The sequence below is a fragment of the Cognaticolwellia mytili genome (assembly GCF_002104475.1).
In the GTDB taxonomy this organism is placed as follows: Bacteria; Pseudomonadota; Gammaproteobacteria; order Enterobacterales; family Alteromonadaceae; genus Cognaticolwellia; species Cognaticolwellia mytili.
Map to the genome: position 1 here is coordinate 173,015 of NZ_NBOF01000002.1, position 915,540 is coordinate 1,088,554.

Sequence of the window (915,540 nt, forward strand, 5' to 3'; positions counted from 1 at the left end):
TGAATACCAAGAAACATACGATAAAGTAAATAAAATCCTACCAATCTTAAGTGCTTTAAATTCGTAATAGTTTAGTGAAATGGCGATTACTGAATTTTTATTGGTAATCTCTATAATTTGAAGGTGATGTATGACTAAAGATGAGTTTGTCCAACGCTTTCAAATGCAAGCACTGCCTGATTCGGTACATAAGTTTCGTTATCCACATAAACTTAAAAGTGCAGCGGTGCTTATTCCCATTGTCAGTAATCATGGCCAACTCGAAGTATTATTGACAAAGCGTGCAAGCCATCTACGGCACCACCCAGGACAAATAAGCTTCCCCGGCGGAAAAACAGAGCCTAGCGATCAAAGCCCAATCGCCACGGCATTAAGAGAGACCGAAGAAGAAATAGGACTTAAATCTGAAGATATACAAATACTTGGACAACTAAAATCCTATCAAACCATATCGGGCTATGAAATAACGCCAATAGTAGCCTTTGCACAAAAAAATCAAAGCTATCGATTTGATGATAATGAGGTAGCAGAAGTTTTCCATGTGCCATTATCGCATTTTTTAATGCGTGAGCATCATATCCAAGTAGCAACTTTTCATCGAGGTGAAAGCCATAACATTCACTTTATGCCTTATCAAAATTACAATATTTGGGGCGCAACCGCAGCTATATTGCATGACCTTAGCATATTATTAAATTAAACCAGAGCATCATAAATTACTCGCTATAATTATTATATCTATACCCAAGCCACTTGATATAATATTTTGTTTTTAATGCTGATAGCTTTAAGCTACAATCTCCGAACAAAATTTTACTTTTAACTACATTTAACAATGTTTATTCGGGTTTATTTATGATTAGTGTATTTGATATGTTTTCGATAGGAATTGGTCCTTCCAGTTCACATACCGTTGGTCCAATGAAAGCAGCAAAGTTATTTGTTGAAAATCTTATCGCTGAAGATAAATTAGCGAAAACAGATAGAGTAAAATGTGAGTTATTTGGCTCGCTTGGACAAACAGGTATTGGCCATGGTACTGGTAAAGCGGTCATTTTAGGGCTTACAGGTCAAAGTCCTGAAACTATTCCGGTTGATTCAATTGAATCAACCTTAGCTGAAGTTGTTGCGAGTGAAAAAATAAGTTTAAACATGCAGCACTTAATAGACTTCCCTAAATCTGATGCCATTGTCTATCATCGTCGTAAGACATTGCCTGCTCATTCTAATGCGATGACAATATTTGCTTATAGTGGTGACAAGGTTATATTCGAGGAAACCTACTATTCAATTGGCGGTGGTTTTATCGTTAAAGATTGTGATTTCGAAAAAGAAAAAGACAAAGCTTTATCAACTCATGCCAACATCGATCGCCCACACCGATTTACTACTGCTGATCAGCTACTACAAATTGCCAATGAGAAAGGCCTAAGTATTAGCACTATCATGATGGATAACGAAAAGTGTCTGCAAGATGTAGCAAACATTCGTAAGGGTTTACTCGATATTTGGCGTGCAATGAAAGCGAGTATCGATCGTGGCATGATTACCGAAGGCATTTTACCTGGTGGTTTAAAAGTGACGCGTCGTGCGCCCGCATTACACCGTGCGTTAACTGTTGAACAAAATGTCGACCCGCTTGCTGCTATGGATTGGGTTAATTTATTTGCTTTAGCTGTTAATGAAGAAAATGCAGCTGGTAGCCGAGTAGTTACCGCGCCAACCAATGGAGCTGCAGGCATTCTTCCCGCTGTTTTATGTTACTACGATAAGTTTATTAAACCCGTTAGCGATGATGAATGTATTCGTTATTTATTAACGGCCGCTGCCATTGGTATTTTATATAAAACCAACGCGACAATTTCTGGTGCAGAGGGCGGTTGCCAAGCAGAAGTTGGAGTTGCTTGTTCTATGGCTGCAGGCGCATTAACCGAAATTATGGGTGGCTCGCCAGTTCAAGTGGAAAACGCAGCAGAAATAGGTATGGAACATAATTTAGGCTTAACTTGTGACCCAGTAGGTGGCTTAGTACAAGTACCATGTATTGAACGTAATGCTATGGGCTCAGTAAAAGCAATTAACGCCTCTCGCTTAGCTTTACGTGGTACTGGCAATCAAAAAGTTTCACTCGATAAGGTGATTAAAACCATGTGGGAAACAGGTAATGATATGAAGACTAAATATAAAGAAACCTCACGTGGTGGTTTAGCCGTTAATATTATTGAATGTTAAGCATTTAAAGCACTATTTTGTCGATACAAAAAAGCCGTATTAAATTAATACGGCTTTTTCAATTCTAGATCAATTTATATCTAAGCGGTTTGACGTGTGGGATTTATTCCAATTTGATTAAATTACTGCTCATTTGAACTTGTTAAAGTAGTTCATCATTACAGCACTCGGTAATTGAATAATCCCCCCTGCATATCAAGTCTTACTCTGATTTTCTAGCTTAACTCTGAAACTACATTTTCAAATAATTTTGGTATATCACTAACGTACTGGTAATTTAATATTTGCAAACATTTCATCAATTTCAGCATTATTTTTCAATAAAACAGCTCGAGTGACTAAATCTCGATTTAAATGTGGTGCAAAACGTTCGATAAAATCGAACATATAACCACGTAAGAAAGTACCTCGTCTAAAACCAATTTTTGTCGTACTAGGTGAGAATAAATGGCTAGCATCAATAGTGACTAAGTCATCATCTGTTTCTGGCTCCATTGCCATACTGGCAATAACACCAACCCCCACACCTAATCTTACATAGGTTTTAATAACATCAGCGTCAGTGGCTGTAAAAGCTATTTTAGGTTCAACACCTATTTTATCAAAAGCGGTGTCTAACTCAGAGCGACCCGTAAAACCAAAAACATAGGTCACTAAAGAATATTTAGCGATATCCTCAATGGTAATATTAGTTTTTGTCGCTAAAGGGTGATCAGGCTTAACAATAATACTGCGATTCCAATGATAACAAGGCAACATGACTAAATCGTTATATAAATGCATAGATTCGGTGGCAATAGCAAAGTCAGCTTCACCTTTACTTGATGCATCACTAATTTGTGCAGGCGTGCCTTGATACATATGTAAAGATACTTTTGAATATTTTTTCATAAACCCCTGAATAACCTCAGGCAAAGCATAGCGCGCTTGGGTATGTGTAGTAGCAATACGCAACTTGCCTTCGTCTGGCTTGGTATGCTCACTTGCAACGGCTTTAATCGCTTCAACTTTAGAAAGTATTTCAGTAGCGATATTAATCACTTCATTACCCGCTGAGGTTACGTGCGTTAAATGCTTACCACTTCGACCAAAAATTTGGATACCTAATTCATCCTCAAGCATTCTCACTTGTTTGCTAATACCTGGCTGTGAGGTGAATAAACTTTCTGCGGTGGCGGAAACATTTAAATTGTTATTTAATACTTCGACGATATAACGGAGTTGTTGCAGTTTCATAATTGTGATTCGGAATTTTCTTATTCCAAAAATATATACTTAAATGAAAATTTATTCCATATTATTTTTTATATTTTGTGCAATTAATCTTCAAATGGTTAGATAGTCCTATTTTCTTTACCAATAATTACCTAAAAATCGGAAACATTGTTATATAACTCATTAATTAACAAAAATATCAGAAAAGAAAAGCTTTATCCTTTGCTTCACTTAACAATTTTTGTAGACTGGTATATTAGCAATTTATATTTTTCAAATAGAGAATTAAACATGTTCATTATCATCGCTTTAATTATCGCTTTAATTATCATTGTCGTGGTAGTCAGTGCAATACAACAACATAAAGAAAAATTAGAACAAGAAAAACGTACCAAAGCCGCTAAGCAAAAAGCTATAATAGATGAAACTGAAGAATTACTCTTAAGCTTAGCCAATTTACCTAACAGTCCCGCCTTAGTTGAAATACTGAACAACCGTAGCTTAAGTGCCGCGAAAAGCATGGCTAAAATCATGCCAGAGAATAAACAGCTAGTTAAACGTGTGCAAGAAATGGAAGCTAGACTTAGCGCAAATAAAGGTAGTGGCTCTTCAACAGGCGAACAAAACTTTACTTTACCGGACAACGAACAGAATTTAGTCGCCATTTTGCAGTGTATTAAGAAATTAAGAGTGACAATAAAGTCAGAGCAAGCCAAAGGCAATCTAGACGCGCAAACCTTCACACAAGAAGACCTTAAACTTGCCGCGATTCAGTTGAAAATTGGTGTTGAAAGCTTACAAAAACGTGGCAATATGGCTCATCAAAAAGAAATGCTCGGCTCGGCTCGTCAGTATTTTGAAAAAGCTTTACAAACCATTTCAGAAAGCCCTGTACAAACTGAATATTGCAAAGCAAAGCGCGATGAAATTCAAGACACCTTAGCAGAAATAACCTCATCACTGAAAAATGCTAATGCTAAAGATGCGGCGAAAAAAGCTAAAGATGAAGAAGATGATTTAGACTTATTATTTCAACCGAAGAAAAAATGGTAGCTTAATCTCGCCAAAAGTAAGCCAGCATTATTGCTGGCTTTTATTTTAAAAGCTCAAAAAATGAAAAAACCAAGCAACAACACCCATCAAATTATCCTCCCCTCATTCCTACGTCGTGTACTGAAAACCTCTTCCATTAAGACACTCATTCGTCAACAAGGTTGTGATCTCAATCGCATTGGTCGATCACGTAATTGGCGACTACAAGCTACATTCGAACAACTGGAACGAACGATCAGTGCGATAGAAATAAGCGAAGAGTCAAGTTGGTTATGGGTTGCTACTCACTTATCTAAACAGCGCAAAAACCTAAGTTTTGATATGCTAGTTACTATCGCTCAAAAAAAGCCTGAAATTACCGTCACAGAGCTAATGCAACGCACTGACTGCACGATAGCGGAAGCAAGAAGAGTCATTGATAATATAGAGTTTGGTGAATAGTTATTTAAACTAAGAATAAACAGCTACGCTCATTTTCATCTCTGCATCATTTCTCTTAAGAAGTGGCACTCTTTCAATCTTACATATAGAACGTATTTACCGTAAAACTAAGGATTATCAAGAACAACCATATGCTCGCCGTTAGACCCTGCATGAATTTAGGGCTTAGCTTTTTTCTGGAACAAAAAAGTTGACCGCACATCGACGTGTATGTTTTTACATGGATGTGAGTAATTAGGGTAATGCATGGAGCAACTAGCGAGACGCACTAATGCCTTGAAAGACAGGATGTCTGAGAAAGGTCTGAACATAAAAAAAGCGCTCAAGGAGCGCTTTTTTTCACAATAAAACCAACTACTCGGCTTTAGCTTTAGCCTTAGGCTTAGCTTTTGGTTTGGCTTTAGGTGTAGCTTTTTTCTTTGCTAGCTCTTCAACCCATTTACCATCAATATACTTAGCATTCCAACCTGTTGCTTTCGCTTTCGCTTCACCGTTGTCAATTTCAGTCATTACATACTGTTCTTTCGTTTTACGACTGTAGCGAACAACCGCTAAATTACCGTCAGGATCTTTAACAGGTGCATCTGCTAAGTAATAAAACTTGCTTGAAATTCTATCACGGAAGCGTTGTAGCTCCGCCACTTTAGGCGCACGTGTTTCGCGTGAGCGAGGGAACGTATTTGCTGCTAAGAAAATACCTGCGGCACCATCTCTTAATACAAAGTGAGCTTCAGACTTCTCACAAGGTAATTCAGGTAACTGTACAGGATCTTCTTTCGGTGGCGCGGCTTCACCATTTGCTAATAATTTACGGGTATTTTTACATTCATCATTAGTACAATCAAAGTACTTGCCGAAACGGCCTGATTTAAGCTCCATTTCTGATTCACAACGGTCGCACTCTAAAATAGGACCGTCATAACCTTTAATTTTAAACTCGCCCTTTTCAACTTCAATACCGTCACAAACAGGATTATTACCACAAACATGCAATTTACGTGTTTCATCAATTAAATAGCTGTCCATTGCTGTGCTACATTTAGAACAGCGATGCATTGCACGTAATGCTTCTGTTTCTTGGTCTTCTGCTAATACACTTACCGCTTCTTCACCTGCCGTTAAGTTCATCGTAGTAGTGCAACGTTCTTTCGGTGGTAAAGCATAGCCAGAACAACCTAAAAAGACACCAGTTTGTGCTGTACGAATGCCCATTTTACGCCCACAGGTTGGGCAATCAATATCTGTTAATACTGGTTCGTTATTGCGCATGCCACCTTCTTCAGTTGGCATGTCGGCTTTACCTAATTGCTTGGTAAAGTTTTTATAGAAACCGTTAAGTACGTCTTTCCAATCAGCTTTACCATCAGCTACTTCGTCAAGCTCTTGTTCCATGTTGGCAGTAAAATCGTAGCTCATTAAGTTTTTGAAACTTTCAGATAAGCTGTCGGTAACGATTTCGCCCATTTTTTCAGCATAAAAACGTTTTGTTTCTAAACGTACGTAACCACGGTCTTGAATAGTAGAAATAATTGACGCATAAGTCGAAGGACGGCCAATTGAGCGTTTTTCTAACTCTTTAACTAATGATGCTTCACCAAAACGTGCTGGCGGCTTAGTAAAGTGTTGGGTTGGGTTTAATTGCTCAAGTGAAAGTACTTCACCAACTGATAAATCAGGTAAATGTTTATCATCACCTTTTGACAATTGAGGATGAACACGTGTCCAACCATCAAATTGCATAACACGACCTTTAGCTTTTAAATCAAAACCAGATGCGCCAACGGTAATAGTACTTACCGTGTAGCGTGCAGCTGTCATTTGACAAGCAACAAACTGACGCCAGATAAGGTCGTAGAGTTTTTTCGCATCAGCTTCAATACCTTCCATAAAGGCAGATTCAATTTTCACATTTGAAGGGCGAATAGCTTCATGAGCCTCTTGCGCACCGGCTTTGCTGCTATAAACCTTAGCTTTTTCTGGCAAGTAATTATCACCAAAATTATCACTAATATAGCTACGACACATTTCAACTGCATCTTTACCTAAGTTGGTTGAATCGGTACGCATATACGTAATATGACCCGCTTCATATAAACGTTGAGCTAAGCCCATAGTACGTTTAACACCAAAGCCTAATTTAGTACTTGCTGCTTGTTGCAGCGTAGAAGTGATAAACGGTGCTGAAGGTGTACTTTTAGACGGTTTATCATCTCTTTTATTAACAGTAAATGGCGAACTATTTAATGTTGCTAAAGCTTTATTAGTGTCGGCTTCATTGGTTGGCTTAAACGCTTTACCATTTTCATGAGTTACATCTAACGGAAAGTCCAAACCTGACGCTGTTTTGGTATCAGCGCTAATTTCCCAAAACTCTTTCGGGTCAAAGGCTTTAATTTCACGTTCTTTTTCAACCACTAATTTAACTGCAACTGACTGAACTCGACCAGCAGATAAACCACGGGCAACTTTTTTCCAAAGTAATGGGCTCACCATAAAGCCAACAACGCGGTCTAGAAAACGTCGCGCTTGTTGAGCATTTACGCCTGGCATACTTAATTCACCAGGAGTAGAGAATGCTTGTTGGATGGCATTCTCGGTTATTTCGTTAAAAACAACGCGCTTATATTTATCTTCATCGCCACCGATAATTTCTTTTAAATGCCAAGCAATCGCCTCTCCCTCGCGATCCAAATCGGTTGCGAGATAGACAGTGTCGGCATTGCCAGCAAGTTTAATTAATTCAGCAACAACTTTTTCTTTGCCTTGTAATATTTGGTAATTCGCTTCCCAATCTTTATCAGGATTAATACCCATACGATTAACAAGTGCTTGCTTATCTCGTTTGGCTTTATATTTAGCTTTTGCTTCAGGTGCCATTTTACGCACCTCTGCAGGAGATTTAGCCGCTACTTTTTTACCTGTACTACTGTGTGGTAAGTCACGAACATGACCCACACTAGATTTCACAATAAAATCTTTACCAAGGTACTTGTTAATTGTTTTCGCTTTGGCTGGCGATTCCACAATTACCAGAGATTTTGCCATATTATTCTATATTCCTACTAAGCTGATCATTGTCAGTCTCGTCAAAGGTTTTGCACTATGTTGTTAGATATTGCGCGAGCAAAATACCTAACAAAAATTGCATAAGTGAATAAAGCTAAGACGTAAAATTAAGTTTGAGAGTAAAATTACTATTAGATATATCTGTAATTTAGCAAGCTGACAAGCAATAATTTTTTATATATGTGCCTTTTTACTACTTTTCGCTATAATGATACGAATTTTTCGGCGCCATCATAATCGACTTTTTATAAGAATTTAAGGGCTAAAGCTTAAATAACTTTAGTTTCTCGCCAGTAATTACACTTTTTACGATCACTCTGGGTAGTTTGCGTTCATTTAAATGAATTTCAATACCTTTTACATGGGAAGAAAATATACATGACAACTTCATGGTCAGCATTTAAAAATAAAATCACTCAATGTTTATGCCCGCCAGGCAATGGCGTTTTTACCGTTAACACAGCTAAAGAGCGTAAAGAACAGTTGCATAACGCACTCTTTGGACAATCAAATAATATTGATGCTTTGTGGCAAGCAAGTGTTGAAACACTACCAAAATCAGGCAATGCCGTATTGTTGGGTATAGCTTCTGACTGTGGTGGTGGTATTCTACGAGGCGCAAACTGGGGGCCGTTATTTGTTCGTTCAACATTACTAGAGCAATACCCTGATTTAACTGTCTTTGATTTAGGTGATGTGCGTGTCATTCCCCACTTGCTGCATGATAAATATTTAAATGAAGCAACAATTGCAAACTGTCGAAAAGCACTATACCAAGACCCAGAGAGTCAATTTCCGGTTAGCCCATTAACCATTACCGAAGATGTCTTGCATGATTTTTATGCTGAATTCCCTAAGAAAGGCATTTTTGGCATTGGCGGCGATCATTCGGTAAGTTACCCACTGACCAAAGCATATCTACAAGCGAAAAATAAACAAGGTAAGCGCGCAGCGATTGTTCACTTTGACGCCCATACTGATTTATTAGTTGAACGTTTAGGTATAGATTTATGTTTTGGCTCATGGTGTACACACATTTTAGATGACTTGGTAGATAACCGTGACTTAATTCAAGTGGGCATACGCTCAAGTGGCAAACCTAAATCACACTGGGAAGGAAGTTTTGGTGTCAAACAGCATTGGGCCCATGAAGTTAAGGAGCAAGGTGTTGATGTCATTATTGAAAAAATCATCGCACAGCTAAAAGCAGATAATATCGATGAAGTTTACGTAAGTTTTGACATTGACGCACTTGACGAGACATATGCAGCAGCAACAGGTACACCTGAACCTGACGGCCTATCTCCTAGCGAAGCAATGAAAATATTGCGTGCTGTAGCCGCTCAATGCCCAATTACTGGTGCTGACATGATGGAAATAGCTCCTTTTACTGATAGTACTGGTTTAGGCGAAGCTAGCCGTGATAGAACATTAGCTGCTGGTGCCGAGATTTCTGCATTTTTGATTGAAGAGATGAATAAGTAATAGAAGTAAATCACAATTTTTGCATTCAGCTCTAAGCAATAAGGTTCTCAGATAAGCAATCAATTGACCGAGAAATAATCATATGACAATAGTCTCACTTCTTGTTGAGGCTATTTTTGTGATTATTATGCAATTGAATAGTGTCTAAATTAAAATTGTACAAAAAAGGCATACAAAAAATTAAATAAGATAAAAGAATAGTGATAGCACTTGACGTGGACAGAAGCTTTTTGCTGTTAATTGAATAAAATTTCTTCCGTATTCATCAAAACTTACTGAATATTTTAGCTATATAAGACATTGCAAAGTGCTATTACTCTTAACATCTAAGATTCCCTTTATGTGCATTAATCTTACGGTGTAACTGATTAATTTATAACGTCATTTTAGACTCAGCACTAAATAAGAAGTTGCACACATCAAGTCTCTTAGTCCCCTCAAGCAGAGTATTATGCTATTTGAACGATAATACAGTGCATCAGCTCTACGATGGTATTGTGGTATATATAAAACAAATTGCTCCCAACAAAAGCAGTTACAACATTTAAGTAAAAACATTCTCAAGTAAATGGTGTAATTTAGTCATCTTAAACAAATGTTTTTAACATAAAATAAAGCGACTTTATCAGCTATTCAAGCAATGGCTGCTTTTAGCGTTAGCAGCCTAAACTTTTATTTATTTAGAGCAACAAAGCCTCACGCAATCTATTTTACTCGTATTAAGACAGGTCCATTACTGAATGGTATAAACAAAGAACAGCCCCTTAGTAATAAATATTATTTCAAATCAGCAACTAAAGTTTTCAACCATTTTTCTTCGGTAATAAATGCCCAAGATAAATGCTGATATTTTTCACCAATGCCTGCTGCAACAACTTCACTTTCCGATTTACCTGCAGCTAAAGCTTGACTTACTTTATCAATACTAAATTTGATCATCTTAGCAAAGTCAATGAGACTTTTTTTATTCGTTAACTTACCATGACCAGGAATAATAATAACGTCATCAGGAGTATTTTCTAGCATATGGTTTACCGCTGCTAAATAGCCTTTAACACTACCACCACTTTTTAAATCAACGTAAGGAAAACCCACTTCAAAAAATAAGTCTCCGGTGTGTAGCACATTTGCCTTTTTAAAATAAACATAAGTATCACCGTCAGTGTGACCTGAAGGTAAGTGGGTTAATTGTACTTCCTCATTGTCTAAATGAATTGTAATACCTTCTTTGTAAGTAACAACAGGCAAGCTTTCCGCATGATGATCTTTCTTACTACTCAGTCGGGTGCGAACATTTTCATGAGCAAATATTGGCGCTTTATGAGAGAAGAACTTATTACTACCAGTGTGATCACCATGATAATGAGTATTCACCACATATTTTAATGGTTTATCCTCAACCACCATCATTGCCGTTTCAATTTTTTCGGCCAGCGGCGCAAACTTATCATCAACAAGTAATAAGCCTTTATCTGTTGCTAAGACACCAATATTACCGCCAGGGCCTTTTAACATATATACATCGCCCGCTGCTTGTTGCACAGTAATATCTGCATCGGCCATTGTTTGAGCACTAACATTAATGCTCAGCATCATGGTCAACGCCATTAATGATTTTTTAAACATAACTTCCCTTATAATATTTTTAGTTTTATTATTTTTACATTGTAGATTAGCGCAACATAATAGACCCGGACAAATGCAATAAAATTCCACTTACTTTGTTAAACTAAAACATCGAGTTTTCATTTACAGGCAATTTAATACTGATAAATAGGGAGAAGAATATGAGGTGTTTAGTTAGTCACTTTTTAATCAACAAACGTTAAGTAAGTTCAAAAAAGTGCCAATTGACTCTGCGCTTCATTAGGTTCTTTATTTGAAAATCCAAGTGACAACCCAATTAAGCGAACTTTTCGACTATCCGCGCGAGTCATTGCTCGTTGCAGTAATTCAATAAAGACATCTTCGCGACAGCTGTTAGATTGCACATCAACAGTTGTTTGCTGAAAGTCAGCAAACTTAATTTTTACCGTTTGCTTTACAATACTACGATCAGCATGCTTTTCTAAGCGCAGTAAAAGTTTACTGAATAAGTTGCTAAGTATTTGACGGCACTGCTCAATTGAATCAATGTCTTGTGCTAGTGTAGTTTCAATAGCTAACGATTTTCGTACTCGCTCAGTTTCAAGTGCCCTTTGATCAATACCAAAACTTCGCATATATAGTGAATTAGCAAACTTACCAACGATAGTATGTAATTTAGCCACAGAGCTTATTCGAATATCTGCACAAGTTTCAAAGCCAGCAGCTAATAGCTTTTCGCCGGTTTTAGGACCAATACCAGGTATTTTTCTTAAAGGCATTTCCGCAACAAAATTGTCAACTTGATCAGGGGGGATAACACATTGACCATTAGGCTTGTTTTCATCACTAGCAATTTTAGCAAGAAATTTATTCGGTGCAATTCCTGCTGATGCAGTAAGCCCAAGTTCTCGAAAAATATCAGCTCGAATTTGTTTGGCAATTAACGTCGCGCTTCCCGAGCAAAAATCAGCATCAGTCACATCCAAGAAAGCTTCATCTAACGATAAAGGTTCAATAATGTCAGTGTAACGTAAAAATATAGCTCGAATTTGCTGTGAAACTTGCTGATAAACAGACATTCTGCCATCAATAATGACTAAGTCAGGACATAAGGCTTTTGCTCGACTATTTGGCATTGCTGAACGGACACCAAATTCTCGTGCTTTATAATTACAGGTACACAAAACACTACGCGCACCATTGCCACCTACTGCTATCGGTACATCACGCAACTGAGGATTATCTCGCATTTCAACTGCGGCATAAAAACAATCCATATCTACATGAATGATCTTCCTAACCTTGTTAATTGCTTGCCTCACTATTTGCTACCTATAAATGAATGCCTTTAAATAAAAACAACACACAAACTGTATATAAAAACAGTATACCTATTTTATCGCTAGGTACAAGTTATCAATCATTGACTGTTTTGAAGAAAAAACTTTAATAAACATAATTTCTAGGCAAATAAAGCAAGAGTTACCAGCAGAACTTTCTTTTAGTGCAAAGATAAGCTAATTTAGCGCGGCTTTAATCATCATTATTTTAGGAAACGACTTTGCTAAAGCAATTCACCTCAACACTATTACTTTCCCTTTCACTGATGCTATTCAGTGTCACGGTAAATTTTTGCTTGGCGCACACCAGTGATATCAACAAAGCAACACTTTCCCTTGAGGGCTCAGAGCAATATCAATTGACCATTACCGTAGATATTTTACACCTGCTAAAGAATTACCAAAACATAATAGGTGATGATACTAAAGTGATAGAAAGTTTGAGCGCTATGTCATTTAGTCAGCAAAAGCAGTTATTAGATAATCTCCACAATGATTTAACTCAGCAAACCTACATTCGTTTTGCTCATCCAAAAAACAATGTAGACGATGAAATAAAAGATAACGCTATGCTTGTGCAAAGCTATGAACAGAATATAAACCTGCTAAGTGGTTTATCACTGAGCCAGTTAAAGAAAACTCTTTCTTTAACTGATGAAAGGACCAATACGCAAACTGAGCTGCATACTGCTGGGAGAATACCAAATGGGGCTGATTCGGTAAGTGTGCAATTTTCACCTTTGTTATCAGATGTGCAATTAACAGTTATTAGACCAAAACATGATTTAGTCTCAAATAATGAGTTCAGCGAAAATTTTAAAGTTACTATTAGTGAAAGTGAATCAAGCAGTACGATTAACTCATCAATTAAGGTGACAAAAGACTATATCGTGCAAGGGTTTGTTCATATTTTGCCTCGCGGCCTTGATCACATCCTTTTTGTGCTCGCATTATTTTTATTTGCCAAAAGCTTCTCAACCCTACTTTGGCAGGTTTCAGCTTTTACACTAGCTCATACCATCACTCTAGCGCTGGGCATTTATGGCATAGTGCAATTGCCAAGCGCTATTGTTGAACCCCTAATAGCGCTTTCTATTTTATATGTGGCACTAGAGAACATTTATCTAGCTAAATCAACCACTGTTAGTCACACGCGTATGCCAGTAATATTTGCCTTTGGTCTATTACATGGTTTGGGCTTTGCGTCAGTGCTAAGTGATGTAGGGCTACCAGAGAGCCAATATGCCTTAAGTCTGATCTCATTCAATATTGGTGTTGAGTTAGGGCAACTTAGCGTTATCTGTATTGCTTTCTTATGTTTGGCACCAATAATGAAAAAGCAGTGGTATCAGTCGACAGTAGTTAAAGCACTTAACATTGGTATTGCTATAACGGCGGCATACTGGGTAATTGAGCGAGTGTTCTAATCTAAAGTGCATATTCGCGCTTTCGGATCGATATACATGGACGTATTAATGCTGTGAACGCAAGGATGCCTAAGAACGGCCATGCACTCACGAGATACCATTCATCGACGTGCATGGATGCACTAATGCCGTGGAGCCATGGATGGCTAAGAACGGCCTGAATATATACGCTCATGTGCATCCATGCACTCGCCTTATACCGTACATCGTGTACATAAAAAAGGTGAGCTAAGCTCACCTTTTTGTTATTACTTTATGGTCATAGCCAAGCGCTATTACCATCAATAACCTAAATGTTTTTTACACTAATATCGCCAACTTCTAGCGCAGCTACTCGCTCACGCTCTTGACGCTTCTCACATGGATTATCGCAGTTACACGACTTTTCAATACCCACATTAGCTAAGCCACCACAGCTGCCTGCTAAGGTTTTCTTTTGAAAAATATAACCAACAGCCATTGCCATAACAATAACGAGAAAAAAGCCTAAGGTGATTAAAAACATAGCCATAATGAGTACAAACCTATTTAATAATATTTTATTGCATTGATTAATAAATCAAATACTGAGTAATTTACTTAACCGAATTGAAAGCATGCAAACCTACTTGAGGTATTGCATGAATTTTACCGTGCTTTGCTCAACAAAGCCATGATCTGTTTTCGCAATAATGTATGCCGCAAGTTCATTTTCCTTTGCAAATGCCAACGCTTTCTCTTCTCCCATTACCATCATCGCAGTTGATAACCCGTCTGCAGTCATAGAAGATGGGTGTATCACTGTAACAGAGACCAGTTTATGGCTAATTGGCTTGCCTGTTTCTGGGTCTATGATATGCGAAAATCGTTGACCATCAGCTTCAAAATAAATTCGGTAATCACCTGACGTTGCTACTGCATTATCTTTGGGAATAATTATTTGATGAACTGCACGTTCAGTACTCAAAGGCTTTTCTATGGCAACATGCCAAAGCTCTCCGGTATGTTTAAAGCCCTTAAGACGCATTTCTCCGCCTATTTCCACTAAGTAGTCATTGATACCATTCATTTCAATAAACTCAGCAACTAAGTCAACACCATAGCCTTTAGCAATAGTCGATAAGTCCACATAAAGATCAGGAATAGTTTTAGCTAACATGCCGTTTTCAAAAGTTAGCTTATCTAAACCAATGCGTGCTCTAGTGCTTGCTAATAGCTCATTACTTGGCACCGTTTCTGGGCGATATTCTGGGCCGAATCCCCATAAATTAACCAAAGGCCCAACGGTAACATCAAGTGCACCATTGCTTAATTCGCCTAAACGTATTGCTTCTTTAATTACTCTAGCTAAACCTTTAGAAACCTTAGTCGACTCGAGTGAAGTTGACTGGTTAAATTGTGATAATTCTGAATCGGCAATGTAAGTCGACATTTCCTGATTTAGCTGTTTAAGTTGCTCATCAATACCTTGTTGTAATTTAGCTGTGTCAACGTTTTCACCGACAACTTTAATATTATAAGTTGTACCCATCGTTTTACCCTGTAGGTAATATTCCTGCCGAGCAAGATCATTACTTGGAAAACAACCACTGAGCACAAATACCGCAAGTGTTGCTAAAACCAGCTTAATTCTATATTGCATAACAATATCCTTTATAAAATTTAATTTAGCTAAAACCACTGTTCACTTGGCAGAAGGCCACAGTGCTTTTAGCTAAAGTAAATAATTTTGGTTATCTGAGTTTTTCTTATAAATATTAAAAAGACGACCGAAGTCGCCTTTTATCTTAGCTTAACAATTGGCAAGCTTAGGTAGCTTTTCAGCTCGAAGCTAGTTCACTTTAGAGCAAAGAGAAGGCGCAGAGTTGACGTTAGTCAATGAGCACCTTCGATGCAGCTAATAAGGGAAATAGCAAAGAGAAAAAAGTTACCCTATGTTAGCCACCAAAGTCATCTAACATGATGTTCTCATCTTCAACACCAAGATCTTTCAACATATGAATAACCGCAGCGTTCATCATTGGAGGACCACACATGTAGTACTCACAATCTTCTGGCGCTTCATGATCTTTTAAGTAGTTTTCATGAAGTACATTGTGGATGAAACCTGTCATGCCATCCCAGTTATCTTCGGGTTGTGGGTCTGATAACGCAACATGCCATTCGAAGTTATCATTATCAGCCGCAAGGCCATTGTAATCATCTTCATAGAACATTTCACGTTTAGAACGAGCACCATACCAGAACGACATTTTACGTTTAGACTGCAAACGCTTAAGTTGATCGAAGATATGTGAACGCATTGGCGCCATACCAGCACCACCACCGATAAATACCATTTCGTTATCAGTTTCTTTCGCGAAGAACTCGCCAAATGGACCTGAAATAGTTACTTTATCACCAGCTTTTAAGCTAAAGATATAAGACGACATTTTACCTGCTGGTAAATGTAAACGTCCAGGAGGCGGCGTAGCAATACGCACGTTAAGCATAATAATGCCTTCTTCCTCTGGATAGTTGGCCATTGAATACGCACGTAACGTTGGCTCATCTACTTTTGATTCAACATCAAAAAAGCCAAAATGATTCCAATCACCTTTGTATTGGTCATCAATATCAAAGTCGCTATATTTTACATGATGCGCCGGCGCTTCAATTTGAATATAACCACCAGCTTTAAATGGTACAGATTCACCATTAGGAATTTGTAACTTAAGTTCTTTAATGAACGTTGCTTGGTTATCGTTAGAGATAACTTCACATTCCCATTGTTGAACACCGAAGATTTCATCTTCAAGTACAATATCCATGTCTTGTTTAACAGCCACTTGACATGCTAAACGACAACCTTCTTTTGCTTCACGCTTAGTGATATGACCTAATTCAGTTGGTAAAATATCGCCACCACCTGAATGAATGTCAACACGACATTGGCCACAAGTACCACCGCCACCACATGCTGACGGTACAAAAATACCTTGGTCAGCAAGCGCGCCTAAAAGCTTTCCACCTGCAGCAGTTGTTACTGCTTTTTCTGGATCGCCATTGATGCTAATCGTAACGTCACCTGTAGAAACTAACTTAGATTTAGCGAATAAAATCACCATCACTAACGCTAGTACTATCAAGGTAAACATCGATACGCCGAGAATAATTATTTCCATCGACTTTTCCTTTAATCTTCTTTAAGGGTTTTAGCTACGCCATTCACACTAAAATGAAAGCAAGCTAAAACCGACATTAACCTAAAGTGAAATACCACCGAAAGAAAGAAAGCCGAACGCCATCAATCCTGCAGTAATAAACGTAATACCTAAGCCTTTTAAGCCATTAGGTACATCTGAGTATTTCATCTTTTCGCGAAGTCCAGCCATCAATACAATAGCTAACATCCAACCAACACCTGAGCCAATGCCGTAAACAACACTTTCGCCAAGAGTTAGGTTTTTCGCAACCATGAATGAAACGCCACCGAAGATTGCACAGTTAACTGTGATCAACGGTAAGAAAATACCAAGCGCTTGATATAAAGCTGGGAAGTATTTATCTAGTACCATTTCAAGAATTTGTACTAATGCCGCAATCACACCGATAAACGTAATGAAAGACAAAAAGCTTAAATCAATAGAATCTGCTGGGTCAGTAACACCCATCAAACTATCTAACGCACCAGGCGCTAAAATTGCTTGATAAATGATTTGGTTAGCAGGTACAGCAATACCTAATACCACAACAACCGCAACACCTAAACCAATTGCTGTGCTTACTTTCTTAGAAACAGCTAAGAATGTACACATACCAAGGAAGAAGGTTAATGCCATATTTTCAATAAATATGGTTTTAACAAATAAACTTAAATAATGTTCCATGACTGCTTAGTCCTTCTCTACTTGTTCTGGTTTCCACTGGCGAATTGCCCAGATGATTAAACCGATAATGAAGAATGAACTGAATGGTAAGACTAATAAGCCATTACCTTGGTACCAGCCACCGTTTTGAATAAGAGGTAAAATCTCCATTCCAAAAATTTGACCAAAACCAAATAGTTCGCGGAAAAAAGCAACAATCATTAAGACTGCACCGTAACCTAAGCCGTTACCTAAACCATCAAGGAAACTTACGCCTGGCTTTTCTTTCATCGCAAATGCTTCAGCACGACCCATTACAATACAGTTAGTAATGATCAAACCAATGTATACAGAAAGCTCTTTCGATAACTGGTATGAAAATGCTTTTAATACTTGGTCAACCACGATTACTAACGAGGCAATAATTGCCATTTGTACGATAATACGAACACTTGAAGGTATTTGATTACGAATCAACGAGATAAATAAGTTAGAGAATGCCGTTACTATCATTACCGCAATCGTCATAACTAAGGCGTTAGCCATGTTACTTGTTACAGCAAGTGCAGAACATACACCTAAAACTTGTAAAGCAATTGGGTTGTTATCAGCTACAGGGCCAAATAAAACCTTTTTAGTATCTGTAGACATTATTTCAATCCTCCAGCGCGATAGTTAGTAATAAATGGGCCGTAACCTTCTTTACCTAACCAAAAGCGTATAGTACGCTCAACACCATTACTGGTTAATGTTGCACCTGATAAAGCATCTACACCGTGAATGTCGCCAGCTTTAGCGCCACCTTTAACAATTTTAATTGCTACGTTGTTTTGCTCATCAAACATTTTCTTACCTGGCCATAAAGCTTTCCATCTTGGGTTTAGTACTTCAGCACCAAGTCCAGGAGTTTCTTTAAGGTCAGAGTAAATAACACTTTTAACGGTATTCATATCAGATTCTAAACCGATAAAACCATACATTAGGTCCCATAAGCCAGAGCCAACGATAGGTAATACAATCGTAGATACTTTACCTTGTTCATCTTTAACAAAATAAACAACAGCGTTATCAGCACGACGGCTTAAACCAGCAATATCGTTTTCAGGTTTTGAACTTTTTGCTTTATCACGAGCATCGGCACGTTCTTCAAACATATCAACATCACCTTCAACAACTTTACCTGTTTCCAAGTTAATCATTTTAGCGTCGACATATTTGTTGTAAGTACCAACAATATCGTTACCTGCAAGCTCTAATAAGCCAGAAGTTTCTAAAATCTTAGTTTGCTTATCAAGCAACTTGTTCGCTGTTTGTAGTGGCTTTAAAGCTACTGCAGAAACAGAAACTAGTGCAGCACAAACTAAACAAACAACAAATACAAAACCAACCGTTTTGCCAAACGTTTCTTTATTACTAGACATTGCGAGCAAGCCTCCGTTTGATGTTCCCTTGAACGACAAAGTAGTCGAAAAGCGGCGCAAATAAGTTAGCGAATAAAATGGCTAACATCATGCCTTCTGGGAATGCAGGGTTAACAACACGTACTAGTACTACCATGATGCCAACAAGCGCACCAAACCAGTATTTACCAGTATTAGTGAATGACGCTGAAACTGGGTCAGTTGCCATAAACATCATACCAAAGGCAAAACCACCAGTAACTAAGTGCCAGTACCAAGGCATAGCAAACATTGCATTCGTGTCGCTTCCAATAGCATTAAGTAGCATTGACATAGCAACCATACCGCCGAACACACCTAACACGATGCGCCATGACGCAATACCTTTATAAAGGATATATGCACCACCAAGTAAAATCATCGCAGTAGAAACTTCACCAACAGAACCTGGAATATAACCCCAGAAAGCGTTCCACCAGTCAGCGTTAACTGAATAATCTAAAAGACCTTGGTTCGCAGCACTAAGTGCTGTTGCACCAGAGAAACCATCAGCAGCAACCCATACAGCGTCGCCTGAGATTTCACTTGGGTAAGCAAAGAATAAAAACGCACGACCCGCTAATGCTGGGTTCAAGAAGTTTTTACCTGTACCACCGAATACTTCTTTGGCAATAACAATACCAAAAGTAATACCGATAGCTGCTTGCCACAATGGAATTGTTGCCGGTAGGATTAATGCGAACAGAATAGAGCTTACGAAGAAACCTTCGTTCACTTCATGCTTACGAACTGTCGCAAACAATACTTCCCAAAAACCACCAACAATAAATACCGTTGCGTAAATAGGTAAGAAGAACATAGCGCCGTAAAGCATCATGCTAAACCAGCCAGAGTCAGCCGCTAAGCTACCACCTACTAATTCAAACAAACCTACTTGCCATGTATCAGGTAAAGAATAACCAGCAACTAATGCTTCGGTCGCTTGGAAACCAATATTGTACATACCCCAGAACATGGCAGGGAAAACCGCTAGCCATACTGTGATCATGATACGTTTAAGATCAATACTGTCACGAACGTGAGTTTGACCTTTGTTCACTTGACCCGGAGTAAATAACCCCGTAGCTACGGCTTCGTAAAGCGCGTACCAAGTTTCAAGCTTACCGCCTTTTTCAAATTGCGGTTCGATATCTTCAAAAAACTTTTTCAAGCCCATGACTAACCTTCCTTCTCAATTGTGGTTAGGCAATCACGAAGGATCACACCGTAATCTGTTTTACCAGGGCAAACAAACGTACATAAAGCTAAATCTTCTTCATCTAACTCTAAAGCACCAAGTTGTTGCGCGCCGTCAGTATCACCGGCACATAAATCACGCAATAACATAGTTGGTAAAATGTCTAACGGCATAACACGTTCAAAATTACCAATTGGTACCATAGAACGAGGGCTACCATTAGTCGTGGTCGTCATATTAAACAACTTCTTAGAGAAGAAGTGAGACATATAAGCACGAGTAACAGAGAATTTATTTGGACCTGGGTACATGTAACCAATAAACTCTTTTTCTCTACCTTCTAAAAGAAGAGATACTTGAGTGTGGTAACGACCTAAATAGCCGTGTACGCCAGAAGCAACTGAGCCCAACAAAAGTGAACCAGAAACAATACACAGCTCGCCTTCAAGCGTTTCATTTGCCGTTAAATCAGCAGCATTGGCCCCTAAAGTTGTACGAACCAAACGAGGATTCTTTGCTGCAGGACCAGCTAAAGAAATTACTCGATTGCTATCAAGTTCGCCAGTAACAAACAACTTACCAATGGCAATAACATCTTGATAACCTGCGTGCCACGCAACCTTATCAGCACTTACTGGCTTCAAGAAATGCATGTGCGTACCAACTAAACCAGCAGGATGTTTGCCAGCAAATTCATTTACCTTGGCAGATGAATTAACAGCAATATCAGCACCTGGTGCTTTACTAACGAAAACTTCACCGTCAGTTAAGCGCGACAAAACGGTTAAACCGTTAATGAATGCTTCACTTTGTTCGGCAATAATAATCGCAGGGTCGCCAGCCAATGGATTAGTATCCATTGCACTTACAAATATAGCGGTTGGCGTTGCATCAACTGCAGGAACTTTACTGAATGGACGCGTACGTAATGCTGTCCACAAACCTGAATTTACTAGGTTTGCAACAACATCTTCACGAGCAATTGAGTTAAGTTCGCTAGCGGTAAAACTGCTAAACGTTTCTTGCTCATTGCCATCTACTTCGATAACAACTGACTGCAATACGCGTTTTTCGCCACGATTAATTTCTTTAACAACACCTGAAGCTTGAGCTGTGAATTTAACGCCAGGATTCTTTTTATCTTCAAAAAGTGCCTGACCTTTTTTAACGCTATCTCCAACCTTAACGAACATGGTTGGGCGCATACCCACAAACTCTTCACCTAATGTTGCAACGGTTTTGATGGACGGACCATCATGGATTACCTGCTGGGGGGCGCCTACTACAGGAACGTCCAGACCTTTTTTTATTGTAATCATAAACACTTGCACTACTTTTGATGGGAGTATCAAAATCAATTATTTATTTACTTAACTGCGCTCAGCTATTACAAAACCTTTGCAAGTTAATGTAATTATCGCAGTTAAGTAACACAAATGACCGATTTCAGTGTATTTCAGTAAAATCTTAATTTGTAATTAGCAAATTAAGCTTCACTGGCTCTAGTTAAAATTTCTGGCGCGATTCTAGCACAAAATCACCTTTTTATTCTATGTTAAGCACGACAATAAATAACAATTTAGACGAATTATCTATATTTTGGGCGATTATCAGACAAAAACTTCTTTTTTGGCCGGAAATTTCAACAATTAAGTATATATGCAGCTTGAAATTTACCTATTGACCCTAAATAATAAATCGTGCTTTTTCAGTTTTATTTACAATAAAGTTTGATGAACAGACATAAAAAAACCGACTTAGTTGTCGGTTTTTTTATATTAATGAGTTAAATCACTCATTAGGCAATAAAACGGTTACTTAAACCAAGTTGTTAATTGCTAACTCAGGGCTAACATCAGCGTCATAGTCAACGCCATCAACGTTAAAGCCAAATAACTTCAAGAATTCACCATGGTAATTAGCGTAATCAGTTAACTCATCAATAGTGTCTGTATCAACGGTATTCCAAATTTCTGTCACTCGGTCTTGAACGCTATCTTCAAGCTCTTTATAGTTTTGGAATAAACGACCACCATCATCTAAACGCGGTGATTCACCATATAAATTTTCACGGAACAAATCTTGAATTTGCTCAATACAACCTTGATAAGTACCATCAGCTTTCATCACTTTAAACATTGCTGAAATATATAAAGGCATAATTGGAATTGCCGAGCTTGCCTGTGTTACTACCGCATTTAAAGACGTAACATGAGCTTCGCCTGCAAGTTCTTTAGTGCTTTCTTTAATCGCTGCTGCTGCTCTATCAAGATCTTCTTTTGCACGACCAATAGTCGCATGGCCGTATATTGGCCAAGTTAATTTTTTACCAATATACGTATAAGAAGTGGTTTTAAAACCATTAGCAAGCACGCCAGCTTCTTGTAAAGCTTTGATCCAAAGCTCCCAATCTGCACCGCCCATCACATCGATAGTGCCTTGAATATCAGCCTCAGTTGCCGCTTCAACAGATACAGAATCAATCACACGTTTTGAAGTATTTAAATTCTTAGTAGTAACACTTTGTCCAATTGGCTTAAGCGTTGAAGAATAGACTTCACCGGTATCAGGATCTGTTCGTCGAGGTGATGCCAAGCTGTAGATAACTAGGTCAATTTCACCTAATTCAGCTTTAATAGTTTCGATAGCTTTTGCTTTAATTTCATGAGAAAAAGCATCGCCATTAATATTTTTTGACCAGATACCAGCGTCATCAGCTGCAGCTTGAAATGCTGCAGTATTATACCAACCGGCAGAAGCCGTTTTCTTTTCTGTTGGTGGCTTTTCAAAGAAAATACCTAAGGTTTTTGCATTATTGCCAAAAGCGGCTGTGATGCGTGACGATAAACCGTAACCAGTTGACGCACCAATCACCAAAACATTTTTAGGCTTAGCTGTCGCTTGAGTTTGACTTTTAACATAAGAAATTTGTTCATTAACGTGTGCAGCACAACCATTAGGGTGAGCGTTAGTACAAATAAAACCACGAATTTTTGGCTTAATAACCATAACAATACCTTTTTAACATCACTCTAGCCCCCAAACTTAAAAGCATTAATTAATGCTAGCAAGCTTTGTAATGCTTAGTGATAAATTGATTTTTAAAATGAAATTGCCGACTAGTTTACTCTTGCTTGAGCCATTAAGAGGTGCGACCAGTCGGAAAAATATGAAATTTATGAAAAATTAGCGATTTTCATAGTACGACTGCAACGTTAGCTTGTTAAATTCATGCATAGAAGCAAGGAATTCGCTATAAGATTGCCAAACCCGCGCAAAGTCTTTATCAGCAGCAACTTGCTCAACTATCAGCGCATCAGTATGCTGTTTTAGCGCTTGCATAACTTCCATAGGAAATTGACGCAATTGCACTTTATGCTCTTCGAGCAAAGTTTTTAATGCGGCGTTATTACGTGCGTTATATTCTGCCAATGTTGACTCATTAACAGCATTAGCCGCAACTTCAACAATAGCTTGCAAGTCAGCAGGTAAGGCATCAAATGCTTGTTGATTAATTAGAAACTCTAAACCTGTGCCGGGTTCATGCCAAACGGAAGAATAATAATAGTCAGCAGCTTGATAGAAACCAAAAGCCAAATCATTATAAGGCCCTACCCACTCAGTTGCATCAATAGCACCACTTTGTAGCGCAGAAAATATTTCGCCGCCTGTTAACGTTACTGGAATTGCGCCAGCACTTTTAAGTACTTCACCAGCAAGTCCTGGGATACGCATTTTCAAACCTTGTAAATCAGCAACTGAGTTAATTTCTTTTTTAAACCAGCCACCAAATTGTGCGCCAGAATTACCACCAGGTAATGGCTTGATGCCAAACGGCTGATACAACTCTTGCCAAAGCTCTATACCACCACCGTAATGCAACCAAGCATTAAACTCAGTCGCTGTCATACCAAATGGAATGGCACTAAAAATAGGGGCGGCTGGTATTTTTCCTTTCCAGTAGTATGAACCACTATGGCCCATTTGCACTGTGCCTTGCGACACCGCGTCAAATACTTCAAAACCTGGAACTAATTCACCTGCACCGTAAACTTTTACGGTTAAACGTCCGTTACTCATGGCGTTAACATGTTTTGCAAATTTTTCTGGCGCCATACCTAAACCAGGGAAATTCTTCGGCCAAGAGGTCACTAATTTCCAAGCAAACTTTTCTTGCTCAGGTTGTACATTACCTTCGGTAACTGCAGACGTTTTATTTTCACCACAACCAGTTAAAACAAACAATGAAAGGGCTAATACTGAAAAAGAACGGGTTATTTTTTTTATCATAATGCTATCCGTATATTACGTTGGGTAACCAAGTCACTAAACTCGGCCAATAAGCTAAAGTACACAATAATATTAACTGTATAATAATAAAAGGGATCACACCTTTATATATTGCAGAAGTTGGCACTGATTTATCGGCAACACCACGCAGATAAAATAATGCAAAGCCAAAAGGAGGTGTTAAAAAGGAGGTTTGTAAGTTCACTGCAATCATAATACCTAACCAAACTGGATCAAGTCCCATGGCAAGCAATACCGGTGCAACAATTGGCACTACAACAAAGGTTATTTCAATAAAGTCTAAAATAAAACCCAAAAGAAATATCACCAACATGACAATAAGTGTTGCACCGACAACCCCACCTGGCATTTGCTGAAAAAGCCCATGAACAAGTTCTTCACCGCCGAAGCCACGAAAAACCAGTGAAAATAGGCTTGCACCGATCAAAATCAAAAACACCATTGAAGTGATTTTAACGGTAGTTTGCATAACTGCGGTTAAATTGTCTTTCGATAATTGTTTTTTCCATAATGCTAACAACAAAGCCCCTGTTGCGCCTACTCCGGCGGCCTCTGTTGGCGTTGCAAAACCCAATAATATTGAACCTAGTACAGAAAACATTAATAACAATGGCGGTAACAATGCAGAAACAAACATAGCAATGGTAAGTTTTTGCTCAGTTTCATCATTGTTCAACTTTATACGTTTAGGAATGTCATCTGGTTTAAATACTGCGACAAATATGCAATATAAAATATAGAAAGCCACCAGTATCAAGCCAGGTATTACCGCACCGGCGAATAAATCCCCTACTGATACGGTTTTGGGATTAAATATTCCCATGGTTAATTGCGCTTTTTGATAAGCACTTGAGAGTACATCGCCCAGCAAAACCAAAGCAATTGAAGGAGGTATTATTTGTCCGAGCGTACCCGTTGCGCAAATAATACCAGACGAAAACGCCGGACTATAACCACGTTTTAACATCGTTGGTAGTGACAACAAACCCATAGTGACTACTGTAGCACCAACAATGCCAGTACTTGCTGCAAGCAACATGCCGACTAAAGTCACTGATATTGCTAAGCCCGCATTAAAACGACCAAATAATAAGGCCATGGCATTTAATAAGTTTTCGGCAACTTTCGAGCGTTCTAACATTGCGCCCATAAAAACAAATAATGGTACGGCTAATAAGGTTTGATTATTGAGTACACCATAAAGGCGATTTGGCAATGCATGTAAAAATGCCACTTCAAAAAAGCCGCTACTAACACCAATGCCAGCAAAAATTAGCGCAACACCCGCTAATGACAACGCAACAGGATAGCCCAGCAACAAAACACCACACACGGCGGCAAACATTAATAACGAGATATATTCCATTACTAAACCTCGTTCATAGTAAGTTTATTTGCAGAGATAATGACTAATAGATTACGTAAAACTTCTGCTAGCCCTTGAAAAAGCATAGTAACGGCAAGTGTTAGAATAAGTGTTTTATTAAGATAAACTAGCGGTAAACCACCAGCTTCAGAAGAACGTTCCATGATCTGCCATGCGGCTAAAACATAGTTAATACTAATAAAAAATATAAAGACACAAACTGGCATCAAAAGTACTAAGCCACCAATTAAATTGACCCACGCCTTTTGTATTAAAGAGAACTTTTGATAGAAAATATCAACACGTACGTGGCCATCGTGCTTTAAGGTATATGCCGCACCGAGCATAAATACAATGCCATGAAAATACAGCACTGATTCTTGCATCGCAATCCAGCCAAGATTAAAGCCGTAGCGCAATACAACAATAGTAAAGGTCAGTAAAACCATTAGCAGCGTCAACCAAGAAATCATTTTACCTAACATTTCAGTAAATGAATCGATAATGCGCACAAGCTTACTGGCAGTAGTTAGCAACATAGCTATTCCATTTCTTTTTATTATTTGAGTTTTGGAAGTTATACCGTCAAAAATTGTACCGTAGATACACGCTCCTGTACATCCATGCACCCGCGATATTGCCTACATGGATGTAGGTACTTAGTTTTTGTCTGGAACATAAAAACTGACCGTACTTCCTGTACATACACGCTCCTGTGCATCCATGCACCCGCGATATTGCCTACATGGATGTAGGTACTTAATTTTTGTCTGGAACATAAAAACTGACCGTACTTCCTGTACATACACGCTCCTGTGCATCCATGCACCCGCGATATACCGTACTTCCTGTACATAAAACAACACCGCTAATATAATATTAACGGTGCCTATGTAAAGTAACGATAATTTTACGCGAATTACATGAAAAAGTTATCCCGCCTTTTTACCGCCTCCTAAGCAATTTGGAGATAAAGGTGTATTATCTGCGTAATAATTTTGCCATTCGGTTTCAGTATAGGTATGTAGTGCCAAAGCATGTATTTTTTCAGCTAGCTCTGTAGCCAGCAAAGAATTAATGGCACGATGACGTTTAATCAAACGCTCACCTTCAAAATCCTCTGATACAATAATAACTTTAAAGTGTGATTCGCTACCCGGCGCAACGTTATGCTGATGGCTTTCATTGATGACATCGAGGTGGATGGGTGAAAATGCAGAAAGTAACTTTTCTTGGATTACAGCTTCTATTGTCATATTATTTTTCCTGGATTTGATCCGTTATCGACCACTATTAATTTTAGTCATTGTCGATAATTATGCCATCTATCTAGATGGCTGACTGCATAATTTCACATATTTATTTTTCGTTTATTAATTAATGACTGAACGCCAAAAGCTTTATCGGAAGGATAAAGTTAATGTTTAACAGTTACTTTTTAAATTGCCAATGAAGCTAGAGGTATGGTATTTATTGCTCATGGTTTACAAGCTAGTTCTGAAAGCACGATCATTAACCTTTTTTTAATACTCGATATACATAAACTAAACTCTCGTTTTCAACAAATCTGAACATCTGAAACTTTTATAGTTTCTGTTAGACAAAAAAACCGCCAATTTGCATTAGCGGTTTTTTATTTACGTTATTCCATTAATAGGAAAATTGTTATTACAATAACCGATTAACAATAGGACAGTTAATTATTATCCCACTAGAGCCATACGCTGAACCGCCAGGTCCAGTAATAAAACCGCGCTGAGCCATACCTAAAATAGCAAATTCTTCGGTCATTCGTGAGCGGTAACCGTTATCAATAGCTTCTTGCGTCCATTGACCTAAATTAAGATCCCAAAGAGGACTATAATCTGTTGCTATTGTTGGTATACCACCTAAAACATTAAGTGGTCCCCCTTCACCTAAAATCGCACTATTAAAACCTTGGCGCTGAGGATTAACTTCAGATTCAACATTTGACGGACCATTAGTAAAACCAAAAATTCGTTCAACAGCACTAAATAGTGAGTCATCACCACCAACACCAATATTAGCTAACGCAGGAGAATATATTGCTCCTTCTAGAGCCGCTGGTAATGCAGCAGAGGCGTCAGTTGATAGATACTGTACTGGGCGACCAAAACTAAAACCTAATGTTAACGCTAAAGTTACAGTACCTGGTTCACCGTTATCGCCAGGACAAATACTAACTACGCTATCATGCAACAACGCTTTTGCAGCTGCTTCTTGACCTTCAGGAATACCATCACAATAGGCAGATAGCTGGGTTTCGTTGGTATTGAAAGAAACCATTGGAGCATTGTATATATGATTTCTAGCATTAGATATTTTAACTAGTGGACTATAAAAGCCATCTTCATCACCGATATCTGTACCTATAGCACCAGGTGATATAGTTAATGCTGACAGCAGATTATTAACACCCGAAGCATCTGTTGAGCTAGATTCAACACTGCGCACCGTTGAAAAATCAACCGCACCACCTGATGTTATTAAAACACCATCTTGGTCATAAAATCCTCTTCGAACCGCTGAAGGATTAAAGCTATCACTAGAGTCTGAAACATCAGCAAAAGCTAGCTTCGCACTAAAGTTTAATCCTAATGCTTCGGCATTATCTTTATCCGAAGTATCCGTAACTATATACCAAAACCGTTGGCCATTTTGTGGGCCACCAGATTCTAAGCGTCCTTCATATAAAGGCAGAGTAACAGTTGCAGGATCTGTCTGTTGATCTACCGTTCCTGCCGTCAATAGCTGTAACGGACCAATTAAATTAGGATTAACTGATGATGGTGCTGGTCCAAAATAAGTCAACGGGATGTCAGAACCGACAGAAGGAGGACCAGGAGCAACATCATCTTCATCGCTATCAAATTCGGAAGGATTACCTGCCACTAATGTAAAAGCGTTAGTTTTACTGCTTGTACTATCAGCAAAATCCTGTGCTAAGCGACCACCAGCAACAGTAATGTCGGTTAACGTTGGTGGTGGTACTACACCTGCGGGTCCTTGGGGACCTGCAGGTCCAGTTGAACCGTCACCACCACATGCTGTAAGTGCTAATGATAACGCAGTAACACTTAGTATTTCTTTGGTATGTTTATTCATAATATTAATCTCTGTTTATTAAAGCTAAGTGTTTACAAAAAACGGTGAACGATTGGACAATTAATAATATTACCCGTTGAGCCATAGCGAGCACCGCCGGGCCCAGTAATAAATCCTCTCTCAACTAAGCCAAGAATTTGAAACTCTTCGGTTAACCGAGAAACATAATTCTTATCGACAGCTTCCTGGGTCCATTCACCTAAATTTAGATCCCATAACGGGCTATAATCTGTTGCTACAGTTGGAATACCACCAAGTACATTAAGTGGTCCACCTTCACCGGATAAAGCACTGAAGAAACCTTGTCGTTGAGGATTCACTTGATTTTCAACGGTATTAGTTGGGCCATTTATGAAGCCAAAAATACGTTCAACGGCACTAAATAACGAATCATCCGCACCAACAGCAACATCGCGTAGACCCGGGGCAAAAATTGCTCCTTCTAAAGCCGCAGGTAGTTCATTATTTGCATCAGTGCTTAAATAAAAGACCGGTTTAGCAAAGCTAAACCCTGAAGTTAATTCAAGAGTTACAGTGCCCTCTTCAGGACATATATTAACAACTTTGTCATGTACTAATGAGTAATCCGGCGTGCTATCACAAAAATCTAAATCTTCAGCACTGGTACCAAAAGCAATCATAGGGGCATTGTAAATATGTTCGCCAGCAGTGGTAATTTTGACTAACGGAGAATAAAGTTCGTCACCAACTGCTCCTGGTTGAAAACTACTTGGTGGAAATGCTGGAGCATCGGAATCAGTGCTATTTCCAGGGACGACACTGCGCTCAGGAGAAAAATCAACGGAGCCCCAATGAAACAACAAAGTACCGTCAAAGCTTGTTTCCGCAATCCTTACGGCACGTAAGTTATCAGCAAAAGCAAGTTTAGCGGCATGATTAATACCTAAAGCTTTTGCAACATCTGCATCGGTAGTATCTGTAATAACATACCAAACAGATTCGCCAGTTTCTTTTAATCGGCCTTCATATAGCGGTAACGTAATGGTACCCGCGTCAAAATCTATTTCGCCTGCGGTCAGTAATTGCAGCGGCCCAATAAGCTCTGGTTCAACACTAGATGGTGGTGGCCCAAAATACGTGACAGGAATATCTGTACCAATTGAAGGAGGAGATATCTGAGAATCATCATCTAGTTGTTGTGCCACTGTCTGTGTAGAGCCTAGTGCGAATAAAATACTAGAAACTAATGTTGCTATTCTTTTCATGTTGCTAACCTTTGCGAGTTAATAAGGGATCTCAACTATCATAAAGATAAAGCGTCACAGGACTGTCACAAAAGAATAACGACAACAAATAAATAGTGTCACAGAAAAAGAAAAACATCACGAAACTGTCACAAAAATAACAGCTCAATCAAAAACAAATAATCTCATCTATTACAGATACCTTTTTCTTTACCTCATCAGATAATTAATTTAATGAACTGTAACTAGATTAAAGGTTTTTTAAGTTATCAATTTGCAAAAGTGAGGAATTAACTTCGCACAATAAAATCCTAATTAACTAGCTCACAGAGTGAAATTTTGTCACAATATCAGCCACGCCAACCAAGTTTAAACTGCTATGATCAGCCCTTTTATTATTAATGACAAAAATCTTTTTCTCGATAGGTTCCCAACAGGCCAAGTTAACCGAAGCTTACAAGCTTGGGATGCCGCTGACGAGTATCTACTTAATTACCTCGAGCAAGAGCAGCTAACCTCTGCTAAACAGAAAATTCTCATTTTTAATGATAACTTTGGCGCATTAAGCTGTAACTTATCGCAACATGAATTGTATTGCGTCAATGACTCATTTTTGAGCCATCAAGGTATAGAATATAATTTAGAACAAAATGGCTTACCTAATGATAATTTAACGCTATTAACTAGCTTAGATAAGTTACCAACTGACGTAAATATTGTGCTGTTTAAGATACCAAAAAGCAAAGGTATGCTTTGTTATCAATTAAGCCAAATCAAGCAACAACTTGGAAGTGATGTACTATTTATTGCTGGTGATAGAGCAAAAGAAATACATAGTTCAACATTAAAAGTGTTTGAAAACTACCTGGGCACAACTAAAACATCATTGGCGGTAAAAAAAGCACGTTTAGTGTTTAGTCAATTTGACAATGACAAAGCAAGTACAGCTTTATTGCCAGCAAAATGGCCTTTGGAAAATACCGACTTTACCATTAGCAATCATGCCAATGTTTACGCTAGAGAGAAACTTGATATTGGCGCACGTTATTTCTTGCAGAATTTGCCAAAGGTTAACGCTGATAGCAAAGTAGTTGACTTAGGTTGTGGTAACGGGGTTATTGGCTTGAGTGTGCTATCAAAGCAGCCAGAGGCTCATGTTCACTTTATTGATGAATCTTTTATGGCCATTGCTTCAGCAGAAGCTAATATTGCTGAAAATTTACCTGCCGTTTCACAGCAATGTGTATTCCAAGTAAATGACTGTTTAACAAGTGTTGAAGGTGGCAGTGTTGATTTAGTACTTTGTAACCCGCCATTTCATCAACAAACCGCAACAACTGACCATATTGCTTGGCAAATGTTTAAAGATAGCCACAGAGTATTAAAAAAAGGCGGCGAGCTACGCATTATCGGTAACCGACAATTAGCTTATCATATCAAATTAAAACGAATTTTCGGCAATGAAAAATTAATTGCCAGTAATGAAAAGTTTGTCACTATTTCAGCGATAAAACGCTAATCATTTTAACCTAGCTTTGTGAGCGAAAAATGCAATCAACACTACTAAAATTATTTTTAATAACGTCAACCACTTTACTCTTTGCCTGCAGTACGCAAGTAAAGCATGTTATTGTTAACCCAGAACTGTCGACGGTAAGCAATAATGCATTTCAGCAGAAGCAGGCACAGATTAGCTTTACTGATTTACGTCGAACTAATCACATAGTGCAAATTTTACGCGCTAATGAAGCGGCTGAGCTATATTCACCACAAAAGCCTTTAATCGATATTATCAAAACCTCATTATCGGCTGGATTTAAAACAAGTGGCTTACAATTACAGCCTTTAGCAGCAAGCAAAATTGAAGTTGTTGTCGATAACGCATTGATTAGCGTTCAGCAAGACTTAGTAAAATACACTGCGAGTAACGAAATAACGCTTCGTGTTATCGCTAAGAATGGCAGAAAAACATTAACGAAAACCTTTAAAATATCAGGTAAAAGTAATGGCCCTTTTAGTGCTGACATTGCCGTATTAGAGCGAGACTTTAATCAGCAATTAGCAAAACTTTTAACACAAGTTACGCAAAATAAAGAATTGCACGCGTTTATCAACTAGTTACTAAAAACTTATTCCTATTAATTATCATTTTTGGATCAGCACCATGAGATTTTTTTCACTTTTACTTTTCGTACTGTCATTAAATTCTAATGCAAAAGATGGTGCCATCGACCCTGATAATTTATTTCCACAAGTAAAATTAGAAACCTCGATGGGCGTAATTATTGTGGAATTGGATCGAATTCGAGCACCAATTACCGTGGATAATTTTTTAGCTTATGTGGTCAGCGGTGAATACGACAACACTATTTTTCATCGCATCATGCCTGCGTTTATTGTGCAAGGTGGCGGCTACACCAAAGATTTTGAACTGAAGAAAGTTAATGGCAACATTATCAATGAATCGGGCAATGGCTTAAAAAATGAAATAGGCACCATCGCGATGGCAAAAGAAAACCGTCCGCATACAGCTAACAGGCAATTCTTCTTCAATGTTGGCGATAATACTAACTTAGATCCCGGTAGACGTTGGGGTTACGCTGTTTTTGGCGCCATTGCTGAAGGTCAAGAAGTGCTTGATGCTATGGCGCAGGTCAAAACCAATTACAATGATGAAATGGATTGGGAAGACGTCCCTGTTGAACCTATTATGCTAATAAGAGCGAGTTTATTACCCGCTATTTAGAAAACTCCACAACACTCATTACTCATTATATTTGACATTAAACACCGATAATTGAATGGCTAAAAGAATAAAACACGATAAAACCTCAATATTATAAGTTTTATTTTTTAGCTACTTACGAATTTTCATTGCAATATGATTAATAAGCATCTTACTTGGTTACAATTCTCCACAATTTTTACTTTGACAATTCCCACTTTCTCTACGATAACTAAACTGTGCTGAGTAGTATGATTAAGGTTAGTTTTTTTCTATATTAATCACTGAATTTAGAAGTGATTATTCAGCTTTATCCGCATTAGATTCACAAGGAATACCATGATAATTGAGCAGTTTATCAATGAAAAAATCATACAAATCGGAGCCTATATCACTGCGGTAATAAACCACTCTCTGCATTATACAGAGCTAGATCTATTCGTTGAAAACACTATGGCTGAATGGACTTTGCTACATGTTAATGATGAAACCCCTAGTAGTGCCAGAGAGCGCGTTTTTTGGCATATCATGCATGAACTAAGCTTACATAGCGCCAACAAACTTGAGAGCAACTTATATTTTAAAAGTGAAATATCGACCTGTTTAGAGTTTTTTGCTGGTGTTGGCAGCTACCCCATTGACTGTGTCGGCTGGCGCCCTATTCCGTAAGTATCAAAATTGCAATTATCAAAGCTACTTACAGAATAAATACTAACCACTGACAAACTAATTCCTTTATCGATAATATTAAACTTCTGTTTGCTATTACATTTTGATAGCCTAACACTATTCGTTTTATCTCACCTATTAGGCTTTAGTCGTAGTGCAATCTCCAACCTTTAAACAAGCCATATTTAATCGCCGTATGCTGATCTGCATTTTTACCGGTTTCAGCTCTGGCTTACCACTATTTATTCTTTATCAACTAGTTCCTGGTTGGCTGCGTTCAGAAGGCGTTAGTCTGACTGAAATTGGTTTGTTTTCATTGATCGGTATCCCTTATGTTTGGAAGTTCATCTGGTCACCATTAATGGACAGATATTCTTTACCTGTAATGGGGAGACGACGCAGTTGGATGCTACTAACTCAAATATTGCTCTTATTTTCAATCGCCGGATTTGGCTTTGTTGACCCAATAATGAATATTTGGAGTGTTGCATATTTAGCAGCAGCTGTTGCTTTTTTTAGTGCTAGCCAAGATATTGTCCTTGACGCTTATCGCCGAGAATTATTGCCTGAACATGAATTAGGTTTAGGTAACTCGATTCATGTGCAAGCCTACCGTCTTTCGGGCTTGGTTCCCGGCTCATTAGCCTTTATATTGGCTGATCATATTAGTTGGCAAGCGGTGTTTATTATTGTTGCTGCGTTTATGCTTATTGGCATTGTATTAAGCCTTGCTATAAAAGAACTTAATACCGAGGAAATAGCACCAAAAACGCTTAAGCAAGCTGTTGTATTGCCATTTAAAGACTTCATTAACAGCCAAGGTATTAAAGCAGCGCTTCAAGTCGTACTTTTTCTATTTCTATATAAGCTAGGTGACAATATGGCAACCGCCTTACAAACACCTTTCTTTATAGATTTAGGTTTTACAAAAACAGAGATTGGCGTAGTCGCTAAAACTGCATCGATGATAGCCATGACCATTGGCTTAGCACTTGGCGGTTTAGTGATGATTAAGATGAGTATTAATCGTGCGCTTTGGTTATTTGGTTTTGTTCAAATAATCAGTATATTGGGCTTTGCGGCACTTGCAGAAATTGGTCACAATACCTACGCTTTAGCTATGGCAATGGGCTTTGAATACTTAGGCGTTGGTTTAGGTGCAGCAGGTATTACTGCCTTTATAGCCAAAAATACTAATCCGGCATTTGCCGCAACTCAAATTGCGTTATTTACCGCCATTGCAGCACTGCCTCGCACTTTTGCTAATGCAACAACAGGAATCATTGTAGAACAAATAGGTTGGACCAACTTTTACTTTATGTGTACAGCATTAGCTATACCAGGAATGTTAATGCTTTTTAAAGTAGCACCATGGCGAGAACCATTCCAACAAAAACAGCAGGAGGTTGCGCAAAGATGATTAGACTATTTTTTCTGATACCGCTATTAATGTGTGCAATCTGGTTTTGGTATTTACAAAAGAATAACTACACAATTAAAGAAGGCCTAAAAGGCTTCGGTTATATCTTTGCTTTCAATGGCATCATCATTGCCTTTTTCGTTTTAATGCTCTTTATGACAAATTAACTAATTGTAAGTAGCGACTTCTTCACACTTAAACTTTCTCATCCAGCTCTAATTTACAGAGGTTTAGAGCAAATAATAAAAAAGCCGCTTAATGCGGCTTTGTATGAACTAGGCTGATTTGATATTCTTCAATTAAAAAATTGAACGAAAACCTGAACGACCACTACGACGTGTTGAGCGACGGTTTCTCATTCGACTATGCAATTCTCTGCGTTTAGCATCTAACCATTCGTCACGAGTAACGGTGGCATCAGCGTTGCGACTTTCTTCTCGGGTACGGTAATCACAAAACTCTAAAAATGCATCAATATCATCTTTAAGTTCTTCAGCTACCAATTCAATCATAATCGCATCATCTAAAAAACCCAAAACAGGAATATGATCAGGGACTAAATCTTCTGGGTCACTAAAGTATGCTAGTGCACTTAACACATCAGCACGTTCTTCAGCAGGAATCTTCCACTCAGAATCTTCAATCATTGCAACTAAGGTTTCTAGCTTTTGAATTCTTTCACTTACAAATACGGGTACATCACCTTTAACATCTTTGCTAAGGGTTTTTGCGTTTGCCAAAATTTCTGTTTCACTTAAACTTTGTGCGCCTGATTTTGACTGCCTCATCACATCACGAAAGTGGTCTAAATCTGATTCTTTCAACTCGAAGGTAACTTCAAATGCCATTATAATTCTCCTGCTATTTGGCTTGCTTTGATCGATAACACTCTAAATTTAACAGAACATTAGCAATACAGCACTATAGATATACAAAATATTAATCCTTTTTTGTAAAAAAAAGCGATTTTTATTGAAAAATGCCTGCAATAAACGAAGTACTTCGTAAAAGTTGACGTATCAATCATATTTGCAGTAAAAAATTTCAATGTTAATATGCTAAGTATCTGTTTTATTTACTGCAAAAATTATGTCTGACGATAACAAAGCTACCAACTTAAAAGTAGCAAAAAACAATAACGAGATGAATAAACTTATTTGCGAAAATTGCCATAACGATGTTACAGGCTCTTTTTGTAGTCAATGCGGGCAATCGGTTGAATCTACTTTAAAGTATTTCTGGACCGTTATCTTACACCTGCTTGACGATATATTTAGCTTTGACTCTCGCGCATCAAGAACATTAATCCCACTTATGCTAAAGCCTGGTTTTTTAACCAATGAATATATCGCTGGTAGGCGTGTTCATTATGTTCCACCGCTGCGTTTATATTTATTTATTAGTATAATTTTTTTTCTATCACTTAATTTATTAACCAGTAACAGCATTTTTGAAAAGCAAAACTTTCTTGAGTCTAATCATAAGGTTACCGAACACCTAAAGAAACTTAATAAAAATAAAGTCGAGGCTATCAGAGATAATGATCTAATAACTGCTGAGAGCATTGAAAAAGAAGTCAAAAAGTACACAGACTACCAAAGAGCATTGAGTAATAAAGATGCAATACTTGCAGCAGGAGTTACTGATGAAATCGTTTTACTAGAATTTAAAAAAATGCGAAAGGGTGGTAAGTTAAAAGACAAAGATGAACAAGAATTAACGAATGCCATTGAGCAATTAAAGCTTATAAACGAAGGAAAGCTTACAGAGTTAGTCGATGAGCAAGTGACATTTTCCAATAATGCTGACGGTACGGTAACCTTCGATTTTCTTTCAGTAGAAAATAATAAGAAATTAAATGATTTCACTGAGCTATTAGAGAAAAAAGCAACAAAAGCCTTTAACTCTGATCCAACGCCACTTTTTAAAGAGTCTGTAAGTAAGCTACCACAGCTAATGTTTCTTGTTTTACCTTTGTTCGCAGCACTATTAAAAATAATGTATATGTTTTCAAAACGATTATATATGGAGCATTTAACCGTAGCTTTACATAGTCATAGTTTTATCTTCTTAACGATTTTAATTGTGCAGCTTGCTGACTGGTTATATGACTATCTTGATGAAACAAGCACTTTATTAAGAAGTCTATTAGAGTATGGTAGTTATGCAGCCTTAATTTGGTTACCTATCTATTTATTTTTAATGCAAAAACGTGTTTATAAGCAAGGTAAGCTTTTAACAATTGTGAAATATAATGTTGTTGGCATGCTTTATATGATGCTTTTAGGCTTCACAGCCTTTGTAGCCTTTATTTGGGGCTTAACTGATACCCAGCTGTAATATAAAATCCTAAATGAAAAAAAAGGCACTAGTTTTTAAACTAGCGCCTTTTTATATTAATCAGTGAGCTTTATTATTCAGCTAACGGACGCATATGAGGGAATAAAATAACATCTTTAATAGTTGGTGAATCAGTAAATAACATCACTAAACGATCAATACCAATACCTTCACCTGCAGTTGGTGGTAAACCGTATTCAAGTGCTTGAATATAGTCTGCATCAAAATGCATTGCTTCGTCATCACCCGCATCTTTTCCTGCTACTTGGTTTTGGAAACGAGCAGCTTGGTCTTCGGCATCATTTAACTCTGAGAAGCCATTTGCTAGTTCACGACCACCAACAAAGAATTCAAAACGGTCAGTTATGAATGGGTTTTCATCATTTCTACGTGCTAATGGTGAAACTTCCCATGGATATTCTGTAATAAAAGTAGGTTGATCAAGCATATGCTCGGCGACTTCTTCAAATATTTCACAGATGTACTTACCAGCACCCCATACTTTAGAGGCATCAGTTTCTTTTACGCCAACAGATTTTGCCATCGCCTTAAGCGCGTCAAAGTTTTCTTCTGGGTTACGTAAAACGTTTTCGTCTAAATCATTACCATGTAATAAAATCGCATCAACCATAGATAAACGCGTGAACTTCTGTCCGAAGTCATAGAATTTCTCTTCTAAAACTTCACCTGTATCAGTGCTCTTTATAGTATTACGAATAATAGCAGAACCCATTACATCTTCAGCTAGCGTGCGTAGCATGTCTTCAGTAAGGTTCATTAAGTCATGGTAATCAGCATAGGCTTGGTAGAATTCAATCATAGTGAATTCTGGGTTATGGCGTGTTGATAAACCTTCGTTACGGAAGTTACGGTTAATTTCGAAAACTTTCTCAAAACCACCAACAACTAAACGTTTCAAATAAAGCTCAGGTGCGATACGCATGTACATTTGAATGTCTAAGGCATTGTGAAAGGTTTCAAAAGGCTTAGCTGTTGCGCCACCAGGAATAGTTTGCAGCATTGGCGTTTCAACTTCCATGAAATCACGGTCAGTTAAAAACTTACGAATACCATCAACAATTTTTGAACGAATTTTGAAGGTATTACGGGTATCTTCATTGATAATCAAATCAACGTAACGTTGACGATATTTCGTTTCAACATCAGATAAACCGTGGAATTTTTCTGGTAATGGACGCAGCGATTTAGTTAAAAGCTCATATTTGTCCATGTTGACGTATAAGTCCCCTTTGCCAGACATATGCATAGTACCAGTTACACCGATAATATCGCCTATATCTAAAGTGCCCCAACGCTCTTTAATGTCTTTTTGCACCGTTTTGTGTGCATAGGCCTGAATGCGGCCCGTCATGTCCTGCAACACTAGAAATGGACCACGTTTAGCCATTACACGACCAGCAATGCTATAAATGCCTGTTTCAGCTTCAAGCGTTTCTTTATCTTTTTCACCGTGTTCAGCTTGTAAATCAGCAGCATAGTGTTTTCGATCAAACTTGTTTGGGTGGCCATTAGCCGGACAGTTTTCTCGAATTTTTACTAACTTGCCACGACGCTCGGCAATCAATTTATTCTCATCTTGGTTTGCTTGATCAGTCATTTTATTTCTCGTGTTTAACGTAATATTCTATTTAAATTAATGAATGTGTTTACAAGCCAGATTTCAAGCTAGCTTCTAAAAATTTGTTTAAATCACCGTCTAATACCGCTTGGGTATTACGATTTTCTATGCCTGTACGTAAATCTTTAATACGGCTGTCATCTAAAACATACGAGCGTATTTGACTGCCCCAACCAATATCAGATTTTCCGTCTTCTAACTCTTGTTTGCCTTCGTTTTGCTTTTGCATTTCCATTTCATACAATTTAGCTTTCAGCAATTTCATCGCCGTAGCACGGTTTTTGTGCTGCGAACGATCCGCCTGACACGCAACAACAGCGCCAGTAGGAACATGGGTAATACGTATAGCTGAATCAGTTTTGTTAACATGCTGGCCACCCGCACCAGATGCACGGAATGTATCTATACGTAAATCAGCAGGATTAATATCAATTTCAATGTTGTCGTCTATTTCTGGATAAATAAACGCAGATGCAAATGAAGTATGACGACGGCCACTTGAATCAAAAGGTGATTTGCGCACCAAACGATGAACACCAGTTTCAGTGCGTAACCAACCAAAGGCGTATTCACCAGTATATTTAATGGTGCAGCCTTTAATGCCAGCCACATCACCATCGGTTACTTCAATAGCTTCAGTTTTATAACCATTGGCTTCACCCCAGCGTAAATACATGCGCATCAACATTTCAGCCCAATCTTGTGCTTCTGTGCCGCCAGATCCTGACTGAATATCTAAATAACAGTTATTAGCGTCTTGCTCGCCGGAAAACATCCGACGAAACTCTAACTTTTCCAAACTAGCTTCTAGTGCTTGCGTTTCAACGCCAGCATCGTTAAATGTTTCTTCGTCATCTTCTTCAACGGCAAGTTCAACTAAGCCTTCAATGTCTTCACAACCCGAATCCATTTGATCTATGGTTTCAACCACAGCTTCTAATGCTGAGCGTTCACGACCTAATGCTTGCGCCCTTTCAGGCTCATTCCAAACATCTGGGGATTCTAATTCACGAACCACTTCAACCAAACGTTCTGACTTTTGATCATAGTCAAAGGTACCCCCGAAGCATGTTAGTACGTTCGCGGATTTCTTTAATTTTACTGAGTACAGGATTAACTTCTAACATACTTTTTAACTGTTACGCCATCATTGATAAATAAATTGGAGAATAAAGGGAAAAATAACAAAAAAACAGTCGCGCATTGTAGCCTAAATATGCGACTAAATAAATGCTTGCATGAGCAGAGAAACATCCTTTTTATTATATTTTTATGGATAGTTATTGGCATTAATTGTCTAAACAATTAATGCCATAGCATTAAACCTATATTTTAGTCTAATTGTTCAACCATTAATTGCAGTGATTGTTTCCCGCGAAATTCATTGATATCGAGACGATAAGCAAGCTTTACTTGCTTTGCTTGATGATCTGGCCAACGTTTTATATCGACGTTAAAAGCAATAGCATCGAAAACTTTCTGATCTTTCTCAACGACCAATTTTAAATGTTTTTCACCAACAATACGTTGTTGAACAAGCGTGAAAGTATCGTCGAATAACGGCTCTGGAAAATTTTGTCCCCATGGCCCCGCTGCACGTAAAAGCTCTGCAAAATCAAGCGTCATATCTTGTGTTAATAAACTACCATCAGAAGCTAATACACCTGTTAGTGCTTCAACACTCAACCATTGCTGCGCATACTGTTCAAACAGTGCTGAAAACTCTTGAAATTTATCAGCATGAATCGATAGCCCTGCCGCCATGGCATGACCACCAAATTTAAGAATAATACCTGGGTGTTGGCTATCAATATGCTCTAGTAAATCTCGAATATGTAAACCAGGAATCGAGCGCGCAGAGCCTTTAATCTCGTTGCTATCATGACTACTATCCTCACTACTATTATCATTTTCATCGTTGGCTCGGGCAAATACAATACTTGGCCGGTGATACTTCTCTTTTAAGCGTCCTGCAACAATGCCAATAACCCCTTGGTGCCAATCAGCATGAAACAAGCTAATACCGTGCGGTAAATTGTCTTCGCTAAATTGCAAACTTTTAAGCACTTGTTCCGCTTCCTCCTGCATGCCCTGCTCAATTTCTCTACGGGTTTTATTTAAATCATCTAAATCTGCCGCCATCACTCTTGCAGTAGAAAGGTCTTTAGCCAATAAGCAATTAATGCCAAAGGCCATGTCGTCTAGTCGCCCTGCGGCATTAATTCTTGGTCCTAGTGCAAAGCCAAAGTCACTAGCAGCTAACTTTTGCTGGTTTTTACCTGCAACTTCAATCAATGCTTGTATACCTGGACGTGTTGCACCGGCTCGAATTCTTTTTAAACCTTGCTCCACTAAAATACGATTATTGGCATCAAGTGAGACAACATCAGCAACTGTGCCTAAGGCGACAAGGTCAAGTAATTGTGCAATATTAGGCTCACTGATATTTTGTTGCTCAAACCAAGCTTGCTCACGTAAATACTTTCTCAGTGCCAACATGAAGTAAAATGCGACACCAACCCCCGCCAAAGCTTTACTGGCAAAATTACAACCGACTTGATTAGGGTTTACAATAGCATCGGCTGCTGGCACGGTATTTCCAGGTAAATGATGATCAGTTACCACAACCTCTAAACCTAATGCTTTCGCTCGATTAACACCCGCAATGCAGCTAATACCATTATCCACGGTGACCAAAACTTGTGCCCCTTGCGAAGCAGCTATTTCAACAATTTCAGGGGTTAGACCATAGCCATACTTAAAACGATTAGGCACTAAAAAATGTTGATTATTTGAGCCAAGCATTTTTAATGCTTCCATCATCAGTGCCGTACTGGTTGCGCCATCAGCATCAAAATCACCGATAACTGTAATGTTTTTTTGTTCTTTCAAGGCAATATGCAACAGTGCACATGCTTCGGGCAAACCTTTCAAACTATCAACCGCACATAAATGCAAGGCAGTAAGTTCCAACTGCGTTTCATTAGTGACACCTCGGCGTGCGTAGATTTGTCGGATAATCGGATGCAAGGTTTTAGGCAAATGGTCATCACTTACTTGTTCTCGACGAATGATCTCTTTAAGCATTGAATTGGGTCTTTTTAATTGAGCGAATAATAAAAGCTGTAGATACAAAAATGGCAAGTATAATACTTGCCATTTTATCAGTTAAAAAATTTATGCCCCTACTGCTAACCGCCTTGTTGAGCTGATTCTAATAAGGAAAACAATTTACTTGGATCTTGATAGCCAGGCACCATCATGCCGTTTGCCAGTATTATAGCAGGTGTACCATTAACGCCAACTTGGCGACCAAAGTCGAACTCTTCTTCAATCGGTTTGTCACAAATACGAGCCGCGACATTTGAGCCACTTTTCGCTTTCGTTAATGCTTGTTGAGGATCTTCATGACACCAAATTGAACGCAAGTCTTTAAAGCCTTGAGAGTATTGACCACTTCGGTCTTTCACGCCTGAACGAGGGTACGCTAAATAACGAACAGTAATACCTCTATCGTTATAGTCTTCAATTTGGTCATGCATTTTACGACAGTAGCCACAAGTAATATCAGTAAAAACAGTGACAACATGCTTTTCATTTTTTGCAGGAAAAACAATCATAGAATCAGAGAATTTCGCCATGCCATCAACGCGAACCTGCGCTAAACTTTCTTCGGTTAAATTACTAACATTATCACCTAAACCATACATTTTACCGTGTAATAAAAAATTACCATCGGCGCTGGCATAAAATAATCCTTGGTCGGTGATCACCTCAACAACACCAGCCATAGGCGATGCTTTAATACTGTCAATTTTAAAACCTAACATGTTGCTTAGTTTCGTTTTAACAAGATTAAGTTCTGTTGACTGAGCGCTTGGTAACATTACACTGTTATTAGCTGGTGTAGCTGGATCAGCTAAAGCAACATTAGAATAACTAAAAACACTCAATAGTGCGGCAAATAAATACTTCTTAGACATAGAGATTTCCATAAATTAGCTAGCGGGTAATAAGGTTTAAATTGTCATTAATTACAAGTGACCGCTTATAGGAGGCTAAAATTACAGTGAAAGTGGGCTAATTGCAATAACAGCCAACAGCTTCTAAAGCCTTTTGTTGCCTCTTATCATCATTTGTACTGGCATTGATAGCGGCTTATTTGCTAAAATCGCGGCAAATAAGTTCCCGTCTCCTTTTATTTAGGCTACACAACTCTCGGTAATCATTATCAATGAATATTGCACTATTTTATGGCTCAACCACTTGCTATACCGAAATGGCAGCAGAAAAAATTCAAACTGAACTCGGTGCAGAACAAGTAACTTTATTCAATATTAAAGACACTGCGCTAACTGAAATGGCAGATCATGATATTCTTATTTTAGGTATATCGACTTGGGATTATGGTGAAATTCAAGAAGACTGGGAAGGACATTGGCCTGAAATCGTCGATATTGATCTGAGTGGAAAAATAATTGCCCTTTACGGCATGGGTGACCAAATTGGTTACACCGAATGGTTTCAAGACGCTTTGGGCATGTTACATGAGCAAGTTATCGCACAAGGTGGCTATGTTATTGGCTATTGGCCTAATCAAGGTTATGAATTTGCCGCATCAAAAGCCTTAACTGAAGATCAAAAACACTTTGTTGGTTTAGCACTGGATGAAGACAATCAATACGACGTAAGTGATGAACGTATTACAACTTGGTGCCAACAAATTAAAACAGAAATTGATGAGATCTTAGCTGATTAAGCCAAGTTAAGATTAAATATCATAAAAAACGCACAATTTTGGCAAGATCTTTAGGATAAATCCGATTTTGCCATTATAATCCGCAGCTATAAACCTTTGAAGAAAATTATTACATGTTTAATCAGTTTGACCTAGACTCCGCGTTATTGGGCGGTATTGAAAGTGCCGGTTTTAAAAAGCCTACATCGATTCAAGAATTAGTATTGCCTGTCGCTATGACTGGTAAAGACTTACTTGCATCAGCCCCAACAGGAACGGGAAAAACAGCAGCGTTCATTTTACCCGCGGCTCAACATTTATTAGATTATCCGCGCAATAAGCCGGGGTTTCCTCGGGTACTAATTTTATCGCCAACACGCGAGCTCGCATTACAAACGCATGAGCAATGCGAAAAATTGACTTCATTAACAAAAATTAAATCAGGTGTGATTACTGGTGGCGTTAACTACGGTAGTCATAAAGAAATTCTAACCACTAATACTGATATTTTAGTGGCAACACCTGGTCGTTTAATGGAATACATTGAAAGCGAGCAGTTTGATTGTCGTGAAATAGAAGTCTTAATTTTAGATGAAGCAGACCGTATGCTTGATATGGGCTTTATAGAAATTATTAACCGCATCATTGCAGAAGCTCGCTGGCGCAAACAAACCATGTTGTTTTCAGCAACATTAGAAGGTTCAGCCGTGGTTAGGTTCTCTCGTGAAATACTTAACGAACCGGTATTTTTAGAATCGAATCCATCCCGAAAAGAAAAAGCAAAAATTCATCAGTGGCTACATATCGCTGATAATAAAGACCATAAAGTCGCCTTGCTAGTTAACTTATTAAAGCAAGAAGAACTTTCACGAGTAGTAGTTTTTGCTAATAAACGTGAAACCGTACAATACTTATCGGGTAAGTTATACGCAGAAGAAGTCCCTTGTGTATGGCTTGAAGGAAAGATGCCGCAAGATAAGCGCAGTACTTCCGTTGAGCGCCTACGCAATGGCACAGTAAAGGTATTAGTAGCAACCGATGTTGCCGCACGTGGCTTAGATATAGACGATATTACGCACGTGATTAACTTCGACTTACCGCGTACCGCTGATATTTATTTACATCGTATTGGCCGAACAGGTCGTGCAGGTAATAAAGGCACGGCAATCTCATTAGTTGAAGCACATGACATGGCAGTTATTGGTAAAGTAGAACGTTACATTGATGAACGTTTGCCACGTCGCATTATTGAAGAACTTAGACCAAAGAACAAAGAAGCGCGTGTTGCGATTAAAAAAGCGAAGGTTAAGAAAACTGTCGCTCAGAAAAAAGCAAAAGCGAAGAAACAAGCTAAACGCAATAAAAAGTAAGCTATTGTATTAACGTAATTTGTTTTACTGATGATAATAAAAACCTAAACCTCAGTTAATAACTAAATGGTTTAGGTTTTTTGTTTTAACACCTTAAAAAAAAGCTTTTTAGTGATTAATTATCTAGTCATTTAGAAGCTATAACTTGCGCCAACAAATGCTCCGGTAATTTTATCATCCCCAATCAACGGGCTATCTGCTATAGCGTCATCAAGCTTGGTATACTCAACCGCCGCAATCAAACTCCAATTTTTATCTAGTTGATAAAAAGCAGATAAACCAACACTATAATTAGTTACTGAGCCAACAGTATAAGCCGTTCTGCCAACACTATTATCAACTTGCTTAGTAGAAACACCATAAATGTGATTTGCATAATCACTGCTTTGCCAATGCATTGTCGCACTCGCTTGAACCGTGAAATCATTACCTATATTAAAAATCGGTACTTCAATACCTAAATCAGCTGTTAAGCCTTTAGACTTTCCAGAAACATCTTGCTCTAGTGTTAAATTAACAAACTCCCAATAGCCATCAACTTTAAAAGTAACATCGCCGTCTGGAGATTCATAACCTTTAAATACTGCGTCAGTCGACTTTTTTGAGCCTAAAAATTTATCATCATCATAGGCATCATTACGATAATTAACCCCAACACTTAGGCCAAAATCATCTTCATTTAAAAGGCTATATGAAACAATGCTATCTTCACCTATTGACCAATTACCATATGTTGCCGAGAGTATTGGAGCAATACCTTGCTTAGCATCTGTACCTTTCCATGCTTCGTTAGCACTATAAACACCAAGGCCAGTGGTAAACTCCCACTCTTCTGCTTGTACGAACTGTGACATGCTAACTAAGCCGATTAATGAACTGGTAAATAGTACTTTCTTTATTTTAATTGCATTTAACATATTGAATCTCTCCTTTAATTGATGGAAAGATTGTAACCTGACAATTTTTTTATAACCGTTGCACTAATGTTCTCTAATGTTTAAAAAATGTAATAAACTGTCGAAATTGTTTATCAAGCAGAAGTGATAGTTTGCTTAGGTTGCAACGCGTTTTTCAACAGTGTTTCTCAACAGTGTTTCTCAATAATATTTCGCAAATATAAATAATGTAAATTAGCGAAAGAAATACTTCGGAAACCTTAGAGCTTGTGTTGAAAATTGAACAATTACTCTAATACTTATCAGTTAGATAACTGATGAATACAGGTAATTACATTAAAAAACGTTTTATTGAACTTTTAGCTAAATTTCCATAGCACGCCCCTAATAATTCGTTTACAGTAAACGCTGAATGAATATTTGTTTCAAAATGTAATCACAGAAGTAGATAAATGATACCCAAGACGTCAAACGATAATAAATCGGTCCAAGCGCAAGCAAACCTTTGGATAACACGACTTGATAAAGGATTGTCTAGCGTTGAAAAACAACAATTAATAGCATGGATCAATCAAGATAAAGCTCATTATTCTGCATTGCAGAGAATGTCTTCCTTATGGGGAGATATTAGTACTCAGCATGAGCTAAATGGTTTATTTTGTGCCAAGCCAGACAAAAAACCTGCCAGTGACTACCTAATGAAAGGTTGCTTAGCAGCTAGTATCTTTTTTGTTGCAATATTAACAACAAACTTAGCAAATGATATTAATCAGCTTTGGCAAGACCCTAAAAATACCTCTTCTCAACATTTAGCCTATCAAACATTTAGTACCCAATTCGGTCAACAAAAAGAAATCACCTTAACCGACGGTAGTTCTATAAAACTAAATACCAATACCGTTATTGAAGTTGTTTATAGCACTTTACAACGAAAAATCACTTTGATCCGTGGTGAGGCAAAGTTTGATGTTGCAAAAGATAAAAATCGGCCATTTACCGTCATTTCAGGGCAAAACTCCTTTACTGCGCTAGGCACTATTTACAATGTTCAACGTGATAATAATCATGATATGGAGCTACTGGTAAAAGAAGGTAGAGTTTTAGTAAGCAAGGCTAATACCTCTAGAACCGTTTTACTCGATGCCATCAAAAGCTCTCAATCAACGCTAACTAATCAAAAAGCGATGAACATAGTTACTGCTGGCGAAAAGTTGGCAATTGCTAAGCAAAGCTTGAACGCTAAACAAACACTGTCAAATAGTGCGATTGAAAAAGAGCTCGCTTGGCAACAAGGTATGCTGATTTTTGATGGTGAACCACTATCGCAAGTGTTGTCTGAAGTGCAACGTTATAACTCGGTTAGCTTTATGCCAATTGCAGATGATATAGCAGACCTTAAAATATCAGGGTATTTTAAAAGCAACGATATTAATGGTTTACTTCAGTCATTAAATTATAACTTTGCCATTGATTACCAAAAAGTAAGTAATAATACTTTTTCGCTTAATCGAGCATAATTTCACTGCAGAGAGCTGAATTGCCTAACGGCTTTAATAAGCCTAAGTGTTCAAAATTTACGTTAGTATAAAATGATAAAAGCTTCGGAATTTAAGCATTGATAGCATCTATTCTTTATTTCGCTTTAATAAGTACTTTGAAAAGTATTCGTCAAAGCAGTAAAACATTGTCAATCCATACAGCATTGATTTTTTTACTCTTTTCTTCTATGGGTAAAGCTGCAGATCTTGTCTATTTCGATATTAAACAACAAAATGCTAATCAAGCCTTAATATTATTTGGTAAACAAAGCCAACAAACTATTTTATTTTCATTCGAATTAACCAAAAAAATTCAAACCAATCAAGTTGAAGGTTATTACACTGTTGAATTTGCAATTCGTAAGTTATTACGAGGTTCAGGACTGGAAGTTATTAAAAATCAAGATAACGTTATCGCTATTTCTGCAACTTCAAAAACAAAAAAAACACCAAACACTGAAGATGTAACCTCACCTGCTAGCGCTAATAGAACAGCGGAAACAGCAGGTATTGAAAAGATAGCCATTGTTGGTAGTCGCACCGCGCGGCGTTCTATTACTGACTTGCCTGTGCCAGTCGACATTCTGCCATTTAGTCAATTAAAACAATCGGGACAAACGAATGTCGGTGATATGTTACAAGCGATAGCACCTTCATTTAATTTTTCTAAATCAGCCATTAGTGATGGCAGCGATGTACTGCAACCTGCCACGCTAAGAGGACTAGGTCCTGATCAAACACTAGTACTAGTTAATGGTAAGCGTCGTCATCAGGCCAGCTTAATTCATATTAATAACTCTGTTGGTCGCGGCACTGCGGGCACTGACTTAAATGCCATACCTGTTGCAGCTATCAAACGTATTGAAATTCTACGCGACGGTGCAGCAGCTCAGTATGGCTCTGATGCCATTGCAGGGGTTATCAATATTGTCCTTAAAGATGACACCTCTGCTGATTATGTTGAAGCCTCTTACGGAAAGCATTCACAAGGTGATGGTGCAAGTCAGCAGGTTGAATTTTCAAAAAGTATTGCACTATTCAAACAAGGCTATGCCAATCTATCTGCCAGTGTGGCAGATCACCAAGCAACTAATCGCACCGGACAATATGGTTCATGTATTTATGATGGCTGTACACAGCAAGCCCCCCATGAATATATCACCTCGAACCTACAGGAAATAAACGCCGCCCGTGACATTTTTGAAATTGGTAACCCTGAATACTTGCAACAAGCCTGGGTGATTAATGCCGGTTATGACACAGGTGTTGGCGAGCTATACGGTTTTGCGACATACTCTAAACGAGACAACACTTCTGCCGCCTTTTTTCGCTCGGCAAAAGACCAAGCTACTAATCCTGTTCTTCAAGATAGTTTACCGACATTACCTGATGGCTACTTACCGAAAATATCATCAAAACTTAGCGACTATTCACTAAATTTTGGTTATAACTTTGAATTTGACAGTGGTATATCGGTAGATACATCGTATACCTATGGTAAAAACAAGATAAATTACGACACCGAAAGCGCAATAAATGCTTCATATGCCAATCTATTACGCTTCCAAGAGAATAGCACCGCCTCGAAAATTAGAGAAAACATTCCACAAAATGCTCACGCCTATGAACTTTCCCTATCACTACAAACATTAAATATTGATATCAGAAAAGATCTTGATTGGGCGACACTTACTTTAGGCTTTGAATTTAGACAAGACCATTATCAGGTAAACGCTGGTGAGAAATATAGTTACTTTGATTATGACACGCTAGCTAACCGTTCATTGTTTGCTAATGACGCTGTTGCAGGTATCCAAGGCTTCCCTGGCGTAGCACCAAGCTCTGCTGTTGACGAAAAACGCCATGTACGTTCAATCTACTTTGAAATTGAACAACAGCTTTTGCCTAACGTCTTCATCAACACGGCAACAAGGTATGATGACTACGATGGGTTCGGAGCTTCAACAAATTTAAAAGTAGCCGCTCATTGGCAAAGCAACGACTGGCTTACTTACCGCGGCGCAATTAGCACTGGCTTTCGTGCCCCGTCAATGCAACAACTTTACTTTAACAATACCAGTACACAGTTTTTAGTTGACGATAATGACGAGCTTGTCGGTCAAAAAGTGGCAACCTTTCGAAATGACAGCCATTTAGCTAACGCCATCGGCGTTCCGGAGTTAGCAGAAGAAAGCTCAAAAAATTTAAGCTTAGGTGCTGTTGTCAGTTTCGATAATAGTTTAACGCTAACAGTTGATTATTACCGTATCGATATTGACGATCGTATAGTGCTCAGTAGCGGCTTGTGTCTTGGTCTAAACCATACTTTAGATCAGTTACTAGCAGCTGAAAATATCGATAAAGCACAGGTGTTTTTAAACGGTGTTGATACAAAAACTCAAGGTATTGATATTATTGCCACCTGGCAAACTTCACTAGCACAAGGGAAACTCGATTTAACACTAGCGGCTAACTATACCAAAACCGAAGTAGAGCGCTTATTTACCCCAAGTGCGAGTACATTAAATAGTTTAGCGGTTGAAGAGGTGTTTTCTGCTCACGACATTGCCATTATTGAAGACTGGCAACCAGAAAGCAGAATAAATTTTAATATCAATTATCAGCTACAGCAATGGCGTTTTAATCTCACGTTAAATCATTTCGGAAAATATAGTGTTGTCGATGGTGATAAGCAAACTTATGGTGCAAAGTTATTAACCGATATTCGTATTGAACATCAATTAACTCCTAATGTTCAATTATATGCTGGTAGTAATAACCTATTCAATATTTACCCTGATAAGAACACTATTGGTAATTCACGTGCAGGTAAAATAATTGACGATGCAGGTAATACCATTGTCGACAGCGAAGGAGTATTTCAGTATTCTCGTCGCTCTGCCCCTTTTGGTTACAATGGCGCTTATTTCTATACTGGTATAGCAGTGAATTTTTAACGATCGTAGTGCAACTATCTCAGTCAGTTACGGCAATATTATTGCTAACAAGGTTTGGTAACTTCATTTGATTAAATTATTAATCATTTAGCCGAAAATTAGCATTGAAAGAACGGTAATAGCTGGAGATAAAATTGAGAGATTTAATTCACTTGGCCAATAGCAATACATCAGCCAAGCGAATGCTATTCAATTTTATGCTTCTTTACGGGTAAAGACCCAATCGTTCGCTTTGCTCAACTCTGTTGAGTAGTGATAACCGGCAACATCAAAGCCTTTTAATTGCTCAACATCAGTAATTTGATTCTCGATAATATAACGCGCCATTAAACCTCGCGCCTTTTTAGCAAAAAAGCTGATCATTTTATATTGGCCATTTTTCCAATCTTTAAATGCTGGCGTTATCACCTCAGCTTTTAATGACTTTTTCTTTACCGACTTAAAATATTCATTGGACGCTAAATTAATCAGCACGTTATCACCCTGTGCTTCTATAGCAGCGTTCAAATGCTCGGTAATAATATCGCCCCAGAATTGATACAAATTACTGCCACGATCATTGTCGAGTTTTTTGCCCATTTCTAAACGGTATGCCTGCATTAAATCTAATGGCTTTAATAGCCCATATAACCCTGACAATATACGCATATGCTGCTGTGCAAAAGTAAAGTCTTTTTCACTAAAGCTTTTAGCATCTAAACCAGTATAAACATCACCATTAAAGGCTAAAATTGCCTGCCTGGCATTTTCTTGAGTAAAAGGAGTTGCCCACTCACCAAAGCGCGCGGCGTTAAGCCCTGCTAGCTTATCGCTAATGCCCATTAACGAACTAATATCAGCAGGTGTAAGTTTTTTACATTGCTTAATAAGTAACTGGCTATGCTCAAGCAATTCAGGCTGTGAAAACTGCTCAGTAGCAAGTGGCGAATCATAATCTAGGTTTTTGGCGGGAGAAACAACAAGCAACATTAATTTTTTCAACTCATAGCTAAGGTGGTTTTAGTCACTATATCATAGCAAAATGCCAGATAAAAAATACTAGCGGTAGCATACCTTACATAATCATTTGATAAATTAGTTTTACAACGCTTTTTGTCTAAGATATTTCATAAACATGCTTGCTAATTTATGAAAATTTGATACAAATACAACTGAATAAGACAGATACCTAGCAATTTCACCTATTTTGCTTGAAAAACGTTGTAATATTTCACCAAAACTTACTTAATTATTCATTTGATTGCATTATCAAATTCAAGGGACATGTTATGACCGATCAACTTTCTCAATTAAAAGCAATGACAACCGTTGTTGCTGATACAGGCGATATTGAAGCGATAGCCAAATTTCAGCCACAAGACGCAACAACAAACCCATCATTGCTTTTAAAGGCTGCTTCTTTACCAAATTATCAACATTTACTTGCCGCATCGGTTGAGTGGGCAAAATCACAGTCAAATAATGCAGAGCAACAAGTAATTGATGCTGCCGACAAGCTTTCAGTACTTATTGGTTTGGAAATATTAAAAATAGTTCCGGGTAGAATTTCTACTGAAGTTGATGCACGTTTATCTTTCGATACGCAAGCATCAATTGCCAAAGGCAAGAAGCTAATCGCTATGTACAATGAAGCAGGGATCAGTAACGAACGCATCTTGATAAAAGTAGCTTCTACATGGGAAGGTATTAAAGCCGCAGAGCAACTAGAGCAAGACGGCATCAACTGTAATTTAACGCTGTTATTTAACTTTGCCCAAGCACAAGCTTGTGCAGAAGCAAATATATACTTAATTTCACCGTTTGTTGGACGTATTCTTGATTGGCATAAAAAAGACAGTGGAAAAAGCGAATATTCTGCCAATGAAGATCCAGGTGTGATCTCTGTCAGCAGTATTTATAACTACTACAAAGCAAAAGGTTATAAAACTGTCGTGATGGGTGCAAGCTTCCGTAATATTGGCGAAATACTTGAATTAGCGGGTTGTGATCGCTTAACAATAAGCCCTAACTTAATGGATGAACTTGCTAATTCTAATGACACCATTAATCAGAAATTATTTGATGAGCAACCTGCAATTGCAGCCGAAGCACAACTAACAGAAGCACAATTTAGATGGCAAATGAATCAAGATGCTATGGCGACTGAAAAGCTAGCAGAAGGTATTCGTAACTTCGCTATTGACCAAGCTAAACTTGAGCAGCAATTACTAGCGTTACTTTAGGCTATGACTAATTTTTATTTGTAATACTGATGGAATGAGCCAATTTTGTAACAAAAATGCAAAATAATGTTTCTATTTTTTAACGAACTGTGATATTTAAACAGTGCAGTTGTAGAAAAAAGGAGCATACCATGGCAAAATTTCAACAAGTATTGGACTCTTTGGGCACACAACCTAAATCAAGTTCAAGTAATAATAAAAAAAGAAAGTGGCGTGAAATTGAACAACTGAAAGAAAAATTTCAACTAGAAAAAGATCTCAAAGCATTTGATGATTCTTTAGAATATATGTTGGAAGAGTTTTAACTAGCTTAGCGCTAAGCTAAATAATTAAAGTTAAGTTAAACAACTAAAACCCGGAACTTACCGGGTTTTTTATTGGAAAAATATCGTGAAAAACAAAATAATCGGCTTAGGTACTCTACAAGCAAAAATTTATTTCTATATTAAAAACCGTCCACCTTTGCCTCACTATCAACACTTAGCTAGCATGGAAACAATAGCTCAAGGTGAAATTAGCCGTATTGGCCATGAAACAGGTAATCATTGGCGAAAAGTATTTAATGTCTATGCCAAGCTGATGTTTGAACTTAACTCAGAAGGTTTTAGCAGCTGGCAAACATTAAGAGATGAACAATTATTGCAAAAAAGCGAACATTGTCTGCTGTTTTCCCCTCCAAAAATTGCCACTAATGAAAAACCCAGTGAGGTTGGCGAAGACAGCAAAATACATATAGTGCTGGGTAAGGGCTATGCGGAGCAACTCAAACTAGCAGAAAATTGCACGTGGTTAAGCCACGATTTTGCGATTAATTTTGAGCAAAAACTCATCATATGCCCGTATTTTGATTATCGGCAATTATCGAACATAAAAATAACTCAGCTTTGTCGGCTAATTCAGCAATTAAGCACTCAGAACACTAAATTTACTGAGCTCGAAGTTGATGCCAATACTGAGTCGTTAAATGTTCAGGGTATACTCTAATCGGCTCTAACTTGGGCTTCCCTAAATAAAAGCCTTGCGCATGTATCATGCCGAGTTTTTGCAACAACTCGAACTCTTGCTGGCATTCAATACCTTCAACAACAATTTCTGCATCTGCGGCAGTGGCTAAATCAAAAATGGCTTGCAAGAACTTTTGCTTAAAACGATCACGGTGACAGTTTTCAACAAAGTAACGATCGACTTTAACAATATTAGGTAATAGCTGACTCCAAAGCTTTAAGCCTGAGTAGCCAGCTCCTAAGTCATCAATAGCGACGTTAAAGCCAAATTGGCGATACTTGTCTAAAGCATGACGTAAGGTATCATTATTTGGAAATGGGTACTTCTCACTAAGCTCAATCACTATTTGCTGACAATTAAGTCCAGCCTGTTCAACAAACTTTATGGTTTCACCTTGAGGGTGATTTTTATTAAGCAACACCAAAGGGCTAATATTAAGAAATAATTTTCCCGACAATTTAAGTTCAGCAAAGCGTTTTATCGCACTATCTCGGCAAAGTATTTCAAGCTCTGACAGCAATCCCGCTTGAGTCGCTTGCTGAAAAAGTACATCCGGGGAGTGTAATGGGCTACCTTCAGGACCACGAGTTAATGCTTCGTAGCCGGTAATGCTTTGCTGCTGGATATTAAATATCGGTTGAAACACCGTAATAATTGCTTTGGCTTGAATAATCGCTTTTATATTTTCTATCACACAACTCTCCTAATTAAAAAAGATTCTAGGCAAGTTTTGTGACAGCTTTATGACAAAGGAGGATAATAAGCTGAAGTTTATTAACCGGTAATAATGGAAAATAAAATATAACCACATAAAAAGAAAAGCCTTAACAATCTAGAGATTATTAAGGCTTTATTATCAATTACAGCCACATGGTAATATTTAACTATGTTAGCAATTATGACTCACTAGGCTCTTCTTCGACAACAGTACCACTTTGCTCAACAACAATACGGTCAACGCGCTGCAAGCCACGTGGCAGTTTGTTTCCACGACGTCCACGTTCACCACGGTAATGTTCTATATCGCTGGCTTTAAGGGTTAGTTTTCGTTTTCCTGCATGCAACGTAACCGCACTTTCAGGTGGCAGCACTTCAAGTAAAGTAACAAATTCTTCCCTCGTTTTTGCGCGTGCAGAAGGAATATTAATAATTTTATTACCTTTACCTTTGCTTAGCACCGGTAAGTCTTTAATTGGGAAAACTAACATGCGCCCTTCAGAGGTAATTGAAAGAACAAGTTCGCCATCAAAATTACTAATAACTCGTGGCGTCATTACTTTTGCCGCTACCGATAAGCTTAACAGTGCCTTACCATTTTTATTTCGGCTGACCATATCAGCAAAACTACCAACAAAACCATAACCTGCATCACTGCTCAATAAGTATTGCTGCTCATCTTCAGCCATCAATACTTTTTCAAAGTTTTCACCACTGGCTAAATTAAAACGCCCTGTTAATGGCTCTCCTTGGCTGCGAGCCGTAGGCAAACTATGTGCATCGGTGGCATATGCCCTACCCGACGAGTCAATAAATACCACAGGGCGATTACTGCGCCCTCTAGCAGCACATAAATACTCATCACCTGACTTATAACTTAATGCGGTTGCATCAATATCATGGCCTTTAGCACAGCGTGCCCAACCTTTTTCAGACACAACAACAGTTACCGCTTCACTTGGCATTAAGTCTTTCTCAGATAATGCCTTAGCTTCAGTTCGCTCAATGATCACAGAGCGGCGATCATCGCCGTATTTTTCCGCCGCTTCGAGGATCTCTTTTTTCATTAAAGTATTCATACGAGCTTTAGAACTGAGTATTTTTTCAAGGTATTCACGTTCAATATTTAATTCATCTTGCTCAGCTCGAATTTTAATTTCTTCAAGCTTGGCTAATTGACGAAGTTTAATTTCTAATATTGATTCTGCTTGGCGCTCTGATAAATCAAAGCGTGAGATCAGTTCCGCTTTCGGATTATCAAAATTCCGGATGATTTCTATTACTTCATCAATATTTAAGTAAGCAATTAGTAAACCATCTAACAAATGTAAACGTGCTAATACTTTATCAAGTCGATACTGTAAACGACGACGAACTGTTTCACGTCGATACTCTAACCACTCACTTAGTATGGTTCTAATGTCTTTCACGGCTGGCTTATTGTTTAAGCCAATCATGTTTAAATTAACACGGAAATTTTTCTCTAAATCAGTCGTGGCAAACAAGTGCTGCATCAACTGTTCAATATCAACACGATTAGAACGTGGAACAACGACTAAACGAATTGGATTTTCATGATCAGATTCATCACGTAAATCAGCCACCATCGGCAGTTTTTTCGCCTGCATTTGATTAGCAATTTGTTCAAGGATTTTACCACCAGACGCTTGGTGCGGTAATGACGTAATAACGACTTCACCATGTAATATCTCATAAACAGCACGCATTTTAATGCTGCCTTTACCGGTTTGGTAAATTTTTTCGATGTCCGCTTTAGGGGTAATTATTTCTGCATCAGTTGGGTAGTCTGGTCCTTTAACTATTTCTAAAATGTCGCTAAGTTCAGCTTTAGGCTGTTCAATAAGATGCACACATGCTGCCGCCACTTCTCGAACATTATGTGGAGGAATATCCGTTGCCATACCAACCGCTATGCCTGTAATACCATTAAGTAAAATATGTGGTAAGCGTGCAGGCAAGGTTTTTGGCTCTTTCATGGTGCCATCAAAATTAGGCGTCCAATCAACAGTGCCTTGTCCTAATTCAGCTAATAAAACTTCACTAAAGCGGGATAACCGCGCTTCGGTGTAACGCATGGCAGCAAATGACTTAGGATCATCCGGAGCACCCCAGTTTCCTTGACCATCAACCAATGGATAACGGTATGAAAAAGGTTGCGCCATTAACACCATGGCTTCATAACAAGCAGAGTCACCATGAGGATGGAATTTACCCAATACATCACCAACGGTACGTGCTGATTTTTTATATTTAGCTAATGCAGACAAACCTAGCTCTGACATGGCATAAACAATTCGACGTTGCACTGGCTTTAAGCCATCACCAATATGCGGTAAGGCTCGATCCATAATGACATACATCGAGTAATTTAAATAAGCTTCTTCGGTAAACTGCTTTAAAGGGCGTTGCTCAATACCGTCTAAACTAAAGTCGATCGCATCTGACATGAAGTATTTTCCTACAAAGGCTCGATTAACGGTTAGTTATTAATCGATTTTTTTGTTGTTATGATTCTCTCGCTAGCTTAGCTGATTATGGACATGGAAAAAATACTTTAGTACATAAAATTGAGAGATAATAATTATTTGGAGTTAGCTGATGAGTCGCTTCATAGACAAAATTTCAGCCATTAGTTTTTACTTGCTGCAAGCAATACCAGCAAGGTGCAATAAGTCATCAAAACTATCATTAGTATCATTAATACTGGCTAAACCTATACTCACAGAGACTAAGTCTTCTTCTAGCCCCTTTTTTACATCATGTTGAACTTTTTCTCGTATACGCTCAGCAATAGCCCTCGCTTGACCTATATTAGCATCAGGCAAGATAGCGGCAAACTCAGCGTCAGCAATACGTGCTAAAATATCACGTGAACGCATGACTTCGCTGACTAATGCAGCAATATGGCAAATAATATCATCGCCAACACCATCACCTAACTTATCATTGAGTTTTTTGAAATGATCGATACTAACAACTAAAACACATAACTCACTTTTTACTTTTAATGCACTTTCCATATAACTAAAGCCATTAGAAAAAAACGCCCTTCGATTAGCCAAACCAGTTAACCTGTCTGTTTTAGCTAACATTTTCAATGCTCGGCGAATTTTTAGCTGTCGCAGTAAAAGCAAGAAAAACAGCAGCCCTGCCAATAGCGTTATCGCAATATATAAGTTGTGTTTATTACGTTGTGACTCAATTCTTGCCATTTCCAAGCGTTTGAGCTCACCAGCTTGCTCAAGTAGCTCATTTTGTTCAAGTTTCTTAGCCATTTTATACTTTTTGCTTAGACGCTTCACGCGTAATTCATTTCGCAACTTCAAATGACGGGCATACTTTTTAATGTACTTCTTCTTACTATCAAATGCTTTTTGGTATAGCCCCTGCCGATGATAGATATTGGCAAGCATTAAATATGCACTAGCAAAATCTGGCAAATTCATTTGTCTTTCACTGAGGTTTACCTCTAACGTTATTGCCTTATTGAGCCAATGAATAACTTTGTCTTCTTTTCCTTTAACATTCTCTATATTGGCTTGAGCAAGATATAACAAATAATACTCCGCTTGATTTAATTCTAAGTCCATTTCCTGTAACCGTTGCATTTCAGTGTGAGCACTGACGGCATCATGTTCACTAAGCCTCTTTAATGCCAATACCTTTTGATCAATAGGAAAGTTTTCGGTGGCATTTTTCTGCGAAGCTGTCGAAACAGCAGACTCATTAACGGTTTGTTTTTGTCCAGAGCTATCATTTGCAACCGCAACGCTTACAAGTAATTGAACAACAAAAAAAATAATGAAATATTGACTGGTGAAATACCTATTCATACTAAAACACCTTTTTACGATAAGCACTTTTAGTCTGCAAAAGTTGCTTGTCTGCTGCTTTTAGCAGCTCAATAAAGTTATCGTAATTTTCTTGTTCGTAGGTAGCAACACCACTACTGACGGTTATCGATGATACAGCTCCGATTTCCCATGTTGCATTTTCAACTTCCTTTCTAATCTCCCTAGCGATATCAATAGCTTTATCGTATTTAGTATTGGGCAGCAAAGCAATAAACTTACCACTACTTAAGCGTCCAAAAGCATCTTTATTTCGTATTTTATCCTGCCCATATTTAGCCACATTTTGCAAAACAACATCACCAACTTGGTGACCAAACTGCTCATTAATCGTCATAAATGAATCAATATCAATAATACAAACACTAAATGCTTGCCGCTGAATTTTGGCCTCACCAAAGTTTAATTGAGCAATTTTCAGTATATGCTGACGGTTAACCACTCCGGTTAAATGATCAATTTTTGCAGTCATAATTAAGATTTTTTGCCCCTTAATAATACGATGTAAAAACCAAGCAAGCACTAAAATACAAATAGCGAGCAAAGCTGCTAATACTTTACGATTATTGGCTTCTTGCGTTAATTGCTGTAATTGATAATTTTGTAAATGTTGCTTTTGCTTAAGAATGTCTTTTTGTCTTGCTGCCGCTTCACTTTCGAACTTTAGCCTCAGTTCGTCAACTTCTGAAGTATCACGTGTTTCTTTATAAGTAATGTACTTTACAAAATATCGCTCTTGAATACTTCTAGCTTGCTTGTGTTGGCCTAAGGCATAATACAGTTTAGTTTTTAATGACAATATATTAAGCTCGCTAGTGTCATAAATGCTATCAGCTTTTAGTTCAAACAATTCCTGTGCTTGCTCAATATTTATTAGCGCTTCGTCAGGTCGTGCCAACTTTTCTAATATGTAAGCCTTATCAATAAGGTACTGTAGTTTCACAAAATGCTGCTCGACTTCTTTAACATATTTCCCTGCAAGTACTATATAACGATAAGCACTTTCAATATCAGCATCTTTTTTATTAAGTAACGCCCAAGAAAAACCTCGATAAACACCAAAAATGAATTCATTACTGGTATTAGGCTGAATTTCACTTTCTAAAGTTTTATATACTTCGATAGCTTCTTCATAGCGTTTTTGATTCGAATGATTAATAGCAACATTATGTAAGCTGTTTAGCGCATAGTTATGCTTTCCTGCTTGCTTATAATGATGGTAAGATTTTTGAAAAAGTGTATTAGCTTGAGCTGCCTCATTTAAATTGCCGTATAAAATACCAAGTTCACTGGCAATATCTCCTAACAACGCATCATCTTCAATACTATTAGCTAGCTGTAGTGCCTGATTAAGAACAATTAATGATTGTTTATAATCTTTGCGTAGATAGTATATTGCACCAATATTCATCAAGCCTCGAGCAATAAACTCTTGATTACCCATTGAACGGGCAACATCTAAGCCATTTTGATAAAGCTGCAAAGCGCCTTCTATATCCCCCAAACTCTCATGTGCAAAGCCTTTAGTAAAAGCAAGCTCTGCAATAAAAATGCTCGGGCTGTTCATTATTTTAGCAAGTTTTAAACCTATTTTTGCTGATGCTTTGCTCAAACTATAAAGCGATTGATCACCATATGCTTCAGATTGAATGCGGTAGTAATTTACCTGGCTGGCGATTGCTTGGGAAGTGACATCATTTTGGTATAAATTGAGTAACTGTAATGCGGCGTTCGGATCGATATCGATGAGCAGTTCAGCTTTTTTTATGGAAATATCAAAGTCACTCTCAGCCATAGACTGTAAAGCAATTGATTTACAAGATATTAACAATAAAACTGTGAAAATTAGGCTATAATTTTGAACGGTTAATTTAAAAAAAACTTTTAACAAATGCCGCGCTCCAGAAACTATAGCGATTTTATGCAACTGACAGTATAAAACGAATTTGCATAAATAATAAACTGTTATTTTTAATAGAATTATCCATAACTTTAACGAACTAGATGTTTAACAAAGAAGTTATTTTTCTTCGACATGCCAATAACTTGCTTCAATATTGTTTCCTTCTAAGTCAGTAATGAAGCAACCATAGTATGGCTCACCATATTCAGGCCTTATGCCAGGAGCACCATTACATTGGCCACCTAAAGATAACGCCATTTGATAAAATTCGTCTACTTGCTGCCGACTTAACGCGACAAAGCCAAAGTGAACACCGTTACCACTATTTGCCGGCGCTTGATTAAAAGGTCGTTGCAGCCAAAATTCAGGATAACCTTTGCCATAAGCGACAGCATGCTCGTATTCACTTACTAGCTCTATCGCTAATATTTTTAATACTGGCGTATAAAAGGCTTTTGCCTTTGCCAAGTTATTGATGCCAATTGAGGCATGGCAAATACTACGCAACTCACGATGTTCAATCATAATATTCCTATTGTGAAAATAAAAAAGGTATAGCAAATAAGTCTATACCTTTTTAAATCAACGTTGCTTTTATTAACTGATTATTTAATGTCAATAATCAGTTAATAAAAATGACTTGAACTACTATTCTAGTTCAACTAAATCACCTTTTGCTTGTAGCCATGTTTTGCGATCGCCACTGCGCTTCTTCGATAAAAGCATGTCCATTAATTCCATAGTTTCCGAGTGCTCATCAACTGTTAATTGCACTAAACGACGAGTATTAGGGTCCATAGTGGTTTCACGCAATTGTAATGGGTTCATTTCACCCAAACCTTTAAAGCGCTGAACATTGACTTTACCGCGTTTTTTCTCCGCTTCGATACGATCTAAAATCCCATCTTTTTCATCTTCATCTAAAGCGTAGAAGACCTCTTTACCAACATCAATACGATATAAAGGCGGCATAGCAACATATACATGGCCCGCTTGTACTAAAGGTAAAAAGTGCTGAGTAAACAATGCGCACAGTAATGTCGCAATATGAAGACCATCAGAGTCGGCATCAGCAAGAATACATATTTTACCGTAACGTAAACCCGATAAGTCTTCGGTGTCAGGGTCAATACCTAATGCCACTGAAATATCATGTACTTCTTGTGAAGCAAGTATTTGCCCTGATTCAACTTCCCAGGTATTTAGTATTTTACCTCGCAGCGGCATAATCGCCTGTATTTCGCGGTCTCGTGCTTGTTTAGCACTACCACCTGCCGAGTCACCCTCAACCAAAAATAATTCAGTACGAGCAATGTCTTGGCTGCCACAATCGGTTAACTTCCCAGGTAAAGCAGGCCCCTGCGTCACTTTTTTACGAATGATTTTCTTACTCGCACGTAATCGACGTTGGGCATTAGAAATACAAAAATCAGCTAAGGCTTCTGCAATTTCTGTATGTTCATTTAACCAAAGGCTAAATGCATCTTTAACAACACCGGTAACAAATGCTGCACACTGACGAGACGATAACCGCTCTTTTGTTTGCCCAGCGAATTGCGGGTCTTCCATTTTTACTGACAAAATATAAGAACATTTATCCCAAATATCGTCAGGGGTTAACTTAACGCCGCGAGGCACTAAATTCCTAAATTCACAGAATTCACGCATAGACTCAAGCAAGCCTTGGCGCATGCCATTAACATGGGTGCCACCTTGAATTGTTGGGATCAAGTTTACGTAACTTTCACCGACTGACTCCCCCCCCTCTGGCAACCAAGTAACGGCCCAATCCGCCGCTTCGTGTTGTGAAGTAAAGCTGCCAACAAAAGGTTCTTCAGGTAAGCTTTCAAAGCTTTTAACGGACTCTTTTAAATAATCGACTAAACCGTCTTCATAACACCATTGATGTTTCGCATCATCATTTTTGTCATGAAACTTTATGGTTAAACCAGGGCACAAAACCGCTTTTGCTTTTAGTAAATGTACTAAACGACGAGCAGAAAAATTAGCGGAATCAAAATAGCTAGCATCCGGCCAAAATTTCACTCTAGTACCAGTATTTCTGCGACCAACAACACCTGTTTCTCTTAACTCTTCAACTTTATGACCATTTTCAAAAGCCATTTCATAGACTTTGCTGTCACGTCGAACCGCAACATCGACACGTGTTGATAAGGCGTTCACAACGGAAATACCTACACCGTGCAAACCACCTGAAAATTGATAGTTTTTATTAGAAAACTTACCGCCGGCATGTAATTTACAAAATATCAGCTCAACACCAGAAACCCCTTCTTCAGGGTGAATATCAATTGGCATTCCTCGACCATCATCAATAACTTCTAGTGACTGGTCTTTATCAAGAATAACGGTGATATTTTGTGCATGCCCGGCAAGTGCTTCATCGACAGAGTTATCAATGACTTCTTGACCTAAATGGTTAGGGCGATTGGTATCTGTATACATACCCGGACGATGACGTACCGGATCTAAGCCACTGAGAACTTCAATGGAGTCGGAGTTATATTGTTCGCTCATTTAATTGTTCTAATCATTATTAATCTATTTCGATTCTAAATTAAAAAATACTGCAATTTCAGGAAGCATAGTTTCATAGTCGATAAAACTATGATCGCCCCCTTTCTGCACTACCAATTGGCAATGCTGGTATTTTTCAACGGCTTGTTGGTAATCTAACACTTCATCGCCAGTTTGTACCATGACCAAGTAATTATTTTTAGAAATATTTTCTTGTTCAAGCAACTGTAAATCGACAATGTGTTGCCCCTTTACCTGATAACACTCCTGTGTATAAGGATTTATTTGTTCTCCGATAATGTCACTGAGTAATTCATATGGCTTTACTGCAGGATTAATAAGCACCGCCTGTACTTTATATTTCTCAGCCAAATAAGTTGAAAAATATCCGCCTAATGACGAGCCCATGATTAGCCATGTACTGTTTTCATTACTACCAATTATCGCTTCTAATTGCGCAATGGCAGCATTAGGTGAGGACAATAACTGCGGAAAATGCACCTTCACATTTGAATGATGCTTTGCAAAATATGCATTAGTCTGTTTTGCTTTCATCGACTGCGGTGATGAATTAAAGCCATGAATATATAATAAGTTTACCATGAGTAGCATGTCCTTCGCGGCAGTTAAATAAAAGTAACATCAGTAAATAATTGCTTATCTGCTTTTAAAATGAATTGACGAAAACCAGGGCCTTGATTATTTTTAGCAACAGTGGCACTTGTAACATCAAACTGAATAGACGTTGCAGGGCAACTATATAAATTCACTATTCTTTTTGTCAATGCCATGGGTAAAGTCAGCGCTTGATGAATATGACCACAGCCAACGGCAGCAATAGAAGGAAAAGCATCAAGAAAGTCACAAAATTGCTGCTGATTATTCAAACCGTGCTGATCAATAAAAAAACCAGCATCAACGGGGTGGTGATGCATTAACAATAACTGCGACTTTTTAGCATTGATAGCATTAGCAACTTGACTAAATTGTTGTTGAGTTACCTCACCCGCAGGCGTGTCGCTTTTGCTCTCTATTAGCAGTATTTGCCAATGCTTTGTTTCAATAACGTTTTCTTGGCAAAAAGGCGCTGACGCTAAATGATGATTTAATAACTTTGGCTCATCATGATTTCCTGCTAAATAGTAAACAGGCGTTATTATTTCGCATGCGTTAAACGCTTGTACAAAAAGTTGATAAGAAGCATCGGTATGATCTTGCGTTAAATCACCAGTGAATACGATGATATCAACATGGGGTAATTGCTTTATATTTTGCAATACCTTAATTAAATTTTGATAAACATTAGTGTCGTGGTGTAGCCCTGACGTATCAGCAAATAAGTGGCTGTCACTTATTTGTACGACGATAAATTCTTTTGACATAAAATTATCTGTTTTTAACTTTACTAACGTGAACTTGCCCAAGCTGCAAACATAGTTGTAGCCATTCTTTTAAGAAAAAATTTATTTGCTGTTTTTCATCTGGTAAATGCATTTTGTCATTGGGATAATCGTATCTTGGTTTAATCTGATTCACATCTTGATTACTAATAACTTCTGCCATACGAGCATCATGATATAGGCGTACAACCATTTTAGGTCGAAATAATGACGCTAAATTATAACCATTAATATTGGCTTCTTGGTTGATAGTCAGCAACGTTGTATAACGTGTGACTTCATTAATCACCACCCGGTAACTTAAAAAATCAGAAATAAAAAAACAACGCTCTTCACCAACTTGCTCTTTATCAGCAAGAATACGTAACAACAACATATAATTAATATCGCATAGTGACATTAATGTTGGTAAATGGGGACGATATTTTTTAATGGCAACTGACATTTTATGCTAACTTTTACTTCAATTTATCAATATTAAGTTGTAACCATTGTAACGCAATAATGGTAGCAGCATTGGTGATTTTTCCACTTTCTAATAAAGCTAGTGCTTGTTTTCGTGCAACAACGTGCACCAGTATATCTTCACCTTCCTCTTCTAAACCATAAACACCTGAAAGGTTGCTACTATCAACACTCGCACAATAAAGATGAATACATTCGCTCATGCCACCAGAGCTCGACAGGTAGTTCATAATTTTCGTGACGTTATTAGGTAATATTACCAAGTTAGCTTCTTCTTTTGCTTCTCGTATTGCCACTTCAATAGGTTGTTCATTAGTGCCAAACATGCCCGCAATTAATTCCAATTGCCACGGACCATGTTCACTGCGAAGTGCTCCAGGGCGAAATTGTTCAATAAGCACAATAGAATCTGTTGCCGGGTCGTAAGGTAATATGGCAACCGCATCGCCTCGCTCAAATACCTCACGGGTCAATACTTTACTGAAACCTCCCCGGTAAAGTTTATGACGAAATTTATATTCATCAAGTGCGAAAAAACCTTGGTACTTTCTTGTTTTTTCAATGACCTCGACATCATCAATGTTAAAGCGTAGCAGCGACACTTTTGTTTGCTTCATATGCAAGCCCTTAGTGACTTTGAGAAAAATTGACTATGATTTGCTAAGTACACTAGCACTTAACATTTTGTTACACTAGAATACTTCGGTAAACACTTATTTTATTTAGCTAATTCCTTATTCACGATAAGATAGTTACAATTAGAGAAATACAAGTAATATCAAATAAATTTATTAGCCAGTTTGGTATAAGTTCAATAATAAAGGGATCGCTCCAACATGAGAAAAACAATAACCGCACTATTTATTGGCCTTGCCTGTGCTGCAAGTAGCTCTTTAGCTAATGCCGAAGATTTATTATCAGTATATCAGCAAGCACAAGCGAATGATCCGGTTGTTCTTGGGGCTCATGCGCAATATTTAGCAACCGAAGAAGGTATTGAACAAGCACGTGCAATTTTACTACCTCAGCTTGCTGGTTCAATTTCATACTCCGATGGTGAAAGTGAAGATTTTGACAATTTTAATAATGTTATCAGCACAGACATAGAGAATTTTACTTACGGTGCAACATTAAATATGGAACTGTATCGTCATTCAACATGGTTGCGGTTAGACAATGCAAAAAAATTAGCGCATCAAAGTGATATTTCCTATCAAGTAGCCAAACAAGATTTAATTGTACGAGTAACCGAAGCTTACTTTAACGTCCTAAGCGCTAAAGATGATTTAGAGTTCTCAATTGCTGAAAAAGCAGCGATTGAACGTCAACTTGAGCAAACAAAGCAACGATTTTCTGTTGGCTTAACGGCTATTACTGATGTACATGAAGCACAGGCGCAATATGATAATGCAGTAACTGATGAGATCAGAGCAGAAAATAAAGTCTTTAATTCTGAAGAAGCCTTACGAGTTATAACCAATATTTATCCTCGTGATTTAAGTATTTTAAACACTGAGCGTTTTGGTACTTCTCGCCCTTCACCTGATAGTGCAAATGAATGGCAACAAACTGCTGAAGCGAAAAATTTAGATTTAATTGCTGAGAAAATTAATGTTGATATCGCTAAAGAAAATATCAATATAGCCAAAGCAGGTCATTATCCGTCACTTGACTTAAATGGTAACTTAAGTTCTGCGGATCGTGACTTCAATAGCGTAAACACTACGGCTCTTGATAGTCATTCAATCGGTGTAACACTAACTGTGCCAATTTACTCTGGTGGTGCAATTTCAAGTAGTGTTCGTCAAGCACAAAGTAACTATGTCGTTGCTAGCCAAAACTTAGAGCAATCACACCGTAATGTTGTACGTAATACGCGTAACGCCTACAACACAGTAATTGCTGCTGTTTCTGCTATCAAGTCATTAGAACAAGCAGTAGTCAGTGCTGAAAGTGCATTAAAAGCAACTGAAGCTGGTTTTGAAGTAGGAACTCGTACTATTGTTGATGTATTGAACAGTACTCGTAATCTTTATAATGCAAAAAGAAATTTATCTTCAACACGTTATACTTATATTCAAAATGTACTAGCGCTAAAGCGTGCTGGCGGTACCATTACCGACCAAGATTTAAAAGACATCAACAAAGGTTTGATGGCAGTAAAATAAGTTTCGCAGTGTTACATTCATGACATTTAAAATATTGTGAACGCAAAATAAAATACAAAAAAAGCAGCATTTATGCTGCTTTTTTCTTATCTAAATAAAGCTAGTAATATAACTAATCTTCTTGCCTTATGGCATTGATTATTTTTGTAGTTGAAATACCATCTTCAAAGTTAAGTACTTTCACATCACCACCTGCAGCAATGACTTCAGCCCCACCGGCAATGTCTTCAACTTTATAATCTCCGCCTTTAACTAAGGTGTTTGGCAAAATATTAGCGATTAAACGTTGTGGCGTGTCTTCACTAAATGGTACAACCCAATCAACAGCGCCTAAACCCGCTAATACCGCCATTCTGCGATCTACTGGGTTCACTGGTCTACCAACACCTTTTAATCTTGTCACTGATGCATCATTATTTACAGCAACAATAAGTCGGCTACCCAAGGTTTTAGCGGTGTTTAAATATGAAACATGTCCCGCATGCAAAATATCAAAACAACCATTAGTCATAATTATATTTTCGCCACGCGCTTGCGCCAATTCAACAGCAATTTTTAACTGCTCTTCCGATAAGACACCAAAACCACTTTCTTGACCTGACGTTAGTTCTGCACTTAATTCTGCTTCACTTACTGTCGAAGTGCCTAGCTTACCTACGACAATACCGGCAGCAATATTCGCTAATGCACTGGCTTGCGTAAAGCCGGCGTTTGCAGCAATGGCTAAAGCAAGCGTCGCAATAACCGTATCTCCAGCCCCCGTTACATCATAAACTTCTCGAGCTTGTGTAGGTAAATGGAATTCTTCATGACCATGTCGCAGTAAAGTCATACCTTGCTCACTGCGAGTGACTAACATTGCGGTTAAATCTAGCTCTTTTAATAACGCTTGGCCTTTACTAACAATTTCAGCTTCAGTTTTACAATGTCCAACAACAGCTTCAAACTCAGACAAATTAGGCGTAATTAACGTTGCACCTCGATAGCGAGAAAAATCAGTTCCTTTAGGATCAACCAATACCGGCACATTGTGCTCATTAGCTGCTTTTATTAAGGCTTGAACATCAGAAAGCGTACCTTTGTCATAATCTGACAAAAGTAATAAGTCGTGGTTTGCCACTAAAGTTTTGGTTTGCTCAATTAATGGTTGTTTATCAATTTCAGCAAATGATTCTTCAAAGTCCAAACGCAGTAACTGTTGATTACGGCTTAGTACGCGTAGCTTAGTGATGGTCGGGTGAGCTGAAGATTGTAAAAACTGGCAATCAATATTCATCGCTGATAAATGAGTTTTTAACACGCTTGATGCTTCGTCTTCTCCCGTAATGCCAACTAAAGTCACTTTACCATTTAATGAAGCAATATTTAATGCTACGTTTGCTGCACCACCGGGACGGTCTTCATCTTGCTGAATTTTAACAACAGGTACTGGCGCTTCCGGAGAAATGCGCTGTGTAGGCCCATACCAATAGCGATCTAGCATGATATCGCCAACAACTAAAACACGCGCTTTATCAAAAGCGGGAATATCTACTTTCATCCTGGACCCTATAACAGATATAATAAGCAATATTGTAACACAAGCAATTCAATGAGTTGAAATCATCCCGTGAGTAAAAATAAAGTTTTGCAACCAAATTTTAAAATATCATACCTATTACCTAAGTATTGGCTGACTTGGCTTGGAGTGTTTATTCTCTACAGTATTTCTTGGTTGCCTTATCGATTTCAGCTTTTCCTTGGCAAAATAATCGGACGCATGTTATTTAAGCTAGGCTCCAGTCGCAAAAAGGTTGCCCTAAGGAACATTGAATTATGCTTCCCTGATATGACTGACGATGATCGTCAAATAATGCTAAAGCGTAATTTCGAGAATACTGGGATAGCATTGCTTGAAACAGGTATGGGCTGGTGGTGGCCAAATTGGCGGGTAAAACGTAAAACCAAAGTTATTGGTTTAGAGCATATTGAAAAAGCTCAACAAGAAGGTAAAGGCATATTATTGCTGGCCATGCATTATTTAAGTGCTGAAATCAGCTGTCGTGGCATTGGTTATAGCCATCCTATGGTAGTGTTTTATCGCCCGCACAATAACCAGCTAATGGAATATTTTCAGTTTCGCGGTCGTGGCCGTTCTAATAAATACATGCTCGGCAAACGTGATGTAAAAGGCTTAATTCGTGCTTTGCATGATGGCGAAGCCTGTGTTTATTTACCTGATCAAGATTATGGTCGTAATCGCAGTGTTTTTGTACCATTTTTTGCCGTACCAGAAGCTGCCTCAACAACAGGTACATTAATATTTGCGCGCCAAAAAAATGCTCAAACACATATGTTGATACCTACACGTAATGACGACGGTAGTGGCTACACTTTAGAGATTAAGCCCATGTTAGAAAACTTTCCAACGGGTGATGATACCACTGACGTACTGAGAGTTAACCAAGAGTTAGAAAAAGCAATTATGGTAAAGCCAGAGCAGTATATGTGGTTACACCGTCGCTTTAAAACCCGTCCAAATGAAGATGATCCATCATTGTATAAATAAGCATTGTTCGTTATGGTGTAGCCAAAGATGTAATATGAATATGAATAACTTATGAACTTTTGGCTACGAAATATTGTTTTAGGCACCATTTTAATTGGCTTGGCAGCAGCATTGTTGCTTAATCAAGATTTATTATTTTCACTCACTCTAGAAACTGCCGATAACAATAACAAGACTTCTTCAAGTATAGAAGATAAGCATGTTGTAGAAACTGTTATTGATCCAAGCGACAAGTCAGTAGTACGGCCATCGAAAAGTAAAAATGCTGCAGCAGAAGGACTATCTAGATTTTACGCTAACTTACATGGTGACTCTGACGAAAAAGGGCCTAAAATTATTAAAAATATTGTTTATCTACCTGAGCCCAAAGGTAATTTAGAAGAAATATTGGAAGCTAGGCGACTTATCACTCGACCACTCAGGAAAAATTGGACCGGTAGAACCGAGACCCATCCTTTTAGGCTAGGTGAAACCTTATTCCAAAAGTTGTCACAATACTCAGAAGATAATGGCTTAGAAGTCATTTGGTGGCTTGATCGCGACTTCCTGGTTAAAGACGCTTTTCGTGTTAACAAGGATATTCTAATTACAGCTTACCAAGTGGGTAAAGCAATTGAAGGCCATTTTGAAAATGGCCTGAGTATTTATTTTTGCAACAAACAACGAACAATAGTCTTAATTGAATACACCATTCCTTACTTGATCAACCAGTGCATACTATTACGTCGACCTGGTAGTTAGTTGCTATACAGATATAGCTTTAACTAAATATTTTAGCAATAATTGGTAAAACCTCTTTATGGGCATTTTCAAAAGATGCTGTCTTGATCATTTGCTCGCTATTTTGCAAAGTAGCATGGTGACCAAAATCACGTAGTTTGCAATAGTTATCAACTAGACAGTTTTGCTCTTGTTTACTAATCACGGCTATTAATGCTAATTCCGAAAGCAAACTAATATTATCTGAATGGTCACTCAGGTTTGGATACTGGTGACTAAAAGCCAACACCAAATATTGCACTAAGAATTCAATATCAACCAAGCCACCACGTCCTTGCTTAATATCAACTAGAAATTCAGTTGATTTATCTAGATGCTTACGCATTTTATCACGCATTTTTAATACATCTTCAAGCAATGCTGCGCTATCACGTTCATTTGATAACACTTGTCGTTTTATTTCTGCAAAGCGTTGTTTCAATGAGTTACTGCCGAAAATAACCCGTGTACGCACTAGTGCCTGATGCTCCCACGTCCAAGCGTCTTGATTTTGATAATGCGCAAAGGTATCAATGTGCACCATTAATAGGCCTGCATTACCTGATGGCCTTAAACGCATATCTAATTCATATAAAATGCCATTTGCCATACGGGTATTAAATAAATGCATCATACGCTGGGCTAACTTAAGATAAAATTGCCCAGTAGAAATTTGTTTGTTTCCTGTGGTCAATTCTGCCGAATCTGTATCATGCACAAAAACTAAATCTAAATCAGAGCTATAACCTAATTCAATGCCACCGACTTTACCGTAACCTATAATAGCAAAGCCTTTGTCCATTGAGTTAACTTTGCCTAGCGGTACACCAAAGCGCTGGCTTAATTGCTGCCATGCCAAATTAGCCACTTCTTCAACCATCGCCTCTGCTAATGCCGTTAGGTGCGCACTTACTTGCGTTATGGGCAAAATACCAGAAATGTCAGCCGCAGCAATACGTAATTGTTTAATTTGCTTAAATTGACGTAAGGTGATCATTTGTGCTTCTTGATCTTCCTCGGGCACTCTAAGCATTAGTTCACGAAGTTCTGCCACATAAGAACTTAGCTGTGGTGCTTGATGAAAGAGTTTAGGGTCAATTAATTCATCCAATAGTATTGGAAATTTTGCAATATGTTCCGCCACCCAACTACTGTTGTGACACAAATGAATTAAATGCTTTAACGCCCCTTCATTTTCAAACAATAATTCCAAATAAGCAGTTCGAGTTGCAACCGTTGTTAACACCGTGAGCACTCGCGTTAAAGATTGTTCGGTAAGTTTTAAGTTTGCGATATGCCAAATAAGGCTTGGGATCAACTTATCAAGTACTTGTCGCCCTCGATTTCCCATGCTGCGCTTACTCATTTCACTGCGGAAATCTTTCAACGCTCGCCACAAGTTTTCATTATCCCAACAAGCGCTTTCATCACTTATATTTAACAACTGTGGAGATTGTGCTATCCAAACAATTGACTCTTCATCACTCCATTGGCTATCCCATAATGTTGTCCAGTACTGATCAATGGCCTGACGATTAGGACTATCTTCACCAATGAGTTCACCAAATTGATGATGCACACCTTGCATATGAACAACTAATTGTTCGAGGAAGCTAGCCCAATCAGTACAGTTTTCGTCATTAAGAATATTGACTAAGCGTTGCTGATCTAATTCTATATCAGGCAAAGTTTGCGTTTGTTGATCATTCAGTGCCTGAATAATATTTTCCACACGACGTAAAAATCGATAACTGTCAGTTAGCACTTGTGCACTTTGTTGATTAACTTCACCGTGTTTAACCAGTAAAGGTAGCACTGTTAATAAGTTTCGATGTTGCAATTCAGCAACACGACCACCACGAATCATTTGAAAAACTTGCACGATAAACTCTACTTCCCGAATACCGCCAGCACCAAGCTTAATATTATTGTTAAGTTGCTTACGTCTAACCTCTTGGGCAATCATCGCTTTCATACGTCGTAAACTATCGATAACGCTAAAATCGATATAACGACGATACACAAACGGGCGAAGCATTTGGGTTAATTGCCCGTGATATTTCCCTTGACCAATCAAGCGTGCTTTTAGCATTGCGTAGCGTTCCCAGTCACGCCCTTGATCTTGATAATAGTTTTCCATGGCATTAAATGACAACACCAAAGGGCCGCTTTCGCCAAAAGGTCTAAGGCGCATATCGACTCGATAAACAAAGCCATCAGCCGTTTTTTGGTGCAATGCGGTAATAAGTTTTTGTCCAAGACGAGTAAAAAACACTTGGTTATCAATACTGCGCCTAACACCTTGGGTTTCACCTGCTTCCGGAAAAACAAAAATAAGGTCAATATCGGAAGAGAAGTTTAATTCTTGCCCACCTAGCTTCCCCATGCCATAAACTAACAAGCTTTGCTCTTCGCCTTCAGCATTAATAGGTACTCCCCACTTTTCTTGACAGAATTGAGTTAACCACTGATTAGCGCTAAGAATTAAACTATCGGCTAACGCAGATAACCTTTTTAACGATTCATCTAAACTAATATTTAATAAAAAATCACCGACGGCAATATGCACCATTTGAACTAATCGAAATTGCCGCAACACCTTATGCAACTGCTCTTCTGATGTGCAAGTATTTAACGATGCAATCAGAATTTCACTGTAATTGGGTGTATTACTCGATAGTAACTGCTCACTTTTAAACAGTTCAACAACTAACTCTGGTGCTTGTAGCGCGCTACGAAGAATAAAGTCACTTAAGGCTAATGCTTGCCTAAATAGCGCTAACTGTTCACTTGATAAACAGTCGCTTACTGCCGGATACTGCTGATGAAATTGCTGCCAACTTTTTTCTTGTTGGAGCTCAATTAACGGATAATGTGTAGAAGAATATGAATTTGACACCTTGCCCTCGATAAACTCAGTTTATAAACTTACAGCAGCTATTAACTAGCTAGAAAATTAATTTCACTAATGTGGTTAAAACAATAGACATAATATGTCGTAAGTGATATTAATAAATGATAACCATAGCATTTTTGAGGACACTATGGCAGAAATGCAGCCACTAAAAACGATTATACTCTTGTTTGTTTTACTACTTTCCGCTTGTGGAGACCCAGTAAAAGAACAAATTATTCAACAAACACCGATAACTGAACAACGTATTGAGTTACTTGCTCAAGCATTAAATAATGGTCAAGTGCGCAATGCAAATTTGATCAGCCAATATGCACAAAGGCTAATCGCTGACAAACCTAGCTACAAACCACTAATTGATGAGTTTGTAAAAGATACCGGTACGCAAGGGCCAATGTATCTTGCCTTAGTTGACCGTCTCAATACGGTAAAAAACCAACCACAAATGTTTGAAAACTCTCAAGCACTTTATGACGAACTGTTAAACCTATACCAAGCAGCCGATCCTGTTTTATATTCTGACGCGTTAAGTGATCCACTCAACGTTTTAGCCGATATGTCAGACGGCACACTACCCCGGGTTAATTCGTTATCAAAATCACAAAGCCTTGCGGCAAATAAGGCGCAAGACTTTGGCACCGGTGAACAACTTATTGGTAACCCATCATATGGTAGCTGGACTACTGGCTCGAATGGCATGTCATTTTGGGCATGGTATGGCATGTATTCAATGATGGGCGATTTGTTTGGCTCTCGTCGTACTTATTATAATGACTGGGGTCGAAGCCGAAATTACAGCTATTACAATGATTATGGCCGTAAACGCTATAGTTCTCCTAGCCAATTGAAAAAGCAAAATACTTTAGATACTCGGACGAAGAAATCTTTTCAAAGTCGCGGTCAAAAGTACACTAGCGCCTATGGAAAAAATAGAACGGGTGCTTCAAGTATCTCCAGTCAGAGCAAAAGCGCACAAACGAGCGCTAACCGCTTTGCCAGTAAATCAACAAATAAAAGTGCTTATTCGAAATCAAGTAAAAGCGCGAAAAATGCTAGCTTTAGAAATAGCAAAAGTACAACATCACGCAGCTTTCGACGTGGAAAGTAGGGATTATTATGAATACATTTATTGAAATAACTGGCTTGAACTTAGAACTTTTAATTTTCTTAGCTATTGATATTACTATTGCAATTATATTGCTGGGCGCTATGCGCTTTATCAGTGGTTTATCCGCCAAAGTAAACTCTACCGACGAATTAGCCAAAGAAGACAATTTTGCTTTTGGGATCAGTGTCGCTGGTAGCGTTGCGGCATTAGGCATTGTGCTAACTGGCGCGATTAGCGGCGAAAATGCTGATAGCTATTTAGGCGAAATTATTGGTATGGGTAGTTACGGCATATTCGGCCTGATATTAATTAAAGTTGGTCGAGTTTTTCATGACCGTTTTGCCTTAAATCAAATAGATAAAAATGCACAAATAAAAGCACGTAATATCACCGTTGGTATCGTTGATGCTGCAGGCGCTATCGCAACAGCCATAGTTATTCGTGCCGTGTTGTTATGGGTATATGGTTTAGATATTAATACCTTTGTCGCCATTACCGCTGGTTTTATTGTTTCACAAGCAATGTTGGTATTGGTAACGCGAATTAAAGAACGTCAATATGCCGCTAATAATCAAAATGACTGTATGCAAAATGCCTTCGCTGAAGGACAAATTGCTTTAGCTATTCGCTATGCAGGACAAGTTATCAGCACTGCATTAGCCGTTACAGCGGCGAGCCACTTTTTAACCTACAGCCCTGAAACCCTGATGATAAACTTAATCGGTTGGTTAGTATTTGGTATCGCCATGACGTTACTTGTTGCTTTGCTAACATCGGTTGCTAAGCGCTTAGTATTGATGGGAATTAACTTAGTTGAAGAAGTCGATCAACAACATAATATTGGTGTAGCCTGTGTCGAAATGGCTATCAGTATTTCAATCGCCTTAATCTTAGCGGCATTAATGTCATAGTTTAATACCATAGTTTTAGCGTCGTAAACTCGACTTAACTCCATGTGCAGCTAAACTGTCAAACATTCAAGCTCATGTTATTGTGCTTGAATGTTTGTCAATAAATTCAAAATTAAACCTAGTGACCATTCAAATTAACTCTACATTTATCAACACCAGGAATAACCATAATGAGCGATAGAAGTCGTCTTTGGGATGATGTTCTCCTTATTTTGACCATGGCGGTATTAGCCGGTTGTGGGCTCATTTACGAATATTTATTATCTCACTATGCGGGTCGTGTACTTGGCATTATGGAAAGCACCATTTACGCGATGATTGGCTTAATGATTGTTGCTATGGGCTTAGGCGCATTTGCTGCTCGTAAAATACAATGTGCCTTTAATGGTTTTGTTTGGTTAGAGCTCGCTATTGCGTTTCTTGGTAGTAGCTCAATACTCATTATTGGCGGCTTGATCGCCCTGACTCAAACATTTCCTGAAATATTAGGACAGATGTTTAACTTACCGCCTGATGCATATCCGCGTGGCGGCTTATTTAAACAACTTAGCTTTATTGCTTTTAACAGCCCTTATTTCTTCGGCCTTATTCTTGGCTTTTTTATTGGTATGGAAATTCCATTAATTGCCAGAATACGTGAAGAAATTCATCAGAGGCACCTAAAAAATAATTTAGGTACTATTTATGGCGCTGACTATATAGGTGCAGGCATGGGTGCCGCGATATGGGTGGTGTTTTTACTTTCTATTGATATCAGTAAAGCCAGTGCATTAACCGCAGCACTTAACCTGTTAGCAGGTTGCGTTTTCGTTATTTATTATTGGCAAAAACTCAATTGGCGGAAAACATTAATTTCCGCACATATTATTTTACTGATATTTATTATGGCGATTTATCAGTTTGGTAATTCTTGGTTAAGTCAGATGAGCAACCTACTCTATCTAGATAAGGTCGTTTATAGCGACAAAACTCGCTATCAGCAGCTAACTTTTACCGAGCGAAACATGGGCGCTATGCAAGGTGAAATTATTAACTTTTACCTTAATGGCCGTTTACAGTTTTCATCATCAGATGAGTTTATCTATCACAGTTACCTTGTTAGCCCCGTTTTAGCAGGTTCTGCACGTCAAGATAATATTTTAATCATTGGCGGCGGCGATGGCCTAGCGCTAAGAGATGTGCTGCAATGGCAACCTAAAAAAGTCACCTTAATTGACTTAGATGGCGAGTTACTTGAAATATTTAAAAGCCCAGAAGAAAAACTACCAAGGCAACTAGCCAATAGTATCAGTGAATTAAATATGGCGAGTTTACAAGATAAACGGGTTGAAATTATTTCAGCGGATGCTTTTATTGCTATCGATAAGTTATTACAAAATAACCACAGCTTTGATGCCATTATTGTTGATTTGCCAGACCCAAGTCATCCCGACCTTAATAAGCTATATTCGGTAAATTTTTACGCGAGATTAAAACAATTACTTGCTGGTGATGGTTTAATTGGCATTCAATCGGCTAGCCCGTATCACGCGAAAAATGCTTTTATAGCGATTGGAAAAACAGTGCAAGCAGCAGGTTTTTCATCAGTACAGCAATATCACGATAACGTACCTAGCTTTGGTGAATGGGGTTGGACAATTGCTAGTAAAATGGGTGCTGCACCATTAACACGATTAAAACAGTTACCTGAATTACCCGTAACACATCATTGGTTAACTTTGTCTATGGTGATTAATGCCTTTGATTTTTCACGTGACTTTTATAAAGAGAAAGCAACAGTACCGGTTAACTATTTAGGCAGTCATGCCATTTATCAGTTACATCAAAAAGCATGGCAAGATCAGCAAGGTTTAAATAATGCCCATTTACAATAAAGTGAAGTGAGCTATGATGAAAAAAACGAAAATAAGTCCTTGACATATTATGTCTTGATGCTAAATTAACCCTACACGACATATTATGTCGTCAAGTAAAAAACGTTTAACACGTTTTTTACGCTACTTATTTAAACATGAGGAAAAACATGAATATTCATAAGATAGCTGACTACTTGAATACTTTGGCAGATGAATCACATACCGGGATGGTTTTTGATTGCCAACCAATTTCAGGTGAAGTTGATGTTTTACAAGTTACGGTAATAGGCCGTGAAGAGTTGCCCATTTTTGTTTCGGTAACTGATGACCAAATTTTATGTATCACCTACCTTTGGGGTGAAAATGAAGTTAAGTCAGACAAGTTACACGAAATGCATGTCAGTATGTTAGAGATGAACATTCCGATGCCATTATCGTCTTTTTCAAAAATTGGTGATAAATATGTCATTTTTGGAGCGCTCGCTATTAGCTCTACTTTTGATGACATAGAACACGAGCTAGCGGTATTAAATAATAATGCGCTAGAAATTATTGACGATATGAGTGATTACTTAGTTTAAGCAACCACTGTAGGAGTATTATATGAGTATTTTTAAAAAGATTATGACCGCAATCCGTGGTAGCGCTACAGAAGTCGGCGAAGCCATTGTAGATTCAAATGCCACCCGTATTTTTGAACAAGAAATTCGTGATGCAGAAAACCACCTAACTAAAGCTAAGCGTGACCTTACTGGCGTTATGGCGCAACAAATGTCTTCAAATCGCGAAGTTGACCGTGTTAAACGTGAAATTACTGAGCATGAAGGTTATGCAGTACAAGCCTTAGAAAAAGGTGATGAAACATTAGCATTAGCGGTAGCTGAAAAAATTTCAGCACTAGAAAGCGAATTAGCAACGCAGCAGCAAGCATTAGATAGTTTCCAAGGTAATGCTGAGCGTTTAAAAGAATTAGTGAAAAAGAGCGAGCGTCAAGTAAATGAGTACAAGCGCCAATTATCTATGGTAAAAACCACAGAAAGTGTGCAAAAAGCCACTTCTGCTATCACTGATAATTTTTCGTCAAGTAACTCTAAGCTATTAAATGCTAAAGACTCTTTAGAGCGAATTAAAGCTAAGCAACAAAAATTTGATGATCAAATGAAAGCTGCAGAAGTTCTAGAGTCTGAAAATTCAGATAGCTCATTGGAAGCGAAGTTAAAAGAAGCAGGTATTGGTGCTACTGACAACAGCGCAAATTCAGTATTAGAGCGTTTAAAAGCTAAACAAAAATAACGTAAAACCTGAAAATACCGCTTTCATCTTTGATGTTAAGCGGTTTTTTAGCTTCAGTTAAGTCATATTTTAGGAGAGTTTTGTGAGTTTTTTAAAACGAATGTTTAGCAAGCCGGTACAAGAACGAAAACTCAGTAATGTTAAAGATCTTACTGTTAATGACATTATTGTTATGTCAGACAGTTTTGGACTTCCTGAAGCCCTTAGAGCACAAGAATTTCAGGTAAGTGCAGTAAATAGTTATGAATTTGAGCATAACACGCAAACAGAATGGGTTTTGCAAGGGAATAACGATATACAGTTTTTTCTAACCTTAGACGAAGATGATAAAACCTACTTAAAGTTTTCACTTAAAATATTACATCAAGACGTTGAGAGCCTTTTCGATCTTGAGCAATTTTCAACAATCTTTGACGATCCCGGGCAAGCACAGCTAGAACGTCAAACAGACAACACAACAACATCTGGTTGGAGTGATGACCTATATCGCCAAAGAGTTTTCGCCCAAGTTGGCTTTTTTCATCGTAAAGATCACCGCAAAGACACCTTGTCTCAGTACGAAGGCAAAGACAGTGGCGAGCAATTTGAGCTGTACGCACTGTATAATGAAGACCAAGATAAAGGTATTGATATTGAAGTATGGCAAGATGGCGATACTGAAGTGTTTTTAACCTTGTTTAAACCAACAACAGATATTGTCGATATGTATCCAGGAAGTTAATTGTGGCACGTAAGTTACCCGATAAATGGCAATCATCAGTCAAAGCAGTTAAAGCCGTACAAGTTGCATTTGATATGGATGAAAAAATTCAGTTGTCGATAAGAAAGCAAGCACTTGAAGCTGGTATTAGTCCATCTGAGCAGATCAGAGACATTCTTGGCTTACCGACAAATAAACGCCCAAAGAGGCCTAGACTAACCGTTAGTTTATCGCCAGATGATTATGAGTTATTAGCTGAGAAATATGAGTTATTGCCCGAACAACAGCTTGAAATTAAGAAGAAGTTAATGGATGATTTAATTCACTATGTCGGTAAATCAACTAGCAGTTAATTAATAAACTAAGATAAATTATAAAAATATAGAAAGAGAGCAAAATGATTGTTGTACAAAAAGCCATGGAAAAAAGTCATTTATATCACGTAGATGAATTTGGGATTAAAAATTATAATTATGGCTTTATTGGCTTTATTTCTCTTATTTTATTTCTATCTCTTAACTTATCTTTAGGTTATATAACTTATCAAGCTGAAGTTGGGCTTGAGTATTCACCCGTTCAAAACTACAGCGATGCTATTTGGCTAATGGTCATGTCATCTACTACCATTGGCTTTGGTGATGTTTATCCAATAACTTTTATTGGTAGAGCTTCTGTTTTTATTATGTTTATTCTTGGTATAGGTATACTCGGCGGCATGGGCGCTGTATTTGTGAATAAGATTTTTGGCTTTGCCGATACCAATATTAAAAATAGAGAGCTAAGAAAACAGAATGCACATATTATCGAGCAAAACACCAAGATCACCGAAAAATTAAACAAGTTAGAACAACAAATCGATAACTTAATTAAACGTGCTGACTAAAGAATAAGCTTATCTCTGCGCATTAGTAAGTTTTGCCTAACAATGCGCACTACTCGTGAGTCATGATATCGATTTTTAATTATTTATAATGACTCAAGCCAGTAAGGTGGCATGGCAATAGCCATCGCTTTGGTATTATCGAGTGCGGTTAACAAACCCTCAACTTTACTATTCTGCCATCGTACTAACTTTTCAGGAGGTTCAGATAGCTTCTCTAATTGTTGCTGAATTATCCATAATGACTGCAACTCACTAATGCCATGCTGTAAATCTAGCCACGGATGACGGAACTTGTCACGAGCCTCTTCATCAAAAAGCCCAGATAGCCATGTCCCTGTTAATAAGCTTCGATAAAGTAATTTGCTTTGAGCTATGTATTGCTCACAATTAAAGTTGACCGAACTTTTCATTTCATGACTTATTTCACCTAAGCTAAACTGAATTTTACTTTGAGCAAACTGCTTTAGATCATTACGAGTTTCACCACTACCATTAGTCGCTGACTGAGCTCGTCCTAGAAACATTTTTAAAATAGCTAATTGAAGCTGATTGAAACGGCTAGAATGCAAAAATTCAGTAATTTCTTCCGTATTTGGAAAACGTCGTTTTTCAATTTTAAGTTGATCAATAAGCTGCTCACTAAAGTTCAATTTTTTGCGATAATTGCCAGTTTTATTTGTTAACTCTTGCAAGTTATTTGCATTATCGACCCAGGCGAGTAAGTGTATAAAATGACTCAATTCTCCTCGCAATACTAACTCTTGCTCTGTTAAGTGCTTTTCAAACAACCAAAATCCATGACGAATGGTGGCTAGGCTTCCTTTGATTCTCGCGAGATCAGTCAGTGAACGACTTAATAAGTAACCAGCCACATTGGCTTGTAGATCGCTCAAACCAAGGTTTAAGCCAAGCGTGAAAGCGCTGGCTATCGAGTCTGTTGTTAAATCACAAATATAAAACTCAGATTCTGAGCAATATTGCTTTAATTTTCCATGGTATAGTGCATAACCACGTGCAGCTTTACTTTCAATGCCTGGCCGTATTGCCAACTCTTCAAATAAAACTTCAGCTAAGGCAAATAATGCCTCCGGTACGCCAGAAACCAATTCAAGTTCGAGTTCACAAATTTGTTCACTTTCTGAACCGCTGTTTATACTTCCCTGATCAAAAGCGACTTCAATTTGGTTCTTATGTTGATCAATAACAAGCCAAGTACTGCGCTTAAAGTTTGTATTAAATAAAATGATTAAATCATTTTGAATGGCTGCCACTGATTGCTCTGCACACCAAATTTCATCGGGAAAAAGAGATAATATTGGAAACTTATTTGTTGCATAAGCTTCCATATCAACATTGTATTCTGGTCTACTATGTAACCCTCCAACAACCTGTCCAGCAGTTTTGATGGTTTGCTCACGATATTCGTTATCACGACGAATTCTCAATCCCATATCAAATTGACGTAAACTAAGATCAGGTGTGTCGAAGTAGCTATTTTCTAAAAGCTTTTCTTGATAGGTAAATTGAATGTTTTTTTGCTCAAATATTCCAGTTATTGTTTCTGTATTAGTTGCGCCTAACACTAAATATTTAAGTTCTATTTCGGTGGTCATATAATCCCAGTGCAATTCAAATTCAGGCTTATCAGTCAAATATCAAGACCTTTAATGTGCCAATTCAGCTAAATACGTAGTGCAATATTACATGATAAATATTTTATATCAAAAATCTACTTATACTAAGCAATCTTCACTTGCTATCATTACAGCAAAGCCCTACTATCTTTTCCATTCACTGTTTAAATGGCGCTATTGGTTACTTGATGATGAACATAAAAAAAACCTTTCTTACTTTACTATGCTCAATTAGCTTTTTTTCTGTGGCCGAAGCTGCTGAAAACAATACAACCACCGGATATATTTCCGAAAACTTATTCGTTTATATGCACTCAGGTGCAGGCAAGAACTATCGAATTTTGGGCACCATTAATTCAGGTGATACGGTACAGTTAACAGGTGAAAGTGAAAACGAGTATAGCCAAGTTATTACCAATGCAGAAAAAACCGGTTGGATTGAAAGCCAGTATGTTTCGACCAAACCAGGTATGCGCTATGTTATTGCTGATTTAAATGAAAAATTAGCCGGTTTTCAGGGGGAAAGTGATAATACAGCCATTCAACTAGAAAATTCTCGAGCTCAAATGGAAACATTGAAAAATGAACGTAGTGATTTGCAAAATACTATCACTGAGCTCAATATGGAATTAGCACAAACAAGATCTCAATTAAAAAATCAAGATACTGATATTAAAAAAGAATGGTTTTTTAATGGCGCAATTGTACTGGGTGTTGGCTTATTTTTTGGTCTAGTTTTACCACGCTTATTTTCGAAAAGAAAAAGCAAAATGGAAAGTTGGGGTTAACCTCCTTTTCATTGGATTTACTAAGAACCTTGTATGACCAAAACAAAATCGAAACAAATGGAATAATTTTTTGAAAACATTGCTATACGTATATATATTCCTTATCGGCTTAACTTCATTATCTGCCCAAGCAAATGGTGTATCACCATATCTGCCATTAAAAACAGATCAATTGTTTGAATTGGAATTAGAGAAACTTTCTAGTATTGCTAAGTTACCAATTTTAACTAAGCCTTATCATGCCGCGACAATTTACAAGTACATGACGAAGGTTAAAAATAGTCATCCCGCTTTATATCAACGATTAAATGCCTATATTAAACGTTACAAAAAGGCAGCAGCAATTACACATTTTTCCGCTCAATATAACCACTCGTTTAAAGATGATACTTTAGTTGCTAATCAACGAGGACTTAATATAGATGATTCATTTAAGTTTACCAGCGGTAGTTTTTGGCAGGTAAACGAACATCTCATTTTTAATGGTGGCGGCACATTTTATGATGGAGAAATAGTACCAAACAATAGCTATGTGTCTTTTGGCTGGGACGTATTCCAAGTAGACATTGGTTACAGAGAACATTGGTTGTCACCGACTCAAGAAGGTGCTCTCTTGATGTCCACACAAGCAAAACCCGCCCTGAACGTAACTATTAGTAACCCGGAGTTGTTAACTGACTGGAATATTAAATATGAAATGTCAGTTGGTATTTTGGAAAAACAAGACGGCATTCAATTTGACAGAGATAAAGATCCTGTTTCTGGTAAACCGGCATTAATGACAATGCACCTTAGTTTCCAACCTCTTGACTGGTGGACTATAGGCTTTAACCGAACATTAATGTTTGCTGGCGATGACGGAGACATATCTCTGAAAGATGTTTGGGATGGTATAATTGACCCTGTTAATAACGATAATTGCGGCGGTGATGGCACTGAATTGCAAGATTGTGCTGATGAATTCGGCAACCAACAAGCATCAATCAGCAATAAGTTTGATATCGCTCCTTTTGATTTCCCGATGAGCCTAACTTATGAGTATGCAGGTGAAGATACTAAAGAGCATCAGAATTACCAACTTGGCAACATAGCTCAAAATTTTGGCGTTTTTATTCCATACTTAACAGCGAACACTTCATTAAATTTTGAATATACCAAATTTCATAGCGCGTGGTATGTCCATCATATATATGCAGAGGGCTACTCTAACGATAACGTAAAAATGGGGCATTGGTGGGGAAGTTTAAAAAAGCCGGATGACGGTGTAGGAGGAAGCGCTATGAGCTTACGATTTAATTGGCAAAATATAGGTAGCTATCAGGTTTCAATGTTATACCGATCTGCTGAATTTGATCCATCAACACTATTTAATTACAAACGTTCACAAGAGTTAGAGATTTCATTAGAAAAAGTAACTGGTAGTGGTTTTTTAGGTGCAAAGCTGAATATAGGTGAAGACTCTTTAGGTAATAAATTTGTCGGAAGTAGTTTATCCTATCGTTGGTAATAAAAAATATGTCAACAAAACAGATAGTTATATTTATGCCACGCTTTATTGGGGATTGTATTAATTGCACCCCTGCTATTAAGTTACTAGAATTAAGCTACCCTGATGCTCAAATAACATTAGTGTTACGAGCGGTTCCTGCATTAGTTTTCAGCCGAAATACTGGATATAAAATTATTATCGATGAACGTCTCAGCAATAAACTTCGGGGAATATTATCACTTGTAAAAACATTAAAAAAACAAAATTATGATGCTGCAATTTTAATGACAAATACACTTATCGATGCCGTAATAACTAAAGCTTCAGGCATTAATAATGTTATTGGTTATGCTCAAGAGATGCGGAAACCACTACTTAAAAAAGCATTAAAATTGGATACACGAAGACACTATATTAATAGATATGCGTATCTAGCTAACGCTTTTTGTAATAATAAACATAGTATATTGCCTGATGTAAATTTATTTTTTGATAAAAAACAAAGTGTTTTGTTAAATATTGATACTTTGAAGGTAGGTTTTTGTATAGTTAACAAGGCAAAACTGAGCAGGCATTATCCAACAGGTCACTGTGCTAAAACTATTGAATTAATTAATCAAAAAGTAAAAGAACCTTTATCATTCTTTTTAATTGGCTCCCCAGAAGAAATGACGGAAGCGGAACAAGTTGTAGCTACCTGTCAGAAAAGTAATATTGAAAATGTTCAATCTATAGCAGGAAAAACTACTATCCTTGAACTAATTGATACAATTGCCGATTTAGATCTTCTTATTACTGTCGATTCTGGCCCCTTGCACATTGCAGCGGCAACCAAAACCTCCACAATAGCACTACATAGCAAAGGCACTAGTGCCTTTAGTACAGTTTGCCCTAAAGGCCCTCAAGTCCACGTTGTTAATTCACGGGGGGGGTATATTGATGATAATGATCAAGTATTAGATTTATTGCCTGAAGATATAGCTGAAAAAGCTTTAGATATATTAAATGAGCATAATTTACTTCACTAATAAAAGGAAGGGAAAGGACATCTATTCCAGATAAGAAATAAATATCGATAACTTTCTTTATTTAAATTTTCCAATATTTCAGTTGTCTTCTCATTTTAAGCTGTCGAAAAAAATCTAATGGCTTAGCCTTAAGGTTTCCTTTCTCTGCAATAGACTTATCGATTGCTTCTAATACCCTGTATGATGAGTTCCCATCAGAATATGGATGAGTGTCATTTATATATTTATAAATTTTTTCTAGTAATACCTTAGGTGGCTCAAAAGCTTTCTCGATTGATTCTTCCAGTTTTGATGGCAAGTCAATATCAATCAAGTAATCTTCAGGTGATGCATTATTAAATGTAACTACAGGCTTGCCTTGCAATATGAACATAATCAAGACAGATGATGTATCACACACCATTACATCAGCCTGATTTAATAGTGGGACAATATTATCTGTTTCGATATATGATAAATGCTCACCTTGTATAGACTTATACATATCAACTATTTTTTTATCCATTTTAGGGTGAAATTGCACTAACCAGTTCCACCTCCCAGTCTCGCTTAGGCGCTTAACTTCTTCAAATAAATGAGGTGCACAAGTTAACTTTTTGGAAAAGGTAGAGCACATCAAAACAGTTGGTTTTTCTTCCTTATTAGATACTTTATTCATATTAAATAAAGGATCTAATGCGCACCAGCCAGTCTCAGCAACTCTAAATGTTTGATGTATTGAAGCTAATCGTTGAAACTCTTTAGTAGTATCAGGCCCTTGCGTACAATACAAATCAAAACAATTGCGTACTTTATAATGATCATTGCGTCCTCTCTTATCAACTTTACCCGCATCAAATCCATGAAAAACTGCAACATTTAACCCAGGAAAAAATGTCGGTGCAATATTCGCTGGGAAAATGACTGCATCAGGATTGTATTTCACAATATCAGCAGCGTTTTCTATAATTCTTTCATCTTCAGCAAAATAATCTAAATTAACCGCATTTCCTTGAACAAACCAAAACACCTCCCTATTCGTCTTTCGAATAGCATCCTGTAAGGGCCTTAAAATTGCAAAGCTATAATTTTGAGAAATATATAGTAAAAATTTTGTTGCTGACATTTCTTAACTCATGGGATAGTTTAAGCGTTAACTAATAGATTTTAACAAGTTACCGCATAAAGACCAGCTTTAGATATGCTGACAGTATTCTTTTTGTATTTAAGTTAGATACAAATAAACTTATAAGATATAAACAAATCATCATTGACATGGCTATGTTAAATACGCTATTAATAACCTATAAATACTTAAACAACAAAGCAAACATGAAGCAATTTACCAACATTATCCGAATTAACCTCCTCCTCGTATTCTCCATGCGTGGCTAGGTTTTTATTGCTTTGAAATAAATAGATAATAAATAAAACACTAAACCCGCGCTAATAACCGCGGGTTTTTTTATGCCCGTATTCTAGCGTTAATACTTTAGCAATCAGGACAAAACATGGGCATACATGACAACAACAAGGTTATTATTTTTGACACCACCTTACGAGATGGTGAGCAAGCATTAAACGCAAGTTTATCTGTGCATGAGAAGTTACAAATTGCACACGCCATAGAACGCTTAGGTGTAGACATAATGGAGGTTGGTTTTCCTGTTTCTTCACCCGGTGATTTTCAATCGGTGCAAGAGATTGCTCGCAGCGTAAAAAATTCACGTGTTTGTGCATTAGCGCGTGCTGTAGAGGCTGATATTAAAGCCTGTGCCGAGGCATTAAAACCAGCTGAGCAATTCCGTATTCATACATTTATTTCAACGTCTGATGTTCATGTGCAACAAAAATTGAAAAAAGACTTTGCTGATGTCCAAGCAATGGCTATTCATGCCGTTAAATATGCCCGTCAATTTACTGATGATGTTGAGTTTTCCTGTGAAGATGCAGGTAGAACACCTATCGACAACTTATGTCGTATGGTGGAAGAAGCGATTAAAGCTGGCGCTACGACAGTTAACATTCCTGATACTGTCGGTTACACCTTGCCAAATGAATTTGGCGGTATCATTACTAATCTATTTAACCGTGTACCTAATATTGATCAGGCTATCATCTCTGTTCATTGCCATAACGACTTAGGCTTAGCCGTTGCTAACTCAATGTCAGCAGTTCAAGCAGGTGCCAGACAAATTGAATGTACGATAAATGGTATTGGCGAACGTGCAGGAAATTGCTCGCTTGAAGAAGTAGCAATGATCATGAAAACCCGCCAAGAATTATTAGGTGTAAATACGCAAATCAATCATCATGAAATTGCCCGTACTTCAAAATTAGTCAGTCAGCTTTGTAATATGCCAGTACAGCTAAATAAGGCCATTGTAGGCGGCAACGCTTTTAGCCACTCATCAGGCATTCATCAAGACGGCATGTTAAAAGCCAGTAACACCTATGAGATTATGACGCCTGAAAGTGTCGGCATTAGTAAAACTAAACTGAATTTAACCTCTCGCAGCGGCCGTCATGTTATAAAGCATCGCATGGAGAGTTTGGGCTACCAAGAATCTGATTATGAACTTGAAAAGCTTTATACCGATTTTTTATCGTTAGCAGATAAAAAAGGTCAAGTATTTGATGACGATTTAGAAGCCTTATTATTCAATATTCAACAGCAAGATCAACAAGACTTTTACCATTTACAAACTTTAAATGTACAAAGTGGCGGCAGTGAATTTTCGACATCAAGCATCAAACTTGCCAAAGGTGACAAGCATCAAATAGTTTCAGCTACCGGTAACGGCCCTGTCGACGCACTTTATCGCGCAATCAAAAAAGCGGTAGATATAAATTTTGAAGTCAGCGACTACAAAATATCTAACAAAGGTGAAGGTGAAGATGGTTTAGGTAAGGCTGATATTGTCGTGTCTTGGCAAGGTAGAAACTTTCATGGCTATGGCTTAGACACCGATGTCATTAAAGCCTCAGGTAATGCACTAGTTAATGCACTGAATGGTATTCATCGCGCAATTACCATTGCCGAGTTAAAAACTGAATTAGTCACTGAGCGTGCAGGAAAAGTCGGAAATAGCCAAGCTTAGCGCTATAGATCGTTCAGAACATATAAATAAATTTAATTACAATTTAATGAGTAGGTTAACTAAAATGTCGAAAGTAGCAATATTAGCCGGTGACGGTATCGGGCCAGAAGTTATGGCACAAGCAGAGAAAGTGTTAGCAACAGTAGCGGATAAATTTGATTTTGAAATTACCACCAGTAACTATGATGTTGGTGGTTGTGCCATAGATAACCACGGCCAAGCTTTACCAGAAAGTACTATTCAAGGCTGTGAGCAAGCTGATGCAATTTTATTCGGTTCTGTCGGTGGTCCTAAGTGGAGCGATTTACCACCAACTGAGCAACCAGAACGTGCGTCTTTATTAGGTTTACGTGGACATTTTGGTTTATTTTGCAATATGCGCCCAGCACAATTACAAAGCGCGATGTCACACCTTTCACCTTTGCGTGCTGATATTTCCCAAGCCGGTTTCGATATTTTAGTCATCCGAGAACTAACCGGTGGTATCTATTTTGGGGAGCCTAAAGGACGCCAAAATCAAGGGCAAGAAGATGAAGCAGCTTTTGATACTATGATCTATTCTCGTAAAGAGATAAGCCGCATTGCCCACTTGGCTTTTCAAGCGGCTCAAAAGCGTCGTAACAAGGTTATTTCTATCGATAAGGCCAATGTATTAGCTTCATCTCAATTATGGCGTGAAGTGGTTAATGAAGTAGCAAAAGACTACCCTAGTGTGGAACTTGAACATATGTATGTCGATAATGCAGCCATGCAACTGGTTCGCGACCCTGCACAATTTGACGTTATGCTATGTTCAAATTTATTTGGTGATATTTTATCTGACATATGCGCCATGATCACTGGCTCAATGGGCTTATTACCATCAGCAAGCCTAAATGAAGCTGGCTTTGGTATGTACGAACCTGCTGGTGGCACGGCACCAGATATTGCAGGCAAGGGTATTGCTAATCCTATCGCACAAATTCTTTCTGCGGCGTTAATGTTACGCCATAGTTTAAATCAAGCAGACGCTGCTACCGCCATTGAAAATGCTGTTGAGGCAACATTAAATGCAGGTAACTTTACCGGTGACTTATTAAGTGAAGAGCAACGGCATACAGCTAAATCAACTAACGAAATGGGCGATATCATCTGCCAGTTTATTCGAGACCAGCTTATTCATAACAAACATACAACACAGGGAAAAAACTAATCATGGCTACTACCTTATATGAAAAATTATGGCAGCGTCATGTCATTGAAGAGAAAGCTGATGAAACACCGTTAATATTTGTCGATCGTCATTTGATCCACGAAGTGACATCACCTCAGGCTTTTGCAAACTTAAAGTTTCACAACCGTGTATTACGTCACCCTGAGCGCACAATCGCTACTATGGATCATAATATCTCAACTCGCTCTATTGAAATAAACGCCGCCGGAGAGGGTGCAGCAAATCAGCTACGCACCTTAGAAAAAAACTGTAAAGAATTTGGTATCGAATTATTTGGTATGGGTCATAAAAATCAAGGCATCGTCCACGTAATGGGGCCAGAGCTTGGCTTAACGTTACCTGGTACCGTGATTGTTTGTGGTGATTCGCACACCGCCACTCATGGTGCTTTCGGCGCATTAGCATTTGGTATCGGTACGTCTGAAGTTGAACACGTTTTCGCAACACAAACCTTGCGTCAAACCAAAGCTAAAACCATGAAAATAGAAGTCAAAGGTCAAGTAGCTGCAGGCATTAGTGCTAAAGACATTATTTTAGCTATTATTGGCAAAACTGGTAGCGCTGGAGCAACAGGTTATGTTGTTGAATATTGTGGTGAAGCAATTGAGCGCTTAACCATGGAAGAACGGATGACCGTCTGTAACATGAGTATTGAATTTGGCGCTAAAGCCGGTTTAATAGCACCCGATGAAACCACATTTGAATATTTAAAAGGTAAAGAATATTCACCAAAAGGTCAGATTTGGCAGCAAGCAGTAAATGATTGGCAGCAACTAAAATCTGACAGCAATGCCATATTTGATAGCTACTTAACACTTGATGCAAAAGAGATAAAAACTCAAGTTACTTGGGGCACCACACCAGGGCAAGTGACCCAAGTTGATAATGTAGTACCTTCACCAGAAGACTTTTCAGATCCTGTAGAGCGTGAATCTTGCATTGCAGCATTAAAATATATGGGCTTAACAGCTGGCACTAAAATTACTGATATTGCTATCAATAAAGTATTTATCGGCTCATGCACCAATTCACGCATCGAAGATTTACGCGCTGCAGCAAGTATTGCCAAAGGTAAGCAAGTTTCACCTAATGTTGATGCCATTGTTGTACCTGGCTCATACCGTGTTAAGGAACAAGCAGAAGCTGAAGGTTTAGCGCAAACCTTTATCGACGCAGGTTTTGAATGGCGCTTACCTGGTTGCTCGATGTGCTTAGGCATGAATGATGACGTACTAACTGAAGGCGATCGTTGTGCTTCCACCAGTAACCGAAACTTTGAAGGGCGCCAAGGGCGAGGCAGTCGAACTCACTTAGTCAGCCCCGAACTAGCAGCGGCTTCAGCCATTGCCGGACATTTTGTCGACTTAACTAAAATTAACCAAGCTAATCAAGCTAATCAAGCTAATCAAGGAGCGTAACATGGAAAAATTTACTCAACATACCGGATTAGTTGCGCCCTTAGATGCAGCAAATGTTGATACCGACCAGATCATTCCAAAACAATTCCTACAAAAAACCACTAGAATCGGCTTTGGGCAACATTTATTTCATGACTGGCGTTATTTAGATGCTACTGGTGAGAAAAGTAACCCTGAATTCATTTTGAATAGCCCGCAATATCAAGGGGCAAGTATTTTACTTACCCGTGAGAACTTTGGTTGTGGTTCAAGTCGAGAGCACGCGCCTTGGGCACTACAAGAATATGGTTTTAAAGTTATTATCGCCTCAAGCTTTGCTGATATTTTTTATGCTAACTGTATTAACATCGGCATTGTACCAATCGTATTATCTGAAGAAGTAATAGAAACATTATTTCAGAGTACAAATGATAACTCACAACAGTTCACCGTTGATTTAGCAGCATGTACCGTTAATACCGAAAGTTCTCAATATCAATTTAACCTTGCACCATTTCATAAGTACTGCTTAGAAAACGGTGTTGATAGTGTTGGTTGGACACTAGATAAACTGGCGAAAATTGAAAGTTACGAAGCGCAAATGCCCGCTTGGCAATAAGGCTTCTTTTTCAAGCTCAACACCTTAGCGCAGTGGCTACTGTTGAGCTTGATATAAACACACAAAAATGTGTTTTATCACATTGCCCGCCTACTTTTATCTTTTCAATGCGAACGATATTTACATCACCTAAAAAAGCTCGCTTTATTATTTTTGATCAAATGAGCTTAAGTTTCTCCAGCTAAATATTAGCCAACATTACTATTCCTGCCTTTTAACGCTATAATAATATTATAAAAATAAAATTATTATAGGTTTTAACATGACAGAAAAGCTCACAAAAATTACGTTACCACAATTAAAGTTAGGTATGTACGTTGTGAGTATTGTCAATCCGAAGAAGAATATTAATATAAAATCAGAAGGCTATATCTCTAGCCAGACGACTATTGAAAAGCTCAAAAAATCTGGAATTAAACATTTAACTATTGATGCTTCGAAAACAAAAAAAGAGTCAACTTCGATTATTGTAGACCCCCCTAAGGAAAAGCCAAATAAAACGGAGCTTCCTCAGCAACAAAAAGTATCATTTAGCGCAGAGATGAATAACGCAAAAGTGTTATACAATGATGCGAAAGTATTACAAAAAAAATTGCTGCATGACATATCTAAAGATAAACAATTGGATATGGAAACCATTCACAATACGACTAATGCTATAGTCGACTCAGTGTTTAAAAACGAAGATGCCCTTGCTTGCTTATCTCGATTACGTGTTAAAGATGAATACCTTATTGAACACTCATTAAATGTTGCCATCTTAATGAGTATCTTTGCTAAACATTTAAAAGTTGAAAAGGTCATTATAGAACAACTCGCACTTGGCGCTTTTTTACATGATATAGGAAAAATAAAGGTACCTGATACCATTTTACATAAACCAGGAAAGTTCACTGATGACGAATACGAACAAATGAAAAAGCACGTTGAATATGGTGTTGAAATTATAAGTCAAGAAACCCATATATCGGCAATATCGCACTCAGTGGTAAAATTACATCATGAGCGAGTTGATGGTAACGGCTACCCAAGTAAAGTCCCTGGAGAAGAGCTAGATTCTTATGCAAGAATGATTGCTATTGTTGATAGCTATGATGCAATGACCGCTGATAGAGTTTATAAAAAAGGTATGGCGCCGATTAAAGCCTTTAAAATTTTGCGCTCAGAAGACAATACTGGTTATGATAAAGAGCTAGTCGAGCAGTTTATCCAGTGCTTGGGGATATATCCTGTTGGCACACTCGTTAAGCTTGCTAGTGGGAAATTAGGCCTTATTAGTGCTTTAAATAATAGCAAGCCTCTGAATCCATTTGTGAAAGTTTTCTATAACGCGCGTTTAAATCAAGCAATTCCCATAAAAGAAATAGATTTAAGTCTTGGTAAACATCATGACCAAATTGAGTCCTGCATACGCCCAGAAGATTTTAGCCTAAATCTACTTGGCTTCTTCAAAATGGCTTTCATTGATCAATAAATAGATAAGTCCATCAGTAACAAATCAACCTTAGGTTGTTTAACACCAGATAAAACTTTCAAAGTTGGCAAGCTAAAATGCTTGCTTGGCAATAATTAATTTGTCATGTAACATCTTGCGCCAACGCTGATTGTGTGTACGTTAGCAATACAAGCTTAAGCTTCAAGAGACAAAATATGCTGACTAAAAAGATGGAAAAAGAACAGACTATTAATATTAGTCAATTACAACTCGGTATGTATGTCAAAGGCATCATCAAAAACGATGGTGAAATAATCAAAAGCGAGGGCTATATTTTAGCATCCAAAAGCATTGAGAATTTACACAGTGCCGGCATAAGTAAATTGATTATTGTGCAAGAAAAAACTAAGAAAGTAGAAAAAGTTGACAAAGTCTTCAATGATATCGTCGTCACACTTCCTAGAAGCGAACATAAGACGACTGAGTATAAAAAATCCAACATTACCTTAGAACAAGAGTTAACCACTGCCAATAAGTTGTATCAAGCAACTAAAGCTATACAAGAAAAAATCATTGCTAGCATTAAACAAAAAGAGCAATTAAAAGTTACAGAAATAATACCAACAACTGATGCAATTGTAGCTTCCATTTTTCGTAATCAAGATGCGCTGTCTTGCTTATCACGCATAAATGATAAAGGCAGTTATTTAATGGGACATTCTACGAATGTCGCTATTCTGATGACTATTTTCGCTAAGTACTTAACCTTAGCAAAACCCATTATTGAACAATTAGCGCTAGGAGCATTTTTACATGACATTGGTAAGGTTTTACTACCAACAGAGTTACTAACAACAAAAAAATTAATAACAGAGCAAGAGCAAGAGCTTCTTGATAGCCATGTCCAGTTAGGGATAAAAGCATTAGAATCAACGCCAAGCATCTCACATATTGCAGTAAGAATAATTAATGAACATCATGAGCGCCTCGATGGTTCAGGATTCCCGTTAGGCTTAAAAGGAAAACAAATTGACTTATATAGTCGTATGATTGCGATTGTTGACCGTTACGATGGCATGGTCTCTGGCAGACCAAATAAAAAACCTATGTTTCCAATCAACGCTTTTAAGGCATTAATCAATGAAGCCCCTGATAAGTTAGATGAAGAACTCATCGAAAAATTTATTCAATGTATTGGCATTTATCCAGTGGGGACACTAGTTAAACTTAACAGTGGTAAAATAGGTCTCATCAGTAAAATAAACAATAAAAAACCACTAAACCCTCATGTTAAAGTTTTCTATAATGCCCGTCTAAGTCAAGTGGTTGCCATTGAAGAAATCGACTTAAGTCGCTCTAAGTATAAAGACCAAATTGATTGTTGTATCCGACCAGATGACTTCAGCCTCGATTTGCTAGCATTTTTTAAGATGGCTTTTGGCGAATAAATAAATAAAATAATAGTCGCGAATTTTCACAATAAAAATTCGCAACTGCGATGAAATTTAATTCCATGAAGATAGTGCCAACATGGTAAATTTTTCACCCCGAAAGCTTAGCACAACTTCCTGTGGCCTTATTTCACTGAGTAATAACTCGCGAGCGATATAATCACCTTCATAGCGATCTCGACCATTAACTCGCACCCAGCCTTGACCATCGCTAGCATAAATATGCATCTCAAATTGTAATGATGCTACACCATCTTGCACCCAAGCAGGCATTTTCGCCAGAGAAACTAAGCTTGTGTTGGATTCATCTTCAGCCAACTCGGCTGATTCATCAACCTGTTTTGTTTCTGCTATTGCTGACTGAAAGCTGGCAAGTAATTCGTCTGAAACGCCATCTACTGCCTCGACAACAAAATCTTTACTTTTAACACTGTCTACAATCTCTTTTACTGATTCAGCTATAATGCCACTATTTGGCTTTTTGACAGCAGTATTAATAACGTTCTGAGGCTCATTTTCAAATGACTGTGAATTGTCAATATTTTGATTAACAATAGCCATTTTATCAACAACTAAATTTGCTACTTCATCATTACTACTAGCTGTTATTTGGTTGCGTTCATCAACTACCTGATTGACAAGCGCGCGATATTCATCAAGTTCAGCCTGCAGAGTTTTTATCTTGTTAGTCGTACTCGTTACTTTTGCTTCACTCGCTAAACCATCGTATAAATAGCCTGTAGCTATTGGTTTCGTTGTCCCCCACCAAACTCCAGCCAATGAAACTAAAACCAATAACGTTGCCAAGCTAGTGTACTTAACCCAACTCCCCTGCCACCAAGGCACTACCAGATATTCATCACCAAGGGCATCATGTGCAGCTTGTAAAACAATTTTTCGATTAACGACCGCATTGTTACTATTATAAGCGTTCATCAGTGCTCGTTCTGCCAGTAAGTTCATTAAACGAGGGATACCTTTACAGGTTTTATGAATTGCATTAACAGCACTTTTATCAAAAATATTGCGAAAACACTTAGCAACCGATAATCGATGCTTTAGGTATTGATCAACTTCCTGCTTATTTAGTGGTAGTAGGTGATATCGGGCAGTAATTCGTTGTGCTAACTGTCGTAAATCTCGGCGCTGAAGCAGTTGCTGCAATTCGGGTTGACCAATCAAAATCACTTGTAATAGCTTTTTAGTATTAGTTTCCAAATTAGTGAGTAAGCGCAACTGTTCTAAAACTTCAGGCTGTAAATGTTGCGCTTCGTCGATAATTAATAACGTATTAACATTTTCACTGTGATTTTTAAGCAACTTTTGCTGAATTTTATCTGTTAATATTTTTAACGTTGCGCCCGTTTTACGATAACGGATTTTTAATTCATCACATAACGTTGCTAGTAACTCTTGACTAGAAAGCGTTGGGTTAAGAATAAAAGCCGCCTGAGTATTGTCAGGCAAGTTTTCCATTAGTCGACGGCTAATGGTGGTTTTTCCTGTGCCAACTTCACCTGTTAATAACACAAACCCTCCAGTGTCACCTAAACCATAAGTCAAGTGATTAAGCGCTTCACGGTGACGATCGCTCATAAATAAATAATCGGGATTTGGCGCAATAGAAAATGGTTTTTCTTCTAAACCAAAATAACTTGTGTACATAGAGAATCTTAGCTGATGAATCGGCCTTGTGAAATTAACCTGAACCTGATCATATGTCAAAAACCAAAGGTTAATTATGCTAAACTTTCTAAGTTATTTATTGAGTATTATTTAATTTCAGAGGTCTATCGTTCTTACATGAAAAATATAACACTACAGCTCAACTATTTTTTGGTCGGAGGCGCCGTTCGTGATGCTTTACTCAACAGAGATATCGTTGACAAGGACTATGTTGTTGTAGGCTCAAGTGTTGATGAAATGCTAGAACTTGGCTTTATTCAAGTTGGCAAAGATTTTCCCGTATTTCTTCACCCTGAAAATAAGCAAGAGTATGCTTTAGCGCGCACTGAGAAAAAATCAGGACAAGGTTATACCGGCTTTAATTGCAATTCTGCTGCAGATGTCACTCTTGAAGAAGATTTACTGCGTAGAGATTTAACTATTAATGCAATGGCGATGGATGAAGAAGGAGATATTTTTGACCCTTACAATGGCCAAAGTGATTTAAACAATAGAATATTACGCCATGTTTCAGGGGCATTTATTGAAGATCCTCTAAGAGTCTTACGCGTTGCACGTTTTGCTGCTCGTTATCATGAGTATGGCTTTAAAATCGCACCAGAAACGCTCGATTTAATGACGCAGTTAAGTGAAAGTGGTGAATTACTCAGTCTTTCTGGGGAGCGTGTTTGGCAGGAAATGGAACGAAGCTTAGCCGATCAAAACCCACAAATATTTTTCCAAGTACTGTACCAATGCCAAGCGCTTAAATCACTTTGGCCAGATCTACACAATTTATGGGGTATTCCAAACCCAGAAAGGTGGCATCCAGAAATATGTTCAGGCATACACACCATGATGGTACTAAAACAAGCTGTACTGCTATCAGAAAAAACCAGTGTTAGGTTTGCCAGTGTTTGTCATGATTTAGGAAAGTCTTTGACAGAAGACAGTACATTACCATCACATCCTGGTCATGAAACCGCGGGCTTACCGTTAATCGAAGAGTTATGTGCTCGTTTAAGAGTGCCAACAGCACACAAAGTTTTGGCTTTAAAAGTTTGCCAGTTTCATTTGCATGTACATAAAGCATTTGAATTAAAGCCCCATACTATTTTAAAGTTGTTTAATGACTTAGATGTGTGGCGGAAACCAGATGAGTTTGCTGATTTCTTATTGTGCTGCCAAGCTGATTTTACTGGACGCTTAGGTTTTGAAAACCGTGATTACCCACAAAGAGAGTTTTTATACCAAACCTATAAATTACTATGCAAAGTGACTGCAAAACCTTTTGTCGAAGTGGGCTTAAAAGGATTAGCCATTAAAGAGGCTATCGCACAGCAACGATTGGATGATTTAAAGCAATATAAACAAGAGTATTTAGAGAAGAGTATTTAGAGAAGAGTAGCATAAACTAGAGCAACTAACTCTGTCAGTCTTCAATTATCTTATAAGTTATATATAAGCGAATAATAAAAAGCCATATCAAATGATATGGCTTTTTAAATTTACCTTATATTTAAATTAAAATTTGTATGCAGCTTTTACGTAGTAATAACCACCATTGTAATCAAATGGACCACTTTCATAGTAAACACCGCTAACTACACCGTACGCTCCACCATTTTTTTGTAGCTCTTGAGCTTTGTTATCAAAAATGTTGTTGGCACCAGCCGACAATGTCCAACTATCGTTTAAGAAATAGCTAACTTGAGCATCAATCGTATAAGAAGAGCCTGCCGTTTCTGACCAGCCGTATGAGCTAAACTCATCTTCTTCATCCGCATGTGTTGCAAACCACTCTCCAAAGTAATTTGCACGGACAAACATACTAACGTCTTCCCAGTTTTGTGCTATCGTGAAAGTCGCGCGATGCTCAGGAATACCTTCTTCCAAACGTCTAACTTTGAAACCAGTAGTAAAACTACCCGGATCATCAACTTCAGTTGAATTATAGTTATAAGCAAGGCTAAGCTTTGTGTCCCCACCCATTAATTCCATACCGTAGTTGGCAACAACATCAACACCTCGTGTTGTAGTATCAAAATCGTTAGCAAAAAACGTAACCTTACCACCTAGTAATAATTCAGGGCTTGGGTATTTACCTTGAAGTGCATCAACATCTGCCTGAGTTATATCAAGTTTATCTGTTTGGGCTACGCGATCTTTTACTTCTATATTATAAGCGTCAACTGTCATAAAGAAGTCTCCACTTTGATAAACCATACCTAAAGCATAGCTGACTGACTCTTCTGGTTGTAATTCAACACCACCTTTTTGTGCCGATACAGGGTGTGTTGGCGGAAAAGTAGCAGATTGTACAAGATCACCATTAAATAGTGATGTTTGAGTATTGACTACATTAGCTTGGCCAACAGTCGGTGCACGGAAACCAGTACTGTGAGATGCTCGAAAGGATAATTCATCGTTCACTTGATACTGCGCCGTTAACTTGTAGTTAATAGTATCGCCAAATGAAGAAAAGTCCTCATAACGTAGTGCAGATCCTAATAATAAATCTTCAGTTATATAAGCTTCAACATCAACGTAAGCTGCAATACTCTGGCGCTTATCAATGCCTTGCGATTCAGGAGAGAAACCAGCAAAACCATGTGTCCCCACACTAAACCCCTGCTGGGCTAAAGGTCCTTGCTGCCACGATGATTGTTCACCGCCAGTAATTTCGAAGCTTTCTTGACGCCATTCTAAACCTGTTGCTACATTGATAGGCTCTGAAAGTCCCATATCAACACTTTTAACTAGGTCGAAATTAAAAGACTTTTCTAACTGAGTATAAGCACCGACATCAAAAGAAAGACCAGCTTGATCAGCATTCAATGCTCCCAATGAAGGGTTAACAGTATTAGCTAATGTGTAGGTAGATTTATTACGACCAACTGAGGCACTGATATCGTAAAGCGCTTCATCTAAGAAGCCGCCTTTTATCTCACCACGAGTCCCCATAACTAGTGAAGTATCATTAATATCGCCGGTAAACTGTGGCGTGTAACCACCAGGAAGTAGCTCATTAAATGCCCAACAATTATCATTGTTAGCAACGCCATCAATGTAATCTTGTTGCGTTCTCACATCGCCAGCCGTAATAGGAATATTTGGACATGCTGAAGCATTACCGTCCATTGCTCCTACAAGCAAATCACCGTTGCCATCAGTAAATACACCACCACGACTTTGTGGGTTACGATAGTAGTAACCACCAATTCCTACACGGTTTGAATAATTACCAAACATGTAGAATTCTTTATCATTTCCTAAATCAAGGCCAACATTAGCAAATAATGTAATGTCATCTTCAATTTCGGGGTTACCCCAAGTCATCGCAGGCGTAGCAACATCAGTATTACCAGCATCAATTAAAGCTTGTGCATCAGGACGCTGTACACTTCGACTAGTAGCATCAGCTTCTTTTAGTTGGAAAGAAAGGTTAACAAAACCATCCTTTGTGAAAGGTAAGCCAATATTACCGTCAACAATAGTCGAGTCACCATCACCTTCGTAATACGAACCATATTTAACAGAGATAGAACCGCCTTCTGAATCATCTTTAAGTACAAAGTTCATTACACCAGCAATTGCATCTGAACCGTACTGCGCAGCGGCACCATCACGTAACACTTCAACTTGCTTTAACGCTACGCTAGGAATAACTGATATATCAGGACCTTGTGCGCCATCATTTACTCCGCCACCTTGAAAGGCAATAACAGAAGCGCGGTGGCGACGTTTACCATTCAATAAAATTAGTGTTGAATCAGAAGATAAACCACGTAGGTTTACCGGACGAATAAAAGATGCGGCATCCGAAATAGGTTGTTGGCGAACGTTAAACGACGGTACAGCCGCTTGCAACATATCCAGCATATCACTCGAAGCATTTTTACCTAGCTCATCACCACCAACAATATCAATAGGTACAGGTGATTCGGCCACTGATCGTGGAGCGGAGCGAGAGCCAACAACAGCAATACGTTCAACATCTTTTTCTTTTGCCGATTCTTCAAAGCCGGCAGCAAAGCTAGGAGCAGTTCCTAGCGCTAAGCCCACAGCAAGAGCTAGCGTACCAGTACGAAATTTAGTAGACATGTTATTTCCTTCCTAATATTTTAATATAATTTTTTCATTATCTATTTTTATAATTTTATTTTTACCAGTCGTGCTTGCAGTAGAACAACTATTCGATTAAATAGTAGCGCGAACAAACCAAATGACTTGATTCTTTATAAAACAGCTAAATGCGCTTTACAAGTAGTGTTTTACTCTAAGAATTAACATCCAGTGAATAAAAAAAATGATAAACGAAGATATTCGGAAGTCAGAAATAATTACATTCAGATATGTAACCAATCTGTAACCTACAGTACATATACGCTGTACGAAAAGAATCAAACAAGGAATATGCGAAATATTTCGTATTTAAATTGGCCATGTAGTGTATGTTTAATCAACTAAATATATTGAAAAAAAAATGAACTTTTTAAGTATAAGATATTTACACTGACGAAAAGTACAGAAAAATAGCCGTTGAGAAGGTTAACAGCTTGTTAATGAGTTACTAACTAATCTAGAAAATGTAAATAAAGTAGCAATGTAAATGAATATTTACCTGACAAAAAAAGGCTCCAAAATAAGAGCCTTTACATCATATAAGTTTAAGAATTAGTTGGCGGCTAAAAGGGTAGCACTAACTTCACCAAAGCCAATTCGAGCTGCACCATCTTTTTTACACCAGCCTTTCATCGTTACACAGTCGCCATCTTCTAAGAAGGTGCGAGTCTCACCATTTGGCAATGTAATAGGCTCAGACCCAGCATTAGACAATTCAAGCATAGAACCTGCTTCATCAGGATTAGGACCCGATTGAGTACCACTGCCAAACATATCACCTGAGCGAAGATTACAGCCATTCACTGTATGGTGAGCAACCATTTGTGCGACAGTCCAATATGAATCTTTAAAGTTTGACTCTGACAGTTTTACTGGCTCTTGCTGTGCATTGCGCATAGATTCAGTTGCAATAAGTACTTGCAAGTTAAGATCTAAAGAGCCCTGCTCACGGTTTTGCTCAGACTCTAAATATGGCATAGGTTGTGGGTCTGCTAAATCTCGTGTCCATTCTGACTTATAAGGCGCCAATGCTTCAGAAGTAACAATCCATGGTGAAATAGTTGACGCAAAACTTTTTGATAAGAATGGCCCTAATGGTTGATATTCCCAACCTTGAATATCACGTGCCGACCAATCATTAAATAAGCAAATACCGAATACATGATCATCCGCATTCTCGATGCTAATTGGTTCACCTAGGTCATTACCATTACCGATAAATATACCTACTTCTAATTCATAATCTACACGTTTTGATGGACCAAAAGATGGTTCAGTTGCCGTTGGAGCTTTCGTTTGACCTTTCGGGCGTTTAAAGTCGCTACCTGATACTTCAATTGAAGAAGAACGGCCATGGTAACCAATTGGAACCCACTTATAATTTGGTAACAATGGGTTATCAGGACGGAATTTTTTACCAACTGAAGTCGCATGATGAATCGAAGTATAGAAATCAGTGTAATCTCCAATTTGGCACGGTAATGAATATTCAACGTCACTTTGTGAGACTACACACTGTGAGATTTGAGCTTCTAAACTTGAACCTTTAGCTAACGAAAGTGATAACGCTTTACGTAAAGCACTCCAGTATTGCTTGCCCATTGCCATAAAGGCATTTAATTGTGCTTGAGCACAAAGCTCTAGTGCGGCTTGAGCATCACCATCAAAAATATTAAGTGCAAAAAGTGCTTGTAAATCGACAACTTGATCGCCGATGGCAACCCCTCCACGAAATGCCTCATCACTTGCTTTACGTTTAAAGCTGGCAAACGGTAAATTTTGTATAGGAAAGTCACAATTTTCCAAATTAGCAGATTCAATCCAGCTGCTTAAAGCGGGGTTATGGGTTTCATTAAGTAAATTGGTGTTAGACATTTGCTAAACTGCTCCAGAAAAATATAGATGTAATGCTAGGTGTAAATACTAGCTAATAATTATGTGATACCAAGGGTATTATTGCGCAATATTATAACAAGCGATCATATAAACGCTACGCAAACCAAATTTACTTATAAAACAACTGTCAACAATATGTTGCAGAGCTTGGTTTACATTTTGCTAAATCATATAAATCCAGCTTACTACCTGATAAATATAACAACGATGCTTTTAGCTACTTTAGTTGAATTATACTTATTAAAGCTAAAGTTAAAAAAACATTAAAAACATTACATATATCACTAAATTTTTTGATAAAATATTGCTAGATTTATTTTACGATAAATCACAACATAACTCTAAATTAAAGAGTCTCTTTCAATCTAAAGCTCCTGACTTACTATCAGGTTCGCTCAATGGGTCAAAATATGAATAACATCACAGTTTGTGCATTATATAAATTTGTTCGCTTAGAAAACTTTGAAGATGTTAAGCCTCCTTTACTTGAAGTAATGGAAGAAAATGATGTTAAAGGTACATTACTTTTAGCACTTGAAGGTATTAACGGCACAATAGCTGGTTCTAAATCAGGTATAGATGCGGTGCTTAATTTTATCAATAGTGATGAAAGGTTAGCTGGCGTATCTTTTAAATGCTCTTACCATCAAGCAAACCCTTTTCAACGTACTAAAGTTAAATTGAAAAAAGAAATAGTTACCATGGGTATCGAGGGTATAGACCCTACGTTGACCGTTGGCACTTATGTTAAGCCTAAAGATTGGAATGCCCTAATCTCCGATCCTGAAGTTTTACTGATAGATACCCGTAATGACTACGAAGTAGAAATTGGTACATTTAAAAATGCTGTAAATCCAAATACTGAAACTTTTCGAGAATTTCCTGAGTACGTCGCGAAAAACCTAGACAAAACTAAACATAAAAAAGTAGCAATGTTTTGTACTGGCGGTATTCGTTGTGAAAAATCAACAGCATATCTTAAAGAACAAGGTTTTGAAGACGTATATCATCTTGAAGGTGGCGTACTGAAATACCTTGAAGAAGTTCCAGAGCAAGAGACTATGTGGCAAGGTGAGTGCTTTGTTTTTGACGGTCGAGTAGCGGTAAATCACAATTTAGAACGTGGTCAGTATGATCAATGCTTTGCTTGTCGTTACCCTATTACTGAAGCAGAAAAAAACAGCGAGCACTATATACAAGGTGTTAGTTGCCCACGTTGTCATGATAAATACACTGATGAGCAAAAAAGTAGCTTCAGGGAACGCGAAAAACAGATTAACCTAGCGAAGGCGCGTGGCGAAGAGCATATAGGCGGCGATATAAAACAAGCTATTGTTGAACGTCGTGCAACGAAGAATGCCAATAAACAAGCTCAAAAAAGCTAACAGCCTCTTATTATGTAAAAAGCCCGCTTCGTAGCGGGCTTTTTCTATTATGCTTTTAATCGAGTAATAAGTTTATTAAACAAGGAGCTAATTATTCTTCACCTTCATTATGCATATCAAGAATCGAGTCAGCATTTTTATCAGACTTATCCTTGGTTTCGTTATTACGCATAGCATCTAATCTTTCTAAGTAACTTTGATCTATATCTTTCGTTACGTATTGACCATTAAATACAGAGGTTTCAAATTCGGTAATATCAGGGTTTGCCGTTGAAACTGCAGACACTAAATCATCCAATGTTTGGTAGATTAGTTTATCAGCGCCAATTAGCTGACAAATATCATCAAGTTCACGACCATGAGCAATTAACTCATTTGCACTTGGCATATCAATACCATAAACATTTGGAAAACGTATTTCCGGTGCGGCAGAAGCAAAATATACTTTCTTAGCGCCAGCAGCACGAGCCATTTCTATAATTTGACCTGAAGTGGTTCCACGTACGATAGAGTCATCAACAAGCAATACATTTTTACCAACGAACTCTGCCGCGATCGCGTTCAACTTACGACGCACAGACTTCTTACGTTGTTCTTGGCCCGGCATAATAAATGTACGGCCAATGTAGCGGTTTTTAACAAAGCCCTGACGGTAAGGAATATTTAAATGACGAGCAATTTCAAGCGCCGTGTCACATGATGTTTCAGGGATAGGAATAACAACATCAATATCGACATCTTCCCAATCTTTAGCAATTTTATCACCAAGTTTTTTACCCATTTCAACACGTGAGCCATACACCGAAATTTTATCAATAGTAGAATCAGGGCGAGCAAAATATACGTATTCGAAAACACATGGGTGGAAAGTTGGATTTTCAGCACATTGCTGGCTATGTATTTGGCCAGATTCAGTAAAGAAAATAGCTTCACCTGGCGCAACGTCACGTACAAATTCGAATTCATTAGCATCAAGTGCTACTGATTCCGATGCAACCATATATTCAACGCCAGATTCAGTTTCACGCTTACCAAACACTAATGGACGAATGCCGTTAGGATCACGAAACGCCACCATGCCATAACCAATAATTAAAGCAACCGTTGCATAAGCACCACGAATACGTTTATGAACATTACTTACCGCAGTAAATATATCGCTTGGCGCAAGTGAGTGTTGATCAGAATTTTGTAGCTCATGACCTAGAATATTAAGTAATAATTCTGAATCAGACGTGGTGTTAACATGACGACGAGCTTCAGTATTTAGCCAAACTTTCAACTCTTCCGCGTTAGTTAAGTTACCATTATGCGCTAAAGAAATACCGTAAGGTGAATTAGCGTAAAACGGCTGTGCTTCAGAAGAACTTGACGTTCCAGCTGTAGGGTAACGAATATGTCCAATACCCATATCGCCTTGTAGACGCAACATATGGCGAGTATGAAAAACATCTTTCACTAAGCCATTGCCTTTACGCAACCTAAATGTATTATCGTGAATAGTCACGATACCTGCTGCATCTTGGCCACGATGCTGAAGCACCGTTAACCCATCATATAACGCTTGACCAACTGGTGTTTTACCAACAATGCCGACAATACCACACATGAACTTACTCTCCGACGAATTAAGTTTAAGCTAAGAAACTTGATGATTGTTTGAGATATTCAAAAAACCATTCAACTATTAATGTAAATTCTGGAACCAATTGAGAACTCTGCCACCACGCACTTGATGCTGCTGGGGTGAATGCATCCATAAAAAAGAGTACTGCAGCACAAACCAAAACCCCGCGTAAAGCGCCAAACACAACTCCTAGCACTCTATCAGTGCCAGATAATCCAGTTCGACTAACGAGTTGGCCAATAACATAGTTTACCAAAGCGCCTAAGATTAGGGTGGCGATAAAAAGTATTGAAATAGATGCTGCATTGCGCAAGAGTTGGTCTGAAATATTAGTGAGGAAAGTCGATAAATTAACATAAAAGCTACTAGCGACGAAAAAGGCACTGATCCAAACAATTAAGGACACTGCTTCCTTAACAAAACCGCGCACCAAACTAATTAAAGCCGAAATGCCAATAACAGCCAAAATGGCATAATCTATCCAAACCATAAATCGAATATTCTCATTGATTAGAGGCGCGCATTCTACCAGAAGGCTGGTAGAGTTTGCTAATATTTTCGTTATTTAGTCGGCGTAAAACGGGCAACTTTCCCTTGCACATTGGTCAATTTTTTCAACCCTGGAAGCTTTTTTTCCAACGATGACTTTATCAGTTCAGGCCCAACAAAAACCTTGGTCAACTTGCCGTTTTTAGTCTTGATAGGCTTAGTAAAAGCAGTATAGCCGTTACTTTTTAACTTATTGACCAAATCGTCAACATTATTTTGATGCCTAAAGCTACCTAACTGAATTGCCCAAGCTTGTTTGGGAACAGCTTTACTTGGCAATTTTTTAATTTCTTTTGGCTGTGTTTTTTCTATTACTGCTTTATTTTTTTCTGTTGAAAAATCAGACTCTTTTACTAACGTGCTAACCGCGATACCTTTTTCTTTCAATAGCTTTGAGGTATCTATACTACTTGTTTCATCGAGCGCTGTTTCACTATAAATTTTTTCTTGTGGCAATTTTGTTAAGTTTTCTTTTGGAAAAGCTTTATTTGCCGCCGGAAAATCTACTTCAGGCGCTGTAGGTATAGTTTCAAAGTTATCTTGATAAGTTTTTTTATCACCATCAAGTATGTCAGGTAAAACAATAATCGCAACGGCGGCAACAATAATAGTACCTACTAATCGGTTTTGAAACGGTGTAGACAAGCTAGACTCCAAGTTTTGCTAAGTTAACCTAAGTTATACTAATAAACGTCTTATTTCGGCAACGGTATAAAAAGATCCAAAAACAAGAACGAGATCAGTTGCTTTTGCATTTTGTTTTGCCATTCTAAATGCCTGAGAGACATTGTCAAAGCAATTCATCTTAGCTGCGTCTAAATCTCCATACTCTGCAATTTTTTTTGCTTCGCAGCCTCGAGGAACATCGAGCGTTCCAATACACCATTCATCAACTATTGGTATTAACGGAGCTACGGTATTAGTTATATCTTTATCCGATAACATACCAATGACTGCATAAACCTTGCTATAAGTCATTTTTTGCAGTTGTGAAGCTAAATGTCTCGTTGCTTGCGGGTTATGACCAACATCTAAAATAACATCACAATCACTAGTGAATTTTTCCATTCGACCAGGAACTTTAGTTTGCGCAATAATTTGGTTGATAAAACTACTAGTTAAACTAAACGCTAGATCATCAGCTAACAAATTCAACACCATAATGGCAGTAGTAACATTGTCTTGTGGAATATGACATGAAATAAGATCAGAAAATTCATCTTCTCCGTATTGCCATTGCCACAAGTCACTATCCGATTTTTTGACAGTAAAGTTTTGCGCTCTTATGTAAGAAACGGCGCCAATATCATTTGCATGCCTCGCTAAAGATTTAGGAGGATTAGTATCACCAATAACGGCAGGTACGTTTGCTCTCATAATACCGGCTTTTTCAAAACCTATCGCTTCACGCGTTGTGCCTAAAAAAGCTTGATGGTCTAAATCGATAGTGGTGACAACAGCAATATCAGCATCAATAATATTAGTGGCATCTAATCGACCACCCAATCCCACTTCAAGAATAATTACATCAGGCGGTTCACGCATTAGAATAAGGAAGGCCGCTAAGGTAGTGTATTCGTAATAAGTTAACGTTATATCACCACGAGCTTTTTCTATCTGCTCAAAAGCTGCAACTAATGAATCATCATCAATATCAACGCGGTTAATACGCAAGCGCTCGTTAAAGCGCTCAATATGAGGCGAGGAGTACACTGCACAGGCTTTATGTTGCGCTAGTAAGGCATTTTCTAAAAATGCACAGGTTGTGCCCTTACCGTTTGTACCTGCAACAGTAATAACTTTAGAGTGTTGAAATGAAATATTCAAAGTTTCAGACACTTTAGCAATACGCTGCAGGCCTAAATCTATTTCAACGTTGTGGATACTTTCTAAATAAGAAAGCCATTCAGTGAGGTTTTTCTTCACTAAATGGCTTTGAGTAATTTTTGACATGAATTTACCGTTATGAAACTGGGCTGTCTTGCCCCATGAACTTGGCCAGCATACGTGCCAAGGTACTACGCATTTCGCGGCGGTCAACAATCAGGTCGATTGCACCTTTCTCTTTTAAGAATTCACTACGTTGGAAGCCTTCAGGTAATTTTTCACGTACCGTTTGTTCAATTACACGTGGGCCAGCAAAACCAATTAATGCTTTAGGCTCTGCAACGTTAATATCTCCTAACATGGCAAGACTTGCTGAAACACCGCCCATAGTAGGATCGGTCAGTACTGAAACGTAAGGAAGTCCTTTTTCGCTCATCTTAGCTAATGCTGCACTGGTTTTTGCCATTTGCATTAGTGAGAACAATGCTTCTTGCATTCTCGCGCCACCACTCGCTGAAAAACAAACAAAAGGTACGTTATGCTCTAAACAATACTCTACGCCTTTAACAAAACGAGCACCAACAACAGATGCCATTGAACCACCTAGGAATGAAAACTCAAATGCTGCAGCAACAATTGGCATACCATGCAGTTCGCCTTTCATAACAACTAAAGCATCTTTTTCACCGGTATTTTTCTGTGCCGCTGAAATTCTATCTTTGTAACGCTTTGAATCTTTGAACTTAAGAATATCTTGCGCTTCGAATTCTTGACCAAGCTCAACACGCTCACCTTGATCAAGGAAACCATCAATACGCTTGCGCGCAGAAATACGCATGTGATGATCACATTTAGGGCAAACCGACATTTGTCGGTCTAACTCAACTTTATATAGAACCGCGTTACAGCTAGTACACTTACTCCAAACACCTTCAGGAATATTTCGTTTCTGTGTCGACTTTGCTTTCGGGAGAATTTTTTCAATCCAGCTCATAATATATTTTTGCCTATGCACGAAAAATTTAATAATTGTTTAAAATACAACCACTAAATATAAAAATTTTGCTAATTATTACTATAACGATGAATTAGACCATAGTTTGCCTACACAATTATAGGAAAAACTGGTCTGTTTACTTGTTTTTAATTGATTATAATAAAAACAACGGCCCCGGGCTACGCTTTGGAATACTAAATTCTTCGGGGTAATCAACACCCACAAAATATAACCCCGCTGATGGCGCAGTCATTCCTGCAACACATCGGTTTTTTGCTTCAAGTACTTCTTTAAGCCAACTTACTGGCTCTAACTCCTGGCCTATTCTCATTAAACTACCCGCGATATTTCGCACCATATGGTGTAAAAAAGCATTGCCCTTAACATCGATAATAATAAATTCACCTTGGCGTGAAACATTACAATGCAGTAAGGTGCGAATTGGTGAGTGGGATTGACAGTGAACCGTTCTAAACGACGTAAAATCATGGCGACCAATTAAATATTGTGCAGCCTGATGCATTAAATTTTCATTCAATGGGTAGTGGCAAAAGCTAATACCTGAACTTAAAATTGCTGAACGTAAACGACTATTATTAATAATATAACGATAACGTCTGGCAGTAGCACTGAACCTTGCATGAAAGTCTTCATTAACTTCTTTCACCCATGAAACCGCAATATCTTGAGGCAGATTGGTGTTAACCCCTAATGTCCAAGCAACGTCTTTTCGCACTTTATCCGTTTCAAAGTGAACCACTTGATTGGTAGCATTAACCCCTGTGTCTGTTCGACCAGCACAAATTACTTCAATGGGTTCATTGGCTATTTTTGATAGCGCTTTTTCTAGTTTCTCTTGTACACTGACCGCATTTTTCTGTCTTTGCCAACCATGGTATCTGCTACCATCGTATTCTATACCTAAAGCGTAACGCATTTCTTTCTCCACAGCTAAGGCTGCGCATTATCCATGATTTTAACGGTTTTTACCAAGTCACTATTTAATAATGAGTGAAAGTAATGCTAAATACATCACCTAATAACTGTATGGCGCCCTATTACATTAATCAATAAGGGCACTTTAGTACCGTGAAACCGTGCGCTTAGATCGAATTAAGTTATAAAGGTAATGTATGGGACAATTTTAAGATGGCTATGAAAGGCCATGTGACCGCGTCATTGCCTACATGGATGTAGGTACTTAGGTTATGTCTGGAACTAATAACCTGTGCCTACATGGATGCAGGTACTTAACTTTTGTCGGGAACAAAAAAGTTAACCGTTCATCGACGTATATGGACATACTAATGCCTTGAAAGACAGGATGTCTGAGAAAGGCCTGAACATAAAAAAGACTGCAAAACAGCAGCCTTTTTTCAGTTTTAAGCACTATTTGGCTATAGGTTATCTAACAATTGTTGTGCGTCAAATTGTTGCTGGGCATCACCTTGACTAACTACATCAAGCAAAATAACTTCGGCATTTTCATTGTCACCTATCTCTATATAAACCTTAGCTAAATCTAACTTCGCCGCTATGCCATTATCATCATCAATATCTTCTTCACTCACATTACCGGCAAATTCTGGAAACTCTCCAAGCCCAACATCAATATTCATTTTTTCATAAGGTTCTGCAGCTTTAGCGTCCTGTAAGCTATTAGACAATAATGAATCGACAGAAATAAAATCTTCATCACTGTTGTCTTGTCGAGAGTTATCACTAACTTCTTCTACCGGCTCTATTTCAAAGTCATCACCAATATCAAAATTATCACTCAATTCAAATTCATCTGTTGATATAGCGCTATTTTCTTCTTCAATATTAGCTAATAAGTCATCAAAGTCTAGGTTATTTAGTTCCTGAATATCATCTGCCACTGCCGCGTTATCGTTGCTGTAGTTTTCATCAGTAGGGGCATCATCTGCAAGTAAGTCCGCCAGAACATTACTATCAGTAAAGTCAGGTGATAACTCAACAATACCATCGGTGCCCTTTTCATCATTCAAAAGTTGCGCTAGTGTTGAGTCATCAAAATCAGCAGACAGCTCTTGCAAGGTTTCATCATCAATAAATGATGAAATTTCTTCTGCTGCATTATCCACAACTAATTCAGAGTCATCTAAATCAGTATCAAGTAGGTCATCACCAATATCTAGTGAGCGATCATTTTCATGAGCGATGGGTTGATTAACTTCATCAATAAGGGCATCAATATCAAATTCATCCGATATTTCATCAAGTGCATCCTCAATATTAATATTGCTGTTAATTTCAGTAAGAGGCTCAATGGTGTCTCCCACTACTTCAGCCGCAGACTGTGCTGCTATAGTTGAGACGTCAACATTATCTTTTTTGCTATCTGAAAGCTTTTCTTCAATAAATTCATCTCGTAAATCACTGAAGTCTTCTTCGAGAAATGGCTGTACATATTCATCAGAAAAACTATTAATAAGTGCTATATTTTTATTCTTTTCAACATCAATATCGTCAGTATTTGCTATAGTTTCATTCTCGCCAGCTTCCACGCCAATAGCATCAAGTAAAGCGTCAACATCATCAGAATCTGATGCTTCCTGGGTCATACTCTCTGTATTTGCAGAAAGATCCTCATCAACTGTGTCTACGCCAATTGCGTTAAGCAATGCATCTATATCGTCGGGGTCAGAGACATCTGTAATCTCTTGCGCCACTTCCTCAGTATTTGAAAGAGTATTTTCTTCAGCTGTATCTTCGCCAATTGCTTCAAGCAAGGCGTCTATCTCATCTGCTTCGGAAACGTCAGGGGCTTCCTGAGCCATATCCTCAGTGCTCGCAGAAACATCCTCTTCAACCATATCTGCGCCAATGGCATCAAGCAGTGCGTCAATATCCTCAGGGTCAGAAACATCTACATTACTGTCGTCACTTGCCGCATCTAGCAATGCATCGATATCATCAGGGTCAGAAACATCTACATTACTGTCGTCACTTGCCGCATCTAGCAATGCATCAATATCATCAGGGTCAGAAACATCTACATTACTGTCGTCACTTGCCGCATCTAGCAATGCATCGATATCATCAGGGTCAGAAACATCTACATTACTGTCGTCACTTGCCGCATCTAGCAATGCATCGATATCATCAGGGTCAGAAACATCTACATTACTGTCGTCACTTGCCGCATCGAGCAATGCATCAATATCATCAGGGTCAGAAACATCTACATTACTGTCGTCACTTGCCGCATCGAGCAATGTATCAATATCATCAGGGTCAGAAACATCTACATTACTGTCGTCACTTGCCGCATCGAGCAATGCATCAATATCATCAGGGTCAGAAACATCTACATTACTGTCGTCACTTGCCGCATCGAGCAATGCATCGATATCATCAGGGTCAGAAACATCTACATTACTGTCGTCACTTGCCGCATCTAGCAATGCATCGATATCATCAGGGTCAGAAACATCTACATTACTATCGTCACTTGCCGCATCTAGCAATGCATCGATATCATCAGGGTCAGAAACATCTACATTACTATCGTCACTTGCAGCATCTAGCAATGCATCAATATCATCAGGGTCAGAAACATCTACATTACTGTCGTCACTTGCCGCATCGAGCAATGCATCGATATCATCTGGATCATTGATTACAGCTGCACTTTCATCCTCAGTAGTATCACCAGCTAATAAACTGTCTAATGCATCCTGATCAACTTCTCCACCTTCAAGCTCATCAAGTGAATCTTTATTCTCAGTAATATCATCATCTAAACCTGCAAGTAAGGAGTCCAGATCGCCTTGATCTAACTGACCACCTTCAAGAGCTTCGTCTTCAATAATGTCATCTAATGATATATCTTCTAAATCGTCAAGTTCATCCAAATCATCATCGAGCTGAATAACATCATCATCGAGTAATTCATCACCTAGAGATTCTAAATCGTCAGAGAAAAGGCCATCGCTCTCTTCATCCGACTCAGATAAATCGATGGATAATTCATCATCAAGCGATAACTCATCATCAAGGGATAATTCACTATCTAACGACAGCTCACTATCTAATGACAGATCACTATCTACTGATTCAGCTGACTGTTCTGGCTCTTCAGGTGCTTTCTCTTCAACTGCAGTTGCTTGCTTTTTAGTTTCAGGCGGCTTTTTAACAATTTCTTCTTTGCTAGATTTTCGTTTTAAAATCATAGCCAAAAGTAACAAAACTAATAGCGCTGGTAATGTCGCCATAAGAACGATAAACCACGTGCTTGACATAAAATTCTCATTTTCAAGCGCAGCTTTTTGTTTTTCTAATAAAAGATTTTGCTCTCTAGCTTCTGCTTTTGCCAGTAGTTCTTGCTGCAGAGAGATCATATCATCCATCTGTACTTTTATTTCTTTACTTTTCGCTACTTCCGTTTGCATAACGCCAAGTTGATCATTAAAGCTTGTTAAACGCTGACGTAAACCTTCATTTTCTTTCAGTAAACTTTGCAAACCATCAATAGAGTCTAAAACATCATTTTGAATGGTCGCAAGTCGTTGTTGTTGAGTTGTATCAATGGCTTTTAGTTGAACATTTATTTCTGATTTTGCCGCTTCTAAATCTTTCTTATAAACCGATTTATCTTCTGGCGGTTTAGTTTTCTTGGCAGCAGCTCTTATCGTTTTCTTTTGCCAAACTTTGTTATCATTGAGAGATTTCTCTTGAGCATTAGCAATATCTATTGCTCGCATAACATCAATAGGTGGGATTTTTAAATATTGCCCATTGATCATATGATTACGGTTGTTATCTTTGAATGCAATTATATTGTTTTCATACAAGGCTTGCATGACTTGGTAAACAGATAAACGGGGATCAGGTCTAACTTTTAAAGCGATATTCCATAGAGTATCTTTTGCTATAATAGGTCCATAACGATCATAAGAAAATTCGTCTGTCGCCTTAGGTCCACGAATTCGGATGCCAGCTTCCTCAGCAGAAATGGGGAGACTAAAACAGCTAATGCTAATAATAAGTGCCTGCCATAGGCACAGACGTAACAATCTTTGCATTAAGATTTCCTATTTGTAATTATATTTAGCCAATACATTGACGACACCAAGTCAGGAGATTGTAAAGCAAAGATTATTCCAATTATTAATAATTAGTTTACAGCACTTGGTAACTTTTTTTTTACTTTAAGCTATATTATCAAATTAATACGATATTTCTCATTTTATTGTTAATTTAATGAAAGTAAAATTTATCACTATTGCCATAATCGAGATAAAAAAAACCCATCGTTTATTATAACGACGGGTTTCTAGTTTTCTTTAATAAATCTGTAACTTAGATTGAATAATTTAGCTTTAATACTCTGACAAGTGATCTTTAACTAGTAACTCAGCTATCTGAATACTGTTTGTTGCTGCACCTTTACGTACGTTATCAGCAACAATCCACATATTAATACCACTGTTATGACTAATATCTTCTCGAATTCGCCCAACAAATGTTTCGTCTTTACCGCTAGCGTCACCAATTTGTGTTGGAAAGTCTTCATCATTATGACAAACCACAATACCTGGCGCTTCACTCAACAAATTTTTCACTTCTTCAGCAGAAATTGGTGAATTGGTTTCAATATGTAGCGACTCTCCGTGACCAAAAAATACCGGCACACGTACCGCCGTTGGATTTACTAAGACACTGTCATCACCCAATATTTTTTGAGTTTCCCAAACCATTTTCATTTCTTCTTTGGTATAACCATTTTCAAGAAAAACATCGATTTGCGGGATAACATTAAAAGCAATTTGACGTGGAAAATTCTTTGGTTCAATTGGTTTTCCGCACAATAAGTCAGATGTTTGTTTTGCTAATTCATCCATCGCGGCTTTGCCACCACCAGAAACAGATTGATACGTACTTACGTTGACGCGTGAAATACCGACAGCATCATAGATAGGTTTTAACGCCACCATCATTTGAATAGTTGAACAATTAGGATTAGCAATAATATTGCGATTACGATATTCAGCAAGTGCGTGAGGGTTTACTTCTGGCACAACGAGTGGAATATCGGCGTCATAACGAAACTCTGAAGTATTATCAATAACAATACAACCAGCATCAGCAGCAAGAGGTGCAAACTGTGCAGAAATATTACCGCCAGCAGAAAAGAAACCAATTTGAGCTAAGCTCCAGTCGAAATTATCTGCATCTAATACTTCAATACTTTCACCATTAAACTCAATAAACTCTCCGGCAGAGCGAGCACTCGCCAATGGGTAAAGTTTATTAATCGGAAAATCGCGTTCTTCAAGTATTTCAATAATGGTTTTGCCAACTAATCCTGTTGCACCCAGTACGCAAATATCAAATTTCTGTGCCATGTTCCTCTCTCTTTTATCCAAGTTTTTTATTAAAGCCAAGCTGATGTATCACATCTAAGCTCGACACATTATTCAAGCCAACCGATATTGACGAAAACTCCCGGCGAGTCGGGTAGCTTTTGCGAATATGGTCAAATCCTTGAATGTTAATTTGTTGACGAAAAATAGCATCATCACGTCTGACATCGTATACCATTTTCACCATCTGGTTTAGCAGTATTTCATCAAACTCTTGCTTTATTTCAACAGAGTCAACCTGTGGAGTCGGCAAAAAGCCACTTAAGTGTTTATTGGGTGAAATATTCAGCTGTTGACATAATGCCCGATACAACATTTCTGTGCCACGAGCTTTTCCTTCTAAGCTATAACCGGCAATATGTGCAGTGGTTATTTCACAATATTCAATTAACGGCGTTAATATATTCGGTTCAGCTTCCCACACATCTAGAACTAACTTCAATGGGTGCCCTGCTTGCTTCATTTTAAGCAATGCTTGGTTATCAATAACTTCACCACGACAGGCATTAATAAGAATTTGGCTTTCATTTAACTGTGACAAGCGATCTGCATCTAATAAATGATAAGTTGGGTGCTCACCTTCGCGAGTTAATGGCACATGCAGTGAAATAACGTCGCAGCTTAGCGCTTGTTCAAGCGTTACAAAGCATCGTTCATCAGTTGAATTTTCAGCGAGTATAGGATCACATAAAACATGGGCAATATTTAATGCTGTCAACTTTTCACTTAATCTCGAGCCAGTATTACCCGCGCCAATAATGCCCACAGTTAAGCCTGACAGAGTAAGTAAATAGCGCTCGGCTAAAACAACCATTGCACTCAATACATATTCAGCTACTGATATCGCATTACAACCAGGAGCTGAGTTAAAATTAATATTTCGATGTGCTAAATAGCCTTGATCAATATGGTCAACGCCAATAGTCGCGGTACCTACAAAACTTAATTGGGTATTCTCATTCAACAACGCTTCATTTACTTTAGTAATTGAGCGTACTAGTAATACATCAGCGTCGCTAACATCATTTGCAGATAAAGAACGACCAGAGAAAGGCGTTAATATGCCTAAGTCAGCAAAAAACTCTGCTGCAAAGGGCATATTTTCATCATAAAATATATTCATCATAAATTTCCACGTATCGTTAGTAGAGCTATCTCTAACAGTAAATTAAGGCACTAACACTATAGTGTTACCGTCAATTTTTTAGCATAACTTTCTTTTTCGATATTTGTCACTTCCACCGTAATAGCTGCGTTTTCAATACCTAAACGTTCAAGTTGACTACCAACGCTTTCAGAAAGGCTTTTACGTTGAGCCAAATCACGACCTGACAATATTTTTAAGTTTACATGCACAAAGGCTTGCTCTGCGCCTGGTAAGTAAAAATCATCAAAAGCAGTCGCACGCACTTTAATATCTGAAGCGGTAAATAATTCACTTTGATTAGCACCTTTATATACAGCGTGCATTAGCTGCTCTACAGGCAAGGTTTCAGTAATTTTTGCAGAATACTCGATAATACAGTGAGGCATGATATGGCTTACAAAATAGCTAATTAACAAGAAGGCTATTATAACGAATATAATTTATAAAAAAATCTTGATAACTTAGTTATTTAGTCTATTTATCTATACTTTAGATTGAGAGACAGAGTTTCTGCTTCGAATTTCACATCGACGCTCTTTCACATCGACAAGCAAGAACGCTTTAATGCCGTGAAGCCATGCTCTTATACGGGTATAAGTTATTAGAGTAATGCTAGAAGCAATTACCGAGACGCGCTAATGCCTTGTAAGGCAGAATGTCTGAGAAAGGCCTGAACATCGGCGCTCTTTCACATCCATGTGATCGCGCCATTGCCTACAGGGATGTAGGTACTTAGCTTTTGTCTGGAACAAAAAAGCTGACCGTTCATCCTGAACATAAAAAAGCCGCTACAAGTAGCGGCTTAATCAGTAATTCAGCTTAACCATAAGTTAATACACTATTACTTATATTTTTGCATAACCAAAGTAGCGTTTGTGCCACCAAAACCAAAGCTGTTAGACATAACCAAGTTTAGTTCCATGTCACGTTTTTCAGTAACAATATCTAAACCTTCAGCTTTTTCATCTAAAGTATTAATGTTGATAGATGGAGCAACAAAGTTATTTTCCATCATTAACAATGAGTAAATAGCTTCATGAACACCAGCTGCACCTAAAGCATGTCCGGTCATAGCTTTTGTTGCACTAATCGCTGGTGAATCATCACCAAATACCGCTTGAATAGCGCCAAGCTCTTTAACATCACCAACTGGCGTAGAAGTACCGTGAGTGTTTAAGTAATCAACTTTCGCGTCAACACCGTGCATGGCTTGTTCCATACAACGAATTGCGCCTTCACCGCTTGGAGCAACCATATCATAACCATCAGACGTTGCGCCGTAGCCAACAATCTCAGCATAAATATGTGCACCACGTGCTAATGCATGTTCAAGCTCTTCAACAACAACCATACCGCCGCCGCCAGAGATAACAAAACCGTCACGGTCAGCATCATAAGTACGTGACGCTTGTTCTGGTGTTTCATTGTATTTAGAAGATAATGCGCCCATGCCGTCAAACATCATCGCTAATGACCAATGAACTTCTTCACCGCCACCAGCAAATACTACGTCTTGCTTACCTAATTGAATCAACTCAGCAGCATGACCAATACAATGAGCACTTGTTGCACAAGCAGAGCTAATTGAATAGTTAACGCCTAAAATTTTAAAAGGTGTCGCTAAACAAGCCGAAATAGTGCTCGACATAGTTTTTGGTACAGCATAAGGACCAACACGTTTAACGCCTTTCTCACGAAGCGTATCAGCGGAATTAACTACGTTTTCTGATGATGCACCACCAGAGCCAGCAACAATGCCGGTACGGAAATTTGAAACTTGCTCAGGAGCTAATTTAGAATCTTTAATAGCTTGATCCATTGCAATGTATGCGTAAGCAGACGCTTCGCCCATAAAGCGTAATGCTTTACGGTCAATATGCTCTTTCACGGCAATTTCAGGTTTGCCCCAAACTTGGCTGCGTAAGCCTTTCTCAGCAAAACTTTCAGCATTAGTAATACCTGAACGTCCTGTTTGCAGTGACGCTAATACTTCTTCTGCATCATTACCAATACTTGATACAATACCTAATCCGGTGATAACTACACGTTTCATTTAAATAACCATATTCAATTAGAAAATCTGGGCGTATCATACAGACTTTTGCCCCCTATACTGGTCTGTCCAGCGTACACTTGTACACTGAATTATTACGTTTTCATGACAGAGCTCAATAACACGCGCTAAAATAACCTTTTTTTGTGCCTAACAACAAGTAAGAAGATGACAAAAAGTGACTGAACAAACAAAAATTAGTTTCCAAAAAGATGGTTCGCCCTATTCAACACAATTTGATGACATCTATTTTGATACGGCACAAGGTACGAAACAGAGCGAATGTGTTTTCATCGATGGCAATAATATTAACGTTAGATTAGCGCGTCATACGGGTGTATTTGTTATTGCTGAAACAGGTTTTGGCACTGGCTTAAACTTCTTACTAACATTAGAAATTTTTCAAAAAATACGACAAAAGAACAGCACTGATAATAAAAAAACACATTTACGCTTTATCAGTGTCGAAAAGTACCCACTATCAAAAAGCCAACTTGTTCAATCACTGCAAATACTGCCAGAGCTGAACGAGTTTAGTCAGCAACTTATTGAGCAATATCCGGAAAACCCAAGCGGTGAAGCAACGCTTTCGTTTCTCGATGGTGCAGTATCATTACAATTAATATTTGACGATGCCACACTAGGGTTATCGACTCTATCAACGCAGACACACCATCGACATATGGCGATAGTAGACGCTTGGTTCCTTGATGGTTTTTCACCGACGAAAAACCCAGAGATGTGGCAACCCGAGCTATTTGAGCAAATAACACGGCTTTCAAAAGAACAAGCAACAATTGCCACCTTTACGGTATCAGGCAAAGTTAAACGCCAGCTTGTTTCTGCTGGCTTTAGGGTGGAAAAGCGTTTTGCCGATGGCAAGAAAAGTGAAATGCTCGCGGGTGTGTTTCAACAAAGCCCGCAATCAGGAAAAGGCTATCAACAACGCCAAGTTATTGCAAAACCACAACATGTCAGTATTATTGGTGGTGGCATTGCTTCTGCCTGTGCGGCCTATGCGCTAACAAAAAGTGGCGTTAAAGTAACGGTTTATTGTCAGGACTTCAGTGTTGCTCAAGGGGCATCAAGCAATAATATCGGCGCTTTATATCCACTTATTCATCAACAAGCTGACGATATTAGCTTGTTCTATCAATATGCTTTTGAACAAGCCGTTAATTGCTATAAAGACATTGCTGAGCAAGGCTTTACTTATGACCATGATTGGTGTGGCTTATTAGAGATATCATACAAACCTGCTTTAGAACTGCGCCAACAGCATATTGCCAATTCAAACGTTTGGCCTGAAAGCTTAATTCATAGTGTTGATAAAGAACAAGCGAGTAAATTAGCTGGCATTACCTTAGAGCACGGCGGGCTATTCTTTCCAAAAGCTGGTTGGATTGCGCCCGCACAATTAGTCAAAGCGGTATTTAAAGCCGCAGAGTCAACCAATAGGCTGCGAGTTGAAACCGGTTGTAAAATTGAAAAAATTAGCCAACAAGCTGACGGTAAATGGCTATTGCACAGTACAACGGAGAACTTTAACGCCAGCGTGTTAATTTATTGTGGTGGCGCACAAGGCATTCCGTTAAATACCATTGAGCAATTACCCTTAACATCGGTGCGTGGGCAAGTAACCAGCATGGCCAGCAATGAAACAATTGCCCCGTTATCTACGGTAATTTGCCACAAAGGTTATTTAACACCGGCAAACAAAAACTTACATTGCATTGGTGCGACCTTTCAGAAAAACAATTTTGATACCGAAGCAAAGCCGGAAGAAGATAAATTCAATCTTGATATGCTAGCAAGGTGTTTGCCAGACCTAGTGCAATGGCAAAATAAAGATATTGTTAGCAGCAAAGCTCGACTACGTTGCATGACACCAGATCACTTACCTATGGTTGGCGCTATGCCTGATATTGCAGCTCATAAACAACAATTTGGCCATTTAAGTAAAGACAAACGCTGGCGATACGATCAACCAGCACCAGTTATTGATAACTTATACATGATGACAGGTTTAGGTGCGCGTGGCTTATGCACCGCGCCATTATTGGCAGATATTTTAGTCGCGGATATTTGCGGTACGCCATATCCGCTCAATAATGAACAACTATTCAATCTGGCACCTAACCGTTTTGTTATCCGTGATATTATTCGCAGGAAATTCGACTAAGGCCATTAGGCGATTTTAAGCGCTAAAGGCAGCATTTAATTGCTGCCAATAGTCTTGCACTATTTGGCGATCTTGCGGGCTAAGTTCTGTGCGAGCAGCGTGCAATTTTTCAGTAACATTGTCAGCTAAGGCTTTCGTTAACACTTGTGATTCGTCACCAAACTCACTGCCTGCCAAACTAATAAAACCACGTAAATAACTACCCGCAAAAAGTTCATCAGAACTAACATTTAGTGATACTTGTTCATCTAAATAGTGATATAAGGCGGTAAGGTTTTCAAATTTCATGTTTAATTCCAATATCATTTAGACCAGCTTTCGTTACTGGTTACTCTATATTTTAAAAGGTCTATCTCAAGTTCAACAAGGTATTTACTGTGGACTTGTAACCGGGTACAACACTTGATCTTTATAGCCAGTGATAACTGGCAGATAGCCCGAGAGTTCCATATCCAATTCACTGTCACCGGTATCTGTAATTAACGGACGAGCATCCAAAGCATTGAGTTTGGTTTTAGTGGCAATGATATAAATGTTTTCTTTACCAATTGCGCGAATAACTCTTGGACTCAATTGTTGATTACCTCGACCAAAAATATGCCCTTGGCCGCCAATTAAGGTGATCACCAATTTAATGCCATCTTGCGTTCGACCTTGAAGTAATTGCCATAACTGTGGCTCAGTTAAATCACTGGCGACTAGTGCTTGTTCATGTACCGCATCAACACCCAATAAGGTATTATCTAATGCGAGCTCTTCCATCACAAACGCCGTAGTAGATCCCGAACCGATAATGAACAGTTCATCATCCATTTTAGAGATCACATCAGCTGCAATATCTTGTAAAACCAACTCATCCGACTCTTTACCGCCCGACTTTACTGCTTGTATGTAGCGTAACTCAGATGGTACTTGCATCTCGCCATAGCGTTTCGCTTTAACGATGCCTTGGCGAAATAGGTTCTCGTCAATATCCATCACATCAGCATCAGTTAAACTGACGAGCTGATTGGTGATCATCAACTCAACCACTCGACCTGCCGCTTTAGGTGTAATAGCATATACACCTGAATGGATTTTACAGCCTGCAGGAATACCCAGTACCGGAAACTTATCCCCAACAATATGGCAAACATTACGCGCAGTGCCATCGCCGCCAGCGAACAATAATAAGTCAATATCATGAGTCATTAACTCACTCGCTGCCTGTTCAGTATCGCGTTCGTTAGTGGTTTCATGCGCCACTTGCATTATCACTTTTGTAGTAAAACCCAAAGCATTTGCCGTACTTTGTCCCATGCTGCCTGATACGGTATAGATAACAATATTATCTTTATAAGGCCGTAATATTTCTAACGCTAACGCGGCTCTATCATTAGACTTTGCCGTCGCGCCCAATGCCATGGCTTGCTCTGCAACACCTTCACCATCACTGCCTTTTAATGCGACGCTACCGCCAATGCCAGCAATTGGGTTTATCACTAGACCTAAATTAAACTTTTTCATTAATTTATTCTCTTAACTTCAAACAATACCAATTGATATAAAGTACTACAAAAAATATGCCGACAAGAATAAAGCATTATTCAAATACATAAAATGTTTTATCTGCAATGATTTGGTATTAATTGACATTAATAATGAAGAAATCAAAAAGTAGAGGCTTTATTTACCAGTTTGAAGTACTCATGAATCAAACTGGCATCACTAGGGTGTGTTTAAAGTTAATTATAAACAGGACGAGTTGAATGGAATTGTTGCGTCCAAGTGATCAGTTCTATTCTATTACGTGAACTTGTTTTTCGAAAAAGACTATAAATATGAGTTTTTACGGTATTAGGGCTAATATGTAATTGCTCAGCAATCTCCTTATTTTGTGCGCCACTAGAAACCAGGTGAACAATTGTTTTTTCTCGTTTTGTTAAACTCGGTAAAACAATATTACTTTGTTCGTTAAGCAAATCAATCTTCGTTGCTTTCTTGGTTTTCAGTAAATCAGTAACAGCTTTATTCATTGTTGAACGCTTAAACCAATACTCTTGATTTATAATCGACTCTAAACCTTTTAAAATAATATCAGCTCTATCACTTTGATAAAAAACGCCCTTAACACCAAAAATCAATGCTGTGCTTTCACATATAACATCATCAATAGCATTAAACAAAATAGTATTATTAGTTGCAGCTATTGTAGCAACGTCTTTTTGTAAATCGTTGCCTAAACAATGGTGACATAAATCAATTATAATATAATCGAATGAATTTAACTTAGTTTGTTCTGGTAGTTTATCACTGACTGCAACTTCAATACCGCAAGCTTTCACTAATTCACTGAAACGGTTCAATGCTGTTACAGGCTCTTGGCTTTTATCATCCCTTGACGTTAATAAAAAAGCATATAATTTTTTTACGTTTTGTTCCATTGTGAATTTCCCTCATCACTACGTCGAAGCATAAAGCATGCAAAGTAAATATCAATGCGCACCACTTTAGCTAGCTACATATTCCCTAGAAATAAAACTTATAAATAACTAGACGTTACCACCGAAAGGCCCTATGTCAATAGATTCAAATAAGTATAAAATTCGATATAATTGGTTATTTAAATAACAATTGAAAAGTTTATTCATACTCATCAGTTACAGCATCTTGCAGCTGCTTACAAATGCTTACATTTAAATAACCTTTCATTAACATACAGTGTTCATGTGAGGATGTCTAGCGTAATATCGATGAAAAAATGAGCCACCAAAAACAACAACTAAGACATTGTTTTAAATAAATATAATCAAATAAACACAATAGATATGGAACAAAAAAACACTAGTTTGATAAAGTATAAGTGTACGACACTAATCTCTAGTTATTAGATGCTTTTAGTTGTTATACGAATACTTAAGCCAAACTTCGAGCAAAGATGGCTATAAATAGAAAACTCTTTTATCGTGCTTATGAAATTATACTCTTGCATGCCATACTTTACGCTCAATACCTTTTTGTACTAATTCAGTAATAGCTTTTTCAATAGTTTGTTTTACACACGTGTGCATAGGTTCGTTAGTTGTATAACCAGCTTCAGCTTCAAGTAATCGTTTAAAACTTACATAACGGAAAAGCCCTGCTCGAACTTCTTTACTTAAGACTTTTTTACTCGTCGCGACCGAAACAAGAACCTTACCTGTTCGTACATCAATTGCGCGCATATAAACTGATATCATATCTTCTCGATATAATTCAGAACTACCAATACCAAAATATTCAGCACCAAAACCACCAGTAACGGTATTGGAGTCATAACTAATAATACCGCCTTCAAGAATTATTTTGGCTGTCGTTAGTGCAGGCAAATCCGCATCAGATTTATTAGTTTGCAGCGCAGCTCGTGTAATTTTTCGTTCGGTTATAATATTTTGCAAACCTTCGCGCTCTACCGGCATAAACCATTCAGAATCACTTAAAGCTTGCATTAATATTGACGTCCCACCTTGTGTTACAGCTGTTGAGAACGAACTAACATTTGCTTGTGGTTTATATTGTCCTGTTTGATCTCTAAATGAGTACACTGAAACAGGAATGGCACCTTTAGGCTTAGGTAATGACCTTAACTCTTTAAACGCTTCTGTTTCTGACACTTGAACCGCTAAAGACTTTTCAGGGGGGATAAGTTGACCAAGATGACTACATGCCGACAGTGCTACTGTTAATATTATTATTATTATTTTTTTCATATCACTTTCCAAACTTTTAATTATCCAAATCTTGGTACTTCAATTATTGTTATTTCACCTGTTTCTAGGTGAGTTATCTGTACTGTGATGCTATCTGAGCCGCTAGTTAAAACTTGTATTTCATACTGGCCACTAACAAAAATAGAATCTTCTGCAAATAAACTTGGTTCACAGCTAGGATCTACTGCCACGTCACAAGCTTCATTAAATGCAACATCAGTGATCTCTCTTACGAGCTTACTTATATAAGCGCGTTCAAGCGACTCTTGAAATTTTTCAGCGTAGGATTTTCGAACAACTGGTGCTTTATGCTTGTTCTGACTTTGTGCTTTACCTAGTAAGAAATTACCATTAAGGGGATTACCACCAAAACTTGGGTTAATTGGCGTATAAACTAATTCTGATGCCATTACACTGGAAGAAACAACGCAACTAAAAACTATTACCATAAAATATTTTTTCATATTACCACCCATTTTCCGCTAAATCTGGATTTGTTTGACGATGTTGTGATTGTGCTAATGCATCAATAAGAATATAAATAGCCTGTTCGACACGCGGTTTCATCGGTGCTTGCCTGCGTCCCAAATATGTTACGTATATAACTTGATGATTCATAATTACCGAAAGCTTTGTGCCTGCACGAGGTACGGCTTGTTCTTTGATTTGAACATTTAGTCCTCCCGTATTTGGAATGTCAGGCCAGAATTGACTGAACTGATAAGAAAATTCACGACCAAAGCGTGATATTGTATTGTCAATAAGCAAGCCACCAACCTCTATTTCTTTTGCAAGGGTTAGCGTACTAGAGCACAACAACAATAGTAATAATATTCTTTTAAACATCAAAACCTTAACACTGAAACCTCAAATTAAATTAAAGGGGTCTATTTGACCCCTTATTTACATATTATATTGACAACTACTGCTGGACAATAGTTGCTGTGTTGAAATCACCCATTTGCGTAATTTCAACTGAGCCTCCACCACTAATAATTGAACCTTCCACAATATTACCATTGCCTTTTTGGTTCAGTGCAAAATTAGTAGCTGCGCCGCCAATTAACATTGCATCTGCGCCGTCAGCACCAATAATCAAGTTTTCATCACCATCTTGAAAAATATCAATTGTATGATTACTACCTTCAACCAAAATATCTAAGCTATTCAAATCGCCATCTTGAACGAGATCAATAGTGTTGTTGTTGGTATCTAAAATAGTGCTCATGTTAAGAACAGCATCATTTTGGTTACCAGTTTGATTCAACATAATATTATTATCATTGGAAAACAAGGTATTGTCATCAACCGAAGCTTGAATTATCGCAGTGTTCTCAGTTCCGGCTTGAATAACATCAACATCATTATCGCTACCGTTAAAGTTAACAATATGGCTTGAGTTTAAATCACCATTTTGCATAACAGTAAAGTCATTGCTATTGCCTAAAGCGCCAACATAAGAGGTATTTTCAGCACCCGCTTGAGATACAGTGAAATCATTATTATCGCCAATAACATCAAATGAAGAGGTGTTTTCATCACCCAACTGAGTCAACGTCACTTCATTATCTGAGCCAATAAAAACATCTGAAATCGCTGAGTTACTGTTACCATCTTGCGTTATTTCAATATCATTACTATCGCCTTCAATGCTGGCAATTGTTACACCGTTTCTATCGCCTTCTTGCTCAATTTCAAAGTCATTGTTACTACCTTGTAAGTCAGTAATACGAGTGATGTTGTAATAGCCTTCCTGCTCAACTTCAAAAGTATTACCATCACCAACAACATTGTCTAGGTGTATTTCGTTCCATTCACCCGATTGAACACTCGTCACGCTATTCTCAGAGCCTTCCATATTACGATTATAAAGCCACTGCCCGCCTTCTTCTTGCGTCGCATCAATGGTATTGCCGTCACCTATAATTTTGCTGACAATTCGATTATCAACAAACGTTGAACTTGTACCGTTTTGTACTAACGTTACCGAGTTATCATTACCTTCAACATTAGATTGAAGTTCATTATCAGCGCCATCTTGATATGTACTTTGCGTATTATTGTCACCTGAACTAACGCTGACAGAGATATTACCAGTACCTATTTGGCTAACTTCACTGGTATTATTATCGCCATCTATACTGGCATTTATACCATTTTGATCGCCTTCTTGAAACAAGCTAACATCGTTACCATAAGCGTTTTCTGCTTCAGAGCCTTGCGTTAAAATAATGACATTACCTGCCGCATCAGCCATGAAGTCACTCTGTATTTGTACTGGCGCTTCTTTAGATGAGTCAGTTTCAGTTGCAAATACTTGTTGGTTCATTCCTAACGCCATTACAATGGCACATGCGATCAATGATTTATTCAAATTCACTATTATTCTCCAGCTATACTGTTTGGTTGTTAATATTGTGTAATATTGACAACCATGTCATTTCCAATTTGGTGAACAATAAAAGTTTGTTCACCGGCTTGATTGATATTAGCGATATTGGCATCTCCTTCCTGAATAACACCAGCGTGATTATTGTAACCCGATTGTTGAATATTGACCGAATTACCGTTACCTAACTGCTCAATAAGTGCCTGATTTCCAATACCATCTTGGCTAATTATTATATTGTTGGAAGTATTCGCTAATTGCTTAATTGTTGCTTTGTTGAGTATTCCATATTGGCTAATTATGACTTGATGTTGCTGTTCATTTATCGTCATAGTAGCCGTAGGTGTAAGACTTAAGGATAATCGAGACTCCTGTAAATCGGTGCTGTTCGAAAGGTCTTGCGAGAAACATGTTGTACTCAATGACAAATAAGCTGCGAAACCAAATAATAATTGATCTTTCAGCTTTATCGTTTTATTTTTTTTTGTCATATCATTCATTATTATTATTCTCTACTTCCTAACATCAACAACACCAGTTGCGCTAAAAACTCTAATCGTTATCGCCGGTTAAAAATATCACCCAAAAGTTGCATTTAAAAAATACACATTAATAACAGTCAGTTACAACAAGCAAAGCAATATTGTTTTTATTTTTACAGCAAAAGTAGTAAAAAAGTATTAGAAGATAAAAAATAATTAAAGGTCGTAGCTTCAAAACTACACCTCGAAGTTAACCGGAAAAAAATTATCTATGGCGAGGTATCACTCCTCTCAACAGAAAGGTGTTTACAAGGGCGTACAGAAATAAGTTATGGATCCAATAAATTTTAAGTTCAAAAAGGTGCATTAACGATTATTAATACTCATTTAAGAAAATGTGACGAAAATAGATAATATTCATCGTGAGTTTATTATGAATTTGCAAAAATTTTAAAATTACTCTGATCTTAACGAACTTTGTCTTTGAGTAAACTCGCAATAAAAAAGTACTATTTCCTTATTTTCTTCTCGTAAAAACTGATACAAAAGTCGTATTTTACCTATTTTTATAGCATTTACTTTTCGAAAGTGTTTAAAGTAACCCCGTTGCGTAACTCAGTTGCAGAGTTTCATAAGTAGTGTGTAAACATTAAAAGGAAAGAGAGTCTAAATCAGAAAGTCGACATATGTTCGACCTATAATAACTGGAAATGGATTCAAAATATGAAAGCAAAACTATCAGCACTTTCACTGGCTATTTTACCTATATTGGCAAATGCTTCAGTTGAAGTCACAAACAAAGACTCACAAAAATACCTTAGTGACTCAATTATCGTTGTATACAAAGACGGAGCTTCGGTTGACGAAAAACGTAATGCTAGAAGCTTAGTACGAGCTAAGATATCCGATTTAAACCGTGATGAAATAGATGATAGATATAATAATTTATCTAATGGCCGTATTGCTAATTACAAACTTAGTAATATGAGTTCAAAGCAAGCGTTAGAAAAATTACGTGGTAATCCAGCAATTTTATACGCTGAGCCTGATTATATTTATAGTGCTAATGTACTACCTGACGATAGTCGTTTTTCTGAACTATGGGGCATGCACAATACCGGACAAACTGGCGGTATTGCTGATGCAGATATTGATGCACCAGAAGCATGGGATATCTCAACGGGAACAAAAGATGTTGTTGTTGGTATTATCGATACCGGTGTTGATCACAGTCACCCTGACTTAGCAGCAAACATGTGGGTTAACCCTGGTGAAATTGCTGGTGATGGCATAGATAACGACAATAATGGTTATGTAGACGATGTTCACGGCATCAATGCCATTACCGACTCTGGCGATCCTATGGATGACGCAGGCCATGGTAGCCATGTTGCAGGTACTATAGGCGCTTCAGCGAATAACGCAGAAGGTGTTGCTGGTGTAAACCACACAACAGCTATGGTAGGTTGTAAATTCTTATCTGCTGCAGGCACAGGCTCTTCATCAGATGCCATAAAATGTATTGATTATATGGTTGGGTTAAAAAATAATGGTATTAACCTTCGCGTAATCAACAATAGCTGGGGCGGCGGTGGTTTTTCTCAAGTACTATCTGACGCAATATCATCTTCTGAAGCAGCTGATATTTTATTTGTTGCAGCAGCAGGTAACGACGCTGTAGATAACGATGTAAACCCTCATTACCCATCAAGCTATGAGCATGACAGTGTTCTTTCAATAGCAGGTACTAACCATACTGATGCTATGTATACCGCATCGCAATGGGGCTTAACTTCAGTTGATATGGCAGCTCCTGCACGTAATGTACTATCTACAATACCTGGTGGATACGCTACTTATAGTGGTACATCTATGGCAACTCCGCATGTTGCAGGTGCTGCTGCATTAGTATTATCAGTTAACCCTGAGCTAAATACGCTTGAGTTAAAAGAGTTACTAATGAATTCTGGCGATGCTAACCCTGCAACAGAAGGCCGCACGGTTACTGGTAAACGCCTTAATGTACATACGGCACTATTAGATTCTAACCCAGAGCCTGGCTTCATTATGTCAGTATCACCTGCCACGAGCACAATTGTTGCAGGTGAAACAGCAGCATATGACTTCACTATTGGTTCTATTGCTGATTGGGATGGAGAAGTTGCATTAGCAATGACAGGTAACTTAGATGGTGCAACATTATCATCAAATACAGCAACACCAGGTACTACTGTCTCACTAAATGTTCCAACGACTGCAGATACAGCATGGGGTGAATACTCTTTTGAAGTAACAGGAACTAGCGGTGATCTTGAAAAATCAGCGAGTGTAACGCTGTTTGTTAATCCTCAAGGATTAAACGATTTCATTTATAGCAGTGATGAAGTTATTGATATACCTGATAATGATGCAGCAGGCATTACATCAACAATTAACGTTGCTGATGAACTAACAGCTTTCGCTTCCGAAATTCATGTCAATATATCACATTCATGGATTGGCGACTTGAATGTATCATTAACATCGCCTGCTGGCACAACAGCGGTATTACACGGTAATGTCGGTGGTGGTACAGTAGACCTTGATAAAACTTTTTCTACTGATGCCTTTAGCGGTGAAGTTGCAATGGGCGATTGGGTCTTAAGTGTCGTTGATAGTGGCGCTGCAGATACCGGATCATTAAATAACTGGTCACTAACGATTACAGGCATTGGTGATGTAGCACCGGCAGCACCAGAAGCTGACTTCACATTTGAAGCTGAAGGCTTAACAACAATGTTCACTGACAGCAGTTCAGACAGGAACGGCGACATTGCTAGCTGGAACTGGAATTTTGGTGATGGTTCTGAGTCAAACGAACAAAATCCGACTCATACTTTTGCCGAAACAGGTAACTACGAGGTTATGCTAACCGTTACAGATGAAACCGGTTTTAGTAGCACTAAATCAATGAACATATCTGTATCATCTGTGTCTATCGAAGCTGAATTAAAACGCGCTTATAAGACTCGTTTAGGTAACATACGTGTTGATATCATTTGGAGTGGCACATCTGCAGAAACAGTAGATATATTCCGCAACGGTGTGAAAATTGATACTGTATCAAATAGCGGTATTTACCGTGACCGTGAACGTCGTGTAACAGCAGACCAATTCATTTATCAAGTATGTGATGCAACTACAGCTTGTTCAGATGAAATTACCGTTAATTTTTAATCTGTAAAATAACAGTTAAAAATAAATGAATGAATGAATGAAAATGCCACTCACCTTATGAGTGGCATTTTAATATCTATTTCACATATTTATCTACAAGAATACGATGTAAAACATATTAAGATTCATTATACTCAAATATCTCATTTCAACTATAAATATGCACCACAGCATACTTTTGCATAAAATAAGTGATGTAAATAAGATGAGTCAGTCACACGTAAATCAAAGTCAGCACCAATAAAGTTATTGCCCATTTAAACTTTCAAAGTATTCAAGCTTTAGTGGCCAAGGTCTTTGGTAATGCTTAGCTAGTATCATAATGAATTTTTCTGCATCGCTCGGGAAACCGTCTTCGAGATAATAACAAACTTGCTGATATACTTTATCCTTAAAAGCAAAGCGGTCGGTTTGACCTGAGCCTGAAAGATTATCGGTTGAAACATCAAACTTTTTTCCTACGGCAACACAGAGCGCCCATTCAATAGCTTGTGGTTTAATTTCAACTTTTTCAAATTCGATTTGCTGCTGCTGATCTCTACCATCAGGTAAGTACCAATAGCCAAAATCTTCAAGTAATCGTCTTGCTGAGCCTGCTAAACACCAATGGGAAATTTCATGTAAAGCGCTGGCATAGTAGCCATGTGCAAAAACAATTTGGTTATACTCGCAGGTTTCACTAACGGGCAGATAAACAGGTTCTTTATCACCTTTTACTAGCCGAGTATTATATTGTTGAAAGAAAGTTGTCTCAAAAAGTGATATTAGATCTTGAAAGTGATGTACAACTTCCGTTGCTTTTACTACATTAACTAACATTTGTCTCTCAATAGCTTGCTCATTAACTAGCTTGCTCATTAACTAGCTTGTGCTAATCATCCAAAAATTGCGCACACTCTAACATCGTATTTCTTTCACATCTATGCGACCGTGAAATACAGTACACTCTGTGCACAAACGACGATTATTACATCGCAGTTTTATCAACAAGATTTAGGGGTTGTTAATCTTCGTTTGTATTTTCAGCAATAGGCTGATTTTAACGTTAGTAAGCAGAATGAATGAGGCTTAGTTGTTCTAAATAAGCGAATTTCTAATGCAGCTAGCGTTAAAAAAAGCCATTATCCAAGGCTAAAGCCGTCTTACTTTATGTTGAAAATTGCATCATTTTTGCTTTAATTAAGTCGACTTTATCTCTCAGCTGAATGATTAAACAAAGATCAACTACCCCTAGTAAATGGAAAAGTTTACTTTTTCTCATTTCTCATATCTAGAATTGGCATATTGCCACTGCCTAATACTGTAGCCGGTAATCTACCATCCCAGTTTTGCGCTTCGGTTAACTTAACGATGAGAGGATTATTACCTAATGCTTTAGCTTTAGCGGTTATTGCCTCTGCTTCTGCTAAACCTTTAATACGAATCGACTCAGCTTCAGCAATAGCGACCAGTTTAATACCATCGGCTTTTGCTTTTGCGGTATTTACATCACGCTGGGCTTCAAGATTTTGCCTTGCCAACTTATGTTTTTCGGCATCTGCCAGATTTTTTTCAGTTTGCTTAGTTTCAATTGACGTTAAGTACTTAGCGGGTAATTTGATATTTTCAATTTGAATATTATCAACAGTTACCGGAAAGTCTCTCATTTCCTCAATAAAGTTTGCTTCGATCGCTTGAATAGCACTAGCTCGGTCTTGGATCAATTTCTCAGCATCATATTGTGGAATAACATCTTTAGTTGCCGATCTAAAACGAGGATCTAAAATACGGCTTTCAAATTGTGATAAGCCGCCATATTGCCTAAATAGTTCCAATGCTGCCGTTTTATCAACAGTCCAGTTAACAGAAACACTGATCGTAACAGGCATTTGCTCTTTAGTACTCGATGCCATTTTTTCTTCATTTTTTCGGGTACGTACTTCTATTTCTTCAACGCTATCAATAAATGGTACTTTAAAATGTAGCCCTGGATTAACTTGCTCTTTAGCTTCACTAAAGCGCTTTACTATACCAATATGCCCCTCATTTACCGTGTATACAGAATTCATTCCTGCAACAACTGCTGCAACAACAATTGCAATCGTTTTTACTGGGACATTTAATTTTTCAACATTCATAACAATTCCTTTTATTTTCATTACTTTATTTTTATATAGTCGCGGCTGATTTTGAAAACTTATTTACGCCGCCTTTAATGACGAAGTAACCTAAAACACCCGATATTAATGAGCCTATAACAATTCCTAATCGATCTTGAAAGATAAGGTTTCCGCTATTGCCTTGTTCAAATGCTAAAGAACCAATAAATAAACTCATGGTAAAACCAACACCACATAAAATGGCAGCACCGTACAGTAAACGCCAACTAACATTGGCCGGTAATTTTGTTAACCCTAATTTAATAGCAATAAAGCAAAAGCCAAATACTCCTAATTGTTTCCCAACAATTAAACCAACAATAATACCTAGTGGCACTGGCGCCATCACTTGTTCAACACCAATACCCGAGAAGCTTATGCCAGCATTGGCAAAGGCAAATACAGGTAAAACGATAAAGGCCACTAATGAATGTAAATTATGTTCTAACGATTTTAATGGTGAAGGTTCATCGTTTTTACCCTTAATTGGAATAAAGAAAGCTAGAACAACACCTGCTAATGTTGCATGTACACCTGACTTTAATACTGCCACCCATAAAATGATGCCTAAGAAGATATAAGGTGCCGTGCTCGTTACACCGCGATTGTTCATGGTAAATAAAATCGTTAATACTATTGCTGAAAATATCAATGACAATATTGAAAGCTGGTCAGTATAAAATAGAGCAATAACAATGATTGCGCCTAAATCATCAAATATTGCTAAAGACGTTAAGAATACTTTAAGTTGCAGGGGAACTTTACTGCCAATAATTGATAAAATACCTAATGCGAAGGCGATATCTGTTGCCGTCGGAATAGCCCAACCATTAATCGCTTCTGGATCATTGTAGTTAAATGCCACATAACATAGTGCAGGTACTAGCATTCCACCTAGCGCGCCAATTGCAGGTAAGGTAATTTGCCCCGGTTGCGATAAATCGCCTTCTAAAAACTCTCGCTTTAGCTCTAAACCAACAAGGAAGAAAAACAATGCCATCAAGCCATCGTTAATCCATAATAATAACGGTTTAGCTATTTCAAAACTGCCAACAGAAACTTGTACAGGAATGTTCAACAGCATATCGTAATAAGATACAAAAGAAGAATTGGCGATCACCATTGCCGCAACAGCAGCAAACATTAAAATAATACCACTAGCTGCTTCCAAGTTTAAAAAGTCATTTATATTCTTAATAATCATTTATGCTCACTACGTTTGCTTTCCATCATGACATAATATGTCATGATGGAATGTAATACAAATACATAAGCGTATTTTTTAATAGTTAAAAATAGTAAGGTTAAAATTCGGAAACAGGTATAAATATCGAAAATAATTCATATTTATAGTGAATAAGCTAGCAATCTTGGAATTAATAAGTGTAATATTTAGTTAAGAAAAGCGTATAAACAAATTAGGCTTAGCCTAAGGTTAAAATATTAATGAAAAAATTAGATGATATAGATTTACGTATCTTAACTTTGCTATATAAAGATGCGGATATCACCAATAAAGAACTTGCGGCTCAAATTGGCATTGCCCCATCAACATGTTTAGAGCGCGTAAAACGGATGAAGAACAATGGTGTAATTAACAACGCATTCATTGATATTAACTTCAAAAGTATCGGTGGCAATATTGAGGCAATTGCAGCAATTAAGCTGCAACCTTACTCGGAAATAATTGTAAATCAACTAAGAGATGATTTACTAAAACTACCCGAAATTATTAGTTTGTATCACATGGGGGGCAATTATGATTACTTCATTCATATGTCAGTAAGAGATAGCGAACACTTACGTCAGTTTGTTTTTAATGCTATTACTTCACGCGAAGAAGTGACTACGGTAGAAACTTCTCTCATCTTCGAGCATAGTCGCAGTGGCGTGCTACCAAACTTTGATGATGAAACATAGCACTCATACATTATGGTTACTTTTCACATCAATATCATCGTACTATAACAATCACCTAAAAATAAAAAAGAGCAGCTAAAGGCTCTTTTTTATTACGTGTACCTGAAGTAACTAATATTTCGAAAACGTTACTTTTTTTGAAAGTCTCCTGTTTCAAAATACAATGGCTTCATAGTGCCACAATTAATAAATTTATATTGTAGTTCGCTACGCTTAGGTACAGGTGATGATGTATTAAACTTGGTTAAACAACCAGCTTCTAAATCAATGCCTATGATATGATCAAAGCTGGGTGCCTGCTGAATCCTGTGAATATAAATTTTATAATTTTTTCTTAATGGAACCACATCATAGTTTTGCTTTCTATTCGACGGCTGTATGTCATCAAATGTTCTAACGTAGACTTGCTTATCAAAAGTTAAAGGAATGCTCTCATAAACGAGCATGCCATCGCGTTCAAAGTGCCCTGCATATAAATCCACATTTACCGTTAATTTTTCACCACGTATTAAACGTTGTAAGTTAAATTTCTCTGGCTTAGCAGTAATTAGTTCGCCGTCTCGAATCATTTGCAACACTGCTAAGTTATCATTATCTATTTTATACAGTAGCTGAACATTATGTGGCTTCTTATATAACGGCATATGCGATGCATAGATACTAGACCCTTGTGTAAATAGTGCCATTCCATGTATACCCATATATGCGGGGTCCAGTGGTGGCAACTCTTTAACTTCATCCTCAGCAAAACTTATTTGACTCAATAAAAACAAAATACTAAACAATATTTTTTTCATAAATGCATTCTCATATATAGGCTAAAGGAAAATTAGTAAACTAAAACCTATCAAATTGAATCAATCGAAATAAATCAATGAAGTAAGCTCGTTTATATTATAACTGTTTTCTTCGAACAAAAAAAATCCTACCGAAGTAGGATTTACAGTAATGTAATTATCGAGTGACTTTAGCTTTTAAGGTCATCGAAGAATTTTTTCACACCATCAAAAAAACCGGTTTCCTTCGGGCTATGTTTACTGGTGCTTTTACCCATCTTTTCTTCTAACTGACGTAATAAGTCAGCTTGGTCGCCAGACAGGCTCACAGGTGTTTCAATAACAACTTTGCACATCAAGTCGCCAGTTGAATGGCTACGTACTGATTTAACACCCTTACCACGTAAACGGAACATTTTACCCGTTTGCGTTTCTTTCGGTATTTTCAGCTTAACTTTACCTTCAAGCGTTGGCACTTCAATGTCACCGCCTAGAGCAGCTGTGGTGAAACTAATTGGCACTTCACAATATAAATGATTTTCATCACGAACAAATATTTTATGCTCTTTTACATTGGCTTGAACATATAAATCACCTGCTGGTGCACCATGCTCACCCGCTTCACCTTCGCCAGATAAACGAATTCTGTCACCAGTATCTACACCTGGTGGAATTTTAACTGACAACGTTTTTGTTTTCTCAACACGGCCTTGGCCACGACAAGAAGTACATGGACTTGAAATAACCTTACCTTTACCAGAACACGTTGGACACGTCTGTTGTACAGCAAACAAACCTTGACGCATCTGTACTTGGCCATGGCCATGACAAGTTGAACATGTTTTTGCACTGGTGCCTTTCTTAGCGCCACTGCCATCACATGGATCACAACTTACAAACGTTGGTACTTTAATTTCAAGTGTTTTACCTTTAACCGCTTCTTCAAGGCTAAGGTCAAGGTTATAACGTAAATCGCTACCACGACGTTGACGAGATTGCCCACCACCACGACGGCCGCCGCCACCAAAGATATCACCAAAAATATCGCCAAAAGCATCGCCGAAGTCTTGTCCACCGCCAAAACCGCCACCACCACCGTGGCCACCTTGTTCAAAAGCTGCATGGCCGTATTGATCATACGCTGCACGCTTTTGATCATCATTTAAGATTTCGTAAGCTTCTTTAACTTCTTTAAATTGCTCTTCTTTAGCTTTGTCACCTTCGTTACGATCCGGATGTAACTTCATCGCTAAACGTTTATAGGCTTTTTTGATATCACGCTCAGATGCATCTTTTGCAACACTAAGCACTTCATAATAATCGCGTTTTGACATAGGTTTAATTTCTTTACTTCAAATTTATGGATACTAATTTGTTTGGTTTCTTAACTCGATGTTTTAACCATATTCAAAACATCAAAAATCCAAGCAAATTAATATCAATTAATGATTAATTTTTTATAGCATTGTGAAGTTAATTCACAACATTTCGTTGCTACTTTACCCTTTCTTTTGATAAAGCAAAGCGCCGATAATTATCGACGCTTTCATTTTCTTTATAAACAACAAATGTTTAATTATTTAAATTGTCGCTGTAGCGTTCTAGAGCAAGGCGGACATGCGGAGCATACAAGTGTATGTGAGCATGTCCAACGCAACTATTGAGCGCGACAGTAGACCATTCAATAATTAATGATTACTTATCGTCTTTAACTTCTTCAAACTCAGCGTCTACAACATCATCGCCAGCTGGTGCTGATGAATCTGCTTCCGGAGCTGCGCCTTCAGGAGCACCGCCTTCTGCTTGAGATTTCGCTTGAGCGATTTCCATTAACTTAGCAGAAGCTTCAATAACAGCTTGTGATTTAGCATCAATTGCTTCTTTATCATCACCTTTAACCGCTGTTTCAAGTTCAGTTAATGCTGCTTCAAGTTTTTCTTTGTCTTCGCCAGCAAAATCTTCGCCTGCTTCTTCAATTTGCTTACGTGTTGCGTGAACCATGCCATCAGCTTGGTTACGAGCTTGTACAAGCTCTTCAAACTTCGCATCTTCGTCGGCATTTGCTTCAGCGTCACGTACCATTTGCTCTACTTCATCATCTGATAAACCAGAAGAAGCTTTAATGGTAATTTTTTGTTCTTTACCTGTGTTCTTATCTTTAGCTGTTACATGCAAAATACCATCAGCATCAATATCGAAAGTTACTTCGATTTGTGGCGTACCACGTGGTGCTGCATCGATACCTTCAAGGTTAAACTGACCTAAAGATTTGTTAGCAGAAGCTTGCTTACGCTCACCTTGTACAACATGAACAGTTACAGCAGCTTGGTTATCATCAGCTGTTGAGAACGTTTGAGATTGTTTCGTTGGGATAGTGGTGTTTTTGTCGATAACTTTCGTCATCACGCCGCCCATAGTCTCAATACCTAATGATAACGGCGTAACATCTAATAATAGAACGTCAGTTACATCACCAGAAAGAACACCCGCTTGAATTGCTGCACCAGCAGCTACTGCTTCATCAGGGTTAACGTCTTTACGTGGCTCTTTACCGAAGAAATCAGTTACTGCGGCTTGTACCATTGGCATACGTGATTGACCACCAACCAAGATAACATCATTGATGTCACTTACTGATAAGTCTGCATCTTTAAGTGCTTGCTTAAGCGGCTCTAAAGTTGCTTTAACCATATCTTCAACTAATGACTCTAATTTAGCACGTGTTACTTTGATGTTCATATGCTTAGGGCCACTTGCATCTGCAGTGATGTAAGGTAAGTTAACATCAGTTTGTTGTGCAGAAGAAAGTTCACATTTCGCTTTTTCAGCCGCTTCTTTCAAACGTTGCATAGCTAATGGATCAGTTGTTAAATCCATGCCTTGGTCTTTTTTGAATTCAGCTACTAGGTAGTTGATTAAACGGTTATCAAAATCTTCACCACCTAAGTGAGTGTCACCGTTAGTCGCAAGTACTTCAAACGTGTGCTCGCCTTCAACTTCATCAATTTCGATGATAGAGATATCAAATGTACCACCACCTAAATCGTATACTGCAACAACTTTGTCGCCTTCTTGCTTGTCCATGCCGTAGGCAAGGGCAGCAGCAGTTGGCTCGTTGATAATACGTTTAACATCAAGACCAGCAATACGACCAGCATCTTTAGTTGCTTGACGTTGTGAATCGTTGAAGTAAGCAGGAACGGTAATTACTGCTTCAGAAATTGTTTCACCTAAGTAGTCTTCAGCTGTTTTTTTCATTTTAGCTAAAACTTCAGCTGAAACCTGTGGTGGAGCAACGTTTTTATCACGTGCTGTAACCCACGCATCACCGTTATCAGCTTTAACAATACCAAATGGCATAATACCGATATCACGCTGAACTTCTTTGTCTTCAAAACGACGACCGATTAAACGCTTAATAGCGTATAACGTGTTTGTCGGGTTTGTAACTGATTGACGCTTAGCAGGTTGACCTACTAAAGTTTCGCCTTCTTCTGTGTATGCAATGATTGAAGGAGTTGTACGATCGCCTTCCGCATTTTCAATTACACGTGCTGTGCCGCCATCTAGAACAGCAACACAAGAGTTTGTTGTCCCTAGGTCAATACCAATAATTTTGCCCATCTTGAGGATCTCCGAATACTTATATGTTAAAAATAAAGATTAAATCTTTCGATGAACAGTTAGTGGGGGCAGGAAAAAGTCTTTTCAACTATTTTTATCGAAAAAAACTAAAAAATGTTAAATTTTATTTCTTCTTCTCTTTATTAATGCCAATTAAGCTTCTGCTTGTTATATTATTCAGCAATAAAAGACATAAAAAAACCAGACACTTGTCTGGTTTTTCATCTTTACTTAAAACGTTATTTAGCAATAAAAGTCTAAAACTAGCTAAAAAATAAAATTAAGCCGTAGTATCAACACTTGGCTTAGCTTTCGAAACCATCACCATAGCAGGGCGAATTAAACGACCATTTAACTCATAACCTTTTTGCATTACCGCAATAACAGTATTGGCGGCAACACCTTCAACTTCTTGCATTGACATCGCTTGATGTAATTCAGGGTTGAATGGCTGATCTTGTGGATCAATGGCTTTAATGGCAAATTTTTCTAACGAAGATAATAAACCTTGATAAGTTAATTCGATGCCTTCAATAATGCCTTTATTGTTTTCATCATCTTTATCAATATTTTGCAATGCACGCTCTAAGTTATCAACAGTTACCAGCATTTCGCTAGCAAACTTCTCTAAAGCAAATTTACGGGCTTTCTCAACATCTTGTGCAGCGCGACGACGAACATTATCGACTTCTGCTTTGGCGCGAATAACAGAGTCTTTTTGATCTGTTACCGTAGACTTAGCAGCGGCTAATGAAAGCTCAAGCTCATTTATTTTTTCTTGCTCTTCGCTAACAACTTCATGAGCATGCACATGTTGCTCTTCAACTTGCTCTTCAGCTTGTTCAATAATTTCTGCTGCTAATTCATCTGCTGCTATTTCTTCAGCACTTTTATTTTCTGTTGACTCGTTAGTCATGAAAAACTCCAAAGTATTTTTAATTTTCAAAGTTGGTAAAACACAATACCGCTAATTATGGGGGCTTGTTTTTATGATTCAAGCACAAAAGTAAATCATTTAAAAAAAAGTCAACTTTACAAGCGAGTAAAATAGCGCGAAACTGCGGTTAGTTGCCTATTTTATTAAGGTTTATCCCAAAGTGAGTAAATTATACGAAACAGTTGGACTTATTGGTAAGCCTCATCATGAGGGTGCCAGCTCAACCATAGAAACATTACATCAATATTTATCACAACAAGGTTATCAGGTGCTAATAGAAAGTTCAGTAGCGCCGTCAATAAATATTAACAATGTTGCTGTTGCTTCTCTAACTGAAATTGGTCAACAAGCTGACTTAGCAATCGTCGTTGGCGGTGACGGTTACATGCTAGGCGCGGCTCGCGTACTCTCATGTTACGACATTGGCGTTTTAGGCGTTAATCGTGGAAACTTAGGTTTCCTAACTGATCTGTCACCCGATGATTTAACCGCGCCACTTAATGCAATCTTAAATGGTGAATCACGCTCTGAGCAACGCTTTATTATTGAAGCTGAAGTCTACCGTCATGGCAAACTCAAAAGCTCTAACAGCGCAGTAAACGAAGCCGTATTACATGCGGGGAAAGTTGCCAACATGATCGAATTTGAAGTCTACATCGATGGTAGCTTTATGTTTAGTCAACGCTCAGACGGACTCATTGTATCAACGCCAACAGGTTCAACGGCCTACTCAATGTCAGCAGGCGGCCCTATTTTAACGCCAAATTTAAACGCTCTTTCACTAGTTCCTATGTTTCCGCATACATTAACCAGTCGGCCTATTGTCGTTGACGGCAACAGTGAAATTAAGCTCAAACTAGCGAATGAAAATTACGAAAATTTACAGGTTAGTTGTGACGGCCACGTTATTTTAGCCGTAATGCCTGGTGATGAAGTGATCATAAAAAAAAGCGAGTTTACTTTACGTTTAATACACCCCCTTGATCACAACTACTTTAATGTTTTACGAAACAAGTTAAGTTGGGGTAACAAACTTTATTAATCTTAGCTGTCTCGCAGCCCTTTAAAATAGTTAATTAAGAATAAAGTTGTAAACATAGCTTGAATAAAAACCAGATACTGTATAAATTAACAGTATCTGGTTTTTTGGTTATTAATACGACACTTTATTGCAACATAATGATAATAAAGTTAGTGAGGCGACTATGTTACTGCAACTCAACATTCAAAATTTTGCCATTGTCCGTTCACTCGACATTGATTGGCAACAAGGTATGACAACAATCACTGGTGAAACGGGTGCGGGTAAATCAATTGCCATTGATGCCTTAGGACTGTGTTTGGGTGACAGAGCCGTAACCAATGTTGTTCGTCCAAACTGCGCCAAGGCTGAACTGGCGGCAACATTTGATACCGGTAAAAATAAACCCGCGCAAAAATGGCTAAAAAAGAATGATATGTTGCATGAGAACGAATGTATTCTACGCCGGGTTATTTCCGCTGAAGGTCGCTCAAAGTCGTATATAAATGGCAGCCAAGTCCCTTTAGTACAGCTAAAAGAAATTGGCCAGTTGCTCATTAATATTCACGGACAACATGACCACCAACTTATCGTTAAGGCTAATGAGCAACGTAACATACTCGACGCTTACGCCAGTCATCAACATTTACTCGATGACGTAAAATTTTATTATCATCGATGGCGTGAACTCAGCCAAGAAGCTAAGCAACTACAAGAAAGCAAAATACAACGTGAAGCTAAGCAACAGTTATTGCAATATCAAGTCAACGAGCTTAATGAATTTTCATTACAACCTAACGAATTTGAAAGTTTAGAAATTGATTATAAACGCCAAAGTAATGGCCAGCACATTCTTAATGAAACCTTAGTGGCTGCGCAGCTATTATCTGAAAATGAGCAGTCTAATGTTGTTGATAGTTTACGCCAAAGTGCGGAACAAATTTCCTCACTAAGTCATTACGACCCAACACTTAAAGCCATTGCAGAGCAGCTTAATGAAGCGCTTATTCAAATTGAAGATGCCAGCCAAGAAGTCAAACATTATTACGAGAGCTTAGAGCTTGATCCGCAAGCTTATACGTTAATTGAAGAACGTTATTCAACTGCCGTGCAACTAGCGAAAAAGCATCAAGTTGCACCAGAAAAATTAGCTGACCTTCATCAACAACTATTACAAGAATTACAACTATTTAGCTCTGATGAAACTCGGTTAGAACAAATTAATGACGATATTGAAACAGCAAAAAACAAATATCACGAGGCAGCATTAACCTTATCAACGTCAAGAACAAAAGCAGCGAAAAAACTCAGCAAGTTAATCACCAATAGTATGGCTGAATTAAACATGCAGCATGGCAATTTTTTAATTGATGTTAGCCAAGCTCAAGAGCAAAACTTGTCAGTCAATGGCCTTGATAATGTTAGTTACTTAGCTAGCTTAAACCCGGGGCAAGCACTTGAAGCCATGAATAAAGTGGCCTCAGGAGGTGAACTTTCACGTATTAGTTTAGCCATGCAAGTGATATTGGCCGACAAAGTTATTACGCCAAGTTTAATATTTGATGAAGTTGATGTCGGCATCAGTGGCCCCACCGCTGCAATGGTGGGTAAAAAGTTACAGCAACTAGCTAAGAACACGCAAGTCATCTGTGTAACTCACTTACCGCAGGTCGCCAGCAAAGGCCATCAACAATTATTCGTGGCTAAATTAACTGACGGAGAGCACACAGAAACCACAGTAACGGAACTTTCTAGCAATGGTCGCGTCCAAGAAATTGCGCGTTTACTTGCCGGTGATAAAGTTACCGAAAATAGCCTGGCTAGTGCGCAAGAATTACTGGCAGGATAAAGCGAATACAGCCAAGCGGGCGAAATAAACTAAAAATTATTTTGTATCTCGTAGTCCGCTTCGCTATTATCCCCGTTCAAACTAAAAAGGATAATGTATTTACCATGTTGTTTAGAGTATTAGCGATTGTTATCGCCCTATCTGTTTCTGCTTGTTCTAGCTGGGTTTATCGCATTGATATCCCACAAGGGAACTACCTAGAACAAAAAGACATCGACAAACTTCAAATTGCAATGACAAAAGAACAAGTTAAATTTGTTTTGGGCAGTCCTGTTCTTGAAGATAGCTTCAATAGTAACATTTGGCACTATGTTTACCGTTTTAAATCAGGCAGAAGTGATAAATTAAATTCTAAAAAACAATTCACTATTACCTTTGAAGATAACAAGGTAGTGAATGCGGAAGGTGATTTTGAATTACCAGAAAGTTACTTTGTTCCAATGGTTAACTAATATTTAGTTAAACCTAGAAATACAAAAGCATGCGCTAAGCATGCTTTTTTTGTTTTTAGAGAGCTAGTTTTCCAATGAGTTAAGATTCTCCCGCCTTGCTTCTGCGTGGGTCAACTCGACCGCCAGTAATTTTATCTGCTCGCCCTTCTTCTTTCGCTTTCTCAGCCCTGCGTTTACGTACTTCTTTGGGATCAGCAAGTAACGGACGGTATACTTCAATACGGTCTAAATCTTTGACAATATCTTTTAACTTAGCGACTCGGTTCCATATGCCAACATTGTTAACCGCTAAATCAATCTCAGGAAACTCTTCAATGATGCCTGAGACTATTATCGCTTGTTCAATGGTTGTGTTTTCATCAACTTCGATATTGATGATTTCTTGCCTTTGCGGTGTACCGTAGACAATTTCAATATTACATTTGCCTGCAACCACATCTATGTTGCTAGCTGCTTCATCACTAGTAATATCATTCATCTTTTGTTCGCTCATATTCTATTAAACACCCATTAATACATTATTAAACTGTAATTTTTACTTTTAGCCATAAATTTCTTTAGCGCGCATAGTGAAAGAGTGCACCATGTTATTGGCTAAATTATTAAATACCCGACCAAAGGCTAAATCGAACACTTTATTAGAGAATTCATAATCTAAATTTAATTCAATTTTACAGGCATCTTCTGACAAGGCTTTTAATTGCCAACCCCCAATAAGTTGCTTAAATGGCCCATCAACTAAGCTCATCTTAACCTCTCGGTTACTTACCAAAATATTTTCAGTAGTGAACCACTTTTTTAAGCCACCTTTAGACACTAATAAAGCTGCGGTCATCGAACGCTCATCTTGGGCAATTATTTTACTGTCACTACAATCAGGTAAAAACTTCGGGTAGGCAAGCACATCATTAATTAGATGATACATATCTTCTACACTGTGCATCACTAATGCACTACGACTTATGTTTGGCATTCACCCTCCAATTCTCAATGGTCGCTATCATAGCAAATGTCGTCAAAAAACGCATTAAAGTGAAAAATGATAAATAAGCCGTTTAAATAGCATAATTTCTCCGTATAATGTTTACGATTGCTATTTTGGTAGCAAACCAAAAGTGCAAATAATGGAAATATAATGGCCAAGAAAAAAAAATCAAACAGCAATACCATTGCTCTAAATAAAAAAGCGCGTCATAACTACGCTTTAACCGACAAATTTGAAGGTGGCATGAGCTTGCAGGGTTGGGAAATAAAATCAATCCGAAGTGGCAAAGTCAACATATCTGACTGTTACGTGCATATTAAAGGCGGCGAAGCTTACTTACTAGGCGCTGAAATAACACCACTTAACGCCGCATCTAGCCACGTAGTTTGTGACCCTAATCGTGACCGAAAATTACTATTAAATCGCAGAGAGTTGGAAAAAATTACTGCCGCTGTTGAGCGTGATGGTTATTCCTTAATTGCCACTGCCATGTATTGGAAAGCATGTTGGGTTAAATTAGAGTTTCACTTAGGTAAAGGTAAGAAAGATCACGATAAACGCTCTGATATTAAAGACCGTGAATGGGCCGTTGATAAAGGCCGTTTAATGAAAAATAAAAATTTAGACCGCTAAGCACCATTAGAACAAGTGGTTAAAAAATATCACGTTGTCTATTTAACCTAAGCGTTGTACAATGCACACCATAGGCTAGTTTAGCTTATAGAAAAAAGAGTAAAACTTTGGGGCGGATCTAGGATTCGACAAGATTCATGAAACCCGAGGTGCATGCCCAGGGGCGGTTTGCCTGGTAAAAAGCCGCAAAACTATAATTGCTAACGACGAAACGTTCGCACTAGCCGCTTAAGGCTAGCCATCGCCTCATAAATTGTCCTGTTGTTTCGAGGATCGATGGTCACCCCAAATAGGATAGCGAGGGAAGCACGCTTAAGGCTGAACCGCGAAATAGTATTAAGCTCACCATGACGAAGCCTGTCGACTGGCGTCTAATTGGTTAAATAAATAATCGACTAAGCATGTAGTACCAAGGATGTAGGCTTTTTGGACGGGGGTTCGATTCCCCCCCGCTCCACCAAAATAAAGACCGTTTTTAGTTTATTAGTTATACCTAGTAACTTTTAGATTTGGCCATAAACAGACTAGCGTTTATGATAAGAAACCGCTTAATTGCGGTTTTTTTTTATGCCTGGAATTTATTGTTATTTTGATGTGGTACTCGCTTCAAATTGGTGCGCCCATTTCATCAGTCACTTTACATTTTCGAATTCATGTTCCAAAGAAATTAAGGTGAGTGTTCTTGTTAATTGTTGTTAATTGTTGTTAATTGGATGCATTATAGTTGATGAAGTAGCTTCATTTATTATTGAATTTTAATTTGTTACGATATTAATTATGTTAACATGCTCAAATTAATATTCGAAATATCAAAGGGTAAGGTTGTATAAATGGATCTAATGGAGCTTACGAATAATACATCTATTATTAAAGATGGGAGGCATATTCTTAAGGTGCCTCGATTATTTTCAGTTAAGTCTATGGAGACGGCCAAAATATCTATTGATTTTTTAGATAATATCGACCATTTCACTCGAATAAATGAGAAAATGCTCATTGACTTAAGTCGATTGGAGTTTTTCCATGCACCATCAGCCCTGCTATTGTTTGCGTATATAACCAATGCCCAAATTACCACTAATAGGCATGATATTATTAAAGTTATCCTTCCTGTGAACCAAGCAATTAGATCTTTAGTGCGCAAGAGTGGGCTCTGGGATGCAATTAAATATGGAACGAAAAGAAAGTTAGATAGAAACTGGGAGTTAGGTAATAATTTTCAATCAGGCTACGACGCAGAAGAACATTACGATAAGACATTTAAATATTTAAAGAAACAATACTCTAACTTCTCAAAAGAACTAGGTGTTGCAATAAATGAAGCTATGCTTAATATAAATCAACACGCTTATAGATACCATCCTAAAGGATCAGTTACAAGATGGTGGCAATATGCCTATATTAAAGATGATACATTAAATTTTTGTATATTTGATAAAGGGTGTGGTATTCCGACTTCTTTTAAAAAATTAAATTTTTACAAAAACAACCTAGATCAAGAGATTATTGTCAATGCAATGAAGAAAAATACTTCTACAATGAATATTATTGGCACTGAGGGGAGAGGAAGAGGCTCTGCAAATATTATTAAGCCTGTGAGCTCTGTTGAGAAAGATAAATTATTAATAATTAGTGAACAAGGCCTTTATAGGTATTTTCACGATAAAGATATAGAAACATCAAGATTACCATTAAGGCTAAATGGCACATTACTTTGTTGGCAAATTAAGGCGAAATAATATGATAAATATAGATATTGCTAGAGATTTTTCTGAAAAACCTTTTGGCAGGTTTCAATTTGCAACCGACCAGCATCCATCTGATGGTAAATGGACTGGAGATAGGTTTAGAAATGAACAGCTACTTCCTGTATTCAGAGAAAGTAAAGATAAAATAGAAGTACTGCTAGATAATGTCGATCGAGGTTTCGGTTCCTCGTTCTTTGATGAGGCATTTGGAGGATTAATTCGAGCAGGCATTCCTTTTCAAGAAATTAAGGATCGATTATTTATAATAACTAACGACGAAAGCTATTACGATGAAATTTGGGAGTATATTACAGAAGCTCATCAGAAGATGGAATGAAATAGATGCTCTCCTATTTAAATAGTAATCCTGCCATAACAGCCACTCTAGTATTATTGATTAGTATTATCCTGACTTACATTGGTTGGAAAGTAATATACTCTAACGCGAAAAGAATCACCTCAAGAAATGAAACATATGGCTTGATAACACATATGTTTAAATTAACTGATGATTTATTAAAAGAGGCAACAGACTATTGGTTGACTCCCGTTCCGAACACTAATCATATTTTACACGCTAAGAATTTTGAGCTAAAAATTACTAGTTTAAGTAATACTCTCCAACTTATTACTTCTAGAGATATAAATGTTAATTTTAGCTTGAACTTAAGACGACTTCGAAGAGCTGTGACTTTAGATGCAGAAAGGGTAACAACAGTGTCAGATGCGATTAAAGCTCTAAAAATTGAAGATATGAATTATCATTCGTCAGAATTAAAAATAAATATTCTCAAATCTTTTGACTTAAAACACCCAAGAGATTGAGAAGACACATACTGATATTTAGCATGACACTCACTGTAAATAATCTAAACAACAAAATATCAATATCTCATTAATTTACTAACGGTAGCGCTTCAAGATGTGACTGGTGGAAAGGCTTTTGAGAGCAAGAACTATTTTTTAATCAATTTAACCTGAAATAATAAAATTTCAGCAATAGTCGTCCTCAGAATAATCTGATAATGTTTTATGACGTTATAACCAAAGCTTTAAGCAAAGAGTTTATTGCAGTGACTCAGGTTTTGTCGTCGCTTTAATTTTTTGTGCTGACAATAGTCACTCAGTGCATCTTCATGACCTACAGCACCATGAAATTGAGTGCTGAACTCTGTCGTGATAATTAACCAATTTTCAGCTGATATACTTAGACGGCTGAGTATCGCTGGTTGATTTCCCTCGATGTATCCACGCTTATCTTCTCGGATACAGCGTCCAGTTAACTCCACTAATTCAAGATAATCTGATAATTCAAAAGGTAAGCCCTTCGGCATCACTTTTCTTGGGTTACCAATAAAAGGGAAAAGTGTATCGGGCTGTTGGTTTTTCAACACATTTTCACAGCGTAATTTTATGCTCGTATGGTCTGAATTCTCTGGCGTTTTTGCTATTTTTGCTCGAATAGGGTTTAAATCAACATACGCCATACAGGCCGCAAGCGCTGCTTCATCCAATAATGCTTGAGAGGTAAACCTGCCTTCCCAGAAGCGCCCTGTACAGTTATCTTCTTGATTAGCGTCTCTTGCAACACCTTCATTGATATTGCCCATGAACCAGCTTATTTTCATCAAGCGTTTTCGATAAACTTCACTTGTCGCTATAACAATATCAAGTAGTGGTTTAGTTAACTTTTCATCACGACAATATTGCCTAGTTAGCAGCGTGCCTTTGTATAATTGATGCCAACGTTCAAGCACCTCTGTCATTGTCCATTGTTTTGCTTTGGCTTCATCAATACATAACACGACATGGTAATGATTACTCATCACTGCATAGGCACAAACATCAATCGCAAATACTTGCGTGAGAATATGTAGCTTGTCTTCGACCCAACCTCGACGGTGTTCATAGCTCTGACCTGAAACCTTATCCTCACCACATAAAAAAGCTCGTCGAACGCAACGAACAATGCAGTGATAATAAGGCGTATCCGCTAAACTAATTTGCTGCTTTCTTCGCGTTGCCATAGCTCTTCCCTGCTAAGGTGATTTACTTACTTCAGCGTAGAGTAATGGTTTGAATTGTTCCAGTTACAGTGGGTGTCGTGCTAATTTTCTAATTTTAGTGCTAATTTTACTTTATTTGTCAAAATATTTTGTAAGTGTATTCAGCGACTTTCCAACGGCCATTACTGCAACTCTCAAATCATCTTCAGAACAGCTAAAAAATTCGCACCAATGGGCTATTTCTTTATCCTCATTAATATCGACTTGCTTGCTATCTTCCTGGCTTCTGCCTGTTTTATCATCCGACATGCTTACATTCCTATTAGATTAATTTACTACTATTGCTGCCCTATTCTTTTTCATAAGTAAGTTGGTGAAAGTCGAGAAACTCAAAAGTTAAGGGGCTGTGCAGCCATTCTCATTGGTTTCTCCAAATTTGCTCTTCCTTTTGGTGCGACATAGTGGGCTGAATTCATACTAATAAATGCAATCGCCCAATTGTTTTTCATATATCGTTAGCATCCTTACTACCTGTGCCCAGAGCTATTTTATTTACCATAACCCGTTTAATCAGAATATTTGAACATAAAATAAAGCGACAAAGTCAGCTTTGAATGAACTATACCTAGATCCAAGAAAAAATTACATTGCACGGCATGTCACCTATCATCTCATTGAAAATGTTAAACTATTTTTATAAATTTTTGCAAACATGAGAAATAACAGTTCAGTTCAGGATAATAAAAATTGCAATGGTTGGCTCACTTAATTGTGGTAACGAATTAGAAGTTAGAATAAAAAATAAGCATTTGTTAAATAAGAAGTTACTTTTATACCCCTAATAATTAGAAGCCATAAAAATAGAAAACTCTAGTTCTGACATTGATAGTCATGGTTTTAAGTAAGTCTATCCCTTAAATTTCTATTCGATTTCAAGTGAGCTCAAGCTGAGCGTCATAAAATTTGATAGGAAAAACGATGAAAAAATATTTTAAAGTGTTATCAATAATAGTCGCTCTAATCAGCTGCAGTTTTTTACCAAACGTTAACGCTGCAAGCTCTACTGCCATGCTAATCACGATAGCAGAAACCAACCCAGCTCTGCTTGAGAGGTTAAATACAGTAGCTCTAGGCAATAAAGAGCTACTTAACCAAGTATTAAGAATGGCTGAATCAAAACCAGCGCAGCTCGAACGTTTATTAGATTTAGCAGAAACAGATTCAGAGACATTTTTACAGCTAGTAACGATAAGTGGTGCTGCAATAAGTGAGGAAGAAGCTTCAATAACCGGAATTAATGATGGTGGAGGGGTAATTCGAAATTAATTTCAATTAGCTAACTAGCATAGGGGAGTGACGTTACGTAGAGCAACGTAAAGCATTATCATAATTCATCATTAATTGTTTAAAGTCTTGTTTTTCACATAATTTATCAAACCAAGGAAGGTTAAACCAAACAACACCGACTTTATTATTCAACGCTTTTTTTGCTTCTACTACCGCAGATGTAAATTCCCCCAACGAGCTATAAATAAGTGAAGAAGTATAAGCGACCTCGCCATTATCAGGCGCTAATTTTTTGGCATTGTTTAATGATTCAATTGATAGTTTTGATTTGTTTAAATGCAAATAGGCTAGTGATAGATCTAGCCAATATCTATATTGCTGCTTATTCTCGGGAGCATCTATTATTTTTTGGTAATGAGCCTTAGCTATCCTTATATTCCCTAAAATCAGTTCTATATCAGCTAGATTTAATAAGTTAATTGTATTTTTGGGGTTTTTATCTACTGCTAATTTCGCATATGCCAATGATTTTATATATTGTTTGTTTAAGCTATAAGCTAATCCCAAATTAGATAAATCAGTACTGCTACTTTCTTCATCTACTATTTTTTTAAAGGCTGTAATAGCTAATTCGATATTTCCTTGGAGTAACCAAATATTCGCTTGCAGTCGTTGAGCTTTATAATTGTTGGGGACCATCTTCAGCATCTTACTTAGTGCATTTTTTGATTTAACCAAATCACCCAATCGCCAATAACTAAACGCAATATTATAAAGTAAGCTAGAGCTAGGACGTAAATTAAAAGCATTAGAATACGCATTAACAGCTTTTTTATATTCACCGTTACTAAATAATATATAAGCCTCAAATTCTGAAATAGTCAAAGTATCTACTCCTCTTTTCTTAGCTTCATTAATCTGCAATTTAGCTTTTTCAGTCTCTCCAATATCTGACGCTAACCAAAACCTATCTATTGCTTCATAAATACTGAAACGATATTCAGGTGGGGAATTCTCTAATATTATATTGAGCTTATTTAAGTATTTATTATCTTGCGAATCAAAATATAAATCTAAAGCTATATTTCGATATAAACGATAGCCAGCATATAGATACGGAGATCGGGCCAGTATAGCTTCTAACTCTGTTAAACTCGCCGCACTATAATCTCCTTGCCCCCTAACCTGGCTATAAAGTGCAATATAATCTCGATAATCATCCTCATTAATTGGCCGTTGCAATAAACCTGATTGATTCACTTCTGCTAACTCAGGGTAAAGCGAGGCAAATTGTGTTTGGCTGGTGCTATAAATAACATTGAACTTTTCGATAGGCGCTAGCCAATTTTTTTCAGACTTTACCACTAGGCTTTCCGTATTATTTACGTTAGCAATCAAACGTGAAAAGCTGACTTTACAGCGGTTATTGTCACACTCAAGTGCTGTGGAAATAATGTCTGAGGCACCAACCGCTTGCTTCAGTTTTCTTAAATCGTTAGGGTAAACTTTAGTAATAGCGTTCACTTCTCGCTGTGACACTAAGTACATGTTTTCAGTATTTATTACCGCTTGTCGTAAAGCATCTTCAACGGCTGAGATCACTAAATCTTGCTGCATGGGTGCCATTAGCGGGCTATTTGTCAGCGTTGGCTTCAAAATAACCAGATATTTTGTTGTTATTTCTGGGCCACTATAAAACCAAAAGCTTGTCGCTATAACTAAGCACAATATACATAGGCTTAAAGCAACGTTAATGAGTTTGTTTTTAGCTTGTTTATGTTGCGGTTTTAACAACACTTTTGAAACTTGGCTTGATTCAATCTTAGCGCTAGAGCTTAACGCAAAATTTTTGTCAATATTAGGCAGCATTGTGGTTGCCTGCTCATTAATATCGGCTTGCAGTAAAGCCGCTCGAATATGGCTCAACCGATTTTCAATTATATTCGCGGTTAATGTACGTTCTTCTACTGGCTTTATTAACATTTCCATCAATAAATCAGTTAATGCACTTGGCGTTGCAATCATTAAGTTTTTAGCATGTTCAGGTGTTTGTTGGCATATCCTGTTAGCCACCTCTAGTGTCGAGCCTTTGCCAAACGGATGACTACCAACCATTAACTGGTAAGCAATAATACCTAGTGAAAAAATATCACTACGATAATCAACTACTTGTTGCTTTATTTGCTCAGGCGACATAAAAAACAAGCAACCGTATTCAGCAGTGTCTAATGACTGATGAATTGGAGATACTGTTTTTTTATTGCCCGTTAAACGCGCTATGCCAAAGTCAGTAATTTTAAGCTCGCCTTGCTCATTAACCAGTATATTGGTTGGCTTTAAATCACAATGTATAATATCGCTACGGTGCGCTTGCGCTAAGCCTGCAGCTAATTGGGTGAGCAAATCTAATTTTTGAACCAGTGTGGTTATCGTTTCGTTTTGAAATTGTGTAAGGGTTTTGCTTTTGAAATACTCCATGACTAACGAGGTTTTGCCGTCTTGGTCATGAATGTTGTATATTTGAATAATATTGCGATGATTAACGCGTGCTAATAAGCGTGCCTCTTTGAGTACTAGATCAACGTTTTCGCCTTGTGTTTGATTTTTTATTGGCGCAGTTAACTCTTTAATTGCCACTTGACGCTGTAATTGGTTGTCAGTCGCTAAGTAAACCTTCCCCATCCCTCCTTCGCCCAATAATCGTTCACGGGTATACTGCGGCAAACTCTTATCCATGCATGACCGTAAGGGATACTTTTTCTTGTCCGCGGTTCACTATTAACTTATTACCTTGATAGATGCGGTATGAACTACCAGCAAAACGTATTTTATTGCCTTTTTTCTCGATAAGTACATCACCATCACAAACATCATTAAGTGTACTTACAAGTTGGCGCTTAGCTCGAAAAACATGGGTGTTAACAAACGGCATATCTTCTCCAAGGTCTTTAGCAATAGTTTCTCGTAATCGCCAGCCTTGGTTATATTCATCGATGCCTTTTTTAGCATCTTCATCGCGATCTCTCGCTAAACTTAGCACTAAATAATGATGAGCTCTATCAGACAAATAAAACTCCTCATCATTAGCGGTAATCGTTAGCTCGGTTGTTTCTTCATCCTGGCTTAAATTAAAACGATACTTAATTTGGTGAGCTAATAATTTAGGTTTAGCCAAATGTGCTGTATTTTCTGTTGGACTATTTAATTTGAGCTGCCAATTTTTACCGGAAAAATTAACGATATCTAAGTCGGATACAGCGTAAGCGACACCCGTTACATCATCAAGATACTCTTTATACCATTTGTCTTTGCTGTGCACATAAAACAAAGCTATTTCTGGCTGCTGGGTTGAAGGTAATATATTGGAGTCACTCAGCATAATTGGGCTTGGTGTTTTGTTAGTCACCGACGATTCAATCGCAAGTAACATATTTTGTGGTGGACTAAGTTCTTGTACTAAAAAACCATGTGCTTCGGTTCTCGCAAAATAAATTTTATCTCCAACATTAAGCTTTTGAACACAGTCTTTAATTAACTTAGAGTCGTTAACCCAGGTACCATTGCTACTAATATCACGAATAACGTATTGCTCATCTACCCACTCGATGACTGCATGTAGTCGAGATATTTCAGGTGCATCAATAACGGTATCAGCATTAGTCGTTGAGCGACCAAAACAATGATAGGCATTTAAGTAACTTAACGTTTTTGATTCATGATTAAGATTTAAAATAGTAGCCATATTAAAATCCCTGATATGAATAATTCATCTGCGATAGAACAGTAGAAAGAATTCATTGTAATAAATGTAAATAAGTACCGTCAGTCAATAGTATAACTACATCCTAATAATAACAATGGGTTAGGCATCACTTTCATTAGGAAGTAATATAAAACAGAGTAAGAAATACCCTTAAATATCATCGGGCTAAAACTTGTTAAGACTGTTTTATTTAAAGATGTCAGGTAATGAAAATAAAATTTCAAGCTATCAGTACAAGTTACCTTATAGCTTTACCTTAAGCCAAAACCTCATTAACTTGCAATAACGTTGACATTTTAGCCGTAATATCATCAAGCAACTTTAGCTTTGCACTAGTTCAGTAAAATACTTCATCGGCTTCAGGTCATGTAAATTTATTTTTACATCATTCTTTACAATTTAATTAGAACTCTATGTAGTACTTATCACTCTAAAGACATGTAATACCTAACGTTAAACTTGAACAAGCTAACTTAAGAGACAAAAACACTTAGAGGTCTAACTAAGTTGCACTGTATTCTGTTAGAATGTGCGCATATTAATAACTGTACTAACTTAACTGGACTCCATGAAAGAATTTATCATCATTGGCGCAGGACAATCAGGGCTATCAATCGCTTATAATTTATCCAAAAACAATAAAGATTATCTGATATTAGATGCTAATGAACATATTGGTGCACCTTGGCTAAAGCGCTGGGATTCATTGAAGTTATTTACCCCTACAGAATACAATCACCTTCCAGGGATGAAGTTTCCATTTCCTAAAGGTTATTACCCTAATAAATATGAAGTAGCTGATTATTTAAAAAGTTATGTTGAACAATTTTCTCTACCAATTGAATTCAATAAAAAAGTTAACTCGATAAAGAAAGTTGATGGCATTTTTGAAATAACCAGTGCAACGGGAAGTTATCAAGCGAAGCAAGTTATTATTGCCACGGGTCCTTTTCATACCCCTTTTACACCGCCTTGCCACGTTGATATTGATGAAAATGTTACTCAATTGCACAGCGAGCACTATAAAAGCCCTGCGCAACTGCAAGATGGCGATTGTTTAGTGGTAGGTGCTGGCGATTCTGGCGTACAAATCTTATCAGAAATAGCAGAAACTGGCCGTACCGCTTACTTCTCAGGCACTGATAAAATCACTGCAATTCCGCAATCATTTTTAGGAAAAACGTTATGGTGGTGGTTTACCAAAATCGGCTTTTTATCCGTTACTCGCGACAGTAAAATTGGCAAATGGTTAAGTAAAGGCGTGCAACCGGTGATTGGTACTGACGTAAAGTCGCTGCTAGCAAAAAAGAACGTTATTCATGTTGGTAGAACTTTATCCGCAAATAAAACCAGTATAAAATTTCAAAAAGGTAGTATCAGCAGTATTAAAAATATTGTTTGGGCTACAGGATTCAAACCTAACTTCTTTTGGATCGAAAATATCACCTTTGATGAAATGAACTACCCAAGTAACCATCGTGGAGTAAGTAATGATGTTGAAGGCTTATATTTTATTGGCCTACCTTGGTTATATACCCGAGGCTCAGCGACACTTGGTGGTGTTTGGAAAGATGCAGAATATTTAATGGCCTACATTCAGAATCAAAATAAAGAGAATCTAGTAATTAATAACGTGACTGATTTAGAGCAAGCGTACTAATGTTCTGCTAAATAAAAAGCTAATACATATAGGTGTATTAGCTTTTTATAGAAAATACAATCGACGAATCATTTTTCATAAAACAAAACTTTATCGCATCGTGTTTTAAATATGCTGCCCGGGTTTTTATTACATCTATGACCGCTGTTATAAACTTTTTCAATATGTTTTCAAATGAATTATTCGTATAATAATACTTTATTACTTTTCATAAATATTTTGACAAACAGTAACAATCAAAACTCGACTATCAACGTTAATCATAGATTAAGGTTTTTCTTATAGCACAGAAATTAATAGCCTAGTTAAATATGAAGTAGGTGAAAAAATTGAAGAATAAAGAAACTAACTGGACTATTTGCCTAGCATGTCAGGGGCGTGGCAAAAAAAGTAAAGGGCTCCGTAAAAAAATTAAACTGCGCTATCAAAGAGAATTAGATGAATTTGAAAAGTTCAATCGTGAAGGAATAGCACCCGTTCGCCCTAAAGGCCACCTCCATACATGTACAAACTGTGAAGGCGTTGGCTTATTACCTGCCGCTACTCATCCTTTAGCTGACAATGAAAATTACCCACACATTGCCATTATTGGTGGTGGAATAGGTGGTGTAGCACTCGCTGTAGCTTGTTTGCATCGAGGAATTCCTTTTACACTTTACGAGCGTGATAGTGACTTCGATGTGCGTTCTCAAGGTTATGGGCTAACGTTACAACAAGCGAGTAGAGCAATTGAAGGCTTAGGAATTTTTTCATTGGAAGATGGTGTCGTTTCAACTAAACACGTTGTTCATACCACCGAAGGAAAAGTCATTGGTGAATGGGGGATTAGAAAATGGGGCCAGTCAACGTCAAAAACAGCTCCCAAACGCACTAACATCCATATTGCTAGACAATCATTACGTTTAGCCCTACTTAAGCAACTAGGCGATCAAAACTCAGTGCGATGGAATCATCAACTCCTTGATTTTAAAGAATCTCATGACGAAGGAGTGAGTTTAAGCTTTCAAGTAGCCGGGGAAATTAAACATGCCACTGCAGATTTAGTTGTTGGGGCTGATGGTATTCGTAGCACTGTACGGAAACTATTGATTGGCGAAGATGCTTCGCCATTATGTTACTTAGGCTGCATTGTTATTTTGGGTATCTGCCCTTTAGAAAGTATTCAAGATGTTGTTAGTAATTTGCTAGACTCCGCCACGGTGTTTCAAACCGCTAATGGCAATGAGCGGATCTACATGATGCCTTATACATCAAACTCAGTGATGTGGCAGCTTAGCTTTCCAATGCAAGAAGACGACGCCAAAACCTTGAGTGCTAAAGGCCCACAAGCGCTCAAAGAAGAAGCAAATCGACGATGCCAGTGGCACAACCCTATTCCTCAAATTCTAGCGGCAACTCAGGCAGCACAAATTTCCGGTTATCCAGTGTATGACCGAAAACCACTTGCCGCAGAGTTGTTAGAAAATGGCCAACAAGTTACTTTAATCGGCGATGCCGCTCATCCTATGAGCCCATTCAAAGGACAAGGAGCAAATCAAGCGCTGCTAGACGCACTAGCCTTAGCTCGAGGGATCACAAAAGGTTGTCGGCCACAATCTCAATGGCGTGAGCTTGGGATCAGAAACAATGTATTAACCGAGTTTGAAGCGGAAATGCTGCAACGTAGTGCGACCAAAGTAAAAGATTCTGCTGCAGCCGCCCAGTTCCTGCACTCGGAAACCGTATTACATGAGGGTAACGAACCAAGAGGTCGTTGTTTAAAGAAAAGTGAAGATTAAAGGGTCAAATACAACAAGTATCAATGTAGAGTTTAAAGCGCTGAGCTTGCAATAAAAGCAATTAAAAAAGACGCTACTTAGCGTCTTTTTTAATAAAAATAAAACAGCTCAATTTAGCTTACTGAATTCACTTTAAAATAAGCTATTTGTTGCTTTAAATTATTAGCTAAAGTACCAAGCGTTAATGCTACATCATTATTTCTTTCTAATGAACGTGTAGAAGAATCGGCCATATCAGCAACACTTTTCATGCCTTCATATAAACCATCAATGGCAACAATTTGCTCTTTCGAGGCATCAACCACTTGGCGAACATTTAATAATGAATCATTCGCTTGGTTTTCAATGGCTTTTAATAATTCGGCAGAATCAACACCTAGAGCAAGTCCTTTCTCAATTTTAGGTAATGTCGATTCCATTGCTACAACTGAATCAGCCGTTTCTTTCGTTATTTCGGTTAGCATAGCTTCAATTTCTGAGGTTGCTGAGCCTGTACTCTGCGCTAAAGTTCTGACTTCATCTGCAACTACCGCAAAGCCTCGACCTGATTCGCCTGCCCTTGCCGCTTCAATCGCCGCATTTAATGCTAATAAATTAGTTTGGTCTGATATGCCACTGATCACCGAAATAATACCGCTAATATCTTTAGTGCGCTGTTCAAGCTTTTGAAGTTTATCTAGCGCACTACTTACCGTAGTTAACACCTTCTCAATTTCCTCCGCCGTCGCATTAACTGATTCACTGCCAGCAGTACATGAGTCTAATGTTTGTGAGGAGTTTTGCTCGGTTTGCACCAATAATTCCGACACTGTGTAGGTTTTATCGCGCATATCGTTGAGATTTTCTGTTGCTAGTACTGTGTATTCACGCTGCTGTTGTACTAATGCCAGTACATCAGCGGAGCCTGTTGATACAATATCGATTTGACTATTAATTTCTTTTGATGCCCCTGCTATATTAGCCACAGTTGAGCTTAATTGGCTTTGCGTTTTCTTTAACGAGAATAAAACACTATTTTCATAACGCACTTCAATACTTTGTGTTAAATCACCTTCTGCAACTTGCGACAATAAGCGTGCAACTTCACTCGGTTCGCCATCAAGGGAAACTCTTAAACCTTTTGCAATACGGTAAACAATAAAGCCACTAATAAGGAATGCAATAGCCGTCAACGCCAGCATAACACCTTCAAAACTTGCAGCAGTTTCTCGCACCATTTTAGTCGCTTTTTGGTTTTCAATTTCTTGATAGTCGATAAATTGATTAATCGCCGCTAGCCATTCAACAAACGCTGGTCTAACTGACGCTAACAGTAATTGCTCTGCTTGTTGCTTATTACCTTGTTGAACTTCAGTGACAACACGCTCAACCAAGGGCATAGTTTTTCTTTCGATACGTTTAATGATTTCAAGAATGTTATTTTCACTTGAGGTCGAGCCCTTCATCATAAGTTGATCAAGTGGCACGCGCGATTCATTATAAAACGCCTCTAAGCGGGTAATATCTTTTAAAGTGCTCTGTAATTCATGGCTCTCTCGTACTAAAACCACATCACGTATTGCAATAGCTCTATCATGCACACTACCACGAAAGTTTATCGCGTGGCGTTGCTTAACCGAGTTCATATCTGTGATCATTGTCATCGACTTATCGATAGCATTAACGCTATTAATGCCAACGATAGTGATCACTACCATCATCAATATTACCGCTCCAAAGCCAATCAGGAGTCGAGTTTGTACGGTTGCGCGGGTAAATAAGTTAAACATTGGATAGTTAGCCTTTAGAGATCAGTAAAGTTTATTTTTGATAAACACTACTACTATAAAAATATTTAATAATAATGTTATCACTAATAGACCTTTGCTAACAAAATAGAATTTCATTCTAATCTCAGCAACATAAAACACTTGAGATATTTTAAAAAAAAAGCAATACCTTACAATTTTTAATAGTTGATATAAGTAAGGAGGAATTCAGGATTTATTAGCGACGACACTAAAATGATATGCTAAAAATGTTGTTCTCTGTTCATTACTACCAAAAAATACAAGATCCAAAGTAGCGCACAAAGTATTAACTCAGAATAAAAAATAAACATTCGATACTTATAAGCACCTGAAAGTTTAAAATGACTAAGTAATAGTACCTAGTCACTTTTGATCACTACTTGCGTCACTATACTAATAAGCGAGCCATTAACTTACCCTGTGTAGAGCACAAATTTTGTTACCTGAAGGGTCACGAAGATACGCAAGATAAAGCTTGCCTATAGTACCTTCTCGAACACCTGGAGCATCTTCGCAAGCAATGCCACCATTAGCAACACCGGTAGCATGCCAAGCATCGGCTTGCTCAGGAGATGTTGCAGCAAAACCGATAGTGCTACCATTGCCATTGCAGGCTTCTTCACCATCAATCGGCTTAGTTAAAGCAAAAACGCCAGTATCAGTAAAATAAAAGCATCGGCCCTTATCATCCATAACGCCAGGCTTATGACCTAACTCACCTAAAATTGCATCGTAAAACACTTTCGATGCCTGCACATCGTTCGCACCAATCATGATATGACTAAACATTAACTTTCCTTTTATTGAAGAATGGTAGCAAGAGCATTAACTAAGTAATTGAATAAACTATCTAGCACTTACTATGAAAAAGCATTGTGATCAGCATGCCCGATCAGCAACTAAGAAGACAATAATAATTTGATATAAATGAGAAGATTTCAATATTTTAATCACAGCTAATGCCAATTAAATTCAGTAAGTGATCAATTATAAGCGAGAATAAATGTTCAAAAGTAAGACGCTTGATTGATTCTTACATGGATGTAAATCAGTAGAACAATGTAGGAACATATCGTCGAGCAATAACTATCTATTAGGATTGAAAGCAACGCAGATATTAGATAATTAGGCCACTTTAGAATGACCAATTATTTATTTCAATTGATATAAAACACGCCAACAAATTGAATTTCACAAAAAACTAGCCTATTTCGCTGCTCATTTGGCGACCAATTTAGTCAAAAACTTGTGTAAATCGACTTTTTACTCTAATTATTGAAAATACAGCTTGCAAACGATAATCACTATCATTAACATTCCCGATCACTTAATGCTCGCTGCATTTTACCTTAGAACAATAGTTAATAATTTGGAGATTAATATGAAGTACTCACCGCTGTTTTTAGCAATTTCTATGGCCACGCCACTAGCCCATGCTGACAGCAAATCGATAGAAGTTATCGAAGTTACCGGAAGTTATTTTAACGATTACAAAGTAGATGAAGCTAAAGGCGCTATGCGTACAGATGTCTCACTACTTGAGACGGCGCAGTCAGTAACTGTAATTCCGAGTACTATTGTTGAAGAACAATTGGCGACAACTTTAGGTGAAGTACTAACTAACGACGCGAGTCTTTCAGCAGGTTCAAAACAACGTAACCGTGAAGTTTTTAACCTCAGAGGTTTTGAACTAAGTTCATCAAATGGTTATTTACGTGACGGACATCAGCATTGGTCGCATTATCAACAGCCAATAGAAACATTAGAAAGCGTGGAAGTTATTAAAGGCCCTTCTAGTATTTTATATGGTCAATCTGGCCCTGGTGGCTTAGTTAATATGGTAACTAAGAAGCCAACAGCAAGAACATTGCTTAATATCGGTGCTGATACTGACCAGGAAGGTTCAACTCGTTTCACTTTAGACGCGGGCGGTGCATTAAACGATGAAGAGTCACTTAGATATCGTGCCAATTTAGTTAAGCAAGATGTTACTTATCAACGTGAATATCAAAATGGTGACCAACGTGAACGTGATCGTTTTCTGGGCGCTTTAGTTGTTGATTATGATGTATCTGACGATCTATCTCTGCGCGTACATTATGACTACACCAACGATAAAGCCGGTTTAGATACTGGCGGTTGGCTAAATGAAGATGGCGACTTGATTGGCGACCGTAAAACTATTCGTGACATGTCTTGGGCATTCACTGATATCGATGTAGAGAACTATGGTGCCGATATTAACTACAGTATTAATGATAATTGGCAGGTTGCCATTGGCTATAACAAGCAAACATTCGAACGTGAACGTTTTGAATCTGCCGCTAAAAAACCAGCTAATTTCAACGAAGGTGATGAGTACACATCAAAACCATATGACCGCTTTGATGACTGGCAGTTCACCACTAAGTTTATCGATTTTACTGGCGAGTTCGACTTTGCTGGTGTTAATCACCAATTGTTAATCGGTGCAAATTCACTTGATTATTACTATGGTCAACTTAAAGTTAAAGCTTCATCAGTGACTTATTCTACCGGCCAAAGCGAACCCGTCAAACCTGATATTGACTATAGAGATGACGATACTTTATATACTAGCGAATATGATTATTACGGTGTTTATTTGCAAGACTTAGTGACTTTCAATGATAACTGGCAGGTTTCATTTGGTGGTCGTTATGATAAACAAAACAAGGAAAATGCTGATAGTGAATCATTTTCACCTAAGTTTGGCGTGCTTTATCACCCTTCAGAACAAGCAACAATTTATTACAGCTACACAGAGGGTTTTGAGCCACAAAGAAGTGAAACCTTAAATAATGATACCGATATTAACCACGGCATGAAATTAGATGCGATGGAGTCAAAGCAAAGTGAAATCGGTGTAAAATGGCAGCTAGTTGATGACAGGTTATTATTAAGCGGTGCTATTTTTGATATCAGTAAAAAAGGCAAGTTGATCAGTGAAGATATTGATCACCCTGAATTTGAAACACGCACAACACAAGCAGGAAAACAACGCCATAAAGGTTTTGAATTAGGTGCCCAAGGTGCGATAAACGATAAACTATTTATCATGTCTTCACTGATTAATATTGACGCGGAGTATGAACAAGACGAAAACTATCAGGGCAAAACGCCAAGAGATGTACCTGAGTGGTCTGCGGCCTTATGGTCTCGTTACGAATTCACTGAAAAGCTTGCTTTCAATGCTGGTGCATTCTATGAAGGAGCTCGTTTTGCTGATAGTGCCAACACCATCGAAAAAGATAGCTACACACGTATTGATGTTGGTGCAACATATCAAATGGATATAAGCAACCATGAGCTTAACCTACGCTTTAACATCAATAACTTGCTAGACAAAAAATACCTTATTGGCGGTGGTACTAGTAGTGTAACGGCAGCTGATGGTATTAGTTTTCGTGTTGCTGCACAGCTAGCATTTTAATTACTAACAAGTTTAAGCTTTCGGCGTGTTGATATCTCAACACGCCTTTTTGTTTATATGTATTTAATAACTAGTGCCAATAATAAATTTCAAAAATAAGCATGAGTAGTAATGAAACCATCAAAAAAAACACTAAACCTAGCACGACTGATACATGTTTATGTTTCTATGGCCTTGCTAACTTTGCTGCTATTTTTCTCAGTTACAGGCATAACGCTTAATCACCCTGAGTGGTTTCGAGATCACCAACCGCAAGTTATAGAAATAGAAGCCACCATTAAAGGCGTACAAAAACTCACTCTAGAAAATGACCTAGTTACTACTGAGCAACAACAAAAAATCACCACTGAGCTAGAACAGACTTTAGCTATTTCATTAGCCAACGCTAGCATCGAATTAATGTCTGGAGAATTGTTCTATAGCATCAAGCAAGCAGGTGAAAGTGCCAGTGTGTCCGTTGACTTAGCTTCTGGAGAGGTGTTTTTTGAGCAAACTCATTACGGCTGGTGGGCAGTGCTAAGTGATTTACATAAAGGCCGAAACACCAGCAATTTTTGGGGTTGGATTATTGATCTTTCTAGTCTACTTTTTATTATCTTTGCCATTACAGGCTTTATTTTAGCAATGCCACAAAAGCGCTTTCGCAGAACATTACTGCTCAGTATTGGCAGTACTATTTTTGCCCTATTTAGCATTATTTACCTAGCCTAAAGGAACACGACAAACCTGATGAGTACTTTATTTTCACATCGCGCCATTAAAACCGTTTTACTGGTTTTTCTCCTGTTATTAGTTTCCGTATCGCAATCATCACAAGCATATGAAAGCAATGCAGGCACACTGGCAATAAAGCTCGAACTCAAACAGCAACAAGGTGAATATCACCCACCTTACGTAGCGGTTTGGCTTGAAAACAACGACAGAAAATCAGTTCGTACACTGCTACTTTGGCGTAAAGAGCCTAAATGGTTAAAAGATATTCGTCGCTGGTGGCGAAACGTCGGCAGGAAAGATGCTGAATTAGTTGATGCAATTACCTCAGCGACTCATGCTGCTGGTAGTTTCCCACTTTCGTTCAAGCTTACCGATGATGAACAACACGCACTTACCGAAGGTGACTACACCCTTTACATCGAAGTTGTTCGTGAAAAAGGTGGTAGAGCACTACTTAAACAAAAGTTTTCTTTAAACAATCAAACTCAACAATTCACCTTAAAAGAAACCGCTGAAACTGGCGAAATTACTTTTACTGTTACCCCCTTAGGAGCAAAAACATGAACTTTAAAAAAGCAACATTAGTGATGCTAGCCCTTGCCGTTAGTAGCCAAGTTAGCGCACATTCACGCTGGATATTACCAAGCCATTTCACACTTTCTTCAGAGCGTGGAGAGTGGGTAACATTAGACGCTACAGCGTCAAATGAAGTGTTTAATGTTGATAAAGCACTGAGTATCGACCCACTAAGCATTTTAACGCCATCGGGTAAAAAATCACGTCCTTCTTCAGCATACAAAGCTCATAGAAAATCAGTTGCTGATTATTTTATCGAAGAAAGCGGTACATATAAAATTACTAATAATTCAACACCTAGTTACTTTTCAACTTACAAAGTAGGTGATAAACGCCACCGTGCTCGCGTAAATAAAATGGAATTAAAGTCACTAGTTCCAGCAAACGCAACTAGCCTGCAAACCGCCTACGGCCTTACGCGAATTGAAAGCTACATCACCATGAACAATCCTACTGAGAACTATGCGATTGATGGGAAATTCTTAGAATTATTACCTAAAACACATCCATCAGAAGTGGTAGAAAATGAACCCGCAACTTTCGTATTTACTTACAATGGCAAAGTGCAATCGGGCGTCGAAGTTGAAATCACCCGTGATGGTGCTCGTTACAGAAACAATCCAGAAACATTAACAATGAAAAGCAATAACAAAGGCGAAATTACTTTTACCCCAATGCATGCTGGCCGTTATTTACTAATTGCTGAGCATGAACAAGATGCAAAAAACAAAACACTTGCTGACAAAGAACACGGCGGCGTATTCCTTACCTTTGAAGTACAACTACAATAGAATGTTTCTTTAAAATATAAGTATTTAAGGAAGGGCTGCGGTAAAACGTGGCCCTTTTTGTTTATTGTTCATCACATTCATTGCTATGATATCACCTCAACCTTAATTGAGGTTCAAGCTCATTATGAATAAAATTAAAACAGATCTTTCCATTGGCGAAGTGTCAAAACGCAGCGGTGTTGCTATTTCTTCAATTCATTTTTATGAGAACAAAGGACTCATTTGTTCGCATCGAAATTCCAGCAATCATCGCCGCTTTTCACGTGATGTTTTACGAAAAATATCAGTAATAAAAATTGCTCAAAAGTCTGGGGTTCAGCTAAAAGAGATCAAAGAAGCACTAGCGACTATTCCAGATAATAAAACCGTAACTCTCGATGATTGGACTAGGCTTTCAAAGCAATGGCACAATCAACTCGACGAACGCATCAACCAACTTATCGCCTTGCGCGATAATCTTGATAGCTGTATTGGTTGTGGCTGTTTATCAATTGACCGTTGCAGATTGGCCAATCCGTACGACACATTAGGCGACTTAGGCCCCGGCCCTCACCTTAAACCAGATGGTGTTGAATACGAAAATGCGTCACCAGAAGGTGATGAGTGTTTAAATAAAAGTAGTTAGAACTCACTATATTAAACTAAAAAATCACAGTTTATTTTTATTGTTAGCATTGTATTTAAAGTCGGCATTAAATAATAAAACTTGCTTGTGAACTTAAAAAAAGCATTAAATTTTAGCTAGATAGTACAATTGCAACCGCTGGTTGACAAATTAACAACTTGACTTGCTAGTTTGCAACTAACTGATTTCCTAAGATTGCAGCTCAAAAATTAACAAAGGAAAACCCTTATGATATTAGCAGACAAAATTATCAGATTAAGGAAACAGCTGGGCTGGTCACAGGAAGAGCTGGCAGAAAAAATGAATATTTCTCGACAGTCAGTATCTAAATGGGAAAGTACGAATAGCATTCCTGATTTAAATAGAATAATTAAGCTAGCTGAAATTTTTGACGTTTCAACTGACTTTTTATTAAAAGACGAACATGAAGTATTTAACTCTGGCGATGAAAGTAAAGACACTAATATTCTACAGGTGAGTTTAGAGCAGGCAACAAAGTACGTTGAAACTAAAATAGAAGTTTCAAACATAGTTACCAAAGGCGTTACGCTTTGTGTATGCTCTGTAATACCGTTATTTTTCTTTTTAGCAATGGCTGAAACCAGCAAGTTAGGCCTGACTGACGATATCGCAACAGCTATGGGTGTTGTTAGCATTTTGGTCATGGTGTCTATCGCAGTAAGCTTTTTTATAAAAACCAACCAATATGAAAGTGATGTAGAAGTTATAGACAATGAAGAGTTTGAGTTGGCCTATGGCGTGCACAGTGTTTTCAAAGAAAAACTACAAAAATTTAAACCCAGCTACAACAAAAGGCTATCAATCGGTATATTCCTATTCATCGTCAGTTTTGTGCCACTGATGGTTGTTAACATGTTTTCTAATGGCAGTGATGTCGTTTTAATGATGTTAATTGTCCTGATCCTCATGATAGCGGCAGGGGTTTATATTGTCGCACCGATATCAGCTCAATACGACGCATACAACAGCATTCTAAAAGATACTGGGGGAGATACAGAAAAAAGTAAGCGTACTAAAAGAGCAGAAAAACTCGCTGCGTTTTACTGGCCTTTACTTGTCGCTATATTTCTTGGCTGGAGCTTATGGACAATGAATTGGGCAGTAACTTGGATAATTTGGCCTGTCGGAGCGGTACTTTTTGTAGCTTTAGTCGGGCTAATGGAGCTATTAGAAAAAGAGCAGTCTCGGTAACAAAATATATTCGCTCCTGCGCATTCATGCGCTCGCGTAATACACGATTCTTGAATATAAAAAACCGAAAAGCTTCACAACTTTTCGGTTTTATTACATGGCTCTACTTAAAGTATTGCTTAAGAAGCATTCTTCAAGGGCTGTTTAATTTTAGTATCAGTAGATTCTTTCGCTAAATCATGGGTAGTACAAGCACTACGATTTTCAGCTATCCATAAATAGAACACAGGTAAAACAAACAAGGTAAAAAACGTACCGATTGCCATACCCGCCACCAAAATAATACCAATACTATTTCGAGCTTCAGCGCCAGCACCAGTAACTAACACTAATGGGAAGTGACCAAGTATCGTCGCGGCTGTGGTCATTAATATTGGTCGTAAACGTGTTGTGGCCGACTCAATAACTGCATCAAACTTACACTTACCTTCTTCTTGCAAATGATTAGCAAATTCAACAATCAAAATACCATTTTTAGCGATTAAGCCAACCAAAGTCACTAAGCCAATTTGCGAATATATGTTGATAGTAGTTAGCTCTAAAAACGGCAGTAATAACGCGCCTGATAACGCTAAAGGCACACAACCAAGCAAGATAACTAAAGGATCTCGATAGCTATTAAACTGAATTGCCAATACCAAGAAAACAATCATCAACGAAATACCCATTACGGTAATTAGGCTATTGCCTTCCGTTCTTATTTGTCGCGATTCACCCGCATAATCTAAGTTATAGTTATGCGGTAAAATATTCGCCGCTGCAGTTTCTAACGTTTGTAATGCTTGTTCTTTAGTAACCCCAGGTAGAATACCGCCATAGATTCTAAAAGAATTTTGCTGACCAAATGAACCTAAAGTTCTCGGTACAGTACGATAGTTAATTTCGGTAAATGCTGACACCGGAATTAACGCACCTGAAGGTGTTTTCACGGTTAAATCTAATATTTTCTCTGGCTGTGATGTAATGTTATCAGCCACCATCGGAATAACCCGATATGCCTTACCATTTGCATCGAAACGATTAACATAATTGCTTGAAAGGTAAGTTGATAACTGACTACTCACTAACGACACATTCATGCCTAAATCTGCAATTTTTTCACGGTCTAGCTTTAATTCAATTTGCGGTAAATCGATTTTTAAATCGGTATCAGCATAAAGGAATTGTCCACTTTGAAACGCAGAGCCGACGAGTTGATCAGCATAAGACTTCATTTCACTATATGGCGCTGAAGACTTAACGACTAATTCAACATCAAATTGGCCTGCCGTTGGCAATGGTGAAGGCAAAATCGGTAACAAATCTAAGCCTTCAGAATTGGTTAAACGACCATAAACTTCAGGTAACATTTCTTGTATGCTTTTCGTGCGCTTGTCATTGCCTTCAAATTCAAGGCCACCAAAACCACCGCTACTTAAGACAATTTGCCAAAGCTCTTTACTACCTTCGGTTTCAAGTAAAGCATCTGCCACACTTTCAACGTTGTCTTCATTATATTGTAAGGAAGCATCTGGCGGTGATTGTACAACGATAAACACGCTACTTTGATCTTCAGTCGGTGCAAGTTCTTTTGCTGACATTAAGTAGAATGGCACAACTAATAATGCAACGATTAGCGCAAGAAAGAACAACTGCCCTTGCCAGTGAAAAGTCTTTTGCAGTAATCGACCATAAAAGTTTTGCAGGTGTTCAAAAGCGTGATTGACCTTAACGGTTAACTTACCTTCTTTGCCCCCTTCACTCGATACATAAGCACTCATGATAGGTGATAAGGTTACCGCGACAACGCCAGATATAATGACCGCAATTGCTAAGGTAAAGGCAAATTCTTTAAATAGTACACCTGTTAAACCAGACAAAAAGCCAATAGGTACGTAAACCACAGCAAGAGTCAAAGTCATGGCAATAATAGGGACTAATAATTGTCGAGAGCTCATTAATGCTGCTTGCAAACGAGGAACACCTGCACGCATATGTCGAGCAACATTTTCAACAACTACAATGGCATCATCCACCACTAAACCAACCGATAATACTATGGCTAATACTGTTAACAGGTTCAAACTAAAGCCCATCAACCAAATCGCCGCAATGGCACCAAGAATGGAAATGGGAATAGTGATCAACGGCACTAATGCGGCTCTAAATGACCCCATCAAAAGGACAACAACAATACCGACTAATACGATAGTTTCCATTAATGTTGTGACAATTTCTTGCAAGGCATCACGCATGTAAAGCGTGCCGTCGTAAGCAATATCGACCTTCAGTTCAGGCGATGTGGCATTAATTTCATCCAGCACTTTATAAAGTTTGTCACCAATAGCAATTTCATTGGCGCCAGGTAATGGCCAAACCGAGATGTATACGGTGTCTTTACCGTTGAACCGAGCTGTGGCACTGGCTTCTTCAGCGCTATACTCAACACGTGCAACATCCTTTAAGTAGACTAGTGTTTCGTCACTTTGTTTGATGATCAACTGCTCAAACTCACCAACAGACGACATTTGAGTATTAGCAATAATATCTATTTTTTGACGAGAGTTTTCTGCATAACCTAGTGTAGAAATGCGGTTATTGTTGCTCAGTGCTTGGTAAACTTCATCGGCACTAACATTGAAAATATTTAAACGGTCAGCATCAAGCCACACTCGCATAGCTGGTGTTCTTGCCCCTTCAATACCAACCTTTTGTACACCTTCAATATTATTAATAATCGGGTTAATTTCACGAGTTAGGTAATCAGTAATTTGCGCTAAGGTTGAGCCTTCAGCAAGTACATTGAGATAAAACACAGCAAACGGTCTATCCGTTCTTACCACGGTAACAAATGGATCTTCAGCGCCAGTTGGCAATTCAAACTTTATTTGATTCAAACGGGTATTTAGTTCAGCTAATGCATTAGTACTGTTTTGATTAAGCTGTAGCCAAGCCGTTACTTTACTTTGCCCTGAGCCAGTACTTGATTCAACAAAATCAACACCTGGTACTGTTGACGCTACACGTTCAATTGGATCAGTAACAAAACCTTTAACTACGTCCGCAGAAGCACCAGTATAATTAGTGGTTATTTCTAGCGAAGCACCTTCAATTTTAGGGAATTGTAGTACTGAAATAGCATTAACAGCCCATAAGCCCACTAAACAAATAAATATCGATAATACCGTCGACACCACCGGCTTACGGACAAATATGTCCATCAGACGACTTTGGGAGGATAATTCTTTAATCATGAGTATTCCTATCCGCCCATTTTTTCGTTATCAAAACGAATTTTCAGACCAGGGCGTAATTTGAATGAGCCTTTAGCTGCTACTAATTCATCCAACGCTAGCCCTTCATTGACAATAACTTGCTCGTTTACTCGGTCGCCTAAAGTCACTTTTTCACGACTTGCACGGTAATCACCGTTTTCGTCTTTTACCAACTTAAAAATATATTCACCCAATTGATCACGCACAATAGCTAAACTAGGCACCATAATCACTGACTGCGCAGATGTAATAGGTACAGCAACTTTAACTAATTGATTAGGCTTAACTTCCAACTCTGACTTAAGCACTTTCGCGCGATATTTAAGTTGACGAGAGTCTTGTGTTAGTAAAGGTTCTACTGAACTAATCACGGCAGCACTACTTACACCAACTAATGAAGAAGCACCACTAGCCGTTACTTCAACAGTACTGTTTATCGCTAATTGCGGGTAAATTTGCGGCACTTTAAAGTCGACCCAAATGAAATCATCAATACCAATTAAGTCAGTAATATCAGTATTACTGTCAAGAAATTGCCCAACACTAATATTGTGAATACCAATACTGGCATCAAACGGCGCAACAATAACTTTTTTCGCAATAATCGCTTCTAAGCGGGCAATATCAGCTATGGCAATACGATACTCAGCTTGAGCAACATCAACATTTTCTTTACTGATACGCTTTTCTTTCGCAAGTTCTTGATAACGCGCTAAGGTTTGTTGCTTTAAAATTTTAGTAGCTTTAGCTGATGCCAATGACGCCAACTCTTCAGTGTGCTCTAACTCAAGTAACACTTGACCTTTTTTAACAACATCACCTGAGGCAATATTAAGTTTACTTACCTTGCCAGCAAGCTCATTTTTTAAAGCGATATACTTTACCGCATGCCCTTCACCAATCACTGAAAGTTGTTTTTGGTAGTTCGCATTAACCGCACGAAAAGCTTCTACTTTCGCGCTTGGCTCGGGGCCAGACTGCATTTGTTGATTGTTAGACAATGAATCTTTGTAATAAAACAGCCCGCCAACAGAAGCAGACACAATAACAACAACACTAAGCCAAGGGATTAATTTCATAAGATCTTCCTAATTTAAAATATCGTCGCAATTCCATGCCCACGACATTACTACATTTAATTTTTTCACAGCATAAGACCTCAACTATAGTTGAGGTCAATATATTATTTATAAATATTTTCTAACTACAGATCCATACAGCATTAATATAGATAGTCATTTCAGCAATCTAATTTCAAGTACCATGCATTTTATCTTAGCACTATTCTAACATTGACTCAGTCCATTACTTAATGATTATCCATACTTAATTTCCTGCACAATGGCAGCTTTACTCAATATTAAGAAACCATTTAGCAATTTTCTGGTCATAACTCCCAAATGTCATAACTGTCCAATATTGAACCTCATTGTAAATATTAAGCAGGTATGAACTGTATAAGATGATAACTCATCAATTTGTGTCTATAAGAGCCATTTAACTTGCGCTATTATAGCCTCGAAAAATAGCTAGCCACTGGAGTACCACTTGTTTAAAAAATTTACATTTTTACCTATAGCCATCATGGCCTCATCGCTTTTGTCATTAACAATAAGCCTATCTGTTGAGGCAAAAACTGAACCCGTGAGTGATCTCGCAAAATACACCGCAGACTACGCAGTATCAACTTACCAAAAAGATATGGTTAATAGCTTACGTGAGCTTGTTAAATACAATACCTTAGCAGAAGACGGCGTATCAGCTAACGTCAATCCAGTCCATATTGCCTTTAAAGCAGAGTTAAAAAAGCAAGCATTGGCGCTAGGCTTAGACTTTACCGATGACGGCTACGTAGTGGTAATTGGCTTAGGTGATCAAAAAGAACGAGTTGGCATTATTACTCACGGTGATGTGCAACCAGTTAACCCTGAAAAATGGACTAAGTCACCGTTTGAACTTGATAGCACCACAGAGCCAGGCCGTTTAATTGGTCGTGGTACTGAAGATGATAAAGGCCCTATTTCCACCGCCCTTTATGCGATGAAAGCCATTAAAGATAAAAACGTAGTACTTAACAAACGTATCGAATTATATGTTTATATGGCGGAAGAGTCTGACTGGGAGCCATTAAAAGCTTATATAAAAACTCATGACTTACCACAAACCAACATCACAATTGACGCAGAGTATCCGGTAGTTACGGCTGAAAAAGGCTATGGCACTATTAAGTTAGTTTTTAACAAGCAGGAAGTGCCAACTATTTCTCCTTATATCAGTGAATTCACTGGTGGTTTCTTTGGCAGCCAAATTCCTGAAGATGCCAGCGCAACCATCGAAAATGCTAACATTGTGCTACTGCAACGTTTAATGCGTAAAGCGCGCGGTTATCAAGGCGTCAGTTTTGATCTTGAATTAAAAGACAGCACATTAACAGTCAAAGCTTTAGGTAAATCAGCCCATTCTTCAAAACCTAGTGATGGTGTTAATGCGATTCCTTACCTAGCTGATCTATTATCACGCACGCGCTGGGTAAATAACGGTCCGGGTACATTAGTTAACTTTATTAATGACAATATTGGTTTAGGATTAGAAGGAGAAAAATTTGGCAGTATTGCTTATCAAGACGACTTTATGGGCCCGATGACTGTTGCACCAACAGTGATAAAGCAACATGATGACAACTTAGAGCTGAACATTAATTTACGTCGACCTCAAGGTAAAAGTAAGCAGCAACTTAGCGGTGAAATTCATCAAACGGTCGTTGACTGGAATAATAGGTTTAATACTAGCGTGACCGAGCTTGAGCATTACATTGGCGACCCTTTCATTCAAAATGATGCACCACATATTGATACATTGCTATCAGTATTTAGCCATTTTACTGGTATTATAGACGCCAAGCCTATTGCTATTGGAGGTGGCACAAACTCACGCTTATTCCCTAACGCAGTAAGCTTTGGTCCGTCAATGCCAAACACGGAATACACCGGACATTCTGAACATGAATTTATTACCATGGACCAGTTTGTATTAAATTTGAAAATGTATACTGCTGTTTTGGTTGAGTTAGCTAAATAATCAACATTAATCAATGACAATTACATGAGTGATTGTCATGCCGACACAATCGATAGTTCCAAAAGTGAGCTATAGCGATTAACGTAGCTCCAGCCATTGTCAGTGACTTTTCGACAGCCTCTCCAAAGCCGAGCATGCCGTTTGCGATAGCAACTATCAATAACACAAGCCCTAAAATACCTGCAGCAACAACACTCAAGTTACGGTGTGTTTTACAACCAATAGTTAATGCATACAAACTTGTCGGTAAAACTCCTGCAACCATCCAAAAATGCAAAGACTCTGATTCTAGCTTCATACCAATTGCGGCAGGTAATAAAGCAACAAGTAAGGGCAATGCTAAGCAATGGAAGGCACATAAAACTGATAAGCCTATTGCGAGCCTATCTGCAGGTTGTTGGAGCTCGTTCATTCAAATTTCCCTTATTTATTACCAATTAACTAGATCAGATCTCAGTTATTATTTGTCAAACACTAAAGATATGATACAACATAACATTAAATATAAGTAAAAACCATCAACAAAAAAATAAATTATCTATATTCAAGCTGCTAGAAACGGCATTTTCAAATAGCTTGAATATATAATAACCACTATACATCAAGAGAATTAGTGCATTTTAATAAGACGTGAAATTCAGCCTTCTAACGATAAAGCCATACTTTCGATTGCACATAGCATTATTGGTATCTGGCACAATTATAGATGTCACATCAATCACTGTGTTATCATGCAGAAATACAACGCCTAGCGATTGGTGCATAAAAATATAAAGGGAAACAATGTTAGTTGATAATTTATTGCAGCATGCGCAACAAAAGTGCCAACAAGCAGGGGGGCGATTCACAGATAAACGTCGTAACATACTTGATAATTTAATTAAGGCAAAGCAGCCTTTATCTGCTTACGATTTAACTGAATTGTATAACCAAAGTAATGCTCCAAAAATTCAACCTATGTCTGTTTACCGTATTCTTGATTTCTTCATAGAAATGGAATTAGTTCACAAACTTCCCACATTAAATAAATATGTCGTATGTTCACATTTAGCATGCAAGCATAACCATCAAGATCAATATTTTGTCATTTGTAAAGCTTGTGGAAGTGCGCAAGAAGTAACAATGAACGCACAACTAACGCAAGAACTTAGTGAGTCAGCTTCCACAGTTGGGTTTCAAATTACGGATGCTCAGTTTGAGCTATTCGGCCTTTGCAAAGGTTGTGCTGATAAAACCAATATCTAAAGTGATAGCCGCTCGACCCTAAAGGCTTATCAACTACTTTAGAACTCAGTTATCGCTTTTATATAATAAAGAGTTATTAATGGTAATTATCAGGATTAACTCATTTCCTTTAACACCATTTTAATAGCCATTCGTGTATCATCAATTTTACTAACTAACTCTTGAACCACACTCTCTTCTGCGCCCATTAAATGCCAAGAATCAGCCCATACCGTTTTAAGCATAACCGCCTTATCCGCAACATCTGGTGCAATAAGGGCACTTAAGTCGACAACTAGGCCAACTTCAACCCAGCCTTTACGAGGGTTACCAGAAATTTCATCACCGTCATAATACGCGGTTAAAATAATATGTTCTAATTCGCCTAGATGCTCAAACACTTCAAAAGCAGCCGTTCGAACATTATTATTTTCTTCACTGACTTCCATGCGCCATGCGTTATAGCTAAAACCAAGTAAGGCAAACAGCACACTAAATACACTCATGATATAATAAACTTTTAATTTTTCTTTCAAATTTCTCAATCTGAATACCTCTTTATCGCCACAGGAAAGGCAATTACTACTGAATAGTTTTACAGACCGAGTGAATTTATTAAACCATTCAGTCAATTTAAATTTTATTGATTATTTTCGATTAATATTTATTAACTTTCATATTAGGTAGAACATATAGCTACTAATCATTAGCCATAGTATGCGATAGCTCTAGCCCTGAGTACAAGTAAACGATATTATTTAATAAAATCATCAATGTGTTTTAAATATGAAAAAAGTGTGCGTTGTTACCGGTGGCAGTTCAGGAATTGGTTTAAGTATAGTTAAACTATTTTTAGCTAAGCAATATCAAGTATTTAACTTAGATATTAGCCCTTCAGATTTTGGTGAGTTTTGCCAATGCGATATTACGCAGGTGAGCCAGGTCAGCCAAATCATTAATGACATAGCAAAACAAGGCGCGATTGACGTTTTAGTGTCTAACGCCGGCATTCATTTCTCTGGCTCTATTGAAAACACGAGCGAAGATGAATTAGAAAGGGTTTTTAATATCAATGTTAAAGGTGCGTACGCGGCAGTGAAAGCTGTTTTACCTGTGATGAGAGCACAGAAAAATGGTGCGATAATTTTAATGGCTTCTGATCAAGCATTAATAGCCAAAAATAACTCATTCGCCTACAACCTCAGCAAAGCAGCTTTGGCATCAATGGCTAAAACTACCGCACTTGATTATGCACAATTTAATATCCGCGCTAATGCGGTGTGCCCAGGCACAATAGAAACTCCACTTTATCATCAAGCTATTGATAGATATTGTGAAAAATCAGGCACCAATAAAGCTGAAGTACATGCAGAAGAAGCAGCATTACAGCCATTAGGTAGGTTAGGCCAAGCAGAAGAAGTTGCTGAATTAGTCTATTTTCTCGGCTCTGACAAAGCAAAATTTATCACTGGCAGCTTACAAGTAATTGATGGTGGCTATACCGCTCAATAATGATATAAATAACTATGAAAATCATTGATCCTCACCTGCACTTATTTGACCTTAACAAAGGCCAATATCACTGGCTAAAACCAGAAAACCCGCCTTTTTGGCCAGATAAGCCTGTGATCGCGAAAAACTTCAGTGAGCAAGCTCTCAAACTAGCATCGCCACTCAACCTTGCTGGTTTTGTACATATTGAGGCCGGATTTAATAACCAAGAACCATGGCGTGAAATTGCATGGTTAGAAGAGAACTGCCAAAGTAGTTTTCGCTCTATTGCCAGTCTCGATATTACTTTAATGCCAGCATTATTTTCACAGCAGTTAGATAAATTATTAACTTATCAAAGTGTTGTTGGCATTCGTCACATCTTAGACGATGAGGCACTAAATATTCTTAAACACAAAAACTGCTTAACTAATTTGCAACTTTTGGCTAAGAAGCAACTCTGTTTTGAACTGCAAATATCACTGTCAGATAACCACGCAATTGATCAACTAGTTGAAATTTTATCCGTAACATCAGGTCTATTCTATTGTATCAACCACGCAGGTTGGCCTCCTTTAAATATTGAAAACGCCAGAAATAAAAGTCATTGGCAACAAAACCTTCAGCGATTAAGTAAATTTTCGAACATCTATATCAAATGCTCAGGTTTTGAAATGGCGGATAGGCATTATAGCAAAAATTGGCAACAAGCAGTTATCAACCAATGTATAACACATTTTGGTATAGCACGTGTGATACTAGCAAGTAATTTTCCACTGTGTTTATGGCATGCTAGCTATCAAGAAAACTGGCTAAGTTATAGTGAGCTGAAGCAATGTTGCAATAAGCCTTTAACTAGTAATGATATAACGCAACTTTGTTACCAAAACGCTTACGATTTTTATAAATTTTAATCGATACATTTTACTAAAGCACCGACTATACTAAATAGTCGACTATGCTAAATGAAATGTTTACGATTTGAATAACACCTGCTCAAACAGTGAAATTTCAGCGTATTAAAGAGTGAAGTAATTATGCGGATAGTAAACATATGATTAACACCTCAAATTGTATTATTGAACACCCAATAGAAAAATTAAATACTGAAAACTGGCAGAAACTCGTCAATATGATGGCTGAGCTTTTCGATGCAGCGAGTGGTGTTATTGTACAATACCGCCAGCAAAGTTTTAATGTTGTTGCTACCAGTGAAAATACGAATAACTTTCTTGAAGTAAACGCCACTTGGCCCTGGGACATTAAAAGCTTTTGCCGACGTATTGTTGAGACTAACGATAAACTCTATGTTAAAAACGCTTTAGATGACGACGAATGGGCACATGTTCCGCCAGTTGTTGATGGGCCTGTAAGATCTTATTTAGGCTACCCATTACTTTGGCCTGACGGCTCACTATTTGGCTCTTTTTGTGTCATCGATTCTAAAGCAACTAATTATTCTGCAGCATTAGAAAAAGCGCTAGGCCAACTTAAACTTATCGTCGAAAATGATCTTCGCTACGTTACTCAAATCATCGAAACGAATGAATTACTGACTGAAAAGATATCACAAGAAAAACAACTTAAAAAACTCGCTCTATATGACCAACTTACTGGTTGTGCCAATCGTAATTTATTGATTGACCGCGTTGATTATCAAATAGCACAAGCACAGAGAAACAACTCTCAATTTAGCTTAGTTTATTTTGACCTTGATAGATTCAAGCCTATTAATGACAATTATGGTCATCAATGTGGAGACTTGGTCTTGACTAACATCGGCAAAGAGGTCAAAGCGGCGGTACGAGAAACAGACACCCTCGCTAGAGTTGGCGGCGACGAATTTGTTATAGTAATGAACAAAAAAATCAAAAACGATAAAATTAAACAAAAGCTGTTAGAGACGATAGAGATGCCAATCCAATATGGCGACGTAACTGTTTCTGTATCAGCAAGCATTGGTATCGCTAGCTACCCTAATGATGGAAAAACAGTGGAAGCTTTATTAGCAGCGGCTGATGCTAATATGTACTCAGACAAAGCAAAAAATGCATTTACTAATTAAAAAAACTCGCCATTAATGTTAATTTATCGCAAAATAATTTTACATAAAGTATATAGATTATAAAAATCATTTCATCTGAAACGCTATGGATTCATTCGATAAAAAAATATTAAAAATTCTACAAGATGACTGCACTTCTTCGGTTAGTAATGTGGCCAGCCAAGTAGGTTTATCAACCACACCTTGTTGGCGCCGCATTCAAGCGATGGAAAAGTCTGGCATCATAAAAGGTCGTGTTGCACTTGCCGACCCTGAAAAACTCAATGTTGGTTTAACGGTATTTGTTACCATCAAAACGAATCAACATAATCCTGAATGGTTAAGTGAGTTTAGAAACGTCGCTGAAGACTTCCCTGAAATTATCGAGTTTTACCGCATGAGTGGTGAAGTTGATTACCTATTACGCGTTGCCGTGCCAGATATGAAAGCCTACGACAGCTTTTATAAACGCTTGATAACACGGGCAAGCTTTGCTGATATCAGTTCAAGTTTCGCGATGGAAGAAATTAAATATACCACTGCTTTGCCTGTCGATTATATTTAGTCGAAAAAAGACATTGGCAGTAGTTCATTGTTTTTGCAATAAAAGAAAATAAAAGGGGAGCTTTCGCTCCCCTTTTTAATGCTTTAATTTAGCCACCTTACTTTAAAGCATTCACCGTCACATTAGGCGAACGCTTGACGATTTCGTCATTAAGTTCAATACCAATACCAGGAGTATCTGGCGCTTGAAAAAAGCCATTAATTGGCTGTGGGTCTTGTAAGCATAACTCACGGTTCCAATCTTTAATGGCATAAGTATGATGCTCATGAATTAAAAAGTTTGGAATCGCCGTTTCTAAATGAAGCGATGCTGCCGTTGCTACTGGGCCACCACAAACATGGGCTTGAATACGAATATCATAAACATCGGCATAGTCACACACTTTTTTCGCTTCGGTAAAGCCACCACATAAGCCAATATCAGGCTGTAGCACATCAATACTTTGATCTTCAAAATAAGGGCGCACATCCCAACGATGATATAAACGCTCGCCACCGGCAATCGGTACATTAACGTTATCAGCCACTTTTTTGTGTACCGCTGAATTTAAATAATTAACCGGCTCTTCATAAAACATACAGCCAACTTCTTCAACAATTTTGCCCATTTGAATAGCTGATGCCGCGCCCATTAATGAATGCGATTCAAAGATAATATCAACATCTTCACCAACAGCATCACGAATAGCGCGTAAACGATTGCCAAATAAGCGCATTTGTTTCGGGGTAAATAGCTTTGTGCGATCAAACGACGAACTGCCATCTTGGTTATAAACAATCGGGTCAACTTTTACCGCGTCATAGCCTTGTGCAACCGCTTTTAATGCCGCTTCGGCGTATTGTGCTGGCTCTATTAGTTTGTTGATTTGTGTGTCCCAATCGAACTGCAATTGGCTAGCATAAGTACGTAGCTTGTCATTCGTTTTACCGCCTAGTAATTGATAGACCGGCAAACCTAGAGCTTTACCTTTAATATCCCATAATGCGGTATCTATTGCGCTCATTGCTGAATAAAGCACAGGCCCTCCGCCTAGTCCCCAAAAGCTTTCTCGCAACATACGTGACCAAAGTAATTCTGTATTAAAAGGGTTAAAGCCAATAAGCACCGCTTCGCTAATTTCTTTTAGCATTGCCGCAGCAGCACTATGTCCCCAATCATAAGCAAGACCAGCTTCACCAACACCACTAATGCCTTCATCGGTATGTACGCGAATAAACACCGGATTCCAACCAGGACGCTTCGGACATTCAATATCAAAAATTTCTACATGAGTTACTTTCATTACGCTCTCTTTAAATTCTTATGTGTTAATTTTATCAGCTATCATTTCATCGCTATAATGCGAAACTAGGATCTACTTTATAAACCCGACGCAGCATCGCCGGCCATGCTTTTTGGCCGCCTGTTAAGCCAGTATGAACAATATTTGCTTGACCTTTAATGCCATCAACAATACTTTGATCAACTAATATCGGCTTCATACCCGTCGACATAACTTGCACTTGAATTTGGCAAGCACGTATTAAATCGTACATATGCATAAACGCATCACCAATAGTTTTACCCATCGTTAATGCACCGTGGTTGCGCAGTAGCATAAAGTTTTTATCGCCTAAGTCTTGCTGTAAACGTAACTTTTCATCACCATTTACCGCTAACCCTTCATAATCGTGATAGCTCATTGAAGCTAAAGCGAACATTGAATATTGGCTTATCGGCAGCAGTCCTTCCTCTAGACTAGCCACCGCAATTGCTTCATTACAATGCACATGCAAGGCACAAATATCGTCATGACGAACTTCATGAACAGCACTATGGATAGTAAAGCCAGCAGGGTTAAACTCAAATGGACAGTCGGCATCAACAATATTGCCTGTCATATCAATTTTAACCAAATTCGAGGCTGTTATTTCATCAAAGCGCAAACCAAAAGCATTGATCAGCACATATTCAGTATCAGGAATTCGCACAGAAACATGGGTATAAATTAAATCATCCCAGCCGTGCAAGGCAATTAAGCGATAACATGCGGCTAAATCGACTCTTAATTGCCACTCTTGTGCTGATACTTTATTTTTCAAATCAATGACGGGAATAGTTAACACCAGCTTTACTACCTTTTATTTTCATCTGTTAAATATATTTAACTAAATAATTTAACGAGGTGTGTGATTTTTATGCTACAAACCATATCCTATGATGAAGCTGAGTTAAAGCACCAGATATTCTTACTTAGATCTAAAAGGTAAACTATGTGTATTTTATTTATTGCCATTAAACAACATCCTGACTACCCCGTGATTATTTGTGCCAATCGAGATGAGTTTCATCGACGGCCAACAGAAAATATGCACTGGTGGCCTGAGCAAAATATTTTGGCGGGTAAAGACTTACAAGCAGGAGGCACGTGGTTAGGCTTAAGTCCTAACGGCAACTTTTCAGCTTTAACTAACTTTCGCCGCCCTGCAAATTTTGATGAAAAAAAGCGTTCACGTGGTGACTTGGTCGTACAAGCATTAACAACGAACCATGAAAGTACCCAGCAAGTTTTAACCAATGAGTCTGAGCAATATAACGGTTTCAACTTAGTTTTTGGGCAATTAAATAACTTACAAGCATTTGATAGCGTTAATAAGAAATTCGTAACGCTAGCAAAGGGGGTTCATAGTATTTGTAATGGCGCACTTGATGATGTTTGGCCAAAAATGGCTTCAGGATTAACAACACTCGAAAAATTAATTACCATTGAAGAAATAAATATTGAGCAGTTTTTTACTGTGATGAAAAACCAAGATATTGCGGAAGATCAGCACGTGCCTAATACGGGCTTAAGTGCTGAGTTAGAGTCATTACTGAGTAGTATTTTTATTGTTTCTCCTGAATACGGTACCCGTTCAACCGCCATCATATTACAAAATAAAATTGGTGAAATTGAAGTTTATGAACGTAACTACAACCATGAAGGCAAGGTGCTAAACCATACTGAATTTCAAATACCTCCTCTACAAACCCAAATGAGCTCCAATCAATAACTAAACCATCTCGCGAATAATAGCGGCAAAAATTGCAATAAAAACCACCACCCATAATATTTTAGAGTACTTTTGTTGCTGCTCAGCTTCCATCGGTTTACCAAAACGTTCTCCTAAAATAACCATTGCAGCTACAGCAGAAAAAACACACAATAAAATAATCAATAAAGTCATGTAGTTTGTCACTCAAATCAAAGTTGTTAGTCTAATTCATCATACCTAACTTAGCACTATCCGCAAACTTTCTAACAAATACAAAATAAGCATTATTTTCAATAAATTTAACAAGATCACACTTCTGTGCTTTCATTTTAAAATTAATCATTTACCATAGAAAATTATTTTCAATGTGAATGATTTTGCCATGTCAAATACTGATAATTTTATCGATAAACGTCGGTTTATAATACGTTTAGGCAAAGCCTTACATAAGTTTGGTACTCCTGCATATCGCTTAGAGGCGCATTTAACAAATGTTTCTGAAAGTTTAGGGTTGTTTGGATCTTTTGTGATCACACCTACGTCTTTAACGTTTGTATTATCGCAAGACCACGAAAACCAAGACTACAATCACATTCTTCGCGTTGCGCCTGGCGATCTCGATTTAGGCTCATTAGCCCGTGCTGATGAATTGGTTGACGAGTTAACCTCAGGCCAAAGAACCTTAGCAGAATCTATCGAACGCCTTGACGATATTGCCAATAAACCCAATCCATACGGACGCTTTTTAACTTTCCTTGCTTTTGGTGCCTCAAGTGGTGCATTTGCCATGCTAATGCAAACTAGCTGGAACGATGTTTTCTGGTCAACTTTACTCGGTATGATTGTTTGTTTATTTACCTTTTGGGCTGAACGTTCGAAGCGAGTAACTGACATGTTAGAGCCTATATCTGCACTAACAAGTGCAATTTTAGCTTCTGCCATTGCTTTAATTGACCCTAGTATCAATATTCCGTTGGTCATTTTATCTAGCATTATCGCTTTTATACCTGGTCTAGCATTAACTTTGGCATTGTCAGAACTTGCCGCCCGAAATTTAATGTCCGGCACCGCACGTATTATGGACGCGTTAATGATCCTATTTAAAATTTATTTTGGCGGTGTACTAGGTATTGCATTAGGCAAAATGCTGTGGGGAGAGGTCGCGTTTGTTGAGCCATCACATACTCCTGAATGGACCGTATGGGCAGCAGTTACCACGCTATCAATCAGCTTAGTTATCTTGTTTAGGTGCCGTAAAAAAGATGCACCTTGGGGCATTATTTCTGGCTACGTAGCGTTTGGCGCTAGCATCGTTGGCGCAGAATATTTAGGTGTTGCTTTAGGCGCTTTCGTTGGTGCTTTTGCATTAGGAATTTATAGTAATATTTTCTCCCGTATCATGAACTTACCGTCTAGTGTAGTGAAGTTATTGGGATTAGTCGTGTTAGTTCCTGGTAGTAAAGTTTATATCGGTTTAAATCACGCGGTCTCTGGGCAAACCATGCTGAATGCGACCGATATTGGCTCGCAGGCCTTCTTGATTTTCATGTCGCTAGTCGCGGGGTTAATCTTCGCTAACGTCGCACTGCCATCAAGAAAAACACTGTAATGAATTACATCAATGTTAAGGCAGTTCATTAATGGTCACTAAAACTAAATATCATCATGGTGATTTACGTAAATCATTAGTCAGTACTGCCAGCGATATGGTGGCAGAAGACGGAATTGAAGGTTTATCATTACGTAAGCTTGCCGAAAAGATTGGCGTTTCCCGCACCGCTGCCTATCATCATTTTACTGATAAAAATGACTTGTTGTGTGCTATCGCAGAGCAAGCTTTTGAACGTTGGCATAAAATTTCAAGTGAAATTTTCTCACAAGAAAACCTGTCTAATGTCGACAAGTACCGTAGCTTTGTCCACGCTTACATTAGCTTTGCTAATGAAAACCCGTCGTTATACGAGCTAATGTTTGGCCGTGTAATTTGGAAAGAAAACAACAGTACTGCAACGCTTAAAAGTATTGCTTACACTAGTTTTAATTACCAAGTCGAAATGATTAAACTTTGGCAAGAACAAGGCATTATTAATAGTGAAGAGAATACCTTAAGGCTCGCACAAGTTTCTTGGGCAACTTTACACGGTATTGCGCGTTTAGTAATTGATGGAATTTACGCACAGGAAAATCAAATCGATGAAATGTGTGAATGTGCTGTTAACGTTTTCCTGATCGATAATACTTGATTTCAATAGCATTTAACTGCAATAACGCTTAGTTTCACTAACTCTATTAAAAAGTAAGATCTAAAAATTCATTAAGGTGATCATTATGTCAACGTCAGAAGATAAGACAAAGTTAGCGCAGTTCGATGAGTTTTTCTCGATTGATTACCGCTTCAATATTAATGTTTCACCTCTGGGCTCGGCGCAATTGCCGAGTTACGAAGAATTTATTGAGGAAATGCCAGCACCGTTCAAAATTGCTTCGGAAATAACGACACTGGATCAAGGTGCCTTACGTCCACTGCAAGCTGTAGCTGGTGTTGCAAGCCAACTAATGGAATATTTAAATCATCAAGCAAAAAAAATGGATTTACTGGTAGGTTATATCCTAAATCAACAAGATCTTGAAAATGAACGATATCAAGCAATCAAGTTTGGCGGTGGCGGTATCATATTTAAAGCTGACTTATCATCTGAGTTTAACATTGGTGACTTCATTCATTTGAAGTTGTTTTTTGCTGAAGACAACAGCGCACTATTTTGCCTTGGTGAAATCATCAGCTACGAAGAAAACGACGATCATAAACAACATAAAGTGGTGTTTCACCATATTCGTGAAAAGGACCGTGAATTGTTAGTTCGTAACAGCTTGCATCAGCAATCAAAGCAGCTGCAAGCGTTAGCTCAGCAGCGTAATGAAGCAAAAAACACGCAAACATAACCACTTGTTTTGAGCTAGCAGCAACATTTATATTTTTTATATGTGAATGAAGTAACCTAGCTAGCTCAATTAAATTCACCTCCTCTTTAGCTAATTTATCTTTTTAAAACAACGTCATTATTCAAGCAATTAGAACCTTTTTCAGCTATTCGCCAACTAAAACAATAAAAATGAATACGTATGTAAACACCTAGTTAATATTCGATGCTTATTTTATGCTCAATTCGTTAACAAATTAGAAACATAATAAAATAAGCTAACGAATATTAACGAGGAAAGTATGAAATCTACATCAATGTTGAAAAGATTCACACAGGCATCAGTTATTACCAGCACCCTACTGTTTAGCCAATTATCAAGCGCAGACACAATACTGCACGCTTTTAATTGGACTTACGACGACGTTGCCGCCAAAGCGCAAGAAATTGCCGACTTAGGCTATAAAAAAGTACTCGTTTCTCCCGCCTACAAGTCATCAGGTAACGAATGGTGGGCTCGCTATCAACCACAAGACTTACGTGTCATTCATAGCCCTCTTGGCGATACCAACGATTTTAAAGACATGGTTAATGCGCTAAAAGCGAAAGGCGTAGAAACCTATGCTGATATCGTATTCAACCATATGGCAAACGAATCATACAAACGCTCAGACTTAAACTATCCGGGTGCGGAGGTACTTACTGAGTATGCCGCTGATAGCACTTATTATAATTCAATTAAACTATTTGGAGACTTACAACAAGGTAGTTTAGGCGCTGGTGATTTTCACCCTGCTGGTTGTATAACTGACTGGGGCAACCCAGGTCACGTGCAATATTGGCGTTTATGCGGCGGTAATGGCGATGTAGGCTTACCTGATTTAGACCCAAACAATTGGGTAGTTTCACAGCAACAAACTTACTTACAAGCTTTAAAGACGATTGGCGTTACGGGCTTTCGTGTTGATGCTGCAAAACACATGAGCAATTACCACATCAATGCTGTATTCAATGACAACATTAAAAGTGGTGTACATGTATTTGGCGAAATAATCACTTCAGGTGGCGCTGGCGACAATAGCTACGATAGCTTCCTTGCCCCTTATTTAAACGGCACCGGCCATAGTGCTTACGACTTTCCATTATTTGCCTCTTTACGTGGCGCACTTGGTTTTGGTGGTTCAATGAATCAACTAGCTGACCCAGGCGCATACGGCCAAGCATTATCAGGCGACAAAGCGGTAACGTTTTCAATTACTCATGATATTCCAAGCAACGATGGTTTTAGATATCAAATTCTTAATGCCATCGATGAAACCTTAGCCAACGCCTACATTATGGGCCGTGATGGCGGCACACCAATGATCTACTCTGATCACAATGAAAGTAATGACGGTAGCCGCTGGGTTGATTTATATAAACGCTCAGATATCGCCGGTATGATTAAGTTTCACAATGCTGCACAAGGTCATGGTATGCAGGTCATGAGCTTTAACGACTGTATTATTTTATTCAAACGTGATCATGTCGGCGTTGTTGGTATTAACAAATGTGATAACGGCCAAGATGTTTGGGTAAATACTGCTGAACATAATCTTTGGTGGCATAAAAACTACCGTGATGTAGTAGAAGGTGTTGATATACAAAACGTGAATAGCCAATGGCACAAATTTTACTTGCCTGGACGCAAAGCGAGAATGTGGCTGATGGAGTAAAGCAGCCATTTAAAATAAATATTGTTATTTATCAGTCATTAAAAAACGCGACTAAATATCGCGTTTTCGATGGAATAAATGTTCTGATTTTTGGCCTCATTTCGAACATTAGCGATTACAGCTAATTGGATAGATTGGATGGGGTTTTATATTGATAACGCCTGGCTAAAGCGGTGGAACTTCAAAGCCTCGCTTGAAATTCTTGTGTAGTTTTAACAACCACCATTAGAGCCACTACAATCTGAAGCTGAAGAATAGCTACCTCCATTTGAAGAACTGGTGCCTTTTATAGTTCCAATAAAACATAAAAAGCTAAAAGCGATAATACCTATTGAGTAAGACCATACTTGAGAAACAAAACCACCATAAATTGCAAAAACTACTAATAATAACAATAAAAACCTAAACACTTTTTTCATTTAGAATATCCTATAAATTCATAAGCAATAACACTAATAGTCCCTAACAAGTAACTTTTATTACAAAAAGAATGAAAAGATTTAATCCGCACTGTAATTAGATGAAAATCAATCCTGTTAACGGGCTAACTATTTCACCAGAATAAGCGTTATCGGGAGCAAGTATTCTTCCCCCCGATAACGCGGACAAAACTTGTTAGCACTACGTACTTAAAATAAATCTAAGCCTGGTATAGCCGCTTTTTCAGGGTACATGCAATGATACACATATATTGCAAGCCCTGCATCTCCAGTCCATAAAGTGTATCGGCCTTGCCCGTAATGCAAACGTGCTTTCTGGCACTGTTCAATAGAGTGTATTGCAAATCTTCTTGCTCTCTCAAGCCACACCGACGCCCCCGTTTTTTGGTACAAGTACAATAAGGCATAACCGTTACCAGATGTTCCATGACAGATATTAGAACCTTTTGCTAGAGGTCCTGCCTGCCAAATCAGCTCCCCTGCTGCTTTTAACAATACATCAAGTAGTTTAGACTCAGGTGAATCAATCGTCGGTGTTCTTGACATTGCTGTAACAATACCCGCTGCTCCGTGGCACCATTGAACAAGTAATTTATCAATATCTGGTTTAGTACAGAGCGTCCAATTTGCTAAATTATCTTTTTGTTTTACTGAAATATTTAAAGTGGCAACCGTACGCTTAACTATCACTTCGGTGTAACCATTAGGTAATAGATCTACGCCTTGTAAAAGAATATTGGCATTGCCAGCTACACCATGGCAAGCACCATAATAATGCCGTTTAGGGCCAAATATTTGGCTTTGCCAAAGCCACTCGCCAGTCTCGGTATCTTGTGTCCAGTTATCCATTAATGACTTTGCGCCTTTAACAAACATATCTTTCCAATGACTTTTACCCGACTTCCTATAAAGAGCGAGGGCAGCATGCATCATTCCACTTTGCCCAGAGGTTATTTCATAAAGAGGAAGTTCTATAGTGTCTTCCATGCATCGCATAACTTGTCTTGATAACTTTTCATTATCAGGTTGCATTAAAATTGCGGGCATTAATATGCCGAGTTCACCTATTTGTAAGCCCGACTCGACTGATACATCCGGTGTTTTCAAAAAAGACAGGTAGACATCTTCGATTCCCCCTGATAAATCATTCACTTTATATCCATATTCGCTAAGAATTTGTAAAGCGTGAATTGTGCCTGCAGCTCCTGCGTATGCAGACCATTTAGGCCCAACTCTAGGGTAACTTTCTGCATCAAGTGGATGCGTGGGCCAACAAGTATCAGGTAATAGTGAGCGTTGAATATCATCAATTATTGACAATATCTCTGCCTGCGCAATATTTTTGTCCCATAAAGTTTTGGTGAGAGGTTCGTGGCGTTTTTTATCAAATAACATTATGTATAAAACTTTTCATCAGATTGTGATTAACCCTGCCTGTAGAATTACTCATTTTTTATATTATTTTTAATCAAAATACTCTAATTAGATTATTTTCTTTTAACAATCAAGATTTAATATAACACTTACTTAAAATTCAATTGAATGGCCAACATCGATGCTTCAATACTCCATCAGTATTGGTCTTTGATTAGGGCAGTTAAAGCAGTCATTTTTACTCGATTTAACCTAAAATACTAATATTTAGGCAATAGATATTCTCAGACAATACCTGATAAATAATCCAAAGTATTTATTTGATGGGTGAATTGTTACTTCACCCAAAGAGCTTATTGCGATGAGTCAAATTTTGTCATCGTTTCAGTTTTTGATGTTCACAATAGTCACTTAATGACTGCATCATGGCAAACGACACCTTTGAACTGTGCTCTAAATCCAGTGCTGATGATTAACCAGCTCTCAGCAGGTATGTAACTTATGCCGACTACATTGCTACACAGAATAAATCACTTAAACCAGACTTTACCACCAATAAATTTATATGCAGGTAAACCACGAATCAGGGTTTCGCGGGCGAATGACTTTTGGCATTTTGGGCAAATGCAAGGTTCTGTGGTGTAGTCTTGGCTAATACGCTCTTTGAAGCTTTTAACTAATGCGCCTTTACCGCCCTTGCGATATTTAAACAATATCGTATTACAGCCGTTGCAAAATATATCAACGGTTTTGGCTGGGCCTTTTTTACTTGGTTTTGCCATCAGGTATTTTTCTTACTTTCCAGTATGTTGATTAATGTTACTCCAGCATACTTTGCGTTGATTTCATTTTGGCTATACTTGAATATCAAAAAGGCTGCTGATTTAACCCTGTAAATTGACTGAGTTAGCTACATAATAACAAAGATCAGCTAACTTCCAGAAGCTAATTATTTACGAATTAGCTCTCAACAACTTATCAAAGTTTTACATCTACAAAGCTGTAATATATTTTTATTCATACAAAATAACTTTCCAATACTTGAGCTTCAACCTCCTAGTTCCACGTTAAACAGTAGTTAATTGACCTATAGCGTTTTCGATATTCATACACCGCAATAAAGCCGCTTTTTGTCGGTATCAACTTGCTCATCAAGAAAAAAACAGCTAGCGTGAGCTATTAAATAATTTCGTTAAAATAACTATTCTATAATAAGCCATCAGCTGTGCTTAAAGGAAAACAATGAATATTAGTAAAAGAACCTTTTTAAAAGCCAGTGGCGCCGGTATTGCCACGTTGTCTATTGCTAGTCAAGCCATTGCGTCGTCAGCTATTGCCGCATCATCTAGTGAAAAAAGCAAGAGCTCGTCTGGGCTTAGCGATATTGCGGGTAGCGTTTTGGGCATTAGTAAAGGCGAACGATTAACCCGCATTAACAATGCCCAAAAATTAATGCAGCAACTTGATATTGCCGCAATGGTGCTTGAACCCGGCGCAGCAATGGATTATTTCTCAGGCATACAGTGGTGGCGCAGCGAACGTTTAACAGCGGTGGTAATTCCACGAGAAGGCAATGTTGCCGTGGTTTGCCCATTTTTTGAAGAGCCAAGTGTACGTGAAAGTTTATCGGTAAGTGACGACATTCGTGTTTGGCAAGAACATGAAAGTCCATTTGTATTGATTAAACAAATTTTGGCTGATGCAGGAATAAACAAAGGTAAAATAGCCTTTGAAAATTCAGTGCGTTATTTTGTTATGAGTGGCCTAATGGCTGAGCTTTCAAATATGCAGCATGTAAGTGCTGAGCCTGTCACCCGGGGCTGTCGTATGTACAAAAGTCAGCATGAACTAGAATTGATGCATAAAGCTAATGAAGTAACTTTACTCGCCTATGCACACGTTTGGTCAAAATTAGCGCTTGGTATGAGCCAAGGTGATGTGAAGTCATTAATGAAAAACGCACAAACACAGCTTGGCGGTAAAGGCGCGTGGAACATGGCGTTATTTAACCAAGCTAGCGCATATCCACACGGCACCAAACAAAAACAAACTTTAACTGAAGGTTCAATTGTATTGATGGACTGCGGCTGTAATGTTCACGGTTATCAATCAGATATTAGTCGTACCTTTGTTTTTGGTGAGCCAAGCAAACGACATCGAGAAGTTTGGCAAACGGTAAGGCAAGGACAACAAGTTGCTTTTGAACAAGCAAGAATTGGCAACCAAGCAGGTTCAGTTGATGACGCCGTGCGTAAGTTATATCAAACAAAAGGCTTTGGTCCAGGTTACAAATTACCAGGGCTTTCGCACAGAACAGGCCATGGCATTGGTATGGAAGGCCATGAAAGCGTTAATTTTGTTCATGGTGAAACTGAGATATTAAAACCGGGCATGTGTTTTTCAAATGAACCCGGCATTTATATTCAAGGTGAGTTTGGCGTGCGCTTAGAAGACTGTATTTACATGACGAAAAATGGTCCGCAGTGGTTCACAATGCCGCCAAGTTCATTAGATGATCCAATTGGTAAGCTTATTAAGTTAGCAACTATTTAACCTGCTAAAGTATAAATAGTTATTTACAGCAAAAAGAAGTTATCTACAGGTATCGCTTCTTTTTGCTGTTTGGTTAAACGTTGAAAAACGGCTTGTTCACGAAGCCCATTAAATAATGGCGCATCTAATACCCGATAATCTAATTGGTAACCTTGTTCTATCGCTTGCGTTAAGTAACGCATTGCCAGTGTAAATTGCCCTTTCGCGCTGTAAATTTCCGCCAATAATAAACTTAACTCGGCTTGTTCATTACCTTGCTGCTGCTTTGCCTTTAGCAGCAAAATTGTCTGTTCATCTGAAGCTACTAACGATTTATCAATATTATTTTCTTGCTTCTTCGCTATAGTGCCTGTCAATAACCGTGCTAGCACGTTAGCACGAGAAGTTGCGTCATTTTCTTTCAATGTTGCGGCTTGCTGATAAAGTTGCTGCGCCGACGTCAGTTTACCTTGAAAGTATTCAATATCAGCTCGCGTTTGTAGTAATAAAGCTTGCTGATTTGTATTGGTTTGGCTGACTTCATTAATGAGGTTTGAGGCTTCAATATAGTCTTTTTTATCAATCGCCAGCTGCGCTAAATGATAAGAGGTTAATAGATAATCAGGCTGTAAGGTTAGTGCTTTTTCATACCAAAATTTAGCTGCATCAAATTGTTTAGCGCGTTGTAATGTTAGTCCAGTATGCATCATGGCTAACGCATGTTCAGGTGTTTGTTCTAATATGACTTTATGCCAATGTAGTGCTTTTTCTAGTTCACCTTGCTCTGAATAAATAAAAGCTAAGTTGATCAGGATTTCAATTTCATCAGCTTCAATTGCTAAACCTCTATGCAAGGTTTTAATACTTTTTGATAGCCAGCCTGACACATAGTAGGCGGTACCTAGTGCTTTGTAGCCATCTGCCGATTGGTTGTCGTAACTTAAGGCTTGGTAAGCGTTATCAATGGCGAGTTGCTTGTCACTTTCTTGACCTGAAAATTGAAAGTATTTTTGACTATAAGCTTGGCTGAGTGCTGCGTAAGCTGGTGAAAAAGTATAATTTTCATTGATCGCTTTTAAAAAAAAGTCGATAGCAATATCATTGTCTTGCTTACGATAACGATGATAATAATCTCGACCACGCAAGTACAAACGTTCAGCATTGGTTTTTACCACACTTTCACTGACTTCATTGGTCGACACACTATTTGATGTTGGGTTTTCTTCAGTGACATTATTAGGTGAGGAAGTACTCAGCGTTAAGCTCACTAACATGCCAATGAAAGCTACTAGTCCAAGTAAGGACATTCGTCGCCACATTGTGCCAAATTGGCTACCCGCAATACTAGGAAACCTATCATTTGCACTGAGATCGAGCATAACTGAAGGTGGGCTTCGCACTACACATTCACATTTTACGGCTGGAATAAGTCGATAACCTCGGCCACGAACCGCTTCAATATAAGTTGGCGCACTGGCATCATCCCCTAACGATTTTCTCAGTAACTTCACTCGTTGTTTTAAGGTTTCATCGCCAATAACCCTTTCAGGCCACACAATGGCCATCAGCTGTTCTTGGCTTAACAATGCTGGAGCTGACTTCGCTAGTGCCACTAGTAGGTCATAACTCAGTTTGGGTAAAGTAATCACTTCTTCTTGGCGTGTTAATTCACCGCGTTGAACATCTAAGTTCAAATCGTCAATTAGATAGCGTGTTGTCTTATTATATTTATCAGCCACTAAATCATTATTTCTGCTATTGCGTTATACCCGTTAATTTATCGCCTTTTCACCAAAGTGCAATGATTCTTAGCAGGTTTTCGCGCTCTTTCACCGTTTTATTTCACTCTTCAACGAAGCTTCACTAAAGCTTCACCAAAACTTTTAAGTTGTTTCACCTTAGCTTCAAGTACCAAAAAGCTATCGGCGTAAGCTGATATAACAACAAGCAGTACTAACAGAATAATTAAGGAAGGTACGATGACATCAACTAAAACATTACCCGAATTTGAAAATTTATGGGGGCATCCAAAACCACTTTGGATGCTATTTATGGCAGAATTTTGGGAGCGATTTGCTTTCTATGGTATTCGTTGGGCGTTAACACTTTACATTGTTGCGCAGTTTTTTAATGGTGATACTTCTGGGCAATCTTTTGCGTCAAATACCTACGGTTCATATTTAGCTTTAGTTTACGCCAGCGCTATTTTTGGTGGTTATATTGCCGATAAGGTGATTGGCTCTCAGCATTCCATTTTAGTTGGTGCTGTCATTATGGGCTGTGGCTTATTTCTGATTATGTTGCCCGATGAAACCTTTTTTATGATTGGCTTAGCAACGGTAATTGTTGGTAACGGCTTATTTAAACCTAATATTTCGAACTTAGTTGGAAAAATATATGCCGCTGATGATCACCGCCGTGACAGTGGCTTTAGCATTTTTTACATGGGTATTAATGCTGGCGCTATGGTTTCACCGATAATTACCCAATGGCTTGCCAGTACGCTAACTGATACACCTATGATGGATAACTATAAAGCCGTTTTTGGTGCAGCGGGCGTCGGTATGTTGATTAGCTATGTTTGGTTTTATATTGGCCGTCGACAATTAAAAGGAATTGGCTCGGTTGCTAAAACGCCATTGCGAACCAAAAATCTTGTTACAGTTGTTCTTGGCGCACTTGTTTCTATTATTCCTGTTTATATTTTAATAACTTATGCTGGCGCACAAGTACTAGCGTGGATCTTATTCGCCTTATTTATTGGTTTAGCTTTTATATTGTTAAAACAAACCAAAAATGATGGCAAGGTGGCTTTTGAACGGGTGATTGCATGCCTTATCATGTTCGTTTTCAACGTTATTTTCTTTATGTTTTTCGAACAAGCAGGCAGCTCATTTACTTTTTTAGCGCAAAACATTGTTGATAGAAGTATTACCGAAGTGGTTGAATTTAAAATTGCTTGGTTTCAATCGGTCAATTCAGTAGCAATATTAATTTTTGCACCACTCGTTTCTGCCCTTTGGGTATTCATGCATAAGAAAAAAGTAGAACCGAGTATTCCACGCAAATTTGCCTTAGGACTATTAGGCACTGGACTTGGCTTTTTAGTGTTAGTGTATGCGCTAGAAAACTTACTTGATGCCAATAACATGATCCCGATTTGGCCACTAGCAGCCTGCTACGTATTACACACTATTGGCGAGCTATGCTTATCACCCATTGGTTTATCCATGGTAAGTAAGTTAGTACCCGCTTCGCTGGCTGGCTTTGCGTTTGGAGGCTGGTTTTTAAGTACGGCTATTGGCAACAACTTTTCAGGGATATTAGCTGGCTCAATGAGTGGTGAAACAGGCATGACAGTCGCATCAGCATTAAGTGGTTTTACCTTTAGCTTTTGGTTGCTGACACTGGGCGGGGCATTGCTGTTTATTATTGGTCCGAAGATTAATAAATTAATGCATGGTGTTAAATAGCTTTACTTGAGATAGCTTTTATAACAAATAATCACGCACCTTCTCTTTGCAACAGACCTTACGGTCGGTTAAACTAGTCTTAATAAGTTTAACCGATTTCTAGAGATACCCACGTGAGAGATGCAGAGCAAACTCGTCAAAAAATATTAGAAATTAGCGCCGATGAAATCCACAAGAATGGTTTCACCGCAACAAGCTTATCTTGTATTTTAAAACGTTGTGAAATTTCAAAAGGCGCCTTGTACCACCATTTTTCTAATAAAATGGACCTTGGTTATGCGGTGTTTGAAGAAGTATATGCTCCTGCTTTCATAGCACTTTGGCAACCACCCGTAGAGTCAGCAGATCCAATACAGGGGTTATGTGATTTTTTTAGTGCCATGTCAAAAGAAATGACCTGTGATGAAGTGGTTTGTGGCTGTCCCTTAAATAACTTATGCCAAGAAATGTCTGGTGTTGACGAAGGGTTTCGGATTCGTATTTTAGCAATGCAACAACAGCTAAACTTATTGATTGCAACAAACTTACTTCGTGTGAGTAATGAGCTAAAAGCAAACCTCGACTTTAGCCAAGTTGCCTACTTTATTGTATCAACTTTTCACGGTTCTTCGAGCTTAAGTAAAAGTTCATTAAACAAAGAATTATTTGACAAAGTAATTAAAGAGCTATGTCGCTACCTTCAGCAATTAAAGCAATAATCATAAATTAGTTACCAAAGTAACAATTCTTAACACTTTATCGTCTATTATAAGCCTAAACATCATTTACAGACCGAGCGGTCGGTATGTATAATGCTCGCAATAGAAATATTTACTAAAATTTAACACTCAATATCCAAGGGTCACCATGAAAAAGTTACTACTACTTGTTGCCTTGCTCACAGGCTTAATATCGAATAGTTATGCCGCGACACCTACAACTTCTCCATATCAAGTAATAGAAGTAACAGGTAATAAGCTCTTTGCAAGAATTGCTAATAATCAAGATAGCTTAAATAAGTTCCCTGAATTAATGCGTGAAATTGTTGAAGAAGAGTTAATGCCTTCAATTGATTATCAATATGCTGCTTTTAAAATTTTAGGCAAGCATTTGAGAAAATCGACTAAAGCACAAAGGGCAAAGTTTGTCACAGCCATGCGTGCATATTTAGTACGTACTTATGCCAGTGCATTGGCGCAATATCATCAGCAAAAAGTACTATTTGAACCAGGAGTTAAGCTAAAGCCTAAGGCTAAATCAGCCTCTGTCGATGTAAAAATTGTTGATGCTGGTAAACCAGACATAAAAATTACTTTTCAAATGCGTAAAAACAAAAAATTACAGCAATGGAAGGCTTACGATATGATCGTTGAGGGCATATCTTTAATTAGCAGCAAGCAAGCTGAATTTAACCGAAAAATATCAGATCTAGGAATAGATCAAGTAACATTAGAATTAGCCTCAATAGCGAAATAATGCCAGTTTGATTAGATTTTTTACCTTGCTGTACGTAGAAAAAATATGTCAGGAAAAAGACTATTTTAATAAGTACAAATAAGTAGTAATTTAGGCGAATAGGTATAAGTTTTAAAAGTTACTTTTCAAATAAAAAAAGACGCTAAATAGCGCCTTTTTTTATTATTTTTTTACTGCTAAGCCGCTTAGTTACTCGCTATAGCTGACGTTATCGTCATTTCTGAGATTTTGTTAGCTTCAATATCAGCTTCAGTAAAGCGTAATGGCCTAAGTTGTGGTTGTTGTGAATATAACATGGTTTGATCTAAGTTATGATCACTATCGTATTCTGCCGATTGTGAATAACTCAGTAAGCCTTTTGCAACTGGGCCTTCTTCCGTAAAGTTCACTACAGTCATCCAACTACTACCATAATTAATGTGATAGCCTTTCCCTTCTGCACTTAATATTGAATCGCTATTTTGCGCAGGGTAAACATGTCGACGTAACAACGAACCATCATTACCGGTACGAGTATTAAACACATTAAAGCCACCTTCAATATTGTGTGCCCCCGCCCATGGTATTTTCACTCCTGATGCACTGCCGTCAGGCAAACTACGTTCAACAAATTGCACGCTACCTAGAGTAGCATCTAAAGCAAGGCCTGCGGATTCAACATTGACTATTGCTTGGGCAAACTGCTCAAGCGTCGTCGTATTGTTCATTAAGCCACTTGGCGTTGTCGTTGCCTTTTCTACAGAGAATCCTTCTTGCCATTGCGGATTCTTGTTGAATAAAAAAGCAAACTCTCTGAACAGATGTGCCGAACTACTATTTTTGTTCATTGTGCCATCCCAAAGCGCCAATGCTGTACAACCATTGCTTATATCAACACTTTGTGCCCCAACACTGACAAGTGTACTTCCTTGTGCTTGGCAAACAGTTAATAATTCTGATAATACGTTTTCGCTAAGATAGCTGCGATTACTTAACAGCGCTTGTTCAACTTCTTCAGGGCTAAATAAGCCATCACTTCCCGCACTATCAGCAAGTATTTTATGTGCAAGTCGGGAGCGTAACGATTGCTGATTACCTACTTGACCATACAAAGGCGATGCATCAATGATAGGAGCACTTGCATTCGTTAACCAAAAACTATCATTTGAGTTTTGTACGTAATCCGTGCCTGAATATTTTGGTGCATTGGCATAAGGTACAGGTCGTTCAAAATCAAATGCCGATAAAAACCCAGGTAATATCGTAAAGCCTGCGGCCTGCTTAGCACCGACAAGTAACGGGTTAGTGGTCATTTCATTAATGGCGGTGCTCGATAAGTTCGGCACTGTTGAATCATCAATATAAAATACATTACCATCAGCATCAGCTGACATCGTATTGTTAAATATTACGCCGTCGTAATCTTTAAATGCTTGTTTAAATTCTTCTATATTGCCCGCTAAATTCATTGCTAACCAGTGGTCAACAATATCGGTATTCCCTAAATTAGCATCTTTGATTGCAAAAGCACTGCCACCGGGTCCCCACTCAAAGCTTCCGGGTACAACTACCATAGGACCATGATGCGTTGAATAGCTTTTCTTCGCCAATTTAATGGTTTGCCCCGGTGCAACAGCAACATCGATAACAAACTCTTTACTGGTAATTAAACGATTTGCACCATCAATAACCTGCGACATTTGCTGTGGATCACTTGGGTTTAACGATAACTGATAAACAACAAAATGTTCAGCAGATGAGAACGTATGTGTCCAAGCTACATTTTCATTAAAGCCAATATTAACCACACCTGGCATACCTGTTAATGAGCCACCCATAACATTTAAGTGATCTGGTATAGTAATATGGAACTGCCAAAAACGTAGATTGCCCGTATGTGGAAAATGGGGGTTGGCAAGCACCATACCTTTACCATTTTCAGTTTTGTCTTTACCTAAGCCCCAACCATTAGAGCCTAAATCACTCGGGTTCTTTTCAGGTAATGTTATTAATGGCTTTGAACTGACTTTGAAGTTACTGGCATTAACCGATTGCGGATACGGCAAAAAGCTTTCTCCAGGAGGAGCCGCTAGGAACATTGGGCCAAGAAAGTTTGCAGCACCCGGCAATAAAGCAATACCTAAGGAATAAGTAAACATATCGATATCTGTAATTGGCTGTACCCAAGGCATGTTGGCACAAGCACCATCAATGTTTTCAACACCTGTATCAGCTAAATACTTGTTATAGCCTTGTGCGTACCCTGACAATAATGCTTGGCTATTGGCCGAAAGAGACTTAATATTTTTTTCTGCGTGTTCTTTAATTCCTAGCGTTAAAAAACCGAAGTCATTAATCAAGTGGGTTGAATCACCAGAAGCGGGTAGCATATCAGGGCCATAATATTTAGATCGTTGAGAGTTATACTTCAAAATTTGATCGGCCAAAATGCAGATATTATCTTTTGCGAATGCATAACCTACACCATAAGACATGCTTTCAAGGTTGTCAGCCGTCACGTGTGGTACGCCATAGTCTGTCCAACGGATATTAGCGCTTAGCACACCATCACTATCAAATGACGGAACTGGGGTCGGTTGAACAACAGGAGGTGTCACAGGGGGTGGGGTAACTGGAGGAGGCGTACCTATATAAGTATAATCACCACCACCACATGCAGCTAATGTAAGTAATAAAGTTAATAGAGAAAGCGGTGTACATAACTGTCGAAGTGAATATTTCAAAACAAACTCCTTATTGTATAATTATTATTTTTTATCCACAGCCTTAGACTGATCGTACCAGAGATAATTGCACAATATTCAATCAACCTCAAACAGTTATTTGTATAAAAATAGAGCAAAGATACTATTTTTGTCTTAAAATTCAATGATAACAGTCTGCCATTACAGCAACTAACTAAAAGCTATCAAAGACATAATCTCCTTCTAATAACTTCATATTTATCGCCTTAAATAACTCACTTAATTAGCGATACCAAACAACTACGCGCGGAACTAAGTAAAATAAATAATGAGTAATAAGTTTTTCATCGCAAGGTTAATAGCAATAGGTACTTAAATAAAAAAACTAACAAAAAGCAGTTATTACCACTAAAATCAAAGAAGCGAAAAAACTAAATCGTTATAGTTAATTAATATTTATAATGTTATGGAATTTTTATCATTATGCATTCAGTGGAAAGTTGGTTTCTTGAACAAGATATTGCAAAAGACACACTAAAAATTTGGCAAGAGCTCATCAACTTAATGGCTGAGTTATGCCTTACCCCGGCAGGCTTTATTGTCCAAATGACGGAAAAAGGCTATCAAGTGGTCATCGCCAACAACTCGGAAGAAAACCCTTACCCTGCGGGCGGTGTTATTCCTGCAGAAACAAATATATTCTGTAAGAAAGTAGTTGAACAAAATCAACCCTTATATGTAAATAACGCGACGCACCTAAAAGAATGGCGTTCCAACCCCGAAGTTTCTGACGATCATTTTAATTCCTATTTAGGCTTTCCTTTGCTTTGGCCGAGTGGGAAAATATTCGGCACTATTTGTGTTATGGATTTTAAAATAACCAATTATGACGATAGATATCACCGACTATTGGCTCATTTTAAAGAAATGGCAGAACGAGATCTAAAACTGTTAGAACAAAACATTTATATAAAACAGCTATCTATACATGATGACTTAACAGGCTTACTCAACCGACGAGGCTTACAAAACAAAATTTCAGAGCATATAAAATTTGCCAGTCGTCATAACGAGGATATTGCCGTCTGTTATTACGATTTAGATGAATTGAAAAAAATTAATGACAACCATGGTCACAGGATAGGTGATGAAGCAATTAAAATATTTGCTCATGCCCTTGAAGAAAGCCATAGAAAAACGGATATCACAGCTAGACTTAGCGGTGATGAGTTTTTGGCTATTGTTTGCATTAAGCACCTCGACGAATTAAAAAAAATAGATGAACGCCTGCAAGCCTCACTCTCTAATTGTAATATCAGCGTTTGTATAAACTATAGTTTAGGAAAGGTAATTATTGATAATGAGTCATTACTTAAGACTGATATTGAAAAGGTGATCTCCCAAGCGGATGAACTTATGTATAGCAATAAGCGCTCTAAATATGCAAACTAAGTTAACAAAATATTTTTTTGCACTCTAATATGCATCACAGGCGATTTTCATGCCGAATATAAGCCATGATGAACACAGCTTTAAACACTATTTACCACAAACAACGGTAAATTTGTATATTATAAGCATTTATATTAAATTTATTATAAAGCGCCCTATTTGATAAGAATGTTACGACTTTAAGGAGGTTGTGATTAGAGCTATTTCTTGTATCACTCGATATCTATTATGTTGTATTTTTGCTAATTTATACCTTTCCGTATCAGCTCAAGCAAATACTATCATTTGGCAAACCGATCACAGACCCCCTGCATCCATACTTAAAGCTCCCTATCAAGGACAAGGGTTTATAGACACAATTCGTGATGAGTTAATTGAGCAATTACCGCAATATCAACATATCAGATCAGTTAGCTCACTCGATCGCTTATTTGAAGAGATGAACCAAGGTAAAGAGATTTGCCACCCACTTTTGTTTGTCACCGAGGAAAGAAAAAAAAACGCTTACTTCTCTATTGCTGCAACTATTACACCATCAATGCGATTAGTAATGAGAGCTGACGTCGCTCAAGCATTATACTTAAAAGAGCCTATCAATCTAGAGCAGTTTATCAGTAACACGCGCGAGACTTTTGCTATTGTCAAAGGGCGCTCTTACGGTCCTGTTATCGATAGCATACTAGCATTACACAATAGTAATGATAACCACGTCAAAATTAACGTTTCAGATAATACAACATTATTTAAATTGTTAGAAAAGAACCGTGTGGATTTTACTTTCGCTTACCCGTTCGAGCTTAATTATTACCGCACACATAATCCGAATACTCAATTTAAAATGTTCACAATACAAGGTGAAGCTGATTATACTTTAGGTAGTGTGGCTTGTAGTAAAACTGCATGGGGGAAGTCTGCTATTGAAAACATCAATAGCGCCTTAAGAAAACAACGACAACAAGATAACTTTATATCAACGATAAGCTATTGGTGGCCTGAAGAAACAACAAAACAAGAATTTAAAGACTTTTATCAAAATGTATTCTTAACAAAATAAGTCTGTTCTTTATTGGAAACTATTGATCTTTGATTATATTTTCAGCAACAGGTTGATTTTAATATTAGTAAAGCTGAATAAATGAGGTTTGGTTGTTCCAAATACGTAAAACTCTAATGCTACTAGCGTTAAAAACAGCCGTTGCCCGAAGCTAAAGCCTTCTTATTTTTTAAACAGTTGATTTAAATGACTCAATCACACCATTTCCGCCTTAATTAAGTCGACTTTATCTCTCAGTTGACCTATTGAGAAAATATCAACAGCCGTTAGTAGCAGCAAACAAATACTCTAGTTTACTTTATTGCTGATTCAGGAAGTTCTATACGTATTAAAGCGCGCAATTGTGCAAGCTCTAGGGCACCAGAATGATCATTAGGATACTTTTTATCAATTACTGCTTTTAATTCTTCATTCATATCTTCGCTATGACATAGAAGACATTTCTTTTTTACATACATAGGTTGGTAATAAAAATAACGATAGCCCTCTTCCCCCTCCACTTTACGAGAAAAGTACTTTTCATTTTCTGATGCGTCGCTGAGGAAGAAGTTTAAGGCAACTTTATCAATGTCATCAGGCCTATTAATTGGATTTCTATACTGGTAAGTTGGTCGCTTAATTTTCATTCCAAGGTTAAAAGATTCAGCAGTTTGGTTAATAATATTAACAGACTTACTCCAGCCTTGAGCTGCTCCAACAAGCCCTAATGATTTAATGTCGGCCAACATGGTCGCCATTAACGTCTTAGAAACTTTACTTGCGGCCTTATCACCAATATTACTCAATATTTTATCTTCCTGTTGAGATAATTCAATTAAGGTTTCACCTTTAGCAAACGTTGAAAGCGACCAGCTAACTAGAAATATAAAAGTTATTGCTTTCGTAATATAAAACATGACAAGTTTCTCCTTGGAATATACTACTAGTATATTGAAAGAGTATTGAGTCTCAAGGAATTCAAGCAGCTATTGAGGTTTATTACCAGTAACATTGATTTGCCTCAAAATAAGACCAATGTCAATAATTCATAGCGCCCAAAGCAATACTTAACAAATACTACTACTCGCTATTTTTAATCGAAAAAAAAGGCAACAACATCTCTGCTATTACCCTTCCTATTACTTTTAGCTATTTATATGTATTAATTTTTATCTAAATTAAATGATTTTTAAAATAATTAAATTTATTTCAGCTAATCCTAATCATTATATTAATCTTTGCTAGTTTTAAGCTTATTTAGTACGTTTTCCAACTCAATAATATCAGTGTTAATGATCATTGCACTTTGTTCCGAAGCTTCCGACAAAATCATAACTTCTTTGGTCGCATCACCAACAATGACCATGTTCCTATTTAATTCTTCGGAAACCTGGCTTTGCTCTTCTGCTGCTGCTGCAATTTGAATGATATGCTGAGTAACCTCACTAATTTGGTTTACGGTATCTTTCATTTTAATAAAGGCTGTGTTTGACTGAGTTGCAGCTGTTTGAGCTTTTTCAGTGCCTTGCTCAATAAGGTTTACCGTTGTAGTCACTTCTAATTGTAAAGAGGAAATAACTTGTGATATTTCATCAACGGAGTCGGCCGTTTTTGATGCTAAAGCTCTTACTTCATCCGCTACGACACTAAAGCCTCGACCATGCTCCCCGGCTCTTGCTGCTTCAATAGCGGCATTAAGCGCTAATAAATTGGTTTGATCAGCTATAGCGCTAATAACGTCTAAGATTTTTCTTATATCCTCACTGCGCACTGATACTGCTTTCACTGCATCAGTCGCCGTAGCCATCTCATTAGATAAGCTGGTGATCTCATTTGTTACCAGGGAAACGTCAGACTCTGTCCCTTTAATCGAATTACTTGCCGCGTCAGCATTGCTTGCAGCATTGGACGCAGTATTAGCGACTTCTGATGCTGTTGCTGACATCTCTGTAATCGCCGTTACAATACTATTAATTTCAGTCTCTTGTAACGATATTTGAGCATGTGTTTTTTCAGCATTACTTTTACTTTCTTCACTTTGCTCAAGTACTGCCAACCCAGATCTTTTTGCTTGCTCTAATAACTCTCGAACTTTCTCTCTAAATTGATTAAAAGCGATACTTAAACTTATAAGTTCGGCATGCGAATGTACTTGCAGCTCTTGGGTTAAATCACCGCCTTGGCCAGCAAGCTCTGCCATTTTATCTGCTACCGCTTTGACAGGCTTAATAATACTGCTAGTAAATATGTTAACTAGCAACAGAGCTAAAATCGTAGCTACTAGTGCTAATATTAGAAAACTGGTGATAATTTGATTAATTATTTCAGCAATACCATTCGATATTTCACCAACGGGTAACATCGCCACATTAAGGTCGATACCTACGATAAGATGCCATTCATTACCAGAAATATTAATCTTAATAGGTCGTACAAAATACAGTAAACCATCAATAACTATGGATTTATCCTGACCTGAAATATTAAGTAATTCAGCACTATTTTTAAGTGCTTCTTTTATTGGCCGCGCCAGACTTTCTTCTTGGTCTGTCGCAGCAGCCAAGAAACCATCTTGACTGACGATTAAAACACTCGCCTTGCCGCCATAAAGAGATGATTTTAACTGTTGCGCTTTCTCTTGCAAAAGGGGTAAATTAAGATCTGAGCCAACAACACCTTTAAACTCTCCATTTACCACGACAGGCACAACTAAACTGGTCATTAACTCTGTGTAACCTGGTCTTATTTCATATTTATAAGGATTATTAATACAAGGTTTTAAGCTCTCTTTAGAGCATAAATACCACTGCGCTGCACGGTTACCAAATTCATCCAAGGTTTCATCATATTTATCTACTGAATTATCGATAAGCTGTTGAGATATTTTATTATTTTGCTCTCTTACGAAATAAACTTCGAAACTGCCTGTCCCCGCAACGGAGTGACTATATCCGGTAGTAAAATCACCATCTTTACCGTCAAATTTATTAGCGTCAAATTGTGCATACATTGAGGAAACTTTACTATATGACAGCGTATTTCTTACCATAGCTTCGGTTTGTTCTCGACTATAAGGTTCTGGCAATTTTCCTTCAATACTAGCAGCAATTTGTTTAGCTAACTTATAAGGGTAAACGTAGCTTTCATTAAAAGTATTCGAAATATCAAATGCGATGGCACTTGATTTAGCCGCTACCGTTTGCTCAATTTGAGTCCTAACCTCAGTACTTACTTCAGAAACGATCTCCTTTTCCGCATCATTTAAGGCTGTCGAGCTCACTAAAATAAAGCTTACCGACATCAATATTAATAAGCTCCCAACAACTAGCAATAACTTCAATGACAGACTTCTTTTTTGTAATAACATCCACAACCTCAACTATAGTTTTTATTAACAGGTTAAAATCAAAAGCATAACTAACTTTAGCTATATAAATTTATTCTCGCCATATGAATTAAATGGTATTCATTATTTCCAAAGGTATATCAATACTCATTACGTATAAAAAACCTTAAAAACTTAAGTTAATTACTCCTTAACAAACAGTAGATGTCAGGTACCTTAACATTCGCCCCTCCAATAAAGATAAGATATTTTTACTTAATATCAAAGCATTAGTTTAATTTACTTACTAAGTAAGGATAAGCAGAAACCATAGTTTTCAATGACTAGAATGTATGCCATTGAATGCTCTGGTTTAGTGACATAGGAGACTTCGATAAAGGATAACATCCTAGTTAACCTGAGCTCGGGATAAGTAAAGTACTACCGCTACGCTATTAAAGCCTATTGCTACATTGTTCAAGACGACACAGCTCTTGATGCAGTACAGACTTTGGGGCTAACTATCGATTAACATCCTTTTAAATCAGGTACAAAAAAAGGGAAGCTATTACTTCCCTTTTTTTGTACCTGAATTTTGAGCTAAATTTTATTACTTCTCAATTTTACTCATATCTCCAGCTTTAATAATGGCGAAAGCTTCAACAGATAAGTATTTACGCATTACCTTGTTGATATCATCAGCAGATAGTTTTGCAATTTGCTGTTCATACTTTTTGCCAAACGCCATGGTACGGTCTAAACGTATATTAGTATTTAACGAACCCGCTAATTCTCGGTCTTGAGACCGACTAACTTTACGCCCTTGTAACAAACCAGACTTAGCAGCTATTACTTCCTCGTCAGTAAAGCCATCTTTTAGTAAACGAGCAATTTCTTCTTTAAAGCCGACTTCAACTTTAGCCAAGTTTTGTGGCGCACAAATAGCGTATGCACCTAATGACGCACGTTCGTCAATATTACTAATATTAATAAAGGACCCAGCACCATAGCTTAAGCCATCTTTTTGACGTAAGCGCGTCGCTAAACGACTATTTAAGAAGCCACCACCTAACATATAGTTACCAATAGTCAAAGCAGGAGCGTCAACGTGCTCTTGCCCCACAGGAATACTCAATGAAGCAACGAAAGTCGCGTTTTCTTTATCTGGTGTATTGAAGTCCATCGCTTTGTTAGAAAGCTTTTGATAAGGGGCATCAACGCGCTTGTATGTCGTTGAACTCTGCCAATTAGCCGTTACCTCATCTAACACTTTTGTCGATTTTTTTTCATCAAAATCACCAACAACTGTAATTTGCATGCTGTTTGAACCGTAAAAATCTTTATGGAAACGTTTAACATCAGCTAAAGTTGTAGCTTTTAATGCAGCTAAGTCTTCCTCAAAGGTTCCTATGTAATTAGGATGTCCTTTAGGGAATGGACTTTGATGACGACTATAAGCGCGAAATGCAATTGCTTGTGGATCTTGTAATTGCTGTTCAATGCCTACCTTAGTTTCGCTTTTGTATAGCTCAAACTCTTTTTTATCAAAAGCTGGTTTTTGCAATACTTCAGCAACTAGCGTTAAAGTTTGGTTTAAATTTTTACGCGTTGTATTAACGGTCACATAAGCATTATCGTTAGAACCGCCTATATTAACTTGCGCTTCCAGCTTATCAAACGCTTCTTTTAACTGCTCACGAGAGTAATTTTCAGTACCACGCATTAACATAGCACCCGTTGCATTGCCTACCATGCTTAGGCCCTGCAGAGATAATAAATCCCCCATTTGCATAGACATACGCACAACAACAGACTCACCACGTGTTTTCTTTGATAATAAAGCTATTTTGACCCCTGTATCTAAATTACTAATACTTGTACGGGCGTCAATATTATCATGTGATGGATCAAACGCTTCACCTTGAGCAACTTGTTCGCGGCCTTTATAGCCCTCAACCATTGCTTTAACATTTTCCACTTGTGGAATTTCAGCTCGCTCAGATTTTTCAGCTGGAATAAACTTACCTAACGTTCTGTTATTACGTGTAATATAACTTTTAGCAACACGGTTCACATCTTCAGCTGTTACTTTTTCAACACGATCACGGTTTAAGAAAACTAAACGCCAATCCCCCATACCTAACCATTCGCTTAATTCCATCGCAATACGCTCAGATGAATTAAACGCCAATTTAGTATTTTTTAGCAGAGTACGTTTTGCTTTTTCTACTTCTTCTGTCGTTACAGGTTTATCAGTAATATTTTCTAAGGTCTGAATTAACACTTCTTCTGTTTTAGCTAAGTCACCGGCTTTATCTACTTCAGCCATAAAAATGGCAACCCCAGGCTCAGCCCATTGGAAGTTAAAACCAAAAGCACTACTAGCCAGTTTATTTTCAACTAATGCTTTGTGTAAACGACCCGTTGCTTGCGCAGACAACACTTCATTTAATACATCAATCGCAGCAAAGTCAGGGTGTGAACCTGCAGGAACATGGTAAATAGACCCTATCATCTGTGCATCACCAACACGACGAACAGTGACTTCACGTTCACCATCTTGCGCTGGTTCAGCCGTATACAACGGACTAATCACACGTTCTGGCTTGTCTATTTTGCCAAAAGTTGCGTTAATTTTTTTCAGCATTTCATCAGAATCAAACTTACCTGCAACGGTTAGTGTCGCATTGTCTGGTTGATAATATTTACGATAAAACGCTTGTAAGCGATCAATTGGTACATTCTCTAAATCAGCACGAGAGCCAATAGTTGACTTACCATAATTATGCCATTCAAAAGAAGCTGCAAGCATGCGCTGTAATGTAATACGAAATGGATTGTTTTCACCACGCTCAAATTCATTGCGCACAACCGTCATTTCACTATCGAGATCTTTTTTAGCAATAAATGAATTGACCATGCGATCAGATTCCATGCTTAATGCCCAATCGATATTTTCTTCTGTAGCTGCAAAGGTTTCAAAGTAATTAGTCCGGTCTGTCCATGTAGTTCCGTTCGGACGAGCGCCATGTGAACTCAACTCTGCTGGAATATCTTTATGCTTTGGCGTTCCTTTAAAAACAAGATGCTCAAGTAAATGCGCCATACCTGTTTCACCATAATTTTCATGCTTTGAACCCACATGGTAAGTAACATTTACCGTTACTGTTTCTTTGGTTTGGTCTGGAAAAAGTAAAACTTGTAGACCATTATCTAGCCGGTACTCACTGATCCCTTCTACTTCGGTAACTTTTTTTAATTCTTGTGCAAAGGCCACTGAGCTTAATGACGTAATGCTTATTGAAGCCGCTATCGCAATTGTGCTTGGCTTAAACCATTTTTTTAGCATAAATCTTCCTTATTTATTTGTAAGGTCTCCACCTTACCAAATTGTTAATTATTTGTTAAACCTTCTTAATGATAATAGCTAAGTACATAAGTAGTGTATTTGTTAGCTTTAGTTTACTGCTAAAACTAACCAGTTATGTACTCAATGCAAGGTTTAAGAAATCACTAAATGTTTACCAGTCCTTTAGTCTCCTTTAATACAAATTTATTACAGAGTCGGCTAAATTAACTTAAAAATAATATTACTTAAAAATTTTGGCTGATTGCCATTACTTTAATTAGCGGGAATTTATGCAAAATCAAGCACCAATTAAACCTGTAGCTGCTAAGTATTCACTATTTAACCTGAACTCGGATCAGTGAGAATGAAAAACACAATATTTCAAAGTATTATCAAAAGTCTATTACAGTGGTGATATTTATGCCTAGTTCAAAGCATTTATGTATGTCCAATAACGGTTATTGGCAACTTGAACAACGTAGAGGTAGGTTTTAATAGCGCTGCAATAACATTTCGCTTATCCCGAGCTCTGGTTATTTAATACAACCAGTAAAAACAAGCGGTTAAAACCCATACTCACAGTGGTTGTGAGGGCAAGTCATGCGCATCAGCCTGAACGCGCTCCTATTGAGTAAACAATCCACAAACAATATGCTCTATATGAAATAACCAGCCTTCTTTTTAAGGTAATTCCAACCTAGACAGTTAGAACTATCAATAAAATACGACGAGTAAACTATTTATGGCTCAATGAATCAGCGATCATATAGAATTTTAGCTTATTGCCCTTTCATGGCACGCAGATAAAAGAATGTTTCATAGATCACTTGCTGATAGCGATTAAAGCTGGTGCAACTCGGCGTGACTAAACCTTGCTCATCAGAAATAAAAAAAGGGTAATAACATCACTGTTATTACCCCTTCTAAGATTATGCTTTACTTAAAGTTTAGTGATTTTCACTAACCATATTCACAGTATACTTTGGAATTTCAACAACTAAATCTTCATCACCAACAATTGCTTGGCAGCCAAGACGTGAGTCTGGTTCTAAGCCCCATGCTTTGTCTAACATGTCGTCTTCTAATTCATCACTTTCACCGATAGAATCGAAACCTTCACGGATGATCATATGACAGGTAGTACAAGCACAAACTTTTTCACAAGCATGCTCAACGCCAATATCATTCTTAAGTGCTACATCTAGTACACTTTCGCCTTTTTCAGCTTGTACTACTGCGCCTTCAGGGCAAAGATCTTCGTTAGGTAAAAATATAATTTGTGGCATTGACTAAACCTCGTCTACTGAATGGCCTGATAATGCTGTTCGAATAGAAGAATCCATTCTACGCTCAGCAAAAGCGGCGGTACTGTTATTTAATGTTTCCAATACCGCTTCAACATCAGCGGCATTTCCTATTTGGCTCGTTTTTGCTAGTGCCGAAATATTACTTTCTATTTCAGCTATTTCAGCTTGGCTTAATAAGTGGCTATCAGCTGTTAATGCGGCTTGCACTGATTCAATCACTCTTGATGCTTCCACTTGTTGCTCTTTAAGCATACGTGCTTGCATGTCTAGCTCGGCATTTTCCATCGATGCTTTTAGCATGCTGGTAATTTCATGTTCTTCCAAACCAAAGCTTGGCTTAACAGTAATACTTGATTCAACACCGGTTGATTTTTCCATTGCTGACACTTCTAATAAACCGTCAGCGTCAACTTTAAAAGTTACACGAATATGCGCCGCACCTGCCGTCATTGCTGGAATACCACGTAATTCAAAACGAGCTAACGAACGACAGTCATCAACAAGTTCACGTTCACCTTGCAGCACGTGTACAGCCATCGCTGTTTGACCATCTTTAAAAGTGGTAAATTCTTGTGCTTTGGCAACAGGGATTGTGGTGTTACGAGGAATAACCTTTTCAACTAATCCACCCATTGTTTCTAAGCCTAACGACAATGGAATAACATCAAGCAATAGCATATCGCTATCAGGCTTATTGCCCGCTAAAATGTCTGCTTGAATGGCAGCGCCAATGGCAACCACTTTATCTGGGTCAATTGAAGTTAATGGTTTCTTAGCAAAGAACTTCTCAACTTCACTGCGCACTAATGGCACACGAGTTGATCCGCCAACCATAACAACTTCAATTACATCAGCTATTGCTAATTCAGCATCTTTAACAGCGCGTCGACAAGCTCTAAGGGTTTTCTTTACCAATGGCGCAATAAGTTGTTCAAAATCACTAAGCGTTAAACTGTTCGACCATTGCTTATCAGTTTCAAGCGTTAGTGAAACTTCAACACTATCATTATTTGAAAGTTGTTCTTTTGCATAACAAGCTTGTTGCGTTAATTGTCGCTCCATAGAAGCTGACAATGGGCGTGATAAACCGGATTTAGCTATTAAATGTTCAACAATAGCTTCATCAAAGTCATCGCCACCTAAGGCAGAGTCACCGCCAGTTGCTAGTACTTCAAATACACCTTTATTTAAGCGTAATATCGAAATATCAAACGTACCACCGCCTAAATCATAAACAGCAACTACACCTTCTTGGCCGGAGTCTAAACCATAAGCAACGGCTGCCGCTGTCGGTTCATTTAATAAACGTAAAACATTAACGCCTGCTAACTTAGCAGCATCTTTCGTACTGTGACGCTGAGCATCATCAAAATATGCAGGCACAGTAATAACCACACCTGTTAACTCGCCACCTAGGGAAAGTTCCGCACGCTGAACTAATGTTTTCAGAATTTGAGCTGAAACTTGTACCGGATTAACTTCACCCGTACGCGTTACAATTGCAGGATGATTTTCATCGCCGCAGAAGTTATATGGCAAAGAGGCATATTTGGTATTGATATCAGTTTTTGAACGGCCAATTAAACGCTTGGCAGATACAATAGTATTTTCAGGGTCGCTAACCGCTAGGGCTTTAGCTGTATCACCAACTAATATCTCATTACTTTGGTAACTAACAACGGAAGGAAGAATGTCTTTACCATTTTCATCAACAATGGTTTCGGCTAAACCGCTTTTAACGCTAGCAATAAGTGAGTTGGTCGTACCAAGGTCAATGCCAGCGGCTAATCGGTGGTCGTGAGGAACCGTACTTTGTCCAGGTTCAGCAATTTGTAATAGTGCCATGATGAAAGCTCATTAGATAATAGTGTTACTGATTTTACTATTAACAACCTAATTCCACTGCTACTTGAGTCTGAGTTAAGGCCGTTAATAGCTTTTAAATAGTTCGAAGCTGCTTGCCTCGTTTACTTGCGACAAGAACTAATCGTCTAGTAATGCGTCTTCAAGTTTGTCCAGTTCAACTTGCAGTTTTTGATAAAATTTAAGTTTTCTAACATTGTCACACGCTTGAGCATTAGACTCTGTAGTGTTATCCGTTAGTTGAACTTGCAGTTGATTAAACAGCTGCTCAAATTCAGTTTCAAAAACCACTGACGCTTCAAATATTGCCGCATCGGTATCATTAGCAAATTTAATTTCTGCTAACAATTCACGTAGTTCCATTTGACGCATTAAAAAGCTGACATCGCCAAATGATGCTTGTTCACTGGGCATATCAACGCCGCGCAATGTTAACATGTATTGCGCGCGTAATAATGGGCTTTTTAGCGTTTGATAGGCATCATTAATTTCTGTCGATTTTTGCACGGCAATCAACTGCTCTTGACTTGAAGCGTGAGCAAAACGATCCGGATGCGCTTGTTTCTGCAACGTTTGATAAATTGTTGATAAGTTTGCAAGATCAATATCAAATTGATTTGCTAAACCAAACAATTGAAAATAATTCACATCAACTCCAATGAATAAATAAACTCACTAAACATTAAAGCTTTCACCACAACCACACTCGCCTTTGGCGTTTGGATTGGTGAACTTAAAACCTTCGTTTAAGCCTTCTTTGACAAAATCTAGCTCGATACCATCAAGATAAACTAAGCTTTTGCCATCAATGATGATATTAACACCTTCAATGGCGAACATTTCATCGTCTTCGTTCAGGTCATCAACAAATTCAAGTACGTAGGCTAAGCCTGAACAACCTGTTGTTTTAATGCCTAATCGCAAACCAAGGCCCTTGCCTCGGTTTTCGATAAACGATTTAACCCTGTTTGCTGCAGCAGGTGTCATCGTTACGCTCATAGTATGTCTCCAGACTAATCGTTGTTCTTAGTACGGTAATCTTCAATCGCTGCTTTAATGGCATCTTCTGCCAAAATTGAACAGTGAATTTTCACTGGTGGTAATGCAAGTTCTTCAGCAATTGCAGTGTTTTTGATTTCTGCAGCTTCGTCAATAGACTTGCCTTTAACCCATTCTGTTACCAATGAACTTGAAGCAATGGCAGAGCCACAACCGTAAGTTTTAAATTTCGCATCTTCGATGATACCGTCATCAGAAATTTTAAGTTGTAGCTTCATTACGTCACCACATGCAGGTGCGCCAACCATACCAGTCGCTACTTGTGGGTCATTTTTATCTAATGAACCAACGTTGCGTGGATTTTCATAATGATCAATTACTTTTTCGCTATAAGCCATAATTATTCTCCTTGAACTGCTAGTGAGCAGCCCATTCAATTGAGTCTAAATCAATACCGTCTTTGAACATTTCCCAAAGCGGTGACATGTCACGTAAATGGCCAATTGACTTTTTAATTAGGTCAATGGCGAAATCAATTTCTTCTTCTGTAGTGAAACGACCAAAGCTAAAACGAATTGAGCTATGTGCCATTTCATCGTTTAAGCCAAGTGCACGTAATACATATGAAGGTTCTAAGCTTGCTGATGTACATGCTGAACCAGAAGACACAGCTAAGTCTTTAAGTGCCATGATAAGTGATTCACCTTCAACAAAGTTGAAGCTAACATTTAAGTTACCAGGGTAGCGTTTATCAGCATCACCATTGATGAAAACTTGTTCCATATCGTTTAAACCAGCCCACAAACGGTCACGCATTTTTGTTACGTGTGCTTCGTCTTGCGTTAGTTCTTCTTTGGCAATTCTAAAGGCTTCACCCATACCAACAATTTGATGAGTCGCCAATGTGCCACTGCGCATACCGCGTTCATGGCCGCCACCGTGCATTTGAGCTTCAAGGCGAATACGAGGTTTACGACGAACATATAGTGCGCCAATACCTTTTGGACCGTAAATTTTGTGAGCTGAAAATGACATTAAGTCAACTTTTAAGTGTTGTAAGTCAATTTTGATCTTACCAGCACTTTGCGCCGCATCAACATGGAAAATGATTTTACGAGCACGACAAATTTCGCCAATTTCAGCAATATCCTGAATTACACCAATTTCATTATTAACATGCATAATGCTAACTAAAACAGTATCTTCACGAATAGCATCATTAAGCTTATTCAAGTCAATTAAACCATTCGTTTCAGGATCTAAGTATGTTACTTCAAAACCTTGGCGTTCTAATTCACGACACGTGTCTAAAACTGCTTTGTGCTCGGTTTTGCAGGTAATAATGTGCTTACCTTTTTTACTGTAAAAATTCGCAGCGCCTTTAATGGCTAAATTGTTTGACTCTGTTGCACCAGAAGTAATTACGATTTCACGTGGGTCAGCATTAATCAAATCAGCAACTTGATTACGAGCGATATCAACCGCTTCTTCAGCTTGCCAACCAAACTTGTGTGAACGTGATGCTGGGTTGCCATAAAAACCATCAGTAGTCATGTACTGCATCATTTTTTCAGCAACACGCTTATCTACCGGCGTTGTTGCTGAATAATCAAAATAAATAGGAAGCTTCATTGATTAATAATCTCCAATTAAACAGGCAATTAATGCCAATCGTTCATAATGTTACGGGTGGTAATTAGTGTCTCTAATGACGGAGCCTTTTTCGCTTTTGCGCTAGCTTGGTCTTGACGTTGAGAAACTAATTTTACATTTCGTTGCTCGACGAGCTCGGCAAGTGAAATGCTTTTTAAAAATTCTTCGATTCTATCGCTTAAATCTGACCATAGGTAATGAGTTAAACATTGTTGGCCATCTTGACAGTTACCTTTGCCACCGCATTTAGTGGCGTTGATGCTTTCATCAACAGCATTGATTACGTCTGATACGGCAATTTCTGCAGAGCATTTACCTAAACGGTAACCGCCACCGGGGCCTCGAACACTATTCACTAAGCCATTTTTTCTCAGGCGTGAAAATAATTGCTCTAAATACGATAACGAGATACCTTGGCGCTCAGAAATATCGGCCAACGGCACTGGACCAGTTGCAGCATGAATGGCTACATCTAGCATTGCAGTTACAGCATAGCGTCCTTTAGACGTCAGTTTCATTTATTACCCCTATCAATTCGCTGCGCATTTTACATAACCTTGTAAATTAGTCAACTAAATACCCGACTGATTTACTCGGGTATTCTACTAGGGATAAAAAAATAGTCAATGAAAAGGGCAGCAATAGCATTAATACTGCCTATAAATAGAATGTATTCGCTAAATTGTTGGGTCGAATGACTCCGTTGCAGTTTCTCGGCGTTTAGCAGCAGCTTGCTCATCTTCAACGAACTCACCAACGCGCAATTCAGGCAAGGCTTCTTGACACACTTCACCACCAAGTTGATTAACTTCACGGCATAGGTCTGAGACCTTATTGTCCATTAAATGCATATGATCTAATAAACGCCCTATCGCCTTAGCGACTGGATCTGGATTGTCTTCAGCAACAGCGTAGGCGTCAAAGCCAAACTTTTTAGCCGCTTTTTCACGTTTTTCAGCAGCATTATTATCTCTATTTGCGTTAACAATGCGCCCTGGAATGCCAACAGCGGTTGCATTGTCAGGAACATCTTTTACAACCACTGAGTTTGAACCCACTTTACCGTGGCTGCCAATCGTAATAGGACCTAATATTTTAGCTCCTGCGCCAATAACAACATTATCTTTTAAGGTTGGATGACGCTTACCAGCATTCCAGCTTGTACCACCTAAAGTTACGCCCTGATAAAGCGTAACGTCATCGCCAATTTCAGCAGTACCGCCAATAACAACGCCCATACCGTGATCAATAAAGAAACGACGGCCAACCGTAGCACCTGGATGAATTTCAATACCGGTTAACCAGCGAGAAAAGGTCGATAAGCTACGTGCCAACCATTTCCAATTATTTTTCCAAAGCTTATGACTTAAACGATGAAACCAAATGGCATGTAAACCAGGATAATTTGTTAAAACCTCAAAAACATTACGTGCGGCAGGGTCTCGGTCAAAAACACTGGCTATATCTTCTTTCATGCGGCTAAACATACCACTTTCCTTAATTCTTGCTATTCTAGCCGCTGTTTACTTATTAGTAGGTTACCGGCGACTAAAATCAGTCAGTTTTGTTATCAGTTTTCGATGCTTTAGCAGCGCGCTCTACAGACGCTAAAATACCACGCATCATTTTCAATTCTTTTACATCAGGTCGCGCACGGTTAAATAATCGGCGTAACTTTGTTAATACTAATCCAGGGTGACTCGGTACAATGAAGCCTGTCGCTTTTAATGCATTTTCAAAGTGTTGATAAAAACGTTCTGTTTCATCAACTACAGGGTATTCTTCATCATCGCTTAAAGTAAACGCTTTTTGTTCATGCAGTAAAAAGCTAGTGCGAATTTCATAGCTTAGCGTTTGTACTGCCATCGCCAAGTTCAACGAGCTATATTCTGGATTAGCCGGAATTTGTACGTGAAAATGACAAAGCTGTAATTCATCATTAGTTAAACCACTACTTTCGCGGCCAAATACCAAAGCAACCGGATACTCTTGTGCTTCTGCAATCATTTTCTCGCCACAGCCACGAGGTTCAAGCATAGGCCAAGGTAAAGTGCGTGAACGTGCGCTAGTGCCAACCACTAAACCACAATCGCTAATTGCTTCTTCAAGCGTGCTAACAACTTTGGCATTTTTTAATACATCAGTTGCACCAGCTGCTAATGCTTGTGCTTGACCATTTGGCATTTCAATAGGATCAACAAGAATAAGTTCACTTAAGCCCATTGTTTTCATCGCTCTAGCGGCAGAGCCGATATTACGACAATCTGAGGTATTAACGAGAACGATACGTACTTTACTTAACAAAGAATCTGACATTATCTACACTTACTTATTTTGAAGACAACAATTCACATACTATTGCTGCCTATCTAGATGGCTAAAATTGTCGATAATGTTAACACAGAACATTATCCTTGTACTGCGAAAAAATCACGCCTTTTATATTTGTTTTCTAGTGCTTATCAATATGGATTAGTCCATTTACTTATAAGTAGTAAGAAAATAAGGAAAGTTTTGCCCATTGCGCTATAACTTATTCACCATTGAGAAAAGAATTTAACTTATGTTAATAACGGTATCGCAATAGCTTATTTATTTTGCTATACTCTGCGCGCTTAATTTCAGGCTTATTATACTGAAGTTAACTTCGTTCTTTTACATAGCTGTTTATGACATTTTACAACATATAGGGTAGTCGATAATGCATCCGATGCTAAATATTGCCGTGCGCTCTGCGCGTGCTGCGGGCAAAGTAATTCTGCGCGCTTTTGAACAAGTAGATAAGATTGAGATTGAATCTAAGGGTACTAACGACTTCGTTACTAATGTTGATATAAGTGCTGAACAAGCTATCGTGGAAACGATACAAAAATCTTACCCAAATCACACCATCATTGGTGAAGAATGTGGTTTAATCGAAGGTAAAGACAGCGACTACCAATGGATTATTGATCCACTTGACGGTACGAGTAACTTTATTAAAGGTATTCCTCATTTTGCCGTTTCAATTGCCTTAAAAGTTAAAGGTAAATTAGACCAATCTGTTATTTATGATCCAATTCGTGGTGAGTTATTCACGGCGAGCCGTGGTAAAGGTGCACAACTTAACGGTTTCCGTATTCGCGTTAAAGCGTCTAAAGAGCTTAAAGGTGCAATTTTAGCAACAGGATTCCCTTTTAAACATAAGCAACATACAAATGCTTACTTAGATATGTTTAAAACTTTATTCGGCAAAACTTCAGATATGCGTCGTGCTGGCTCTGCTGCACTTGATTTAGCATACGTAGCAGCTGGTCGTGTTGACGGTTACTTTGAGATTGGCTTAAAGCCTTGGGATACTGCTGCAGGCGAACTAATGGTTATCGAAGCTGGTGGTTTAGTTACAGATTTCGTTGGCGGTCATAACCACAGCAATTCAGGTAACATTGTGGCAAGTAGCCCACGCTTAGCAAAAGAAATATTGAAAGATATTCGCCCTCATTTAGGTGAAGCACTTAGCAAGTAATTAACTGCTGATTACGCATTACTATTTAAAAGCGCCTTTAGGCGCTTTTTTTATGTCTGTAATATAAGAGTTTATCTTAATTTTAGCCTTACTTTAAACGACGGTTTTACAGAGAGAGAGAGAGGTAATGGTAGGAGTCATCAAGGGTTGATATTAGAAATGCACTAGCTCAGACGGAACTGACAATTGTTAACAATAGGATTGTGCTATATCAACAGGCGGCAACAAGCTTATAGCGGCCCGTGGCAAGTCATTTTGAAATGCTAACTAATACCACAAAGGAGACATCAGCCGTTAACGCCGAGATGACATTTCGGATTAGATTCTGTATCAATTAACTAAGAAAATTAATTAGACTTTACTAATCTTGGGTTTCGCCATACCCAACTTACTAGATTTGATTTATCTTCTTTCACGGTTTCAAAGCTCATAGCTATTTGTTCTTTATTTTTATCAAGAAACTCAATATCAATCGGATTTAGTGAAAACTCATACTGATTATCGACAAGACTAAATTTTTCAGGAGACTTTATTTCTATAATCGCTTTGTATGCACCAGCTTTCCATGAAAAAGAATGCTTCATATAGTTAAATAAATCAGTCATTTCTTGGCATCTTAAAAAATCAGCCTCGACATATTCATTTTGTTCCTGAAGGTAAGCTTTCTTTTTGATTGCATTTATCTCATATTTATTTATTCCATTAATATAAGATATTTCTCGGCACTCTATAGACCTTTCAATTATATCATTTTGATTAAGCTTTATAGCCAATACAGAATGATTTTTTTCAGTGGGCATAACTCCACCATCAAGTGTGGTTATAGTTGATATTTGTTGGCGCATATTTTGCCATTCAAATATTCTCTCTTCTCCACTTTCATGTTTTAGTCTAATTTTCAAATCTGAAATAACAATATCACTGTTCTTTATTGAAAAAGCTAAACGTAAATTAAAGATAGATCCATAAGTTGTAAACCCTACTGAGCCAAACTCCTCTGTAATAACCCTGATTTCCGGTATCATTAATGCTTTTTTTATAATTGAAAAAAGGTGAGGAGTCCAAGCAAGAGCACCCAAAATTGCAATCCAGTCTATTAATTCCATTTTATCCACCGCATCTTAATTAATTTTGTTGTTATGTAATTATTTTAAAACAATTGTATAGTTAATCATCAGTAACATAAACGTCATTTATCATTAAATCAAAGATACATTCCTTTCTTATTTTTCATAAATCCCCTTAAGTCTATTAACTCTTGTCGTTATTTACGGATTCATTAGAAAATATATGCCAAATTATTTAGCACTAGTGTCTCCAATGCGCACAAAGTGACTGTTAACAATTCAAAAATGGCTGAAACTAAGTTACTAACAAGAGACTTAGTTGCAGCCAAGCGATTCCCTAGTAGCTGCTCATTGCCAATGAAGACCTATCAACACGCCTTCACAATGACGTTGAGAAGTACCTAAGATTTTGAAAAATATCACAATGAGACAATCACAGGGATAATTCATCGAAATATTACTCTTACTTGAGGCTATCGAGCTATGACCTAAAAACATAAACATAAAAAAGCCAGCAGATGCTGGCTTGGTAAATCAGGGGTTCTTCATCAAATGAATTGGCGGTTAAAGTACACCACGCTCCATTTGGTTTAATTCAATTGATTTGAATAATGCAGTAAAATTACCTTCACCAAAGCCTTGGTCATCAACACGCTGAATCATTTCGATAAAGATAGGGCCAAAGATATTTTTAGTGAAAATTTGTAATAAGTAAGAATTTTCTTTTTGGCTATCTACTAGTACTTGATGGTCACGTATACGTTGTGGATCTTCTTTAACCCATGGGATACGGTCAAATACATCATCATAGTATTCAGGCACAATATTCAGTGTATCGATAATGTTTTTATCAAGCTGATCTAAAGAACCTAGTAAATCATCGCTAATAAAAGCTAAATGCTGAACACCAGGACCATTATATTCATCTAAATACTCATCAATTTGGTTGTTCTTACTACCTTTACCTTCATTGATTGGTATACAGAATTTGCCACATGGAGACTGTAACGCATATGAAATCAAGGCTGTTTTCTCACCCTTAATGTCGAAGTAGCGTACATCAGTAAAGCCAAATACGTCTTTATAGAAGTTAGCCCAATGCTCCATTGTGCCTTGGTAAACATTGTTAGTAAGGTGATCAACGGCTAAAAAGCCTTTGTCTTTTACTATTACTGGCTCAGCAAGATCTTCACAGTCATCTTGATAAATAGAACCTTTAGTGCCGAACTTTTCAATAAAGTAAATTAAGCTGTCACCAATACCAAATATAGCTGGGTATGGTAATTTATTGTCTGCATCTTGTGCTGACTTCGCACCACGAGCTACAGCTTGCTCAAAAGCAAATTCCGCATCTTCTACACGCCAGCCCATTGAACAAATAGCCGGACCGTGATTTTTTGCAAATTCACGAGAAAAACCTGCTTGTTCGTTGTTTAAGAAGAAATGGATATCGTTTTGATTAAAGTAATCAATATCACGACCTTTGAATTTTTTTGTTTTTGAAAAACCGAAACCATAAAACGCATTTTCCATAAAATCTGAATCTGGTGATGCATATTCAATAAATTCGATACCACGTAAATTAAGTGGGTTTGTTACTTCTGTCATAGTTAAATTCTCTCACGCTAGCAATAAAGCGATTATTACCGTGAATGAGGTGCAGAGGAAGTGAATAGAGAATCCAACATTTTATCTTGCGTAAAACTATTTTTACGTATTAATCAGATGAAATTTAAGCGACTCGGATCAAGCCTATAGCTAGCTTAGCTCACAGATGTAACAATTTATTTACAGTTGATTTCAGCGTTAAAAAATCGTTCAAATAACCTTCAAACTATCAATTAACTAAATAACCTGAACTCTGGATAAGCAGCACTTGCTCAACACTCCCTTTTCTCCGATTCTCTGCGTCAAAATGTTGATAAATAGCCAGCTATTCATAAACATTTTGCCTTGATAATAGAATAAAATGAAACATTGATGGTGCATATAGTTATTTTAACATTGCAACAAATTTTATAGCATCATATAAGTCATTGATTTCACTTAAACATCAAGCACTCATCATCCAAAGTTCAGGTTAAATAATACAAAGTTCAGGTTAAATAATACAAAACAAAGAGTTTTTCTTAACAAGCGTACACGCTGGGAGGTAACTAATTTTTTTAGATGAAAAAAAACGCCAACTCTTATTCAGAGTTGGCGTTTTCAGAATCTAATTACGTAAGAATTAGTTAGTACGTTGTTCTTTACGTGGACGGCTTGGACGTTCAGCAGCAGGTTGCGTATCAGATACTGTAATTGCTAACGCTTGACGACGAACTTGAACACGCTTTAATTGTGTAAAAGACTTCTCAGGCATACCTTTAGGTAACTGCACGAAACTATGCTTCTCATGCAAATTGATTGCACCAATGTAGCTACTGTCTAATGAAATTTCATTAGCGATTGCGCCTACGATGTCGCCAGGGCGAGCACCATGTTCTTTACCTACTTCAAGGCGGTAAGTCTGCCAATCAACATCTGAACGGCCAACTTTTGCTTTACGCGGAGCACGTTCAGCACGGTTTTCATTACGACCACCACGAGAATCGTTACGACCTCTGCCGTCACGGTCATTACGACCACCACGACTATCATTACGACCTCTTCCGTCACGGTCATTTCTTTCACGAGAATCACGACGAGGTTTCGGGTCTTCTTTCGGTTGTAATGGTTGCTTCAATTGCTTTTGATAAAGCAAAGCGGCAGCTAAGTCAGTCATTGAAAGCTCTGATTCTGCAGCCATTGTTTCAATGATTTCACGCATTGCTGTTAATTCTTTATCAGCAATAACTGTAGATAACTCAGTACGAGTACGTTCTATACGCGCTTTACCGATTTCTTCAATGTTTGGTAGGTCATACATTGCAACCGTACCAGAAGTTAAACGTTCATAATGACGTAAAGAGTACATTTCACGTGGACGAACAAATGATATCGCTGTACCACTTCTACCAGCACGACCAGTACGGCCAATACGGTGAACATAAGCTTCGTTATCACCTGGTAAATCATAGTTAATAACTAATGAAATACGTGGAATATCAAGACCACGGGCAACAACATCAGTTGCCACAAGAATAGATGACGTGCCTGACTTAAGTTGATCAACTGTACGTTCACGCTGTGCTTGGTTCATGTCACCGTTTAAAGCAACAGCAGCATAGCCTGCACGTTCTAATTTTTCAGCTACTTCAATAGTATCATTACGAGTTCGTACGAAAATTATCATCGCATCGTAGTCAACTGTTTCAGCAATACGCTCTAATGCAGTCATTTTATTAATGCCGCTAACTTTCCATGCATATTGAGTGATATTGGCTTTAGCTTTTTTCACTGCCGCTATTTTAATATGCTCAGGTGATTTCAAAAAGCGATTCGCTACTTTGCGAATTTGCGCTGGCATTGTTGCAGAGAACAAAGCCATTTGAGTTTCTTTTGGTAAATGCTCAAGGATCCACTCAATGTCTTCTAAAAAGCCCATGTTTAACATTTCATCAGCTTCATCAAGCACACAAAATGATAAATTAGCTAATTTAAGGCTCTTACGACGTAAGTGATCCATTAAACGACCAGGTGTGCCAACAACAACCTGTGCACCACGTTCTAGCTGTTGAAATTGTGGTTGGTAAGATTGACCACCGTATAAAGTAGCTACACGAAGTCCTTTCATATCTTTAGCAAAGGTTTCAATTGCTTCGGCAACTTGAATCGCTAATTCACGTGTTGGCGCTAACACCATCAATTGTGGTTTACGTAAAGTAACATCAATTTTTGCTAGTGCAGGCAAACCAAATGCTGCAGTTTTACCAGTACCGGTTTGTGCTTCACCAAGTACATCTTTACCTGCTAATAAAGGAGGAATTGTTTGCGCTTGAATTGCAGTAGATGATTCAAAACCTAGTGCTTTTACAGCAGATACTAAGTTTTCAGGCAAACCAAGGGCGTCAAAGCCTACAGAGGCATTGTTAAGATCAGTCATATAATTTTTGTCTTCTCATGGTAGAAACCGGCAAGATGCCAAAATTCCTACGTACATATACGAGGAAACCACCAGGAAGACTTAAGGCACATTCATTACGTTAACGTTGAAAAGTTAACTGGGCAAGTCTATTGGGCGGATATACCCCACTCATTAAAAATTCTGTGATTAACGTTTCTAGTGAATAAATTCACATCACGTTCTCAGAGGCGCGCATTATACAGATATAGCTTCTTTATACAAGTAATAAAACCATTTCGCTTCAATTTAGCAACAAAAACAGCCATATTCTATCGAATATGGCTGTTTTGAATGTCAAAACCAAATAGAACAAAAATCAATCAACACATTATTCTTCCGCAAAAAAGTCAAAAAATAGCATAGTTGATAGCAAATAAATTAAGCTTAGCTGTCGATTTCAAAGCCACCTTTAACTTTTTTCACTCGTAGGCCACCAGAGCCACTGTCCAAGATTTTTAAGCCACCAGCTTGTTCAACATCAATATCACCTGAGCCATCATCAATGGTGATCACGCCATCAACTTTTCTAACTGTTAAATCGCCAGAGCCATCTTCAAACATAGCACTGCCTGAGATTTCTTTTGCATAAATACTGCCTGAACCATCATCAATATCGACATTACCGTCAATTTCACTTAGTTCGATTTCGCCAGAGCCATCGACAATAGTTACGTTACCGATAACTTGGCTGACATATAGGCCACCAGAGCCATCATTGATTGTTACATCACTTTTGATGCCCTTAATCGTTAGTTCACCTGAGCCATCTTTAACATCAACAGCGCCATGTATATTACTAACACTAGCCGCACCTGAACCGTCTTCAAGCATTAACATCATATGACTTGGTACAGTCACTTTAAGGTCAATATGTGGCGAGTCACCTTGCCAAAAGCCACTACTACTTTTAATTTTTGATACTAAGAAAGCGGTTTTACCAGAGTCAGTCAATTCAAGTTGGTAATTGCCAGTATTACGTTTATCGGTATAAATATCAGCAACCACAGTAATATCAGTGGCATTATCTGAACCTGAAATAACTAATGAGCCAGCGCCGGCTTCAACATCAAACTTAGTTAAGGTTGCTGCATCAATAATCAACTCTTGCTGACTATGGTGATTAGCGTGTGATGGATTGGCGACAACAATACATCCGCTCAATAACGTTGTAGTGGCGATAAAAAGTAACGATGAAGCTAATTTCATTGGTTTATTTCCTTTTAGAAACACAATTATTTTAATTACATTAAACAAAAAGCACGCCAACAATTAAAAACCTAATTATCAACAGCTTAAATAAAACCTCTTTTATAACAAAGCTTAAAAGTTCAATTTTTGGCTAAAAGCACAACTAATTGGCAGTTTATTCATTTTAATACCAGTCACTCCCTAATAAAAATTCAAGTAAAATAATCTTCTAGCTATATTGTTAACTTTACATAGTGCTAAATGCAATAAACCGCGTAACAACACCAAGAACACTTAACAGCAGATCTATCATTGGCTTTCAATGTTGCAATACCTTCTGACTCAAATTACGAGAAGCAAAAGCTATATGATTGTTGATTTAGTAGAATGTGTTATGCGGGTGACATTGAACTTCAAAAAGCTAACCAACAACAGTTAAAGAATATTATTACTTCGATAAGTGCCTGCTGTGCATGTTGGAACAATGCTATTTTGAGCGATTTTAGAATCGCTTGATAAGCGAATACTTATATCCGGTATCGCAACCTGTTCAGGCTACAGACACCACATGATGAGTGCTTTCCAGTTGAGTTTGAGCAGCCCACAGTAAGTCCAACTTATGCAGACCAATTTAGCTTACGCTAAAACTAATAAACACGGCCTTTGCCGTGTTTATTTTTTGAAAGGTGTATTATAAATGATTAAAACATTTTATGGTTCTTCTTCAACACCATTAATCAGCTCAGAAAAAGCAGATAGTTTATTTAATACCAAACCATGAACTGATTTTTTCGGGTAACGTCCCATTCGGCTCATTTCTCCCGCTGGCAGCCCCATCAAAACTTCTATTGCTTGATCAATATTCTCTACGGCATAAATAGAAAACATATCATTCTTCACCGCTTCAATAACTTCAGGTGCCAGCATAAGATTAATTTCATTAGTCTTAGGGATAATTACCCCTTGCTTTCCGGTTAAGCCTTTATCTTTACATAAGCGATAAAAACCTTCAATTTTTTCATTGGCTCCACCAATAGACTGCACCTCACCATGCTGATTCATTGAACCCGTAATCGCAATACCTTGAGCAATAGGCAAGTTGGCAATAGCTGAAATTAGTGCACACAGCTCAGCCATGGAGGCACTGTCACCGTCAATATGCCCGTATGATTGTTCAATTGCGATATTGGCAGATATGGTTACCGGAAAATTTTGACCGTATTTATGGCCTAAATACCCCGTTAAAATTAACACACCTTTTGAGTGAATTGACTTGCCTAAATCCACTTCACGTTCAATATCGGTAACACCTTCGCTACCTGCATATACGGTAGCAGTGATACGAGCAGGCGTACCAAAAACACTATCACCAATTTCGAGTACGGTTAAACCATTTATATTACCAACCTTGTCACCGTCAGTATCAATCAGAAGCTGTCGTTCTTTAATTTCTTCTAACCAAGCCTCACTCATTCTTCCGGTACGGCGTTGCTTCGCGGCTAATGCCATAGCAACATGTTTACCGCATAAACCATTACTAGCACCAGACAGCTTCCATAGATAGAATGCCTCGTCTAACAAGTCATTTACTTGCACTATATTGGCAGAAATTTTTTCCTGATGTTCAGCACGCCTTAACGCATACTTTACTAGCTCTAACACGGCTTCATCGGTAACTTCTGGATAATTATTGCGATATGCACGTTGACGAATCAGGTTTGCGTAATCATTTAAGTTATTGTGATTTTTACTTAAATGACGATCAAAGTCGGCAAGCACTCTAAATAGCTCAGTAAATTCTTGATCATAATCTTGCAAGGTGTAATAAATTTCAGGATCACCCAATAAAATTACTTTCACTTTAAAAGGGATTTTTTCAGGTTGTAAACTAAAAGCCCCCGGCTGAGCGTATTCAGAGTATGGATTTTCTATGGTAATTTGTTGTGACTTTAACGCCAGTTTTAATCGCGCCCAAACCAAAGGTTGAGTTAGTAATTTATCAGCCTCAAGTAATAAATAACCGCCATTAGCTTTATGCAATGCTCCTGGTCTAATCAAGCAATAACTAGTGTAGCTACTGCCTTGAAAGCTAGAAAAATCAACATGACCAAATAAGTTTTGAAAGGTTGGATTTTGCTCATAAACGACAGGGGCCCCTTCATCAGCAGTACGCGGTACTAATAAGTTTGGTAAAAAGCGTTCAACCATCAATTTACGCATGTCTTTATCGTTGCTAGTTTCTGCACTTTCATCAACCAGAATTTCCAACACCGCGTCTACAACATGGTCTTTTACTTTAGAAAGGTATTTTAGCACGCCAATATTACTGGTGAATTCATGCTCAAGTTCTTTCAAAAATGGACGAATGCTATTTTCTGCGGTTTCGTATTTAAGCTTACGAAATTTGTCTGATGAAATACGCTTCCATTGCGGTAACTCAATTAATTTTTCTGACAGAAAGTCTTCTAGCTTGGCCAACTTGACGTAAAATTCGGCGCGGTTTGACTCTTTTAAGTTAGCAAATTCTTTATCGTTTAGCGGTTTGCCATCAACTAACGGTGAAAAACCAATCTCACCATTTTCTTCATAAAGCACCACTTCATTTTTTAATGCAGTTTCTTCAACTTCAGCAATAGCTTCGTCGTATTTTTCATTAAACTCACGGTCAATTGCCGCTTTTTGTCTTTGGTAACCTGGGTTATCAAAAATTTCAGGAAATAAGTCCATCAATTCATCGATAAAGGTGTTTATACGCGTTAGTAATTGCTTACCATCACCAGGACTAACGTAAAGCTTATGTGGTGAATTACTATCGTCAAAATTATTTATGTAACACCATTCTGGTGGTGTCGGCTCTTTACTTGCTGTTGCCGCAAGCATCTGTTTAATCAATGTTTGTCGGCCAGTTCCATGTTCTCCCATGGCATAGACATTAAAACCAGGCGCGTCCATTGATAGCCCAAAAGTCAGCGCTTCTTTCGCCCTTTCGTGACCAATAAAAATTTGTTCTATTTCTGATGTCGGTGTATCACTTGCAAATTGTTCTACCGTCAGGTTTGCGGTTAATTGGCATGGTTTTAGTCGTACACTTGTAGACACTTTTGTCATAGAAAATCTCTCGGGAATGCGGTTTTAATAAAAATGAAGTAACGGTTCACTTAATTGTATTTCTTACCTAGCTATTATTATATTAATGCGATGAATACGGGTAATGATACTGAGTGAAATACAGTGTACCGTGAGATATAGCTTTTGAGCAAAAACAATAACAAAAAAGTTCAATAAGCCACTAATAACCAAACATTAACTGAACTATAACTGAACAACAACTAAATAAGAATTAAGGCGTTAGGCTAATACGTTGAAAGTCTTTACCGCCACACTCGATACAATCAGCAATAACATTGGCATGGGTATAAGCAATGCTATATTGGCATTTTTGGCAAATCAATTGCCCAAAGCCCACTGAGTCCCCTGCATGGTACCTGCCCTCATGCTGAAAATCATCAACTAGCTCAGTCCATTCAACCTGCGATTGATCAGTAATTTTTGCTAAGCTTGTCCAAACACTCTCATTCAGCAAATCTAAATAAATCGAATGCTTAATATCAGATTGAGACTGCAGATAAAACTCGTTAAGATCATATTTTACGTTATCCATAAACTGCTTAACTTGTTGTTCTGGAATTTGTTCTGCGGCAATAAGTATTGATTTGGCTTGTGCTATTAACTCAATTATTGAAACTATTTCATGCTGGCTAGTATCTTCAAGCCAAATTTGTAGTTTTTGATAAACCAATTGAATGTGCGATTGTTTCTGACCCATAGTACTTCCCTTATGTCGTAAATTAGTTAACCGACAATACAGCTCTCTCTAACTTTATTATAGGAGACATGTCAATTTGTAACCTTGCTTTTAACAACTATTTAGCGCGTTACATTGGATTTATTTCGTTTTAATGAAAAAACATCGGCTTTATTTCGCTTTAACTTGTCGCTAACGCTTGAGATAAGGTATCCTATCGAGATTATTTTTATCACTTCAGTCTTACTCATTACTAAGCATTTTGTTTACATAAATTCAGTGATGGCAGCAGATTGAATATCTTATTTTTAGCGTGTTTGAGAAATCTTAATGGAATCCATTTACAACCCCCAATCAATTGAAGCCGAAGTTCAAAAATTCTGGACCGATAACGATACTTTTAAGGCAGAAGAGTTGCCAGGAAAAGAAAAATTTTATTGTTTGGCAATGTTTCCATACCCAAGCGGTCGTTTGCACATGGGCCATGTGCGTAACTACAGCCTGGGTGATGTGATTTCTCGTTACCAACGTATGCAAGGTAAAAACGTCATGCAACCTATGGGTTGGGATGCGTTTGGTTTGCCTGCAGAAAACGCTGCGATTAAAAACAACTCAGCACCAGCAAAATGGACATACGAAAATATTGATTACATGCGAAATCAATTGAAATCGTTAGGTTTTGGTTACGATTGGAGCCGTGAATTAGCGACGTGTAAAAAAGATTATTACCGCTGGGAGCAATGGTTCTTCACTCAGCTTTTTGATAAAGGTTTAGTGTACAAAAAGAATGCTACGGTAAACTGGGATCCGGTTGATCAAACCGTATTAGCTAATGAACAAGTTATTGATGGTCGTGGCTGGCGTTCAGGCGCTATGGTTGAGCGTAAAGAAATTCCACAGTGGTTTATTAAAATCACTGACTATGCTGAAGAATTAATTAATGATTTAGACCAGTTAACCGATTGGCCTGAACAAGTTAAGACTATGCAACGTAACTGGATTGGTCGCTCTGAAGGTGTAGAGATGACTTTCCAAGTGGCTGATTCAAGTGAAAGCTTCGATATTTATACCACTCGACCAGACACCTTAATGGGTGTTACTTATGTCGCTTTAGCTGCAGAGCATCCATTAGCGCTTAATGCTGCTGAGAACAATGCAGAATTGGCGGCATTTATTGAAGAATGCAAAGCTAATAGCAAGTCGACTGAAGCCGACATGGCAACCATGGAGAAAAAAGGCGTTGATACAGGTTTAAAAGCTATTCACCCAATTAGTGGTGAAATTGTACCGGTATGGGCAGCAAACTTTGTATTAATGGATTACGGCTCAGGCGCTGTAATGTCTGTGCCAGGTCATGACCAACGCGATTATGAATTTGCCACTAAATATGGTTTAGAAATCAAGCAAGTTATTGCTGGCAATGAAAATGATGATATTGCTACTGCGGCAATCACAGAAAAAAACAGCTTAATTAATTCTGGTGAATTTGACGGTTTAAGTTTTGATGAAGCTTTTAAAGCCATTTCAGAGAAATTGGTTAGTGAGAAAAAAGGTAAGGTAAAAGTAAACTACCGTTTACGTGACTGGGGTGTCTCTCGTCAGCGTTATTGGGGTACGCCAATTCCAATGTTGAATTTAGCTAACGGTGAGTCTGTGCCAGTACCTGCTGATCAATTACCGGTTGAATTACCAGAAGACGTAGTCATGGACGGCGTTAACTCGCCAATCAAAAGTAATCCAGAATGGGCTAAAACAACTTTCAATGGTGAAGAAGCATTCCGCGAAACTGATACTTTCGATACCTTTATGGAGTCGTCATGGTATTACGCTCGTTATTGTTCTCCTAGCGATGACACACAAATGTTAGATCCTGCTAAGGCTAATTATTGGCTACCGGTTGATCAATACATTGGTGGTATTGAGCATGCTATTTTACATTTACTTTACGCACGTTTTTTCCATAAATTATTACGTGACGTTGGCTTAGTAGAGTCGAGCGAACCTTTCAAGAGCTTGCTATGTCAAGGTATGGTGTTAGCTGATACTTACTACCGTGAAGCAGATAACGGCGCACAAGATTGGATTGCTCCAACAGACGTAGAAGTAGAACGTGATGAAAAAGGTCAGGTAACTTCAGCGATTAGTAAATTAGACGGCCAACCAGTTATTTCTGCTGGTATGAGCAAAATGTCTAAATCAAAAAATAACGGTATCGACCCACAAGAAGTTATCGATTTATACGGCGCAGATACTGTCCGTCTATTTATTATGTTTACTTCACCACCAGAGCAAACGCTAGAATGGTCTGATTCAGGTGTTGAAGGTGCACATCGCTTCTTAAAACGCGTATGGAAGTTAGCTTATGACTTTACTCAATTAGGTGAAGTATCAAAAACTGCACCAAGTATTGATGGGTTAACGCTTACTTCGGCACAAAAAACTTTACGTCGTGAACTGCATAAAACTATTGCTAAAGTCAGTGATGATATTGGTCGTCGTAATACCTTTAACACGGCCATTGCTGCAATTATGGAACTCATGAACCATTTGAGTAAAGCAAGCACTGATAGTGTTGAAGATCGTGTTGTTATGCATGAAGCCATTCGTTCAGTGGTATTAATGCTAACGCCAATCGTGCCACATTTAAGTCACCATTTATGGAATATGATCGGCGACGGCAACCCTGTTGAGAACACTATGTGGCCAACGGTTGATAACAGCGCCCTTGTTGAAGATGAAAAATTAATCATCGTGCAAGTTAACGGTAAGCTACGTGCAAAAATGACCGTTTCAGCAGATGCGACTAAAGAAGCCGTTGAAGCAATGGGCTTTGCTGATGAGAATGTTAGTAAGTTCATTGATGGCAAAACGGTACGTAAAGTAATTTACGTTCCTGGCAAGCTGTTAAACATTGTTGCAAATTAAGTTTATGAAATCGCAGCGCAATAACTGATATAGTCATTGCGCTGAAATTTAGCAGTATCTAATGTTAGTTTAGGCATTAGGTACTTATTAAATTTTTAGTTTTTAACTAGTTATTTTTACCTATATCAATAAGTGAACAATTTATGACTCAATCAATAATTCGCCAAGTCGGTATCGTTATCTCATTTAGCCTATTATCAATATTGCTAAGTGGTTGTGGTTTCCAATTGCGTGGTAATTATTTATTAGCACCTGAATTGCAAACGATTGAGTTTAGTTCAGTCGATAAGTTTGGTGAATTAACCCGGTTAGTTAAACAGCATTTAACGATTAATGATGTTAATTTAGTAAAAAGAAGTGCTAAACCTATTCCTCAAATGCGTATCTTGCAAGACAACCTAGACAGAAGGACGCTGTCAGTTTTCCCGAATGGTCAAGTTGCCGAATACGAGCTTATTTACACAGTACGTTATCAAGTACTGATCCCTGGTAAAGAGATACAAGATTTCAACTTTGAGCTAAACCGTGATTATCAAGATGACCCTGATATTGCCTTAGCAAAAAGTCGTGAATTATCATTAATGTTACGTGAAATGCGTCAAGAAGCAGCAAATAAAATCTTACGTGATATGGCTAGTATTCAGCTATAAGTAGCCACAACAACTTACTTAAAAAGTAGCTAATATGCGCATATACCATAACCAACTCGACAATACGCTTAAACAAGGTTTTAAGCCTATTTGGTTGGTTTTTGGTGATGAGCCTTGGCAAAAGAGCGATGCACTGAACACCATTAAAAACTCAGTAAAGCAGCAAGGTTTTGATGAGATAATTCGCTTTAGTATTGATGATAAGTTCAATTGGGATGAGCTATTTCAAGAATACCAATCGATGAGTTTATTTTCTTCACTACGTATCATCGAAGTCGAATTTGTTAACGGTAAAATAGGTGATGCTGGCGCAAAAGCCGTCACTCAATTACTCACCATGTTGCACCAAGATATTCAATTAATATTCTATGGCCCGAAACTTGACGCGGCAACACAAAAACGTAAATGGTTTAAAGCGTTAGAAGCTGCGGGGTGTTTTCTGCCTTTGTATGACATTGAAGGCAAGCAGCTTAAGCAATGGCTATCAAATCAAGCTCGACAATTACAACTGACTTTACAACCTGAAGTCATTGATTTAATGGCTGAGCTATTTGAAGGCAACTTGCCAGCGTTATCGCAAGAATTACAAAAGCTTTCCATTTTATTCGGTCACCAAGCTATTGGCGTTGAAGAAGCTGAAAAACTCGTTATTAAGCAGGCAAAGTTTAATTCTTTCCAATTGATTGACACTTTACTGATTGGTGACTTAAAAAAATGTATTGCTATGTTAGATCAACTTCAGCACGATGGCAGCGCTTTTGGCCAACTCGTTTGGTTTGTTCATAAAGAAATTAATCAACTATATGCTATGCTAGCGCAGCTAGAACAAGGTGATAGCCTAGTGGATATTTTTAAACAACACCGTGTTTGGGATAAGAAAAAGCCTTTATATCAGCATGCCCTAACCCATATTAGTTTAGCTAATGCTGAACAAGCTCTAGGGCGACTAGCGCAAGTGGATTTACTCAGTAAAACCAGTAGTGACTTTAATCCGTTCATTCTACTTAGTGACGTACTGATCAGTTTGTATCATGGCCAATTTAGCGAAAAATTTAGCTTAGATTATGAGTACAACTAATTCCGCCAAAGCTGACATTTTATTATTAATGGGTGGCACTTTTGATCCTATCCATCTTGGTCACATTTTACCTGCCGAAGAAACTGCACACTGGCTTGGCGCGAAACAAGTTGCGTTAATACCTGCTCATATTCCGCCGCATAAAAGTACGCCACATGCGAGCGCCAAGCAACGGGTAACGATGACAGAGTTAGCCTGCAATAATCATCCGCTATTTCATATTGATACTCGAGAATTACAACGAGATAGCCATTCATTTACCGTGGATACCTTAATAGAGTTAAAAGCTGAACAACCAAACAAACGCTTACACTTTATTATGGGCATGGATTCATTACTCTCTTTTACCTGCTGGGAACGATGGCAGCAAATTCTAGCGCTATGTCATTTAGTGGTAAATATTAGACCTGGCTATTCGCATCAACAATTAGAAAAAAACATAAGCCCACAGCTACATGCTCATATTGTTGATAATATTACGGAATTAGAAAAACACCCTGTCGGTAAAATAATTCTCCATGATTGCACCGCTGCTGATATTTCATCAACTGACATTCGCGCCAAAATAAAAACAGGTGAAGATTATTCACCGTTTGTTAGTCAGGATGTGCATGAATATATTGAGCAGCAACAGCTTTATCGCTAATTCTTCATTTTAAAACACGCCATTAATTAAAAAATCCTCTTCTGTCTGCATTACATGGTTAACTGACAACCAAATTAATGTTATTATCGCCGATTATTGTTTTTAATAGAGATACAACACTTGCAAAGCTCAGATCTAATTACTTTTGTTACTGAAAAAATCGAAGATATGAAAGGCCGTGACATCGTCACTTTAGACGTATCTAAAAAGTCAGGATTTACTGATTCTATGCTGATTTGTTCAGGCAATTCAAAGCGTCATGTTATTTCCATCGCTAAATCGTTAATTATTGACTGTCGTAATGCCGGTGTGGAAGCCTTAGGTGTTGAAGGTGCTGACATTGGTGAGTGGGCTTTAGTAGATTTAGGCGACATGGTTGTTCATGTTATGACAGATGAAACTCGTGATACTTACCAGTTAGAACAGCTTTGGGAATAATCTAAAAGACAATGCGCATTACCTTATATGCTGTTGGCAATAAAATGCCTGTTTGGGTTAGCCAAGGTTTTAATGAATACTGTCGTCGTTTTCCGCGTGATATGAGTTTCCATTTAGTTGAAATAACACCTGGTAAACGCGGTAAAAACGCAGATATTGCTCGTATTCTAGAAAAGGAAGGCGAGCAAATGTTAGCAGCTATTCCTAAAGGCAATCGTATTGTTACTTTAGAAGTAGAAGGCAAACCTTGGACGACACCAGAACTTGCTAAACAACTAGACCGTTGGCATGTAGATAGCCGAGATGTTGCGCTGTTAGTTGGTGGTCCTGAAGGACTAGCCCCCGCTTGTATTAAAGCTTCAGAACAAAAATGGTCTTTATCACCTTTAACATTGCCACACCCTATGGTGCGTATTGTCGTTGCTGAAAGCCTTTATCGTGCATGGTCAGTTAATACAAATCACCCTTATCATCGCGAGTAAACTATGGCACCTAAAAAACGTGTTGCCATAAGAAATCATAGCGCTGAAGCCAATTTATTTGCCCGCCGTACTTTTATTACTTTTATCGGCGTATTGATACTTTCCATTATATTATTCGCAAATATTTATGACCTTGAAGTTAATTCATATCAAAAGTATCAAACTCGTTCGAACTCTAATCGTATTAAACTGCTACCTGTTGCGCCTAACAGAGGCTTAATTTATGATCGTAATGGCGTATTACTCGCGGACAACAAGCCAGTACACAGCCTAGAAGTGATCCCAGAGCAAGTAGATAACATTAGTGCAAGTTTAAAAGAAGTCAGCTTACTGCTAGATATTAGTCAGGAAAAGCAAGATAAGTTACTTAAAGCTATTAAAAGTAAACGCCGCTTTAAACCTATTGAACTTTACTCGCGTTTAAGTGAGCAGCAAGTCTCGTTATTCTCCGTCAATCAGCATAAGTTTCCCGGATTTTTTATCGATGCGCGTTTAAAGCGCTATTACCCTTTTGCCGATTTGACCACCCATTCATTAGGCTATGTTGGTCGTATTAACCGTAAAGACTCTATTCGCTTAACAGAGCAAAACTTAGCAGAAGATTATGCTGCCACGCGTAATATAGGCAAACTCGGTTTAGAAAAATATTATGAAGACTTACTTCATGGCACAATTGGCCATCAAGAAGTTGAAATAAATAACCAAGGTCGAGTGGTGAGAACGCTTGATTATACTCCGCCAGTTTCAGGCCAAAACCTCACTTTAAGTATTGATATTGAATTACAAATGATAGCCAAGCGTGCACTTTCAGGTAAGCGTGGAGCGGTCGTTGCTATGGATCCGCGCAGCGGTGAAATACTAGCAATGTACTCAAACCCGAGCTACGACGGTAATTTATTTGTTCATGGTATCAGTAATAAAAATTACCAAAAATTACTTGACCCAAAAAACAATCGCCCTTTAGTCAATCGCAGTGTGCAAGGTTATCCTCCCGCATCAACAGTAAAACCATTATTAGCGTTAACTGGCTTAGAGGAAGGTGTGATCACTCAATCGACAAAGTTTTATGATCCCGGCTGGTTTCAACTAAAAGGCCTGAAACGAAAATATCGTGACTGGTGGGCACAAGGTCACGGCTGGGTTGACTTAAATAAAGCAATTGAACATTCCTGTAATGTGTATTTTTATAATTTAGCCAACAAATTAGACATTGATAGAATTACCAATATGATGGAAAAATTTGGTTTTGGGGATTTAACTGGTGTTGATATTAGAGAAGATAATCGCGGCATTCTACCGAGTGTTGAAGCCAAGCGTCGCCGCTATAACCAGCCTTGGTATAAAGGTGACACTATTTCTGTCGGGATTGGTCAAGGTTACTGGACGGTAACACCACTACAACTGGCACAAGCAATTTCAATATTAGCAAATAAAGGGCAAATAAAGATCCCTCATTTTTTACAAGCCACCAGTATGTTAGTAACTAGTGACAACGTAAATGAAACAAGTTCAAGCGATAAAGCTAACACCACAAGTCTGGATAATATGACAGTCAAAATGATCACTGAGATGATCGAATATGAAGATAAACCGCCTATTATTTTAAAGGATAGCAAAAACTGGAATTTGGTCCTTGATGCAATGCATAACACAGCTCAAAAGAAAGTAAGTGCTTTCAAAGGTAGCCGATATGATGCTGCTGGTAAAACGGGTACAGCGCAACTTATAACAAAGAAACAAGATGCGAAGTATGATGCAAAAGCAACAAAAGAAAAACAACGCAATAATGCTATGTTTGTTGCATTTGCTCCTTATGAGAGCCCAGAAATTGTGGTGGCTGTTGCCGTAGAAAATGTTCTAGACGGTGGTGGTGGTGCTAATGCAGGTCCTGTTGCTCGTCAGATAATGGACCAGTATTTTGGCGATAGAGAAATTATCAGTAAAGATAAGAGCCAGCACCCAATGCACGATAATATCTATCAACAAAATATAAAACAAAGCCATAATAAAGATGTAGGAGCCCAATAGTGCGTAGTACCGGACAAGACCAACAAAAGTACCGAACGCTATGGCAACGATTACATATTGATCTGCCGCTATTAAGTGGTATTTTAGCATTGATGACGCTTGGTCTATTCGTAGTATACAGTGCCGGAGGGCAAGAAAACGCAATATTAATTCGCCATATAAAGCGCATAAGCGTTGCACTTTTCGTGATGTTTGCTGTAGCACAAATCCCGCCATTGTCTTATCGAAAATGGGCGGTACCTGTTTTTATTCTTGGCTTATTACTATTAACAGCAGTTTTATTGTTCGGCCATGTCGGCAAAGGCGCTCAACGCTGGTTAGACTTAGGTTTTACGAAATTTCAGCCCTCGGAAATTATGAAGCTTGTCGTGCCTATCATGATCGCTTGGTACGTAAGTCAATATGATTTACCTACCAAGATATCTAGAATTATTATTGCCTTTATTTTGGTGTTAATACCGACACTTCTGATTGCAAAACAGCCGGATTTAGGCACATCACTACTTATCGCTAGCTCCGGTATATTTGTTATATTCCTTGCGGGCGCGAGCTGGAAATTAATTGGCATTTGCGGAGGCTTAGCGTCAGCGTTTGCACCAATATTATGGATGTTTTTGATGAAACCTTATCAAAAACAGCGAGTATTGACCTTTCTAGACCCAGAAAAAGATCCTCTTGGCTCTGGCTATCATATCATTCAATCTAAAATAGCTATCGGCTCAGGCGGTCTACAAGGTAAAGGCTGGCTTCAAGGTACGCAATCACAGTTAGAGTTTTTACCTGAGCGCCATACTGATTTCATCTTTGCCGTATTTAGTGAAGAATTTGGCTTAGTCGGTGTAGGGGTATTATTAACGGTTTATCTCGCTATTGTTATGCGTGGTTTATGGATAGCAGTAAATGCCCAGCATGCTTTTACCAAGCTACTCGCAGGCAGTTTAACACTAACATTTTTTGTTTACGTCTTTGTTAATATCGGCATGGTATCCGGGTTATTGCCTGTTGTCGGGGTGCCTTTGCCTTTAGTTAGTTATGGCGGCACATCAATGGTGACATTAATGGCCGGGTTTGGCATGCTAATGGCTATAAGTACTCATAGGCGTTTTCATGCCTAAGTTTTTAAGCTCTAAAATGAATATAAATACTTACATATGGCAACACTAAAAATAACAAACAGCTTCTTCGTGCTTTCATTCCTTTGCTTTATTTCTGCTTGTAGCAGTAATTATGGCAGATACCAACAAAAGCACGACAGTACGCCAAGTAGACTACCCAATAGTAGTGAACTTTACGATGCTACGCCTCGAGCAGAGGCTCACAGTCGTGGTGGCAATAAGCATTACGAAGTTCGTGGTAAACATTATCGAGTATTAAAGTCAGCGCAGGGCTTTACAGCAACCGGTGAAGCATCATGGTATGGCAGAAAATTTCATGGTCACTTAACGGCTAATGGCGAGATTTATGATATGTACGCCATGAGTGCTGCTCATAAAAATTTGCCCTTACCCACCTACCTTAAAGTGGTCAACAATAATAATGGCCGTAGTGTTATTGTCAGGGTAAATGATCGGGGCCCCTTTCATCAAGATCGCATTATTGACTTGTCTTACAGTGCTGCGTATAAATTAGATATGCTAAAAACAGGTACCACTAGCGTTACCATTACTGCCATCACCGACTTTTCAGCTAATATTTCCACGACTCAAAAAAGTGAAAAATTAAAACCAGTTGAAGCTATAATTCCTCGTTCTGTAAGCACAATACCCATTCACGGAGGCCCATTAGCACAAACGGTAAATACAGCAGGGAATAAACAACAGAAAACTATCGCCATGATTTCAGCAACTCCCAGTGGTGTGGCCACGCCGGAAAAATCAAAAAACATAAAACTGAGTGCAAAATATATTCAAGTTTTTGCCAGTAAAAGTCAGATTAAAGCCAATAAAGTGGCAGATTCTTTAGCAAAATCACATCAAAAAAATACTCAATTGGAACAAAGAAATGGAATCTTTCGGGTTTTAGTTGGTCCGATAAAGCAGCATGATATTTTAACAACACTATTGCAATCAATTAAAAGTGATGGCTATCAGAATGCCTTTATTCGGCAATTGAATTAGTTCCTTTGAACCTTTTCAGCACAATAGCTAAGCTTTCACCATCGATTGAGTTAATTGACTAGAATTTTTGGTGACAAGATAAATTCATCAAAAGTAACAAATTGGTGCCTTAGCCCAATAGAATTCAAAATGAAAAATGTTATACTGCACAAAGTTATATATCACTTTTTGTAATTTTCATCAAACCACAGCGCTTCAGGACAATTATGCCTCAAATTCAGCTTAACCGAGCCACAAGAAAACCAACAAAGTTACTTACTATTTTAGGCTCAATTTTATTAAGTATTTGTACGCTTTCTCATGCTCAAAGTATCATCCCATCTGCACCCGAAGTAAACGCTAAAGGTCATATTTTAATTGATTATAATACAGGTAAAGTGATTGCTGAAAGTAATGCGGATATATTACTTGCGCCGGCTAGCTTAACCAAAATGATGACAAGCTACATCATAGGTAAAGAGCTTGATAGTGGGAATATTAGCAACGACGATGCTGTTAAAATTAGTGAAAAAGCTTGGGCAAAAAATTTTCCTGACTCTTCAAAAATGTTTATCGAAGTTGGTACTGAAGTATCGGTCGATTTATTAAATCAGGGGATTATTGTCGCTTCTGGTAATGATGCCTGTGTTGCAATGGCTGAACATATTGCCGGTAGCGAAGATGCATTTGCGCAATTAATGAATGCTCATGCCGAGCAACTTGGAATGCACAGTAGTTTTTTTGAAAATAGTCATGGCTTAGATAGTCAGGAGCACAAAACTACTGCCCGCGATATGGCAACATTAGCGATGGCATTAATTCGTGATGTGCCAAATGAATATAAAATTTATAGTCAAAAATCATTTACTTATAACAATATCAAGCAATATAACCGCAATAGCTTGTTATGGGATAAAAGTATGAAGGTTGACGGATTAAAAACTGGTCACACTTCACAGGCCGGCTATAGTTTAGTGACATCCGCAACCAAAGGCGATATGCGCTTAGTCAGTGTTGTGATGGGTACAAACAGTGAACGAGCTCGTAAGGTAGAGAGTAAAAAACTGCTTAACTATGGTTTTCGTTTTTTTGAAACTTATACACCATACAAAGCTGGTGAAAAATTTGTTAGTAACCGTGTTTGGATGGGTGATCGCAAAGAAGTAGAATTAGGCATTATGGTCGATACTCCGATTACTATCCCTCGAGGGCAACGCAAAAACTTAAAAGCTAACTTTGAGCTTAATGAACAATTAACTGCCCCTCTGCAAAAAGGCGCTGTTGTCGGTAAGCTTTTTTTACAGTTAGACGGTGAAGATATTGCGCAATATCCATTAGTGACTTTAAGTGAAGTTCAAGAAGGCGGTATGTTTAGCCGACTTATGGATTATGTAAAATTACAATTTGCAAATTAAACAAGTTTATAAAAACATTATCTAATTTTTAGTAGTGACAAACTTTACTGATTATAGATCAAAGAAAACTCAGCCTAGGCTGAGTTTTTTGTTTTATCAAAGGTTATTATTATTAGGCAATTTGATCAAAAAAGTATAATAAAACCTTAAGTAAACATTGATATTAGATAAATCTCCCTCATTTAATAGCTCATATTGCCAAGCAAATTAACGACGGCTGATCACATTTACTAGAAATAGTGCTAAAATATCGCCAATTTAAACATACAGTCCCTATATTATTGGCTTTAATAGTTAACCCTTTAAAGCAATCCGTAGCATGCCTGTGTTGTATAGCGTAAGAGAAAACAGATGAAAACTAAGTTTGATGAATTACTAGAATTTCCAACCGTATTAAATTTTAAAGTAATGGGCGTTGCCTGTGACGAACTTCCTGACCTTGTGATAGGTGAATTGCAAAAGCACACACCAGGTGATTATGCACCAAAAATAAAACCAAGTTCAAAAGGAAATTACCATTCACTTTCAATCGCCGTTACCGTAACAAGTAAAGAGCATATTGAAAAAATATATAAAACGCTTACAGCTATTGAGCAGGTACGTTACGTTCTTTAACCCTACTTTTTACAGGGGTGCATTCCAGTTATAATTTGGATATACTGCTTACATCAAAATTTTATAGAGATATATTTTGAAAAACACATTGATTATTCGGCAGCTAAATAACAGTGATTATGTCGATGTTTGGCATGCCATGCAAAATTTCACCGATAATCGAGATGAAAATACTGCCGATGAACTTTGGTTGGTGGAACACCCTCCGGTGTTTACTCAAGGGCAAGCGGGTAAAGACGAGCACTTATTAATGCCTGGCGATATTCCGGTAGTTAAAGTTGATCGTGGCGGGCAAGTGACTTATCACGGCCCTGGCCAACAAGTTATTTACTTTATGATTAATTTACGCCGAAGAAAAATGGGCGTAAGAGAACTTGTCACACTTGTTGAAGATGGCATCATCGCTTCAATGGCCGATTTTGGCATCATTGCCAAAGCCAAGGCTGATGCACCTGGTGTATATGTTGACAATAAGAAAGTTGCATCGTTAGGCTTACGCATCCGTAAAGGCTGTTCTTTTCATGGCTTAGCACTGAACGTTAATATGGATTTATCACCATTCCTACGCATTAACCCGTGTGGTTACCAAGGTTTAGAAATGGTACAAACTATCGATCTACAAGGTCCATCCTCTGTAGAGCAAGCAGGTGATTCACTGGTTAAACATCTAAGTGAATTATTGCAAACCGAAAATTTATCTTATCAAACGGGATTGGACACATTACATGACCACTAAATCATCACGAATTACTCCTGGTACTAAATTACGTGACGCCGAAAAAATGGCGCACATCCCTATTAAAGTTGTTACATCTGAACGGGAAACTATGCTGAGAAAGCCTAACTGGTTGCGTATTAAGTTACCAAAAAGTTCTGAACGTATTGATGGCATCAAAGCGGCATTACGTAAGCATGACTTGCATTCAGTTTGTGAAGAAGCATCATGTCCGAACTTATCGGAATGTTTTAACCACGGTACCGCAACGTTTATGATCTTAGGTGACATTTGTACGCGTCGTTGCCCATTTTGTGATGTTGGTCATGGTCGTCCACTTGAAGCAGATAAAGCAGAGCCGCGTAAATTAGCCTTAACGCTTAAAGACATGAAGTTAAAATATGTTGTGATCACCTCAGTTGATCGTGATGATCTTCGTGACGGCGGCGCACAACAGTTTGCTGATTGTATTACTGAAATTGCTGAACATTCTCCACATACTAAAGTTGAAATTTTAGTACCAGATTTCCGTGGTCGTATGGATCGCGCCTTAGAAATTTTAAATAAAAACCCTCCTGGTGTTTTTAACCACAACCTTGAGACTGCACCGCGCTTATATACCAAAGCTCGTCCAGGTGCTAACTATCAATGGTCTTTAGATTTATTGAAGAAATTTGGTGAAGCTAACCCAACTGTACCAACTAAGTCAGGTATCATGGTAGGTTTAGGTGAAACTAACGAAGAAATTATCCAGGTGATGCGTGACTTACGTGCACACGGCGTCACTATGTTAACCATTGGTCAGTATTTACAACCAAGTAAACATCACTTACCTGTTGAGCGTTACGTTCACCCAGATGATTTTGACATGTTTAAGCGTGAAGCCGATAAAATGGGCTTTCATCATGCAGCATGTGGTCCATTGGTACGCTCAAGCTACCATGCAGATAAACAAGCCGCCGGTGAAGAAGTAAAATAGCTCAATATAAATAAAGCGCTAGTAAACTTACATATAAGCCAGTTAGATAATAACTGGCTTTTTATTACGTGTTTTAACTGGTTTATTAGTGATAAACAAAGCAGAAACACCACCGATAAAGGCCGTTAGTGCGGCAAAGTCAAATGTCGTCATGGCACCCATACCATCTTGCCATAATATACCTGCCATATAGGCACCAACTGCGCCGCCAATACCATATACTCCACCGATATAAATCGCTTGTCCGCGACTTTGCTGGTTGGCATTAAAGTGCTGCTGAATAAAGGCAATACTCGCGCTATGGTACAAGCCAAAACTTAAGGCGTGAATAAGTTGTGATAAAGCTAAGGCAATATCGCTATCAGCATAATGTCCAACAATGTACCAACGCAGTGCTGTTAATAAAATACTGCTACTGATCAGCGTTTTTAAAGAGAAACTTTTGAAAAATAACCCCGCAAAAATAAAAATACCAATTTCAGCAACTACGCCAATAGCAATAAAAATACCGATAAGAAAGCCAGAATAAGCCATATTTTTTAGGTATAAAGCAAAAAACACATAATACGGGCCAAAGCTCATTTGTAACATTAAGCCGGCAAAGAAAAACAGTAAAAAATTACTTTTGAAAATTTTATCTTTAATCGATGAATCATCAATTTTTACCAAACTTTTAATCCGGGGTTGCTGACTCACTAAGGTTGAAAGGAAAAGTCCCGCTAAAATGACAATGCCTATATAACTAAAGGCCTCGGCCGAATAACGTTCAATTAACTCACCAGCCAGCATAGCCACAATAATAAAGCCTATGCTGCCCCACAATCGAATACGGGCATATATTTTGGCACTTTTTCGAATAGAGTTTAATGTCATCACTTCAAGTTGCGGCAATATTGCGGTCCAAAATAAACTAAACATCGCCAAACTGAACATCAATGGCCAATAACTCACTGTCCAAATAATTAAACTAAAGCTTAATAACGACAATAAAGCACCAATTTTGACTATGGTTAATTGTTTACCTGATTTATCAGCGAGTTGTGCCCAAAGTGTTGGCGCAACTATTTTTGTCGCGGTGATCACCGCTAATATTTCGCCAATTTCCAGTGAGGTGAAGCCTCTTGCATCGAGAAATACTGATAAAAAAGGCACAACTAAGCCTAAAATACCGAAGTACCAAAAATAGTTCGCCGATAGACGAACAAATTGTTTTGAAACCACTAGTTATAAATCCGTAGATAGTTGATATTATTGCTAAGTCAGCGCTTGATTACTTAGCAATAATGAAAAGAATAGTATTAGCGCTCAATATCTGGTGTTTCACAAACCACATCAGCATTTTGCGCGCGATGTCTTAAGTAATGATCCATCAAAGTCAGTGCTAACATTGCTTCTGCAATAGGTACCGCGCGAATACCAACACAGGGATCATGACGTCCTTTAGTGACAATATCAGCAGACTGCCCTTCAAGGTCAACAGTTTTACCGCTAACACCAATACTTGATGTTGGTTTAAGTGCAATAGAGGCGACAATAGGTTGGCCAGAAGAAATACCACCTAAAACACCGCCAGCATGATTTGAAGCAAAACCTTCAGGGGTTAGTTCATCACGATGCTCTGAGCCTTTTTGATTAACAACACCAAAACCATCACCAACTTCCACGGCCTTAACAGCATTTATGCCCATTAGTGCATGAGCAATATCAGCATCTAAACGATCAAAAATAGGTTCGCCTAAACCAACAGGCACATGGTTAGCTACAACCATTAACTTGGCGCCAATCGAATCTTTTTCTCGCATAATACCACGAAGTAGTCCGTCTAATTGTTCAAGTTTATTAGCATCAGGAAAGAAGAATGGATTTTCTTCAACAATATTCAAATCAATATTCTCTGCGCATACATCACCAATTTGAGTGACACAAGCTTGGATAGTAATACCGAACTTTTGCTGTAAATATTTTTTAGCAACGGCACCAGCCGCAACACGCATCGCAGTTTCGCGCGCAGAAGAGCGACCGCCACCACGGTAGTCACGAATGCCATATTTTTGCCAATAAGTGTAATCAGCATGTCCTGGGCGAAAGGTATTAGCGATATTGCCGTAATCTTGTGAGCGTTGATCCGTATTTTCAATCAACAAACCAATTGGCGTACCTGTTGTTTTTCCTTCGAAAACGCCAGACATGATTTTCACTTCATCAGCTTCACGACGAGCAGTGGTAAAGCGAGAGGTGCCTGGTCGGCGTCGGTCAAGATCATGTTGTAAATCAGCTTCACTAAGTTCAATGCCCGGAGGGCAGCCATCAATAATGGCACCTAAACCTAACCCATGACTTTCACCAAATGAAGTGACTGTAAATAACTTACCAAAAGTATTGCCTGACATAATGATTTTGATCCGTAAATATTATTTCGCTAAACCGCCAATTGAAGCACTGACGAGTACATTATTTGTTACTGGAAAATTCCTGCTGATGTTGCTGTAATTGCGCTTTGGTTATTCGAAAAACACCATGACCACCACGTTCAAACGTTAACCATTGAAATGGTACATTAGGGAATGCCGCCGTTAAATGCACCTGAGAATTACCAACTTCACAAATTAATACGCCATTATCATTTAAATAACTTGCTGCTTGTGCAAGAATTTTTCGCGTGATATCTAAGCCATCAAAACCGCTGCCTAGGCCCATTTTAGGCTCATGCAGGAATTCTTGTGGCAAAGCGTCAACATCTTCTTGATCAACATAAGGGGGATTAGTCACTATTAAATCATAGCTTTGCCCTTCAACCCCAGAAAAAACATCAGAATAAATTGGAATAACTTGTTCTACTAAGCCATGACCTTCAATATTAATTTGTGCAACATTTAGCGCATCAACAGACAAATCAGCAGCATCAACATCTGCTTCCGGGAAATTAACCGCGCAAGCAATCGCAATACAACCACTACCGGTACATAAATCTAAAATTTGCTGAGGAGCACAATCAATTAAGCCCTCGAATTTATTACCTATCAGCTCACCAATCGGTGAACGAGGCACTAAAACGCGCTCATCTACGTAGAATGGTAAACCACAAAACATCGCTTGATTAGTCAAATAGGCAGCAGGTAAACCTTCCGTAATTCGGCGTTGAAATAAATCTAATATTGCCTGCTTTTCTTGTGCGATCAATCGACACTGCATTAATTCGTCAACCATATCGCTTGGCAATGATAACTGATGCATGATTAAAGTTATCGCTTCATCCCACGCATTGATGGTGCCATGACCAAAATATAGCTCTGCTTGATTAAATTGACTAGCACCAAAGCGTACGTAGTCACCAATGGTATGTAATTGTTCGCTCACACTTGCAAAATCTAATTTTTCCACATATTCCTCTAATATCTCAGTGTCGTAATTATTTTAAGGGCTATATTAACCTTTCGCTTGTTATTGTTCGTCGATGTTTTTAGACTTCACCCATGAAATTTAAAGACGCACTTAACGCGGAAGAAAAAAAGTTGTTTAAAAATGCCATAGGTAAGGTAAAACCTATGGTGCAGGACAGAGTACACCCCGAAAAAAGAACCATCAAGCAGAAAACAACGTTAGCAAGACAAAAAGATAAAAAAGTTGTCGCTGAGTTTCATTTTTCAGATGAGTTTGAACCTGATTTAAATAGCCAAGGCCCAGTGAAATATGTTCGTGAAGGTGTTGATACATTTGAAGCTAAAAACCTTCGTCGAGGGCAATATGTACCAGATCTTATTCTTGATTTACATGGCCTTGACCAACATCAATCAAAACGCGAAATAGCCGCTTTACTTGCTGCTTGTGAAAAAGAACATGCGCAATGTGTTTGTATTGTTCATGGCCTAGGCGCGCGGATATTAAAAAATAAAGTTCCCCACTGGTTAGTACAACATCCTGACGTAATGGCTTTTCATCAAGCGCCATTAGAATGGGGTGGCAATGGCGCACTACTTGTTCTGGTTGAATTGAAAGATAAATTCGTTCGCGACTAAACAGTAACGCACTAATGAAGTCAAATTACTATTTACAATGTGACTTCATTAGGTGAAACCAAGGTAACAAATTCACCTAACATTCTTGTTGTATCATATTCAATTTGTGCCACTGATGCAGTTTGAAATATTGGCATAGTGTTATCGCTGGTTAATTCTGCCACTAAATAGCTAACTAAAGGCATGTGCGACACCAATAAAATCTTTTTATATTGCTCAAGGCTAAACACAGCATCTAAGTAATCATGCACTTCTTTTGCATTATCTTCTGGAGTAATGAAACTTAATGTTTTTCTTACACCTACTGATTTTAGTTGCTCAATAACTGTATCTGCAGTTTGTTGTGCTCGTAAATAAGGGCTAACAAAAACACAATCAAACGAGTGCTGATTCTCAGCCAACCATTGCGCAGATGTTCTAGCTTCATTGATCCCATTTTCTGTTAATGGTCTTAATGCATCTGAGGGCGCAATATTTTCAGCTTGGCCATGACGCATAACAAAAATTTGCATAACTACCTTAATTTAAACGAACTTTATTATTTGCGGCTATAGTAAAGGAATTATTCAATTTTTTATAACATCAGTTAAGAATAAAATAGACTCGCCTTATTCCTTAGGGTAATTTAGAAAGATAATAAAAATAAGACTCTAGCGCTAGTAAATTACGCTACAAGTCAAATTTTGCAGGAGCAATTGTGAAAAAAAGCCCTAATGACGTAAAGCAATATCAAGCTATTACCTTAACCAATGGTTTACGTGCATTATTGGTTCACAATCCAGAATCAAACAAGTCTGCCGCGGCCTTAGCGGTTAATGTTGGCCATTTTGACGACCCAACACACCGTCAAGGTCTCGCTCATTTTCTGGAGCACATGCTATTTCTTGGCACCGAAAAATACCCTGATGGCAGTGAATATCAAAAATTCATCAATGAACATGGCGGCAGCAATAACGCCTGGACAGCAACTGAACATACTTGTTTTTTCTTTGATATCGGCAAGCAGCACTTTGCTGCAGCAATTGAGCGTTTTGGTGAGTTTTTTACCGCGCCACTACTTTCAGAAGAGTTTGTTAATAAAGAGCGTAAGAATATTGATGCTGAATTCAAGCTAAAGCTTAAAGATGATATTCGACGTCTTTATGATGTACACAAAGAAACCATTAACCCAAACCACCCTTTTGCTAAGTTTTCTGTTGGAAGTAGTGAAACATTAGCCGATAAAGCAGGCCATAACTTACGTGATGAAGTTTGTCATTTTTTCCAAAAAAACTATCAAGCTCACTTTATGACCCTAGTTTTAGAAGGTCCACAAGCTATTGCAGATTTAGAAAGCTTAGCAAAAACACATTTTTCACAGATCAGATCAAATGGTATTCCTAAAGCTAAAATTAGCCAACCACTTTACCGTCCTGAACACCAACAACAATGGATAAAAGTTCGTCCAGTCAAAAATGATCAACAGTTAATCATTAGTTTTGCGATGCCAAGTATTGACGAATTTTACCGTCATAAACCAGAAGCTATTCTCGCTTATTTAATTGGCCATGAAGGCCCAGGTAGCATTTTATCATTACTCAAAAGTAAACAATGGGCTTTGGCATTAACTGCAGGCTCAGGGATAAATGGCTCAAACTTTAAAGACTTTAATATTAATATCTCATTGTCTGAATTAGGAGAAAAAAATATTAACGCTATTATCAGCATTGTATTCTCCTATATTAAGTTATTGAAAAACATGCCGCTGAACAAGCACTATTACCGAGAAAAAAAAGCATTGGCAGAATTGTCATTTTTATATCAAGAAAAGCTTTCACCACTAGACTCTGCTAGCCAGCTTGTTATCAATATGCAGCATTACCCAGAGCAAGATTATATTTTTGGTGATTATGTTATGGAAGGCATGGATGAGTCAGCTTTTGGCATATTACTTAGCTATATGGTAGCAACAAACCTTCGTATTATTACCATCAGTCAACAGCTTGATGATCACGAAAAAAACAGAGTGAGTAAGTGGTACCAAGTGCCGTACTCTATTGCTGATTTAGCTACTATTCAAATTAAAGACTGGCAAGACCCTCCCGCTATTGAACAATTATTTCTGCCAACTGAAAATAACTATATTGTTGCTCAACCACAGCTTATCGCTTATCAAGGTGAAGACAATAATCCTTTAACTCCACCAAAAAGCATTTGCCAACAAGATGGCTTATGCGTTTGGTTTAAACATGACACTAGTTTTAATACACCCAAAGGTTACATATATATATCAATCGACTCGCCAAAAGTCATAGAAAGCGCCAGTAGTATTGCAATGACTCGATTGTTTATCGACCTTTATAGTGATGCAGTAGTCGAAGAACATTACGATGCTGAATTAGCAGGCATTCACTATCACCTATATTCTCATCAAGGTGGGATGGCATTGCAGCTTTCAGGTATAAGCACTAAGCAAGAACAATTACTACCTTTACTACTTGCAAGTTTGCTACGTTGTGAATTCTGTCAGAAAAAATTCGAACTATTTAAGCAACAATTAGTTAGCCACTGGAAAAATTCCGAAAGCAGCAAGTCTATATCGCAATTATTCGCAACGCTTAGTGCAGCCATGCAGCCTAAAAGTCCAAGCAGCAAAAGCTTAGTTTCAGCACTCGAAGCAATCAGCTTCAATGATTTCAAAAGATTTATTCCGCAAATATTTGACCAAGTGGCAGTAGAAGCTCTAATTCACGGTAATTGGCCAATAAGCGCTGCCAAGCGAATGATCAGCATCATAAAACAAGAATTTGGCCAGCAACTATCAGATGAAAGTTCGGTGAAAATTCCATGTATTGATATTAAAAACCAACAACAAATAACCATTCCTCTGGAGTTACCTGAGCATGATCATGCCGCGGTACTCTATTATCCTATGCCCGGAAAAGACTTACATACAGTAGCATTAACGATGTTAACTAATCAGCTACTATCGCCTATTTTTTTCCAAGAAATGCGTACTGAAAAGCAATATGGTTATTTAGTGGGGGTTGGCTTTATCCCTATCAATCGATACCCCGGCATTGCCTTTTATATTCAGTCACCTCACACCGACTCATCAACACTGACCTCAGCAATGAGTGATTTTATCGGCAGAGCTAATGATTATATAAAAAACTTACCTAAAGAGCATTGGCAACACTTACAGTTTGGTCTTGCAAGCCAGCTACAAGAGAAAGACACTAGTTTAAGAATAAAAAGTCAACGATATTGGGCCGCCATTTGCAATAAGGAAACGTCTTTTATACAAAAACAGCAACTTATAGCAGTAATTAAAACATTAACAATAGCTGACATTATTAATTTTATTCAACATCACTTTCATGGTGCAATTACGGACGATCGTTTATCACTGGTAACTTATGAAAATAATACTCAGTGTGAAAAGGCACTAAAAAATACTTCGTCTGCCGAAAATAACGAATTATTGTTAAAGAAATGTCAAAGAAAATACTAACCCTGCCGATATAACGATAAGCTGAAAATGTTTCATTTAATATTATCGTAACTTAACAAACAGCAAAGATTGACTTACTCACTCGCATCATTTTTAATGGGCTACGAGATCCAAAATAATAATAATATCTGGCATATCCGTTAATGTAATTTTACAGGGTATGGATTTCACAAGCGTAGGGTTGTATTAGTGCATTTATCTTTCTTCAAGCAAAGACTATTTTCGAATTTTTCTATTTTCCGTGCCTCTTTTATTTGTTTGATGGCGTTTTCTGTTGCTATACAAACATACGCATTTGCGAATAACGTCAATCAAAATCCATTAAAATTTGAACGTATTTCAATCGCGGAAGGATTATCTCAAAGTTATGTTTACGATATAATTCAAGATTCTAATGGTTTTATGTGGATTGCGACGCAAGATGGTTTAAACCGCTACGACGGTAAAAGTTTTGTTTATTATCGACACGATAGTACAAACAAGAATTCAATTGCCGACAACTTTATCCGTAAACTTTTTATCGATGATAAGAGTGTTTTATGGGTTGGTACTAATGAAGGCTTAAGTCGCTATAACCCATCGTTAGACAATTTCGATAACTTCTTGCACCAAGAAAACGATAACAATTCCCTTAAAGACAATGAGATTTGGGATATATATCAAGATAAACAAAGCAATATATATATATCTACCAAAGAAGGCCTCCAAAAATTTAATCATGAAAATAATGATTTCGTTCATATTCGTTTTCGAGATTTTGAAAATGTACTAAAAGAAATTAAAACTATTTTTCAAGATGAAAAAGGGAATTATTGGCTAGGAACCTATGATAAGGGCATATTTTTAACCAATAGCACTATGTCTTCAGTAGTATCTCTTAATGATAAAAATAAATGGGACATCAACCTCAACGCGACTGCACTTTATGACTTAAAATATATTGATAATCAATATTGGCTAGGAACAAATAATGGTCTTTTAATTATTTCACAAAGTTATGAAATAATTAAACACTATACAAAAGAAAGTAGTGACGTTAGCCTAAAGTTGTTATCAAATATGGTTCGCTCAATTGAACAACTTAATGAGTCATCTGTTTGGCTAGGCACATTAAGTGGCTTAAATAGTATTAATATTTTGACCGGTAAAGTTAACTCTCACCAAGGTGTTCAACACAAAAATTCTCTTTCGAGCAACTTCCTCTATAAAGTATATAAAACTAAGAAAGGTGATATGTGGCTTGGCACAACAGGAGGAGGAATCAATACATTTAATACTTTACAAAAAAAGCTAGTGCATGGACTATTCAAATATGACGGTGCTAACCAAGCGGTATACGCATTTGCCGAAACTTCTGATAACTCTGTTTGGTTCACAACAGACAATGGACAATTGAATAAGCTAACATCTGATGGAGGAGCACTTCAAGTGAGTATTAATAACAATACTCCAATATCTCAAATAATGGTTGATGAAAAAGACAACTTATGGCTAAAAACAGAACCAAGCACTCCTTCAGAACATAGCAACCTTTTCTATTATGACACTCAAAGTAAAATATTGATAAAAAATGAAGAATGGGCTGAAAACTCTAACCAATTGAATTATAGCAATTCAATTTTACTTAAAGATAAAATTTGGTTTATTGAAAAAGAAGGAGAACTAAAAAGCTATAACATCAAAACCAAGAAGTTTAGAAGTTTTAGTCAAGGTAGTACAAAAAAATTCACAATGCTAACTAGCGACATTAATAATGACATATGGCTTTCAACAACTGATAACCATATTCTGACTTTTAATACTTTAAGTCTTACTTTCTCAGGAAAGCAATACAACACCATTAATGATGCTAATAATGGAAATTATACTAACATCTCAGTATCCGAAAATTGGATTTGGTTGGGAACCAGAGGGCAAGGTGTTACACTCATTAATAAGCACGCTGAAAAAACTTCACGATTTAATGAAGAAACAGGCCTTTCTAATAACTTTATTTCAGATATAAAAATAGATACTAACGAGACGGCTTGGGTATCAACAAATAATGGTATAAACGCAATATCCCCTAATACCAAGCTTGTAAAATCATTTAACATCGACTTCCAGCTTTCTGACAACGAATTTATTAGCGACAGTGGAATAATCACTAAAAATCAAGCCATATACTTTGGAGGCATAAATGGTTTCCATACATTATCTCCCAATGAACTAATCATGACAGGTCAAAAGCTGCCTAAGCCGTATATCACCAATATTTTAATTGCAAATAAAGAGGTCCCTACTGTCAGCAAACAAGAAATAAGCACTGACTTTAGTATTAAAAAAGCACCAAATCATCTAGATTTATTAAAGTTAGGGCATAAGCAGTCTCAATTTAGTATTGAGTTTATTTCCCCAAATGTGAAAATGCCAAGCCACTTAAAATACCGCTATAGACTACTCGGCTTAGAAGATGATTGGATCGATGCTGGTAAAAATAATTTACGAGCAACCTACACCAACTTAAGCCCAGGTGATTATAGTTTTGAAGTACAAGCCTACGATTTACAGAATAAACAAGAAAGTGAAGTTAAAGCTTTAAGTATTAAAATTATGCCGCCCTGGTGGTTATCACTCAGTGCAATATTACTTTATAGTTTAACTTCTATCTTAATTGTTGCTTACTTTCTCCAGCAAATGCGTCATAAGCGGTTATATCATTTACAAATTAAGTTGAGTGAAGAGCGCTTAAAGCTATCTCTGTGGGGTAGCGGCGATGAAATGTGGGACTGGAATATTAAGAAAGGAAAAATATACCGCTCTAATATCTGGGGCATTTTAGAGTTTCCACAAGATGGGAAGCGCAATGTAGGTGCCGATCAAACCAATATTCATCTACAAGATATCCCAAGAGTAAGGGAGGCACTAAATCAGCACTTTGAAGATAGCAGCCAACATTTTGAAGCTACCTATCGTGTAAAAGACAAAGACGACAAATGGATTTGGATACTTGACCGCGGTAAAATAGTCGAACGTGATGAAAAGAATAAGCCCTCACGTATGACAGGAACACTAAAAGACATCAGTCAAATAAAACGCACCGATGAACGCTTAAAGTTATTTGCAAAATGTATTGAAAATATTTCAGACGCTATTGTTATTTATGATCGCCAATTTACTGTGGTTGACGTTAACAAAGCTTATCAGCGCATTACCGGTAAGACAAAGCTAAAAATGCGCGGTTCTCCATTAAAATTCGAGCAGTACCCCGAAAGCTTTAACCAGAATGTTAAGAAGCATTTGATCACAAAGGGTAATTGGCATGGTGAAATTGAAAGTATTCGCGACAATGGCGAGCTTTACTTCACGGATTTAAATATTGATATTATCAAGGATGAAACAGGTAATATATCACATTTTGTTGGTGTTTTTTCAGATATAACAAAGCGTAAGCAAACCGAAGCTGAATTAAGAAAACTTGCTAATTCGGATACCTTAACTGGGTTGCCTAACCGTTCTTATTTTCAAGCTAATCAACAAAGATTAGTTAAAAATAAAATATCGCATGCCTTATTAGTTTTCGATTTAGATAATTTTAAGAAAGTTAATGATTCATTAGGACATGAAGTCGGTGACGTTTTACTTTGTAAGGTCGCTGAGCGTATTCGAGGCTTAGGTAGAAACCAAGATAGTGTCTATCGACTGGGTGGAGATGAATTTAGTTTAATTGTTGAAAACACAAATGATATCCACACTGTTACAACGATTGCCAAGCAAGTATTAGACTCAATTGCTTTGCCGCTAAAACTAAAAAGCCAGGAAATCGTTCTTTATAGTAGTATCGGTATAGTACTTTACCCTGAGGACGGCATTAGCCCGCAAGAATTACTGAAAAATGCCGATACAGCAATGTATCACGCAAAAAATTCTGGCGGCAATAAATACCAATTTTTCAGTGATTCAATGAATAAAACCGCGGTTAAGCGCTTACAAGTCGAAAGTCTCATTCGTCACGGTCTAAAAGATGACTTATTTTCAGTTTTTTATCAGCCAAAAATTGAAATCGCTACTGGGAAAATAGCAGGTATGGAAGCACTTGTTCGTTTCGAGACTCCTAGTAAAGGTATCGTTAGCCCTGTGGTATTTATTCCAGTATCTGAAGAAACAGGACAAATTATAGATATCGGTGAAGTGGTACTTCGAAAAGCGTGTTTTGCTACCAAAAAGTGGGTTGATGCTGGTCTTTTTGAAGGGCGTATTGCAGTGAACTTATCTGCTGTACAATTTACTCAGCCAAACCTAGTGTCTATGATTGCGAATACCTTAAAAGAAAGCGAGCTACCAGCCAAGTATTTAGAGCTAGAGATTACCGAAGGTACGGTAATGGATTCACCACAAAAAGCCATTGATACTATGCTGCAAATACGTGCGATGGGTATTCATCTATCACTAGATGATTTTGGCACTGGCTACTCCTCATTGGCTTATTTAAAAAAATTCCCACTAAACACATTAAAAATAGACAAGGCCTTTGTTGATGATATAGAAACGTCAGAGCAAGGCCGAAATATGGTAGCTACCATTGTCACTATTGCACATAACTTAGGCATGCAAGTTGTCGCTGAAGGTGTAGAAACCAACCAACAGTTAAGTTTTCTATCAGGTCTTCGCTGTGAGCAGTTACAAGGTTATTTATATAGTAAACCATTACCTGAAAATGATTTTCAAAAATATTTACTTTCGTTCCAAATAACGAGTAAATCGACCTCATTTGATCAAAATACAATTTAGCTATTAGGTGTCAATTTTATGGCATTGCAAGTTTATTCTCTAAACATAAGCGTAGGGCCTTGCTGGTAAAGACCTTGCACTTATGGCACAGTTTTCGCTTAAACCTTATTGATTTTAATAATAATTTTAATAAGGAAAAAACATGCTTAGTTCATTAATTCTATCTTTAGCAATGTCTGGTACCCCTGCCGTTGTAAACACAAATGATTTCAACATCGAAGAAGCCGGTACTCGTCGCGGTCAAGTGCGTATTGGCACCCGTCGCGGTCAAGTTCGCATTAATAGTGAAAAATTAGACGCTACGGAAACAGGCACTCGTCGTGGTCAAGTTCGCATTAATAACGAGAAATTAGATGTTACTGAAACTGGTACTCGTCGTGGCCAAGTCCGTATTGGTACTCGCCGTGGTCAAGTTCGCATCTAGGAGCTAATATGATCAATCTAATTAAATCTTTATTTGTTAATAGTACAAAAGAAAATGCTATTGCTGCAGGTATAGAAATTAAAGAGATGCCTGCAAGTACATGGTGGAATTAGACTATTTAAAGCATTTAAACTGCTTTAAACGAGAAAAGGATACAATGCTACAAGGATGTTAGCGTTTTAACATTATCAAATTATTTAGCCCGATAGTTTAACAAAAAAAGAGAATATCTAAGCCGAGAAAAGCAAACAGTCAAAACCAAAACGCTGATAGGTCTTTAAGCGTTTCTTCATACAAAACATTGGCCAGATCAACGGGCCGAATACTAATCCAGCCGTTGCCCATCGTTTAGCTCCTAAGCCATTGCTTATAGCCTGACAATAAAAAAACGATGAAAAAATGATAGCTAATACTGATATAAATAAAATAAACACGCCTAACCTACTTCGAAATTATATAGAGAAATTAAAAACGTTATAAACACGCGCATCTTAGCAATATTAGAGTAATCATTCAAAAAACATTATTTTACCATCGTCACTCTTTGTCATTCATGGCACCGTGACATACTGTTCGTCCTAAACATAAAAAAGAGGCAATAAATTGCCCCTTTCGTTACTAGTTTCAGCCTACTTTACGGAAAAATCATTCCATCAATAATTTAGGCTCAACGAACTAATTACTACGAATAATAACTTTCGCCTTGATCTGCCATTTTCACTAATGCATCACAAGGTGTGAATCGTTCACCAAACTCAGCTTGCCATTTGGTTAATTTACTCACCAGTGTTTTGGCTCCAACTTTATCCATGTACTGGAACGGACCGCCAAGGAACGGTGGAAAGCCAATACCAAAAATAGCCCCAATATCGCCATCACGAGCATTGCGAATAATTTTTTCATCCAAACAACGAGCTGCTTCATTAAGCATCATGTAAACACAACGCTCAACTTGTGCTTCAGAAACAGACTTATTACTCGCTTGTAATCCAAGTGAGCTATAAACGCCTTCATCAACCAGTTTTTTCTTACTCTTAGTATTATATTGATAGAAACCTTTCTTCACTTTTTTACCTAAACGACCATCTTCGATCAATTTAGAAAAAGCTGCCGGTGGAGCAAAACGCTCTCCTAATTCAGCTTGTAAAATTGGCCCAATTTTAGAACCTACATCAATACCAACTTCATCTAACAACTGCATCGGTCCGACAGGGAAACCAAATTTTACCATCGCTTTATCTAAAGCTTCAATTGAACAACCTTCAAGTAACAGCATTCCTGCTTCGTTCATGTAAGGCGCTAAAATACGATTAACATAAAAGCCGGCTTTGTCTTTAACAACAATAGGGGTTTTCCCTTGCTTTTTAGCAAACGCAACCGTTGTTGAAATAGTTTGATCAGAGGTTTTATCGTGAGCGATAATTTCTGCTAACGGCATTTTATCCACAGGTGAAAAGTAATGTAGTCCGATAACATTTTCTGGACGCTGTGCTTTTTCAGCTATTTGCCCAATCGGTAGGCTTGAAGTATTACTGGCGAAAATGGTACTCTCTTTACAATGGCTTTCAATATCTGCCACCATATTTTGTTTTAAAGTTAAGTCTTCAAATACCGCTTCAACGGCAATATCCACATTAGCAAAACCTGTAAACTCGGTTGTACCCGTGATATTTGCCAGTTGATTCTGCATTTCACTATGACGCATAAAGCGACGCTTAACTTTTTTATTCAATAAGTCATAGCCATATTTAAGTGCATGGCTAATACCCTGATGTGAAATATCTTTAATGCGTACCGGTAATTTTGCTTTGGTTGCCGTTACAAAAGCAATACCGCCGCCCATTAAGCCACCACCAAGTACCGCAACACTTTCGATTTTAGCAGGTTGAATGCCCTCAACACCCTGCTCTTTTTTCATATCGGTTGTCGCGAAGAATATTTGTCTAAGCTGCGCAGAAACATCTGTCATCACTAACTGACCAAAATGTTCTGCTTCTACTTGGTAACCTTTCGAAGGAGCTTGTTCCGCACCAGTACGTATACAGTCAATAATTTTTAATGGCGCAGGGTAATTACCTTTGGTTTTACCTAAGACCATTTTTGTCGCTTGACTAAACAAAACACTGCGCCCTAAACGATTGCCTTCAAGCAACTTATCCATCAATGACAATTTACGTGCTTTAGGCTTTACTTTACCTGAAAGCGCTAGCTTTTCTGCTGTGGCAATTAAAATACTGTTTGGCACTACTACATTGACTAAACCGGCTTTTAAGGCTTGTTTTGCACGTAATTGCTTACCTGTCAGCATCATATCTAATGATTTTTGAATACCAACAAGTTTCGGTAAACGCTGTGTACCACCGCCACCTGGTAATAACCCTAATTGTACTTCAGGCAAACCTAATGCAGTTTTGCCACTATCACTACAAACACGGCCATGACAGGCCATAGCAAGCTCTAAACCGCCACCTAAACAAGCACCATGTATAGCTGCAACAACAGGAATAGATAAATTTTCTAATTGATCGAAGATCACTTGCCCTTGACGTGATAATGCCGTGGCTTCTTCTGCAGACGTACACTTAGCCAACATATGAACATCAGCGCCCGCAACAAACGAGTCTGCTTTACCACTAATTAACACTAGCCCTTTTATTGTTTTGTCTTCACGAATCTCTTTCAATGTTGCCGCTATTTCTTCCCCAAATTCAGCTTTTAGGGTATTCATGGTGTCGCCTTTAACGTCCATGATTAAATGTGCGATGCCATTTTCCTGGCGTGCCAAACTAAAGGTATTGGTTTCTTCTGGCATAGTTAAGTCATTTTCTTGCATTGTAACATCCGTCATTAGTCTGTCTCCACAATCATAGCTGCGCCTAAGCCACCAGCGGCACATGCAGTTGTTAAACCTACACCACCACCACGACGGTTTAATTCATTCAATGTCTGCACGATTAAACGTGTACCTGTCGCAGCAAATGGATGTCCATAGGCTAACGAGCCGCCCATAACATTAAACTTGTCCATATCAATTTCACCAATGGCCTTATCGCGACCAAGGTGGGTTTGAGCAAATTTATTACTGCCAAACATTTTTACATTCGCCAGTGCTTGGGCTGCAAAAGCCTCATGCATTTCAATAAGGTCTAAATCAGCTAACTCCATCCCCGCACGTTTAAGTGCGATAGGTGAAGCAAAGCTTGGCCCCATTAACATATCTTCCCAAACATCAATTGCAGCAAAGCCATAGCTACGGATATAACCTAACGGCTTATAACCTAACTCTTTTGCTCGCCCTTCTCGCATAAGCAATATCGCCGACGCACCATCAGTCAATGGCGTACTTGTTGCTGCTGTTACTGTGCCGTATTTACGATCAAATACCGGCTTTAATTTCGCATAACTGGCTAATTCTGAGTTTTCACGAATACAGTTATCTTTATCGATAAATGATTTATACGGTTCACTGTGAGTAGACATTACTTCACCGGCAAGCTTGCCTTCTTGCCAGCTTTTCGTGGCAAGCGTATGTGAACGATGCGCTAGTGCATCTTGCTCTGCACGTGTAATCCCGTGTGTTTTCGCCATTTGTTCAGCAGTTTGCCCCATTGACAACCCTGTTGAATATTCCGCTACAGCCGGAGGCACAGGTAAAATATCTTTAAATTTAAGCTGTCGAATTAACGACACCTTTTGCCCAAAGGAACGTGCCTTACTTAAATCAAGCAAAGTACGAGCAAGTTTCTTTGAAACGCCAATTGGCGCCACAGAAGTGGAATCAGCACCACCAGCAACACCAACATCAACAAAACCGGCCATAATAGACTCGACAACATTGACTGTTGACTGAAAACTGGTGGCACAAGCTCTTGAAACACTATATGCGTCAGTATGAACATTCATACCTGTGCCAAGCACTATTTCACGAGCAATATTCGGCGCTTCAGGCATTTGCACCACTTGGCCAAAGATGAGTTGGTCAATAATTTGCGGGTCAACATCATGCTTTTTCAGCAGTTCGTTCACTACAATTTTACCTAAATCTACGGCTGGGACACCATGAAAAGCCGTTGCTTGCTTAGCAAACGGTGTACGTAAACCAGCAACAACCGCTATACGTTCCCCACTTCCTGTAATTAGTTTTGATTTTGTCATTTTTGTTTCCATTATGTTGCAACATCAAGAGGTCTGACCTCTCTGGTTTTGTTATGATTCTAACGAGATATTAGAAAAATTCAATCATTAGCTATCAAAATTTAAACAAAATGTTTCCAAAGCCCTAAAAAGCTAAAGAATTTTTTTAGAATGAGTATAATACGCTTGTTTTTTTTTACATGAACCTTATATCAATTGAAAGGTCTGACCCACTGACATTAAATTTACAAACAATAAGAACATTGAATTATGGCTATTGAACACTTTGCATCTTTGAAAGAACATTTATCTTCTGAAATTATCGGACAACCAGCATTAGTAGAGAATTTACTTATTGCGTTATTAGCAAATGGCCATTTAATTGTCGAAGGCCCTCCTGGTTTAGCAAAAACTCGTGCAGTTAATGCCTTAGCCGAGGGAATAGAAGCTGACTTCCACCGCGTTCAATTTACCCCTGATTTATTGCCAGCCGATTTAACCGGCACTGATATTTATCGTCCTGAAGATGGTAGCTTTGTTTTCCAATCTGGGCCATTATTTCGTAACTTAGTGCTTGCTGATGAAATTAACCGAGCACCTGCGAAAGTACAATCAGCTTTATTAGAAGCAATGGCTGAAGGTCAAATTACTGTTGGCCGAAAAACCTACCCGTTACCGGAACTATTTTTAGTCATGGCAACGCAAAACCCACTTGAGCAAGAAGGTACATATCCTTTACCTGAAGCTCAGTTAGACCGTTTTTTAATGCATCTTGAAATTGGTTACCCGGATGCTGCCGCTGAATTAGATATTTTAAAGCTCAATCGTGGTGAAGCATTAAAAGTTGAAAAAAATACAATAAAAGAAATAACCCAAGCTGACATATTTGCAGCCCGAAAAGAAGTCATGCAAATTCATATGGCGCCAGCTGTCGAAAATTATATTGTTGATTTGATCATGGCAACTCGTACACCAGAAAAATATGACGATAAACTCAAACAATGGTTAGCATATGGCGCAAGCCCGCGTGCCACTATTGCTCTTGACCGTTGTGCTCGCGCTCGTGCGTGGTTAAATAATCGTGATTTTGTTAGTCCTGAAGATGTTCAAGCAGTGTTTCATAATGTTTTACGCCACCGTATTTTAATGACTTATCAAGCAGAAGCTGAAGGCATCAGTAGTAACCAATTACTTGACCGTCTTTTAAGTTTAGTTGCCGTGGCTTAATGCGTTTATCTTATGTGGTTTAGTCAAAAAAATTCAAAAAAACAGAACTCAACTCAAGACAGCCTTGATGAGCTATTAAGCAATGGTATCGAATTAACCATAAATGAATTAATTCGTTATCAAAGTAAAAGCTCATTAATCAATTTGGCGGCAAGTAAAAGCTTGCACGGTAAAATGTCAGGCAATTATCTCGCCCGCAGTAAAGGCCGAGGCATGGAGTTCGACGAAGTACGCCATTATCAAAATGGTGATGACATCAGGGCTATCGACTGGCGTGTTACCGCTCGTACCGGTAAAACACACACAAAATTATTTCGTGAAGAAATTGAACGGCCAGTGCTTATCGCGACTGATCTAAGCGAAAGTATGCACTTTGGTAGTCAATTATTGTTTAAATCAGTACAGGCTGCTCATGTTGCCTCACTGGTGGCCTGGCATGCTAAGTCACGAGGCGATCGCATTGGTGGCATTGTATTTAATCAGCAAAAGCATAGTGAATTAAAACCTCGTAGTCGCCAACAAGGCGTATTGCATTACTTACATACGCTCGTAAAAACACATACCAATAGTACTTTAGAAACCAACGAAGTGGCAACGAACCAGCAAGCAACGTTGGTCTTTGAGCAAAATTGCGCGCGTATTCGACAATTAGCTAAACCCGGTAGCTTAGTTTACTTGATCACTGATGCTTTTCATCTTAGCGATGAGGCAGTGCGTCATCTTGCTCATGTATCTCGTCATTGCGAACTGGTGGTTTGTTTGATCAGTGACCCACTAGAACAACAATTACCTTCAAGCAAACAGAAGATAACGGTTGCAGTTACCGATGGCCAAGAACGGCAACAATTAGTACTAGGTGATAAAAAGCTTGCAGAAAAATACCACCAGCAAGCCATTAAACTGAGTGAATCTATCGAGCATAAACTCACCAAAGCTGGTGCTCGTTTACTGCATTTTTGTGCCAGTGAACCATTAGAAACACAATTACATCGCGGAGTAGCGTCATGGATCCGTTAGCACAATTAAAAGACATTCATTTACCGGGAGCTGTACACAATTATCCTATTGCGCCAGGTTGGTGGCTAGTAGCGCTTAGCTTATTAGTTTTGCTCATTTTTGTTGGCCTGAGAATTCGTCGATACATTGTAAAACACAAAGCTAAGAAGCAAGCAATAAAACAACTTGCTAACGCCAACGATACTGTTGCAGTGGTCAATACTTTGAAGTGGGCCTTATTAGCCTATTTCCCTCGTTCACAAGTCGCACACTTATCTGGTAATAATTTAAAAGCTTTTTTAACTATGACACTACCAACTAAGCATCAAGAAAGTTTTCAACAACTCAGTGCCAACAATTTTAATACCGTATACCAAAGTAATAAGCAGGCTATTTCACAAAATGAAGCGCCATCAAATGTCATTGAAGCCGAGTTTACTCAGGCAGCAAAGCTATGGTTAAACCAAGCACTACCGCCAAAGGACGAGTCATATTCTGACGATAACTCTTTATTTACTGATAATTCAACCATCAGCAGTGCAATAGTGCAAACTGAAAAGTCAGCGTTAAAGTCAACAGAAGTTATCGGAGCTAAGTCATGATTCATTTTGAATTTATCTGGCTATTAGCTGCTCTGCCTCTGCCTTTACTTATTTATTGGCTACCGGCTAAAAAACAAGTTCAGTCTGCACCACTTAAAATGCCTACGTTGATTAAAGGCATTCAAGCGCCAGAATTTACGCCGCATAAAAAAAAGGGCTCATTAGCTACCTTAGGCTTAGTGTGGGCATTACTTGTCTTAGCCTGCACACAACCGCAATGGTTAGGTGAAGCAGTTAATGTCCCTACCGAAGGCCGCGAAATGATGATCGCGGTTGATTTATCCGGCAGTATGCAAGTTGAAGACATGAACCTTAATGGCAGAACAGTTAACCGGCTAGATATGCTGAAAGTTGTCTTGGGTGATTTTATAGAACGCCGAAGTGGTGATCGATTAGGCTTAATACTTTTTGGTGATGACGCTTATATGCAAACACCAATGACCTTTGACCGAAAAACCGTACAGCAGATGTTAGATGAAGCAGTACTCGGCTTAGTGGGTAAACAAACTGCCATTGGTGATGCGATTGCTCTTGCTGTTAAACGTTTTGATGAAAAAAAAGAGTCAAACCGTGTTTTGTTATTATTGACCGACGGACAGAATACTGCAGGGAAAATTACACCAGAACAAGCTTTAGAGCTAGCGGTTGCTAAGGACATCACCATTTATTCTGTCGGTATCGGCGCCGATGTCATGATACAAAATTCACTGTTTGGTGCAAGGCGAGTGAACCCTTCAAGCGAACTCGATGAAGAATCGCTGCAGCACTTAGCAGATGAAACCGGCGGGATGTATTTTCGTGCTAGAGCCAGTGAAGATATGAGTAAAATATATCAATTACTTGATGAACTTGAGCCTGTCGAGCAAGAACAACAACAAATGCGACCTTTAACGGCATTATTTTATTGGCCTTTAGGGCTTGCCCTATTCATTAGCGCTATTGCCTTACTTATCAACTCACTAGCAAGCAGATCATTTTTATTAACCAGAACAAGCAACCAAAAGGAGAATAACTAATATGGAAGAATTTCACTTTATTCGTCCGTTATGGTTACTCGTCATTATTATTTTAGTGCTGATGATCCTTTTGCTTAAAAGAAACCATGTTAAACAATCTGGTTGGCAAAACTTAATACCACCGCATTTAGCAAAAGTATTGGTTGAAGGTAATACCCGGACAAAATCAAAATCACTAGCGCTACCTTTTTTTATTGGTTTAATTGCAATTATTGCGATGGCTGGGCCTAGTTGGAAAAAATTGCCTCAGCCTGTTTATCAAGTAGCTCAGGGCTCGGTACTGATTATGGATATGTCGTACTCAATGTATGCCACTGACGTAACACCGAATCGTTTAACACGAGCACGTTATAAAGCCATTGATTTACTTGATGGTATTAACGAAGGTGAAGTTGGCCTTATTGCCTATGCTGGCGATGCATTTAGCATTAGCCCATTAACTGATGACGTAAATAATATTAAATTGTTATTGCCTTCACTTAGCCCTGACTTAATGCCAGAGCCGGGTAGTAACCCATTAGCCGCATTAACATTGGCAAACGAAATGCTAATCAACGCCGGACATAACGACGGTGATATTTACTGGTTTACTGATGGTATTGATAATATTGATATTCAAGACTTAACCCAGTGGTCACGTGAACATCCCTATCGAATCAATATTTTAGGCGTAGGCACGGCAGCGGGTGCACCTATTAAACTCAGTAATGGTGAATTAATGAAGGACGGTAACGGTGCAATTATTGTCCCAAAGCTAACCGAAAATTTATTGCGAGGTGTTGCTCAGCGCGGCAGTGGCAACTATGTCACCTTATCGCATGATAATAGTGATATTGAAAAGCTAACTTTTAAACCACTTGTTGCTGACTCTAATGAAACCACAGAAAGTGAAAATACTGGCGATCAATGGCAAGAATTTGGCCCCTATTTATTACTCTTAATTCTGCCCTTAGTATTAAGTTATTTTAGACGCGGAGCTTTGTTAGTCGCTCTGCCCTTTGCTTTGCTCCTTATCCCTAATGAAAAGGCTCATGCTGACATTTGGCAAGACCTTTGGAAAACGAAAGATCAACAAGGACAAGAACACTTTAAGCAAGAACAGTTTCAACAAGCTGCCGAGCAATTTAATAACCCGCTCTGGCAAGGCAGCTCGCATTATAAAGCTGGAGATTACGAGCAAGCATTAGCTGCTTATCAGCATGTTGATAGTGCAGAATCTTTGTACAATCAAGGGAACGCTCTGGCAAAGTTACAACGAATGGATGAAGCGCTCGAAGCATATAGTAAAGCCTTAGAAAAAGATCCAAACCTTGCTGACGCTAAAGCTAACAAAGAAGTTATTGAGCAGCTTAAGAAACAGCAAGAACAAGAACAAGAACAAGAACAAGAACAACAAAAACAAGATCAACAATCTGGTGACGATGGCCAAGAGAATGGTGATCAACAAGGTGATGATCAGAAGAATCAAGACCAGCAAGGCGAAAACCAAGACGGCCAGAATCAAGATAGTGAAAATCAAGATAGCGATCAGCAACAGCAAAATACTGATCAAAATTCTGGCTCACAAGAAAATAAAGATCAGCAGGCACAATCAAACGATGAACAAAGCACTAATGAACAGCAAGAGCAAAATAATCAACAAAATTCAGAACAAGAACAAAACGACAAACAGCAAGAATCAGCTGAACAACAAGCAAAAACGGCACAAGAAGGCGATGAGTCTGAAAACGAACAAAGTGCTCAAGCACAATTAGCGGCAGAACAACTCGCTAAAGAAACTGAGCAAAAACATCAGCAACTACTTAATAAAGTTACCGACGACCCATACATGCTGCTACGCAATAAAATGCAGTTAGAGTATCAAAAACGTCGCCAAGACCGCCGAAATATAGGAGTTAAGAAAAAGTGGTAAAGGTTATTTTTTCATTATTTGTTATTTTATTATCACTTAATAGTTATGCGCTAAGTAAAATTAGCGCTTCAGTAGATAAAAATCCGGTTGTGGTTAATGAATCACTGATATTAACCGTCGTTGCTGACGATAATATTGATAACAATGCCTTAGACACCTCGGCATTGTTAAAAGACTTCATTGTCGGTAGAACATCAGTTAGCTCACAAACTAGCATGGTAAACTTTAAAACAACTCGTACCACGAGATGGACTACGGTGTTAATTCCACGTAAGCCAGGTGAGTTAGTTATTCCTCCGTTCCTTATTGACGGGCTATCCAGCCAACCAATCGCAGTAAAAGCACTGGCAGCAAGTGATGCGACAGCATCTAGTCAGCAAGATTTATTTATTACTACAGAAGCCTCGGCTACCGACATTTATGTCCAGCAGCAAATTACCTTAAAAGTAAAATTACACTTTTCGACTGAACTAAAGCGTGGCAGCCTAACTGAGCCAGCACTGACTGGCGCTAATATTCTACAAATTGGCAAAGACAATGAATCTGAAAACATTATCAATGGTAAGCGCTACCGTATTATTGAGCGTATTTACGCCATTAGCCCACAACAAAGTGGTACGGTAATGTTGAAATCACCAGTGTTCTCTGGTGAAATTATTATGCCATCAACACGACGTTCTAACTTTTTAAGTTTTGCTGATACTAAGCCAGTTAGTGTTATCGGTGATGATATCACCTTGATAGTTAAAGGCATTCCAAAACAGGTGTCCGGTACTTGGTTACCAAGTGAGTTATTAGCATTACATCAGGAATGGCAGCCAGAGCCAAGTCAGTTTAAAGTTGGCGAGCCTATTACACGTACCATAACTTTAACCGCTGCAGGACTTGCTGAAGCCCAGCTACCTGAATTGATCATGGCAGTACCACAAGGCTTGAAAGTTTATCCTGATCAAGATGAGCTTCATACCGGTTTAAACAACGAACGCTTAGTCAGCCAAAAAGTTGTTAACTTTGCCATCGTTGCTAGCCAACCCGGTGAATATCAGTTACCTGAAATAGCTATTCCTTGGTGGAATACAGTAACTAACAAAGCTGAAGTCGCAAAAATTGCTAGTCAAAAAATTATAGTACTACCGAACCCTGACATTACTCAAACACCTACAACAGTAACACCTAGCAGTGAAATTGAGCGGCCAACTACTGCAGCACCTGTTACTCAAACCGGTATTATTCAAGAAAGCTCGCTTTGGCCATGGATATTTTTACCGTTATGGCTATTAACTTTATTGGCTTGGTTTGTTTCTGTTAAGCGTCCATTTACCAAGAAAAATAATCACACCAAAAACAGTAATAGCGTCAATGGTGCTTATCTTGAATTAATAGCAGCTTGTAAACGAAACGATGGTGAAGCAGCATTAACTCAATTAATACCTTGGGCTCGTTCACAAAGTGCTGGTGCAGCAGACGCTGAATTATTAACAACATTAGATGCGTTGCATAGCCACTTTAATGACCAAGCCTTTTCAAGCGCACTCACTGAATTACAGCAAAGTTATTACGGTAAAGCTCCCGGTCAATGGTTAGGTAGTAACTTATTACAAGCAATTCAAAACCTACATAAAAAAGACCATAAGGTTGCTAATAGCAATGATATGTCGATTAATCCTTAATCCTCTTATATCAATGACATTCATTTAGCCTAATGCTAACAGCCCGAGTAAAAGCAAAAAGAGCTTCATTCAGTAAGCTCTTTTTGCATTCTAGCGCTAACAAGATAAAATAAGTTGTTCTTTATTCAAAATCAAAATGATGTAAAAACTAAGTACTGTTTGTGTTAACTATCGACAGGTAATTCACGCTATAGTTAACTTATCTAAAATATTTGTAATAATCCGAAATAAAATGACAAAGCCTCAGGTCTCTTACAACATGGTGACAAAACAAGTTAGATACGAAGCACTCGTTAAAGCATTACATACTGATTTATATCGCTATGCATACTGGTTATGCCACGATAAGCATGTAGCTGAAGACCTAGTGCAAGAAACATTTTTACGTGCATGGCGCGCACTTGACTCGTTGAAAGACGAAAAAGCAGCAAAGTCATGGTTAATAACTATTCTTCGAAGAGAAAATGCTCGTCGATTTGAGCGTAAGCGCTTTGACATGAGCGAATACGAAGAAGCAACGATTATTGATGCAAAGGCCACCAGTAATGAGCAAGAAATAGAAAATCAATGGTTACGCGAAAGAATAGCACAGATGCCTGAAGAGTATCGAGAGCCACTTGTATTGCAAATTATTGGCGGTTTTAGCGGTGAAGAAATTGCAAAAATGTTGTCGTTAAACAAAAACACAGTAATGACACGATTATTTCGTGCTAGAAATCAATTGAAAGAAGCCGTAGATGGCGAGCCAAAACTAAGAGGTCTACACAATGGATGATTTGCATATTAGACGCAGCATATTAGCAAATCCAAAAGCCCGCGACGAGGCAATGAATGAAGCTATCAAAAACGACCCGGCCAAACAAAAGTTTGTTCAGGATATTGACACTTTAGATGAAAAGATTGCCCAGGCGATGAATATCCCTGTTCCTGACGATTTATATAACAAATTAATTCTTCGTCAAACTTTGGCAAGCCATCAGCAACAAAAAAGTAAAACCCGTGTACGTTTGGCTATGGCAGCTTCTGTTGCTTTTGTTATGGGTTTAACTGTTAATTTCATGATGTTTTCTAGCACTTATAAAAACTTAGGTGACTACGCTATTGCTCATGTCGATCATGAAGCATCACACTTTTCAAATACTGATCAGCCAAACGTAACACTTGCTTCATTAAACGACAAAATGGCATCATTTAAAGGAAGTTTTGACAGTACTTTTGGCACACTAATATTTGCTGATTATTGTCGCTTTGACGGCAGCAAGAGTTTGCATTTGGTTTTCCAAGGTGAATCAAGTCCAGTAAATGTTTTCGTATTACCTAATGATGAGGAAATAGAGTTTAATGCTAAGTTTGCTAATGATGCACTTGAAGGACGTTCATTAAACTTTAATCATACTAATGTTATTGTTGTAGCTGATAAAAAAGAGCCATTAGAGCAATGGCAAGAGCGAATTAAAAACGACATCATTTGGTCAATATAGTATTGGTTTAAATAAAGCCTAACAATACTAATTTAGATTTACTAAAAAGCCGTTAATAATGTATTAACGGCTTTTTTATTTTTTAACAATTATGATTTTATAGAGCTTGCTAGACTAAGCAATACATTGTCTAGTCTCATCCATAATCAAGTTGTTTAGTGTTTCTCAGCAACTTGGTCAAACAACGCTTCAATCTCTGATTGTGGTTTAGCCGTAAAGCGACTAACTGCAACAATGGCAATACTTGCCATAATAAAGCCAGGTACTATTTCATACATTATAGAACTAAGTGATCGTCCATCTATCGTTATTGGTGCGTATATCCAAATTAAAACTGTAGTCGCCCCCGTTAACATCCCCGCAAGAGCTCCTTGTTGAGTCATTTTTTTCCAATATAAACTAAAGATAACTAATGGACCAAAAGCGGCACCAAAACCTGCCCAAGCATTACTCACTAGGGTTAGAATTGAGCTATTTCTGTCATACGCAAGAAATACGGCAACTAGAGCTACTGCCGCTACTGATAACCGGCCAACAAAGACCAACTGTTTATCTGTGGCATTCTTATTTAAAAACGCTTGATAAAAATCACCTGTAAGTGAACTAGAGGTCACTAATAGTTGTGATGAAATAGTGCTCATGATCGCCGCTAGAATCGCCGCTAGTAAAAACCCAGCGATTAATGGGTGAAATAATATTTGTGACAGTAAAATGAAAATAGTTTCGGCATCATTAAGCTGAACACTTGTTTTAGCAACATAGGCAACACCGGCAAAACCAGTAGCCATAGCACCAAACAAAGAAACGACCATCCAGCTCATACCAATTCTACGTGCCACAGGTAAATCTTCAACTGAGCGAATAGCCATAAACCGAACAATAATATGCGGTTGGCCAAAGTAGCCTAGGCCCCACGCCATAGCCGAAATGATTGCCACAATACTGACGCCATTAAACATGTTTAATAGTTCAGGATTGACTTGCTCAATACTCGTAAACATTGCACTAGTGCCGCCAAGGTCATTAATAACAACAACAGGCACCAAAACCAAGGCAACAAACATAATACAACCTTGCACAAAATCAGTCAGACTAACCGCCAAAAAGCCGCCAAATAAAGTATATAAAACCACTACGCCCGCAGTGATATACAAGCCAGTTTCATAACTTAAGCCGAAAGAACTTTCAAATAGCTTACCACCAGCAACAATGCCTGATGAGGTATAAAGCGTAAAAAACAAAATGATGACAATAGAAGAGGCAATACGCAGTGTATGTGAGTTATCGGAAAAACGGTTCTCAAAAAAATCAGGTATGGTTATTGAGTCATTGGCAAGTTCAGTATAGGTTCGCAACCTTGGTGCTACAATAAGGTAATTTAAATACGCGCCAAGTACCAACCCAATAGATATCCAAGTACTACTCAAGCCATTTAAGTACATGGCACCAGGAACGCCCATTAACATCCAACCACTCATATCAGAAGCGCCAGCAGACAAGGCAGTTACTGATGGACTTAGGCTACGACCACCCAGCATAAACCCAGCTGCATCGCTGGTAGACTTTCTATAGGCATACAAACCTATCCCTAACATAACAATAAAATATAACGCTAATGAAATTATCGTTCCGATTGCCAACTTAGCCTCCACTACAATATTTAAAATGATCAATTAAACAATTAATTATCGCCCAATTAAGCTTGATAACGGATAGTATGAAGAGTTAATAGATGATTACCATGTTTTTTCATGAGTATTGTTATTTAATTGTGTTATAAATAAGTTACAGATGTATGAAGTATGATTTTAATCAGGTAAAAGCATCAACTAAATAATTAGCAATAAAATAGAATTATCAGGACTTTTTATGTACTTTTATGCTGCTAGGCAACCGATACTAGATATAGATAAAAAATTATTTGCCTACGAATTATTATTTCGCGATAGTATCGATAATGTCTTTCCTGAAGTTGATGCTGATGAAGCAACAACTAGAATGATTGAAGCTAGCAACTTTAACATTGGTTTAAGTGAATTTACGGGTAATAAACCAGCCTTTATTAACTTTACTTTAGATACCTTATGTAAGGGCTACCCGGAGACATTATCACCTGAAGAGGTGGTTATCGAAATATTAGAAACGGTTAAACCTGGAAGAAAACTACTAGAGATCTGTCAATCTTTACATAAAAAAGGTTATGTCATCGCCTTAGATGATTATATTCATCACTCAGTTTGGCGGTATTTTTACCCTTTTATAAAGATCATTAAAATTGACTGGCAAGATACTCCAATTGAAACAATTATAAGCGTCAAGGAAGCAATTATTGATTTTCCTCATATAAAATTGCTTGCAGAAAAAGTTGAAACTTATGAGGAATACAACCAAGCATTAGAATTAGGTTTTGAACTTTTTCAAGGCTTCTTTTTTGCCAAGCCAGAAATGGTAAAAACCAAAAGCTTATCACCTTCACAAATCGCAATGGCTGAACTACTTTATGAAACCTCTAAACCCGATCTTGATTTAACAAGTATTACTTCAGTCTTTGAGCGTGATATTACACTTTCTTATAAGTTACTACAGTATGCCAACTCACCAATATTCCTCCGTCGAAATGAAATTTCCACGATAAAGCAAGCGTTAGTCATATTAGGCTCAGGTGAATTAAAACGCTTTTTAGGTCTCATGTTTGCTACAAACGTAAATCCTAATAAGCCTTCTGAATTAATTAACTCTGCTATGACTCGAGCTAAATTTTTGGAGTTAACTGCCAAAAATATTAATGTCCCATTAGATCCATCAATTGCTTTTCTTACAGGACTTCTCTCATTAATTGATGCCATTGTAGATGAAAACTTAGACAGTATTTTAGTTAAATTACCTTTGGCTCAAGAAATAAAAGACACTTTATTAACCCGTAAAGGAGTTATGGCTGGATTAATAAAGTTGGTTGAGTTTATCGAGCGCGCTGAATGGCACAAAACGAGTATTCTTATGGAAAAACTTGAAGTAGAAAAATCTATAGTGGTTTGCAACTACAACCAAGCGATCATATGGGCTGATGAACAATCAAACACTGAATCTAATTAACACGATAATATTAAATTCATTACATATAAAAATGCTCAATACATTAGTTTATTGAGCACTTTAATTTTACAAAATAGAGTTCAATTAAATTACTTTTATTCAAAACCATTCGGGTTTTTGGATTGCCAGCGCCATGTATCTTTAATCATAGTTGACAAGTCATATTGAGCACTCCAACCTAACAGCGAATTAGCAACACTTGCATCAGCGAATACTGTAGCAATATCTCCGGCCCGGCGAGGTACAACTTTGTAAGGTATCTCTTGCCCTGAAATATCTTTAAAGGTATTAACAATTTCTAATACCGAAGTACCATTTCCTGTACCTAAGTTAATTGGTACACAGCCCTTAATTTTGCTGAGTTTTTCTAACGCTTTCACATGCCCCTTAGCTAAGTCAACAACATGAATATAGTCGCGTACACCTGTACCATCAACGGTATCGTAATCATCACCAAAAACTTGCAATTGTGCTAAGCGGCCAACCGCTACTTGAGCAACATAAGGCAATAAGTTGTTAGGAATACCATTAGGGTTTTCACCAATCAAACCAGACTCATGTGCGCCAATAGGATTAAAATAACGTAAACAGGCAATAGACCACTCTTCATCACTACTTGCCAAATCAAATAATATATTTTCAATCATTAATTTAGTTTGGCCATACGGATTTGTTGCCGAGGTCGGCATGCTTTCATCTAATGGTGAAGGATTGTTTTCACCATAAACGGTCGCAGATGAGCTAAAAACTAAATTTTTAACACCATACTCAGCCATTACTTGAAAAAGAGTCACAGAGCCAGAAACATTGTTATGATAATAGCTCAAAGGAATTGCGCTAGACTCGCCTACCGCCTTCAAACCTGCAAAATGTACCACTGCATCAATATCATGCTGCTGAAATACTTGTTGCATCGCTTGTCGATCACAAATATCTGCTTGAATAAAGGTTACAGATTTTTCAGTTATTTTATTTATGCGATCAAGGACTAAAGTTGAAGAGTTAGCCAAATTGTCAACAATAATAATATCTTTGTCTAAGGCTAAAAGCTCAACAACAGTATGACTACCGATAAATCCCGTACCACCAGTGATCAACAAACTCATCAAAAAAATCCTTACTAAATGCTAATAACTATTAATCAAAATGGTCATCAAGCTGTGTTAAATATCTATTGATAATATTTTGACACTAACTCAATGAACTTACCAAGTTTTTCTAACGAAAGTTGGTTTATTCCTGCTGCTGCCGCTCTACCACCACCCGTTTCAAATTGCGCGCAAATATCACCAGCACCTTGCTTATTTTCTAATGGGGCACGTAAGCTAACTAAATAGGTGCTATCTGGGTTCAAAGTGAGCACTGCATGTGCTCTAGCTGGATTTTGGTTAGCTAATTCATTACCAAAGACACCGCTCACTCTTCTTGACCACGACGCATCCTCAAGCTCAAGTGCCTGTAATGCTTCATTTTCGTACAATACTTTAGCATTACTGGCTTGCTTCATATCAGAAAAGTAGGCCTTTTCAAGCGTAGAAAAAATAGAATCAGGCTCATCAATTAATGTAAACGGATTGGGATAAGATAATAAATTTTTAAAGAGTATTTCTGGCGCAATATGCAAATCATCAACAGTAAGACCATAACCATTGTAGTTAATATAAATACCTAAGGCTTTTAGTTGTGCTTGTTCACTAATTGATAACCCCTGTTTTTCTGATAATTCTTCAGCTGCTTGCAACATGTTATCACCGAAAGCAGCCACAATTGCCCACAAAACATATCGACCTGCCAAATGCTGATTTACTAACAAGCTAGTACAGATATTGGCATCAGTATCAATGATGCTTGTTAAATTTTCTGAGTTAGGAATATCACCAAATCGATGATGATCGACATAAAATACCTTAATATTATTATTGATAAGGCCTTCTAAAGCTGAGTAATTTTTTTCCATCGAAATATCGAGCACAGTAACAGAGCTTGCTTGAGTAATAGGCACTTGTTGCAATAACTGAATATCGCGTTTAACCCCAGTGATTAACGTAGATTTTTTTGGCTCGGCAAGTCGCAATTGTAGCAAAGCAATAATGCCATCAGCATCGCCATTGAATACATCAAAGTGCAAGGGAAACTTCCTTTTGATAAATTATAATTAAATTACTTAATAATTATTGAATAAACTGTTTTTCAACTAAGTAATTAATCACTTGTTGAGCACATTGTTCAATACTTTTATCAGCAGTGCTGATATGTATTTGTGCTTTTTCTGGAGCATCATAAGCAGAGTCTATACCGGTAAAGTCTTTAATTTCACCAGCTCTAGCAAGCTTATATAAACCTTTAGGGTCGCGCTGTTCACAAACCTCTATTGGTGTATCAATAAAGACTTCGATAAATTCTCCTGAGGCTAACTTGCTCTCAGCTAATGCTCTGTCTGCTCGAAAAGGCGAAATAAAAGCCGTAGATACAATTAAACCTGAATCAACAAACAGCTTGGCAACTTCACTAATTCGGCGAATATTTTCAACTCTGTCTTCATCACTAAAACCTAAATCACCATTTAAACCATGCCGAACATTATCACCATCGAGTAAATAACTATGACATGCTCGTTCAAAAAGCAAAGCATCAACGGCATTAGCAATGGTTGATTTTCCTGAGCCACTAAGGCCGGTATACCACAATAAACAAGCTCGCTGCTGTTTCAGTGCAGCTCGTTGTTGCTTATCTATTTGCTGGGCATGCCAAACGGTATTTTCAGTTTTCATATTTTTCCAATTTATTTAGCAGTTTATTTCGACATAATTATTTGAGAATAATTGAGCTGTAGTTAAAATGAATAAACCAATGGCAACATAGTTAGCACAACAACACTATAAGCGACGGTGATTGGCCAACCAAACTTTATAAAATCTGATATTTTATAGTTACCGGCATTAAACACCATAATATTGGTTTGATAACCGTAAGGGCTAATAAAGCTGCCACTTGCGCCAAATGCAACCGCCATCACTAATGGTAATGGATTTACCTCTAACCCTACCGCAACACTGTAAGCAATAGGAAAAATCAGCGCTGCGGCTGCGCTATTAGTGATAACCTCAGTGAGCAACAATGTGATAAAGAAAACAACAACAAGGGCAATAATCGCACTTTGATCGGCTAATAAAAATTCAATTTGATTAGCAAAAATAGTTGCTACTCCACTATTTTCAAAAGCCTGTGCCAAGGTTAATGCTCCGAGTACAATCAACCAAATTTCAATCGGAAAACGACGTTTGATTTCATTAACCGTTAAACAGCCAGTTAAAATAAGTATTGCAATATAAAACATCAAGCTCGAAAGCAAAGTAATCGGGGTTAACAGCGTTATCGCAATCGAAATAATAAAGCCAAATATAGCCAAAGAGTCACGCCAACCAGAAAGCATACTGTCAGGTGTATGGCCAGAAAGTATATAGAAGTTTTTACTTAGATTTGTTCTGGCACTGAAGTCATTACCAACGGCTAATACCAGAAAATCTCCAGCTTGAATTTTTATCTCACCAAGCTTACCAGAGAGGGCAGCACCTTCTCGATGGATAGCCACAACTGCCGCATCAAATCGTGCGCGAAATCCTGCCGTTTTTAAAGTTTTACCAACGATAGCTGAGTCAGGTTTAATCAATACCTCGGTCAAATTTTCTCGCAACAAGCCATCTTGCTCGGCAAATAATGCTAAACCATCAAATTGTTGTAGCACTAAAACTTTACTGATGTCACCACTAAAAATAAGTCGATCATGCTGTTGAATAACCTCATCAGGCGCGACCGGCGATACTAAACGCCCTTCACGAACTAGTTCAACCAGAAATAAAGCATCTAGGTTTCGTAGACCATTATCTTCAATGCTTTTTCCAATTAGTTTTGAATGACTTTTAACTTGTGCTTCAACTAAATACTCTTTCGCCTTTAATTGCTCATTGCCCATGTCAGTTAAGGTATTTTGTCTAACTAAAATAATCAACAAACAAACGGTTAACGCAACAATTCCCACAAGACTAAAGTCGAAAAAGCCAAGACTCTTTTCTCCTTGCTCTATCCATAAGGAATTCACAATAAGGTTGGTTGATGTGCCAATTAGGGTTAATGTTCCGCCTAAAATAGCGGCGAATGACAGTGGTAAAAGTAATTTTCCAGGGTTAGCCAGCGTATTCTTTTTAACAGTAGAAATTAAAGTCGCAACAACAGCGGTATTACTGATTAGCGCTGAACTAAGTGCAGTAAAAACTAAGGTTTTAATACTAGCGGTTTTTACATTACCGCTAAGCATTAAAGCTGATACTCGTCTTAGAATACTGGTACGCTCGTAGGCAAACGAACACAAAACTAATAACAATAATGTCACAAGCCCAGGGTTCACTGCATTATTTAAAATATCGGTTGAAGAAATAAAGGAGGTTGCTAGGCACGCCAATGTTGCGCTACCAAACACCCTTTCAGGAATATTTGGAAAGCGAACAAGTGCCAGTAATGTTGCAAAAAATATCGCAACAAAAAGCCACTGAGTCCAAAGCACTACAGTGACCTTACCAATTGATGTGAATAAATAAAAATTTGCACGTTATTGCTTTAACAAGTCACGAGCACCCCAGTGAGGGAAGTGTTTACGCACAAGTACATTCAGCTCTTTTTCAAAGTCAGAATACTGGTGTTCTTGCTGTGACTCTAACGCACCGTTAATCATACCAGCACCAACAGTGATATTGCTTAATCTATCGATAATAATAAAGGCACCGGTGGCTTTATTATCGTTGTAAGCATCAAAATGCAAGGCCTCAGAAGTTGCTAGCTTTACAACACCTATTTCATTCAATGATAATTGATCAACAGCTGACTCTTCTAGTGTATTAACATCGATACGATGACTAATACTAAGGGCATGCCCTGTCGTAAGTTTACTACCGTGTTTAATATAATACTCTCGTCCAGGCTCTAATTCATCTTCGTGCATCCAAACAACGGTGGCACTTAATTCCTTAGCTGACGTAGGTACATTGCCTTTTTTGACAATCATCTCACCGCGACTAATATCTATTTCATCTTCTAAGGTTAATGTTATAGCCATACCTTGATCAGCGCGCTCTATATCGCCTTCAAACGTAACTATCGATTTTACCGTACTTTCTTTACCAGAAGGCAAAGCAACAATTTCATCACCAACACGAATATGACCAGAGCCAACCGTGCCAGCAAAACCTCTGAAGTTTAAATTAGGGCGATTAACGTATTGCACTTGTAGACGGAATTGAGTGAAATCTTTTTGCTCATCAACTTTAATAGTGTTTAGCAACTTCATCATTGTCGCGCCAGGGTACCAAGGCATATTGACACTTTCTTCAACAACATTATCGCCATTTAGGGCTGAAATAGGTACAAAGCGGACATCATCAAACGCTAAGTCATCTGCAAAGTTTCGGTACTCTTTTTTAATCTCTTGATAACGCTCTTGGCTGAAGTCAACCAAGTCCATTTTATTCACAGCAACTAATACGTGCTTAATACCCAACAAAGAACAAATAAATGAATGGCGACGTGTTTGCACTTGAACGCCATGACGAGCATCAATCAAAATAATCGCTAAATCACAGTTTGAAGCGCCGGTTGCCATGTTACGTGTGTATTGCTCATGGCCAGGAGTATCTGCAATAATAAATTTGCGTTTGTCGGTCGCAAAGTAGCGATAAGCAACATCAATAGTAATGCCCTGCTCACGCTCTGATTGCAAACCATCAACTAATAACGCTAAATCTACCGACTCACCTGTGGTACCTGATTTTTTACTGTCATTTTCAATAGCAGCAAGCTGATCTTCAAAAATCATCTTAGAGTCATGTAGAAGTCGACCGATTAAGGTACTTTTACCGTCATCAACGCTACCACAGGTAAAAAATCGCACCATTTCTTTGTTTTCATGCTGCTTTAAATAAGCTTCAATATCGGTTTCAAGTAAGTCTGTTTGCTGACTCATGTTTAATCCTTGGGAATTTCTGCTCGACATACCGTCGATTAATTAAAATGCTAAAATCACTAAACTAAATTACAAAAGTAAAACTTAAGGTTAAAAGTAACCTTCCATTTTCTTTTTCTCCATCGAACCAGCAGAGTCATGATCAATAACGCGCCCTTGTCGTTCGGAAGTTTTTGTTAGTAGCATTTCTTGAATAATTTCAGGTAATGTTGTCGCAGTTGATTCAACTGCACCTGTTAATGGATAACAACCTAAAGTTCTAAAGCGTACGCTTTTCATTTGCACTTCTTCATCATCAGCAATAGGCATACGGTCATCATCAACCATAATCAAAGTGCCATCACGTTCAACTACAGGACGTTTCTCAGCTAAATATAATGGAACAATTTGAATGTTTTCGAGATAAATGTATTGCCAAATGTCTAACTCAGTCCAATTTGATAATGGGAAAACACGGATGCTTTCACCTTTATTTACTTTACCGTTGTAAACATTCCAAAGTTCAGGTCGTTGGCTTTTTGGATCCCAGCGATGATTTTTATCTCTAAATGAATAAACTCGCTCTTTTGCTCGTGATTTCTCTTCATCACGACGCGCACCACCAAATGCGGCGTCAAAACCATACTGATCTAACGCTTGTTTCAAACCTTGAGTTTTCATAATATCGGTATGCGTTGCACTGCCGTGGGTAAATGGACCAACCCCCATAGCCATACCTTCTGGGTTTTGATGAACTAATAAATCAAAACCATACTCTTTTGCCATTTGATCACGAAATTCAATCATCTCTTTGAATTTCCAATTGGTGTCAACGTGAAGAAGCGGAAAAGGGATTTTACCGGGAGCAAAAGCTTTGCGGGCTAAATGTAGTAATACGGCGGAGTCTTTACCAACAGAGTAAAGCATTACAGGGTTATCGAACTCTGCGGCTACTTCACGAATGATATGAATAGATTCGGCTTCAAGCTTTTGTAAATGTGTTAAATGCATCGCTGTTCACTAAAGGTGGTAACATAATATTGATAAATATCATGCCACAGCAATCAAGCATTATCCATATAAGTAAAAGCTTGTTTATATCAAAAAAGTATAACCAAGTGACTTCGATAGCAATTAAATGTCTAAGTTAAACATTTGTCAGACGATCTTTGTAATAACGAATAAGTGATAAAGATGAAGAAGATAGCGTTGTACTTTCAATGCTTTCTAACGGGTTTGTCATAACATCAAGCACTTCTTTACCTAACTGCTTGCCTAATTCAACACCCCACTGATCGTAAGAGTTAACCCCCCAAATCACACCTTGAACAAATATTTTATGTTCGTATAAAGCCAACAGTGCCCCCAATGATTTAGGGTCTAGCTGTTTCATTAAAAGTGTATTACTGGGAGTATTACCTTTCATAGTTTTGTGGCTTGCAAGTCTATTCACATCAGCTTCATTAGCACCTGATGCAAATAGCTCAGCTTTAGCCTGCACTAAAGTTTTACCTTGCATTAACGCTTCACTTTGGGCAAAACAGTTAGCAACTAAAGCATCATGATTAGCTAGAAATTTACTTGTCGGTGCCAGCGACAAAATAAAGTCAGTTGGAATAATATCTGCGCTTTGGTGCATTAACTGCATAAAGGCATGCTGACCATTTGTGCCTTCTTGGCCAAAAACCACAGGGGCAGTTAAGTGGTCAAGTTGTTCACCATCATTAGTGACGGACTTACCGTTACTTTCCATATCGGTTTGTTGCAAATAACCAGGTAACGCTCTAAGCGCATGGTTATAAGGTAATATAGCTAAACTAGGATAACCTAAGCCGTTACGATTCCAAATACCTAGCATGGCCATAATAACAGGCATATTCTGCTCAAATGGAGCCTGCTGAAAGTGCTGATCCATTAAATAAGCGCCAGCTTTAAGTTCGCTAAAGTGTTTATTTCCGATCACTAACGCCAACGGTAAACCTACAGCAGACCAAAGCGAAAAGCGACCACCAACCCAGTCCCACATCGGAAGAATATTTTCTTCCTTAATACCAAACCCTGTCGCTGCAGGAATATTAGTGCTTACTGCATACCAATGTTGACTAATGATGTCATCGCCAATAATACCTGATGCAGAAATACTGATATTCCTAGCAGCTTTAAGCATCCAGTCTTTAACAATAGTGGCATTCAATAATGTTTCTTGGGTAGTAAAGGTTTTCGAGATAACCACAACAAGTGTTGTCGCTGGATTAAGTTTATTAAACTTTTCTTGTGCTGCATCACCATCTACATTGGCCAATACATGTGCTTTTAAACCTTGTAGATGAAAGGGAACTAAAGCAGAAAGCGCGACTTTAACACCGTAGTACGAGCCGCCAATGCCAATAGCTAAAATATCAGTAAATTTTTCACCTGTAACGGATCGTACCTTTCCCGTTTGCACATCATCGACAATACGTGCCATTTTAGCTTCAGTGTCAACCAACTCTTGCGATTGCTCAGCTAAAACATTTCTTTTAACAGGTTCAGGTGCTCTAAGAACGCTATGCAGAACAGCACGCTGCTCAGTATTGTTTAATTTAATACCAGAAAACTGTGCAATGATTTTATCAGAGAGGTTCTCTTGATTTGCCAAGAACAATAAGCTCTTCAACTCACTATCAGTAATATTTTGCTTAGCATAATCTAAATGTAAGCCTGCGGCGGATAATGAATATTTATCGCTACGCTCTGTATCCTTAAATAATGAGAAAAGATTACGTGATGACGCTGAGCTAGCGAGTTTTGCTAAATATTCAATATCCATATTTCTACCGTTTGAGAACTACTAAACTTATTTCGAATTAAGCTTATTAAAATTTACTTGCTGTTTATTTATTAACAAGTTGCTGCAAATAAGCAGTAAACTCGTCGGCTAATTCAGGGTGGCGCAAACCATATTCAACATTAGCTTTCATATAACCAAGTTTAGAACCACAGTCATGTGATTTTCCCGACATATGAAATGCTTCGACAGTTTCTCGTTCCATTAACATAGCAATAGCATCTGTTAACTGAATTTCGTCACCGGCACCTGGGGGTGTTATTTTCAATAGTTCCCAGATTTTTTCTGAAAGCACATAACGACCAACAACAGCCAAATTGGAAGGAGCTTCTTCAATAGGAGGTTTTTCAACAATAGCGGTCATAGGCTGAGATTCACCTGCGCTGAACTCAATACCACCACAATCAACAACACCATAACTACTGACCATATCCATTGGCACAGGTTCAACCATTATTTGGCTGTAACCACCAACTTCGTTATAACGCGTTAACATTGCCGATAAATTTTCTGTTTTTAAGTTTGCCGTAGCATCATCTAAAATAACATCAGGTAATACGACCACAAAAGGTTCATTACCAATAATTGGGCGGGCTTTTAAAACCGCATGACCTAGCCCCTTAGCTTCTCCTTGACGGACATGTAAAATAGTGACGTCTTTAGGACAAATTGCTTGAATTTCATCAAGTAATTGACGTTTAACACGCTTTTCTAGCGTAGTTTCGAGTTCAAATGATTTATCAAAGTGATTTTCAATAGCATTCTTTGAAGAATGCGTCACTAATACAATTTCTTTAATTCCAGCGGAAATACATTCATTAACAATATATTGAATCAAAGGTTTATCAACAATCGGCAGCATTTCTTTTGGAATAGCCTTAGTTGCAGGCAACATACGTGTACCTAAGCCAGCAACAGGTATTACAGCTTTTTTTATTCTATTTGGCATATTATTCCTAATTATCAATATTTTTGACTTATTCTAAGTCATGCTGAATATAGAGGCAAAATTTAATTAAGCAATAAAGTTTCAGAAAACGAAAAGCTTTCCCTTCGCATCCAACCGATTAGTATTGTAACCTGAATCATAAGTAAGCAACACTTGCTCAACACTGCCTTTTATACCACTTTTTGCGTTAAAACGTTTATAAATAACTCACTATTAATAAACGTTTTGCTTTAGAAAAAGCATAAAATAAAGTATTGATGGTGTCTATAAGGACTTTTATCTTGCTATAGCATCTACTTCATAGCCTAAGCCTTTGATCTATTTAAATATCAAGTATTCATTATCCAGAGTTCAGGTTATTATAAATAAGACGAATGAAAAAAATATTGTCACTACCTGCTATATTTTTCTCCTATTACTTTCTATTTTAAAAAGGACTTTACGATATAAAGCAATATCAGCTAAGTATTTAGTCCTCCACACTTGCCTTTCAAGTTCAGCAAAGGTATAAAACGGGCTGACTAACCCATTTTATACAATATTGCTCGGAAAATTAGTGCATTTCTTTGTAAATGCAATCAACCAATAATAATAATTATGTCTTCGAGCATCTTTTAAAGGAAACTTAAATGACTAAACCTACATCAGGCACATTACTCGGACATCCGAAGGGGCTATTCCTCCTTTTCGGCACAGAAATGTGGGAAAGATTCGGCTACTACGGCATGCGTGCCTTATTGGTTCTTTATTTGGTAGCAACTGTTGAAGACGGTGGTTTTGGCTGGACAACAGGTGAAGCACTTGGTCTATATGGTACTTTTACCATGGCCGTATACTTAACGCCAATGATTGGTGGATGGTTAGCCGATAACTTTATCGGTCAACGTAGAGCAATTATCTACGGTGGTATTCTATTTTCTGCAGGTTATTTCGTTTTAGGTATTCCTAAAACAATGATCGTAGGTATGGAAGAAAATGTCTTCTATATCGGCTTATTCTTAATTTGTTGTGGTAACGGTTTATTTAAAGCTAACGTATCTAGTCTTGTAGGTGAGTTATATGAAGACGGTGACCACCGTCGTGATGCTGCCTTTACAATATTCTACATGGGTATCAACTTAGGTGCTTTCTTATCACCTTTAATTGTTGGTTACTTAGGCGAAGAAGTTAACTGGCACTACGGTTTCATCGCTGCAGGTTGTGGTATGTTAATTGGTTTAGCACTTCAGCTAACATTAGCAAAAAGCTACTTAGGTGATATTGGTGTTACTCCTTCTGCTCATAAGATTAAAGCAGCGCAAGACGATTTAAAAACCCGAGCTTTATCAAAAGAAGAAAAAGATCGTACTAAAGTTATTTTAATAATGAGTGTATTTTCAGTGATTTTCTGGGCAGGTTTTGAACAAGCTGGTGGCCTATTTAATATTTATGCATCACAATTTACCGATCGTAATATCATGGGTTTTGAAGTTCCCGCTACTTGGTTTCAATCTTTAAACGCCATGTTCATTATTATGCTTGCTCCGGTAATCGCATCAGTTTGGGTTAAAATGGGCAGCAAAGAGCCAACATCACCGGTTAAGTTCGCATTAGCTATGGTATTTTTAGCATTAGGCTTCTTTGTGATGGTTTGGGCAACTATGGTTCAAGGTGGCGATGTTACGATTAAAGTAAGTATGCTGTTCTTAGTTTTTGCTTACTTATTCCATACCCTAGGCGAATTATGTTTATCGCCAATTGGCTTATCACTAGTATCAAAATTAGCACCAGTTAAATTCACATCATTATTAATGGGTGTTTGGTTCTTCTTTACGGCTCTATCTAACAAACTTGCAGCCTTTATTGGTCAATTTGTTGGTGAAGGTGAAGAACAAGTGGCTAATGCGGGTAATATCTTCTTAGGCGTTGGTATCGGCGCATTAATTACTGCTATTATTATTTTCCTATCAGCTAACAAGCTGGTTGAATGGATGCATGGAGCTGAAGGTGATGACAATCATGACCTTGAAGCTAAGCTTGAAGAAGAAATAGCCGTTACAGGTACTCACGAAGGTATTTCTGAGAAACAATAATACTGCTTAAAGTTTACGACTAGACTCCTAAACTTTAGACAAATAAAACGAGTAATGGCTTCTGTTATTACTCGTTTTTTATTACCTTAAAATAATCAAAAGCTAACATGATTAAGCTTTGATTTTCTCGCCTTAACCTCCCAATTTTGCTATAACTGGAATCGCTTAATTTAAGTAATATGTTATGTATTTTTAAGTATCCCTTCTATCTCACAGGTCCATGGTATGAAAACGTCAAATAGAGCCGAAATTCGTCAACGAATCAGAAAACAACGATTTGAGTTAACGCCAGAACAACAAAGGAGTTCAGCGTTCGCATTGCTGCAGCATTTTTCAACTGACCAACGAGTCAAGCAGGCTCAATACCTAGCACTATACTTATCCTCCGATGGTGAACTTAATACTCAACCATTAATCGACTGGTGTTGGCAGCAAGGTAAAAGTGTTTACCTCCCTGTGATACACCCTTTCACAAAAGGCCACCTGCTTTTCTTGAAATATACGCCGCATACTCAGCTAACCCAAAATCAATATGGTATTAGTGAACCAAAGCTCGATATTCGTAGCATTATTTTACCTGCAAAATTAGATATAATTTGCACCCCGTTAGTTGCTTTTGATAACACTGGTGCTCGTTTAGGCATGGGAGGTGGTTTTTATGATCGAACCTTGAGTTCTTGGTATAAAGATTATCAAACGAACAAGAACGCAAAGCCCTACCCTCTAGGTATTGCCCATAATTGCCAGCAAGTTGACTCTCTTCCTTGTGAAAGCTGGGATATCCCACTACCTGAAATATTCACGCCTAATAAGCAACACGTATTTAGTTAGCCTCGGCTCAGGGTAGTTAATTTGTACTTACCAGCGAAAACTTAATCGCGAAAGCGATTATTTGCTATGACATCGATGAAACGCTATTGCTATAATACACTAATATTATTGCTTAGTTTTACTGGTGGATTACCAACAAGTAATGCAAGCCTAACGTTAGATACTACATTTCCATACTAATTTTAAATAAGGTTCGTTATGACTCAAGATGAAATGAAAAAAGCCGCGGCAATTAAAGCCTTAGATTATGTTGAAGCTGACACTATTGTTGGTGTAGGTACAGGTTCGACGGTTAATCATTTTATCGATGCATTAGCGACTATTAAGGATAAAATTGTTGGTGCTGTATCTAGTTCTGAAGCGTCAACACAGCGTTTAAAGTCTTACGGCATAGAAGTCTTTGATTTAAACAATGTTGATGGTATTGACGTATATGTTGATGGTGCAGACGAAGTTAATGCCCATATGCATATGATAAAAGGCGGCGGTGCCGCACTTACCAGAGAGAAGATTGTTGCTGCCGTTGCAAAAACCTTTGTGTGTATCGCTGACGATACTAAACAAGTTCCGGTGTTAGGTCGCTTCCCATTGCCAGTAGAAGTTATCCCGATGGCACGTAGCTATGTCGCCAGAGAATTGGTTAAATTAGGCGGTGACCCTTCATATCGTACAGGCGTTGTAACCGATAACGGTAATGTTATTCTTGATGTTCATAACTTAGAAATAATAGATCCTATCGCACTTGAAAATAGCATCAACGCCATCGTAGGAGTTGTGACTAACGGCTTGTTCGCTAATCGAGCGGCAAACGTCTTAATTATCGGCAGTAATGAAGGGGCAAAAATTATAAAATAACCCTTTAGAGTTTATACACTATATGATAGTTTAGAAATCTAGCCATCTAAAATTAACATTACATTAATGTTTGATCGAGAGAAGTTAAACTATCATGAGCAACAATTCATTAGCGAAAGAAAAAATTAAGATATTACTTCTAGAAGGTGTTCATCAAAGTGCACTAGAAGAATTGAAAGCCAAAGGCTATTCCAATATTGAATACCTTAAAACTTCACTTTCAGAAGCAGAGTTAATCAAAAAGATTGCCGATGTTCATTTTATCGGCATTCGTTCTCGTACTAACTTAAACAAAAATGTTTTAAGTCACGCTAAGAAATTAGTTGCTATTGGTTGCTTTTGTATTGGCACTAACCAAGTTGATAAAGCAGCCGCACAGTCTTTCGGCATTCCAGTTTTTAATGCGCCATTTTCAAATACCCGTTCTGTTGCCGAGCTAGTTTTAGGTGAAACATTACTTTTACTTCGCGGCATTCCTGAAAAAAGCGCTCAAGCTCATCGCGGTGTGTGGAACAAATCAGCTGCCGGCTCTGTAGAAGCTAGAGGAAAAACTCTCGGCATCATTGGTTATGGCCATATTGGTATGCAGTTAGGAATTTTGGCTGAAACTTTAGGAATGAAAGTACGATTTTATGATATCGAAACTAAACTTCCTTTAGGTAACGCAAGCCAAGCGCCTACAATGACTGCACTTCTAAAAGAAGCTGATGTTATTAGCCTGCACGTGCCTGAAACACCGCAATCCAAAAATATGATGGGTGCTGCTGAATTTGAAGTAATGAAAAATGGTGTTATTTTTATTAATGCATCGCGAGGCACTGTTGTTGATATCGATGCTTTATCTGAAGCTTTAGCCAATAAGAAAGTCGCTGGCGCCGCTATAGATGTATTTCCTATAGAGCCAAAAGGCAATGAGGAAGAGTTTATTAGCCCATTACGCGAATTTGATAACGTTATTTTAACGCCTCATATCGGTGGTAGCACTAAAGAAGCACAAGAAAATATTGGCCTTGAAGTAGCAAGTAAGCTTGCTAAGTACTCTGATAACGGCTCAACTTTATCTGCCGTCAACTTCCCTGAAGTATCACTGCCAGAACATACAGGTACCAGCCGATTATTACATATTCACCGTAATCAGCCTGGTGTATTAACACAAATTAACCAAGCTTTTGCTCAGCATAATATCAATATTGCCGCACAATACCTGCAAACAGCAGATCAAATAGGTTATGTGGTGATTGACATTGAAATCGAAAATAGTGAATTAGCATTAAAAGAATTAAAGCAAATTGATGCAACAATAAGAGCTAGGCTTTTACATTAATAATAACATCAAATGTTTTTAAAGAGCTTAAAGCGACTTTAAGCTCTTTATAAACTGCTACAATTTAATGCACTAAAGAACTAAAACACTTATTCCGATATGAATATACTCTATTTTTAATAGCTTCTAAGTTATAATCATTTTCTCTTTTTTAATTTCATCGCATTTTAGGTACGCATTGCATAAAATGAAAATATTAACTGTGTTTGGTACTCGCCCTGAAGCGATAAAAATGGCACCTCTTGTTCATAAACTTGCTAGTGACAAGCGTTTCGATGCTAAAGTTTGTGTCACCGCTCAGCATCGTGAAATGCTTGATCAGGTTTTAAATTTGTTTGAAATCACACCTGATTATGATTTAAATTTAATGGAACCAGGGCAAGACTTGACTGGTATAACTTCTGGGATATTACATGGCCTTAAAGGCATTTTAGAAGAATTTAAGCCTGACTATGTACTAGTTCATGGCGATACTGCAACGACATTTTCTGCGACGCTTGCAGCCTATTACCAGCAAATCAAAGTTGGACATGTTGAAGCCGGATTACGTACAGGTAATATTTATTCACCTTGGCCTGAGGAAGGAAACCGAAAGTTAACAGGGGCCTTAGCTGATGTACATTTTGTACCGACATCAACTTCCCAGCAAAACTTGTTATCTGAAGGTGTTAATCAGAATAAAATGGTGATTACTGGTAATACCGTTATTGATGCCTTATTAGAGGTGCAAACTAAGTTAGCTGAAAACTCTAGCATTCAAACTCAGATGTCTGAAAAGTTTCATTTTTTAGATCGCAGTAAAAAAATGATATTAATTACTGGCCATCGACGAGAGAGTTTTGGCGGTGGCTTCGAACGTATCTGTCAAGCGATATCAATATTGTCGGAACGTTTTACTGATGTGCAATTTGTTTATCCTATGCACTTAAACCCAAATGTTCGCGAGCCTGTTAATCGATTATTAGCGTCTAAGGCTAATATTTACCTAATTGAACCTGCTGACTATTTACCGTTTGTTTATTTGATGGATCACGCGAATGTTATCCTCACTGATTCAGGGGGAGTTCAAGAAGAAGCTCCGTCATTAGGGAAACCTGTTCTAGTGATGAGAGATACAACAGAGCGACCTGAAGCGGTAGATGCTGGTACGGTAAAGTTGGTGGGAACAGATGTTGATGCTATTGTTTTTAATGTTAGCGAGTTACTCACTAATGTTGAAGAATATGAGAAAATGTCATTTGCTCATAACCCTTATGGCGATGGTAATGCCTGCCAAAGAATCGTTGATGCATTATATCTGCGTAAAACCCGATAATTCTTTCAAAAACGTTAAGTATAGCGCTTAACGTTTTCATCTTAGAGCGCGTTGACCAAGATGATGCGGTAATATTTTGGCTTTGATATTAACCTCTTTACAGAAAAATATTTTAGTCGTATCGCGGATGGATATCTTTCACATCACGACATAATGAAATAAACGAGTACCTAAACTTTCAAATTTTTGATAGAATCGCGGAAATTTTTATCATTAGGCCAATTATTCATGAACATCATAGAAGCTAATTTCGATGCAACCGGTAAAAAATTTGCCATTGTCGTCTCTCGTTTTAACAGTTTTGTTGTTGAGCGTTTACTTGAAGGCGCGGTAGATGCCCTTAAACGCCATGGTAATGTTGCAGATGGTGATATTACTGTCATTCATGTACCTGGCGCATACGAGCTGCCAGTTGCCGCTAAAAAAGTTGCCGCAAAAGGCGGTTACGACGCTATCATCGCTATTGGTGCTGTAATTCGTGGTGGTACACCTCATTTTGATTTTGTTGCAGGTGAATGTAATAAAGGCTTAGCGCAAGTAGCAATGGAATATACTATGCCAGTTGCTTTTGGTGTTATTACGACAGATACCATTGAACAAGCTATTGATCGTGCAGGCCTGAAAGTGGGCAATAAAGGCGGAGAAGCAGCCTTAAGTGCATTAGAAATGGTTAATGTATTAGATAAGTTATAACAGGATATTTTTTGTGAAACCATCCCCTAGAAGAAAAGCCAGAGAATTAGCTGTACAAGCGGTATATTCTTGGCAATTAAGTCAAAATGATATTTCAGATATTGAAATGAATTTTTTGACTGAAAATAGTGCTCGTCGTTTTGATATCGACTACTTTCAACAATTATTTCGTGGTGTTTCGTCTAAAGTTAGTAGTCTTGATGAGAGTATTTCCCCACATGTTGATCGCCCACTTGACGATGTCGATCATGTTGAAAAAGCAATCTTACGTGTTGCTGTTTTTGAATTAACTGACTGTCAAGATGTGCCTTATCGCGTCATTATTAATGAAGCAATAGAATTGGCAAAGTCTTTTGCAGCAGATGATAGCCACAAGTTTATTAATGGCGTGTTAGATAAGGTTGTCAAACTCGTTCGCCCTAACGAGTAACAGTAAATTGGTTGTACTATGAAAGAGTTTGAATTGATCAAGCGTTTCTTTACTGAGCAGGTTATTAAACGTAAAGATGTTTTGCTTGGGATCGGTGATGATTGTGCCTTGGTCAGCCCATCAGACCGTCAAAATATAGCAATTACAACAGATACATTAGTTGCAGGTGTCCATTTCCCTCATGAAACGAGTGCAAGAGCTATTGGACATAAATCTATTGCGGTTAATTTATCAGATTTAGCGGCAATGGGGGCTGAACCAACTTGGGTTTCTTTAGCGATCACTATGCCTGAAGTTGACTTACAATGGATTGAAGAGTTTTGTACTGGCGTTTTTGAACTTTGTGAATTTTATAATGTGCAACTTATTGGCGGCGACACCACACAAGGGCCGTTAAGTATTACGATAACGGCTCAAGGTTTGACACCTTTTGATAAGCACATTACTCGCTCGGGTGCTAAGCCAGGCGATTGGATTTATGTAACTGGCGAAATTGGTGATGCAGCACTAGCATTAAAAGATATTTTTAATACAGTGAAGGTTACCCCTGAATATCGCGAGAAGATCCGTCATAGTCTAGATTTCCCTACACCAAGAATTTTAGCAGGCCAGGCATTGCGTGAGTATGCCAGTGCCGCTATTGATCTTTCTGATGGCTTAATGTCTGATCTTGGCCATCTTTGCACTGCCTCGAAAGTGGGAGCTAATATTGTGCTTGAAGATTTACCAATTTCTAATGCACTGCGAGACAGTGTTAGTATTGAAGAAGCATTCGATATTGCACTCGTTGGCGGCGATGATTATGAGTTGCTATTTACGGTTTCAGAAGACAATAAAGTTGGTATGGAAACAGCGTTAGCAAATAGTGGCAACATTATTACTTGTATAGGGCAGCTTAATGGTAGTGATAAAATTTCTACCACGTTAAATAGTAAGCCTGTCGCAATTAATGCTAAAAGCTTCGAACATTTTTCTCAGAGCAAAGATTAACGATGGCTGCATCAACAGAAAATTTTCAACTTTCAAATCCAATTCATTTTTTAGCTTTAGGTTTCGGAAGCGGTTTAGCGCCAAAAGCACCGGGAACTTTTGGTACGCTTGCTGCAGTTCCTGTTTTTTTTTTAGCAATTAACTTAGATAATTTATATTATTTAGCACTGTTAATTATCATGAGTATCGCAGGGGTTTATATTTGCGGTAAAGCAGCAAAAGATGCTGGCGTACATGACCACGGCGCAATTGTTTGGGATGAAATTGTTGGTTTTATGATCACCATGTATCTGATCCCGGTAAGCTGGCTAACAGTATTAGTTGGTTTTGCTTTATTTCGTTTTTTCGATATCTTAAAGCCTTGGCCAATCTCTTATTTAGATAAAAACTGTCATGGTGGCTTAGGTATTATGCTCGATGATATTGTTGCAGGAATAGCGTCTTGGGCTTGTATGATGTTAATTTTCAGATAATCTAGTCTTTCGACATTAAAGCAGCTTGCTGACAACCTCCTGCTCTAGAACTTGATTCTACACTTCATTTAATTTTTATCATGTTAGCTGGCAGAAAGCTAAGTTTCTTCACTGTAAATAGTCGATGCTTGCGGTATAATTTAGCATATTGCTTTTCTAACATTTAAACATCAGAGGTACTCTTTGCCACCTATTTCTACCCAGCTATTTGGTTTTAATATCACTAGCTTCAGCTCTTTACAGCAACTGACTGACTACTGCCTTGAAAATCCGGCAATTTATGTCTCTTTAAATGCAGAAGCTTTATATCACGAATCAAAAGAGCTTACCGATGTTGTCAATAAGAATATTGGCTATTGTGACGGTATCGGCGCTGTATTTGCAGTTAACCTACTTAACAGGCAGAAGATAAGAAAAACCCCAGGTTGTGAATTATGGCTTAGTGTGCTCAATAAACTGAAATCTGAGAAAATTGCACTTATTGGTGCTGAGTATTCAACTCTTGAAATAGTCAAAAAGAACATAGGCGCTGACTATCCAAATGTTGATATTGCCTACAGCCATGATGGCTTTTTTCAAAATAAAGAAAAAGTACTTAATGAAATTGTCCAAGCACACCCTAAGTTTGTGTTTGTTGCATTAGGACAACCTAAACAAGAGCAATTATGCATGGAACTTCAACGTCACTTACCTGACGCAACCTTTTTTCCTATTGGTGGTTCATTTGATGTCTATGCAGGTAAAGTTAACAGAGCCCCAAAATGGTTAATAAAGTTACATCTTGAATGGCTATACAGACTAATAAAAGACCCTAAGAGATGGCGGAGGCAGTTAGTACTTCCAATGTTTTTATTTAAAACAATTACCCATAAATTAAAAATTAACTAGTGCTCCATCCTTTCACTAAATTCAAGCTTAAAATATCCATATTAAACGTCAGGTGTTATGAGCCTCTCAATATATAACACCTGAACTAAAGTTCATTTAAGGTAAAAATACGATAATTTTGTGTGGAAATACAATTTTATTTCAATGTGTTTCTTAATACTTCTACATTTAACTCATGGCTATAGTGCTTTTTTATTTTCTCAGGCTTAAGGTATCTCTTCCCTGCAATGACACCTAAAACTAGCCAAAAGAAATAGAAAAAACAAACAGTAAAATAAACTGGACCAGCCAACATTGCGATAACTAAAGCAATAAAAGTATAAAATGTAGCTGATTCAAGGGCTGCCCCCTCTCTAGAAGCAACATATAAAGGCTTAACTAATTTATAATGATAATAAATAAATACAGAGAAAAATATAGGTCCAAGCTCAACTAAGTATTTTAACCAGTCAGAATGAGCGGAATAGCCTTTACCGTCGGATATTTTTAACGCGTTCATATTTACGGCTTGCCCTATTCCCGAACCTTGAAAGAAAAATCGTCCTATCCAATCATCTAATAATAATTTCCAGTGTAACACTCGCCACTGTAATGATGACTCTAGCTTTTCCCCCTCTTCAACCTCAACATTTACGCCAGCTATAGCTGTTTCAATTAATCTTTCGCCAATTGGCGTATAAAAAATAACGAGGTAAGTTAACGGCAAAGCAAGGATAATGAAAAAGAATGCTGATACTATTTTGTTTTTACTTGAAAGAAACACATAAACAACATAAGCACCGAACAAGCTGATAATATTCTTTAAAGTTCCGCTTAATAAAATAAGAATAAATGATGAGAAGCTAATATAAAATAACAACCAACGGTTCTTATTCTCTAAAAAACAACGTATTCCATAAAAAACACAAGAAAACAAAGCTATATTTGCTAAAATATTTACTCTGCCAGTAATACCTGTAGGCCTAAGAACATCCTCAATAATAATACCAACACCTAAAAAGTAGCCGATAATACCACAGGATATATGGACAAAAATAACAAAAGTTAAGGTCCCTAAGGCCACTGATGTTTTGTTATATATGCATAAAATAAAACCTAAAAAAAAGAAGCCTCCCATTAACAAAATCTTCATTAGCTCAGCTAACGAAGACATAATTGGCATTCCGTTATAAAGTGCTACCAAAGTCGATAGAAGGGAAACGATCAATATTGCTAAGTAATTCCTGGTAAACGTTGTTTTAAGAAATAGAGAAAGAGAGTTCTTATTGATCATCAAAAAAATAAATAGTAACGAGAGCATAAAGACCGGAACGCCCAAACGTAATAGGTTACTATCAAATGATATTGTTAATACTCTGGACAACCAAAAAGATAGAATTATAAAGCTCACCGCATACCTCTATAATACTAGCTACTTAAAATGAAGCTGTTGATAGCACTTTATGATTTCTTGACAAACAATACGGTTTGACAGTGACTCTTGATGCTTCTTATCATAAGAAAAACCACTTTTATAATTGGCTAGAAAGTGGCACACAGCAGTAACTAATTTTGCTTTATCCACCGAAACAACACATTCGTCATAAGCTTTAAGTAAAAGAGGTACATCACCAGCAGGTGTAGACACAACTGGTAGCCCGCACAATATAGCTTCTTTAACCGCTTGGGGTGAACCTTCATAATGAGAAGTCATCAGCATACAAGCAGATTTCTGCAACAAGTTGGCAACGTCTTTACGACTTAAATTTTCTAACACTTTAACTTCAAAAGGAGAATTAAAGTCTTGCTTCACCTCTTCAATAATTGAACAAAATAGTTCGTAGTTTTTTTCATGTCTTGTCGGGCTTGATGGAAAAACAATAATTTTTTCTCGTTTAGCATCATTTTGCTTAAATATACCAGCAATACCACAGGGTAAATATAAATAACGACTAGTATAGTTTTTAACTTTTTGTGTGATTTCTTCGCTTACACAGATAGAACAATCAGATATACCTATGCCAAGCTTAGTTATCCATAAAACAGGAAGATTATTACCAACAACATCGCCTCCATGCAATGTTAGGACAATTTTACACTTACGATACTTAAGCAATGGATAGAGTAAAATAACAGGAAGCATAGTTAAGCCAAAATGCACATGCAAAATATCAGGTTTAAACTGATTTAATTTTTTCCATAAACCAAAAATCGATAATAGATATTTTGCCACCATATTATCACCATCAAGAAAAAAGTAGTCGACATCTTTGAGCGATTTTTTTAGCTCCTCGACCTGCTCTTTTACAAAAATCCCATAATAAGGTTTATCTTTTGTGGGATACATGTTGGTCAATGTTAATATTCTCATTAAAATTTATGTCCTAAAAAAATAGCTGTTGCGCGCAACCAATTCCGAAAACCTTTAACACTAAAGCAACGAACAAGCTCAAGCACTGGTAGCTTTTGGTTGGAAAATATAGACTTTCTCAAAATAGCATTTTTTATTTGTTTTTTATCCATCAAATACATATATCTATCGTAATATTTAAAGCAACCAAGTTGCCCCTTCGAAGTTGTAATGCGTAGTCTATTAGGCTCTATATCGGCAATATATAAAACCGTATTAATTCTTCGGCCTACACCATATTTTAGACTCAGCCTTGTCCATGTGTCATAATCTTGCCATGCTGGCATCTCTTCACAAAAGCCATCTATAGCTCGTAGCTTTTCAGTTGTTGTAAATACCTGATTACCAATTTCGTTATTGAATAATAAATCGCTCAGAGTGATATTGGTTAATTCACCTAGTGGTGCTATATCAGGAAATTCAACAGAAGAAATGTCTACTAGCTTCTCTTCAGCAAGCGATGAACACAAGAAAGCATCGCTCTCATTGAAAAGCTTAACAAATATGGCAACTCTTTCAGGATGAAAAACATCGTCATCATCGAGCCCTGTAATAAAATACCCATTAGCATTATTAATACAGACATTTCGAGCAACACAAGCTCCTTGAGGTGTCGCATTTTTGAAATAACGAATATTGCTATATCTAGTACAATATTCCTGCATCACTGTATCGGTATTATCAGATGAGCCATCACTACAAACTAAAATTTCAATATTTTCATATGATTGCCCTAATACAGACTCAATCGCTCGAATAAGAAAATCACTTCGATTATGTGTCGGAATATATATAGAAACCAACGGAAGTTCAGACATTACATTTACCTAATTTAATAACGATTAGAAGTCACACTAATCTTTCTTTGCATTAAAGTGTCGGATTAATACAAACATTAACGCTAAAACAAAACCTGCAAGCGTAGCTATAATACAAATAAGTGCACGTTTTGGAGATGCCTTAACTTCAGGGAATGTCGCAGGGTCAATCACTTTAAAAACATATTCGTCACGTACATTTGTCATCAAAAGTGTTCGCATTTGCTCTTCTATGATCTGATAAAAGGCTTGTCGTGTTGTTGCGTTTTCTATATCCTGAATAGTACCTTTTAGATAAGTTATACTCTGCTCTGCCTCTTTCTTATCGCGTTCTTTAATAGCTAAATTAATTTCTTTAACTAATAGTGTTAGCCAATATTGCGCTATTTTAGGATCAAAAAACTCTAACGTTATATTAATAATACCATTCTTACTTGCCTTGTTTACCACCATAATTTGCTTAAAACGCACAAATATATCTTCAGACGATGGAATCACAGGTTTAGGCGCAATAACTGCTCGAATCCATTTATTACTATCAGAATCATACAGTTTATTGTTTATAATTATTTCACCTTTATCATTAGTTCCTTTTCCTGCAATCAGAGGAACAAGAATTTTATATTTATTAACAAAGTCGGTTAAAAACATACGTGACTGCAGCACTTCAAGCGCTAATGCTGTTTTTTCCCCACCACCACCAGGAAGGCTAATACCAGCCATACTTGCCAAACCACCAAGCCCTCCAGCTAAAGATGATAAGCCACCTGCAGATTCTCCGGCTGACATAAGTTTAACCTCAGAACGATAAAGATTCGGCAAGCTTATACTGTAGAATATCGATGAGATGGCAAATAGACTAACAATCAAAATAACAATTAATTTATTAGTATAAACAACATGCCAAATCTCGCTCAGTGTTACTTCTTTTTCAACAACAAATTGTTCTTTCATTTTTTACTCAAAGTTAATCATCTTAATTTCAGTTCAATACAATCAGTACAAAGGAAACTGTTATTGGCATGCTAATCAATTAGCTTACGCAGGTACTGTCCGTAATCTGTTTTCAATAATGCCTGGCTAAGTACTTCAATTGCTCCACGATCAATCCAACCATTATTGAAAGCTATTTCTTCTAAACAAGCTATTTTAAAGCCTTGTCTCTTTTCAACAGTTTGCACAAAGCTTGACGCTTCCATCAAACTATCATGAGTGCCGGTATCTAACCAAGCAAAGCCTCTCCCTAACACCTCAACTTTTAATTTTTTCTGCTTTAAGTAAGCTTCATTTACCGACGTAATTTCTAATTCGCCCCGGCTAGAAGGCTCAATTGACTTTGCAATTTCAATCACTGAATTATCATAAAAGTACAACCCTGTTACCGCATAATTAGAAGCTGGATACTCAGGTTTTTCTACAATAGATACAGCATTAAAGTCACTATCAACCTCAACGACGCCAAAACGTTCCGGATCGTTAACCTGATAAGCAAACACGGTTGCTCCATCTTCAACTTTTGCAGCTTGCTTTAACTTGGGCGAAAAATTAGCACCATAAAAAACATTATCTCCCAGAATAAGACAAACACTATCATCACCAATAAACTCTTCTCCAAGAATAAAGGCTTGCGCTAAGCCATCCGGTGAAGGCTGAACAACATAAGAAATCTCTATACCAAAATCACGTCCATCACCAAGTAAATTCACATATTGTTGCTGATCTTCTGGTGTTGTAATAATTAAAATTTCTCTAATACCCGCTAGCATAAGCACCGATAATGGATAATAAATCATTGGCTTATCATAAACAGGTAAAAGCTGCTTAGAAACACCACGAGTTATCGGATGCAAACGCGTCCCGCTGCCACCAGCTAAAATTATTCCTTTCATGTATCACTAGTTCCTAAACGTTGGCGCTGATATGCACCCGATTGTACCTGTTCACACCATAAGTGGTTATTTAAATACCATTGAACTGTTTTTTTGATACCTGATTCAAATGTTTCTTCTGGTACCCAATCCAATGTTTGTTTGATTTTATCTGCATCGATCGCATAGCGTAAATCATGTCCAGGTCTATCTTTCACATGAACAATAAGTTCTTCAAAACAAGTTACTCCCTTTGGTTTATCAGGGACAGCATCATCTAATATTCGACAAATTGTCTTAACAACATCAATGTTGGTTTTTTCATTATGCCCACCAATATTATATGTTTGCCCTGGCTTACCCTGAGTTATCACTTGATACAAAGCACGCGCATGATCTTCAACATATAACCAATCCCTAATTTGGCTACCTTCACCATAAATTGGCAAGTTTTTGCCTTCAAGTGCATTCAAAATAACTAGTGGAATTAGTTTTTCTGGAAAATGGTAAGGTCCATAATTATTAGAGCAATTAGTTATAACCGTAGGTAAACCATAAGTTTTATGCCATGCTCGTACTAAATGATCTGAACTTGCCTTAGATGCAGAATACGGAGAGCTAGGATCATAAGACGTATTTTCAGTGAACAGTAAGCCACTATCTTTTAAATCGCCATACACCTCATCAGTAGAAATATGATGGAACCGGAAAAGTTCTTTTTTCGGAGAAGCGAGAGAATCCCAATAATTTTTAGCTACATCAAGTAATGTAAAAGTACCTACTATATTGGTTTGAATAAATTCTGCTGGGCCATCGATAGAACGATCAACATGAGACTCTGCCGCTAAGTGCATGATCGCATCAGGCTCAAAACGGTCAAATAACGCTGTTATCGCTTGCTTATCACAAATATCAACTTGGGCGAAATTATAATTAACATGGTTTTCAATATCAGCTAAAGATAGTAAATTCCCAGCATAAGTAAGCTTATCAATATTAATAACGTTGCAATTAGTTTCAGTCAACAAAAAACGAACAACAGCACTACCAATAAAGCCAGCACCACCTGTCACCATAATTGTTTTCATTTAAAGCCTTGTAATTTTTAAATAGATATATAGGTTATTAGCCGTTACCAAGCCAATAATATGGGATAGACTAGACGGAATATTATTATCTCAAAATTAATTGTAATTTACCAATTCTGTTAGCTTGAAATTATGAATATAGATAACTCTGCATCATTAAAAAATAGAATATACACAAGTCACTTGAAAATGCACTTTCAAGTGACTTGTGCGTAAGAGTTACTTATTATTTTTAATATTCAAAGATTTGAATGTAGATAACTTAAGCAAATATATTTCAAGTGTAAGTAAGCAACCTATAACATCAATCTGTACATTGGCTTTTCCTTTAAAGTAATCACTTACAATACGCTCTACCCGACTTTTCCCTAATACGTTATGCATTAAACAATCTTCTGTTAATAGTGTCGCATTAATATATTCACGAAACTCCGGATGTTTCAACCAATCTTCATAAACAGCATAATTTCGTTTGCCAGATAGAACACGGTATAACTTTCTAGCTGTAGCTTCTAAAGGCCCTCCTTTTAAAAGCCGAACGAAAAATTGCCGAATGCTATATGCAGTATTCGACGGTCTGATTTCTTCACTTACTGTGCCGATAACTTTACCCGTTTTTTGCCAAACAATGGTAGAAAAGTAATCTGGATAATATTTTAAAAGCATCGCATTATAGAGCTTACTGTTAGCTCTATAATGATCAGGTAAAGAGTAGGCATATTCAATCAGGTCATTGTCTATAAAAGGCTTCAAGCTATTTAACTTATGACTAAGCAAATCACTACCGGCAGAGACAAAACGCACACAGCGTTGATAAAGAAAGAAGGGATCAGTGCCAGGAAAATTAAAATATTCTTCATTAGCGTCAATTATATGCTTGTACGGCTCATAACTATCCGCACACAACTTACCTGGAGATGAAAATTTATCTTTTTCATCATATAAATAACTGCCACCAAGGACTAAATCCCCAACATAGCCATTGAGTAAGTAATTCGAACATTTTGAAATATTATCAACAGAACTTAGTGCATGCATATGCAAAATATTTTTATTACCATCTGTTGACCAAACGCCATTTTCACGGCCTTCATACCAGTTATTTTGCTCAATACTCACTAAGGAGTTAGCTACGCCAGCGATATCACTTACTTGTCGCGCAATTTTTGCATCATCACAATCTTCTTGGCCAAAAGTAAAGGTACTTATTTCGCCCTTAAAGTGCTGCTTAGCAGAGGCAAGTAATACGCGAGAATCAAGGCCACCACTTAAAGTAATAGCTAACCTGCCTTGATTTATTGAAGACATACAACGTTGCATTGCCTTATCAAAGTAGCAATATAAATCATCAACGGCTTGGTCAAAAGAAATCGTAAGATTTTTTTTAATCTCACTCCAACGCCAATACTGGCACTGACTATACATATGATTATTTGTGTCTATTGTCATGATGGTTGCAGGTGCTAGTCGATGTATATTACTAAAGAGTGTTTTAGTACCTAACATTTGCCCCACATTAATAAACATATCGGCTATTGAATCATCGATATCGATTGTATGTTCAGGGTGCAGTAATATACCTTTAGGCTCACTAGAAAATCCTAAACATTGATTATCTTCTAACCAAAGGTGTAAAGGCCGGTGTCCAAACCGATCACTTATAAGAGACACTTTATGGCTGTTTTTATCAAATATTGTAATGATAAAGTAACCATTAAGTTCTGTTAAAAATGTCTCCAATTGACCAAGCTGATATTGCTCAGCAATTGTTACTGACCAATTATCAGAGCTGTGTGTTTTATGAGAAAAAACATCACCAAATATATCAACATTGCAACTACCATTACTATAGCTTTGATGTGCTACGTTTTCTTCCGGCGCTTTCAATATTAACTGGCATGTAGAGGTTTGCCATGTATTAACAACTTTTCCTGATAACTCATTTATGCATATACTATTTTGCTTTACAGCGTATTTATTACCTATAAAGCCCACTAAGCCCGTCATCTATCTATATCCTAAACGTTTACTTTCTAATAAAAGAAATCACCTTGATTATTGAAGGAATAATCAATAAGCAATAGCTCACTGCAATAATCAACATGATATAAAAATCATTAATGGAAATCACATATTGGTTAATTAAAAACACACTAACGCTGGCCAGTAAAAACAAGCTCAACGGTAGAAGTATTGCACTTAAAAATTTAATAACTGACATGCTAATCACGGGGCGAATCAAGAAGCACCAATGCATCAATAATATAACAATTTGGGCAGCAACAAGCACCTTAACAAGTACAATAACCCCAGAAGCTATAGAAGTGATAATAAGTAAAGGCCGTATAGCTATAGTTACTAAATTCCAATAAAAGCTACGTTTTACTTCGCCGGTAGCCTTTAATAGTGTTCCTATTGGGTTTATCAGTGAGATAAGTAACATATAAAGTGCAAGCCATCGCATCAACTCAGCATGAGCAACCCAGCTTGCACCAAAAATAAGCTCTAAAATAACCCCTGGAAAGCTAGCCATCAGCAAATACAGTGGTACATTAATTAAACTTAGTAAATGAATAATCTGATAATATATTCCACTAAGTGAGTGCTCTTGCTTGTATTTCACCATTAAAGGAAAAGTTACTCGGTTAACAATTGGGTTAATCACTTGCATCGCAGGGCGAAAAACAAGTTCCTTAATATAAGCGTATATCCCCAATGTTTCAGCGCCTAACAGCTTACCAATTAACAACTGATCGAACTGTGAACTAATATAGTTCAATAACCCTTCACCTGTTTGATATAAGCCGTATTTAACCGGCTTGATAACTGAAGGCCAATTTACTTTTTCAAATGTAGGCATTAATGAACGATGTAAAAATAAGGTAACACCTGTCAAAACAGTCGCGTTTACTAATTGTGAGAATACAACAGATTCAACTCTTTCACCTAAGTATAATAATATCAGCAAAACAATAAACGCCATTGTGCTTGCTATCATCTCTATTTTCGCAATGGCATTAAACTGCAATTTTTGCTGAAGCAATGCAATATGTTGCTGACTTAAGCTACGGATCAAAAATATTGGCGAAAGCAACAGCAGCAGCTCAGTTAATCGAGGTAAGCTGAAAAACATTGCCAATGGATACGACAATAACAACATGATTGCCGTCATGGTAAGTCCCAAAACAACGTTAATAAGATATAACTGATTAAGTTGGCTTCTCTTGAGATTTTGATGAAAAATTAATGAATTTGAAATCCCAGCATCGCCAAAAATTTGCGCGAAACCTATCACCAAATTAATTAATGCCAGTAACCCCAACTCTACAGGCGTTAAAAAGCGCGCTAAAATAATTAACTGTAGTAACTGTAATGCGCCCTTGTACAACGTTGAAATTGCTGACCATGACACACCAGCAAAGGCTGACTTTGCTATGGTCAAAACTTCCCCTCACTTTGCTCAACTGCGCTAAGCATTACAGTGCATTAACCATTTTTGACCATTTAGGTGCTAATGCTTGCTCAGTGTAGTGTTCAGCCATCAACGCTTGATTATTGGTATTAGGCGACTTAACCAAGGCTTTTAATTCTTCAACATTAAATTCATTCAAACCTTCAAACGCCTTAACATCAAAGCCTAACGCCGAAAGGTTACTATAGCTTGACGTTGAACGTCGTAAGAATATGGTTTTACCCATTTCTAACATCGCATATACAACATATAAACCTTGCTGGCGTTGGTGGGCAAAAACAGTAATATCCACTGTTGACAGTAACTGGTCATAAGCTGATTTTTCTAACATATCGGTTATTGCAACAAATTTATCAGCAAATAGCCTTTTTCCTTCACAAACAACCGCGTTAATGTACTCATCATTACCAGCATAATTTAGCGGCATAACAACCTCAACATTAGCATCAGCTAAGTGTGCTAGTTGTGAAAGTACTTGTAAATGCTCATTGCTTTTATCAGCCGAATTACCAACTAAAATACGTAAAGGTTGCGCAGCTGAATAAGTGACTTGCTTGTGTTGCTCGCGTACCAATCCAATTAAAGGATAAGCAAGCACTTTTACATCTTTTCTTTTCAAGTACCGAGTCACCAACTCAGCATCACCCGGGGTTAAGGCAAAAACATTGGCAAAACGGCTAATCAACCGTTGATGAAGCCAAAGCGCAACAAAATCTTTCCATGAACGATTAGGCTTACGATGCCGATATAACTCAGTTCCCCAAATCACACAACTGCAACGTTTAACAATAGGGTGTAACAGTAAACGACGCCAAGTATGTATATCGAATAAACCATGAAAAATAACTTTAGCATTTACGGGTAGCTGTGCTAAATAAGTAAAAAGCTGGTCATTATTTTCGTAATAAGTAAAGGGCTCTGCCGTATTGTTAGCTTTAGCACTGGTATGCTGTGTTTTTTTCACCCAATAAAATTGCGCAGGCTCGACCTGGCATGTTTTAGAAAAAAAGCTTTGCATCGGCTTATAGTGATGGGGAGTTTCATCAAAAATATGAATAATCATTTACAACCTATCTAAGGGGTTTTTATGTTTTTCTTCAAAACTGGTTGCTAAGGTAAGTAGTTGTCGGTTGCGCTGTTTAATAAACTTCGCCGGTTGACCTGCGTAAATCCCCCACTCAGCAAGAGAATGACTCACTAAAGACAAAGCCCCGACCGCAACACCTAAGCCAATAGTAACACTTGGCAATACCACACTGTTGGCACCAATAATAACATGCTCTTTAATAACAACAGGTTTACTAAGTACATTCGTATAGGCACTATCAACCATAGGATTAGTCATATAATTACCCGAGTAATCATCGCTGCTACTATAAATAGCGACACGCGAGGAAATATTACAATAATCACCCAAGCTAATATTTGCTGCGCCAATAAGAGAACTATAAACGGCAATATGAATATAATTACCAATAGTTATGCCCCCCTCACCAGCTGAAAGCACACAAAAATCATCAATACGGACGTTATTGCCAATGCTAATTCGACTAGCACCATAAAATGATGCCTTACGGGAAATGCAGACATTACTACCAACAGCAGCAAATCCTAATTGCCGTAGTTCGTCATTGCTGTATATAGTCATCGGCAATCCTTAAATGTTTTGACTTGTTAATCGCAAAATCAATTTATTTCGTTATTTAGTTCAAACTTATACGAACCCTTTCACAAATAAAATCAACATCCTCAATCGTTAGCGCTGTATACATCGGTAAACATAACACTCTTTGGGCTACATCATTTGCGATTGGTGTACGACCTTTCTTGCCATAAACATCAACCTGCGACAAACTTGGATAAAAATAACGTCGGGTCTGAATACCAGCATCATTTAGCTGTGCACTTAAGCTTAATAACATTGCTTCATTTTCAAGTAAAACAGGCATATAAGCGCCATTTCGCTCACCGTTTACGTGCCATTGCTGAAGCGTTATTCCAGCCACGTCAACTAGGTTAGCATGATAACGCTCAACGATTGCTTTACGACTCGCGGTGATATGGGCAATATCATCAAGTACCGCTAAACCCATAGCCGCATGCATTTCACTCATTTTTGCATTTATGCCAACGTATTGCGGCATATTGTCTTTATCAAAACCAAAATTAATTAACTGCTTAGCTTTTTCGTAATCTTCGCGCTTATTAAAAATTATCGCGCCGCCTTCTACGGCGTGAAATAACTTAGTTGCATGTAAACTCAAAGTTGATGCATCGCCATATTTTAGAACAGAGCTTAAAACAGAGCCTTGCTTATAGTCACTAGCAAACGCATGTGCGGCATCATAAATAACCTTTAATTGATTCTGTTCAGCAAAGCTCGCTATTTCTTCAACCTCGCAAGGGTTACCAAAAACATGCACGCCTAAAATAGCTGAAGCTTGCTCAGCTTGTGCAGCGGTAATGCTTTTATAATTAATATTTAAAGTTTCAGGGGCAATATCAATAAATACCGGTTTCAAGCCTTGCCAGCATAATGAACTTGCCGTTGCGGCAAACGAAAAAGGCGTGGTTAATACCTCGCCTTTAACGCCAAGTGCCGCATAAGCTACTTGTAACGCTAATGTGCCGTTAGCTACTAGCAATAAATGCTCAACACCTAAATACTCAGCTAAACGCTGTTCAAGCTGTTGTAGCAATGGGCCATTATTGGTTAACCAATTACGTTCAAATACAGTTTCAATATGCTGTTGATAGCGAGAAAATTCAGGAAGGTAAGGTTTTACAATTGGGTATTGCACAAATGCGGTTCACAGCAGTCTGAAAATATAGGCGGCTAGTTTAGCAAATGAATGATCTGGGGTCTATAAAGGCAAGGGTGGATAGTAGTAATATCAATTGAATTATCTACTTAACGTCGACAAATTAAATTAACAATGGTAAATAAAGTAAAGCACAAATAAATTTTGAGCAATAAAAAACGCGCCGAAGCGCGTTTAAAAAAATCGTTTATTTATTAAGCTTTATGCTCAATAACTTGACATACTAGTGAGTACGTACACGATCTTGTGTTGCTTTGTGGAAGTAAATACCTTCAACTTGGATGTTAGCAGCAGGAGCATTAACAATAATGTTCAAGCCTGCGTTACCGTTAATACCAGAAGCTTTAGCAAATTGTGCTACTTCAGTACTGATGTTAGTTACTGAATCAGCAGCAGCAGGAGCAACTAAAGTAGTCTTATATTCTGTGCCGTTAGCAAATAAAACAACAGAGATATCTCCAACAACTTTACCGTTATTAGTTACGGTAATTGATTGTGCATATTCATCACTGAAAGGCAAGAACGCTATATCATCAGATGAACCGTCTAAGCCCCAAGCACCAGCAGAAAGAGAATTTGTTGCTTTTGCAACAGCACCTGACTTAGGAGCATATGTAGCAGAAGTATCAACAGTAAACGCTTGGCTAGTAATTGTTGTATCACCTGCAGCATTACCAGCTGTAATAGTTAGACCAGACGCACCAAAACCAGCAGGGCCAGCAAATGCTACTGAATCAACTTTAGCTGTAATAGCTGTTGCTGTAGAAGCTGCAGCTTGTGCAAACGGAGTCGTAATTTTATCAGTAGCTGTAATTTTTCCATCAGCATTTGTATCTAAAAAGTTAAAATCACCTTTAAGAGTAGTAGCCGTAGCTGAAGGTGCAGCACCTTGTAGAGCTAAACCAGCAATCCAGGCTTCACCTGCAGCTGGAGTATAGTCAGAATATGTCACAATAACATCATCAGCATAAACTGGAGCAGCTGTAGTACCAAATTGAGTACGTAAAGTACCAACTTTTACTTCAGCATTAGCAGCAGTTGTAACTTTAACTAGGTATTGACTTACTGCTTTTTGAATAACTTTAGTGTTAGTCGTTGCAGAGTCAATTGCAATACCTGTGCTAGTTTCAGCAGAGAAAGTTACTGAAACAGTAGATGCAGCTACAGCAGAAGCCGTAGTCATTTTAACACCAGATAACGTTAAAGTATCACCAGTAAGGTTCGAGTGATCACCAGTAGCAGCTGTAACACGGTAAGTTAGTACATTTGCAGAAGTACTAATCAAGCCAACTGTCATAGTTGAAGCAGCACCAACATCAGCAAAAGCAACAGCAGGAACACTGTTCACTAAATCAAAATCAGCACCAGCGATAGTGAATTTAAGAATATCACCAACAGAATACTGAGCACCTAAAGCTACGATTGGAGTATCTAATGCTACACCTGTTGCTTCATTAGCAATAAATTCAGCACCCATTAGAGCAACATTAGCAGTTGAACCAGTTACTTTTGCTGCACTTGCATTTAATGCTACTGCAGTTAAAGCTGCTGCAAGAAGAGTTTTTTAAACATTTTTAATTTCCTTTGTTTCATGAAACTTGACGTATTAAATAATTTTAATACCCAAGATTTTATTTTCGTTAAATTTACACTTAGGTAGATTAACACTTAGGCCGTCGCCTAAGCGACTTTTAACAGTGTCTAAGTTTAAGCATTCAATTTCGCTTGTCAATACTATTTTGACATTCTTATAGAATTAAAACAGTAAATCGATTAAAAATTAAACTACCAAATAACACCAACTTAACACTTGTTAGACGTTACCTAATTAATCAATATTGTTCAAGCACTAAACAACAAAATATCATATGGAAAGTCAATTTAATCAATTAAGATCAATATTTTGAAATTTAACAGCAAATTTTGCTTTAATATCTTCCCATTCATTACCAGACTCTATTATTTTAGGGGTAACTAAAACCACTAACTCTGTTTTGCCACCTGTGTCACTTGTGGTATCAAAAAGCTTTCCTATCAATGGAATACTAGAAAAGAACGGCACACTAGTATCATTAATGGTACGTGTTTCACTGATTAAACCACCAAGAATAATGGTTTGTCCACTTTCTGCAACCACTTCGGTTTTAATACTACGTTCAAGCAGGATAGGATTACCTGATACAGCACTACTACCTGCTGCTTGATTGTTAATTTCTTGGTCTATTTCCATAATGACAGTACCGCGAGCATTAATAGTCGGCTTAACTTGTAGTTTTATACCTGTATTTAAATACACAACAGAGGTTGTTGTGGTGCCACTTTCTTGGACAATAGTTTCGCCAACGGTTGGTATTTTATCACCAACGGTAATATTAGCCGTTACGCCATCACGCACCAATAACGAAGGTCGTGACAAAACATTAACATTATCGTTTTTCTGAAGAAGGTTAATATTAAGCTTGCCATTATTACCGGTTAATAGATAAGTAAGCCCCTTAGCATCGCTGTCAAATTTGAAGCCGCCCGTTGGAGTCGCAGTACCTTGGTTAGTCAGCGAAAAGCTAACCCCTTGTTTAAATTCATCGGTGAGTTTTACTTCAGCAATCATTACTTCTAAAATCACTTGCTTAGGCATCACGTCTAAGCGCTTAATTAATGGCAACAATTGACGATATTTGTCACCGGTAGCATTAAAAATTAGCGTATTAGCGCGTTCATCTACCACTAGCGCCATATCTTCATTTGAAGAAAAAGAACTTTTACTGCCTTTATTAGCTGAGCTAGTATTTTGTTTATTTTGCCCTGCTGCTGAAGTTGTTGCTGATGGCTGTGTGCCTCGACTTCCTTTTCCTCCAATCAAAAGCTGCAAGCTTTCACCTAAATCTGCAGCGCGAGCAAACTTTGGCGCATACAAAAAGTACTGTAACTGGCTACCGCTTGGTACTTGGTCTATTTGTTTCGCCCAAAACGCAACACGTTCAATTAATTGTTTATCGTTTGCAAAAATAACCAGCGTGCCAATACGATCTAATGACACCATAGAAACCGCAAGATCGTTTTGTTTGCTGGCACTTACTGATATGCCTTCCTGCTTTAACAACTCAGGGAGCTTTTCAATTAATTCATCTGTGCTTACGTACGTGCCTTTATAAACACCTATATGCCTATTTTTAAAAATAGGCTGATCCATAAGCTTCACAAACTCAAGTGCTTTAATGATTTCTTTACGCTTTCCTTGCAGTATTATATTGCTGCGCTGAAAGTCAGCAGAAGCCTTGACTGACATCAGCTGTTGTATGGTATTAGCAAGTGACGTTTGCATACCATAAACAAATGGCACTAATTGAACAATAGTTTCGGAGGTATTTGGTACATCAGTAATATCTTGCCCATAGCCGTAAACAAGGTTTCCTTGACTACCACTGCCTTCTGCTTTGTGGATATAATAAATATCATCTTCAAAGCGAATAACATAACCACGTTCGCTTAGTAGCTGTTCACTAACATTAAATACTCTTTGTTGGCTGATGCTTTGTTGCAAGTTCAGTGTTACTGATTTGTTGTCGGCTTTAACTTGCTCGCCTAATATATAACTAACGCCTAATAAATCACCTAAAACATGGTGTAAGTAATCTTTTAATGGCAGGCTATCAGCGCTGAGTTGTAACAACTTAACAGCACTAAATTGTTGGGTTAGATCAACAGCGCTGACTTCATTAGCTTGCTTGGGTTGTATAGATGATAAATAAGCAAGCCCCAACTTTTTATCTTCACTAGCAAGCAAATTCCCAGCACTATCAGAAAACTCAACCTTAGTCTTGCTTTCAGCTGTACTATCGTTACTACTCTTATCCTGTAAATAAGAATCTCCGTTTAATTTGGGGTTTTGTGGCGAGCTAGCACACGCGCTAAGTGTTAAGGCTATTATTACACCTAAGGCGACGTACTTTAGTCTACTGATACAATTTTTATTGCTTATATTTTTATTGCTTTTCATCATATTTTCTTAGCGTTGGCTTTTAATAAAGGTGGCTATATTTAGTTTTTGTACATGGTTAAGATAATCTTCTGGCTACGTCCATCAAACATTCTCACTAACTTAACTTGCGTATTTTTCTCAATGGTTAAGTGGTAACCATAAATCTCACTATTGTGAGCATATTTTTCAATTTTTTCGCTACCAGTATTTATGTCAACAATTGATATTAACGCAACTGTTTTTTCAACACTATTTTCAACGGCTAAAGCATCATTACGAATAACGGCTTTTAACGATAATTTATTGTTATCAATAAAAACTTCTGTCAATTCTCCTTGCTGGTTATTTTGCTCATTCATTGACATACCAAAAATTTTGTTATCAGGAGACTCATCAATGATTTTTCCATACTTTTGGTAGCGTTGATTTAATTCGTTTACCATTGAAGCTGCTAGGTTAGGAGAGGCTATAGGTGTGACAATAGCATCATCTTTTTCTTTGATATTTAAAATATTATTCGGTAATAACCGGGTGCTAATGTCAAACATTGACCAAACAATGCTTATGACTATTACCAATAAAGCTAGCTTATTGGTTAATAAAAATTTAATTTCATTCCAATTCACGAGCTTCCCCCAACGTCATTAGCAAAAACATTCAAAGTAATACGGCCATTTATACGCCCTAAATTGTTATTTTGTTGACCTTTAAGTGAAAGGTTAAACTTTGATATTTCAATAAACTGTTGATACGTTTCAAGCTCAGCTGTGAAATTTATTATATCAATAGTTTTTCCTTTAACGGTCAATTTGAGCGGGTAACGACTCTTAGATAAACTTGGCAACATGGTTAATGTTTGCCAACCGATATCTTGTAATGTAAGTTTATGTTTAGCTAACATTTTCTCAATTAACTTTTGTTGCTCAAGCTTAAAACTTGCAACTGATTTAAAGGTTGCGAAAAGAGGTCTTACTTGCTCAAGCTCAATTCCTAACGCTTTATTGAGACCAAGATTACTTGCGTTATTTGCAAGTACTTGTGTTATTTTATTTTGTTTTTTCTCAAGTTGGGTAATTTGTGCAATAAGTTCATCTTGCCATGTGATAATAGGTAAGAAAAGAAACTTCACTATGATCAGCAAAGCGATTATCGACAAGAGAAATGCATGTTTTTTTAGCTCTGCCACACTACTCCCCCCCTTTTCTATTATCAATTTCATTAACTATTACTGTCGGAATTTGCAACTTAAAACTAATCACAAAAGAGTCTAGGTTACGCTGTTTACGTGTAGGAAAATCAAACTTTGCATCCATTACTTGCGGTTTTTTACTAAGTAATTCTAGTAAGCTCGTCGCATTAAGTGTTTTTCCCCTTAAAACAAAACGCTCGTCTACTATTCTAATATTATTAAATTGAGCTTCAGGAAATAAGTCAGCAATAATAAGCCAAAATGGTGCCTTGTTTTCTGCCATGGCAAAAAACGCTTTGTTTGCTGAGTATGCTGCCCATTGTTGGTCAAAAAGTTGTTGCTGGCCAAGTGCTTGCGAAACTTCTTCACTCTGTCTACTGAGTTTTTGCTGTAAATTATATTGTTTAGCAGTTAAATAAGCACTGGAAAGCGCCAAGTACAGTGATAAAGAAAGAAATAAAGGTAAGGATATATTTTTTAACAGTTGTAATTTACTTTCATTTTTGGGCAATCGAATGAAACTTGAAAGTACGGGTAACGATAACCGCTTAACACCTTGAACCACATGATTTGCAAAGGTATTATCACCGGTTAGAGATTCAACATTTGAGTGTTCTGTTTTAGCGTTATCAATTTTAGATTCATTAAATGCCATTAAGCTCGTATCTGCACTCGGAATAACGCGTGTAGTTCCAGATATCGTAATACCTACTGATGTTGAAAAGCGACGACTGGTATTAATCAATGAAGAAGCTGGCAACGAAACTATAGTTTCTGCCAATCGCCCTACATATAATAAATCGACATTATCATCCGATACAGCGGTTACTTGATGCTTATCTGCTGTAAGCGCAAGTAATAAAGTTTCAGGTAACATGATATTTGATTTTGGTATTGATTTATCAAATTGCCAAATGTTAACTTGGCTTTTTTCATTTACACTTTCCCAGTGGTGAAAATAGCTATGGTTTTCATCAGAAAACTCCAGTTGCAATAATTTTTTTAACTCGGCTTTGTTTTCTATCGGGTACTCTTTCGCTTGTTCTTTGTAAAAAGAGCGAGAAACGATCAATATACTCGGTACATTGTCAGTAATTTCCGTTAGCACAAAGTTATGATTTTCATCTAAAGAAAATTTATGCAACTTTCCATTATAGTAGCCCAAAAAACGACATGTAAGCCACTTAAAAAACAATGAAACATTTGAAGTTTTCAGTGTTTTTTTTGATTTTATTGTTATAGATGAGAAATTCAAAATTTACCCATTTGTGGCAAAAATATTGATGGGTGCTTGAAATGCATTGGCATATGGATTTAACTCTACAATAATTTTTTTATAAACTTTTGAAGAGCCGACAGCCCCTTCAAGTTCAATTGCTAATATATTTGATGGATATAGTAATACTTTTTCACTATCAACAATGCCCGTAAGTTGGCTAAACTGCCTCGTTGATAGTTGATTGCTTTCACGTCGTTGTATTATTTGCTCTGCAATCTCAATGTTTGTAATTGCCACTAATAATTGCTTTGGCGAATTCATTGGATTAAAAAAGCCTTTACTGTTTAAAGTGGTATTTTTTAATAACGATTGATGTAATTCACTTGAAACATTTTTAACAAACTTTGAATCATGCAAGTCAGGGAATGCTCCATTTCTTATGGATTGCATTGCACCGAGCGATTCATTGCCATTTGTGCGAGGGATGTTATCAAGATCTTGCCAATCTAACAAGTTATCGAAAATAACATTTGTTTCATTTGTTGTATGCCCAACATGAGCGATCAATTTTTTGAGTATTTTTGCATCAGGAAAATGTGCATTAATTAATGCTGACTGATCTTGAATTTTAACCGTTACTTGCTTGCTAATGTTAAAAGGAAGGGCAAAAAAGTTCCAACGTTTGTTAATTGCTTGACCTGACACCTCAGCATTGCTTTCTGACTGGACTTTTTTATTGGTTAATAGCTCAAACAACAATTCAGCTTCAGCACTATGAACAGCAACTAATGCAGTTGCTTTATCATCAGACCATTGTGCAACTTTCACCTGATCTTTTGCCGTAGTTGTTAAATACATTGCCAATACAGATAAAACAGCGGTGATCAATAGTATCTGAATTAATGCTATGCCCTGAACTTTGTTTGATAAATGCATTATTGATTTTCCTTGAAATAAGGTGACAACCAACGCTCAGGCCTTGCTTCCAACTGAATAGGTATACTTAAGTCTTTTCCTGCTTGTGTTAGCGTTACAGCATACTTTTCAGGCATTATTTGGTTATTAATACCTGAAAAACGTGTATACCATTGCGCCTTTTTACCTTTTTTATCTAAAGCATTTTTTTCATATAAATGCGGCCAACCATAATAACTAAACTGGACATTATCTAAATTTGAAAACAAAACTAATTGATGCGTAAAGTTGATACTTTGATCTGTACCTTTAAGTAATATCTGTTCTGTAGATGCTGATTGATAAATTAAATCTACTTTACCTTCTCCTGCATCTATCGTACTTAAACGAAAAATTTCAGGATAATCGCCACTAAACAGTCCTGAGCGACTGACAGCAAGCAAACTGTTATCATCACCAATAAAGAAAAATGATGGTTTTTTATTATCGTCTACCACGACATATGGCTGAACACCTTCAAGTAATCTCTGTATTAATTCCAAATGCTTATAGTTTTTAGCTGAATGATTAAATTGACCTAGTTCTTTATTCCAGCGCTCAGACATTAAACTATAAGTATACGAGCCAGTAAAAAGCAGTAATGATAAAATTGAGATAGCGATCATCAACTCTACCAAGGTAAAGCCTTGATTTTTCGCTCTTTTTTTATAGTTTTGAAGACTATTCATAACTAATCACTTGACCAACTTAATTCATTAAATTGATGTTGCTGAGTTAAGTTTTTATAGCTTAACGTTAAGTTAACTTGCCATAATTTGTATTTTAATGGCTGGGTGGTAAGTTGATGAGTAACTGGGTCTAATTTTTTCGGCGCCCCTTTATTTGAGACTAACTCAGCTTGCCATTGATAATTCACATCCCAAGTAGTATTTTTTTCACTTATTTGAGTGCTATTAGAATTACCTTGCTGCCGAATTGAGGTTCTTATATTAGCAAGCACAGAGGGTAATACGCCTGCGATAACAATGTGGCTATTTGCTTTTTCACTACTTAAAAAAGCACCTCGATAAACCATAGAAACAAGCGCAATTGAAGAAAATAAAATAACGGAGGCAACTAAAACCTCTATTAAAGTAAAGCCGTTATTATTTTTAGCTGAAAACGATTTATAAAGGTGAATGTTATTCATCAATAGTAATTGCCGTTTCATCATTTACCCATTGGCTAAGGTTAATCACCATAGGCTTACCTCGAAAGGTACCGGAGAGTAATTTAGGACTAACGAAACCTTTTGCGCTGTAGCTGAGTTGTTGCGGTTGAAAAAATAACGATTCAAAGGTTTTATTTTCAATCGGAGATAATGCTTCTCCTTTTAAATGAAGAATAATATTTTTTCCTGAAAACTTAACAACATGTTCTTTTCCTGTTGTAAAAGCACGAAAGCTTACTTTTTTCAACCAGTTTTTCACCGTTAGCATTTCTTGTTTTGCTTGCGCTTTTTCTAAACTATTTATTGCCAGAGGCCCAACCATGCCCATTAAGAGCGCAACAATAGACATGACTATCATTAATTCAATAAGCGTGAAGCCACGTGGCTGAATTTTACCTTTCATATTTAATTAAGTGTTATTGCCAGTGATTTAACTTCTTTAATAAAGTCTTCAAAGTCAGTTAAGTGGTTTTCTATCACATGTTTTACAATGTCTATATTGAGTTCTTGATAGTCGTGCACTGCAATATTTCTCAGCCCAATCATTTTCTTTAAGCTATTACTTACTCTTTCCGACAATACACCGTGCTTTTTTAATAACTCAAAACTATCTTTGCTACTTTGAGGTATGCCAGTTTTTTTTATTTTATTAATATAATTAGCAACATCTATTGTTGCTTCGCAAGCACGCTGCAAGTTTAAAATTACTGAGTCTTGTTTGGTATAATCAATAGAGAAGTCACTACCCGCTTGAGCGTAAACATCCCTTATACGTAGCAAGCACCGAGCAATTGTTGAAAGCTTATTTATAATGACATCATTCATATTTTTCAATTCTATTTATTCAGCGAAAAACTGTAAAAGAATATCTTTACGCTCTTCATTTAAATGTTGATACATAGACATTATGTGCATTGAAAATTTATCAGCAGTTTTCTGAGGATCATAAATACATATTCCGTTATGAATGATCTCGTTTTGCATAACAGTAGAGGCTGATAATAAATCAACAAAATCAACAGACTGGTTTAAATTGTCGGCTAATTCGCTAGCGTAATTCCATCGGTCAACAGTATTTAATTTGCAATCTAACAATATGGCTATATCTAAATCGCTACCAACACTTGCCGTTCCTGAAGCATGAGAGCCAAACAAATAAATTAGTTTTACTTTGGGTATTAAGTTTACCACAGCATGGGTAATACGATTTTGTAATGATTTAGCCATACTGCCCTCTTGTATTACGTTATTGGTCAAATAAGTAAATATCTTCAATAATCAATGAATCAATGAATCAATGAATGATTCTATTATTTACTTAAACAATTTAGTCTGCCAAATTATTCTTATACTATATACCCATTTCGTTAATAGATACCATACTCATCAACATAACAACAACAACACCACCAACAAAGCCGCCCATAAAAAGTATCATTAAAGGCTCTAATAATGTTGTCATGCGATCAGCCCAACTTTCGAACTCTTGCCGTGAACGGTTAGCAATTTCATCGAATACACGTTCTAAATTGCCTGATTCTTCGCCCACTTCTAACAATGAGATATAAAAATCGGGATAGAGTGAAGTTTGTTTTAATGCAGGTGTAAGTGCGCTACCACTTTTAACTTTCTTTTTAGCAATTTCAAGCTCACGTTTTAGTGCCGTATTCTTTATATTACCTGCCGATAAACCAATAGCTCGGTCAATTTGTACTCCTGCTTTTACCATCATCGCTAAGCCACTATTAAAACGAATACGCTCAACGGTAATTATCGCTTTCTTCATTATTGGTAGTTTAAGACTTATTTTTTGCCACCACTTTACGAATTCAGGCTTCTTAGCCAGCGTTATGATACCAAATATACTAGTAATAACCCCCACCACTAATAACCCTTGATATTGTAGCATCCATTCACTAGCAGAAAGCATAGCACTGGTATACCAAGGCAAAGAGTCAACGTCATTAAACATGACCGCCATTTTGGGAATAATAAAGTTAAAAATAAAAAATATACTTAACATACAAACAAAAAATATCACCATTGGATAAGCTAAAGAGCTAATTATTTTTCGTTGTAATTCTCGTCTAAACTTTAGGTCTTTGGCTAGTCCGTCAAATATTTCGCTTAAATTACCCGACGCTTCACCTAGCTCAATAAGGTTGCAGTAAAGCGGGTCAAATATATCGTCATGAGCTTTGAATGAATCAGATAAGCTTTTGCCTTTTTTTAGGTTGCTGCTAATGTCGGTCAATAATTTTGCTAAGGCGGGTTTTGCTTTGGTACGCTTTATAATATCAATACCGCGATCAATTCTAACACCTGACTCAAGTAACAAGCTGAGCTCTGCGGTTAAAAACTCTAGATCAGCAAGCGATACTTTGCTTGAAAAGCCAAAAACACTCTTGCCTGTGTCGCTAAGGTCTTTTACTTCAGTGGTCAATAAGCCTTGCTGTTTAAGCTGTGCCAGTACCGCGGTTTTGTCACTTGACTCTATTTGCCCATCAACTTTTGCGCCAGAGCTATCGTAGGCTTTATAGCTAAACAGTGCCATTAGCCAGCTACTCGTACAACTTCGTCAACTGTAGTTAAACCTAAAATGGCCTTATATAAACCATCTTCAAGCAAGGTTCTACGCTGCATGTTGGCATTATGCTTTTTAGCTTTTGGAATGAAATCTGAATCTTTTGGCATGGCTTTGATTTCTTCATCACAGCGCAAATACTCAGTAACAGCCATGCGGCCTTTGTAACCTGAATGAGAACAATTGTCACAACCTACACCGTGCATAAGTGATATTTCCGGTAGTGAAAATTTATCCGCTAAGGTTTTTAATTGATACTTTTCAATAATTTTTTCAGCATCAGGATGTGGCTCTGCACACTCGCTGCATATTTTTCGCGCTAAACGCTGGGCAACAATTGAAACAAGCGCCGCATTTAATAAGAACTCCTCTACACCTAAATCAAGCAAACGTGTGTAGGCACTTGCTGCGTCATTGGTATGTACGGTTGAAAATACTAAATGCCCTGTAAGCGCTGATTGCAATGCTATTTGCGCGGTTTCTTTATCGCGTATTTCACCTAACATAATAATATCAGGATCTTGTCGTACAATGCTTCGCAGCCCTGCTGAGAAGTCAAAACCTATGTCACTGTTCACTTGTACTTGGTTAATGCCCGGCAGTTGATATTCAACAGGATCTTCAAGGGTAATAATTTTTACGTCATCGTTATTTAAGGCATTTAAAAAGGTGTATAAGGTCGTTGTTTTACCTGACCCCGTAGGTCCTGTCAGTAACACGACACCAGCTGTAGTTTTTATATCTTCACGTATCATGGTTTCGATATCGTTAGACAAGCCTAATACTGACATATCGTATTGCACATTATCTTTGCGTAAGAAACGTAACACCATTGATTCACCGTCATTTAATGGCAGTGCTGAGACACGAATATCGAGTTCTTGATTGGCAATTTTCATTTCTATTTTGCCATCTTGCGGCCGTCTTTTTTCTGCAATATCCATACCTGAAAGTATTTTTAAGCGTGTAACAATCGGCAATTGCATTCTAGGTGCTAGTATTTCTGCCTCATGTAATACTCCATCAACTCTAAACCTCGCTCTATAGCGACCTTTATAGGGCTCAAGGTGCATATCTGACGCACCTTGACGTAACGCTCGAGAGATAAGAGAGTTGAGAAGGTTTACAGTCGGCGCTTCAGTCGCTAACTCTCTTAATCGTTCTTCTTCATCACCAGTAAATTCTTCATGATCAACAGTAGACTGTTGCTGATCGAACTTACTCGACAAGGCTTGAATATCAGACTCATCAGCAAGTAAAATAGTTGCCGTTATATTTTGCTGGCTAAGCCATTCATTAACCGATAATTCTAGCGGAAAACGACAAGCAAATGTCCAATTATTATCAACTTTAGCTAAAGGTATCCACTGCTTCTCCAACAAAAAAGTCAAGACCTTGGACTCGATACTAATCGTTTTTTGCTCTTGCCACTCGGCTATGTCTAGCAAAGGAAGAGCAAGATACTTGCTGTAAAGAATAGGAACTTGATCATCGGGTAAACTACCCATATTAACAAGTATTTGATCTAAACGACCACCGAAACGACTTTGATAACTTTCCGCCCGACTTAAGTCTTCAGGCAAGATGTTAAATTGCTCAACCAACAACTGATTCAATTGCATTATTTGTGTACTATATCTTCATTATTGTCAGTACCACCGGGTTGGCCGTCAGCCGCGTAAGACATTATTTTATAGGGATTTCCATTATCCCCTGGTGTGGTGTACACATATGGGTTTTTCCACGGATCAAGTGGCACTTCTTTTGGTAAATATGGTCCATCCCAACGTGGTTTATCGCTTTTTCTTAACTCTTCTAAAGTCGACGGATAAGCTCCCATATCAAGTCTATAGGTATCCAGTGCTGTTTCAAATGCATTCATTTGTGCCGAAGCTATACCGCGTTCAGCAGTACCTAATTGAGAGAAAAATTTAGGGGCAACGAGTGAGGCTAACAAGCCTAAGATAACAATAACGATGAGTAGTTCGATCATCGTAAAACCTGTATTTTTGCGCATAATATCTTGAATGTGAGTTATTTTGCAAAGAGTCTACCAGTTGAAAAAACGACTGTCGAATAGTTAGTGGTTGTTTGCAACATTTATAAACAATAAATATTGCAATAGAGTGTATGTTGAATTACTACGTGAATATTTTGATATAAAAATCAACAGTAACAATATAGCTGCAGTCGGTTTTATGCAAAACTAACTAAACTCAATTTTGCTTAACGATTAATAACTCGAATAAACTTCCACGCATGTTGCAAGGCGTAGGAATAACACAAAAACAAGCTAATAAAGAGCGTTAACATTATCCAATCGTTTATTAATAAGTACTCTCCCAATACACCAAAAGATGCAAGCGCGATAGAAAAAACACTGATCACTCTTAATGCTTGTCTGGAGGATAATCCTGCACGCATACAAATGTGGTGCAAATGACCATTGTCCGCTTTAAATGGTGAATCACCTTTTCTTATTCTTCTTATCATAATGGCAAACATGTCCATTAAAGGCACAGCGATTACCCACAATGCGGTCACTGGCCTAAAAGATGCCACTTGTGTACCTTGAGTTTGTGAGCCTAGCACTAACAGCCACATCACAGTTAACCCCATGAACATGCTGCCTGCATCACCCATGAATATTTTTTTACCACGTGGATTTCGTGTACTAACGTTATAAAATAAATAAGGAAGAGTCGCGACAACAAGTATAAGTGGCAATAGTACGTCAGCATTGTTATTGGCAAGTAACGTTAGAATTGCTACTGATGAAATAGAAATAATACTCATAGACCCAGCCAAACCATCAATGCCATCAATCATATTAAAAGCATTAATCGCTGCGATACACGCAAGCATGGTAAATATCATGCCATAGCCTTCAATATCGACATTGCCAATCAAGTGAAAATAACCGAATTCATGAATATATATTCCGCCACCAAAAACCATAATAGTGGCAACAATACCTTGAAAAATAATTCTAGGGGCAACATTTAAATCGTAAATATCGTCCATCGTGCCGATAAATACTAATAAAGCTGAAGATATTAAATAAAGATTAAGTAACTGACTTTGTTCGACGAATATGCTTGACGCTATTAGCACGCCAGTAAAAATAGAAAGCCCGCCAATTAAGGGAATTGCACCATCGTGTTTTTTTCTTTCATTGGGTAGGTCAACTAAACCAACATGAGGAGCTAACGGTAATAATGCTTTGATTGTCAAAATTGACACAGAGAATGCAACAAATAAAGCAAGGGAGAATATAAGCATTAAATAATTAACCAATAAATAATTGTATAAAAACGCGTATATTATAGCGTTTTACTCCAACGATACCAGTGTAATATAAGCTTATTCATAATTATTATTAGATATTATATGCAATTGCAGAGGGGAAGCAGTAAGGATATACGGCTTTCCTCTGCATTCATATTTACTTACAAACCACTTATTGCCTTAACAGCAACTGCAGATTGATAAATAATTTGCGTTACAGATGCCCATAAGGTTAAGTCTTCCATGAAATAAGTATCTAATGGTACAACCACAGTATCACCGGGTTTCAAACCTTGACCAGTGCTGCTGAACCAGTTTTCATCACTTGGAATTTCCACTGCACCATTCGCCTTGATTACGTATACTCTATCTTCATCAGCTTGCTTTTTACTTCCGCCACTAAGTTGAATATAGTCAAATGCGGAAAAATCATCTTTATGGATATGTGAGGTAGCAAGTTGAACTTGTCCTACCACATTCACTGAGTTCAATTTGACTGGCATGTATAACACATCACCATCTTCTAAAATGACATCGAATTTATCGTCAGACATAATTAATGGTATATCGAGTACCAATCGCCCCACAGGTTCAACATTCGTTAAATCGGCCAGTAACTGGCTCGTTTGCTCATAGTCAATACTGGCGGTATTTTCCCGTTGAGATAAGCTTTTAGATGCTATTTCCATTCGTAAATTTTCAGACACTTTAACTAGGTTTTGTAACTCTAACGTTTTTAACTTTTCACGGGTAAAAAGCGATGCATCTAAGTAAGCAAAATCTGTAAAACCACCAGCTCGCTCTATAAGTTTTCGTAGTGTTTCACCTCTTTGAATAGTGTACTTACCCGGAAACATAAACTCGCCACGTAACTCTACAATATGGTTTTCTTGCCATGCTGGAATATGATGAACGTTCAATCTATCTTTACTTTTCAACACGAGGTTTTTATCTACATCACCTTGAAGAGCAGATCCAAGGTCTATTTTCATTGCCAGTTTTCTTGCATGGTTACTGACAATTTCATTACGTGTTAATTCAGCATTACTTAAATAGGCCGATTCTTTCAAACCACCTGCAGCTTTGATTAAATCACTTACTTTGTTATTGATAACTAACGGATACATGCCTGGAGTTTTTACTGCGCCATCAACTTCAACTAATTGCAATGGTTGCCCTGCAGCTGCCTGTCTTCTTAATTGTTCAATAACAGGAGTAAGTAATCTTTTTCTTGAGAAAAAATTAAGCTCACGAACTTCAGGCTCCACTTCACTGTCTACGCCGGTTAATTCATCAATTGATGCTAGGGTTTGTTTCAGTGTTTCTTCAGCTTTATTAACTTCAATATCACCATAGATAGAGGTTGTATCAGCATTTTCACCATAATATTGCCAAAACATTTTTTCTTCATGTCGGTTTTCGGCTTCTTCTTTTTCTTTTTCAAGTAGTTCCTGCTTGGTTAATGCAAAAGAATTTAACGCTTTAATATCAATAGAAGGTACTTCTACATTCGAGAAAATTAGTAGTTTATCTCGAGGGTTTAATGCGAGATTGTCTGCAGATAATGGATTACTAATTGCGTCAAAGAGGCTAAATTGTAGTACTTCAATATTACGACCAATATTTTTTTCGCGAATAACCAAGCTATAAGTTAAATCAGCATCATCAAGCATGTAGGAATGAATATTAGGTAATAAATCAGCAATTTTTTGCCCTGCAACCCACTGATAATTACCTGGTCGAGTAACCGCACCAATAACAGTCACCGACTCCTGAAATAACTCTGTTGTTTCCATCACGTTAATGAAATCACCAGCTTTTACTGATGATGACAATGCTTCTTTGTTCGATAAATCAACATTAACAATTGAACGAAGGTTATTATTATTAAAGCGCTCAACTACTGTTGCAGAAGGAAATGCTGATGGTAGTAATCCACCCGCCATTTTAATAACATCATCAAAACTTTCAGTACCTTGCAACTCATAAATAGCTGGTCTTCTCACTTCACCAGAGACAGTGACTTGCTTACCAAGTGGCGCAACAAAAACAACGTCACCTGATTTTAGTAACAAGTCATCTGATGAATCACCTGTTATAAGTAGATCGTATAAATCAAGCGTTGCAACAAGCTTACCCGCACGTTTTAATTGAACATTACGTAATGAGCCAATGTCGTTTATTCCGCCAGCAGCAAATAATGCATGAGTAATACTCGAGAGTGAATTTAGTACATACGAGCCTGGTTTAAATGCATCCCCTAAAACAAAAACACGGAGTGAGCGCATATCACTCAAAGTAACAACGACATCAACACCAAATATTTTATTTTTAATTTCATTAGCAAGATATTTTTTTAATTCAGAAAAAGTCAGTCCTGCAACCGAAAAGGGGCCTAACTCCGGTATAACAACCTTTCCTTCTCTTGATATTTCCAATTCAAAGTCTAAGTTTTCTTTACCGAATACTTGCACATTCAATACGTCGCCAGCTCCAATAATATAATGAGCAGGAACAGCTATATCCATCGTTGGTGCAAATGTCGTTGGTGCATTAGCAAAGACATCATAACCAAAAGGTTTAGGTGTTCCGTCGTCTTCCTCTTCTTGCTCGTTCGTTTCGGTAAACTCATCGTCAAACATTGGGTTACCGAATTCATCAAACTTAGTTCCTCGAGGGAAGTATTGCTGATTTTTGGACTCAGTACCTTCAGTAGAAGATTTTTTTGTCGAAGACATTTGCTTTTGTAAAGAACGAATATCAACGCCCATACTCTGAGCAAGGGACTTTTGCTGTGCGGGAGAGAGTTTTTTAAATTGCTCTAATTGTTGCGGAGATACATTGTTTAGTGATTGCGCTGCATACAATGAGAAACTACTACACAATATTGTAAGTAAGAGAATATACTGATAAATAAATTTTTTCATTGAAAATGCCGTTTCCTATATAAAAATCATAAACTAATGGACCTGCGCAAGCGCAAAGTTACGCGAATTCTATCACCATCACTTATTAAGCGCTATATTATAGTCACCACAGGATTAGATAAGTTCCATTACACATAAAAAAAATTAACATTGAGATAATTTTACCGCTGATAACTAGCTCATAAATTTTACATTAGTTACAATAATATAAATTTATCGTTTTCCTAATACACTTATGACAATTTATTTTTCTTCTAATAAAATACCTGAACTCATACCGTACAATTTACACCAGCGCCAAGCTATTCTTGCCTTAGCTCAAGCTAAGCTTACCGCGCCTGAAAAACTCCTGCTAAACATTATTAAATTAATACTGTTAATACCGCCTTTTCTCTTTATTGCCAACTTACAGGGTATGGCTATAGTCGGTTCTATCATCATAGTTATGCTGGCTTACTTTACTTTTTTACGGCCAATTATGTTGCACGTTACCCTTAAGCACTTAAATAGCGCGATTAATCAATATAAAAAAAGCGAACATTAAGTTCGCTTTTTCAGTTATACCAAAGAACTTTGTTAAGGCTCTAGTTCATCTAGTTCATCTAGTTCATCAAGATATGAATCAATATCATCCTCTTCTTGTGCATCCACTTCAATCGGTGGATTTCCGTCGTACACTTTATACTGCATATTCTGAAAATAAGCATTTTTAACAAACTCATATGGGTCAATCGCATCATTTAAAATGGCTTCTTGATCAGCTAACGATGCTCTTGCTTCAAGCCCTAAAACACCTGAGCGCAGTAAGTTAGGCCAAAAATCAATAATTGCTAAAGGCCAATAATAACGATCAACAAAATCACCAACTTCTTCACGAACTGACGATGGTCCTAATGCAGGAACAACTAAATAAGGTCCGTCACCAACACCATAACTACCTAATACTTCGCCAAATTCTTCTTGGCTTCTATCCCAACCAAAATCGCTTGCAGGGTCGAAAAATCCCAGTAAGCCAACCGTTGAATTTAAAACAAAGCGCCCTGTTGTTTTAGCAGCATCAGTAAACTTGGCTTGCAATATATTATTGATAATGGTCGATGGTTCATTTAAGTTCAGTGCCATGTTGTGAACGCCTGAACGCAGTTCTTTCGGCATATATTCTACATAGCTTTCAGATGCTGGCTTAAAAACATATTTATCAGCATAATCCCAAGTGAAAGTCCAAAATGGTCGGTTAATAGATTCTAATGGATCTTTCGGGTCAGAAACTGACTCTTCTGATGTTGGTGTTGAAGAACAAGCACCTAGAAGTAATGAAAGCAATACAGCGGCGATCGTTGTACTATTTTTAATATTCGAAATAATTTTTCTTATGGTATTCACTGCAAAGTCCTTGAACAATAACAATTGATTTTTAGCTTTCACTAGTATTTATTGAATTTTCAAAATATATTAGCGAGCACTTTTTTATAGATAGTTTAGCATGAGCAATAAGTGACGAGTATCAAGAGTTTTGTTTAAAAAATGTAAAGTTTATATTTCTGTGCTATTTACTTTATTATGAACTCGACAGTCTTCAATAATTTGACGATTGTTGTTTATGGACAGCCATTAACATTTCAGCTTCTGGACGTGGAATATCGCACTCTCGCATTATCTCTTCAACATCAGCTCCTAATTCCACTAGTTTTTGCGCCCGGGAATATAACTTATCTTCGGGTTGCTGCTGTAATAATTGTTCTATAGTTTGGAGTTGTGTCTTGAATTGTTCCTGGATCACCTTAATACGGTGCTCTAATTGCTTAGAAACCTGTTCATTTTCAAGCAAAGATTCATCGCACTGATGCTTATTTTCATTAAGCTGAGTTTGACTTTTCGCAAGTAACATTTGTAAGTCACTTAACATTAACGCTTGGTTTTGTACTTGTTTCGATAGTTCTACAACTTGCTCTGACAAACGACTTTTCAAAGCTAATAATAACAAGGCAACTAACATCACTAATGAAAGTGCGACTAAACTGATCAAGTTTGCAGGTATATTTTCCATAGACTATTTAAGTACAACTCAATTGAAAAAGCCTGTAATACAGGCTTAAACAAGTAGCGCTAGAATTGTTTTAACTCATCCCATTCAACATCTGAGAGTAGCTTATCTAAGTCGACTAGGATCAATAATTCACCTTCTCGGTTTGAAACTCCTTGAATATATTTAGCACTTTCATCGTTACCAACATTAGGAGCTAGATCAATTTCAGACGTTTTCAAATATACCACTTCAGCGACACTATCAACTAATATACCAATAACTTGCGTTTCAGCTTCAATAATAACAATTCGACTATTGTCAGTAAGCTCAGTCGATTCCATACCAAAACGAGCACGAGTATCAATAACGGTAACAACATTACCACGCAGGTTAATAATACCTAAAACATATTCTGGCGCCCCAGGTACTGGCGCTATTTCTGTGTAACGTAAAATTTCTTGCACTTGCATTACGTTGATGCCGTATGTTTCGTTATCGAGTTTAAATGTAACTCGTTGAACGACTTCATCATTAGCGCCTACATTCTTGCTTGCATTGCGTCTTTCATCAGACATACCACTGGCCTCTTTCAATATTTATATTCAATTTTGGTGACTAAAGTACTTATTCCCTAAGTATACTGACAAGTTCAAATTCAGCAATTATTCTTGGGTAATATTTACGCCTTTTTCCAATAACTTAATTAATGAATCAACATCTAATAGCGCACACATACGATCTTTTACTAATCCTGCTAACCATGGCCGCTTGTTCGACGAATCTAGCCATTTCACGTCTTCTTGCTTTAAGGTCACTGTATCAACCAAGTTTTCTGCAGTTAACCCCCAATTTGAATCATTCAACATAATAATATATTGGTAGTCCAAAGCAGAAAGTAATTTTTCATCACATTTTTCTGGCATTACCCATAATGCAGTATCGACAACATTAATTTTTTCATCTCTGCGTAACATTACGCCTTTAAACCATTTAGGCTTTCCCATCAAGGCAGTAGTTTTATCACTATTGTGAATCCCGCCAAGTTCAATTAGCGGCACAGCGACAGTTAAGCCAGCTACATCAAAAAACATCGCTTGAAAGTCTCCTTTGCGATAGTCTTTTTGCGGTAAAACTTCGAACGCCCCTGCACTTTTACGGGTAGTAATTTCTTCTCGATCGATTTTATCAATATTTTTTTCTTTAGCAGCACCTGCTACTCTATCAACAACCTTGTCCGTGATACTATCTATAACAGGCTCTGAACTTACATTAGCTTTAGATTTTTTATTTACAATCTGTGTTTTTGATATTTCACGAGCATTAGTTTTATGGCTGCTGACAGTATCCCTTTGATTGGTCGCTACTGCAGGCAAGCTTACTTGGTTTAATAACTGTTCAATGGGTTGTGCTTGTTTTTCTTTGACCTGAACAGCCACTTTATCGTTAGTTTCTTCGGTGAGTAATTCAGACAAATATGTCTGCATTAATCGCTTACTTGCCGCTAAGGACTTTGACATTTTTATTTACTCACTGACTTTAAATACACTAAATGCTTTAATAAATTACTATAAGCCACGATACCACGAGAAGCTGCAGCATAGTCAGATGGTACTTTTTGTTCAACACTGGCATTACGAAAATTAGTATCTATCGGTATCACACCAGGCCAAACAGCATCACCATAAAGCTCCTGTAATCTACGGTATGTCATCAATGATGCTTTCGTTCTTTTATCAAACATGGTTGGCACTATCGTGTATTTAAACACTTCACTTTGCTCACCCTGCATAATTTCAAGAGTTTTCATCATCCGGTCAAGTCCTTTAAGCGCTAAAAACTCAGTTTGTACCGGCACAATAATACGTTCACAGGCAGCCAATGCATTTACCATCAGCACTCCTAAAATAGGAGGACAATCAATCAATACGTAATCATACTCATCAGCTATCTTTTGTATGGCCTTTTTTAATACTAATCCCATACCACCCTTATTTCCTAATGAGCGGTCAAGTGTTGCCAAGCCCATAGTAGCGGGCAATATATCAATATTTTCATAATGAGTCGGACACAAGCCTTGCATGATTTGCTCTTTGGTTGAAACTTGCAAAAACAAATCATAAACACTTAAGTCTAAGTCTTCAGATTCAATACCAAAATAATAACTTAGCGATGCATGGGGATCAGTATCGACTAAAAGTACACGATAGCCTTCTTCTGCCAGCAATCCGGCTAAGGAAATAGTTGATGTTGTTTTACCAACACCACCTTTTTGGTTTGCTACTGTCCAAACTACCAATTGAATATCCTATTATTTACTGTCATCTGCATCATTGCCACGTGTAGTAATGCGAATACCACCATTCTTGAGTCTTATAATACGAATATCGTCTTGTTCAATACTATTAATATCAATTTTCTTGATAGCTTCTACATCTTTGACCGATATCGTCGGCGTTGCCAATAAATTGGCTTTTTCTAAACCATATTTTGAAATTGCAATGACCACACGCCTATTTTTTGCTCGCCCTATTGCCGTTTTATTGGTTGCATTGGGGTAATATTGCCCATATCCTTCTATGGCCATGCGCGCAGGATCTAAGTTCATCTTTTCTAAAGCTCTTAAAACAGCTGTGGCTCTAAACACCGACAACTCCCAATTAGATGAAAAAATCTCTGTTTCAATCGGTTGATTATCAGTATAACCCCTGACACGAATATAGTTGCTAGAATTACTAATTACTTGAGAAATGACAGTCAAAATATCTCGTGCCGCATTAGTTGGGGATGAAGAACCACTTGGAAACAACAACCCACTGTTTAACTCTATTTCGAGCCAGTCGCCATCAATTTGTAGCTGTGCATAACCTGATTCGACAAGGTCATATAATGCTTCATTTAGCTCTTCTTCTATCGAAGTTAGCGTTGATCCCACTTGCGCATCTGAGATATTCGACAAATCGACTTCACCTTCAACTAGCTCAGGACCGGCAACTTCCAAAATACCATTTCCAAATAAACGCTTATTAGTTTTCGAACTATTTACAGGCAAAATATCATCGCCGTGGCCACGATTTTTCGTTTGTTCTTCATTAGCTTGAAATACTCGTCCAATTGACTCGGTTGCCGTTTCGAAAGGTTTATCATTAACCATGGCCATGGCATAAAGGACAACAAACAAAGCAAAAAGCAAGGTCATATAATCAGCATAAGAGACCAACCAGCGTTCTACGTTGTCGTGCTCTACTGAATGACGCTTGGTACGTAATCGACTCACTGCTCTAACCGAAATGCAGAAAGCTTATTTTCAATTGAATGTGGATTCTCAGCATTTGCAATAGCAATTAAGCCCTCAGTCATCATCTCACGATACATGGTTTGCTCATGAATAATGGTTTTAATCTTATTCGCTACGGGTAAATAAATAAGGTTAGCAAAACCGACACCATAAATAGTAGCAACAAAAGCCGTCGCAATACCTTGACCTAATAGTTGTGGATCAGCCAAGTTAGACATAGCATGAATTAGGCCAAGAACCGCACCTAGGATACCAATGGTTGGGCTATAACCTCCCATCGACTCGTAAACATGAGCAGAACGCAAGTTATGCTCTCGATATAAGTCCAAATCAAGCTCGAGAGAGTCCCTTAAGTTTTCAACTTCAGCACCATCAACTAAAAGGTTTAGGCCTTTACTAATAAAAAAGTCACTCTCTTCTTCAGCAATATGCTCAAGCGACAAAAAACCTAGTTCTCGGGCTTTTTCGGCCCAAATAACAATCGACTCGATACCTTGTTCAATATCATATTTAGGAGCCCAAAAAATCCATTTTAGCAATGACATTGCGTGCAAAAACTGGCTTTGTGATGATTGCAACATCACTGCACCAATAGTACCACCAAAAACAATAATGAAAGCAGGGAACTCCAGTAAAGAAGTAATACTTCCACCGTCTATAACAAAACCAAGATAAATTGCTAATATGGCTATAATTAAGCCCGAAATAGTCAATTTATCCATGCTGTATTTCCTTGAGAATTGCAGATGGAAAACTTTCAATTGCCAAAGAGAGTGTAGATATGCCCGCTACGGCTACCGCTTGCGGCATACCATAAACAACACAAGATTCCTCATCTTGAGCCCAAATAGTTGCGCCTTTATTTTTTAATAATTTAGAGCCGTCGCGTCCATCTGCTCCCATTCCTGTTAAAATAATAGCTAAAACGTTACCACCAAAAACTTTTGCCGCCGAACCAAAACTAATATCGACACTTGGCTTAAAAGCAATTCGTTCTGAATCATCTTCAAGTATCCTTAATTTTGCAGCGCTTTCTGTACCATCAATCACCATTTGTTTGCCACCAGGGGCTAAATAGGCACAACCAGGTTTAAGAACATCGCCAGCCTCAGCTTGCTTAACTTTTATTTTACAAAGAGTATTCAATCGATTAGCAAAGGCTAAAGTGAATGCAGCCGGCATATGTTGCACCATAATGATCGGTAGTGGAAAATCTTCAGGTAATTGGGTTAATAACTTTTGTAATGCGACAGGACCGCCGGTCGATGTCCCAATAGCTAATAATTTATACTGTTTTCCTGAGCTTTTCTTTGGTATGGCATGAGTTCGTTCACTTCGCGTTGCTGTTACTGTTTGTGAAACCTGTGGAGTAGTGTTACATGTTACATCATTGCGAGAGCGAGAACGAGAGGTTGAAATTCGCGGTGTTCTAACTGATTTCTTACGGGCTAATTGAATAACCCGTTGACGTAACAAGCTTCCAGCATCATCAGTATTCTTAGCAATCTCATTAAATTTTTTCGGCAGAAAGTCTAAAGCACCAGCATCTAATGCCTCCAGTGTTGCTTTAGCACCGTCATGCGTTAAAGAAGAAAACATAATAATAGCAGTGGGGGTTTTAGCCATTATTTGCTTAACCGCTTCAATGCCATTTAACAATGGCATCTCAATATCCATGGTAATGACGTCAGGTTTCAAAGCAATAGCTTTTTCTACTGCGTCAACTCCATTAATAGCGGTATCAATAACTTCAAGATTAGGATCTTTATTGAGAATATCCGTCACTCGGCGTCGAAAAAAACTGGAGTCATCAACCACCAACACTTTAAAGGACATTTACAATCTACTTCCTATTATTATTATGTAATTATGAACGTAGCTTTTTATTCACAGCTGCTTTCTTTGCGTAGTATTTCAACATATTAGGTACATCGATAATCAAGGCAATTCCACCATCACTAGTTATAGTTGCCCCTGCCATACCTGGTGTACCATGTAGTAACCGATCTAATGGCTTAATAACCACTTCCTCTTGACCAATTAAGCTATCAACAACAAAGCCTACTTGTTGATTACCTAATTGCACAATCACTACATGACCACGGTCACGTGGTTTATCAACATAGTTGCGTACTAGCCATTGATCTAAATAGAATAATGGAATAGCTTTATCTCGCACAATAATAGTTAACTGCCCATCAACTACGTTCGTTGTTTTTAAGTTGAGATGAAAAATTTCATTAACGCCAGCCAATGGTAAAGCAAAAGTTTGCTTGCCCACAACGACCATCAGGGTCGGTAAAATAGCTAAGGTTAACGGCACTTTAATTTCAAGTATCGTGCCTACGCCCATTTCTGAGTCAATATTAATCGTGCCGTTTAATTGCGCAATCTTAGTTTTAACCACATCCATACCAACGCCGCGGCCAGAAACTTCAGAAATTTCTGTTTTGGTTGAAAAACCTGGCGCAAAAATCAAACTAAAAGCTTCTTTATCTGACATGCGAGCCGCAGCATCAGTGTCGAGGACGCCACGTTCTATCGCAATATCTTTTAGTTTTTCAGCGTTCATACCTGCACCATCATCACGAATAGTTAGTAGGATATGATCACCTTCCTGAGATGCAGATAAAACAACAACACCTTCTCTTGGCTTACCTGATGCTTCACGAGAGTCCGGAGCTTCAATACCATGGTCAACAGAGTTACGAACAAGATGGACTAATGGATCTGCTAAAGCTTCAACAAGATTTTTATCAAGATCTGTTTCTTCACCTTCTAAAATCAGTTTTATTTCTTTATTAAGGCTACGAGCTAAATCACGAACAACACGTGGAAAACGGCCAAAAACTTTCTTAATTGGCTGCATGCGGGTTTTCATTACCGCACCCTGTAAATCTGTGGTAACCGCATCCAAGTTAGACACAGCTTTGGTTAGCTCTTCATCTTCTTTTGTCATACCCAAACTGGTAAGGCGGTTTCGCACTAAAACTAGTTCACCAACCATATTCATAATTTGATCTAATCGTTTAGTATCAACACGAACGGTGGTTTCAGCTTGCGGTGCAGCAGGTGCTGCTTTCTTATCAGCTGCTGGTGCAGCTTTTGCTACAACAGGTGCTTTAACAGGATCTTTTTTAGCTACAGCCTTTGGTTTTGCTGTAATTTTAGGCGTTGCTTTTACTGTTTCATTTACAGGTGCTGTAGGTTGTACTTTTGGTCCGTTACCTTTACCGTGTAACTCATCGAGAAGTGATTCAAAGTCATCATCATTGATTTCATTAGAATTATTCGATGCAATAGATTGGCTCGCATTAGCAGCAACCTCAGGAGAAAATGCTCCCTGGCCGTGTAACTCATCTAATAGTGATTCGAATTCATCATCTGATATATCATTATTATCAGTGCTACTAGGTGCAGGTACGGCTTCTGAAACTGCAGGAGTGTTAGGCGCACCGCTACCATGTAATTCATCTAACAAGCGTTCAAATTCATCTTCGCTCATTTCATCACTTGAAGAACCGGACGAACTCGCTTCAACAGTCTCAGCAACAGGTGTAACAGCTTCTTCAACAATAGCTGCAGGCGCAGAACTTTCAGCATCAGGATCACATAGTCGATGTAATTCGGCTAATAAAGTTGGCTCTGCGGAATCAAGAGGTTCTCGATTTTGGACTTGTACAAACATGGCATTAATGGTGTCAAGTGCTTGTAGAATTACATCCATTAAATCTGAGTTAACAGTACGATCGTTATTGGTATTTCTTAAAATATCAAAAACGTTTTCTGCGCCATGACAGACATCAACCAATTCAGTTAATGATAAAAACCCTGCGCCACCTTTTACGGTATGAAACCCTCTAAAAATAGCATTAAGTAAATCAGCGTTATCGGGATCGTTTTCAAGTTCGACTAACTGTTCAGACAAGGACTCAAGTATTTCTCCTGCTTCGATTAAAAAATCTTGAAGAATTTCTTCATCTTGTTCAAATGACATTCAGTAACTCCTATTAAAAACCTAAACTTGATAATAAGTCATCAACGTCGTCCTGATCAGCTACAACGTCAGTACGACTTTCAGTATTAACAATTGGACCTTCGACTAAATTCTCACCGACTTTCGGTAAGCTAACTGTTTTAGCTTCTTCAGAAGATAAGCCGAAAACTGTCAACATATTAATTAAGCTTTCTTCTACTTCATGCACTAAATCAATAACCTTCCGAATAACTTGGCCAGTAAGATCTTGAAAGTCTTGTGCCATTAAAACATCTGTCATCAAGCTATGCATATGACTAGTTTCTTTTTCCGTAGTTTTTAGCAAGGTATCAATATCTCGACATAGGGCTTTAAATTCACCAATATCGAGTTCGTTATGCATTAACTTTTTCCATAACGGATTTACCGCACTAATTTGTTGCTGAATAGTATCAACAACTGGAAAAATAGACTCAACAGCGTCCATAGTTTTATTAGCGGCTTCTTCTGTTCGACTAATGACATAATTCAAACGCTCTTTAGCGTCAGGAATATCTGCTGTCGCTAAATCGTTCAAACGGCTGTCAACTTGAAAGTTATTCAATGAGTCATGTAACTGACGTGTCAGCTTACCTATTTCAGCAAATAACTCGGTATTAATTGGGCTTTGAATTTCTGCGATCAGTTCATCAGCTTTTTCTTGTTGATCAGATTCAAGATATTCAACCAACAATTTAGCCTGTTCCAAAGAAATATGGACACTCGTATTCATAGTCATGTGACATCCTCGCGCAACAAAAATTAACGATTAACCAAGACGTTGAAATATTTTGTCAAGTTTAGTGTTTAAAGTTGCAGCGGTAAATGGCTTAACAATATAGCCGTTAACGCCTGCTTGAGCCGCCATGACTATTTGCTCCTTTTTGGCTTCTGCAGTTACCATCAATACAGGGATATGAGACAATTTTGCATCAGCTCTGATTGCCTTGAGCAAATCAATACCTTGCATGCCAGGCATATTCCAATCAGTCACTACAAACTCAAAATCACCATCTTTTAACATTGGCAGAGCGGTACTACCGTCATCCGCTTCTGAAATATTAGTGAAGCCTATATCACGTAACAAATTTTTTATTATACGTCTCATTGTTGAAAAATCATCAACAACAAGTACTTTCATATTTTTATCCAAGGCACCCTCCGGTGAGAACATTTAAAATTCTAACAATATAGCTATTCTACTCAACTTTGCCAAGATTGCATACGTGCTTTTAATCGATGCATTGCTTGACTGTGTATTTGGCTAACTCTTGACTCACTAACATCAAGTACTTGGCCTATTTCCCTAAGATTTAATTCTTCATCGTAATATAGTGACAGTACTAGAGCTTCTCGCTCGGGTAAAGTAGAAATACATTCCGCTAAAGATTTTTTAAAAATACTTTGTTCAATACTCGCGTAAGGATCATCATGGTGATGACTACCTGCGACATCAATAGCGTCTTCACTAACGCCTAAGTCTTCTATACCTAATATTTTACCTGAACTAACGTCATTAAGTATATGATGGTAGTCATTTAATGAAATTTCAAGTTTTTCAGCAACTTCAGTATCGGTTACATCACGGCCGAATTCTGCTTCTAAACTTTTAATCGCCTCGCTAATCAGTCGGCTATTTTTATGAACTGAGCGTGGAACCCAATCACCACGACGAATTTCATCTAGCATAGCACCACGAATACGTATACCAGCAAAGGTTTCAAAACTAGCACCTTTACTATTATCAAAATTATTAGCCGCTTCAAGTAGCCCTATCATACCTGATTGAATAAGATCATCAACGATAACGCTAGCAGGAAGACGAGCAAGTAAGTGGTAGGCAATGCGCTTTACTAATACTGTATGCTGTTCCAATAAAGAAGACTTATCAACATTATAAGTATGTAATTTAGCCACTCTAATTCACTCGTTTACTGGTTAATGTTCTAATAACTGCTCAATAAAGAACTCTAAATGACCCGAAGGCTGCTGTGGAACTGGCCAACCGATTAAGCTGTTCGCAAGTGATTTAAAGCCGATAGAAGCAGGAGAATCAGGATAAGCTTCAACAATGGCTTGTTGTTTCCTAACAGATTTGCGAATATTTTCATCAAACGGTATCACTGCCACTAGCTCTAGAGCAACATCTAAAAACCTATCACTGACTTTCGAAAGCTTGGCAAACAGTTGTTGGCCTTCCTTTTCGCTACGTACCATATTAGCCACTACTTTAAACTTAAAAAGGCCGTGGTCACGACTTAAGAGTTTCATCAATGCATAACAGTCAGTAATTGAGGTTGGTTCATCACACACCACCAATAAAACATCTTGTGAAGCACGACAAAAACTTAACACCATATCGGAAATACCTGCAGCGGTATCAACAATTAAGATATCAAATTTAGTTTGCATATCGCTAAAAGCTCGAATAAGGCCGGCATGCTCCGATGATGTTAAATCAACCATTGATTGCGTACCAGATGTTGCAGGAATGATATTCATACCAGCAGGGCCCTTAATAATGATGTCATCAAGTTCACATTCACCAGATAATACATGAGATAAGTTACGTTGTACGCGCAACCCTAGCATGACATCAACATTGGCAAGACCTAAATCCGCATCAAGTACTAAAACACGTTTACCCAACTGTGCTAAAGAAATAGCAGTATTTAGGGATACATTAGTTTTACCAACACCACCTTTACCGCCAGAAACGGCGATGACTTTTACTTGTTGAGAATCTTGCATTTTACGTAAACCACTCGCTTGATCTATCATCTATGTAACTTCTCTATATAACTTTACTACTTTCAAAGTAGCTATATTGCAACAGCAGTTACCGGTGTTCGCCATGAAACTGCTGTTGGTTGAGATTTCATTGCCATTCTATCTGCAAGCGTAACTAATTTCTCAGCATTTGCAACCTTAATATCTTCTGGAACTCTTTGTCCATCAGTTAGATAGCCAATAGCCAATCCATTTTGCAATGACGTAGAAATAATTTCACCAACACTAAGGCTTTCGTCTAGCTTAGTATAAATACATCCAGCTAAAGGAATGCGCTTAAAACGCTCAACATTTTCTTGCATTACGCGTGGTTGAGTATTAGCGGATAAAACTAAGTAGTTTCGGATTCTAACACGAGCATTAGCGATTAAGGTAGTTAAATGCTCACTTAAACGCAGATCTCGCTGGCCCATTCCAGCAGTATCGATCAAGATCAATTTTTTCTGAGAAAATTGCTGTAAAAGACTATCAAGTTCATTACCATCCTTGGCCAGTTTCACCTGACAACCTATGATTCGGCCGTAAGTGGCTAATTGTTCAAAGCCCGCAATACGGTAACTATCAGTTGAAATTAGGACAACTTGCTCCGCGCCATGCATTTGTGCAAAACGTGCAGCTAGCTTAGCAATAGTCGTAGTTTTCCCCACACCCGTTGGCCCAACAAGAGAAACCACACCACCACGTTGAATAATGTCATTATTAGTGGTATTCAACTGCTGCGAAATCACTTGTTTAGCTTGTTGCCATGCATCATCTTCATTCGTGCTGGCAGGGATATAACTAGCCACTTGGTCAGCAATTTGTTCTGTTAAACCCATCGCCATTAATCGATTAACTAATACTGCACGCATAGGATCTTTTTGTGCCATATCTTGCCACATCAATCCTGACATTTGATGTTCAAGTAACTGACGAATGGAAGACATCTCTTTTTGCATACGGTCAAAATCACTGCTACTGACTTGATTTTGTTCTTGAGGCTGAACAACATTAGTCACCGGTACTGCGGTCACAGAAGAGCTGTCATTTGGTGTAGCAAATTCTTGTTGAATTGATTGATGTTGTGGTGTTACTTGATTAGCAGGTGCACCACTAGTATTTGATTGCTCTAAACGTGTGGTGAAATCTTTAAACTGCTGTTCAAGATCGGGTTGTTCAGCATCGTTTTTTTCTACTGCCTGGCGAGTAGATTGACTAGATGAATTAGCAATTTGGCTATCAAACGCTCGCGTAGCTGGGGTTTTATCATAGCCATTTTGTTGAACTTGGCGATTAAGCAAAGCAGCTAAGCTGTCCACAGGAGCTTCATTGGTTTGTTTGGTCGGCTCAGGGGTACTTGAAAAAGCAACAGTATCTTCAGCCATATCAATACGACTTGTCACTTTATTAGCTTCTGTTTGGTCTTCAGGCTTTGCAGCCTCAACTGGCTTGACATTTTGGTTATAGTCAACTGCCGCCATTAACTCGACACCTTCAGCAATTTTTTTATTTGACATAATAACAGCGTCAGCACCCAACTCTTCTTTAATTTGTGCTAATGCTGTTCTCATATCTTTTGCTACGTAACGTCTAATCTTCACGACCCACCCCTTATAATTCAGTACAACTTACTTTGAAGTATTATTTTTACTGGCCGATAGCGCTAACAATCTTAATCTGCTTATCATCAGGAATTTCTTGATAGGAAATTACTCGTAATCCTGGGATAGTGTATTTAACAAACTTAGCGAGCACTGAACGTAAAATACCTGACGTTAATAATATCGGGCTATCACCAGCCATTTCTTGCTGTTGCGCCCCGTCTGACAGTGATTTTTGTAACCTTTCTGCTAAGCCTGGTTCGATACCTGCGCCATCGTCTCCAGCCATTTGCATAGACTGATGCAACATTTGTTCCAATTCAGGTGACAAAGTTATGACGGGTACTTCAGCCACGGGGCCAACCAATTCTTGGACAATAAATTTACGCAACGTAATGCGTACAGCTGCCGTTAATACTTCCGGGTCTTGGCTCTTAGGTCCGTACTCAACTAGAGTCTGAATAATGCTGCGCATATCACGTACCGGAACACTTTCATTCATTAAGTTTTGTAGCACTTTAACAATACTGCCAAGAGGCAGCACATCGGGAATCAAGCCTTCGATAAGTTTCGGATAGCTATTCGCCAGCATATCCAACAAGTTTTGTACTTCTTCATGACCAAGTAATTGTGATGCGTTGTTGGTCAATATTTGACTTAAATGCGTCGCTAATACGGTTGCAGAATCAACAACCGTATAGCCTAAAGACTGTGCATGCTCTCGCTGTTCGCTTTTTATCCATACGGCATCTAAGCCAAATGCGGGATCTTTAGTTGTTATACCGTCGAGCTTGCCAAACACTTGACCAGGATTTATCGCTAATTCATGGTCATGCCTGATCTCTGCTTCCCCAACAGTCACACCCATTAATGAGATTTGATAAGTATTGGGGTCTAAATCTAAATTATCTCGAATATGTACAGCAGGTACTAAGAAACCAAACTCTTGTGATAACTTTTTCCGCACACCTTTAATACGGTTTAATAGTTCACCACCCTGAGCCTTGTCAACAAGTGGAATAAGGCGATATCCAATTTCAAGGCCGATAATATCAACATGGTTAACATCATCCCACCCCAAGTCTTTTACTTCAGCTTCCTGTTGTTGAGTTTCCACTTCTTCTGCTTGAGATTTCTCTGCCATTTCAGCTGCTTTTGCAATCTTATATTTACCACTAAAAAATGCGATACCACCAATCAAGGCTGCAAAAATCAAAAAGGCTAGATGTGGCATGCCAGGCACAATACCCATGACAAACATCACACCTGCAGCAATATAGAGTGATTTTTCTTGGCCAAGTTGGCTGCTGACCTGTTCACCCATATCTTGTGCAGTGTTTTGACGTGTTACCACAATCGCCGTACCGATGGACAATAACAACCCAGGGATTTGCGCAACTAAACCATCACCTATGGTTAACAAAGTATAGATTTCTACCGCACTGTCAAAAGATAGATCATGCTGCACCATGCCAATAATTAGGCCACCAATAATATTAATAAATAAAATTAATATACCGGCAATGGCATCACCTTTAACAAACTTACTGGCACCATCCATTGAACCATAAAAATCAGCTTCACTGGTTACTTCTACACGTCGCTCTCGTGCCTGATCCGCAGTAATAAAACCAGCATTTAAGTCAGCATCAATTGCCATTTGTTTACCAGGCATTGCATCTAAGGTAAATCGTGCTGTTACTTCAGCAATACGCCCTGCACCTTTGGTAACAACAACAAAGTTTATAATAATAAGAATCGCAAAAACTACTAAACCAACCGCGTAGTTACCACCAATAACAACCGAGCCAAAAGCTTCAATAACTTTACCTGCGGCTTCTGGCCCTTCATGCCCTTCGAGCAATACCACTCGGGTACTGGCAACATTAAGTGCTAAACGCAATATGGTGGCAATCAGTAATACCGCAGGAAAAGAACCAAACTCTAATGGCTTAAGGGTGTAGACAGTGATGAGTAGTACGACTAGCGATAAAGCGATATTGAATGAGAAGAGAATATCAAGTAAAAATGCCGGCATCGGCAAAATAACCATACCGAGAGCTGCCATCACTAAAAATGGCGTTCCCAAGCCTGAAAAGACATTGAGTTTTTGTTGCTTTATTTTATTAAAAGTTGCGGCTAACTGCATGAGCTCTAATGATAGTATTTTGACATATAGTACGAAAAAGCAATAATTAGACCATTTTAGAATGAAATCTGAATTCAAAGGCTTGTTTGGTTTTTATTTATACAAAACATGAGAGAAGTTAATCGTTTAAGATTGCTTTTACAGCAACTTGTTAGATATTTATACGAGGAAGAGTATCTATCATGTGGTTGTTCCACTTAAAAAGGTGATAACGCAGTAAAATGTCCAACAAGTATTATCCAAAGGGTTCTGCTAAAAGCATTTTACTCTCTATTACCTGCATAGAGGTAGATGCTTAGCGTAAGCCGGATACAGAGCCGTGATACGTATTTATATAGAATAACTAGGCTACGCACCACCCACCTTAATTAAACGCTTTTACCTCGAACAAAGTTCAACTGAGCCTAGTTTATCCTATTTACCATTGCGTTATTTAGTAGCGAAAATCATCAGGAATAGGCAAATTTTTAGCAATCGCCTTAGGTTTTTTCGCTTTACCCTTTTTATGGGCACTCAGCTGGAAAATAAAGGCAAGTATTTGTGCTACAGCAGCAAATAGCTGCTCAGGAATTTCTTCATTTGGCTCTGTAGTGTAATACAGTGAACGAGCAAGCGCCGGTGAGCTAATGATTTCAACACCATGTTCTTTGGCAATAGTGCGAATATGAAGTGCCATTTCATCTATGCCCTTCGCTACTAGCATTGGCGCACCACCCGCTTCAGTATCATACTTAAGTGCCACAGAATAGTGTGTAGGATTGGTAATAACCACATCAGAATTCGGTACTTCCTCCATCATTCTCCGTTGCGACGCTTCGTATTGCGCACGTCTTATACGCCCCTTGGTTTCAGGACTACCTTCTGAGCTTTTCATCTCGTCTTTAATTTCTTGCTGAGACATTTTTAATTGTCGATTATGATTCCAAACCTGATATGGCGCGTCGATTATAACAATAATGCCAATAGATAATGCCAGCGCTAAAAACATCCATAGCAATAATGAAACGGAGTGAGCAATATTATGCGGAATATTTTCCGTACTTAAATTGATAATTTGATCAAATAAGCTACTTAATAAGAGGAAGGCTGAAATAAATACCACAAAAAACTTTAAAATAGATTTAATCAATTCAACGTAAGACTGGACGCCAAACATACGTTTAAAGCCTGCCATCGGCGAAAGTTTACTGGCTTTCGGGGCCATGGCTTGCCAAGAGAAGCTCATACCTCCTAGTAAGGTATTACCAATAAAAGCAGCAAAAACAATAATGAGATGAATCCAAATAAAAGGTATTAATATCGAGCCAACACTATCATTGGCGATCTGATATAAGGCATGGACATCCATCACTTCTTTGCGACTTAAACTAAACAACCGTTTCATCATTAGTGATAGTGCGTCAACCAAGGAGCTCCCCATTAAAAATAACGCAGCTGCACTACCAACAAGAACAAACATAGTCCCTAAGTCTTTCGAGCGTGCTATTTGACCCTTTTTTCTGGCATCGGAGAGTTTTTTTGCCGTGGGTTCTTCGGTTTTTTCACCACTATCTGACTCAGCCATTAAGGCGCTGCCCCACAGTCAATTAAGTAACAACTAAAATCTAAAGCCCGTTGCCACTGCAAAACAAAATGGTTATAGAAATTCCCCATGGTTAGCCACATAATGAGTAGACCTGCACACATGGTGACAGGAAAGCCAATAGCGAAAATATTCAACTGCGGCGCTGCTCGGGTCATAATACCAAACGAGAAGTTAATCAGTAACATTGCTGTTAACGGTGCGATAGCCAATGAGAGTGCAGTCGCAAACATCCAACTGCCCCACTCGGCAATTTCTTTAAACTTTATACTGGAAAAGTCAGTTGCAGGAATAGGAATAGTATCAAAACTAGCAACAACAAATTGCAAATAAGCAAGATGCCCATCCATCGCCCAAAACAATAAAGAAGATAATATTAAAAAGAATTGCCCAACCGCAGGAACACTAGTGCCACTTGTGGGGTCAACCAAAGAGGCGAAACCTAAACCTGTTTGCATTGCTATAACTTGTCCGGCAAGGGTAAATGTATTCACCACCATGATAGTGACAAAACCTAACATGATACCAATGAGTGTTTGCTCGGCAAGCAGTAATGTTGTCGCAAAAGAGAATAGATCGCCTACATTAGTTGGTGGTAATGCAGGCATTACCGCAGCCGTAACGGCAAGACAGAAAAATAATTTAACACGACCCGGAATCGATTTAGCGCCTAGGCCTATCATCGACATCACCATGGCCGAAATTCGTGTCAGTGGCAGTAAAAAGTCAGCCATACTTTGGTTGATAACTGACTCAGTAAACTCCATGCTAACTCACCACACTTGGAATGCTACCAATTAAGCGAATAGCGTAATCCATCAATTTTTGTACTAACCAATGGCCACCAAAAATCAAAGAGAGTAAGGTAACAATCAAGCGCGGTAAAAAGCTTAACGTCTGTTCATTGATAGAAGTTGCTGCTTGAAATACCGCAACAATTAAACCGACAATAAGACTCGGGACAATAACTGCACTGACCAATACAATAACTAAAAATAAAGCATCTCTTAATATATCAACAAATACCTCAGGACCCATTACACGGCTCCCATACCATAGCTTGTTGCAAGCGTACCTATCACTAAGTTCCAGCCATCAATCAAGACAAAAAGCATCAATTTGAACGGCAGTGACACGATCATCGGCGAGAGCATCATCATCCCCATCGCCATCAAAATACTCGCTACCACCAAGTCAATAATCAAAAAAGGAATAAATAGCATAAAACCAATTTGAAAGGCGGTTTTTAATTCACTGATAATAAAAGCCGGAATAATCACCGTCATGGGCAAATCGGTTGGTTGGTCAACATTCTCTATACCCGCCATATCAGCTAAAGTCCCCAAATCTTTCAGTCGAGTTTGCTCGAGCATGAAAGCACGTAACGGCACTTTCGCTTTACTAATGGCTTCAACAGAGGTCAATTGATCTTGCAAATATGGCTGAATGGCACGGTCATTAATTTCGTTATACACAGGCGTCATAATAAATAACGTCATAAATAAAGTAATACCAATAATCACCTGATTTGACGGTGTTTGTTGCAGACCGAATGCTTGTCGTAAAATTGCCATCACCACGACAATGCGCGTAAACGAAGTCATCATAATCACCGCAGCTGGAATAAAACTCAGTGCGGTCATAAAGATTAATATTTGCAAGGTGACCGAGTATTCTTGTGAGCCATCAGGATTGGTGGTTAATTTCAAAGCTGATAACGATAAATCATCAGCTGCAAAACTATAATTACTGAGCAATAAAAACGACAAAATCGTCACTAGTATTGTGACGATTTTTTTCGGCGATAAGAATGACTTTTTATTAAGGTTTATCATTTTTTTTCTCATAGCTTTTTGGCATTTTTTGTTTGAGGAGTTTTGCGATAGATTCGACAAAATCAACCGACTTTTCTTGGCCTGCCACAATGGGCTCATCGAGTGTTTCTAATAAGGTGATCTGCTGCGTTGTCACACCAAGCAATAATTGCTTATCACCACTTTGTACTACAACTAATTTTTCTTTTGTGCCGAGGTGCAAACTCGTCACTATTTTAAGACCGTTATGGTTATGTTGAACACCTTGAAAGCGTTTTAATATTATCGCACTAACGACAATAACCACTAATACCATCAATAGTGATAATATCATGCTCATAGCATCCATATTAGCACCAACATATTTGCCAACTTCAACAGGTTCAACACTGTCAGCCGCATCTACCGCATTGGCTAAACAACTGAACAATAACGAGCTTAAAAGTAGTAACTTTTTCATTTTTATACTATTTTAACTTTTTAATCCGTTCAACCTGACTAATAACATCAGTTAAACGAATACCAAATTTGTCATTAACCACTACCACTTCACCATGAGCAATTAGGGTACCATTAACAAGTACATCTAGCGCTTCACCGGCAACTCGATCAAGCTCAACAACAGAGCCTTGGTTAAGCTGTAATAAATTGCGAATACTAATATGGCTGCGACCTACTTCCATTGATATGGTGACAGGTATATCTAATATTGCGTCTAATTTACGTTTTTCTTCACCGGTGATCGGCTCATTATCTTCTTGTAAATCTTCTAGTTCAACAGTTTCTGCAGCTTCGGCGGCGGCTTGTTCATCCATCGCTTCGTCCCACATGCCTAAATCGCCTTCATTTTCTGTACTCATGTTTTTCAACCTCAATTTTCAAACTAGTTAGCACCAAATTAATCACGCTACTTAGTATTTGTTCCGTCTAATAAGCAATTAAGCTAGTTCTACACCACATTGATTAACATTATCAACTGGCTTATAAATCGTCTTCTAATAGGTGAAGTTCTGCATCGCTATCCAAACGTTTACCGCCTTTGGTCAATATGGTCAATTCTGATTTCACTGACTCAGGACGCTTAATTTTAGACTCTATTTTCAAGGCTAAATTGTCACGACTACGACCAAGTTTAGCTCTAAATGACGGTAAATTTTCAACTAACACTGTTATGTGATCTGGCATTTCAATAGGTATAATGTCACCGGCTTTAAAATCCATTATTTTTTGCAACGATAGCTCTACTTCTAAAAATTTAGTCGACAGTTCTACCGGCACATCCATAATTTCATCGCGCAGTGCCTTCGACCAACGCATATCAGTATCTTCTTTATCACTTTGTACACCGGCATCAAGTAATTCACGAATGGGCTCTAACATTGAATATGGTAAGGCAACGTGAAAATCTCCACCACCGCCATCGAGTTCAATATGAAAAGAACTGATCACCACCACTTCTGTGGGGCTAACAATATTTGCCATTGATGGGTTAACTTCAGAGTCAAGATATTCAAACGAAACATCCATCACTGGTGACCATGCTTCCTTATAATCTTCAAAGATTATTTTTAGCAACATTTGAACAATACGACGTTCTGTAGGGGTAAATTCACGCCCCTCTATTTTTGCATGATAACGCCCATCACCACCAAAAAAGTTATCAACTAAAATGAAAACAAGTCGTGCTTCCATGGTTATTAGCGCGGTACCTTTAAGTGGACGAAAACGAACCATATTCAAACTAGTTGGAACAAATAATGTATGTACATACTCGCCAAATTTAATCATTTGAATACCGTTAATCGATACTTCTGCGGTTCGACGCATCATATTAAATAGGCTAATCCGCATATGACGCGCAAAACGCTCATTGACCATTTCCAGCGTCGGCATTCGGCCACGAACAATACGATCCTGCGAAGAAAAATCATAATCAGAAGTGCCTTCGGCCTGGGCATGGCTTTCCTCAACCTCCTCTTCTTCAACATCATCGACCCCATGTAGTAGCGCGTCAATTTCGTCTTGGGATAATAAGTCACTCACTCAATAATCTCTTTATCTAATATTAATATTCAGGTCCGCAGTAGGATATTTATTGCATCACAAAGCCGGTAAATAACACTTTTTCAACCACCTTACTGCCTTCAACATCCTTCATCATTTTGTGTACTTCTGTTAGAGACTTCTGCTTTAATGCCGTTTTCCCTGCACTAGTTGCTAAATCATCAGCATTTGACTGTGAAAACACCGCCAATAGCGTACTTTCAATTAACGGCAAATGCTTTTTCGCTACTTCTTCATTATCGGCACCACGTACGAGTAGCTGTACACGAATTTCAACAAATCGATCACGTGCTGCACCGGGTACATTAAAACGAAAAGGCCTTGGCATTGGTACATATAGCGCAGTGCCAAGTTCAGCGTTCCCATCTGCCGATTCATCACCAGCCATTTCAGCATCAGAACCAGAATCAAGCGTGGCATCAAGCTCTGCTTGGGTCATTTCATCTCCTGAGCCCATCATAAAAAATGCTGCAGCCCCCCCACCAATAAGCAAAATCGCAACAATAGCGATAATAATTAGCTTCTTTTTCTTACCTGAATTATCCAATTCAAGCTCTTTTTCATCTGCCATGATATTTACCTAGGAGAAGTTTATATTTATAGCTAGACTATATCCTCGAATAGCAATGAATCCAATGAGTTTTATTCTTTATGCATAGTAATCAACACCAGTTGATGAAGCTTTAACCATATTGACAACTTGTTGATGGCTTTCATTAAACTCTTGTTCTGCATTATCATTGTTTTGGTCTGAAGCTCCATTTTCTCCAAACGATGTCTCTGACTGCTCACCAGGTTGACGTTGCTCAATATTCGAGTCACCAACATCAACACCACTTTCTGCTAGCATATCACGCAACTTACCCATATTTTGCTCCAAGGCATCCTTAGCTTGTGGATTTTGTACAATAAATTGCACTGCTGCTTGCTCATTTTGCAAATTAACACGCACATGAACATTGCCCATTTCAGGAGGATCCAACTGTATCTCTATTTGTTGAATTTTTTGATTAATCATCACCATCACTTTGTCTTTCACTGCATTAGCAAAATCTTTACGATAAATGGCAATTGTTTCAGTATTAAGTGCGGTAATCGACTTCTGACTTTGCGCGGTGTCAGCACTAAGTCTATTCATCGTGCTTTCAAAACTTTGCTCTTGCTGTGCTACCATCTCTGCTGCACTCATGATTGGACGACCAACATCAAGCGCTTGGTTTATTATTGGTGCAACCTTATCAGGTAGCGGTGACAGCTTTTCGCTAGCCGCTTCTGCTAAGTTAATTTCTTCGTTAGCTTTAACAGTATTTTTATTCGAACTTTCATCGCTAGTACTAACATTTTTTCCATTCAACACCGCTTGTTGAACTTGCTCTTTTGTTACTGGCGTTGACGAATTTTCGCTATTTGGGTTTATCGTTTTAGCTTGTAAAGTATCATTAACACGCTCACTTTCTATTGCCGCCTGATTAGCTTGTACTTGGCTAGCACTTTGAACATTACTCTGATTGGTTACTTGAGCTGCCGTCTTATCGATAACCTTTGCTTCATGTTCAATTAGCGGATTAACCGATATTTTCTTTTCAAGACTCGTTCTTTTATCACTTTCTGAGCTTGCACTACTAATAATTTTTTCACTTTCAAGCAAGGTATCACCACTACTATCTTCGCTAATATTTTCCGCTATTTCAGTAGACTTTGTCGCTATTTGCGCTAACGCTTTTTGTTCTGCAGTTGTCAGTGCTGACGAGGCGACTTCACTTAAATCATCAGTCAATGATGTCTTTACAATAGCTTGAACATCAGCTCCGTTATTTTTTACTATCTGGTCAAATTGCTTTGTAGTTGTTTGATTAACTTTATCATCATTAGATGCGACTTGCTTTTGTGCCAATGCATCACTACTAATGCCTGCTGATTTGATGACTTTCTCAACATCTAGATTTTTTTCGATACCATTATTTGGTTGTTCACTGTCAGTATTATTCCCAGCATTAATGCGATGTTCATCTGCAGTGGTTTTAGTAATTAGTTTTTCTGCAGCTCCTAGCATCTTCAGCAAATCTATCGCATCATCGCTATTGGTTTTCGTAGGTTGCATTTCAACCGTTTTGTTTTCATCGACCAATAAGCCATTGGCATCAGTGACATTGCTAACACTTGTTTTAACTTCCTTCGAGCCTGACTTGTTATTTTCTACTGACGACGCAGTCATAGATAAAACTTCAAGATTACCTTCAACATTGATTGCCTTTCCAGCATGCTCAGTTTCATAAATAATCGGCACCGGTAGCGTGTACTCTTCATCCTTAAGGGATTTATCTTCATTACCTTTAGAATCTTCAATAAGCTTTATACGGTCATCATTGACCGTTTCACCTTCATCATTGCCGCTACCATTAACTTTTGTAGTGGCCGAATCCGATTTTTGATGCTGATTGTGCTGCTCAATAATATCTGAAAATGCTGTTTCTGCACCTTTATTTTCAGCGGGTTTATTTGCATTACTGCCCTTAATATCAGTGCTTTGGCTAACTTCTACAGAGAGTAAACTTAACTTTGACATAATAAACCTTTCTAAAAACTGAATTTGGTAAGCCGTTGCGCTTACAATAATTTATTTTAAGCAAGCAAGTTTTATTCCAAAGCTCAAGAAAAATAACCTGTCCAACTCTAATTTACCGTCCAATGGAACTATTGACGTACACGTCGAACAAATTGCTGCGTCGCTATCTCATCAAACATTTTTTGTTCCTGTTTATTCGCCACAACGCGCAATGCCGCCAATTTCTTATCGCGTAACAACTCAACTGCTTGTATTTTTTTTCGTTGCTCTAACCACTGCTTTTTTCGCGTTTCAACTAACGCCTGCGCTTGGTGCATTGCAACTTTAACTTGTAATGCCGCATTATCTAACTTGGCGATAAAGGCGTGAAAATGACTATAAGTCGCACTATCAATGCCTTCAAGTGAACGCTGATTAAGACGGCGCATATACTCAAGTCGATATTCGCTAACACCACTTAAACGTTCCTTATTTTGCTGATAATCGAGCTCTGCCGCTTTCAATGCTTGTGCCGATTTTTGCTCTTTATCAAGCTCAAATTTATATAAGGTATTTAGCTGTTTCATCGTGTATTACCTTTAAGTTATTGTGCTTGCTGATTATTCTGTGCGTGTGCTTGTGCTGCTGTTAATATTTCCTGCAATTGCGATAAACTTTGATCATAAGGGATAACTTCTAGCGTTTTCTGCTGTAAGAAAAATTGAATCACCGGTTGTAAATCTATTGCCTGATCAATTCGAGGGTCTGTTCCTCGAGTATAAGCACCAATTGAAATTAAGTCCTTGTTTTCTTGGTATAATGAATAAACTTGGCGTAACTGTCTTGAAAGTTGTTGATGTTCATCACTCGTTACCATCGGCATCACACGACTAATGGAGCCTTCTATATCAACTGCAGGGTAGTGCCCTGCATCTGCTAATTTTCGAGATAGAACAATATGACCATCTAGAATTGCTCGCGCAGCATCAGCAATTGGATCCTGTAGATCATCCCCCTCAGTCAATACGGTAAAAAATGCGGTAATTGAACCTTGGCCATCGCCACCGTTTCCAGCCCGCTCTACTAGTTGTGGCAACTTAGAAAACACCGATGGCGGATAACCTTTTGTAGCTGGCGGCTCGCCAACTGCAAGAGCAATTTCACGCTGCGCTTGGGCATAACGGGTAATTGAATCAATAAGTAAAAGAACATTCAGTCCTTGGTCACGAAAGTATTCAGCAATCTGCACCGACGTTTCACAGCCTTTTAGGCGCATTAAAGGAGAGTTATCAGCCGGTGCCGCAATAACTACCGAACGTTTCCGCCCTTCCTCACCCAGTATTTCTTCAATGAATTCTTTCACTTCTCGGCCACGTTCACCAATAAGGCCAACAACAATAACATCTGCTGTTGTTCCCCGAGTCATCATACCCAGCAATACACTTTTACCCACGCCGGAGCCAGCGAAAAGCCCCATGCGTTGACCAGTACCAACAGTAAGAAAGCTATTAATAGAACGTACGCCAACATCTAATGGCTCGGTAATAGCACGACGAGAAAGCGGGTTGATAGGTTTATTATCATATTTATAATTTTCAGTCGTTTTTATGGGCCCCTTGCCATCAAGTGGCTTGCCTGCTCCATTGACCACGCGGCCTAATAACTCCATTGATAAGGGTAAACGAGCTTTCGATGATAGCGGTACAACCCGTGCACCAGGTAGCACACCTTGTAAACTTTGCTCTGGCATCAAAAACGTTATATCTTGAGAGAAACCAACTATCTCAGCAATTAAATCTCCTTGGGCTGTTTCAACTAAACACTGACTTCCAACAGCAGCTTTAACACCAACAGCCTCAAGCGTTAAGCCAACTACACGCACTAAGCGTCCAGCAACCGAAATTCGGTGTGGATGGATGTACTGCTGACAGTTTTTTAAACGTTCATTAATGCGGCTTATATCAACCATATAAAATTTTGACGCTTTTTATGAGAAACTTATTGGTGTAAGGCTTCTTGCAAAAAAGATTCCAACACCTCGTCCAAACGAGATTTTATATTGAGATCTATATTTGAGGTGCTATTTTCAATTTGACAGCTGCCAACGGGTAGCTGGGGTGCAGCCAATAAACGCCACCCCTGCTTTTGAATATGTCCAGCACCAAACTGCTCTTCAATAATATGAATATCTTGTGGGTTAAGTAATATTTGTGTTTGAGACTCTTGTGCTGGTAAGGCTTTAATTCCTTCACTCACCGCTGATACCAAGATATCAGGATTAGTTTTTGCTTCGTGCTTAGTTACCGCTTGCGTTAATTGCACCACAAGCTGTAAAAGTTGTGTTTCAACATTTTTTTCAACATTTGCTAGTGGCTGATGCAGTTGTTCGATAAGAGATTGCATTACGGCAGCTTGCTGCTCACTTGTTTCTTTACCTTCCGCTAAACCTTTACTGACACCTTCTTCATGGCCGGTTACTAAGCCTTCTTGATGCCCTGTCTCTTTACCTTCGTCAAAACCTTTCGCAAAGCCTTCCTCTTTGCCATGATTAAAGCCTTCATCAAAAGCAGCTTGACGAATTTCTTCTATTTCTTCTGCTGTTAACGGTATTGGCTCAGCAATTTCTGTTTCTTCTGGTGGCTCAAAACGCCAACGGCGAGACTTTCCTAGTGCATTGGTTTTCTCATCACTTTCATCAACTTCAGACTTAACATTAGGTAAAGACCAAGTATCAAGGTTATCAAACTCTTCAGGCGTCAACGCAGCTTGATTGGTTGGCGATAAAATTTTCATAAACGTAAACTTAGTTTATTTGGATTATAAGAAATCATCACCACCTCCACCGCCACCTAGCATAATTTCACCTGCATCAGATAAGCGACGAGCAACTGATAATATTTCTTTCTGCGCAGCTTCCACCTCGCTAATACGTACAGGACCCATGGCTTCAAGGTCATCCGCTAACATTTCAGCCGCACGTTTTGACATATTAGACATGATTTTTTCACTCAATGCTTCATCAGCCCCTTTAATTGCCTTCATCAAGGCATCTTGCTGAACTTCTCTTAGAATGGCTTGAATGCCTCTGTCATCAACATCTGCGAGGTTTTCAAAGACAAACATTAGATCTTGAATTTGTTGACTCATTTCTTCATCGTGCTCACGAATTGAATCCATTAGCAAACCTTCAACATTGGATTCTAAGTAGTTCATAATGTCGGCTGCTGCTTTCAAGCCACCCATTTTCGCTGCTTGTGCACCAGCTTGACCAGCAAACTGTTTTTCCATGATTTCATTCAATTCTTGTAAGGCTGCCGGCTGTACTTCTTCTAGGTTTGCTATACGCATCATCAAATCTAGGCGGACTTTATCGGCAAACTGCGTCATGATCTCGGCTGATTGCTCTGGTTCTAAATATGATAAAACAATAGTCTGAATTTGTGGATGTTCATTACGAATAATATTAGCAACCTGCTTCGAGTCCATCCATTTCAATGAATCAAGACCTTTAGCACCACCACCCATAACAATTTGGTCAATCAAGTTACTGGCTTTATCCTCACCTAAAGCAGCCGTAAGTGCTTTGCGGACAAAGTCTTCACTTTGGAAACCAATGGTTGAGAAGTTTTGAATTTCATCAATAAATAGTTTATGTACTGCGGTAATTTTTTGCTGAGTAAAGTCTTCCATTCCAGCCATGATCATACCAACTTGCTGGACTTGCTTTGGCTCTAAATGTTTCAGTATTTGGGCCGCATCTTCTTCAGACAAACTTAACAGTAAGATAGCTGCTTTTTCAGCACCATCAAGCTTATTAACATCAAATCCGCCCGCAGAAGATACTTCTGCTAATTCTTGGTTCTCATCACTCATCTTCGTTCAACCAACTTTTGACTACTTGGGACGATAACTCTGGTTCATTTGCCACTAAGGCTCGTACCGCTTTTAAGACATCTTCATCACGGTGTAAATCAGGTAACTGTAAACTACCATCAGGCGCAAAACCGATTGCACCTGCATCAAACTCAGAGGTTAACATATCCATGGTTTCATCGCCTAAATCAATATGACTATCGAGTGACTTATCACCGTAATCATCCGGCGTTTGATCTGGATAAATTAAACGTTTCAACATTGGACGAACCACAGCTAAAATTAGAATGATGATAACTAATGCACCCATCACTAACTTTAAGACTTTCATAAACCACGGTTCTTGCCAAATTGGTACTTCCTTAACTTCACCAAAATCAATACGGGAAAAAGGTAAAGTCACGACTTCAAGTGCGTCGCCTCGTTGTAAGTCAAAACCAATGCTACCTTGCAGTAAACGGCGAATATTAGCCATTTCTTGTACGGAACGAGGAATAGCTGCTGGAGTAGGTACCGGTTCACCGTCTTCTCCCTCCCCAGTAGGAGTTGGAGGTCTGACGTAATCTAGCGCAACCGAAACACTGATACGGTGGATAACACCTGTTTGTTGCTTAGTATAACTAATAGCCTCATCTAGCTCATAATTACGGGTTGACTCACTATGCTTACGTCCTGGCATCGTTCTTTGCTGAGCACCACCAGTAGCATTTTCAGGTATATTACTTTCAAGTGGTGGTTGATTCGTTAGCGCACCAGGAATACCGCCAAGTAGGCCACCAATAGTGTTGTCTTCTACTTTCATTTCGCTACGAAGCGCTGGTAAATCAGAATTATAACGGCGCTGCGTTTCTTCAGAGTTAGTAAAGTCCATCGCCACATCAACTTGTGCGGTATAATTACCTAAACCAACAACTGGGATTAAAATCGAATCGATTTTATCCATATATTCTTTTTCGCGCTTTTGTTCAATTTCAAATTCTTTACGAGAACGAGATGATACCGAATCTTGTGAGCCCGAGTTTAACAGACGACCATTTTGGTCAGTAACTGTAACGCGGTTCGGCGTTAAACCTTGTACCGCAGAGGCGACAACATCAACTACCGAGTCAACTTCTTCTTCTGACAATAGGCGACCCCGTTGCATAGTTAGTACGACCGTTGCAGAAGGGTTTTTTGCCCGTTTCGCGAAAACATTTTCCCGTGGAATAGCGAGTAATACCCGAGCACGTGATATCGCTTGTAATTCTTCTATTGTACGAGCTAATTGTTGCTCTCTCGAATGCTTTAATCTTTCAGTTTCAACACGCTGACTAACGCCAAAGCCCATATCTTGCATTATTATTTCGGAGCCTTCAGATGGTGCATCACCTAAACCTTCGCGCGCCAGTACTAACTTAATTGCTTGATATTCATCAGTGTGCACAGAAATGGTGTTATTTTCCTGAAGATAAGCATCCTTATAACCATTAGCATCAAGCGTGTCCATGGTTTTAATCAGTTGTTCTGTTGATAGTTTCGCTAATACGCGATACTCAGGCTGATTAGCCCACATAATGACAAATATGGCGATAGCAAGACAAATAGCTAAAGCCATAACAATAGTAATTTGACGTAAAAAATCAACATTACCCATTACGCCAGCTAAGCCAGACTTTTGCTCGTCAACGACACCATCAGCGTTGTCGTTAGCAACTAAATCATTGTTACCATCTGCCAGCACCATGCCTGTATTGTCTGTTGAATCTGCCACTTACTTTCTCCGCGTAACCTGTATTTTTGAGTATTTAATTAACAACTGGACCACTAAACTGGCATGCTCATAATTTCTTTATAGGCTTCAACAAATTTATTACGAACTTGAACCGTGGCATCAAACGCAACACCTGCTTTTGATGATGCAATCATAGTGTCGGCAAGTGTAACATTGCGATCACCCATTTCAAATGCCATCTTCTTTTGTCCGGCATCTTGTTGTATCTCATTAACGGTATTTACTGCATCTTTTAACATACTACCGAAGTCACTACCTGCTTTACTAACCGCCGGCGTACCCATACCATTATCACCAATAGGTAAACGATTACCCATAGCTTCCATCGACATACTTTGCATTTGGGCGTATAGAGAATTGGTTTTGATGTCCATAATTAACTCACTTGCGTCAATTTCTTGTTATCTAATATGACTAAGAGACAAAGCAATCTTAGTGCCAAAGCAGGAATAGCCAATACAAATATAGGAAAGTAAGCCAACGGTATTGTGAATAAAAGATATAAATCAATAAGAAAGATAATATCAATCTTGATAAAGAATTAGAGGAAGGAAACAAAAAAGCAACCTAAATAACCTGAGTTCGAGGTAAGCAAAGTGTCACAGCAGCACTATTAAAGCCAACTTCTACGTTGTGCAAGTTACCAATAGCTCGTTATTGGACACTCTTAAGCGCCTTGAGCTAGACATAAATACCACTACTGTAGTTAGAGACTTAGTAATATCTTGAAATAATTATGTTTTTCATTATCATCACCCCAAGTTAGAGCTAAATAAGATTGTTTCTCTCTAAAAAACTCAATATCTCATTCACGTTTTCAATAAAAACACAGAAATTTATCAATTAAGGTAACTAGGAGTTGTTGATCTTTATTTAGTAATTCACCTGAGAGATAAAGTCTGCTTAATTAAGACGAAATGGTGTAATTTATTCATCTAAATAAACTATTTTCAACACAGAGTCGGACGGCGACTTTAGCCTCAACCATTGGGCAATGGCTAATTTTAACGCTAGCTACATTAGAATGTCACTGATTTGGAAAAACCAAACCTCACCCATTGTGCTTTACCAACATTAGAACCAGCCTATTGCTGAAAATATAAATGAAATTCAACAGCCACTAAGAATAGTCCTTATGTTGTGCTCAATTATTATCTATAGTGGAATTTGAATGCCGCTATCACGCATACGCGCAATTTTATACCGCAATGTTCGAGGGCTAATACCTAGCCGCTCAGCCACATCTTTGCGACTGCCACGACAAGCTTGTAACGTATCAAGAATTATTTGATGTTCTTGCAATTTAAGCTCGCTACCTAACTTATCATCTTTCGTCACGAGCGTGTTGTTGTCTTGCACTTGCGGCGGTTCAAAGTTTTCAATCAGTAAATCACCAACATCAATACAACGATCACTTTGTAAAATTAAAGCTCGTTGCACAACGTTATCTAACTCTCGTACGTTACCAGGCCAGTCATAAGCAAATAGCTTACTACGAGCTGCAGCCGTTAACTCAGGAATAGCATTACCGTCTTTTTGACAAATACGTGCAATCAAATGTTGTGCTAATGGCAAAATATCATCCCTGCGCTTATTTAATGGCAGCCAGGTTAATGGAAAAACATTAAGACGATAGTATAAATCTTCACGAAATGCGCCTTCACTAACCGCTTCTTTCAAATCTCGATTGCTAGTAGCGATAACACGAACATCTAATTTAATGGTTTTACGTCCTCCTAAGCGTTCAACTTCTCGCTCTTGCAGCACACGTAATATTTTTGCTTGTAAGCCAAGATCCATCTCAGTAATCTCATCAAGTAAAATAGTACCCGACTGCGCCTGTTCAAACTTACCTGGACATGCTTGAATAGCGCCGGTAAAAGCACCTTTTTCATAACCAAATAGTGTCGCTTCTAACATATTTTCCGGAATTGCCGCACAATTAATTGCAACAAATGGTGCTTGACTGCGTGGTGAACTTTTATGGATATATTGTGCTAATACTTCTTTCCCCGAGCCACTAGGCCCTAAGACCATGACAGATGCTTCTGTATTCGCAACCTTTTCAGCTAACTTTAATAATTCAATACTACTCTCATCTGCCACGACTGGCTCACAATCATCTTGTAGCTGTAACGGCACGTATTGATTAACCATATTCAATAATACTTCTGGAGCAAACGGCTTTGCCATGTAATTACAAGCGCCATCTTTCATCGCTTGTACAGCATCATCAATAGTACCATATGCCGTCATTATCAATACTGGCAATTTAGGATAAGTATGGCGAATACTTTTCAGTAATGACAAACCCGACATTCCGCCCATTTGAACATCACTGACAACAAGATCAACAGTTTGAGATTTGAGTTTTATCAACGCATCCTCACCTGAGTCAACTGGAATGCATTGATATCCAGCCAAAAGTAAAGTGTCGACAAGTGCCTCTCGTAAGCCATCATCATCCTCAACTACCATGATTTTACTGGAACTCATTACTATACTCCTTCAACACAAACGGTTTTCTTGCCGGGCTCGTTACTACCGACATCGGATTTGCGATTACTTAGTTTTGGAATTTTTAAACAAAAATGTGCCCCTTCTCCGGGCTGGCTCAGCAAATGCACTTCACCTTGATGAGCACTAGTTACCGATTTAACTACCGCAAGCCCTAGGCCTGTGCCTTGACTTCTTGAGGTATAAAAAGGCTCAAATATTTTATCAGCAAGATCAGCGCTAATGCCTTCTCCGTTATCCCGCACACTAATGTAGGTATTGTCGTCTTGGCAGTATGCGCTGATATCAACAACCGCACTTGACTTAATTACCGCTAAACTATTATGAATTAAATTCTGAATGGCCCCTGATAAAGCAGTTATATTCCCTAAAACCTCGCAGTCTTCTTGACAAAAATGCAAGTTAACTGTTGCACCAGCCTGCAGTGTTTGTGGTTCAATAGCTTGCTTAGCATGTTCAATTAACTTATTTACATTAACGGGTTCAACTACCGCTTGTTTACCACTTTTTGCAAATAACAACATATCATTAACTTGCTGCTCTAAATCTTGCAGCCGAGAAACTAATTTATTTTGAAAACTTTCGCGGGCTGTCTCCGTTAATTTTTTATTGCACAGGTTTGCGCCATACAACATTGCCGCTGAAAGTGGTGTCCGAATTTGATGGGCCAACTTAGAAACCATACGACCAAGTGAAGATAAGCGTTGTAACTGTCCCAATTTGTCCTGCAATAAACGGGTTTCTGTCAAATCAGTTATCATAATAAGCTGACCAGGCTGATTGCCTAATGCCGTAATTTCTAATTTAACACGACGACCATCGTTTAAAGACACCTCATGCCAATCATCAGCTCTAGGCTTGAATGAACGCTTTATGACATTAAACCAAGCTTGGCCTAAAATAGGCTCATCCAACAATTGCTGTGCCATGTTATTCATTTTTACCACAATGCCATTACCATCAAGCATGATCATTCCAGTAGGCATAACATCAATGACTTGTTGTATTTGTTGGTTCTGCTGACGTAAAAGCGCCAACTCACCGGGGAAACTTTCACTTTCTAAGTGCGAAGTTTTTTCTTGATGTGCATTAACATTATCAACAGATGTAAACGCTCGACTCAGCATAGAATTGGCTGTGGAAGAATGACTTGATGTAGAAAAAGCTAGTGCCATAGTGTTTCACCCGAATAAGAATATTACTCGAATAAAGCACTAATCATGCCAATCAATTAAATCATTTAAATTCAAAAGCTAAGATGGGTTCTATTAAGCTGTAAGTGCTGTCAATAAAATGGCTGTCTTAAAAATAAAATATAATTCAGAGCCATTTCACATGAAGCTAAATTTTACTAGAGCGGAGTTTTAGTCAAAATCAGCTATTTTTTTGTAGGCTGTATTTACGCATTTTTTCAACTAGCGTTGTCCTGCGCATACCTAACAATTCAGCAGAACGTGCGACAACCCAGTCATTTTTATCTAGCGCTTGATTAATTAATGCGACTTCTAAATCTGCTAAATACTCTTTCAAATTTAGTCCCTCTGCAGGTAATACATCTACAGCAGCATTATTATTTACTGACGATTCATTCTCAGATGATTCATCGTCTTCGTCATATTCAAAGCCAGAAAAAAGTTCATTAATCGCTTCGCGTTCTTGTAGCTCCTCAGGGTATTCAGGCTGAAATTCTTCAACATCAATATGGCGATATTTTAATGGTAATTGTCCAACATTAACTACTTGATCCGAATACATAATAATCATACGTTCAATTAGGTTAGACAACTCGCGAACATTACCTGCCCACGGGTGCTCTTTTAATGATTCAATAGCTTTATCAGTAAAACGTACCGATTTTCCTTGCTCCGAAGAGAAACGAGAAATCAGTTCTTGCAATAACAAAGGAATATCTTCTTTACGTTCCCTTAATGCAGGCGTTTCAATAGGAAATACATTTAACCGGTAGTACAAGTCTTCACGAAATTGGTTCGTTTTGATCATATCTTCTAAGTGCTGATGCGTAGCTGCGACAATACGTACATTAGCTTTAAGGCTTTTTGCCCCTCCTACACGTTCAAATGTGCGTTCTTGCAATACACGCAATAATTTTACTTGCATCGGTTGTGGCATGTCGCCTATCTCATCAAGAAATAAGGTACCACCTTCCGCCATTTCAAAACGACCTTTACGGGTTGAAATGGCACCAGTAAAAGCCCCCTTCTCATGGCCGAACAATTCACTTTCAAGTAAATCTGGCGGAATAGCGCCACAGTTAACCGGTACAAAAGGCGCTTTGTGACGATCAGACAAGTTATGAATGTTTCGTGCAACGACTTCTTTACCTGTACCCGATTCACCTAAAATCAAGACATTAGCAGCGGTACCGGCCACTTGTTCGATCAAAAAACGTACTTGTTGCATTGGCGCACTGGTGCCAACTAAAGAGCGAAATAAAGGATTCGGACCACTAACACTGCGCTTTGAGGGTAAATTGTTATGGTATTGATGGCTATTATGTATTAGCTCAACTAATTGAGCATAATTGAGTGGTGTCGACAACTCACCAACAATATTTGCATAACCTTTAATGGTTTGTTTATCTACAACATCATGATAAATAAATGGACAAGTAGGATTAGAAAGTATTATTCCTTGTAATTTAGTAGAAATATTACCGCTTAGGATAATTGTCAAAATGTCAGGAACTTCAGCTAAATGCTTATCGACTTCATCTTCAGGAAAAACAAAAAAATGTTCGCCAACAAAGGCTAAAACAGTTTCTATTTGATGACGTCTTGCGGCGTCATTATCGACGACTAGAATATGTTTTTGACCTTGCATTTTTTATCCTTGCCCAGTGCTTTCTTAAGTCACTTTTAATTATTATCGTCATAATAGCTTGCTGTGTTGATTAATCAACAAAAAATTGACGCTTTGTGCCATTTCTTTGACTAAAAACAAATGAATAACCTCTTTACAAAGCTGCTTTTTATTGGAAATAGTTAAAGTTAATTAAAGAAAAATAAAGAACAACCGATAAAGCACGTAATAACTGAATTATTTTCTCCATGGTATGGCATGAAATGAACAGCATACTGACCAATAGCACAAACTTATTTTTACAGCGTCAACTTAGCAGTAATTCCAACGGAATATCTGTTACCTTCACTCGTTTGTCTTCTGGTATGCGTATTAATTCAGCCGCTGATGATGCTGCTGGCCTACAAATATCGAATAGACTAACTTCACAAGTTAACGGACTTTCTGTTGCCCAGCGTAATGCCAACGACGGAATTTCTCTTGCACAAACAACTGAGGGCGCATTAGAAGAAGTCACAAATATACTATTTAGAATGCGCGACCTCTCTTTACAAGCTGGGAATGGCGCATTGTCAGCTGAAGATAAAAATGCACTAAATAAAGAAAGCGAACAGTTAAAGCAAGAGTTAACCAGAATAAATGAAACAACAACCTTTGGTGGAAATAAGGTTTTTGATCAAACAGACCGTTTAGGTTTAGGCGGCGCAAATGAAGCAGAACGTAATATTTTAGGTGTATTACGAAGTGGCGTTTTAGCAGAGTCTGAAGACATTATTCAAAATGTGCTCGGTTTATCCGGTGATGGTGCAAAAATGAAAATTGACCTTGAGAATGTCGATGGTGCTGGCGGTAAATTAGCCTCTGTATCATATCTTGCGCCCGCAGGCTCTGAGCTAGTAATGACAATTGATTTAGATGATTTTTCTACTTTAGATTCCAGCAAAATCAAATCACTAAAGTCGACTATTTTACATGAGATGACACACGCTGTGATGGCAAACCAAATGAACTTATCTGCAACGCCCACTTGGTTTGTGGAAGGAACAGCTGAAGCGGTCAGTGGCGCTGATGATAGGGTAGCAGCTGATGTTGCAGCCTTAGGTGGTATTGGGGCAATTAAAACTGAATTAAATAGTATATTCACTAGCACTGCAGGACTTCCCGCTACGCCAACTAGCCTTCAAGTAGCCGGAGTGTATTCTGGTGGCTATATCACTATGCGTTATTTAGAAGAGCAAGTAGGTGAAGCTGGCATTAAAGATATTATGACAAGTTTATCTGCAGGTAATACTTTTGACGCTTCCCTTGCTGCACAAGGCACTTTTGCCAATAACGCGGCCTTACAAACCACATTAATGGCTGGTACAACATTTGAAGACTTTGTGACAGCGAACATTAATACTGGCAATACCGACAATGGGGCTTTTGGTGGTTTAGATGCCGCAGGAGGTGCTAGCCGAGAAGAAACGATTGTTGGCGCTAGCAGCGCTAAAACGACCGCAAATTTTGATAGTTATTTTGTTAGTGGTGATAATAATGCAACCAACACTGATTTTGGTTCAGGCAATAATTGGGACCCAACAAGCTTTAATGAAGTTGCCCTAGAAGATTACAGTACATCTGTGAGCATTAGTGGGAAAACAACATCTTTTCAAATAGGTGCAGACGCAAACCAAACGCTAAATATCAAAGTTGCTGGTTTTTCTAGCGATAATCTTGGTTTAGATGCACTAGATTTAAAAGATGATTATCAGCTTGCAATAGGCACGATAGATAGCGCATTACAGTTTGTTGACAACCAACGTTCGCATTTGGGCGCTTTCGTCAACAGACTCGAGCACACAATAAGTAATCTTAATAATATACAAACTAATGTAACGGCCAGCCGTTCACGTATACAAGATACCGATTATGCTCAAGAGACAGCAACGTTAGTTTCTCAACAAATAAAAGCGCAAGCAACTACTGCATTGGCAAGCCAGAGTCAATCGATACCCGAAAGAATGCTGCAATTACTCGGCTAAGCCGTTATTCTTGCCAGTATTAATATGTGCAGTCAATCCTCTGACAGGATAAATGGCACGATTCATGAATACCTAGAAAACTTAGGTATTTTAAATATGATAGGACAGATAAATGTTAATATTAAATGGTAGTGCTGAATGTATCGCTGAAAGCAATGAACAAACACTAGGAAATAGATATGCTTTTAATATGTTTTCAAGCAATGATAATTTAGATGAACAACTTGCTGAAATCGAGCAATATTTGGTTAGCCGAGGTTGGGATAACATAGAGATTACTGAAAATGGCCTTATTGACAATATTGAAGGTATTCAACATGCAACATTAATAAGCGCCTTTAAAAAAGCACAGAGTGAGGGTTTCTCTGTTGTTATCAATAATACGCTTGAACTAAAGTAATATATCGACACCAAGTAAGTGTTATTTTGGAGTAAAAAATGGCTCATATATCGTTAAAGAAATATCAACAAACAGAAATGGGCAACGCAGGCGAAGCCTCCCCATATCGCCTAGTCGCGTTACTGTTTCAAAAACTGTTAGATAACATAGCAACCGCTAAAGGTGCTATCGCGCAAAAAAATTATGCTAAAAAAGGTTCTGAGCTATCCAATGCAATTGCCATTATTGGTGTATTAGAATCTTCTCTTGATTTTGAACAAGGTGGAGAAATATCAAAGAATTTATCTGATCTCTACCTATTTTGTTCTGAAAAATTACTTGAAGCGAGTACCGATAATGATATTGATAAACTTAATGATGTGGCTCAAGTATTGATTCCAATAAAATCAGGCTGGGATGCTATCCCTATTGAAAATCAAACACAGGTCAGTTTCTAGTGATTGACAGTGTGCAATCTTGCCTTTTAGCTATTAATAGCTTATCAAAACAATTGTTATCTCAATTAGAAGATAATAATAGTGAAGAGAGCCAGCAGAGCATCGTAACCAATGAAGAAAGTCAATTAACTGGCGAGCTGCTAGCAAATATAGCTGCAGAGCGTCAGTCTCTTATCGCCGAATTGTTTAAAGTTTACACACAAAAGCAACTTAGCACAGAGCTCCCTCTAGTTAATGAAATGGCTTCACTTGATCAGCAATTAACAGAAAAAGCACAACTAAGTAAACAAGCTATCGCTGAGAAACTTTTAAAGTTAAAGGGTCGCAAGAAAGTTACCAAATTATACCAAAAGTATTAACCCCAATGATAAGTCAAGTTGTACTTATAAGATTTTAACTATCACTATCTACGTGTTTTTTTCGTACGTAAAAATATTCCGAGTAACCTGTAATTCACATGTAATATGAAATACTTATTCTAGCTATTTTTATCTAGTTCATTACCAAGCCATACGATTTTCGATAGTTAGATACTAACAAAGCAGCACGGCTCATGAATAACGTTTAGTAGCGATAAGACTGCATCAATATTTTTAGACACTGAAAAACTTTAAGACAAAGTATCTGCCCATTTTAAGTAATCAAGTAATATAAAATATAATTCAAGGTAAAAGCGAAGCTATTTAGGGTACATGCCAACTAAAAGAATAAGAAGATATCATAGCTTGTTAGTTAGACCATATTAAATTAATTAGTCTATGTACCACAGTATATACTCTTAGCTATTATGAGTTATATTTACTACTTTGAAGTAAAGCTCTGTATTCAATTAAAAATTAAATTGGTATATTATATGCTTACTTAAATGCACACGGTTATTAGTTCACCGTTGATATTCAATCATGAATTTACACAGATAGAAGCACTAAGTAACTCATCATATTTATAATTTGTTAAAATAAATTTTAAACAACCCAAAAGGCATTAAAAGTAATGTTCAACAATAAAAACATTCTCATCACTGGTGGTACGGGTTCTTTTGGGAAAAAGTACGTCAAAACACTATTAAAAAATTATACTCCAAATAAAATCATCATATATTCTCGCGATGAATTAAAGCAATTTGAAATGCAGCAAGATTTCAACCAGCCTTGTATGCGTTACTTTATTGGGGACGTTCGCGATAAAGAACGCCTAACTCAAGCAATGAATGGTGTTGACTTTGTTATACATGCTGCGGCATTAAAGCAAGTGCCTGCCGCAGAATACAATCCAATGGAATGTATTAAAACAAATATAAATGGCGCTGAAAATGTTATATCTGCTGCGTTGGCAAATAATGTTAGTAAGGTAATAGCCTTATCAACAGACAAAGCTGCTAACCCAGTTAATTTATACGGCGCTACTAAGTTAGTATCAGACAAACTATTTGTTGCTGCCAATAATATTTCGGGCGGACATAATACTACTTTTGCAGTTGTTCGTTATGGCAACGTTGTTGGTTCACGTGGTTCAGTAGTACCTTTTTTTGAAAAATTAATTAATGAAAATGCTGCAGAAATACCTGTTACTCACAATGAGATGACACGTTTTTGGATCAACTTACAAGATGGTGTTGACTTTGTTCTAAAAAACTTTGAACGTATGTTGGGTGGCGAAATTTTTGTACCTAAAATTCCATCCATGAGAATAGTAGATTTAGCCAAAGCTATGGCGCCTAACTTGCCAATCAAGATCATTGGTATTAGGCCAGGCGAGAAATTACATGAAATAATGTGCCCAGCTGATGATTCCTATCATACCTATGAATACGATGATCACTTTGTTATAGCACCAAGTATTAAATTTTCTAGTAGAAGCAATGATTTTACCGTCAATCTCATAGAGGAGCGCGGCCAACTCGTTGATTCAAATTTCGAGTATAATTCAAAAAACAACCCTGAATTTTTAACTGTTGAGCAGTTGCTGACGTTCAACCAAATGGCCGAACAATGATCCCCTACGGCAAGCAAGATATTTCTCAACATGATATTGATGCGGTAGTTGAGGTTCTAAAATCTGACTTTTTAACTCAAGGGCCACAAGTACCATTATTCGAAAGCAAAATAATGGCGACTACTAAGGCTAACCATGCCATTGCTGTGAATTCTGCGACATCAGCACTGCATTTAGCTTGTTTAGCCTTAGGGCTATCAAAAGGCGATGTAGTGTGGACATCTCCGATTTCATTTGTAGCAAGTGCAAACTGCGCTTTATATTGTGGCGCTGACGTGGATTTTGTTGATATAGATCCCGATACTTATAACTTGAGCACAAATGCACTAGAAAACAAGTTAACCCATGCTAAGCAAAATAATTTACCTCTACCTAACATAGTTATTCCTGTCCATTTATGTGGTCAGCCTTGTGATATGGATAAAATCCATGAACTTAGTAAAACATATAGCTTTGCAATCATCGAAGATGCATCACACGCCATTGGCGGTAAATATAAAAGTAACCCAATAGGTGGTTGCCAGTTTAGCGATATAGCGGTATTTAGCTTTCATCCGGTAAAAATAATTACAACGGCTGAAGGTGGCGTTGCCACCACGAACAATGCAAAATTAGCTAAAAGAATGGCATTGCTTAGAAACCATGGCATTACTCGTGATGATAAGTTAATGACTGAGCCAACCCATGGTGCTTGGTACTATCAACAAATTGAACTAGGTTTCAATTATCGTATGACCGAAATGCAAGCAGCATTAGGAATAAGTCAATTAACCAAACTATTTGAATTTGTTAATAAGCGTAACAAGCTCGCCAAGCGCTATAATGAAAAATTACGTGATTTTCCGTTAACTTTGCCCGAACAAACCAGCGACAGTTACTCCACCAGGCACTTATACGTTATCCAGCTCAAACTAGCTGAAATAACACTGAGCCACCAACAAGTTTTTGATGCACTGCGTCAAAAAAATATAGGTGTTAATTTACATTATATTCCGATCCATCTTCAGCCTTTTTATAAAAATAGAGGAAGTAAAGTAGGACAGTTCCCTAACGCTGAAAATTACTACAAACGAGCGATTAGTATTCCACTTTTTCATCAAATGACTGATGAGCAGCAAGACTCTGTGATTCAGGCGCTTAAAGATATATTGTTATAACAATCTGCATGGGTATATATTGGAAAATGTCATTCACTAAAAGAGGTTGAAATGGCCACAGGGTATATATGTTGGCATAGGGTTATAGAGGATAATCAATACTAGATATTGGACGCAACGTTTAGAGAAAATGAATGTCAGATTTATACAGGTGATGGAGCAATAAATTTATCGATAATCAGTCATAGGTTACACTAAAAGAGCATTACTAATTTCACATAAATTCAATATAAAAATGACTTTTTCTGATATTCAATCAACAGAAATTTTTAAGATAAAGCATAAATATTTATAAAAAACACTAAACTTGATAATTATTCAATCGAATCGCAATATCAATACCATTTGCAAGACTATTACCAAGGTATACGCCATTGAAAGAAAATAATTAGTGTCACAGGTAAAATGCAACACGCAAGTTGGGATACTAGTTTTAGGGCATAAATTTTATTTCGCGAAAAATCAATCAAAACATAATATCGCCTTACAACAATTCCACTCACACACAAAAAAAATTGAAAACCAGCCGTTAAAAGATATTAAACTTGATTTGATAAAAATTGAAATGAAGACAGCAATATCTTTCGCTATAATATATTTATTAATATTTTTCGATCTATTTAGGACCATTACTTTATGTTTGAATACCCAGAGTTGGCTGAATCTCGTTTGGCACTAGAGACACAAGATGAAATTTTTAAACCATCTTCTTTTTGGGAGAATGCCTCAGCAGAAATCGTTGAGGAGCTTTACCGTGAAGGTATTGAAAAATTTAGATCATTGCCTTTACCTCTTTCATTTTTCGCTCCAACTTATGGTTCTCCAGGAGGAGGGTTTAGTCAAGAACAGGTAAAAGGATTGAAAAATTGGTTACTTGAAAATCACCCAAATGCTAAAAAACCTCAATTAGGCTTGGGGCTGTTTCTTGATGGACTTACTCAAGCACTTAGTGACTATAGAGTTTTAAAAGCATCTGATGATATCCGTTCTTTACCTGAGCTTCACCAATTTAGTGAAAGCAAAGAAGGAGATCCTATCGAGCACTTTGAGTTCGAAGGCAGATGGTTTAGCCGCTCTTCTTTAAACTATCTATTAGGGTTAGCTTTTTTGAAAAAGCATTTAAATGGCGACGTTCCAAGAGTAGTATTAGAAATTGGTGGTGGATTTGGAAGCTTGGGCGAGGTGCTAGCTTCTTCAAATATTGAAGGACTCAAATATATAGATGTGGATATCCCCCCAACAAGTTATATAGCCCAATATTATTTAAGTCAGGTTTTAGGTGAGGAGAACGTGAGCTCTTATCATAAAACAAAAGATCTAAAAATTATTAAGATTGAAGATTTACCACAGGCGTCTGTCTTCTGTTCATGGCAAATTGAAATGTTACAAGGTTCCGTTGACTTGTTTGTTAATTTTATTTCGTTCCAAGAAATGGAGCCAACGATAGTTCAAAATTATTGTAATCATGTTTCACGCTTAAATGCAAAATGGGTATTGTTACGGAATATGCGTGAAGGAAAACAAATTAAGACTAATGAAAATCCAGTAGGCGTTAAGACACCCATAAAATCAGATGATTACAACTCAATGTTACCAAATTATGAATTAGTAGATTCCAGTATTATTCCTTACGGTTATGAAACAGTTGACGAGTTCAATTCAGAGCTTTTATTATTCAAACGTAAAGCTAAAACGTAAGGATTAAGAACAGGATGAAATACTTTCATCCTGTGACGTTACCACTTGACTAGCCCATTTAACTATAAAAAATGATAAAACGTAAAAATATTCAAATTAGATGAGCAAGCCGCTGGTTTATTGATCTTCAATAATAGATAGCCATTGCTCTTGGCTACTCATCACTCTCATTATTACCGCTTAAGAGGAAATAATGTCTTTGAAATCAAAGATAATACAGCTTTAGTAAACTACACGCTCTCCATTAAAAGTATTTCATCTACTTTCAAAATTTTAGCGTTTATCAGCCCAGCTTTTAAAAAATATTTTGGAGGTTTTGTTTATAAGAATAAGCAATCGCAAGACCGCTTATTATGGGTAATTCAATTAACAGTTTCCAATCGGCTAATCTTGGTCGCTTCATCGTTCCCCCCAAAAAGTAAATCAATTTGCTTTTTGATTGTTAAGAGTGCGTATTATGACTATAGTTGTGCTGAGGTTAAGTTTGTCCCACGACCACTTCTAATAATATCCATAGAGCGCTGAAAGCCTTCATAAAAAAGTAAATCTATAACACTCATGTATGGTTCAAACACCCCATAATTTTGAGTATACTCCGGGTGAGTATAATTTTGATATTGCAAATTTATATCATGTTCTGCGAATATTCCACCGGATTTTTCCGATTCGATATATACCGATGAGCCTTTAGGAGAAAGGTAATTAGAACACTTCAATTCTTGGCATATATTAACCAGATTGCCATTACGCCCTCCATCTAAGGTAGCAAGAGAAGAGCTCAACTGTACATCAGTTTTAATTTCTAGCTTGCTTACTACCGCTAGAATAATTTCAATAGTTAATTCTGATAGTAGCAAATATTCTCGATGTCTAAAGATCTCTTCAATAAAACTATAAACCTCCTTAAAGAATGGTGCCTTTTGGTAGTTGTAAAATAATGTTTTTAGTAACTTAGATATCCATGGCCTGGAGTTATTTATTTCTACTTGATTAATTCTTTCAGCTAACGCATGTTTTTTCAGTGGCACCGTTAGCCATGTAATACCATTTGCAGTTTTTATGCGGTTTCTACACTGCCAACTTTGCTTGGTAAACTGAACATCATCATAAAATATAAATTTATCGGCCGTATCAATTAAATCAAAATAACCCACCCAAGGAATAAAGGTGGGCTGCATTATCGAACAAGTACCAATCACCGCTCTCTTTCGCCTACACGTTTGGCGGGGCTACCGATATAAATACCCCATGGTTCACAGTCCTTTCCTACAAAACTACCTGCCCCGATAACACAACCTTCGCCTATTTTAACCGGCATAATTGTACTATTGGCACCAATATAAACATCATTACCAACTTCAAGTACACCGCCTAAAATTTCACTTTGCTCGTCTCCCATCCCGTCAACCATTTTTAGACCTGGCGTTTTGTGACTATAGGTTTGTGAGAGAAAAACTGTGCCCGGTCCAGTAGATACACGATCACCAATAATAGTTAGCCCTCCTCCCCATATAACGGTATGTGGCTGAATATCACTATACTCTCCTATTTTGACCCCTTCACCAGCAAAGATGAATGCAAAATCCCTTACTTTCGCATTTGACGCAATCTCAACAGTATGTGGAAACGCAATCTTAGCCATTGGGTATATAGTTACATTTTCACCACACGACTTTAATTTCGATTTAACATTTTCACCCATCAATTCAATACCATCGATCTCTAACATAATTTTTCCTTATTGATTATATTCATTTATATTAACTTGCCTTTTATCCACTAAGTGGCTAAATTTTTTAGCGCTAGATTCTTTAATAAAATCAACTAACATATCCTTGAAACTAAATGAAGGTGACCACCCTAACACTTCTTTTGCTTTACTTATGTCATAATAAAAAGAGTCAATATTATTGCTAATGTCAGGTCTTTTTATCAGTTCTGGCTTATTATTTTGCTCACTAAAAACATCAATAATGGTTTCTACTTCTTCCATTAAAGTTAATTTTTTTCCTGACGTTATATTAAAAAGCCCCCTTGCATCTGGATGTTCAATGGCTAAAACAAAAGCATTAATTACGTCCTTTATATAAATAATATCTCGACCAACATTAGTATCACCCCAAACCTCTATGGACTCACCAGTAATAGCTTTATCTATAAAGATTTGAAACCCTGTTTTAATAGGCTTGCCACCTTTAAATATTTCAGTATGTGGTCCATAACCATACACGGGAGGGAGTCTAAACGTAATACACTGGAGATCATGCTGCGTATTGTAATATTCAACTAAATCTTGAGCTGCCGTTTCAGAAATACTAAATAAAGTGTACTCAGTATCAAATTTAATTGCACGCCCATCACTTTCTGACAACGGCTTATTTGCAGGCCATAAGCCTTGAGTATTCCGATGAGAGCTGCCATAAATGACTTTTCCAACATGACTATTCTTACAATATTTAAGAATATTAAGAGTACCGATAACATTTACTTGCATGTAGCTTTCAGGATCATCATTTTTATCGCTAACATTTGCTGGCTGATGAGCTGCAAGGTGTACCACTACATCAAAAAATTTTCCTTCCAACTTTAGAAAGTCATCCTGCTTAGTAATATCTATATTAATAAATGGAATATTTCGTTCTAGAAAATAATCTTCATTTGAAGCATCAATATCTGACGCTACAACGTGATAATTTGAATTCAATAAGGCATCAATTAAGTATGTCCCCATGAATCCAGCAGCACCGAAAACCAACACTCTTTTTTTAGAAAAGCTACTTTTCATCATTATTTTCTTCTAGGACGGCAATCCCGAAGCCTTCACGACCATAGCCATTTCCGGAGTAAAGCATATATGTCTTATCATTATGCCTAAAGACATTAGGGTAACAAATCATTTCTGAGTCCCAGCCCGACTTTGAAACACTAATACCTACTTTGTGATCTAACCTTGTAAATTGATAGCCGTCTAGTGACTCTCCGTAGCCCATTTCATAGCCTCCTGCCCCTATAGCGTAGCAGTACCACATTCTGTATAGTCCGTTATCTTTTATAATGCTCGCTCTTGAAACTCGCGTTTCACGATCATCTTTATAATCAACAGCAACAATACCATCTCTTTTCCAATGAATACCATCAACAGATTCTGCATATTTGATGTTATATCTTGGTAGCTCTTCAGTTAACCAACAATCTGCAGAGTCATACCACATTCGCCAAATGCCATTTTCAATAATAATGCAAGATATAACCAAAATAGTATAAGGTTCAGCATCTGTTCGATCTATAATGGGGGCTCGAGATAGTCGGCTAAATGTCTCACCATTATTTTCACTAATGGCCAATCCTGAAACTTCAGCCGCACGAACTTTTGAACCTTTGTTCCAGCCCATAAAATAAAAATATTTTTTATCGCCATCATTTACCATACACGTAGGCGAAACACCGTTATCATCAAAGCTCCCTAACTCACCAATATCCAATACCGGTGATTCTGATAAGTGCAATATATCTAAGGGGGAATTAATATTAATTTCTACAAAGCCTGTTTTTGAAATGTTATTCACATCTCGACCGGAGAAGTAAATACGAAAAACATCTCCCTCAACATGATCTACAGTTGGCAGCATGCCATGTGACGCTACCCAATCAAACTGGCCTTTAGGTTCAAATATTTGTCCTAGTTTTTTCCATGAAAAATTTGCTGACATTTTATCTATTCCCAACTTATATTTGATTGCTATTAACTTGATAGTATTTCTTGAAGTATTTCATTTTTTCCTTCGCCTATTGCCATTCTTTTGATGGCACAATTGTCGCTAAAAATAAAATTTTTATTAACCAATATTTTAGAGATGTTTTTAATATCTTTTTTGCCCAACGTTGGAAAAACATTTTGGTAAGCCTTTTTTTGCAATTCATTTTGATGAAATCCAACAACCGGTGTTCCAATTACTATCGACTCAAAAAATGACAATCCAGGGGAAGCAAAAACAACATCATGCAATGACATCATTTCAGCGACATTTGAAATATTTTGATAAACAGATACATCTGAATTAGATTGATTGCCATTAATAACTCGCTCAAGTTCAGCAGTATGTGCAAAACTACTCCCAATAACGAGTGTTACTTGAAAACTCATCGTCATCTTTAATATTTCCATTAATACCGCTGATGAGAAGTTTGATGGATCAGAGCCTCCAAATATCAGCATTATTTTTCGAACATCTCCAAGAGGAGTTTTTTTAGCTAACCTATAGCGATAAAATTCCGGGCGTAATATCCAATACTTAGGCCCAAAAAATTCAACCTTTCCAGAACGAGCATCCTTTTTATAAATATTTTTAAAGTTACTCCCAATATCAGCAAGTAGTGTGACATCAGCGTAATTATTTGCCTCTGTTAAGTTCGTAAAAATAAAAAGCTTCGCCGTTAATAGTTGCTTAATATTTTTTGCTAGCTCAGGAAACACATCGAGCTTATCGAAAATAATACGCTCAGCTTGTCGTTGTACAAGTAAATCCAATATTTCTCGATCATTAGAGCAAAAAGTAACCTCACAACCACTCCTTTTTAATAGAGATATAACTGAAGGCTCACTTTTAGTGTATAAGTTAATATCAAGCGTCGAATCCTGCTCTAACAAATAATCTATTAGTGTCAACGTTTGATAAATATGCCCCAAACCCAATTGATTATTACCATCGGTTATTATATCGATCTTCATTTAATCAGCCTCTCTCGGTTACACAGCTGAAATTTCATTTCTGCTAATAACCAATCTGTTTCATTATCAATATCTTGAGATTCAATTTCAGGTATTTCAATTGCCCCACAGTTAGTGGTTATAATATCCCCTGTCTCAAGGTATTGATTAACAGAAAACCAATAAAACTGCCCCGAATCATAAAATGAAGGTTCAACGTCTTGTGTTCTAGCGTTCCTATATTCAGGCCAGTTCAATGCTAATTTTCCATCAGTAAGCTTATAACTTCTCTGTATTGGCGTTGAAAACTGAACAACTGGAAACACTGAATCAAAATTATTACTAACTAAACTTCTAAGTCCATCCTTTAATTTTTTTGGCGTCACTAGTGGCGCTGCAGGATATAAGCAACAAGCAATATCAAAATTTTTCCCTATAGCTTTGTAGGTTTGTATAACTTCAGATAGAACATCTGCGGTGGTTGAAAAGTCATCAGAATTTTTTTTACTTCTCATAAATGGAACAATAGCACCAAAAGCCTTTGCAATATTAGCAATCTCTTCACTATCAGTTGAGACCATGACCTCATCAAACAACTCTGACTTTATTGCCGCTTCAATAGAATAGGCAATAATAGGCTTCCCAAGAAAATCTTTAATATTCTTCTTTGGTATTCTTTTACTTCCACCTCTTGCTGGGATTATACAAATAGCACTCATAATTTTTAACGGTAGTCCGTAAATAGATAATTGAATATTAATGAAGTCTGCATTTTCTAACTCACATCATCTGAAAATTTAAAGTCTATAAATTTTTTTGACAATGGAGTTCCTCTACAAACATCGGCATTACAAGTTTTCCCAAGTAGTTCGTCATAATACTTGGGTAGCAAACCATAGCCAGGTCGAATACTTCTTATATTTTGTGCTGTAAATTTCTCACCTTTCGCTATATCTTCAACTATATATAAAGATCTGCGTGCTTTGATGTGACTAAATTCACCTGATTCTTTTTCAAAAACTTCATCACCAAGAGCAAGCCACGCTGATTTGGTACTAGAACACAGCTCTGTGAGTTCTTTAGGCTCTAATGAAAAGCTATCATCAGGTCCTCCACCAGATCTATCAAGTGTTACATGTTTTTCAATAACACATGCGCCCATTGCAACACTTGTAATCGCGGTGGTGTTATCTAAAGTATGATCAGATAAACCAGTAATAACATCAAACTTTTCTGCAAGGTATGGAATTAGTTTTAATTTGTAGTCTTCTGGTGAAGCCGGATACTCACTTACACATCTCAGTACAATTAATTCACTACAACCATTATCTCTTGCAGTATTTATTGCATCAGATATTTCATTTTCTGTCGCCATTCCAGTTGAGATAATCATTGGTTTTCCGCTTTTTGCGACATAAGCAATTAACGGTAAATCTATTAGCTCAAAGGATGCTATTTTATAAGCAGGAGCATCTAATGTTTGTAATAAATCAACAGCAGAGAAGTCAAAAGGGGAACTAAATATTGTTATGCCTAACTCTTTAGCTTTTTCAAAAAGAGGCTTATGCCACTCCCAAGGCATATGAGCCTCTTTGTATAGCTGGTATAACGTCTTCCCTCCCCACATTTCCCCTTTTATTTGAAAGTCTTCAGAGTCGCAATCAATCGTAATAGTATCTTGCGTATAAGTTTGAAGTTTAATAGCGTCTGCACCGGCCTTTTTTGCTGCTTCCATAATTTTAAAGGCGCGCTCAATATCCCCATTATGGTTAGCGGATAGCTCTGCAATGATATATGGAGGATAATCCTTACCTATTTTCCGATCATCAATAATAATAAATTCATTCACAATAATTTACCGATAGAATATTCACTGTAGCCTAGCATTCTTCTTCCCAATCTCAATTTTTATAATTACAAATCATAAACTTAAATCGTGTGCCCTAAACTTTCGACGGCATATTATATCGCTCAGTTAATTCTTGATAAGTTACATAAAAGTGTTCCTTCATAATAGTAATAGCATCGTTAATATAAATATTTCTTTTATCTAAATTATTATAATAATATGAGTTACTCATAATGACTGCGTGAAAATATTTTAAGCTCCCTTGCAAAAACAAACCTACAGCGCCTGCACTTTTTGTCAAACTTTTTATTTCTTTAAACAATGTTTGATATTGTAAAGAAAATAATAGACGTAATTCATCACGTGAACGAATATCTCTATCTGTAATAGCAAAGAGTTTATCTATAATGGACTTAATATCTCCAAATGATTTTAACGCTAAGGCTTCTATTTCGGAATAACTTAGCTGCTCAGAGCTAAAGGATATTTTTAACAAGTCTGTTAGGAACTCTTTTTTGCTGATCTTATTTTTAATCACGGGAATTTCATCGAATTCCAAAGGAGTAGTCCCTTTTATGGCGACACCATCTGAGCAGTTAAACGCAGTAACCGACTTATTTTTATCTAACAATAATTCAATATTTCCTTTTGATTGTTCAAACACCTTAGTGCTATATACCTTCCCACCGAAGTTACCTTTTAGTGTTAGTTCTTTTTTGAACATATCAAGGGATTCCTTGGTACTATATTTTTCTTCGTCATAATACATACTGTCTTTCGAATGATGGTGCTCTAAGCTCTTAAACCCTAAATCTGTGCCTATCAAATATATGTTTTTAAAACCTAAAGAAATCATTAATGTTAATGCACAATTAGTTACTGTAGGATTCATCTTGTCAGGCGATTCATATAAATCTAACTTATCAAGCTCCTTAACTAAATACCCGCCATAGTCAAATAGTTTATTGATTATTTTTGGTGTTTTAAATTTATTTAGCACTTCATCACAAACAGGAGCTAAAGCAATAATCTGGATATTTTTTAATTGTTCTTGATTGGGAATGCTTTCAATCCAAGGTAATGTCGTTGATGTTCTTTCCATTTCAATGTGGATATCAGGGGTTATACCATTTGCTAACAACGCCCTTAATGATGTGCCACAACTTAAAATTATAAACTCATTTTCTCTTTCTTTAATTATTTTAATTTTATTATCTAGTGATGGTCCATTTCCAGCTATAAGAACAGGCCTATTTGGATTTTTATTAACAAAATATTCCTTCTTCATTAACAAAGGAAAGCCCGCTTCAATATTTGACAGCAAGTGCGAAAAACCAATCACTTCATCTTCCATGAAGCCAAATCCTTGGCTTAATCGATGTCCTATTTCTTGAATTAATGAAATCAATTTCTCGGTTGTTTCACTTTCATAATGCTTAAATACAAACATTCTAGCGATATTGAAATTACCTATTTCTTTAAGGTAGTCATTTAAGTTATTCAGCGCAGTTTCAGGTCCAAAGCCAATAGTAATTTTAAATTGCCCAGCCTTTGCAAAGCAATGCTCTATTAATGGTTTTAAATCAATGCAATGTAGCATTGCAAAGAACACTTCGGGCGATGGTTCAAATAAGAAGAAATTACAAACACGCTTTTGCTTGAATATCTCTTCTATTTGATACCCTAAACCCGATCCAATCATGAACATACAATCAATCTGTTCCTCATTCCATGGGTTATTCGGCGTATCATAGAAAGTATCTTTCTTCCTTATTGTATCTAGCTTTTTGAGAGTTCTCTCATGCTCAAAGTTTATTTCACTATCTTTTTGAGGAGCAATATCAAAAGTAAAGTAGTTTTGATAGTTTGTATTACTGCAAAAATTATCTACTTGGGATTTTGCAAAGAGTGCAGCATCATCATAAACAAACTCTCCATTATTCAATAAATTAGGTTTTCCGTTATTATCAATGGAGATTTCATTTCCAGAGAGTTTATAGGTTTGATAAAACTGATGAATTTCAGGGTAATAACATTTCAACGTAGCTAAATTTGACATTAACGTTGCTTGCATTAACATTTTTTGAATAGTATCTGATTGTTCTTCCATCAACGTTCCCAATTTATAAGTTTTAAATATTATTATTAAGCAATAGCGGCAAGCTGACGTGCATACCCAATTTTAGCGATTGCTAAAGTCCACTATGAAATCAACATTTAGAGTTTTTAAATATATGTTACTTTACACAGATAATACATCAAGCAATAAAAGCGCCAACATTACAAACACTAGTGCCATCAAGTGGAAATAAATCAACACGATAGTAAGTAGTTTATCAGAAAATATTGAATTCTAATCAAGATTATTTCTTTTAGAAAAAGACTAGAAGTGTGCGTCAAAAAGATAGCACTATGTAACACTACAGAAAAGGTAAAGATCAATAAATTTAAAACATGACAAGCTTTTTATATTTAAAACAAGTTCACATTAATTTAAATTTTATTATCGATTTTAATTAGATTGCTTAACGACTCCAGGCATATTTGCGAGTTGCTGTGTTATATATGAGCCGGTATTATTAAGTTGAGCAACCAATGAGTCCATCGCATTGTATTGAGCAAACAGCCTAGCTTCTAAAGAGGTCATTTTTATGTTGAAAGCCTCTAAATCCGTGTCTAATTTTTTAATTTGTGAGTTTTTACTGCTAACTCTTTGCTCAATCAGTCCATCTTTACCTGAATAGAAATCAATAAAATCTTTTATACTATTAACAAAACCCGACTTTTCATTTTCACCCAGAAAGAAATTTTGTACTTTATCCGGATTAGATTCAATTAAATCATCTAAGGTTTCCTTTTCCAAACTTAGCTCACCTGAGCGCTCAGTACGTATGCCTAAATCAGATAAGCTAAGGCTTTCTCCATTGCCAATAGCAAATCCTTGCTGAAACTGATTTCTCATTTTACTCATCACACCACGAAGCAGAGAATCTCCAGCTAAGACCCCTGCGCTTTCAAATTCTCCATCGCTATTGTTACCTGATTTGCCTAATTGCTTACTTAAGTCAACTAAAGCGTTATAGCTAGTAATAAAGGCATTTAAGCCCTCAGCAATATTACTATTATTTTCAGCGATTGAAATTTTACTAAGATCGCCATCAGCAACATCTGCGGCATGTGCTTTATTAGCGGTGATCGTAACACCATCAATGACATCTTTAAAAGTATTCGTGCTGTTTGACACTGTGATAGTACCGTCAATCGTAATTTTAGCATCTGTAGGTGCTGTCACTTGTGTCATATAGTCAATATTAGCTGTTGCGGTTTGATTCGCAGAACTAAATTGTGAGAGGCCCGTCATATCACTGTTGTTTCCATCGCTATCAACAGCCGCGACAGTAATTGCATGGGTATCACCTGATAGCCTACTGCTAAAGACCAAATGTTCTCCCGCAGCATCATTGAAAATACTCGCTTTAACAGAACTGTTTTCACTATTTTCATTAATCGCTTTGACAATATCGCTCAAATCAGAAAAAGCATCAACAGTGACGTCAAAATCATTACCATTAGAGCTAAATGATAATGTACCGGCACCAGGTGTTTCAGTTGAGGTAAACCCGTTTACCGATGTTAATTTATTATTGGCGCTAGAAGTTAATTGCGACAAGCCCGTATTATCATTATTGGTCGCAGCTGGAGGAAGGGTCATATTTACCGATGCAAACTGAGATATTCCTGATGTGTCGCCATTAGCTCCATCATCATCTGCTGCTGTGACTGTAACAGCATTATCCACACCAGGTTTAGTTGCGTTAAAGACTAAATGCTGGCCCGCGCTATCAGTCACAAGGCTTGCAACAACTGACTTATTCGCTGTACTGTCATTAATAGCTGTTACTATATCCGATAATGTATCTGTAGCATCTACAGCAATATCAAAATTATTGGTACCAGAGCCAAAAGACAAAGTACCCGAACCCACAGTATCAGTGGCAGTAAAACCGCTTGCTGAGGTTAATTTATTGCTCGATTCTGCAACCGAAATAGTAATACCATTATCTATCCCTGTAAGCTTACTGTTCAAAACCAAGCGCTGACCTGAAGCTTCAGTAATAATAGTGGCACTAACAGAGGAATTATCACTACTATCATTTATTGCATCACGAATATCACTTAAAGTAGCGCTATCAGGTACAGATACATCAAACTCACTATCACCCGACTTTATCGAAAGAGTTCCTCCTCCGAGCGTTTCTTTGGCATCAATAGCGGCAGACATTATTTTATGGGAAGTAGCTAATTCTTCAACTTTTACTGAGTATTTTCCTACCTCAGCATTACTATCAGACGACAAGCTGACAAAATCATCTCTCCCCGAAATAGTACGTTGCTGATATTTATCTATATCTGCTAAACCATCAAATGAAGACTGCACATCCACGAGTGCTGATTTTAAAGCACCAACTGCTGAGATATCGCTAGTATATGCTCCTTGTTGTCGGGTTACTCTTGACTGATAAGGCACTTTTTGCGCATCAACAATTGCATTAACAATGTCAGTCACTTGTAGACCAGAGCCTATGCCGGTAAATGATATTGCAGCCATACTATATCCCCTTAAACTTATACTTCAGAGTTAATAAACAACCCTGTTACTTCCGATAATTTCGCGATTAACCCTAACACTTCTTCAGACGGGTATTGTTTTACTGTATCACCGCTTTCTCTATCAATAACTTTTATAACATCACGGCCGCTATCTTTATCAACAAGAAACTCTAAACCTTTATTCATGCCACCAACAAACTCCTGCAATTGTTGAGCCACTTTTTCTAATTGTTTAGAGGATATAGTCGTATTTTCAACATTATTTTGCTTACCTGTTATCGATTCAACTACTTTTTCATTTTTTTCAGCTTCTCCCACAAAAGTATTACTTACTTCTTTTGCAGATACTTCAGTCGCTTCTAACCGATTTAACTTGTCTATAGCAATATTTGGTGTATTCAGGTGATTTGTTAATATTTCACTCATCAGTTCCTCCTTAGTTATCTAATCTTAATACATACCCAGTAGATTAAAAACACAAAAGGGAAGGAATATAATATCCTTCCCTTTTCACCTAAGCTAGCTTGGTTTCCCTAACCAATTAGGCTAAGTGCGGCTTGTGGTAATTGGTTTGATTGCGCCAAGATTGATGTACCTGCTTGTTGCAATATTTGATTTTTAGTCATCATTGCAGTTTCTGATGCAAAATCAGTATCTTGAATTCGACTACGTGAATCAGAAACGTTAGTCTGAACGTTAGACAAGTTACTAATAGTATGTGAAAAGCGGTTTTGCACGGCACCTAAATCAGCACGTTGACTATCAATTTGTGCTAACGCGGCATCTATTGCTTTAATTGCACTTTGTGCGCCATCGGAGTTAACACCAGAAATATCAATCGATTCTATTGATGTTAATTTACTACTTCCGCCTGTTGCAGCAGTTAGCGCAAGTACAATATCAGTAGCAGTTCCAGAAACACCAATTTTATTTGCAGAGCTTAAGTTAAGTTCAGAAGTAACTGTTTGAGTACTTGTAGCACCTACTGTCGCAGTTCCTATCTGAACCGTACCGGTAGTACCTGAAGTATCTGACATGCTGATACCGTCAACACCTTTCGCTTTAAAATTAATTTGACCGTTACCACCATTACCTGATGAATCAAATACAGCATCATAACCATCAGCAACCATATCTTCAGCTAAACGCTCCATGTCGCCACCATAGGTACCTAAGTCATAGCTGTCACTGCCAACTTCAATTAACCCGTTATCTGCAGCCGATAAACTCTTTATTGTTGTGCTAACAGATGCCTCTGCTGTTACGCCTGAGCCCGAGTTGTTAATAGTATCAGCCACTGTTGCCGCACCATCGCCTGCAGCCATTTTAATATCAGTACCATTTAAGCTAAAAGTTGCAGCTAAGTTAAGCGCATTTTGCGCCGTCATAGCTAAATCAACAGTAGAGCCAAAAACAGAGCCTGCCGTTGTATTTGCACCACCAATCTCATGTGCGCCAATAGCATCTGCCGAGGTATCTTTTAATGTAACATTAATGGTTTCATTAGCATTAGCACCAATTTGAAACTGTTTTGTACCAAAGTCTCCATCTAATAATGATGTTGAGCCAAATTTTGTGGTCTCAGCAATACGGGTAAGCTCTTGTTGCAATGCACCCACTTCTTTTTGTAGGGCAGCACGGTCATCCGCACCATTTGAGCCGTTAGCTGATTGCAGAGACAAGTCACGCATACGTTGCAATATCGCTGATGACTCTTGCATCGCACCTTCAGCAGTTTGTGCCATTGAAATACCATCGTTAGCATTACGCTGAGCTACACCTAAACCATTAACCTGAGAGGTTAAACGGTTTGCAATTTGCATACCCGCTGCATCATCTTTTGCGCTATTGATACGCATACCTGATGACAAACGTTCCATTGATGTTTGTAAACCTGAACTTGATTTTGATAAATTACGCTGTGCATTTAGTGATGCTGTATTCGTGATAACTGATAAAGCCATGGTAAACTCCTGATTACAAAATGTAATTGTTTAGTTAGTTATATTAACCAGAAGCCGTTTAATTAACTGATAAACTAAAAATATATTTATCAAAGCAGCTCCGTTCTACACACCTTAACGGCAGCTACAAAATTAACTTTAATTATTTTTAGGGAAAAACTAAAGAATTTAAATATCACCTCTAAATCCTAAATATAAAAACCACACACAAAAGACAAAAACCCTTTAATTTTAATTAACTACAGCCAACCCACATTGATTCTTGTAGTTTAAAAAAACTTTATATCAACACATCAAATTAGAAGGGCTAAAGAAATCATGTATTGCATCGATAAAATTACAACCTACACTATTACAACGGTAATAGGCTCATCCAAGTGGTGTCCTTGTAACACCAGTGAGTGAGCCATTCAGATATACAACCATCTACCCTGAGACTTCTTATTATCCACCCAATAAGCTTATCGCTGCTTGTGGTATCTGGTTCGCTTGAGAGAGAATTGTTGTTCCTGCTTGTTGTAATATTTGGTTTTTGGTCATTACTGCTGTCTCTTTAGCAAAGTCAGTGTCCTGTATACGACTTCGAGACGCAGAAACATTTTCTGAAACATTAGATAAATTGCTAATGGTATGACTAAAACGATTTTGTATAGCCCCTAAGCCAGCACGTTGATTATCAATTTGTGCAAGCGCGGCATCTATTGCTTTAATAGCGCTTTGTGCGCCACTTGAATTAACCCCTGATATATCAAGAGACTCTATTGATGTTAACTGACTACTTCCGCCTGCCGCAGCTGTTACAGCAAGTATTATATCTACGGCTGAACCGGAAACGCCAACCTTATTTGATGAGCTTAAATTCAACTCTGATGTTATTGTTTGGGTGCTATTAGCACCAACAGTTGCACTTCCTATCTGAACCGTGCCCGTAGCACCAGAAGTATCAGTCATACTAATACCATCAACACCTGTCGCTTTAAAGTTAATTTGGCCATTGCCGCTATTGCCCGATGCATCAAATACGGCATCATAACCATCGGCGACCATATCTTCAGCTAAACGATCCATATCGCCACCGTAACTAACGAGGTTATAACTATCATCGCCAATCTCAATAATGCCATTATCAGCAGCAGATAAGTTCTTTATTGTTGTGCTAACAGAAGACTCAGCAGTAACACCTGACCCCGAACTATTAATCTTATTGGCAACAGTAGCTGCACCATCTCCAGCAGCCATTGTAATATCAGTGCCATTCAAACTGAAAGTTGCTGCTAAATTAAGTGCGTTCTGGGCTGTCATAGCTAAATTTGCAGTAGTTCCAAAAACAGCCCCCGCACTTGTATTTGCTCCACTTATTTCATGTGCGCCAATAGCGTCTGCTGATATGTCACTCAATGTCACATTAATGGTTTCGTTGGCATTAGCACCAACCTGAAATTGTTTAGTACCAAAACTACCATCGAGCAACGATGTTGATCCAAATTTGGTAGTTTCAGCAATTCGAGTCAGCTCTTGTTGAAGTGCACCCATTTCTTTTTGTAATGCCGCTCGATCTTCTGCACCATTTGAACCATTAGCTGATTGTAAAGACAAGTCACGCATACGTTGCAAAATAGAGGATGACTCTTGCATTGCACCTTCAGCGGTTTGCGCCATCGATATTCCGTCATTAGCGTTACGCTGAGCAACCGCAAGGCCATTTACCTGCGAAGTTAGCCTATTTGCTATTTGCATACCTGCTGCATCATCTTTTGCGCTATTAATACGCATACCTGATGATAAGCGCGACATTGATGTCGCTAAGCCTTCGCCAGATTTTGATAGATTACGCTGAGCATTCAATGACGCTGTATTGGTAATTACTGATAAAGCCATAATGAACCCCTAATTAATATTATTTAGAAGCCATTAAGATATAAAGCTTCACTTACTATTTAGTTATTCAATAAACGAGCCAACAAAAAAATAAAATAAATAATCAATAAAAACAAAAAGATAAATGTTTAAGAAAGAGTTTTTAGTATGTACTTTATATATGGTTGATTTTTAGTCAAACAATTGACATTAACAGTTGAACTAGGCATTTTAACCAGTTTGAAAAGAAATTAAAAAGGGAAACCACCAAGTATCTTGAGTGATTTCCCTTAAATATATACTTTACTTTTAGCCGTAGCTTTTATTGAATAAAAGCCTTATGTAAGGATAAAAAAACAGAAGTACAAATTAACCCAGTAAACTAACAGCTGCTTGCGGTATTTGATTTGCTTGTGACAATATTGTGGTACCCGCTTGTTGCAATATTTGATTTTTAGTCATCATCGCTGTTTCTGCTGCAAAGTCAGTATCTTGAATTCGACTGCGTGATGCAGAAACATTTTCCGCAACATTGGACAAGTTACTAATAGTATGGGAAAAACGGTTTTGCACGGCACCTAAACTAGCACGCTGATTATCAATTTGAGCCAATGCAGCATCTATTGCCTTAATGGCACTTTGTGCGCCATCTGAATTAACACCTGAGATATCAAGCGACTCTATTGATGTTAATTTACTACTTCCGCCAGCTGCTGCCGTTACAGCAAGTATAATATCTACTGCGGATCCAGAGACACCAATTTTATTTGAAGAGTTTAAATTAAGTTCAGAAGTAACCGTTTGAGTACTTGCAGCGCCAACCGTTGCAGTTCCTATCTGAACCGTACCGGTAGTACCTGAAGTATCTGTCATGCTGATACCATCAACACCTGTCGCTTTAAAATTAATTTGACCGTTACCACCATTACCTGATGAATCAAATACAGCATCATAACCATCAGCAACCATATCTTCAGCTAAACGCTCCATGTCGCCACCATAGGTACCTAAGTCATAGCTGTCACTGCCAACTTCAATTAATCCGTTATCTGCAGCTGATAAACTCTTTATTGTTGTGCTAACAGATGCCTCTGCTGTTACGCCTGAGCCCGAGCCATTAATTTTATCAGCCACTGTTGCCGCACCATCGCCGGCAGCCATGGCAACGTCTGTACCATTTAAGCTAAAAGTTGCAACTAAGTTAAGCGCATTTTGCGCCGTCATAGCTAAATCAACAGTAGAGCCAAAAACAGAGCCTGCCGTTGTATTTGCACCACCAATCTCATGTGCGCCAATAGCATCTGCCGAGGTATCTTTTAATGAAACATTGATGGTTTCATTAGCATTAGCACCAACCTGAAATTGTTTCGTACCAAACGTACCATCTAATAATGAGGTTGCACCAAACTTAGTGGTTTCAGCAATACGGGTAAGCTCTTGTTGTAATGCGCCCATTTCTTTTTGTAGTGCAGCTCTATCTTCTGCGCCATTTGAACCATTAGCTGATTGTAAAGATAAGTCACGCATACGCTGTAAGATAGCTGACGACTCTTGCATCGCACCTTCAGCTGTTTGCGCCATTGAAATACCATCATTGGCATTTCGCTGTGCTACACCTAAACCATTAACCTGAGAGGTTAAACGGTTAGCAATTTGCATACCTGCAGCATCATCTTTAGCGCTATTGATACGCATACCTGATGACAAACGCGACATTGACGTTGCTAGGCCTTCGCCAGATTTTGATAAATTACGTTGGGCATTCAATGATGCCGTGTTAGTTACTACTGATAAGGCCATGATAGACTCCTGGTAATTAAATTATTCTTGCATTAGTTTTGTTTATTTACTGATTAATCAGTAAATTGTTCAAACCCACTTATACCTATTTGCTAAAACAACTTGTGCAATGTATTTGGGCTTCACTGGCCTTAACAGCCATATTAGGTAGATAAAGGTTTCACACCTAAAACTGCCAACTTTATGTTTATCTATATTGATAAAGCAAAACTTGTACCAACATAAAAAACTAAATAGGATTATCGAATATAGTTAAGTAACGACAAGCCTTGTACTTGAGTAAATGTCTGCTGGGCTGCTTGTAGCGCTATTTTCGACTGCTCAAAAGTTGATATCGCTTTAGCAAAATCTAAGTCTTCAATCGCGGAACGACTTGAGGTTAAGTGCAATTCAGTATCTAGATGATTATTTTTTTGACCGTCAATAACTTGTAAGTTAATGCCTGATTGCGCTCTACGAGAGGTTAAATGGTTCATTGAGTCATTTAATTGTTCTAATACATGGTTGTAATCAACTTGAACTTGCGGGTCTTCTCCGCGTACATCTTTAGTATTGATCCAGTCAATTGCCGATTTTATCGTTTCAAAAACACTAACGTCTTGATCAGGTTTTAACACAACTTCATCACCCGGCAATGGATTGCCGCTTAACGTTATCTCTATGCCAGGAATGGCAACAATAGGTTGCCCTGGTACGTAGCCTGCAACAGTTGTCACATTGGCTGCACCATCGGTAATAGTAAAGTCCGTTTCCGTCGTAAAGTTAATAGTGAAATTAGGTGGCGTAGTAGCACTATCATATAAACTAGGATTGGCTATTGTTGCACTGGTAACTTGAATGCCTGAGGTGTTCGTATTATATGTTGCTGAAAAATCACCAACAGCATTAGGTACTTTTTGAAAAACTTGTTCACCACTTTGATTGGTGACAACAGAAACGTTTTTAGCTATTTGCAGTTCTCTTGTACCGTTATCGCCGCGATAATTCACGACATTATCAGCTTGTAGCACAAATGGCGCATCATCAATTTTATAACCAGAAAACACATAGCCACCGGTTTCATTTTGTGAATTGGCAATATCAAGTATTTGCTGCAAGTTTTGGTTTGCTTGGGCGGCAATAGAGGCTAAATCATCAGCAGAACGAGAACCACTGTTGGCCTGTAGCATCAAACTCTTGAGTTCGTCCATGATACCCTCAGCATTTTTTAATGAAGTATCAATTAAACCGTTGTGATTTTGTGCTTGAATGATATTTCGTTTGTACTTTTCAATACTAGCAAGATCATCCTTATAGCCCGATAATGTTCCATAGGCAACGGCATCATCTTTTGCTGTCATCACTCGTTTTCCGCTAGAAATATAGCTGACTTGTTCGTTAACACCGGCCTGCTGATTAGACATTTGCAAACCATTTTGGTTATAAAATTGGGTTGTAGAAACGCGCATGCTAACTCCTATCTAGCGACCGATAACAAAGTATCGAAAATGGTATTGGCCACAGAAATTATCTGAGACGATGCTTGGTATGCTTGTTGAAACTTCAGCATATTGGCGGCTTCTTCATCAAGATTAACCCCTGATGTAGATTGATTACGATTAAACGCTTGAGTAAATAGTGCTTGTGCCGTGCTAGCAACAAGCTCTGCAGAGCTTGCATTCGAGCCTACTTCGGAAGTCGCGGTTGCCAATGCTTGGCTAAAATTTTGCTTGCCTCCGCCAATAACTTGCTGTTCTTGAGTCGCAGCTAGTAATGTTGCATTACTAGCATTACCAGATGCAAAAGCGTCAGAGATAGTAAATTTTTCACGTGCTAACGTACCTTGCCCTGTCGGCAAACCTCCCACTTTTATTTGAAACGCAGGTGGCGTTGCCGCGGGCGGCATATCTATTGTTGCGGATGCACCAGCGGCAAAGCTGCCATTAGCTAGTGTTGGTGCTGGCGGTGGATTAGCAGCATCATACACACGATAGTCAAAAATGCCTGGAGTTAGAGGGTTCTCATAAACATCAACTGTTAAGTTTGCATTGGTGACATCCGTATAAGATCTGGCTAGCTCTGGATCAGTTACATTCACAATACTTACGGAGCCACTACTAACATTATTATCATCAGCCTCAACTTCAATAGCAGAACTTGCAGCAATGTTTTTGGGATCTGTAAGCTCTACCTTCATTAAAGCCGCGCTATTTTCTGTTGGACGAATAGTAAAGCTATCTTCAGCAACGGGCGTACCCACATTCACTTTAAAATCAAAACCGTAATTTGTTGGGTAAATCCCTGACAATGGAGGTGCAGCAACAAGTGTCGTCTTTTCACCATTAAGCTCATTAGTCATAATAAAATCAGTGCCATTATGTTTAATGGTAAATTCATTTGATGGCACTAAGGAAACATCATTAATAGTGACGCTGGTTTGCAGACCCGGTGAGTTTTTTGATGACGGTAGTGATCGAGCACTTTCTAACGCTGGCGTATTAATATCTGTAAAAATATTTCGCCCTTGCTTTTCGTTTAAATCTAATCCTTGTGATTGTGCTTGATTCAATGTTTGTGAAATGGCCATGGCTAAACGATCTAAATCACTGCGGGCTTTCGTCACATGCTCATCACGAAATTCAAATTTGGCCGCTAACGCCCCACCAACTTTTGATCCTTCTAATGCCACCGTACTCGCAGGGCCAACTAATCTTAATTTGGTTTGCATAGGATCAGGGTCTCCTGATACCACACCAACCGTTAATGCGGTGATGCCGGCAACCAGTGTCGCGCCATTACCGATCATGACGGTCATCACACCATTACTGTCTTGAATCGTATTTACTGAGGTATACTCGCCAAGCTCTGTCACAAGTTGATCGCGCTTGTCCAATAAGTCGTTTGGCTGGCCAGTTAAGTTTGTACCTCTAGTTTGTAATATTTCTTCATTCATTTTTGCCAATTCACGAGAGATTTGTGAAATTTTGTCGGCAATTTTTTCAATCTCTCCGTTGGTCGATTTTTCAATTTGATCTAAACTGTTGCTGATTTTACTAAAATTATTCGATAACACTCCTGCCTGACTTATCGCAATATTACGCAAGCCAATATCATCAGGTTTGTCAGCAATACCATTCATCGCTTGATAAAAATTATCGACGGAAGCTCCAATGGCTTTACCAGATAATGACATGGTTTGGTTTAATTGATTGAGATCTAAATTAATTGAGGCTGCACCACCTAAATTACTTTTATTAAGTAGTTGTTCTTTATAGGAGAATTGATCATAGATACGGGTGATGTCTTGAACATAAGTCCCTGAACCAACATAGTTTCCACCGTTATAATTACCAACAGCAGCATTTTGTTCGGCGCGCTGACGGGTATAACCCTCTGTGTTGACGTTGGCAATGTTATGCCCTGTAGTTCCCAAGTGTTGTTGCGACGACAATAAGCCACTAACACCAGTTTGATACAGATTAATCGACATGACCTAAACTCCTACAGTAACCCTAATTTCAACAGTGAAATTATCGGTAAAGCTATTTATTTACTAAGCTCGTTACTGTCCGAAGCGTCGCCATTATCTTTTTGGCGTAATTAGGATCGGTTGCATAACCAGCTCCTTGTAGGTTATGCAGAAATTGTTCCACATTTTCAGCTTTTTCTAATGCGCCTTGATAACGTTCACTTTTGGTTAATAAATCAAGGTAATCATTAACACTTTCACCGATAGAGTCGTAGACTCTAAATGGTTCACGTTTTTTCACCATCGCACCATTTTCAAACTCTAACGTTTCTTTATGCGTTTTCTCGCCAGCCCAGCGCCTGTCGGCTTTAATGTTGAATAAATTGTTTGAACTTTCACCTGAATCGGTTTTTATAATCTTCTGGCCCCAGCCAGTTTCTAATGCAGCTTGTGCGATAACAACTTCAAAAGGTACATTAATTTTATCTTGCACACGCTTGGCATCTGCAGATAAAGCGCTAACAAAATCTTTTGGCTGATCAAAAGCAGGCGTTTGTAATAAACTTGCCATTTGTGCTGCTGCAGAGCCATTTGTTTGACGATCCTGTTTAGGATCTTGTTGTGCTGTCGGATCATTGACGAGAGTAGTATTGCTTAATAAAGCAGATTGCGTGATTCGAACACTGCCGCGGCTATCAAGGTTACCGTCTGAGCGTAAAATACTTTGAGGTGTAAAGTTTTCATCGCCGCCAAGTTGACGAACAATCAATTCAGAAAGGCCCAATGAACCATTATTCGACATTTCAAGCGACATTTGTTGGTCGTGCATATCTCGATAAAATTTGGTAGATTCAGAGTTAAATGGACTATCTGAGGCCAGCACATCTTGAGCTTTTCGCATGCTTTTCATCAGCATTTGCATAAAAATCGATTCAAATTGTTTAGCAGCCTGATCTAGCGCCGCTGCTTGGCTGGCTTTATCACCCGACTTCGCATCTCGGCGAATTGAGCTTAAGCCATTAACATCTAAAAAGTTTTGTGCGTCAGCAATTCGTGTAGTCATAGTTAAGCCCAACGTTTGATCATTAAATAATGATCAAATCTCCTCGTAGTGCACCCGCTTGATCTAATGCTTCTAATATTGCCATCACATCACCAGGGCCTGCGCCAACTTGGTTAATAGCACGTACTAAAGCATCGAGCGTAATACCGGGATTAAAAACAAACATTCTAGAATCATCTTGCTTAACATCGATAATGGATTGATTTGTTGCCACAGTTTCGCCTTCAGAAAAGGCATTAGGTTGAGAAACATTTTCTATCTCATTGATGGTAACCGTTATTCCACCATGAGTAATAGCCGCAGGCAGTAAGCGCACATCCGCACCAATAACAATGGTGCCAGTGCGTGAGTTAACAATAATTTTTGCTGAAGGCGAACCCGGTTCAAATTCTAAATTTTCTAATGTTGCTAAAAAACTCACTCGATCGGCCGCATCTCTTGGCGCGGTGACTTTTACCGAAGCAGCATCAACTGCTCGTGCAGAGCCAGCAATTAAGTTATTAATGGTGTCAGATAAACGTTTAGCGGTAGTAAAATCAGCATTATGTAGATTAAAGGTAATAAAATCACCAGAGGCAAACGGCGAAAGTACTTCACGTTCAACCATAGCACCATTAGCAATACGGCCAACGGTCGGTGTATTAGCAATAACCTTAGAGCCGTCGAGTCCTTCAGCCCCTAAACCACTAACCACTAAGCTACCTTGTCCTACCGCGTAGGCATTACCATCAAGCCCCATTAGTATGGTTTGTAATAATGTGCCGCCACGTAAACTTTGCGCACTGCCCATCGAAGATACAGTAATATCAATTTTTTGCCCTGGCTTAGCAAACGCAGGTAATTCGGCGTGTACCGCAACAGCAGCAACGTTTTTAATTTTTGGCTTTAGGTTGCTCGGCATGGTAATACCAAAGTTACTGAGCATAGTTTTAAAGCTTTGCTCAGTAAATGGACTTTGCTCACCCGTGCCGGGTAAACCAACTACTAAACCATAACCGATTAGTTGGTTACTGCGTACACCCGCAACATCAGCTAAATCTTTTATCCGCTGGGCTATAGCTTGATTAGCAAATACCAATAGACTCAATAATAGAACGCTAAATAGACTTTTTTTCATCATATTTCCCCTACAGAGGCCACCATGAACTACTGAAGAAGGCCGATAACCAGCCCTGCTCTTGAACGTCAGCAAAGGCACCTGTACCAGCATATTGAATGCGAGCATTAGCAACTTTACTTGAGGTAACTGTATTGTTTGAGTTGATATCTTGCGGACGAATAATACCGGTCAAACGAATATATTCATCGCCATTATTAAGTGACATCCATTTTTCGCCACGGATCATCAAATTGCCATTTGGCAAAACTCTTAGTACATGAACGGAAATATTACCCGACAAACTATTACCTTGATTGGCTTTTGAGTCTCCTTTAAAGTCAGACTCTTGGTCATAGCCAAATTGGATAGCATTACCCTTAAAGTTCAGAGCTTTACCACCAAACCCTGTGATCGGATTCAATGTTGCACTGTTTTCTTTTTTAATTTCGGTCTTTGCATTTTTTTGTGCTTGTGTACTTTCGCTTAGTATCACTGAAATGATATCGCCAACACGGTGAGCTTTAGAGTCTGAATAAATATTGTTAACGTAATTCAATTTAAAAAGTGAACCAGTAGGTACTAAGGGCTCATCTTCCATTTCAGGTAATATTGGCGCAAAATCTGGGTCATCTGGTAATGTTTTAGCTTGATCAGTACTGGCACAGCCACTTACTAACAGCACAACAGTGCTTATCATTAATAATGTCGACTTTAGCGATCTATTTACGATTCTCATATTAGCCCCTTAAACCTTATAATTGCTGATTGATGTAACTCAGCATTTCATCGACTGCCGAAATAACTTTTGAGTTCATTTCATAAACTCGCTGACTTTCAATCAGGTTAACTAGTTCTTCGGTAGTATTTACATTCGACGTTTCTAACGCGCCTTGCACAATCATACCGTAGCCTTCTAAGCCAGGGGTTCCTTGCTGTGGTGTACCACTAACTGCCGTTTCAACATATAAGTTTTGACCAATAGGCTCTAGCCCCGTTGGATTAACAAAATTAGCGGTATTGATTTGACCAACCACCGAAGGCTCAGCTTGCCCTTGTAAAGTCACTGAAACTTCACCATCTTGTGAAACGATAATACTCAGGGCGTCTTCAGGAACGGTTATTTGCGGCTGTAATAAATATCCTGCCCCTGGCGTTACAATATTACCTTCTTCATCCATGGTAAATTGGCCATTGCGAGAATAAGCCGAAGAACCATCAGGCATCAGTATTTCAAACATGCCTTCACCTTGAATCATTAAATCCAAGGCATTATCGGTATTTAACATATCACCTTGGGTATGAATTTTTTGTGTCGCGACTACTTTAGTACCTGCACCTAACATTAAACCTGAAGGCATTTCGGTGTCTTGCGCTGAGCGGCCTCCCGGTTGATTAATCGTTTGGTAAAGTAAATCTTCAAAAACAGCACGACTTTTTTTAAAGCCTACAGTACTAGCATTCGCTAAGTTATTAGAAATAACCGCGATCTCTTTTGTTTGTGCATCTAAGCCTGTTTTACTGATCCATAATGCTGGGTTCATACATCACCTCGAAATAATTTATTTAAAATGCGCGTAATAATGAAGATGCACTTGCGTCAACTTCTTCCGCGGTTTTCATCATTTTTAACTGCATTTCAAACTGACGTTGCAGTGCGATCATATCGGTCATTTCACCAATAGGATTTACGTTACTTGATTCTATTGTGCCACTGCCCACTCTTACCGTGATATCAGCCGGCTCAATGTTGCCATCTTTACGGCGAAATAAACCATCGTTACCTTTTTCCATAAAACGATTATCAGGGTTGATCAGTTTAATACGTCCGACTTCTTCTTGAACTGAACTAGGCGCACCTTCAGGCTGAACCATAATCGTACCATCTGCCGAAATATCGATATTCTTCACCGGTAGAGGCAAGAAAATTGGTCCATTTTCACCAATAACCAAGTCACCACCCGAGGTTTCTAAAGCGCCATTTTCACTTAATTTGAATTGGCCATTTCGGGTATATGCTTCACTGCCATCTTTAGTTTGAACCGCTAGCCAACCTTGCCCTTGAATAGCCACATCGAGATCACGTCCAGTAGTGAGCAAAGCGCCACTGTCAAAGTTTTGGCCTGCTCTTTCGGTCATAGAAAACACACGAGTGGGTAAACCTTCACCGAACGCTTGCATTGACCTGGCGTTAGCTAAGTCAGCTTTAAAGCCAGTTGTTTTAGCATTGGCAAGGTTATTGGCAGTTACTGATAAGGCGTGCATATTTTGTTTTGCACCACTCATAGCGATGTACAGCATCTTATCCATAATAAATTCCACTCAATATGATTTCTAATTGATTAGAACAATGCAATTAAAATGCCAAGCTATTAATAGAGTTTGTTAAAGAGATGTTTGGTAGGTAGATGAATAGGTAAAGTAATATTAATCTCACGCAGAGATATACTGGTGCTTACATTGATGAAAAAATTTAAAGCTATGTAGAAGCAATGATAGCAATAGCTCGAATGGATCATAGCGGTCATATTATTCAGGTGGGTTCAAACAAGTAATTTAATCTGTAATACCAATTGAAATAAATAATCGCTCATTCTAAAGTGGCCTAATAAAGCTAGTCACGCTGATTAAAAAACATCGCCATTCCTTGCCGTTCATCCTAAACATAAAAACCAGGTAATAATAAATATTTACCTGGTTTTTATGAACGTAATTATTTAGATAATTATCGGATTTGCAATATTGTTTGGTTCAATTGGTTATCAACTTCTAGTGCTCGCGAGTTCGCTTGGAAATTTCGTTGCGCTGAAATTAAGTCAATCAACTCGGTAGTCAAGTTAACATTTGATTGTTCAAGTGCTGATGAATTTATACTACCAAAAGTTCCTGAGCCAGCTTCGCCCGCTAATGCACTGCCTGAAGTGATACTTTCTTTCCAACCAGTACCACCAACCTGCGCAAGGCCCTGCTCGTTAGCAAAGTTAACCAGTGCTATTCGCGCTAGTGGTGATGACGTACCATTACTGTAGGTCGCACGCACTAGACCATCAATACCGATATCAAGACCGGTTAATCGACCAACCGCTAAACCATCTTGCTCTAAAGCTGTTACTTCAAAGTTAGAAGCGAATTGCGTTGGCTCATTGGGATTAGGTCCTGACGGGTCTAAATTGAAATCAATTATTATGTTTTGCGTAGGATCCGCGCCATTAGGCAAGTGATCTGTAAAGGCTACCGTTCTAATCCCGCCATTGGCCAATGTCGGTGATTGACTGATAAAGTCGCCTGAAGAATTATAGGTAAGTCTTGCACCTTTAACACCACCAGCACCAGCTAACGGACCCGATACCGCGCCCCCTTCTGGTGTTGTTTTTGCTATAGCTTCAGCTCCGATCGTTACCGCGGCAGCCAAAGCTGTCTCTGATACCGTATTCGCAGCACTAGCAGCATCTCTTGTAACTATTGCAGCGTCTCTCGTTGCTATAACTGCTGCCAATGTTGCCGTCTCTGCAGCCGTTGGAGCTACTATTGCATCATATGTAACTTGCGCTGCAACGGCCGCGGCCTCTGCAGTGCCTAAAGCCCCCTGTGCGGTATTTAATGCGGTTTGTGTCGTCACTAATGTAGCTTGAGCAGCAGTTACATTAGCTTTAGCCGTAACAACAGCGGCATCAGCAGCGGCTTGAATCGTTGGATCATCAGCTAAATCAATGACTTTACCATCAACGGCGGCAAACATCATCCACTGGTTGGGAGCGACTTCTGGATTATCTTTAACAAAAAAGTAAGTCATGATATGACTTTGACCCAGAGAATCAAAAACAGTCACTGAGGTTGAATGGTTAAAGCTTAATGGATCTTCTGGATCAAAGTTACCAGGAGCATCGGCAATATATGATGCGCCAGCCGGCAAGTTCATGCGAATATCAACTTCTGACGATTGCTTTGGCGCACCTGACTCGGTTGGAATTCGAATCGGCTTTGCCGTACTTAAACTTACAGAGGCTGATGTACCATCGGCATTGGTAGGAAAACCTAATAAATGTCCTCCAGATGAATTTACAATAAAGTTTTCCTGATTGAGCTGAAACTGACCCGCACGAGTATAGGTTTTTTCTAAACTGTCGATCTCCGGAACGGTGGCAAAAAAACCATTACCAGTAATAGCTAAATCTAAAGAGTTATTAGTAAATTGAATACTACCTTGCGAAAACTGTTGCGCAACAACAGATGTTAAAACACCGTCGCCGACTTTAGTTTTATTCGACGATAAAAGAGAAGCAGCATAAACGTCAACAAATTCTGCGCGTGATTCCTTAAAACCTGCAGTGTTAACGTTTGCAATGTTGTTGGATGTTACATCCAAGTCTTTTTGAGCAGCGTTTAATCCGCTTAATGCGATATTAAATGACATAAATTCACCTCGTAAAAAATTCTGTTAATTTAACCTTCAGTTACTTCAACAACATCCGATAGTTTCATCGTGCTGCCACCATTAAGATTTAATAAAATACTTCCACCTGAGCCCGCTAATGTCACACTATCGACTTTTCGATAGGTCATCGCTTGCAACTCAGACGCTTTACCTTCAACTAACCCAGCAACACGAAAGCGATACGCTCCTGCTGCTGCTGGCTCTCCATCAGAGCCTTTGCCATCCCATGAAAAGGTAAATTCACCGGATTTAACATCACCAACAGGTACTGTCTGAATAATTTCGCCAGCAACATTTTCAACGTAAATGTTGACATTACTTGCTGCTTTATCTGTTTTCAATTTGCCCATAACTTCTTGACCTGCCTCCATGCCAAATGCGTTCTCCTCGACTAAAACACTACGCCCAACTAAAGACGACGCTTGTAGCGCTTGGCTTGATGACATTGAAGTAGCAAATTCAGCAAATTTATCATTTAAATTTGAGACACCATCTGTGGTTGAAAATGCAGTCATCTGAGAAATCATTTCATTATTTTCAACCGGCTTTGTTGGATCTTGATGTGCAAGCTCAGTGGTTAGTAGTGAAAAAAAGTCAGCTTGAGTTAAAATACCGTTAGCAGCACCATTTTCAGAAACTTCATATTTCTCTTTCTCAAGCCTTGCCCTATCAGCTGCTCTCACATCAGTAGTTTGTAAATTAAGATCCATAACAGATTCCTTTAAAAATTAGCTTTTACCAAGTGTTAGCGTTTTATTCAGCATATTCTTCGCTGACTCCGCCAATTGCACATTGGTTTGATATGAACGTGAGGCCGATATCATATTGGTCATTTCTTCAATAACGTTAACATTAGGCTTGTAGATATAACCTTCACCATCCGCCATTGGATGGTCGGGTGCATATTCAACATTTAGTGGTTTATTACTTTCTACAACACCAAGTACTTGCACACCCACCGACTCATTTTGCCCTGCGGCAGCTTTTTGCATCTCAGCGGCAAAAACTGGATGACGAGCACGATACGTTTCATCAATACTACTGCTAACGCTATCAGCATTAGCAATATTACTCGCCGTGGTATTTAAACGCACTGACTGTGCGCTCATCCCAGAGCCAGAAATAGAAAAGACATTAAATAAGCTCATAATTATTACCCTCCAGTGATTGCTTTTTTCAAGCCTTTGATACGACCATCAAGAAATTGTAGACTGGCTTGATACTCCATAGAGTTTTCTAGATACAAGTTTCGTTCCACTTGTACATCTACAGTATTACCATCGCCTGTGTCAGGTTGATCAGGTACGCGGTAACCGACACCATTGTTGAGTTCCATGCGAACATCAAAATGTTTTTCATTGGTGCGAGTCATTCCGGTTTGTTGTTTGGAGCTGGCTTGGGCTAGGGCTGATTTAAAATCTATCCCCTTCGCTTTATAACCAGGTGTGTCTGCATTAGCAATGTTGCCAGCAATGATTTCAGCACGTTGAGCACGCACTTGTAATCCTTGCGGATGTATACCAAATGCTTTTTCAAAACTAATAGCCATAAAAATACCTCCAAATTAATGCAGGTACTCATACAATATTTATGCCAGAGGTTATTTGACGGGTTATTTTTTTTGGTAAACGATGCCTGGATTACAGCGGATCATGCTAAAATCTTGACTAATTCCAGAGAGCGACTCTGAAGCACCAAGAAATAAATAGCGGTCGTTATTTAAAGTACCATGAATTTGAGAAATGATTTGTGTTTTAAGCTCGGGAGAGAAGTAAATCAAGACGTTACGACAAAAAACCAGGTCAAAACGTCCCATAAGGCTATAACTATTCAATAGATTTAATTGCCTAAAACTGACCATCTTTTTAATGACATCTTTAACTTTTAGCATACCGTTATCACCCGCTTCAAAAAACTGACGCTTACGCTCTAATGATAAACCTCGAGATAATGCTAAATTGTCATAATGCGCATATTTACAGTGTTCAAGCATGGTATTAGAAATATCAGTGCCAATAATTTGAACACCACCAGGAAATGCCCCTGGGTTACTTTGCTGATATTCATATGCTGCCATGGCAATTGAATATGGTTCTTGTCCCGATGAACTTGCCGCTGACCATATTTTTAAAGGCGCACGCTGGCCCTTAAATTCAGGTAGCAGTTTATTTTTCAACAGTTCAAAAGGGTATTCATCTCGAAACCATAATGTTTCATTAGTGGTCATGGCATCAATCACGGCGGCTCTTAATTGCCGCTTCACCGGATTTAGTGTTTGCACTACTAAATCTGATAAAGATTCAACATCAAATTTCGCCATCAGCGGTACTAAGCGGCTTTTAACCAAGTATTGTTTACTTTCACCCAATACAATACCGCACTGTTGTTCCAGAAAAGTTCTAAACTGGTCGTAACTTTTATCATCGAGTTGTTTAGTTGGCACTATTTATAATCCACCTAATGTTAATCGTAAAAGAGTACTAAGATGCTTCATCATGCTTTAACCACTTCTTCACTGCTGTTGCTAATTCATCTGGATGAAATTTCGGAATAAAATCTTGTGCTCCAACCTTTTCAACCATCGCATTATTAAAAACCCCACTCAGAGATGTATGTAATATAACAGGAACATCACGCATACGTTCATTCGCCTTAATTTCTGCAGTTAGGGTATAACCATCCATTTCAGGCATTTCAATATCAGAAATTAATAAAGCAACTTTTTCTGTAAGTGAGTTTTGGCAATCTCCAGCAATCACTTCCAATTGATTAAGGGCATCTTGGCCATTTTTGGCTAATAACATCGTCAAGCCAAGTGGTTCAAGCGCTCTTTTTACTTGATTACGAGCCACTGTTGAGTCATCTGCAATCATAATAACGCGATCACCAACTTCCTCACCAATAGTGTCATCAGCGATTCCTTCGCTGAGCTCTGTTGAAATTGGGCTAATTTCATTAAGAATTTTTTCAACATCAAGTATAGAGACCATTTCATTGTCGATTTCTGTGACAGCAGTAAGGTAACTCGACTTACCAGCACCTTCTGGTGGTGGCATAATATCTTTCCAACTTAAGGTAACAATACGCTCAACACCACTGACTAAAAAGCCTTGTACGCTACGGTTATACTCCGCAATAATCACAAAGCTATCTGCTGTTTGAACAATTTCAGGGCCGCCTGTAGATTTACTTAAATCAATCACAGAAATAGTTTGGCCACGAATATGAGCTACACCTTTAATATATTTATCTTGTTTCGGTAATGTTGTCAGCCTTGGACATGGCATAACTTCACGTACTTTAAACACATTTATACCAAAACGTTGTCGACCAACCAGTTTAAATAGTAGCAATTCAAGCCTATTTTGCCCAACCAATTGCGTACGCTGATTTACTGAATCTAATATACCTGCCATAAAAACCTCTTAGGAATGCCAATGAAAATAAAACATGGGCATAATTCTTGATAGTGATATTCTTTAAATACTTTTTTAAGCAACAACGTGATTTTTTTGACGTTAATTCTGCTAAATTCTATTTAGTAAAGCATAGACGAGTATTTTTATTTCCCTAGTAGCTAGATCAAAATTTTATGAATAAATTAAAGATATTAGTAAAAATCACTCTTATTTACTTAGCGATACTTAAAACTAGTAGCGCCATGACTTTTGATCGTGACTATTTAACCAACTTTATTAAGTCTCATGTTGAAAGCCACATAACTGCACCTATACAGGGAACACTGCTAATTGATGTATCCCAAATAGACCCGCGAATTTCTTTGCAAGCTTGTTTATCCCCATTACAAGCAAATATACCTGAAAAACATAATGGTAGGAATGTAAATGTTAAAATTGTTTGCAGCGATGAAAAGCCTTGGCATTTATTTGTTCCTGTAAAAATCCAGACGATTATGCCAATTTTAGTCACCAGCATGCGAATTACTAAAGGCACACTACTTGATAACTCTAATACTGAAGTTATTCTTAAAGATCGTGCACAGATTAGAGGTACGGTACTTAGCGAAGCCAAAATTGTTATTGGTGCGCGCTCAAAAAGAAACTTATCTAAAGGCAGCGCAATTACCAATAAAAATATATGTTTTGTTTGTAAGGGTCAGCCAGTAAGTATTATCGCAAAATCAGCCGGCTTCGAGATTAAATCTTCTGGTACTGCTATGCGAGACGGCAGCTTAGGCGATGTTATTTCGGTAAAAAATGACAAATCCGGTCGTCTCGTTCGAGGGCAAGTTAACGCTATTAACCAAGTAATAATTAATTTATAATAATTACTTAAGTTATCTATTGTTTTGCCGATAAAAGGTTAGAAACCAATTACTGCTATAAGTAGGATTATATAATGGCGATAAATATCAACAACTTGAACAGTACTAATCAAGTAAAGCAAAAGATTGATCAACAAGTACAAACTAAGCAGTTGGCTAGTGAAAGTGCGAATACTTCACAAAATGCTAAACTAGCTACTCGTGATTCTGTGTCGATTACTCCACAGGCTAAGCAATTGAATGAGTTACAAAAAAAAGCAGGTGACTCTCCTGTAGTAAATCAGAAAAAAATAGATGAATTAAAAAGTGCGATTACTTCTGGTGACTATAAAGTAAACCCAGAAAAGCTTGCTGCAAGCATTGCTAGCTTTGAATTTGAACTTGATTAACCCGTAGTATAATTGGAGTAAAAAGTGTCTGATAAAATAACGCCGCAACAATTGGTTTCTCAACAATTATCACAATTGACGCAATTAGAGGCGATATTAATCACCGAGAAAGATATTTTACAACTGCAAAATCCTGACGCTTTAATTCAAATTACCGCAACAAAAAATGACTTATTAATGGCTATTCAAAGCGTTGATAATGCCATTGGTCAAAGTTTTGAGTTTAAACAAGAAAAGTTAGCCGGCAAGTTCGACAATGAACTTACGGATATTCAAAATATTTTAGAACATTGTAAGGTGCTAAATCAAACCAATGGCCTGATCATTCATCAATCACAATTATCAGTTGAGCGTATGAAAACGTCATTGCTAGAAAGTCATAATAAATCATCAATGACTTATGACAGTAAAGGTAAAACTTCTGCCGGACTAAGCAGCCTAGGGATTAAAGCCTAACTTAATTGTTGTTAGCATCTCGCCATTCTTTAGTACCGATAAATAACCTAAATTCTGGATAAAATGCATTTAACATTCCATTAAAATCAATCGCTACATACTCCTATAAAAATGTCCAAAAAATAAAAATAATCGTATAGACCATCAATGTTTTTTTTTCTTATCAATACGAGCTATTTATCAACATTTTAACACCGAGCTGGGATAAAGAGCACTTTGATCAAGGGCTGCTTGTTAAAGCAATAAAGAACGAGCAGGCATTTACGATACTCTATTCTTAAAGTAACAATGACTTTTGCCTAGAAAAACATCTCACTTATCCTGAACATACACGCTCCAGTGCATCTATGCACCCGCAAAATACGGTTCGTCCTGAACATAAAAAACCAGCAACTGCTGGCTTTAAGTTTTAGCTCTCCTTAACAAGAAGAAAGTTATCTAGTAATAAGTAATTTCTTTAATTTCTTTCCTATTTGACGATGCACTATATATATCATAAACATCTCTAAAATCTAAACTTAACTCTGTAGTGTAAGTGTCACCAACAGGGTAACTCTTAACCACTTTAGCACCACGAATAATGCCTTGCACTGACGTTCTTAATTTTTGATTATCGACAATCAAATTAGACATAGTGGTCTTGCCATCAATCGTTTGCCCATAAACTTGCTCAGCTAATTCTGCGTAGGCGGCAATTTTCGAAGCACTCATCGCCATCAACATACGCTGAGTTTTATGTTTTGATTTTTGTAGGCTAACTGGCGCTTGCCCTATCGCAGTCAATACTGGAAATTTTTTCGGTTTTACTGTTTGCCATTCAACATGTTTATCATAAAATGTTGAACAGGCTGTCAACAACATTAAACTAAATAATATCGTGCAGTGCTTTAATAAAATTTTCATATAAAACCTTTATTATTGTACTAATTAGCTACTGTTGAATTGCAACAGCACGAGCATCTTCGGCTAACATAGCGCTATCTCGTATAATCATACCGTCTTTCATTTTGACATTCTCCTTGCGATTAAAGCCATCACCTACAACCCAAGAAGGTATAAAAGATTGCGCAGTCGCAACAACAACTCTAGACTGCATACCAATCATACGAGCATTTACTAGAATACCTTCATCTTGCTGCATCATGGTGCCTGTAACAACATAGTCAATTATCTGGCGTTCAGGTAGCTCTTTCCAATCTCGGCTAAAAACATAATCCCCTTCAGCAGTCACACGAATATGACCTGTGGTTTTAAAGTCAATGACAACTAAACCGTGACGCTGCATTTCATGTACAAAGCTCTCAGATAACTGATTACCAAGCCAATTAGTCGATTCCAAGCTTTTTAAATCTACAAAAGAAGCAATGGCAACAGGTGTCTTCGGACTAACGAACGAACTACTTTCCAACATTTGATAAGCTAGCCCCTTAACTACATCATTGATCGCATGACGAGGTAGTTTAAAGCTATCAATTTCTTGCTTATCCTTATAAGACGAGCGATAAAAGTCGTTATTAGGCCCTGCAGAGCAGGACATTAGCGCCGGTAGTAATATTGCTAAAAGCCAATTTTTCATTGAGCTCTCCTCAATTAATGCATCAATTCATAAAACAGTGAAATTAACAAAGCACGATTCACGCCAATAATTTAAATTTACTTAGTTAGATTTAATGAACGCTAAAAGTAATGCATATAAAAAATACTCAATGTGGTATCTACCGATACAAGGGACTTTATTAAGGCGAAAACGGTGAAGTTTAGTCACCTAAATCCACTATTTTCAACACAAAGTACGACGGCTTTAGCCTCAGATCGTGGGCAATGCCTGCTTTCACGCTAGCTGCATTAGCACTTCACTTATTTGGAACAACCAAGTCTCATTCATTCTGCTTTACTAACATTAAAATCAGCCTATTACTGAAGATACAAACAAAGGTCAACAGCCCCTAAGAACATTAAATAGCGAGAAGTAGCAAAAACAAATAAGTAGTCATCTTACATAGTATTGCTTCTCTAACGTTATCACATTAAATAAATAGGCATAAAACATGCATATTACAAATGAAGAATTAACTTCATTTAAAGATGAGAAATTTATGGCCTTCAAATTATTACGCCCAAGTTTATTTGATTTCAAAAACCTAAGTTTTAGTTTTTTGAAATCAAATATATTACAACTTAGCTTAATAGTAATAAGTTGTGCAACGTACAGTGCCACTAGTTTTGGCCAATGGTATGAATCTCAAGGTATAGCAGTAATAAAGAATGATGACAGCAAAGCAGCAAAAAGTAAGGCTATGCAAAATGCTCTCAAGAAAGCTCTACTCGTTGCAGGTGCATCAGTTTCAAGCGTTCAGCAAGTCGTTAATGGTTTACTTACTCAAGATGAAATTAGTATTCGCGCTAGCGGTAGTGTTAATTCATTCGAACTCATTACTGAAAATTACACTGATAACTTAGTTACCGTGACTATACGAGCAGATATTTTCCCACAAGAAAAAAAATGCTTCGCAGCTGATTACAAAAAGTCAATACTATTAACGCGCAGTAACTTGCTCCATCGTGAGCAGGCCAATATCGGTAATATTTACCAAATTGATAAAACTTTAGTAGAGAAATTGGCCAGTAAAATAAAAAATAATGGCATTTACCTTGATACAAAATTAGCGCTACAAACCAAAACCGAATTCACTAGACTCAATCAAACGCTTGCAATGGAAAAGCTCAAAAGTTTAACTATGTCATTAGCGAGTATGACCGACAGCCAGTATGTACTATATTCAGAAGTCCAAGATATTTCGATGGCAAACGACAAGAACAACAATTGGCAATTTTGGCAAGATAACATTTATCAACGTCAATTTAACATCGCTCTTTATATTCACGATGGCAGTACAGGCGAAAGAATATTAGATGAGCTATATCAAAGTTCAGCACCTTGGCAATTTAATCAACGTCAACAAATTGATGTATCTAGTCAAAACTTCTGGCTAAGTGAGTATGGCCAGCAAATTAGCCAAACTTTAGATAACATGGTAACTGATATTGATGAAAACATGATGTGCCAGCCGACTCAAGGTAGAATTGTACAAGTATCGGGAAATAGTATTACCTTCAATTTAGGAAAGCGTCATGGTGTTAAGGTGGGTGATGAGTTTTCATTGTTACATGCTAATAACTTTGTCAGTGATGATCATAAGTCTTATTCTGGTTTTAATGTTAGCCCGTATAAAGTTATTGTAGATGAAGTAAGTAATGACAGCGCTAGAGCAACAACAACTGAACAGCATCTTATGGACAACATCCAAATCGATGACTTAGCTGTGCGTTATTGACGGCTGAGTAAACTTTCTAAAAAATACGCATTCAAAAAACTCATCGATAGGATAGTAATTTAACTATCGACGAGTCAAAAATTAATATTTTTAACTATTGATTATTTGGTGCTTTTTTATAAAATGACGGAGTAAATAGAAGTAAGTACTTATCTAAGTCCTCATAGTTTAACTGGATAAAACTGCGGCCTCCTAAGCTGCTGCTCCAGGTTCGAGTCCTGGTGGGGACGCCAACAAGTTAGCAAAAGCAATATATAACAAAAAAGGCCTATAAATAAAAAACCCCGCTATTGCGAGGTTAGTATTTTCAAGTGAACTTAATCACTAAGCTCTTCATTTATTTGTATTACTTTAACATCCTTGTCGTCCGCAGCTGAGCTGTTACTCAACATCGCTGATACGGCTAATATCAATACAGCGAGTATCACAGTGGTCAGCTTCACTCCTTTTGACGACGACCTATTCATGTCTTAATCCTGTTTCAGGTTATATCTTTTTATTGTTATTTGTACATACAACTAATTAACACTATAGCAAGTTCATTTAAATTACAACCGCTTATCGGTTAATTTTCGACCTCTTATTGGTTTAATATTAGCACTAATGAAAATTTTTTTTTTAAGCGGCTCTAGCCTTAGCGAATAAATATAACTAAGAGAAAAATAATCAAAGAAATATGACAATAAAATTTGCAGTGCTGGTAACTCTAAGCGAAAATAAGCGCAATTTTTATCCTTTCAAATTTTACAATTATTGGAGTAATTATGCCGTCGCGTCAACAACTGGCCAATGCAATTCGAGTTTTAAGCATGGATGCCGTTCAAAAAGCCAAATCAGGACACCCTGGAGCCCCAATGGGCATGGCAGATATCGCTGAAGTATTATGGCGTGATTTCCTAAAGCATAACCCAACAGATCCAAATTGGGCTGATCGCGATCGTTTCATCCTATCAAATGGTCACGGCTCAATGTTGATCTATTCATTGTTGCACTTAACGGGTTACGATTTACCAATTAATGAATTGAAGAACTTCCGTCAGTTACATTCAAAGACTCCAGGTCATCCAGAATACGGTTATACACCTGGTGTTGAAACAACAACTGGTCCATTAGGCGCTGGTGTTTCAAATGCTGTAGGTATGGCGATTGCTGAAAAAACGTTAGCGGCACAATTTAACCGTGAAGGTCATAACATTGTTGACCACAACACTTATGTATTTTTAGGTGACGGTTGTTTAATGGAAGGTATTTCACATGAAGCCTGTTCATTAGCCGGTACTTTAGGTTTAGGTAAACTAATTGCATTTTGGGATGACAACGGCATTTCAATTGATGGTGAAGTTGAAGGTTGGTTTACTGACAACACTCCTGCCCGTTTTGAAGCATACGGCTGGCATGTCGTTAGTGTTGACGGCCATAACCCTGAAGCTATCGCTGCCGCAATAGCTGAAGCCAAGTCGGTAACCGATAAACCTTCAATGATTTGCTGCAAAACCATCATTGGTTTTGGTTCACCTAATAAAGAAGGCACACATGACTGTCACGGTGCTCCATTAGGCGATGAAGAAATTGCTGCGACACGTGAAAAATTAAATTGGTCACACGCTCCTTTTGAAATTCCAAGCGATGTTTATGCTGACTGGGATCAAAAAGAAAAAGGCAACACAGAGCAAGCAAGTTGGAATGAAAAATTTGCCGCGTACCAAGCTGCTCACCCTGAATTAGCGGCTGAATATGAACGTCGTGTAATTAAAGGTGATTTACCAGCAGAATTTGAAGAAAAAGCAAACGCCTACATTTTAGAGTGTCAGGAAAAAGCTGAGAATGTTGCTTCTCGTAAAGCATCACAAAACACCATTGAAACCTTCGGTAAAATATTACCTGAATTGTTAGGTGGCTCTGCCGATTTAGCTGGTTCTAACTTAACACTTTGGTCAGGCTCAAAAGGTATTCAAGACGACGCAGCCGGTAACTACATCTTCTACGGTGTACGTGAATTTGGTATGAGCGGCATCATGAATGGTATTTCACTACACGGTGGTTTTATAAACTACGGCGCAACTTTCATGATGTTTATGGAATACGCACGTAACGCCGTTCGTATGTCAGCATTAATGGGCATTCAAAACATTTTCGTTTATACCCATGATTCAATTGGTCAAGGTGAAGATGGTCCAACACATCAACCTATCGAGCAATTAACTAACTTACGTACGACACCAAACATGGTGACATGGCGTCCAGCTGATGCTACTGAATCTGCGGTTTCGTGGAAGAATGCTGTTGAACGTCAAAATGCGCCAACATCATTAATTTTCTCTCGCCAAGGTTTACCAGCGCTTAGCCGCAGTGCAGCACAAGTTGCTGATATTGCTAAAGGTGGTTACATCTTAAAAGACAGTGTTGGTACACCAGAAGTAATTTTAATCGCTACCGGTTCAGAAGTATCATTAGCATTAAAATCAGCTGAAGCATTAGGCGATAATGTTCGTGTTGTTTCTATGCCGTCTACTAACATTTTTGACGCACAAGATGCTGACTACAAAGAATCTGTATTACCTGCCAACGTTACTAAACGTGTTGCTATTGAAGCCGCGCATACTGACTTTTGGTACAAGTATGTAGGATTCGGCGGTAAAGTTGTTGGCATGACAACATTTGGTGAATCTGCACCAGGTAACGTATTACTAGAATACTTTGGTTTTACTGTTGAAAACGTTGTCAAAACAGTAAATAGCTTATAAATCAAAATGATTTAATTAAGCCTTAATAATTTGTAGCCAGTTAAGTTTACTTAACTGGCTATTTCATTTACTAGAGATATCACATGACTATATTTTTAGTGAATGAAATAGCCACATACACCAATAAGATCAAACTATAATGTCAATTAATATAGCAATAAATGGCTTCGGAAGAATCGGGCGCAATGTCGCTCGTGCGTTGTACGAAAATGCCAGAACCAATGATTTTAAGCTAGTTGCTATTAATGAACTTGCCCAACCAGAAGGCATTGCTCATTTACTAAAATATGACTCTACTCATGGCCGCTTCCCTTTCGCTGTTGAACAATGTAACGGTGAACTTTTTATTGCCGGTGACAAAATAGCTTTAAGCCATGAAAGCGAAATATCAGCCCTGCCTTGGCAACAACTCGATGTTGATATTGTAATTGATTGCACAGGTAAATTCGGTAATCAGGAAGACGGCCAATTGCATATTAAGCAAGGGGCAAAAAAAGTATTATTTTCACACCCAGGCGCTCATGATCTTGATGCCACCATTATTTATGGTATCAATCACCAACAGCTAACCGCAGCAGAAAAAGTGGTTTCTAATGGTTCTTGCACAACCAACTGTGTGGTGCCAGTTATTCAAGTGCTAGATAAAGCCTTTGGCGTTGAAAGTGGTGCAATTACCACTATTCACTCTTCAATGCATGATCAACAAGTTATTGACGCTTATCATCCAGACTTACGACGCTCACGTGCAGCAAGTCAATCAATAATACCGGTTGATACTAAACTTGCCGCAGGTATAGAAAGAATTTTGCCTAAGTTTGCCGGTCGCTTTGAAGCAATTGCAGTGCGAGTACCCACTATCAACGTAACCGCCATGGATTTAAGCTTAACGCTTTCAAGTGATGTAACCATTAGCGACATAAACCAAGCAATACTAACTGCGCAAAATAATGGTTTAGCTGGAATTCTTGGCTATACCACCGAGCCTTTAGTCTCTATCGACTTTAATCATGACCCGCATTCTTGCATTGTTGATGGCAATCAAACGCGAGTCAGTCATAAACGTTTAGTAAAATTACTTATTTGGTGTGACAACGAATGGGGTTTTGCTAATCGCATGATCGATACGGCTTATGCTATGGCGCAAGCAAACTAAACAAGGTTTACAACGGTCGGCAATGTTTCGATAGCGTAAACAAATAAAGTCAAAGACAAATTTAGTTAAACTTTACCAACAGGAAATAAACATGTCAGTAATTGAAATGACGGATTTAGCACTGGAAAATCAACGTGTATTGATTCGTGAAGATTTAAACGTTCCGGTTAAAGATGGCAAAATATCATCTGATGCTCGCTTAAGAGCCGCTCTGCCAACACTTAAACTTGCTCTAGAAGCTGGTGCAAAAGTAATGGTAATGTCGCATCTAGGTCGCCCAACTGAAGGCGAATATAATGAAGAGTTTTCATTACAACCTGTTGCAGATTACTTAGCAGCGGCTTTAAATGCCCCAGTTAGATTAGTTAAAGATTATCTAGATGGCGTTGACGCTAAAGTTGGTGAATTAGTTATTTTTGAAAACATTCGTTTTAATATTGGCGAAAAGAAAAACGATGAAGCTTTATCTAAAAAGCTAGCGGCCCTTTGTGATATATTTGTTATGGACGCATTTGGTACCGCACATAGAGCACAAGCAAGTACTCATGGTGTTGCTAAATATGCACCTACAGCCTGTGCTGGCCCTTTACTTGCCGGTGAATTAGCAGCGCTTTCAAAAGCACTTGATAAACCAGCCCGTCCATTAGTAGCCATCGTTGGTGGCTCTAAAGTATCAACTAAACTTACTGTTTTAGAATCATTAGCTGGTGTTGTTGACCAACTTGTTGTTGGTGGTGGTATTGCCAACACATTTATAGTCGCTGAAGGTCATAACGTTGGTAAATCATTATTTGAAGCTGATTTAGTTGCACAAGCAAAACTTTTAACTCAGCAAGCAAAAGACAATAATGGCTCAATCCCTGTGCCTAGCGATGTTGTTGTTGGGCAAGAATTTTCTGAAACGGCGGTTGCAACACTTAAAAATGTGAGTGACGTTGCCGATGACGACATGATTTTTGACATTGGTCCTGAAAGCGCAAAAGCATTAGCCGATATCATTGCTAATGCAGGTACTATTGTTTGGAATGGCCCCGTTGGCGTATTTGAATTCGACCAATTCGGTAAAGGTACAGAGTTAATTGCTAATGCTATTGCAGACAGTAGCGCTTTCTCAATTGCCGGTGGCGGTGATACTTTAGCAGCCGTTGACAAATACAACATTGCTGACAAAGTATCTTATATATCTACTGGCGGTGGTGCTTTCTTAGAGTTTTTAGAAGGCAAGAAATTACCCGCAGTAGAAATCTTAGAAGCTCGTGCAAACGCCTAATAAATATAGCGTTCTGTAGCATATTCGACATTAAAACGTCGTAACAATATAACGCTAGTTTGGCTTAAGGCTAAATTAGCGTTTTTTTATCGCTGAAATTAATGAGGAAAACAAACATTAATGAGCAGCAAGCAAAAAAACTTGCGGCTTCTCTCACTTTGTTTTGTAGTAAAATTACATAAATAATCAAGTAATACTGATAAGAAGAATCAGTCGTTCCCATTTATTTACGTAATTAATATACAAAGCTGATAGCTAGGCAATATTTACTCTTTTTCAGTAAAATTCAGCTGTTTTTTCTAGTGCAAATAGTTAATTTCATCTGATATAATTACGATACGAAAGGACTAAGTTTCACAATGAAACTTCTTTAGTTCAATTTTGTCACTATTTACAATCACAGGAGTTAGTTCATGGCTTTAGTTTCTATGCGCCAAATGTTAGATCATGCCGCCGAATTTGGTTACGGTATCCCAGCTTTTAACGTTAACAACTTGGAACAAGTAAGAGCTATCATGCTTGCTGCTAATGAAACCAACAGTCCTGTTATTTTACAGGGTTCTGCGGGTGCAAGAGCCTACGCAGGAGCGCCATTTTTGCGTCATTTAATTTTAGCCGCAATTGAAGAGTTTCCACATATTCCAGTAGTTATGCACCAAGATCACGGTACATCGCCTAGTGTTTGCCAGCGTTCTATCCAATTAGGCTTTTCATCAGTGATGATGGATGGTTCTTTAATGGACGATGGCAAAACACCTTCTAGCTACGAATACAATGTTGATGTTACTCGCCGTACTGTTGAAATGGCTCACGCTTGTGGTGTATCAGTTGAAGGTGAATTAGGTTGTTTAGGTTCTTTAGAAACAGGTGAAGCTGGTGAAGAAGACGGTATTGGTGCTGTTGGTAAACTTACCATGGACCAAATGCTGACTGACCCTGAAGAAGCGGCTGATTTTGTACAAAAAACTCAAGTTGATGCTTTAGCTATTGCTTGTGGCACTTCACACGGTGCTTATAAATTTACTCGCCCACCTACTGGCGATATTTTAGCAATTGACCGTATTAAAGCGATACACAACCGTATCCCTAACACGCATTTAGTTATGCATGGCTCATCGTCGGTACCACAAGACTGGTTAGCAGTTATCAATGAATTTGGTGGTAAGATCCCTGAAACTTACGGTGTACCTGTTGAACAAATTCAAGAAGGTATTAAAAACGGCGTGCGTAAGATCAATATCGATACTGATTTACGTCTTGCATCAACAGGTGCAGTACGTCGTTTCTTAGCTGAAAATCCAAGCGAATTTGACCCGCGTAAATTTCTAAAAGCATCTACTCAAGCAATGTCAGATATTTGTAAGGCACGCTACGAAGCTTTTGGTACGGTTGGTCAAGCATCAAAAATTAAGCCTATTTCATTAGACAATATGTTTATGCAGTACTCTACTGGCAAACTTGATGCACTAATAAAGTAAGTCTCAAAAATACTTAATTAAGGCGACCTTTTGGTCGCCTTTTTTGTATTCAATCTAATTCCAGTTACTTTTTGACATATTTGTTAATGAGTAGCTTATTTTATTAACAATTTAGTGATATTTATCCACCTATTCATTATAATTTGCCCTTTATAACATTGCTTAGGGTAAACAATGGAAACTATTCAAAACTGGTTTATAGATAACCAAACAATGCTTTTAGATTTTGCAATTAATCTGCTAGTTGCTTTAGCTATAATATTCATCGGTAAATTTGTTGCGAACTTGATTCGTGGCGGTGTCGTAAAAGTAATGCGTCATAAAGGTATGGATGATGCAATCATCTCCTTTATTAGTAGCCTACTTTACGGTATGTTGTTCTTTATTGTTATTGTTGCTGCCGTTTCACATTTAGGTTTTAACACCTCATCTCTTGTTGCCATTGTTGGTGCTGCTGGTTTAGCTATTGGCTTAGCGCTGCAAGGTTCATTATCAAACTTCGCTTCTGGTGTATTACTGATTATTTTCAAACCGTTTAAGTCTGGCGATTTTATTGAAGTGTCAGGCGTTTCAGGTATTGTCGAAGAAATACTAATTTTTTCAACTCAGCTAAGAACTGGCGATAACAAAACTGTCATCATTCCAAATGGTTCAATCACCAGTGGTACCATCACCAACTACTCAACTAAACCAACAAGAAGAATAGATTTGGTTATTGGCGTGAGTTATGATGCCGACCTTGCAAAAACCAAAGCAATATTACTTGATTTAGTTAGTGCTGATGAACGTGTACTAAAAGATCAAGCAGTAACAGTTGGCGTATCAGAACTTGCTGACTGTAGCGTTAACTTCGTGGTAAGACCTTGGGTAAAATCTGCTGATTACTGGCCAACTTACTTCGATTTATTACAAAAAATTAAAACTGAATTGGACAACGAAGGAATCGAAATCCCATTCCCACAATTATCTATTCATATGAATAAAGAGGAAAACAATGAGTCATAAGTTAATATCAGCTGTGTTATGTTGCGCATCATTCGCAACAGTAGCAGAAGCAGCAACACCAGAAGCAAAGTCTCCTTATACTGCTTCAGCTGAATTAGGTATGCTTTTTAAAACTGGTGATACCAAAAGTACTGATGTTAAGGCAGGTTTTGATTTAGGCCATGAGTTAGACGCTTGGAAGTCAACGCTTCAGTTTGATATGTTAGTAAAGCAAACCGAAGACGAAGACACAGACAAATTGGAAACTAGTGATCAAAAATGGACTATTGTTGGTCAAACTAACTATACCCTTGATGATAAAAGCCCAAATTATATTTACGGTAACGCATCATACGAAGATAGCCGCTTTGGTGGTTTTGAAAACCAAAGCTCAATCTCTGCAGGTTGGGGTCGACGTTGGTTTGAAGATGAGAATGCAACCTTAGATGCTGATATTGGTCCTGGTTTTAAGCGTGATGTTTTGCGTCCAGACGGTGAATCTAAAAATGCTTTTATTATTCAAGCACAAGCTTTATACAAGCGAAAAATTAATGAGCATGTAGAGTTTAAACAGTCATTAGTTGCTAAGTATTCACCAAAAAGCGGCGAAAACAGCACTTATAAAGCTGAATCTTCAATCACTACTAAGTTAATAGAAACCCTTCAGCTTAAGTTTAGCTTTATTCTGGACTACAACACTGAAGTAGAAAGTGGTAAAGAAAATACTAATACTGAAACAGCAATGACTTTAGTTTACAGCTTCTAAACATTAGATATGCGTTAATAAGCATGACTTATGGAAAAGCCAGCATATAACTATGCTGGCTTTTTATTATCTATTTCCGATGGTGCTGCTAAACTGCTTTCGCCAATCTCTCGGTGATAATTTTGTTAAGGTAAAAAAAGCTCGAGAAAATGCGCTTGCCTCACTATAACCTAGCATGGCAGATATTTGTGTCAAAGAAATATCTGGTTGCACTAATAGCCTTTTTGCCACGTTCATTCGAACATCGGTAATAACATCGGTAAAACTGAGAGCTTCTTTTTTTAGTCTTTTTTTCACTGCACTTTCCGACAAGCCAACTGCACTAGCAATATTAACTAAATTGCTATCTCCTGTACTCAATGTTTGTGCAATTATATTTTTTACCACCGTTGAAAATAGTTGTGTCTGAGGAAAATAAACCAAATGCTCTGTTAGCTTATTTAATAGGCATTGATAGATTTTCACATCAAAATTTTCATTCGGCTTATAGTAATCATTTACGCCAAGAGTAAAGCCATCAAAATCTTGTGAGAAGCTAACCGGGCAATCAAAATAAACTTCAATTGTGTTACTGCTGCTGTCTTTAGGCTGGATCAATGATATCCGACTAATTTTAGCTCTTGCACCATAGACCTTTTTAAAAAGGCGATATAAAAATGCAATAGCATACAAGCAATGCTCTCTATCACTAATTTCCAGTGGTACAAAACTTTGCCTTTGTATTACCGCAATATCCGATACTAAATAAGCATTCCAGTAAGTAACTTCACTATAGGCATAACGAAATCGTTCGCCAATTTGCATAGCTACATCAATGCTTGGTGCGCTCGCAATGAGTTTAATATAGGGGGAGCTATCAGCTTCACACTGCATTGTTGCTAAACGAAGGCTTGGATAATGAATTTTCGTTTGTTGCTTCAATGCTTGCAAAATATCAATGAAAACAGTAAATGGTACCAACTGATCTAATGTCTGTTCAATCGTTGGTGTTAAAGAAAATTTTTCATAGAAAGTTACAGGATCAACATTTGCCTCTTGCAATAATGTGGTTATTCCCTGAAAAACAAAACCAGCAACTCTTGGCACGTTATTGACTATCGACATCCATTGTTCATCCTATCCCAAAAAATCATTCAGTGTTTATGATGGTGTCTGAACTGTCAAGTTTTCTACTTTTGATTACTGTAGCTTAAGTTCTATTGCAAAGTTACATAAACAACAATAACAACGTGACGAAGAGGCTTAATGAATGAAAAACAAAAAAATATTTAAGTTATCACTGCTTGCTATCGCTACCAGCACGGTCGCTAACTTTTCTGTAGCAAATGACAAAGAATCGCTAACAGAAATAGCAAAAAATGAACAAATTGAAGTGATCATGGTTACCTCACAAAAGCGCTATCAGCGACTCATTGATGTGCCGACATCTGTTACTGTTGTTACCACCGATACTATCAATAACTCATCAGCTCAGCAGCTTGGCGATATTGCCGACTTAGTACCTAATCTTGACATGGAAGATGTCAACTCTTTCAATAATAAAGTATCAATCAGGGGAGTCGGCAGCCACTCCAGAAATATCTCTTTTGACACTCGTGTTGGGGTATATCTCGATGGTGTTTATTTAGGCCAGTCGCCTGGCTTAAATCAAGAGTTAATGGACATTGAACGCATAGAAATATTACGTGGACCACAAGGATCACTATTTGGAAAAAATACAGTTGCTGGTGCTATTAATATTACCACGCTTAGGCCTGCTGATAATTTCGAAGCAAAAGTAAAAGTGCGCGTTGGCAATTATAATGCTCAACAAATTAATGGTTATGTTAATGCCCCTATCAGCGATGATGTATTTTTAAAAGTCAGTGCTAACTCTCTAAAACGCGATGGCTTTGTTGATAACTTACATCCCGACGCACTCGGCGATGTCGGCGATAAAAACAATCAAAGCTTTCGCGCACAATTGCTCGTTGAAAGCATAGATAACCTATCATTAATGTTAACCCTTGACGGCAGTTCAGCTGATGAAACACCTCTGTTTGGCGAGCATCTCACCGACTCTTTAGGCCTTATCCCTGTCGAGGCTGGTGCAGCTGGTATTCGTACTACATACAATGACTTCCTACCTAGCGAAGACCGGGATAGCTCAGGTATTTCTTTAGAAGCTATTTATGATTTTTCTGATGGTAGCTCATTCAAGTCGATCACCGCACAGCGTGATGTGAAGCTAAATTTTATAATGGATTTGGATTACAGCTCGCTTAACATATTTAGTCTAGATTACACTGATGAATATGATCAATTCACCCAAGAGTTTCAATATACTTCTAACTTAGGTGGAAAAGTCGAATTTATTCTTGGCGCCTATTATTATCAGCAAGACAGTTTCACTGATCGATCAAGTATTCCGGGTGATAGAGACACCATAATTAACCTTTTTGATAATACCTTTTTAGCGGCAAGTTTAGCTGGCGCAGGCTTATCGACCTTTGAGGGCACGCCTTTTGAAGCGTTATATCCTCTTGGCGAAAATAATCATATCGGCACTGTAGACACGCAAAGCTACGCCTTGTTTACCAACATTACCTATGATTTTTCAGCACAATGGCAAATGAGCTTAGGCATGCGCTGGGGAGAAGAAAGTAAAAAAGTCGATTGGTCCACCGACGGTACTAAATCAGGTTTATTTCAATTAGCGACGGCAGATATTATCGACAAAAAAATTGACTCTGATTTTTTACCTTCCATCGCACTAAACTATAATTACGATAGCAATAATGTTTTCTACGCGCGTATTGCAACAGGCAGCAAAAGTGGCGGTTATAACCTTGATTTCATTACTGCAGCCCAACTTGAAGCATTAGAGTTTGATAAAGAAAGCTCAATTAACTATGAGGTAGGTTTTAAAGGCTACAGTAACGATCAATCCCTTTCTTATACTTTTACCATGTTCAAAACAAATTACGATGACTATCAACAAACTCAATTCATCGATTTAGGTGATTCACGAACCATCATTGCAATTGCTAATGCTGCCGAAGTAGCTACCAACGGTGTTGAATTTGAGCTATCAGCGAAAGTCACGAATAACTTTACTCTTGCCCTCGCAGCAAGTTACTTAGATGCTAGCTTTGATAAATTCGAAAATGGTGGTACAGCTGATGACCCTGATGTTTCAGGCAACAGACTACCCGAGTCTTCAAAATATCAAGCGGTAATGATGCTCGATTACAGCGCAGAGATAAATGAAACTAGCCATTGGTTTACACATTTAGATATTTCCTACACTGGCGATCAATACACCACCACGAATAATGTCAAAAAGCAGAGCTTAGTTACCGGCGATGCCGTCGATTTTGGTTATCTACCATCAAGAACTGCAATTAACACTAAAGTCGGTGTAAGAAATGATGATTGGACTGTCTCATTTTGGATAAGAAATTTGGCTGATAGTGATGATATTGTCTACAGCAGAAGACAATTTTTAGGTGGTATAGATCAAGGTTGGAGTGCACCAAGAACTTATGGCATAGATGTCATTTATAACTTTTAAGCACGATCTCGATACAGCATTCGGATATAACGCGATCTAAACTGATATACATTAGCTGCAAGTAGATCATCCAGGTGTTAGATATCGAGAACTGTATTTTTAATCTGATTCAAATACTCGTTCTCCAAGAGCGATGTTTTGAATAAGCATTGTATTTACCTATGGAGTTTTAGGCCGCACATGATACAAAACCAAATACCTCCCCAAAAAAAATTGCTATATTATCCGCATAATTTGATACTTTCCGTCAGCAAACGGCTAAATTTCACTAACTATTTTTATTGCTTATGCTTGTTTATCGCTCTAGCTACACAGGCAGAAAAACCACCTAACCAAAGTCCAGCAACAGCAATAGTTTATGCCGATAAATTTTTTCAAAATGGCAATATCATTACGGTTGATGAAAACAACCCGACGGCAAAAGCCATTGCAGTTTATCAGGGAAAAATTTTAGCCGTTGGCAATAAGGAAGATATCTCTAGCTATATAGGAAGCGATACTGATATTGTAGACCTCGACGGTAAAACTTTATTACCGGGCTTTATTGATATTCATACCCATCCAATATTGTCAGCAATGATGGCGGAAACTGCTGATATTTCAGGTTTTAATCACCAAAGTCAAGATGAGGTGATCGCCAGTATTAAAGCCGCCGTTGCAGAAAAAAACAAAGGCGAATGGGTACTAGCCTACGGTTGGGATCCGGCAATTTTAAGAGATCTACAGCAGCCCACTTTGGCACAACTTGATCAGTGGGCGCCAGACAATCCACTCTTTATTATTTCACAAACACTGCACTCTGCATTCGCAAATTCGATAGCGCTTGAAAAAGCCGGTGTCGACAAAAATACTCCTGATCCTAGTGGCGGCTATTTCGAAAAAGACACTAATGGCGAGCTTACTGGCTTTATTGTTGAGGTAAATGCCATGGCAAAGTTTACTAAAGCGACACCAAAATTTCCTAAATCAGCTTATATATATTTACTTACTAAGCAGTTTGAACGCTATGCAGAAGCGGGATATACCACCATAGTTGCCCCAGGCTTACAGGCAATGTTTCCACAAGCACTAGATTCATTTCGTCAGGTTGCTGAGCATGATGACTCGCCTGTAAGAACCTTTGTTTATCCAACCCATGAGAACTTCAAGCAACAAGGTTTTCCATCAACGAAAGTAAATTTACAATTTAAAATATTAGGACCTAAATTATGGATTGATGGCTCACCATATGCTGGTGGTATGGCTATGAATCAACCTTATCTGTCAAATGATTTCACCAAAAACAAGTTAGGTATCTCGACTGGGAGCAAAGGGCATTTAAATTTCACTGACCAAGCACTGATTGATATAGTCGAACAATACCACCGACAAGGCTGGCAGATATCTGCACATGTTCAAGGGGAAAGAGCCGCAAAACAATTTCTCGATGCCGTCGCCGCTGCCCAAGACGTATTTCCAAGAAAAGATCCGCGGCACCGCATGGAGCACAATGCCCTAGTAACATATACACAATTTCAGCGTGCGTACGCTCTAGGTGTAACACCAAGTTTTTATATTGACCATATTTATTACTACGGCGACGCACTAACGGAACTGATTGTTGGTCCGCAAAGAGCAGAGCGATACATGGCGCTAAATTCTGCTAAAAAAGCAGGTCATCATGTCAGTTTACATACCGATACCCCTTCATCACCTTTAGGCGCATTACGAGCCATGCAAGTAGCAATCACACGCACTACGCGTTCGGAGCAATATCAACTCGGCCCGCAAGAAGCCATCTCTGTCGAAGACTCTATAAAAGCTTTGACCATTAATGCGGCATGGCAAATTTTTGAAGAAAAGAGCAGAGGCAGTATCGAAGTAGGTAAGCTAGCTGATTTCACCGTACTTTCTGATAACTTATTAACAACTCCTGCCATCAATTGGGCAGACATTAAAGTGACCAATACCTACGTCGCGGGTGAATTAGTAGAAAGTGATACTTGGTCGTGGAGAAAACTGTCTTTACTCAGCCAAACGGCATGGGGCCTGCTATTTAACTAATGAATAATAATCAGCAAAAAATGTACGAGTATAAAATTTATGTATAAAGTGCGGCCAATAATGAGTGGAAATAAAGCAAATTTAGTGTTTAGAATACAGTCGCTCTATTTATTTCTATCGATACTATGGAATATCATAGGACTTTGGCAAATATCACTTGGAAAACAACCCATTGGCCCTACAGCATCTTTTGCGGTAATTGCCTTACTCATAGGCATAGCCGTGTTGTTAACAATATTTCATTGCAAAAGGTGTCCAAGGTTATATATTACTCTATCAATTATTATTGTCATACTTGCTACTTCAGCCGCCATTGGCACTTTCACAAAACCTCCATCATTATGGCCTTCCGAACTTTTTCGCTATCTTGGTTTAGTAATTAACTTTGTTGGTATATCTGGCGTAGTTACATTAACTAACCTCAGAGCGACTTAAGCAATGGGTTATGACACCCATTAAATCAAGTTGAGGTTAATTAATATCAGAAATATCAACTTGCATTAGCAATACGACAAATATAAAAAAGCACTGTAATTACAGTGCCTTTTGCTTCGGTTGGGTCTGTTTTAAACACTACACATTATGTAATTACATTAAGTACAGTGCTAAATATCATTCTGAGTGCTATTTTTAACGACTAATTAAATTGGTTAGAGGTATTTTTAGCACCACCGGCTTTAAGTGCATTTTCACCTGCAAAATACTCTTTGTGGTCATCACCCATATCAGAGCCAGACATATTCTGATGTTTAACACAGGCGATACCTTGACGAATCTCTTTACGCTGTACACCTTCAACATAGCCAAGCATAGCGGCATCACCAAAATACTCTTTCGCTAAGTTATCAACTGACAATGCTGTTGTATGATAAGTAGGTAAGGTGATTAAGTGATGGAAAATACCCGCTTCACGTGCAGTATCTGATTGGAAACTACGAATTTTATCATCTGCTCTTGCTGATAACTCTGTTGCATCGTAATCAGCATTCATTAGATCTTCACGAATATAACCAGATACGTCTTCACCCGCAGCAACCATGGCATCAAACTGCTGCTGACGGAAGTTAAGTGTCCAGTTAAATGATGGGCTGTTGTTATAAACAAGCTTAGCATTCGGAATTTCTTTACGAACTTCGTTCATCATGGCAGTGATATCAGCAACGTTTGGTGTTGCGGTTTCAATCCAAAGTAAATCAGCGCCTGCTTTAATCGCTTCAATGCTATCAAATACACAACGTTCTTCACCGGTTCCTTGACGGAATTGATATAAACCAGAAGGTAGACGCTTAGGTCGAACAAGTTTACCGTCACGGTTAAAGCATACATCACCTTCAGCCATATCTGCTACGTCGATTTCTTCAACATCCAAGAAAGAGTTATAGATATCGCCTTGGTCACCTGGCTCTTTTACTACAGCGATTTCTTTTGTAAGACCAGCACCTTCAGAGTCAGTACGTGAAACGATAATACCGTTGTCGATTCCTAACTCTAAGAAAGCGTGACGTAAGGCACGAATTTTAGAATGAAAGTCTGCATGAGGAACCGTTACTTTACCGTCTTGGTGTCCACATTGCTTTTCATCAGCTACTTGGTTTTCAATTTGCAGCGCACAAGCACCTGCTTCAATCATTTGCTTAGCCATTAAGTAAGTCGCTTCAGCGTTACCAAAACCAGCATCAATATCAGCAATAATTGGAACAACGTGGGTTACATGGTTATCAATTTTATATTGGATTGCAGCCTTATCACCTTCGCTTGCCGCATCGAGTTCACGGAAAAGACCGCCTAATTCACGGGCATCAGCTTGGCGTAAGAATGTATAAAGTTCTGCTACTAAAGAGGCTACGCTGGTTTTTTCGTGCATAGACTGATCAGGAAGAGGACCAAATTCACTGCGAAGTGCCGCAACCATCCAACCTGAAAGGTATAAATAACGACGATCAGTTTTACCGTCAAAATGCTTCTTGATAGAAATCATTTTTTGTTGACCAACAAAACCATGCCAACAACCTAAAGATTGAGTGTACTTAGAACTGTCAGCATCATAGGCCGCCATATCATTACGCATAATATCAGCCGTGTATTGAGCGATCTCTAAGCCAGTTTTAAATTTATTCTGCGCTCGCATACGAGCCACTGATTCTGGATTAATAGCATCCCAAGAGCTACCAGCTTGTTCCTTTATTGCTTTAACCGCTTCAATTGCACTTTGATAATTAGACATAACACTTTCTCCAAAAGTCTTAACTGACCGTATTTATAATTTGGGTGATGTAACAAGCAATGTAAGCTGTCACACCGAACAACATAAATACTACTCCGCCAACAAAACATTTATGAAATATATAATAGTTATCACCAGCATTCACATGAAAAATAGTAGTGTAATAACTCTAAGTAATAGTTAAATTAATCAATAACTAAAGATTTCATTTGCTAATATTATTAATTTAATGGAAATTAATATTAAGCTAATTATCGAGAAATTATCTTGATTATGTCCGTCACACATGACATAAGATTAAGTTATATTTTTTTATTACATAATTGATTCTATGAATATATCGAAAATTGACCTTAATCTACTTATCTATTTAGACGTATTACTAAGAGAAAAAAATGTTACACGTGCTGCGGGTCAATTAAACATAACTCAGCCAGCAATGAGCAATGGCTTAAAAAGGTTACGTACTTTATTCAATGACCCAATTTTAGTGCGTACTTCAGACGGTATGGTACCAACAGAACGTGCGCGTGCATTAGCACCAGCGATTCGAAAGATTCTATTAGAATTAGAAGAAGCACTACAAGGTGAAGAAGAATTCAACGAGCTAAATAGTCACCGTGTTTTTCGTATCATGGCCAGTGACTATGCCGCGTCGACGTTATTACCTCGATTGCTCAAGCGTATTAACCAAATTGCGCCTAATGTTACCATCGATATAATGACCCCGAGTGACGTGACATTTCATGATGTAGAAGCAGGTAAAATCGACATGGCAATCAACCGCTTTGATGAGTTACCACAGTCTTTCCATCAAAAAACTATTTGGCGTGACTCCTTCTCTTGTTTGTTAAGTGCAGATAATCCAGTTGTTTCAAAGTTCAACCTCAATACCTACTTATCAGCAAAGCATGTCTGGGTGTCTAAAACTGGCTTTGGTGTTGGTGTTGGCATGGACCCGAAAGATGTTCAGAAATTGGGCTGGGTTGATGAAGCGTTAGCTCGTTTAGGTAAAAAGCGAGATATCAAAGTATTTACTCGTAATTACCACGTTGCCATGCAATTAGCATTGGAAGATGAATTAGTTGCCACGCTACCAACACGTGCAGCCCTAATTCATAAGTCAGACAGCAATTATACTATAGTTAAACCGCCGTTTGATATTCCAGATATTGAATTGAAAATGATTTGGAGCCCGTTATTACATCATGACGCCAGCCATATTTGGTTTAGACAGTTAGTGATTGAAGCAGCAAATGAAGGTTAAATTTGGCAAAGGAAAATACGGGCGTGAGCTTTAAGAAGTCTGAATTATTTAATGCCGCCTACAGCGTTTTTGCTTTAATAAGCTGCGTTATTGTCGGCAGGTTGCTTGCTTATTATATTCCAACGCTACCTGGCAGCTTATACGGATTAATAGTATTCACCTTCACCCTTCACTTTCGACTGTTTGACGCAGATAGAATTAAAGCGACGGTTATCTGGAGCATCAAGCATATGGGCGTATGCTTTGTTCCAGCTGGTGTTGGCATTATTAATCACCTTGATTTAATCAAGCAGCATGGCATTGCAATTGTTGCTATCACATTTGTCACAACGTTTGTATTACTCACCGCTGTAGGCTTGCATTATCAGCGCTATGAAACACATAAAAAGTCGTTATTAAAGCCATGACAGAATACTCTTTCAGCACGCTAATTTATGCTGCGCTCACCATTATTTCGACTATTGGCCTTTATCAGATTATTGCCCTATTTCAGCACAAATTTAATACTATTTGGCTACAACCTATGTTGATTACTATTTTGAGCACCATTGGTATTTTATCTTGGCAAGAGATTAGTTTTAAAGATTATTTTGAAAGTTCGTGGGCATTAAACGCATTACTTGAACCTGCCGTTGTCGCGCTTGGTTTTCCGTTATACCAACATTTAGAAACGATTAAACGCCAATGGAAAAGTATTGTTTTTGTACTATTTACTGGTGCACTAATCGCCATTATCAGTAGTTTTCTTATTACTATGGTATTAGTTGGTGATTATAGTATTTCCGTCGCACTATCACTCAAATCAGTCACAACACCTATTGCTATCGCCATAGCTGAACAGCTCGATGGTAATGTTGCCATCACAGCTTTTGCCATTATTCTCGCAGGTTTCTTTGGTGCAATTATAGGTCCGCTTTGGTTAACTTTTATTAACGTCACATCACCTAAAGCCCAAGGCTTAGCCATTGGCGCGGCAAGCCATGCTATTGGTACCTCTATCGTTAGTAAAATTAGTCACGAACATACGGCATTCGCATCTCTTGCACTGATCGTTTCTGCGTTAATTACAGCTATTATCAGCCCATTTATCATTACATTTTTAACTTCATTACTATAACGGTTACTATTTGTAGCGGTTACCTTTTGCAACGCATCCCATATTTGCATTACTTTTTTATAACATTGTCAATATTTGTTCGTTTCAAGGTGTTGTTGCAAAACACATATAATTCACATTGTGAATACCAAAAATAAAAACAAACAATAACATGAATAAAGATAGAGCTCACCTAACATGAAATCAAGATAAATACATTAATAACAATGAGTTATAAAAACAAAAAGAAGTATTAATAATAAAAACATCAATAGTACAGTGAAAAGCTCAATTCAGTGCTATTGCATCACACCGCCAAACTTTCTACATTGCAGTTACTCGTGATCATATTTGCATTCAATACGAGAAAACTTTCTTCAGACTTTCAAAACAGGTGCCCTATGACAACAAGAATTTCCATTGCCAATATGCAAGTTGCGCAAAATCTATATAACTTTATAGAATCAAGTGTTTTACCAGGTACCGAAATAACCTCTGAAAAGTTTTGGCGTGGCTTTTCTGATTTAGTAAATGACTTAAGCCCAAAAAATAAAGCCTTGTTAGCCACTCGCGAAACACTGCAACAGCAAATTAGCCAGTATCACCAAAAGCATCAAGGCGCTGCTTTTAACTTTTCTGCATACAAAAGCTTCCTAAAAGAAATAGGCTATTTAGCGGCAGATGTTGGTGATTTTTCTATATCAACGACACAAGTTGATGCCGAGCTAGCAACAATGGCAGGTCCACAATTAGTTGTTCCGGTAATGAATGCACGCTTTGCTTTAAACGCGGTGAATGCTCGCTGGGGTAGTTTATATGACGCTTTGTATGGCTCAGATGTTATTACCGAAGAAAACGGCGCGGAGAAGTCAAAGCACTATAACCCTGCACGTGGTGCAAAAGTTGTCGCTTTCGCGCGTGACTTTTTAGACCAAACAATACCACTGACTAGCGGTTCACATTGCGATGCAGAAAAATACCAAATTAGTGCTGGTACACTTACCATCACGTTAAATAGCGGCGAACTAAGCTATTTACAGAATCCTGAGTTACTTACTGGCTTAAATGGTACAAGTGATTCACCGACTGAATTATTGTTTAAACATCACGGTTTACTGTTTGCTGTTGAGTTCGATGCTAACAGCCCAATCGCGAAAACCGACCCTGCTGGCATTAGCGATATTAATATTGAGTCAGCACTGACCACTATTATGGATTGCGAAGACTCTGTCGCCGCCGTTGATGCTGATGACAAACTCATTGCTTATCAAAACTGGCTTGGTCTAAATCAAGGTACATTATCTGAAACATTTGAAAAGGCAGGTAATAAAGTTACCCGTAAAATGCAGCAAGATAAGCAATACCAAGCGCTTAACGGTGAAGAATTTAGCGTAAAAAGTAGAAGTTTGATGTTTGTTCGTAATGTCGGCCACTTAATGACCAATAACGCTATTATTGATCAAACTGGCAATGAAATTCCTGAAGGCATCATGGACGCGGTGATTACTTCGTTAATCGCCCTACATGATATTAGCCCGCAACAATCATCAACAGCACATTTACAAAATAGCCAAGCGGGTTCTATTTATATCGTAAAACCTAAAATGCATGGCCCTGAAGAAGTAGGATTTGCTAATAAGCTATTTGAACGAGTTGAAGATTTATTATCATTGCCGCGTAATACCATCAAAATGGGTATTATGGATGAAGAACGTCGCACCAGTATTAACTTAAAAGCTTGTGTACATGCAGCAAAAGAACGTGTGGTATTTATCAATACAGGCTTTTTAGACCGTACTGGTGATGAAATTCATACTTCAATGCTAGCGGGACCAATGGCAAGAAAAGCCGATATTAAACTAACTAAATGGATTTCTGCTTACGAAGATAATAATGTGGATGTTGGTCTTGCTTGTGGCTTTAGCGGTAAAGCACAAATAGGCAAAGGCATGTGGCCGGTACCTGATCAAATGGCCAATATGTTAGCAACAAAAATTAACCATGTTGAAGCTGGCGCGAATACCGCTTGGGTACCTTCACCTACCGCAGCAACGTTACACGCATTGCATTACCATAAAGTTGATGTATTTAACTTACAGCAACAACTTAAAAAACGTACGCCAGCCAATGTCGACGATATTCTAACCATTCCTTTAGCCGATAACCCGCATTGGACTGAACAAGAAATATCTGATGAATTAGATAACAATGCCCAAGGTATTTTAGGCTATGTGGTTCGATGGATTGATCAAGGTGTTGGCTGTTCAAAAGTGCCTGATATTAATGATATTGGCTTAATGGAAGATAGAGCCACCTTGCGAATTTCTAGCCAGCATATGGCCAACTGGTTACTACACAAAATTTGTTCTGCTGAACAGGTATTAGCGAGTATGAAAAAAATGGCCAAAGTGGTTGATCAACAAAATCAGTCAGATGCTAGCTATCAAGCGATGGCTACCAATTTTGATGAAAATATCGCTTTTCAAACAGCACTGGCTTTGGTGTTTAAAGGGCATGAGCAACCTAATGGTTATACAGAGCCTTTATTACATAAAAACAGAATAGTGTTCAAAGCTAAATAGCAATCACTGTTAACTAACGTTAAAAGATCATTAAATCATACTTTAATGATCTTTTTAATTATGGTGTAAGTAAAACACTCACAAGAGCGATCTCCTCTTAGTGGCATCTCACAAAAAATTAACGTTACTTAAAATTAAACACCTACCAATAAAAGTTATTCCTTTACCAACGACAACGACAAATTAATTTTAAAAATAAAGCTGTTAAAGTCACTATCGTAACAATTCAATTTTTTGCTATTGGTCGGATAAATTAGTCACTTTACCTTATTGCTGTCGCACAAACATAGGATCCAAACTATTATTGATTTGTAACATGATGGTACACTTGTTACATCAGGGAAAGGTTTAGCATAAATATCGATGAGGAATACAAATGAACAGAATAATTAAAGTTAGTTTAGTTAGCGCTATTTGTGTTATCACAGGGTTATTTGGTTCGTTATCATATGCGGCACCAGAAGTGAATAATGACACTATTTATTCAATTGTTGTGAAACAAAATACAGCGATGAATAGTAACGCTAATAATATTGCTCATAACTATGCTTTCTCTCGTATTACTAACAAAACTTTTGGTGCGTTTAAAAAAGCTAACTTACCATCTTTTCCAAGTACCATGCGTCAGCCTTTACAGGGTATTCAAGTAGTAGATTTTGCTCATATAGTTCCGAATACTCTACAAAAGAAAAATACTATCTTTGAGTTTGCTGCAAAATTTAATGATAAATTGCAGCAAATATTAGCTATTTTTGATTTTTCGTCAACTAAAAAAATGACAAGTAAAGATAATATTAAACAATCTGGAAAGGTTTTATTGAATAAAAATATAGACACTTGCTCTAGCAATAAAAAGTAGTTTTATTGCTAAGAAAACATCTTATATCTCTTATGGAAAATGATGGTTATTTGGTTAATACACCAGATTTAATATCACGACAAAAAACTGCCTCATATTGCCACTAACACTCTATTTTAAACACAAAGCAGATTTATTAAACCTAGCTAAAAAGCTTAACCAGCTATCAACAACTTGTAAACTTATGCCTAGTAAGTTCTAGTTTATACATCCATATCAGCACCTAGATATCAACTCTCAGATAAAGCAATAACTGTCGATACAATTAATACTGAGTTCAGAAAAGGCGTTTTTAGCAAACTACAAACGATATCAACAACCTATTGCTATCGCTTGTAGTTTCATCATACAGTTTTATGGAACCTTAAAAATGATACCTTAGCCCTACCGCCATATTGTTAACATCATTAACTGATAAATTATAACGACTCGCTTTTAGGCTCATTTCAACATGTTCGGTTAATTGATAACTGATTTGTACGTTATAAAACACATCAACATTATCTTCATCTACCGCAATAACACTATCGTTAAGTGTACTAGTGTAATCGAGCTCCCAAGCAAACAAGCCAAGCCCAACCGAAGCACTTACTGCATCATTTTGCCATAAGGTATATTGACCTTGCAGGCTAATACCATCAACAAGCTTGGGGGCACTATTCGTTAGTGCTTGATGAAACGATACGGCATCTAATGTTTCCCCCGTATAACTCGCCGAAGCTTCTCCTAATTGTTCGTAGCTCAGCGTCATTGAATAAGCACCATACTTCATCCCACCACCTAAGCTATAACTGGTGTCCGATTTATCAACATCACTGGTGATTGTACCGACATTGCCAATAGCACCGATATCATTTGGACTTTTTAGCTGCGTACTGACATGACTTTGTCCAACACTCCCCGTTAGAAACCATTGTGGCTCAGCGGCAGCAAGATTCATACTGGTTGCCGCCGTAATCACCGCGGCCCCTTTAACAAAATATTTCATGCCTAACTTGTGCTGTCGGCGTGAACGATACAATGCAACACCAGCAAGTATGATAAGTATTACGCCCATGCTGCCGCCCTTGGCGTTGTTTTTCACGATAACCACCTCAACTGCTTTAACGCTCACTGTCACTTGTGCGCTTGCCTGCTCACCATGTCCGTCAGCAATCGTGTAGGTTATCAAAGCACTACCTCCAAAACCATTATCAGGCTTGTAGGTTAAAGTGCTATCACCATTAATACTGACCTGACCATTGTCTACCGTAGCACTGGTCACCGTTAAACTGTCGCCGTCAGCATCGCTGTCATTTGCTAACACATTAATAACAATGTCAGTTCGGTCGTCAGTACTGGCAATGTCATCAACAGCTGTCGGTGCATTGTTGGTGTAAACCGTGACCGTTACGGTACTGCTGTCCGTACCGCCATTACCATCTGACAAGCTGTAAATAATAGTATCTTCACCAATAAAATCATCAGCACTCTGATAATTTAATTGATTATCAGCCGTGATAGTTACCATGCCAAATGCCGCCGTGGCGACACCAATACTTAAGCTATCTTGGTCTGCATCAGTATCATTAGCTAGTACGTCAATCACTATCGATTGATTACGCTTTACGCTAACCGTATCTGCTACTGCAACAGGTTTTGTATTACTCGTTAATAGCACTGAAACACCGCCCGGATCGACAATGGCATTATTCGCCACACCATCGGCATCATTAGCACCACCGTCTGTCATCACTAGCTGTACACACCAAAATCCTTCATTCAAGCCTGCCTGCCAAGACTCATGACCTGGAGGCGGACAAAAGCCTGACTCACCTTCAGTTGACCACAACTGGTTATCAGCATCTTCAACAAAATTCGACCATGACCCACTTAGACTTTGTTTGCGATAAACGGCTTCGGCAGGGATCGGTTGAATTTGAGGTAATACAACCCGATACTGCTGACCTGCTTGCGGTAAACCGTAAGCAATAAAGTCAAATATTCCGCCGACATTAATCACTTCGTTATCGCTGTTATCGTCGTCGGTAATTTGGATACCACCGGAAGTATCACCAAGCGCAACATCGCCTAAACGTAAACATACCCCAGGATCTCCCTCCAACAGAAAACTATCTGTTGTGCCGACCATTTCTGGCACAACATTACACTCATCTATGGTATCAAGATAGTCTGGAATACCGTCGCTATCGTCATCCCCCAAACCTTCAACATCATCAGGAATACCATCATTATCACTGTCTTCATTGCCCAGTACCGGAGTTGTCGATACTAACTGTATCGTGACTTGATCAACCGCCATAAGTTCACTGCTATCAAGATCGGTAACCGTTAATTGCAAATGATAAATACCTAAGGCAAGGTTTTCCGGCTCAAACGTAAAGCGCTCATCGTTACTGTCAACATCAGTTAATAGCTGCTCATTGTTAGACCAAAGATAACCATATTGCTTGCTGGTATCAGGATGTGTCACCGTGGATGTCACCGTAACGTCGCCATCAGTCAGGTTAGCAATAAAGCGTTCTTCACCATTTTGTTTAACCTGCAAACTTACTGTCGGTGGGATGCTTTGTTCGGTGATCGTAATGGTATGGCTGAATTTGCTGCCGCGATTAACACCATCACCAAGTTCAACGATAACGGTTTCTTCCTGTTCATTGAGGCTGTCTGCAAGTATATTAAAGCTCAACAGGCCTTCAGTACCTGATTCAATGACCACTTCCCCAGCAGCTAATTCGTAATCAAGCCCTTGCTCGGCGCTGCCAGCAACCGTATAAGGAATGCTTAATGGGTACTCTGGCGATAAACCGTTTAGATGTATGCCAATATTGACCGAATAGCCTTCCAATACGGTTTGGTCTTTATCCAGAGAAATTAGTGGTTTCACTTTCACAACTTGGCTTAAGGCCGACGTGCGCCCTTCACTGTCGGTAGCGCGCCAGAAAACAGTATTCAGCCCCGGCGGAAAAAAAACAGTATCACCGTCAATAGAAACAGGTAGGGCATTACCGTCTTTATCAAGTGCGGTCGCTATACCCAAATCAACTTTAGTCGCTAAGGCTTCGGCATTAACGGTTATACCTGCAGGTACTGTTATTAAGGGTAAATCATTCCCAATAGCACCAAGTTTAATAAAAGCTTGCGCCGAATCTTCACCATCAAGACCATCACTAATGTGGTAATCAATAACCACTGTTCCGCTAGTACCAGCAATAGGGGTGTAAGTGATTCTTTCCTCGCTAAAGCTCACTAGACCAGAATCAACGGTTGCGCCGATAATTTTCAACGCATCTCCATCAATATCAATGTCATTAGCTACTACATCTAGCTCTATGGCCTCATCCCCTTCATGATTAAAGCTATCATCTTGCGCCATTGGTGTATCATTAACCGCTGCAATCGAAATACTAACCGAGGTTGCTTCACTTCGATTACCGACAAGATCACTAACTGTGTACGTAAAGCTATCATTGCCGTTAAAGTTCTCTTCGGGGGTGTAACTTATAACGCCCGTAGCACTGTTTACTGAGCTAACACCATGCTCGGGTACGGTAATAACACTGACACTAGCCACATTCAAACTACTGCCCTGACTGCTGTCATTGGCTAAAACATCAATAGCAATAGTATTATCTTCATCCAGTTGACCAACATCACTCACTGTCGTTAATACAGCACTTGCTTCGGTGATTGTCACTGTTCGCTGCTGATTGCCGCTTTCTGTTGCTATATCGTCACTGATAGCAGAAATATCAATAATAATGGTTTCATTTTCTTCAATTATTTTATCGGCAATCGCAATTAATGATAGCGAAGCTGAGGTTTCACCAGCCGCAATGCTAACGCTGCCCACTGGTGAGGTGTAATCATTGCCGCCACTTGCCGTGCCGCTATAAGCCAAGGATACCGTTACCGGTTTACTAATTACTTTATCTAGCGAGGCTGTTACCGTACTGCTGCCGCCATTTTCACTGATCGTATTCGAGCTGACCGATAAAGTGACACTGGCAGTTTCTAGAACTGGAACAGGCTCCGGGTCTGGCGTAGGTGTTGGAGCGGTATCATTATCGGTAATAGTCAACGTTTCCGTTTGAGGCGTGACATTTTCTATACTGTTGCCGCCACTGACACTCGCGATATCGACAATAATGGTTTCATCATCTTCATCACTGCTGTCATCCGTCGCGGTAATGGTAGTGGTACCGGTTAATTGCCCGGCAGTAATGGTGATACTGCCCGCTGGTACACCATAGTCAGTGCCGCTGGTTGCGGTGCCGCTATAGGTCAGGTTCACGGTTACATCTTCAAAAGTCACCTGATCTAAAGTTGCGGTTAAGGTCGAACTGCCAGCATTTTCCAAAAGTGAATTACTGCTGGCGCTTAATGTTACCACCGGGATGGTTTCATTATCATTGATGGTTACTGTTTTTTGCTGGCTACCACTCTCTGTCGCGCTGCCACCACTAACTGATGTGATATCGGTAATAATGGTTTCAAAACCTTCGGTATCGCCATCATCTACAGAGGTAATACCCGTGGCCGCATTGGCCGTGGTTGAGCCGCCGCTGATGGTAATGGAACTGCTCGGAGTATTATAATCAACACCACCACTGCTCGCCGTACCGGTATAACCGAGGTTAACGGTAACATCGGCATAGGTTGCATTACTCAAGGTGGCGGTCAGGGCTGAAGTACCGCCATTTTCGACCACCACACCACTCCCGGTTGTTAAGATCACCGTCGGTGCCGATTCGGCGTCGGTAATGGTGATGGTTTGCTGATTAGTGGTGCCTTCATTACCCGCAGAGAGACTATCAATATCGATGATCGCGGTTTCATTGGCAGCCGCGTCAAACAAGGTATCCGCCGTGCCGGTCACCGTCGTGGTATTGGTGCTATTACCGGCAGAAATAACAAGACTATCAGACTTGCTGTAATCGGTGCCCGCCGTACCAGTACCGGTATAGGCCAGGTTAACGGTAATATCCACCGGCCACTGATTATTTAAACTGTTACTTAAGGTGGCGGTTAGCGTTGATACACCGCCATCCTCAGCGATGGTATTACTATCGGCGGTTAAATCCACATCCGGTAAATTCGCATAAATAGCATCACTGCCCTGACTGATGGCAGTAGTATAAGCGGCACTGGTATTACCCGAACTGTCATCCATGGTAAAACTGACGGTGATATCGCTGCCTGCTGCCACATCCGTGCCACCATCGGTAATGGTGAAAGTGGCGGTATAAGTGGTGTCATTGCTTTTACTTAAAGCGCCTAAGGTATAACCGTCAATGGTACCGGTAATGCCGCCGCTGCCTGTGGTGTAATCATCGGCATCTGAGGTCACAGTGATAGTGGCGGTAACGGTATCTCCGACTTTATGATCGCTATCGGTAATAGATACCGCCGAAATAGTGGGAGCAAGTCCATCTTCATCATCGATTATCGTTACTGTCTGTTGCTGGCTACCATTTTCACTGGCACTGCCGGTGACACTGTCAACATCGATGATCACAGTAAGATTACCGTCGGAGCTGCCATCATTGACCGCAGTTATACCGGTACCGGCATTGGCACTGAGCGAGCCGGCATTAATGGTAATGGAGCTACTCGGAGTATTATAATCGGTACCTGCACCCACCGCAGTACCACTATAGCTAACATTAACTACTGTACTGTCATAGGTTTGATGACTTAAGGTGGCGGTAATCGTAGAAGTGCCGGCATTTTCATTCACCGAGGCATTGCCAACAGATAAAGTTACCGTTGGCGCAATTTCGGCATCGGTAATGGTGATAGTTTGTTGCTGAACACCATTCTCATTACCTTCAGAGACGCTGCTGATATCAACAATTGCGGTTTCATCAGTCGCAGCATCAAAACGGGTATCGGCGGTGCCGGTGATCGTAGCAGTATTACTGCTATTACCGGCAGAAATGACAATGCTATCAGATTTAGTGTAATCGGTACCTGCGCTGCCGGTGCCGCTATAAGCCAAATTCACGGTAATACCCGATGGCCACTGGTTGTTCAAACTGCCACTTAAGGTTGCAGTTAAGGTCGCAACGCCACCGTCTTCGGCAATGGTATTACTATCAACAGTTAAATCTATATCCGGTAAGTTGGCATAAATAGCATCACTGACCTGGCTGATAGCGGTGGTAAAGGCGCCACTGGTATTGCCCGAGCTGTCATCCAGGGTAAAATTCACCGCTATATCACTACCAGCAACAACATCTGTGCCGCCATCGGTAATGGTGAAAGTCGCAGTATAGGTAGTATCGCTACTTTTACTTAAACTGCCCAGGGCATAACCATTAATGGTGCCACTGATACCGCCACTGCCGGTAGTATAATCATCGGTATCAGAAGTCACGGTAATTGTGGCGGTAACGGTATCCCCTACCTTATGATCGCTATCGGGAATGGTGATCGCGCTGATAGTCGGAGCGGTGCTATCTAAAGTGGTAAAGTCCACTTTAGTGGCTGATGCCTGCAGGTTGGGAATGCCATCCTCAGCGACAACATAAATATCGTATGGAGTACTACCAGATAAACTGTTAAAAGCCTCATTGCCTGTGGTGCTTGAAGTTGCAAAATTCCCCGTTACCAATTCACCTGAGCCACCACTACCGGTACCTGCTTTGACTTCGGCTGCCGAAGGCGCCGCTGCACCGTCTGCAACCACCACGTAATAAACAGTACCATCTTCATTTAAATCAACCGAAACAGTAGCACCGGTTCCGGTAATGGTACCGATGGAGGGCCCGCTGTCAAAAGTAGGTGCTGTGGTATCTGTGGTGGTAAAGTCCACTCTTGTGGCTGTTGCCTGAAGATTGGGAACGCCATCTTCGGCCACCACATAAATATCGTAAGCAGTACCACCGGACAAACCACTGAAGGCTTCATTACCAGTAGTACCTGAAGTGGTAAAATTCCCCGATGCCAACTGGCCTGAACCACCACTGCCGGTACCCGCTTTTACCTCGGCTGCTGATGGTACTGAAGCGCCATCAGCCACCACCACATAATAAACAGTACCGTCTTCATCGAGATCCACCGATACAGTAGCCCCGGTATCTGTAATTGAGGCTATTGATGGCGTACTATTTTCAAAAACCGGCGCCGTACTGTCTCCGCCGGCATCAGTGCCATTAACATTAATCCCTACCCAGTAAAAACTATTATTCATACACTGAACAATCGTCGAACCACCACGACTACAGACACCAGCCGTTGTGGTATGCCAGATATGAGCGGATGCATTACAAGCCGTTTTATTCAATAATGTTTTCATCACATTAGCCTGGGCCGTTATGGTCGCAGCTAACGCATTATTGGGGGCGACATTTGCTGGCCGGAGATCATCTTGCAAACAAAAATCAGCAAAGACCTTTCTGCCAAGGGTATTACCAGATAACCTTGCTTTAACCGCATCTCCCTGCTGTAACAAATCATTAGCTTTGAGAAAAGCCAGTGCCGCGTCATTAACCTTAACCTGCTGCTCTGCTGATTTTTTCCCTTTAGCACTATTGGTAAAAGCGCCAAAAGCCGAACGCTTTTGTTTAGCTGATGCCATTTGCCCCGGCTGCATTTTATCGGTATGACTACTGACATAAACCGCGGTATTGCTTTTTAACCGCTGACCATTGGCGGTAGAAGTGGCATTACGCGTCGACGCCACCGCGCCCCCTCCTAACATCGCCAACATAGGAATAGCGGCTTTGATCGCCTGACCTAATCTGCCGGGAGCTGGCCTGCTTATATCTAATCCATGTAAAGAACGGCTGGTCTCAGTCATTGTCTTGCTCGGTTTCATTAATCGTTACTTCCACTTGCTAAGGCTTGTAATTCAGGGTGACAAAAATGGTTTCTCATTCTCGGGTGAGAGGGCTCTATTAATTCAGGAAAACTGCTGCCAGGGATCACCGCAACATCGTAAATCTGATCAACATTACCGGTAAACTTAATATGACCAATTTCTTGTTGATCACCATTGGCATCAAGATTAAATAGCCAAATCCCCGAGTGGGTTTGCTGGTGTTTTTCCGTTAATGGTGCCGGCTTACTGACATCTCCAGCCCGTAACTTCGACAAACCAACAAACATGATCGGTCCATAAAAATCCATACCACGGGTAAAACCCGGTACTTCAAACAGGGTTTCTGTTACTTTGGTTTCGGGATGATAGCTACACACCTGGCCATAACCGGAATTGCAAAAATATACCCTGTCATTATACCAGCGGGGTGAATGAGGCATCGCCAAACCGTCTACAACAATTTCATTTTTCGCAACATCCATCAGAGTGCCGTCAAATTTGGTACCTTTGCGCCATTTTCCCGGGATATCAAATTTAGAAAAGGTGGTGACGTAAGCGGGTTTGCCGTTTTTTAAGGTCATGCCGTTTAAATGACAGCGATCCTCGGGTACCAGTTCAGAAATAAAGTGTGGCTTCCAGCGGGGCACAAAACTAAAATCGGGCTCTAGGGTGCATAAACAGGAGAAGCTGGAATTCACCGCCCATAAACCTTCATCTCCCCAGTCGATATCATGAATATTGATCATGCCAGAATAATGGGCAGAGCGAGTAATAAAACAGGCATCCACTCTTTCATCAAGAGGTGCGTTTAATTTTTCCTGATAGGCAGTAAATTCGGCTTGCTGTTGTTTCAGTTTCTCTTGCTGCTCAGCTGTTAATGCTAAATCATCAAGTTGCTCTTGTGCCGATTTAATCCCGCCTTGAATAGCTTGACTGTCTTTATCGCTATTTTCTTTCGCTTTAATACGCGGCGCGGTAATGTCATCTTCAATATTTTGCAGCGGCTGTTTGATTTGTGCCAACAGTCCATCTTCACGCTGAAAGTTAATGATCTGGGTAAAGATCCCAAGAGTAATCCCCTCTTCACTGGCAGTCAGTCCCATGGGACGGGGGAAGCTTTTAAAATTAACATCCAGTGACTCGCCATCACTTCTTACCAGCATTAATCGCCCCGCCTGATAAGAGGTAAAAGCGAGAGATATATTTAACTCTTTTAAAATCGCGGGCAGGTTATCACTATATTCACAGTCAAAATCCAGCTCCTTGTATAAGGAAGACAGATCTTGCTCGGCTTTATTCGGGGTGGTATTTTTTTGTTGCTCCATTATTACTTTTTTTTGCCAGCTTTTTCTGCTGCCATTCCATTTTGACTGTCACCGGTTGCGGTAAGCAATGTTAATTGTTGTAATAACTGTTCCGTTGTTATTTCTGGCTGTATGGATAACAATAAGGCAGATAGCCCTGAAGTTATTGCCGCAGCCAGAGAAGTCCCTGAAAATCGTCCGTATTTACGAGATATTAACGTAGTTTTACTATTTTTACCATAGCTTAAAATATCAACAGTTTCACCGTGATTGCTATATGCCATGCGCTGGCCATTTTGATCCGCCGCTCCAACAACAATTGCCGATGCAATCGTCGCTTCATTACTCAGAGGTTGAATTGCTTTTCCCTGGTTACCGGCGGAAAAAATTACCGCAATACCTTTACCGTTTCGTCCATAGTTCGTCAGGTCGTCAGTAATCTCCGCCACCGGCTGCAACAACCAGTTCGAATGCCAGCTGCAATTAATAATATCTGCCCCGGCAAGTCTTGCCAGCTGAAAACTGAGCAAGGTATTTGAACTCCAGCTATCCGGCTGACGAATAGCAATAAGTTCAGCCTCGGGCGCGATCCCCATAATTCCAATATTATTATGTTCTGCAAAAATAATACCGGCAACTTTAGTGCCGTGACTGTCCAAAGCAGATCTCGGAGCCACACTCAATTGCCTGCGGGTTACATCATAAGAGAAAATCACCTTAGTTGCTTGTAAGTCTGGATGTTTAAGTGCAAAGCCATCATCAATAATGGCCAACTTCACTCCCGCGCCTTTACTTTGTTGCCATAAAGTATCAATACCAAACAAAGAGATATAAGCATTACTTTTATTTTTAGCTTTAGCTTTAGCTTCAGCAATGAATTGCTCTGACGCTGGTGCTATTTCATTGTGCCCGGCATGTGTTTTTAACTGCAAAATATCCGGCTGCACCAACTCAATACTGACTTTACCCCGTAACAGCGACAACACTTCACCCAGTAACGCCTCATCTTTAATCTCAGCGAGATAATAACGGCTGTGCTCTGCGGTAAATAACTCACTTACCCGGGAAATTTGTTGGTGATAACGTGCAAGCTGTTGTTTGCTGATGGCTTTATCGGTTTTAATAATTAACCGATTAGTAAGAGTGACCTTGTGTTCTCCCCCCTTGAGGCGATAAAACCCTTGTTCTTTGATCAAGGTAACAGGACGGGAAAAATTATCAAAGGTGATCGTTTGAGCTTGAGCGGTGAAAGAAAATAACAGGATATACAGAGGAAAAAAAAAACCTCGACAGCAATAAAAAAAAATACCAGGAAACAGGGACAATACTTACTCTCTTTATAAGTGAAATAAAAAAAACCGACCCTGAAAATCAGGCCCGGTTAGTTTATATGACTTATTCCGAAAAAGAAATCCGCACTAATTTCTTGATGGGTAGAGGCCTGTCAGAGCAATACAAAAATTCACCCCGAGCATAGGTTGTATATTATTATGGTGCTGATTGCCACCACTTGACTTTAACATTTGCGGAGAGAGTGTACTGTCAGACCCTCCGCTAGATGATAAATAGTTAATCACTTCCGCCCGACTTTCACTGTCCTGTCCCATATAGGCGGTATTACCAGGCGTTTGTGCATCGCCTTTTTGTGAAGCCCCCTTAATAACATGATCATGCTCGGGCAACTCATTTTCATTCAGGGGAATAGAGATAAAACCACTTCTTTCCCCTAATCTTCTATTGGTTAATCCCGGACCAGTACCTGGATGCATAGGTACCCGATCATTTAGATTTGGCAAAGCAAGTGTCATTCGACCATCACCACCATAAGTAGTCCCCACCAGAGAAAATAATGCAGTATTTTGAGATATGGGTAATAATGCACCATTACAAAATGCCCAGTTGCGCGGAGCATACGAACAGGCCCACATTCTTACTTCTGCGATAAAAGGTTCTGACATAATAATACTCCTTAATTTCGACTTGGATAAGTGCCTTGCAAGGCAATAATGAAATTCAAACAGGTATAAGGCATCATATTGCCATGACTTTGGCCACCACCGGACTTTGATACCGTTTGTGAGTCCATCTCCTGAACATTGGCACTATCTGGCGAATTTATATAAGGCATATCACCATCACTTTGTGATGCCAGCACTCTTCCGTCTAAAGGACTTGAATCGGCAATCGAGGTACTCGCCTGTATCAAATGATTATGTTGTGGCATCTGGGCTAAGGTCAGTGTTACTCTTTCCTGACCAAAGCTTTCACCGATTTTTCGGGTTGTCAACCCGGGCCCCGCTCCCTGATGCATTGGCAGTCGGCCACGCATATCCGGTAAACCAAAGCTGCTGCGGCCATCACCACCATAAGTAGTCCCCACCAGAGAAAATAAAGCATCTAAACTCGCCACAGGCATCAACTGACCATCACAAAAAGCCCAGTTTCGTGGCGCGAATGTACCGGCAAACATCCGGATTTCACCTAAAAATGGATCACTCATAATTGTTTCTCCTTATTAATTTCTCGATGGGAACAATCCAGAGGTGGCAATACAAAAATTAACCACCAGAGAAGGTTGCACATTGTTATGCCCTTGTGTATTGCCACTATTGGAAACACTGCCGGGATGTAATGTCACCAGATTGGTGCCCGCTGCGTACATATCAAGCGGCCCTCCTTTGGTTGCCCTGGCGTCATAGCCAGCAGCAAAAACACTGCCTTCAAATGTCTTAGTATTACCATTTCCCGGGCTACCGTTTACCTGATGGGTATGAGCCGCCATTGCCGCATCATTGAGTACCACTTTTTCCTCTCCGCTTCGCAATCCCATCGACAAGCCGATTTCACTGGTAATAGCATGAACCGGCACCCGCCCGCGCAGATCCGGTAACGCAAAACTGCTGCGTCCGTCACCACCAAAAGTTGTGCCAAGCAATGAATACAAGGTTTGATTTTGATTTATCGGCAACATTTGTCCATCACAAAAAGCCCAGTTTCGCGGCGCGAAATTAAAGCTAAACATGCGTATTTCACTGATAAAAGGTTCTGACATAATTTTCTCCTTCCCTCTTTACATTGATTATGGAAAATTCCACAATGACCCCAACAGGTTACCAACAGATTTGCTTACCGTTATGCAAGATGAATACTGGCGCGACAAAGTTTCACTGAGAAAACATACAGCTGATGACCTGCCTTTTATGCTGGCCCTATATGCATCAACCCGCGAAGCTGAGTTGGCAATGACTAATTTTTCCACCCAGGAAAAACAGGTTTTTATCGGTCATCAATTTAACGCCCAATATCAACACTACCTACAACATTACAACAGTGAGGCCTTTGACATTATCGAGCTGGACGGCAAAGCCGTTGGCCGCTTATTTGTCGATCACTGGAGTAAAGAAATCCGTATTGTTGATATCGCCCTTATCCCTGAATACCAAAAGCAGGGACTAGGCAGTTACCTTTTTAAGCAAGTCTTTGCTCAGGCTAAAGCCTGCGACAAATCGGTTACTATTCATGTTGAGCACAATAATCCCGCCAAAAAACTCTACCAGAAACTGGGATTCGAGCTTAAAAGCAAGACAAATGATATTTATTTACTGATGCAGTGGACACCCGGATTATAATTTTATGCCGGTTGCTCAGCGGGTGACGCCTTCTGCTCGTCCCGGGCACGGCTGATTACGGTTTCGAATTCAGTATTACTGTTAGGGGAAAGAAATAACTTTTGATTATCAAAGCCTTGATGATCGAAGCTATAAGTACCTTGAGAAATATCCATGGCTTCTTCGCTGGTATAGATCACCGAAAATGCCTCCCATTCATGTCCGTGTTGACGGCCTTGAATCACTTCGGAGATGGTAAGTTCAACGCTGTTACCTTGCTCATCGGATACCTGAACCCGATCACCGATAAGCGTTAATAATTGCTCATAATTGTAAGTGTCCATATTATTCCCTTTTTTTAATGTTATATTTTTCACAGCAAAATGGGCTTTACTGCTTTGGGAGTATCAATGTTAACTGGCATCTGGTTATTTCAACAACCAAGTGTTATCAACAACAGCTTAATTAAGCATTGATAAACTCTTGAAATAATTTTATTAAAACAAAGATAGCCGAAATATTTACATCCGTAAACTATTGCGTTAAAAACTACCCGATAAAGCTTAAGTCATTATGCTACAACAATAATTAAAGCAATAATAAGGTTAACTAATGAAAAACTACGCCTGTTTTATTATTTCTACCGGACGCTGTGGCAGCCAATGGCTCACCCGATATTTGGCCCATTTATCGGCACAACAAGCAAATCCTACAGTGGTAAAACATGAACCCTTAGGCAATCTATATGACCCTTTAAGAAATTCACCTTCCACTCCTTTGCTCAATAATAAGGTACAGATAGAAAAACACCTCAATGATATTCAAGGTATATTATCCCGGGGGGAAAACTATATCGAAACAGGTTTTCCCTGCTGGCGTCATATACAATGGTTTAAAGAAAAACTCAAAGTGCCGGTAAAAGTGATCCACCTGATCCGACATCCGGCGAATACCGCCATTTCCTTACTAAAACTCAATGCCTTTGTACCACCTTGGTTGCCTCACCTCCCAGTCAAAGAGCTGTTTAGCCCCTTTGCACCGGAAGCGAAATTAACGTACTACCAGCAAAACTGGCAGCAATTATCACCTTTTGAAAAAAATCTTTATTATTGGGGCGAAGTCCAGTTGCAGGCGCTGGCGTACCGGGAACATTGGCAAGAAAAACACTGGCTACAGTTAAGTTATGAACACTTATTTACCCCGGATGCACTAAATAAGCTTGCTCACTTTCTTAATATCACAGATCCCCCTAATCAGTATGACGATGAGCGGCTTGTCGGTATGCATACCAAGGTAGATAACTATGGCAATATCCCACAAGCAAACTTTACTGTTGAAGAGGTTTTTCACCATCGCGATATCATCAAGCTTGCACATGCTCTCGGTTATCAACAACTCGTTCCGGATAAGGTCTTTATTTCAGCCGGTGAAAAGGTTCCTGGAATTAGTTTTTAGGTAAAAAAAACTGCGATTTAAACCAATGATTAACCTGGCAATCAATCACCAGGTTAATTCTCGGTTTTGTACCATGATTACGCACAGAGTGTTCCATATCGGCATTGAGATACCATAATTGCCCAGCCTGCATCACGACTGCTTTTCCGTCCACTAAAAACTCTATTTCCTCTGTCCCGCAAATAGGCAAGTGAAGACGGGCTTCACCATACTGCATCGATAAACCTTTATCTCTGTGGGGCTGTATATAAGCCCCGGGATTTAACCGCATTAAACGCACTGCCTTGAGCGGGCATTGAAAATAATCCAGTACCTTACTAATTTCCGGACATTGTTGAACCACAGGTAAGTTAGCCCAGTCACTATCGGCTTCGATGGCAAAACTTTGTAAGATAACATGTTTGTCGAAAAATTGACGAGGACAGCGCAGAGGCAGCACATCCCAGCCCCCCTGATAGTCTCGCTTATTAACATGTTCGACCCAGCCAGAGGCTGACAAAAAGGAAAGTTCCCGCTTTAAGGCGACAACATCAAACTCCCCGGGTAAACGAGAAAAAGTAACATTGGTAGAATTCTCAATAGACATTAAAAACCTAAAACATTCAATAAGTTTGATTCGTGAATATAACACTAAAGACAAGTTATTATTGCATATTACTTGTGAATATAACTTGTCTATGAAACTATGCATTTACCTAAAATTAACACAAAAAATAATCCCCATGGATCGTCGTAAGTTTATAATTTCCGGCTCTGCAATTGCCAGTACCCTGGCTATACCTATGAGCAGTTATGCTAAGTCCGAAATTGCGGGAGACTTATTTACTAAAAAAGCAGCCAAAAAATCCGCTGGAAAAACACGCTTGTCTGCAGTAAATATCCGTAAACTTGGTATTAAGGCACCACTTAAACAAGTGATCGCCCCCGGCGGCCAGACAGTGCAGTTCCCGTTGAATATGCGTATTGCCCGCCAATACCAGAGCACGATATATGTCTGGTTTGAAACCGAGCCAGCGATCCGTATATACGATCAAAACGGTGTAGAGACCGGCGCTATCACTTTACCCGAGTCGATGTCTTCACTAAAAGATTTTGCCCTGGACACCATGGGCAATATCTTTATCTTAGCCGTAGGTGAACAACAGGTGAGCTGGATAAGTGCGCAAGGAGACATTCTTGGGACTGTCGGCGAATTTGGCATTGATTTGGCGGATCAATTAAACGGTGCCACAAGTTTAACCATAGATGCACAAGACAGACTTCATGTGCTAAACACCGGCAGCCGCACGATAAAAGTCTTTAAAAATAACGGCGTTTACTTATTTGAATACGGCCAGTCACGTTGGGGCAAAGAACGTAAATTGCTTACCATTGACGGTACCCAGGGCATTTCGGCGTCCGGCGGTATGATGCGGGACAGTTTGTGGCACTTTTCATTATTAGGTCAATTACAATAATTATTAAAATCTTTGCCTAGAGTAACCTTAGAGCCTTACCGTGTAGCTATTCTAATTAAAAAGTTAACCAGCGGTTACCAAGAAAGTACTTTATTCAAAATTAACAATAAGAACTATGCCCCCTCATTAAGTAGCGACCATTGTTGATTGGGCAAGGTGAGAACCGATATTAATGATGCATAACTATTTTATCAAGCCGATGCTAATGGATTTTTTTTGTAAACTTAAAAATAAATGGCTGCTGTCATTGCATTGAACGTATGGTTTTTCATAATATTGATCTATTCCTTGACTGCTTCATGCCGTGCTGGCTTTTCTAAAGTATCGTTGGTTTTATTAATTAGAGTTTATTGTTATTCTTCGCTGCAACGATATTGGCTATTGTATCTTGTCAAAATGCCATTTCACTATTTTGTTGAAATAAGTCTGGCGGCAATATGCTGCGTCTTGATTTAAATTCAGCTTTCTTTTTACTGTATGTAAACCTTTTACCCCCAAACTTTGATCAAACTCTCTTCGTTGTATTCAATACGGTTAAATGCAAATGTAAACTTAACGCAAAATGTTGCTCATAATATATATTAAAGCGTTTACTTCAAGCGCTGCTTTTGGTTTTCCATTACTGCGCTATTTTGATATGTGTGATTATTGTGATCCGCAACAACAACCTTTAGCGATGTCTCGATGGTTAAGAGCTTAACTTTATAAATTATAACAATTTATACTAGTCGTTTTTGATTAACAAAAATAACCGAATAAATTAAATGATGACTATCAAAAAACTACTGCTTACCACCAATCATCATGTCATCAATTTTGAAAATAGGCCGACCTACATAACGGGCGTGCTTTGTTCATATTTAACATAACACGCACATCAGCATCATATTAACTCCATGTCATATGACTTTAAAATTGATAAACTTCAGCTTTTTTTATCAGTGCTGCTGAATCAATACTATCTGCTGAGCAACGGGCAATATCTTTTTTACTAAAAACAAGAATACTATCTTTATATCGGCCTGCGGATTTATCACCAGCCGATTTGAAAATAATACTAACATGCTCATCCTTTGGTAGTGCTTTTAAACCATTACCATATAAGCACAATGTTTCAGTCAGGTTTGCCGTTAGCTTTTGATAATAACTCACTCGCTCTTTTGCTTGCTCTGCTTGCTGGGCTTTCTGCTCCGCAACCACCTTACTACTTTTTTGTGCTATTTTTCGTTTACTCGCCTGTAACTTTTCTGCTTGTTCGCTAAGCTTACTCAATTCAACATTTAACTCTTCTTTACGCTCATCATTGGCTCTAGCAAGCTGATAAGTTAAATCTCTTTTTTCACGCTCAACATCTTTTAGGCGGTATGCTAAGTTACGTTGTTCCTCTCTTAACTCACGATTTCTCTCTCGACCATGTTCAAAAATTTCCATCGCTCTCTCATAGCCATTAGCAGCAGTCTCTAGCGCATGTGTTACCGTTTCATTAATATCTACATTAAAGTTTTCTTCAAAATTATCGTTAACCGAAGGTGCTATTGGGGCAACAGGCATTTCTGGCATGGTGAAGTTAAAATTATAACTGCCCCATTGACGATTATTAGCCGCAGAATTAATGGTAAAAACGATTCCTTGACCGCGTAAATAGGTACTTTGAATACTATTAATTTTCGAGCGCTGACCTGTTGTTTGATCTGAAACTGACGATTTTATAATATCACTCATAATAGACAGTTGCTTATGCATATCATGATATTGTTGATTGTTCTGTTCAGCGGCAAACCCTGCGCCGGTAACTAATAAACAAGGTATAACCATTGCCGATGAAAATAACGTAAATTTGTTCATATTTTACTCCTCAGAAGTCCAATTAACCGGTGTGATTTTTGTTCCATCTTGATTCAAGCCAAAGCTGTTAGTGTTGTCGCGTTGGTAAGTTTTATTATATTTAATCGCTTGTTCAAGCTGTTGATATTTGATTTTTTGATCTAGTGCATCATCTTTTCGTTGCGCATTAATATATTGAATAAAATCACTAATATCTTCTTCTCGCTCTTGTCGAGAGGCGCCAATAATATAACTTGCTAGCTGTAAATTACTGTCTTGTTGCTGCACTTTAATATCGGCGGCATAGTTTGCTAAAACAACTTGTTGCTCTTGCGCAAAACCTTGTAGTTTTTCATCAACCAGCTTGGCAATTTTTTTATCTTGCTGCTGCGCATTACTGCCTGCAAAGCTCAATAGAATGCCATCGTCCTGCATAATTAATTCAACTTTAAATAGCACTAATGCCATCGCAAACATTGAAAATGCCATAGACATTGCAGGCAAACCACGCCACTGCCAAAACGGGACTTTATCGCTTTTAAAAGCACTAGCACGATCCCACGTTGGCACATCGACTTCGCTCGACATTGCTATTTGATGCTCGATGAAGTGAGCGGTATCTTTTCGTTTTTGCCAACTTGAGTCAGCATTTAATTCTTTATTCATTTCATCGTTTAACTTATCATTTAACTCGGCATCATCTGACTTGCCATCAAGCCAATTAGCAAATGCCTGCTCTTGCTCTAACGCTTTATTATTTGACATGTTCTAACTCCAAATGACCTTTTAATTTATCCAATGCACTATACAACCGCGACTTAACCGTATTGACTGAAACTCCTAACTGCTGGGCTATATCGTCAAATGTGCAATGTTGGAAAAACTTTAATTCAACCACTAACTTTTGATTCACTGGCAACAGCTGCATAGCACTATTGAGTATATTCGCCTGCTGACCATTGAACATTTGCATTTCAGGGCAAGCTTCGCTGGTTTGCTCTTCCTGCTCTGGAATATCATCAAGCGATTGTGTCGGTTTCTTCCGGCGATAAAACTCTATACAACGGTAATGGGCTATTTTAAACATCCAGCCCTTAAACGGACTATCACCACGAAATGAGGGCAAATTTCTAAAAACTGCCATGAACACATCTTGCATCAAATCTAAGGCGTCGTCAGGATTACTGACCATACGCAATGTATAGTTGTATAAGTTTTTTTCGTAGCGCTTTACTAGCGTTATCCAGGCTGATTTCTTTCCTTTCAGCGCTTGTTTTACTAGCGTTTCATCGCTTCGTTCAAACACACATTATCCTTGTTTTTATTAAATAACCTCAGCTCGGCTTAAGCAATGCCATCCAATAAAGCTATTTAAATGCCTATCTACGTTGTTGATGTACCAAATAGCTCGCTATTCGGATACATAAACGTCTTGATACCCACTTAACTATCATCATTGGAAATAGAGAATTCATCAAAAGTGTTGCTTATCAATTGATTAAGACATCCATTAAACCGAGTTGAGGTTAAGTATCTTCACTCTATTATAAGTAAGGTAGTGACAGCCAAAAAAATAGTTTGAAAATAATTAAATTATTTTTAATTTTTACTAGCGCGAACAGTTTTTAATATGACTACTTGAACTTTATTTGAATATATTGAAGATGATTTATACAAAGGATCAGTCCAATTTTGCTATTAATACTCCGCAGCGTATCAATTGTCATCCTGACTATTTTATTTTTTATAATAAATACGTTACAGTCCAGTAATATAAATAACAATGATTAATGTAGGAATTACAATGTTAACAGCATCAGCACGTCATATACTGGTAGACACCGAAGAGCAATGTCTAACATTAAAGCAAAAAATTGAGGCAGGAGAAGAGTTTACAGCAATAGCTAAAGAACATTCAAATTGCCCATCGAAAGCGCAAGGCGGCGCATTAGGCTCTTTTGGACGTGGTCAAATGGTACAAGAGTTTGATGAAGTGGTTTTTTCTGCTGAATTGAATACCGTTCAAGGTCCAGTAAAAACTCAGTTTGGCTATCACTTACTTGAAGTTACTGAACGTAGCGAGTAATAGCTTTTATAAGGCAGAGTTAAATTAGTTATTGTCCTATGTTCATAAAATAACGTATTTTATGAACATTAAAAAAGCGAAAGTATTCAACTTTCGCTTTTTAGTTTTCAAAGACTAAGCTTCACCATTCCTGCTAAATAAATTACTTAAACCAACGCTTAATCTTATCGCGTCGTAAACTTATTAAGAACAAAGTAATAACGGCATAAATTCCTGGCTCAATAATTTCTGACTTTACTGACCATAAAAAATGCAGAGCTATCAACAAAACTGCGCCATAAACGCCATTATGTAATCGTTGCCAATTTTTCTTCATCTTACGTTTAAGCGTATTAACAGAAGTCAGTGCTAATGCAAATAGTATCAGCAACGCAACCATACCAACGGTAATGTAAGGCCTTTCAATAATTTCATCTACAAATAAAGCAAAATCAAATTGCACTTCAAATGCTAGAAAACTCAATAAATGACACATGGCATAGGTAAAGCTATATAAACCAAGTAACCGTCTGCTTTGCAATAAGTAACCTTGGCGATATTTTTTAGCCAACGGCGTTAAAGCCAAGGAAATCAATAAGATATTAAAGGATCCAATACCAGTAAAATGAATCACTTCTTTTACAGGGTCAGCACCAAGTTGGTCACTAAACGCTAACACATAAAGTGCTAGTAACGGCAAAAATGATAGCAAGTGAATAGCGATTTTAAGTAACAGTACTCTGTTATTTAAAAATACTTGTTTAAAAGTAATGTTATTCACTGTCGTCACGCTCACTAGTAATCTTTCCTCAAGTCCATATTTTTGTACATATCGGCAACTTCTTCGCCATAACCATTAAATGGCAAGGTCGCAATGCGGTTACGCGCAAGTAAGCCGCCCGTTGTTAAACGTCTTTCGCTAGCTTGACTCCAACGCGGATGATCAACGTCTGGGTTTACATTGGCATAAAAACCATATTCGTTAGCGGCTAGCATATTCCAAGTAGTTGGCGGCTTATGCTCCACCAGTTTAATGCCAACAATCGATTTTATACTCTTAAAACCATATTTCCAAGGTACAACTAACCGAATAGGTGCGCCATTTTGTGCTGGTAAGGTTTTGCCATAAAGTCCAACACTCATTAAGGTTAATGGATTCATTGCTTCATCAATACGTAAACCTTCTACGTAAGGGTATTTTACCCCACCACCAATACGGCGGCTTGCTTGCCCTGGCATTTGCTCAGGGTCATATAAGGTTTCAAAGGCGACATATTTTGCTCTAGAATTCGGCGCCGCTCTTTTAATCAACTCTGCTAACGGAAAACCGATCCAAGGGATTACCATCGACCAAGCTTCAACACAACGTAAACGATAAATACGCTCTTCAAGTGGAAAGCTTTTGAATAGATCATCGTAACCCAAGGTAAACGGTTTATCGACTTCACCAGAGATTTTTAATTGCCAAGGATCAACTTTAAATCCTTGCGCATTCTCTACCGGATCACCTTTGCCAGTGCCAAATTCGTAAAAATTATTATGAGAGGTAACTTTAGCTTCAGGGGTAAGTATTTGGCTAGACTCACTAGCCTGTTGAAATTTTAATGCTTGTTGTTGAAACAATACATCTTTTTTACTACTGAAAAAATCCAAAGCGCCAGCATTTGCTGATGCTGATTGAGCCAACAAACTACCTGCACCAAGATAGCCAAGCTGTTTTAAAACATCACGTCGGGAATGATAAAAACTTTCATCTGTCACTTGTTGTTCAGATAATTGAGAACTTTTCTTTGTTTTAATTAACATCTTTACCTCTAATTGGCCTAAATACCTACCGATAAATAGACCACAAAAGCACTAAAAAAATTCTCAGCTAATTAAAACAAATTTAATAGTAATTGAATTTAGCGGGAAAATTTCGCTAAATAATTAATAATATCGCCAGACTCATACATCCAAGTAACTGACTGATCTTCATTAGTAATTTTAAGGCAAGGCACGGTTCTTTTTCCTCCCTCACGGATCAATTCTTCACGGTAGCTTTCTTGTTGATTTATATTGCGTAATTCAACATTTAAGCCTAAACGCTTCATAGCACGTCGTGTTTTCACACAAAATGGACATGCTGGTAACTGATATAAACTTAGATGTGCAGTGCTGGCATTAACTTCTTTTTGTACTTCTGCGCTGCGCTTTGGTGAGCGTGGTGAAAAAACAAAATTCAATAACAATATTAAACGGCCTATAGGCCAACGAATTAAAAACATAAAAACTTTTGCTCACTTGTTTGTAAATAAAATAGAGGGTAGATAAATTTAGTGCTTACCACATTAAATCATCAGGAATTTGAAAGTCTGCATACGGATCATCAGCATCACTATCAGTTGTTTCTACCTTAGTGTTTTGCACTAAAATAACGTCTTTATCTAAGCTAGCAACTTTTTCAGCCGTTTCTGCCGTAACAATATAAGTTCTATCATCAATACCACATAAAGCTAATTGACCATTAACTAGTGCTTTGTGAGTAACATTATCAATAAATAATTTTTTAATTTTACTGTTAAAAGTGTAGTTATATTCTGCTTCACCTTTTACATTGGTAATTTGATGATGCTGTAAAATTTGGCGAACTCTTAATTGCTGTTCTTTCGCTGCTAATGCTGCTTTTTTCTCGTCATTTAGCGCAGTATCTCGGACAAGCTTTTCTTGCTTAGCTAGCTCAAGTTCTTTTTTAACTTGCTCTTGTAAGCTAGCATCGACTGCCACACCACTACGTTTTTGCTTATTGGTTTTACGCTTATCACTATTAGCTTGTCGTGCTTTTTGCTTGGTGGTTAAACCAGCTTTTAGCAATTGGTCTTGTAATGAGGCCATCAATTTTCTCTCAATATCAATAATGGCGCTATTTTATCAGGTCATTTACAAATTTACAGCACTCATCGTTCCTTCACATTCATTCAGAAAGTAAAAAGCAGCATAAACTGCTGCTTTTTAAAGACAAACCGAACCTACCAGAACCTATTTACTAAACAATGCCATATTGTTTTAGTGGTAACTCTCGGTAGCGCTTACCTGTTGCATTGAAAATGGCATTACAAATTGCCGGTGCTATTGGCGGCACACCAGGCTCACCAACACCACCGGGAGCGGCATCACTGGCAATTATTTCAACATGCGTTGTTGGTGCGTCTGAGTATCGAGCTATTTGGTAGCCGTCAAAATTACTTTGTTCAATAACACCATTATTTGCTGTTAATTCACTAAAAAATGTTAGCGATAAGCCAAAGATTGCTGCACCTTCCATTTGTGAGCGTATCCTTTCAGGATTTACTGCTAAACCACAATCAACCGCCATCCAAACATCATGTACTTTTATTTTTCCATCACTGTTTTCAGAGACTTCAACAACACAAGCAACATAACTTACGAAACTTCGATGCATAGCAATACCAAGCCCATGACCTTTAGGTAGCTTTCGTCCCCACTTTGCCATATCACTGGCTTTTTCAATCACAGCTTTCATACGCGCAGTTTCGACAGGGAACTTATCAAGAGTTTCACCATAATTACTGTACTCTGCATTTTCTGTTGAGAAATCAATTTTTCGGTCTTTACCAATTAATGTTAATAAGTGCGCTTTACTGTCTTGATGTTTAGCATTAGCAAGTTCGTCAGCAAACGAGCAAACTGCAAAAGCATGGTTAATATTTGTTACAGAGCGCATCCAACCAATACGGGTATGAGCTGGCGCTTTACCGATAGCACAACGGACATTGGCGATATCATATGGCATATCGATTAAGCCTAAACTAGCTTCAGAGCCAATTAAATCGGCTCCTTTACTAAACGTAGCGCCAATGGGAGGCTCTGCCACATGGTGCTGCCAAGCACTAACCTGGCCCCTTTCATCAATACCTGCCGCCAATTTTTGATAACTTGCTGCATGGTAATAACCATTTCGAATCTCGTCTTCACGCGTCCACAACACTTTAATTGGAACGTTTAATTGTTTCGATAGTATTGCCGCTTCAACGACAAAGTCTGGCTTAGATTTACGGCCAAAACCGCCACCTAATAAAGTTACGTTAACATTAATGTTTTCCGCAGCAACCCCGGTGATTTGCGCGACAGTACCTTGCGCTGATTGTGGTGTTTGAGTACAAGCCCAAATGTCAAAAATTCCATCATGATAGTGTGCCGTTGCCGCTGGTGGTTCCATCGGCACATGAATCAATTCAGGCACATAGTACGATGCCTTCAATACTTGTTTGGCATCTGATAGCGCTTTTGCTACATCACCTTTACTGCGTAATACCTTCGCGGGATTATCACAACCTTTTGCTAATGCTTCCTTATAAGTATCGCTGTTATAAACTTGATGCTCACTTTCATGCCACTGAACGTCTAACGCTTCACGACCTTTAATGGCAGCCCATGTATTGGTTGCAATTACAGCAACACCGCCTAAAGGTTTAAATACCGCAGGCTCTTCAAGATCAGCTAGTTGCACAATATCAACAACACCGTTAATAGCTTTTGCGGCGTCAGCATTAAATGATTTTACTTTCGCGGCTAATACCGGCGGGCGGGCAATTACCGCGTACTGCATATTATCTAATTCAACATCAAAACCGAAGACTGTTGCGCCAGTGGCAATTTTTTCACCGTCAACCAAGGCAACATCTGATTTACCAATAAACTTAAAGTCTTGCTTGGCTTTTAGTATTAACGCTGAAGCTTCAGGTAACGCCATTTTACTCGCCGCTGGTACTAAGCTACCAAATGATAATTGTCGGCCTGATGTCTCATGAATAATAAAGTTGTTATCTGCTTTGGTTTCACTTACATCTACGTGCCATCGATTAGCAGCAGCTTGTTGCAGCATCATACGTGCTGAAGCGCCAGCCTCTCTAAGTGGTTGATAAAAACGTCTTACCGAACGCGATCCGTCGGTATTTTGGCTACCATACTTTTTATCACCTAAGCCTTGAACAATATCTATTTTTTCCCAGTCTGCACCCAACTCATCAGCAACAATCATCGGGATACTGGTGCGAATGCCTTGGCCCATTTCAGAGCGATGCACCACAATGCTAACGATATTGTCAGTACCAATTTGCACATAAACATTCGGGGCAAATTTATCAGTAGCAAGAGAACCTGCTAGCGCTTTAGGAATCGTTAACATTGAAGGTAATTGAACACCTAAAACTAAAGCGGTAGAGCTAATACCAAGTTTTTTTAAAAAGCCGCGACGGCTAACATTTTCAATTTTTTTCATGCTTAGCTCCCTTTCACTTCAGTGGCTAAATCTGCAGCTAGGTGAATAGCTTTTTTAATGCGCTGATATGTACCACAACGACAAATATTGCCACTCATGGCTAAATCAATGTCTTGATCATTTGGCTTAGCATTGCGATCAAGTAATGCAACGGCCGACATTATCTGCCCTGATTGGCAATAACCACATTGCGGCACATTTAAACTTTGCCATGCTTGCTGAACCGGATGTTCTCCTTGCTCAGACAAACCTTCAATGGTGGTAATTTTCTGCTCAGCGATTGCTGAGACAGGTGTTATACAAGAACGAATTGGCTGACCATCAACATGCACGGTACATGCACCACATAAGCCCTTACCACAGCCATATTTGGTGCCGCTATATTTTAAAACATCTCTTAATGCCCATAGTAATGGCATTTCACCATCATCATTAAATTGATGGGCTTTACCATTAACGGTTAAAGTGATCATGCTTTCGCTTCCTTCTTGGTTTAACCCTATAGACAAAGTAAGTTCTGCCTATAGGATCTTAACTTATTATTTATGACTTATAATTGAGCGTTTCATTCATCGCTATTAATTGCTCTGGTGTATCTACGTCGATAAATGCACTAACTAAAGGTATTTTTAACAAGGCATTTCGATATTTAACTAATAGTGGCTTTGCGCCTTGCTTACCAGTTAACAGAGTTAATTCAGTAAAGTAGTTATGTGGAAATATAACAGGCGGCCCAATTTTATCTTTTAATTCAGCGCTGACTTTATCTTGTGCAACAATGATAGCATCTTTATGACTCTGCCAATGATCTCGATGGTGAATAAGATCATTAGCCGTTAGCTGCCATTGATCAACTAATACGATCATCACAGCCTCAATATCAGGTGTTAATGCTTGAATACCTGTAGCAATTGACGAAGCCATTCCACCTGCCCAATCGCTATTAATGATAGTCGTGATCGGTAAGTGAACAATGCGAGAGGCAACTTGCTCAGCTTGATAACCTAAAACGCAGTAAACATTCTTTGTCACTTTTAAAGCTAATGCGAGCTGCACCTCAATTAAACTTTTACCGTTAATGGGTAGCAACTGCTTCATTTTCCCTAATCGTGACGATTGACCGGCCGCCAGCACAATAATGGCAAAATTTCCTGATGCACTCATGTTTTTGATAACACCATTTAGATAAGTTTCATAATTGATAGCCAAATTAACAGTTAAATCACTTTAGTAGAATAACAATTATCTACAAAAAATTACTGTCATCATTTTTGCTATTTGTATGTTCAAAACATTTGAGTTTCTAAAAAGCATCTTAAAGCTAACACCCCAAGCATTAATTACTGACATAAAAACTCAAACTATAAGCGTGTATTGAATAAAATTAGCAAGACTAAATACAAATCACAATGGCGTAAATGTAAATAAAAATTAATACTTAAGCTAATAATTTAATGTCACTTCTCGATTCAAACTAGCCCATTTTTCAGGTACTCTAACTTACCGAAATTGCCAGCTTGCTCACATCAAATGAAACATTATAAAAATATCTTCATCGGTACGTTTTTTATCCTGCTATTTATCATTGCAACACTAGCAACATGGATATATAGCCAGATTGACAGTGCATTACCACAATTAGAAGGTAAAAAAACACTATTTGGATTGTCTGCTACAGCAACTGTTGAGCGAGATAAAAAAGGCATTGTAACCATTAAAGCAAAAAACCGCTTAGATGTTGCCGTCGCTACAGGTTTTGTACATGCTCAAGAACGCTTTTTTCAAATGGATTTATTACGCAGAAATTCAGCTGGTGAATTGGCCAGTTTATTTGGTGAAGTAGCAATAAACTATGACAGTGATATACGCCGCCATCGTTTTCGTGAACGTGCAATGTCCATAGTTAAGCAATTACCTAAAGCGGATTTCGACTTACTTAAAGCCTATACTCGTGGCGTTAATCAGGGTTTAAAATATCTTAAAGCGCCGCCTTTTGAATACTTGCTACTTCAACATGATCCCGTTGAGTGGCAAGAAGAAGATACTATTTTGTCGGTGTTGAGCATGTATATCGACTTACAATATCAAGATGGTAAACGCGAACGCACTTTAGGGTTATTAAAGTCTACGCTTAGCGCTGAAGTTTATGATTTCCTTAACCCTAAAGGTAGTCGTTGGGACGCCGCAATTGATGGTAGTCAATATCCAGCATCACCATTACCTAAAGCGCCATGGCCGTCAGCTTCTAGCGAAGAATTAACCATGTTAATACAAGACAATACTGTGCAAACCGCTTTAAACACATTAATCCCAGTCACCCTAAGTCGAAATAAATCAGCACAAAATGAAGAGTTTCCTGGCTCAAATAACTGGGCGGTTGGCGGTAACATCAGCGCAACAGGTAGTGCCATTGTCGCGAACGATATGCATTTAGGCATTCGCGTACCCAACACTTGGTTTAGAGCCTCTTTTGAATATCAAAGTAAAGAAAAAAAATTCGTCAAAGTAACTGGAGCAACATTACCTGGCACCCCTAATATAATTATTGGCAGCAATAGTCATATTGCTTGGGGCTTCACCAATAGTTATGGTGATTGGAGCGATGTTATTGTTTTAGAAACTAACGAGGATAACAGCCAATATCTTACTCCTATTGGCTACCAGCCATTCCTAAAAAATAAACAAATCATCGCAGTTAAAGATCAAGAAGCCGTTGACATTACAGTAATAGATACTATTTGGGGGCCTGTTATTGGTAAAAACGCACAAGGCGATTTACTTGCCTATCGTTGGGTTGCCCATGACACCACTGCGGTAAATATGGCGATTACTGAATTGGAAACTGCCACCAATGTTGAACAAGCATTTGCCATCGCCACACGTGCCGGTATGCCAGCACAAAACTTAATGGTAGGCGACAACCAAGGTAATATCGGTTGGACTATCATGGGGCCAATACCTCAACGCAATAAAGTCTTTGGTGAGGTTCCAACCTCTTGGGCTAATGGCGAACACCAATGGCAAGGACTATTAACTGCAGCTGACTACCCTAAAGTAATGAACCCTGATGACTCCCGTTTATGGACAGCAAATTCACGCGTTATTGGCAACGACATGCTAGCTAAGGTCGGTAACGGTGGCTATGCATTAGGTGCTCGTTCTTCACAAATAAAACAAAATCTTAACGCTAAGAGTAGCTTCGATGAACAAGCACTTCTCGATATTGCTTTAGACGATAAAGCTAACTTTCTACTGCGCTGGCAAGAATTTCTACTATCGAAAGTATTAACCACTGAAATGCTAGCAAAACATAGTGACTGGCAAGAAGTGAAAACAATTATCAGTTACGATAACTTAGCCGCAACTAAAGATTCTGTCGCCTATCGCCTAGTGCGAAACTTCCGTTTAAACGTCAGAGACCAAGTGTTCGATATTTTTAATGAAAATATGACCAAACTTGACGAAGACTTTAGTTTTCACACCATACGTCATCAACTAGAAATACCATTATGGCAATTGGTGAATCAACAACCTGAAAATTTCTTATGGCGTGGTCATGACAGTTGGACAGCGCTTTTTGAAGAAACCCTAGAAAAAACACTTGCTGAAATGACCGAATCTTCATCACTAGCCAATGCCACTTGGGGCAAGCAAAATGTTAGTAAAATTCAGCATCCTTTAAGTCGAGCAGTGCCACTTATCGGCCGTTGGTTAGATATGCCTGAAGTTGAATTAGCAGGCGACAGCTACATGCCAAGAGTTCAAGGAAAATCATTTGGTGCCTCCCAGCGTATGGTGGTTTCACCAGGCCATGAAGAACGTGGAATTTTCCATATGCCAACTAGCCAGTCAGGGCATCCTTGGAGCCCATATTATGGTGTCGGTCACGAAAATTGGGTTAAAGGCGAAGCATCTAGCTTCTTACCGGGTCCAGTTGCTTATACCTTAACTTTACTTAGCTATTAGATTTAACACAGGAATTATTATGACTACCTTAATTATTTGTTTATTTATTGCCGCCCTTTTACCTTTCATCGCGAAAGTACCCGTGGCAATTGCTATGCACAAGCTCAACGGCTACAACAATAATCACCCACGCGCACAGCAAGCAGAGCTAACAGGTTTTGGCGCTAGAGCACTCGCTGCACATCAAAACGCTTTTGAATCACTCGCGGTTTTTGCGCCAGCAATTTTACTTGCCATTGCAACGAATAATACTGGCTCAATGATTGAACAACTTGCCATTACTCATGTTATTGCTCGCGTACTTTATAACATTGCTTATTTGATCAATATTGGCACCATTCGTTCAATAATTTGGGCGGTAGGCATAGTGAGTTCATTTACTATCATCTACCAATGTATCTAGCTTAAGGTAGCTCGATTTACCGTAAATTAACTTAACTGCCCTCTTATAGTGACTTTTATTGTATCAACAGCCAAATAGGCATAAAGAAACGGTTGAAGTATTGCCAGAGGGTAGATAAAGTAAAGCTATGCAAACGACAAAACTTAACTTTTTCTTTAACGTGTTTTTTCTCTCAGTACTCTGAGCGCGTTTTAGGTTTTGGCATTTAATAAAAACCTCCAAGCGGAGGTTTTTTAGTTTTAGCGTGTTTAGTAAAAATAACGAATAAATAAAATAACTAATAACTCAGTTAAAACGTGAATATTGCAGTGACTCAACTCATAACAACGATAGTAGGAAAACGCGGTGAACGAAGCATTAGATCTAAATAAAATACGTGAAAAAATTACCCAGCTCGATCAGCAGTTACTTACCTTATTTGCTGAGCGCCGCGCATTAACTCTCAACGTTGCTAAAAGTAAGGCACATCAAATTCGCCCTGTACGTGACCAACAACGTGAGCAAGAATTGCTTATACGCTTAATCACCAACGGCAAAAAGCTCGGGCTTGACGCGCATTACGTTACCAGTATTTTTCAAACCATTATTGAAGACTCAGTATTAAATCAGCAAGCCTATTTGCAAACGCTTGCTAACCCAAATATTCAAGAGCCAACCGTCAGCGTGGCTTTTCTGGGTGATAAAGGCTCGTATAGTTATTTAGCCAGCCACCGTTATTTTTCTCGTCGTGCTGAAAAAATTATTGAAAGTGGTTGCCAAAGTTTTGCTGAAATTATGCAACAAGTTGAATCAGGCAGCGTTGATTACGGCATGTTGCCAATTGAAAATACTAGCTCAGGCAGTATTAATGAAGTGTACGATGTGCTGCAACACACCAACTTGTCGATTGTTGGTGAAATCACCCAGCCTATTGAGCATTGTTTGCTTACCGCGGTAAACACTCAGCTTAGTAAAATTAAAACTATTTACGCCCATGGTCAGCCCTTTGCGCAATGTAGTAACTTTCTTGATAAGCAAAGCGATATACGTATTGAATACTGTGAAAGTACGGCCGATGCCATGGCACAAGCTTATGAATTACAAGACGACAGTGTTGCCGTTATCGGCAGTGAAGAAGGCGGCAATTTATATCAATTACATGCCCTAGAAAAGTCAATTGCCAATCAAAGTGAAAACCATAGCCGCTTTATTTTAGTAGCACGTAAACCCGTTGATGTAGCAGAACAAATTCCAGCAAAAACAACGCTCGTTATTGCCACTGGGCAAAAACCAGGTGCATTGGTTGAGTGTTTACTGGTATTAAAGAATAAAGGCATTAACATGTGCAAACTTGAATCAAGACCAATTCAAGGTCGCCCATGGGAAGAAATGTTCTATATCGACGTAGAAGCTAACTTGAAGAACTTAGCGCTGCAAGAAGCTATCAGCCAAATTACCGAACAAACCAACTTTATTAAAGTATTAGGTTGCTACCCAATTGAGCATATTAGCCCAACTAATGTGCCAAGTAGTGCGCTGGTATAGTCATCGACCACTACCAATAATTCGTCACTCTTTCAAATAAGAGTGACGAAGCACCAAACTCAGCACTTTTATTATTCCCACCTTGCTACCAAGGCGGTCATTCAACATAATAATTAAATTCGTTTTCTTCCAATCTATTTGTTTGCATTTTGTCTAGCTTCTATTTTCTACTTTCTCTTTTCTAATGCATTACTTTATGTATTAGCTTATGTATAAGTGAGCATAATCACTCATACGTATCAATCAGTCGGTTAGTTTCATTAAGAGCGTAAAATTGAAGAACTTTTACTATGTCGCTAGTGTGTTACCTATGTTATTAATGGAGCTGAGCAAACAGCTGCTTAAAGTCGTAAATTGAATTTATGCATACCCCTCAGGGAATTAACAAAAACACCCACTCTAATTTATTGAGCGTTAATTTAAACCCTTTCAGCCCGCGTCCCTAATCAGCCTGAGGCAGTTCAAATGATAAGATTTATTTAACACAATACGTTTGGTATAATGTATACAATAAGGTATGATTTATTTAATGTGATTTTTAAACAAAAGGTAAGATGATGGAAAAAACTAGTAACGACTGGCGATATACGGTTATGCCAGCCGTGTTTACATGGCTAAAAGAGTCAGAGTCCGGCGCCGTTGAAATTGATTTTGATGCAACAAAAAAATACGCTGCAGACATTTTAAAAGTTCAAGGGAAAGGTGGAAGCCGAATGGGTGGACTTGTCGGCTCAGGCACGCTAGGTGAGAATAGTTACCTAAGCTCTGAACAGCGCCTTTCTTTACTTAAATCTCTTTCCGAAGTTGCTAAAGAATACAATGTTCCATTGATCAGCGGAGCGGCAGCAGAAACGAAAGAAGAGCTTGCTAAAATAGTTAAAGAACTAGCAACGGTGGGTGTAGACACAGTAATGGTGATGCCACCAAAAACTAAAGCAACTCCTTCTGATGAGGAAATGTATGCATACTACGCACTTTCTGCAACAGCTGCAAAAGAGGCAGGCGTAACAATTATGCCTTATAACAACCCTGATGCAGCCGGGTATCATGCTATTTCAACAGACATTCTTAGAAAACTTGCTGCTCTCCCTGAAGTAACGGCACTTAAAATATCGACTACAGATGTTTCAACTATTGAAACGCTAATGTTAGAGAACAAAGATTTAAAAATCTTAGCAGGTGTTGACACGGTAACCGTACATGCTGGACTTGCTGGGGCATGCGGTGGAATTACGGGTGTAGGTTGTATATTCCCAAAAGCGAGTGTTTCTATGCAAGAGTATGTTAATAATGGTAATTGGGCTGAGGCAAACAAAATTTCTCAGGCGATGAATTCTATATCGTACTTAGATGCTCAACCGCTACTTATGGAATATCTTAAGTATGCATTTGGCATTCATCATAGCGATGCTGATGGAGGGCTTCTTACCCTTGGTAAAAAGTTAACTCAAGAGCAAATTGATGATGTTCGTATAAGATACTCTCTAGCAAAAGAAAGACTTGAAGCTCTGGATTTAATAGACTAATCCTGTCAAATATTCAAAAAGATAAAGCTCCGTTTTTACGGGGCTTTTTTTGTCCTTTCGGATTTTATATTTTTAACACTCCAAAACAACTTAGCCATTTATATGCTTCATCTATATTTTCACAAAAATTTGTTTCGACATTAGTTAAAACAGAATGGCTATCTTCCATCAACATTTTTTGGATAGACATACTACAAATCACAGCTTCATATTTTTGGTTGTTACTATTACCCCATTGATTTAACTTATCAATTTCATTCCACATTTCTGGTGTAGATAACTCCCATTGAGTCATATCAACTAAGCATCCCCATGGCTTATCATTTATTGTTTGTACAAGCGCTTTGTACTCTTTACAAAGCCTTAAAACTGTCTCAATATTCCAAGAGTCAAAACATTTAATAATTAATGTTTGATCAACTATTTTCATATCAAATGAACCATGTTCTTGCACATAAACTCCAGAAAAATATAACGCCCCATTAGGAGGCTTTTAATTGTCGGCTAAAATGTGAAGCGAAGCGGAACCTAGCCAACTGTTCAACGTCCTGCTTGAATGACTTACTAGAAAGGCTCTTCGACAGCCTCAAAGCATTGTAACAAGCCATAATGAAAATTAACAATGCTACTGTCATAGCAAGCTCCCACAACCAAACCATAAAATACATTTACAATTTGATGGTAAATATTATCTGTTGGATTTAAAGCATTAGATGCAAAATAAACACAAATAAGTGCAATTATTGAATATATTGTTGCTTGTAATAAGTTAGCTGTTGCCAAATTATAAAGATATGGTTTTTTATATCTTTTTGATTCTTTTAGATTTGAGGACGCTGTAAAACTGTGTGCGCATAAAGCACCAGAAATACTTATCGAAACAGTTAAAGCCCCAATAAAAAGTGTAAATTGGGATTAAGCCTATTCTGAATAAAACTAGTTTAGTACTGGGTATAATGATCGCCTTTCTAACAGCTTATTATGCGGACTTCTCAGTAATCCCCATCTACTTGATTGTTGAATGAAACAACTAAATGTTATTTAATTTCAAAGTCTTATTATATTAATAAAAACATCTATTGTAGACAGGTCAGGTAATTACTGAGAGTTCTCACTAATATACATGATTCATTTATTAGAAAAGCTAGTGACAATATTAATTACTAACGTCAGCTAAGCCCGCAATGTGATCACAACAAAGTATTGTTAGCTTGGCTTTTTAGTCGTTTAAGTTGAAATCACTATTATTTGGTATGGCACTTTATTACTCTGCAACCATTTCACTACCATATAGCGATAAACATAGTGTATTTCGACGTATAATAATTTAGAAAAATAGGATGTTCGAGAAAGCGAGAGCATATGCGGGCAGGTTCACTGCCCTTTCATAACTAACGATAGGTGGTTAGCTAACTTTCTTCTTACGACTTTTATAAACAACAAAAGCAACAGTTAGAAAGGCTAAGAAAAACATACCAAGGGTTGAACTACCTTGCTCAGCTTCAATGTCTTCTGGCGTTAAAATGAATTTTCCAGCGGTTTTCATTTCATAAACTTGATAAAAATCACCATTGGCTTGACGAGCAATTAACTGCACGTCTTTACCAAGTAATGGCTGGGAGGTGTTATCGCTACAATAATCAGCGCGGAAATTAACACTTAAATTAAAAGTTAATTCAGATTCTTTTAAAGATAATGCCGCTGCGCCTTTGTACGGACAATGCAGTTTATGGATCACACCGTTAAAGGTTTGCAAATCAGTCAACTCGGCATATGGCTTAGTTTCCATCGAGCTTTTAACACCAACAAATAGAAAGAAGCATGCCAGTGCTAGTAATACAGTTTTTGCGTATTTATTCATATAATTTCAAGCCCAATTTGGTATAAAAATGCTTTATGTCACAAGTAAAACAAATTTCACCATAAAGTGCCTTATTTCAGATCATTATTTTGCTTAATTCTATTGAATTCACCTTACCTTTTTAGTTTTGCTTAACTGTGTTTTGTTTAGCTTAGTTTTACTTCAGAGCTAGGTTAATCAGCTTTAAATAGTTAATGGCTTTCGACGCTTAATTCTAAAAACAATCGCACTGAAGGTTAAAATGAATATACTGGGAATTGCCGCGAACATGATGGCAGGCAGCATAAACTGGGCAATCAGTAAGATTAAGGTGATAAAACATAGTGTCGGCAACAGTAACCAGAAGGTATGCTCGCTTGCACATAACTTAAAAACTTTACGCATAAGAATGAGTAGTGAAAGACTAACAGCACAAGCAATAACTGCAGTTACAGCTCCAGAGTAATAATCAAGAATAAAATCGGTATGAGGGTGAAGAATGCTAGGTACGGGCGCTAAATTACCAATATGAACTAACCAAATTAGTGAGCCAGCAATTAGACAGCCAAAATTAAATGACCATAGTTTTTTATTTACCTCAAACATCGGTATTCTCCAAATTTATTATTATTATTTTTATCCTTTATATCGCAAGTGTGTTTTTTAATCAATATGTATTAATTTTATACACAAAGAATCATCATCAATAAGTCATCAGACGTAAAAGGATACTTATGCACCGCTATTAACTAGTGGTTCTGTAGCATTTAAAGCATTGAAAAATAATAACTTTAAAGAAGTGTTTTAATAATAAAACTGAGAAAAAGTAATTTACTATCTAAAACAAGCAAAAGCCCACACAAACTAACGATTATATGGGCTTTGTAAGCAACTTGACTAGAGTAATTAGGCTTTAGTTGAAGTTACCTTTTCTTGTTGCTGCTCAATTTCATGAGCAATAGCTAAAGGAGAGCCTGTATGTCTGCAAAGCCAATAATAGGCACCTGGCACAACAAATAAGGTAAATATACTGGCAAGAGAAACGCCAGCAAAAATAACCACACCAATCACCATTCTACTTTCAGCACCTGGCCCTATTGCTAATACTAATGGAATTGCACTAGTCACCGTAGTAAACGTTGTCATCACAATAGGTCGTAAACGTTGGGTTGCCGCAGAAATTAACGCTTCTTCAAAGGCAATGCCTTTATCGCGTAATTGGTTAGCAAACTCGACAATTAAAATACCGTTTTTCGCCGCTAGCCCTATCAGCATGACAATACCAATTTGGCTGTAAATGTTTAAACTCATGCCCATTAATTTCAGCCCCGCTAGCGCCCCGACTAATGCCAGTGGTACGGTTAACATAATAACAAACGGGTGAATAAAGCTTTCAAACTGAGCCGATAAAACAAGGTAAGTGATCACCAACGCCAGTACAAAAATAAAGATAAGGGAGTTACCCGATTCTTGTAATAACTGCGATTGCCCTTTGTAAGCCACTTGTGCTTCTTGCGGTAAATGCTCTGCTACGGCATTATTTAAGAAGTTAAGCGCATCGCCTAACGGATAACCTGCCGTTAAGTTCGCGCTAATAGTCACGCTACGTAAACGGTTAAAACGGTTTAACTGTGAAGAGGTTGCGCTTTCTTCAATGGTTATCAAGTTCGATAACGGCACTAGTTCGTTACTAACGTCTGAACGAACGAAAATATTGTCGATATCTTTCGGGTTGGAAAAATCTGATTTTTCACCACGTACCACAACATAATATTCTTCACCACGTTCAACAAAGTTAGTCACACGGCGTTGCCCTAACATGGTTTCTAATGTTCGTCCGATATCACCAACTGAAACCCCTAAGTCAAAAGCACGGCTATGGTCAATTTTCACTAATAGCTGCGGATAGGTTTCTTTATAGTCGCTGTCGATACTATGTAGATTTGGGTTTTCCTGCGCCTTAGCAATAATAATATCGCGCCACTTGGCTAGTTCTTCATAGGTATTACCTTGTAAAACGAAAGCAACTGGCGATACTGAGCCGCCGCCACTTAGCCCGCGTCGCATCATAGCAAATGCACGTACATCAGTAACTTTTGATAATTCACCATTCATTTTTTTGATGAAATCAAAGGTGTTGGTTTCACGTTCACCCCACGCTGGCATGCCGACAATAGCAATGCCGCCAGAGCCACCAAAACCTGGTACTCGTACCAATACTCGGTCAAGCTCACCACTTTGTTGATGCGCTAATAGTTTCTCTTCAATCTGCTGCATGTTTTTGACATTATTTTCATAACTAGCCCCTTCAGCACCACGCATCATGACAAAGAAATTACCTCGGTCTTCCTTAGGTGTGTACTCTGAAGGTAACTGAGTAAATAAGCTATAAACCGCAATAAACGCTAAAATGACAACAATAAAGATCATATACGGTTGGCGAATAGTTGTTTTCAATGAACGCCCATAAGCCGCTTCCATTTTGCCAAAACCTTTATCTAACATTTGGCCAAATGAAGAACTACGCTTACGATGTTTCAACATTTTTGAACACATCATTGGCGTTAACGATAACGCGGTAATACTCGAGAACACCACGGCAGCAGCAATCGCGATAGCAAACTCAGTAAATAAACGCCCAACATTACCTGATAAGAATATTAACGGCACAAATACCGCTACCAACACTAAGGTTGTGGCAATTACTGCAAAGGCAACTTCACGCCCGCCTTCATAAGCTGCCATTAAAGGTGTTTGGCCGTTCTCAATTCTCCGGTAAATGTTTTCTAGTACCACAATGGAATCATCAACCACTAAACCAATGGCTAATACTAAGGCCAGTAAGGTCAATAAATTGATAGAAAAGCCAAACCATGACAACACCATCATTGAACCAATTAAGGCGACAGGTACGGTTACGGCAGGAATAAGCGTGGCGCTAACATTACCTAAGAATAAGAAGATAACTAACACCACCATAATCATGGCGATGCCAAGCGTGTTGTAAACTTCGTCAATTGAGCCTTGAATAAATACTGATGAGTCGTAACTATTGGTAATGGTTGTACCTAGTGGCAAGCCATCACGTATTGAGGTCATTTCTTTTCGGGCGGCTTTTACTACTTCAAGGGTATTGGCTTTTGATTGCTTGATAATACCCAAGCCAACCATATTTTTACCGTTACCGCGGAACATGTTTTCTTCGTCTTCCGCCGCCATAGCAACTTTGGCAACATCACCAAGATATACTAATGATTTATCATCATTACGCGCTACCACCATAGTGGCAAAGTCATTTTCAGTTAAATAACTGCGTTCAACCCGAATAGAAAAGTCTCGGTCGAGTGATTCAACTTTGCCAGCAGGTAGTTCAACATTTTCTGCCCGTAAAACTTGTTCAATATCACTAACGGTAACACCGCGCGCCGCCATAGCTTTGCGGTTTAATAACACCTTCATGGCATAAGTTCTGCCGCCACCAACACGCACACGGGCTACGCCGTCAACAACAGAAAATCGGTCAACAATATAACGTTCTGCATAATCGGTTAATTGCAAGGTGCTCATGGCGTCACTTTGCAGTACAAACCACACAATGGCACTTTCGTCATCATTGGCTTTAAATACTTCTGGTGGATCCGCTTGTTCTGGTAGGTTGTTTAGCGCACGAGAAATACGATCACGTACATCATTGGTCGCGGCATCAATATCACGGTCGAGTTCAAACTCAATAGAAATATTTGAACGACCAACACGGCTATTGGAATTAATCGATTTAACACCTTCAATACCGCTTATTCTATCTTCCAGAACTTGGGTAATTTTACTTTCAACAATTGCTGCTGATGCCCCAGGATAAGATGTGTTAATACTAACCACTGGCGGATCAATATCAGGATATTCGCGCAGCGGTAAGGTCATAAACGCAACGATGCCAAAAGTGATCAACAATAAATTGATAACGGTAGCGAATACCGGACGTTTTACTGATATATCAGATAAAATCACGTGTTATTCTCCAAAACATTAACCGACGTGCCGTCACGCAGTTTTAATGCTCCTTCAATCACCACTTTTGCACCGACCTTGATGCCATCAAGTACTTCAACAAAACCATGATATCGACGACCAATGTGCAGTTGCTTCTTCACGGCTTTACCATCTTCAACCACAAAAACAAAATGCTTATCTTCAATTGGAATCACGGCGCTTTCTGGTACTTGCAACAACTGCTCTACATTACGAATAATTTCAATGTTCAGTAACATGCCGGCACGTAATTTAGTGTCATTGTTTGGAATTTCAGCACGTACTTTTAAGGTACGAGTTACGCTATCAATACGAGAATCGATTGACGTTACTTTGCCAACAAATATCTGATCTTTATAAGCGATGTTAGTTGCTTCAATCAACTGGCCAACAGCTACCGTAGTCAAGTAACGCTCTGGTACGGAAAAGTCGACTTTAATTACGCTTAAATCATCTAGGCTGGTAATAATATCGCCAACATCAATCAAAGCTCCTAAGCTAATTTCACGAAAACCTAATACGCCAGAAAAAGGCGCTTTAATGGTTAGGTCATTAAGTTTTATTTTCGCACTCAATAATTGCGCTGAAATGGCTTTGGTTTTCGCTTCTTGTTGGTCAACAATTGACTTAGAAGTGGCTTTTTTAGTAAAAAGGTCTTGAAAACGATTAAGCTGCGCAACCGATTCAGCCAAATTAGCTTCATATTCTTTAACTTTTGCTGCTTCCTCTCGACTATTTAAGCGCACTAAAATTTCGCCTTTTTTAACGGTGTCGCCATCTTGAAAAGAAACTTCATCGACTAAATCAGAATATTTGCTGGTGATAAAAACCTGCTCGTTGGCTCTTGATGTACCAACTGCTTCAACAGAGTCTTTAAATGTTGCTTGAGCAATTTGCACTGTTTTTACTGAAACAACACGTTGATGTTTTTCTTTAATGGTTACTGACTTTGGCCACTGTAAATAAACAACCAGTGCTACCAGTACACTTACAAGTAATAATAGCGGTAAACGGCGACTTATAGCTGAAGACATAAATAAAAAACTCTCTAAATTTGCGAAAAATTTCAATGCTATTACTATAGCGTAGATACTGTAAATGCTCGATACAGCTTAGCTTGAGATTTAAGGCTTTGGTCGCAAAATAGAAAATTAAATAACTTTGTGATTATTAAGATATAATTTATATATATACCCAAACCAGATGAGAAATATCTAATTATTAGATATGCATCATTTTTTACATTTTAAGGATTAAACTCGTGAAAATTATTGCCTCAATTATCGTTGTATTGTTACTACTTAGTGGTGGTGCCCTTTGGTTTCTAGCTGGCGGCTCACTAAATGATTATATTAAAAGCCAAATTGAAACAGTTGGAACACAGGTTACTGAACAAGCCGTTACCGTAAAAGCTGTTGATATTAAACTCACTAGCGGCGCTGGTAGTATTTTAGGCATTAACTTAGCCAACCCTAAAACTTACAAGCAACCAAATGCTTTTTCTTTAGGTGAAGTGACACTAGACATTAACCTTGAGAGCTTAACGTCCTCACCTATTATTATTGACGCTATTGTTATTAAATCACCACAAGCATTTGTAGAAATGACACAAACTGGTGGTTCTAATATTCAAGACATTTTAGACGCGATAGAGCGTAATACTCCTAAAGGTGACGCGCAAACTGCCGATAAAACACCAAGTAGCACAGCTGACGAACCAAAAGTTAAAGTAAGCAAAATTGTATTAGCGGGTACTGCTTTGTCGGTAGACTTAACTGCTTTTGGCAATAAAGAGCACACAGCAACATTACCTGATATTACCTTGAATAATGTTGGTGGCAATGAAGGTTTACCAGCAAGCCAACTAGGTAGTGAAATTGTTAAAAAAGCGCTTTCTAAAATTTGGCAACAAGCAAAAGAAACTCAAAAGAAAAAGCTTATTGATGGTGCTAAAGATAAAGTAAAAGACAAATTAAAAGACAAGGCAAAGAAGAAACTTACTGAACTATTTGGTTAGTTTAGTCTACCTTGATATCGCAACCTCAACGTAGGCTAAATAGCTACGTTGAGGAAAATACTTTACACAGAACACGTTATTATACAAATAAGCTCTGTTTCCTATTTCCTATTTTCAACACTAAGTTTATGTTTATATTAGTAATGAAAATTCACATTGCCTCTCGCTAACTCCAAAACTCAAAGTTGATAGTCGTCGTTTAATACTAACAATCAAGAAATAGACCATTTAACAGCATACCTTACGCTACTTTTTTCAATGTCCTTCGAACATAACACAGCCCTTAAAGTAACATTAATAGACAAAAATGATGCAATGCTTTCTAATAGCGAACTATGTAGCACTAATTTTAGTAAATCGCTCTGACTAGATAGTACGATATCAGTTGGTTACGCGATAAAACGTTACGCTAAAATATACCCAAACTACTTGACGGTTCAGCAAGTGGCTTGGGTATATAACGACCTTCCAGTATTAGTGATGGCAAGTTTGGAAGGTGTCATTTTGCCCATAAAGTTAAATAGAGGAAAGTTATGGCTTCGCCAGTAAAACAACTCATAAGCATTACTGATATCCATGGAAACTTTAATTATATTAATACAGAATTTTCAGCTGCCTTAGCTATCGACCTAACCGACTCAGCTACAAAAAAGCAGCAGCATTATTTCCATAAAGATATGCCCAAAAGTATTATCAACGAGATTAACCAAACCTTAGCAAAAGGCTTTTCTTGGCAAGGCTTAATTCAGTTTAAAAATAACCAAAACCAGGATGTTTGGCTAGATACTTTTATCACACCGCAATACCAAAATGATCGAGTTAGCGGTTATCAATCGATTGCAACAATAGCAGAGCCTGAGTTAATCGAGCGCGCACATAACGTTTATCGCGCTATTAATCATGATAATAAGTGGGCAAACTTAGAAATTTCAAAAAATCATAAATTTACTTTCTTATTGATCATTAGTGCTATCGCCCAATATTTTATCTTTACAAGTTTTGGTCTTTATCACTCAATTTTTGCTGCTTTATGTGCTGCTACGCCTATCGCTGTATTTTGGCAAGACATAATACCGACGGCCATACGTGCACAGCATATGCAATCGATGTTCGACTCCTCTTCTCGAAAAGTTTATTTTGGTACTGGCACCGCCAGTATTTTTGATTTTAATTTTTCCATGTTAAAAACTAAATTACGCGCCATTATCGAAAGAGTATTAGACACGGCAAAGCCCATAAATGCAGTGATGGCTAATGTTAGTGAAGGTGTTGCTAATACACGAAAAAACTTAACGAGCCAACAAAGCACCGTAGAGCAACTCAGTCACGCTATGCGCGAAATGCAAACTACCACCACTGAAATTTCAGCCAGTGTTGCCACCGCAGCAGGTGATTTAGATGAAACTTTTTCGCATTGTGAGCAAGCTCAGCAGGGTATTTTTTCTACCACAGATAAAATCAGGTCACTAGCCAACGATATTGAGAACGCTTCTTCATCCGCCGATAGCCTGACACAATCAGCCAACAATGTTAGTAGTTTAATGGAAGAAATTCAGTCGATTGCTGACCAAACAAATTTATTGGCGCTAAATGCAGCTATCGAGGCTGCTCGCGCTGGCGAGCACGGTAGAGGCTTTGCCGTAGTCGCTGATGAAGTGCGTAATTTATCTTCTAGAACGCAGGATTCTGCGAAAAAAATTCATCAACGTTTGACTGTAATGTTAGAAACCATAGAGCAATGGGTTACGGTGATGTTGAAAAATAAAGACGAAGCACAGCAATGTGTTGAGATAGCAGAAAGCTCAAATCAGAAAATTTCTGATGTTGTTGGCAGAGTGCAAAAAGTAACAGATGTTGCTAACCAAATAGCAACGGCAACTGAACAACAGAACGTTACGTCAATTGCCATTAATGAACATGTTGAAGAAGTACATCAAGCGATTGAGCGCACTTGGGCACAGACTGATGTGGTTACTGAAGAAATGACTATATTGTCAGCGAGTGTTAACGACATTACTAATGTCGCCAGCACTTTTGTACCGCCTAAAAAATGATTCCTTGTGAATGAATACATCCAATACGCTTTTGCTCTTTTAATAAAAAAAGCAATATTGAAAGAGCAAAAGCAACCAATATGACTTAGCGCTACTATAAGTTAGCAATCAAATACCCAGAATTTCTCGTTAGAATTATTAGCGCTTACTCGCACTTGTTTACTTAACTTTTCAGCTTTTTCTTACAAAATTAACTGATAAACCTCACATAAGTAACGTTATTGAGCTGTTGTTAGGAAAATTAGCGCAGTTATTGCCACCTTGATTGATTAAAATCACTTTCAATAGATAAATGCACAAAACACTACATATTGTGTTTTGATTTGATTTGGATCGCAATATGTATGAAATACACTTGTGCATAATTTCATATTTCATATCATCATGCATCTTTTCCACTAACGAAAATATAAAATCGCCATGACTGAGCTAGAAATAAAATCAAAAAACGCTTCTGTAAAAAATGCCTCTAAACAGCTAGACCACGACCTACCTTTGCAGGCCGCTTCTCATGATATTTGGGATAAAAAATATCGACTCAAAGACAAGCATGGTAATAACCAAGAGGCCACAGTGCATGAAACTTTCACTCGCATCGCAAAAGCCCTAGCGGCAATAGAAAGTAAAGAGCATAAAAAATGGCAAGAGAAGTTTATCTGGGCTATGGAGTCTGGTGCTTACCCAGCTGGGCGTATTATTTCAAATGCGGGTGCTGAAAAGTTTAAACCAGCAACGTCTACCATTAATTGTACAGTATCAGGTACGATTGAAGATTCAATGACCGGTATTTTAAGCCGTGTTCATCAAGCAGGCTTAACCTTGAAAGCAGGTTGCGGTATTGGCTATGAGTTTTCAACTTTAAGACCTAGTGGTGCTTATGTTGCTGGTGCTGGCGCAACCACATCAGGGCCAATGTCATTCATGGATATATACGACAAAATGTGTTTTACCGTCAGTTCCGCTGGTGGCAGACGCGGCGCACAAATGGGTGTATTCGATATATCGCATCCTGATGTTAAAGAGTTTATCTTAGCAAAACGTGAAGATGGTCGTTTACGCCAATTTAATTTATCACTATTGATCAGTGATGATTTTATGAATGCGGTTAAAAATGATCAAGACTGGCCGCTAAATTTCCCATTAACACATAAGGAAATGATTTCAGATAATATCGACTTAAACGATAGTTCACTTGTTCTGTTTAAAGAAAATCACTACCAAGCCGACTTTATCAAAAGCCATGATTACATTCTTAACGAGCAAGGACAGGTTGCCTGTAAAATTTATGGCCGTATGCCAGCTCAACGCCTTTGGGATATGATCATGAGCAACACCTTTGACTATGCTGAACCCGGATTTTTACTGATTGACCATGCCAATGAAATGAACAATAACTGGTTCTGTGAAAAACTCCGCGCTAGTAATCCTTGTGGAGAACAAATATTACCACCACACGGCGCTTGTTTGCTCGGCTCAATTAACTTAGTTAAATTTGTTCAACAGCCATTTACGGGTCAAGCTGAGTTTGACTGGAAGAAATTTAAAGAAGTCACTAAAGTATTCACGCGCATGCTAGACAATGTGGTTGAAATAAATGGTTTGCCACTAGAAGAGCAGCGCTTAGAAATTCAGAATAAACGTCGTCATGGTATGGGTTACCTTGGCTTAGGCTCAGCATTGACTATGCTAAAAATGCCTTACAATAGCCCAGAAGCTGTAGCCTTCACTGAAGAAGTATCAAAAGTATTAGCTATTACCGGTTGGCAGGAAGCGCTAAACCTAGCGAAAGAAAAAGGCCCTGCTCCCATACTGCAACAAAGTTTTACTGTTGATCAAGCCATGCTCAATAAGCGTCCTGAAATGGCACAAGATGGCATTAAAGTAGGCGATAAAATTAAGGGCTCAGTACTACATGCAAAATACAGTCGTTATATGCAAAGGATTGCTCAAGAGCAACCAGAACTAGTTGAGCAACTAGCGAGAGTTGGTGCTCGCTTTACTCACCATACCTCAATAGCGCCAACGGGTACGCTTGCCTTAAGTTTAGGTAATAATGTTTCAAATGGTATTGAGCCGAGTTTTGCTCATGAATATCATCGCAACATTATTCGTGAAGGTAAAAAGTCGAAAGAATCTGTCGCCGTTTCAAGCTACGAACTTTTAGCTTACCGCGAAATGGTGAACGCTAATGCCGAAGCCTACGCAACTGAAGGCGAAAATAAATTACCTAACTACTTCACGGTTAGCGATAGTATTAACCCAGAAGAGCATGTTGACATTCAAGCGGCCGCGCAAATTTGGATTGACTCATCAATCTCAAAAACCATCAATATTCCAACCGACTTTGACTACGAAAAATTCAAAAATATTTATCTTTATGCTTACGATAAAGGCTTAAAAGGCTGTACAACATTCCGTTTTAATCCTGAGGTTCACCAAGGCGTATTGGTAAAAGAAACTGACTTAGAAAAAGTAGAGTATGAATTCACTTTAGCTGATGGCACAACCATGACAGCCAAAGGTAATGAAGAAATTCGTTACGACGGTGAAGTGCATACTGCTGCCAATTTACATGACGCGTTAAAAGAAGGTTATTACGGCAAGCTTTAGTGACTGGCTTTGCCGCTTCACGTTAATTAAGCAAGGCAAACTGGCAATAACGCTAAAATTTAATATCAAAAAAAGTGGCTTGAAATAAGTCATTACAAGAGAAAAATGATGAAAGAAATCACCCAAAGTATTACCGCTGCTAAAGTAAAAGTAGATACCGTAGCGCCAGTTAAAGAAGAGCCAAGTAGTAATGATGCTGCGACGGTAAATTTAACCGAAAAAACCCAACGTCCTGAAATGTTAGTCGGCTCAACTTATAAAATTAAGCCGCCAGTTTCTGATCACGCCTTATACATTACGGTAAATGATATTTTACTTAATCAAGGCACAGCGCAAGAAGTTAGACGACCATTCGAAGTATTTGTTAATTCAAAAAATATGGAATTTTACTCGTGGATTGTCGCACTAACACGCGTTATTTCTGCAGTATTTCGCAAAGGTGGCGATTGCACATTTTTAGTTGAAGAACTAAAAGCGGTATTTGATCCTAAAGGCGGTTATTACCAGCGTGGCACCGGTATTTTCATGCCATCGGTAGTTGCTGATATTGGCCATGTCATTGAAACACATTTAAAAACTTTAGACATGCTACCCAAAAGTGAGATTGATGCCCACCAACAAGCTTACTTAAAGCAGAAACAGCAAGCAGCAATGGCAGAAAATGAAGGCAAAGATGATAGTGCAGTTGAGAATGATGGCAAAAGTGAAAATCATAATTTAAACTTTCCAGCCACGGCGAGTAGCTGTAATAAGTGTCACCAAAAGTCTGTAGTATTACTTGATAGTTGTTCCACATGCTTGAACTGCGGCGATTCAAAGTGTGGCTAGGCAGTAAATAATTTACTTAAAGTAATTTACTGAATTTGTTCAGACACGAATAACAATAGTGTCTGAACTTTTTAATATTGATATTAAGTTTGCTATAAGCACTAAGATAGTTACTTCATTATTGCTTATAGATGACACCATCTTTCATGACAAAACTGACGTTTTCCATCGCAGAAATATTTTTAATTGGATTGCCATCAATCGCAACAATATCAGCTAAAAATCCAGCTTTAATTTGCCCTAAAGAATCCTGTTGCTGTAGCAAGATAGCACTGCTAATAGTAGCGGCTTGAAGTGCTTGCATTGGTGTCATGCCGTAAGTCACCATACGTGAGAATTGCTTACCATTATCACCATGTGGATAAATAGCCGCGTCTGAGCCAAATACCATATTTACACCCGCTTTTGTTGCCTTACGAAAGCTTTCACGTTGTGCTTTTGACACCAATTTTTCTTTATTAATGTTTTCTTCTGGTACACCGTTTGCTGCGCCAAACGCCAAAGTGTACTCAGTGTTGTAAATATCACATGACATGTAAGTACCATGCTTTAACGCTAACTCAATAGCTTCATCATCTAAGAAACTGCAATGCTCAATTGAATCAATACCGGCGCGAATAGCTGCTTTTATGCCGCCTGTACCATGCGCATGTGCTGCTGCAATTAAGCCACGTAAATGTGCTTCATCAACTGCCGCTTTCATTTCTTCTTCGGTTAATTGTTGAATACCGACTTTAGTACCTTTAGAGAACACACCACCAGTAGCACAAACTTTTATAGTATTAGCACCGTATTTAATATTTTCTCTTACTTTAGCTCGCACTGCCCAAGGGCCATCTGCCACACCACCCGCCGTACTTTTTGCTTCTGGCGGAGAAAAATTGTCATCGCAATGTCCACCAGTAATACTAATGGAATGGCCAGCAGCCCAAATACGTGGGCCAGGAACTTCACCAGCATTAATGCCATCACGCACACCAATAATTGAATACCCTGACGCACCTAAGTTACGTACAGTGGTAAAACCTGCCATTAAGGTTTTCTTGGCATTTTTTACTGCTTTTACGGTTTGACGAGGCACTGAATTACCTCTAGCAGCAAGGAAGTTATCTTCAGCATCACTACTTAAATGTACGTGCATATCCATTAAGCCAGGTACTAAGGTTTTACCTTTTAGATTAACTATTTTGGCATCTTGGTCTGTTTTTACTTTGCCTTGTTTGCCAACTTGAATAATTTTATTACCGTCGATAAGTATCGCGATATTTTTAACAACTTTACCTTTTTTAACATCAACATAAGCATCGGCATTAATTAATGTTTGTTGCGCCATAACATTTAAGCTGGCAAGTAGTGCAGCTGCTACACTAAGTAATCGAAAAGATTTCAAGTTATATTCCCACTCGTTATTATTGGCTATTTCACTACATCGTATATTAAGTAGCTTAATACTGTCTACGCCACGCTATATCAGTTTTGGTAATTCGAAGTGCCCATAGAGTTTTAGTTTGCAATTTAAGGTGTAAAAATTAAAAAATCGCACTGATTTTGCTCAAGTACGATTTTTATTTAACGTTATTTAAGCTAATAATTTTATAGCATGGCTGAGATATCTGCCGCTAGTGATACTTTTGGGCGTTCAACAATACGGCCAATTTCTTTGTTATTTTGGTATACAACAAAAGTAGGCGTGTATTTAATATCATGACTTTTAGCTGTTCCGTTTGGCTCAGACTTTTCATAATCAAGGCCAATTAAACGATTAGATAGCTCTGTTTTTTCAGCAACAATTTTCAAAAAGTGAGGGACTTCTCGCTGACTATCATGACACCAAGTACCAAAATACACATCTACATGTAAATCACTCGGCCACGCTTTAACTTCTGCTATGTCACTTTCAGACAATTGAAATGCCCGATAACTTTGCATAAATGATGGATGATCACTAATTAATCTTTCGGAACTGACTTCACCAATAGTCATCGTTGCACTAGTCGTATAACTATTAGCACAAGCAGATACGAGTGTAAGCATGGCAATAGTAAATAAAATAACAGCAAAAGTTCTCATTTTCTTCCTTGTTTTTCTTATCTTAATGTTTTTTAAGTTGGTCTGCTTTTACTAACATAGCTTTACTCTCTTGTAAGAAAATATCGGCATAATCACCAAACCAATCAGCTACTTGTGAGAACATATGAGTAAAAGCATCTTTGTCATCTAATTGCACATCTTCAAGTAATTCTAAAAATCGATATGCAAAGCGCTTCATCATAGCAATGTTATCTTGATTGGCAAAAATTATATCAGTATAAAGCACCGGATCTTGTGCAAATAAACGACCAACCATAATTAATTCTAAGCGATAAATAGGTGAACTCATTTCAACTAACTGTGCAATATCAGCACCTTCAGCCATTAAATGATAACCATAAGCGATAGTTGAAAAATGTCGCATCACTTGTACCATCGACATCGCTTGATCATGAGCTTGTGCTTCAACGGGATAAATTTTCGCACCCCAGACTTGAAATTGCTCTAAGAGCCAATGATATTGCTCAGGATTACGCCCTTCACAAGCAATAATGGTTTGTTTAACTAACCCTGCAACATCAGGACCAAACATTGGATGTAAACCTAATACCGGTCCAGCATGCACTTTCATCATTTCAGATAATGGCGCTTCTTTAATACTTGTTACGTCAGCTAACACACAGTTTTCGGGCAATTGGCCCAGCTTTTGAATAATCATAGCGGTTAAGCGAATTGGCACCGCAACAATAACCAAACTTGCATCAGCTAAAATAGTTGCACTATTAGGCCAGTCGCCCTGTTCCAGTATTGTTACTTGATAGTGAGAACGGGTAAATAAATCAACAAATATCTGCCCCAGTTGGCCATTACCACCAATAACGACGACTTTTTTACAGTCAGGATTTACACAACGGTAACCACTGGCATCTTGGCTAATATAAGAGTCTTGCATTAGTCGACGCAAAATATCTTCAATAAGCTCAGGTGATAACCCTGCATCTATAGCTTGTTGACGGCGAACTTTTAGCAATTCTGCTTCGCGTTCAGGGGCGAAAATAGGCATTCCTACTTCACTTTTTAACTGCCCTACTTTCGTCGTCACTGCTCGGCGCTTAGTCAATAACGCAACAAGCTCGCTGTCTAAGCCATCAATTTCATTGCGCAATTCGCCAAGCTGTTGATCAAATGTTAATTTGCTATTCATTGCAAATATAGTTTCCTATTCACTAGCCGTTGAAGTAATTCGCTGCTTTAAAACTGTGCCGAGTTTTGCGGTTGCTTCAGCAATAAGTTGTTCAGTGGTATTAAAATCAATACAAGCATCCGTAACAGAAACACCATATTCGAGCTGGTCAAAGGGTAAGTCTGAACTTTGGTTGCCTGCGTTTATATTACTCTCTAACATGATACCAATAATAGACTTATTACCTTCACAAATTTGATTAAAAACATTGTCTGCGACTAAAGGTTGTCGACGGTAGTCTTTATTGGAATTGCCATGTGAACAATCGACCACTATGCCGGGCTCTAAGTTTTGCTTTGCTAGCTCTTGTTCACATAACGCGACATTGACAGAATCATAATTAGGCTGCTTACCACCACGTAAAATTACATGTCCATCGGGGTTACCTGAAGTTTTAATTAACGCTACTTGTCCTTGACGATTAATGCCCATAAAACGGTGTGAAGATGCCGCTGACTGTAGCGCATTTATCGCTACATCAAGCCCACCATTCGTACCATTTTTAAAACCAATTGGCATCGATAAACCACTAGCCATCTCACGGTGGGTTTGTGATTCTGTAGTACGTGCACCGATAGCTGACCAACTAAAAAGCTCTGCAAGATATTGCGGGCTGATAGGGTCAAGTGCCTCAGTTGCTAACGGTAAGCCGAGCTCTGTTAAATAAATAAGTAGTTCTCGCGCTTTACGCAGCCCAGCTTCAACGTCAAATGAGCCATTCATATGGGGGTCGTTAATTAAGCCTTTCCAACCAACGGTCGTACGAGGCTTTTCAAAATAAACCCGCATTACAATGTACATACTGTCTTGGTATTTATCATGTAGTACTTTTAACTTTCTAGCGTATGCTTTTGCTGCTTCAACATCATGGACTGAACAGGGTCCAGTGATAACAAGTAAGCGATGATCTTGTTTACTAATGATATTGGCAATAATGTTACGCGCGCTTTTAACGAAAACACGTCCTGCTTCTGGTAATGGCAGTGCTTCACGCAGTGCTTCTGGTGTAATTAAAATTTCTTCCGAATTAACATGAATATCATTAAGCCGGCTTTTAAGCGTGGCTGCAGTTGCGGTATGGTCTGACATGGTTCTTTCCTGAATATTGTTCATTGATGATTAAATTTAAGTCATTATTTTTTCGACTAAAGAGAGTACTAGGCATAAAGCTAGTTAAAGTATGGGAGGTAATAATATCGATATTGTAGATGTTGCATTTTATAAAATTTCTTTCTGTAAATTTAAGTTTACTTTATTTGTATCAATTATATTACACTTATAATTTATTCAGGTATAGTCCCATTTCACTATTTTTTGTATATCGTCATTCATTACCACCGACATACAAGGATGTATTAATGCCGTGAAGGTAGGATGCCTAGGAACCGCCATTGCAGCATGACATGTCCTACGCTTAGACATAAAAAAAGCGCCAATAGGCGCTTTTATCTCAATGTATATAAAATAAATATTACTTCGATAATGAGAATTTAACCGTGAACAATACGATTACTAACTAGATGATCGACAACAGCAGGTTCTGCTAATGTTGATGTATCCCCTAAAGTATCAAGATCGTTCTCAGCTATTTTACGTAGAATGCGACGCATGATTTTACCTGAACGAGTTTTAGGTAACCCTGGTGCATATTGAATATAATCAGGTTTAGCAAAACGCCCCAATTCTTTAGCAACAAATTCTGTTAACTCTTTAAGGAGTTCGTCAGACTCTGTGGCATTGTTCATTAGCGTAACATAAGCATAAACCCCTTGCCCTTTGATCTCATGCGGATAACCAACCACTGCAGCTTCAGCAACAGCCGGGTGCAACACTAAAGCACTTTCAATTTCGGCAGTACCCAAGCGGTGACCAGAAACATTTAATACATCATCAACACGGCCTGTGATCCAATAAAAACCATCTTCATCGCGTTTAGCACCGTCACCAGTAAAGTAATTACCCGGGTACTGGCTTAAATATGTATGGTAGAAACGATCATGATCGCCATAAACTGAACGTAATTGACCTGGCCAGCTACCTGTCATCATCAATAAACCCTGATTTTCACCTTCAAGAGTATTACCGTCTTTATCAAATAACGCTGGTTGAACACCAAAAAATGGTTTACCTGCAGCGCCTGGTTTCATATCAACAGCACCCGGTAATGAAGTGATTAAAATGCCACCGGTTTCTGTTTGCCACCAAGTATCGACAATCGGACATTTATTTTTGCCGATTACCTCATAATACCAATGCCACGCTTCAGGGTTAATAGGCTCACCTACCGTTCCTAAAATTCGCAATGATGAAAGATCTGCTTTTTCGACATAGCTATCACCAACACTCATCAGCGCGCGAATCGCTGTAGGTGCGGTGTAGAAAACATTAACTTGGTGCTTATCACATACTTGCCAAAAACGACCTGCATCTGGATAAGTAGGTACACCTTCAAAAACTAATGTCGTAGCGCCATTAGCAAGTGGGCCGTAAAAGATATAAGAATGTCCGGTGATCCAACCCGCATCAGCAGTACACCAATAAATCTCCCCCTCCTTATAATCGAAAACATATTTATGAGTCATAGCAGCATAAAGTGAGTAGCCACCACAAGTATGAAGAACACCTTTAGGCGTCCCGGTAGAACCAGAGGTATAAAGGATAAATAATGGGTCTTCTGCATCCATCACTTCTGGTGTGCAGGAGGCGGGTAGCTTAGCGACTTCCTCTTGGTAATTAACATCAATTTTATCATTCCAAGCGACGTCTCCGCCTGTACGTTCAACAACAATAACTGAATGTACACTTGGACAATCAACAACTGCCGCATCAACATTCACTTTCAATGGAATAACACGACCACCACGTAAACTTTCGTCAGAAGTAACTACAACTTTACAGTCGGCATCAATAATTCTAGAGCGGATAGCTTCAGTAGAAAAGCCACCAAATACCACAGAGTGAACTGCACCTATGCGTGCACAAGCAAGCATTGCATAGCCAACTTCTGGTATCATTGGCATGTAGATACAAACACGATCACCTTTTTTCACACCACGTGATTTTAATAAGTTAGCAAAACGACAAACATGATCATGTAGCTCTTGATAAGTAATATTTTTATCTTCACTTGGGTCATCACCTTCCCAAATAATCGCAGTATCGTTGGCTTTTGAGATTAAGTGGCGATCAATACAGTTATAACTTACATTTAATTTACCACCAGAAAACCATTTGATATCAGCGGCTTTTAGATCAACATCGGTGACACTGTCCCAAGGTTTATACCAGTCTAGAAATTTATCAGCTTGTTCTGCCCAGAAGACTTCAGGTTGTTCAATTGATTGCTTATACATTGCATCATAAGTCGCTGAATCAATATAAGTATGAGCTTTTGCCTGCTCTAGTACGGGATAATGGCTTTTTAATTCTTGCATGCTTAATCCTTGATTTTCTAGTATCTAATGGCTAGTTGATATATCGAAGCAACGGCCTCGTCAAATCATTGCTTTATTTTTAAGTTACCAACATCATAGCCTAAGTTTCTGTGCTGGAACACACCACTAAAGTCGAATATTGATAGAATAATTACTGCTATTTGAATTTCCCAGCAAACAACAGTGAAATTACCAGTAAGGATAAAATCGTTATTAATCAAACTTAAAAAGTAAAAAATCACTATTGTTATTAGAGTATCTAGTTTCAATAATAAAAATTTAACCTCTAGCATCTAATAAGAATTGTATAAGCAACCAACACTCCCTCGGTGCTGCTGTTAATAAGTAAAAATTATTCAAAAAAACTTAAATTAATAGTATTAGGAACTTTTGGTCTTTTTTTGATGGCTCAATTGAAGCTAATGATTGTTTTTAACGTTATCGGCATTAAAATTATGCTTATTTTGAACAACCAAACTTCGCTCATCCTACGTTACTAATAATAAAACCAACCGATTACTGAAAATATAAATAAAGATCAGCGAGCACTAGTTGTACTGAAAGTCCAACAACCCAAAATAAAAAGTAAGATAATTTAGCTTTGAACGGTCTCCTGCAATAACGTGATTAATATAAGAATAACTGTATGGTTTTACCTGTAATTATGGCTGGAGGTACGGGCTCTCGCTTATGGCCACTATCTCGACAATTGTTCCCAAAACAATTTCTTTCCTTACATGGTGATTCATCCATGCTACAAAACACAATTAAACGACTTGCAAATATTGAACACCAAGCACCTGTTGTTATTTGCAATGAAGAGCACCGTTTTGCTGTGGCGGAGCAACTGCGTAGCGCAGAGTTACCTTATAGCCAAATACTATTAGAACCTATTGGCCGTAATACAGCACCTGCGATTGCGTTAGCAGCTTTTAATGCAATTAAACAAGGACAAAACCCGTTATTGCTAGTACTTGCTGCAGATCACGTCATTAAAGATAACGATGCTTTCACACAGGCAATTAAAAATGCTGAACTTTTAGCAAACAACAATAAACTTGTCACCTTTGGTATAGAGCCAACAGCGCCTGAAGTAGGATATGGTTATATCAAAGCAAAAGAGTCAACAGATGGAATTTTAGCTGTTGATAAGTTTATTGAGAAACCAAATATTACAGCGGCAAGACAATATTTATCACAAGGTAATTATTTTTGGAATAGTGGCATGTTCTTGTTCAAAGCAAGTGTATTTTTAGACGAACTTAAGCAACATAGACCTGACATTTTTACTGCTTGTGAAGCTGCAATAGCAACGACAATACAGGACTTAAGTTTTGTTCGTGTTGATAAAGAAGCCTTTGAACATTGCCCTGAAGATTCCATTGATTGCGCAGTGATGGAGAAAACGAAAAATGCTGTTGTAGTACCAATGAACGCAAATTGGAGCGACATTGGCAGCTGGTCAGCATTATGGGATATTGAAGATAAAGATCAATACGGTAACGTTAGCCACGGTGATGTTATTAGTATTGATAGCACCAACTGTTATATCAATGCACAAGATAAGCTAGTCACAACCCTAGGTTTAGATGATATTGTCGTTGTTGAAACAAAAGACGCTATATTAATATCAAAAAAGTCCGCAGTACAAAAAGTTAAGAGTATAGTCAGTGAACTTAAAGTACAAAAACGCTGCGAAGTTCGACTACATCGAGAGGTTTATCGACCATGGGGGAAGTACGACTCACTTGATCATGGTGAGCGCTTCAAAGTTAAACGCATTACAGTAAAGCCGGGCGCTAGTTTATCAACACAAATGCATCATCACCGTGCAGAGCATTGGATCGTAGTAAAAGGCACGGCGAAAGTGATTAATGGTGATAACGAGGTATTTCTAACCGAAAATCAATCCACGTACATACCAGTAGGAAATATTCACGCTTTAGAAAACCCTGGCATGGTTGATCTTGAATTAATAGAAGTACAATCAGGCTGTTATTTAGCTGAAGATGATATTGTACGTTTTGATGATAAATACGGTCGTACTTAAGTTATGAGTTTATCTTGCTTTAAATCCTATGATATTCGAGGCCGTTTAGGCGATGAAATAAATCCAGATATTGCATATCGCATTGGACGAGCTTTTGCCATTGTCATTAAAGCCCAAAAAGTCGTTGTAGGTGGTGATGCCAGAGCGACTAGCGAAACACTAAAGCAGGCATTAAGTGATGGTCTGCGTGATGGGGGTGTCGATGTCGTTGATTTAGGTTTAGTTGGCACTGAAGAAATTTATTTCGCGACATCAGATCTAAAAATGGATGGTGGAATAGTAATAACTGCTTCACATAACCCTATTGACTACAATGGTATGAAACTTGTTTGTGCTGATAGTAAGCCAATATCTCGAACAAATGGGCTTAATGAAATAGAAGCATTAGTAGTAGCCCAACCTTGGACAATTAAGTCAAATGTTGATAATAAAAATCGTGGTAGCATTACACAACTTAATCATTCAAGCGTTTATGTAAAACACTTAATTTCTTATATATCTCCAACTAAGATAAAACCATTCAAACTCGTAGTAAATGCGGGCAATGGTGCTGCAGGGCATGTTATAGATGAAATTGAGTCGCTATTTAGGCAGTATAATATTGTCGTTGAGTTTATCAAAATTCACCATACTCCTGATTCAAACTTCCCCCATGGCATCCCTAATCCACTACTTATTGAAAATCGTAAAAGCACTATTGATGCTGTTTTAAAACATAAAGCTGACATGGGTATTGCTTGGGATGGCGACTTTGATCGTTGTTTCCTCTTTGATGAAAATGGTCAATATATTGAAAGCTATTACATTATTGGTTTGCTCGCTCAGGCATTTTTACAAAACAATAAGAATGAAAAAATAATACATGACCCTCGCTTAACATGGAATACCATTGAGGTAGTAAAGCAAGCTGGTGGTGAAGCTATTTTATGTAAAACAGGTCATGCATTTATTAAAGAGCTAATGCGAAAAGAAAATGCTATATACAGTGGTGAAATGTCAGGGCACCATTATTTTAGAGACTTTTTCTATTGCGATTCAGGCATGATCCCATGGTTACTGATAATCCAATTATTATCTGTCAAAAATTTAACTTTATCAGAAGCAGTCAACAAGCAAATAGATGCTTATCCATCCTCGGGCGAAATCAATCTAATTATTGCTAATCCCAAGCAAGCGATAGACAGTGTTTTGCAACATTTTCGTTTACAGGCAAGTCACATAGATTTCACTGATGGCATTTCAATGGAGTTTATTAGCAAGGGGAACGAATGGCGCTTCAATCTTCGCGTATCTAATACAGAAGCATTAGTAAGGCTAAATGTGGAGGCAAGAGCCAATAAAGAATTAATGAAAGAAAAAACCAACGATATTCTAACAATACTACACAAAAATAATTTGTCTTCGAACTCTAAGTAATGTGTGCTTGGTATTCAAGTGCACCAAAACTTAACTAGTAAAGTAAATAACATCACAATGTTAACGTCACAATAGGTACCACTAATGTATCACTTGATGCCATAGCCAGCGATAAAGCATTAACGAATAGTTAGTTATTCGGTGCATCAACAACGTAAACGGTCACTTAAATAGATTTGTTGAGTGACCTTAAGACACCGAGCTGAAGTTAACTAGCATTATGAGTGCGAAAAATTTAACCAAGTTATTGGTCGTCACCTGAAAGTAAACCTATTAACTTCAGATGACTTTTATTGATTGCAACTCAGCTAAGAAGATAACACTTTATATAATGATACTTGCTGGTCATTCATAGCTTCAATAGGCGTTATTAGCGCAGATGAAAGTGCTACATTACAACCACTGCTGCATTGTGCGTCAATACCTTGTATATAAGCTGCCAATACTGTTTTAGCTTTAGCCAAACTTTCGCCATAGCGACTGATCACTTGCTCAACAGTTACATGCTGACTTGAATCTTCTTGCCAACAATCATAGTCAGTTGCAATACCAATGGTGCAATAACAAATCTGTGCCTCTCTCGCTAAAAAAACTTCAGGCACATTAGTCATACCGACTAGGTCACATTGTGCTGCACTTTTAAGAAACAAACTCTCTGCCTTGGTTCCCAAACGTGGGCCATCAACACAGGCGTAAGTTTTATCTCGATGAATATCTACGCCACATGTTTTACCTGCTGATGAAATGGCATCAGCCAATGCATTACAAGTTGGCTCCGCCGTAGAAACATGCGCAACTAATCCTTGTCCAAAAAATGTTTTCTCGCGCGGCGACTTAACAAAGTCAAAGTATTGGTCTGCAATGGCCAAATCGCCTGGTTTAATTTCTTGCTGTAAACTGCCAACCGCCGACAATCCAATAATTTGCTTAACACCTAATTTTTTCAATGCCCAAATATTTGCACGATAATTAACCTCTGAAGGCAGCAAGCTGTGATTACTACCATGGCGAGGTAAGAATAGAATTTCTTTATTACAATACTCACCACGGATAATAGCTGCAGATGGATTGCCATAAGGTGTTTCGACATGATGCTCTTCAATGACTTTTAAACCATCAATGCTATATATTCCTGTACCGCCAATAACTGCTAACATAACTGCTCCTTTTTATTAATTTGCCTTGGCAATGAGCTGACCCAAAGTTTAATTTCATCTCGAACTTTTCGATAATAAGACAAGGCTTCTTCAGGTGTATTTGCTTGTTTAGCTAGCTTAGGTGGATCATCAAACTGACGAACAATAACATTCGTTTTGGCCGAAAAAGTTGGACAATTAGTCGCTGCATGCTCACAAACTGAGACAACATAATCGAACTCGTTGCTACTAAATTCATCCAACTTTTGAGATTGGTGCCCACTGATGTCGATACCAACTTCTTTCATAACCTTCACAGCCGATGGATTAAGACCGTGCGATTCAATACCTGCCGAATAGCTATAAAATTCCTCGCTTAGTAACGAATTGGCAAAACCATGCGCCATCTGGCTGCGGCACGAATTACCTGTACACAAAAATAAAATAGACTTCATAGTTTCCCTCACATTTCACTGCAACTAGCACCTAAGGCAAAACAGCTATAGCACCGGTGATGTTTTAAATTAATAGTTTTAGTCATACTTTTTGCCAATGTTGTAGCTAAAAAGTAATCGTCATCATCATCAACTAAAGTGCAGGCATAAACCTGCATCCCATCAGTTTTTTTAATGATCATTTTAGAGTTCGCGCACATATAATTTTCACGCTGTTGCTGCGTTTGATACTTTGTCATACAGCTAATAGTGATGTGAGGAACATTACTTATAGCGCCAGGCGCCAAAAAATCAGGAAATGCCACCATATGCATACTTAATGGCAAGCCATTAAGTGCGAATAATGCTTGATATTGCCGCTCAACCACGGAGGTGTCTTCACCCTTAGCCATGTGACGTGCCAGCGATATATTAAAACCTTTATTGTGTAATAAACGTAAACCAACAAAAGCTTTAGCAAAGTTACCTTCACCACGGCCCATATCATGCTCACGTTCAATAGGCGAGTCGATGCTAACGCGAAATGAAACTGGATGCTGATTTTTAATTTGTAGCTGTACCAGTGCATCAATACGCTTAATCAAAGGTTCAGTACCATTAGTGAGCACTAAACAGGGTCTGAATTTTGAAGCGTAATCAAGAATTTTAATGATATCTTTCGCTAAGAAAGGCTCTCCACCTGTAAAAGAAAATTGCTCAACTCCTAGAGCAAGTGCTTCATCAATGAAAGGCTTAACTTCTTCAAATTTTGGCGTCAGTAATCGCTTATCTGAAGGACTAGAGCCTTCCAAACAAAAACCACAAGCTAAATTACATTTGGTGCCGGTATGAAACCATAATTCTTTAATTGAATGTGGCTTAATATAACCTCGGGGATCGCCTAAAGGTGTAAACTCCCAGTTATGTATGCGGTTTGAATGATTCACTAACAACAGCTCGATTCAATTTTCGGTGCTGGTGCGCAACAACTTGCACTTAACGCATCTTGCTTTAGCTCATTCGCGAAATCAAATATTTGGTTATTGGCTGTAAACAATCCTGCATGCTTATCAAACGTTCCTTCGAAATTAAAATGGTTTGAGAAGCGAGACTGTTGCAACGTACGCCATGTATTACCACTAACTTTTGTTTTTTTCTGCGCTATAAAGCACGTGCTACCATCGAAATTCCATTGCGCTTCATGATTTTCAATCGTACCTAAATACGTAACACTTTGGCCATAATCTTGTGCATCAGTTTCCAGCTCTACAGTCTTAAACAAACGATATGTTGCCGAGGTGAATCTTACATTGCCTAAGCGTTCAGTTAACTCCTCGTTATCAATAGTAATGGCGCGACTATTAACTAACCTTGGCTCCACAAAACCAACAGTTTTAGCAAGGTTTTCAAAATCATTCCAGTATAATGCTCCGCTTAAGCATTCTCCATAAAGCAAAGGATCTGCTTTTAAATGCTCTGGTACACGCTTGTCAGCGTAAACATCTGAAAAATAAATTTCGCCACCCGGTTTTAAAATGCGGTAAACTTCGCGTAATACTGCATGTTTATCTGGGCTTAAATTAATCACACAATTTGAGATAACCACATCGATGCTGTTATCACTGATGTTTAGCTCATCTAGCTTCTCTATATACCCTTTTAAAAATTGAGTATTGGCCTTTTTGTAGCCAAATTTTTCACGATGATATTCCACATGTCTATTAGCCACAGCTAACTGCTCATCGGTCATATCGACGCCGGTTACACTACCGTATTCTCCAACCATTTGTGCAATGGCATAACAGTCTCGCCCAGCACCGCAACCCAAATCTAATACATCGCAGTCTTTTAGTAATTCTGGTGTAACCAAGCCACAGCCGTAATATCTTGCCATAACCTCATCGTGAATATTAGCAAGAACTTGTTTGACACTTGACGACAAATTATCGTCGGTGCAACATGCGTTAGTTTGCAAATCTTTTGATCCTGTTAATACATTCCCGTAATATTCTTTAACAACGTTATGCATGGCAAACACCTCCTAATGAAGCAAATAATTGATTAATAGTAATAAGTAAAGCTTGTCTTGCAGGCCGGTGATCGTTTATTAAATCTCGTTTCAACTTTTGAATATCGGCAACATAATCAATATCATAGCCTGGCATTGAATAGTGCACACTTAGCTTCTCATGACGACAGGCCTGCGCTAATGCTTGTGATAAATATTCTGTGCTCCAAGGTAGTGCAGAGATATCTGGCCAAGGCACACTGTTGGCCATAACAACCACTCCACCATCTTCAGCATGGCTTAACACCACGTCATATTCGCTAAGTGCAACTTTCACATCCTGATAATGCAAACTATTAAGTACGGGAGCATCAGTACCTATGATTACTATATGTTGATGGCCTTGTGCTCTAAGCTCGTGATCAACGTGATTAAGCCGCTGACCTAAATTACCCGAGACGCCTGCAGGCAATTGGGTCACCACTTGTGCATTTTCGTTTAACATCTGAGCCCATTGCATATCAGCTTCATCTGAACAAGCAATAACAACTGGACCATCCCAAGCTTGAATGTCTTCAACAGCGCAAGCTAATAAACCTTGAGCAATGATCAGAGCACTCTCAGCACTAATCATTTCTACTAAACGTTGTTTGCCTTGATTTAACTTAGGACGCTTACAAAACATCACTAACGTCGGCAGAGTATTGAATACAGGTGCTAAATCATTCGTTGGTGTATCTTGTCTATTCGACATACTAACAATGCTCAATTTATTATGACTTTCATTAAAGGACCTTAAAGAACCGCATTCAATTTCCAGTTGTAATTAAATTCAGTAACACCGCTAAATTTTTCTAGTTTTTTCTTTAACACTGGTGAAGCATATTGTTTCAAGTGGGCTATTAATTGCTGTTCATCATGCCCAAAATCAGCAGAAAACCAACTATAAATACTCGATAACATTAGTGTTTTACCAACAACATTAACGCCCTTACTTTGATTAATAAAACGCTTTGCCGCACTATCAAGCTGTTGTTCAACTTCCTGACCTGTTAAAGGCGTAAGCGGCAAATCTGGACAACCAATGCTTGCACAGTTAATAACATAATGAATACGTTTGTCCTGCCACAAACCACGTAAAATTCCATGCTCTATTTGATTAAGCGTCAAAGGCTGTTCAGCTATATTGGCAAGAGTAATATTCCAAGGCCCAGTAATACTGCTGCCAATGTCTTTAATTGATTTAATCGGATAATGTTTCAGAACAATATCAATAGTTAGTGCGTTATATAAATTCACCCAATACGCTAATTGTTCGTTTTTATGATAATCTCTTGGGTCAATACTTTGCAGATGTTGTAAATAGAGTCGCATCTCCACTTTATCCGCCTCAGTAACTCCTTGATAATTGAATGTTCGAACGCCTTGATTACCATCACCAGACAAATACTTGCTCAATATTTCAGCCCAGCGTGCATGGTTTATAACCTTCTTACTACTTGTATTACTCTTTTGCCAAAAGGAAATGGCATTTGGGCTAATTGTTTGATACAACAGATAGGCTTTAACGCCCACGGCAATTAAAACCACAGCCAAGACAATGACAGTAAACTTGAGCTTGTTCACTCGTAGCATTTTTTATACTGCTTAATAATCTGATTTCGTCTCAAAAATAGCTTAGCGATCATCGATAAAATACCAATACCTGCATTAATCGAGCCTGACAATGTGCCACTAATCTTAGATTCTCCAATACGTACCTTTGAGTCGACACTATATTCATTTACTTTCATACCACAGATAATCGCCTTGACTTGCATCTCAACCGTCCAACCAAAGGACTTATCTTTCATTTCAATAGCATGCAATGAATCGCTACGCATAGCCCTAAAAGGTCCTAAATCCGTGATTTTCTGCCCCCAACACAATGTAATCAAGTGACTTGACAGCCAATTACCAAACATTTGAGGCTGTGTTAATGCTCCTCTTTCAATATGTCCTAAAGTACGAGATCCTATAGCTAAGTCATCACCATCAATTATCCCATCAAGCAGCGATATTGTTTGTGCGATAAAACATGAATCATCTCCATCAACAAATAGCACAATGTCACATACCGGCAAATTAGCCATAGCAGTTAAACATGCAATGCCATAACCTGGAGTGTCTTGTCTAACGACTTTCGCACCAGCAAGTGTAGCAACACTTGCTGTACTATCAGTTGAGCCATTATCACAAACAATCACTTGATCAATTACTAGCTCATCATCTCGTGTTAATGCTATTAAATCGCGTACGACAATATCAATGGCTTTTTCTTCATTCAAAGCAGGGATAATAGCGACCACAGATTGGCATCTATACATTTTTAATCTCAATTATTTCAACATTTTTAAAACGTTCTGCTATTTGTACAGGACTAGCAGCTAAAGAGTCTTTGCGAATAACATCGCCTGTTTGACGATTAATTTCAGCAAAACTTAATGTCCCAGTAGGACACGTTTGTACACACGCTGAACATCGTACACATTGTGGATCTGTCATCGGTTGGCCTTTACTAGCAAAGGCCATTACATCAATACCTTGATGACAAACACTTGTACATTGATTACAACTAATACATTTTGATTTTTCACTGGCAATGGCAAAACGTCCAAACCGACTATAAATATGCATTAACGCAGCAAGAGGACAGGCAAAACGACACCATGTACGGCCGGAGTACTTAAAATACAGACCGAAACCTAAAATACCAGCCAATAAAATATCGACAACCCACTTATAACTAAAGGCATTTACCAGTTGATAATCTTTATTTTCACCCTTAAGGAAAAGACCAAACATTTGATTCATCCAGGATTCAGGGTAGGCCCACCCCAAAACACGGATGATAAGCAGAACAACAGCAACCAATAAAATAAGCTGCCCTAGCATATTAAATTTATTCCATTTAGCACCATGTGGCATCTTATGGCGTTGTTGATCACCCATGGTTTCAGCCATAGCACCACAAGAACAAATCCAGCTACAATAAGCGCCTTTACCCCACTTAACTACTATTAATGGAATAATAACAAAGGTTTGAATTGCACCGATTACCAGCCAAGCCACTTGCGGAGTATCGGTAAAAACAGTGTAAACCCCCAACGGCCAAGCAAAAATAAAACTATACGCATGCCAATATGCACGAGGATGCCCCCACTCTGGCCAGGTATGCGCAGCTAATTCTTGAGCTGAGATGTAACTAGGAAAAAGGGCATCTGCAAAGCTTTTCCCCATACCAGCATCAAAAACACCGTTATAGCCAAGTAATGGCAATATGATTTCTGGCAGCAAGAATAGTGGGAATAGTTGAATTAAAAATAAGACGGTCGTTTGCACCGTCACATAAGGAGTTCTGCGCCGCTTAATTCGTTGCCAACCGAAAATTCCGATTAATAAGGTATAAAGAACAGTATAATAAAACGAGCGACTTTTTAACGAAATTGCGACTGTACCTATAAATGTACTACGGTCATTAACTTGCTGCTGCCACCATTCACCAAGCCCAGCAATCAATGTCGGCATTTGATCAGGATATGCAAAAGTTCCCCAGAACGAATTTAAAAAGCCATAACCTTTCCAATCATAAAGTGCTGTTAACGCGACTAAAAACATAACAAAAAATAGCCACCCCGACCAACTACTTTCACCACTGATATTAATTTTTGAACGCCTAAAAAAGTCCAACGGAGCCTCACGACCGGTAGCTAAAAGCACATAGTCATTATCTAGTGTTTCCGCTATATCATTACTACTATCAAGCACGACAGCATTAGGTGAAATATCGTTAACTTCAGTCGACATTTTTAAGGTGATTTTATTATCGTCAACAAGTTGCTGCACTTGCTCTATATTCTCAGCTTTTGCTCGGGTAAAAACTTTTTTACGATAAGATAATGTTACTGCAGATCCCTCATTCGCTGTCGCTATCGCTGCTTCTAATGCGCTATCGCCACCACCTACAATCAACAGTTTTTTGCCTGAATAATTTTGAGCATCAATAAAGCGGTTAGCGACTTTAGCTAGATCTTCGCCATTAACATTAATTTTCCGATAATTACCAGAACGGCCAATAGCGACAATAACACGGTGTGCGGAAAGAATTTCGCCATTTTCACAAACAACATTAATCAGACTTCCCTTCTTAGCTACATGACTTACCTGGACTATTTCAGTAATAATTTCTTGTTCATTAATTTGCTGCTTGAGTTCAGAAAGTAAGTTTTCTTTATGGGTCACCTTACTCGAAAACTGAAGTTCACCTGCGGGTGTCATTTGAGTTGGATAGGTATAAATAGGCTTCTGATTCGGGAAGTTTTCAATAGTTGACAACGGTTTATTGGCTTCTAACAGCCTAATATTTAGTTGCTGGTTTTTCGCTTCAATTGCTGCAGCATAGCCACTAACACCGCCACCAACAATCACTATATCAGCAACATTAGTTTGTTTTTCACGTGCATTAAAGCTGGTATCTTCAATGATACTCTTAACCGCTTTTGCTCCGGTATCAGATGAAAACTTAAGCAACGGTACACCGGTTAAGTCTCCAACAACATAAACGCCTTTTATGTTAGTGGTGCCATCCGCATTTACTAACGGTTGTTTTTCAACCGTTTGATCTGGCCATTGCCCATGGAGCCAATAATAGTAATTTTTAATCGCTGAAATCATAATAAATCCAATAAGTGTTCAAGTAACAAAATGATGCTTTACTGCACATTTCATACAAATGCTGACTTTTCTGTTTGTCCAATTCTTTGCTTAAATAACGCGTGATAGCAATATCGCCCTAAAGCTAAAAGAGCAGATAATTGTAGTAGGCCAATTAACCATATTGGCCACTGGGCTGGTTGCCATACTTGACAACAAATAAACTGATTAATGACTTCATAAGTCAGCGGCATTAGTAATGTCCACATGATGAGGTAACGATTTGGATAAAGAGCCATTAATGGTACTAGAGGCATCAAGTACCAAGGAAAAATTACAGGGCTAATAATTAATGGTAGCGCGATAACCAGTTGCAGAGAGCCAAATAACAATTCTTTATTATTCGCTAGTGTCCATCGATGACACCAGCAAACATAAGCTACTAAACTGCAAACTAACGCTGAAAACCCTACCATCACAAACAATATTTCTTGACCAGATAAAATAGTATCTAGGACAGTAAATAATGGAGCAGCAAAACGCCATTTTTCAAAAAATATCGCGATACTTCCAACGGGATGTAAACCAAAATCAATTGCTAATACATAGACACTTACAACAGCCATTAAAGCACTAATAAATAAACTAAATACCTGCTTAAAGTTTTGCAAAGTAAAGGTTAACGGTAGTAATAGCATGACTGGTAATAATTTTATTGATGTGCCCAAACCAATAACCAAACCAGCTCTAATTATCCAACCCCGTTGCCAACAGTAAATGGCACCAATAATAGCCAAAGTTGATAACGCATCTAGGTGTAATCCCACGCTTGTTTCTAAAATGAGTAATGGCGACAAAGCTACTAACGCAAGATGTTTGAGTTTTTTCTCACGCTGTAAGACTTTAGCTGTCAACCACAACGTCAACAAACTCGCTGTCAATAGAATCAATTTCCAAGCAGCGACTGCATAGGTAATACCAGCTGCAGCTGCAAGCGAGAAGAAGGCTAACGCTAACGGAGGGTACAAAGTGACATATTTTGCATGTTCAGCGGGAGGTTCCCATGTCTCACGTAATAACTTAAGCTCAGGCGCATCATGGCTTATGCTATAGGGATCAAGCCCTTCAACAACAATACGCCCATCAAACAAATAACGATCAACATCATTCGATGTGTAAGGCTCAACACTAAACATTAACAACCGAACAATAACTGCAAAAAATAATATCCAGCAGTGATCTTTTACTTTATTTGATTGAGGGGATAACCGCCATGCCAATAGCATTAGCAGCGCCATCACACTATATTGTGCCATGGTATAATACCCCGTAGCACTTGCTTGATAACTCAAAGCAAAGGTAGGTATGTAATAGCTCAGTATGCTCAAAGCTAATACGCCAATGACACAGCTATAAAAAAGCATCTTATTTCGCATGCGATTAAAAAAATACGACAAAGGCTTTATCATTACTTAGACAATTGATAGTGATTGTAAAAACTATGGGCTGCGGAGGTAACAAAACCAACAGTTAATAACAAAAGAAAGGGCAACATAAACCAATGCTGATGACTAACAGCCCAAAGCAGTACAATGGCATAAATGCCAGCAATTAAAAATTCAAAAATAGCCCCTTTGGGTGCAGCCGATTTATAACGCGTAACGGATATTGGGCTAACAGCAGATGCTGAATTATCAATACCCACTTTAGTTTCATTTTGCAACTCACCAGTTTTAGGTGTTCTAACAAACTCACTTTCACGTCGCAATAAGGCCTCTAAACCAGCTTTTGAATTATTAATAGCCAATTGAATACCTAACATGACTAAATTTGGCACTTTAATTAACGCTCGACTTTTCGAACGATTAAGTGCTATTTGTCCCCAGTAAAGATAAATTAAGTGGCCACCTGATGACATTAATAATAATGGGATATCAAGCCACCAAATATTTAAATAGTCGTATTTATCACGTAAAAACAAACTAGGTACTAAAAAGAATAAGGTATCCACCAGCATAACAAAATAGGCAAGGTTGTTAGATAAGTGAAAAGTAGATTCTATTTTTTTAGCTAAAGATATTTTTGCTTTCCACACCGTAGGCAACATTTTCATCATGACTTGTACACCACCTTTAGCCCAACGATATTGCTGAGTTTTAAAGGCATTCATATCTGCAGGTAATTCACCGGGGCATGGAATATTGTTTAGGTAAACCATCTTCCAGCCAGCTAATTGTGCTCGGTAACTTAAATCTAAATCTTCAGTTAGTGTATCAGCACTCCAATGCCCAGCATCAATAATGGCTGATGTACGCCAAATACCGGCGGTACCATTAAAGTTAAATAGCATCCCTGAAGCACTGCGCACTTGCTGTTCGATACTAAAATGCGCGTCAAGCATAATTGCTTGAGTTTTAGTCAACAAACTACTTCGTCGATTTAAATGCTCCCATCGCAATTGCACCATAGCAATATTAGGCTGGGTAAAGTAATTAATACTATTAATCAATGTATCCGGATGAGGTATGAAATCAGCGTCAAAAATTGCAATAAATTCACCACTAGCCGTATTCATCGCTTCTTTTAAGGCGCCTGCTTTAAAACCTTCTCTATTAGTGCGCTGAACATGATCAATATCCACACCTTGAGATCGGTAATAAGCAACACGTTCAGCAATCAAACCAGATGTATCATCAGTAGAGTCATCAACTATTTGAATTTGTAAACGATCACTTGGGTATTGCAATTTAACAATTGAGTCGACAATACGCCTGGCGACCATACGTTCGTTATATAATGGAATTTGAATCGTTACTTTCGGTAATTGACTGAATTTTTCAGGTGTTTTAGCCTCATACTTACGATAGCGAAACCAACGAGCAACCATCGATAAACGATGTAGGCCAAATAAACATAAAATAAATAGCAGTATAAAATGCACTACTATAATAATTGAACTTAACACTGACATCGTTTCTAAACCTACTCTTTAACATACATTTTCAGCCACTCTCTTTCGAAGTGGTAACGAATTTTTCAAACAACCTCAGTTTAAAAAACCTTGGTCAGTCCCAGCTCAAATCGATTACCTTTTAATATATTGTCGCCATAGATTTCACGGGTATAAGTAACTTCAACGCCATAGCCTTTTAATGCACTATTTTTATCAAAGTTCCAGCCTGTTGTTAATTCAAGCTTTCCTGAGTCAAACTCAAATGGATTAGATAAATTATCAGCGTTTACAGTTACTGCATCAGAATTATTTGCGCTTAAAATACCATCTAGTTTTGTTCTAAAATAAAGATTTTCATTAACGCTAAAGCCATACTCTAGCAGGTAACGATATTCGTCCGACGGAGCACCTTGGCGTAAACGATAGCCAAATTCTGCTCCAAAATAACCGTATTCATTCAAGCTTCTTCCAATAAGAACCTTAGCTTCATAATCGGTTTGGTTATTGCCTAACCCATCATCACCGTCATATAAAAATGGGGTTTTTACTAAGAATGAGGTTGAAACAACAAAGGGATTCGCTTGCCACTGATAACGAACACCTATTTCAGTATCACCAAAACCGCTAGCACTGTTTGTACCTGATTCAGTATCTCGTTGGTCGTAAGATTGGTTTAAAAGTGAGCCGAATAAAGCGAAATTGTCACCTAAACCATATTCTCCATACAGTGAAGCACTAGTACTTTTGAAATCTATCAATGTAGGGTTTAAACCATGGTAATCTTCTGCTGTATAAGTGGCGAAACCTAACTTCGCATAACCAGCTCCTTTTTCCCCAACCCATGCCCCTGCATTTGAACTTAAAGAAAATAGCATAGCTGAAGCTGTAACGACTGCAGTTACTAGGAGAGGAAAATTACGCTTAGAAGCATTACTATTGTTTACGAAAGTATTATTCATATCACTCACTCTTATTGAAATCTCGTTGATGTAGCACTTATTATTTTAATTCTTTACTGTGCTAAATATTTTCATTTAGCTCAAAGGACTCTAAGTTAAATGTTCAAAAGACAGATAACAATAGCCATAATTCGACTTAACTAAATCGTTATTTTTTCGTTATAATTTCGTTAGAAAATATAATGATTTGTTATAAGAACTAAGTTTTGAAAAATATATTTCATTTGATCAGGCATTACTTACCCCCTCCTTAACCATGTTACGTTCTTTATTACATTGATTAAGTTGGGTAAGAATTGACAATAATAGCAATCAGTATAAAAAAGAGAGCACTGTCCGATAATTTAAAGACTTGCGGGGCCAGATAGTAATTTCATATAAATTAAAATGTAGGAGCGTAACACTGACTAATAGCTGATTTTATGGTTTAAAACACTATCCTTTAGCTCTGAGCGAGCCTAAATATGTGCAGCTATTCGCACTTTGATAGTAGGTAGGGAAGCATAAGAACGTGCAGAAAGTATTTTTCAAGTAAGGTAACGTGAAAAAGTAAATGTAATAGCTGTATCGACAAAAAAACCTGTGTGGTTGCCCACACAGGTTTTTCAAGCTGCTAAGAAATCTTCTAATTAAAGAGAGATTATCTTTTTGCCAATTTCTCTTTGATACGTGCAGAGCGACCTGAACGTTCACGAAGATAGTAAAGCTTAGCTTGACGTACATCACCGCGACGTTTGACTTCAATTGAGTCAACGATTGGGCTATGTGTCTGGAATACACGTTCTACACCAACACCGTTCGAAATTTTACGAACAGTGAATGCAGAATTGATGCCGCGGTTTTTAACAGCGATAACAACACCTTCAAATGCTTGAAGACGTGATTTATCACCTTCTGTAACTTTTACTTGTACAACAACAGTATCACCTGGGCGATATGCTGGTACATCTTGCTTCATTTGTTCAGCTTCAAGCTGCTTAATAATATTGCTCATAATACCTTCTTCCTAGAGTTCACAGTCATCAGTAGCATTTTTGTTATCAGCCTTTATAGCTTTTAACATTTTCTGCTGCTCTGCTGTCAGAGCTAGGTTAGTTAATAATTCTGGTCTTCTAGTCCACGTTCTTTCTAAAGACTGATATTGGCGCCATTGCCTTATGTGTTCATGATTACCACTTAATAGCACTTTTGGAACGGATACCATTTCATTTTCAGAAACTTCCATTACCTCTGGCCTAGTGTAATGCGGACAATCTAATAAACCGTCAGAAAATGAATCCTGCTCAGCTGATTGTTGATGTCCTAATACTCCAGGCACAAAGCGTGCTACGGCATCAATTACGTTCATAGCAGGTAATTCCCCACCACTTAATACGTAATCTCCGACCGACCATTCTTCATCTATTTCAGATGCAATAAGTCGTTCATCTATACCTTCATAACGCCCTGCTATAAATATCAGGCCATTATGTTGTGCTAGTTCACGTACACCAGCTTGGTCCAATTTTCGTCCTTGCGGCGACAAATAAATAACCTTAGCTTTGATGCCTTCAAGTTCTGCAGCTTTTTTTGCAGCTTGAATAGCATCTCGTAACGGTTGTACCATCATAAGCATGCCAGGTCCGCCGCCGTAAGGTCGGTCGTCCACTGTACGATGTTTATCATGAGTAAAGTCTCTTGGATTCCACTTGTGAAATTCAATTAAGCCATTACGAATCGCTCGGCCTGTCACCCCATACTCAGTAATTGCGTCAAACATTTCTGGAAAAAGGCTTATCACCCCAATCCATACTTTCTTATTGCTAAGAGCGCTTGTTGGTACACTATTACTCAAGTTAGAAACCTGGGTCCCAGTCAACACAAATTTGTTTATTTTCAGCGCTAACTGAAAGAATAACTTGGTCCATTAAGTAAGGGATTAACCTTTCTTTTTTACCAAAACCATCTTTTAAATTAGCTTTAACAACCAGTACGTCGTTAGCGCCAGTTTCCATGATATCGGAAACCTGACCTAGGTTGTAACCTTTGTCAGTAACTACGGTCATGCCTAATAGATCGCGCCAATAAAATTCACCTTCAGGTAAATCTGCTAACACATCTTCGCTGACAAATATTTCTGATCCAACAAGCTTTTGGGCTATATCACGATCATCAATACCGGCAACTTTAACAACAAGACCATTGTTATGTTTACGCCAATCGGTAATTTCTACTGATTGTATATTATTCCCTAATTTTAGCGACCAAGGGAAATAGTCGAGTATGGCTTCTTGATCATCTGTGAATGAATGAATCTTCAACCAACCTTTGATACCGTAAACTGCGCCTACTTTACCTAAGGTGACTTCTTTACCAATAACTTCCACAAATAACTCCTAAAACCTACCAGGTTAATTAAGCTGCTTTTTGAGCATCTTTTACTAACTTGGCCACACGATCAGATACTGTTGCACCCTGACCAACCCAATGGTTGATACGGTCTAGGTCTAAACGTAATGCTTCTGCTTGACCTTGAGCTGTTGGGTTGAAGAAACCTACTTTCTCGATGAAACGACCATCGCGAGAGTTACGGCTATCTGCAACAACAACCTGATAGAATGGACGCTTCTTTGCGCCGCCACGAGCTAAACGAATGGTAACCATATCGTCCTCTATATAATGTTAGTGTTAAAACGAATTTTCCAGACATTTCCTGTCTACAAGCGACAGAAAAGCTCGCGTATTCTACGCTTTTTGAGCAACAAATCAACCTTAATAGTTCTAGTTGCAATAAAATGTTCAATATTGATACTTTTAATGAGCTGAAAGCTGTTTAAGCAAATAAATGCTTATTCACTCATTTTTTTAATATCCTCACGCTGAAATCACCTATATACTCCCGCGCTTTCAAATAGTGTCGCAAATAAGCCGACATTAGCTATCTATATATCATCTAGAATAAGAGCCGGATTTAAAATGACCCAATTGGCAAACAGCAGTGCAAAAGGTTTAATGTTGGCATTAACTACCGCAATCATGTGGGGACTATTGCCATTAGCATTGAAGTCAGTATTAACCTTAATGGATGCCTACACCATTACTTGGTATCGTTTTGCCTTTGCCGCTTTTTTCGTAGCTCTATTACTATCAGCCAAAAGAAAATTTCCGGTCACAATTTTAAAGCAGCCTAAAATCATCAAACGATTATTCTTTGCGGCAATTTTTTTAAGCCTAAATTATATTCTTTATCTTAGTGCATTATATTTCGTCCCCGCAGAAACAGCACAAATGTTAATTCAAATGGCGCCATTTTTGATGATTATTGGCAGTGTTATCTTTATTAAGGAAAGTTTCAGTAAAGGCCAGATGGTAGGCTCATTAGTTTTAGTTAGCGGTCTATTAATGTTTTTTAATCAACAATTCTTGGCTAATACCGTTATCGATAATGACACCTTCATTGTCGGCTTTTTTGTCATGTTAGCAGCCGCAATTACTTGGGCAGCTTATGCCATTATGCAAAAAAAGATGTTGCGTTATTACAGTTCAAACCAAGTAATGTGGTGTATTTATTTGCTAAGCGCCGTATTCTTCTTACCTTTAGCCAGCCCGAATCAAATTGCCTCATTAGACTTAAATGCCTTGCTGTTACTCATTTTTTGTTGTGCTAACACCTTAATTGCCTATGGTACTTTTGCCAAGTCACTTGAATATTTACCAACATCGCAAGTTAGTGCAACTTTGGCAGTAACGCCATTATTAACGGTATTATTTGCCACTATTGCCGAATATTATTGGCCACAACTCTACCAAGCTCAACATTTGAATTTACTGGCCTATATTGGCGGTGGCATGGTGGTATTAGGTTCAATGCTAACAGCACTCGGCGATAGAATATTAAGTAAAAATAATATCAACGCGATAAAACGGTGCTTTAGTTCACAATAATAACCATTGGGATATGATTAAAAAAAGCAGCTAAAGCTGCTTTTTTATACTAATAATTTTTCTAACGAAATAGTTTAGCGACCGAACATTCCGCCGCCGCCCATTCCGCCACCGCCCATGCCACCAGGAGGCATCATGCCTTTCATTGAGCGCATCATTTTCTGCATGCCGCCCTTACCAGACATTTTCTTCATCATTTTCTGCATTTGAGTAAATTGCTTCAATAACTTATTCACATCTTGAATTTGTGTACCTGAGCCGGCTGCAATTCGACGTTTACGTGAACCTTTAATCATATCAGGACGTTTACGCTCTGCTGGTGTCATTGAATTGATCATCGCTTCCATACGCACGGTAAGCTTGTCATCCATTTGGCCTTTAACTTGTTCAGACATGTTACCCATGCCTGGTAACTTATCCATTAAGCCCATCATGCCGCCCATGCTTTTCATTTGCACTAACTGGTCACGAAAATCTTCTAAGTCAAAGCCTTTACCACTTTTGACTTTTTTAGCTAACTTTTCAGCTTGCTTACGGTCAACTTTTTGCTCTACTTCTTCAATTAAAGAAAGTACATCACCCATACCTAAAATGCGTGAGGCAATACGGTCCGGATGAAAAGGCTCTAGTGCTTCAATTTTTTCACCAACACCCATAAACTTAATAGGTTTGCCAGTAATATGACGAATAGATAACGCTGCACCACCGCGAGCGTCACCATCAGTTTTCGTTAAAATAACACCCGTTAATGGTAGAGCGTCATTAAATGCTTTTGCGGTGTTAGCAGCATCTTGACCTGTCATGGCATCGACAGTAAATAAGGTTTCAATTGGGTTGATGGCTTTGTGTAAGTCTTGAATTTCAGCCATCATGTCGCCGTCGATATGCAAGCGACCGGCAGTATCAACAATTAACACATCAAAGAAGTTTTTCTTAGCATGATCAATCGCTGCATTAGCAATATCAATTGGCTTTTGCTTAATGTCACTTGGAAAAAAGCCAACATTAATTTCTTCTGCTAACGTTTCAAGCTGTTTAATAGCAGCTGGGCGATAAACATCAGCACTGACGACTAGTACTTTTTTCTTCTCGCGTTCAGTTAAAAACTTAGCCAATTTTGCCACTGAGGTGGTTTTACCTGCACCTTGCAAACCCGCCATTAAAACTACAGCTGGTGGCGCTGCTTTTAAATCAAGCGCTTCATTTACATCACCCATCGCCGCTTCTAGTTCTTTTTGAACTATTTTTACGAACACTTGCCCTGGCGTTAAACTTTTCGAGACATCTTGGCCAACAGCACTTTCTTTAACTTTAGCAATAAATTCACGAATAACAGGTAAAGCAACATCAGCTTCTAACAATGCCATGCGTACTTCACGTAAAGTATCCTTTATATTGTCTTCAGTTAGGCGGCCACGGCCACTAATATTTTTTAGCGTTTTCGTTAAACGATCGGAAAGATTTTCAAACATGGATGACTCTAATAATGGCTAAGCGCAAATAATTGACTCTATTATACCCGTACAAATAATTAGCGAAAGTAGAAGTTGTAGATTTAAGATAATGACATTATTTAATAAAACAATAGTAAGGAAAGCAAAAAAGCTTGAATTCAGATCAATATTCGGAAAAAAAACTATGGTAAACTGTTGTTAATTACGTCACTTTTTTTGGAAATAAGTGTGAGTACCTTCATTTTATTTTTTGATAACCTATTACAGCTCAGTGCTGAAGCTAGCCCTTGGCTGATATTGGGGCTATTGATTGCAGGATTAATGAAAGCCTGGGTACCAAGTAAAATTTTAAGTCGTCATTTAGGTCACGGTAAGAGAGCCATTATTAAAGCAGCCTTAATTGGGGCGCCACTACCTTTATGTTCATGTGGCGTTATTCCAGTTGCTACCGAATTACGACGTTCAGGTGCCTCAGCACCTGCAACTTCTGCATTTTTAGTAGCCACCCCAGAAACTGGTGTTGATTCTGTTTCTGTTTCCTACGCTTTACTTGGACCACTGTTAGCTATTTATCGGCCAATAACCGCGATATTATCGGCAATTTTTACCGGCATGTTAGTCGCAACATCGAAAGTTGAAGAAAAATCACCTGCAAATGAAACTAAAACAACCAGCTGCTGTGCAAGCGAAAATGTTAAGGCGAAAAAAGTCAGTCTGCCTGGGGAAAGTGACAGCTCATGTTGTGCCAGTAAAGTAGAGAAAAAAAGCGACACAGTTATAGAGAAAACGCTGATCGGCATTCGTTATAGCGCGACGCAATTAATCGATGATTTAATTCGCTGGTTACTTATTGGTTTACTGTTTGCCACCATTGTACGCACATTTGTGCCCGCTTCATTCCTCCTCAGTTATGGCAGTGGTTTAGCGGCAATGTTAGTAATGATTGCCATGTCAATTCCAATGTATATTTGCGCTACCGCTTCAACGCCTATTGCTGCAGGCTTTATTCTAGCGGGCATATCACCAGGCACAGCATTAGTGTTCATGATGGCAGGCCCTGCGACAAATATATCTACTTTGGGTGTTATCAAAAATGAAATGGGTACTGATGTTTTAGTTAAGTATTTACTTGGTATCGCTATTTCAGCAATTACCTTTGGCTTGTTGCTAGACTGGGGACTTAACTATTTTATGATAGATATTAGCCAACAAATGCAACACAGCCATGAATTACTACCTTATTGGTTTGGTTTAACATGTACTGGGCTTTTAGTTTTTTTATCAATAAAGCCTTTACGTAAACGTTTTATATAGAATAATCATAGTTATGGGATCTAGCTTTTATTCTGCTAGAATCGCTGCAATAGCTAGCTATGTTAGTTAATGTATGGACAGTTTTTAATTTTTTCGGAGCTCTTTGTGGAATTTTCAAGTATCAGTTCATTTACTGCCTTTGTATGTTATAGCATTGCTACATTATCAATATTATCTCGACTATTTCACCCTAAAGGGCCTAATTTAGTCATCACCTTAATTTTTGCCTGCCTAGCGATCATTTTTCATACGTTAGGCAGCACCCAGTTTTTGTTTGCTGATCATAGTCTAAACTTTTCATTACCGAATGTGGTTTCCTTGGTGAGTTTAGTTATTACTTTGGTGATATCAACCGTGGCATTACGCTTTAAAGTAAACTTATTGCTGCCGGTAATTTATGGCTTTGCCGGATTATGGCAATTAGGTATGATATTTATCTCTCCTATGGGCGGTATGGAAATTGTAGCCGATAAATTAGCGATGTTAAGTCACATTACTTTAGCGCTAATCGCCTACTGTATATTAGTTATTGCGACCTTATATGCCTTTCAAGTCGCTTATATTAATATGAAATTAAAAAGTAAAAACTTACAAGCAGTAAGCCAGCTCCCACCTTTGATGCAGGTTGAACGACAACTGTTCACTATTTTATTTTTAGGAAGTGTCTGCTTACTTGTAAGCCAAATTGTCGGTTTTATATTTCTTGAAGGTATGATTTCAAAAGAAAATGCGCATAAAACGATATTATCTCTTATCGCTTGCGCTATATACTTCACTACTTTATGGGGACATTTCAAGCAAGGTTGGCGTGGTCAACGCGTATTATTCTTAACAGTAGTTGCGACATTTATTTTAACTTTAGCCTATTTTGGCAGCCGATTTGTGAAAGAGTTTCTCTTATTATAGCTTTTAAGGTATAAGTTACTTTTATTATTGTTAATTGTCGTCATTTGACGACTTATAAACAACTAAACTAGGATCACCCTTTTTGGATAACATCTCAACAGATATGCTATTTGTCATTCTTGGCATACTTATATTCATATCTGCTTACTTCTCCGGTTCTGAAACCGGCATGATGTCTATTAATCGTTACCGATTAAAACACTTAGAAAAACAAAGCCACCGTGGTGCTAAACGTGTCAGTAAATTACTTGCCAAGCCCGATAAACTTATTGGTTTGATCTTAATTGGCAATAACCTGGTTAATATTTTTGCCACTTTGATCACTGGGATAATAGCGCAACGCCTATATGGCGATGCGGGAGTATTTTATGCTGGCTTGTTATTGACCTTAATAATATTAATTTTCGCTGAAATCACCCCAAAAACATTAGCGGCTTTATACCCAGAAAAAGTAGCCTTCCCAAGCTCAATAGTATTGACGCTGTTATTAAAACTATTGTTACCGATAGTGATTGCGGTTAATTGGATCACCAATGGTATTCTAGCATTGCTAGGGATTAGCTCTGAACAACGAGAGCAACATAGCTTAAGCTCTGAAGAACTACGCACCGTAGTAAATGAATCTGGTGCTATGCTCGAATCGCGCGATCAAGATATGTTAGTTGGCATTTTAGATCTTGAGAAAGTCACTGTTGAAGACATCATGATCCCGCGTAACGAATTAGTCGGTATCGATATCAATGATGATTGGAAGCGCATTCAGAAACAGCTAACTCAATCTAACCACACACGAGTACTTTTATATCGAGATAATATTGATGATGTTGTTGGTTATTTTCATATGCGCGATGCTTTGCGATTGGTATCCAAAAAACAATTTACTAAAGCGACACTATTACGCGCGGTGCGTGAGCTTTATTTTATCCCTGAAGGCACAGCATTAAACGTTCAGCTATTAAAGTTCCAGCGAGCCAAAGAACGCTTAGGACTCGTTGTCGATGAGTACGGCGATATTCAAGGTTTAGTAACACTCGAAGATATTCTTGAAGAAATTGTAGGTGACTTCACCACGACAATGACCCCAGCAACCAGCGATGAAATCAGTATTCAACCCGATGGCAGTTACCTTGTTGACGGCAGCGCCACAGTTCGTGATGTTAATAAAGAAATGACTTGGAAATTCCCAACTGACGGTCCTAAAACCATTAATGGTCTGATATTAGAGTATTTAGAAGACATTCCGGAGGCAAATTTAAGTGTCCGTATTTCTGGCTACCCACTTGAGATCATTGAAGTAAAAGACAATATGATCAAAACAGTTCGGATCCTGCCAGATTTTTATGACGGTGATGAACCAGAAAACTAGTACTTAGCCCCTCTAACGTGGAATTTGGCTATATGTATAAAGAGCACTGAAAGAAGTAATTCTTCGGTGCTTTTTTAATAAATAAACTTCTGAACAATGAATACTATATATTCGAGTAAATCTATGGTTTTTCAGTCCAGGGCACTATTATATCTATGGTATGAAAAAGCTAAATTTGACTTAAAAAGCACCAGACTGATTAATAACAATTGAAATAAAAAATCATTTTGAGATGGTATTAATCATCAATAATAGTGTTACTTTTAATCTCTATAGCGAGCTAATGTTCGACAATTTCTCCTGCATTGATCTACTTAACCTGAACTCTGGATAAGAAAAATGCTACAGCAGCGCTATTAAAGCCTATTTCTGTGTTGTTCAAGTTGCCAATAACGCGTTATTGGGCACACTTAAACGCCTTGTTCATGAGAATTTACCTAAGTTAAAATTGATCAATAACTTATGACATGTGCTATGAGATCCTTAACGACCATTAAAAAACGTTAAGATCTCTTCGAGTAATTCAAACACAAAATTATAAGCTAGGTTTAACTAAGTTCTAGCCACTTTTTAAGAATGATTTTAGCGATCAACAACACATGAATAACTAAATATTCTTTGGCTGATATTCAGCTATTGAATTAACAACTTAGCCTTTTTATTCATCATTTTGTGGATAGAACATTAATCATTGAAAGTTAATAACAAAGTTATACACAGGTTTAGATCTAAGGATCAACTTTCCACAATTTCTGTGGATAACAAATGCAAGCCCTATCCATAATAGGCTTTGTGTTTTGCAAACAATTTTTAGCAAATATTTGAAGTTTTTTTATAATTAATTATTGACTATTTTCTAGCCCTTATCACCGCTAGAATTATTAAAAAATACCGCTACACTTTGATCATATGGCAAGAACTATGCTGTGAATACTTATTAATCATTAGAGAATGATCATGCAAAGAAGAGAAGAACTTATATTGAGATGCGCCTAACAGTATGTGTAGAAGTTAGCGTTAGAGACAGAGTACCTAACGCTAAATAGTTATTAATCACCAAAGAACAAACGCCATAACCAACCGTGGTTCAATTCATCTTCGCAGCTTTTCAATTGGCTACCGTAACGCTTAGCACGGTTATCAACTTTACGGGCAACTTTCACTAGCCAAGCTTTCTTTTTATAGCTTTTATGCTTAAAGCCCCCCCAACCTTCGTGGTAATTTAAATACTGACTATAGGCATCCCACTTTGAAACTTTATTAATTTTTTGAGTTTTAAAAATAAACCAACCCATAAAGTCAATTGCGTCTTCAAAATCATCACGATCAGCACCAGAATTATCTGTTTCTCGAATATAGTCATCCCAAGTCATCGTTTTAGCCTGCGAATAGCCATAAGCGGAACTAACTCTGCCCCAAGGAATAAACCCCAATAGATAATCTCTTGGAGGTAATGCATCGGCTTTAAATGAACTTTCCTGATACATCATACTCATCGGCACATGAATAGGTACACCCCAACGTTCTTTGGCACCTTTAGCCGCAAAGTACCAACCTCGATGCTCCCTAAATATTTCACATAGGTTTTCTGGATTTTTTGGCGGATTTGTCGCACAACTTGATAATGTTAAACAAGCGAGTATAGAAATGATAAGTGTTTTATAAAATGTCATGAACACAAGGAGTTAGTTTTTAGTAATAATATCATGCCAGAATATTTAAAGACTTTCAGGGAAATGTCGATATTTTTTACACTTATCGGAATATAGGCTAGAAAATGTAGCACTAATTGGCATCATTCAATTACTAAGATATGGAGACTCGATAAAAATAATAAATTAATTTTAATGTTTGGGAACTATATTGAGTTTCACTGCTCTTACTTTACGAGAGAGTTATTCCCCTATTAGTGTTTTATGTTATACCGCACATTTATTTAATAATAAATGTGCTTTTTTTTGCCTTAAATTTACTAAACTTAGTAACAGGTGTTTAAGATCAGTAGAAAAGCTATCAAATTAGGAGACTTAATTTATTGTTTAAAAAGTATTTTATTATTTAGATAAGAAAATTAAAAATCAAACGAACAAAAATGAACTATTAAGTAATTGCGTGGTCAAATTACTTGAAAGCACAACCTCCCTGGACGGCTTTCTTATTATTTGTAGCGCGTTGCCCTAACGCGCTTTTTTTTGTCTAATGCTGTCCAGTAACTATTCAATGCCACTAAATTTAGAGAAATAATTGGTTAGAAAGGTATCAAAGTCTGTCGTATCAGCCATTTCAATTTCACTTTGCTTAGCTAATGACTCCGCAACAGTATCAGCAAAGTACTGCGCATTATACTCTTGATAGTCATTGGCGAGTAGCTGCGCTCTATACTCAGCAGCACTTTTCAACGCTATCTGGGTTAGTGACTGATTATCTTTAACTACTTTCGCTAATATTTGTGCTGACGGTGTTAATTCAGGGTTATTAACCTTTTCAGCTTCTGTCGCTAGTGCTTGACGGTATGAATCACTATTATTAGCTTGATCTAGCAATGTCGCTATATCAGTTAATTTCGCAAAAATTTCATTACCCCATTCAGGAATAGATTTATCAGTGCCATTGTCGCTTATTAACAGCTTAGGATCGCGGCCTTGTACAACCACGGCATCCATATTTTTTTCGCAAGACACTTGTTCAGTACAACTTAATTCTGGACTAGTTTCAAACAAACAAAAGGTAAGAAAAACATCTAAGAAGCGAATTTGTTCAACACTAATACCTGTTGCTGAAAATGGGTTAACATCTAAAGCCCGAACCTCAATGTATTCAACACCTCTATTCCTTAATGCTTCAGAGGGCTTTTCATTTGATTTGGCAACACATTTTGGACGAATAGGGGCATATAATTCATTTTCAATTTGCAAAACATTACTATTCAGCTGTTGATACTTACCAGCAACCTTAAGACCTATCTCAGCAAATTTTTTCGACGGCAAGTTTATCGCATTACTGACCCCGTCTAGATAGCCTGATAAATTATTATAACAAATTTGCAAAGATGACTGTTCGCTATTGGTATAGCCTAAATCGCTCATCCGTAAAGATGTCGCGTGCTCTAGGTACATATAGCCTTTTTCAGTTTTCTTAAAGGGTAAACTTGTGACTTTATTTTGTAGGAATGAACCACAAATCGCAGGTGAACTGCCGTACAAATAAGGGATTAACCAACAAAAGCGCTTGTAGTTTCTTAATAAGGAAAAATATTTGTCAGAAATGTACTCATCAAGTGGGGCGTTATTATTTTCAACTGTTTGCAGTGATTGCCAAAAGCTAGTTGGAAATGAAAAATTAAAATGGATACCTGAAATTACCTGCATCATACTGCCATAACGATTCTTCAAACCTTGGCGATAAACCGTTTTCATGGTTCCAATATTAGATTTTCCATATTGAGCTAATGGAATTTTATCGTCATCTTCGACAAAACACGGCATGCTCATTGGCCATAAAACTTCACCATTAAGTTGACTCAAAGTAAACTTTTGCACATCTTCAAGTTGTGCAATTGCCGTTTCCGGTGCATAACTCACTGGCGTAATAAACTCCAATAAGGTTTCTGAGTAGTCAGTAGTTATATTAGGATGGGTTAATGCCGAACCTAACTTTTCGCTATGCGGGCGTTCGGATAATCGACCTTGCGGCAGTACTCGCAATGCTTCACGCTCTATACCTCGACCAATTTGGCTTAAAGATGCTAGATGCTTTTCATGACTAAAAGCCGCGATATATTCGTTTAATGATAAAGTCAAAATTATTCCTGATGCTTTACGCCAGTAAGTAAGAACTATTTAAGGGTGAAAGGTAGAATTTCAATGTCTACAGTGATTTATTATTATGTAATTTTGCACTAGGTCAAACAAATAAAGTATAAGCAAACGTGTCAAAATAAGTTAGCCTACGCAAAACTACTGTCACCCAAGCAATATGGTACGTTATTTTTCATATTATAATCTCTGTGGCAAAAATATTGACCCGACTAAATCAAGAAATATTTCTTTAGTTTTCATTAATCATGACTCTCAAACGCAGTTAAATACAGTTTCTTATTGTTTTAGCATACGGTAAAGTGAGCAGAACATAATAATAAAGGTTTACGATGCAAGACAGCGTTTTTAGTTTACTTCCACCTCTTGTTGCTATCATCATTGCAATTTGGCGTAAAAATGCCTTATTCGCACTTTTATGTGGCGTAATGCTATGTCATTTAATGGTAGTTAACGGCAACCCAATAGCAGGTTTTACCAATACGTTCTTTGGTATTAGCGGTGTATTTTTATCACTAGGTAATGTCTATATTATTAGCTTTAGTTTATTAATTGGCGCTTTAGTTACCTTAATGAATCAATCAGGTGCAGTAAATGGTTTCATTAATCATTTAGCTTCACTAAATTTAGTTAAAAATAGTCGTCAAGCAAGCATATTACCAACAGTTATCGGTACTACTATATTTACTGATACTAACCTAAGTATGTTTACTGCGGGTATGGCAAGTCAAAAACTATTTGACCAGCACAAACTCAGTCGAGCACGCCTTGCTTATTTAGTTGACTCTACTTGTGCACCTGTCAGTATTTTATTCCTAGTGAATGGTTGGGGAGCTTATGTACTAGGCTTACTTGATGGTTATTCTTTTGATGATCCGGTAGGTATTTTAATTGGTACTATCGGCTATAACTTTTACGCGATTATTGCCGTAGTTATGGCTTACTATACTGCTTTTAGTGGCAAAGTTTTTGGGCCAATGAAATATGCCGAATCTTTGGTAAATATCGATGAAAAAGCAATTGTTAAACATGTCGCACCAGCACGCATTATGTGGTTGCCAATGTTAACATTACTGCTTGGCACTTTCATTCTACTCTGGTTTACAGGCGATGGTGATATTCGTCGTGGCTCTGGTGCTTTCTCCGTGTTTTGGTCCGTTGTTAGTGCTTTACTATTGTTGGTAGCATTAATCCTCAACTACAAACTTATGTCACTAAAACATATTTTCAAAGTAACCATAGCAGGTATTAAAACCATGTCTCCTGTTGTTGCAATACTGGTGTTATCTTTTGCATTTGGTGATGCAATAAAAGCACTGGGTACAGGCACGTATGTTAGTCAATTGATTAACGTCGATGTACCGCTATTTTTAGTGGCGCCGATTTTATTTATTGCTGCGGCTATTATGGCATTTGCTACGGGTTCTTCATGGAGTACATTTGCCGTATTAATTCCTATTGCAGTGCCGATTGCACAGCAAAGTGGCTTACCTATTGAATTTTTAGTAGCAGCAGTACTCGGTGGCGGTATTTTTGGTGATCATGCTTCACCTATTTCTGATACAACTGTTGTTGCATCAATTGCCAGTGGTTGTGATCATTTCGAACATGTGAAAACACAGCTGCCCTATGCTTTAGTTGGAGCAGCCCTTACCATAATGGCTTATATTGCCATTGGACTTAGTTTCTAAGTGAGCAATATAGCTATCAATATTATCGACCACCAAGATGATTTTCTTGTGGTCGACAAACCCGCAAATATTAATTTTCATGATGAAGATACCCTTGGCTCAGGTTTTTACTCGCAAGTGAAAAAATTCGCTGCTGACCAATTAGATACAGCGGAAATATTTCCTGTACATCGATTAGATAAAATGACTTCAGGGCTGATGATATTTGCTAAGAATATTAGCACTGCCAGAACATTTCAATTATTATTTGAGCAACATCAAGTCCAGAAATTCTATCTTGCCATTGCTGATGGCAAACCCAAAAAGAAACAAGGTCTGATTAAAGGTGATATGGAGAAAAGTCGTCGAGGTATGTGGAAGCTGGTGCGGACTATGAAAACCCCAGCCATCAGCCAGTTTCAATCTTATAATATTGCGCCAAAAAGGCGACTATATCTAATCAAGCCTCATTCGGGAAAAACTCACCAAATTCGCGTAGCGCTAAACAGCATAGGCGTACCAATTTTGGGTGACCCTTTATATAACAGTTGCATTGAGTCAGACCGAGGATATTTACACGCATTTGCCTTAGCTTTTACCTTGAACAATAAAAACCATCAATATTGCCAAGCCCCACTAACGGGTAAAGAATTTAATACCGATGAAGCCAAGACCCTAATAGAACAATTGACACCTGCATGGCAACAAGCTTGGCCTAAAATATAAACTTTAAAAGGTAATAGTAAAAAGGAACTATTAAGTTCCTTTTTCTATTCTTATATTTTCAGTTTAGTTGCTAAAGTGAATGCCAGAAGACAATCGCAATAGCGGTTGGGCAAATAAATTTGGTATACCAAGGCCAAATCTTCCAAAACAACGAATGCTCAACCATCTCATTACCTTGTTTTAACTCTTGTAAAATATCATTACGAAACCAGATCCAGCCGACAAATACACAACACAGCATAGCTATGATAGGTTGGCCGTACTGTGTCGCTAATATCGCCACAAAATCTAACATAAAGCTAATATTAGCAATAATAATGGCACTTAAAACAAAGATACCGATACCAATGTAAGTGGTCACTTTTTTACGTTCGAGCTGATGACGTTCAACTGCATAGGATACTGGCCCTTCAAGCATTGAAATTGAAGATGTTAAGGCCGCCACTGACATCAAAACAAAGAAGGCAAAGGCTACATACAAACCAATACTGCCCATACTATTAAATAAACTCGGTAAAACAGCAAAAACCAAGCTCGAACCAGAAATTAAACTGCCATCTTCAGCAAATATCGCAACACCTTGCGCTTGTGCAACATACATTGCAGGGATAATTAATAAACCAGCTAAAAATGCGATTGATACGTCAATTAGCGTAACTTGCGCGCCCAACGTCACCAAGTTTTCTTTTTTAGAGATATATGAGCCATATATCACCATCACACTAGTACCTAGTGATAATGAAAAGAACGCTTGTCCTAGCGCACTAATTAATAAATCAGGCTCTAACACCCGGCTAATATCAGGATTTAAGTAAGCGTTAACCCCTTCTCTTGCACCTTTTAAGGTCATAACATATGAAATTAAACCTAGTAATAAAAAGATCAGTAATGGCATCAGACGCTTAGACCATTTCTCAATACCTTCTTCTACACCACGACGAATAATAAAGATGGTAAGAAACATGAATAAAGCACAAAACAATAAGTTACGTTGTAATGATTGTGTGATCACCCAATCAGCAGCGGAGTCCATACCGAGAACCCGGGCAAAAGGTTCAACCGCATACGACATCATCCAACCAGCTAAAATACCATAAAAGCTTAAAATGAGTGACGCACAAATAATACCTCCAAAGCCAACAACAAAAGCAAAACGCTTGTGAAATAAGGTCCGTGATATTTTTTGTAATGAAGTCACAGCATTCGCTTGACCATAACGGCCAATCAGTAACTCAGCCATAAATGCTGGATATGCTAAACAAAATGCCAATACCAAGTAAACCAGTACAAATGCTGCACCACCATTACTTGCCGTTTGTGTGGGAAAGCCCCAAATATTACCTAAACCGACCGCAGAGCCTGCGGCAGCCATAATGAAACCAAAGCGTGAACTAAACGCACCTCGAGAAGCAGCCATCTAAAACCATCTTATTATTATTGAGTGACTTTAATTTACTTAAACTACTGGTAAAAAAACAGCGTTTATTGAGAAAAATTGCATCGAAAGCAATTTTAAGAGAAATTACAGTCGTAAAGATTTAATTACTGCTTAAATTACAGCCAATTTACTTTTTACTATTTAGTTATTCTATTTTTCAATAAAAAGTTTATTCATTTCTTAGCAATGAGCCTTTGGCTACATAAAAACCCAAGTGGAGCACTTAGTTTTTAATGAAGATAAAAATTGGCTATTCAACGACGCATATGTTCTTACATAGATGCAAGTTAATAAGGCAATGCTAGAGCGATTACCAAGATATAGTAACTACCTTGAAAATTAGAATATCAGGGTAAAGTTCGAACATCATCATTCGTTGCCATCGATGGCTCCATGACATTGCCGACATGGATGTAGGCACTTAGCTTCTGTCAGGAACATAAAAAAGAGGCGCCAGGCCTCTTTTAATAATTTAATATTATCCAACCACTAAGCATTAATAAAAATCATTCTGCTTAGCGATTAAGTTAATCGAAAATAAGCTAATCTTTGAAATTATCAAACTGAAATGATTGCTCTAATTCTGCTTCTCTAACTAATCTCATTACCGCTTGTAAATCATCACGTTTTTTACCCGTAACACGTACTTTTTCGCCTTGAATTGCTACTTGCACTTTCAACTTGCTATCTTTGATAAGTTTAACCACTTTCTTAGCAATAGGCTGTTCTATGCCTTCTTTGAAGGTCGCAGCCTGACTATAGTTACGACCTGAGCTTTCCATGTTGCCTAACGTTAAAGCTTTAGCATCAATATTTCTTTTCATTAACTGACCACGCAAGATATCAGTCATCTGTTTGATTTGAAAATCAGAATCACCTTTCATTGTTACTGCAGGGCTTTTCCATTCGAAGCTGGCATCAGTATCACGAAAATCATAACGAGTAGCTAACTCACGAGTTGAATTTTCAGTTGCATTTTTTACTTCTTCCAAATTTATTTCGGAAATAACGTCCATTGAAGGCATAACATGTCTCTATCTTACAAAAAATTAAATATATATTATCAATGTTTATAAGTAATACCAATATTCAAGACTAAAGTTGACACTGAAGAGTGATAGTTTTACTGGCTTAGCCCTGATATGATAATAAACCACTAACCTCCAAAAGTACGATTGCTAACACCTTAATGAAAAGTCGCTATCATTTATCAATTCTCGCCATAATAGTCATACTATTTTTTTGTCTTTACTTTAGTTCTGACGATTTTAGGCGTTTAGTTTTCCGTAGCACGGAGGTGGACTCCATCGGCCATATGATTAGTTTTTTTGGCTTAACTTGGGTACTGCATAGTATCTTAAAATTACCATTATTCAATACCATGTTTACTGTTGCTTTCTATGGGGGATTAACAGAATTAGGGCAATATTATCTGGGCTTTCGCAATGGCGAATTTAAAGATTTCTTTTTTGATCTTATTGGTATATCAATGTTTGGCATCATAAGGTGGTCAATCCTAATGTATCGTAATAGATCTGGAAATAGACTGTAGCTTTGAACATTGTTATTGTTGGTCAAGGTGCGATTGGTTTACTTTGGTATCATCGATTAATCAATAATTCTAGCAATCGTGTTAGCCTGCTTTGTTCTGCGCGTATAATATCTCAGCCTACCGAGACGTTTTTTACCAGTATCGAAAATCAAACAACTCGTCAGCCATTAATATCGGCGAATAACGCAGCATTAGCCACTGCCGATATTATTTTATTTTGTCTAAAGTCTTACCATATTTCATCAGCATTAGCGCCAATATTTAAGCAAGTCAGTGCCAAGGCGGTAATTGTTTTCTGTCATAATGGTATGGGTGCTATCGAAAATTTAGCCAAGTTAAGTCAGCCATGTTATGCCTTGCTAACCACACACGGCAGTAAAATAATTAGCCCTTTGCATGCTCAGCACACTGGACTAGGACATAACGACTTAGGTTTAATCAGCGGTAAGCCTCCCCTAATACAGGAACAAATAATAAAGACCTTAGCAACGGCACTACCATCACTAACCCTAAGCAATAACATTAAGGCTAAACAATGGTTAAAATTGGCAATTAATTGCGTTATTAACCCTATTACCGCATTAGACGATGTTAACAACGGTCAATTACTTAACAATAACTACGCAGTCCTTATTGACCAGGTGCTAAAAGAAATTATAGCGGTAGCAGCCTGTGAAGGCATTAGATTTGGCTACAATGAATTAAAATTACAAGTACTAGCGGTAGCAAGAAAAACCGCCAAGAACTGTTCTTCAATGCGCAGTGATATTCTGCAACAGCGACCAACAGAAATAGACTATATCAACGGTTATATTGTCAGTTTGGCTAAAAAAAATGGCCTTTGCGTTCCAACAAATGCAAGACTAGTGCAAAGAGTGAAAAACATAACGCTTTAGCAAGACAAATCTTCAGTATTAAAAAGGCCTTTAGCAATATTTACTAAAGGCCTTTTTTAAATTCATTAACTAACGTCTTTATTCGCCAAATAAATAAAATTTTACGGACGATAAACTTTTACATTAGTAAAGCCAGCACCCGCTAAATACAATGCTTGTAACTTACTCATCACGCCTTGATCACAATAGAGTAAGTAGTCTTTGCTCTTATCTAAGTCACCAAATTGTGTCGCTAACTTGTAAAACGGCAAATGCTGTACGTCAACGCCATCTATTTCTAGTGGGTTCTCGTCTTCTTCATTTGGACTACGGATATCTAATACCACAGAGTTTTCAGGAATATTATCTAAGGTATCAACGGCATGAATTTCAGCTTCACTTTCATTACCAATATCACGAATATCAAAAACTCGTGTTTCTTCAACCACTTTATCTAAAATTGAAAAATCGAAATTCGCCTCTTCAGCTTCAACTTTTGAAATAATTGCTTTAACCGTTGGTTTTTTAGAAATAACACCACAATATTCAGGAATGGTTTTAGCAAAGTCTTCAGTACCAATCTTACGAGCAATATCAATGATATCTTGTTTGTCGTAAGCGGCTAATGGACGCAAAATAAGCGTTTCGGTGACACGGTCAATGACATTAAGGTTAGTTAAGGTTTGACTCGATACTTGCCCTAAAGCTTCGCCGGTAATTAACGCCTGAATGCCCATTTTATCGGCTATTTTTGCCGCTGCGCGCATCATCATGCGTTTTAGTACTACGCCCATTTGACCATTTTCAATGTTTTCTAATATTTCAGCGACTACCGGTTCAAAATCGACGGCAAAAAACTTAACCCGATGAGATGCACCATACTTATCCCATAAATAATGACTAACTTGCTTGACGCCCACTTCATGAGCTGCGCCACCCAAGTTGAAGAAACAGTAGTGCGTACGTGCGCCTTTTTTGATCATTTGATAACTAGCAACACCAGAATCAAAGCCACCAGACATTAAAGATAAAACGTCTTCTTGGGTAGCAATAGGGAAGCCCCCCATACCTTTATGGCGTTCAGTAACAATAAATAAGTTTTCGTTTTTAATTTCTAAGTGGATGGTTACATCTGGATTTTTTAATTTAACTTTTGCCGAGTCAACTAATTGATTTAAACCGCCACCAACATATTGTTCAATTTTCAATGAATTAAAATCATGGCTACCTGTGCGTTTTGCTCGTACACAAAAGGTTTTATTCTCAATATTTTTTGCATGTACAGCAGCCGTTTTTTCATAAATGTCATGAACATCGGTAAAGCTAGTTTGCTGTACTTCAAGAAACATCGGAATGCCTGGAATACACTTTAATGTTTCAATTAACTTTAAGCGATTTTCAGGTGTGTTATTAGCAGTATTAACTTCAATATTGTCCCAGTTCATGCGCGTAGTCACTTGTTCATCAACGCGACGTAAAACATTTTTCACACTCGATTCTAAGATCTTAGTAAAACGTTTACGCACCGGACGGCTTTTAATGGTAATTTCAGCCTGTAGCTTAACAATAAATTTCATCAACAATAACACCCATATTTAGAATGGCGCGCATTATACACTAAATTACAGCACATACCCAAGCCACTTTAAAACGCTATTTCAAGTAGCTTAACGATAACCATAATACGCTCTCGAGCACCCACGCACTTGCGCTATACTGTACATCCTGTACATACACGCTCTCTCACATCCATGTGACCGCGTTATACCGTACATCCTGTACATAAAAAAGGAGTACATCATTTGTACTCCTTATAATTAACAGTTCACCTATTGCAACTAAGCAACTATTCTTTGCTAATCGACACGGGCTCAGTTTCTTTCGCTTTACCTTGATTAATGGCAATTTCAACACGACGATTTCTACGGCGATTCAATCGATTAGTATTTGGCACTAATGGCCTCGTATCAGCATGCCCAACTACCAATAAACGCGAATCATCGAAGTTTGGCACCTTAATTATTTCATGTGCAATAGCCACTGCGCGCTTACTCGAAAGATCCCAGTTTGATGAAAACAACTCAGAGTTTATACCTTGGTTGTCTGTATGGGCTGAAATCATAACTTCGCCCGGCACAGTATTTAGCAATAGGCCTATTTCTCGCATAATGGGCTTAAATTGTGGTTGCAAGAACGCAGAACCTGATGGAAATGAACCATTTTCACGAATACGGATTACAACTTGTTGCCCTAATGACTCAAGTTCAATTGCACCATCTTGAATTTGTTGTTCTAGCTGATCAGCAATTTTCTTAGCAAGTTCGTTTACTTGTTCTTGCGATGCTTGTTCAAGCTCATCTTTAGCCTTTTGCATAGCTTGTGCTGACATCTCATCAGCAGTACTTTGTGACTGACCACCACGTTCAGTGCCACGTTGCTCTTGTCGGCCGCCAGCAGAGGTTTCATCACCCGCCTGAAACTCTAACATTTGCTGAGTCATTTCCATAGTTTGCTGTTGGATAACCTCAATCGGTGTTGGCTCAGGTTTACCCGGACGAAACTCTTGCGCAATAATACTGGTGCCTTTTGGTATATCTTTTACTTCAATTTTATTTTGCACACCAAAAGCAAACTTCATCGAGCCGGCTATTTGCTTAAACTTTAATACATCCATTTCTGAGAATGATAAAAGCAAAACGAAAAAGCACATCAACAGTGACATTAAATCGGCAAATGTTCCCATCCATGCAGGTAACCCTGGAGGTGGGCATTTACATTCTTGCGCCATAATTCCCCCTTAACTACTCTTCAGTTGTATCAATAGCTCGCTTACCTTCAGCAAGATAATTTTTCAATAGGCCTTCAATTACACGTGGATTTTGTCCATCTTGAATACCTAACACGGCATCGAGTACCAGCTCTTGGTTCATTTTTTCTTCGGCCATACGTAGTTGCAACTTAGAAGCAATCGGAATTGCAATTACATTAGCCAAAAAGGCTCCATACAAGGTTGTTAATAGTGCAACAGCCATTGCAGGACCAATCGCTTTAGGGTCATCCATGTTGGATAACATGGCAACCAAACCAATCAAGGTACCTATCATCCCCATTGCTGGGGCAACATCAGCCAGTGCCATTAACATATTTGAACCAGTTTCATGGCGTTCAGTCGTCAAGTCGATATCTTTTTGCATTGTGGCTCGAACCACATCAGCATCGTGACCATCAACCAGCATATCTACACCCTTTTGCATGAAAGCATTTGATATTTCCGCTTCTTCAAGTGCGAGAAAGCCACCTTTACGAGCAGCATCGGCCATATCAACCGCTTTTTCAATTAACTCATCAGGCTTTTCCAATTTAAACATAAAGGATTTGCCGATAATTTTTCCTATGCCAAAAAACTGACCTAAGTTGTAATTGGACAGTACAATAAAAATGGAACCACCAAATACAATAATCACTGATTGAGCATCGATGAACATGCTAATATCACCAGCAAGTAACATCGCCATAATCAGTAAGCCTATTGCACCGACTATGCCTATTAACGTTGCTAAATCCACAAATGCCTCCAATAAATTTTTTTAGATATACTCGCTAAGTAAATAATACATGATGAATTGGTCTTAGGCGAATACTTATATTTCCTGCTATAACTGTATTATCGTCTATACTGTCAATAACTTAAGGAGCGATTAACAATATTTTACTCAAAAGCATTAATTCATCATTAATTGACCCCACGCCCGAGCTAAGGTAAGTTTGCGCTTAGAGTTCATATCAGGCTAATAAAAGTCCATGGCAAGAAAAAAAATAGAAAACTTAAGCTTCGAGGAATCTCTTAGTGAATTGGAAACTATCGTAAAAGATTTAGAACTAGGTGATCTTAACCTTGAAGAATCGATGAGTTTATTCGAACGAGGTCTGCACTTAAGTCAACATAACCAAGAAAAACTTCAGGGCGCTGAACAGCAAATTAATATTTTGTTAGAAAAGAACGGCAAAGCACAATTATCAAGCTTTATAACTGATGAGAATGACAGTCGTGACTAAACTGATAAATATCGATATTATTCAAGTACGTATTAATGATTACTTAACTGATAAGCTTAACAGTTTAGTCATTAATGATGAAAAACTACATGCCGCTATGCATTATGGTTTATTAATTGGCGGTAAACGTATGCGTCCGTATCTTGCTTACATTACTGGGGAAGCATTAAATGCCACACAACATGACATTGATGGTATTGCTGCAGCTTTAGAGTGTATTCACGCCTACTCATTATTACATGATGATTTACCCGCAATGGATGACGATGATCTACGGCGCGGACAACCGACTTGTCATAAAGCTTTTGATGAAGCGACCGCAATTCTTGCTGGTGATAGTTTGCAAACTTTAGCATTTGACATCATTGCTAATCATAAATTCTCAGAGAAAATTTCTCCTAAGCGCATTGAGCTATTACGCCACCTAGTTAAAGCCAGTGGTTACCAAGGCATGTGTGGCGGACAAGCATTAGATTTAGCCGCAACAGGTAAAGCTATTTCCCTTGAAGATTTAGAAACATTACATTCTTTAAAAACTGGCGCGTTATTAGAAGCATCGGTCATGATGGCAGCCGAATGTAGTACAGTTGCTACGGAAAAAGATAAAGAACAATTAGCACGCTATGCAAAATTAATCGGCCTTGCTTATCAAGTACGTGATGACATTATTGACATTACCTCAACCGAAGAAGAGCTTGGAAAACCATCTGGTTCAGACCTTGCTGCAGACAAAAGTACCTATCCAGCTTTACTCGGTTTATCAGGCGCACAGGAAAAAGCTGACAACTTATATCAACAAGCGCTTCAAGCTTTAGCCACTTTGCCCTACAATACACAGAATTTATCCGATTTTGCGACTTTCATTATCAATCGCAAACATTAATATTTAGATTAAATAGAATAATATGACTATAAACCTGACTGAATACCCTTTACTGGCCAACATCAATACTCCTGATGAATTACGTAAATTAAATCAAAACCAATTAACACAAACCAGTGAAGAATTAAGACGTTACTTATTAAATTCAGTAAGTAAAAGTAGTGGGCATTTTGCCTCAGGTTTAGGCACCATCGAATTAACAGTTGCCTTGCATTATGTTTATAACACACCATTTGATCATTTAATTTGGGATGTTGGCCATCAAGCTTACCCACATAAAATATTAACCGGCCGACGTGATCAATTGCATACTATTCGTCAAAAAGACGGTTTGCACCCATTTCCTTGGCGTGAAGAAAGTGAATACGACGTATTAAGTGTTGGTCATTCAAGTACTTCTATTTCTGCTGCCTTAGGTATGGCTGTCGCTGCTGAAAAAGAAGCAAAAAATCGTAAAGTTGTTGCCGTTATCGGTGATGGTGCTATGACCGCAGGTATGGCATTTGAAGCATTAAATCACGCCGGTGATATTAATAAAGACATGTTAGTTATTTTAAATGATAACGAAATGTCAATTTCTGAAAACGTTGGCGCGCTAAATAATCACCTTGCCAAAATGCTTTCAGGAAGTCTATATACTGGTCTTCGTGAAGGTAGTAAGCGCATACTTAAAAATATTCCACCGATTAAAGAATTGGCAAGTCGCGCAGAAGAACATTTAAAAGGTATGGTGGTACCAAGCACATTCTTTGAAGAATTAGGTTTCAACTATATTGGCCCAATTGATGGCCATGACGTTAATGGTTTAGTTGATACCATTTCAAATATGCGCAACCTGAAAGGTCCGCAATTACTGCATATTGCCACGACAAAAGGCAAAGGTTACCAGCAAGCCGAACAAGACCCAATAAAATACCATGCAGTGCCGAAATTTGATCACACGGAAACAACGTTACCGAAAAGCGCGCCAAGTTTACCAACCTACTCAGCTATTTTTGGTGATTGGTTATGCAAAACAGCCGAGCAAGACGCTAAGTTAGCCGCGATTACACCGGCCATGCGCGAAGGCTCAGGCATGGTAGAATTTAGTCAGCGCTTCCCAGAACAGTATTATGATGTTGCAATTGCAGAACAACATGCAGTAACGTTTGCTGCTGGGTTAGCCATTGGCGGTCGTAAACCTGTTGTCGCTATTTACTCGAGCTTTTTACAACGTGGTTACGATCAATTTATTCATGATGTTGCCATACAAAATTTGCCGGTATTATTTGCCATTGATCGTGCAGGTATTGTTGGCGCAGATGGCCCAACACATCAAGGCTCATTTGATTTAAGCTTTATGCGCTGTATTCCTAATATGACCATCATGGCACCTTCTGATGAACGCGAATGTCAATTGATGTTAAACACTGGCTATCAATTAAATGCACCTGCTGCTGTACGTTATCCTCGTGGCAGCGGCAATGGTGCAGAGCTACCAGCAATCACAGAAACCATTGACGTTGGTAAAGCTAAGCTCGTTCGTAAAATGACTGACTCAGTAGCAAAAAGTAACATAGCCATTCTAAACTTTGGTACTACATTAGCTGAGGCTAAATTAGCGGCTGACGCACTCAATGCAACGCTAGTTGATATGCGTTTTATTAAACCACTAGATCAATCGCTCATCAGCGAGCTTTGTGCTGAGCATGACTGTATTGTTACCGTTGAAGATAATGCTATCGCAGGCGGTGCTGGCTCAGGCGTTAATGAATATATTTTAAGCCAAGGCATAATGAAGAAAATCCTCAACATTGGCTTACCAGATAACTTTATTAAACACGGAACACAGGCTGAAATACACCAAGAACTTGGTTTAGATAGTCAAGGCATTATTAATAAGATCGCATCATTTATTCAGAGTTAGTAAACAAACCTTTTAAACAGCCGATAACTTAGTTGTCGGCATTATTTAACCAAGCCCCTTAAAAATAGACGTATTGTCTTTCATCTCACCATCATTGGACAAACAGCTTTTTATAACGTTATATTTCATGTACAAGAAATAATAAAAGTAATCGACATGAATATAAATATCAAAACATTGGCAGTAACGCTGCTAAGCTCATGCTTATTTTTCTCAGCAAAAGCAATGAATATCAGTGAATTAACAATAATCGACATTCACAAAAAAATGACTGATAAAGAATTGACGAGTGAAGGTATTGTTAACTTCTACCTCAAAAGAATTAAACAATTTGACGACAATGGCCCTAAACTCAATGCCGTCGTTCAACTTAACCCTAATGCACTTAAACGAGCAAAAGAGCTTGATAATATTTTCCGTAAAAGAGGAAAGCTGGGGCCATTGCACGGTATTCCTGTATTGCTAAAAGATAACATAGATACTGTTGACGGTATGGCTAATACTGCTGGTTCTCACGCATTAAAAAATAATTACCCAGAAAACGATGCATTTTTAGTTCAACAACTGAAAAGCGCTGGGGCTATCATTCTCGGTAAAACAAACTTAAGTGAATGGGCAAATTTCCGCTCAACAGCATCATCAAGTGGCTGGAGTGGCCTTTGGGGACAAACTAACAATCCATATGACACAACAGCTAGTCCTTGTGGCTCAAGTTCGGGCTCAGGTGTAGCAGTTGCCGCCAATTTCGCTACGATTGCCATAGGAACAGAAACTGATGGTTCTGTTACATGCCCTTCCGCAATGAACGGTATTGTGGGCATCAAGCCGACATTAGGCACCATCAGTCGTGATGGCATTATTCCGATTGCACACAGCCAAGATACTGCAGGACCAATGGCAAAATCAGTTACGGACGCCGTTATTCTTCTATCTTCATTAACTAAGTTTGATAGTAATGACCATGCCGCAATTCAATCAGCGACTAACTACATAAGCCACTTAAAGCTTGACGGTCTCAAAGGTAAACGCATAGGTGTCGCACGAAACTTAACTGGGTACCATGCACAACTTGATTTAGTATTTGAACAAGCAATTATCGATTTGAAAGCACAAGGTGCAATTATTGTTGAATCAACAAATTTTGATAAGAGTGACAAATGGGGAGAAGCAGAATTCGAAGTCCTATTATTCGAGTTTAAGCACGATCTAAACAAATATCTTGCAGACTCAAATAATCAAACGCCAAAATCACTCAAGGAACTAATAGCATTTAATTTAGAACATGCAGATAAAGAAATGCCTTTCTTTAAACAAGAAATATTTGATATGGCGCAAGCGAAAGGCGAACTTACAAGCAAGGATTATCTCGCGTCATTGAAATTGGCTAAAAAACTGACACAAGATGACGGTATTGACGCACTAGTTGACAAATATAAGCTTGATCTTATTATCGCGCCTACTACAGGCCCTGCTTGGAAAACTGATTGGGTCAATGGCGATCATTACTTAGGAGCAGCGTCTTCTGCAGCAGCAATATCAGGCTATCCTCATATCACTGTACCCATGGGGTATGTTCATGGTTTACCGGTTGGCTTATCTATGTTCTCAGGTAAGTTACAAGAAGGAAAGTTAATAGAAGCAGCTTATAGCTACGAACAATCAACATTGCACAGACAAGCCCCTAAATTATAGCGATATATACCTGTTGCCATATAAACTTGCGTATATTTACTTTCTTTTGTGGCCTCTATTACGTTGTCTTCTATGATAAAAAGCGATTTGAGTGACTTCAAATCGCTTTTTTAATGTCTAGGATTCTAGGGTGTACGGTATGTCACCATCACTTGGTCGTTGATAGTCATCTTTGGCTTCTCGACATTAAGACTTCCATATCTGTCGATATGAAAAAATGACTATATTTAAAGCATCAATAACTGATTATTCAGCGATATATTCCACAACTTCCAAACCAAAACCTGACAACGAGTGATATTTAGTTTGTGAGCTTAATAAACGCATTTTGCTAACACCAAGATTCGACAAAATTTGTGAGCCAACACCAACATTACGTGAACCAACGTGGCGCTTCACTTCGTTAACCACTTCACCGGCATCAGATTTTGCATATCTTTCAACCTGAGCAATAAGCTCAGCAGTTGATTCATGCTTACCTAATAACACTAATACCCCGCCTTCTTTACCGATTTTTTCCAAGGCATTCGCCATTGGCCATTTAGCAACACTTTCACGTTGGCTAAACAATAAGTCTCTGAAGGTATTTTCTAGGTGTACACGCACTAATGTTGGTTCGTCAGCGTTAATTTCGCCTTTGGTCAAGGCAAAGTGTGCTTGGCCATCAATGGTGTCTTTAAATACGGTTAAATCAAATTCACCAAATGCTGTCGGTAGCTTACATTGTGAAACACGTTCAATGGTGGTTTCATTAGCGTTACGGTATTCAATTAAGTCAGCAATAGTGCCCATTTTCAAACCATGCTTTTCGGCAATAATTTCTAAATCAGGGCGACGCGCCATGGTGCCATCTTCATTTAAAATTTCTACGATAACTGCTGCTGGTTCAAGACCTGCTAAACGCGCTAAATCGGTACCGGCTTCAGTATGTCCTGCACGGTTTAATACCCCGCCATCTTTAGCAATTAACGGGAAAATATGACCAGGTTGTACAATGCTTAAATGATTGGCATCTTTAGCTACTGCGGCTAAAACCGTTGTTGCACGATCACCCGCTGAAATACCAGTAGTTACACCATATGCCGCTTCAATTGACACTGTGAAGTTAGTACTAAATTGCGCATCATTTTTTTCTACCATCAAAGGTAGTTTAAGCTCTTGACACTTTTCTACCGTCATCGGCATACAAATCAAACCACGACCATGTGTTGCCATAAAGTTGATCGCCTCAGGCGTCACTTTTTCAGCGGCCATAATGAAGTCACCTTCATTTTCGCGATCTTCATCATCCATTAAGATGACCATTTTACCTTGAGCTATATCGTCTATAATCTCTTGTGGCGTGTGTAAATTCATGACAACCTCTTTATTTAATAAAACCACTGCGCGCTAATAGCGCATGCGTAACACCTGACGGCTCTTGTTCATTAGCCGTGTGCTTGGTAAGTAATCTTTCTATGTAGCGAGCAATTAAATCAACTTCTAAATTAACTTTAGTACCCACTTGGTATTTACTGATAATTGTTTGCTGTGTGGTATGCGGAACAATCGTCAAACGAAACTGTTCGGCCGTTAAACTGTTAACAGTCAAACTAGTACCATCGATGGTAATTGAACCTTTTTCCGCAATATACGCGGCTAATTCTGCCGGCATGGTTAGCCAATAATCAATGCTATTACCTTTATGCTCAATGCGAGTTATTTCACTCACCGCATCAACATGGCCAGAGACCATATGGCCACCAAAGCGAGTGGTGGGCAACATGGCTTTTTCAAGGTTTACACTATCACCTGTTTGATAATGTGCTAAACCAGTACGCGTTAACGTTTCACTGGAAACATCGGCACTAAAGCTTGAATTATCAACAGCAACAACGGTCAAGCAAATGCCGTTAGTGGCAATTGAATCGCCCAATTTAACATCTGATAAATCTAATATGCCAGTATCAATAATGACACGAGCACCATCACCTGAAGTATTAATCGCTCTTAAAGCACCTACGGCTTCTATAATTCCTGTAAACATGATCTGTCTCGTTAACTTATGCTGTTAATAACACTTTAAAATTACGTGTATAACATAGTGCTACTGATACTTAACGACAAAACTTAGCCGTTAACCTAATGTCTTTTCCGATCAATCGTAGGTCGGTAATATCTAACGCTTTAGCGTCTGCTAGCTTCACAACTGAGGGCATATTGGCTAAGCCTTTGCCATCATTACCCATCAACTTAGCGGCTTGATATAACACTAATTCATCAACTAAACCTTGTTCAATGAAAGCACCGCTAAGTTGAGCACCCGATTCAATTAACACATCATTGAGCCCTTGTTTAGCAAGATAGGTTAATAACTCGGTTAAATCGATATGGTCGCTGTCAGCCGCTTTTTGAATTTGTACTTGTTCTACAAAGTGAGGCCAAACTTGGCTATTTTCAATGGTGTGTCGAATTATTAATATTTTACTTGGCTGTTGGAATAGCTTTAGCTCAGGCGTTAAGCGGTTTTTACCATCAATGATGATACGGATAGGTTGCCTAACATCCTCTTCTGCATAGTTGTTTTTTAATTCGCCAAGCGAATCCCAGCGTACATTCATTTTTGCATTATCAAAAATAACCGAATCTGCACCGCAAATTACCCCACAACTTTGGGCTCGTAATCGTTGCACGTCAGTACGCGCCTCACTGCCGGTTATCCATTGGCTTTCGCCGCTGGCCATGGCGGTTTTTCCATCTAAACTTGCGGCAAGTTTACAGCGCACATAAGGCTTTTTAGTGGTCATTAAATGAATAAAACCAGGGTTCAATGCGCTAGCATCTTGCTCCAACAAACCAAACTGCGTGGTGATACCTGCGGCCTCTAACATGGCTAAACCACGACCAGAAACTCTAGGGTCAGGGTCAACCATCGCGGCAATAACATGACTAACTTTTGCCTTAATCAATGCTTCGGCGCAAGGTGGAGTTAAACCGTAATGACTACAAGGCTCTAGTGTGACGTATGCGGTAGCGCCTTTTGCTGCAACGCCAGCTTGTTTAAGTGCATAAACTTCAGCGTGCCCTTGCCCTGCTTTTTTGTGAAAACCCTCGCCTATAACTTCGCCATTTTTCACCAATACACAGCCCACTCTCGGGTTGGGCGAGGTGGTAAAATGTCCACGCTTAGCCAAACTAATCGCACGTTGCATAAATTGGTGGTCTGGTAGTGAAAAACTTGTCATGGTGGTACTCAAAAGTTAAATTGTAATAACAGCTAGTTACTCATCATCGCCTAAACGGGCAATTTCTTCACCAAATTCTCTAATATCTTCAAACGAACGATAAACAGAGGCAAACCGAATATAAGCAACTTTATCTAAGCTTTTTAGCTGTTCCATGATAATTGTACCTAATAGTTCACTAGATACTTCGCGCTCGCCAGTTGCCCGTAGCTTAGATTTAAGCTTATTAATAGATAATTCCATTTCTTCCGTGCTAACAGGCCTTTTTTCTAGAGCTCGCACTAGGCCATTGCGCATTTTATCTTCATTAAACGGTTCACGAGAGCCATCTCGTTTAATAATACGCGGCATAACAAGCTCAGCGCTTTCAAAGGTTGTATACCGTTCATGGCATGCTAAACATTCACGGCGTCTGCGTACCTGGTGACCATCAGAAACCAAGCGAGAGTCAATAACTTTAGTCTCGGTAGCAGAACAAAAAGGACAATGCATTGATTCATTCCATAGTTGAAAAGTCGGGAGAAATTTCTGCGGGTATTTTAATAGAAATAAAACCATTAAGCGAAAAATCTTCGGTTTATTATTGAAATAACCTCTTTACCTATGGGTTAATAAGCCTGAGCTCGGAATAGAAATAATAAAAAACACAATAATGTCAAAGCATTACCGAACTTCAATCTACAGCAGTGGTATTTATGTCTAGTTCAAGGCATTTAAGTGTGTCAAGTAACGCGTTGTTGGCAACTTGAACAACGTAGAAATACACTTTAATAGCACTGCTATAGCATTTTTCTTATCCTGAGCTCAGATTAATAAGCCTTTACGGTAGATTTTACCAAATCGCCTTTGGCTATATTCCTGGCAAAAGTATCAAAGGTAAGCCTTAAGTCTTTACTTAAAACAAAAAGCAAACGCATATCGACGTGCATGTTCTTATATGGGGGTAAGTTATTAGTGTGATACACGGAGAAATTACCGAGTGCACTAATGTCTTTAAAGGAAAAATGTCAGAGAAAGCCCTGTATATATACGCTCCTGCGCATCCATACACTCGCACTACACCCTACATTCTGTATATAAAAATGGCCACAATAGTGGCCATTTTTAAGAGACTTTTCAATGTAACAAGGCAATAATTGCTTTGTTCATCAATAAGTAGAATTACTTATAAACAGGGAAACGTGCACAAAGCTCTTTAATACTAGTTTGTACCTTAGCAATAGTATCTTCATTTGAGATGTCATCTAAAACATCACAAACAAGCCCAGTGATAAGTTTAGTTTCTTCAAGACCAAAGCCACGACGTGTGATAGCCGGCGTACCTAAACGTAAACCAGAAGTAACAAATGGAGAGCGTGGGTCATTTGGTACAGAGTTTTTGTTTACTGTAATGTGTGCACGGCCTAATGCCGCATCAGCATCTTTACCTGTAATATCTTTATCGATAAGGTCTAAAAGCAATAAATGATTTTCTGTGCCATTAGATACAACTTTATAGCCACGTTCTTGTAACACCGCAACCATAGCTTTAGCATTTGCTAAGACATTTTGTTGGTATGTTTTAAACTCAGGCGATAATGCTTCTTTAAAGGCTACCGCTTTTGCAGCAATGATGTGCATTAATGGGCCACCTTGGCCACCAGGAAAAACTGCGCTATTTAATTTTTTATAAATAGCTTCATCATCACAACCTGAAATAATTAAACCGCCACGAGGACCAGCTAAAGTTTTATGAGTTGTAGTTGTTACAACATGCGCATGTGGTACAGGGTTAGGGTATAAACCTGCAGCAATTAAACCAGCAACGTGTGCCATATCAACGAAGAAATATGCACCAATTTTATCAGCTATTTCACGCATACGAGCCCAATCGACAATACCAGAGAAAGCAGAGAATCCACCGATAATCATTTCTGGTTTATGTTCAAGCGCTAAACGCTCTAATTCAACATAGTCGATATCGCCAGTTTCCGGGTGTAAGCCATATTGAATTGCTTCATAAGATTTACCTGAAAAGTTCACGTGTGAACCGTGCGTTAAATGGCCACCATGAGCTAAGCTCATACCTAAAACTTTACCGCCAGGAGAAACTAATGCTTGGAAAACAGCAGCATTTGCTTGTGAACCAGCATGTGGTTGAACGTTTGCATAAGTTGCGCCAAATAACTCTTTTGCACGATCAATTGCTAGCTGCTCAGCAACATCAACATACTCACAACCACCGTAGTAACGCTTACCAGGATAACCTTCAGCGTATTTATTGGTTAACTGTGAGCCTTGAGCTTCGAGTACACGTGGGCTACAGTAGTTTTCAGAAGCGATAAGTTCAATATGTTCTTCTTGACGAACAACTTCATTACTCATTGCTTGGTAAAGTTCTGGATCGAAATCTGCAATATTCATATCACGTGTAAACATGTTATTTCCTCAAATAGTCTGCCAGTGGCAATAAAGTGCTTTCTGTTATCTTAACATTAGCAAGGTCAAAAATAATTGCGGCATATTTTGCCTGAACTTGTATGGGTTGTATATGATAAAACAACGCTCTCTTAGCTCATTTAACAATCAAATATAATTTGAGGTTCGCGATAAAAGCTTTTAACGAAACCATCAAACTGTAATTGAAACTAATATACTGGCTTAAAAGCGCAAAAACAACAAATTTAAAACAACAAAAAAGTAAAATATAGAAATTAAATTCGATATATGGCGTGATATGTTGATTTTTATAGTTATTTCATCAACAAAAGCTGTTTATATTCTTTTTTACGTTTTTTATGAAGAAGGTCCACCACAAGGTACACGACGAGTATAAAACCATTTATCATTATATACGGCATCCAAGCTGCTTTATCACTAGATTTTCCCATGGCATAAATATACCAATTCATTAACGGCAAAAGTGGTAACAGAGAAATTTTCGAGAACAACAGATATTTTATCGCTGATTCGCTGCCTGCAATAGCATTATCGATTGCCTTTTCAGGGCTATCACATAAATGTGACCAAGTAGCTACGCGGATTTTAGTTTCAAAGTAAACAAAAATGCAGGCAGCTAAACCTCCTAAACCAGCATAAATATTAGTCGGCTCCCCCCATTGACCATCGTAAACACCGTAAAAGAAAAATAATAGTATTGCCAACGCGAAAGTTATATCTAACACAAAAACAAGTTTTGCTTGCCGAGTTCTCTTACGTGTACGCTTTACTAAAGCACTAATATTTGTTTTCGGCGTTGGTTGTGCTTGCCAATCTTGAGTTAGCTCAGCCCAGGCATCATCAGATGTTTCAGCACCCAGTTCATTTTTTCGAACAAATACTGTTTCTGTAGAAACATCCTCACTTTTAGGTTGCTCACTTTCAAGTGCAATATTTATTTTATCTTTGTCTTCGTTCATCTCGCCTCCAACAACTGCATTAGCGCCATTTTTGCGCGTTGTAACCTTACACCAACTAAATTCGTGGTTATTGCTAATACATCAGCTATTTCCTGATAACTCATACCTTCAAGCGCCAAAGTTATCACTTGCTGTTGCTCAAGTTTTAATTGGCGAATGGCTTGGACAAGCTTTTTTTGCCGTTGATTTTGATCTAATAATTGATAAGGTGTGGGTTGCGCGCATTGCTGCTCATCATGAGCTATTGATGTATCAAAATTGCGTTCTATTTTTATCGTCTTAACGGCTTTAGCTACATGAGTGGCCAAAACATTATGAGCGATACGAGCAATAAAGGTTTTAACAGAAGCATCAGCACGAAAACTTGGTAGTGCACGCCAAATATTTAATGCTATTTCTTGAAAAAGCTCCTCTTGAATAGCCGCCTTTGCTTCGAAGCCATTGATAATATGGCGTAGTAACTTCTCATGCTCAGAAATCCACTGAGTAAATGTTTGTTGATTGTTCAATGAATAACCCAGATGTAGCTCAACCGCTTGAAAACAGTCTTGTTTTGTTTGGTCTAATTCTACTGAGTTATTCATTTTATTCAATTCAAAAATTTACTTTAACTCAGTGACATAACCACTTTTTCAGAAGTTAATTTTTTTGCTAAGGTTAATACAAAAGCTGCAGTTACTGTAAGGGTCGCAACACTCGTAAACAATAAAGCACTCCAATCAACAGGCAAGCCTTTGAAAACGTCTTCCATTAGCATTGACTGACCTGATATGGGCATCCAACTTACCCAAGCGGGCTTATCATCCATCATCATTAACGCAAAAGGGATCATACTTGGCGCCATAATCAGCATAGTTACCGTCGATTGTGCTTCTTTAAAACTTTTCGCCTGAAAAGAAAAAAACAGTTGCAGTGAAGCTGCAAGAAAGCAAATAGGGATTAACAATAATAATAACGTCGTGAAAGTTGTCGCATCAATACTAAAAGTTGCGCCGATTTTAGTAAGATCAACAAAGTTCATCGCTACAGACGTTAAGATTAACATCAAAATAATCGAAATAACTGCAATAGAACTCGCACAACTTAACTTTGCCAAGACTATTTTTAAGGTGCTAACCGGCTGACATAACAACATTTCTAATACATTACGTTCACGTTCACCAGCACTTGAATCTATGGCAATTGAAAGACCTGACATAAATGCGGCCATCATCAAATAAACGCCTAAGATCAGCGATATCATTACCGCATTACTGCTAGGTAAGGAAGTATCCTGTTCAAGCAATTTAATCGGTTGTAATAATTTGACATCAACACCACGTACTAATAACCTTTTATAACCAATAGTCAATGAGTGCTCCCTAATCACATCTTTAATACGACGAAGAGGAGTTGCTAGCGATTTTTCGTTATAGTCAGCACGCATGACTAATTCAACAGGCATGCCATTTGCCATGTCCTCATTGAAACTATCAGGAATGGTTAATTCAATATTACGTTCATTCCAATTGCGCTCTTCATCTTCAGGTACATCAGCAAAAGATAGAATGTTCTTATCTTTTAACGCTTTAATTAATTTAGGCGCATGCTGTTCGCCAGTGTATTTCACATAGACTGCAGGATTATCTACCGCTTCTTTAATTGCGACCTTTAACATCACCACGATCATAATAGGCATCAATAATGCCATACTCATCGCCACCATTAGTGCACGTTTGTCACGAAAAGCTTCTTTAAACTCTTTTACCATTAAGGCTTTCAATTGCATCATGCCGCTACTCCTTCATCTGAGCCAATTAATTTCACAAATGCATCTTCAAGTAACTTCTCTCCCGCTAAATCACATAACTCCTGTGGTGTACCTTGCGCTGCAAGTTTACCACCAGAAACAATAATCACGCGATCACATAACGCAGCAACTTCTTGCATAACGTGAGAAGAGAATAAAATACAATGACCTTTTTCTTTAAATTTAGCTAAATGGTTACGTAAAATTCGCGTACTCATCACATCTAAGCCACGTGTAGGCTCATCAAGCACAAAGTTTTTTGGTTGGTGAACCAAGGCTTGAGCCAAAGTTACCTTCATTCGTTGACCTTGTGAAAAACCAGCGGTTCTGCGATGCGCTAACTCGCCCATTTCTAGATCTTTAAAGATTTGCTCAATAGCTGCATGTTTATTTGCGCCTTGCATACCGTGAATACTTGCGAAATAGTCAACTTGCTCATAGGCCGTTAATCGTTCATACAAGCCGAATTTATCAGGGAAAATACCTAAGCGTTTTCGCGCTTCAAGTGGCTTTTCAGTAACTTTAATACCATCAATGGTGGCAAAGCCTTCGTCTGCCTTAAGTAAGCCATACAATGTACGTAAACAAGTCGTTTTTCCTGCGCCATTAGGGCCTAAAACACCAGTTATTTCTCCGTCTTTGGCAGTAAAAGACAAACCATCTAACGCTTTAACGGTATTCTTTTTGCTAACAAAGCTTTTGTGTAAGTTATTAACTTCAATCATCATTTATTCCTTTATTTGAGTTGATGATGCTTTAACGACTGCTGGCATTGAACTGCCATTTAAACCTGTCATAAATGTTCCATCAGGAATTTCTTCTAGACACGACTCATCAAGTCCGTTTGGTGTTTGTTTTTCTAAAAATTCGTTAACAATATTGATGCCACAAGGAGTTGAAGCAACAATGTGAGCATTGTTTTTAGAAATAATATGATGGCTGTTTGGTAAGTTTTTATCTGACTTTTCGCCATTACTGGCGGGTGTGACAGGATCAAGCTCACCTGATAATATTAAAGTGGGAATATCGGCTGTAACCGTTTGATAAAAATCATTACTTGGCTGATATGTCGGCCAAGCGGCACACACTTTACCAATCATCTCTAAACTCATACCTTTAGCAAAATTATTATCTGCATCTTCAGCTTTCATGCTGGCTGAAATTTTAGGGTAATCTTCGTTACAAACAATATTAAAGTGCAAAGCGATGTAAATACCCATACCGCCCTCACCTTGTGCAATAAGTCCGGCTAGTGGTTTAAAGTCACCTAAGTAAGCTTGATGTATCAACAGCGGCACTAAACTGCGCGTTTGCGTTGAATACAGCTGCATTTGAATGGTAGAAAGGAATTTATCATTGCTGATGGTTAATTCTGTATTTGTCCCCAGTCTCGGGTGAGATATTTCAACGGTAATCGGTGCTTGAGATAACTTTGCACTAATTTCTGTAAATTCTTTAGCCAACTCAGGATATTGCCTTGCACAGCTCTCGTCATTTTGACAATTATCGATGAGTTTAGTAAACGACTGCGCTGCACTTTGGCCAAATATGCCAATAGGCACTTCGATAGGACCAACACTGTCAAGTACGACACTTTTTATTGATTCTGGAAACATACGCATATAAACAAGGCCTGCACGAGTACCATACGAACCGCCATAAATATGAACTTGTTGATGACCAAGTGCATTTCGCACAGCATCAAAATCTCGAATTGCATTCTCTGAATTATATTGGCTTAACTCACCGTTAAGTTTTGATAAACATTGCTCGATATCGGTAACCGAAAAGTCTTCTGGAACACTGGTGTAAGGGTCAATTTCTAATGACTCATCACATTGCAAAGGATGTGACTTACCCGTTCCTCGTTGATCAATAAGGATCAAGTCACGCGTTTTTCTGATCTCGCCAAAACCTTGATAAATTTGTCCGGCTAATTCAGCCGCCGCCTGACCAGGACCGCCAGCTAAAAACATTAACGGCAACTTTTCCTGACTACTGTCTATTGCGGGTAAAACCACAAAGTTAATATCAATTTTCACGCCATTTGACTGAGTATAATTTTCTGGCGTTGCTAAAGTACCGCACTGCACTTGTTGCCTGATACCTTTTACATGACAACTTTCCAAACTGAGTTGTTGATTTTCAGTACTCTGCGCAATCGCAGTACTAGTCATACTGGTTGCTGAGATAAGTAAACTCGCAGTGAAAACACTTTTCCAATTTAATTTCATTTTAGCCTTCCTTTTAAAACGTCCCATACATAGTCTTAGCATTTGCAACTTTATTACATGTTTTTATAATTTTTTATAAATAAAACAGTAACCATTGATTAATAAGAAAAATAAATAACTTTATTAATACAAACAAAAGGAAATTGCGGAGAGTTAAGATAAAAAAAGCCGCTAGGGAGAGTTAGCGGCTTTGACTTCAGTAGATTGTATTATGTGCTTAGTTTTTAAAAGTCATAACGCATAGATAAGCGGACAGAGCGAGGTGCCTGCCATCCTGTTGGCGTATTCCACAAAGCATCATCATTAGCTGTGATTGCATCATCATCACCTAAATCTTGAACCGATGCAGTTTCACCAATTTGCCTAACACTTGTCACATCATCCCAGCCAAGTGGGTTTACAACTTGTAAGCTAAATAAAGCTTGGCCATCAAACACTTCGGTCATGTAATTTAAACCTAAACTCAGAGTTTGAGTACTGCCTAAACGACCAGCAGTGCCACGAGCTACAACTTTTTCGTCTTTACGGAAATATTCTGCGCCCCAACCAGGTAAATCTTCATGGTAACCAAAATGGTTAATCGGTGCCCCTGAAAACAAACTATAATTAAATGAAGCAACAAGATCTTCAGTTAGCTGATATGTGCCCCAAACTTTAAAATTATGAGGACGATCATTAGGTAAACGGCCATAACCATTTTCAACAATTTGCGGTTCATCAAATGAACGTGTCCAGCCAGGATCGCGTTGTTCATTATCAGAGCGTACTAAGCCCTCTGTATTCCCCTCAGAGCGGCTCCACGTATAAGAACCAGCAATATGAAGTTCTTCAGTTACATCACCATCAAAGCTCAGCGTAATCGCTTTATATTTACGTTTTGCTTTAGGATAGCCCAAGTACGAAGCGTCTATTGTTTCTTTAGTTAACGTACCATCGCCATTAAAGTCTTCCCAGATTGTTAAGTCTGCACCTGGGTTAATAAACCTTGCTGAACCACCATTCCAAACTTGTCCAGCAACACTTTCAAAGCCAGAACAGTCTTTATTTTGATCGGCACACCATTGTAAAACACCCCAACCATTTTCTCCGGCAAAACCATCCACTTGTGAATCTTCAATAGATACTTTTAGATCGCGATACGTTGCAGTAACACCTAAGACCCAATTATCATCGACAACGATTTCATAACCTAAGTTGTAACCGTCCAAATACATAGGGTCGAGATCCGCATCTGCAAAAATAGCACCATCGCGAACTTCACCGTTACCTACAACTTGGTAACCTTCTACTGGGCCCGTTACTAAAGCACCAGTATTTTCGTCAAAACTATCAACTCGACTGAATGAGTGAACATCTGTTTCAGGAGAAACAAAACGCTCACTTACTCGTGCTGCTACCGGTTGGTAATAGCGCCCGTAGTTAAAGAAAATTTTCTGAGAACCATCACCGGTTATGTCATAATTTAGCTGTAAACGCGGAGCAAGTTGATTATCAATATCAATCCACTTCTCGCCATTACTCGTGGTATTTGAAAAGGCTTCATTACGTACACCAATAGTTGCCACTAACTGGTCGGTTATTTGCCAAGTATCCTGAATGTAATAGGCTGAGAATTCGCCATCAAAATCAGCATCTTTATCAAACTGTCGAGAATAGTAATATTCACCAACAGGCATAGTAAAGTTGCCATCGACACATGAATTACCACCAGTACACCAGCGTGTGCGCTCAGTGGCGGCATTATATACTCGAGAGCGTGAAAATTCTTGTCCTGCTGGACCGTGGCCACGGCCGGTAGTTTTTGAATTAGTGTCATCTTGTTCATAGCCAAACGACAATGTGTGATTTTCAGTAATGTCCCACTCAAAATCAAAACGTAAGCTATCACGAGTATCTTCGTTATAATTACTATAAGTTCCGACCGTATTAGTCACTAATTTTGTGCCACCTCGTCTGTCTTCAACCCAAAATTGATCAGGTGTACCACGACGTTGATCATTAGTCGTTTCCATGCGTCCCCAGCTAGCAGAAACAGAGAAATCATCAGTAATGTAACCGTTATAGCTAAAAATATAGACTTTATTATCGGTTTCTATTTTACGGTCAAGGTCGGCAATACTAGCTGCTTTTAAATCACCTTTACCTGCTGTAGGAGACCAGAAATAATCATGATCTATAGAGTCACGTTGATTATCCATATAAACAAAGTTTACCGCATGGTCATCAAATACTTGCCAATCAAGGTTTACAAATAAGTTATCTTTTTCTACTTCTCGTTCAGTGAACTCTGTAGTACCTGTACCAGCATCAGCCCACTCACTTTGATTATTCGATGGCGCATATAAAACATAGAAAAATGCTTTATCTTCTATTAATGCACCACTTGCCCAAAGTGAAAGCTCTTTTTTATCAACTTTCGTTTCAGAGTTGCGATAATGGTTTGTCCAATCAGTCCCATCAGCCTTAACATAGTTAAAGTCTGGTTTAGTGCCGCCCAAGCTACCTGGCTGCCAATCAAGTTTACCGCCAAACGAAAATTCATTCGAACCCGTTTTGGCAACCATATTAGTAACACCGCCGACCGTACGCCCATATTGAGCAGGAATACCGCCATTAATAACATTTATTTGATCTATGGCTTCCCAAGAAAAGTCAGAAATAATGGCGTTATACCGAATATCTGTAATATTAAAACCATTTAAGTAATAACCATTTTCAGCAACAGAGCCACCAGCTGAGCTAACTAAACGCCCATCAGAGCCATCAATACCATCAAATATACCGCTTGCCCCCATGCTATTACCTGGAGCTAAAACCGCAACAGATGAAAGATCTTCACCAATTGGTAATAAAGCTAATTCAGAAGCATTAAAAACTACACCTTGTTGTGAGCTTTCTAAATCAATTTTTGCTACCGCACTACCTTTAATCTCAATAACTTCAACTGAGTCATCACTCAAAGAGATATCTCCAAGATCAGATGTTTGCCCAATAGTTATAGATAACCCTTTTACTTCAGCTGTTTGGTAGCCATCTTTGGAAATAGTTACGGTATATTTACCAACGGGCAAACTTTTTAAAGTGAACTCACCAACGGAGTTGGTTGTTACCTTACGAGTGATTCCTTTACCTTCATGTTTTAAAACAACAGAAACATTAGAAAGATCGACACCTGATGAAACAATTGTTCCTCGTGCTTGACCATGAACATCACTTGCAGCTAATACTGCTGGCGATGTCAACATAATAGCGGCGCTTACTGCAATTGCAGTAAGCGATTTACATGGTTTAAAAGCCTTATTTTTTATTTTCGACATTTGTTAATCCCTTCTGGTGCATTGAAATGCACTCATAGTTATTTGTTATTAATTCCATAACACTCAAATATATTGTATACAATATATTTGAGTTGAATATAATATAGCCAACAGCGTTGTTCAAGAAATATTTATTTAACAGTTATAACAAATAAAAATAAGTAATTTATTCAAATAGATAGAAAAATAAGTACGATATATGCACAACCATAATTGTACAAAAAATAAAAGCTAGGTCGTTTTACTCTTGTAAAATTGAATATTGTGATCTATTCCTGACTTTTTAAGTAACTTACCTTTATCTATGACTAAGTAACCTTACGATCACTATTGATAAAAAATTGCCTAATGCAGCAAAAACAAGCAAATACGTGAAATAACATAATTAATCATTCACATATTGCTAAAATAACGATAAAGTCAGTAGTAGATATATTTCGCCAAAAAGAGGATAACTGATGGAATTAAATCAGTGGGTTGATGAACTATTTGAAGTGTTTGATGAAGATAAAGATGGCGTAATCAATAGAAGTGAATTTGTAGAGTTGATCGAATGCTTGCTTCAAGATAAGGGTATACGCATGTGTGAAACTATTTTTAATCGTTTCGATAAGAATCATGATAACTCTATTTCAAAAGATGAATTGCGTGAGATGGTTATTGACCTAGCTTTATAGGAATCTACATCACCTAATGCCAGCTTGAACCTCTAGTATCAAGTACATTACCAGTAAATTTTACAAGTAGTATAGACAAGTACGTTTTTATATTTCGTTTTTTGCTTGTGACTTTTCATTAATTAATTGAATATTAGACCTACTTTATTGAACTGTTGCTCACTGAAGTAGGTAGAGTCTAATTATTATTTCTTACTAAGATAATATAAAACATCCTCTTTAAACCTCACTCTTTATAAAGAGCTCCCCTCAAGATCTAAACTATAAAACTGTCCACATTCACCATTAGCACTGGTTACAAAACTAGCACAGTCAATTGAACTTATAGCAGCCTGCAATTCCCCACAAAAGGAATAATAGAAGTGATAGCATACTTTTATTAAAAATCAAAAAACAATTGTGAAAACTTGATTCAGGACATTTACTCTGTCGATAAGCGCCAAAAGAGCAAACTATTCGACAACAGAGGTACGTTCCCCAAAAAAACAAGCTATATTAAAAAACATATAAAAATAATATCACGGTGGTTCAATGTTTAATGGTATAAGAGTCAGGTTTACTTGGACAGTAGTTGCCATTGTAACTTTGTTGCTAAGTGTTTTTGGTTGGTATAACTACATACAAACAGCAAAATCCCTCCAAGCTAGTATTAAAGAACAAGCTAATCAAACCCTACAACGTTTAAGTGTCAGCTTACCCGCCCCTGTTTGGAACTATGATACTGCCATCGTCATTAAAAATATAGAATCCGAATTAGGTTCAAACATTATCAGCCAAATTATGCTTAAAAATGGCGAAGAAATTTTAGCGCTGCGCAGTAAGAAAACGGATGGACGTATTTCTGATAACACAAAAGATGCTATATCAGCCAGTTACACAATCTCTGCCGACCTTTTTTATATCGAAGAGGATGAAAAAAATCCAGTTGGGCAATTATTAATCGGCATTGATAGCCGCTCTATGGAGAAAGCTCTTGCAGCTTCACTACGTAATCAAATAGCGCAAATATTAATGATAGCTATTGTTATTGTTACCCTAATCTGGTTTCTATTACGTGGTTTGGTGCTATCACCATTATTAGCAATCACTCTAGCAGTCAAAGATATTGCTGAAGGTGAGGGAGACCTTACTCAAAGGTTAGATGTGCGCCGGAATGATGAAATTAGTAAACTGGCTGAGCAAGTTAATCGGTTCATGGAAAAATTAGCAGGTATTATTAGCAAAGTTAATGATACCTCTCAGCATCTGATTGATAGCACAAATCAAAGCCAAATATTTATCGGAAATATGCACGAAGAGCTACAAAGCCAGCAAGCAGAGATTGATCTAATAACAGGAGCAAGTAATCACCTTTCTGAGCATACAAATCAAGTTAACAGTGGTACTAGTGAAGCAGCCGAATACACAGAAGAAATAACAAAAATAGCTGATAAGGGCCAATTCACAGTCAATCAAGCAATAAAAGTTATTCATGGACTGTTAGAAGAAATTGACACCATATCCAACGTAGTAAAAAAATTAGAGCAAGAAGTCAGTAATATTGGTGCCGTTTCAGAAGTGATTCAGGCCATAGCGGAACAAACCAACTTATTAGCACTTAACGCCGCAATCGAAGCAGCAAGAGCAGGGGAAAGTGGCCGAGGGTTTGCCGTAGTAGCTGATGAAGTTCGCTCTCTTGCCCAACGCACGCAACACTCAACAACTGAAATCGACAGTATGATTGAGCAACTACAAACTTCCTCCAGCAAAGTTGTAGAGATTATGGCTCGTAGTCACGAATACACATCCCAAAGTGTTGAAGAAATTCAATGCGTAGGGGAAACCATTGAGGAAATAGTAGTATCCATTGGTAACATTTCTGACATGAACAGCCAAATAGCACAAACCTCTGAAGAGCAGAGTGAGGTCATCGGGAAACTAAATAATAATGTGCTAACTATGTCAGATGCATCTTTAAAAAGTGTTCAACTAGCAGGAAAAACATCTGACATTAGCAATGAATCACTACGATATGTTGAGGAATTAAAACAACTCATGGAAAAGTTTAAGGTTCATTAAGTCGACCCAATATTTTAAAAAAATAAGACCTAAAAACTAATAGCTATATTTGATACTTAGCAAACAACAGGAGAATAAATGTGAAGACACTAAAAACAGTTTATCGCACACTAATAATCGGGTTATTTGTAACAATAGCGATACCCGCAAGCGCACAAAGTTTAAAATTAGTTACTGAAAATTATCCTCCATTCAATATGAGTAAGTCAGGTAAAGCTAGTGAAAAAAAGCGCAGCGAAATTATTGGTATTGCCACCGACACTGTCGATGCTATGTTTAAAAAAGCAGGTATAGATTACACGTTAGCACTAGGTAACTGGAAGCGTCATTATGATATGGCACTGAAAAAACCAGGCTACGGCGTATTTTCAACAACGAGAACTGATGAACGAGATCCATTGTTCAAATGGGTTGGGCCCTTAGTTGAAAATAATTGGGTATTGTTTTCAATGAAGGGTAAAGAAATTAAAATAACTTCATTAGAAGATGCTAAAAAATATAAAATTGGTGCCTATACCGGCGATGCATTCACTAATTTCCTCATCGAACAAGGCTTTAAATTGCATCTTACTCGTAATGATGCAATGAATGCTAAAAAGCTGCAAGGTGGTCGTATTGATCTTTGGGCATCAGGCCACCTTCTAGGGCCTTACAATGCAAAAAAAGAAAATGTTTCTGGCCTTAAATCCGTATTCGTAGTCAAAGAAACGGTCATGTCTCTGGCGTTAAACAAAGCAGTTTCCGATGACGTAGTAGAAAAATTAAACAATGCATTAAAAGCATTAAAAACTGATGGCACCATCAAAGCTATTGAAACAAATTATCGTTAAAATGGTATAACATATAGTTGGTGGTGAGCAAGGCAAAACCTCATCATCACACTCATTGAAAGTGTTGATTTTATTTATTTTTTATAACAACCTACTATTCTTTAAGTAAAGTACTACATACTGCCCACCACTATCACTTTACATAAACAAAAAGGTGCGTAACAAAATAGCAGGAAAATTTTACTCTGGAGTTCATTCAAGTATGACCTATTCTACGTGGTTTACATTTTACAGCCTCACTTTTTTTTGGTGAGAATACAATTAAATTCAAGCTTGAAATAACAAGTATGTCTTCTTTCATTTCACGAGCATTAAGCTATATTTCAATAGTCTAAAACAAAAAAAACACCTTATAGAGTAGTCGTTACAAGAAAGTCACGGCTATTCATCAAACTATAGTAAACAGTATAGATTCGGCACATAGCTTTTGTTACTATACATTTAAGCGTACACTTGTACGCTTAAATTACTAGGAGGTTAAACGTGCAAACACAAGCCTACGATTTATCTGAAGAAATCGCTAGCGCCATAAGCCATGGCCTAGCCACTTTACTTAGTGTTGCCGGTTTAACACTTTTAGTCACCCTTGCTTGGCTACAGAGTGATACGCTGAAAGTTATCAGCTTTGCCGTTTATGGCACTAGCTTAACCCTACTATTTAGCGCTTCAACACTTTACCATGCACTACTTAATGAAAAAGCTAAAAAGATCTTCAAACTACTCGATCATTGCGCAATTTATTTATTAATTGCTGGCACCTATACACCACTGATGGCAATTACATTAGCGGATGATATTGGTATGTTGATGCTAGCAATCATTTGGGGAATTGCTCTTCTAGGCGTTATATTCAAAATAAAGTTCGGCAATAAGTATAAAAAATTGTCGCTAGCAACGTACTTAGGTATGGGCTTTATTTCGCTAACGATAATAAACAAGCTCGATGCTCAACTAAATATAGGTGGATTAGTATTACTCGCTTCAGGCGGTCTAATCTACGCATTAGGTACAATTTTTTATGTTCAAAAAAGTAAAAAGTATAGCCATGCAATATGGCACATTTTTGTTTTAGTCGCAGCAATTTGCCACTTCTTCATGATGCTATTTTATGTTTTATAATATCTCAATTGTCGATATAAGCCGCTTTCTGTTAATTACTTTGTTTTCATTAAGAGAAACATTACTTTCCCTTCCAAGCACTAATAAATAAAACAATCACAATTAACAAAAGTAGGATTGGCAAGGCTGCTTGGCTAAAAATCAAATAACTATCTGTAAGATTTTTTGAGGAAAAATCTAAATAATCATTCCAAACACTCAATAGTGCAACAATTTGTAAAATTGATATTCCGAAAAGTATTTTATTTTGCCTTTTCGCCGACTTTGCTAATTTACGAGTAAATATTCGATGGCAATACTCTTTAAAAAACTCAACATACATTTTGGAGTTTTCGATACTACTTTCAATATTCCAAACTTTCTCAATTACGCTATAAATAGCCGCTTTATCAGACTCGATTGTCAATTTAATATTTTCATTGTGAATAATTAAATGACTTATTAAGTTTATATACTCATCTATTAGCGCTTCTTGTTCATCGTGGTGTTTAGTGTCTATCGTTAAATCTCTAATTACACTATTTAAATTTGTTAATGCTTCAGAAATAATTCCAAGTTGGAACCACATATATTGCATGTGGTATTGAATAAGCGCATAACGATCAATATTGGTTGAACTCTCTGTCATTACAGTATGAAATCGCCCATAAAATCCATAGTAAGACTGGCCCCCAATATTAATATCCACCGGTGATTTGATGGTTTTTTCCGCACCTTTATTACACCTTATTAACGCTCTCTTTAGGTTTTCGTTTTGCGCTGAATCTATAACATAAAACGTAAAGTTCCCGGTGTTTCGGCGAATTTCTACTGAAAATTCTGAAGCATTTTTGTATGCTTCCTTATCAATGCTCAGAGAGTCGCAAATAATGTTTTCAATATTTGTTACCACTTTATTTCTGATAGTGTTTCCCCATAAACTTACACCATCGTTATTATCTTCGGAATTAACAACTAAGTTTCTTATTTGGTTATAAAAGTCATCAAATGAAGTGACTTCTGTATTAAGCTGCAAAAAGTGACGCAACTCCATTTCAGGGATATCAAAAGAAAATTCATAAACAATAACAAATGACCAGAACCTTTCATCGAAAACAACGTCAACTAAGGTTTCATCCTCAACTAAATATTGCCCAAACGATTTTTCTTCCAGAGAATACCTATTACTTAGTATTTCTTTTGATAGCTGAGCCGAATGAATATTGTCGATACAATTTAAGCAACGAAATGATTTAAATTTATAGTACTCACCAACAAATTTCCTGATCCAAGAAATAGAAAAATCATCATTAAATAAAGCACTTAGAACAAAGTCACTTTTGCGTAATAGCAATTTATTATATAAATTTTCTGATATTTTAATTGGCTGAACGCAATTAATTTTAACTTTCGTCATCTTTATCCCTAATAGAATCAAAAAAGTAAGTAACCTAAGCTCTGGATAATGAGTGCTTGATATTAAAGTAGATCAAAGACTTAGGTAGTGAAGTAAATACTATAGCAAGATAAATGTCATTATAGATACTATCAATGCATTACTTTATACCATTTCCAATGGCAAAACGTGGATTAAAAGAAAGTATTGAGTAAGTGCTGCTTATCCAGAATTAGGGTTAAGTGCATTATTCAAACAAATTTGAGTTTAAAAAATGTTTATTTGGTTTTTACCTAAATGCTTTGCTTTATATAATGCTTGATCTGCATTGATGTAAAGCTGCTTTTCGTCAGAGCATTGCTCAGATAACCCGGCAATACCAATGCTCACCGTCACCTTATCTTGATGGCCTGAAATCATTTTTGCTTGATTAATTAAACTTAAGAAACGTTCAGCAATTTTTTTTGCTTCACTAATGCGAGTTTTAGGCAATATACATAAAAATTCTTCTCCGCCTATTCTTCCAAAAACATTACCTCGGCAAAATACTTTTTTTCCTATATCGGCAACACAACAAATGACGTCATCACCAATTGGATGACCAAATTTATCGTTGACATGTTTAAAGTCATCGATATCGATTAACACAATCGACAATTGCATTTTATCAGGATCACTCCCAGTAATAGCTTTGCTTAAATATTCAAAAACATAGTGGCGATTAAATGAGCCCGATAAAGAATCTTTTATCGCTAGTAGCCTCATTTTCCGGTTATTTCTATATTGTACTAACATAATAATCAGTACTACTAGGCTCGTACAGATAATAAAAATATTAAAGTAAACTTCTTGTATACTCATATTCTTACGTTTTTCTAATTCTAACAGTTCTACTTCTGAACGTTTTTTCTCTAGTGCATATGTTATTTTTTGACGCTCAGCTTCTAAATTAGCTCTAACTTTCAACAACCGATCAGATGACTTATTTATGAGCAATTTAGTGTATTGACGATAGTATTGTTCAAGCATTTCATAACCTAAGCTAAAATCTCCACGAGCACGTGCCAATTCACCTGAAATTTTTACCACTTCCAATTGCCATGCCGTCCCCATAATCTCAGGCACTTTTGAGAATTCACTGGCAGCATTAAAAAGTGCACTTTCTGCGGCGTCTAAGTGCCCAAGAGCGATCAAGCAACTTGCTTTACGTTTATATAATTCAGCATTGTAATCAACTAGTCCTTTTAATTTTAATGCGCTATCGATCATAGCAATCGCTAATTCACAGTCACCTTTTTCAGCATAGGTCATCCCCAAGCCATAAGCGGAAAAAAAACTAATATTTAAATTTGGAGTGTAATCAATACTCTGCTGATATCGTTTAAAATACTCGATAGCTAAATCATATTTCTTCCAATATCGATAAGTTGATGCCAAACCATAAATAGCTTCAGCTATATGTGCCGGATAGTTTAAGTACCGATAAGTTTCCAGCGCTCGTTGGTAATACTCAATAGATTTTTCATAGTCTTGTAAATAACCATAAATGGCACCATAAGTTTCATTAATTGAGCCAATTAAGAACTGATCTTTTAAAGCAAAAGCTTCAACATAAGCTTCTTGAATATCAATAAGTGAAGTTTCGAATAATTCAGTAAGTGTTTTTGTATAAGCTAACTCTTGTTTAGCATAAGCATATAAATGTTGTAACTTCCCTTTTTTTGTAAGCAATAAAGCCTTAGTCAACACTTCTTCTGAAAGTGAATAATTACCTTGGCGTTGATGGATAATTCCTTGATATAAATTTAAATGTGCCTGGATAACTAATGGTGTTTGTGGGGTAATAAGGCTTATCGCTTGCTTGACGGTCGCATTAAAGTCATCGTAAAAATAAATCAGATTTTCAGTTTGTGCTTTTCGAACTAGCCACCAAAGATACTGGGATTCGTTATAGGAGTCGGTAGCTGATTGCATACCGATAATTTTTTGATAAGAAAGCCAAGGCTGAAGATATATTTCATCGCCCATATCACTAAAATGAAACTTATCACTGGTAACCGCACCAACCATATGGCTACAACAGAAAAGAATAAGAGTAACGCAGTAAACTTGTAAAGCTTTCCTCATCTCGCATCCATGGCTTATAGCAATTTTACTTTTAACATTACGCTATCATAAAAAAAATAATTAAACGATAGCGAAAATCAACTATTCAAAACCTGATAGTGCATGACTAACTTTTGTAGATTTGATTAAAGTCTTTAACATTAAAACCATTCAGTACTTGATCGGCAATTTTTATTATTGGTACGCCACGTCTATTCAATTTAGAAAATTCTTTTTGCCCTGCTGGCGTTTTTATATTACATAGGCGAAATGGAATCCCCTCCTGTTCTAGATAACGCTTAGCTGTTTGGCAATGGGGACAATTGTTCATGGTGTAGAGAATAACGCGTTTCATTGTTAAGCACTTAAAGTTTTAAAGGATAGTAGCCATTATTCTCTCATATTTGTACCTGAAGAATAGTATTAACCAATAAATTTAACGGCAAATAAGCCTTATCGAGCTTGCCAGTCTATAGAAATCAAAGTCTCTCCAGCCAAAAGCACTTGCGCTTTAAAATGATCACCAGTAACAATTTCACCAACACCTGCAGGTGTGCCTGTCATCACGATATCGCCATCTTCTAAATCAATAAAAGATAATATCTCTTTAAGTATCTCTTGGGGAGAGTGCAACATCATAGCAACGGACCCAGTTTGTCGACGTGTACCATTAATATCGAGCGCCACTGTAAGCTCTTGATCAATAAAATCAATAGAAATAAAGTCACTAAAAAGTGCAGAGCCACTAAAGGCCTTCGCTCGTTCCCAGGGTAAACCTTGTGTTTTTAACTTCGACTGCAAGGCTCTTTTAGTTAAATCTAAACCGACAGCAACAGCGCAAAACTTACCCTGTCGATATAAAAAACAAAGTTCAGTTTCATAATGTAAACCTTCTTGATGAAATGCCAATAATTGTACTCCTATGGCGGCATTGGGTTTAATAAAAATCACCATATTATCAGGAACTTCATTTTCTAGCTCACTGATATGTTCGGCATAATTACGTCCAACACAAACAACTTTTGATGGCGTAATATAGCCTTGTTCAACCTTAACGGATCTCATTTGACAACTCTTGAAAATAATTAATATTTTTTTCTATAGTAATTAATTTACAGTTTAGATTATGATTTTACTAGCTTTAATTGCGTTTTAGGATGATTTAACTGTCTTATTTTTACTGTATCTGAAACTCTACGGTTCTGCTTGAAACGATCAAAACTGACACTTTCCACTGACAATTGTTGCGCTAATTTTTCAAAAGCTTGGCGGTCTTCGCGAGTAAAATCATCACCCTCACGTGTTAACAGTCCATCGATATATGCATTATTGCCATTAAGGGTAAAATTAGCAGTTGCTGAATAAGGTTTGCCAAAGTCATCAACACGTATTGCACGAACGGCTTTAACTTCAAAGATCCATTTATCAATCCGCACATAACGAGATAAAGGTTGCTCAATAGACTGACTATTCATTCTGGAATACCTTAGATTTCAATATAAAAAAGCCGACTGATTGGCTGGGAATTAACGCTTACAGTCGGCAAAAAAGGGAGCTGTTAATCAGCAATAAATAGCACTACGATAGCGACTTTCTCATGTGCTCAATATACTGATTAAATTCCTGTTCACTAATCTGTTTATCGCCATTAGCATCTACTTTAGTGAAAACTTTACTTAGCGTGGCATTTTTAGCTAATTCATCTACACTTAACGTGTTGTTTTTATCTGCATCATAACTAGCAACAAGTTGGGAAAATGATGAAGAAGTTTTCTCGACTTTTGGCAGCACTTTACTGATGTCATTATTTGCGAAAACAAGATTTGACGTTAATGATGCAGCAACAACAATGATTGACAGTTTTTTTAAGCTAATATTATTCATGATTGAATCCTTCTATTTGATTAACAGCACATCAATTAATATGCCTACCATGGCTTATGCCACTTACATTTGAAGGTTTTGCATACGTCGTACCAACATTGCAACCGTATGATATACAAAGGATTATTATAAAAACCATGCCAAGACATGTCACCTATTAGCAACAGTTTATTATTTATCAATCATTTATAACAATCATCAAAACAAACATTTAACCTTTAAAATCAAAAGGTAACAAAATAACCACCTCCGTAAAACCATAAGTCTCAAATAAGAGACACTATTGTTTTTTAGTTAAATTTAGCTAAAACTACGACATAACTTATATTCAACGAGACATGACAAAGCCTTTAACGTGAAACTAATAAAAGCTAAAAAGCACCCTAAACACCTATCTATTCTAAACCTTTCAATAAGATCACTAACTTTATTGGGCTTTAGCTTAGTTGCCATTCCTCTGGTTATTTCCTTATTATTTGGTGCTTCCCAAGTAAACACCCTTGCTAAAGATAGTGAAGAGGCAATTATTGATGTAAAAAAAATTCTTGATAGCCTACAGATGTTAAAAAGTAGCCAAATAAAAATGGAGCGCAGCGCTGCGCAATACTTAGTATTAAGAGATGCTGCTTTAGCGAAGAGCTATCTTAACCAAAGCCAGCAAATTTTAATGGTAACGCAAAAGTTTATTGTTGCTAGCAGCGATGAAGAGTTACAAAAACTGGTTGAAACTTATGTTGATACAGTCACATATTTGGTAAAAGTCACCATTCCTAATGCAGAAAAAAAACCATCAAACGATGTCGATATTCTACAACCTATTCAAGAGAAATTTAATTTGCTCACAGAGAATTATGAACAAATTAGTCGACACAGTAATGTATTAAACGCTCAGCAGGTCAATCGTATCAAACAAGCGGCACAAGCCACTCGCGATATCATGATCCGGAGCTTAGTTATCATCCCAGTTAGCTTATTAATTGCGGCAGTCTTTATTTTTCTTATCACCACGCCACTAAAAAGATTAACCAAAAGCATTTTGCGTTTGCAACAAGGGCAATTTGACAAGGAAATACAGCTCATTGGTTCACCAGAAATACAAGAAATAGCGCAAGCATTGGAAAACATGCGCACACGCTTACACGCACTTGAACTGCAAAAATCTAGCTTTATAAGGCATATATCGCACGAATTGAAGACACCATTAGCCGCCATTAGAGAGGGAACCGAATTACTTTATGATCATAGTGTTGGGGAACTTAATGCTGAGCAGCAAGAGATTTCTCATATCATTAAAAAAAGTGTCTTTCGTTTACAAAAGCATATAGAGAACTTACTCGATTTTAATATAGTGCTCGATTCAACCAGTCTACAAGATTCAGAGCAAATGCTCATTGATGATACTATCACTCAAGTGTTGTCCGATCGAAAACTCGATATAAAGCGTAAGAAAATTAATATCAAACGGCAACTCAGCAGTATTTATTTGGTGAGTAATTGCAAACAAATCGCCGTAATCATCGATAACCTATTATCTAACGCAATAAAGTACTCGCCAAATGAAGGAGTTATTGTCATTTCAACCATAATTCAAGAAGGTCAATTACTATTAACTGTCAGCGATCAAGGTATGGGCATTAGCGATGAACATCAAAGTAAAGTATTTGATGCTTTTTTCCAAGGACCGCCGCCAGCAGATAGCCACGTAAAAAGCAGTGGTTTAGGCTTAACAATCGTAAAAGAGTTGATACTCAGGCTTAATGGTCATATAGCGATAATCAGCAATCAAAAGCAACAAGCAGGCACAAAAATTAAAATAACTTTGCCACGTGCTTTTACGCAAAAGGAGCATGATTAATGCTTATTAATTATTACTTTTCTCTGTCGCTTCTACTATTAAGTAGTCTTTTCTTACTTTCTGGCTGCGAGTTGACCACCACACCGGAACCAAAAGGTGGCAGTACAAGTTATGGTGAGTACTATCTTGATTTACAACAACTTACTGAGCTTGAACTCATAGCAGAAGTTGAAGAATTACAAGATAAAGTGGCAATACTACCAAGTCAATCATCAAAACATGACTACGATAGTCAGATCAAATTATTGTTACTTTATAGCTTACCAAAATCACCTATTTACAATAGCTTTAGCGCTAAAGCTTTACTCAATCAAATGACAAAAAAAAGAAATAATATAGCTTTTTCTGATATCAGCCCACAAGAACAAGCTTTAATTTCTCTATTGCGTGATCAGCTAAATCAACAGTTACTAATGTACAATCGGCTACTAGTTCAGCAACAGGAACAACAAAAAATAGCGTTGAAAAAGCGGCATGCATTAATAGACAAACTAGCATTACTTGAGCAAACCATTATTCAACTAAAAAAAATAGATCAAACAATTGATGAGCGCGAGCACTAGTTAATTTGTTACTAGCTAACCTGAGTTCACGTTAACTATAAGTAGCAAGATCACGTAGATGAAATATCACCTTTAGATATAGAGATAACTTAATGAATCCCCTTAGCCCTACAACAGATAGTAGTAAAAATAAGATCCTCATCGTGGATGACGATCCTAGTTTATTACGTTTACTAGGTATTCGCCTTTCTGCTGCCGACTATCATGTTGAATCAGCAAAAAATGCCAAAATAGCCTTAGGACGATTAGAAAGTTTTCATCCTCACTTAGTTATTAGTGATTTGAAAATGGAAGGAATGGATGGCATGGCTTTGTTTGAACAAATCCGAGCACGACATCCACATATACCTGTCATCATAATGACGGCACATGGCACAATACCCGATGCAATTAATGCCACTAAACAAGGCGTCTTCAGCTTTTTAACTAAGCCTTTCGAAAGTAAAGAGCTATTGGAAGTTGTTCAAGAAGCAATTCGTTTACAACCTGCGGAACTTAACCACAATCAAGTTGATAATCAATGGCGAGATAAAATAATCAGTCGTAGCACGGTCATGGAGTCACTGCTGCAACAAAGCAAGCAAGTTGCTAAAAGTGACTTTAGTTTATTAATTCATAGTCAAAGCGGGACAGGTAAAGAGCTGCTAGCAAAAGCAATCCATTTAGCTAGCCCCCGATATGACCAAAAGTTTACTGCCATTAATTGCGCAGCTATTCCTGAACAGCTTTTAGAGTCAGAACTATTTGGCCACACTAAAGGAGCTTTTACTGGTGCTGAAAAGAATCATATAGGGCTATTCCAAGCGACTGACGGCGGTACTCTGTTTTTAGACGAAATTGGCGATATGCCGATGAATTTTCAAGTTAAGTTGCTCCGCACTTTGCAAGAAAGAGAAGTTCGACCGGTAGGAAGTTCCCAAAATATTAAAGTTGATGTCAGAATCATTTCCGCTACCCATAAAAATTTACAACAGGCAATTATCGATAAAACCTTCCGTGAAGATTTATATTACCGACTCAATGTTGTTGAATTGGTCTTGCCACCATTATCGGAACGCAGAGAGGATATCCCTTTACTAGCACAACACTTTTTGACTCGATCAACTGAGCAATCTCATATTAACATTTCAGGTTTTTCACAAGAGGCTATGGAAGTTTTAATCAGTGCCGATTGGCCGGGAAACATTCGACAGCTACAAAATGTTGTCGAGCAAACTGTCGCTTTATCAACTGAACCCTTGCTCAGCGAGATGCTGGTTAGAAATGCTTTACGTGATAAAACAGCTATTTTACCATCTTTTGTACAAGCAAGAGATAAATTTGAACGAGACTATTTAGCAAAATTACTGAAGATAACTGCAGGTAATGTTTCTCAAGCCGCCAAAATAGCACAACGTAATAGAACGGAGTTCTACAAATTACTTAACCGACATCACTTAAGCGCTGAAGCGTTCAGATCAGAGTAAAAATATTATTTGATGATACAGGGAAAGAATAAGGCTTAGTTAAATAGGAGCAACTAAGCCGGAAATCATTTAAATAATATAGCCCTTCAAACGATTAATTAATTGCTAATAATTCAACATCAAAAATAAGTAACGAACCCGGTAAAATCTTCCCAGCAGCACTATTACCATAGCCAAGCTCAGCAGGAATAAACAATCGTGTTTTTTCACCAACAACCATCAATTGTAGACCTTCCGTCCAACCTTTAATCACTTGATTCAAACCAAAGCTGATAGGCTCATTTCTTTCCACTGAACTGTCAAAAACAGTACCATCGAGTAACGTACCATGATAATGCACTTTTACTTTTGAGTTTGCTGTTGGGTGAACTTCACCGTCACCTGTGCTTAACACCTGTAGCTGTAAACCAGAAGCTGTTTCAATAACTCCTTCTGCTTCTTTATTTTTTTTTAAAAACTCCGCAGCTTTTACTGCATTAACTTTAGCTGCTTCACGATTTGCGTTATTACGTACAAAAAAGCTCACAATCAAACCCAACACAATAAGTAAAATAATATATTTAGTCACAATTTTCCTTTTATTACATCTTATTATAATTTCTCAATGATAAATAATGAGGCATTGAAAATCTATTTATTAATATTATTAACCTCAATTTCAGTTAATTGTCTACTTTGTCCTTCAAGCAACTCCCTATCGAGCTGTAGGTTTCCGATACTATGCCGATGCAATGCCACAACAGGGTTTCTAAAACGACCAAACATGCGCTTAATCTGATGATATCTTCCTTCTACAAGTTCAACTTCAGCTTGATAGTCAGAAAGTATGGTCAATTTCGCAGGCTTAGTTGTGAGACCCTCATATTCGAAATACATGCCGTTAGCGAAAGCCTCAATATAATCTGCTGTTAGCTTATTTTTTAACGTCACAAGATAGCATTTACTAATCTTACTTTCTGGCTGCATCAAGCGTTCAGACCAACGACTATCATTAGTCAGCAGCATTAAACCTGAAGTATTAAGGTCAAGGCGACCAACGATATGCAACTCATCTTTAAAGGCAGAATCGAGTAAATCAATAACGGTTTTGTGAATAGTGTCTTTTGTAGCACTAACTACGCCGACAGGCTTGTGTAACATAACGTAATAGGCGCTGTTCGCCTGTATCGCTTGTCCGTCTAATGTCACATGACTAAAAGTGTCTATAATCTCATCGATATCATGGGCAATACGATCATCTACTAAAACACGATCTTGCGCCAGCATAAGTCGTACCTTACGGCGACTTATTTGGCAATGCTGCGCAAGAAACCTATCTAAGCGAGCTTTATTTAACGCCATAAATAGTTATTACTTAGGTAATGAAAACTGATCATTAATTACACTGCATCTTTAATAAGATGAACATCGCGTTGAGGGAATGGAATTTTAATATTTGCATGTTCAAGTGCTAAGTAAATTTCTTTATATGCTGTATATTTTGCACTGTATAAACTTTCTGTAGGTGTCCATAAACGTACAGCGATATTAATTGCACTGTCGGCAAAGGCATCAATCCCGATTAATGGCTTACGAACATCACTGACTATATCAAGCTTACCGATAACATCCTCAAGCATTGCTACAACTTCTAATGGGTTTTCGCTGTAGTCAATGCCAACACTTAACTCCAGCAATGAGTCATGCTTTGAGTTATGTAATACTTCACCAACGATATGCTTATTGGGAATAGTTATCTCAACATTGTCTTCGTCTGACAATATTGTGTAAGCTAACAAAACTTCTTTAACTAGCCCTGTAACGCCTTGCACCGTAATGGTGTCGCCAACAACAAATGGACGAATAATGATAATATTAAAACCTGCTGCATAGTTCGCTAACAAGCCCTGTAATGCTAAACCCGCACCTAATGAAATAGCACCAATTGCAGCAATAAAGGGTGTCACGCTAATACCAAGTTTCCCTAGAGAAATAATGGTAATCATCACCACAATTAACATTTTACTGGTATTAGCTAAAAAACGACTTAAAGTAACATCTAGTTTATGTCGCTCACATAAGCGTAAAACCAATTTAGCTATTTTCCCCGCAAACATATAACCAATAATAAAAATGATGAAAGCACCAACTAACTGAAAACTATAATTGGTAAAAAACTCGACAATTACATTATAAAAGTAACTGACTTGATCAAGCTCGTCTTTTAGTAGATTAGAAGGGTCAAGCGCTTTTGCCGTCTGTTCCGTTGAGTTTTCCGATGTTGATTCAGCCATTAGTAAATTCCATATCTGTACTTTAATTATTTTGCCTATATTACGACAAATTGCAGGTAAATTTACAATAATATTAGCGACTAGTCGCTAATTAATAGACATCCTTGTCTTATTCTACTGAGGAACTAGCCCTTTAACGCTTTGCAAGGGAATTATCGGCTAATTGATAGCTAATAGTGCGATGCAGCTCATTATCAATATAAATTTCCATTTGATAGTCACCTGGTAAATCATCAAAGTCTGTGCGCATAAAAATCGCGCCTCGTTTTTTAATTATCATGGTTTTTCCCATCACTTTTTTCAAACCACCATTTTTATTTTTTATTGGCACAATATGCACGGAGTTCAAGTTAAACTTCTCATTGGTAGCGCTCGTGACTACTAAGCCATAAAGTGTCGTTTCAACACCATTAACAATAGGTATTTCAGTGGTTTTTTCAAAGGCGATAGGCTCTCCAACATTATTGTGCCGTACTACACCAAAATCAAAAACAAAATTACTATCCGTCGACGCATTTGCTACGCTAGACAATAAGATACAACCAGCTATAACCATGTTAAATAATCTCATGATTTCTTCTCCTTGATAGTGTGCTTTCTAAAACATATAAATATTGCGGGAATAGCAAATAAACCTATGGTGCTCGGCTCGGGTACTGAAACAACATTAACGGGTCTACTGCCTGCTATTTCGGCGACAATTTTATTTTCAATGGAAGTTTGAAAATCATCAAAATTACCTGGTGCCAACAGGAATGGTGATTCGCCGTTAATTACCTCACCTAAATATTGATCAACAACATTCTGATTTGTGGTGATAACAATACCGTTTATCGTGTCAACACCATCAGCAATGGCATTATCAGACGCTATACTTGGTGTTACACCAGAGTTATTAGTGCCATCTCCTGAGATATCCATTATTTGCTCAAAACCTTCAAAGCCGTTATTTTCAAATAATGGATAAGCGTATTCTATAGCTTCACCGATTGCTGTCCATCCTGAAAATGGGCGAGCTATAGCAGCAATGTCCGTCGCAAAGGTATCGGCACTTGTAGCACTATCAACTAAAGTCCAATCAATCATAACACTTTGCTGATTTGGTCCAGACCACATAATCAGTTGCACTGCAATTTGCCCTTCACTGCCATTGATAATAGCATTTTGCACGTTATCGCTTTCAAAAGCTGCTTGATAACCTAGCAGCTGTAAGTCATATTCAGTACTATTAATACTGCCCGATATATCAAGTAGCAACTGCAACTCTATATCTACTTGCGTAACACTATATGCCGCACTGCTCGTGCTTAGCAACAAAGCAGCTAAAGCTGCCTTAAGGGAATTTATTCGCATAGATTTCTCCTCATAATACTTGAACCTTGCTCATCGAGTTATTCTCACTCAAGGTTATTGCAGTTTTCCTGCCTATTTTTTTTACCATTAATATCAATCAGTTAAGAAAACATTAATAAATCATTCGCAAACTGCAGTTAAATCTATTGCAATTTGCAAAGCACTTTCAGCTAAACAGCCTAAAGAAAAACCTAAAGCACTGATTGTAAATACTTTTATAACTGGCAAAGCAATTGCAAAGGTTCTAAGGTCTATTGAATTGTGAGGAAAAGAATATGAGTGCTAACTATAGAAGAGAGAGATATAGTCGTCATACAACATCATTCACCGACTCTTTAATTAAAGTCACCTTATTGGCTGTATTTACTATTATTTTAGGTGGGAGTGCGGCTATTCAGTGGAAGAAAGCCTCATCATTGAGCGCAAGCTTGGATGATAAGAATATTCTGCTACTGAAAGCTGAGGATGAATTATCAATACTACGCACTTTAAACCCATATCATGTTGGGAGTAATGAAGTGCTAGCTCAAGCTGTAAACAAAGCAGACTTATTTCCCGGTTGGATCACCCGAGTATACCCATTACCTTCAAGTGTCGAACAAGCTGCTTTTAGTAATGATGTTGGCTCATTTGTAATGAATGAAACTCGCTTTTCACTTTCAAGCCACAAAAGCTACGGTATTGCGCAACCAAGTAAAAGCATGTATCGCCTTAATGGTCTTTTTCCAAATCGTATAAAAGGTCGCTTACAAGTGGGAGTTGAATTTTATATTAAAAATCAACAAACGAGTGCAAAGTCAGACGCGATGTCAAAAATAAGCTCATGTTATGCCCGCATTGATATGAATAACAAGCGCGTCATAGACAAGAAAATTCATTTAATGGCACGCTTTGAAGCAGAACAAGTGTTGACTGGATCGCTGGAGTTAAATAAAGGGTTATTTCCCATTAGCGCTATGCTTTATTGTGATAGAAAGTCGGCACTAAATGGCAGTGACATTGAGGTTTCCATTTCATTTAGAACACCTCAGCAGCACAATCTTACTACTAGTCGCTATGATATTTTTCATATTTACAACCCGAAAAATATTATTGCCCAATTATAAGGGAATAAGCATCACTTAATCTCATGAATAGACAATAGGAAATTTAAGCGTAAACGTGCAGCCTTGGTTAGGCTCAGAGTTTACGCTTATCATCGCGTTATGCTTCTCTACAATGGCATACGAAACTGATAGCCCTAAGCCTGTACCTTCACTTTCATCCTTAGTGGTATAGAAGGGCTCAAACAAACGACGAATAACAGATTCATCCATACCACAGCCGGTATCATGAACTTTTACTTCAATATAATTATCAATCATATTACTTTCAATTCTAAGTTCACCACTCTCATCCATTGCTTGTGCAGCATTAACAAATAAGTTAACAAACACTTGTTGTAATTGGCCATAATTTCCGTGAATTTCAGGTAACCCTAAAGATAGCTCTTGGACAATATCATGATCATACTTAAGTTTATTCCAGACTATTTTTAATGCACTTTCAATAACATCATTAATCGCAACAGCAGAAAATTCATCTTGTTCTTTTCTGGAAAATGTTTTGAGGCTTGCAACAATTTCAGTAACGCGTTCAACGCCAATAATGCAAGAGTCGAGCAATTCACTCACATCCTCACGGGCAAATGATAGCTCACGAGCATTATCAAGTTGCTCAACTAACTTAGTAGGGAGTTGTGATAATGCTTGATCATAAATATTAATATAATCTTTTAAAACATCTAAATTACTGGTGATATAACCAATGGGATTATTAATTTCATGAGCGACTCCCGCGGCTAATTGCCCTAATGAACTCATTTTTTCACTATGAACTAATTGTTGCTGGGTCGCTTTAAGTTCGGAAACAGTATTGCGTAAATCACGAATATTGTAAGCAAGTTCAACCTTCGTCATACGCCTTTTTATAGCTGAGCCAAATTGGTGCGCGGCAATATCTAAAGTCTGCTTAAAGTCATCACTATAACAATAATGACTAATATCGAGTAAAATTATGCGCCGTTCTTTTTCAGTTACCTTTACTATTAGGTACAATAACATTTCATTAAAAAACAGCTCTGAGCACATGTGATTACAGGTACTATTCGAACGTTCAATACGGTGCCAACGTGATTCTAACTTAGCCAACATAGGCTTAATTAGTAATTCATAATCTTTTTGCCAAAGCATTGTTTGCCATGACTCACTAGGTGACGCTAATGACCAAACATAATTTTCATCATCCTGATTAATACGCATGACAACAACAGGACATGCATCTAATAATTTCGCAACATTACCGGCAAAATGAGAAAATGATTCATCTATATTCTTATCCAATAGTAACTCTTGTGTCAGACTAGCTAAAAATTGCAGCTGAACTTGGCGGCTTGTTGCTTTTTCATAAGAATCGAAGAACTCTTTATTATCATAAAGCCTAACTTCTGCTTTTTGATCCAACTTTGCTTCTAATTTCTTTTTAGCATTGCGTTCACGTGTCAACGCTTTCTCTAACAATGTAACTTTTTCTTGTAATGCTATATTCAAATCTCGACTCTGATCAGGCAATGTTCATCTCCTTTACATAGACATTTAGTTTGATAAATGTGAGCTTTCTGCTGAAAGTGAGCGGCGGCACCAAGAATTAATCCTTCTGCAAAATGACACATTTGACGGTGTGATATGTAACGAATAATAAGTACGTTATCATGTGGCTGATCGTACAAAAGTGTAGGTGTATAGGCTAAAGGGTCACTTTTTTGCACTTCAATATGAATAACACTATCGACTGCGCGCATAAAATCAAATAGGTTATTTATTTCTTTAACATGAGGTAAGCCTAGTGACATCAATACAGGGAAAAAATACTCACCGAAGCCTCTGAACAAATACTCCCTATCAACTCCTATAATTGTTCCTAGAGTATCTGCTAACACTTTAAACTCAACATCTTCATAAAGTTCCGTTGATAAATATTCGCCATTAGAAGCAAGTTCACAACTATCAAGTGTTTTCAACCACGTAGTTAAGCCAAATTCCTTTTCAACATACTCCGCAAAGCCGGTAAAAATTGCACCTTTCATTATTCAACGTCCTTTAAACACTTCACTTAACGTTAACTATAATGCTAGCATGAGTTTATGCAACTAATTAATCTTTAACTATATTTTTTTAGGGGTGAGAAATGTTACCGTCAATTTTATTGCTAGATGATGAACAGGAAGTACTTAATGCACTCCAGCGTGTATTGCACAGAGACTATCAAGTACATGCGTTTACTGACGCGCAAGCAGCAATAAATTTTTTTCATAACTCACCAACACAAATAGTTATTTCTGACATGAAAATGCCAAAGATAAATGGTGCTGAGTTTCTTAGTCATATCGCTAAAATTAACAGTAGATGTAAACGCATCGTACTAACCGGCTATGCCGATACAGAGTTAGCAAAAAAAGCAATTAATGAAGGTAAAATTTCGGCTTACTTAAATAAGCCATGGAGTAACATCGAACTCAAAGAAACCTTAGCAAAGTTAATCAACGAACTGAAAGTTGAAAATAAAAAATTATCAGTAATTAAAAGCTTAAAGCTGGATAATCAGCGTTTGTCAGCAAATCAAGATTCGATAATAAAAGTTAGTAATTTTCTTCAAGCGAAGCATATCAACGTCCTTGATAAACACAAGAAACTGGCAACATTGAATAATGAATTATTACAACTCAGTGCAAACTTAGTTGCCATGCAAACTCAAGACACATCAGGGCACACCTATCGAGTTGCTCAGCAAAGTAAAATGCTAGCCAATAGAATGCAGTTAGAAGAACCTCACCCAGTTCATGTTTATTTGGCAGCCTTATTCTATCGCATTGGTATTAGCAGTTTATCCCCGTCGCTTGTTGCTTTACCTTGGTATAAAATGAGCTCACAAGACAAGTCAACTTGGATGAAGTATCCACAAGTTAGTGCTGATGTTTTAACTTCTGTTGAATCATTAGCTCCCTGTGCAAAAATCGTTCGTCACATTTATGAACACTTCGATGGTTCAGGTATACCGCAACACCTTAGCGGCGATGACATTCCAATTACTTCACGTATTTTAGCAATCAGTATTCATTTTGACTTATTAGTATCCGGTAAAATGACCGAGCAATGCATTACTCCGCAAGAAGCTGTCATTTTAATGAAAAAAAATTTAGGTAACTTATTTGACTCTAAAATTTTCAGCCAATTTATCACTATGCTAACCACACCATTGACAACCGAGCGTTTAGAGATAGCAAAAAGCATTGGTGAATTACAGCCAGGAATGCTGCTGGCACAAGATATTTTAAATCATGAACAACACAAGCTGCTTAATGAAAAGACTGTACTTTCACAAAGCCATATTGATAACTTGGCCAAACACCAAGAACATACAAAAAATGTCATTGTCGCTTATATACTGCATGGCCCTCGTAAAGAAAGTCCTTCACAACAAAAAGATGGAGCAGCCAACTAATGGAAATTACCGATACTCGCCCTTTGGTCGTCATTGTTGATGATGAGCGCGAAATTTTAGCTGCATTAAAACGTACCCTAATGCGGGTAGATGTACATATTGAGTCGTTTACCTCACCGCGATTGGCCCTCGAATTCATGCAAGATAACCAACCGGTATTAGTCATTTCTGATCAGCGTATGCCAGACATTACCGGTGATAAGTTACTGGCTAAAATTAAAAAACGTTGGCCAGACACTAAACGTATAATGCTCAGCGCCTACGAAGATTTTGATTCGGTTTCTGCTGGTTTTAATCAGGCTATTATTGAAAAATTTATTTCCAAACCTTGGAAAAATTCTGAACTGGTTATGCTAGTACAAGATAGCATAGCCACTAAAGACACACCTCCAGCTACAAGCCAGCTCAGCCAAACCATTATTGGTGAAAGCACTAAAATCAAGCAATTGATTGACCATATATCAATAGCCGCAGGGGCAAATGTACCAATTTACATTCATGGTGAAACAGGCACCGGTAAAGAGCTTGTTGCCAAGGCTTGTCATGAGTCTGGCTGCAAGCGCGAAGGGGAGTTTATCGCGGTGAATTGCGCCAATTTCTCAGAAACACTAATCGAATCTCAACTTTATGGTCACAAGAAGGGGGCATTCACCGGGGCGATTAATGACCAAGAAGGTTTATTTGCTCAAAGTAATGGTGGCACGATATTTCTTGATGAAATAACCACCTTGCCGATGGCATTGCAAGCTAAGTTGCTACGGGTTATTCAAGAGCGAGAATTTACCGCGTTAGGTGATCATAAGTTGATGAAATTCGATGCACAAATTATTGCTGCATCATCAGTAAAGCTAAGTGATGCCGTTAACAACGGAGAATTTAGAGAAGATTTATTTTATCGCCTTAATGTAATTCCCTTAAACTTGCCGCCACTAAGAGATCGTGAACAAGACGCTTATGTTATTGCCCTGCACTTCTTAGCTAAATATAATCATCAACAACAAAAGAGCTTTATCGGTTTTAGTAGTGATGCACGTGCTTTTATCATTGATTATTCATGGCCTGGAAATGTAAGGCAATTAGAAAACACCGTACATAGTGTTTGTATTATGAATACCGGAACAAAAATAACCTTAGCCATGATACAGCCACTATTGGCAGAACAATTAAAAATAAATTCCCCCGTACTCAATGAGCCAGAAAAGTCTTCACTTAAGTCAATTGAAGAAACGCAATTATCAACTATCAGCAACGAAATTATTCCACTTGAATTAGTTGAAAAACACGCTATCGAACAAGCGATTGCTAAGTGCGAAGGCAACATTACCAAAGCCGCAGCATTACTAGAAGTTAATCCATCGACTATCTACCGGAAAATGCAAAAATGGTAATTATATAGCTCATCGTTAGCCATCAACTGGTTACGATGAGCAAAGCATCAAACGTGAATTTAGCGTTTTATAGACCACACTTTTTGGGCATCACGCATAACATTAGCCACAAAGCCATCTACATCCTCACCACTAATACTAATACACTTAGAGCTTGAATTTAAACACGTACGGCCACGCAAATGACTACCAAAACTATTGCCATCATAAATATTGCTTTTGGACATTCTTTCAACTTTATATTCCAGCGCCAACTCCATATCCCATTTATGACCAATTACTTCGATTCTTTCAATATCACTAGAGAGGGAAAGCATTTCCTCTGAGTTTTTTTGCTCTTTTTTTACTTCCTGTAAAATAGACTTTAATTGCTTGCGGCTATCTCGATAGCTCGAGAAAGCTAATTTCTTATATAATTTAGCACTTTTAAGCTGATCCAAAGAAAGGCCTTTACCATACTGATACATTTTGGCTAAGAGGTACATTGACGCTTTATGTTTCTTTTTTGCTGCAGCCTCAAGCATGGCAACACCTTCCTCGTTATTGCTCCCAGAAAAATTAATTATTTCTGTCGCTTTTTGAAACAGTGCAGGCGGGTAGTTATATTTAGCTGCTTTATCTAGTAAACGCTCAGACTGAGCAAGGTTTTTATCAATACCTATCCCATGTTTGTATAGATAGGACATCATCCAACGTGCTCGATTAGAGCCGGACAAAACAGCTTTGCGTAAATTTCTTACCGCCAATCGGTCATTTTTCTCTAAACCATTACCAGTCAAATAGGCTGTTCCAACCAATACCTGTGCTTCAGGGTTGCCCCATTTAGCATATTTTTTTAACTCTTTAAATAGTTTCAAACAACTATCACTATCACATATATGGTCTGGATTTACAGTAAAGCTATCCGTAGTTAATTCAGCTAACTCTCCTGAAAATTTACCTGCACTCCCGTTTTTTTCCGATGCTATGACTGGCGAAGTAAAGTTTATGCTAAAAGCGATAAAGATGACGTTAAGATAATTTTTCATATTTAAATTCCTTTTAAGGCTAACTATCTAAAATTGAATTTTGTTATATTTGGCGTAAAATTTCATTCACCAATGCTTATACGAAATAAAAGTAAATTAGCCAATGCATAACTGCAGTCATGCAGTTTCTCTAAACAAATGAATAAGATATTAGATAAACTCAATTCTTTCTAGATTCAATATGTTTGAAGGCTCATTTACTCTATGTAAGATGCATGGAAACGATTTTTGTGACAATTAACTGAAATTTTTAATTAGAATATTAATTATTATTTTTCAAAGTAAAAAAATGTACTCTTATAAAAAGCTATATCTCATCTAATAAAGTGCCTATACAGCTACTCACTGCATCTCACAATTTTGTTGCTTTTCTTTCCAAATCACCGGTAATTCAGCATACTTTTTGGATTTATTACTAGAAAACAAAGTGTCACTACGATAAGCCAAAAAATACGATCTATTAGCGTCTATTCGAACATTAAATTCGGCTGATTCAGCATGTTCTTTATCAAAATGATGAATTTTTCTGTGTACTGTTAATCTATGATAGCCAACCGGTATTTTTAAGTAGTCTTGCTCTAATGGGTTTTCAACTTTAACGCCATCAATCGCTTCAACAACAACAACTGTCTTTAAAGATCTAACCTTGTAACCAGATTCTTCGACACGAAATCCCAGTTTCACTTGCCCGCATTCTTGCTTTTCCGGCTCAATTTTATTAGTAACACTCATCAAAGGCTGCGGGATGTCTTGGTTTATCGTGCTAAATTTCCAACCTGGGGTTAATTTTACGGTGAGAGTACCTGCTAACATCATTGATTTTCCATCTCGCATTATCGTAATTTCAACGCCAGTCTCTTTTTTAGCATATTGAAGTACGGCCAGTGCAGGCTTTATATTATCAATAATTTCGGCACCGTTTATCGACGTAATTTTATCACCACTTTGAATACCAAAGTTATGCGCTTGACTATTCGGTGTTACTGATATAACTAAGCCGGGAGAATTAGCAGATAAAATAATGCCAAAACGTCCACTATTAAATCGCTGTGGCTGCGATAAATCTATTTGCACATTTTTAGCACCCGCAGCCTGCTCCAACACAGTAATTTCTTGTATTTTTTGCGTTATCATTTTTGACATTTGCTCAGCAATGCGTTGTGCTTGCGGTGATTTCAATTCTCCCGCAGTAAGAGGTAAAGCCAGTAGCAATATTGACAAATACTTAATTTTCATATTTAACCCTGTTATATTTCATAAACATCAATAGGTTGACTATAAAACCTAATCATACGGAGTAAAGTTTCACGCCTTAAACTCCAAAGCTTTTCATCAATATTTTTTTGTGTTTGCTGCTCTATAGAAAAATCAATCATCGCTAGCTCGTCATACCAATTATTCATTATTAATCGCTGTTGATTAGATAAAGTATTTTTCGATACTTGCGCCAGTTTTTGCTCTAAATCAGAGTTTTTTTCTAACAAGATTTGCTCTGATGATGGATCAGACATATTTACATTAGCCCAATTTTCATTTTGTAAACTTGTACTAGTTTCAACATTAATAAACCAAATGCCAAAAGAAAGTAGCGCGAAACTTGCTGCCATTGCTAGCCATTTACTTTGCTTTTTCTTTTGGTGTCTTTGCCATATCTCACCTGAAAAGTCAGGTGCTCGATGAGCTTCCCACTCAGTATATTTTTCTTCTATTATTGATTTATTATCATTCATAATAATTCTCAATTATTGCAACCATGATCTTAATTGTTGCAGTGCTCGGCGATAAAGTTGTCGGCTATTAGCTTCTTCTATGCCCAAACTTGGCGCAATTTCATTATGCCTTAAGCCGTATACCGCATAATAGTAAACTACAGAGCGTTGTATACCCGGTAGTTTAGCTAAGTAGTCTAAAACTTGTTGTTCATCTTTCAACTTTGCTTCTTGGATACGATACGGTTCAGCGAGTATTTCAAATGCCTCTTCGGCGTCTATATTATTGCTCGTTTTCGATGTTTTCCTGAAATGCCCCATACAGGCATTTATCGTGACTCTTTTTAGCCATGCACCAAGCGATTCCAATTTTTTTACGTGAGAAGCTTTCATAAGTAAAGTTTCAAAGACTTGTTGAAGAATATCGCAAGCTACGTCTTTATCGCCTAAAATGTGCAATGCTAAAGAATAAACATGATCAGCATACAGTTTATACGCTGCATCAAAACCAAGGCGCTTATCCTTTATCAATGCTACAAACTCAAACTGAGTAAGCGACTGGCCGAAACCTTCCTTCTTCATAAAATCCTTAGTTTTATTTTTAAGATGCACTAAGCAGAAGTATTGTGACAGTTATTTTTCATTTATTATTGAGAGCCGCTTCTATCTCTACTCAAAATTCATTGCAAAAGAATAAGTCTTCGCGCTAGAATCCAGTCACGTTTAAAAATAATTAAACGTATTGACTTGTCGGAGTGCCATAGGGCTGAGATCGCGAAAGCGGGATCCGTAGAACCTGATTAGATTAACATCTGCGAAGGGAACAAGTGAGCAGCTTCCATAGCAACGGTATGAATTACCTTCGATACTGCTCCTCGTTACTACCCTAATATAGCTCCGCCTAACTTTTATTTTATAAAAACAGGTGAGAGACCATGAGTTCAATTTCCAGACGCGAGCGTCGCGATCAAGCAGCAGAATTTTTAAAAAATGTTGCCGATCAATCATTTCCAAATTCCAAAAAAGTTTATGTTCAAGGCGAAATTCACGATATTCGTGTTGGCATGCGTGAGATATCACTGTCAGACACTTTAGTCAGTGGGCAAAAAGACAACGCTGTTTATGAGAAAAACCAACCATTATGTGTTTATGACACTTCCGGTTTTTATACTGATGACGCCATTGAAGTTGATGTTCATAAAGGTATTCCACGCTTGCGCGACAACTGGATTGAAATCCGTGGCGATGTTGAATTTTTATCAGGAAAAAGCTCTAGCTATAGCCAGCAACGTTTAGCGGACGAAGGGCTTGATCACATTCGTTTTGAACATTTACCAAAAGTACGTAAGGCCAAGACCGGTAAAAATGTGACGCAAATGCATTATGCTCGCCAAGGGTTGATCACGCCTGAAATGGAATATATTGCGATACGCGAAAACTTAAAGCGTCAAGAAGTACAAGATGAAATATTACTGCAACAGCACCAAGGACAATCATTTGGCGCCAGCATCCCCGAGCAAATCACTGCAGAATTTGTCCGTGAAGAAGTTGCTCGCGGCCGCGCCATTATTCCCGCTAATATTAATCACCCCGAAAGTGAGCCAATGATCATCGGGCGTAATTTTTTGATCAAAGTGAACGCAAATATTGGTAATTCGGCAGTAACGTCTTCAATTGAAGAAGAAGTAGAAAAGTTAGTATGGTCGACTAAATGGGGCGCCGATACGGTAATGGATCTTTCCACCGGTCGCTATATTCATGAAACGCGTGAATGGATCATCAGAAATTCCCCAGTACCTATTGGCACAGTTCCTATCTATCAAGCATTAGAAAAAGTAAACGGCATTGCTGAAGACCTAACTTGGGAAATTTTTCGCGACACCCTCATTGAACAAGCTGAACAAGGGGTTGATTACTTTACCATTCACGCTGGTGTACTACTGCGTTATGTACCAATGACCGCCAAACGAGTCACCGGGATTGTTTCACGAGGCGGTTCAATTATGGCGAAATGGTGTTTAGCACACCATAAAGAAAACTTCCTTTATACCCACTTTGAAGATATTTGCGAAATTCTAAAAGCTTACGATGTTTCATTTTCCTTAGGTGATGGTTTACGCCCAGGTTCAGTAGCCGATGCTAACGATGAAGCACAATTTTCTGAATTAAAAACCCTTGGAGAATTAACCAAGCTGGCATGGAAACACGATGTGCAAACCATTGTTGAGGGCCCAGGCCATGTGCCATTGCACATGATTCAAAAAAACATGACTGAGCAGCTAAAGCATTGTGGCGAAGCGCCGTTTTACACTTTAGGGCCGCTAACCACTGATATTGCTCCCGGCTATGATCATATAACTTCTGGTATCGGTGCTGCCAATATCGGTTGGTATGGCTGTGCTATGCTTTGTTACGTAACACCTAAAGAGCATTTAGGCTTACCAAACAAAGAAGATGTAAAAGAAGGTTTAATGACTTACAAAATTGCCGCGCATGCCGGTGATTTAGCTAAAGGCCATCCCGGCGCACAAATTCGTGATAATGCGATGTCAAAGGCCCGCTTTGAGTTTCGTTGGTACGATCAATTCAATATCGGTTTAGATCCTGAACGCGCACGAACTTATCATGATGAAACGCTGCCACAAGAGTCCGGTAAAGTTGCTCATTTCTGTTCAATGTGTGGCCCTAAATTTTGTTCAATGAAAATATCTCAAGAAGTAAGAGACTATGCTGCAGGTTTGGAGAACCAGACAAACAATGAGCAAATAATCGAGATAAAGCTACTTGATGAAACCATTGCCATTTCCACCCAAGGTATGGCTGAAAAATCAGCCGAGTTTAAAGCTAGCGGTAGTGAAATTTATCATCGCCTTGATAAAACCTTAGCCGAATAGCGGCGGGGAAATATCATTATGCCTACAATCGCAATTATTGGCGCGGGCTTAATGGGCCGCCTGACAGCTTTGTCGTTAAATCGACAAGGCTATCAGGTGACTCTGTTCGACAAAGATCATAAAAATGGCCATCAAAGTGCCGCCTATGCGGCAGCAGGATTATTAACGCCGCTAGGTGAGGCAATGCACTGTCCGGCAAACATAGTGGCAATGGGCTTTGCTTCATTATCACTTTGGCCAACGCTACTTAAGTCGTTATCAGGTTATAACTTTTATCAACAAACGGGCTCGTTAGTGGTGAGTCATGAACAAGATATTGGCGACTATCATCGTTTAAAGCGTTTCTTGGCCAATAATTACAACGACCATCAGCAACAGCACTTAAATCGTCAGCAATTATCGGCACTAGAGCCGGAACTTGCACGGCGATTTTCACAAGCGCTTTATTTGCCAGAAGAAGGGCAAATTGGTAATAGAAAGTTACTGATAGCTTTGCAAAAGCAATTAAATGACGAAGGGGTTGATTGGCGCTGTCAAACTGAAGTGGTTGAAGTAACACCGAGGATTGCAACAGAGAAAAGTCACGTGACTTACCAAACGAGAAATAGTCGGACGAGCAATAATCAAAAAGTGAGTCAATCATTTGATTTAATTATTGATTGCAGAGGTGTTGGCGCTAAAAAGTCATCAAAAGCTGATCGTATAAAAAATGCTGAATTGGATGATTTACGCGCAGTTAGGGGCGAGTTGTTCCAACTTTTTGCCCCGGAAGTTAATATTTCAAGGCCGGTCAGATTGATGCACCCACGTTACCAACTTTATATTGCGCCAAAAGGTAAAGGACACTTTGTTGTTGGAGCAACAGAAATTGAAAGTGACGATACGGCCCCAATGACAGTACGCTCGGCAATGGAGTTACTCAGCGCCGCTTATAGTGTTCATCCGGGTTTTGCGGAAGCTAATATTCGTCAACATGTTAGTCAACTTCGCCCTGCTTTTAGCGATAATCAAGCGAAAATACTATGCCAAAACGGCTTAATACAAGTCAATGGTTTATACCGTCATGGCTTTTTAATTGCGCCTGTCGTGCTGTCGCAAGTACTTGAACATGTTAATAACTTAATGTTTCCGCAAAATAGAACGCCAGCAAGTTACCAATACGCACATTTACTGCCTATCAGTGAAAAATCCGCACCGAGCTTAGATAAAACTAACAAGATAAGATTAGCGAGATAAAAAATGAAAATATACATTAACGGCGACGCCGTTGAATTAGCTGATTGTTCAGTACCAACAAGCATCCAAGCCGCACTCGTAAAAGCATTACCTGAAAATCAGCGACAACAAAGTTTTGCTTTAGCGCTTAATGGCGATTTTGTTGGCAAAGGTGATTACGCTAATACGGTGCTAAAAAGTGACGACAGTATTGATATTCTACTGCCTATTGTTGGAGGCTAACATATGTCTTTAACTATTTATGGCCAACAGCTTAGCAGCCGATTACTGATCGGCTCGGCGCTGTACCCGTCACCCGAAGTGATGAAGCAAGCCATACTCGCCAGTGGTTCACAAGTGGTGACTTTATCACTGAAACGACAGAACCCGCTTGAGCAATCAGGTGAAAAAATTTGGCGCTATATTCAAGATATTGTCAAAATAAACCAAGGCTTCCTACTGCCTAATACGGCTGGATGTAAAAATGCAAAAGAGGCAATCACCTTAGCAAAAATGAGTCGAGAGTTATTTCAAACCGATTGGATAAAACTTGAAGTGATTGGCGATGACTATAACTTACAGCCGGATCCCATAGAATTACTTATTGCCACTGAGCAATTACTCGCCGATGGTTTTAAAGTACTACCTTATTGCACTGATGATTTAGTCATTTGTCAGCGTTTATATGCACTTGGCTGCCAAGTAATTATGCCTTGGGCATCACCCATTGGCACAGGCAAAGGGCTGATGAACCCTTATAATTTGGCTAGTATTCGTTCACGCCTACCCGATGCAACCTTGATTTTAGATGCAGGTATCGGTAAGCCATCAGATGCTTGCATCGCCATGGAGATGGGTTTTGATGGTGTTTTACTTAATAGTGCCGTTGCACTTGCCGATAACCCCGTGCTAATGGCGAAAGCATTTGCTAGCGCTATTTCAGCTGGAGAAAGTGCTTATATCGCTGGCACTATGCCTGAACGTCAAACCGCTCATCCGAGTACGCCAACCTTAGATACGCCATTTTGGCACCAGCCTGAGCATAGCTAATGATAAAACTTGAAACAAAAATAACCACTAAAAAACCTAAGCCTATTCTTTGGACCATTTCTGGTGCTGACTGCTCGGGAGGCGCAGGCATCGCAGCAGATATAAAAACAGCTCATCACCTTGATGTGGAGGTTTGCCATTTAATTACCGCGAATACCGTACAAAACTCCACTAAACTTTTATCGATAAACCCTACCGAAGTTACAATATTAGCAGAGCAAGCAAAGGCGCTACGTTTTGATAAACCACCAAGCGCGATAAAAATAGGCTTAATTGCCAATAGTGAACAACTCAGTTGGCTGATTCGTTTGTTGTCAGAGTTAAAACAGCAAATAACAAAGCTGATCGTTGTTTATGATCCCGTCGGCCAAGCCAGTGTTGGCGGGAGTTTATCTACTATTCACACCGATGCATTGCTGCCATTAATGCCGTTGATAGACGTTATGACTCCCAACCTTATTGAGGCAAAACAACTCAGCAAACTTATCGATAGTTGCACTGAAAACGACAATATAGCGATAAGTAAAAAAATAATGAACTTGGGCTGTAATGCCGTGATCGTTAAAGGCGGTCACCAAGATGACATTAATGATAAAAAAAATGCTGATGTAAGCAAATATTGCCTTGATACTTGCGTACAGAAATTAGTGAGTAATGACTTGCAAAGCTACCAGCTAAAGTCTTCTTATATCGAGACTAGTCATAGTCATGGCGGCGGCTGTAGCTTTGCCAGTGCCCTTGCTTGCTTTCTCGCTCACGATTATTTGCTAAGAGATGCTTTCACTTTAACTAAAGCCTATATTAACCAAGGCTTAACCTTCTCACAACAAGAGCAACAAGCTAGACGTGAAGCTTCAACAAATAAAGATATTGCTAGTCGCTATTATGGCGCATTCGAGCAAAGGGATTGGCCGAGTCAGGCGAGTTATTTTCCAACAGTAATGGCTTCACTCAGCGATAAACACCTTTGCTTATCTGCCTTTCAGACATTAAATTTAGCAAAGCATGAGCGACTTGGTTTATATCCCGTGATCGACTCAATCGAATGGTTAGAGCGCTTACTGCCTTTAAGTATTAAAATTATACAATTACGTATTAAAAATAAAAGTAATGAAGAGCTTGATGTCATCATCAAAAAAGCAGTGACCTTAGCAAAAAAATACTCATGTCGATTATTTATTAACGATTACTGGCAGCTAGCAATTAAACATGGCGCATACGGCGTACATATCGGGCAAGAAGATTTAGCACAAGCTGACTTAGCCGCTATTTCCGCTGCGGGTTTACGATTAGGTATTAGTACACACGGCTGCTATGAGTTTCTTTTAGCACAACAATTACAGCCATCTTATCTCGCTGTTGGTGCAATATTTCCCACTAAAACTAAGGATATGACAGGACAAATTCAAGGAGTAGACAACCTGCAATATTTATTAGCTTTAGCTAATAATATTCCCGTTGTTGCTATTGGTGGTATTAACCAGCAACGCTTAGCAGAAGTATGGAATACTGGTGTTAGTGCAGTGGCAGTGGTTACAGCAATAACCGAAGCTGAGCAGCCTATTGGTACTACTAACACAATGTTAGGGGCATTAAATTAATAACCAATATTTTGCATTAAATTGATCGTAATTTCAGAGGTTATCTACCAGTAAAAAACTACCTTGCTCTTTAACACGTAACTTCATATTTTCAAGACGAGCGCTAACGCCACCAAACATTTGCTTAAAACGCTGAGTTTTTGATAATGCTGACAATATCGGCTCAGTGCCTACTTTCCATGTTTGGACCCATCCGGAATCTATAGCACTTTGAAAAAAACTATAAGCTTCTCCATCATCATTTTGCAACGCTTTGATTAACGTCATGTTGTAGAAAATTTCTGGCTTATTACTACTATTATTTATTTTTTTGAGTAAGTACTGCTCAAAGTTTGAAATAAGTGCGTTCACTTTTGCTGTTTGCTCTAATTGTTGATAGGCATAAGATAAATGCAATGCAGCTTGTCCGTCAGCAAAGCGATAACGGTAATCCATATTTTCTTTATCTATTGTAAATAATTGCTCGTAAGCTGTGATAGCTTGCGGATAGTTCTCCCGGTAAAAAGCAATTTCTCCGGCAACATATAAGCTCATACTCTCACGAGGCTCATCAAATTCAACTTGTTCTAATAGCGCCAATGCTTGCTCATTTTTTCCTTTACTGGCAGCAAAACGTGACTGTAAAAAAATAACATCTTCTTTAGAAAACAAGTCTGTATGATCATTAAGATAGGTAAACCATTGTTGAGTATCCTCTTGATTATTCATGTCCATATTGGCCAATAGCAAGCCTTTTATCGCCCCTTTATTACCTGAATCAACTTGCAGTGCTCTTTCATACATTTCTAGCGATTCATCAAGCCGCCCACGCGTTCTCAAAATATCACCTGCTAGGTTATAAGCCCCAGGATAATAAGGATCATTGGCTATTATTTGCGAAAACAATGTCATCGCCTTACCTTCATTTCCTTCTTGGTAATAGCACCAAGCAACATTGTAGGCTGCAACAGGTGATTGAGGGTCAAGCTCGAAGGCTTGTTCAAATAGTTTATGAGCACCAGCAATATCGCCATTTTTTTGTACAAATGAGCCGTACCACATATACGTCATGGCAAAGTTAGGATTTAAATCTATCGCTTGCTTAAAAGAAGCTTCGGCCTTATCTCTGTTAGTTGAACTAAATAATAAACCTTGTGTAGCATGTGCATCTACCAGTTGAGCATCAAGACTAAAGGCTTTATCAATTGCCGCTTGTGCATTTTTGTTTGCTTCTTCTTTAGGTAAAGTGCCATACAAAGCTAAAAGAACATTGGCATTAGCTACGCCAATATAAGCTCTTGCATATTCATCGTCAGCAGCTACCGCAGCCTGAAAGTGCGATAATGCTTTGGTTAGCGAAGCTGCTGTGCGATGTGCAAGCTCCTTTTGTCCTTTTCCGTAGGCCACCATTGCATTAATACTGTTAGTGCCTTTATCATGAGCTTCACTAATAGGCTTGCCTAATAACGTTACTTTGAGCTTATCAACCACAGCGTTAGCAATTTCGTCCTGGATTTGAAAAACATCTCGATATTCACGGTCATAAGTCTCAGACCAAATGTGTTCACCTGTTGATACTTTTATTAACTGAGCCGTCACCCTTATTTTATTATTTGTATCATTTTTACGAATACTACCCTCTAAAATGGTATCAACACCAAGTTCACGACCAATTTCTGGAATTGTTTTTTTAGTAACATTTTTATAAGCGAAAGAAGATGTTCTAGCAGCTACCTGTAATTCTGAATTTTTTGCTAATAGATTTAATAACTCTTCAACCATGCCATCAGCAAAATACTCGTCTTCAGGATCAGAACTAAGTGCTACGAAGGGTAAAATAGCGATAGATTCTTTATTACTTTTCAGGGCGTTTTCTTGGTCGATCTGTCGTGATAATTCATTTAATGGTGGAGCAATTGGCTCAATGAGCACTTGCGGGGTTGAGAAAAACAACTGACTTAATAACGTTACAGCTAATGCTAAGATTAAACTGCCTGCAACGGTAAGCGTTGTTCTTAAATTTACGTTATTAGTTCCTTCGCTACTATTGGCTGATTCAGCACGTACGATGCCTTTGTTTGTAAAGTTAAAAAGCCACGCAAAAATTAAGCTTACCGGAAAGCCGGCAATAAAAATTTTTAGCAGTAAGGTCATCACGCTATCTGGTAAACCTAAAGCAGGTACCGCCAAGTCAGCAATTTGAATCAACGGCCACGCAGAAACAGCATAAATTGTCGCAACTTTAAATACTTGCCGTTGCCTTAATTGTGCTAAAAATTCTTCCAATGACCTTCCTTGCATTCAAACCGAAAACACCATACTAAAATTTCCATCTAATGGAAAAGTGGCATTATTATATAAGTTAGCTTAAGTATACAAAATTGGGTCGTTAATCATAGTGTTAAAAATTAACAAAATATTAATGGGATATCCGCCAGATTATGGGTTTGCATATTTGTTCATTTTTATGCTACTCATATTATAGCTTGCTGTTGATACTTTTCTATTGCAACATTCCATACTTTAACGAAGTAAATGCTCAGCCGCATTTTCAAATACGCTATTATCTTCGATAGCAATGCTGATCATCATTGCACCTTCAAGCAGGGATATACTATTAATGGCTTGTTGCTTAGCCACTAGTGCATCGTCGGCATTGATCGATAAATAAGCTTGTTCAAGCCATGCTAAATTCTTATTAAAAAAACGTTTAATTTCAGTTCGAACAAGCTCAGGTAAAACATCAGACTCTGCACCTAACAAGCCACATAAGCACATTTTTTTATCTTGATATAACGCGTGTCTAAATTGTTCGGTATAAATACTAAGCGGATTTTTACCTGAGGCTATATGTGCCTTAGGCTCACCTAAAGCACTCATAAAATCATCTGTGTATTGTTTAGCAAGCTCTGCACCCAAATCTGCTTTCGTTGGAAAATGATAATGCACGCTGGCACTTTTTATCCCAACATCTTTAGCTAACTCTCTGAAGCTAAAGTTGTTATAACCCCCTTCACGCACTTTGTTTTGTGCTATTTGTAGAAGCTCTTGTTTTTTCGTCATAAAACTTGCCCTTAATTACTTAAGCCAATTATCTATGACTAGAAATGGCCTGACAAGAAACATTATACACTTAGGAGCACCTATCAGTAGCTAAATAAATTAACCTCAACAATAGTTTAACTGTAAAAAATATAGCTATAAGCTATTAATTTATTTACTTTAAAATTCATCCAGTCAAAATGCTGATGCTTTAGAAAGCAAAAAACATTGACTATATTAGTATCTCACATTAACCTACCTACCAGTAGATAGATTAATCATATTAGATGAATTAACACTAAAGCTTTGTTTGAGCAAACAGTAGAAAACATTGTTCAAACATCATTAACCAATAAAGTGAGAGTACTATGAAAATTTATGACGTTGAGAACTTCCCCAACCCACTGCGGGTTCGTATTGCATTAGCTGAAAAAAATGCCACTGACAAAGCAACATTTATTCCCGTAGACTTAATGAATGGAGAACATCGTACGGCCGAATTCTTAGCGAAAAACCCCGCAGGTGGTGTGCCAATTTTAGAGCTTGAAGACGGAACTTTTATTGCTGAATGTTCAGCTATTATTGAATATATTGATCATAAATTTTCTGGCCCATCACTTACGGGTAACACGGCTAAAGATCGTGCAATTATTAGTATGATGCAACGCCGTGCAGAGTCGATGGTACTCGATGCAGTCGCGACCTATTTTCATCATGCAACAGATGGATTAGGCCCAGCACTTGAAACATATCAAAATAAAGCCTGGGGTAAAAAACAATTAGAAAAAGCATTATCAGGTTTAGCTTACTTCGATACTGTATTAGCAAAAAATAGTTATTTAGCGGGAGACGTGTTTACTGTTGCCGACATCACTTTGCATACTGGTCTAGTGTTTGCTGGGTTTGCACAAATTACTCTCCCAAGTGAATTAACTAACTTAATTGCTTGGCAAGCACGTATTGCTAACCGCCCGAGTATTGCCGCGTAACTAATACTTAGCTAAGGCTTAGCTAGCACTTAACTACTACTTAACTACTACTTAGCTACTACTTAGCTACTACTTAGTTACTACTTAGTTAACACTGACTAAAACTGAAAAATTGAAGAATAGGAAATCAGATGAAAATTGCCGCCGACTTTAGTAAACGAGAAATAGTACACAGCACTACCTTACCTTGGGTTGCATCCCCCATGATAGGTGTAGACAGACGTGCACTTGAGCGTGTTGGCGGTGAAGTTGCTAGGGCAACCAGCATTGTTCGTTATGCGCCGGGTAGTGCCTTTTCACCACATGTACATACCGGCGGGGAGGAATTTATTGTTCTTGACGGTGTATTTCAAGATGAACATGGTGACTTCCCTGCTGGTTCCTATATTCGTAATCCGCCAGAGTCTAGCCACACACCTAGCTCAGAAGCTGGCTGTGTAATTATGGTTAAACTATGGCAATTCCAACCCGAAGACAGAACACACGTTCGTCTACAAATGAACGCGATGGGCAAGGTCGCTATGCCTGAGCATACTAATATTCAAATAACGCCGTTATACAAAGATGCTATTGAAGAAGTGTCACTATTACACTTCGATGCCGATGCAAGCTTGGACATTTCACCACTAGGCGGCGCTGAATTTTTTGTGCTTGAAGGTGATATTACTGAACAACAAGACCAACTAACAAAACACAGCTGGGCACGACTGCCTATTAATAAAAGTATGAGTTTGAAAGCTGGGAAAAATGGCGCGAAAATTTGGCTAAAAACAGGCCAGCTAATCGATGTAGAAAACCAAATTGCACGTGTACAACAGGCATAATGATGGACAACTGAAATAACACCAAATTCTAGATACAAAAAAACCGACATTGATGTCGGTTTTCTCTGTTATAGCCTTTTATAATAAAAGAGTAATGGTACCAGCGGTCGGACTCGAACCGACACGTCTCGCGACAGGGGATTTTGAATCCCCCGTGTATACCAATTTCACCACGCTGGCATTACCTTGCTATAACATCATTAATGTAAACATCAATGATGAGGCAGGCATTATACGAAAAAAATCATGCTTAGCAATAGTTTTTCTATTTATATCGTCCGACTGGTGTTTATTTACTCATTTTGATGTTGTAGGTGGGTGTTTCAACTCATTTTCTAGCCATAACCTTGCATCATGGTTATTATCAAAAATTGCATGTTTAATGTCGGCAGCTCGATATAACTTAGTACACATGCTTTTCGTTAATGGAGCTGTAGTACAATTAGCAAGGTTTAGTGCTACTGCCTTAATATTTCCTTGACGAATAAAGTTTAAGTGATATTCAAAACCTTCATCGACACTGATCGCCTCCCCGCTGAGGGTTATTAATGCTGCGTAATTATTTTTATCGACTTGAGAAACAGCTTTAATCAGTTCTTTATGTAGGAGGTCCAGATACTCGATATTCCAAAGGCCTTTAGCTTCTATAAGTATCAAATTACCCTCTGTAACAATGTTTACGGTGCCATGCGCAGGGAAAATATTCATTGTTTTACCTCCATATTCCTTCGCTCAATTATTGAAATATCCATTAAAGCTGATACCAAGTACATACTACTATAAGAGAATATCTGTTAAAAGTTTGTATCTCACATATACTTTTATTTGTGCTTTGCTAAACTAGCGAAAATATTTTTACTGAAACGCTTATGTCACCGACTACTCATGAAACATCTCCTCGTGCCGGTTTTAGACGCCGTATAGCCTCATGGTTATATGATGGTTTAGTTGCAATTGCCGTTTACATGACTGCGGGAGCCGCGTCATTTTTAATTATTTCACTCATGGTACGTTTCGGTGTTTTTGATTACCAAGGCTATGATCATTTAAGCGATACCATTACTCATACATCATGGTTGAAATGGCCAAATGAACTTTGGAAGCTTAGTTGGGTGTCATTTTTCTTTGTTTGGTTTTGGTCTAAAAGTGGTCAAACATTAGGAATGAAGGCATGGCGAGTTAGAGTACAGAACCAAGATGGTACTAGAATAACTAAAACCACGGCAATTAAACGATTATTGCCTACACTACTAGGCTTGGGTAATTTTGCAGTGTTATTTGATAGAAGGAACAAGTTAAGTTTACAAGACCGCTTAACGGGTACCGAAGTGGTGTTACTGACGCTAGAGGAAAATCGCGGTAGGTTATAGATTACCAACACTAAATTATTGCAAATATGTTCTCGAAAAAAGTAATTTAGTGTTATTTAAGCAAATAAAACGCGCGACTAACTAGCGCGTTTTTTCAGAAAATAAAGTGCGACGCTAACAAAGATAATACTGGGCATAAAAGCACCAAAAATGGCTGGTAACTGATAAACCAAGCTCAACGAACCTAATACTTCATTAACAACAAAAAATAGTATTCCTGTCGCAACACCCATCATAATTCTTGCACCCATAGACACCGAACGTAACGGACCAAAAATAAACGATAATGCCACTAATAACATCACAGCTAGGGTCATTGGCTGAGCAACTTTACGCCAAAATGCTAATAAATAACGGCTTGGGTCTTGTTTGTTTGCCTCTAAATACCCTAAATACTCATTTAAACCGCGTAAAGACAAAGATTCAGGCTTAACAGTTACTACACCTAACTTATCTGGCGTTAATGTTGATGTCCACGACATAATCGGTTGGCTTTCTTTTGTCACTTTTTTCTTGGTAATAGTTGTTTCTACGACATCACGCAACTGCCAAGCTTCTTTCTGGTAAACAGCGCTTTTAGCAGAAACCCAACTCGACAATTTAAGTTGATTGTTAAAACGATAAATCTGGATGTTTTTCAATGAACCTTGGTCTTGTACTTCGCCGATATGGACAAAGTAATCGCCATCTTTTGCCCAAGTGCCGCCAGATGAAGAAATTAGGCTACCGCCTGAGATTGCTTGTGCACGCACTTGCCTAGCTGCAGCTTCACCTTGCGGTGCTAACCATTCACCAACTGCCATGCTAACAACAATAAGTAACAATGCTGATTTCATCACTGATTTGATAATATCGAGTCGAGATAATCCAGCAGCTTGCATAACCACCAGCTCACTATTACTCGCCATCATGCCCATACCGATTAAACCGCCAATGAGCGCCGACATAGGAAAAAACAATGAAACATCTTGCGGTATAGCATAAAGCACATAGAGTGCAGCATGAGCCAAGTCATAATTACCTCTACCGACAGATTTCATTTGCTCAACAAATTTAATGATACCGCTTAAGCTGACAAACACCGATAAAGTTAAAAATGTCGTAGAAGCAATAATACGGCCTATATACATATCTAAAATACGCATTATGTCGTTGCCTCCTTGTGTGACTTTTTCGGCAGCATTGCTTGCAGCTTTTTACCGCCCTTCCGTCCTTTTGCTAATAAACTAAAACCCAATAGCAAGACAATAAAATGTACTGGCCATAAACCCATTAACTGCGGTATCGTGCCTTTTTCAATGCCAGAACGAATAGCGGTTAATAATAAAAAGTAACTTAGAAACAGTAATAAAGCGGGTAACATTTTGCCAAATTTACCTTGGCGTGGGTTCACTACACTTAATGGCACAGCCACTAATGTCATAATAATACAGGCTAACGGAAAGGCAATACGCCACTGGCTTTCTGCGCTAGCCTCTGGGGTATTCTCTTGATAAAGCTCTTTAGTTGGTATAGCACTGAGCTTTCGTCTTTTATGAGCAACTTTTTGGTCTTGAATTTGAATGTAGTATTTATCAAACGCCACTTGGCGAAACTGCTTATTTTCAATATCGTTTTGATAACGAGTACCTTCAGACAATATTAACCGTTGTGTACCACTTTCATCTTCAACGACTTGGCCATTTTTTGCATACACTAGGCTTGAGTCAATAACGCTAGAATTCGGTTTATCTTCATCTGGTAATTGGGCAACAAAAACCTTTTCAAAGGTATTGTCTTGACGATTTTTGTCATGAATAAACACCACCGCCTTTTTATTACCTGTGGCTTGAAAACGGCCAGCGATTAACGAACTCAAACCAGAGTCTGCAGCTATTTGTTCTCTTACTTGATATTCATACTCATTTGCCATTGGCGATAAATACAAGGTAAAAATACCAGTAATCATCGCAGTTACAAAGCCTAGAATTAAGGTCACGCGCACCACGTACCATTCACTAACACCACAGGCATGTAGTATTGTCATTTCGTTATCAGCATAAATGCGGCCATAGGCTAGCAGTACGCCGAGAAAAAAGCTTAATGGCAGAATCATTCCAGCGAGATCAGGTATTTTCAAAGCAATGAATGTCATTACTAGATGACCCGGAATGCCACCTTCTGAAGCGTCATCAAGCACACGGACGAATTTATTGCTGATAAATATCGTCATAATGACGAGAAATACCGCAAGTTCGGTTTTAGCAACTTCTTTAAGCAAATAACGAAATATAATCACAAAGTGATCCTATAAAAACTTTCTATAAAACATGGTTTTTTTCTGACATACCGGCATTTTTTCAGTAAACTTGTTATTTTCAGCAGTAATTAAAATATAAGCTTCTCGGGTAACGCTGTTCAATCCGGCTATAATTATAGCCTTTAGCCGAATAGATTTAAAAGTAAGCTTAGCGATTATTTACTGTTTTTAGCAAGTTAAATAGTATAATTACAATAAAATATACGCATTTGAGTCAAAATTAGGAGACCTCATGGAGTTCAGTGTAAAAAGTGGTAGTCCGGAAAAGCAACGCAGCGCCTGTATTGTCGTCGGTGTTTTCGAGCCACGTCGTTTGTCGGCAATCGCTGAGCAACTAGACGAAATCAGTGAAGGCTATATTAGCAATTTACTTCGTCGCGGCGACCTTGAAGGAAAATCTGGACAAATGCTGTTATTGCATCACGTACCGAATATTCTCAGCGAGCGCGTACTATTAGTTGGCTGTGGTAAAGAGCGTGAATTAGACGAACGCCAATATCGCCAAATTATCAGCAAAACAATTAATACCTTAAATGAAACTGGTTCAATGGAAGCGGTATGTTTCTTATCTGAATTGCATGTTAAAGGTCGCGATACTTATTGGAAAGTGCGTCAAGCTATCGAAGCAACGCAAGACTGTTTATACAGCTTTAATAGTTTAAAAACACGTAAAGAAGAGCCACGTCGCCCGTTACGTAAAATTGTTTTTAATGTTCCTACTCGTCGTGAATTACCGATTGGTGAACGTGCAATTAGCCATGGTTTAGCTGTTTCTGAAGGTATTACTACCTGTAAGAACGTTGCTAATATGCCGCCAAACATTTGTAATCCAGCTTATTTAGCTGAACAGGCACAAATTCTTGATAACGATTACGACAACGTAACGACTCAAGTAGTTGACGAGAAAGAAATGGAAGAACTCGGCATGGGCTCATATTTAGCTGTCGGCCGTGGTTCAGTAAATGAGTCGTTAATGAGCATTATTAAATATAATGGCGCTGGTGATGATTCGAAGCCATTGGTATTAGTCGGTAAAGGTTTAACTTTTGACAGTGGTGGTATTTCATTAAAACCAGGCGCAGGCATGGATGAAATGAAATATGACATGGGCGGTGCCGCCGGTGTGTTAGGCGCTATGCATTCACTTGCTGAATTAAACTTACCGATTAATGTTATTGGTGTTTTAGCTGGCTGTGAAAACATGCCAAGCAGTAACGCTTATCGCCCAGGTGACATTTTAACGACTATGTCGGGCCAAACAGTTGAAGTATTAAATACTGATGCTGAAGGTCGATTAGTATTGTGTGACGCATTAACCTATGTTGAACGCTTTGACCCTGAGCTTGTTATCGATGTTGCCACTTTAACAGGTGCCTGTGTTGTTGCTTTAGGCGCACATGCAACTGGCTTACTAAGTAGCCACAACCCACTTGCCCATGAGTTATTAAATGCTTCTGAACAAAGTGGCGACCGCGCTTGGCGTATGCCTTTATGGGACGACTATCAAGATCAACTTGAAAGCCCATTTGCTGATTTTACCAACTTAGGCGGTAAAGAAGCGGGAACAATTACCGCAGCTTGTTTCTTATCTAAGTTTACCAAAAAATATAATTGGGCACATTTAGACATTGCCGGTACTGCATGGCGTGGTGGTAAGAACAAAGGTTCCACAGGCCGACCTGTCAGCATGTTAACGCAATTTTTACTAAATCGTTCTGGCGCTGAACAAGGCGAATAGCTCTTACTGAATTACTACGCGGAATAAAGTCATGCAAACCCAAGCAATGTTCTATAGCATTGAAGAGCAAAGTAAAATAGCAGGTGTATCTGAGCAACAGTTACATCTGTATTATGCTTGTTTGCAAGCTGCTTACTTTTACCGCCAAAATCAACGTGTATTTATTTATACTCAAGATCAAGAAAGCGCTCATAACATAGATGAAATGTTGTGGGCTTTTGATCCGACAAGTTTTGTACCACATAACCTGATTGGTGAGGGTCCAAAACAGGGTGCTGCTGTTGAAATTAGTTGGCAAGCACCCACTAACCGCCGAGCGGTTTTAATTAATTTAACTAGCGATGTACCCAACTTTGCTAACCAATTTTCGCATCTGATAGATTTTGTGCCCGCTGATGAAACGCTAAAAGAACAAGCTCGAAATCGTTTTCGTACTTGTCGCCAATGGAATTTCAATGTAGCTCATCAAGTTGCAAGCGCACCACAACCTATCGATACAACCAGTTAAAAATCTTCTGACGGAAAATCTGATGGAAAAAACATTTACCCCCGCAAATATTGAACAAGCCCTGTATAAAAGCTGGGAAGAACAAGGTTACTTTAGCCCAAGTGGCGAAGGCGACAGCTACAGCATTGCAATACCGCCACCTAATGTTACGGGTAGTTTGCATATGGGACATGCGTTTCAACAAACCATTATGGATACCTTAATCCGTTACCAACGCATGCAAGGTAAAAATACCTTATGGCAAACAGGTTGCGACCATGCAGGTATTGCAACACAAATGGTAGTAGAGCGTAAAATTGCTGCAGAAGAAGATAAAACTCGCCATGACTACGGTCGTGAAGGTTTTATCGATAAAATTTGGGAATGGAAAGAAGAGTCAGGCGGCACTATCGGCAAACAAATGCGTCGTTTGGGTAACTCTATCGATTGGTCTCGTGAACGCTTCACTATGGATGATGGCATGTCTGAAGCGGTACAAGAAGTTTTTGTCCGCTTATTTGAAGATGACCTAATTTACCGCGGCAAACGCCTAGTAAACTGGGACCCTAAATTCCACACCGCTATTTCTGATTTAGAAGTAGAAAATAAAGACAAGAAAGGCCACATGTGGCACCTACGCTACCCATTAGCTGATGGTGCAAAAACAGCTGAAGGCCTTGATTATTTAGTAGTAGCAACAACACGACCTGAAACCATGTTAGGTGATACAGGTGTTGCTGTGAACCCTGAAGATCCTCGTTATAAAGATTTAATTGGTAAACAAGTTTTATTACCGTTAGTAAATCGTTTAATTCCAATTGTTGGCGATGATCACGCGGATATGGAAAAAGGCACAGGTTGTGTAAAAATTACTCCTGCCCATGATTTCAACGATAATGAAGTTGGCAAACGTCATGCTCTGCCGCAAATCAATATTTTAAACAAAGACGCAGCAATCTTAGCAAGCGCAGAGGTTTATGATACTAAAGGCGAAGTATCAACAGTTTATAGTACTGAGTTACCTAGCGAATTCGCAGGAATGGACCGTTTCGTTGCTCGTAAAGCTATTGTCGCTAAATTCGATGAACTTGGCTTATTAGTTGAAGTAAAAGATCATGATTTAGTTGCCCCTTATGGCGACAGATCAGGTGTGATCATTGAGCCACTATTGACAGATCAGTGGTATGTTCGTGTTGAAAAACTAGCAGGCCCTGCTGTTGATGCAGTAAAAGATGGTCAAATAGAATTTGTACCTAAACAATACGAAAACTTATATTTCTCTTGGATGAAAGACGTGCAAGATTGGTGTATTTCACGCCAACTTTGGTGGGGACATCGTATTCCTGCATGGTATGACGAAAACGAAAAAGTTTATGTTGGCCGTACAGAAGAAGAAGTACGTGCAAACAATGACATTCCTTCGGATATGAAGTTACGTCAAGACGATGATGTACTTGATACTTGGTTCTCATCTGCTTTATGGACTTTCTCAACGTTAGGTTGGCCAAAAGAGACTGAAGATTTAAAAACTTTCCACCCTACTGATGTATTGGTAACGGGTTTTGATATTATTTTCTTCTGGGTTGCTCGTATGATCATGATGACCATGCATTTCAATAAAGATGAAAACGGTAAAGCACAAATACCGTTTAAGAAAATCTACATGACCGGCCTTATTCGCGATGAAAATGGCGATAAAATGAGTAAATCAAAAGGTAATGTTGTTGATCCACTAGATATGATTGATGGTATTTCTTTAGAAGACTTATTAGAAAAACGTACTGGTAACATGATGCAGCCTAAACTTGCCGCTAAAATTACCAAGCTAACTAAAAAAGAATACCCTGAAGGTATTGAAGCTCACGGCACTGACGCCTTACGTTTTACATTAACTTCTGTTGCAACTACAGGTCGTGACATTAGCTGGGATATGAAGCGTCTTGAAGGCTACCGTAACTTCACCAACAAATTATGGAACGCTAGCCGTTACGTAATGATGAACACTGAAGAGTTTGACTGCGGCGCTGCTGGCGGTGAAATGGAGTTATCATTAGCAGATCGCTGGATCATCGGTCAGTTTGAACAAACTGTTAAAACCGTACATGAAGCATTTGACTCCTTCCGCTTTGACCTTGCTTCACAAGCATTGTATGAATTCACATGGAATCAATTCTGTGATTGGTACTTAGAGTTAACCAAGCCGGTATTGTTTAAAGGCAATGAGGCACAGCAACGTGCAACACGCCATACCTTAGTAAATATATTAGAAGGCTTATTGCGTTTAATGCACCCTATCATGCCGTTTATTACTGAAACTATTTGGCAGCGTGTACAGCCATTAAGTAACTTTAATAAAAATGGTGATTCAATTATGGTGCAAGCCTTCCCACAATTTAACGAAAGTAATTGTGACCAGCAAGCCATTGATGATTTAGAGTGGGTAAAACAGTTCATCGTTGCTATTCGTAATATTCGCGGCGAAATGGATATTTCACCAAGTAAGCCTTTGCCTGTACTACTGAAAAACGTAAATGCAGATGATCAACGTCGCTTATCAAACAACGAACAATTCATTAGTGCTTTAGCTAAATTAGAAAGTATTGAAGTGTTAGCAAATGATGATAACGGTCCGGCTTCAGCAACCGCTGTGGTTGGTGATTTATCAGTGCTAATACCAATGGCTGGTTTAATTGACAAAGATGCTGAGCTAGCGAGATTAGATAAAGCAATTGAAAAGCTAACCAAAGATGCAGACCGTGTTCGAGGTAAGCTTAGTAATGAAAAATTTGTTGATAAAGCACCTGAAGCGGTTATCAATAAAGAAAAAGCTAAGTTAGCAGAAGCAGAGTCAACATTAGCTAAAATGGTTGACCAGAAAGCTCAAATAGCTGAAATGTAAGTAGTTCATTTTTAGTAACAATAAAAGCCAGCATTATCGCTGGCTTTTTTTTGTCATAAAAAAGTAAAGTAATCTTCATTTTTTTTAGAGATTCCTAAATTCTAATGTGTTAATATCTTTTTGCGTTGAGTTTTTGCGTTTCGGGATAAGGAGAGATTTTAAGTCAACAGACTTCTAATCAGCCTAGACGCTTTAAGTATGTGTTACTGGAAACCTTTCTCTACCTGTATTTTATAGGTGGGGGGCATTTACTCCGTATATGGCCATTTTGGCTAAACTTTAATTTTTGATCTGCGAGAAATGTTAGTATGTCTGATACAGTAACTGGTAAAGTAAAATTTTTTAACGAGTCTAAAGGCTTTGGTTTCATCGAGCAAGAAAACGGCGCTGACGTTTTTGTTCACTTTAGTGCAATCTCTGGTGACGGTTTCCGTACATTGACTGATGGTCAAGCGGTAACTTTCAGCGTAAAACAAGGCCAAAAAGGTCCTGAAGCTGAAAACGTAGTTGCATCTTAATCTAAAGAGCAAATTTCTCTTTAGCCTTTCTATTTGAAGAGTGCTAAAGATTAAATAAAAAAACGAAACTTATGTTTCGTTTTTTTGTTTTTATCGCTAGTAAAAACTTCTGTTTTACTAGCGATTCATTTTTTAACTTCAAAATTGGCCCATTCTAAAATTACTTATTAATGTGTGGCTCAATTAAATCCACCATTGCAGCAATATGCATATCAGCGTCATTTAGTGCTGGAATATAATGGTACTGTTCACCACCTGCAGCGATAAAGACTTCTTTATTTTCATGTACTAGTTCTTCTAGTGTTTCCAAACAATCAGCACTAAACGCTGGGCTTATAATTGCCACATGTTTATTACCTTCTTGCGCCAAGCTTGCTAGTGTTTCATCTGTATAGGGTTTAAGCCACTCAGCCTTACCAAAACGTGATTGAAAGGTCATGACATAATCGTCTTTATCAAAGCCAAGCTCTTCAACCACTAAACGAGTAGTTTTGTGGCTAAAACAATAATATGGGTCACCCTGCTCCAAAAAGTACTTTGGCATACCATGATAAGAGAAAACTAACTTGTCAGGCTTGCCGTGCGCTTTAATATGATTACTAATACTGCCTGCTAATGCCTTTATGTATAGCGGTTGGTCATGGTAACCACTTTGAAAGTGAATACTTGGGATCCAGCGCCAAGTTTTAATTTTATTAAATACCGCATCAAATGTTGAACCCGTTGTTGGTCCGCCGTATTGCGGATATAAAGGCAACACAACAATATTATTAACCCCGTTTTCCTGAAAGTTTTCTAAGGCATTATCTATCGATGGGTTTCCATAGCGCATAGCCACATCCACCATGACTTTATCGCCATATTTTTCAGTCAGTATTTTCTCAACTTTTTCTTTTTGCTGCTTACTAATCACTAACAGTGGCGAACCTTGTTCAGTCCAAATACTCTCGTATAATTTAGCCGATTTTTTAGGTCTAACACGTAAAATAATGCCGTGTAATATCACTAACCAAATTAAACGCGGTATTTCTACTACACGAGGATCAGAGAGGAACTCACGTAAGTATTTTCGCAGTGCACTAGCGGTTGGGCTATCAGGCGTACCTAGATTAGTTAGTAGCACACCATTTTTTGCGGTGAAGTCATGAATTTTTTTACTTTTTCCAGCGTACCTAGACATAAATTATCTCTATAAAATAGCGTTAACAGCGTTAACGAAAACTTCAGAATCAGGAGTTACCTTACTATTGAAATGCTTCACGGTTTTACCATCAGCACTGACTAAATATTTATAAAAGTTCCATTTTGGCGCAGTAGTTTTATCTGCTAATTTCTTAAAAATTGGATGTGCGTTGCTGCCCCATACATGCACAGGCGATAACATATTGAATGTTACGCCATAATTTACAAAGCAAATGTCGGCAGTATCTTTTTCATTATCTTCCTCTTGAAAAAAATCATCTGAAGGGAAACCGATAACCACTAAGCCCTTGTCTTTATATTCTTTGTGCAATGCTTCAAGTGCGGTAAATTGTGGTGTAAAACCACAATGACTTGCGGTATTAACAATTAACATTGGCTTTCCAGCGGTTAGTTCACACAAGTCCAACATATCTTTTGCATGCAATTTCTTTTCACTATGTTGCATAAATGACAAGCATTGCGTGCTTTCATTCGCGTCTTTTGCGCTAGCATTAAATGTAGTCATCGCTATTAGTAGTGATGGAATTAGTACCCTTGATATTAACATTTTCATAACTTCCCTTATTTTACCAAGCGATATAATTGTTTGAGCCACTTAGTATTAAACAACTTATACGATGTATTATCGCAAATAGCTCACATGATTTCATATTAGATTTAAAACAAATATTACCGTAGTAGCTGAGCCGTCATATTTTTACATTTCCTGTTACGAATCAAGGGTAAACACTAGCCTTTATTGAATGATATAGTATTATAACCATGACTTAATGCGATCAAAGTCAAAATATAGTGACATAAGTCAAATCCTGACCGCTTTTATTAAGCTATCATCAGTCCATATCGTGTATGTATTAATTAAGTAGATAAGTTTGTCTAATTTAAACACAGTAATTGAAACAGCAGCCCAAAGCGTAAATACCTTGTTGAGCGCAGGTAACTTAACTTGTATTCGCGAAGAACGAATATTGTTTGAAGCGCTTGAACTTAATATTTCTGCTGGTGATATTGTACAAATAGAAGGACCAAATGGCGCAGGAAAAACCAGTTTATTGCGTATTCTTGCCGGTTTATCTCAACCTTACGATGGCACTATTTACTTTCAAGGCAAGGCTGTTGCACAGCATCGCGAAGTCTTTCATCAAAACTTACTTTACTTAGGTCACTTACCCGGCGTGAAAGGTGAAATGACTGCACAAGAAAATTTAGAGTTTAATTTAGCCTTACATGGTTTAAATAGCGATACCGCTGAAGCAACATTGGCAGAAGTTAATTTACTTGGTTTTGAAGATGCCTTAGCATCGCATTTAAGCGCTGGGCAGCATCGACGCATATCATTAGCACGTTTGTGGCAAAGTCAGCACAAGGTTTGGATTTTAGACGAACCTTTTACCGCGATAGACAAACTAGGCGTTGAAAAGCTAGAACAATTATTTGTTCAACATGCCGACAATGGTGGTTGTGTAATTCTCACCACTCATCAAGATTTATCGTTACCCGCTGAGCGAGTAAAAAAAGTCACTTTAGCTTATCGTTTTTATTAGGGTTATTTATTCATGACACAACTTTCATATCGAGCGGCATTTTCTTTGATTGTAAAAAGAGATCTGATGATCGCTTTTCGTCACCGCGACGATATCGTTAACCCATTATTATTTTTTATTATTGTCGTTTCATTATTCCCATTAGGTGTTGGCCCAGAAAGTACTACTTTATCGCGCATAGCTCCTGGAATAATTTGGGTGGCAGCACTACTTTCTACTCTACTTTCACTCGATAGGTTATTTAAATCTGATCATGCTGATGGCTCATTAGAACAAATGCTGTTGAGCCCTCACCCAGTATTTATTCTAGTAATTGCAAAAATTTTCGCCCATTGGTTATTAACCGGTTTACCACTGATTTTAATTGCGCCTTTACTCGCAGTATTACTACATTTACATGAAAGTAGTTACGGCGCACTTATGCTGACTTTATTGTTAGGTACGCCAGTACTCAGTTTATTGGGTGCTATCGGTGTTGCCCTAACCGTAGGAATTAAGAAAGGCGGCGTATTATTAAGCCTATTGGTGCTTCCACTTTACATTCCGGTACTTATTTTTGCCACTAGTGCGATTGATACCGCGGCAATGAACTTACCTTATAACGGACAGCTTGCTATAATCGCGGCTATATTTTTTGGTTCGTTAACCTTGGCCCCTTTCGCTGTAAGTGCAGCACTAAAAGTGAGTACAAATTAATATGATGTGGAAATGGCTACACCCTTATGCAAACCCTGAAACCAGCTATCACTTTGCCGGTAAAATATTACCTTGGTGTTCACGCTTAGCTTTCATCTTTTTATCGATTGGTATTGTTTGGGCATTACTCTTTGCGCCAGCTGATTATCAACAGGGCGATACTTTTAGAATATTTTATTTGCACGTACCTGCTGCCATGTTGTCGATGGGCATTTATTTAGGTATGGCTATTGCAGCTCTATCAAGCTTAGTTTGGCAGTTAAAACTCGCTGATGCCTCAGCCGCGGCTATGGCACCAATTGGCGCTACATTTACCTTTATAGCCTTGGTCACAGGTGCTGCATGGGGCAAACCTATGTGGGGTACATGGTGGATTTGGGATGCACGATTAACCTCAGAGTTAATATTACTATTTTTATATTTAGGTGTTATTGCATTACACAACGCCTTTGAAGATAAAAGTTTAGCAGGTAAAGCCGCAGGTATATTGGCATTAGTTGGGGTAATCAATTTACCGGTGATTAAATATTCGGTTGAATGGTGGAACACCCTTCATCAAGGAGCAACAGTCAGTAAAATTGGTCAGCCTTCGATGACTGCTGATATGTTTTGGCCTTTCTTGATTTGCTTTATTGGCTTTTCATTGTTGGTCACGGCTTTAATATGCGTACGTTTTCGCACCGAAATATTAAACCGAAATAGCATGCGCCCTTGGGTGCGTGAACTCGTGATGCAAGAGGAGAATACTCATGCAGTTTGATAGCTTCAGCACATTTTTAGATATGGGTGGTTACGGCTTCTTTGTCTGGCTATCTTATGGTGTTAGTATCACGGCATTAGCTTTACTGGTATTTTCTAGCCTTAGTAGCCATAAAAAAATTAAACAGCAAATTGTTCAGCGCCAGAAACGTGAAACGAAATTACGTCAAGCAGCTGAGCAACAAAAAGCACAAGCTCAGCCAAGTGCCGAGCAATCATCATAGTTAAAGAATTAAGTTAAGAGGTAAAATATGAATCCACGTCGTAAAAAGCGATTAACCATCGTATCGTCAATTATTATCGGACTAGGGGTTGTCGCTGGTTTAGTTTTGTATGCTTTAAGCCAAAATATCGATTTATTTTATAAGCCTTCAGAAATTTATAACGGTAAAGAAGATACAGGTATTAAAGCTATTAACGGCCAAAGACTACGTATTGGCGGTTTAGTGGTACCAGGTAGCGTACATCGTGATCCAGAGAGCTTAAAAGTAAGCTTCAAATTAGCAGATATGAGAATGCCAATCGCTTTTTCAGCGTCTGATCCAACCGTAACAGTAACTTATGACGGTATTTTGCCTGATCTATTCCGTGAAGGACAAGGCATTGTGGCTAACGGCAAATTAGTTCATGGCAACATGATCGAAGCTAGTGAAGTTCTTGCCAAGCATGATGAAAACTATATGCCAAAAGAACTGGCTGATGATACTGGTGAGAAACATGTTAAGCCAAATTACAGCAAAGCCCAGCTAGATTCAAAAACCTAGCCAAGCGCAATAATATTGTTAAAAAGCGAACTAAGGTATTAGTTCGCTTTTTTATTACCATCAAAAAAACGTATTCTAATTATCTTTTTAACTTACCTTTCAAGCATAAAAAAACCCTGAAGAAACTTCAGGGTCGATCAATTTGACCAATACGCACTCGAAACACTAGCAATACACCTTGATGCTATGCCTGATTTAGCCATAACACCAAAAACTTGTTTACCAACTTCTTAACTTATGGCCCTTTAACGCATAGAACAGGATAAATAAATAACAGGGTAAACCAACAACATAAGCGAGCTGAGTGCTATCAAGCCACAATGATAATTTGCCAAAAACAAGTGGCAGAATCGCTCCACCTGAAATTCCCATAATAAGTAGTGCTGAGCCTTGAGCCGTAAACTTACCTAAACCATCTAATGCTAATGGCCAAATCGATGGCCAAACTAATGCATGTGCTAAGCCCATTAGTGCCACAAAAGTAACAGTATCAGGTAGTACTTGAATTCCACTCCAGCCCCAAAGTATATCAGCAATTAACGTCGACTCCGTTGATGCAAACATCACCCCAAAAATACAAATAGAACCTGCTATTGCTGAGCCTATCAGTGCTTTTTCTTGTGAAATATATTTTGGAATACAAGTAACACCAATAATATAGCCCAATACCATAAATACCATGGTGTATGAGGTTAACCCTGAAAAATTAGGTACTGACAGCGATGCACCATACAAACCAATGGTATCGCCAGCTATTACCTCAACACCTACATAAGCAAATAAAGCGATAGCACCAAGAATAATTTGTGGATACTGCGTAATACTGGTTTTTTCATCCACTGAATTTGAATTTTCAGTATCGAAATTAAGCTCAGGTAACGCAGAGAACTTCACTAAGCCAATTAACGCAAATAGAATAACCGCAATTATGATGTATGGTTGTACAAGACGAGCTGACAATTCAGCCAATTTTTCTGCTTTTGATACCTCATCTAATGTCGCTAAGTAGCTTTCAGAGAAATCGCCTATGCCCGATAAGATCAAGACCGTAAAAACAATCGGTACGATCACACCTGCACTTTTATTGATTAACCCCATAATACTGATGCGCATAGCGGCACTTTCTTTTGGACCGATGTGAACAATGTAAGGGTTTGATGCAGTTTGTAAGATAGTTAGCCCTGTTGCCAAGACAAATAAACCTACAAGAAAAAATAAGAAATTAGCACTTAGTGCTGCAGGAATATGCAGCAAGGCACCAACTGCCATAATAGCTAAACCCAACGCCATACCATTTTTGTAGCCGGTTTTCCGCAGCACATATGACATAGGTAATGCCATAAAGGTGTAGGCAATATAGAATGCAAAAGTCACAAACAAAGCTTGGAATTCATTCAATTCACATATCACTTTCAAAAAAGGAATCAGTGAGCCATTTAGCCAAGTTACAAAGCCAAAAATAAAAAATAGAATACCGATAATAACCATGGGTAAAACGCTACTGCGTTGTTGGTCTGTCATTGTTGTTTCCATAATTTCCTCATGCGTTTATTACGCTTTTAATTATAATTTTACTTTATGGCTTTATGTTTATACGTTATTTTTCAAAAAGATGCTTAAGCTTTATAGCGACATTTTCCGGCAATCCATGTTGATTGCACGTTCAGTTCATTATCGAGTACAACAAAATCAGCTTGTTTACCGACAACAAGTTGACCTCGTTGCTGATCTTTAATGTAATTAGCCGGATAGTCTGAAGCCATACGTAAGGCTTCATCTAGCGCCAGCTTTAAGTGAGTGTGAGCATTTTTTACCGCTGTTGCCATATCAAGCACTGACCCAGCTAATTCACCGGTGCTGGAAGTCAATTTACCTCGCGATAAATATACATGGCGATCAAAAAATGCAAAAGTTTGATCATCGGTTCCAATTGGCGGCATAGCATCAGTCACTAAAAATATTTTACCAACAGGCTTAGTTTTAAGCGCAAGTTGACAGCTTGCATAATCAACATGATGACCATCAACAATTAATCCGCATGCGGTATTGTCATTTAATAGCGCGCAACCTGTAACACCCGGCTCTCGACCTTGTAATGGCGACATGGCATTAAATAAATGCGTAAAACCTGTAGCACCTGCTTCCACAGCTGATTGTGCTTGTGCGTAACTCGCATTGCTATGGCCGATAGAAACATAAATACCTGCAGCAACCATACGCTGAATATCTTTATCAGCGACAGTTTCAGGTGCCAAAGTTACTAACACTTTACCAATATCTTTACGCTCAAGCACTTGCCATTCTTCGTCGCTAATATCACGAATAAATTGCTCACTATGAGCGCCTTTTTTGGCGACAGATAAGTGAGGGCCTTCAAAGTGAATACCAATAATTCCCGGTTCATTACTTGCTATCGCACTGGCAATGGCATCAGCAGCTTCAGCCATCACACTCACCGTGTCGGTGATTAATGTCGGTAACATAGCGGTAGTGCCAAATTTTGCATGCGCCGCCATAATGGCTCTAATTCCCACAAGGCTTGGTGTTGAATTAAATAACACACCACCGCCACCGTTAACTTGTAGGTCAATAAAACCTGGTGCAACTAAGCCACTAACTTGTGCAGTAAAGTTACTGACCTCATCATCAAAACCCATAATAATGCCATCATCAATAATGATCACTTTATTATCTTGATAGCTTACGCCGTCGAATAAACGCTGTGTAAGTACTCTGCTGATAGTCATTATACTGTCCGTGTTACCTTTTTAAGGCCTTTGGGCTCATCAGGATTAAAACCTCTTGATACGGCAACATGGGCAACATCTAAATAAAATCGCTGTAAAACGACTAATGGAGCGAGTCTAGGGTGTACGTTAATTTCTAACTGCTTTAAGGTAACAACATCAGCGCCGCGCGCTAACATTTCATTTATTTGTTCACCGTGTGCAGCAGCGCTTTCATCATTAACTTGGCAATTTAAAATTGCTAACCCTTGTTCTACTAGCGTTACTGGGCCATGTAAAAACTCAGCACTAGAAAATGACTCTGCGTGAATACTGCTAACTTCTTTCAGTTTCAATGCCATTTCTTTGGTGATGGCGTAACCTAAACCACGACCTAGTACCACCATGTTTTTAACCCCAGCAATAGATTCTGGCGTTAACTGTGCAGGTGTATCAATCATGGCTTGCATCGCAGCAGGAAGTGACGCTAAGGCAGTAATTAGTTCTTCATTTTGAGTCCAATAAGCGGTTAATTGTAATAAAGCTGACAATGTCGCAAGGTAGCTTTTTGTTGCCGCTACTGAAATTTCTGCGCCTGCTTTTAGAGGTAACACATCATCAACAATATCAGCTAATGGCGAGCTTTCATCATTCACTAAAGCAACACAATATGCCCCCGCAGCTTTTGCCATTTCAGCCTGAGCAATAATGTCAGGGCTTCGGCCTGATTGTGAAATAACAATCACCAAAGCTTGCTCGAGTTTCAGTTTTTTACCATATACACTTGATACTGATGGCGCGGCGGCAAACGTTGGCACACCGGCTTCTATTTCAATTAGATACTTACCAAATACACCTGCGTGATCTGATGATCCTCGCCCAATGATCATCACCATTTTAGGATCTAACTTACGTAGGTTTTCACCGATGACATTGGCTAACGCCTGATTAGCTTTGAGCTGATTCTCAACTACTACAGGTGCCTGTTTGGCTTCTTTTTCCATAATAGTTTGGGTGACATTTGCTTGTGTCATAGTGCTACCTTAATTTAACGTGTAATTAATTTTTATTGTCGAACGCCTAGTAATAGCGCTGACCATAAAGTTTGAAATTTTCTTAATGCAGTTAATTGCTTCTAACTAACCCATTTGCTGGCGAGCATAAAAAACAGCGCCGACTTCTGGCGAGTTTAATGGCGCCGATAAGCTTTTTTGGACATCTTTCGCCAACCAAGGTAACAATCGTGGTGTTAGGCCACCAATGAGTGACAAACGAGGAGGGCAACGTTTAGATAATTGAGTGGCAACATTATCGATATAACCGGCCCCTTCTTGAACAATCGCCAGTGCCAAGGCATCACCTTGTTCAGCAGCATCAAAAACTAAATTAGCCATACGGGCATAAAAAGCAGCAGGTTTACCGGCAATGGCTTCAACAAGCTCAACGCCTGTTGTAACACTTAATAAGCTAAGTAATTTGTCGTTAAGTGAACTTGTGACAATTAAGCCATCTAATGACAATAAGACCTGTTTTGCTGCTTGCAAACCAAACCATGCACCACTGCCTTTGTCGCCATGGGGGAAACCATGTGCGCCAACAATGTATTCTTCACCATCTACATAAGAAAACCCACAGGAGCCAGTGCCTGAAATAATTACCGCACCGTCAGCGCCTTGATGCGCACCTAAACAGGCAATTAATAAATCTGTTGTTAAATGCATGGCTTTAAATGGATGTTGCCACTGATTCATTTGCTCAAATAATACTGGCAGATTAACTCCGGCTAAACCTACACCTGCAACAATATTACTAAGCGATGACTCTGGAATATTTGCATCAGCTAACGCGAGTTTTGTCGATGCAACAATTGAATGAGTTGCCTGTTCAAAACCATGTAATGGATTGCCCGGACCAGAAATACCTGTGCCAAGAATTTCATTTTCAGCAGACATAACGATAGCTTTGCATTTACTACCACCACCATCGATACCTAAAAATATGTTGTTATTATCATCACTACTTAGCATCTCGACCTCATGTCTGCACCACGTAAGCCCTGCTATTTCACTAGGGCTAAACTCTATCTGTTTTAATTTTAACCACAAATGACAGCGTTGTCATTTGTTTTTTGTATTATTTTTACACTTTTTATCAATGATACTTAACCTACATAATAATCAATTGAATTTATTGATTATTATGTTCTATCACACTGATCTTTGAACTGCGTTTACCATCAAAAGAACGACTTCTAACACTTACATTGCCACTAACTTTGACTGGGTGTTGGTAGCTTTTCCATGCTCCACTCGCTTCTTGGTACTCAATCATTAAGCCAGGAAAAGCAATGTTGGCCCTAAGTTCGCCACCAACTATCGTCGCACCGACATTTGGTAAGCGATAAAACACTTGAGATTCTTCTAATTTAGCTAAGGATTTTTGTCCGATAATGTTGGCAAAAGTACGCCATTGCTTTTCACGTTGAACTTGGCGTTCTTTGCTAAACTCATTAGTATTTTGATTATATTGAGCGCCTTGATAATTATATGGTACGGCCCAGTTGGCTTTATGCCATGCCCTTTCAGCTAAGGCATATAAGCGTGGAAATATCTTATATTCTGCCATGGTATCGCTTCGAGTATTTTCACTCCAAAGTTGGCCTTGAATACCGTAGAAAGTTTTCCCTTTTGCCAATGGGCTTTTACGATCATCAGCAATGTAAGGGTTATCTTCTCGATCTAACCAAATTTCAGCATGAACGGGTAAGTTATCAGGCATAAACTGAAATACTTTTTCAGTATTGGTATGTCGTGATGCCCAGTAATAACCATGCTCTTTCGGATCCGCCTCATAAGGAAAATCAAAATATAAAACATCAGGGCTAGAAATAACCACCTGCCAATCTCGATTCGTTAACTCATGCACTTTTTCATGACCGCCCCAAAACAATACATCCCACGCATTCGACTGCACAATTGCTGGCATATTTTCTTTGCGAGTATGCGACAAACCATCACTCCAGCCTGCGGTTTCAATATCCAAGTCTGAGAGAATACTAGCAACTCGTTCAATAAAGTAAGCACCTAGCTCACTCATATCGTTTACGCCATAATTGTTATTTGCGACAAACGCTTTACATGCAGGAGAATCAACCCAAGCACCGGCGGTTTCATCTGCACCTATGTGGTAGCGTGTTAACGGTTGGCCTGCTTCAGCATGTATTTGCTTTACTTGTGTCATCACTTCATGAACAAATGCGTACGACGATTCGAGGCAAACATTAATCGTATTGTCATTATAAAACTGTACTGATGAATATTTCGTAGTATCAAGCGGATCATATAAATTAAATTGTTGAGATTTTTCTTCATTTTCAGCAATAGCATATTTTTTCGTTCTTGCTGCCATTGCTTTAATCGCCGCACGAGAATGACCTGGCATATCAAGTGATGGGATCACCTGAATATGTCTGGCACTCGCCGCTTTTAATATTTCTTGATAATCAGCAACGCTGTAATAACCGTTAACACTACTTTTCTGTTCAATACCAGCGCCCAATTGTGGTTGTAAACAAATTTGATCGCTTAGGTCAAAACAACGATTGGCACTGACTTGCGTTAGTTCTGGCAAGGATGGAATTTCTAGTCGCCAGCCTTCGTCATCACCTAAATGTAGATGTAATTTATTAAGTTTGTAAGCCGCCATTTGGTCAAGTAATCGTAAGATAAATGCTTTCGAATGGAAATTGCGTGCGACATCAACTAATAAGCCGCGAAATTGATAATGGGGTTCGTCATCAATTCGTACTTGTGCTACCTGCAAACTGTTAGGCATCATCAAACTAGCAAGTGACTGTAAGCCATTAAAAACCCCCGCACTATCAACACCAATTATTTCTATTGCTTGTTTAGATACATTTAATTGATAACTTCCCAATAACTTAGTGCTATCAGCCACTATTGATAGTGTTGTACTAACACCTGATGGTGCTTGCTTAACACCTAAGCGCGCTAAACGTTTTAAGGCTGCGTCAACTTTGGCTGGTGCTAACTTGTTATAGCTAACATTAATACCCTGGCCGAGGTCTAACGTTTGAAAATGACTATCAACAATCATCTGTTTAGGCGTTGGAATAACTTTATCGCTGACATCGACTAATTTATCGCCTAGCTTTAAGTTACGTTGGTAAAGTTCAGCGCTACTTAACCATTGAGTTTTATCATTAGCCGTGCGTTTAAATTGTTTTTCAGGGTCAGTAAAAGGCACAACAAAAGGCAACGTCTCTAAACCAGTTGCTGAGTCAATGCCTGCCATGGTACTTTTTATCACTTCTGGCTTAATCGCTTTCCCAGCAGAGTTTCGATTTACGGCGCTAACAGTATAATTTGGAATGGCATCAGTTTCTGACAATGACCAAAACATCGCACGGTAAAGTATGTGTTTAGTTTCATTTTCAGCGAAACCTTTGAAATTGTCTGATAATGAGATCTGATGCAAATCGCCATTAATATGCTTAACGCTAAACTCAGTACTTTCAAAAGATTGGATTGGGGCAATTTGACTAAAATTAATTTGCCAACCGTTAGCTGAAATAGCCTGCTTTGCTGTTAGTGTCAACTCGACCTCAAAGCAATTACCATCGGCAATATCTTGCTGACATTTATCGCTGGGGATATTGGTTACAACGCGATGTTTAACCTGTAAGTTGTTGGCGATATTGCTAATGTCATCGGTATTAACTACAGTCAACTGCGCAGTTACAGCGTCATCTATCTTAACCTCATTGCTAACTTCTTGGCTTTTTATGCCGGTTTTTCCGCAAGAGCTAATCGTTAATATGGTCAAAAATGCTAGCGAAATTGAATGTTTATACATAGCTACTCTTCAGATTTTCTCATTTCAAACGAGAGAGGACATGGCGATAAAGCATGCAATGTCCATAGATTATAAAGGGAAATATTACGATAAATTGATTAGCCTAGAGATTCGCTGTAATGAAAACATACAGGCATAAATAGGTGCGAGTAAATGTTCATCTTTTAAAGCACTGAACGTTTCTGCAGCTAGTTTATTAATTTTATTTTCATCGACAATGTATAACCCCGTTAGGTTAATTTCTTTACCTTTATTGGTTGTAATTGTCAGTGCTTGCGGAGAAATTAGTTCATTATTAACTAGTCGCTCAACGAAGCGTTGTGTTGCCGGAACTTGCGCACTAAATTGTGACATCAACTCTATTTTATTCGCTAGAAGTTCTGATTGTTGTCCACCATTAATAAATAACGCTTCACCTTCACTTTCGTTAACTTCACTTGCATTAATATCAATTGCTACAATCTGATTGTCAGCGTTTTCGATACTAGATGTAAGCGCTAATGGATAACCTCTAAGCTGCATTGGGATATACTCTGCTTGCCAACCATCAACATGACAAAACAAATTTTCATTGGGTTCAAGTCCAACTAAAGCAACTAAATGAAATTGACCTGTTTGGGCGTCTTTTATAAAAACGATAGGGTAATCAGCTTGTGCTTGGCTGAGTTCAAATACAGATAATGGAACCACATGAGACTTTGCTGCATGCGCATAGCTAGCATCTGTTTTTATTTTTAGTTTTTTATGCTTATTATTATTTAACGCTTGAAAATTAGACATGATAATTCCTACAGTAAAATTTATTAAATAGCTTGGAAGCTATGCTTCATCAATTGATCAATTAAGGCTCTATTGGTTGGTAGTTGTGCCAGTAATTGCTGCGTTATTTTTTGATTTTTATGAGTAATGTTATCCGCCATTCGCTGTTGATTAAACGATGCAGTGTTATGGGAAATTTGCTGTGAAAAGCCCATTCCATGCAAAACGTACTGGTAGCTATCTTGTAAAAATGGCTCATAAACATGAGGAAAGTCATATTGGCTTATCGGATGATAGCGCCAATTTTCTATCTGCTCTTGTAAACTATCAGGTACCGATGGCAGTACTTTATTAGCTTGCCAAAAATCTTCAGTTCTATTGGATAGAAAATAATGTAGCTTGATAAAATCAATGGTTTTTTTCCAACGATAGTTAAAAGATTCATTAAATTTTTTCTCAACCATCGGCAATAAACTGCGGTGACGTGGGAATTGCTCACAAAGCATATTAGCGGAGGCTTCAATAAGAAATATTGCAGAGGCTTCTAATGGCTCTACAAACGCTGCAGACAAACCAATGGCAACACAATTACGGTGCCAGAATTTTTCTCTATAACCACAATTCATTTTAATTCGACGAGAGGATAACTGCTCAGCTTGCGGTCCAACATAAGCTCTTAAAGTCGCTTCTGCTTCATCATGACTAATAAAATCAGAGCAATATACATAGCCAGTGCCTCTGCGATTGGCTAAGCTAATGTCCCATGTCCACCCTGCCGATTGTGCTGTTGAGACGGTTGCGCTATTTATTTCTTGCGCTGGTGACTGATAGGGTACTTGCATAGCTATGGCATGATCGGTAAATAAAGTATCTTTTATTGATTTAAACTTAATGCCATAAGTTTCGCCCAACAAAAGACACTTAAAACCTGAACAATCTACAAAGAAATCTCCTGCAATAACCCCTGATTTGTCAGTATCAACCGCATAAATATCACCATGTTCGTCAATATTAACCTTAGTGACATTCGCACTGATAAATTTAACACCAAATTTTTTAACACAGAGTTCTTTTAGGAATTCAGCAAATTTACCCGCATCTAAGTGATAAGCGTAATTCACTAAACCTTCATATGCCCTATTTGTCATACTTTTTGGCGCTAAGCCTTGCTGACAAATAGCCGCTTGTGGGCTAATAAAATCAGCGTAACTCTGACTTCTATCTGACATTGTCCAATACGGACTTAAATTAAACTCTTCAGCGCCAATAATGCCACTAAACAAGTGATAATAACTATTTGTATTATTAGCTGTTGGGGGTTCTTTCCAATTGACAAATTTTGTTGCTTGCTTAAAGGATGCATAGCAAAAACGCATGAATTCACTTTCATCTATATCTAACTCCGCCAAGGTTTTTCGCATAGTTGGCCAAGTCCCTTCACCAACACCAATCGTTGGAATATCAGGTGATTCAATTAAGGTAACTTGCACCGCATCTTTAGCAACACTATTGAGCTTCTTAGATAACTTGGCTGCAGTAAGCCAACCGGCAGTGCCGCCACCAACAATAACAACCTGATTTATATTATTATTCATTTACTGCCTCTATATTTTATTAAAGCCGTGCTGTAAAACTTGGTTAATAAGTTCTCGTTGTTCTGGTAATTTACCTATCAACAAGCCACTAGCAAGATCTATACGCTCAAACATTTCATTAGCTTTAACTGAATCGCTATAGGCTGCTTTATTATCACTAATATCGGTATTAAAGTTCATGCCGTACAAAACATATAAATAACTATCTAAATTAAATGGTTCCCAAGCGTTATCAAAATCATATTTTGTTGGAGGCTTTGTTTGCCAGTAGCTGAGACGGTCAAGCAAATGATTTGGGATGCTTTTGACATCACAATTATCTCGCCAATATTGGCTATCTTGACGCTGTGAAATACAATAATGTAATTTGATGAATTCGACAGTTCGTTCCATACGCATTGTAAAGTGTTGGTTAAATTTATCTTCAACATAGGCCATTTGTGCGCGAGTTCTTGGGAACTGTGCTGCAATCATATTTGCAGCGGCATCAAACAAATAGATTGCTGACGCTTCTAATGGTTCCACAAAGCCTGCAGACATACCAATAGCAACACTGTTTTTATGCCAAAATTTCTTGTGGTAACCATGATTAAGTTTAATTTTTCGAATACTAAGTTCATCTGAGTAATCATCACCAATATAGTCAATGAGTTGCTGTTTTGCCTGACTCTCATCAATATACTTACTACTATAAACATGCCCTACGCCACGACGTTCTTGCAGCCCTATATCCCAAATCCAACCTGATGTTTGTGCGGTTGCAACCGTATGCGTGTTAATTGCTTGTTGATTATCTTTATAAGGTACTTGAACAGCCAACGCTGTATCATTGAATAAAATGTCGCTAATATCATGCCAGTCAATGTTATAAGTTTGCTTTATAATCAATCCCTTAGCGCCACTACAATCGATGAAAAAATCAGCAGAAATTGAACTTTTTGAAACATGATCAGTTTCAACTGATGAGATAAACTCGTTGTCATCAAGAACAATATTAGTGACATTCGCACTGACAAATTTTACCCCGAGCTTGTTTATACAATGTTGCTTTAAAAAGTGGGCAAATTTATTAGCATTGAGGTGATAGGCATACTCTTGAGCTGCACTATATTCTGCCATAACAATTTGTTTAGGTGCCTTACCTGCATCACATAACCTAGCTTGCGAAGCAACAGCTCTGTCGTAAGGTTTTCGGGAGCCTTTATCTTGCATTAGCCAGTATGGAGCGAGATTAAAGTCATACGAGGAATGGCTAACAGTACTTAATGGGTGATAGTAACTTGATTGCTCATTTTCAGTCGGTGTATTTGTCCAATTAACAAATTCAGCACCTTGTTTAAACGTTGCATCACATTCACGAATAAAATCAGTTTCATTCACACCTATTTTACGTAGCGTTGCTCTTAAGTTTGGCCAAGTCCCCTCACCAACACCCAAAATTGGAATGTCAGGTGATTCGACTAATGTAACTTGAACACCGTCCTGCAATTTACTATTTAGGCTTTTAGCTAATATTGCAGCACTTAACCAACCTGCAGTGCCACCACCGATAATAAGGATATGATCATTCTTTGTGGTCATTTTGTTTTCTCATAGTGCGGTGAATCAAACATTAGCTATAGCAAAACGATTCAATTGAGGAAAGAGTTTAATTAATTTAGGAAAAATAAACTTGAAAGGGAGGGAGAACTACCCTTCCAAGTTTAACGTTACTACTTATAAACGGTAAGAAACCTTCAAGAAAACGTTACGGCCATTATCTGCCGCTAAACGCATTGCGGTGTAACCTTCACCAAATCGTTGCGTTGTTGTTTCATTGAATAAGTTTGTACCCTCAATGCTTACATCTAGGTTTTCAGTAGCATGCCATGTGGCATTCATATCAAAAATTCCGTAAGAATCCCAATTGGTGCTACCACCAATACCTGTAGAAGGCGAAATAAAGCTATCACGGTAGGTATATGCAGCGCGTGCTGAGAACATATCATTTTCAAAGTAAGCACTTAGGTTATAACTAAGCTTTGATAACCCAGACAATGGTTTCTCAACGATTGCATCATTTTCTTCTTGTAAGCCAAAGCCTTCAGTATAAGTTACGTTTGCAGACCAACCAAACTCACCCATCTGTTGTTGATATTGAGCTTCAACACCTTGAAGTTCACCACCAAGACCCTGACCTGGCTCACTAACAATGTATGTAGTGCCATTCGCTTGTATTCTACTTTCATTGGCACCAGGAACAATAAATGAGCGAATATCTTTATTAAATAAGGTTGCAGATAAAAGCGATTCCTCATTAAAGTACCATTCCACACCAATATCTGCCTGCGTTGCACGGTACGGGTCAAGCTTGATACTACCACGAGTAATATTAATTGATGCCGCGCCTGAATTAGAAGACGGTATATTTGCTGCAGGGTTTAAGAAAGTGTAATTAGGGCGACTTATAACTTTAGCTGCCGACATACGTAAAATGACATTTTCCGATAAATTTAATGCTAAGTTAAAGCTAGGTAACCAATCGCTATAGTCACTTTTTTCTGTTTCAATTTTTGACGTATCAATGTAACCATAATAGTCAGCTGAGGTATCAGTAGCTACATAACGTAAACCTAAGTTACCACGGTAATCATCGCCACTGAAATCACCTTGTACATACATGGCAAAAATATCTTCTTTAATAACACCATAGCTTGATGTATTTAAGCTTTCGCCTGTTTTATGTGCGTTGTAATGAGCACGTAATTTATCACCACTAACTCTTGCAATGTTGGTTGGAGAGCCAGCTAATAAACCAACTCCAGAATGGTTAAAGTGACCATCAGCAAATGTTGCTTTAGTAATACCTGTGGTTAAACTATCATCAAACGTCCAGGCATTAGAGTAGCTGGTAAATTCATGATCGCGTAATTTAACACCTGTTTTAAAATTCGAAACGGGTCCCCAATCGACTTCAAAATCAAAATCAACCTGAGCAAAAGTTTCTTCATCTTTACGGAAGCCAGCAGTAACAGCACCATTATTCAAAACATACTCTGAGTGGTCACTAGCATCAGTGCCATTTGGTGACAATAACATTGCCCCACTACCGGTCATATCAAAATCAATTGAAAGATCACTATTACTTGAAACCCAACCAGCGTTATAGTTTCCGCCATCACCACCTGTTGCTTCAGTAGTACCTATTTTGGCATTAACAGTATAAGCATCAGCGCTATACTCTATTTCATAAGCTAATACTTCTGTGTCCATTTCAGCATTACGGGTATTCTGATCATCAAACGGAGCACCGGCATAATTACCATTTAAAGCAAAGCCATTTGTTGGAGAGAATTCAGTTGCACCAGTAACATTAGCGTTGAAACCATCAGGATCTGTACCTGCAATTATTAAATAGTTTTGGTTGCTGTTTGCTGCATCTAAATCGACATGAAAGTAGTGTAAGTTCATAGACAATGAATCAGATGGCGCATACTGAAGTGTTAAATCAATAGCATCTCGCTCACGAGTTTGTGCAAACTCAGCAATACCAGCGCCGGCCCAACCATCATCCATATAGTTTTCAGCTTTATGGGCACGACCTATCGTTTCTAATGTTGATAAGGCAGCCAAAATACCAAAGTTTTCATCATTGTTTTTCCAGCTATACATACCAGTAAAGCCTTTGCCATTTTCATCGGCAATACTATTATCTTGATATTCTGCAGATAGAAATAATGTATTTGCATCCAAATCTAGAGGTTTACGAGTACGTACGACAACCGTACCACCTACGCCACCTTCATCAAGAGTTGCTGTTGGTGATTTATAAACATCAACACCAGCAACTAACTCTGGCGGCAATAAATCCATATCAAACGAACGTTTTGCTGCTTGTTGAGAGAACCAACCAGTAGAAGCAACATAATTGCCATTCATACTAACCTGAGTAAGTTCAGAGTTTGTGCCACGGATAGAAACATCCCCCCCCTCACCAGCAAAGCTTCTAACAATACTTACACCAGGGATTCTCTGTAGTGATTCTGCAATGTTGCGGTCAGGGAACTTACCAATGTCCTCAGCTGAAATCGAATCTACAACTGCATCAGCAAAGCGTTTTTGGTTGAGCGCCTCTTTAAGTGAACCGCGAATACCGGTAACTTGAATTCGTTCTACTTCTTTCTCGGCTTTATCAGCTGTATCTTCTGCAGCCATTGCAAATGGTGAAGCACCACCTGCAAGGATCAAAGCGATACTGCTCGCCAATACGCCTTTTTTAAATGTTTTAGATGACATCGACTTTCCCTTACACACGTTTTATATAGTAGTTATTTTGTATAACCTTGATGAAGACAGCGCTGTCTTTTACTTATGACAACGCTGTCATTAACTAACTAAAACCTTACACAATAATATTCACCTTGGCTACACTTGATTACAAATTAATCTATCACATTTAATTAAGTAACTGAAAATAAATAAATTAAAGTTTTTAATAGATGAATTAAACACTATTAGTAAGGCGTAAAATATGCGTTTATTATTCATTTTTATTGAATAAACGTGTTTAACAAGTAAATAAAGTGCATAAAAAAGGAGGCTGATAGCCTCCTAATAGACTTGTTATTTTCACTATGTTTTTGCTGATAGGTAATAATTCATCAAGCGTTTTGTTGAACAATCATGATTTGCTGATAGCTTTTTGTTTTCCAACTCTTGCTGAATATTGGCTGCTAAGCCCTTGCCAAGTTCAACGCCCCATTGATCAAAAGAACAAACTTGTAAAATGATGCCCTGCACGAATATTTTATGCTCATAGAGTGCAATCAATTGGCCTAAATTATATGGGTCGATACGTTTTAATAAAATTGTATTTGTCGGACGATTACCTTTGTGAACCTTATGAGGCGCTACTTTGTCGATATAGTCTGCTGTTCTACCTTTCGCTTGTAAGTCTTCACGCACTTGTTGTTCATCAACGCCAGTCATTAACGCTTGAGTTTGCGCAAAGAAATTTGCCATTAAGGTTTCATGATGGCCTTTTATTGGTGTAACACTCGCGACTGAGCCAATAAAATCAGCAGGAACAACATTATTACTCTGATGTAAGTATTGATAAAAGGCGTGTTGCCCATTAATACCAAGTTCGCCCCAAATTGATGGCACAGTAGGGTAACTAATTTCACTGCCGTCCCAAGTGACTGACTTACCATTACTTTCCATTTCTGCTTGTTGTAAATAAGCTGCTAGCATATGTAAGGTTTGGTCATAAGGTAAAATTGCTTGCGATTTAGCGCCTAAAAATGTGGTATTCCACACACTAAGCAACGCCATGATCACCGGCATATTTTGTTCAAATGGTGCCTCTACAAAATGCTTGTCCATCGCATTGGCACCGGCTAGCAACTGCTTAAATTTGTCAAAACCTAAGTCGAGTGCAATTGCTAAACCAATGGCTGACCATAATGAAAATCGTCCACCAACCCAATCCCACATGTCAAAAATATTCTCTTGCTTGATACCAAACGACATCGCATTCTCGGTATTGGCGGTCACGGCAACAAAGTGTTTAGCAACTGATTTTTCATCAAACGAAGCAGCAGTTAGCCAGTTAATCGCTGTTTTTGCATTAGTCATGGTTTCGGTAGTGGTAAAGGTTTTACTAGAAACAATAAACAGTACTTTTTCAGGCTCGAGTGGTCGTAAAATTTCTGCTATCTGCGCGCCATCAACGTTAGAAACATAATGAACATTAACGCAATTATCACTGTAGTTTTTTAGCGCTTCAGTCACCATTTGAGGGCCTAAGTTCGAGCCTCCAACACCGATGTTAACAATATCAGTAATACGTTTACCGGAATAACCAAGCCATCGCCCTTGTCTTACTTGCTCAACAAAATTCGCCATTTTTTCTAACTGGTCGTTCACCTGTTGGCTTATATTTTTACCATCAAGCACAAGGTCTTCATCAACAGAGCCTCGTAATGCGGTATGTAAAACAGCTCTATCTTCCGTTTTATTGATTTTTTCACCGCTAAACATTTTATTTCGCCATGCTGCCAGTTCACATTCATTGGCCAATTCAATAAGGCTTTGCTTAGTTTCACTATCAATTAAGTTTTTTGAATAATCGAGCAGCATATTTGGCAATTCAATCGAAAATTTGTCAAAGCGATTTTCATCGGTCGCAAATAAATCATTCATGTGCTGTAACTTCATATTATCAGCATGTTTAGCTAGTTTTTTCCAACTAGGTAGTAATTGACGACTCGACATTTTTATCCCCTAAATGAACAAATATTGAATTATTTATCGCACTGTATTAACAAATGACAGCGCTGTCAATTGCTAATTATGTACTACCTTATAGCCAAATATGATCATCATAGTGACAAAAAACTGATAATTAAGGTTGCTGACAGCCAAGAGAAACAATACTCTTAGGCTCAAAATGATTTTCTACCAAGAATGACTTAAGGCTTTAACTGCAAATGAAAGCAACGATTAATGATGTCGCTAAACTAGCGGGAGTTTCAATAAAAACAGTTTCTCGTGTAATGAACAATGAGCCTTCCGTGCGCCAGCCTACTCGCGAAAAAGTAATGGCGGTAGTAGAAGAGTTAAATTACCAACCTAACTTAGCAGCAAGAAATCTCGCGGGTACAAAATCATTTAGTATTGCTTTTATCTACGATAATCCGAATGCCTACTATGTTATTGATATGCAAAATGGAATTTTAGCTGCTTGTAAAAAACAAGGCTTTGAGTTGCTGATTCACCCTTGTGATGCAAAAGCAGATAATTTACTTGCTGAAATAACCAAAATGGTTAAGCACTCTCGCATTGCAGGTTTGGTATTAACACCGCCATTTTCTGAGCAACCAGCGTTTGTTCAACAAATGAAAGACCTTGATATTGAAGTGGTTAGAATTGTTTCTGGCGATATTGCTCCTGACGACATTGCTCCATGTATTATGGTTAATGACCATGCGGCGGCACAAAGTATCACCCAGCATTTAGTCGATTTAGGGCATAAAAAAATTGGCTTTATCGCCGGTGAAGCTGAACATAGATCAACTGTTGAACGTCTTAGAGGTTATAAACAGGCCTTAGTAGACAATGCTATTACATTAGATGAGTCACTGATCATCAATGGCGAATATTCATTTGAATCAGGTGTTAAAGGTGCAAAAGAATTACTTAACGGCGAAGAAAAGCCAACCGCAATATTTTCCTGTAATGATGAAATTGCCGCAGGAGCGCTATTCGCTTCACGTTTAATGGGAATTTCAATTCCAGAACAATTATCTATAACCGGCTTCGAGAACAGTCCATTCTCTCGTCAAACATGGCCAACTTTAACAACAGCAGATCAACCGAATCAACAAATTGCCGAAGATGCTGCTAATTTACTCATTGCTTGCTCTCGAAAGCAAAAAAACAATCCTGAAACACAGCAATACACACCTCAATTGGTAGTTCGAGACTCAACAGGGAAAGCGAGCTAATTTTCGAATCAAGTATAGAAGAATCGTAAGTTAGTACCGTTAACTATAATGAGTATCCCTTAATAAACATGGCGATACTCGACTGTAAATAACTGTCGACTTCAGCTTCCGAAATTTGTTTTTTGGTATTAAATTCTACTCGCATCCAGCATTCACCTTTTGTTAGGTTTAAAAACTGTAATGCAGCAAATTTTGGCTCGGGAATATTTAACTGTTGCTTATCGTGAAATTCAGCCATTAATTTCGCCACTTCATCAGTAATTCTTTCTGGCCCTTCTTGATAAAATAACTCTGAAAGTTGTGGGTGTGACTTTGATTCATAAGCACATATTTTATGAATCGCTAGTGCTTCTTTAGACGTTAACATAGCCAAAAACCGTTTCGCTAATATCAGTAGTATTTCTGCTGGCTCACTCGTACTAGTAACCGAAAATTCAGTCATGTGATATGAATCGCACTTTTGCTTTATCGAGGCAGCAAACAGCTCATCTTTGTTACCAAAATGACTATAAACAGTTTGTTTTGAAACATTGGCATTTTTAGCAATTAAATCCATGCTAGTTGCGCTATATCCTTGCTCCGTAAAAAGCATGGTTGCTGCATCAAGTATTTGTTTTCTTTTACTTTCACTTTTACTTCTAACATTTACCATACAACCAATCACCACTATCAATTAAAACAACTAACGAAAATACTATATGCCATAGAGCGAAGGGCCGTTATTAATCCCTCACGCTATATTTATGCGGCATAATACAAATTTATCTAGCCTAATGGCAACTTATTCAACTTAGTTCTTACGCATGCTAATTTCTCACTAAAAAAGATAAGTAACCATAAGGAAAAATAAGCACATAAAAATTTACAATTGGACTATAACATACACTAAATTAAACTGGACAGTCTAGTTTGATTAAACTAGACTCACTAGTCTAGTTAATAGTTTTTATTTTAAGGCCACCTCCGTGTTTAAACTTCAACGCGCCAACGTTATAACGTCAATTATCAGCTTCGTTTTTACCGCAACCTTGCTAAGTGCTTGTTCAAAACCTGCCGATGTTGCTGATGAAAATAGCATCTATCACCAAAGTGCTGATATTCAAGCAATATCACCAAGCGAGTTTTATGAAGTATCACGTGAATATATTGGCAAAGTTGTTAGTAAACAATTGGCTTCACTTAGTTTTGAATATACAGGTAAAGTCGAAAACGTATATGTTGATAGCGGTGACTTGGTGACCAAAGGGCAATTATTAGCTGAATTTAATACTGAGTTGTTAGCAATAAAATTACAGGAAATTGATGCCAGCATTCGCCAACTTAACGCGCAAGCTGAGCTTAACCGCTTAAATTTAGAACGTATAAATAAATTGAACACCAAAGGTTATAGCTCTAAGCAAACATTAGATGAATTGGAAACCGAAAAGAAAGTCATTAAAGCTGACTTATCTCGTCAGCAAGCCAATAAATCAACAATTAATTACCAAATATCAAAAGCGCAATTGCATGCACCATTCGCTGGCGTAGTCAGTTCTCGGTCAGTTGCAGAAGGAGAAGTTTTCAGTTCAAACCAAACAGCTTTCGAATTAATCAAACAAGCTCAACATGAAGTTTCTGTCGGCGTGCCTGTTAAAGTAGCGCGTGAATTAAGCATTGGTCAATTACTGCAAGTTGAACTTGGACAACAAGACATTTCAGCAAAAATTTTGGTTATCGGTAAACAGGTTAACCAAGTGAGCCGAACGGTTGAATTACGTTTAGCCGTCACGAATCAAGCAACATTTTACAACGGCCAATTAGCGAAAATTAAAATTAAACAACGAGTTAATCAAGCAGGTTTTTGGTTACCATTGGCGGCACTAACCGACGGTATTCGTGGTCAGTGGAATATATTTCAAGTTGATGATGCTAAAAACAAGCTATTTACCATTACGGCAACAACCGTTGAGGTGAAGTATTCAACATTAGACGCAGTTTATATTGCTGGTTTACCACTAAAAAAACACCATATTATCGTTGCTGGCGTGCATCGTTATGTACCAGGACAAATAGTTAAAAAAGCAGCCATAAGTAATAGCCAAACAGTTAAAGTGGGCAACACGTTATGATTCGCTCTTTTGTCAAAAATGGCCGTTTAATGTCATTAGTGATTGTGCTACTAATTGTTGCAGGTTTAGGGGCATTAACCAACTTGCCTCGTACTGAAGATCCTAGAATTACTAACCGCATTGCTAGTGTGATCACCCAATTCCCGGGTGCTAGTGCTGAACGTGTAGAAGTATTGATCAGTGAAAAAATAGAACAAAAGTTACGTAAACTACCGGAAATTAGCCTACTAACGTCAAATTCACGACCTGGAATATCGATTGTAAAGATACAATTACAAGATGAAATTACCAACACCAAACCAATATGGTCACGGGTTCGGGATTTACTTAATGATCTAAACCCTAGTTTCCCAACAGGTACATTAACACCGGTATTAGAAGATGATCGTGGCTATGCATACACGCAAATAATTTCACTCAATTGGCAAGGTGATGGCACCGAAAATGTCGCCATGCTCGGCCGTTATGCTAATGAACTGCAAAATCAACTTAAACTTGTTCATGGTACTGATATTGTTAATGTTTTTGGCCGAGGCGCAGAAGAAGTACTGGTTGAAATTGACCCGTTAATTGCCAGCCAGTTAAACCTGTCAGCACAAGCCATCTCAGAATCCATTGGCAATGCCGATGCAAAAGTATCTGCAGGGCAGCTCACCAATCAATTTAACCAAATGCAAATTGAGTTAACCGGTGCCTTAAACAACACCGAGCGTATCAGTAATATTTCAATAAAATCGGACGACAATGGCAATTTACTGCGCTTAGGTGATATCGCCAATATTCGTAAAACGGTTAATTACCCGCCAACTGAAGTTGCTATGGTGCACAACAAACAAGCGGTAGTTGTTGCAACACGCATGTTACCTAATTTGCGCATTGACCAGTGGAGCTCGTCGGTTGAAAAACAACTAACGGCATTTTCAGAAACTTTACCGAGTAATATTTCTTTAGAAGTAATTTTCGACCAAAGTAGTTATACCGAAACGCGATTAAGTGATTTAGTCAGCAATATTGCGGTTGGTTTTGCCATTATCGCTGTCGTGCTACTGATCACGCTAGGTTGGCAAGCGGCGGTAATTGTTGCGCTATCTTTACCGCTAACTGTGTTATTCACGCTTTCAGTTATGAATTTTTATGGCTTACCTATTCACCAAATGTCAGTAACAGGTTTAGTGGTGGCGTTAGGTATTATGGTTGATAACGCTATTGTCATGGCTGATACAATAAAAACTAATCGAGAAAATGGTCAGCGCCGACTTGATGCCGTTTCAAATGCAGTTAATCACCTGTGGTTACCGTTATTGGGCTCTACACTAACAACCGTATTAGCCTTTATGCCTATCGTACTAATGCCTGGGCCTGCTGGAGAATTTGTTGGCGGCATTGCGTTAAGTGTAATTTTCTCTTTAGTCGGCTCTTACATTATTTCTCATACTATTGTAGCCGGTTTAGCTGGACGATTTATTAGCAGAAATAGCAGTGGTAGCAATCACTGGTATCAGCGTGGTATTACCATTAAGGCACTTAATCACTGGTTCGTTAAGATATTAAGTTGGTCATTAAACAATAGAAAAACCGTTATCGCCTTAGTTTTTTGTTTACCACTATTTGGTTTCATTGGTGCAAAACAGTTATCTGAACAGTTTTTCCCAGCTTCAGATCGCGATATGTTTCAAATTGAATTATTCCTACCTGCACAAAGCAGTATTGTGAATACAGAACGCGCAAGTGCTCAACTGACAAGTTACTTAGAGCAACTTGAAGGCATTAAGTCAGTACATTGGTTTATTGGTAAGAATGCACCTTCATTCTACTACAACCTGATCCCATCAAAAGATGGTGCTCAGTATTATGGCCAAGCGATGGTGACGGCAAACAGCTTTCAAGATGCTAACAGGCTGATCCCCGAAATTCAGCGAACACTTGATGATATGATACCTGCCGCGCAAATTTTGGTGAGAAAATTGGAGCAAGGCCCTCCATTTAATGCTCCCGTTGAGTTACGTATTTACGGACCAAACTTAGATCGCTTAAAAACCATTGGTGATGATATTCGTGGCTTTATGTCGCAAACAAAAGATATCACTCATAGCCGTTCAACGTTGCAACCAGGCACACCAAAAGTGTGGGTAAATATAAACGAAGCTGAAGCAAACTTAGCAGGCTTATCCCTGGTACAAGTAGCAGAGCAACTTAATACAACATTATCGGGCACCCGAGATGGTTCCATTATAGAGTCAACTGAATCTATACCAGTTAGAGTGCGCATAGGTAACGATAAACGCGACGATTTAGCGGCATTAGAGAACATTAATATTACTAACCAAAATGCAACCCAGGCAATTCCACTTACTGCTATTGCAGATTTAGAAATAAGAGCAAGCCGCGGCGCAATTCCACATCGTAATGGTGTTCGCGTTAATGTTATCGAAGCTTATATTCGAGCAGGCGTATTGCCTTCAGTAATACTTAGTCGTGTGAAAGAAAAAATGACTGAGGCTAACTATCAACTCCCTGCCGGTTACCAACTCGAATTGGGCGGTGAGTCGGCTGAGCGTAATAAAGCTGTGGGTAAATTACTGGCGAGTGTTGGACTCATAATGACCTTGTTATTGACGGTTGTGGTTTTATCGTTTAATTCATTTAGATTAAGCGCCATTATATTTTTATCAGCCTTTCAATCTATTGGCTTGGGGTTGTTGAGTGTTTACATTTTTGACTATCCATTTGGCTTTACTGTAATTATTGGTTTGCTCGGCTTAATGGGACTCGCGATAAATGCCGCAATTGTTATTATTGCTGAGCTTAAAATGGATGAAAAAGCGGTTCAAGGAGATAGCGCAGCAATCATTCGCTGTGTGCAAAGCTGTGCTCGACATATCAGTTCAACGACAATTACCACTGTTGGCGGTTTTTTACCATTGATATTAGCTGGTGGAGGCTTTTGGCCGCCATTTGCTGTAGCGGTTGCTGGCGGTACTGTATTAACAACCATATTGTCGTTTATCTTTGTTCCTGCAGCATTCTCATTATTTAGCCAACGTAATGCTTTTGATTTAACGAAGCAGACACAGATAGCATTGTCGAATGCTTAACCAAGAATTATCTAAACGTTTAAGGACATCATCATTATTTTCCGTCCATGGAACCATGACATTGCCTGCATGGATGCAGGTATTTAGTTTTTATCTGGAACAAAAAAAACTGACCGTTCACCGACATGCATGCGCTTACATGGATGTAAGTTATTAGGCTAATACATGGACAACTACCGAGGTGCATTAATGCTGTGAAGCCAGAAATAGCTAAAAATAGCTATGAAAGGCCTGAACATAAAAATCGCAAAGTGTAACACTTTGCATTTTTTTATTTGTCAGGATTAAAGCCGTGCTTAATTTTTTCTATCCTCTCTTGATGCCGATGATGGGCTTTTAATCCGGCAACAGAAAAAGCACCAACAATCGCTACAATTGGGATCAATAGCGATAATGTTTCAGGCCTTAATAAACTTTCTAACCATTCCATTGGATAACCTACCTTTCTTTTTAGTTAATTATTATTCTTCGAAATATGTTCCCCAACCATCATAATCAACTTTACACTGTTTTGCTAATTCAAACATTTTTTTAGTTTCGTCAAAAATAATATCAAACTCCAATGCTTGCTCAGTAATAATATCAAAAGCAAAAACCTTTTCGCCGGTTTCTAATTCAGCTTCTTCTGGCTCTTCTATTTCAAAGCCCATTTTAAAAGCAGAAATAGCGGCTTTTTCTAGTATGTCAAAATCGACACTAGAAAAGTGATGCTCAATCGTATGATGAACTTCTTCGTTAGTACCATCTTCAATTAATGCTTCAATTAACTGTTCGGTATGTTCTTGCCATTGCTGTAATTCTTCATCAATCATTATTTTGTCTCGCTCGGTTGTGCTTCATCTGTTTTTTTAGCTTTTGATAAGGCAATTTCATGCCCTGTTTCTTTGTTCAGTGCTTCTATCCTAACTAGCATATCGGTACGAGTTTGATTCGTAATATTTCTAATTTTGTCACGTTCATTAACCGAAATATGAATTGGGTCTAAAAACTCAATAATCATTTTGCCGTTATTCCAACGGTTTAAATCGATGGTTTTATGGGTATTACTTGCACAAATTGGCACAATAGGAACTTCTGCTTTTACCGCCGTACGAAAAGCACCAGTTTTAAATGGTAATAAGCCGCGGCCATAGCTACGTGTTCCCTCAGGAAATAACCAAACTGAAAGTTTTTTCTCGCGAATTTTTCTTGCAGTCATATCAATGGTATTCATTGCTTTATTCTTATTCTTGCGATCAATAAGAATATTACCTGTGAGCCAATACATTTGACCGAAAAAAGGGATCCATTTCAGACTTTTTTTACCAACACTAACTGTGCCTGGTTGGACTGCACCACTGACGGTAAAAATGTCATAGCTATTTTGATGATTACAAATATAAACAACGGGACCAAGAGCTTTTACAGAGTCAGGAATTCTAACTTCAACCTCTAGGCCTAAAAGCTTAGAAACGTTACCTAGATATTTAGCCGTATGATGGACATTATCGCGATGAAAAGGTCGGATCAAAGAATATAGACAAGAAAAAATAGAGATTAAAACTAATGCAATAGTCATCAAAATGATGCGAATAACAGCTAACAAAAGACATTCCTAGAAAATTTATGAGGCGTGATTATACCTTTAATTTAACAAATAGCTAAATCTACTCTTTAGCTATTTGTTACTCAATAGTTTCAGTCACAGTAAAGTAACAAAATGATGAAGTAAAGTGCGATAAAAACCTGTTACTAATAATCGACCATTAACGCACTACAGAATAGTAACGCCAGCAACTTCGATAACAGAAGTTGCATTAGCTCGTTCGATAATTTTAACCAAAGCCGTTTGAATAACTTCGCTTTCCCTAGCGTCAGTTTCACTAGAAAATCGTTCCTCCATCATTTCTGCGCCTTCTTCTAACGTAAACTGAACCGCAACTTCCGTCGCACAATCAGCACTTTTACCAAAATACATAACAGCGATTTTCGGGTACCCTTTAAAGCCAGCCTTAACTAATTTCGCTATTCGTTTTTTAGCCTTATCGATATGCATAGTAACCCCTTGTTTATGCTGAACTGAGAAAATTACGCCCATAATATTTTAGGCGCTTATTGGCATAAATAATTTTTCTAAAGAGAATAATTATACCAAGTAATATCACATGAGCTTTATCATAGTGACAATAGCACTACTTCGTCATATAGCACACTATCATTAAGGCAAAATTACAGTGTATTTTGCTTAAAATTCATCTTTAACTTATAAAAGTCTTACTAAAATTATTTATTAAGACTGCCATTATCTGATGCTGAAATTAACGTGCGATTTGAATCTCTCGATACTTCATATAAAGTAAACGTAAGTTTTCATATTCAAATGCAGAGCCTGAAGCATAATACCTAAACGGTAATGACGCTCTAGCATCAATACTTTTTAATAATGATAAAAACAATTCTTCATCTGCTTTCATGCCGAGTTCATCAATCGCTTTTTGGTAGGCTAGACTATCAAACACTAGACCAGTAGCATCACGTAACGATGAAGGGCCCAATAAAGGTAAAACTAAATATGGTCCTGAGTTGACGCCCCAATACCCCAAGGTTTGGCCAAAGTCTTCATTTTGTTCAACTAAACCAACTGGTGTTGCAACATCAATTAGCCCAGCTAAACCAACAGTAGAGTTCAGCGCAAAACGCCCTAACGTTTCACCGGCAACTGATAGTTTCAATTGTAATAGTGAGTTTATAAACGTCGGGATTTCACCCAAATTATTAAAAAAGTTACTGACGCCTACTTCAACAAAGTCGGGAGTCACTTTTCTATAGCCAGAAACCGCGGGGAGCAAAACATACTGATCAGCTTTGGCATTGAAGTAATACATTCGACGATTGAAACCTTCCCATGGATCGTCATAGGCACTCATCAAACCGAGTGCTTGTTCACTAGGTAGCTGAACCTCTGGTGTAATCGCATCTTCTTCCAATTCAGGTACTGCTGAACAGGCCATTAAACAGCAAGATAATAACACGCACATCGCTTGAGCATATTGATTGATTAACGCAGACATTATTTCACCCCCTGACTAAATGTAGCGTTTACATGGTCAATAAAACTCACCCTGTCCATATTGCCGCAATGGCCACCGCGGGGAAATATTTTTGCCCGTTTAGTAAAAATACTTTCTAAATATTCAACTTCGCCCGAAGCAAGAATAATATCATCGCTGTTGGTGACTAAATATATTTTGTCTGACTTTTTCAAATAGTCCTCAATAGCATGCAAGCTGTAGCGATGAATAAGATCATCTTTGGTTAGATTGGCATCTTCCAATTGCGCTCGCGGCAACATCGCGCCTTCAAAATAATTCACAAAGGTAATATCGCTGGCTCGTTGCATTGAATGGGTTAAACTTTCAAATTTATCAATATCGTGGTTTTTATAAGTAATCGCACCGCTATTGAAACTAGCGTCTAAGGCAAATATCATATCTGATGATGACATTCTAAATGACGCGCCGATCAGGAGTTTTAATTCTGCCTCAGTTAAATTGGCATTTTTGAATAAACTAAAAATTGAGTCCTGATCAAAGTTTGACGATTCTTGTGCTGAGTAGCCATCAGAAAAACGTTCAAATATTTGATCAAACATCGCTACTGCAGCATGTCGATTATTACGTAAATCAAAATATTGATCTAAAATACTAACGGATTGATACAAACTCACCGGAGGGTTAATTAGCAACACTTTCTCAAAGTTAAATACTCTTCTTTCTTCATCGAGTAGTGAAACAAATGCAGAATGCGCACCACCTAAACTATAACCTGTGATAGCAAATGATGAGGCCTGTACTTGGTCTTCAACTTGAACTTGTTGCCAAACTAATTCCATAACATCATAAAGTTCTTTGGCGTCATGAGCTAAATTCCCTGGCATGTACTTGGTGTTATTAGAGTTAACAATAAAGTTAGCAAACGTGGGGGAAGACAAGGAAATAACATGGTAACCCTGTTGATAAAAGTTCTTTTGTAAACTTATCATTTTGCCACTGTCATAACCTGCCCCCGTACCAGCAATAACAAAAATAACCGGTGCGATCGACTCTTGCTTAAGCAATGAAAAATTCATTTTTTTATTAAACCAAAATACCTCGGGAATTTTTGCTAAAGGCTTAATAGTGATACTTTTGTTAATAACTGGCACTGAGGCTAATAAATCAGCTCTGGGCTCTTGGCAATAGCCAGTAACTGTAGCTTGATATCGAGAATACGTTAGATCGCAAACAGTTTTGGTTTCGGCCATTTCCTTTTGAGGTTGACTACTACATGCGGTAATTAAAACCACCAATAAACCAGTAACAAAACGCACTACTTCTCCCCTTAATAATTTTTAGTTTTATTGAGCTCTACAATGATTTGATCATTATAATCTTTCGCCTTGCTAATTATAGCTAGCGATTTTAGATAATTATGATTTTAGCGTTAAGCTAAATAAAAGTAATTAGCTTAACGCTATAAATTAAAAATAGTCATTTTTCTCACAACGCAGCTTTCCTTGTCTATAGTTAAGCAATCGTATAAAAATAATCACTACTAATTCAGCAACAATTTTACTCCGCTTACAAGTTAGTCTTAAGGTTAATTTAGTGCGTAGAGGGGATAACATGAAACTAGCGGTCAGCTTTAACTTATATGCTATGATAATTTTTTTGCTAATTCAATTTAGCAGCCTAAGCTATGCGCAAGTATCCCCATCTACTGACACCCCATCACCACTCATCACAAACAATCAAACAGAAATGATAAACGCGCCTATAAATTCCTTAAGCTTATTGAAGGGATGGAATAAACCTATCATTAATCATTCGCTATTAAGTGCCAATGAAGTAAGCACAGAGCAGAAAAATAACTCCTTATTACTTACTCATGAATTGTTCACCATTGACAAAGTGAAAGGTTTGCAACAACAAATTAATTTACGATTTCAAACAGGATTATATAGCTTAAAAAACAACTATGCGTTATCTAGTCACTATCCAGTGCTTATTTCAAATCAATTCTTAGTGCCCAACTTAGCTCAGCATGACCTATACCAATTTGGCCGTTTTCACACAGAAATGGGCTATAACGATATAGCAAATGTCAGCGATTTAAGCGATAAAAACTTCAAAGCCTTTCTACATAGTGCTTATAGTTTAATTAATCACGGGCGTTTCAATTTATCTGTTACTGCCAGTATTGAAAGTATTGAGTTAGTTCCAGGTACTACTAGCCTTGATGGTAAAGTTCATTTTCCGTTGACCATTTACAATAATGAACAATCGACTAGTGCAACCTTAGGGGTTATTGGCAGCTTTGATTTAACGAATCACTGGAGCTTAATAGGTGTACTAACCACCAGTCACTTAACCAACAACAAATACAATACACTAGTAGTAGAAGAGAGTCGGCAAAAAAGAGCACTTATTGGCACTACCTATTCTTTTTAGTTTTTTCTTTTATCTGTGCTTCAATAGCTAATCCGCTCTTTCATTTAAGATATAACCTTTGCTCCAAACTGTTTCAATACGGGCAGATTTCATCCCTTCATTGATTAATTTATCACGAAGTTTTGAGATACGAACATCAACAGTACGTTCAACACCATTATACTCACGCTTTAACAATACGCTGTATATAACATCACGTGTCATTACTCGGCCGACATTACGTAATAACAACGCCAGTAACTGAAACTCAAGCGAGCTTAAATGAATGCGAATACCATCTACTTCACACTTATTCGCTTGCGGATATAATGCAATATTACCGACTCGAAGGGCATATAATGGTCGAGCTTCTTTCGCAGGTTTACGACGTAACATCGCATCAAGTCGAACTTTCAAAACCTTCGGTGATACAGGTTTAATAATAAAGTCATCTGCGCCTAATTTAAATGCGCTGATTTGCTCTTCATCAGTTTCACATACCGTTAAAACTACAATTGGCTCATCATAGATTTCACGAAGTTCATGGCAAACTTGCAAACCATCTAACTTAGGCAGACCGAGATCTAAAATAACTAAATCTGGCTGATATTTGCCAATAGCCTCACGTGCTACATCGCCACTAAAAACTTGCTGTACAATAAAATTGGACTTTTCTAGAAACGATTTAATTAAATTCGATACCATACGATCATCCTCAATGATCAATATCTTTTTCATTCTGCTTTCAACCAGAATGTCTTCTTTTAAAGCAAACATAAATTATCTCACAAAAAAACTTACAAACCCCATTTGCGATAATATAAATAATCTGAATTAGGGATAATGAAAAACCCAACTATTTCAAAACATTATAAAAACTCAATCTACAGTAGTATTATTTGTATCTAGTTCAAGGCGCTTAAGTGCGACCAATAACAAATTATTGGCAACCTGAAAAACGTAGAAAATACTTTAAAAGCGCTGCTGTAGCGTTTTGCTTATCTCTAGTTCAGGTTAAACAGCTTAAGATAATAATACGGGATGACTATGTTATTAACCTAGTAACATAATGTAATTTCCACACAACGAAAGCCTAAACCACTAAGATAATTACTATTCCTAAGTGGAACTACTTCATTTCGAGGGTAAGGTTTTTGATGGCTATGATAGAGTAAGATATATGTATAACTTCATATTATAATCAACTTAACTTTATAAAAAAGCCAATTCAGTTTAATGAATTGGCTTGTTCGATAAAAATTTATTTTGTATTTAAAATAAATTTTCTGGCATGTCAAACATTGCTTCGCTACCCGCTTTTGCTGAAGCGATTAGCGAACTACAACGTGGTAATAGTCGAGTATAAAAATAACGTGCAGTATGAAGTTTACTTTGATGAAATTCACTTTTTTCATCAGCAGCGAAAGAGACTTCCGCCATTTTAGCCCAAACAAATGCCATCGCGGTATAACCAAAGACATGTAAATAGTCGTTGGCTGCACAACCTAACTCTTCAGGGTTATTTTTCGCTGAAGTTAAAATATCATCAGTTAGTTGCGCTAGCTCTTGAATTGCATTCGCTAAAGGCTTGGTAAACTCTTGCATCTGCTCAGCATTATTTTTTGCAATGTAATTTTGTACTTCTTCTATAAATACTTTTACCAGTTCGCCCTTGCTACCTGCAACTTTTCGGGCCATTAAATCCATCGCTTGTACGCCATTAGTGCCTTCATAAATTTGTGAAATACGAGTATCACGAACTAACTGCTCCTGCCCCCATTCACGCACATAACCATGACCACCAAAAATTTGTTGGCCGGCAACGGTACTTTCAAAACCTAAATCGGTAAAAAAGGCTTTGGCTATTGGTGTCATTAGTGCAACTAAGTGCTCAGCTTTTTGTTTCGCTTCACCATTGCCATACGTAGCAATATCAAGCTGCATAGCAATATAAGTTGAAAGCGCACGTGAACCTTCATTCATCGCCTTCATATTTAACAGCATACGGCGAACATCACCATGTACCATCAATGAATCAGCCTGCACATCTGGTGACTTCACTCCGGTCAATGAACGGCCCTGAATTCGATCTTTAGCATATTCTAAAGCATTTTGATAAGAACGAACTGCAGCGCCAAGCCCTTGGATACCAACACCAATGCGCTCAAAATTCATCATAGTAAACATGCAGGCAAGACCTTTATTAACCTCACCAACCAAATAACCTTTTGCGCTATCAAAATTCATCACACAAGTGGCTGAGGCATGGATCCCCATCTTATGTTCAATTGAACCACAGCTAGCATTGTTAAACTCACCTAAAGTTTCATCATCATTAACAAGGAACTTGGGTACTAAAAATAACGAAATACCGCGAGGACCTGCCGGCGCATCAGGTAATTTTGCTAAGACTAAATGCACAATATTATCGGTTAAGTCGTGTTCGCCTCCAGTTATAAATATTTTTGTACCTGAAATTAAATAACTGTCATCATCTTGAGGAATAGCTTTGGTTCTGATCATACCAAGATCAGTGCCAGCGTGTGACTCTGTTAAGCACATGGTTGCACTCCAATCACCGGCATACATACGTGTTAAGTAACGGTTTTTTAGTTCATCACTACCATGCTTAGCTAACGACAAAGCAGCGCCAGCCGTCAAGCCTGGGTACAAAGAAAAAGAAATATCTGCTGAACAAAGCATTTCTTCATGAAATGCTGTCAACATTTTTGGCATGCCCATGCCACCAAATTCTGGCTCACCACCTAATGATGTCCAACCACCTTGAACATAGGTATCAAATGCTTGTTTATAACCTGGTGCTGTAGTGACTTTACCGTCTTTAAAGCTAACGCCCGCTTCATCACCATTACGCGATAATGGTGCAATTTCTTGCTCAGCTATTTTTGCACATTCTTGTAAAATAGCTTCAGCAGTTTCCTTGTCGACACGTTCTGCTAAAGTAGGTAATGACTGCCAAAGCTGATCCGCTTTAAATACGTCATACAACAAAAAACTCATATCTTTTAAAGGTACTTGATAGTCAGCCATCATTTTCTCCGAACACACGATTGAAACAAATATTTAAAACAGTTGTTTGAATATATATTAAACACAGTAAATGTAAAGTGCTAACTGGAAATTAGCGTCGCAATTAAATTTAACGTAAGCTTAAATAGTGGGTATTTGTGTTAATTAAGGTGAGTTGTGAAGTTTTTTACTGCGTCTGCTGTTTTAATTTTATCTTGTCATGGTGACTTATCCGCCAAACAAATTAATTTCTCGAAAAAAACTGTCGATAATACCGTTCAGTTTAATTACCAGTGGCGGGATCAAAATAAAGAGAATCAATCGTTAAACTTTTCTATTAATAAAGCACTATTATTTGACCGCTTTAGAAATTTTAAAACTTATAGCAATACGCACGCTAAGAGATATATTGATCAAGGTATAAAAAAATCACTCAGCAAACAAAATATTCCAGGGGTTCATGTTTCATTTTCAGGCACTGGTGGTGAAACACATATCAAACTTAGTAGTCAAGATCAAAAAACGCTTACTCAAGCTTTCCAACATATTGATAAGCTTGAAGATGACTTAATGCTAGAGTATTTAAATAGCAATTTTTATAAACAATTTATTTCTTATGATAATAGCTTGGCTATAAAGCCCGACCATGTGCGCTTTGCCAAAGAGTCAGTAGCCGATTTTAAACCGTTAAAACCATTGATTCTCGCCCAAGCATCAATACAAAATATCCGTAAAGTATCAAATTATGTCCTCGGCTTTGTGCAAAGCATTCCGTATTCAACCTTAGAATCAAGAGTTACTTCGACTGGTGCAGGCTTTAGCCCTCCCTTAAGGATGTTATGGGAAAACCAAGGAGACTGTGATAGCAAAGTGACCTTAACAGCCACTATTTTTAGATCATTAATGCCGCGTATTAAAATGATGTTAGTCTTTATCGACAACCATGCACTGCTGGCTATCAATATTCCTGCAGAAGGTGATGAATTAACCATTGATGTTGATGGCATTAGCTATGTACTTGTTGAACCAACCGGGCCTGCAATGATGAGTGTTGGTGAAACTTCTGCAGAGTCAGAATTTGCCATTCGCAATGGCCGCTATTATGCGGAAGCTTTTTTTTCTCAAGCTAAAAAATAGTTTGAGGTGAGTTTTATTAAAGGTTTAGATGTAAAGCCGATTGAATATTATCTCGCAATGCTTTTAGCGTAATAGGCTTAGCTAAGTGTAAATTCATTCCCGCCGCTAAACATTGTTGTTTATCTTCTTCGCGTGCATGTGCAGTCATAGCCAATATAGGTAAGTTTTTATATTGCTCTTGAGCTCGAATATGTTGCGTTGCAGTGAGACCATCCATCACTGGCATTTGAATATCCATTAAAACCAAATCAATATGTTCAAGTGGTAAAAGATCTAACGCTTCTTGTCCATTTTTCGCAACAACGACTTCGACCTCCAGCAATTCAAGTAATTTTACTGCTACCAACTGATTAACTAGATTATCTTCTACTAGTAGTATTCTCATGCCTGCGAAACTTTCTTTTGGTAAAGATTGAGTTGAAAGCACTTCCTTTGGCTTATTCATTAGCGCTAAACGTTCAATTTCTGCGGTTATTTTAATAATTGCCTGACGGTATAATGGTAACTCCAGTAACAAGTATTTAACTTCATGCTTAGAAAACTGCTCAAGTAATTGTCTTGAAATTGCATTAGAAATTGGCTGGCATAAAGCAACAATCTCCACATTAGTCGCGATTAAAGCTATGTCTGCTTCACTAAAATTTTGTAGAGTTTGTAAGTTATTAAGCAATAGAATATTTTTGCTTTTTTTATTTACGTTTTTCAGTTCCACAATACTAACAATAGAAATAACACGTTGTTCAATATCATCAAAGTTTTGCTGTAAACTCATCGGTAGCTCAACGGCTAAACTAACCAGTGAATATTCAGCCAATGTTTTTTTAACCGCAGTTAAATCTTCAGGAAGTCCACTATTATTTTGCGCCTGCTCTAGCGGTAATGCTAAGGTAAATTCAGCTCCATTGCCTAATTCACTTTCAATGGTTATTTCGCCTTTAAGTAATTGCGCAATATGCTGACAAATAGATAGACCTAAGCCAGTACCACCATAAACTCTGGTCATAGAATCATCAGCCTGTTTAAAGGCTTCAAATAAGCTTGCTTGTTTTGATTTATCAATGCCTATACCACTATCCTTGACGACAAATAATATTTTATCTTGATTAGACACTTCGTCATCACTCACCACGGAAACTACTATTATGGACAAGTTGATGGTGCCTTTTTGAGTAAACTTAACCGCATTATTAAGCAAATTACTTAAAACTTGCACCAGCCTCATCGGATCAGTATACAGTCGTAATGGTGCTGTACTCGAAACAGCGACATTAAAGCTTAATTTTTTTTCTACTATTAATGATATATTCAGGTTGATAGCTTGCGAAATAATATTTTCAAGTTCAGTATTTTCCTTATGAATAGACATATTGCCTGATTCAACTTTTGCTGAGTCAAGCAATTCGTCAACCAGAAAAAGTAGGCTATTAGAAGCGGTTTGTGCGTTAGATAAATACTGCTGCTGAATATTATTTAGCAAGCTTTGCTGGAGTAAAGAACACATACCCTGTATGGCATTTATTGGTGTGCGAATTTCATGGCTCATGTTAGCCAAAAATTGGCTTTTTATTTTGTTTGCCTCTTCGGCTTGGTTTTTAGCATGCTTTAATGCGCGGTTAATTTCAAACTGTTGACTCACATCACGGATAAGTATGATATTGCCTAACGCAAAGTTCTCTTCACCATAAAACGGTGCTTTATAAATCTCATAGGTTTTCCCTGCAGTCGAAACAGTACAGTGCATGGCTTCTTCAAGCATACCTTGATAACCAGCATAAACACTATCCGCAACATCTTCACCTAAGGCTTTAGCAATAAGTTCATCTGTCTGGCCACCTAAGACATCCACCTCTTTTTGAAGCAGCAACTTTTCTACCATTTGATTGCAACCAATCAACCGTCCTTTTGGATCATTAAAAAGAATATAATCAGGTATCGCATTCATTACTGAACGTAATAGTGCGTAGTCACGTTGATGTTGCTCACTTTTATACAGCAACGCTTGAGTTTTTTCCTTCACTCTGAGATCAAGTTCATTATTTTGATCTTTTAAGCGCTGCAGTAAACTGCGATTATCGCCAAACAAATCTTCCACTATTTTAAACCAATGACGCCATTCATCTGATGGCTTAATTTTTCCTGGATCACCAGCCGAACAATGCTCAATATGATTAATAAACTGTTTAGATGGCGCAATAAACGTTCGATGTGTTACGTAGTAAATAATCACTAATAATGTTGAAAGGCCTAGAAACAAGCCAATAAATATGGCTAGAAAACGATGATTAATAGCCGCATAAAAACTTTCTTTTTTATGGTACTCAAGTAATATCCAATCATTGATTGGTAGCATTTGCTTTTGCAATACCCAATCACCGACTTCAGAGTTCTCAGCAACATCAAGTAATAATTGATAACTAAACTGGTTCAATTGTTCAGGAGCTGTTTCACTAAAAGCGGTTCGGGTACTCAAGGTTAAATTATCATTTTTTTTATGCAGTAAAACATGGCTATGCCTGTCAACAATAATATAGCCGTGATCTTCATCAACCACTTCTGGAAGGTAGTCATATAAACCAGCAGTATTAATATCAATAAGCACTGCCCCTAACATTTTATTATTTAAATATACTCCCATACCTAAAGCAGTATTTAGCCCTTTACCTGCAGAATCAACATATGGGCGAGACCAAAACTTATCATCGCGATGATTCGACACCTTAATCTTTAACATCAAACTATTCGTCAAACTTTGATCGCTATATTGCCATATACTACGTGGTACCCAAGGATATAAATTAACGAACCGACGCATAGAAATATAGTACAGCCAATTAGCTTCTTTGATTGATTCTTGTGCCGTAACAAACGCCGGAGTTAAGGCATTCGCCATGATCAACTCTTGTTTAAACGATGCGTTAAAAGTATCAATTCGACCAATACCAGTAATGTTTCCAGTCATAACACGTGCTTGACGAGCTAAACTTTGCCGTGGCTTATCAAGATAAAAATACTTACCTTCCTGCCGTAAGGTAGGAGTTTTACTGGGAAGCTCTTCAGGAAAGTGTAAATAATATTCTGCTAAATCTCGTATACCGGTCAAGGTTTCAACGGTGCGTGTTAATCTACTATTAAGTTGATTTCCTTGCTCCATTAACTCAGCAAGTCTATTATCATTTTGGATTTGACGGGCATCATAAAAGCGCTGAAAAGTAACAATAAAGGTTACTAGCATAATAGCTGAGAATACGGCGATAACCGATTTATTATATCGTTGAAATAATTGTTCTTTAGAGTTTTTTGCAAACACTAAAATACCCTGCTTATATACATGCTATTAGACTTTAAGCAAAGTGGCTTTACGCCGACTTCATTTTTGTTTAGAAATTAAACTATCTAACTTTTGCGTTCATTAGCGTTAACTTTTAATAATACCTGAAGATGCTAACCGGTGTATATGGTTAATATTTTCAGGTTTACACAAAGAATATACACTATATCAAACAATAACGGTGAATCACTTGGTTACATGTCGCCCATACGCTATGAAGCGTCTATTAATTGCTAATATTTTAGCAATTAAAACTCAATCAAACTTACGCTACATAACTTAGCCATTTCGCTTGTTACGTCATTAACACAAAAGAGCATGTAAAATAGTAAACTCATACTTTGCATGCTCTAACCTAATATTTATCTCTCAATAAACTAACAGTAGGTAATTAACTTAATTTAAATTGAGCCACCATATCTCTTAACTCACCATTTGCTGTTGCAAGTGTCGTTGTTTGTCTCATACTTGCTTCACCATTAACAGACAGCTCATGCGCCATTTCGCTGATCACTGTCATATTTCGGGTTATTTCTCCTGACACTGAACTCTGCTCTTCTGCAGCAGTAGCTATTTGAGTATTCAAATCATTAATTTCGTTAACCGATGCACCAATCGCATCAAGGTCTGTTGCAACGAGCTCCGTAGTTTCTGCGGTCTTCAAACAAGTCGCTTTTGTTCCTTCCATTGCCGACATCGCTATGTTTGAACCTTTGCGCAATTTAGCTAACGTTTGTTCAATTTCTGCTGTACTATTTTGAGTACGAGCAGCAAGAGCTCTAACCTCATCGGCAACGACCGCAAAACCGCGCCCTTGTTCCCCTGCCCGTGCTGCTTCAATAGCTGCATTCAGCGCAAGTAAATTAGTTTGCTCTGCAATTTCACCAATAACCCTGAGTACGTTAGTTATATCTGAAGTGTCTTTATCTATTTCAGCAATATTATTTGCTGTATTTTCTACTTCAACAACAAGTTGAGCTACGGTTTTTGTTGCTTGTGCAACGACATCTTTCGACTTGAGTGCTTGTTCATTAGTTGTTTGGGTAAAGGCTGCCGTTTCGCTACCATTGCGTGCAACATCATTGGCAGTCACGCTCATTTCTTCTATTGCTGCAACAATCTGTTCTGTTTCAATGGAATGGCCTGACAGAATTTGGCTATTAGCATCAACCTCAGCTTTCAATGCTTCGATACTAGAGTCAATATGATCAGAAGATTGTAAAACCTCCAACATCATAGCTTGTAAATTCTCAATGAATAGATTAATTCCTTGTGATATTTCACCTAAATCATCTTTACTGCCTATCGGTAAGCGGCGTGTTAAATCACCATTACCTTTTGATAATTCAATGACAACCTCTTTAAGCAATAAAATTGGTCGATAAAGGACCTGTAAAACACCAAGTAATATTATGATGGCAGCGACCATCATAATCACTGAAGAAGTAATAGAGCTAGTCAACGCATCATTTAGCGAAGCATAAGCAATATCTTTATCAACACCAATAAATAAGTACCACTTTTTGCCATTGACTAATTTAATTGCTTTGGTAAAAGCTATTTTATCCACACCTTCAAGGGTATAATCCTCTGTAGCCTCATCTTGCGATAGCATTTTATTTTCAACATTGCCCATATTATGGTTTCTGAAATAGCTACCAACAACGACAACAGAAGAAGTAGAAGCAAGTACCTTACCCTTACCGTCTGTAATAATGGTAACTGCGCCAGGAAAATCAACATTGTTAACGGTATCGTTTAGAATAGTTAACTCAATATCAGCCAATGCAACACCACCTTGCATGACCTTAATAATAGAGACAACATCATTACCTGTTGTTGCATCAGGGTACACATCGGTAATATCTAACACTCCACTAGCTTTCGCTTGAGGATACCAACCTCGCTTTCTTGGGTCATATTGCCCTACTTTTGCTATGCCATTATCCCATGCATCGCCAACAGCCGTTGAATAAGCCCTGCCATCATCAAAGCCAATAAAAATATCAGTTACTTGCCCTGTGGCTTTCATTAATCTAACCGTACTAACAAGATTCTCTTGATAGAGTTCATCGCTATAATTATTAGCAAATTGATCAATAATTTCTGCTTTAGAATGAAACCAAGTCTCTATGCTATTTGCTTCATAGCCTACAATCGCCATTGATTGTGCATTCACATCGGTGATGGTTTTATCTTTTATAAGTGAATAAGATAACCAATTTGAAATTAACAAACAGACAACAATCAAGGTCAACAAAGAGACAATCAATGACGTTCTAAATCCGAGTAATTTATTCACAGCGTAATCCTTAGTGTATACAGAGTAAATTCACAGTAGTTAGGCATGATAGACCATACAAGTGAATATCTCATGAATTTTATTGAATAATTATAACTTTATTTTTTATTCCATCATTGATCATTGTCATGATTTATAAATAAATAGATTATGTTTTAAGCTATACAGTAATTAAACCTAATCGATAAGTTAAATAATCGTAAACAATGAGTTAACAAAATATATAGATGAGTAGCCTGTAGTGCTAACAAAGGTACATACAAACTATGTAGAGGTTAAACGATGATAAAAGTCATAGACTAAACCTAATATCATCGCACTTTTATTGATTATAAATTTTCTTCAGCAAAAGACGCTAAGCGACTTCGCACCACCCCGTTAAGGTTAATGGTACTGCTACCAGGAAAATCTTTAAAACGTTCAACAATATAGGTCAGCCCTGAAGTCACTGCGGTTAAATAATTACTGTCAATTTGTGCCAAATTACCTGAGCACACTAGCTTAGTTCCTTCACCACAACGGGTAATAATGGTTTTTAGCTGTGAAGCAGTAAGGTTTTGACATTCATCGAGTAATACCAGGGCATTTTGAATGCTGCGCCCGCGCATAAAGTTGACGCTCTTAAACTGTATATTAGCCTTATCCATAATGTAATTTAGGCTACCGTCCATACTTTCATCTTGCTTATGTAATACTTCCAACGAATCAGTAATAGCGGCTAACCACGGCGCCATTTTTTCCTCTTCTGTGCCCGGTAAAAAGCCAATTGATTCGGCTATTTCTGGCGTACTGCGCGTAACAATTATTTTATCGTAAAGTCCGCGCTCTATCACTTGCTCTAAAGCGGTTGCTAAGGCTAATAAGGTTTTACCACAGCCAGCAGGACCAGTCAGGATCACAAGGTCAATAGTCGGATCAAGCAAAGCATCCATTGCCATACCTTGATAAATATTTTTAGGATGTATACCCCAAGCTTGTTTTGACATTAATCGTTCGCGACTTAAATCTGTTATCGCTAGTTTGTCATCGTCCCAGCCAGTAACTTTACCGGCAAAATGCTCACCTTCATCGATAAGGTATTCATTCATATAGCTGCTTGGCAATAAATCCCGCTTAATATAATGGGTAGTATTACGGCCTTCGGTTTCACTTTCGCATTCATTAACGTGTTGCCAAAAATCACCATCAAATTGGTGATAGCCTTTGGTTAAAAATTGAATGTCATCAATTAATTGGTCAGTACGATAATCTTCAACAAAGGCTAAACCAGCACCCTTAGCTTTCAAACGCATATTAATGTCTTTAGTCACCAAAACTACTTTATTTTTTGGCTTTTCAGTTTGCAGATAAATTGCAGTGCTAATAATACGATTATCGTTTTCGTTGAAGGATAGCTTTACTTTACTTTCCTCAAGCGCATAGTCATTAAAAATCGACAATCGACCACTGGGATGCTGTTCGTCATTTTCTGGCAGTTTTACGCCAGCGAGCACTTCTTCTGGTGAGGCGTTTGCTAAGGTATCCTCTAAAGCACGAATGGCGACTCTAGCATCTCGACTGACGTCTTTATTGCGATCTTTTATTGAGTCTAATTCTTCCAATACTGTCATGGGCACGACAACATCATGTTCTTTAAATGAAAGGAAAGCGAAAGGTTCGTGTAATAAAATATTGGTATCTAAAACGTAAATTATTTTTTCTGTCGTCATATGAAAGTCCCTTACCAAGTTGAAGGCTCTACAGCGCTGTTATCATTAATAAAAATAACTATTGCTGCTAACAACCATTAAAAGTTGATAACTCATCTAACCAAAAAAATTTTCATTTCCTTTTACTGCATTTTATTACAGTAAAATAGTTTGTATTATCAGTCCTGATGACAACAAACCTATCTCCACTTTGACAGTTTATTTGATTGCAGGCAAGCATATTTTCACGCCAAATAATCTCCTTTATAATCACCATAAGACGAGCTTTCCAATAGCATTTTTCTATAATCGTTAAAGCTATTACCATAGCTAATTATCTTCATTAAATGTTGCAAAGTTCAGATCTAGTATTTTTAATCAAAAAAAGTCACTTTTTTCAGATTTATTTAATGATCACTTCTATGATTAACGGTACTATAGCGCCCTTTTTTTCGTCGTATATTTATAGCACACGCTATTAAGTTGGAGTTTTTCTATGTCATTTCACCCCGGACAACGCTGGATTAGCGATAGTGAGTCAGATCAAGGACTAGGGACAGTTACGGCTGTCGAAGGTCGTTTTGTTACTGTCGTATTTACTGCCACTGGCGATGCTAGACAATATGCCATAGACAATGCTCCACTTACTCGGGTGATATTTAACACCGGCGACAACATCCCAAGCCATGAAGGTTGGTTACTTAATGTGGAATCATTTGAAGAGTCACACAACTTAATTACTTATCACGGTATTCGCCAAGATACCGGTGAAGCTGGGTCATTAAAAGAAGTGATGATTGATCATTTTATTAAGTTCAATAAACCACACGACCGTTTATTGAATGGCCAAATTGACCGTTTAGATTGGTTTCGTCTACGTAAAGACTGTTTACACCATCAATTTAGCCAGCAACAATCTGATTTAATGGGCTTAAGTGGCGGTCGCGTGAATTTAATACCACACCAGTTATACATTGCTGAAGAGGTTGGTAGCCGTTTTGCGCCACGCGTTTTATTAGCTGATGAAGTTGGTTTAGGTAAAACTATTGAAGCGGGTTTAATCATTCACCAACAATTGGTGACTGGCCGTGCAAAACGTGTGTTGATCATCGTACCAGAATCTTTAATGCATCAATGGTTGGTTGAAATGCTACGCCGCTTCAATTTACAGTTCAGCATTTTTGATGAAAGCCGTTGTGAAGAAACGTCAAATAGTGAAGACGGTGATAACCCATTCAGCACCGAGCAATTAGTTTTAGTTAACCTAGGTTTCGTTACTAGAAACCCTAAATGGTATGAAGCGTTAATTGCTGAAGAATGGGATTTAATGGTGGTTGATGAAGCGCATCATTTAAACTGGCAGCAAGAAGATGCCAGTATTGAATACCAGTGTGTTGAAAAATTAGCGCAAGCTATTCCAGGTGTATTGCTATTAACTGCAACCCCAGATCAACTTGGTCATGAAAGCCACTTTGCTCGTTTACGTTTACTTGATCCAGACCGTTTCTTCGATTATCAAAAGTTTACCGAAGAAGAGCAACATTACACAGAAGTTGCGGATGCTGCGAACACCTTGGTAGCTAATGAAGCACTAACAACAACGCAAATGAATACCTTAACTGAGCTGTTAAAAGAAACGGATGTCAGCGACTATATCGCTGATATTAATCAAGCAGACCAAGCTCAACAAGATAATGCTCGTCAGCACATTTTATCGCAATTGTTAGATCGTCACGGCACTGGCCGTATATTATTCCGTAATAGTCGCAATACTATTAAGGGCTTCCCTAAACGTGAATTGCACTCTGCTCCGCTTGAAATGCCTGAAGCATATCAATCAGCGATTAATGAATTATTACTTTCTGGCACTGCGGAAGACTTACAAGCGACTAAACAAGCGAAGTTGTTATTTACGCCTGAAATTCTATTTTCTTTAGACAGTCATGAAAACTGGTATGACATTGACCCTCGTGTTGAGTACTTAATTGATTTACTACAATCACTGAAAAAAGAAAAAGTATTGGTTATTTGTGCCCATGCACAAACAGCCATTGACTTAGAAACAGCATTACGTGTTAAAGAAGGCATACGCGCTGCAGTATTCCATGAAGGGCTAAGTATTTTTGAACGCGATCGCGCCGCAGCCTATTTTGCGCAAGATGAAGACAGCGCACAAGTATTGTTGTGTTCTGAAATAGGTAGTGAAGGTCGTAACTTCCAGTTTGCACATCATTTAGTGTTATTTGATTTACCGGGTAATCCAGATTTACTTGAACAGCGTATCGGTCGTTTAGACCGTATCGGTCAATCAGAAACTATTCGTTTACACGTGCCGTTTTTTGAAGATTCACCACAAAGCTTATTATTTAAATGGTACAAACACGCCTTAAATGCCTTTGAGCAAACCTGTATTACTGGCCATGCAGTGCATCAATCATTTGGCGCTAAACTGTTTGAACTAGCGCTTAGCGCTAGCTGGGAATCTGCTGAAGCTGAAAAAATGATCGAAGACAGCCATGAAAAGCATTTGACCATTAAACAAGATTTAGAATCAGGCCGTGACAAACTACTTGAGCTACACTCTTCTGGTCAAGGTCGAGCGAACGCTTTAGTTGAGAAAATCGAAAAACTTGATCAACAAATTCATTTGCCACAATTCATGTTCCAAATTTTAGATGTTTTCGGTATTCAACAAGACGATAAGGCCGATAATTCAATTGCTTTGCAGCAAAGTGAACATATGCTGACCAGCAACTTCCCTTGTTTGCCAGAAGATGGGACAACGATTACTTTCAATCGCCACACTGCTTTAGCCTGTGAGAACTACCAACTTATTACTTGGGATCACCCTATGGTACGTGGTGCTATGGACTTAGTGCTATGTGACCAACTAGGTAATGCCAGTATTGGTATTTTGAAAAACCCAGCATTACCTGCCGGGACATTTTTCTTAGAGTGTATTTTTACTTTAGAAGCCATTGCGCCGAGTAACTTACAACTTGGCCGTTATTTACCGACCACGCCTATTCGAATTTTAGTTGATAAAAATGGCAATGACTTAGCGGATAAAGTTAGTGAAGCAGTATTAGATCAGCAATTGTCACCGGTGAAAAAGCAAGTTGCATTGCAATTAGTTAAAGCACTTAAGAGCCAAGTGGCACCATTAGTTGCTAAAGCTGAAACACATGCAGAAAAGCAGATTGATGTTATTCAGCAAAAAGCATTGACTAGTATGAAAGCGGCAATGGATGAAGAGCATCAACGCTTAACAGCGTTAAAAGCGATTAACCCAAGTGTTCGTCAGCAAGAAATTGATTTCATTAGCATGCAAAAATCGGCTTTGGCTGAATATATTGAGAAAGCACTGATTAAGTTTGAAGCCATTCGCCTAATCGTTGTCAGCCAATAAAAGCGTAGTTAAGGATTTGTTGAGATGAGTGCTAACCCCGACTTTATTTATCAGCCACCTATGTCACCATATCTTGATATTATTTATCAAGATGATGACCTTGTGGTGCTTAATAAGCCAAGTGGGTTACTCACGGTTCCTGGGCGTTTGCCAGAACATCAAGACTGCTTACAAAACAGAGTCATTAAAGTATTACCGACAGCAACTGTTGTTCACCGTTTAGATATGGCGACTTCGGGTATTATTTTAATGGCGCTAAATAAGCCAGCACATGCCGCTGTAAGCCAACAGTTTGAGAAACGTTTAACAAAAAAACGTTACATTGCACGCGTGTTTGGTTATGTAAAATATCTCACTGGCTCGGTTGATTTACCACTAATATGCGACTGGCCTAATCGTCCAATGCAAAAGGTCGATCATGAACACGGCAAACCCTCTCTAACCCATTATAAAGTACTAAGCCACGATAAAAATATTGATGACAATATGACAACACTAGTCGAACTAAGCCCTATTACCGGACGTTCACATCAACTTAGAGTGCATATGTTGGCCATAGGTCATCCTATTTTGGGCGACCGTCTTTATGCTCATGAAAAAGCACTTACGGTAAGTAATCGCTTACAATTACATGCACAAATGTTAGAAATTAGCCATCCGGTTTCTAAACAAGCTTTAGTATTTTCAAAAGCATGCCCATTTGACTAGTACCTATGCAGCTAATATCTATGCAACTAATTCCCACGTATTTAGTACCCATGCAACGAGTGTTTTCTCAATTAAATAATTAGTCAATTTGGCTCCCACGACTTAAGCAAATAAGATTATTGTCGATAAATTAGCTAAGATAATAGTTAAGCCGTTATCCGCTATTTAATTTACGCCAGCTAATCCAAAGGAACTCTAATTTGTTCACACTCGCTAAAACAACATTAACGACTTTATTAATGTGCTTTTGTCTAATATTTAGTTTAGTTCATGGTGATGTCGTTGCGGCTGAGGAAGAAGAACCCGCAGCAAAAGAAGCTATGATGGAAAGCAATACTGCTAAAAAGAAAGCTGCCGAAAGCGCTAATATGTCAAAAGACGAGAAGAAAGCGGCAAGTGGATCTGATACAGACGATTCAGCATCAATGGCAACTAAACCTACTCAGCCGGCACGTATTATTAATCCGCCTATCGATGCCTTTAAACAGCAACAACAAGATCTTAAGCACTACCTTAACAGTGACGGTATAGAGACTATATTGGTCGGTACTGATGAATTTATTATATTGACGGATAAACATAAAACGGCAATTAATAAAGGCGTAATGATATTAGTCCCTGATTGGCAGCAAAGTGCTGCTAGCCCAAACGCCATCAATCAATTGCGTAGTAATATGCCAGATCAAGGTTGGACAACACTAACTATGCATCCGCCGCATCAGCTGGGCAACTACCCGTCACAAGCCTTGACCACGGAAAAGCGTTTGAAAGACAATAACGAGAACTTAGCTAGCTACCAAAAAAAGCTATCAGCTGTTATAGAGTCAGTCACGAATAAAGCAAAGAATTACCCAGGAGTAATTCTCATTGTTGCAGAGGGTCAACATGCAGCCCTAGTGGTTGATATGATACAAAATCTACTTATTGAACCACCAAACGCTTTGGTAATGCTCAGTAGTTATATGCCTACTGATGTAGAAAACACAAAGTTAGCTGAACAGGTGGCGACCTCTGACTATCCAATACTCGATTTATACTTACAACATGATCACCGCTTAGTGTTAACCAGTACAAAAAATAGAAAAGCTCGTACAAAGAACGAAATGAAGGTTTTTTATCGCCAAAAAAAACTACCAAACCAAATGACAGGTTACTACCCAAAGCATTCATTAACTCGTGAAGTTATTGGCTGGCTTAAATCGATTGGTTGGTAATACACCCAGGCCAAAAACTGTACGGTAAATTGTCATACTTAACAGTAGCTAAAATTATTTGACCTTATAAATAGCAACTTTCCCATTACTACCTGCTGCTAGAAAAATGTTTTTGCCATGCGCTAAAGTATAAAAACTGCGATTACCTTCATTAGCAGCCGTATCGTCGAATTTTCGCCATGTTCTACCATCATCATACGAGATGTCACTACTGGTTTTTCCGGTTGCAATACAGATAACATCAATACAACTCATTGCAGTCCTTAGGCCACGATTACCAGCATCAACTTGTTGCCAGCGCTTAGCAACATAGGTTGCAATATTTGAATAATGACTAAGCCTTTGCTGGTAGTCTCCACCTAAGACGAACACTTGCTGCTTACGATTAAGTGCTAAACCATAACCACCAGCCGTTGATGTTTTTTGAAAAATTGGTACTAGCTGTCTTTGCCAGCTTTCACCAAAATCTGCACTGTAATATACTGAAGCAGAGAAACCGCCAGTTGTTAGCCAAGCTTGGCCCTTCTCACCTGTAATAAGGGTGTTACCACTGGCTGAAAACGCCGCTTCATTTGTTAATATAGTTGGTAACTTAATTCTCGCTATACGTCGCCAACTCTTACCGCCATTTTCGGTTTTTTTTATAACATAAAAACCATCAACAGGATCTCCTAGTAACAAGCCTTTTTGCTCATTCCAAAAAGCAATCGAATCATAAAAACCTTTAACGTCAGTATTCTGATTTAACAGCTGCCACGTTTTGCCAACATCACTTGTTTTGTATAAAACTGATTTTTTATTTTCTCCTGCTCCCATCACAATGGCAGTATTTTCATTAAACAAAGCTATATCACGAAAATCAATTTTTTGTTCATCCTTACCGTTAACAGAAACAGAGCGGTCTAGCCATGTTTCCCCACCATTTTGACTGACAAAAACCGTATTATTACTACCACTAACCCATAATGAACTTTCACTGACAGCACTACCGCGCAAAGATGCTTCCTTATCAATATCAATTCGTTGCCAAGATGCTTGCTGATCAGCAAGCACCGTACCAGAAAAATAAACCAGTAATAACAGTGGTAAATTAAATTGAGTAAACTTTTTGATCAACGTAGTTAACATAAGTAGCGTTATTGTATCCAGTGCAATTAATCTCAGCTCTACTATTACCAGCTTTATTAATAATAACAAGCATTAACCTAGAACTTGCTTGCTTGCTTGCTTGCTAGGACACAAGACAATAAAAAACCGTATGTCTTTTATAAACATACGATTTGAAAGGTTAAGCATTGGCGACTAATGATATATAAAACTGTCAGGAGTGGCTGATATCCTCATTCAAAGACTGACGGCGCTTAAATAAGTTGGCAATATCTTCTTTGATTAAATATAACGCAGGTATCAAAAATAACGTAATAACAGTAGCAAATACGATACCAAAGCCAAGTGAAATAGCCATTGGAATAATAAACTGGGCTTGTAAGCTTTGTTCAAAATACAATGGAAAAATACCAAAAAAGGTGGTTAAAGAGGTTAGCAAAATTGCTCTAAAACGTTGTGTACCTGCTTGACTAACAATATCCATCATTCGCATACCAGAGCCTTTAGCTTTGTTAATAAAGTCCACCATGATCAAGCTGTCATTAACCACCACACCGGTTAGGGCAATAAAGCCAAACATCGACATCATGTTAATGGTTCGGCCTAACAACCAATGACCAACAATAGCGCCAATAATGCCAAATGGAATAACTGACATAATCACCAATGGCTGACTATAAGATTTAGTTGGGATAGCAATTAAACCGTAAATTAGGAACAATGCTCCCATTGCTGCGAAGCCAAGTTGAGAGAGGAAATCTGCTTGGTCTTTACTTGCTCCTTCCACCCCATATTGCACGCTTGGGTAATCGGCTAGTATTTCTGGCAAATGGGTATCGTTCATTTCCGTTACCACTTTACGAGACTCTACCTTTTCACTATCAATATCAGCTGAAATAGTAATTGAGCGTTTTTGGTTAATACGAGTAATAGACGAAAAGCCTTGGCCAATTTCAATATTAGCCACTTGGTAAAATGGAACTTGTTCACCACTTGGTGTTCTGATCCACATATCTTCTAAATCAGACACTGACAAGCGGCTTGATTCAGGATAGCGCACCATCACTTTAAGCTCATCACGACCACGTTGAATACGTTGCGCTTCATCACCATAAAAACCTTGTCGAACTTGCTTTGCCAAACTAGACAAATTAAGTCCTAACACTTCTGCTTCGGGTTTAATACTTAACTTAATTTCCTGACTGCCACGACTAAAAGAATGGCGTACATCATAAACGCCGTCATAACTATTAAGTTGCGCTTGAATAGCTTCTGCGGCCGCCTCTAATTCAACATCGTTTTGACCAGTTAATTGGAACTCAATTGCAGCACCACCACCAGCATTTGTACCGGCAAAAAATCGTAGCTCTTTAGTACCTGGAATTTCACCAATTTCATCACGCCACAGCTTTTCAATTTCATAGGCATTAAGTTCACGTTGATCAGGTTTTACCAACTCTAAAAGAATACTTGCGCTAGTGTTACCATTGGTAAAAATCATTTCATGTTCAACAAAACTTACACCATTAAACTTGTTCTCTTCTGAAACAGTAACAATGGCTTGCTTAATTCGATCTATAGCTTTATTTCGTTGATGTGCAGCAGAGCCATCTACCATAGTGACATTACCTTGAATAAAATCACTCGGGATATTAGGAAAAACTTCCAATTTAACAAACGAGCCAACAATTAAACCAATCGACAAAATTAAAACAGCCACAAATACTGCCATGGTATTGTAGCGAGCGATTAACGCTTTTTCTAAATAGGGTTTGTAAGTGTTATGAATAAAATTATCTAACTTCTCTTTGAAACGCATTTGAAAGCGCTCTAAAAAGTTTGCATTGTCTTGTGTCAACGGCACATATTTCATATGTGCTAAATGCGCTGGTAAAATCCATTTAGATTCTATCAATGAAAAGACTAAACAAAAGCTCACTACAATCGAAATAGAACGGAAAAAAGCTGCAAAGCTAGCATCAATAAATAATAACGGTGTAAATGCCGCTATGGTCGTCAGTACACCAAAAGTTGCCGGCATAGCAACACGCATTGTGCCGCGAATAATGTTATCGCGAGAGTGGCCATATCGCTCTATTTCAGCGTAAGCACTTTCACCGATGACAATGGCGTCATCAACAACAATACCTAGTACCATAATAAAAGCAAAAAGGCTCAACATATTAATAGATACTGACCAATCACCCAGTAATGGCATCATTAATAGCGCACCAAAAAAGCTGATAGGAATACCTAACATTACCCAAAAGGCAATTTTAATTCTTAAGAAAAGTGCCAACACGATAAAGACTAAAAATGCCCCCATTAACATGTTGTTAATCATCATATCAAGGCGCTCAGAAAGGTAATATGAGCTGTCACCCCATACAGTTAACTTTGCACCTTCTGGTAATTGATGATTTTTTTCATCAACGTAGCTTCTAACTTCCGCAGCTATTTCCAAATCATTTTGATCGCCAGTTGACTGCACCATAATACTTGAGGTGTTTTCATTATCAAAAGTAGCAAAATCGTCTTGCTCAACAAAACCATCTTTAATATTAGCCACATCAGCCAATAGTAATCGCGTACCATCACTATCTGTTCTTAAAACTAAATCACCATATTCTTGACCTGTATAGGCCTGCCCTTCAGCACGAAGTAAAATATCGCCACCACGAGTTTTTATAGTACCACCGGGTAAATCTACTGATGAACTTCTCACCGCTTGAGTGATTTCATCAAAGGTTAATTGGAATTGTTGTAGTTTCTCTTCGGATACCTCGATACTAATTTCATAATCACGACTACCAACAATTTCAGCGCTATTAACACTCGATAATGACATGATTTCATCACGAATATCTTGCGCCATAACTTGTCTTGCACGTCTATCCATAGGGCCGCTAACCGAAAGCCACATGACCTGACCTTTAAATTCTTGTTTACTAATGATCGGTTTTTCGGTTTGTGCAGGGAAAGTGGTTATAGCATCAACTTGCATTTGCACTTCATCAAGCTTTTCAGACATTGAGTAGCCTGACTGTAGCTCAATGGTAACAACACCTAAGCCTTCACGTGCTGTTGCTGTTATACGCTTAATGCCTTCAATATCTTCTAGCGACTCTTCCACTTTCAGAATAACTGACTGCTCAACTTCTTCTGGTGCAGCACCTAAATGTGGCACCATTACTTGAATACTATTGGTATTAAATTCAGGGAACATTTTTTTATTAATGCCCTGATATGAGAAATAGCCTGCAACAAGAATAAACACCATCAATAAATTGGCGGCAACACTGTTATGGGTAAACCAGGCAATTATGCCGGTCAGTTTTTCGTCTTTTTCTTTAGCGTTATATTCCTGCATTAGTCATCACCCTGTGTCTCAGTTGACTCAGTTTGACTCGCAGTTTCTGGAGCTGTTTCTTTTTCTACTACAGCAGGTTCACCAACAATGCGTAAAGTCATACCTTCAACAGGCGTTTCCATTTGTGTGGTGATTAATCGATGATTTTCGGCAAAAACATCATGACTATAAACATAGTCAGCATCATTACGCAGTACATTGATTTCTTGGATATGAAGTTTATTCTTATCATCAACTAAATAAAGCTTATTCGCGCCATGTAATGCGTCGCGAGGAATAGCAACAATATCTGCAATCGTTTTGCCGGCAATACTGGCATTAACAAAAGTACCAATACGTAATTCTTGGTGTTCACTCGTTGATAAAACACTGTAAGGGTCATTAACTTGTGCAACCACGTAATGTACTCGACTACGGCTATCTACTTCACCTTCATAACGGGTTAGATTTGACACCCAAGTATGTTGCGTCCCCATCAATTGATAAAAAATATCAACTTGCGATACTTTACTATCTTGCTGATTAATTTTTGGTAAATTTAGAAATTCCACATCACGCTGTTTGATTGGTAATCTCACTTCTGCATAATCAACAGCAAAAATCATAGCTAGCGTAGAGCCAGTCGATACATATTGACCAATTTCTACTTGCTTATCTTTAAGCATAGCGTCATACGGCGCTTTAATTTGAGTACGAGTCAATTTAACTTCCGCATCAGTTACATCAGCCTCTGCCGCTTTTACGTCAGCTTTCGCTTTTTGTAACTGCGGCAAGCGAAGTGCTAACACTGGCGCTGCTGACAATGCTTTGCCTGTTAATAACCATTCATCTTCAGCTTGCTCTTTACGCGCCTGCTCTTCAACTAAAATGGCGTTAGCGGCATCAAGCCTTGATTGTGCTTGCAATAAACCTACTCGATAGCTGATATCGTCAATGGTGAGTAAAACCTCACCCTTTTTGAAAAAACCACCGACATTAAACTTGTCATTTACCGAAGTAATTTGCCCAGAAACCTCGGAAACTAAATTAGTTTGTGTACGCGGAACAACACTACCTTGGCTAGAAATAGCAAAGCGTATATCTTGCCTTTCTATACTTTGCACTTCTACTAACGGCGCTTTAATAATGGATGGTTTCTTTGCTGGTTTAGGCGCCAATGCAGCCACAACAATTAAACCGATAATAGCGAGCAATATAATAGCGATAGGTGTTAATACATAACGTAACTGGATCATACGTCTAGGTTTTTTGTTATTATTCTCAGCAAGGGTACTCATGATATTTTCTCTATAAATAGAAATGATATTATTAATTTGGCTTCACACCAAAATTTAATAAATATAGTAACTTAGCGACAACTATTAACCAAGTATTACCTACGCTAAAGATTGATGCTTTTGAACGAATTTTGCCCAAGAGAGTAGCAATTCACGAAAATCTTCGCTGCCACATGAAGAACAGTCTTGCTGGTCAAAATCAATATTTTCTTCAATTAACGAATCAGGTAAAATTTCTATACCATCCATGCTGGCATTCGTTTGTACGGTAACATCACCTCGGCTAAAGCTCACTGTGTACTCGCTGCCCGTTATAGTAATTTCAGATTGTTTATCTTCTTCTATTGCTGTCATCGCGGCGAGTAACTGAGTCAATTTAGCTGAATCTGTACCTACCTCTACCTCTAACCAAGGCCCAATAACTTCATGATCGAGAGAAAACTTGGCTATTGCAGTGCCCGTGATAGGATCATCGATAAATTGATATTCCATAAATACCTCATGCTAAAAAAATGATGATAGGAACCCCCTACCTAATGAAAATCTACTATATTAATAAGAGACATTTATATAATGGATACAGTTAGCTAATTGTAGCAAAACCATAGCTTTTAACATCTAAATACTATTCCATTTAAATTAAATGTTTCCGGAAGGTTAATAATACAAGGCAACAGATATTAAAAATAAACACAATAACTATGCACAGAAAGAATTGTGCTTATTTAAGCAACTATTTCAAACGGTGTGTTTGGGTATTAGCCTTTTACTTGCCTTACTTTTCTCTTCTTTTAATGTCTCGGCAAAACCAGTAACAGAGATTATTGTCGCAACGTATATTGAGCCTCCATTTTCAGATATTATTAACGGTGAATTTGTTGGCGAGAATATTGACATTGCCTATGCCCTAGCCAACATAATGAATAAAAAAGTACGGTTTACTTACTGTCCCGCTGCACGTTGTTTCTCTCTCATGCAAAACGGTAGAGCTGACATGATAATCGCTGTTAGAAAAACAGTAATTCGCGAGCAGTTTCTTGACTACCTTGCATCACCGATAAAAATTCAAAAACAGCCATTACGATTTTATATTCGAGCTGGACACGCTGAGCCTTTAACAACCTATGATGACCTAAAACCATTAAGAATTGGCGTGCTTAGAGGCGCTTCATATTTTGATAGATTTGACCACGATACAGAAATTAATAAAATCCCCCTAACAAATCATAAGCAATTAATTGATATGCTCTTAAAAGGACGCATTGATACTTTTTTAGAACGAGAAGAATCCATCGCTCCTTTAATTGATGAAAGTTTCAATTTTAAAGGGATAAAAGTGGCTGAATTTTCTTATAATAAAAGTGTTGGTTCCTATATTGCTATTGCAAAAAAATCTATATTTTCTAATGAGCTCGGAGAATTTTCTGAAGCATTAGAAGCTTTGCAGCACAATGGGGAAATAAAAAAGATAATTCGAAAAACACGAAACTCACTTTAGCTAGCGTTGAACTTTCTGAGACATATAGCGTCTATCAGTGATATGTAAATAACTTGTTATTATAGTATTTGTGCGAAATAAACCTTACACAGCATTAACTTTTTCCCTATTAATACATTTATTAATACTTTTTGTGATCATTTTAACTCAATCAACTACCAAGCCAAAGTTTAAAGAAGATAAAAAAAAAGTAGCGATTAAAAGTTTTTTATATCGTACACCTAAAGTCGAAAAGCCTATTGAAAAAATATCAGAAGAGCAGCCAATTAAAGATGACGTAAAACCAAAGGAATCAGAACAGAAAAATCAGGAAGTCCCGAAAGATAAATTGCCGAAAGAAATAAAAAGCGTAAATGTAATCGCAAAGCCTGCGCCAACACTAAAAAATGAAAATAGCTTAAGTAAGAAACTAGAGCCTAGTTTACTGCCAGCTCCAGTTGAGCAATCTACACCACAACCTCAACAGCCACCTCAGTCGCCACGAAAGAAATTAGACAGCTTTACACAACTACAAAGATTGCGCAGCAAGCTTAACCAAAGCGCTAGAACACCGACAGATAACCCGTATCAACGCTACAAATCACCATCGGTATTTAATAGCAACCCGAAAGCAGTACCACATTCTGTGCCTTTAAAAGATGAAGAAAAAGAACGTGAAAAAAGCACTAAAAATATGGGTGGAGGCATAGCAATTACAAAAGGTGAAAATGGCAGTTGTGAGATCAAACAAGATATGAGCGTTTACGGGCTTAACGAAGGCTCTTCAATCCAGAAATTTAGCTGTGGGGAAACAAAATTTGATAAAAGCTTTCGAGAACACATGAAAAAAGTAAAAACAAAACTAGGCAAGTAACCAGTACATAATCACTCTTTTACATCAACGCCAGCATGGCATGCTGTTCGTTCTGAGTATTAAAAATCCCACTAAACAAATATTCGAATAATGAACTTATTTACAAATTGGCGATAGTCATCAAGTTTATTGCCGATATAAACACTATTTATATTTGTAATAAATCAATAGCGTATATTTATGAACTCCATTGAGCATACGACTAATTGATAAGAGTAAATAGCGAACTAAATAGCTTAAAATCAGTTGTTCTTTTAACTAATTGTCTATGTTTACAACCAATTATTGTTATTGGGTATACTTAGTAAACTTGTAACATAAATCACATAACTGAAATAACTATTGGGTATATCCGTGGTGAATAGTGTTTATTTGATGAAATGATTCATAGTAGCTAAAAAATCAGGTAAAATAGGCGCAAAATTTGTCCCAGCTAATGAGCATATTATTAGCATTATATAGATAGAGAGTGTATCAAATGAGTCTGTATTTAGAATATATCGCAGAAATTGAAAGTCGTAAAAATGACCTAGGTTTAGCGCCTAAGCCAATTGATAGTGCTGAGTTATTAGCTGAAATCATTGAGCAAGTTAAAGATCAATCAAATGAATATCGCGCTGATTCATTAAATTTCTTCATCTACAACACACTTCCGGGTACAACAAGTGCTGCAGGCGTAAAAGCTGCATTTTTAAAACAAATCATCCTTGGCGAAGCAACTGTTGCTGAAATCACAGTTGAGTTTGCTTTTGAACTACTCTCTCACATGAAGGGTGGTCCTTCAATTGAAGTATTACTTGATCTTGCTCTAGGTGATGATGCTGCGTTAGCTGGCCAAGCTTCAGACGTATTAAAAACACAAGTATTCTTGTACGACGCTGATACTGCTCGTCTTGAAACAGCCTTTAAAGCAGGTAGTGCCGTTGCTAAAGATATTCTTGAAAGTTATGCACAAGCTGAGTTTTTCACAAAACTTCCTGAAGTAGATGCAAAAATTGAAATCGTTACTTATGTTGCTGGTGAAGGTGATATTTCTACTGATTTATTGTCTCCAGGTCATCAAGCTCACTCTCGTGCAGACCGTGAATTACATGGCCACTGCATGAGCACACCTGAAGCTCAAGCAGAAATAAAAGCATTACAAATTAAACATCCTGATGCAAAAGTGATGTTAATTGCTGAAAAAGGCACTATGGGTGTTGGTTCATCTCGTATGTCTGGTGTTAACAACGTTGCATTGTTAACAGGAAAGCAAGCAAGCCCTTATGTACCTTTCATCAACATCGCTCCGATTGTTGCTGGCACTAATGGTATCGCCCCTATTTTCTTGACTACCGTTGATGTGACTGGCGGTATTGGTCTTGATCTTAAAAACTGGGTTAAGAAAGTAGATGCTAGTGGCAATGCAGTTGTTGACGGTAATGGCGATGCTGTTTTAGAAGAAGCCTACTCAGTTACTACAGGTACGGTATTAACTATCGATACTAAAGCGAAGAAGTTATTCAATGGCGATAAAGAACTAGCAGACATATCTTCAGCATTTACGCCGCAAAAAGTTGAGTTTATGAAAGCAGGTGGCTCTTACGCTGTTACTTTCGGTAAGAAACTACAAACATTTGCAGCAGAAGCTTTAGGTGTTAAACCTGCAAGCGTATATGCCGCTTCAAAAGAAATTTCACATGAAGGTCAAGGTTTAACGGCTGTAGAAAAAATATTTAACCGTAACGCGGTTGGCGTTGTTTCTGACTCACCTCTACATGCCGGCTCAAACGTTCGTGTTAAAGTAAATATTGTTGGGTCACAAGATACAACTGGCCCTATGACATGTCAGGAATTAGAAGCGATGGCTGCTTCTACTATTTCTCCAATTGTTGATGGCGCATACCAATCAGGTTGCCACACAGCATCAGTCTGGGATAGCAAAGCGCAAGCAAATATTCCTAAATTAATGGCATTTATGAACAAGTTTGGATTAATCACAGCACGTGATCCAAAAGGTGTTTACCACTCAATGACTGATGTTATTCATAAAGTATTGAATGACATCACTATTGACGATCGCGCTATCATTATTGGTGGTGATTCACATACTCGTATGTCTAAAGGCGTAGCTTTCGGCGCCGATTCAGGCACAGTTGCTATCGCACTTGCAACAGGTGAGTCTGCAATGCCAATTCCTGAATCTGTTAAGGTTACCTTTAAAGGTAACATGAAAGACCATATGGATTTCCGTGATGTTGTGCATTCAACACAAGCGCAAATGCTTAAGCAATTTGGCGGCGAGAACGTTTTCCAAGGTCGCATTATCGAAGTACATATCGGTACATTAATGGCTGACCAAGCGTTTACTTTCACTGATTGGTCTGCAGAAATGAAAGCAAAAGCTTCAATCTGTATTTCAAACGATGAAACATTAGTTAAATCTATTGAGCTTGCTAAGAGCCGTATCCAAATTATGATCAACAAGGGCATGGAAAACGAAGCAGGTACATTAGCAGGTTTAATTGCCTTAGCTGACAAACGTATTGAAGAAGTTAAGTCAGGCACTCAACCAGCATTAGCACCAGATGATGCAGCTAAGTATTACGCAGAAGTTGTTGTTGACCTTGACACAATCGAAGAGCCAATGATTGCTGATCCTGATGTAAACAACGACGACGTTTCTAAGCGTTACACGCATGATGTTATTCGTCCAGTATCATACTACGCTGATAAGTCAGTAGACTTAGGCTTTGTTGGTTCTTGTATGGTTCACAAAGGCGATATGCAAATCGTTGCGCAAATGTTACGTAACCTTGAAAAACAACAAGGTACTGTAGAGTTTAAAGCACCACTAGTTGTTGCAGCACCAACTTACAACATTGTTGATGAGCTTAAAGCTGAAGGTGACTGGGAAATTCTTCAAAAGTACGCTGGCTTCGAATTTGATGATGCGGTTCCTAAAAATGCTGCTCGTACTAAATATGAAAACATCTTATACCTAGAACGCCCAGGCTGTAACTTATGTATGGGTAACCAAGAAAAAGCTGAACCTGGCGATACAGTAATTGCAACTTCAACACGTTTATTCCAAGGTCGTGTTGTGGCTGATACTGCAGAGAAAAAAGGTGAGTCTTTACTTGGTTCATCAGCTTTAGTAGTACTTTCAACAGTGTTGGGTCGCTTCCCTACAATGGCAGAGTACAAAAGCGCAGTAGAAGGTATCGACTTAACTAAGTTCACTCCTCCTACAGAAGAAATGACAACTAAGTACTCAGCTCAAGCAGTACCAGTTAAAGTGGTATAGTAACCATTTTATGAAGTAGGAAAACATCTACTTTGTGAGTTAACGTCAGATAAGAAAAGGGCTACTTATTTAAAATAAGTAGCCCTTTTTATTTCAGCTTTGCAACGATTTATCCGAGCTCTAGCTGATAGAAGAATACACTAAGGATCTGGACATTCAATATTGGCAGACAATGATGGCATGATCATATTTGGGAATGACAACTTATCATCAAAGCCCTCAACACCTTTTAACACTTCAATTTTGAACCCATAGCTTTTACAGATACGTAAAGACTTACGCATTAAAAAAGTGGCTAATTTACTAAACTCAGTATCCTGCTTAGCAATAACTTGTAGGTGGTATTTTCCAAGCTCAATATCTGTTTGCTTAAACTGCACTTGATGATCAAAATCCCATTGTGATGCGCCACTTGGGGTTTTAACATTACTCGCACAAGCCGTTAATATCAGTGCTAATACAAGCACACTTGATGCTCTTACCATCTAAATTTCCTTGTGAAACAAAATAATAAAATATTATCGAATACAATCTAGTATAGCCTTTTGAAAAATATTTCGACAATTGACGTACAAAAAAGCCAGCTAATTAGCTGGCTTTTAAAAACAGTTAGATGAATTTATAACTACTTTTTCTTTTTAACTGCTTTAGCATTTGGTAAATCAGTAATTGAGCCTTCAAATACTTCAGCAGCTAAGCCAATTGATTCATTCAATGTTGGATGAGCATGGATTGTTAATGCTAAGTCTTCAGCATCAGCGCCCATTTCAACAGCTAAACAAACTTCACCAAGCATTTCACCAGCATTGATACCAACTATAGCACCACCAAGTACGCGACCTGTTTCTTTTTCAAAGATCATCTTAGTTTTACCTTCAGTACGTGCAGAAGCAATTGCACGGCCAGAAGCGGCCCAAGGGAAGTTAGCAACTTCAATATTTAAGCCTTGCTCTTTTGCTTCACGCTCAGTAACACCAACCCATGCCATTTCTGGATCAGTATAAGCAATTGAAGGAATACAGCGCGGGTCAAACTCATGCTTCTTACCAGAGATAACTTCAGCAGCGCAATGTGCTTCATGAACCGCTTTATGCGCAAGCATAGGCTGGCCAACAACATCACCAATAGCGAAGATGTGAGGTACGTTAGTACGCATTTCTTTCGAAACGTTAATAAAGCCACGCTCATCAACATTTACGCCTGCTTTATCAGCAGCAACTAAATGGCCATTTGGCTTACGGCCAACAGCAACTAAAATTTTATCGTAACGTACGGCCTCTGCAGGTGCTTTTTTACCTTCAAAAGTAACGTATAAACCATCATCTTTAGCTTCAACAGCAACAACTTTTGTTGACAGCATAATATTGAATTTCTTCTTGTTATAAGCTGTATAAACTCTAACAATATCTTTATCTGCCGCAGGAACAAGTTGATCAGCAAATTCAACAACTGAAACATTTGAACCTAATGCTGAGTAAACAGTACCCATTTCTAAACCGATAATGCCACCACCAAGTACTAACATCTCTTCAGGTACATCTTTAAGCTCTAAAGCACCTGTTGAATCAATAACACGAGGATCTTCAGTTGGAATAAAAGGCAAATCAACAACAGAAGAACCCGCAGCAATAATCGCATTATCAAAAGTAATGGTTGTCTTGCCGTCTGCACCTTCTACTTCGATCGTTTTATCAGAGGTGAATTTGCCGTAACCAAACACTGTTTTAACTTTACGTGCTTTCGCCATTCCGCCTAAGCCGCCAGTTAATTGACCTACAACGCTTCCTTTCCAGTCACGAATTTTATCTAAATCAATTTGAGGTGCGCCAAATGTAACACCGTGAGATGCCATTGCAGCTGCATCATCAATAACCTTAGCCACGTGTAAAAGTGCTTTTGAAGGGATACAACCAACATTCAAACAAACGCCACCAAGCGTTTCACGACTTTCAACTAATACTACGTCTAAACCTAAATCTGCTGCGCGAAATGCTGCTGAATAGCCACCAGGACCCGCACCTAAAACTACTACTTGAGTTTTAATATCGTTACTCATGCTAACCTCAAAATTGATGTATTTATTGCTGGTTATGCCAGCCTATATTTGCTGAATGATGATTCGCGGTGTTAGCCGCTAGCATTTCCAACACTTTTTTGTATATTTCTTGCCGGCAATTTTACTTAAACCGCACAAGAATCGCTATCTTTTAATCTGCAATTGCTGGCGAAAAGTTGGTATAAATGAAAATTAACCAAGCAACTTTCATTTTACCAACTTATTCCAGCAAAACGCTGATAGATATCAAATGTTAGTAACTATAATATTAGTGTTCTAATATCACTCATCACATTTGATAGATGCACAGTAAAACGTGCTGCCAACGCACCATCAATTACACGATGGTCATACGACATTGATAATGGCAACATAAGCTTAGGCTCAAAATCTTTACCATTCCACTTAGGCTTCATTTCGGATTTTGAAACACCTAAAATAGCCACTTCAGGTGCATTCACAATCGGCGTAAATGCCGTGCCGCCAATGCCACCTAAACTTGAAATAGTAAAACAACCACCTTGCATATCAGCCGCTTTTAGTTTGCCATCACGTGCTTTTATGCTAATTTCTAAAAGCTCGCGAGATAATTGATGTATACCCTTTTTATCAACATCACGTACTACCGGTACAACCAAACCGTTTGGCGTATCAACAGCAACACCAATGTGGATGTATTTTTTCAAAATTAGGCTTTCACCATCTTCACTCAAACTTGAGTTAAAGGTTGGGAATTCACGTAAAGCATCAGCAGCGGCTTTTAATATAAACACTAGCGGTGTAATTTTAAAGCCTAGCTTTTTCTTCTCACAAACAACGTTCTGCTCTTTACGGAAAGCTTCAACATTGGTGATGTCAGCTTCGTCAAATTGAGTAACATGTGGAATCGTTACCCAGTTGCGATGCAAGAATGGCCCAGAAATTTTCTGAATACGGGTCAGTGCTTTGGTTTCAACTTCACCGAACTTAGAGAAATCAATAGCTTTAGCGCTAACAACTTGTAAACCACCTTCACCAGCAGCAACTGAACTGCCTGCATTCGCTTTCGGACGAGAAAGCTCATACTTCACGTATGATTGTACATCTTCTTTTAAAATACGAGCTTTATTGCCAGTACCTTTCACTAACGTTAAATCAACACCAAATTCACGTGCTAAGCGACGAATTGACGGTGAAGTATAAATACTACCTGATGACTTCACAGTACCCGCTTGTGGGTGATGTGGTACTGGAGCAGCTTTTTTAGCAGCAGGCGCTGGCGCAGCTTTTGGTGCTTCGACAATTTTTTCAGCTACTGGCGCTGCAGCTTCAACCGGTGCGCCACTTGAAGTTTCAAGCTTGATCACCAATGAGCCTTGTTTAACTTTGTCACCAACCTTGATAAGCACTTCTTTAACCGTACCTGCATGTGAAGAAGGTACATCCATGGTTGCTTTATCAGTTTCTAAGGTGATTAAGCCATCTTCTGCTTCAATAACATCACCAACGGCAATAAGCACGTCGATAACATCAACTTCTCCATCTTCACCAATATCTGGAACCGCAACGTCAATAATTGCAGTTGCTACTGCAGCAACTGATGCTGGTTCAGCAGCTACTGGTTCTTCATCAACCACTGGTGCAGGAGCTTCAACAGCAACTTCTACTGGTGCGGTTTCTGCACTTGCTGCTTCACCAGCTGGCGTCACTTCGGCGCTCATTTCAGCAATGACGTCACCTTCTTTAATTTTGTCACCAACGTTAACTAATAAAGCACTCAACGTACCAGCAAAAGGTGCTGGAATATCCATTGATGCTTTATCAGTTTCAACCGTTAATATACCTTCATCTGCTTCAAGTGAGTCACCCACTGCAAAACAAATTTCAATAATTTCAACTTCTTCGCCACCAACATCAGGGACTAGAATTTTTTGACTAGTAGACATATTAATTATCCTATCTCTTTCTAATACTAATGGATTATGCGTAAAGTGGGTTAAGTTTTTCAGTGTCAATATTGAAGCGTTTAATGGCTTCAGTAACCACTGAACGTTCAACGTCACCACGGTTTGCTAATTCAAATAGCGCCGCTACCACAACATAAGCAGCATTCACTTCAAAATGAGTGCGTAAATTAGCGCGGCTATCACTACGACCAAAACCATCAGTACCTAAACAACGATATTCTGTGTCAATGTAGGCACGAACTTGGTCTGAATAGTTTTTAATGTAATCAGTTGCCGCAATCGCAGGACCATTTTCTTTGGTAATTACCGTAGAAATATAAGCTTGTTTTTGCTTACTTTCAGGGTGAAGCATATTCCAACGCGTTACATCTTGTCCGTCGCGTGCTAATTCATTAAATGAAGTGACGGAATAAACGTCACTTGAAATACCATAATCAGCGCTTAGAATTTGTGCTGCTTCACGTACTTTTTCTAAAATAGTACCTGAGCCCATCAATTGCACATTAGCTTTCGCTTTTTTAGCCGCAACTGTTTCAAGCTTGTAAATACCTTTAATGATTTCATCAGCAACGTCTTTATTATCAGGTATTGCAGGGTGCTGGTAGCTTTCGTTCATTAGTGTTAAGTAGTAGAAAATATTTTCATTATTTTCATACATGCGACGTAAACCATCACGCACGATAACAGCAACTTCATAACCGTAAGTTGGATCATAAGTAACACAATTAGGAATTAAGCCTGCTTGCACATGTGAATGACCATCTTGATGTTGTAAACCTTCACCATTTAGCGTTGTACGACCTGCCGTAGCACCTAATAAGAAGCCACGTGCTTGGCTGTCACCCGCCGCCCATGCTAAGTCACCAACACGTTGGAAACCAAACATTGAGTAGTAAATGTAGAATGGGATAGTCGTTGCGTTACAGGTCGAGTAAGAAGTACCCGAAGCAACCCAAGACGCCATAGCACCTAATTCGTTAATACCTTCTTGTAGCACTTGACCTTTTTTGTCTTCACGGTAGTAAGCCACTTGGTCAGCATCTTGAGGAACGTATTTTTGTCCTTCGTTAGCGTAAATGCCCACTTGACGGAATAAACCTTCCATACCAAACGTACGTGCTTCATCAGGAATAATTGGCACAATACGTTTACCAATTTTCTTATCTTTTAATAAGGCATTTAATACACGAACAAACGTCATGGTGCTTGATACTTCACGCTCGCCAGAGCCTTTCAAAATAGCATCAAAAGCTTTTAATGGTGGAATTTCTAAACTTTCTTCTGCTTGTTCACGACGTGCAGGTAATGAACCACCTAATGCTTCACGACGGGCTTTTAAGTATTTAAACTCTTCACTGTCTTCAGGGAATTTGTAGAATGGCAAATCAGCAATTTCATCATCGCTAATTGGCATGTTAAAACGATCACGGTAATGCTTAATCGATTCAACATCCATTTTCTTAACATTGTGTGCAATGTTAAGTGCTTCACCTGAGGCACCTAAACCGAAACCTTTCACCGTTTTAGCTAAAATAACCGTTGGGCGACCTTTAGTTTCTTGCGCTTTTTTATATGCTGCATAAACTTTAACAGGATCATGACCACCACGGTTTAAGCGGTAAATGTCTTCGTCTGACATATTCGCCACAAGTGCTGCAGTTTCAGGATACTTGTTGAAGAAGTTTTCGCGGGTATACTTACCACCTTTCGCTTTACAGTTCTGGTATTCACCATCAACCGTTTCTTCCATCAATTGTAAAAGCTTACCTGAAGTGTCGCGGGCGATAAGTGCATCCCAGTATGAACCCCAAATGACTTTAACAACTTCCCAGCCAGCGCCACGGAATGTGCCTTCAAGTTCTTGAATGATTTTACCATTACCACGAACAGGGCCGTCTAAACGTTGCAAGTTACAGTTGATCACGAATGTTAAGTTATCTAAACCTTCGCGAGACGCTAGACCAATTGCACCTAATGATTCTGGCTCATCTGTTTCACCGTCACCTAAGTAACAGTAAACACGTTGACCTGAACAATCTTTAATACCGCGGTCAGTTAAATACTTAAGGAAACGTGCAGTATAGATAGCCTGTAATGGACCTAGACCCATAGAAACCGTTGGGAACTGCCAAAAATCTTTCATCAAATGTGGATGTGGATAAGACGATAAACCTTCACCATCACACTCTTGACGGAAATTATCCATTTGTGATTCAGTTAAACGGCCTTCCATAAACGCACGTGCATAAATACCCGGTGCAATATGACCTTGTGAGAAAATAAAGTCGCCGCCATCTTTTTCAGATGCCGCTTTAAAGAAATGGTTAAAACCCACATCATATAGCATCGCAGATGATGCAAAACTACCAATATGGCCACCTAATTCTAAATCTTTTTTCGACGCGCGAAGCACTAAAACAAGGGCATTCCAACGAATTGCCGCACGAATACGTGCTTCAATAGTTTGGTCAGCAGGCATATGAGGCTCTTGCCCTGGAGGAATAGTATTTACATAAGCCGTTTTTGCATCGAACGGTAAATGGGTGCCGCTACGACGAGCGCGATCAATCAATTTTTCTAAAATAAAATGTGCGCGATCTGGACCTTCGTTTTCCAGAATAGAATCCATTGATTCTAACCACTCTTGGGTTTCCAATGAATCCAAATCAATCTTTGGGAGCTCAGACATAATTACATAGTCTCCAATAATTAGTAGTATAAAGTTAAATTTATGTGTTTAAAGATAGCCGCTTTTTTGCAGATATCCTTAACTCGTTTAAAATGTTAAAAATAATCTAAAATTTTGCTTGTTTCATTCGTCGCATCGAGCGTTCCATACGACTATTTTCTTGTGTCATCTTTAATAACACCTCTTCAATAAAGGCTAAGTGTCGATGACTGGCTCCCCAAGCTATTTGAGGTTTACCACTAATAATCGCACTCATTAACCGAGTACGATAATCGGATATTTGGCTAAACACATCAGGACGTTTCGCTAATATTGTTAAATTCTGTTCAATATTGTCAATTAATAGTGGCGCCATACTATTCGCTAATTGCAGAATGACACCATTATGACTAGCAGCGCAAATGGCTAGATAAAAGCCAAAAACTGCTTCTGCTTCAATTCGGTAGTTTTCTTCAAGTTGAGCACTACCAATATTGTCGTGTTTGCGTTGAATTTCATCAAAGTCGGCTTGTGTGCCGCGCATCGCAGCATAATATGCAGACATGCCTTCTATACCGTGGCGAAATTCCAATAAATCAAATTGTGACTCGCTGCTACTTGCCATTAAGGCAAACAATGGATCTGACAAGCCTCCTAAAATATTTTCATTGACGTAAGTGCCACCACCTTGACGTCGGGTGACTAAATTCTTTGCTTCCAACTTTTGAATAGCTTCACGCAAAGACGGGCGAGAAACATCGAATTGTTTAGCTAATTCGCGTTCAGCTGGCAATTTTTGTCCCGGCTTTAAACTACCTTCTAGGATCATTGTCTCAAGCTGCGACTGAATAACATCAGACAACTTTGCTTGCTTCACCGGTTTTTTAATACTCGGAATCGACATTTAAAACCCTTTAATATTCAAATATTTTGTATCTAAATTCAGAAAACTTTACCGAACATAAAACTGGTAAATTGGTAAGACCAATTGAATTTTCGAGTCATAATGTACCAAATAGCACGGCAGTTGTAAACTACAGCTTAATTTATGAGCAAAAATATGGAGGGTAAATCCATTAATCTGGCTTAAGTTTTACTGAATGAATATAGTGTATTAAACAAAAAGTAAGGTGAATTGAATGGAGATAACTAAGGGTAAGCCTAAGTGATATAAACTTGAGCCCTAGATTTTAAATGTGCAATAGTTACAGATGTGCCAATGGTATTTCAATATGAACTCGCAGCCTTTTTGTTCTGATGTATAGAATAAAAGGCAACAAGTAGATTTACTTAGTAAGTAAAGCAAAAGAATATCAGCACTCTCTTGCTCTTCCAAAATTTTACTAGGTGATAATGCCCGTTAGAATTAATACTGATATAACAGCTAAAAATAGCAGTAAGGTGCGCTTAGCAAGCTTAACCAGTAAACACGGCTCTAAAGTACAATCATCGGTATCTACCATCAAATCCTCCGACTTTTCTGCGACAGATATTAGAACCTTGCTAGGAGCCTTTTCAAACTCAAACAAGTTTTCTAGCCAAACGGGCATAGCTTTAGAGAAGTGTCCAACAAACATATAACCAAACGCAACAAACCTGACCGGTAACCAGTCAACCCAAAACAATAGTTGCTGTGTCGCCTCGCGGCCATCACTGGTGGCTTTAATATGTTCTTCACCATTATCAGCTTCTTCATCAATGGTATTAGTATCTTTACTATTAGCGCACTCATTTACAGTGGTAAGTAAACGGTAAAACAAGGCTCCTGCTGCACCAAATAGCACAAAAAACAGCATAACCGCAATAAAATATCGGTAGTTTAACCACACTAAAGTTTGACCAAACCCCATATCAGCAATATTTTTATCTTGCTGAAGTTGCATATGGTGTAATTCACAGCTAGTCAATTCACCTTTAAACGCAGAAACTAAATAATTTTTATACGCATCTCGCGTTTTCATACAGCCGAAACAAACTATTAAAATCAAGGTCGATGCTATTAGGTGCAATAAAGCGTTATCTACTTGAGACAATAAAAAATAACAGCCAAACACTGGCATAAAAATAACCGCATAGCTTAGCGCAGCAGATTGACGAAAATTAGCTAAAAATTTAGTTTGCTTAATCGCAGAAATGTAACGTCGATGAAAGGTATTGAACTGCCAAGTACTTGACGACAAGTAACGTTCTGCAATTAATGCAATCAATAAACTAATTAAGCTCATATTTAATTATCCACTTTAATAAAATAAAACCTTGTTGCTAGGCTATTCAGCAAGAAGTTCGCGATAAAAATCCCAATCAAATGCAGCACCTGGATCCGTTTTACGCACAGGTGCAATATCACAGTGCCCGACAATGTTATCTTCTAATTCGGGGTAAACGCCAATTAAGGTATGGCTCAAGCGACTAAGCTGCTGATATTGTTCTATAGTATATGGAATATCATCGGTTCCTTCCAGTTCTATACCGATAGAGAAATCATTACATTTTTCTCGTCCTTGATAATTTGATACTCCGGCATGCCAAGCTTTGTCATTAAAAGACACATATTGCACAATATTGCCATTACGCTGAATAAGGCAATGAGCAGAAACTCTTACCTCATATATACTTTCAAAATAGGGGTCGACTGTCGGGTCTAAATTACCAAGAAAAAAATCAGTAATATAGCCACCACCAAATTTCCCTGGCGGTAACGAAATATTATGCACAACCAACAAGCTAACCGCTTCATTTTCATCTCGAGGCTCAAAGTGGCTAGACTTTTTAATTTCAGCATTGTTTAACCAGCCATTAATTATGGCAGATTTTGGCTTGTTTTTTAGTTCGCTTGGCGTAATTGACATACAATAATTCATACTTTGTTTATCCTTGCACTATTACATAGTAAAGTTATCAACAGAACAAGAGAGTAACCTAAGATCTGGAGTCCTATGAGTGAGAATGATGTTACAACAAGTTTTGGCAAAGGCTTTGTATGGATAGCTTGGGTTATCGGTCTGGCATTGTTAGTTTTTGTTTTTCAAGATTTATTAGACGATCAATACAACCCAAATCAAGACCCGAAACTTTCATTGCAAAGCAATGGTCAAGCACAAGTTACTTTGCAACAAAATCGCCAAGGGCATTATTTAACCAATGGCGCAATTAATGGTGAAAAGGTGACGTTTTTACTGGATACAGGCGCAACACAAGTGTCCATTCCTGCGCATATTGCAGAAAAATTATCACTGCAAGCTGGCGGCAAAAGCCGTGTACAAACAGCAAACGGCAGCATCGCAGTTTATCAAACACAAATAAATGAATTACGCATTGGCAATATCTACCTGTATAATGTCGCGGCACATATCAATCCGAGTATGAACGCAAATGAAATTCTATTGGGCATGAGCGCCTTAAAAAGAGTAGAATTTCGCCAAACAGGCAAACAACTTATTTTACGAGAGCAACTTTAGATGTTACCAGTATCATTAATAAACGACATTACCAAAACCGTGACATGGGCATTATGCGAAGACTTAGGTGTCAATACCTATGATGAACTTGCTAGTAGTAGCGATATTACCGCAGAATTAATACCTGTAGAGAATATCGCCGTTGCTAATATTATTAGCCGTGATGAATGTGTAATTTGTGGTATCGCTTGGGTAAATGAAGTTTTTAAGCAGCTAGATACAATTTACAATACTAAAACCGCTATCACTTGGTTTGTTAACGACGGTCAAAGTGTGAAAGCTAATACTACGTTATTTGAATTATCTGGCAATGCTAGAATTTTATTAACAGGCGAACGTACTGCATTAAATTTCTTACAAAGCCTTTCTGGTACTGCAACCGTAACTAGTACTTATGTTAAGCACCTTGAAGGTACGAAAACTAAGCTACTTGATACCAGAAAAACCCTTCCAGGCTTACGTAGCGCGCAAAAATACGCAGTGACTTGTGGTGGTGGCGTTAATCACAGAATTGGCTTATTTGACGCCTTTTTAATTAAAGAAAATCATATTGCTGCTTGTGGCGGTATTGAAAAGGCCATCAGTACTGCACGTATTAACCATAGTGATAAAACTGTAGAAGTTGAAGTCGAGAATATCGAAGAGCTATCCCAAGCATTAAATGCTGGTAGCGATATTATTATGTTAGACAACTTTACTACTGAAATGATAGAGCAAGCTGTAAAACTAACCGCTGAAATATCCAACGGTAAAACTAAGTTGGAAGTTTCCGGTAATATGACACTAGAAACGTTGAGAGATTATGCAAAATCAGGTGTTGATTTTATCTCTGTTGGCGCATTAACTAAACATGTGAACGCCATTGATTTGTCTATGCGCTTTGTCTAACTACGTCATTAAACCTATACCCTAACTACTTGATTATAGAGTCGTTCCACTTGAAGCCGCCGGTTTCAGCAAGTCGAAAAAAGGGTTAGAACCAAGGCCTTGATTGAAGAGGAGCTTTATTCTCGGTTCTGGCCTCCTGCATGGCCCTATCTCCTACATCCTTGCAGTTGTATTGTCGAAATCAATAACACTGGAGATGACCTTTTATCGACTTGCCTTTAGGGCTAAGCTAGAAAATCAGTTTTGCGTTGCGGTATTTGACAAGGCTTTCGCATGGATGTGGGATATTAGAATAAAGCAGGGGCAACTATCGAGATTATCTATTATCTACATGCCGCATCTTGATCTGATGTCCTAGCTTAACTCTAAAATTGCATCTTCAAATGGGACAGTTATAGATGCAGGTTCTAGCCTTTGTAATATTTTTAACACCTGAGCCATTACAAGTTTTGATATCGCTGCTCCTATTCCACTCCCCAAGTATTCATAGCTTTCTTTAACCCCCTCGCCTGTAGCTCTATAAAAATTGAATAAATAAAAACCTATTTAGCTATTAAAACCAAACTCGAATAAACAGCTATAATGCCACACTACTCTTCTTCGATTCGCTATTTTTAGGCCTTAGTAGTTTAAAGTTGAAACAGTGACTATACCCTCGTGAATCTCGGTATAATGCCCCACTATAAGTAAGCTGTTGATTACAATATAACATCAGGTAATTACGCTTTCCGTTTCTTATGATTAAGTAAATAAGGTTGCTTAATAATTGTACATTTCATGAATTCTGAACCAGTATAAATTGAGCCCCCCGTAATAACGCATGGAATGACTGATGATGAACAAGACATTACAAAACTTAAATACGATAAAGAAATATCAAGGCTTTACACTCATTGAATTGATGATTGTCGTCGCGATTATTGGAATCTTAGCAGCAGTGGCTTTACCTCAATATCAGCAATATACACAAAAAGCTCGATACTCTGATGTAAATGTTTCTGTTGCTGCGGTAAAGACAGCAATGGCCGTATGCCTTAACCTTGAAGGTGTATTAGCATCATGTGATACATATACTGAAATAGGTATATCTCAACCAGCGGCTACAGATAATGTAGCCTCAGTAGCTATTGCGACAACGACTGGTGTTATAACCGGTACTGGAACTACTGCAGCAGGCGCTTACACGACAATATGGACACCAAGTGTTACTGGATCATTCGTTCACACAACCACCAGTACTTGCATTGACGCTAACGTTTGCTAAACGTGAAAGCAATAAGAATCCCTTAATGAGGCTTCTTATTGCTTGTAAATTCATACTTTTAGATCTGCTATGGCCTTAATCTTTAACCGTAGGTAATTTATGAGTTTTATTTAGAATATGAAAGGACTTCATCAACAATCGAGTGTTTTGTCTGCCCTATCAAAACACAATTTAGTTTCAGCTGAACTGGTCGAAAAAATCGGTGCTAATTTTATTCGACAAAAAAAAACTTTTATCCAATATCTTGTTGAAGATAACGAAATAGATCCAGAGCGCATAGCAACGATTCTATCTCGTAGCTTTGGTTATCCACTCATAGACTTAGCCAATTTTGATACCGCCACCATACCCGACGGTGTACATAATGAAAAGCTCATGCGCAAACATAATGCCTTACCGTTATTTTTACGTGGTAAAGTGCTATTTGTTGCCATGTCAGACCCAACTAATTTAGATGCTCTTGAAGAAATTCAATTTAACACTGGCTTTTCTACCGAGTTAATCCTTGCCAATGAATTATCTTTAGCTACCTGTATTGATAAAGTGCTAGAAGAAGATAGTGATGTTCTCGGCATCTCTAATATTGACGAGGAAGAATTAGCCAATATAGATATACAAAAAGAACCACAAGAAGAGAGCATCAACTATGGCGATCGAGAAGATGCCCCGATTGTCGTCTATATCAATAAAATACTCTTAGATGCCATTCGTAAAGGCGCATCGGATTTACATTTTGAACCTTATGAAAAGTCATATCGTATTCGCTTTCGTATTGACGGTATTTTAAGCGAAGTCGCTAAGCCACCCGTCTCACTCTCTTCAAGAATTGCTGCTCGCTTAAAAGTAATGTCAAAGCTAGACATTGCTGAGCGACGAGTACCACAAGATGGTCGAATAAAATTAGCTTTATCTCAGAAAAAATCATTTGATTTTCGTGTTAGTACTTTACCCACGATGTGGGGTGAAAAAGTCGTAATGCGTATTCTTGACTCATCAAGTGCCATGTTAGGTATAGACACGTTAGGTTATGCTCCTGAACAAAAAAACACATACATGCAAGCATTGGCACAGCCCCAGGGTATGATTTTGGTCACAGGCCCTACAGGTTCAGGTAAAACGGTATCACTGTATACAGGATTAAATATTTTGAATACAGACGCACGTAATATCTCAACCGCCGAAGATCCTGTTGAAATTAATCTTGAAGGTATTAACCAAGTACAAATTAACACCAGAGCAGGGCTCACCTTTCCAGCTGCATTACGATCATTTTTACGACAAGACCCAGATATTGTTATGGTCGGTGAAATTCGTGATTTAGAAACCGCTGAAATAGCAATTAAGGCCGCTCAAACCGGCCATCTTGTACTATCAACATTACATACAAATTCAGCTGCTGAGACACTAACTCGCTTACTCAACATGGGCGTACCATCATACAATGTCGCAAGCTCTATCAGCATTATTATCGCTCAACGACTGGCACGACGGCTGTGTATTCAATGTAAAACTAAAGAACAGATACCAAAAAATGAACTATTACAACAAGGTTTTTTGCCTGAACAACTCGACAATATATCCTTATATAAGCCCGTTGGTTGTCATTTATGCACTGGTGGCTATAAAGGTCGTATTGGTATATATGAAGTAATAAAAATTAGTGAAACTACTGCGAACTTAATTATGACTGGTGCTAACTCTTTAGATATTGCCGCACAATGCCAACGCGAAGGCTATAATAACTTGCGTCAATCAGGGTTAGAGAAGGCTGCTTTAGGTATCACATGCTTAAAGGAAGTTAACCGCGTAACAAGTAGCCAATAACTTCATTAAAAAAGCTCAGCCAAATATTTAAAGCACCATTACTAAGCGAAAAATAAAGTACAAATATAAACTAATAATATCAAATAGCGGCTCTTTATTAACGATAAAATTCGATAATAAACAATTGAGGTTAAGCGAATGGCTGTGATATCTAAAAGCAAAGGAAAAAACAGCGAAATTAAGGCACTCAGTATCTATAAATGGCAAGGCTTAAATCGAAAAGGTAAAAAGGTTAATGGCGAGCTAAATGCGAACAATATGATTGAATTGAAGACGCAATTACGCAAGCAAGGTATTACGCCAGGAAAAGTCAGCAAAAAAGCAAAGCCTCTATTTGGCGTGGGCGGAGATAAGGAAGTTACCCCTGCTGATATTGCTATTATTACCCGTCAAATTGCCACTATGTTAAGTGCCGGCGTACCTTTAGTGCAAACCATTGAAATGATTGCGTCCGGCCACAACAATACCAATATGCAAGAATTGCTAGTTTCTATTGGCAATAAATTACAATCAGGTATGCCACTTTCTGATTGCTTACGCGCACACCCGATATACTTTGATAACTTATATTGTGATTTAGTACACTCAGGTGAGCAATCTGGCGCCTTAGAAATTATTTATGATCGTATCGCAACCTACAAAGAAAAAGCTGAAGCATTAAAGGCTAAAATAAAGAAAGCTATGACTTATCCTATTTCGGTACTCCTTATTGCCCTAATTGTCACCGCAATACTGTTAATATTCGTTGTACCAGTGTTTCAAGACATATTTGCCAGCTTTGGTGCAGAACTGCCCGCTTTTACTAAATTGGTCATTGCTATTTCTGAATTCATGCAAGTCTATTGGAGTTTTGGTTTAGCGATGATATTTCTTGCAAGTTACTTATTTCGAAAAGCGCATTTAAAAAATCAACACTTTCGTGATAATGTCGATAAAAAAATACTAAAGATCCCTATCATTGGTGACATACTAAAAAAGGCTGCTGTAGCACGATATGCTAGAACCTTATCAACAACCTTTGCTGCTGGTGTACCACTACCTGATGCACTAGCTTCAGCTGCAGGTGCATCAGGTAATGCCGTATTTCGCGAAGCAATATTCGATATTAAAGCAGAAGTAACCTCAGGCATGCAGATGAATTTAGCCATGCGAAACTGTGCAATTTTTCCGGATATGGTGATCCAAATGGTTGCTATAGGTGAAGAATCAGGTGCTGTTGATGATATGCTTGCAAAAGTCGCCACTGTTTACGAACAAGACGTCGACAATGCCGTTGATAACTTAACCACATTACTCGAGCCTATGATTATGGCTGTACTTGGTGTTGTTATTGGCGGCTTAATTATTGCTATGTATTTACCCATATTTCAAATTGGTATGGTGGTATAAAGGTGACCGTCGTGTAACTCTCTACTATTGAAATAAAACGATACTAGCCAAGATGTTTTATTGCGGTAAAATAACAAAAATAACTAAAAATTCATTTTAGATTAACGCATAGAAAATAGGAATACAGCACACTTGACAGATTTCATTTCACTTATGAGTAATAACCCAACTTTTTTCTTTGGTGTAACCTTTGTTTTTTCGTTAATGATCGGCAGTTTTTTAAATGTAGTCATTCTTCGTTTACCAAAAATGCTTGAGCAAGGCTGGAAGAAAGAGTGCCGAGAGTTTTTGGCTGATGAAATTACCACGCCAAGTGCTTCTAAAAATGAAGAAGCGTTCACACTTTCAACACCTAGGTCAAGCTGTCCTTCTTGCCAACATAGAATAACTTTTTATGAGAACATTCCAATTATTAGCTGGCTATTTTTACGTGGTAAATGCAGCCGGTGTCATACAAAAATATCCTTACGCTACCCCATAGTCGAACTAACAACAGCACTATTAAGCGTAGTGATATCAGCACATTTTGGCGTTACTTTTACAACATTGATGCTATTAATATTAACTTGGGGACTAGTGTGTTTAACCCTGATTGATCTTGATCACATGCTATTGCCAGATCAAATTACCCTTCCGTTACTTTGGCTTGGTTTACTGGTCAATCTAAATGACGCTATCGTACCACTAAGCGATGCGGTTATTGGCGCCATAGCCGGCTACACAAGTTTATTTAGCATTGTTTGGCTATTTAAGCTCTGTACAGGTAAGGAAGGTATGGGACATGGCGACTTCAAATTACTCGCGGTTTTCGGTGCATGGATTGGCTGGCAATTATTACCTTTACTGATATTAATGGCTTCTGCCGTTGGCGCTATTATTGGTATTAGTATGATGACATTTAAAAATCACCAACGCGAGCAGCCCATTCCTTTTGGCCCATATTTAGCAGTAGCCGGTTGGATCACTTTATTATGGGGTAATGGTATTTGGGCATGGTATTTAAGCTACTTGTACTAAATAGAAGTGAAATAGTCTTTACAGAGAAGAAAGATGTCTAAATTTATTATTGGTTTAACTGGCGGTATTGGCAGTGGAAAAACAACTGTTAGCAACATGTTTGCTGAACTAGGTGTTGATATTATCGATGCAGATGTTGTGGCCAGAGAAGCTGTTGCGCCTAATAGCGTTGCATTGACTGCAATAGAAAGTTACTTTGGCGCTGAGTATATCAATGCTAAGAAGCAACTCGACAGAGCAAAACTACGCACCCGCATCTTTAGTAACCCAAAAGATAAAGAATGGTTAAACAGTTTATTACATCCATTGATACGCCAAGAAATACTTAACCAACTCGCCCATGCACAAAGTGATTATTGTATTTTAGTGGCCCCCCTATTACTGGAAAATAGCTTAAATAAACTGGTCAGCAGAGTTTTAGTGGTTGATATTGATGAAGCGAGCCAAGTAACAAGAACACTTGCCCGAGATACAAGTTCTCAGGACGAAATTAAACGTATTATCGCCAGCCAAATATCACGGAATGAGCGACTTCGTTTTGCTGATGATATTATCGACAACCAAACCTTGACCATAGAGCAAATTCGCCAGCGGGTACAAGTTTTGCATCACCAATATTATAACGACAGTCATCAATAGCTTGAAATCACCGGTAAACCTGTGTTTTTGATAAATAATTCGCCATTTTAGCCTGCTATGGTTACTATAAAGAGATAATGACTAAATATACTCACTAATGACCTCAATACTCTATGAACACCCGCTCAACGAGCGTATACGTAACTATCTGAAACTTGAACAGTTATTTACTCAAGTTTCGGACTGTCTACGGCATAGTCTTGTAATCAGTCATAATACCTTCTTTTCTTCGCTTTTTGCGATTATCGACACTTTAGAGCGCAATGATATTCGTGGCGATCTGATAAAAGATTTGGAAAAACTTGAACAGAACTTAGTTATTTGGTCACAAATCCCTGATGTCGATAGTGCTATTCTTGAGGTTAACTTAAGAAAAACTATCGCCTTGTCAAGTCAGTTAAAAAAAGCACCTCCACATTGGCTTAGGTTAAAAGATGATAAGTTTTTAACTGGATTAAAACAACGATTTGCCATACAAGGGGGTAACTGCCACTTTGATTTACCGCAATTACAATTTTGGCTTAAACAACCAGTAGGTGAAGTGGAAGCACAGTGCCAACAATGGCTTGCCTACTTGCAACAAATAGAAGACGCATTGTTACTGATATTACGATTTATACGTCAACGAGCAACATTTGATAACATTGTCACTCAGAGTGGATTTTACCAAGACAATGGCGACGGCTTAATATTATTAAGGATTAAAGTCGCATGCGGGCTTGCTTGTTATCCAACTATTAGCGGTAACCGTTTACGTTATTCCATTCGCTTTATGTCGCCATGTGAAGAACTAGGCAGAAAATACATTAAACAAGCAATAACCTTCCAGCTAGCGCGCTGTTAATTTATTAGCCGCTCGTCCATATTTTTCTTATAATAGCGACAACAGTCCCCATAACAATTATTAATATGACACTAAAAGTAGCTTGTCCAACCTGTAAAAAAGAAGTTATCTGGCAGGAAAAAAGCCAACACCGCCCGTTTTGTAGCAAACGTTGCCAATTAATTGATATCGGTGATTGGGCAGATGAAAATCACAAAATCAGTCAACCTGTACAAGGCGCCGTTGAGTTAAATGAAGAAATGTTAGACGCACTTGAAGAACAATTTTTACAGCACAATAAATTTTTTGTTGAACCAGAATAACATGCTCGATAGGCGTTTATCTGACTATGCAAAGATAAACGCCAAAGTCATTTATCTTTCAAATTATCTTTTAAGCTAACTTGGGTAGCACTGCTGTAACTTATCTATAATGGCTTGGTTCGCTGCCGGGAAATTTAAGGTAGAAAACTCCACCAAAGTAAACCAACCTTCTTGTTGACCTTCTAGCGCTTTTGCTTGCCCAGTAAAATTATCAACAACAAACACCTCCAATAGTACTTTCTTATCACCATAATCATGATTAATTTGCATTAAAGGCGTACAAGTAAGTATATCTATGGCAACTTCTTCCTTTAGCTCACGATGAAGTGCCTGATGGACAGTTTCATTCAATTCAACTTTGCCACCCGGAAACTCCCACTTCCCACCTTGATGAGCATCAGCAAGCCTTTTAGTGAGAAAGAATTTATTTTCTTGCGTAATTACGCCAACGGCAACGTGAACAATTTTTGTCATCATAAAACCTTTTTCATTTTCATTTCAGTAAACCATCATTCTTAATTTGGTATGGCATATCATTCATCGACGTACATGGATGCACTAATGCCGTGAAACCATGGGTGGCTAAGAGCGGCCCGAACATGGACGCTCCTTCACATCCTTGTGATCGCGTCATACCGTTCATCCATGAACATAAAAATGCCAGTCAATTGACTGGCATTTATAAGTGATTTACTCGCTTAATGTTCTAGCTTAATTTGCCATGACATTGCTTGTATTTCTTACCTGAACCACACGGACAAGCTTCATTTCGTCCCACACGTGGAGTGGCGGCTTGTTCAGGCTCTGAAGCTGACTCATGCTTAAACTCTTTTGGTGCTTCATCTGCTTTTCTGTGTTGCTCTTCTACTGCTTCAACATCAGACTCAGCACGAATTTGTACCTTACTTAGAATACCAACAACATCATATTTTAAGTTTTCAAGTAATTCAGAGAAAAGCTCAAACGATTCACGCTTAAACTCTTGTTTAGGGTTCTTCTGCGCGTAACCACGTAAATGAATACCTTGGCGTAAATGATCCATCGCCGCTAAATGTTCTTTCCAATGTGAATCTAAGCTTTGTAGCATTACGGCTTTTTCAAATTGACGTAAAACTTCAGCGCCGACCATTTCTTCTTTCGCACTGTAGCTTACTTCAACTTCAGCAAGAATTTTTTCACGTAATGTTTCTTCGTGCAGCTTAGTGTCTTCTTCTAACCATTTTGCTAATGGTAGTTCAATAGTAAGCTCACCTTTCAGGCGTTCTTCTAACCCTGGAACATCCCACATTTCTTCTAGAGACTGTGGCGGAATATGTTGTGCAATTAAACCATTAACCACATCGCCACGTATCGCTTTAATGACTTCGGCAATATCAGCTTCATCCATCAATTCATTACGTTGTTCGTAAATAACTTTACGTTGATCGTTTGAAACATCATCAAATTCTAGTAATTGCTTACGAATATCAAAGTTACGCCCTTCAACTTTACGCTGTGCGTTTTCAATACTTTTTGTCACCCAAGGATGTTCAATAGCTTCGCCACGTTCCATACCCAGTTTACGCATCATATTAGAAATACGTTCAGAAGCAAAAATACGCATTAAACCATCTTCCATTGAAAGATAGAAGCGTGTTGAACCAGCATCACCTTGACGACCCGAGCGACCACGTAATTGGTTATCAATCCGACGAGACTCGTGACGCTCTGTTGCAACTATGTGTAAACCACCAAGCTCTAGTACTTTATCATGCTCTTCTTTCCAAGAAGCTTTTAACTTTTCAACTTGCTCATCACTTGGGTTATTAAGCTTAGCAAGCATCGCACCTAAGTTACCACCAAGTACAATATCAGTACCACGACCAGCCATATTCGTAGCAATAGTTACTGCCCCAACCTTACCTGCATCTGCAACGATTTCAGCTTCTTGTTGGTGAAATTTAGCATTAAGCACTTTATGTTTAATTTTTGATTTTTTCAAAAATGATGACAAAAATTCAGACGTTTCAATACTAATAGTACCAACTAATACAGGCTGACCACGCTCAACACAGTCTTTAATGTCTTCTAGAATAGCTTCAAATTTCTCTTCACCTGTTAAATAAATCAGATCAGGTAAATCTTTACGCACCATTGGCTGGTTAGTCGGGATAACAACCGTTTCTAAGCCATAAATATGATTAAATTCAAATGCTTCAGTATCAGCTGTACCTGTCATGCCTGATAGCTTTTGGTAAATTCGGAAGAAATTTTGGAAAGTAATAGAAGCAAGTGTTTGGTTTTCGTTTTGAATATCAACACCTTCTTTGGCTTCTACTGCTTGATGCAAGCCTTCTGACCAGCGACGACCTTCCATTGTACGACCAGTATGCTCATCAACAATAACAATTTCGCCATCTTTAACAATATAGTCAACATCTTTCTGAAATAACTTATGCGCGCGCAATGCCGCCATCACATGATGAAGTAAAGTGATATTCGCCGCAGAAAACAGTGAATCACCCTGCTGCATCAACCCCTTTTCCAACATTATTTCTTCAATGTGAATTTGGCCAAGCTCTGTTAAATAAATTTGCTTAGACTTCTCATCAATGGTGTAGTCACCAGTACTATCTTCACCTTCTTTGTCTTCTTCATCTTGTTGTACTAATGTGGGCACAACTAAATTAATATTACGATAGAGCTCAGAGCTATCTTCGGCTTGGCCTGAGATAATTAACGGCGTACGTGCCTCATCAATTAATATCGAATCAACTTCATCAATAACCGCAAAATTTAACGGTTTTTGTGCTCTTTCTTCAGGTGAAAAAGCCATATTGTCACGCAGGTAGTCAAAACCGAATTCGTTGTTGGTTCCATAGGTTATATCTGAATTATAAGCTGCTTGTTTATCACTCGGATCCATACCTGCGATATTACAGCCTACGGTCATACCTAAAAATTCAAATAATGGTCGACTCCAATCAGCATCACGTGTTGCCAAATAATCATTTACGGTGATTACATGTACACCTTTACCTGTTAAGCCATTTAAGTATGATGGCAGTGTTGCCGTTAAAGTTTTACCTTCACCAGTACGCATCTCAGCGATTTTACCGGAATTAAGTACCATACCACCAATCATCTGTACATCGAAGTGACGCATACCGAAAACTCGTTTACTTGCTTCACGTACCACTGCAAACGCTTCTGGCAAAATAGCATCAAGTGTTTCACCTTGTTCTATGCGTTCTTTGAATTCGATAGTTTTAGCTTTTAACTCTTCGTCATTTAATGCTTCAAAAACGGGCTCTAGAGCATTAATTTTTATTACTTCTTTGCGCATTTGTTTCAGTAATCGATCATTTCGACTACCAAACATTTTTGTCATTAAATTTACAAACATCGTGTTAAACCATATTGAGAAGATAATCTTCCGCTGAAAATAAAGTGCTCGGTGGGACCGAACACATAAAGTTGCCTAGCATTGTAATCGCAGTTGTATTTTAAACAACTGAAATTGACAATTATTCTATTTTTTTGCTTTTCGATATACGTATTTTATCGGATCTATCTGGCGATTATTACGTAAAATCTCATAATGTACATGTGGGCCTGTTGAACGCCCCGTACTACCCATCTTTGCAATCACTTGACCTTTAGTGACAACATCACCGACAGAAACTACAAGTTTTTTATTATGACCATAGCGGGTTTTTAAACCATCACCATGATTAATTTCGATTAAATTTCCATAACCATAGCGACTACTTGCCCAGCTCACTACACCCGATGCAGTGGCAATAATGTCAGCATCTTCACTGCCCGCAAAATCAACACCTTTGTGTAATGCTGGCTTGCCACTAAAGGGATCTTTCCGCGTGCCATAGTATGAGGACAACCAACCTTTTGTTATTGGTCGACCAGACAAATAGCTTGTATTCTCTATATGGTGACCCAAAGTGATAGATTCAAGCATCTTTAGCTGTTTTTCTTCATGGGCAAGAGAATCTTCAAGTTTTGAAATGCTAATGAGTAGCTCAGTTAAGTCCTGCTTCGGCTGTACAGTACTTTGCACAATGGGGCCGCCACTAGGCGGAAGTTGTTCAAAGTTAAACTCTTTATCAGGAATACTAGCGTCTTCCGCTAAACGATCGCCCAAAGCATTCAAGCGTAAAACCTGACTTTGTAGTTCAGCTAATTTCATTGTGACTGCAGTCACTTGCTCGTTATTTGAAATAGGTCTATCTAAATTAGGTAAGCTGGTCAATTGGTAGACAGGACTTTTGGGCGCTTCATCAGTCGAAGCAATCAGATGCACAATAAAGCCAGAAATCATTGCAAACACGGTTAATGCTGATAGCCAATGAACTTTATTTAGTTTCATTGAAAATCTAACATTCTTTCCGCGGTATAGTAGTGTTAAACTCATAGTTAATTTATCGTTTTCTTCAAGAGCTGACTTATGGCACGTAAATCAAAAATACCTACAGACATGTCAGCCCTGTTTAATTCAACGTCAGGCACTTTGGCACAAATAACAGCAAAAACCAACTCTTTAACCATATTGTCAGACATTGTACGACAAATATGCCCTGACCTACCAGAAGATGCCTGGAAAATAGCCAATTTCAAAGGGAAATCTTTAGTTATTGAAGTCAATTCTGCGGTATGGAGCCAAAGGTTACAGTTTGAACGTATGAACATTTGCCATGAGCTCACCCAAGTAACTGAAAATCAATTTAATCAAATTGAGATCAAAATCACGCCTTATCGCACTAAAGTTCCTGAAAAAACAGTCCTGCCAGATGCAATTAGCTCTACCATTTCAAAAGCGACGGCTACACAACTATTGGCAGTAGCAAAAAATGCACCCGAAGGCTTGCGTAAAAAAATTGAAAAGTTGGCAGCTCACGCTAATAAATAAATTTACTAGCGACGCTGCTTCCTCATAAAAACTAAAAATCAAATAACTTGCAGGTAATAATTACCTTCAAGTTAGCGCTGCAAAAAGTCATAAATACACTATTTATCGGTCTCAATCAGGTTGCCTAGTCCCTTTGAAATAGCACCTAAATTTTGCGTTTCGAGGACTGTTTTCTCTGCGCCTTCTAAAACGTCGCTACTCACATTAGCAATATCACCGATGTTGTCATCTAATGACGTTATCGTTGCTAACTGCAGGGCTGCAGCTTCATTAATATCCGAATTTAATTGGTTGATTTTCATAATTTGATCTATAACTTGCTGTAAGTTCTCACTAGCTTGTAAGGCACTTTCAACCGTGTTGTTGGCTTTATCTGTACTGGTTTTCATTACTGTACTTGCCTGCTGACTTCCTGATTGAAGCTCACCAACCAGCTGATTGATTTCACTAGTAGCTGATTGCGTTCTCTGAGCTAATGTCCTTACCTCGTCCGCAACTACGGCAAAGCCTCGCCCTTGCTCTCCTGCTCTAGCGGCTTCTATAGCAGCATTTAGCGCTAACAGGTTGGTTTGCTCTGCGATGCTGTCAATTGTACTAATTATGCTACCAATACTTTCACTTTGCTGAGATAAATCAACCACAACCTTATTAGCTTCTTGAACATTATCAGACAAAGATTCAAGTGAATGTAAGGTGTGCTGCATTTTACCACTACTTTGAGTAATGTTTTGCGTCATTTCTTGTGTGGTTATCGTCGTATGACTCACTCTTTCAGTGACATTTTCACTGACCGCTTTTAATTCCTCTATCGAACTAGAAATGCTAGCTAAGTTTTTTTGCTGTGTAAAAATACTACTTTGAGTTTCTTCAGCGATCACTAATGTTGTTTTCGCATGTTCATCAACATCATCCGCTTGCTTTTTAATTTTGTTAAGTACATTGTGAAGTTCACTGTGCAGTGTCTTTATCCCTGACGATAATAAGCCAATTTCATATTTTGCATCATTAACGTGCCACTTACTTAACTTCCCAAGCTTTAAATTCTCGGCCATGTGTTGTGTGTTTTTAGTTAAATTTGCAATTGGGCTAGAAACATTACGATATAAAAAGTAATAGACAATTATGATTACAATAGTAAAAGTGATGAAAACCAGGGCGCTCATTTTTAGTGCCCATTGTTTTGCTTGATCTAATTTAATTTTAATATTTGTTACAACAGACAAACCTCCAAGCACGTTAACCGCAGTGGTAGGTATACTATGACAATTTGCACAACCATCATGCATATTACTCATTAACGGGACAGATATTTTATAATATTCATCATCTAAATAGGTTCTTGCAGTCAAGTCACCTTCTGAAAAGCGTTTAATAGAATCGACTTCAAACTGACCTGACATGGCTGTAACGGATTTTCCAAACGAGGTCAAATTCAATAGTTTCTCATCTGTGAACAAACGAACTCGAGGTATATCATCACCAAAGTCATGCGTCACAGCGGTATCAACCGCTTCAATGGTTTTAATCCAATTACGATGAATAATTTCTTTTTTAGCTGCATCTGCCTCGGAAGTGAATTCATCATTAAACTTTATGGTTGATACCATAAACATTTGTGCTGTCCGCTGAATTTGCTCATTACTTTGTTGCTCAATTTCTTGTAACGTATCGGTTTTAAAACCTTCAAATAAAATCATAGCGAGAACAAAACAGGCAATTACCCCCACAATAGTCAGCCTAAATAGAATATTAAAGTTTAAGGTCGAGAAACCTAGCTTCCTTTGCTGCATATACATATCCTTTCTACTAAATTTTTAGAGTCATTTTGATATAACTTCATCTTAATAAATAACGCATACAAGTTAATGTTAACAATCATGCAATTGACGAGTTATTTTTACAGTATAGAAAATTAAGATGGGTTCAATTAGGCGGTTATTATTAGCGAGTATTGACGAATTTTGCAATTATTTTTAACAAAAAGTTAACATAAAGAATAGTTAACCCTCATTTGTCTTCTTCCATTTTAGTTGTATTTTGCAACATCAATCACGGTATATTGGGAATGTACTATATGGAGAGCTCAACATCAGGCTATCTAAACATTTAACTACACCTATATTTTTTTATGTAACTCATATATAAAAAAGCCAGCAAAACTGCTGGCTCTATAGATGAACTTTAATTGATACTAACCATTAGAAAGCCGTAGCACTTACTTCTTGGAACTGAATCGGTGATTCAACGGTATCTTCATACGTCACCCATTCCCAAGAATCAACTTGCTTAAACACCTCACGTAGTAACATGTTATTTAGACCATGCCCCGATTTAAAAGCATTAAGCTCACCTAGAATACTAACGCCACCCATGTATAAATCACCGATCGCATCAAGAATTTTATGCTTAACAAACTCATCATCATAACGTAAGTCATCTTTATTAAGCATGCGATATTCATCTAAAACAATGGCGTTTTCTAAGCTGCCACCTAATGCTAGATTGTGAGAGCGTAAAAACTCAATATCTTTCATAAAGCCAAAAGTACGAGCACGGCTGATTTCTTTAATAAAAGAACAGCTCGATAAGTCCATACTCATAGTTTGACAAGTATTCGCAATCACCGGATGCTCAAATTCAATAGCAAAATTAACCCGGAAGCCTTCAAAAGGCTTTAACTCAGCCCATTTATCACCTTCTTCTATACGAATAGTTTTAGTGATACGTAAGAAGCGCTTGGCAACATTTGAAGTTTCAATGCCAACCGATTGAATTAAATAAACAAACGGTAAGGCGCTGCCATCCATAATTGGAATCTCAGGTGAATCAACTTCAACGATGAGGTTATCAATACCTAAACCTGCAACAGCAGACAGCAAGTGTTCGACGGTGGAAATCTGAACACCTTGCTCATTCACTAAACATGTACATAAAGTGGTTTCGCCAACAGCTTCTGGTGTCGCTGGAATATCGACAACAGGATCTAAATCTACTCGGCGAAAAATAATACCGGTGTTAGCAGGCGCAGGACGGAGAGTGATCTGCACCTTTTCACCTTTATGTAACCCCACACCAATGGCAGAGACACTTTCTTTAATAGTACGTTGTTTAATCATAAATAGCCTTCTTAAGCCTATATTGAGCTTTATTAGCACCCACCGGAATTAAGTGGAGGCGTAATATATCAAAAAAGCCTAACAAAATCAAAATATCAACATTTATTATCTAACACTTCTAGCTTAACTAATTAAGTCTTAGTCTGCTTGCTTACGTAAAAATGCCGGAATATCTAGATAATCATCAAGCTCTGTTGCCGTAACTTTTTGTGCTTGAGCATTTGCTTCTGGCATAGTCACTGGATTCACTTTAATTTCTGGTTGCGCACTTGGCACATAGTCACCACCAACTACTTGTGGCTCAGCCACAGGTGCAGGGTTAACTAAAGTAATATCTGGCTTACGCTCAGCGCCGATACCGGTAGCAACAACAGTAACACGTAAGTCTTCAGTCATTTCAGGGTCAATTACTGCACCAACAACAACGGTGGCATTTTCAGAAGAAAAAGCTTTAACGGCATTACCAACTGTTTCAAACTCGTCAATGCTGATATCCATACCGGCAGTAATATTAACTAAAATACCACGTGCACCTGCAAGATCAACATCTTCAAGTAGCGGACTTGAAATTGCCGCTTCTGCAGCTTCTTCTGCACGATCCGGTCCTGATGCTATACCAGAGCCCATCATTGCCGTGCCCATTTCAGACATTACCGTTCTAACATCGGCAAAATCTACATTTATGAGCCCTGGGCGAGTAATAAGTTCCGCAATACCTTGTACAGCACCTAATAAAACATCATTTGCCGCTTTAAATGCGTCAAGTAAACTTGTACCTGGTCCTAAAACTTTTAAAAGTTTTTCGTTTGGAATGGTAATGAGTGAGTCAACACTTTTCGCTAAGAATTCAATGCCTTGGTCAGCATAGTTCATGCGCTTCTTACCTTCAAATGGGAAAGGCTTTGTTACCACAGCAACCGTCAAAATACCCATTTCTTTCGCTATTTCGGCAACAACCGGCGCAGCACCCGTACCAGTACCCCCGCCCATACCTGCGGCGATAAAGATCATATCAGCACCTTGCAGCGTTTCTTTAATCGTTTCTCTGTCTTCTTCTGCACTACGACGACCAATTTCTGGATTAGCACCAGCACCTAAACCTTTAGTCACGTCATGCCCTAGCTGCAAAGTTACATTGGCTGCTGAGTTGCGCAGTGCCTGGGAGTCAGTATTTGCAGTAATAAATTCAACACCTTCAATGGTTTGTGAAACCATATGTTCTACAGCATTACCGCCGCCGCCACCAACGCCAATAACTTTGATGACTGCTTCTTCGTTATGATCTTCCATTAATTCAAACATTTTTATATTCTCCGATTTTATTACGTTTTGTTCCACCAAAACACTTTCAATACTTCCAACAGCCTGCCTTAGCAAGTCATTAAAATTCGCCTTTAAACCAAGCTAAAACACGAGAGCTAATACTGCCCACTGATTCACTTTTCTTTTGTTCATGACTTTGTTGTAAGTTTGCTTGCATACCATAATGCAGCAAACCAACCACAGTAGAATATGTTGGGTCATTAACATATTCTTTTAATCCACATACATCAGCTGGTTGTGCAACCCGAACCGGCATTTGGAATACTTCTTCGGCAAACTCAACCACACCTTCCATTTTCGCTGTACCACCGGTTAGCACATAACCGGCAGCAATTTGATCTTCTAAACCACATTCGCGCAGTTCCTCTTGAATCAGTTCGAATAGTTCATGGTACCTAGGCTCTACCACTTCTGCCAAAGTGTGTCGAGACATAGAGCGCGCGGGGCGTCCGCCAACACTAGGAACTTCGATATTCTCTTCCATACTGACTAATTGACGTAATGCACAAGCGTATTGTACTTTAATGTCTTCCGCATGACTCAATGGCGTACGAAATATTTTCGCAATATCGCTAGTAACCTGATTACCTGCAACTGGTATAACAGCGGTATGACGCAAAGCACCACCAGTAAACACCGAGATATCCATGGTACCTGCACCCATATCAACAACACAAATACCCAACTCTTTTTCATCATCGGTTAAAACAGCATAACTAGAGGCTAACGCTGAGAAAATAAGTTGATCCGCTTTTAAGTCGCAACGTTCAACACATTTAACAATATTTTTCGCCATATCATTTGCACAGGTAACGATATGCACTTTCGCTTCCATACGTACACCTGACATGCCAATAGGACTTTTAATACCGTCTTGACAGTCAATGCTATATTCTTGCGGCAGTACATGTAACATTCGACGTTCTGCAGAAATAGGCACAGAGCGCGCTGTGTGAATGACATTATCAACATCATCTTGCAGCACTTCTTTGTCATTAATCGGCACCATGCCATTCTCATTTTGACAACTAATATGTTTGCCAGAAATACCTAAATAAACAGAGGTAATATGACAATCTGCCATTAATTCAGCTTCATTTATTGCTCGTTGTATTGACTGAATAACAAGGTTTAAGTCATTAACGCCACCTTTATCCATGCCACGCGCAGGCTGATTACCAACACCAACAATACTGAGTTGGTTGTCTGGTGTGATCTCACCTACGGCTACTGAAATTTTTGAAGTTCCAATATCTAAACCAACCACTAAGTTTCTTTCAGTTATTTTTGACATTAACGCTAAACTCTTTCTTTGTTGTTTTCGGTTTTCCAACCAACGGCTAAGCCGGTATCGTACCTCAAGTCAATATAATCAACTTGTTGCCCGGCTTTTTTATTTGATCTTATTTGTGGATAAACATCCATAAAACGCTGTATACGCTCAACACGATTATCGCGACCTAAATTAATAGTGACACCGTCATCTAATGTAAGTTGCCATGCAAATCGCTCGGTCAGTACCAATTCATCAATGGCTAATTCGCTAAAGTCGAGCAATTTATTTAAATTTTCAAAATTTTCTAAGGCTATTTTTTCACTACCTTCTGGGCCAAAAAATGCGGGTAAATTTTTATTTAAACGCGTTACGTCTGCCTGAAAAGCGTTACCATTTTCATTAATCAAGAAATTACCATTCCAATGCGCAATAGGTTTTTGATCAACAACATATATTTTCAGCTCATCAGGCCATTTTTTTCGTACTGATACCGAATATACCCACGGCAGCTTCGCCACCTTTTTTTGTACATCATTAACATCAACGTTGAAAAAGTTACCTAAATTTACCCTCTCAATAGCATTTTCTATATCCAAGCGAGTGGTATAAGGCATTTCGCCAGCGATAGCAATTGTCGTAACAGGCGCACTTTCTTCGGCGCTCAAGCGTTTATTTAAAAAAATGCTAAACGACAATATCGCGACAATAACAGCAACAAAAAATGCCACGCCAAACCAGAAGGTCCAGTGTAATTTTTCTGTTTCTTCCACTAATGGAAGTTGCTTTTTCATCGTCGCTGCCATTTCTTACGCGTTACCTTGCATACTAATTTCTACAATTTTTGTAACTAGCTCACTAAAATTTAAGCCATGAACTTTCGCGGCTTTTGGTACCAATGATGTTTCTGTCATACCTGGTACGGTATTAACTTCTAATAATTGCCATTGCCCTTGCTCATCACGCATAACATCAACTCGCCCCCAGCCCTTAGCACCGGTAGCATTAAAAGCTTTTAATGCTATCGCCTGTAATTCAGTTTCATCATCTGCTGATAAATGACACGGGCAATGATATTGCGTACTAGTAGATTTATATTTAGCGTCATAATCATAAAAGTCATGTGGCGTTTCCATATGAATAGTCGGCATAGGCGTTTGCCCTAAAATCGCAATAGTATATTCAGGTCCTTGGATCCACGCTTCAACCAATATTTGTTGGTCGTAATTAAAGGCCTCTATCAAAGCAGCATGCAAGGCATCCGCATTATCAGCTTTAGACATACCAATGCTTGAACCTTCATTAGCTGGTTTTACCATCACTACATCACCTAGTTGCTGCAAAATTTTCGCAGCATCTTGGCGTTGATATTCCAACTTACTTACAATGGCAAAAGGCGCTGTTGGCAAGTTCATCGCTTGAAAAACTTGTTTACTGCGAATTTTATCCATCGACAATGCCGAACCCAAAACATCAGATCCGGTGTAAGGTATGTTCATATACTGCAACGCACCTTGTACACAACCGTCTTCACCGCCGCGGCCATGTAAGGCAATAAATACACGGTCGATGTCTAATGATGCTAAGTCACTTAAACAATAATCTTGCGTGTCGATAAGCTGGACATTAAAACCTGCTTGCTCTAAACCATTAGCAATAGCTTTACCTGAGTTAAGCGAAACTTCTCGCTCAGCGGATGTTCCACCGTATAAAACCGCTAATTTTTGCGCTGTTAACGAATTCATTGCTTAGCTCCCGATAACTTTTCATCATTTGCTAAGCTGCGCGCTATCGCACCAATATTACCAGCGCCTTGAGTAATAACCATGTCGCCATCGCGCAATTGTGCTGCCATTAGTTCCGCTAATTTCGTACTGTCACTAATGTAAATAGGTTCAATCTGGCCACGCTGACGAATACTGCGCGCTAAACTTTTACTGTCTGCATTGGCTATTGGCGCTTCGCCTGCTGCGTAAACATCAAGTAAAAATAAGCAATCAACCTCTGAAAGCACTTCAACAAAGTCTTCAAAAAGATCACGAGTTCTGGAGTAGCGATGAGGTTGAAAAACCATGGCTAACCTTTTTTCTGGCCAACCGTTACGCATAGCACTAATTGTCGCTTTCACCTCAGTCGGATGATGGCCATAATCATCAATCAGTAACATTTCACCTTGCTCAGTCGTTAGGGTTGCTAGTTTTTCAAAACGACGACCAATGCCAGCAAACTCTTGTAGTGCTTTTTGAATGGCACCATCTTCAACACCCTCATCTATCGCAACAGCAACACCTGCGAGGGCATTTAATACGTTATGCTCACCAGGTAAGTTAACGCTTAGCTTTAACGGCGCAGCGTTTTTACGCTCAACAACAAATGAACTCATGCCTGCACATTGCTGATATTGGCTTGCTCTTACGTCTGCATCTTCACAAAATCCATATGTGATCACTTGCCGGCTAATACGTGGCAATATTTCACGAACCACTGGGTTATCTAAACAAACCACCGCTAAACCATAAAATGGTAAGTTGTGTAAAAATTCAATGTAAGTATCTTTGAGTTTTTCAAAGTCACCTTGATAGGTCTCCATATGGTCTTCGTCAATATTAGTGATCACTGAAACCATAGGCTGTAAATGCAAGAATGAAGCATCACTTTCATCTGCTTCAGCAATTAAATACCGACTGCTACCTAGACGAGCATTAGTACCAGCACTATTTAACAAACCGCCAATAACAAAGGTTGGGTCTAAATTAGCTTGTGCAAAAATGCTCGCAATTAAGCTTGTTGTTGTTGTTTTTCCGTGTGTACCCGCAATCGCAATACCATGGCGAAAGCGCATTAGTTCAGCTAGCATTTCTGCACGTCGCACTACTGGAATACGCTTTTCATTAGCAGTAATTAATTCAGGGTTTTCATTATCAATTGCCGTTGAAACAACAATAACACTAGCACCATCAACATTATTTTCATGATGCCCAATAGTAATGTTCGCACCTAAAGTGGTTAGTCTTTTAACCACTTCATTCTCGCCAATATCTGAGCCTGTAATTTGATAACCTTCATTGAGCAGTACTTCCGCGATACCTCCCATACCAGCACCACCAATACCGACAAAATGTATTGTTTTAACCCTGCGCATTTCAGGTATTCGATTAGCGCCGTTAGAACTTGTTCTCATAGTACTTTCTTCTGCTGTCATACTTTTACTCATAATTGTGCAACCTCAATACAGGCTTGAGCAACATGATTCGTTGCTTCAGCGTGTGCTGCATTGTGCGCCGCCTTCGACATTTGCTGAACGACTTTGTCTGATATAAACAAACTGTTAAGCATTTGTCCTAAGGTTGTACCGTTAAATTCTTTCTGGGCAATCAATTTTGCTGCACCACACTCAACTAGATACATGGCATTTTTAGTTTGATGATCATCCACTGCATGTGGTAAAGGCACAAATATCGCAGGCTTTGCAGCCATCGCTAATTCTGAAACTGTTAAGGCTCCAGAACGACAAACCACAACATCAGCCCATTGGTAGGCACTCGCCATATCATCAATAAACTCAGTCACTTTTACTTTATTTTCAGGTAAACCAAAACTGTCATAACTGGCTAATACAGTTTGTTCATTGCCACCACCCGTTTGGTGCCAGACATCAATGCTTTGCAAGTGAATCTGTTTCATTGCCTGCGGCACAACATCGTTTAAAATTTTTGCCCCTAAACTACCACCAACAACTAAGACTTTCTTACTGGTCGAAGGCTGTTCAGGTACAACATTTTCAATCGAAATAATATCACTGCGCAGCGGATTACCAACGACAAAAGGAGTAACTCTGTCGCTAAAAGCTCCAGGAAATGCACTCAAGGTTTTTGTCGCAATATGAGACAAAAAACGATTACTCATGCCGGCAACGGCATTTTGCTCGTGCAACACTAGAGGAATACCTAACAGCCTTGCAGCTACGCCACCGGGAGCACTGGCATAGCCTCCCATACCTAGTACAACGTCGGGTTTAACTTCTTTTAGTACCTGTATAGATTGCCATAGCGATTGCAGAATTTTTAATGGGGTTTTCAACCATGTTCGCCAACCTTTATTTCGAATGCCGGCAATATTAATAAAGGAAATAGGATAACCATTTTTTGGCACTATTTCTGCTTCCATACGCTCAGCAGTACCTAACCAATGAACTTTCCAACCTTGTTTCACTAGTGCGTCAGCTACCGCGATACCTGGAAATATATGCCCACCGGTACCACCTGCCATCACCAAAATAGTAGGACGTTTTGCTTCATGACTTACGTCATTATTTGCTTTATCAGCAACTCGTTCAGCCATTTTCGTCCTCCTTAGAGTCAATTTCTTTCACTATTTTTACTTTCTTTTTCCCACCAGCAGCTCTGCTAGTTGCTTGAATACTCTGTAATCGAATTTCATGATCAATACGAATTAAAATGGCAACCGCTATGGTCATAATAATCATCGAACTACCGCCATAGCTAATCAACGGCATAGTTAAACCTTTAGTCGGCACAATACCTGCGCTAGCACCTATATTTACCGCAGCTTGGAAACAAAACCAAATGCCGATAGCATAGGCAAAAAAACCTTCAAAATATTTCTCCTGATTAACCGCTTTTCGGCCCAACAATAAAGCCTTAAATACTAAAGTAAGGCTCAATAACAAAATCACACTAATACCAATAAAGCCAAACTCTTCTGCCAATACTGCCATCACGAAGTCAGTATGTGCTTCTGGTAGATACTCTAGCTTTTGAATACTATTACCTAAACCTTGACCAAAAGATTCACCGCGGCCATAGGCCATTAGCGATTGTGTTAATTGATAACCACTACCAAATGGATCTTCCCATGGGTCTAAAAAACCAGTAACGCGCGCCCAACGATAGGGCGAAAAATACGCTAACATTGATAATAAACTAATGCCTACGCCAGCAATGGCGATAAACTGCCATAATTTTGCGCCAGCTAAGAATAACAAGCCAAAGGTCGTGACAAACATTACGATAATGGTACCTAAATCAGGTTGCATTAGTAACAAACCACCTAAGATACCGAAAACAAACAAAGGCTTGGCAAAACCTTTTATGTTCTCCATTACTTCTTCACGGCGACGCACTAAATAGGCCGATAGATAACAAAAGAAAAACAATTTGGCAGGCTCCGCAGCCTGTATGGTAATTGGGCCCACAACAATCCAGCGTGTCGAACCGTTAACATTACGCCCAATAAGCAACACCACAATAAGTAGAGCTACGCCTAAAATTAATAAATTCCCACTGTATTGATGCCATCGACTCATCGGAATTTGCAATGCTATCCCTGCAACTCCTAGGCTTAAGCAGATGTAAATCATATGACGTACAACGAAATGAAAAGGGTTGGCAAATAAACGCTCTGCTACAGGCATTGAAGAGCTCGCCACCATCACTAAACCAATCATGTACATGCTTAACGCAAGGATCAGGTAACTACGGTCGAAGGTTGAAACCGCTGACGATTCCATTTTCAACCACTGTGGTATTGACCATTGTGATAAGCTCGTAAAGGAGGCAGACATTACTTAGCCTCCGTATGCAATAGTACAGACTTGATAAATACCACACCACGTTCAACATAATTAGCAAACATATCTAAACTTGCACAAGCAGGAGATAACAACACCATATCGCCATTATTAGCTAGTTTTCGTGCTAGTTTAACCGCTTCAGGCAAACTGTTAACATGGGTAGTTTTTGTTTGCTGCTTAGCTGACCGTAAACTCGCAATTTCTCTACCATCTTTTCCCAAAGTAATTAAGTACTCTACTTGCTCCGTTAGTGCTTTTGTTAGCGGTGTAAAGTCAGCACCTTTACCGTCGCCGCCTGCAATAAGAATAAGTTTATTATCAGCTAAAGTTGGCGCTAAACCTTCAATTGCCGCTAGTGTTGCACCAACATTTGTCGCTTTTGAATCGTTAACCCAACAAATATCATCTTGGCTTTCAATGACTTCGCAGCGGTGCGCAAGACCTTTAAAAGTTAACAAAGCTGAAAGCATTGCATTTAAATTCCAACCTGCACCAGTGCCTAACGCCAATACAGCCAAGTAGTTAAGTGCATTGTGAATACCTTGCAGTGGCATTACTTTCATTGCAATTAGTGCATGGCTGCCGAACATTAATTGGCTTTCGCCATTAATGTTAGCAATACCAAATTGCCCGTCAATTGCATGATCACTACCAAAACTTAAATTGGAGTTATTGTCATAGGCAGCACTAGGCGTTGTCGCACTATCATCTCGGTTATAAATTGCCGTTTGCACATTTCGATAGATGCTTTGTTTAATCGCACCATAATTTTCTATGGTTTTATGGCGGTCCAAATGATCATCACTAATGTTTAATACAGTGGCTGACAACGCCGCCATACTTTTCACTGTTTCTAGTTGAAAACTCGACAGCTCTAGAACAATAAAATCTGCCGTTTCATCAACTTGATCAAGTACTGGTAAACCAATATTACCGCCAAGTTGAACCTTATAACCTAAAGCATTTCCGACATGGTTTAACATGGAAACCACGGTTGATTTACCATTAGAGCCAGTCACTGCAAGCATCGGTGTATTGCTCATTCGGCAAAATAATTCAATATCACCAATCACATCACAATTTTTAGCCACAGCATTAGCAATCTCAGGATCAGTCATATTAATACCGGGACTAACAATTAACACGTCAGCCTGAGCAATTAAGTTTTTATCCCACTGACCTAACACTAAAGCGTTATCAGCGAATTGGCTCTTAAAGTCACCCGGAGAAATTGGCATTGCTCGGCTATCATTAACCGAAAATGTTACTTGATGACGATGTAAAAAACGTGCACACGACAAGCCCGTAATCCCAATACCTAAGATCACAACTTTTTTATCTTTAAATTGCGTCGTTACCGACTGTTGCAATTGATTTTTCACGCGTCGCTTTTTACCTTTCTAAGTCTAATATTAAATATTTTTTAATTGTCGATATCGCCAACATTTATATTTTTCTAGCGTAGTTTCAAAGTTGCTAAACCTATAAGTACTAGCACTAATGAGATAATCCAAAAACGTACAATGACTCTTGGCTCTGGCCAACCCTTTAATTCATAATGATGATGAATTGGCGCCATACGAAAAATTCGTTGTCCGCGTAATTTGTACGAGCCTACCTGTAAAATAACCGATAACGTTTCCATCACAAAAACACCACCCATAATGAATAGCACTAATTCTTGACGCACTAGCACAGCAATAACGCCTAATGCCGCACCTAAAGCAAGTGAGCCGACATCGCCCATAAATACTTGTGCTGGATAAGTGTTAAACCATAAGAAACCAAGGCCAGCACCAACAATTGCTGTACACACCACCACTAATTCACTGGCTAAAGCAATATGAGGAATATTTAAATATTCTGAGAAAACAGCATTACCTGTCATATAGGCAAAAATGGCAAAAGCGCCCGCCACCATAATAGTAGGAACGATTGCTAAACCATCTAGGCCATCGGTTAAGTTAACCGCATTGCTGGTTCCAACTATGACGAAGTAGACCAAAGCGATATAAAGAAGGCCTAGTTGCGGTAATACATTTTTAATAAATGGAATCAATAATGTTGTTTCTTCAGGGCTTTGTGCAAACTGATATAAAAAGATAGCAGTTGCCAAGCCTGCAATGGTTTGCCAAAAGTATTTCCAACGAGCGATTAGACCATTTGAATCTTTACGGATAACTTTTCGGTAATCATCAACAAAACCTATTAAGCCAAAACTAACTAAAACAAATAACACTACCCAAACATAAGTGTTACTTAAGTCAGCCCACAACAACACACTGGTGACAATTGAGGCCAGAATCAAAATTCCCCCCATGGTCGGTGTACCCGATTTAGATAAATGACTTTCAGGGCCGTCATCACGAACCGTTTGGCCTATTTGCATTCTTTGCAAAGCGCGGATCAGCTTAGGACCAAAATATAATGACAAGGCTAATGCTGTTAACGTCGAAACTATTGCGCGAAACGTTAAGTATGAAAAAACATTAAAAAATGAAAAGTACTGAGTAAGAAATTCACCTAACCAAAGTAACATTATGCCTGCCCCTGCGTAGTTTGGCAGTTTTGCCATTTAATAATATCAGCCACTACGTATTCCATATGAGCACTACGTGAACCTTTAACTAAAATTGTAATTTGTTTTGCTTCATCTTGAAGCAACTCTATTAACCGCGACAATAACTTTCCTTTACTATTAAAATGTTGTGTTAATGATTCTTTGTCTTGATAAAACGCATCTGATGTACTTTGACTAAGTACGCCTAAAGTTAAAAGGTCATCCACTCCTTTATCTCTCGCATGTTCACCAACTTCTTGATGGTAACGACGTGCGTCACTACCCAATTCGCCCATATCACCTAAAATAAGTACTCGTCTACCAGGGTAACTAGCCAATAAATCTGATGCGGCATTAATTGATTCAACATTAGCGTTGTACGTATCATCAATTAACTTAATATTGTTATCGAGTTGATGTAAGTTCAAACGGCCTTTTACCGGCGCCATTTCAGCTAAGCCTAAACGAATGTCATCTAAACTCGCACCAAACTCTAGCGCAATTGTGGCTGCCGCAACGGCATTACAAACGTTATGATGACCCGGTACAGTTAGCTCAATATAAGTGCTACCTTTGTTTGTCGTTAACTTAAAACTCGCGCAACCGTTATCATCAAGTATTTCTTCATGACTGTAACAATCGGCAGTGCTTTGCGATGAAAAGCGGCGAACTTTTTTATCATTTAAACGCCATTGCCACTTGTGTACCCACTGACTGTCTTGGTTATAAACCGCAACACCGCCAGAAATCAAACCTTGAAAAATTTCACCTTTAGCTCGTGCTACGCCACATAAATCGCCAAAACCTTCCAAATGCGCTGCCGCAATATTATTTATCAAAGCGACATCAGGTTTAACTAAAGCAGAGGTATAAGCTATCTCACCGATATGATTAGCGCCTAACTCCACGACGGCAAAGTCATGTTGTTGTTCTAAGCGTAATAACGTCAGCGGAACGCCTATATCGTTATTAAAGTTACCGTTAGTCGCTAGTACATTACCTAAGCGTCCTAATATCGCGGCAACCATTTCTTTTACTGTGGTTTTACCACTACTACCAGTAATGGCGACAGTTTTTGGTGCAACTTTACTTTTTACATAAGCACCAATTTGACCTAAGGCTTTATGGCTGTCTTCAACAACAATTTGGGCAATATCAAGACCAGCAGTTTTTTGCTGCACGATAACCGCGCTACAACCAAGTTCGCTAGCTGATACGACAAATTTATGGCCATCAAAGTTCGGGCCTTTTAACGCTAAAAAGACATCACCAGCATTTAATGCTCGACTATCTGTAGTGATGGCATTAATTGTTAAATCTCTGCCGACTAATTGGCCATCAGTCGCTTGCGCTATTTCAGATAAACTTAATGGGATCATAATTCCACCTCGTTTTTAGCTGATTGAGAAGAAGCGTAAAATGAGCGAACAACTTCACGTTCATCATAATGCTGCTTTTCATTGCCAAAAATAATGTAATCTTCATGGCCTTTGCCTGCGCAAAGTATCACATCATTAGCATCAGCTTCGCTTAGTGCAGTCAATACCGCTTGTTCTCTATCAAGTATTTTTATCGCGTTATCGGTGGTTGATAAACCTGCAATAATGGCTTGTGCAATAGTGTCGGGATTTTCAGTACGCGGATTATCATTAGTAATAATAATGCGGTCAGCTTTGCTTTCTGCGACTTGCGCCATTAATACACGCTTGCCAGTATCACGATCACCGCCACAACCAAAAACTACCCAAAGTTTGCCATGACAATGTAAACGACAAGCATCTAATGCACTCGAAAGAGCATCTGGCGTATGGGCATAATCAACAACCGCGGTTGGCTTATTTTCAGCAGAAAAAGCTTCCATACGACCGATAATGGGCACTAAATGACTTACTGCTTGCGATATTGTATTAAGTGCAATGTTTTCAACCATTAACACTGCAATCGCCGCTAATAAATTTTCGACGTTAAAGTCACCAAGCAATTGGCTATGAATTTGACATTGCCCTTGCTCAGTATGTAATTCAAAACTAACACCGGTCGCATGATGGCGAATATTACTGGCTTGAACAAAACGCGAATAATGACGAATATTCTCATCACGACCATAAACAACGACAGGCTGAGCATTAGGCCAATTTTTTAGCCATGCTTGAGCTTGCAAGTCATCACCATTTAACACCGCAACTTGCTCGGCAGAGCCTGAGAATATTTCATGCTTGGCTGCGGCGTATGCCGCCATAGTTTTGTGATAATCAAGATGGTCACGCGTTAAATTTGTAAAAACTGTGGTATTAAATAACTCAGTTGTTACGCGTTTTTGTGACAAGGCATGTGAAGAAACTTCCATTGCGACATCAGAAATACTTTCTTCGGCAAATAACGCTAGCAGCTGCTGCAGTTGCGTTGCACCAGGCGTAGTATTTTCAATCGCTTGTAACTGTGCCAATTTTCCTGCACCCGTTGTACCAATAACTGCACAATTTCTTTGGCAATCATCAAGTAAATTGGCAATGATTTGACTGGTGCTAGTTTTACCATTGGTGCCTGTGATACCGATGATATTTAATTTATCTTCAGGCATACCGTAAAATGCTTTTGCAACGGCAAATAGCTTTTCGTTAAGCTGATAATAAGATAACACTGGTACTGACACATGGTTAGCGTTAACTATCCAAGTAAGTTGCCCATGCTCAGCTGGCTTAAGTGTTTCAACTAATACCATGGCGCAATCAGCAGACAGAGCTTGTTGAACAAATTCTCTACCATCACGCACGGTGCCAATAACTGCACAAAAAACATCTCCGCACTCAATTGCACGTGTGTCATTCACTAAATTAGCACGGCCATTAAGCTTGAAATATTGCCTGAGTTTGTCATTTTCTTGCGCAGATAATGCTATTTCACCAAACGACAAAACTGCCTCTACAGCAGTTAATATTGTTGGTCGTTTATAAACGCGTAAAGCGTGATCAGACATGGTCACGCTCCTTAGGGATATTTTCAATTTTTGGCTCTGGTTGCAGCAAGGTTATTTTAGTGTTTGCATCCGGCGGAACATTCAGTAATCGCAGCGCCCCTTTCATTATTCGGGAAAATACTGGAGCGGCGACTTCGCCACCATGATACAGGTCTCCTCCGGGATCATCGATAACCACTACCACGGCAATTTCGGGGTTCGAAATAGGGGCGACGCCGGCAAATAGTCCGACATAGTCATTACCATAACCACCAGCAAAAGCTTTAATTGCGGTGCCACTTTTACCGCCAACGCGGTAACCATCAACTTTTGCGACTGTGTATTGTTCATTAACCACGTGCTCAAGCATTTCTACAACATTTTGACTATGCTCTGCAGAAAAAATGCGCTCGTCATCACCAGTAATTTGTGCGGACTGTTCTTGCTTTAAAATGGTTAACGGCTTTTTAATGCCTCCATTGCCCAGTGTGGAATAAAAGCGTGCCAATTGAATCGGCGTAATAGCAACACCATGTCCCCATGACAATGTCGCCAATTCAAACTTTGACCAACGAGATCTGTCATGCATCATGCCCGAGCTTTCACCGACTAAGCCAGTGCCAGTATCTTCCGAAAAGCCAGCATCAAAAAACTTATCAATTAAGTAATCTTTTGGAACAGATAAAGCTAATTTTGTTGTGCCCATATTAGATGAATGCACCAATAACTCAGGCAAGGTAATTTTACCTAGGTATCGAGGGTCGGCAACACGGCTACCACCTAAACGCATCCAACCAGGATACGTATCAACAATACTGTCTTTTTCAACACTACCAAACTCTAACGCCGTTAATACCGTTAGTGGCTTCATTGTTGAACCAGGTTCGTAGATATCGGTAATTGCACGATTTCGAAAACGGTGTATCGCAACACCTGAACGATTATTTGGGTTATACGAAGGGCTATTAACTAGCGCTAACACTTCACCTGTATGAACATTGGTTACAACCGCAGAGCCTGATGTAGCTTTGAAAGCTTTCACCGCGCCTTTTAATTCACGATAAGCCAATGCTTGAATACGTTGATCAATACTTAAAGTAATATCTTTTGGCGGAGTCGCTTCTTTAACTGAAAGTATTTCAATTTTTCTGCCCTTGGCATCTTTACGATATCTTTTTTCGCCATTTTCACCGGTTAATAGTTGGTCGTAAACACGTTCAACGCCTTCAATGCCTTTATCGTCAACATTAGTAAAGCCAACAACATGAGCACTAATTTCACCTGTAGGATAAAAGCGTTTCGACTCTTTACGTAAATGTATACCTGGAATTTTTAGTTCTCGAATATAGTTAGCCATTGCAGGGGCAACTTTGCGCTCAATATAAACAAAGCGCTTACGCGGGTGTTTTGTTACTCTAACTTTTAATTTGTTTACATTTTGACCGAGAACATCAGCCAAAGCTTGCCAATGTTTATCCATTGAAAGTGCATTGCTGTCAAAAATAATTTTTGGATCAGCCCAAACTGTTTCCACGGGTACGCTAATCGCTAATTCATGACCATTTCGATCAACGATTGAGCCTCGTTGTACGGTTTTAGTATTTGTGCGTAGTGAACGGTTATCGCCCTGCTTTTTCAACATATCAGGTTCAATAACTTGAATGTAAGCAGTGCGAGCCATCAAGCCAGCGTAAATCAGCACAACCGCAGCTAACACAACGTAAAAACGCCATGCCACTGTATTCGGATTGTTTTGTGTTGATTTTTTCACTGCTCTACTCACGGCAATTTAATAATGATTTCCGAGCTTGCGCCCGGTCTTGCCATATTAAGTTGCTTCTCGGCTCTACTTTCTATGGCGCTATGCTCAGCTAAACTATTCTGTTCTAACAGTAAATTACGCCATTCATTTTCTAGCGCATCTCGTTCTGTTAACAACACTTCAATTGCACTGGTGGTTTGTCGATTCAGATGGGTGAAATAAATCACCGCAAATGCTGAGCCAACAACCAATACTAAAATTCCGTAAATCAATAAATGGCGTCGAATGTCGTGCCATATGTCGGAAACTAACACAACATTCTTGGTTGCCATTCTAAAGCACCATTGCTAGCGCGCTAATCTCTCTGCAACTCGCAAAACCGAGCTGCGTGAACGCACATTTTCTGAGACTTCATTTTTTGTTGGCTTAAGCTTTTTGCCGATTAAGGCTAAGCTCTTGCCTTTATTTAATTCTTCTTCACTGATTGGCAATCCACGTGGCACTTTTTTCGCTTGTGAATGCTTTTTCATAAATTGTTTTACTAAACGATCTTCCAATGAATGAAAACTGATAACCGTTAATCGACCACCCGTTTTAAGCACAGATAATGAAGCTGCTAGCACTTTTTCAATTTGTTCTAGCTCACTATTAATGTACATGCGGATAGCTTGAAAGCTACGAGTCGCTGGGTGCTTTTTAATTTCTCGTTGCGGTGCTGTTTTCTTAATTAATTGCGCTAGTTGCCCTGTTCTTGTTAATGGCGTTTCTTCACGTTCGTCAACAATGGCATTAGCAATTCGCCATGCGTGCTTTTCTTCACCAAAGGTACGTAGTACCCAAGTAATATCTTCCACGTCAGCCACTGCCAACCATTCTGCGGCAGTTTGTCCACGCGTGGTGTCCATACGCATATCTAGTGGACCATCTTTCATAAAACTAAAGCCACGTTCCGCTTCATCTAATTGCGGTGAAGACACACCAAGATCAAGCAATATGCCATCAATTTTTTCTAGCAGCTCGTGCTTTTCAACAATGTTTTGTAAATCAGCAAAACCAAAATGTTCAATCATAAACCTATCATCGTCTGCATATTTTTCTGCAGCTGCAATGGCTGTAGGATCTCTATCAATTGCAATTAAACGTCCGTTAGGCCCAAGGTTATCTAAGATCAAACCTGAGTGTCCGCCACGCCCAAAAGTACAATCGATATAAACACCGTCAGGCTTTATCGCCAAGCCGGTGATCGATTCATCAAGCAATACTGAAATATGTGATTTATCTTGTTGCATTAGATTTTGTTAACGCCAGTTGTTTTCATTAATGTCATTTACTGATTTATTACAAAGATAAATCCAGTAAGCGATCAGTCAGTTCAATTTCACCCGACTGAATTTTTGCAATACCTTGCTGCATTTGAGCTTGCCATGCGCTTTCGGTCCAAATTTCAAACTTTCTTAATTGCCCGACCAACATTAAACTTTTTTCAAGTCCCGCATGCTGGCGTAAAGGCCCGTTAATTAATAAACGGCCACTTTTATCGATTTCACAATCTGAAGCGTTACCCAAAAGTACTTGCTGTAATAGTCGTTCTTGTGAGTTCATACTCGAAAGGTTACAAAGTTTTAACTCTATTTCTTCCCATTCGGGTAGTGGATATAACAATAAACATGGATGCTGAATATCAACTGTACAGACCATTTTTCCTTGGCAATCGGCAAATAGCTCCTCGCGATACCGCGTAGGTATCGTAATTCGATTTTTACTATCTAGCGTTATTGCGCTTGCGCCTCTATACATAATTCGCTTTAGTGTTTTGAGATCACTCGTGATCCACTATTTCCCACATTTCACCACAATGATACAGTTTAGTGAGTAAAGTCAACTTATGTCAAGCAAAGTTTTTGTAATTTGATCGCGCGGAACGCCTATAAAATAAAGGCTTGGAGGGAAGTGGATGAAATAGTGGGCTTTTGTGGATCAGATGCCCAAGTTTGACAAAAAAATTAGTTTTTTTCGCCAAATTTGCCTCTTACCTGTCACAAATTAGCGACAGTAAGGTCAAATTTTGCATATTTGTGGAGCTAATCAGTTGGATACAAAAGAAACAGTTCGCCTTTCAACTCAATTGACAACTCTGAGCCAACACTAAACAACTGTTGGCTATAAAAACTCAGTTGTACAAATGATAATGCTGAAGATTGCTCAATACTATTGAGCAAGTAATGATAGCCCTGCTCGGTAACGCCAATATGTTCAATAATGACATTTGCGCTTTGCTCTGGGCATAAAGCAATATCATTCGGTTTTACTAACAATTGATAGTACTTATCATTTTCCGTCGTTTGATTAGTTACCAATTCACTGACATTACTAATAACATCTGCCGTTAATAAGCCAATATTGGACTTGAATTTTTGCTCATTTTCAATAGTAACCGTTTGCACCGGTAACCAACTTCCCAACTGCAAAAAGTCAGCCACTTGCCAACTATTTGGTTGTTGGCATACTAAAGCTGGAGGGCCAACCTGTAACACATGGCCTTGGTGCATTACGGCAATTTTATCAGCAAAGGTAAACACTTCATCTTTATTATGAGTAACAAAGATAGCGGTCATGTTTAAACGTTTTAACAGCTGCCTGATCTCAATCATCAACTCATTGCGCAATCTAGCATCAATATTTGAAAATGGCTCATCAAGTAATAATAAACTTGGCTGTGGTGCTAACGCACGCGCAATAGCAACACGTTGTTGTTGTCCGCCTGATAATTGATGCGGATAGCGATCAGTAAACTCACCAAGTTCAAGTAGCGCTAATAGTTCCTTGCAGCGTTGCTGCTGCTCAGATTTTTCTAATTTCTTAATACCAAAGCAAATATTTTCTGTCACTGATAAATGCGGAAACAAGGCGTAATCTTGGAAAATCATGCCTATATTGCGCTGTTCCGCTGGTAACATATTCTCTTGAGAAATAAGCAATGGCGAATTGTCTTCTCGCTGAATACATATTTCACCGTCTGATTGCTCAATAAAACCAGCCAAAGTATTAAGTAACGTAGTTTTACCACAGCCACTTGGGCCAACAAGCCCTAATATTTCGCCTTTATTCAATGACAGTTCAACGTCAGATAAAATTGATTTGTTTTGCAACTTAACCATTAAATTGTCAATTTTGATCAGTTCGTTCACTTGCTGTCCTTTTGGCGATTTAGAAAAATAATCGGTAATAAGCCAAACAGTACGATTAAAATTGCGCCTAACGCGCCTTGTTCTAAACGCTCATCTGAAATCAGTTGGTATATTTGCGTACTCAGGGTTTCAAAATTAAAAGGTCTTAGTAACAGTACTGCTGGTAATTCCTTCATCGCTTCAACAAAAACTAATAACCACGCTACCAATATTGACGATTTTAACAGAGGTAAATGCACCCGTAGTACGGTTGGCACTAATTTAACCCCTAAACTCCCTGGTGCTAAATCAAGTGATTTAGGGATTTGGCCAATTCCTGCTGAAATTGTACCATTTGCAATAGCAGAAAACCTGACGACATAAGCAAATATAATCGCAAAAACAGTACCGGATAAAATTAAGCCAGGCGCTTTAAATTCAAAAAATTTAGCTATGGCGTTAATCGCATGATCTAACGGTCCAAAAGTCGCTAACATTGCCATCGCTAATACGGTGCCTGGTATTGCATAGCCAAAACCCGATATTTGCAAAGGTAACATACGCCATTTACTATGGTGTAACCGATGGAATAACGCTAAAAGCAACGCTACTAAGGTAGCAATAGTAGCGCTATAAGTAGCTACTTTAATACTGTTGCCGCCCGTGTCGATTAAACTTAATAGTTGCTGATAGTCAGCATAATCAATTGCCATGACAAGCAATAAAAATACCGGTAATAAGAAACCTGCAATGACTAAGGTCCAACAAAAAATACTCGCCAGTACTTGCTGTCCCATTGAGAGTACCTTTAATTCTTGTTGTGTATTAGGTCGACTTGATTGATGACGTTGCCCTGCCCGTGCTTTTTGTTCTGCGACCACCACAAACAATACCAACAACATTAGCATGCTGGCTAAAGCGTTAGCTGCTGCAAAATCACCATAGCCCAACCAAGTATCATAAATAGCTGTAGTGAGTGTATTCACCGCAAAGTATTGCACAGTTGCAAAATCAGCCAGCGTTTCCATGATCACTAAGGTTAAAGATACAGCAATGGCAGGACGTGCTAGCGGCAGCGCTATTTGGTAAAAACTTTGCTTTTCTGTGCAGCCTAATAAACGACTAGCACGTAATAGGTTTCTATCTTGATTTTCAAACGCTGTACGAGTGAGCATATAAACATAAGGGAATAACACCAAGGCAATAACAACCGCTGCACCGCCTAAGGTTCTAATATCGAAAAAGTAATAATCACTAGGTGATTGCCAGCCAAACCACTCACGAAAAAAGCGTTGCACAGGACCAGCATAGTCAAATAAGTCAGTATAAAGATAGGCAACCAAATAAGCGGGCATTGCTAGCGGTAGCATCAATAACCATCGCAATTGTTTAGCCATAAAGATATTGGTTTGACTTATCAAAGCTGCAGCGGGAACACCGAAGCACAATGACAGCGCAGCAACAGATAGCCCAAGCCATAAGGTATTACTTAGGTATTGCGGTAATACCGTTGACCATAAATGGAGAAATAGATCGGTAGAGGCGTTTATACCAGCGAACACCATCACCAATACAGGCACCATAAGTGCTAATGCAAAAAACCAGCTGAAGAATCTCCAGCTGGTGCTTTTATTACCTGTTATCACAACAAATTAACTTCAAAAATACGCCAATTAATAAATTATAAATCAAATTTCGCTTTATCTAGCAATTCTAATGCGGCTTTACGCTGTTTAGCAATAGTTTCTAGCGACAAGTTATCTGCTTTAAACTTACCCCATGACGCCACTAAATCAGACGCTTTTACGCCCGGACGTACTGGATATTCCATATTAGTTTCAGCATACATTTTTTGTGCAGGCTCTGATACTAAGAAATTCATCAATGCTAAAGCATTAGCTTTATTCGGTGCATATTTTGCCATGCCCATTCCGGAGATATTAACATGGGCGCCACGATTACTTTGATTCGGGAAATTGATATGAACAGCATCAGCCCAAACTTTTTGTTTTTTGTCTTTTAACATATTGCCGAAGTAGTAGCTGTTACCCAACGAAACATCACACAGTTTTTGGTGAATAGCTTGTACCTGTGCGCGGTCGCTACCTTGTGGCTTACGAGCTAAATTGGCTTTTACTTGTTTTAACCAAGTTAAGGTATCCGCTTCGCCGTGTTCAGCAATCATAGACGCAACTAAAGCAACATTGTAAGGATGTTTACCACTGCGGGTACAAATTTTACCTTGCCATTTTTTGTCGGCTAAATCTTCATAGTTAAAATCAATTTTGCCCAAGCGTTTTGCTGAATAAATATTACGCACGCGTGTTGTTAATGCGTACCAAGTATCATCAGATGCTTTAAACTGTGCTGGAATTGCCGACGCCAATTCAGTTGATGTAGTTGCTTGCAGAAGGCCTTTATCATGCAACTCAATTAAACGACTAATATCGGTCGTTAATAAAATATCTGCAGGGCTGTATTCACCTTCGCGAGTTAATCGCTCAGCCATACCTTTTTTAGCAAATACAACATTCACTTTAATACCACTTTCTTTAGTAAACTCATCAAAAAGAGGTTTAACTAAGAATGGTTGACGATAAGAGTAAACATTAACTTCTTCACTTGCCGCCACACTTTGGCTTGTAACGAATAACGTTACCAAAACAAGGAACGAATACCAGATTTTATTTAACATGAAGTCCGCCTAAATAATTCAGAAAATGGAATGAATTTAACCAATATATTTGGCGCCAGACTAATGAAGATAGAACTTACTGTCAAGGTTTTTGAGAATTATTCTCATTTAACCTCGATTCAGAGCTATTTGAAGAAGAGCTGACATCAAATAATACCTGATGTGATCAAGCTTTATTCTTCAAGAATAACTGTACTTGCTCAGTCAAACAACGATTAGCGATGTAATGTCGCACTGATTTATGGCCAATTAGCCAACCCTTATCAGTAGCGGCAATGCTGTCAATATCGTCGTAGAGCATTTTATTGTCGCTGTAAAAAGAATAAGTGCGAATATACTCATCAGTTACTTCTAAGGTCACTTCCGCTTTAGCAACTTTGCTTAGCATTTGGCGCATAACCCACCAAGGCTTACGATAATAGGTACTCACCACTTCTAGTACGCCAAGCAAAAATATAAACCAAGCAGCGTAAGGATTAACTTCTGAAAACAGCACTAACCCTGCTCCAATGAGCAACATCACTATTGCTTTAAGATAAAGCGCAAAAAATGGCTGCGGTGTTACTGATTCTTCATAACACTCACTAAAGTGTGACTTATCTAGAACGAAGGTTGATTGGTAGTTGAACGGTTCTGAAATATTTTGCATAAGAATTAGTACGAAAAAATATTAAATCAATTAAGGTTATGAGTATTTTACCCATAACCTTTAATAAATACTATTGACTCTTCGCAGCCTTATTTAACGTGGCTAACCAGAGGCTAAATTCAGTATCTAAACTCGTATTCCAGCTTTTTAACAACGCTTGATAAGCTTGCCAATTACCATCTCGAACATGAACAAGCATTTCATCAATCAGATCTCGATGTTGCTCCATCATAAAGCGCACTGCTAAATACCCCCAGCGATAAACACGATCAGAGCCAGCATTGTCATTGCTACTCGTATTAAACAGCTCACTTAGCACAAAACTTTTTTCTTTTATCAACGCTATTGCCTTAGGATTATTCTCTCCCCAAGCTAAATATTCCCCTAAGCCTTCAGCCCACCATACAATATGTGGGTACGCCAAATTAGGGCTAGGACAAAACTCAGGCCCCGCATGATCATCATGCAAACCATTACAATAATCACCGTATTTATTGAAACGACCATCGAGATAGTGAATATGTTCGTGCTTTAAATTCCAAATTTTCCCTGCACGCTCATAGGCAACAAACTCAGCCTGGTTATTGATTTTATCGGGATAGCCTTCTAGGTACATGCCGCCATTATTTGTCGGCATATTAAAATGTGCTGTTGCGTATTTCACAAATTCATCACGGTTAGAATAAATATTTGCTCTCATTTTTTCGTTATTATCATCGGCAACCGGTTTTCCTCTGGTATTAAATACTTGATGAAACTTATTTTCTTGAACAATAAGCAATTTACACACAGCAGTTAATTGTTCTTTATTAAGTGATTGCGAACGAATAATAATTGTTTCATTACAATCAGTAGTTTGCGAAAGTACTTTATTAACAGAAAGCCGTTCGTTAGTTACTTCTTCAGCATTTACATGAGTAGCGCATAACATCGAAGCTGTTACTAATAAACATAGCTGATTTTCTTTTGTTATATTCAATTTATTGTTCTCAAGAGTTAATTGCATACAATATATTATACAAATCATAAAATGAAAAGTAACATTGAAATGGATAGGACAAAAGAAGATGCCTGCTGAATTTCGGTAAATAAATCGTTTATGGGTAAGGAATCAGTACAGAAGAAGGTATAAGTTTCTAGTGCATTAATGCGCTAATTTACTACTGTGGTTTGTTTTCGTTTTCATAACTATCCTCACGCTTATTTTGAGTATCAGGCGCGAATGAACTTTGAGAGTCGGGTGTTAATGATACTTCACTCTCTACATGAACCACTTTAGAGTTAGCTTGGCTACTAGATATGATACCCTCAAGGTAATGGTCAATTTTCTGCTTGGCTGTCGAAGTAAGATCGCCTTTTTGATGTTGGTCGTTTAATAATTCTTCTACTTTAAAAAATAAATGATCAATTTTGCTATCAACGCCACGACGGATTTTATCGTTAGTTTCAGCACCTAGATCATCAGCTTTTCCGATAGACTCCGCACTTGCATCATCATGCTTTTGTTTAGTTTTTGTTGGATCGTGACCAAATAAACTCAACCATTCATCTGTCTGATGCCCCATTTGCATCAAGCGTTGAAAATACCCTTCACCTGACCGATTACCTTTAATTAAATCAAGAATGGTACAGGTGATAGCTACAGGGCTAAGCAATAAATCTCTTACCGCATCCAAAGTTAGCTTAATTTGAAACACTAAGTTTTCACGAATCAGCGGCCATTTTCGTTTAGTTGAATTTGTCATTTACCTTCCTTTTCAATGTAAATTGAGCGCTAATTTAACCCCCTGACAACATATTAACCACTTCAACAAAATTTAGGCAATAAAAAACCGCGTCATACGCGGTTTTTTGTACTGTACTGAGACAAATTAGCCGTTGATAAAATCAACACCTTCTTTGATGTCAGCCTTGAGTGTTTCAAGCATGTCATTTTTAGCTTTTTCTTCAAATGCGCTTAAAGCACCATAAGATAAGATTTCTTCAACGCCATTTTTACCTAAACGTATTGGGTGGGCAAAAAAGTCTGCATCACCATTCTCAACATCAACGTATGCATAATCAACAACATCTTCGCCTTGTAAACCTTTTACTAAAGATAAGCAAAAGCGAGCTGCAGCTGCACCCATTGATAAAGTGGCACTACCGCCCCCTGCTTTAGCATTCACAACTTCAGTACCAGCATTTTGAATGCGTGGAGTTAATGCAGCAACTTCTTCATCGGAGAAAGTAACACCTTCAACTTGAGAAAGAAGTGGTAAAATCGTCGTACCTGAATGGCCACCGATTACTGGAATTTTAACTTCAGAAACATTCAAGCCTTTTAATTCAGCAATGAATGCTTCACTACGAATAACATCTAATGTTGTTACACCGAATACGCGATTTTTGTCGTAAGTACCCGCTTTTTTGAATACTTCAGCCACAATTGGCACAGTGCCGTTTACTGGGTTAGTAATAATGCCTACTAATGCTTTAGGACAGTTGGCAACAATGCCTTCTGCTAGAGTTTTAATAATTCCAGCATTAACAGCGAATAAATCCGCACGATCCATGCCCGGCTTACGTGGCATACCAGCAGGGATAATTACAATATCTGCACCTGAAAGAGCCGCAGCTAAATCATCAGCACCAAAACCAGCAACTTTTACTGCTGTAGGGATGTGTGACAAATCAACGGCAACACCTGGAACAACTGGCGCAACGTCATATAAAGATAACTCAGACCCTGCAGGTAATTGAGTTTTTAATAGTAAAGATAACGCTTGGCCGATACCACCAGCAGCGCCTAGCACAGCAACTTTCATTTGATGTCTCCGAAATTTGAGTAATTACGTAATATTTTGTTGGCCAAAAGATATAGCATAAGTGGCCAAAAAACAATGATTATTCATCTGTATTGGCTTATAAGGATAACGTATAATAAAAATTGTGAAATAATACTTAGGTATGATACTACTCAGTATCACCACAAATAGTTTTATAATGAGCAATCATAACAGCACAAATAATTGATCAATAACTAACGGATGATTATGAGCGGACAACAAAAGCAAGAAGCCTTAGTACAAGCCTTTAAAGACCTATTAAAGCAAGAACAATTCAGCTCGCAAGGCGATATTGCCGAAGCGTTAAAAACACAGGGTTTTGAAAACATTAGTCAGTCAAAAGTTTCTCGTATGCTGAGTAAGTTTGGCGCCGTGCGCACCCGTAACGCTCGCCAAGAAATGGTTTATTGTTTACCTGCAGAATTAGGCATGCCAACCGCTAAAAGTCCGCTTAAACAGCTGGTGTTAGATATTGAGCACAATGATGTCATGATCATTATTCGTACTAGTCCTGGTGCAGCTCAGTTAATTGCTCGTTTACTAGATAGCTTAAGCAAAAGTGATGGTGTACTAGGTACTATTGCTGGCGATGACACTATTTTCATTGCCCCGACAGATGTTACGCAAATAAAGTTAACAATAGCTAAGCTTGAAGACCTTTTTCTTAAAAATCTGAGTTGAGATATCTAAATTAAAAAACCTGAGCAAGCCCCAGGTTTTTTTATTATGAATGACTATTTAATTTGTTGAGCTATTTGCCAAGCTCTGCCAAGACATTCAAGCTAGGAACAAAAAAAGCGGCACCAGTTTCAGCCTGGGTATATTTAAGCATATGGTCACTATGGCCGTTTTCATCGCCAACAATCATACTCGCTAACATTAATTCAAATGGCTCTGGCGAATGGCAATAAGAAACAAAGAATAACCCCTGTAGCTTCATATCACCATACGGCATGCTTTGACGTAATATTTCAATACTTTTACCGTCACTATCTTTCAGATTGACACGCTTGATATGTGAAGTTGGCGCTTTATTTTCTTCTGAATATTCTTCATTGTTTACTTTAGTACGAGCAAATACATCTTCTTGGTCTTTGACCTCTAGAGAATTCCACAAGTTTAAATTATGGCGATAACGCTGAATATGAAGATAGCTGCCTGCGGAAAACTCTGCGTCTTGTTCTTCGTTTATTAACGCAATTTCACGACGGTGATACCCTTGTGGATTTTCCGTCCCATCAACAAAACCCGTTAAATCTCTACCATCTAAAAAGCGAAATGCACGGACTTGCTCAACTAATTCAACGCTATCTGCCAACAACTCACAGACTTTCGTCGCAACAATATGGTTTACATCTCCACGATCACTACGAATTTCAATGTAAATATCGTAATTACATATTGGCGCAATGCGATCATCTGAGGCCATCTCAGGAAACGGTCTTAGATGTTTAGGGCGACCTTTTGGATAGATTTCGTCCCAATAATTAGTCCCTATAGCAATAACACCAGCAAGATTAGCTTCAGAAAAACGATCAGCATATTTATCAAATAATGCAGGTAAGTGTGATAGCGCCTGACGAATAAATGAATTATTGTCATCTAAAGCGTTAAATAATAAATAGTACCCGTGAAGGCTTGGCTCTGCACAAACACCAAACTGCTCTCTAGCCATAAAGTTATCCACTTATAAACATTTTAATTAATGAGGTAATTTTACACAGTTTATTGACGATGACAGCATTTCTTTCTCTTTAGTTACTAATCAATGTTATTTCATATCAATTGGCAACTTTAAAAGCTTATTAATGAACCACCTAAATTCAAAGAGAAAAGTATCATACGCAGGTCAGGAGCATATATCGTATATCGCGGTATTTATTCTGAACATAATTTCTGGTTATTGATTTATCGCTATATTTACTTACAATATAAGTGGGAAGCCCATTCAACCAAATTTAGTGCCTCACAAAGTGCTTAACTTCATGACATTCTTTCAGAATATGCCAAGTAGTTGAGCTTTCGATCATGATAGCAAGTTCAGTAACATAATAAGTCAGACCTGATTACCCTAAAAATAAACATGTTTGCAATCAGCATCCATCCCACTAGACTTAGTTTCATAGTTTTTCAATTTCTAAAAATATTTTTCATCTACTTTAAAAACAAATATTGTCTTTCTATATTTGATTAGAAAAACTAAGTAATGCATCAACACCATTATATTGTACCAATTGTATGTCTGTTAGCGCGCCCCAAAACAGCAAGGAATTGAACCCGAAAAAAATTAAACGAATGGTTTTGCTAACGTGTTAAGTCGCTCACTTAACTCATTACCCACTTTAATGTTATTCGATGAGCCTTGAACAGCAGATTGTGCGCCGTCAATAATAATTCCCATGCTTTCTTTCATCGCTGATAACATCAATAGTTGCTCTTTAGTACATGCACTCACTTTAGAGCCTAAATCATTAAACTCCAATATTTTTATTGAAGCTAACTTTGCCAAATTGATTGCGCCTTCTTCGCCTTTGCTATTACTTTCTAATGTCGATGACATATCTTCCGCAAATTGTACCGAGCGTGTCGATAACTCAGACTCCGTAATAGAGAGCACTTTAATCAAGCTATTAATTTCACTAGCACTTTCACCTGCCTTTTGAGCTAACACTTTGACCTCGTCCGCTACAACAGCAAAACCACGCCCAGCTTCACCAGCTCTTGCAGCTTCTATTGCTGCATTTAAAGCGAGTAAGTTAGTTTGATCTGAAATAGCAGTAATGGTGGTAGCGATAGTATTTATTGAATTAAATTGCTGCTTAAATTCTCTGATCTTCTCTGATAGCTCAGTGGCCCAGCTAGAGGCTTGCGTCGCTTGCTCAACCAAATCATTGACTTGCGTTGTTAACTGCGAAAAATCACCATCAAAACTAGCCAGCCCTATCATAAGTTTATCGGTATAAACTTCAATGTTACCCGCAGCCAATGAAACCTCATTGGCATTTTCTTGAGTTTTTTCAGCAAATTCAACCCTGGCTTTAGAAGCCTTGTTAACTTTACTTGCGGTTGTCGATACTTGTGTGCCTAATTGTTGTAATTGCTTAAATTCCGTGAAATCAAAAACCTGATTAACTTGTTCAACAGCCAATTCTTTAGGTTGGCTGTTGCTAAGCCTACCAACTGAGTAGACAACAAATGGAACAACATAAGATAAACACAAAGGAATAAGCTTTAGTATTTGATCACCAAAAATAGCACTAAATTGATTGATTAGATTCAAAACACTACCGACAATCAATGCAACTAGTAGTGCTTTTGGTAAAATACTCAAAAGTTTAGACATATAACAACCTAAATTAACTTAACTTAACTTAACTTAACTTAACTTTATAAAAGTATACATCAACTTATTATCAAAAATCGTAATTTAATTTTCAGTAAATAATGATTTTAAGAGCACTATTTCTATATCAATCCCTTAACTATCCACGGGTAAACTCAGGATAAGCTTCCATACCACAATCTGATTTATCAACCCCTTCATACTCTTCTTCGGCGCTAACTCTAATGCCCATCACTTGCTTGAGAATAAACCAAACGACTAAGCTCGTTGAGAATACCCAGATGAAAATAGTTACCGCACCAATCAATTGCCCGGTAAAGGTTGATGCACTGTTAGTCACTGGGACCAATAACAGACCTAATAATCCGACTACACCATGCACAGAAAGAGCACCGACTGGATCATCAATTTTTAATTTATCTAAACTGATAATTGAAAACACAACAACAATACCTGCAATAGCACCAAACAAGGTTGCTTGCATAGGCGTAGGTGTTGATGGCTCTGCAGTAATTGCTACTAATCCAGCTAAAGCGCCGTTTAACGCCATGGTTAAATCCGCTTTTTTAAAGAGTAATTTAGCTAACACTAATGCGGCTACAGCGCCTGCTGCAGCTGCTGCATTAGTGTTGAGAAACACCATAGCGACTGAATGGGAACTGGCAATATCACCAAGCTTTAATACTGAGCCACCATTAAAGCCAAACCAACCCATCCATAAAATGAATGTACCTAACGTTGCCATTGGTAAGTTTGAACCTGGAATAGCATTAACTCGACCATCAGCGCCGTATTTTCCTCTACGAGCACCTAGTAGCAAAACCCCTGCTAGTGCAGCCGCAGCGCCAGCCATATGGACAATCCCTGAGCCAGCAAAGTCAGAAAAACCTAAATCAGCTAATATATAAAGACCAAACACCGAATTACCACCCCATGTCCAACTACCTTCCATCGGATAGATAACACCGGTCAGCACTACTGCGAAAGCTAAAAATGCCCATAACTTCATACGTTCAGCAACTGCGCCAGAAACAATCGACATTGCCGTGGCAACAAATACTACCTGGAAGAAAAAGTCAGACGCCGCTGAGTATATTGCCGCACCGGTAAAGCCATCTTCTCGCGCAGAAAAATCAGCTAATACTTTCGCTGGATCGACCGTTTCGATACCAGATAAAAACATGCCGCCACCATACATAATGTCGTAACCGACAAATAAGTACATCATGCAAGAAATGGCATAAAGCGCGACATTCTTAGTTAAAATTTCAGTGGTATTTTTAGCGCGTACCAAACCCGCTTCTAACATGGAAAATCCCGCTGCCATCCACATCACTAGAGCACCACAAATCAGGAAGTAAAAAGTATCCATGGCATACTGAAGTTGAAAAATATTTTGTTCCATTATCTTGCTCCTATATCGCTTCTACGTCTTGTTCGCCAGTACGAATACGTACTGCTTGCTCAAGGTCATAAACAAATATTTTGCCGTCACCAATCTTTCCGGTGTGGGCTGCTTGACTAATAGCGTCAACAAGTCGCTGAACAATGTCATCATTGACCGCTATTTCAAGCTTCACTTTTGGTAGAAAATCAACTTGATATTCCGCACCACGATATAGCTCGGTATGACCTTTTTGACGACCAAAGCCTTTCACTTCACTGACGGTTAATCCTTCGACACCAATTTCAGAAATGGCTTCTCTGACATCGTCTAGTTTAAAGGGCTTTATAATTGCACTAACTAATTTCATTTTATTATCCTTATTTTATCTTGAATATTAGTTATCAATCCTCGTGCCAAATAAAATTAGGCTTAAAAAACAATTAGATAATATAAATTAGAAATATAATGCCGCACTATTACAGTGCGTAAAAATCAGACTTTGTTAACTGTTGGTGCAGGTAAAAAAAAACCATTGATTTTAACACGCTTACCAAGAGAGTTTATCTTGGTAAGCGTGTTATCAGTATTTAGAAAATATATACAGGTACGAATAACGTTAAGTTACTCTGCATCTAGAAGAGGTATTTGAATCATCAATGGTTAGCTAATAAACCATTGACGCATTTGGATTTAGGATAGATAAAATAGTTAAACGCTCAAGTTCACAAAAATGACTTGCCCCTTGTAACATACTTTGATCAATAGGCAACTGCTGTAAGGCCTCTTCAGTTAATAGTAATTCAATGGGGTGATCACAACAGCTATAATTACACAGCATGATGCGTTTAGCGATATATAGCAGTTTACTTTCGTCATTGCTTTGTTGGAAATCATCATTGTCTTGATTACGAATAGGCTCAATAATAGTAAACGGCAATTGCCATTTTTTTAATAGTTCAGCTGAACATTCACCAAAAGTAAAACCCAATACTTCACCCTGTTTTAGCCACGGTAATTCATCTTTAGCAAATGAGTTGGCTGCAATAACTTTTTCCGTTGCTAACTGCTGAACAACTAACTCTCCCAAATTGTGTAATAAACCTAAAATAAATAGCCGCTCAGCATTTGGAATGCCCAGCTTTCCTCCGATATATTTAATGATCAGTGCACAATCAACACTTTTACACCAAAAGTCATCTAAATAGTCTGGCTCAGCGCAAATATTTTTAAAGGCTTTATTAGTGAAAAAAGCAATAACTAAATTATAAACTTCAGTGATACCTAAAACGAGAACTGCTTTGGAAACAGTGTCTATTTTACCTGGGTAGTTAAAAAATGAACTATTGGCCAATTTTAAGATAGTGCCAGCAAGCGCAGGATCCAACAAGATGACATCAGCAATATCATCAATGGTTGAGTTTTCATCATCGATTAATTCTTTGATGCGAATAAAAGAATCAGAAAGCACGAAACATTCACTGGCCTGTTCGCTATAATCATTTACATTCATCACTATATTCCCACCATAAGCTGATTTTTCGCTTCCTTATATGACATATCGTCGAGTCCTAACCTACTAATTATTATCTACGTACGATACCTTGAGCTTATTTCCTATCTTAGTGCTGAACCTGCACTTATAAGTAGCTTGGATATGTATAGTTATAATAACTAAACTTTCAGCACGAAGTTCAAAATACTACCTACTTACTTAACTCAGATGTTTTGTTTAACTATTCAATTAAAGTTTAGTCTATCGAACCTAATTATAAACGGAATAATTAAATTATCTGCAAACTAACATGATAAGAAGTAAACTTTCGAATATTAATCACACCTGTATCGAAAATTAAGTATTGTCCTTTAATGCCCATTAGCTGGCCAGACACTTCAGGAGTTTTGTCAAAATTGAATGACGAAATCTTTGTTAAATATTGCTCAACCGGAAAGTGTAAATTAACAACATCTTCATTTAATTCGATAATGGCATCTTCGCCGTATTTCAATGCTAAATCCGCTAGTTTCTCTGCAATTTTAGGTTTTAACTCTTGGGCTATCGCTTTTAGATCGACAGCGTCAGCACTCCCTTTTAGCATCGCACGCCAATTAGTTTTATCACCAATAAATTCAGCAAGCGCTATTTCAACCAGACCTGACTGTAAACGAGTGCTTACTTTAAATATGGGAAGTGCTTGGGTTGCACCTTGATCGATCCAACGTGTTGGTATCTGACTATGGCGAGTAATACCAACCTTTAACCCTGAGGTATTCGCTAGGTAGACATAATGCGGTATAAAACAATTGCTTTCCCCCCATTCTGGCTCACGGCAAGTTCCTTGCTCAAAATGACAGGTTTCAGGTTTCATAATACACATATCGCATTGTGCAAGTTTCTGCATACAAGGAAAGCAATACCCTTGAGAATAGCTTTTTTTGGTTTTCTTACCACAATGTTGACAATCGATGTGGCCACTATGATGTAAGGATATATGCTTGCCAATAAGTGAATTTAGTTCTACTTCTTGTTCACCTATCACCATACGATATTGCACACTGCCGTCAGCAGATAATTGTGCACGCATTTTTCGTAGCGCACCTATTTCTATTTGTTGCATAATTCGACTCACCATTACTTATGGCGCTCATAATATAAAAATCAAATACCATCAGCTAGTACTAATTCATTTTTATCTCGAATAGCAGCTGAAAAATTGCGATGATAGCAATGAAATTTTTTAAACTAAATAGACTATGTGGTACGTATACTTACTCAGATGTGCAGATAGTAGCCTATATGCAGGTATCACTACTTCACTTGAACGACGTTTAATTGAGCATAATAAGTGCAACAAAAAAGGTGCGAAATATACACGTGTTCGCCGTCCCGTTCATTTAGCTTACTCTGAGCGTCAGCCCAACAGACAAGAAGCAAGTCGCCGTGAATACCAACTGAAGAAGTTTACAAAAGCCAAGAAAGAGCAACTAGTAAATGCATATATTGAAAACAGTAAAAATAAAAAGTAACAGCTGTTCGCTTAAACCCCTTGATTTTACTGGTCTGCTTTGTTTATTTAATGATAATAAATTTCGATTTTGATATAGCATACTGATAGAATGGCGCCGATTTTAACCGCTATTAGTGAAGACGAACATCTATGTTTTTAGAGAATTATTGCAGTATTTCTGATGATAAAATTAGTTTCACACGCCAGCAGGCGAGTGATTTTGCTAAGCAAATTGCCGACGACTTTAACCCGCTACACGATATCAACGCAAAGCGCTTTTGTGTGCCAGGTGATCTACTGTTTTCATTGGTACTAGAACGTGCCGGTTTGCATCAGGAAATGAGCTTCACTTTTTCAGGAATGGTTACTGACGGTATTGCTTTGAACTTCCCAAGTGAAATTTCTTCATCAGCAAACATTGTCGATGATAAGCAAAAAGAATACTTGAATATGACGGTCTCAGGAGCTTGCACCAAAGACAGTAAAGCTATTGAAGCGCTAACTCGTGCTTATGTTGAGTTTTCAGGTCATACTTTTCCGCATATCCTTGTGGAGTTAATGAAAGAAAATAAGGTCATGATCAACCCAACACGCCCAATGATCATGTACGAAAGCATGTCTATTCATTTAGACAATCTCGAGTTCCAAGATATTGCCTTGCAGTTGTCTTCGACAACATTAGATATTGATGGCAAGCGCGGTAATGCCTGCTTATCCTTTGACCTAGTATCGCAAGGAAGTATTATTGGCCATGGTAAGAAGTTTATGTTGCTTAGTGGTTTACGTGATTACTGCCAAGATACAATAGACAATATTGTGGCTCAATATAACGATACGAAAGCTTTGTATTTTAAAAAGTAAATTCAATTAAGTTCACACTTATCAGCCTGGCATAACGAGTAATTATCCGTTATGCCAACCCTTTCGACGACTATTTATTATCGACTAAGTAGTAGCAACTAAGTACTATGAACGTAGTTTTCTACTTAACCAACGTAAACTTTCATCAGCTTTAACTGCTGCTTGCCGAAAATAGCGCTGACTTATTTTCAGCCAACGTTTAGCCCAATCATATTCCATACTTAATAATGCTAACCCTAGAGGAATAAAGATAACCGCAGGGCCAGGCAGTAAAATAAATACCGTACCAATTAACAAGCATAAAGCCCCTAGTATGGTTCGCGCAGTTCGTTTTATATTATCTTGCATGATCTACTCTTTTATTGCTGTTTTAATATTTATATTAATAGCAATTGTTATTCCAACTAAAATCTCCTTTATTTACAATGCAATAAGCTGTAAATGATTTAGTTATTTTGACGGTAATGGTCAATTTCACTATTATTAAGTGCTTTATCTTAAGTACTTTTTCAAATTCGCCTTGTTGTCGACGCTTGTCTTCAACGCAAGCAGCAAAAGTTTGTGTCGACTTCGGGCGCGCGAATTTTTTCTCGGGTTGATAATAGCTTAGCCAAGCTTGCAACTGATCTCCTTGGTATTTGGCTCGTACAACAATCGACCTATTACTAACAAAAAGAGCTACTTTCTTATTAGTTTCAATTTTTTTCTTACTAATATTAATTTTACTCAAATATTTTTTTAGCTTTTTTCTTTTTCTTGGATTTTTTCTTGAGCTTGCCATTTTCACAACGCCACCAGGTATCCCTAGCCTTATCTTCTCGTACGGATAAGCTGTTACTACGTTTAAGCGAGTTTGATTGCCGTTGTTGAGCTTGAATATTATCGAGTTTTTCACGATAAGTCTGACATTGTTTTTTACCAGCGAACGCCGAAAAAGAAAACATCACTAGTAAAGTAAGAGTGCTAAAGCCTATTATCCATTTCATCTGAGATCATCCATTGAATTCAGTGTGAATGAAAAAGTGTAGCCAATATTGAATAAATTTCGAATTTTATTCCATCATTAGAATTAAGTGAGAAACATTCTATACTTGAATTTTTGCTTAGCCTTATCGGGAACACGGATGTTTCAATTAACAGTAACTCAAAACATACTGCTAATAATTTTACTTTTATTAGCGCTGCCGAGCCCGTGTGGGCAGCAAACCTCAAATAGTTCTTTAACGATACTCAAAACAACAGCCAAAGCAGAGCATAAAACCAATACAATTGGCGATAAAAATCCTGTTCAAACAAAACCAAAACTACAGCTTGCTCGCAATTACCGAAAAGATATCAAAATAGCGCATTATTGGGTAAGCGAAAAATTAGATGGTGTTAGAGGCTATTGGAATGGTCAAAACCTATTTACCCGCAGCGGTAACACCTTATCACCTCCCCACTGGTTTACTAAAGATTGGCCTGATACCGTGATGGATGGTGAACTATGGAGTGCTAGAGGGGAGTTTGAGCAAATTAGCGCCTGCGTTAGAACGGCTACCTCGGATGGGAAATGCTGGAAAAAACTCAAATTAATGATCTTTGATTTACCACAGAAAACCGTAAATTTTACCGAGCGAATAACGTTGATGAAAAAACTTGTCATGATTACACACTCGCCATACTTGAAAATGATAGAGCAACAAAAACTAGACAATAATATAAGTTTATATAAATTCCTAAACAAGGTTGTAGACGGCAATGGCGAAGGCTTGATGTTGCACCTTGAATCAGCTCATTATCAAAGTGGTCGAAGCAAAAATATCTTAAAGCTGAAAATACACCAAGATGCTGAAGCGAAGGTGATTGCTCACATGCCAGGAAAAGGTAAATACAAAGGTTTGCTCGGTGCGATAAAAGTACGAACACCTGAAGGTATAGTTTTTAAAATAGGTAGCGGTTTTTCCGATAAAGAGCGTCAGCAACCACCAAAAATAGGCAGCCTAATAACCTATAAATACATTGGTAAAACACAACGAGGTGTGCCAAGATTTGCCAGCTTCTTACGCATTAAAAAACAACATTAATAAGGCTTATATAAGTTATGGAATTTCATTTGTGGTTATCACTAGTCGTGATTTGTATTTTAGGTGCTCTTTCTCCAGGACCTAGCTTAGCCTTAGTGATTAAAAACACCTTAAATGGTGGCGCTGCTCAAGGATATGCCACAGCAATTAGTCATGGTTTAGGCGTTGCTTTATACGCAGCGATTACTGCAACAGGTATCGGCCTGCTCATAGTCCAGTCTCCTATGCTATTTGATGCAATAAAATATAGCGGTGCAGCATTTCTTTTATATTTAGGTGTAAAAGCCTTGATGAGTAAAAAGCAAAATATAGAGTTTGCAAATCAAAGTGATGCTATAAACCCAAGTATTAATGGTTGGCGCGATGGTTTTCTTATCGCCTTTTTAAACCCGAAATTGGCGATATTTTTTTTAGCATTATTCAGCCAATTTGTTGATGCTGATGCTGGCTGGCAGCAAAAGGCCATTATGACCACAACGGTTGGTTTAATCGATATGATTTGGTATGTCGTTATCGCTTACGCAATGTCTCGTGGCCCTATTTTAGATAAATTAAAAGCCAACAGTCATATTGTCGATAAAGTCACTGGTAGCTTCTTAATATTGCTTGCTGCGCGTGTGGTGATGAATTAATACATTGGTAGCGCAAATAACATAACAAATTTAACGCAATATAGAGCAACTATATTGCGTTAAACTCATTCGGCCTTACCATAGGCAAACAATTTATACGGTAGGCTTATAAACAAAATACAAACATTTCAAACCTTTACCCTGCTCGGCTTCTTTATACACTTCAGGCGCATCAAGCTTGTATTGAAAAACACAATCTGGACATTCATTAGCGACTTCATTCAATAAGAATGCTTCATCTAAGTCAGGTGAATTTAAGCAAAGTAATACATCACCATTTTCAGACATTAAGTCAGGTAAGCGTCGAATAATTTTTTTATAATCTCTTTCAATATCGACACTGCCTTTTTGAAATGACGGTGGATCGGAAATCAATAGTTGATACGGCCCATGCTTTTTAAGCCGACCATAAGACTTAAAAATATCAACACCTTCAAACTTTACTAATGTTAAATCTTGCTTATTTAGGCGATGGTTTTCGCGCCCTTTAGTTAACGAGCTTTTGCTCATATCAATATTAACAACTTTGCTTGCACCACCGGCAATAGCGGCAACAGAAAATGCACAGGTATAAGAAAATAAGTTTAATACGCATCTTTTTTCGCTGCGCTGCTTCACCCATTCTCGGCCATTGCGCATATCTAAAAATAGACCAGAGTTTTGTGCCTTGCCTAGACTGATATGATATTTCAAACCATGTTCAAATGCGTGCAAATGGGTTATCTCTTCACCCCATAATAATTCACAAGGGGCAAATTTACGGCAACGATATTGCACCTGAATAGACTGACATTTATCACTAAGCTTCCGCAAGGCTTCAACTTGCTCAGCCAGCCATTGCGTTTCAACTTCTTGATACAAGGTGATTAGAATCACAGGCTCTAGCCAATCAACATTGACATGCGATAAATTAGGGTAGGCGTGACCTCGGCCATGGAATAGCCGTTGGCTTTGGGTGAAGTCGTGTGCTTTGATAAATTCAATCATAATACAAACTGTATAACAAAAATAAGGCCGGATAATAACAAATTATCCGGCCTTATGGGATTATTTAAAACTCTCCGTACATAGTCTGCCTTGTTGAGCTAGCTACAGTGACAAGCAATCATATTCGCTTTAAACATACTATTTAACATCCCAATATCAACAGCAACTACAATTAAGACTCTAGTTTGTTGAGAAAACTTTGGCATATTTTTTTCTTTGCTGAATAACCTAAACACTCATTGAACGCTTGCAGACCTTTTTCTGGTTTATCAATCTGATAGTATGCCGTTGCTTTTTCAATGATGAACAGTTCTTTATTTTTTAAGTTTTTTTCAGCTAATTCGATGTAATCTATCGCGCTAGCGTACTTTTCCCCCTGCATCTTAGCTGCTATCACTTTTCCATAAAGCTCAGATGAAGCATATTCCCATCCATCGATAAGCTCTAAATTCTTCTCTGCAATCGAGCCCTTTCCTTGACTCTGACGCAGGTTATACATAACTTCCCTAATTCCTGGTTGATTTCTAATATCTAAGTTAAGCATATCCTTAGCTACTCTGTTCGCTTGTTCCAACTCTCCCTCACTTACCAATTGATTCACCTGATATGCATAGCGATAGCCATCAAGTACTTTTTTATTTTCAGGTCGATTAACAAATGACGCCCATACTTTTTTATTCACTCTTTTTTTCGAACTCTGTTTATGCTCTTGTCGGGCATAATTTCTCAGGTTTTTATCTCGATCAAGTGGGGACATGTGAGAGCGAGTAAAATATTCTCCAATAGCATCTATCCCCACATAAATTCCTCGCTTCATCGTATCATCTAATTGAGTCGATAATGCCTTTACATCCATGTCATTCCAAGCTGTTTTTAAAGCTTCAGATTTTTCATTCCAAAAAGACGATAGAAGAGATTCTTGTTTTCCTTGGAAGTCTTCTAGCCTTTCTAAAGTGTCTCTACTTGCTCTAGCTGAATAGCCTAAAGATACAGCAAGATCCATCCCTAAAATATCTGCTTCATCTTCTTGATGCCGCCCCCATGCCGTATTCCACACATTATTAGATAGTGAGTTGATCATGTACGAATAGACAGCTGCTTTGGTGATATTTTTTTGCCCATGTTTACTAGGTTGATAATCGAGAGAAACTCTACTTCCACTGCGTACTATTTTTGTATCTTTCGCAATATTTGCAGCAACAACCGCATTAGTAAGTGTATCCACATTTTCTTTTTGTTCTTTAAAAGCTTGTGCTCTTTCATGGTGACGTAATAATAAGTGACTCAACTCATGAGAAAGTAATGTCGCAATTTCGTCTTCACTTTCTACATTTGCCAACATACTAATTGGAACATTTATCATTCCAAATGAATCCACTGAAGGGGCAAATGAGAAGCTATTAATGACTTGTACAGAAACCTTAACAGGCGTGCCAGGCCATTGCATCACTAAATTATCAACAATTCTTTGCAAATAAGCAGTGATTTCAGGAGCATGTACAATACTATTCTTTCTTACTTCCTCTAGCGAAACTTCTGTACCAGAATAACTAAGTACTGCACCAGTTCCTGTATAGTTATCTTCTCTAGTTTTAAATTCATTTAAATTCCTGTGATCTATATATTTTCCTTCTAATCCTTCATATAAATTGTTACCAGCTAAATTTTTAATCGCTGCAGTTGCGCCCTCCAGTGATTTACAGCCACTAAGTAAAACACTGGATAAGACTAAGCCATACATAAGTATTTTATTCATCAAATTATCCTTTATTGCAGCTTTTACCGTAGCCTAAAGTACCCGCTTGCGTAGCATTATTTGCAGCATTGCTTGCAAGTTTTACACAAGGAAGCGCGACCACCTTTCCTTTATTAAGCTCCAAGTCAAAGGAATCAAACCAAAATTCAGTACCATCCTTATCTACAACCTTCACTAATTCATTTTCTTCATCGAAGAAAGTAACCGCAACTTCAGGAGCTGGAAGCTCTGCTACGGCAACATTCTTGATAAATTTTGCATTTTTATCTAATACAGGCATAGGGTCAGTTTGATAACTTAATATTTTCAGAGAGTTCTCTGCTTCACATAAGCTCGCGAATGTTATCGCTAGAAATAAAAAGTATTTATTCATCAGGTTTTTTCCTCATTTATTTTTTTATTATTCGTAATTCTTTGAATCTGCCTTTTTAAAAGGTTACTAATTCCTCTCAGCTTATTACTTGGTAAAAAGGATGCAGCAACTAAAAATAGACCAATAAAATTAATGGTTTCATAATTTGTAAAAAAAAGAATAATTAGGGTGACGACTAAAAGTGTGATTAATACCATATTTAATGCTCTATGTGCATACGTAGCAGAAGCCACACTAGTATTTTGACTGTTCGTAACTTTATTTCCTTGCCCACATCCTATAAAGCTTTCCTTATTACCTCTCTCTATCATCCATCTAAAATACATAATAAACATGACAAAGGTAATCTCCATAATTTCTAACCAGCTAATACTAGTAGCAAAAAATAATGGTGGCTCTCGAGTATATCGTTGGCCATAGGTAATCAAGTTATCAAGAGCCATAGCATGAAGATATACACCTGCTACTTGGCCATGAATTGGAGAGGAAATCAGATCTCTAGCCCCTTCAATTTTTGCACCTAACAGTACTATTTTATTTCGAAATACATGCTCAAAGAGCTCTTTCGCTTCTTTGTCATTGGCTAGAAGTGACGACGCCATTACCGTCGTAGTATATGGGCATACTTGCCTAAATTTTGACTTGAGACGCCAAAAAATGTCTGATAAAGATAACTTTACAAGTAAGGAAGCATTTGATCCTTTAATTTCGCAATGGGTATTTATCGTTAACGAGTTCTGAATTTCTGATAGTTTCAACCCCCACTGAAGAACCAGTGGTGACTGAAAGAACCTAGAATCAAATATACATTTTTCGGTTGCTTGGCAATAAACCTTATATAAAACAGCTGCCGCGGTATCTGTTCCATCAACAACAAACGGATAATTTTTCTCAAATCCTTGCCAAGAAACACTCGCCCAACGAGAATATTGCTCAAAAGCTTTTGGTCTTTGGTTATGCTCATTTTCCACTTTTGCTAAGTAAATTGGGGTATTATTTCTCTTTTCATAACGCTCAAATATATTAACTATTCGCTGAACGCTATCTTTAGTTGTAGAACGATCATGGCTATATAAAAGGTCGATAAAAAGTGCATTTGGCTGATAATGTAATATGCGCTTAAATATTTTGGCTTGCTGATTGTAGGGTAGTGGCCAATAAGACTGTGTTGCTTTCAAGTATTCGTCATCTAGCAGAACCACGGTTACTTCTTTTTGTGCAGCTGAACTATAAAAAATTGATTGGATTCTATTAATGAAGCTTTTCGATGCATTATCGGAAGCTGACACTAACCCAAGAGGATCTAACAAGAAAAATGCAACTAAAAAGATGATTTTTGCTGAGGACGAAAATCTGTCCAACAAGCGAAATAAATAGTACAAAAATCTCATTTTAGACTTACATTCCAACATCCATATTAGTGATTTTTATATTACAAGACATTGTTAAAGAAGGCAAAGGCTATTAATACTACATTATTTCCCTAAATTTATATTAAAAAAATCACAAAAAAAGTCGTAATTTCACTAATGACGGATTTACCATTACAGAAGGTTTTTATTCATATATAAAAAATCATGAAATAAAAAGGTTGAATAAAAGTAAATCATCCAACCTTATTCATTCATATACTGCAGTAAAGCGATTCTAGATTTAAGTTGATATCAACCTAGAAACCAAAAAGACTATAAGCAAAGAATTTCTGCGCAACTGTATTGATAAAAATACCGAAGACAATTACTGGAATAAATGTCCCCAATGAAAAATTAATATATTTTTCAGCCCAAGAGCCTTTGTAGTTTTCATTACCTATCGCTAGTTCATCTGATAGGTTATGTTTCTTCCAACGATAACTCACAAAAACACATAGTAAGAAACCATTTAGCGGTAAAATAGTATCGTAGAAAATATCGACAACAACGTCAAAAAACGGTTTGCTCTGCCCCGCATATGTCATAAAGTCACTGAAGAAGTCAATCATTCCATACGAAACCAAAGCAAACACGGTTAATATACCAGCACTCATTAACAATGTTGTTAAGGCTTTTTTACGACTTTGATTTTTTTCAAAGACTAAATAAGAAACGGGTACTTCAATAATTGATACCAGGGATGTGATAGCTGCAAAAAACACCAATAAAAAGAATGATACCGCTAATGCACTCGCACCAAAATAGCCCAACGATGTCTGTAGTGCTAAAAATATTTTAGGTAGAAAGGTAAAAATCAATGCGACGCCGCTATTACTAAGTTCATCAGGGTTGATATTGGGGTCAAACGAAAAAATGGCCGGTAAAATCATTAATCCAGCTGTAAAGGCTACTGCTGTATCAGTAATAGCAACAAACTTTGCCGAGCCAACAACATCTGTTTTTTTATCAATATATGACCCATAAGTAATCAGAATCCCCATCCCTAATGATAAAGAGAAAAAAGCTTGGGATAAGGCTCCATTGATAATCGATGGCGTTAACTTGGAAAGGTCTGGAATCAAAAAGAACTTCACGCCTGCCATAGCATTATCAAGTGTTAATACATACGCAACCATTAAAATCAACATTACAAACAATGCAGGCATTAATATTTTAGCTGCTTTTTCTATTCCTTCTTTAACACCAGCAACTAAAATAAAATATACAACAGCAGAAACAACAATCAATGAGGCAAATAAATATTCATTCTTAACAAATTGTGTAAAATAATCCCCATTAGCCAGCAAATCCAAGTTGCCAGAAACAATTAACACTATATAGCCTAATATCCATACAGTTATAACAGTATAAAAAACTGCGATCATAAATGGCGTTAATACACCAAGGAAACCAGCCGCTCCCCACATGTTATTGCCACGACTTAAACTTTTATAAGCGCCAACAGGTTCTTTTTCTGTTTTACGGCCAACCGCCATTTCAGCAATCATAACTGGTAAACAAATTAATAGAACAAAAAGAGCATACATTAATAAAAATGCGCCGCCGCCGTTTTTTGCGGCATTAACAGGAAAACCAACCAAGTTACCAATACCAACAGCTGAACCAGCAGCTGCTAAAATAAACCCTAAACGGGAACTAAAATGCTCTCTTTCTGTACTCATAAATGTCCTTCATTATAAATTTTTTCGGGCTAATAATTATTATTCTTTACTAAACAGTGCCCATTTATTTTCTATTCACTATTGCAAGCGCTATCCGATGCTAGCAGGCTTTTTTATCAAAGTCTTCTTTTGCTATTTGAGAGTACGAAGTAAAGTGTATATAAATTATTGCAGTGGTTTGTTAGTCACAATTGACGGTTAATTTATTTACCATAAAACGAAGCATTCATAATATTTAGAATATTTTCTGTTTCGATTCTGGCAAAGTCTGCTGCATCATTCAAATCATCTGTTGCCATGCTTAATGACTGACAAAGCTTAGCGTCAACCGTATCATCATAGCTGAATTCCTCTGGGTGACATTCCGCTAATGCCAAACGAGAGGCTAAGTACAGCACTTTGACATCTTTATTAATTTCAATACTGTGGGCATTATTGTAATGGCGAATAGGTAAGATAATTTTTTCTGGAATTTGCCAAACTTTCAATAACTCTGCTGAGACATCAGTATAAGTAAAGCCCAATACTTGCTCTTGTAGTTGCCAAGGAAGAATATTGTCATTGTAGGCTTCACATCTCTTGGCAAGTTCGGGAGATATTTTAGCTACAATTAACTCACCAAAATTTTGCAATAAACCAGCAACAAACAAGCGCTCAATATCACGAATTCCCGATGTAATTGCTAGATTCTTAGTTGCTAAACCACAAAAAATACTCATGTGCCAAAATCTTTTCAAATCAATCGACTGATTAGAAAAGTGCTTAAATGCTGTTGCGGCAACATCCACTAGCATCATATTATAAATAGCTTGAGTTCCGATGATAGTAATTGCCCTTGAAATTGTACTAATTTCACCAGGAAAACTATAAATGGCACTATTAGCCATTTGCAATAAACGTGAAGTCATTGAAGGATCAATACTAATAACATTAGCAAAGTCTTCAATCGTTGAATCATCTCTTTCCATCAAGGCTTTTACTTTAAAGCAAGCGTCCGGTAACGCGAATGAACCGTTCGCTTGCATGACGTAGTCATGAGCATTCATCAATATAAATAATCCTTATCTAACCCCTAAGGTAGCGGTATTTCATTCAATTTAAAGCTAAAACTATGCATGGAAATTTTGACAATATCTCCCAAATAGAATGCGCCGAACAGTCCATTATTCTAAAACTGGAATTCCAGAGTGTCGTTTGACATGATCAATTACAACATAGGTATGGGTTTGTGAGACACCAGGCAATTCGACAATAACTCCCAGTAACACTCGATAAGCCTCCATGTTTTCAAAGCGTAGTTTTAGTAAATAATCAAAACCGCCAGCCACCATATGACATTCTGAGACTTCTTTAATGGTAATGACTTGCTTTCTAAATTCATTAAAAACATCAGCGGTAGTACGATCCAGTGTCACTTGAATAAATGCCGACATACCATACTTTAATTTACTCGCATTTAAGAATGCGCCGTATCGCTCGATATAGCCACATTGTTCAAGGCGCCTTACCCTTTCTAAACATGGGCTAGCACTTAGATTCACTCGCTTAGATAACTCGCTATTTGAAATTCGACCATCTTTTTGCAAAACATCTAAAATAGTCAAATCTATCCTATCTAAATTTTTAGTTTTATCGTTTGTCATTAGCAGCGCTTTAGGCCTTAGGTAAAAGTAAATTATCGTAAAACACCAGCAAACATTAACAGATTTAGCTACATTTTCTTTAGGCAAAAAACACTAATGAAAACTAAAAATCAACATAAAAACTACAACAGATATTCATTATGTTCTGCAGCTGAAGCAGGCAACATGCGCAAACTAATATCTACGATTAAAAATTAACATTTATTGAGCAAAAATTTTTCAATCTCTTCGCCTGGCAAAGGTTTATAAAAATAATAACCTTGGCCATAAATACAGCCCATCTGAGTTAGTAACTTAGCATCAGCTTGGTTCTCTATACCCTCTCCTACGGTCGCCATATTTAAATTGGCAGCTAAATCAATAATAGTTTTTATAATTGCTTGATGATTGCCTTTTTCGTGCACGTTCTCAATAAAAGAACGATCAATTTTTAATACATCCATAGGAAAACGATGTAAATAGCTCAAGCTTGAGTAGCCGGTGCCAAAGTCATCAAGCAGAATTTTTACACCCATCTTTTTTAATGCACGCATATTATCTAATACAACAGCATTATTCTCTAATAATGCACGCTCAGTTAATTCAACACGAACTTGATGCGGTTGCACGCCAGTTTTATCAATGATAGTTTGGATATCTTGCGGTAAACTTAAGCTAAAAAAATGATTGCAGTACAAATTGCAACTAACATAAAGATGCTCTAAATTAAGACGCTCTTGCCAAAGCTTTAATTGACGACAAGATTTTTCTAGAATCTGCATATCAATTGCCATTACCAAGTTGGTCTCTTCTGCTAAAGGAATAAAATCGTTAGGGAAGACAAAACCTCGTTTTGAACTCTTCCAACGCGCCAATGCCTCAAAACCAATAATTTTTTCACCCGCTAACTGTACTATCGGTTGAAAGTACGGTTCGAATTCACTATTAGTAACAGCTGCACGAATATCTGTCTCAAGTGACAAAGCATTCTGCACCTTTTTGTGCATGCTAGAATCAAAAACTTCGTAGCGCCCTTTACCTTTATCTTTCGCATGGTACATCGCGGTATCAGCGTCCCTTAACATGATATCAGCACTGTCATATCGTTCATTGTTAAATAGCACACCAATGCTGGTACCAATAAATACCGACTGATTTTCAATAGTAAAAGGAGACGATAGAAGCTGGGTTATTCGCTTGGCGATATCGTAGGCTTCGTCTTTACTATCTAAATACTCCACTAAAATAACAAATTCATCACCACCTAAACGTGCAACCGTATCTTGATCACGAACTATATCAGTTAATGCAGCAGCGATCTCTTTGAGTAAAATATCACCAGCGTGATGCCCTAAACTGTCATTAACAACTTTAAAACGATCTAAATCTAGAAACAAAATGGCAAATTTAAATGTTGGTCGACGTTTGTTACAAGCAATGGCATGATTTAATAAATCAATAAAAACGGCACGATTGGGTAAGCCAGTTAAAATATCATGGGAGGCAGCGTGCTTGAGTTTTTCTTCAGCATCTTTGCGCTGCTTTATTTCATCTTCAAGCGCCACGGTTCTTAATTTCACTTGATGTTCTAATAACTCATGGGCTTTACGTTCATAATCAGTCGTTTCACGGCGCTTAATCGCCGAGGCAACATGCTGAGATACAAAACGCAGTAACTCAGCATCTTGCTCAGTAAAATATATTGATTGTTGATAACTTTGTAGCACCATGGCACCTAATACTTCACCTGAATGGATTAGTGGAACACCTAACCAAGAAACAACCTTAGTTCGTGGTTTAACTACTTTATTATCTTGGTATAGTTTTAAAATTTGTGCTCTATCAAGTAATACGGTTTCCGCACTGTTAAGTACTAACTCTGTTAGTCCTTTACCCAATTTTCGCGGTTCAAATGCTGTTATGAGGTGCTCAGGAGACTGATCTAAATAATAAGAAAAATATATTTCGTCAGTGGTATTATCATATTTTGCAATATAAAAGTTTTCAGCATTAATTAGCTGGCCAATAATGTTGTGCACCATATTATAAAAGGTATCAATAGCAATATTGGCATCATTGGTTAGCTCAGAAATACGGTACAGTGATTCTTGCAGTAATTCAGACTTTTCACGATCACGGATTTGCTGCATCAATTCACGGGTACGAGCATCCACCGCAGATTGCAACCGTTTTCTGTCTTGTAAACGGATCAGTGCTGTAACTATATGTTGAGCAGCAAATGAGAGCAAGTCACATTCAGATACCTGATAACGAACTCCTGTTGAGTAGCTTTGTACTGCCATCACACCAATAACAAAGCCATCGTGTATCAAAGGTACGCCTAACCAATCCACACCTGCTGTGCCAATAGCCTTAATCTTTTGTTCTTGCTCCAATTGCTTAATAACTTCTGGCGTTGCTAATAGAGCTCTACCGGTATCAATAACGTAATTAGTCATCGAACCTTTAAAATCATCAATAGGATAAATACGTTTTTCCATTTCATCTTTTTCGTCAACATGATAAACCAGTTCCATTGTTGCTAGGGTTTGATCATATAAAACAATATAGAAATTATTAGCGCTCATAATAGAGGCTATAGATTGATGAACTTGAGTAAAAAAAGTATCTAAATTTGCACAGTCAGTTGATAGCTGATTAAGCTTAAAAAGTGCGGTGTAGCGATCTTGAAGTTTCTGATGTTGTTGTAGCAACACCATTGGATCTTTTGTTAGATCTGAAGCATCCAAGGGTTCTAATGAGTCTGTCAACGTTTTCACCGTAATCACATTTTAGTTTTATTAAATAACCTATCAATATACTTTTATCAAAGCTTTAAGCAGGTACTTAGAAAAACAACTACGGTATCCTATGTTAAACCTAGGAAAACCCACTTAAATTAATAGCTTAGCACCCCCTTAACTTCTCACCTAACGCCATAAAAGTAAAGAACTTACTTACTAGAGGCAAAAAATTTGAATAAGAGCAAAAACAGAGTAGCGCGAATATTCAAATTAAAAATGAATAAAGAGCTACTAATTACTCAGTTTTTCTGCGTCAGCAACTTGGGCTTTATTTCCACAAACACCGGCTTGTTTATCATCGCGGTAAAAGCGTATATCAATACAGTCTTGTTGGTATCTACGTTCTAATTCAGTACGAATGATAGGTTTATTCTTAGCATTAATAATTTTTTTATGTAGCGATTGACATTGTTGTATTTGCTCTGAAGCTAATGTCACATCTTCACAAATACTATCATGTGAACTACAGCCTGAAAAAAATAATACCCCGGAAACCATCACAATTAATTGCTTCATCATTTACTTCACTTATTTTGCTAAAAAATTAATTAATATCGAGAGCTAACTCTCTTGTGTAAAACAACTAAAATTTTCTTATTAAGATTTATAGGTAAGTTAGGCTTTTGAAATCACCCTCTTTCCTTAGTTTGAGTATATAATACGTAAAAATAAAGTTTAAGCATTAAGATTATTGTATTAGGGGAAATTTATGCAAGTACAAGTTGTTGATTATCGTGCCAGTGACGCACCGCAAAAGTTTGTTGAAAGTTTACGTAACACGGGGTTTGGTGTCTTAACTAATCACCCTATTCAGCAGTCATTGGTAGAAAAAATCTATAAAGACTGGTATGACTTTTTTACTCATGATGAAAAGCAAGCGTTTGCATTTGATCCGGAAAAACAAGATGGCTATTTTGCACCTGAAATATCAGAAACGGCCAAAGGCCATACTAAAAAAGATATTAAAGAATACTTTCATATTTATCCTTGGGGCCGAATTCCTAAGCAACTAGAAGAAGATATTCTTAATTATTATAAGATGGCATCTAACTTAGCCAGTGAGCTATTAGATTGGGTTGAAAAGCATAGCCCTGCTGACGTTGCTAAGCATTATTCTGAACCACTTTCAAATATGATCATGGATACGCCAAACACGCTATTACGTGTTTTACATTATCCTCCGTTTAATGGTACTGAAGAACCCGGAGCAATTCGTGCAGCAGCTCACGAAGATATCAACTTACTAACTATTTTACCGGCAGCAAATGAACCTGGTTTACAAGTTCAAACACAAGAAGATGAATGGATCAATGTACCTGGTGACTTTGGCCATTTAATCGTTAACATCGGCGATATGTTACAAGAAGCCTCACAAGGCTATTTCCCTTCAACTAGCCATAGAGTAATTAACCCAACAGGTACAAATAGTGGTAAATCTCGTATCTCGTTACCGCTATTCTTACATCCAAGAAGTGAAGTAGTGCTTTCTGAAAAGCATACGCAAGAAAGTTACTTATTGGAAAGGTTACGAGAGCTAGGTGTTAAATAACTAAGGCTATAAGTAAGGTTGCATCTTTTGCTCTAAACTTTACATTTGAGCTTATAAAAAAGCCATCACATTGTGATGGCTTTTTAGTTTCTAGATTATCACTTTTCAGTATTTAGCGGCTTAATCTACAATGCTCCCGTTTTCAGGCCATCTAACGTTTGTGCATCAGGCTTAGCTGTTTGCTTTTTACGTTTAAATAATGACCTAACATCTTCAATAATTAAGTAAAGGCATGGGATCAACACTAAAGTCACAATAGTGGCAAATAATACACCAAACGCTAATGATACCGCCATTGGGATAACGATTTTAGCTTGTGCACTCACTTCGAAGAATATTATTGGCACTAAACCTATAAAAGTAGTGATTGACGTTAACATAATAGCTCTAAAGCGTTTGGTACCAGCATGCATTACCGCATCTTTCAATCGTTCTCCACGCTTTCTTGCATTATTAACATAGTCAACCATGACTAAGGAGTCATTAACAACCACACCTGAAGCCGCTAATATTCCCATTACCGATAAAGCACTTAAATCCATGCCTAAAATAAAGTGACCTAATACTGCACCGATGATACCAAATGGAATAACTACCATAATCATCGTTGCCTGTGAGTATGACTTCAAAGGTATTGCTAACAATGAAAAAATAATCAATGACGAGATAACAAAATCACGCATTTGGTCACTAGCACTGTCCATCTCTTCTTGAATACTTCCTGAAACTTCACTCTTCACTTGTGGGTATTTTCTTAAAAGCTCAGGAATGAAGTTGTCACGAATATCTGTCGCTACTTTAAATGGTTCAACTTGCTCAGCGTCAACACTCGCCCAAACGTTAATCGTACGATTACCATTTTCACGACGAATACGTGTTACACCATCATGCATTGTAATAGTAGCCAGTTCAGATAGAGGTAACTCAGCTCCATTTGGCGCTTGAATTAATACATCATCGACATGGCCAACAGAGCTTCGTTGGTCAAGTGGGTAACGTACCATTACTTTTACTTCTTCACTGTCACGTAAGATACGTTGCGCTTCTAGCCCGTAAAAACTGTAACTAACTTGCGAAGCAATTTCAGCTAAGGTTAAGCCCAAACTGTTAGCAAGAGGTTTCAGCTCAAACTGCACTTCTTTTGCACTTGTTTGACGACTATCATTAACATCACCAATGCCTTTAAGTGAATTAAGTTTAGTTTTTAACTCTTTCGAAGCAGCTAATAACTCAGCATCATTTTTACTTTCTAATCTAAATGCGATATCACCGTCATCTCGACCACCGCCAAATAAATTATCTCCAATGGTTAAAGACTTAACACCTGGGTAATTAGGTATTGCTTCACGCCATAAATCAGCAAGTGCAAAGGTATCAATTGGACGCAATTCAGGTATCACTAATTTCACCATTAACTGGCCACTAGTTCTGCTACGTAAATCAACTTGCATATCTGAAATCATTGAATTGCCGTATTTAGCTTCAACGTTTTTATCAACACGGTTAATAACACCTTGAATATTCAATAAAGTTTGTAATGTTGCTTTTTCTGAAGCATCAACATTCATTTCTACCGTTACACGTGGAAAGTCATGTGGAATTTTAGGTTGACCAACAAAGCGAACAAAACCACCGCTAAACAAGCCAGCACTAATCAGCATCAAACTAATAAAGAACATTAGTACCGCATAACGATAGTTAATGAACAACGCTAAAGATGGGCGGTACACAGCTTCAATGAATTGCTTCAATTTAGTATCAACCCATAAACGCAATCTATCGATAGGGTTTTTAGGGTTAAATGCCTTCATTTTCATTTTAACTAAATGCGCAGGTAAAATTAGTTTCGATTCAACTAAAGAGAAAATCAAACAAAGAATAACTACCGAGCCTATCGCTTTACCAAAGGCAGAAGATGGTCCTTCACCGAAAAGGAAAGGTAAAAACACCGCAATCGTAGTTAACACACCAAAGGTTGCTGGCATAGCAACACGTTTAACACCACGAATAACGTTTTCTGTACTATGCCCATGTTCTTCAATTTCATCGTGGGCACTTTCGCCCATCACGATCGCATCATCAACCACAATACCGAGCACTAAGATAAAGGCGAATAAACTGATTACATTAATCGTTACACCCACAAATTCCATAGGCATAACCAATAAAGTACCTAAGAAACAAACAGGTAGGCCCATCATGACCCAGAAAGCTAAACGAACACGTAAGAATAACGCTAGCATTAAGAATACTAATACCGCACCACTTTTCATGTTGTCGACCATCATGTTTAAGCGGCCTTCAAGGTAGTAAGTCATATCTACCCAAGTTTCTAATTTAACACCTGGAGGCAATACTGATGCTTTGTCATCAACATATTTTTTAACCACTTCAGCAATATCAGTAATACTTTGGTTATCTGCTGCGCCAATAAATAATGTTACTGAGTTCTTACCGTTAAATTTAGAATATTGTAAACCTTCTTCAAAACCATCGATAATAGTGGCAACTTCACCTAAAACTATTTTTGTACCATCTTCTAGCGTTACAACAGGGATCTGCTCGAATTCATGACCTCGATAAGCCTGGTTTTCAACACGTAGGTTGATATAACCATTTTCAGCGCGAATTTGTCCTGCTGACATATTACGTGAGTAGTTACGTACAGAATTAGCAATATCACGAAAGCTCAAACCATATTCACGAAGCTTATCTTTACTCACCTCGATTGAGATTTCATAATCTAAGCCAGTAAATAATTCAGAGATATTGATAAAAGGTAATTGCTGAATTTCATTATGAACTTTACGACCAAGCTCTTTTAACTCGCCATTAGTTAAATCGCCATATAAGCTGATATACATGACTTCTTGACGAAACTTCTCACGCTCAACCTTAATTCTTTCCATGCCTTCAGGGAAACTAGAAATGGAATCTATTGCCGACTTTACTTCTTCTAAAACGACTTGCGGATCATAATCTAATTCAACTTCAAACCAACCGTTTGAATAGCCTCGGTTTGAATAAGTAATAACACGTTTAAGACCTTGTACTGTTTCCAAAGCCTCTTCAATCTTTATAGTTATACCTTCTTCAACTTCTTGTGGTGCCGAGCCAGGATAAGGTGCGGCATAAGAAATCCAATTAATTTTAACTTGCGGGAACATTTGTTTATTAATGGTGCTAATAGTAAAAAAGCCACCCACTAAAATGAATATCATTAATAAGTTTGCCGCAACACTATTACGGGCAAACCATGCAATTATGCCGATATTAGTATTAATAGTATGGTCAATTTCAGGTTTTTTCTTAGCCGTATCAGTTGTCATACTTATTCTCCTGAACCACTATCGTTTAACGCAACTTGAGTAGCGCTCTCAGCATCGTCAGCTTGTTCTTCACTGTTTTGTTCAGCTTCATCGCTCAATAAAGCTAACTTCATACCGTCGATAGGGTAATCGAGAGCCGACACAATCAACTGGTCGCCATCAACTAAACCATTTGAAATAATGACATTTCGACCATCTTGGCGAACAATCGTTATCTCTGAATAATGTAGTTTTGACTCACTGTCTAAAATAGCAACTCGACCATTTTCAACTAAATGACGTGGAACACTTGTTGCCTGCGCAATATCAAGCCCCAGGATTTTAGCGTTAACGTAAGAGCCATAGCGAATTGGCGTGGTATTATTATTTTCAGTTAAAGCATATGGGTCATGAATTTCAGCGACTAAATAACTCATGCGACTTGTGCTGTCGATAACACCTTCATTGCGTGCAATATGCGCAGACCAAACAGTTTCTGCACCTGCAAAAGTGCCCATTAAATTCACCTTAGCGTTTTTGCCATGGTCAACCAAAAATTCCAATTGGTTATCAGCAACAGGCAAACGAACTTCTGCAATTCCAGTACCTAGTAATTTACCTACCATGCTACCCATAGCAACAAATGAACCTAAACCAACCTTGCGGCTTTCAATCATGGCATCATACGGCGCTCTAAGCTCTGTACGCTCGACATTACGTTTTGCTCTTAAAATTGAGGCTTGCGCTGACTTCACCCGAGCAATCTCCTGCGCCAATTGCGGCTTACGTAAACTTAGCTCTGTGGGAGACGTATCAGTTATACGCTTCCATTCTTGCTCAGCAACTCGCCCTTGTGCGCGTTCTGTTTCAAGCGAAGCACGAGCTGAAGCCATAGTCGCTTCAGCATCAATTAAGGCCGCCTCATAATCATTTGGATCAATGCGTGCTAATAATTGCCCTTTCTTAACAAAGCCACCGCGAACAAATGTTTCTGATAGCTCAACAATTTGGCCACTAATTTGCGCCACCAATTCAGTTTCATACTTAGGCTTCACAACACCATATGATTCTACTTTCAACGTCATAGGAGCAACAGAAATCGGTTCTACGGCAACGATAGGCGTATTATCAATCTCTTCTTTCTCTTCAGGCGGCTTTTTCATACTTGAAAAAAGCATAAAGGCTAAAATTCCCGCAATTAAAATGACAATTGGTACCAATATTTGTTTTTTCCGTGTCACAGTGACGTCCTCATAAAGTCTAAAGTTTTATAATTATTAGTTATATTGCATACAGGATACCTAAATCACAGGCTACAAAAACTAACAAAGTTGTAAATGCTTGTTACAATATCCGCGCCGTTTTTTAATTGAATAAAAAAAACAATTTAAATAACAAACATAACAATAACTTAAGAAAATATTCTTATAGCTCACAAATAAAAAAGCCACAAAATAAATGTGACTTTTATAGCGAATTGGTTTTTTTCACCAAAAAGTTAAACTTTTATAAATATTTTTCGCTGATATAACCAATACAAAAACAACCACTGCAAAAACACGGTTGTTGCAATACTGATTAACGTACCCCTGTCATTATCAAAAAATACAAAGACCCCTCCGAACAAGCCGTTATTAATGTATTGCCAATTAACAATACTACTCGCTAAATAAATAATGATAGAGTTACAGCCTATTACCGCAAAGAACTTAGCAAGTTGTGTTAGCTTTAATACATCGAATAGGTAATAAAAGATTACTAATAATAAAAGACTATAACCAACAGACACCAAAACAAAGGAACTAGTCCACAAGGTTTTATTAATAGGAAAAATCAAGTCCCAAGCCTCTCCCGATATCAAGCAAATAACAGCAGAAATTAATAGTGTTAGCATTAACTTCGATGGCTGCTCAGCACTCTTGATCATTAAACGTCCTGCAAAAACACCAGCAAGCGCATTGACGATTGATGTGACATTTGACAATACCCCCTCAGGGTCTATTGCTAGGCCTTGATAACTGACTCCTGGCAGTAATTTAACATCAAACCAGGCATTAATTGCCCCACTAGCGCTATAGTCACCACCACCAAAACCAGAGATATCAATATAAGTGAGTAAGACCCAATAGCCGAGTAAAATACCACCCGCGGTTAACCATTGTATTCTTTCACTGACGTACCAGCACAACATCGCCGCGATAAACCAGGCGACACCAATTCGCCCTAGAACACTGGCAAAACGCACTTCTTCCAACTGCAATGGTATGCCTGTGCCCCAACCATGGTTGTAGATAACGCCCAATAGCATCAATAAGCCTAACCGTTTAATACTGCTTAATACCAGAGGTTTTCTTTTTTCTACCGGATATTGATTTATCGGCTTAGCGCTGATCCCTAAACTAACACCCGCAAGAAAGATAAAGAGTGGGAAAATAAGATCATACGCCGTTACACCATGCCAAATAGAGTGCTGCATTTGCATAGCTAAACTTTGCAACCATGACCAACCCGTAATAACAAATAATGCGGCAAAAACTCCTTCTGCCCCCAAAATCCAAATCATATCGAAACCACGTAAGGCATCGACAGAGAGTATCCTTTTAGATTTTAGTTTTTCGTTGCTATGCAAATTATTTTTATCTATTTCTTGTGCGGTATTCATTAAATTTCTCTTAGCTTAATTAAACAAATATAATCCGATCACTTTGGCCCCAGAAAAAGACAGCGCTGTCATCAGTGTGATTAAGATAGTAATAAGATATTGCTTGAATAGCAAACAGCTAAAAACTTAATTACCGACAGCGACGGTTACAATTTGTTATGAATTAAACCTGTTAAACGCTTGTGTCAAAAAGTAATTACATTAAGATTAAATAATCAAAAAGGGGATTTTATGCTGACAAAAATTAGTGCTTTCTTTCAATCATTAGCTGAGCCTGTTGATAATCAAACACCAGTAATCAGTTTAGAAATAGCCTGCAGTGTACTGTTATGTGAAGTAATGCTGGCTGACGGTCAACTTGATAATGCAGAACAAACTCAACTAAATGAAATTTTAACCAGTCAATTTAACTTATCCAACGAAGAAGCTGAGGAAATCATTAAGCACGCTTTGTTATTACGTGAGAGCGCTACGGACTTTTTTCAATTCACTTCAAAAATTAACGAAAATTACAGCCTTGAACAGCGAATTAAAATGTTGGAGCTACTATGGCAGGTTGCTTATGCCGACGGAGAACTCGCCAGTATTGAAGAGCATATTATTCGTAAAATTGCTGACTTATTACATTTACGCCATAGTGAATTTATTCAAACCAAGCTCAATATTCAATCAAATACTGCTTCAGACAAATAAAAAGTCCATTGGTATTGAAAGTTATAGTTAACTTGCCGCCAGATCGGTTATTATAGCCGCAAGTTAACTGACCCCAAGAATCCACATGGCAAGCATCGGCAAATATAATACCCTTCCTGTTGTAGCAATCACTGATAATGGCGCATATTTAAATGCTGCTGAATTAGGTGAAATTTTACTACCTAATCGTTTTGTTCCTGAAAACTGCAAAGTTGGTAACGAAGTTAAGGTTTTTATCTATGCAGATACTGCGGATCGCATTGTTGCGACAACAGAAAAGCCTTTGGCAGAAGTTGACCAGTTTGCCTCATTGAAAGTTAGCCAAGTCAATAAAATGGGGGCTTTCCTCGACTGGGGCTTACCAAAAGATTTGCTAGTACCTTACAACCAACAGCATAGCGAAATGGAAGTAGGTAAATATTACCTGGTCAGGATCTTTCTCGATTTAAAAACTGATCGACTAGTTGCATCAAGCAAGCTTGATAAGTTTATCGATATTTGGCCTGCTGAGTACCAAAAATGGGACAAAGTAAAATTAACCATTGCCACTAAAACTGACCTTGGCTTTAAAGCAATTATTAATGATTTACATTGGGGTTTACTGTACGACAACGAAATATTTAAGCCACTTCGTGCCGGTAAAAAAATAACAGGTTACATTAAACAAGTACGTGAAGATGGACGAATAGATCTTTCTCTTACTCGCCCAGGTGAAGGTAAAGTGAAAGACTTTAGCGATAAGTTACTCGCGCATATTGCCGAGAACGATGGCTTTAGCCCGCTGCATGATAAAAGCGATCCTGAGTTGATCAAACGGATTTTAGGGGTAAGTAAAAAAACCTTTAAAGCTACTGTTGGTAATTTAATGAAAAATGGCAAAATTACTATAGAAAAAAATGGTATTCGTTTGAAGTAATTGACCTCTACATACTCTTTAAATAACAAAAATTACGCACAATTAAAAAAAGCCCCAAAGGGCTTTTTTTATGCTTAACATTCGACTTGAATGTTGGTTACTGTGTACCACCAACGGTCATTTCATCAATTTTCAAGGTTGGTTGACCAACGCCCACAGGAACGCTTTGGCCGTCTTTGCCACAAACACCAACACCGGCATCAAGTTTTAAGTCATTACCGACCATACTTACTTGTTGCATTGCTTCAGGGCCACTACCAATTAACGTTGCCCCTTTAATTGGCGAGGTTATTTCGCCATTTTCAATCAGGTACGCTTCCGAGCTAGTGAAAACAAACTTACCTGAAGTAATATCAACTTGCCCGCCAGCGAAGTTAGGTGCATAAATGCCCTTTTTCACTGATTTGATAATGTCGTCAGGCTTATGTTCGCCGGCCAGCATATAAGTATTAGTCATACGTGGCATAGGTAAATGAGCATAAGATTCACGGCGGCCATTACCGGTTGGCTTTACACCCATTAAATCAGCATTATGCTTATCCTGCATGTAGCCTTTAAGCACACCTTTTTCAATTAGCACGTTATACTGCCCAGGCGTACCTTCATCATCAATACTGACAGAGCCTCGACGATTTGCCATCGTGCCATCATCAACAATCGTACATAGTTCAGAAGCAACCTGTTGACCTACTTTGCCAGAAAACGCTGATGAACCTTTACGATTAAAGTCGCCTTCTAAACCGTGTCCTACTGCTTCATGTAGCAATACGCCTGGCCAGCCTGCACCAAGTACTACGGGTAGTAACCCTGCAGGTGAATCGATAGCAACCAAGTTAACTAATGCTTGGCGAACAGCTTCTTCAGCATAAGCTAGATAACGAGGTTTATTGTGTTCCAATTCGAAAAAGTAGCTGTAATCAGTGCGCGCACCGCCGCCTGAACTTGCTCGCTCTCGCTTACCATTTTCTTCAACAAGTACAGAACAATTTAAGCGTACTAGTGGGCGAATATCGGTTGCGTAAGTGCCATCACTTGCTGCTACTAATATTTTTTCGTAAACACCTGATAAATTAACAATAACTTGCTTAACACGCTTATCAACACTACGTGCATGCGCTTCAACTTCATGTAATAAAGTTATTTTTTGCTCTTGTGGCAAGCTAGCTAACGGGTCTAACGCTTTGTATTGTTCATTATTTTGCTGGATTTTTTTGCCATCAAATACTTGCACTTTGCCTGATTTCTCGGCGTTAGCAATGCCTTTCGCAGCATCCGCAGCTTTTTTCAATGCCAAAGGTGTAATGTCATCTGAATAGGCAAAACCGGTTTTTTCACCTGAAATCGCACGTACACCCACGCCACGTTCAATGTTATATGAACCTTCTTTGACTATTCCGTCTTCAAGCATCCAAGACTCATGACTACTCGATTGAAAATATAAATCGGCTAAATCTACTTTACGTTGATAAATGCTATCTAACGTACTTGTTAATATGCTTTCATCAATTTCACTATCGGCTAAGAGCTCTTGCTCAACATTATTCATACGAACTCAACTTATTATTAAAACGATTATGTACAGCAACCGGCATAGCGGTGCGCACTTTTAGTAATTCTTGCTCATTGTAATCTGCACAGATAATACCTTTACCGGTATCAAGCTGCGCCAATATATCTCCCCAAGGGCTAACAATGACACTTTGCCCCCAGGTTTCTCGACCATTTAAATGCACGCCTTCTTGGCCTGCAGCAATAATATAAACTTGATTTTCTATTGCACGCGCTTGCAATAAAGTTAGCCAATGCGCGGCACCTGTTACGCGAGTAAAAGCACTGGGTACTGAAATTATTGTCGCGCCTTGCTGCGTAAGTTGTCTAAATAACTCAGGAAAACGCAGGTCATAACAAATAGACAAACCAAGTTTACTTGCGCCAACATCAACAACACTTACATGGTCGCCTGCTAGGGCGTAGCGTGATTCACAGTAGCTTTTTTCATTATCTTCAACGGCAACATCAAATAAATGTAGCTTATCATAACTACCCAATTCATGGCCTTCTGGAGAGAAAACCACACTAGTATTAGTAAATTTCCCCACTATTTTTGATAGTACGGGAATACTGCCAGCGACTAAAAAAACATTAAAACGTTTAGCCATCGCGGCCAATTGAGTCTTTAAATCTTGGTTTTTAGCGTCTTCTTCTGCTAATGATAACTGCGCTTTGTCCTTACCACCAAAAAACAGGCAACATTCAGGCAATACTACCAGTTGCTGTTTATCTTGGCTCAAGGTTCCAAGCTGCTTTTCTATTTCAGAAAAATTATCTGCAACGCTAGTGTTAGAACACATTTGAATTGCACAAAGCTGCATATTGCTATTTAACACTACGCTTTTCCATCAGTTTTGTCTTTTTCTGGCTGCTGCTGTTTCGGTTGTTCAATTGCCGAAGGGTTAGTTTCGTCAGGAATATTATCCACAATTGTTGGTGGCGTAGAACGGCCAACACTAATGTTTTTATTCTTTTTGCTTACTTGTTTAAACTCTGGGTTATCTAAGTTTCCCGTCACTTCAAAGTTAATTTCAGCAATAACGGAGGAGGTAATCACTTCATCTAACGCGACACCAGCTAAAAATGTCACTGGGTTAAGCGTCGCAATCCAAGCCAAAACCGGTAAACTCGAGGTCAAATTAGGTTTATACGACATACGATAGTCAAGTTCATTAGAATTTAAGTTAGTATTACCAACAATAGTTAAATCCCCTGCGGTACCTTTCATACGAACATTATCGGTATAAGCAACGCCATCCTTCACGGTAAAGCTACCTTTAAGTTCACGATAGAACATACCGTCACTAAAAATATCTCTAAAATCAAAGCTAAGCTTACGTACTAACGACTGCAAACTTAATAGCGATAATATGCGCACACCTTTATCATCTACATCAGCCAAATAGCCATCATCAAATTTAGCACTAAGATCGCCATCAAAAGTTGCCATAGCAAAATCATGTGGAGCACCTTGCCAGCTAACGTCATAAGTGATTGCCACGCCACTATCTTTAATGATTGACACATAACCAATATTTTCGACTTCTCGGGCTACATTATCGCTATTTAAAATACCTTTAACACTAGTACTTGATTGCTTGTCATCTTGCTGCCACTTGGCATCAAATGCCATGTTAGTTTTGCCACGTTTGGCGGTAAACTTGTTCAGTAACAAGGTGTTTTCGTTCTCTCGTTCTACGGTAAACGAAACATCACCAAAGTCATATAAACCGTATTTACAACTTGCACATTTAGCTTTAATGGTGGGCATATTGGCAAATACTTCAGCATTGAGCAGATGATTGATATTAGGTAATTGGCTGTTATCTTCAAGTTCACTTACTGAAACTTTATCTTGCTCTGATATAGCAGTAGTTAAGTTTTCAGTTACTATAGTATTATTGGCGACAACTGTTTCAGCATTGTTTGGTGAATTTTCTTTGCTATTTTTGTCAGCCTTTGACTCAGCATTAGTTACTTCGGCAACTTCAGTTACTACCAATTCTTCAGGCGCAGTTAAATGCAAAAAGTCGATATCTAAGTCGATGCCCTGCTGATACCAGTCAGGATAAAATTTGGCATTTGCTCGCACTTCTTTGGCATTTAGATTTAATAACCACCAATTAGCTGTAGGGCTAAAATCAAAATCTACCTCATGAAAGTCTTGCCCGTATACTAATAAGTTTTCAACTCGGCCATTTATTTGACTTGGTGCGGATAACAACGGCGGCGTCGTTTCTACAAGAGAATTTTCTGCTACCACCTTTTCCTTTGGATCACTCGTAGGAGCAGCTTCAACCGCCGATAATATATCGAGCACTAAAGGCTGCCACTGCTCATAATTGGCATTTGCTAGATCTGCGGTGATATGAAAGCCTTTTGTTGGCAGCCATAATTGCTGCTTACCCAGCACCAAATGCGCTAACGAAAAGCTTGTTTGTTGATGATCTAATAAACCATAAAAATCAACTTTATCACCAATTTCAGCATTTATTGTACTGTTAGACTCATTTCCTAAAGCATGAATATTAACCGCAATTTGCTCACCAATGTTTTTGCTAAATGGTGCCGGTATAGCTAAATTAACATCTTGCAAAGTAGAGTTTATTTGGTAGTCATAGCTAAAGTTATCATCACTAATATTGAGTGCTAACTGCCCTTGCCAGTCTAATTGGCCATTAGCATATTTTAATAATTCATCTGGCACTTGCGCTTGCCACTGACTTTCTTGCCATAGGGCTAACGTTTCAATAGCAACGCTATAGTGGTCACTCTTTTGTTTTGCTACAACATTTAGTGTTAGCGGTAGACCACGCCAATCTAATTTAATATCAGAGGCTGTTATTAGGTCATTACGGTAATTAAGACGGCCATTAACATTGACAAAGTCCATGCTTGGCGCCTGCAACTTCACCTTATTATCATTAAAGTCTACATGACCTTTTGCAACAACCGCATCAAGATCATTCAAAGGCAGCACTAAAGAAAAGTCACCATTTATAACGTCTTCAACCATCACTTGTTCAAGTGTCAGCCCAATAGAACTTTTCATTGGGCTTGCATCCATCAATTTACTGACTAACGCAGGTTGTGTTTCACTAAAGCTAGCGTCAACCGTTAATATTTGTTCGTCAGATAGGTTAGCTATAGCCGCTTCAACACCTGTTACGTCAATACCTGCGAGTGAACCCGCACGACCAGTAATCATCATACTGTTATTGGTAAAGTTTAAGTTGGCAGCAAAATTTTTAATTGCCGGCCACTCAGGGTCGAATATAAAGGTACTGTCAGACAATTCAGCATCAACCACAAAAATGCCTTCATTGTTATCAAAAGGAAAACTTTGCAATGGCCCATTGAATAGCACCAATGCTTGTTCTATTTTACCATCAACAATTGCAGCATCGAGGTAATCATAGAGGTTTTCTCCCATCAATAAATGGGGGTAATAATGCTCAGCAAACTCTGCATCACCTTTACTTACGCTTGCTAGTAAAGCCATCGTAACAGGTTTATCTTGCTCACTAACTACTTTAACATCTGCGGTTAAACTAACTTCAGACGAAGTAATGTCGACATTTTGAGCAGAAAACTGCCAGCCTTCAGCTGAAAACTTTGCAAAAATATCAGTACTTAAACGGCTATATTGAATTGGTTGCTTAAAGTGTTTGTCAAAATCGAGCGCACCATCAACCGCATTCAAGGCAATGTGTAATTTGTTACTTTGATAAACTAACTCACCGCTAACATTATCTATACCTGGTATCCCGTGGCTAAAATGACTATTTACGTCATTAAAACTTGCGGTAATTGCCATATCACTTTTACTACCGAAAAAGTGAATATCATCAATACGGCCAGTTGGGGCCAAATTTACCAGTAAACTTTCTAACGCTTCATCATCAAACAAAAGTGGAAATACACCTTCAAAACTAGCTAACTCTATACCACTAATATAACCATTAACCCTCTCAGCGTTGACGTTAGCTAATGCTGATACTTTATTTGTTTCTTTACCATTACGTTTGATGACAATTGGTGAAGTAGAAACGTTATAAACCAACTCATCGATAGTTTTGATTTGAATATCACCACCGTCAATTTCAAAAGTTTGTTCACTATTATCGTGCTGCCAACTAATTTTATTATTACCAAGCGATAATTGAATAAACTCGGGCTTACCAGCATTAACATTCAGCCAAGTACTAAAATTAATCGAGGAATGGGTATTTTCATCATCAAGCGCTAATGCACGCCCTAGCCAAGGCGTTATATTAATTTCATTAGCTTCCAGGTAAGCTTGACCTGTTAGCTTATCAAACTCATTGCCTTGAAAGTCTAATAACACTTTTAAGTTGTTTGAGCTAAGACCATCAACAATCACGGTACCATTTGCTCTATGGCGATCATCTAAATTAAGCCAATGTAGTTCGTTAATCGTAAAGGCTCTTATGCCTGCAAGAGTACGATATAAAACATGGCTATCACGGATCGAAAAGCGAGAAATCTGCTCTAATAATATTGAAGATAAATTATCAACTAAAGCGCTACTTTCAACAGACTCATCAGTCAAATCATCTTCAATTTCAGCTTCAGCCATTTCTGCTATAACTTGCTCAAACTCAAGCTCAGCACCTGCAATAGCAAAATCTTTGGTCACAAGTTGTCGTGCGCGGATACTGCGCCAGAAATCTAACTCAACCTCTAAACTATCAATAAAAATTTTCGCATCTTTTTTCGATAACAACTCGACTTGTCGAACAATAAGAGTTGGGCCTGATTCCTGCCAGCCCATAGTAAATGAGCCAATGGAGATATTGGCGTTGTAAGTGCTATTTAGATAATCTTCAACATTTTCACGATAATTATGAGCGTAAGGTAAAAATAAACGTAAAGTGCTGATTAACAACGCAAAAACTACCAACAAAATTGCCAATAGTTTATACAGACGCTTAAGCCATCTATTTAATATTGCGGAAACACTCATTACGTTTTAACCAAACCTTCGTTCACCCCTAAATTTACCTGATCAATAATCACAACAACTAAGAAAGTTGCTACATCATCACAACATCGAACTGCTCTTGATTATACATATTTTCAGTTTGTATCTTAATTTGCTTACCAATGAACACTTCTAGCTCAGCGAGGTTATGGTATTCATCATTGATTAGTGACTCACTTACTGATGACGATGCATAAACGATAAACTTATCGGCATCATAGGCGCGATTAACCCTGACAATTTCACGTAAAATTTCAAAACAAACCGTTTCAACAGTTTTAACATAACCACGGCCATGACAAACTTCACATTCACCACATAAGATATGCTCCAAGCTTTCACGTGTGCGCTTGCGTGTCATTTCTACAAGCCCAAGAGCTGAAAAGCCAGAGATACTATATTTTACGTTATCACGCGCCATTGCTATATCTAAGCTATGTAAAACCCGTCGTTGATGGTCTTTATCATTCATATCAATAAAATCAACGATAATAATACCGCCAAGGTTTCTTAACCTAAGCTGTCTTGCAATAGCCTGAGTTGCTTCGATATTAGTATTAAATATCGTTTCTTCTAAATTGCGATGACCAACAAAAGCACCAGTATTGATATCAATAGTAGTCATTGCTTCAGTTTGATCAATAATTAAAGAACCGCCTGATTTCAATTCAATTTTTCGATGTAATGATCGTTGTATTTCGCTTTCTACATCAAATAAATCAAATATTGGTCGCTCACCTGGGTAATATTCAATGACGGGGGCTAAACTTGGTACAAATTCGGTAGTGAATTCCACCAATTGTTCGTAAGTTAATTTAGAGTCGATGCGAATACGCTCTAACGATACACCAACAAAATCACGTAAAATCCTAAATGCTAATGACAAGTCTTGATAAATCGGGTCTTTAGTTTGCTTACGTTGTTTGCGCTCTATTACTTTCGTCCAAACCCGTCGTAAAAACTCAGCATCATGCTGTAACTCTTCAGTACCAGCACCTTCTGCAGCAGTACGAACAATAAAGCCATGATCTTCACCACAATATGGCGTCACAATTGATTTTAAGCGATTACGCTCTTTAGGATCTTCGATACGTTGTGATATGCCAGCATGACTGGCATTCGGCATAAGGACTAAAAATCGCGCTGCCACGGTAATATCAGTGGTTAGCCTAGCGCCTTTAGTCCCTAGTGGGTCTTTCACCACTTGTACTACAATATACTGGCCTTCATGTACTAAATTACGAATATCAGGAACTTGATCATGATTGCTACTTTCTTCTTTAACAATAAGCTTAGAGTTAATATCAGAAGCATGTAAAAATGCGGCTTTACCCAAGTTTATATCAACAAAAGCTGCTTGCATGCCCGGTAAAACGCGAATAATTTTACCGAGGTAAATATTACCCACTAAGCCACGACGGGCTTCACGCTCAACATGAACTTCTTGCAGTGAACCATTTTCTATTAGTGCCACCCGCGTTTCGCTGGGTGTAACATTGATCAGTAACTCACCGCTCATTTCAATTCCTATTTATATCAAAATTAGTCTTGTGCTATTAACGACTTCACGCCAAAAGAAGATAATAATTGGGCTGTTTCATACAAAGGTAACCCGACCACAGATGAATAACTACCGCGAATTTGTTTCACAAATTGTCCGGCTATGCCCTGAATACCATAAGCACCTGCTTTATCTTGCGGTTCACCGGTTTGCCAATAACGAGTTATTTCCGCAATTGATAATGCTTTAAAGTCAACGTCAGTAGTAACAGTTATTACTTCACTACGCTCACCTTGTACTGCTGCAATAGCAGTAACCACCTGATGTGAATTATCAGACAGCATTTTCAGCATAGCGATACAATCATCTAATGATTCTGGCTTGCCTAAAATATGCTGCTGAAATACCACGCTGGTATCAGAGCCTAATACAACAGCTTCACCATTCGCCTGTTTTTGTGCAATTGCATTTGCTTTTTCTAACGCCAAACGTGCAACATATTGTGCAGCATTCTCATCTGACCGAATGCTTTCATCAATATCTGCAGGTAAACATTGAAAATCATAACCTAGCTGCGCAAGCAACTCTTTTCGGCGAGGTGACTGTGACGCCAGTATCAAAGTAGTAGACATGTTATTTGATTCGAAAGTTTCGTCTTATTTTACGTAATAATAGAAATGCCCACGGCCAGAGAATAATAGTCGTGATCACAGGGTATAAATAGCTAGGCAAAAAAACTGCATCAGTAAGGAAGCGTTGCAGCCAAAAAACAATTAAATGGTAAAGTGCAGATAGCACCCCAACAATCATACTTTGCTGCCACAATGAAAAGTTGCGTATTTTTTGAAAGTTCCCTGCAACAATGTAAATCGCTATCGCCATCGCGCCAGCGTGCACGCCTAATGTTGATCCCAGTAAAACATCAAGAATAAACCCCATTACCCCTGCTGAAATAACATTGACTCGTGCGGGCAATGCCAAGCACCAATACAGTAGTACCACTAATACCCAATCAGGGCGAAAAGCATCAACACTTAATGGTAGCGGCATAATACTCGCCATAAGTGCGACTAAGAAAGTTAACAGAATAATAAGACGACTAGAAAGGGTCATTCACTGACACCTTTTTCTAGCAATTGATTTTCTATAATTTTAGCTGCAGAGTCATTAATAACTGTCGATTCACTGTGCTCTGGCCATAACAACAACACGTAACGTAAACGATCTATTTTCGCCACAGGTTGGCTTTGGATACGGGCAAAAGCATGAGATTCATCTTGCATAACAAATGTTACTTTAGCTACAGGATAACCCTCTGGAAACTTACTTCCCAATCCTGAAGTAACAAGCACATCACCAACTCGAACATCAGCACTATGTGGAACATGACTATGGCTTAATTGATCAATAACTCCCACCCCATTAGCAATTAATCGCACACCATTGCGACTTATTCTTACAGGAATAGCATGAGTAACATCGGTAATTAGTAGCACTCGACTGCTTGTTGTACCAACATGAAGTATTTGACCGACAATACCTTCGTCATCGATAACAGCTTGCCCTTCATATACGCCGTCATTCGCACCACGATTAATTACTACTTGATGAGTATATGGATCACTATCTACCGTTAAAATTTCTGCCACCATTTTTCGGGTATCTGTACGTAAAGGAGAGGAAAGCAACGCCCTTAGACGCTCATTTTCTTTTTTAACAATATCTAGTTGCAAAGCCTGCTCATGAAAAACTAACTCATTGACTTTATACTGCTCGTTATCTGCTACTAATTGCCGACGCGTAACAATGTTTTCCGCAGCCCAATTCATCATTTGTTTTGGTGTAGTGGCTAAATACTGTAGCGGACTAACCATAGATTGAAGATAGCCTCGAACGGATTCAAAGCTATTCATTTTATGATCAAAAAATATTAATAGGGCAGAACAAAACAGCACCAGAACGAGTCGGTGCTGTGGAGAAGGTCCATGTTTAAAAATAGCATTCATTGCGTAAGCTAATCGTTATTCGTAAGAAAACAGATCGCCACCGTGCATATCAATCATTTCGATAGCCTTACCACCACCACGTGCAACACAAGTTAGTGGATCATCAGCTACGACCACTGGAATACCAGTTTCTTCCATTAATAAACGGTCAAGATCTTTCAGCAACGCACCGCCACCGGTTAGAATCATGCCACGCTCTGAAATATCAGAAGCAAGCTCTGGTGGTGATTGTTCAAGCGCAACCATAATCGCACTAACAATACCTGTTAATGGCTCTTGTAAGGCTTCTAAAATTTCATTGCTATTCAAAGTAAAGCTACGTGGAACACCTTCAGCTAAGTTACGACCACGTACTTCAATTTCAACTAATTCTTCACCTGGGTAGGCTGAACCAATTTCGTGCTTAATACGCTCAGCCGTTGCTTCACCAATTAAGCTACCAAAATTACGGCGTACATAGTTAATAATGGCATCATCAAACTTATCACCGCCAATGCGAACTGATGAAGAATAAACCACACCATTTAATGCGATAATACCAACTTCTGTAGTACCACCACCAATATCGACTACCATTGAGCCGGTTGCTTCCGATACTGGCATACCTGCGCCAATAGCGGCAGCCATAGGCTCATCAATCAAATAAACTTCACGAGCGCCAGCTCCTAAGGCTGATTCTCGAATTGCACGTCGCTCAACTTGTGTTGAACCACAAGGCACACAAACTAATACACGTGGGCTTGGGCGTAAAAAGTTATTGCTGTGTACTTGTTTAATAAAGTACTGCAACATTTTTTCAGTCACAAAAAAGTTAGCAATAACCCCATCTTTCATCGGACGAATGGCTTCAATATTGCCCGGCGTTCGACCTAACATTTGTTTAGCCGCTGCGCCAACTGCAGCAACACTTTTAGAGCCACCAGCACGGTCTTGACGAATCGCTACAACAGAAGGCTCGTTAAGTACAATGCCTTGGTCTTTTACATAAATCAGGGTATTTGCTGTTCCTAAGTCGATTGATAAATCGTTAGAAAACATGCCACGTAATTTCTTAAACATATTGTCGAAATGTCCTTTAAACATCACCTAGGCAACAAATTGCCAGAATATAGAGGGTTCTTGATATGCGAGTTAATAGATACTCACATATTAAAAATGTGTTATAACCCGGTATCATACCGCAGACTATAACGTTTGTGTTGCTAGAATGATAAAAATATTAGAAATATATGACGTTTTTTTACTAAAAAGTGAAAATAAAAGAAATCCTTATGGATTACATCAACATTACCCGGCCTGAAACCTAATTAGCAGCTTAATTAGAAACCTCACGCCACGAAATGATACGGTCATTGCCTCGGTAAAGTCCAAAGTTAAGCCTAGCGCTTGGATTAACATCATGTGGACCATTATTATCACTGTCTTCGTTTTTCCAATCAAATTTTAACCAGTCAGGCACTTCATATTCAAATTCTAATACTCCTTGCTTACTTGGAGCAGCAAAAAATAGGTTCTCATGAGAGCCGACATTAAAACTTTTTGTGATACTTGCACTCGTATCATCTACTTCAAGACCATCAGTATTATCTATATCTATCAAGCGGTAATCCCATAAAGTCATATTTCCAGAGTATTTATTCCCAGGCTTTTTATCTTTTATCATAGGTACTAAACAGTTTTCATCCACTGCCTTTGAAAAATTAACATAAGCTGAATCAGGATGACCATTAAATATTTCTATGTAAATAGGCGATCTTAAGGTTGAATTTTCTGAGCCATATGCATTATCTAATACCATACGAGCAAAACGAATATTAACCCCCATAATGGTAAAGTCTTCGGTAGGGTTATCTGTAGAATCAAGCGGCGTATTATCTACTCGAAGCTTTACACCATCATCATCAAGCACAGCTTCAGTAATAAACGGTATTTCTGCTTCAAACGGCTTTAAAAAACTCAAATGATTGCGCACATAGCTAAAACGGTCAAGCTCACTAAAAGTATATGTCATAGTCCCCGCTTCACCTGCTTTTGCCGCTAGAATGCCTGTTTCTATATCAGAACTAACAGCCACATTTTCACTTTTATCTTCTTTAACAACTCCCCCAACCTGAAGCTGCTTTTGATCAAATGTAGGTGAGGTAATTGTTACTCCTGAATTACTCAATTTCATTAATATTTTATTTGAATTTATATCTTCAGCTAATGTGTAGTTCTTTGTTCGCTGCTTATCAGCATTATATGCAACAATGTCTATAACAGGTTTAAGGCCATAATGTATGGTGCCTTTATTTTCGGTGTCTAATACTTTTTGACCTGTATACGCCCAATTTAACGCAGTACATCCTGAGTTAGCATTATGATAACTATCTAAATTTCCAGCGGTATTAAGTGTTTGCTCAAAATAAGCAGGAATAAAGCGCCCTAAAGTAACTTCTGCGGCAGGAATAACCCACCCGCTATCATCTAATCCACCATATTTAGCATCTTGTAAATCAACAGCAATATTGCCTACTTCGTTATATTTAGCACCAGAAAACTCAGAAATACCTTTAGTACCAAGCTTAAAACTCGTCAAAGTTTGCTCCACAAAGGTATTAGTAAGTTCATCAGATAAATCAAGGTTGTTAGCAACGGTGAAAAGTCCGTTTACGCTAGCTGTATTAGTAGGTAAAACTCGGACCAATTTAAGTGCTAATTCTCCGTCCGTTTGTAAGTAGTTTTGAGTTACAGCGCCATGAAGATTTAAGGCACTCACATTAAAATCAAACGTTTTGCCTGCCGTAAATGTACTATCAGTCGTTACATTGTATTTAGCTGTCGAGTTTATTTCAAAACGGTCAGGCCTAACCCAAAACTCATTCGAATTGCCCAATAACGAAATGCCATTTTTGTTATAACTTGCCTGTAAACGAATCCTACCAGCATCAAGATATACTGGGCCGGGAATAACAGCGACACTCTCTTCACCATTGTTTATTGTAAAGTTCAGAGGAATATCATCAGAAAACGCGCTGTACTTTCTTATATCATCACCATCGGTACCATCAGTACTGTTGATACGAAACATCAAACCAGCATTAGTATCTGTCGGGTCTGAAGGCCTATTCTCCTGTGCCAGCTTCACACTCACAGAGCCACTAAAGAGCCCTTTACATTCACCATTTACACTTTTTCGGGCTTGAATTTTAAGTCCGCTAAAGACGGCACCCGAAACCTGATTGGCAATTATTTCACTATTACTAGCACCATATAGGAATCTAAACTCAGAATCTGCAAAAGTCATATCACAATTACCGCCTGAACACTGCACAGGGTTAGTTGTAGGCACCGTTGCGCTGGCCACCGACAAAGTTAACGTTTCTGGTGTCGTATGATTAAAACTAAAGTTAGGATTATTAGTATCGGTGCTACCGGTAAAAGTAACAGCAGCCTTCGTTGCGCCATCAACTGTAAAGTCTAAAGATACAGGTTCAGTGCTTAAAGTCGTACAATCGCTATTAGTACAAGCTTTAATAGTAATTGGTTCAGCAGCACATGTTAAACCAACACCATCATGAATAATTTCATAATGATGAATAACATCATCAACACAATTATTTTCATTGAGGTCGGCTAACACTTGCACTTGTGAAATCACTTCATCATAAATTCTTACTTCATCAAAACGGCCATTCGCGGAATAATTTGATGCTAAAATATTACTGCTATTACTAGAATATGTAGAGGCATTATCACCAAAAATGATATCACCCAAGCCTGAAATCTGGCCGGAAGTACTATGCACTTGATTTATAATTAGCACACCATCAAGGTATATTTGAAACCTACCGCTAGAGTAATCCCATGTTATAGCAATATTGTACCAAGTATTAGCACTACGAAGCACCGAGCTACTTGACTCTGTCAGCATAAAGCCACGGTCATTGCTATCCTCAAGTGATAAGCGTAAACGACCATTATTTCTCACTTTTAAAGTAAAATATTTATCGCTATTGCTACCACCAGGCAAATCTAAGCTTGCATCAAATAAAGTTCGTTCTCCACCATTGTTATAGCCCCCTCTATTCCACTCAGTATTACTATTAAACCAAAAGCTGATCGAACCTTGCCGACCAACATCATTAAGTAAATTAACATTTGAATTAAAAGCGTTGCTCGTAGCAGAACTACTATTTGTGCCGTTTGAATCAAAACCACGGCAATATTTACCATTAGCGGTAGAAATGCCACTAATATTCGATCCATGATTACCGGAGCCGCTAGTATCTTCAATTAGTGCTGAAATAGAGCTTTGCTCAAAAGCATAATATGCCAATAAACTTTGACAACTTACTGCACTACGAGTTGAGCCATCATAATTATTACCGGCACTTTGATGATTATAAATGGCCAATACATCATCAGCAGTAAGCGCACCATCAAAAATAATAAATTCATCAATTTTTCCTTCAAAGCTCTGCTCTGAGGTAAAGCTTCCGCCAAAGCTGTCTTGTTCTTGTCCAATCACAACTGCATTATTAGGTACAGAAAGACTACGATTTGGAAAGCCATCATCACAATCTTGAAGACCGCCGTTAACATACAAGCAAATATCGTCTTGGACTCTGGTCACAACGAGGTGATGCCACTGACCATTAGTTACATTACGGCCAATAGAGAAGTTCTTATCACGATCTTTGAGTTTAATGTTTAAGGTTGAACTATTAATAAGGTAAAGCTCAACTTCATCATCAGAGGCACTACTACCTAGCGCTTGGAAAATTTCTTGTTGGCTTTTTGATACCGATGTATTTATCCACACAGAAATTGAGAAACTATCTAATCCATCAATAGCACCTTTAGGCACGCTAACCCAGTCACTGGTATCATCAACACTAAGATCTAACGAACGATTAATAGTCGCATTACTAGACGATGAAACGCCACTTGAAGCATTAGCATTAAAACTCCCAAGTTGGTCAAGCACTTCATTACCTACACCAGTATATTTACATTCATCAAATTGATAATTAACCACGGCAATAACAGGAGAAGAGAAGTCACAAATTTCACCAAAATCAGCATCAAAAACAGTGCTATCGTAAGTAAGTACTGAGTTACTACCTAAAGTAACTCTTTCTCCCGAAGCGACACCAAATAAATAACTTGCAGACGTAAAAGTAATATTCTTCGCATATAGTGCCCCAGAGAAGGTAGAGCGACTACCAAAAGTAACGCTACCTTTAGTATGCATCACTAATTTACTAACATCACCTGAACGATTTTCGCTAGGTGAATTAATCATCGAGGGCGAAGTAAAGTTTACTCCCGCATCAACAAAAACCGTTGCAGTACCTGAACCAATAACATTGATATTTACATTTGACCCAACGCTGAACTTTCTAAAGTAATAAGTTTTTCCTGCTGATAGGTTAAGTGTATTGTTGGAACTCAGAGAGAGATTTTCAAAGAAATAAACATCATAAGCATCACCAAACTGCATAGTGGCGTCCGACTGTGCAGAAATATTGCGATAATTATTCGTTCCACGTATGCCAAAGGTTGTCGTTTGAAAGCTTGGCGGACTATAGTTAACACTGCCTCCACCGCGCCGAAAGTTTACACTCACTTTTTCTGCTGAGCTATTTGAAGCAGTGCAATCAGCACTGCCACAACTATTAACATCAAATATTGAATTGCCGTCGATACGAAGCGTCGATAGTACAGTGTCAGGGTTATTAACAAGACGGGAATCGAAGCCAAAATTAATCCAGCTATTGCCATTACCATTGCCATGTGTAGCAATTACATCAGGAAATACTGCCGAACATTGCGCAGCAAAAACTTGGTTAGAAAGTAATAAAAATAACGTAGCACAACACGCAACGATAAACTTAATAATATTCATAACCACTACCTTCAGCCCTTAAAATAAAACGCTTAAAAAATGATAAAAAAGCCTAAATAACCATAACACATTTACAAACTACGAGCTTCTACCTCAATTTCCCTAGAGGCCTTTTCACCATCAATATCACATTCGCCTATGCTAGTAATAGTGTAATATGTCGTGCCACTATTCGTAAACATTGAACAACTCACCTTAGCCTCGCATTGCGCTAAACCTTCAACATTATTGAAAGTTTTTGCTGTTTCCGCGTTTATGCACGAAGAAGTCGCATTATTTAACGGAAAAACTTGCGATAACTGCCATTGCGCACCTGATTGTGCCGCAGTATAAGCACGCGTTCCTAGCACTTCAAAAGCTAAGCTTTCTTGGCTCGACGCCATCATTTTAACTAATGCTGCGCCAAGTAATGAAATAACAATAATAACGAAGATTGCAATCACTAAAGCACTACCTCGGTTTTTATTAATACTCAAAGGCTTGCTAGGTGATTTAAGTTTTTTACCATGGCTATTATGGAACATTAGGCACCTGCACCTCATTGTTAAAGACAATAGTTTCTGAATTTTTAAAGAAGGCTAGCCGTACCTGTACCAAGGAGTTTCGCTGTAATGTCGCATTCGCGACATCAAAAGATGAAGCTGAGTTATCAATATATTCGGCCATTAAACTCCAGTTGTCTTTGCCGTTATTAGTACCGCGAACGGGGATATTGTCAATAGCAGAATTAACATAACCTTCGTATCGAAATAACTGGCTACCTTCAAGGCAATAAGCAGTAGCTGTACCGATAAAGTACAAGCGATTTGTCGGTGATTCAGTTTTAAATTGTGTCAATGCACTCAACGTAAGTACGACAGGGACTGAAGAATTATTCAGTTCATGCTTTTCATAGTCTAGCGAAAGTGACTCAAAACCCGCAATCACACCGTTGGGCATATCATAAACATCATTACTGTTCAGTGCATATACAGCAATACGTGAACTATTATTAACAAGTGCGCTAGCAAACGGAGCCAATGTTATTGTATTACGTGCAGCTTCGGGAGCCACGGGAATATCCAGATATGTAGCACTACGTGCAATGGGAGTAAACTCCAAACATTGCTTACCGCTACCATTTACAATTCGCATGCTATTAGGCAGTGCATTTCTCACTTCTCGATTAAGTCGTTCAACAACAAATCGAGCGGTTGAGATCAATTCATCACGATCAGCTGCATCAGTATAGCTTTGCGTACCAAAACGAAGAAACGTAGTCGCACTGACCGCTAAAACTCCTATGATCACAATAACCGTGACCAACTCAACCAGCGTAAAGCCGTTCTGTTTGTTCCACATTTTATTCATCAGAAATTATACCGATAAGCAGAAAAGACAAAATCAAAGCCTTGCGGCGTAGTAACAGTTACCGTGATCAGCTTAGCATTGCTTATGTTAGCATCCGCAATGCCATTGTTATCGCTATCATAAACAACCCTGACATGGGTTTTAAACCCTCGGTATATATCGGCTAATGAATCATTTTGCCCTAGCGAACTTTCTATATCCCTTAAACCGTTATAATCATCGACATCATTGAAAACATCTCGTACTTCATCGACATCAAGGCTTATCTCATCAGGTCCTAAATTATTAGCTGTTGTGCAAGTAACACCGTCTTCTCCACATCGAATTAACCCACCGGACATGTCCGACTTTTCATCAAATGCCTTACCGAGAATTTCATTGATCATCGATTGCCCTAACTCAGCGGCACGAATTTGATGTACTTGCTTGGCGCTTTCAATTGCTACGGGATAAACCAAGGTCGTAAATATCGACAAAGATATCGACAGCACCACGATACCTACGATAGTTTCGATTAAAGTAAAGCCTCGTTGTACCGTCAGCGATATATAGTTTTTATCTTGACGAAAGCGTTCACAGCGCATGGATATAGCCTTCCGATTCAATTCGAACAGTTAAGGCTTGCTCACCAGTGATGACTATTTCACAAGGATTACTACAGTTTTGAGGACGGCCCATAAAGTCAAAGCTAAACACAGTGCCGCTTGGATTAAACGTGACATTGTCATTGCTATCTATTTCAACTAAGGTCGCTCTTTTTTCGCTTTGATCAGCAAACTCAGGAGGAGTAGAGCACTCACCCTCTCCTACTTTTTTTTTCACTTTACCAAGCTTTGTACTGGTGATCATAACTTGATGACAATTATCATTTGCTTGTTGCATAGCACGCGTTTGGATTAAACGTAATTTGGCAATCACATCGATGCGATAAGCATATTCAGAGAAACCATTTGAAGAGAAGAATTTTGGTGCAACAGTGACCGAAAGAATAGCCAAAATAACAATAACAATTACTAATTCAATCAAGGTAAAGCCAGCACCTTTGCTCATATTAAGCGGATTGGATGATGAAACATCGCTATTCTTTTTCAAATAGTTAATCATCTAACGGTGCTTCCCCTGATTAATATTCGGTTACTCGGTAAACCTAGATGTTAAGTCTAGCAAGACCTTCAATGCAAGCTGATTCACCCTGATCTGATATTATTCAAGCTTACTTTATTAATAAGAAATACAAAAGACTAACTTATATCAAAACACTCAATATTCAAAATACTATATTAAAATTAGAAACAAAAAAGGAGAGCTAATGCTCTCCTTAAAGTAACAAACGTCAAAGGTTATTAACAACCAGTTACAACTATAGTTACATTAGGTCGAGTTCTCAGCGCCGTAGAGTCAGGATATGAAATCTGACATGCAGTTTTTGTTGTAGCTGATATATGCTGAATCAAGGCAGGAGCAGCATTCGTCACTTGAAAATTCCCTGAAGTGCCATCTGTACTGGATTCAATATCTAATAAGCCTAATATGCCTATCGCCGTATCAGCATCTGCGCCAGTTCCTGTTGTTAGAGTTTGCGCTGAAGGATAACCGTTAAATACTGAATAATGTAAACCATCAATTATAACAGTTTGACGACCTGATGTTTTACCATCAACCAATGCTTTTGCATGTACCATGCTCACCGCACTTTCAATACTACCTTCAACACCTTGCATAACCGAAGCACGAGCATCACTGGTTAAATCAATAAACTTAGGCGCTGCCGTAGCGGCTAAAATACCTAAAATAACAATCACAACCACTAATTCGATTAGAGTAAAACCTTGTTGTGCATTACTACGATTTGTTAATGTTTTCATAAAATAAACCTTCTATTATTAAACCAATTATTGATTGTTGATGTAAACAACAACAGAACTATTTGCCGGTTGATAAGTAAAGCTATTACCGACTGTCGTCAGCACGCCGGGGTCAGTAAAGTTATTATTATTGTCTTTATTTAGTGTTTCTTTCAAATAAAAATGACACAAGGTATTAGCGTTACTGCCCGATTTTGCAACAAAATAATCCATATAAGCATTACTATTAAGCGTCGAGATTACATTAGTCAAGCGTGGTGGTTGCTGTAAAATACTTTGCCAAATATCGATGCAATCAGTCGCTGTCAAACCAGCTAAACTGTCGCCATTGTCTGCGATACCGGTAATATAGCCGGGCCTAATTTTAAGTGTAGTAGTATTACTTTCTTTGGTTAAAAATAACGTAGTGCCATCATAATCAACTGCGTTTTTGCCATTAGTATCTTTTGGTCGCCCTTCAGCTTCCCATTGTGCTCGTACTAAGGAAACAGCCGTAGCAAAACCACCTGCCATGCCTTCAATATTCGCTTGTTTTGCTTGGTCGGTTAAGTCAATAAATTTAGGAATTGCTGTGACAGCTAGAAAGCCTAAGATCACCACAACAATTACCAATTCAATGAGCGTAAAACCTGATTGTTTTTTCATACCAACCTCACTTAAATATATCTATACTGATTCTAGCAATTAATTACTAACAAAGTCACCCACTTACTGATTATTATGCCAGCCTCTACAGTCGAATTATTAGCTTTTATTGCTTAAAATCAACTTTGCCATTGTCACTATGATAGATGAAGTACTCACCACTGGGTAAGCTGAACTGGCAATAACTCGCAACTTCCCGTCCCTGATGACTCACCAACACAGCCTCAACTGGCTGCTTTATATAAACCAAAGGAGATTCCATAACATATTGCCAAATAAGTTGGCAGCGCAAAGCGTCATTTTTTACATCGACCCAACCTTTACCGTTTACGGGTACCTTTAATTTACCCTCTCTTTTATCATTAAAATTACCTTCAATGATTACAAACTTAGGCTGAGCGTCCATAAACCATTGTGCACGAATACCATTAATACGCGCTGAAAAAACATGACTAACAGATTCAAAACCAGCCCGTGTTAGTTGCCCTTGATGTTTAAAGAAGTAAAAAATAAAGCTGGCCATTAATAAGGCCACGAGCACAACCACAACAACGACTTCTCCAAGCGATCTTTCACTTTTCTCTGTAACTTGCAGTGGTGTCATGTTTTATTCCTAATAACTAGCTGATTTACCCTTTAAACGCCGACATCATGTCCCACATTGGCGTGAATATCCCTAAGGCTAGCACTAGTACCATGCCTGCTACTATTGCAATCATAATCGGCTCTATACGAGCCGTCAGTGTACTCAGCTCATAATCAACTTCTCGCTCGTAATAATCCCCCACTTCTTCTAACAACTCATCAACACGGCCAGTTTCTTCTCCTACGGCAATCATTTGTAATACTAAGGGGGTAAATAAAGTGCTGCTGGATGCAGAGCGTAATAAGCTTTCGCCACTTTCTATATTACTACGCATAGTCATTATTTTTTTACGCATATAGGTATTGTCAACCGCATCAGCAACCAAGGTTAAGCCTGTTGTCATCGGCACGCCAGCACGTAAAATAATAGAAAAGCTATGTGAGAAGCGTGATAAAATAGAGCGTTCAACAACTCCTCCAACGACTGGTAGTTTCAACTTACGTTTATCCCAAATAAACATGCCCTTTGGTGTTTTTAAGTAGTACCGTAAGGAAAAAATTCCGCATATGCTCACAATAAGCATATGTGGCCAATAGTCTAAAAAGAAATTTGAGCTACCAATGAGCATCTTTGTCGCCCATGGTAAGTCTGCGCCTAACTTTGTAAACATATTAGCAAAAGTTGGAATAACAAAAATATTTAATATCACCATGGCAGCCACAATGGCAATAAGTACGAATGATGGGTAACGCAACGCCGCCTTAATACGTTTTCGGGTTTCTTGTTCGCGTTCAAAATAGCTGGCAAGCTTTAAAAATGCATCATCAAGCTTACCGGTATTTTCTCCGACATGAACCAAAGAAATAAAAAGCGGGGAGAATAATTTCGGGTGCTGGTGTAAGGCAGTAGATAACGGGTATCCGCCTTCAAGTTGCGTAGATATTTCACTTAGTGCCGACTTTAGTTTTACTGAAGTACTGGACTCTGCCATACCATTTATGGCACGTAAAATAGGTACACCAGATTTTACCAAAGCGTACATTTGGCGACAAAAAACAATTAAGTCATCTAATGTGACTTGGTTTAAACCTAGCAAATCTCCAATATCGATATTTTGAGATGAGCTTCCCTTAGTTGAGTATTTTGCTCCTTCAATTGATATCGGAATAATGCGCTGTCGGGACAATTGTTCTGCAACCTGCGCTGAATTAGCCGCTTCAATCATTCCTTTTACTTGGCTACCGTTTGCATCTCGACCAATATAATTAAAAGCAGGCATAATTTATTTTCTTATCCCGTCACATCAACAGTTTCAACTAGGCGTAACACTTCTTCTACACTCGTAATTCCTAGCTTAGCATAGTCAAAGGCGGCTAACGCCAATGGTTTAAATTCAGGGTGATTTTTGGCCAATTTGCTGAACTCTTCGGTGTCTTCACGCTTTAAAGCAGCCATCATCGCTTCGCTCATTTCCAATAGCTCAAAAACCCCAATACGTCCTTTATAGCCAGTATGTTGACAAGTTTGGCAGCCTGTACCATGACTAAATTGAATATTTTCAATATCGCTACCAATAAGACGAGATAACCAGACTAACTCTTGCGAGTCTGGAACATAAACCTTTCGACAACCGTCACAGATTTTTCTTACTAGCCGTTGGGCGATAATAGCACGTAATGAGCTACCAACTAAAAAGCCCGCAGCCCCCATATCAAGTAAGCGTAATGCACTGGTTATTGCATCATTGGTATGTAAAGTAGACAGCACTAAATGACCAGTTAATGCACCTCTCAAACCAATTTCTACAGTTTCTTGGTCACGCATCTCACCTACCATCAAAATATCTGGATCTTGTCGTAAAGCTGTACGTAGCACGTTTGAAAAGGTTAAATTAATTTTGCTATTAACTTGCACCTGATTAATCCGGGGCAGTCTATATTCAACAGGATCCTCAACGGTAATAATTTTTTTACTTGAAACATTAAGTTCGCTTAATGCCGCATACAAGGTGGTAGTTTTACCGCTCCCCGTCGGCCCTGTCACGAGCACCATGCCATGTGGGCGTGAAATTTGATGACGAATGCGCTTAACAAAAGCCTCTGGCATACCCGTTTCATCTAATGACAAAAGCCCTGCTGATTGGTCTAACAAACGCATCACCACCGATTCACCATGCTGAACAGGCATGGTAGACATACGGACATCAATACTATGGCCATTGATTTGCAAGTTAAAACGACCATCCTGTGGCAAGCGTTTTTCAGAGATATCTAAACCTGCCATCAACTTTAATCGCAGCACCATCGCCGAAGCTATTTTATTTTCTTTAAGAATATTTTCTTGTAATACCCCGTCAATACGTTGTCGAATGCGTAATGAGTTCTCATCAGGTTCAATGTGTACATCGGAAGCACGCATTTGCACTGCATCAGCAAAAACTGATTGTAATAACTTACCAACAGTTGCATCACCACCTTCTTCAAGGAATGAATTAGATAAATCAAAGTCACTACTTTGATCGTACTCTTCTTCTAACTGGCTCGCAAAAGACTCAATATCTGCGGTACGACGATATAGCCCATCAAAAGCCTCAAATAATTGCGATTCCATTATTACGGCAAGCTTTAAACGTTTAGGTGCAAGCATTTGTTCCAGTTGGTCAAGCGCACTTAAATCAGCGGGATCACTCATACCGATCAGCACAGCATCACCTTGATCTTCAATTACTAAGGCACGTAAACGCCTGGCATGTACTTCGGGCAACAACAGCGCGACTTCGTTAGGAATACGACGCTGACTTATGTCTAAAAATGGTACATCGAGTTGCTGTGCTAAGAACTCAAGTAATTGACGTTCACCAATATGACCTAGTTCAATGAGAACATCACCTAGCTTCCTACCGGTTGATTTCTGGCTATTTAGCGCCTGCATCAATTGTTCATCACTAATAATACATTCGTGAACCAGTAAGTCCCCTAAGCGCATTTTTAATTTAGGTGCAGCCATATTATTCTCCTAACTCTACTAACCGTTGACGGGCAAAATGCACTGCATCTTTTGAAAGGTTACCTTTGCTAATAGCTTGATGATAAGCATTACTTGCTGCCTTAAATTGGCCCTGACTATCTAGTGAAACAGCTAAGCCTAACCACCAACGACCAACAGCGGGTTCAAGCAGTAATAATTTATGATAAGCGGCACTGGCAACCTCATGTTCGTTAAGCTCTACAGCTGCACCAGCTAATAAAATTTGTAATTCAACTTTTTCGCTACTATTGACCGGGCTAAGTAAATTTAACGCTTGTCTAGGCTGTTCTTGTTCAAAGTAAATACGCGCAGCCATCAAACGCATTTCTTCTGCGTTTGGTGCCAAAGCAATACCTTGTGAAAGCAAGTTTATTGCATCTTGATAAGCTTTTTTACCGTACCATAAAGCAGCAAGTTGTTTTCGTGCTATTTCATGCTCAGGTAGCAAAAGTAAAACATCTTCAAATAACGCTGCAGCTTTTTCAAGCTTATTAACTTCCATCGCCCGCTCAGCTTCAGTAATTTTTTTATCCACTAGCGCTTTAGGTGATAGCTGCGAGCGCGAAATAGTCAATGTTGGTTTGCTGTTATCAGGGTTGTTTGTTGCTGCTATTTCAGGTGCTTCTGTCATAGACGACTTACTGCTTCGCTGTTTAATAACTTTACTGCGGTGATATTCCGTCGATGGATTATCTCGCTTTGAGCCGCCTGTGATCGGCTGTGCGTTATTCACTATCGACTGGCTGGCTGGCTCAATTATGGGTTCTGACAATGTTGGCTCAAGATCTTCTACTAACTTAGTACCTGAAGTTTCTTTTTTGAGGTCTATCGTTACTTTTGTCTTTTCAACATTAATATTTTCACTGCTATTATCTTTATCAGCTGTTGTATCCAAATTAATTTGTCTAACAGCAGCGCTTGATTGCTGCGTTTGATATTTTAGCGACTGGTTTTCAGCATAAAGTTGCCAAGCAAATATGCCAACAACATTGATTAAAACAATGAGAATAACCACAGCAAGAAAGATTTTAACACTAGAGTTTTTAGCCGCTACAGAGCTCAAAGGGCTAGAGTTTTCGGCTTGCTCTCCTTGACGTTTATCAAGATCTTTTAACATTTGATTAATGACACTCATACGGACACCCCATAAATACTCCAAACGTAAAACAGAGCGGCAATCATTACAGAAAAGAGCAAGCTAACTAAATAGGCGCTTGAAGTTTTTTTACCATGTGTACTTTCGGTATCTTTTATCGCACTTGATAAATGTTTTTTCGTTAATTGGCAACTACCTTCACCATAGCCTAGCATCAGCATTTTATGGCAGATAATATTGACTAATCTAGGAATACCATGTGTTGCTTTTGCTATTTTTTTGGTTAATGCATGGCCAAATAAATTTTCGCCTTTATAACCTGCGACTTGTAATCGGTGTTGAATATACTGTTCAACCTCAAACTTTGTCATCGCTCGTAATTTATAAGAAAAAGTAATACGTTGCTTTAATTGTCGAAAGGCTGTTTCAGCTAAACGCTGATCTAACTCTGGCTGGGCAAACAGCACCACTTGCAGCAACTTACGAGTTTCTGTTTCTAAATTAGTAAATAAACGCAGGGCTTCAAGACTTTCTGAGGGTAATGCTTGTGCTTCGTCTAGAATTAATACGACCGAATGACCTTGGCTATGCAATTCTAATAATCTTGTTTGAATGCGCTGAGTTAGTAACTGTAATGACATACGTTGTGCATGTTTAACACCTAACTCAACGGCAACTGCACGACGTAACTCATCGGGCTTTAAGTAAGGATTGGGGATATACGCAGTAACAAAGTGTTCAGGAATTTCATTAAGTAATTTTCGACAAAGTAATGTTTTACCTGTACCTACTTCTCCAACGACTTTGATAAAGCCCTCACCCGTTTTTAAGGCAGTAATCAGTACCGCTAGAGCCTCATTATGGGGCTCTAGCCCTAAATAAAAGTTGGTGTTTGGTGTTAGCGTAAAGGGTAGCTCTCGCAAACCAAAATGATACAGGTACATAGTGTCTTACTTAATTACTCATGACTTTGGCATCCGAGTCTTCAGGAAACCACTGTTTTAGCAGTGCCCTAGCATCCTGTAACTGGTTTTTCCAGGTATCATGCCCAATGACAATTGGTTTAAGTAATATAACCAGCTCTTTCTTTTGCACTGATTCACTCTTACTTTTAAACAACTCACCAAATACAGGTATATCACCAAGAAACGGGGTTTTAGATTCCAAATCCGTTTTACGCGTTTCAATCAAGCCACCAATAACAACAATCTCACCTGATTTTGCCCGAATAATAGTGTCAGATTCACGCACACTACTTTGAGCTAATGGCAGTACGATATCTTGATCACTGAGCTTAATAGTTTTCGTTTGTTCTGCCGTAAGTGTTACAGAAGGGTGGATATGTAAAATTACTTCTCCATTGGCATCAATTTGTGGCGTAACATCCAATGCAATACCCGAAAAAAATGGTGTTAAATCAATTTCAGGTGTTGTGGTTGTTGAAGTTCCTGTTGTGGTCGTACTGGAAACATCAGTAACAAAATATTCATCATTGCCAACTTTAATAATTGCTTTTTGATTATTCGTTGCAGTAATTCGTGGACTCGAAAGCACCTGCACATTACCTTGGGTTGAAAGTAATTCAATAACCCCACTGAAGTCTTTATTCAAAAAACTTAGACTTGTCGTTCCACCAATCGCTGATGAAATAACATTTCCAGCAATACCACCAGATGTTGAAAAGCCTATATCTGTGCTTTCAATATGGCTAAGTACTTGTTCCCACTTTACACCTTGTTGATAGTCATCATTAAGAGTAACTTCCATTATTTTTGCTTCAATAATAACCTGACGACGTAAATGTTCTTCAGTTGTAGTAATAAAACGCTTTACTGCGGCTATTTCTGACGGCAATGCACGAATAGTTACCAATCCTGCTTGCGGTGAAATAATCACAGAACGCCCACCTTCACTTCCAACTAGTGCTGTTAGTGTTTCCTTTAATTCAGTCCAAAAATCCGATTCATTTTCAGTAGAAATGTTAATACCACTGCTACCATTTTGACTATTTCGATTACTGCCATTATTACTGTTATTACTGCTGCTATTTTGGTTATTGTTACTGCTATTACTTGAGCTATTAGGATCGTTTTCTGATACGCCGCCTGAGTTTATACTGGTGCTAGAATTACCTATACGTTTAACGTATAAATAGTTTAATGGAATAGTTTCAGTGCGAATCCCGGCAGGATACACTTGAATAACCCGACCTTGCCGACGAATATCGTAGCCATATAACGAGCCAACAACGTCTAAGGTTTCATCAATAGTGACATCTTTCAAATTTAAGGTAATGGCACCTGAAACATCTGGATGGATAGCAATGCTATAAGGGGAATCTTCAACAATGGCAGCAAAGAATTGCTCCGCTGCCACGCCACTTGCCGCTATTTGTAAACGTTTTTCAGCCAATAAGCCATGGCGAGCTTGCCGAATTTCTTTTTGCATTAACTCTTGTCGAAGTGCATTAGGTAAACGCTGTAATGGCTTTGGTGCTGGTTGACTCGCTTCAGCTATTGCTGCGTCCAAAGCTTGGGTAACATCGGTTGGCGGCTTAGGGGCTGACTGACAACCCGATAATACCAATACTGCCGAGTAACAAAATAACTGCATTTGGTGTTTTGTATTTTTCATTATTTTTTTCATTTCGATTTCGCTATAACACCGGAAAATAAAGACAATTCCATTCTACCTTGTGGTGAGTGCAATACCACCCTCTTCGAATTTATCGCGGTTACCTCGTAACCTTTATATACATCGCCTACAATTAGCGTTTTACCGTTAATCACTGCTTTTTTTAACTGTTGGCTCTGTATAATTGACTGTAAAACTATGTCATTTTTTTTCTCATCATCACTATAGGACGAAGATGCTGAAATACCAAACGGTCGAGTAGGGTCAACTTGTTGACCGTTGACTGCCAAAGGCAGCAAAAAGAGCAATAACGCTCGCAAGATTTTAGACACCAATAAACTCCTGTGCAGTACTTAAGCTATAAATTTCCACTTCAAGCTCACTAACCGGATACTCTTTTAACTGGTAATCAAATTTTTGCCAGAAAAACTTCCACGACAAACCTTCTAACTGGGCTAAATATTTTTTCAGTTGAAAATACTGCCCTTGTAATTTAATTTTTATACCATGGCGGTATAAGCGTAGTTGGCTTGTTTCAGTACTTAGCTTTTTAGTTTCTGGCAATTTATCAATAGAGATACCATCCCTATTTACATCACGATTTTCCGTTACTGGTTGTGCAGATAGTACTTTAAATGACAATAATTTAACGCCTGATTGTAATTTTAGTAATTTTATTAAGGCATAACGCATTTGAATTGGATCGATTAAGTCAGAAGTTAACTGCAACAGCTCTTGGTCAATTTCACCTAACTTTGTTTGATATTGGCTTAACTCTCTTTTTAGTGCAAGGTTAGGGTCTTCTCGTAATGCCTGCTCAAACATTGCAATTGAGTTTATATTATCTCTATTACTTTTCTGCGTTTGTATTATATTCTTATTCAGTTGCTTGATACGCTGAAACGACGAGTCTAAAAACAAACTATATGAAATAAAAACAATAGCCACTAAGCCAGCAATAATAATTAAATACTGCTCTCGATTAGATGCATTGGTAAATTTTTCGCTATAACGTTGCCATCTCGTCATCGCGCTAATCCTTTTTTTACTTCAGCAGAACTAACAACGAACTCAGTTAACTGTTGTTCATTTTCTGATAAAGTGAAATTGATAAAGCGCTTACCCGATAAAAATGTTGAAGACTCAAAGCCTGATAGCCAATTAGGCACTGCATCAGGGCTTAGTGCTAAACCAGCAAAAGTTATATTACCATTACCAATATTGACGCGCTGTAAGCTAATATTTTTATCATGAAGCTCCGATAACTCAGTCATAGCAGTTGAGAATCCTGCGCTGTAAGTTTGTGCTGGGTCGGTTAATTGCTGATGTAAGTGCTGCTTATTTTCAATAACCAATTTAATCGTATTTAATTGCGCTAAAAGCTCTGCATCTTGACGATTCCTAGCGACATCAAGTTCTAGGTTTTTCAACTGTATTTTTTGGTTAGTATTCACAGAGTTTAGCGCTTGAAATTCGACATTCAAACTATTCACTTGTAATCGAACAACAAACATCAAAACTAACATCACGGCTAACACCAAAAACCATAGACTCATAACACGGTTAAGCGTCCACAAAACTTTTGGCGGCAGTAAATCAGCTTGCAATAAATTGATCGAATATTTAGCCATTATTTTCTGGCTCCATAAAGTGCAACTGAGTGGCTGCTATCGCGACTGCATTCTCGCGTTCACCTTCAAGCAAGTCAGGCATCGTAAATAACTTAACTTCTAGGTTAGTGTTTTCAGCAAGCTTACGAGCTAAAAAAGCTTCATTTAGCATTGGCACCAAAACTTCAATAGTTTTAACCGGCGCTTGCTTGAGTTGACGTTCAAAATAATCAGTTGAGCGCTGAATTTCTAAGCTTAATGAATCAATCATGCCCATGGTTAACTCATCTGTCGATTTTTTTGCTATTTGAGAGAAACCACGTAAACGGCGACTAAAAAATAGTTGCCCATCCTTAACAATCAATAAATTTATTTCTTCATTAGGCTGCTGACAAACTAATAATATGGCGTCTTGCTGGATAGGTAACAAACTGGCAAAAGCAAACTCTTCAGTGGTAATACTCTCAACTGTTAGCGTGTCAGTATTTAGGCTCGTAACTAATTCAACTAAATCATCTTTTGCAGTACAGACCACATTAATTTTTTCAACGCCACCAGATAGTGTTGGACCATCAAAATAATCAAGTACCATATTATCTGGTACAATACTGACTAAGTCTTTAATTTGCCATTTCAACGCGGCGTTAATTTCGGCGTCGGGAACCTTAGGTCTATCTACTTGTACAATGTGTGAATGCATATTTGATAACACTAAGTGACATTGCCCCTGTAGTGCATGTTCAATGGCTAATTCCTTTAACGTATTAATCAGTGACAAGTTTTTAACTTCGTTAGAGCCAGATGTATTTTCGCTATTTTTTTTAGCAAAAAAAGCTATCGACTGCTGTCGCAAAGCAATACCAATCAAATCAGAAGATTTTGGCTTTGAGAAAATACTTTGGATACGTGTAATAATTGTCATTAAGCGATATTATTATTTTATATACGTGCCAGGTAAAAACCATTATCGCTGATTCTAATTTCCGCGCAAGTGTTTTAATTGCTTCATGTTATTTAGTTTATTTAGAGATACCCTTTTATGACTGCGTTATCGAAATTGCAATCAATTAGCCACCCAATATTTAAAAAGCATCACATTTCTGTCGCCATAAAGCGCGATGATCAAATCAACAATATCATTTCAGGTAACAAATGGCGTAAATTAAAACATAACCTACGCCATGCTAAAGCAGCAACCGCCAAAGGTATAATTACCTTTGGCGGTTGCTTTTCTAACCATATTCACGCCGCGGCATTTGCTTGCTATCAACAAAATTTACCCATTATTGGCATTATTCGCGGAGAAGTAAGTAACCAAGATAATTATACTTTGGCTTGGGCCAAGCATTGGGGCATGCAACTCAACTTTGTTGACCGAAAAACTTATCGGCTACGTAATGATGAGAGTTACCTACAACAATTACAACAACAATACCCAGATCACATCATAGTGCCTGAAGGTGGCAGTAATACTCTTGCATTGGCTGGCGTAGCAGAAATTATCGATGAGTTAAATCAACAGACTGAGTTTGACACGTTGATAACTCCCGTAGGCAGCGGTGGCACGTTAGCGGGACTTATTCTAGGAGATAAGGCGCAACACCAACTAATTGGCATATCAGTGTTAAAACAGCAAGGCTACCTCGAAAGTCAGGTAGAAGAACTTCTACCTGCTGAAGCCAAAAAGCTTAACAATTGGTCTATCATGAATCAATATCACTGCGGTGGTTACGCTAAATTTAGCCAACAAGACGCAGAAAAAGTACGGGAATTTAGTCAGGTCACAGGCATTGACTTTGAACCTGTGTATTCAGGGAAAATGATTCTAGCATTGTTAGAGCTTATTGAGTCAGGCTATTTCCAGCCTCAACACCGGATTATATTATTACATACGGGTGGCATACAAGGACTGGCAGGCATGTTTGAACGCGGTATTCTGAATGAAGATGAATGGCCAACATTACCTTTGCCGCCAATGAGTAAATAATACCAATACGTATAATAGATTGACCGCTTAGCGTGAATTTAAAAGCTTAAAAGCAAGGCATTACTTGCAGAGAGTGGCTGTTTTCAGTGACTGCTCCTGCGTTATTCTAGTATCACACATCCGTTTGGAAAACTTGCCAAAATCAATCACGCTGTATATAAGTCGGTAATTACGAAAATAAATACCAAGATATAAAAAAACCCTGAGTTCTTTACAGAATTCAGGGTTTTCAATATATCTTTGCTAGGAGCGATTAAGCTTCAGCAATAACAACAACTTTAATTGTTGCATCTACATCGTTGTGCACGTGAATTACGATATCGAATTCACCTGTTTCACGGATGCTACCTAAAGGTAAACGTACTTCAGCTTTAACAACTGCAACGCCAGCTTCAGAGATTGCATCAGCAATATCACGAGTGCCGATAGAACCGAATAATTTACCTTCGTCACCAGCTTTAGAAGCGATAGTAACTTCAGCTAATTCAGTTAACTTCGCAGCACGAGCTTCTGCAGCAGTTAATTGTTCAGCAAGTTTCTTCTCTAAGTCTGCACGACGAGCTTCAAAGTGCTCAACGTTAGCTTTAGAGGCAAAAACAGCTTTACCTTGTGGTAATAAAAAGTTACGAGCGTAACCAGATTTAACTGTTACCTTGTCACCAAGGCCGCCTAATTTGGCGATTTTATCAAGAAGGATTACTTCCATTTTCAAAACCCCTTATTAGGTTACTTATGTAAATCAGTATATGGTAATAATGCTAAGTAACGAGCACGCTTGATCGCACGACCAAGTTGACGTTGATATTTAGCACTTGTACCAGTAATACGGCTAGGAACAATTTTACCACTTTCAGTGATATAGTTTTTTAGTACAGCTGTATCTTTATAATCGATTGCAGCAGCACCTTCCGCTGAAAAGCGGCAGAACTTACGACGTCTAAAAAAACGAGACATGGATTTCTCCTAAATTGGCTTCCTTTATATTAACTGACAATTGTCGATTAAATAAAATGGCCTAAATTAAATCATTTCAATTTGTTGGGCATGTAATGCCAAAAGCGGATTTCCGTTTCTGGATTCATGACGGTTAATAAAACCAGTCACTCTAATATTACACCCTTCAATTAAATCACGAGTTAAGTGTTGTGACACATTACCTGTCGCAACAACCTGTATTCGAACAAATGCTTGTCTGTTCAACCCTGCTTCATTTTGTATAGACTTATGGTCCATTGAAAACTGACAGTGCTTAATACCGGCTGGGCTAGTTGACGTTTTAGGTGGTTTTACCACATGTCCGGTCAACACCAAGCAATTCTCTTGACTACTTGTCATAGAAAGAGAGTTGGTCACTGGTTACTTATTCTTCGCTCGCAGCTTCTTCTGCAGCTGGTGCTTCAGCAACTGGTGCTTCAGTAACATCTTTCTTCACTTCGCGACGCTCTTCACGACGGTCTTCTTTAGCAACAGCCATAGCTGAAGCCTCAGTTACCGCGCCTTTAGTGCGCATGATCATGTTACGAATAACAACATCGTTATAACGGAAAGAAGTTTCTAGTTCATCAATAGCTGCTTGAGGCGCTTCAATGTTAATTAAAACATAGTGTGCTTTGTGCAATTTATTGATTGGGTAAGCTAATTGGCGACGACCCCAGTCTTCAAGACGGTGGATTTTGCCTTCAGCATTAGTGACGATGTCACTGTAACGCTGAATCATAGCTGGTACTTGTTCACTCTGGTCAGGGTGAACCATAAATACGATTTCGTAATGACGCATTACGAGCTCCTTACGGTTGTAGCCTCATCATCTGGCTCAGCCAACACCAGTTGAGGCAAGGAACAAAAGTTCAGGCTGAATTAAGGACGCGTATTGTAGGGAAAGTAAGCAGTAAAGGCAAGCCTTAATCATAACCTTATATTTATTTAAGTTTATGATTAAGGCTTAAGGTAAAAATTTAAAAAAACTTCAGAAGAGCCCTGATGAGAATTATTACGAAAAGAAATCAATAAGCCTTTCTCATCATATTGAAATTTCGATATTTTCTTCATAAAACAGGCTTGGGTTAACTGGTTTGAACATTGCCGTGCAACCTCCACAAAAAGTAAGGCATTTAGATAGCCTTCAAATTGCACCCTATCAACCTCAATTATGCCTTGCTGTTTCATATCATAAATAAATTGTTGGCAAATCTCTTTAGTGCATGCCTTTGGGTCAACAACTACTTCCGTCACTAGAACCTCACTTGATTGTTTTATTCTACTAAACAAGTCTTTGCTTGAAATAAATGAAACTGTTGTAAAAATTGGTTTATAATCATAGGTAAATGCCAAGTTAATTAGTTCAGCAAGAGGCTCGTAGGTACCAACAAAAGCAATTGCTTCAACGTTTTCTTTCTGCAAGATACTAAGAGCTAAGCTTATGTCCTGTGAGTTTCGCCTATATCTTGTAGTAACAACAGGTTTGACCCCTCTCTTTTTCATCGCTTGTATGTAGCCCTTTTCGACTGAGCGACCAAACTCATCTGCTTGAACTAAAAGCCCAATTTTAGTAATTTTTCTAGCGTTTATTAAATAGTTTATCTGCTGCTCTACTTCTTCGTAATAGCTAGCCCTTAAATTGAAAACATTGCTTATTATTGGCCTTCTCAAAAACTCAGCACCAGTGTGTGGTGTTATAAAGGGAATGTTGCTTACTGAAATTTCATTAATAACAGCATAAGTAGTGGGAGTTCCAATAAAATTAAAAAAGGCAAAAATATCGTTTCGTTTCAAAAAGCCAAGTGTATTTTGGTAAGTTTTATATGGCTCATAACCATCATCGAGATGAATAACGTTTATTGATGTCCCTGCAATACCACCTAATTTATTTATTTTATTAAAATATACATTTGCGCCTTGATTCAAACGAGTACCTAGTTGTGACACAGGGCCAGTAGTAACATTAGATACAGCCAAGTTAATCTCATCAGAAAAAACGCTAGTGTTCACCAACAGAAGTAACATACTGATATATTGAAACCGATAACAACTCCCCTTCGCCTTGGTAATTAATTGGAAAGGGCTATTAATACACAGTAACGTTATTTTTGTGATAAGAGCCATCAAAAAGTAATCCTACATTTTAATTCTCAACATTTATTCTAAGTGTAGAAAAGTATAATGAATAAATAAACTTTACTTCTTTAATGCAAGGTATATAGACTTTCCATAGTTTGCTAGGCATCAAATAAGTTAAGCTTCACTTTAAACAAAAAATTAAACTATACTCTTTAGTATGGTTAATCATAACTTTAAGTACATAAAGTATGTGTTATAAACGCATTCCTTTTAAACAGCTGTTAAAGTTCACTTTATTATTTTGCTTTTTACTTACAACAACAGCATACGCCTGTGAAGAGAGTAAAGGAAAAGCGATATTAGAAAACTATATTTGGTTAACTGAGGACTACCCTCCCTACAATTTTTACGATGAACAAGGTAGGCTTACAGGAATGTCGGTCGACATTCTCGAAATGGTTTATGAAGAACTACAAATTACATTTACCCGCGATGACATCCAATTAATCCCTTGGGCCAGATTAGTAAGAGATTTAAAGCTATCACAAAAATTTGCTGCCTTTACTATGGTTTATACTAAAGAGCGAGCAGAACACTACACCTTAGTTGCAACTCCTTTACCTACAACTATTTCTATTATGGTACTTGAAGAGCGCCTAGAGGAGTTACGTAAACGGCCAATCAAAGAATTATCTATAGCGGTTGTAAGAGAAGATATAGGTCAACTAGCACTGCAAAACATCAACTCTAAACAAGTAGCCACAACCTCACATCAAAGCATGGTTAATATGCTCTATCACGGCCGTGTTGATGCTATATCATTTAACGAAGAGCTAGTAAAATACCAATACAATGATGCCAGCTCAGATAAACATAACATCAGAACTCTCCTTACTTTAAAAGATAGCCTAGATAACAACTTTACTTTCCATAAGGAGACTCCTGTATGCGTGATAGAACTATTTACCTCAGCTTTAGCAAAGCTATCAAAAAAGGGGCAATTACAGCACATAAGGAAAAAGTACTTACCTGAAGATTAACCGACTAAGCGCTGCCGAACTATTTCAAATAAACAAATACCGGTTGCCACGGAAACATTCAAACTAGAGACGGTGCCTGCCATCGGTAATTTAACCAGTTGATCGCAGTTTTCGCGTGTTAGACGACGCATGCCTTTACCTTCAGCGCCCATCACCAAGGCCATTGGACCTGACAATTTTTCACTGTATAAACAGTTGTCTGTTTCACCAGCTGTACCGATAATCCATACGCCCATTTGTTGTAAGGCTTTCATGGTCCTTGATAAATTGGTTACTTGCACTAACGGTACGCTTTCAGCGGCACCTACGGCAACTTTACGCACCGTTGCGGTAACTCTAGCGGCATTATCTTTGGGCACAATGATTGCCTGCACACCTGCTGCATCAGCATTACGCAGACAGGCGCCTAAATTGTGAGGGTCAGTTACACCATCTAAAATTAACAAAAATGGTGCTTGCTGTTTGCGTTCTGCTGCAGCAAGAATATCGTCCAAATCAGCTTCTGTGAAGGTTTTGCCTGGCTTTACACGGGCAACTACACCTTGATGTTGCTCGCCTTCACTTTTATCATCAAGCACTTTGCGATTTGCCATTTGTGCTGGAATACCATATTTTTTTGCTAAATTGATAATCGGCATTAAACGGTCATCTTCACGACCTTTCAGTAACCATAATTCAATAAATCTTTCTGGAGCACTTTCAATTAATGCTTGTACAGCATGAATACCAAATGCCAATTCTTCTTGCTTCGCCATAAATTTGTTCGCTATTGTTTTTCAATGTATCGCAACCGACTACAGTATATTGCTTTATCGAGTTACTTATTAAGTTATGTCTATCTATGCTTTATTGGGCTTTTGCTTTTCTAGCATTTTTGCCTGGACGTTTCTTCCGGGCTTTTCGTTTACTGGCTTTTGCAGTCGTTGACTTGTCGGTTTTTTTCTTCGCTTTAGCATCTGACTTGCCAGTTTTTTTGCTTGGCTTAGCTTTTTCATCAAAGTTTGCTTTTGTATCTTTGGCTTTGCCATTAGCGCGTTTACCACGTTTGTGCTTATCACTACTTTTGCCTTTAGGTAGAGGCTTAGCTCGTTTAAGCACAGCATTATCGCCCGCCAATGCTAAATCTATTTTCTTTTCGTCTAAGTTTACAGCTGCAACTTGTACCTCTACCGTGTCACCAATGTGATATTTAGCGCCAGTATTTTCTCCGGTCAAAGACATACGCACATCATCAAAGTGATAGTAGTCATGACCTAATGAAGTAATGTGCACTAAACCTTCGATATGTAAGTCAGCTAAACGTACAAAGATACCAAAATTAGTAACCGTCGAAACAACGCCAGTAAAGGTTGCTCCAACATGATCCTGCATATATTCACATTTTAACCAATCAGACACATCTCGAGTGGCATCATCAGCGCGTCGTTCAGTCATCGAGCAATGTTCGCCAAGTTCAATTACCGCTTCAGGAGAATAATTATGACCACCTGCATTAGCTTCTTGCTGTGCTTGTTCATCTAAAATCGCTTTTATTACGCGGTGAACAACTAAATCAGGATAACGACGAATAGGTGACGTAAAATGACTATACGATGGCAAAGCCAAGCCGAAATGACCAATATTTTCGCTTTGATATACCGCTTGGCGCATTGAACGCAATAGCATGGTTTGGATCAGTTCTTGATCAGCACGATCGGCAATTTTCTCTAGAATATGGCAATAATCAGATGGCTCTGGTTGTGCTTTTCGCTCTCCCATCGACGACATATCAAGCCCAAGTTCACTGATATAACTCATAAAGTTGTTGTATTTGTCTTCACTCGGTTTATCGTGAACGCGAAATAAACCCGGCTTATTGTGCTTTTCAATAAATTTGGCCGTCGCAACATTGGCAAGGATCATACATTCTTCGATGATCTTGTGCGCATCATTACGTACTAACGGTATAATTGAATCTATTTTTCTATCCTGATTGAAAAGAAATAATGACTCTGTGGTTTCAAAAGCAATCGCACCACGTTCGGCTCTTGCCTTAGTTAATGTTTGATACATTTGATTTAGATTCTCTAAATCAGCCACTAAAGGTTGGTATTCGGCTCTTAAAGCCTCACGAGACTCTTCATCAGTTTGCTGCGGATTAACCCCTAAAATAGTGGCTACTTTACTATAAGTAAAACGCGCTTTAGAACGCATTACTGCTGGATAAAATTTTGAACCAGAAAGATTACCTGCTGCACTGATGGTCATTTCACAAACCATACATAATCGGTCAACATCAGGATTTAGTGAGCATAGTCCATTAGACAATTTTTCCGGTAGCATTGGAATAACTTGGCTTGGAAAATATACTGAGTTACCACGTGAAATAGCTTCTTCATCAAGTGCTGTTTTCGAACGCACATAATAACTAACATCGGCAATTGCAACCCATAAACGCCAACCACCACTAGGTTTAGGTTCACAGTAAACCGCATCATCAAAATCACGGGCATCTTCACCGTCAATCGTCACTAGTGGTAAGTCACGTAAATCAACTCTTGGCGCTTTTGCTGACTCTTCAACTTCATCTGCAATAGCTGAAACTTCTTCTAAAACATCGGCAGAAAACTGATGTGGCAAATCATGCTCACGTAAAGCAATTTCAATTTCCATACCCGGCGCCATATGCTCGCCCAGTACTTCAATAACTTTGCCAACGGCGTTTGAGCGTTTGGTCGGTCTTTGAATAATTTCAACCATGACCACTTGACCATGACGAGCGCCAGATTTTTTATCTGGTTTAATTAAAATTTCTTGTTTGATGCGCGCATCGTCAGGTACAACACAAGCGATATGATGATCAACATAATAGCGCCCAACAACTCCGGCTTTGCGCGGTTCAACTACATCAAGAATTTTGACTTCTTTGCGGCCTTTACGATCGGTTCTATCAAGTAATATCGCTTCTACGACATCACCATGAATGACACGTTGCATTTCATGCGAAGAAATAAAGAGATCTTTACCGCCGTTATCTGGCGCGAAAAAGCCAAAACCATCACGATGACCGATCACTTTACCCGTTAATACATTACTGCGTGAGGCGATAGCATATTGTTTAAATTTATTAAAAACGATTTGACCACTATTTTCCATGGCACGTAAACGACGTTTCAAGCCAACAAGCATATCTTCATCATGATATTTAAGCTGATTAACCAGTGCTTTAAATGTTGGTGGGGTATTCGATTTTTCGATCATCGATATTAGTAGCTCACGGCTAGCTACTGGCTTTTCGTATTTATCAGCTTCTCGCTGTTGGTGCGGGTCGTTTTGGGTCACATTTATTCAATAATGGTTTTTTGTTAAGTATATCGTAGATTAACTATATACCCAAACAACATGACGGTGCTTATTTCAACACCCGGCCGCTTCTTTAAAAAATTAAAATAGTGCTATTGTGGGATACAACTATAGCTTTATCCCTCAAACGGCTAATATTTTCCTTTTTTAGCGGCATTAACTACCCGCTCTGGCATTTTTTCTGCCAGCTTTACTAAGTTAGCAGCAATATTTCGATGCACCTTCTTATCGTCAGTAACTGACTGATGAAGCTGAACATACAATTGCGGGTAATCCAATGGACTACCTTCACCTGCGAGATAAATATCAGCTAGCCTAAGCTGAGCTTTCAGGTTTTTTAATGCCGCAGATTCTTTAAGAAAAGTGATTGCTTGTCTAACATCAACTTGTACAAACTTACCAACATGATAGTAACGCCCCATTTGTTCTAATGCTTCAGATAACCCTTGGTCTGCTGATGCCTGCATAAAATATAGCCCAAGCGGTACATCTTTTTTGACACAAACGCCGTAAGCAAGCATATCACCCCAGAGAAATTGATAAGATGGCATTTTTGATTTAACTGCCCGCGCTTCAATATCTTGCACTAACTGACAATCATCAATCACGACTTGGCTTAAATGTTTATTTTCTTTGATTAAATCAAGTAAAACATTGTCACTATAAATCTGCACCGCTGTCAATTCTGCAGCTGAAGCACTAAAAAAATTAGCCGATGCTAATAAAATAATAATGAGTAAACGTTGCATGTTTCTCCTTCGCAAATTAATGTAATTCAACTTAACTAACCTCTATATCGACATAGCCTACTGAAAATTTAATTTCATTATCGCACTATTTATTGACGCTAGTGTGGTGATGGATTCACCTTGCTCTTAATACTTAACGAAGCAAGCAAGTATAATACCAAAGAATCAAGCATCTTTTAGAACAAACATTAACAAAAGCACGCTTGCACTCTTTGTTAGAAAATATCACAATGATGAAAATTTGCACGGACCGAGTATATTCAGTGCCCAAAATTCACCAATTGATTGAAAATTCAAAAGTTAACGAGAGTATCGCTCGTAAATTATTTGAAATTGAAACCGAAGTACTTGCCTGTCAATCAAGTGAAGAACTGTTACAACGTTTACTTGGCTTGATCCAAGAAAAGTTTCAACTATCCGGTATTTCATTACTGTTAGCCGAGCCAACACCACTAAGTTACTTGATTAATGGTAATTTACAATCTAATTGGCACCAAAAAAATACTAAACAAATTTCTGCAGAAAAACTCACTTTATTACATTCTGATAGAAAACCTTTTTTAACTAACAAATTACAACAGCTCAATGATATCGTTCCGAGAAGTTTACTTAAAGGGGCAAAATCAGCGGCATTAACCCCATTATCATTGGAGGGTAAATTATTCGGCAGCTTATTGTTTACTGATAAAGCGTCAGCTCGATTTCATAACAATTTAGGCACATTTCATTTAGAGCAATTAGCAGTCAAAGTCAGCCTATGTTTGTCAAATGTACTAATCCGTGAACAACTTGAATATATGGCACATTATGACCGCCTAACTGGTGTTGCCAACCGGCGTTTAATGGAAGTATGCATTAATGAGGAGCTTATTCGTCAACGCCGATATGGCGTACCTTTTTCAGTGTTATTTATAGACTGTAATAAATTCAAAGCCATTAACGATACCTATGGCCATGATTGTGGCGACAAAGTGTTAGCATACGTTGCTAGCCAATTACAGGAATTGGTTCGAGAAAATGACAAATGCTTCCGATATGCTGGCGATGAATTTGTTGTAGTACTAGCAAGTCAAACTTTACCTGAAGCAGAACAGGCCAGCGAGCGTTTATGCAACTTTTTTGTCAATAACCCTATGCCCTTTCAAAATATGCACTTGCCAATAACCGTTAGTTGTGGCGCCGCAGCAAGTAATGGCCAGCAAAGTATGGATGAAATATTAAAAGTTGCCGATCAAAAGCTATATGCTAATAAAAAAACACAAAATGGTATGGTCTTTAAACTATAAGCTATAGCATTAGTGATAAAAGGAGCTATATTCTCATTAGCCTATAGTAATTAATAGTAATAACTAAATAGACTAATTATGATCATAGAAGTCAGTATCAGTGAATTAAAAACAGGCCACTTTGTTGTTGATATCGTTAAACAACAAGGCTGCTATAATTTAGCCCGTGCTGGTCACATAAAAAATAACGACACAATTAACGGACTAAAATTAAAGGGCGTTGAGTCAGTATTGGTTGATACCACTAAAACGATTGACGAAGCCTTAAAAACACAACTCCCGGAAGCCATTCCAAAGCCTGGACCAGTCATACTTGAAGTCACTAAAGCTAAAAAGTTATTTAACCATTCTAAAAAAATTCAACAGCAAGTATTCCTCGATGTTCAACAAAGCAGGTCGATCAATATTGCGCCAATTATTGATGTCACTAATAAAACTATCGATGCAATATTTAAAAACCCGGATGCTTTAAGTTGCATCATTAACATTCGTAACAAGAACGAGTATTTACTCGAACATTCGGTTTCCGTTTCTGTACTAATGACTATCTTTGCACGCTTTTTAAAAATTGACCGCGTAACAATTCAACAACTTGCCATTGGTGCATTTTTACATGATGTTGGTAAAATAATGATCCCTGATAATATCCTTAATAAAACAGGAAAACTATCAGCAAATGAATACAAAGTAATGCAAAGTCACATAGATCATTCAATCAGAATAACTAAAGCAACACCCGGTATTTCAGCACTTAGTTTGGAGGTAGTTGCCTTACATCACGAACGTTCTGATGGCTCTGGCTATCCATTAAAGTTGACTCAAGATAACATTTCAAATTACGGCGGTATGATCGCTATATGTGATGTTTTTGACGCTCTCACCACTGATCGCTGTTATAAAGGCAGCTACAATCACATCAAAGCTTTTAGTATTTTGAGAAATTTAGCCCTACAAGGTAAATTGATGCCTAGGCTCGTTGACCTATTCATTAAATGTTTAGGGATTTATCCGGTAGGCACACTAGTTGAACTGAATTCACACCACTTGGCCATTGTTGAAAGTCGTAACCATGACGACCCAACTAACCCCAAAGTACGTTGCTTTTATAACATCCAAAAAAAACGCTATATTTTGGCTAAGGACATTGATTTAGCAAAAGAGGCTGACTTTATTATTCGTAATGTAAAAGCTGATGACTTTGACTTAAATATGAATAGTATTATTGAATTCTTGTTGATGGAAGGGTAAATAAAAAACTGACGCCGAACCTCATGAGTTGTTAGCTACTTTCATAGCTAACAACTATAAAGATCGATTATTTTCTAAAATCTACTGCCGCTTGCGCTGCAAAATACGCATACATGGTATAAATTGCCGTATTGAACTTTAATGCTTCAGGCTCCACTTTATCCAGAGTGTCATTTTCTGTGTGATGATAATCAAAGTAATTTGAGCCATCAGGTGAAAAGTTAATACTTGGCATACCTAAGTTGCTTAAAGCACTCATATCAGATTGACCTTTAGCATTATTATCAGGTGAAAGCGAAACACCTAAAGGCGCTAAGTATTGTGCTAGCTCACGAATAGCATTTAATGACTGCGCGCCAACACCTGGTGTCATTTTGTAAATACGGCCAATACCAAAATCCCACTCAGCACCAATGGCATGATTCACCATATCGTTTTTGTGCACTTTTACATATTCTTTTGCACCTAATAAGCCCACTTCTTCCGCCGCAAATAAAATCACCGGAATAGTACGTTTAGGACGTTTAGGTAGTTGCCCAATATGATGCGCTGCTGCAACAACCATACCTATGCCTAGACCATCATCTAGTGCACCTGTGCCGACATCCCAACTATCAAGATGTGCACCTAAAGCAACAATTTCATTCGGTAATTCACTACCAGTAAATTCACCTATCACATTAGCCGTTTTTGCAATAACTTCAGCATCAGTTTTAGCGGTCATTTTAAGGAACAAGCTTACAGGTTTACCGCGCTTCAATTGGTTCACTAGCAAGTCAGCATCTGGGTTTGATAATGTTGCCGCTGGAATTTTTTTCACGCCATCTTTATAACGCATAACACCAGTATGTGCTGTGCGATTGTTATCGGTTCCTACAGAGCGCATAACCAAAGCAGAAGCGCCCTTTTGAGCAGCTACAACAGCACCAGTAACGCGTGTACCAACAGCTGGCCCATAGCCTTTGCCGTCAATATGACGCTCCATTTGATAAGAAACAAAAGCAATTTTACCGTTAAGGCTATTGTCAGGTGCTGCCTTTAAATCAGCAAAGGTTTCAAAGTGTGCAACATTTGCTGTTAAGCCTTTTTCAGCAGTGCCAACGCTACCACCTAGTGCTAACACCACGACATCATGTGGGTATGGTGCAATAATTTTTGCTTTAGCATCACCACGTAGCCAGTAACTACCAGTAACTTCTTCTGTCCATACTTTATCAAAACCAAGGGCTTTCATTTTATCTACTGCCCAAACGATTGATTTTTTATCACCTTCAGAGCCCATCAAACGATGACCAACTTCCGTGGTTAATGATTCAATTAGCTGATAAGACAAGTCTGACTGTAATGCCGTATTTTTTAACTCATTTAGTTGTGCTTGCTGCTCTGCATTTAATTGTTGTGCAGACACAAAAAAACTGCCTACACTCATACATAAAGCTAAGCAAGTGCTTGCAATAATTTTTGTTTTTGGGCTCATGTTTTCCCTTAAGTTTATTTTTTAACTATTTACATTCTAATTACGCCTAAGTATCTATAAAAGCGTAATAACTTGCAATCAGTTCCCGTTATTGTGAAAAGATTATTTGGACAATACATTCAGTAATCGTAAAGAAAGAATGCCTAAATCAATGTTAAAAAAGCCCGGTGCACTTCAGCTACGGGCTTTTTTATTTAACAACCATAGAACAGTTAAGCTATGGCCCATTAAGCCATTACGCCGCAGGATCACCAGTTTTTAAATCAATAGAGTCAGCTTGCTTGGTGGTTTGTTTTTTAGCTTTACGCAAATCACGTAAAGCTAATAACGAAGGCGTTAAAATCAATGTTAGTACGGTCGCAAACGCTAAACCTCCGGCAATTGCAGTTGCTAGTTGATTCCACCATTGTGTTGATGGTGCGCCAAAAACAGCCGTACGATTAAAGAAATCTAAATTAACCTGTAACACCATAGGTAACAAACCTAAAATTGTCGTCACTGTCGTTAACATCACAGGCCTTAAACGTTGAGCACCAGTTCTTAAAATGGCATCAACCACAGCATAACCTTCTCGGCGTAAAACATTATAGGTATCAATCAGCACAATATTGTTATTTACCACAATACCGGCCAGAGAAATAACACCGATTCCCCCCATAACAATACCAAATGGTTTTTGTACTAAAAACAAGGCTAAGAACACGCCGACCGTTGAAAAGATAACGGCACTAAGGATTAAAAATGCTTGATAGAAACTATTAAATTGGGTGACAAGAATAATCGCCATAACAAACAGCGCAATACCAAAAGCCTTCACTAAAAAATCTTCTGATTCTTGCTGGTCTTCATTTTGACCTTTAATGGCGATTTCAACTGATGGATCAATTCCTAGTTCAGGAAACTGGGCTTGTAATAAAGGTAACTCTTTAACTAGCTGTGCGCCAGGCACTAAGTTTGCTTTGATACTAACAACACGCTTACCATCCATGCGACGAATACTATCGATTTTCGGTGCAGCACTACGCTCAACAAAACTGCTAACAGGTACTAAACCTGCTGAGGTTTTTAAGCGCAAAGTATCTAAACGTGAAATATTACGTTTATCCTCAGGAAAGCGCACACGAATATCTAGTTCGTCATCAACATCATCTGGACGATATTCACCAAGCTTTAAGCCGTTAGTGACCATTTGCACCGTTGAGCCGACAAGTGCAGCATCAGCGCCGTAGGTAGCCGCCAAACTGCGATCTATTTTCAGCTGCCATTCAATACCCGGTTTAGCACCTGAGTCTTCAATATCAGTAAACTGGCTATGATTATGCAGTGCATTACTAATGATACGTGCAGATTCATTAAGCTTTTCTGGGAAGCGAGAACTCAACTCAATAACTAAATCTTTACCGTTTTGCGGTCCATCTTCATTTTTTCTTACTTCAATTTCAACGCCAGCTAAGTCATCGGTACGCGTTCTTATTTCTGCAACAACCTCGTCAGCAGAGCGTCTAAATTGCCAGTTAGTGAAATTAACTTGGAAGGTACCAATTTGATCATTACCACCGGTGCGGGTATAAAGTGTTTTGATTTCAGGTAAGTCTAAAATTCGGTCCTCAATGGCAACCATGATTTCATCTTTTTCTTTAATCGATAAATCACCATGCGAGCGCACCACCATTGTTGCGCTTGAAGGTTCGATCTCTGGAAAGAATATTGCGCCTAATCCTGAAGAACCATACAAAAATATAACAAAGACTGACATTGCTAAAGTGCCGCCAAGTATTTTCCAAGGGTGGTTAATCGCGCTTTTCAATACTCTGACATATTTGCCAGTAAACCCCATCAACTGGGTTAAATCACCTTTTTCAGCCTGCTCAATTTGCGCCTGTTCTTTAACGCTTATTTTTCGCGACTTACCAATAACGCTACCAATAGTAGGTACAAATACCAACGCCATTGCTAAAGACGCTGTTAATACCGCAATTAAGGTAATTGGCAAGTACTTCATAAATTCGCCCATAATGCCCGGCCAAAACATCAGTGGCGCAAATGCAGCCAATGTTGTTGCGGTTGAGGCAATAATAGGCCAAGCCATGCGCCTAGCAGCTAAACCATAAGCTTGACGCTTAGATTTACCCTCATTAAGTTCTCGGTCTGCAAATTCAGTAACAACAATCGCACCATCAACCAACATACCGACAGCCATGATCAAACCAAATAGCACAACGATATTGACCGTTAAACCAGCAATGGCCAGTACTAAAATACCAGTTAAAAATGCCCCAGGAATAGCTAAACCAACTAACAATGCAGTGCGTGAACCTAAGGTGGCAATGATAACAATAACAACCAATAACACCGCTGAAAGCACATTGTTTTGCAGGTCATTTAGGGTGTCTTGAACATCCACAGATTGATCACCAACATAGTCAACAAACACTTGATTAGGCCAGCGCTGACGTTCAATTTCAATTAACGCTTTTACTTTTGCTACCGTGTTAATAATATTTTCACCTGAACGCTTTTTAACTTCAATGGCAACTGAGCGCTCGCCATTTAAGCGTGCAAATGAACTTGGATCTTTATAAGCTCTTCGAACCGTTGAAACGTCTTGGAAGGTAATAACTTTATCGCCATCAACTTTAATCGGTAACTCTAATAAGTCTTGTATAGTTTCAAATACTGACGGTACTTTAATTGCAAAGCGACCTTTACCTGTATCCATAGTTCCTGCGGGTACTAAGCGGTTATTACGCTCAACTAAGTTGTAAATATCATTTTGATCTAAGCCGTAACTCTCCATCAATAATGGATCAACAATGATTTCCACCATGTCTTCACGGTTACCGCCGATATCAACTTCTAAAACTTCTTGTAAGGCTTCAATTTTATCTTTGACATCACGAGCGATAGTGATTAAACCACGCTCGGTTACCGCACCCGATAAAATAACCGTAATAGCAGGGTTTTGATTCGCCATGGTAACTTCATGTACTTCAGGCTCTTCTGATTCAGACGGCAATTTTGCTTTCGCTAATGTAACTTTATCGCGCACATCTGCTAAAGCTTCTTTCGGGTCTAAACCAGCAATAAACTCGAGATTAATAGAGGCATGACCTTCACTTGCCGTTGCTGACATTTCTTTAATACCAGCAATAGATTTTAACTCTTTCTCCATCGGACGAATCAGCATACGCTCAGCATCTTCTGGCGAAATGCCGTCATGAACGATAGATACGTAGATATTAGGAATGGTTATATCTGGGTTAGACTCTTTAGCGATATTGGCATAGGTAATTGCGCCAGAAATCAGTAAAAGTATAAATATCATTAACACCGAACGCGTTCGAGTTAATGCTGCATCAATTAATGTAAGCATGATTCCCTCGCCTTATTCGCTTTTGCTAGCAAGTGCTGCATTAACATTCGATGCTTTAGAGAAAATAGCTTCTACTTTATCGCCCGCTCTAACAAAGCCTTGGCCTAGGGTAATAATATCGGTTTGCTGACCTAAGCCTGATAACCAAATGCCATCTTTTTCACTTTTGATGATATTAATAGCAGTAAATTTCACATGGCTATCTTCAACCGTTTTAACGCCAATATTACCTTGTTCATCTAATGCTAATAATGCCGGAGAAACTTTAATAGCAGGTATTTCATCCAAGCTAATATTAACTTCACTACTTAAACCGGCCAGTAAGTCACTGTCATTATTAGCAATAGCAATCTCAATTTTAAAAGTATTGGTGGCATCATCAGCAACACTGGCAATGTAACGCACTTGTCCAGCCAAGTTTTCATGACTGAGTAATCGAATTTTTGCCTTTTGGCCAACAACAAGCTGGCCAATGTTGTTTTCACTTACATGCGCTCGTACGATAAGCGGGTCTAAATCAGCAATCATGGCAATGTCATCACCGCTTTGTACGTAGTCACCTTGCTCAACATAACGCGTATTTAATACACCATCAAAAGGCGCTCGAATTACCGTGTTGGCAATATCAATATTAAGTCGTTTAATTTGCGCTTGAACGGCTGCTAGATTTGCAGCTGCACTACTCACCTGCACTTTTCCTTGGTAGCCATCAGCACTTAACTTTAGAACACCTTGGTGTTCTATTTCGCGTTGAGTTAATAATGCTTTTGCTTGAGCTAATTGAGACTCTAAGTCATTAATTTCAAGCTTTACAATAACTTGACCTTTTTCAACTTTAGCACCACGTTTAGCCAGTACTTGTTCAATTTTCCCGGAGATTTCTGCTTTAAGCGTGGTTACGCGATCAGGCTCTGTTCGACCATATAATGCCACCGTGTCACTAATAATTTTGGCATACATAGTTTCTACTTTAACTTTTGGCACAATAACACTATGTTCACTTTTCTCATTAGGAATTTCTTGTGCTTGCATCAAGCCCGAGGCCATCCACAGCATTAATAATAGTGTAATAATAATCGCAATAATGTAAGGGCGTTCAGCGAACCATTGTCGACGTTGACTTGCGGTACTCATAATTCTTCCTAAATATTTAAAAAATGACATTTGGTTGACCATATTGCTAATAATGATACAGGGCAAAGCTTAAGCATTCTGTTTAGCTTTGCAACAAAACGTAAACATCACGAAGCATTTCTACACTTCATTTATTATTGCACTTTGGTAATTAAATTAGACAGCTCTTCAGTTTCTGTCGACATTACTTCTCGCCACCAGGCTTTTGTTGGTATTGGCTGAGCAAGGTTAACCTCCTCACCAAAAGTAGGCGTTAGCAGTGATACTCCTTGTTGCTTTGCTAAAGTAACGATACGCTCAAACGGTTCAAACCAATCATGCAGTGCTAGATCAAAAGTGCCGTTGTGCACGGGAATCATAAATTCACCCTTAACATCCAGATGTGCTTGCAAACTTTCTTCTGGTGTCATGTGTATTTCACGCCATAGTGAATTATATGCACCAGTTTCTATCATCGTAAAATTAAATGGACCATAACGCTCACCTATTTCTTTAAAGCCAGAAAAATAACCACCATCGCCACTATAAAAAAGTTTAATTTCTTTATATTCAATAACCCAACTAGCCCACAATGTTTCATCTTTATCAAACAGTCCTCGACCGGAAAAGTGTTGTGCCGGCGTTGCGGTGATAGTTAGCTCTGAAAGTTGTTTGCTTTGCCACCAATCTAGTTCAGTAATTTTATCATCTGCGATACCCCAATCTCGTAAGTAGTTGCCTACTTTTAATGGCGTAACGAACTGCTCGACTTTATCAGCAAGTGCTAAAATAGAGGCTTTGTCTAAATGATCATAATGATCATGACTAATAATAACTGCTTTTACATTGGGTAGTTCTGCAATACTAATTGGTGGCTGGTGAAAACGCTTTGGTCCGGCCCATTGTACTGGCGACGCTCGGTCACTAAATACCGGATCAATTAATATAAAATCACTGGCTAACTTTAGCAGCAATGTCGAATGACCTAGACGATAAAGTGCATCATGCTTTTCACTGAGCAGGTTTTCTTTAGTTAATTGTTTAAGAGGTATAGTTTTTGTTGGCGTAGGAGCGGCTCTATCAGTTTGCCAATAAGCTTTTGCTATTTTCCAAACACTGCTTAGCGAACTTTGGTAGTTAATTTCACTATTTTGAAATTTCCCTTCTTGCTCGTTACTCACATTACTTTCACTACTATTCGCTAATGTTGTACTTGCCATCACAACGCCTCCAAAAATTATTGCTAAAACCCATTTATTGAAAATCAGTTTATTAAATTTATTCATCTAAATTTTCACCACATCACATGCGCTTTAAATAACGCAAAAAGTAAACTACACGGTGCAGTTTAAAATATAACAATTGAAAAGTAAACTACTCAGTGTAAAATAGAGTTATTCCCACTTGATTTTTGAGTTTTATGAAAACAGTTAGCAAAACGCGCAGCCAATTAAAACGAGAGGCTATTATTGCTGCTGCAAAAGCAGCTTTTAAAGAATACGGTGTTCAGGGAACCAGCATGGACAAGCTAGCTGAGCTCGCTCAAGTGTCAAAGCGCACGGTTTACAACCATTTCGAAACCAAAGAAGCGTTATTGATGTACTTAGTTGCAGAGCTTTGGCAAAAAGCTGAAGCGCAAGTAGATGTTAGTTATCAAAAAGATATAGCACTAAAACCTCAACTTATTGCTTTACTTAATGCTGAAATTAGTTTTATTTCTAGTGAAGATCACATGGATGTGACTAAAGTCGCTATAGGGCACTTTTTTTATAATTCAGCAGCGCTACAGAAAGAATTCGAGAAAATATCTTGCCAAGAAAATGCTATTATTCGTTGGCTTAATAGCGCTATTGAAGACAATAAATTAGCAATTAATGATGTCGATTTTGCTAGCGACCAATTGCACGGCTTGATTAAAGCAAGTTGTTTTTGGCCACAACTATTTCAGATGGAAGATGGTATCAGTAAAGAAAAACGCGAATTTTTGGCAAAAGAAACTGCCGAAATGTTTTTGGCTCGTTATCAAGTAACAATCGATAATTAAAATCAAAAAAGCCGACTAGAAGTCGGCTTTCAACGTGATAGGTCACTGCAATCTTGCTAAATATTAAATAGAGAAAGAAGAACCACAACCACATGTTGTTGTAGCATTGGGATTATTAACTAAAAATCGACTTCCTTCCAAACCTTCTACATAGTCAACTTCACCGTCAACTAAATACTGCAAGCTCATCGGATCAATCACCATAGTGACACCTTTTTTGACAATGGTCATATCGCCTTCATTGATTTTCTCATCAAAGGTAAAGCCATAGGAAAAGCCCGAGCAGCCACCGCCTGTAACGTAAACACGCAACTTCAGCTCTGGATTCTCTTCTTCCGTGATCAACGACAATACTTTAGTCGCAGCAGCATCCGAAAATTTAATGGGTAACTCAAGATCTGACATAAAACTCTACTTAATACAAAGGAACAAATACGATTATCTTAAACTTGACTGTTTTAATCAAGTATTATGGTGAACTCTGCGCAATATTTTCTAAAGCCTTTTGCCACAAGTAGCTTTCATCGACACGATTATATTCTTGCCATTTACCTTTTGGTAAAATGACAGACACGCTAATTTTTTCGGCAATAAAATTTTCTGGCAGTGTTAACTCTCCACTAATCATTTGAAAATACTGAAAACTAAACGATAAATCCTGCTTAGTAATTGCTGAAAGCTTCGTTAAAGGGATATTGGTCGGTTTACCATTCAAACTTCCTGTTATCGACAACTCGACAAAACCTTTAGCAAAACGCTTTCGCAATAATTGCTGCACTAAAATAACTTGAAAGCGATAGTGGTTAGGGCTACCTGTTTTGGTTAAATTAACATCATCAATCACTAGACCATTAGCTTGCTTTTCAGGTGCCATAATTTTTTCATAAAATGCTAAATCTTTTTTTACTTGAAAATGCTTTTGCTCAATCGACTTCAACACTTTTTGACTACGCTGATTAGCCATACGCTCAACTTCAAGCTCAACCTCTAAAGTGTTAAGCCGTTGTGATTTCTCTACTATGTTTTGATAAAGCGTATCTAAACGAGATTTCTGTAGCGCTAATGTTTGTACCTGATAACCATGATAAAAGTTGCCAATGCGGTAACCACAAAATAGTGAAATGATTATGATGCCGAGTAGAAGAATAGCAGAACGAAATGTCCCTAAACGTGTCACAACTGTACTGAGATTTATTTTTGCTAACCAATTCATTTGAAAAGTATTATGATATCCAAAAGCCTGTGCATTCACTCAGCGTAAACAATAAAATATGAAAATGATGATACAACTAAAAAAGCGTCTTGCTCTACCACAAACATCATGGCAACTGTGCTTGCTAGCTGCCATTGGTGGTTTCGTGTCTGCAATGTTGGTGGTTATATTCATTTTTGCCATTGAAGGCATTCAATCATTTTATTTGAGTGAAAAAGAAGACTATAGCAGCTTAACAGCACTAAGTCGTTTCCAATTACCAATTATTGGCGCTATAGTCATCCTCTTTTTCGCTTGGCTAACTGGCTATAAGTATATACGCACCGGTATTCCTTTCGTGTTGCATCGCTTGAAAATAGCTAACGGTGTAATGCCTCTGCGCAATACCATTAACCAATTTATTGGCAGTACTATTGCACTCGCTACCGGTTTTTCAGTTGGCAAAGAAGGCCCAGCAGTGCATTTAGGTGCCGCATGCAGTAGCTATATCGGTAGCAAGCTTAATTTACCTTATAATGCTATTCGCAGTTTAAGTGCTTGTGGTATTGCCGCAGGTATTGCCGCCTGTTTTAACACACCAATCGCGGCAGTATTATTCGTAATGGAAGTTATTTTGCGTGAATATAAAGTACATATTTTTATTCCCGTGATGATCGCAGCAATTGTAGGTTCAATGACAACCAGTACTATTTTTGGCCCTGTTCATGAATTTGAGTATTTCACTACCATTAGTTTGGACAGCAAGCACTACCTAACACTTGTAGTCTTAGGGGTAGTTTTAGGTGTTATTGCTTTTATCTTTAATCGTTATTTAGTGTTAATAATCAAGCACAGCGCACGCTTTCATATAATACCTCGTATTTTAACTGCCGCTTTTATTACCGGGGCCATCGGTTATGCCGTACCTTATGCTATGGGCACAGATTTAAGTGCCATTGACTTTTCCCTACAAAATAATCCCGAGCTGCAGCTCTTGCTTGCCTTGCTAGTAGCTAAAATGTTAATGACCATTACCACTTTGGGCTTAGGTATTCCTGGAGGGATCATCGGCCCAATATTAGGTATTGGCGCTATTATTGGCACCTGCATTTCAATTATTAACATGTACCTTTTCCCTACTACTTTACAAGCTAGTGATTTCGCTTTAATGGGCATGGCGGGTTTTATGGCAGCAACGTTAAACGCCCCCCTTGCTGCGCTACTTTGTGTGGTTGAACTGTCCAATCAAATCGAAATTATAGTGCCAGCGATGATTGTTATTGCTAGTTCTTGTATTTCATCTGGGCAATTCTTCCGCAATCGTTCAATATTTATTATGCAGTTAGAAGTTCAAGGTTTGGCTTATCGAAGACCTCCTATTGAGAAGTCTTTACAACGCGTTGGCGCTATAGGGGTAATGCAAGAGCAAATAACGCTAATTGCTGACAATGATAACAAAACTATTGCCAGCGAATTTCCAAAACACTCTTCCCATCAGTATTTCATTATCAAAAAAGAAAATATACAAGGAGAGCTTGAATATATTTGGTGCCAACCAGAGCACAAAAAGGACAATAACCTTATCCGGCAGAAGCTAATACCACTATGTAGCCAGTCGACTTTAGCTGAAGCTTATTTACTTTTAGTGAAAAAAAGAAGCGGTGGAGTGTATATATATCAAGATAATCCAAATGATATTATGGGTATAATAACTTTTGACGCTATTCGCTCTTATTTATTAAAAGGAAAAACCCATCAATGAATACCATTCTTTGGCTTAAAGCATTTCATGTTATTTTTATGGTGGCTTGGTTTGCGGGTATTTTCTATTTACCACGTATATTCGTTAATCATGCGGAGTCCGATGAGCCATTAGTGCACAAGCAACTTAAAGGAATGGAACGACGTTTACTGTTTTTTGTTACACCATTTGCAATTTTTACAGTTGCTTTAGGTATCATTATTATCTACTACTACGGTTACACTTGGTTTGCCGCAGCAAAATGGTTACATGTAAAAATCAGCTTAGTCACGTTACTACTGATATATCATGCCTACTGCTTTAAACTAGTCAAAATATTCGCTGCAGACAAAAATATTCGTTCTGGAAAGTTTTATAGATTTTTCAATGAAATACCTGTGTTAATTTTATTTATAGTAATAATTTTAGCCTACGTTAAACCTTTCTAATTTCAATGAAAATAAGTTAACCAGAGTGACTTTTCATTCAAAATCGCTCGACTTTTTTCTGATAACAATGGGTTTTTTAAAGCAAATATTTTTCGCTGCGGTAAATTTGCTTTGACGAGAATATCTTGTGTTACTGAATGCTGATAGAAAAATTCATCAAACGCGCCTGACTCTATCAGTTTAGAAAAACCATAAGTTATCCGTTGTGCCAAACGAGTATTCTTTTTATTAGTAAAAAAATACATTGGTGCGGGATACTTTAATAAGAAATGATCTTCAATAATAAATTGATTTTTATTGGCTATTTCGACCCAAGGCTCATGCAACGCGCGAGGAAAGTAATCAAAACGATTTTTCTCTAACATAGCCAACAATGAGGACGCACGGCCTTCAATAACATCATAGCCGTTATAGCGAAGAATCTCACTATCTGGCCAATCATAACCCTGCCCCGCCGATAGCGACTTTAATTGTGCCAAAGATAAATTTGGAGAGAAAGTACTTGTATCATCGCTATGAATTATAGCAATACGTACACCCATCAAACCTTTAAGTACAGGAATGTAAATCGCTTGTAAGTCGGTTTCTAATGTCTGGGACGTCATCCGCCAAGTCACATCAATGACTTTACCCTGCTGTACCATAATCGACGTGCGACCTTGCGACATTTCTTGTGTGACGGGAGTGAGTTGGTAAGCGCCATATTTATCGCGTGATTCCTCTAAAATCAACGAGAGTAAATCAATATAGTAGCTTTGTTTAGCGTCAGGATGAGTTGTAGAAATATTGTAACGAACAGTATCAGCTGCTTGTGTGCTAATACTAGTCAGTAGCAATGGCATCGAAAACAGTAATAATAAAACTCGCATATCCATCGCTACCTCTCCCTTTCTAGTGACAATTATAACTTATATTTGAAAGCTTTGTCTTGTAAACATTTATCAAACGATTATCTAATTCAAATCAAGATAATACATTCTCAATAATTAAGTTTTGTGCTATATTTCGCTGCAAATTTCCGTTGTTACTTTACCAGCCAACGGCCCATTAAATTCAGGTATCAGCTCGGTTTATAATCATAAACACTAGCTTTAGATGCCACTTATTAGGTACAACCTATGATGAAATTTGAAGGAAGTCATGTCCTGTCTGTCTCTCAATTTGATAGAGAGAGTATTTCTCGTATCTTGGAAATTTCGACATTAATGGCACCTTACGCCATGCGAAAAAAGCGCTGTCATGTACTCGAAGGCGCAATACTCAGTAATTTATTTTTTGAACCCAGTACTCGTACTCGAGTTAGTTTTGGCACCGCATTTAATCTATTAGGTGGCTTTGTCCGTGAAACAGTAGGACAGGAAAACTCTTCACTATCTAAAGGCGAATCTTTGTTTGACACCGCTCGTGTGATCAGTGGCTACTCCGATGTTATTGCGATGCGTCACCCAACAATGCATTCGGTAGAAGAGTTTTCTAAAGGTAGCAGTGTGCCGGTAATTAATGGCGGCGACGGTGCAAACGAACATCCAACTCAGGCGTTATTAGATTTATTTACCATCCAATCTGAGATGGCACGTTATGACATGGGCTTAGACGGCTTAAACATTGTTCTTATGGGCGACCTTAAACATGGTCGTACAGTACATTCATTGTCTAAACTTTTAAGCCTTTATAACAACATCACAGTGACCATGATTGCACCAACAGCATTACAGATGCCTGATAGCATTATCTCTACATTAACAAATGCTGGCCATAACGTAGTTCTGACTGACAAAATTGAAGGTAATTTGGCCTGTGACGTAATTTATCAAACTCGTATTCAGCAAGAGCGATTCGCTAGCAAAGGTGAAGCTGATTTATACCGTGGCCATTTCAGTTTGAATCGCGAAATTTATCAGCAGTATTGTCAAAAAAATACCGTAATTATGCACCCGTTACCACGTGATTCTCGTGCTGAAGCGAATGAATTAGATACTGATTTAAATGATTTAGATAACCTAGCCATATTTCGCCAAGCACAAAATGGTGTTCTAGTGCGTATGGCATTGTTTGCCTTAAGTTTAGGGGTAGAAAGTAGACTTAGTCACTATGAAAAACCTGTTACTTGGCATACCAACAAATATTGATAGTAACCATAAATTTAACGTGGCTACACTAACAACGAGTAAGATATTATGATGAAAAATTCACAGCAATTATTTGATGCTGCCCAAGATATTATTCCTGGCGGCGTAAACTCACCAGTACGTGCTTTCAATGGCGTAGGTGGTACACCATTATTTATTAAAAAAGCACAAGGTGCTTATATTTTTGATGCTGAAGACAATAAATATGTCGATTATGTTGGCTCATGGGGACCAATGATTTTAGGTCATAACCATCCAAAAATTCTTGAAGCGGTTATTGAAACTGCCAAAAATGGCTTAAGCTTTGGCGCTCCCACGGAGTTAGAAATCACCATGGCAGAAAAAGTACGTGAAATTGTACCTTCTATGGAAAAATTACGCATGGTGAGTTCAGGTACAGAAGCCACCATGAGCGCTATCCGCTTAGCCCGTGGCTTTACTGGTCGTGATAAAATTTTGAAGTTTGAAGGCTGTTACCATGGTCATGCTGATTCATTATTAGTAAAAGCAGGTTCTGGCATGTTAACGATGGGCGTACCAAGCTCCCCGGGTATTCCAGACGATTTTGCTAAGCACACGCTAACGGTTAGCTATAACAACCTACAAGAAGTTGAACAAATATTTGCTGAACTTGGTGATGAAATTGCTTGTATTATTGTTGAGCCCGTTGCTGGCAACATGAACTGTATCCCACCAGTTGAAGGTTTCCTTGAAGGTTTAAGAGCTATTTGTGATCAATACAAAAGTGTCTTAATTTTTGATGAAGTAATGACTGGCTTTCGCGTTGCTTTAGGTGGTGCACAAGCTCACTATAATATTGTTCCAGACTTAACAACCTTAGGTAAAGTTATTGGTGGTGGTATGCCAGTGGGTGCCTTTGGTGGTAAGCAAGAAATTATGGACTTTATTGCCCCTGTAGGCCCAGTTTATCAAGCAGGTACGCTATCAGGCAACCCAATTGCTATGGCAGCTGGTTTAGCATCATTAAATGAGCTTTGTAAAGGCAACAAGCATCAACAGCTTAGCGATGCGACAGAAAAGCTAGCCATGGGCCTTAAAGCGGCTGCAGAGCGCAATGGTGTATCACTAGCAATTAATTATGTTGGTGCAATGTTCGGCTTCTTTTTTACCGATGAAGAAAAAATCACTAGCTTCGCTCAAGCTACTGCATGCGACAGTGATAAATTTAAAAAGTTCTTCCACTTAATGTTAAACGAAGGGGTTTACCTTGCGCCTTCTTCGTTTGAAGCTGGTTTTTTATCTACTGCTCATGGCGAAGAAGAATTAGAATTCACATTAGCGGCCGCAGATCGTTGTTTTGCACAACTTTAACTAAACACTAATACCAATTGAATTAAGTAATGTTCAATTATTTCAATTGGCATAATAACCTACGCCACGTTAGTAAAGTTTAGACAATAAAAAAAGGTAAGCATGGTGCTTACCTTTTTTAATAACAATTCTTTATCACATAGCCAAAAACGACAAACTATTTCACCACTGTTAAACTTGGTTTTTTAGCTTTTGGCTTTTCGTTTTTCTCTGTTATTGTCTCATCCTTTACTGGATTATCAGTAGCTTTTACCGCTGCTATATTTGGCGCATCAACTTCACTTAATGTTAAGTCTTGCTCAAGAGCTTCGGGATCAGGATGCTCAATTTCGAGCGACGTACCTGCGCCATTTTCTTTCGCATAAATAGCAGAAATTGCACCATAAGGTACACTAATATGCTCAAGTTTACCGCCAAAACGTGCACTCAGTTCAATACTATTATCACTTAATGCAATGCTACCAACAGCTGAGCCGGAAACATTTAAGACGATTTGACCGTCATTAACATATGCCATAGGCACCATAACGCCATACACATTAACATCAACAACGATGTAAGGTGTTAAGTCATTATCAGAAATCCACTCATAAAAAGCCTTAACAATATAAGGCTTATTTGATGTCATTTCGATGGTCATAATCTGCGTCTTTAAACCGGAGCGCCAAAACGTAATTCACGCTCAGCTTCAGTTAATGATGCTTGAAAAGACTCACGTTCAAATACTTTTAACATATATGATTTAAGTTCTTTAGAGCCTTGACCATCAAGCTCAATACCCATTACAGGTAAACGCCATAATAGCGGTGCTAAATAACAATCAACTAAACTAAACTCTTCACTCATAAAGTAAGGGGCTTCGTTTAAAATTGGTGCAACACTTAATAAGCTTTCTTTTAATTCTTGACGAGCTTTAGCGGCTGCATCAGCTGGACCATTGTAAATAGTCTTCGCTAAGCTATACCAATCTTGCTCTACGCGATGCATCATTAAACGACTGCGACCACGAGATACCGGGTAAACAGGCATCAATGGTGGATGAGGAAAACGCTCATCTAAATATTCAATAATGATAGACGCTTCATAAAGCGCTAATTCACGATCGATTAAGGTTGGTACGGTTCCGTAAGGATTTAGGTCAAGTAAATCCTCTGGCAAATTGGCTAAGTCAACCAAATGGATGTCAACACCAACACCCTTCTCTGCCAACACAATGCGGGTTTGATGACTATACATATCATCAGCATGCGAATATAAAGTCATAACAGAGCGTTTGTTTGCGGCTATGGCCATAATGCCTCCAAAAAATTCTTATTAAAAAAACTAACAAAGGGGGCCAAAGCCCCCAGTAATATCTAAAGTTTACACTGTTTTACACAACATAGAAAACTAGTGTACATCTCTCCAATATTCTTTCTTCAGTAAGTAAGAGAAGAATAATAGGATAAATAGGAATCCAATAACCCAATAACCCATGCTTTCGCGCTCAAGTTTATTTGGCTCACCAGTATATTCCAAGAAGTTGGTTAAATCACGAGCAAAAGCATCATACTCTTCTGCTGTCATTGAACCGCCTGTTGCTTCACTTAAGTTTCCGTGCTCATCCATAGTGCGAACACCTTGAAGGTTTTGCAATACATGCGGCATACCCACATCTTTAAAAACTTTATTGTTAACACCAAATGGACGTGCTTCATCAACATAAAAAGAACGTAAATAAGTGTAAATCCAATCAGGGCTTCTAAAGCGAGCTTCAAGTGTTAAATCTGGAGGTGTGCTACCAAACCACTTCGCGGCTTCTTTCCCTGGCATAGTATTAGTAATATGATCACCAACTTTTTCACCAGTGTACATATAGTTAGCCAAGCCATCTGCATCAGAAATGTTTAAATCAGCAAAAGTACGATTGTAACGCTGATATTTCAGTTCATGACAAGCTAAGCAATTATTAATATAAGCTTCGAAGCCACGTTTTAGTGATGCTTTATCGCTTAAATCATTGTTTGCCTTGTCTAAATGTAAGCTAGGACCAGATGCTACAGCTAGCATAGGGAGTACAGCTAAAACTGCTAAAATAAGTTTTTTCATTTTCCTGTAACCCTCTCTGGAACTGGTTTCGTTTTCTCGTTTTTACTGTAAACCCACAGCGCAACAAAGAAACCAAAATAACCGAAACTCGCAACGATACCAATCATGTTATTTAACGGTGTTGCAGGTAATGTACCTAGCGCACCAAGCACGATGAAACAAATTGCAAATTGCACAAGGTTTACCGTATGAGCAGTACAACGGAAACGTAATGACTTAACAGTGCCACGGTCGAACCAAGGCAATAAGAATAATGCGACAATTGCACCAAACATACCTACAGCACCTAGAAGCTTGTCAGGAATAATACGTAAAATCGTATAGAACGGGCCAAAATACCATACAGGAGCAATGTGCTCTGGTGTTTTCAAACCGTTAGCAGGTTCAAAGTTTGGCGCTTCCATAAAGTAGCCACCACCTTCTGGTGCGAAGAACATAACCCAGCAGAAGCCAATTAGGAAGATAACAACAGCAACTAAATCTTTCACCGTATAATATGGGTGGAAAGGTATCGCATCAACAATATCGTATTTCTTAGTGTATTGTTCGTGGAAAGTAAATTTGCTTTGCTCCTCAAGAGGTACACTGCCTTTAGGCTTCTTGATATTAGTACCATCTGGGTTGTTTGAACCAACCTCATGTAACGCTAAAATGTGTAAGAAAACTAACACAACCAACACTAATGGCAAGGCAATAACATGCAATGCAAAGAAACGGTTTAGCGTAGCACCGGAGATAACATAATCACCACGTATCCAAAGCGTTAAGTCATCACCAATCACTGGTATCGCACCAAAGATAGAGATAATTACTTGTGCACCCCAGTACGACATATTACCCCAAGGTAATAAGTAGCCCATAAATGCTTCAGCCATTAACACTAAGAAAATTAACATACCAAATAACCACAATAACTCGCGAGGTTTCTGGTAAGAACCGTACATCATGCCACGGAACATATGCATATAAACAACGATAAAGAATGCTGAGGCACCCGTTGAATGCATATAACGTAATAACCAACCGTAGTCGACATCACGCATGATGTATTCTACAGAAGCAAATGCACCTTCGCCTGATGGTTCGTAGTTCATTGTTAGCCATACACCAGTTAATAACTGGTTAACTAAAACAACACTTGCCAAAATACCGAAAACATACCAAAAGTTAAAGTTCTTTGGTGCAGGATATTGTGCAGCATGTTTGTTCATCGCATCCATTAGAGGTAGACGCTGTTCGATCCAAGCCATTAAGTTATTCAGCATTATGCTTCTCCTTCAGATACACCAATTAATAAGGTATCTTCAGTAGGAAATGAATGTTCAGGGACCATCAAGTTTGTTGGTGCTGGTACACTTTGAAAAACACGACCAGCCATGTCGAATTTAGAACCGTGACACGGGCAAAAGAAACCATTTTTAACTCCGGCCACATGCTGTTCGAAATCACCTTTATGGTGAGTAGGGGCACAGCCTAAATGAGTACATACACCTAATGCTACCAAAAACTCTGGTTTAATTGAGCGAAACTCGTTAGTCGCATAAACAGGTTGTTGTGGAACTTCAGAATTTGGATCTTTCAATTGGTCATCATGTACACTTAAACTAGCAAGTGTTTCATCTGTTCTACGTACAACATATACTGGTTTACCGCGCCATTCAGCACGAACTAATTGACCAGGCTCTATTTTACCAACATTGACTTCAACCGGCGCGCCTTTAGCTTTCGCTCGAGCGCTAGGGTTCCAAGATCCAATGAAAGGCACAGCCACACCGACAACACCAACACCACCAACTACCGAAGTAGCTGCAGTTAGAAAGCGTCGACGGCCGTTATTAACGGGCGCATTGCTCATTCAAACTCTCCAATTATTATCTAGCTAAAACAACAACACATGACTAAGAATTTCACCTAGTAATTGTGCCGATTGCTGATTGACTAAATCAACGACAAAAAAATTGCTCTGATCATAAAGAAAACCCTTGTTTTTTACAAGGCAATTCCCCTTTTCAGCAAAGGTTTATGCAAATAAAAGTCAATTGCTAATCATCACACACAGTAAATAAAAACCATTCGCATTAACTGGTTTGTTGCCATGTCTATTGCAAATATATTTTGGCAAAATCTTTAAAGCTAATGACTACTTAGGAAATATGGGGTGAAATTATTATCGAGTAGTAAGTTGATATTTGCCAATATGAATTTTACGAAAAAAAATGTAAATGAATTATGATGCCAATCAAATTTTTGACATAAAAAAACCGGCATAAGCCGGTTTTTGAAATCGTAAACGTAAAAATTAACGTTTTGAGAATTGTGGTTTCTTACGTGCTTTATGTAAGCCCACTTTCTTACGCTCAACTTTACGAGCATCACGAGTAACGAAGCCAGCTTGACGTAGAGGACTACGTAAAGTTTCATCGAACTCCATTAATGCACGAGTAATACCGTGACGAATTGCGCCAGCTTGACCAGAAATACCACCACCAGAAACAGTGATGTTAAAGTCAAACTTTTCTAACATTTCAACTAGTTCTAATGGTTGACGAACAACCATACGAGCAGTTTCGCGACCGAAGTACACAGAAATGTCACGTTTGTTAATTGTGATTGCACCGTTACCAGCTTTCATGAACACACGAGCAGTTGAGCTCTTGCGACGACCAGTACCGTAATATTGATTATCAGCCATTGCTTAAAGCTCCAAAAGTTGTGGTTGTTGTGCAGTATGTTTATGTTCAGTACCCGCGTAAACTTTAAGTTTACGGAACATTTCACGACCTAAAGGACCTTTAGGTAACATACCTTTAACAGCAAGCTCGATAACGCGCTCTGGTGCTTTTTCAATAAGCTTTTCAAAGCTTATTTGCTTAAGGCCACCAACATATTCAGTATGCGAATAGTAAATTTTACCTTTCGCTTTGTTACCAGTTACACGTACTTTCTCAGCATTGATAACAACGATGTAATCGCCAGTATCTACGTGAGGAGTGTATTCTGCTTTATGCTTACCACGTAAACGGCTTGCAATTTCAGTAGCGATACGACCTAAAGTTTTATCTTCGGCGTCCACTAAGAACCATTCGCGTTGTACGCTTTCTGGTTTAGCTACAAAAGTTTTCATTAAAAACCCAATTATATAAATGTTACTTAAATAATAACCTAAGAAAATCTTAAGTTATCCGTTATAAGACTACGCTGTTGCCCCTTCGAGCATCGAGTCCGTTGCAGATTCTCTGGAAAAAGAATAAGCTCTTGTAACGTAGGGACCGCGGATTATACAGAAGAATTATTTAAAGATCACGCCTAATTTTTAATCTTTTAACTTTATCAATAAAAAAGCTGTTAAAAATATGAAATGCTTATGATAACTTAGCCACTAAGGTAAATGCTCGCTGGCTAGGTAGTCATGTGACTGCATTTCTTGTAAGCGGCTTAAACAGCGTTTAAATTCAAAGCTTAATCGTCCATCTGTATATAGTTGTTCAAGCGCGACTTCTGCCGACATTATTAACTTAACATTTCGTTCATAAAACTCATCAACCAAGGCAATAAATCGACGTGTACTATCATCCTTATCTGCACCCATTTGCGTAACATTTGCTAATAGCACTGTATGATAAACTTTGCTTAGCTCCATATAGTCGCCTTGACTACGTGCAGATTCACACAACGTCGAAAACTCGAAATGCACCACGCCATCAGACTCTTGCACTGTTGGTAATGGTCGGTTATTAATTTCAATAACCTTCCCAAGATTACCAACATCTGTAGATAATTGCTTAAAGTAATGATTTAAATTGTCGTCAGCTTGTTGGTCAAGTGGAAAATGGAAAATTTCAGCCTGCTCAAGTGTGCGCAAACGATAATCAACCCCGCTATCAACATTAACAATACTACAATGCTGATTAATTAGTTTAATTGCAGGTAAGAAACGCTCGCGTTGCAAACCATTACGATATAAATCATTTGGTACTATATTTGACGTGGCAACTAACGTGACATTATGAGCAAATAACTCTTCAAACAACGTACCTAAAATCATCGCATCGGTAATGTCGGAAACAAAAAACTCATCAAAACAAATAATGCAACTTTCATCAGCAAAACGCTTAGCAATAATTTTCAACGGATCTGCCTGGCCATGCAACGTTTTTAATTCTTCATGTACTCGATGCATGAAACGGTGGAAATGGACTCGTGTTTTATTTTCAAACGGTAGACAATCATAGAAGGTATCAACAAGATACGTTTTACCTCTACCAACCCCACCCCAAAAATATATGCCGGTAATGGTTTTTTGCTCTGATTTCGCAACAACACGTTTCCAACGATTTAGTACTTTTTTAAACCCCTTTACAGGTAAAGGCTTATTCACTAAATCTTCATACAATCGCTGTAGATTCTTCACCGCATTTTCTTGTGCTGCGTCAAAGAGAAAATCATCTCGCGTTAAATCTTGGGTATACTTATCAATAGGGGATAATTTAATCATTTAACAACCGTTTAGTTAGCAACTTATTTTGTTTTTCAATAACGTTTGCGCAAACTACACTTGAAAATTAGTTTTTTGCAAATATATTCACTAGTTAAGTGGCGTGAAGCACGTTATATTGAATTGAAGGTTATTTTCTCTAATTTTTTCCATGAATACAATGAAGGTACAATAATATGAATGTTGTTTTAGGACTAGGTCTATTTATCGTTGGCGCAATCGTCGGTTTTTTTGCTAACAAAGCACTTTTTTCATCATCTCAAGAAACTCAAAAATTGGCAGAAAAAGCCAGCCAAACTGAATCAGAATTAGCACAATATAAACTTGATGTTGCAGAACATCTTGAAAACTCAGCAAAACTGCTTGATCAAATGAATCATACTTGCCAAATCGCTATGACACAAATGGCGCAAAGCACACAATTGTTGCAACAAGCAACGCCTGAAAATATTGAAAACATGCCATTTTTCTCAAAAGAAACACAAGAGCAGTTGGCACAAACTGTCAGCTTACGTCACAACAAAGATGCTCGTAAAAATGATGAAGTTATTTCAGAGCCACCACTTGATTATTCTGGCGCACCAAGCGGTTTGTTTGATGATAAGAAACAAAGTGTTACAAATAGCGAAGCAAATAGTTAGGAACTAATTTTTTTATTCCATGTCTTTAAATAGGTATAAATTATTTAATTAGGAGTTTTCTGTTGTATGAAAAATTTATCAGTTTTAGTTAATACCGTGTTACTTTCCAGCACAATTGCGATGGCAAGCCTCCCAGTGCAAGCTGCATTACCTCATGTTGTAAATGGACAAAGCATGCCGAGCCTAGCTCCTATGCTTGAAAACGTAACACCGGGAGTCGTGTTAATTTCAGTTCGCGGCACCCATGATGTAAAACAACAAGTGCCTGACGCCTTTAAATTTTTCTTTGGTAAGCCACGCCAAGGCCAACAACAAGAACGTCAATTTCGAGGTTTAGGCTCCGGTGTTATTATTAATGCTGACAAGGGTTATATTGTTACCAACAGTCACGTAGTTAACGATGCTGATGAAATTCAAATTACCTTAAAAGATGGTCGTCAAATTGAAGCGAAAAAAATTGGTGGTGACGAGGCAAGTGATATTGCGTTACTACAAATTGAAGCCGATGATTTAGTCGAAGTTAATATCGCTGATTCTGATGAAATACGTGTCGGTGATTTCGCAGTTGCTATTGGTAGTCCATTCGGGCTTGGACAAACGGTTACTTCAGGTATTGTCAGTGCTTTAGGCCGCAGTGGTTTAAACATCGAAAACTATGAAGACTTCATTCAAACAGATGCCGCCATTAACAGTGGTAATTCAGGTGGCGCACTTATCAACCTTCGCGGCGAGCTTATCGGCATAAATACCGCAATACTTGGGCCTAATGGCGGCAATGTCGGTATTGGTTTTGCTATTCCAAGTAATATGGTTGAGAACTTAGTCAATCAAATTATTGAATTTGGTGAAGTTAGACGTGGTGTTTTAGGTGTTGCAGGTCGAAGCGTTAATAGTGAAATTGCTAAAGCGATGGAGCTTGATATAAACCAAGGTGGTTTTGTTGAACAAGTAACACCGGATTCGGCAGCTGACGAAGCTGGTATTCGCGCCGGTGATGTCATTACTAAAGTAAATGGTAAGATGATCAAAACCTTTAATGAGCTTAGAGGAAAAATTGGTTCAATCGGTGCAGGAAAAACCATACAAATTACTGTTATCAGAAAAGATGGCGAAGAAAAAGAATATGATGTAACACTGAAGAAATCTGAAGCAGCAAATATTGAAGCAGCAAGCTTACACCGTATGTTAGATGGCGCTGAGTTTGAAAATAACAATAATGGCAATGGTATTTCGGTAGTCGACATTGCAGAGAATAGTCCTGCAGCTGCAACGGGCTTACGTAAAGGTGATGTTATCAACGGAATTAACCGCCAACGTATTAAGAATATTGGTGAATTACGTAGTTACCTAAGTGACCATAAAGGCGTATTTGCTCTTAACGTGGTTCGTGATAACTCTTCTTTATTCTTAATGATTCGTTAAACCATGTTATTGAACAATTTAGCCTGTAGCTAACTGGCTAATAAACACCAAAAAGCCTGTCAAATTGACAGGCTTTTTTAATGGACATTCATTGGTAACAAGAACGAAATTGACATCGATAATCGGTTAACTCTCGACAAAACTTTATCAGAACCAAAAGATTATGTTAGTCTACAAAAAATCAATTTAATAAAAATAATTCAGTTGAAAATTCTCAGTGTCTTAAAAACTATTTTTCGTTCTGCTAGTTATGGTGTAATGTTTGCGGTTGTTTTACTATTGCTTGTGCCTGAATTACGTGAGAATAAATTATCTCTTTGGCAAGTATTCAATAAATCAGAACAACAAGTTCAACCGCTATCCTATGCAAAAGCAGTAAGATTAGCGGGCCCAGCGGTAGTAAATATTTACTCTGAAGATATTCAAGCCGGCGATAGCTACAACCAGCAGCCTAGAGTAACAACTCGCTTAGGCAGCGGTGTTATCATGCATGAACGTGGCTATATTTTGACTAATTATCATGTAGTTCAAAGTGCAGATTTGATTATCGTTGTACTACAGCGAGGACAAGAGCTTCACGCGGAGCTTATTGGTTATGATGAACTAACTGACCTTGCGGTACTGCAAGTGCAAGCGAATAATTTACCGGTAATTCCACAAAGCCCTACACTTAAGTCTCAAGTGGGGGATGTAGTATTAGCCATTGGCAACCCCCTGAATTTAGGGCAAACAGTTACTCAGGGTATCGTTAGCGCAACAGGCCAAAGTGGCTTGAGCACTAGTTATTTACAATTTTTACAAATGGACGCCGCAATTAATAATGGCAATTCAGGCGGCGCGTTGATCAACTCAAATGGTCAACTAGTTGGCATCAACTCAGCCAAGTTTGCCCAAGCTAATCGAAATGTAAATATACAAGGTATATCCTTTGCGGTGCCTTTCGAGCTTGCTCACAAAATCATGTTAAAAATAATTGAAAATGGTCAAGTTGTACGTGGCTGGTTAGGTGTTGATGCTAAAGATAACATGTCCAACTTTAAGGGCTTTATTATTGATGCTATCACGCCAAACAGCCCCGCTATGTTGGCCGGTCTACAAGCAGGTGATGTGGTTTATCAAATTAATGATATGCAATTAGGCAGTGTTAAGCAGGGCTTAGACGTTATTGCTGAAACAACACCGGGTACCATATTAAATTTCACTATATCTCGAGAAAATAAGCAATTAACATTGCCTGTGACTATAGTTGAAATTCCAAAAAAATAACCCTTCGTAATAGTTATATTTTATGAAATAAACAAAAATCCCAGCTAAGGCTAGGATTTTTATTTCTTACATAAGTTGCAATAACCGATAAATATTAGCTCGCTTTAATACGAGTAATATTAGCGCCAAGTGCTTTTAGTTTATCTTCAATTTTCTGATAACCACGGTCAATATGATAAATTCTATCAACCTGCGTTTCCGTGCTCGCCACTAAGCCGGCAATAACCAAGCTTGCAGAAGCACGTAAGTCGGTAGCCATTACTTGTGCACCGTTTAATTGCTCAACACCACTGCTAATAGCGGTATTGCCTTCAAGGCTAATATTAGCGCCCATACGTTGAAGTTCAGGCACATGCATAAAACGGTTTTCAAAAATGGTTTCTGTCGTTGTGGCAGTACCATCAGCTATAGCGTTCATTGCAACAAACTGTGCTTGCATATCAGTTGGAAACGCTGGATGCGGTGCAGTACGAATATTAACCGCCTTCGGCTTAGACAGCATTTCAAGTTCTATCCAATCATCACCTGTGGCAATAACTGCTCCCGCTTCTTGTAATTTACTTAACACGGCTTCTAGCGCTTTCGGATCAGTTTTTAAACATTTAACTTTACCTTGCGTTACCGCTGCCGCGACTAAGAATGTGCCCGTTTCGATGCGATCTGGCATCACTGAGTATTCCTTACCAAAGAGTTTTTCAACACCTTCGATAGTTAACGTATCAGTACCTGCACCAACAACTTTTGCGCCCATAGCATTCAAACAATTAGCTAGATCAACAATCTCAGGTTCACGTGCCGCATTTTCAATAACCGTTATACCATCAGCCAGTGCTGCTGCCATCATAAGGTTTTCAGTACCCGTAACACTCACCGTATCCATAAAGATAGTTGCGCCTTTTAAGCGACCATCGTTACGCGCAATAATATAGCCATTTTCTACTTCTATATCAGCTCCCATTAACTTCAAACCTTGAATATGAAGGTTAACGGGACGAGCACCAATTGCACAACCACCGGGTAATGAAACCTCAGCATGACCAAAGCGTGCTAATAATGGTCCTAAAACCAAAATAGACGCTCGCATGGTTTTAACTAGTTCGTAAGAAGCACGACAATGATCGATGTTACTCGCGTCAATCATCAAGCTATCGTCATTAAGCCATTGCGTTTTAGCACCAAACTGCGTTAATAATTTAGTGGTAGTTTCAATATCATTTAGTTTTGGGACATTGGAAAAGGTGATCGGTGTTTCGGAAAGTAATGCGGCCATTAAAATAGGTAAGGCAGCATTTTTTGCGCCAGATATTGTAACTTCGCCTTGCAGTGGTTGCCCACCAATAATTTTAAATGCGTCCAATGGTATATTCTTTTCAGTCAGTGTTAATTAAAGTGGTAAGTTAAACATTTTTTCACGTTGCCAGTCGGTTGTGGTAAACGTTTTAATTGACACCGCATGAATGGTACCTGCGTTAATCACTTCTGCTAAAGGGGCGTAAATAGTCTGTTGTTTCTTAACACGACTTAACTCGCCTAAAAAATCTGCTACTGCAATCACTTTACATTGTGAACCATCAAAGGCAACATGAATTTCATCTAACTCAACTGCATCTGTAATGAGTTTTTCTATATCTTTTATATCCACTTCTTGCTCCAAATAGCGTTCTGGTTAGGTATTTTCAATTGGCATCTGTATTGGCAGTAATGTATCAACTGCACTTAGCTTTGCCAATTTCAATAAATCTTCAGGTAAGTTAATCAACGCCATTTTACAAGCATTGTGGGCAGCTAATTCAACTAACATTAATATCCAAGCTAAGCCTGCAGTGTCTATTTTACTGACTTTAGCCAAATCGATGATGATTTTTTTTTCGTCAACCAATTTTCGATATTTTTTATCAAATGCTCGCGTTATTGTAGCACGTGTTAGCACGCCACTAATAACTGCTTTATGCTCTGATTGTTGCACTTCTATCATATCAACCTACCAATAACGCCATAGTACGCTATTTTTTCGTTATTCTAATAATAAAATTTTAAGCAATACTACTTAAACACGATATTCTTTGTGCTTTTCTCTTTTAACATCGCTGTTACATGAGGTAAGCCCTTTTGACGAATCAAGCTACTTAATTCAGCTTGCTTGCTGTCAAGTAAACTAATGCCTTCAGCCACCATATCGTAAGCTTTCCATTCCCCGGTTTTTTTGTGCTTACGAACACGGAAAGAAATATTTATCGGGTCACGTCCCGGCTCCATTACGCTGGTATTCACTGAAACAACACGCTCTTTTGAGAAGTTTTTTGCCGGTGCAAACTCAACTTTTTGATTATTGTACAGGGTAAAAACTTGCGCATACGAAGTAATAAGGTATTCACGAAATGCCGGCACAAATTTAGCTCGATCTGCTTTATTGGTTTTCTTAAAGTTACTACCAATCACTTTATAAGCTGCGTATTGATAATTGACGTAAGGCATTAATTCTTCGCGAACAATAGTTTTTAACAAATTTGGCTCTTTCCGTATTGCACTTTGCTCATTAGCAAAACGTTTAAACGTGATGTCTGCAACCGTTTCAATCATTTTATAAGGGTCTTTTTTATCAACGTCTGCACTTGCTGCTGTCGATAGGCCCAAAAATACAATGCAAAAGAGAATTTTTTTCATTACGCTAGTAATCATAATTAATCACCACTTCCTTGGCTAAACAAAAATTGCCCGATAAGCTCTTCTAACACTAAAGCAGGCTTCGTATCCTCAATAAAGTCACCGGGCTGCAAAGTCTCAACTGATTCATCAATAAAACCGGGGAGTAAACCAACGTATTGTTCGCCCAATAAACCGGCAGTCAAAATAGACACTGATGTTGCTTCTGAAAAGTCATTATATTCAGCATAAATATCTAAGGTCACCACTGGCGTATAATCTTCTGCATCTAGCGAAATATTGCTAACACGGCCAACCACTACCCCACCAACTTTAATGGGTGAGCGCACTTTAAGACCACCAATATTATCGAATTTCGCATGCAGCTGGTAAGTTTTACCATTGCCAGAAATACCACTGTCTGCAACCTTTAACGCCAACATCAATAACGCAGCAATACCTATTGCAGCAAATAAACCTACCAGTAACTCTATTTTTTTCGACACCATGTCTTCCACCAAATTCAAAAATATTTAACTAAATAACAGCAATCACTAGTTCGCAAACATTAATGCTGTTAAAACAAAATCTAAACCTAAAACCAATAATGACGACTGCACTACGGTTGAGGTTGTTGCTCGACTAATACCTTCAGATGTTGGTTCACAGGCATAACCTTTATAAACCGCTATCCAAGTTACGACGAACGCAAAGACCAAACTTTTAATAATGCCATTAAGAATGTCTTTCTCAAATGATACTTGCGACTGCATAACCGACCAGAATGTACCACTGTCAACGCCTAGCCAATCAACGCCGACTAAGTGAGCTCCAAGGATACCAACAGCCGAAAATATTGCCGCCAGCAATGGTAAACTAATAAAGCCAGCCCAAAAGCGCGGTGCAACAACGCGTCGTAATGGATCTACCGCCATCATTTCAAGGCTTGAAAGTTGCTCTGTTGCTTTCATTAAGCCAATTTCTGCAGTGAGTGCAGAGCCCGCACGACCGGCAAAAAGCAAAGCAGCAACAACAGGGCCAAGTTCACGTAACAATGACAATGCCACCATTGGCCCTAGACTTGCCTCGGCACCGTATCCAACCAGAATAGTATAACCTTGCAAAGCCAACACCATACCGATGAACAATCCGGAGACTAGAATAATAATTAACGATAAAACACCAACCGAATAAAGTTGGTTTAGTAATAAAGGAAAACCTTTGCGCGGGTTAGGTATATGGCACAACGACGATGCTAGCATCATCAATGCTCGTCCTAAGCCAGAAATTAGGTTGATAATGACACGACCTAAAGCTTGTATTTGCTTCATTATTTATCACCTCGGCCAATAAGTTCATCTTGGTAGGATGCAGCAGGAAAATGAAATGGCACTGGGCCATCAGAATCTCCTTTGACAAATTGTTGTACTAGTGGTGACGTTTGCCCATAAATTTCTGCCGGTGTCCCTTGGCCAATAATTTTTTGTTCAGCAATGATATAAATATAATCGGCGATACTCATCACTTCTGGAACATCATGCGATACCACAACTGAAGTTAAGCCCAATGCCTGCCCTAAGTCCTTAATCAAATGCACAATAACGCCCATTGAAATTGGGTCTTGCCCAGCAAAAGGTTCATCATAAAGAATGAGTTCAGGATCTAAAGCAATTGCCCGAGCCAATGCAGCACGACGTGCCATGCCACCAGAAAGCTCACTAGGTCGAAGATTTCTAGCCCCACGCAGGCCAACTGCTTCGAGCTTCATTAAAACCATTTTTTCAATCAAATCTTCAGATAATTCCGTATGTTCTCTTATTGGAAAAGCAATGTTGTCGTAAACGCTCATATCAGTGAATAACGCACCGCTTTGAAAAAGCATACTCATACGTTTACGTACATCGTATAAAACACCGCGAGATAATTGCGGGATATTATGACCATCAAATAATATTTGCCCTGATTCAGGCTTTATTTGGCCACCAATCAAACGTAGCAATGTTGTTTTACCGATACCACTAGGGCCCATGATTGCCGTAATTTTACCTTTAGGAATCGACAAACTGATGCCGTCATAAATGACACGCTCATCGCGTTTAAAGGTCATATCTTTAATATCAACTAAAATTTCGGACATATAATAGGGTTTAGCATCATTATTTATTGTTGTCTTATGTAGAAGAATTCTAACCTAGCGCAAGATATCAGTCATTAGAAATTAACAAATAATTGGTACTAAAAACGTATGGAAATGTAATAAAGTGTAAGATCTACTTTGCTTAATGTGATTTTCATGGTTTAGTACCTTTATCAATATTAGTGATGAATGCACCTGCCAAAAAACCCAGAAAATGTTTATAATGTTTCCTTCCAAACAAACTTATTGGCAAAATGAATGTTAATTGCATGTCATCAAACTCAAAGATAGGTTTATAATCCCTCTTTTATTTCATTATTAACGCAAATTAATACAATTGACCTTAGCTAACAGGAGCTTTGAATGTTCATCCAAATTTTGATCTTATTACTTTCACTAATCACTTTAGTGTGGAGTGCAGACAAATTTGTATTTGGTGCGTCATCGTTAGCGCGCAACTTTGGCATATCCCCTATGATCATAGGCTTGACTATCGTTGCCATGGGTTCATCCGCCCCTGAAATGATGATAGCGGCTACTGCTTCTTTACAAGATAATCCAGATACTGCTGTAGGTAACGCCATCGGCTCGAATATTACCAACATTGCCTTAGTACTAGGTTTAACCGCTTTATTTCATCCGCTGTACGTCTCTTCATCAACCATCAAGCGTGAAATTCCTTTAATATTAGTAATTACTGCTATCGCTACGTATATGCTAGCTAATAGTAATTTTAGTTTTAACGAGGGACTCATTTTAATTATCGGATTTTTTTCTTATCTTGCTATTTTATTATTGGTAACATTGAAGCGAGCTAAACAAAACCCAATTGACGATAAAATGGTCCTTGAAGCCGAAAAAGAAGTGCCTGATGCGGTAAGTAAACCACGCTCTTTCTTCTGGTTAATTTTTGGAATGATTCTATTGCCATTAAGTGCGAGTTTTTTAGTCGATTCTTCAGTATTCATTGCTAAAGCTTTCGGGATCAGTGATTTAGTTATTGGCCTAACTGTGATTGCTGTTGGTACAAGCCTACCTGAACTTGCGGCAAGTATTATGAGTATAATCAAAAAAGAAGATGACTTAGCATTAGGGAATATTATTGGCTCAAATATTTTTAATATTTTAGCAGTATTATCACTAGCAGGGTTAATTTCTCCTGGCGACATTGACCAAGATGCTGCTGCACGTGATGCTCCTTACATGCTAGCTACCACCTTTTTATTATTCATTTTATGTTTTAGCCGCAGTGGTAAATTTCGTATAACACGAGCAAAAGGCTTATTACTACTAGCGGTATATATTGGTTACCAAGTCCTCCTTTTTAGCCAACTTAAAGCCTAACTAACGGTATATTATGATGAAAGATTTTAAGCAACTAGCACAGAATGTCATTGAAATAGAGCAACAAGCCATCGCTGAGTTATCAGCGTTTATTGATGATGACTTCGCTAAAGCCTGTGAACTCATGTTCAATTGTACTGGCAGAGTAGTCGTAATCGGCATGGGAAAATCGGGTCATATAGGCGGTAAAATCGCAGCAACATTGGCTAGCACAGGCACACCGTCATTTTTCGTCCACCCAGGAGAAGCTAGTCATGGTGACTTGGGTATGATCACTCGAAATGACGTGGTATTAACCATATCTAACTCTGGTGAAACCGGCGAAGTACTAGCAATTATTCCTGTAATCAAACGCATTGGCGCAAAACTTATCTCCATGACAGGTAAACCTGACTCTACCTTAGCAAAATTAGCTGATAGGCATGTATGTGTACAAGTTTCACAAGAAGCTTGCCCGCTAGGCCTAGCACCTACATCAAGTACCACCGCCACATTAGTAATGGGTGACGCCATTGCTGTGGCATTGTTAAATGCTCGTGGTTTTACCGCTGATGATTTCGCTTTATCACATCCAGGTGGCAGTTTAGGTAAGCGATTATTGCTACGTTTAGCCGATATCATGCATAAAAATGATCGAATTCCCATGGTTAACGTCAATGCTAAAATAAAAGATGCGTTAGTTGAAATGTCGCTAAAAGGTTTAGGTATGACCGCTGTGGTAGATGATGAGACGGTCCTAGCAGGGCTATTTACCGATGGTGATTTACGTCGAATATTAGACGCACAGATAGATATTCATCAAGACATGATATCTAGTGTCATGACGAAAAAACCTTATGTTGCTGAGCAAGATATGCTAGCAGCAGAAGCATTAAAAATAATGGAAGACAAAAAAATTAATGGTTTAATTATTGTAGATAAGAACAACCAACCCGTTGGTGCAATGAATATGCATGATTTATTAAAATCAGGAGTGTTATAACGTTGGACAGTTTATATGGCAAAGTCGACAGTGATATTTGGCAGAAGGCCCGTAACATCAAACTCTTTATTTGTGACATTGACGGAGTTTTTTCTGACGGACGTATCTACTTAGGTAATGACGGTGAAGAGCTAAAAGCCTTTCATACGAAAGACGGTTATGGCATAAAGGCCTTAGGCGCTAGCGGTGTTGATGTCGCAGTCATTACGGGTCGACAATCCAATATCGTTCAAACTCGCATGACAGCGCTAAATGTTAAACATATAATCCAAGGGCAAGAAAATAAGCTACCAGCACTAAAAACCATGGCTACTTCACTTAATTTACGGCCAGAGCAAATTGCCTACATAGGTGATGATATGCCAGACTTTGAATGTCTTAATTATGTTGGGTTAAGTATTGCTGTAAATGATGCACATCCAGCTATTTTAAAAATATGCGACTATATTACTTATACAAGTGGCGGTTTTGGTGCCGTGCGCGAAGTTTGTGATTTAATCATGCAGAGCCAAAAGACCCTAGCTGATGCAACGGGCGCAAGCATATGAATCGAATATACAGTGCGACAATTGCCTTTTTCCTATTCGCTATAGCCACTTATGGTTTAATCGAATGGTATAGCGCCAAAGAAGTCGACACCAGTGTACTTGATAATAGTAACGAACCAGAATTTATCGCAGAAAACCTTAATAGTGACATTTATCAGGATGCCGGCGATTTATCATATGTTGTAGAAGCTCGACGTATGGAACATTATGAGCAATTAGAAGTTACACATTTTGAATACCCACGCTATACCTTGTATCCAAAAAATAGTAAGCCGGCTTGGCAAGTAACCGCCAACGAAGCCACCTTGTATAACAATAATCGTGTAAGATTGGAAAATCGTGTCAGGCTAATTGCCACAGACAAAGAAAGTCTAATACAAGAAGTGCATGGAAAAAATTTAGAAATGGACTTGAAAAGCAATATAATTAGCTCAGAGCAAACTATTCTAATATTAGGTAAAGGATTTACTATGTATGGCTCAGGATTAATTGTAGACTTAAACACAACACAGATGACATTGACCGAACATGTACAAACCATTTATAAAAACGTTAAAAATTAAATTAACTTACTTAGTAGCACTTATTCTATTAGTGCCAGTAGTAAACGCCGAAAAATTTGATGTTGAGCAAGAAATTAAAATTTCTTCGGATCGGCAAGCCGCAGATCTGAAAAATAAAATTTTCAGTTATATTGATAATGTCATTATTTCTCAAGGCACTTTGACCATCAATGCTGATTTGGTGCAAGTTATCACACAAGATAAAAGCAATGAAAAAACTTACATTGCTAAGGGCTCACCTGCGACATTCGAACAAACCTTAGAAGATGGCAGCCCAATTAATTTGCAAGCCAATGAAATTAGGTATGAACCAGCGAAGAACATGGTGGTCATTTCTGGTCATGCTCTGTTACGTCAAGAAGGCAGTGAAGTGAGCGGCAGTAAAATTACTTATAATTTCGAAACTGAGTATGTTAATGCTGAAAGTTTAGAAAATGCTAAAGTTGAAACAGTACTGCAACCTAAAGCTAAAGCGGTATTACCGAAAGAACTTAAGGAAAAGCTCAAGTAAATGTCGAATTCAACATTATCTGCCACTGGCTTAGCAAAATCTTATAAAGGTAGAAAAGTCGTAAAAAACGTCAGTTTAAAAGTTTCAGCAGGGCAAATTGTTGGCTTATTAGGGCCAAACGGAGCGGGTAAAACCACATCATTTTATATGATTGTCGGCCTAGTCGATAATGATGATGGTGCAATTAGTTTAAACGATGAAGACTTAACCTTACTGCCTATGCATGAACGTGCACGTAAAGGGATTGGTTATTTGCCGCAAGAGGCATCGATATTTCGTAAACTATCCGTTTACGATAATATTATGGCAATTTTACAAACTCGAAAAACATTATCTGATGTTGAAAAAGAAGAAAAGTTAGAGCACTTGCTTGAAGAGTTCAATATTAGTCATATTAAAGACAACTTAGGCATGAGTTTATCAGGTGGTGAACGTCGACGCGTAGAAATTGCACGTGCGTTAGCAGCTGATCCAAAGTTCATTCTACTAGATGAACCTTTTGCTGGAGTTGATCCTATTTCGGTAGGTGATATAAAAAAAATTATCCTACACTTAAAGGACCGTGGTATTGGTATCCTGATAACTGATCATAATGTACGTGAAACATTAGATGTTTGTGAACATGCCTATATTGTCAGTCATGGTGAACTTATTGCGGAAGGAAACTCAGATCAAATTCTTGCAAACCAACACGTAAGAGATGTATACCTAGGCGAGCAATTCACGCTATAGTTAATAATAGACTGTTAGCAGTAAAATAATAATGTTCTAAATTAGTCACAGGGAAACAAAAAACTAAATGCGTCCTACTCTGCAACTCCGTATCGGACAACAGCTCACGATGACCCCACAATTGCAGCAAGCAATTAAGCTGTTGCAATTGTCTACCTTGGATCTACAACAAGAGATTCAGGAAGCACTTGAAAGTAATCCATTATTAGAGATGGATGAAAATCAAGTCAACGCTTCAGAAAATACCCCAGATAATTTAGAAGAGGCCTTCTCAGTAAGTACTAATAACAGTAATGAAGTGACACCTTCAGATGGCAGTGAAGACTCAGCACCGACCATCGATGAAATTAGCTCTGCCGAAGGTTTAGCGAAAACAGATATACCTGAAGAACTTAATACCGATACAACATGGGATGATAATTTCAGTGCGGGCACTAGCAGTAGTGGTGTTGGTCCAGCATCTGAAGACTATACGTATCAAGGTGAAACTAAAGACTCTATTCAAGATCACCTTATTTGGCAAATGGAATTAACGCCTTTTACAGAAACCGATCAAGCCATTGCTGTCGCGATTATTGAAGCGATTGATGAAGCGGGTTATTTGACGGTATCTGCTGACGAAATCTTAGAAAGTGTTGGTATCGAAGGGTTAGAACTAGACGAAATTGAAGTGGTATTGAAACGTATTAATGTTTTCGATCCTGTCGGTGTGGCAGCACGCTCAATTCCAGAATGTTTACTTATCCAGCTCAATCAGTTTTCTAAAGACACACCATGGTTAGCGGAAACAAAAGTAGCTGTTAGAGACCATATTGATTTACTGGGTAATCGAGACTATCGTCAATTAATGCGCAAGCTACGCTTAAAAGAAGAACAACTGCGCGAAGTTATACGCCTTATTCAAACCCTTGACCCTCGTCCTGGTGATAGTGTTATTAAAAGTGAAGAGCAATATGTCATTCCTGATGTTTCAGTCGAAAAGAAGAATGGCCGTTGGACCGTTGAATTAAACCCGGACACTGCACCTAAATTATCAGTCAATCAGCAGTATGCTGCGATGTCTAGATCCATGAAATCAACCACTGACACACAATTTATTCGCTCTAATTTACAAGAAGCAAAGTGGTTTATTAAAAGCTTAGAAAGTCGTAACGATACCTTACTAAAAGTTTCTAATTGCATTGTCCAACGACAACAAGGTTTTTTTGAGCACGGCCCAGAAGCTATGCGACCTATGGTGTTAAACGATATTGCTGAAGCTGTTGATATGCATGAGTCCACTATTTCTCGTGTTACTACGCAAAAATATATGCACACACCACGAGGTATATTTGAGCTTAAATATTTCTTTTCAAGTCACGTTAGTACTGAAAATGGCGGGGAATGCTCATCAACCGCTATTCGTGAATTAATTAAAAAATTAGTCGCCGCAGAAGTAGCAGCTAAACCTCTAAGCGACAGTAAAATGGCCGATGTTTTAGCGGATCAAGGCATCAAAGTTGCCAGACGTACCATTGCTAAGTATCGGGAGTCACTCTCAATACCACCATCGAATCAACGTAAAAGCCTATTATAGGTTTGATTTATTAACCCGCAAAAGAGGATTGACGCATATGCAAATTAATCTTACCGGACACCATGTCGATGTTACTGATTCATTACGTGATTATGTTAATGGAAAATTTGAAAAATTAGAGCGACATTTTGATCATATCAACAACGTTCATGTGGTTTTAACAGTCGAAAAACTCAACCAAATAGCAGAGTCGACGGTACACTTAAGTGGCTCAGAAGTTCATGCGAAAGCAGAAAACCATGACATGTATGCTTCAATTGATTCACTAATTGATAAACTAGATCGCCAAATATTGAAATATAAAGGCAAAATAAATAAACATTAACCCCCTTCACATTAGGTTTTTGAAGTCATTATGAAGTTGCAAGACATCTTAACCCCGGACTGCACAATATGTGCAGCACCGGGTGCCAGTAAAAAACGCATTTTAGAATATTTAAGCAGTTTAGCGGCAGAAAAACTCGAAGGCCACGATACTTTTCAATTGTTGGAAAGCCTGGTAAAGCGTGAAAAAATGGGTTCAACCGGTATAGGTAGTGGCATTGCTATTCCTCACGGGCGTTTAGAAAATGCTGAAAAAGCAATTGCCGTTGTTATCACCACAGAACAAGCGATCAACTTTGACTCGATAGACCATCGCCCGGTTGATATTTTTATCGCATTATTTGCTCCAGAAGAAGAATGCCAAAACCATTTATGCACACTACAGAGCATCGCAACAATATTCCGTGATAAACAGTTTTGTAAACAAGTTCGTAAATGTGAAAGTAATCAAGCACTTTTTGAATTAATCCAACAAGCGAGTTAAAGAGCGATGAAATTAATCATTGTCAGTGGGCGTTCTGGCTCAGGTAAAAGTGTTGCACTGCGAGTATTAGAAGATTTGGGCTACTACTGTGTTGATAATATTCCAGTAAATTTACTACCTGCGCTAACACATACTGTTATTAATGATTATGAAAATGTCGCCGTCAGCCTTGATGTTCGTAATCTACCAAAAGATCCAAATGATGTGCCGGAAATTATTGATTATCTCCCTAGCGCCGTTGAATTAAATTTACTCTATTTAGATGCCGATGATAGCGACTTAATTCGTCGCTTTAGCGAAACAAGACGTTTACACCCATTAATCAAACAAAATATAGCACTTGATCAAGCTATCGCACTGGAAAAGCAATTATTAGAGCCAATTGCAACACGCGCACATTTATATATTAATACCAGTCAACTTTCACCACACCAATTAGCTGACTTAGTCCGAGAAAGAATTCTTGGCAAAAAATCTGGCTCTATGGTGGTAGTATTTGAATCATTTGGTTTTAAACATGGTGTGCCGCAAGATGCAGATTATGTATTTGATGCTCGATTTCTGCCTAACCCCTATTGGGATAAAGAATTAAAAGCTCACACCGGCTTAGATAAGCCAGTACAGGATTTTCTCGCGACTCAACCTATAGTCACTAAATTTATCTGGCAAATTAATAGCTTTATGATGACTTGGTTGCCACATCTAGAACGCAATAATCGTAGTTATGTCACGATTGCGATTGGCTGTACCGGTGGTAAACATAGATCAGTTTATATTGCAGAGTTGCTCGCCAACAATATGCGAAAAGAGCGTGTTGACGTGCAATCTCGCCATCGTGATTTAACACTTCCTAGCACATAACTTAATAACCGCACTTATTATGCCAATTAGTCGTCAAGTAAGGATCATCAATAAGCTAGGACTCCACGCTCGGGCAGCATCAAAGTTAGCCCTGCTAAGTCAAAAGTTCAGCGCGACGATAACCTTAGATTTGGGCAACAATAGCGCTGATGCCAATAGTATTATGGGTCTAATGCTACTGGCAGGTGCTCAAGGGAAAATCGTTAACGTAACCGCAACAGGCAAAGATGCAGAGCTCGCCTTAAATGAAATTTGCCAATTATTTAGTGATAGGTTTGACGAAGCAGAATAAGCACCGTTGACTTACCTGTTCAACCAGTTATTAAGTCAATAAAAAAGCTGCGAAAAGCAGTAAATTACGATAAACTAATTTTCGATATTTATTAAACACTCACTGCAACATTACCTTAATAAATATCCTTCATAATAAAAATATCAAATTCGTTTTGCAACGGCACAGGATAATAATATGCCGGAAGTTTCTGAACAAGAGTACAGCCACCAACGTCTACAGCAAGTTAATGATGCCCTTGGTAGTGGTATGTACGTTTATGTCCGTAAACTACTGCAAGATATGCCAGCATTTGATCTCGCCTTACTATTAGAGTCTTCACCAACAAAAAGCCGTACTGTCCTTTGGCAGTTAATCGACGCTGATCATCACGGTGAAGTGCTTGAAGAACTTAATGAAGAAGTTCGAAAGGGTATTCTTAAGAACATCCGCCCGGAAGAGCTTGCTGAAGTCGCAGAAGGCATGGACGTTGATGACTTAGCCGAAGTTTTCCGTACTTTACCTGATAGTGTTTATCGTAAAGTGCTGAGTTCTATGGACTCGCAAGATCGCAGTCGTGTAGAAGCCGCGCTGTCATACGAAGAAGACACCGCCGGCGGTATCATGAATACTGATACCATCTCCATTCGCCCCGATGTTACCGTCGATGTAGTATTACGATATCTACGTTTACGTGGCGAATTACCGGAAGCAACTGACTCCTTTTACGTTGTAGACAGAGAAGATCATTTCATTGGTGCCGTATCATTATCAGCCATCGTTACAGCAAAACCAGAAACGATAGTTTCAACGCTGATTGATGATGAAATAGAAGCTATTACCGCTGATATGAACGAAAAAGACGTTGCGCAACTATTCGAACGCCATGATTGGTTTTCCGCACCTGTTGTTGATGAAGAAGGTCACTTACTCGGCCGTATTACGGTTGATGACGTGGTTGACATTATTCGTGAAGAAGCTGAACACTCGATGATGAGTATGGCCGGTTTAGACGATGAAGCTGATACCTTCGCACCCGTTTTTAAAAGTACCCAACAACGCTCTGTCTGGTTGGGGGTTAACTTAATAACCGCATTATTAGCCGTTGCCGTATCAAGTATGTTTGAAGGCATTTTAAGCCAATTAGCCATACTCGCAGTGTTAAACTCTTTAGTTCCTAGCATGGGCGGCGTCGCTGGTAATCAAACCTTAACCCTAGTTATTCGTGGTATTGCTTTAGGGCATGTTGGCGAAAGTAACTCACGTATTTTACTTTATAAAGAATTAGCGGTTGGCTTCTTTAACGGTATGATTTGGGCCATATTAATCGCAACCGTAGTGGCTATTTGGCAAGAAAACATCATGTTAGGGGCAATAATTGCTTTTGCTATGTTGATGAATATGACAGCGGCTGGTATTGCAGGTGTTACCATCCCATTGATGTTAAAAAAGATGAATATCGATCCAGCGTTAGCTGGCAGCGTTATTCTAACCACTATCACTGATGTGGTAGGTATTTTTGCCTTTTTAGGTACCGCGACATTGTTTTTAGGCACTTAAACCTTAATCTTTCTGTTTAAGTAGCTAGGTGTTGCCCGCATTCTTTAACTGCTATGTGACCGCGCCCCCGAATATATACATTCTTAGTATCCATGCATCCGCGTTTTACTGTACGTCCTAAACATAAAAAGCGAGCTCTTGGCTCGCTTTTTAATTAACTAAACAAATTTCTAACTTAAACGTTAGGCAACTCGATTAATTACCTGCTACTTGCATTTCGTTAATAATAATTGAGCCTGTTCGAATGCTACCACGCATATCAATATCATTGCCGATAGCAACAATGCCCGCGAACATATCTTGCAGCTTGCCCGCGATAGTAATTTCATCAACTGGGTAAGCGATTTCACCATTTTCAACCCAAAAGCCAGCTGCGCCACGTGAATAATCACCGGTTACAACATTAACGCCTTGACCCATTAATTCAGTTACCAATAGCCCTGTACCTAGAGTTTTCAACATAGCATCGAAATCACCACCTTGCCCTGATTCTTTTATGCCTAACTGCCAATTGTGAATACCACCAGCATGACCAGTTGATTGCATACCAAGCTTACGGCCTGAATAACTTGTTAAAAGATAAGTTGCTAAGCGGCCATCAGTGATAATTTCACGGTCTACTGTCGCAATTCCTTCGCTATCAAAAGCACTACTTGCTAAAGCTTTTTTCAGATGTGGACGCTCACTGACCGACAAAAATTCAGGGAACACTTGCTTATCAATTGAATCCATTAAAAATGATGATTTTCGATATAAATTACCACCACTTATCGCCGCAATGTAGTGACCAAAGATACTATTGGCAATATCTGCACGAAACATCACAGGTACTTTAGTGGTTGCTAGTTTGTGTGCACCTAAACGTGAAAGCGCTTCAATTGAAGACTGTTGGCCGATTTTAGTCGCACTATCCATAGCGTCAAATTCACGACTAACGGTGTATGCATAATCACGTTGCATATCTTCGCCTTCATTAGCGATCATCACACAGCTTAAATTATGACGTGTACTCGGGTAGCCGACTAATTGACCATGACTATTACCATAAACTTTAAAGCCTTCAAAACTTGCTAGTGTTGCGCCGTCAGAATTAGTAATACGTTCATCATAGGCAAGAGCAGTGTCTTCACATTCTTTTGCTAGACTAATCGCCTCTTCTGTCGACAGTACTTTTGGGTGATATAAATCTAAGTCTTCAGGGTTCATCGCCAATAATTCTTTATCAGCTAAGCCAGAACAATCATCAACAGAGGTATATCTAGCTATATTTACTGCCGCTTCAATCGCTTGCTTCAAGGCTTTTTCAGATAAATCAGCCGTAGAAGCACTACCTTTACGACCTTCTTTATATACGGTAATACCCAGCGCACCATCGCTAGTAAACTCAACATTTTCAACTTCCCCTAAGCGCGTACTCACACTTAAGCCTTGCTGGCGGCTCATGGCAACTTCAGCACCATCTGCGCCTAATGATTTGGCCATTGCCATTGCGTCGTTAACGCGCTGCTTAACATGTTCTATTTGCGTTTGGATACTATCAGAATCGCTCATGGGTAAATTATTTCTCACATTTGTTCGCTATTTTTTTCGATACCAGCAACAGGAATGTTTTTGCTGTAACGGCTTTGTTGTATACTATAGGGAATTATCAATTTATTACCTAACATTATGACAAAGTCTGCCAATCAGATCGACGAATTAGAAGAAGAATTACTGAGTAAATCGGAAATAAAGCGTGAAATGCATCGACTGCAAGATTTTGGTCTTGTCATCGTAAAAATGTCTAAACACCAACGCAGCCGCTTACCACTTACTGAAGAGCTAAAGCAAGCCATGATCGTTGCTGATAAAATCACTAACAAACATGAAGCTTTACGTCGACATATTCGCCATATCGCAAAAATTCTGGCAGAAACCGATCTTGAACCCATCAAACACGCAATGGAAGTGATGGCGAACAAACATCAACAAGAATCAGTGAAGTTTGAAAAGCTTGAGCAAATGCGTGACGACTTAATTGCCCAAGGCAACGATGTCATTGAAGCCTTGTTAGCACAATTTGACACCATGGAAAGACAAAAGCTTAGACAGCTTGTACGAAATGCTAAAAAAGAGCACAGTGCTGAAAAAGTAGGTAAACATTACCGAGACTTATTTACTTACTTAAAAGAACATGTGGCTTTTTAAACACTTTTTTATCTAAAGTAAGTAATAATAACGCCCTGATATAATCTCATTGTTCAGATTAAATCAGGGCGTTTTCAATGCCACTTTCTGTTAGCCTAAATGACTAACTGCGCATTAATTACAGAACACTAAACTTACTAAATACTTTATACAGTTCAGTGCCTTGATTCACACTTGCTGAGGCAAAATGTAAAATAGGGATCACGGGATGATCCAAATTTATATAATGTAATGGATCGCCATCACCATAATTATCCATTCGCAATATCCGTGCTAAGGGCTCTCCTGCAGGTAAAGGCTCGCCAAAACTCGCTAAGTAATCGACCATGCCGCCCATTGGCGAATATAACGCTTTATAATCTTCTAACATGCAGCTGTAACGAACCATAGCTTTCGGATGATAGTCATTAGAGTTAATCACATTCTGGTACTGTAAATAACTTAAAATACCAAGCGCATCTTGATGAGCTACATCTAAATCAATTTGCTCTTGCGAACCCAGTTCAACAGTAAAGCTTTCTTTAACGATACCACATTCGCCTTCAACATTATTTTTTCGAATAGGAAAGTCTCGCCCAAGCGCTTTAAGTGTTAACTGTAATTGCCACCAAGGACAAAAAGTAGCTTCATCTAACGCGCCATCAAAACTATTAGGGATCAATAAGGTATGCGGAATATCAAAATATTTGGCACTTTCCTTAGCATATTCAGGGCAATACAAATGTTTACTTGAGATAGGGCCAGTGTGTAAATCTAGCACAATATCTGCCTGATGAGCTAAGCGTTGCAATTGATAAGCAATTCTTTGCCCTGTCGTTAAACCGTAAATATTATGATTAAGTTTTTGCTCAATTTGCTCAAGCATTAACGCTTTAAACGCAGCCTCAATTTTTTCACTACTACAATTTACATATTCTTGTGCAAACGGTTCAATAATACTGGCGTCAAAATGGAACATACGATTCCAATTAACCCCGGTTATAGGGTCAAACCTACCTAAGGTATACTCGCCATTTTTATGATTACAGCCAACCGGATTCGCATATGGTACTAAGGTAATATCGCCTTTTAGTTCAATGTGCTTTAATTGCTCTAATAGCTGAAAAATAACCGCATTGCCCTGTACTTCTGCACCATGCATATTCGCTTGAATATAAACGCTAGGGCCTTGCTCTGAGCCTTGTTGAGAGCCTTTAATGCGATATACCGGCACCGTCAGTGCTGCGCCACTGGCCATCTCACCAACATGCATCACTTCTTTACTAATTACATTCATACATAACCTTTTCATCGACTACCGCTGCCATTAGCGTAAATACCAAGAGGCGAACTCTGCTGCACGTATCAGCTCCATTTCACCAACGCACATCACTTCTTTACTCATTACATTCATACATAACCTTTTTATCGACTACCACAGTCATTAACGTAAATACCAAGAAGCAGACTCTGCTGCACGTATCAGCTCCATTTAACCAACACACATCACTTCTTTACTCATTACATTCATACATAACCTTTTTATCGACTACCACAGCCATTAACGCAAATACCAAGCAGCAGGCTCTGCAGCACGTACTAACTCAACCTCTCCATTTTTCAGCACATATTCAGCCGCTATTTGATGACAGAGAAAAAATGGCATACTTTCAGTGAAGCCATAAGCACCTGATAAACCAAAAACTAACTGGTCATCGACAGCAATATCTTGTGGAAAAGCTAATCGACCAAGCTTATCCAAGCTAGTACATAGCGGGCCATGAACATCGAAGTTGACTAATGACTCGGTAGACTCTCGCAACATTACCGCAGGAAATGCTTGCTCAGTAATTGCCGGTCGTAATAAATGGTTGATACCACCAGCTAATACGAGTTGTTGCTGTTGAAAGTTTTGCTTTTTATCAACAACTGACGTGACGTAATAGCCTGATTCAGCCACAGCATAACGACCGAGTTCAAGCCATAGTTCCTTAACGCCAGCTCGTGCTTTTATTTTCGCCAAGTCATCAACAATTTGTTGCCAACTTAACGTCTGACCTTTTTGTAAATAGTCAACACCTAAGCCGCCACCTAAGTCGAGTACTTCGAGCTTTATGCCAACTTGTTCAGCTAGCTGAGTTAGTGGCTCAACCATTTGCGACCATAAATGGAACATTTTTTCATTGCTGAGCATATTGCCCCATTGAAATATATGTAGACCATTAATATTTAATGCAGGGAAGTCACTGACGTTAATTGTTTGCCACTCATCACACGATAGACCAAAAGGCGTCACTTCAGTGCCACCAAGCGGGTTTTTTTCACCATCGGGCCACTGTAGTTGCACTCGAAGTAGTACCTGAGGTTTGCAATCCAGCTCTATCGCCGATTCATTAAGCCACTGCAGCTGCAACAAACTTTCAACAACAAAGGTGTTAACACCTTGCTGTAAAAAAGCTTTCATTTGGCGCTTAGACTTAGCAGGCCCAGTATTAAGAATACGCTTAGCAGCAACATTTTGCGCTAACACTTGGCTTAACTCACCTTGACTGGCAACGTCAAAGTTAAAGCCTTGTTCAGCTAAGGTAGTAATAACGCGTGACAAAGGGTTAGCTTTAACGGCAAACCAAAGTTTAATCACATCTTGCTGCATTAACTCCGACAAGTGTTGCTCAAGCGCATCTAAATCATAGAGAAAAAAACCAACTTCATCTTCATCAATCTCGTCGGCATTTACCTGCAACTGATGGCGATTTTTCAATACTTTAAGCACTGTAGGATTAAGCCAATTTGGTCTAAATCTAGCACTTAACTTTTCTTGTCTTGCTTTCATTTTTTGCCCTAACGTAAAACAGCTTCAAGTTCTAAGGCCGCATTACTTTTTTCATCACGGTATTTAACAATCAATGCACACGCCATATTCAAGCCTTGTTTTTCCGCCCAACCGCCAGAAATAGGACGAGTTCCAGGTACAACAACTGCATTCTCTGGAATATCGGCGCCTTTCTCTAACATAATATTATTAACACAATCATAAACAGGTACTGAGGCTGAAAGCGAAACTCCTGGTGCCAATACCGCACCTTTTTTCACTACAATACCTTCAACAATGATCACGCCAGCACTAAGAAAAGCGTTATCTTCAATAATCACCGGACTTGCTCCAATAGGCTCAAGTACGCCACCAATTTGTACCGCCGCAGAGACATGAACATTTTTACCTACCTGTGCACATGAGCCAATTAAGGCATGGCTATCAATCATAGTACCGCTATCAACAAATGCACCAACATTGATATAGGCAGGCGGCATAATAATCACACCGGGAGCAACATAAGCACCGCGACGAACTGATGAACCACCTGGTACCATACGGACATTATCACTGACCGAAAATTCACGTGCTGGTAAATTATGCTTATCAACAAATCCCTGATATATGCCACCAAATTCAGTATTATCACCGGCTTTAAATGCCGATAATATTGCTTGTTTTACGTCGACATTAGCACTCCAATTCCCACAACTACTTTGCTCTGCTGCACGTACACTTCCTGATTCTAACGCGGTTAAAGTTTCTTGCCAGTTCATTGATTCACTTCTCTTAAATTACTTGTTGATAAAGGGGCTGATTGGGTATTATTGAGCGCAGGTTCAAAAGCAAATGATGCTTTGTCATTACTTTTAAGTGCTTGCTCTACAAACCATTGCTGAATTTCCTGATGAATAGTGTGCAAATTGTGATCGTTAGCTAACTCTTCTTGGCATAATGGCAAACGCAATGTCGCTGTACTAATAACGGCTAATTCGGTCATTAATACTTTTACCGGAATAGGACTCGTGACTTGAAATAGCGCAGTAATGGCATTGTGCCAAAGTGGAAATAGGCCATCACATTGCTGAGATAATGCTAACGCCACATAACGCTGGGTTTCCTGCGGCCAAACATTGGCACAAACAGACACTAAGCCCCGCACACCGGCATTGCCTAAATAGGGCATCATGGCATCTTCACCGCTGAACAATTCGACATCGGGGCAATGCTGACGATAGGCTAATAGCTTGTTAAGATCACCACTCGCTTCTTTAAGCGCCCAGCAATTCTCATGATGTTGCAGTGCTTGTAATGCCGAAATGGCAATTTCGACACCACTTCGTGATGGCACGTTGTATAGCATACAAGGGAAGTCTGCAGCGTCGAGCAAGGCTTGGTACCAAGCAGTTTGCCCAATCGGCCCTGGTTTGGCATAAATTGGGCTACCCAGTAGATATGCGCTAACAGGAAGTTGATTACATTGCCCTATCCAAGCTATTTGCGCAGCAAGGTTATGGCCTCCAACAGCAACCATCAAAGGCACATCAAGCGACAATGCCACAACGAATTCCACAATAGCGAGTTGTTCTTCACTAGTTAATGCCAGACCTTCACCTGTGCTGCCTAGCAATAAAATACCATTGGCTGCAGCATTTTGTTGCTCTGCAATAGCTTGTAAGCTGACATAATCAATCGCGCCATCACTAAGTAATGGCGTGATCAAAGCCGTCCATACAATGGAAGATTCCGATTTTTGGGGTGTTTTACAATAAGTTATTTGATTCATTTCTCTCGAACTCGTTTCGTTCGGAGAACTTATAGGCGCTTGCAAAAGCCAAATTCAAGAAATGAATTTTGGCCTTAACAAAGGCCAGAAGCTCTCCACCTAAAAGGTGACAGTTGCAAGGATTCAACCTAGCACTAAGCATAAAATATGACTTAGCGACAACAACCGATATTTGTATCAACAAAAATACAATTACCTCGGCGTTTTCCCCCCTCACTATTGCTCACTAGAGTTTGAACTCTTCACAATAGCTACCTGGTAAACGCTCCTCTTCTGGCCCTTCATCATTAGGCGAGTTACAAAATGAACTAACCCAACTGGAATAAGGGACTAAATTATTAAAACATTTAAATCTAAGTCTCGTCAATAGACGTCTAAACGTATATTAACAATAAAAATCTAATTTGTTGATATACTTGATCTTATTTCTTTTTCTAAAATAGATATTCGATCTTGCCCCCAATAGCTAAAGTTTTTCATTTTAAAACACGGCACTCCCCAAAACGCTAAACTTGTCAGTTCTGCTTGGTTATTATCAGCCCACTGTTGCCAATTGTTTTTAGCTTTATAGGCATGCGCAGCTTGTTTATCTAATGCTAACTCTTCGATAATTATATCGATATTCTCGGTGTCTGATAAATCAATATTCTCTACATAGACCGCGCGAAAACACGCCAACATGTACTCTTTACCCTTACCTTGTTGCTGTGCCCAAGCAAACATACTATATGCGTTGATGACGCCATCACCTAGGGGATCTACAAAACCATTAAATTCAATATTAAGCTTTTTCGCTTCCCTTAAAGCATCCAAATAGATGTATTTTTGCTTAGCGATGGGAATTGAAGCACCACGCATCAATAAAGGTAAAACAGGTTTAATCACTAGTTCAAGTTGATAGCGCTCGGCCAATGCAATAGCTTGCACAAAACCCAAATATGAATAAGGACTACGTAAAGACAAGAATATTTCTAGTTGCTGTAATTCTACGTTAATTGTCGGCTGTTTTTTAAAATCAGTAAACTTTGTGCTAACAAGTTCCTTACTGACATTTACATCGGCCAATAATTCATTACTAACCGATGTTATCAAGCTGTGTTGCTCTAAAGTCTTTTCAAAATGAAAAAGTCTATCTACGCCAACAAACCAATCTCCAGCAAAATAAATAGCAGCAGCACAATAATGCCCTTTGTATTCAAGTCGAGCCTGGTTTTTCACTTGATGGGTAATGGTCGGTGTCGACGCAACATAATGTTCACTATAAGTACCGCCCCAAGTTTGTAAAAAAACTTGCTCGGCATTATTGATATTATTAGGCAGCAATTGCCAAGCTTGCTGGCCTGTAGAAAATAACCGTGGCGAAGGGACTTTATCTATTTTCACTAGGTGATATTGCTCAGCAATTAAATTAGCATCCTGAATTGCCCATTTTCGATGCAGCTTTGGAGCTATTGTCACTCCAGGTAAAGCGCCCCAAATAAAGAATATTTTTAACTCTACTTCATATTTTTCCTGTAAACGAGCTAGCATTTGTACCAACATAAAACTATGAGGGTCGTTTAACGCTAAATATACTTCTGCCTGCGCACTTTTCCCAAAAAAACGCCCTAATAGAAAATAACGGAAGGTCAAAAGCTTTTGCCTATTTTGGCTATGTAGCCATTTTATTTTCAGGCGAAAAATCATTTTATTAAAAATAGCCAACTCCTTTAGGACTATTGATGGCGAGATGTTTAAAATCGCGTAGAATAGCTTGCATTATTACATACTAAAAATAACATCTGCGCATATTTGTAGCAAAATACGTACAAAAAATCGCAAGTATTATAATGAATTAAGCGCAAACACAGGTAATTCCATGGCAATCAGCAATATTAATCAACTGTTAATACGAAATATCGATGGTATTTCAGCAGCTACTCCTCTTTTCGTTAATATTGTTAATGACGGCTTTATTGCCGAATATTTGACCCATCACACCACGGCAAAAATAACTTGTTACCACACTAATTTTGCCGATTACAAACTCAGCCAAATGAGCGAAAACAACCAAGTTACCAGCCATTTCTGTGTAGAATATAAAGCTCAAGTAAAACATGATTTAGTGATCATTAACTTTCCTAAAAGTAAGGCCGAATTTGGCTTTACACTAGCGATGCTTGCTGAATCAATGACAGAAGACGCTACAGTGATTATTGTTGGTGAAAACAAAGGCGGTATTAAATCGGCAGATAAGTTAAGTAAAAACTATTTAAACTTTTGCAATAAGGTTGACGCAGCACGTCATTGTTTGTTGTATGTTGGGCAATTTCAGTCAGATTTACCAAAATTTGAACTCGATGAATTCTATAAATATTACTCAGTAACGGTTGGCGATAATCAACTAAAAATAGCGGCATTACCTGGCGTTTTTAGCCAGAATGGCTTAGATGTTGGCACCGATGTCTTGTTAGAAAACTTACCACAATCGATAAAAGGTAAAGTACTCGACTTTGGTTGTGGCGCTGGCGTTATAGCTGCATGTATAGGTAAGCTTTTTCCCGGCACTAAACTCACTTTAGTCGATGTTAGTGCCTTAGCATTACAGTCAGCGAAAACGACTTTAGCACTCAATGGACTAAACGGAGAAAGTCTCGCATCCGACAGCCTTTCTGATGTGAAAGAGCGCTATGATTTTGTTATTTCTAACCCGCCATTTCATCAAGGTGTTAAAACTCACTATGCAGCAACTGAGCAATTTTTAACGAAAATTAAGCAACATTTATCTACCCACGGTTGTATAACCATAGTCGCGAACAGTTTTTTAAAATACCCGCCAATTATGGAGAAGGCCATAGGTACAACAAAAACACTTGCAATTAAAAAAGGCTTTGCGGTTTATCAATGTTTTACTTAAGCTAATAATAGTAATATCTACAAGAAGAGATTGTTGAAAACACTAAGATTTTCTACAATCATACTATTCATCATTTAACTGAGCTTGATATTTTATGCCAACAACAATACGCATTTGGTCAATTCGACGAATATTTTTGCTCTCAATTATTGGCCTTGTGATCGCCTCTTGCATGGTTAACCTTGTCTTCATTTCACAGCAAAATATTGCAAGTTACCATAAGTTAGCTGCCGACGACATCAAGTACTGGGCTGAAGAATTGGCAGATGAAAGTAAAAGTTATTTAATAAGTTCGGATCGACAAAGCTTGATGGATAACATGACTATAACTTCTCGAATTCCCAATTTAAATTATGTCCATATATATCAGCTAAACAATCAAAGTAACAAATTGGAATTATTTTATAGCTATAAACGCAGTGAGCGACGCTCTGCCATTCCTGAGAAAAGCAATGAAATTAACAACTTGCTCAACCCGAGATTCAAAGACAACTATCTTGAGTATATGTATCCAATCAAAGCTGATGAAGAGGTAGTCGGCTTTGTATATTTGCAAAGTAGCAAGGAGTATATAACACTAATTACCGATAAATTACTAACCACTAGCATACTCATCATGTTTATTATTTTGCTAGTGACAATTTTCATCGTACTACAATTAAACCGTTACATCAGCGCCCCTTACCTTACGTTAGTGAATACTGTTCAAGCGGTAGCCAGACAGAAAAATTTTCAGCAAAGATGTCAAGCCATGCCTTATCGCGAAGCTGATATACTCGCACGCAATATCAATATTTTATTTGCACGCATGGAAAAGCATATTGCGCAGTTAGATGCCGCCGAGCAGCAAAGCATTGAACATTCATCTGAACTGGAAGATAAAATCAATAAGCGCACAGCTGCCCTAAAAGAGTCGAACCAAGAGCTACTTTCCACTTTAGAAAAAATGCACCAATTCCAAGGGCAACTGGTTGAAAGTGAAAAGATGGCTTCATTAGGCGATATGGTTGCTGGGGTAGCGCATGAAGTTAACACGCCGATTGGTTTAGGTGTTACCGCCTCTACTTTACTCGCCGATCGCATTGAAGAAGTCACCACTGCCTTTGAAGATAAATCCCTAAAATCTAGCCAATTGAAAAAGTTTTTGCACGAAGGAGGAGAAAATGTTGCGATTATTTATCGCAATTTAAATCGTGCAGCAGACTTAATTTCCAGTTTTAAGAAAGTTGCAGTAGATCAATCGAGCGAAGAGATTCGCAGCTTCGATGTGAAAGAGTTACTCAGTGAAGCATTACTGACTTTAAGGCCACAGCTACACAGTTTACCCTATATAATTGATATTGATTGCCCATCTAAACTAATCATTAACAGTAAACCTGGCCCTCTCAATCAAATATTGATCAATTTAATCATGAACTCTATTATTCATGGTTTTGAAGGTAGAGATAGTGGGAAAATAACTATTACCGTCATGCCTTTAAGCAACCAGCTCAATATGCTGTTTCAAGATGATGGTATTGGTGTTGATGAAACAATAGAAAATAAGGTTTTTGAACCTTTTACCACGACTAAACGTGGCGAGGGCGGTAGTGGCTTAGGTTTGCACTTGGTCTATAATCTTGTCACCCAAGCACTTGGTGGTACTATTGTACTCAATAGTGAACTTGGCAAAGGGGTAACCATTGAAATTAATTTCCCTATTAGTTGATTATTTGATCTAAACAGAACAATTATTAAGCAAGTTACTTTACTATAGCCCCATTATTAGTAGTGATGATTGTGTTTTAACATCAGCTTCTATACCATTAACCCATATTTATAATATTTTGTAATCGTCTATAATTACAAGGTTCTAATCGATAATGATTAACTGTTGATTTACAAATAAACGAGACAAGACTGGACATTCAGCATGCAAAAACCACATATACTAATCGTAGAAGACGAGGATGTAACACGCTTTAATCTACGAAATCTATTTGAAGCAGAGGGCTACCGTGTATCGGAAGCAGTAGATGGTGATAGCATGGAATGCGAATTACAAGATAATAATGTTAACTTGGTTATTATGGATATCAACTTACCAGGTAAAAATGGCTTGTTATTAGCGCGTGAGTTGACTAGCAATGACGATTTAGCCCTAATATTCTTAACTGGCCGAGATAGCGATATTGATAAAATTTTGGGATTAGAAATTGGCGCAGATGACTATCTGACTAAGCCATTTAATCCACGAGAGTTGACTATCCGCGCTCGTAACATATTAAATAGAATGTCGAGTACCAAATCAGAATTAAACGATTCGATTATCAACTTTAACCAATGGTCACTTGACAGCAACTCTAGAAAAATGATTTCTCCTGAAAATAAAGAAATTTCTATACCACGCGGAGAGTATCGTGCATTACGTTTATTAATTGCTAATGCAGGGCAAATTGTCACGCGCCAACAACTAATCAAAGAAATGACCGGCAGAGATTTACGCTCCAATGACAGAACAGTCGATGTTACCATTCGTCGTCTACGTAAGCACTTTGAATCAATTGAAAATGCGCCAGAGTTAATTAATACCATTCATGGCGAGGGTTATCGCTTTATTGGAAGTGTTGATTAAGTGTTAATGTAGCTATTTCACACGTCATACCTAGATTGTAGAGCAGGTTAAATCTATAGCCTGCCACTATACCCAATGAAACTTATTGGCCAGACAACCATTCTTTAAATGCATCGATCGCCTGCTGATTTACTAACCTCAGTGCATTTGCGTGCTTTTCTTTAACTGACCATTCTTCAGCTGATTTTTCAATTGCAACAAGCTTATCGTAAACCTGCAATAAACCAGCACTAGCGGCAGAGCCTTTCATTTTATGACAGTGTTCTTGCCACAGCTTTTGATCTGTTTGAGTAATAGCCTCATCAATGCCAGTTAGGTAAAGCTGAGATTGCTGCACGTACAAGTCTAGCATCTGCTGCAATACCCCTATATCTAAAACTTCTAAATAACCATTAATCAAGGTTAAGTTTAAATGCTGGATAGTCACCATAAAGTTTCCTTAGTTAAAACATTTTTGCCATTTTACCCCTACCATTTTCACCGCATTATGTAAAAAATACAATGCCGACGGTCTCAGTGCCCATACGGTTTACATCAGCGATTAAAAGTAAATATCATATACTTGATCAATATCATTATCACCATGACAAGCATTGCTTTTAACGGGTGGATCGTTCAAAATGGCGCCCTTTTTGAGGTTACTGCATTATATGCCACTTTTATAAGTTAAGAGCGGGCTATATCAAATTTTTTGATAGCAGTGCTAAATTACAATTTTTACTATGTACTGCAGTTACACGATAGCCCTTTACATAGTGCACAAGCGAATAGCGGAGTCAAAATGCCAACAATAATGCCTGATATAGCAAATCATACCACAGCACAAACTGAGGGGACTTTGGATTGGGTCGGCATGAGTAATATAGAAATGCCCATCATGGTTGCATCAAAAGGCCAATCAGAGCGTATGGTTTCAGCTTACATTGACGCATTTGTAAACCTTAAAGAACCTAAAGCAAAAGGCATTCATATGTCGCGTTTGTATTTACTCATTGATGAGTTATCAAATTCAAATGTGCTTAATCATCAGAGTTTAGTGACGTTGTTAGATGGTTTCATTAGCAGTCATCAAGAACTCAGCGACAATGCAAAAGTAAAATTTAGCTTTGACTATCACTTACGTCGTAAGTCTCTTATTAGTGGTAAACAGGGCTGGAAAGCCTACCCTGTTACTATTACGGGCCGCTTGAATAAAGGCCAATTAGATATCGAGCTTTCAGTTGATGTACGCTATTCTTCAACTTGTCCTTGCTCTGCGGCATTGGCACGCCAACTTATTCAAAAAGCTTTTAAAGATAAATTTTCAACTGATACAAATATTGATTTAGATAGTGTGCATGAGTGGCTTGGTACAACCGAAGGGGTTGTTGCGACACCTCATAGTCAACGTTCAGTTGCTGAAATTAAAGTAAAATTAAACAGTGCAACAACAGAGTTTCCGATCACTGATTTAGTGGACTTAATTGAAAATTCACTTAAAACGCCAGTACAAGCAGCAGTCAAACGTGAAGACGAACAAGAATTCGCGCTATTAAATGGCCAAAACCTGATGTTCTGCGAAGATGCTGCGCGTCGTTTGCAGCACAGCATGAATACGACAGAACAATTTGATGATTTCTGGTTACGCATTAACCATTTAGAATCATTACATGCTCATGATGCTGTCAGCATTACTACAAAGGGTCTAATAAACGGTTATCAGCCATAATTACCGTTCTCTATTAAGTAAATAGTGCTTTTACATAAGCCCGAGTAATTTTCATTACTCGGGCTTATTACTTTTAATAAATAACATAATTGTAATTTCCTCCAATATACAATCTATCTATTTTCCCTTACTTAACCTCAACTAGGAGTCACGGAAAAGTTAGCTTACCCTAAGATAACCTTTAAGTTACATCATTACTCACGCAATAAAAACCAAATTCCGGATTATAATCCTGCATAAATATTGAATATAACCTTAGTGAATATCTTTTAATTTATTTAATAATACAATGAAGTGAAATGTTGCTAAATTACAAAAAATCATACAAGTTAACCAACCTAGGCCGATGCAAGCAGATACAAGTCCCATAACCCTCTTAACAAGCTAAATTTAGTGTAAAAATATTACGAGCAAATACTCTATTTACATTGACGTTTCAATTGTAAATGTTTAATGTAAGAGTCAATCCAACAGAGTCATTTAGATTTTTTATGCATTAAAAGCGTAAATTTATCCATTAAAGCCAAGTTAAATATCAATAGTTGGAGCGTTTATTTAGGAGAAGAGAATGCAGCTTTACGATCATACTTATCAAAAAGACAATTGCGGTTTTGGTTTAATTGCCCATCAGCATGGAGAAAGAAGCCATAAACTGGTGAAGACTGCTATTCACGCTCTTGATAGGATGCAACATCGTGGTGGCATTGCAGCCGATGGAAAAACGGGCGATGGTTGTGGCTTGCTAATGCAAAAGCCTGACAGCTTCTTTCGTGCCATTGCCGAAGAAAACAATTGGCAATTAGGTAGAAAGTACGCTGTTGGTATGGTTTTTCTTAACCCTGATCCGGTTCAAGCCAATTTAAGTAAAAAAATTCTTGAAGAAGAGCTTGCCCGAGAAACCCTAACATTAGTCGGCTGGCGAGAAGTACCAACAGATATATCAACGCTAGGTGAAATCGCGAAAAGTAATTTACCGGGTATAGAACAAGTTTTTGTCGATGCTCCTCCGGGTTGGCGAAATCGTGATTTAGAACGTCGTTTATATATGGCTCGTCGTCGCACAGAAAAACGCATCACTGATGAACGCTTTTATGTTGCCAGTTTGTCTTGTTTAGTAACCATCTACAAAGGCTTGATGATGCCGGTAGATTTACCAAACTTTTATCTCGACCTTGCCGATATTCGCATGCAAACCGCCATTTGTGTATTTCACCAACGCTTTTCTACGAATACCTCACCTCAATGGCATTTAGCACAACCATTTCGTTACTTAGCTCACAATGGTGAAATTAATACGATTAAAGGTAACAGGCAATGGAGTAGAGCACGTACTCATCGCTTTCGTTCACCTTTATTACCTGATTTAAAAGATGCAGCTCCTTTTGTTAACGAGAGTGGCTCTGACTCTTCTTCATTAGATAACATGTTGGAATTATTTCTCGCCGGCGGCATGGACTTATACCGAGGTATGCGTTTATTAATGCCGCCTGCATGGCAAAATAGTCCGCTAATGGACGATGATTTAAAAGCCTTCTATGAATTTAACTCTATGCACATGGAACCGTGGGACGGCCCAGCTGGTGTTGTAGTCACTAACGGGCGCCATGTAGCCTGTAACTTAGACCGTAACGGCTTACGTCCTGCTCGTTATGTTATCACTCGCGATGGCTTTATCACTTTAGCTTCCGAGGTCGGTATTTGGGATTACGGTGAAGATGAAGTAGTAGAAAAAGGCCGCTTAGGGCCAGGCGAAATGTTCGCCATTGATACCTACACAGGTAAAATATTTGACTCTAATGCAATAGACAACGAGCTAAAAGTTCGCCACCCGTACCGAAAATGGTTAGATAATAACATTCGCCGTTTAGTGCCTTTTGATAAGCTAGATGGTGAGCTCATTGGTCAACGCGTTTTTAGCGATCAAGAAATCGCTCAATATCATAAAATGTTCAACTACAGCTATGAAGAAATTCATCAAGTCGTAAAAACCTTGGCAGAAAATGGCCAAGAAGCGACGGGGTCGATGGGTGATGACACACCAATGGCAGTGTTATCAAGCCAGCCACGTTCATTATTCGACTACTTTCGTCAGCAGTTTGCTCAAGTCACCAACCCACCTATTGACCCATTACGTGAACGTTACGTCATGTCATTAGGGACTTGTATTGGTCGTGAGCATAACGTTTTCAATGAAACCACTGGCCATGCTGATCGCATTTTATTTGCCACGCCAGTGCTAATGTATACCGGTTTAAAGCAGCTACGTGAACTTGACCCTGAGCATTATCGTTCAGATACGTTAACGCTAAATTATGACCAAGAAGAAGGTTTAGAGGCAGCAGTATTACGTTTATGTGATGAAGCAGAAGAATTAGTACGTGAAAAAAATACGGTAATTTTAGTCTTATCAGATCGCCAGATACACCAAGGTATGCTCCCTATTCCAGCAGCAATGGCTGTTGGTGCGGTACAAAAACGTTTAGTCGATCAACAGTTGCGTTGTGATTCAAATATTATTGTTGAAACCGCTTCGGTACGTGATTCTCATCAGTTTGCTGTGTTACTTGGACTTGGCGCAACCGCCATTTATCCATTCCTTGCTTATGAAACTATTGAGCAATTAGTACAACAAAAGCAAATTGATTTAACCCCTCGTCAAGCGGTAGTGAATTACCGAGAAGGCATCAATAAAGGGTTATTAAAAATACTCTCGAAAATGGGTATTTCTACCATAGCAAGTTATCGTTGTGCTGGGCTTTTCGAAGTCATTGGTTTAAGTCGCAATATCATGCAACTTTGCTTTCCTGATTTACCAAGCCGTATTGAAGGTGCGGATTTTTCCGACATTGAGCAAGACAGTATCAATCTTGCTCGTAAAGCATTTATGCCACATCAAAAAATTAGCCATGGCGGACTTTTAAAGTATGTTCATGGTGGTGAATATCATGCCTACAACCCCGATGTTGTCAGTACATTGCAAACCGCTGTACGCAGTGGTGATTACAAAGACTATCGAATATTCGCTGAGCAAGTTAATAACCGCCCTGCCGCCGCGTTACGTGATTTATTAGCATTGAAAAATGATCAACAAGCCATAGATATTGCTAAAGTCGAATCCGAAAGTGAATTATTTAAACGCTTTGATAGCGCTGCAATGTCAATTGGCGCCTTAAGCCCTGAAGCACACGAAGCATTGGCTATTGCCATGAACCGTTTAGGTGGCTTTTCAAACTCAGGTGAAGGTGGTGAAGACGAGCGTCGCTTCGGCACAGTAAAAAATTCACGTATAAAGCAAATAGCTTCAGGACGTTTCGGTGTTACGCCACACTACTTAGTTAATGCCGATGTCTTGCAAATTAAAGTCGCGCAAGGTGCTAAACCGGGAGAAGGCGGACAATTACCGGGCGATAAAGTAACCCCATTAATCGCTAAATTACGATTTTCAGTTCCGGGCGTAACCTTAATATCACCACCGCCTCATCATGATATTTATTCAATTGAAGATTTAGCCCAGCTTATTTTCGATTTAAAACAAGTGAATCCAAAAGCGATTATTTCCGTAAAGTTGGTCTCCGGCCCTGGTGTTGGCACCATAGCGTCAGGTGTCGCTAAAGCCTATGCTGATTTTATTACCATTTCTGGTTACGACGGCGGTACCGGTGCTAGCCCACTGACCTCAGTAAAATATGCCGGTTGTCCTTGGGAGCTTGGTTTAGCAGAGGCACATCAATCTTTAGTGACTAATGGTTTACGCCATAAAGTTCGTTTACAAGTAGATGGCGGTTTAAAAACAGGTATAGATATCGTTAAAGCCGCAATTTTAGGTGCTGAAAGCTTTGGTTTTGGTACCGCACCTATGGTAACTCTTGGTTGTAAATTCTTACGTATTTGCCATTTAAATAACTGTGCTACAGGTGTAGCAACTCAAGATGACGTATTGCGTGAACAATTCTTTAAAGGTTTACCTGATCAAGTGATGAATTATTTCAAATTCATCGCTCAAGATGTTCGTGAAATATTAGCTACACTGGGTGTAGAAAGCTTAACAGCGATCATTGGACGTACAGACTTACTCGAAATGCTACCTGGTGTTAGCGCTAAGCAACAGAAACTAGATTTGTCGCCTATTATCGCCCCCGTTGTTGCAAAGGATGATACTGCACTTTATCAAACACAGGATAATCAACCATTTGATAAAGGTGAACTAAACCAAAAATTAGTCTCACTCGCCTCAGACGCTATCGCCCACAGTCAGGGTGGTGAATATCGGCTAGCAATTCAAAACACCGATCGCTCAGTCGGAGCTTCATTATCAGGTGAAATTGCCCGTCAGCATGGCGATCAAGGCATGGCTTCTAGCCCAATAAAAGTATTCTTTAATGGCACTGCAGGTCAAAGTTTTGGTGTCTGGAATGCTGGCGGCTTAGAAATGACCTTAACGGGTGATGCTAATGACTATGTTGGTAAAGGCATGGCCGGTGGTAAATTAACCATCAAGCCACCAAAAGGTGTCGAGTATTTGAGTCATGAAGCCATGATCATGGGAAATACCTGTTTATATGGTGCTACTGGCGGAAAACTTTATGGTTGCGGTAAAGCAGGTGAGCGATTTGCTGTTCGTAATTCAGGTTGTCATGCCGTGATTGAAGGTACAGGTGATCATGCGTGTGAATATATGACCGGCGGCATTGTCACTATTTTAGGACAAGTCGGCGTTAACTTCGGCGCAGGTATGACCGGCGGCTTTGCGTATGTTTTAGATGAAAATAATGACCTCGACGTGCGTTTAAATAATGAATCGATCGAAATGTTAGCCATCGATGAGCTTAATATTCATCAAGAACATTTACGCGGTATTATCAACCAACATTTCGACGAAACCAACAGCTTAAGAGCACAAGAAATTTTAAGCAATTTCTCAAGTTATGCTCCGCTGTTTAAATTGGTGAAACCAAAAGCGGTTGATGTCAAAACATTATTGGGTCATCGCAGCCGTTCGTCTGCAGAACTTCGTGTTCAAGCACAATAACAATGAACACGAATTGGAGAGATTAATTCATGAGTAAAAATATTTATCAATTTATCGATGTAAAGCGCATTGACCCGCCGAAAAAGGCAATAGAACAGCGGAAAATTAATTTTGTTGAAATTTATCAACCTTTAAGTAATGAACAAAGCGCTGGCCAAGCAGATCGTTGTTTAGATTGCGGCAATCCATATTGTGAATGGAAATGCCCTGTCCACAACTACATTCCACAATGGTTGGAACTAGTCACCGATGGTAAGATTTTTGAGGCTGCAGACCTTTGTCATGAAACCAATAGCTTACCTGAAATGTGTGGCCGAGTTTGTCCACAGGATAGGCTTTGTGAGTCGGCCTGTACACTGAATGATGATTTTGGCGCTGTGACTATTGGCAATATCGAAAAATACATTACCGATACCGCGATTGCTCAAGGCTGGAAGCCCGACTTATCTGAAGTTATCGCAACCGGAAAGCGTGTTGCTATCATTGGTGCTGGCCCCGCAGGCATTGCTTGTGCAGATGTACTAACTCGAAACGGTGTCGATGTTATTGTTTTTGATAAACATGCGCAAATTGGAGGCCTACTAACCTTTGGTATTCCTTCATTTAAGCTCGAAAAAGATGTTATCCAAACACGTCGAGAAATCCTTGAAGGTATGGGGATTGAATTTCGCTTAAATACCAATGTGGGCGTTGATATTAGTTTTACTGATATTAGCGATGAATTTGATGCTGTATTTTTAGCTCTTGGCACATACACAGATATGACTGGCGGCTTTGACAACGAATCAGCTCCTGGTGTTTATAACGCCTTAGATTTTTTAATTGGTAATACCCAAAAGTTAATGCAACTTTCACAAGCGAATGGCAATGAAAACGCTAAACCTTATGTTGATTTTTCAGATAAAAAAGTTATTGTCTTAGGTGGTGGTGACACTGCTATGGATTGTGTTCGAAGCTCTATTAGACAAGGCGCTAGTGAAGTAACTTGTGCATATCGTCGTGACCAAGCAAATATGCCAGGCTCACCACGCGAAGTACAAAATGCGAAAGAAGAAGGGGTAAATTTTCAATTTAATATCCAACCTTTAGATATTGCTATCGACGAAGATGGTAACGCTTGTGGTGTTAAGTTTGTTAAAACTCAACTTGGTGCACCGGATACAAATGGTCGCAGAAATCCTGAAGTTATTGAAGGTTCTGAATTTATTATGCCTGCAGATGCTGTTGTTATTGCTTTTGGCTTTTTACCTAGCCCGCCACAATGGATGAAGGATGCCGGCGTGGAAGTAGATAGCCGCGGCAGAGTAGTTGCGGTAGATAATAGCGATTTTGCCTTACAAACCAGTAAAGCTAATATTTTCGCTGGCGGTGATATGGTGCTAGGCTCAGACCTTGTTGTTACCGCAATTGACCAAGGCCGAAAAGCCGCAATCGGCATACTAGATTTTGTGACTACAGAGCAATACAAAAAAGCATAACATAGTAATTGTGTTAAATTTAAAAAGCGGCATGAGCCGCTTTTTTAGTAAGCTAAAAAAGCGCTAATTTAGACAATAACTTTCATCTAGACTAAGCTATCATTATGATATGAGCGAGGTTATGCATAGTAGTGACTAAACTCAATAATATAGAAAATACAGCTGAGTCAAAACTATTGAGGACATTCTTAACACGCTACTTTTTAATACCCATCTCAATATTACTCTGCACTTTACCCGTGAGAAGTAATGACTTACCCGAACTTACAATTGTTACTGAACATCTTGCACCATTTCAAATTCAAAACTCAGACGGCTCACTGAGCGGCTTATCAATTGAAGTTATCAATGAATTATTTAAAATCATTACAATAGAACCTAATATAAAAATTATGCCTTGGGCAAGAGCCTATGAAGTAGCTAAGCAAAAGCCTAATGTGCTTATATTCTCCATTGCAAATACACCACATAGATCAGCAATGTTTAATTGGCTTGGCTGTATTACCAAAGAAAAATTTTCCTTTTGGGGACTGAAAAGTCATTATCAAAATATTCCGTATGGTATTGAACAGCTTAAGGATAAAAAAATAGCAGTTTCACGTTACTCAAATGCAGAACAATACCTGACTGACAAAGAATTCAATAACGTCTTGCGTTTAGTGCAACAAGAGCAAAACATTCAAATGCTATTTAGCGCTAGAGTCGATTTAATTGTTGCAACAGAATTAACCGTTAAACATAGAGCTAAACGATTGGGCTTAGATTATCAAAAATTAGTAAAAGTACATAGTGCCTACGAGCTAAACAATAAACTATGCGTTGCTTTAAGTTTAGGGACTGACCCTAGATGGCTGACGCGCTTAGGCAGCGCTTACCGGCAACTTGAAAATAATGGTACTATTTATAACATTCGTCAAAAATGGTTAACAGGTGAGCAACTTGAGTCTAGCCTAAACCCAGGACAATAAATACCATAGACGCTCAGTTTAACGCTAAGGGTGGTTTAAAAAATATGCTGACCAAATACCACTTATCTATAATTCAGGTTAATCTATATGTGTCACCGACATTTTGTTACGTCCATTATTTTTGACCCAATAAAGTTGTTCATCAGCAAAATGTATCCATTGCTCTATTTTTTCTGAATAAGTTGCGTCAGCCGTCACGACACCTATAGAGACAGTAATACCAAAGTATTGTTGACCGTCATACGGAAAACAATGATGAGAAATTTCTTTTCTTAAATCCTCAAGCATTTCCATTACTGTTTGATTATCATCATGTTGAGCGACAATGATGAATTCTTCACCGCCAAAGCGAGCAACAATATCACTACGGCGATCAAATTTGCTTTTCATAAGCTGACCAACATACTCCAAGCACTTATCACCAAGAAGATGGCCATAATTATCATTCAAATCTTTAAAATGATCTAAATCTAGCATTGCAACCATCATACTGCCCTTATTACGTGACAATATAGCCTGTAATTCACTAAATTTATCATCAAGATAACGACGGTTATATAAGCCCGTTAAGCTATCTCTATTAGCTAACTCTTTTAATGCTTCATTAGCTTGATTAAGTTCATACGTTCTTTGAGCAACTTCCTCTTCTAGTAGGTGTTGGTGCTGAAGCTGACGCTTTTGTGCTTGCTGAAGCTCTGTATATAGGGTTATAAATTCGGTCGGTGCTTCAAAAGGAATCGTTTTATAGTTCTTTTTTTCACCCCCGCGGGCAAGCTCTTTAAGTGCATATTCTAGAGGTTGGTTTAATGTATGAGCAAACTGACTAGCTAACAACACAACAAATACAAAAATTAAAAATAGTGACATAAAAATAGCTAAATATTGTTGCTCAATTAAATTTAACAGCTGAACATGCTCAATAATAACAAAAATCTTCCAACCATTTTTTAAATCAACTTGGCGATATAAGTAGTTTTTGCTACTTCCGCCTTCTTTACCAACAACCATCAATTTATGTTTTGATTTATCTTGGGTAATCGAGAAGTTAAATTTGGCTAGGGTAATTAACTTTAAAGCTTTATCAGCATAGATAACATTGTCGTTTTCGTCAGTCAAAACAATAGCTATTTCATCACCGCCGCCCTCAACTTGTTTCACTTGTTCAAACATATTTAGATTAAGTGAGCCTTCTATAATTCCAGCAGGCTTATCACTATTTTGATAATAAAAGGGCGAACTGATCGCTACAATTGGTTCAACGCCAAAGCCTCGTCCAAGAAAAACAGGTGATATATATAAGGCCTCATTGTAGAAGGCTTGTGAAAAATACGTTCTATCAGCAATACTCAAACTATTATTTGGAATGTCTGCCAATAAAGAACCCGGTGAAGAAGCAGTTACATTCGCCTGATTGTTGGCAACAAGCATAGTCAAATAACCTGGATATAGCTGATGAGCTTTAATTAGCGTACTAGCATACTCATCCGGTTCAATCGCTGAAAAATTATTGGCTGTTTGGGCTACAGCTTTAGTATGCTCATCAACATAATTTTCGACAATCCGACTCAAATATAGACTACTAATATTGAGTTTCTCATCAAATTGTCGATGCTGAATATCATTTAAACTGCGACTAAGAAATAAACAAATACCAACAACAAAAAAAGCTGACATTACCCATAAAATGTAATGTAAATATTGTTTTAAGCTCTTTATCAACGGTGGTTGTTGCGGCGTAATCCATTGCTTTAGTTTCTCGCCAAAGACGAATGTAACTATCACCGCGACTGCGGTATAAAAAACCGCATTAATGCTTTGTTTAAATAAAGAAAATAAAATATATGCCTCAGCATCAATGTTATTAAACCAGATCAGTAAGGCGGTCAATGGCATGCCAATAACAATCCAATATAAAAAATCAGCAGTAGGTAAATACCAACCTCTGTTACGCATAAACGAAACAAATAATGCTTCGAGGCCAAAGGTAATAAAACCAAAAGGGTGACCCCAAATAATCAATAAAGGAGCAACACAAATTAAAGCACATAAAAAGGTTAAGGCGGGTCGTAGATAAGCAGCGGCAATAATAAAAGCTAAATTGCCAAGTACTAAGGAGATGCTATAAGCAAGCTCTACGGGAAAGCTGTTTAGCAATGCCCCTAGCACACCTAAGATTAAAGCAAATATTAGTGGATGATTGTGCTCAGCTTTCACTTTAGCAGGTTCATTTTCAAGTTTTAATGATATCTTTATCGGGGATATGGACACTATTTATGCACCAATTAATCGTTACTAAATTGCTAAAATTTAAACTACGTTGCATTGAGTAACTTCAAAACTACAACATAAAATCCTTTTTCAACCGCTTCAGATTTGTTTTTAACACTTACTTTATATTATTCTGATAAATGGCGATTGTACTACTGACAATTTCAAATAGGCCTTAACGCTTTCTGATGATTAACCGGTATTTATCTATGGATCTATTAAAGCGACAGACTATTCATACATCACTATAGTGCAATAAAGACAAAAGCCCTGTCAATATAATTGCAGGGCTTTGTATTTATTCAATTAAAAGATTTTAAATCATATCATTAAACGGGTTATTTTTTGGTAGTTGAATTTTATTAGCAAATCCCGTAACACCGATATCTTCTGTCGACAAGGTAATATCATCATCCATTAATGTACCATCACCAAAACGATAGATAAGCTGAAATTCACCATTATTAGCTTGCTCTTGGTATGTCGCTCTAGCTTGTTCAACCGCTACTGTTTTTTCTTCATAGCTTGCCATCTTATCTTTACCATGACGCTTTTCCATCATCGACAATGTAACATCAGGTGAAAGCAAGGTTGCCGTGGCATTATTACCGCCAAAACCTTTTGAGTTAATAAAAGCGACATCCATGTTATGACAATCCCAATGCTCGGTAGCAATGTTCAAACGTTCATTATGCACATCATCAGCAACTTTTTTGATGGTAGTTATACCTGGCATAATATTATGAGCAAAAATACCTAAAGCCATGGCTACCTGATCACCACTAGCTGGACCAATCGTATGACCAACATAAGCTTTAGGCGCAGCTACTGGCCAATTGTTAATATCAAAACTTTCAGCGATGCGATGATAAATTAATGATTCTGTCACGCGATTTTGCGGTGTACTTGAACCATGCGCTAAAATAAAGCTGCGTTGTTGTATTGATTCTTCACCAACAATAGCTGCTGCTAAAGCAACAGATTTCGCCATGGTAATATAGTTACCTGGGCCCGGTGCGGTAATCGACTTTTTAATACCATCGGCATTGGTATACACATCAGCAACTGAACCTAAAACATTGACACCTAATTCAAGCGCTAAAGCATCGTCCATCAAAATAATAAATTGTGCAGCTTCGCCAATAGTGAAACCACAGTTGTCACCAAAAGGACGACTGGTATTACGATGGTCAGCAATACCGTTGCCATCTAGTTTTTTCAAGCCTTCTTCATTAGCTAACGCGCTCATATTACCAAAGCCTTCAACCACTTCTGGTGTAATCGCACAATCATTACTACCAACAATCGCTAAACGAATGCGACCGGCTTGAATATCTTGCACAGCAGCTTTTAAGTTATATAAAAAAGTTGCACAAGCACCTGTTGAAGTAAACGTTGTACCCACATTGCCCGTTACATAAGCATTAACAAAATCTGTTGGCATGGTGTTTAAACCAAGCGCTAAATTTTTCGTCGATACACGTTCGCCTTTAAGGCGATTTTGCATCATACCACCTACGCCTTCAGCTTGAGTTTGGCCAAAAACTGATGCTGAATATGTACCAATTTCATCAGGGCTTACTTTATCAGCAATCTCATTCCAGCTATAACCTGTTGAATGAATGGCATCTGCAGCACCAAATATAGTTGCTTGTAAACCGCGTGGTTGATAACGACTGTTATACATACTAGCCGGTTTAAAGCCAGTCGGTAGTTGTCCTGCTGCTTTAATCGGGTTATCACGTGTTGAATCATGCTTAACTTCAATTTCGCCTGCAATTTCAACACGAACACGTTTTTCTTCTAACTCGGTCACTTTCCATGTACGAGGTAAAGGCTTAGGCAAGTCACGTGCACGGGTTTCAAAAGTAATGCCTTGGTCACCAACATCCATAGTCAATTTTTGCTGCCATGGCGTTGCATCAGGATCAAAATGTTCGTTTTCAATTTTACGGATTAAGGTACCCGCTAAAATTTCTTCACCGAATTGCTGTTCTACATCTGCTTTATCAACAACATTACCATCTTGATCAACAAGCTTGCCGTCTTGGCTAGTTAATAAGTTCATCAAAGTGGCTAAGCCAACGAAAGTTTCCTGACGAGCTTCAGCATTTAGCTTGTCGATTACAATACGACGAAAGCCTTGGTGAAAGGAAGTTCTACCGGCAGCGTTTATGCCACCCATGCCAACGATAATCGGTAATGCAGTCATGAAAAAAATCTCTTTAAAATTCAAACTTAATATTTAGTTAAATGAGTTTAAAAGTTAGTTGATAAAAATAATAATCATCAATGGCCATAAAATATGTAAAAATAGCCAAATATATATTTACGTCATATTTGAGCAGCAGAAGTCATGAAAGAAAAATCTAAGCGCAACTGTGATAACACAATCAACATCGCCCTATTATTGTATGACCACATGCTGGCCACTAGTGTTAGCTTACCCGTGGAAATGCTGCGTGCAGGTGAAGCGGTAGCTCTGCAAGAAAACAGAAAAGCACCACGGCTTTCTATTCAAATGGTCGCAGAATCAATCAAACCTATTTCGACTCGCGCTTTGATCAGACTACTACCCGATACTGACGTTGAAAGTGCCCAACATCCTGATTTTGCTTTTATTCCGAGCTTATGGCGTAACCCTCGGCCGACTATTGCCCAGCAACCTAAAATGCTTAAATGGCTAAGCCATATCTGGCAGCAAGGGACAACGCTTATTGGTGGTGGCACGGGTGTCTGCATGATGGCAGAAACTGGCATTTTAGATAATCACCCAGCAACAACGCATTGGCACTATGTTGAACAATTTAAACGTGATTACCCGCAGGTAGATTTAAAACCTGACTTTTTTATCACTCAGTCAGAACGCACTTATTGTGCCGCGAGCCTAAATGCCTTGGCTGATATTGTTGTACATATAATTTTTCAGATTTATGGCCAAAATGCCGCACAACAAGTCGAACGCAATTTTTCCCATGAAATAAGAAAGCCTTACGAAGATCAGCGATATTTGGAGGGTGCTGTTGACCGCCATCCTGATGAGTTGATCAGTCAAATTCAATTTTGGCTGCAAACCAATTTAAGTTCAGACTTAACTTTAAATGAAATAGCGCAACAGTTTGGCATTAGCCAGCGTTCATTCACTCGAAGGTTTAAGCTCGCTACAGGCGTCAATGCCACACAATATTGGCAAAAATTGAAAATAGAAACCGCAAAAGAACTACTAGCGGCTAGTAATTTATCTATTCAGGAAATAGCCTTTCACGTCGGTTATCAAGACCAAGCAAACTTTACCCGTTTGTTTAAAAAGATGTTGAATTTAACACCGAAAGCTTATCGCGCTATGGTAAGAAAGAAGCTTTTTAGTAACGATTAACCTCAATATTTTAAAATATTAAGGTTAATCGGTTATGAGCAAAACTCACTATGAAGAAAGCCAATAAGCTTAACTACAGAGGGGTTAGCAATACTGTAAAAGATAGTTTGTGATTCGCGACGTGTTTTCACTAAGCCGTCTTTGCGCAATCTTGCTAGATGCTGAGATAGGCTTGATTGGCTTAAATCGACAAAATTATTAAGCTCATTAACCGACATTTCTTTTTCACCTAGATGGCACAAAATCAATAGTCGATTTTCATTACTCATCGCTTTTAACAAATCAGCAACTTGCGAAGCATTACCGCGCATTTCTTTAATATCTATGAGTGCTAATGCTGTCATTATTTTCTCTCTGAAGCGGTAATTTATTGTTCATCACAACGTAAAAATACTGTAATAAAGCAAATCTAGTTGGATATTACATTAGATACTGCTAATATAAAAGTATATTACGCCTTTCTAATATAACAAATCACACCTAAATGGCTTTACTTGTTATTAACTCCTAAGGGAAATATTTTGAATTACCAACGCGTTTTAAATTTTGCTATTGCTAAACCCAAAGCCATTTACTCACTAGTGCTATTTATCACTTTATTGAGTTTAGCAATGATTCCTATGATAGAAATTGATACTGATCCTGAAAATATGCTCAGTAAAGACGCTCCAGCACGGGTATTTCACAACCAAATAAAAACCGACTTTTTGATGCGTGACATGATCATTGTTGGCCTAGTTAGCGAAAGTAACATTTTCACGCCTGATACATTATCAACTATTGAACAATTAACTAACGATGTTCTACAACTCGATGGCGTCATTAAGCAAGACTTATTATCACTCAATGTCGTCGATAACATCACTCAATTAACAGATGAAAATGGCCAAAACCACGGCATTGTTTTTGAATATTTAATGAAAAATGCGCCAACAACAACACAAGGCAGTGCGGCAATTAAACACGCAGTAGAACGTCTGCCGATGCTCAACAATACCTTGGTTTCTGGTGACGATAAAGCCATTGCTATTTATGTTCCAATCATTAGTAAAGATCAAAGTTATGTTATTGCAGAAGAGATCAGAGCAATAAGTAAAAACTATATTAACCAGAAAAAGACCCATTTAGCTTTCCACATTACCGGCTTACCCGTAGCCGAAGATCAATTTGGTTATGAAATGTTTGTACAAATGGGCGTGGCAGCACCTTTGGCTGGCTTAGCAATATTTGTTCTGCTTTGGTACTTTTTCCGTAATATTCCGCTGATAATAGCCCCAATGGTTGTTGCGATGGCAACCGTTTTAATCATTATGGGTAGCCTGATAGGTTTAGGTTTTACCGTTCATATTATGTCTTCGATGATCGCGATATTCTTAATGCCAATTGCTGTGGTTGACTCTGTACACATTCTCTCTGAATTTGCTGATCGCTATAAGGCAGGTGACAAAGCCTCTGACACGGTAAAGCAAGTCATGGGACACTTGTATACGCCAATGTTGTTTACCTCAATAACCTCAGCGGTCGGTTTTTATTCACTAATGTTAACCCCTATCCCACCGGTAAAAGTATTTGGCGCTTTTATCGGTACCGGCATACTATTGGCTTTTGTCCTTACTATTACTTACATTCCAGCTTATATCGCTCGCATGAAACCTGAAACTTTAGCAAACTTGCAGCGTGCTTTACAACGAATGCAGCAAAAGGGGCGTTTAGCGAATAGCTTACAGCAACTAGGTATTTTCTCGATAAAACGAGGCAAAGTTATTTTGTTGGCCTTTATCGCCCTATTTGCTTTAAGTATTGAAGGTATAACCCGTATAGAAATTAACGATAATCCCGTCAATTGGTTTAAAGCTGATCATGAAATTCGTATTTCCGACAAAGCACTTAACCAGCATTTTGCCGGTACTTACGATGCATGGTTAGTTTTCAGCAACAACGGTGTTGATGAAACTGCAGCTATTAGTCATTTTCAACAAACGTTATCAGCAATTAAGGCAAGCGTAACAAAATCAGCGGTAATAAAACTCATTGAGAACTGGCAGCAAAGCCAAACAGAAAATACAGCGCAAGCAAGCCCGTTTTTTACACAAAATCTACTCATTAGCCTAGATGACCTTCGTTTTGAAGCCCCTGATTCAGAGCAAGCTTGGCTAGAGCAACTTTATAATATCAGCGAACAAGCACTAGCCGATAAACAAACCTTTACTGATCCGGCAATACTGACTTGGTTAGCAAATTTGCAGAATGCCTTGGTTGAAAATGGTGATGTCGGCAAAGTAAATAGCTTAGTCGATATTGTGCGCACCGTTAACCGAGAGCTCAACTCTGGTGATAACAAAGATTTTGCTGTTCCTGATACCAGTAATGGCGTTGCACAAACCTTACTGCAATTCCAATCTTCACATCGACCGCAAGATTTATGGCACTTTGTTAGCCCTGACTATCAAAAAACCTTACTGTGGCTGCAAATGACTAGTGGTGATAACCAGCACATGACAAAAGTGGTGAACTGGGTTGAAAACTACATTAGGTCAAATCCACCGCCAGCAAACATTCAACACCAATGGGCAGGTAAGTCTTACCTTAATGTGGTTTGGCAAGACGCTATGGTTAGCGGCATGATAGACAGCCTACTATCATCATTCATCGTGGTGTTTTTAATGATGATGTTGCTATTTAGATCAATAAAATATGGTGTGCTTGCCATGCTTCCGCTAACCTTCACTATCACCATGATTTACGGCTTGATTGGTTGGTTTGGAAAGGCCTACGACATGCCAATCGCAGTGTTATCGGCACTAACATTAGGGCTTTCCATTGATTTTGCCATTCACTTTATTCAACGAGTTCGTGAACTGGAAAATGAATATCAAAGCCTTACCCGTGCACTTAGCGCAATGTTTCAAGAGCCTAGCCGCGCAATCAGCAGAAATGCCATTGTTATTGCCATAGGTTTCACACCGTTATTGCTTTCACCACTGATGCCATATATTACCGTAGGCTTTTTCTTGGCGAGCATCATGATAATGTCAGCATTAGTCACTTTAGTGTTATTACCAGCACTACTGACATTACTCAATAGCACTAAAAAAACAGCATAAAATATGACTCACTGATAGGAGAGCAGCAGCGATGAACAGGTTATTTTATTCAAATATCAAGCAAGTGAAGCGCCTAGTCGTAATGACGCTCATCACATTGCTAGCAGTTAATACCACATTACAAGCACAAGAGCTGAGCGCAGAACAAATCATCGCTAAAGCAAATTTAGCGGCTTATTACGCTGGTGACGATGGTAGTGCCCAAGCTCGCATGATTATTGTTGATGAAAATGGCCAAAAGCAAATGCGCCAATTCATCATTTTACGCCAAGATAAAAAAGATTTAGGCGACCAAAATATGCTGGTATTTTTCTCTCGCCCGAGCAATGTCAAAGACACCGTTTTTCGCGTTGAAAAGCACACTGAGCAAGACGATAACCGTTGGCTATACTTACCCGCGCTTGATTTAGTAAAGCGTATTTCCGCTGGTGACAAACGTACCTCTTTTGTTGGCTCACACTTTTTTTACGAAGACGTTTCAGGCCGAAATCCTAATGAAGATTCTTTTTCTTTATTAAGTGAAGACGACAATAGTTACACCATAAAAGCAGTACCAAAAAACAAAAATAGTGTTGAGTTTAATTATTACATCATCAACATTAGTAAAAGTAACTTTCTACCAACAGAGAGCACTTATTTTGATGCTCAAGCAAAACCGGTTAGAAAGATGACTGTACTAAAAGTTAAAAATATTACGGGTAATGCGACGGTAATGAAGTCTCGTATCACAGATCTGACGAACAATAGTTATACCGAAATGCAATTTCGTAAAGTAAAATATGATATTGGCTTGCCTAACAATATTTTCAGCGAGCGCAGCATGCGCACTCCACCTAAAGCCTGGTTAAAATAGAATATTATTGATGAAATTTTCATTCTTACGCTCATTGTTGCCATTTATAGTTGCTTTACTTGCTGCAACGATTTTAGTGACTAGCCAACCAATACAAGCAATGCCTGCACAAAATAACCATGGCGGCTTTGATGTGCATATTCCTGAGAATACTCCTGATAATATTAATGAGGAAGATGAAGACTGGGGTGATGATTGGGCTGAAGAGGAAGTAACATCACCTTGGCAAGTTACTGGCATTATTGAAGCGGCTTATGGTCAGTTTCTACAAAGCAATATGACTGAAAAGTCATCATCGCTTAATGAAATAAGAGCTAGAATCAATATCGATTATAGTCATTCCCTTTTTGAATTAGCGTGGAAAATCGACAGCCGTTATGATGCCGTATTAGATAAAAAAATTTGGCAAACTCGAGAGCTGAATGTCGCCGCCAGCCCATTCAGCTTTCTTGACGTGAAAGTGGGTCGACAAGTACTCACTTGGGGAACCGGTGATTACCTTTTTTTAAATGATTTATTCGCCAAAGATTGGCAATCATTTTTTTCAGGCCGAGCTGACGAATATTTAAAAGCTCCTTCCGATAGCATAAGAACCAATTGGTATTTTGATAACGTCAACTTCACTTTAGTATGGACACCTGAATTTACACCAGATAATTACATTACCGGTGAGCGTTTTTCATTTTATTCACTGCAAATGCAGAAAATTGTTGCGCCACGTGAAACCTTTCCCGTAACAAAAACCAATAATTCACAGTGGTCGGCACGACTAAATACTAGTGTAAATAATATCGAATTATCTCTTTATGGCTATCAAGGTTATTGGCCAACACCGCAGGGAGGTAAAGCAACGGTAGAAAACCAAGCACAAGGTTATTTTCCAAAATTAAATTCTTGGGGCTTTAGTGCGCTGACAACTTATGCTGGTGGAGTTATCAATCTCGAATACAGCCGTTATAACAGCATTGAAGACAGGCACGGAAAAAACAACAATATAGCCAATGGCCAACACCGATTCTTGTTAGGTTACGAGCGAGAACTTGCCAAGAACTTGACCGCCAGCGTGCAATATTACTTGGAACGCACTGCAAACTACCAAGCGCTTCTAGAAAACAGCACCACACCAGAACAAGTTGTTGATGAGAACCGACAGTTAATCACACTGCGTTTAACTTATCGTACTCAACAACAAACCTTAACCTATTCGCTGTTTAGCTTTTATTCACCAACCGATCATGATGCTTATCTCAAACCAAGTATTAATTACCAATACAATGATCAATGGCTATTCAGCGCAGGTGCAAATGTATTTATTGGCAAAGATGACTATTCTTTTTTCGGTCAGCACCAAGACAACACAAATACGTGGTTGCGACTACGTTATGCGTATTAAACCACCTGAATTTGTGCCTAGTTTATTAATGTAGTTACTACAACTTTTCGACGCTAGTTATAAAAAGGAACGAATATGAGAGCAATATATATTTTGGCTTTATTTGTCACAACGCAGTTAAATGCTGCTCAACTTACGGATGAACAACAGCTAGAGATAAAAGCAAGGCAAATAACCAAAAAATTCGCTACTGAGCTGAAAGAAAATTTACAGTCAGCAATTAAAACCGGAGGGTTAATAGCAGGCGTTAAGGTATGCAATAGCAAGGCCCCTGAAATTGCTAAAAACTATTCAATGGCAGGCTGGGAAATTGGCAGAACAAGCTTAAAAACACGTAACACAGCGAATAAGCCAACAGATAAAGAAAACATTATTTTGGAAAACTTTGCCAAAAAACAACTTGCGGGACAAGATATAGCAAGCTTGAGTTATTCAAATTACAACACCAAAACCAAGCAATACCATTTTATGAAAGCGATCCCGACAAATCAGATATGCTTGGCATGCCACGGGGAAAATATTGCCCCTGAACTTAGCAATGAAATAGACAAACTCTATCCCTCAGATCAAGCCAAGGGTTTTAAACTGGGCGATTTGAGAGGAGCGTTTAGCTTGACGTATAAACAAAGCGAATAATTACCGCGGTACTATTGAGTGCCCTCTACTTGGGCAAAAGTACTAGCCAGTATTTTAGTGTTACTGCACTTACTTCAGTATACACTTTCGAGAGAGGTACTCTTAGCTAACAAGGCTATTCACATTATTGATACTAACGTTTGGTTTTTCATAACAGCAGCAGTTTTAGGTTAAATTCAATATAGCCTCTTCGATAATTTGTTTAGCGCTCAATCTCAAAAGGAGCCCGTAACCAGACGAGCTAACTCAAGTTTAAATTAACCAACAATTATCGTATCAAAAAAAAGCCCCAACTAGCGATTAACAATAGCCAAGGTAATATCATAACTAATCGATTCTGCGAAGCGTCAATATTACTGTTTGCTGAATCACTGCCGATTGGTTCTGATGCGGTTTTCACTTGTGAGTTTTTTTTTCGTTGTTTATCTCGCTCACGTGCCTTAATTTTTTGCTGTTTTTTATATTCACTAATGCCTTTTTCAATACCTTGAGCAATCAATTTTGTTTGCTCTTTAGTCTGACCCTTTTTTTGGGTACCTTTGGCGATACGTAACGCTTCTTGTTGCACTTCTGTTGATACTTTAGCGGTCAAAAGTAAACCTCTGCTCTCATTGATAATGTGATTATAATGCCATTAATATTTCATAAATTTAAGTACAATACTTGTTAGTTTATGTTTGCTGCGGCAAACTATTAATAAGTCACCTTATTGACCGTCAATTCCAACAGAATAGAGAAAAAAATGAGCGATTCACTGAGCACAGCAAAAAATCAAATAATACAAATGTTATCAATGCAAGACGCGATGAATTCACGGGTCAGTGAAACATGGCGAGATAACAACTATGAATGGTATCGTGCCATTTGGGTTGAATGTGCTGAAATGTTAGATCACCACGGTTGGAAGTGGTGGAAACATCAAGAAATCGACGTTGCACAAGTACAATTGGAATTAGTTGATATTTTCCATTTTGGTTTAAGCCTACGCTTAATGGCAGGCGGTACGGTTGAAGAAATAACTGAAACCTTATCAACAGAGTTAACTCAAAACAGCGGAGAGCAAGACTTCAAAATTGCCCTTGAAAACTTAGCTTCAGCGGCCGTTAGCCATAAAGCATTTGATGCCGTAGCATTAGCTGATTGTATGCGTTTGATGTCGATGGATTTAAATGAACTTTTCCGCCAATACGTAGGTAAAAACACTTTAAACTTTTTCCGCCAAGATCACGGCTACAAAGAAGGTAGCTACATTAAAATCTGGCACGGTGAAGAAGACAACGAAGTGCTAGCCAATTTAGTTAACACCTTAGATGCTAGCGCGACAGATTTCCAACAGCAACTTTACGCTGCACTTGAAGCTAAATATCCGAGCTAAACATCACATTACGAATAAGCGTATAATACGAATAAAATCAACCAGTTAACTAGCTCACCCTAGTTGGCTCTGTCGATTACTTTTATCTAGAGCCCATAATTATATCTCTGGCGCAATTTTTGCTTTATCTAAATACTTAAGATAAACGTCAAGAATTTGAACTGCCGGAGATGTATATGGAACTCATTCTATTTGCCATGATCAGCCTTATTGTAATTGTTGCTATGTTAGCGAGTCGACTAACCGATAATAGCTTTCCTTTTCCTTTTGATCGAAAAACTGCCATTTTCACGCCTGCAGAAAAAAATTTTCAGAATCTCGTTGAACAAGCAATGGGAGATAGGTATCGCATAATTAATCGTGTCAAGCTTGCAGATATTGTCACCATTCGCAACGGCGTATCTAATCGTGCAGGTCAAACTGCTGCTAATAATGCTAATAGTAAATATCTAGACTTTGTCATTTGCGACCGAGATTCAATGAAACTTTTAGGTGCTATTGATTTAGTTGATACTAAAGGCAAAGGCTACAAAGTTAAGAAAGACTGGTTTGTTAGTGGCGCACTTGAAGCTGCTGCAGTTCCTCACATTCGTATTAAAGTAAAAGCAAATTACACCGTAGATGAAATTCGCGCTTGTATTAACAGCCGTATTTTAGGTAATAATGCCCCATCACCAAAAGTAAAAGGTCGAGTTATTCCGGCAGCGTTGGTTAAAGCACGTCCACGTTCAGCGGCCGCATTATCACCAGCAGCTGCTCAAGCTCAGCTACAAAAAGATGCGCCAGCAATGGCAAGACAGCTCTCGTCATCACAAGTAGCTGCATTACCCCACTAACCTTTTTCAGCATCATTGGATAAACAAAAAGCAGACGTATATGTCTGCTTTTTTGCTGTTATAAATAAGACTAACCGAGCTGATCTTATTCATCATAAGTCTACTAATATGCTATGAAGTTGATCAATTAGATATTCCAATTGATATCAGTCGCGCTATAATTCAGACATAAGCAAGAGCGAAAGTATATCGCAACATATTCAATAGGATTACAGTAAATGAAAGCAGGTATAATTGGAGCAATGGAACCAGAAGTTGCTATATTAAAAAGTAAGTTACTCAATTGCGAAACAACAACTCATGCTGGCTATACCTTTTATCAAGGACAGTTAAACGATAACGATGTTGTAATCGTGCAATCAGGAATAGGTAAAGTGCCTGCAGCTTTAGCTACGGCAATTCTTATTGATAAGTTTCAACCTGACTATATAGTAAACACAGGCTCTGCCGGCGGTTTTGATCAATTATTAAAGGTTGGAGATATTGTTATAAGCTCTGAAGTCCGTTACCACGATGTTGACGTTACCGCTTTTGGTTACGAGGTGGGTCAGTTACCTGCTAACCCACCCGCCTATCTACCACATCCTGAGTTAATTGCAGCCGCAAAGATAGGTATTAGTTCACTTGAGAATATTCAAACCTTAGTTGGCCTTATCACTACCGGTGATACTTTTATGACTAAAGAAGAAGATATTGCAAAAGCAAAAGCAAACTTCCCTACGATGGCTGCGGTTGAAATGGAAGGTGCTGCTATTGCCAACACTTGTCATCAGTTTGATATCCCATTTGTTATTATTCGGTCAATGTCTGATATCGCAGGCAAGGAATCACCAAGCTCTTTCGAAGCATATTTAGAAACCGCTTCAATTAATTCCTCCCAGTTAGTTATCAGTATGCTAGATGCCTTGAAAGGAAAGTCATTAAACTAATGGAGGGCTTGATTAACATTTTAGCCAGTACACATTTGTACTCTACTGCTGTTATGCTGTTATTAATAATCGCATTAAAAGCATTAATTGGTGTATTTGTTACTCAGCAACCTTTGGCATTTTTTAACTTTTATTGTCAACGCTTAGCCGATAAAGTTAATAAAACTAATAATAGCGCTAGGCAACAAAATATATCAGGTTTGATAGCTATACTTGTTACCCTAGCTCCCCTTTTAGCAATTTTATGGCTATTTGAAACCTTCATTGAAGTAACTTGGCTTTGGCACGGGTTACTATTGTATTTTGCGCTAGGTAATATTGGTTTAGGTAAAATAAATAAGCATATTGCTCGTGAACTTGTCGCTAATAATAACTATTTGGCAAAACAAGCAACATCATCTTTGTTGTTACGAGAAACCGATAAATTATCTACATTAGGCATCAGCAAAGCTTGTATTGAAATGCAGATATTGCGTAGTTCACAACAATTGGTTTGTGTTGGATTTTATTATCTTATTTTTGGCCCTCTTGCCGCTCTGACCTTTCGCTTACTGTTAGAAATGCATTACGTTTGGAATATAAAAATTTTTCGTTTTATCCATTTTGGTGCTGCTGTTAACCATATTGTTAAATTACTGCAATGGCCACCTTCGCGGATACTCTCGTTAATTTTACTGCTCGGCACGGTCGGCCAGAATACCAAACTTTGCTGGCGCTTGACCCGTGGAAAATATTTTCGCATAGGTAATGATTTGTTATTACACATTCTAGCTTTAAGTTTAGAAATTAAACTTGGCGGCGTTGCTATGTATAAAGGCAACAAACTCCGTAAAGTAAGCTTTAATGACCAGGCAAGACAACCACAAGCTACTGATATAATTCATGCTAGTAAGCGTATTAATTACGCGCTATACATTTGTATACTACTCGTCATGATGGTTGCAATTATGTCTTACGCTAACTCAGGACAAGGTTAGTTTTTGGAGCTTTAATAAAAATAGTTAAGAATTATTTCTACCACAAAAATCAGTATTACTTGCGTCAATAAGGAACTAAAATGAATTTTTTAAAATCAACATTAATATTACTACTCAGTCTTGCTAGCTTTATTAGTTTTGCTGAGCAAACAGCAACAATTTCACAACAAGATTTACTCGCCTTAATGGCTACACCTGCAAGCAAAACAATAATATTAGACGTTCGCACAGCAAAAGAATTCTCCCAAGGCCATATCAAGGGCGCGATTAATATCAGCCATGATCAAATCAAAACTAATTTGAGTAAAATCATAGGCTATAAAAACCAAACTGTTGTCGTTCATTGTCGCTCTGGACGTCGAGCAGTGAGTGCTGAAAATGTACTTCGAGCAGCGGGCTTTAGTGATCTTCGCCATCTTGATGGCGACATGAATGGCTGGCAAGCCGCTAATTTACCTCTTATTAAATAGCGATAATAATAGATGTTAGAACTACTCTACTGGCTTAATCTTTTTGGTGTTGTTGTTTTTGCCTTTTCTGGGGCATTAATGGCGGGACGTTATAAGCTGGATCCCTTTGGAGTAGTTGTCTTATCTGCCGTCACTGCTATTGGTGGCGGTACTATTCGCGATGTAATGTTACAAACCCCGGTTTTCTGGTTAAAAGATCCGATATATTTATATTTTATTTTGGCAACCGCAGTATTAACTATTGTATTTATTCGTTGTCCAAAGCGAATTCCTAAAAAGTTTTTACTCATATCTGACGCATTTGGTTTAGCACTATTTGCCGTTTTAGGAACGGAAAAAGCTTTAAGCTTAGGAGTAGCAATACCTGTAGCCGTTATAATGGGCACGGTGACCGGAGTTGCAGGTGGCATGATACGCGATGTACTTTGCAATGTAATTCCGATGATATTACGACAAGAAATCTATGCGACGGCGGCGATACTAGGCGGCGCACTATATACTTTATTAACCCATTACTCGGTCCCTGAGCATATTGCTATTGTATTGGCAATATTAAGCGCTCTTATGCTACGTTTAGCGGCCATCTATTGGCGTGTCAGCTTACCGGCATTTCAAATATTAGAAAAAGAAAGCAAGGAAGACAGATGAGAGTGAGTACTACGATTGAAACTTTCTGCTTTATATGCAACCGAGTTAGAAATCTACCGTTATCTGTATACTGCATTTTGCGCTAGCATAACTCTACAACTGCATTTTCAAGTAGATTAGTTATAGAAAGCGATCCCCCTGAACAGTGATAAAGTATTGAAAAACAACCTAAGTAGTTTGCCTAACACTTGGATAATTAAATAACAACACCTTAAAAATCAACAGTTAAGCTTCGATACCCCAACCATCATTAAAACCTTTAAATTTGGCCGCTAGTAGCTCAAATTCAGCTTCTTGGGCGACAATTGCATCATAACTTGGTGTCATACTAACGATGCAATTTACATCCCAAACATTAGGCATTTCATCTGGTACTAATTCCACAGCCATTTCAGGTGCTTGTTCAGCCAAATGTGCAACCATAGCTTGAGCACTTTCTTCTTTTTCAAATAGCTGAAAAAAGACTATCTTGTGTAGCACAGTTAAATCAATACCTGCATCATGCATTTCAGCAAGTACTTGGCCAGTTTCATCATGTGGAAATGTCATAGAGAAATAGTTTTTATAAGAATGTTAGCGCTATTATAACCTTAAAATTACTCAATAGTTCTACATCATATAGAATATTTATAATAAATAATTTACTGCTGAAAAGCGCAAATATTTTGCTGACAACTTAGCAATACTTGTGGTGAACTTTTTGGGCAGGTCGCTAAGGTTGTATATTGTGTTTTTAGCTTCTTTAGCAAAGATGCACCAATATTATTAATCGCAACGGAACAGTCGATATTCTTAAAGTTTACTTTTATCACTTGGCATTGTTGCACTGAAATACAGGTGAGATTTTTCACTACTATTTGTTCAAATTGCTTAACAACACGAATACCGTCAGTAATATTCGTTATGCTTTTAGATTTGGACACTTCAACTGGCTGCTGCATGCCATTAGCTATAGTTTTACGTTCGCGAATCCTTTCCCGTCGTATTGTTTCAGCTTGTGATGCTTCTTCTAATTGCTTTTTTAATGCAGTCGTTGATTTTTCATTTTCATTCAGCAAGTAACCTAAACCAAGCAATATCGCCACAAAGCCTGATAACACAAGCATGGTTATCATTAGCCACTTACGCATTACACAAATTGCTCGCTTAAGTAGCTAATTCTGCTGATATCTTTTCCTTTTGGATAGTCCTGCAACATATTACTGATCGCATCACTGATTTTTTTTTGCATTTCCTGACTATTATCTTTTTCTTCAAAGCCTAATGGATAAACACTACGCCAAACAGAGCGCTGACTGTTCGGATCAATGATATCAAGAATCAAGCTGCCGGGACGTAACTTTCCTTGTAATTCTCGACGGGTAGCTTGCCCAGCTTTTAAACAGTAACTACAGTATTTCACTTGTTGGTCATAAAGTTTGAGCTCATTAAAATCATGATTGATGACATGATAAGCAATAATCACATCAGCGTCTTTCGAGGTTTTATAACTAAAGCCATTTTTATCAAAGTTCTGCTCAATTGCGAGTTCAATAGTATTTCGAGTGCTATCACGAAGGTTTTGTAAATCACCAAAAGCTGAATTTCGACTATAAGTGCTATAGCTTTCTATTGCAGAAAAGTCGAAAGCACCACGAAAAGACGTTGTCGCAATATTGGACGATGTACAAGAGAAAAGTGTGGCAACTAATGCTAAGCAGAATGTTAATCTAAAAGTTATCATGCAAGCTTCGAAGAAAAAATGATATGACTAGATTACCTGTCTAGCTACAAATTACAACTTTTCATCATAATATAAAATTCAAAATGAATGGTTAATGGTTGTTGATTTATCGATATGAATGCATTCATGAATGACAGAGCCAACAACCAAGTAGGATACGTAGATTATTGAAGCGACTCATAATTAACGGCATTAAAGTCTATAACTCTTCCACCAAACTCTGCCGCAAAAGCATCAGCATCTGACTGTAGAGAAAAACTTGCAAGCGTTTTACCCATTGCCCCCGTTTGGCTTGAGTCAATTACAAACCACGCTTGACGAGCGTTAATAAAAAACTCGTCTTTAGGTGAATCCCAGGGAGCTTTACTCATATCATGTACAAGTATCGTTGTAACATTACGTTTATTTTCAGGGTCAAGATAAAAGCTGAACATGTCACGTGTGGAACAAAATTTCTTTACTTGTTCACCATCTGCTTTTGTGATTCCTTTACGGAATAATTCACCTTTAGGACCAGAAAAATTCGAGATAAGCATACCGCATAAATGGCACTCATCTGAACTTTCAATAGCCACAGCTTGATGAATAATTTGCTTTTGATCGGCTTGCTCTGAACAACCAGTAATAATAAATAAAAATATGAGAGAGATATAGCGCAGCATATAAACAGCCTTTAAAGTTTTTTAGTTCGAAAAATCAATGAAGCAATTGTTAGCGGCAATATAACCCACCCACATAAAATTGTTAACAACTGCACTTGAGATAGATTTGCGTTTATTGCTATAGCTAATGCGCCGTTGACATCTGTACTATCAAGACCTGCAAGGTTCACTAAACGAAAAATATCTGCGGGATTAAGCATCATAAGCTGAGTAAGTGCTGATTGGCTCAAACCAGTTTGAACACCTACGAGCAATGCAAGTAGTGCTAAATCAAATACCAGAGCAAAAAAGAACCAAGTAATAAGTGCAACACCTGCAGCTTTAGACTTTTCACTTGCCATTAAACTGATAATATAAGCTATCGCAGTGAAACTTAAGCCCAGTAACGTAGCGCTCAAAATAAAATAGCCAAAGGTTTGCAGAATTTCAACATCATTGTGTTGAATAAAAAGCAATATTGCTGAGGTACCAAAGCCTAAGGTTGTTGCCAAAGTTATAATGCCACCTTGGCCTAAAAACTTACCAAACAGAAGTTGGTTTTTACTCAAAGGGTAAGTAAGTAATAACAACAGCGTACCACCTTCTTGCTCACCCACAAAGCTATCGTAACTTAGTAATAATGCGATAAGTGGTATCAAAAAAACCGCTAAACTGGCTAAACTGGCAACCGTTGTTGATAGAGATGTTAATCCTGTTGTGCCGGAAGCTGCGGCACCAAAATAGGTTAAACCAACAGATAAAACAGCAAAAATTAAGGTAATAGATAATAGCCAACGATTTCGTAAACCATCATGAAACTCTTTATTAGCAACGGTAATTATTTCTCTCACTATGCTTCTGCCTTGCTTTTATCTAATGCCATATGAATACCTGCGCTTTGATTAGCACCCTTTGCTAGGTAATATTGATAAACCTGTTCTAAATTCGCTGACTCAACAGCAATATCGCTCAATGTTGAGTCTGCAAGTAAATAACGTAATATATTGAGTTTTTCTTGCTCTGGTACTTTCAATGTTGATGTAGAGTCAAGATAAGGATTGAGCATTTTATCTTCTGCTAAAATTCCATTTAATCCAACTGGCATTATTTTGGTTGGTAAATTAGCACTCGCTCTTAACTCTGCAATAGTACCTAACGCAAGCGTTGTCCCCCCAGAAATGATCATAGCACGGTCAATATGCTGTTCTACGCCGGGTAAAACATGTGAACACAAAACAACACTTGTACCCTGGGTTTTAAGTTGATCAACACTTTGATAAAACTCAGCTGTAGCGCTTGGATCCAGGCCGACAGTAGGCTCATCAAGTAGTAATAACTTAGGTTGGCCAATAAAAGCTTGAGCTAAGCCTAAGCGTTGACGCATACCTTTAGAATAAGTTTTTACCGGTCTCATCATCGCATGAGCAATACCAACTTGCTCTAGTAGTTCTTTTGCATGTGCTTTAGTTTTCCCCTTTAAGCGAGCAAAGTAAGTTAATACCTCTAAACCTGAAAGTTGCTCATAAAACATGACATTTTCAGGTAAGTACCCCATTCTCGCCCGCATATGCCAAGCTGACTTATGATCCGGTTGCATATCCATAACAGTGACAGAGCCAACATCTGGTGAGATGACACCTAGAATAAGCTTCATCATAGTGGTTTTACCCGCACCGTTATGACCAAATAAACCTAAAACCTCACCTTGCGCTAGATCGAGGTTTATAGATGTCAATGCTTTTAACTGTTTATAATGTTTACTAACATTTTTAAGGGAAACTAGTGGCTTATTCATTTTATTCACTTACCTTTTGTGCAAGAACTTCAGTGCCGCTTGCCAATTTTTTGTTTTTTATTTTGTGTTCATCACTTAATGATATAAAAGGAGAAACCATTAAAGGAAAACTATCTTTTACACCCGGAGGTTTGAGTACTGGAAACTCTTTTTGTATCCAACGTAATATTAAAATCACAGGGCTATCCATAATCATCTTCATTTCAGGATATTGCCAAACAAGTTGATCAATACCATCATTAGGCTCAAAAATAACATCACCAATACTGTCACCATTCATATCCCAACCGAGATAATTGCTCCAGTAATTTCCTTTACCGTCAAGGCTCCATTCTTGTTTTTTATTTGAAACATACTTCACTTGTATTGGGTTATTAATAAAACTATTGCTATAAACTTTAGTTTTTTCAGAGCCTGCAGTTAAATGGATACCTATTTCTGTGGTATCAATGTAATTGTTTTTAATGGTATTGTAGCCAGAATTATAAACAAATAAGCCTTTTCCATCGCGGCCTAGCACCTTATTCTCAGGCTTGGTCCAAACATCTTTAATATAATTATCTTCAAAGGTAGATTCGGTAATAAAGTTAAGTAAAAATCCGTAATCTTCTGAATCAGTGGTTTTGTTGCCTTTAATGATTAATCGGCGCGAACTCATTAATGCATAGCCCGCACGGGTGCTATAGGCAGTATTGCCTTGCACAGTATTATCATAAGAATACATATAATGAATGCCGTAACGTAAATCATGCATGACATTATTCTCTATCAAATTATTTTGGCTAGAAATCACATAAATACCATCGCGTGTATTATATGTTTCATTTTCGAAAACATAACTATGGGTTACGTTAGCCACTTGAATACCATTACCTCTATCTGCTGAACGTAATGTTGGGTTTCCTTCCACCTTATTATTGAAAATTTTGGCATTGGTGACATGATTCAGCCAGATACCGAAACCGCTCCCCGATAGCGTATTATTTGAAATGACTATACCATCAGCTTTTTTATGGTTTACTTTTTCATGAGAATAAACACCTGAATTTTGTTCGGTTAGATCATCTCCCCAATTAATAATATTAAGGTTATCAATAGTAATATGTGCGTTTTTTAATACCAGCGCATGTCCACTACCTTGAGCATCGATAATGCTACCTTGCTTTCCGCCTTCATCACTACCACGTAAGGTTATTTGTTTGGCAATGACAAAGTTGCCCAAGTAATGGCCTGCGATTAATTTTACAATATCGCCATCAGCACTGGCATCGAGCACTTGTTGTAAATTGTCTTTTGGCGAAACCGTGATCGTTTTGCCATTTGCAGACAACGAGATTGCTGTAAACAACAATAAATAAGCAAAGAGTTTTTTATGCATATCAAAGAAAATCTTTTCTAGCCTCATATAAGGAGGAAAAGCATAACATCGAGTAAATGTTATGCTTTGATCTGGGTTAACTTAGTGTAATAAAGTTGTGATATAAATCACAATTTTATTATATTCGCTATATTAGTCTTAGCCACAAAACAATTAAGCTTCAACGAACATGCGACCGCGCATTTCCATGTGTAGCGCATGACAGAACCAATTACAGTAATACCACTGCACACCTGGTTTATTAGCAGTAAAAGTAATAGAAGAAGTCTGTTGAGGACCAATTTCCATTTGTACGCCGTGGTTAGTCATACAGAAACCATGTGTTACATCTTCAACTTGATCAAGGTTAGTTATGATAACCGTCACTTCATCACCAAGTTTAACAGTGAATTCACTCAAGCCGTAAGTTGGTGCTATTGAGGTCATGTACACACGTACTTTTTTACCATCACGAATAACTTTGTTCTCAGTCATGGTATTAACGCCATCTTTCTTAGCAATCGCTAATGTTTCTGCAAACGTTGGTTCATCACGAGTATAAACTTTCTTAGTCTTAATTTTGCTACGATGTACCATAATACAATCATGCGGTTCAGCAAATGTAGGGCCATCATGAACAAGTTTCATTTCATCACCAGATATATCAATTAATTGATCATTTTCTGGTTTAAGTGGCCCTGTTGGTAAGAACCTATCCTTAGAAAACTTACATAGCACAACTAACCATTTACCATCAGCATCACGTGATTCACCCTGTGTTGTATGGTTATGGCCTGGTTGATAATGAACATCTAGTTTTTGACGAAGGTAGTTAACTTTTTCACCTTTGTAAGCTTTAATCGCATCTTCAACATTCCATTTAGCAACTTGGCTATCTAGGAATAAAGTAGTATAAGCATTACCACGACCATCAAAAGCGGTATGAAGTGGGCCTAAGCCTAACTCTGGCTCAGCTACAACTGTATCACGAGGCTTGATTTTATTAGCGAATAAGTCATCAAGTTTAGCAATAGAGATTACTGTCACTGTTGGTGATAATTTACCATTCGCCATGAAGTACTTGCCTTCTGGCGAAGTATTTAAGCCGTGAGGTGATTTAGGCACAGGAATATAGCGTGTTAGTTCAGAGCCTTTACGACCATCTAATACCGGTACATCATTGCCATTATAAGTTTTGAACTTACCTGCTTTAAGTGCAGCTTCACAAGCCGCTAAACTAAATACAACAACATGATCACGCTCAGATGAAATCATTTCACCTAAGTTCATGCCCATTTCTGAGTTGTAACATGTTGATGCAAAGTATTTGCCATCAAAATCGGCATCAGTATTATCTAAGTTACCATCAACCATGACTTGGAAAGCCATTTCCATAGTTTCTGCATCAATGACATTGTATAAAGAACGGTAAGTACTAGTATCTTTCATACCATCTTTACCATCGTTATTCATTGGAATTTCAAACTCACCATTACAAACAACATATTTAGTGTATGGTGCTTTTTGTACGCGTAAGCCGTGAACTGCTTGTACGTTCGGTACTGTAAGCATTTTATCACATTTCATGATATCACAGCGAATACGCGCTACACGTGAATTAGCTTTATCATTAATGAAAACGTATTTACCATTGTAGCTACCATCGGTCATGCTCATATGAGGGTGATGCGAATCACCCATCATGATGTCAGCACTATCGCCTTTAACGCGTTTAGATTCTTCAGTTAAACCCCAACCCGTTGCTGAGTCAGTGTTAAATACAGGAATACGCATTAATTCACGCATTGATGGAATACCCATAATACGAACTTCACCAGAGTGACCACCAGACCAAAAGCCATAGTACTCATCTAACTCGCCTGGATGAACAGCAGGGCTCATTGCCATTTCTTTTCTTTGTGCTTGCGCTGTAGAGGCAAACATTGCAGCAGTCATCGGAGCAGCAACGGCGCCAGCGCCAACTAATGCTGTTTTGCCAAAAAATTTACGTCTGCTTTCATTTTCCAACTGCGATTCGTTGGCATTATTATCATCATTAATCATTTGCTTTCTCCATTGTTTATTCGTTTGGTGCTAATAGATAGTTAACCGACATTTACTGCCGCAATTTCTTGTTCTTTGTACTTATTATTTTTATATTTTTGTTTTTTTAATGGTGGACATTTATCATCATTAAAATAGGTTACCTGACAATCTAAACAGTAGTGACATTCACGCATGTTGATTTCGCCATCAGGGTTAATTGCTTGTATTTCACATTCTTTCGCGCAGGTTTTACATGGTTGACCACATTCTTTACGGCGACGTAACCAACTGAATAAACGCACACTATTACTAGTTGAAAGCGCTGCGCCAAGAGGACATAAATAGCGACAGAAAAACTTGCGGTTAAAGATATTAATGGTCAGTAAAATGATGACGTAAATGTTAAATGGCCATTCACGGTCAAACTTCAGCAAAAATGTAGTTTTAAAAGGTTCTATTTCAGCAAACTGTTCAGCTAGTGCTAACGAGTCAAGTGACAGGCCAAACAAACCTAATAGTACTAAATACTTAATTGCCCATAAGCGTTCATGCACAGCCCATGGCAACTCAAATTGTGGAATTTTTATATAACGAGCAAAAACATTCATTAACTCTTGTAGTGCGCCAAAAGGACATAACCAACCACAATATACTGCACGACCCCAAAGCAGCATAGTGACGGCTGCAGCGCCCCACAGCATGAAGATAATTGGGTCTAATAGAAATAAATCCCAAGAGAAGTCAGTCATAAATGCTTGTAAGAAAGTAAATACGTTAACGACGGAAAGCTGTCCCCCCCAAGCCCAACCAATGAAAACAACTGTAACAATTAAGAAACTATGACGGAAATTGTGCATAAAGGTTGGATGTCTAACGAGCACATCTTGAAAAAATAATGACACTAATAACAGCACCATCAATATCGACAAGACGACTACTTCAGTATTTTTTTCTTTCCACACTTGTTGCGCTAATGATAATTCAGGCTCAGGCGTAATAAGCGGTGGACGGTCTACGTATTGATCTAAGGTGTGGTAGTCAGCTTTAAAACTAGTAAAGATGCTATCTAATGGGCCTGTTTGACGACGAACGAGTAATTCTAATTGCCAATCGGAAGCAGGATTAAACTCGTGATGTTCACGAACAATAAAAATAGAACGCTCTTTAAATTTTGGAGCACCATCAATATAAATATCGGGTACACGGCTATGATCTAAATCTCTAAAAGCAAAAGCATTTTCATTTTGTAATATTTGAATACGATCGAAAATAGCGCCACGCACATAACCAGAACCTTTAAAAGAATAACCGGTTCCCATTAAAATCATTGCATGTTCGTCAGGCTTTAATGTGGATATTAAGTAGTCATACTCACTATCACCTAACAGGTTGCGCCCGACAGAAGGAATATCAACTTGTGCGAAGTAAACTTCGGCAAACATATCTTGTTTTTGTTCAGCAGAGGCTTCATCGACATGTTCAGCATCAGTGCCAATAAAGGCTTCATCAACCGTTTTTCGATTAAGGTATAACTTGCGAATAGCGCCATTACCTGTAAGCGTAGCCCAGTCTGCTTTTTCATACACATCTTGATGAATAGCTCCCATAGGCTGAATAGCCTCTTGAGTAGCACTGATAATACCAAGAGAGCGTGCAACTATTTTTGCAGACTTAACAATAGCAACATTCATTACCATAACCGTTACGGTTGCACCTGAAAGACCATCAATATGTATGACCCCTTCAGTTTTATTACCACCAACTTTTAATCTATCATCTGCACTCAAGCCATTATATTGATCTGTAAATTCCCATAACTTGCTCTCCGGGATGCCAGCCAAAATTATAGGTTCATGATGTTCAAGCACTTTAGCACCAAGGTAAACACCCTTTACATCAATCGCCACTAGCATATTTACTGGTTCGCCTGAGTAGGCTGGAATTTTTGCTAAATCATTAGTTTCAAAAGCATAACCAATAACTTCATCTTGTTTGTAGATAGTCCAAATAAGTGGGTCACCCACTTTATCTGATACTTTAGTTGCTTGCGGGAATATTTCATGGATAAGCGGTAAAGGATCCCTAGGCTCACTAACAAATAACGCGTGCGCTGAGAACTGGACAAGCCAGAGAAGTAGCAAGGTAAACAATGTTAACTGTTTTTTACTGAGCGATAAGAAAAGTAGCATTATTGCGTAGTACCTTAAGTGCATTAAATTAAGTTGCTAAAAGATGAGTGAATTAAATTATTTTTCAGTTTAGTCAACTGCGACAATATGTCGCACATATTACGCGCATTGAAATTAGCATTACTGACTTAGATCAATAAATCTATAATAATGCTAGAGCATGAAGTTCACTTAGTAGGCACAAACTAATCATCGATAAAACAACACTATAGACTTTTACAATTTACTTCCATGCGCTGTTAACTGGGGCTTCAAGGAAATAATTGAATACGATGAATTTATAATCATTTTTTAATTTGGCCCCTTAAGGCTTATTGTTAATTTGTTATTTATCATTGTTTGTTATAAAAAAATATTATAAAAAAAGGCCAGTAATAATTACTGGCCTTTAATGTGTCATTCTTCGTAAGAAAGCGAAGCTAAAATGTGGATTATCAGTTAATAAATAACCCTATTTAACAGTGATTTTAGCAAATTTACGTTTACCTACTTGATAAACAGCAGTAGCACCAGCGCTAATCACTAATTTATTATCAGTAATTTTCTCACCTTCAATTTTTGCCGCACCTTGCTTTATCATACGCATAGCGTCAGAAGTGCTGGTGACTAAACCGGCTTCTTTTAATAAATTGGCAATGGCAATTTCACCGTTTTCAGTAACAACATCCATTTCAGGCATATCATCTGGCAATGCACCTTTTTGAAAACGATTAATAAACTCTTGGTGAGCCGCTTCCGCTGCAGCTGCATCATGAAAACGCTCAATCAATTCTTTTGCCAAATCAATTTTCACATCACGTGGATTTGAGCCCGCAGCAATTTGTGCTTTGTAATCATTGATCACTTCAATAGGTTTAAAGCTTAATAACTCATAGTAGCGCCACATTAATACATCAGAAATTGACATTATTTTTCCAAACATCTCGTTTGGTGCATCAGTGATACCGATATAATTATTCAACGACTTAGACATTTTCTGAACGCCGTCTAAACCTTCTAATAATGGCATCATCAATACTGTTTGTGGACGTTGACCTTCAGATTTTTGCAGTTCACGGCCCATTAATAAATTAAATTTTTGATCGGTACCGCCTAACTCAACATCAGCTTCTAATGCCACTGAATCCCAGCCTTGCACCAACGGGTACATAAACTCATGAATGGCAATCGCTTGGCCGCCAGCATAACGCTTTTTAAAATCATCACGTTCCATCATACGAGCAACAGTTTGGCGTGAGGCTAATTTCAGCATGCCAGCAGAGCCTAACTTTTCCATCCACGTTGAGTTAAAAGCTACCGTTGTTTTTGCTGGATCTAGAATTTTGAATACTTGTTCTTTATAAGTTTCAGCATTTGACAGCACGTCTTCTTTTGTTAGCGGCTTACGGGTAACGTTTTTACCGGTTGGGTCACCAATCATGCCCGTGAAGTCACCAATTAAGAAAATAACTTCATGTCCTTGCTGTTGGAACTGACGTAGCTTATTAATCAGTACGGTATGTCCAAGGTGCAAATCTGGTGCTGTTGGATCAAAACCCGCTTTAATTTTTAACGGTTTGCCTTTTTTTAGCTTTTCCAACAACTCATCTTCTAGCAGAATTTCTTCCGCACCACGTTTTAATTCTAAAAACGCTTGGCTTACATCTGACATTTACTAGGCTCCAAACAAGGGGGTAATAACATTTAATGGCCGAATTCTACTGCAAATTCAACTGCGGTGAAAACCCTATCATTGTTTCAGTTGATATTATTTTGTTATAGTAAACGTTAATTGTTGTAATAAACTCTCATCTATAGGTCTTAGCTTTTTGAAAAATATAAAAAATTTATATTTTGCCTTACCAAAACAGCACCAAATAATTATCATTTCCTGTGCTGCTGCGGTGTTATTTTTATTGATGGTGCCGTTAAAAGGCACTAATCAACTTAACTCTAACGCAAATGGCGAATTTAAAGCCGGGCAAAGATACCAAGTAGCGATGCCAGAACAAGACAGTAAATCGACGGTAAAAGCAAATATTCAGTTACCCGCTAAACAGCTAACGCCTGTCACCATTAACCAAAGTAATGAAAGCGCTGTTGCCAAACATAAAGTCAATGACATTGATGAAAATGCAGCGCAATTGAATTGGCAGTCGGTGAAAGTCAGAAGTGGTGATTCTTTAGCAAAAATATTCAAACGCAATGATTTAAATGCTACCACAACGCATAAAGTGATCACGGCTAAGGGCCAAGAAAGCAAGTTATTGAAAAAACTCAATGTCGGCGATATTCTACGCATCGGTAAAGACAATAGCGGCACGCTTGTTTCGTTGGAATATCCAATATCAAAAGCGGAAACCTTATTCGTCAATTTACGGGGCCAGCAATATCATTCCCATAAAGAAAGCAAGAGCATTGAAATACGTGAAGCTTTTTCCCAAGGCATTATTAAATCTAATTTTTGGAATGCCGCCTCTTCCGCCGGTTTAAATGACGGGCAAATTATCAACCTAGCTAATGTCTTTGGCTGGGATATCGATTTCGCCTTAGACATTCGCAAAGGTGACAGCTTTAATGTCATTTTTGAGAAAAAATATATTGAAGGCGATTTCATCGGTACCGGTAAAATATTGGCGGCTGAATTTGTCAACCAAGGAGATAACTTTCAGGCTATTCGATTTACTGATGATGAGTACTACTCTCCAGATGGCAAAAGTATGAGAAAGGCATTTTTACGTGCACCAGTGAGCTTTAGATATATTAGCTCTAACTTTAATCCAAAACGTTTTCATCCGATTCAAAAAAGAGTGAGACCTCATAACGGTACCGATTACCGCGCGAAAAGAGGCACACCAGTTGTCGCGGCAGGTAATGGCAAAGTTACTCACGCCACCTATAACAAATACAACGGCAACTACGTTTTTATTCAGCATGGCAATGGTATAGTAACCAAGTACCTACATTTTTCTAAACGTGCAGTGAAAAAAGGTCAGCGTGTTAAGCAAGGACAAGTGATTGGTTATGTCGGCTCAACGGGTATGTCACAAGCGCCACATTTACATTATGAGTTCTTACTTAATGGCGTCCACCGCAACCCTAGAACGGTTAAGCTACCGGATGCCAAACCAATTAGTTCGAAATATCGAAAAGCCTTTAAGGCAGTTGCTGCACAGCGCCTGACTGAATTATCAGGTTCTCGTCAAGCATTAGTCTCTATGCAGGAAAGTAGCATCAATGCTGACTAGAAATAACGAAAAGCTACGTTATATTGGCCTAATGTCTGGTACTAGCGCTGACGGCATCGATCTTGCCCTTGTTGAGTTTGACCCAATTGAAGCTGAACATGCCAACGGTGCAAAATTAACTGCCAGTTATTATCAAGCCTATAATGATGTAACCCATGGCAAAATTACTGAGCTATATAACCCAAGCGATAATGAAATTGATCGTGCTGGTAGCTTACATGTCGAACTAGCGCAGAAGTTTGCCAAGGCAATTAGCCAGTTTTTAATTCAGCAACAACTCAAACCTGGTGACATCACAGCCATCGGTTGTCATGGCCAAACAATTCGCCATCGTCCAGTGAAAAATGCTGATATTACTGCACCATTCACCTTACAAATAGGCTGTTTACAAACCTTAGCAGTATTGACTGGCATTCGTGTCATTGGTGATTTTCGTACTAAAGACATAGCTCTCGGTGGCCAAGGTGCGCCATTAGTACCTGCATTTCATCAAGCTATTTTTGGCTCAGCCGAAAAAGACGTATTTGTTGTTAATATTGGTGGTATCGCTAACATTACCTTTTTACCTAGAAACGCTATCGAGCAAACCACTGGTTTTGATACCGGCCCCGGCAATGCTTTAATGGATTATTGGTTTTCAAAGCATCATAATGCTCGGTATGATGAAAATGGTACTTGGGCAAAATCAGGCGATATTTCAACTTCTTTACTACAAGAAATGCTAGATGATAAATATTTCAAGCAAGCCGCGCCAAAAAGTACTGGTCGAGAGTATTTTAACCGTCAATGGTTAACCAGTTTTATAGAAAACTCGTCACTGTCATCTGCTGATATTCAAGCAACATTAACCGCCCTAACAGCAGAAACAATTGCCAATGAAATTGGTCGACTAAGTACGAAATCTGACGTATATCTTTGTGGTGGTGGTGTTGAAAATAGTCACTTGGTTTCATTATTAAATCAAAAGCTTAGCAAGCATTCAGTTATGAATACTCATACAAAAAAAATAAATAGTGATTCATTAGAAGCAATGGCTTTTGCTTGGTTAGCACTGGCTTTTGATAAAAATATTTTTGGCAACATCCCTGCAGTAACAGGGGCTAGCAAGCAAGTCGTTTTGGGTGTCAGTGTTAATCCATAAAAATCACTAGATTTGAATAATTTTCTCTTTATAATAAACTGTCCTAGTCGAAAAAAAGCACACTTAATGCATAATATTTGAACTATTTAAGGTGGTGAGTTTCTAAGTATATGTAGTTTGCTTTATTGGATAACAGATTCGATAGTCGACAACAACTGAGGAGGAAGCAATGGAATTTAACGATATTCATATTGGTATGAAATGCGGTAGTAAAAAAGGTAGCGGCACCGTTACTTGGATAGACGGTTCAACCCGTACTATTTATATGGCAAATACTGATAACAATAATAGTTTTGAAGTTGGGTTTGAAGAGATAGTTGACGATCCTCAGGCACACAACAAAGAAGACACCTATTACTAAGCTTCGCCATATCAAGATATTTAATATGAATTAGCTCCTTCGGGAGCTTTTTTATTGCCAAATATTTATTCCTACATGGTAATTAACTCACTAAACGCATACTAAATAATGATCCAAGAATTGAATAGTTAAGCATTAACTGATGTCGGCATGAATTAGTAAACTAGGCAATGAAGATTAATCTGCAGACTCAGCGCTATTTTGGCAACATGTTATATCTAAGAAGTTGCTCAATAACTACTTTAAATTCCTCCACCCTCTTTACAGGTTGGCTTAAAAAAGTTATTAATTAAACAGTAGAGTAAAAATATATCGAGTTAGGTTATTATTTGAAAGCAGAATTTATTCCTCACGGAAAATGCAGTTATACTGTTGATGATAACATCATTACCATTGATGCGACGGGCCCATGGAATTTGGAGTTTTTTCAACAAATGCACCGTGAATTATCAGAAATTATTTTACGTGATGTCGATTTCCATAATTTTGCCATATTACTGGTGTTACGAGGTGACTCATTCGCCACGCAAGACGGTTTAAATTATCATCTCAATCTGGTCAAACGAGGTCCAACCAAGGCACTAGCCCTGAACTCTGAATTAAGCAATGCTGCGCAAATTACACAAAGTACTTTTAAAAAGGTATATGATCAAGCTCACTTGATAAACCAAAATTTTGACTCAACAGAAGCGGCAAAATCATGGTTGAGAACTAAACTAACTTAGTGCTTCACCTGTTTACTCACCTCTCGCTTTAGTTATTCCAATACCATAAACACAAGTTTACTGCTCTACTATGTCTCACATAAATCATCTAAAAATTATATAATTAAGCCTAATTAGGTAATAAAGCTATAATGTTAAATCTTGAATAAAAAGAAATATAGCAAGCTTAACGTCATCATAGGTATCATTAACGGCAAAACGTTTTTAAATAGAGAGTATTTGTCAACGTTTACCACTAGGAATAGGTAGAAAGGAAAATTTGAGTAAGTGCTGCTCATACAGAACCGGGGTTGAATATATTACTAGCACTTAACTCACAAAGTTTACTGTTTAAAGACCTTATTTCCTGACCATGACCGAATCAACGCCCATACTGCAAGCACAATAAAAATAGTGTGTACCAGTACGAAATAGGTGATAACAAATACCCAAGTCCAACCTGAGTTAAAACCACCTAGAAGTATCATCAAAACACTAACAGCTATCAACGCGCCTGCCGCAATTAAATTAAGTTTAATTGCGAATTTTAGGTGATACTCAGACAAACTATTAGCATTACACTTATTCAGTTTCAACAATAATGCAATAAACGCTAGCACCGGCAAAAAAGTTAAGTTAAGTATCGACCACAAGGCGATAACAGAAGCTTCTTTGATTTGTTCTTTACTTTGAATCTTTGCTTGTAAATTCACTATTCACCACCTTACTTTGATTGTTTAAATTATTATATTGATAGCCAAAATAGTTAACATTAGCCTGTAAATTGTTTGGCTATACAACGAATAAATCTCAATCCTATGGTTAAACTTTACGCTAGAAAAAAACCGTAGCAATAATTAACGATGGAAATAAAATTAAATACATTCGCATTAACCAGCGTAAATTTCTATTAGCATGTTTTAATTCCATAAAATGATCAATAACAGTGATGCCTTTATACATTACCGTTAAAGCAACAATAATGCTAACTAACGCTGTCGACTCAAACTGTTCACCCAAAAAGGTGTTAAACAGTGTAATGAATATCAGTATTGCCCAAAACCATTCTAATTTTTTAAATTGTTTCATATTAGCCTCTAACGTAACACGTAAAGTAATGGGAAGATTAAAATCCACATTAAATCAATCATGTGCCAATAAACTGCAAGCGCTTCAAGGCCACTGTGCTCAGCCGCAGAATATTCTCCAGCGCGTAAACGAAATATCACCCACAAAATAGCGCAAGATGCCCAGCCTACGTGTAAAAAATGGTTAAAGGTCATATAGTAGTAAACCGTGTAAAACTCATTAGTACTAGTGCTCAATCCTTGTAGATTATTCCAATAGAACTCCCACGTTTTAATAATAAGATAGAATGCACCGCAACTAACCGCTAACCATAAATAACGTTCACATTTTATACGGTCATCGAGTCGAATATTCATCATAGCTTTTGCCATAAAATAACTACTCGATAATAAAATGATGGTATTTGCGACACCTAAACTAGTGCTCAAGCCTTGTGGGCCTGTTGCAAACACTTCGGGATAATGGTACTTGGCAATAAAGTAAGCGACAAAGAATATCGCAAATTCGGTTAACTCAGATAAAATGCCGACCCAAATCGGAATGTTTCCGGGAATTCTACCAGCACTTTCTTCACTCCAAGAACGAGGAAAAATACCTAATGATTTACTTGGATATTCGTTATTCATATCAACCTTACTCAATGTAACGCTAAACTCAGCATCAATACTATTTAGTTAAGATAACTTAGAAAGGCTATGTTCACCCCAAATGCCATCAACATGGTGTTAGCTAAAACTACAATATAATTAAAGCTATCATCAAGAAGTTGTTGCCTATAGAACCATATACCGTTCTCAGGCAACCGCCCAATACGATATCGATAGCATATATAATTAATAAAAAATTTAAGTGATATAAATCAAACCTAATAGTGATGGATATAGATATCTCATCAATATCTCGCTAATCTATTAAATTAACTAAAATTAAAAGTAACCCTTTTATAGTCCTAGTAGCGGTAGGACAAAGGGATGGTGTTATACAGCTACTGTTTATAGCTTCAAGATTAATGCTGATGCGCAGGCAAGTTTTTACTTTCATATGCATCAGCAAATAAGTGATTGCGATCGCGATGCTTAGCTTCATCATCGCGAATTCTTAAAATTACGTCTCGTAACATTGCATCTGACGGCAACTTGTAATAATCAATGGCCATTTTTGGGGCTATAACGTTTTCAACTTCACCTTCATCAATTTTATTCAGATATTCGGTATAACTTTTACAGGCCTCCTCTTCAAAGTATCCCACTACACGATGTGCAATCTTAGAAGACAGCACATAAATTAAGCCATATACAAAAATGAAAACACCTTGCCCCAACAAGACTAGCGATCGTTCAATCCAACTAGGCTTAGCAATGTCTAAAAATATCATCAGGTGCATTCTTTCATTTTCTGCCTCATCCAATAACTCACGTATCCACCCATCATCATCTTTCATTCGACGTAGTGCTTTTAAATGGTTAAACATCCCCGCCACCATCCCAGGTACCGCGGCGATAGTTTCTAAAATTACTGCTCGTTTGGCGTATTTTTTTCCATAAAAAATGTTTAAAAGAAACTTGAGACATTGCGTTATTTTATATGCAACGTGCTCCGAGAATTTAGAAGCATTCTTGTGTTTTAATTCAAAGTTCGACATGTGAAGACCCTTTAATTTTAAATGATAGCGATATCAACATATGACTTAATTTACATAACTCATTAGTTAGGATCGCTACGCTGTATTTAATAAAACTGCTTTCAATAATTTTATTCATTTTTATTGCCTTATGCAGAAGCAATAGGAAAAGCACTACTTCTCCTGACTACTTTTAGTCAATATCTTTGTCTAAAGTATGAAGCAGATTAATAAGTAAGCTCGAAGCCCCGAAACGACAGTGCATATTGTTATTCGTCCATTTAGTACCAAAAATGCTATCAGCCATCATAAAATATGCTTTTGCATCTTCAACGGTGTTTACACCGCCAGACACCTTAAAGCCAACAGAATTTTCAGCTCCCACTTTTTTTATCACTGATAACATCGTCTTGATAGCATCAGGAGTTGCATTAATAAGCACCTTACCCGTAGATGTTTTGATCATATCAGCGCCGGCCTTAATTGATATTTCAGTCGCTTTCTTGATCAAGGCTTCAGTTTTTAGCTCTCCTGATTCAATAATAACTTTAAGGAAATTATTACCGCAGGTGGCTTTGCACTGCTTAATCATTTCAAAGCCAACATTTTCATTTCCCGCTATTAACGCACGATATGGAAATGTGACATCAACTTCATCTGCCCCGTATATAAGAGCAGCTTTTGTTTCCGCAACTGCAATATCAATATCATCATTTCCATGAGGGAAGTTAACCACTGTGACAACTCGAATATCGGGCGTACCTTGCAAGCGTAACTGCTTTTTTGCCAAAGGAATAAATCGCGGGTAGATACATACAGCGGTTGTATTACCTACCACTGTATTAGCACTTTTGCACAGCTCGATTATTGTCTCATCGCTGTCATTATCATTTAAGCTAGTGAGATCCATTAATTTAATTGTTCGTAGCGCCACAACTTTTAAATCGCCCATAAAGATTTCCTATTAAATAATATTATCAATTCAACTAGAAAGTGGAGGTATTATAAAAAGAAACAGTTTTTATAATAGATACAGAAATGTAATTTTTAGGTATAACAGATCATTGCCATGCTATAGTCCATAAATCGATGGAAAAATTTAAAGGTGTTATTTCATTGGCAAAATATGACCTTCTAGTAGAAAAAGTTAAACACCAAATTCAAAATGAAATTTGGAATGTCGGCGATAAGCTACCTTCATTACGCAAGCAAGTTGAAATTTCAAGCATGAGTCTAATGACGGTGCTGCACGCTTATCAAATATTAGAAAGCCAAGGATGGATAGTTTCTCATGCCCGTTCAGGGTATTTTGTTGCACCAAAAATTCAATACGCCAATTCAGAGCACAATAGTTCAGATGCAGCAATTCATACCACTGAAAATGTTGATATTAATAATTTAATTTTTGATGTTTTGCAAGCGAGCAGAACACCGAATATTATCGACTTTGGCTCAGTTTACCCTGATCCAAAGTTATACCCTCGCTTGCAGGTAAATAGAGCTCTTATGGCGGCTGCGAGCACGATGCCAACATCAAGTGCTTTAGATAATCTCCCTCCAGGAAACAAAGATTTACGTCAAATTATTTCTAAGCGTTATGCTGCTCAAGGAATGAATGTTCATCCAGATGAAATTGTTATTACTGCTGGCGCATTAGAAGCATTAAATTTGAGCCTTCAAGCAGTAACTCAGCCTGGTGATTGGGTTGTAGTGGAATCTCCAACCTTTTACGGATCACTACAGTCTCTTCAAAGGCTCAACTTAAGAGCCCTGTCTGTTAGAGCTCATCCGAGAAATGGAATTGATCTCGATTCATTAGAAAAGGCACTTCAGTCGCATTCTGTAAAGGCTTGTTGGCTGATGACTAATCATCAAAATCCTTTAGGGTGCACGCTATCAAATGAAAAAAAAGGTCGTTTGATTGAGCTATTGGCTGAGTATAATGTCTACCTGATTGAAGATGATGTATATAGCGAGCTATATTTTGGTAGCAAAAAACCATTGCCCGCAAAAGCTTTCGATCAGCAAGGGATGACAATGCATTGCTCATCTTTTTCTAAAACACTTGTCGCCGGATTCCGCATTGGTTGGGTAGCTGCAGGAAAAATGGCACTGCCGATTCAAAAGCTCCAATTAATGAGCACATTGTCAGCTAGCGCTCCGATTCAACTTGCCCTAGCTAAATACCTTTCTACTCGAAATTATGAAAAGCATTTACGTCAAATGCGAAGAATACTAGAACAGAGGAAGTTTACGACCTGGCAGATACTAAGCACTTATCTCCCATCTAGTGTCAATGTAAATTATTCAGAAGGTGGGTATTTTTTATGGGTTGAGTTGCCGAAACATATGAGTTCTATAGATTTATATCATCAAGCTTTAAAAGAAAATATTAGTATTTCACCTGGAAAGATGTTCTCGGCGAGTGAAAAGTTTGATCATTGTTTCCGAATCAACTCTTCTTTCGAGTGCTTAGCATCGGAAGAAAAGGCAATAAAAAAATTAGCTGAATTAATTCAAAATTCAATTAATAAGGGAGCATAAGTATCAGACAAAGATATAGTACAGTGTATAATTCAAACTCATTTTAAATAATCTACACTAGAGCATTACAAGCAGGTAAAAACCTAATATTACTTAGCTAACTTTCCTCCCTTCTAAATTTTTTGTTTTAAAACGAAAAAGGCGAGCATGAGCTCACCTTTTTTTAACAAATAATACTCTTTAGTAAGGGCTAGAACGGTATATCATCATCAAAGTCGATAGTTGGTTCTTGTGGGTTTACCTTAGGTGCAGACTGCTGTTGGAAGCCACCGCCTTGCTGTGGAGCAGACTGTTGCTGAAAACCACCACCTTGTTGTTGAGCAGGTTGCTGTTGGAAGCCACCGCCTTGCTGTGGAGCAGACTGTTGCTGAAAACCACCACCTTGTTGCTGTTGGAAGCCACCAGATTGCTGTGCTGGTTTATTATAAGCTTGCTGTGGAGCCGCTTGTTGCTGCTGGAAGCCACCAGATTGCTGTGGAGCCGCTTGTTGCTGCTGGAAGCCACCACCTGCTTGAGCACCACTACCACCACGTGAATCTAGCATTTGCATTGTGCCGTTAAAACCTTGTACAACAATTTCAGTTGTATATTGATCTTGGCCCTGGGCATTTTGCCACTTACGAGTTTGCAAGGCGCCTTCAATGTAAACTTTAGAGCCTTTCTTTAAGTATTCACCCGCTATTTCAGCTAACTTACCGAACATAACCACACGGTGCCATTCAGTTTTTTCTTTTTGTTCACCCGTTTGCTTATCTTTCCAACTTTCAGAAGTTGCAATAGTGAGGTTAGCAACACCACCACCGTTAGGCATGAAACGAACTTCAGGATCTTTCCCTAAGTTACCTAAAATAATTACTTTATTGACACCAGCCATGAACAAAATCCTATAATTGCAGTAAAGCAATGCTCTACTGATTTAACATTACTCCAAGCGACAACTTGCTCAGAGTATTTATTTTTAATAACGATAAGGGATTCTACCACTACAGGTAAAAAATTACGCTAGATTTACCTGCTTTTTCTAAAATATTTTATCGACAAAAAATCCACTTCTATTCAGTAATAAAGATGTGCTTTTTCATTTCATTTTCTACGTTAGATGGTATTTTTAAAGAACTCTGATTTTCATAACAAAAATGCACCATCACCGCGGTGCCTGACGCACATTTAATATCGTTCTGCCATAATTCTTGATAAACATCGAAAGATGAGCCTCCAATTCTGCTAATGTAGGTACGTAAGGTTATTTCTTTACCATAATAAATTTGTGCATGAAAATTAACATCAATTTTTGCCAAAATCAGGCGCCATTCGTTAAGGTTTAACTCTGGCATAAACCATTTAAAAACAGGGTCTCGTGCCCCTTCAAACCAAACAGGCACCATTGTATTGTTGATGTGCCCAAGTGCGTCAGTATCGCTAAATCGAGCTGTTATCACTTCGCTAAACATAAGAACTCTTTAATAAACGGAAATTTACCAAGCATTCTACAGATATTTAATTATAAGGTAATTAAATTCATAACGCTTTGTTGTATGCTTGAGCCATATTAATAATAAAATCAAAAGATACTAGAACCATGACCGATTTCATTGAAGTATATCCAAATGCACTGAGTCCAGAGTTTTGCAAAAAGTTTATTCTGGACTTTGACAACAGCAAGCATAAAGTTCCAGGAATAACTGGTGGTGGTGTCGACACGACTAAAAAGCTTAGCCAAGATATTTACTTAAATCAGCATGCTGATTTTCAACCAGCCCTTCAAACCATACTTCAAACTTGTGGTGAAAACATTACTGATTATATTGGTAAATACTTTTTTAGCTTAATTAGTGGTATTTCACTTACCGTCCAACACCCAAAAACCAAAGAACCCGTCGTATTGACTGCGGATAATTTTGAAGAAATAGGAAAGCCAAATTTATTTAATTTGGTACGTTACCTGTTTAATTTAGCTCCTGTTAATGCTCAACGTTACGAACAAGGAAAAGGAAATTATGGATATTGGCACTCTGAAATATTTCCACAATTAGGCGAAAATAAAGCATTACACCGGGTTTTATTATTTTTGATTTATTTAAATGATGTTGAAGAAGGTGGAGAAACAGACTTTTTCTATCAAAATAAAAGCATTAAACCTAAAGCTGGCACTATGATAATAGCTCCATGTGGTTTCACCCATACACATCGAGGAAATATACCTATTTCTTCAAGTAAATATGTTTTGACTTCTTGGGTAAGCTTTAACCCCGCAAAGCAAATTTATACAGCAGGTTAAATTTACAATTATTGCTTGAGCAAAGCATCACTATTCAATGCTACACGTGGCATCATGACATACCGTTCGTCCTAAACATAAAAAAGCATAATGAAGACATTATGCTTTTAAAGTAGTAGATTGAAGAAAATAAATTTTAAAGAAAGCGTTTTAACAATCGATCTATTTGTGTCATTTTAATCTTTTTCAGTAGTTTTCTCGGTTTATCTGGATAGCTATTAATCCCCTCTATTTGTGACGGGTTACTGATGACTTTCGTATGCGCAGTTATGCGTTGCAACTCTTCAGTAAACTTCTCCAGTAGTAAGCCTTGTCGATCATCCAATAAAATACCGTTTTCAATATCTAATGCCCAGGCCCGAGGGTTTAAGTTACTTCCCGTCAACATGTGGTAGCGGTTATCAACTACTAGCCCTTTGAGATGAAAACTGTTTGAGCCGTCTTCCCACAGTCTTAACGTTAGTTGACCATTATCTAAATATTTTTGACGTCGTGATAAAAATGCTACCAATAGACGCTCATAAATATAAGGTACTATTTCAACCGTTGAAAAAGTTTCTTCATTAGCATTGTAAAAGTCATTAGCTTTCTTATCACCAACAGTCAGTGTCACTTTTACGCCGCGTTTCAGTGCCGCATCTAAATTACGTAATAATGGTTTAGGTAAATTAAAATAAGGAGTAAAAATTACTAATGAATTTCGACTACTTTTGACTAAATCTTGGATCACACGATTGAGTTGATTACCTCTACGGCCACACCCAACAAACATAGCAGCTTGAATGTCAGCAGGTTCACTATATGGAAGTTCACGGTATTTAGAGTTTTTCAGCAATTTAGTTAAACGAATAATATTACGTTTGAGCGTTGGTTTATCAGGCAAACCTGCTTGATTCAGCCTAGGAGCAAGTTTTGAGTCAACAAAATAACGTTGAAAATAATCACAAAAATTATCAGCTAATGCTTGGCTTTGTAGACGGTAGTAGCGGTCAAGACGATAACGATCCGCTTGCTGTAAATAAACGTCATTAATACTTGCACCTGAATAAAGCAGTACGTTATCAATTACCATACCCTTTAAATGCAAAACACCCAGTAATTCTTTACGCTTAACGGGCACACCATAAATTTCAATCGACACTTGATGCTGCTGTTCAAGCTCGAGATAGTAATCACGGTTGCCACCGTGCTCTTTCTGGCCGATTAAACCACGCTGTGCGCGATGAAAATCAACAAACAGCCGAATATCTAATTCGCTATGTCTTGCTTTCGCTTGATATATTGCTGAGAGTATTTCACGTCCGGCTTCATCATCTTGGATATAAAGCGCAGAAATATAAATACGTGATGTTGCTTGTGAAATTTCAGTCAAGAGTAACTGTTTAAAGTCAGCCGCTGAGGCCGCTATTTCAATATCTTGAACAGCAAGCCCGGTAGAGGATTTAAATGTCGCCATCTTAGCGAACAGCCTTAAAAATACAGGCAAAGTAAAATTTATTATTATTCATTAACGCGTTTAATTATTTCTTCAAAGTGAATTGTGCCAATTGTACCGCAAGTTCTTCCGCGAGTTGAGAAATATTCGCCCCCGCACTTGCCGCATCTTCTGCCGATTGTAGTAAATTGTCCGTACTTTCGGCAATATCGTGGGTATTTCCCGTAATACCAACCACCATATCACGTTGTTGCTCAACCGCTGTTGATATTTCAGTTGTCGCCATCACTATCTCATTAACGTTCTGGCTTACTTGTTGAAAGGTTTCAGCTACTTGCGCTGTTTTTTCAACACCTTGTTCGGCTTTTTCTACACCATTTTTCATTGCTTCAACAGAGCGACTTGTGCCCAGTTGTAATTGTTCAATAATACGCTGAATTTCACTGGTCGAATCTTGTGTTCTACTCGCTAAAGTTCTTACTTCATCGGCAACAACGGCAAAACCTCGGCCTTGTTCGCCGGCACGGGCAGCTTCTATGGCAGCATTTAGTGCGAGTAAGTTAGTTTGGTCGGCAATTTCTCGAATAACATTAACGAAAGTGCCAATTTCTGAACTGTGAACCGCTAATTCATTAATCACATCAGCTGAAGAATTAACTTGTGTCGATATCTCGGTGATCACATTCGCCGTATCGTTAATCACTTGCTCACCCTGATTAACATTAACACTCGCCTGTTCGGTTAACTGTTGAGCGCCAGAAGTATTGGACGAAATAACCTGAACAGAGTCGTTTACTTGGTTAATTGAGCTCGCAACTTGATGCGTGTCTTGCTGTTGTTGAGCTATATTTTGCTCCATGGCTTCTGTTAAGGTGTTGATATTAGTTGCGGCTAATTTTAACACCGAAACGTCGTTATCAACATTCGAAAGCAAATCATGAATTTTACGCTGCATTTGACTAAATCGTTGAGCAATATCACCTAACTCATCTTTAGATTCACTAACAATTTCTTGCGAGAAATCACCATTACCCAATCGCTCTGCGGCTAAGTTTATTTTCTTAACGTTTTGACTCAACGAATGATAAATACCGACTAATAAGTAACTAATTGCCAACATAATGATGACCAGCATTACTGACAGTGACCACAGCACTTGCGTACTGCTACTTTTTAATTTTTGAATACGTTTAATCAGCAGCTGTTCTGATGTGGTCATTAACGCCAGTAATTTTTGATACTGAGCATCACCTAAACTTCTTGCTTGATTTGCACTCCATTGAATGCTGTCTGGGTTTATCACTTCTCGACGTAATGCCGCTTGAAAGTCGTCCAATGCCGTCGTGATGGCTTCATATTGGCTGATATAGTCATTAAACATATTAGGTGCAACACGCTTTAATTGTTCATTGGTTTTTGCGTATTGTAATTGCAACTCATCAAGTCGATTATCTAAAGCAACCAGTAGGGTATAGGTTTCAGCACTAAAACCGTCATTACCTATAATAGAAAAAGTTAAATCTTTAATACGGCCGATATATTCAACTAATGCTGGCACTCTAATCACTGCAGCTTCTGCAAGATAGAAAGCTTGCGGATCGGGTTCGCGAGATAAACCACTAACCGCCGATAAATTTTCTCGCAAAGCAAAAGTTTTATCATAAAACATTGCGAAATCACTGAACTGCATTTTACCGGTTTCTAGCGCTTGCCAACCTTCGAGTAAAATTTGTTGATCTTGTACGGGTATTTGTAAGGCATTAATTTGTTCTGCAACGTTGCTCATATTAGAGAAATTTAAGCGACTCTCTCCAGCTAATTGTTCGAGTTTGGTCACCGCAGCTATTTGAGCATTACCGGATAGTTCTTGCTGGTATTGGTCTAGATCATGAAACTGTTGATTTACAATCCAAATAAAGCTGACAATAAGTGGGGCATAAAACATCAAGGCTAATAAAGAAAATTTAGCTTTAAACCTCAACGAGTTTGAAATTGCAATCGCGGGTTTGAATATTAGCGTCATAGTCACTCTCATCTATTTTAGTATCAACAATATGCTTTAATAAGCATATCATCTGACCACGATAAGTTAATGATTATTTCAATTTAATTTACGGTAGTTTTACCCCCGATTTTTTAAGCATAGCTAAAGACTAGTATTTACCCGACAGCTACCAACATTGCACCGCCAGGTAATCATGGCATTATCTATATTTAGATCTTCGCCGCTAACTCAGCCGCTTGTCTTATTGCTCTTTTAGCATCTAACTCAGACGCTACGTTAGCACCACCAATAAGATGTGCTTGTGTGCCTTTGTCTTCAAGTTGTTGATATAAAGTGCGCTCAGACTCTTGTCCAGCACAAATAATGACATGGTCAACGGGCAGGGTTTGCTGTTTATCATCAATGGTGATAACTAAACCTTCATCGTTCACTTCATCGTAGCTAACACCTGCCAGCATTTGCACGCCATTTTTCTGCAATGTCGCACGATGTATCCAACCCGTAGTTTTACCTAAACCGGCACCAACCTTAGTATTTTTACGCTGTAACAAGAAGATTTCTCTAATTGGCTCTTCCTGCATTTTAGGTTGAATTAAACCACCATTTTCTTGGTAGTCTTTATCAACACCCCAGTTTTGTAACCATTTTTCAGGGTTAGTGGTTAATGACTCATCTTCCACTAAGAATTCAGCGACATCAAAACCAATTCCGCCAGCACCGATGATGGCAACACGCTTACCTACGGGTTCTTTATCACGTAAAACTTGTAGATACGACATCACTTTTTCATGCTCAATACCTTTAATATCAAGCTTTCTTGGCACAATGCCGGTTGCTAGTACAATTTCATCAAAACCAGCGGCAATAAGTTCATCAGCACTTTGTTCTTGGTTTAAATTCAAGCCAATATTAAGCAAAGAAATTTGTTTATTAAAGTATCGTAGTGTTTCAAAAAACTCTTCTTTGCCTGGGATTTGTTTAGCATAATTAAACTGGCCACCAATTTCAGAACCGCGGTCGAAGATTTCAACACTATGTCCACGCTGAGCCGCATAAACACTAAAGGCAAGTCCGGCTGGGCCTGCTCCTACTACCGCTATCTTCTTATTAGTTTTAGCTTTCTCAAAGGTTAATTCAGTTTCATAACACGCTGTTGGATTCACTAAGCATGAAGCTCTTTGCTGCTTAAATACATGGTCCAAACAGGCCTGGTTACAACCAATACAGGTATTAATTTCGTCACTTTTGTTCGCTGCAGCCTTGGCAACAAAGTTCTCATCGGCTAAGAATGGTCGTGCCATCGACACCATGTCTGCTTGTCCGGTTGACAGGATCCCTTCGGCTACTTCTGGTGTATTAATACGGTTAGTTGTGACCAATGGCACAGAAACTTCTTTCTTCATTCGTTCAGTGATCCAAGTAAACGCAGCACGTGGCACTGATGTTGAAATAGTAGGTACACGTGCTTCATGCCAACCAATACCAGTATTAATTAACGTTGCACCTGCTGCTTCAACGCCTTTCGCCATGGTAACAACGTCTTGCCAACTGTTACCACCTTCAACTAAATCAAGCATGGATAAGCGGAATATGATGATGAAGTCATCGCCTGCGCTAGCCCTTACTGCACGAATGGTTTCAATGGCTAAGCGCATTCTATTTTCAATACAGCCGCCCCACTCATCGGTTCTTTTGTTCACTTTGACACAGCTAAATTGATTAATGAGATAACCTTCAGAACCCATGATTTCAACACCGTCATAACCCGCTCTTTTCGCTAATTTAGCAGAGTGAGCAAAGTCTTTAATTGTGCCTTTAATTTGGCGAACTGACATCGCTTTTGGGGTGAATGGGTTAATTGGCGATTTAACCTTACTCGCAGATACGCTAAATGGATGATACGAATATCTGCCCGCATGTAGTAACTGCAAACAAATTTTTGTTGGGTATTGATGCACAGCATCGGTAATTTTTTGATGCTTACTTACTTGCCAAAATTTACTTAATTCGCAACCAAATGGCGCTAATCTTCCGCGAGTATTCGGGCTAATGCCACCAGTAACTATTAGGCCAACACCACCCTTTGCACGAGCCTGATAAAACGCTGCAAGCTTATCAAAGCCACCTTTTTCTTCTTCTAAACCGGTGTGCATTGAGCCCATTAAGGTTCTATTGGCTAGCGTAGTAAAGCCCAAGTCTAATGGAGCTAATAAATGTGGAAAGGCAGCGTTATCATTCATAATAAGTCACTTTTTGGTTGTCATATAAGTTGTATTTAAAGCTAGTTCAGTTTTTTTGGTCGAACCAGTAAGTTATAAAGTATCTGTATTACTGGTAAAACTCAAGCTTAATTTGACACCTGTCAGATTGATTTTTTACGCTGAAAAACACTATTCCTTAAAAGATGATGATTTACTTTCCCTACAATCTCCGTATGCTGCGCTATATTCAACATCCTGTGCCTATGCGGGGAAGCGCTATTAATATCAACAAAAACATTATCATTGCTAAAATTGTTGCGCAGTTACAGCAAGAGTTAACGCTAGCATTAGCCGCTGCAGATAATGCACATAAAGCAGCAACTGATGATCAATCGGTTGCAGAAACGCAATATGACACTCTAGCCATTGAGCAAAGTTACTTGGCTGAAGGACAATCGAGACGTGTAGCTGAGATTCGTGAAGCGATTAAAAACTTCGAGGACTTTCAATTTAAGATAGTTGAAGAACAGACAACGGTTGTATTGAGTTCATTAGTACAAATGGAGCAGGATATTGCTAAGCAACAGTGGTTTTTTATTGCCCCTGCAGCTGGTGGTTATCGTTGCCAGGTAACAGAGCAAGACAGGCTAATAAGCATTACCGTGATCACCCCGAAATCACCAATGGGGGCAGCGTTATTAGGTAAAGAACTAGATGATGAAGTCAAACTATCAATAGGTGCAAAAACCCTTTGTGACTTCATCACTGATATAAAATAACTAGCTATTTAATAACGCTTTAATGTTAACCAAGTCAGCAGTTTTATCATCAACTTTTAAATAAGCAACAGCTTCATCGTGCATTATGGTTGCTTCAATAACACCGGGCATTTCACTCAGTTGTTGGGCAACTTCATGAGCCTTCTCGTCACTAGCAATGTTAGTTTTAAAACTATAAGCCTTAGATTTTTTCAATGGTTTCATACCCAAAGTGAGCAGCACCCAAACCAGTCCAAATAGTGCCATCACTAAGAAAATAGACTGTTCGCCAAATTCACTGGCAATAAAGCCACCTAAAATACCACCAGCAAACGCCCCTAAAAATTGGCTGCTAGAGTATATTCCCATCACACTACCTTTAACGCCCGCAGGAGCAATACGGGATAATATTGAAGGCATCGTCGCTTCTAAGTAATTAAAAGCAGTAAAAAACATCATTACTAGTATCACTAATGTTGTGATGCTCATGGGTAAATACCAAAGTAATAACAAGGCTAATGTCAGTAAAGCAACGGCAGCGGTGAACATTTGGTTCTCTTTTTGCTTTTTCATACCGATGATCATAAACGGCACCATCAAGAAAAATGAGCCAATTAAGGTCGGTAAATAAAGCTGCCAATGTTGTTCAAGCGCTAAACCGCTAGCAACAAATTGTTTTGGCAAGGTAACAAAACACGCAGTTAGCGCCATATGAAGAATAAATACGCCCCAATTTAAACGCGATAATTGCCCATCAAATATTAAGCTGCCAAGCTTCGACGGTAAGGCAACATTGTCACCTTTGGGTGCAGTATTAATTGAATTTGGTACGATGAATTGAATTGTTAACATGGCAAAAATGGTTAAAATCGCGATAAACCAAAATAGACCACTTAAGCCAAAGGCTTGTGCGACGATAGGACCAATAATCATCGCAATAGTAAATGAAACACCAATAAACATACCAATAGTCGCCATGACTTTTGGTCGCTGTTCTTCACGGCTTAAATCAGCAGCTAAAGCCAGTATTGCACTGGCAATAGCACCGGTACCTTGTAAAGCTCGACCAATAACCACACCGTAGATAGTTTCTGACATTGCTGCAACAACACTACCAATGAAAAACACCACTAACCCGGTCAATATTACTGGTTTTCGTCCAAATTTGTCCGACAAAATTCCCATCGGAATTTGTAATAACGCTTGAGTTAAGCCATAAGCACCAATGGCTAAACCTATCCAAATTGGGCTATAGCCAATAAGTTGTTCACCGTAAATGGCGAACACAGGCAAGATCATAAACAGACCTAACATACGTAAGCCAAACACTGAGGCTAACGAAATTGCTGCCTTTTTCTCAATACTATTTAAACCGGATGCGCTCATGAAAATGTTAACTCTACTTAAACTCGATAGTAAACTTCAAACCTAGCTGTTACTAGCTGCCAATACAGCAATAATAAAGCTAGAAAAACGCGCGTATCTTACCACGGTCACCGAATGAACAAAAACAGAGATTTAAGATGAATTCGGATTAAAATCTGTGCGATAATATTTGGTTCTAACTTTATGTTCAGGTCGAAATAGTACTTAGCAACGTTTGCTGTAAAAACAGCCTTATTAGGTTGCTATTTTACCGCTAATGATTATTTCAAATGTTGATATAGCATAAGGTAATTTGCAATCAGTCCATCAATTCACCTGTGGAAAATTTTCGCATAGGGATAATGGGCGTTAAACTGGTCACAATGTCATTATGAAGAAAATTGAAGTCAGGGGTGCTCGCACTCACAACTTAAAAAATATTAATGTAAATATTCCACGCGACAAGTTAGTTGTTATTACCGGCCTTTCTGGTTCAGGTAAGTCTTCATTAGCCTTTGATACTTTATACGCTGAAGGTCAAAGACGTTACGTTGAATCACTTTCCGCTTATGCACGTCAATTTTTATCACTAATGGAAAAACCCGATGTTGATCACATTGAAGGGTTATCGCCAGCCATTTCCATTGAACAAAAATCAACATCACATAACCCACGCTCAACGGTTGGTACCATTACTGAGATCTATGATTATCTACGTTTGCTTTATGCACGTGTAGGTGAGCCTCGTTGTCCAGATCATCACTTACCACTTACCGCACAAACTATTTCACAAATGGTTGACCGCGTTTTAGCGCTAGATGAAGGCACTAAAGTGATGGTACTTGCGCCTGTATTGCAAGACCGCAAAGGTGAGCATGTTAAATTATTAGATAACCTTGCTGCCCAAGGTTATATTCGTGCTCGTATTGATGGAGAAGTTTGTGATCTTTCTGATCCACCAACCTTAGAATTACATAAAAAGCACACCATAGAAGTGGTTGTTGACCGCCTTAAAGTGCGTGAAGACATCCAATTACGTCTTGCTGAATCATTTGAAACTGCCCTTTCATTGACTTCAGGCACGGTAAAAGTTGCCTATATGGACGAACCAAGCAAAGAAGAGTTGGTTTTCTCGGCTAATTTTGCCTGTCCTAAATGTGGCTATAGCATGCAAGAATTAGAGCCACGATTGTTCTCTTTCAATAACCCTGCTGGTGCTTGTCAAACTTGTGATGGTTTAGGTAATCAACAATATTTCGATGCAAGTCGCGTTATTTCAAATCCTGAGTTGAGCTTAGCTGGCGGTGCAATTCGTGGCTGGGATAAACGAAATTTTTATTACTTTCAAATGTTACAAGCATTGGCTGATCATTATCAATTCGCCTTAGACTTACCGTTCAATGAATTAGCTGAGAAAACACAGGAATTAATTCTTCGTGGCAGCGGTAAACAAGAAATAGAATTTAAATACATGAATGATCGCGGTGATATTGTTATTCGCAAACACCCGTTTGAAGGTATTTTAAATAATATGGATCGCCGTTACCGTGAAACAGAATCTAATGCGGTGCGCGAAGAATTAGCGAAATATCTTAACAGCCAACATTGTCCGGATTGCGACGGCAGCAGGCTGCGCTTAGAAGCTCGCAATGTTTTTATTGCTGACACGCCATTACCTGAAGTTGCTGAATATGCCATTGCCGACGCTTTGGCGTTTTTCCAAGGCTTGAAACTTGAAGGCCAAAAAGCTCAAATTGCCGAAAAAATTCTTAAAGAAGTTTGTGACCGTTTAGGTTTTCTGGTTAATGTTGGTTTAAATTACCTTAACTTATCTCGCGCCTCAGGCACCTTATCAGGTGGTGAAGCACAACGTATTCGTTTAGCTAGCCAAATTGGTGCTGGTTTAGTCGGTGTCATGTACGTGCTTGATGAGCCTTCAATTGGCTTACATCAACGTGACAATGAACGTTTACTTGAAACCTTGATCCATTTACGTGATTTAGGAAATACCGTTATCGTTGTTGAACATGATGAAGACGCCATTCGCGCGGCTGATTATGTTATCGATATTGGCCCTGGTGCTGGTGTTCATGGCGGCAATATTATTGCTGAAGGCGATGTAAATGATATTTTGGCATGTGAAGACTCACTTACTGGTCAGTACCTGTCAGGAAGAGAGTGTATTGAAATACCGAAAACTAGAACACCGTTTGATAAAAAGAATGTTGTTAAACTTAAAGGGGCAACAGGTAATAACCTGAAAAATGTTGACTTGGTTATTCCAAATGGCCTAATGACTTGTGTTACGGGGGTTTCTGGCTCAGGTAAATCAACCCTGATCAACGATACTTTATACAAGCTTGCTCACATCGAATTAAACGGGGCAACGACACAAGAGCCTGCACCACACAAAGAAATTACCGGGTTAGACTTACTCGATAAAGTGATTGATATTGACCAAAGCCCAATTGGGCGAACACCACGTTCAAACCCGGCAACCTATACCGGAATTTTTACCGCCATCCGCGAAATTTTTGCTGCTACTCAGGAATCACGTTCACGTGGTTACAAACCCGGTCGCTTTAGTTTTAATGTCAAAGGCGGTCGTTGTGAAGCGTGTCAGGGTGACGGTTTAATTAAAGTTGAAATGCACTTTTTACCTGATGTTTATGTGCCTTGTGACGTTTGTAAAAGTAAACGCTATAACCGTGAAACGTTGGAAGTGAAATACAAGGGTAAAAGCATTCATGAAGTGTTGGATATGACCATTGAAGATGCGCTAGAGTTCTTTGGCCCTATTCCAGCGGTAAAACGTAAACTGCAAACTTTAATGGATGTTGGTTTAAGTTATATCAAGTTAGGTCAATCAGCGACAACGCTTTCGGGCGGTGAAGCGCAGCGAGTTAAGTTATCGAAAGAGCTATCAAAGCGAGATACCGGCAAAACGCTTTATATTCTTGATGAACCAACCACTGGCTTACATTTTCACGATATTAAGCAATTGCTACAAGTGATTCATCGTTTACGTGACCACGGCAATACCATTGTCGTTATCGAGCATAACCTTGATGTCATAAAAACTGCTGATTGGGTTGTCGACTTAGGCCCTGAAGGTGGTTCAGGTGGTGGGGAAATATTAGTAACAGGTACACCAGAGCAAGTTGCTAAACATAAAGGCTCGCATACCGCGAGATTCTTAAAACCTTTATTAGCCAACGCAACTAAAAACTAAGCATCAGTTCTGATGTTCTGCCAAAAGGCTTGTTTTTTGTAACAAGCCTTTTTTCTGTCTAGCTTCCTAGCAAACTTAGGTTTAAGATGAATTATCAATCAAATTATAAACAAAATCTAACCACAAAGTAGTGAGCTAAATGACTAATAAAAACAATAAAATTCAGCAGTGGCAAAATCCCTTAATTTATTTACTGGCCTTTTCTAGCGGCTTTTGCATTATGGGTATCGAATTACTCGGCGGGCGAATTCTAGCGCCATTTTTTGGCAGTAGTGTCCATATCTGGGGCAGTATCATCACGGTATTCATGTTGAGTTTATCTTTCGGTTACCTCGCTGGTGGCAAGCTATCAACAAAATCAGCATCTTTAAATCGTTATGGACTAATTTTTATTTTTGCTGGTATTGCCATTTTACCGGTAGCTTTTTCATCAGAATGGTTAATGGAAGCTATTTTTCTTGCCATAGAAGACACACGTTATGGCTCACTATTGGCTTCAATGGCGCTATTCTTTATCCCTACTGTTATTCTCGGCATGATCTCACCATACTCGGTGCGCTTGTTAGTCACCGATAAAAATAAAAGCGGCCAAGTCGCAGGCTTTCTTTATTTTGTCTCAACATTGGGTAGTGCCTTAGGTACTATTATTACCTCATTCTATTTAGTATTGCTGTTTGAAGTGAACAATATTATCACCGTATTTAGCAGTATTTTGATTTTACTTGGCCTAAGTGCAATGGTTTTTAATCGCCTAAATCAACCAACTGGCAGCAGTGAATGTATTAGCCGCCAAGGAGCGACTAATGAATAAATTATTAATCACTTTTTTAGTATCAGTACTAAGCAATGTGCTGATTAGTGCCGCTTTAAATACTCAAGCAAGTGCCGAAACTATTCACAGTGAACGTTCGTTATATCGCAATATATTGGTAGAAGAAAAACGCGGCTTACGTTGTTTAAAATTCAACGTTAAAAGCGCTAAAACCCAACAAAGCTGCATGCTAGCCGACGATCCTCAACGCTTAGTATTTAATTATACTAAAATGCTGTTTGCCAGTTTATTGGTTAACCCAAACCCAGAGCGCATTTTAATTGTTGGCTTAGGTGGCGGTACTATGTCGAATTCGCTACATCAAATTTTTCCTGATGCCACTATTACTAATGTTGAAATTGATCCCGCTGTGATTAAAGTGGCGAGAAGTTATTTTGGCTTTTTCGAAAATGAAAAAGTAACTTCAGTGGTACAAGATGGCCGCATTTTTGTTAAACGTGCAGTTTTAAAACAGCAGAAATATGATTGGATTATTCTTGATGCCTTCAATGGCGACTATATTCCCGAGCACTTGATGACGCAAGAATTCTTACAGGAAACCAAAGCACTACTTAGCGATAATGGCGTGTTAGCAGCAAATACATTTTCGATAAGTGATTTATACGATGTTGAATCTGCCACTTATAAATCAGTATTTGGTGACTTTTTCAATGTTAGAAACAAGAAAAACAGTAATCGCATTATATTAACCAGTGAGAAGCCTTTACCACAAGACAGTGTTATTGCCGAGCGTGCGAAAGCGCTTACTACAATATTGCGACCTTTTAATGTAAATATTACGGAAATAAGCCGTTATATGAAGTCTACGGCGATACAGCAAGATTGGCCCAAAGATACACGATTATTAACCGATCAATACTCGCCAGCAAACTTATTAAATTTGAAGTAGAAAGTTAACTGCAATTGATTTAATTAAAGGTGAGACGGTTAAATTAATAAATCTTACCTGTAAGCCAGCTCAGGCATACAGGTAAGCTAGTTAACTAAAGCGTGACGCCTTAGTTAGCTTTTCTTTTTCAGGCTTAAGCGTTTTTTACCTGATGACGTTGCAGCAGGCTTTTTTACATCAATACGTGTTAGTTTTTTCTCAGAATACTTATTCGCTTTTGACGTTATCACTTTATTAGCGTGTTTAATGTCAGCTGCTATATCGATCTTTTTCGGTACTTCAACGGCTTTTGCTTTTGCTTCCATTTTAGGCTCTGTAAAGTCATCACCCATAGCGGTTTTACGCGAGCCAGCTACAGCAGCATTTATTTCCGCCATTTCATTCTCAGTTAAATCACGCCATTGTCCAGGACGTAATTGCCCTAGCTCAACATTCATAATGCGCGAGCGATTAAGCTTCGTGACTTCATAACCGAGATATTCACACATACGGCGAATTTGTCGGTTTAAACCTTGAGTTAAAATAATACGAAAAACATACTTACTTTCAGGAGTAACAATACACGGCTTAGTGATCGTACCTAAAATAGGTACCCCTTTTGACATTCTTTCAACAAAGCGTTCACTGATCGGTTGATCTACCGTGACAACATATTCTTTATCGTGGGCATTTTCAGCACGTAGAATTTTATTAACAATGTCACCATCACTGGTTAGAAAAATTAATCCTTCTGACGGCTTATCTAAGCGACCAATGGGGAAAATACGTTTGGGGTGACCAATGGCATCAATAATATTGCCTCGAACCTGAAGTTCGGTGGTACACGTAATGCCGATAGGCTTGTTATAGGCAATATAAACTCGGTCAGTATGGTTACTATCACTGGCCTTAATTTCCATGCCATCAACACAAACCTTGTCACCCGGTATTACTTTAGTGCCTAGCTCAGGTACCATGCCATTGATAGTCACTCGATTTTTTTCAATCAATTTATCAGCAAATCGACGAGAACAATAACCTGAGTCACTAATGTATTTATTAAGGCGTTTTTCGTTAGTAGACACTAATTTTCCTAAAACAAACGCAGTGTAAAACTGCATATATAAAGATAGTTGCGCTATTTTAGCGAAGTTTCGCCGCTATGTAGAGTGATGATATTTATAAATCGACATTATTAACAATAATCACATAAAAACACGTGTTATTACGATAGGCGTAATAATTATTTACTCAAACTGGTATTTATCATTGTGGAACATCAGCATACACTGACGATAGTTTACTAAAGAAGTAAAAATGATGACGAAAAAATGAAAACCTTAACTTTCGAACAACTACCACAAAGTGGCTTTGCCGGCTTAATTGAACGACATTTTGTCATTAACCAAGCGCTATTTGGCCGTTCAAAAACCATTGCGTTTCCGGGGTTAGGCAACTTTGTTTATCTCGCTGATGCTAACTTTCTTCCTCATGGTGAAACCCACATGCACGGACACAAAGAAGTTGATGTTATTTCGGTAATGGTTGAAGGTGAAATTGAACACCACGGCAGTTTAGGTCACGGTGAAAATTTACCAGCAGGCTCTGTACAAGTGCAACGTGCGGGTGCTGAAGGTTTTCGTCACAATGAAGTAAACCCAAATAATCAGCAGAACCAAATGATCCAACTTTGGGTGCTACCAGACGAATTAGGTGAACAAGCAGGCTATAAGGTTTATCAACCTAAACTTGGGCAATTAACTCAAGTCTACGGTGGTAATAAAAGCCAGAAAAATACTTTTAATAGTCAAATATCTATTGCTGTGAGCAATACCGTAGTTGAGCAGAACATTACTTTATCAGATGAAGTATTGGTGTATTTGAGTAAAGGGGATGCAGAAATTAACGGTGAAAAAATTAATGCGCGCAGTTTAGTGCATTGTCAGCAAGGAGTTAACTTTACAGCGTTGACACAAGGGCAAGCTGTATTCATTTATCAAACAGACCAACAGAATGAGGCATTATCATGAAAGTAATCGCATTTGGCGCAAGTTCAAGCCGTAAATCAATTAACAAACAATTGGCTGCACATGCTGCCAATCTAGCAGCTCAAAGCAATGAAAATACTGATATTGAAGTACTTGATTTAAATGACTTTGAAATGCCAATATTCAGCCAAGACAGAGAAGAAGAATTAGGCCAACCAGAAGCCGCAAAAACCTTTTTCAAAAAACTAGGTGAAAGCGATGCCATTATTATTTCATTCGCCGAACATAATGGTAGTTATACTGCCGCTTATAAGAATTTATTTGATTGGGCTTCTCGTATTGACCAAAAGGTTTTTCAAAACAAACCTATGTTGTTACTAGCAACCTCGCCAGGGCCTGGTGGTGCAGGTAGTGTATTGGCTGCGGCAAAAGGCTCAGCACCTTATTTTGCCGGTGAAGTCAAAGCATCACTTTCTATTCCAAGCTTTTATGATAATTTTGATATGGAAAATTCTCGATTAAATAACGAAGAATTTCAGCAACAGTTATCTACAGCTGTAACAGACTTATTAAAATAACATTGTGATTAGTAGGGGAAAAACTCCCTACTGACCTTTGCCTAGTTTCTAACTTATGAACAGTTGGAGATGATGTTAACGATGGATGTTGAGCGCTTTAATAGCCGATTTTTCATCGCTGTTTACAATAACGCTTGGTTGTTCAGATTTACCATCAACCCTAATATCACCTACTTTTGTTCCAATCGATAATGAACTACAAGCAGATAAAGCCAACATTATTATCGACGCAGAAAAACATGTTATTTTATGCATATTAACAACCTGAATAGAGGAAAACCTTTGTATCTACTTTCTTTATATCAATTAAAGTAAGTATGCGAGTAATTACAAGTGATCTAAATTCTCAATATTTAGATCACCTCAGAATAAGTGATTATTTATTTCAATTGGCATTACACGCTAAATGGTGCTTTAAATGAAAAAGCATAAGGTGAATCACCATAACAACGTAGGTGCTCCAAGCGCACAATGCCATCATCGACACTTGGAATAGTGCCCTCTTCAACCCACCACAAAACATAATTGGCATTTTCAATTTTGCTAAACCATTCCTGTTTCCTGCGTAAGAAGTCTCGATGATGAGTTTGAAACATAAAGTTCTTCAAGGTTTCAATGGAAGACCAAACGGACATATTGACAATAATATTGGGGTCACTAAAGGCTTGAATACCAGTAGCATCGCCACTATCACCTGTTAGACGCCAAATAAAGCCTTCACTGGCGTCAGCTAAAGCATTAATCGGTTCAAGATTATCAGTAAAGTCTTTCATAGCTAGTGTATCAAGCGGATATTTCGCCTGCGCTATATTTAGTTGTGCAAGTTGCATTTCTCTTCCTTGTAAATACAATATTCTATTTTTTGTTGCTTAATTGTGGTTAATTTAACCTAATTCTACTTTATAGCCAACACTATATACTGACTGAATTATTTCACTGTCGGCATTCAGAGAATTAATTTTTTTACGCAGTTTTTTGATATGGCTGTCGATCGTACGTTCACTAACCACACGGTGATCATTGTAAACTTGGTTAATTAGTTGCGCTCTAGAATAAATGCGCCCCGGCTCTTTGGATAGCACTTTTAATAAATTAAACTCAATAGCTGTTAACTCAACTGCTTGACCGTAAAGCGTTGCCTGATACTTTTCTTCATTTAAAAAAATAGGCTTTTTAATTGTTTCAGTATCAGGATTTTTATAGCGTCTCAACGTTGCTTTAACACGAGCAACAACTTCACGCGGCGAAAAAGGTTTGCAAATATAGTCGTCAGCACCTAATTCTAAGCCAATTAAGCGGTCAATCTCTTCAACCCGTGCGGTGATCATAATAATTGGGATATTTGAAAATATGCGAATTTCTTTACATAAAGTTAAGCCGTCTTTTACCGGTAACATTAAGTCAAGTAGCACCATGTCGTAAGTTTGACTTTGCAATTCTTCAATAACTGCAGCGCCATCGTGCAACATGGTGACATTAAATTGCGCTTGCGCCATGTAGTCATACAATAGCTGAGCAATTTTAATCTCGTCTTCTACTACTAAAATACGGGCCATTGATACTCCAACTTAAACGACAACATTTATCTAAGGGTATTCTTCGGTAATGTAATCTTTATCATCAAACCACCACTTTCAGCTTGATGAGCAGATATTGCTCCCTGATGAGCATAAACAATATTTTTACATAATGCTAAGCCGATCCCGCTACCACCAGTTTTTCTATTGCGAGAACTCTCTACCCGAAATAAGTGCTCAAAAAGTTTAGCAATATCTTCGCGAGAAACCCCTGGCTTGCTATCTTCAATATAAATATCAAATTCATTACTTTTTTCAATTAATCGACAATAAATCTGACCTGGTGCATCGGTATACTTCGCGCTATTAGCAAATAAGTTATCCAATAATTGATTTAACCTTTTTGCATCACCCCAGGCCGATATTTTTTCATTCGGAATATCTATTGTCAGCGTTAATCCTTGGCTTTGTAGTAATGAGCTATGTCTTTCAGCATTAAGTCTTATTAATTCAGTAATATTTAATGTTGACTTTTGGTAGCGCATTGCGCCAATTTCAGCCTCGTTAAGTTCATTTAGGTCATTTATTAAACTTTGTAAGTGGTTAACTTCTTCTGAAATGGAACTAATGTTTTCAATACTTAGAGGACGAATTCCATCTTCCAAGGCCTCCAATTCACCTTTAACAATCGCCAAAGGTGTTCTTAATTCATGAGATATATCAGCAAGCCAACGTTTTCTTGATGTTTCATTTTGCTCTAACGTAGCAGCTAAATCATTAAAGTTTCTTGCCAAGGTCGCTAATTCATCATGACCAACAATAGGTAAACGTGTTGACAATTCACCTTGGTTAACCTGAATAACAGCATGCTTCAAACGGGTAATTGGACCAACAAAATGCCGGGAGAGTGGAATAGTGATAATAATAATAACGATAAAAATCCCCGCTAATATTAATAGAATTTGTTGGTTAATATCCTCCACGAATTGCAAATCAAACTTATCGGTTATCTGCTCAGTGGGGGGTAGTGCGACATAGCCAACAATTTCACTGTTAGATAAAATCGGTTTTTTGACAAAGTTGGCTGTAAACCTGCCAATTAACACCTGTTTATCAGCATTAAGTAAACTAAATTTAGGTCTTAATCGTGGGCTATTTTCTCTTAACGTTAGTGAGTGATCATCAAAACGATCTTTGCGTTGATATCTAGGAGCATAATCATCACGTAGCTGTTCGATACCATCAGGGTAACGTAACCCTTGTTCTGATAGGCGCAATACAATGCGCCAATACTCTATGCCAGAATAATTTCGCTTCGGCCTTGAAGAGTTTTCTCGATCAGAACGATTTACTCTATTTCTATTTTCTCTGCTAAGCGAGCCTCTTCTTGGCGGCTCATTAAAGCCTGCTCGGCGAGCAGTTCTATTTAATTCACGTTTACGTGGCTTTGCGCTTGAAGCGACAACTGCTTGCCAACCATTTTGTTCTTGATAAACAGCAGCTAAATTATCAGAGACTAACTGTAAACTTTGCACTTGCCGCTGATTGACATAATTGAGCATGCCACGGTCAAGCCCCCATTGCATTAGCCCATATAAAATCAGAAGCAATGCGAAGCTGGTTAGTAAAAACACTAAGAGTAACTTAGGAAAAATTCGCATGTGGTTATATTTTTTATCCGTTTATCGAACAGTTATAGCGCGAAACAAAATGAATGTCTTACCTTCAATAACATTTGCACATTTTTTCCTCATTTACAGTACTTTTTTTAAATAAAGCAGACAAGACAAAGTGAATAACTAAATACTTAACCATTAATAAACTGCTGAATAAACAATATAAATACCAAATACAAATGAAAGCACGCCAGAAAAATGAAATATTGAGCGAAACTTTGTAGCCGACCATAAAGTAAAACTACGATGCTTCTGTACGCCAAGAAAAACGAGTCGGATTGAAGTAAATAACATCAAATAACCAAGTACAGTGTTAATTATCACTGCACTAGTTGACCGTGCATAGTAAATAAAAATCAAACCAAAGATTAACCGGCTTAAGATCTCAAAAACATGAAATATGATTGATTGTTAAATTTAATAATAGCCGCTGAAAATTCACCCGGATTTTTCATCATTTGCAGGCTTAATAACACCATTATCAAGCCAAAAAGAATTAACAACCACATAGTTTTTTATTCTTCTGCCATCCAAAAGAATGTCACAGCTAAACGTTTATCTCTTTTTTCTTTGCCAAAATAACCACTAGCGCTGTGCGCAATATTACCTTTAAATAAAATTAAACGATTGAACTTGTTTTCTATTGCGACATCTTCATACCATGCACTTGTTGGTAAACTTTCTGTATTTAGTGCATCAACTAAGTTCAAATATGGTGCATTTACCACATTGCCACCGGCCGCACCGTTGTTATATTTGAGACGATAAAAACTAGTACCTGAGTTTGGTTCAGGGTTTTGACTAAGATATAGTACCGCACCATAGCGGCACAGCTTTCTATTATCGACATGCGGCCTTGCAGCACCTTCATCTTCTCCGACTAAAATAGCAGTATTACTATCAACAACAACATTATCTGATTCTGCAACCCAAAATGAAGATTCCTTTACTTGTTGTTTAGCCCAATTCTCTACAAGTTTAAGATCCCCTTTACTTAAAGCATTTTTTGAACGCATTCCTGGCCATAACTCGGCTGTATATGGAGAGCCCAATTTCCATTTTTTCTTGTTGTAGCATCTATTTGCGAGCTCAATCGCTTTTTTTTGTGGAAAGAAATCATCCTGTAGCCAGTAATTTACGCCCAACTCAGGCTTTTCATATGGCAGCGTTGGTGAGTTATACGGTATTGTTGCTAATTCGATACCCTCTTCATATTTATCAAACATATTTATTGCTTCTACATCCTTGCTTTTATCTACAGTATAATCTATTGAATTAAAATTACCGTGTATAGTAACTACCTTTTGGCGACACGCCAAACAAACGCTGACGGCTTGCATATCGTCTTGAGAATAATTCTTAATGGCAAGCGGTGTTCACTACTTTCCAACACTCAACTATCATAAACTGACAGAATACTCCTCACACTTTAATACTCACAACAAGATCTCCCTCGGCGTCTGTAATATAAGGTACACACTTTAATAAAAAGTGGAGTAACCTAACACACTTAGCTCCCGCTGCAGTAAACGAGTACCATCGTCATAATCATTTTTTTAAAGTATCAATACCGATATGGCTTCCTATCAAAACATTAAGCTTGATTAAAAACAATAGCTAAGCGGCTGAGGAATTAGACCTGCTTAAATACATAAGTTTCAATAACCCGAGATATTAAACAAAAACCAAATAAACTCCGAAGATACTCAGCTTTAGGGTAAAATATACAATTACGCTATTTGATGATGTACATGGCCATTAATATTAAAGATGAACCAAAAACGAAAATTACCTGCTCAACTTGTCAGGCAAACTGCTGTCGATTAGAAGTAATGATTATTTCAGACACCGGCGTGCCCGAGCAACACATTGAATTCGATGAATGGGGTGGCGAAACTATGCGGCGTTTAGATGATGGTTGGTGTTCAGCATTAGATCGTGAAACTTATATGTGCACCATTTATGAAAATCGCCCATGGAATTGTCGAGAGTTCGAAATGGGCTCGTATGAATGTATTACTGAAAGAGCAATACCGATCGTTATATTAGGCTAATTACCTTAGTGTAAACATCAACTTTTCAAGGAAGGAAAATTCGCATCAAGCTACTTATCACGCTATTTCTACTTTACTCTTCAGTTAGCTTTGCAGGCGAAGTATTCGACAAGTTTCCACAAGAAATACATATTCATGAAAAATATGTATTTTATTCTCACGGCCGAATTGTTGAAGGTGTAAGCCCTACGCCTATTCATCCGCGCTGGGGGAAATATGAATTCCCAAAGGTAAAAGCCGCACTGGCAGACAGCAACTACAATTTAATTGCTTATCATCGCCCGATAAACACCAATCCTAAAACGTTCGCAATTAAGTTAGCCAATGATGTTAATCGTTTAATAAATAAAGGCGTAAAGCCAGAAAACATTAGCTTAGTTGGCTTCTCTCGAGGCGGTGAAATAACCATAATGGCATCGAATCATTTGAAATCACAAAAGATAAAAGTTGCGTTATTAGCAAGCTGCCCAAGCTTTATGAAGAACAATAATAATTTTGAAGTCTATGGTGATGTCTATTCAATTTACGAAACGTCGGACATGGTAGGTTCGTGCCAATTCTTAAAAGACCAAAGTAAAGCTATTGCTTCTTTTAGTGAAATTTCAATTAGTACAGGAAAAGAACACGGCGCTTTTTATAGGCCAATGCCTGAATGGATAAAACCTTTAAAAACATGGCTTAAGCGTTAAGACAAGCTTATTTTTTTACTTAACCTAAACTCTGGATAATGAGTGATTGATACTCAAGTAAATCAAAAGCTTAGATGGCAAAGTAAATGCTATAGCAAGGTGAACATCACTAATAGACACCATCAATGCTTCATTTGATGCCAGTTTCAAGGCAAAACGCTTATGAATAGCACGCTATTTATCGACGTTTTAACGTAGCAAATGGATTAAAAGGGAGGATTGAGCAAGTGCTGCTTATCCAGAGTTCAGATTACTTATGCTATTTTGCGATATTAGGGTGTTGAGTAAGCTTATGATTTCATGTGATTGATACAAATCGCCATATCGCGTCACAAAATCAGTAACTTGTTCAGCGTTCGGAAATGAATAATAATGACCACCTTGACTTTGTTCGGTCGCATCTAAAATACAACCATCACTTAAATTATTTATCGCTTGCTCGATGAGCCGACAGCCGCCAACATATAAAGAAAGTACATGCCATAAATAAGACTTTTCCGACTGCACGTTGATAGTAGCAGTAGCAATAACGCCGCCCGTATCTATTGTGCTATCAGTAATAGTATGTAATGTTGCGGTCAATTTTTTCTCATCATTCAACAGCGCCCAAAATGTAGCCATAACACCACGATAAGCCGGCAATGCTCCAGAATGCAAATTGATAACACCATGCTTAACCAAGTCAATGATCGGTTTTTTTAGTATCACGCCATAACGAATTGAAATAATAACATCAGGTGACGATGAACGAATTTTATCAACACCTACCGGGCTATTTATATCATTAAGAACTTCAATAGCGAGGTTATGCTCAGTCGCTATTTCTGAAAAGTTTTTAAAGCCACCATCACCGCTATTTTTTGACTTTTCACTGAGCATTTGAAAAACGCTTTGTTGCTCAAATATAGCCAAATGTTGTAAAACTTCTGAACGAATAGCGCTTCCTCCCACTTTACTTGATAAGAACACCGAAACTTTATGTAAGCTTAGTGTTGGCAGCAATAAATTTAGCGCCAAGTTACTAGCAATATCATTATTTAGCAGTAGAACAATATTCACACTAATTTATTCCTGTTTATATTCTTTTTTACTTCAACCGACTCGGCTCAAACGTTGAATAACGTGGTAAATCAGCATTCAAGTTTTCCCAATTCGCTTTCGAGTCGACAAAATTATGCGACATCGGACGTTCGATTAAGTCAGAGTCAAAAATACCTAAACGCACTCTTACCCGTGATTTATCTTGTGCATTACTACTATAAACAGGGCTGCCACAGTTTTTACAAAAATGTCGAGTTCTGCCCGGCTTAAACGAAAAAGTGCTTAATAGCCCTTTGCCTTTTTCAACAACAAAATCTTCGCTATTAACAAAGCCATTAGTAGCATACGCCGTACCTGAATTTTTTCGGCAAAGTGAACAATGGCAATGAATAATATCGCTTATTTCCCCCTTAACCTGAATAACTACGCCGCCACACAAACACTTTCCTGAATACATTTTATCTCGTCCATTCATAATAATTTATTAAGTTAGCTGCTTAACCATATAATACTTACAGCCTGTTTTCGGATAGCCTTGCTGTGTCCACTGTACTTGATAGCCATGTTTTTGATAAAACGGCATAGCTTGAAAATTTAACGTATCTAACAAGGCTTTATTGCAACCTCGAGCTTGCGCCGCCAATTCTATTTTACCGAGTAGTTGGCTACCCACTTTTTGACCTCTTAAGGTTTCAGAAACCCACAAAGTGTTTATCATCAGCCAATCACCAAAAGTGCGCCCTGCAGCGCCGGCAATAATCTCACCATTTTCATCACTTAACTTCACTGCAATGGCTTTACGTTCGCTGACTTCCCAACGAGCCCAATTGAACTCAGCAATTTTTTCATCTAAAAATGAGACAAGTTCAGCACTTGGTTCGTCTATAATTTCAATATTCATCTTGGTAAATTTTTTCTCTACGATTAATTTTTTATTGCCAATAAACCACTTATAAACTATTCAATAACATCAACTCTTTTGGGTGAGGTTTCATATAGTAAGAATCCATAATGTACTCATTCGGGAAACGTCGAAAATGATGGCGTAATAACGTTATAGGAACAATAAGTGGCAGTAAGCCATCACTATATTGAGTAATAATCTCAACCAACTCAGCTTTATCATCGGCACTAATAAAGTTTTTTAGATAGCCTTGCAAGTGTTGAAGTGTATTAACGTGATTTTTTCGGCTCGCTCTAGTTTTTAACATTACCATCATTGCGCTTAGGTAATGCTCTAATACTTCATCGCTCTCTAATTTGTGCGCATCGGCAAGCCAACGCCCAAGCTCTTTTGCTAAATTTTGGTTATGGCTCATGTAGATGTATTTATGCTGTGCATGAAATTGCGTTAACGCTTGCATTGAAAAAGGCTGAGCAACCATTTTTTGCCAACGTGCATAGATAAACACCCGTTGAATAAAGTTTTCCCGTAATACCGCATCACCCAGTCGCCCTTCTTCCTCAACAGGTAAATTTGGGAATTTGTCCATCAATGTTTGTGCATAAATACCAACTCCAATGCGGTCAGGCATATTACCTTTGTATAAGCGTACACGTTCCATGCCGCAGCTTGGCGAGTCTTTTTTCAGAATATAGCCACTAAGATTTTTCTGCCATTGAAATTGTTGCTTAGCACTGTTTTTAAGCTGTTGGGTTACATCTAAGTCAGCTGTTTTTGAGCCTACACAATGCACTTTTTCACCTATCAAAACCAAACGAATAGCTTCGCGAGGTATACCCAAACCAATATCAACTTCGGGGCAGAAAGGCACAAAATCAAAGTATTCACTTAAGGTATTATTGATATAAGAATTTTGCTTGTGACCAGAATCAAATCGAACTTTATGACCAAGTAAACAACTGCTAATACCAATGGATATTTTATGCTCGGCACCTAGCTTTTCTATTTTTAGATTATCCATAAGAAAGTGATCCTTTAGGTTAAAATTAGTCGAGTAATGCCAAATCAGCACTATGCTTCAAGTTAACTCCAGTATAACGACATTTACTATTAAGGCATTAATTTTCATACTATTAAAAATAAAAAACCCGGAATAAATCCGGGTTTTTAAAGTCGTTATGAAACTAGTTATCTATTTTTCAAAATAGAATTTTTCACGCTTATTATCGTAGTTACCTACTTCATTCATGCTGCTTGCATCATACAAACGACCATTTATCATAGTGTAAATCACGCGGTCTGATAAACGAATGTCTTGGCTAACATCGCCATCTATCACTAAAATATCAGCAAGTTTACCGGCTTTTAATGAGCCTAATTGGCTATCTAAACCTAAAGTTTTTGCTGACGACATAGTAGCTGTGCGAATAGCATTAAGTGGTGTCATACCACCTTGTGCCATCATCCACATTTCCCAATGCATGGCTAAACCTTCACGCTGACCATGACCACCAGAATTAACTTCAACGCCTAAGTCTTGTAACTCTTTAGCCACTTTAGCAACATTAATATGATTGTAATGGTGATGTGGTGCTTTCGGACGACGCATTGAACGCGGGTCTAAAAACTCACTTGGTACATATTGACTTAAACGTGGGTGCTTCCAAACATCGGTTGTATCGTACCAAAAATGTTCACCTGAAATTCCGCCATATGCTACGCCCATTGTCGGCGTGTAAGCCATTTCAGATTGTGACCATAACTGCTTAATATCATCATATATTTTCGCGGTCGAAATTGAATGCTCTAGCGTGGTATGTCCGTCAACAATCATCGACAGATTATGTTGTAATAATGAACCACCTTCAGGTACTACTAAAATTTCAGCTTCGCGGGCTGCTTGGATCATTTGTTGACGTTGATTACGACGCGGTTGGTTATAACTTTTAACGCTAAAAACACCGGCTTTTTTCAAACGTTCAACATGAAACTTGGCATCATCTAAGCTATCAACATGCGAGGTATAACCTGCAGCTGTCGCGCCGTATAAAATACTACCGGTAGAAAATAAGCGTGGGCCAACAATATCACCGGCTTTTTGCATTTCACTGGCAGCAAAAAACTCAGTGGTATCATTTGAAGGATCATGAACCGTTGTTACACCTAGTGCTAAACCGGCATAGTTCTTCCAGTTTTGCTGAGGAATAATTTCATTACTCCCTTGTGGACCATGGGCATGCGCGTCAATGAGTCCTGGCATAATCGACTTACCAGTAACATCAATAACTTTCGCATCGGCTGGCACATCAACATCACCTTGTTTGCCAACAGCAACAATTTTATTGCCTTCAACCACCACAACACCATTTTCAATAACTTGCTGACCTTCCATTGTGATCACTTTACCGCCAACAAAGGCGATACGACCTGATGGTTTATCCGCTTTTTCTTTAAAGCCTAAGTAGGTTTTTAATGGCTTTGGCTGCTGATCTTTTTTTGCATCATCATTTTCATCAACCTTAACGTCAGCTATTTCAAACAAGCCACTGACACTTGCTTGATATAAGTCAGGACCTAAGCTCCAATAAAGTTCATTTGATTTACCGTTCCAGTTAATGCTTTCACCTGCACGTGCAGATAATTTTTTAACCGGTAAATTAGAGGCTTTAGGACCAATATCGATCACTTGTCCACGTTCAACAAATGGTGTTACGAACACTTTAAAACGTTCAGCAAAAGCTAGGTATTTGCCATCAGGAGATACTTTATATTCAGTGGCAAACTTGCCTTGGTATATAGCCTGTTCTTTTTCAGCAGTTGCTGAAGAGCTCAAACTAACTTTTACCAATTGCGGTATTTTACCGTCGCGCAAAACATAAATGCGGTCATTATGAGCGCCAAAATGAGGTAATAAACCAGATTCAGTGACTAATGTCGGTGAACCGCCTTTTTTGGTATTAACAGTATAAACACCTGGGTTTAATCCCCAAGTTGGGTCAGTAATATAACCGCCTTGCACTTTGCGGAAAACTACCGTTTTACCATCTGGAGAAAAACTTGGTTCAATATATTTTCCAGGCTCTTTTGTTAACGAACGGCTTTTACCACCACGGGAAGAAACTAAGCGAATTTCGCCTAATTTATTATCATCCCAAGTACTATAAACTACATATTTTCCATCACGAGAAAAGCTCGGGTTTAATTCAAAGTGAGATTTTTGTTTGGTTAAACGCTTTGCCTTACCTTTAACTTTTCCATCAGCAATAGTGCGTACATAAATGTGCCCCATTGACTCATAAACCACCTTACGACCATCAGGTGAAATTTCAACATCACGCAACATTTTCACATCGAAATTATCCTGGTCGATATCTTGTTGAAAACGTAACGCTGTTTGAATTTTCTTTTCAGTTTTAACGTGGAAAGGAATAACCGTTGTTTTTTTACTCTCAATATCTAACTTGTTAATTTCACCGCCTGACCAGAACACCATACCTTCACTGTTTGGTAGCCAAGCCATGTTAGGGTAAACGCCATGAATCGCCCAAGTTTCTTGCATATCACGGTCTAAGTCTGAATAAATTAGGCTTTCTTCACCACTTTTTAAGTCATACAAGTACAAGTTTGACTGGAAATCATCACGACTAATATAGGCAAGGAACTTGCCATCTGGTGAAGGTACTGGGCGAATAGCGCCACCTTTACCCGAAATAACCACTTTGATTTCACCAGTAGCTAAATCAAGACGCTTAATTTTGTAAATGCCTTTTTCAGAATCTTTACTGTAGTGAAAGGTTTTACCTGGCGTAGCATCTTGAGAGAAATAAACATACTTGCCGTCATGTGAAAAAGCTGGCTCACCTAAATCTTTTTGTTCATTTGGACGTTTGGTTAACATGACGCCATTACCACCGGTTTTGTGGTACATCCAAACTTCACCTGCCCCCAAAGAGCGAGAACCAGTAAAGTGTTTACGGCCAACAAGGTAATTTCCATCTGGTGACCAAGCAGGACTATTTAACAAGCGAAATGTTTCTGAACTTACCGCTTTACCTGAACTACCGTCTGCTTTCATTATCCAAAGGTTGTCACCACCATCTTCATCCGAAGTAAACGCAATGTGCTGACCGTCAGGACTAAAGCGTGGTTGCATTTGCCATGCAATATCCGTCATTAACGCGGTTGCTTCACCACCTTCAATCGGCAAAGTATAAATATCACCTAGTAAATCAAAAACTAAGGTTTCACCATCAGGACTAATGTCCACGTTCATCCAAGTACCTTGGCGAACATCAATTTTTGCCGTAGTAAATTCGCCCTGAGGGTTGTTCACAGACCACTTTTCAGCTTTTGCTTTTTCTGCAGCTTTAGCAATATTATCTTCAGCAAAGGCATGCTGCCCAGTACCTAAAATTAGCGCAACGCTGAATGCTACCGAAGAAATTCGGGAAGTAAATTTAGACATTATTTATTAACCTAATTTGATATAAAAATTATTGTTATCTGTCTACTAAAACACATCAGCAATGAAAATTTAAGCTTAATGCGACAAATAGTCGCTAATTACCGTTCAGCGCCAAATGTTAATCATCTGTAAATATAACTTTTTGATAATAAAAAGTGCGTGAAAACATAGACAATGTCCAATTTTTAAGTATGGTAGAAAGACAATTAAAATAAAAACATGGATGGATTTTTATGGAAAGATTAGCAGAAGCACAGGCGAGTTTAGTCGCCATTTACTCACTTTATAACGCTGCCAGTGAAAAGAAATTGCCCGCGATCGACGCAAATAATAGCGATACATTAAAAGCATTATTAGAAGTAATTCAGAACCGTGAAGCAATCGCCTACGTCCAAAAAGCTAAAAAAAGCATTCCAAGTGAAGTTGGTGAACTTAAACGACTACTCGCCGATGTTATGTTGCTGCTAGATGGCGTTGATATCAAAGCCATCAAAGCTCAAAACAAAGTCTCAACGAGCTAGCTTTTACTCCTGAACTCTGAAAGTCAGACCATATTGCAGCTTGCGTTTAGGTTATTGCGTTTGATAACCCCAACGCGGCATAATGCTTTGTTCAATATTAAGGTGATCTAACAAGCGCCCAACCATAAAATCGATCAAATCATTAATCGATTGTGGCTGATGATAAAATCCTGGTGCCGCCGGCATAATAGTCACGCCGATTTGTGAAAGCGACAACATATTCTTCAAATGAATGGTTGAAAATGGTGTCTCACGTGGCACCAATATCAATTGCCCACGTTCTTTAATCACCACATCGGCAGCACGTTCAATTAAATTATCACTCATGCCTTGGCTAATAGCCGCCAATGTTCCTGTTGAGCAAGGGCAAACCACCATAGTTTTTGGCGCAGCCGAACCCGATGCAACCGGTGAAAACCACTGTTCTTTACCAAAAACAATAATTTGCTCAGGTTTAGCAGTAAATTTTTCCGTTAAAAACTCACTTGCTGCACTGGGTGAACTCGGCAATTTCAACCCAACTTCTGTATCAAAAACAACACGAGCAGCACTAGAGCACAAAACAAATACTTGATAGTTAGCGGCAACTAAACACTCTAACAAACGTAAAGCGTAAGCCGAACCTGAAGCGCCAGTGATCGCCAAAGTTATTTTCTTAGTAAAGTTAACACTGTTCTCAATATTATTTTGCTCTACCGAAATTACTGAATTGTTTTGTTGCTGCTGCACGTATTCGCCTTTATTTAATTAAACTGTTCTAATTCATTATACATCAGCAAGCGCTGATAATAATTTTTCATGAATGCCGCCAAAACCACCGTTACTCATCACGACAATGGTATCGCCTGATTGGCTATTGGAAATAATACCGCTAACAAGCTTATCTAAGCTTTGCTCAACAAAACAAGGCTGCGTGCAGTCATCAATTAATGCATCAACTGACCACTTCACCTGGTCGCCTTGGTAAACATAAACTACATCAGCATCGGTTAATGACTTTGCCAGCGTATCTTTATGTACGCCTGACTTCATGGTATTTGATCTCGGTTCAAGTACGGCAATAACGCGATTTTTACCAACATTAGCTCGCACACCCGCTAACGTTTTAGTAATAGCCGTTGGATGATGAGCAAAATCATCGAACACTCGTACGTTATTCACTTCGCCTCTTAATTCTAATCGACGTTTGGTATTAATAAATTCAGCTAAGGCTTCAATAGCGACAGCTGTTGTAACGCCAGCGTGTCGAGCGGCAGCAATTGCCATCAAACCATTTTCAATATTAAAGTCGCCAATTAAGTTCCACTTTACAGTACCCTGAATCACCCCCTTAAAACTAACAACATATTCACTGCCATCAGCAATACACTTTTCTGCATGCCAGCCTAAAGCTTTATCATTGTCATCAACGCTGAGTTCCGACGGTGTCCAACAGCCCATGCTAAGTGTTTCATTAATTGCCGCTTCATTTTTTGGCGACAGTATTAAGCCATTATTAGGCACCATACGAATTAGGTGGTGAAATTGGCGCTGAATATCGCTGATATCGTCAAAAATATCGGCATGATCAAACTCCATATTGTTGATCAATAACGTATTTGGACGGTAGTGAACAAACTTAGATCGTTTATCAAAAAAAGCGGTATCGTACTCATCAGCTTCGATAACAAAAAACGGTGCAGAGCCTAAACGTGCAGAACAATCGAAATTTTGCGGTACACCACCAATCAAAAAACCTGGCTTCATACCGGCATATTCTAATATCCAGGTCAGCATTGAACTGGTAGTGGTTTTACCATGTGTGCCTGATACAGCTAGTACCCAACGGTCTTTTAATACATTTTCTAGCAGCCATTGTGGGCCTGAAGTGTACGCGATTTTTCGGTCAAGTACGTACTCAACCATAGGGTTACCACGTGCCATGGCATTACCGACAATGACTAAGTCTGGCTCATCATCCAAATGCTCAATTTTATAACCTTGCTTTAGTTCTATACCTAGCTGTTCTAACTGCGTGCTCATTGGTGGATAAACATTGGCATCACAACCGGAAACTCGAAAACCCATTTGCTTGGCGATGGCCGCGATTCCGCCCATAAAGGTGCCGCAAATGCCTAATATATGAAGATGCATAAAATCCTATTAATATAACTCTGTTGCTATGTACGCTAGCACAAGAAAAGGTTTAAATCAGAATGCGCTCAATATACCTTAATATAGCGAAAATACATATTGCAAAATCAATGCATTTTGCCCACTATCAATGCGACTAAGCATATAGCTCCCCCTCTTGAAGATGCTATTTCAAGTGGTTTAGCTATTCACAACATATAAGGGAATTCATGAGCAAGGCTATCCTACAAAATATTAATGTTTATCCAATCAAATCCAGCGCTGGCATCGAACTATCTTCTAGTTGGGTTGAAGAACTTGGACTAGCCTTTGACCGTCGCTTTGTCGTTGCCGATTTAAACGGTGAGTTTTTCACTGCTCGAACACAACCTCGCTTATGCCTTATTCAAGCTAACCTTACCGCGTCAGGCATGGTGTTAACAGCGCCTGACATGCCTGCTTTAGTCATTACTTACCAAAAGCTAACCAACAACTATGTTGCCGTAAATGTATGGGACGACAGCATTAATGCCCAGCAATGCCTAGCGGACATTAATCAATGGTTTAGAGAATACCTGCAATTGCCGTGTCAGCTGTTATTTTATGGTAGTGACTCTCAGCGCTTAGTAAAAAATAAAACATCACCAGTAAGCTTTGCTGATGGCTACCCATTGTTGTTAATTTCACAAGCCTCACTTGATGATTTAAATGCTCATTATCAAGCCAGTGAAGCTGCCATTAGCATGGCGCAATTTAGACCTAATATTGTAGTAAACAACTGTGAAGCTTTTGCAGAAGATACCTGGCAACACATTCGTATTGGCGAAGTTGAATTTGAAATAGTAAAGCCTTGCACACGTTGTATTTTCACCACAATTAACCCACAAACGGGTGAAAAACATCAGCAACAAGAGCCATTGAAAACATTAATGAGTTATCGCCAGATTGAAAGTGGCGATGTAATTTTCGGTCAAAACCTTGTCGCACTAAATCAAGGACAGATAAAGCAAGGCGATCAGGTCGAAGTATTAAAACGCCAATCTCCACCAGCTATTGTCAAGAAAGCTCCCGTAAAAGCAGTTGATCTTTCGCTTGGTAACAATGAAGCTTCAACCATGATAGTGAAAAAGGCAAAACCTACACTCACTTTTAGTAGCTTTAATAAAACCATTAAAGGCAACAACGAACAAACTTTATTAGAGCAAGGTGAAGATGCCGGCCTAATATTACCGTATTCTTGTCGAGCAGGTATGTGTGGTCGTTGTAAAGTTGAATTGCTTGAAGGTGAAGTAGAACAACATTGCAAAGACGGTTTATCTGATGAAGAGCAACAACAAAACTTTATTTTAAGCTGCAGTTGTACGCCAATTACTGATGTTGTTATCAGCCACCCAGAAAGAAAGCGTCGCAATGTTCGAAACGACTAGGTAAGAAGCATGATGAAATTAAACTGTGATTTAGGTGAATTTAAAGAAAACAACGACGCAGAGATCATGCCTTACATTGATATGGCAAATATTGCCTGTGGTTTTCATGGTTCTGATGCTTTAACTATTAAAAAAACCGTACAACTTGCGGTAAAACATCAAGTCATTATTGGTGCTCACCCCAGCTACCCTGATGTTGAAAACTTTGGTCGTCAATCAATGGTTTTGTCTTCAGATGAGTTAATTGCCGTCATTCAATACCAAGTAGGTGCTTTACAGGCATTGTGTCATGCCGAAAACACTTTAGTGACTTATGTTAAGCCCCATGGCGCGCTATATAACGACATGATGAAGAATTTAGCTATATTCAAAGACATTTGCCGTGCCGTTGCCCAGCTAAATCAACGTAGTTCACAACCATTAGCGCTGATGATTCAAGCGTTGAAGAATACACAACCTTTTGAGCAAATTGCCAAAGCACAAAACATCACACTTTATTTTGAAGCCTTTGCCGATCGCGCCTACCAAGATAACGGACTTTTAGTACCTCGCAGCGAAGCCGGTGCGGTATTAAGCAGCAATGCTGCCGTTGTAGAGCGTTGCCAAAAACTTATCAACAAGCTGCCATTGTTAAGCATCAATAACCAACCGCTTGAGTTTCAGCTTGATGCGCTATGCGTACACGGCGATACGCCGAATGCCTTCGCCATGCTTAAAGCATTACGAGAAACTATAAATGTATAACAGCTAAGGTTAACACTGTGACGACACAGAAAAACCATCAATTAAGTCCAACATTTAGCATTGAAGTTGTCGCAGAAAACGCAGTGCTGTTAAGTTGGCCACAGCAAATATCAGCTAAGCAGCACAACAACATTATCGCGTTGCAGTCAGCGCTCAATCAACAGCTTTCGTCATTAATAGTAGACTCTGTGGCGAGTTACCATTGCTTGATGATTTATTACCAATTTCAGCTTATTTCTACTGAGGCACTAATTGAAAGAGTGACCACAATTTCAACTGACACCAATTATGCCCTAAATAACCCTGATGATAATTCCTCTAGCGAGCAACAACTTCAAGTCTGTATTCAAATTCCTGTTTACTATGACACCCAGCTGCAATGGGATTTACAGAAAGTTGCTCAACATTGTGATATCTCAACCGAAGAAGTGATAAAGCAACACAGTTCAACGATTTACCGAAGCTATGCTTTAGGTTTTACGCCCGGCTTTTGTTACTTGGCTAGCTTACCCAAAGTATTGTCAGTTCCCCGTATGTCGTCACCACGCACCAAAGTACCTAAAGGCGCTGTCGCCATTGCTGAACAGCAAACCGCTGTTTATCCTAATGAAAGCCCTGGTGGTTGGCATATTATTGGCCAAACCCCATTAGCTATGTACCAATGTAAAAATGGCAAGTTCATTCCAACCATAACAGTTGGGCAGCGCGTGCAATTTTATGCAATTTCAAAAACAGAGTTTTTAGCGCTCGAACAAAGAGCCGCACTATGAGTAGAAAATGATGACAACTAACTACTTAGAAATACTGGCAATAAATGGTAAAGCAAGTATTCAAGATATTGGTCGCCTCAACACCCAACATTTAGGTTTTAGTGTCAGTGGCGCTGCCGATGAACATGCTTACCTTTATGCCAATAAACTCATTGCTGATCATTACAGAAAAATAGCAGCTTCCGATGAAAGTACGCAAAAAAAGTGTCCGGCGTTAGAGATCACATTAGGTCAAATTACCTTACGAGCAAATACAGCCTGCACTGTTGCTATCGCAGGCGCTGACTGCCAAGTAAAATTAAATGAAACCCTGATCAGTAATTGGCAATGCTATCAATTACAAGCCGGCGATATTATCGACTTTGCCATGCCAAAAAGTGGTTTGCATAGTTATTTAGCTGTAATGGGCGGCGTTAAAGGTGATGAAAAGCAACAAGCTTGGCTGAGCAGTTTTGCTCAAACTGAAAACGAAATGGCGTTAAATGTTATTGGCAACAAACTAAAAGCGGGAAGTAAGTTATTTTTCCCAAAGCAGGAGCTATTGACGGCTACGACAGCACAAAAGCAAAGCTTAAAAAGCTCCAAGCAACTTACCTTCTTTGAACCTAATGCGCCTGAACTGTTCTACCCTCAATCACAAATCACTTTGCGCTTTATTGCCAGCACCCTGTTTTTACAATTCCCCCCTAAAAAGCAAAGCGCTTTTTTAGCAACCAACTATGTTATATCGCCAGACAGTAACCGCATGGGCTATCGCTTAGCATTAAAAAATAGACCTATACCAAAGAATAAAATACTGGCTGATAAATTACGTGAAAACTGTGTATTATCAAAACCAGTAACCTACGGCATGATACAATTTCCAACGAATGAACAACCGATAATCTTAATGAAAGAACGCCAAACCATGGGTGGATATCCGGTATTAGGCAGTATTATGCAAACAGATTTGTTTCGATTAAGCCAAATGCGCCCAGGTCAAGGTGTTACTTTTTCACTAACTAACTACCAACAAGCTCAACAACAATTACAAGCCTTCTATAAAAAATTCATATAAATTTACATTTCTCTCGACAAAACGCCCCACTATATAGTTAGTAATAGTTATCATTCGTTTACAAACTTAAAATATTCACTGTATTTCAAAGGTCCAGTTTTCGATGAGTTCCCCTAAAAATGCACTCATTTATTGTTCCAGATCAGCTTTGCGACACTAATCATGAGTTTTTCGCTTTTTATCATTCTCATTCGACCAGAGTAGTGCTAATTTTAGCGCATTAAAAAGTTACTCGTTTTTTGAACAGCTCTGCAAAGCATAAATAGCATGAGCAATAGCCAAGCATTTTTTTGCAATTCAAAATTGTTATGTAACGATATGTAATTAAATAAAAATTTTGTTTGTTATGACAAATTATAATTATTAAAAACTGCCTTAAACAAGCTGGAATTTTTGACTAACTTATTACTACAGTTGATTAAAAAATAAACTCTCTCAAGTTTAAAACATTAAGGTTTGATATTATGAAAACTAACATAAAATACACTTCTTTAGCTCTACTTTCAGCTTCACTTTTAAGTGCGCCATTAGCATTCGCAGAAGAAAATGCCGTTGCTTCAGGTGTTAAAAAAGCACTTTCAGATAGCACTGTTAAACTTAGCTTCCGTGCTCGTTACGAAGGCGTAGATCAAGACGGTATTGATGACACTGCAAGCGCATTAACATTAAAAAGTCGTATCACTGCAAATACAGGTAGCTTTGAAGGTTTCTCTGCAGGCGTTGAAGTTGATAACGTTACTGACATCATCGACAACTACAACAGCACAACTAATGGCGAAACTGATTACCCTGTCGTTGCCGATCCAACAGGTACTGATGTAAACCAATTTTTCTTAAAGTACACAGCTGATAACTTTTCAGCAACTGCTGGTCGTCAACGCATTTTACACAACAACCAACGTTTTGTTGGCGGTGTAGGTTGGAGACAAAATGAGCAAACTTACGATGGTTACCGTTTCCAAATTAACCCGGCAAAAGGTTTCTCAGCAGATTACAGCTACATCTATAACGTAAACCGTATCTTTGGCCCAGACAGCCCTAAAGCTGATTTACACGGTCAATTCCATTTATTAAATACTGGTTACAAAATCAATAAAGAGCATAAAGTTAATGCTTACGCATACTTACTTGATTTTGACACAGCAGCAGCTTTATCAACTGATACTTACGGTGTTAGCTACAACGGTAAGTTTGGCCCGGTAATGGTTAACGCTGCATACGCTACACAAAGTGAAGCTGGTGACAATGCTACTGACTTTAGTGCTGATTACTACAACTTTGAAGTAGGCACAAAAGTAAGTTCAGTAACATTATCAGCCGGTATTGAGTCTTTAGGTAGTGATAATGGTGTTGCTTTCTCAACACCTTTAGCAACTTTGCACAAGTTCCAAGGTTTTGCTGATAAATTCTTAGGCACTCCAAGTCAAGGTGTTGAAGATATCTACGTTACAGCTAAAACAAAAGTAAATGGTATCAAGCTTTCTGCTACTTACCATGACTTATCTTCAGACGTTGATGGCATTGACTATGGTTCAGAGATTGACGTTGCTGCAGGTTACGCATTTAACAAAAACTACAGTGTTCTAGTTAAATTGGCTAGCTACAGCGCCGATGATCATGCAAGCGACACTGATAAACTTTGGGTACAAGTTGCCGCTAAATTCTAAATTCAATTAAATTGATTTAATTCGCTATGGTACCTAGCGTAGAAAAATAAAAAGGGTTTAAACATAATGTTTAAACCCTTTTTTATGTTCAGGCCTCTCTCAGACTTCCTATCTTTCGAGGCATTAGTGCATCCCTGCACGTCGAAGTACGGTATAACGCGGGTGCATGGATGCACAAGAGCGTATATGTACAGGAAATTCGGTATGCCACTACAATGTGAAAAGTATCGATAGCTGTTAAATTTCAACCTAAAGTTTGTTCAGGCCAAGTCTAGGGGTAGAATGGCTATAGATAAAAGATTAGAATAGCATCCGCTTTATGGTTTCAATTCTATGTAGGTATTTTTTTGTTATTAATGATCGATAACTATGATTCTTTTACTTTTAACTTAGTGCATTATTTTCAAACGCTTGGTCAAGAAGTATTAGTCGTTAGAAACGATGAAATCAGTATTAATGCAATCGCTGAACTCGCACCACAATATATTGTTATATCACCGGGCCCTAGTGATCCTGATGCGGCTGGTCTTTCTCTCGCGATTATTGATAAATATAAAGGTTTGATCCCAATATTAGGGGTTTGTTTGGGTCATCAATGTATTGCCCAGCACTTTGGTGCTAATATCATTAAAGCCAATAAGGTAATGCACGGAAAAACGAGCGCTATATTACATAATGAGCAAGGCCTATTTAACGCTTTAAAATTGCCTTTGACTGTGACTCGCTATCACTCGTTAATTGTTGATAGTCATACTTTACCTGATGAATTAGAAGTGACGGCATGGTTATCAAACCATAATCAAATGGAAGTTATGGCTTTGCAGCATAAGCATTTGGCAATAGCAAGTGTACAGTTTCATCCTGAATCTGTATTAACTGAGCAAGGTCATCAATTATTGCAAAATTTTATTGACCAATATTCTATTTAGAAAATGAATAACACTAATGAAATAAAGCCGTTAGCCGATAACTTGACTAGCCACTAAACAATAGCAAACCTAAAATTAAGCCCTGATGCAAATATTTGAAGATAACAAATTGGTTTCCCCCATCTATAGTCGAGCCCTTAGTCTTGCGATTAGTAAAGACTTTGCTCAACAAAAAAGTGGAAAAATTTACACTGCTACCCAACAAAATAGTGAGCAGACTAATCGTCGACGTGAATTACTCGCCGTAGAAGAAGAAACTAATAAAAATAAAATTATTCAGGCTCACGGCCAAGAGCACTTCAAAACTCAAGTCATGAATAAGCTCTTTAATAAAGTCACCAGCCAAGTTAATAAAGCATTCGACAATAAAGAGAACCTTTACAACAACGTCTTAAAAATCGAAGATGAAGCTCCCTCTATCATGGAAATATTAGCGGTAAAAGCAGCATCAATTAACCGTATCGCACCACTGGTAAAAGGCTTGCCTTGGCTATGCACTGAGCTCATTAGTTTAGTTAATAAACCACAATACCGTAAACGCTCCGACGTACAAGTGACCGAGCCAAACCTAGCACTAAGCTACGTTGGTCTCGACAATTTAAAATTAGTCATGCCTACCTTTATGCTAAAGCATTGGTTGCCTACCAGTACCGCGCCATTTCCATTAATGAAAAGAAAACTATGGAACGATAGTTTATCAATAGCTTTAGCCTCACAAAAATTAGCACAAGAGCAAGGTTTGGATGAATTTTCTGCTTTTACTGCTGGTATGTTAAGTAATTTGGGGCTTTTAGCCGTCACCCAAGAGTTTCTTAATACTTATAATGAACTGTATACGGAAGAGCTACGTGACGCTTACGAAAGTAAAGATAAAAAACTACACGACGTATTGGTCGAAATTGAAGCACCACCAGAATTACTGTTAGAACAATTAATACAGCGTAGTAGTAAAATGGCAGCGGATATGGTGGAATTAATGCGCTTTGACCGTTTGCAAATAACCGAGGCCTTATTTGACTTGGCTTACGCAAACAATGTTGCTCATATGTGTCCAATAGCCAAGATAGTCGCCAAAGCAAAAGCCTACATTGCTTTTAGAAGCTTAGCAAAAGAGGATTTAATTATTACTGATGAAGCCAAAGCCTTATTGACGGCAGGCCAGTTGAGCACTAAAGACATTGCTCTGCTGAAGAAAAGCGATATTGACCATATAAAATTAATTTTTAACTAAATTATTTTTGATTAATTATGAAACATTAGGCCTAACCGTAGATCTCGCTAGTAGACATAAAGTGCTAGCTCCCTCCCGAATAGCAGTAAAAACAGCACAAACATAGTTATGCAGTAATATTGAATAAAAACGGCAAACCTTTATTTTATAAGGCTTGTAGCGCAACCAAACAAGACAAAGGCGCTTTTTTCTGTCATAATCCCCGTCTATTTTTTAATTGGTAATGTCATTTATTGGCGTAATGACCAATTAATTCATTTAGTTTCGTTGATAATCTATCGTCAAAACTAAAATCATATTATTGATTACAATATCCTAAATATAAGAGGAGTTTACAATGTCTAACCACTTTCCGGTAAATCGTGAATTATTTGATGATGTTATGGTACCTAACTATTCACCATCAGCTGTTATCCCTGTTCGCGGCGCAGGTTCTCGTGTTTGGGATCAACAAGATCGCGAATTTATTGATTTTGCTGGCGGCATTGCGGTTAACTGTTTAGGACATTGTCATCCTGCATTAGTTGGCGCATTAACCGAGCAAGCGAACAAAATTTGGCACTTATCAAATGTAATGACGAATGAACCAGCATTACGTTTAGCGAAAAAATTAACTGATAACACCTTTGCTGATCAAGTTTACTTTGCTAACTCAGGTGCAGAATCAAACGAAGCAGCTTTAAAACTAGCGCGTCGTTGGGCATTAGATAACTTTGGCGCTGAAAAGTCACAAATCATCGCATTTAAACAAGGCTTCCACGGTCGTACATTCTTTACGGTTACTGTTGGTGGTCAAGAAGCTTATTCTGACGGTTTTGGCCCTAAGCCTGGCGATATCGTTCACGCTGAATACAACAACTTAGAAAGCGTAAAAGCACTAATTTCTGATAAAACTTGTGCCATTGTTATGGAACCATTACAGGGTGAAGGCGGTATCGTTTCACCTACTGATGAGTTTGTGAAAGGTGTTCGTGAACTTTGTAATGAACACAACGCATTATTAGTTTTTGATGAAGTGCAAACAGGTGTTGGCCGTTTAGGTGAACTTTACGCATACATGGATTTAGGTGTTACTCCAGACATCTTAACTACTGCAAAAGCACTTGGTGGCGGTTTCCCTATTGGTGCTATGATCACAACAGCTGACATCGCTAAGCACCTTAAAATTGGTACACACGGTAGTACATACGGTGGTAACCCACTAGCATGTGCCGTAGCAGAAGCTGCATTTGACACAGTAAATACTCCTGAAGTATTAAACGGCGTTAAAGAAAAAGCACAGCTTTACATTGATGGCATCAATGCAATCAATGCTAAATACAATGTTTTCAGTGAAATTCGTGGTAAAGGCCTTTTGATTGGCGCTGTATTAACTGAAGCATACAAAGGCAAAGCAAAAGACTTTTTAAATGCAGCAATGACTGAAGGTGTTATGACTTTAGTTGCTGGCGCTAACATTATTCGTTTTGCTCCTTCTTTGGTTATTCCAAACGAAGATATCGCAGAAGGTTTAGCGCGTTTTGAAAAAGCTGTTGCGAAACTAGCTAAGTAAGTATCTATTATTAAAAACAACTAAACACTTTCATTATGGCGGTGTTTAGTTGTCTCACTGAGAGTTTTCTATGATTATTATACGCCCTATACAAAACAGTGATTATGATGCACTTCATCGTATTGCTGTTGAGTCAGGACACGGTTTTACATCACTACCGGTCAACGAAGATTTGTTGAAAAAACGTATTTCTCATGCAGAAGTATCTTTTAATAGCTCAGTTACTCAAGCAGGTAACGAAGGCTACTTATTCGTTATGGAAGATACGACAACAGGTGAAGTTGTTGGTACTAGTGGCATTGAAGCTGCGGTTGGTCTAGACGATGCATTTTATCATTACCACTTAGGTAAAGTTGTGCATAGCTCTCGTGAGCTTAATATCTACAATACAGTGGAAACGTTATCTTTGTGTAACGACTATACTGGCGCTTCAGAAATTTGTACTTTATTTTTGAGCGAAAGCCATCGTAAAAATAGTAACGGACGTTGTTTATCACGCTTTCGTTTTCTGTTTATGGCTGAACATACTGAACGCTTTTCAGAAACCGTTATTGCAGAAATGCGTGGTGTTTCAGACGAAGACGGTTCATCACCTTTCTGGAAATGGTTAGAAGAGCACTTTTTCTCACTAGACTTCCCTACAGCCGATTACTTAACCGGCATAGGTAGAAAAGAGTTTATTGCAGAATTAATGCCTAAATACCCAATTTACGTCAGTTTATTGAGCCCTGAAGCACAACAAGTGATTAACAAGGTGCATCCAAAAACGGTGCCTGCCTTAAGATTACTTGAAGCGGAAGGATTTTCTCGTCGCGGTTACGTTGACATTTTTGATGGCGGCCCTACAGTTGAAACGCAAACAGCGTTAGTTAAAACTGTCCGTCAAAGCCAAAAATGCCAAGTATTAATTGGCGATGTTGCTAATGATAATAAATATATTATTTGTAATAGCAAAGTAGCAGACTTTAGAGCAACACAAGCGCCAGTATTATTACGTGAAACTGCCAATCAAGTGGTGGTATCACAAGCGGTTGCCGATGCACTAATGGTTAATGAAGGAGACTGGGTTCGCCTAGTTGCTAATTAATCAACAGTCTTAATTTATTACGATACTCATGAGCGATAAACGCGCAGAGGAAAAAAACAATGTCACACAATGTACAATTAATTAATGGCAACTGGACAACCGGTTTAGGCCATGAAATATTTTCTAAAAACCCAGCTAAAAACGAAGTAGTTTGGCAGGGTAATACAGCATCTCCAGCACAGGTTGATGAAGCTGTTATGGCTGCGCGTACTGCTTTTGAAACTTGGTCTAATATGCCTATTGAAGAGCGTATTGCTATCGCGGCAAAGTTTGCAGAATTGCTAACTGAAAACAAAGAAGCATTTGCTACCACAATCGCCCTTGAAACGGGTAAGCCACTTTGGGAAACTCGTACTGAAGTTGGCGCTATGGTTGGCAAAATTGCTATTTCTGTACGTGCTAATGAAGAACGTACAGGCACAGTTGAAAACCCTATGCCGGGTGCAAAAGCCTTTATTCGTCACAAGCCACATGGCGTTGTTGCGGTATACGGCCCTTACAACTTCCCTGGTCACTTACCTAACGGTCATATTGTTCCTGCTCTTATTGCTGGTAATACAGTGGTTTTCAAGCCAAGTGAATTAACCCCTATGGTTGCTGAAGAAACCTTAAAACTATGGTTACAAGCGGGCTTACCAGCTGGCGTAATCAACATGGTTCAAGGTGAAGTTGAAACAGGTAAAGCATTAGCAAGTCATCCACAAATTGACGGCTTATTCTTTACAGGTAGTTCAACAACTGGTCATTTCTTACATGAACAGTTTGGTGGCCAACCAGGTAAAATTTTAGCGCTTGAAATGGGTGGCAATAACCCATTAGTAGTTAAAGATGTGACTGATATTGATGCTGTAGTACATGATATTCTCCAGTCAGCATTCATTACTACAGGTCAACGTTGTACTTGTTCTCGTCGTTTATTTATTGAAGCTGGCGAGAAAGGCGATGCAATTTTAGCTAAGTTAGTTGCAAGCACGCAAGCGATTAAAATTGGTTACTATGACGATGAAGAACAGCCATTTATTGGTTCAATGATTTCTGAAAAAGCAGCGTTAGGCTTAGTTGCCGCTCAACAGCAATTGTTTGATCTTGGTGGTGAATCAATCGTTATGATGAAGCACCTTGAAGTAGGCACTGGTTTTATCTCCCCGGGTATTGTTGATGTAACTAACATTACTGACATGCCTGATGACGAGCATTTTGGTCCACTATTAAAAGTGTATCGTTACACTGATTTTGATGCGGCAATTGACGAAGCGAACAATACTTCATTTGGTTTATCTGCTGGTTTACTAAGTGATAGCGAAGAGTTATATAACCACTTCTTCCGTCGCATTCGTGCTGGTATCGTAAACTGGAACAAGCCGATTACTGGCGCAAGCAGTGCTGCCCCATTTGGTGGTATTGGTGCCAGTGGTAACCACAGAGCTAGCGCATTCTATGCGGCTGATTACTGTGCATACCCTGTAGCATCAGTAGAGGCTGAAAAAGTTGCATTACCTGCAGCCTTAAGCCCAGGCTTAACGATTAAATAATCCTTATCATTTAACCGTATGAAGCTTCATTGCCCAATAAAAAAAGCTGGGATACGTCCCAGCTTTTTTAAAAATATCGACCAAATATAACTGCCGTTCTGAGTGGTTATCAAACACGTTTGTCCTAAATATTTGTTGAATAGCTTTATTCACTGAATACCTAGCTAAATAGCTTTTGCATACCATTCAACCGACTTTACACATTAAGACCGCACGTCGACACAAATTTTATTTTATGCATTTAGGAATTTAACATGACTCCCGTTAAGAATTTATTTAACAACATTTGGCAAAACTATTTAGAAGTAACTCCGTCAGCTGATAAAGTTCATCAACTTTTAGGTACAGGTAGCGATTTGATAAACGATCACGTTGCTTACCGTACTTTTAACATCGCAAAAGTTAACATTGAGAAGATTTCGGCTCACTTACTTAACTTAGGTTACACCGAATGTGGTGAATACCACTTTGAAGCAAAAAGATTATACGCAAAACATTTTGAACATGCCGATACAAACTTGCCAAAAGTATTTATCAGTGAGTTACTTGTTGAAGAATTCTCACCACGTGTACAAGAAATCATTGAAAAAATGGTTGCTGGTATCAATGAAGGCGATGTTAACGTTGAAAACTTCTTATATTCTGGTACCCACTGGAAAGTAAGTCATCAAGAATACTTAGACCTATTAGCAGAAAGCGAATATGCTGCATGGGTTTCTGCATGGGGCTACCGTGCAAACCACTTCACAGTAAGTATCAATCACCTTGAAAGCTATGATTCAATTGAAGCTGTAAATGATGCCGTCAAAGCCGGTGGTTTTACATTAAACAGTGCTGGCGGTGAAATCAAAGGTGATGAAGGCGTGAAACTAGAGCAATCATCAACAATGGCCGACAGCGTACTTGTTGAGTTTTCAGATAAAACGGTAGCTATTCCAAGCTGTTTTTACGAGTTTGCAAAACGCTACCCTCTGGAAAATGGTGAGCTTTACACTGGTTTTGTTGCTGCATCAGCCGACAAAATTTTTGAAAGTACAAACGCTGCCGCGTAGTAATTATCCATCAAATACTGGCACCTATTCTGATGTCGAATAGCTGTCAGTATTTGCTCTACTTCCTTGCCCCTCCCATACTCATAATAAAATAGAAATTTACTTATTTAAAAAGCTATAACTACTTTCTGACTTGATCACAACCTTCGTTTACAGGTAAAGTAGTACACCAACCGAAATAAATAGTTGCATTAAATGGTTACTAATACCGAAGGTTATATTCATATTATTGAATACTTAACTGAACATTTAAATCTCTTTGAAAACAGTACTAGTACGTCAGGAAAAAGTACAGTAATTGAAGTAATAGAACAAGAGATGAGCGAGCAAATCATCACTTTATGCAACCAAAATGAAAGCTTAACTTTCAATCAACGTAATACTATAATTCGTGAAATAGATGCGATTGTTTACGATTTACAAGAAATACTGTCTGGTGTTGTTAATAATGCAGTTAATGATGAACAAATGATCTTTATTAAAGAGTTTTCGATATTAATTAAAAATTTATTTGATACTGAAATTCATAGCCAATTCTCATTATAATGAATCGCAGTACTAATATTGTAGCTGACTACCAACAAGGTTAGATGCTTTCCAAAAGATACAAGTAAATCTATGTTAACTGAAGCAGTAAAAAATCATTTATGTAAGGTTACTCTATTAGGTAATCTGGTCAGTAAACCTGACATTCGTTATCAAGCAAACCCCGTAATCGCCGTTGCAGAATTAACCTTAGCGACCCATAGCCGATGGTATGATAAGCCAAGCAAGCAATTTAAAGAATGGACCAGTTACCACACAGTTAAAGTCATCGGGAATATTGTCGAACTGGCACTCATTCATGCCGACAAGGGGGATATTATTTTACTGCAAGGGTATTTGATCAACAGTAAAAATAATAATCGAGAAATCATTCATGCTAGTTATGCTCAAACTTACCCAAAAGGTTATGCTCAGTCGATAAACCAAATTCACTATAGCGGTACAATTCTTTCGGATATTAAAGTCATCATGACTGAGAATAATAAAGAGTTTAGCGAAGTTATTGTTGAATCAAAACAAACTATTTACTCGTCACTTACTCAAAAAAGTCATATTGTTTCCGTTCAACGGCCATTACATATATGGGGCAAACAGGCACTTTATATCGCGGCACACGGAAAATTAAACGATCAGATAATAGTTGACGGTAAATTGAACTATCTTAATAATAACAGTAAAAATCAATTTATAGACGCTCATCAGGTGGTGCTACTGACGAAGTAATAAATTGTTTTCGAATATCAGTAATTTTCAGTAATATTTCACTTGCTGATGAAGAAAACGCTGTTGCGGTTGAATTATTTCCTATTGCAGAGTTATCTACAGTAAACTTAAGCCAAGATGTATGGCATAGTGTAACTCCTGTAAGTAGTACTGAAGATGAGTACTTTCTAGCGATAAGAAACAGTAAAGTTTATCCCTTAAATAGCAAAGATATTGGCAACTCGAGTTTGCTCGATTTAAAGATAGCTCTTAAAATAGCTAAAATAGTTGCTTTGACTACCATAGCGCTAGATCCTAATTTTAATTACCCTGATCGCAAAGGTTTTAACACTTTATATACCGCTCATGTTGAGCACCATAGCAGCAATGAATTTAGTAAGTCAGCAGCGTTACCTTACAATGCTGTCATTATGCGTTAGCAACTGAATAAGAACATAAAGCAAGATATTGAAGTTAGCTATCAACATGAAGTCATTCGTTCCCCTATCCATCAAACAAGTGAGGCAATTAAGTTTTAATCCCTTCACGGAATATTGGCATGATGAATTTGGCTTGCTCTACATCATGATGGCGAGTAGTAAAGCCACGCCTGTCTTAAGCAGTCATTGTATTCAGAGAAAAAAGTAAAGTAGGTATCCAGCCACTTAATCAATGGCAACAACAGGGCACATTTATGTTTAAGAAAAAATCTATATTTAAGTTAGCGTTACTAGCAACATTGCTGTCACTGCTGTTAGTCATGGCGCTTTCAGCGACACTATTAAGTAGCTATAACCTTAATATTCAACAATATTTGAATAGTTTGATACCAAAAACTTTTTTTGGCGCATTAACATTTATATTACTATTGATACCAGCAATGGCAGCTGGCATGCCACGACAAATAGCAGCTTTAAGCGCTGGCTTTCTATTCGGGGCAGGCTATGGCGTAGTGCTAGCAACTCTTTCTGCTGTATTGGGCTGCCTATTAACACTGATAATTTCTCGTAAACTGCTCGCTAATGTAATTGCACAGCACTATCCACAGCCTTTGGCAAAAGTCAGCCTTTTCTTTGGTCATAACACTTTTTTAAAAGCGCTTATCATTCGTTTATTACCTGCAGGATCTAACTTTCTTACTAATGTATTAGCTGGTACAGCACATTCGCCTATTAAACCTTATGTATTAGGCTCCGCACTTGGTTTTATCCCTCAAATGGCAATATTTTCTTTGATGGGCGCTGGCTTACAAGTTAATGGCCAACAACAGTTTATCATTAGCCTTGTACTGCTCATTGTTGCGTTTCTCTTAGGTAGTTACCTCTATAGAAAAAGCCAAAATAAATTGACGTTAAACTGAGCATTTTTCATATTCTAGGCAATAAAAAAGAGGCCGTAGCCTCTCTTTCAACCAATAAAAAAATTAGCTTATTTCAATGTTAAAAGGTGATTAACCAAATTAATATAATCTTGCTCAAAGTTGTTTCTATCCAAGCCTTTCGCATCAACACGGTATTTACCATTAACAATAACCGCTGGAACTCCAGTTAACGCACCTTTCTTAGCAAAATACTCTTGCTGCTTTTTCATCGCTTTCGCTTTACTTACCACGCCAAAGCTCTTCATTAACTTATCAAATTTTTCACCGTCAGCACCATTTAAAACAAAAACGTTACGAATATCTTTTTCTGAAGTAAATACCGCTCTTTGCACTTGAATGTAATTAAATATTGCGCCGATAACTTTCTTTTCAATGCCCATTTTATGTGCAACAACAACTGCTTTACTTAGCATACCTTGTATTTTAGGCGAAGCAGCGCGTAAAAAATCTACATGATTCATCTCAAATTTGGCCTCTTCAGGAATCGAAGTTTTTAGCTTCGCCATAAAAGGTTCAAACTGCATACAGTGCGGACAATAGAATGAGAAAAACTCACGAACTTCTGGCTTTTTCGATATTTCTTCACTGACCTTAGTGTAATGCTCGCCTTCAGTATAATTTGCTGCAAAAGCAAATACTGGTAACAACATTAAAGCGAATAAACTCACTAACTTTTTCATAAAATTACAATTCCTATCATTAAAAATAAATTCAATAGCGTTGAACGCTGTTGCTATGGCATTAAGCTAAGCGGTGGCTGCTGTAAGGCTGACATTTGCTCTTTAAGCATCAAAATTTGTTGTTCCCAATATTTCTCAGTATTGAACCAAGGAAAATTATGTGGGAATGCTGGATCTTGCCAACGTTTACATAGCCACGCCATATAATTAACTACCCGCATAGTACGCAATGATTCAATTAAAGGCAATTGATTGGTTTCAAAGCTATAAAACTCATCATAGCCCGACAACATGGTATCTAGCTGTAATAATTGTTGTTGACGATCACCACTGAGCATCATCCAGAGATCTTGTACCGCTGGCCCCATACGACAATCATCTAAATCAACAAAGTGTGGCCCTGCATCAGTCCAAAGAATATTCCCTGCATGGCAATCACCATGTAGGCGAATTTGTGATGTAGGTTGATATTGCTTACTAGCCACAGCAATAACTTGCTCTAAAATAGTGAAAAAAGGTAATGTTAAGCTTTTAGGCACAAAGGTAGAACCTTCAATCGTTTGCTGTGCTTGTTGCAACATTTCTTCACTATTAAACGTTGGTCGTTCGGTAAAATCTTTTTTAGCCGCAATCGCATGGATACGGCCCAAAAATCGTCCCATCCATTCAAGTTGATCAAGATTATCAACTTCAAAAATACGACCGCCACGGCAAGGGAATATAGCGAAATGATAGCCTTTATAGCTAAATAGTGACTCGCCATCAATTTTCATCGGCGCCACTAACGGCAATTCATGAGCATCAAGTTCAAACGAGAAATCATGCTCTTCACGAATTTGTGTCTCAGTCCAACGCTGCGGCCGATAAAACTTCGTCACATATTTTGTTTTATCGATATCATGAAATTGATAAACACGGTTTTCATAGCTGTTCAATGCCAACAAGCCACTATCAACAGTTAAACCAGTACTTTCCAAGCCATCAAGAATTAAATCTGGCGACAGCGAGGTAAAATCGAATACCGCCATTAACGTTTATTAAAGAAGCGGCTTTCATGTTCAAGCTTGACCTCATCCTTATCCGAAACTAATTCAATAACAAAGCTAATATCTGTCATATAACCTTCTAATTCATATGGATCAACCGAAAGACTAATCGGTAATGTATATACGCTTGCGGCTTTAACAAAAACTTCCTGATCACCATGCCACTTAGTATTTTTAATACCTTTAACTGAGATGCGATAATAGTTATCTTTTTGTGATTTATTGAGAATTTTAAGCGTGTATACATTTTCAATATCACCATTAAAGTTCTCTTTCGCCAGCTCAGTTCTATCACGAATAATATCCATAGAAACGGGTACCCGACTGGATATTTCCATAATAAGCAAACTCGTCATCACAACCAGTACAATGGCATAACCAATTAATTTACCACGAACAAAGTGAACTTTTTTACCTTCTAAATCGTGCTCTGTAGTATAACGAATCAAGCCTTTATCGTACTTCATTCTGTCCATGACACCATCACAGGCGTCGACACAAGCACCACAGTTTATACATTCATACTGTAAGCCGTTACGAATATCAATGCCGGTTGGGCAAACCTGGACACATAAATTACAATCAATACAGTCACCTAGCCCCATCTCTTTGGGATCTTGCTTTCTAGAGCGCGGGCCACGGTTTTCACCACGTTTAGCATCATAGGAGACAGTTAAGGTATCTTTATCGAACATTGCCGATTGAAAACGCGCATATGGGCACATATGCAAGCACATAATTTCTCGCATCCAACCAGCATTTCCATAAGTACAAAAAGCGAAAAACCATACTGTTGCAGCTAATGTAAAAGAGGCGTTGAAAGTAAAGAAGTCAATAAACACATCTTGTACTGGCGCAAAATAACCAGCAAAAGTTAATGCTGTTAATACGGAAAAGAAGCCCCAACAAAAATGCTTAAGCGCTTTACGCCAAAACTTATTAACGGTTAATTTCTGACTATCGAGCTTTTTCCGCTGATTAGCACTACCTTCTATTTTTTCTTCAAACCAAATAAAGATAAAGGTCCATACGGTTTGTGGACACAAGTATCCACACCATACCCGTCCTAAAAAGGTGGTAATAAAAAAGAGTAAAAAAGCACTGAGAATAAATATCCAAGCCAACAATGTCAGATCTTGTGGCCACAGGGTAACGCTCCAAAGGGTAAAACGTTGCTCGCTAATATCGAATAATAATGCTTGATGCCCTTCATACTGTAACCAAGGCAGCAACGCAAAAGCAGCCAAAAAAACAAAGTTCATTTTTTGGCGTATTTGTTGAAATATTCCTTTTACCTTGCGAACATAAATTTGATCACGAGGCTTATAGGCAGCATTTTTATCTGGCTGATGAATTTCAACATTTTTAACTGGAATCTGCCGATCTGTTCGACTTTTATTATCGTTTGGTTTCAAAGCGGATCCTCTTGTTCGATTCTTAATTCGATAAAGCAGCCTAATTATAACGAATTAGCACTGATTACCTATCAAAAAATAGTAAAATATTGCTTTGTCAGTACGAAATTGACTATTCTCACTATATTTCGTCCGATAAACAATAATGTTCTGTGCGAGTTATAAATTAACCAAGTGTTAACTGCTTGTTATTTATACACACAACTTGATTATAAGGTAGGGTATGAAAAAATTATTGATCTTAATCGTGGCTGGTGCTTTATATTTACATTTTTATCCAAATGAAGAATTAAATACTTGGTTATCCGAACAAAAAACAATGGCACTTGAGACTTTTTCAGACGCTACAGATACCAAAGTGAGATTAAAAGCAGATAAAATATACCAAGATTTACAACAGAACTTTGCTCAATTTACCCCAAAAGAAGAAGCATATGTTGCTGAAATCACAGCAAGTAGAAAAAGTGTTAAAGAATTTTATAACAAGTATTGTAGTTCGCAAAAGCAAACACCGAAATTACATCACGAGAATGTCAAAAGAGTTTGCCAAGTGATCAACAAATACAGTAGCTTGCTATAGTCATATCAAAATAGTACTAGGTAACCTCAACTAGTACTGTTATTCAAAATGACGGCTAATCAAACACTACGCTGACAACCTTGATAATAATTGTGCAAACTTGTCGGCACTACCTTGTTCAAGTGCATGCTTTCCTTCGCGAATAGTCCATTCTCCGTGCACCATCACATCACCAACAAGGTTTTGCTGACTAGCAAAAATAACGCTATCGAGTAAGTGATCATCGTCATGGGCAAACAAACGTAATTGACTGTCATCTAATACCAGTAAATCCGCTTGTTTTCCAATAGCTAATTCGCCGGTATTACTATTAGTGCTCTGGGCACCACCAAGCGCTGCTCTTTGCCATAAGTTTAGACCAACAGACTTCTGCTCTGAAGTTGCCAACAATGCCCGTTGCTGTTTACTCAAGCGTTGCGCGTACTCTAACCAACGTAGCTCTTCAATTGGATTCACTGAAATATGACTATCAGAACCAATGGCAAAAGTACCTTCATCGATAAGAAATTCATCGGTAGGGAAAATACCATCACCCAAGTTTGCCTCAGTTGTTGGGCAAATACCGGCAATAGCTTCGCTAGCAATAATGCCTTTACGCTCTTGCTTATCAATGTGAGTGGCGTGAATTAAACACCAATGTTTATCTAAGTCGGCATTGTCTAATAACCATTGCACTGGACGTTGACCATAATGAGCAAGACAGTCATCAACTTCTTTTTGCTGTTCAGCAATATGAATATGCACTGGAGCTTGTGGGTCTAGTGATCTGACATGTGTAACAGCCGCTGAAAGTGAGCTCTTATCAACCGCTCGTAATGAATGCGGCGCAATACCAACATTACTATTAGTTTGAGAGCCAGCTATTTCAAAACAATCACTGACCAAGCTATTAAACTGCTCAACTGAGTTAATAAAACGTTTTTGTCCAGTATTTGGCTGTTGCGCACCAAAACCACTAAACCTATACAGTACGGGTAACAATGTTAACCCAATACCTGATTGCTTAGCCGCTGAAAAAATTGCTTGTGCCATCGCAGATAAATCTTCATGATTTTCGCCATTAATATCATGATGTAAATAATGAAACTCCGCCACGCGGGTATAGCCCATTTTTAACATTTCAATATAAAGTTGAGTCGCGATAACTTCAGCATCTTCAGATGATAATTGCTCAAGAAACTTATACATAATACTGCGCCAAGTCCAAAAGCTGTCTTTCCCTTCACTTCCCTGCTCACTAAAGCCAGCAAAAGCTCGTTGAAACGCATGCGAATGGCAGTTCACCATACCGGGAATAACAACCCCTTTCGCACGTTCGGCACCATCAACAAAGCCACTAGTAATATCAGCAATAACACCGTTTTCAATCGTTAGGGTTTGATCACACGCCCAACCATCGCTAAGCAAAATTTTATTGGCAAAAAGTTTCATACGTATCTCTATTTTTCTGATGGCTGTTGAGCAAAATCTATCAACACTTCTACTAGTGCTTTAAGCTTAGGTTGGACTTGTTTTGCAAACGCTTCATGATAAGTCATTTCTAGCTCATGCATATACGTTCGCTGCGACAGCTCAAGTTGTATCGCATGTATGTTGTCTTTTGGTTGGCCGTAAGCGCGAGTAATATAGCCGCCTTTAAATCGGCCATTACACACCATAGAATATGGCGCGTAGTCAATGTCGGTAATTGCCTCGACTAAAGCCGCTGAACAACTTTTACCGTCTGAACTACCAAAGTTAAAATCAGGTAGTTGACCTGTAAAAAAACGTGGTACTTCAGAGCGAATTGAATGAGCTTCAAGTAGCACTGCTTGACCAAACTGCTGCTTTAAGCTTTGCAAGGTCGACGCTAATATTTGATGGTAAGGCTGCCAATAATCAATTACTCGTTGACCTATTTGTTTTCCATTTGGAGCACTGTTATTTTTGTACAGTGGCGACAAATCAAAACCGGTGGTCGGACAAAGTTCAGTACTATTTGCACCTGGATACAAATCAACACCGTCAGGGTCACGATTTAAATCAATAACATATCGGCTATATTCAGGGATGAGGATAAATGCGCCAAGTTTTTCAGCAAAAGCATATAAGCGATCCATATACCAGTCAGTATCAGTGACTTCTAAGCCTTTATCCGTCATGACTCTAGCAATATCTGCAGGAATTTTTTCACCATTGTGTGGCATGCTGATTAATAAAGGTACACTACCTTTAATTAAACGGTAACTTTTTGACATTTCACCCTCTCAAATTGTATATACAACTTTAATGTTGATAATTTACCATGTCATGATCAGAACATGAAATACTTTCGTGTTGTTTGTTTCGATCTCTACCGTAATTAGTCTAGAAATTAATGCTCTATAGTTGGTCAGAATATGAATAAAGCACATCATTTTGAAATAAAATAAATTAATTCGCTTAATATAATATATTGCTACACTGAATGACGAACATTTGCGTTTCACTTATCAATCTATTTTTTAGATTGATAAGTTCAGTTTTATTCGTTTTACCTAAACTTGGTGATATTGGATAATAAACTCATAGCAATCAGCAGTAGTATTTAAGATTAAATAACGGAGCCATTATGTTAGAAAATAAAGAGCAACAAAAAGTCCCAAATGTTACCTTCACTTTACGTGCTAATGATGAATGGACAACACGTAGTAGCGATGAAATTTTTAACAACAAAACGGTTGTAGTTTTTTCATTGCCAGGCGCATTTACTCCGACATGTTCATCATCTCATTTACCACGCTACAACGAATTAGCTCCAACGTTATTCGCTAATGGCGTTGACGAAATTATTTGTATGTCAGTTAATGATACCTTTGTCATGAATGCTTGGGCACAAGACCAAGATGCCGACAATATCAGCTTTATCCCTGATGGTAATGGTGACTTTACTGATGCAATGGGTATGTTAGTTGATAAAGCTGCCATTGGTTTTGGTAAACGCAGCTGGCGTTATGCAATGCTGGTTAAAAATGGCATCATTGAAAAAATGTTCATAGAACCCGATGTACCAGGCGACCCATTTGAAGTATCAGATGCTGACACTATGTTAAGTCACATTAACCCTGCAGCATGCCAAACATCAGCAATAACAGTTTTTAGCAAACCAACATGTCCTTACTGTAAAAAAGCGAAAGCATTATTAACAGAGAAAGGTTTTACCTTTGAAGATTTAGAAGTGGGTAAAGATGTAAACTTAACAATGTTTAAAGCCATTACTAATGCTGATACCGTTCCACAAGTATTTATTGATGGTAAGCTCATTGGTGGTAGTGAAGCATTAGCTGCACACTTTAGCTAATACCATCATGAAGCTAAAAATGTTTTATGTCTAACAACATTTTTAGCTTCATTCATTGATTTAAAACATAGTATATTTATCAAACTCCTTCTATTCTAAATATAGGTACTACTTAAAATAGTGAGGGTTTATGCATATATTGCGACAAATAACCATCAAATCTCGCCTTAGTCTCATCATCAGTGCACTTGTTATTGGCTTAGCTATACTAAGCATCGTCAGTTTATATAACGTTTATCAAACACTTTACAGTCAACAACAAGAAAAAGTACAACAAGAAGTAGAAGCAGCTATAAGCCTTGTAGATCATTTTCACAAATTACAATTATCCGGTGAGTTAACAGAGCAACAAGCTCAAAAGCAAGCTCAATCGCTATTAATGGCCTTCCGGTATGGTAATAACAACTACGTCTGGATAAATGATCTACGGCCTAATATGATCATGCACCCCTTCAAGCCTCAATTAAATGGTAAACCTATCGGTCATGTTAAAGACCCTGACGGCACACCATTATTCATCAACATGGTGAATGTCATTAAGACATCAGGAGAAGGTTTTGTCCCTTATAAATGGCCAAAGCCTGGGGCAGAAAATCCGGTTGATAAAATCTCATTTGTTAAACTTTTTTCACCATGGAATTGGATCATTGGCTCTGGTGCATATATCGATAACATTGACGAAATTTTCGCTAAGCAACGTGACATTGTTTTACTTATTTCATTCATACTTGCAGCCAGTATTGGCATTATTGTTTATGTCATCGGAAAAAGTATATTGGTGCCTGCAAGAGCGGCATCAAATTTAATGAAAAATATAGCACAAGGTGACGGTGACTTAACCAAGCAACTGGACCATAAGGGCAAAGATGAAATATCAGGCTTATCACATTATTTCAACTTATTTACTGAAAAAATGCGTTTGTCGTTATTAGAAATTACTCAAAGCTCTCAACAAGTAATGCAAAATGCAGAGTTATTATCCCAAACGAGTAAGAGTAATAATGATTTTGTTCAGATACAAAGTGACAACACAACACAAGTTGCTACCGCGATGGAACAAATGACCGCCAACATCAAAGAAGTAAGCAGTAATGCTGAGGCTGCTGAACAAGCAGCAGAACAAGCAAGAGAAAATACCTCATCAAGTAAAAAGGTTGTTTCAACCACTATTTCACAAATTAACGGCTTGTCAAAAGATATTGATCAAGTTAGTGACGTGATCACCCATTTAGCAGAAGAGTCGCAAAATATTGGTGCTGTATTAGATGTGATCAGAAGTATTGCAGAACAAACTAATTTATTAGCTTTAAATGCAGCCATCGAAGCTGCGAGGGCTGGAGAACAAGGTAGAGGGTTTGCCGTAGTTGCCGATGAAGTGAGAACTTTAGCCAGTAGAACAGGGCAAAGTACTGATGAAATTCAGCTCATGATACAAAAACTACAGGCAGGTGCAAACCAAGCGGTTTCAGCAGTAAGAATTAGCCAAGAAACCTCCATAGCCACTGTCGAAGGAGCAACAAAAGCGGATGCTTCTTTAAATGAAATTGACCGTTTAATGGATACAATATTAGATATGAACTCTCAAATAGCTCGTGCTACAGAGCAACAATCTTACGCCGCTGATGAAGTGAATTTGAGAATAAACGAGCTAGCAGATATGACAAACGAGTCTGTTGAAATGACTGAGAATCTAGCCTCGGCGAGTATCGAGCTTAAAAAGAATAGTGATGAAGTGTCAAAAATCATTCACCATTTTAAACTACAATAATCTGCTAAAATAACGAACAATTACATTCAACAACATCATTGATAATACCTATGGACAAGCAACCTTATAATCCCCTGCATGGTGTAACCTTAAAAACCATCGTTACTCAGCTCGTTGAACACTTCGGTTTTCCCTATCTAGAAAAACAAATCAAAATCCGATGTTTTACCGATGATCCCAGTATTAATTCGAGTTTAAAATTTTTACGCAAAACCGAATGGGCGCGTGAAAAGGTTGAGGCACTTTATATCCAACATAAAACTGAATTGAATTAGTTTTAAGCCAAGTAAGACCTGAAAAGGCATTAGCATATAGCGGAAAAGTATTTATCATCATTTACCCGAAATGACACACTGGAAAGTCATTGTAATTAAAGATTGATAAAGACATGGAAAACACGCACCACTATATTTTAACTTGGCAATGCCCTGATACCTCGGGTGTATTAGCTAAAATTACCCAAAGCTTATTCGAGCACGGTGCATTTATTACTGAAACTTGTCAGTACAGTGATCCCTACACCGAGACTTTTTTTTCTCGTATCGCTTTTGATGATCGAGAATTAAACGTCACCATCGATGAGTTTGCCCAAGCACTTGATTTACTAGCCAAACCACTAAACATGGAATATCAACTGCGTGAGCGCAGTAATGTACCGAATATAATTATCGCTGTATCAAAAGATGATCACTGTTTACTTTCTTTACTAACAAAATGGAAAGCTGGCGTGTTACCAGTCAACATTGTTGCCATTACCTCAAATCACATCGATTGTCAGGCGCTTGCACAGTGGCATCAAGTTCCCTTTCATCATTTACCAATAGATAAGAACAATAAAGCTCAGCAAGAACAGCAGCTTTTAGCACTTTATCAACAATATAATGGCGATTTATTAGTGCTTGCCCGTTATATGCAAATATTATCGGATGAGCTGTGCCATAACTTACGAGGGCAGGCAATTAATATTCATCATTCATTCTTGCCAAGCTTTAAAGGCGCAAGGCCGTATCACCAAGCTCATCAACGTGGTGTAAAAGTCATTGGCGCAACTGCACATTATGTTACTGCTGATTTAGATGAAGGGCCGATTATTGTTCAAGAAGTAAAACCAATTAACCACACATTTACTATCGAGCAAATGGTACATCTTGGCCATGACTTAGAAGCCGCAGCACTTTGTCAGGCAGTAAAAATGCACGCTGAGCAACGTATTTGCTTAAATAAAGATAAAACCGTAATTTTAAGCTAACTTTTCAAGAAACAGCGCTACCGTATTAGCAGGTTGGCATTAGTAATAGCGTTAATCAAATTTTAGCCATTAAAAAAGGATGCCAAACATCCTTTTTATCTAAGTTCTCTTGAGAACTAAAATCAACCTTTTCTCAAAAGAGCATGAGTCCATGCATACTTTAAGGTAAGAGTAGATGCAACAGCCGCGGTATAACCTAATTAAACTTTAGTTATTAAAAAAGGATGCCGAAGCATC

785 protein-coding genes, 2 tRNA genes, 1 other RNA gene, 1 pseudogene and 2 riboswitches (1 of these 791 running past the window's edge) are annotated in these 915,540 nt (G+C 38.3%); of the genes and pseudogenes, 303 read left to right on the top strand and 486 right to left on the bottom strand.

Annotation, left to right across the window (positions count from 1 at the left end):
* The 3 genes from pabB to B7C41_RS05720 all read left to right on the top strand — a co-directional run.
* Window positions 1-67 carry the 3' portion of an aminodeoxychorismate synthase component I gene (gene pabB / locus B7C41_RS05710; protein WP_143764310.1) on the top strand. Its footprint begins 1,337 nt before the window's first position, so 67 of the gene's 1,404 nt are visible here — the last part of the coding sequence; its start codon lies off the left edge, out of view; it ends in the stop codon at window positions 65-67.
* Between the two features lie 63 nt (window positions 68-130).
* Complete coding sequence (locus tag B7C41_RS05715) at window positions 131-700, top strand: CoA pyrophosphatase (RefSeq protein ID WP_085297845.1); 570 nt, start codon at window positions 131-133, stop codon at window positions 698-700.
* Between the two features lie 155 nt (window positions 701-855).
* Window positions 856-2,232 (top strand): L-serine ammonia-lyase, encoded by a 1,377-nt coding sequence (locus B7C41_RS05720; protein WP_085297846.1) that lies wholly within the window; start codon window positions 856-858, stop codon window positions 2,230-2,232.
* Between the two features lie 261 nt (window positions 2,233-2,493).
* Here the strand turns inward: B7C41_RS05720 and cysB are convergent, their stop codons facing one another.
* The gene (cysB, locus tag B7C41_RS05725; protein ID WP_085297847.1) at window positions 2,494-3,468 is read right to left on the bottom strand and encodes an HTH-type transcriptional regulator CysB; all 975 of its coding nucleotides are present in this window, start codon (window positions 3,466-3,468) and stop codon (window positions 2,494-2,496) included.
* A 270-nt stretch (window positions 3,469-3,738) separates the two neighbouring features.
* Here cysB and B7C41_RS05730 point away from each other — a divergent pair, with 270 nt between their 5' ends.
* Window positions 3,739-4,500, top strand: a complete 762-nt coding sequence (locus B7C41_RS05730; protein ID WP_085298641.1) for a hypothetical protein — start codon at window positions 3,739-3,741, stop codon at window positions 4,498-4,500.
* 60 nt (window positions 4,501-4,560) lie between these two features.
* Window positions 4,561-4,941 carry a ribosome recycling factor family protein gene (locus B7C41_RS05735; protein WP_085298642.1) on the top strand — a complete coding sequence of 127 codons (381 nt, stop codon included), beginning with the start codon at window positions 4,561-4,563 and terminating at the stop codon, window positions 4,939-4,941.
* A 354-nt stretch (window positions 4,942-5,295) separates the two neighbouring features.
* Here B7C41_RS05735 and topA read toward each other — a convergent pair whose 3' ends face one another.
* A complete protein-coding gene (topA, locus tag B7C41_RS05740) occupies window positions 5,296-7,986 on the bottom strand; it encodes a type I DNA topoisomerase (protein WP_085297848.1) in 2,691 nt (896 codons plus the stop codon).
* 399 nt (window positions 7,987-8,385) lie between these two features.
* Here topA and B7C41_RS05745 point away from each other — a divergent pair, with 399 nt between their 5' ends.
* Window positions 8,386-9,492: an arginase family protein gene (locus B7C41_RS05745; RefSeq protein ID WP_085297849.1), complete on the top strand. Its 1,107-nt coding sequence runs from the start codon at window positions 8,386-8,388 to the stop codon at window positions 9,490-9,492.
* Window positions 9,493-10,269: 777 nt separating this feature from the next.
* Here B7C41_RS05745 and B7C41_RS05750 read toward each other — a convergent pair.
* Window positions 10,270-11,118: an MBL fold metallo-hydrolase gene (locus B7C41_RS05750; protein WP_085297850.1), complete on the bottom strand. Its 849-nt coding sequence runs from the start codon at window positions 11,116-11,118 to the stop codon at window positions 10,270-10,272.
* 209 nt (window positions 11,119-11,327) lie between these two features.
* On the bottom strand, window positions 11,328-12,401 hold the full coding sequence (gene dinB, locus B7C41_RS05755; RefSeq protein ID WP_085297851.1) for a DNA polymerase IV: 1,074 nt from the start codon (window positions 12,399-12,401) through the stop codon (window positions 11,328-11,330).
* A gap of 239 nt (window positions 12,402-12,640) precedes the next feature.
* Between dinB and B7C41_RS05760 the strand changes: the two genes are divergently transcribed.
* Entirely contained in the window at window positions 12,641-13,846 is a 1,206-nt protein-coding gene (locus B7C41_RS05760) for a HupE/UreJ family protein (RefSeq protein WP_211279495.1), read from the top strand.
* 289 nt (window positions 13,847-14,135) lie between these two features.
* Here the strand turns inward: B7C41_RS05760 and nqrM are convergent, their stop codons facing one another.
* From nqrM to B7C41_RS05835, 15 genes are all read right to left on the bottom strand, one after another.
* Window positions 14,136-14,357 (bottom strand): (Na+)-NQR maturation NqrM, encoded by a 222-nt coding sequence (gene nqrM, locus B7C41_RS05765; RefSeq protein WP_085297852.1) that lies wholly within the window; start codon window positions 14,355-14,357, stop codon window positions 14,136-14,138.
* Window positions 14,358-14,450: 93 nt separating this feature from the next.
* The gene (locus B7C41_RS05770; protein WP_085297853.1) at window positions 14,451-15,467 is read right to left on the bottom strand and encodes an FAD:protein FMN transferase; all 1,017 of its coding nucleotides are present in this window, start codon (window positions 15,465-15,467) and stop codon (window positions 14,451-14,453) included.
* Between the two features lie 295 nt (window positions 15,468-15,762).
* Window positions 15,763-16,989, bottom strand: a complete 1,227-nt coding sequence (gene nqrF, locus B7C41_RS05775; RefSeq protein ID WP_085297854.1) for an NADH:ubiquinone reductase (Na(+)-transporting) subunit F — start codon at window positions 16,987-16,989, stop codon at window positions 15,763-15,765.
* A gap of 81 nt (window positions 16,990-17,070) precedes the next feature.
* Window positions 17,071-17,694, bottom strand: a complete 624-nt coding sequence (nqrE, locus tag B7C41_RS05780) for an NADH:ubiquinone reductase (Na(+)-transporting) subunit E (RefSeq protein WP_085297855.1) — start codon at window positions 17,692-17,694, stop codon at window positions 17,071-17,073.
* Window positions 17,695-17,700: 6 nt separating this feature from the next.
* On the bottom strand, window positions 17,701-18,324 hold the full coding sequence (locus B7C41_RS05785; protein WP_085297856.1) for an NADH:ubiquinone reductase (Na(+)-transporting) subunit D: 624 nt from the start codon (window positions 18,322-18,324) through the stop codon (window positions 17,701-17,703).
* Window positions 18,324-19,094: a Na(+)-translocating NADH-quinone reductase subunit C gene (locus tag B7C41_RS05790; protein ID WP_085297857.1), complete on the bottom strand. Its 771-nt coding sequence runs from the start codon at window positions 19,092-19,094 to the stop codon at window positions 18,324-18,326. Before B7C41_RS05790 ends, B7C41_RS05785 begins: the two co-directional genes overlap by 1 nt.
* Entirely contained in the window at window positions 19,087-20,289 is a 1,203-nt protein-coding gene (locus B7C41_RS05795) for an NADH:ubiquinone reductase (Na(+)-transporting) subunit B (RefSeq protein WP_085297858.1), read from the bottom strand. The genes B7C41_RS05790 and B7C41_RS05795 overlap by 8 nt, the downstream gene beginning before the upstream one ends.
* A 2-nt stretch (window positions 20,290-20,291) precedes the next feature.
* The gene (locus B7C41_RS05800) at window positions 20,292-21,629 is read right to left on the bottom strand and encodes a Na(+)-translocating NADH-quinone reductase subunit A (RefSeq protein ID WP_085297859.1); all 1,338 of its coding nucleotides are present in this window, start codon (window positions 21,627-21,629) and stop codon (window positions 20,292-20,294) included.
* A gap of 499 nt (window positions 21,630-22,128) precedes the next feature.
* A complete protein-coding gene (gene fabV / locus B7C41_RS05805; protein WP_085297860.1) occupies window positions 22,129-23,319 on the bottom strand; it encodes an enoyl-ACP reductase FabV in 1,191 nt (396 codons plus the stop codon).
* 177 nt (window positions 23,320-23,496) lie between these two features.
* Window positions 23,497-24,600, bottom strand: a complete 1,104-nt coding sequence (locus B7C41_RS05810) for a TRAP transporter substrate-binding protein (protein WP_085297861.1) — start codon at window positions 24,598-24,600, stop codon at window positions 23,497-23,499.
* A 4-nt stretch (window positions 24,601-24,604) separates the two neighbouring features.
* A complete protein-coding gene (locus B7C41_RS05815; protein WP_085297862.1) occupies window positions 24,605-25,987 on the bottom strand; it encodes a TRAP transporter large permease in 1,383 nt (460 codons plus the stop codon).
* Between the two features lie 2 nt (window positions 25,988-25,989).
* Window positions 25,990-26,526: a TRAP transporter small permease subunit gene (locus B7C41_RS05820; protein ID WP_085297863.1), complete on the bottom strand. Its 537-nt coding sequence runs from the start codon at window positions 26,524-26,526 to the stop codon at window positions 25,990-25,992.
* A 393-nt stretch (window positions 26,527-26,919) separates the two neighbouring features.
* Window positions 26,920-27,243 (bottom strand): BolA family protein, encoded by a 324-nt coding sequence (locus tag B7C41_RS05825; RefSeq protein WP_085297864.1) that lies wholly within the window; start codon window positions 27,241-27,243, stop codon window positions 26,920-26,922.
* Window positions 27,244-27,655: 412 nt separating this feature from the next.
* Window positions 27,656-29,113 (bottom strand): DUF7482 domain-containing protein, encoded by a 1,458-nt coding sequence (locus tag B7C41_RS05830; RefSeq protein ID WP_143764311.1) that lies wholly within the window; start codon window positions 29,111-29,113, stop codon window positions 27,656-27,658.
* 32 nt (window positions 29,114-29,145) lie between these two features.
* Window positions 29,146-30,339, bottom strand: coding sequence for a hypothetical protein (locus tag B7C41_RS05835; protein WP_085297865.1), 1,194 nt, complete (start codon window positions 30,337-30,339; stop codon window positions 29,146-29,148).
* Window positions 30,340-30,697: 358 nt separating this feature from the next.
* On the opposite strand from B7C41_RS05835, the gene B7C41_RS05840 reads away from it, so the two are divergent.
* From B7C41_RS05840 to B7C41_RS05860, 5 genes are all read left to right on the top strand, one after another.
* Window positions 30,698-31,837, top strand: a complete 1,140-nt coding sequence (locus B7C41_RS05840; RefSeq protein ID WP_085297866.1) for a methyltransferase — start codon at window positions 30,698-30,700, stop codon at window positions 31,835-31,837.
* 29 nt (window positions 31,838-31,866) lie between these two features.
* Complete coding sequence (locus B7C41_RS05845) at window positions 31,867-32,436, top strand: YajG family lipoprotein (RefSeq protein ID WP_085297867.1); 570 nt, start codon at window positions 31,867-31,869, stop codon at window positions 32,434-32,436.
* 46 nt (window positions 32,437-32,482) lie between these two features.
* Window positions 32,483-33,064 (top strand): peptidylprolyl isomerase, encoded by a 582-nt coding sequence (locus B7C41_RS05850; protein ID WP_085297868.1) that lies wholly within the window; start codon window positions 32,483-32,485, stop codon window positions 33,062-33,064.
* Window positions 33,065-33,382: 318 nt separating this feature from the next.
* Window positions 33,383-33,712, top strand: a complete 330-nt coding sequence (locus B7C41_RS05855; RefSeq protein ID WP_085297869.1) for a hypothetical protein — start codon at window positions 33,383-33,385, stop codon at window positions 33,710-33,712.
* Window positions 33,713-33,866: 154 nt separating this feature from the next.
* Window positions 33,867-35,132, top strand: a complete 1,266-nt coding sequence (locus B7C41_RS05860) for an AmpG family muropeptide MFS transporter (RefSeq protein WP_235839630.1) — start codon at window positions 33,867-33,869, stop codon at window positions 35,130-35,132.
* A 299-nt stretch (window positions 35,133-35,431) separates the two neighbouring features.
* On the opposite strand, the gene B7C41_RS05865 is transcribed toward B7C41_RS05860, so the two are convergent.
* Window positions 35,432-35,980 (bottom strand): YkvA family protein, encoded by a 549-nt coding sequence (locus tag B7C41_RS05865; protein ID WP_085297870.1) that lies wholly within the window; start codon window positions 35,978-35,980, stop codon window positions 35,432-35,434.
* Between the two features lie 241 nt (window positions 35,981-36,221).
* On the opposite strand from B7C41_RS05865, the gene B7C41_RS05870 reads away from it, so the two are divergent.
* Entirely contained in the window at window positions 36,222-37,472 is a 1,251-nt protein-coding gene (locus tag B7C41_RS05870; RefSeq protein ID WP_085297871.1) for a DUF3667 domain-containing protein, read from the top strand.
* 73 nt (window positions 37,473-37,545) lie between these two features.
* On the opposite strand, the gene lysS is transcribed toward B7C41_RS05870, so the two are convergent.
* The 4 genes from lysS to dsbC all read right to left on the bottom strand — a co-directional run bounded on the left by lysS (window position 37,546) and on the right by dsbC (window position 43,094).
* Window positions 37,546-39,090 (bottom strand): lysine--tRNA ligase, encoded by a 1,545-nt coding sequence (lysS, locus tag B7C41_RS05875; protein ID WP_085297872.1) that lies wholly within the window; start codon window positions 39,088-39,090, stop codon window positions 37,546-37,548.
* A gap of 49 nt (window positions 39,091-39,139) precedes the next feature.
* Window positions 39,140-40,238, bottom strand: a protein-coding gene (gene prfB / locus B7C41_RS05880; RefSeq protein WP_169712428.1) for a peptide chain release factor 2 whose coding sequence is annotated in 2 segments (ribosomal slippage) — window positions 39,140-40,162 and window positions 40,164-40,238 — 1,098 coding nt in all. Because the reading frame shifts where the segments join, the coding sequence is not laid out codon by codon here.
* 205 nt (window positions 40,239-40,443) lie between these two features.
* Window positions 40,444-42,198 carry a single-stranded-DNA-specific exonuclease RecJ gene (gene recJ, locus B7C41_RS05885; protein WP_085298646.1) on the bottom strand — a complete coding sequence of 585 codons (1,755 nt, stop codon included), beginning with the start codon at window positions 42,196-42,198 and terminating at the stop codon, window positions 40,444-40,446.
* A 104-nt stretch (window positions 42,199-42,302) separates the two neighbouring features.
* A complete protein-coding gene (gene dsbC, locus B7C41_RS05890; protein ID WP_085297873.1) occupies window positions 42,303-43,094 on the bottom strand; it encodes a bifunctional protein-disulfide isomerase/oxidoreductase DsbC in 792 nt (263 codons plus the stop codon).
* A 251-nt stretch (window positions 43,095-43,345) separates the two neighbouring features.
* Here dsbC and fldB point away from each other — a divergent pair, with 251 nt between their 5' ends.
* Complete coding sequence (gene fldB, locus B7C41_RS05895; RefSeq protein ID WP_085297874.1) at window positions 43,346-43,870, top strand: flavodoxin FldB; 525 nt, start codon at window positions 43,346-43,348, stop codon at window positions 43,868-43,870.
* A 113-nt stretch (window positions 43,871-43,983) separates the two neighbouring features.
* Window positions 43,984-45,219: an ATP-dependent RNA helicase SrmB gene (gene srmB, locus B7C41_RS05900; RefSeq protein ID WP_085297875.1), complete on the top strand. Its 1,236-nt coding sequence runs from the start codon at window positions 43,984-43,986 to the stop codon at window positions 45,217-45,219.
* Window positions 45,220-45,350: 131 nt separating this feature from the next.
* Here srmB and B7C41_RS05905 read toward each other — a convergent pair whose 3' ends face one another.
* Window positions 45,351-46,136, bottom strand: a complete 786-nt coding sequence (locus B7C41_RS05905) for a MipA/OmpV family protein (protein WP_085297876.1) — start codon at window positions 46,134-46,136, stop codon at window positions 45,351-45,353.
* A gap of 431 nt (window positions 46,137-46,567) precedes the next feature.
* On the opposite strand from B7C41_RS05905, the gene B7C41_RS05910 reads away from it, so the two are divergent.
* Together B7C41_RS05910 and B7C41_RS05915 are read left to right on the top strand one after the other, a co-directional pair.
* Window positions 46,568-47,632 (top strand): FecR family protein, encoded by a 1,065-nt coding sequence (locus B7C41_RS05910; protein ID WP_085297877.1) that lies wholly within the window; start codon window positions 46,568-46,570, stop codon window positions 47,630-47,632.
* Between the two features lie 167 nt (window positions 47,633-47,799).
* Complete coding sequence (locus tag B7C41_RS05915) at window positions 47,800-50,610, top strand: TonB-dependent receptor (protein ID WP_235839631.1); 2,811 nt, start codon at window positions 47,800-47,802, stop codon at window positions 50,608-50,610.
* Window positions 50,611-50,805: 195 nt separating this feature from the next.
* On the opposite strand, the gene yaaA is transcribed toward B7C41_RS05915, so the two are convergent.
* On the bottom strand, window positions 50,806-51,579 hold the full coding sequence (gene yaaA / locus B7C41_RS05920; protein WP_085298647.1) for a peroxide stress protein YaaA: 774 nt from the start codon (window positions 51,577-51,579) through the stop codon (window positions 50,806-50,808).
* Between the two features lie 299 nt (window positions 51,580-51,878).
* On the opposite strand from yaaA, the gene tal reads away from it, so the two are divergent.
* The 3 genes from tal (at window position 51,879) to B7C41_RS05935 (ending at window position 53,816) form a co-directional block, all read left to right on the top strand.
* Window positions 51,879-52,832 carry a transaldolase gene (tal, locus tag B7C41_RS05925; protein WP_085297879.1) on the top strand — a complete coding sequence of 318 codons (954 nt, stop codon included), beginning with the start codon at window positions 51,879-51,881 and terminating at the stop codon, window positions 52,830-52,832.
* Between the two features lie 131 nt (window positions 52,833-52,963).
* Window positions 52,964-53,137 (top strand): DUF3545 family protein, encoded by a 174-nt coding sequence (locus B7C41_RS05930; protein ID WP_085297880.1) that lies wholly within the window; start codon window positions 52,964-52,966, stop codon window positions 53,135-53,137.
* Between the two features lie 85 nt (window positions 53,138-53,222).
* Window positions 53,223-53,816: a DUF6942 family protein gene (locus tag B7C41_RS05935; RefSeq protein ID WP_211279496.1), complete on the top strand. Its 594-nt coding sequence runs from the start codon at window positions 53,223-53,225 to the stop codon at window positions 53,814-53,816.
* Here B7C41_RS05935 and B7C41_RS05940 read toward each other — a convergent pair.
* From B7C41_RS05940 to B7C41_RS05985, 10 genes are all read right to left on the bottom strand, one after another.
* Window positions 53,758-54,531, bottom strand: a complete 774-nt coding sequence (locus B7C41_RS05940; protein WP_085297881.1) for an EAL domain-containing protein — start codon at window positions 54,529-54,531, stop codon at window positions 53,758-53,760. The two genes, B7C41_RS05935 and B7C41_RS05940, sit on opposite strands and share 59 nt — an antisense overlap.
* A 202-nt stretch (window positions 54,532-54,733) precedes the next feature.
* Entirely contained in the window at window positions 54,734-57,022 is a 2,289-nt protein-coding gene (parC, locus tag B7C41_RS05945) for a DNA topoisomerase IV subunit A (protein ID WP_085297882.1), read from the bottom strand.
* A gap of 189 nt (window positions 57,023-57,211) precedes the next feature.
* Complete coding sequence (locus tag B7C41_RS05950) at window positions 57,212-58,408, bottom strand: tetratricopeptide repeat-containing diguanylate cyclase (protein WP_085297883.1); 1,197 nt, start codon at window positions 58,406-58,408, stop codon at window positions 57,212-57,214.
* A 1-nt stretch (window position 58,409) separates the two neighbouring features.
* Entirely contained in the window at window positions 58,410-60,221 is a 1,812-nt protein-coding gene (locus tag B7C41_RS05955) for a tetratricopeptide repeat-containing diguanylate cyclase (RefSeq protein WP_143764313.1), read from the bottom strand.
* Between the two features lie 225 nt (window positions 60,222-60,446).
* A complete protein-coding gene (locus B7C41_RS05960) occupies window positions 60,447-60,854 on the bottom strand; it encodes a VOC family protein (RefSeq protein ID WP_085297885.1) in 408 nt (135 codons plus the stop codon).
* A 123-nt stretch (window positions 60,855-60,977) separates the two neighbouring features.
* On the bottom strand, window positions 60,978-62,867 hold the full coding sequence (gene parE / locus B7C41_RS05965; protein WP_085297886.1) for a DNA topoisomerase IV subunit B: 1,890 nt from the start codon (window positions 62,865-62,867) through the stop codon (window positions 60,978-60,980).
* A gap of 24 nt (window positions 62,868-62,891) precedes the next feature.
* Window positions 62,892-63,470 (bottom strand): YqiA/YcfP family alpha/beta fold hydrolase, encoded by a 579-nt coding sequence (locus tag B7C41_RS05970; protein WP_085297887.1) that lies wholly within the window; start codon window positions 63,468-63,470, stop codon window positions 62,892-62,894.
* Window positions 63,471-63,493: 23 nt separating this feature from the next.
* On the bottom strand, window positions 63,494-64,249 hold the full coding sequence (locus B7C41_RS05975; RefSeq protein WP_085297888.1) for a metallophosphoesterase: 756 nt from the start codon (window positions 64,247-64,249) through the stop codon (window positions 63,494-63,496).
* Window positions 64,250-64,253: 4 nt separating this feature from the next.
* Complete coding sequence (locus tag B7C41_RS05980) at window positions 64,254-64,712, bottom strand: DUF1249 domain-containing protein (RefSeq protein WP_085297889.1); 459 nt, start codon at window positions 64,710-64,712, stop codon at window positions 64,254-64,256.
* Between the two features lie 13 nt (window positions 64,713-64,725).
* Window positions 64,726-65,349 carry an NUDIX domain-containing protein gene (locus tag B7C41_RS05985; protein ID WP_085297890.1) on the bottom strand — a complete coding sequence of 208 codons (624 nt, stop codon included), beginning with the start codon at window positions 65,347-65,349 and terminating at the stop codon, window positions 64,726-64,728.
* Between the two features lie 219 nt (window positions 65,350-65,568).
* Here B7C41_RS05985 and tolC point away from each other — a divergent pair, with 219 nt between their 5' ends.
* On the top strand, window positions 65,569-66,900 hold the full coding sequence (tolC, locus tag B7C41_RS05990; RefSeq protein WP_085297891.1) for an outer membrane channel protein TolC: 1,332 nt from the start codon (window positions 65,569-65,571) through the stop codon (window positions 66,898-66,900).
* Window positions 66,901-67,012: 112 nt separating this feature from the next.
* Here tolC and hldE read toward each other — a convergent pair whose 3' ends face one another.
* Entirely contained in the window at window positions 67,013-68,440 is a 1,428-nt protein-coding gene (gene hldE / locus B7C41_RS05995) for a bifunctional D-glycero-beta-D-manno-heptose-7-phosphate kinase/D-glycero-beta-D-manno-heptose 1-phosphate adenylyltransferase HldE (RefSeq protein WP_085297892.1), read from the bottom strand.
* Window positions 68,441-68,509: 69 nt separating this feature from the next.
* Between hldE and lpxL the strand changes: the two genes are divergently transcribed.
* Together lpxL and B7C41_RS06005 are read left to right on the top strand one after the other, a co-directional pair.
* Window positions 68,510-69,448 carry an LpxL/LpxP family Kdo(2)-lipid IV(A) lauroyl/palmitoleoyl acyltransferase gene (lpxL, locus tag B7C41_RS06000; RefSeq protein ID WP_085297893.1) on the top strand — a complete coding sequence of 313 codons (939 nt, stop codon included), beginning with the start codon at window positions 68,510-68,512 and terminating at the stop codon, window positions 69,446-69,448.
* 51 nt (window positions 69,449-69,499) lie between these two features.
* On the top strand, window positions 69,500-70,189 hold the full coding sequence (locus tag B7C41_RS06005; RefSeq protein ID WP_085297894.1) for a TcpQ domain-containing protein: 690 nt from the start codon (window positions 69,500-69,502) through the stop codon (window positions 70,187-70,189).
* Window positions 70,190-70,208: 19 nt separating this feature from the next.
* Here the strand turns inward: B7C41_RS06005 and glnE are convergent, their stop codons facing one another.
* Complete coding sequence (glnE, locus tag B7C41_RS06010) at window positions 70,209-73,106, bottom strand: bifunctional [glutamate--ammonia ligase]-adenylyl-L-tyrosine phosphorylase/[glutamate--ammonia-ligase] adenylyltransferase (protein ID WP_085297895.1); 2,898 nt, start codon at window positions 73,104-73,106, stop codon at window positions 70,209-70,211.
* 145 nt (window positions 73,107-73,251) lie between these two features.
* Between glnE and B7C41_RS06015 the strand changes: the two genes are divergently transcribed.
* The 8 genes from B7C41_RS06015 (at window position 73,252) to B7C41_RS06050 (ending at window position 79,872) form a co-directional block, all read left to right on the top strand.
* Entirely contained in the window at window positions 73,252-74,229 is a 978-nt protein-coding gene (locus tag B7C41_RS06015; protein WP_085297896.1) for a hypothetical protein, read from the top strand.
* Between the two features lie 8 nt (window positions 74,230-74,237).
* Window positions 74,238-75,140: a DUF350 domain-containing protein gene (locus B7C41_RS06020; RefSeq protein ID WP_085297897.1), complete on the top strand. Its 903-nt coding sequence runs from the start codon at window positions 74,238-74,240 to the stop codon at window positions 75,138-75,140.
* Window positions 75,141-75,310: 170 nt separating this feature from the next.
* Window positions 75,311-77,014, top strand: coding sequence for a polyamine aminopropyltransferase (locus tag B7C41_RS06025; protein ID WP_085297898.1), 1,704 nt, complete (start codon window positions 75,311-75,313; stop codon window positions 77,012-77,014).
* Between the two features lie 149 nt (window positions 77,015-77,163).
* The gene (locus B7C41_RS06030; RefSeq protein ID WP_085297899.1) at window positions 77,164-77,577 is read left to right on the top strand and encodes a YjfI family protein; all 414 of its coding nucleotides are present in this window, start codon (window positions 77,164-77,166) and stop codon (window positions 77,575-77,577) included.
* Window positions 77,578-77,599: 22 nt separating this feature from the next.
* Complete coding sequence (locus B7C41_RS06035; RefSeq protein ID WP_085297900.1) at window positions 77,600-78,289, top strand: PspA/IM30 family protein; 690 nt, start codon at window positions 77,600-77,602, stop codon at window positions 78,287-78,289.
* Between the two features lie 82 nt (window positions 78,290-78,371).
* Window positions 78,372-79,010: a hypothetical protein gene (locus B7C41_RS06040; protein ID WP_085297901.1), complete on the top strand. Its 639-nt coding sequence runs from the start codon at window positions 78,372-78,374 to the stop codon at window positions 79,008-79,010.
* A gap of 2 nt (window positions 79,011-79,012) precedes the next feature.
* Window positions 79,013-79,342: a hypothetical protein gene (locus tag B7C41_RS06045; protein WP_085297902.1), complete on the top strand. Its 330-nt coding sequence runs from the start codon at window positions 79,013-79,015 to the stop codon at window positions 79,340-79,342.
* A 44-nt stretch (window positions 79,343-79,386) separates the two neighbouring features.
* Window positions 79,387-79,872 (top strand): potassium channel family protein, encoded by a 486-nt coding sequence (locus tag B7C41_RS06050; protein WP_235839632.1) that lies wholly within the window; start codon window positions 79,387-79,389, stop codon window positions 79,870-79,872.
* 83 nt (window positions 79,873-79,955) lie between these two features.
* Here the strand turns inward: B7C41_RS06050 and B7C41_RS06055 are convergent, their stop codons facing one another.
* Window positions 79,956-81,524, bottom strand: coding sequence for a CYTH domain-containing protein (locus tag B7C41_RS06055; protein ID WP_085297903.1), 1,569 nt, complete (start codon window positions 81,522-81,524; stop codon window positions 79,956-79,958).
* Window positions 81,525-81,694: 170 nt separating this feature from the next.
* Here B7C41_RS06055 and B7C41_RS06060 point away from each other — a divergent pair, with 170 nt between their 5' ends.
* The 3 genes from B7C41_RS06060 (at window position 81,695) to B7C41_RS06070 (ending at window position 84,811) form a co-directional block, all read left to right on the top strand.
* Window positions 81,695-82,294 (top strand): TIGR04211 family SH3 domain-containing protein, encoded by a 600-nt coding sequence (locus B7C41_RS06060; protein ID WP_143764315.1) that lies wholly within the window; start codon window positions 81,695-81,697, stop codon window positions 82,292-82,294.
* Between the two features lie 70 nt (window positions 82,295-82,364).
* Entirely contained in the window at window positions 82,365-83,801 is a 1,437-nt protein-coding gene (locus tag B7C41_RS06065; protein ID WP_085297905.1) for a capsule assembly Wzi family protein, read from the top strand.
* A gap of 8 nt (window positions 83,802-83,809) precedes the next feature.
* Complete coding sequence (locus tag B7C41_RS06070) at window positions 83,810-84,811, top strand: glycosyltransferase family 9 protein (protein ID WP_085297906.1); 1,002 nt, start codon at window positions 83,810-83,812, stop codon at window positions 84,809-84,811.
* Between the two features lie 61 nt (window positions 84,812-84,872).
* Here the strand turns inward: B7C41_RS06070 and B7C41_RS06075 are convergent, their stop codons facing one another.
* Complete coding sequence (locus B7C41_RS06075) at window positions 84,873-85,916, bottom strand: CDP-glycerol glycerophosphotransferase family protein (protein WP_085297907.1); 1,044 nt, start codon at window positions 85,914-85,916, stop codon at window positions 84,873-84,875.
* A gap of 385 nt (window positions 85,917-86,301) precedes the next feature.
* Between B7C41_RS06075 and leuA the strand changes: the two genes are divergently transcribed.
* The 6 genes from leuA to B7C41_RS06105 all read left to right on the top strand — a co-directional run bounded on the left by leuA (window position 86,302) and on the right by B7C41_RS06105 (window position 94,003).
* A complete protein-coding gene (leuA, locus tag B7C41_RS06080) occupies window positions 86,302-87,891 on the top strand; it encodes a 2-isopropylmalate synthase (protein WP_085297908.1) in 1,590 nt (529 codons plus the stop codon).
* 64 nt (window positions 87,892-87,955) lie between these two features.
* A complete protein-coding gene (leuB, locus tag B7C41_RS06085) occupies window positions 87,956-89,083 on the top strand; it encodes a 3-isopropylmalate dehydrogenase (protein WP_085297909.1) in 1,128 nt (375 codons plus the stop codon).
* 2 nt (window positions 89,084-89,085) lie between these two features.
* The gene (gene leuC, locus B7C41_RS06090) at window positions 89,086-90,522 is read left to right on the top strand and encodes a 3-isopropylmalate dehydratase large subunit (RefSeq protein ID WP_085297910.1); all 1,437 of its coding nucleotides are present in this window, start codon (window positions 89,086-89,088) and stop codon (window positions 90,520-90,522) included.
* A 1-nt stretch (window position 90,523) separates the two neighbouring features.
* Window positions 90,524-91,120, top strand: a complete 597-nt coding sequence (gene leuD, locus B7C41_RS06095; RefSeq protein ID WP_085297911.1) for a 3-isopropylmalate dehydratase small subunit — start codon at window positions 90,524-90,526, stop codon at window positions 91,118-91,120.
* Between the two features lie 262 nt (window positions 91,121-91,382).
* Window positions 91,383-92,594, top strand: coding sequence for an HD-GYP domain-containing protein (locus B7C41_RS06100; RefSeq protein ID WP_085297912.1), 1,212 nt, complete (start codon window positions 91,383-91,385; stop codon window positions 92,592-92,594).
* A gap of 176 nt (window positions 92,595-92,770) precedes the next feature.
* Window positions 92,771-94,003: an HD-GYP domain-containing protein gene (locus tag B7C41_RS06105; RefSeq protein ID WP_085297913.1), complete on the top strand. Its 1,233-nt coding sequence runs from the start codon at window positions 92,771-92,773 to the stop codon at window positions 94,001-94,003.
* 57 nt (window positions 94,004-94,060) lie between these two features.
* On the opposite strand, the gene B7C41_RS06110 is transcribed toward B7C41_RS06105, so the two are convergent.
* The gene (locus tag B7C41_RS06110) at window positions 94,061-95,671 is read right to left on the bottom strand and encodes an AAA family ATPase (protein ID WP_085297914.1); all 1,611 of its coding nucleotides are present in this window, start codon (window positions 95,669-95,671) and stop codon (window positions 94,061-94,063) included.
* A gap of 138 nt (window positions 95,672-95,809) precedes the next feature.
* On the opposite strand from B7C41_RS06110, the gene B7C41_RS06115 reads away from it, so the two are divergent.
* Window positions 95,810-97,069: a multifunctional CCA addition/repair protein gene (locus B7C41_RS06115; protein ID WP_085298651.1), complete on the top strand. Its 1,260-nt coding sequence runs from the start codon at window positions 95,810-95,812 to the stop codon at window positions 97,067-97,069.
* Window positions 97,070-97,195: 126 nt separating this feature from the next.
* On the opposite strand, the gene B7C41_RS06120 is transcribed toward B7C41_RS06115, so the two are convergent.
* Complete coding sequence (locus B7C41_RS06120; protein WP_085297915.1) at window positions 97,196-99,775, bottom strand: TonB-dependent receptor plug domain-containing protein; 2,580 nt, start codon at window positions 99,773-99,775, stop codon at window positions 97,196-97,198.
* Between the two features lie 573 nt (window positions 99,776-100,348).
* The gene (gene fahA / locus B7C41_RS06125) at window positions 100,349-101,671 is read right to left on the bottom strand and encodes a fumarylacetoacetase (protein WP_085297916.1); all 1,323 of its coding nucleotides are present in this window, start codon (window positions 101,669-101,671) and stop codon (window positions 100,349-100,351) included.
* Window positions 101,672-102,102: 431 nt separating this feature from the next.
* On the opposite strand from fahA, the gene trhO reads away from it, so the two are divergent.
* Window positions 102,103-103,077, top strand: coding sequence for an oxygen-dependent tRNA uridine(34) hydroxylase TrhO (gene trhO / locus B7C41_RS06135; protein WP_085298653.1), 975 nt, complete (start codon window positions 102,103-102,105; stop codon window positions 103,075-103,077).
* A gap of 91 nt (window positions 103,078-103,168) precedes the next feature.
* Here the strand turns inward: trhO and purF are convergent, their stop codons facing one another.
* From purF to fabB, 11 genes are all read right to left on the bottom strand, one after another.
* Window positions 103,169-104,686, bottom strand: a complete 1,518-nt coding sequence (gene purF, locus B7C41_RS06140) for an amidophosphoribosyltransferase (RefSeq protein WP_085297918.1) — start codon at window positions 104,684-104,686, stop codon at window positions 103,169-103,171.
* A gap of 25 nt (window positions 104,687-104,711) precedes the next feature.
* A complete protein-coding gene (locus B7C41_RS06145; RefSeq protein WP_085297919.1) occupies window positions 104,712-105,194 on the bottom strand; it encodes a CvpA family protein in 483 nt (160 codons plus the stop codon).
* A gap of 71 nt (window positions 105,195-105,265) precedes the next feature.
* A complete protein-coding gene (locus B7C41_RS06150) occupies window positions 105,266-105,898 on the bottom strand; it encodes an SPOR domain-containing protein (RefSeq protein ID WP_085297920.1) in 633 nt (210 codons plus the stop codon).
* A gap of 33 nt (window positions 105,899-105,931) precedes the next feature.
* On the bottom strand, window positions 105,932-107,206 hold the full coding sequence (gene folC, locus B7C41_RS06155) for a bifunctional tetrahydrofolate synthase/dihydrofolate synthase (protein WP_085297921.1): 1,275 nt from the start codon (window positions 107,204-107,206) through the stop codon (window positions 105,932-105,934).
* Window positions 107,207-107,216: 10 nt separating this feature from the next.
* Window positions 107,217-108,074 (bottom strand): acetyl-CoA carboxylase, carboxyltransferase subunit beta, encoded by an 858-nt coding sequence (gene accD, locus B7C41_RS06160; protein ID WP_085297922.1) that lies wholly within the window; start codon window positions 108,072-108,074, stop codon window positions 107,217-107,219.
* A 157-nt stretch (window positions 108,075-108,231) separates the two neighbouring features.
* Window positions 108,232-109,014 (bottom strand): tRNA pseudouridine(38-40) synthase TruA, encoded by a 783-nt coding sequence (gene truA / locus B7C41_RS06165; protein WP_085297923.1) that lies wholly within the window; start codon window positions 109,012-109,014, stop codon window positions 108,232-108,234.
* 460 nt (window positions 109,015-109,474) lie between these two features.
* Window positions 109,475-113,125: a FimV/HubP family polar landmark protein gene (locus B7C41_RS06170; protein WP_085297924.1), complete on the bottom strand. Its 3,651-nt coding sequence runs from the start codon at window positions 113,123-113,125 to the stop codon at window positions 109,475-109,477.
* A 297-nt stretch (window positions 113,126-113,422) separates the two neighbouring features.
* Complete coding sequence (locus B7C41_RS06175) at window positions 113,423-114,448, bottom strand: aspartate-semialdehyde dehydrogenase (RefSeq protein ID WP_085297925.1); 1,026 nt, start codon at window positions 114,446-114,448, stop codon at window positions 113,423-113,425.
* A 13-nt stretch (window positions 114,449-114,461) separates the two neighbouring features.
* Window positions 114,462-115,589: a 4-phosphoerythronate dehydrogenase gene (locus tag B7C41_RS06180; protein WP_085297926.1), complete on the bottom strand. Its 1,128-nt coding sequence runs from the start codon at window positions 115,587-115,589 to the stop codon at window positions 114,462-114,464.
* Between the two features lie 59 nt (window positions 115,590-115,648).
* Entirely contained in the window at window positions 115,649-115,999 is a 351-nt protein-coding gene (locus tag B7C41_RS06185; protein ID WP_085297927.1) for a 5-carboxymethyl-2-hydroxymuconate Delta-isomerase, read from the bottom strand.
* 455 nt (window positions 116,000-116,454) lie between these two features.
* Window positions 116,455-117,666 carry a beta-ketoacyl-ACP synthase I gene (gene fabB, locus B7C41_RS06190; protein ID WP_085297928.1) on the bottom strand — a complete coding sequence of 404 codons (1,212 nt, stop codon included), beginning with the start codon at window positions 117,664-117,666 and terminating at the stop codon, window positions 116,455-116,457.
* A gap of 178 nt (window positions 117,667-117,844) precedes the next feature.
* On the opposite strand from fabB, the gene mnmC reads away from it, so the two are divergent.
* The gene (mnmC, locus tag B7C41_RS06195) at window positions 117,845-119,848 is read left to right on the top strand and encodes a bifunctional tRNA (5-methylaminomethyl-2-thiouridine)(34)-methyltransferase MnmD/FAD-dependent 5-carboxymethylaminomethyl-2-thiouridine(34) oxidoreductase MnmC (RefSeq protein ID WP_085297929.1); all 2,004 of its coding nucleotides are present in this window, start codon (window positions 117,845-117,847) and stop codon (window positions 119,846-119,848) included.
* Window positions 119,849-119,863: 15 nt separating this feature from the next.
* Here the strand turns inward: mnmC and B7C41_RS06200 are convergent, their stop codons facing one another.
* From B7C41_RS06200 to B7C41_RS06235, 8 genes are all read right to left on the bottom strand, one after another.
* Window positions 119,864-120,136 (bottom strand): YfcL family protein, encoded by a 273-nt coding sequence (locus B7C41_RS06200; RefSeq protein ID WP_143764316.1) that lies wholly within the window; start codon window positions 120,134-120,136, stop codon window positions 119,864-119,866.
* An 84-nt stretch (window positions 120,137-120,220) separates the two neighbouring features.
* Window positions 120,221-121,354 (bottom strand): ATP-NAD kinase family protein, encoded by a 1,134-nt coding sequence (locus B7C41_RS06205; RefSeq protein ID WP_085297931.1) that lies wholly within the window; start codon window positions 121,352-121,354, stop codon window positions 120,221-120,223.
* 218 nt (window positions 121,355-121,572) lie between these two features.
* Window positions 121,573-122,271, bottom strand: coding sequence for a helix-turn-helix transcriptional regulator (locus B7C41_RS06210; RefSeq protein ID WP_085297932.1), 699 nt, complete (start codon window positions 122,269-122,271; stop codon window positions 121,573-121,575).
* Between the two features lie 534 nt (window positions 122,272-122,805).
* A complete protein-coding gene (locus B7C41_RS06215; RefSeq protein WP_085297933.1) occupies window positions 122,806-123,576 on the bottom strand; it encodes a CsgG/HfaB family protein in 771 nt (256 codons plus the stop codon).
* Window positions 123,577-123,596: 20 nt separating this feature from the next.
* A complete protein-coding gene (locus B7C41_RS06220) occupies window positions 123,597-124,040 on the bottom strand; it encodes a curli assembly protein CsgF (protein WP_235839633.1) in 444 nt (147 codons plus the stop codon).
* 1 nt (window position 124,041) lies between these two features.
* Window positions 124,042-124,422: a CsgE family curli-type amyloid fiber assembly protein gene (locus B7C41_RS06225; RefSeq protein ID WP_085297935.1), complete on the bottom strand. Its 381-nt coding sequence runs from the start codon at window positions 124,420-124,422 to the stop codon at window positions 124,042-124,044.
* 76 nt (window positions 124,423-124,498) lie between these two features.
* Window positions 124,499-125,956 (bottom strand): hypothetical protein, encoded by a 1,458-nt coding sequence (locus B7C41_RS06230; protein ID WP_085297936.1) that lies wholly within the window; start codon window positions 125,954-125,956, stop codon window positions 124,499-124,501.
* A 29-nt stretch (window positions 125,957-125,985) separates the two neighbouring features.
* On the bottom strand, window positions 125,986-126,456 hold the full coding sequence (locus B7C41_RS06235) for a curlin subunit CsgB (protein WP_158089089.1): 471 nt from the start codon (window positions 126,454-126,456) through the stop codon (window positions 125,986-125,988).
* 714 nt (window positions 126,457-127,170) lie between these two features.
* Here B7C41_RS06235 and B7C41_RS06240 point away from each other — a divergent pair.
* On the top strand, window positions 127,171-129,663 hold the full coding sequence (locus B7C41_RS06240) for a S8 family serine peptidase (RefSeq protein ID WP_085297938.1): 2,493 nt from the start codon (window positions 127,171-127,173) through the stop codon (window positions 129,661-129,663).
* A gap of 246 nt (window positions 129,664-129,909) precedes the next feature.
* Here B7C41_RS06240 and B7C41_RS06245 read toward each other — a convergent pair whose 3' ends face one another.
* The 3 genes from B7C41_RS06245 to nhaA form a co-directional block, all read right to left on the bottom strand.
* Window positions 129,910-130,482 carry an elongation factor P hydroxylase gene (locus B7C41_RS06245; protein ID WP_085298655.1) on the bottom strand — a complete coding sequence of 191 codons (573 nt, stop codon included), beginning with the start codon at window positions 130,480-130,482 and terminating at the stop codon, window positions 129,910-129,912.
* Window positions 130,483-130,910: 428 nt separating this feature from the next.
* A complete protein-coding gene (locus B7C41_RS06250) occupies window positions 130,911-131,780 on the bottom strand; it encodes a prohibitin family protein (RefSeq protein ID WP_085297939.1) in 870 nt (289 codons plus the stop codon).
* A gap of 31 nt (window positions 131,781-131,811) precedes the next feature.
* Window positions 131,812-133,005 carry a Na+/H+ antiporter NhaA gene (gene nhaA, locus B7C41_RS06255; RefSeq protein WP_085297940.1) on the bottom strand — a complete coding sequence of 398 codons (1,194 nt, stop codon included), beginning with the start codon at window positions 133,003-133,005 and terminating at the stop codon, window positions 131,812-131,814.
* A 242-nt stretch (window positions 133,006-133,247) separates the two neighbouring features.
* Between nhaA and B7C41_RS06260 the strand changes: the two genes are divergently transcribed.
* Window positions 133,248-133,721 (top strand): Lrp/AsnC family transcriptional regulator, encoded by a 474-nt coding sequence (locus B7C41_RS06260; RefSeq protein ID WP_085297941.1) that lies wholly within the window; start codon window positions 133,248-133,250, stop codon window positions 133,719-133,721.
* A 128-nt stretch (window positions 133,722-133,849) separates the two neighbouring features.
* On the opposite strand, the gene B7C41_RS06265 is transcribed toward B7C41_RS06260, so the two are convergent.
* From B7C41_RS06265 to grpE, 4 genes are all read right to left on the bottom strand, one after another.
* Complete coding sequence (locus tag B7C41_RS06265) at window positions 133,850-134,518, bottom strand: hypothetical protein (RefSeq protein WP_085297942.1); 669 nt, start codon at window positions 134,516-134,518, stop codon at window positions 133,850-133,852.
* A gap of 170 nt (window positions 134,519-134,688) precedes the next feature.
* A complete protein-coding gene (gene dnaJ, locus B7C41_RS06270) occupies window positions 134,689-135,831 on the bottom strand; it encodes a molecular chaperone DnaJ (RefSeq protein ID WP_085297943.1) in 1,143 nt (380 codons plus the stop codon).
* Window positions 135,832-136,192: 361 nt separating this feature from the next.
* A complete protein-coding gene (gene dnaK, locus B7C41_RS06275) occupies window positions 136,193-138,121 on the bottom strand; it encodes a molecular chaperone DnaK (RefSeq protein ID WP_085297944.1) in 1,929 nt (642 codons plus the stop codon).
* Window positions 138,122-138,401: 280 nt separating this feature from the next.
* The gene (gene grpE, locus B7C41_RS06285) at window positions 138,402-139,037 is read right to left on the bottom strand and encodes a nucleotide exchange factor GrpE (RefSeq protein WP_085297946.1); all 636 of its coding nucleotides are present in this window, start codon (window positions 139,035-139,037) and stop codon (window positions 138,402-138,404) included.
* Window positions 139,038-139,218: 181 nt separating this feature from the next.
* On the opposite strand from grpE, the gene nadK reads away from it, so the two are divergent.
* The 3 genes from nadK to B7C41_RS06300 all read left to right on the top strand — a co-directional run bounded on the left by nadK (window position 139,219) and on the right by B7C41_RS06300 (window position 142,380).
* On the top strand, window positions 139,219-140,100 hold the full coding sequence (nadK, locus tag B7C41_RS06290) for an NAD(+) kinase (protein ID WP_085297947.1): 882 nt from the start codon (window positions 139,219-139,221) through the stop codon (window positions 140,098-140,100).
* A gap of 163 nt (window positions 140,101-140,263) precedes the next feature.
* Window positions 140,264-141,928 (top strand): DNA repair protein RecN, encoded by a 1,665-nt coding sequence (gene recN / locus B7C41_RS06295; protein ID WP_085297948.1) that lies wholly within the window; start codon window positions 140,264-140,266, stop codon window positions 141,926-141,928.
* A gap of 104 nt (window positions 141,929-142,032) precedes the next feature.
* Window positions 142,033-142,380, top strand: a complete 348-nt coding sequence (locus B7C41_RS06300; protein WP_085297949.1) for an outer membrane protein assembly factor BamE — start codon at window positions 142,033-142,035, stop codon at window positions 142,378-142,380.
* A 79-nt stretch (window positions 142,381-142,459) separates the two neighbouring features.
* Here the strand turns inward: B7C41_RS06300 and B7C41_RS06305 are convergent, their stop codons facing one another.
* Window positions 142,460-142,873, bottom strand: a complete 414-nt coding sequence (locus tag B7C41_RS06305) for an RnfH family protein (RefSeq protein WP_235839634.1) — start codon at window positions 142,871-142,873, stop codon at window positions 142,460-142,462.
* 48 nt (window positions 142,874-142,921) lie between these two features.
* The gene (locus B7C41_RS06310) at window positions 142,922-143,353 is read right to left on the bottom strand and encodes an SRPBCC family protein (protein WP_085297951.1); all 432 of its coding nucleotides are present in this window, start codon (window positions 143,351-143,353) and stop codon (window positions 142,922-142,924) included.
* 162 nt (window positions 143,354-143,515) lie between these two features.
* Between B7C41_RS06310 and smpB the strand changes: the two genes are divergently transcribed.
* From smpB to B7C41_RS06335, 5 genes are all read left to right on the top strand, one after another.
* Window positions 143,516-143,998, top strand: a complete 483-nt coding sequence (gene smpB, locus B7C41_RS06315) for an SsrA-binding protein SmpB (RefSeq protein ID WP_085297952.1) — start codon at window positions 143,516-143,518, stop codon at window positions 143,996-143,998.
* A gap of 109 nt (window positions 143,999-144,107) precedes the next feature.
* Window positions 144,108-144,458, top strand: a transfer-messenger RNA (tmRNA) gene (gene ssrA, locus B7C41_RS06320).
* A gap of 370 nt (window positions 144,459-144,828) precedes the next feature.
* Window positions 144,829-145,737 carry an ATP-binding protein gene (locus B7C41_RS06325; RefSeq protein WP_085297953.1) on the top strand — a complete coding sequence of 303 codons (909 nt, stop codon included), beginning with the start codon at window positions 144,829-144,831 and terminating at the stop codon, window positions 145,735-145,737.
* Between the two features lies 1 nt (window position 145,738).
* Window positions 145,739-146,083 carry an STAS-like domain-containing protein gene (locus B7C41_RS06330; RefSeq protein ID WP_158089090.1) on the top strand — a complete coding sequence of 115 codons (345 nt, stop codon included), beginning with the start codon at window positions 145,739-145,741 and terminating at the stop codon, window positions 146,081-146,083.
* Window positions 146,084-146,088: 5 nt separating this feature from the next.
* Window positions 146,089-146,571: a hypothetical protein gene (locus B7C41_RS06335; RefSeq protein WP_085297955.1), complete on the top strand. Its 483-nt coding sequence runs from the start codon at window positions 146,089-146,091 to the stop codon at window positions 146,569-146,571.
* Window positions 146,572-146,798: 227 nt separating this feature from the next.
* Here the strand turns inward: B7C41_RS06335 and B7C41_RS06340 are convergent, their stop codons facing one another.
* A complete protein-coding gene (locus B7C41_RS06340) occupies window positions 146,799-147,773 on the bottom strand; it encodes a transposase (protein ID WP_085297956.1) in 975 nt (324 codons plus the stop codon).
* A gap of 111 nt (window positions 147,774-147,884) precedes the next feature.
* Entirely contained in the window at window positions 147,885-148,061 is a 177-nt protein-coding gene (locus B7C41_RS06345) for a DUF3606 domain-containing protein (RefSeq protein WP_085297957.1), read from the bottom strand.
* 669 nt (window positions 148,062-148,730) lie between these two features.
* On the opposite strand from B7C41_RS06345, the gene B7C41_RS06350 reads away from it, so the two are divergent.
* Window positions 148,731-149,078, top strand: coding sequence for a hypothetical protein (locus B7C41_RS06350; protein WP_085297958.1), 348 nt, complete (start codon window positions 148,731-148,733; stop codon window positions 149,076-149,078).
* 33 nt (window positions 149,079-149,111) lie between these two features.
* Here the strand turns inward: B7C41_RS06350 and B7C41_RS06355 are convergent, their stop codons facing one another.
* Together B7C41_RS06355 and B7C41_RS06360 are read right to left on the bottom strand one after the other, a co-directional pair.
* A complete protein-coding gene (locus tag B7C41_RS06355; protein ID WP_085297959.1) occupies window positions 149,112-151,775 on the bottom strand; it encodes a serine/threonine-protein kinase in 2,664 nt (887 codons plus the stop codon).
* A complete protein-coding gene (locus B7C41_RS06360) occupies window positions 151,768-152,781 on the bottom strand; it encodes an FHA domain-containing protein (protein WP_085297960.1) in 1,014 nt (337 codons plus the stop codon). The genes B7C41_RS06355 and B7C41_RS06360 overlap by 8 nt, the downstream gene beginning before the upstream one ends.
* A gap of 589 nt (window positions 152,782-153,370) precedes the next feature.
* On the opposite strand from B7C41_RS06360, the gene B7C41_RS06365 reads away from it, so the two are divergent.
* Both B7C41_RS06365 and B7C41_RS06370 read left to right on the top strand, forming a co-directional pair.
* The gene (locus B7C41_RS06365; RefSeq protein WP_085297961.1) at window positions 153,371-154,462 is read left to right on the top strand and encodes a flavin-containing monooxygenase; all 1,092 of its coding nucleotides are present in this window, start codon (window positions 153,371-153,373) and stop codon (window positions 154,460-154,462) included.
* 329 nt (window positions 154,463-154,791) lie between these two features.
* Entirely contained in the window at window positions 154,792-156,240 is a 1,449-nt protein-coding gene (locus B7C41_RS06370) for an FAD-dependent oxidoreductase (protein WP_085297962.1), read from the top strand.
* A 113-nt stretch (window positions 156,241-156,353) separates the two neighbouring features.
* On the opposite strand, the gene B7C41_RS06375 is transcribed toward B7C41_RS06370, so the two are convergent.
* Both B7C41_RS06375 and B7C41_RS06380 read right to left on the bottom strand, forming a co-directional pair.
* Complete coding sequence (locus B7C41_RS06375; RefSeq protein ID WP_085297963.1) at window positions 156,354-158,009, bottom strand: methyl-accepting chemotaxis protein; 1,656 nt, start codon at window positions 158,007-158,009, stop codon at window positions 156,354-156,356.
* A 429-nt stretch (window positions 158,010-158,438) separates the two neighbouring features.
* A complete protein-coding gene (locus tag B7C41_RS06380; RefSeq protein ID WP_085297964.1) occupies window positions 158,439-158,819 on the bottom strand; it encodes a VOC family protein in 381 nt (126 codons plus the stop codon).
* Between the two features lie 592 nt (window positions 158,820-159,411).
* On the opposite strand from B7C41_RS06380, the gene B7C41_RS06385 reads away from it, so the two are divergent.
* The 6 genes from B7C41_RS06385 (at window position 159,412) to B7C41_RS06410 (ending at window position 165,399) form a co-directional block, all read left to right on the top strand.
* Entirely contained in the window at window positions 159,412-161,481 is a 2,070-nt protein-coding gene (locus B7C41_RS06385) for a TonB-dependent siderophore receptor (RefSeq protein WP_085297965.1), read from the top strand.
* Window positions 161,482-161,592: 111 nt separating this feature from the next.
* Complete coding sequence (locus tag B7C41_RS06390; RefSeq protein ID WP_085297966.1) at window positions 161,593-162,192, top strand: PepSY-associated TM helix domain-containing protein; 600 nt, start codon at window positions 161,593-161,595, stop codon at window positions 162,190-162,192.
* A gap of 18 nt (window positions 162,193-162,210) precedes the next feature.
* Window positions 162,211-162,759: a DUF2271 domain-containing protein gene (locus B7C41_RS06395; protein WP_085297967.1), complete on the top strand. Its 549-nt coding sequence runs from the start codon at window positions 162,211-162,213 to the stop codon at window positions 162,757-162,759.
* Window positions 162,756-163,562, top strand: coding sequence for a DUF4198 domain-containing protein (locus B7C41_RS06400; protein WP_085297968.1), 807 nt, complete (start codon window positions 162,756-162,758; stop codon window positions 163,560-163,562). Before B7C41_RS06395 ends, B7C41_RS06400 begins: the two co-directional genes overlap by 4 nt.
* 124 nt (window positions 163,563-163,686) lie before the next feature.
* Window positions 163,687-164,187, top strand: a complete 501-nt coding sequence (gene soxR, locus B7C41_RS06405; protein ID WP_085297969.1) for a redox-sensitive transcriptional activator SoxR — start codon at window positions 163,687-163,689, stop codon at window positions 164,185-164,187.
* A 228-nt stretch (window positions 164,188-164,415) separates the two neighbouring features.
* Window positions 164,416-165,399 carry a helix-turn-helix domain-containing protein gene (locus B7C41_RS06410; protein WP_085297970.1) on the top strand — a complete coding sequence of 328 codons (984 nt, stop codon included), beginning with the start codon at window positions 164,416-164,418 and terminating at the stop codon, window positions 165,397-165,399.
* Window positions 165,400-165,518: 119 nt separating this feature from the next.
* Here the strand turns inward: B7C41_RS06410 and B7C41_RS06415 are convergent, their stop codons facing one another.
* Entirely contained in the window at window positions 165,519-168,632 is a 3,114-nt protein-coding gene (locus B7C41_RS06415) for an efflux RND transporter permease subunit (RefSeq protein ID WP_085297971.1), read from the bottom strand.
* 8 nt (window positions 168,633-168,640) lie between these two features.
* The gene (locus B7C41_RS06420; RefSeq protein WP_085297972.1) at window positions 168,641-169,732 is read right to left on the bottom strand and encodes an efflux RND transporter periplasmic adaptor subunit; all 1,092 of its coding nucleotides are present in this window, start codon (window positions 169,730-169,732) and stop codon (window positions 168,641-168,643) included.
* A 469-nt stretch (window positions 169,733-170,201) separates the two neighbouring features.
* Between B7C41_RS06420 and B7C41_RS06425 the strand changes: the two genes are divergently transcribed.
* Window positions 170,202-171,731 carry a dipeptidase gene (locus tag B7C41_RS06425; protein ID WP_235839635.1) on the top strand — a complete coding sequence of 510 codons (1,530 nt, stop codon included), beginning with the start codon at window positions 170,202-170,204 and terminating at the stop codon, window positions 171,729-171,731.
* Between the two features lie 10 nt (window positions 171,732-171,741).
* Here B7C41_RS06425 and B7C41_RS06430 read toward each other — a convergent pair whose 3' ends face one another.
* The gene (locus B7C41_RS06430) at window positions 171,742-172,143 is read right to left on the bottom strand and encodes a MerC domain-containing protein (RefSeq protein ID WP_085297973.1); all 402 of its coding nucleotides are present in this window, start codon (window positions 172,141-172,143) and stop codon (window positions 171,742-171,744) included.
* A gap of 371 nt (window positions 172,144-172,514) precedes the next feature.
* Here B7C41_RS06430 and B7C41_RS06435 point away from each other — a divergent pair, with 371 nt between their 5' ends.
* Entirely contained in the window at window positions 172,515-172,976 is a 462-nt protein-coding gene (locus tag B7C41_RS06435) for a Fur family transcriptional regulator (protein ID WP_085297974.1), read from the top strand.
* A 95-nt stretch (window positions 172,977-173,071) separates the two neighbouring features.
* Here the strand turns inward: B7C41_RS06435 and B7C41_RS06440 are convergent, their stop codons facing one another.
* Window positions 173,072-173,461, bottom strand: a complete 390-nt coding sequence (locus tag B7C41_RS06440) for a hypothetical protein (RefSeq protein ID WP_143764317.1) — start codon at window positions 173,459-173,461, stop codon at window positions 173,072-173,074.
* A 280-nt stretch (window positions 173,462-173,741) separates the two neighbouring features.
* On the opposite strand from B7C41_RS06440, the gene B7C41_RS06445 reads away from it, so the two are divergent.
* The 4 genes from B7C41_RS06445 to B7C41_RS06460 all read left to right on the top strand — a co-directional run bounded on the left by B7C41_RS06445 (window position 173,742) and on the right by B7C41_RS06460 (window position 177,055).
* Window positions 173,742-174,467, top strand: coding sequence for an SDR family NAD(P)-dependent oxidoreductase (locus B7C41_RS06445; protein WP_085297976.1), 726 nt, complete (start codon window positions 173,742-173,744; stop codon window positions 174,465-174,467).
* Between the two features lie 14 nt (window positions 174,468-174,481).
* Window positions 174,482-175,360, top strand: coding sequence for an amidohydrolase family protein (locus B7C41_RS06450; RefSeq protein ID WP_085297977.1), 879 nt, complete (start codon window positions 174,482-174,484; stop codon window positions 175,358-175,360).
* Window positions 175,361-175,500: 140 nt separating this feature from the next.
* Window positions 175,501-176,511 carry a sensor domain-containing diguanylate cyclase gene (locus tag B7C41_RS06455; RefSeq protein WP_085297978.1) on the top strand — a complete coding sequence of 337 codons (1,011 nt, stop codon included), beginning with the start codon at window positions 175,501-175,503 and terminating at the stop codon, window positions 176,509-176,511.
* Window positions 176,512-176,596: 85 nt separating this feature from the next.
* The gene (locus B7C41_RS06460) at window positions 176,597-177,055 is read left to right on the top strand and encodes an Lrp/AsnC family transcriptional regulator (RefSeq protein ID WP_085297979.1); all 459 of its coding nucleotides are present in this window, start codon (window positions 176,597-176,599) and stop codon (window positions 177,053-177,055) included.
* 97 nt (window positions 177,056-177,152) lie between these two features.
* Here the strand turns inward: B7C41_RS06460 and B7C41_RS06465 are convergent, their stop codons facing one another.
* Together B7C41_RS06465 and B7C41_RS06470 are read right to left on the bottom strand one after the other, a co-directional pair.
* Window positions 177,153-178,337 (bottom strand): mandelate racemase/muconate lactonizing enzyme family protein, encoded by a 1,185-nt coding sequence (locus tag B7C41_RS06465; protein WP_085297980.1) that lies wholly within the window; start codon window positions 178,335-178,337, stop codon window positions 177,153-177,155.
* Window positions 178,338-178,389: 52 nt separating this feature from the next.
* A complete protein-coding gene (locus B7C41_RS06470) occupies window positions 178,390-179,160 on the bottom strand; it encodes a class II aldolase/adducin family protein (RefSeq protein WP_085297981.1) in 771 nt (256 codons plus the stop codon).
* A 147-nt stretch (window positions 179,161-179,307) separates the two neighbouring features.
* Between B7C41_RS06470 and B7C41_RS06475 the strand changes: the two genes are divergently transcribed.
* Entirely contained in the window at window positions 179,308-180,087 is a 780-nt protein-coding gene (locus B7C41_RS06475; RefSeq protein ID WP_085297982.1) for an NRDE family protein, read from the top strand.
* Here the strand turns inward: B7C41_RS06475 and B7C41_RS20130 are convergent, their stop codons facing one another.
* A complete protein-coding gene (locus B7C41_RS20130) occupies window positions 180,088-180,261 on the bottom strand; it encodes a hypothetical protein (RefSeq protein ID WP_158089091.1) in 174 nt (57 codons plus the stop codon).
* A 190-nt stretch (window positions 180,262-180,451) separates the two neighbouring features.
* Between B7C41_RS20130 and B7C41_RS06485 the strand changes: the two genes are divergently transcribed.
* The 4 genes from B7C41_RS06485 (at window position 180,452) to B7C41_RS06500 (ending at window position 184,705) form a co-directional block, all read left to right on the top strand.
* Window positions 180,452-181,678, top strand: coding sequence for a threonine/serine exporter family protein (locus tag B7C41_RS06485; protein WP_085298659.1), 1,227 nt, complete (start codon window positions 180,452-180,454; stop codon window positions 181,676-181,678).
* 31 nt (window positions 181,679-181,709) lie between these two features.
* Window positions 181,710-182,312, top strand: a complete 603-nt coding sequence (locus tag B7C41_RS06490) for a TetR/AcrR family transcriptional regulator (protein ID WP_085297984.1) — start codon at window positions 181,710-181,712, stop codon at window positions 182,310-182,312.
* Between the two features lie 85 nt (window positions 182,313-182,397).
* The gene (locus B7C41_RS06495) at window positions 182,398-183,012 is read left to right on the top strand and encodes a PilZ domain-containing protein (protein ID WP_085297985.1); all 615 of its coding nucleotides are present in this window, start codon (window positions 182,398-182,400) and stop codon (window positions 183,010-183,012) included.
* Between the two features lie 295 nt (window positions 183,013-183,307).
* Window positions 183,308-184,705, top strand: a complete 1,398-nt coding sequence (locus tag B7C41_RS06500; protein WP_169712433.1) for an alpha-amylase family protein — start codon at window positions 183,308-183,310, stop codon at window positions 184,703-184,705.
* Between the two features lie 212 nt (window positions 184,706-184,917).
* Here B7C41_RS06500 and B7C41_RS06505 read toward each other — a convergent pair whose 3' ends face one another.
* From B7C41_RS06505 to B7C41_RS06515, 3 genes are all read right to left on the bottom strand, one after another.
* On the bottom strand, window positions 184,918-185,124 hold the full coding sequence (locus B7C41_RS06505) for a hypothetical protein (RefSeq protein WP_085297987.1): 207 nt from the start codon (window positions 185,122-185,124) through the stop codon (window positions 184,918-184,920).
* A gap of 210 nt (window positions 185,125-185,334) precedes the next feature.
* Window positions 185,335-186,540 carry a lanthionine synthetase C family protein gene (locus B7C41_RS06510; RefSeq protein WP_085297988.1) on the bottom strand — a complete coding sequence of 402 codons (1,206 nt, stop codon included), beginning with the start codon at window positions 186,538-186,540 and terminating at the stop codon, window positions 185,335-185,337.
* Window positions 186,541-187,049: 509 nt separating this feature from the next.
* Window positions 187,050-187,301, bottom strand: coding sequence for a hypothetical protein (locus B7C41_RS06515; RefSeq protein ID WP_085297989.1), 252 nt, complete (start codon window positions 187,299-187,301; stop codon window positions 187,050-187,052).
* Between the two features lie 466 nt (window positions 187,302-187,767).
* Here B7C41_RS06515 and B7C41_RS06520 point away from each other — a divergent pair, with 466 nt between their 5' ends.
* Window positions 187,768-189,072 (top strand): M24 family metallopeptidase, encoded by a 1,305-nt coding sequence (locus B7C41_RS06520; protein WP_407919555.1) that lies wholly within the window; start codon window positions 187,768-187,770, stop codon window positions 189,070-189,072.
* Window positions 189,073-189,095: 23 nt separating this feature from the next.
* Here the strand turns inward: B7C41_RS06520 and B7C41_RS06525 are convergent, their stop codons facing one another.
* Window positions 189,096-190,790: a winged helix-turn-helix domain-containing protein gene (locus B7C41_RS06525; RefSeq protein WP_085297991.1), complete on the bottom strand. Its 1,695-nt coding sequence runs from the start codon at window positions 190,788-190,790 to the stop codon at window positions 189,096-189,098.
* Window positions 190,791-191,030: 240 nt separating this feature from the next.
* On the opposite strand from B7C41_RS06525, the gene B7C41_RS06530 reads away from it, so the two are divergent.
* The 3 genes from B7C41_RS06530 to B7C41_RS06540 all read left to right on the top strand — a co-directional run bounded on the left by B7C41_RS06530 (window position 191,031) and on the right by B7C41_RS06540 (window position 193,979).
* Window positions 191,031-192,524: a peptide MFS transporter gene (locus B7C41_RS06530; protein WP_085297992.1), complete on the top strand. Its 1,494-nt coding sequence runs from the start codon at window positions 191,031-191,033 to the stop codon at window positions 192,522-192,524.
* A gap of 113 nt (window positions 192,525-192,637) precedes the next feature.
* Window positions 192,638-193,222, top strand: coding sequence for a TetR/AcrR family transcriptional regulator (locus tag B7C41_RS06535; protein WP_085297993.1), 585 nt, complete (start codon window positions 192,638-192,640; stop codon window positions 193,220-193,222).
* A 148-nt stretch (window positions 193,223-193,370) separates the two neighbouring features.
* The gene (locus B7C41_RS06540; protein ID WP_085297994.1) at window positions 193,371-193,979 is read left to right on the top strand and encodes an MlaC/ttg2D family ABC transporter substrate-binding protein; all 609 of its coding nucleotides are present in this window, start codon (window positions 193,371-193,373) and stop codon (window positions 193,977-193,979) included.
* A 185-nt stretch (window positions 193,980-194,164) separates the two neighbouring features.
* On the opposite strand, the gene B7C41_RS06545 is transcribed toward B7C41_RS06540, so the two are convergent.
* A complete protein-coding gene (locus B7C41_RS06545; RefSeq protein WP_085297995.1) occupies window positions 194,165-196,702 on the bottom strand; it encodes an acylase in 2,538 nt (845 codons plus the stop codon).
* Window positions 196,703-197,146: 444 nt separating this feature from the next.
* On the opposite strand from B7C41_RS06545, the gene B7C41_RS06550 reads away from it, so the two are divergent.
* Both B7C41_RS06550 and B7C41_RS06555 read left to right on the top strand, forming a co-directional pair.
* Window positions 197,147-198,115, top strand: a complete 969-nt coding sequence (locus tag B7C41_RS06550; RefSeq protein ID WP_085297996.1) for a sensor domain-containing diguanylate cyclase — start codon at window positions 197,147-197,149, stop codon at window positions 198,113-198,115.
* Between the two features lie 190 nt (window positions 198,116-198,305).
* On the top strand, window positions 198,306-199,169 hold the full coding sequence (locus B7C41_RS06555) for a TIGR02285 family protein (RefSeq protein WP_085297997.1): 864 nt from the start codon (window positions 198,306-198,308) through the stop codon (window positions 199,167-199,169).
* Between the two features lie 293 nt (window positions 199,170-199,462).
* Here B7C41_RS06555 and B7C41_RS06560 read toward each other — a convergent pair whose 3' ends face one another.
* From B7C41_RS06560 to trmJ, 12 genes are all read right to left on the bottom strand, one after another.
* A complete protein-coding gene (locus B7C41_RS06560; protein WP_085297998.1) occupies window positions 199,463-200,065 on the bottom strand; it encodes a Tll0287-like domain-containing protein in 603 nt (200 codons plus the stop codon).
* Between the two features lie 314 nt (window positions 200,066-200,379).
* On the bottom strand, window positions 200,380-202,515 hold the full coding sequence (locus B7C41_RS06565) for a methyl-accepting chemotaxis protein (RefSeq protein ID WP_085297999.1): 2,136 nt from the start codon (window positions 202,513-202,515) through the stop codon (window positions 200,380-200,382).
* A 568-nt stretch (window positions 202,516-203,083) separates the two neighbouring features.
* Entirely contained in the window at window positions 203,084-205,822 is a 2,739-nt protein-coding gene (locus B7C41_RS06570; RefSeq protein WP_085298000.1) for a M16 family metallopeptidase, read from the bottom strand.
* Window positions 205,823-206,769: 947 nt separating this feature from the next.
* Entirely contained in the window at window positions 206,770-207,108 is a 339-nt protein-coding gene (fdx, locus tag B7C41_RS06575) for an ISC system 2Fe-2S type ferredoxin (protein ID WP_085298001.1), read from the bottom strand.
* A gap of 3 nt (window positions 207,109-207,111) precedes the next feature.
* Window positions 207,112-208,974, bottom strand: coding sequence for a Fe-S protein assembly chaperone HscA (gene hscA / locus B7C41_RS06580; protein ID WP_085298002.1), 1,863 nt, complete (start codon window positions 208,972-208,974; stop codon window positions 207,112-207,114).
* Window positions 208,975-209,112: 138 nt separating this feature from the next.
* Window positions 209,113-209,640 (bottom strand): co-chaperone HscB, encoded by a 528-nt coding sequence (gene hscB / locus B7C41_RS06585; RefSeq protein ID WP_085298003.1) that lies wholly within the window; start codon window positions 209,638-209,640, stop codon window positions 209,113-209,115.
* Between the two features lie 27 nt (window positions 209,641-209,667).
* The gene (iscA, locus tag B7C41_RS06590; protein ID WP_085298004.1) at window positions 209,668-209,991 is read right to left on the bottom strand and encodes an iron-sulfur cluster assembly protein IscA; all 324 of its coding nucleotides are present in this window, start codon (window positions 209,989-209,991) and stop codon (window positions 209,668-209,670) included.
* Between the two features lie 14 nt (window positions 209,992-210,005).
* Window positions 210,006-210,389, bottom strand: coding sequence for a Fe-S cluster assembly scaffold IscU (iscU, locus tag B7C41_RS06595; RefSeq protein ID WP_085298005.1), 384 nt, complete (start codon window positions 210,387-210,389; stop codon window positions 210,006-210,008).
* A gap of 19 nt (window positions 210,390-210,408) precedes the next feature.
* A complete protein-coding gene (locus B7C41_RS06600) occupies window positions 210,409-211,623 on the bottom strand; it encodes an IscS subfamily cysteine desulfurase (protein ID WP_085298006.1) in 1,215 nt (404 codons plus the stop codon).
* Between the two features lie 29 nt (window positions 211,624-211,652).
* The gene (gene iscR / locus B7C41_RS06605; RefSeq protein WP_085298007.1) at window positions 211,653-212,162 is read right to left on the bottom strand and encodes a Fe-S cluster assembly transcriptional regulator IscR; all 510 of its coding nucleotides are present in this window, start codon (window positions 212,160-212,162) and stop codon (window positions 211,653-211,655) included.
* A gap of 159 nt (window positions 212,163-212,321) precedes the next feature.
* Window positions 212,322-213,131, bottom strand: coding sequence for a serine O-acetyltransferase (gene cysE, locus B7C41_RS06610; RefSeq protein WP_085298008.1), 810 nt, complete (start codon window positions 213,129-213,131; stop codon window positions 212,322-212,324).
* 67 nt (window positions 213,132-213,198) lie between these two features.
* On the bottom strand, window positions 213,199-213,948 hold the full coding sequence (trmJ, locus tag B7C41_RS06615; RefSeq protein WP_085298661.1) for a tRNA (cytosine(32)/uridine(32)-2'-O)-methyltransferase TrmJ: 750 nt from the start codon (window positions 213,946-213,948) through the stop codon (window positions 213,199-213,201).
* Window positions 213,949-214,345: 397 nt separating this feature from the next.
* Here trmJ and suhB point away from each other — a divergent pair, with 397 nt between their 5' ends.
* Window positions 214,346-215,149, top strand: coding sequence for an inositol-1-monophosphatase (gene suhB, locus B7C41_RS06620; protein ID WP_085298009.1), 804 nt, complete (start codon window positions 214,346-214,348; stop codon window positions 215,147-215,149).
* Between the two features lie 347 nt (window positions 215,150-215,496).
* Here the strand turns inward: suhB and B7C41_RS06625 are convergent, their stop codons facing one another.
* From B7C41_RS06625 to B7C41_RS06650, 6 genes are all read right to left on the bottom strand, one after another.
* The gene (locus B7C41_RS06625; RefSeq protein WP_085298010.1) at window positions 215,497-216,255 is read right to left on the bottom strand and encodes a hypothetical protein; all 759 of its coding nucleotides are present in this window, start codon (window positions 216,253-216,255) and stop codon (window positions 215,497-215,499) included.
* A gap of 525 nt (window positions 216,256-216,780) precedes the next feature.
* On the bottom strand, window positions 216,781-217,824 hold the full coding sequence (gene hppD / locus B7C41_RS06630; protein WP_085298011.1) for a 4-hydroxyphenylpyruvate dioxygenase: 1,044 nt from the start codon (window positions 217,822-217,824) through the stop codon (window positions 216,781-216,783).
* A gap of 622 nt (window positions 217,825-218,446) precedes the next feature.
* Window positions 218,447-220,240: a DEAD/DEAH box helicase gene (locus tag B7C41_RS06635; RefSeq protein WP_085298012.1), complete on the bottom strand. Its 1,794-nt coding sequence runs from the start codon at window positions 220,238-220,240 to the stop codon at window positions 218,447-218,449.
* A 405-nt stretch (window positions 220,241-220,645) separates the two neighbouring features.
* Window positions 220,646-221,467 (bottom strand): DUF4097 family beta strand repeat-containing protein, encoded by an 822-nt coding sequence (locus B7C41_RS06640; protein WP_085298013.1) that lies wholly within the window; start codon window positions 221,465-221,467, stop codon window positions 220,646-220,648.
* Window positions 221,468-222,160: 693 nt separating this feature from the next.
* Window positions 222,161-224,557 carry an ATP-binding protein gene (locus B7C41_RS06645; RefSeq protein ID WP_085298014.1) on the bottom strand — a complete coding sequence of 799 codons (2,397 nt, stop codon included), beginning with the start codon at window positions 224,555-224,557 and terminating at the stop codon, window positions 222,161-222,163.
* A gap of 232 nt (window positions 224,558-224,789) precedes the next feature.
* Window positions 224,790-225,275, bottom strand: coding sequence for a zinc ribbon-containing protein (locus B7C41_RS06650; RefSeq protein ID WP_085298015.1), 486 nt, complete (start codon window positions 225,273-225,275; stop codon window positions 224,790-224,792).
* A 309-nt stretch (window positions 225,276-225,584) separates the two neighbouring features.
* Between B7C41_RS06650 and leuS the strand changes: the two genes are divergently transcribed.
* From leuS to lipA, 13 genes are all read left to right on the top strand, one after another.
* Window positions 225,585-228,179, top strand: coding sequence for a leucine--tRNA ligase (leuS, locus tag B7C41_RS06655; RefSeq protein ID WP_085298016.1), 2,595 nt, complete (start codon window positions 225,585-225,587; stop codon window positions 228,177-228,179).
* A 143-nt stretch (window positions 228,180-228,322) separates the two neighbouring features.
* Window positions 228,323-228,829 (top strand): LPS-assembly lipoprotein LptE, encoded by a 507-nt coding sequence (locus B7C41_RS06660; RefSeq protein ID WP_143764318.1) that lies wholly within the window; start codon window positions 228,323-228,325, stop codon window positions 228,827-228,829.
* Between the two features lie 34 nt (window positions 228,830-228,863).
* Complete coding sequence (gene holA, locus B7C41_RS06665) at window positions 228,864-229,907, top strand: DNA polymerase III subunit delta (RefSeq protein ID WP_085298017.1); 1,044 nt, start codon at window positions 228,864-228,866, stop codon at window positions 229,905-229,907.
* The gene (gene nadD, locus B7C41_RS06670; RefSeq protein ID WP_085298018.1) at window positions 229,894-230,553 is read left to right on the top strand and encodes a nicotinate-nucleotide adenylyltransferase; all 660 of its coding nucleotides are present in this window, start codon (window positions 229,894-229,896) and stop codon (window positions 230,551-230,553) included. The genes holA and nadD overlap by 14 nt, the downstream gene beginning before the upstream one ends.
* 120 nt (window positions 230,554-230,673) lie before the next feature.
* Window positions 230,674-230,991 carry a ribosome silencing factor gene (rsfS, locus tag B7C41_RS06675; protein WP_085298019.1) on the top strand — a complete coding sequence of 106 codons (318 nt, stop codon included), beginning with the start codon at window positions 230,674-230,676 and terminating at the stop codon, window positions 230,989-230,991.
* A gap of 11 nt (window positions 230,992-231,002) precedes the next feature.
* Entirely contained in the window at window positions 231,003-231,473 is a 471-nt protein-coding gene (gene rlmH / locus B7C41_RS06680) for a 23S rRNA (pseudouridine(1915)-N(3))-methyltransferase RlmH (RefSeq protein ID WP_085298020.1), read from the top strand.
* 3 nt (window positions 231,474-231,476) lie between these two features.
* Entirely contained in the window at window positions 231,477-233,501 is a 2,025-nt protein-coding gene (gene mrdA / locus B7C41_RS06685; RefSeq protein WP_085298021.1) for a penicillin-binding protein 2, read from the top strand.
* Window positions 233,501-234,616, top strand: coding sequence for a rod shape-determining protein RodA (gene rodA, locus B7C41_RS06690; protein WP_085298022.1), 1,116 nt, complete (start codon window positions 233,501-233,503; stop codon window positions 234,614-234,616). Before mrdA ends, rodA begins: the two co-directional genes overlap by 1 nt.
* Before the next feature lie 36 nt (window positions 234,617-234,652).
* Window positions 234,653-235,618, top strand: a complete 966-nt coding sequence (locus B7C41_RS06695) for a septal ring lytic transglycosylase RlpA family protein (protein WP_085298023.1) — start codon at window positions 234,653-234,655, stop codon at window positions 235,616-235,618.
* Window positions 235,619-235,824: 206 nt separating this feature from the next.
* Entirely contained in the window at window positions 235,825-237,012 is a 1,188-nt protein-coding gene (locus tag B7C41_RS06700; RefSeq protein ID WP_085298024.1) for a serine hydrolase, read from the top strand.
* 351 nt (window positions 237,013-237,363) lie between these two features.
* Window positions 237,364-237,627, top strand: a complete 264-nt coding sequence (gene ybeD, locus B7C41_RS06705) for a DUF493 family protein YbeD (RefSeq protein WP_085298025.1) — start codon at window positions 237,364-237,366, stop codon at window positions 237,625-237,627.
* A 76-nt stretch (window positions 237,628-237,703) separates the two neighbouring features.
* Window positions 237,704-238,363 (top strand): lipoyl(octanoyl) transferase LipB, encoded by a 660-nt coding sequence (gene lipB, locus B7C41_RS06710; protein WP_211279497.1) that lies wholly within the window; start codon window positions 237,704-237,706, stop codon window positions 238,361-238,363.
* Complete coding sequence (gene lipA / locus B7C41_RS06715) at window positions 238,353-239,321, top strand: lipoyl synthase (protein ID WP_085298027.1); 969 nt, start codon at window positions 238,353-238,355, stop codon at window positions 239,319-239,321. Before lipB ends, lipA begins: the two co-directional genes overlap by 11 nt.
* Before the next feature lie 42 nt (window positions 239,322-239,363).
* Here the strand turns inward: lipA and B7C41_RS06720 are convergent, their stop codons facing one another.
* The 3 genes from B7C41_RS06720 to prmB all read right to left on the bottom strand — a co-directional run bounded on the left by B7C41_RS06720 (window position 239,364) and on the right by prmB (window position 242,702).
* A complete protein-coding gene (locus tag B7C41_RS06720; RefSeq protein ID WP_085298028.1) occupies window positions 239,364-240,542 on the bottom strand; it encodes an MFS transporter in 1,179 nt (392 codons plus the stop codon).
* Between the two features lie 77 nt (window positions 240,543-240,619).
* Window positions 240,620-241,711 (bottom strand): chorismate synthase, encoded by a 1,092-nt coding sequence (gene aroC, locus B7C41_RS06725; RefSeq protein WP_085298029.1) that lies wholly within the window; start codon window positions 241,709-241,711, stop codon window positions 240,620-240,622.
* A gap of 61 nt (window positions 241,712-241,772) precedes the next feature.
* Window positions 241,773-242,702, bottom strand: coding sequence for a 50S ribosomal protein L3 N(5)-glutamine methyltransferase (gene prmB / locus B7C41_RS06730; protein WP_143764319.1), 930 nt, complete (start codon window positions 242,700-242,702; stop codon window positions 241,773-241,775).
* Window positions 242,703-242,794: 92 nt separating this feature from the next.
* Here prmB and smrB point away from each other — a divergent pair, with 92 nt between their 5' ends.
* Window positions 242,795-243,337 carry an endonuclease SmrB gene (gene smrB / locus B7C41_RS06735; protein ID WP_085298031.1) on the top strand — a complete coding sequence of 181 codons (543 nt, stop codon included), beginning with the start codon at window positions 242,795-242,797 and terminating at the stop codon, window positions 243,335-243,337.
* A gap of 32 nt (window positions 243,338-243,369) precedes the next feature.
* Here smrB and sixA read toward each other — a convergent pair whose 3' ends face one another.
* Window positions 243,370-243,849 (bottom strand): phosphohistidine phosphatase SixA, encoded by a 480-nt coding sequence (sixA, locus tag B7C41_RS06740; protein WP_085298032.1) that lies wholly within the window; start codon window positions 243,847-243,849, stop codon window positions 243,370-243,372.
* 185 nt (window positions 243,850-244,034) lie between these two features.
* On the opposite strand from sixA, the gene B7C41_RS06745 reads away from it, so the two are divergent.
* The 3 genes from B7C41_RS06745 to B7C41_RS06755 all read left to right on the top strand — a co-directional run bounded on the left by B7C41_RS06745 (window position 244,035) and on the right by B7C41_RS06755 (window position 252,024).
* Window positions 244,035-246,830 carry an insulinase family protein gene (locus tag B7C41_RS06745; protein ID WP_085298033.1) on the top strand — a complete coding sequence of 932 codons (2,796 nt, stop codon included), beginning with the start codon at window positions 244,035-244,037 and terminating at the stop codon, window positions 246,828-246,830.
* Between the two features lie 189 nt (window positions 246,831-247,019).
* Window positions 247,020-251,600, top strand: a complete 4,581-nt coding sequence (locus tag B7C41_RS06750; RefSeq protein WP_085298034.1) for an EAL domain-containing protein — start codon at window positions 247,020-247,022, stop codon at window positions 251,598-251,600.
* A gap of 142 nt (window positions 251,601-251,742) precedes the next feature.
* A complete protein-coding gene (locus tag B7C41_RS06755) occupies window positions 251,743-252,024 on the top strand; it encodes a hypothetical protein (RefSeq protein ID WP_085298035.1) in 282 nt (93 codons plus the stop codon).
* 682 nt (window positions 252,025-252,706) lie between these two features.
* On the opposite strand, the gene fadJ is transcribed toward B7C41_RS06755, so the two are convergent.
* Complete coding sequence (fadJ, locus tag B7C41_RS06760) at window positions 252,707-254,872, bottom strand: fatty acid oxidation complex subunit alpha FadJ (protein ID WP_235839636.1); 2,166 nt, start codon at window positions 254,870-254,872, stop codon at window positions 252,707-252,709.
* The gene (gene fadI / locus B7C41_RS06765; RefSeq protein WP_085298036.1) at window positions 254,872-256,179 is read right to left on the bottom strand and encodes an acetyl-CoA C-acyltransferase FadI; all 1,308 of its coding nucleotides are present in this window, start codon (window positions 256,177-256,179) and stop codon (window positions 254,872-254,874) included. The genes fadJ and fadI overlap by 1 nt, the downstream gene beginning before the upstream one ends.
* A 249-nt stretch (window positions 256,180-256,428) precedes the next feature.
* Between fadI and B7C41_RS06770 the strand changes: the two genes are divergently transcribed.
* The 8 genes from B7C41_RS06770 to B7C41_RS06805 all read left to right on the top strand — a co-directional run bounded on the left by B7C41_RS06770 (window position 256,429) and on the right by B7C41_RS06805 (window position 265,062).
* The gene (locus B7C41_RS06770) at window positions 256,429-257,385 is read left to right on the top strand and encodes an AAA family ATPase (protein WP_085298037.1); all 957 of its coding nucleotides are present in this window, start codon (window positions 256,429-256,431) and stop codon (window positions 257,383-257,385) included.
* A gap of 12 nt (window positions 257,386-257,397) precedes the next feature.
* Window positions 257,398-258,402, top strand: coding sequence for a DUF58 domain-containing protein (locus B7C41_RS06775; RefSeq protein ID WP_085298038.1), 1,005 nt, complete (start codon window positions 257,398-257,400; stop codon window positions 258,400-258,402).
* A complete protein-coding gene (locus tag B7C41_RS06780) occupies window positions 258,390-258,983 on the top strand; it encodes a DUF4381 domain-containing protein (RefSeq protein ID WP_085298039.1) in 594 nt (197 codons plus the stop codon). Before B7C41_RS06775 ends, B7C41_RS06780 begins: the two co-directional genes overlap by 13 nt.
* Entirely contained in the window at window positions 258,980-259,999 is a 1,020-nt protein-coding gene (locus tag B7C41_RS06785; protein WP_085298040.1) for a vWA domain-containing protein, read from the top strand. The genes B7C41_RS06780 and B7C41_RS06785 overlap by 4 nt, the downstream gene beginning before the upstream one ends.
* A 1-nt stretch (window position 260,000) precedes the next feature.
* Entirely contained in the window at window positions 260,001-261,911 is a 1,911-nt protein-coding gene (locus B7C41_RS06790) for a vWA domain-containing protein (RefSeq protein WP_085298041.1), read from the top strand.
* Window positions 261,905-263,581 (top strand): BatD family protein, encoded by a 1,677-nt coding sequence (locus B7C41_RS06795; protein ID WP_235839637.1) that lies wholly within the window; start codon window positions 261,905-261,907, stop codon window positions 263,579-263,581. The genes B7C41_RS06790 and B7C41_RS06795 overlap by 7 nt, the downstream gene beginning before the upstream one ends.
* Before the next feature lie 208 nt (window positions 263,582-263,789).
* Complete coding sequence (locus tag B7C41_RS06800; protein ID WP_085298042.1) at window positions 263,790-264,356, top strand: sigma-70 family RNA polymerase sigma factor; 567 nt, start codon at window positions 263,790-263,792, stop codon at window positions 264,354-264,356.
* Window positions 264,349-265,062, top strand: a complete 714-nt coding sequence (locus tag B7C41_RS06805; RefSeq protein WP_085298043.1) for a DUF3379 family protein — start codon at window positions 264,349-264,351, stop codon at window positions 265,060-265,062. The genes B7C41_RS06800 and B7C41_RS06805 overlap by 8 nt, the downstream gene beginning before the upstream one ends.
* A 155-nt stretch (window positions 265,063-265,217) precedes the next feature.
* Here B7C41_RS06805 and putP read toward each other — a convergent pair whose 3' ends face one another.
* Window positions 265,218-266,702 carry a sodium/proline symporter PutP gene (putP, locus tag B7C41_RS06810; protein WP_085298044.1) on the bottom strand — a complete coding sequence of 495 codons (1,485 nt, stop codon included), beginning with the start codon at window positions 266,700-266,702 and terminating at the stop codon, window positions 265,218-265,220.
* Between the two features lie 229 nt (window positions 266,703-266,931).
* Here putP and B7C41_RS06815 point away from each other — a divergent pair, with 229 nt between their 5' ends.
* A complete protein-coding gene (locus tag B7C41_RS06815) occupies window positions 266,932-268,155 on the top strand; it encodes an EAL and HDOD domain-containing protein (RefSeq protein ID WP_085298045.1) in 1,224 nt (407 codons plus the stop codon).
* A 95-nt stretch (window positions 268,156-268,250) separates the two neighbouring features.
* On the opposite strand, the gene galE is transcribed toward B7C41_RS06815, so the two are convergent.
* From galE to galU, 8 genes are all read right to left on the bottom strand, one after another.
* Window positions 268,251-269,261 carry a UDP-glucose 4-epimerase GalE gene (galE, locus tag B7C41_RS06820; protein WP_085298046.1) on the bottom strand — a complete coding sequence of 337 codons (1,011 nt, stop codon included), beginning with the start codon at window positions 269,259-269,261 and terminating at the stop codon, window positions 268,251-268,253.
* Window positions 269,262-269,326: 65 nt separating this feature from the next.
* Window positions 269,327-270,283 (bottom strand): acetyltransferase, encoded by a 957-nt coding sequence (locus B7C41_RS06825; protein WP_085298047.1) that lies wholly within the window; start codon window positions 270,281-270,283, stop codon window positions 269,327-269,329.
* A 43-nt stretch (window positions 270,284-270,326) separates the two neighbouring features.
* Window positions 270,327-270,926, bottom strand: a complete 600-nt coding sequence (gene cysC / locus B7C41_RS06830; RefSeq protein WP_085298048.1) for an adenylyl-sulfate kinase — start codon at window positions 270,924-270,926, stop codon at window positions 270,327-270,329.
* Between the two features lie 62 nt (window positions 270,927-270,988).
* A complete protein-coding gene (locus tag B7C41_RS06835; protein ID WP_085298049.1) occupies window positions 270,989-272,716 on the bottom strand; it encodes an SLC13 family permease in 1,728 nt (575 codons plus the stop codon).
* Window positions 272,717-272,761: 45 nt separating this feature from the next.
* Window positions 272,762-274,168, bottom strand: a complete 1,407-nt coding sequence (gene cysN / locus B7C41_RS06840; RefSeq protein WP_085298050.1) for a sulfate adenylyltransferase subunit CysN — start codon at window positions 274,166-274,168, stop codon at window positions 272,762-272,764.
* Between the two features lie 90 nt (window positions 274,169-274,258).
* Entirely contained in the window at window positions 274,259-275,158 is a 900-nt protein-coding gene (cysD, locus tag B7C41_RS06845) for a sulfate adenylyltransferase subunit CysD (RefSeq protein WP_085298051.1), read from the bottom strand.
* A gap of 136 nt (window positions 275,159-275,294) precedes the next feature.
* Complete coding sequence (gene pgi / locus B7C41_RS06850; protein WP_085298052.1) at window positions 275,295-276,956, bottom strand: glucose-6-phosphate isomerase; 1,662 nt, start codon at window positions 276,954-276,956, stop codon at window positions 275,295-275,297.
* 64 nt (window positions 276,957-277,020) lie between these two features.
* On the bottom strand, window positions 277,021-277,923 hold the full coding sequence (galU, locus tag B7C41_RS06855; protein WP_085298053.1) for a UTP--glucose-1-phosphate uridylyltransferase GalU: 903 nt from the start codon (window positions 277,921-277,923) through the stop codon (window positions 277,021-277,023).
* A gap of 629 nt (window positions 277,924-278,552) precedes the next feature.
* On the opposite strand from galU, the gene B7C41_RS06860 reads away from it, so the two are divergent.
* The 10 genes from B7C41_RS06860 (at window position 278,553) to B7C41_RS06905 (ending at window position 287,794) form a co-directional block, all read left to right on the top strand.
* On the top strand, window positions 278,553-279,995 hold the full coding sequence (locus B7C41_RS06860) for a peptide MFS transporter (protein ID WP_085298054.1): 1,443 nt from the start codon (window positions 278,553-278,555) through the stop codon (window positions 279,993-279,995).
* Window positions 279,996-280,220: 225 nt separating this feature from the next.
* Window positions 280,221-280,826, top strand: coding sequence for a 5-formyltetrahydrofolate cyclo-ligase (locus B7C41_RS06865; protein ID WP_085298055.1), 606 nt, complete (start codon window positions 280,221-280,223; stop codon window positions 280,824-280,826).
* Window positions 280,827-281,024: 198 nt separating this feature from the next.
* Entirely contained in the window at window positions 281,025-281,681 is a 657-nt protein-coding gene (rpiA, locus tag B7C41_RS06870; RefSeq protein ID WP_085298056.1) for a ribose-5-phosphate isomerase RpiA, read from the top strand.
* 94 nt (window positions 281,682-281,775) lie between these two features.
* A complete protein-coding gene (gene serA / locus B7C41_RS06875; RefSeq protein ID WP_085298057.1) occupies window positions 281,776-283,005 on the top strand; it encodes a phosphoglycerate dehydrogenase in 1,230 nt (409 codons plus the stop codon).
* A gap of 187 nt (window positions 283,006-283,192) precedes the next feature.
* A complete protein-coding gene (gene wecB, locus B7C41_RS06880; protein WP_085298058.1) occupies window positions 283,193-284,320 on the top strand; it encodes a non-hydrolyzing UDP-N-acetylglucosamine 2-epimerase in 1,128 nt (375 codons plus the stop codon).
* A gap of 228 nt (window positions 284,321-284,548) precedes the next feature.
* On the top strand, window positions 284,549-285,013 hold the full coding sequence (gene ribH, locus B7C41_RS06885) for a 6,7-dimethyl-8-ribityllumazine synthase (protein WP_085298059.1): 465 nt from the start codon (window positions 284,549-284,551) through the stop codon (window positions 285,011-285,013).
* A 13-nt stretch (window positions 285,014-285,026) separates the two neighbouring features.
* Complete coding sequence (gene nusB / locus B7C41_RS06890; RefSeq protein ID WP_085298060.1) at window positions 285,027-285,443, top strand: transcription antitermination factor NusB; 417 nt, start codon at window positions 285,027-285,029, stop codon at window positions 285,441-285,443.
* 18 nt (window positions 285,444-285,461) lie between these two features.
* A complete protein-coding gene (gene thiL / locus B7C41_RS06895; RefSeq protein ID WP_085298061.1) occupies window positions 285,462-286,433 on the top strand; it encodes a thiamine-phosphate kinase in 972 nt (323 codons plus the stop codon).
* Window positions 286,434-286,435: 2 nt separating this feature from the next.
* A complete protein-coding gene (locus B7C41_RS06900) occupies window positions 286,436-286,906 on the top strand; it encodes a phosphatidylglycerophosphatase A family protein (protein WP_085298062.1) in 471 nt (156 codons plus the stop codon).
* Window positions 286,907-287,089: 183 nt separating this feature from the next.
* The gene (locus B7C41_RS06905) at window positions 287,090-287,794 is read left to right on the top strand and encodes a WecB/TagA/CpsF family glycosyltransferase (RefSeq protein WP_158089092.1); all 705 of its coding nucleotides are present in this window, start codon (window positions 287,090-287,092) and stop codon (window positions 287,792-287,794) included.
* Between the two features lie 136 nt (window positions 287,795-287,930).
* Here B7C41_RS06905 and B7C41_RS06910 read toward each other — a convergent pair whose 3' ends face one another.
* The 27 genes from B7C41_RS06910 to B7C41_RS07040 all read right to left on the bottom strand — a co-directional run bounded on the left by B7C41_RS06910 (window position 287,931) and on the right by B7C41_RS07040 (window position 317,562).
* On the bottom strand, window positions 287,931-288,926 hold the full coding sequence (locus tag B7C41_RS06910; protein ID WP_158089093.1) for an O-antigen ligase family protein: 996 nt from the start codon (window positions 288,924-288,926) through the stop codon (window positions 287,931-287,933).
* 279 nt (window positions 288,927-289,205) lie between these two features.
* Entirely contained in the window at window positions 289,206-290,144 is a 939-nt protein-coding gene (locus tag B7C41_RS06915) for a glycosyltransferase (RefSeq protein WP_085298065.1), read from the bottom strand.
* Window positions 290,144-291,001: a glycosyltransferase gene (locus B7C41_RS06920; protein ID WP_085298066.1), complete on the bottom strand. Its 858-nt coding sequence runs from the start codon at window positions 290,999-291,001 to the stop codon at window positions 290,144-290,146. The genes B7C41_RS06915 and B7C41_RS06920 overlap by 1 nt, the downstream gene beginning before the upstream one ends.
* A 36-nt stretch (window positions 291,002-291,037) precedes the next feature.
* The gene (locus B7C41_RS06925; protein ID WP_085298067.1) at window positions 291,038-291,955 is read right to left on the bottom strand and encodes a GNVR domain-containing protein; all 918 of its coding nucleotides are present in this window, start codon (window positions 291,953-291,955) and stop codon (window positions 291,038-291,040) included.
* Window positions 291,956-292,026: 71 nt separating this feature from the next.
* Window positions 292,027-292,890 carry a glucose-1-phosphate thymidylyltransferase RfbA gene (rfbA, locus tag B7C41_RS06930; protein WP_085298068.1) on the bottom strand — a complete coding sequence of 288 codons (864 nt, stop codon included), beginning with the start codon at window positions 292,888-292,890 and terminating at the stop codon, window positions 292,027-292,029.
* The gene (rfbB, locus tag B7C41_RS06935) at window positions 292,887-293,957 is read right to left on the bottom strand and encodes a dTDP-glucose 4,6-dehydratase (RefSeq protein WP_085298069.1); all 1,071 of its coding nucleotides are present in this window, start codon (window positions 293,955-293,957) and stop codon (window positions 292,887-292,889) included. The genes rfbA and rfbB overlap by 4 nt, the downstream gene beginning before the upstream one ends.
* A 219-nt stretch (window positions 293,958-294,176) precedes the next feature.
* The gene (locus B7C41_RS06940) at window positions 294,177-295,964 is read right to left on the bottom strand and encodes an asparagine synthase-related protein (RefSeq protein WP_085298070.1); all 1,788 of its coding nucleotides are present in this window, start codon (window positions 295,962-295,964) and stop codon (window positions 294,177-294,179) included.
* A 19-nt stretch (window positions 295,965-295,983) separates the two neighbouring features.
* Entirely contained in the window at window positions 295,984-297,399 is a 1,416-nt protein-coding gene (locus B7C41_RS06945) for an MOP flippase family protein (protein ID WP_085298071.1), read from the bottom strand.
* A gap of 34 nt (window positions 297,400-297,433) precedes the next feature.
* On the bottom strand, window positions 297,434-298,492 hold the full coding sequence (locus B7C41_RS06950) for a TDP-N-acetylfucosamine:lipid II N-acetylfucosaminyltransferase (protein WP_085298072.1): 1,059 nt from the start codon (window positions 298,490-298,492) through the stop codon (window positions 297,434-297,436).
* Entirely contained in the window at window positions 298,493-299,077 is a 585-nt protein-coding gene (locus tag B7C41_RS06955) for an acyltransferase (protein ID WP_085298073.1), read from the bottom strand.
* A gap of 55 nt (window positions 299,078-299,132) precedes the next feature.
* Entirely contained in the window at window positions 299,133-300,230 is a 1,098-nt protein-coding gene (locus B7C41_RS06960) for a DegT/DnrJ/EryC1/StrS family aminotransferase (protein ID WP_085298074.1), read from the bottom strand.
* A gap of 244 nt (window positions 300,231-300,474) precedes the next feature.
* Window positions 300,475-301,728, bottom strand: a complete 1,254-nt coding sequence (locus tag B7C41_RS06965) for a hypothetical protein (RefSeq protein WP_085298075.1) — start codon at window positions 301,726-301,728, stop codon at window positions 300,475-300,477.
* 408 nt (window positions 301,729-302,136) lie between these two features.
* On the bottom strand, window positions 302,137-304,251 hold the full coding sequence (locus tag B7C41_RS06970; RefSeq protein ID WP_235839638.1) for a secretin N-terminal domain-containing protein: 2,115 nt from the start codon (window positions 304,249-304,251) through the stop codon (window positions 302,137-302,139).
* Window positions 304,252-304,289: 38 nt separating this feature from the next.
* On the bottom strand, window positions 304,290-304,856 hold the full coding sequence (locus B7C41_RS06975; protein ID WP_085298077.1) for a hypothetical protein: 567 nt from the start codon (window positions 304,854-304,856) through the stop codon (window positions 304,290-304,292).
* Window positions 304,853-305,449 (bottom strand): hypothetical protein, encoded by a 597-nt coding sequence (locus B7C41_RS06980; RefSeq protein ID WP_143764320.1) that lies wholly within the window; start codon window positions 305,447-305,449, stop codon window positions 304,853-304,855. Before B7C41_RS06980 ends, B7C41_RS06975 begins: the two co-directional genes overlap by 4 nt.
* The gene (locus tag B7C41_RS06985) at window positions 305,418-306,563 is read right to left on the bottom strand and encodes a hypothetical protein (protein ID WP_143764321.1); all 1,146 of its coding nucleotides are present in this window, start codon (window positions 306,561-306,563) and stop codon (window positions 305,418-305,420) included. Before B7C41_RS06985 ends, B7C41_RS06980 begins: the two co-directional genes overlap by 32 nt.
* Window positions 306,564-306,677: 114 nt before the next feature.
* A complete protein-coding gene (locus B7C41_RS06990; RefSeq protein ID WP_085298080.1) occupies window positions 306,678-307,574 on the bottom strand; it encodes a type II secretion system protein GspK in 897 nt (298 codons plus the stop codon).
* The gene (locus B7C41_RS06995; protein WP_085298081.1) at window positions 307,574-308,281 is read right to left on the bottom strand and encodes a PulJ/GspJ family protein; all 708 of its coding nucleotides are present in this window, start codon (window positions 308,279-308,281) and stop codon (window positions 307,574-307,576) included. The genes B7C41_RS06990 and B7C41_RS06995 overlap by 1 nt, the downstream gene beginning before the upstream one ends.
* 2 nt (window positions 308,282-308,283) lie before the next feature.
* Complete coding sequence (locus tag B7C41_RS07000) at window positions 308,284-308,742, bottom strand: type II secretion system protein (protein ID WP_158089094.1); 459 nt, start codon at window positions 308,740-308,742, stop codon at window positions 308,284-308,286.
* Window positions 308,735-309,166, bottom strand: a complete 432-nt coding sequence (locus tag B7C41_RS07005) for a prepilin-type N-terminal cleavage/methylation domain-containing protein (protein ID WP_085298083.1) — start codon at window positions 309,164-309,166, stop codon at window positions 308,735-308,737. The genes B7C41_RS07000 and B7C41_RS07005 overlap by 8 nt, the downstream gene beginning before the upstream one ends.
* A 2-nt stretch (window positions 309,167-309,168) precedes the next feature.
* On the bottom strand, window positions 309,169-309,588 hold the full coding sequence (hepT, locus tag B7C41_RS07010; protein WP_085298084.1) for a type VII toxin-antitoxin system HepT family RNase toxin: 420 nt from the start codon (window positions 309,586-309,588) through the stop codon (window positions 309,169-309,171).
* A gap of 15 nt (window positions 309,589-309,603) precedes the next feature.
* Entirely contained in the window at window positions 309,604-309,990 is a 387-nt protein-coding gene (gene mntA, locus B7C41_RS07015) for a type VII toxin-antitoxin system MntA family adenylyltransferase antitoxin (RefSeq protein ID WP_085298085.1), read from the bottom strand.
* Between the two features lie 124 nt (window positions 309,991-310,114).
* Window positions 310,115-311,317 carry a type II secretion system F family protein gene (locus tag B7C41_RS07020; protein ID WP_085298086.1) on the bottom strand — a complete coding sequence of 401 codons (1,203 nt, stop codon included), beginning with the start codon at window positions 311,315-311,317 and terminating at the stop codon, window positions 310,115-310,117.
* On the bottom strand, window positions 311,317-312,969 hold the full coding sequence (locus B7C41_RS07025) for a GspE/PulE family protein (protein WP_085298087.1): 1,653 nt from the start codon (window positions 312,967-312,969) through the stop codon (window positions 311,317-311,319). The genes B7C41_RS07020 and B7C41_RS07025 overlap by 1 nt, the downstream gene beginning before the upstream one ends.
* Window positions 312,969-313,364, bottom strand: a complete 396-nt coding sequence (gene gspG / locus B7C41_RS07030; protein ID WP_085298088.1) for a type II secretion system major pseudopilin GspG — start codon at window positions 313,362-313,364, stop codon at window positions 312,969-312,971. Before gspG ends, B7C41_RS07025 begins: the two co-directional genes overlap by 1 nt.
* A gap of 209 nt (window positions 313,365-313,573) precedes the next feature.
* Complete coding sequence (gene wecA / locus B7C41_RS07035; protein WP_085298089.1) at window positions 313,574-314,629, bottom strand: UDP-N-acetylglucosamine--undecaprenyl-phosphate N-acetylglucosaminephosphotransferase; 1,056 nt, start codon at window positions 314,627-314,629, stop codon at window positions 313,574-313,576.
* 167 nt (window positions 314,630-314,796) lie between these two features.
* On the bottom strand, window positions 314,797-317,562 hold the full coding sequence (locus tag B7C41_RS07040; protein ID WP_085298090.1) for an SLBB domain-containing protein: 2,766 nt from the start codon (window positions 317,560-317,562) through the stop codon (window positions 314,797-314,799).
* Window positions 317,563-317,797: 235 nt separating this feature from the next.
* On the opposite strand from B7C41_RS07040, the gene B7C41_RS20660 reads away from it, so the two are divergent.
* On the top strand, window positions 317,798-318,106 hold the full coding sequence (locus B7C41_RS20660; RefSeq protein WP_085298091.1) for a DUF6170 family protein: 309 nt from the start codon (window positions 317,798-317,800) through the stop codon (window positions 318,104-318,106).
* 32 nt (window positions 318,107-318,138) lie between these two features.
* On the opposite strand, the gene B7C41_RS07050 is transcribed toward B7C41_RS20660, so the two are convergent.
* From B7C41_RS07050 to B7C41_RS07210, 33 genes are all read right to left on the bottom strand, one after another.
* A complete protein-coding gene (locus B7C41_RS07050; RefSeq protein ID WP_328590770.1) occupies window positions 318,139-318,945 on the bottom strand; it encodes an MlaA family lipoprotein in 807 nt (268 codons plus the stop codon).
* A gap of 193 nt (window positions 318,946-319,138) precedes the next feature.
* Window positions 319,139-319,609, bottom strand: a complete 471-nt coding sequence (locus tag B7C41_RS07055; protein ID WP_085298092.1) for a DUF2802 domain-containing protein — start codon at window positions 319,607-319,609, stop codon at window positions 319,139-319,141.
* 59 nt (window positions 319,610-319,668) lie between these two features.
* On the bottom strand, window positions 319,669-320,163 hold the full coding sequence (locus tag B7C41_RS07060) for a chemotaxis protein CheW (RefSeq protein WP_085298671.1): 495 nt from the start codon (window positions 320,161-320,163) through the stop codon (window positions 319,669-319,671).
* An 87-nt stretch (window positions 320,164-320,250) separates the two neighbouring features.
* Window positions 320,251-321,105, bottom strand: a complete 855-nt coding sequence (locus tag B7C41_RS07065) for a chemotaxis protein CheW (protein ID WP_085298093.1) — start codon at window positions 321,103-321,105, stop codon at window positions 320,251-320,253.
* Window positions 321,106-321,107: 2 nt separating this feature from the next.
* A complete protein-coding gene (locus tag B7C41_RS07070) occupies window positions 321,108-321,884 on the bottom strand; it encodes a ParA family protein (protein WP_085298094.1) in 777 nt (258 codons plus the stop codon).
* Between the two features lie 12 nt (window positions 321,885-321,896).
* Window positions 321,897-322,862 carry a flagellar motor protein MotB gene (locus B7C41_RS07075; RefSeq protein WP_085298095.1) on the bottom strand — a complete coding sequence of 322 codons (966 nt, stop codon included), beginning with the start codon at window positions 322,860-322,862 and terminating at the stop codon, window positions 321,897-321,899.
* Window positions 322,859-323,605 carry a flagellar motor protein gene (locus B7C41_RS07080; RefSeq protein ID WP_085298096.1) on the bottom strand — a complete coding sequence of 249 codons (747 nt, stop codon included), beginning with the start codon at window positions 323,603-323,605 and terminating at the stop codon, window positions 322,859-322,861. The genes B7C41_RS07075 and B7C41_RS07080 overlap by 4 nt, the downstream gene beginning before the upstream one ends.
* Window positions 323,598-324,719, bottom strand: coding sequence for a protein-glutamate methylesterase/protein-glutamine glutaminase (locus B7C41_RS07085; protein ID WP_085298097.1), 1,122 nt, complete (start codon window positions 324,717-324,719; stop codon window positions 323,598-323,600). Before B7C41_RS07085 ends, B7C41_RS07080 begins: the two co-directional genes overlap by 8 nt.
* Before the next feature lie 31 nt (window positions 324,720-324,750).
* On the bottom strand, window positions 324,751-326,880 hold the full coding sequence (locus B7C41_RS07090) for a chemotaxis protein CheA (protein ID WP_085298098.1): 2,130 nt from the start codon (window positions 326,878-326,880) through the stop codon (window positions 324,751-324,753).
* A gap of 13 nt (window positions 326,881-326,893) precedes the next feature.
* Window positions 326,894-327,637, bottom strand: a complete 744-nt coding sequence (locus B7C41_RS07095) for a protein phosphatase CheZ (RefSeq protein ID WP_085298099.1) — start codon at window positions 327,635-327,637, stop codon at window positions 326,894-326,896.
* A gap of 30 nt (window positions 327,638-327,667) precedes the next feature.
* The gene (gene cheY / locus B7C41_RS07100) at window positions 327,668-328,051 is read right to left on the bottom strand and encodes a chemotaxis response regulator CheY (RefSeq protein ID WP_085298672.1); all 384 of its coding nucleotides are present in this window, start codon (window positions 328,049-328,051) and stop codon (window positions 327,668-327,670) included.
* 50 nt (window positions 328,052-328,101) lie between these two features.
* Window positions 328,102-328,815 (bottom strand): RNA polymerase sigma factor FliA, encoded by a 714-nt coding sequence (locus B7C41_RS07105; RefSeq protein ID WP_085298100.1) that lies wholly within the window; start codon window positions 328,813-328,815, stop codon window positions 328,102-328,104.
* Between the two features lie 21 nt (window positions 328,816-328,836).
* Window positions 328,837-329,679 carry a MinD/ParA family protein gene (locus tag B7C41_RS07110; RefSeq protein WP_085298101.1) on the bottom strand — a complete coding sequence of 281 codons (843 nt, stop codon included), beginning with the start codon at window positions 329,677-329,679 and terminating at the stop codon, window positions 328,837-328,839.
* 41 nt (window positions 329,680-329,720) lie between these two features.
* Window positions 329,721-331,268 (bottom strand): flagellar biosynthesis protein FlhF, encoded by a 1,548-nt coding sequence (gene flhF / locus B7C41_RS07115; protein ID WP_085298102.1) that lies wholly within the window; start codon window positions 331,266-331,268, stop codon window positions 329,721-329,723.
* A 46-nt stretch (window positions 331,269-331,314) separates the two neighbouring features.
* Window positions 331,315-333,417 carry a flagellar biosynthesis protein FlhA gene (gene flhA / locus B7C41_RS07120; protein ID WP_085298103.1) on the bottom strand — a complete coding sequence of 701 codons (2,103 nt, stop codon included), beginning with the start codon at window positions 333,415-333,417 and terminating at the stop codon, window positions 331,315-331,317.
* 433 nt (window positions 333,418-333,850) lie between these two features.
* Complete coding sequence (gene flhB, locus B7C41_RS07125) at window positions 333,851-334,981, bottom strand: flagellar biosynthesis protein FlhB (RefSeq protein WP_085298104.1); 1,131 nt, start codon at window positions 334,979-334,981, stop codon at window positions 333,851-333,853.
* On the bottom strand, window positions 334,981-335,766 hold the full coding sequence (fliR, locus tag B7C41_RS07130) for a flagellar biosynthetic protein FliR (RefSeq protein WP_085298105.1): 786 nt from the start codon (window positions 335,764-335,766) through the stop codon (window positions 334,981-334,983). Before fliR ends, flhB begins: the two co-directional genes overlap by 1 nt.
* A 1-nt stretch (window position 335,767) precedes the next feature.
* Entirely contained in the window at window positions 335,768-336,037 is a 270-nt protein-coding gene (gene fliQ / locus B7C41_RS07135) for a flagellar biosynthesis protein FliQ (RefSeq protein ID WP_085298106.1), read from the bottom strand.
* Complete coding sequence (gene fliP / locus B7C41_RS07140; protein ID WP_085298673.1) at window positions 336,037-336,834, bottom strand: flagellar type III secretion system pore protein FliP; 798 nt, start codon at window positions 336,832-336,834, stop codon at window positions 336,037-336,039. Before fliP ends, fliQ begins: the two co-directional genes overlap by 1 nt.
* Window positions 336,821-337,273, bottom strand: a complete 453-nt coding sequence (gene fliO / locus B7C41_RS07145) for a flagellar biosynthetic protein FliO (RefSeq protein WP_085298107.1) — start codon at window positions 337,271-337,273, stop codon at window positions 336,821-336,823. The genes fliP and fliO overlap by 14 nt, the downstream gene beginning before the upstream one ends.
* A gap of 7 nt (window positions 337,274-337,280) precedes the next feature.
* The gene (gene fliN, locus B7C41_RS07150) at window positions 337,281-337,673 is read right to left on the bottom strand and encodes a flagellar motor switch protein FliN (protein ID WP_085298108.1); all 393 of its coding nucleotides are present in this window, start codon (window positions 337,671-337,673) and stop codon (window positions 337,281-337,283) included.
* 121 nt (window positions 337,674-337,794) lie between these two features.
* Window positions 337,795-338,856 carry a flagellar motor switch protein FliM gene (fliM, locus tag B7C41_RS07155; RefSeq protein WP_085298109.1) on the bottom strand — a complete coding sequence of 354 codons (1,062 nt, stop codon included), beginning with the start codon at window positions 338,854-338,856 and terminating at the stop codon, window positions 337,795-337,797.
* Between the two features lie 49 nt (window positions 338,857-338,905).
* Entirely contained in the window at window positions 338,906-339,448 is a 543-nt protein-coding gene (gene fliL, locus B7C41_RS07160; RefSeq protein ID WP_085298110.1) for a flagellar basal body-associated protein FliL, read from the bottom strand.
* 78 nt (window positions 339,449-339,526) lie between these two features.
* Window positions 339,527-341,443, bottom strand: a complete 1,917-nt coding sequence (locus tag B7C41_RS07165) for a flagellar hook-length control protein FliK (protein ID WP_085298111.1) — start codon at window positions 341,441-341,443, stop codon at window positions 339,527-339,529.
* A 128-nt stretch (window positions 341,444-341,571) separates the two neighbouring features.
* A complete protein-coding gene (gene fliJ / locus B7C41_RS07170) occupies window positions 341,572-342,009 on the bottom strand; it encodes a flagellar export protein FliJ (RefSeq protein ID WP_085298112.1) in 438 nt (145 codons plus the stop codon).
* Window positions 342,010-342,026: 17 nt separating this feature from the next.
* The gene (gene fliI, locus B7C41_RS07175; protein WP_085298113.1) at window positions 342,027-343,391 is read right to left on the bottom strand and encodes a flagellar protein export ATPase FliI; all 1,365 of its coding nucleotides are present in this window, start codon (window positions 343,389-343,391) and stop codon (window positions 342,027-342,029) included.
* A 29-nt stretch (window positions 343,392-343,420) separates the two neighbouring features.
* Window positions 343,421-344,215 (bottom strand): flagellar assembly protein FliH, encoded by a 795-nt coding sequence (gene fliH / locus B7C41_RS07180; RefSeq protein ID WP_085298114.1) that lies wholly within the window; start codon window positions 344,213-344,215, stop codon window positions 343,421-343,423.
* Window positions 344,216-344,239: 24 nt separating this feature from the next.
* Window positions 344,240-345,295, bottom strand: a complete 1,056-nt coding sequence (gene fliG, locus B7C41_RS07185) for a flagellar motor switch protein FliG (protein WP_085298115.1) — start codon at window positions 345,293-345,295, stop codon at window positions 344,240-344,242.
* A complete protein-coding gene (gene fliF, locus B7C41_RS07190; protein ID WP_085298116.1) occupies window positions 345,288-347,045 on the bottom strand; it encodes a flagellar basal-body MS-ring/collar protein FliF in 1,758 nt (585 codons plus the stop codon). The genes fliG and fliF overlap by 8 nt, the downstream gene beginning before the upstream one ends.
* A 53-nt stretch (window positions 347,046-347,098) precedes the next feature.
* Entirely contained in the window at window positions 347,099-347,440 is a 342-nt protein-coding gene (gene fliE, locus B7C41_RS07195; RefSeq protein WP_085298117.1) for a flagellar hook-basal body complex protein FliE, read from the bottom strand.
* 781 nt (window positions 347,441-348,221) lie between these two features.
* Window positions 348,222-349,562, bottom strand: coding sequence for a sigma-54-dependent transcriptional regulator (locus tag B7C41_RS07200; RefSeq protein WP_085298118.1), 1,341 nt, complete (start codon window positions 349,560-349,562; stop codon window positions 348,222-348,224).
* Between the two features lie 2 nt (window positions 349,563-349,564).
* Entirely contained in the window at window positions 349,565-350,758 is a 1,194-nt protein-coding gene (locus B7C41_RS07205) for a sensor histidine kinase (RefSeq protein ID WP_085298119.1), read from the bottom strand.
* 199 nt (window positions 350,759-350,957) lie between these two features.
* Window positions 350,958-352,424, bottom strand: coding sequence for a sigma-54 dependent transcriptional regulator (locus B7C41_RS07210; protein ID WP_085298120.1), 1,467 nt, complete (start codon window positions 352,422-352,424; stop codon window positions 350,958-350,960).
* A gap of 242 nt (window positions 352,425-352,666) precedes the next feature.
* Between B7C41_RS07210 and B7C41_RS07215 the strand changes: the two genes are divergently transcribed.
* The 7 genes from B7C41_RS07215 to B7C41_RS07245 all read left to right on the top strand — a co-directional run bounded on the left by B7C41_RS07215 (window position 352,667) and on the right by B7C41_RS07245 (window position 360,114).
* The gene (locus B7C41_RS07215) at window positions 352,667-354,427 is read left to right on the top strand and encodes a flagellinolysin (RefSeq protein WP_085298121.1); all 1,761 of its coding nucleotides are present in this window, start codon (window positions 352,667-352,669) and stop codon (window positions 354,425-354,427) included.
* Between the two features lie 112 nt (window positions 354,428-354,539).
* On the top strand, window positions 354,540-354,827 hold the full coding sequence (locus B7C41_RS07220) for a hypothetical protein (RefSeq protein WP_085298122.1): 288 nt from the start codon (window positions 354,540-354,542) through the stop codon (window positions 354,825-354,827).
* A 38-nt stretch (window positions 354,828-354,865) separates the two neighbouring features.
* Window positions 354,866-355,264 carry a flagellar export chaperone FliS gene (gene fliS, locus B7C41_RS07225; protein ID WP_085298123.1) on the top strand — a complete coding sequence of 133 codons (399 nt, stop codon included), beginning with the start codon at window positions 354,866-354,868 and terminating at the stop codon, window positions 355,262-355,264.
* On the top strand, window positions 355,264-355,623 hold the full coding sequence (locus tag B7C41_RS07230; protein ID WP_085298124.1) for a hypothetical protein: 360 nt from the start codon (window positions 355,264-355,266) through the stop codon (window positions 355,621-355,623). Before fliS ends, B7C41_RS07230 begins: the two co-directional genes overlap by 1 nt.
* 634 nt (window positions 355,624-356,257) lie before the next feature.
* Window positions 356,258-357,259 (top strand): UDP-N-acetylglucosamine 4,6-dehydratase (inverting), encoded by a 1,002-nt coding sequence (pseB, locus tag B7C41_RS07235; protein WP_085298125.1) that lies wholly within the window; start codon window positions 356,258-356,260, stop codon window positions 357,257-357,259.
* Window positions 357,256-358,416: a UDP-4-amino-4,6-dideoxy-N-acetyl-beta-L-altrosamine transaminase gene (gene pseC / locus B7C41_RS07240; protein WP_085298126.1), complete on the top strand. Its 1,161-nt coding sequence runs from the start codon at window positions 357,256-357,258 to the stop codon at window positions 358,414-358,416. Before pseB ends, pseC begins: the two co-directional genes overlap by 4 nt.
* 636 nt (window positions 358,417-359,052) lie before the next feature.
* Window positions 359,053-360,114 carry a putative sugar O-methyltransferase gene (locus tag B7C41_RS07245; RefSeq protein WP_085298127.1) on the top strand — a complete coding sequence of 354 codons (1,062 nt, stop codon included), beginning with the start codon at window positions 359,053-359,055 and terminating at the stop codon, window positions 360,112-360,114.
* A gap of 461 nt (window positions 360,115-360,575) precedes the next feature.
* Here B7C41_RS07245 and B7C41_RS07250 read toward each other — a convergent pair whose 3' ends face one another.
* From B7C41_RS07250 to B7C41_RS07375, 26 genes are all read right to left on the bottom strand, one after another.
* Window positions 360,576-361,292, bottom strand: a complete 717-nt coding sequence (locus B7C41_RS07250) for a WbqC family protein (RefSeq protein ID WP_143764323.1) — start codon at window positions 361,290-361,292, stop codon at window positions 360,576-360,578.
* A gap of 17 nt (window positions 361,293-361,309) precedes the next feature.
* A complete protein-coding gene (locus B7C41_RS07255; protein ID WP_085298129.1) occupies window positions 361,310-361,843 on the bottom strand; it encodes an acyltransferase in 534 nt (177 codons plus the stop codon).
* 9 nt (window positions 361,844-361,852) lie between these two features.
* Window positions 361,853-362,902: an NAD-dependent epimerase/dehydratase family protein gene (locus B7C41_RS07260; RefSeq protein ID WP_085298130.1), complete on the bottom strand. Its 1,050-nt coding sequence runs from the start codon at window positions 362,900-362,902 to the stop codon at window positions 361,853-361,855.
* Window positions 362,889-363,824 (bottom strand): glycoside hydrolase family protein, encoded by a 936-nt coding sequence (locus B7C41_RS07265; RefSeq protein WP_085298131.1) that lies wholly within the window; start codon window positions 363,822-363,824, stop codon window positions 362,889-362,891. The genes B7C41_RS07260 and B7C41_RS07265 overlap by 14 nt, the downstream gene beginning before the upstream one ends.
* A 32-nt stretch (window positions 363,825-363,856) precedes the next feature.
* Window positions 363,857-364,843, bottom strand: coding sequence for a hypothetical protein (locus B7C41_RS07270; RefSeq protein WP_085298132.1), 987 nt, complete (start codon window positions 364,841-364,843; stop codon window positions 363,857-363,859).
* Window positions 364,840-365,541 (bottom strand): pseudaminic acid cytidylyltransferase, encoded by a 702-nt coding sequence (gene pseF, locus B7C41_RS07275; RefSeq protein ID WP_085298133.1) that lies wholly within the window; start codon window positions 365,539-365,541, stop codon window positions 364,840-364,842. Before pseF ends, B7C41_RS07270 begins: the two co-directional genes overlap by 4 nt.
* A 56-nt stretch (window positions 365,542-365,597) precedes the next feature.
* The gene (pseI, locus tag B7C41_RS07280; protein WP_085298134.1) at window positions 365,598-366,671 is read right to left on the bottom strand and encodes a pseudaminic acid synthase; all 1,074 of its coding nucleotides are present in this window, start codon (window positions 366,669-366,671) and stop codon (window positions 365,598-365,600) included.
* Window positions 366,672-366,765: 94 nt separating this feature from the next.
* Window positions 366,766-368,781, bottom strand: coding sequence for a motility associated factor glycosyltransferase family protein (locus B7C41_RS07285; protein ID WP_085298135.1), 2,016 nt, complete (start codon window positions 368,779-368,781; stop codon window positions 366,766-366,768).
* A 402-nt stretch (window positions 368,782-369,183) separates the two neighbouring features.
* On the bottom strand, window positions 369,184-371,280 hold the full coding sequence (gene fliD, locus B7C41_RS07290) for a flagellar filament capping protein FliD (RefSeq protein ID WP_085298136.1): 2,097 nt from the start codon (window positions 371,278-371,280) through the stop codon (window positions 369,184-369,186).
* 17 nt (window positions 371,281-371,297) lie between these two features.
* Window positions 371,298-371,708: a flagellar protein FlaG gene (locus tag B7C41_RS07295; RefSeq protein WP_085298137.1), complete on the bottom strand. Its 411-nt coding sequence runs from the start codon at window positions 371,706-371,708 to the stop codon at window positions 371,298-371,300.
* Window positions 371,709-371,815: 107 nt separating this feature from the next.
* A complete protein-coding gene (locus B7C41_RS07300) occupies window positions 371,816-373,246 on the bottom strand; it encodes a flagellin (protein WP_085298138.1) in 1,431 nt (476 codons plus the stop codon).
* A gap of 444 nt (window positions 373,247-373,690) precedes the next feature.
* Complete coding sequence (locus B7C41_RS07305; protein ID WP_085298139.1) at window positions 373,691-375,124, bottom strand: flagellin; 1,434 nt, start codon at window positions 375,122-375,124, stop codon at window positions 373,691-373,693.
* 348 nt (window positions 375,125-375,472) lie between these two features.
* Window positions 375,473-376,903, bottom strand: a complete 1,431-nt coding sequence (locus B7C41_RS07310; protein WP_085298140.1) for a flagellin — start codon at window positions 376,901-376,903, stop codon at window positions 375,473-375,475.
* A 239-nt stretch (window positions 376,904-377,142) separates the two neighbouring features.
* Window positions 377,143-378,351 carry a flagellar hook-associated protein FlgL gene (gene flgL / locus B7C41_RS07315; RefSeq protein ID WP_085298141.1) on the bottom strand — a complete coding sequence of 403 codons (1,209 nt, stop codon included), beginning with the start codon at window positions 378,349-378,351 and terminating at the stop codon, window positions 377,143-377,145.
* Between the two features lie 8 nt (window positions 378,352-378,359).
* Window positions 378,360-380,372: a flagellar hook-associated protein FlgK gene (flgK, locus tag B7C41_RS07320; RefSeq protein WP_085298142.1), complete on the bottom strand. Its 2,013-nt coding sequence runs from the start codon at window positions 380,370-380,372 to the stop codon at window positions 378,360-378,362.
* Between the two features lie 52 nt (window positions 380,373-380,424).
* Window positions 380,425-381,414, bottom strand: coding sequence for a flagellar assembly peptidoglycan hydrolase FlgJ (gene flgJ, locus B7C41_RS07325; protein WP_085298674.1), 990 nt, complete (start codon window positions 381,412-381,414; stop codon window positions 380,425-380,427).
* 22 nt (window positions 381,415-381,436) lie between these two features.
* Entirely contained in the window at window positions 381,437-382,534 is a 1,098-nt protein-coding gene (locus B7C41_RS07330; protein WP_085298143.1) for a flagellar basal body P-ring protein FlgI, read from the bottom strand.
* Window positions 382,535-382,541: 7 nt separating this feature from the next.
* A complete protein-coding gene (gene flgH, locus B7C41_RS07335) occupies window positions 382,542-383,249 on the bottom strand; it encodes a flagellar basal body L-ring protein FlgH (RefSeq protein ID WP_085298144.1) in 708 nt (235 codons plus the stop codon).
* 16 nt (window positions 383,250-383,265) lie between these two features.
* Entirely contained in the window at window positions 383,266-384,054 is a 789-nt protein-coding gene (gene flgG, locus B7C41_RS07340) for a flagellar basal-body rod protein FlgG (RefSeq protein ID WP_085298145.1), read from the bottom strand.
* Between the two features lie 22 nt (window positions 384,055-384,076).
* Entirely contained in the window at window positions 384,077-384,820 is a 744-nt protein-coding gene (gene flgF, locus B7C41_RS07345; RefSeq protein ID WP_085298146.1) for a flagellar basal-body rod protein FlgF, read from the bottom strand.
* 415 nt (window positions 384,821-385,235) lie between these two features.
* A complete protein-coding gene (locus B7C41_RS07350; protein ID WP_085298147.1) occupies window positions 385,236-386,924 on the bottom strand; it encodes a flagellar hook protein FlgE in 1,689 nt (562 codons plus the stop codon).
* Between the two features lie 29 nt (window positions 386,925-386,953).
* Window positions 386,954-387,655, bottom strand: coding sequence for a flagellar hook assembly protein FlgD (locus tag B7C41_RS07355; RefSeq protein ID WP_085298148.1), 702 nt, complete (start codon window positions 387,653-387,655; stop codon window positions 386,954-386,956).
* An 18-nt stretch (window positions 387,656-387,673) separates the two neighbouring features.
* Window positions 387,674-388,093 (bottom strand): flagellar basal body rod protein FlgC, encoded by a 420-nt coding sequence (gene flgC / locus B7C41_RS07360; protein ID WP_085298149.1) that lies wholly within the window; start codon window positions 388,091-388,093, stop codon window positions 387,674-387,676.
* Window positions 388,094-388,098: 5 nt separating this feature from the next.
* Window positions 388,099-388,494: a flagellar basal body rod protein FlgB gene (flgB, locus tag B7C41_RS07365; protein WP_085298150.1), complete on the bottom strand. Its 396-nt coding sequence runs from the start codon at window positions 388,492-388,494 to the stop codon at window positions 388,099-388,101.
* Window positions 388,495-388,557: 63 nt separating this feature from the next.
* Entirely contained in the window at window positions 388,558-389,388 is an 831-nt protein-coding gene (locus tag B7C41_RS07370; protein WP_085298151.1) for a CheR family methyltransferase, read from the bottom strand.
* Window positions 389,389-389,425: 37 nt separating this feature from the next.
* Window positions 389,426-390,361, bottom strand: a complete 936-nt coding sequence (locus B7C41_RS07375; protein ID WP_085298152.1) for a chemotaxis protein — start codon at window positions 390,359-390,361, stop codon at window positions 389,426-389,428.
* Between the two features lie 176 nt (window positions 390,362-390,537).
* On the opposite strand from B7C41_RS07375, the gene flgA reads away from it, so the two are divergent.
* The 3 genes from flgA to B7C41_RS07390 all read left to right on the top strand — a co-directional run bounded on the left by flgA (window position 390,538) and on the right by B7C41_RS07390 (window position 392,075).
* Entirely contained in the window at window positions 390,538-391,230 is a 693-nt protein-coding gene (gene flgA, locus B7C41_RS07380) for a flagellar basal body P-ring formation chaperone FlgA (RefSeq protein WP_085298153.1), read from the top strand.
* Between the two features lie 74 nt (window positions 391,231-391,304).
* A complete protein-coding gene (gene flgM / locus B7C41_RS07385) occupies window positions 391,305-391,619 on the top strand; it encodes a flagellar biosynthesis anti-sigma factor FlgM (RefSeq protein ID WP_085298154.1) in 315 nt (104 codons plus the stop codon).
* 24 nt (window positions 391,620-391,643) lie between these two features.
* A complete protein-coding gene (locus tag B7C41_RS07390) occupies window positions 391,644-392,075 on the top strand; it encodes a flagella synthesis protein FlgN (RefSeq protein WP_085298155.1) in 432 nt (143 codons plus the stop codon).
* Between the two features lie 438 nt (window positions 392,076-392,513).
* Here the strand turns inward: B7C41_RS07390 and B7C41_RS07395 are convergent, their stop codons facing one another.
* Window positions 392,514-392,978 carry an LPP20 family lipoprotein gene (locus B7C41_RS07395; protein ID WP_085298156.1) on the bottom strand — a complete coding sequence of 155 codons (465 nt, stop codon included), beginning with the start codon at window positions 392,976-392,978 and terminating at the stop codon, window positions 392,514-392,516.
* A 28-nt stretch (window positions 392,979-393,006) separates the two neighbouring features.
* Window positions 393,007-393,651, bottom strand: coding sequence for a FlgO family outer membrane protein (locus tag B7C41_RS07400; RefSeq protein WP_085298157.1), 645 nt, complete (start codon window positions 393,649-393,651; stop codon window positions 393,007-393,009).
* Between the two features lie 472 nt (window positions 393,652-394,123).
* On the opposite strand from B7C41_RS07400, the gene B7C41_RS07405 reads away from it, so the two are divergent.
* Together B7C41_RS07405 and B7C41_RS07410 are read left to right on the top strand one after the other, a co-directional pair.
* A complete protein-coding gene (locus tag B7C41_RS07405; protein ID WP_235839640.1) occupies window positions 394,124-395,410 on the top strand; it encodes a flagella assembly protein FlgT in 1,287 nt (428 codons plus the stop codon).
* A gap of 157 nt (window positions 395,411-395,567) precedes the next feature.
* Window positions 395,568-395,643: transfer RNA gene (locus tag B7C41_RS07410), tRNA-Arg, on the top strand.
* Window positions 395,644-395,727: 84 nt separating this feature from the next.
* Here the strand turns inward: B7C41_RS07410 and B7C41_RS20135 are convergent.
* Complete coding sequence (locus B7C41_RS20135) at window positions 395,728-395,877, bottom strand: hypothetical protein (RefSeq protein WP_158089095.1); 150 nt, start codon at window positions 395,875-395,877, stop codon at window positions 395,728-395,730.
* A gap of 297 nt (window positions 395,878-396,174) precedes the next feature.
* Here B7C41_RS20135 and tkt point away from each other — a divergent pair, with 297 nt between their 5' ends.
* From tkt to B7C41_RS07440, 6 genes are all read left to right on the top strand, one after another.
* A complete protein-coding gene (tkt, locus tag B7C41_RS07415) occupies window positions 396,175-398,154 on the top strand; it encodes a transketolase (RefSeq protein WP_085298158.1) in 1,980 nt (659 codons plus the stop codon).
* 139 nt (window positions 398,155-398,293) lie between these two features.
* On the top strand, window positions 398,294-399,307 hold the full coding sequence (epd, locus tag B7C41_RS07420) for an erythrose-4-phosphate dehydrogenase (protein ID WP_085298159.1): 1,014 nt from the start codon (window positions 398,294-398,296) through the stop codon (window positions 399,305-399,307).
* Between the two features lie 91 nt (window positions 399,308-399,398).
* On the top strand, window positions 399,399-400,577 hold the full coding sequence (locus tag B7C41_RS07425; RefSeq protein WP_085298160.1) for a phosphoglycerate kinase: 1,179 nt from the start codon (window positions 399,399-399,401) through the stop codon (window positions 400,575-400,577).
* A 413-nt stretch (window positions 400,578-400,990) separates the two neighbouring features.
* The gene (fba, locus tag B7C41_RS07430) at window positions 400,991-402,055 is read left to right on the top strand and encodes a class II fructose-bisphosphate aldolase (RefSeq protein ID WP_085298161.1); all 1,065 of its coding nucleotides are present in this window, start codon (window positions 400,991-400,993) and stop codon (window positions 402,053-402,055) included.
* A gap of 174 nt (window positions 402,056-402,229) precedes the next feature.
* Window positions 402,230-403,060: a mechanosensitive ion channel domain-containing protein gene (locus B7C41_RS07435; protein ID WP_085298162.1), complete on the top strand. Its 831-nt coding sequence runs from the start codon at window positions 402,230-402,232 to the stop codon at window positions 403,058-403,060.
* Window positions 403,050-403,805 (top strand): DUF481 domain-containing protein, encoded by a 756-nt coding sequence (locus tag B7C41_RS07440; RefSeq protein WP_085298163.1) that lies wholly within the window; start codon window positions 403,050-403,052, stop codon window positions 403,803-403,805. The genes B7C41_RS07435 and B7C41_RS07440 overlap by 11 nt, the downstream gene beginning before the upstream one ends.
* Before the next feature lie 66 nt (window positions 403,806-403,871).
* On the opposite strand, the gene B7C41_RS07445 is transcribed toward B7C41_RS07440, so the two are convergent.
* Window positions 403,872-404,909, bottom strand: coding sequence for an AraC family transcriptional regulator (locus B7C41_RS07445; protein ID WP_085298164.1), 1,038 nt, complete (start codon window positions 404,907-404,909; stop codon window positions 403,872-403,874).
* Window positions 404,910-405,054: 145 nt separating this feature from the next.
* Between B7C41_RS07445 and B7C41_RS07450 the strand changes: the two genes are divergently transcribed.
* From B7C41_RS07450 to B7C41_RS07460, 3 genes are all read left to right on the top strand, one after another.
* Window positions 405,055-407,358 (top strand): TonB-dependent receptor, encoded by a 2,304-nt coding sequence (locus B7C41_RS07450; protein WP_085298165.1) that lies wholly within the window; start codon window positions 405,055-405,057, stop codon window positions 407,356-407,358.
* Window positions 407,359-407,649: 291 nt separating this feature from the next.
* Window positions 407,650-409,401 carry an amidohydrolase gene (locus B7C41_RS07455; protein WP_211279498.1) on the top strand — a complete coding sequence of 584 codons (1,752 nt, stop codon included), beginning with the start codon at window positions 407,650-407,652 and terminating at the stop codon, window positions 409,399-409,401.
* Window positions 409,402-409,461: 60 nt separating this feature from the next.
* Window positions 409,462-409,836, top strand: coding sequence for a hypothetical protein (locus tag B7C41_RS07460; protein ID WP_143764324.1), 375 nt, complete (start codon window positions 409,462-409,464; stop codon window positions 409,834-409,836).
* 202 nt (window positions 409,837-410,038) lie between these two features.
* Here the strand turns inward: B7C41_RS07460 and B7C41_RS07465 are convergent, their stop codons facing one another.
* Entirely contained in the window at window positions 410,039-411,625 is a 1,587-nt protein-coding gene (locus B7C41_RS07465) for an isocitrate lyase (RefSeq protein WP_085298168.1), read from the bottom strand.
* Window positions 411,626-411,956: 331 nt separating this feature from the next.
* On the opposite strand from B7C41_RS07465, the gene B7C41_RS07470 reads away from it, so the two are divergent.
* The 5 genes from B7C41_RS07470 to B7C41_RS07490 all read left to right on the top strand — a co-directional run bounded on the left by B7C41_RS07470 (window position 411,957) and on the right by B7C41_RS07490 (window position 417,429).
* Entirely contained in the window at window positions 411,957-412,892 is a 936-nt protein-coding gene (locus B7C41_RS07470; RefSeq protein WP_085298169.1) for a LysR family transcriptional regulator, read from the top strand.
* A gap of 23 nt (window positions 412,893-412,915) precedes the next feature.
* Entirely contained in the window at window positions 412,916-413,299 is a 384-nt protein-coding gene (locus B7C41_RS07475; RefSeq protein ID WP_085298677.1) for a CidA/LrgA family protein, read from the top strand.
* The gene (locus tag B7C41_RS07480; RefSeq protein ID WP_085298170.1) at window positions 413,296-414,009 is read left to right on the top strand and encodes an LrgB family protein; all 714 of its coding nucleotides are present in this window, start codon (window positions 413,296-413,298) and stop codon (window positions 414,007-414,009) included. The genes B7C41_RS07475 and B7C41_RS07480 overlap by 4 nt, the downstream gene beginning before the upstream one ends.
* 380 nt (window positions 414,010-414,389) lie before the next feature.
* The gene (locus tag B7C41_RS07485) at window positions 414,390-416,570 is read left to right on the top strand and encodes a malate synthase G (protein ID WP_085298171.1); all 2,181 of its coding nucleotides are present in this window, start codon (window positions 414,390-414,392) and stop codon (window positions 416,568-416,570) included.
* Window positions 416,571-416,946: 376 nt separating this feature from the next.
* Window positions 416,947-417,429 carry a hypothetical protein gene (locus B7C41_RS07490; protein WP_085298172.1) on the top strand — a complete coding sequence of 161 codons (483 nt, stop codon included), beginning with the start codon at window positions 416,947-416,949 and terminating at the stop codon, window positions 417,427-417,429.
* A 364-nt stretch (window positions 417,430-417,793) separates the two neighbouring features.
* On the opposite strand, the gene B7C41_RS07495 is transcribed toward B7C41_RS07490, so the two are convergent.
* From B7C41_RS07495 to B7C41_RS07520, 6 genes are all read right to left on the bottom strand, one after another.
* Entirely contained in the window at window positions 417,794-425,233 is a 7,440-nt protein-coding gene (locus tag B7C41_RS07495) for an Ig-like domain-containing protein (protein WP_158089096.1), read from the bottom strand.
* A gap of 17 nt (window positions 425,234-425,250) precedes the next feature.
* A complete protein-coding gene (locus B7C41_RS07500) occupies window positions 425,251-426,579 on the bottom strand; it encodes a TIGR03032 family protein (protein WP_085298174.1) in 1,329 nt (442 codons plus the stop codon).
* Window positions 426,580-426,581: 2 nt separating this feature from the next.
* Window positions 426,582-427,883: a S8 family peptidase gene (locus B7C41_RS07505; protein WP_085298175.1), complete on the bottom strand. Its 1,302-nt coding sequence runs from the start codon at window positions 427,881-427,883 to the stop codon at window positions 426,582-426,584.
* A gap of 93 nt (window positions 427,884-427,976) precedes the next feature.
* On the bottom strand, window positions 427,977-428,486 hold the full coding sequence (locus B7C41_RS07510; protein ID WP_235839641.1) for a phage tail protein: 510 nt from the start codon (window positions 428,484-428,486) through the stop codon (window positions 427,977-427,979).
* Window positions 428,487-428,527: 41 nt separating this feature from the next.
* On the bottom strand, window positions 428,528-429,028 hold the full coding sequence (locus B7C41_RS07515) for a phage tail protein (protein WP_235839642.1): 501 nt from the start codon (window positions 429,026-429,028) through the stop codon (window positions 428,528-428,530).
* Between the two features lie 45 nt (window positions 429,029-429,073).
* Window positions 429,074-429,610: a phage tail protein gene (locus tag B7C41_RS07520; protein ID WP_085298178.1), complete on the bottom strand. Its 537-nt coding sequence runs from the start codon at window positions 429,608-429,610 to the stop codon at window positions 429,074-429,076.
* On the opposite strand from B7C41_RS07520, the gene B7C41_RS07525 reads away from it, so the two are divergent.
* On the top strand, window positions 429,579-430,187 hold the full coding sequence (locus B7C41_RS07525) for a GNAT family N-acetyltransferase (RefSeq protein ID WP_235839643.1): 609 nt from the start codon (window positions 429,579-429,581) through the stop codon (window positions 430,185-430,187). The genes B7C41_RS07520 and B7C41_RS07525 overlap by 32 nt on opposite strands.
* A gap of 2 nt (window positions 430,188-430,189) precedes the next feature.
* Here B7C41_RS07525 and B7C41_RS07530 read toward each other — a convergent pair whose 3' ends face one another.
* Window positions 430,190-430,510: a DUF6916 family protein gene (locus B7C41_RS07530; RefSeq protein WP_085298180.1), complete on the bottom strand. Its 321-nt coding sequence runs from the start codon at window positions 430,508-430,510 to the stop codon at window positions 430,190-430,192.
* A gap of 268 nt (window positions 430,511-430,778) precedes the next feature.
* Between B7C41_RS07530 and B7C41_RS07535 the strand changes: the two genes are divergently transcribed.
* The gene (locus B7C41_RS07535; protein ID WP_085298181.1) at window positions 430,779-431,621 is read left to right on the top strand and encodes a sulfotransferase domain-containing protein; all 843 of its coding nucleotides are present in this window, start codon (window positions 430,779-430,781) and stop codon (window positions 431,619-431,621) included.
* On the opposite strand, the gene B7C41_RS07540 is transcribed toward B7C41_RS07535, so the two are convergent.
* Window positions 431,611-432,207, bottom strand: coding sequence for an aspartyl/asparaginyl beta-hydroxylase domain-containing protein (locus tag B7C41_RS07540; RefSeq protein WP_085298182.1), 597 nt, complete (start codon window positions 432,205-432,207; stop codon window positions 431,611-431,613). The two genes, B7C41_RS07535 and B7C41_RS07540, sit on opposite strands and share 11 nt — an antisense overlap.
* Window positions 432,208-432,343: 136 nt before the next feature.
* Here B7C41_RS07540 and B7C41_RS07545 point away from each other — a divergent pair, with 136 nt between their 5' ends.
* Window positions 432,344-433,078 carry an NHL repeat-containing protein gene (locus tag B7C41_RS07545; protein ID WP_143764325.1) on the top strand — a complete coding sequence of 245 codons (735 nt, stop codon included), beginning with the start codon at window positions 432,344-432,346 and terminating at the stop codon, window positions 433,076-433,078.
* Window positions 433,079-433,987: 909 nt separating this feature from the next.
* Here the strand turns inward: B7C41_RS07545 and B7C41_RS07555 are convergent.
* From B7C41_RS07555 to B7C41_RS07565, 3 genes are read right to left on the bottom strand one after another with little or no spacing between them, the layout of a single operon-like run.
* Window positions 433,988-434,923 carry a hypothetical protein gene (locus B7C41_RS07555; RefSeq protein WP_085298184.1) on the bottom strand — a complete coding sequence of 312 codons (936 nt, stop codon included), beginning with the start codon at window positions 434,921-434,923 and terminating at the stop codon, window positions 433,988-433,990.
* A gap of 3 nt (window positions 434,924-434,926) precedes the next feature.
* On the bottom strand, window positions 434,927-435,667 hold the full coding sequence (locus B7C41_RS07560) for a hypothetical protein (RefSeq protein WP_085298185.1): 741 nt from the start codon (window positions 435,665-435,667) through the stop codon (window positions 434,927-434,929).
* A complete protein-coding gene (locus B7C41_RS07565) occupies window positions 435,657-436,208 on the bottom strand; it encodes an RNA polymerase sigma factor (RefSeq protein ID WP_085298186.1) in 552 nt (183 codons plus the stop codon). Before B7C41_RS07565 ends, B7C41_RS07560 begins: the two co-directional genes overlap by 11 nt.
* Before the next feature lie 498 nt (window positions 436,209-436,706).
* Here B7C41_RS07565 and B7C41_RS07570 point away from each other — a divergent pair, with 498 nt between their 5' ends.
* Window positions 436,707-436,988: a peptidylprolyl isomerase gene (locus B7C41_RS07570; RefSeq protein WP_085298187.1), complete on the top strand. Its 282-nt coding sequence runs from the start codon at window positions 436,707-436,709 to the stop codon at window positions 436,986-436,988.
* A gap of 142 nt (window positions 436,989-437,130) precedes the next feature.
* On the opposite strand, the gene msrQ is transcribed toward B7C41_RS07570, so the two are convergent.
* The 7 genes from msrQ to B7C41_RS07605 form a co-directional block, all read right to left on the bottom strand.
* Window positions 437,131-437,763 carry a protein-methionine-sulfoxide reductase heme-binding subunit MsrQ gene (msrQ, locus tag B7C41_RS07575; RefSeq protein WP_328590772.1) on the bottom strand — a complete coding sequence of 211 codons (633 nt, stop codon included), beginning with the start codon at window positions 437,761-437,763 and terminating at the stop codon, window positions 437,131-437,133.
* Window positions 437,763-438,773, bottom strand: a complete 1,011-nt coding sequence (gene msrP, locus B7C41_RS07580) for a protein-methionine-sulfoxide reductase catalytic subunit MsrP (RefSeq protein ID WP_085298188.1) — start codon at window positions 438,771-438,773, stop codon at window positions 437,763-437,765. Before msrP ends, msrQ begins: the two co-directional genes overlap by 1 nt.
* A 98-nt stretch (window positions 438,774-438,871) precedes the next feature.
* Complete coding sequence (locus B7C41_RS07585; RefSeq protein WP_085298189.1) at window positions 438,872-439,234, bottom strand: glutaredoxin family protein; 363 nt, start codon at window positions 439,232-439,234, stop codon at window positions 438,872-438,874.
* A gap of 55 nt (window positions 439,235-439,289) precedes the next feature.
* Complete coding sequence (locus tag B7C41_RS07590; protein WP_085298190.1) at window positions 439,290-439,841, bottom strand: DUF2058 domain-containing protein; 552 nt, start codon at window positions 439,839-439,841, stop codon at window positions 439,290-439,292.
* A 151-nt stretch (window positions 439,842-439,992) separates the two neighbouring features.
* Window positions 439,993-442,248, bottom strand: a complete 2,256-nt coding sequence (locus tag B7C41_RS07595) for a xanthine dehydrogenase family protein molybdopterin-binding subunit (RefSeq protein ID WP_085298191.1) — start codon at window positions 442,246-442,248, stop codon at window positions 439,993-439,995.
* A 2-nt stretch (window positions 442,249-442,250) separates the two neighbouring features.
* Entirely contained in the window at window positions 442,251-442,721 is a 471-nt protein-coding gene (locus B7C41_RS07600; RefSeq protein ID WP_085298192.1) for a (2Fe-2S)-binding protein, read from the bottom strand.
* Window positions 442,722-442,791: 70 nt separating this feature from the next.
* Window positions 442,792-443,412, bottom strand: coding sequence for a nucleotidyltransferase family protein (locus tag B7C41_RS07605; protein ID WP_085298193.1), 621 nt, complete (start codon window positions 443,410-443,412; stop codon window positions 442,792-442,794).
* Between the two features lie 366 nt (window positions 443,413-443,778).
* Here B7C41_RS07605 and B7C41_RS07610 point away from each other — a divergent pair, with 366 nt between their 5' ends.
* The 4 genes and pseudogenes from B7C41_RS07610 to B7C41_RS07625 all read left to right on the top strand — a co-directional run bounded on the left by B7C41_RS07610 (window position 443,779) and on the right by B7C41_RS07625 (window position 449,667).
* The gene (locus B7C41_RS07610; protein WP_085298194.1) at window positions 443,779-446,214 is read left to right on the top strand and encodes a penicillin acylase family protein; all 2,436 of its coding nucleotides are present in this window, start codon (window positions 443,779-443,781) and stop codon (window positions 446,212-446,214) included.
* Between the two features lie 19 nt (window positions 446,215-446,233).
* On the top strand, window positions 446,234-446,617 hold the full coding sequence (locus B7C41_RS07615; protein ID WP_085298195.1) for an MAPEG family protein: 384 nt from the start codon (window positions 446,234-446,236) through the stop codon (window positions 446,615-446,617).
* A 345-nt stretch (window positions 446,618-446,962) separates the two neighbouring features.
* A pseudogene (gene pheA / locus B7C41_RS07620) lies at window positions 446,963-448,093 on the top strand (prephenate dehydratase); the annotation flags it as partial.
* 605 nt (window positions 448,094-448,698) lie between these two features.
* Window positions 448,699-449,667: a dihydrodipicolinate synthase family protein gene (locus B7C41_RS07625; RefSeq protein ID WP_085298197.1), complete on the top strand. Its 969-nt coding sequence runs from the start codon at window positions 448,699-448,701 to the stop codon at window positions 449,665-449,667.
* Between the two features lie 64 nt (window positions 449,668-449,731).
* On the opposite strand, the gene B7C41_RS07630 is transcribed toward B7C41_RS07625, so the two are convergent.
* From B7C41_RS07630 to B7C41_RS07655, 5 genes are all read right to left on the bottom strand, one after another.
* Window positions 449,732-450,121, bottom strand: coding sequence for a hypothetical protein (locus B7C41_RS07630; protein WP_085298198.1), 390 nt, complete (start codon window positions 450,119-450,121; stop codon window positions 449,732-449,734).
* Window positions 450,122-451,072: 951 nt separating this feature from the next.
* Complete coding sequence (locus tag B7C41_RS07640) at window positions 451,073-451,528, bottom strand: hypothetical protein (RefSeq protein ID WP_085298200.1); 456 nt, start codon at window positions 451,526-451,528, stop codon at window positions 451,073-451,075.
* Window positions 451,529-451,711: 183 nt separating this feature from the next.
* Window positions 451,712-452,113, bottom strand: a complete 402-nt coding sequence (locus tag B7C41_RS07645; RefSeq protein WP_085298201.1) for a hypothetical protein — start codon at window positions 452,111-452,113, stop codon at window positions 451,712-451,714.
* Between the two features lie 300 nt (window positions 452,114-452,413).
* The gene (locus tag B7C41_RS07650; protein WP_085298202.1) at window positions 452,414-455,515 is read right to left on the bottom strand and encodes an efflux RND transporter permease subunit; all 3,102 of its coding nucleotides are present in this window, start codon (window positions 455,513-455,515) and stop codon (window positions 452,414-452,416) included.
* A complete protein-coding gene (locus tag B7C41_RS07655; RefSeq protein ID WP_085298203.1) occupies window positions 455,512-456,570 on the bottom strand; it encodes an efflux RND transporter periplasmic adaptor subunit in 1,059 nt (352 codons plus the stop codon). The genes B7C41_RS07650 and B7C41_RS07655 overlap by 4 nt, the downstream gene beginning before the upstream one ends.
* Before the next feature lie 227 nt (window positions 456,571-456,797).
* Here B7C41_RS07655 and B7C41_RS07660 point away from each other — a divergent pair, with 227 nt between their 5' ends.
* From B7C41_RS07660 to B7C41_RS07675, 4 genes are all read left to right on the top strand, one after another.
* Complete coding sequence (locus B7C41_RS07660) at window positions 456,798-457,553, top strand: AsmA family protein (protein ID WP_085298204.1); 756 nt, start codon at window positions 456,798-456,800, stop codon at window positions 457,551-457,553.
* A 533-nt stretch (window positions 457,554-458,086) separates the two neighbouring features.
* The gene (locus tag B7C41_RS07665; RefSeq protein ID WP_085298205.1) at window positions 458,087-459,607 is read left to right on the top strand and encodes a methyl-accepting chemotaxis protein; all 1,521 of its coding nucleotides are present in this window, start codon (window positions 458,087-458,089) and stop codon (window positions 459,605-459,607) included.
* Between the two features lie 420 nt (window positions 459,608-460,027).
* The gene (locus B7C41_RS07670; RefSeq protein WP_085298206.1) at window positions 460,028-462,217 is read left to right on the top strand and encodes an adenosylcobalamin-dependent ribonucleoside-diphosphate reductase; all 2,190 of its coding nucleotides are present in this window, start codon (window positions 460,028-460,030) and stop codon (window positions 462,215-462,217) included.
* A gap of 105 nt (window positions 462,218-462,322) precedes the next feature.
* Window positions 462,323-463,045, top strand: coding sequence for a TSCPD domain-containing protein (locus B7C41_RS07675; RefSeq protein ID WP_085298207.1), 723 nt, complete (start codon window positions 462,323-462,325; stop codon window positions 463,043-463,045).
* 118 nt (window positions 463,046-463,163) lie between these two features.
* Here B7C41_RS07675 and B7C41_RS07680 read toward each other — a convergent pair whose 3' ends face one another.
* From B7C41_RS07680 to acs, 5 genes are all read right to left on the bottom strand, one after another.
* Window positions 463,164-464,378, bottom strand: a complete 1,215-nt coding sequence (locus B7C41_RS07680) for a Xaa-Pro dipeptidase (RefSeq protein ID WP_143764357.1) — start codon at window positions 464,376-464,378, stop codon at window positions 463,164-463,166.
* Between the two features lie 260 nt (window positions 464,379-464,638).
* Window positions 464,639-465,115, bottom strand: a complete 477-nt coding sequence (locus tag B7C41_RS07685; RefSeq protein ID WP_085298209.1) for a thioredoxin family protein — start codon at window positions 465,113-465,115, stop codon at window positions 464,639-464,641.
* A 22-nt stretch (window positions 465,116-465,137) separates the two neighbouring features.
* A complete protein-coding gene (gene tyrA / locus B7C41_RS07690; protein WP_085298210.1) occupies window positions 465,138-466,280 on the bottom strand; it encodes a bifunctional chorismate mutase/prephenate dehydrogenase in 1,143 nt (380 codons plus the stop codon).
* 15 nt (window positions 466,281-466,295) lie between these two features.
* On the bottom strand, window positions 466,296-467,408 hold the full coding sequence (locus B7C41_RS07695) for a 3-deoxy-7-phosphoheptulonate synthase (RefSeq protein WP_085298211.1): 1,113 nt from the start codon (window positions 467,406-467,408) through the stop codon (window positions 466,296-466,298).
* 401 nt (window positions 467,409-467,809) lie between these two features.
* Window positions 467,810-469,753 (bottom strand): acetate--CoA ligase, encoded by a 1,944-nt coding sequence (gene acs / locus B7C41_RS07700; protein ID WP_085298212.1) that lies wholly within the window; start codon window positions 469,751-469,753, stop codon window positions 467,810-467,812.
* A 646-nt stretch (window positions 469,754-470,399) separates the two neighbouring features.
* Here acs and B7C41_RS07710 point away from each other — a divergent pair.
* Together B7C41_RS07710 and B7C41_RS07715 are read left to right on the top strand one after the other, a co-directional pair.
* The gene (locus tag B7C41_RS07710) at window positions 470,400-471,803 is read left to right on the top strand and encodes a mannose-1-phosphate guanylyltransferase/mannose-6-phosphate isomerase (protein WP_085298214.1); all 1,404 of its coding nucleotides are present in this window, start codon (window positions 470,400-470,402) and stop codon (window positions 471,801-471,803) included.
* A gap of 3 nt (window positions 471,804-471,806) precedes the next feature.
* Window positions 471,807-473,219, top strand: a complete 1,413-nt coding sequence (locus B7C41_RS07715; RefSeq protein WP_085298215.1) for a phosphohexomutase domain-containing protein — start codon at window positions 471,807-471,809, stop codon at window positions 473,217-473,219.
* Window positions 473,220-473,527: 308 nt separating this feature from the next.
* On the opposite strand, the gene mtnP is transcribed toward B7C41_RS07715, so the two are convergent.
* The 15 genes from mtnP to rpsP all read right to left on the bottom strand — a co-directional run bounded on the left by mtnP (window position 473,528) and on the right by rpsP (window position 488,044).
* Entirely contained in the window at window positions 473,528-474,376 is an 849-nt protein-coding gene (mtnP, locus tag B7C41_RS07720; RefSeq protein WP_085298216.1) for an S-methyl-5'-thioadenosine phosphorylase, read from the bottom strand.
* A complete protein-coding gene (locus B7C41_RS07725; RefSeq protein WP_085298217.1) occupies window positions 474,370-474,810 on the bottom strand; it encodes an arsenate reductase ArsC in 441 nt (146 codons plus the stop codon). Before B7C41_RS07725 ends, mtnP begins: the two co-directional genes overlap by 7 nt.
* An 8-nt stretch (window positions 474,811-474,818) precedes the next feature.
* A complete protein-coding gene (locus tag B7C41_RS07730; protein ID WP_235839644.1) occupies window positions 474,819-475,736 on the bottom strand; it encodes a radical SAM protein in 918 nt (305 codons plus the stop codon).
* On the bottom strand, window positions 475,736-476,818 hold the full coding sequence (locus B7C41_RS07735) for a methyltransferase domain-containing protein (RefSeq protein WP_085298219.1): 1,083 nt from the start codon (window positions 476,816-476,818) through the stop codon (window positions 475,736-475,738). The genes B7C41_RS07730 and B7C41_RS07735 overlap by 1 nt, the downstream gene beginning before the upstream one ends.
* Window positions 476,811-477,551 carry a TIGR04282 family arsenosugar biosynthesis glycosyltransferase gene (locus B7C41_RS07740; protein ID WP_143764327.1) on the bottom strand — a complete coding sequence of 247 codons (741 nt, stop codon included), beginning with the start codon at window positions 477,549-477,551 and terminating at the stop codon, window positions 476,811-476,813. The genes B7C41_RS07735 and B7C41_RS07740 overlap by 8 nt, the downstream gene beginning before the upstream one ends.
* 41 nt (window positions 477,552-477,592) lie before the next feature.
* The gene (locus B7C41_RS07745) at window positions 477,593-478,432 is read right to left on the bottom strand and encodes a DUF547 domain-containing protein (RefSeq protein ID WP_085298221.1); all 840 of its coding nucleotides are present in this window, start codon (window positions 478,430-478,432) and stop codon (window positions 477,593-477,595) included.
* Window positions 478,420-479,163: a glycosyltransferase family 2 protein gene (locus tag B7C41_RS07750; protein ID WP_085298222.1), complete on the bottom strand. Its 744-nt coding sequence runs from the start codon at window positions 479,161-479,163 to the stop codon at window positions 478,420-478,422. The genes B7C41_RS07745 and B7C41_RS07750 overlap by 13 nt, the downstream gene beginning before the upstream one ends.
* The gene (locus tag B7C41_RS07755; RefSeq protein ID WP_235839645.1) at window positions 479,156-481,510 is read right to left on the bottom strand and encodes an NAD(P)-binding domain-containing protein; all 2,355 of its coding nucleotides are present in this window, start codon (window positions 481,508-481,510) and stop codon (window positions 479,156-479,158) included. The genes B7C41_RS07750 and B7C41_RS07755 overlap by 8 nt, the downstream gene beginning before the upstream one ends.
* Before the next feature lie 50 nt (window positions 481,511-481,560).
* The gene (locus tag B7C41_RS07760) at window positions 481,561-482,805 is read right to left on the bottom strand and encodes a glycosyltransferase 87 family protein (protein WP_158089097.1); all 1,245 of its coding nucleotides are present in this window, start codon (window positions 482,803-482,805) and stop codon (window positions 481,561-481,563) included.
* Window positions 482,806-482,957: 152 nt separating this feature from the next.
* The gene (locus tag B7C41_RS07765) at window positions 482,958-484,460 is read right to left on the bottom strand and encodes a glycosyltransferase (RefSeq protein ID WP_085298224.1); all 1,503 of its coding nucleotides are present in this window, start codon (window positions 484,458-484,460) and stop codon (window positions 482,958-482,960) included.
* 80 nt (window positions 484,461-484,540) lie between these two features.
* Entirely contained in the window at window positions 484,541-485,401 is an 861-nt protein-coding gene (locus tag B7C41_RS07770) for a hypothetical protein (protein ID WP_085298225.1), read from the bottom strand.
* Window positions 485,402-486,041: 640 nt separating this feature from the next.
* Entirely contained in the window at window positions 486,042-486,395 is a 354-nt protein-coding gene (gene rplS, locus B7C41_RS07775; RefSeq protein WP_085298226.1) for a 50S ribosomal protein L19, read from the bottom strand.
* Between the two features lie 12 nt (window positions 486,396-486,407).
* Window positions 486,408-487,235, bottom strand: coding sequence for a tRNA (guanosine(37)-N1)-methyltransferase TrmD (gene trmD / locus B7C41_RS07780; protein ID WP_268875398.1), 828 nt, complete (start codon window positions 487,233-487,235; stop codon window positions 486,408-486,410).
* 1 nt (window position 487,236) lies between these two features.
* Window positions 487,237-487,767, bottom strand: a complete 531-nt coding sequence (rimM, locus tag B7C41_RS07785) for a ribosome maturation factor RimM (RefSeq protein WP_407919551.1) — start codon at window positions 487,765-487,767, stop codon at window positions 487,237-487,239.
* A gap of 28 nt (window positions 487,768-487,795) precedes the next feature.
* Entirely contained in the window at window positions 487,796-488,044 is a 249-nt protein-coding gene (gene rpsP / locus B7C41_RS07790; RefSeq protein ID WP_085298228.1) for a 30S ribosomal protein S16, read from the bottom strand.
* 312 nt (window positions 488,045-488,356) lie between these two features.
* Between rpsP and B7C41_RS07795 the strand changes: the two genes are divergently transcribed.
* The gene (locus B7C41_RS07795) at window positions 488,357-489,325 is read left to right on the top strand and encodes a DMT family transporter (protein WP_085298229.1); all 969 of its coding nucleotides are present in this window, start codon (window positions 488,357-488,359) and stop codon (window positions 489,323-489,325) included.
* Window positions 489,326-489,399: 74 nt separating this feature from the next.
* Here B7C41_RS07795 and ffh read toward each other — a convergent pair whose 3' ends face one another.
* Window positions 489,400-490,797 carry a signal recognition particle protein gene (ffh, locus tag B7C41_RS07800; protein WP_085298230.1) on the bottom strand — a complete coding sequence of 466 codons (1,398 nt, stop codon included), beginning with the start codon at window positions 490,795-490,797 and terminating at the stop codon, window positions 489,400-489,402.
* Between the two features lie 210 nt (window positions 490,798-491,007).
* Between ffh and B7C41_RS07805 the strand changes: the two genes are divergently transcribed.
* From B7C41_RS07805 to B7C41_RS07815, 3 genes are all read left to right on the top strand, one after another.
* On the top strand, window positions 491,008-492,093 hold the full coding sequence (locus B7C41_RS07805) for an SO_0444 family Cu/Zn efflux transporter (protein WP_235839646.1): 1,086 nt from the start codon (window positions 491,008-491,010) through the stop codon (window positions 492,091-492,093).
* Window positions 492,094-492,198: 105 nt separating this feature from the next.
* On the top strand, window positions 492,199-492,999 hold the full coding sequence (locus B7C41_RS07810; protein WP_085298686.1) for a cytochrome C assembly family protein: 801 nt from the start codon (window positions 492,199-492,201) through the stop codon (window positions 492,997-492,999).
* 82 nt (window positions 493,000-493,081) lie between these two features.
* Window positions 493,082-494,365: an HlyC/CorC family transporter gene (locus tag B7C41_RS07815; protein WP_085298231.1), complete on the top strand. Its 1,284-nt coding sequence runs from the start codon at window positions 493,082-493,084 to the stop codon at window positions 494,363-494,365.
* Window positions 494,366-495,414: 1,049 nt separating this feature from the next.
* On the opposite strand, the gene B7C41_RS07820 is transcribed toward B7C41_RS07815, so the two are convergent.
* Together B7C41_RS07820 and gshA are read right to left on the bottom strand one after the other, a co-directional pair.
* On the bottom strand, window positions 495,415-496,038 hold the full coding sequence (locus tag B7C41_RS07820) for a transglycosylase SLT domain-containing protein (protein WP_085298232.1): 624 nt from the start codon (window positions 496,036-496,038) through the stop codon (window positions 495,415-495,417).
* 540 nt (window positions 496,039-496,578) lie between these two features.
* Entirely contained in the window at window positions 496,579-498,165 is a 1,587-nt protein-coding gene (gshA, locus tag B7C41_RS07825) for a glutamate--cysteine ligase (RefSeq protein WP_085298233.1), read from the bottom strand.
* 347 nt (window positions 498,166-498,512) lie between these two features.
* On the opposite strand from gshA, the gene B7C41_RS07830 reads away from it, so the two are divergent.
* A complete protein-coding gene (locus B7C41_RS07830) occupies window positions 498,513-499,871 on the top strand; it encodes a Na+/H+ antiporter NhaC family protein (protein WP_085298234.1) in 1,359 nt (452 codons plus the stop codon).
* Window positions 499,872-500,576: a TIGR01621 family pseudouridine synthase gene (locus B7C41_RS07835; RefSeq protein WP_235839647.1), complete on the top strand. Its 705-nt coding sequence runs from the start codon at window positions 499,872-499,874 to the stop codon at window positions 500,574-500,576.
* A gap of 70 nt (window positions 500,577-500,646) precedes the next feature.
* Here the strand turns inward: B7C41_RS07835 and B7C41_RS07840 are convergent, their stop codons facing one another.
* Together B7C41_RS07840 and B7C41_RS07845 are read right to left on the bottom strand one after the other, a co-directional pair.
* A complete protein-coding gene (locus B7C41_RS07840; RefSeq protein ID WP_085298235.1) occupies window positions 500,647-501,993 on the bottom strand; it encodes a sodium-dependent transporter in 1,347 nt (448 codons plus the stop codon).
* A gap of 563 nt (window positions 501,994-502,556) precedes the next feature.
* Window positions 502,557-503,039, bottom strand: coding sequence for a YajQ family cyclic di-GMP-binding protein (locus tag B7C41_RS07845; RefSeq protein WP_085298236.1), 483 nt, complete (start codon window positions 503,037-503,039; stop codon window positions 502,557-502,559).
* A gap of 164 nt (window positions 503,040-503,203) precedes the next feature.
* Between B7C41_RS07845 and B7C41_RS20665 the strand changes: the two genes are divergently transcribed.
* Window positions 503,204-503,566 (top strand): VanZ family protein, encoded by a 363-nt coding sequence (locus tag B7C41_RS20665; RefSeq protein WP_407919552.1) that lies wholly within the window; start codon window positions 503,204-503,206, stop codon window positions 503,564-503,566.
* Between the two features lie 2 nt (window positions 503,567-503,568).
* Complete coding sequence (locus tag B7C41_RS07855) at window positions 503,569-504,462, top strand: ketopantoate reductase family protein (RefSeq protein WP_085298238.1); 894 nt, start codon at window positions 503,569-503,571, stop codon at window positions 504,460-504,462.
* Between the two features lie 101 nt (window positions 504,463-504,563).
* Here B7C41_RS07855 and thiI read toward each other — a convergent pair whose 3' ends face one another.
* The 3 genes from thiI to pomA all read right to left on the bottom strand — a co-directional run bounded on the left by thiI (window position 504,564) and on the right by pomA (window position 508,007).
* Entirely contained in the window at window positions 504,564-506,018 is a 1,455-nt protein-coding gene (gene thiI / locus B7C41_RS07860; protein WP_085298239.1) for a tRNA uracil 4-sulfurtransferase ThiI, read from the bottom strand.
* Between the two features lie 269 nt (window positions 506,019-506,287).
* A complete protein-coding gene (locus B7C41_RS07865) occupies window positions 506,288-507,232 on the bottom strand; it encodes a flagellar motor protein MotB (protein ID WP_143764329.1) in 945 nt (314 codons plus the stop codon).
* Between the two features lie 10 nt (window positions 507,233-507,242).
* A complete protein-coding gene (gene pomA, locus B7C41_RS07870; protein WP_085298241.1) occupies window positions 507,243-508,007 on the bottom strand; it encodes a flagellar motor protein PomA in 765 nt (254 codons plus the stop codon).
* A gap of 235 nt (window positions 508,008-508,242) precedes the next feature.
* Between pomA and xseB the strand changes: the two genes are divergently transcribed.
* The 4 genes from xseB to B7C41_RS07890 all read left to right on the top strand — a co-directional run bounded on the left by xseB (window position 508,243) and on the right by B7C41_RS07890 (window position 512,978).
* Window positions 508,243-508,497 carry an exodeoxyribonuclease VII small subunit gene (xseB, locus tag B7C41_RS07875; protein WP_085298242.1) on the top strand — a complete coding sequence of 85 codons (255 nt, stop codon included), beginning with the start codon at window positions 508,243-508,245 and terminating at the stop codon, window positions 508,495-508,497.
* A complete protein-coding gene (gene ispA / locus B7C41_RS07880) occupies window positions 508,481-509,380 on the top strand; it encodes a (2E,6E)-farnesyl diphosphate synthase (RefSeq protein ID WP_085298243.1) in 900 nt (299 codons plus the stop codon). Before xseB ends, ispA begins: the two co-directional genes overlap by 17 nt.
* Window positions 509,381-509,402: 22 nt before the next feature.
* Window positions 509,403-511,286, top strand: a complete 1,884-nt coding sequence (dxs, locus tag B7C41_RS07885; protein ID WP_085298244.1) for a 1-deoxy-D-xylulose-5-phosphate synthase — start codon at window positions 509,403-509,405, stop codon at window positions 511,284-511,286.
* A 156-nt stretch (window positions 511,287-511,442) separates the two neighbouring features.
* Window positions 511,443-512,978, top strand: a complete 1,536-nt coding sequence (locus B7C41_RS07890; RefSeq protein ID WP_085298245.1) for an amidase — start codon at window positions 511,443-511,445, stop codon at window positions 512,976-512,978.
* A 246-nt stretch (window positions 512,979-513,224) separates the two neighbouring features.
* Here the strand turns inward: B7C41_RS07890 and ribBA are convergent, their stop codons facing one another.
* The 11 genes from ribBA to B7C41_RS07945 all read right to left on the bottom strand — a co-directional run bounded on the left by ribBA (window position 513,225) and on the right by B7C41_RS07945 (window position 526,940).
* Complete coding sequence (ribBA, locus tag B7C41_RS07895; protein ID WP_085298690.1) at window positions 513,225-514,334, bottom strand: bifunctional 3,4-dihydroxy-2-butanone-4-phosphate synthase/GTP cyclohydrolase II; 1,110 nt, start codon at window positions 514,332-514,334, stop codon at window positions 513,225-513,227.
* 10 nt (window positions 514,335-514,344) lie between these two features.
* Complete coding sequence (locus B7C41_RS07900; RefSeq protein WP_085298246.1) at window positions 514,345-515,004, bottom strand: riboflavin synthase; 660 nt, start codon at window positions 515,002-515,004, stop codon at window positions 514,345-514,347.
* 70 nt (window positions 515,005-515,074) lie between these two features.
* The gene (gene ribD / locus B7C41_RS07905; protein ID WP_211279501.1) at window positions 515,075-516,202 is read right to left on the bottom strand and encodes a bifunctional diaminohydroxyphosphoribosylaminopyrimidine deaminase/5-amino-6-(5-phosphoribosylamino)uracil reductase RibD; all 1,128 of its coding nucleotides are present in this window, start codon (window positions 516,200-516,202) and stop codon (window positions 515,075-515,077) included.
* Window positions 516,203-516,238: 36 nt separating this feature from the next.
* Window positions 516,239-516,694: a transcriptional regulator NrdR gene (nrdR, locus tag B7C41_RS07910; RefSeq protein ID WP_085298247.1), complete on the bottom strand. Its 456-nt coding sequence runs from the start codon at window positions 516,692-516,694 to the stop codon at window positions 516,239-516,241.
* A 669-nt stretch (window positions 516,695-517,363) separates the two neighbouring features.
* A complete protein-coding gene (gene glyA, locus B7C41_RS07915) occupies window positions 517,364-518,620 on the bottom strand; it encodes a serine hydroxymethyltransferase (protein WP_085298248.1) in 1,257 nt (418 codons plus the stop codon).
* Window positions 518,621-518,934: 314 nt separating this feature from the next.
* The gene (locus B7C41_RS07920; RefSeq protein ID WP_085298249.1) at window positions 518,935-519,600 is read right to left on the bottom strand and encodes a hypothetical protein; all 666 of its coding nucleotides are present in this window, start codon (window positions 519,598-519,600) and stop codon (window positions 518,935-518,937) included.
* The gene (locus B7C41_RS07925; protein WP_085298250.1) at window positions 519,597-520,184 is read right to left on the bottom strand and encodes an RNA polymerase sigma factor; all 588 of its coding nucleotides are present in this window, start codon (window positions 520,182-520,184) and stop codon (window positions 519,597-519,599) included. Before B7C41_RS07925 ends, B7C41_RS07920 begins: the two co-directional genes overlap by 4 nt.
* 23 nt (window positions 520,185-520,207) lie before the next feature.
* Entirely contained in the window at window positions 520,208-521,371 is a 1,164-nt protein-coding gene (locus B7C41_RS07930) for an ABC transporter permease (RefSeq protein ID WP_085298251.1), read from the bottom strand.
* Window positions 521,368-522,114, bottom strand: coding sequence for an ABC transporter ATP-binding protein (locus B7C41_RS07935; protein WP_085298693.1), 747 nt, complete (start codon window positions 522,112-522,114; stop codon window positions 521,368-521,370). The genes B7C41_RS07930 and B7C41_RS07935 overlap by 4 nt, the downstream gene beginning before the upstream one ends.
* Window positions 522,115-522,117: 3 nt before the next feature.
* Window positions 522,118-523,623, bottom strand: coding sequence for an alpha/beta fold hydrolase (locus B7C41_RS07940; RefSeq protein WP_085298252.1), 1,506 nt, complete (start codon window positions 523,621-523,623; stop codon window positions 522,118-522,120).
* 224 nt (window positions 523,624-523,847) lie between these two features.
* Window positions 523,848-526,940, bottom strand: coding sequence for a TonB-dependent receptor (locus tag B7C41_RS07945; protein ID WP_085298253.1), 3,093 nt, complete (start codon window positions 526,938-526,940; stop codon window positions 523,848-523,850).
* A 458-nt stretch (window positions 526,941-527,398) separates the two neighbouring features.
* Here B7C41_RS07945 and B7C41_RS07950 point away from each other — a divergent pair, with 458 nt between their 5' ends.
* The 4 genes from B7C41_RS07950 to trhA all read left to right on the top strand — a co-directional run bounded on the left by B7C41_RS07950 (window position 527,399) and on the right by trhA (window position 531,624).
* Window positions 527,399-527,617 carry an EF-hand domain-containing protein gene (locus tag B7C41_RS07950; RefSeq protein WP_085298254.1) on the top strand — a complete coding sequence of 73 codons (219 nt, stop codon included), beginning with the start codon at window positions 527,399-527,401 and terminating at the stop codon, window positions 527,615-527,617.
* Window positions 527,618-528,148: 531 nt separating this feature from the next.
* Entirely contained in the window at window positions 528,149-529,675 is a 1,527-nt protein-coding gene (locus tag B7C41_RS07955; protein ID WP_085298255.1) for a methyl-accepting chemotaxis protein, read from the top strand.
* 80 nt (window positions 529,676-529,755) lie between these two features.
* Window positions 529,756-530,505, top strand: a complete 750-nt coding sequence (locus B7C41_RS07960) for a substrate-binding periplasmic protein (RefSeq protein WP_085298256.1) — start codon at window positions 529,756-529,758, stop codon at window positions 530,503-530,505.
* A 483-nt stretch (window positions 530,506-530,988) separates the two neighbouring features.
* A complete protein-coding gene (gene trhA, locus B7C41_RS07965; protein WP_235839648.1) occupies window positions 530,989-531,624 on the top strand; it encodes a PAQR family membrane homeostasis protein TrhA in 636 nt (211 codons plus the stop codon).
* A 61-nt stretch (window positions 531,625-531,685) separates the two neighbouring features.
* Here trhA and B7C41_RS07970 read toward each other — a convergent pair whose 3' ends face one another.
* The 6 genes from B7C41_RS07970 to B7C41_RS07995 form a co-directional block, all read right to left on the bottom strand.
* Window positions 531,686-533,020, bottom strand: a complete 1,335-nt coding sequence (locus tag B7C41_RS07970) for a hypothetical protein (protein ID WP_085298258.1) — start codon at window positions 533,018-533,020, stop codon at window positions 531,686-531,688.
* Between the two features lie 246 nt (window positions 533,021-533,266).
* Complete coding sequence (locus B7C41_RS07975; RefSeq protein ID WP_085298259.1) at window positions 533,267-535,126, bottom strand: tetratricopeptide repeat-containing diguanylate cyclase; 1,860 nt, start codon at window positions 535,124-535,126, stop codon at window positions 533,267-533,269.
* A 106-nt stretch (window positions 535,127-535,232) separates the two neighbouring features.
* A complete protein-coding gene (locus B7C41_RS07980; RefSeq protein ID WP_085298260.1) occupies window positions 535,233-535,460 on the bottom strand; it encodes a glutaredoxin family protein in 228 nt (75 codons plus the stop codon).
* 98 nt (window positions 535,461-535,558) lie between these two features.
* Entirely contained in the window at window positions 535,559-536,170 is a 612-nt protein-coding gene (locus B7C41_RS07985) for a fumarylacetoacetate hydrolase family protein (protein WP_085298261.1), read from the bottom strand.
* Between the two features lie 59 nt (window positions 536,171-536,229).
* A complete protein-coding gene (locus tag B7C41_RS07990; protein ID WP_085298262.1) occupies window positions 536,230-536,580 on the bottom strand; it encodes a hypothetical protein in 351 nt (116 codons plus the stop codon).
* A gap of 103 nt (window positions 536,581-536,683) precedes the next feature.
* Complete coding sequence (locus tag B7C41_RS07995; protein WP_085298263.1) at window positions 536,684-536,989, bottom strand: EF-hand domain-containing protein; 306 nt, start codon at window positions 536,987-536,989, stop codon at window positions 536,684-536,686.
* A 355-nt stretch (window positions 536,990-537,344) separates the two neighbouring features.
* Here B7C41_RS07995 and B7C41_RS08000 point away from each other — a divergent pair, with 355 nt between their 5' ends.
* The 3 genes from B7C41_RS08000 to B7C41_RS08010 all read left to right on the top strand — a co-directional run bounded on the left by B7C41_RS08000 (window position 537,345) and on the right by B7C41_RS08010 (window position 540,873).
* A complete protein-coding gene (locus B7C41_RS08000; RefSeq protein ID WP_085298264.1) occupies window positions 537,345-538,844 on the top strand; it encodes a HAMP domain-containing sensor histidine kinase in 1,500 nt (499 codons plus the stop codon).
* Entirely contained in the window at window positions 538,844-539,407 is a 564-nt protein-coding gene (locus B7C41_RS08005) for a hypothetical protein (RefSeq protein WP_085298265.1), read from the top strand. The genes B7C41_RS08000 and B7C41_RS08005 overlap by 1 nt, the downstream gene beginning before the upstream one ends.
* Before the next feature lie 92 nt (window positions 539,408-539,499).
* Window positions 539,500-540,873: a sigma 54-interacting transcriptional regulator gene (locus B7C41_RS08010; protein WP_085298266.1), complete on the top strand. Its 1,374-nt coding sequence runs from the start codon at window positions 539,500-539,502 to the stop codon at window positions 540,871-540,873.
* A gap of 94 nt (window positions 540,874-540,967) precedes the next feature.
* Here the strand turns inward: B7C41_RS08010 and B7C41_RS08015 are convergent, their stop codons facing one another.
* The 5 genes from B7C41_RS08015 to B7C41_RS08035 form a co-directional block, all read right to left on the bottom strand.
* The gene (locus B7C41_RS08015) at window positions 540,968-541,441 is read right to left on the bottom strand and encodes an FKBP-type peptidyl-prolyl cis-trans isomerase (protein ID WP_085298267.1); all 474 of its coding nucleotides are present in this window, start codon (window positions 541,439-541,441) and stop codon (window positions 540,968-540,970) included.
* A gap of 62 nt (window positions 541,442-541,503) precedes the next feature.
* Window positions 541,504-542,214: a pseudouridine synthase gene (locus tag B7C41_RS08020; RefSeq protein WP_085298268.1), complete on the bottom strand. Its 711-nt coding sequence runs from the start codon at window positions 542,212-542,214 to the stop codon at window positions 541,504-541,506.
* 38 nt (window positions 542,215-542,252) lie between these two features.
* Window positions 542,253-543,146 carry a mechanosensitive ion channel family protein gene (locus B7C41_RS08025; RefSeq protein WP_085298269.1) on the bottom strand — a complete coding sequence of 298 codons (894 nt, stop codon included), beginning with the start codon at window positions 543,144-543,146 and terminating at the stop codon, window positions 542,253-542,255.
* 133 nt (window positions 543,147-543,279) lie between these two features.
* Complete coding sequence (locus B7C41_RS08030; RefSeq protein ID WP_085298270.1) at window positions 543,280-543,717, bottom strand: hypothetical protein; 438 nt, start codon at window positions 543,715-543,717, stop codon at window positions 543,280-543,282.
* Window positions 543,714-544,499 carry a DUF1194 domain-containing protein gene (locus B7C41_RS08035; RefSeq protein WP_085298271.1) on the bottom strand — a complete coding sequence of 262 codons (786 nt, stop codon included), beginning with the start codon at window positions 544,497-544,499 and terminating at the stop codon, window positions 543,714-543,716. The genes B7C41_RS08030 and B7C41_RS08035 overlap by 4 nt, the downstream gene beginning before the upstream one ends.
* Window positions 544,500-544,774: 275 nt before the next feature.
* Between B7C41_RS08035 and B7C41_RS08040 the strand changes: the two genes are divergently transcribed.
* Complete coding sequence (locus B7C41_RS08040; RefSeq protein WP_085298272.1) at window positions 544,775-545,605, top strand: hypothetical protein; 831 nt, start codon at window positions 544,775-544,777, stop codon at window positions 545,603-545,605.
* 21 nt (window positions 545,606-545,626) lie between these two features.
* Here the strand turns inward: B7C41_RS08040 and B7C41_RS08045 are convergent, their stop codons facing one another.
* Window positions 545,627-547,108 carry a sensor histidine kinase gene (locus tag B7C41_RS08045; protein ID WP_143764330.1) on the bottom strand — a complete coding sequence of 494 codons (1,482 nt, stop codon included), beginning with the start codon at window positions 547,106-547,108 and terminating at the stop codon, window positions 545,627-545,629.
* Window positions 547,084-547,623: a heme NO-binding domain-containing protein gene (locus B7C41_RS08050; RefSeq protein WP_085298274.1), complete on the bottom strand. Its 540-nt coding sequence runs from the start codon at window positions 547,621-547,623 to the stop codon at window positions 547,084-547,086. Before B7C41_RS08050 ends, B7C41_RS08045 begins: the two co-directional genes overlap by 25 nt.
* Window positions 547,624-547,724: 101 nt before the next feature.
* Here B7C41_RS08050 and B7C41_RS08055 point away from each other — a divergent pair, with 101 nt between their 5' ends.
* Both B7C41_RS08055 and B7C41_RS08060 read left to right on the top strand, forming a co-directional pair.
* A complete protein-coding gene (locus tag B7C41_RS08055; RefSeq protein WP_085298275.1) occupies window positions 547,725-549,038 on the top strand; it encodes an HD domain-containing phosphohydrolase in 1,314 nt (437 codons plus the stop codon).
* A complete protein-coding gene (locus B7C41_RS08060) occupies window positions 549,038-550,426 on the top strand; it encodes a sigma-54-dependent transcriptional regulator (protein ID WP_085298276.1) in 1,389 nt (462 codons plus the stop codon). Before B7C41_RS08055 ends, B7C41_RS08060 begins: the two co-directional genes overlap by 1 nt.
* A 59-nt stretch (window positions 550,427-550,485) precedes the next feature.
* Here B7C41_RS08060 and B7C41_RS08065 read toward each other — a convergent pair whose 3' ends face one another.
* The 4 genes from B7C41_RS08065 to B7C41_RS08080 form a co-directional block, all read right to left on the bottom strand.
* The gene (locus B7C41_RS08065; protein WP_085298277.1) at window positions 550,486-551,454 is read right to left on the bottom strand and encodes a tetratricopeptide repeat protein; all 969 of its coding nucleotides are present in this window, start codon (window positions 551,452-551,454) and stop codon (window positions 550,486-550,488) included.
* Window positions 551,455-551,796: 342 nt separating this feature from the next.
* Window positions 551,797-552,690, bottom strand: coding sequence for a PDZ domain-containing protein (locus B7C41_RS08070; RefSeq protein ID WP_085298278.1), 894 nt, complete (start codon window positions 552,688-552,690; stop codon window positions 551,797-551,799).
* Between the two features lie 11 nt (window positions 552,691-552,701).
* The gene (locus B7C41_RS08075; protein WP_143764331.1) at window positions 552,702-553,184 is read right to left on the bottom strand and encodes a hypothetical protein; all 483 of its coding nucleotides are present in this window, start codon (window positions 553,182-553,184) and stop codon (window positions 552,702-552,704) included.
* A 12-nt stretch (window positions 553,185-553,196) separates the two neighbouring features.
* A complete protein-coding gene (locus B7C41_RS08080) occupies window positions 553,197-553,745 on the bottom strand; it encodes an RNA polymerase sigma factor (protein ID WP_085298280.1) in 549 nt (182 codons plus the stop codon).
* Between the two features lie 159 nt (window positions 553,746-553,904).
* Window positions 553,905-554,003: riboswitch (TPP riboswitch) on the top strand.
* A gap of 95 nt (window positions 554,004-554,098) precedes the next feature.
* Between B7C41_RS08080 and thiC the strand changes: the two genes are divergently transcribed.
* From thiC to thiE, 5 genes are read left to right on the top strand one after another with little or no spacing between them, the layout of a single operon-like run.
* Window positions 554,099-556,057, top strand: coding sequence for a phosphomethylpyrimidine synthase ThiC (gene thiC / locus B7C41_RS08085; RefSeq protein ID WP_085298281.1), 1,959 nt, complete (start codon window positions 554,099-554,101; stop codon window positions 556,055-556,057).
* Window positions 556,058-556,075: 18 nt separating this feature from the next.
* The gene (gene thiO / locus B7C41_RS08090; protein WP_085298282.1) at window positions 556,076-557,293 is read left to right on the top strand and encodes a glycine oxidase ThiO; all 1,218 of its coding nucleotides are present in this window, start codon (window positions 556,076-556,078) and stop codon (window positions 557,291-557,293) included.
* Between the two features lie 3 nt (window positions 557,294-557,296).
* The gene (gene thiS, locus B7C41_RS08095; protein ID WP_085298283.1) at window positions 557,297-557,515 is read left to right on the top strand and encodes a sulfur carrier protein ThiS; all 219 of its coding nucleotides are present in this window, start codon (window positions 557,297-557,299) and stop codon (window positions 557,513-557,515) included.
* Between the two features lie 3 nt (window positions 557,516-557,518).
* The gene (locus tag B7C41_RS08100) at window positions 557,519-558,322 is read left to right on the top strand and encodes a thiazole synthase (protein WP_085298284.1); all 804 of its coding nucleotides are present in this window, start codon (window positions 557,519-557,521) and stop codon (window positions 558,320-558,322) included.
* Window positions 558,322-559,923, top strand: coding sequence for a thiamine phosphate synthase (thiE, locus tag B7C41_RS08105; RefSeq protein WP_085298285.1), 1,602 nt, complete (start codon window positions 558,322-558,324; stop codon window positions 559,921-559,923). Before B7C41_RS08100 ends, thiE begins: the two co-directional genes overlap by 1 nt.
* A gap of 33 nt (window positions 559,924-559,956) precedes the next feature.
* Here thiE and B7C41_RS08110 read toward each other — a convergent pair whose 3' ends face one another.
* Both B7C41_RS08110 and B7C41_RS08115 read right to left on the bottom strand, forming a co-directional pair.
* A complete protein-coding gene (locus B7C41_RS08110) occupies window positions 559,957-562,188 on the bottom strand; it encodes a tetratricopeptide repeat protein (protein ID WP_158089098.1) in 2,232 nt (743 codons plus the stop codon).
* A gap of 237 nt (window positions 562,189-562,425) precedes the next feature.
* Window positions 562,426-562,965 (bottom strand): TetR/AcrR family transcriptional regulator, encoded by a 540-nt coding sequence (locus tag B7C41_RS08115; RefSeq protein WP_085298287.1) that lies wholly within the window; start codon window positions 562,963-562,965, stop codon window positions 562,426-562,428.
* Between the two features lie 347 nt (window positions 562,966-563,312).
* Here B7C41_RS08115 and B7C41_RS08120 point away from each other — a divergent pair, with 347 nt between their 5' ends.
* Window positions 563,313-563,933, top strand: a complete 621-nt coding sequence (locus B7C41_RS08120) for a glutathione S-transferase family protein (protein ID WP_085298288.1) — start codon at window positions 563,313-563,315, stop codon at window positions 563,931-563,933.
* Window positions 563,934-564,064: 131 nt separating this feature from the next.
* A complete protein-coding gene (locus B7C41_RS08125) occupies window positions 564,065-564,757 on the top strand; it encodes a cupin domain-containing protein (RefSeq protein WP_085298289.1) in 693 nt (230 codons plus the stop codon).
* 95 nt (window positions 564,758-564,852) lie between these two features.
* Here B7C41_RS08125 and B7C41_RS08130 read toward each other — a convergent pair.
* Window positions 564,853-564,937, bottom strand: a tRNA-Leu gene (locus tag B7C41_RS08130).
* A 117-nt stretch (window positions 564,938-565,054) separates the two neighbouring features.
* Window positions 565,055-565,465, bottom strand: coding sequence for a hypothetical protein (locus B7C41_RS08135; RefSeq protein WP_085298290.1), 411 nt, complete (start codon window positions 565,463-565,465; stop codon window positions 565,055-565,057).
* Window positions 565,466-565,626: 161 nt separating this feature from the next.
* On the opposite strand from B7C41_RS08135, the gene B7C41_RS08140 reads away from it, so the two are divergent.
* On the top strand, window positions 565,627-566,127 hold the full coding sequence (locus B7C41_RS08140) for an RDD family protein (protein WP_085298291.1): 501 nt from the start codon (window positions 565,627-565,629) through the stop codon (window positions 566,125-566,127).
* A 77-nt stretch (window positions 566,128-566,204) separates the two neighbouring features.
* Here B7C41_RS08140 and lptG read toward each other — a convergent pair whose 3' ends face one another.
* Both lptG and lptF read right to left on the bottom strand, forming a co-directional pair.
* Window positions 566,205-567,275, bottom strand: a complete 1,071-nt coding sequence (gene lptG, locus B7C41_RS08145) for an LPS export ABC transporter permease LptG (RefSeq protein WP_143764332.1) — start codon at window positions 567,273-567,275, stop codon at window positions 566,205-566,207.
* Window positions 567,272-568,405 (bottom strand): LPS export ABC transporter permease LptF, encoded by a 1,134-nt coding sequence (gene lptF / locus B7C41_RS08150; RefSeq protein ID WP_085298293.1) that lies wholly within the window; start codon window positions 568,403-568,405, stop codon window positions 567,272-567,274. Before lptF ends, lptG begins: the two co-directional genes overlap by 4 nt.
* Window positions 568,406-568,658: 253 nt before the next feature.
* Here lptF and pepA point away from each other — a divergent pair, with 253 nt between their 5' ends.
* The 4 genes from pepA to B7C41_RS08170 all read left to right on the top strand — a co-directional run bounded on the left by pepA (window position 568,659) and on the right by B7C41_RS08170 (window position 574,068).
* A complete protein-coding gene (gene pepA / locus B7C41_RS08155) occupies window positions 568,659-570,164 on the top strand; it encodes a leucyl aminopeptidase (protein ID WP_085298294.1) in 1,506 nt (501 codons plus the stop codon).
* Between the two features lie 31 nt (window positions 570,165-570,195).
* Window positions 570,196-570,672 carry a DNA polymerase III subunit chi gene (locus tag B7C41_RS08160; RefSeq protein ID WP_085298295.1) on the top strand — a complete coding sequence of 159 codons (477 nt, stop codon included), beginning with the start codon at window positions 570,196-570,198 and terminating at the stop codon, window positions 570,670-570,672.
* A gap of 22 nt (window positions 570,673-570,694) precedes the next feature.
* Window positions 570,695-573,550: a valine--tRNA ligase gene (locus tag B7C41_RS08165; RefSeq protein ID WP_085298296.1), complete on the top strand. Its 2,856-nt coding sequence runs from the start codon at window positions 570,695-570,697 to the stop codon at window positions 573,548-573,550.
* A 308-nt stretch (window positions 573,551-573,858) separates the two neighbouring features.
* Window positions 573,859-574,068, top strand: coding sequence for a cold-shock protein (locus tag B7C41_RS08170; RefSeq protein WP_077286195.1), 210 nt, complete (start codon window positions 573,859-573,861; stop codon window positions 574,066-574,068).
* Window positions 574,069-574,228: 160 nt separating this feature from the next.
* Here B7C41_RS08170 and hemH read toward each other — a convergent pair whose 3' ends face one another.
* Window positions 574,229-575,248 carry a ferrochelatase gene (gene hemH, locus B7C41_RS08175; protein ID WP_085298297.1) on the bottom strand — a complete coding sequence of 340 codons (1,020 nt, stop codon included), beginning with the start codon at window positions 575,246-575,248 and terminating at the stop codon, window positions 574,229-574,231.
* A gap of 9 nt (window positions 575,249-575,257) precedes the next feature.
* Window positions 575,258-575,824 carry a glutathione peroxidase gene (locus tag B7C41_RS08180; protein ID WP_235839649.1) on the bottom strand — a complete coding sequence of 189 codons (567 nt, stop codon included), beginning with the start codon at window positions 575,822-575,824 and terminating at the stop codon, window positions 575,258-575,260.
* Between the two features lie 319 nt (window positions 575,825-576,143).
* Between B7C41_RS08180 and ccmA the strand changes: the two genes are divergently transcribed.
* From ccmA to ccmE, 5 genes are read left to right on the top strand one after another with little or no spacing between them, the layout of a single operon-like run.
* A complete protein-coding gene (gene ccmA / locus B7C41_RS08185; RefSeq protein ID WP_085298298.1) occupies window positions 576,144-576,815 on the top strand; it encodes a cytochrome c biogenesis heme-transporting ATPase CcmA in 672 nt (223 codons plus the stop codon).
* A gap of 12 nt (window positions 576,816-576,827) precedes the next feature.
* A complete protein-coding gene (ccmB, locus tag B7C41_RS08190; protein ID WP_085298299.1) occupies window positions 576,828-577,511 on the top strand; it encodes a heme exporter protein CcmB in 684 nt (227 codons plus the stop codon).
* Window positions 577,512-577,515: 4 nt separating this feature from the next.
* A complete protein-coding gene (locus B7C41_RS08195) occupies window positions 577,516-578,271 on the top strand; it encodes a heme ABC transporter permease (protein ID WP_085298696.1) in 756 nt (251 codons plus the stop codon).
* Complete coding sequence (gene ccmD, locus B7C41_RS08200; protein ID WP_085298300.1) at window positions 578,261-578,494, top strand: heme exporter protein CcmD; 234 nt, start codon at window positions 578,261-578,263, stop codon at window positions 578,492-578,494. Before B7C41_RS08195 ends, ccmD begins: the two co-directional genes overlap by 11 nt.
* Window positions 578,495-578,521: 27 nt before the next feature.
* Window positions 578,522-579,034 (top strand): cytochrome c maturation protein CcmE, encoded by a 513-nt coding sequence (ccmE, locus tag B7C41_RS08205; protein ID WP_085298301.1) that lies wholly within the window; start codon window positions 578,522-578,524, stop codon window positions 579,032-579,034.
* A gap of 219 nt (window positions 579,035-579,253) precedes the next feature.
* Here the strand turns inward: ccmE and B7C41_RS08210 are convergent, their stop codons facing one another.
* From B7C41_RS08210 to pgi (B7C41_RS08255), 10 genes are all read right to left on the bottom strand, one after another.
* A complete protein-coding gene (locus B7C41_RS08210) occupies window positions 579,254-580,567 on the bottom strand; it encodes a sugar MFS transporter (protein ID WP_085298302.1) in 1,314 nt (437 codons plus the stop codon).
* 83 nt (window positions 580,568-580,650) lie between these two features.
* Entirely contained in the window at window positions 580,651-581,781 is a 1,131-nt protein-coding gene (gene nagA / locus B7C41_RS08215; protein WP_085298303.1) for an N-acetylglucosamine-6-phosphate deacetylase, read from the bottom strand.
* A complete protein-coding gene (nagB-II, locus tag B7C41_RS08220; protein WP_085298304.1) occupies window positions 581,781-582,794 on the bottom strand; it encodes a glucosamine-6-phosphate deaminase NagB-II in 1,014 nt (337 codons plus the stop codon). Before nagB-II ends, nagA begins: the two co-directional genes overlap by 1 nt.
* Before the next feature lie 105 nt (window positions 582,795-582,899).
* Window positions 582,900-583,787, bottom strand: coding sequence for an N-acetylglucosamine kinase (gene nagK / locus B7C41_RS08225; RefSeq protein WP_085298305.1), 888 nt, complete (start codon window positions 583,785-583,787; stop codon window positions 582,900-582,902).
* Between the two features lie 160 nt (window positions 583,788-583,947).
* A complete protein-coding gene (locus B7C41_RS08230; RefSeq protein ID WP_085298306.1) occupies window positions 583,948-586,635 on the bottom strand; it encodes a family 20 glycosylhydrolase in 2,688 nt (895 codons plus the stop codon).
* An 84-nt stretch (window positions 586,636-586,719) separates the two neighbouring features.
* Complete coding sequence (locus tag B7C41_RS08235; RefSeq protein ID WP_085298307.1) at window positions 586,720-587,415, bottom strand: SapC family protein; 696 nt, start codon at window positions 587,413-587,415, stop codon at window positions 586,720-586,722.
* A 23-nt stretch (window positions 587,416-587,438) separates the two neighbouring features.
* Window positions 587,439-588,989: a tryptophan halogenase family protein gene (locus B7C41_RS08240; RefSeq protein WP_085298308.1), complete on the bottom strand. Its 1,551-nt coding sequence runs from the start codon at window positions 588,987-588,989 to the stop codon at window positions 587,439-587,441.
* A 9-nt stretch (window positions 588,990-588,998) separates the two neighbouring features.
* Window positions 588,999-590,570 carry a tryptophan halogenase family protein gene (locus B7C41_RS08245; RefSeq protein ID WP_085298309.1) on the bottom strand — a complete coding sequence of 524 codons (1,572 nt, stop codon included), beginning with the start codon at window positions 590,568-590,570 and terminating at the stop codon, window positions 588,999-589,001.
* 135 nt (window positions 590,571-590,705) lie between these two features.
* Window positions 590,706-593,264: a TonB-dependent receptor gene (locus B7C41_RS08250; protein WP_085298310.1), complete on the bottom strand. Its 2,559-nt coding sequence runs from the start codon at window positions 593,262-593,264 to the stop codon at window positions 590,706-590,708.
* Between the two features lie 336 nt (window positions 593,265-593,600).
* Complete coding sequence (pgi, locus tag B7C41_RS08255) at window positions 593,601-595,244, bottom strand: glucose-6-phosphate isomerase (RefSeq protein ID WP_085298311.1); 1,644 nt, start codon at window positions 595,242-595,244, stop codon at window positions 593,601-593,603.
* 215 nt (window positions 595,245-595,459) lie between these two features.
* On the opposite strand from pgi (B7C41_RS08255), the gene B7C41_RS08260 reads away from it, so the two are divergent.
* On the top strand, window positions 595,460-596,476 hold the full coding sequence (locus B7C41_RS08260) for a LacI family DNA-binding transcriptional regulator (protein WP_085298312.1): 1,017 nt from the start codon (window positions 595,460-595,462) through the stop codon (window positions 596,474-596,476).
* Between the two features lie 43 nt (window positions 596,477-596,519).
* Here the strand turns inward: B7C41_RS08260 and B7C41_RS08265 are convergent, their stop codons facing one another.
* Window positions 596,520-597,128: a TetR/AcrR family transcriptional regulator gene (locus B7C41_RS08265; protein WP_085298313.1), complete on the bottom strand. Its 609-nt coding sequence runs from the start codon at window positions 597,126-597,128 to the stop codon at window positions 596,520-596,522.
* Window positions 597,129-597,441: 313 nt separating this feature from the next.
* Between B7C41_RS08265 and B7C41_RS08270 the strand changes: the two genes are divergently transcribed.
* Complete coding sequence (locus B7C41_RS08270) at window positions 597,442-598,584, top strand: efflux RND transporter periplasmic adaptor subunit (RefSeq protein WP_085298314.1); 1,143 nt, start codon at window positions 597,442-597,444, stop codon at window positions 598,582-598,584.
* A complete protein-coding gene (locus B7C41_RS08275; protein WP_085298315.1) occupies window positions 598,581-601,679 on the top strand; it encodes an efflux RND transporter permease subunit in 3,099 nt (1,032 codons plus the stop codon). The genes B7C41_RS08270 and B7C41_RS08275 overlap by 4 nt, the downstream gene beginning before the upstream one ends.
* Window positions 601,680-601,950: 271 nt before the next feature.
* Here B7C41_RS08275 and B7C41_RS20140 read toward each other — a convergent pair whose 3' ends face one another.
* From B7C41_RS20140 to B7C41_RS08300, 6 genes are all read right to left on the bottom strand, one after another.
* Complete coding sequence (locus B7C41_RS20140; RefSeq protein WP_158089099.1) at window positions 601,951-602,109, bottom strand: hypothetical protein; 159 nt, start codon at window positions 602,107-602,109, stop codon at window positions 601,951-601,953.
* A 31-nt stretch (window positions 602,110-602,140) separates the two neighbouring features.
* A complete protein-coding gene (gene rraB / locus B7C41_RS08280) occupies window positions 602,141-602,491 on the bottom strand; it encodes a ribonuclease E inhibitor RraB (protein WP_085298316.1) in 351 nt (116 codons plus the stop codon).
* Complete coding sequence (locus B7C41_RS08285; protein WP_085298317.1) at window positions 602,491-603,264, bottom strand: 1-acylglycerol-3-phosphate O-acyltransferase; 774 nt, start codon at window positions 603,262-603,264, stop codon at window positions 602,491-602,493. The genes rraB and B7C41_RS08285 overlap by 1 nt, the downstream gene beginning before the upstream one ends.
* A gap of 168 nt (window positions 603,265-603,432) precedes the next feature.
* A complete protein-coding gene (locus tag B7C41_RS08290; RefSeq protein ID WP_085298318.1) occupies window positions 603,433-603,714 on the bottom strand; it encodes a hypothetical protein in 282 nt (93 codons plus the stop codon).
* A gap of 262 nt (window positions 603,715-603,976) precedes the next feature.
* Window positions 603,977-604,729 (bottom strand): MlaA family lipoprotein, encoded by a 753-nt coding sequence (locus B7C41_RS08295; RefSeq protein ID WP_085298319.1) that lies wholly within the window; start codon window positions 604,727-604,729, stop codon window positions 603,977-603,979.
* The gene (locus B7C41_RS08300; RefSeq protein ID WP_085298320.1) at window positions 604,729-606,027 is read right to left on the bottom strand and encodes a hypothetical protein; all 1,299 of its coding nucleotides are present in this window, start codon (window positions 606,025-606,027) and stop codon (window positions 604,729-604,731) included. The genes B7C41_RS08295 and B7C41_RS08300 overlap by 1 nt, the downstream gene beginning before the upstream one ends.
* Window positions 606,028-606,322: 295 nt before the next feature.
* Between B7C41_RS08300 and B7C41_RS08305 the strand changes: the two genes are divergently transcribed.
* Complete coding sequence (locus tag B7C41_RS08305; protein WP_085298321.1) at window positions 606,323-607,147, top strand: hypothetical protein; 825 nt, start codon at window positions 606,323-606,325, stop codon at window positions 607,145-607,147.
* A gap of 27 nt (window positions 607,148-607,174) precedes the next feature.
* Here the strand turns inward: B7C41_RS08305 and B7C41_RS08310 are convergent, their stop codons facing one another.
* Window positions 607,175-607,903: a response regulator transcription factor gene (locus tag B7C41_RS08310; RefSeq protein ID WP_085298322.1), complete on the bottom strand. Its 729-nt coding sequence runs from the start codon at window positions 607,901-607,903 to the stop codon at window positions 607,175-607,177.
* Between the two features lie 495 nt (window positions 607,904-608,398).
* Window positions 608,399-610,177: an acyl-CoA dehydrogenase C-terminal domain-containing protein gene (locus tag B7C41_RS08315; protein ID WP_085298323.1), complete on the bottom strand. Its 1,779-nt coding sequence runs from the start codon at window positions 610,175-610,177 to the stop codon at window positions 608,399-608,401.
* A 156-nt stretch (window positions 610,178-610,333) separates the two neighbouring features.
* Here B7C41_RS08315 and B7C41_RS08320 point away from each other — a divergent pair, with 156 nt between their 5' ends.
* Window positions 610,334-611,293, top strand: coding sequence for a hypothetical protein (locus tag B7C41_RS08320; protein ID WP_235839650.1), 960 nt, complete (start codon window positions 610,334-610,336; stop codon window positions 611,291-611,293).
* A 16-nt stretch (window positions 611,294-611,309) separates the two neighbouring features.
* On the opposite strand, the gene B7C41_RS08325 is transcribed toward B7C41_RS08320, so the two are convergent.
* From B7C41_RS08325 to B7C41_RS08335, 3 genes are all read right to left on the bottom strand, one after another.
* On the bottom strand, window positions 611,310-614,600 hold the full coding sequence (locus B7C41_RS08325) for an ATP-binding protein (RefSeq protein ID WP_085298324.1): 3,291 nt from the start codon (window positions 614,598-614,600) through the stop codon (window positions 611,310-611,312).
* A 412-nt stretch (window positions 614,601-615,012) separates the two neighbouring features.
* Window positions 615,013-616,923 (bottom strand): methyl-accepting chemotaxis protein, encoded by a 1,911-nt coding sequence (locus B7C41_RS08330; protein WP_085298325.1) that lies wholly within the window; start codon window positions 616,921-616,923, stop codon window positions 615,013-615,015.
* Between the two features lie 329 nt (window positions 616,924-617,252).
* Window positions 617,253-618,632, bottom strand: a complete 1,380-nt coding sequence (locus B7C41_RS08335; RefSeq protein ID WP_085298326.1) for a PhoH family protein — start codon at window positions 618,630-618,632, stop codon at window positions 617,253-617,255.
* 475 nt (window positions 618,633-619,107) lie between these two features.
* Here B7C41_RS08335 and rapA point away from each other — a divergent pair, with 475 nt between their 5' ends.
* The 3 genes from rapA to B7C41_RS08355 all read left to right on the top strand — a co-directional run bounded on the left by rapA (window position 619,108) and on the right by B7C41_RS08355 (window position 623,942).
* Window positions 619,108-622,020, top strand: coding sequence for an RNA polymerase-associated protein RapA (gene rapA / locus B7C41_RS08345; protein ID WP_085298328.1), 2,913 nt, complete (start codon window positions 619,108-619,110; stop codon window positions 622,018-622,020).
* Between the two features lie 24 nt (window positions 622,021-622,044).
* Window positions 622,045-622,728 (top strand): pseudouridine synthase, encoded by a 684-nt coding sequence (locus B7C41_RS08350; RefSeq protein WP_085298329.1) that lies wholly within the window; start codon window positions 622,045-622,047, stop codon window positions 622,726-622,728.
* A 200-nt stretch (window positions 622,729-622,928) separates the two neighbouring features.
* On the top strand, window positions 622,929-623,942 hold the full coding sequence (locus tag B7C41_RS08355) for a DUF3530 family protein (RefSeq protein WP_085298330.1): 1,014 nt from the start codon (window positions 622,929-622,931) through the stop codon (window positions 623,940-623,942).
* A 54-nt stretch (window positions 623,943-623,996) separates the two neighbouring features.
* Here B7C41_RS08355 and B7C41_RS08360 read toward each other — a convergent pair whose 3' ends face one another.
* The 4 genes from B7C41_RS08360 to B7C41_RS08375 all read right to left on the bottom strand — a co-directional run bounded on the left by B7C41_RS08360 (window position 623,997) and on the right by B7C41_RS08375 (window position 630,188).
* Entirely contained in the window at window positions 623,997-625,139 is a 1,143-nt protein-coding gene (locus B7C41_RS08360) for a WD40/YVTN/BNR-like repeat-containing protein (RefSeq protein ID WP_085298331.1), read from the bottom strand.
* A 124-nt stretch (window positions 625,140-625,263) separates the two neighbouring features.
* Entirely contained in the window at window positions 625,264-628,419 is a 3,156-nt protein-coding gene (locus tag B7C41_RS08365) for an efflux RND transporter permease subunit (RefSeq protein WP_085298332.1), read from the bottom strand.
* Entirely contained in the window at window positions 628,419-629,696 is a 1,278-nt protein-coding gene (locus tag B7C41_RS08370) for an efflux RND transporter periplasmic adaptor subunit (protein WP_085298333.1), read from the bottom strand. The genes B7C41_RS08365 and B7C41_RS08370 overlap by 1 nt, the downstream gene beginning before the upstream one ends.
* A gap of 99 nt (window positions 629,697-629,795) precedes the next feature.
* On the bottom strand, window positions 629,796-630,188 hold the full coding sequence (locus B7C41_RS08375) for a YacL family protein (protein ID WP_085298334.1): 393 nt from the start codon (window positions 630,186-630,188) through the stop codon (window positions 629,796-629,798).
* A gap of 259 nt (window positions 630,189-630,447) precedes the next feature.
* Here B7C41_RS08375 and B7C41_RS08380 point away from each other — a divergent pair, with 259 nt between their 5' ends.
* The 3 genes from B7C41_RS08380 (at window position 630,448) to B7C41_RS08390 (ending at window position 635,333) form a co-directional block, all read left to right on the top strand.
* Window positions 630,448-631,194, top strand: a complete 747-nt coding sequence (locus B7C41_RS08380) for a substrate-binding periplasmic protein (protein WP_158089100.1) — start codon at window positions 630,448-630,450, stop codon at window positions 631,192-631,194.
* A gap of 133 nt (window positions 631,195-631,327) precedes the next feature.
* Complete coding sequence (locus tag B7C41_RS08385) at window positions 631,328-632,047, top strand: hypothetical protein (protein WP_143764333.1); 720 nt, start codon at window positions 631,328-631,330, stop codon at window positions 632,045-632,047.
* A 478-nt stretch (window positions 632,048-632,525) separates the two neighbouring features.
* A complete protein-coding gene (locus tag B7C41_RS08390) occupies window positions 632,526-635,333 on the top strand; it encodes a bifunctional aconitate hydratase 2/2-methylisocitrate dehydratase (protein ID WP_085298337.1) in 2,808 nt (935 codons plus the stop codon).
* A 140-nt stretch (window positions 635,334-635,473) separates the two neighbouring features.
* On the opposite strand, the gene B7C41_RS08395 is transcribed toward B7C41_RS08390, so the two are convergent.
* The 7 genes from B7C41_RS08395 to ampD form a co-directional block, all read right to left on the bottom strand.
* Window positions 635,474-635,818, bottom strand: a complete 345-nt coding sequence (locus tag B7C41_RS08395; RefSeq protein WP_085298338.1) for a hypothetical protein — start codon at window positions 635,816-635,818, stop codon at window positions 635,474-635,476.
* Window positions 635,819-635,958: 140 nt separating this feature from the next.
* Complete coding sequence (lpdA, locus tag B7C41_RS08400; RefSeq protein ID WP_085298339.1) at window positions 635,959-637,389, bottom strand: dihydrolipoyl dehydrogenase; 1,431 nt, start codon at window positions 637,387-637,389, stop codon at window positions 635,959-635,961.
* 260 nt (window positions 637,390-637,649) lie between these two features.
* Entirely contained in the window at window positions 637,650-639,314 is a 1,665-nt protein-coding gene (gene aceF, locus B7C41_RS08405; RefSeq protein WP_085298340.1) for a dihydrolipoyllysine-residue acetyltransferase, read from the bottom strand.
* A gap of 34 nt (window positions 639,315-639,348) precedes the next feature.
* Window positions 639,349-642,024, bottom strand: a complete 2,676-nt coding sequence (aceE, locus tag B7C41_RS08410; protein WP_085298341.1) for a pyruvate dehydrogenase (acetyl-transferring), homodimeric type — start codon at window positions 642,022-642,024, stop codon at window positions 639,349-639,351.
* Window positions 642,025-642,130: 106 nt separating this feature from the next.
* Window positions 642,131-642,907, bottom strand: a complete 777-nt coding sequence (pdhR, locus tag B7C41_RS08415) for a pyruvate dehydrogenase complex transcriptional repressor PdhR (RefSeq protein WP_085298342.1) — start codon at window positions 642,905-642,907, stop codon at window positions 642,131-642,133.
* A 439-nt stretch (window positions 642,908-643,346) separates the two neighbouring features.
* Window positions 643,347-644,228 (bottom strand): beta-lactamase regulator AmpE, encoded by an 882-nt coding sequence (ampE, locus tag B7C41_RS08420; protein WP_085298343.1) that lies wholly within the window; start codon window positions 644,226-644,228, stop codon window positions 643,347-643,349.
* Window positions 644,229-644,270: 42 nt separating this feature from the next.
* Complete coding sequence (gene ampD / locus B7C41_RS08425) at window positions 644,271-644,864, bottom strand: 1,6-anhydro-N-acetylmuramyl-L-alanine amidase AmpD (protein ID WP_085298344.1); 594 nt, start codon at window positions 644,862-644,864, stop codon at window positions 644,271-644,273.
* A gap of 75 nt (window positions 644,865-644,939) precedes the next feature.
* Here ampD and B7C41_RS08430 point away from each other — a divergent pair, with 75 nt between their 5' ends.
* The 9 genes from B7C41_RS08430 (at window position 644,940) to yacG (ending at window position 653,628) form a co-directional block, all read left to right on the top strand.
* On the top strand, window positions 644,940-645,461 hold the full coding sequence (locus B7C41_RS08430; RefSeq protein WP_085298345.1) for a retropepsin-like aspartic protease family protein: 522 nt from the start codon (window positions 644,940-644,942) through the stop codon (window positions 645,459-645,461).
* Window positions 645,462-646,349: a carboxylating nicotinate-nucleotide diphosphorylase gene (gene nadC, locus B7C41_RS08435; protein WP_085298346.1), complete on the top strand. Its 888-nt coding sequence runs from the start codon at window positions 645,462-645,464 to the stop codon at window positions 646,347-646,349. It begins immediately after the preceding gene.
* A gap of 832 nt (window positions 646,350-647,181) precedes the next feature.
* Window positions 647,182-647,613: a pilin gene (locus tag B7C41_RS20590; RefSeq protein ID WP_328590776.1), complete on the top strand. Its 432-nt coding sequence runs from the start codon at window positions 647,182-647,184 to the stop codon at window positions 647,611-647,613.
* A gap of 117 nt (window positions 647,614-647,730) precedes the next feature.
* The gene (gene pilB, locus B7C41_RS08450) at window positions 647,731-649,437 is read left to right on the top strand and encodes a type IV-A pilus assembly ATPase PilB (protein ID WP_085298348.1); all 1,707 of its coding nucleotides are present in this window, start codon (window positions 647,731-647,733) and stop codon (window positions 649,435-649,437) included.
* Window positions 649,438-649,575: 138 nt separating this feature from the next.
* Window positions 649,576-650,826 (top strand): type II secretion system F family protein, encoded by a 1,251-nt coding sequence (locus tag B7C41_RS08455; protein ID WP_085298349.1) that lies wholly within the window; start codon window positions 649,576-649,578, stop codon window positions 650,824-650,826.
* Between the two features lie 132 nt (window positions 650,827-650,958).
* A complete protein-coding gene (locus tag B7C41_RS08460; RefSeq protein ID WP_328590777.1) occupies window positions 650,959-651,843 on the top strand; it encodes a prepilin peptidase in 885 nt (294 codons plus the stop codon).
* A 33-nt stretch (window positions 651,844-651,876) separates the two neighbouring features.
* Window positions 651,877-652,482, top strand: coding sequence for a dephospho-CoA kinase (coaE, locus tag B7C41_RS08465; protein WP_085298351.1), 606 nt, complete (start codon window positions 651,877-651,879; stop codon window positions 652,480-652,482).
* A 97-nt stretch (window positions 652,483-652,579) separates the two neighbouring features.
* A complete protein-coding gene (gene zapD / locus B7C41_RS08470) occupies window positions 652,580-653,326 on the top strand; it encodes a cell division protein ZapD (protein WP_085298352.1) in 747 nt (248 codons plus the stop codon).
* 65 nt (window positions 653,327-653,391) lie between these two features.
* Window positions 653,392-653,628, top strand: coding sequence for a DNA gyrase inhibitor YacG (yacG, locus tag B7C41_RS08475; RefSeq protein ID WP_085298353.1), 237 nt, complete (start codon window positions 653,392-653,394; stop codon window positions 653,626-653,628).
* A 75-nt stretch (window positions 653,629-653,703) separates the two neighbouring features.
* Here the strand turns inward: yacG and mutT are convergent, their stop codons facing one another.
* The 3 genes from mutT to B7C41_RS08490 all read right to left on the bottom strand — a co-directional run bounded on the left by mutT (window position 653,704) and on the right by B7C41_RS08490 (window position 658,039).
* Window positions 653,704-654,105 (bottom strand): 8-oxo-dGTP diphosphatase MutT, encoded by a 402-nt coding sequence (gene mutT / locus B7C41_RS08480; RefSeq protein WP_169712431.1) that lies wholly within the window; start codon window positions 654,103-654,105, stop codon window positions 653,704-653,706.
* 229 nt (window positions 654,106-654,334) lie between these two features.
* Entirely contained in the window at window positions 654,335-657,013 is a 2,679-nt protein-coding gene (secA, locus tag B7C41_RS08485) for a preprotein translocase subunit SecA (protein ID WP_085298355.1), read from the bottom strand.
* A 126-nt stretch (window positions 657,014-657,139) separates the two neighbouring features.
* Window positions 657,140-658,039, bottom strand: a complete 900-nt coding sequence (locus B7C41_RS08490) for a M23 family metallopeptidase (protein WP_085298356.1) — start codon at window positions 658,037-658,039, stop codon at window positions 657,140-657,142.
* A 33-nt stretch (window positions 658,040-658,072) separates the two neighbouring features.
* Between B7C41_RS08490 and B7C41_RS08495 the strand changes: the two genes are divergently transcribed.
* Window positions 658,073-658,534, top strand: a complete 462-nt coding sequence (locus B7C41_RS08495; protein ID WP_085298357.1) for a DUF721 domain-containing protein — start codon at window positions 658,073-658,075, stop codon at window positions 658,532-658,534.
* Window positions 658,535-658,632: 98 nt separating this feature from the next.
* On the opposite strand, the gene B7C41_RS08500 is transcribed toward B7C41_RS08495, so the two are convergent.
* The 24 genes from B7C41_RS08500 to mdh all read right to left on the bottom strand — a co-directional run bounded on the left by B7C41_RS08500 (window position 658,633) and on the right by mdh (window position 686,435).
* Window positions 658,633-660,324: a methyl-accepting chemotaxis protein gene (locus B7C41_RS08500; RefSeq protein WP_158089101.1), complete on the bottom strand. Its 1,692-nt coding sequence runs from the start codon at window positions 660,322-660,324 to the stop codon at window positions 658,633-658,635.
* 408 nt (window positions 660,325-660,732) lie between these two features.
* The gene (lpxC, locus tag B7C41_RS08505; protein WP_085298359.1) at window positions 660,733-661,650 is read right to left on the bottom strand and encodes a UDP-3-O-acyl-N-acetylglucosamine deacetylase; all 918 of its coding nucleotides are present in this window, start codon (window positions 661,648-661,650) and stop codon (window positions 660,733-660,735) included.
* A 138-nt stretch (window positions 661,651-661,788) separates the two neighbouring features.
* Entirely contained in the window at window positions 661,789-662,952 is a 1,164-nt protein-coding gene (gene ftsZ, locus B7C41_RS08510) for a cell division protein FtsZ (RefSeq protein WP_085298360.1), read from the bottom strand.
* Between the two features lie 79 nt (window positions 662,953-663,031).
* Window positions 663,032-664,267, bottom strand: coding sequence for a cell division protein FtsA (gene ftsA, locus B7C41_RS08515; RefSeq protein WP_085298361.1), 1,236 nt, complete (start codon window positions 664,265-664,267; stop codon window positions 663,032-663,034).
* 5 nt (window positions 664,268-664,272) lie between these two features.
* Window positions 664,273-665,040 (bottom strand): cell division protein FtsQ/DivIB, encoded by a 768-nt coding sequence (locus B7C41_RS08520; RefSeq protein ID WP_235839651.1) that lies wholly within the window; start codon window positions 665,038-665,040, stop codon window positions 664,273-664,275.
* 15 nt (window positions 665,041-665,055) lie between these two features.
* A complete protein-coding gene (locus B7C41_RS08525) occupies window positions 665,056-665,991 on the bottom strand; it encodes a D-alanine--D-alanine ligase (RefSeq protein ID WP_085298363.1) in 936 nt (311 codons plus the stop codon).
* Window positions 665,988-667,427 (bottom strand): UDP-N-acetylmuramate--L-alanine ligase, encoded by a 1,440-nt coding sequence (gene murC / locus B7C41_RS08530; protein WP_169712435.1) that lies wholly within the window; start codon window positions 667,425-667,427, stop codon window positions 665,988-665,990. Before murC ends, B7C41_RS08525 begins: the two co-directional genes overlap by 4 nt.
* A 29-nt stretch (window positions 667,428-667,456) precedes the next feature.
* A complete protein-coding gene (murG, locus tag B7C41_RS08535; protein WP_085298364.1) occupies window positions 667,457-668,587 on the bottom strand; it encodes an undecaprenyldiphospho-muramoylpentapeptide beta-N-acetylglucosaminyltransferase in 1,131 nt (376 codons plus the stop codon).
* Window positions 668,580-669,830, bottom strand: coding sequence for a cell division protein FtsW (gene ftsW / locus B7C41_RS08540; protein WP_085298365.1), 1,251 nt, complete (start codon window positions 669,828-669,830; stop codon window positions 668,580-668,582). Before ftsW ends, murG begins: the two co-directional genes overlap by 8 nt.
* On the bottom strand, window positions 669,830-671,221 hold the full coding sequence (murD, locus tag B7C41_RS08545; protein ID WP_235839652.1) for a UDP-N-acetylmuramoyl-L-alanine--D-glutamate ligase: 1,392 nt from the start codon (window positions 671,219-671,221) through the stop codon (window positions 669,830-669,832). Before murD ends, ftsW begins: the two co-directional genes overlap by 1 nt.
* Window positions 671,222-671,295: 74 nt before the next feature.
* Window positions 671,296-672,378, bottom strand: a complete 1,083-nt coding sequence (mraY, locus tag B7C41_RS08550) for a phospho-N-acetylmuramoyl-pentapeptide-transferase (RefSeq protein ID WP_085298366.1) — start codon at window positions 672,376-672,378, stop codon at window positions 671,296-671,298.
* On the bottom strand, window positions 672,378-673,778 hold the full coding sequence (locus B7C41_RS08555) for a UDP-N-acetylmuramoyl-tripeptide--D-alanyl-D-alanine ligase (RefSeq protein WP_085298367.1): 1,401 nt from the start codon (window positions 673,776-673,778) through the stop codon (window positions 672,378-672,380). The genes mraY and B7C41_RS08555 overlap by 1 nt, the downstream gene beginning before the upstream one ends.
* Window positions 673,775-675,376 (bottom strand): UDP-N-acetylmuramoyl-L-alanyl-D-glutamate--2,6-diaminopimelate ligase, encoded by a 1,602-nt coding sequence (locus tag B7C41_RS08560; RefSeq protein ID WP_085298368.1) that lies wholly within the window; start codon window positions 675,374-675,376, stop codon window positions 673,775-673,777. The genes B7C41_RS08555 and B7C41_RS08560 overlap by 4 nt, the downstream gene beginning before the upstream one ends.
* Entirely contained in the window at window positions 675,369-677,126 is a 1,758-nt protein-coding gene (locus tag B7C41_RS08565) for a peptidoglycan D,D-transpeptidase FtsI family protein (RefSeq protein WP_235839653.1), read from the bottom strand. The genes B7C41_RS08560 and B7C41_RS08565 overlap by 8 nt, the downstream gene beginning before the upstream one ends.
* A gap of 8 nt (window positions 677,127-677,134) precedes the next feature.
* Entirely contained in the window at window positions 677,135-677,449 is a 315-nt protein-coding gene (gene ftsL / locus B7C41_RS08570) for a cell division protein FtsL (RefSeq protein ID WP_085298369.1), read from the bottom strand.
* A 15-nt stretch (window positions 677,450-677,464) separates the two neighbouring features.
* Window positions 677,465-678,406 (bottom strand): 16S rRNA (cytosine(1402)-N(4))-methyltransferase RsmH, encoded by a 942-nt coding sequence (gene rsmH, locus B7C41_RS08575; protein ID WP_085298370.1) that lies wholly within the window; start codon window positions 678,404-678,406, stop codon window positions 677,465-677,467.
* 49 nt (window positions 678,407-678,455) lie between these two features.
* Complete coding sequence (gene mraZ / locus B7C41_RS08580; RefSeq protein ID WP_085298371.1) at window positions 678,456-678,914, bottom strand: division/cell wall cluster transcriptional repressor MraZ; 459 nt, start codon at window positions 678,912-678,914, stop codon at window positions 678,456-678,458.
* Between the two features lie 284 nt (window positions 678,915-679,198).
* A complete protein-coding gene (locus tag B7C41_RS08585; RefSeq protein ID WP_143764335.1) occupies window positions 679,199-680,305 on the bottom strand; it encodes an ABC transporter ATP-binding protein in 1,107 nt (368 codons plus the stop codon).
* Window positions 680,302-681,930: an ABC transporter permease gene (locus B7C41_RS08590; RefSeq protein WP_211279502.1), complete on the bottom strand. Its 1,629-nt coding sequence runs from the start codon at window positions 681,928-681,930 to the stop codon at window positions 680,302-680,304. Before B7C41_RS08590 ends, B7C41_RS08585 begins: the two co-directional genes overlap by 4 nt.
* Before the next feature lie 35 nt (window positions 681,931-681,965).
* Window positions 681,966-682,979 (bottom strand): extracellular solute-binding protein, encoded by a 1,014-nt coding sequence (locus B7C41_RS08595; protein WP_085298372.1) that lies wholly within the window; start codon window positions 682,977-682,979, stop codon window positions 681,966-681,968.
* Between the two features lie 166 nt (window positions 682,980-683,145).
* Complete coding sequence (locus B7C41_RS08600) at window positions 683,146-683,628, bottom strand: YcxB family protein (protein ID WP_085298373.1); 483 nt, start codon at window positions 683,626-683,628, stop codon at window positions 683,146-683,148.
* A gap of 70 nt (window positions 683,629-683,698) precedes the next feature.
* Window positions 683,699-684,607 carry a collagenase gene (locus B7C41_RS08605; protein ID WP_235839654.1) on the bottom strand — a complete coding sequence of 303 codons (909 nt, stop codon included), beginning with the start codon at window positions 684,605-684,607 and terminating at the stop codon, window positions 683,699-683,701.
* Between the two features lie 181 nt (window positions 684,608-684,788).
* On the bottom strand, window positions 684,789-685,373 hold the full coding sequence (locus B7C41_RS08610; protein ID WP_085298375.1) for a hypothetical protein: 585 nt from the start codon (window positions 685,371-685,373) through the stop codon (window positions 684,789-684,791).
* A 126-nt stretch (window positions 685,374-685,499) separates the two neighbouring features.
* Window positions 685,500-686,435 carry a malate dehydrogenase gene (gene mdh / locus B7C41_RS08615; protein ID WP_085298376.1) on the bottom strand — a complete coding sequence of 312 codons (936 nt, stop codon included), beginning with the start codon at window positions 686,433-686,435 and terminating at the stop codon, window positions 685,500-685,502.
* A gap of 228 nt (window positions 686,436-686,663) precedes the next feature.
* Here mdh and argR point away from each other — a divergent pair, with 228 nt between their 5' ends.
* Window positions 686,664-687,137 carry a transcriptional regulator ArgR gene (gene argR / locus B7C41_RS08620; protein WP_085298377.1) on the top strand — a complete coding sequence of 158 codons (474 nt, stop codon included), beginning with the start codon at window positions 686,664-686,666 and terminating at the stop codon, window positions 687,135-687,137.
* 70 nt (window positions 687,138-687,207) lie between these two features.
* Here the strand turns inward: argR and B7C41_RS08625 are convergent, their stop codons facing one another.
* The 6 genes from B7C41_RS08625 to B7C41_RS08650 all read right to left on the bottom strand — a co-directional run bounded on the left by B7C41_RS08625 (window position 687,208) and on the right by B7C41_RS08650 (window position 693,768).
* Entirely contained in the window at window positions 687,208-688,131 is a 924-nt protein-coding gene (locus B7C41_RS08625) for a Dyp-type peroxidase (protein WP_085298378.1), read from the bottom strand.
* 612 nt (window positions 688,132-688,743) lie between these two features.
* Window positions 688,744-689,799 carry a methyl-accepting chemotaxis protein gene (locus tag B7C41_RS20595; protein ID WP_085298379.1) on the bottom strand — a complete coding sequence of 352 codons (1,056 nt, stop codon included), beginning with the start codon at window positions 689,797-689,799 and terminating at the stop codon, window positions 688,744-688,746.
* Window positions 689,800-689,938: 139 nt separating this feature from the next.
* Window positions 689,939-691,204: an ammonium transporter gene (locus B7C41_RS08635; RefSeq protein ID WP_085298380.1), complete on the bottom strand. Its 1,266-nt coding sequence runs from the start codon at window positions 691,202-691,204 to the stop codon at window positions 689,939-689,941.
* A gap of 10 nt (window positions 691,205-691,214) precedes the next feature.
* Window positions 691,215-691,553 (bottom strand): P-II family nitrogen regulator, encoded by a 339-nt coding sequence (gene glnK, locus B7C41_RS08640; RefSeq protein ID WP_085298381.1) that lies wholly within the window; start codon window positions 691,551-691,553, stop codon window positions 691,215-691,217.
* Window positions 691,554-691,850: 297 nt separating this feature from the next.
* A complete protein-coding gene (locus tag B7C41_RS08645) occupies window positions 691,851-692,696 on the bottom strand; it encodes an HDOD domain-containing protein (protein ID WP_085298382.1) in 846 nt (281 codons plus the stop codon).
* Between the two features lie 271 nt (window positions 692,697-692,967).
* Window positions 692,968-693,768, bottom strand: a complete 801-nt coding sequence (locus B7C41_RS08650; RefSeq protein ID WP_407919556.1) for a DUF2797 domain-containing protein — start codon at window positions 693,766-693,768, stop codon at window positions 692,968-692,970.
* A gap of 169 nt (window positions 693,769-693,937) precedes the next feature.
* Here B7C41_RS08650 and B7C41_RS08655 point away from each other — a divergent pair, with 169 nt between their 5' ends.
* Both B7C41_RS08655 and B7C41_RS08660 read left to right on the top strand, forming a co-directional pair.
* Window positions 693,938-694,210 carry a GIY-YIG nuclease family protein gene (locus B7C41_RS08655; RefSeq protein WP_085298384.1) on the top strand — a complete coding sequence of 91 codons (273 nt, stop codon included), beginning with the start codon at window positions 693,938-693,940 and terminating at the stop codon, window positions 694,208-694,210.
* Window positions 694,211-694,341: 131 nt separating this feature from the next.
* The gene (locus B7C41_RS08660; protein ID WP_085298385.1) at window positions 694,342-695,052 is read left to right on the top strand and encodes a DUF3581 family protein; all 711 of its coding nucleotides are present in this window, start codon (window positions 694,342-694,344) and stop codon (window positions 695,050-695,052) included.
* A gap of 105 nt (window positions 695,053-695,157) precedes the next feature.
* Here the strand turns inward: B7C41_RS08660 and B7C41_RS08665 are convergent, their stop codons facing one another.
* From B7C41_RS08665 to B7C41_RS08675, 3 genes are read right to left on the bottom strand one after another with little or no spacing between them, the layout of a single operon-like run.
* The gene (locus tag B7C41_RS08665; protein ID WP_085298386.1) at window positions 695,158-695,400 is read right to left on the bottom strand and encodes a PGPGW domain-containing protein; all 243 of its coding nucleotides are present in this window, start codon (window positions 695,398-695,400) and stop codon (window positions 695,158-695,160) included.
* Between the two features lie 34 nt (window positions 695,401-695,434).
* A complete protein-coding gene (locus tag B7C41_RS20145; RefSeq protein ID WP_158089102.1) occupies window positions 695,435-695,839 on the bottom strand; it encodes a hypothetical protein in 405 nt (134 codons plus the stop codon).
* Window positions 695,775-696,038: a hypothetical protein gene (locus tag B7C41_RS08675; RefSeq protein ID WP_085298388.1), complete on the bottom strand. Its 264-nt coding sequence runs from the start codon at window positions 696,036-696,038 to the stop codon at window positions 695,775-695,777. The genes B7C41_RS20145 and B7C41_RS08675 overlap by 65 nt, the downstream gene beginning before the upstream one ends.
* Window positions 696,039-696,176: 138 nt before the next feature.
* Here B7C41_RS08675 and B7C41_RS08680 point away from each other — a divergent pair, with 138 nt between their 5' ends.
* The gene (locus tag B7C41_RS08680; RefSeq protein WP_085298389.1) at window positions 696,177-697,118 is read left to right on the top strand and encodes a DNA ligase; all 942 of its coding nucleotides are present in this window, start codon (window positions 696,177-696,179) and stop codon (window positions 697,116-697,118) included.
* A 17-nt stretch (window positions 697,119-697,135) separates the two neighbouring features.
* A complete protein-coding gene (locus B7C41_RS08685) occupies window positions 697,136-697,750 on the top strand; it encodes a LysE family translocator (protein ID WP_085298390.1) in 615 nt (204 codons plus the stop codon).
* Window positions 697,751-697,843: 93 nt separating this feature from the next.
* Here B7C41_RS08685 and B7C41_RS08690 read toward each other — a convergent pair whose 3' ends face one another.
* From B7C41_RS08690 to B7C41_RS08730, 9 genes are all read right to left on the bottom strand, one after another.
* A complete protein-coding gene (locus tag B7C41_RS08690; protein ID WP_085298391.1) occupies window positions 697,844-698,737 on the bottom strand; it encodes a class I SAM-dependent methyltransferase in 894 nt (297 codons plus the stop codon).
* A gap of 172 nt (window positions 698,738-698,909) precedes the next feature.
* A complete protein-coding gene (locus tag B7C41_RS08695; protein ID WP_085298392.1) occupies window positions 698,910-700,493 on the bottom strand; it encodes a M48 family metalloprotease in 1,584 nt (527 codons plus the stop codon).
* A 4-nt stretch (window positions 700,494-700,497) separates the two neighbouring features.
* A complete protein-coding gene (locus tag B7C41_RS08700) occupies window positions 700,498-700,866 on the bottom strand; it encodes a hypothetical protein (RefSeq protein WP_085298393.1) in 369 nt (122 codons plus the stop codon).
* Window positions 700,866-702,257 carry a CHASE2 domain-containing protein gene (locus B7C41_RS08705; RefSeq protein ID WP_158089103.1) on the bottom strand — a complete coding sequence of 464 codons (1,392 nt, stop codon included), beginning with the start codon at window positions 702,255-702,257 and terminating at the stop codon, window positions 700,866-700,868. Before B7C41_RS08705 ends, B7C41_RS08700 begins: the two co-directional genes overlap by 1 nt.
* A gap of 278 nt (window positions 702,258-702,535) precedes the next feature.
* The gene (locus B7C41_RS08710; protein WP_085298395.1) at window positions 702,536-703,960 is read right to left on the bottom strand and encodes a sodium-dependent transporter; all 1,425 of its coding nucleotides are present in this window, start codon (window positions 703,958-703,960) and stop codon (window positions 702,536-702,538) included.
* A gap of 203 nt (window positions 703,961-704,163) precedes the next feature.
* A complete protein-coding gene (locus B7C41_RS08715; protein ID WP_085298396.1) occupies window positions 704,164-705,006 on the bottom strand; it encodes an HDOD domain-containing protein in 843 nt (280 codons plus the stop codon).
* Window positions 705,007-705,123: 117 nt separating this feature from the next.
* The gene (locus B7C41_RS08720) at window positions 705,124-705,603 is read right to left on the bottom strand and encodes a winged helix-turn-helix transcriptional regulator (RefSeq protein WP_085298397.1); all 480 of its coding nucleotides are present in this window, start codon (window positions 705,601-705,603) and stop codon (window positions 705,124-705,126) included.
* Between the two features lie 194 nt (window positions 705,604-705,797).
* The gene (locus tag B7C41_RS08725; RefSeq protein ID WP_407919553.1) at window positions 705,798-708,362 is read right to left on the bottom strand and encodes a sensor domain-containing phosphodiesterase; all 2,565 of its coding nucleotides are present in this window, start codon (window positions 708,360-708,362) and stop codon (window positions 705,798-705,800) included.
* Window positions 708,363-708,617: 255 nt separating this feature from the next.
* On the bottom strand, window positions 708,618-708,905 hold the full coding sequence (locus tag B7C41_RS08730; protein WP_085298398.1) for a hypothetical protein: 288 nt from the start codon (window positions 708,903-708,905) through the stop codon (window positions 708,618-708,620).
* A gap of 190 nt (window positions 708,906-709,095) precedes the next feature.
* Between B7C41_RS08730 and B7C41_RS08735 the strand changes: the two genes are divergently transcribed.
* Complete coding sequence (locus B7C41_RS08735; RefSeq protein WP_085298399.1) at window positions 709,096-709,935, top strand: 2OG-Fe(II) oxygenase family protein; 840 nt, start codon at window positions 709,096-709,098, stop codon at window positions 709,933-709,935.
* A 125-nt stretch (window positions 709,936-710,060) separates the two neighbouring features.
* Here the strand turns inward: B7C41_RS08735 and B7C41_RS08740 are convergent, their stop codons facing one another.
* The 3 genes from B7C41_RS08740 to nagX all read right to left on the bottom strand — a co-directional run bounded on the left by B7C41_RS08740 (window position 710,061) and on the right by nagX (window position 715,905).
* Window positions 710,061-713,264, bottom strand: coding sequence for an efflux RND transporter permease subunit (locus tag B7C41_RS08740; protein WP_085298400.1), 3,204 nt, complete (start codon window positions 713,262-713,264; stop codon window positions 710,061-710,063).
* A 2-nt stretch (window positions 713,265-713,266) separates the two neighbouring features.
* Window positions 713,267-714,484, bottom strand: a complete 1,218-nt coding sequence (locus B7C41_RS08745) for an efflux RND transporter periplasmic adaptor subunit (RefSeq protein ID WP_143764336.1) — start codon at window positions 714,482-714,484, stop codon at window positions 713,267-713,269.
* 257 nt (window positions 714,485-714,741) lie between these two features.
* Complete coding sequence (nagX, locus tag B7C41_RS08750) at window positions 714,742-715,905, bottom strand: transmembrane glucosamine N-acetyltransferase NagX (RefSeq protein ID WP_085298401.1); 1,164 nt, start codon at window positions 715,903-715,905, stop codon at window positions 714,742-714,744.
* Window positions 715,906-716,136: 231 nt separating this feature from the next.
* Between nagX and B7C41_RS08755 the strand changes: the two genes are divergently transcribed.
* On the top strand, window positions 716,137-716,598 hold the full coding sequence (locus B7C41_RS08755; RefSeq protein ID WP_085298402.1) for a tellurite resistance TerB family protein: 462 nt from the start codon (window positions 716,137-716,139) through the stop codon (window positions 716,596-716,598).
* Window positions 716,599-716,683: 85 nt separating this feature from the next.
* On the top strand, window positions 716,684-717,514 hold the full coding sequence (locus B7C41_RS08760; protein ID WP_085298403.1) for a CvfB family protein: 831 nt from the start codon (window positions 716,684-716,686) through the stop codon (window positions 717,512-717,514).
* Between the two features lie 97 nt (window positions 717,515-717,611).
* Here B7C41_RS08760 and tldD read toward each other — a convergent pair whose 3' ends face one another.
* The 25 genes from tldD to B7C41_RS08885 all read right to left on the bottom strand — a co-directional run bounded on the left by tldD (window position 717,612) and on the right by B7C41_RS08885 (window position 747,202).
* Window positions 717,612-719,060: a metalloprotease TldD gene (gene tldD, locus B7C41_RS08765; protein ID WP_085298404.1), complete on the bottom strand. Its 1,449-nt coding sequence runs from the start codon at window positions 719,058-719,060 to the stop codon at window positions 717,612-717,614.
* On the bottom strand, window positions 719,053-719,886 hold the full coding sequence (locus tag B7C41_RS08770; protein ID WP_085298715.1) for a carbon-nitrogen hydrolase family protein: 834 nt from the start codon (window positions 719,884-719,886) through the stop codon (window positions 719,053-719,055). Before B7C41_RS08770 ends, tldD begins: the two co-directional genes overlap by 8 nt.
* Window positions 719,887-719,900: 14 nt before the next feature.
* Entirely contained in the window at window positions 719,901-724,052 is a 4,152-nt protein-coding gene (locus B7C41_RS08775; RefSeq protein WP_085298405.1) for a YhdP family protein, read from the bottom strand.
* Window positions 724,053-724,122: 70 nt separating this feature from the next.
* Window positions 724,123-725,589, bottom strand: coding sequence for a ribonuclease G (gene rng, locus B7C41_RS08780; protein ID WP_085298406.1), 1,467 nt, complete (start codon window positions 725,587-725,589; stop codon window positions 724,123-724,125).
* A gap of 23 nt (window positions 725,590-725,612) precedes the next feature.
* Window positions 725,613-726,203 carry a Maf family protein gene (locus B7C41_RS08785; RefSeq protein WP_085298407.1) on the bottom strand — a complete coding sequence of 197 codons (591 nt, stop codon included), beginning with the start codon at window positions 726,201-726,203 and terminating at the stop codon, window positions 725,613-725,615.
* Window position 726,204: 1 nt separating this feature from the next.
* Entirely contained in the window at window positions 726,205-726,684 is a 480-nt protein-coding gene (gene mreD / locus B7C41_RS08790) for a rod shape-determining protein MreD (protein ID WP_085298408.1), read from the bottom strand.
* Complete coding sequence (mreC, locus tag B7C41_RS08795) at window positions 726,681-727,577, bottom strand: rod shape-determining protein MreC (protein ID WP_085298409.1); 897 nt, start codon at window positions 727,575-727,577, stop codon at window positions 726,681-726,683. Before mreC ends, mreD begins: the two co-directional genes overlap by 4 nt.
* 15 nt (window positions 727,578-727,592) lie before the next feature.
* Window positions 727,593-728,636 (bottom strand): rod shape-determining protein, encoded by a 1,044-nt coding sequence (locus B7C41_RS08800; protein WP_085298410.1) that lies wholly within the window; start codon window positions 728,634-728,636, stop codon window positions 727,593-727,595.
* Between the two features lie 256 nt (window positions 728,637-728,892).
* The gene (locus B7C41_RS08805; RefSeq protein WP_085298411.1) at window positions 728,893-733,467 is read right to left on the bottom strand and encodes a LamG domain-containing protein; all 4,575 of its coding nucleotides are present in this window, start codon (window positions 733,465-733,467) and stop codon (window positions 728,893-728,895) included.
* 71 nt (window positions 733,468-733,538) lie between these two features.
* Complete coding sequence (locus B7C41_RS08810) at window positions 733,539-733,991, bottom strand: hypothetical protein (RefSeq protein WP_085298412.1); 453 nt, start codon at window positions 733,989-733,991, stop codon at window positions 733,539-733,541.
* Window positions 733,981-734,817 (bottom strand): PulJ/GspJ family protein, encoded by an 837-nt coding sequence (locus B7C41_RS08815; protein ID WP_085298413.1) that lies wholly within the window; start codon window positions 734,815-734,817, stop codon window positions 733,981-733,983. Before B7C41_RS08815 ends, B7C41_RS08810 begins: the two co-directional genes overlap by 11 nt.
* Window positions 734,817-735,401, bottom strand: coding sequence for a type IV pilus modification PilV family protein (locus tag B7C41_RS08820; RefSeq protein WP_085298414.1), 585 nt, complete (start codon window positions 735,399-735,401; stop codon window positions 734,817-734,819). Before B7C41_RS08820 ends, B7C41_RS08815 begins: the two co-directional genes overlap by 1 nt.
* On the bottom strand, window positions 735,391-735,921 hold the full coding sequence (locus B7C41_RS20600) for a type II secretion system protein (protein ID WP_085298415.1): 531 nt from the start codon (window positions 735,919-735,921) through the stop codon (window positions 735,391-735,393). Before B7C41_RS20600 ends, B7C41_RS08820 begins: the two co-directional genes overlap by 11 nt.
* A 239-nt stretch (window positions 735,922-736,160) precedes the next feature.
* Window positions 736,161-736,682 carry a type II secretion system protein gene (locus B7C41_RS20605; protein WP_085298416.1) on the bottom strand — a complete coding sequence of 174 codons (522 nt, stop codon included), beginning with the start codon at window positions 736,680-736,682 and terminating at the stop codon, window positions 736,161-736,163.
* A gap of 27 nt (window positions 736,683-736,709) precedes the next feature.
* The gene (locus B7C41_RS20610) at window positions 736,710-737,327 is read right to left on the bottom strand and encodes a type II secretion system protein (RefSeq protein ID WP_085298417.1); all 618 of its coding nucleotides are present in this window, start codon (window positions 737,325-737,327) and stop codon (window positions 736,710-736,712) included.
* A 106-nt stretch (window positions 737,328-737,433) separates the two neighbouring features.
* Window positions 737,434-737,931 carry a hypothetical protein gene (locus B7C41_RS08840; protein WP_085298418.1) on the bottom strand — a complete coding sequence of 166 codons (498 nt, stop codon included), beginning with the start codon at window positions 737,929-737,931 and terminating at the stop codon, window positions 737,434-737,436.
* Window positions 737,932-737,956: 25 nt separating this feature from the next.
* A complete protein-coding gene (locus B7C41_RS08845) occupies window positions 737,957-739,192 on the bottom strand; it encodes a type II secretion system F family protein (protein WP_085298419.1) in 1,236 nt (411 codons plus the stop codon).
* Between the two features lie 11 nt (window positions 739,193-739,203).
* Window positions 739,204-740,919, bottom strand: a complete 1,716-nt coding sequence (locus B7C41_RS08850) for a GspE/PulE family protein (protein ID WP_085298420.1) — start codon at window positions 740,917-740,919, stop codon at window positions 739,204-739,206.
* A 1-nt stretch (window position 740,920) separates the two neighbouring features.
* Window positions 740,921-742,075, bottom strand: a complete 1,155-nt coding sequence (locus tag B7C41_RS08855; RefSeq protein WP_085298421.1) for a tetratricopeptide repeat protein — start codon at window positions 742,073-742,075, stop codon at window positions 740,921-740,923.
* Window positions 742,072-742,980, bottom strand: coding sequence for an ExeA family protein (locus B7C41_RS08860; protein ID WP_085298422.1), 909 nt, complete (start codon window positions 742,978-742,980; stop codon window positions 742,072-742,074). The genes B7C41_RS08855 and B7C41_RS08860 overlap by 4 nt, the downstream gene beginning before the upstream one ends.
* 10 nt (window positions 742,981-742,990) lie before the next feature.
* Window positions 742,991-744,670, bottom strand: coding sequence for a pilus (MSHA type) biogenesis protein MshL (gene mshL / locus B7C41_RS08865; RefSeq protein ID WP_085298717.1), 1,680 nt, complete (start codon window positions 744,668-744,670; stop codon window positions 742,991-742,993).
* An 8-nt stretch (window positions 744,671-744,678) separates the two neighbouring features.
* A complete protein-coding gene (locus B7C41_RS08870; protein ID WP_085298423.1) occupies window positions 744,679-745,002 on the bottom strand; it encodes a hypothetical protein in 324 nt (107 codons plus the stop codon).
* Complete coding sequence (locus B7C41_RS08875) at window positions 744,995-745,699, bottom strand: hypothetical protein (protein ID WP_085298424.1); 705 nt, start codon at window positions 745,697-745,699, stop codon at window positions 744,995-744,997. Before B7C41_RS08875 ends, B7C41_RS08870 begins: the two co-directional genes overlap by 8 nt.
* The gene (locus B7C41_RS08880; protein WP_085298425.1) at window positions 745,696-746,301 is read right to left on the bottom strand and encodes a PilN domain-containing protein; all 606 of its coding nucleotides are present in this window, start codon (window positions 746,299-746,301) and stop codon (window positions 745,696-745,698) included. Before B7C41_RS08880 ends, B7C41_RS08875 begins: the two co-directional genes overlap by 4 nt.
* Window positions 746,294-747,202: a hypothetical protein gene (locus tag B7C41_RS08885; protein ID WP_085298426.1), complete on the bottom strand. Its 909-nt coding sequence runs from the start codon at window positions 747,200-747,202 to the stop codon at window positions 746,294-746,296. Before B7C41_RS08885 ends, B7C41_RS08880 begins: the two co-directional genes overlap by 8 nt.
* A gap of 117 nt (window positions 747,203-747,319) precedes the next feature.
* Here B7C41_RS08885 and B7C41_RS08890 point away from each other — a divergent pair, with 117 nt between their 5' ends.
* Window positions 747,320-748,267, top strand: a complete 948-nt coding sequence (locus tag B7C41_RS08890) for a 1-aminocyclopropane-1-carboxylate deaminase/D-cysteine desulfhydrase (protein ID WP_085298427.1) — start codon at window positions 747,320-747,322, stop codon at window positions 748,265-748,267.
* A gap of 253 nt (window positions 748,268-748,520) precedes the next feature.
* On the opposite strand, the gene rplI is transcribed toward B7C41_RS08890, so the two are convergent.
* From rplI to B7C41_RS08915, 5 genes are all read right to left on the bottom strand, one after another.
* The gene (gene rplI / locus B7C41_RS08895; protein ID WP_085298428.1) at window positions 748,521-748,973 is read right to left on the bottom strand and encodes a 50S ribosomal protein L9; all 453 of its coding nucleotides are present in this window, start codon (window positions 748,971-748,973) and stop codon (window positions 748,521-748,523) included.
* 20 nt (window positions 748,974-748,993) lie between these two features.
* A complete protein-coding gene (gene rpsR, locus B7C41_RS08900; protein WP_077283912.1) occupies window positions 748,994-749,221 on the bottom strand; it encodes a 30S ribosomal protein S18 in 228 nt (75 codons plus the stop codon).
* Window positions 749,222-749,287: 66 nt separating this feature from the next.
* Window positions 749,288-749,620 (bottom strand): primosomal replication protein N, encoded by a 333-nt coding sequence (gene priB, locus B7C41_RS08905; protein WP_407919554.1) that lies wholly within the window; start codon window positions 749,618-749,620, stop codon window positions 749,288-749,290.
* A 7-nt stretch (window positions 749,621-749,627) separates the two neighbouring features.
* Window positions 749,628-750,044 carry a 30S ribosomal protein S6 gene (gene rpsF, locus B7C41_RS08910; RefSeq protein ID WP_085298430.1) on the bottom strand — a complete coding sequence of 139 codons (417 nt, stop codon included), beginning with the start codon at window positions 750,042-750,044 and terminating at the stop codon, window positions 749,628-749,630.
* Between the two features lie 158 nt (window positions 750,045-750,202).
* Window positions 750,203-751,222, bottom strand: coding sequence for an ABC transporter substrate-binding protein (locus B7C41_RS08915; protein WP_158089104.1), 1,020 nt, complete (start codon window positions 751,220-751,222; stop codon window positions 750,203-750,205).
* Between the two features lie 350 nt (window positions 751,223-751,572).
* On the opposite strand from B7C41_RS08915, the gene B7C41_RS08920 reads away from it, so the two are divergent.
* Window positions 751,573-752,364, top strand: a complete 792-nt coding sequence (locus B7C41_RS08920; protein ID WP_085298432.1) for a substrate-binding periplasmic protein — start codon at window positions 751,573-751,575, stop codon at window positions 752,362-752,364.
* Here B7C41_RS08920 and rlmB read toward each other — a convergent pair.
* From rlmB to B7C41_RS08935, 3 genes are all read right to left on the bottom strand, one after another.
* Window positions 752,361-753,119, bottom strand: a complete 759-nt coding sequence (gene rlmB, locus B7C41_RS08925; protein ID WP_085298433.1) for a 23S rRNA (guanosine(2251)-2'-O)-methyltransferase RlmB — start codon at window positions 753,117-753,119, stop codon at window positions 752,361-752,363. The two genes, B7C41_RS08920 and rlmB, sit on opposite strands and share 4 nt — an antisense overlap.
* A gap of 91 nt (window positions 753,120-753,210) precedes the next feature.
* A complete protein-coding gene (gene rnr, locus B7C41_RS08930) occupies window positions 753,211-755,685 on the bottom strand; it encodes a ribonuclease R (RefSeq protein WP_085298434.1) in 2,475 nt (824 codons plus the stop codon).
* Between the two features lie 152 nt (window positions 755,686-755,837).
* Window positions 755,838-756,455 carry a tetratricopeptide repeat protein gene (locus tag B7C41_RS08935; protein WP_143764337.1) on the bottom strand — a complete coding sequence of 206 codons (618 nt, stop codon included), beginning with the start codon at window positions 756,453-756,455 and terminating at the stop codon, window positions 755,838-755,840.
* A 230-nt stretch (window positions 756,456-756,685) separates the two neighbouring features.
* Between B7C41_RS08935 and B7C41_RS08940 the strand changes: the two genes are divergently transcribed.
* Entirely contained in the window at window positions 756,686-757,741 is a 1,056-nt protein-coding gene (locus tag B7C41_RS08940; RefSeq protein WP_085298436.1) for a sensor domain-containing diguanylate cyclase, read from the top strand.
* A gap of 78 nt (window positions 757,742-757,819) precedes the next feature.
* Window positions 757,820-758,989: an HD-GYP domain-containing protein gene (locus B7C41_RS08945; protein WP_085298437.1), complete on the top strand. Its 1,170-nt coding sequence runs from the start codon at window positions 757,820-757,822 to the stop codon at window positions 758,987-758,989.
* A gap of 67 nt (window positions 758,990-759,056) precedes the next feature.
* Here B7C41_RS08945 and B7C41_RS08950 read toward each other — a convergent pair whose 3' ends face one another.
* From B7C41_RS08950 to B7C41_RS08965, 4 genes are all read right to left on the bottom strand, one after another.
* On the bottom strand, window positions 759,057-760,466 hold the full coding sequence (locus B7C41_RS08950; RefSeq protein WP_235839657.1) for a M28 family peptidase: 1,410 nt from the start codon (window positions 760,464-760,466) through the stop codon (window positions 759,057-759,059).
* A 235-nt stretch (window positions 760,467-760,701) separates the two neighbouring features.
* The gene (locus B7C41_RS08955; protein ID WP_085298438.1) at window positions 760,702-763,839 is read right to left on the bottom strand and encodes an efflux RND transporter permease subunit; all 3,138 of its coding nucleotides are present in this window, start codon (window positions 763,837-763,839) and stop codon (window positions 760,702-760,704) included.
* A gap of 12 nt (window positions 763,840-763,851) precedes the next feature.
* Window positions 763,852-764,973, bottom strand: a complete 1,122-nt coding sequence (locus B7C41_RS08960) for an efflux RND transporter periplasmic adaptor subunit (protein ID WP_085298439.1) — start codon at window positions 764,971-764,973, stop codon at window positions 763,852-763,854.
* 134 nt (window positions 764,974-765,107) lie between these two features.
* Window positions 765,108-766,238 (bottom strand): MBL fold metallo-hydrolase, encoded by a 1,131-nt coding sequence (locus B7C41_RS08965; protein ID WP_235839658.1) that lies wholly within the window; start codon window positions 766,236-766,238, stop codon window positions 765,108-765,110.
* A gap of 134 nt (window positions 766,239-766,372) precedes the next feature.
* Between B7C41_RS08965 and B7C41_RS08970 the strand changes: the two genes are divergently transcribed.
* Entirely contained in the window at window positions 766,373-766,996 is a 624-nt protein-coding gene (locus B7C41_RS08970; protein ID WP_085298440.1) for a TetR/AcrR family transcriptional regulator, read from the top strand.
* A gap of 63 nt (window positions 766,997-767,059) precedes the next feature.
* On the opposite strand, the gene erpA is transcribed toward B7C41_RS08970, so the two are convergent.
* Window positions 767,060-767,401, bottom strand: coding sequence for an iron-sulfur cluster insertion protein ErpA (gene erpA, locus B7C41_RS08975; protein WP_085298441.1), 342 nt, complete (start codon window positions 767,399-767,401; stop codon window positions 767,060-767,062).
* A 64-nt stretch (window positions 767,402-767,465) separates the two neighbouring features.
* Window positions 767,466-768,209 carry a DUF6776 family protein gene (locus B7C41_RS08980; protein ID WP_235839659.1) on the bottom strand — a complete coding sequence of 248 codons (744 nt, stop codon included), beginning with the start codon at window positions 768,207-768,209 and terminating at the stop codon, window positions 767,466-767,468.
* Between the two features lie 58 nt (window positions 768,210-768,267).
* On the opposite strand from B7C41_RS08980, the gene B7C41_RS08985 reads away from it, so the two are divergent.
* Window positions 768,268-769,950, top strand: coding sequence for a chloride channel protein (locus tag B7C41_RS08985; RefSeq protein ID WP_235839660.1), 1,683 nt, complete (start codon window positions 768,268-768,270; stop codon window positions 769,948-769,950).
* Window positions 769,947-770,378: a CopD family protein gene (locus tag B7C41_RS08990; RefSeq protein ID WP_085298442.1), complete on the top strand. Its 432-nt coding sequence runs from the start codon at window positions 769,947-769,949 to the stop codon at window positions 770,376-770,378. Before B7C41_RS08985 ends, B7C41_RS08990 begins: the two co-directional genes overlap by 4 nt.
* A 2-nt stretch (window positions 770,379-770,380) precedes the next feature.
* On the opposite strand, the gene B7C41_RS08995 is transcribed toward B7C41_RS08990, so the two are convergent.
* Window positions 770,381-771,247, bottom strand: a complete 867-nt coding sequence (locus B7C41_RS08995) for a hypothetical protein (RefSeq protein ID WP_143764338.1) — start codon at window positions 771,245-771,247, stop codon at window positions 770,381-770,383.
* Window positions 771,248-771,496: 249 nt separating this feature from the next.
* On the opposite strand from B7C41_RS08995, the gene B7C41_RS09000 reads away from it, so the two are divergent.
* Window positions 771,497-772,507 carry an aspartate carbamoyltransferase gene (locus tag B7C41_RS09000; RefSeq protein WP_143764339.1) on the top strand — a complete coding sequence of 337 codons (1,011 nt, stop codon included), beginning with the start codon at window positions 771,497-771,499 and terminating at the stop codon, window positions 772,505-772,507.
* Between the two features lie 51 nt (window positions 772,508-772,558).
* The gene (gene hemL, locus B7C41_RS09005) at window positions 772,559-773,839 is read left to right on the top strand and encodes a glutamate-1-semialdehyde 2,1-aminomutase (protein ID WP_085298444.1); all 1,281 of its coding nucleotides are present in this window, start codon (window positions 772,559-772,561) and stop codon (window positions 773,837-773,839) included.
* A 157-nt stretch (window positions 773,840-773,996) separates the two neighbouring features.
* On the opposite strand, the gene B7C41_RS09010 is transcribed toward hemL, so the two are convergent.
* The 8 genes from B7C41_RS09010 to zapE form a co-directional block, all read right to left on the bottom strand.
* Window positions 773,997-774,479, bottom strand: coding sequence for a ClpXP protease specificity-enhancing factor (locus B7C41_RS09010; protein ID WP_085298445.1), 483 nt, complete (start codon window positions 774,477-774,479; stop codon window positions 773,997-773,999).
* A gap of 11 nt (window positions 774,480-774,490) precedes the next feature.
* Window positions 774,491-775,132 carry a stringent starvation protein SspA gene (sspA, locus tag B7C41_RS09015; RefSeq protein WP_085298446.1) on the bottom strand — a complete coding sequence of 214 codons (642 nt, stop codon included), beginning with the start codon at window positions 775,130-775,132 and terminating at the stop codon, window positions 774,491-774,493.
* A gap of 96 nt (window positions 775,133-775,228) precedes the next feature.
* Window positions 775,229-775,927: a cytochrome c1 gene (locus tag B7C41_RS09020; RefSeq protein WP_085298447.1), complete on the bottom strand. Its 699-nt coding sequence runs from the start codon at window positions 775,925-775,927 to the stop codon at window positions 775,229-775,231.
* Complete coding sequence (locus B7C41_RS09025) at window positions 775,924-777,192, bottom strand: cytochrome b (protein WP_085298448.1); 1,269 nt, start codon at window positions 777,190-777,192, stop codon at window positions 775,924-775,926. Before B7C41_RS09025 ends, B7C41_RS09020 begins: the two co-directional genes overlap by 4 nt.
* A complete protein-coding gene (petA, locus tag B7C41_RS09030; protein ID WP_085298449.1) occupies window positions 777,192-777,782 on the bottom strand; it encodes a ubiquinol-cytochrome c reductase iron-sulfur subunit in 591 nt (196 codons plus the stop codon). The genes B7C41_RS09025 and petA overlap by 1 nt, the downstream gene beginning before the upstream one ends.
* Before the next feature lie 444 nt (window positions 777,783-778,226).
* Complete coding sequence (rpsI, locus tag B7C41_RS20270) at window positions 778,227-778,619, bottom strand: 30S ribosomal protein S9 (RefSeq protein ID WP_211279503.1); 393 nt, start codon at window positions 778,617-778,619, stop codon at window positions 778,227-778,229.
* 3 nt (window positions 778,620-778,622) lie between these two features.
* The gene (rplM, locus tag B7C41_RS20275) at window positions 778,623-779,051 is read right to left on the bottom strand and encodes a 50S ribosomal protein L13 (protein ID WP_211279504.1); all 429 of its coding nucleotides are present in this window, start codon (window positions 779,049-779,051) and stop codon (window positions 778,623-778,625) included.
* Window positions 779,052-779,306: 255 nt separating this feature from the next.
* On the bottom strand, window positions 779,307-780,422 hold the full coding sequence (gene zapE / locus B7C41_RS09040) for a cell division protein ZapE (RefSeq protein WP_085298450.1): 1,116 nt from the start codon (window positions 780,420-780,422) through the stop codon (window positions 779,307-779,309).
* Window positions 780,423-780,598: 176 nt separating this feature from the next.
* On the opposite strand from zapE, the gene B7C41_RS09045 reads away from it, so the two are divergent.
* From B7C41_RS09045 to B7C41_RS09055, 3 genes are all read left to right on the top strand, one after another.
* On the top strand, window positions 780,599-781,063 hold the full coding sequence (locus tag B7C41_RS09045) for a YhcB family protein (RefSeq protein WP_085298451.1): 465 nt from the start codon (window positions 780,599-780,601) through the stop codon (window positions 781,061-781,063).
* A gap of 66 nt (window positions 781,064-781,129) precedes the next feature.
* The gene (locus tag B7C41_RS09050) at window positions 781,130-782,485 is read left to right on the top strand and encodes a Do family serine endopeptidase (protein ID WP_085298452.1); all 1,356 of its coding nucleotides are present in this window, start codon (window positions 781,130-781,132) and stop codon (window positions 782,483-782,485) included.
* A 204-nt stretch (window positions 782,486-782,689) separates the two neighbouring features.
* Window positions 782,690-783,751, top strand: a complete 1,062-nt coding sequence (locus B7C41_RS09055) for a trypsin-like peptidase domain-containing protein (protein ID WP_235839661.1) — start codon at window positions 782,690-782,692, stop codon at window positions 783,749-783,751.
* 94 nt (window positions 783,752-783,845) lie between these two features.
* Here B7C41_RS09055 and murA read toward each other — a convergent pair whose 3' ends face one another.
* The 7 genes from murA to mlaF form a co-directional block, all read right to left on the bottom strand.
* The gene (murA, locus tag B7C41_RS09060; RefSeq protein WP_085298453.1) at window positions 783,846-785,108 is read right to left on the bottom strand and encodes a UDP-N-acetylglucosamine 1-carboxyvinyltransferase; all 1,263 of its coding nucleotides are present in this window, start codon (window positions 785,106-785,108) and stop codon (window positions 783,846-783,848) included.
* 27 nt (window positions 785,109-785,135) lie between these two features.
* Window positions 785,136-785,393, bottom strand: coding sequence for a BolA family protein (locus B7C41_RS09065; protein WP_085298454.1), 258 nt, complete (start codon window positions 785,391-785,393; stop codon window positions 785,136-785,138).
* Between the two features lie 24 nt (window positions 785,394-785,417).
* Window positions 785,418-785,726: an STAS domain-containing protein gene (locus tag B7C41_RS09070; RefSeq protein WP_085298455.1), complete on the bottom strand. Its 309-nt coding sequence runs from the start codon at window positions 785,724-785,726 to the stop codon at window positions 785,418-785,420.
* Window positions 785,727-785,794: 68 nt separating this feature from the next.
* Window positions 785,795-786,430, bottom strand: coding sequence for an MlaC/ttg2D family ABC transporter substrate-binding protein (locus B7C41_RS09075; protein ID WP_085298456.1), 636 nt, complete (start codon window positions 786,428-786,430; stop codon window positions 785,795-785,797).
* A gap of 2 nt (window positions 786,431-786,432) precedes the next feature.
* On the bottom strand, window positions 786,433-786,903 hold the full coding sequence (gene mlaD, locus B7C41_RS09080; RefSeq protein ID WP_085298457.1) for an outer membrane lipid asymmetry maintenance protein MlaD: 471 nt from the start codon (window positions 786,901-786,903) through the stop codon (window positions 786,433-786,435).
* Between the two features lie 45 nt (window positions 786,904-786,948).
* Window positions 786,949-787,725 (bottom strand): lipid asymmetry maintenance ABC transporter permease subunit MlaE, encoded by a 777-nt coding sequence (gene mlaE / locus B7C41_RS09085; RefSeq protein WP_085298458.1) that lies wholly within the window; start codon window positions 787,723-787,725, stop codon window positions 786,949-786,951.
* Entirely contained in the window at window positions 787,725-788,531 is an 807-nt protein-coding gene (mlaF, locus tag B7C41_RS09090) for a phospholipid ABC transporter ATP-binding protein MlaF (RefSeq protein WP_085298459.1), read from the bottom strand. Before mlaF ends, mlaE begins: the two co-directional genes overlap by 1 nt.
* 363 nt (window positions 788,532-788,894) lie before the next feature.
* Between mlaF and B7C41_RS09095 the strand changes: the two genes are divergently transcribed.
* From B7C41_RS09095 to mgtE, 12 genes are all read left to right on the top strand, one after another.
* Window positions 788,895-789,875 (top strand): calcium/sodium antiporter, encoded by a 981-nt coding sequence (locus B7C41_RS09095; RefSeq protein WP_085298460.1) that lies wholly within the window; start codon window positions 788,895-788,897, stop codon window positions 789,873-789,875.
* 16 nt (window positions 789,876-789,891) lie between these two features.
* The gene (locus B7C41_RS09100) at window positions 789,892-790,857 is read left to right on the top strand and encodes a KpsF/GutQ family sugar-phosphate isomerase (RefSeq protein ID WP_085298461.1); all 966 of its coding nucleotides are present in this window, start codon (window positions 789,892-789,894) and stop codon (window positions 790,855-790,857) included.
* A complete protein-coding gene (gene kdsC, locus B7C41_RS09105; protein WP_407919557.1) occupies window positions 790,854-791,405 on the top strand; it encodes a 3-deoxy-manno-octulosonate-8-phosphatase KdsC in 552 nt (183 codons plus the stop codon). Before B7C41_RS09100 ends, kdsC begins: the two co-directional genes overlap by 4 nt.
* The gene (lptC, locus tag B7C41_RS09110) at window positions 791,402-791,968 is read left to right on the top strand and encodes an LPS export ABC transporter periplasmic protein LptC (RefSeq protein WP_085298463.1); all 567 of its coding nucleotides are present in this window, start codon (window positions 791,402-791,404) and stop codon (window positions 791,966-791,968) included. The genes kdsC and lptC overlap by 4 nt, the downstream gene beginning before the upstream one ends.
* Window positions 791,934-792,479 (top strand): lipopolysaccharide transport periplasmic protein LptA, encoded by a 546-nt coding sequence (lptA, locus tag B7C41_RS09115; protein WP_085298464.1) that lies wholly within the window; start codon window positions 791,934-791,936, stop codon window positions 792,477-792,479. Before lptC ends, lptA begins: the two co-directional genes overlap by 35 nt.
* Window positions 792,480-793,211 carry an LPS export ABC transporter ATP-binding protein gene (lptB, locus tag B7C41_RS09120; protein WP_085298465.1) on the top strand — a complete coding sequence of 244 codons (732 nt, stop codon included), beginning with the start codon at window positions 792,480-792,482 and terminating at the stop codon, window positions 793,209-793,211.
* Between the two features lie 67 nt (window positions 793,212-793,278).
* Window positions 793,279-794,787 (top strand): RNA polymerase factor sigma-54, encoded by a 1,509-nt coding sequence (locus tag B7C41_RS09125; protein ID WP_085298466.1) that lies wholly within the window; start codon window positions 793,279-793,281, stop codon window positions 794,785-794,787.
* A gap of 37 nt (window positions 794,788-794,824) precedes the next feature.
* Entirely contained in the window at window positions 794,825-795,112 is a 288-nt protein-coding gene (gene hpf, locus B7C41_RS09130) for a ribosome hibernation promoting factor (protein WP_085298467.1), read from the top strand.
* A gap of 30 nt (window positions 795,113-795,142) precedes the next feature.
* The gene (gene ptsN, locus B7C41_RS09135; RefSeq protein WP_085298468.1) at window positions 795,143-795,595 is read left to right on the top strand and encodes a PTS IIA-like nitrogen regulatory protein PtsN; all 453 of its coding nucleotides are present in this window, start codon (window positions 795,143-795,145) and stop codon (window positions 795,593-795,595) included.
* A 6-nt stretch (window positions 795,596-795,601) separates the two neighbouring features.
* Window positions 795,602-796,456 carry an RNase adapter RapZ gene (rapZ, locus tag B7C41_RS09140; RefSeq protein ID WP_085298469.1) on the top strand — a complete coding sequence of 285 codons (855 nt, stop codon included), beginning with the start codon at window positions 795,602-795,604 and terminating at the stop codon, window positions 796,454-796,456.
* Between the two features lie 19 nt (window positions 796,457-796,475).
* Window positions 796,476-796,748 carry an HPr family phosphocarrier protein gene (locus B7C41_RS09145; protein ID WP_085298470.1) on the top strand — a complete coding sequence of 91 codons (273 nt, stop codon included), beginning with the start codon at window positions 796,476-796,478 and terminating at the stop codon, window positions 796,746-796,748.
* Between the two features lie 177 nt (window positions 796,749-796,925).
* Window positions 796,926-798,287 (top strand): magnesium transporter, encoded by a 1,362-nt coding sequence (mgtE, locus tag B7C41_RS09150; protein ID WP_085298471.1) that lies wholly within the window; start codon window positions 796,926-796,928, stop codon window positions 798,285-798,287.
* A 195-nt stretch (window positions 798,288-798,482) separates the two neighbouring features.
* On the opposite strand, the gene pmbA is transcribed toward mgtE, so the two are convergent.
* Entirely contained in the window at window positions 798,483-799,838 is a 1,356-nt protein-coding gene (gene pmbA, locus B7C41_RS09155; RefSeq protein ID WP_085298725.1) for a metalloprotease PmbA, read from the bottom strand.
* A 117-nt stretch (window positions 799,839-799,955) separates the two neighbouring features.
* On the opposite strand from pmbA, the gene yjgA reads away from it, so the two are divergent.
* The gene (gene yjgA, locus B7C41_RS09160) at window positions 799,956-800,474 is read left to right on the top strand and encodes a ribosome biogenesis factor YjgA (protein WP_085298472.1); all 519 of its coding nucleotides are present in this window, start codon (window positions 799,956-799,958) and stop codon (window positions 800,472-800,474) included.
* A 118-nt stretch (window positions 800,475-800,592) separates the two neighbouring features.
* Here yjgA and B7C41_RS09165 read toward each other — a convergent pair whose 3' ends face one another.
* The 5 genes from B7C41_RS09165 to B7C41_RS09190 all read right to left on the bottom strand — a co-directional run bounded on the left by B7C41_RS09165 (window position 800,593) and on the right by B7C41_RS09190 (window position 806,686).
* Window positions 800,593-801,750: a succinylglutamate desuccinylase/aspartoacylase family protein gene (locus B7C41_RS09165; protein ID WP_085298473.1), complete on the bottom strand. Its 1,158-nt coding sequence runs from the start codon at window positions 801,748-801,750 to the stop codon at window positions 800,593-800,595.
* Window positions 801,751-802,014: 264 nt separating this feature from the next.
* On the bottom strand, window positions 802,015-803,286 hold the full coding sequence (locus B7C41_RS09170) for a PLP-dependent decarboxylase (RefSeq protein WP_085298474.1): 1,272 nt from the start codon (window positions 803,284-803,286) through the stop codon (window positions 802,015-802,017).
* A gap of 8 nt (window positions 803,287-803,294) precedes the next feature.
* Window positions 803,295-804,044: a 2,3,4,5-tetrahydropyridine-2,6-dicarboxylate N-succinyltransferase gene (locus tag B7C41_RS09175; protein WP_085298475.1), complete on the bottom strand. Its 750-nt coding sequence runs from the start codon at window positions 804,042-804,044 to the stop codon at window positions 803,295-803,297.
* Complete coding sequence (dapA, locus tag B7C41_RS09180) at window positions 804,041-805,054, bottom strand: 4-hydroxy-tetrahydrodipicolinate synthase (protein WP_085298476.1); 1,014 nt, start codon at window positions 805,052-805,054, stop codon at window positions 804,041-804,043. Before dapA ends, B7C41_RS09175 begins: the two co-directional genes overlap by 4 nt.
* 80 nt (window positions 805,055-805,134) lie before the next feature.
* Window positions 805,135-805,335, bottom strand: a riboswitch (Lysine riboswitch).
* A 118-nt stretch (window positions 805,336-805,453) separates the two neighbouring features.
* Window positions 805,454-806,686, bottom strand: coding sequence for a DsbA family protein (locus tag B7C41_RS09190; protein WP_158089105.1), 1,233 nt, complete (start codon window positions 806,684-806,686; stop codon window positions 805,454-805,456).
* Window positions 806,687-806,912: 226 nt separating this feature from the next.
* Between B7C41_RS09190 and rsmC the strand changes: the two genes are divergently transcribed.
* The 3 genes from rsmC (at window position 806,913) to arcA (ending at window position 810,564) form a co-directional block, all read left to right on the top strand.
* Window positions 806,913-807,950 carry a 16S rRNA (guanine(1207)-N(2))-methyltransferase RsmC gene (gene rsmC / locus B7C41_RS09195; RefSeq protein ID WP_085298479.1) on the top strand — a complete coding sequence of 346 codons (1,038 nt, stop codon included), beginning with the start codon at window positions 806,913-806,915 and terminating at the stop codon, window positions 807,948-807,950.
* A 172-nt stretch (window positions 807,951-808,122) separates the two neighbouring features.
* Window positions 808,123-809,658 carry a sensor histidine kinase gene (locus B7C41_RS09200; RefSeq protein WP_085298480.1) on the top strand — a complete coding sequence of 512 codons (1,536 nt, stop codon included), beginning with the start codon at window positions 808,123-808,125 and terminating at the stop codon, window positions 809,656-809,658.
* Between the two features lie 204 nt (window positions 809,659-809,862).
* On the top strand, window positions 809,863-810,564 hold the full coding sequence (arcA, locus tag B7C41_RS09205; protein ID WP_085298481.1) for a two-component system response regulator ArcA: 702 nt from the start codon (window positions 809,863-809,865) through the stop codon (window positions 810,562-810,564).
* Window positions 810,565-810,646: 82 nt separating this feature from the next.
* Here the strand turns inward: arcA and B7C41_RS09210 are convergent, their stop codons facing one another.
* A complete protein-coding gene (locus tag B7C41_RS09210; protein ID WP_085298482.1) occupies window positions 810,647-810,994 on the bottom strand; it encodes an Hpt domain-containing protein in 348 nt (115 codons plus the stop codon).
* 351 nt (window positions 810,995-811,345) lie between these two features.
* Here B7C41_RS09210 and folE2 point away from each other — a divergent pair, with 351 nt between their 5' ends.
* The 4 genes from folE2 to B7C41_RS09230 all read left to right on the top strand — a co-directional run bounded on the left by folE2 (window position 811,346) and on the right by B7C41_RS09230 (window position 819,747).
* Entirely contained in the window at window positions 811,346-812,272 is a 927-nt protein-coding gene (gene folE2, locus B7C41_RS09215) for a GTP cyclohydrolase FolE2 (RefSeq protein WP_085298483.1), read from the top strand.
* Between the two features lie 568 nt (window positions 812,273-812,840).
* Window positions 812,841-817,301, top strand: coding sequence for a glutamate synthase large subunit (gltB, locus tag B7C41_RS09220; RefSeq protein WP_085298484.1), 4,461 nt, complete (start codon window positions 812,841-812,843; stop codon window positions 817,299-817,301).
* Window positions 817,302-817,330: 29 nt separating this feature from the next.
* Window positions 817,331-818,779, top strand: coding sequence for an FAD-dependent oxidoreductase (locus B7C41_RS09225; RefSeq protein ID WP_085298485.1), 1,449 nt, complete (start codon window positions 817,331-817,333; stop codon window positions 818,777-818,779).
* 131 nt (window positions 818,780-818,910) lie between these two features.
* The gene (locus tag B7C41_RS09230; RefSeq protein WP_158089106.1) at window positions 818,911-819,747 is read left to right on the top strand and encodes a substrate-binding periplasmic protein; all 837 of its coding nucleotides are present in this window, start codon (window positions 818,911-818,913) and stop codon (window positions 819,745-819,747) included.
* Window positions 819,748-819,825: 78 nt separating this feature from the next.
* Here B7C41_RS09230 and B7C41_RS09235 read toward each other — a convergent pair whose 3' ends face one another.
* Together B7C41_RS09235 and B7C41_RS09240 are read right to left on the bottom strand one after the other, a co-directional pair.
* Complete coding sequence (locus tag B7C41_RS09235) at window positions 819,826-822,015, bottom strand: diguanylate cyclase (RefSeq protein WP_143764340.1); 2,190 nt, start codon at window positions 822,013-822,015, stop codon at window positions 819,826-819,828.
* 316 nt (window positions 822,016-822,331) lie between these two features.
* Entirely contained in the window at window positions 822,332-824,227 is a 1,896-nt protein-coding gene (locus B7C41_RS09240) for a beta-ketoacyl synthase (RefSeq protein WP_085298488.1), read from the bottom strand.
* A gap of 144 nt (window positions 824,228-824,371) precedes the next feature.
* On the opposite strand from B7C41_RS09240, the gene B7C41_RS09245 reads away from it, so the two are divergent.
* The gene (locus tag B7C41_RS09245) at window positions 824,372-825,391 is read left to right on the top strand and encodes a GlxA family transcriptional regulator (protein WP_085298489.1); all 1,020 of its coding nucleotides are present in this window, start codon (window positions 824,372-824,374) and stop codon (window positions 825,389-825,391) included.
* 32 nt (window positions 825,392-825,423) lie between these two features.
* Here B7C41_RS09245 and B7C41_RS09250 read toward each other — a convergent pair whose 3' ends face one another.
* A complete protein-coding gene (locus tag B7C41_RS09250) occupies window positions 825,424-825,735 on the bottom strand; it encodes an ArsR/SmtB family transcription factor (protein ID WP_235839662.1) in 312 nt (103 codons plus the stop codon).
* A gap of 177 nt (window positions 825,736-825,912) precedes the next feature.
* Here B7C41_RS09250 and B7C41_RS09255 point away from each other — a divergent pair, with 177 nt between their 5' ends.
* From B7C41_RS09255 to B7C41_RS09270, 4 genes are all read left to right on the top strand, one after another.
* A complete protein-coding gene (locus B7C41_RS09255; protein ID WP_235839664.1) occupies window positions 825,913-828,495 on the top strand; it encodes an efflux RND transporter permease subunit in 2,583 nt (860 codons plus the stop codon).
* A gap of 31 nt (window positions 828,496-828,526) precedes the next feature.
* Window positions 828,527-829,348, top strand: coding sequence for an outer membrane lipoprotein-sorting protein (locus B7C41_RS09260; protein WP_143764341.1), 822 nt, complete (start codon window positions 828,527-828,529; stop codon window positions 829,346-829,348).
* 10 nt (window positions 829,349-829,358) lie between these two features.
* Window positions 829,359-830,741 (top strand): TonB-dependent receptor, encoded by a 1,383-nt coding sequence (locus B7C41_RS09265; protein ID WP_085298490.1) that lies wholly within the window; start codon window positions 829,359-829,361, stop codon window positions 830,739-830,741.
* A gap of 93 nt (window positions 830,742-830,834) precedes the next feature.
* The gene (locus B7C41_RS09270) at window positions 830,835-831,377 is read left to right on the top strand and encodes a Tll0287-like domain-containing protein (protein ID WP_158089107.1); all 543 of its coding nucleotides are present in this window, start codon (window positions 830,835-830,837) and stop codon (window positions 831,375-831,377) included.
* A 268-nt stretch (window positions 831,378-831,645) separates the two neighbouring features.
* Here the strand turns inward: B7C41_RS09270 and B7C41_RS09275 are convergent, their stop codons facing one another.
* A complete protein-coding gene (locus B7C41_RS09275; protein WP_085298492.1) occupies window positions 831,646-831,969 on the bottom strand; it encodes a DUF2956 domain-containing protein in 324 nt (107 codons plus the stop codon).
* 162 nt (window positions 831,970-832,131) lie between these two features.
* Between B7C41_RS09275 and B7C41_RS09280 the strand changes: the two genes are divergently transcribed.
* The 6 genes from B7C41_RS09280 to B7C41_RS09305 all read left to right on the top strand — a co-directional run bounded on the left by B7C41_RS09280 (window position 832,132) and on the right by B7C41_RS09305 (window position 836,612).
* A complete protein-coding gene (locus B7C41_RS09280; RefSeq protein WP_085298729.1) occupies window positions 832,132-832,752 on the top strand; it encodes a dUTP diphosphatase in 621 nt (206 codons plus the stop codon).
* 176 nt (window positions 832,753-832,928) lie between these two features.
* On the top strand, window positions 832,929-833,588 hold the full coding sequence (locus B7C41_RS09285; protein WP_085298493.1) for a DUF2726 domain-containing protein: 660 nt from the start codon (window positions 832,929-832,931) through the stop codon (window positions 833,586-833,588).
* Between the two features lie 218 nt (window positions 833,589-833,806).
* Window positions 833,807-834,517, top strand: a complete 711-nt coding sequence (gene mtnN, locus B7C41_RS09290) for a 5'-methylthioadenosine/S-adenosylhomocysteine nucleosidase (protein ID WP_085298494.1) — start codon at window positions 833,807-833,809, stop codon at window positions 834,515-834,517.
* 8 nt (window positions 834,518-834,525) lie between these two features.
* Window positions 834,526-835,494, top strand: coding sequence for a cobalamin biosynthesis protein CobD/CbiB (locus B7C41_RS09295; protein WP_235839665.1), 969 nt, complete (start codon window positions 834,526-834,528; stop codon window positions 835,492-835,494).
* An 80-nt stretch (window positions 835,495-835,574) separates the two neighbouring features.
* Entirely contained in the window at window positions 835,575-835,964 is a 390-nt protein-coding gene (locus B7C41_RS09300) for a rhodanese-like domain-containing protein (RefSeq protein WP_085298496.1), read from the top strand.
* A 12-nt stretch (window positions 835,965-835,976) separates the two neighbouring features.
* On the top strand, window positions 835,977-836,612 hold the full coding sequence (locus B7C41_RS09305; protein ID WP_085298497.1) for a trimeric intracellular cation channel family protein: 636 nt from the start codon (window positions 835,977-835,979) through the stop codon (window positions 836,610-836,612).
* Window positions 836,613-836,837: 225 nt separating this feature from the next.
* Here the strand turns inward: B7C41_RS09305 and B7C41_RS09310 are convergent, their stop codons facing one another.
* The 10 genes from B7C41_RS09310 to tyrS all read right to left on the bottom strand — a co-directional run bounded on the left by B7C41_RS09310 (window position 836,838) and on the right by tyrS (window position 848,014).
* The gene (locus tag B7C41_RS09310; protein WP_085298498.1) at window positions 836,838-837,161 is read right to left on the bottom strand and encodes a ribonuclease E inhibitor RraB; all 324 of its coding nucleotides are present in this window, start codon (window positions 837,159-837,161) and stop codon (window positions 836,838-836,840) included.
* A 92-nt stretch (window positions 837,162-837,253) separates the two neighbouring features.
* Window positions 837,254-837,742, bottom strand: a complete 489-nt coding sequence (locus B7C41_RS09315; RefSeq protein WP_085298499.1) for a hypothetical protein — start codon at window positions 837,740-837,742, stop codon at window positions 837,254-837,256.
* Window positions 837,742-838,335 carry a DUF4136 domain-containing protein gene (locus B7C41_RS09320; protein WP_085298500.1) on the bottom strand — a complete coding sequence of 198 codons (594 nt, stop codon included), beginning with the start codon at window positions 838,333-838,335 and terminating at the stop codon, window positions 837,742-837,744. The genes B7C41_RS09315 and B7C41_RS09320 overlap by 1 nt, the downstream gene beginning before the upstream one ends.
* 164 nt (window positions 838,336-838,499) lie before the next feature.
* Window positions 838,500-838,997 (bottom strand): nitrous oxide reductase accessory protein NosL, encoded by a 498-nt coding sequence (locus B7C41_RS09325; protein ID WP_085298501.1) that lies wholly within the window; start codon window positions 838,995-838,997, stop codon window positions 838,500-838,502.
* A gap of 11 nt (window positions 838,998-839,008) precedes the next feature.
* The gene (locus tag B7C41_RS09330; protein WP_085298502.1) at window positions 839,009-839,827 is read right to left on the bottom strand and encodes an ABC transporter permease; all 819 of its coding nucleotides are present in this window, start codon (window positions 839,825-839,827) and stop codon (window positions 839,009-839,011) included.
* Window positions 839,827-840,771 carry an ABC transporter ATP-binding protein gene (locus B7C41_RS09335; RefSeq protein ID WP_085298503.1) on the bottom strand — a complete coding sequence of 315 codons (945 nt, stop codon included), beginning with the start codon at window positions 840,769-840,771 and terminating at the stop codon, window positions 839,827-839,829. Before B7C41_RS09335 ends, B7C41_RS09330 begins: the two co-directional genes overlap by 1 nt.
* Before the next feature lies 1 nt (window position 840,772).
* Window positions 840,773-842,149 (bottom strand): nitrous oxide reductase family maturation protein NosD, encoded by a 1,377-nt coding sequence (locus B7C41_RS09340; RefSeq protein ID WP_085298504.1) that lies wholly within the window; start codon window positions 842,147-842,149, stop codon window positions 840,773-840,775.
* 153 nt (window positions 842,150-842,302) lie between these two features.
* A complete protein-coding gene (gene nosZ, locus B7C41_RS09345) occupies window positions 842,303-844,192 on the bottom strand; it encodes a TAT-dependent nitrous-oxide reductase (protein ID WP_085298505.1) in 1,890 nt (629 codons plus the stop codon).
* A 41-nt stretch (window positions 844,193-844,233) separates the two neighbouring features.
* Complete coding sequence (gene nosR / locus B7C41_RS09350) at window positions 844,234-846,363, bottom strand: transcriptional regulator NosR (protein WP_235839667.1); 2,130 nt, start codon at window positions 846,361-846,363, stop codon at window positions 844,234-844,236.
* A gap of 451 nt (window positions 846,364-846,814) precedes the next feature.
* The gene (gene tyrS, locus B7C41_RS09355; RefSeq protein ID WP_085298507.1) at window positions 846,815-848,014 is read right to left on the bottom strand and encodes a tyrosine--tRNA ligase; all 1,200 of its coding nucleotides are present in this window, start codon (window positions 848,012-848,014) and stop codon (window positions 846,815-846,817) included.
* 157 nt (window positions 848,015-848,171) lie between these two features.
* Here tyrS and B7C41_RS09360 point away from each other — a divergent pair, with 157 nt between their 5' ends.
* The 4 genes from B7C41_RS09360 to B7C41_RS09375 all read left to right on the top strand — a co-directional run bounded on the left by B7C41_RS09360 (window position 848,172) and on the right by B7C41_RS09375 (window position 851,817).
* Entirely contained in the window at window positions 848,172-849,590 is a 1,419-nt protein-coding gene (locus B7C41_RS09360) for a peptidoglycan DD-metalloendopeptidase family protein (protein WP_235839668.1), read from the top strand.
* Window positions 849,580-850,731 carry an anhydro-N-acetylmuramic acid kinase gene (locus B7C41_RS09365; RefSeq protein WP_085298509.1) on the top strand — a complete coding sequence of 384 codons (1,152 nt, stop codon included), beginning with the start codon at window positions 849,580-849,582 and terminating at the stop codon, window positions 850,729-850,731. The genes B7C41_RS09360 and B7C41_RS09365 overlap by 11 nt, the downstream gene beginning before the upstream one ends.
* Before the next feature lie 169 nt (window positions 850,732-850,900).
* Window positions 850,901-851,092, top strand: coding sequence for a hypothetical protein (locus tag B7C41_RS09370; protein WP_085298510.1), 192 nt, complete (start codon window positions 850,901-850,903; stop codon window positions 851,090-851,092).
* Between the two features lie 329 nt (window positions 851,093-851,421).
* Complete coding sequence (locus B7C41_RS09375) at window positions 851,422-851,817, top strand: hypothetical protein (RefSeq protein WP_085298511.1); 396 nt, start codon at window positions 851,422-851,424, stop codon at window positions 851,815-851,817.
* A gap of 323 nt (window positions 851,818-852,140) precedes the next feature.
* Here the strand turns inward: B7C41_RS09375 and B7C41_RS09380 are convergent, their stop codons facing one another.
* The 5 genes from B7C41_RS09380 to deoC all read right to left on the bottom strand — a co-directional run bounded on the left by B7C41_RS09380 (window position 852,141) and on the right by deoC (window position 855,458).
* Window positions 852,141-852,509 (bottom strand): sulfite exporter TauE/SafE family protein, encoded by a 369-nt coding sequence (locus B7C41_RS09380; protein WP_235839669.1) that lies wholly within the window; start codon window positions 852,507-852,509, stop codon window positions 852,141-852,143.
* Window positions 852,510-852,630: 121 nt separating this feature from the next.
* The gene (locus B7C41_RS09385; RefSeq protein ID WP_085298512.1) at window positions 852,631-852,885 is read right to left on the bottom strand and encodes a cytochrome C oxidase subunit IV family protein; all 255 of its coding nucleotides are present in this window, start codon (window positions 852,883-852,885) and stop codon (window positions 852,631-852,633) included.
* A gap of 8 nt (window positions 852,886-852,893) precedes the next feature.
* Window positions 852,894-853,511, bottom strand: coding sequence for a cytochrome c oxidase subunit 3 family protein (locus tag B7C41_RS09390; protein WP_085298513.1), 618 nt, complete (start codon window positions 853,509-853,511; stop codon window positions 852,894-852,896).
* A 380-nt stretch (window positions 853,512-853,891) separates the two neighbouring features.
* Window positions 853,892-854,527, bottom strand: a complete 636-nt coding sequence (locus B7C41_RS09395; protein WP_085298514.1) for an alternative oxidase — start codon at window positions 854,525-854,527, stop codon at window positions 853,892-853,894.
* Between the two features lie 172 nt (window positions 854,528-854,699).
* Window positions 854,700-855,458, bottom strand: a complete 759-nt coding sequence (deoC, locus tag B7C41_RS09400; protein ID WP_085298515.1) for a deoxyribose-phosphate aldolase — start codon at window positions 855,456-855,458, stop codon at window positions 854,700-854,702.
* A 164-nt stretch (window positions 855,459-855,622) separates the two neighbouring features.
* Here deoC and B7C41_RS09405 point away from each other — a divergent pair, with 164 nt between their 5' ends.
* The gene (locus B7C41_RS09405) at window positions 855,623-857,050 is read left to right on the top strand and encodes an aminotransferase-like domain-containing protein (protein WP_085298731.1); all 1,428 of its coding nucleotides are present in this window, start codon (window positions 855,623-855,625) and stop codon (window positions 857,048-857,050) included.
* A gap of 190 nt (window positions 857,051-857,240) precedes the next feature.
* On the opposite strand, the gene ssb is transcribed toward B7C41_RS09405, so the two are convergent.
* Together ssb and B7C41_RS09415 are read right to left on the bottom strand one after the other, a co-directional pair.
* Window positions 857,241-857,924, bottom strand: a complete 684-nt coding sequence (ssb, locus tag B7C41_RS09410; protein ID WP_085298516.1) for a single-stranded DNA-binding protein — start codon at window positions 857,922-857,924, stop codon at window positions 857,241-857,243.
* A gap of 178 nt (window positions 857,925-858,102) precedes the next feature.
* Window positions 858,103-858,501 (bottom strand): acyl-CoA thioesterase, encoded by a 399-nt coding sequence (locus B7C41_RS09415; protein WP_085298517.1) that lies wholly within the window; start codon window positions 858,499-858,501, stop codon window positions 858,103-858,105.
* Between the two features lie 128 nt (window positions 858,502-858,629).
* On the opposite strand from B7C41_RS09415, the gene B7C41_RS09420 reads away from it, so the two are divergent.
* On the top strand, window positions 858,630-859,328 hold the full coding sequence (locus B7C41_RS09420; protein ID WP_085298518.1) for a 2OG-Fe(II) oxygenase: 699 nt from the start codon (window positions 858,630-858,632) through the stop codon (window positions 859,326-859,328).
* A 136-nt stretch (window positions 859,329-859,464) separates the two neighbouring features.
* Here B7C41_RS09420 and pssA read toward each other — a convergent pair whose 3' ends face one another.
* The 3 genes from pssA to B7C41_RS09435 form a co-directional block, all read right to left on the bottom strand.
* A complete protein-coding gene (gene pssA / locus B7C41_RS09425) occupies window positions 859,465-860,784 on the bottom strand; it encodes a CDP-diacylglycerol--serine O-phosphatidyltransferase (protein ID WP_085298519.1) in 1,320 nt (439 codons plus the stop codon).
* 64 nt (window positions 860,785-860,848) lie between these two features.
* Complete coding sequence (locus tag B7C41_RS09430) at window positions 860,849-862,786, bottom strand: methyl-accepting chemotaxis protein (protein WP_158089108.1); 1,938 nt, start codon at window positions 862,784-862,786, stop codon at window positions 860,849-860,851.
* 191 nt (window positions 862,787-862,977) lie between these two features.
* Complete coding sequence (locus B7C41_RS09435; RefSeq protein ID WP_085298521.1) at window positions 862,978-865,008, bottom strand: NADPH-dependent 2,4-dienoyl-CoA reductase; 2,031 nt, start codon at window positions 865,006-865,008, stop codon at window positions 862,978-862,980.
* Window positions 865,009-865,202: 194 nt separating this feature from the next.
* Between B7C41_RS09435 and B7C41_RS09440 the strand changes: the two genes are divergently transcribed.
* Complete coding sequence (locus B7C41_RS09440) at window positions 865,203-865,748, top strand: GreA/GreB family elongation factor (RefSeq protein ID WP_235839671.1); 546 nt, start codon at window positions 865,203-865,205, stop codon at window positions 865,746-865,748.
* On the opposite strand, the gene B7C41_RS09445 is transcribed toward B7C41_RS09440, so the two are convergent.
* Window positions 865,749-867,113, bottom strand: a complete 1,365-nt coding sequence (locus tag B7C41_RS09445; protein WP_085298522.1) for an MFS transporter — start codon at window positions 867,111-867,113, stop codon at window positions 865,749-865,751.
* 370 nt (window positions 867,114-867,483) lie between these two features.
* Between B7C41_RS09445 and uvrA the strand changes: the two genes are divergently transcribed.
* The 3 genes from uvrA (at window position 867,484) to B7C41_RS09460 (ending at window position 872,045) form a co-directional block, all read left to right on the top strand.
* Window positions 867,484-870,324: an excinuclease ABC subunit UvrA gene (gene uvrA / locus B7C41_RS09450; RefSeq protein ID WP_085298523.1), complete on the top strand. Its 2,841-nt coding sequence runs from the start codon at window positions 867,484-867,486 to the stop codon at window positions 870,322-870,324.
* 139 nt (window positions 870,325-870,463) lie between these two features.
* Window positions 870,464-871,135, top strand: coding sequence for a fused MFS/spermidine synthase (locus B7C41_RS09455; protein ID WP_085298532.1), 672 nt, complete (start codon window positions 870,464-870,466; stop codon window positions 871,133-871,135).
* Complete coding sequence (locus B7C41_RS09460; protein WP_085298534.1) at window positions 871,128-872,045, top strand: spermidine synthase; 918 nt, start codon at window positions 871,128-871,130, stop codon at window positions 872,043-872,045. The genes B7C41_RS09455 and B7C41_RS09460 overlap by 8 nt, the downstream gene beginning before the upstream one ends.
* 113 nt (window positions 872,046-872,158) lie before the next feature.
* Here B7C41_RS09460 and rluF read toward each other — a convergent pair whose 3' ends face one another.
* The gene (rluF, locus tag B7C41_RS09465; RefSeq protein WP_407919558.1) at window positions 872,159-873,076 is read right to left on the bottom strand and encodes a 23S rRNA pseudouridine(2604) synthase RluF; all 918 of its coding nucleotides are present in this window, start codon (window positions 873,074-873,076) and stop codon (window positions 872,159-872,161) included.
* Window positions 873,077-873,355: 279 nt separating this feature from the next.
* On the opposite strand from rluF, the gene B7C41_RS09470 reads away from it, so the two are divergent.
* Both B7C41_RS09470 and B7C41_RS09475 read left to right on the top strand, forming a co-directional pair.
* Window positions 873,356-874,054, top strand: coding sequence for a pirin family protein (locus B7C41_RS09470; protein WP_085298538.1), 699 nt, complete (start codon window positions 873,356-873,358; stop codon window positions 874,052-874,054).
* Window positions 874,051-874,590 (top strand): NADPH-dependent FMN reductase, encoded by a 540-nt coding sequence (locus B7C41_RS09475; RefSeq protein ID WP_085298540.1) that lies wholly within the window; start codon window positions 874,051-874,053, stop codon window positions 874,588-874,590. The genes B7C41_RS09470 and B7C41_RS09475 overlap by 4 nt, the downstream gene beginning before the upstream one ends.
* 75 nt (window positions 874,591-874,665) lie before the next feature.
* Here B7C41_RS09475 and B7C41_RS20040 read toward each other — a convergent pair whose 3' ends face one another.
* The 5 genes from B7C41_RS20040 to B7C41_RS09500 form a co-directional block, all read right to left on the bottom strand.
* On the bottom strand, window positions 874,666-874,845 hold the full coding sequence (locus tag B7C41_RS20040; RefSeq protein ID WP_143764344.1) for a hypothetical protein: 180 nt from the start codon (window positions 874,843-874,845) through the stop codon (window positions 874,666-874,668).
* Between the two features lie 140 nt (window positions 874,846-874,985).
* Window positions 874,986-875,420: a DUF3291 domain-containing protein gene (locus B7C41_RS09485; protein ID WP_085298543.1), complete on the bottom strand. Its 435-nt coding sequence runs from the start codon at window positions 875,418-875,420 to the stop codon at window positions 874,986-874,988.
* Window positions 875,421-875,474: 54 nt separating this feature from the next.
* Window positions 875,475-876,146, bottom strand: a complete 672-nt coding sequence (locus B7C41_RS09490; RefSeq protein ID WP_085298544.1) for a response regulator — start codon at window positions 876,144-876,146, stop codon at window positions 875,475-875,477.
* A 26-nt stretch (window positions 876,147-876,172) separates the two neighbouring features.
* Window positions 876,173-877,768, bottom strand: a complete 1,596-nt coding sequence (locus tag B7C41_RS09495; RefSeq protein WP_085298546.1) for an ATP-binding protein — start codon at window positions 877,766-877,768, stop codon at window positions 876,173-876,175.
* 530 nt (window positions 877,769-878,298) lie between these two features.
* The gene (locus tag B7C41_RS09500; protein ID WP_085298733.1) at window positions 878,299-879,009 is read right to left on the bottom strand and encodes a DUF6445 family protein; all 711 of its coding nucleotides are present in this window, start codon (window positions 879,007-879,009) and stop codon (window positions 878,299-878,301) included.
* 525 nt (window positions 879,010-879,534) lie between these two features.
* Here B7C41_RS09500 and B7C41_RS09505 point away from each other — a divergent pair.
* Together B7C41_RS09505 and B7C41_RS20615 are read left to right on the top strand one after the other, a co-directional pair.
* The gene (locus tag B7C41_RS09505; protein ID WP_085298548.1) at window positions 879,535-879,837 is read left to right on the top strand and encodes a YkgJ family cysteine cluster protein; all 303 of its coding nucleotides are present in this window, start codon (window positions 879,535-879,537) and stop codon (window positions 879,835-879,837) included.
* A 410-nt stretch (window positions 879,838-880,247) separates the two neighbouring features.
* A complete protein-coding gene (locus B7C41_RS20615; protein ID WP_328590782.1) occupies window positions 880,248-880,526 on the top strand; it encodes a hypothetical protein in 279 nt (92 codons plus the stop codon).
* Window positions 880,527-880,760: 234 nt separating this feature from the next.
* On the opposite strand, the gene B7C41_RS09515 is transcribed toward B7C41_RS20615, so the two are convergent.
* The 5 genes from B7C41_RS09515 to B7C41_RS09535 form a co-directional block, all read right to left on the bottom strand.
* Window positions 880,761-881,585 (bottom strand): formyl transferase, encoded by an 825-nt coding sequence (locus B7C41_RS09515; RefSeq protein WP_085298551.1) that lies wholly within the window; start codon window positions 881,583-881,585, stop codon window positions 880,761-880,763.
* 28 nt (window positions 881,586-881,613) lie between these two features.
* Window positions 881,614-882,024 (bottom strand): GFA family protein, encoded by a 411-nt coding sequence (locus B7C41_RS09520; RefSeq protein WP_085298734.1) that lies wholly within the window; start codon window positions 882,022-882,024, stop codon window positions 881,614-881,616.
* A 27-nt stretch (window positions 882,025-882,051) separates the two neighbouring features.
* Window positions 882,052-882,468, bottom strand: coding sequence for a GNAT family N-acetyltransferase (locus B7C41_RS09525; protein ID WP_085298553.1), 417 nt, complete (start codon window positions 882,466-882,468; stop codon window positions 882,052-882,054).
* Window positions 882,469-882,517: 49 nt separating this feature from the next.
* The gene (locus tag B7C41_RS09530) at window positions 882,518-883,492 is read right to left on the bottom strand and encodes a YbgA family protein (RefSeq protein WP_085298555.1); all 975 of its coding nucleotides are present in this window, start codon (window positions 883,490-883,492) and stop codon (window positions 882,518-882,520) included.
* 171 nt (window positions 883,493-883,663) lie between these two features.
* Window positions 883,664-886,936 (bottom strand): amidohydrolase family protein, encoded by a 3,273-nt coding sequence (locus tag B7C41_RS09535; RefSeq protein ID WP_085298557.1) that lies wholly within the window; start codon window positions 886,934-886,936, stop codon window positions 883,664-883,666.
* A gap of 233 nt (window positions 886,937-887,169) precedes the next feature.
* Between B7C41_RS09535 and B7C41_RS09540 the strand changes: the two genes are divergently transcribed.
* Window positions 887,170-887,457: a hypothetical protein gene (locus B7C41_RS09540; protein ID WP_085298559.1), complete on the top strand. Its 288-nt coding sequence runs from the start codon at window positions 887,170-887,172 to the stop codon at window positions 887,455-887,457.
* A gap of 51 nt (window positions 887,458-887,508) precedes the next feature.
* Here B7C41_RS09540 and B7C41_RS09545 read toward each other — a convergent pair whose 3' ends face one another.
* Window positions 887,509-888,138, bottom strand: coding sequence for a flavin prenyltransferase UbiX (locus tag B7C41_RS09545; RefSeq protein WP_085298735.1), 630 nt, complete (start codon window positions 888,136-888,138; stop codon window positions 887,509-887,511).
* An 84-nt stretch (window positions 888,139-888,222) separates the two neighbouring features.
* Window positions 888,223-889,590 carry a UDP-N-acetylmuramate:L-alanyl-gamma-D-glutamyl-meso-diaminopimelate ligase gene (gene mpl, locus B7C41_RS09550; protein WP_085298561.1) on the bottom strand — a complete coding sequence of 456 codons (1,368 nt, stop codon included), beginning with the start codon at window positions 889,588-889,590 and terminating at the stop codon, window positions 888,223-888,225.
* A 209-nt stretch (window positions 889,591-889,799) separates the two neighbouring features.
* Here mpl and B7C41_RS09555 point away from each other — a divergent pair, with 209 nt between their 5' ends.
* From B7C41_RS09555 to B7C41_RS09625, 15 genes are all read left to right on the top strand, one after another.
* A complete protein-coding gene (locus tag B7C41_RS09555) occupies window positions 889,800-890,996 on the top strand; it encodes a YcbX family protein (protein WP_085298563.1) in 1,197 nt (398 codons plus the stop codon).
* A 9-nt stretch (window positions 890,997-891,005) separates the two neighbouring features.
* Window positions 891,006-891,740 carry a 5-oxoprolinase subunit PxpA gene (locus B7C41_RS09560; protein WP_085298565.1) on the top strand — a complete coding sequence of 245 codons (735 nt, stop codon included), beginning with the start codon at window positions 891,006-891,008 and terminating at the stop codon, window positions 891,738-891,740.
* Window positions 891,741-891,757: 17 nt separating this feature from the next.
* On the top strand, window positions 891,758-892,510 hold the full coding sequence (gene pxpB, locus B7C41_RS09565; RefSeq protein WP_158089109.1) for a 5-oxoprolinase subunit PxpB: 753 nt from the start codon (window positions 891,758-891,760) through the stop codon (window positions 892,508-892,510).
* A 7-nt stretch (window positions 892,511-892,517) separates the two neighbouring features.
* Window positions 892,518-893,567, top strand: coding sequence for a 5-oxoprolinase subunit C family protein (locus B7C41_RS09570; protein ID WP_085298569.1), 1,050 nt, complete (start codon window positions 892,518-892,520; stop codon window positions 893,565-893,567).
* A gap of 464 nt (window positions 893,568-894,031) precedes the next feature.
* On the top strand, window positions 894,032-895,234 hold the full coding sequence (locus B7C41_RS09575; RefSeq protein ID WP_085298571.1) for an alginate export family protein: 1,203 nt from the start codon (window positions 894,032-894,034) through the stop codon (window positions 895,232-895,234).
* Between the two features lie 347 nt (window positions 895,235-895,581).
* Window positions 895,582-896,163: an anthranilate synthase component II gene (locus tag B7C41_RS09580; protein WP_085298573.1), complete on the top strand. Its 582-nt coding sequence runs from the start codon at window positions 895,582-895,584 to the stop codon at window positions 896,161-896,163.
* Between the two features lie 85 nt (window positions 896,164-896,248).
* A complete protein-coding gene (locus tag B7C41_RS09585; protein WP_085298575.1) occupies window positions 896,249-897,394 on the top strand; it encodes an HDOD domain-containing protein in 1,146 nt (381 codons plus the stop codon).
* 337 nt (window positions 897,395-897,731) lie between these two features.
* A complete protein-coding gene (locus tag B7C41_RS09590) occupies window positions 897,732-898,946 on the top strand; it encodes an aspartate aminotransferase family protein (protein WP_085298577.1) in 1,215 nt (404 codons plus the stop codon).
* 70 nt (window positions 898,947-899,016) lie between these two features.
* On the top strand, window positions 899,017-900,033 hold the full coding sequence (gene astA, locus B7C41_RS09595; protein WP_085298579.1) for an arginine N-succinyltransferase: 1,017 nt from the start codon (window positions 899,017-899,019) through the stop codon (window positions 900,031-900,033).
* A gap of 59 nt (window positions 900,034-900,092) precedes the next feature.
* Window positions 900,093-901,565, top strand: a complete 1,473-nt coding sequence (gene astD / locus B7C41_RS09600; RefSeq protein WP_085298581.1) for a succinylglutamate-semialdehyde dehydrogenase — start codon at window positions 900,093-900,095, stop codon at window positions 901,563-901,565.
* 254 nt (window positions 901,566-901,819) lie between these two features.
* Window positions 901,820-902,617, top strand: coding sequence for a DUF1338 domain-containing protein (locus tag B7C41_RS09605; protein WP_085298583.1), 798 nt, complete (start codon window positions 901,820-901,822; stop codon window positions 902,615-902,617).
* Window positions 902,618-902,812: 195 nt separating this feature from the next.
* Window positions 902,813-903,163: a DUF3802 family protein gene (locus tag B7C41_RS09610; RefSeq protein WP_085298585.1), complete on the top strand. Its 351-nt coding sequence runs from the start codon at window positions 902,813-902,815 to the stop codon at window positions 903,161-903,163.
* A 72-nt stretch (window positions 903,164-903,235) separates the two neighbouring features.
* A complete protein-coding gene (locus tag B7C41_RS09615) occupies window positions 903,236-903,886 on the top strand; it encodes a single-stranded DNA-binding protein (RefSeq protein ID WP_085298587.1) in 651 nt (216 codons plus the stop codon).
* 272 nt (window positions 903,887-904,158) lie between these two features.
* Window positions 904,159-904,305: a hypothetical protein gene (locus B7C41_RS20150; RefSeq protein WP_158089110.1), complete on the top strand. Its 147-nt coding sequence runs from the start codon at window positions 904,159-904,161 to the stop codon at window positions 904,303-904,305.
* Window positions 904,306-904,559: 254 nt separating this feature from the next.
* Window positions 904,560-905,225: a TVP38/TMEM64 family protein gene (locus B7C41_RS09625; protein WP_085298591.1), complete on the top strand. Its 666-nt coding sequence runs from the start codon at window positions 904,560-904,562 to the stop codon at window positions 905,223-905,225.
* Between the two features lie 68 nt (window positions 905,226-905,293).
* Here the strand turns inward: B7C41_RS09625 and B7C41_RS09630 are convergent, their stop codons facing one another.
* Genes B7C41_RS09630 through ccoG form a run of 3 tightly spaced genes read right to left on the bottom strand, consistent with a single transcriptional unit; the run spans window position 905,294 to window position 908,387 of the window.
* Window positions 905,294-905,926, bottom strand: a complete 633-nt coding sequence (locus tag B7C41_RS09630) for a thiol:disulfide interchange protein DsbA/DsbL (protein ID WP_085298594.1) — start codon at window positions 905,924-905,926, stop codon at window positions 905,294-905,296.
* Between the two features lie 53 nt (window positions 905,927-905,979).
* A complete protein-coding gene (locus tag B7C41_RS09635; protein WP_085298596.1) occupies window positions 905,980-906,954 on the bottom strand; it encodes a serine/threonine protein kinase in 975 nt (324 codons plus the stop codon).
* The gene (gene ccoG / locus B7C41_RS09640) at window positions 906,954-908,387 is read right to left on the bottom strand and encodes a cytochrome c oxidase accessory protein CcoG (RefSeq protein WP_143764346.1); all 1,434 of its coding nucleotides are present in this window, start codon (window positions 908,385-908,387) and stop codon (window positions 906,954-906,956) included. The genes B7C41_RS09635 and ccoG overlap by 1 nt, the downstream gene beginning before the upstream one ends.
* A gap of 223 nt (window positions 908,388-908,610) precedes the next feature.
* Between ccoG and B7C41_RS09645 the strand changes: the two genes are divergently transcribed.
* Window positions 908,611-908,967, top strand: a complete 357-nt coding sequence (locus tag B7C41_RS09645) for a hypothetical protein (protein ID WP_085298600.1) — start codon at window positions 908,611-908,613, stop codon at window positions 908,965-908,967.
* Window positions 908,968-909,033: 66 nt separating this feature from the next.
* Here the strand turns inward: B7C41_RS09645 and B7C41_RS09650 are convergent, their stop codons facing one another.
* Together B7C41_RS09650 and hutG are read right to left on the bottom strand one after the other, a co-directional pair.
* Complete coding sequence (locus B7C41_RS09650) at window positions 909,034-910,398, bottom strand: formimidoylglutamate deiminase (protein WP_085298601.1); 1,365 nt, start codon at window positions 910,396-910,398, stop codon at window positions 909,034-909,036.
* Between the two features lie 8 nt (window positions 910,399-910,406).
* Entirely contained in the window at window positions 910,407-911,204 is a 798-nt protein-coding gene (gene hutG, locus B7C41_RS09655) for an N-formylglutamate deformylase (protein ID WP_085298603.1), read from the bottom strand.
* Window positions 911,205-911,557: 353 nt separating this feature from the next.
* On the opposite strand from hutG, the gene B7C41_RS09660 reads away from it, so the two are divergent.
* The 4 genes from B7C41_RS09660 to purU all read left to right on the top strand — a co-directional run bounded on the left by B7C41_RS09660 (window position 911,558) and on the right by purU (window position 915,303).
* Complete coding sequence (locus B7C41_RS09660) at window positions 911,558-912,286, top strand: glutathione peroxidase (protein ID WP_085298605.1); 729 nt, start codon at window positions 911,558-911,560, stop codon at window positions 912,284-912,286.
* A gap of 130 nt (window positions 912,287-912,416) precedes the next feature.
* Window positions 912,417-914,054, top strand: a complete 1,638-nt coding sequence (locus tag B7C41_RS09665; RefSeq protein ID WP_085298607.1) for a methyl-accepting chemotaxis protein — start codon at window positions 912,417-912,419, stop codon at window positions 914,052-914,054.
* 50 nt (window positions 914,055-914,104) lie between these two features.
* Window positions 914,105-914,329 (top strand): VF530 family protein, encoded by a 225-nt coding sequence (locus B7C41_RS09670; RefSeq protein ID WP_085298609.1) that lies wholly within the window; start codon window positions 914,105-914,107, stop codon window positions 914,327-914,329.
* A 113-nt stretch (window positions 914,330-914,442) separates the two neighbouring features.
* The gene (gene purU, locus B7C41_RS09675) at window positions 914,443-915,303 is read left to right on the top strand and encodes a formyltetrahydrofolate deformylase (RefSeq protein WP_085298611.1); all 861 of its coding nucleotides are present in this window, start codon (window positions 914,443-914,445) and stop codon (window positions 915,301-915,303) included.
* The last annotated feature ends 237 nt before the right edge of the window (window positions 915,304-915,540 follow it).

What these genes read in the sequence shown, in the direction of transcription:
- B7C41_RS05715 (WP_085297845.1), top strand. Translation starts at nt 131, where the DNA reads ATGACTAAAGATGAGTTTGTCCAACGCTTTCAAATGCAAGCACTGCCT.
- B7C41_RS05720 (WP_085297846.1), top strand. Translation starts at nt 856, where the DNA reads ATGATTAGTGTATTTGATATGTTTTCGATAGGAATTGGTCCTTCCAGT.
- cysB (WP_085297847.1), bottom strand. Translation starts at nt 3,468, where the DNA reads ATGAAACTGCAACAACTCCGTTATATCGTCGAAGTATTAAATAACAAT.
- B7C41_RS05730 (WP_085298641.1), top strand. Translation starts at nt 3,739, where the DNA reads ATGTTCATTATCATCGCTTTAATTATCGCTTTAATTATCATTGTCGTG.
- B7C41_RS05735 (WP_085298642.1), top strand. Translation starts at nt 4,561, where the DNA reads ATGAAAAAACCAAGCAACAACACCCATCAAATTATCCTCCCCTCATTC.
- topA (WP_085297848.1), bottom strand. Translation starts at nt 7,986, where the DNA reads ATGGCAAAATCTCTGGTAATTGTGGAATCGCCAGCCAAAGCGAAAACA.
- B7C41_RS05745 (WP_085297849.1), top strand. Translation starts at nt 8,386, where the DNA reads ATGACAACTTCATGGTCAGCATTTAAAAATAAAATCACTCAATGTTTA.
- B7C41_RS05750 (WP_085297850.1), bottom strand. Translation starts at nt 11,118, where the DNA reads ATGTTTAAAAAATCATTAATGGCGTTGACCATGATGCTGAGCATTAAT.
- nqrM (WP_085297852.1), bottom strand. Translation starts at nt 14,357, where the DNA reads ATGGCTATGTTTTTAATCACCTTAGGCTTTTTTCTCGTTATTGTTATG.
- B7C41_RS05770 (WP_085297853.1), bottom strand. Translation starts at nt 15,467, where the DNA reads ATGCAATATAGAATTAAGCTGGTTTTAGCAACACTTGCGGTATTTGTG.
- nqrF (WP_085297854.1), bottom strand. Translation starts at nt 16,989, where the DNA reads ATGGAAATAATTATTCTCGGCGTATCGATGTTTACCTTGATAGTACTA.
- nqrE (WP_085297855.1), bottom strand. Translation starts at nt 17,694, where the DNA reads ATGGAACATTATTTAAGTTTATTTGTTAAAACCATATTTATTGAAAAT.
- B7C41_RS05785 (WP_085297856.1), bottom strand. Translation starts at nt 18,324, where the DNA reads ATGTCTACAGATACTAAAAAGGTTTTATTTGGCCCTGTAGCTGATAAC.
- B7C41_RS05790 (WP_085297857.1), bottom strand. Translation starts at nt 19,094, where the DNA reads ATGTCTAGTAATAAAGAAACGTTTGGCAAAACGGTTGGTTTTGTATTT.
- B7C41_RS05795 (WP_085297858.1), bottom strand. Translation starts at nt 20,289, where the DNA reads ATGGGCTTGAAAAAGTTTTTTGAAGATATCGAACCGCAATTTGAAAAA.
- B7C41_RS05800 (WP_085297859.1), bottom strand. Translation starts at nt 21,629, where the DNA reads ATGATTACAATAAAAAAAGGTCTGGACGTTCCTGTAGTAGGCGCCCCC.
- fabV (WP_085297860.1), bottom strand. Translation starts at nt 23,319, where the DNA reads ATGGTTATTAAGCCAAAAATTCGTGGTTTTATTTGTACTAACGCTCAC.
- B7C41_RS05810 (WP_085297861.1), bottom strand. Translation starts at nt 24,600, where the DNA reads ATGATAAAAAAAATAACCCGTTCTTTTTCAGTATTAGCCCTTTCATTG.
- B7C41_RS05815 (WP_085297862.1), bottom strand. Translation starts at nt 25,987, where the DNA reads ATGGAATATATCTCGTTATTAATGTTTGCCGCCGTGTGTGGTGTTTTG.
- B7C41_RS05820 (WP_085297863.1), bottom strand. Translation starts at nt 26,526, where the DNA reads ATGTTGCTAACTACTGCCAGTAAGCTTGTGCGCATTATCGATTCATTT.
- B7C41_RS05825 (WP_085297864.1), bottom strand. Translation starts at nt 27,243, where the DNA reads ATGACAATAGAAGCTGTAATCCAAGAAAAGTTACTTTCTGCATTTTCA.
- B7C41_RS05830 (WP_143764311.1), bottom strand. Translation starts at nt 29,113, where the DNA reads ATGAATAAACATACCAAAGAAATACTAAGTGTTACTGCGTTATCATTA.
- B7C41_RS05835 (WP_085297865.1), bottom strand. Translation starts at nt 30,339, where the DNA reads ATGAAAAGAATAGCAACATTAGTTTCTAGTATTTTATTCGCACTAGGC.
- B7C41_RS05840 (WP_085297866.1), top strand. Translation starts at nt 30,698, where the DNA reads ATGATCAGCCCTTTTATTATTAATGACAAAAATCTTTTTCTCGATAGG.
- B7C41_RS05845 (WP_085297867.1), top strand. Translation starts at nt 31,867, where the DNA reads ATGCAATCAACACTACTAAAATTATTTTTAATAACGTCAACCACTTTA.
- B7C41_RS05850 (WP_085297868.1), top strand. Translation starts at nt 32,483, where the DNA reads ATGAGATTTTTTTCACTTTTACTTTTCGTACTGTCATTAAATTCTAAT.
- B7C41_RS05855 (WP_085297869.1), top strand. Translation starts at nt 33,383, where the DNA reads ATGATAATTGAGCAGTTTATCAATGAAAAAATCATACAAATCGGAGCC.
- B7C41_RS05865 (WP_085297870.1), bottom strand. Translation starts at nt 35,980, where the DNA reads ATGGCATTTGAAGTTACCTTCGAGTTGAAAGAATCAGATTTAGACCAC.
- B7C41_RS05870 (WP_085297871.1), top strand. Translation starts at nt 36,222, where the DNA reads ATGTCTGACGATAACAAAGCTACCAACTTAAAAGTAGCAAAAAACAAT.
- lysS (WP_085297872.1), bottom strand. Translation starts at nt 39,090, where the DNA reads ATGACTGATCAAGCAAACCAAGATGAGAATAAATTGATTGCCGAGCGT.
- recJ (WP_085298646.1), bottom strand. Translation starts at nt 42,198, where the DNA reads ATGCTTAAAGAGATCATTCGTCGAGAACAAGTAAGTGATGACCATTTG.
- dsbC (WP_085297873.1), bottom strand. Translation starts at nt 43,094, where the DNA reads ATGTCTAAGAAGTATTTATTTGCCGCACTATTGAGTGTTTTTAGTTAT.
- fldB (WP_085297874.1), top strand. Translation starts at nt 43,346, where the DNA reads ATGAATATTGCACTATTTTATGGCTCAACCACTTGCTATACCGAAATG.
- srmB (WP_085297875.1), top strand. Translation starts at nt 43,984, where the DNA reads ATGTTTAATCAGTTTGACCTAGACTCCGCGTTATTGGGCGGTATTGAA.
- B7C41_RS05905 (WP_085297876.1), bottom strand. Translation starts at nt 46,136, where the DNA reads ATGTTAAATGCAATTAAAATAAAGAAAGTACTATTTACCAGTTCATTA.
- B7C41_RS05910 (WP_085297877.1), top strand. Translation starts at nt 46,568, where the DNA reads ATGATACCCAAGACGTCAAACGATAATAAATCGGTCCAAGCGCAAGCA.
- yaaA (WP_085298647.1), bottom strand. Translation starts at nt 51,579, where the DNA reads ATGTTGCTTGTTGTTTCTCCCGCCAAAAACCTAGATTATGATTCGCCA.
- tal (WP_085297879.1), top strand. Translation starts at nt 51,879, where the DNA reads ATGACCGATCAACTTTCTCAATTAAAAGCAATGACAACCGTTGTTGCT.
- B7C41_RS05930 (WP_085297880.1), top strand. Translation starts at nt 52,964, where the DNA reads ATGGCAAAATTTCAACAAGTATTGGACTCTTTGGGCACACAACCTAAA.
- parC (WP_085297882.1), bottom strand. Translation starts at nt 57,022, where the DNA reads ATGTCAGATGCGATCGACTTTAGTTTAGACGGTATTGAGCAACGCCCT.
- B7C41_RS05950 (WP_085297883.1), bottom strand. Translation starts at nt 58,408, where the DNA reads ATGAATAGGTATTTCACCAGTCAATATTTCATTATTTTTTTTGTTGTT.
- B7C41_RS05955 (WP_143764313.1), bottom strand. Translation starts at nt 60,221, where the DNA reads ATGGCTGAGAGTGACTTTGATATTTCCATAAAAAAAGCTGAACTGCTC.
- B7C41_RS05960 (WP_085297885.1), bottom strand. Translation starts at nt 60,854, where the DNA reads ATGATTGAACATCGTGAGTTGCGTAGTATTTGCCATGCCTCAATTGGC.
- parE (WP_085297886.1), bottom strand. Translation starts at nt 62,867, where the DNA reads ATGAGCGAACAATATAACTCCGACTCCATTGAAGTTCTCAGTGGCTTA.
- B7C41_RS05970 (WP_085297887.1), bottom strand. Translation starts at nt 63,470, where the DNA reads ATGGTAAACTTATTATATATTCATGGCTTTAATTCATCACCGCAGTCG.
- B7C41_RS05975 (WP_085297888.1), bottom strand. Translation starts at nt 64,249, where the DNA reads ATGTCAAAAGAATTTATCGTCGTACAAATAAGTGACAGCCACTTATTT.
- B7C41_RS05980 (WP_085297889.1), bottom strand. Translation starts at nt 64,712, where the DNA reads ATGTCAGTTGCCATTAAAAAATATCGTCCCCATTTACCAACATTAATG.
- B7C41_RS05985 (WP_085297890.1), bottom strand. Translation starts at nt 65,349, where the DNA reads ATGAAGCAAACAAAAGTGTCGCTGCTACGCTTTAACATTGATGATGTC.
- tolC (WP_085297891.1), top strand. Translation starts at nt 65,569, where the DNA reads ATGAGAAAAACAATAACCGCACTATTTATTGGCCTTGCCTGTGCTGCA.
- hldE (WP_085297892.1), bottom strand. Translation starts at nt 68,440, where the DNA reads ATGAAAGTAGATATTCCCGCTTTTGATAAAGCGCGTGTTTTAGTTGTT.
- B7C41_RS06005 (WP_085297894.1), top strand. Translation starts at nt 69,500, where the DNA reads ATGAACTTTTGGCTACGAAATATTGTTTTAGGCACCATTTTAATTGGC.
- B7C41_RS06015 (WP_085297896.1), top strand. Translation starts at nt 73,252, where the DNA reads ATGGCAGAAATGCAGCCACTAAAAACGATTATACTCTTGTTTGTTTTA.
- B7C41_RS06020 (WP_085297897.1), top strand. Translation starts at nt 74,238, where the DNA reads ATGAATACATTTATTGAAATAACTGGCTTGAACTTAGAACTTTTAATT.
- B7C41_RS06025 (WP_085297898.1), top strand. Translation starts at nt 75,311, where the DNA reads ATGAGCGATAGAAGTCGTCTTTGGGATGATGTTCTCCTTATTTTGACC.
- B7C41_RS06030 (WP_085297899.1), top strand. Translation starts at nt 77,164, where the DNA reads ATGAATATTCATAAGATAGCTGACTACTTGAATACTTTGGCAGATGAA.
- B7C41_RS06035 (WP_085297900.1), top strand. Translation starts at nt 77,600, where the DNA reads ATGAGTATTTTTAAAAAGATTATGACCGCAATCCGTGGTAGCGCTACA.
- B7C41_RS06050 (WP_235839632.1), top strand. Translation starts at nt 79,387, where the DNA reads ATGATTGTTGTACAAAAAGCCATGGAAAAAAGTCATTTATATCACGTA.
- B7C41_RS06060 (WP_143764315.1), top strand. Translation starts at nt 81,695, where the DNA reads ATGATGAACATAAAAAAAACCTTTCTTACTTTACTATGCTCAATTAGC.
- B7C41_RS06070 (WP_085297906.1), top strand. Translation starts at nt 83,810, where the DNA reads ATGTCAACAAAACAGATAGTTATATTTATGCCACGCTTTATTGGGGAT.
- B7C41_RS06075 (WP_085297907.1), bottom strand. Translation starts at nt 85,916, where the DNA reads ATGTCAGCAACAAAATTTTTACTATATATTTCTCAAAATTATAGCTTT.
- leuA (WP_085297908.1), top strand. Translation starts at nt 86,302, where the DNA reads ATGGGCATACATGACAACAACAAGGTTATTATTTTTGACACCACCTTA.
- leuB (WP_085297909.1), top strand. Translation starts at nt 87,956, where the DNA reads ATGTCGAAAGTAGCAATATTAGCCGGTGACGGTATCGGGCCAGAAGTT.
- leuC (WP_085297910.1), top strand. Translation starts at nt 89,086, where the DNA reads ATGGCTACTACCTTATATGAAAAATTATGGCAGCGTCATGTCATTGAA.
- leuD (WP_085297911.1), top strand. Translation starts at nt 90,524, where the DNA reads ATGGAAAAATTTACTCAACATACCGGATTAGTTGCGCCCTTAGATGCA.
- B7C41_RS06100 (WP_085297912.1), top strand. Translation starts at nt 91,383, where the DNA reads ATGACAGAAAAGCTCACAAAAATTACGTTACCACAATTAAAGTTAGGT.
- B7C41_RS06105 (WP_085297913.1), top strand. Translation starts at nt 92,771, where the DNA reads ATGCTGACTAAAAAGATGGAAAAAGAACAGACTATTAATATTAGTCAA.
- B7C41_RS06110 (WP_085297914.1), bottom strand. Translation starts at nt 95,671, where the DNA reads ATGTACACAAGTTATTTTGGTTTAGAAGAAAAACCATTTTCTATTGCG.
- B7C41_RS06115 (WP_085298651.1), top strand. Translation starts at nt 95,810, where the DNA reads ATGAAAAATATAACACTACAGCTCAACTATTTTTTGGTCGGAGGCGCC.
- B7C41_RS06120 (WP_085297915.1), bottom strand. Translation starts at nt 99,775, where the DNA reads ATGTCTACTAAATTTCGTACTGGTACGCTAGCTCTTGCTGTGGGCTTA.
- fahA (WP_085297916.1), bottom strand. Translation starts at nt 101,671, where the DNA reads ATGTCTAACACCAATTTACTTAATGAAACCCATAACCCCGCTTTAAGC.
- trhO (WP_085298653.1), top strand. Translation starts at nt 102,103, where the DNA reads ATGAATAACATCACAGTTTGTGCATTATATAAATTTGTTCGCTTAGAA.
- purF (WP_085297918.1), bottom strand. Translation starts at nt 104,686, where the DNA reads ATGTGTGGTATTGTCGGCATTGTTGGTAAAACACCAGTTGGTCAAGCG.
- B7C41_RS06145 (WP_085297919.1), bottom strand. Translation starts at nt 105,194, where the DNA reads ATGGTTTGGATAGATTATGCCATTTTGGCTGTTATTGGCATTTCGGCT.
- folC (WP_085297921.1), bottom strand. Translation starts at nt 107,206, where the DNA reads ATGTCAAAAATTACTCAAAGCCATTTAGTGAAGAAAAACCTCACTGAA.
- accD (WP_085297922.1), bottom strand. Translation starts at nt 108,074, where the DNA reads ATGAGCTGGATTGAAAAAATTCTCCCGAAAGCAAAGTCGACACAGAAA.
- truA (WP_085297923.1), bottom strand. Translation starts at nt 109,014, where the DNA reads ATGCGTTACGCTTTAGGTATAGAATACGATGGTAGCAGATACCATGGT.
- B7C41_RS06170 (WP_085297924.1), bottom strand. Translation starts at nt 113,125, where the DNA reads ATGCAAAGATTGTTACGTCTGTGCCTATGGCAGGCACTTATTATTAGC.
- B7C41_RS06175 (WP_085297925.1), bottom strand. Translation starts at nt 114,448, where the DNA reads ATGGCACAGAAATTTGATATTTGCGTACTGGGTGCAACAGGATTAGTT.
- B7C41_RS06180 (WP_085297926.1), bottom strand. Translation starts at nt 115,589, where the DNA reads ATGAATATATTTTATGATGAAAATATGCCCTTTGCAGCAGAGTTTTTT.
- B7C41_RS06185 (WP_085297927.1), bottom strand. Translation starts at nt 115,999, where the DNA reads ATGCCTCACTGTATTATCGAGTATTCTGCAAAAATTACTGAAACCTTG.
- fabB (WP_085297928.1), bottom strand. Translation starts at nt 117,666, where the DNA reads ATGAAACGTGTAGTTATCACCGGATTAGGTATTGTATCAAGTATTGGT.
- B7C41_RS06200 (WP_143764316.1), bottom strand. Translation starts at nt 120,136, where the DNA reads ATGAAATTTGAAAACCTTACCGCCTTATATCACTATTTAGATGAACAA.
- B7C41_RS06205 (WP_085297931.1), bottom strand. Translation starts at nt 121,354, where the DNA reads ATGAAAAAGTTTAATTTAGGTCTAGTGATAAACCCAATTGCTGGCATT.
- B7C41_RS06210 (WP_085297932.1), bottom strand. Translation starts at nt 122,271, where the DNA reads ATGGAACAAAACGTAAAAAAATTATATGCTTTTTTATTAACGTCAAGG.
- B7C41_RS06215 (WP_085297933.1), bottom strand. Translation starts at nt 123,576, where the DNA reads ATGAAAAAAATAATAATAATAATATTAACAGTAGCACTGTCGGCATGT.
- B7C41_RS06220 (WP_235839633.1), bottom strand. Translation starts at nt 124,040, where the DNA reads ATGAAAAAATATTTTATGGTAATAGTTTTTAGTTGCGTTGTTTCTTCC.
- B7C41_RS06225 (WP_085297935.1), bottom strand. Translation starts at nt 124,422, where the DNA reads ATGTTTAAAAGAATATTATTACTATTGTTGTTGTGCTCTAGTACGCTA.
- B7C41_RS06235 (WP_158089089.1), bottom strand. Translation starts at nt 126,456, where the DNA reads ATGACAAAAAAAAATAAAACGATAAAGCTGAAAGATCAATTATTATTT.
- B7C41_RS06240 (WP_085297938.1), top strand. Translation starts at nt 127,171, where the DNA reads ATGAAAGCAAAACTATCAGCACTTTCACTGGCTATTTTACCTATATTG.
- B7C41_RS06245 (WP_085298655.1), bottom strand. Translation starts at nt 130,482, where the DNA reads ATGTTAGTTAATGTAGTAAAAGCAACGGAAGTTGTACATCACTTTCAA.
- B7C41_RS06250 (WP_085297939.1), bottom strand. Translation starts at nt 131,780, where the DNA reads ATGAATGTTGAAAAATTAAATGTCCCAGTAAAAACGATTGCAATTGTT.
- nhaA (WP_085297940.1), bottom strand. Translation starts at nt 133,005, where the DNA reads ATGATTATTAAGAATATAAATGACTTTTTAAACTTGGAAGCAGCTAGT.
- B7C41_RS06260 (WP_085297941.1), top strand. Translation starts at nt 133,248, where the DNA reads ATGAAAAAATTAGATGATATAGATTTACGTATCTTAACTTTGCTATAT.
- B7C41_RS06265 (WP_085297942.1), bottom strand. Translation starts at nt 134,518, where the DNA reads ATGAAAAAAATATTGTTTAGTATTTTGTTTTTATTGAGTCAAATAAGT.
- dnaJ (WP_085297943.1), bottom strand. Translation starts at nt 135,831, where the DNA reads ATGTCAAAACGCGATTATTATGAAGTGCTTAGTGTTGCAAAAGATGCA.
- dnaK (WP_085297944.1), bottom strand. Translation starts at nt 138,121, where the DNA reads ATGGGCAAAATTATTGGTATTGACCTAGGGACAACAAACTCTTGTGTT.
- grpE (WP_085297946.1), bottom strand. Translation starts at nt 139,037, where the DNA reads ATGACTAACGAGTCAACAGAAAATAAAAGTGCTGAAGAAATAGCAGCA.
- recN (WP_085297948.1), top strand. Translation starts at nt 140,264, where the DNA reads ATGTTACTGCAACTCAACATTCAAAATTTTGCCATTGTCCGTTCACTC.
- B7C41_RS06300 (WP_085297949.1), top strand. Translation starts at nt 142,033, where the DNA reads ATGTTGTTTAGAGTATTAGCGATTGTTATCGCCCTATCTGTTTCTGCT.
- B7C41_RS06305 (WP_235839634.1), bottom strand. Translation starts at nt 142,873, where the DNA reads ATGAGCGAACAAAAGATGAATGATATTACTAGTGATGAAGCAGCTAGC.
- B7C41_RS06310 (WP_085297951.1), bottom strand. Translation starts at nt 143,353, where the DNA reads ATGCCAAACATAAGTCGTAGTGCATTAGTGATGCACAGTGTAGAAGAT.
- smpB (WP_085297952.1), top strand. Translation starts at nt 143,516, where the DNA reads ATGGCCAAGAAAAAAAAATCAAACAGCAATACCATTGCTCTAAATAAA.
- B7C41_RS06325 (WP_085297953.1), top strand. Translation starts at nt 144,829, where the DNA reads ATGGATCTAATGGAGCTTACGAATAATACATCTATTATTAAAGATGGG.
- B7C41_RS06330 (WP_158089090.1), top strand. Translation starts at nt 145,739, where the DNA reads ATGATAAATATAGATATTGCTAGAGATTTTTCTGAAAAACCTTTTGGC.
- B7C41_RS06335 (WP_085297955.1), top strand. Translation starts at nt 146,089, where the DNA reads ATGCTCTCCTATTTAAATAGTAATCCTGCCATAACAGCCACTCTAGTA.
- B7C41_RS06340 (WP_085297956.1), bottom strand. Translation starts at nt 147,773, where the DNA reads ATGGCAACGCGAAGAAAGCAGCAAATTAGTTTAGCGGATACGCCTTAT.
- B7C41_RS06345 (WP_085297957.1), bottom strand. Translation starts at nt 148,061, where the DNA reads ATGTCGGATGATAAAACAGGCAGAAGCCAGGAAGATAGCAAGCAAGTC.
- B7C41_RS06350 (WP_085297958.1), top strand. Translation starts at nt 148,731, where the DNA reads ATGAAAAAATATTTTAAAGTGTTATCAATAATAGTCGCTCTAATCAGC.
- B7C41_RS06355 (WP_085297959.1), bottom strand. Translation starts at nt 151,775, where the DNA reads ATGGATAAGAGTTTGCCGCAGTATACCCGTGAACGATTATTGGGCGAA.
- B7C41_RS06360 (WP_085297960.1), bottom strand. Translation starts at nt 152,781, where the DNA reads ATGGCTACTATTTTAAATCTTAATCATGAATCAAAAACGTTAAGTTAC.
- B7C41_RS06365 (WP_085297961.1), top strand. Translation starts at nt 153,371, where the DNA reads ATGAAAGAATTTATCATCATTGGCGCAGGACAATCAGGGCTATCAATC.
- B7C41_RS06375 (WP_085297963.1), bottom strand. Translation starts at nt 158,009, where the DNA reads ATGTTTAACTTATTTACCCGCGCAACCGTACAAACTCGACTCCTGATT.
- B7C41_RS06380 (WP_085297964.1), bottom strand. Translation starts at nt 158,819, where the DNA reads ATGTTTAGTCATATCATGATTGGTGCGAACGATGTGCAGGCATCGAAA.
- B7C41_RS06385 (WP_085297965.1), top strand. Translation starts at nt 159,412, where the DNA reads ATGAAGTACTCACCGCTGTTTTTAGCAATTTCTATGGCCACGCCACTA.
- B7C41_RS06390 (WP_085297966.1), top strand. Translation starts at nt 161,593, where the DNA reads ATGAAACCATCAAAAAAAACACTAAACCTAGCACGACTGATACATGTT.
- B7C41_RS06395 (WP_085297967.1), top strand. Translation starts at nt 162,211, where the DNA reads ATGAGTACTTTATTTTCACATCGCGCCATTAAAACCGTTTTACTGGTT.
- B7C41_RS06400 (WP_085297968.1), top strand. Translation starts at nt 162,756, where the DNA reads ATGAACTTTAAAAAAGCAACATTAGTGATGCTAGCCCTTGCCGTTAGT.
- soxR (WP_085297969.1), top strand. Translation starts at nt 163,687, where the DNA reads ATGAATAAAATTAAAACAGATCTTTCCATTGGCGAAGTGTCAAAACGC.
- B7C41_RS06410 (WP_085297970.1), top strand. Translation starts at nt 164,416, where the DNA reads ATGATATTAGCAGACAAAATTATCAGATTAAGGAAACAGCTGGGCTGG.
- B7C41_RS06415 (WP_085297971.1), bottom strand. Translation starts at nt 168,632, where the DNA reads ATGATTAAAGAATTATCCTCCCAAAGTCGTCTGATGGACATATTTGTC.
- B7C41_RS06420 (WP_085297972.1), bottom strand. Translation starts at nt 169,732, where the DNA reads ATGAAATTAATCCCTTGGCTTAGTGTTGTTGTTATTGTGTCTGCTTCT.
- B7C41_RS06430 (WP_085297973.1), bottom strand. Translation starts at nt 172,143, where the DNA reads ATGAACGAGCTCCAACAACCTGCAGATAGGCTCGCAATAGGCTTATCA.
- B7C41_RS06435 (WP_085297974.1), top strand. Translation starts at nt 172,515, where the DNA reads ATGTTAGTTGATAATTTATTGCAGCATGCGCAACAAAAGTGCCAACAA.
- B7C41_RS06440 (WP_143764317.1), bottom strand. Translation starts at nt 173,461, where the DNA reads ATGAGTGTATTTAGTGTGCTGTTTGCCTTACTTGGTTTTAGCTATAAC.
- B7C41_RS06445 (WP_085297976.1), top strand. Translation starts at nt 173,742, where the DNA reads ATGAAAAAAGTGTGCGTTGTTACCGGTGGCAGTTCAGGAATTGGTTTA.
- B7C41_RS06450 (WP_085297977.1), top strand. Translation starts at nt 174,482, where the DNA reads ATGAAAATCATTGATCCTCACCTGCACTTATTTGACCTTAACAAAGGC.
- B7C41_RS06455 (WP_085297978.1), top strand. Translation starts at nt 175,501, where the DNA reads ATGATTAACACCTCAAATTGTATTATTGAACACCCAATAGAAAAATTA.
- B7C41_RS06460 (WP_085297979.1), top strand. Translation starts at nt 176,597, where the DNA reads ATGGATTCATTCGATAAAAAAATATTAAAAATTCTACAAGATGACTGC.
- B7C41_RS06465 (WP_085297980.1), bottom strand. Translation starts at nt 178,337, where the DNA reads ATGAAAGTAACTCATGTAGAAATTTTTGATATTGAATGTCCGAAGCGT.
- B7C41_RS06475 (WP_085297982.1), top strand. Translation starts at nt 179,308, where the DNA reads ATGTGTATTTTATTTATTGCCATTAAACAACATCCTGACTACCCCGTG.
- B7C41_RS20130 (WP_158089091.1), bottom strand. Translation starts at nt 180,261, where the DNA reads ATGACTTTATTGATTATTTTATTGTGTGTTTTTTCTGCTGTAGCTGCA.
- B7C41_RS06485 (WP_085298659.1), top strand. Translation starts at nt 180,452, where the DNA reads ATGTCAAATACTGATAATTTTATCGATAAACGTCGGTTTATAATACGT.
- B7C41_RS06490 (WP_085297984.1), top strand. Translation starts at nt 181,710, where the DNA reads ATGGTCACTAAAACTAAATATCATCATGGTGATTTACGTAAATCATTA.
- B7C41_RS06495 (WP_085297985.1), top strand. Translation starts at nt 182,398, where the DNA reads ATGTCAACGTCAGAAGATAAGACAAAGTTAGCGCAGTTCGATGAGTTT.
- B7C41_RS06500 (WP_169712433.1), top strand. Translation starts at nt 183,308, where the DNA reads ATGTTGAAAAGATTCACACAGGCATCAGTTATTACCAGCACCCTACTG.
- B7C41_RS06505 (WP_085297987.1), bottom strand. Translation starts at nt 185,124, where the DNA reads ATGAAAAAAGTGTTTAGGTTTTTATTGTTATTATTAGTAGTTTTTGCA.
- B7C41_RS06510 (WP_085297988.1), bottom strand. Translation starts at nt 186,540, where the DNA reads ATGTTATTTGATAAAAAACGCCACGAACCTCTCACCAAAACTTTATGG.
- B7C41_RS06515 (WP_085297989.1), bottom strand. Translation starts at nt 187,301, where the DNA reads ATGGCAAAACCAAGTAAAAAAGGCCCAGCCAAAACCGTTGATATATTT.
- B7C41_RS06530 (WP_085297992.1), top strand. Translation starts at nt 191,031, where the DNA reads ATGACATCAACTAAAACATTACCCGAATTTGAAAATTTATGGGGGCAT.
- B7C41_RS06540 (WP_085297994.1), top strand. Translation starts at nt 193,371, where the DNA reads ATGAAAAAGTTACTACTACTTGTTGCCTTGCTCACAGGCTTAATATCG.
- B7C41_RS06550 (WP_085297996.1), top strand. Translation starts at nt 197,147, where the DNA reads ATGCATTCAGTGGAAAGTTGGTTTCTTGAACAAGATATTGCAAAAGAC.
- B7C41_RS06560 (WP_085297998.1), bottom strand. Translation starts at nt 200,065, where the DNA reads ATGTTTTATATTACGAAAGCAATAACTTTTATATTTCTAGTTAGCTGG.
- B7C41_RS06565 (WP_085297999.1), bottom strand. Translation starts at nt 202,515, where the DNA reads ATGTTATTACAAAAAAGAAGTCTGTCATTGAAGTTATTGCTAGTTGTT.
- B7C41_RS06570 (WP_085298000.1), bottom strand. Translation starts at nt 205,822, where the DNA reads ATGCTAAAAAAATGGTTTAAGCCAAGCACAATTGCGATAGCGGCTTCA.
- fdx (WP_085298001.1), bottom strand. Translation starts at nt 207,108, where the DNA reads ATGCCACAAATTATATTTTTACCTAACGAAGATCTTTGCCCTGAAGGC.
- hscA (WP_085298002.1), bottom strand. Translation starts at nt 208,974, where the DNA reads ATGGCACTATTACAAATTGCTGAACCTGGACAAAGTACGGTTCCTCAC.
- iscA (WP_085298004.1), bottom strand. Translation starts at nt 209,991, where the DNA reads ATGAGCGTAACGATGACACCTGCTGCAGCAAACAGGGTTAAATCGTTT.
- iscU (WP_085298005.1), bottom strand. Translation starts at nt 210,389, where the DNA reads ATGGCTTATAGCGAAAAAGTAATTGATCATTATGAAAATCCACGCAAC.
- B7C41_RS06600 (WP_085298006.1), bottom strand. Translation starts at nt 211,623, where the DNA reads ATGAAGCTTCCTATTTATTTTGATTATTCAGCAACAACGCCGGTAGAT.
- iscR (WP_085298007.1), bottom strand. Translation starts at nt 212,162, where the DNA reads ATGAAACTGACGTCTAAAGGACGCTATGCTGTAACTGCAATGCTAGAT.
- cysE (WP_085298008.1), bottom strand. Translation starts at nt 213,131, where the DNA reads ATGTTTAGCCGCATGAAAGAAGATATAGCCAGTGTTTTTGACCGAGAC.
- suhB (WP_085298009.1), top strand. Translation starts at nt 214,346, where the DNA reads ATGCATCCGATGCTAAATATTGCCGTGCGCTCTGCGCGTGCTGCGGGC.
- B7C41_RS06625 (WP_085298010.1), bottom strand. Translation starts at nt 216,255, where the DNA reads ATGGAATTAATAGACTGGATTGCAATTTTGGGTGCTCTTGCTTGGACT.
- hppD (WP_085298011.1), bottom strand. Translation starts at nt 217,824, where the DNA reads ATGACAGAAGTAACAAACCCACTTAATTTACGTGGTATCGAATTTATT.
- B7C41_RS06635 (WP_085298012.1), bottom strand. Translation starts at nt 220,240, where the DNA reads ATGACTGATCTTAACAATGCCTCTGTAGGCTTTGACGCCCTTGGTTTG.
- B7C41_RS06640 (WP_085298013.1), bottom strand. Translation starts at nt 221,467, where the DNA reads ATGAAATTAGCTTCATCGTTACTTTTTATCGCCACTACAACGTTATTG.
- B7C41_RS06645 (WP_085298014.1), bottom strand. Translation starts at nt 224,557, where the DNA reads ATGACAAAAGTGTCTACAAGTGTACGACTAAAACCATGCCAATTAACC.
- B7C41_RS06650 (WP_085298015.1), bottom strand. Translation starts at nt 225,275, where the DNA reads ATGGGTCAGAAACAATCGCACATTCAATTGGTTTATCAAAAACTACAA.
- leuS (WP_085298016.1), top strand. Translation starts at nt 225,585, where the DNA reads ATGGAATCCATTTACAACCCCCAATCAATTGAAGCCGAAGTTCAAAAA.
- B7C41_RS06660 (WP_143764318.1), top strand. Translation starts at nt 228,323, where the DNA reads ATGACTCAATCAATAATTCGCCAAGTCGGTATCGTTATCTCATTTAGC.
- holA (WP_085298017.1), top strand. Translation starts at nt 228,864, where the DNA reads ATGCGCATATACCATAACCAACTCGACAATACGCTTAAACAAGGTTTT.
- nadD (WP_085298018.1), top strand. Translation starts at nt 229,894, where the DNA reads ATGAGTACAACTAATTCCGCCAAAGCTGACATTTTATTATTAATGGGT.
- rlmH (WP_085298020.1), top strand. Translation starts at nt 231,003, where the DNA reads ATGCGCATTACCTTATATGCTGTTGGCAATAAAATGCCTGTTTGGGTT.
- mrdA (WP_085298021.1), top strand. Translation starts at nt 231,477, where the DNA reads ATGGCACCTAAAAAACGTGTTGCCATAAGAAATCATAGCGCTGAAGCC.
- B7C41_RS06695 (WP_085298023.1), top strand. Translation starts at nt 234,653, where the DNA reads ATGGCAACACTAAAAATAACAAACAGCTTCTTCGTGCTTTCATTCCTT.
- B7C41_RS06700 (WP_085298024.1), top strand. Translation starts at nt 235,825, where the DNA reads ATGCCTCAAATTCAGCTTAACCGAGCCACAAGAAAACCAACAAAGTTA.
- ybeD (WP_085298025.1), top strand. Translation starts at nt 237,364, where the DNA reads ATGAAAACTAAGTTTGATGAATTACTAGAATTTCCAACCGTATTAAAT.
- lipA (WP_085298027.1), top strand. Translation starts at nt 238,353, where the DNA reads ATGACCACTAAATCATCACGAATTACTCCTGGTACTAAATTACGTGAC.
- aroC (WP_085298029.1), bottom strand. Translation starts at nt 241,711, where the DNA reads ATGTCAGGCAATACTTTTGGTAAGTTATTTACAGTCACTTCATTTGGT.
- smrB (WP_085298031.1), top strand. Translation starts at nt 242,795, where the DNA reads ATGAAATTTAAAGACGCACTTAACGCGGAAGAAAAAAAGTTGTTTAAA.
- sixA (WP_085298032.1), bottom strand. Translation starts at nt 243,849, where the DNA reads ATGCAAATTTTTGTTATGCGTCATGGCCAAGCTGAAAATATTGCGCCC.
- B7C41_RS06755 (WP_085298035.1), top strand. Translation starts at nt 251,743, where the DNA reads ATGCTTAGTTCATTAATTCTATCTTTAGCAATGTCTGGTACCCCTGCC.
- fadJ (WP_235839636.1), bottom strand. Translation starts at nt 254,872, where the DNA reads ATGACGGATGTTACAATGCAAGAAAATGACTTAACTATGCCAGAAGAA.
- fadI (WP_085298036.1), bottom strand. Translation starts at nt 256,179, where the DNA reads ATGACAAAATCAAAACTAATTACAGGAAGTGGGGAACGTATAGCGGTT.
- B7C41_RS06770 (WP_085298037.1), top strand. Translation starts at nt 256,429, where the DNA reads ATGGCTATTGAACACTTTGCATCTTTGAAAGAACATTTATCTTCTGAA.
- B7C41_RS06775 (WP_085298038.1), top strand. Translation starts at nt 257,398, where the DNA reads ATGTGGTTTAGTCAAAAAAATTCAAAAAAACAGAACTCAACTCAAGAC.
- B7C41_RS06780 (WP_085298039.1), top strand. Translation starts at nt 258,390, where the DNA reads ATGGATCCGTTAGCACAATTAAAAGACATTCATTTACCGGGAGCTGTA.
- B7C41_RS06785 (WP_085298040.1), top strand. Translation starts at nt 258,980, where the DNA reads ATGATTCATTTTGAATTTATCTGGCTATTAGCTGCTCTGCCTCTGCCT.
- B7C41_RS06790 (WP_085298041.1), top strand. Translation starts at nt 260,001, where the DNA reads ATGGAAGAATTTCACTTTATTCGTCCGTTATGGTTACTCGTCATTATT.
- B7C41_RS06805 (WP_085298043.1), top strand. Translation starts at nt 264,349, where the DNA reads ATGGATGATTTGCATATTAGACGCAGCATATTAGCAAATCCAAAAGCC.
- B7C41_RS06815 (WP_085298045.1), top strand. Translation starts at nt 266,932, where the DNA reads ATGTACTTTTATGCTGCTAGGCAACCGATACTAGATATAGATAAAAAA.
- galE (WP_085298046.1), bottom strand. Translation starts at nt 269,261, where the DNA reads ATGAGTTTGTTGATCACTGGTGGTACGGGATTTATCGGTAGTCATACT.
- cysC (WP_085298048.1), bottom strand. Translation starts at nt 270,926, where the DNA reads ATGAAAACTGAAAATACCGTTTGGCATGCCCAGCAAATAGATAAGCAA.
- cysN (WP_085298050.1), bottom strand. Translation starts at nt 274,168, where the DNA reads ATGAGTCAGCAAACAGACTTACTTGAAACCGATATTGAAGCTTATTTA.
- cysD (WP_085298051.1), bottom strand. Translation starts at nt 275,158, where the DNA reads ATGCATTTAACACATTTACAAAAGCTTGAAGCCGAATCTATTCATATC.
- pgi (WP_085298052.1), bottom strand. Translation starts at nt 276,956, where the DNA reads ATGGATATTGAATATTTAGCAAAACTCGCTAGCTCAGCGTCATCACGT.
- galU (WP_085298053.1), bottom strand. Translation starts at nt 277,923, where the DNA reads ATGCCAAATAGAATAAAAAAAGCTGTAATACCTGTTGCTGGCTTAGGT.
- B7C41_RS06860 (WP_085298054.1), top strand. Translation starts at nt 278,553, where the DNA reads ATGACTAAACCTACATCAGGCACATTACTCGGACATCCGAAGGGGCTA.
- B7C41_RS06865 (WP_085298055.1), top strand. Translation starts at nt 280,221, where the DNA reads ATGAAAACGTCAAATAGAGCCGAAATTCGTCAACGAATCAGAAAACAA.
- rpiA (WP_085298056.1), top strand. Translation starts at nt 281,025, where the DNA reads ATGACTCAAGATGAAATGAAAAAAGCCGCGGCAATTAAAGCCTTAGAT.
- serA (WP_085298057.1), top strand. Translation starts at nt 281,776, where the DNA reads ATGAGCAACAATTCATTAGCGAAAGAAAAAATTAAGATATTACTTCTA.
- wecB (WP_085298058.1), top strand. Translation starts at nt 283,193, where the DNA reads ATGAAAATATTAACTGTGTTTGGTACTCGCCCTGAAGCGATAAAAATG.
- ribH (WP_085298059.1), top strand. Translation starts at nt 284,549, where the DNA reads ATGAACATCATAGAAGCTAATTTCGATGCAACCGGTAAAAAATTTGCC.
- thiL (WP_085298061.1), top strand. Translation starts at nt 285,462, where the DNA reads ATGAAAGAGTTTGAATTGATCAAGCGTTTCTTTACTGAGCAGGTTATT.
- B7C41_RS06900 (WP_085298062.1), top strand. Translation starts at nt 286,436, where the DNA reads ATGGCTGCATCAACAGAAAATTTTCAACTTTCAAATCCAATTCATTTT.
- B7C41_RS06910 (WP_158089093.1), bottom strand. Translation starts at nt 288,926, where the DNA reads ATGAAGATTTTGTTAATGGGAGGCTTCTTTTTTTTAGGTTTTATTTTA.
- B7C41_RS06915 (WP_085298065.1), bottom strand. Translation starts at nt 290,144, where the DNA reads ATGAGAATATTAACATTGACCAACATGTATCCCACAAAAGATAAACCT.
- B7C41_RS06920 (WP_085298066.1), bottom strand. Translation starts at nt 291,001, where the DNA reads ATGTCTGAACTTCCGTTGGTTTCTATATATATTCCGACACATAATCGA.
- B7C41_RS06925 (WP_085298067.1), bottom strand. Translation starts at nt 291,955, where the DNA reads ATGAAAGAACAATTTGTTGTTGAAAAAGAAGTAACACTGAGCGAGATT.
- rfbA (WP_085298068.1), bottom strand. Translation starts at nt 292,890, where the DNA reads ATGAAAGGAATAATTTTAGCTGGTGGCAGCGGGACGCGTTTGCATCCG.
- rfbB (WP_085298069.1), bottom strand. Translation starts at nt 293,957, where the DNA reads ATGAAAACAATTATGGTGACAGGTGGTGCTGGCTTTATTGGTAGTGCT.
- B7C41_RS06940 (WP_085298070.1), bottom strand. Translation starts at nt 295,964, where the DNA reads ATGACGGGCTTAGTGGGCTTTATAGGTAATAAATACGCTGTAAAGCAA.
- B7C41_RS06950 (WP_085298072.1), bottom strand. Translation starts at nt 298,492, where the DNA reads ATGATTATTCATATTTTTGATGAAACTCCCCATCACTATAAGCCGATG.
- B7C41_RS06955 (WP_085298073.1), bottom strand. Translation starts at nt 299,077, where the DNA reads ATGACTATATACAGCAATGACGAACTACGGCAATTAGGATTTGCTGCT.
- B7C41_RS06965 (WP_085298075.1), bottom strand. Translation starts at nt 301,728, where the DNA reads ATGGGTGCTGAATTTATTGCTAATGAAGCAACAGGTGTAGCATTAGAT.
- B7C41_RS06970 (WP_235839638.1), bottom strand. Translation starts at nt 304,251, where the DNA reads ATGATGAAAAGCAATAAAAATATAAGCAATAAAAATTGTATCAGTAGA.
- B7C41_RS06980 (WP_143764320.1), bottom strand. Translation starts at nt 305,449, where the DNA reads ATGAAATTGATAATAGAAAAGGGGGGGAGTAGTGTGGCAGAGCTAAAA.
- B7C41_RS06990 (WP_085298080.1), bottom strand. Translation starts at nt 307,574, where the DNA reads ATGCATTTATCAAACAAAGTTCAGGGCATAGCATTAATTCAGATACTA.
- B7C41_RS06995 (WP_085298081.1), bottom strand. Translation starts at nt 308,281, where the DNA reads ATGAATAGTCTTCAAAACTATAAAAAAAGAGCGAAAAATCAAGGCTTT.
- B7C41_RS07000 (WP_158089094.1), bottom strand. Translation starts at nt 308,742, where the DNA reads ATGAATAACATTCACCTTTATAAATCGTTTTCAGCTAAAAATAATAAC.
- B7C41_RS07005 (WP_085298083.1), bottom strand. Translation starts at nt 309,166, where the DNA reads ATGAAAGGTAAAATTCAGCCACGTGGCTTCACGCTTATTGAATTAATG.
- hepT (WP_085298084.1), bottom strand. Translation starts at nt 309,588, where the DNA reads ATGAATGATGTCATTATAAATAAGCTTTCAACAATTGCTCGGTGCTTG.
- mntA (WP_085298085.1), bottom strand. Translation starts at nt 309,990, where the DNA reads ATGGCTAAATCATTACAAAATCGTATTACCCATGCTGTGGTAAACTTA.
- B7C41_RS07020 (WP_085298086.1), bottom strand. Translation starts at nt 311,317, where the DNA reads ATGGCACTGTTTAGCTATAAAGCCTACGATAGCTCTGGCGCAAAAGTT.
- B7C41_RS07025 (WP_085298087.1), bottom strand. Translation starts at nt 312,969, where the DNA reads ATGCAATTGAATCAGTTGTTGGTTGAGCAATTTAACATCTTGCCTGAA.
- gspG (WP_085298088.1), bottom strand. Translation starts at nt 313,364, where the DNA reads ATGCGCAAAAATACAGGTTTTACGATGATCGAACTACTCATCGTTATT.
- wecA (WP_085298089.1), bottom strand. Translation starts at nt 314,629, where the DNA reads ATGCTTATATTCTCCCTTGCTTTATTTGTTGCATTCTCTGTGTCAATT.
- B7C41_RS07040 (WP_085298090.1), bottom strand. Translation starts at nt 317,562, where the DNA reads ATGAAAAAATTTATTTATCAGTATATTCTCTTACTTACAATATTGTGT.
- B7C41_RS20660 (WP_085298091.1), top strand. Translation starts at nt 317,798, where the DNA reads ATGACAATTTATTTTTCTTCTAATAAAATACCTGAACTCATACCGTAC.
- B7C41_RS07055 (WP_085298092.1), bottom strand. Translation starts at nt 319,609, where the DNA reads ATGGAAAATATACCTGCAAACTTGATCAGTTTAGTCGCACTTTCATTA.
- B7C41_RS07060 (WP_085298671.1), bottom strand. Translation starts at nt 320,163, where the DNA reads ATGTCTGATGAAAGACGCAATGCAAGCAAGAATGTAGGCGCTAATGAT.
- B7C41_RS07065 (WP_085298093.1), bottom strand. Translation starts at nt 321,105, where the DNA reads ATGTCAAAGTCCTTAGCGGCAAGTAAGCGATTAATGCAGACATATTTG.
- B7C41_RS07080 (WP_085298096.1), bottom strand. Translation starts at nt 323,605, where the DNA reads ATGGATAAATTGACTATTTCGGGCTTAATTATAGCCATATTAGCAATT.
- B7C41_RS07085 (WP_085298097.1), bottom strand. Translation starts at nt 324,719, where the DNA reads ATGTCCTTTAAAGTGTTGGTGGTTGATGACTCCAGTTTTTTTCGACGC.
- B7C41_RS07090 (WP_085298098.1), bottom strand. Translation starts at nt 326,880, where the DNA reads ATGTCATTTGAACAAGATGAAGAAATTCTTCAAGATTTTTTAATCGAA.
- B7C41_RS07095 (WP_085298099.1), bottom strand. Translation starts at nt 327,637, where the DNA reads ATGACTATGAATACGAGTGTCCATATTTCTTTGGAACAGGCTAAATTG.
- B7C41_RS07110 (WP_085298101.1), bottom strand. Translation starts at nt 329,679, where the DNA reads ATGATAGATCAAGCGAGTGGTTTACGTAAAATGCAAGATTCTCAACAA.
- flhA (WP_085298103.1), bottom strand. Translation starts at nt 333,417, where the DNA reads ATGCAGTTAGCCGCAACTTTTAATAAAATAAAGCAACAAAAACTCAAT.
- flhB (WP_085298104.1), bottom strand. Translation starts at nt 334,981, where the DNA reads ATGGCTGAGTCAGATAGTGGTGAAAAAACCGAAGAACCCACGGCAAAA.
- fliR (WP_085298105.1), bottom strand. Translation starts at nt 335,766, where the DNA reads ATGGAGTTTACTGAGTCAGTTATCAACCAAAGTATGGCTGACTTTTTA.
- fliQ (WP_085298106.1), bottom strand. Translation starts at nt 336,037, where the DNA reads ATGGGTCCTGAGGTATTTGTTGATATATTAAGAGATGCTTTATTTTTA.
- fliP (WP_085298673.1), bottom strand. Translation starts at nt 336,834, where the DNA reads ATGATAAACCTTAATAAAAAGTCATTCTTATCGCCGAAAAAAATCGTC.
- fliO (WP_085298107.1), bottom strand. Translation starts at nt 337,273, where the DNA reads ATGAAAAAGTTACTACTTTTAAGCTCGTTATTGTTCAGTTGTTTAGCC.
- fliN (WP_085298108.1), bottom strand. Translation starts at nt 337,673, where the DNA reads ATGAGTACAGAAAATGAAGGCGATTTAGGCATGTGGGACGAAGCGATG.
- fliL (WP_085298110.1), bottom strand. Translation starts at nt 339,448, where the DNA reads ATGGCAGATGAAAAAGAGCTTGAATTGGATAATTCAGGTAAGAAAAAG.
- B7C41_RS07165 (WP_085298111.1), bottom strand. Translation starts at nt 341,443, where the DNA reads ATGTCAAAGTTAAGTTTACTCTCTGTAGAAGTTAGCCAAAGCACTGAT.
- fliJ (WP_085298112.1), bottom strand. Translation starts at nt 342,009, where the DNA reads ATGAAACAGCTAAATACCTTATATAAATTTGAGCTTGATAAAGAGCAA.
- fliI (WP_085298113.1), bottom strand. Translation starts at nt 343,391, where the DNA reads ATGGTTGATATAAGCCGCATTAATGAACGTTTAAAAAACTGTCAGCAG.
- fliH (WP_085298114.1), bottom strand. Translation starts at nt 344,215, where the DNA reads ATGAAAATTTTATCGCCAACCAATCAAGCTGCGTTGACGCCTGAAGAG.
- fliG (WP_085298115.1), bottom strand. Translation starts at nt 345,295, where the DNA reads ATGAGTGATGAGAACCAAGAATTAGCAGAAGTATCTTCTGCGGGCGGA.
- fliE (WP_085298117.1), bottom strand. Translation starts at nt 347,440, where the DNA reads ATGGACATCAAAACCAATTCTCTATACGCCCAAATGCAAAGTATGTCG.
- B7C41_RS07200 (WP_085298118.1), bottom strand. Translation starts at nt 349,562, where the DNA reads ATGAGTTCCAGTAAAATCATGGTAGTTGAGGATGATGATGGCTTACGA.
- B7C41_RS07205 (WP_085298119.1), bottom strand. Translation starts at nt 350,758, where the DNA reads ATGGCACTAGCTTTTTCTACATCAAGTCATTCTTCCACAGCCAATTCT.
- B7C41_RS07210 (WP_085298120.1), bottom strand. Translation starts at nt 352,424, where the DNA reads ATGCAAGGTCAAAAACATATTCTAGTCGTCGATAATGACGCCGCAAGA.
- B7C41_RS07215 (WP_085298121.1), top strand. Translation starts at nt 352,667, where the DNA reads ATGAACAGCATACTGACCAATAGCACAAACTTATTTTTACAGCGTCAA.
- B7C41_RS07220 (WP_085298122.1), top strand. Translation starts at nt 354,540, where the DNA reads ATGTTAATATTAAATGGTAGTGCTGAATGTATCGCTGAAAGCAATGAA.
- fliS (WP_085298123.1), top strand. Translation starts at nt 354,866, where the DNA reads ATGGCTCATATATCGTTAAAGAAATATCAACAAACAGAAATGGGCAAC.
- pseB (WP_085298125.1), top strand. Translation starts at nt 356,258, where the DNA reads ATGTTCAACAATAAAAACATTCTCATCACTGGTGGTACGGGTTCTTTT.
- pseC (WP_085298126.1), top strand. Translation starts at nt 357,256, where the DNA reads ATGATCCCCTACGGCAAGCAAGATATTTCTCAACATGATATTGATGCG.
- B7C41_RS07245 (WP_085298127.1), top strand. Translation starts at nt 359,053, where the DNA reads ATGTTTGAATACCCAGAGTTGGCTGAATCTCGTTTGGCACTAGAGACA.
- B7C41_RS07250 (WP_143764323.1), bottom strand. Translation starts at nt 361,292, where the DNA reads ATGCAGCCCACCTTTATTCCTTGGGTGGGTTATTTTGATTTAATTGAT.
- B7C41_RS07255 (WP_085298129.1), bottom strand. Translation starts at nt 361,843, where the DNA reads ATGTTAGAGATCGATGGTATTGAATTGATGGGTGAAAATGTTAAATCG.
- B7C41_RS07260 (WP_085298130.1), bottom strand. Translation starts at nt 362,902, where the DNA reads ATGATGAAAAGTAGCTTTTCTAAAAAAAGAGTGTTGGTTTTCGGTGCT.
- B7C41_RS07265 (WP_085298131.1), bottom strand. Translation starts at nt 363,824, where the DNA reads ATGTCAGCAAATTTTTCATGGAAAAAACTAGGACAAATATTTGAACCT.
- B7C41_RS07270 (WP_085298132.1), bottom strand. Translation starts at nt 364,843, where the DNA reads ATGAAGATCGATATAATAACCGATGGTAATAATCAATTGGGTTTGGGG.
- pseF (WP_085298133.1), bottom strand. Translation starts at nt 365,541, where the DNA reads ATGAGTGCTATTTGTATAATCCCAGCAAGAGGTGGAAGTAAAAGAATA.
- B7C41_RS07285 (WP_085298135.1), bottom strand. Translation starts at nt 368,781, where the DNA reads ATGGAAGAACAATCAGATACTATTCAAAAAATGTTAATGCAAGCAACG.
- fliD (WP_085298136.1), bottom strand. Translation starts at nt 371,280, where the DNA reads ATGGCTGCAATATCATTTACCGGCATAGGCTCTGGTCTACAAGTGACT.
- B7C41_RS07295 (WP_085298137.1), bottom strand. Translation starts at nt 371,708, where the DNA reads ATGAGTGAAATATTAACAAATCACCTGAATACACCAAATATTGCTATA.
- B7C41_RS07300 (WP_085298138.1), bottom strand. Translation starts at nt 373,246, where the DNA reads ATGGCTTTATCAGTTATCACGAATACAGCATCACTAAATGCACAGCGT.
- B7C41_RS07305 (WP_085298139.1), bottom strand. Translation starts at nt 375,124, where the DNA reads ATGGCTTTATCAGTAATTACCAATACAGCGTCATTGAATGCTCAGCGT.
- B7C41_RS07310 (WP_085298140.1), bottom strand. Translation starts at nt 376,903, where the DNA reads ATGGCCTTATCAGTAGTAACTAACACGGCATCATTGAATGCCCAACGT.
- flgL (WP_085298141.1), bottom strand. Translation starts at nt 378,351, where the DNA reads ATGCGCGTTTCTACAACCCAATTTTATAACCAAAATGGTTTGCAAATG.
- flgK (WP_085298142.1), bottom strand. Translation starts at nt 380,372, where the DNA reads ATGTCGATTAATCTGTATCAAACTGGTGTTAGTGGCTTATTGTCGTCG.
- flgJ (WP_085298674.1), bottom strand. Translation starts at nt 381,414, where the DNA reads ATGACTACACGAATTGCTGACGCACAAAACTTTTTAGATGTTAATGGC.
- B7C41_RS07330 (WP_085298143.1), bottom strand. Translation starts at nt 382,534, where the DNA reads ATGATGAAAAAAAGTCTATTTAGCGTTCTATTATTGAGTCTATTGGTA.
- flgH (WP_085298144.1), bottom strand. Translation starts at nt 383,249, where the DNA reads ATGAGAATCGTAAATAGATCGCTAAAGTCGACATTATTAATGATAAGC.
- flgG (WP_085298145.1), bottom strand. Translation starts at nt 384,054, where the DNA reads ATGAACCCAGCATTATGGATCAGTAAAACAGGCTTAGATGCACAAACA.
- flgF (WP_085298146.1), bottom strand. Translation starts at nt 384,820, where the DNA reads ATGGATAAGATGCTGTACATCGCTATGAGTGGTGCAAAACAAAATATG.
- B7C41_RS07350 (WP_085298147.1), bottom strand. Translation starts at nt 386,924, where the DNA reads ATGTCATTTAATATCGCATTAAGCGGATTAAACGCTGCTCAAAAAGAC.
- B7C41_RS07355 (WP_085298148.1), bottom strand. Translation starts at nt 387,655, where the DNA reads ATGGATCTTAATTTACAAACTACTGATGTGAGAGCAGCTGATAGGGCA.
- flgC (WP_085298149.1), bottom strand. Translation starts at nt 388,093, where the DNA reads ATGAGCTTATTTAATGTCTTTTCTATTTCTGGCTCTGGGATGAGCGCA.
- flgB (WP_085298150.1), bottom strand. Translation starts at nt 388,494, where the DNA reads ATGGCTATTAGTTTTGAAAAAGCATTTGGTATACATCCGCAAGGATTA.
- B7C41_RS07375 (WP_085298152.1), bottom strand. Translation starts at nt 390,361, where the DNA reads ATGGCAGGTATATTAGATTCAGTAAATCAGCGTACGCAATTGGTTGGG.
- flgA (WP_085298153.1), top strand. Translation starts at nt 390,538, where the DNA reads ATGAATAAATTAAAGATATTAGTAAAAATCACTCTTATTTACTTAGCG.
- flgM (WP_085298154.1), top strand. Translation starts at nt 391,305, where the DNA reads ATGGCGATAAATATCAACAACTTGAACAGTACTAATCAAGTAAAGCAA.
- B7C41_RS07395 (WP_085298156.1), bottom strand. Translation starts at nt 392,978, where the DNA reads ATGAAAATTTTATTAAAGCACTGCACGATATTATTTAGTTTAATGTTG.
- B7C41_RS07400 (WP_085298157.1), bottom strand. Translation starts at nt 393,651, where the DNA reads ATGAAAAATTGGCTTTTAGCAATATTACTACCGGCGCTAATGTCCTGC.
- B7C41_RS07405 (WP_235839640.1), top strand. Translation starts at nt 394,124, where the DNA reads ATGCATATTACAAATGAAGAATTAACTTCATTTAAAGATGAGAAATTT.
- B7C41_RS20135 (WP_158089095.1), bottom strand. Translation starts at nt 395,877, where the DNA reads ATGAATAGGTCGTCGTCAAAAGGAGTGAAGCTGACCACTGTGATACTC.
- tkt (WP_085298158.1), top strand. Translation starts at nt 396,175, where the DNA reads ATGCCGTCGCGTCAACAACTGGCCAATGCAATTCGAGTTTTAAGCATG.
- epd (WP_085298159.1), top strand. Translation starts at nt 398,294, where the DNA reads ATGTCAATTAATATAGCAATAAATGGCTTCGGAAGAATCGGGCGCAAT.
- B7C41_RS07425 (WP_085298160.1), top strand. Translation starts at nt 399,399, where the DNA reads ATGTCAGTAATTGAAATGACGGATTTAGCACTGGAAAATCAACGTGTA.
- fba (WP_085298161.1), top strand. Translation starts at nt 400,991, where the DNA reads ATGGCTTTAGTTTCTATGCGCCAAATGTTAGATCATGCCGCCGAATTT.
- B7C41_RS07435 (WP_085298162.1), top strand. Translation starts at nt 402,230, where the DNA reads ATGGAAACTATTCAAAACTGGTTTATAGATAACCAAACAATGCTTTTA.
- B7C41_RS07440 (WP_085298163.1), top strand. Translation starts at nt 403,050, where the DNA reads ATGAGTCATAAGTTAATATCAGCTGTGTTATGTTGCGCATCATTCGCA.
- B7C41_RS07445 (WP_085298164.1), bottom strand. Translation starts at nt 404,909, where the DNA reads ATGTCGATAGTCAATAACGTGCCAAGAGTTGCTGGTTTTGTTTTTCAG.
- B7C41_RS07450 (WP_085298165.1), top strand. Translation starts at nt 405,055, where the DNA reads ATGAAAAACAAAAAAATATTTAAGTTATCACTGCTTGCTATCGCTACC.
- B7C41_RS07460 (WP_143764324.1), top strand. Translation starts at nt 409,462, where the DNA reads ATGAGTGGAAATAAAGCAAATTTAGTGTTTAGAATACAGTCGCTCTAT.
- B7C41_RS07465 (WP_085298168.1), bottom strand. Translation starts at nt 411,625, where the DNA reads ATGTCTAATTATCAAAGTGCAATTGAAGCGGTTAAAGCAATAAAGGAA.
- B7C41_RS07470 (WP_085298169.1), top strand. Translation starts at nt 411,957, where the DNA reads ATGAATATATCGAAAATTGACCTTAATCTACTTATCTATTTAGACGTA.
- B7C41_RS07480 (WP_085298170.1), top strand. Translation starts at nt 413,296, where the DNA reads ATGACAGAATACTCTTTCAGCACGCTAATTTATGCTGCGCTCACCATT.
- B7C41_RS07485 (WP_085298171.1), top strand. Translation starts at nt 414,390, where the DNA reads ATGACAACAAGAATTTCCATTGCCAATATGCAAGTTGCGCAAAATCTA.
- B7C41_RS07490 (WP_085298172.1), top strand. Translation starts at nt 416,947, where the DNA reads ATGAACAGAATAATTAAAGTTAGTTTAGTTAGCGCTATTTGTGTTATC.
- B7C41_RS07495 (WP_158089096.1), bottom strand. Translation starts at nt 425,233, where the DNA reads ATGACTGAGACCAGCCGTTCTTTACATGGATTAGATATAAGCAGGCCA.
- B7C41_RS07500 (WP_085298174.1), bottom strand. Translation starts at nt 426,579, where the DNA reads ATGGAGCAACAAAAAAATACCACCCCGAATAAAGCCGAGCAAGATCTG.
- B7C41_RS07510 (WP_235839641.1), bottom strand. Translation starts at nt 428,486, where the DNA reads ATGTGGGCCTGTTCGTATGCTCCGCGCAACTGGGCATTTTGTAATGGT.
- B7C41_RS07515 (WP_235839642.1), bottom strand. Translation starts at nt 429,028, where the DNA reads ATGTTTGCCGGTACATTCGCGCCACGAAACTGGGCTTTTTGTGATGGT.
- B7C41_RS07525 (WP_235839643.1), top strand. Translation starts at nt 429,579, where the DNA reads ATGCGTATTTCACTGATAAAAGGTTCTGACATAATTTTCTCCTTCCCT.
- B7C41_RS07520 (WP_085298178.1), bottom strand. Translation starts at nt 429,610, where the DNA reads ATGTCAGAACCTTTTATCAGTGAAATACGCATGTTTAGCTTTAATTTC.
- B7C41_RS07530 (WP_085298180.1), bottom strand. Translation starts at nt 430,510, where the DNA reads ATGGACACTTACAATTATGAGCAATTATTAACGCTTATCGGTGATCGG.
- B7C41_RS07535 (WP_085298181.1), top strand. Translation starts at nt 430,779, where the DNA reads ATGAAAAACTACGCCTGTTTTATTATTTCTACCGGACGCTGTGGCAGC.
- B7C41_RS07540 (WP_085298182.1), bottom strand. Translation starts at nt 432,207, where the DNA reads ATGTCTATTGAGAATTCTACCAATGTTACTTTTTCTCGTTTACCCGGG.
- B7C41_RS07545 (WP_143764325.1), top strand. Translation starts at nt 432,344, where the DNA reads ATGGATCGTCGTAAGTTTATAATTTCCGGCTCTGCAATTGCCAGTACC.
- B7C41_RS07555 (WP_085298184.1), bottom strand. Translation starts at nt 434,923, where the DNA reads ATGAACAAATTTACGTTATTTTCATCGGCAATGGTTATACCTTGTTTA.
- B7C41_RS07560 (WP_085298185.1), bottom strand. Translation starts at nt 435,667, where the DNA reads ATGTCAAATAATAAAGCGTTAGAGCAAGAGCAGGCATTTGCTAATTGG.
- B7C41_RS07570 (WP_085298187.1), top strand. Translation starts at nt 436,707, where the DNA reads ATGTTAACAGCATCAGCACGTCATATACTGGTAGACACCGAAGAGCAA.
- msrP (WP_085298188.1), bottom strand. Translation starts at nt 438,773, where the DNA reads ATGTTAATTAAAACAAAGAAAAGTTCTCAATTATCTGAACAACAAGTG.
- B7C41_RS07585 (WP_085298189.1), bottom strand. Translation starts at nt 439,234, where the DNA reads ATGTTTTTAATTCGTTGGCCTATAGGCCGTTTAATATTGTTATTGAAT.
- B7C41_RS07590 (WP_085298190.1), bottom strand. Translation starts at nt 439,841, where the DNA reads ATGGCCTCATTACAAGACCAATTGCTAAAAGCTGGTTTAACCACCAAG.
- B7C41_RS07595 (WP_085298191.1), bottom strand. Translation starts at nt 442,248, where the DNA reads ATGAAAAAAATTGAAAATGTTAGCCGTCGCGGCTTTTTAAAAAAACTT.
- B7C41_RS07600 (WP_085298192.1), bottom strand. Translation starts at nt 442,721, where the DNA reads ATGATCACTTTAACCGTTAATGGTAAAGCCCATCAATTTAATGATGAT.
- B7C41_RS07605 (WP_085298193.1), bottom strand. Translation starts at nt 443,412, where the DNA reads ATGAGTGCATCAGGAAATTTTGCCATTATTGTGCTGGCGGCCGGTCAA.
- B7C41_RS07610 (WP_085298194.1), top strand. Translation starts at nt 443,779, where the DNA reads ATGAAACATTATAAAAATATCTTCATCGGTACGTTTTTTATCCTGCTA.
- B7C41_RS07615 (WP_085298195.1), top strand. Translation starts at nt 446,234, where the DNA reads ATGACTACCTTAATTATTTGTTTATTTATTGCCGCCCTTTTACCTTTC.
- B7C41_RS07625 (WP_085298197.1), top strand. Translation starts at nt 448,699, where the DNA reads ATGGAAAAAACTAGTAACGACTGGCGATATACGGTTATGCCAGCCGTG.
- B7C41_RS07640 (WP_085298200.1), bottom strand. Translation starts at nt 451,528, where the DNA reads ATGAATAAATACGCAAAAACTGTATTACTAGCACTGGCATGCTTCTTT.
- B7C41_RS07645 (WP_085298201.1), bottom strand. Translation starts at nt 452,113, where the DNA reads ATGTTTGAGGTAAATAAAAAACTATGGTCATTTAATTTTGGCTGTCTA.
- B7C41_RS07655 (WP_085298203.1), bottom strand. Translation starts at nt 456,570, where the DNA reads ATGTCTTCAGCTATAAGTCGCCGTTTACCGCTATTATTACTTGTAAGT.
- B7C41_RS07665 (WP_085298205.1), top strand. Translation starts at nt 458,087, where the DNA reads ATGGCTTCGCCAGTAAAACAACTCATAAGCATTACTGATATCCATGGA.
- B7C41_RS07670 (WP_085298206.1), top strand. Translation starts at nt 460,028, where the DNA reads ATGACTGAGCTAGAAATAAAATCAAAAAACGCTTCTGTAAAAAATGCC.
- B7C41_RS07675 (WP_085298207.1), top strand. Translation starts at nt 462,323, where the DNA reads ATGATGAAAGAAATCACCCAAAGTATTACCGCTGCTAAAGTAAAAGTA.
- B7C41_RS07680 (WP_143764357.1), bottom strand. Translation starts at nt 464,378, where the DNA reads ATGGCGCAACAAACATTAATTAATGCCGATGCTTATGTTGATGTTAAA.
- B7C41_RS07685 (WP_085298209.1), bottom strand. Translation starts at nt 465,115, where the DNA reads ATGAGAACTTTTGCTGTTATTTTATTTACTATTGCCATGCTTACACTC.
- tyrA (WP_085298210.1), bottom strand. Translation starts at nt 466,280, where the DNA reads ATGAATAGCAAATTAACATTTGATCAACAGCTTGGCGAATTGCGCAAT.
- B7C41_RS07695 (WP_085298211.1), bottom strand. Translation starts at nt 467,408, where the DNA reads ATGTCAGACCATACCGCAACTGCAGCCACGCTTAAAAGCCGGCTTAAT.
- acs (WP_085298212.1), bottom strand. Translation starts at nt 469,753, where the DNA reads ATGCAAGAATTAAAAAGCCATTATCCCGTACTAGAGCAGGCAAAAGCT.
- B7C41_RS07710 (WP_085298214.1), top strand. Translation starts at nt 470,400, where the DNA reads ATGGTTTTACCTGTAATTATGGCTGGAGGTACGGGCTCTCGCTTATGG.
- B7C41_RS07715 (WP_085298215.1), top strand. Translation starts at nt 471,807, where the DNA reads ATGAGTTTATCTTGCTTTAAATCCTATGATATTCGAGGCCGTTTAGGC.
- mtnP (WP_085298216.1), bottom strand. Translation starts at nt 474,376, where the DNA reads ATGTTAGCAGTTATTGGCGGTACAGGAATATATAGCATTGATGGTTTA.
- B7C41_RS07725 (WP_085298217.1), bottom strand. Translation starts at nt 474,810, where the DNA reads ATGAAGTCTATTTTATTTTTGTGTACAGGTAATTCGTGCCGCAGCCAG.
- B7C41_RS07735 (WP_085298219.1), bottom strand. Translation starts at nt 476,818, where the DNA reads ATGCATAACGTTGTTAAAGAATATTACGGGAATGTATTAACAGGATCA.
- B7C41_RS07740 (WP_143764327.1), bottom strand. Translation starts at nt 477,551, where the DNA reads ATGTCGAATAGACAAGATACACCAACGAATGATTTAGCACCTGTATTC.
- B7C41_RS07745 (WP_085298221.1), bottom strand. Translation starts at nt 478,432, where the DNA reads ATGCTACGAGTGAACAAGCTCAAGTTTACTGTCATTGTCTTGGCTGTG.
- B7C41_RS07750 (WP_085298222.1), bottom strand. Translation starts at nt 479,163, where the DNA reads ATGTATAGATGCCAATCTGTGGTCGCTATTATCCCTGCTTTGAATGAA.
- B7C41_RS07755 (WP_235839645.1), bottom strand. Translation starts at nt 481,510, where the DNA reads ATGATTTCAGCGATTAAAAATTACTATTATTGGCTCCATGGGCAATGG.
- B7C41_RS07760 (WP_158089097.1), bottom strand. Translation starts at nt 482,805, where the DNA reads ATGGCACAATATAGTGTGATGGCGCTGCTAATGCTATTGGCATGGCGG.
- B7C41_RS07765 (WP_085298224.1), bottom strand. Translation starts at nt 484,460, where the DNA reads ATGTCAGTGTTAAGTTCAATTATTATAGTAGTGCATTTTATACTGCTA.
- B7C41_RS07770 (WP_085298225.1), bottom strand. Translation starts at nt 485,401, where the DNA reads ATGAATAATACTTTCGTAAACAATAGTAATGCTTCTAAGCGTAATTTT.
- rplS (WP_085298226.1), bottom strand. Translation starts at nt 486,395, where the DNA reads ATGAGCAATATTATTAAGCAGCTTGAAGCTGAACAAATGAAGCAAGAT.
- rpsP (WP_085298228.1), bottom strand. Translation starts at nt 488,044, where the DNA reads ATGGTTACCATTCGTTTAGCTCGTGGCGGCGCAAAGAAGCGTCCATTC.
- B7C41_RS07795 (WP_085298229.1), top strand. Translation starts at nt 488,357, where the DNA reads ATGACCCAATTGGCAAACAGCAGTGCAAAAGGTTTAATGTTGGCATTA.
- ffh (WP_085298230.1), bottom strand. Translation starts at nt 490,797, where the DNA reads ATGTTTGAAAATCTTTCCGATCGTTTAACGAAAACGCTAAAAAATATT.
- B7C41_RS07820 (WP_085298232.1), bottom strand. Translation starts at nt 496,038, where the DNA reads ATGACATTTTATAAAACACTTATCATTTCTATACTCGCTTGTTTAACA.
- B7C41_RS07830 (WP_085298234.1), top strand. Translation starts at nt 498,513, where the DNA reads ATGCAAGACAGCGTTTTTAGTTTACTTCCACCTCTTGTTGCTATCATC.
- B7C41_RS07840 (WP_085298235.1), bottom strand. Translation starts at nt 501,993, where the DNA reads ATGGCTGCTTCTCGAGGTGCGTTTAGTTCACGCTTTGGTTTCATTATG.
- B7C41_RS07845 (WP_085298236.1), bottom strand. Translation starts at nt 503,039, where the DNA reads ATGCCTTCAATGGACGTTATTTCCGAAATAAATTTGGAAGAAGTAAAA.
- B7C41_RS20665 (WP_407919552.1), top strand. Translation starts at nt 503,204, where the DNA reads ATGAAAAGTCGCTATCATTTATCAATTCTCGCCATAATAGTCATACTA.
- thiI (WP_085298239.1), bottom strand. Translation starts at nt 506,018, where the DNA reads ATGAAATTTATTGTTAAGCTACAGGCTGAAATTACCATTAAAAGCCGT.
- xseB (WP_085298242.1), top strand. Translation starts at nt 508,243, where the DNA reads ATGGCAAGAAAAAAAATAGAAAACTTAAGCTTCGAGGAATCTCTTAGT.
- ispA (WP_085298243.1), top strand. Translation starts at nt 508,481, where the DNA reads ATGACAGTCGTGACTAAACTGATAAATATCGATATTATTCAAGTACGT.
- dxs (WP_085298244.1), top strand. Translation starts at nt 509,403, where the DNA reads ATGACTATAAACCTGACTGAATACCCTTTACTGGCCAACATCAATACT.
- B7C41_RS07890 (WP_085298245.1), top strand. Translation starts at nt 511,443, where the DNA reads ATGAATATAAATATCAAAACATTGGCAGTAACGCTGCTAAGCTCATGC.
- ribBA (WP_085298690.1), bottom strand. Translation starts at nt 514,334, where the DNA reads ATGAATTTACACACGCCACAAGAGATTATAGACGATATAGCTCAAGGT.
- B7C41_RS07900 (WP_085298246.1), bottom strand. Translation starts at nt 515,004, where the DNA reads ATGTTTACAGGAATTATAGAAGCCGTAGGTGCTTTAAGAGCGATTAAT.
- ribD (WP_211279501.1), bottom strand. Translation starts at nt 516,202, where the DNA reads ATGACAAGTTTTTCACTACCAGACCACCAATTTATGCAACGTGCGATT.
- nrdR (WP_085298247.1), bottom strand. Translation starts at nt 516,694, where the DNA reads ATGCATTGTCCTTTTTGTTCTGCTACCGAGACTAAAGTTATTGACTCT.
- glyA (WP_085298248.1), bottom strand. Translation starts at nt 518,620, where the DNA reads ATGTTTACACGTGATATGAATATTGCAGATTTCGATCCAGAACTTTAC.
- B7C41_RS07920 (WP_085298249.1), bottom strand. Translation starts at nt 519,600, where the DNA reads ATGAACGAAGACAAAGATAAAATAAATATTGCACTTGAAAGTGAGCAA.
- B7C41_RS07925 (WP_085298250.1), bottom strand. Translation starts at nt 520,184, where the DNA reads ATGAATAACTCAGTAGAATTAGACCAAACAAAACAAGACTGTTTTCAA.
- B7C41_RS07930 (WP_085298251.1), bottom strand. Translation starts at nt 521,371, where the DNA reads ATGATGCAATTGAAAGCCTTAATGGTAAAAGAGTTTAAAGAAGCTTTT.
- B7C41_RS07935 (WP_085298693.1), bottom strand. Translation starts at nt 522,114, where the DNA reads ATGATTGAAGTTAATAACTTACACAAAAGCTTTGTTAGCAAAAAGAAT.
- B7C41_RS07940 (WP_085298252.1), bottom strand. Translation starts at nt 523,623, where the DNA reads ATGAAATTAAATTGGAAAAGTGTTTTCACTGCGAGTTTACTTATCTCA.
- B7C41_RS07945 (WP_085298253.1), bottom strand. Translation starts at nt 526,940, where the DNA reads ATGTCGAAAATAAAAAATAAGGCTTTTAAACCATGTAAATCGCTTACT.
- B7C41_RS07950 (WP_085298254.1), top strand. Translation starts at nt 527,399, where the DNA reads ATGGAATTAAATCAGTGGGTTGATGAACTATTTGAAGTGTTTGATGAA.
- B7C41_RS07955 (WP_085298255.1), top strand. Translation starts at nt 528,149, where the DNA reads ATGTTTAATGGTATAAGAGTCAGGTTTACTTGGACAGTAGTTGCCATT.
- B7C41_RS07970 (WP_085298258.1), bottom strand. Translation starts at nt 533,020, where the DNA reads ATGACGAAAGTTAAAATTAATTGCGTTCAGCCAATTAAAATATCAGAA.
- B7C41_RS07975 (WP_085298259.1), bottom strand. Translation starts at nt 535,126, where the DNA reads ATGAGGAAAGCTTTACAAGTTTACTGCGTTACTCTTATTCTTTTCTGT.
- B7C41_RS07980 (WP_085298260.1), bottom strand. Translation starts at nt 535,460, where the DNA reads ATGAAACGCGTTATTCTCTACACCATGAACAATTGTCCCCATTGCCAA.
- B7C41_RS07985 (WP_085298261.1), bottom strand. Translation starts at nt 536,170, where the DNA reads ATGAGATCCGTTAAGGTTGAACAAGGCTATATTACGCCATCAAAAGTT.
- B7C41_RS07990 (WP_085298262.1), bottom strand. Translation starts at nt 536,580, where the DNA reads ATGAATAGTCAGTCTATTGAGCAACCTTTATCTCGTTATGTGCGGATT.
- B7C41_RS07995 (WP_085298263.1), bottom strand. Translation starts at nt 536,989, where the DNA reads ATGAATAATATTAGCTTAAAAAAACTGTCAATCATTGTTGTTGCTGCA.
- B7C41_RS08005 (WP_085298265.1), top strand. Translation starts at nt 538,844, where the DNA reads ATGCTTATTAATTATTACTTTTCTCTGTCGCTTCTACTATTAAGTAGT.
- B7C41_RS08010 (WP_085298266.1), top strand. Translation starts at nt 539,500, where the DNA reads ATGAATCCCCTTAGCCCTACAACAGATAGTAGTAAAAATAAGATCCTC.
- B7C41_RS08020 (WP_085298268.1), bottom strand. Translation starts at nt 542,214, where the DNA reads ATGGCGTTAAATAAAGCTCGCTTAGATAGGTTTCTTGCGCAGCATTGC.
- B7C41_RS08025 (WP_085298269.1), bottom strand. Translation starts at nt 543,146, where the DNA reads ATGGCTGAATCAACATCGGAAAACTCAACGGAACAGACGGCAAAAGCG.
- B7C41_RS08030 (WP_085298270.1), bottom strand. Translation starts at nt 543,717, where the DNA reads ATGAGATTATTTAACATGGTTATAGCTGGTTGTATCTTATTGTCTAGC.
- B7C41_RS08035 (WP_085298271.1), bottom strand. Translation starts at nt 544,499, where the DNA reads ATGCGAATAAATTCCCTTAAGGCAGCTTTAGCTGCTTTGTTGCTAAGC.
- B7C41_RS08040 (WP_085298272.1), top strand. Translation starts at nt 544,775, where the DNA reads ATGAGTGCTAACTATAGAAGAGAGAGATATAGTCGTCATACAACATCA.
- B7C41_RS08050 (WP_085298274.1), bottom strand. Translation starts at nt 547,623, where the DNA reads ATGAAAGGTGCAATTTTTACCGGCTTTGCGGAGTATGTTGAAAAGGAA.
- B7C41_RS08055 (WP_085298275.1), top strand. Translation starts at nt 547,725, where the DNA reads ATGTTACCGTCAATTTTATTGCTAGATGATGAACAGGAAGTACTTAAT.
- B7C41_RS08060 (WP_085298276.1), top strand. Translation starts at nt 549,038, where the DNA reads ATGGAAATTACCGATACTCGCCCTTTGGTCGTCATTGTTGATGATGAG.
- B7C41_RS08065 (WP_085298277.1), bottom strand. Translation starts at nt 551,454, where the DNA reads ATGAAAAATTATCTTAACGTCATCTTTATCGCTTTTAGCATAAACTTT.
- B7C41_RS08070 (WP_085298278.1), bottom strand. Translation starts at nt 552,690, where the DNA reads ATGAAAATTAAGTATTTGTCAATATTGCTACTGGCTTTACCTCTTACT.
- B7C41_RS08075 (WP_143764331.1), bottom strand. Translation starts at nt 553,184, where the DNA reads ATGAATGATAATAAATCAATAATAGAAGAAAAATATACTGAGTGGGAA.
- B7C41_RS08080 (WP_085298280.1), bottom strand. Translation starts at nt 553,745, where the DNA reads ATGAAGAAGGAAGGTTTCGGCCAGTCGCTTACTCAGTTTGAGTTTGTA.
- thiC (WP_085298281.1), top strand. Translation starts at nt 554,099, where the DNA reads ATGAGTTCAATTTCCAGACGCGAGCGTCGCGATCAAGCAGCAGAATTT.
- thiO (WP_085298282.1), top strand. Translation starts at nt 556,076, where the DNA reads ATGCCTACAATCGCAATTATTGGCGCGGGCTTAATGGGCCGCCTGACA.
- thiS (WP_085298283.1), top strand. Translation starts at nt 557,297, where the DNA reads ATGAAAATATACATTAACGGCGACGCCGTTGAATTAGCTGATTGTTCA.
- B7C41_RS08100 (WP_085298284.1), top strand. Translation starts at nt 557,519, where the DNA reads ATGTCTTTAACTATTTATGGCCAACAGCTTAGCAGCCGATTACTGATC.
- thiE (WP_085298285.1), top strand. Translation starts at nt 558,322, where the DNA reads ATGATAAAACTTGAAACAAAAATAACCACTAAAAAACCTAAGCCTATT.
- B7C41_RS08115 (WP_085298287.1), bottom strand. Translation starts at nt 562,965, where the DNA reads ATGACGAAAAAACAAGAGCTTCTACAAATAGCACAAAACAAAGTGCGT.
- B7C41_RS08120 (WP_085298288.1), top strand. Translation starts at nt 563,313, where the DNA reads ATGAAAATTTATGACGTTGAGAACTTCCCCAACCCACTGCGGGTTCGT.
- B7C41_RS08125 (WP_085298289.1), top strand. Translation starts at nt 564,065, where the DNA reads ATGAAAATTGCCGCCGACTTTAGTAAACGAGAAATAGTACACAGCACT.
- B7C41_RS08135 (WP_085298290.1), bottom strand. Translation starts at nt 565,465, where the DNA reads ATGAATATTTTCCCTGCGCATGGCACCGTAAACATTGTTACAGAGGGT.
- B7C41_RS08140 (WP_085298291.1), top strand. Translation starts at nt 565,627, where the DNA reads ATGTCACCGACTACTCATGAAACATCTCCTCGTGCCGGTTTTAGACGC.
- pepA (WP_085298294.1), top strand. Translation starts at nt 568,659, where the DNA reads ATGGAGTTCAGTGTAAAAAGTGGTAGTCCGGAAAAGCAACGCAGCGCC.
- B7C41_RS08160 (WP_085298295.1), top strand. Translation starts at nt 570,196, where the DNA reads ATGCAAACCCAAGCAATGTTCTATAGCATTGAAGAGCAAAGTAAAATA.
- B7C41_RS08165 (WP_085298296.1), top strand. Translation starts at nt 570,695, where the DNA reads ATGGAAAAAACATTTACCCCCGCAAATATTGAACAAGCCCTGTATAAA.
- B7C41_RS08170 (WP_077286195.1), top strand. Translation starts at nt 573,859, where the DNA reads ATGTCTGATACAGTAACTGGTAAAGTAAAATTTTTTAACGAGTCTAAA.
- hemH (WP_085298297.1), bottom strand. Translation starts at nt 575,248, where the DNA reads ATGTCTAGGTACGCTGGAAAAAGTAAAAAAATTCATGACTTCACCGCA.
- B7C41_RS08180 (WP_235839649.1), bottom strand. Translation starts at nt 575,824, where the DNA reads ATGAAAATGTTAATATCAAGGGTACTAATTCCATCACTACTAATAGCG.
- ccmB (WP_085298299.1), top strand. Translation starts at nt 576,828, where the DNA reads ATGACACAACTTTCATATCGAGCGGCATTTTCTTTGATTGTAAAAAGA.
- B7C41_RS08195 (WP_085298696.1), top strand. Translation starts at nt 577,516, where the DNA reads ATGTGGAAATGGCTACACCCTTATGCAAACCCTGAAACCAGCTATCAC.
- ccmD (WP_085298300.1), top strand. Translation starts at nt 578,261, where the DNA reads ATGCAGTTTGATAGCTTCAGCACATTTTTAGATATGGGTGGTTACGGC.
- ccmE (WP_085298301.1), top strand. Translation starts at nt 578,522, where the DNA reads ATGAATCCACGTCGTAAAAAGCGATTAACCATCGTATCGTCAATTATT.
- B7C41_RS08210 (WP_085298302.1), bottom strand. Translation starts at nt 580,567, where the DNA reads ATGGAAACAACAATGACAGACCAACAACGCAGTAGCGTTTTACCCATG.
- nagA (WP_085298303.1), bottom strand. Translation starts at nt 581,781, where the DNA reads ATGACTATCAGCAGAGTACTTACACAGCGTTTATTCGACGGCGTAAGC.
- nagB-II (WP_085298304.1), bottom strand. Translation starts at nt 582,794, where the DNA reads ATGACACAAGCAAATGTCACCCAAACTATTATGGAAAAAGAAGCCAAA.
- nagK (WP_085298305.1), bottom strand. Translation starts at nt 583,787, where the DNA reads ATGCTAAGTAGTGATGATAATAACAACATATTTTTAGGTATCGATGGT.
- B7C41_RS08230 (WP_085298306.1), bottom strand. Translation starts at nt 586,635, where the DNA reads ATGTATAAACATTCAATTTCGCTAGCATTTTTGACCATATTAACGATT.
- B7C41_RS08235 (WP_085298307.1), bottom strand. Translation starts at nt 587,415, where the DNA reads ATGTCTAATTTTCAAGCGTTAAATAATAATAAGCATAAAAAACTAAAA.
- B7C41_RS08240 (WP_085298308.1), bottom strand. Translation starts at nt 588,989, where the DNA reads ATGAATAATAATATAAATCAGGTTGTTATTGTTGGTGGCGGCACTGCC.
- B7C41_RS08245 (WP_085298309.1), bottom strand. Translation starts at nt 590,570, where the DNA reads ATGACCACAAAGAATGATCATATCCTTATTATCGGTGGTGGCACTGCA.
- B7C41_RS08250 (WP_085298310.1), bottom strand. Translation starts at nt 593,264, where the DNA reads ATGTCATCTAAAACATTTAAAAAAGGCGTATTGGCGAGCAGTATCGCT.
- pgi (WP_085298311.1), bottom strand. Translation starts at nt 595,244, where the DNA reads ATGTCGAGTCGTCAATTACTACCTAGTTGGAAAAAACTAGCTAAACAT.
- B7C41_RS08260 (WP_085298312.1), top strand. Translation starts at nt 595,460, where the DNA reads ATGAAAGCAACGATTAATGATGTCGCTAAACTAGCGGGAGTTTCAATA.
- B7C41_RS08265 (WP_085298313.1), bottom strand. Translation starts at nt 597,128, where the DNA reads ATGGTAAATGTTAGAAGTAAAAGTGAAAGTAAAAGAAAACAAATACTT.
- B7C41_RS08275 (WP_085298315.1), top strand. Translation starts at nt 598,581, where the DNA reads ATGATTCGCTCTTTTGTCAAAAATGGCCGTTTAATGTCATTAGTGATT.
- B7C41_RS20140 (WP_158089099.1), bottom strand. Translation starts at nt 602,109, where the DNA reads ATGGAATGGTTAGAAAGTTTATTAAGGCCTGAAACATTATCGCTATTG.
- rraB (WP_085298316.1), bottom strand. Translation starts at nt 602,491, where the DNA reads ATGATTGATGAAGAATTACAGCAATGGCAAGAACATACCGAACAGTTA.
- B7C41_RS08290 (WP_085298318.1), bottom strand. Translation starts at nt 603,714, where the DNA reads ATGCATATCGATAAGGCTAAAAAACGAATAGCGAAATTAGTTAAGGCT.
- B7C41_RS08295 (WP_085298319.1), bottom strand. Translation starts at nt 604,729, where the DNA reads ATGTCTGCGTTAATCAATCAATATGCTCAAGCGATGTGCGTGTTATTA.
- B7C41_RS08305 (WP_085298321.1), top strand. Translation starts at nt 606,323, where the DNA reads ATGAAACTAGCGGTCAGCTTTAACTTATATGCTATGATAATTTTTTTG.
- B7C41_RS08310 (WP_085298322.1), bottom strand. Translation starts at nt 607,903, where the DNA reads ATGTTTGCTTTAAAAGAAGACATTCTGGTTGAAAGCAGAATGAAAAAG.
- B7C41_RS08315 (WP_085298323.1), bottom strand. Translation starts at nt 610,177, where the DNA reads ATGGCTGACTATCAAGTACCTTTAAAAGATATGAGTTTTTTGTTGTAT.
- B7C41_RS08335 (WP_085298326.1), bottom strand. Translation starts at nt 618,632, where the DNA reads ATGACGACAGAAAAAATAATTTACGTTTTAGATACCAATATTTTATTA.
- rapA (WP_085298328.1), top strand. Translation starts at nt 619,108, where the DNA reads ATGTCATTTCACCCCGGACAACGCTGGATTAGCGATAGTGAGTCAGAT.
- B7C41_RS08350 (WP_085298329.1), top strand. Translation starts at nt 622,045, where the DNA reads ATGAGTGCTAACCCCGACTTTATTTATCAGCCACCTATGTCACCATAT.
- B7C41_RS08365 (WP_085298332.1), bottom strand. Translation starts at nt 628,419, where the DNA reads ATGCAGGAATATAACGCTAAAGAAAAAGACGAAAAACTGACCGGCATA.
- B7C41_RS08370 (WP_085298333.1), bottom strand. Translation starts at nt 629,696, where the DNA reads ATGAGTACCCTTGCTGAGAATAATAACAAAAAACCTAGACGTATGATC.
- B7C41_RS08375 (WP_085298334.1), bottom strand. Translation starts at nt 630,188, where the DNA reads ATGGAATATCAATTTATCGATGATCCTATCACGGGCACTGCAATAGCC.
- B7C41_RS08390 (WP_085298337.1), top strand. Translation starts at nt 632,526, where the DNA reads ATGAGTCTGTATTTAGAATATATCGCAGAAATTGAAAGTCGTAAAAAT.
- B7C41_RS08395 (WP_085298338.1), bottom strand. Translation starts at nt 635,818, where the DNA reads ATGGTAAGAGCATCAAGTGTGCTTGTATTAGCACTGATATTAACGGCT.
- lpdA (WP_085298339.1), bottom strand. Translation starts at nt 637,389, where the DNA reads ATGAGTAACGATATTAAAACTCAAGTAGTAGTTTTAGGTGCGGGTCCT.
- aceF (WP_085298340.1), bottom strand. Translation starts at nt 639,314, where the DNA reads ATGTCTACTAGTCAAAAAATTCTAGTCCCTGATGTTGGTGGCGAAGAA.
- aceE (WP_085298341.1), bottom strand. Translation starts at nt 642,024, where the DNA reads ATGTCTGAGCTCCCAAAGATTGATTTGGATTCATTGGAAACCCAAGAG.
- pdhR (WP_085298342.1), bottom strand. Translation starts at nt 642,907, where the DNA reads ATGTCGATTCCGAGTATTAAAAAACCGGTGAAGCAAGCAAAGTTGTCT.
- ampE (WP_085298343.1), bottom strand. Translation starts at nt 644,228, where the DNA reads ATGAGCTTAATTAGTTTATTGATTGCATTAATTGCAGAACGTTACTTG.
- ampD (WP_085298344.1), bottom strand. Translation starts at nt 644,864, where the DNA reads ATGAATTATTGTATGTCAATTACGCCAAGCGAACTAAAAAACAAGCCA.
- B7C41_RS08430 (WP_085298345.1), top strand. Translation starts at nt 644,940, where the DNA reads ATGAGTGAGAATGATGTTACAACAAGTTTTGGCAAAGGCTTTGTATGG.
- nadC (WP_085298346.1), top strand. Translation starts at nt 645,462, where the DNA reads ATGTTACCAGTATCATTAATAAACGACATTACCAAAACCGTGACATGG.
- B7C41_RS20590 (WP_328590776.1), top strand. Translation starts at nt 647,182, where the DNA reads ATGATGAACAAGACATTACAAAACTTAAATACGATAAAGAAATATCAA.
- pilB (WP_085298348.1), top strand. Translation starts at nt 647,731, where the DNA reads ATGAAAGGACTTCATCAACAATCGAGTGTTTTGTCTGCCCTATCAAAA.
- B7C41_RS08455 (WP_085298349.1), top strand. Translation starts at nt 649,576, where the DNA reads ATGGCTGTGATATCTAAAAGCAAAGGAAAAAACAGCGAAATTAAGGCA.
- coaE (WP_085298351.1), top strand. Translation starts at nt 651,877, where the DNA reads ATGTCTAAATTTATTATTGGTTTAACTGGCGGTATTGGCAGTGGAAAA.
- zapD (WP_085298352.1), top strand. Translation starts at nt 652,580, where the DNA reads ATGACCTCAATACTCTATGAACACCCGCTCAACGAGCGTATACGTAAC.
- yacG (WP_085298353.1), top strand. Translation starts at nt 653,392, where the DNA reads ATGACACTAAAAGTAGCTTGTCCAACCTGTAAAAAAGAAGTTATCTGG.
- mutT (WP_169712431.1), bottom strand. Translation starts at nt 654,105, where the DNA reads ATGATGACAAAAATTGTTCACGTTGCCGTTGGCGTAATTACGCAAGAA.
- secA (WP_085298355.1), bottom strand. Translation starts at nt 657,013, where the DNA reads ATGTTTGTAAATTTAATGACAAAAATGTTTGGTAGTCGAAATGATCGA.
- B7C41_RS08490 (WP_085298356.1), bottom strand. Translation starts at nt 658,039, where the DNA reads ATGAGTTTAACACTACTATACCGCGGAAAGAATGTTAGATTTTCAATG.
- B7C41_RS08495 (WP_085298357.1), top strand. Translation starts at nt 658,073, where the DNA reads ATGGCACGTAAATCAAAAATACCTACAGACATGTCAGCCCTGTTTAAT.
- B7C41_RS08500 (WP_158089101.1), bottom strand. Translation starts at nt 660,324, where the DNA reads ATGCAGCAAAGGAAGCTAGGTTTCTCGACCTTAAACTTTAATATTCTA.
- lpxC (WP_085298359.1), bottom strand. Translation starts at nt 661,650, where the DNA reads ATGATTAAACAACGTACTATTAAAGAAAGTGTCTCTGCCATTGGTGTG.
- ftsZ (WP_085298360.1), bottom strand. Translation starts at nt 662,952, where the DNA reads ATGTTTGAATTAATGGAAGATCATAACGAAGAAGCAGTCATCAAAGTT.
- ftsA (WP_085298361.1), bottom strand. Translation starts at nt 664,267, where the DNA reads ATGTCAAAAATAACTGAAAGAAACTTAGTGGTTGGTTTAGATATTGGA.
- B7C41_RS08520 (WP_235839651.1), bottom strand. Translation starts at nt 665,040, where the DNA reads ATGAAAAAGCAACTTCCATTAGTGGAAGAAACAGAAAAATTACACTGG.
- B7C41_RS08525 (WP_085298363.1), bottom strand. Translation starts at nt 665,991, where the DNA reads ATGAATTCGTTAACAGCGCAAAAATTAGCGGTTTTATACGGTGGAACA.
- murC (WP_169712435.1), bottom strand. Translation starts at nt 667,427, where the DNA reads ATGAGAACAAGTTCTAACGGCGCTAATCGAATACCTGAAATGCGCAGG.
- murG (WP_085298364.1), bottom strand. Translation starts at nt 668,587, where the DNA reads ATGGCTGAACGAGTTGCTGATAAAGCAAATAATGACGTAAGTCATGAA.
- ftsW (WP_085298365.1), bottom strand. Translation starts at nt 669,830, where the DNA reads ATGTCTGCCTCCTTTACGAGCTTATCACAATGGTCAATACCACAGTGG.
- mraY (WP_085298366.1), bottom strand. Translation starts at nt 672,378, where the DNA reads ATGTTACTTTGGTTAGGTGAATTTCTTACTCAGTACTTTTCATTTTTT.
- B7C41_RS08555 (WP_085298367.1), bottom strand. Translation starts at nt 673,778, where the DNA reads ATGATCCCATTAAGTTTATCTGAAATAGCGCAAGCGACTGATGGCCAA.
- B7C41_RS08560 (WP_085298368.1), bottom strand. Translation starts at nt 675,376, where the DNA reads ATGTCTGATCACGCTTTACGCGTTTATAAACGACCAACAATATTAACT.
- ftsL (WP_085298369.1), bottom strand. Translation starts at nt 677,449, where the DNA reads ATGGCAACCAAGAATGTTGTGTTAGTTTCCGACATATGGCACGACATT.
- rsmH (WP_085298370.1), bottom strand. Translation starts at nt 678,406, where the DNA reads ATGCAACAAGATAAATCACATATTTCAGTATTGCTTGATGAATCGATC.
- mraZ (WP_085298371.1), bottom strand. Translation starts at nt 678,914, where the DNA reads ATGTATAGAGGCGCAAGCGCAATAACGCTAGATAGTAAAAATCGAATT.
- B7C41_RS08595 (WP_085298372.1), bottom strand. Translation starts at nt 682,979, where the DNA reads ATGTTAAATAAAATCTGGTATTCGTTCCTTGTTTTGGTAACGTTATTC.
- B7C41_RS08600 (WP_085298373.1), bottom strand. Translation starts at nt 683,628, where the DNA reads ATGCAAAATATTTCAGAACCGTTCAACTACCAATCAACCTTCGTTCTA.
- B7C41_RS08610 (WP_085298375.1), bottom strand. Translation starts at nt 685,373, where the DNA reads ATGACAAATTCAACTAAACGAAAATGGCCGCTGATTCGTGAAAACTTA.
- mdh (WP_085298376.1), bottom strand. Translation starts at nt 686,435, where the DNA reads ATGAAAGTTGCTGTGCTAGGCGCTGCTGGTGGTATCGGCCAAGCGTTA.
- argR (WP_085298377.1), top strand. Translation starts at nt 686,664, where the DNA reads ATGAGCGGACAACAAAAGCAAGAAGCCTTAGTACAAGCCTTTAAAGAC.
- B7C41_RS08625 (WP_085298378.1), bottom strand. Translation starts at nt 688,131, where the DNA reads ATGGCTAGAGAGCAGTTTGGTGTTTGTGCAGAGCCAAGCCTTCACGGG.
- B7C41_RS20595 (WP_085298379.1), bottom strand. Translation starts at nt 689,799, where the DNA reads ATGTCTAAACTTTTGAGTATTTTACCAAAAGCACTACTAGTTGCATTG.
- B7C41_RS08635 (WP_085298380.1), bottom strand. Translation starts at nt 691,204, where the DNA reads ATGGAACAAAATATTTTTCAACTTCAGTATGCCATGGATACTTTTTAC.
- glnK (WP_085298381.1), bottom strand. Translation starts at nt 691,553, where the DNA reads ATGAAATTAGTTAGTGCAATTATAAAGCCCTTTAAACTAGACGATGTC.
- B7C41_RS08645 (WP_085298382.1), bottom strand. Translation starts at nt 692,696, where the DNA reads ATGAATGTAAATGATTATAGCGAACAGGCCAGTGAATGTTTCGTGCTT.
- B7C41_RS08650 (WP_407919556.1), bottom strand. Translation starts at nt 693,768, where the DNA reads ATGCGTGCACAATTATCTGCTGACGGCAGTGTGCAATATCGTATGGTG.
- B7C41_RS08655 (WP_085298384.1), top strand. Translation starts at nt 693,938, where the DNA reads ATGTGGTACGTATACTTACTCAGATGTGCAGATAGTAGCCTATATGCA.
- B7C41_RS08660 (WP_085298385.1), top strand. Translation starts at nt 694,342, where the DNA reads ATGTTTTTAGAGAATTATTGCAGTATTTCTGATGATAAAATTAGTTTC.
- B7C41_RS08665 (WP_085298386.1), bottom strand. Translation starts at nt 695,400, where the DNA reads ATGCAAGATAATATAAAACGAACTGCGCGAACCATACTAGGGGCTTTA.
- B7C41_RS08675 (WP_085298388.1), bottom strand. Translation starts at nt 696,038, where the DNA reads ATGAAATGGATAATAGGCTTTAGCACTCTTACTTTACTAGTGATGTTT.
- B7C41_RS08680 (WP_085298389.1), top strand. Translation starts at nt 696,177, where the DNA reads ATGTTTCAATTAACAGTAACTCAAAACATACTGCTAATAATTTTACTT.
- B7C41_RS08685 (WP_085298390.1), top strand. Translation starts at nt 697,136, where the DNA reads ATGGAATTTCATTTGTGGTTATCACTAGTCGTGATTTGTATTTTAGGT.
- B7C41_RS08690 (WP_085298391.1), bottom strand. Translation starts at nt 698,737, where the DNA reads ATGATTGAATTTATCAAAGCACACGACTTCACCCAAAGCCAACGGCTA.
- B7C41_RS08695 (WP_085298392.1), bottom strand. Translation starts at nt 700,493, where the DNA reads ATGAATAAAATACTTATGTATGGCTTAGTCTTATCCAGTGTTTTACTT.
- B7C41_RS08700 (WP_085298393.1), bottom strand. Translation starts at nt 700,866, where the DNA reads ATGAATAAATACTTTTTATTTCTAGCGATAACATTCGCGAGCTTATGT.
- B7C41_RS08705 (WP_158089103.1), bottom strand. Translation starts at nt 702,257, where the DNA reads ATGAGATTTTTGTACTATTTATTTCGCTTGTTGGACAGATTTTCGTCC.
- B7C41_RS08710 (WP_085298395.1), bottom strand. Translation starts at nt 703,960, where the DNA reads ATGAGTACAGAAAGAGAGCATTTTAGTTCCCGTTTAGGGTTTATTTTA.
- B7C41_RS08715 (WP_085298396.1), bottom strand. Translation starts at nt 705,006, where the DNA reads ATGAATGCTCATGACTACGTCATGCAAGCGAACGGTTCATTCGCGTTA.
- B7C41_RS08720 (WP_085298397.1), bottom strand. Translation starts at nt 705,603, where the DNA reads ATGACAAACGATAAAACTAAAAATTTAGATAGGATAGATTTGACTATT.
- B7C41_RS08730 (WP_085298398.1), bottom strand. Translation starts at nt 708,905, where the DNA reads ATGATGAAGCAATTAATTGTGATGGTTTCCGGGGTATTATTTTTTTCA.
- B7C41_RS08735 (WP_085298399.1), top strand. Translation starts at nt 709,096, where the DNA reads ATGCAAGTACAAGTTGTTGATTATCGTGCCAGTGACGCACCGCAAAAG.
- B7C41_RS08740 (WP_085298400.1), bottom strand. Translation starts at nt 713,264, where the DNA reads ATGACAACTGATACGGCTAAGAAAAAACCTGAAATTGACCATACTATT.
- nagX (WP_085298401.1), bottom strand. Translation starts at nt 715,905, where the DNA reads ATGAATACCGCACAAGAAATAGATAAAAATAATTTGCATAGCAACGAA.
- B7C41_RS08755 (WP_085298402.1), top strand. Translation starts at nt 716,137, where the DNA reads ATGCTGACAAAAATTAGTGCTTTCTTTCAATCATTAGCTGAGCCTGTT.
- B7C41_RS08760 (WP_085298403.1), top strand. Translation starts at nt 716,684, where the DNA reads ATGGCAAGCATCGGCAAATATAATACCCTTCCTGTTGTAGCAATCACT.
- tldD (WP_085298404.1), bottom strand. Translation starts at nt 719,060, where the DNA reads ATGAATAATGTTGAGCAAGAGCTCTTAGCCGATAGTGAAATTGATGAA.
- B7C41_RS08770 (WP_085298715.1), bottom strand. Translation starts at nt 719,886, where the DNA reads ATGCAGCTTTGTGCAATTCAAATGTGTTCTAACACTAGCGTTGCAGAT.
- B7C41_RS08775 (WP_085298405.1), bottom strand. Translation starts at nt 724,052, where the DNA reads ATGAGTGTTTCCGCAATATTAAATAGATGGCTTAAGCGTCTGTATAAA.
- rng (WP_085298406.1), bottom strand. Translation starts at nt 725,589, where the DNA reads ATGAGCGGTGAGTTACTGATCAATGTTACACCCAGCGAAACGCGGGTG.
- B7C41_RS08785 (WP_085298407.1), bottom strand. Translation starts at nt 726,203, where the DNA reads ATGTCTACTACTTTGATACTGGCGTCACAGTCACCTCGCCGAAAAGAG.
- mreD (WP_085298408.1), bottom strand. Translation starts at nt 726,684, where the DNA reads ATGACCCTTTCTAGTCGTCTTATTATTCTGTTAACTTTCTTAGTCGCA.
- mreC (WP_085298409.1), bottom strand. Translation starts at nt 727,577, where the DNA reads ATGAATGCTATTTTTAAACATGGACCTTCTCCACAGCACCGACTCGTT.
- B7C41_RS08800 (WP_085298410.1), bottom strand. Translation starts at nt 728,636, where the DNA reads ATGTTTAAGAAATTACGTGGCATGTTTTCTAACGATTTATCAATCGAC.
- B7C41_RS08805 (WP_085298411.1), bottom strand. Translation starts at nt 733,467, where the DNA reads ATGAATATTATTAAGTTTATCGTTGCGTGTTGTGCTACGTTATTTTTA.
- B7C41_RS08810 (WP_085298412.1), bottom strand. Translation starts at nt 733,991, where the DNA reads ATGTTCCATAATAGCCATGGTAAAAAACTTAAATCACCTAGCAAGCCT.
- B7C41_RS08815 (WP_085298413.1), bottom strand. Translation starts at nt 734,817, where the DNA reads ATGAATAAAATGTGGAACAAACAGAACGGCTTTACGCTGGTTGAGTTG.
- B7C41_RS08820 (WP_085298414.1), bottom strand. Translation starts at nt 735,401, where the DNA reads ATGCGCTGTGAACGCTTTCGTCAAGATAAAAACTATATATCGCTGACG.
- B7C41_RS20600 (WP_085298415.1), bottom strand. Translation starts at nt 735,921, where the DNA reads ATGATTAACTATTTGAAAAAGAATAGCGATGTTTCATCATCCAATCCG.
- B7C41_RS20605 (WP_085298416.1), bottom strand. Translation starts at nt 736,682, where the DNA reads ATGAAAACATTAACAAATCGTAGTAATGCACAACAAGGTTTTACTCTA.
- B7C41_RS20610 (WP_085298417.1), bottom strand. Translation starts at nt 737,327, where the DNA reads ATGAAAAAACAATCAGGTTTTACGCTCATTGAATTGGTAATTGTTGTG.
- B7C41_RS08840 (WP_085298418.1), bottom strand. Translation starts at nt 737,931, where the DNA reads ATGACACCACTGCAAGTTACAGAGAAAAGTGAAAGATCGCTTGGAGAA.
- B7C41_RS08845 (WP_085298419.1), bottom strand. Translation starts at nt 739,192, where the DNA reads ATGCCTGCTTTTAATTATATTGGTCGAGATGCAAACGGTAGCCAAGTA.
- B7C41_RS08850 (WP_085298420.1), bottom strand. Translation starts at nt 740,919, where the DNA reads ATGGCTGCACCTAAATTAAAAATGCGCTTAGGGGACTTACTGGTTCAC.
- B7C41_RS08855 (WP_085298421.1), bottom strand. Translation starts at nt 742,075, where the DNA reads ATGAGTGTCATTAATCAAATGTTAAAAGATCTTGATAAACGTCAAGGA.
- B7C41_RS08860 (WP_085298422.1), bottom strand. Translation starts at nt 742,980, where the DNA reads ATGTACCTGTATCATTTTGGTTTGCGAGAGCTACCCTTTACGCTAACA.
- mshL (WP_085298717.1), bottom strand. Translation starts at nt 744,670, where the DNA reads ATGAAAAATACAAAACACCAAATGCAGTTATTTTGTTACTCGGCAGTA.
- B7C41_RS08875 (WP_085298424.1), bottom strand. Translation starts at nt 745,699, where the DNA reads ATGACGAGATGGCAACGTTATAGCGAAAAATTTACCAATGCATCTAAT.
- B7C41_RS08880 (WP_085298425.1), bottom strand. Translation starts at nt 746,301, where the DNA reads ATGGCTAAATATTCGATCAATTTATTGCAAGCTGATTTACTGCCGCCA.
- B7C41_RS08885 (WP_085298426.1), bottom strand. Translation starts at nt 747,202, where the DNA reads ATGACAATTATTACACGTATCCAAAGTATTTTCTCAAAGCCAAAATCT.
- B7C41_RS08890 (WP_085298427.1), top strand. Translation starts at nt 747,320, where the DNA reads ATGACTGCGTTATCGAAATTGCAATCAATTAGCCACCCAATATTTAAA.
- rplI (WP_085298428.1), bottom strand. Translation starts at nt 748,973, where the DNA reads ATGGAAGTAATCCTTCTTGATAAAATCGCCAAATTAGGCGGCCTTGGT.
- rpsR (WP_077283912.1), bottom strand. Translation starts at nt 749,221, where the DNA reads ATGTCTCGTTTTTTTAGACGTCGTAAGTTCTGCCGCTTTTCAGCGGAA.
- rpsF (WP_085298430.1), bottom strand. Translation starts at nt 750,044, where the DNA reads ATGCGTCATTACGAAATCGTATTTATGGTTCACCCTGACCAGAGTGAA.
- B7C41_RS08920 (WP_085298432.1), top strand. Translation starts at nt 751,573, where the DNA reads ATGTGTTATAAACGCATTCCTTTTAAACAGCTGTTAAAGTTCACTTTA.
- rlmB (WP_085298433.1), bottom strand. Translation starts at nt 753,119, where the DNA reads ATGGCGAAGCAAGAAGAATTGGCATTTGGTATTCATGCTGTACAAGCA.
- B7C41_RS08935 (WP_143764337.1), bottom strand. Translation starts at nt 756,455, where the DNA reads ATGCAACGTTTACTCATTATTATTTTATTAGCATCGGCTAATTTTTTT.
- B7C41_RS08940 (WP_085298436.1), top strand. Translation starts at nt 756,686, where the DNA reads ATGATGAAAATTTGCACGGACCGAGTATATTCAGTGCCCAAAATTCAC.
- B7C41_RS08945 (WP_085298437.1), top strand. Translation starts at nt 757,820, where the DNA reads ATGATCATAGAAGTCAGTATCAGTGAATTAAAAACAGGCCACTTTGTT.
- B7C41_RS08950 (WP_235839657.1), bottom strand. Translation starts at nt 760,466, where the DNA reads ATGAGCCCAAAAACAAAAATTATTGCAAGCACTTGCTTAGCTTTATGT.
- B7C41_RS08955 (WP_085298438.1), bottom strand. Translation starts at nt 763,839, where the DNA reads ATGCTTACATTAATTGATGCAGCATTAACTCGAACGCGTTCGGTGTTA.
- B7C41_RS08960 (WP_085298439.1), bottom strand. Translation starts at nt 764,973, where the DNA reads ATGAGTACCGCAAGTCAACGTCGACAATGGTTCGCTGAACGCCCTTAC.
- B7C41_RS08965 (WP_235839658.1), bottom strand. Translation starts at nt 766,238, where the DNA reads ATGAATAAATTTAATAAACTGATTTTCAATAAATGGGTTTTAGCAATA.
- B7C41_RS08970 (WP_085298440.1), top strand. Translation starts at nt 766,373, where the DNA reads ATGAAAACAGTTAGCAAAACGCGCAGCCAATTAAAACGAGAGGCTATT.
- erpA (WP_085298441.1), bottom strand. Translation starts at nt 767,401, where the DNA reads ATGTCAGATCTTGAGTTACCCATTAAATTTTCGGATGCTGCTGCGACT.
- B7C41_RS08980 (WP_235839659.1), bottom strand. Translation starts at nt 768,209, where the DNA reads ATGAATTGGTTAGCAAAAATAAATCTCAGTACAGTTGTGACACGTTTA.
- B7C41_RS08985 (WP_235839660.1), top strand. Translation starts at nt 768,268, where the DNA reads ATGAAAATGATGATACAACTAAAAAAGCGTCTTGCTCTACCACAAACA.
- B7C41_RS08990 (WP_085298442.1), top strand. Translation starts at nt 769,947, where the DNA reads ATGAATACCATTCTTTGGCTTAAAGCATTTCATGTTATTTTTATGGTG.
- B7C41_RS08995 (WP_143764338.1), bottom strand. Translation starts at nt 771,247, where the DNA reads ATGCGAGTTTTATTATTACTGTTTTCGATGCCATTGCTACTGACTAGT.
- B7C41_RS09000 (WP_143764339.1), top strand. Translation starts at nt 771,497, where the DNA reads ATGATGAAATTTGAAGGAAGTCATGTCCTGTCTGTCTCTCAATTTGAT.
- hemL (WP_085298444.1), top strand. Translation starts at nt 772,559, where the DNA reads ATGAAAAATTCACAGCAATTATTTGATGCTGCCCAAGATATTATTCCT.
- B7C41_RS09010 (WP_085298445.1), bottom strand. Translation starts at nt 774,479, where the DNA reads ATGACCATCGAAATGACATCAAATAAGCCTTATATTGTTAAGGCTTTT.
- sspA (WP_085298446.1), bottom strand. Translation starts at nt 775,132, where the DNA reads ATGGCCATAGCCGCAAACAAACGCTCTGTTATGACTTTATATTCGCAT.
- B7C41_RS09020 (WP_085298447.1), bottom strand. Translation starts at nt 775,927, where the DNA reads ATGAAAAAACTTATTTTAGCAGTTTTAGCTGTACTCCCTATGCTAGCT.
- B7C41_RS09025 (WP_085298448.1), bottom strand. Translation starts at nt 777,192, where the DNA reads ATGCTGAATAACTTAATGGCTTGGATCGAACAGCGTCTACCTCTAATG.
- petA (WP_085298449.1), bottom strand. Translation starts at nt 777,782, where the DNA reads ATGAGCAATGCGCCCGTTAATAACGGCCGTCGACGCTTTCTAACTGCA.
- rpsI (WP_211279503.1), bottom strand. Translation starts at nt 778,619, where the DNA reads ATGGCTGATAATCAATATTACGGTACTGGTCGTCGCAAGAGCTCAACT.
- rplM (WP_211279504.1), bottom strand. Translation starts at nt 779,051, where the DNA reads ATGAAAACTTTTGTAGCTAAACCAGAAAGCGTACAACGCGAATGGTTC.
- zapE (WP_085298450.1), bottom strand. Translation starts at nt 780,422, where the DNA reads ATGATTAAATTATCCCCTATTGATAAGTATACCCAAGATTTAACGCGA.
- B7C41_RS09045 (WP_085298451.1), top strand. Translation starts at nt 780,599, where the DNA reads ATGAATGTTGTTTTAGGACTAGGTCTATTTATCGTTGGCGCAATCGTC.
- B7C41_RS09050 (WP_085298452.1), top strand. Translation starts at nt 781,130, where the DNA reads ATGAAAAATTTATCAGTTTTAGTTAATACCGTGTTACTTTCCAGCACA.
- B7C41_RS09070 (WP_085298455.1), bottom strand. Translation starts at nt 785,726, where the DNA reads ATGATAGAAGTGCAACAATCAGAGCATAAAGCAGTTATTAGTGGCGTG.
- B7C41_RS09075 (WP_085298456.1), bottom strand. Translation starts at nt 786,430, where the DNA reads ATGATTACTAGCGTAATGAAAAAAATTCTCTTTTGCATTGTATTTTTG.
- mlaD (WP_085298457.1), bottom strand. Translation starts at nt 786,903, where the DNA reads ATGGTGTCGAAAAAAATAGAGTTACTGGTAGGTTTATTTGCTGCAATA.
- mlaE (WP_085298458.1), bottom strand. Translation starts at nt 787,725, where the DNA reads ATGAAGCAAATACAAGCTTTAGGTCGTGTCATTATCAACCTAATTTCT.
- mlaF (WP_085298459.1), bottom strand. Translation starts at nt 788,531, where the DNA reads ATGTCCGAAATTTTAGTTGATATTAAAGATATGACCTTTAAACGCGAT.
- B7C41_RS09095 (WP_085298460.1), top strand. Translation starts at nt 788,895, where the DNA reads ATGTTCATCCAAATTTTGATCTTATTACTTTCACTAATCACTTTAGTG.
- B7C41_RS09100 (WP_085298461.1), top strand. Translation starts at nt 789,892, where the DNA reads ATGAAAGATTTTAAGCAACTAGCACAGAATGTCATTGAAATAGAGCAA.
- lptC (WP_085298463.1), top strand. Translation starts at nt 791,402, where the DNA reads ATGAATCGAATATACAGTGCGACAATTGCCTTTTTCCTATTCGCTATA.
- lptA (WP_085298464.1), top strand. Translation starts at nt 791,934, where the DNA reads ATGTACAAACCATTTATAAAAACGTTAAAAATTAAATTAACTTACTTA.
- lptB (WP_085298465.1), top strand. Translation starts at nt 792,480, where the DNA reads ATGTCGAATTCAACATTATCTGCCACTGGCTTAGCAAAATCTTATAAA.
- B7C41_RS09125 (WP_085298466.1), top strand. Translation starts at nt 793,279, where the DNA reads ATGCGTCCTACTCTGCAACTCCGTATCGGACAACAGCTCACGATGACC.
- hpf (WP_085298467.1), top strand. Translation starts at nt 794,825, where the DNA reads ATGCAAATTAATCTTACCGGACACCATGTCGATGTTACTGATTCATTA.
- ptsN (WP_085298468.1), top strand. Translation starts at nt 795,143, where the DNA reads ATGAAGTTGCAAGACATCTTAACCCCGGACTGCACAATATGTGCAGCA.
- rapZ (WP_085298469.1), top strand. Translation starts at nt 795,602, where the DNA reads ATGAAATTAATCATTGTCAGTGGGCGTTCTGGCTCAGGTAAAAGTGTT.
- B7C41_RS09145 (WP_085298470.1), top strand. Translation starts at nt 796,476, where the DNA reads ATGCCAATTAGTCGTCAAGTAAGGATCATCAATAAGCTAGGACTCCAC.
- mgtE (WP_085298471.1), top strand. Translation starts at nt 796,926, where the DNA reads ATGCCGGAAGTTTCTGAACAAGAGTACAGCCACCAACGTCTACAGCAA.
- pmbA (WP_085298725.1), bottom strand. Translation starts at nt 799,838, where the DNA reads ATGAGCGATTCTGATAGTATCCAAACGCAAATAGAACATGTTAAGCAG.
- yjgA (WP_085298472.1), top strand. Translation starts at nt 799,956, where the DNA reads ATGACAAAGTCTGCCAATCAGATCGACGAATTAGAAGAAGAATTACTG.
- B7C41_RS09165 (WP_085298473.1), bottom strand. Translation starts at nt 801,750, where the DNA reads ATGAATGTAATTAGTAAAGAAGTGATGCATGTTGGTGAGATGGCCAGT.
- B7C41_RS09170 (WP_085298474.1), bottom strand. Translation starts at nt 803,286, where the DNA reads ATGAAAGCAAGACAAGAAAAGTTAAGTGCTAGATTTAGACCAAATTGG.
- B7C41_RS09175 (WP_085298475.1), bottom strand. Translation starts at nt 804,044, where the DNA reads ATGAACTGGCAAGAAACTTTAACCGCGTTAGAATCAGGAAGTGTACGT.
- dapA (WP_085298476.1), bottom strand. Translation starts at nt 805,054, where the DNA reads ATGAATCAAATAACTTATTGTAAAACACCCCAAAAATCGGAATCTTCC.
- rsmC (WP_085298479.1), top strand. Translation starts at nt 806,913, where the DNA reads ATGGCAATCAGCAATATTAATCAACTGTTAATACGAAATATCGATGGT.
- B7C41_RS09200 (WP_085298480.1), top strand. Translation starts at nt 808,123, where the DNA reads ATGGTTAACCTTGTCTTCATTTCACAGCAAAATATTGCAAGTTACCAT.
- arcA (WP_085298481.1), top strand. Translation starts at nt 809,863, where the DNA reads ATGCAAAAACCACATATACTAATCGTAGAAGACGAGGATGTAACACGC.
- B7C41_RS09210 (WP_085298482.1), bottom strand. Translation starts at nt 810,994, where the DNA reads ATGGTGACTATCCAGCATTTAAACTTAACCTTGATTAATGGTTATTTA.
- folE2 (WP_085298483.1), top strand. Translation starts at nt 811,346, where the DNA reads ATGCCAACAATAATGCCTGATATAGCAAATCATACCACAGCACAAACT.
- gltB (WP_085298484.1), top strand. Translation starts at nt 812,841, where the DNA reads ATGCAGCTTTACGATCATACTTATCAAAAAGACAATTGCGGTTTTGGT.
- B7C41_RS09225 (WP_085298485.1), top strand. Translation starts at nt 817,331, where the DNA reads ATGAGTAAAAATATTTATCAATTTATCGATGTAAAGCGCATTGACCCG.
- B7C41_RS09240 (WP_085298488.1), bottom strand. Translation starts at nt 824,227, where the DNA reads ATGACTGCATTACCGATTATCGTTGGCATGGGTGGCATAAACGCTGCC.
- B7C41_RS09245 (WP_085298489.1), top strand. Translation starts at nt 824,372, where the DNA reads ATGAAAGAAAAATCTAAGCGCAACTGTGATAACACAATCAACATCGCC.
- B7C41_RS09250 (WP_235839662.1), bottom strand. Translation starts at nt 825,735, where the DNA reads ATGACAGCATTAGCACTCATAGATATTAAAGAAATGCGCGGTAATGCT.
- B7C41_RS09260 (WP_143764341.1), top strand. Translation starts at nt 828,527, where the DNA reads ATGAACAGGTTATTTTATTCAAATATCAAGCAAGTGAAGCGCCTAGTC.
- B7C41_RS09265 (WP_085298490.1), top strand. Translation starts at nt 829,359, where the DNA reads ATGAAATTTTCATTCTTACGCTCATTGTTGCCATTTATAGTTGCTTTA.
- B7C41_RS09285 (WP_085298493.1), top strand. Translation starts at nt 832,929, where the DNA reads ATGGAACTCATTCTATTTGCCATGATCAGCCTTATTGTAATTGTTGCT.
- mtnN (WP_085298494.1), top strand. Translation starts at nt 833,807, where the DNA reads ATGAAAGCAGGTATAATTGGAGCAATGGAACCAGAAGTTGCTATATTA.
- B7C41_RS09300 (WP_085298496.1), top strand. Translation starts at nt 835,575, where the DNA reads ATGAATTTTTTAAAATCAACATTAATATTACTACTCAGTCTTGCTAGC.
- B7C41_RS09305 (WP_085298497.1), top strand. Translation starts at nt 835,977, where the DNA reads ATGTTAGAACTACTCTACTGGCTTAATCTTTTTGGTGTTGTTGTTTTT.
- B7C41_RS09310 (WP_085298498.1), bottom strand. Translation starts at nt 837,161, where the DNA reads ATGACATTTCCACATGATGAAACTGGCCAAGTACTTGCTGAAATGCAT.
- B7C41_RS09315 (WP_085298499.1), bottom strand. Translation starts at nt 837,742, where the DNA reads ATGCGTAAGTGGCTAATGATAACCATGCTTGTGTTATCAGGCTTTGTG.
- B7C41_RS09320 (WP_085298500.1), bottom strand. Translation starts at nt 838,335, where the DNA reads ATGATAACTTTTAGATTAACATTCTGCTTAGCATTAGTTGCCACACTT.
- B7C41_RS09325 (WP_085298501.1), bottom strand. Translation starts at nt 838,997, where the DNA reads ATGCTGCGCTATATCTCTCTCATATTTTTATTTATTATTACTGGTTGT.
- B7C41_RS09335 (WP_085298503.1), bottom strand. Translation starts at nt 840,771, where the DNA reads ATGAATAAGCCACTAGTTTCCCTTAAAAATGTTAGTAAACATTATAAA.
- B7C41_RS09340 (WP_085298504.1), bottom strand. Translation starts at nt 842,149, where the DNA reads ATGCATAAAAAACTCTTTGCTTATTTATTGTTGTTTACAGCAATCTCG.
- nosZ (WP_085298505.1), bottom strand. Translation starts at nt 844,192, where the DNA reads ATGATTAATGATGATAATAATGCCAACGAATCGCAGTTGGAAAATGAA.
- nosR (WP_235839667.1), bottom strand. Translation starts at nt 846,363, where the DNA reads ATGCTACTTTTCTTATCGCTCAGTAAAAAACAGTTAACATTGTTTACC.
- tyrS (WP_085298507.1), bottom strand. Translation starts at nt 848,014, where the DNA reads ATGTCAGATGTAAGCCAAGCGTTTTTAGAATTAAAACGTGGTGCGGAA.
- B7C41_RS09365 (WP_085298509.1), top strand. Translation starts at nt 849,580, where the DNA reads ATGCTGACTAGAAATAACGAAAAGCTACGTTATATTGGCCTAATGTCT.
- B7C41_RS09370 (WP_085298510.1), top strand. Translation starts at nt 850,901, where the DNA reads ATGGAATTTAACGATATTCATATTGGTATGAAATGCGGTAGTAAAAAA.
- B7C41_RS09385 (WP_085298512.1), bottom strand. Translation starts at nt 852,885, where the DNA reads ATGAAACAATTTAAAAAATTAGAATGGTTTTGGGCAATACTGATATTC.
- B7C41_RS09390 (WP_085298513.1), bottom strand. Translation starts at nt 853,511, where the DNA reads ATGAATAACGAATATCCAAGTAAATCATTAGGTATTTTTCCTCGTTCT.
- B7C41_RS09395 (WP_085298514.1), bottom strand. Translation starts at nt 854,527, where the DNA reads ATGTCGAACTTTGAATTAAAACACAAGAATGCTTCTAAATTCTCGGAG.
- deoC (WP_085298515.1), bottom strand. Translation starts at nt 855,458, where the DNA reads ATGGGCGATTTAAAAGTTGTGGCGCTACGAACAATTAAATTAATGGAT.
- ssb (WP_085298516.1), bottom strand. Translation starts at nt 857,924, where the DNA reads ATGGCTGGTGTCAATAAAGTAATTATTTTAGGTAACTTAGGGAAAGAT.
- B7C41_RS09415 (WP_085298517.1), bottom strand. Translation starts at nt 858,501, where the DNA reads ATGTTTAGCGAAGTGATAACAGCTCGATTTAGCGATACTGACGCACTT.
- B7C41_RS09420 (WP_085298518.1), top strand. Translation starts at nt 858,630, where the DNA reads ATGACCGATTTCATTGAAGTATATCCAAATGCACTGAGTCCAGAGTTT.
- pssA (WP_085298519.1), bottom strand. Translation starts at nt 860,784, where the DNA reads ATGGCGACATTTAAATCCTCTACCGGGCTTGCTGTTCAAGATATTGAA.
- B7C41_RS09430 (WP_158089108.1), bottom strand. Translation starts at nt 862,786, where the DNA reads ATGACGCTAATATTCAAACCCGCGATTGCAATTTCAAACTCGTTGAGG.
- B7C41_RS09435 (WP_085298521.1), bottom strand. Translation starts at nt 865,008, where the DNA reads ATGAATGATAACGCTGCCTTTCCACATTTATTAGCTCCATTAGACTTG.
- B7C41_RS09440 (WP_235839671.1), top strand. Translation starts at nt 865,203, where the DNA reads ATGCTGCGCTATATTCAACATCCTGTGCCTATGCGGGGAAGCGCTATT.
- B7C41_RS09445 (WP_085298522.1), bottom strand. Translation starts at nt 867,113, where the DNA reads ATGAGCGCATCCGGTTTAAATAGTATTGAGAAAAAGGCAGCAATTTCG.
- uvrA (WP_085298523.1), top strand. Translation starts at nt 867,484, where the DNA reads ATGAAGAAAATTGAAGTCAGGGGTGCTCGCACTCACAACTTAAAAAAT.
- B7C41_RS09455 (WP_085298532.1), top strand. Translation starts at nt 870,464, where the DNA reads ATGACTAATAAAAACAATAAAATTCAGCAGTGGCAAAATCCCTTAATT.
- B7C41_RS09460 (WP_085298534.1), top strand. Translation starts at nt 871,128, where the DNA reads ATGAATAAATTATTAATCACTTTTTTAGTATCAGTACTAAGCAATGTG.
- B7C41_RS09470 (WP_085298538.1), top strand. Translation starts at nt 873,356, where the DNA reads ATGAAAACCTTAACTTTCGAACAACTACCACAAAGTGGCTTTGCCGGC.
- B7C41_RS09475 (WP_085298540.1), top strand. Translation starts at nt 874,051, where the DNA reads ATGAAAGTAATCGCATTTGGCGCAAGTTCAAGCCGTAAATCAATTAAC.
- B7C41_RS20040 (WP_143764344.1), bottom strand. Translation starts at nt 874,845, where the DNA reads ATGCATAAAATAACATGTTTTTCTGCGTCGATAATAATGTTGGCTTTA.
- B7C41_RS09485 (WP_085298543.1), bottom strand. Translation starts at nt 875,420, where the DNA reads ATGCAACTTGCACAACTAAATATAGCGCAGGCGAAATATCCGCTTGAT.
- B7C41_RS09490 (WP_085298544.1), bottom strand. Translation starts at nt 876,146, where the DNA reads ATGGCCCGTATTTTAGTAGTAGAAGACGAGATTAAAATTGCTCAGCTA.
- B7C41_RS09495 (WP_085298546.1), bottom strand. Translation starts at nt 877,768, where the DNA reads ATGCGAATTTTTCCTAAGTTACTCTTAGTGTTTTTACTAACCAGCTTC.
- B7C41_RS09500 (WP_085298733.1), bottom strand. Translation starts at nt 879,009, where the DNA reads ATGTTTGATAAATATGAAGAGGGTATCGAATTAGCAACAATACCGTAT.
- B7C41_RS09505 (WP_085298548.1), top strand. Translation starts at nt 879,535, where the DNA reads ATGGCCATTAATATTAAAGATGAACCAAAAACGAAAATTACCTGCTCA.
- B7C41_RS20615 (WP_328590782.1), top strand. Translation starts at nt 880,248, where the DNA reads ATGGCATCGAATCATTTGAAATCACAAAAGATAAAAGTTGCGTTATTA.
- B7C41_RS09520 (WP_085298734.1), bottom strand. Translation starts at nt 882,024, where the DNA reads ATGTATTCAGGAAAGTGTTTGTGTGGCGGCGTAGTTATTCAGGTTAAG.
- B7C41_RS09525 (WP_085298553.1), bottom strand. Translation starts at nt 882,468, where the DNA reads ATGAATATTGAAATTATAGACGAACCAAGTGCTGAACTTGTCTCATTT.
- B7C41_RS09530 (WP_085298555.1), bottom strand. Translation starts at nt 883,492, where the DNA reads ATGGATAATCTAAAAATAGAAAAGCTAGGTGCCGAGCATAAAATATCC.
- B7C41_RS09535 (WP_085298557.1), bottom strand. Translation starts at nt 886,936, where the DNA reads ATGTCTAAATTTACTTCCCGAATTTCTTCGGTAGCATTCAGCGTTGCG.
- B7C41_RS09540 (WP_085298559.1), top strand. Translation starts at nt 887,170, where the DNA reads ATGGAAAGATTAGCAGAAGCACAGGCGAGTTTAGTCGCCATTTACTCA.
- mpl (WP_085298561.1), bottom strand. Translation starts at nt 889,590, where the DNA reads ATGCATCTTCATATATTAGGCATTTGCGGCACCTTTATGGGCGGAATC.
- B7C41_RS09555 (WP_085298563.1), top strand. Translation starts at nt 889,800, where the DNA reads ATGAGCAAGGCTATCCTACAAAATATTAATGTTTATCCAATCAAATCC.
- B7C41_RS09560 (WP_085298565.1), top strand. Translation starts at nt 891,006, where the DNA reads ATGATGAAATTAAACTGTGATTTAGGTGAATTTAAAGAAAACAACGAC.
- B7C41_RS09570 (WP_085298569.1), top strand. Translation starts at nt 892,518, where the DNA reads ATGATGACAACTAACTACTTAGAAATACTGGCAATAAATGGTAAAGCA.
- B7C41_RS09575 (WP_085298571.1), top strand. Translation starts at nt 894,032, where the DNA reads ATGAAAACTAACATAAAATACACTTCTTTAGCTCTACTTTCAGCTTCA.
- B7C41_RS09585 (WP_085298575.1), top strand. Translation starts at nt 896,249, where the DNA reads ATGCAAATATTTGAAGATAACAAATTGGTTTCCCCCATCTATAGTCGA.
- B7C41_RS09590 (WP_085298577.1), top strand. Translation starts at nt 897,732, where the DNA reads ATGTCTAACCACTTTCCGGTAAATCGTGAATTATTTGATGATGTTATG.
- astA (WP_085298579.1), top strand. Translation starts at nt 899,017, where the DNA reads ATGATTATTATACGCCCTATACAAAACAGTGATTATGATGCACTTCAT.
- astD (WP_085298581.1), top strand. Translation starts at nt 900,093, where the DNA reads ATGTCACACAATGTACAATTAATTAATGGCAACTGGACAACCGGTTTA.
- B7C41_RS09605 (WP_085298583.1), top strand. Translation starts at nt 901,820, where the DNA reads ATGACTCCCGTTAAGAATTTATTTAACAACATTTGGCAAAACTATTTA.
- B7C41_RS09610 (WP_085298585.1), top strand. Translation starts at nt 902,813, where the DNA reads ATGGTTACTAATACCGAAGGTTATATTCATATTATTGAATACTTAACT.
- B7C41_RS09615 (WP_085298587.1), top strand. Translation starts at nt 903,236, where the DNA reads ATGTTAACTGAAGCAGTAAAAAATCATTTATGTAAGGTTACTCTATTA.
- B7C41_RS09625 (WP_085298591.1), top strand. Translation starts at nt 904,560, where the DNA reads ATGTTTAAGAAAAAATCTATATTTAAGTTAGCGTTACTAGCAACATTG.
- B7C41_RS09630 (WP_085298594.1), bottom strand. Translation starts at nt 905,926, where the DNA reads ATGAAAAAGTTAGTGAGTTTATTCGCTTTAATGTTGTTACCAGTATTT.
- B7C41_RS09635 (WP_085298596.1), bottom strand. Translation starts at nt 906,954, where the DNA reads ATGGCGGTATTCGATTTTACCTCGCTGTCGCCAGATTTAATTCTTGAT.
- B7C41_RS09645 (WP_085298600.1), top strand. Translation starts at nt 908,611, where the DNA reads ATGAAAAAATTATTGATCTTAATCGTGGCTGGTGCTTTATATTTACAT.
- B7C41_RS09650 (WP_085298601.1), bottom strand. Translation starts at nt 910,398, where the DNA reads ATGAAACTTTTTGCCAATAAAATTTTGCTTAGCGATGGTTGGGCGTGT.
- hutG (WP_085298603.1), bottom strand. Translation starts at nt 911,204, where the DNA reads ATGTCAAAAAGTTACCGTTTAATTAAAGGTAGTGTACCTTTATTAATC.
- B7C41_RS09660 (WP_085298605.1), top strand. Translation starts at nt 911,558, where the DNA reads ATGTTAGAAAATAAAGAGCAACAAAAAGTCCCAAATGTTACCTTCACT.
- B7C41_RS09665 (WP_085298607.1), top strand. Translation starts at nt 912,417, where the DNA reads ATGCATATATTGCGACAAATAACCATCAAATCTCGCCTTAGTCTCATC.
- B7C41_RS09670 (WP_085298609.1), top strand. Translation starts at nt 914,105, where the DNA reads ATGGACAAGCAACCTTATAATCCCCTGCATGGTGTAACCTTAAAAACC.
- purU (WP_085298611.1), top strand. Translation starts at nt 914,443, where the DNA reads ATGGAAAACACGCACCACTATATTTTAACTTGGCAATGCCCTGATACC.